Genomic DNA, 920618 nt, shown 5'->3' on the forward strand with positions numbered 1-920618 from the left:
GTCGCGGATGCTCTGCGCATGCATCACCGGAATCTTCACCACCGACTTGATGCCCGCCGCGAGATGCACGAACGGCTCCGGCGGCAGCGCCATCGGTGGCATGCAGTTGGCGAGCGTGTTGTGCGTATCGGCGCCTGAGCCGATCACGCCGAGATAGTCGATGAGCCCCGTTTCGGACATCGCTTGCGCGATCTCTTTCAGTTGCTCGTGATCGAGTCCGTCTTCGTGGAATTCGTCGCCGCACATGCGCAGGCCGACGCAGAAATCCTTTCCGACCGCCTCGCGCACGGCCGTCAGCACTTCGATCCCGAAGCGCAGGCGGTTCTGCAGGCTGCCGCCCCACTCGTCCGTGCGAAAGTTCGTGCGCGGGCTCCAGAACTGATCGATCAAATGCTGGTGGGCGGCCGAGATTTCGATGCCGTCCATCCCCGCGTCCTTCACGCGCTTCGCCGCCGCCGCGAAATCGGAGATGATGCGGCGGACTTCCTCGACCTCGATGATCTTCGCGTTACCGCGGTGTACAGGCTCACGCACGCCCGAGGGCGACATCAGATGCGGCCAGTGCTCGCCATGGAACGCCGAGCGGCGTCCCATATGCGTCGCCTGGATCATGATCTTCGCGCCGTGCCGGTGCATCGCTTCGGCCAGCCGGGAGAGTGGCTCGACGATGCGATCGGTTGCGAGATTCACCGATTTCCACCATCCCTGCGGACTGTCGATCGAGACCAGGCTCGACCCGCCGCACACGGCAAGGCCCACGCCGCCCTTCGCCTTCTCCTCGTAGTAGCGGATATAGCGATCGCCAGGCAGGCCGCCGGGCTCCGCGTACACCTCGGCGTGCGCGGTGCTGACAATACGGTTGCGCAGCGTGAGCTGGTTCAGCGTCAGGGGTTTGAACAGGTGGGGATAGCGCATTTCAAGCGACCTCGAACGTAGTGCTCTATTGCTGTGTTATTGAACGAGCGGCGAAACTTCAAACACGCAATGGTCATGGCCTTCGGCCGCGCATTGCACCTCTTTCGATTGCGAGCGCGGCGCATGCTTGCCTTGCTCGCTCGTATCGTTCACCCAGTCCATCGCGCCCGCGAACCAGCCGGCGAACATGTAGCAGAGCTTGCCCTCCTTGCCCGGCTGCTGGAGCACGAAGGACGAATGGCGCAGCTCGATGCGTGCGTGAGCGCTTGCCGGATCGGCCTCGACGATCTTGAAGAGACCCCAGCCGCGTTGCGACAAACGCTTCAAGTAGTGCTCGAAAACCGCCATGCCGCTGAGGCCGTGCTGCTTCGCTTCCTTATCGCACCAGTGGTACGCGGACTTGTAGCCGGCCTTGTAGAGAATCTCGGCATATGCATCGCGGCCAAGCGCTTCCTCGACTGCCGTATGGTTGTTGGTGAAGAAATGACGCGGGACGTACAGCATCGGCAGCGCGTCGGTGGTCCAGACGCCGGTGTTGGGATCGACGTCGATCGGCAGTTGGGGTTGCATTGTGGTGTCTCCGTAAGCGATGGGGCGCATGCGTATCGCTATTTTTGCGTATGTGGATGAAGCGAGGCTGAAGCGCTAGGCGCCCCACACGCCCTTGAAAACACGCACCCAGTTTTCGCCCATGATCTTGCGGATGCGGGTCTCGCTCCAGCCCGCGCGCTCCATCGCCGCGGTCAGGTTCGGAAACTCGCCGATCGTGCGGATCCCTTCGGGGTTCACGACCTTGCCGAAGTTCGTGAGGCGCCGATAGCGGCCCTTGTCGTGCGTCAGCATGTCGAAGAAGTCCGTGCTGTAGCCCTGCGTGAAATCGGTGCCGATGTCGACCGCATCTTCGCCGATCAGATTGACCACGTAGCCGATCGCTTCGATGTAGTCGTCGATGGTGGCGTCGATGCCGCGCTTGAGGAACGGCGCGAACATCGTCACGCCGACAAAGCCGCCGGCGTCGGCGATCTCTTTCAATTGCTCGTCGCTCTTGTTGCGCGGATGCTCCTTGAGCCCCGACGGCAGACAGTGCGAATAGCACACCGGCTTCTTCGAAAACGCGATCGCTTCCGACGACGTCTTCGCGCCGACATGCGACAGATCGACCATGATCCCGACGCGATTCATCTCCGTGATGACCTCGCGCCCGAAGTCCGACAGCCCGCCGTCACGCTCGTAGCAGCCGGTGCCGACGAGGTTCTGCGTGTTGTAGCAAAGCTGCACCACGCGCACGCCCATGTCGGCAAACGCTTCGATATAGCCGAGGTTGTCCTCGAACGCATGCGCGTTCTGAAAGCCGAAGATGACGCCGGTCTTGTTTTCCCGCTTCGCGCGCAGGATGTCGTCGGTCGAGCGCACGAGCGTGAGCAGCTCGCTGTTCTCGCGGATCTGCTTCTTCATCAGCGCGATGTTGTCGACCGTCTTCGTGAAGCTCTCCCAGACCGACACCGTGCAGTTCGCGGCTGTGATGCCGCCCTTTCTCATGTCTTCGAATACCGAGCGGTCGAACTTCGAGATGTTCAGGCCGTCGATGATGATGCTGTTCTCGTGCAGCGTACTCATGAAGTGCTCCAGGCTTGTCGGGTCGGTCGGATCAGTAGATCGGGAAGCGTTCGCACAGCGCGAAGATCTCGCGGCGCACGCGCTGCTCGGTGGCGTGGTCGCCTTCCGGATTCGCGCGCAGTGCGTCGAACACGTCGAGGATGAGGCGGCCGATCTCGCGGAACTCAGCGACGCCGAAGCCGCGCGTCGTGCCGGCCGGCGTGCCGAGACGAATGCCCGACGTGATCGTCGGCTTCTCGGTGTCGAACGGGATGCCGTTTTTGTTGCAGGTGATGCCCGCCCGTTCGAGCGCCTGCTCGACTTGCGTGCCCTTGAGCCCCTTCGGGCGCAAGTCGACAAGCAACAGGTGATTGTCAGTGCCGCCCGTCACGAGATCGACGCCGCCCTCCTCCAGTACTTCGCCGAGCGCCTGCGCGTTCGCGAGCACGCTGTCGATATAAGTTTTGAAGCCCGGCTGCAGCGCTTCGCCGAACGCGACCGCCTTGCCCGCGATCACGTGCATCAGCGGCCCGCCTTGCAGCCCGGGGAACACGGCCGAGTTGATCTTCTTCGCGATCTCCTCGTCATTCGTCAGAACAAACCCGCCGCGCGGGCCGCGCAGCGTCTTGTGCGTAGTCGACGTGACGACGTGCGCATGGCCGAGCGGATTCGGATGACGTCCCGCCGCGATGACGCCGGCGATGTGCGCCATGTCGACCATCAGCTTCGCGCCGACGCCGTCGGCGATCGCGCGGAAGCGCGCGAAATCGAGCACGCGCGGATAGGCGGAGAAGCCCGCGATGATGAGACTCGGCTTGTGCTGCTGCGCGAGCTCCTCGACCTCGCCGTAGTCGATCAACATCGTGTCGCGGTTCACGCCGTACTGCACCGCGTTGAACCACTTGCCCGAGAGCGCCGGCTTCGCGCCATGCGTGAGGTGCCCGCCTGCGTCGAGCGACATGCCGAGCACCGTATCGCCAGGCTTTGTCAGCGCGAGCATCACCGCGCCGTTGGCCTGTGCGCCCGAGTGCGGCTGCACGTTCGCGTAGCCCGCGTTAAAGATTTGCTTCACGCGCTCGATCGCGAGCGCTTCGACTTCGTCGACGAATTCGCAACCGCCGTAGTAACGCTTGCCCGGATACCCCTCGGCGTACTTGTTGGTCAGCACGGAGCCTTGCGCTTCGAGCACCGCGCGCGACACGATGTTTTCCGACGCGATCAGCTCGACCTGCGACTGCTGCCGCTCGAGCTCTTTGAGGATGGCGTTCTGAACCGACCCGTCGCGATGGGACAAAGACTGCGAGAAGAAGGACTGGCTGTTCGACATGGAGCGTCCGTGACAGTGAGAGTGGGCGAAGGGCAACGCGAGGACCCCGCGATTTCCGGCATTCCAGCGGAGTCACGCTATGGCTGCCGACGGCACTATTCTTGTCGTTCGGATTTGCTGTCGTGATGCGAATTTAGACGTGTTCTTTACCTTTTCCGCCATTCGCGTCCATTTACCACTAATCGTCAGCGCAAAGCGCCCATGCGACGCGCCAACGCCGTCAAAGGATCGCCTCGTCCCGCAGACGGAACTGCGCAACCGCATCGTTGAACCGCGCGCTCTGCTCTTCGAGCGACAGCGCGACGGCCGACGCCTCCTCGACGCGGCGCGTTGAAGCGCCGATCAGCTCCTTGATCTCTTTGGCAGCCGACGCGCTGCGCGCGCATCGACGTGGCAAATTGCGACCTACGTATGCGCGGCCTAGGGTTTTGTCGCATGGCACGTTTCTTCTGCTCGCTCCCAAAATACGGTGCGGCATTCCAGCCACCCTAACCGACACCGATCAAGCTCAAGGAACGGTCCATATGTCCCCCGACCGTGCAGCGAAGTTCGCACACTTCGCCTTCATGCCACTGCCTAACTTCACCATGATCGCGTTCGTGAGCGCGATCGAAGTGCTGCGCATGGCCAACTACTTGAGCGGCGAGCCGCTCTACCGATGGTCGATCGTCAGCCCGGAAGGCGGCCCGGTGACGGCAAGCAACGGGCTCGATATCAACACCGGCCCGGTGGAATGCGTCGGGCAACCGGACATCGTGTTCGTCTGCGGCGGCGTCGACGTGCAGAACGTCACGACGGCCGCGCATCTGTCGGCGTTGCGGCGCTTTGCCCGCATGGGTGTCGCGCTCGGCAGCCTCTGCACGGGCACCTATGCGCTCGCGAAGTCCGGCCTGCTCGCCGGCTACGCCTGCGCCATCCACTGGGAAAACATGTCGGCGCTCAAGCAGTCGTTTCCCGACACGCGCTTCTTGAAGGAGCTGTTCGTCATCGATCGCGACCGCATCACCTGCACGGGCGGAGTCGCACCGCTCGACATGATGCTGCATCTGATTACTGCACGCGTCGGTACCGCACGCGTCATGCAGATCGCCGAGCAGTTCATCGTCGAGCATGTTCGCGACAACAATGCGCAGCAGCGAATCCCCCTCATTGCACGGCTGGGTTCCGCTAACAAGTCGCTGTTCGAAGTCATGGCGCTGATGGAAAACAACATCGAGGAACCGCTCTCGCGCGATGAGTTGGCGCGTCTTGCCAACATGTCGCAGCGACAATTGCAAAGGCTGTTTCATGAGCATCTCGGGATGACGCCCACGCATTACTACCTGACGCTTCGGCTGCGTCGCGCGCGTGAACTGCTGTTGCAGACCGATATGTCGATCATGGACATCACGATGGCGTGCGGTTTCCAATCGGCGTGCCACTTCAGCAAGAGTTACCGTGAGACGTTCGGCGTGCCACCCACGCGCGAACGCCGCAAGCAGCTCGCGCCACTGGCGGCCCACGCTTGAGCCGCCCGCTCCCGGCTCACGACGTCTGCCAGCCATTGAGTAGGGGGCGGGGTCACCCCCGTCGCCCTCTCACACCACCGTACGTGCGGTTCCGCATACGGCGGTTCATTAAACACGCTGGAAGCGCCGCTGAGTCTCCAGCAACGAAACCAACCCTAGTACGTCAAAGAAGCTCTTCGGATAAGCCGTGTTCATGTGGCTCGCGCCGGCGTTCCACCAGGGGCCCCGTCCGTTGCTTGCCGATTTCCATGCACGCGTCTTATCCAGGCCTCGCGCTTGTAGTCGCCTGTTACGGGTAGCCGGGCGTTTCCATTGCCGCCACAGCAGGCAGCGCAGTTTGCGCCGTATCCACCCGTCCAGCTCCTCCAGCACACCTTTTACCTCAGTCAGACGGAAGTATGAGGCCTAGCCACGTAGCACCGGGTTGAGTGCCGCGATCGTGACGGCGAGGTTGCGCGAGGCATTCCCCACCACGATCTCACGCACCCGGTCCCGCAGTCGCTTCAGACTGCTGTCGGCCACCTTCAGGCGCGCCTGCTTGTGCCATGTGGCGCTGTAGCCCAGAAACTTCCGCTGCCAGGGCCGCGCAACGGCGCTTTTATCCCGGTTAACCTGGAGTTTCAGTTTCTTCTCCAGATATTCGGTGATCGCCACCATCGCGCGCTGTCCTGCCGTTTGGCTTTTGACGTAGATGTTGCAATCATCGGCGTACCGGCAGAACCGATGTCCCCGACGCTCCAGTTCGCGGTCCAGATCCGTCAGCAGGATATTTGACAACAGCGGTGACGACGGTCAACGCGAACTGCACATGTGCTCAACGAGCATTTGGGTTGGGCTGAGATCCGCCATCCGTTTCATCCCCTCAGAGGTCAACGCTTTCCCGTACTGAAGACGCGCCGCTTCGCCGGTATCGACACGCTGCTCCTCGGCCATGACGAACGCGGTAGCTTTAGCATTTCGCGCGAATGGACCGACTGGGGTGCGCCATCCGCTCACGAGGACGCGAGCATCACTGCGTGCCGATTCGATCTCGGCATGTTGCTTGAACTGATCGCATTGGTCGATCAGCTTGCTCCTCCGAAGAAGTCTCGAACCAAAGAAGCTTGATCTATGCGATTCCCTATCCTACTATCAGACCAGTCTTCAACGTGGTCCGACAATGGAAGATATTCCATCATCCACTTTACGCAGACGCCGCGCGCAGTTGCTGAGGCAAATGCCGGCGTTGGAGACGCTTTTACGAGGCTCGCTCATCGAGCGGTACAAGCGCTGCGGCAAACCTGGTTGCAAGTGCGCCGACGGTCCCGGTCATGGACCCAAGTACTACCTGTCCGTGAGCTTTCCCGGCCGTCGGCCGCAAATGGACTACGTCCCGCAAGCCGAACTCGCCAACGTCATCGAATGCTTGGCGAACTATCACAGGGTCCGCGAGATCATCGAGGAGATCTGCGAGATCAATCGCGAACTATTGCGCCGCCGCGAGGCGCTCTGAGGGGCGCCAGTGAGCCAGTCGTCGCTGCCGCTCACCAACTTCATCGATCCGCAATCGGCCGGCGTACTCATCGCCAACATGCTCGAGGATTGGCTCATCGCCGAGCCCGCGCTGGAGATGACCGAGGAGGCATTCGATGAACACCAAGATCACCCCGCAGCATCAGAGCAAGCCAGCGTACATCTATATCCGCCAATCGACGCTGGCCCAGGTACGACATCATCAGGAGAGCACGGAGCGTCAATACGCGTTGCGCGACAAAGCTCTGGCACTGGGTTGGCCGGATACGGCGATCCGGATTCTGGACCGCGACCTCGGTCAGTCGGGGGCGCAGATGATGGGCCGCGAAGACTTCAAGACGTTGGTGGCGGATGTCTCGATGGGGCATGTGGGTGCAGTGTTTGCACTGGAAGTGTCGCGCCTGGCGCGCTCGAACCTCGACTGGCATCGCCTGCTCGAATTGTGTGCACTCACCCGAACTCTTGTGATCGACGCCGATGGCTGCTACGACCCGGGCGACTTCAACGACGGCCTCCTTCTTGGTCTCAAAGGAACGATGGCGCAGGCCGAACTGCACTTCTTGCGCGGCCGCCTCCAGGGCGGCAAGCTGAACAAGGCACAGAAGGGTGAGCTGCGCTTTCCGCTGCCTGTCGGATTGTGTTATGACAATGACGGCCGCATCGTCCTGGATCCCGATGACGAGGTACGCGGCGCCGTGCAACTCGCATTTCGTCTGTTTCAGGAGACCGGTAGCGCATACGCAGTCGTCAAGCGCTTTGCCGAGCAGGGCCTGCGCTTTCCAAAACGCGCCTATGGCGGTGCCTGGGCAGGTCGACTCATCTGGGGGCGCCTGAGTCACGAACGCATGCTCGGTTTGATCAGAAATCCTACCTATGCCGGCATTTATGTCTTTGGACGATACCAGTATCGTCAGCACATCACGCCGCAGGGAGAAGTTCATAAGCACATGCAGCCGGTGCCCAAGGCAGAGTGGCGTGTTCATCTGCCGGGCCATCATGAAGGATATATCAACCCGGAGGAATTTGAGCGCAATCAGGAACGCCTGGCGCGCAACCGGACCAACGGCGAAGGTACCGTGCTTAGTGGTGCGGCACGTGAAGGATCGGCGCTTCTTCAGGGACTGCTGATATGCGGTTGCTGTGGCCGGGCTCTGACCGTTCGCTACCAGGGTAATGGCGGCTATTATTCATTGTACTTATGCGGTGCTCGCCGCCGAGAGGGTTTGGCGACCACCGATTGCATGAGCATGCGCAGCGAACTACTTGACAGCGCAATTGGCGAGGCTGTGCTCACCGCTTTGCAGCCAGCCGAACTCGAGCTCGCCGTGATCGCCTTGACCGAACTCGAGCAACGCGATAATGCCATCATGCGTCAGTGGAACATGCGAATTGAACGCGCCGAGTATGAGATCGCGCTCGCTGAACGTCGCTATCAGGAATGCGATCCAGCTAATCGCCTGGTAGCGGCTACTCTCGAACGGCGCTGGAATGACGCAATGCTTCGCCTTGATGAGATCAAGGCGCAAGCGGCTCAACTCCAGAGCCAGAAAGCGCGCGTCGCCACGTCCGAACAGAAGGCGCAAGTCATCGCGCTGGCGCGCAATCTGCCGCGCCTCTGGCGTGCACCGACGACCTCGGCGAAGGATCGCAAGCGCATGTTGCGATTGCTCATCCGGGACATCACGGTCGAGAAACTACCCCCCGTGCGGCAAGCCGTGCTGCATATCCGCTGGCAGGGTGGCGCGTGTACCGATATCACCGTGGACTTACCCAAGCCAGTTGCAGAAGCGGTGCGCTACCCCACCGCGACCGTCGACCACGTCCGCAAACTGTCGCAACATCTGTCCGACCGGCAAATCCTTGCGCATCTCAATCAGGAAGGCATGCGCAGTGCGACTGGCAAATCATTCACGCTCTCCATGGTTAAATGGATCCGCTACCGTTACGGGATTGCGGCAACCAGCCCCAAGCGGCCCGACGAGATTACAGTACAGCAACTCGCTCATCGACTGGGCGCCAGCAAACACGTCGTGTATTACTGGATCGAGCGCCAGCTGGTCCGGGCCCGCAAGTTCGAAGGGCGAGGCCCGTGGTGGATCACGCTGGATCCCGCCAAGGAACAGGAACTGCGGAATTGGTTACGCACTTCGGGACATCTGCAACAGCAGCATTCCAACACTCAACTGTGAGAGGTGCATTATGAAATCACCGTCGGAATACCCAGTGTGCGCACCCCGCCGTCAGGCTTGGGTATCTCCACCTTGCGTATCGCCGCCGGCATGTGGGGCCAGCAGCAGACGTCGTGGCTGCATCAAGGCCGGATATAGATCCGCAGCCCATCCTGTCTATCGGAACACACGAGAAACTAGCGCAAACGGGACGCGTTCATATAGATTACCCCACCACGCGCTACGCCTTCGACGGCGTCGTCAACAACGTGGGACTCGTCCGACCTCAGGTCCTCGGTGAAATCCAGCTCGACGACCTGGACGATGTGTTCGCGCTCAACCTGCACCCGGCCGTGCAGGCCGTGCAGGCCCTGTTGCCGGGCATGCACGCTCGCGGCTGGGGCCGGGTCGTCAACGTTTCCAGCCTGACAGTCCTCGGCATCACACACCGGACCGCGTACGCCGCCGCGAAAGCCGCGCTGGTCAGCGTCGCGCGCTCGTGGGCGCTCGAGCTGGCGAAAACCGGCATTACCGTCAACGCCGTCGCGCCCGGCCCGACGGAGACGGAACTGTTCCGCAAAAACAGTCCTCCCGGCAGCGAAGGGGAGCAACGCTACCTGTCGGCAGTGCCGATGGGCCGGTTCGGCAAGCCCGACGAAATCGCCGCGGCGATCGCGTTCCTGTTGTCGGACGATGCCGGTTTCATCACCGGACAGACGCTGTATGTCGACGGCGGCGCCTCCATCGGCAAGGCGCAGATCTGACCGCATTCCGGCCTAGAATGACTTCTATTGCCCCCTGCCATCCGTCAGGGACCACATTCAGTAAGAACGCTATAGCGGCACGGCGGCTAGGATTCATGGAACGGCACCGCCCGCGCCTAGCCGGAGCCCTCTACCGCGCGAGCGGTGTCCTTCCTCGACCCGCTACTGCCGTTCGGGCAAAATCTGTGAACGGCTCAAGTTCAACTCAATCCAGACCAACGAGCGTCACGCATGCATCGACCCGCTATTGCATCTCGCCGACGTCTGAGCGGCGCCGCCATGGCCATTTCCGGGCTCCTTTTCGTTCTTTACCCGGCGATCCGCCCTTTCTCCGACGAGCGCTCCCTGCGGGGTGCTGCCGCGTTCGCGAGCGGCCAGTGGTTGATCGCGCACATGTTGGCCATGGTGGCTTTTACGTTGCTTCCATTGGGGCTGCTCGAGCTTCACAGGTCACTACAACGGACGGCGGCAGAACGCGGCGCGTACTGGGCGGTCGTGCTGAGCCTGCTTGGGACAGGACTGACCTTGCCGTTCTACGGCGGGGAAGCCTACGGTCTTCACGCGATCGGACAGCAGGCCGTCATCCAACAGAGTGTTGCGGTGCTGAGTCTCGCCACCGATGTTCGTTCCGGCCCCGGCCTCGCCATGTTTCTTATTGGGTTGCTGTTGCTCGCTGTCGCGGCGATCATCGCCGCAACTACGATCTGGCATTCGGTCATTTATCCGCGATGGAGTGGCGTACCCCTGGCCTTAGGCCTCGCGCTCTACATCCCGCAGTTCTTCGGAACGCAGCCGCTGCGCGTCGCCCACGGGCTGCTTGTCGCCATCGGATGCTGGTGGATTGCCGCAGGGATATGGAGCCGCGGCACAACACAATGCTCGCTGGCTACGCAATTCAATCCTGGAGCGCATTTGTGTCGCCGGGAGGCAAGCGAACCATGATCGATCTCGACAAGCTGGGCAGGATACCGGTGTTTGCGGACCTTTCGCCGGAACGGCTGCAATGGCTGTGCGACAACCTGACGGAGTTCACTGTCGAGGCAGGCAGCGTACTCCTCGACGAAGGCGAGCTGAGCTCCAGTCTCTTCATTCTGCTCGAGGGAGAGCTCACGTTAACGCGACGAGCGGAGGGACACCTTCCGAGCGAGCGTTTTGTTGCGCCGGAGATCTTGGGCACGCCATGCCTGATTGCTTCGATTCCCTATCCGGCGACCGTCAGGGCCGCAACCCCTTGCCAGCTCGCCGAGCTTTCGGACGCCGCCTTCCGCGATCTGTTCATGTCGTGCGACCCTTTCAACCGCGCCATCACCCGCGTGATGACCGACTGGCTCACCACGCTCGAAGCGGCCGGACACAATCACGAGAAGCTGGACGCATTGGGCAAGCTCGCGGCCGGGCTCGCACACGAGCTGAACAATCCCGCTTCGGCCGTTGCGCGTGCGCTCGACCACCTGCTCGGCGAACTCGCAGCGCTTGAGAATTCAGCGTTGGCGCTAGGCTCGAGCGCGGTACCTCGCGATGCCGTGGATGCACTGAGAGCACTAGCCACGAACAAGACTTCGGAAACTGGCGCGAGCGGCGCGGATTCACTGCGGCAGAGCGAAGCGGAAGCACGCCTCTGCGACTGGCTCACTGCCCAGCGCGTGACCAAGCCGTGGCTGGCTGCTCCGTGTCTTGTCGCACATGGAATCACGTCCGACGCGCTCGGGCACGTGGCTGCCGGCCTGAACGCCGAACAGTTCGATGCAGGCGTCGGGTGGATCGCTCAGGTACTGGAGCTTCGCTCGGTACTGCGCGAGGCGATGCGCGGCGCGGAGCGGATCTCGGACATTGTGAAGGCGATGAAGGCGTACTCGTACATGGATCAGGGACCGCAGCAGGAGATCGATATTCACGACGGCATCGAGGATACGCTGACGGTGCTTGCGCATGAACTGAAGCAGACCGTCGTGATCATCCGCGACTACGACCGCAGCCTGCCGCGTCTGCAGGTATATGGCAGCGAACTCAATCAGGTGTGGACGAGGATCATCGCTAACGCGATCGAGGCGATGAACGGGCACGGCGACCTGACTATCCGCACGCGCCGCAATGCGGACTGCGCGATGGTCGAGATTACCGATACCGGGCCCGGTATTCCGCAAGCAGCTGTGCCACACCTGTTCGAGCCTTTTTTTACGTCGAAGCCGGTAAGCAAAGTGCAGGGGCAGGGCCTGGGACTTGGTCTGCACATCGCCTACCGTATCGTGGTCAATCGGCATGGCGGGACGATTCAGGCAAGCTCACGTCCTGGCGAAACGACCTTTCGGGTGACGCTCCCACTGGCAGGTGCGGGGACCGGTGTCGCTTGACCTGAGGGACACGTGGCCTGGCTTCTCTCGCAATCGCGATGGAAGCACGCCCGCTGTCCCGGATTCAGCCCGTCGTCCTGCGCTCAATGAATGGCGGCCAGCGGCAGACGCACCTGGAATATTGTTTCGCCCGCTCTTGAGACGATATTGATCGTGCCACCGTGGCGGTTGACGACAGTACGGTAAGCGATGTGCAAACCCAGGCCGCTTCCCTTGCCAGGTGGTTTGGTCGTAAAGAACGGATCGAATAGCTGTGCCTGGATCTCCTCCGGGATGCCGGGGCCGGTATCGGCGATCTCGACCGATGCCAAATCCCCTTCCCGGCGCGTGCGGATAGTGATCTCGCCTTCGCCCGACATCGCGTCAACCGCATTGTCGATCAGGTTGGTCCACACCTGGTTGAGTTCGCCACCGCACACCGGCACGCGCGGCAGCGTGCGATCGTAATCGCGCTTGACCGTGACCCCATGCTTGAGCTTGTACCGCATGATCGTCAGCGTGTCCTCGATGCCGTCGTGGATGTCGACCTCCTGCAGCGGCGCCTGGTCCATATACGAGTAGTCTTTCATGGCCTTCACCAGCTCGGAAATACGCGCGGCGCCGAGCCACGCCTCGTCTGTGAGGGCCCGCAGTTCCAGCCTGGCAGCCAGCCACCGGATGCCCGCGCCGAACTGCGCGGAGCTCACACGTGCGGCTACCGGAGCAAGATCGTCCAGCGAGATCCCGGCGGCCACCAGTTGCGGCGCGACAAGCCAGGGTTTTGCGGTGCCGCATCCAGCCAGCCAATCCGCCAGCGAGCCTTCCGCTTCGCTTTGCTGCACCGCGCTTTGATGGTTCGCTTGCACGGGTATCGCGCGGCTTGCCAGCTCGTTCAGCGTCCCCATGACATCGGCAGGCATCGCGCTTGAAACCAGTGCGTGGATGGCTTCGCCTGTGCCAGCGAGCGATGCGCGCAACTGGTCCGTCGCGCGCGCGACGGCGGCTGCGGGATTGTTCAGCTCATGTGCCAGTCCAGCGGACAGCCGGCCCAGTGCGGCCAGCTTCTCGCCAGTGAGAATGAACGTGTCGTAGGCGCTAATGCGCGCGAACATCGAACGATAGATGACCCTGCTGAAGGACTGGCATTCGCTTAGCAGCGTGCGAAACGCGTCGTCGGATAGCGCAACCAGACGGCAGTTCGTCGCAGCGGTGAAGGTCAACGGCACCGGCACCTCGGCGAGCAGCGCCGCTTCCGCGATGGAGGTCGGCGCGCTGCGCCGGTCGTCGAACATCTGCCGTCCACCGACGGCTTTTTCCGTCACCAGTTCGCCCTCGAGCAGTATGTATTGATGGGTGACGCGCTCGCCTTCCCGAATCAGCACGTCGCCTTTGTTCAGGCGACGCTCGCTCAGGTTTTCGCTCAGCCATTGCCTGCGCTCCTCGGACATACCCGCGAAGAGCGGCATCTCGAACAATGCGGTCAGGTCGCTCATAGATTCGCCAGGTACTGGTGGACAGAGTGCACCGCAATCGCGCCTTCTCCGACAGCCGCCGCGACGCGCTTGACCGAGTCGGCACGCACGTCGCCGGCCGCAAAGACACCCGGCACGCTGGTTTCCAGCAGGAACGGGTCGCGCCTGGGCAACCATCCGCCCTGCCCCCGGCCTGCCTTGACGACGGCGCGGCCGGTCAACAGAAAGCCATGCTCGTCGCGCTCGAGTACCCCACGCAGCCACTCCGTGCAGGGCGCGGCGCCGATGAAAACGAAAAGGCCAGTCGCGGGAACAGACTCTATTTGTCCGATCCGGACATCGCGCAGCGTGATTTCCGCAAGGTGCCCCTGACCGCTCACGCTTTCCACCACGGTATTGGGACGCAGATGGATGTTCTCCGTATCGTTGATCTGTGTGAGCAAATAATGCGACATATCGGGATTCAGGGAGCCGCCGCGGCACAGGATGGTCACCGAGCGCGCGTACTTCGACAGGAACATCGCACCCTGCCCAGCCGAATTAGCCGCGCCGACGACGTAAAGATCCTGATTGGCGCAGGCGACCGCGTCGACAAGCGAGGCGCCGTAATAAACGCCCGCACCCGTCAGTTCCTCGATACCGCGAGCCTCGAGCTTGCGATAAGACACGCCGCTCGCGACCATGAGCGCCAGGCAGCTGACTTCGGCTCCATCCGACAGCCTGATGAACTTGTACGGCTCGTCGATGCGCAGACCCACCGCCTGTTGCGTCAGGATCATTTCCGCGCCGAAACGCCTCGCCTGCATCAGCGCACGGCGCGACAGCTCCGCGCCGGTCACGCCGGCCGGAAAGCCGAGATAGTTGTCGATGTGGGAACTGGTGCCGGCCTGGCCGCCGGGCGCATCGCATTCGACGATCGCCACATGAAGTCCTTCAGAGGCGCCATATACGGCGGCAGCCAGCCCGGCCGGCCCGCCACCGACGATCACGAGGTCAAAAAACGGCGTGGTCGAACGCGTGCGCAAGCCCACTTGCTCGGCAATCTGACCGGTCGTGGGCCGACTCAAGACCGTGCCGTCCTCGAAGACCAGCACCGGCAGTTGCTGCTGCGCCGGGCTCAACGCGTTCAGCAGCGGGTCCGCCTCGTCGTGCCGCTCCACGTCCAGCCAGCGGTACGGAATGTGATTGCGCGCCATGAAGTCACGCAATTGATGCCCTTGCGGCGACCAGCGATGATCGAGCAGACGAATGCCCTGAAACGGAGGTAAATAGGAGGCCTGCCAGTCGGCGAGCAGATCGTCGAGCGCTGGATAGAAGTTTTGTTCCGGCGGATGCCAGGGTTTGCGCAGGTACTGGTCGAGGTGCACCGTATTGATCGCACGAATCGCGGCATCCGTATCCGCATAGGCGGTCAGGAGCACGCGCTTGGCGTCGGGAAACAGCTCGATGGCCTGCTCGAGAAACTCGATACCGCTCATCTGCGGCATGCGCTGGTCCGCGATGAAAAGCGCGACCGGGCGGTTTAGCCGGCGCAGTTCTTGCACGGCGTCGAGCGCCGCCCTGCCTGATTCGGTGCGCACGATCCGGTAATGCTCGCCGTACGCAACCTGCAGGTCACGGGCAACCGCACCGGACACGATGGGGTCGTCGTCGACTGCGAGGATGACGGGCTTATCCATGGGATGTCGAACTCTGCAAACACTCCCTGACATCTTCAAAACTGGCGCGGCGCTGCTCGGCGACAGGCCGAGGCCTGGACCGACGGGTTGAGAGCGCGCCTGAATCCATTTTAGGCGCTACCAAGTCCGTACTCCCCAGGGTGCCAACGCTACCGCGCCATGGCCGGCGCGGTGTCTTCGGCCACTGGCGCGGCCACCGACGCAACATCAGGCGCTGCGTGGGACAGTTTCATCATGCGCGGCTGGAGCAACAGCGCGACGAGCCCGCTCCAGCCGGTCTGATGCGAAGCGCCGACACCGCGTCCGTTGTCGCCGTGAAAGTACTCGTGGAACAGTACGAGATCCTGCGAACGCGGGTCGGCCTGCAGCATCGGATAGGCCGCCATCACGGGCCGCAGGCCTTGTGCATCTTTGAGAAAGAGCGTGGTGACGCGCCGTGCGAGGTCATCGGCAATCTCGCTCAGCGAAAACCTGTTGCCCGATCCCGTCGGATATTCGACGCGAAACCCATCACCGTAGTAACGATGGAACTCATACAGCGATTCGACCAGCAGGTAGTTGACCGGCATCCAGACCGGCCCGCGCCAGTTCGAATTGCCGCCGAACACGCGCGAGTCCGATTCAGCAGGCAGGTACTTGATGCAGAAGCTCACGCCGTCATGGTCGAAGACGTACGGTGCATCGCGATGCACACGGGACAGGGCCCGCACGCCGTGCTCGGAGAGAAACTCGTCTTCATCGAGCGCACGGCGCAGCAGCGCCGTCATCCGGTGTCCGCGCAACAACGACAGCAGCGTGGTGTTGCCTTTGCCGGGTTCGGTCCAGCGCGACACCAGCTTCGCCAGATTCGGCCGATGATCGAGAAACCATGCCAGCCGTTCGCGCAATCCGGGCAGATGACCGTACACGCGCTCTTCGAGCACGTGTACGGCGAACAGCGGAATCAGCCCGACGATCGAGCGAATGCGCATCGGCAGACGGGTACCGTCCGGAAGGTGCAGGACGTCGTAGAAGAATTCGTCGTGTCCGTCCCATAACCCTGTCCTGCAGCCTTCGCTGCAACTGACTGCTTCCGCGATATACAGAAAGTGCTCGAAGAACTTCACCGCGATTTCGACGTACGCGTTGTTCGTCATCGCCAGTTCGAGGCCGATCTGCATCAGGTCGAGCGCGTACGAGGCCATCCATGCCGTGCCGTCGGCCTGATCGATGCGGCCGCCGGTCGGCAGCGGCGAAGACCGGTCGAAGATGCCCACGTTGTCGAGTCCAAGAAAGCCGCCCTGAAAGATGTTGCGGTCATCGGCGTCCTTGCGGTTGACCCACCACGAGAAATTGAGCAGCAGCTTGTGGAACATGACTTCGAGAAACTCGTGATCGCCAACGCCCGTCACCTCGCGGTCGAGTTCGTACACACGCCATGTTGCCCACGCATGAACCGGCGGATTCGCATCGCCGAACGCCCACTCGTAGGCGGGCAATTGCCCGTTCGGATGCATATAGCGCTCCTTCACGAGCAGCAGCAATTGCTGCTTCGCGAAGTCGGGATCGATCATGGCGAACGCGACCGCATGAAACGCGAGGTCCCACGACGCGTACCATGGGTACTCCCACTTGTCGGGCATCGACACGATGTCGCCATTGCACATATGCCGCCAGTCCGCGTTGCGGCCGTGCCTCCGTGCTCTTGGCGGCTTCGGCTGGCCGGGGTCACCGTCGTGCCAGCGCGTCACGTCGAACTGGTAGTACTGCTTCGTCCACAGCATGCCGGCGAGCGCCTGACGCTGCACGAGCCGCGCATCGACGTCGGGGATGTCGTGCTGAAGCGCCGCATAGAATTCGTCGGCCTCCGCTTGCCGGCGCGCGAAGAGCTCGTTCATGTCGAGCGGCACGGCATCCGGAGCCGGTTCGGGACGCCAGCGCAGATACAGCACCGAGCGCTCATGAGGCGCGAACTGCAGGTACACATGCGCGGCGGCGCGGGTGCCCTGGTCGCGCCGGATGGCCTGCTCGTCGCCGTCAACGAGGTAGTCATTGAAGCCGTCCTTGAACGGCCCCGCTCCTTCGAAGCCGAAAAGGCGGCGCACATTCGTTTCGTTTTCGCAGAAGAGCCACTCGATCGGCTGTTGCGCCGACGCTGTCACGATCATCGTTCCCAGCGCGGGATTGTGCGCGACGACGCGCGCGCCTTCCTCTGCATTCGGCTCCAGCGTGAGCGACGGCTTGCCGCGCTTGCCCGACCACGCCCATCTGTTGCGCGCCCAGAATTGCGGCAACACATGAAGCGCCGCGCGCTGATCCGCGCGGTTTTCTACCGTAACGCACATCACGATATCGTCGGGTGTGTGCTTCGCATACTCGACGCAGACGTCGAAGTAGCGGTTATCGTCGAACACGCCCGTATCGAGGATTTCATATTCGGGCTGATCGGCGCCGCGCCGCAGATTTTCGTCGATCAGATGCTGGTACGGGTACGCGTCGTGAGGATACTTGTACAGCATCTTCATGTACGAATGCGTCGGCGTGCCGTCGAGATAGAAGTAAAGCTCCTTTACGTCCTCGCCGTGATTGCCTTCCTCATTCGTCAACCCGAAGAGCCGTTCCTTGATGATCGGATCGTGCCCGTTCCAGAGCGCGAGCGAGACGCACCAGTCGAGCGGGTCGTTGCCGAATCCGGCAATGCCGTCCTCACCCCAGCGGTACATGCGGCTGCGCGCATGATCGTGTGGAAAGTAGTCCCATGCGGTGCCATTTTCGCTGTAGTCTTCGCGAACAGTGCCCCATTGCCGCTCGCTCAGATAAGGTCCCCAGCGGCGCCATCGGTCGAGTTCCGGACCATGGAGCCGGGCCCCTTCCTTCGACTGGAGAAGATTGATTGCTCGTAGCGGCGGCATGGAACCTCCCGACCCGACATCGACCAGCCAACACATTCAATGCATGAACGTCTGTCCTTTTTCGACGAACGGCCCCATCGACCGTGGCCAGACGGTGCCTTAATGATAGGCGCCATCGTGCTGCGGCGGCGATCCACCGTACCGGCCGGCGTACCCCCTCGCTGTCTCCCGGTTATCCGGCGCAGCACGAGAGCTGCGTCACGTCCTGCTCGATCGGGTCGACGCCACCCGGCGCTCATCCGCGCCTTTGTGGCACGTCGCAGGCGTCGGTGGTGCATCGCCGGTGGGCGGGCGAGGTCAGATCCCAGATTGCGACGGCAAGCATCGATGCGAGGCCGGCATACAGCAGACCCGGCGCCCACGTCCGGCCGAGAAACACCACCGACGCCGCCAGCACGATCAGCGGGCCGATCATGCCCAGCGCGCTACGGTGCCATTGCCGATGGCTCAGGAAGCCCAGTGCATTCGCGACCAGCACCAGAAGCGCGGAAACCGGCAACACGATTTGCACCAGCAGACCTTCGTAACGGTTCAGAAAGCCCAGTCCAAGCGCGGCCCCCAAGCTGGCCAGCGCTGGGAAGCATCCCGCACAGCCCATCGCGGAAACGAGGCTGCCGAGCGCGCCGGTCTTGTCGGCGATGCGAGTCAATACGCTCATGGTGACGACTCCGGTTACGGGTTCAATGGATAGCGTAACCTTAGGTCCGTACCTCAGTACGGAGTCAAGCGGAATGAACAACCATCGCGAGAGCCTGACCATTGGCGCCTTCGCCAGAGCGGCGGGCGTCTGCGCGGCAGCGGCGGGTCAGCGAGAGCCTGGACCTCCCTGCTCTCCTTCCCTCGTCCCGTCGAAGACTGAAACGCACCTCCCTTCGCCGAAGCCTGCCGCGCCGGGCCTGATTAGGTGTAACGGGGGGGACCAAGCTGAGCGCGAATTTCTATCATAAGCCTGACAGTTATAAGGCCTAGCGTTTTCATACGGGAGCTGGGTAGTTCCCCGTGGGCGCGTAGTCGCATCAAGCTACATATAGCGCGACAGTTCCCATCTCGCTGCTTGTCGTCACCGCGTCAGGGTCATTTGGTATCTGATCATTGACACGGACTGCGATGTTTCCGAATAGCTCTGTGCATCTATATAACCCTGGCGCTTATGATAGAAATTCGCGCTCAGCTTGCTCCACCCCCATATGGGGTGCCGTCAAGATTCGGATTTTTTCGTACGCCAGGCGTCTTGGTGGGCGTTCCGAACGTCGCTGATCGACCCAACAGAGCCGTTCGTCACGACGCATTGTCTATGGCTGGCAGAGCGATGAGAGCGGCCATTTGAAGTTGTTCATCGCCTGTGGCCAGGCGTAACGGGTATTCCGGCCCGGTTATCGGTTGCTCATTATTCGTGAAAGGCCCACGACGAGTCGACGGTCACCGGAAGGATGAAGAACGCAGTTATAACCACACAGTAAATCGCGTTCCTATCGCGAGACTGCTCACCGTCAACCGCCAATTGTGCGCCAACGCAATTTCCTTACATATTGCCAATCCGAGGCCCGCCCCGTCGTGTCTTGCATTTGGCGCACGCCAGAATCGCTTGAACAGAAACGGAAGATGATCCTTCGGTATGCCACACCCTTCGTCACGAACCTCGATCGATGCCTCGTCGATCGTTAACGACACGATGCTGTTGGCGCGCGATGCATTGATCGCGTTTTCGACGATATTCTTGAGGAGGATGAACAGCGCGCCCTTGTCCGCCCAGATCGGCGGCGATGCACGACACTCCTCGATCCGCAGCGTCACCTGTTTTCCATCCGCCTTAGGGGCCAGATACGCGACGACATCCTGCATTACATCGATCGTGCGGACTTCGCCGAAGTCGAAATTCTGCGCCTCGCTGACTTCAGCAAGATGCAGGAGTTGTCGAACCTGTCGCGACATCAGGTCGATTTCACGAAACAGCAGGTCTTTCCGCGCGATCTCCGGCTGCAACTCGATCTGCCCGCGGATCAAGGTGAGCGGCGTTTGAAGTTCATGCGCGGCGGCCGCAAGAAATTGCTGTTGGACTACGAAACCATTCTCCAGTCGTTCAAGCGCCTCGTTGAAAGCGTTGATCAACGGCTTGATCTCACTCGGAATGCCACTGGCCAAAAGGCGCGTTTTTAGCCGGCGCGGGGTTATCCGCGTAGCCGCCTCTGACGCATCTCGCAACGGCTTGAGCACCCGGTAGATTGTAAGCGGCAGCACCAGGCCCGAAATAATGGCCACAACGAAGAAAATAACCTTGACCGTGGCCGGAATCGGCTTGACTTTTGAACTGACCAAGGCGTCCAGGAAACGTTCGCTGGTTGCGGTCTGCACATAGAACGCGGATTGTCCTCGCAGGACCCGCTGCGTCGCGACGAAGAACAGCTTTCCATCGATATTCACGTAGGATATCTTGCCGACGGCTCCAGCCAGATCGGCTGTCAGCCACGGACCGACTGTGTTTGCTCCCGTCGAGGCAAGCAGGACGTGACCTTGTCCATCCAGCACACGGTATTTGAGTTCGGTGGGCACGAGATTAAACAGCCACCCAACATCACGATCATGAAGGTCGACAGAATAGGGGCGATCCGCCTTGTTGAACCTGATTCCATCGATTACCCGATCGAGGTCCTCCGTCAATTCGTGGCGACCCAGCGTCTGCTGTGGATAGTGATCGAACACGTAGATAACCAGACCGGCAATCACCGTCAGGCTGACTGCAAGTGCGACGACGGTCGTCGCCCACAGCCGCGCCGACAGGCTTTGAATGTAGTGATCGAGCATGACGCCCCCACATTAGAACGGGTGTGGAATGCCTGAGCCGAGTAATAGATCGCTCATGGAACACCTCTCAAGTGCCTTCCGGCCGCCCCGAAAGCTGCCGCTGTTGCTCCGATACTTCCTCGAGAGCAAATCCCGCGCTGCGAACGTTCGTTAGGCGTGTCCTGGTGTTGATCGAAGCCAGTTTCTTACGCAACCGGTGCACGGTCACCTCCAGTGCATTCGGTGTTACGGCTTCGGCGAGACCCCAGGCGGCATGCTCAAGTGCAGCGTGCCGCACCGTTCGGCCGGCCGCTTCGATCAGGCAAAGCATGATCTGCAGTTCAGCGGGCGCGAGCAGGACCAACCGCGCGCCGCAGCGCATCTCACGTTGCTGGGGATCCACTTCAACGTCCGCGAATGACGCGACAAGCGTAGTTAGCACCACTGGCCGGCGCATCAGAGTGCGCACCCGCGCAACCAGCTCGCTCATCTCAAACGGCTTGGTCACGTAGTCGTCCGCGCCGCTTTCGAGCCCGTCGACACGATCGTGCAAAGCATCGCGGGCCGTTAGCATGAGGCACGGCGTCATTTGACCGGTCGCACGCAACGCGCGCAGGAAGCTCAGCCCATCGCCGTCCGGAAGGCTACGATCGATGATCAACACCGCGTAGTCGAACTGGCGCACACCGTAGGTTGCTCCAGAGATATTGTGAAACTGGTCGGTTTCGATTCCCACGCGCATGAGGGCCTGGCTCACCATGTCGGCGAGGCGTGCATGGTCTTCGACAATTGCAACTCGCGACATGACGCTGAACTCACTTGAATTGGTATATGTAGCCGATCCCGACCTCCGGGATGAACCGCTTACCGACAAGGGGACTGTCCGTGACACCGCCGCCAAAGTGCGACACACCAACGTCCAGCAGGAGGCGTTGGTGCTTCGTGAGGTTGTAATCGATACGCGTTCCCAACGAAGTCTTCCAGGTTGCCGTGCCGGTGTACGCCTGACGTCCGGGGCGCACCTCGGAGGGGCGCACGCCGTAATAGTAATCGACGTATTTGCCGCTCAACCAGTCCACGCCCAAATGCGGATTAATCGAGAAATCTCCAACATCAAATGACTTGCTGTAGTTCAGGCTGGCACGCTGCCCCTTGTTCCCGCCCACCAGATAGTCTCCCGAAAGCGTGCCGAATGCGGTATGTAAAGCAAGCGCAGGACCGTACCAGAACGCGCCATTTCGGTCTTCCATGCCATTCAGGATTGGAGCATCAGACTGCTTGTAACCATCGCCAAGCGAAAATTTTCCGCGCAGCGCAACGCTTACACCGCTCCAGTTCCCGATCTTCACGTCGATCGTAGTGCCGAAAACATGTACCCACTTATCGTCGAAGTAGACCAGCGGGAGCGGCTCGACTTTTGAGCCGTATCCCTTATACGGCGACTGCCCAATACCGACACCTGCACCAAGCCCCCAGTGGGTCACGTTCGTCGCATTGTTCAGGATCATAAGACCTGAACTCTCCGCGTCGATATGGTCAATGTCACCTCCTTCCGCCCGCGCTAGCCCGGAAGAGAGCGCGAACAAGGCAGCAGTCAGGAATATGCGGTGAACAGGCAAGGGATTTTTTTTCACGATCGCTTCCAGGAAGTCAGTGGACAAAGTGGAACCGACTTTATGGGAGCTCGACTTACCGGTTACTTACCGGTTCAAAAATTGATATCGCCGATGCACCTGCGCACGTCAGTGTCATAGACGTAGCGTTGCACTGGTCTTTTCCGTGCCTCCAGGACACGCGACGAACATTGCCGGAGCGCGCATGCGGTTTCGCAGCCCGGAAGTAAGTGTTTCGTATGTTGCGCGGATCCATCATGCATCCCACTACACGCCGGCGCCCCATCCGTGATCCGCAGGTCGCAGCGCTGCAGCCTCTCTTTCCTTGTTGAACACCAAGGCGGGCACCACATGGAAAACCCTTTAGTGACCGCTAATCGGAATCGACCATCTAGTTGCAGTCATACCCTCCAGTGAGCCACGAATGGCATCAGCGACCGGAACGGATGCAGCGAGAGCGACCCGACGACCGCTTTGGCTACGAACCTGCCCATTTCCTAGCCATGCTGAACGGCCGCTCATGGCCGAACCCGGGCTCCGCATCGAACTGGCGGAGCGGCCTGCCATTGATCGCCCGAGGGGGCGAAAACGGTGGCTTCAGCTACGCAGATTGCGCGCGAAAAGTTCCAGACAGTCCTGGACAAGGAGTGCGTCAGCGGATCGGATGTTCGTGAGCATCTGGTCTTCGAGCGAACGCACGACGTCCATGCCCTGGCGCAACACGCCGCGTCCCTCCTCCGTCAGTCGCAGGACTACGATACGTCCGTGGTTAGGATCAGGCTCGCGCGTGATCCAGTTTTTCGCAGACATCGCGCTCATCACTTCGTTGGCCGATTGTGGTGTAATGAAGGATCGTTCGGCCAGTTGCGCATTTGATGCCTGCCCGCGCGCGTCGAGCACCGACAGCGCCGTAAATTGCGCGAGCGTAAGCCCGACAGGCGCCAGTGCCTCGGTCATCTTGCGGCGGAGGATGCGATCGAGGCTTCCAACCAGATAAGTCAGGCGTGGCCGCGCCTGACCCTTGCGCGGGCCTGCGGCCTGGGCGGATTTCGTCGTCGACGTAGCTTTTTTTACTGGCAGTTTGGTCGGCATCGCAACGCTTAACGGGGCTAGTGGAGATGCCAATGTTACCGCGTCGGCGCGCTCTGCCTGATTAATGTGAAGTTTCAACCGCGCATGCCCCTCGCGAGGATTACCCGCGAATCAGCTCGACTCGAGTCATATAAGGCATCGACGATCGCCGCGCGATGTGTCAACACCGCCGACTGATTGATCGAGCCTTTGTCGGTGACCTCGCCGCGATCGAGCGACGGCGGTACTTCGAGCAAGCGCATCCGGGCGATGGTATTTGCGCTGCCTGTTGCCTGCCGGTTCAATCGTGCAAGCAGTGTCACGAAGAACTCGCGCACCGCGGGCACCTCGGCGACTTCGCTCGCGCTCGCATCGGGCGACAGACCCGCGAGCTTTCGAAGCTCGTCGAGTCTCGGAAACACCAGCGCGCCAACGTCGTCACGGTTCATCCCTGTGATGACGACATCTTGAACGTACGGCGCCCCTTCGGAGATGATACGGGCACGCATGGGCCCGACGCTCACAAAAGTCCCGGAGCTAAGCTTGAAGTCTTCAGCGATGCGGCCATCGAACATGAGTCCGAGCTCGGGCCGCGCCGCGTCAACAAATTTGAGCGCATCGCCGCTGCAGTAGTAGCCTTCTTCGTCGAAGCTCTGCGCCCCTTGGCTAGCTTCCATCCGCCAGTAACCCGCCATGACATGCGGGCCACGATACCGTGCTTCCAGTTTTCCGGCCACTGGGACCAGCTTGACGTCACAGCCGGGAGCCGGCACACCCACGTATCCGGCTCGCATGATCGGGCCCGTCGTGAACAGGCACGACGGCGATGTCTCCGTCATGCCGAGCCCCGCCATGATCCGGATGCGTTCACCGCAGTAGCGGGCCGTCACCTGTTCGAGCCGGTCCCATGCAGCCTGCGAAAGCCCTGCGCCCGCGAAGAAATACACCTTGACGCGCGAGAAGAAGGTCTCGCGTAGCTTGACATCGGTTTCCAGCGCAGCCGTCAGTTCCTCCCATCCCTTCGGCACGTTGAAGAAAATCGTCGGCGCGATTTCGCGCAGATTGCGAAGCGTTTCCTCGAACTTGGCCGGAACCGGCTTGCCGTCATCGATATAAATCGTGCCGCCGTTATACAGCGCGATACCGATGTTGTGACTGCCGCCGAACGTGTGATTCCACGGCAGCCAGTCGACCAGAACCGGCGGTTCATCCGCGAATGCGGGGAACGTCTCCAGCAGCATCTGCTGGTTGCTGCACAGCATGCGGTGCGTCGTCGGCACGGCCTTCGGCAGCTTCGTCGATCCCGATGTGAACAGAAACTTCGCGATGGTGTCCGGTCCCACCGCACGCTGCGCATCGTCGACGCTCGTTGGGGACGTTGCGATCAGATCGGCGAACGATGACGCTGCCCGCCCGCACGATCCAGATGCGCACACGACTTCGACGCCTTCCGGCACTACCGCATCGATGGCAGCCGCGAAAGCATTCCCGTCGGTGGCGAAGACGAGGCCGGGCTTCAGCACATCGAGCGTATGACGCAGCTTGCCGTAATCGCTGGACACCAGCGAGTATGCCGGCGAGATCGGCACATAGGGCACACCGGCCCACATCGCGCCGAGCGCGAGCTGCAGGTGTTCGAGATCATTGCCCGAGAGGATCACGACGGGTCGCTCGACTGAGAGCTGACGGTCGATCAGTGCTTGGCCGATGGCTCGCGCGCGTTCCAGCATCTGTGCATAGCTGATGCCGTTCCAGGCGCCGCTAGCATCGCGGCACGCGACGAGCCAGCGCTCAGGGTGCGCTTCGGCGCCGCTCACGAGCCTGTCCGTGAATCGCTCCGGATAGCTTCCGAGCGGCTCCTGCGTGCTCATGTAGAAGATGTCGCCGTCCTGGCGCACGTTGATACCCGGGCTTCCGATGCGCACCTTTCGATGCGGCAACTTCGCCAGGTCCCACGCTTCTTCGCCTCTTTCTTGAGTCGGCTCGAAGTTCACTGATTGTCTCCGCTGAATGTCCCCGGCGTCGTCCCGCGCATTTCATGGCGCGCCGGTACGACCTTCGCCCTCACGGCGGTTGTCGGTGGATTGATTTGTCGTCGCGCCTTGGGTCAGATGGGATAATGTCGCTCGCCCGTCTGAACCGTGATCCAGCGCAAATCGGTGAATTCCGCGATCGATGCCTTGCTGCCGAAGCGGCCATAGCCGCTCCCCTTCACACCGCCAAACGGCATCTGCGCTTCGTCATGGACCGTGGGGCCGTTAATGTGACAGATGCCCGATTCGACGCGCTTCGCGACATTCAACGCGCGCGCGACGTCACGACTGAACACGGCCGCCGACAGGCCAAACTCGCTGTCATTTGCCACCGCCACGGCTTCATCGTCACTTGCGACGCGCTGTACCGTGACCACCGGTCCGAACGATTCCTCCGCGTACAGCTTCATGTCGCGCGTGATGTCATCGACGATGGTTGGCTGCATGATCGCGCCGTCGATTGCCCCGCCTGCCCGGATTTTCGCGCCGTGGCTGCGGGCGTCCTCGACCAGCGCTGCGATGCGCTGGGCAGCTTTCGCATCGACGAGCGCGCCGAGCTTCGCACCCGCGGCCGTCGGCGCCATCGCAACGAGCGTGCGCGCCTTCGCCGTGAGCTTTTCGACCAGTTCATCCGCGATACTTCGATGCGCGATGATGCGCTCCGTCGACATGCAAATCTGGCCTTGATTGAAGAAGGCGCCGAACGCGATGGCTTCGACAGCGGCATCGAGATCTGCATCGTCGAGCACCAGCGCGGGTGCCTTGCCGCCGAGTTCCAGCAGCGCGGGCTTCAAGTGTTTCGCCGCATGCATGGCGATGATGCGTCCGACGTGGGTCGATCCCGTGAAATTCACCCGGCGCACCGCGCGATGCGCGATTAATCGCTCGACGATTGCCGCCGCGTCCTCCGGCGCGTTCGTTACGACGTTGACGACTCCATCGCCGAGCCCCGCTTCCTGAAGCACGGTGCCAATCATGCGATGCACCGCGGGACACGCCTCCGACGCTTTGAGCACGACGGTGTTGCCGCACGCGAGCGGCATCGCGATGGCGCGCGTGCCGAGAATTACCGGCGCGTTCCACGGCGCGATGCCGAGCACGACGCCACATGGCTGGCGCACTGCGAGTGCGAGATTGCCGGGCATGTCGGTGGGAATCACGCTGCCGTCGATCTGCGTGGACATCGCCGCCGCTTCGCGCAGCATGTTCGCGGCGAGATGGACGTTGAAGCCGTACCAATTCGCCATCGCGCCCGTCTCCGCCATGCCCGCCGCGATGAAATCACTGGTGCGCGCATCCATGATGTCGGCGGCCTTGAGCAAGCGTGCGCGCCGCTCCGACGGCGTCATTGCCGACCAGGCCGGAAACGCCCGAGCGGCCGATTCAACCGCGGCATCGGCGTCTTCGAGCGTTGCGGCCGGTGCGCGCGAGGCCACCAGTCCTGCGACTGGGTCGAGGCGGTCGAATGTCGCCCCATTCGATGCGGCGCGATCCTGCCCGCCGATCAACATGCTCAGTTCGTTCACGGTGTTCTCTCCTGAATCGCGCTTACTCTTCCGTGCGCTTGTACGCCTGCAGACCCGGCTTAATCGATTTCTCGTCGAGGAACTGCTTCAGACCCTGTGCGCGGCCCTGTTCCGGATCGCGGTGCAGCGCCTGATCGAGCTTCGCGTAGAGATAGTCCTCGTTCTGGTCCCACGTGAGTTCGCGGGAGCGCTTGAAGCCGTGTTTGGCCGCGCGCAGGACCACGGGATTCTTCTCCAACAGCTTCGCCGCGAGCTTTACGACTTCCTCGCGCAACTGCGTACGGGGCGCGCTCTTGTTGACCAGGCCCATCGCTGCGGCTTCCTGACCGGTGAAGGTGTCGCCCGTCATGATGTAATGCAGCGCCTGACGATGACCGACGGTATCGGCCATTGCCTTGCTCACGAGATTGCCCGGCGGAATGCCCCAGTTGATTTCAGAAAGGCCGAAGACCGCTTCGTCTGCCGCAATGGCGAGATCACACGCCACCAGTGGCGAGAAGCCGCCACCGAAGCACCACCCGTTCACCATCGCAATGGTCGGCTTTGCGTACATGCGCAGAAGTTTCCATTGCCACTGGCACGCGTCGCGTCGAATTTTTTCCTGAAGGATTTCCGGGCCAGCGTCCACTTCGCGGAAATACTCCTTCAGGTCCATGCCGGCGGTCCAGGCGTCGCCCGCGCCGGTCAGCACCAGTACGCGTGCATCCGCATCCAGCTCGAGCGTCTCGAGCACCTGAATCATCTCGCTGTTGAGCGTAGGGCTCATTGCATTGCGCTTTTCCGGGCGGTTGAACATCACCCACGCGATGCCCGATTCAACCTTCACGTCAACGGTTTTCCAGCGACCTTCATAGCTTGCCATGCGTATTCTCCAGCGCCTCGCGGCGCAAAGTGTCAATGTGTTCCCTGATCACGGCTGCCGTAGCATCTAACCGGCTATATATCAGGTAACCTGAGATGAATTCTAGTATCAAGCTGCCTGATAAAACAAGCGCCGTGAACTCAGTGAAAACCCTCGATGGGCGCGGGAATGCGGTGCGGACAGGACGCCTTCTTCACCTAGCAGGCTGTTGAAAAGCGCCCCGTCATGACGACCGAAGCTATGTTCAGGAGGCTTTCGCGTGCAATTTTCCGCTGAATTACCGGTTCGCCGCGCGATCTGCGCGGGGCATGCGCACGCATGCAGCCCTTCTGGCGCGCAGTCTTCGCGCCGTGGCGGCTCATCGCGTCGCTCCTTGCGACACCACCCCTGGCATTCGGGCCATGCGGGTCAGATTGCTCGCGACCATCGTCAGCTTGAAGTGCTGGTCGACGCGCTTTATGCCGCGATAGACCGTCTGCCGGATCCGTCCGATGGTCTTGCCCCAGCCGAAATGCTCTTCGATCCGTTTGCGGATGATCTGGCTCATCCGGTAGCCCGCATGCCGCGAAGTGCGACCGTCGATTGCGCTGCCGCCCAAACGCTCATCGTTGCGCGCGACATGCGGTGTCACGTTGCGAGCGCGGCAATCGTTTACGAAGTCGCGGGTGTCATACGCCTTGTCGGCACCGACTGTCTTCGCATGACCGCCTGGCACGCAGTCGAGCAGCCGCAAGGCGCTGGCCCGTTCCGCGAAACCATCCGCATGACTGACCACGGCGCCGACCACCAGTCCGGAGCGGTTCTCCATCAGGATGTGCCCGTGATAGCACAGGATGGCCGGGCTCTTGCCGCTCTTCTTGAACAGCCGCGCCTCCGGATCAGTAGTCGACTCGTGCGTGGCATTGCTGCGTCGCTCGCCTTTCCAGTCAGTGTCGGCGTTGCGGCTACCGCCGGCCGGAGGACCATCGTCCGGGTCGTCCTTGCGGCGGAAGCTCTTGTGACTGGCCCACGCCTGAATCAGCGTGCCGTCCACCGAGAAATGGTCTCTCGACAGCAAGCCCCGCTTGTCCGCCAGGCTCATGACTTCGGTGAAGAACGCTTCCACGACTTCATGCTCCAGCAACCGGTCGCGGTTCTTCGAGAACACCGAGTGGTCCCACACGGCGTCCTCAATCGCCAGCCCGACGAACCAGCGAAACAGCAGGTTGTAGCGCATCTGCTCCATGAGCATGCGCTCGCTGCGCACCGAGTAGAACACCTGCAACAGCAGCGCCCGCATCAGCTTCTCAGGCGCAATCGAAGCCCGGCCGGTATCTGCATAGATGACGCTGAACAGCCCGTTGAGCCGTTTCAACGCATCATTCACCAGCAACCGGATCGATCGCAACGGGTGGTCCGCCGGGACGAAGTCCTCCAGCTTGACTGTCGTGAACAGGGGTTCCTGCATCTCATCCATTCCGCGCATCGTTTCCGCTGCCAAAGATCATGAACACGATATCCATAACGCCCGTCCCTCAAACCCCGTTTACACGGGATCCAAATTCAACAGCCTGCTAGGGGTATTCACCGAACGCATTTGACTTGCCTTGATCAGGCTTCCTGATATGAAATACGCCCATCCAGCCGAACGGACAGCCAATGTCCGTTTTTTTCGCGCTCGATATCAGGTCGCCTGATTAATAGTCGAGTGTCCACCGATCAATCAACCGACATGAAAACCACCAGAACAGCATTGGCAGGAGACAGCATGAACGCGCGATCCATCGCGAGCACCGGCACGCTCGCCACCTTGGGCCTTTGTTTCGCCATTGCGTTGCTCGAAGGACTCGACTTGCAGTCGGTCGGCGTAGCCGCGCCACGCATGGCACGTGAGTTCGGCCTGTCCGTCGCGCAAATGGGTCTCGCTTTCAGCGCCGGCACCTTTGGACTTCTCCCGGGCGCGATGTTCGGGGGGCGGCTGGCCGATCGGATCGGTCGTAAGCGGGTATTGATTCTCTCTGCAGCGATCTTCGGGCTGCTGTCGATCGCGACCGCGCTCGTCACGAGTTTCAACGCACTTGTTGCCGTTCGCGTACTCACGGGCATCGGCCTCGGCGGCGCCTTGCCCAACCTCATCGCGCTGTCTTCGGAAGCCGTGTCGCCCAAGGCGCGAAATACGGCGGTGAGCGTGATGTATTGCGGCATCCCGTTCGGCGGCGTAGTCGCATCGGTCATCGGTATCGTGAGCGCGGGCGATATCGAGTGGCGCCATATTTTTTATGTTGGCGGTGCCGGACCGCTTGTGCTCGTGCCGCTGCTCTTCGCGTTCCTGCCCGAGTCGAAGGCCTTCAGTCACGCCACGCATGGCGCAACGGGCAAGCCCGAGCCCGTCACGCAAGTGCTGTTCGGCGAACATCGCGCGCTGTCGACGACGCAAATCTGGGTCAGCTACTTCTGCACGCTGATCGTCCTCTACTTCCTGCTTAACTGGCTGCCTTCCCTGATGGCTGCGCGCGGCCTCGGACGCCCCGAGGTGGGCATCGTGCAGATCTTCTTCAACATCGGCGGTGGCCTCGGCGCGCTCTTTATCGGCATGCTGATGGACCGCCTGCGCGGCAGCATTGTGGTCTCGGGAATGTACGTGGGCATCATCGCATCGCTCGCCGCGCTTTCCGTCGCGCCCGGATTTGCGGCGCTCACCGCGTCCGCGTTCTTCGCGGGCATGTTCGTTATTGGCGGGCAGTCGGTGCTGTATGCGCTTTCTGCTGCCTTCTACCCGACCTCAATGCGCGGCACCGGCGTCGGGGCGGCGGTTGCGGTAGGCCGCGTGGGCTCCGTCGTCGGTCCTCTCGCCGCTGGGCAATTGCTTGCAATGGGACGCAGCGCCCCAGTCGTCATCGGCGCGAGCATTCCCGTGACCTTGATCGCGGCCGTCGCGGCGCTGATGTTGATCCGCCGTCCGCGGGTGAGCGACTAAGTCCATATAACGACACAACACAACACAACAGCCCATTGGTTTGGAGAGACTATGCAAGCACGTCAACATAAGAAGAACGTAATCCTGGGCAGCGCGCTGCTTGCCGTTGCCGCAAGCGCATCAGCGCAGTCAAGCGTCACGCTCTATGGGATCGTCGATACGGGCATCGAATACGTGTCGCACGCAAACGCGGCGGGTGACGCAGTGTTCCGCATGCCGGCGGTCACGGGCGAATTTCCTTCACGGTGGGGACTGCGTGGCGCCGAAGATCTCGGCGGCGGATATAGCGCGGTATTCACATTGGAAAGTGGCTTCAATATTCGTGACGGAAGCCTCGGTCAAGGCGGACGACTGTTCGGCCGGCAAGCATTCGTTGGTGTCAAGAGCCCCTACGGCACGGTCGCCTTCGGACGGCAGTACACCATGACCTATCTTGCGGTGATGAACGCGGACATCATCGGTCCGGACATCTACGGCATGGGCTCTCTCGATGCGTACGTGCCGAACGCCCGCGCCGACAACAGCGTGACGTACATGGGCACCTATCGCGGCTTGACCCTCGGCGCTGGCTATTCCTTCGGTCGCGATGCAGCGGGCAATAACTCGCCGGGACAGGGTTCTTGCGTGGGCTCTGTGCCGGGGCACGGAACCGAGTGCCGCGACTGGTCCGTGATGCTCAAGTACGAAGCGCAGTACTTCGGCGCGGCAGCCTCGTACGAAGAGCAACGTGGCGGAGCGACGGCCGCCGCCAACTTCTTCGACGGTGTCCCCCCGACGCCGCTCACCAATGCTGCCGACAAGGATGCGCGCACGCATGTGAGCGCCTATGCGCAGTATGCGGGCGCCAAGATCGGTTTGGGTTGGCTCGGACGCCGGGTTGTCACCGATTCCCCCGCAATCGCCAATGCCCGCTCCGATCTTTTTTTCGTAGGCGCATCGTATTTCGTGACGCCATCGTTCATCGTTGATGGCGAAGTCTATCGCATCGTCAATAGCGACCACGACACGCGTGCAACGATGGGAACCTTGCGCACGACCTATCAACTGTCCAAGCGCACGGCGGTCTATGCACAGGCTTCGTATCTCGCCAATAGCGCGAAAGCGCGCTACTCCGTAAGCGGCGGCGGAGGCGGTACGACGCCCGCGGCCGGCGTCGGACAGACCGGCGCAATGATCGGCGTACGTCACTCGTTCTAAGGAGACATCCATGAAAAAGACCATAATTGCAGCAGTCGTTTCAACGATGGTCGCGGCATGCGGCGGCGGCTCGGACGATCACAGTTCGTCACTGCCGCAACTGAGCGCCGCGAGCCCTGCCAGTCTTTCCGGCACGTGCGACGCGCTTGCAGCGAAGCTCGCCTTTGCCAATACGACGTATACGTCAGTCAAGGACGTACCCGCAGGCACGCTAACCATCGCAGGCAAGGCCGTGCCGGAACATTGTGTTATCCAAGGCACGATGAACCAGCGCGTGAGTTCCGTCGACGGAAAGACGTACGCGATAGGCTTCGAAATGCGTCTGCCGCTCGCGTGGAACGGACGCTTCTTCTACCAGGCAAACGGCGGGCTCGACGGCAGCGTCATACCGGCGACTGGCGTCATCAGCGGCGGCGGTCCGCTCAACAATGCGCTCAACATGGGCTTCGCGGTCATTAGTTCGGACGCGGGGCATTCCTCGTCGCAGAACCCGCTTTTCGGGCTGGACCCTCAGGCGCGGCTCGACTATGGCTATCAGGCCGTCGCCAAACTGACGCCGATGGCCAAGCAGGTCATCAAGACGGCTTACGGCAAGGGCCCGGACCGCAGCTACTTCGAGGGATGCTCCAACGGTGGCCGCCACGCGATGGTCGCAGCGGCGCGATACGCCGGCGACTACGACGGCATCATTGCGGGCGACCCGGGTGTCCATCTGCCAAAGGCCGCGATCGGCGAAATGTGGAGCGCGCAGCAGTTCGCCAAGGTCGCGACGGCGAAAACGGCAAGCGGGCTGCCCGACATTACGACAGGATTAACGGCGGCAGAGCGGCAAATGGTTGCTTCGCACATCATTGCTAAGTGCGATGCGCTCGACGGGGCGACCGATGGCATGGTGCATGACATCAAGGCCTGCCAGGCGAACTTCGATCTCGCTCGCGATGTCCCGACCTGCTCCGCCAACACGCGCGATGGCTCATGTCTCACGAGCGCACAAAAAGACGCGCTCGGCAATGTCTTCTCCGGCGCGCGCAACAGCGCCGGCACCGCCCTCTATGCAAGCTTTCCGTACGATGCGGGCATCAGCGGCTCGAACTGGGCGCAGTGGAAACAAACCAATTCGATCACGCTCGATCCCGGCGCTGCGGCCTTCACATTTACCACGCCGCCGCAAAGCGCGTCCGTCCTGAGTCAGTTGTCGGCGTATGCGCTCAACTTCAGCATGGACACCGACGCGCCAAAGATCTTTGCGACCAGCGGCGTCTATAGCGAGTCGTCGTGGTCGTTCATGACGCCGCCTGACGAAACAAACCTGTCGGTGCTTAAGAACCGGGGTGCGAAGTTGATCGTCTATCACGGCACGAGCGACCCGGTCTTCTCATCCAACGACACGACAGACTGGTATCAGCGACTCATGACGGCCAACGGGGGCGATGCAAGCAATTTCGCGCGCCTGTACACCGTTGCCGGTATGAACCACTGCTCGGGTGGTCCTACCGCGGATCAGTTCGACATGCTGACGCCGATGATTGCGTGGGTGGAACAAGGCAAAGCACCTGATAGCGTCGTGGCGAACGCGCGCGATGCGAGCAACCCCATACCTAACCCGGAAGTGCCGGCTGACTGGGGCGCAAATCGAACGCGGCCGCTGTGCCCCTATCCCAAAGTCGCGCGCTACAAGGGCGGCGATATCAACTCGGCATCGAGCTTCGCCTGCAGTTGACGAGCTTGTTAGCGGGGCTATCTACTGGCTTCTACTCCTGCAAAACGGCGGGTGGCATCTGACTGAACGTCGCTCGCCGATTCCGAGCCTGCCAACAGTCGAACTGCGGCGAGGCTGACGCATACCATCTGCCTCACCGCTGATGCCTCAAACGTAACAACGCGTTCGTCGGTGGGCAGCGCAACCTTCATTCCGAGTCTCCAATGAGCCACCGATATCATCCGCCGGTTCGAGACATGATGTTTGTCATCGACGACTGGCTGGACGCCGGTTCCACCTGGCAATTTGTTCCCGAATGGGCTGATCTCGACATGTCGACGGCGGAACAGGTTCTCACTGAAGCCGGGCGTTTTGTCGCTGACCGGATTGCACCATTGAACGCGATCGGAGACGCCGAGGGTTGCCGGTTCGAGACAGGCCACGTGTTCATGCCGACGGGCTTCGTTGATTCCTACCGCGCATATGTCGAGGCCGGCTGGCCTCTGCTCGCCGCAGGCGAGGAGGTTGCCGGCCAGAACCTGCCTGGATTAATCGAAGTCGCCCTCCATGAGATGCTCGCAGGTGCAAATCACGCCTGGCTCATGTCTCCGGGCCTGTCTCACGGTGCAGTTGCCTGCCTGAAAGCGCACGCATCCGAAGAGGTCAAGCAGGAATATCTGGAAAAAATCGCCAGTGGCGAATGGCTGACGACAATGTGCCTTACTGAGCCCCAAGCGGGCACCGATCTCGGTCAAATCCGGACCAGGGCGCTAGTGGATTCAGACGGACTCTACAGACTGACCGGCGAAAAGATCTTCATCACCGGTGGCGAACACAACCTTACGGAGAACATCGTTCATCTGGTTCTTGCACGATTGCCAGACGCGCCTCAGGGCTCTCGTGGACTTTCGCTGTTCCTCGTGCCCAAGTACATACGCTCGGCAACCGGCATGAGACGAAACGGGGTGACCTGCGACGGCATCGAGAAAAAGATGGGGCTCACCGCGAGCCCGACTTGTACCATGCGCTTCGACGAGGCGACGGGTTACCTCATTGGCCAGGCGCATGGTGGTTTGCGCGCGATGTTCGTGATGATGAACGCCGCCCGCCTGCAAGTGGCGATGCAGGGCGTCGGCCACGCGGAGAGCGCGCAGCAGCGCGCGAGAGCCTATGCCGAAGAACGGATGCAAATGCGACCTCCATCGTATACCGGCGGCGGCGATGTGCCCATCCCCATCTCGCGCCATCCTGCTGTACGCCGCGTTCTGCTCGACCTTCGGTGCATTGCCGAAGGCGAGAGAATGATCGGATATTGGGTGGGTGAGTGGATCGACAAAGCCGCCAGACATCCGGATCCGGCCGAGCGCAAGCATGCCAACGCCATGGCGTCTCTGCTTACGCCCATCGTAAAGGCGTTCTTCACGACCAATGGCTTTGTGAGCGCATCCGAAGCGTTGCAAGTATTCGGAGGATACGGATACATGCAAGAGTATGGGATCGAGCAAACCGTTCGCGACTCGCGCGTTCCGATGCTGTACGAGGGAACGAACGAAATCCAGGCTATCGACCTTGTTTTGCGAAAAGTGCTGTCCGATAGCGGCGAAATGTTGCGTTCATTGCTGTCTATCATTGAAGACGAGAGCGCCGCTCTCGGGAAGACCGGTGGATATGGCACGCAGATTTCCGAGGTCTTGTCCACGCTGTGCTTCGAAATGAACGAGCTCACGAGCGCGGTGATCACGCGCAGCGAGGACGACAAGGAACTTCCCTACCGTATCGCTGACGCGTATCTCACCACTGCTGGCTGGCTTCTGCTGAATTTTGCGTGGGCTCGCACGTGGCGCATCTGCGTGGGTCGATCTAGCACTGATCCATTCCATGCCGACAAGGTTGCATGTTCCCAGTACTTTCTCGACTTCAAGTCGCTGGAATTCTTCCATTACAGACGCCAGGTTCAGGCCTGCATGGACCATCGTGTTCCAGCGTTGGAATTCGGGCCCACTTGAACGTGTGGACTCCTCCACGCCAACCATCAACTCCGATTCACTATGAAAGTAGAACAGCTCGTTGCGATCGATACCCACGTGCACGCCGAGGTCTCGTGCTGCCAGCCCCCTGACCTGTTTGGCAGGGAATTCGACGAGGCTGCCGATAAGTACTTCGGCACGGTACTTAAGCTAGGGCGTCGTCCAACCATACCCGAGACGATCGATTACTATCGAGAGCGCCAGATCGGGTTCGTAATGTTCACTGTCGACTGTGAAGCCAACCTGGGGCGTCGGCGGATCTCGAACGAAGAAGTCGCCGAATTCGCGCAAAAAAACGACGACATCATGATCGCGTTCGCAAGCATCGATCCACACAAAGGAAAGATGGCCGCCCGCGAAGCACGGACGCTGATCACGGACTACGGCGTTCGGGGATTCAAGTTCCACCCGACGCTACAAGGGTTCTTTGCAAATGACCGCCTCGCCTATCCACTCTACGAAGTGATAGCCGAATTCGGTTTGCCTGCGGTATTTCATTCCGGGCATTCCGGGATTGGGTCGGGAATGCCAGGCGGAGGCGGACTGCGGCTCAAGTACTCGGAACCGATCTATCTGGACGATGTCGCTGCTGACTTCCCCAACATGAAGGTGATCATCGCGCATCCTTCATGGCCCTGGCAAGAGCAAGCGCTATCGATTGCATTGCACAAGGAGAACGTATTCATCGACCTCTCGGGTTGGTCACCCAAATATTTCTCTCCCGAGCTCGTTCGGTACGCCAATACTGTGCTTAAGCGCAAGGTGCTCTTCGCATCGGATTTTCCGCTCATTACACCGGATCGATGGATTGCGGACTTTCAAATGGCCGGATTCCGGCCTGACGTTCAACCGCTGATCATGAAGGACAACGCAGTGAACTTGCTCTCCCTCATGCAAAGCTAGGCTACACCTTGTTCCGGGCATGAACATTGCAGCGGCGGTCCGGCGACTGACAAGTTCAACGTGCTTCCGCACCTGAGAACTCGGTCGAGAAGGGGTTGCACCGAACTCGGTCACTGCCTCTGCAACAAATCCCGGCTACTTCAATGTCGCTTCCCGCACTCGTCCTCTTTGCCCCTATCCTCAGCAGTCACGATACAAGGGCTCGGTCGATATAATCACGCACGTGTTCGCGCCTGAGTGACCCATTCCTGGCTGGAACCGCCATCTGAATGTCTGAGCCACGACGCCAGAAAATGACCGCTCATGGCCGAACCCGGTCCGACGCCGAACCGCCGAGTTGGCCGCCGTTGATCGTTCCGCAGCCGGCGGAAGTCGACCCTTAATCAATACGGTTGAATCGTGCTGGAGGTTCAATCTCCCGAAGTGGGTTGCCGCAATAGCCCGCCCGCGGCCTCGATTCACATCATTTCGGGGCTGCTCAGTTTCGTTCCGTCGGAAAAGCGGGCCAGTCTGTAGGGTTTAATGTCGAACTGCGGCGCCTCGTCCATTACCAGCCGGCTCACGAGAACGCCTGCGCCTGGCCCTAGTCCAAAGCCGTGTCCGCTGAAGCCAGATGCGATCACGAGACCAGGGTTCGCATTAACCTTCGAGATGACGGGAACGAGGTCCGGCGTCGTGTCGATCGCGCCCGCCCATGCGTGAGCGATCCGCAGGCCCGCCAGCTCGGGAAACACGCTGGACACATTTTGCAGGGCACGTTCGAGCCATTCGGTATCAGGCCGGGGATCCAGCACCCGCGTTTCTTCGAACGGCGAGACGTCATCGTCGCGCCAGGTTGCGCTTGCCTCCGGTCCGTGGAAGAAGCTGGCACCGACGCGAATCTTCAGTTTTTTCTTCAGCTTGCTGCGGAACATGGTGCGGAACTTCACCGAATGCCGCAGGTTTTGCGGCGCGAGTTCCACGCGTCCGTAGCCGGGAACAGCGATGGTGTAGCCGCCGTCCAACCGTCTTCTCAGCGCGAAGTTAGGCCCGGAAAAACAGCCTTCGATGACCCCCGGCGCCTCAGCGGTTCGCAACGCCGTTCCCATCACGTTGATGGAGGGCAGATCGACGCCGTGATGCTGGCAGAACAACGCGCTCCAGGCGCCTCCCGCGAGAACGACGGTGTCGGCTGCGAGCCGGCCGCGCTCCGTCCAGATGCCAGAGACACGCCCAGCACTCGTGTCGAGACTTCGTACCGCGCAGTTCTGATACACCATCGCGCCGAGACCTTGCGCGCCGCGAGCAATCGCAGGCGCGGCTTTCGACGGCTCGGCGCGGCCGTCCGTGACAGACCACAGCCCTCCAGCCCACTTCGCACGTCCGGACGGAATGCGCGCTGCCAGTGCGCGCGCACTGAGGATCTCGCTGTTAAAGCCGACTTCCCGGGCGCGGGCAAGCCACGATTCCCACTGCGCGATGTCCGATTGATGCTCCGTGCCGTACAGGATGCCGGCCTTACGAAACCCAATGTCCTCGCCCAGTTCTTCGCTTAGTTCGCTCCAGCGCTTGAGGCTCTGCATCGCGAGCGGCAACTCATGGAGGTCGCGGTTCTGCTGACGCACCCAGCCCCAATTGCGCCCCGACTGCTCGCAGCCGATGACGCCCTTTTCGAGCAGAGCCACCTGGACGCCGCGTCGCGCCAGTTCATACGCGGTGCTGACGCCAATAATGCCGCCGCCAATTACTGCGACATCGCATCGCTCGGGGAAACCTTCGCTATCCGTGACTTCGTCGATCCTTAGCATTTCATAGCCGTTGGTTGCCGCTTCTTAGTACGTTACTGCAGTCAAGACCGTCGGAAATGCGCACCTAAAGCGCGATTTCGCCATCCGCAGATAGTGGCTACGATTTTGGTCTGTTCCACCGCTTCGCTGATAGGACGATCCTGTTGTATCCGAAAGGGATACAACGACGATCCACCAAACGCTGAGGCAAATCTTGAATTGCAATCTTGCAGACTGTTGCCGAGACCAGGTTTCTGCCTAGCCACATTCTCACACTCTTGCTTCCTGGTTAGCAGACGTGCAAGCACAGGATGTGCGAACGGCGGCAAAGGCCGATCATGGGGCGCTCGTCGTTAACAAGCGGATGGCTGGTTGCGGGGCGAAGCCGACGCCTGAACGTCCGACCGGCGACGCGTGTGAACGACGGGTTGTGGCCGACCTCTGCCTCACGCGATCCGCATGTGCAGCACGAGCCCGGCGGTCGGCACCGCGCGCCCCCAAAAGCGGACAGTCTGGCGAGACCCGCTACAAACTTTTCAGAAGATTGTCGATTTTCGATCATCAGCTTCGTCGTCAGGTTATTCACACCCAAAGGATCTCCCATGAAATACCTCGGCTTGGCCTACTTCACCCCCGATAAATTCGCCGCGATGGCGCCAGACGACGTCAAGAAATTGGTGAGCCAATGCCCCGCATTGGACGACAAGATGCGGGCTACCGACAAGGTACTGATTTCCGCATCGCTTGGCGATCTGGACAACTGGAGGACGCTCCGCCCGCGCAGTGGCAAGACGCACGTCACCGATGGGCCCTATACCGAGTCGAAGGAAGTCGTGGGCGGCCTGTTCATCATCGAGGCGGATACCCATGACGAGGCGTTGCGCATCGCCTCCATGCACCCGGCGGCCACGCTGGGCGAAGAAGGTGGATGGGTCGTCGAGCTTATCCCCGTGGATTTCTACTGGTCCCGATAAGGGCTTGGACGCGTGTCTCAAATATGCGTTGGGGCTCTGTTCTCCTCAAACACCTTCACGGCTTCGTGAGTCATCGCGACGATGCTACTTCTGGGCCGAGCGGCGACGCCTGTGATCGACCCGTTTCCGTCAGTCAGGTCATTGCACTAGTTGTGGCCGTTCTCGAATTACCAACGGTCACTTGCCCGTCGTGCGCACTGCGCATCGGCAGGCGCCGGAAACAGCGTCCCGACTGTCGGAGGAAGCCTCTGCAAACGAGCGGGCCGGCTGCAGCCGGCCCAGGGCGGTGGTGCTATCGGCTTGCAACGGCCAGAGGATCGGCGGGTTGCCACCCCCCGCCGAGCGCCTTGAATGCGGCGACCGCTGCGCGCGCCGACTCCGTTTGCGCCTGCACCCGCTCGTCGGATGCGCGCAGCAAGTTCTGATCGGCCTGCAGGACCTCGATCAGGCTGACGACGCCTTTCTGGTAGGCCGCAAACGAGGCGGCTCGCGCCCGGCCGAGCGAGCTCACACCCTGCGCGAGAACGGCGGCCTGCTCCTCGCGCTTCACGAGTGCCGAGAAAGAATTCTCGACGTCCTCCGTTGCGTGCAATGCGGCAAGCCGGTACGCGGCGAGCATCTCGGCGTCCTGGCCTTTGGCCTCATTGATCTGCGCATTGATGCGGCCGAAATCGAACAGACGCCAGCGCAGCCCCAGCACGCCAGCGGCCTGACTGGCGCCGCTACTGAACAGGTTGCCGCTGGCCACTGAGGTGGCGCTCCCGATCAGTCCACCGAGCGACAGCTTGGGGTAATACTCAGCGACTGCCACGCCAATACGCGCGTTGGATGCAGCAAGGCGACGCTCGGCCACGATCAGATCGGGCCGACGCCTGAGCAACTCGCCAGGCGAGCCGGTGCCCGCGATTCGCGGGGCGGCCGGGATATCGCCACCCTCGAGCAGTTCCGACCGATGCGTGCCGGGCTGTGAGCCCAGCATCACATCCAGCGCGTTCATCGCCGCATCCAGCCCCGCCTCGATAACCGGGATGGATGCCTGAACCTGCGCAAGCGCGCCCTCAGCCTGGCTCACCTGAAGGTCGGCCGCCAAGCCTTTCCCATACAGAAGCTTGATGGTCGAGAGCAGATCCTGCTGCGTCTGCAACTGCTTGCGGGCCACCTGCAGACGAGCCTGCAATCCACGAATGGTGATGTAGATGTCCGCGGTCTGAGCTGCCACAGCCAGGCGCGTGGCCACCTCGCCGGCCTCTGAAGCCTGATAATCGGCAAGTGCCGCTTCCCGCCCGCGACGCAGGCCACCAAACACATCCAGTTCCCAGCTCGCATTGAAATTGGCCTCGTAGTCGTTGCCGTAGCGATCGAAACCGGGCGTTGAATTCAGGACACGTCCCAGCGGCGTTTCAACCGACTGGTAGACCCGGGCCGCCTGGCCACTGACATTGCCGGAAGGCAGCAGCGCGGCATTCGCTGCCCCGAGCCCCGCGCGCGCCTGCGAGACGCGCGCCGCGGCCTGCGCGAGGTCCAGGTTCTGCCCCAGCGCGAGCGTAACGAATCGTGTCAGTTGCGGATCGCCGAAACCCGTCCACCACGTGACCAGGTCTGCACTCGCCGCCGCCTGCCGGTGAGCTACCGCGGCCTGACCCTGGAAATGGTCCGGCATGGCGACATCGGGCCGGACATAGTCGGGGCCGACAGCGCAGCCCGCCGAGAGGCTGGCAGCAATGACCGCGGCAAGGAGGTGTTTGGGTAGCATGAGCGTCTTCGCGAGTTTCCGGGTGTGACTATAATACCAAATAGTCACCGGTTGTCCATTGCTGTATGCTATACCCATGAAAAACACCACCACTCCCTCCGTCCCCGCGCGCGGCCCGGCTGATCACGAGGTGCGGGACCAGATCGTTGCCGCCGCCACCGAGCACTTCAGCCGGTATGGCTACGAGAAAACTACGGTCTCTGACCTTGCCAGGGCGATCGGGTTTTCCAAGGCCTACATCTACAAATTCTTTGAATCCAAGCAGGCCATTGGCGAGATGATCTGCGTCAACTGCCTGCGCGAGATCGAAAACGAGGTCACGACAGCCGTCGCAGAGACCGATCTGCCGCCGGAGAAGCTGCGACGGATGTTCAAGGTCTTTACCGAAGCGAGCCTCAGGCTGTTTTTCCGGGACCGCAAGCTGTACGACATCGCAGCGTCGGCCGCCACGGAAAACTGGCAGGCGGTGCAAGCCTATGAAGCACGTGTTCAGAAGCTGCTCCAGGAAGTCCTGCAGGCAGGCCGGCAAAGCGGAGACTTCGAACGCAAGACGCCACTGGATGAAACCGCGATGGCGATCTATCTGGTGCTGCGCCCCTACCTCAATCCGCTACTCCTGCAGTACAACCGCGACACCACCGACGTTGCGCCTGCGCAGCTGTCCAGCCTGGTACTTCGAAGTCTGTCGCCCTGACGCGGTCACAATGGTGACGCTTGACTGAACTAGTCACTAGAACCATAATGAAAGCCATCATCACTTCATCGATGGGACTTTCATGTTCTCGCGTCGCCTCGCCACCTCCGCACTCGCCTGTGCGCTGCCGCTTGCGCTAGCGGCCTGCGGCGAAAAAGCACCGTCCGATCCGCGCACCGAGGTGCCGCTGGTGCGCACGGCCATCGCCCAGCGCGCCGTCCCCGCGTCCCGCTCGTTTACGGGGACCGTCGCGGCACGCGTGCAAAGCGACCTGGGTTTCCGTGTTTCCGGCAAGGTGCTGGAACGGCTGGTGGATGCCGGCCAAACCGTCAAACGCGGCCAGCTGCTGATGCGCCTCGATCCCATCGATCTCAAGCTTGCCGCGCAGGCCCGGCAGGAGGCGGTCACCGCTGCGCGGGCGCGTGCGCAGCAGACCGCGCAGGATGAGGAGCGCTATCGCGACCTGCGCGGCACGGGTGCGATCTCGGCTTCGGCCTACGACCAGGCCAAGGCGGCCGCCGATGCAGCCAGGGCGCAGCTCAGCGCGGCCGAGGCCGACGCCGACGTGGCGCGCAATGCGACGGGCTATGCCGAGTTGGTCGCGGACGGCGATGGCGTCGTGATGGAAACGCTGGCCGAACCGGGCCAGGTCGTCAGCGCCGGACAGCCCGTGGTGCGCCTGGCCCACGCCGGGCGCCGCGAGGCCGTGATCCAGCTACCGGAAACCCTGCGCCCCGCCATCGGTTCGGTCGCCCAGGCAACCCTGTTCGGCAACAGCGGCGTCAGCGTGCCAGCCACGCTGCGCCAGCTCTCGGACACGGCGGATCCGCGTACCCGCACCTTCGAAGCTCGTTATGTGTTGCAGGGTGCGCTGGCCGACGCGCCGCTAGGCGCAACCGTCACGATCGAGATACCAGACGCACGCGTGGCGCTCCAGGGCGGCATGCAGGTGCCGATCGGCGCGGTGCTCGACGCTGGCAAAGGGCCCGGCGTGTGGGTCGTCAACGGCGAGCCGGCCAGGGTTGCATGGCAGCCAGTGACGGTCCTTCACCTGGACGACGACAGCGCGCGCGTGTCCGGTACGTTGAAGCAAGGCGATCGCGTCATTGCGCTCGGTGCCCAGTTGCTGCGCGAAGGCGAACAGGTCCGCGTGTCCGGCCAGGCCGTCGCGATGGCGAACGAAGGAGCACGTCCGTGAGCGAAGGCCGATTCAATCTGTCGGCGCTCGCCGTGCGCGAGCGCTCCATCACCCTGTTCCTGATCTGCCTGATCTCGCTGGCCGGGCTCCTGTCGTTCTTCAGGCTGGGTCGCGCCGAAGACCCGGCGTTCACAATCAAGGTGATGACGATCATCACCGTTTGGCCGGGGGCCACTGCGCAGGAAATGCACGATCAGGTCGCAGAGAAGATCGAAAAACGCATGCAGGAGCTGCGCTGGTACGACCGGACCGAGACATACACGCGGCCAGGCATGGCCTTCACGACGCTGACGTTGCTCGACACCACACCGCCGTCGGAAGTGCAGGAGCAGTTCTACCAGGCCCGGAAAAAAATCGGCGACGAAACAGCCAACCTTCCGGCTGGCGTGATCGGGCCGATGGTCAACGACGAATATGCTGATGTCACGTTTGCGCTCTTCGCACTGAAAGCCCGGGGCGAACCGCAACGGCTGCTCGTGCGCGATGCCGAGACGCTGCGCCAGCGGTTGCTTCACGTGCCGGGGGTGAAGAAGGTCAACATCATCGGCGAGCAGGCCGAGCGCATCTACGTCCAGTTCTCGCATGACCGGCTGGCAACGCTCGGTGTCAGCCCGCAGGACGTGTTCGCCGCGCTCAATGGCCAGAACGCCCTGACGCCAGCCGGCTCCGTGGAGACCAAAGGTCCGGAGGTGTTCATTCGCCTGGACGGCGCCTTTGACAAACTGCAGAAGATCCGCGACACGCCCATCGTGGCGCAAGGCCGCACGCTGAAGCTGTCGGACATCGCCACCGTCGATCGCGGTTACGAAGATCCGGCGACGTTCATGATCCGCAACAACGGCGAACCCGCGCTGCTGCTGGGCATCGTGATGCGCGACGGCTGGAACGGGCTCGATCTCGGCAAGGCACTGGACGGCGAGGTCGGCGCAATCAACGCCGGGCTGCCGCTGGGCATGAGTCTGACCAAGGTCACCGATCAGGCCGTCAACATTCATTCGGCGGTCGACGAGTTCATGCTTAAGTTTTTCGTCGCCCTGCTGGTGGTCATGCTCGTGAGCTTTGTGAGCATGGGCTGGCGCGTGGGCCTGGTGGTTGCCGCAGCCGTGCCGCTTACGCTGGCCGTGGTGTTCGTGCTGATGGCCGCTACCGGCAAGAACTTCGACCGCATCACGCTCGGCTCGCTGATCCTCGCGTTGGGGCTGCTGGTGGACGACGCAATCATCGCGATCGAAATGATGGTCGTGAAGATGGAGGAAGGCTACAGCCGCGTGGCCGCGTCGGCCTACGCGTGGAGCCATACGGCCGCGCCGATGCTGGCCGGCACGCTGGTGACCGCGGTCGGCTTCATGCCGAACGGCTTCGCGCGCTCCACCGCCGGCGAATACACCAGCAACATGTTCTGGATCGTCGGCATCGCGCTGATCGCATCGTGGGTCGTCGCGGTGGTCTTCACGCCCTACCTCGGCGTGAAGATGCTGCCCGACTTCAAGAAGGTCGAAGGCGGCCACGACGCAATCTACGACACGCCGCGCTATAACCGCTTCCGTCAGCTGCTCACGCGCGTCATCGCGCGCAAATGGCTGGTCGCCGGTTCGGTCGTTGGCCTCTTCGCCCTGGCCATCATTGGTATGGGCGTGGTCAAGAAGCAGTTCTTCCCGATCTCCGACCGTCCCGAAGTGCTGGTCGAGGTGCAGATGCCCTATGGCACATCGATTTCACAGACCAGCGCCGCCACGCAAAAGGTGGAGGCATGGTTGTCTGAACAGAAGGAAGCCAGGATCGTCACCGCGTACGTCGGGCAAGGTGCACCGCGCTTTTTCCTGGCGATGGGACCGGAACTGCCCGATCCGTCGTTCGCGAAGATCGTGATCCGCACGGACAGTCAGGAGGAACGCGATGCACTGAAGGTGCGACTGCGGCGAGCCATTGCCGACGGTCTTGTGCCCGAAGCGCGCGTGCGCGTCACGCAACTCGTGTTCGGGCCGTATTCGCCGTTCCCGGTCGCCTATCGCGTCACCGGTCCGGACCCGGACAAGCTGCGTGGAATCGCGGCTCAAGTTCAGCAGGTGATGGAGGCCAGTCCGATGATGCGCACGGTCAACACCGACTGGGGCACGCGCTCACCGACGCTGCACTTCACCTTGCAGCAGGATCGCTTGCAGGCGGTGGGATTGACGTCCAGCGCCGTCGCGCAACAACTGCAGTTCCTGCTCACCGGCGTGCCTGTCACCGCCGTGCGTGAGGATATTCGAAGCGTGCAGGTGATCGCGCGTTCGGCCGGCGATGTGCGTCTCGACCCTGCCCGGCTCGGCGACTTCACGCTGGCCGGCGCCAACGGGCAACGCATTCCGCTGTCGCAGGTGGGCAAGGTCGATGTGCGCATGGAGGAGCCGATCACGCGCTGGCGCGACCGCGTGCCGACGATCACGGTACGCGGCGACATTGCCGACAACCTGCAGCCACCGGACGTATCAACGGCAATCACCAGGCAGCTTCAGCCGATCATCGCGAAGCTGCCCAGTGGCTATCGCATCGAGGAGGCGGGCTCCATCGAGGAATCGGCCAAGGCGACGACCGCCATGTTGCCGCTGTTCCCGATCATGCTGGCGATCACGCTGGTCATCATCATCTTCCAGGTGCGCTCGATCTCCGCGATGGTGATGGTGTTCATGACCAGCCCGCTCGGCCTGATCGGCGTGGTGCCGACGTTGATCCTGTTCGGGCAGCCGTTCGGCATCAATGCGCTGGTCGGTCTCATCGCGCTGTCGGGGATCCTGATGCGCAACACGCTGATCCTGATCGGGCAGATTCACCAGAACGAACAGGCCGGGCTGGATCCGTTCCATGCGGTCGTCGAAGCCACTGTGCAGCGGGCGCGCCCGGTGATCCTCACGGCCATGGCGGCGATCCTGGCCTTCATCCCGCTGACGCATTCGGTGTTCTGGGGAACGCTCGCCTACACGCTGATCGGCGGCACCTTCGCCGGGACGATTCTCACGCTGGTGTTCCTGCCGGCCATGTACGCGATCTGGTTCAGGATTCGGCCGGGCAACCCCGCAGTTTTGCACAAGGGCCGCCACGAGCACGCCTTTCCTCCCGAACCGACGCTGCAGGACGCGCTCGACGCGCGCAGTTAAAGCGCAATCAATTTACTGTATCGAAGGAAACTGCCATGCCCAATTCCAAAGTGGTCGTTGTGACCGGCGTGTCATCGGGTATCGGACGCGCGACCGCAGAGCAGTTCGCGAAGCGCGGGTGCCGCGTATTTGGCACCGTGCGCAGCATTGCAAAAACGGCGCCGTTGGCCGGCGTCGAGTTGGTCGAAATGGATGTGCGCGACGATGCCTCCGTTCGAAGCGCGATTCATACGATCTTCGATCGCGCCGGGCGCAGCATTGACGTGCTCGTCAACAATGCTGGCACGACGCTGATCGGAGCGGTGGAGGAAACGTCGGTTACCGAAGCCGTCGCGCTTTTCGACACCAACGTATTTAGCATTTTGCGTACGGTCCATGCAGTGCTTCCGCAAATGCGCGCGCAACAACGCGGACGGATCGTCAATATCAGTTCGGTACTCGGCTTCTTGCCGGCACCGTACATGGGACTCTATGCGGCGTCCAAGCATGCCGTCGAGGGGTTGACCGAGACGCTGGATCACGAGATGCGCCAGTTCGGCATCCGCGCAACGCTGATCGAGCCGTCCTTTACCCGAACCAATCTCGACGTCAATGCGCCTCAGGTGAGTTCGAAAATCGCTGCCTATGACCGCGAGCGTGCGCTTGCATCGAGCGCAGTCGTCAACAGTATCGAAGGTGCCCCCGCGCCCGATGGCGTGGCAAACACAATTGTTGAAGCCGCGCTTGGCAGCTGGCGTATGCGTCGCACACCGGCCGGCGAAGCATCCCTGTTGCGCAAATTGCGGCGCTTCATGCCCTCCGGCCCCGTCGATGCAAGCTTGAGGAAGACATTCGGGCTCGTGTGAAGCCTCTCTCCCGCCGCAACGTGGTCTGCGCATCACGTTCGCGGGGCCGCCCTGCGCCGACGAGTGATCAGCTTCAGGCGTCCATGGTCATGACAACTTCGGCGCCTTGCAACGACCGCCCGCGACAGCACGGAACTCTTTGCAATCGAGCCCGTACGCACCCGGAACCGCAGATATGGAAAGTCAGAATTGCGAGTCGTCGATGCTCGCAATCGGAGAAATCTCCGCTCTCGCGCTCAACCATTTTTTCGCCCAGCGCGCAATGCGCGCTTTCTGGGCTCATTTCGACGAAGCACTGCGGCATACGGACGTCAACGCATCCCAGTTTTGCATGCTCGCCTTGCTACATCTACGCGAACCACTCGTTTTCGGCGACATGGCAGCAGAACTGGAAATGGACCGATCGAATCTGTCGGCCAATCTGGCACCATTGTTCCGCCGCAGGCTCATCTCAACGATCTCCCACGAAGGAGATCGACGGAAACGCCAGCTCGTCGTGACGACCGAAGGCCGAAAAGCTGCGGCTTCAGCAATGATCCCCTGGATGCGTGCCTATCAGGATACCTTTGCGTTTGTGAAACTGATTGATCTCGAGTCAATGCGCGATCTTTTCCACGTGATCCGGGATATGAAAAGGCTCGACGACCTGAACGACGCCAGCGGGCGTTCCTGCTTGCCCGGAATCTCGACTGCTGCTGCGCGATGACTAGCCGCATGAACCACAAGACGGCCCGACAGCCTGGAGGATCATTGTGACTGACATACGTCGGCCGCGTCGATCCAGTTCGGAGAACGGGGGAATGGGCGCGAAGGGGCAATCGCGTGACCATCAGCTCGAAGAGACCTACCGGGCTTCCGGAGCTACCTGCACTGTTACCGGGTTGAGGCATCTCCCAGTATTTGCCGCCGCATTTCGGCCCATTCTGCCCATTCGATGAGCGCCTCGATGAGGGTCCGAGCGCAATTCCCATTTTGCTCAGCGTGTATTCGACCTTCGGAGGAACCTGGGATACTGTCCAGCTGGCGCGAGCCGATGGAAGCGCGCATTGTCGGCCCGAGTCTTTCAGCAACACCTGTCGAACGGCCGGTTGCCGGTGTGCAGCGGTCGCCCTGATGTCCAATCGACGCTGCCGGCGAATGACTCTTGGTGGCCGCGCACTGCCTCATGCAAACCGCATCGGCGACTCGACCTCCCTCGGTCTCGATCGACAACACGCGACCCCGAGCCGTCATTCGGGTCACCGTGTTGGCAACGGCCGCTTTCCAATTCCGAACGGACATCCGTCCGCATCACGTCTGCAGTACGGGCGCTCGCGGCCGACGGGTCGCGAGCGGCCATCATGCACTCGCTCAGAAGCGCCAACGGAATCTCGGTCAAATCACCAGCAAGCGTTTAGCGATGTGCGTGGCCGCTGTGACTTCGTCGTGAGGCGCCGCTATTTGAACTTGACGAGATCCTTGAAGATCAGTTGACCCCAGGTATTCCCCCTGCCTTGGACAAGCAAGCCGCCATCCTTGAGCGGTCCTAGCGCAATCGGCGCGAAACCGAGTTGTTCGGCCAAAGCAGCGACCGGTGCCACCGCATTTTCGTCATCGCTCGACAAAAAAACGACGCGGCTTCCGCCATTCACGCTCGGATCAGCGGCCAGGGCGGCAGCAGGCAGATGGTTAAAGCCCTTTACGAACCTGGCGCCGGTAAACGCCTTGGCGACAACCGCGGCCGGCGGCTGACCTTCCAGGTCTTCAACCGGAACACCGAAAGCATTTGTCGTGTCGATGATCGTCTTGCCCTGCCAGGTTGTGATCTGCTTCGCGACTTCGCGATGTTCCCAAAACGGAACCGCGAGGAAGATCGTGTCGGACGCGATTGCATCCTGCAGCGTCCCGGGGACAACGGTGGGGCCGATCGCTCGTGCCCGTTGCATCAGCGTCTCGGGAGGGCGCCGGCTGGCGACGGTCACATCGATGTTCTTTCTTGCAAACGCTCGGGCGAGGGCCTGGCCTACCGCGCCGAAGCCAATAATCGAATAGTTCATGCGAACTCTCCATTCATTATTGTAAGGAATCCATATTTATTGACACGAATCAGATCACCTTCGTCGAGTTGAAAGATCCTTCTACACGCTTTCTGCGCGATTTCAGATGGCCGAGAACCCGCCGTCGACAGACAACTCCACCCCATTCACGAAGCTCGAATCGTCTGAAGCAAGAAACAGCGCGACCGTCGCAATTTCCTCAGGACGCCCCATCTTTCCCCGCGGGATCAGGGATTCGAACATCCGCTTCGCCTCCTCGGTGAGAACCTGGTCCTGCATCGGTGTGGCGATCGGCCCCGGGCTCAGCACGTTCACCCGGATATTCCTGCCCTTCAGTTCGTTAAGCCACGTGCGTGCGAATGAGCGCAACGCCGCCTTGCTCGCCGCATACACGCCATAACCAGGAAAACCTTTCACCGAAGCAACTGACCCGGTCATGAAGATCGACCCGCCATCGTTGAACAGCGGCAACGCCTTCTGAACCGCAAACAGCGTTCCGCGCGTATTCAGACCGAAGGTCGCATCGAAGTGCTGCTCGGTAATCTCGCCCAGAGGGACGGCTTCGCCCGTGCCTGCGCTCGCGAACAGGATGTCGATCTTGCCCTTTTCCCGCTTGACTGTATCGAACAGGCGGTCGAGGTCGTCCAGATTGGCCCCGTCGCCGCGCACGCCGGTCACGTTCCGGCCAATCAGCTTGACGGCCTCGTCGAGCGCCTCCTGCCTCCGGCCCGTGATGAAAACATACGCGCCTTCTTCAACGAACCGCTTGGCGCTCGCCAGCGCCATGCCGCTCGATCCACCCGTGATGACTGCAACCTTACCCTCAAGCTTTCCCATGACATCTCCTTTCGTGGTGTCGTACTGCGCCTCTGTTCCCATCTGCACAAATGTGCTGTATCTTGTGGATCACTGATCCGGATACAGGTTCATTATATTCGGATCACCGATCCGTTTGTCAAGGCAATTTATGCGAGCTGACGCCAGAAAGAATTACGACCATCTCCTTGCAGTCGCGCGTGACGTCGTCACCGAGCATGGTGCCGAGGCGTCCATGCGAGATATCGCCCGCCGGGCCGACGTCGGGTTGGCGACACTATTTCGCCATTTCCCGACACGAGAAGCCTTGTTCGAAGCGTTGCTGCGCATGAACGTGGACGAACTGATACAGCAGGCGGCCGAACTCGAAACGTCGAATCCACCTGACGAAGCGCTGGTGTCCTGGTTTCGCGATGGGGTGGCATTCGTTCGCAGCTATAGCGGTATTTGCGCCTTGTTTGCGACCGCGCACGCGGACCCGGACTCCGCGCTTCATGCTTCGAGCACAGCGCTGCGTTCGGCGGGCGCGCGACTACTGCTCCGCGCTCAAGCCGAGGGAACGGCGCGCGCCGATATTGATGGGGTCGACCTGTTCGCCCTGATGTCGGCGCTCGGCTGGCTCGTCGGCCAGCCCGGATTCGCGCCACGGGGGGATCATCTCTTTCACGTTATTACGAGCGCCATCCTGACAAATCGGCCTGGCAACGATATCAAGAAGGCAACGTAACCGAGTCCAACGAATTGTTGTCTGCATTGCGTCGGATGGCGTCCTCTATGACCGACGCCGGCGACACTATGCGCAAAAGTCTTGGCAAAGGTGACGAATGCAACTGATCGTGTCGGGAGTTTTGAGCGGCTGTTGACGAAGGCGATAAGACGTTGGAGCGGCTGAGCTGTCGCACTACCCAGCGACCGCACATGGCCGATCACGGTCCGATCCTGATTGCATAGGGTAATCGCCAGAGATCGACTCGCGTCAGACCGTCATCGACCCTCTCCGGCCGTTGGAGCTAGCGCGACGTGAACGGCGGCTTCCGAGGTTCATCCGTCATTCGTGCACGCGTGCTGCCCGTCAAGTCATCGGCCTGAGCCGCCACTCGCTTATCGGCGTTGGGGGGGGGGGCCGCTATAGGCTACTGAACGGCCATTCGCCAATCAGCTGCCGCGAACGACCGGTTCATTCACAGGATGCGTACTTTCAACCCAAAGCAGTCCTCGAGATCGTCATACGAGGGCCCGCGAAGCGGTCATAGGAGTTCCCCAAGGGGCCAACCCGGTCTCACCAGGTAAGCTGGCCAGGCAGCCCATCAAGCCGCCGGCGCGGTCACTGCACCAGGTCGGCGCCGCTCAGGATGATTTCGTCCCATAGCGTCTGAAACGATAGCCAACCGATCTGCGGCGATCCCAGCACCGAAGCCAGCCATCTCGCATCATCGGGAGCCCACAGTGAAGGCTCGCCACAAGCCTGGGCAATCAGTTGCGCTTCGCAGCAGCGGTTCATCAACACGAACCACCATGCCGCCTCATCCACGGTCTGTCCGGTCGTGAAGATGCCGTGGCCCCCGTGGATCGCCACCCGCTTGTCGCCGAAGCCTGCGGCAAAGCGTGCTGCCGCGGCCGGGTCGCGCACAACACGAGGCTCGAGAATCAGTGCCTGCTGCTCGAAGAAGACGCATGCGTCCTGTGTGATCGTATCGAGCAGCCGCTCGAATGCGGCCCACGTCGACGCGTGCAGAGCGTGCGCGTGGCACACCGCCGTGACCTCGGGCCGCGCCTGATGGACGGCCGTGTGAAGCAGCAGCCCGACCGGGTTCACCATCCCGCTGCCGTGTACGACCTGACCTTGGTGATTAACCTGCACCAAGTGCGAGACGCGGACTTGGTGCATGGGGACGCCGACCGGGTTGACCCAGAAATGGTCCGGCAGTTCGGGATCGCGCACGGTGATGTGGCCCAGCAGGCCTTCAGAGTAGCCGCGCCGGCCGAAGATGCGGCAAGTTGCCGCCAGTCACTGCAGCGCGTGCGTTCGCTCGGCATCTTTGGTCTCGAACACCGGCCGCAAGCGGCTTGCAAAGCTCTGGACACCAATCTGCATACCTCTGTCCTCCCTGATAGCACGTTGCCGCAAGAGGTCTCACCAAACTGGAGTATGGCCTGACGACGCAGATCGGTCTATCCCGGCTCAACAGTACGCAGAAAGCTGCCGATCGCGACGGTCAGAAATTGGCCGGGAGCCACGGTTCCCGAAGGCCGAAGCCGCCAGCCAAGCGTCAACGTTGGCATGTCCGCTAACGTTGTCGATCACCTGCATGAGCACTTCGTCGCACCTGCATCCGCAGCGGACAGGACGTGCTAAAGGCCGTTGTGCTCGGCGCGAGAGGCACGCTGATCGGCCGCAGCTTCCTCTGCGGGCTACGTGCGATGGGCGAGGTTGGTGTCACAACGTGACTGGAGATCATCCACAAGGAACTGGATACCACACTGGCTTTTTGCGGGCACACCGACATCCGTCGTGCGGACGCGCAGATCCTGCTGCCTCGGTCGCGCTGAAGACCGGGAGTACTCGGCGATGTTGCTCTCGAGCGCGTTTCTCGCTGCCGACGCACCCTACTTCCCCCAACGCAACGACGGCGTATGGACCGGGCTGTCCCAGTGGCGCAGCATTTCGCCGTCCAGCACAGACAGCGTGATCGACGCGCCCGCCATTTCTAGCGAAGTCGTCAGCGCACCCACCTGCGCCCGGCTAACCGCCAGGTCCCGTTTCTGCAGCCACAAGCGCGCCGAGTTGAACAGCAAATAAAGTTCGCCAAGCGGTGTTCCCCCAAGCCCGTTGACGAGCACCAGCAATTCGGCGCCGGCTGGCGGCTTGAGGTCGTCGACGATCGCCGTGAGCAGTTCTCCCACGATCGCATCGGCCGCCGCGAACTTTGCCCGGCGCCGGCCGGGCTCGCCGTGGATGCCCACGCCGACCTCGATCTCGTCGTCGCCGATCTTGAACGTCAGCGTGCCAGCAGCGGGCACCGTGCAACTCGTGAACGCGACGCCCATTGACGCCGTGCGCTTGTTGATCCGGTCACCGAAGGCCTTGCATTGTTCAAGGTCAGCGCCGCTTTCAGCCATGCTGCCGACCAGCTTCTCGACTAGTACGGCACCCGCGACACCACGCCGGCCGGTGGTATAGCTGGAGTTCTCCACCGCCACGTCGTCGTTGATCAGCACCATCGCGTTCGGAGCCTCGGACATCTCCGATGCCATTTCGAAGTTCATCAGATCGCCCGAGTAGTTCTTCACGATAAACAGCACGCCCGCGCCGGTATCCACTGCTTTGGCAGCGGCCATCATCTGGTCCGGTGTCGGCGACGTGAAAACCTGGCCCGGGCAAGCCGCATCGAGCATGCCGTACCCCACAAAGCCGGTGTGCAGCGGCTCGTGCCCCGAGCCGCCGCCCGACACCAGTGCCACTTTTCCGGCTTTGAGTTGCTTGCGCCGCACGAACACGGGCTCGTTGTTCAGTACGACCAGATCGCTATGGGCGGCGGCGAATCCCGCCAGGCTTTCAGCGAGGAAATCGTCGACGTGGTTGATGAATTTCTTCATGGTCTGCGCTCCTTTCACGCTTTGTTTTGCGCCAGATGTGCGCACACTGCCGCAATCATGATCTGACTGGAACGCGCACCGGGGTCGATATGGCCGCGTGAGCGTTCGCCGAGAAACGATGCGCGCCCTTTCGTCGCAAGCATGTCGCGCGTCGCGAGCATGTGCTCTTCTGCCACCGGCGGCAAGGCGTCGAGCACCGCACGCGCGGGTGACCCTGCGGCGGCAAGCTCATCGAAGCGGGCAGCAACGGGAATCAGGACGTCCATCATCGTCTTGCTGCCCACGCCGGTCTTCCCCCGCTGCCTGACCGCCTCGACGCCGCCGGCATAGATGCGGGCCACACCCGCGACATCCATGGCATTGGATGCCGACGCTTTCGCCATCCCGCTCAGCAGTGAAAAGAACAGCGGCCCCGACGACCCGCCGACCGTCGAAAGCACTTTGCTCGCGGCCAGCTCGAGTGCCGGCCCGAATGCTTCAGCCTCGATTTCCGTGCGCACTGCGAGCAGTGCCTCCATCCCGCGCAGCAAGTTGAAAATGTGATCTCCGTCGCCGATCTGCTGGTCGAGCAACGCGATCTCGTCCGAGTGCGTCTTGAGCGATGCATAGGCGGCGTCGATGCACGCCATGACCGTTTTGCCGTTCATGTCAGGATCCTCCGGCCGTCCGCACTGAAATACAACAGGCTGCGCGCCGGCAGCGAAACGCCAACCGACTGCCCGGGCATGAAATTGCGTTCGGCAACGGTTGTCGCCACCACGGCCGTCCCTTCGCGATCGAGGATCAGCAGATGGCGCAGTGGCGAATATTCGAGCACTTTCAGATTGAGTGCGTTGCGCGCGTCTGCGTCGTGCAACACGACGTCCTCGGGACGAATTGCAACAGTCGCGGTGCCCACCGGCACTGCCGCCGAATCAAGCAGCGCCGGCGGCAGCAGGTTGATGGGTGGCGAGCCGAGGCGCTGCGCCGCACCAAGCGAAACAGGATTGCCGTAGACCTCGCGCGGCGTGCCGAGCTGCACGATGCGGCCCTGTTCGAGAATGCCGATACGGTCCGCCAGCGTGGTCGCCTCCACCTGATCGTGCGTGACATAGATGATGGTCGCACCGATCGTGCGGTGCAGCCGCTTGAGTTCGATGCGCAGTTCCTCGCGCAACTTCGCATCGAGCGACGAAAGCGGTTCGTCCATCAGAAACACTTTGGGATGCCGCACCAGTGCCCGCCCGATTGCCACGCGCTGCATTTCGCCGCCCGACAGATGCGTCGCCATGTTGTCGAGCTTGGACTCCATGTGCAGCATCGCGGCCACGGCGTGGATGCGCTCACGCACCTCGGTCTCGCTGCTGCGCCGGCGCGGCGAACGCAGCGGAAACGCCAGGTTGTCGAATACGCTCAGGTGCGGATACAACGAATATTGCTGGAAGATAAATGCGACGTCGCGGTCCGAAGGATGCATCTGTGTCGCGATCATGTCGTCGATCAACACGTCACCGGCATCGGGTCGCTCCAGACCTGCGATCAGGCGCAGCGTGGTGGTCTTGCCGGCACCGCTCGGTCCCAGCAGCACGACGAACTCACCATCCTTCACGTCGAGCGACAGGCCGTCCACCGCCACGATGTCGCCGAAGTGCTTCTTGATGTTGCGTAGCCGAATTTCAGCCATGAGCGTCTCCGTTTGCGGAAAGCGTGTGTGTCGCACCCGGCAGCAGGCGTCCCGTTGCGGCGTCATAGAGCAGCGTGCGTTCCTTGCGAAACGCGAGGCCGACCGGAGAGCCGGCGGCAAGACCGTCGTCCTTGCCGGCGCGCACCCGCACGGTGCCCAGTGCGGTCTCGATCACCAGCACCTGATGCGAACCGAGATATTCGTCGGCGATCACCTGGCCGCGCAACGGGCTGTGTGGGTCGATCACCACGTGTTCGGGCCGAATTCCCAGCAGGACGCGAAGAGCACTCGCGTCGCAGCGCGGCACGGAAACCGGGGTGCCATGAAGATAGACTTGCTCGTGACCGATATCGACCGGGCCGTCCACCGGCAAGAAGTTCATCGGCGGACTGCCGATGAAGTTGCCGACAAAAACGCTCGCCGGGAAGTGATAGATGTCGTGCGGCGAACCGGCCTGCAGCACTTCCCCGTGGTTCATCACGACAATATCGTCGGCCATCGCCATCGCCTCGCTCTGGTCATGCGTGACATACACGGTGGTCGCGGCAAGCGCGTTGTGTAACTTGCGCAGCTCAAGGCACATCAGCTCGCGAAAGTCCGCGTCGAGCGTGCCGAGCGGCTCGTCCATCAGGAACGCCTTTGGCTGCCGCACGATCGCGCGGCCAAGCGCCACGCGCTGACGGTCGCCGCCGGACAGGCCACCGGTCTTGCGATCGAGAATCCCTTCGATGCGCAGCATGTGTGCTGCCGCCTCTACCCGGGCGGCAATCTCGCGGCGCGAAACATGCTCGTTCTTCAGGGGAAAGGCGATGTTGTTGCGCACCGTCATATGCGGATACAGCGCGAACATCTGGAACACGAAGGCGATGTCGCGTTGTCGCGCGCGCAACGCGGTGACGTCCTCGCCGTCGATCAGAATCTGTCCGGAGGTCGGCAACTCCAGCCCGGCGATCATCCGCAGCGTGGTGGTTTTGCCGCAGCCCGATGGACCGAGAAGCACGACGAAGCGGCCCGCGCGAATCGTCAGGTTGGTATCGCGTACCGCGGTGAAATCGCCGAAGCGCTTGCGCAGGTTGGCGAGAACGATCGTGGACATGGTTCATTCTGGAAAGTGGCTGGTGACGACGAACGCAATCGCCCCCACGAGGATGACGGGAAACGACCAGGTGAACAGCGCGACCGAGAACGGCTGTACGAGCATCGCCACGCCGAGCCCGATCAACGCGGTCGACCCGCCTTCGCTATAGCCGCGGCGCAGCAACCGGCTGCGCGACAGAACAGAATCACGTTTCATTTGCGCACTGCTCCGAAGGTGATGCCGCGCAGCAGGTGCTTGCGAAGCAGGACGGTGAAGAACAGGATCGGCAGCACGAACAAGGTGGTGGCTGCGGCCACTGCCGGCCAGTCCTGCCCGCCCTCGCCGATGATGAACGGGATGAACGGCGGCATCGTCTGCGCATCGCCGCTTGTCAAAAGCGACGCAAAAGCGTATTCATTCCACGCGAAAATGAGGCAGAAGATCGTCGTCGCGGCGATGCCTGTGATCGCTTGTGGCAGAACCACTTTCATGAAGGCCTGCAATCTCGTATAGCCATCGACCAGGGCCGCCTCTTCGTATTCGCGCGGGATTTCGTCCATGAAGCCCTTGAGCAGCCAGACCGCGAGCGATACGTTGACCGCTGTGTACAGGACAATCATGCCGAGATAGCTATCGCTGAGGCCCAGCGCGCGGTACATCAGGTAGATCGGAATGGCGACGGCGATCGGCGGCATCATGCGCGTCGACAGGATGAAGAACAGCAGGTCGTCGGCCAGCGGCACCTTGAAGCGCGAGAACGCGTACGCCGCGAGCGTGCCGAGAAACACCGCGAGAAAGGTCGAGCCGAAGCCGATCACCAGTGAATTGACGAACCGCGGCAATACCTTCGACGGCCCGGCGATCACCATGTTGCGCTTGCGCACGTCGCGTTCATACCAGGTCTGCGCGGGCGGCAGGCTCGCGATGAACTCCGGCGTCTGCCGCGAGCGGATCGTGAACAGATTGACGTAGCCTTCCATCGACGGGTGAAACAGCACGACGGGTGGATACGCAATCGCATCCTCCTGCGTCTTGAAGCTGGTCAGAAAGATCCACACCATCGGCAAGGTGGCGACCAATGAATAGGTGATGACGACGGCCGCCGCAAACCGCTTGCCGCGCGGCGACGCGGCCACCACCGATCGTTCATGAGCAGCTGGTTTCATCGCTGTTTCACCCGGTTGAGTGCCTTGACGTAGATGTTCGCGGCGCCGAACACCGTGACGAACAGGATGATCGCCAGCGCCGACGAATACCCCGTCTGCCATTTCTCGAATGCGGCGCGCTTGAGCGTGATCGACACCGTCTCGGTCACCGACCCCGGCCCGCCCGAGGTCAACAGGTTCACCATGTCGAACATCTTGAAGTTCTCGATGCCGCGAAACAGAACCGCCAACATCAGGAACGGCAAGGTCATCGGCAACGTGATCGACCAGAACTGACGCCAGGGTGACGCGCGGTCGACTTCCGCCGCTTCGTAGATGTAGTCCGGAATCGAACGCAGGCCTGCGAGGCAGATGAGCATGACGTAAGGCGTCCACATCCAGACGTCCACCATCACGATGGTCCACGGCGCGAGAGGCACGTCGCCGATCATCTGAAACGAGCCTGGCGGAATGCCGGTGAAGATACTCACCACGTCGTTGAAGAGTCCCGTCTGCGGCTGCAGCAGGAAGGTCCAGAAGTTGCCGACCACGGCAGGCGACAGCATCATCGGCAGCAGGATCAGCGTGGTCCAGAAGCTATGGCTGCGAAACTGCCGGTTGATCAGCAATGCCAAGCCGAAGCCCAACAGCACTTCGAATCCGACTGACCAGAACACGAAACGCGCAGTCACCTGCATCGCGTACCAGATGTCCTCGTCGGTCAGGATATCGACGTAGTTGTCGATACCGACGAAGCGCGCCGGGACGCTCGGCATATTCGACCTGAAATTCGTAAACGACAGCCGCAGCGCCCAGATCAACGGAAAGATGTTGATCGCAAGCAGCAGCAGGATCGTCGGCAGAATGAACAGCCACGCGATGGTCCGGTCCGACAGGCCGCGCAGCCTCGCCGTGGCGCGCGCCGCCGCGCTGCCTTCGAGCCCTTGCGGCGGAAATGGCTTGTTTGCCAACATGCCTGACTCCTTATAACGAACCAGCGACGGCACCGTGAGCCGTTGCCGGTTCATGTCAGAGACGCTAGTACTTCCCTTCGCCCTTGAAGACCTTGGTCCAGTCTTTCACGAGCAGGTCGAGCGCATCCTTGGCGGTTCCCTTGTCGGCTACCACGTAGTCGTGCACGCGCTTTTGCATGTCGAGCAGCAGCTCGGCATAGGCGGGCTCCGCCCAGAAGTCCTTGACGATCGCCATCGACTTCAGGAACGCCGTGGCGAAAGGCGCGCTCTTCGGAAAGTCCGGCGCATCGACGACGGACTTGGCCGCCGAATAACCGCCCAACTGCCACCACTTCTTCTGCACGTCGGGTTGCGCGAACCACTTGATATATTCGAGGGCGTCTTCCTTGTGGTCCGAATACGAGACGACCGAGATGCCCTGGCCGCCCAGCTGCGTGTACTGCTTGAGTTCACGCGGATTGACAAAGAAGCCGATCTTGTCGCCGCCAACATTCGGATCCTTATAGAGACCAGGAAAGAACGCAAACCAGTTCATCTGCATCGCGACCTGGCCGGACTTGAACGCGTCGAGTCCTTCCTGCATATACGCGTTGGTCATGCCCGGCGCGGTGCAGCACTTGTAGAGCGCCTTGTAGTATTCCAGCCCCTTGACCGCACCCGGCGAGTTGACGTAGCCATCGAGGTGATAAGGCTTCTTCGGATCCTCGTATTCGAAACCGAAGTTATACATCGCGTTGGTCACCCCCATCGTGATGCCTTCGGAGCCGCGCTCGGTGAAGATATACACGCCGTAGACGGTCTTGCCGTCGATCTTGCGGCCCTGGAAGAACTCGGCTGTCTGCTTGAGTTCATCCAGCGTGGTGGGCGGCGCCAGTTCCCGGTTGTATTTCTGCTTGAACTCGGCACGCAGTTCCGGCCGTGCAAACCAGTCCTTGCGATAGGTCCAGCCGACTGCATCGGCCATCGCCGGCAACGCCCAATAGTTCGGCGTGTTCTTGGGCCACTCCGAGTAGCCCACAACCGTGGCCGGCACGAAGTCGTCCATCGAGATCTTGTTCTTCGCGAAGAAATCGTTGAGCTTGACGTAGTGGCCATTCACCGCCGCGCCGCCGATCCACTGACTATCGCCGATAATCAGATCGCACAGCTTGCCGTGCGAATTGAGTTCGTTGATAAAGCGGTCGGCATAGCTGGTCCACGGCACGAACTCGAACTTCATCTTGATGCCGGTCTTGGCCGTAAAGTCCTTGGACAGTTCGACCAGTGCGTTGGCCGGGTCCCAGGCCGCCCAACAGAGTGTCAACTGCTTGTCCTGCGCGTGCGCGCCTGTTGCCATGCCAAGCCCCAGCGATACCAGCGCCGCGGCCATTACCCTTGCTGACGTAAGACGTAACATTTATCTTCTCCTTGTCTCTCTCGGGTCTCCAACCTGATGACAATCAGCGCCCATGCGCCGGGCGCCGTATTTCGGCTCTGGCGGACTCAAACATCGGTCCGCGTGTCGCGAGCGTCAGGCATGCGCATTCTCACGAAGATAAATTCGGGTTTCCGGCGTCGGGATGGCGAGCGCGCCACGCACGTCGTTAAGAAAGTTGATGGCGGCCAGTCCCGCCCAATGCACGATGCCGCGCACGTCCTGATCGAGGATCACGTCGATCGCGCGCTCGGACAGCTGGGTGCGGGTCTGCGCGGTGCATTCATGGCCGATCAGGACGAGACGCGCCTTGTCGCCCGATTCCTGCAACGCCACAGCAATGCCGGAGATGCCGCCGCCGGTCGCATACACGCCGACCAGATCCGCGTGACGCGCACGCAGGCCCTGAATGGCCAGACCCGCACCGTCGTCGTCTTCGGCGAAATCGGGTTCGGCGATCCAGCGCAGGTTGCGAAAATCCTCTTCCAGCACCTGCGAAAAGCCGGTGCGCCTCTCCACCTGATCATGCAGACGGGACGATCCCGATAGCACAGCGACCGTGCCGAGGCGCGCACCAAGAAAGCGGCCCATCAGCAGTCCTGCAGTACGTCCGGCGACCCGGTTGTCGACCCCGACATAAGCGGCGCGGCGGCTCGCCGGCAGATCGGAGAACACGGTGACGACCGGCACGTTCGCGTCACTCAACTCCTCGATGAAACGCTCCACCCAGGGATAGTCGAGCGGCGCCAGAACCAGTGCGTCATATTCAATCGCCTGCTCGGCGAAAGCCGCGGTGTCGCGCTGACTGACGAAGTCACAGCGATAAAACGAAGGGGTGATGCGGTGCTCGCGAAAGAAACTGGCCGACAGCGCGATATCGCGCTCGACATGATCCAGAAAACGGGAGTTGACTTGCGGGAGAACGAACGCGACGCGGAAAGAAGTGACCTTAGCCGGTCGGCCACGGCTCGCACGCTCGTCGCGCAGGTCGGCGAGCGCCAGGTGGACGCGTTCGGCCGTCTCCTGACGCACGGCCTGATCGTCGCGCAAGACACGATCGACAGTGGCCACGCTCACGCCGGCCCGGCGCGCAATCATCATACGTGTAGCCGGCATGGGTCTCCTCCGGTGCCAAGCCAAGAATCGTTTTGTTTACTCAAGGTAGTTTTTTCTGCACGAAATGCAAGTATTTTTGCTAGGGAAAAACCATCATTTATGTCGCTTATCATCATCACGCGTCAGCATCGATAACTCCATCCTCAGTGTCACCCCCGTCGTGCGTTATGACGCAACCCGTCAATGCATTTGCCGCGATAAAGCCAGGCGAAATCAAACGCCCGTCGGCGCGATTTGAACGTGCCACCGGGGAGGCACCGTGCGGAGCGGTGTCGGCCGCCTCCAAATGCCGACGTAGGACATGGTCCGGCGAAGGCCTCAGTCGATAAGGTTTGTACGACGCACCGATCCGTAGGTAAGTGACACTCGCCGGAGCCTGCGGGCAGGCGTCGGACAAGCCTCAAGGAGGAAACGCGGAGTGGCCCGGGGCGGCCGCTGAACGTACGCCACTGTGGCGAATGAACAGGTGGCACTCGGACCTGGGAAGACGGCGAGATTCGGCGAACCAAAGTGAAGTAGGCTGCATGTAGGTGGCATTGCTGCCGCGTGTCCGCATTTGTGGCGACACGGCGAGCACCAAACTAAACCGCGTGATCCGGGCGGAAGCCGCACCCGTCTCCTGTTGACTCCCGTTGCCGAAGGGCCGACGGTCGGTTTGAACACCGCGAGACACTTGCGCTCATGCTGCGCCTCGCTGCCGTGGCGGTGCAAGTGTTGGCTTTCGGCGCTGGAGGATGTCGATGACGTTTATTGGCGCCTCGCAGTGCGGATAAAGGAGACCGCCTTGAATCCTAGCGGTCTTGGGCGGCTCACGGGGTTATGGCGCCTTTGAGGCGCTCACCATGTCAAGCCACCGGCTTTGCCGGTGGTATTTGACTGGCCGTTCGCGGCAGCCGAGTGGCGAATGGCCGTTCAGCAGCCAATAGCGGCCACCCCAACGCCGATAAGCGAACGACCGCTGTGGCCGATCACTTGCCTTCCTATACTTACGTCGAATGTCACTTGTTGAGGGGCAAGCTGACGTTCAAATGCTCATAAGGAAGAGCCGGCGAATGTCCGTAGATGGCCGATTTCTGCCAGATCCCCGGCTACAGTTGATGTACTTAATTCGTGCACGGGAATCCATTGCACAGTAAGCGGCTTCATCGGTCTGTCGATCGAAGGCCCCGCCGGCATATCGTGGATTGACCGTCGACGCTTCGGGACGGATCTCCCCAAGCCAATTGAAGAAGTCGGTCAAGTGGATAACGATTCGCGCCGCGTCGTGCGGCGAACGGGGCAGCCAGCAAAGCCCGGTGGCGTCAAATCCGGTTTCGCGATTGAAGGTGCCTGTGTACAGGCGCTGCGCGAAATTCTGAAACAGACGATGGGGATCACGCTCGGTCGGATTGACCTGGAGGTATTCCAGAAAGAGACGAATGGATCGCGTTACCTTCCGCATCCATTCCAGACTCCGATCGTGGCTACGGTGCAGGAAGTAGTCGATCAGTGGCTCGAGAATCCCTGTCGGGGTAAGAAGCGCGGGGATCTCGGTGTAGAAGTTGGATGCATCCGTAAGACCCGCGCTTTGACGCTGACGAACATTTGGCTCAACGGCAGAAAAACCAACAATACTGCACCCGTATTAAGTCACCATGTTGACGGTCGCTATCGTGAACACGCGAAGGGCGGGCTCGGCTGAGAAAAACGCGGGCCGGGGGTCGATCGCGTCGCGCATCCACTGCTCTCTGCTCCTAAGTTCGACCAATTTCGGACTTTCGGCAACAGCGACGTGAGATCGACACCAAATCGCTCGCTCAAGCTCTCACCGGCGTCCATCAGGTTAATCACTTGCCGCTGACGGCACGGACTGGCTGTGTCATGCGCCCGCGATCACCAGGTCGGCGCGACGTCCGAGGGTCGCGGCCAAGATCATCTGACGCCGATTCCGCGGCAAACGTGTCGCACGCGCCCGGGGACGAAACACCCGGTCGCCGCGATTGATGACACGGCCCGTAAGTGCGCAGATGGCCGCAATGCGGGCAAGGCCGCTGCACCAGATCTGCTCCGTGTACCGGCCCGAACACGGGTCGCTCCACGAAACGCTGATCGCGATGGACGACAAGCGCTCCACGACCACGATGCTGGCGGGCGGTCCGACCGTGCGACAAAGATTGTCGGCCGCAGGTGAGCCCACGCCGACGTGGTGCTTCTTGTGTTTCAGGGAAAATTTCGGCGCGCATGCATCGAGTTGCTTGGCGGACGGATTGAGGACGTTCAGCAGCGCGCGCACCGCGATATCGTCTTCAAAAATACGGTCATCAATCCATCTCCAGTGGTCTGCGTGCACATAGTGCAAATACAGCGAGAGCCACATCAATGGCGCGACGGCCGAATTCGTCCGGCGCGCCGCGCCCATCGCTTAGTTTCCGCCTTGCTCGCGCAGACTCAACTTACTGCTAACCGACGTGACACCCTGCACCTGCTTCGCCGCATCGACGGCCAGACCATCCTGATCTTCGCTTACGATCTGACCGGCCAGCGTCACGTGCCCCGTCTTTGCATTACCGAAGACGGAGATTGTCGTCTGCTCGAGACCTCTGGTTTTGAAAATGGCTTTCTGAACGGTCTTGGAAAATGCACGGTTGGCCGCGCGAACCGACTTCTTCGTCGGGGCGGCTTGCATGCTAGTCGCTGCGGTACTGTTCGACGCGCCAGCCGTCGAGTCCGCCGCAAATGCCGGCGTGTACGCGAACGCCGCTACAGCGATCGCAAGGCCGCTGTTCATAACGAGTTGTGGAAGTTTCATAACTGATCCTTAAGTTGAGTTTGAGAAAAAATTCGTTTGAGTTGTGGATACATCGCTGTCACTCGAGGCGGATGAGCACGTACTGCGGTGGGGATCCTATTGCCTTGACCCAAACCACGGTACGGATTGAGCGGCATCACAGCTACCACCTCGAGCATGCCGGTTGCCGCCATCGAAAGCGTGTTCAGAGTGTGGTGTACTTGTTCTTCGGTGTCGGCTTCAATCAGTGTGCAGGTGCCACACTGATCGCCGCGATGCGAAAACTGGCGGTGACGTTCTTCGAAAATGGCCGTAGTCAGAAAGGAAACTGACGCTCGCCGTGTTGCACAGAGATCCAGTGCTCGGTCGTGAAGTCCTCGAACATGCCATTGGCGCCAAACCGGCCGAGACCTGAGTTCTTCTCGCCGCCAAACGGCATGTTTGCGAGATCCACCGCTGGAAGGTCGTTGACGTGGGTCATACCAGCCTCGACCTGATGTGCGAACCGCACGCCTCGATCGAGGTTGCGTGTCAACACGGCGCTCGACAAGCCGTATTCGGTATCGTTCGCCATACGCAGCGCATCCGATTCATCCTTTGCGCGCAAGATCGGTACGATAGGCCCAAAAATCTCGTCTCGCCCGAGACGCACGTTCTCCGTTACGTTGGTGAAGACATGTGGCGGAAGAACAAGCCCCTCAGGTTTGCCGCCAACGCGCTCCGTCGCGCCGTCGGCGCGCGCATTGGCGATCATCGTGTTCAGACCATCAAGCTGATGTTGGGTGATGATCGGGCCCACAGCCGTCTCGGCGAGGTTCGGATCGCCATATTTCAGACCCTTCACGCGCTCGACGAACGCCTCCACGAACCGATCGTAAAAGGCACCCTCGACGATCACCCGGTTGACGCTGACACACAGCTCGCCCTGGTGCAGAAAACGTCCGAAGGTGGCGATGTTCACGGCCTGCTCAAGATCGGCATCGTCGAGGATGACAAGCGGATTGTTGCCGCCCAATTCGAGCTGCGCCTTCTTGAGTGTTCTTCCGGTGGCAGCCAATCCGGCAATGCGTCGTCCGACCGGCGTTGAGCCGGTGAACGAGATCACCCGGGATGCGGGATGCAGGACGAATGGGTCGCCGATCAGATGATTGTCACCGCTGACGACATTCAGGACACCCCGGGGGAGACCAGCCTCCTGGAAGATCTTCCCAAGAAGCAGCCCGCCGGTGACGACGGTCTCGGAGGCCGGCTTCAAGACGACGGCATTTCCGAGAGCCAGCGCGGGCGCCAAGGCGCGGCTGCTCAAATGCATCGGCCAGTTCCAGGGGCTGATGACAGAGACGACGCCCACCGGGATGCGGTAGATCCGGTGCTCCTTGCCCGGAATATCGCCGGGCATGATGCGACCCCACTCGCGGGTTGGCAGGGTCGACGCCTCGAGAATGATAGCGCGAACCGCCGACCATTCGAGCTCTGCCTTGATGCGAACGCTGCCGGATTCCCGGATCAGCCAGTCGACGATCTCGACGTGACGAACGTCCATGATCGCGGCAGCTGTGCGCAGAACCTCAGCCCTCTCTCCCGGCAAGGTGTTGGCCCAGTCGCGCTGAGCCCGCTTGGCGCTCGCATAGGCAGCGTCAATATCCGCGACATTCGCCTGCGGTACTTCGACGAGCGTCCGGCCGGTGTAGGGATCGAAATCCTTGAAGATCGTTCCTGCAGCGCCAGCGCCCGTCGATAAGGAGTTCGCCAAAGACATAAGGAGGGGGCGCGGAGGGAACAGAAGTGGTCATGAGCATGATCCTTTGTAGGTTGTGGAAACCCAGGCCGACAGCCTCATCGACAGCTTGGGGCCGCGTTTCCGTTGATGAAGGATCGTCTAGACATGGGCAATGTGGCGCGTTTTCCCTTAGGTGGACCGCGCCCGCCTGTACGTTGCTACTTCACGGGTTGTCCCGCAGCGGCGAGGATGAGTTCCGCAATTTCCTGCGGATGGGAGATCAGCGAGAGATGACCGGCCTTCACTTCGATTGTCCTGGCGCCCATACGCTTAGCCATGAAGCGTTCGAGATCGGGGTTGATCGTTCGATCTTCCGTCGAGACGGCATAAAAGCTCGGCTTCGACCGCCAGGCCGCCCGTGTGGTCTTACCCGTGAGCAGTTTCCTGTTGAACGGCTCCTGGACCGCATAGAGCACCATTGCCTTCGCTTCCGGCAGGTCGCCCGCGAAATCACGCAGGAACGCAGCTTCCGATAGGCGTCCTTCGTCGCCGTCGAAGACGATTCCCGCCGAGGCGGGTGGCGTCGGAAACATCCTGGCCAGCGCCGTATAGTCTTCGCCCGCGTCGGGTGCTCGCGCCGCCAGATACACGAGAGCAGAGACGTTCGGATGCATGCCGGCCTCGGTGACGATCATCCCTGAGAAGGAATGACCGACCAGAACCGTGGGGCCGTCCTGCCGGGCGAGCACCCGCTTTGCCGCAGCGACCGCTTCAGGTAGCGTCGTCAAAGGGTTCTGCACGGCTGTGGCATTGAGGCCCGCGGCCTGCAATCGTGCGATCACCTCTGACCAGCATGACCCGTCGGCGAACAGCCCATGTACCAGGACCACGTTTTTGGCGATGGACACGCTCGCCGATCGGGCCGTGGCCGGGAGGAGATTTGCCGCCGCCATCGCGGCAACTGCGATGGTAAAGGTGCGTCTGTCGATCTGAGGCATGAGCCCGTCCTTCCTTCGATCTTTGATCTTCGATGTCTTCGGGAGCGAGCGGGATCATCGCGTTCAGGTGCCCGAAGATGCGCTATTCAGTCGCGAAGCCACGGTAGGGCGCCAGTGGCACAATGCAGACCGCCTCTTGCATGCCCAAACCAAACAACGGCAGCCTGTTCAGGGCAGACTTTGCGCCGTCTTCGGATTCGACTTCGAGCAGGAGGCATGCACCCCCCACGTCGCCACGGTGCCAAATGTGGCGCACGATGCCCTCGCCATAGAGCTTGCGAACGGCGGCGGTTTCGGCTGCGAGTCTCTCGGGGGTGTATTCGGAGTCCGGAAATTTTTCGCTACGTCGGCGGGTTATGACGATGTATTGCATTTGATTGCTCCTGGTGTGTTGCCTCGAAGGGGAGCACAGCGGAGCGTTGCAGGAGCGGGATTGCGCCTGCAATGATGACTACGCGTGTCAGCTCTCAAGAGGTAGAAGGCATGAAAGCCTCAGGGTTCGAACGAGGTTGCGGTGGCCCGCTCGCGCCACGCCGCCATGTCGGATTGGACTTTCGCGATCTTTTCATCAATCCTGGCAAAGGCATCGGCGCCCAGCGGCAGCCGCAATGGCGGGACCTCGGATTCGGCCGCCGCGATGATCACCTGCACAGCCTTCGCCGGATCGCCAGGCTGGCTACCATCGCGGCTTCCGACGTTCGCGCGTGTCACACCGGCGGTCGACGCGTAGTCCTCGATCACGCGCTCGGCTTTGGACATGGATTGCGACGACAGGAATTCGGTGCGGAAGTAGCCGGGCTCGACGATCATCACGCGAATGCCGAAAGGTTTGACCTCCAGGGCAAGCGCTTCGGACATGCCTTCGACGGCAAATTTGGTCGCGTTGTAGATCCCGAACCCGGCCGAACCCGCCATGCCGCCAACCGACGAGAAGTTGATGATCAGGCCGGAACGCTGTTCTCTGAGTGAGGGCAGAACCGCTTGTATGACGTTCAGTGTTCCAAACACATTCGTTGCGAACACATGTCGCGCTTCATCCGGTGACACCTCTTCGACCGCGCCGACCATGCCGAAGCCGGCATTGTTGACTGCCACATCGATTGGCCCGACGGTCTCGATGATATCCAGGACGGCTGCACGCGCATCCTCAGGGTTCGTCACGTCGAGCTTGAATACAGTCAGATTTTCGTGACGAAGATCGCTGAGGCCGTTGCGTGTTGTACCAGCGACATGGTGTCCATTCTTCAGAAGTGCTTCCGACAATTGTTTTCCGAAGCCCCGGGAAATTCCAGTTACCAACCAATTCGACACGATTTAGCTCCTCTGCGTTGTTCATCTCGTGCAAAAAGGATACGATCGGCCACGCTCACCGTCCAATTGACTATCATCGGCTCTGTGATTAGAAAACCTTATGAGCCCGATCGGCGTTAAGCATCTGCGTTATTTTGTCGGCGTCGCCGACGAATTGCACTTCGGACGCGCGGCAGCAAAGCTCGCGGTGACGCAGCCGGCCTTGAGCCAGCAGATCGCGGCGCTGGAAGCGATTCTGGGTGTGCAGCTTCTGGTCCGCGATCGCAGAGGCGTCATACTGACGGCCGCAGGTGAGGTCTTTCAGGCGCAGGCCATCGAGATCCTGGCCCAGATGGACACGATGGTGGAGGTCACGCGTCGCACCGCGTTTCAAAATGAACAGCGAATCGCGATCGCTATGGTCGAATACACCGATCTGCCCTTTATCGTGCCGGCGTTGACGGAACTGCAGAAGCTCTATCCCAACGTCAAGATCAACCGCAAGGAGATGGTGTCGACGCAGCAAATCAAGGCGTTGATCACCCACCAGATAGACATTGGCATTGGTGTGCTGTTGGCGAATGAAGATCAGACGGCGAACGTTTCGACCCGGTTTGTCCTCGACGGGCGATGGCTATTGGCCGCGCCGCGCATTCACCCGCTAGCTCAAGTCAAGGTTATTCATCTGACAGATCTCCTGGACGAAAACCTGATCATCTTTTCCCGCAATGTCAACGAGCCGCTCTACGATGCTGTTCTGGCGAGCTTCCAACGAGCCAAGGTTGAGCCAAACTTCGTCTACGAGACAACACAAGCGCAGATCGGTCTGCGCATCGTCAAGGATAGTGGCGGACTCATGCTCGGCGCCGATTACGTGTTGAGAGAGAGGCACGATGACATCGTCTATATTCCGATCGAAGGACTCCCGAATTTGGACGTGCATATCTTTTGGCGGGAGCAGGAAAGCTCCGGTCTCGTCCTGGACTTTGTGGAGTTCCTCGCTGAGGCGGCACTACGTGGCTGAAGGCACACGGCATTTTTCCGCTGTGCTGGGATCCAGAAACCGCGTCGGGTAAGTATCTATCGACTATCTTCGCAACGGCCGTGGGGTCAACACCGTTGTACCGTTTTCTGTCTATGGCGAACCACAAGAATCAACATCCGGAATCGAACGCTACCCCATCGAATAGATCGCTCGAGCGCGGGCTTGAACTGCTGCGCGCGTTCGGTCCCGGTGCGACGCTTCTCGGCAACGGGGAACTCGCGGAACGCACCGGCCTGCCGAAGGCGACGGTGAGCCGCCTGACGCGAACGCTCGTGGAGGCGGGCTATCTCGAGCACGATATGGTACGCAGGGCGTACAGACTGGGCCTACCCGTGCTCAGTCTGGCGCAGGCGTTGCGCAGTGGATCCACAGTACTCAATGCTGCAGGACCGCTAATCCGCGATATTGCCCAGGCAAAGCGCATCAATGTCGGAATCGCGGGCGCCGACCGGGAAGAGATGGTCTACCTTGAGTCCATTCGTTATAACCAGCGAGCCTCATTACGCACGATCGTCTCTGGACAACGCGTGCCGATGGAACTGACTTCGCTCGGGCGCGCGTATCTCGCAGCGCTGCCGCTGACGGAATTCACCGCCCTGATGGACGCGTTCAAGCGGCGCAAACGGAGCGGCTGGGAGCGTCTCGCGCGGGAAATCACTGAGGCTGTAGACGATGTGCGCCGAAGCGGCTTCTGCGTTGCAAGCTGGCAGCCGGAAGTGATCGCACTCGCGACGCCCCTCGCCATTCCCGGACATCGTTTGCTGGTCCTCAACTTTAGCGTCCGCACGGCGGCGTCAAACGACAGCGTTGTAAGCGAACTCGCGGCGCCCCTGCTGCGTCTGCGCGACGAGATTACAGCCGCATGCGCCCGCCTGGAAGGCTGAAGACTGCAAGCCTCTCTTTCATTCCCGGCGTTCACTGATCGCGCGCGCTGGAATACCCAGCACCACTGCAAGACCGCCGAGAATGGAGACGAACGCAACCGCATAGAGCCCCACGGCGCTGCTGCCGAAGTGCGTCGATGCATAGCCGATGACCGAAGGTGCCGAAATCCCGCCAAACTGGCCGAGGCTGCTAATGAGGCCGATCCCGCTTGCTGCGGCGGTGCTCGACAGGTACGCGGGTGGGATCGTCCAGAACAGCGACAGCATGCCCAGATAACCAGCCGTCGCGATGCAAAGCAGTGCTACCAGAATGCCTGCGTGATTCGCCGCCGCCGGCAAAAGCGCGACGCCCAGCGCGGCCATCAATGCGCTTGCCATGAAATGCCACCGCCTCTCCAACATACGATCCGAGTTCCGGCCGAGCAGATACATCGCGACTGCCCCGGCCACATACGGAATCGCGGAAAGAAGCCCAATGTGCCAGTAGTTCGATACGCCGCTTTTCTGGATCACGCTCGGTGCCCAGATGTGCACGACGATGCTCGCCCACGGCACGCTGAAATAGGCGAACGTCAGGAAATAGAACTTTGGCTCCTTCAATGCGACCCAGATCGAACCATGAGCGCGTGCGGCCTTCGTTTGCGCGTCCCGGTTAAGCTCCGCAAGCAGGAGGGCCTTCTCGTCGTCCGAGAGCCAGGTCGCCTGCTCGGGGCGGTCCGTCAGATAGACATAGGCAAAGACACCGGCGATCACTGACGGAAATCCTTCGAGAAGGAACAGCCATTGCCAGCCGTTGTAGCCAAGTAAGCCCGACATGCTATTGAGAATCCATCCCGACACGGGCCCACTGATAATGCCGGATACGCAGATCGCCGTCATGAAGATTGACGTGACTCGGGCCCGCCGCGCGGCCGGAAACCAGTAGGTGAAGTAGAGAATCACGCCCGGGAAAAATCCTGCTTCCGCTGCGCCCAGCAATACGCGCGCGATGTAGAACTGCGTCGGCGTCTGCACGAATGCGGTGCCCGCCGAAACGATGCCCCATAGCGCCATGATCCGCATGAGCGTTTTTCTCACGCCGACTCGCGCGAGCCACAGGTTGCTCGGCACCTCGAAGAGCATGTAGCCCACGTAGAAGAGTCCTACACCCAGACCGAATGCGGCGTCGGAAAGACCAATGTCACGCGAGAACTGCAGGTGCGCAAAACCGATATTGGCGCGATCCAGATACGCGAAGACGTAACAAATAAAGAGGAACGGCAGCAGCCGCCAGGTGACTTTCCGGTAGACAGCCTCTGTCTGCGGTTGCGCGACGGCGCTTACGTCGATCGGATTGGAACGGGCTGCGTGCATCATGTCTCCGGGCTTGTATGGACCGCAGGATCGTCATGACAAGTGTCCTGCGTTGGAATCCATTATCGGTGCCGAACGCTCGATGACAATCAGCCAATTCCATACAGTGGAATTGCTCAACCCTTGGGATAAAACACGCTCCGTTCCACAGAATGGAATTGATGGGGTGTCGCGGGTGGGCGGTGGGGCTAAGCTGCATTGGCAGATTGACCAGTCAGTCGACTCCAATTCAACCATCGAGACACGCATGAGCACATCCACCATTCAAGTCACTATCGACTCACAGGTCGCCACGATCGCGCTGAATCGTCCTGAAAAGCGTAACGCCATCACCAACGAAATGCGCGCCGAACTGATCGCAGCGCTGGAGACCGTGTCGCGCGACCGTGACGTACACGCCTTGGTGTTGACTGGTAACGGCAAGGGATTTTGCGCTGGCGGTGATGTAAGCGGTATGGCGCAACGTATGGAAGCGCCCGCCGGCGAGGTTGCGTTCAATGGCTGGTCCCGTCAGCAACTCGTGCACTACACAGTCGATCTGCTTTACTCGATGCCCAAACCTACCATCGCCGCAGTCAACGGCGCGGCGGCTGGCCTAGGTGCTGATATGGCGCTCTCCTGCGACTTTGTCCTCGCGTCGCACGATGCGAGCTTCACGTGGAGCTATATCAAACGCGGGCTGATTCCCGACGGCGGTGGCATGTACTTTTTGCCGCGACGGGTCGGCCTCGCGCGGGCGAAGGAACTGATTTTCAGCGGGCGCAAGGTGGATGCGAAGGAAGCGTTGGAAATCGGCATCGCGGATCGCCTGAGCGAGCCGGATTTGCTCATCGCCAACGCCCACGCCTGGGCCGCCGAATTGAGCCAGGGTTCGGCCACAGCGCTCGCGCTGGGCAAGAGCATTCTCAACCAGAGCTACGAATTGTCCGCGCATCAGGTGTTTGCACAAGGCAGCCAGGCGCAGGCCGTCTGCTACACAAGCCGTGAACATCGCGACTCGGTGCTCGCATTTCTGAACAAAACCATGTGAGCACGAAGGACATCGACATGAACGCAATTTCAAAATTGATGCGTCCGGCGAGCGTAGCGGTAATCGGCGCATCGGCGGACGCAGCCAAGACTTCCGGCCGCCCAGTGGCTTACCTCAGGAAGCACGGCTTCGACGGCCACATCTACCCTGTTAACCCGCGTTACGACTCGATCGATGGCCTGCCCTGCTATCCCGATGTAGCGTCCTTACCGCACGCGCCCGATGTCGGTATCGTGCTGCTCGGGGCCGAGCGCGCCCACGTTGCGGTGCGGGATTTGGCGAGCCGCGGAACGAGCGCTGCAATCGTGCTGGCGAGTGGCTATGCAGAGATAGGCGAGGAAGGTGCCAGACGTCAGGCGCAATTGATCGAGGCAGCAGGGTCCATGCGCCTGCTCGGCCCGAATACGATCGGGCTCGTCAACCTGAGCGACCGCATCACGCTGTCGGCAAGCGGAGCACTGGAGACTGACACCTTCACGGTCGGTGGGATCGGCGTGGTATCACAAAGCGGGGGGATTCTTGGCTCGCTGTTGTCGCGGGCGGCAGCACGCGGTATTGGCCTGTCAAAGCTGGTGTCGACGAGCAATGAAGCAGACCTCGACATGGCAGATTTCGTCGATTATCTGGTGGACGATGATTCGACTTCCGTTATCGCGCTCTACATGGAAGGGCTGCGTCATCCGGAACGATTCCGGCGCGCGGCTTTACGGGCGGCGGCAGCAGGCAAGCCGGTCGTGGTGTTCAAGATCGGGCGTTCCGAATCAGGCGCGCGCTCGGCGGTCTCGCATACGGGTGCGCTGGCCGGTTCAGACCGCATGTACGACGCGCTTTTTAGCCAGGTCGGCGTGATTCGCGCCCAGACCTTCTCCGACCTGCTCGATATACCTCATGCGCTCGCTACGCGCCGCAAGCTCTCTGGGCGACGGGTGGCGATTCTGACCTCGACTGGCGGTGCGGGCACGCTCGTCACCGATGGCCTCGGCATGGCGGACTTTGAGACCCCGCCTCCTGATGAAGCAACTGCTGCAAAGCTGCGCGCGCTCCAGACCGGCGATCATGCAGTACTCGACCGCAATCCGATCGACGTGACGCTCGCGGGTCTACAGCCGGCTCTCCTGCGCGGTGCGATCGGCACGCTACTCGACAGTCCGACTTACGACGCAGTCGTGGTTATCGTTGGATCGTCGGGCCTCGCGATGCCCGACCTGATGGCTGGCGCAATCCGCGATTCGCTGCCCGGGAGTGACAAACCCGTGATGGCATTTGTGAGTCCTCACGCGCCGGAGATCACGCGTTTGCTTAACGAGCAGGGAGTGCCAGCCTTCCCTTCGCCCGAAAGCGTGACGAGCGCACTTGCAGCGATGTGGCAGCACGGCGAGTACATGCAACGCCCCGTGAGTGTTGCCGAACAACACGCTGAAGCAGAAGTCAACGTGAGCGATCTGCCCGCCGGATCACTAAACGAAGCGCAGGCGAAAGAGCTTTTTGCCCGCTTCGATGTGACAGCGGTACGCGAGCTTGTCGTCGGGAACGCGAACGAAGCCGAGAGCGCCGCTCGCGAGCTGGGTGACAAGGTCGTGCTCAAACTGCTGTCGAACACGATCACCCACAAGAGCGATGTCGGCGGCGTAGCGGTTGGGGTCACGGCTGACAGCATCGGGGCGCGCCTGAACCGCATGCGGGACGACGTTGAAACCGCGACCGGCGTATCCGCGAATGCGTTTCTCGTTCAGGAAATGGTGACGGGGGGGACGGAACTGATTCTCGGCCTTCATCGAGACCCGTTGGGCACAGCATTGCTGCTCGGCATGGGCGGCGTCACAGCGGAATTGTTCAAGGACACGACAATGCGACTCATTTCCACCGAAGTGCCGCTGTCGCGCGACGACGCGCTCGAGATGATTCACGAACTGAAAACGTGGCCGCTCCTCGACGGGTACCGTGGACGGCCACGCGCGGATATTGATGCCCTCGTGACCGCAATCGTTGCCTTTGCGCGAATGGCCGTGCGGCTTGGCGGGCGTATTGTCGAAGCAGAAATCAATCCGATCTTCGTGCTGCCGGCTGGACAAGGCGTGCGGGCAGTTGACGGCGTTGCTGTACTCGCATCGGAGCCTCACGATGAATGACGAGGCTCTGGTCGCACGCTTATCTGGATCTTGATGACATCGCTGGAGCCACACAGCGGCCGCGCGATGTCGTCGGGTTGCGTTTCTTCAAAGCGGGCTGCCTCGGGCGCAAGACGGGCGGGGGTTACTGTCAATACGACGCTGGTTCAAACGCTCGCTAACGCCTCGATCGTCGCATCCAGAAGTGCACGTAGTCGCGCGACGCGACGCAGATCGCGGTGATAGCCAAGCCAGACATCGCGCCCAGGCGGCGCTTCGCCCAGATCGATCCGCCGAAGTCCAGGCGTCGCATCGCCAAGCGGGCACGGCAGCACGGCGAAGCCACTTCCTTCGACACACATGCGCGCCTGCACGCCACGATTGTTGCTGCCGAACACAATCTTCGCCTTGGGCAGCATGCGCTTGACCCACTCGACGTCGGGCAGCGAGCCGAACGCGCTGTCCATGCTGATCAGCTTATGACCGTCACCCTCCCCGCATGAAGGCGAGATCAGATCGACATGCCCGTACAGCGCATATTCGATGTGCATGAGCTTGCGCTGGATGACGTCGGGTTCGTCAAAGGGCGTGATGCGGAACACCAGATCCGCTTCGCGCCGAGCGAGGTTGTAGAGGCGCGAATCCGTGACAAGCTCCAGCGAGATACCCGGGTGCTTCGCCAGAAAGCGCGCGAACACCGGCGTGAGTATGTGCATGCCGAACCAGTCCGACGACGAGACCCGCAGCAGCCCGGTTAGCTGCGTTTCCTTGCCGGTTAACGCGCGCGTGAAGCCAAGCGCTTCCTCCCCCATTCTCTCGGCATAGGACAGCACAACCGCGCCGTCGTCTGTCAGGACGAAGCCATCGCTGGTGCGCTGAAACAGCGTGTGTCCGAGCGCTTCCTCGAGCGCGCGCAACCGGCGGCCCATGGTCGGCTGGGTCTGTCCAACGCGCTTTGCAGCCGCCCCCAGCGTGCCGCAGCGGGCAATCGCCAGAAAGATCCGAACATCGCTCCAGTCGAACGCCATCTCATTCATTTCTGTTTGACATCCGTGCAATAACGTTGATTTACATGCCTTTTGGCATGGCTCATTCTGCACGTATCGACTTGTTTGTTCCATCGGAAAGGAAATGATCATGACCATGCAGGCGCTCGTCCTCAATCGCTACAACGGCCCGCTCGAATTGACGGAAATCTCAATGCCACAACCCGCGCACGGCCAGGTGCGGGTGCGCATTGCCGCGAGCGGCCTCAATCCGCTCGACACCAAGATACGCGCCGGAAGCGCAGCGCATGCCAAACATCCGCTGCCGCTGCTGTTAGGCATTGATATGGCCGGCGTAGTTGACGCCATTGGCCCCGGCGTCACCGCGTTCAAGGTCGGCGACGAGGTGTACGGGATGACGGGCGGCGTTGGCGGCATTCAGGGCTCGCTGGCCCAGTATGCAGCAGTCGATGCCGACCTCCTCGCGATCAAACCGGCCAATCTTTCGATGCGCGAAGCCGCGGCACTGCCCCTCGCGTTTATCACGTCGTATTCCGGCATTGTCGACCGGGCGCGTTTGCAAGCGGGGCAAACCGTGCTGGTACAAGGAGGAGCAGGCGGTGTCGGGCATATCTCGGTGCAACTGGCGCGCGCACTCGGTGCACAGGTCTTCACGACAGCGAGTTCACGGGACCACGATCTCGTTGCGCGTCTAGGCGCTACGCCGATCGATTACCGGGCGCAGTCTGTCGAGCAATACGTCGAATCATTGACGCAGGGCGCAGGCTTTGACCTGGTGGTAGACACCGTTGGTGGCCCAACGCTCGATGCTTCGTTCGCCGCAGTCAAGCATTTTGGTCACGTGGTCAGCGCGTTGGGTTGGGGTACACATTCGCTGGCTCCGCTGTCGTTTCGCGAAGCGACGTACTCAGGGGTGTTCACCCTTTATCCGCTCCTGACGGGCCTGCATCGCGCGCACCACGGAGAGATGCTGCGCGAAGCCACACGACTGACGGAAGCCGGCAAGCTCACGCCGAATCTCGATCCTCGCCGGTTCGATCTAGGGTCCGCGGAACTCGCCTTTGACGCTATAACGGACGCCACTGCACGCGGGAAAATCGTGGTGGACGTCGCATAAGGTGCGCTGAGTTGACGTGGAAACTGGCTGAGGTTTCGATTTTTGCAGCAGCAAAGGGCAGCTATCAGCCGATGCCCCGCCGTTTGGCCGACTGTTGCCTACCCAGCTTCTATTGCCAGCCCGTGATTCAAAGAAACCAGCACCCGCTTGAAGCACGAACGCCGACCGCTGCCCCACCGCATGGCGACGGATCTCGGCGGCTGACCCGCAATCTTGAAATCTTGCGCTAGAATTACTGTATATTTATACAGTACTTTTGGAGCTTGATCGTGAATCGCACTGACGCGGCCGCTCGGCAGATACGTGCCCCAGATGAACGGGCCCGCTCCATCGATGCTGTCCTCGACTCAAGTATGTATTCGGAGGCGGGGGGAATAACGCTATGGCGCGCTTCGCAGCTGGCCGCCGGCTTCGATCGGGTGGTGTCGTGCGGCCACGCCGCGCTGGCCGCCGAGCTGCCGGGCGGCGGCTGGCCCGCGGGCGCGCTCACCGAACTGCTCACACCGCAGCCGGGCTGCGGTGAACTGCGTCTGCTGCAGCCCGCATTGGCGACCGTTGGATCCCGCCCCTTGCTCTTGCTGCAGCCGCCGCACCGGCTGCAACCCGCCGGACTGGCGTGGCTGGGCGTTCCCGCAGGACAGGCCTGCGTGCTGCGCGCACCACGCACGGCTGATGCGCTGTGGGCCGCCGAGCAGATCCTGCGTGCCGGCACCTGCGGCGCCCTGCTCTTCTGGCAGGCCGAAGCCCGGCAGGAAGCGCTCCGGCGCCTGCATCTGGCCGCTCAGGCCTCGGACACCCTGCTGTTCCTGTTTCGCCCACTCGCGGCCGCCCAGGCGACGTCGCCGGCGCCGCTGCGGCTTGCGCTGCGAGCCGCCAGGGGCGGTATTGAAGTGATGTTCGTCAAGCGCCGCGGACCGCAGCGCGACGAACCCGTTTTCGTTTCTCTCGTACCTTCACCTGCCCTGTTGAGCCGATATGCAACTCTGGATCGGCGTACATCTGCCGCACCTCGCCCTCGAGTCGTTTCTCCCGCGCTGGTCGACGCCACGCAATGAGGTCGGGTTTGTCGTGCTGGAGAAGGACCGCGTTGTCGCGCTCGACCGCGCGGCGCACTCGGCCGGCATCGTGCCCGGCATGCGCCGCGGTGGCGTGTTGACGCTCGCCCCCGACGCGGTCATTCGGGAACGTGATCTCACCCGTGAAGCGGAGCTTGTTCGTGGCGTGGCGTTCGCCCTGCTGCAGTTCACCCCCCACGTGGTGCTGGCGGAGGAATCGGTCGTGCTGGCCGACGTCTCGGCGAGCCTGCGCCTCTTCGGCGGCATTCGGCCACTGCGCCGGCGGGCGGGTGAAACGGAGACCACGTTCGGCGTGACCGCGGCACTCTCTGTCGCACCGACGGGGCAGGCCGCGTGGCTCTTCGCCCGGTCATCGGCTGGCATCGCGCTCACGTTGCGCTCCGTCGACCGTACGCTGCGTCGCGTGCCGTTACCTGCCCTGCCGCCTGCGCGCCCCTACGCCGAATGGTTCGACGGACTGGGATGCGAAACGGTCGACGACGTCCGGCGACTACCCCGCGCAGGCCTCAAGAAGCGCTGCGGCACGGCGCTGCTGGATGCGCTCGATCGCGCAACGGGCGCGGCGCCCGAAGTGTACGAATGGCTGGAGTTGCCTCCCGCTTTCAGCGCGAGGCTCGAGCTGCCCGACCGGATCGAGCATGCGGAAGCCGGGGTTATCGTACTTTCCGTGCGAAATCTGGCGGTTTGATCCTGAAAGTCCATGTGGATCAACTACTTGCAAAATCGCCGAATGCGAGAAAGTCGCAGAACCGCTGAGCCTTACTGCAAGCGGTTCTTCACGCGACTACCGCCAGATTTTGCACGATTCGGACGAATTGAAATGAACGCGTCCCACCCCGTGACCAGGTGAGCAAAGAAAGGTGGATCCTCACGGGCCAACGGCATCGATGTGCCCACGTGGAAAATACGAAGTTTTCCAGGCAAACCGGAGGATCCATCGTGAAGCTTACGCCTGTTGGGATTGACATCGCAAAGTCGGTTTTTCAGGTGCATTACATCGATCAGGAAACCGGAGAAATCGTGAACAGGCCGATCAAGCGGGCAAAGTTCCTCGAGCACTTCGTGAATCGTGCGCCATGCCTGATCGGGATGGAGGCGTGCGGCGGAGCGCACCACTGGGCCCGGCAACTGGCGAAGATGGGACACCAAGTCAAGCTGATGCCAGCGGAGTTCGTCAAGGCGTTCAACATACGGAACAAAAACGATGCGGCGGATGCACGGGCGATCTGGCTGGCGGTACAGCAACCGAGCAAGGCAGTGGCAGTGAAGACCGAGATGCAGCAGGCGATGCTGGCGCTGCACCGGATGCGGCAGCAACTGATCAAGTTCCGCACGATGCAGATCAATAACCTGAGAGGGCTGCTCACGGAATACGGCGAAGTGATGAGCAAGAGCCGGAGCAAGCTGGACAAGGAAACACCGGCTGTGCTCGAACGGTTGGCTGAGCGTCTGCCCGCCGTGCTGATTGATACGTTTCGTGAGCAGTGGAACGCCCTGACGAAGCTAGACGAACAGGTTGCCGAGATCGAGCGACGTATGCGCGAGTGGAGAAGGAAGACAAAGCGGTGAAGGCAATCAGTGAAATTCCCGGCGTGGGGCTGCTGACAGCAACGGCGGCAGTCGCGATGATGGGCGATCCGAAAGCATTTAGTTCGGGGCGGGAGTTTGCCGCGTGGATTGGGATCGTGCCGAAGCAGACGGGCTCGGGCGGCAAGGTGAACCTGCACGGGATCAGCAAGAGGGGCGACACGTATCTGCGCACACTGCTGATTCACGGCGCACGGAGTGTGGTGACACGCGGGAAGGCGCCCGGCGAGTGGGTTGAGCAGATGAAGACGCGACGGCCGAAGAACGTTGTGGTCGTCGCATTGGCCAACAAGATGGCCCGAACGATCTGGGCGGTGCTGGCCCATGACCGGCCCTACCAGAAGGACTATGTGAGCGTGAAGCCGGTCTGAAAGGCTCGCACACGATGTAGAAGATCAACTTTTAGCACAGGGTGAACGTCGAAAGGTTGCGCAGCAATCGAGTGTAATGACAAGCCAGGTAGGACCGGGACTCGATAGACCTGAGGGGTAATACGAGCTTTGAGCTCGCCGGACGAATGAGGATCGAGTCAGCGTATTTCATAGGGGCCAGCAGCAGACGTCGTGGCTGCATCAAGGCCGGATATAGATCCGCAGCCCATCCTGTCTATCGGAACACACGAGAAACTAGCGCAAACGGGACGCGTTCATATAGATTACCCCAACAGACAATTGTCGGAGCGCGCTATGGCGCGGCTGATCGCGAAACCCGAACAGCAACCATTTGATTTATATAAACTAAATATTAGGGGCTGACCGATAACCCTTGTTGAGCCTAGATCGCGCTATCGTCGTAATCTGCAATGAAATCACGGGGACGCCCAATTCGGCATCGGTCGGGGATTGGACCTTGAGGACTAGATCAGCCCCAAAAGCAGTAGCCGCATCGACGATTTCCGCGCCGGTGGCTGTAAAAGCTTCGTCAGGAAAGCTTGCGCCGGTGCCGGCGCCGCTCTGGATCGTGACCCGGTGGCCCTGGGTCACGTACTTCTTGACCGTTTCGGGCGTCGCGGCGACGCGGGTTTCGTGCGCCCTCGTTTCTGATGGAATGCCTATATTCATATGAGATCGTCTAATTTTCAGAATGTCTGAGGCGGTGGTAAATCAGCATGACTACGACTCTTCACCCCAGCGCACATCCGGCACACCGATTGCGGCCAGGCCGAAAACACAGGTTCCGCTGCACCTGTAGATGAAGGACCATCGAAACCCCCATATCCAGGCACGGCTCACAATGAGCGTTGCCGGAACTACGCACCCACAAATGTGAACCATGTATGATAATGTGAACGACAGAATCTGTCATCCACAGCGTATGAAAATGCTGCATATGCGTCCATCCTGGGCAGCGGCGCTCCATGCAGGCTTAGTCAGCGTGGCTCGAACGTCCAGCGGAAGCTCAACCAGGAGATGCAATGACTCAATCGGCAGGCACAGTCCTCATCACTGGTACCACCGGTGCGCAAAGCGATGCGACCAGTCCCGCACCCGGATCATATTCGCCGCTCATCAATGACGGAACTCGAGCGATGACTGATACCGCGCCGTCGTGGTTCGTATCGGCTCTGCGACAGCCACGCCAATCACATTTCACCCACTCCAGCGGCGTCCGTGTCCATTTCGTCTCCTGGAATGCCAATAACGTACACAAGCCTGGCTTGCTGTTTGCGCATGGATTTCTCGGCCATAGCCATTGGTGGGACTTTATCGCGCCCTCCTTCACGGACCGCTATCGTGTCTTCGCGCTTGATTTCAGTGGTATGGGAGAGAGTGGTCATCGCTCCGAATACCGCGCCGACAGTTTTGTTCGCGACATCGCCGCCGTAGTCGGGGCGGCGGGCATCGCCCCCGCTAACGTCGTAGCCCACAGTTTCGGTGGCTCACGCCTCCTGCAGGCTTGCGCGATGTTTCCCGAACTGATCCGTCAGGCTGTCGTGCTGGACTCTTACTACGCGCTGCCTGGAGATGACCTTCCGATCATCGGCAGGCGCCCCGCGCCGCGTCCCTATCCCGACGCCGGGACTGCCATTGCCCACTTCCGTCTCATCCCTGGTCAGGCATGCGAACCATGGTTGCTGGCGCATCTCGCGCGCATGTCGGTACGTCAAACCGATGCGGGTTGGACCTGGCGTTTTGATCCATCGCTGCGCGAGCTTCAACCGGTCGAAGGCGACGCCGGACTGCTGGGCCGCATCACAGTTCCGGTCACTTATGTCCATGCGAAAAAGAGCGCGGTGGTCAGCGCCGAGCGAGCGACCAGAATAGTGGCCGCCATCCCAGATGCGCGTGGGCCCGTGACGATGCCCGGCGCGCACCACCACCTCATGCTGGATCAGCCTCTTGCGCTGGTCGATCTTTTGCGGGACTTGCTGGAGCCGTCGACATGAACAGCGCCGCCCATCGCAACGACTGGATACCCGATGTCCCGTTGAATTTGCTGCTGTCGAGATCTGTGCAGGCCCATCCTGCAACACGCATGCACTTTCATACAGAGGAAGGCGTCGCGAGCGTCACCACGCTGGAACTGTTGAGCACGGCGGCGCGCCTCGCCAGCGGGTTGCGCGCCCTCGGGTTGCGAGCCGGTGACGCTATCGCCATGCAACTGCCAACGCAGCGGGAGACCGCGGTTCTCTACCTGGCCGCGCTGGAAGTCGGTGCGGTGCTGGTGCCGATCGTGCATATCTACGGGCCTGCCGAAGTGGGTTTCATCCTGCGGGATTCGCGGGCGCGCTTCCTGTGTGTGCCTGAGCGCTGGCGTGGGATCGACTTCCTGGAACGCATCGACGCGCTGGGCAGCCTGCCTGATCTGGAGCGCGTCATCGTCGTCGGCAATCGCACGCCACGCAACGGCATCACGCTCGAGGCCGTTGAAGCGCTTTCACAAGCATCGGCGATCGACGCCTATTCGCCGCCCCCGCAGCCACAGGACGTCTGCCTGCTGCTCTATACGTCGGGCACCACGGCAGCGCCAAAGGGTGTGCAACATACGCACCAGACCGTCGGCGCCGAATGGTCCATCCCCTTCATCGATGGCCCCGGGCCCTATTTCACCCCCTTCCCTGCCGGTCACATCGCCGGCTTCAATTTTCTGCTGCGCCCTTTCGTGACCGCGACGGAGATGGTGTACACGGACCGCTGGGATGCATCGCTCGCAGCCGAGCTGATCGAGCGCTATCGGGTACGCCTTTCCGGCGGCACGCCCTTTCATCTGCAGGGTCTGCTGGAGGCGGCCCGGCTCGAAGGGCATAATCTCTCGTCTCTCGCGGCCTACGGTCTGGGAGGAACCGGCGTCACACCCGAACATATCGAACTGGCGGATCGCGCCGGCTTCGCGGGCACTCGCGCTTATGGATTGACGGAACACTCGACGGTCAGCATAGGCTGGCGCGACAGCTCCTTCGAACAGCGCGCTTACACGGACGGACGCGTTCAACCTGGCAGTCTGGTGCGAATCGTGGATGAGATGGATCGAGACTTACCGTCCGGCAGCCAGGGGGAGATTCTGACCAAGGGCCCCGAGCTGTTCGTCGGCTACACCGACCCGACACTCAGCGCAAATGCATTTACCCCCGATGGCTGGTTTCGCACCGGCGACATTGGCAAGCTCGATTCGGCAAACTGTCTCACGATCGCCGATCGCAAGAAAGACATTGTGATTCGTGGCGGCGAGAACATTTCATCGCAGGAGGTCGAGCGCGTACTTGCCACGCATCCGGCGATACGGGACGTAGCCGTCGTCGGCCAAAACGACTCGCGGTACGGCGAGAAAGTGTGCGCCGTGGTCGTGCTTCAGAAAGGCGCGTTTCTCGACCTCGCGTCCGTACAAAAGCATTTTTCCGAGGCTGGCGTAGCGCGTCAGAAGACTCCGGAAAGTCTTTATATCGTTGCTGAGTTACCGCGCACAGCCTCGGGGAAAGTTCGAAAGCCCGACCTGCGCAGGCAGGTCAACGGGAGTTGACCGACTCATAACTGCTGGCACGTGGTTACGGAGAAACGACAACGCGCCGAGCACGACGGCATACCGTTTCATCCGGGATGGTTGTCCACTCAGATTTCCAGATTGTCGATCAGTCGCGTCGTGCCGAGCTTCGCCGCCGCCATCACCACGAGCGGTTCCACGCTGAGTTCCTGCGGATCAGGTGCTCGAAGGTCCGAGCGCCGGCGGATAGACACATAGTCTGGAACCCAGCCCCTTTCAGCGAGTATGCTAAACGCCTTTAGCTCGACCGATTTCAGATCGCTCGCGCCGCTTAGCATCCTGTCACGAACCTGATTCAGCGTCCGATACAAAGCAGGAGCTTCCGCTCGCTCCGAAGGCGCGAGGAAGCGATTGCGCGACGATAGCGCAAGGCCATCGACGTCGCGCACTGTTTCGGCGCCGATAATATCGACAGGCAAGGCAAACTGCGCGCACATCTCGCGAACGATCGTCAACTGCTGATAGTCCTTCTTGCCGAACATGGCCACCCGAGGCTGTACGCAAGACATCAGCTTCATGACAACCGTACACACGCCATGAAAGAAGCCGGACGGAACTCCCCTTCGAGCATGTCGCCAAGCGCATGCGGTGGATGAACACGATACTCCTGCGGCTGCGGATACATGTCACGCTCGGTCGGCGCAAATAGCACGTAGACATTTTCCTTCTGTAGCTTTTCGATATCGGCTTCGAGCGTGCGCGGATATTTTGCGTAGTCGTCATTCGGCCCGAATTGCAACGGGTTAACGAAGATACTGGCTACTATGGGGTCGCCATATTGACGTGCCAGGCGCATCAACGACAAATGACCTTCGTGCAGATTGCCCATGGTTGGAACGAAGGCGATTCGGCTCTGGCCACGCAGTTGGGCGCGCAATTCCTCAATGGATCTGACAAGTTTCATGCCGCTTCTTAACTCTATGTTCAGCTCGAAGATTGACTACATATTCGGATAGTTAGGACCGCCGCCACCCTCAGGCGTCACCCACACGATGTTCTGGGTCGGGTCCTTGATATCGCAGGTCTTGCAATGCACGCAGTTCTGCGCGTTGATCACGAGACGTTCGCTGCCGTCGTCGTTCTTCACGAACTCATACACCGCTGCGGGGCAATACCGCGCTTCCGGACCGGCATAGGTCTGCCAGTTCACGTTCACCGGCACCGACGGATCTTTCAGCGTGAGGTGAGCCGGCTGGTTCTCTTCATGATTGGTGTTCGAGATGAACACCGACGACAACCGGTCGAACGTCAGCTTCCCATCCGGCTTCGGATAAACAATCGGCTTGCACTGCGAAGCAGGCTTGAGCATCTCGTGATCGGAATGCTGGTGATGCAGCGTCCACGGCACGTTGCCGCCGAGCACCTTCTGCTCGAGGCCGACCATCAGCGTGCCGAGGTACAGGCCCTTGCTCATCCACTGCTTGAAGTTGCGCGCCCGATGCAGCTCGGTATGCAGCCACGAGGTCTTGAACGATTCCGGGTAAGCGGTGAGTTCATCGCTAGTGCGTCCGGCCTGCACCGCTTCAAACGCAGCATCGGCAGCCAGCATGCCGGTCTTGATCGCCGCATGCGAACCCTTGATCCGCGATGCGTTCAGGAAGCCCGCATCGTCACCCACCAGCGCGCCACCCGGGAACACGAGCTTCGGCAGCGACAGCAGACCGCCCGCGGTGATCGCCCGCGCACCGTACGACACCCGCTTGCCGCCTTCGAGTACCGCGCGGATCGCCGGATGCGTCTTGTAGCGCTGGAATTCCTCGAACGGCGACAGATACGGGTTCGTGTAGCCCAGACCGACCACAAAGCCCACCACCACCTGGTTGTTGTCCATGTGATAGAGGAACGAGCCGCCGTACGTGTCGTTCTCCAGCGGCCAGCCGGCAGTGTGCATCACCAGACCCGGCTTGTGTTTCGCCGGATCGATGTCCCACAGTTCCTTGATGCCGATACCGTAGACCTGCGGATCGACGCCTTCGCGCAGCTTGAACTTGTCGTTCAGCTGGCGGCCGAGGTGCCCACGCGCGCCCTCGCAGAAGAGCGTGTACTTCGCGTGCAATTCCATGCCGAGCTGGAAATTCTCGGTCGGCTCGCCATCCTTGCCGATGCCCAGATTGCCGGTGGCCACACCCTTGACCGAGCCGTCGTCGTTGTAGAGGATCTCGGCAGCAGGAAAACCTGGAAATATTTCCACGCCCAGCGCTTCGGCTTGCTGACCCAGCCAGCGTGTGACGTTCGCGAGGCTGATCACGTAGTTGCCGTGGTTCTTGAAGTTGTCCGGCAGCGCCCAGATCGGCACGTTCTTCGAGCCGGTTTCGGTCAGAAACAGGAATCTGTCTTCGGTCACGTCCACCGTCAGCGGCGCGCCTTTTTCCTTCCAGTCCGGGATCAGTTCGGTGATGGCGCGCGGATCCATCACCGCGCCCGACAGGATATGAGCCCCGATCTCCGAGCCTTTTTCCAGTACGCACACGCCAAGCTCGACGCCTTTTTCCGCCGCCAGCTGCTTCAGGCGGATCGCCGCGGACAGGCCAGCCGGGCCGCCGCCGACGATCACGACGTCGTATTCCATCGACTCGCGTGGACCGTATTGTTCCAGCGATACTCCTGCCATGCAAAGTGTCTCCCTGACCGACTTGCGGACATCTTTGTTTTGCAATCCAAAATTATCAATCCGGCCAGAAGGCACGAACTAGCGCATCAGAAGCACGCTTACTCAACGGAACCTCACCGCTGCATCAGTTCATATGCGCAAAGCGCCGCGATCTCCGTCACGCCGCCATCGACCGGAAGACACGCGCCGGTAATGAAGCGCGCTTCGTCGCTGGCGAGGAACAACGCGGCTGATGCGACGTCCCATGCGTCTCCTTCGATGCCGAGCGGCGCGATCTTCCGGCGCCGGTCCCTGGCCTCGTCGTCCAGCATGGATTCGACCATCGGCGTGAGGATATGACCCGGCGCAATCGCATTGGCGCGCATGCCGTCGCGCCCGTAAGCAACCGCCAGTTCACGCGTCAATGCAATCATGCCGGCCTTTGACGACCCGTAGGCAGCCGACCCATGACTCCTGATTCCCGCAGTTGAACTCACATTGACCACCGAGCCGCCCCCACCCGCGACCAGTTGAGGGGCCGCGCTGCGGCTCATCAGAAACGCGCTCGTCAGATTCACGTCGATGATGCGATCCCACGCGGCCTCGTCGAGATTATCGAAGCGGCCGCCCGCGCCTGCCACGCCGACGTTGTTCACCAGCACGTGGAGCGCGCCGTAACGCTCGACCGTGGCGGCCACGATACGGGCGCAGGCACTACTGTCAGTGACATCGGCAGCACAGACAAACGCATTGCCGCCCGCCTCATGAATCATCGCAAGCGTCTCGGCGGCTCGCGTCTCATGCTGGTCGACAAGACACACCGATGCGCCTTCACGCGCGAAAACACAGGCAATCGCCTTGCCCGTACCAACGCCGTTACCTTGCGAACCGGCCCCTGTCACGATCGCGACCTTACTCGCAAGACGCCGATGGAATGTTTTCGGATAAGGCATCTCGTTACCCAATACGAAGTAAACCGTTGAACAATTAATGAGGAGGACGCAAGACTGTCACGCGGCCTTCATGCGACGCCAGAATAACCTCGTCCCCGGGGTGAAAGCGCATGGGGATTTCCTCGAGCGGTACCTTGCCGCCATCGAGACCGCGGCTATACGTACTCTCATCGAGCATAAACGTTCCGCTGCGGCCGTCCTCGCCCTGCACCGCTACCTCATGCTGCGTGATAGAAGTGATATTGCCGACGATCGGCGTGTTACCGGACGCCGCCATCACCCGGATGTCCATCGAGAGCCGGAAGCGGTCCGAGTAATTCGCCACGCCGGTATGCGGAGTGTTCAAATGCATGATGACCACATCGCCCGGCCGATAAGTCGTGCGACGCCACGCGTGTGCGGGTACTGCGCCATCGGGAATCGGAAACAGCGGCGGCTGCGAAAGATCGTGCAAATATGGCCCTTTATGCAGCCCTTCGGCAAGTACCAGCCCGCCGACGTTCGCATCAATTTCCGCGAGCGGGATCCAGCAGATGAGGAACGGTATTCCCGCGTTGTAGAAACCGTCCTGATGAACGTAATCGAAGCGAGGACGTGAGCGGTCCTGTGCTGGCGGCGTCGCGCGGTATTCCACTGTCGGAATCCAGAACGGTTCGTCGGCAAGCAGTCTGGTGAAGAAACGATGGATGGCCGGCTCGGCAGCAAACGGTTTCCATATCTTGCGTGTTGCGAGCGGTTCCATACGGAACGGGAATTCGCCAAGACTCTTGCCGTTGTAGCGAGCGATCGGATCGCCAGGGGCAATCACGCCGAGCTGCGAGATCTCCTCGAGAAATTTGCTGCGCAACCGTTCGACCGCCTCCGTATCCAGCACGCCGCGGAAGAACCAATAGCCATCGCGCTCCCAAGCTGCATCAAGTGCCGCGCGGTCGTCGAGGATATCGTTCGATACGTGCAGTTCCTGCATGGCCGGCAGCACACCAGCTTCCAGTACTGAGGTCATTTCGTCTCCTTATTGTTCGTCGCGGCTCATTCGTGCGGCCGATATCCCACCCGTGGCGCTTGGGATTCGAGTCTAGTCTTGAGCTCAATTTAATGCAACTACTAGTTGCATTATTGGTGCCAGCAAATCCCGGACCTGGTTCGTGACGAAGGGTCTCATCAGATCGTCCAACCTCATCTCCTGCTGAGGATGCTGTTACATCGTCGCGCGCGGAGTCGACCGCCAACAACTTGGGGAAAACCACACGACGATATTCGTTGCGGTTTTCGAATGGTGTGCATATATTTGCATTCAATCGAAGATGCGTCTTTGGCAGGAATCGGGTGGATCACTCGAACTGCACGGTTTCACGGATGACGAAGTCAATACGCTGAAGCAGTTCATGGATCGCACGATCGCCAACTGAGCTGACAACATCCACCCGCCCTGCATTCCGCGCCGTCGTCCGGGCGCCTGAATTGCACCTAATCCAATCGCGCAGGAGTACCACATGGATCACGTCGAATCACCAACCCGGGAAACCGGGCCATCGCCGCAAGGTGGCGCCACTGCGGCGTTGCGTGTGCCGCACGTCTATCGTGGGCGAACGGTGGTGGGGAATGCAGTCACGCACGTATCGCGCGATCTTGGCAAAGGATTCTGCACGCCGGCGATAGATCTCGATGATCTCGTCTGGCCCCGTACACAGGCGGGTCCGGCATTCGATCTGCCGATTGCACAAGTCATCGATTTCCTCGTCGAACTCGGTCCGCGGCTGCATCTGGATGTGAACAGCCTGATGCAACAGGCACTCGAATCGATGATCGAAGTGAGTCCGCTTGGGCGTCGAATTCTGGAGAATTGCTACCGCGATATCCCGAACCTGTTTTCCCGCGGCGTGATCGAAGATGAATTGCGCCTCAGCCTCGGCGAGGCCGGCTTCATTGACGGCTGGATGCCGCGCACATTGCGTGGCCGCCCAAGCCGTCTGCGCGCATTTCCGCCCAGACTGGTTCACATACTTGCCGGTAATTCGCCGATGGTGGCGGCGATGACGGTGATGCGCGCGGCACTGACCAAAGGCGTGCATCTGCTGAAACTGCCGTCCAACGATTTGTTCACCGCGACCGCCATTCTGCGCACGATGGCCGAGATCGACCCGGCACATCCGTTGACACAGTCGTTTTCGGCAGCTTACTGGCGCGGTGGCGACGAAAACGTCGAGTCGATCCTGTATCGCCCGCAGTACTTCGACAAGCTTGTCGTGTGGGGCGGCGAAAGCGCCGTGCGCCACGCGATGCGTTACGCCGGCCCCGGTCTCGAACTGGTCGCATTCGACCCCAAGGTATCGATCTCGCTGATCGGCCGGGAAGCGTTTGCTTCTGACGAACTGCTGAAGCAGGTGGCGCGTGCCGGCGCAGCCGACGTGCAGTCGTTCAATCAGGATGCGTGTAACGCGAGCCGCTATCAGTTCATAGAAGGCAATGAAGAAGACACCGACCGCTATTGCGAACATCTGGCAGCCGCGCTTGGCGAAAACTTTCGCTATGGCGACGGTCAGGGTCCTCTCGTACCGGCCGACATCCGCGAGGCAGTCGACGTATTGCGCGAGATGGAACCCCTTTATCGCGTGTTCGGGGGATACGACGGGAAGGGCCTCGTCATCAGGTCGGACAAGCGGGTGGACTTCCATCCCATCTGCAAAACCGTGAATGTCGTGCCGGTGCAAAGCCTGCGTGATGCCACCCGCTTTGCCACCGTGGCGACGCAGACCGTGGGCATTTATCCGCCGCATCGCGTCGTCGAAGTACGCGATGGGCTTGCATGTGCCGGCGTGCAGCGCATCGTGACGCTCGGCGAATCGATTTCGGACGGCGTCGGCGGCTATCCACATGACGGCATGTTTCCCATCCACCGTTTCATGAAGTGGATATCTGAAGAAGCGGGCGACGTAGTCGAAGCCGGCCGGCCCGTGTGAAATCCGCTTTGCTTTCATTCGGGAGAGATTTTTGATGACCGCTATACCGACATCCTCCGCTGTCTGGCTCATCACGGGTGTGTCGTCCGGCTTCGGCCGCGCCCTCGCCGAAGCCGTCCTGGCTCGTGGCGACCGGGTGGTCGGTACCGTACGCAACGCATCTCAGATCGCCGCCTTCGAACAGATGTCGCCTGCCGGATTCGCACATGGCGTCGTGCTCGACGTCACCGATTCAGCTGCCGTGCCTCGCGCAATCGCAGAGGCGCTTGCTCACGCAGGCACCATCGACGTGCTCGTCAACAACGCCGGATACGGTCTGTTCGGCGCACTGGAAGAGGTCTCCGACGCCGAGGCGAGGCAGGTCTTCGATACGAATTTCTTCGGCACCGTGAACACCATCCGGGCCGTGCTGCCGCACTTCCGTCAGCGAGGCTCCGGACATATCGTCAACCTGTCGTCTGTCGCGGGGTTGATCGGCATCACGGGATGCAGCTTCTATTGCGCTTCCAAGCATGCGGTCGAAGGCCTGTCGGAGTCGCTTGCGCGAGAACTCAAACCGTTCGGCGTGCACGTCACACTCGTCGAACCCGGCGGATTTCGCACCAATTTTGCGGGCGGCTCGCTGCGCTGGAGCGAAGCCGTCGAACCTGCGTACGCGGAATCCGTGGGCGGGATACGCGAACAGATGTCCCACTATCACGGTACGCAGTCCGGCGATCCGGCCAAGGCTGCGGCGGCGATCATCCAGGCGGTCTACACCGAACCGCCACCGCTGAGGTTGCCGCTCGGACCCGATGCCGTGAGCGTTGTGCGCAACAAACTTGCGTCCTTGCAGGAAAACCTCGACGCGTGGCTCGAAGTCTCAAGCGCCACGGATTTCGATCAATACCGCACTGGCGCGTGACGCAACGTTACGTCACGCCGGAGATACCATGTCGACGCTCAACCTCTTTTACGATCTGCTTGAACAGGACGGCGACCCGTTTCGCCGCCATCCCGACAATTTGCGCGCGCTTCAACTGACGGCAATGCAGGAGCGTTTCTCCCAACGCCGTGAACAGATCAGACTGCTAGGCCGTCGCGCCGCCGACACGGGCGTCGACGAAATCCGCAGCGAAGCCGACATGGTGCCGCTGCTGTTCGCGCACCAGATCTACAAGAGCTACCCCGAGCAGTTCGTGGAAAGCGGCCGCTGGAAGCACCTGAATACCTGGCTGCAAACGCTGACGAGCACACCGGTGACTGACGTCAATGTCGACGGAGTCGACAACGTCGATGCATGGATGGATCGTCTGCGTAACGCCGGACATCATGTGTTCAGTTCGAGCGGCACCTCCGGCAAATGCAGTTTCATCAATCAGACGCGCGCCGACCTGGACCACGTAACGGCCTCGTGCGTAAAACTCGGCGTGTATGGAAACAGGCTGATCGAACGGGATTTCGGCAAGCGTCCGGTGTTTCTGATGATGCCGCCGAGCGGCGCGCATCGCCATATCGGGCCAGTCCTGAGCGCCGCCACGCAGCTCGGCAGCGAAAGCACACTAATGTTCGATGAGCCGGCGCTCGCCTCCGCGACGATCGCGATGGGCCGCATGCGTCGAGCGCTCGCCGACGGCAGCGCAAAGCCGAGCGAAATAGCGGCCTTCCAGGAGCAGGCGGCAGCGCGTCAGCGACATACCGGTGCAATGATTGACCGTTTCCTGGACAAACTACTCGCTCGCCGCGATGGACCTGTGCTCGTGCAAGGCAACTGGTCGCTGCACTGGACGCTGGTCGACTACGCTCGCCGGCGCGGCGTGACGGATGGCATCTGTCATCCGGAGACGGTCATCACCACAGGCGGTGGACTGAAGGGTACTCAGGCGCCCGTCGATTTCCGCAAGCAGATCGTCGACTTCTATGGCATTCAACCGGAGAACGTCCAGAACAGCTATGGCATGTCCGAAATGATCGGCACCGGCCCTTGGTCCGACGTGGCACAAGGCTATGCGATCTGTCCGTGGATCGTCCCGTTCGTGCTCGACAAATCAGGCGAAAAGCTGCTGAATCCCGCCGATGGCAAGGGGGTAGTCGAAGGCCGCTTTGCGTTCTTCGATCTGCTTGCCGAAGGATACTGGGGCGGATTCATCACTGGCGACAAGGTGACAGTCGACTTTTCACCCAAGGGCGCCACAGACGGTTTCCAGGGGCCGCTCGTCAGACAGGTCGGCCGTTACGCGGATCTCGAGGAAGGCGAGGACAAGCTGTCGTGCGCGGGCACGATGGAATCTTATGTCCGCGGCATGATCGACGTGTGACGTAGCTGGCGCGCCGGCCTGCGCCAGGTCGGCCCCACTGGCGGACCGGCAGGGACGTGAGTACACTTTCTTCTTTTCCTTCGTGTCCCTCCGCCCATGGTCAAGCCCTCGGCACTTCGAGCTTCGCGCTCCGCTACCGTTGACGGCACTGCGACAGCCGCACCGCGCTCCGCGGGGCGCCCCACGCAGGACGCCGCCGCAGAATTGCGCGAAAGGCTCCTGAACGCAGCCACGCAGGCTTTCCGGGCAGAAGGGTTCGGCGGAGCCAGAGTCGAAGAAATCGCTGAGCGTGCGGGAATCAGCAAGACAACCGTTTACCGGCAATACGGCACCAAGGAAGACCTGTTTCGCGCTGCTATCTGGCACGGCATGTCGGATCTGCGTGGCAGGATCGAACAAGTGCTGAAACCGCGCCGCGACTTCTCGAAGACATTGCTGGTCCTTGTACGCACACTGACGGACCATATGGCGTCCACTGACACGATCGAAATCACCCGCGTCAGTGTCGGGGAATCGCATCGCTTTCCGGATGTAGCGAAGGGATTCCTGCAATATGTGAATGCGATGCTGGAACCGGTAGCGGCCTTCATCGCGTCGGCCGCTCAAGGCGGAACGATAAACGTCTCCGACGCGCCGCAGGCCGCCCGTGACCTGCTGACGCTCGTTGCCGGAAGCGTGGAAGTCCTGATGGGCATTCCAACCACGCCCGCGCAACGCGAGCAGCGTGCTGCCCACATTCAGCAGTTGCTGCTCTCGGCGTGGCAGTATCAATTGCCCGACCACCAGCACAACTCGCGAACTTAGGTCCCGCCCTCCTCCGTGCGTCTATCTGGCCCATCACCTGAAACTGGGCCGACGCGCTTTTTTGCGGCAGGAATATAGCGTATCATTATCCGTACGCAAGTCAACTATACGCACGGAGACAGGTATGATCACCGCGCCACTCTTTACGCCACTTTCGGTCCGCGGAGTTACGCTGGCAAACCGTATCGTCATGTCGCCGATGACGCGCGGCTTCTCTCCCGACGGCATGCCTGGGCCTGATGTCGCTGCATACTACCAGCGGCGCGCCGAAGGCGAGACGGGGCTCATCATCACTGAAGGTGTCGGCATCGATCATCCGTCGGCACTCGGTGAAGCCGGTCTCGGAGAAAACTCAATCCCGACACTGGCCGGGGCGGAGTCGGTCGCAGCGTGGCGGTGTGTGACGGATGCGGTACACACGAGTGGCGGTCTGATTTTTCCGCAGTTGTGGCACATGGGCCCGATGAAGGAAGCCAATACCGGTCCCGTTCCTGCTGCAGAGCCTATGCGCCCTTCCGGACTGTGGGGTCCGACCGGTCGCCTGGCCTCGCTCGATGCCGGCTATCTGGCGCGCGTGAGTGCCCCTACCCGCGCGATGAGCGATGAAGAAATCGCGGATGTCATCGCCGCCTATCGCCGCAGCGCGTCATACGCGAAGGCCGCGGGGTTCGACGGAATTGCCATTCACGGCGGCCATGGCTACCTGATCGATTCGTTTCTGTGGAGTGAGACCAATCAACGCACCGACGCCTGGGGCAAAGATCGGACTGCCAGGAGCCGTTTTGCCGTGGAAGTGGTCCGCGAAATCCGCGCGGAGATCGGTGAAGCCATGCCCATCAGTTTCCGCTTTTCGCAGTGGAAACAGCAGGATTTCAAGGCGCGTCTTGCGACCACACCTGCTGAACTCGAACAGACGCTCGTGCCGCTCGCCGAGGCGGGCGTCGATATTTTCGAGGCGAGCACGCGCTATTTCAATCGTGCGGAGTTCGACGGCTCGGAGATGAATCTCGCCGGCTGGGTGAAAAAGGTGACGGGCAAGCTGTCGATGACCGTAGGCGGCATCGGGATCAACAAAGGTTTCTATGACTCGATGGCCGGGACGGAAACCGTTGCCCAGCCCGACCTCACGCCGTTGCTCGAACGGTTCCTGCGCAACGAGTTCGATCTGATCGGAGTGGGACGCTCGCTGCTGCATGACGCGCACTGGGCTCGACGCGCCCGTCTGGGTGAACCGTTCCTCGGATTCAGCACGGATTCCCTGACGCGCTTGACCTGAGTGGCAAGGCCTTCGTGAGATCCTGAACGTCAAGGGGATCGCGATGGTCCGACTGACTGCGTCAGACCATCGCCTCGCAAACCAGCGTGCGCCAGCACGTCACCCTACGGAAGACCGCGCCCCCTGCACAGCTCTATGAACGGCCAGTAACCGGAATCGCCGCGCCAGTCACGGCCGAGGCAGCCTCGGAGGCGAGGAAGAGGATAACTGCCGCGATGTCAGCAGGCAGCACCCAGCGTGAAAAGTCTGCATCAGGCATGTCCTTGCGATTCTGCGGCGTATCGATGGTGCCTGGCAAAATCGCGTTCACTGTAATGCCGCGATCCTTCAGTTCGTCGGCGAGCGCTTCGGTAAGACGCAGCACGCCCGCTTTCGACGCCGCATAGGCCCCCATCCCCGCGCCTGCGCGCAGCGCCGCCCCTGCACCGATATTGACGATGCGGCCGCCTTGCGGTCCAGCACCAAACTGGTCGAGCGCGGCCCTCGATGCCGTCGCCGCCGTGCGAACGTTCATCTGGTACATCAGATCCCAGGCATCCAGATCACTATCAGCCAGCGTTTCCCAGCGAAAACCACCGGCCACGTTGATCAATGCATTCAGCGATCCAAAGCGCTCGACGACCGACGACATCGCGGTCCGTGCGCTGCCGAGATCGGTCAGATCGACGCCGCCCAGCCGCCATTGCGCGCGCTGCTCGTCGAGAGCCGACGCGTCGGGCACGGATGCCCGATCCACCAACGCAACCTTCCATCCATCGGCGGCAAACGCGTCGCCAACCGCCCGTCCGAGTGTGCCGAATCCACCGGTAATCGCGACTACTCGTTGCATGTAAAACACCCCTGTTTCGTGACGGATCTGGCGCTGGTCATGCCTGGCCAAAACGGCTTAGCGGCCCTTGAAAACCGGATCGCGCTTCTCGCGAAACGCATTCACCGCTTCCTGATGATCCTCGGTCTGATTGGACAGCGCCTCATAGGCGATAGACGCATCGAGTATCGAGTGCGCCAGTTGCTTCAAACCAATGTTGATCGAGGTCTTGGTCCACTGGATGGCCTGCGAAGCGCCCGATGCCAGACGCTTCGCCATCGTGGCCACGACCGCATCGAGTTCGTCAGCTGGAACGGCATAGTTGATCAGGCCGAGACGGGCCGCCTCCTCCGCGCCCAGCAGATCGCCGGTCAGCAGATATTCCTTGGCCTTCGCATAGCCGATGAGTTGCGGCCAGATCACCGCCCCGCCGTCACCCGCGACGAAACCCACCTTCACATGAGGATCGCCGATCTTCGCGTGGTTTGCCGCGTAACTCAGATCGCAAAAAAGCGCGATGGTCGCCCCGAGTCCCACCGCATGACCGTTGATCTTGGCAATGACGGGTTTCGGACAGTCGAGCATTGAAAAGATAATTTTCTTCGCGCGCTGCATGCCGGCGAGGAATTGTGACGGATCGTCGATCACCTGTTGCATGTGCTCGATATCGCCGCCGGCGCTAAATGCGCGGCCTGCCCCCGTGAGCACGACAACCCGGGTCTCGGGATCTTCCGCAACGTCTACGAAGAGCCGCGAGAACTCGACGTCCATCTGTTCGTCGAACGCATTCAACGTATCGGGCCGGTTGAGGGTAACGGTGAGGATGCCGCCGTCACGCTCCAGCAACAACGCCTGATAGTCCAGTAAATTCATGGCTAGCCTGTCCACAGTGACGCAAACATGCGGGGACATTGCAACCCCTCACGCTTGCGTAGTCATTTCATCTGTTAAAAAGCTCCTGATGCTTGCAGCCCGATGTCTCCCGTGCGGCCGCACAACATCGAGCGGCTAGGCCCGGGCGGGCATGAAGCGGCGCCCGTTGTCGTACATGATTTTCCGGGTGTCCTCCGCGGACAACGGCCCGCACGCTTCGCTTGCGAAATCGATGGGTTCAGGCACGCCTTCCGCATGCGGATAGTCGGAGCCCATCAACAGGAAGTCCGCCGAACCGGTCTGCTCGACGATCTGCGCGAGGTCATCTTCCGGATACGCTACCACGAAGACATTTTCCTTGAAAATCTGGCTCGGCCGGCTCTTCAACTGACCACAGGGCCAGTAGCCATTCTTCGACATCCCCCGGCACTTGTCCATCTTGACCAGCATCGACGGTACCCACTCCGCGCCGTTTTCCGCGCTGCACAGTTTGACGTTCGGAAAACGCTCGAAGAAATTGTAGAAGATGAAGGACGACAGTGTTTCGATCACGGGACGCTCGCCGTAACCGTGCATCCACACGAAAGCGGTCTGGCGCTGGCGCGACTGCTGTACCGGTTCGCCCCATACGGCCATGTGGTCCTTCATGTAGATGGCTTCCGAAACGTGGAAGGTCACGCATACACCCGCCTCGTTCAGAATCGCCCAGTACGGATCGAAATATGGGTCGCCAGGTGCGCGTCCATTGAACGGACCCATCGGCATCAGAATCACACGCACGCCATTCGCCACCAGCCACTTTGCTTCGGCGACGGCGGAGTCGAGATCGTCGAGCGTAACGATCGGCGTGCTGTAAATACGATCCTTGTAGTTGAAGGTCCAGTCCTCAAGCATCCAGCGGTTGTATGCGTGCAGTACAGCGTTTGCCGCAACGGGTTCGTTCAGATAGGAAATGCACGCCACCATTTCGCCGACATACATCGTGCACGCCTCGACGCCGAACTCATCCATTTTCTTCAGACGCGCGTCACGGTTGAACATGTCCGGAGTCGGCGGAACCCGCATTTCGACGTTGCTCTGGCCGTCCTTCATGGCTCGCAGCCATTCGTGCAGTTTCCCCGGCGGCGGCACGAGCCCTTCTGCCGACGTGTAGCCTTCGCTGATCTCCACCTTGCGATCGCCGACGTACATGCAGCGGTTTCCTTCTGCGGTAACCCGGCTGGTAAAGCCCCATTCTTTCTTGAACTTCTCGGGCAGGTAACGGCTGAACGCATCCTCCACTTCGTAGAAATGCGTGTCGGCGTCGTAAATCTTTCCTTGGTAGGTCTGCATGAAAAAGTCTCCTGTTGATATGAAGCGAGCAATCAATGCCGCGCCTGTTGGCCTGCTGATACCGGAGTATCGGCACACGCAGTTGACGTTCAAACCCCCATATCGAAACCAGAAGGACCGATACCGGATTGATATCGGCGAAAGCGACCATCACAATGCGCAGGACATACGCGAAATATTTTATGTAACTATGCGCACGGTGTTCAACTATGAGAAAATAAACAAAAGCCGACCTAAAAAGGAGACATCCAATGCACGCTGATGCACTGCCGCAATCGTCTTCGCGTCAACCGCTCGTCGAAGGTCCTCGACGCTGGTTCCTGCTTGCACTACTGATATCGGCGGTCTCGGCGTCAGCCGGCATCACCGTGATTTACACGATGCTCGTGACGCTCTACAGGGTTTTCCCCGGATCAGCCTCGGTTGGCTGGACGGTGACCGCGTACTGGCTCGGCGCGGCGGTCTGCGCGGCAATCTGTGGACGGCTGGGGGATCTGCTCGGCTACCGGCGTGTCCTGTTCATGGTACTCGCGATCGCTACCGTGGGAGGCATCGTGTCGGCGTGCGCGCCAAACCTCGCCGTGCTGATCGCCGGTTGCGTGATGCAGTCGATCGCGTCGGGCATCACGCCGCTTTCCATGGGGCTCGTCCGCGAAAATCTGCCGGCCCGCGAAATACCTTCTGCAGTCGGACTCGTCACCGCGGCCGGCATGGTTTCGGCCGGATTGATCTACATTTGCGCCGGTATCGTGATAGATCGCTACTCATGGCAAGGCGGGTTCTGGCTAAAAGTCGTGCTGTGCACGATGACAATCGCGGCGGTACGTTTATGTGTGCCGAAATCGAGCCCCAGGCCCGGCACGCAAATCGATTTCGTGCGCGGCCTCGCCTTCGCACCGGCGTTGTGTGCGATTCTCTTTGCGGTGCAGGAAATCCACACATGGGGACTGCGGGATCCGCGAACCGCCGGCTTGCTGATCGGCGGCGCAGTGGTACTGTGGCTCTGGGCGCGGCATCAGCGCAGCGTGGCGGACCCGCTTATCAACATCCGCTTACTGGCCAAACGTCAGGTGATCCTCGCGAACGCCTGCATGATGTGCATCGCGGTCGGCGCCATGCAACTCGGACAAGTGTTCTCGCTCTTTTTGCAACAGCCGGCATGGACACGCGCAGGGTTCGGACTGACAGCGACCGGCGCGGGCCTGCTCATGTTCACCTTTAACGTCACCGCGATGCTTGCCAGTCCGTGGAGCGGTCGCGTTGCCGCACGTCATGCCGCGCGTCCGGCGGCGCTGATCGGCATGAGCATGCTAGTGGTTGCCTGGGCGTGCCTGATCCCGCTTCATCGCAGTGTGGTGCTGTTCGTTCCAGGCGCGATGCTCTGTTCGTTCGGGCTCGCGTTTGCGCAGACGGCTGTCTACAACCTGATTATCGAAGCGACACCCGCGCAACAGACAGGCGAAGCGACCGGCCTGCTCTACGTGTTTTTCTCATGCTTCTTCGCGGTTGGCGCGCAAGCGGTTTTCACGCTGCTGCAGGGCGCCTCCGTGAGCAGCGGCGGCACCTCGTTTCCGGCGGCGCAAAGCTATGTGGTGGTGTTTGGATATGTCGCCGGCAGTGCGCTGCTAGGGCTCGTTATCGCATACGCGTTGCCGAAGCGTCGCGGCCCGGAACACCGTCTCAGTGTTATCGAAGGCGCCGGCCTGAGCGGCCCGGCACGCATGCAATGAGTCGGAGCGGCACCCTCTCACGGGCGCCGCTGTTTGGGACCCGTGAGAGCGCCGTGAAGAACCGTGACGCGCCTCGCCAGACCTACTCTTCCTCGCTCGCTTTACCCAACGCCGAGGCCCGCTGCGCGACCGCAAGCATGTGTTCCTCAAGATGCTCGCGTTGGCGATCGAACCGCTCCAGCGGCGCACCGACCGCCATCGCCGCGATCACCTCTCCATTCGGCCCGAAAATCGGCGACGACAGACCTGCCGAGTCGGGCAGCAGTTCGCCGCGGCTGACCGACAAACCCGTCTCGACGATATGTTGCAGTTCCTCGCGCAAGACTTTCTTGTTGACCGTGGTTTGCTCCGTATGACGCTCGAGTTTGACGGTGCGCAGGTACTCGGTCACAAATTCGTCCGGCGCATAAGCCAGCAGAACGCGCCCGGCAGCAGTGCAATACAGTGGCCGACGCATGCCGACTATCATCGAGTATCGAATGGACTGTGCGCTTTCGATAACGTCGACGTACGTAATGACCTTATGTTCCGGGTCGAGCACACCGATATAGACCGTCTCGTGAGTCCGCTCCGACAATTCGACCAGATACGGACGCAGCATCTTCGAGAAATTCCATACGGCCATCACATTCGCGGACAGCCGGAAAATGGACGGTCCCAGCCGGTAACGGCCACCGTCGTGCATCAGAAACCCTTCTGCCACAAGCGGCCGCAACAGATTCAACAAGCTACTCTTGGGCGACTCCAGTGCGACGTTCAGTTCTGCCAGCGACATCCCGTCCGACGCTTTTGCCAACACATCGAACAGCCCGAGCAGACGAGTCAGCGAACGCGGTCCGGTTACATCCTTGTCAGCCGAAGCCAGGATTTCTTTCGACATATCACTCCCCTTCCATTTGATCGCACCCATTATAAATGAACCATTCACATAGTCTCACGGCGGTCGCCGGTTTAGCATACATATTCTTTGCGGATTCGGGATTACGCCAAGACCATAAAACGGCACGCTTGCATTATAATTGAACGACGTTCATAAATGTGTTCGACACGATACCGTTCTGCGTCATGAGCCGGTTTGATCCGCATCGTGCGAGCGTTCAATAGTCGTATCGCGAAGGAGTAGATTCATGAGTGCACTAAAGGACCGGGTTGCCATCGTCACGGGCGGCGGACAAGGACTAGGACTGGGGATTGCAATTGCGCTGGCGAGCGAAGGCGCGAACCTCGTTCTGACGGGACGCACCGAAGCAAAGCTGCGAAAGGCTGAAACCACGCTGAAGGAGCATGGCGCTCAGGTGCTCGTGGTGCCTGGCGACACGCGCAGGCGTGCTGACGCGGACAAAACCGTCGGCCTCGCCATCGAGCATTTCGGGCGCATCGATATCCTTGTGAACAACGCGCAAAGCAGCACGCCGGGCGTGCCGCTGGAAGCGGTAACCGATGAAAACTGGTGCGAAACGCTCGAGTCCGGTCTCTACGGCACGCTGTATTTCATGCAAGCCGTCCTGCCCCACATGAAGCAGCAAGGTTCCGGCCGGATCGTCAATTTCGCCTCGCGCACCGGCATTGAAGGTACGCAGGGATTCGCCCCGTACGCCGCCGCCAAGGAAGGTATCCGAGCCTTGTCGCGAGTCGCCGCGCGCGAATGGGGGCCCTTCGGCGTCACGGTCAACGTTGTGTGTCCCGCGGCGCTCACGCCTGCTGCCGACGCCTATCTGGAAGCGAATCCGGTAGAGCGCGCGCGTTACCTGGCCGAAATCTCGCTGGGCCGTTTTGGCGATCCGGAGAAGGATATTGGACGAGTCGTTGCATTCCTTTGCAGCGAGAGCGCGGGTTACGTGACAGGACAGACCATCAATGTCGATGGCGGACAGACGATGCTCTAACCTTGCACAGGCAGGCCGATGACCAGGACCTCCGCGCGCACTGCAGCTCGGATTTCTCCTCCATCGAGCTTCGCGAGAGTGCGATGAAGTTTGGCCTTGACTCGTTCACCCCGAGTCGGGCCATTTTTTTTACGTGTTGTTCAGGCGCTGCATAACAACGCCCGACGAATCACGCCGCAGGATCAAATGACCTTGCGCGCACGCAGTGCGTCGATTTCCGCACTCGACATGTCCAGCAAATCGCGCAACACGACTTCGGTATGCTGGCCGAGCGTCGGTGGCGGCGTGTACGCATCGATCGGTGTGCCGGACATCTTCACCGGGTTGGCGACCATACGTACTGCATCGTTTGACAGCGGATGCGCGACCTCCACGCACATCTGCCGTGCCTGGACATGCGGGTCTGCGAACACCTGCTCCAGATTGTTGATCGGACCCGCCGGCACACCTGCGGCATCTAGCGCAACCAGCAATTCGTCACTCTGCCACTGCGCGATCAGCGGCTCGAACGCGTCACCGAGCGCCCGGCGGTTCCTGACCCGCAGCGCGATCTCGCTAAAGCGCGGGTCCGTTGCGAGCTCCGGGTGATCGAGTACCTTGCATAGCCGCGCGTACTGCTCGTTGTTCCCTGCCACGATCATGATGTCTCGATCCGCGCACCGGAACATCCGGGACGGCATGCCTCCGTTACCCTCGGTGCCGCGCCGCACCGGCACCTCGCCGGACACCAGGTACTGACTCGCATAGTGCGACGTGGCAGCTATCATCGAGTCCAGCAGCGAGAGGTCGATGTGCTGCCCTTCGCCGCCTTGCTCGCCGCCTGCATCGCGATGATAGAGGGCCGCCACGATCGCGGACGCCGCGTACTGGCCGCACAGAATATCTGCGAGGCTCGGACCGGTTTTCATGGGACCACCGCCCGGCATGTCGTCGCCGTTGCCCGTGATGCTCATCAAGCCACCCATCGCCTGGAAGATCGAATCGTAGCCGGGCCGCGGACTGTACGGCCCCGTCTGCCCGAAACCTGTGATCGAGCAGTAGACGAGGCGCGGATTGACGAGCTTGAGACTCGCATAATCGAGCCCGTATCGCTTCAGGTCCCCCACCTTGTAGTTTTCCAGCAGCACGTCGCATTTCGCCGCGAGCGACCGGATCAACGCCTGCCCGTCCGGGGTGGCGATGTCGCAGGTAATAGACTTCTTGCCCCGGTTCGCGCTGATGAAGAATGTCGATTCTCGCGTGTCGTTGCCATTGCGATCTTTCAGAAACGGCGGGCCAAACTGACGCGAATCGTCACCCTTGCCCGGGCGTTCCACCTTGATCACTTCCGCCCCCAGATCCGCCAGCATCTGCGCGCCCCACGGGCCTGCGAGAATGCGGCTCAGATCGAGCACGCGAATCCCGGACAACGCACCTTTCGTCATATCGAATCGTTTCCGTTGAATTCGTACCGGACGCTGCGTCCGGAGCTGTCGTCTTCCAGCGTCGGGGACGCTCGCCTGCGCCCCGCCTTTTATCGTGGCCGTTTGCCTTGCTTGCCGCCAGACTAGCGCCCAATGAATCTCGCGGTACGCCTTTCGACAAACGACTGCACGCCTTCCCTCGCGTCTTCCGTGTTGTAAAGAATCTGTTGGGCCGACTGGATCTTCGAATACGCGTCCAGCCATCCCGACCCAAGCGACACGCGCGCATTGGCCATGGTAGCCTGCACGGCCAGCGGAGCCTGCGCGGCAATACGCTCCGCGATTTCCAGCGCCCGCCCGAACTCCTCACCCGCCGGCACCACTTCCTGCACGAAATTCATGCGATACGCGTCCTGTGCCGTGAATTCGTCGCCGGTGAGCAGGATCTTCATCGCGTTGCCCCACCCTGCGCGATCCACCATCCGGATCGTTGCACCGCAGCCTGCCATGATGCCGCGCTTGACCTCCATCTGGGAAAAGCGGCAATTGTCGGCGGCCACCGCCACCTCGGACGCCAGCATCAGCTCGACAGCCACCGTAAAACTGATTCCCTTCAGTGCGATCACCACCGGCTTCTTGCGTAACGGTTCGCGCAGATTGAACGGGTCGACTTCGCCAACCGGAAGCAATGGTTTGCCTTCGCGGCGCAACGGAACGATCTTCGGCATGTCGAGGCCGGCGGTGAAGTGATCGCCCTCGGCGTAAAGCAGCCCGCAGAAAAGGTCAGGACTCGCTTCGAGAAGCGTGTACGCCTTGGCCAGTTCCTCGAACATTTTAGGGGTAAAGCCGTTGCGCTTTTCCGGACGATCGATGCCGATCAACAGAATATGGCCGCGCTGCTCCGTACGTATCTGTCCGTCCTCATGGCGTGTCGTCATGCCGTGCCTCCTTGCGTCATTTTGATGGGGCGCTAGCCCGAAGCTCAATTGACAAAGCCTCGTCGCGCATTCACAATTATAAACACCGTTCAAATCGCGGGCAAGTCTGTATACCGGCGATCCGTCCAGATTCGTGCTGCGATGCAGCGCGCCGGAACTCGTTACGGGTACCGATGCATGCCTCGTTGCCGGGACGGCATGCTGGCATACGTGTTCGTCCGGATTCATGCGAGGAAAACTCATGGCCTATGAAACGCTCATCGTCGAAACACGCGGCAAGACCGGCCTCATCAAGCTCAACCGACCGCAAGCGTACAACGCGCTTAGTAACCTGTTGATGGACGAACTGACTGTTGCGCTCGACGCTTTCGAAGCCGACGAAGCGATCGGTGTAATCGTACTGACCGGAAGTGAAAAAGCCTTTGCCGCCGGCGCCGACATCAAGATGATGGGCGAGTGGACCTACATGGACGTGTTCAAGAACCAGTTCATCACGTCCAACTGGGAACGCACGGCACGTTGCCGGAAACCCGTGATCGCCGCGGTGGCCGGCCTCGCGCTGGGAGGCGGTTGCGAACTGGCAATGATGTGCGACTTCATTCTCGCCGCCGACAACGCCAGCTTCGCACTGCCTGAAATCACGCTGGCCACCATCCCCGGCGCGGGTGGCACGCAACGTCTCACGCGCGTACTCGGCAAATCGAAGGCGATGGAAATGATTCTCACCGGACGCAGGATGGATGCTATCGAAGCCGAACGCTGCGGGTTGGTCAGCCGTGTCGTGCCCCTCGATGAGTTACTGGACGAAGCGTTGAAGACGGCCGACGCCATCGCTGGATTCTCGCAACCTGTCGTTGCAATTGCGAAGGAATGTGTCAATCGCGCCTACGAGTCGAGTCTCGCCGAAGGAATCCTGTTCGAAAGGCGAATGGCCTATTCAACCTTTGCTACCGAAGACCGCAAGGAAGGCATGGCCGCATTCGCAGAAAAGCGCAAACCGGTGTTTCGCCATTGCTGAGCACCGGGCGGACGCATGAATTCGCAGTCGCCGGAGTCAGCTGAACGACCTTCGTTCGACTGATCTTTTTCAACCTGTCATTCGCTATCCCGGCTTCACGACCGACTATGAGCTCTCAAAACAATCGCATCACCGAACTGCTCGGCATCGACTACCCGATCATCCAGGGCGGTATGCGCTGGGTGGCCCGCGCGGAACTCGCGGCGGCAGTGGGCAATGCCGGTGGCCTCGGCTTCATTTCCGCGCACACGCATGCGAGTGCCGATGCACTGGCGCGAGAAATCGACCAGGTGCGCGCGCTCAGCAACAAACCGTTCGGCGTGAATCTGACGCTGCTCGGCAGCAACTCCGGGCTCGACTATGACGGCTACGTGCGCACCATCATCGAGCACGGCGTGACGGTTGTCGAAACAGCCGGCAGCAATCCCGCGAAGTACATCGAAACGTTCAAGGCAAACGGCGTCAAGGTGATCCACAAATGCGTCGCCGTGCGGCACGCTTTGAAGGCCGAGGCGCTCGGCGCGGACGCGGTGAGCATCGACGGATTCGAATGCGCGGGGCATCCGGGCGAAGACGATATTCCGGGGCTGATCCTGATCCCCGCCGCCGCGGACAAGCTGAAGATTCCGCTGCTCGCCTCAGGCGGCTTCGCGGATGGCCGGGGCCTGATGGCCGCGCTCGCACTCGGCGCGGACGGTATCAATATGGGCACGCGCTTCATGCTGACACAGGAATCGCGCGTGCATCCGGCGATCAAGCAACGCCTGCTGGAAGCCACCGAACGCGATACCTTGCTGGTCGGACGCACGCTCCGCGATTCGAGCCGCGTGATCAGGAATACCGTCAGCCTCGCGGCCATCGAACTGGAAAACGCAGGCGGCGCCACAGCCGCCGACCTGTATGCGCTGACCGGTGCGAGCCGCTGGATGGACGCATTCGCGAGTGGCGATGTTGAAGGCGGAGCCTTTCCGGCCGGCATGGTAACAGGACTGATTCACGATCTGCCCACCTGCGCCGATCTGCTCGCGCGAATCATGCAGCAGGCTGCCTCCATCGCGCAACGGGCCTTCGCATTCAAGGTGCCTGCCGCATGAAGCTTTCGGGCGTTCGCGTCGTCGATCTATCGCAGTTCATGCCTGGGCCGATGCTCGCATCGAATCTTGCCGACCATGGCGCCGACGTCATCAAACTGGAACCGCTGTCGGGCGAGGCGGCACGCGGATCGCTCGAGTCGGACAGCGAGTTCTTTGTGGCGCTCAATCGCGGCAAGCGCAGCATCGCAGTGGATCTGAAACACCCCGACGGCCTCGCCATCGCGCGTAAACTGATCGACGCGGCCGACGTCGTCATCGAGTCGTCGCGGCCGGGTGTGGCGGCGCGCCTGGGCATCGATTACGACACGGTGAGCCGCACCAATACGCGCCTTGTCTACTGTTCGCTGACCGCGTTCGGCCAGACCGGCCCGCTTGCGCAAGTGCCCGCGCACGACCCGGTCATCCAGGCCATGGCCGGCACATTGCCGCGCGATGAGCGCGGCGCGCCCGTGACCTCAGGCGCCTCGCTTGCCGCGCTGGCCGGTTCGTTGACGGCGTTATCCGCCGTGTTGATGGCCTTGTTGCATGCGCGTGAAACGGGTGAGGGAGACTTCGTCGATATTTCGCTGTACGACGCAGCGCTGTGCGCACAGCCGCATTTGACCGCTCGCGCGCTCAACCCTGCAGCGAGCGGTCGGGTCGATAGCGTATACGGCAGCAACGCGATTGCCCTACTCGCCGCGTATCAGACGCGCGATGCGCAGTGGCTTTGCCTGGGTGGACGCGAACTCGACTTCGCGACCAATCTGCTGACGCCGCTAGGCCGCCCGGATCTGATTAGCGTCGCGGTCGGACCGGCCGGCGCAGCACAAGCCGGACTAAGCGCCTTCCTGACGAGGAGGTTCCTGACACGCACACTGAGCGAATGGCTTGCGTGGTTCGAAGGCCGTCATATCAGTGTCGCGCCTGTAATGACGCTGACCGATGCGCTAGCGCAGCCACACACGCGGGCCCGTCAGATGGTGAACGTCGATGCGAACGGCCGCCGGCATCTCGGCAGCGCGATCCGGTTCCAGCGCGATCCGGCACAACCATCACTGTCGATTCCGGCCATCGGCGAGCACACAGCGGAGATTCTCGACACGCTCGGCTACGCCGCCGAACACATCGCCGCGCTTGGTGCTGCCGGTGTCATTCGCACACAGAATGCCGCCGCGAAAACATAGCGCCGAGCCATTCCGTTCGCCCTCCGTCAGCCTCATGCCCATACTCCTGCAAGCCGGCTCCATCGACTTTCGCTCCATCGTCCGCCCTGGCGACAACGTCATGTGGGGTCAGGCGAACGCGGAACCGGTGCCGCTGACTCAGGCACTCATTGCGCAGCGACGGGAGATCGGCCGGTTCCGTGTGTTTCTGGGCGTGAGCACCACCGATACATGCCGGCCTGAACACGCCGACTGCATCGACTTCGTTTCCTACTGCGGCTCCGGCGCCAATCGCGCTTTGGCGCGGGCCGGCGCACTCGACGTGTTGCCCTGCCACTACTCGCAATTCCCGCAGATGATGCGCTCCGGCCCGCTCAAAATCGACGTGCTGCTGCTGCAACTGGCACCTGCGGATCATGAAGGCCGCTACAGCCTGTCGATCGCGCACGAGTATCTGGTTCCGGCGCTGGACACCGCCCGCGTCATCGTTGCGGAAATCAACGAGCAGGCACCGTGGACGTATGGCGAGCGCTATCTGCGACACGCCGACCTCGACTTCATTCTGCCGACATCGCGCGCGCCGCTCGAAAATCCCCCCAGCAGAATCGGCGAAGTCGAACTGGCGATCGCGACCCATGTTGCCGGTTTGATCGAGGACGGCTCGACGCTTCAATTCGGGCTCGGTGCGATTCCCGAAGCCGTGCTTGCGCGTCTGTCCGACCGGCGCAATCTGGGGGTTCACTCGGGTGCGATCGGAGACAAGGTCGCCGATCTGATGGACGCCGGGGTGATCAACAACACGCGCAAGAATGTCGACAGGGGTTTGACGATTGCCGGCGTGATGATGGGCGGCCGCCGCATTCATGGGTTCGCACATCGCAACCCGGCCGTACAGTTTCGCTCAACGAACTACACGCACAATCCTGACGTACTGGCCCGCATCGACCGTTTTGTTGCCCTGAATTCGGCGCTCGAAGTCGACCTCAGCGGGCAGATCAACGCAGAAGTGGCCAACGGCAGCTATGTTGGCGCCGTAGGCGGCGCACTCGATTTCCTGCGCGGGGCACGGCATGCCAGAGGCGGTCTGCCCGTAGTCGCGATGCCGTCGACAGCGGGCAAGGCCGCAAGCCGCATTGTCGCGGCGCTCAGCGGCCCCGTCAGCACGCCGCGCAGCGATGCCGGCATCATCGTCACCGAATACGGCGTCGCGGACCTGCGCGGACTCACCTTGAAACAGCGACGCGAGCGCCTGCTGGCGATCGCCCACCCCGACTACCGGGTCGCGCTCGAATGCTCAAACGCCGGAGCCCTCTGACGCAATCCGGTCTGGACGCTGTCGGCGACAAGATCCATCCCCATTGAAGGAACGCATATGAAACGCGCAGCGATCGTCTGTCCCGTACGCACGCCGGTCGGCACCTTTGGCGGCGGCTTGCGCAGCGTGCCGGTCGAGGAACTGGGCGCACTGGTGACCCAGGAAGTCCTCAAACGGACCGGGCTCGATCCCATGCGGATCGACGACGTGGTGTTCGCGCAGTCGTACGCGAACAGCGAAACGCCTTGTGTGGGACGCTGGATCGCCTTGCAAGCCGGACTGCCGGTCGATGTGCCCGGCATGCAGCTTGACCGGCGCTGCGGCGGCGGACTCCAGGCGCTGGCGACGGCAGCCATGATGGTCCAGACCGGCGCGGCCGACGTCGTGCTGGCGGGCGGTGTCGAGAGCATGAGCAACATCGAGTACTACAGCACCGACATGCGATGGGGTGCACGCGCGGGTTCGGTACAGTTCCACGACCGGCTCGCGCGTGGCCGCGAACGCTCGCAACCGGAGGCGCGCTTCGGACACATTTCGGGAATGATAGAAACGGCTGAAAACCTCGCCAACGACTTTCACATCAGCCGTGAAGAGGCCGACGAATATGCGGTGCGCAGCCATCGTCGCGCGGCTCAAGCCTGGGCGTCGGGCCGCATGGCAGCCGAGACCGTGGCGGTCGCCGTCCCGCAGAAAAAAGGCGCCCCGCTCGCCTTTGCCCAGGACGAAGGCTTTCGCGAAGACGCCAGCATGGAGAGCCTCGGCAAGCTGCGCGCACTGATCCCGGGTGGCACCGTCACCGCAGGCAATTCCAGCCAGCAAAACGATGCCGCAGCCGCGTGCCTCGTCGTCGCAGAGGACAAACTCGAAGCACTCGGTCTGGAGCCAATGGCATATCTGAATGGCTGGGCCGCGGCAGGTTGCGAGCCGTCGCGCATGGGAATCGGCCCCGTGCCCGCCGTCCAGAAACTGATGGCACGCATCGGCTTGTCGATCGATCAGATGGATCTTGTCGAACTGAACGAAGCATTCGCCTGCCAGGTGCTGGCGGTGCTCAAGGGATGGGGATGGAACGACCCGGAGCGGCTCAACGTCAACGGCTCCGGCATCTCGCTGGGTCATCCGATCGGTGCCACGGGCGTACGCATGATGACCACACTGCTCTTCGAGCTGCAACGGCGCAAGGGTCGCTACGGTCTCGAGGCAATGTGCATCGGCGGCGGTCAGGGGCTGGCCGCGATATTCGAACGGGCTTGAGCGCGGTGGCTTGATTGCCCGCCACGGGCTGCGGCAGCACGAGCCGATGCCATAGACTCGGCTCGTGCTGCACGGGCGTCGTGGCGCGGATTCGATCTCCGGCAAATGTAAGTTGTCGAGCGAGGAGGAGTCCTGTTTCAGCTTCGGTTGCAAAAGCGCTCGCGCTGAATCCGCACTTCGTCCAAGGCCATCAAGGTATCGTATATGGCTCGCGCCCTTTGCATACCAGCGTCGAAGTCCTCGCATGCCACGGAGGCGGTAATCGCTTCCAGTGCTTGTACAGCCGCGTGAGCCGTGGGAGCGTCAGCCAGTGCCGCACGCGCCTGTGCAAGAACCCGTGTTGCGTGGCGATGGCTGACGGCACGATGTCTGATCAAGGGCAGCGAAAAATCGTTACGCTCGACAAGCGAGTGCGCCAGTTGCGTGGCGGCCTCCAACGCCTGACCAGGCTCGACGATACGGTCGAACAGCGCGGTACCGGCAAACGATGACGCGGGCGCCACACTCGCGGACAGGATCATGTCGATGGCTCGGGTAAGTCCCACCGCGCGTGGCATGCGTTGCGTGCCCGACAGCGGGATGGTTCCGAGTCCGACTTCCGGCAGCCCTATGCGTGCGTCTGCTTCGACAACGCGATAGTGACACACGAGTGCCGTTTCCAGACCGCCGCCTATGGCGAGGCCATGGATCGCTGCAATGACCGGCTTGTTCATCGATTCGATGAACGGGTGAACGTGTATCGACAGTCTAGGCGGCGCGGCCGCCGAAGGTGTGCCAAATTCGCGGATATCGCCGCCCGCGGAAAAACCTTTGCCCTTGCCGATGAGAATGATCGCTCGCGCATCGCCGTCGTCTCTCGCCTGCCTGAAGGCGCCCAGCAGACCGGATCGCACTGCCGCGCTCAAGGCATTGACCGGCGGATAATCGATCGCGATCGTGGCGACGTTCTCCACACAACCATACTGCACGGCTGCGAGCATTACACTTCAATCATCACGAAGTCTGCCTTCGCCGCTCCGCATTCCGGGCAGACCCAGTCTTCGGCAATGTCCACCCAGCGGGTGCCAGCCGGAAAGCCTTCGGCGGGAAGCCCAACGGCTTCGTCGTAGAAGAATCCACAGAAGATGCATTGCCACTGTTTCATCGATGTCGTTCTGCCAGGGGTTTGAGTGAAGAGACGTCGTATCGCCTCTTCGTTCACAATATGCAACGCTGTTCATTTTTGTTATTATAGGCTGACGAACTTTCTACATCAACGCCTGAAACGAATGGAGACGAGAGTGAGCGATATCGTGAAAGACAAGGTGGTGGTCATAACCGGCGCGGGCGCGGGTATCGGCCGTGATTTCGCGCTGCAGTTCGCGGCAGCCGGCGCGAAGGTGGTGGTCAACGACCTGGGGCGCCATGCGGAAAGCGGCGAGTTCGCGGCGCAGCGGGTCGTGGCGGAAATCAGGGAAGCAGGCGGCGAGGCGGTGGCGAGTACGGATAGCGTGGCCGAATGGGACTCGGCACAAAAAATCGTGCAGGCAGCGCTCGACACCTTCGGGAGAGTCGATTGTGTGGTCAACAACGCGGGCATCGTACGCGACCGCATGTTCTTCAACATGAGCCCGGAAGAATGGAAGGCCGTGGTCGACGTGCATCTGAACGGTTCGTTCTTTGTGGCCCGCGCCGCCGCACCGCACTTCAAGGCGCAGAACGGTGGCAGCTACGTTCACATGACATCCACCTCCGGTCTGATCGGCAATATCGGCCAGGCTAACTACTCGGCTGCAAAGATGGGTGTCGTGGGCCTGTCGAAGTCGATCGCACTCGATATGGCGAAATTCAACGTGCGTTCGAACTGTATCGCGCCGTGGGCATGGACCGCGATGACCGCATCGATTCCGTCCGAGACGCCCGAGCAAAAGGCGCGCGTCGAGATCATGAAGAAGATGGAAGCGCGCAAGGTGGCACCGCTTGCGGTCTATCTTGCATCGGATCGCGCAGCGAAGGTGTCGGGACAGATCTTCGGCGTACGCGCCAACGAAATCTACTTCTTCAACCAGATTCGCATGGTGCGTTCGCTGCATCGCGACGGCGGATGGACCCCGGAGTCGATCGCCGAACAGGTGATGCCCGCGTTCGAGTCGAGCTTCTTCCAGAACGTGCCGTCACTCACATTGACGCCCTGGGATCCGGTTTAATACGGTCCCGGCACGTCACCAGCCGCGAGCGACCTCGGGCGACCTAGATGGCCGGCCGGCTCAACCGCTGTCCGGTGCGTCGCTATTCCGCGCGCCGGTCGAGCCGCCTGCCATCGCCAACTGACGCCGCGCCTTGAGCAGAACCGGCAGATCCACCATCCGTCCGTCGACGGACACCGCGCCGCCACCGGCGCGCTCAAATGCTTCGACCACTTCCCGCGCCTTCGCCAGTTCATCCTCGCCCAGACTGAACGAGGCATTGACTTGCGCTACCTGCTTCGGATGGATGCATAGCTTGCCGCCGAAACCCAGGCGTCGCGCGGCCGATGCATCGGCCGCGAGTTGCGCGGTGTCATCGAGCGTTACGGTTACGCCATCCACTGGCGGTAGCAGACCTGCGACCCGCGACGCTAGAACGATCCTCGAGCGGGCATAGAGAAGCGCATCCCATGAACCTGAGCAATCCAGATCCAGTTCGAAATCGACCGAACCGAATACGAGTCGCTCCACGCCGGGCGCCCTGGCCACCTCGAGGACCTGCCACACGCCGAGTGCCGATTCGACGATCGGCAGAATCGGCTTGCCGCTCACGCGCGCAACCTTAAGAAGAGCTTCCGCGCTCTCCGCTTTCGGCAATACGACGCCATCGATGCCGCGCGCCGTGAGCAACGCCAGGTCGTCATCGAACCATGGCGTACCGACGCCGTTGATGCGCACAAGCACGCGCGTGGTCGATGCAGCAAATGCCGATGCGCCATCCGCGACATATTGACGAGCCTGCGCCTTGTCCGCTTCAGCGACTGCATCTTCGAGATCCACGATCACGGTATCGGCGCCAGAGGTGAGCGCCTTGTTAAAACGCTCAGGCCGTATCCCCGGAACAAACAGAAATGAACGCATAACACCCCATGAAAATTAACGTCAGATGCCGGAAATAGGCGGCGTCCGCTATCGGCGACAAAGGCGACGGTTACCCCAGAACGGCATCCGCTTGCATGCGCAAGGTGCCGTCGCTACCTGCGATCCACAGTTTGAGCGTCTTGCCGTCATCGCTGTCCGGACGTCCACAAACAACGAATGGCGCCGTGTCGATCACCGGACTGACTGCCCGAAACGAAAACGCCACGACCCGCGCGCCGGGAAGAGCCGATCGCACCAGATCCAGCAGCAGCATCGCCAGAAACGGGCCATGTACCACAAGTCCCTGATAGCCTTCCTGCTCCATTGCATAAGGCCGGTCGTAATGAATGCGATGACCGTTGAGCGTCAATGCGGAATAGCGGAACAACTGCACGGGATCCGGATGGATCTCCCGCGTCCATTGCGCGCCTTCGGGAGCCGGCTGGAGTACAGGTGGCTTTTCGCCCGAGGCAGGATGGTCCCGATAGGCAATGTCCTGATGCTCCGTGATCGCCACGCCTGCCGCATCGCTGATCTGATGCAGCACCTTGACGAACACAAGGTCGCCGCTTCGACCTTGCTTGTGCGCCACGTCCGCGATCGTCGACAAACGGATGACCGCATCGCCGGCCTTCAGCTCCCGTAAAAACGTCAGCTGACTGCCCGCCCACATTCGCCGCGGCAAGGCCACCGGCGGCAGGAAACCGCCGCGCTTCGGATGTCCGTCCGGACCCACCAGCGACTGCCGGTGCAACGGTAAAAAGTAGAGCCAATGCCACAACGGAGGCAATGCATCACCGGGGGCGACCGAGGTGTCTTCTTTGTCAAGCGTAGCGGCAAGCGCGGCGATCGGCGTCAGGCCAAGCGTGTCGGAAACGCGCTCGCTTCTACCGATCCACTGCTGCAAATAGGCGACATCGACAGCCATAGGTCATTAGCCCAGATTCAATGCTTCGCGGATCGCCCGCGCGACGGGCAGCAGAGGGTCTTCCTCTGGCGAAGTCGGATTAAACATTTTGTTGTGGCAAATCGCAACGGCCAGACCGGTATCCGGATCGGCCCAGCCAATCGAGTTGCCCTGCCCCGGATGGCATAAGGCGCGCGGCGATTGAACGGCGGTCACCGGCGGATGAGCGCCGCCGAACCAGAACCCACCGATAGTGATCGGAATCGGAAACCCGAACATCACCGGGTCAGGTTCTGCGCTGTTCGCCCGCGGCATATTCAGCGTCGCGACGAGCTCCTCCGACAGCAACCGCACACCGTCAAGCTCGCCGCCGCCCGCAAGCATCGCCCAGAAGCGCGCTTCGCTGCGTGCATTGAATATGCCGCCAACCCCCGCCACTTCCGCGCGGCGCACATCGGGCCGCTCGAACACCGTTGGATTCAGCGCGACCTGCTCAGGCATCGAGGCGAGGAACAGCGGCGGCAGATATTGCGCCGGCACCGGCACCATTGCGTCAGTGAGCTTCGCGATACGTGGCTCGACCTCATCGGGGATACCGATCCAGAGGTCAGCGATGCCGAGAGGCGCGGCGATTTCCTCGCGCACGAAGCGTCCCAGCGAACGCCCTTCCGGATCCGCCCGACGTACCAACTCGCCGATGATCCAGCCGAAGGTCATCGACAGATAGAGTGTTTTCGTTCCCGGCTCCGCCAACGGTTTCAGGTCGGCAATCGCCGTGGTCATCCACTGCCAGTCGCACATCCGTTCGGGCGTGACCCCGCCGGGCATCTGCGGCACGCACGCACGATGCGTCAGCACGTCGCGAACCGTCGTGCGCGCCTTGCCGTGCGCACCGTATTCGGGCCAGTAGCGTGTAACGGGTGCATCGTAGTCGATGTGGCTCCGATCGGCCAGAATGTGCAGCGCGGTCGCCGCCACGGCCTTCGTGACTGAATAGACGTTGAACAACGTTTCGCCATCCACAGGACGCCCCGTCGCCTGATCCGCCACCCCGCTCCATGCATCCACAACCAGCTTGCCACCCTGATAGGCGGCCACCTGGACGCCGATTTCGCCGCCCTCGCGAGTCGCATGGTCGAGCGCCTGCTGGACGATCGCAGTGATGTTCGACGCTTGCGCCGTCAAGTTCATGCCATCGCTCCCTGATAGGAATTTCGCGTATGAAGGTTCGTGTCACGTTCGCAATACCGATCACGCCATGTCAACGTGCGTCCGCCAGAATCAGATCGCCTGCGCGCCACGCCATGGCCATCATCGGGCCGTTCGTGTTGCCGGAAATCATCGTCGGCGTGACGGACAGGTCCATAACGCGCAGTCCGTCGACGCCGCGCACGCGCAGCCGTGAATCGAGTACCGCAAGCGTGTCGGTCCCCATCCTGCAGGTGCCGCAAGCGTGGTAGCCCGACTGGCCTTCGCGCCGGTAGAGTTCGAGAATTTCGTCGTCGGACTTAAGCGCGGAGCCGGGACGTGTTTCGCCATCCAGCAGCCTTGCCAGCGGTTCCGCTGCGAAGACATTGCGCATCAGCCGGAATGCATTGATCGCCAGCCGCTGATCTCGGGGATCGGCGAGATAGTTGGCGACCACCTCCGGAGGGACATTACGGTCAGCGGAAACGATCTTCACGTGTCCCTGGCTCTCGGGTCTGAGCGGATAGCTGAAAAGCTGCATGCCGGGAAAAGCTTCGAAACCGTAGCCTCGGGCACCGAAATCCAGCGAGTACGGCGCCATCATCAATTGCACATCCGGCCGGGCGGCATCAGGCGCGGTTTTAACAAAGCCACCCACCTGATACGAACCCAATGCCATAACACCGCTATGGAACAGAAAATATCGCAGCGCATTGCGCCACAAACGCATCCCGGCGAACCGCCGGTTCTGCGAGTCTCGCCATTGCCGCAGACGCGCCTGAATCATGTAAAGCAAATGTTCACGCATATTCAGACCGACGCCGGGGCTCGGCGCGACGACGCGGATACCGAGCGACTGCAGATGTTGCGGATCGCCCACCCCCGACAGTTGCAATAACCGCGGCGACTCGAGCGCGCCGGCTGACAGCACCACTTCGCGGCGTGCGCGGTAAGTGGTCTCGAAGCCGGCACGTTTGCATTTGACACCCACCGCGCGCGTCCCTTCGAAGATGACCCGGGTCACTTCCATCCCCGTGACGACAGTCAGATTCCTGCGTTTCCTCGCCGGCTTGAGGAACGCTTCGGCTGAACTCTGCCGGCGGCCGTTACGAATCGTGTATGTCAGGTAGGCGACGCCTTCGTGATCGAACCGGTTGATGTCTTCGAGCCTTCGCACGCCAAGCGACCGGCAGGCGTCCAGCACGGCTTCGCCGAGGCGATTGCGCTCGGCGTACAACGACACTTTCAGCGGGCCGTCCTTGCCGCGCAGTTCGTCAGCGCCCAGCGCGTGGTCTTCGATACGCCTGAAGCACGGCGCCACGTCCCGCCAGTTCCAGCCTTCCACACCGAGCGCCGCCCACCCGTCGTAGTCTTCGGGATGGCCGCGCATATAGACCATGCCGTTGATGCTGCTCGATCCGCCGAGCATCTTGCCGCGCAACCAGACTTCATTGCGATGGCCGTTGCCGCTATCCGGCCGAACCGGAATGAACCACGCATGAACGGGGTCATCCAGCAGTTTTCCAAATCCTTTCGGCATCCGGATCAAAGGACTGGCATCTTCCGGACCCGCTTCGATCAGAAGCACTTCATGGCGCCCGCTCTCCGAGAGGCGGTTGGCCAGCACACACCCTGCGGCCCCTGCCCCCACGACGACAAAGTCGAAGTCGGTCATCAGTTCAGTCTCCGGCGGCTGGCTGGATCGGTCGAATCTCAGCCGAATACGACCGGAATCGTATGCGGCACGCGCATCATGATGCCGTTGATCAATGGCGCGGGCGCCGCGGGGTCAAGCCGCAGGTTCGGCAACCGGTCAAGGATCGCGTTGAGCGCGCGAGTCATCTCGACGCGCGCCAGATGCTGACCGATGCACACGTGAGGTCCATAGGCGAAAGCAAAATGCCGATGCGCTCTGGCGCGGAAAATGTCGAACCGGTCGGGATCCGTGAAACGGCCGGGGTCGCGATTGGCGCTGCCCGCTACCACATCGATAAAGGCGCCCGCCGGAATCTCGACGCCACCCAAGGTCACATCCCGCGCCGCCATGCGCGACTGCATCACGACAGGTCCATCCCAACGCAAGGCTTCTTCAATGGCGTACGGCACGAGCGTGCGCTCGTGCCGTACTGCATCAAGTTGATCCGGATTGCGCAGCAGACCAAGCAGCAAAACGCTCGTCGCGCGATATGTGGTGTCGCCGCCCGCGTTCACCAATTGCCTCAGAAACGAGATCACCACCTCTTCGGGCAAGCGTTCGCCTTCGACTTCAGCCGTCGCCAGCATGCTCACCAGATCGTCACCGGGATGCTCGCGACGCTGCGCGACGAGTTGCGTGAAATACGCGCCCAGCTTCGTCGAGGCCTCGACCCCGTGCTCGATATCCACCGAAACAAGCGTCTGGGCGATCGCGAGTTTGTGGAATATCCCGACGTCTTCGGGCGGCAGCGCAAGCTGCCGATAGATGATATTGAATGGGTAATGAAGCGTGAATTCCTGTACGAGGTCGGCATGACCGCGGCGGCAAAACCCGTCCATCAAGTCGTTCACCACCGGATCAACCAGCGTATCGCCCCACGCCGCCACCGTATTCGGCATGAACGCCTTCTGGAAGATACGCCGGTAACGCGGATGTTCGGGCACGTCCATGGTCGAGATGCTGCGGCCGAAGCTGATGCCGATATTGCGCTCATAGGCCCGATTCGAAAACGTCGCCGGATCACCCAACACCTGCGCCACTTCGTCATAGCCAAACACACAGTAGTGCTCGACGTCCTGCATCGTCAGATCGGCGGGCGTGTCCATCAACACGCGATAGTCGCCTTTCTGCACCGAGCCCCGCTCGCGCAACGCGGCGATGCGCGGGTAAGGGTCGCTATCCGCACCATAGGCCAGCGCATCCTCGAAAAAGGGGTTGAAGACAGGATCGTCGAAATCCTGAAGACGCAGCCGTTCATCCATGATGCCGTCTCCTCACGTTGCGTTTTATGAGTTCGCCGAGGCGTTCTCGTAGATGCCACATAGAGTTCTAATATTCGAACTATGTTCTATTTGTTGCGATTGTGCAATAAGGATTTTCCGTCCAGCAACGCGAACGGGAACGGGGTGGTCAATAGGGAACCCGAGAGTTGACAGTCCGTCCGAGTGACGTTCACAATTGAGAATATCATTCAAAAATAATAATTATTGCCAATGCGTCGCAGTCCGCACGATAGCCATACGGGACGGGAGTGAGCGTTTATGAGCACTGCAGCAACCTCAGAGGACATCGCACTGATTGTCGGTGCCGGCCACGCAGCGGGCGAGTGCTCAACCAGCATCCGGGACCAGGGATGGCCTGGCCGCATCGTGCTGATCGGAGAGGAGCCGCATCTGCCGTATCAGCGCCCGCCTTTGTCGAAGGCGTTTCTGTCGGGCGAACTCAGCGCGGAACAGCTTTATTTGAAGCCGCAGGCCACTTACGACAAGGCCCGGATCGAATTCATTCCCAATACCCGGGCCGAGCGCATCGACCGCGCGACGCATGTGGTGACCCTGTCGGACGGTCGCGAGATCGGTTATTCGAAGCTCGTGATCGCGACGGGTGGCCATGCACGCAGGCTCGCATTGCCGGGCATCGAAGCGATCGAAAAGCAACCGAACTTTCACTACCTGCGCACGCTCGACCACGTCGCACGCATCCGCATGCAGTTCCATACGGGGGCACGCCTCGTCATCATTGGCGGCGGGTACATCGGCCTCGAAGTCGCGGCTGTTGCAGTGAAGCGAGGGCTGCACGTGAGCGTTCTCGAAGCATTACCTCGCGTGCTCGCCAGAGTCACGGCGCCGGAACTTTCTGCGTTCTATGAACGGGTGCATCGCGAAGCCGGCGTCGATGTGCGCACAAGCACGGCGGTCAGCGGCTTCGAACTGGACGCATCCGGCGATGCCGTCGCAGCCGTGGTCTGTGCCGATGGTTCCCGTATTCCCGCCGATCTCGTCATCGTCGGCGTCGGCTTGCAACCCGCCACGGAATTGGCCAGCGCAGCGGGCCTCGCCGTGGATAACGGCATCGTGGTGGATGAGCACACCCGCACGTCCGACCCCGACATCTTCGCCATCGGCGACTGCACCAACCACCCCAACGGGCTACTTGGCAGACGCTTGCGGCTGGAGTCCGTACCCAATGCCATGGAGCAGGCGCGCACGGCAGCGGCCACGCTGTGTGGCAAGGAGCGCGTCTACAACAGTGTGCCGTGGTTCTGGTCCGATCAATATGACTTGAAACTGAAGATGGTCGGCCTGTCGCAGGGTTATGACGAACTTGTCATGCGCGGTGCGCCTGAAAGCCGTTCGTTCTCCGCGCTTTACCTGAAAGGTGGCGTGATGCTCGCGGCCGATACCGTTAGCCGTCCGCAGGAATTCATGCTGGCCAAGCGTTTCGTCGGCGAGAAGATTCCAGTGCGCGCCACCGACCTCGCAAACGATTCGATCCCGCTCAAAAACCTGCTCCCCGCAGCCTGATTGATCATATTCACTCCAGCTACATCATGCCCATCATTCGATTCATTCAACCGGACGGCCATGAAACCACTGCGACGGCCAACGTCGGCGAATCCGTCATGCAAACCGCCGTCAATCACCAGGTGCCGGGGATTCTGGGGGATTGCGGCGGCAGTTGCAGCTGCGCGACCTGTCATGCGTACGTCGACGAAGCGTGGGTCAACCACATGCCGTCCGCCGAGCCGTATGAGATCGACATGCTGACGTGCGCGATGGACGTGCGGGAAAACAGCCGCCTGACGTGTCAGATCAATGTCACGCCGGAACTCGACGGTCTGGTGGTTCGCCTGCCCGGCGCTGCCTGAAAGCGGTGCGGTGGGCACGCTTGCGCTGTCCACCATCACCAGCCCCTCGCCGCTTTGTGAAGTGGAGTGAATCAGGGCGAACGCGTCAGCACACCGATCGCGGCCGGTTCAACCGCCTCCCAGAAAGACGCCCAGGTCGGAAACGACTGCGGCAGGCGCGGCTGGTATTTGTCGCTCTCGTACTTGCCGGGCCAGTTCTGCAAGCGCGGCGTCCCCGGGCGCTCCAGCCAATCGGTCGAATACCAGTGCCGTTCGTCGCGGCGTTCGAAATACCACGTCCCCTCGCGCCGTACGTAGTGGTCGAAATAGCAGATCGCCATGACCACCCAATGACCATTGTCCTCATGCTCGGCGCGGCAATACACCTGGCCTGTCGCATGATCGGCATCGACCAGGTCGATCGCATGCCCGCAGATCTGATGAATGCTGCGGTAAAAGCTGCGCAGGATATGCTCCGACCCATAGAACGTTTTCAGCGCGGCACGCCCTACACCCCATCGCCCGCAATTCACGTCGTCGGTAAAGAGCGTGACAAGGCTGTCCAGATCACGCGAATCGACAGCGAGCGCGTAGCGCATGGGCAATTGCTGGATCGCCAGTTGCGCCTCGATACGGTCGATTCGAGCAAGCAGATCGGCATCGATAGTCATGTCGTCCTCTTCGCGCCAACCGTCACGCCGCCCGCGGTGCGGGCGCGAATTTCATCGGCGTAGTACGGTTGATGCGACAGCAGCCCACCGTCCACGTTGATGATTTGGCCGGTGACAAAAGCCGCCTCATCGGACGCCAGGTAGACCACCGCATGTGCCACGTCTTCCGGCTTCCCGAGGCGCGGGGTGAGATGATGACTCAGCATCATCTCACCCACGGGTCCCGCGTAATGGCCTATTGTTGCCGGTGTCACGATCAGGCCGGGCGCAATCGCGTTGCAGCGAATGCCCTCCTTGCCGTGCTGAGCGGCCACGTAACGCGTCAACGCTTCGATGCCCGCCTTGCACACACCGTAAGCGCTATAGCCGAGCGCACCAGCCTGAGCCGCGCCCGACGACGTATTGATGATCGAGCCGCCGCCGCGCGCCCGCATCAGCGGGATGGCATAACGTGACGCCAGCATGGTGCCGCGCAGGTTGATGCGCATCGTGTCGTCCCAGACAGAGACATCGACGGCTTCTACGGCGGCATCGACCGTGCTCGACAGCGAGGTGGCCGCCGCATTGTTGTGCAGCACGTCGAGGCCGCCCCAGGTCTCGACGGTAAGCGCAAACAACGCCGCTATTGAAGCCTCGTCGCCGATATCGACCCGCGCGGCAATCGCCCGGCCGCCCTGCTGCTCGATACGCTGGGCCTGCGCCACGGCGCCGTCGAAATCCCGGTCCGCCACGACCACCTGCCCGCCTTCAGCAGCCAGCATCGCGGCACACGCCGCACCGATACCGGACGCCGCGCCCGTGACGATGGCGATCCTGTCTTTGACTCGTAACATAAGCGCTATTCCTTCTGATTGGACACGTGGTCCGATTCAATGCGGCGCGGCGAAGCGCGCGAGGTGCAAGTCGATGTCGCCGTACAGCTTTTCCATCATCGTCATCTTGCGGAAGTAATGGCCGACCTGATATTCCTCGGTGATCCCCATACCGCCATGCAGCTGAATACCCTGCGCACAGACGAAACGGCCTGCCCGGCCGGCGACCGCCTTGGCCGCCGAGATGACGCGGCTGCATTCCATTGCCGGCCGATCCAGGTGCGCAATGCCGCAGTAGAGTATCGAGCGGGTCTCCTGCACGGCGACAAACATTTCGGCCATACGATGCTGCAACGCCTGAAATTTGCCGATCGGCTGACCGAACTGCACGCGAGCCTTGATGTACTCGGCGGTGATGTCCATCACGGCTTCCATCACGCCGAGCATCTCGGCTACGCTCGCTAGCGTGGCGAGTCCGGTCGCCACTTCGAGCACTTCGCGGGCGCGATCGGAGGCAACCAGCAACGAGGACGCATCCAGTTCGACGTCGAGAAACTCAATGTCCGCGGCACAAGATCCATCGAGCATACGATATGTCCGGCAGGTCACGCCCGCCGCACGGCGGTCCAGCACGAAAATCGCGACGTCTTCCGCTTGCTCGTTCAGACGCGCGGTCACCAGCAACTGGTCCGCCGAACCGCCCGCCATCACCAGCGTCTTGGCGCCGCTCAGCAAATAGCCAGCAGCCGTCTTGCGTGCAACTGTACGATCACCGCAGCCCAGCTTGAACCGTGAGCCCGCTTCACTGTCGGCCAGCGCGAGCAGCAGCCGGCCTTCGATCACGGCCGGCAGGAGTACCTGCCGTTTGGCATCCGAGCCGCTACGGTCAATGATGGCCGAACATAGAAGCGCGGTTTGCACGAAAGGCTCGAGCACCATGCCGCGCCCGAATGCTTCCATCACAATGGCAGTTTCGACAAACGAGCAGGCAAGACCGCCGACATCCTCAGGCAGCATCAGGCCGAGCCAGCCGAGGTCAGCATAGTCCTGCCAGCGCGCGCGGCTAAAACCCTCTTCGCTCGCGGCAATCTCCCGGCGCTTCTCGAATCCGTACTCCTGCTGAATGAACCGGTCCACGCCGTCCTTCAGCATCAACTGTTCTTCGGAGAGGTTGAAGTCCATGGTCAAAGTCCAAAGGCGAGACGGGCAATAATGTTTTTCTGCACCTCCCGCGCACCGCCGTAAATGGTCGACGCGCGGCCGATGAGGTAGCCGGTCGTGCGGCCCGCCACGTAGCCTGGCCATGCGTCATCGTCATCGGCTAACGAATCGGCGAAGCGCCAGTCGCCGTGTTGCTGGAAGCGCATGCTGCGCGGACCGAGCGCATCGATCTGCAATTCCGTGACGCGCTGCTGCATCTCCGAGCCACTGATTTTGAGCGCCGACACCACCGCGTCGAGATTGCGCGTGTTCTTTTCCTCGGCCAGGATTCGTAACACCGACCATTCGAGTGCCAGCAGATCCACTTCAACCGACGCCAGCTTGCGGGCAAATTCGGCTGTGTCGATCAGACGCACGCCGTCCACCATTTCCCGTTCGGCGATGCTTTTGGCGCGCTGCAATTCCCGCTTGTTGAAATAGAGAAACGCGCTGGTGGTGCGCTCCTTTTCGAGCAGATATTTCGCGTAGGTCCAGCCCATGCCCGCCTCGCCGACCAGGTGTGTGCGCGGCACGCGAACGTTCTCGAGAAAGACCTCGTTCAGACCCGTTCCGCCTTCGATTGAAACGATCGGGCGCACGGTGATCCCAGGCGTATCCATTTTGACGAGCAGGAACGAGATGCCGCGCTGCGGCTTGACCGTCGTGTCCGTCTTGACGAGGAAGAAGCCCCATTCGGCAATCGAAGCGTCGCTGGTCCAGATCTTCTGACCGTTGATCACGTATTCGTCACCGTCGAGGACGGCGGTGGTCCTGAGACCCGCCAGGTCCGAGCCCGCGTTCGGCTCCGAAAACCCCTGACACCAGAATTCGTCCCCGGAGAGAATGGCGGGTAGAAAACGCTTCTTCTGCCAGTCCGAGCCGAACGCGATGATGACGGGCGCCACCATGTGGGTTGCCTGCCAGCCGTAGTCCATCGCGTCCGCGTTATACAGCTCTTCCATGAAGATATGCTTGCGAAAAGCCGCCCAGCCGGTGCCGCCGTGTTCCACCGGCCAATGCGGTGCGCCCCACCCGCGCTGGTGCAGAATGCGCTGCCACGTACGAATGTCCTCCTTCAACGGAGGATGCGCCCCGATCGTCCAGCGATGCGAAATCGCGGCGGGCAACTGCTCCCTGAAAAACTGCCGGACTTCCTGACGAAACGTTTCGTCCTCCGGGGTGTACTCGAAGTGCATGCCTGATTCCTCCTGCTATGTCCCCATCCGCGCGTCCACCGAAGGTCGCACTGCCTCGCGGCCGCCGCCCGCTTGCGCCGGTTATTTGATCGACCTAGTGCCCCTTGAAAGAGGGGCTGCGTTTTTCCCGCGCGGCGAGCCGTCCCTCGGCGGCATCGTCGGAATTCACCGCGAGTGCAACGGAATTCAGCTCGTGCAAAAGAAACTCTTCCATGCTGCCGGCGTTCAGGCGGAAGAGTTCTTTGGTCAGTCCGATCGAGAACGTCGGCATGGCCGCCAGTTCGGCGGCGAGCGCTTCGGCGGCATTCATGAGGCCCGCGTCCTCTACGACACGGCTTGCCAGTCTCGCCTCGAACGCTTCCTGTCCAGTCAGCTTGCGGTTGAGATACATGATCTCCTTCGCGCGAAATTCTCCGCAGTGGCGGGCGAGCAGATGCACCATGCCGCCCTCGGGCAAGGTTGCGCGCATCAGAAAGGCCGGGATGAACTGCGCCGTGTCCGACACCAGAAGCTGGTCGGCGCACAGCGCAAAACTCCATGCAATGCCGACCGCGACGCCTCGCACCGCCGCGACCACCGGCTTATTGAGGTTGTAGAGCTTCAGGGCAACCTGCTGATAAACAGCCATCGATTGGCGCGCGTGCGACACGCTCATCGGCGGCGGCGCTGCGCCACTGCCCTTGATGTCCGCTCCGGCGCAAAAGGCCCGCCCTGCACCCGTCAGAATAACCGCACGGATTTCCGGATCACGTTCGATGCGATCAAGATGCTCGATCAGCATGCTCAGCATGTCGGGCGTCAACGCGTTGAGCTTCTCCGGACGATTCAGACAGAGCGTGGCAACCGCGTCCTTCACTGAAAGTTCGACATCCATGGTTTTCATGTCTTAAGTGAGTCAGCCAGATGGCTCCGGGTCCCCCGCATGGCGCGGGGACGTTTCATTCGCCGCGTGCACGCAGCTTGATCATGCCGTCGCCGAACGGCTCGTCGCGGCGCTTGAGCGCTTCCTTCAGACCATTGGCTTCCATATCGGCCTTGAATTGCGCGCGGCGTGGCCCCTGGCTCTGATGGGCACGCGCGTCGTTCTCGACAGCGAGGCGTTGAAGCGTGCGCGCGCCTGCCAGTTCAAGCCCGAGATTCACAATCCGTTTGTTCGCGGAGAGCAGATCGGCATCGACAAACGACAGTCGGCGCGCGAGTTCCGCAACCTCAGCTTCAAGCTCTTCGACAGGTACGGCGTCCATCACGAGACCGATCTTTGCGGCGTCGCGGCCGGTCAGCGAATCCCCGGACAACAACAGGCGCTTCGCCCACTGCGGCCCAACGTGATAGAACCACATGTGCGCCGGCGGCGAGCCGTTGGCGCGCGTCGCAGGAAAGCCGATCCGTGCGTTGTCCGCGGCCAGCACCATGTCGCAGGCCAGTGCGAGGTCGGTGCCGCCCGCAAGGCAGTTGCCGTGCACCTGCGCGATGATCGGCTTGTGCACGTCCGCCATGACGTTCACGGTTTCCGCCTGCCGTTCCATCGACCAGCAGTCGTCATCGAAGCTGCGCACCGTGCCCCGGTATTCACCCGCATCGACCTGCTCCGCCGCGCGGTCCGAATAGGTGGTGACGAGGTCGTAACCGGCACAGAAATCCTTGCCGGCGCCGCGCAGGACAATCACGTTCACCGACTTCAGATCGTCCGCCTCGAGCAGCGCCTCTTTCAGTTCGCGCAACAGGACACCGTTAATCGCATTACGTTTGTCCGGGCGATTCAGCGTGATTCGCGCCACGCGCTCGGTGACCTCGAACTGAACGCATTCCGTGCTTTGGAGCCATTTGCTCATGATTCACTCTCATTCGAAGAAGGCGGCATGGCTGCCACGCGTTCAGCGGCCGAACCGCTGGCGCAATACAACCTTGCTGATCTTTCCGGTAGGCAGCCGCGGGAGTTCGTCGACGAATTCAACCGATTTCGGGCATTTGTAGCCGGCGATCAGCTCACGGCAAAACGCGATCAGCTCAGCCTCCTGTACCGTCTCGCCCGACCGGAGCACAACAATGGCTTTCACACATTCACCCCATTTTTCATGGGGTGCGCCGATCACTGCCGCGTCGATCACGAACGGATGCTGAAGCAAGGCGTTCTCCACTTCGCGGCTGTAGATGTTTTCACCGCCTGAGATAATCATGTCCTTCTTGCGGTCTACCAGGAAGACATAACCGCTGCTGTCCTGAAAGCCCATGTCGCCGCTGCGATACCAGCCGTCGCGCAAGGCGTCGACCGTCGCCACGCTGTTGTTCCAGTAGCCGGCCAGTTGGGTCGCAGAGCGCAGCCACACTTCGCCGGTCTGGCCCTGCGGCAGGTCAAGGCCGCTATCGTCCACAATGCGCAATTCGATCCCGGGACAGGGATGGCCGACCGACGCCAGACGCCGGACTTCTTCCTCTGTGCCATCTGGCCGCACTTCATGAGAAGGCAACCAGCAGGCGTTGCTCTCGGTCATGCCATACTGGACCGAGAACACCGGGCCCAGCACTTCGATGCCGCGCTCGAGGAGCGGCACCGGCACCGGCGCCGCTGCAGTCGTGATGTTCTCGATACTCGACAGATCGTACGAGGACAATTCGGGCACATCCAGTAACGCCTGCAGCATGGCGGAGACAAGGAACGTGAACGTGATGCGCTCGGCCTGGATCGTCTCCAGCATCGCCTTCGGCTCGAAACTGCGATGCAGTACGGTCGCCCCGCCCAGCCATGCAACCGCGTTCACAAAGCCAATGCCACCCACGTGAAACGCCGGTGTGGTCTGCAGCACCCTCGAGTGTCCGGAAAATTCGGTGACCAGCGCACAGCTTTCCGCCGTGGCGCACATTGCGCGATGCGTGCGGACTACCCCCTTCGGGTGCCCGGTTGTGCCGCTCGTGTAGATCAGATACGCGAAGTCGTCGGGCTGTGAGCGAATCGGCGGCCCGCCAGGCGAGCCGGCTTCCATCGCGGATTCGAATGATGTCGCCCACGCCGGCGCGTCGCCGATGCAGATATAGCATTCAACATCGGGCATCTGCGGACGCAGGGCGTCCACCAGCGCAGCATATTGCGCTTCGAAGACGAGCGCTTTCGGCGCCGCGTCCTTTACGATGTGCAGGATTTCCGCAGGCGCGAGGCGGAAGTTGACCGTGGCGAGCAGAAAGCCAGCCCATTCGCAGGCACGGTAGGTCTCGTAGTACTCGGCGCAGTTCATCGCCAGCACCGCGACCCGGTCCTGCCGACGCAACCCTAGCCGATACAACGCATCCGACAAACGGCGAGCGCGCTCCGCCATTTCGCCGTGAGTCACACGCCGGTCGCCAAACACCAACGCTTCCCTGTCCGTATAGAAACGCGCATTGCGCTCTATCATCTCCCCAAGCGTTTTCATCTCGATCCTGTCGTTGTCGGTTGGGTGTCTGCGGTTCAGGCCGCAAGTGCCTGAGGGTCGGCGAGCAGCGTAGCGATCAAGGCCGTGAAGCGCGCCGCATCCGCACCGTTGATGACCCGGTGGTCGTAGCTCAGTGAAAGCGGCAGGGTCTTGCGCCAATCCACGCCCCCATCGTCCGAAGCTTGAGGCATCAGCCGGGTTTTCGTCACCCCGAGAATAGCCACTTCAGGGGCGTTGATGATCGGCGTGAAACCCGTGCCGCCAATTCCTCCGAGCGAACTGATCGAAAAGCAGCCGCCCGACATCTCCGCCATCGAAAGACCTTTCTCACGCGCCTTCGACGACACCGCCGTCAGTTCTCCCGCCAGCTCCAGAATGCTCTTTTTGTCGCAATCGCGCAGCACCGGCACCAGCAGGCCGAAGCGCGTATCCACCGCCACGCCGATGTGAAAGTACTTCTTCAGCACAAGGTTCTTGCCGTCGCCGTCCAGCGAAGCATTGAACTGCGGAAATGCCTGCAGCGCGCGCACTGCCGCCTTGATCAGGAACACCAGCGGCGTCAGCTTCACCGTCGCGCCACCGTCGTTGTACGCCTTGCGGAAAACCTCGAGATTCGTGATATCCGCGTCATCCTGGTGCGTCACGTGCGGAATCGTCAGCCAGTTGCGCGACAAAAATGCACCAGTCAGCTTCTGGACGCGAGAAACAGGCTTGACCTCGATCTCGCCGAACTCGGCGAAATCGACCTGCGGCCATGGCGGCAGATGCGCACCGATCGGACCGGTCACTGCGGCAGGCGCTGCAACGGGTGCTGGGGAGGAAACGGATTCGACACTCATTGCAGATGCCTCGCTAGACTGTTTCGACCAGGATGAATGACAGGTGCCGGCTCAGACGATTTCCGCCAGCACCGTGCCGACCGGATACACCTCGCCTATCTGGGCGACGATCCGCAACGTTCCCGACGCCGGCGACTCGACTTCCTGCACCGATTTGTCGCTCTCCAGCGCATAGAGGGCCTGGCCTTCGGCGACTGTCGCGCCGTCCTCCAGGAGCCATTCGGTCAGCGTGCCTTCGTTCATCGAAAAGCCCAGCTTCGGAAGCAAAACCTGTGTGGTCATAAGTGCTCTCTTCAGGATATTTAAAGTCCGGATACGGCGCGCGAACCCGTGTCGTCGAGCGTTGCGCGAATCGCGGTCTCGATCTGTGCTGCGCCGGGTACAAAGGCGTCTTCGAGCGGCTTCGAAAACGGCACCGGGCAAAACTGCGAGCCGACCCGCTGCACGGGCGCCTTGAGCTCCCGAAACAGCGATTCATAAATGCGCGAAGCTATTTCCGCGCCGACACCGAACGGCTTGACCGCTTCGTGCACGACAACGGCGCGGCCCGTTTTGGCCACCGAGGTCAGGATCGTCTCCATATCGAGCGGGGAAATCGTGCGCAGATCGATCACTTCGCACGAGATTCCGGCCGTACCGAGCTGTTCCGCTACGCCCAGCACGTCGTGCACGCGGCGGCTATAGGTGATGACCGTCACGTCCGTGCCGTCGCGCACCACGTTGGCCTTGCCAAGCGGAATGCGCACACCGCGCTCCGGCGCCTTGCCCGGGTTCCAGTAGCTTGGCAGGTTCTCGATGAAGAGGCACGGGTCGTCGTCTTCGATACACGAAAGCATCAGCCCATAAGCATCCGCGGGCGTGGACGGCGCGACCACCTTGATGCCCGCGACGTGCGCGAACCACGCCTCCAGATAGTCGGCGTGCTGGCCGCCCGTACCGAAACCGGCACCGGTCATTGTGCGGATCACGAGCGGCACATGCGTCTGGCCGCCCGACATAAAGCGCAACTTCGCCGCGTGGTTGACGATCATGTCCATCGCGACCGTCGTAAAGTTCATCAGCATGATCTCGGCTACCGGACGCATGCCGACGATTGCCGCGCCGATCGCCGCCCCGATGATGGCCTGCTCCGAAATGGGCGTGGACCTGACACGCGACGTGCCATATTTCGACGACAGCCCTTTGGTCACGCCGACAATGCCGCCTTCCTGGCCGTCAGCCACGTCTTCGCCGAGAACGATGACGTTGGCGTCGGCAGCCATCGCATCGTCAAGCGCGAGGTTGACGGCCTGAATCGTATTGATGTCAGTCTGTGTCTGGTTCATGCCGGCACCTCGTCCTTAAAGATGTCGCGCCGCAGTTCGGCAACATCCGGATAGGCGCTCGTCAGCGCGAATTCGACCGCCGCGTCGATTTCGGCGCTGTGCGCTGCTTCCATCTCCGCCAGTTGCGCTTCAGTTGCATGTTTCGCCGCGATCAACCATGCGCGAAACAGCGGCACCGGATCTTTCGCCATCCACGCTGCTTTCTCGTGCTCGTCCATGTAGGCATCCGGGTCGCCGAACACGTGGCCGTGGAAGCGAAACGTATTCGCTTCGATCAGCGTAGGGCCGCCGCCGTCGCGGGCCCGTTCGATGGCCTCGCGCGCCACCCGATGCATCGCAATGGGATCGTTGCCGTCGACCGTGATGCCGGGCATCTGATACGCCACGGCGCGCTGTGCAATGTTCGGTACCGATGTCCCGTATGCGTATTTCGTGTGTTCGGCATAGCCGTTGTTCTGGCAGACGAAAACAACCGGCAGTTTCCAGACCGACGCCATATTCAGCGACTCGTGAAAAGCGCCGATGTTGGCCGCGCCGTCGCCGAAATAGGCGACAGCCACGCGCGGTTCACCCCGAATCTGCGCGGCCAGAGCCAGGCCGTTCGCGATGGGCATCGAACTGCCCACAATGCCGGTCGTCACCATCACGCCGGACGCAGGATGGGTGACATGCATCGGGCCGCCCTTGCCTTTACAGGTGCCGGTGACACGCCCCCCGAGTTCGGCCCAGAGATCCTTGAGCGGCACGCCCTTGGCGATCATGTCATGCACGCCCCGATAGATCGTGCAGATGTAGTCGTCATTGCTCAGGCAGACGGACACCGCCGAAGGAATCGCCTCCTGGCCGCGCGGCGAGTAATAAGGCATGACCAGCTTGCCGGACTTGATCACTGCGCGAAAACGCTCGTCGTTCTGCTTGATGAGTGTCATCCGCCGATAGATATCGATCAGCACTTCACTGCTGGGCGGTTGCTGGACTTTCATGCGAAGGTCTCCTTCGATCACCAGATCGTTTGGGCGCCGCTGGCATGCAGCGCGGCGATGTAACCGAATACGAACGACGCGCCGATGCTGCTGCCCGCGCCGGGATAGCAGCGACCCACCACGGACGCCGTGCAGTTGCCCGTCGCGTAGAGCCCTGGAATCAGCGAACCGTCTTCTTTCAGCACGCGGGCATACTCGTCCGTCACGAGCCCACCGGCCGTGCCGACGTCGCCAGGGTACATACGGACCGCGTAAAACGGCGCCTGTTCGATCGGGCCGAGATTCGGATTCGGCTTGATCGTCGGGTCGCCGTGACAGCGGTCGAAGGCTCGCGAGCCGCGTCCGTAGTCGCTGTCCACCCCCGTCTCGCAGAAACCGTTGAAACGCGTCACGGTGGCCTGCAAGCCGGCCGCGTCGATACCGCATTTCGCCGCCAGCTCTTCGATCGATCCGGCCTTGATCATGTAACCGCTATCGAGCCATTGCTGCGGAATCTGTCCCTGCATCGCCGAACCCCAGGGGTAATACTTGCGCTGACGGCTGTCCATGACGACCCACGCGGGAACGGCTTTACCCGTCTCATTCTGACGCCGGTACATGCGTTGCCCGATCTCCATGTAGGCGCCGGCTTCGTCGCAAAAGCGCTGGCCGTCCTGGTCGACCATGATCGAAAACGGCAGCGACAGATCGAGGTGATGCATGAAGGGAAGCGGCGAGCCGTCCGGCGCGCGCGCGCCCTCGGGCAAGGTCTCATTGGGACCGAGCGAAGTCACGACCCACCATGCCTCTTCCATGCAATCGACGGCTGCGCCGAGACCCACCGCGGCTTCCAGCACTTCGCCGGTGTCGCCCGGATTGGCGTTCGTCCAATTGCTCGACGACGGTTGCGGCTGATATTTGCGGCGCATTTCGGCGTTATGTGAAAAACCGCCGGTGTTCAACAGCACGCCCTCACGCGCACGCACGCGCATTTCGCGCCCGCTGCGCATGGCGATCACACCCGTGACCCGGCCATCCTCAACGATCAGCTCGCGCACCGGTGTATCGGTCCAGATCGGAATATCGGCCCGCAGCGCCATTTGCAGCATGCGCCCCTGGATCGCCGCGCCGTTCGACACCAGCTCTTTACCCGTGACCTTCTGATAGAGCATGCGACCGGCGAGTTGCATCGCCTTGCGTTTGCCACCCCACGTGCGCTTTAACAGGAACAACTCGGGAAACTCGTTGGAGTTGGCGGGAATCGACGGACCCTTGTAACGCGAGAGCTTCGGCGCCCACTCGCCCAGTTCCTTGATGTCGAACAGTTTCGCCAGCAAAGACCGGCCACGCGGTTCGCCACCGGGCAGCGTGTCGTAGTAGTCCGACCAGCCATCTGCATAGACAAACTGCATGCCCTGCTTCTCCAGAAACTCGGCCATCTTCGGAGCGGTGCGCAAATACGCCTCGCGACGCGCCGGCGATGCGCCTGGACCCTGATAGGTAACCGCGGCATCGAAATATTGCCGCGCGCGTTCGTAGGAGTCGTTCACGCCGTGGCGCTTCATCACGTGGTTGTTCGGCAGCCACCAGACGCCACCCGAATACCCCGTCGAGCCGCCTACCTTGTCCTGCTTCTCGATGATGACAGCCTCTTTGCCAGCGGCCTTGCACGCAAGCGCAGCGCACATCGAACCGCCGCCGCTGCCGACCACCACGAAGTCATAGCTTGCATCCCAGGCAGCCATGTTCAATCCCCCTGCGCAATGAATTCCCGCAGCGCGCGGTGGAAATTGGACACCGATGTCTCCTGCAGCGGGTTCGTACGTGCCCCCTTGAAACCGCGCGATTTCATGCCCTGCTGCACGTTCGTCATGTTCTGGAAGTCCTGCCACAGGATCAGACCGAAATTCTCCAGCGCGTTCTGCTTCCAGTCGTCGACGCCGTGATAGAGCTCGCGCTTGAGAGGCGGCTCCGCACCCGGCGCATAGCGGACCAGCGACCAGATGTCGTAAATGCAGGAATCCGGATTGTCGCCGTCGGGCCGCGCACGGTAGAACAGCGCACCGTCCGGGTAAGGCAGGAAAATCAGATTCGGGAACACGTGCCAGTCGGCGCCCGCACGCCCCATCTGCTCGAACGAGATGTCAGGCCAGCCCGCCCCTTCGGCAACGGCCGCTTCGCGCTGGAACTCCATGGCCTTCGCCAGGACCTCGAACTGGTTGCCGCTTGGCGCCATCTCGGTCAGCAGACGTTTGGAAGCTTCATAGTCGCGCGCCGAGTTGATCGCTTTCAGCGTGTCTTCCATCACCTTGAAGAAACTGACGAGACCTTGCCGCACGTCTTCGGGCATCGGCTTGCCGGTACGCGGCGAGGGAGCGCCGATGAAACGCGTGGCCGTCGCGTAACCGAACATGCCGTGGCGTCCATAGGGAAAGCTGCGAGTCACATCGTCGCCGGCGACATCGAGCAGTTGCGGGTGGGTGGCCGAGACGTGATAGCCCTCATTGAACGCCTCCAGCGCGACCTTCCAGTTGCACGGCAGCCGGATCGACTTGTACCAGCGGTAGCGCATCTTTTCGAACTCGAAGCAGTCCGTGATTTCCGGTACCGGTTCGAGAAATCTGGCGAGCGGCTCCGCGTCGGTATCCATGTTGATGAACACGAATCCGCCCCAAGTGTCCACCCGCACTTCCTGAAGCCGCAGATCGCTATCGGCCATGTCGGGGCAGCCTTCCCAATCGCCGCGATCGAGTACGCGTGCGATGCTGCCATCAAGGTTCCACTGCCAGCCGTGGAAGTTGCAATGAAACTTCGCCGCCTTGCCGCAACCGTTTGTCAGACGCCGGCCACGATGCTGACAAACGTTGTAGTAGGCCTTGATCCGGTCGGCCGCCGTGCGCACCACGATGATCGACTCACCGATCACATCGAACGTGACATAGTCGCCTACCGTGGGAATCTCCTCGAGCCGGCACGCCACCTGCCACACGCGCGGCCACAGGTTGCGCGTTTCCTGGTCGAGGAACTGCTTCGACAGGTAGCTATCCTTGGGGACAAAATCGAGGCGGACCGGATGCTCACCCGAACCGGAATTCGTGTCACGCATTGATATCTCCTTCATGGTTTCGTCGGCTCACACACCGATTCTGGTTTCTTCTTGCCGGCTCACCGCCCATGGGGGCCAGGCGACGCACCGGTCGGTATATATGAACGCCGTTCAAAATACTAGGCTGACGGCGAGAACCTTGTCAATCCGGTCCAACGTCAGCCCAGCGCCGCTGTCAGCGCCGGTACGGCCTCAAAAAGATCGGCGGCGAGGCCGTAGTCGGCAACCTGGAAAATCGGCGCCTCGCTGTCCTTGTTGATCGCGACGATGACCTTCGAATCTTTCATCCCGGCCAGATGCTGGATCGCGCCAGAAATGCCGACGGCGATGTAAAGCTGCGGTGCGACGATCTTGCCCGTTTGCCCGACCTGGTAGTCGTTCGGCGCGAATCCCGCGTCCACCGCGGCGCGCGATGCACCGACTGCCGCACCGAGTTTGTCGGCGAGCGCATCGAGCAATCTGAAGTTATCGCCGTTCTGCATCCCACGGCCGCCTGACACCACGATGCCGGCGGCCGCCAGTTCCGGCCGGCTCGATCTGGTCAACTGCTGGTCGACGAAACGCGCCCGTTCATAAGCTGGCGCGGCCAGCGCCGACTCGACCGGCGCGCTGCCCTGCAATGGTGCAGCATCGAAGGCGGTCGTGCGCACCGTCAGCACCTTCAGCGGATCGGCCGACCTGACGGTGGCGAGCGCATTGCCGGCATAGATCGGCCGCACGAACGTATCGGCCGCCTTGATGGCGACGACTTCGGAAATCTGCGCACAGTCGAGCAACGCAGCAACGCGCGGCATGAAATTTTTGCCGACAGCCGTCGCTGCGGCAATCACATGGCTGTACGGCTGAGCGAGCGACTGCACCAGCAACGCGAGATTTTCGGGGAGCGGATGCGCGTAGGCGGCGGCGTCGACGTGCAATACCTTGCTTACTCCGCTGACTTTCGCTGCATCGGCCACCGCTCCCGCCGCTTCATGACCGGCTACCAGCAAATGAACCTCGCCGCCGATCTGCATCGCGGCAGTGACGGCGTTGAGCGTCGCGCGATGGAGCGTCGCATTGTCGTGTTCAGCAATAACAAGGATGGACATGATCAGATCACCTTGGCTTCGTTGCGCAGTTTTTCGATCAGCGTCTGAACGTCGGGCACCATCATTCCGCTCCTGCGCGCCGGTGGCTCGGTCACTTCCAGTACCGTAAGACGTGGCGTGACATCGACACCGAGTACTTCAGGCGTCAGTGTATCGAGCGGTTTCTTTTTCGCTTTCATGATGTTGGGCAGCGTCACATAGCGCGGACTGTTCAGACGCAGATCCGTCGTTACCACTGCGGGCAGATCGAGCGCGACGCGTTCAAGCCCACCGTCGATTTCACGCGTCACGGTCAGCACACCGTCGGCGACTTCGGTCTTGAAGGCGAATGTCGCTTGCGGCCAGCCGAGCAGGCCAGCGAGTTTCTGACCCGTCTGGCCGGCATCGTTATCGATGGCCTGCTTGCCGAGCAGCACCAGTTGCGGCGCTTCACGCTCGACGATCGCTGCCATGAGCTTCGCGACCGCCAGCGGCTGCAGCTCCGTTGCGGTCTCGATCAGGATCGCCCGGTCGGCGCCCATGGCAAGAGCGGTGCGCAAGACTTCCTGCGACTGCGCGGTGCCAGCGGAAATCACCACGATCTCGGTGGCGACCCCTGCTTCCTTTAGCCGTACCGCCTCCTCCACCGCGATTTCATCGAACGGATTCATGGCCATCTTGACGTTGGCAAGATCGACGCCGGAGCCGTCGGATTTGACCCGGGGCTTCACGTTGTAGTCGATCACACGCTTTACTGCGACCAGTATTTTCAATTGACGCTCCAGACGCTTTTATGAACAATGTTCTATATTCTGAACCTGTTCTTTTGCTGCTGTCAACGACTCCGACGTGCCGGATGCGCTGCGTCACCTCGAAAGCCAGCGCCATTTCCGCAAGATTCTGGTCCGGCACGGCTAGCGGTTGCCGGCCGGATGATCGGCGGCCTGCTGTTTCGAACGTGGCCTTTCCGGACCCTGCCCCGCGTATACCCCATTTCACGGCCGTCAGAATATATCCATAATTTAGAACATCGTTCGCATTTCAAAATTCTCCGCGGATCGACTGACTGCGTGCTCTGTCGCAGGATCGTCGGCAGCGGCTCCCGTTGAAAACTCGTCCATGAAAATGTTCTCTCTCGGTGGTCAGGTTGCGCTCGTCACGGGCGCCTCGCGCGGCCTCGGGCTGGCGATGGCCAGCGCGCTTGCGTGCGCCGGCGCGACGGTGGTGCTCGCCGCCCGCTCGCGTGCCAGTCTCGACACTGCCGCTGCGTCCATTCGTGCGGTCAGCGGCGGTAGCGGCGGCGCGATCGATGTCGAGCCATTCGATCTCACCGATCAGGCCGCCATCGAGGCCGCCGTGCAGAACGTTCTCGCGCGTCACGGAAGGATCGACATTCTGCTGAACAACGCCGGTATCTGCGAGTGGAGCGATTTCCTGAAATCGACGCCGCAGATGTGGCGCCGCACCATGGACACCAACGTCACCGCGGCGTACCTGCTCGCGCAACAAGCTTCCCCGCCGATGATCGAACGCGGACACGGCCGCATCATCAATGTCGGCTCGTACGTTTCCGTACTCGGGCGCGAAAAGCTGCAGGCCTATGTAGCGAGCAAGCACGCAGTGGCGGGTCTCACCAAGTCGCTCGGCGCCGAACTGGGGCGCTACGGAATCCGCTGCAACGGCATTTGTCCAGGCTATTTCATGACCGATATGGCCGAGCCGGTCACGTCGAATGCGCAAATGAAAGAGATCGTCCGTTCGCACATTTCCGTCGGACGCTGGGGGCGCCCTGAAGAACTCGGCGGCGCCGCCGTATTTCTCGCCTCCGACGCCAGTTCCTATATGAACGGCCAAATGCTGATGGTCGACGGCGGTATCTCGGAGATCCTGAGCTTCCCGATATCGGTGCTCTAGCCACAGTCACCGCCGCAGCGTGGCCGGCGCTCGCTTTTTACGCGCCCTTCTTACGCGCCTATTGCGCTCACTCAGCCAGGTCATCACGCGCCTTTCGAATTCTCGGCGAGTGCAATCGCGCTGCGTAACGCCGCGTGCCCAGGTCTGGACGACACATTGCGCAACAGAAAGTGAGACAGCGACGGGATCAGAATCAGCGCGCCGATCATGTTTGTGACGAACATGAAAGTCAGCAGAATACCCATGTCGGCCTGAAACTTGATCGGCGACCATGCCCACGTGACGACCCCCGCGGCCAGCGTGACGCCCACCAGCGCCACCACCTTGCCGGTGAACTGGACCGCTCGACGGTAGGCGTCCCGCAGCGGCAAGCCGGCGCGCTGATAGTTGAGCTGCACGGACAGCAGATAGAGCGCGTAATCGACACCGATGCCCACGCCAAGGGCGATCACAGGCAAGGTCGCCACCTTCACGCCGATGCCCAGCATCACCATCAACGCCTGGCATAACACCGATGTGATGACGAGCGGCACCAGTGCGACGACCGCGGCGCGCCAGCTACGGAACGTGATCAGGCAGAGCAGGACAACGGCCGCGTAGACCAGCAGCAACATGCGCTCATTCGCTTCCTTGACGACGATATTGGTCGCGGCATCGATACCTGCCGATCCCGCGGCCAGAAGAAATTGATGGTTCGGATCCTTGTGCGCATCCGCGAAACGTTGCGCCGCGTCGAGCACGCGGTTCAGCGTGGCCGCCTTATGATCGGTCAGGTAAGCGATGATCGGCATCGTGTTGCAGGCCGCGCTGATCAGATCGGGACGATCAAGTAAAACCTGGAAGAGCGAGCGATTCAGGATCGACGGCGTGCGATTGATCGTGAACCACTTCGGATAGCCTTCGTAAGCGCCGGACGTAACGAGCCGGGTGAGGGACGCGGCCGAACTCGTGGTCTGCACGCCGCTCAGGTTCTGCAATGCGATCTCGAGGCGATCGACATCGGCCAGCATCTGATAATGATCCGCGTCGCAATTGGGCAGTGACGATTTGCCGATCACCACGAACATGTCGCTCGACAGGCCATAGTGCGCGTTGATGAAGGCATTGTCACGGTTGTAGACCGAGTCCGCCCGCAATTCGGGCGCCCCCGCATCGAGATCGCCGATCTGCAGACGCTGGCTGACCGCAAAACCGGTCACCGCCAGCAGCAAGGTCACGACGATCGCTCCCGACGCCCAGCGCCGTTCGGTGAAACGATCCAGCCAGTCCCACAGGCTCGCGACGCGCGAGCGGCTGCCCGCTTCGGCGGCCTCTTCAATCAGCGTGCGCTGCGCGGCGGCAGGACTCACGCCGACATACGACAGCAGTACCGGCAGTAGCAGCAGATTGGTGAAGACCAGCACGCCCACGCCGATGCTGGCTGTCAGCGCCAGATCCTTGATGACCGGGATATCGATGATCGTCAGGACAGCGAAGCCCACCATGTCGGCCATGAGCGCGGTGAGACCCGCGAGAAAGAGCCTGCGGAAGGTGTAGCGCGCCGCCACGTACTTATGTGTGCCACGCCCCACGTCCTGCAGGATGCCGTTCATTTTCTGCGCGCCATGCGACACGCCGATGGCGAATACCAGGAACGGCACCAGAACCGAATACGGGTCGATGACGAGACCCAGCGCCGTGACGATGCCGAGTTGCCACAGGACCGCGACCAGCGAACATGCGACCACCAGAAACGTGCTGCGCGGACAGCGCGTATAAAAGAAAATCACGCCGAGCGCGATGGTCGCCGCAATACCGAAATACGTCATCACCTGCTTCAGGCCGTCGATCAGGTCACCGATCAGTTTGGCGAAGCCGACCACATGGATGCGAATGTTGCCGTGCTGCTGCGTGCGCACCATGTCGTCGAGCAGATGCGAGAAGTGGGCATAGTTGATCGGATTGCCCGCCGCGTCGCGTTCGAGCAGCGGCACCACGATCATGCTCGACTTCAGATCGTTGGCGACCAGCGAACCGGTGATGCCCGCGCGCGCGATATTGGTTCGCAACGCGTCGATCGCCGCGGGCGAGCCGTTGTACGTCGACGGCATGACCGGGCCACCCGCGTAGCCTTTCTCGGTCACGATATTCCAGCGCACCGCCGGCATCCAGATCGATTTGACCCACGGCCGGTCGACACCGGGCATGAGGAACACCGCATCGTTGATCTTTCTCAGCGCTTCCAGATACGCGGGATCGTAAATGTTGCCCTGCGTGTTCTCGACCACGATCCGCAAGCTGTTGCCGAGCCCCTTCAGGTCGCCCTTGTTCGCCAGGTAGTTGCGGATGTACGCGTTCGACTGCGGAATCATCTTTTCGAAACTGGCGTTGATCTGCAGCCCGATCGCCACCTTGATGCCGAAAAAGACCGACAGCACCGCGCACAGCAGGATCAGGACAAGTCGATGATTGAAAACCAGTCGCTCCAGCGCATTGCCGGAATTCGAGTCGAACGCGCTGCGCTCCCGAACCACGGGCATCGAACTGATCTGCTCATTGCTCTTACCGGCCATCTTGTGCTCCCTATCCCGCAATCACTTGAGTACCGCGATGTTTTTTACGCCGCCGGCGCCCACCACCACAATGCCGCCGCGAGCGAGGCTCGTGCCGTCCCAGAGCGACCAGGGTTGACCCGCCGCATTCGCCGCACTGAAGCTGGCGCCGCCGTCCGTGCTGATCAGCACGCGTCCATCCTGGCTGAACAGCGCGAGCCGCCCGTCGGCCAGGCGCGCACCGCCGAGCAGACTCGCTTCGCCGGGAATGCCGACCTTGGTCCAGGTCTGCCCGCCGTCCGCGCTGCGCAACGCATTGCCACGCAGGCCGTAGAGAATCAGGTTTTCAGGCGTGCCGAAAATGCCGAAAAAGCTGCCCTTGTACGGCACCGGAACCTTGACGAACTGTTGTGAGGTCTCGTCGAGGCGCATGACCAGCCCCTGTTCGCCGACCACGTACAACGCATTGCCGATTCTGCGTATCGCATGCAGGTTCAGAGCATCCTGTTCGTTTTCGGTGTGGTCGAACCACGGTGTCCAACTGACCCCGCCATCCTCGGTTTTGAAGATGATGTTGAATGAACCGATGATGAAGCCCGTGCGTTCGTTATCGAACCAGACCGATAGAAATGGCCGCCCCGGGCCGTCGTTGACAAAGCGCCGCGCTTCCTCGAGTCCGGCTGCGACCTTCGGGTTCGACTCCTGCTTCTGGTAATAGGCCAACATCGAGGCGGCCGCCGACCGGCCGTCGAGCTGCCTGGTCCACGTTGCCCCGCCGTCCGCGGTGTGCAATACGATGCCGTCCTGACCGGTCGCCCAGCCCGCGCGCGGCGAAACGAAATACACCGCGACCAGGTCCGAGCTCACCGGTGCGGGAACCTGGCGCCAGGTCTCGCCATTGTCGTCGGAGAGGACGATCAGTCCGCGCAAGCCGACCGCGACCAGCCGGTCTCCGGCATGGGCCACGGCAAGCAGCGGCGCTGTCTGTGCATGGGGGTTGGTCGTGGCCGGCGTGTCGATCGGATCGGCGAACGCGGCAAGCGCCGGCTGCGAAACGGTCAGCGCGAGGGTCAGCGCGAATGCCGACACTGCCGCGTTCATACAGGTGCTCAGCATTACGTCTCCTTATGCCCGCCCGATACTCGATGGCCGCAGCGGACGAAACCCGCTGCGGCCCTGCCTCTCCAGGCTATGCTGCCGGCAACGCGCGAGGCGTCAGCGGATGCCGGTCGATTGCATTCGTTCAGGCGTGAAGAATCCGTTGGGGAAGTCCACGTTGAAGAAAATACCGGCGGTCTCCGCAGGATGACTGCCCAGTAGATACACGCCGCTGTTGAAGTCGAAGAACCAGTTGCCGAGTGAATACGGGACCTTGGTGTCGTAGGCCGGTACCGTGTCGGCAAAGCCGCCTCGATACAGTTTGCCCGCCTGATCATAGGCATCCATCATGCCACCGCCCAGATCCTCGTCCGTATAGATGATCTTTTTGCTGTAGAGGTGCCGGGCACCGGGTTTGAGCGTCAATTCAAGTATGCGCACGCGGTGCAGCTCCCAGCGGATCAGGTTGGCATTGGGGAAATGCGGTGTCAGCATGTCCTTGTCCGGCGTTGCGTATTGCCACTTGTATCCGTTGTACGGAATGTACATTTCCTTGGTGCCGAGCATCTTGACCTTCCAGCGATCGAGCTTGCCGTACATCAGCTGGATATCGTCCATTGTGATCACGCCCGAGTAGCCGGGGTTAGGCGTATCGTAAGAGAGGTCAGGGGCGACGCGTGTGCGACGCTGGCCCGGCGAATATGCCCAGCCCGGCCAGTCACGCGAACTCGCGGTGTAGTCCCAGAACAGAGATGTTTCGCCCTTCAGGCGTGCGGGCGCGGCGTAATCATTTTGCACCTGGTACCAGACGCCATCCGACTTCTTGAACCCGTCCCGGCCGAGAGTGGGATCGTAGTACGGAAAATAGATGCTGCTTTTGAACGAACCCGTCAGCACCGGGCTGCCTGAGCTGTCCATCAGCCAGGTATTCACGAAGTTCTTTTGCTTGGTGCCGACGTAGCGCATGATGTAATTCCAGAGCGCTTCCTCGCCGGTCTTCGGAATCGGGAAAGGAATACAGCCAAAGGCGCCTTCGATATCCTGTCCGCCGTTCGTCAGCTTGGCCTGCACCGCATTGATCTTGCAATTTTCACCATACCAGTCCGGAAACGACGCGCTGCGATGGGTCGGATAGACCATCATCTTGTAATCGGGAAAGCGCTTGAACAGTTCCTTGGACGACTCGCTCAGCTTGTCCGCGTATTCTTGCCAGTTCTGCGCCGTGATCGTCAGAACCGCCTTTTCGCCGGCAAACGGGTCCATCCACTTGCCGCTATTAGGCTTGAACTCCGCAGGCGCCTTGGCGATGCCGCCCGTGTATGCCGGAATCTGACCGTCCGTGCTGGCTGCGGCGTCCGCGCCGAATAATGTGAGCGTCGTGCCAAGCCTGGCGGCTTCTTCGGTCGATACCGCCGAGTGCACGGTGGAACCATAGGTGGCGGCGATCAACACAGCCGTCAGTAACTTTGGGATGTTCATTTGCGAATGTCCTCTGAGGTACCAGATAGTCGGCTTTGGTTAAAGCGTGGTCTGATAAGTAATCCCGATCCAGCCTTTGTCGGAATACGGTGCGCCGTTCACATTGGTCGCTGTTTTCTTCCAGTTGGTATAACCGGTGTAGGTGAGATTCACAATGTGCTTGTTGTAGATCGTGAATTTCAGTCCTACCTGGTAGATGTTGCTGCCCTGGTTGCCGCCGTCGACAGTCGGCGTATTGCCGTGGATGTTCCATTGTACGAACATCGGCAGGTCGAGATCGACACCGGGAAACACCTGATTCCAGTGCGGTGTGAACGACACGCCGAAGGTATAGAAATTCTTCGTCGAACAACCCAGTGCGACCGCATCGGCAGCCTTCGTGCAGGCGGCGGAGTAACCGGGAGAATTGAAGTTCTGCGCGCCCGACGTCACCTTGATCAGGTGGGCCGCCGCGATTTCCATCGCGAGCGGCGCCTCGTTCCAGAGGAACGACTTGCCGAGGTAGGTGGTCGTGTTGATCAGTGCGTGCAACGTATCGCCGCGCGCGCCTTCGAGCGTGCCCGGCGTGCCGCTGCCGGCGGAAGCCAAAGGCGTATTGCGGCGATACGACACTTCGGCGCCGACCGCCGTGCCGGCAATCGTGCTGTTCACGCCGAGGCCCAGCAGCTGAACCTTGTTCGCGTATATATCCTCGGTTGTGAAATTGTTCGCATTGAACTGAGCAAACCAGGGAGTCTTGTAGCTGAAGCGGCGATAGGTCAACTCCACTGTGCTCGAGAATTTTTCGAAGCGGTACTTGGTTTCGACACCGATATCCCCGATCTTCCCTTGCGGTCCCTTGACGTTGTGGATCGCGAAGTTCGGCCCTGCATACGCGGAAATCGGCGGCCCATAGTCGATGGAGTCCGACCCACCGAAATAGGTGCCGCCTTCCGGATAGCGGTCGTGCGCCCATTCGAATGTGTAGTAGCCGCTCAATTGCATCCGGTCGGTCAGCTGGGCCGACATGGCGACCTGCCCTGTCGGCAGCGACAGTTCCTTCAGCGATGCCCCGGGGCTTTGCGTCGCGGCGATCAGGTTTTGCGGAGCCTGCGACACCGCGACCGAGTTCACGCCGCCCACGCTGCCGATCAGCGATTGACCCCAGATTTGCGCGAGGCGCCCTACCTTGATGTCGATTGGAACGGGGCCCGCATTGACGGTGGTGAATCCGAACGCGTCGCGCACCTCGGCCGATGGTCCGATGTAATACTTTTTGATGTAGCTGGTGTAGTTATTCCCCGGGTAGTTCGCGACACTTGCCAGGCCCGGCCCGCTCTTGTCCTTTCCCGAATAGGCGGCGTCATACCAGCCAGCGACGCTGAACCGGAAGCCTGTCGTCCCCTTGTACTTGAAGTCGAATTCGCTCGTCACGTCGAGCCGCGCAAGTATGGTCTGGTAGCGCCTGAAGGTGTTGTCGCCTTCGTCATAGCTCGGGTTGTTACCGATCGCCGGGTCGATGCCCTGTAGCCGTAACCCGTAGTTCGCGCGAACCGTCGTATCCAGATCCATCTCGATGTCTGGATTGGGCGTAGTAAACGTGAACGCCTGCACTCCGTTCGCAAAACTGCCGCAAACACCAGCCAGCAGCATCACTTCAATACGACGCCGGTAAACGGCCCCGCCTCTGAAAATCCGATTCATTTCTGTCTCCTCCGCGAGGACCTTCACACGAGTTCTATTCGTTGTATTTTTCGAGCCGGCCTGCTTCCCACATTTCAAGCTCAGCCAACAACATGAATGCTGTTCAAAATGGTAAACATCGCACCGTGGGGTGTCAATAGTGTTTTCCAGTAGGGACCTGGACCCTTTCGCACAGGTCGACCGAGGTTCGACCGGCCGATTGAGACGTCAGGAAACCGTCTAAAGTCCCACGAATACGGAATCGATTCGCGCGGCTGGCGAATGCTGATGCCGGCCGCGGCAGCCCCGTCACAACGGGACAAACGGACCTGCCGCGGCCGCCCACCTGGGGATGCCTGACGAAATACCGTGACGAAGGCCGTCGCGCCTGTCAGCGCGAACGCGAGGATCCATGCGCTGCGCCGCTTTTCTTGCGGTGACGGCTGATCCTGACGATCGGGCAGCCGCCGATCGTCAGCCTGTGCTGTTCACTTCACGTCCCAGACCAGCGGCAAATGGTAGAGCGTGCCGTTGACACCGCCATGCACGCCCGCTCTGGCGCTGGGCCTGAGAGAAAAATCGGGGATGCGTTTGAGCCACTCCTGGAGGAACACCTTGATCTCGACGCGGGCGAGGAACGAGCCCGGACAACGATGTGCCCCATTGCCAAAGGTGGAATGAATCGGTGTCGGACGGGTGAAGTCGACTTCGAGCGGGTTCTGGAACTTGCGCTCGTCCAGACCGTGCAAGGTTGTCGGTATGACGATCATGTCGCCGGCCTTCATCTGCACGCCCTGATATTCGAAGTCATGCGCTACCTGGCGTCCCTGGTTGACCACTGGAAAGCGGCGTAACAACTCGTCTACCGCTTTCTGCGTCAACTCCGGGTGGTCGATCAGTTGTTTGCGATGCGCGGGACTTTTCGCCAGGAAGTTGGCAATGAAACCCATCGCGGAGGCGACCGTATCGAGACCACCGATCAGGACGAGCCCGCACAGCCCTTTAAGCTCCTGGTCGCTAAGCTCACGACCGTCAATCGTCGATTGAACGATCCGGCTGATCAGATCGTCTCCCGGGTTCGCACGGCGCTCGGCGATTTTCACGCCAAGGTATTCAAAGATCGCGCCGAGCGCTTCAAGCTTCTGCCCGGCGGAGGCAGGCCGCACCATCTTGTCTGCAAGGCCTAGCAGATAGTCGCGATCTTCCGCGGGCAGCGCCACCATGTTCATGAAAATACCAATGGGCAGGTGCTGCGCAAACTCGGAGACGAACTCACACTCGCCCCGCGGATAAAAGCCTTCGATCAGCTCGATTGCCATTTCACGCGCCTTTTCTTCGAGCTTGCTGATCGCTTGCGGCATGAAGGCGGGCGCGATCAACGCGCGGTAGGCGGTGTGATCGGGCGGGTCGAAAAATATCGGCGGCAGCGGCGCATGACTGACCAACGGCACCGTCAACTGGCGTGACGAAAAATGCTCGTAGTCCTTGAAGATGCGGTAGATGTCGTCGCCGCGCGTCGCGATCCAGTGGCCGCCGTTGCGCGGCGTCCAGAAGATGTCGGGCACGGCGTCGTCGTGGAGCTTCTTGAGCGCGAGATGATAGTCGTCGGCGGCGCCGGGCGGATTGTATATGTCGAAGTCGACCACCAGTTCCGGCGGTACATGCGCGGGAATCGGCGCCGCTTCAGGCGTCGTGCGTTGAGTGGTCTCTGACATTCGATGTCTCCTTCGTGATTCCGGGCCAGCTGGCAGTTCACAAAACCGTCGCGCCAACATGTTTATGAATGACGTTCACATATGTATCATATATTTTCTGCTGCGCGAATGACGTCGGCCAGACAAAATATTTTCTATCGCCCAGGAATCGACGTGGAGAGGTTTCGCACCGCATGTGGCAGTCGCGCCATTGCCTGGCAGCGGGAACTCGCTGGACCCGCGATTCTGCTGGAACGACAAGGAAGCGGGTCGATGGGCGAAGCTAAACGGAAGCGCGCGGCTTCGCGCGCGGGACGTATCACGGCGCCGCGTTACAGGTATGTCCCGTAGCGTTCCAGATGGTGCTCGGCGTCACCCCATGTCATGTCAATGCAGGTCAGCCGCTTGAAGTACCAGCCGATCGGAAGTTCGTCGGTCATGCCCATTCCGCCGTGCAACTGCACCGCCTGCTGGCCCACGAACCGGCCGCACCGGCCAATCAGGTTCTTGGCGGCGGACACCGCCCGGCGCCGTTCGTCGGCATCCGCCCCGGCCACCCGCGATGCGGCGAAGTACAGCACCGAGCGGGCCTGCTCGACCGCCGTCAGGATGTCTGCCGCGCGGTGCTGAAGCGCCTGGAACTCGCCGATGGGTCTGCCGAACTGAGTGCGCGTGCGCAGGTAGTCGTAGGTCATCTCGGCCAGCCTCGCCATGGTTCCGACCGCTTCCGCGCATAGCGCGAACAGCCCGTGGTCGACGGTCCATTCAAGCAGCGGATGGCCGTCGCCGATTGCGCCTAGCACTGCGTCGGAGCCGACCGGCACGCCCGAGAAGCACACTTCGGCGACCCGCTGCCCGTCCAGCGTAGGAAAGGCCCTGAGCGTGACGCCCGGTGTCTTTGGGTCGATCGCGAACAGCGTAATGCCGGCCGTGTCGGTCTGAGCGCCGGATGTCCGCGCCGACACCAGCAGCAGGTCGGCGCTATCGCCGTGCAAGACCACCCCTTTGCGACCATCGACGACGAAACCCTGGTTCGACGGTCTGGCGGTCGTCGTTATGTTCGACAGATCGAACCGCGCACCGGGCTCGAGGGTGGCCAACGCCGTTTTCAGGCGGCCAGCCGCAAGCTCGGGCAGCCAGCGGTCCTTTTGCGCGTCGGTGCCGGCCTCGCTGATCAACCGTGCGCCAAGCACCGCGGCCGAGAGGTAGGGCTCCAGTACCAGAGCGCGACCCAACGCCTCCATCACGATCATGGTCTCTGCCACGCTCGCGTTCATTCCGCCGTATGCGTCCGGAACGTTGAGCGCGAGGAGGCCCATATCGGCTAAAGTGCCCCAATGCTGTTCGGACCAGCCGCGCGGTGTCGCCGATAGCTTGCGCCGCGCCTCGAATGAATACTCCTTCTCCACGAAGCGGCCCACCAGGTCGGCTAGCATCTGCTCCTCTTCAACGAGCGTGAAATCCATGACGTGTCCTCAGATGCCAAGCACCAGTTTGGCGATGATGTTTTTCTGAATCTCAGTCGAACCGCCGTAGATCGAGATCTTGCGCCAGTCCAGATAGTGCGGCGCCAGCGCGTTGAGCAGTTCGCCGTGCGCCGTGACCTCCGCGTCCTCGGCCCAATCCGGCTCGAGTGCCTGGGGCACGAACGGCACCGCGTAAGGCCCCGCGCATGCCATGATCAGCTCGGTCAGTTCCTGCTGAATTTCCGAACCTCGGATTTTCAGCACCGACGCCTCGGGCCCCAGCGGACGACCGGCTGACTCAGCGGAAATGACCCGCAACAACGACCACTCGTGCGCGATGAGATCAATCTCGACCTTCGCGATCCGGTCGCGAAAGCGGATATCGTCGATCAGCGGCTTGCCGTGCTTCTGTTCGGTCCGCGCGATTTCCTTCAGCCGCAGCATGAAGCGTTTGCAGTTGCCAAGCCCCGCAATATTGGTGCGCTCATGGCCGAGCAGATATTTGGCGATCGCCCAGCCGCGATGCTCCTCACCGACAAGATTGCAAATCGGCACTTCGACGTTCTCGAAGAACACCTCGTTGACGTCATGGCCGCCGTCGAGCGTCTTGATCGGCCGCACGGTAATGCCGGGCGTTTTCATGTCGATCAGAAGGAATGAAATGCCTTCCTGCGGACGGCCATCGCTGTGGGTACGCACGAGACAGAAGATCCAGTTGGCCCACTGTGCAAACGACGTCCATATCTTCTGGCCGTTGACGATATAGAACGGTTCGCCGTCTCGCGGAATGCACTCGGCGCGGGTCTTCAGCGAAGCCAGATCGGAACCGGCGCCGGGCTCCGAATAACCCTGACACCACCAGTCCTCCATCGACACGATGCGAGGCAAAAAATAGTCACATTGCGCCGGTGTGCCGAATTTCTGCAGCACCGGCCCGACCATCGACAGACCGAACGGCATCTGGCGCGGCGCACCCGCGGTGAAGCATTCCTCATCGAAGATATTGCGCTGCGCAGCGTTCCACCCTGCCCCGCCGTATTCGATTGGCCATGCAGGCGCACCCCAGCCATTGGCCGCCAGGATGCGCTGCCAGCGCACGTAATCTTCGCGCGGCAGATGCCGGAAATTCAGCACGCGATCGCGGATATCCGCGGGCAACCGGGCAGCCACGAATTCCTGCACCGATGCGCGAAAGGCCTTGTCTTCGAGACTTTCTCGCAATTCCATACCTACACTCCTTTGACCTTACGCCTGCGCAGGACAAACACCGGGTCCCGTGTTCACCCGATTTCGACGATGCCGTTGTTCAACACCACCACATCGCGCGCGTCGACTCGCGCACGCAAATACAAACGGGTGCCACTGTCGCGCCAGAACTGGAAACGGATAACTTCGCCCGGATAGACCGGTGAAGTGAGGCGAAGCGCAAGCCGCTTTAGCCGTGCGGCATCATTTCCCGCGCAGGTTCGAATCGCCGCGTACCCGGCGATCCCGTAGGTCGCGAGACCGTGCAGTATGGGTTGTTTAAAGCCAGCCTTCGCGGCCACTTCGGGGTCGGCATGCAGTGGATTCGAATCGCCGGACAGGCGGTAAATCAACGCGGCCTGCGTCGAGGTCCCAAACTCGAATTCGCTGTCGGGCGCGCGCTCGGGCACCGCGGGCAATGCTTCGGGCGGCGCATCGCTCACGCCTGATTCCGCGCTGAAGCCGCCGTCGCCGCGCAGGAACGACACCTGCCGCACTTCAGCGAGCCGCTCGCCGCTTGACGCCTCGATCAGATCGCGCTTGAGCTCGACAATTGCGCCCTTGTCCGCGCCCTTGTCCGAAACAAGGCTCACACGCGTCTTGCTGACGAGAGTGGCGGCAGTCGGCATCGGGCGGAGGAAGCGGACGTCCTGTTCGCCATGCACGACCTTCAGATAGTCGACGCCGGCACGGGGATCGCGCATCCAGGACCGGGGCCACGCAAACGCGGCGGCGCAGGTCGGCATCGCCTGCAGATCCTTCTCGTAGACGTAGCGAAGTTGCGCCGCGTCCAGCGGATCGCCGCCGATGCCAAGACCAAGCGCGTACAGCATGACATCGCGTTCGGTGTAAGCCTGGGTGACGTCTTCGATCGGCCAGTTCTTGATGACCTCGTACTTCAGCATGACTTTGCCTCGCAACGTATCAATCGTCGGTGAAATTCGGCTTGCGCTTCTCAAGAAAACTTGCGATTCCCTCTTGGTAGTCGGCGCATTGATTGGCGATCGGCATGTCCAGCCCGGCAGACATGATCGCTTCATGCGGTGTCTGGAACGGCGCCTCCCATAGCTGCGCTTTCATGATGCGCATCGAGCGCGGGGAGCAGTTCTCCGCCAGGTCGCGCGCATAGGCATAGGTCTCGTCCGCCAATGTGCTGGATGGGAACGCGCGGTTCACGAGCCCCATGCGTTCTGCCTCGCCGCCCTTGATCTTGCGTGCGGACAGCAGCAAATCGAGCGCCCGTGCGTGCCCGACGTGATGCGAGAGGATCCACGCCATGCCGTACTCAGCAGTCAACCCGCGACGCGCGAAGGCGGTGGTGATCGTGGCGTCCTCGGCCGCGAAGCGGATATCGCAGAACAGCGCATGGATCAGGCCGATGCCGACCGTCGCGCCGTTGAGCATCGCGATGACGGGTTTCGGTATCGCCGGATAGTACGAGCAGCGCGTCTGCCAGTCGGCACGCTTGCGCATGTCGAACGGACGCGGCAGCTTGGTCATCAGTGCGTTCGGATCGCCGCCAAAGCTATGAATGTCGCCACCCGCGCAGAACGCCTTGCCCGCGCCGGTAAAGACGATGACGCGCACGCCGCGATCCGCGCCGGCGGCCTGCATGACGTCGTAAACCTCGGTGGCCACCGTGTCGTTCCAGGTGTTCATCTGTTCCGGACGGTTCAGCGTGACCGTAGCGATCCGGTCCTTCACGTCATACAGAATGGTCTCGTAGCCCATGGATGTCTCCCTCAATTGGCGCGCCGCTCAAAACGAACGCGGCATGTCCAGCACGTGTTCGGCCACGTAGGACAGAATCAGATTGGTCGAGATTGGCGCCACCTGATAAAGGCGGGTTTCGCGGAATTTGCGCTCGACGTCGTATTCGCAGGCGAAGCCGAAGCCGCCGTGCGTTTGCAGACACGCGTTAGCGGCCTTCCATGAAGCGGTTGCAGCCAGGTGCTTGGCCATGTTCGCCTCGGCGCCGCACGGCTCGCGGCTGTCGAACAGTTCGCACGCCTTGTAGCGCATCAGATCGGCGGCCCGCACATCGATATACGCTTCGGCGATAGGAAACTGCACGCCCTGGTTCATGCCAATGGGCCGGTCGAACACCTGGCGCTCGCTCGCGTACTTCGAGGCGCGATCGACGAACCAGTAACCGTCGCCGATACACTCAGCGGCAATCAACGCACGCTCGGCATTCAGACCGTCGAGGATGTACTTGAAGCCCTTGCCTTCCTCGCCGATCAGGTTCTCTTCGGGAATCTCGAGATTGTCGAAGAATAGTTCGTTGGTTTCGTGATTGACCATGTTCGGAATCGGCCGCACGGTCAGACCGTTGCCGATCGCCTGATGCAGGTCGACCAGAAAACATGACAGGCCTTCTGATTTCTTCTTTACATCGGCGAGCGGCGTGGTGCGGGCCAGCAGAATCATCAGGTCCGAATGCTGCACGCGGGAGATCCACACCTTCTGGCCGTTGACCACATAGCGGCCGTCTTTCTTCAGCGCCAGGGTTTTCAACTTGGTGGTGTCCGTGCCCGTGGTCGGTTCGGTCACGGCCATCGACTGCAGACGCAGTTCGCCGCTGGCGATCTTCGGCAGGTACGCCCGCTTTTGCGCTTCGGAGCCGTTGCGCAGCAGCGTATTCATGTTGTACATCTGGCCGTGGCAAAACCCGGAATTGCCGCCGTTGCGATTGATCTCTTCCATGATCACGGAAGCTTCGGTCAGTCCGAGCCCTGAGCCGCCGTATTCCTGTGGAATCAGCGCGGCCATCCAGCCAGCACGCGTCAAGGCATCGACGAACGCTTCCGGATAAACCCGCTCGTGGTCGATGCGGCGCCAGTATTCGTCAGGGTATTCTTTCGACAGATCGCGCAATGCGTCGCGCAGTTCCCGATGCGGATCAGAGGGGCTGGGTTTGCTCATTTGAAGGGTTCCGGTCACAAGATCCAGCGGCGCACTTAAGCAGCCGCGTCGATCAGTCCGCCCGCGCTGGCGAGCTGGGTCAAATGGTGTTCGGCAGCGCCAAACAGGATGTCGATCACGCTGAGGCGACGCAGGTAATGCCCCACCTTGCATTCCTCGGTCATGCCAATGCCACCGTGCAGTTGCACGCCCTGCTGGCCGACAAAACGGCCGGCCTGGCCGATCTGCACCTTGGCAGCCGACATGCTGCGTTCGCGTTCCGCGAAATCCTGCTCCGCGCTCATCATGGTGGCGAACAGCGCCATGCTGCGCGCCTGCTCGACCATGACCAGCATGTCCACGGCACGATGCTGTAACGCCTGAAACGAACCTATCGCGACGCCAAACTGCTTGCGCACCTTGAGGTATGCAACGGTTTCCTCATACGCGGCCGCCATCGAGCCGACCGCTTCGGCGCACAGCGCGGCAATCGCCTGCGCGACGACCGTTTCGATCAGCGGCAGCGCCTCGCCTGCCACGCCAATCACATCGTCGTCGGTCACCCGCACGCCCGACAGATCGATATCCGCGGCACGCAGTCTGTCTTGCATCAGATAGCCGCGGCGTGTGAGACCCGGCGCGTTCGCGTCAACCAGAAACAGCGCGATGCCGGCGCGGTCGCGGCGCGCACCCGAGACGCGTGCCGACACGATCAGCCGGTCCGCACTGCCGCCGTGAATGACGACGCGCTTTGCACCGTCCAGTAACCAACCCTCTGCATCGCGTCGCGCGCTGGCGGCCACATCAGCGAGGTCGTAGCGCGACTGCGGCTCGGCGTGTGCGAAGGCCATCAGCAATGAACCGTCGGCGATGTGCGGCAGAATCGCTTCGCGCTGGGCAACACTGCCGCCAAGCCGGATACAGCTGCCGCCGAGCACCACCGTCGCCAGATAGGGCTCGGCAACCAGCCCACGGCCGAACGCCTCCATCACAATCATCGTTTCGACCGGGCCGCAGCCGCTGCCGCCGAACGCTTCGTCGAACGTCAGGCCCAGCAAGCCCATGCTCGCGTAGCGGGCCCACTGTGCGCGACTGAAGCCTTCCGGCTCCGCCAGGTACCGCGCACGCTGTTCAAAGCTGTACTCGTCCTTCACGAGCCGCTCGACGCTGTCCTTGAGCATGCGTTGCTCGTCGGTGAGATCAAAATCCATGGCCGATGCTTCTCCTCGTTTCGATTGGCGCTCAAAGCCCGAGAACGGACTTGGCGAGGATGTTTTTCTGGATCTCGTTCGATCCGCCCACAATCGAAACGTGACGCGCGAAATAATGATTCGGCGCGATGGTCAGCGCCCAGTCCGGCTCGCGGATCGGCTCGCCCAGGCCACGCAGGAAGTCGAGATCGAGCGGTAGCGCGTCGGGGCCGGCCACTTCCAGAAGAAGTTCGGCCGAGCGTTGCTGCAACTCCGAACCCTTGATCTTCAGGATCGACGTCTTCGGGTCCGGCACATGGCTGCCCCGTGCCGAGCTTTCGGCGATCACCCGCATCTGGGTGATTTCCAGCGCCTTGAGTTCGACTTCGATCGCCGCCACGCGCTCGCGGAACTGCGGCTGATCCCACAGCACGCTATCGCCGCACGGCGTGCGTTTCGCGAGGTCTTTGGCGTGCCGGATTCGCATCTTCGACACCCCCACGCGGGCGATTCCGCTGCGCTCGTTACCGAGCAGATACTTGGCGTAGTCCCAACCCTTGTTTTCTTCGCCGATCCGGTTCGCCACCGGTACGCGCACGTTATCGAAGAACACCTCGTTGGTTTCGTGATGGCCGTCGATGGTGATGATGGGGCGCACGGTCAAACCGGGCGTCTTCATATCGATCAGCAAATACGTGATGCCTTGCTGCTTCTTCGCACTCGCGTCGGTCCTCGCAAGGCAGAACATCCAGTCCGCGTGATGCGCCGTGGAGGTCCACAGCTTCTGGCCATTGATCACATAATGGTCGCCTTCGCGAACGGCCTGGGTGCGCAGCGCGGCCAGATCCGAGCCGGCGCCTGGCTCCGAAAAGCCCTGACAGAACCAGTATTCGAGACTCGCGATTTGCGGCAGAAAAGCGCGTTTCTGCTCGTCGCTGCCGAACGCAATCAGCACCGGCCCGATCATGTTGACGTTGAACGACAGCGGCTCCGGCGCGGGCGCCATATGCAGCTCTTCCTTGAAGATGTACTGCTGCACCGCGCTCCAGCCCGTTCCGCCCCATGCCTTGTCCCACGCGGGCGTCGCCCAGCCGCGCTGGTACAGAATGCGCTGCCAGCGGCGCAGGTCGGCGGCGGAGTAGCGCTGACCCAGCGCTGCCTTGCGACGGATGTCTTCCGGCAACACTTCCTTGAAAAAGGCTCTCACCTCGTCGCGGAAGGCCAGCTCTTCATCGGTGTATCGCAGATCCATAAGTGTCTCGTCTCGATTCGTTGCGGCAGCGCGCTCGGCCGTCCATTCTTTTTGTCCCGCTCATCGGTCTCTCAGGCCAACGTCCCCGCTTGCTTCAGTTCGTTGATGGCGTGCGCGTCGAGCCAGACCGACAGCGCGGCATCCAGCGCCGCCGGATCAGGTGCTTCCGGCGGCGTCGGCGGCGCGGGCACAGTCGCCGAAAAACGCGGCGCGGGCGCCGGCTGCACGATTCCATCCACTTCAATAAACGTTCCGCGCGCTTTCAGATGCGGATGCTCAGGCGCTTCGCACCACGACAGGACCGGCGCGAAACACGCATCGGAATGCTCGAGCAGGGTGGTCCACTGGGCGCGGCTGCGAGTCTTGAACTTCAGCGCGAACAAGGCGCGCGCGGCCGGCCAGTTGTGCTGATCGAGCTGGGCGCCCAGCGTGTCCGGCGCGATCTCGAGCAAACCCAGCAGTTGCAGATAGAACTTGTCTTCGATCGGACCCACCGTTATCCACTTGCCGTCGGCGCATTCGTAGACATCGTAGAAATGCGAGCCTGAATCGGTGATATTGGTGCCGCGCTGGTCGCGCCAGATACCCGCCGCCTGCATGCCGAAAAAGGTCGTGGCGAGATTCGCCGTGCCGTCGACGATCGCCGCATCCACTACCTGACCCCTGCCGCCATCGCGGGCATGAAGAATGGCGGCCAGCAGGCCCATCGCCAGATACAGCGAACCGCCCGCGTAGTCGCCAATCAGATTCAGCGGAATCGAGGGCGGCTGGTCGAAGCGGCCGATCGCGTTCAGCACACCCGTGATGGCGATGTAGTTCAGATCGTGACCCGCATACTGCGCAAGCGGCCCCTCCTGCCCCCAGCCGGTAATGCGCCCGTAGACCAGCTTCGGATTGCGCTTAAGACACACTTGCGGCCCGAGTCCCAGACGCTCGGTCACGCCAGGGCGAAAGCCTTCGATCAAGGCGTCGGCATTTTCCACCAGCGTCAGTACGAGTTCGATCGCGGCCGGATCCTTCAGATCGAGCGCAATCGTCTTGCGATTGCGCAGCAGCAGGTTGTAACGCAAAGGACGCTCGATACCCAGCTTGACCGGTTGCCGCCGGTCGATGCGCAGCACCGTCGCGCCGAGATCCGCGAGCAGCATTGCGCACATCGGGCCCGGTCCGATGCCGGCCAGTTCGATGATCTTGACGCCTGCGAGCGGCCCCATACTCAGCTCTTCCTCGCGTGAGCACGCATGGCGTCCCACTGTTCGTCGCTCCAGTCCTGCATGGCGCGGAAGGTGGGGCCGCCTACGCCCTGCATCCACCGGCCGCCGTCGATCACGATCATGTCGCCGGTGATGTAGCCGGAGCCATCCGAGGCCAGGTACGCGTACAGATCGGCCAGTTCGGCATGCTCGCCGAAGCGCCGCAACGGTACGCTGCGATCCTGCGGTTCGACCTGTGAGCCCGGTGGATAGAGTTGTTCCCAAGCCCCTTCGGTCGGAAAGAGACCCGGCGCCACGGCGTTCAGGCGTATCCCCTTCGGCCCCCATTCGACCGCGAGACTGCGCGTCATCGCGAGCACGCCGGCCTTGGCCGCCGCCGACGGGGCAGTGAAAGCCGAACCCGTTATGGTCGGTGTGGAAACCGTGCTGATCACGTTGCCTTTGCGGCCGGCCTCGATCCAGCGCTTGCCCGCCGCGATCGTGCAATAAAAACTGCCGTGCAGCACGATGTCGAGCACCGCATCCACCGCGCGCGCCGAGAGCGTTTCGGTACGCGCGATGAAGTTGGCGGCGGCGTTGTTGAGCAGCAGATCAAGCGGGCTGGACTGCCAGATGGTGTCCATCATCGCTTCGACCGACTCGGCGCTGCGCACGTCGGCGGTGATCGTCGTGACCTGCGCACCGCTGATAGCGGCGCGAAATTCGTCGGCGGTGGCCTCGAGCACTTCCTTGCGGCGCCCGCAAATCACCAGCTCCGCGCCGAGTTCGAGATAGCGCCGGCCAATACTCTTACCGAGACCGGTGCCGCCGCCGGTGATCAGAATCTTTTTGTTCTTGAGCAGATCGGGTGTGAACATGGTCGGTGTACTTCCGTAAAATCCAGTGGCCGGAAACAAGGGGCGACACAACGAACGCAAAGGCGAAACGGCGCACCCGCCGGGACGCTCAGGTGCCGCTCAGGTGCCGGTAAAAACGGGGTTGCGCTTCTCCATGAACGCGGCCACAGCTTCTGTGTGGTCGCCAGTCTGACGCGTCAACGGGTTCAAATCGACTTCCAGCCGCCACGCGTCTTCGATCGAGTTGCCTGCGTTGACGAGGCTCGCCTTCAACAGCGCCAGCGTAACGGGCGGATAGCTGGCGAAGCGCGCAGCCTGCTGGATTGCCGCGTCGAGCGCGCCGCCCGCCTCGGTGGTCTGGTTGACCAGGCCGATGCGCAACGCCGTCGCCGCATCGATCACCTGCGCTTTCAACATCAATTCGCGCGCCTTGCCACCGCCGACCTTCTGCGGCAACGTCCAAAGCAGCCCGGTGTCAGGCAGCAAGCCCACCATGGCGAAGGCGCAGCAATATTTAGCCTCATTGCTGCTCACGGCGAGATCGCACGCGGCAGCCAGTGATAGCCCGGCGCCGAAGCAGGTGCCCTCGACCGCAGCGACGACCGGCTTGGTGCCGGTGTAGATCAATCGGAACAGACGCACGCCCACGGCAATGCGTTCGCGCAGTTCAAGCAGCGTAGGCGTGAGAGCCTGCATTTCGGACAGGTCGCCGCCTGCGCAGAAATGGCCGCCCGCGCCGGTCAGTACGATCGCGCGCGTCGCGGCGTCTTCATGCATGAGGTGCTGGAAGACGTCGATCAGCGCAACGCGCATCTTCATCGAGAACGCATTGCGGCGTTGCGGATAGTTCATTGTGACGACCGCCACATCGCCCTCGTGGCGCACCTGCACGATGTCTTTCAGATCGTCCGTGCCCGGCTGGTCGCCCGCGCCGCTTGCGCCGCCCAGTGCTTCATTTAGCTCGATACTCATAGGAGCCTCCGCAAGCTTCATTGACCGGTAAAGACCGGCGTGCTCTTGTCGAAAAACGCCTGGCATGCGTCCTGGTGGTCTTTGGACTGGCGCAGCACTGGCTGATAGTCGACCTCGGCACGCAACGCCGCATCCATCGTGGTGGCGCCGTCGGTCAGCGCCGCCTTGAGCAGCGCCACGCCAAGCGGCGGATGAGCGGCTAGGCCGCGGGCCACTTCGACCGCGGCAGCGAGTGCCGCGCCCGGCTCGACGACCTCGTTCGCGAGACCCATCTCACCGGCCCTGACGCCATCGATCTCCGCCGCGAGCGACAGCATCTCTCTGGCACGCGCCATGCCGATTTTTTCGGGGAGCGTCCACAGAATGCCGGTGTCGGGAATCAGCCCGATCCGCAGAAAAGCCGCGCAAAAGCGCGCATTCGAGGCCGCCACCACGTAATCGGTGGCCACCGCCAGCGACAGGCCCGCGCCAAACGCCACGCCTTCGACGGCGGCCACGACCGGCTTCGCGCCCGCCAGCATGTCGCGCACCACGACGCACGATTCGGCCAGAATCTCGCGGCTTTGCATGATGGTCCGCTGCGTCATTTCAGAGATATCGGCGCCGGCGCAGAAATGCTCGCCCGCACCGGTGAGCACGATCGCGCGCGAGTCGGGATCGGCCGTCAGCAGGCAGTGCATCGTGTCGCGCAGCGACTGACGCATCTGCCGCCCCATCGCATTGCGGCGGCCGGGATTGTTCAGCGTGACAATCGCCACCGAGCCATCCCGGGTCACTTCGATCGACGCGGACGCGTTGCTCTTATCCGGATGCTTTTCGCTCATGATGTGCGTCCCCTAGTCGGCCACGAATACCGGTTTGCGCTTTTCCATGAAGGCGCTGACGGCCTCGCGATGTTCACGGCTACGGCGCAGGATGGGCTGCAGATTGACCTCGGTTTCGATCGCTTCGTCGAGCGTGCGGATACCGGTCGCCAGCGCCGCCTTGAGATGCGCCGTGGCCACCGCCGGCAGCGCGGCATACAGGCGGGCGACGTCCAGCGCCGCACCAAGCGTCTGCCCGGGCTCGGCGACCTGATTGGCGAAGCCGATCTGCAAGGCTTCCGTGCCGTTGAATTCGCGGGCGCTCAGCATCAGCTCGCGCGCCCGTCCGCCGCCGATGCGTTGCGCGAGAGACCAGTAAAGGCCTGTATCCGGCATCAATCCGACCTTGACGAACGCGCTCGAATAGCGCGCTGCTGATGAGCTGACCACCATGTCGCATGCGGCGGCGAGCGAAAGGCCCGCGCCAAACGCAAAACCCTCGACCGCCGCGACGATGGCCTTCGGCCCTGACACCATCAGCTTGAAGATCTCGAGCGGCAGCTGGTTGCGCTCACGGTATTCGAGCACCTTGCGCGGCTTCATCTCCGAGATGTCGCCGCCCGCGCAGAACGTGTTGCCGGCACCTGTCAGCACGATCGCCCGGCACCCCTCATCGTGGTGCATCAGGTAATGCAGACGGTCGTACAACGTCTCGCGCATTTTCAGCGAAAACGCGTTGCGCCGTTCGAGGTAGTTCAGGGTGACGATTGCGATCGCACCGTCATGCTGGACCTGCACGATCTGTGTCGCGTCGCCGGTGACCTGTTCGCTCATCTGTCTGTCTCCTGTTGACCCGGACTGCTGGGTCGGTGCGCTGCTGACTCCATGGCGCAGGGCACGGGCCCGCTGGCGCCGGTCACAACGTTTCTTCGGTGCCGAGAATCACGGTAGCCTGACTCGACAATACGCCGCCATTGCCATGCGCGACGGCAAGCCGCGCGCCCGGCACCTGGCGCTCTCCAGCACGACCTGTCAGCTGCCGCAGCGCTTCTTCGATCAGAAACAAGCCGTACATGCCTGGATGCACGCATGACAAGCCACCGCCGTTCGTGTTGACCGCCAGACGGCCGCCAGGCGCGATCCCACCATCGGAGACGAAACGGCCGCCCTCGCCCTTCGGACAAAAGCCAAGATCCTCGAGGAAGAGAATCGTGTTGATCGTAAATGCGTCGTACAGCATCGCGACGTCGATCTCGCTGGCGCTGACGCCCGCCATCTCATAGGCGCGTCGCCCTGATTCATTGGCCGCCGTCACGGTCAGGTCGGGCATGTTCGCGATCTCGCGATGCGATGTGGCTGAAGCTGCGCCCAGCAGATACACCGGCTTGTCAGTCAGGTCGCGCGCCCGTTCGGCGCGCACCATCACGACCGCCGCCGCGCCATCGGTTACGAGGCAACAGTCGCGCACGGAAAGCGGATCGGATACGAGGCGCGCGCCTAGCGCATCGTCGACCGACAACGGGGTACGCACGAAGGCTTCAGGGTTGAGTTGGGCCCACTTGCGCGCTGCGACCGCCACCTCGGCAAGATCCCTGCGGGTTGTGCCGTACTGGTGCATATGGCGGGCTGCGGCGAGCGCATACGACGACACAGGGTTCATCGGCTTATAGGGGCTCTCCCACGGCGAAGGGCGGGATGATTGCACCAGTTTGCCCGACGCGCTGCGCTGATTGCTGCCATAAGCAATCAGCGCGACGTCGATCTGGCCGGTGACCAGTGCCATAGCGGCCGTGTGCGCGTAGATTTCGAATGCCGAGCCGCCGCTGCGGTTGTTGTCGGTGAACCTGGGGTGGATGCCGAGATACTCAGCGAATGTCAGGCCCGACAACATGTCGTCGGGCGTGCAGACGAACAGGCCGTCGACATCGCCGGGCGACAGCCCGACTTGTGCCAGCGCATCGACCGACGCCCGCGCCGCGAGATCCAGCGACGACATCCCCGGCGCCTCGCCGATTCCGTATGTCGTGCCTGCCACCAGCGCGGTACGTCCACGTAAGTTGAATTCCATGCGATCTGTCTCTCGTCGATGCAGCCGCTGCCTTGCGCGCATGCTGCCGGTTAGCTGCCCTTAGGCTGGCTCGAAGACGAGCAGCGGCGCGTCGTTCCTATATACGATCTTTGCCTGAACGGGCATGCCAATGCGCACCGCATCCGGCTCGACCCCTTCGACGCAACTGATCATCCGCACCCCTTCGTCGAGGTCGATCAGCGCGACGTTGTAACTCGGCGTGGGTGCCTTCTGCCTCACCACCGTGGTCGAGTAAACCGTGCCGCGTCCGCAGGCTTCGATCCATTCGAGATCGAGCGCGCCCGTGACCGGCTCGGCCACCCGTGGATAGAACACGTGACGGCCGCTGCCGCGACTGCGCTGGATCATCAAGCGGCCTTCGGCCAGAAACCTCTGATAGTCGACTTCGGGACAAACAGACTCCATTTCCCGCTCCTCCAATGAATTCCGCCACGGGCCTTGATGCCGAACCCAGCCGTCACACCAGTTTTCAACCGCAAAAAATCAAATACCCGAACGATGTTCCACATTTTAAACACGCTGAAACCGTCATGTCAATCTCGGCGAACGGCCCTGGCGCGCCGCCTGACAAGGCTCTCACTACAACTGAACCGCGCCCGCGACGCACTACGGGCAAACCCCTGCCCGTTCGATATCGCGCTTGACGAGCCCCAGGTCATCGTTTACTTTATCGAACATTGTTCAGTATGTTGAAGCAAGCAACTAGCATCCGGGAAACGGCTTGAGCGCGCGTTGCATCAATACGCGCCTTCGAAAGCTTTTTACGTGTCGGGCCTCGCACCATTCGCAAGAGACTTACAACGTGACTTATCAACTGACAGACGATCAGATTCAGATCCGCGATCTGATACGGCGCGTCGCAACGGAACGGGTCGCGCCGCGCGCGGACGCAATCGACCGCAGCGCCGAGTATCCGCACGACATGTATGCGTTGCTCAAGGAACTGGGCCTTTTCACGCTGCCGTTTCCCGAAGCGTACGGCGGCGCCGGCAGCGTGATGTCAGCCTGCATCGCTGTCGAGGAATTCGGGCGGGTTTGCTACAACACGGGTTATCTGCTGGTCGTTCAATGGACGCCGTTCGGCGCGATTCTGGAAGGCGGCACCGAAGAGCAGAAGGCGCGCCTGCTGCCTGGGCTTGCGTCAGGCGAACTGCGTGGCGCACTTTCCATCACCGAATCGCAGAGCGGCTCGGACGTCTCGGGCATCCGCACCACCGCACGCCGCCACCAGGACGGCTACGTGCTGAACGGCTCGAAGATCTGGTGCACCAATTCGCACATCGCCGATTTCATGCTGGTAGCGGCGAAAACGCTCGATGAAGAGGGCAAGCCGCTCGGCATCAACCTGTTCATCGTCGATCGCGAGACACCCGGCCTCACGATCGGCCGCGAGGAAGACAAGATGGGCGCGCGCGGTGTCGCTTCCTGCCCGCTCTTCTTCGACGACGCTCTTATCAGCGCCGACAACCGGCTCGGCCCCGAAGGCGGGCAAGGCTTCAAGGTGGCGATGGAAGCGCTCAACACCAGCCGTCCGATCGTGGCGGCACGCGCGGTGGGCATCGCGCAGGGTGCGATCGATCACACCATCCGTTTCATTCAGGACCGCGTCGCGTTCGGGCAAACCATCAGCAACTTCCAGGGCGTGCGCTGGATGGTAGCCGACATGGTCACGCAGACCGAAGCCGCGCGCCAGCTCGTTTATCGCACGGCATCTCTGGTGGACGCTGGCGTGACCGGGAGCGAGCTGGCCCCGATGGCGGCGATGGCGAAGCTGTTCGCCTCCGACGTCGCGATGAAAGTCGCCACCGACGCCGTGCAGTTGTTCGGTGCAGCGGGGATCTCGAACGAATACCCGATCAACCGCTATTTCCGCGACGCCAAGGTGGTTCAGATCATCGAGGGAACCAACCAGATCCAGCGAAACATCGTCGCGGACAGCGTCCTCGGACGCGTCAATAAAAACTGACCAACGCGTCCTGACCCTAACGGCGCGCGACAACGAGAGAAAGAGGACAGGCAAATGGAAGAGATCGAAACAGTTGGCTTGGGGATTCATTGGGAAGATCTGCCCGTCGGCCGCAGATTCAGGACCGTTGGTCGTACGGTGACCGAAGCGGATGTCGTCAATTTCGTTTCAGTAACGGGCATGCTCGAAGTGCTGTTCACCAACACTGAATTTCTGAAAGAGACATCCGCCATCAAAGGCCGGGTTGCACCGGGCGCACTAGTGTTTACGTTTATCGAAGGACTGCTCACGCAGGCGACGATGCAAGGCGTGGGCTTTGCATTCCTGAACATGGAACTCGATATCAAGGGTCCGACCTTCGTGGGCGACACGGTTCATGCCGAATGCGAGGTGATCGAATGCCGCGCCAGCAATGGGCGCCCAGGACTGGGACTGGTGCGCACGCGCAACCGGGTGTTCAAGCAGGACGGCTCGGAAGTCTTGGTCTATACCCCCCTGCGGCTGGTGAAGGGAAAAAATTACAAGGCCTGACCATGCACACGCCACAGCAACCTCTGGATCTGCCAACTGGCCCGCTGACCGGTGTGCGCGTGATCGATCTGACAATTAATGTGCTGGGGCCCGTCGCCACGCAGTTGCTGGGTGACATGGGCGCGGACGTCATCAAGATCGAGCCGCCGGAGGGCGACCAGAACCGCAAGAACGGCCCTGGCCGCAACCCCGATATGGCGGTGTTCTACACGATCATGAACCGCAACAAGCGGAGCGTGTCGCTGAACCTGAAGCTGGCCGAGTGTCGAGAAGCACTGCTGCGCCTCGCCGAGACCGCGGACGTCTTCATTCACAGCATGCGGCCCAGCGCGGCGAAGCGTCTCGGGATCGATTACGAAAGCGTCAAGGCACGCAATCCACGCATCATTTATGCGTCGGGACCGGGCTACCGTCCGGACGGCCCCTACAAGGATCGCCCAGCTTTCGACGATGTCATCCAGGGCGAAACCGGCATCGCCGCCATGAATCGTGATGCGGATGGCTCGCCGCGTTATTTCCCCACCGTGATCGTCGACAAGTTCTGCGGCTATGTGCTGGCCTCGTCAGTGAGCATGGCGCTGTACCACCGCGAACGCACGGGTCTCGGCCAGTGCGTGCAAGTGCCGATGTTCGAAACGATGCTGCAGTTCAACCTGTTCGAACATCTGTGGGAAGGCGCGCTGGGGTCGGCCGACGGCAAGGGCCTCGGTTATACGCGGATGTTCTCGCCCCACCGCCGGCCCTATGCGACCAAGGACGGCCATATCTGCCTGCTGGCGGTCAACAACGATCAATGGCGGCGTGTGCTATGCGCGATCGACGCAGCCCATCTGCTCGAAGACCCCCGCTTTGGCCGCATGGCTGACCGCATGCGCAATATCAACGAGCTATACCGCGTCGTCAGCGACGCAATCCGGACCCGCACCACGGCCGAGTGGAACGCCATCTTCGCGGCGGCCGACGTGCCGCACGGTCCGGTGCGCGAGCTGAACGACCTGATGCAGGACGAGTACATCAAGGCGACGGGGTTCTTCCAGCACTACGAGCACCCGACGGAAGGCGACATGGTCATGACGTCGATCCCTGTGCACTTCTCCGAGTCGCCGGGCAATGTGCGCTACCTGCCGCCGAACCTGGGCGAGCACAGCATCGAAATCCTCCTTGAGGCCGGATATACCCCAAGCGAGGCCGCAAAGCTGAGTGGCCGCATGCCGGTCGAAACGACAACCACTCCTGAAACTATCACCAAGGCTTGACGGGCGCCGAAGCGCCCCGCTACATCCTGCGAGGAATCCGAAAATGAAAGGTCTGAAGAACAAGGTCGTGGTAGTCACGGGTGGTGCGGGCGGCATCGGCACCGCCATCTGCAAACGCTTTGGCGAAGAAGGCTCCATCGTCGCGCTGTTCGACCTGAATACCGAAAGTGCCGGGCGGGTGGTGACCGAGATCGAATCCGCCGGCGGCAAGGCTCGCGCGTATCGTGTCGACATCACCGACCACGCAGGCGTGAATGCGGCTGTCGCGCATGTCGAAGCAGAACTCGGTCCGATCGAGATGCTCGTCAACAACGCGGGCTGGGACATGGGCGCCTTTTTCCTCCAGACTGAAAAGCCGTTCTGGGACAAGGTGGTCGCCATCAATCTGTACGGCCCGCTCAATATGCATCACGCCGTGCTCAAGCGCATGACCGAACGCGGCCGCGGGAAGGTCGTGAATATCTCGTCGGATGCCGGCCGCGTCGGCTCGTCGATGGAGGCGGTGTACTCGTTCTGCAAGGGCGGCATCATCGCCTTTTCGAAGACCATGGCGCGCGAAATGGCGAGGCAACAGATTCCCATCAACGTCGTATGTCCCGGCCCCACTGCCACCGCGCTGCTCGACAACCTGGCGCAGGGTGAAAAAGGCGAACGCATCAAGGCCGCGCTGGTGAAAGCCGTGCCGTTCGGGCGCATGGGCGAACCGGGCGATATCGCCGGAACGGTCGCCTTCCTCTCCAGCGACGATGCCGCTTTCATCACCGGTCAGGTGATCAGCATCTCCGGCGGTCTGACGATGGCAGGCTGAACGCCGCATTCCGCTTATTCAACCCGCAACCGGACCATCCACATGGAATTTCAGGACATTCTCTATCGCGAAGCCGACGGCGTCGCGACGATCACCCTCAACCGCCCGAAGGTCTACAACGCGTTCAACGCCAATACCTGCGAGGAACTGATCAAGGCATTCGGCAAAGCGGGGTGGAACAAGGATATCGGCGTCGTCGTGTTGACCGGCGCGGGTGAAAAAGCCTTCTGCACGGGTGGCGACCAGTCCGGCGATGGTTATGGCGGCCGCGGCACGGTCGGGCTGCCCATCGAAGAACTGCAGAGCATTATTCGCGACATTCCCAAACCGGTTATCGCACGCGTGAACGGCTATGCGATCGGTGGGGGCAATGTGCTCGTCACGATCTGCGACCTCGCTATCGCATCAGACACAGCGATTTTCGGCCAGGTCGGCCCCAAGGTCGGATCGGTCGACCCGGGCTTCGGCACGGCGTACCTTGCACGCATCATCGGCGAAAAGCGCGCGCGAGAGATCTGGTATCTGTGCCGCAAATACAGCGCGAAAGAAGCGCTCGAATGGGGCTTGATCAACGCGGCTGTGCCGCCGGACCAGCTCGATGCCGAAACGAAGAAATGGTGTGACGAGATCTTGCAGATGAGCCCGACCGCCATCGCGCTTGCCAAGCGGTCGTTCAATATCGATAGCGAAAACATCCGCGGTATCGGTGCTTTCGCGATGCAGGCGCTGGCGCTTTACTACGACACCGACGAATCGAAGGAAGGCGGCAATGCGTTCCGTGAGAAGCGCAAGCCGGAGTTTCGCAAATATGTGAAGTAAGGGTTGTTCGACGTATTGAGGGCGGTGGTCAGCGACACCGCCTTCATGCCTTGCCGATCCGGAACCGAACGCCTGCGCGACAGGCAGCCCGTGTGCAGCGTGGTGTTTGACCGGCGTCAACGGCGGTCAAACATTGGCATACACCGCCTCAGCCTTGCGGTTATGCAACCAGGGTGCGTGCTTCCTCCTGAATCCGCCGGGCATATCGGTTCAGGTGATACTCCATGTTGCCGAACAAGACATCGACGATCAGCATGCGCCGGTAGTGATGGCCGACCTTGTACTCATCGGTAATGCCATAACCGCCGTGCAGTTGAATGCCCTGCTGGGTGACGAATTTCCCGCTCCGGATAGTTTGGGCTTTGCAACCCGACACCTCCACACTGCGCGTTTCGCCATCCGCGGTCAGCGCGCGTAGCGCCCGATGCAACGTTGCCCTCGCCTGCATGGCATCGATTGCCATATCGGCAATCCGGTGCTGCAGTGCCTGAAAGCTGCCAATGGGAACGCCGAACTGCTTACGCGTCTTCAGGTATTCCGCTGTAAGGTCGACCGTATCGTCGATATCACCTACCAGCTCGGCACAACTCGCGACGATGGCTTCGTCGACGGCTGCCTGCAGGCCCGCCAGCACCGAACCGGGTGTGCCCAATACCGCTGTTGCATCAACGCTCACGTTGGCGAGGAGCAGATCGGCGGCAGGTGTGCCGTCGAGCAAACGATACGGCTCGAGCGTCACACCAGGCGCACGCGAATCGACGATGAAGAGCGCGAGGCCGGAATCATCGCGCACGCCGCCAGCGACACGTGCAACGACGATCAGGCGATCCGCCGCCGGCGCGCCGACCACCAGGGTCTTGTGGCCATCGAGACGCCATGCACCATCCGCCATGAGCCGTGCTGTCGCGGCCACATGCGACACGACGCCTCTCGCTTCACGCTCGCTGTGCGCGACCGCAATCACCGTTTCGCCCGAGATAATCTCTGCCAGCAACGCGTCGCGTTGTTTGCCGCTCGCGCAACGGGTCACCAGCGCTGCGGGGAAGACGCCGCACATGACATAAGGCTCCAGTACCAGAGCACGCCCAAGCTGCTCTGCGATGAGCGCGCTTTCCACCTGCGTAAAGCCAGGACCACCGAATGCTTCGGGTACCGCGACGCCGAGCCAACCCATCTCGCCAAATGTGCGCCACATGTCGCGCGAAAAACCGTTTCCATGCGCCACCAGTTTGCGGCGATGCTCAAACGTATAGTCCTTTTGCACGAAGCGCTGTACGCTGTCCTGCAACATCTGCTGTTCGCCGCTCAGATCAAAGTTCATGCCGCTTCCTTTCCTGCCAGCCAGAGAAGTAATGTCGCGCCGATAAAGTCACCCGCGCTAGTGCATCCAGTCAGCCGTCACAGCCCGAACAGCCCCTTAGCGATGATGTTGCGCTGGATTTCGGCCGTACCGCCATAGATCGTGCAGGCGCGCCGGTAGAACACTTCAGCAGCAAGACCCGGCGCGTAATCCGGTCCCACGAAGGTTTGCTCCCGCAGCGCGTGTTCTTCGTTCGGATCGGCATAGAACACCGCGCCGTAATCGCCGATCACTTCAAGCAGCATCTCGGTCAACTTCTGATGCAACTCGGAACCACGCACCTTGAGCATCGAGCCGATGGCCATGCCGCCGCTACGCTCGTCCAGACCCTGATGCAGGATTTTCTGCACCGCCATGTCGATGGCAAGCACTTCGAGTTCGTATTGCGCGAGCCTCGCCGCGAACGTCAGATCTTCGATCAGGGGCGCGCCGCCTGCACACTCACGCATCGCGTAGTGACGAATCTTGCGCAGATAGCGCTTCAGTGCCGGCGCTTCGGCGCCCAGGAAAGCGCGCTCATTGAACAGCAGGAACTTCGTGTAACCCCAGCCCTTGTTTTCTTCACCGATCAGGTTTTCCGCCGGCACGCGCACGTTGTCGTAGAACACTTCGGCGAGGTGGTTGCAACCGTCGAGGGTCGCAATCGGCCGGACAGTCACGCCCGCTGACTTCATATCGAGGAGCAGAAAGGAAATGCCCTTCTGCGGCTTGGCCTCTGAATCGGTGCGGACCAGCACGAAGTTCCACTGACCGTAGCCGCCAAAGCTGGTCCAGATTTTCTGACCGTTGACGACGTAGTGATCGCCGTCGCGAACGGCCGTCGTGCGCAGCGATGCAAGGTCGGAACCCGAGCCGGGCTCGGAAAAGCCCTGGGTCCAAAACACCTCGCCACGCTGGATCGGCGGCAGGAAACGACGCTTCTGCTCTTCGTTACCGAATTCGCAGATCACCGGCCCGACCAGCGACACACCCGCCTGATTCTGCGCAGGTGCGCCCGCCAGATAACACTCTTCCTCAAAGATATAGCGTTGGGCGGCAGTCCATTCCGTACCGCCGACGTCGGCCGGCCAGTGCGGCACGGACCAGCCGCGCGTTTCGTACAGGATACGGGTCCAGCGCAACGCATCGTCGTCACCCGCTAGAAAGCCTTGCTGGCCGCGCCAGGCGAGATCAGAAGGCAAATGCGCCTTCAGAAAATCCTGCACCTCTTTGCGGAAGGCTTTGTCCGCGGGATCGACGTGAAAATCCATCGTGTGGCTTCCTGTGGTTCAGTTCGTCAGGACTGGCTAGCCGCGCTCGCAGAGCGTGCGCTTCGCGCCACCAGCGTGCGCGGCGTCGGGACGGCCTCATACAGCTCAGCCACCACGTCGCGCCTCCGCGTGAGGACGTTGGCCTGACTGATGGCCCCCTTTGCGCTCAATTCACCGTTGTCGAGCGTCGGTGGCTCGCTTTCGAGCGCGATCCGCACGATCCGGCTCGAGCTGCCGCCTGAACGTGTCGCCAGCGTATCGAGCCCGTTCTGGAAATGCGCACGCACGCCCGCGCTGATGACGATCTGCTCCGCGTCCAGCGTTGGGTCAGACAGGTCGTCACACAATGCGCGGCACGCTTCCAGATCAGGAAACACCAGTGCAGTGAGAAAATCGCGATCATGACCGGCGATCACGACGTCACGCGCGTACGGTGACAACACGTTCAAGGCAGCGAGACGCAGTTCGGCCACGTTCACCCAGGTGCCAGAGGACAGTTTGAAGTTTTCGGCGAGGCGGCCGTCGAAGCGCAGGCCCTTCTCCGGATGCTGCGGATCGATGAACGTGCCGGCGTCGCCTGAACAGAAATAGCCCTCCTCATCAAACGACGCGCGGGTCCGCTCAGGATCCTTCCAGTACCCTGGCGTCACACAATCGCCTGCATAGCGAATCTCCAGCTTCGCGCCCACCGGTACCACCTTGACCTTGACGCCGGGCACCGGAAGCCCGGCAATCGCTTCCCGCCTCGGGTCCCACGCTGCCGACATCGGCGTCGGGCCAGCTTCGGTGCCGCCCAGCCCTGACATGATCAGCACGCGCTGGCCGATCGTCTCCACAGCAAGCTCGTCGAACGCGGCCCAGATGTATTCCGGGAGACTGGCGCCGCCGTAGTAGATCAACGCCAGCTTGCTGAAGAAGTTCCGCCGCAACGCATCGTCGGCGCGCAGATGCGGAATCAGCGCCGCCAGCCCTTGAGGCGTATTCAGGTAGATGACCGGCGCGACTTCCCGCAATGCTTCAACCGTCGGACCAATCTGCTCAGGAGTGGGCTTGCCGGGATCCATGTAGTACGTCCCGCCGCCGTAGAGCACCATGCCGAAGTTATGCGTGCCGCCAAAGGTGTGATGCCACGGAAGCCAGTCGACCAGCATGGGTGGTGCATCCTGAAGAAAGGCGAAGGTCTGTGCGACCTGCTGCCGGTTGCTGCACAACATACGCTGCGAGTAAATTACGCCCTTCGGCGCTCCGGTCGTACCGGACGTGAACATGATCTTGCCCACCGTATCGGGGCCGACGTTGGCGAACGCCTCATCGACCGCAGCGGTAACGGGCGTCGCAAGCCAGTCGGAAAAGCGTGAGGCGGCGCGTCCTTCCGGCAGCGTGCCGCTCACCAGGCATTCGACCTCGCCGAACACTTCGCGCAGCGCCCGGCCGTAAAGCGCGCCATCGTCCGCAAACACCAGGCCCGGCGTGCACACCGCTGCGAGATGTTTCAGCTTGGAGAAGTCCTCGGACAGCAACGAATACGCTGACGTAACCGGGACATAGGGCACGCCGACATGCAGCGCGGCCAGCGCGAGAAGCGCATGTTCGAAACCGCGATCCGAGAGGATCATCAGCGGCTTGTTCGGCGACAGACCCCGGGCGAGCAACGCCTCGCCCAGCGCCCGTGCGCCGTCGAGCGCCTGCCGGTACGTCAAATACTCCCAGTTGGCGCCAGCGGCTGAGCGTCGCGCAAGCAGTGGCCGCTCAGGTGCGAGCGCGGCCCAATGCACCAACCGCTCAGTCAGACGTGTCGGATAGGGCTCCAGTGCTTCCTCCAGCTCGTAGACCACGCTCCCGTCAGGACGCTGTTCAATGGTTGCCTTTGTCGCGCCAAGGCGGAGCGGTCGAAATGGCATGTCCATCCAAGGGTCGTGTGAAGGTCGTCCTGCATTCATCTCCGTCATCCCGTCGTTAGCTTGTCCTGCTCGTGGGCTCACTACTCTATGCGCCATTTTCGAACTTCGTCGCGCCGCCCCTGATGCCCGCTACTCCTGAACAGTCGCGACCCGTTCACCCAGCACATCCTTGCAAGCCTTAAGCGCGATGCTCACTGCAGGAAAGCCGACGTACGGAATGGCATGCAGGACCACCTCTTCCAGTTCCTTCTCCGTCAAACCGTTCGCAAGTCCGATGCGGACATGATTGCTGAACTCCCAAGGCGTACGTTGTGCGATCAGCATGCCCAGCGTGACGAGGCTTCGCGAGCGGCGATCGAGGCCCGGCCGCGCCCATGCATCGCCAAACGCATTTTCAAGGGCGAGCGACGCCGCGTCGGCACCGAAGCCGCCGGATGCGGCGGCGGCATCCATTGCACCCAGAAATTCCTCCCCCAACATTTCACGAACCACCTGACGTCCCTTCTCACGACTTTCTGACACGATCTGCTCCTTGTTCGTCACCAAAAGTTGTACTCAACTCTCCCTTCAAGCTGCGCGCGCCGTTTCGCTACCAGCCTTGTCCATCATCGCGGCAAGCCGCGAGTGAATCAGATCGCGCGCCTGCGCAACCATGCGGGTCACGAGTTCCTCGCAGGTCGGAATATCGTGAATCAGGCCAATGGCCAGGCTCGCGGGAAACGTTCCATCGTCGGTGTCGCCGGTTTCGTAGACGCGCTTGCCGCGCTCGCCGCTCACGAGCGGCTTCAAGTCTGCGAAGGTCGTGCCCTGCTGGCTCTCCAGCTCGAGCACCTGTTCCGCCACGGCGTTACGGAAAATGCGCGACGTATTCTTAAGCGAGCGGAAAATCAGCGCGGTCTTGCGTTCATCATGCTCCGTCAACTGGCGCTTGACGTTGTCGTGGATCGGGGCTTCGCGCGTCGCCATGAAGCGCGTGCCCATATTGATGCCGTCCGCGCCGAGCGCGAGCGCCGCGACCATCCCGCGCGCATCGGCAATGCCGCCCGACGCGAGCATCGGAATGCGAAGCTGCGCCGCCGCAGCCGGCAGTAAGACAAGGTTCGGCACGTCGTCTTCGCCAGGGTGTCCCGCACATTCGAAACCGTCGACGCTGACTGCGTCGCAGCCAATCGCTTCCGCCTTCAAGGCATGACGCACTGACGTGCACTTGTGGATCACCTTGATACCGGCGGCCTTGAAAGCAGGCATATAGGGCTCAGGATTGCGTCCCGCCGTCTCGACGATTTTGACCCCGCTCTCGACAATGGCTTGCACATACTCGTCATACGGAACCGGCTTGATGGTCGGCAGGATAGTCAGGTTGACGGCAAAGGGTTCGCCTGTCATCGACCTTACGCGCCTGATCTCGGCGCGTAAGGCGTCGGGCGTCGGCTGTGTCAGCGCGGTGATGGTGCCGAGCGCGCCGGCATTCGATACCGCCGATGCCAGTTCGGCACGCCCCACCCACATCATGCCGCCCTGCACAATCGGATAGCGAATTCCCAGTAGCTCAGTGATGCGTGTCTTCATGCTCTTGCCTCCGTGAAGCGATCTCTTCCTCGCACGCCTACTGCTATCGGGCACAGAAAATCTGCCGAGGAGACACACGCCCAAACGTTTCTATTTACGAACGATGTGCAATTATATACACTTTTCATCACCCTACCAACACTCGCCATGACGCGACCGGCCGTGACATGGCGATTCAACTTGGCTGTTGCTCTGCGGAGCATGGCTCGCGCCGGGAAACGTCAGGTCACGCACGGATTCAGGGAGGCTTAGTGAACAAGCGAGACGACATCGGCAACCCGCCAGTCTCTGCCAGGCCATCGCAGGCAGAAGCGGAAGAAGCAATTCGAACACTCATCAGATGGGCTGGGGACGATCCATTGCGGGAAGGACTCCTGCAAACGCCCGGGCGAGTCGCGCGTGCCTATACGGAGTTTTTTTCGGGTTATCTTTCGGACCCTATGGAGATCCTGGCCACGACGTTCTCCGAGGTCGATGGCTACGACGAGATGGTCGTGTTGAAGAACATCCGTTTCGAAAGCTATTGTGAGCATCACATGGTGCCGATCATTGGACGCGCCCATGTCGCGTATTTGCCAGACCATCGGGTGGTGGGTATTTCAAAGCTGGCAAGGCTCGTCGATACGTACGCGAAGCGGTTACAGATTCAGGAAAAGATGACCGTGCAGATCGCTGATGCGCTAGACACGGTATTGCAGCCCAAAGGCGTCGGCGTGATTCTGGAGGCTGCGCATCAATGCATGAGCACGCGTGGCGTACACAAGCCCGGAACCTCGCTGGTGACAAGCCGGATGCTCGGCGCGTTTCGCGAAGACCCGTCGACTCGCCGGGAATTTCTGTCGATCATTGGCAATAGCACGACGGCGCCGCTACCCAACGCCTGAATGACGATGTCGACCTGACGGGTCGACGCCGTGATTAAACACCATGGGATGCCGCGCCAACTGGTGCTCACGATGGTATCCGGAAGCCAAATCGACAAATTCATATGGAATGCAAACAAATGTGCCGTGTTCGTCGATCGCGTCAGCGATGATAGGCCGACAGCGTCAACTGCCGATCCATCCGGTCGACACCGCGGCAGTAGCGCTGAATGCAGTCGAGAATCGCCTGTCGGTCCAGCAGCTCCGGCAGTCTCTACGCCAGTTCCGGCGTCATGGTCCCGCGCTCAACTGAGCACCGCGATGAAGAATACGGCTGCGCCGATCAGCGCACCGAGAAAGCAATATCCCTCGTTCTGGCTGTCTTCAGCACGCTGCCCGCGTCGCACCAGGCAACTGATCACACCGAAGGACGCCGCACCGCCCAGCACGACGAAAGCCATGGCAACGTCGAAGATCGCCGAGCGGCCGAGTTCCTCCATCCGCCATTCGCGTATCAGCAGATAGACGGCTGCCGCGACGATAGACAGGAGTAGGAGCGGGAACATCACACGCCGCTCGTCACTGGAAAATTTGTGTGTAAGGCGAGTCATGGGTGTTCTCCTCCGAACGTATCTGCTGGACTCAACGTGCCGCCATTGAGTTGCCTGCTTCGCAAGCGAAGCACGCTGACCTTGCGAATCAGCGAGGTCAATCGCGAGGGTGCAGCGACTGCGGTGGTGGGACTCGCCTTGCAAAGGTCTTCGCATGGTGGCCCCGCGTCGACACGCTGGGCTTCAGAATCAAACGAGTAATCAGCGAGCGAGCCGCATAAATCGCTATACAGGAGATACATCGTTTGTCTCCAATCGGGCGGAGCCTGGTGGATGCTCATGAGGCACCTCTTGACGTTCATCGTAGGCGAGGACGTTCTGATATGCAACTATCCGTTCAATTATTCGCATCGGTGTTTTCACTACCTGTTTGCGTGCCGCCACGCGCGCAAAAACCACTTCAGCCCCTGCTCCGGCGCGGACCGGGATGCGTCTCACGCCGATGCTGGACGCCGCGCCCTCAGAGACAGCGCAACGATATTCGCACCACGTCGGCACATAAAAAATCCCCGGCGCCGTACTACCGGTTCCGGGGACGAACGGACACCATGCAAAGGTTTCACGTGCTGTTCACCACACGAATAACGTCGCCCGGACTATCGCGGCAGGCGTGACCGGTTACTCCGGCATCTTTCAGGAGACCTGGAACCCTCCGTCGACGGCGAGCAACTGCCCGGTGACATAATCGGCAGCAGGAGACGCGAAGAACAGCACGGCGCTTGCGATGTCAGCGGCCACGCCAATGCGGCCCAAGGGCATGCGCCCCGGCTGCGTGATCGGCCCGTGTGCCTGATGCACTTTCGTCGATGCCGCGGCGCCTTCGGTTGCAACGCCGCCCGGAAGCACGGCATTGACACGGATCCGGTCCGCCGCGAATTCGAGCGCGGCGACCTTCGTCAGATTGTTCACTCCGGCCTTTGACGCGCCGTAATCGCCATTGTCAAAAATCACTGGCTGCAGAGAGGCGACCGAAGAAATATTGATGATCGAACCGCCAGCCTTGCCTGCCTGCATCCGCTTGACAGCCTCGCGCATGCACAGGAACGTTCCACGCAGATTGACCCGCAATACCCGGTCCCATTTCTCCGCAGACGTATCGACGAAGCTCGTCTTCGGATAGATTCCCGCGTTGTTCACCAGCACGTCGAGCCGGCCGAGTCTGGCGTGCACTGTCTCGAACATCGCAACGATCGACGCTTCGTCACCGATATCGACGCCCACCGCTATCGCCTTACCCGATGCCTTTTCGATCTGCCCGACCGTTTGCTGAGCCCCTTCTTCATTCAGATCAGCCGCGACGACGAGCGCGCGTGCCGACGCCAGCAACAGCGCCGTTTCTCGCCCGATACCAGACCCTGCTCCGGTCACCAGCGCAACTCGCCCGTCCAAGTTAAACAGGCTCGCCACATTCAATGTATTCACTGCTCCTCCTATTGCCCGCGACGCGAACGGTTATTTTGTGAACGTCATTCACAAATGTAAACGCCTCATTCGATGTTGTCAATACAGAGGAAATCCCGGTGGGCGCACGACGGGCATGAGTTGGCCCGGCCTGGATGCACAGGTCTGGGATATGTCGCCTGTACGCGACCCAGGGGAGGAAGGGAGCCCGCGAGTCGATGCAGCGCGGACAAGGCGCAACCCGATGCTTGCGCTATGCACGGTCCCAGTGGCGACTAGAACCGTATATCGGCAGCGGTTCGTTCGGTCCGGACGAACCGCTCACGGTTGCGCGGTGTCCGACAGATCGCGAATGATATCGAGCATCGCGCGATGATAGGGTTTATGCGGACGATCGGTCCAGATCAGAGAAACTTCAGTATTGAATGTCGGCGATAGATCTTCGATATCGACGAAGGTCACGCCCTGCACTGGGAGATGCCTCGCCGAATCCAGCATCAGCCCAACGCCGAGCTCATTCGCCACGAGATTGAGCATCGTGTAAGGATGACGGGCTTGCTGCGTGATTTTGGGGGACACGTCGGCATCGCGCCGGGCAGCCTCGAGCGCGGCGAACACGGGCTGGGAGATCTGCTGCGGAAACATGATGAGTGGATACGCAGCGAGATCCGTCAGGCTGACTCGGGTCTGCTGTGCGAGCGGCCAGTTCGCGGGCACGGCGGCGACCATGCCTAAACGTTCGATGACGACGCTTTCCAGTTCCGCGACCTGGGCGACGCTGGTAACCACGACGCCAAGATCAATGCTCCCATTCTTCACACTGGCCGCGGTCAGCGCGCTGCCCCGCTCGAGCAGACGGACATCGACGCCGGGCCACTGCTTGTGAAGCGCGTGCATGGCGAGCGGCATGATGCGCATCGCACACATCGGCACGAACGCGATACTGAGGCTGGCCAGTTCATCCGCCGCCTGACGTACCCTTCGCTCGGCCAGATCCGCCTGGGCCAGCAGCGGCTTCGCCTCTGCCATCAACGCCGCGCCAGCGGCGGTCAGCGAGACCCCGCGTGGCGTACGCTCGAGCAATTTGATGCCGAGCGATTCCTCCAGACGCATGATGGACTGGCTGAGCGGCGGCTGGGCCATGCCAAGCCGTGCTGCCGCGCGACCAAAATGCTGGGTCTCGGCGACCGCGACGAAATGCCGGAGGTGACGCAATTCCATGGCGCGATATCGAGTCGATATGGGGAGTTGACGAAAGAATATCGCTTTTGCGGTTTCGCGGCGAGGTGCGATTGTGTCGTGGCACCGGCAGATGCCCCGCTCGAACAACGACGCTTCAACGTCTGCCGGGATGAGCCATCTCTCCCAGCGAGCGCACCCATATAATGCAACACATAGTTGCATTATTGCAGCCCTCGAACTAGGATAGTAATGAGCGATGAGCTCATATACGAACATCGCGGCGCCTGACGGAACACAGACCGGTGGCCTGCGGCAACGCAGAACTATGCAAACAGGAGACAGGATCGGCCCGCTTCGGCGAGTTTCCAGAACTCATTGAATCCGATTGTCTGACAGAAGAGCAGTCGCACTTTTCAGCGAGTCTCTACCGGTTCGCCAGCGACCAGCTGCAATGGTCTCCCCAGCCAATCCGCGAGCCTGACCGATCCTTCGATGGCATGACCACGCTGATGAGGCGTGCAGCGAGAGACGAAATTGGTTGAAGGAGAACGACATGCATACCGGTGAGAGGTCCCTGCGCGTATTGGTTGAAAAGTGGTTTTGGACCGATTCGGCAATGACAGTGCGCGTGATGGAATGCAGCCGCACTCCATCGGATCGCAGGCGCTACGTGCGCGTTGGTACATTTGGACCCCAAGGATATCTGGCCATCGTCTTCTTCCGACACGATGACGGATCGTGGAACGTTTTCCCACCAAACACGAACATGCCAGCGATGCGTGCTTGCCGGCTTGCGGCGTGAGCGGTTCATCGCCCACCTCAATACCGGCTACGATACCTGTTGTGCGTGAGTCAGGAGGGCGCTGTCACGTTGAAGCGTTCGCGACGCATTAGCGGAGAGGACGCGCATTTGCTCAGAAAGCGGACGGACCTTGGGTGATCTCAGTGAAACGATGCCAGGCGGCGAAGCGTGCCGCGAGCTGTTTGCGATAGAGCGAGGCGCGTAGCAGGTGTCGCTTGAGCGCGAAGTGCTGCCGGATCGGACCGAGGCTCGATAGGAAAGCCTGCGTGCGTTCAGGAACGCGGAAGCCACGCATGCGTCGCTCGCGTTCGCGCTTCGGCTGATGACTGTTTTCGGCCCGGTTATTGACCCGCGCGCTGGCTTTAACGAAGACGTGCTTGACGTGAACCAATTCGGGAATCTCGGCTTTCGCCGCCGGATAGCTGCGCAGTTGATCGGTCACGATCTTACGCGGTGCCTCAGCGCACGAGGCAAGCACGCGCTTGAAAAACCGCTTCGCTGCAGCTTTGTCGCGGCGCTTCTGTAGCAGGATATCGAGTTCAGCACCGTGTTGATCGACGGCGCGCCACAACAGGTAAGGCTTGCCGCGCAACGTCACAAACACTTCGTCAAGGTGCCATGTGGTGCCGGGCTTGCGACGCGTCGCTTTCACACGGTGTGCGAAGCACGCACCGAACTTATCGCACCAGCGTCGGACCGTTTCGTAACTGACGATAACCCCGCGCTCGAACAACAGTTCTTCGATATCACGCAGGCTGAGCTGAAACCTGAAATACCAACGCACCGCGCAACTGATGACCGCCGCCGGAAAGCGATGACCGTGGTAAAGCGATTTTGCATTTTTCATCACGCGATCTTACTCGACCATCTCGGCAACGTGACAGTGCCGTTGGAAGGTGTTCAACGTCGGCTGGACAAGACGCCTGATGCGATGACCGTGCGCAGGCGGACCGTCGAACATGTATTCGGGGCTCTGGTGCAAATAGCCGGTGGGGCGGAGATGTCTTCAATAAATAAGGATGCCTTATTTATTGAAGAGGACGGCATTCCAGATGGAGGGCGCTGCGGTATCCTTGATCCCGAGAGCACAGAGGTCGAACTGACCCTTGCGAATGCGATGCATCAACTCGATGCCTGAAATCGTGATCGCGGCATTGCTGAGCGTTTGAAGCCGAGCATCACGTTCGTTCTCGACTTGATGTTTCGATGGTCCTGTTCGATCAGGTTGTTCAGGTACTTCGAGCTCCGGACCTTCGTGTCCTCACGCAGCAGGCCATCGCCCTTCATCTCACGCACGGCCCGGTGCGAGGCAGCATACCCATCGAGCGTGATCGTCTCCGGTGGCTGGCCCTGTTGCTTGAGGGCCTTGCTGAAAAAGGCTTTGGCCGCAGTCACATCGCGCTTCGCCCTGAGCATGAAGTCCACTGTCTGGCCGGCCCGATCCACCGCCCGGTAAAGATAGGCCCATTTGCCACGAATCTTCAAATAGGTCTCGTCAACACGCCACGACTGTCTCGCAGGGGTTGCGAAACGGTTCCAGCGCTTGACGAACTCCGGCGTAAAGCGCTTCACCCAGCGCATGATTGTCGTATGAGCCAGCGACAAGCCCCGCTCGGCCATCATCTCGACAAGATCGCGCAGACTGAGCTTGTAGCGAAGATACCAGCGCACACACAGAACAATGATCTCACGATCAAAATGCCGACCGTCGAACACCCCCTCCAGACCTTTCCGCTTGCTCATCACCGGCCACCAGATTGCTTGAATCGCCACTTTAACCGATCCGTAGGCCGGTTTGCACCAGAACCCGCTCGATGAGGCGCTGGAGCAGCATGAGCGTATCGTACAGAAAATCCTCCGGATGCTGACCGGGCGGTGATCGCCACAGCGCGACGATTCTCCACGGCCGTAGCCACGCCTCGCGGATTTCAGCCTCGCCTTCTCTACGAGTTGATGAATCCCGGCTTGCTGTAGCGATAGCGGACTTCGACCGGAACGCTTGCGGACGGTGTCGACCGGACCGTCGCCTCGTAATTCGTCAGCGCGTCGAATCGAGCTTGGGCATCCGCGATGAGATCGGGCGCAGCAAAGAGACAATCTGTCATGGTGCGCGTCAATGAGTTGCCGACACGACCTGTCCGGTGATGTCTTCTTCCACGCACTTGCGAAACGCATGCGCGACGACCGACGCGCGCACGCCGTCGTTCGGATTGCGCCCCATTGCCTCAAGCGTTTCGGCCACCCAGCCCGGACTCACGACATTCACGCGCAGCCTGTCTTTCAGTTCGAGCGCCGCCGCGTGGGCGAACGCTTCCACGCCGGCATTGACGATGCTCACCGCTGCGCTGCCCGCGATCGGGTGATGCGCGAGCACACCGCTCGTCAACGTGATCGAGCCGCCCTGTTTGATGCTCGATACGCCGCAGCGAACCAGATTCACCTGGCCCATCAGCTTGTTCGCCAGGCTGAACGCGAAGTCATCGTCTGCGAGCGTGTCGAGCGGCGCAAATCTTGCAGTGCCGGCGACGCACACCACCGCATCCAGCGGCTGCGCCTGCCTGTACATCGCGACGATCGATTCCTTGCTCGAGATGTCGACGGCGATGGCCGACCCTTTGCGGCTCGCGCCGATCACGTCGTGAGCGGACGACAGCAAACCGACGATTTCTTTACCGAGGAGCCCTGTGGCCCCGACCACCAGGATGCGCATACAACCTCCTGTACTCACAGGTGGAGCACGTCCATTCTGACGCTTCGCATGCGTGGATGCAACGCCGTTCTACCGTTGCAGTTCCTGAGTGGCGAACGACCGATCGGTAGCCGATAACCGACACACCAGCCAAGATACTTGAATGACGGCTGAGGCCTACGAAGAGTCGGTGGTCAAATCACAGATCGGCAATCGGCTCGGCTACTTTCCATAATCAGCAACTTGGCATAATCGGCCTTTGCCGACATTCGAGCATCGGCGTTTGTGAGGCAGTTTTAGGTTGTTTTCCCGACATTCGCACCTCGGATGCCGCGAATGTCAGCTCTCACCGCAGGTGGATGCGTATTTTCGCCCCCTATGCGGACGTACGTGACAGTTGCTCGCATGGTCTAGCTCGTGTTCCGCGGGTTTGTCAGTAAATATGGCGCTAACAAAGTGAGTCGAGGGGCTATTAATGCATCGGACGAGCTGCGCTTCTGCTGATCATGCAAGTCCGGCGTCGATTGCTCAAGTGCATAACTCACCAAGGCTACTCGGAGAACAATCAATTGCCTCAAGTCCTTACCATCGGTCGGCACAAGCTTGAACCGTCGTATCGCTGACATGAGCGCGCGATGATCTGTTCGGCGGTGAATCGACTCTTACGCTTCGCGCGCCCTGGGTAAGGTAACGAACTTATCGACTGGCAGCGTTCTGTGAGGGGTTTGTCATCGCTTTGTCCAGTTTCTCCAAAAGAAATTCGGCGAAGACCGCGACTGCGGGCGGCACCGGTGGGCGGCTCGTGTAGACGAGCTGCAGACCGAGCCCGCTGCTGGCGCGTCGATAGGTCGGCAGCACGCGTACCAGTTTCCCCTGCGCGATGATTGGCTCAACTATTAACTGCGGCAGCAGCGCAATGCCCAGTCCAGCTATACAAGCCTGCGCCAGCACCCGCATGTCGTTGACCGCGAACCGGCTGTTGACCGGCACTTCCTGACTACCGCGTGGACCCTGCAGACGCCACGTGCTGCGACCCTGGCGATTGAAAATCGTCAGACAGTCGTGTTCGGCCAGTTCACGCAGCGTGCGTGGTGCAGCGCGCCGTTCCAGATAGGCCGGACTCGCCGCGAGGATCATTGCACTCGGCGCCAGCCGACGTACCTTAAGGCCACTACGGCTCTCGATGCCCATGCGCAAGGCCAGATCGATGCGCTCGGCGATCAGATCGGTAGGCGTATCGTCGAGCAGGAAGTCGACGCTGATGTTTGGATAGCGCGCGTAGAACTCGACCAACCATTCCATGCGGAAGAATTCGAACAGGCCGGCCATCGCGGTGACGCGAACCGAGCCGGATGGTGTCTGCTCATCTGCATGAAGTCGCCCGATCTCGAGGATCTGATCAAGCGCCGGCGCATAGCGCTCGAACAGCGCCTGACCTTCCGTGCTCGGCGCGAGTTTACGAGTCGAGCGATGCAGCAGACGTGTGCCGAGTTGCCCTTCGAGTTGATCGATGCGTCGGCTCAGCGTATTGGCCGGCATCTGCAGACGCCGCGCCGCCTCGGAGAAGCTGCCGGCGCGGACGACCTGGACGAACATCGCCAGATCATTCAGATCAAGCATGACATCTCTCCATAAATGGATTAATCAAATCAGATTTTACCATCTAGTGTGAAGCGCCTTTAATCCCCATACTTGGTGTGTCACACAGGAGGCGGCCGTGAAAAATCGTTCTCCCGCTCCACTCTACGGTGGTGTTGCATATCCCGATACCGCGTACGCGCGCGGCAACTTAATGATTCAAGGATACTGATTTGAAGAAGCATCTGATGATTGCGGCTGGTGCACTTGCCGCCTCACTGTCGTTTTCGGCCTTCGCGGACGTGTCGACGTACCAGCTTGATCCGGACCACACGTACCCGAGTTTCGAGGCCGACCACATCGGCGGCCTGTCGGTCTGGCGTGGCAAGTTCGACAAGTCGCAGGGCACGGTGACGCTCGACCGCGCTGCAGAGACCGGCACGGTTGAAGTGACGACCGGCATTGCGTCGATCCACACGGGTAGCACGAAGCTCGACCAGAACCTGCAGTCGGATCAGTTCTTCGACGCGTCGAAGTTCCCGGAAGCGAGCTACAAGGGCACGATCAAGTTCAAGGGCGACAAGCCGGCCTCTGTCGTCGGCAATCTGACGATGCATGGCGTGACCAGGCCGCTGACGCTGAAAATCGACTCGTTCAAGTGCATGCCACATCCAATGCTCAAGCGCGAAGTGTGTGGCGTCGACGCGGTAGGCGAATTCGATCGCAGCGACTTCGGCGTCGACTTTGGCAAGGCGTACGGCTTCAGTATGAAGACCAGGCTGCTCATCTCGGCTGAAGCACTGAAGCAGTAATCCCGTCGGACCACTGCGCTCTCTGCGTGAGGTAGCACCGTCCTAACAAAATACCCCCATGGAGAACAACCATGTCGAACACCCAGAAGCTTATCGCCGTCGTGGGCGCAACCGGCCAGCAAGGTGGCGCCGTTGTGCGCGCGCTGCAGGCGAGCGGTCAATTCAAAGTGCGCGCGTTGACGCGCAATCCGGGCAAGCATCCGAAGTTGGGCGACGAAGTCGTTCTGGCGGATTTCAATCGCCCGGAAACACTTAAAGCCGCATTTGCCGGAGTACACGGCGTTTTCCTGGTGACCAATTCCTGGGAAGCACAAGATGACGAGCCCAGACAGGCGCTCGCGGCCGTCAACGCGGCGAAAGACGCCGACGTACAGCACTTCATCTGGTCGACGCTTCCCAACGTGGAGACGATCAGCGGCGGCACGATCGATGTCCCGCACTTCACGGCCAAGGCGAAAGTCGAACCCATTGTGAGTGAAGCCGGATTTCCGTACCACACGTTCGTGATCGCGCCGTTCTATTACCAGAACCTGATCGGCCTGATGGCTCCGCAGAAACAACCGGATGGCGCCGTGGGTTGGGCGCTGCCGCTTGATCCGGAGCGCCGCGTCATCCATATGGGCGACATCACGGAACTCGGTCGCCTCGTGGCCGGCGCGTTCGCGCAGCCGGAACTCGTGGGGCGCGGCGAACATTTGGCGCTGGTCGGCGATTTCCTGAGCTTCAACGAGATCATCGCCAGCCTGAATCAACAAGGAAACACGCTCTCGTTCAAACAAGTCCCGCGCGAGGTTTTTGCCGGCTGGTTTCCGCACGCCGACGGTATCGCGGCGATGCTCGCCTACTTCGAAGCGCACACATATCTTGGCTCGGATTCGCGCGACGCGATCGCGCTCGCCAACAAAGTCGCCGGGCAGCAGCCGACGAAGTTTGCCGCATGGGCCAAGGCGAACTTCGCGATCCCGGCAGCCACCTGAACGAAGTGCACTGATCAAACCACGAACGAGCTAATACCCATGAGCCGAATTCCTACCCACACAGTCGAGAGCGCGCCCGATGCGTCGCGCCCGCTTCTGCAAAAGATTGCCCAGTCTGCGCCAACGGGACGTCCCCTGAACCTGCACGCCCAGATGGCGCATTCTCCGGCGGTGCTGGCGGCGTACGCATCGCTGCGCGCCGTGACCGCCGAGCACGGCACCCTGGATCCGAAGGTGAGCTGGGCGCTCAATCTCGCCACTGCGGCCACGGTCGGGAACGACTACATGATTGGTATCGCCAGTCGATTCGTCGGCATGAACGGTTGGACCGAAGCACAGATCACCGCCCTGCGGACAGGCACAACGACGGGCGACGCCAGGATCGACGCGCTGACCCGCGTGGTCAGGGAAGCGACTGCAAATTCGGGAAACGTTACAGACGCCACGTGGAAGGCCGCCCAACAAGTGGGCTGGAGCGACGAGCACATGACTGAGGCATTCGCGTTCCTTGGGCTGACGATGTTCACGGGATACTTCCTCAACTACGCGCAAACTGATACGGATATCTGACCAGGCACGTCATCGATGGCAAGCAAAATACCCGCAGAGCGCCCCATGAATACCGTCATCCAGACTCCGCTCAAGCCCGTCGTCGGCGTCGGCCGTAACGTAATCTTCCGCACGCGCGGCCACGCGCACGGGCCTGTCGTCCGCATGGTCAGCCCCTCCGACGTCGGCAAGATGATTAAGCCGTTCGTATTTCTCGATCTCGTCGATACGCAAGAGCCGATTGGTCAACAGGGTTTCGGCTGGCATCCGCATTCGGGCATCGCCACGTTGACCTTGGCGATAGAAGGGCAAGGTCGCTATGTCGAATCCATCGGCAGCGACGGAACGATGGTGGCGGGCGACATCGAATGGATGAGCGCCGGTCGTGGCGTCTGGCATTCTGGCTTCGCCGTGCCCCCGATCAAGGCCTTTCAGCTATGGGTCGCCCTGCCGCCAGAGCGCGAACTGGCTCCTGCGTTCAGCCAGCATCTTTCCGTTGACAACATCCCGTCTGACGGCCCGGCGCGCGTGCTGCTGGGCCGTAGCGGCGAGGCGGTCAGCCCGATTGATGCACCTCCGGGCGTCAACTATTTCGTTGTGCAGCTCAAGGCCGGCCAGCGCTGGACTTACCAGCCGCCCCGGGGCTACCGGGCCGGCTGGATTGCGGTGATGGACGGTAGCCTTTGCACGCCAGATCCTGCAGATAAAGGTGAGCTGGCCGTATTCGACCAGTCCGATGCGGCGATCGAGTTCGAAGCGGTGACCGATGCGCGCTTCGTGCTCGGTACGGCAATCCCGCATCCACACGATCACCACCTTGGCTACTACTCAGTGCACACCAGCCTCGCAGCGCTGATCGAGGGCGAGCGCGAAATCGCGCGCATCGGTCGCGAGTTGCGCGCCAAGGGCGTGGTGAGTTGATTCCGTGCAAATCAGCAGGCAGAGCACTCGCCGTCCGATGTGGATGCGCGTATGGCCGCTATACCTCGAGGATTGCGGTAGGGATGCCCATTACTGAGCACCCCCCCGCACAGATCCCGGCGTGCCCAATTCGGGCACCGGGCTCCTACCTCGGGTGTTTGACGGCGAAGCGCCGATCAGGCCACGGATGAAGGATTCGAGGGGGCGGAAGCCAGGCATTGGCGATTCGTCTCATTCGCTCCCACGTCATGGCGTCCTTCTGACTGCGCCGCCTGAGCGTGCGCCGCCATAGATCGGTGACGTAATGTCGGAATGCGACGAGTGCCCGCGCGTTGGTAGGCACCGCGTGATACGCGAAGTATCCGCGAACCACCTGCCTGAGCCATTGCCCTTGCACTGGAATCGGTTCGTGCATGCGCTTCCGTAGCGCTTCCTTGATCTGCCTGAGTCTCGCCCGCATGCGATCCCCTCGGGTCTTCCGCTGTAACTGGAAAGCCCCGCGACGAGACCTGCCGCAGATAAAGATGAAACCCAGAAAGGTGAAGGTCTCCGGTCGGCCAAGACCCCTGCTCTGGCGGTTGACCGCTGCATAGCGGCCGAACTCCAGCAGCCTCGTCTTGTCCGGATGTAGCTCAAGCGAGAACTCTTCCAGCCTCGATCGCATCGCGTCCCAGGGAGGTGTCAGGAATTTTGTGTGCTGAGGTCGGTTAAAAATCTCAGCTGATGGCGGCGGTGAACTGCTCGCCGAACAGAATGGCGAACTGATTGACTGCTTGCCGCCAGGTAATAGGTGGCATCTTCCAATCCTTTTCGATGTTGCGCAAGGCCAGGTACAGCAGTTTGCTGGCGGCTTCGTCGCTGGGGAAGTGACCGCGGTTCTTGACGATCTTTCGCAGCTGCATATGCATGCTCTCGATCGCGTTGGTCGTGTATATGATCTTGCGTACTTCCGGCGGATAGGCGAAGAACGGGATGACTTGCTCCCATTGGCGCTGCCACATCGCGGCCACGGTGGGGAATTTGCGCCCCCACTCGCCTTGAGAGAAGGCTTGCAGGGCGACTGCCGCCGCTTCGGCCGTGGCAGCCTGATAGATCGGCTTGAGCGCGGTTGCCAGCGGCTTACGGTCCTTCCAGCTCGCCAGATTCAGCGAATTGCGGATCAGGTGCACGATGCACGTCTGGATCTGCGCGGCTGGATACACCGCTTCGATCGCCTCGGGGAAACCGCGCAAGCCATCGACGACGGCGATCAGGATGTCGTGCAAGCCACGGTTCTTCAGTTCGTTGAAGACCTTCAGCCAGAACTTGACTCCCTCGGTTTGCTCGATCCACAAACCCAGCACTTCCTTGCGGCCGTCGGCGCGAATGCCCAGCGCCAGATACACCGCCTTGTTCCTGACCGTGCCTTCGTCGCGGATCTTCAGCCGAAGTGCGTCGAAATACACGATCGGATACATTGCCTCAAGCGGGCGTTGCTGCCACTGTTCGACCTCGGCCAGCACCTCATCGGTGACAGTCGAAATCAGATCGGGCGACACCTGCAGGCCATACAGTTCCAGCAAATGGCCCTGGATCTCGCGCACGCTCATGCCGCGCGCGTACATGCTGATGACGTGATCGTCGAAACCCGGCAGCCGGCGCTGATATTTGCCCACCAGTTGCGGCTCGAATGTCGCCTGCCGGTCACGCGGAATGTCCAGATTCAGTTCGCCGTTGGGCGTGATGACCGTCTTGCGGCTCGTGCCGTTGCGGTGGTTGCCGGCCTTGCCTTGCTCCGCCTCGTTCTCCAGGTGATGCGTTAGCTCCGCCGCCAGCATGCGCTCAGCCAGTTGCTTCTTCAGTTGCCCGGCCAGGCCCGATTCGCCGAGAACCGACTCCGCATCCTTGTTCTGAATCTGCGCCAGCAGTTGATCGATCAGTTCATCGGGGAACAGCTTCGGCGCCTTCGGGTTCTTGATCTTCTTAGTCACAGTTGCTTCGGTCATAGGACGTTGTTTCCGTTATCGTCTCATGACCTCGGCACACTAAAATTCTGACAGGCTCCGGATAGCGGAGTGTCCGCTTCGCCCATTAAGCTACTGATTGATCAATCCCCCTTGACACCGCTCGACGCAAGACTTCGCCTGAAGATGCTGTATCGTGAACGCCTCCGTCTTTGCACAGAGCCCACGATCTCCATAGAGATGGCTTAGATGACCCCACTCCACCGCAATCCAGCTTTCTACCAGCTTCTTACCGATAGTTATGCCCGGCTGCTTGGTCTCCCCCTAGTGCCGCAGGCCATGCCCGTGGTCGAAGCTACCGAATGGCTCTATGAGAGTGCACCGTTCGCAGTACTTGCGCACAACACCGATCCCGATCCGCTCTTTATTTATGGCAATAAGGCCGCGCAACGCCGCTTTGAATATAGCTGGGATGAAATCACCCGACTGCCGTCCCGGCTCTCAGCTGAAGCCCCGAATCGCGAGGAGCGACGGCAGTTCCCCGCACGCGTACAGCGGCTCGGCTATGAGGCGGGCTACAAGGGCGTGCGTGTCACCAAGTCAGGCCAGCGCTTCATAATCGAAGAAGCAACACTGTGGCAACTTCTCGACGCGGAAGGCAAATTGCACGGCCAAGCAGTTGTCATCCCGCGCACGCGCGACATTTGATCACGCATACGGGGCTGAACCACGGTGAGCGCTTATGCTCTGCAGCGCATAAGCCCTTAGCTTGGTCCACCCCGGGGCACGCATGAGCCGTGACATGAAACGCCCGGCGAGGTATCAGGGAAGACGACCGGGCCCGCCGTTCACGTCATGGAGCCGTGGATGGGCGACGCACACCGGCCCTGCCCGGCGCCGGCCGAACGCCCCGGCGCGGAATCACGCGACGCCGCGCACCTTGCTGGCTTCCGCGCGGGGCGTTGGCGGCCTGAAGCGCATCGCCCCGTTGATCTGGCGATCAGATGGGTCAAATCCGATCCGGGGCGATTTCAGCCGCGTGTCATACAACATTCAGACTGGCACTATCTCGACGGTGGATGCGATGTCCGTTTGACGGCTCGATTGGAAGCTACCCTATTCTGACCTCAGGCGAGCCTGCCGGAGTCGCCTGGATCAGGCTCATGCGCGCGTTCCCGAAAATTCCCTGCGTTAAATAGTCTCACCATCGCCAAGAACTCCAAGACATATCGGTCCGCCCCTCCCGGTCGCGGAACTGCCTTCAGTCCGTCGATGCCACCTGGGCCGAGACCTTGCCGGGCAACTGTGGCGGGATGCGCGCGATGCCCCACGCGGTGAGCAGCGCGTCAAAGGACGGCGTGCCAACCTCCCTGACCGCAGGCAGCCGGTGACCGGTCAGCCGGTACTGAACGCGCTCGTTCGCACGCGCGCCGGGACGCCTGATCCGCTCGAACACGCCGTGCCGCACACCGTACTGGATCGCGTCTGACGCGTCGCGCGAATTCATGACGCCCGCAGCGACAATGCGTGCGACGGTGACCGGCTGGGACTGTTCACGCAGATACGCGATCAGCTGTTCTGCATGGCGGTGGTTTTTCATCTGTCGTTGGTTCCTGCCTGCTTGTGTTGCTCAGGGCGGTTAGTCAAGCTCGAACAGCTGCCGGTCCGCCGGACGCCCCAGCGCATCGTCCATCATCTGGCGAAAGTCCGCCTCGTCCCATTCGCCGCGATCGACACGGCGCAGCACCGCTTCGCCGACGAGCATCACCTTGCGGTCCCGGTCTGCCTTGCTCTGCTTGTGGGCTTGCCGCCGCACCTTGTCCGCCGCATTGCGACTTTCCTTCAGTTCCTTGAGTCGCTGATCGGTCGCAGTCAGACGGTTTTTCAGTATGGTCATCAGGTTCTCCGGTCATGAGGCCGCTGGCACACCGGATCCGGTCTGCGATGGCCAACCCTCCCTGTTCGCTACGTGCGTCCGGGGAAATGATAACAAGGTCATCCGTCATGGTGCGCCGATTCATCCGGCATAAAACGAGGCGGCAGCGACGCGTTCCAGATCGAAAGGCCGCTGACGCCTAGTCACGCGCTTCTTGCCCGCACTTTCCGCTTCCGCAAAGCCGATCTGTCTCTTCATCGTCGTGGAGCGGTCCCGTGAACTTCCTTCAACAACGTCCTCGGCCGTGCATTCGATGACCGCCGAGCCTCATAAATCAGTGTTTCCCTAGTGCGGCTATCGTACGTACCCTGACCGGGTGCGCCGGGCTACCCAGCGGGTAATCGCCAGCGTGAGCAGCACGAAAATCACGGTGCCCCGGAACGGCCTGGGAGATCACGAGCGGCGTCTAAACCATCCCGTGAGCGACATGCGGTCGCGCGTCGCGGGCAGTACTTCGTGCAGCATGTCGGCGGATAGAAACACTGCGAGCCGGCTGCCGACTGGCGAGATGTCCTGCGTGCTCAAGCCCTCAGGATGTAGCCGCAATGCACCGCCGTGCTCGGGCAGCCAGTCCGCATTCAGATAGACGATGACGGACACCGTGCGGCTATCGTCATCGAGAAATTGATCGCGGTGTCGCTGATACGAAGCGCCCGGGGCGTAGCATGCGAAGTGGCTTTCGTATTCTTCGAGTCCCAGAAAGAGCCCGCGATTCAACGCAATACGCAGCATTTCCATGATCGCGAGATACCGGTCTCGGGCTTCGGACTGGCCCGCCTCCAGCCACTGAATCCGGTCGCCGCGCACATCGGGCTGAAGAGAACGTGCCGCGCCCTGGCCGACAAGCGCCAATGTGAGCGTCCCGGCCGTCGCAAGCGCTGCACATTCCAACGCCAGCGCGAGCGTCAAATCCGGCGGAAAAAAATTGTCCTGTTCCGACCAGCCATGGTCATGAATGGCATTCACGATACGTCGATGCTGTTCATCTCCGGGTGCATCGAAACGCGCCGGCGAGTGTGATCGGGTCACTGCTTGTTCCTTCGAACGAAGGTGCTGGGTGGAAATTCGAACGGCCGTCAGAGGCGGGTATCGGCAAGGGGGCTTGATCTGAGCCTAAGATAGTAGCACCGACTTCTTTCGGGTCCTGTGGCCAGCTCGGAGCGCGCCTTGCTTGTCCCCTCGAAGTTCCTTGAGTCTTGCAAGGTTGTAGTGTGCGTCCGCGTAATCCGGCTCAATCGCGAGGCACTTGCCGTAGCCATTCAGCGCATCGTCGGCGCGGTCTAGCTCCTCCAGGGCAACGGCGCGGTTGAAGTGAAGCTGGCAGTCGTCCGGGAAGTATTCCAAAGCCCTGTCAAACACAGCCAGCGCTTCTTCGCAGCGCCCCTCTTCACACAGGAGAACGGCCAGGTTATCGGTGACGTTGCTCCGGTTCAAAACTGCGGGAGTTCCTTGGGCGGAACCGACTGGATAGGGGTATCGCCCAATGCGTATCAGCGCACAGAAAATCATTGGCAAATGGGTATTGTTGATCCACGGCATGGGGGAAGTTTTTGCCGTGGCCTGAACCGGGCGCGCTACCGCTCGTATAGATTGCAGCGCGCAATCGGACAGACGACCAATAATCACACGCCCGCTTTGACCGGCACGACAAAAATGAAACGGGGACCAAATCATGAAACATGAAACCCTCAAGGGCATCGCGCAGTTGCAGTCACGGCAGCGTGAGCGGCTGGCTGAAGACGCCACGCGCACCCTGCATGACAGGAACCTGACGCTCTCACAGCGCGAGCTGCTGGGTCGCATGCGCCTCGCGCTGATCGACATCGACGGAGGGACGGTGTTCGGACAGGATCAGGAGAACTACGTGTCGCGTTACGTGTACAACGCGGTTCAACAGGTGCTTAACGATATCCGGCTCGTGCTGCTCGAATACGGCTGTCCGCCGGAAGCTACAGTGACCGACTGGCTGCGCGAGCGGCTTGAGGCTACCAAATGAAAACCGACAGGTACAGCTTGGCGATTCTGTCGGTGCCAACCTGCGCGCGAAAATGCGCGTCGAGGTGCATTACCGAAGCGAACCGGTACGGCGCGAGCATCGGGCGCTGCGCAAGGTGTGTGACCGCGCACTGCTCCCGAAAAAGCTCACCTTATGGCCCGTAGAAACCGCTGGCGGGTCCGGGACACCCGGTCGGTATCACCCGAGCCCCGCGAGCGGTTTGCAGGCGTCTACCGGATGGCGGGAAGCGGCATTCGCGGCTCGGACCTTCCCGCCCATTACCAGCGACGACAACATCGTCGGATGGCTCCCCGCGCGGCATGCCCACTTCTGAGTTTTTTATCGGATTTGCGCCGCCATCCGCCGGTCACGACAGGCAACAAGCGGCCACTTCTAGGCCGTGCGTGCCTATTTTGTGTGGTTGGTATGATCTTCGAACGCGGAGACAATGCCCTCAATCATTGCCGCGATGCGCGCGGTATGCCGAAGGTCTTGATGCGTGACGAGCCAGATTTCGTAGACCGCCCCCCGTGCGGGTTCCGGCCATATCTGCACGAGGCCGTCGTGTTCAGCCAGATGTATCGGAAGCTCACCGATGCCGATGCCGGCCTTTACCGCGGTACGCAGCATGAGGCTGGAATTGAAGGTCGATACGATGCGCCCCGCGTGTGTCGGTTCGCCAGCCAGAGCCGGTGATCGATTACCGGTCCAGTTTCCCTGATAGACGACAAGATCGTGGCCCGCGAATGCGGAGCCAGCGGCGGGCTTGCCGTGCTGCTCGAGATAGGCATTCGATGCAAAGAGCGCCATGGGCCAGCGAGCAAGGCGCCGCGCGATCAGATCGGGATTGTCCGGCCTGACTGACCGAACCGCGATATCCGCTTCACGCTTTGCCAGATTTAGCATGCGCGTCGACGTGTCCAGCAGGACGCGCACTTCGGGATGCGCAGCATGCAGGCGTTCGATGGCGGGAAGCAGGAATTCGAGCGCGATCGAGTCGGTGCTGGTGACTCTTACGTCCCCCGCCAGCCGTGTATCCGTACCTTGAGTTTGTCTGACGAGTTCGTGCGCGGAGTGTTCCATTTTCTCCGCTGATCTCAGCGCGGTTTCGCCTGCGGCGGTCAACGCGTAACCCTCAGAGGTGCGCAGGAAGAGCGTTGCGCGCAGGGCGTGCTCTAGTGCCGCAATCCGTCTGCCGACCGTCGCCTGATCGAGATTGAGCGTCCTGGCCGCTCCACGGAGCGTTTTTTCGCGCTCCACCGCGAGAAACACTCGCGCGTCGTCCCAGTTCATCGTGCCGCCCTCCTGATGCAAATTTGCATCGGACCACGTGAATAATGCCGCGCAGATTCATCAATGTCGACTCCTATACTGAGCGCAAGAGTTCCTCGTTCAGTGATCCGACCGGATCAATCGAGCCTCATCAATCGAAGGAGTGTATCCATGTCTGCTTCAACTTATCGTGTGCCGTCGTCCATGGTGGCCATTGAGATCAAACAGCCCGGCGGTCCTGAGGTCCTGGTGCCGACTACGCGCCCTGTGCCGATGCCGGCCGCCGATCAGGTTCTGATCCGCATCCACGCGGCTGCCGTGAACGGTCCAGACGTTTTCCAGCGTAAAGGGCTATATGATCCGCCCCCCGGCGCTTCGGACATTCCAGGGCTGGAAGTGGCAGGTCAAGTGGTTGCCGTCGGCTCCGACGTGTCGCAATTCCGGATCGGCGAACTGGTGTGTGCATTGATTCCCGGCGGTGGTTATGCAGAATATGCCGTCGCGTACGCCTGCAACACGATGCATATCCCCAAAGGCCTGACGTTGGTGGAAGCGGGGGCCATGCCCGAAACGTTTATGACGGTATGGCTGAACCTGTTCCAGCGCGGCAAGCTGGTTGCCGGCGAATCAGTGTTGATCCATGGTGGCGCGTCAGGTATCGGTACCACGGCGACCATGCTGGCGAAGGCATTCGGTGCTGCGAAAATCATCACGACAGTTGGCTCGCAGACGCATCGGGAGGCCAGCCTGGCGCTAGGCGCAGATCTCGCGATAGATTACCGCGAGGAAGATTTCGTCGTCGAAGCGAAGCGGTTTACCGATGGAAGAGGCGTCGACGTGATCCTCGACATCATTGCCGGCGACTATGTAGCCAGAAACTATGACGCCGCAGCCGTGGACGGACGGATCCTCCAGGTGGGCGTGATCAAGGGGCCGGCGAAGGATCTCAACATCTTGCCGATGTTGACGAAACGTTTAACGCATATGGGCTCAACATTGCGATCGCGCACATCCGCGGACAAGGCGACGATCATCAATGAACTTGAGCGGCAGGTGTGGCCGCACATCGAGAGCGGCAAGATCAAGCCGGTTGTCTACAAGACCTTTGCGCTTGCCGACGCTCGCGGCGCTCACGAACTGATCGATTCCGGCACACACTTTGGAAAGATTGTCCTTACGACAGGTGCCGATCTCATTGACTGAAACCTGGCTTGCCGCCAACGCGGCAGGCCTCTTGCCGGTTTCGTAATGGACGTGAAGAAAGAGCGTTACTTTTTCAAGGTCATGGACTGGCTCACGATCTGCTCGACGATCGGCCGAAATCGGTTCGGAAGCGGACGGAGGTAGATCGCGCCTGAATGACTCAGACGGGCCGTGTGCGGGAGTTCAGTTCCCGGGTTCTGCCGTCTCCTTCCATTCGATAATCGCTGTCGGTCGTAGAAAGCGAGTTTGCGAGAAGTCGATAATCGCTCGTCCGCACATCCTCCAGCCCTTGGCGTGGATCGATCCATCCGATATCCGGCGGCAGGGGCGGCGGCACAAGCCGTGCCATTGCCGCCGCGCAAGCCGGGAACAAGCGAATAGCGCAGAATAGGATCGTGAGCACCTTCAAACGCGCGTGAGAGGAAGTGGCGCCCGACTTCGGTCACTAGGGCTAGGCGTTAGCGAGACAACTTTGCTGCAGAGAGACCAATGAAGAAAGGAAAGACAAAACTTACCCGCCATGATGCAGAGCGCCTTTTCGAGGGTCTGCCCGACGGGAAGGTGAGAGTATCGAGCCGGCCCGAGAACCCATTCGAAGCAGGGGTATTCGACGTGGTCGAGCGCGTCGACGACGAAACCAAACTCTGGAAAGACAACCTCATTACTCTTCCGATGGCGATCGAGTTGCCGGCCGGCTACGAGTCGGTCTCTCGCATGCGCGAGGCGATGGCGCGGGCATGGCGCGTGAAGTGGGTGAGGGAGGGTAAAAACGAGGTTGTCGCGGAGTTTCCTGAAGGATGGACCGCCGTTCGCCCTGAAAGCGGCCCCATAGAGTTGCGAGATCCGTCCGGCGTGGTCCGCGCCTTATACGGGTGGGCCAAGGATGCTGAACTCAGGATTCTGCCACGGTATCTTGTTGAGTCACAGGCGAACAGTTCAAGCGGACTAGGCAGCTTGCTTGTCCGTGATCGCGGGAACGGTCAAATTCTTGAGAGGTCGTCGACCTGGTCTGCTCAAACTGGTACCAACCATCCAGATTGGACCAGGCTGTCAGCGTGGCTCAGCTTACGCTATCCACAACATCACGACCCGCTGAGGTACTGGGAAGATTGCGAGGAAAACATCCAAAACTGAGCTGCTTCTGGGGCGCTGTTCTCGGGCAAACCGCTACACCCAGCTTGACAGAGGCGAAAGGAGGGCTGACCGCTTGATTGGGCTTCCGAGTTCGGCCAATTTCTGCCATTCGCATAATCACTGAGAGCGGCGATCAATCAAGGTCTGCGTGGGACAGGGTTCGGCCATCAGCGCTCATTCACGGAACCCCGAAGGGCACTACACTCTGTTCGATCCCACGCCGCATTGCCTGCCGTGAGGAATCGCCTGACGTAGGCTTCCATTGTCCATTGTGTAGTATCTCCCTCGATATGGCGCCGCGGACGTCGCTGCAGGCTGGTCTCGAACACGATTACGTATTTGGGGAATGTATGAAGACACCGAAGTCGGGTTCCGCTGCCGCTCCGTTCGACGTTCCGACCGTTGATCACTTTCGCTTCCATCGGCCTCATGCGCACCTTGCCACGGCGTTCGGCAATAACAGCTTCGCGCTCAAGGCCGAAGCGTTCGCGCGTTTTTTTGGCACGCCCCTTTTTTTAGGGGCACAGACGGTAATCGTCGCCATCTGGATTGGGGTGAACGCCCTCGGTTTCACGAAGTTCGACGTTTACCCATTTATTCTCCTTAATCTGGCATTCAGTCTCCAGGCAGCCTATGCCGCGCCGCTTATCTTGCTTGCCCAGACGCGACAGGCAGCGCGAGACAACGCACACGCCGACGCTGACGCGCAACACAGGGAGGCTCTTGCAGTCGCTAACGAGCAGCGGCAGGCAATTGCCGCGCAAAACGCGGCACAACTGCTGGAGTTGCTGCAGAGGAACACGGAACTGACCGAACTTACCCAAAAATTAATTGAGCGTGTCGAAACGCTGACCACCGAGTTGCATGAGAAGCTCGTGCAAAAAGACTCAAAATCATAAATACGGCTCCCTGACCATCCGGGTCGTAGTTAATGTTGGCATTGGTGAGATACCCCTCCACTAGAGGGGTATCTAGAGGCGAGTGAGCGTTCGATCGCGGTGGCGAGAGGCGCTCCGCGTCCTCCTGAGACGTTCGACATCCGTCCCAGTGCGGCCACGAGGCGTCATTCGCCCGTCCTGCGGCTCGGACGCTCAGACGTCGGTGCCACTCAACAAACGGCCATTCGGCTGGTGAAGACAAACGGTGCTTCGGCTGGTTCAACCGGTTTCGACGGCTCGCGCGCGACTATGAACGGCTCCCTGAATGTCTGGTCGGTTTGCGGCCTTTCCCGAAAGCGATAGAGGTCATCGAGGCGCGCAATGTGGCTCTCGCTGAAAGACCCTGAGGGCCCACCCGCACTGGATGTGATCCACATGTTCGCCCGGAGCGCGCTGACCACCTTCGGGACAACCTGCGTCATTCCTCAGGACGTGGGTTCTGCGGTCCCAATCATGGGACTTGCCTCCTTTCCAGATATTGCTCGACGAAACTGAGGATTGCCTTGGACTGGTAACCCCTCGCTAGCCGGCAAAGGTGGTCGGCGAAAAGACGATAGCGCTCGTCAAGCTCGGTAAGGTGCGTGGCCTGTTGCACGATGGCACGCACGTCGCCCAGTCGCGCCAGGTAGTGCAGCGCTTCGATTTCCCCCGGCGGCGGCACAATCAAGGTCTCCATGGAGGGATCGGCGGCGCGTACAGCCGTTCGGCCCGCTCCGGCGGCTTGCGTCTCCGGAACTTCGTCGCTCCACTCGATATTCAGGAGGGCCGCGATCTGCGACAACAGCCCACTGAAGTCAACCGGTTTTGACAGAAAGGCGTCTGCACCAGCCGCCAGGCTTTTCGCCGCATCACTCCCCGAGGCGCCGGCGGAAACCGCAATGATGGGCAGATCCCCGAACTCCGGCATTTCGCGCAGGCGCCGCGTGGCTTCGAGCCCGTCCATCCCGGGCATGACGACATCCATCAGAATAAGCGCCGGCCGTAGCGCCTTGGCTTTCTCCAATGCTTCCAGTCCGTTGACGGCCTCCACCACGTCGAATCCGAGCTGGCCGAGCATATCGACCGCCACAGCACGGTTTGCCGCTACGTCATCCACGACGAGAATGGTCTTGCGCGGCCCCTTATAGCCGCTTACCGCCCATTCGAGCGGGACGACAGCTGCCTGAGGCGCCACCACCGGGACGTTTAGCTCGAACGAGAAGGCGCTGCCAGCACCGCGGCGGCTGTCGACGTGGATCTCGCCACCCATCAAGCGCACAAGCTGCCGGCTGATGGCCAAGCCCAGCCCCGTGCCTCCAACCCGGTGCTGAGCATCGCTCACCTGCTCGAAAGGCCGGAAGATTGCCTCCAGACGCGCTTCGTCTATGCCAATGCCGGTGTCCTGCACTTCGAAACGCAGCCGCACGGGCGGCAGGCAACCGACGCGCAGGCGCACGCTGCCCTTTTCGGTAAATTTGATTGCGTTGGAGAGCAGGTTGAGCAGCACCTGGCGCAGCCGTTTTTCGTCGACCCGCACGCCCGCGGGCAGATCGGGTGACATCTCGCACGCGAAGGCCAAGCCCTTTTCCGTTGCCTTCACCCGAATCGTCTCGGCGATGAAGTAGATGAACCGCTCAAGCGGAATGTCGGATAGGTTGAGCTCTGCCCTTCCGGCCTCGATTTTGGCCATATCCAGGATGTCGTTGATGATCGCAAGCAGATGTTCGCCGCTGCGCTGGATCACCGTGATCCCGTCGACCTGGCTTTGATTGAGGCTCTTATCGCGCTTCAGGATCTGCGCGTACCCTAGAATCCCGTTCAACGGCGTGCGCAGCTCGTGGCTCATGTGCGCAAGAAAGTCGCTCTTGGCCTGGTTGGCCGCATCGGCGTGTTCCTTGGCGACGGCCAGTTCAGCCGTTCGCTCGCGGATCATATCTTCGAGGTGCTCGCGATAGCGCCGCAGTTCCTCTTCGGCACGCTTCTGCTCTGTGATGTCGCGTGAGATGCCGAGCAGGAACTGCGGCTCGCCGCGCACGTCGACGATCGGGATCTTCATTGTGTGCACCAGGCGCGGCCCGTGACGTGTGTGAACCGGCTCCTCCGGGACGTCGACCAGCTGCTGCGACTCCAGCACGTCACGATCCTTCAGCGCGAAGAAATCTGCCTCCTGCGCCGGAAACAGGTCGTGGACGGATTTGCCGATGAGTTCCTCGCGCCGGTAGCCGAGCAGTTGCTCTCCCGCCTTGTTAAAACGCACGAAGCGCAGCGTCGCCGCATCCTTGACGAAGATCATGTCGGGGATGTTCTCGATGATGCTGTCCAGGAAGTGCTCGCTCGCTCGCGCAGCCTCTTCGGCGTGCTGTCGTTCGACGATCTCCGCCGTCTGGCCCGCAAGCGCCGTGCTGAGTTCGGCCGTGCGCTGTGTAACGCGCGCCTCGAGTTCGGCGTTGAGCTCCTTCAGCGCATCCTCGGCCTGCCTGCGCTGGCGCCGGTCTTCGAGGAACTGCTCGACTGCGCGCGCCATATCGGCAATCTCATCGCCGCCGTGAACGGGGACGCCGGCTTGCACGCTGTCGACATCACCGTGCCGCAGGAAGTGGCTGACTCGGCGCAGCCGTGCCACGACGTGGCGACCGAGGAATGCGCGGGCGATCAGCCAGGCAAGCAGCAGGCTCACCGCAACTTCGCCGACGACCCACCTGCGCGTGCGGCCCAGGTCTTCGGCCAGATCCTGAACCGCTTTGCGGTAGTCGCGCGTGAAATAATCCGACTGCTGGCGCGCTGCAGCGGCCAGAGCGTCGGCCTGGCGGCGCAGATCGTCGTCCAGGCTGGCCAATGACACGCCGGGCCGCGGCGCGGACGCCGGCCCGGCTCCGGCGCCCAGCGCGGTCTCGCGCACCTGCGCCTCGATGTTGACCGTGTTGCGGAAGCGCTGGCTCGATCGATGCAGCGCCAGCGCGTCGACACCGAGGTTGTCGCTCGTGGTAGCGGAGGCCAGGCGGTCCACCAGGCGGTCGAAGGATGCCAGCTGTTCGATGACATGCCGATGCGTCCCGCGCACAGACTCCACCGTATCGTCACTGGATAACTGCAATGCCAGGCGTTCGATCATCAGAGTGCGCTGCGCCAGGTCTTGTGCATCCTCCTGCCGAGCCAGCCGCTCTTCGGCCAACTGGCGGATAGCGCGGGCCGAATCGGCCAACGAGTAGACGGTCGTGGCACCGACCGCGACCACCAGGGTGGCCAGGCACGAAACCACGAGCGTGAACTGCGCGGTGAGCGATCGTGGGAGCGGAAGTTTCACGGGCGTTGCCAGATGCGGCGATAGACGTCGCGATAGCCGTTGGCCGGGTCGTAGAGAAGACGATCGCCGCCGTCCGCAGCGATGTTGTCCGCCGTCACGAGATGCACCGGAAACACGTAACCCGTGACGCCTCCCCCGGCGAAGAGCCGGTTCATCTCGTCGACCAACTGCCAGCCATGCAGATTCAGGGGTTCGGCCACGGTGCCCGTCTGGAAGCTGCCCGTCCGGATACGCAGGAAGGCGGACTCGCTGCCGTCGCCAGCCGACAACATGGCCATGGCGGCGTTCGGCATTCCGGCCTGGGTCAGCACCGGGGCGGCGTAGTCGAAGTAGATGTCGTTGACGGCCAGCGCATACGTCCAGCGCTTGCCATACCGCGCGAGCAAGGCGCGTGTCGTGCCCGGCATCAGGTCCTGGCAGTGCGAGATCGCCACGTCGCGCACTTCGAGCAAGGTGCAGCCGCTGCACGCACGCACAACGGCAGCCATTTCATCTGCCTTGCCTTGCGCAATTCGGAAATTGGAGTCGGTGAAGATGACGACTTCCGCATGCCCGCCGGACTGCACGATGGCCGCCAGTGCGGTCACGCGCGCGACCTCGAGCGGATCCGTCGCCACGTTCATCGCCACGGGCGTGCCCGGCACCGGTCCGGCCTGGGCCGCGACATGCCAGCCGACGATCGGAATGCTCCGCTCGGCAAACGGCCGCAGCCCGGGCAGCAGGGCGAGTGCGTCGCCACCGACGATAATCAGACCGTCTGGACGACTTGCCAGCGCATTCGCAAGCATCTTCAGCCGCAGATCCGGGGTGCCGCCGGAGTCGAATATCTTTGCGCTCCAGCCGATGACCCTGGCCGCCTCCAGCACACCGTCGACTACGCCGACGATGCCGCCGTTGCGCAAATCCTCGGCGACGATGGCGACGCGTTTCCGAGGTTGGGCGCGCGGCCCGTTGCCCGGCCCGTTCCAGGGTGCGGCGGGTTGCGCCGCGACATCGACGACGCGCTTCGCTCCGGCCAGGTAGTCCTTCGCGGCGACCGTGGTCCCGGGCGCGGGGGCAATCGGCATACCCTGCGCCGCAGCAACCGACAGCATACACGCGCATTCCAATGCCACCAGCAAGCCCCTCATGCTGTTCCCCAAGGGCCTCGTCGCAGTTGATTGACCGCCATTGACGACGTACCCAAATGCCGCGCGCAGGGTGACCCTGCGAATAAGATAGTACACCCCGATGGCCGCGTGTCATCGGACATGCGCGCTGCCGCCTCGCGCGAGCAGAGCGATGACCGTTCGCCAGTTCGATTAACGCAACTGGAGCGACCGGCCTGTGACTTGGTGACGCATCACTTGCGCGGCACGGCTCGGGGCAGCCTTGGCTAGCGATCCGCAACCGTCGTTGAAGGTCGAGAACGTGCCGGCAGCGGCGCAGGCACGAATGACCGTTGCGCCCAGTAAACGGCCCTTCGATCAGGGGTCCCCTCAGGATTCGGATTTTTAAGCACAAAAAAATGCGAATCCTGAGGGGACCCCTTATCCATTGCCTTGCGATTTCTCAGCACTTCCGGCAGCCAGCCCGTTTCTGCAATCCGAAGCTCGGCAGCCGCAGCGGCATCGCCCTTCTTCATCCTCGCAGTTCCGCCGCCGATTCCGGGGAAACCGCCTCGGTCACCACGTCGATGATCCTCGCCTTCGATACGATCTTCGCCTCCAAATTAATTGCTTGATGGTCGGCGCATGCGCACTTGGCGAGCCACCGGTTCCGGCATTGGATGCGTACACAACTAGCAGCGGCGCACGTACACCAAGGCGGCCTTGGCGACCACGGTGACGTTCCCAGAAACTAGCCGGGGCGCGGGAACGGGTCGATCTCTGCCGGGTGCGGTCGGGTCGACCGGGGACCGCCTCGTCGGCTCTGCATCGGGCCGGGTTCGGCCGAGGATTGCGGTAGGGATGCCCATTACTGAGCCCCCCGCACATAGATCCCGGCGTGCCCAATTCGGGCACCGTGCTCCTACCTCGGGTGTTTGACGGCGAAGCGCCGATCAGGCCACGGATGAAGGATTCGGGGGGCGGACGCCAGGCATTGGCGATTCGCCTCATTCGCTCCCACGTCATGGCGTCCTTCTGACTACGCCGCCGGAGCGTGCGCCGCCATAGATCGGTGACGTGATGTCGAAATGCGCCGAGTGCCCGCGAGTTGGTGGGCACCGCGTGCGCAAAGTATCCGCGAACCACCTGCCTGAGCCAATGCCCTTGCACTGGAATCGGTTCGTGCATGCGCTTCCGTAGCGCCTCCTTGATCCGCCTGAGTTTCGCCTGCATGCTATCCCCTCGAGTCTTCCGCTGTAACTGGAAAGCCCTGCGACGAGACCTGCCGCAGATAAAGATGAAACCAAGGTCTCCGGTCGGCCATGACCCCGGCTCTGGCGGTTGACCGCTGCAGAGGATCTCAAGAAACGGATTTTTTCGTAATGTAATGGACTCCACCCACCCCGGACGCTTCGGCATACTCGGTCGAGTCGGGTGACCAGCGGCGTCAAACCCGCCTGAGACGAGGAATCCATCATGAATTGCGTAGCTACCGTGATTGGCCCGGATATTTCGAGGAGCGTGTTCGTCGCCGTGGGACGCGACGATCAGAAGCAGGAGGCGTTCAGGAAGAAACTTTCCCGACGTCAGGTGTACTTGCATTTTTCGCAAGAGCGACGCTGGCTAAGGTCGGCATCGAGGCATGCGCTGGCGCGCATCATTGGGCCCGGGCGCTGTCAGACCAAGGGCATGATGCGCGCCTGATCGCCTGGCAGCACGTCAAGACGTATCTGAGCGGGAACAAGAATGACGCGAACGATGCGGCGGCCATTGCGGAAGCCCGCACGCGCGCGATGACGAAATACGTTCCAGTCAACACCGAAGCACAGCAGGACCTTCAGATAATGCATCGTTTCCGGCAAAGTCTGATCGAGCGCCGCACTGCCGTGATCAACCAGGCGCGAGGTCTTTGTCAAGGCCAGTGCCCGCCTAAACAATCGTGCCGAAAATAGCCGTCAGCCTACGCGTGAACGCGAGCGCCGCATGCGTGGCTTCCGCGATCCCAACCGTACGCAGGCGTTCCTGTCGAGCTTCGGTCCGATCCGCCAGTACTTCGCGCTCAAGCGACATTTGCTGCGCGCCTCACTGTATCAAAAACTGCTCGCAGCGCGCTTTGCCGCGTGGCATCGCTTCACTGATCTCACCCAAAATCCGTTCGCTTTCTGAGCAATGCGCGTTCTCTCCGCTATTGCGGCACTAACACCTCAACGTGACACCCATTAGCCGGCCCCCCTCCGTTCGACTCGAACGGAGGGGGGCCGGCTATATGATTATCGTGCGACACGAAGTCGCTTGTAGAAGTTGTTCCCACGGCAACGGAGGGTACCACCCGTGTCACCGGGTGAATCTAGGAGCCTGAATAAAGAGCGGTTCTGACAACGTAACGAAGCGCCGCAAGGTGCGGGGTATCAATCGCGAGAGGCGTACCCTTCTGGCAGCCACACGCCGGATGAGTGCCAGATAGTCGGTAGGGTGAAAACATTTGAATCTGCGATAAAGATCGTCATGTAGAACAAGCGGAAGTGGCTACCACGCTTGAACCAAAACGGTAACGGAGGCGGGAATAGCGTCTGATAATTGCGCTCTCGTGACCCATACGCCTCCCGGTCAATAGCAGGCACCTAACCCGACGTACTTTACAAGCGGAACGTGGAAACCCCGTATCGCTCCCTTCGGGGACAGCAGGCTGCAAGGTCTGCCCATGGTGGTGCGGGCATAGGAACGAGGACAAAGCGAACGCCGGCCTGTAATGGGACGGATAGGGGTTGCAACATCACCTCACGCGAAAGCGGGCAGACTTCCTCATGGTCTCTCTTCACCAGAGAGTTTCCAGAACCATCTTAACGGAGGGAAAGCAAATGAGCGCTGCAACACAGGCGCGTGCGCCTTCTGGCGTGACGTGGGACGGCATCAATTGGGCCAAGGTCCGACGGTACGTAAGAAGGCTGCAGACGCGTATGGTGAAGGCGTCACAGGCCGGCCGCCACAACAAGGCGAAAGCCTTGCAATGGTTGCTGACCCACTCGTTCAGCGGCAAGGCATTAGCCGTGAAGCGGGTGACTGAAAATCAAGGCAGGAACACCCCCGGTGTGGACAAGGTAACGTGGAAAACACCGGCGGCAAAGACCAACGCGATTGCGTCGTTGAAGAGGCGGGGCTACTCGCCCCTTCCGCTTCGGAGAGTGTTGATTCCGAAGAAAAACGGCAAGACGAGGCCGCTCGGCATACCCGTCATGAAGTGCAGAGCCATGCAAGCATTACATTTGCTGGCGCTGGAACCGATTGCGGAAACCACCGCCGATCTGAACTCCTATGGGTTCAGGCCGGAGCGCTCAACCGCTGATGCAGGAGAGCAATGCTTCACTTCTCTTGCGCAAAAGACGAGTGCGGAATGGGTGCTAGAGGCCGACATTCAAGGCTGTTTCGACCAAATCAGTCACGACTGGATGCTCGCCCATATCCCCACGGATAAGGCGATCCTCAAGAAGTGGCTCAAGGCGGGATTCGTGTACCAGAACGAACTCTTCCCGACTGAGGCAGGTGCCCCGCAAGGGGGAATTATCAGCCCTGTCTTGGCTAACATGACGTTGGACGGTCTCGAAGCCAGGCTGGCGGAGAAGTTTCCGAAGGCAAGGCGGGCAGGCTTAAAAATGAACATGGTGCGTTACGCGGACGACTTCATTATTACGGGCAATTCAAAAGAATGGCTGGAACAGGAGGTCAAGGCCGCAGTGGTTGAATTTCTGGCGGAACGCGGGTTAGTCCTATCGCCAGAGAAGACCAGAATAACGCATATCAGGGAGGGGTTTGACTTTCTCGGATGGAACATTCGCAAGTACAACGGCAAGCTGCTCATGAAGCCGTCCAAAGCGAACGTCAAAGCGCATCTTGACAAGATCCGTGAGGTCGTCAAGGCCAACAAGACGGCTAAACAGGCCCACCTGATAAGGCTGCTCAATCCGGTACTACGTGGATGGGCGAATTACCACAGGCATGTAGTCGCCAAGGAAACCTTCGCTCGGGTTGATGACGATGTCTGGTCGATGCTATGGCGATGGGCGGTAAGAAGGCATCCGAACAAGGGAGCCCGCTGGGTTAAGGAAAAATATTTCAAGACCCGAGGTGCCCGGAACTGGGTATTCATCGCCACAGAAAAACAAGAGGATGGAACGCAACGGGAGCTCACCCTGCTACAAGAATCTGATACGCCAATCCAGCGGCATATCAAGATCAGAGCCAACGCCAATCCGCACGACCCAGACTGGAAGCATTACTTCGAGTCCCGATGGGGCACGAAAATGCAGAACTCGTCAAAAGGCCGTGCGAAGCTGTACCGCGTCTGGCTCAGGCAGGACGGCCTGTGTCCTGACTGTCAGGAACCCATCACGACGGGCATCCCTTGGGGTGTTCGTTGTATCGTGAAAAGAACCGAAGGCGGATCGGACGCAGCGAGTAATCTTCAAGTACACCATCCCGATTGCCGTAGAAATCATTAGTCTGCCGAAAATACCGTTGTGAAACCGGGTGTCGCGAGATGCCTTTGCAGAGGCTTGAGCCGTGTGGATCGAAAGACCCATGCACGGTTCTGAGGGGGCTGGACGCGGGTAACCGCGCCCAGCTACCCGACAGCGCCAAAGGGACGATTTACCCAAAGTGACGGGAAGCGTGACACCGCCCGTCCATCGCCACGAACACCTGACTGTTCGTGGTGCCGACGCATGATCTGGCAGGCCACCCGTTTAATGCATATGCTGGCCACCGTTGATCGCGATATTGGAACCGGTCACGAAGCCTGCCTCGCGCGAGCAGAGGTACAGCACGAGCGCGGCGACTTCGTCGGGCTGTCCGAGCCGGCCAACCGGAATCTGCGGAATGATCTTCGTCTCGCGGATTTCCTCGGGCACCGCCATCACCATCCTGGTCGCGATATAGCCAGGCGAGATCGTGTTGACGGTGACGCCCTTCTTTGCCACTTCGAGCGCCAGCGATTTCGTGAAGCCATGCATGCCGGCCTTCGCCGCGGCGTAGTTGGTCTGACCGAACCCGCCCTTGGAGCCAATGATCGACGACACGTTGATGATGCGGCCCCAGCCACGCTCAACCATGCTGTCGCACACCGGCTTCGTCATGTTGAAAACCGAGTCGAGGTTGGTCCGGATTACCGCGTCCCAATTGACCTTGTCGAGCTTCCTGAAGCTGGCGTCGCGTGTAATGCCGGCGTTATTGATCAGGATGTCGATCGGTCCAACTTCAGCGCTGATTTGCGCCGCGCATCTTTCGCACGAGTCGTAGTCGGCGACGTCGACCGTGTATGCGAGGAATTGTCGTCCCTCGGCTTCCATCCGGGCGAGCCACTCGTTCGCACCGGTGTTGCCCGGCGAACAGGTAACCATGACCGCATAGCCAGCGTCATGAAGCCTGATGCTGATCGCCTCACCGAGTCCGCCCATTCCACCTGTCACCACCGCAATCTGTTTTGTCATCAACATCATCCTCACAAAAATCAGGCCGCATGCTGATTCGGAGCAGCGCTACCTTTATTCAAGAACCGTATGAACGGGAAATCAGATTCCGTCATCGAGAAGGAGTCCGTTCTGGAATACGGCTGCAGCAACGCGGGCATCGCTGCCCGCCTCTGTCTTACCGCTTCACACTCGCGACTGCGGACGCCTGCCCGTTGGCGCGCCGCGCGGCGCTCGATGCAGCGGCCGTGACCGCGTCAAGGTTGCTCCCGGCAACCTGCATGGCCTGTTGACCCGTTTTCTGCAGCGTGTCGTACCAGGTGCTGGTAGCGCTGATCGCGGATTTCCACGCAGCGATCGTCGCTTCGGAACCCGCTGGAGCACTCTTCGCCGCGTCCTCGACAAGCGTCTGCACACGAGCGTTATACAGCTCATACTGTGCCCGAGCGAGTTGTGTCACCTCAGCCTGCGTGGTCGAAGTGATGTCCAGCAACTGACGCCCGTATGCCTGCCATTTCTCCGCGAAAAGTCCTGTAACGCCGGCCTGCAACGCAAGCCACTGCAGCGGGTCGTTCGTGCCAGGCGCTTTTGTCGTGTTCTCCTGCGCCTCGGCCAGCGTGGATTTGATGGCCTGCAGGTTCAGCGCGACCAGCTTTTCGACACCTTCAAATGCCTTGCCGCTCAATCCGAAGAACGCGTCGAGATTGGCTTTCTGCGCGGCCGCGACCTGCTCGGGACTCAATAGGGGCATTGCTAAACTCCTCAAAAATTCGCTCTGGCGCACAATCCGCATTCAGTCGGGCGGCTTGCGGCCGGATCCCGATGGTGGATCAATCACGGTACCCGTACACCGGCCAGACACGAGGCATCACAACGCGTTCAGGCCAGCACTTAAAATATGCACTCCGAATTAAACTGCCTGCTCGATCATTCTGGTTACATCTGTTTCGTCGGCTCGTCCGTCGTGCGCCTCAGTAGCACACGGGTCGGATCTGACAGAAAGCAACGCCGCAGCTCCCTCCAGAGCCAGGCGACAGATACCGCATCTACCTAGCGTATCCGGGCGATTGAGTTGAGTATGGAGTCGCCGTCACTCGTGACACGAGGGTACGACCGTTCGGACGCAAGATTTTCCAGGGCGATGAGCTGACGCTCCAGCAGCGCGTCGAGTTCGGCGCGGCTCAGTTCGACCTGCTCGGGCGCCTGTCTGACGAGCATCAGGGTGGGGAATTCATGGGGACTCAGCATGTTGTCTCCTTCATCTGGCCTGCCTTCGATCGAAGTTTGAATTGCCGCTACCGCATTGCATGCGCAGCAATTATTGCTGGCTCCCCTGTTACAGAGATTCGATAAGCGGAAGCGAGACGCCATGATAACCGTTCAATTTTTATAAATGCAATATTTCGGATGAACGTTTAGCTGCTTTTATTCCATTTGAATAATTATATTGCCATCCCGGCCAGATCCATCCAGGCGTTTGAATGTGCGCGCCGATGTCTCGTGGGCGCCCTCCAGACGGCCCGGCAACAGACCGGTTCTAGCACAATAGCGTTTTATCGCTTATGCCGATTTGAGACATCAATTCAACATGATAAAGCAGAATAGGCGATATGGAATTATCGCGACAGGATGGACGAGTTTTTCGGCTGATAACCTATATACAGCCATTGCGGAATATCGATTACAGCGCGCAAGAATTAATTGTGTGCTCTCGAGGGCGTTGTCACGCTATTGGGATAGTCGCATAAGATCGCGCGATGAAGAATGCAAAACCGCCTTATCATGGCCACCGCTTTCCAGCGGCGGTCATCAACCATCACGGGTGCTAACGCACCACGGCCGGTCAACCAACAACGCGCGGCAACTGGATGCGCACTCCGCTCTTTAAATGTTCTTCGATGAAGACACGAGGAAGCTCGCTAAGCCGCCATCCGACCTCCGGCCGTCGAAGCAGCGTCACGTACACCGTATTTCGGATTCCTCTATTCAGGGGCGGCATCGACTCATCCGACGTGTACCGGGTATGCAAAGGCTCGATCGCGTTGCGCACGGCGTACGCAATAATCGCGGCAGACCAGCGGAATGCCCGCAGTTGATGTAGAGGCCACTGCGGCTCTGCCTGCGCAGCCGGAGGCTCCCAGTACGGCGGAAGGGTGAAGAGCACCCTCCCCATTGCGACCTCTCGCTGTTCATTGTCTTCGCGGAGCAGCTCAGAACAGCCATGACGAACGCCAGACTGCACTTGCCGGACGATAGTTGGATGCTCGCTTGCAGGCACCTCGTCGGTCCAGACGTTCATCACAACGGACTCGAGCGACGGACAGAGTTCGGCCACCGCAATACGCCTGGTATCGGCTGTCGACAGGTATGGCGCTTCTACCCATTCCATTTCGGTTACTGTCCCTTCGAACATCCAAAGCGCCCTCGCCCTAGACTCGGCGGCCGCTTTCTTGCCGGTACGGCCCGTGCAGGACATGACGTTCACCTCCTTCTGACCACGTTCCCCTCTCTGTGCCGGGCGGACGTTTGATCAGACAATAGTAGGCTCTCCGCCAGGATTCCCCAAGGGTGGCCTTGACGCTTCGACGCTCTGTAAGACGAGGGTAACGGGCTAGATAGCTCGCACAAACATTGGCAAGGGTAAGGATTCGCGCGGAAATGCGTATCAGTGGGACGTTCATCCCAGTCAAAGCCAACCTTGATTCATACAAGATCCCGCCAGGCGGGGCCTGGCTCTGCTGGTGATACTTTCAGACTGCTTCAATTGGGACAAGCGGCCGGATCGTACCACGCGGCTCAAAGCCTTGAGCAACAAGGCTTGCCGGGCGATGTTACGCAAACTGCACGAATCCTTGCTCCTACCCTCTTAGGGCCGGGCGAAAGAGCTGACCGTTTCCCGATCGCAGGCCCACAGGCTCCGCGGCGCGCGAAAACAAGGAATGTCTGGACTTGCGAGACAGCATGGCGTAACTATACTTCCTATCATCTGACGGAACTGGCGTGCTGCGGGAAAAGCGGGATATACATAGCACAGCCCCCGGTGCATCGCATGCGCGAACGGCTCGTGCCGGACGCTGCTTGCCCGTCGGGTCTCTCCGGTCCGCAGGTACCGCCAGTGGGTTCGGCGCCGTGGGGAGCGCAGGGGGACGGCGTCCCTGCAATGCCCCGAGTGCGCGGCACGCGCCTCGCAGCCCAGTGAAGCGAGGAGCCAGGCATGCGGTACTGCCGTGATCGGTAGGTCAGGGACAGCCTGACGCGCGCCGTCCATTGCGGCCGCACCACGAACGGGGGAATCATGGCTTCGGCCCATACCGTGCAGCACTGGCCGTCAAGGGGCGGAACACACCACGCGAGGAACACCGTGACGGCACCGGTGTGCGCGCGCGTTCTACCCGGGCACGGCCACCGGGTCCGTGAAGGATCCCGGACGAAAATGCAGGCCGATCCGGCCAATCGGCGCATTCTGGTAATCGACGACAACGCGGTGACGCAGGAGGATCTGCGCAGGATTCTCGCTGGCCACCCCGACAGTGAAACCGCGCTGGCGACAACCCGGACGGCCCTGTCGGTCGGAGTGCCGGTCGCTCGCGAGGCGTTTCCGGTCGACTCCGCGCATTCGGGACAGGAAGCGCTTGCGCGGGTCGAGCGCGCACTTGGGCGGAACCGGCCCTATGCAATGGCATTCCTCAACATGTGCATGTCGTCCGGCTGGGACGGCCCGACGACGATCAGGCGGCTCTGGCAGGTGGACTCGCAATTGCAATTCGCGCTGATAAACGCGGATGCCGACGCCCGCCGGGAAACGCTGGCCGCGCGCCTGGGAGCAGACAACCGGCTGCTCATTCCCGACGGGCCACTGAACCCTGCCGGGATACGTCGGGTCGCCAGCATGCTCACGACCAGGCGGCGCACGACAGGAGCGGCCACTGTCGGAATGAGCAACCTCGCGCTGGCCATCGAGGGAGAAACCCGGGAGCCCGACGAGGCGAATCCCGTCGTGGAGAACGGCCCGGCTATCTTCTACCGTCTGCGTGGCGAGCCCGGGCTTTCACTCCTGTACATATCACAGGGCATCACACGGTTCGGTCACGACCGTGACGCCTTGCTGGCCTCGTCAGCCTGGGTCGAGGAGCTCTTCGATCCGCGCGATCGGACGCGGGTCGAAGCAGCCATCGCGCGCGTGCTGGACCGGGGCGTCACGGGCGCGTCGGTCGAGTTCCGCCTGCGCACCGGCGACGGCGCCGGTCGTTGTGTCGAGAACCGCTTCGTCCCGGTGCGCGACCGGGAGGGACGGCTCATCGAAATCGAAGGGATGATCCTCGACATGACCCGGGAACAGGCCGCGGAGGAGAAAACCGCGCGGCTCGCCGGTACCGATGCGCTCACGGGACTGGCGAACCGGACGACATTCCTACGCCGGCTGCGCCACGCGTTCGCGGCCGCCCAACGCGGCGCCATGCCGTTTGCGGTCTTCCATCTGGGTCTCGATCATTTCGGGTCGGTCAATGACACACTGGGTCGCCCGGTTGGCGACCTGCTGCTTCGGGAGGTCGCGAAGCGTCTGACGACCTGCATGGGCGAACGCGATCTGGTGACCCGCCTGGGTGAGGATGAATTCGCCATCCTGCAGGGCGAGATGGGCGAGCCCGCTAACGCTGGGAGCCTGGCGGCGAGACTCCGGACGGCACTGGCCTTCACCTACCACCTCGATGGCAACGATGTGCGGATCACCACCAGCATCGGGGTCAGTCCTTACGTGGAGGGAAGCAGCGACGCGCACGCGCTGCTGATGCAGGCTGATCTCGCGCTCCACCGCGCCAGGCAAGATGGCGGCAACCGGTATTGTTTCCATTCCGACGGGCTCGACCAGTCCGTGCTCGAACGGGTGACGCTCGCCGATGATCTGAGAGGCGCAGCGGATCGCGGCGAACTGGAACTCCAGTACCAGCCCGAGGTCGAGTTGTCCTCCGGGAACATTGTCGGGATGGAAGCGCTGGTGCGCTGGCATCATCCGGCACGCGGCCTCCTTGCCCCCGGCATTTTTGTGCCGATTGCTGAGCGGGCCGGCACGATGAGAGCGCTTGGCCACTGGGTGCTGGATGAGGCATGCCGTCAGATGAGGGCATGGCGCGACGAAGGCGTGGCCCCCCTGATGATCGCCGTCAATCTGTCCTTGTGCGAGCTTGGTAGCGCCCAGACTTTCATTCGCGATGTCGCCGAAACCATCGCGAAATGGCGGCTTGCCCCGTCCGACCTGGAGTTCGACGTGACGGAGGCGACCCTGACCCGGCTCGCGTGGTCCCAGAACGACGTGCTCCGGGCGCTGCGCGAACTCGGCGTGAAGATCGCCATCGACAATTTCGGCAGCGAGTACGCGTCGTTTGACTATATCCGGGCCTGGCGCGTGAGCCATCTGAAGATTGCTCAATCGCTCATCCACCGGTCCACTAGCGATCCCGGGAGTGCGGCGACGATCCGTGCCATCGTCAACCTCGCGCGCGAGGCCGGTATCGGCGTGATTGCGCAGGGCGTAGAGACCGAGCAGCAGCGTCTGCTGCTCGCTGACACGAATTGGGCGACGAAGGCGCAGGGCTTTCATTTCAGCGAGGCGGTGGCGGCCGCTGAGGCCAGCGCACTGCTGCGCCAGGGCCACATCGCCGAATCAACGTAGTGCGGGACTGTTAAAAAGCGAGGGGTTTTCGGCAGCGCTAGCATTGAACCTCGCCAGTACCTACGTCGAGGTCCGCGATGAAAATCGTTGTTCGCGTCGAATTGATTACCGACTGGGGTGATGTAAATACGATCGAGGTAGGCCGCATCGACCGGCCAAGCCAGACACTCGATCTCGAATCTGTAGGGCTGTCATTGGCGGATGGAAAGCAACTGCTGCATAACTTGCAACAGGCGGTGATCCCAGCCCAAGCGGACGAAATTTGCGCCTTACGGCGCATCTGTCGACGATGCTTACCGAAAGGCTCGCTTCGCTTGTCCAGATGCACGCCGGGACCTCTCACCCACGACTCTCGGTGATCACAGACGGTGCCAACGGGATCCAAAGCATCTATCGTCAGCTCCCGTTTAGCGCCACGCCGATCCTTGACTGGTTTCACATCTCGATGCGGGTGCGGTATCTCGAGCAGATCGTCAGGGGTTTGCTGCCACGATCCGAGACTGAGCAGTACACGAAGAAAGCGCTGCAAACTTACGTCAACAAATTGCGCTGGTGCTTCTGGCATGCGAACGCTGCAAAAGCGGAGCAACGGATGCGACAGATCCCGCTGCTCTGTCGCATCGTTGTGCCACCGACGCAGCGATTCGCGCGGAGCCTCGAGCAACTCGACTATCGCCTCGGCGAGTTGTTCGCTTACCTGAAAAGCAACCACGGCTCGACGACCGCCTACGGGAAGCACCATCGTGAGCGCGAGCCGATTTCGACGGCCATGGCGGAATCGGCGGTGAACCAGGTGGTCAACGCACGCATGTGCAAGCGCCAGCACATGCGCTGGACGCCACGTGGCGTCCATCTGCTTGCCCAGGTGCGATGCGCGGTGATCAATGGTGATCTGGCAACCAGGTTTGCAGCCTATCGAGCGCGCATTGACGAAGGACCGGAGGACGTGTTCCGCTTTCTCGAGTTCCTGCAGCGGGCGGCAGAAGCGGAACCCCTCGCTTTTTAACAGTCCCATACTGGGATCGCGGCCGCGCGCGCACTGCGGCAAGCGACAATGCACCCACGCCGGAGGCGGTGTTGCAGCGCGTACTGCACACGCATCGAAGACGCTTCAGGGTCTCGCCCGAAGTGGGATTGCCGTCCGCGACCGGTGAGCCAATACGGGAAACCTCGCGGGAGACCACGGCGCTGGCCACCGTGCCGCATCCATTGATCGCGTGGCGCGCGCGGGACGCTTCGCGAATGTGGCGAGCGCAACCAACACGCTCGGCGTGGGCGACGACGCGCACGCTGTCGCGCTCTTCCTGCGCGATCGCGCGAGCCGCTCACCGCATACGCTGCGTGCATATCGGACCGAACTGCGGCGGCTGGTCATGTGGTGCGAAGCGCAGCAACTCGGCCCGCTGTCGGATCTCACGCACCACGACCTGCTCGCATACCGGCAGGCATTGCGCAAGCCCTCTCATGATGCCGTCGACGACAACAACAACCGGACGGCGGCGGAAGCGACCCAGGCCCGGGCACTCGATGCAATCCGAACTTGCTGGGCACCGGAAATGCCCACAAAAGCGCCATACCTTCCGACAATGCTTGTTCAATTGAGACTGGGCGGCAGCGTTCCGAGCTGATGGAAGACACTTAGCCAGTCCTCGATATGCCAGGTTTTCGCTATACGTTCATCGCGAAACTCGTGAAAAGAGTGAATCGCAAACTCGATTGGCCTAGATGTCGCTGCGATGCCCATCAGAGACCCAGACTGCGTTCCCGTGACTTTTGCCCGCACGCCAACCATGTTCCCGTGGATCAATACGTCCAAGATCTGAACGTCCATGTCCGGCAACGCAGAAGCCAAGTCAACAAATACTGGAATCATCTGGTCTGGCCCCCCGGCCGTCCCCAAAGACGCAGGCACGTATTGCCAGTCGGGCGTAACAACCGTCCGCAGAAGCGCAACGTCTTTTTGAGCGTGCGCCTGGTAAAAACGGCCAATGATCCGCTGCGCAAGGATATTCTGGAAATTCGTGTGGTCGTAAGACATGGTTATCTCCTTTGACGGTTTGACATACACAACTACCCGCGCCAACCGTACGAGACTGAAGGGGTCTGGCGGGGACGAGTTCTGACGACAGACAGGCTGAGCGCGGTACAGCGCGTTGCCCAGGCAGTTGCCTTCAATTTCATCGTGCTGGACCCTAGTCACGGATTTTGTCGGCGCCCGCGGTGGGCCTCCGACGTCCGCGGCCGCGCCCGGGCACTCCCGCGCGATGATCGGCGTGCTGTATTTCTTCCGATTGCCGCCACAATACGCACGAAAGAAATCCGGCAAGCACAATCTGCATCACCTTGTCGCTCGCCCTCTGCGGATCGCACATTCTGGAGAACTGCACACCCTCGCGCAGGCTCACCAAGCCGAGCGCGAGCGCGTCCGCCTGCAGGGGCAATGGCCTGCCGTCGCGCTCCGACGCCGTGCGGATGTACGCGCTGATCTGGTCGACCTTTTCGTGCCGGAACGCGTTAAAGCGCTCCTGAAACGCGGTGTCCCGATACGCGAGTAGTTTGGCTTCGACCCAAAGCAGAATGCAGTCTCGATCACGAAAATACCGGCTGTAGTACGCGATGGCGCGCGCCTTCACTTCCGCGGGCGTGCCGCCCTCGTCCATGACCGCCCGCAGATCGACCTGCGCGCTATCGTGGTCCCGGCGCACCAACTCAAGCAGCAGATCCGACTTACCGTCGAAGTTCGAGTAGAACGCGCCGCGCGTGTAGCCGGCCGTCTCGGCGATGTCCTCCACGCTTGTAGCGGCCAATCCTTTTTTGACGAACATCTTTCGCGCAGCCTCAAGCAGACGCTTTCGCGTCTGTTCCCTGCGCTGTGCGTGTGTCAGGCGTTCCCGTTTCATGGCATAACGTACCGGTCGGATCAGAGACCCGGCATCGCCGGGCCCCTTTGCAGCAGCGTGTGTCGAAATATGTGTAATCGACCGTGAGGTCGCGGCCTGCAGTCAGGTCCTGGTGGCGAAAAAATAACTTCCGTGTCTTCGATGAGCGTTCAAACCCCTCTATTGGCGCGTCGACGACCTGTACGCGCTAGAACGTATAGGCGACGTTCAGGAAGACGTTAAGCGGATCGAGCCGGAGCGTCGATTTGGAAACGATCTGCGTTCCAGTCGCGGTCTGCCCGTAAAGCGTCAGGTGGGTCTTCACTGGAACGTAGCCGAGAGAGGCTCCGACCGACCAATGTTTTGTAATCGCGTAATTTGCCCCAGCCTCGAATACAGGGTTCCACGATGAACTGAGGGTCGCTCGTGCCGAGCCGCCTGGACCGAGGCTATCAGAAACAAACTGGCTATTAGTTGTCCGAACCTGGGTGAACCACGTATAGTTCACGCCGAGTCCGACGAACGGACGGAATTTCGATTCGGCTGAAAACAGGTGGTATCGAAGTTCGAGGGCGGGCGGCATCGGCCTCGTCGAGCCAAGGTTGCCATACTTCTGCAGCGTACCATCGCCAACCAGATTCACCTCCAGTGGCAATCCAAACAGCGTGGCAACACCAATGTTGTCCGTGACATAGTACTCGGTGGTAATTCCCACCGTATCCGTCGAGCTGGCATGCGCCCCGGTACCGGCTAGCTGCTGGTTCACCGCTACGCCGCCAATGCTCTCCACGGTTAGTGGCGTTGCGTTGCCCTGTGGCGCAATGTGAAGCCATCCTGCCGACAGTGTCACGCTTCCGGCCGACTGTGCATTGGCATTGTCGATAAGCGCCGCCGGGCAGATACAAGCTGCCATACCGACCGAACTGATTGCGCGTTTGTAATTCCTCATGTCTTTTCTCCTGTCTCTCTGTCTGGAAATTCTTTATGAATCAGTGGTGTTGCCGTTCGATCCGTTCAATTGTTTGTTTTCCCGTTTTCGTATAGACACAATGGGCACACTCCGATCGCCCTGCACCCTAATAAGCGTGCATGGCCAGGCGCTCCGTCTCAGGCGGGAACACGCACCAAGTACCGTCACGGTGCCGGAAGAAAAAGAATCCAAGCGGGCCTGTCGGTAGCAGTAACTCGATACGCACGCACGGTCTCTGATTCGAGCGCGCGCGGTTGAATCGGGTAACCCGAACCGGCATCGAAGAAGTCGGCCCGAGCCATTTTTCAACCTGCGAACGCAAAGACCTTTCTGATGCGACACCCATCTTCTTTCCCTCCCTGGCAATTAGGTGTTCTAAGCTATAAACATTGGCATGAATTTGAACCGCCGCATCGCGGCGGGTATGCGCTGACTAGCCTTTAATCTGGGCGCATGACCGAGCGCGTCCGTTTGATCTCGGGGCTCGTGTCACGTTGGGCTGGCCCGCGTATCTGTCGATGCGTCGTCTGTCCCCGTCGGTTGCTCGGCCCGTGATGGCCTCGCCGCGGCCGAGATCGAAAATGCGAACGGAAAGCGCCCGAGCGCGGAAGTCGTCAACGCTTCGAACGCGGGGTCGGCAAGTTCGACGTGGAGTGACATTCCGAGCGAGGTGTCATCAATGAGGCTAACGATTGCATCCTCGACGCCAGCCTCTACGAGGGCCGACTCCAAGGCATCTGCCGTTTCGCGCCGTTTCAGCGCCGGCTTGAAGATCTTGCCGACGCCCGTCAACGGCATCGTGTCCACGATCCGTATCCCCTTTGGCAACGCGGCGCGTTCGTTGATCTCGTGACGCAGAAACTCGGCCAATTCCGCTTCGGTTGCGGTTATGCCCGGCTTTAGCTGGACATAGGCCACCGGCAATTCGCCCGCATGCACATCGGGGCGCCCTACGGCTGCGGCGATCTGAACCGCGGGATGGCGATGCAACGGCTCTTCGATTGCTGCAGGGTCGATGTTGTGTCCACCCCGGATAATCAGCTCCTTCTTCCGGCCGGTTAGCCAGAAGTAACCATCGGGGTCGCAGCGTCCGAGATCTCCGGTGTTGAGCCAGCGCCCGCCGCCGCCATCTTCCATCCAGATGCCACTGTTCTGCTCCAGCCGGGTATAGCCAACGAACACGTTTGGCCCGGAGATAACCAGTTGGCCAACCTCATCCGCAACGCAATCCCGTACATACCGGCCGCTTGCGTCGACCACCACTGCTTTCATCGCCTGACCGGGCAGACGAAGACCAATCGAACCGACCCTGCGCTCGCCAAGCGGCGGGTTAACGCTGCTAACGCAGGTACCCTCCGTGAGGCTGTAACCCTCAAGGATTCTGATTCCTGTACGATCCTGGAAAGCGCGAAGTAATTCCACCGGCATCGGGGCGGCGCCGCACAGTCCATACTCGAGCGAACTGATATCGTGCTCGCCAACCGGGACGTCCAGCAGCGATCCGTAGAGTGTCGGGACACCGCTGAAGAAGTTGACGCGGTAATGCTCAACAATTTCCCAGAAGCACTTTATAACGCCATCGCCCCGATAACCTTGCGGTGTGCCGAGCACGACGTGGGCACCACGCGAGAACGCGAGCAGGCCTGTCACGATCACGGCGTTGACGTGGAAAAGCGGCAATCCGCAAAAAATCGTTTTCCCAGGACCAATGCTTTCACCGAAGAATTGACCCGCGTTCCATGCATTGGCCAACCTCGGCGACTATCCCTCCGACGCCGACGCTATCGAGGCGGCGCAGCGCTGGGCGATCCAGTGGTGCGACGAGAACTCCGAATAGGCCGCGCGCACGGATTCCTCGAAACAGATCCTTGGAGGCAGTTATGCAACCTTGCAATGCCTGTCTCGAATTGGTTGGAAAGCCATCTAGCGTTCCTCCGCATGGTGATCTCGCCGATTCCGGCGTCAGTGAAATCGGGTCGCCGGGCCACATGACGAAGATCAGCAACAACTGGAATTGCACGGTCTGCGGCAACTGGCTGTACCAGAACACAGCGGATGGCGAACCTCCAAACGAGTGGACGATGGGGGAACGGCCGTTAGATTGGCTCGGGATGGGATGACTAACGATTCCTCGAAGATTGCGATGGACGCTAGTGTCCTGAGTTAGAAGTTCGTTGAATCAATCTTCCGCTCTATCCGAAATGACGAAATGCTGATTAAAAAGCCGCTCGGACTCGCGCAACCCTTCTTCGGTAAAGATCACGGATTTCGTCTTGTTGACCGGATCATCAATGAAGCCGCGTTCGTAGAGCCGATTTAGCACATCCCAGTCGAAACCCTTCCATGCGCGGTATCGATCATGCAGGGTCAGGTAGAGGAGTGCCAGGGCGACTTCATCAATTGCATCGGTATTGATTTTCATGGTGCTACTCCCGCGGCCTTACGAACCCGCACACAAAACCGTTCGAGGCTGGCCAGGATCTCGTCAGCCGACTTGCTCCAGGCAAACGGCTGGGGATTAGCGTTATAGGTGTCCAGGTAATGACGAATCGCGTCTTCAAGCTGACGTGTCGATCGATGCGTGCCGCGTCGAAGGTATTTTTCAGTGAGCGTGGCGAACCAGCGTTCGACCTGATTAAGCCACGACGCCGAAGTGGGCGTGAAGTGAACATGGAAGCGAGGATGGCGAGCGAACCAGGCTTTGATCGAGGGTGTTTTGTGCGTCCCATAGTTGTCCATCACCAGATGCACATCCAGACCGGATGGCACGCTGGCTTCGATGGTACGCAGAAAGCGCAGGAATTCGCTGCTGCGATGGCGCCGATGTACCTCCCCGATCACTTCACCAGTAGCAATGTCCAGCGCAGCGAACAGCGTGGTCGTGCCGTGGCGCATGTAATCATGCGTGCGTCGCTCAGCGATGCCGGGTGCCAGTGGCAATATGGGTTGCGTGCGGTCCAGCGCCTGAATCTGGCTCTTCTCGTCCACGCACAGCACCATGGCCTTGAGCGGCGGATCCAGATAAAGCCCGACGATATCTCGCACCTTGTCGACGAACATCGGATCGCTGGAGAGCTTGAACGTTTCCTGCCGATGCGGTTGCAAACCAAAAGCACGCCAGATTCGCGTGACTGCGGTCTGCGACAATTTCATCTCATGAGCCATCGTGCGCGTGCTCCAGTGAGTAGCTCCGACAGGAACGGACTCGAGCGTCTTCGCAATGACAGCATCGACGCGCGCGTCATCGATCGTTCTCGGCGCGCCGGGCCGAGGCGCATCAAGCAGTCCGTCCAGACGGTGGATCACGAACCGCGCCCGCCACTTCGAAACCGTTTGCTGAGTGACCCGCTGTTTCGCCGCAACTGTCTTGTTATCCATACCATCGGCACAAGCCAGTACGATGCGCGCCCGCAATGCCAGGGCCTGTGCCGTCTTGCGTCGCATCGTCAGCGCTTGCAGTTGTTCTGCGTTCCGATTCGCTCAGCACGAGTTCTCCTTTGGGCCGTCCGCTCATCGTTACCTCCCGTATCAAGTGCCATACAAGACACTTTAGTACGGGATTGACATCTTTCAATGAATTTCTAACTCAGAACACTAGTTTCGCGCATGACTTCAAGCGCACGTTATCGTGAATACGTTTAAGCTGTTTAGGCTATGTGCGCGACGGCGATCCGCATCTGGCGCGTCCTGCACTGCTCGCCTCTTACCTGAACGGCCATCATGTCGACACCCAGCCGCCTCAAAGCGCCCCTGATTCTGGTTCTCTCGCTCGTCGTGTTGTGCGCGGGCGTCACCGTTACGATCGGCGTGTTCGGATTGCTGGTGATGCTGCTCGGCAAGCTGTAGCGCGCCGCTGCGGGCGTTGGCAGCGCGACATGTGCATTCTGACCGATGTTCCCGGTGCCGCCGAGACGGCCTGATTCATTGCAAGGAGTTTCCATTGACGGACCACGCTGATTCTTCCTCGCCCTCCAAGCCGCAGCTCGATCAGGATTTGCTCGAGCTGGCGCATGAAGTCTTTGAGCTCGCACGACGCGGTGATGCCGTGATGCTCGCTTCGGTGATTGAGAACGGCGTACCACCGAATTTGCGCAAACAAGGGCGACAGTCTTGTGATGCTGGCGAATTATCACGGACACGTGGATGCAGTGCGGGTGCTGCTGGAGCGTGGCGCCGATCCGAACCTGCGCAATGATCATGGGCAGACGCCCATTGCTGGAGCTGCTTTTAAGAGACCGTTTCAAAATGACTGCTCCGTATGCCTGAAGATGTTCCAGCAGACGAGGGAGCAACCGAGTTTGAGGAATGCTTCGTGAATGTCGGCGCGACGCTCAAAGCGAATGCGAAGACGACGAAAGTTGTGGAGCCATGCTTGCCCGAATTCGCGCTCTGCTATGGCGCCAGGCGACAACCCATAGCGGCAAAATTTCCGCGCGTTGCGCAGCCTGCTGCGATCGGGCAATCGGGCATGCTTCGGAATTGTCCACCTCAATTGCCCTTTAAGCTTGACCCACATCAAGCCGGTGATGGCCGAACCCACTAGCCTGTAGTCGTATTGTTGGAATGTGTGACGCGCAGGCGTAGTGCGTTGGGGGAGTCTGCAAATCAAATGAACGATGTAAACGACAACTTATCGCGACGCCGCGCGTCTGTGGGAAGACGCGCTCCTCACACCGATGTGCAAGCGCAAGCGCGGAGAAACCTGATGAGCTCTGTGACGCATTCGAGTCTCCCCAATGAGGGAAGCGGTGGACTGGGCTCCCCGGAGTTGCCGCGGCTCGCCCACATCATGCGCGCCTTCATCGAAGCAGGTTGGGCGCATTACGTGCAGCGGCTGCACCTCAGGCGGAACGTGTCGGGCATCGCTTCACAGGCGGGGCACACCAGCGATGATGATGCGAAGCAATTTCGGGAAACGCTCGAACGGCTTGGGCCTGCATTCGTCAAGTTTGGTCAACTCCTGTGTCTGCGGCGCGACATGCTCCCGGAGATTTACATCGAGGAGTTACAGAAACTTCAGGATGACGTCGCGCCATTTTCCGGTGCACAAGCGCGTGCCATTGTCGAGCGCGAGCTAGGTCGGCCGGTTCACGAACTATTTCTCGAATTTGACGATTCGCCTCTTGCTGCCGCGTCGATCGGTCAGGTTCACGCTGCCCGCCTCTTCGACGGCACCAGTGTCGTCGTCAAGGTGCAGCGCCCGGGTATCGAGCCGATTATTCAGGCTGATCTGAACGTCCTGCGCTTTCTGGCACGGCGGCTGGAACGATATGTGCCCGAGAGCCGCCGGTTCGGACCACTGGATCTCGTCGAGGAGTTCGCCCAGATCATCACGGAAGAGCTGGACTATCGAACCGAAGGACGCAATGGCGACCATCTGAGAGAGGATTTGCAGGACGATCCCGGTGTGTTTGTGCCCCGCATCTACTGCGACTTCACCAGTCCGCGTGTGCTGACGATGGAGCGAAGCCTGGGGGCACAAGATGGCTGAGCAGACAGACGCTGACCCGGCGGATCGGAAACGGCTTGCCGCAAATCTGATGGCGTCGTTCCTGAAGCAGGTGTTCGAGCACGGTTTCTTCCATGGCGATCCGCACCCCGGCAACGTGTTTGTCCGTGCCGATGGCCGATTGTGCTTCCATGATTTCGGCATCATGGGACGGCTATCTGCGCACGATCAGGAGTCGCTCGGACAACTCATCCTCGCCGTCGGTTCCGCAGACGTTCCGTGGATTGTGGATGCCTACTTCGACATGGGCATTGCTGCGGCTTTCGCGACCCAAAACGCACTCAAAAATTTCTCGCGTGCTTCGGGCCAATCCGGCAACACTTCGCACTGAAGCGGCACGTGATACGCGCCTCACTTTATCGCAAACAACTCGAAGCCCGGTTCGTTGCATGGCGCGAATTCGCCGAACTCGCCCAAAATCCGTCGACTACCTTCTGACCAGTCGTCGCAGCTGCCGTCGTGCCATCCCTCCTTCGGTAAGTTGACAATGCCATAAATAGTTATAAAGACCGGAGCTATGGTTGCAGCCATGTGCTAGCGAATAGTTGCCCGCAAATGAGTGCATGCCTGCCGAGTCAGTCGCCTCGATAGTCGACGCTGGGCACGAGGGCGGGAAGTTGTTCGCATCATAGAGATGCATTTACGCTACTCGCGGATCAAGTATGAAGTTGCTAGGGATGATTTTGCCAGCTTTCTCCCAGGACGCAAGCCAACTATCTGCGCATCGTGCGCGAGTTCTCCCGATACCTTGGGCGTTCGCCTGATACTGCCACCGTCGAGGACCTGCGCGGCCACCAGCTGCATCTGGTCAATCACGGCACGTCATCTACGGGCTGCTGTTCGACATCGCCGCCCACACGCTGCGCACGATCGCCGCCGATCCCAGGCACCTCGGCGCCCACATCGGTGCCACATTTGTCCTGCACACCTGGGGCTCAGCGCTCACGCATCATCCGCACGTGCACGGCATCGTCCCGGGCGGTGGGCTGTCGCTCGACGGCGAGCGCTGGATCGCCTGCCGGCCCGGCTTCTTCCTGCCGGTGCGGGTGCTCTCGCGCCTGTTCCGGCGCCGCTTCCTTGAAGCGCTCACCGATGCATACCCGTCGGTCATCAGGACTGCACCATCGCGGATGCCGGCGAACAGTTTGTCGGCCCGTTTATCGCCGCGTCCGGATGTATAAGTGAAGCATCGTGTCGGGATACCCGAACCGGTCATCTGCGCCCACCGGTAACTCTTCGTCTGCGGGCGACGCCCTTTCTCTTTCAGGACCTGGATAGTTGTCCCGTCGCAGTGGATCACCTCTGCCTCAAGTAGCGCGTCGCGCATCAGGCTGATCACGGGCTGTGCAGCCACGGCTTTGGGGACCTTTTCCGCAAGCCGGTCTAGGCGGCGCGCGGCCTGAGCAGTCCGGTCGTTGTCCATCTGGCATGGACGATCGGATCTGGCTGAGCGCGTCGCACCCATTTCCGAACGGATTTACGCAGCCCTACGGCTGTTTTGCGTAAACCCGATCGTCTTTTCTCTATACAAATCAAAGGCCGGACCGGTGAATTCCGTCTCAGCGTGAGACTGGCGCGACGCCCGCGGTTGGAGCCTGCGGGCGTCTGGGCGTGTTCGCGTCCCGCGCTGCCGGCGACGCACCCGATATCGCCTGACTTCGCCTCAGTCCCGTTCTGAGCCAGGGTAAGGCAAGCGCGCAACGATTGCAAGAGCAGTTGTCTGTGCTGGCGGCGCGCGTGACTTGGGCTGTCTCAGCGTAGCCGGACTTCGCGGACCCTATTGGCACACTGCCGCCCGCTGAATGACCACCTTTTTACTCGTGTTTTCGCGCTTGTGTCGCTGACATCCGCCGGTAGGATTTCCGCAGGGTCCCTCGTGCCGTACGCGGCCCTGTTCGTACAGTAGAGGCGCAGGGCGTCGCGCGTCTGCTTAATTCGGCCTGATTCATGTCGATAAGACTGGCATATACCAGCACTACACATATCACATTATGAGTAACCGTCCATCCTTGCTTGCAAGACTCGATCCACGCGCCCACCAGTTGGAAGCGATCGACGCGGTCTGTGCTGAATTCAGGACCGCTGATCGCGCTACCGTCGTCAAGGCATGCGGCACTGGCAAGACGTTGCTTGAGCCAGAGATTGATGCCCGCATGGGCGCGCGGTTCACGCTTGTGCTCACACCGACCCTCGGTCTGCTGTCGCAGACGATCCAGACGTGGTTGCGCCAGCATCCAGTACGGGTTGCCAATGCGCTTTGCGTCTGCTCGGACCCGACCGTGGTGCCCGACGACACCGAAGAGATACCTGTCGCCCTATCGGCCTTTGACTGCCCGGTTACGACCAGCGTGGACGTCGCACGCGATGTCATTCGCGCAGCCCGGCGAGGGCTCGTCGTCTTCTCGACCTACCAGTCAGCCGCCGTCCTTGCACAGGCACTGCCCGCAGGGTTCGCTTTTAACCTTGGCGTATTCGATGAAGCACACTGCACAACCGGGCTGGCGGAAAAGGAGTTTTCGCTGGCTCTGGACGATGTCGGGATCCCGATTGCCAAGCGCCTCTTCATGACGGCGACACCGCGGCTCGTTCGTGCAGATGGGGACGATAACGAGGCGATTTATTCGATGGACGATGAGTCCGTCTATGGGCGCGTCGTCTATCGCCTGACGCTGCGTGAAGCGATTCGCCAGGGTCTGGTCTGCGACTACCAGATCATCCTTGCCTGCGTCAATCGGCGCTTTGGCGTTGATAGTCACTGGCTTGAACGCGGGAAACTGTCGCTAGATGGTAACGCCGGCGCCAATACGCCGGAGCTCGCTGCGCTCATCGCACTGCAGAAAGCGATGGCGGAAGTCGGAGCCCGGAAGGCCATCACGTTCCATGATCGCGTCAGGACCGCAGGTGCATTCGCCGCACTGTCTGACGCTATCCCCTCCGCGCATACAGGTGAGCCGATCCCGGGATTTCACGTCAACGGGACCATGTCGATGAAAGAGCGCGACGCGGCCCTCGACGCGTTTCGTCATGCGCAGCGGGGAATCGCAACAAACGTAAATTGCCTTGCTGAAGGAATCGACGTACCCGAGGTCGACCTCGTCGCTCTCATGGCGACGCACAGAAATCCGATCAATGTCGCGCAGATGTGCGGCCGTGTCTTGAGGCTGAGTCCGGAAACCGGAAAGGAAATCGGCTACATCTTCGTTCCCATGTACCTGGACCAGGCTGGACCAGATCCAGAGACTGCGATCGCCGGCGCTGGGTTTGCCCATGCACTCGACGCGATCCATGCGATGGCCGCGATCGATGATGCTGTTGCCCAGACGCTTACCTTGAGTCGAGGCGATGCTGGCGGGCGTGATAACACCGATGCCATCATGTCGAAGATCAAGCTGTTCGCGCCGCCGGAAATCGTCCGGCGTTTGCGCGCCGCCATCGAGGTTCGGGTTTTCAGCAGGAATAGCGCTGCTGACCTGGACAGACGGTGGAATGAGATGTTTCAGCAGTTGAAGGATTACCATCGGGAGCATGGTCTCAAAGGTCTGTCGCGCCACTCTGCTCTCGGAATGTGGCTCGAGTACCAGCGCACTAGAGCCAGACGGGGTTGGTTGCAGGCCGATCGCCTTGAACGGCTGATGACGCTGGGAGTGGTTCCGCATTCCAGGACAGATGCGTGGGAAGCCGGCTTCAGGGCGTATCAGCAGTACTGGCTTGAGAATGGGCATGGTCGCGTACATCTGGATTATGTGACGGACAGTGGCTTTCGTCTTGGCGTTTGGGTCCGCACTCAGCGCATTAAGTTGAGCCGGGAAAAGCTAAACTCCGAACGCCTTGCACGTCTAACTGCAATTGGGTTCGTCGAGAGTCTTCACAAGAGCAACTGGCGACGGGGGTTACGCGAACTCGAGAACTTCAAGGCCGAAACAGGTCACGTGAATGTACCTAGCAGACATGTGACGCCGAGTGGCTTTCGACTCCGGCAATGGGTCGATAACCAGCGATCCCGGCACAGGAAGAAAAAGCTTAGTCCGGACCGACTCGCGTGTCTGGTGGCCCTGCGTGTTCAGATGGAGCCTCGCATCGACGACTGGGAAAAATCATTTAGCGTAACTACGGCCCTCGTGCAGGCACAGGGCCATGTGAATTTTCTGCGGAACCTGCGTGCTCACAAGAGCGACTGGCAACAGGGGTTACGCGAACTCGAGACCTTCAAGGCCGAAACAGGTAACGTGAATGTGCCACGCAGACATGTAACGCCGAGTGGTTTTCGACTCTGGCAATGGGTCCAGGCCCAGCGATCCTCGTACAGGAAGGAAAAGCTGAGTCCGGACCGACTCGCGTGTCTGGTGGCCCTGGGTGTTCAGATGAACCCCGGCGACGCGAGGTTTGAAATGACAATCCGGGTACTCGAAAGCCACGTTCAGGAGACGGGAGACGATCCAAACCTCCCACGGAGGTTCGTTGCTGTGGATGGCACGCCACTCGGCAAATGGCTGATCGCGCAGAGAATTCGTTTCGGGCAGGGTCGGCTGAACCCGGAGCGGGTTTCGCGCCTCCAGGCGCTTGGCGTTCGCCTTGAATGACAGCGCAACCGGCGTAACGCATAGTCCCACCTTCCCGGCTGTGCGTCGGGAGGACTTGCCCGCGCGTCAGCTTCGACCTGGACCGAGAGCGCCGCATCATGCACGTGGAACTCCGTATGCCTCATACGAGTTGCGCAACGGCTGTGTCGATATCACCGCGCCCGTCGGGCGCCGGAGTACCTGTTTTGAGCGCCATGTGACCGATATCCGATTGACTGAACAATCATTGTCGGGCGTGCTGGCGAGCCTTCCGACGAGACATACGAAGCCAGATTTCGTCACATTCGATGCAAGCTGCATTGGCAGCGTTTGAATGTTGCCGGGAAGGGCAGGATTGGGGCCGCCCGTCTATCATCAGCAGTCATACCGCCAGTCTGTCGAGCCCTGTGTCTGAACCGGTGACCCGTAGGGCAATCACGGTGGCGCAACACACTCCCTGCGGATAAAGATGAAAATCTGCGGGCATCGACCGGTTGAGTTGGACCTACGCACAAAACTGCGCCCTGCGCCCCACCCGTGTCGCCGTGGCACGGCCCCCCACGCGAATGCCGTGATAGCGGGTGTTAACGCAGCGATGACATTCGCGTACACGTGCCCGGACTCCTGGCTCACCATGACCGAGTGCAGCATCTCCCACATCAGAGTCAACGCAGACCATTTTGCCGTCCAACAGCGATCGACCAGCGAAGGGAACCGATGAATGAACGAGTGTCGAAAGTTGCAATGAATACGGCTGTGTCAGGGCGATTGTCGATGTGCCTGGATTGTCGGAAACCCTTTCCGGACAAGGCTTTCATGGCCGTCCGTTGTGTACCACTGCCTAGCTTATATGCAACGATCTAGTCGACGCGGAAAATCGAGGGCAGAATCGAACGCCCTCGATCCCTTGATCGAGGGGAGACAGTACGAGAGAAAACGCGCACGAAGCCTGTCCATGCCGTTTCGGGTCTCCCCTGCTAGCTACGAGTTGAATCTGACCGCACAAGGCAGGCTTGCAACAAGTCTCCAAAGGGCTATACCTTCTCCGCAGCACGACGGCGTCCATCGCGCTAACAAAGCGCCACTTGAACGCCACTTTGCTCTAGTGAAAGTCAAGTTTCGCGCTTTCCAGCGCCGCTAAGTGCCACTTGTGCGCCACCTATGATCGCCTTCAAAACACAACTCAGGTATCGACCTACCTCAACTGGCGTAACGAGAAGCGAAGTTCAGTAATACCCCCCTTGATCGCATTGCTCTAGAAACACGGCTGTGTCAGGGACGATCGACAGGGCGAGCATCCCTCCAACCTCACGCCCCGCAAGCGTTTAGATACTCCGACCAACGAACGACAAGAGCCCTTAGACGCAACAATCGCGATCTCAGTTAGGCTGCCTGCGAAGTTGTCTGACTACCCTATCTGACCGCCTCACTGATCGCTGAGAACCGACTCACTCGACCCGATTGTCGTCAGCAACCCTAACTAGTTGATATTCCTTTGCGGACGGCACTTGCAAAGCCGAGCGACTTCTCTTATGCTCTGGCTTGAAATATCCGCCGCCACTGCGGCATGACGTCGATCAATTGATTGACACCCCCATTGGATGAGCACCCTTGCGTGCTCACATCAAGTTAGCAACGTCCGAGGACTTGGACGCAAGTTGTCCGATAGCTCGTCACAACGACGTGCTAGCCGGTGCACAACGTGCGATCACCCAGCCGGACGCGCTTTGACTTGCGGCCGAGCCAAGACCGACTCGTGCAGCGCCTGCGGTACCCCTCAAAAGCGAGCATTCCAAAGTGAAGTTCGGCGCGCCGCAGCCATGCCGCGCGCCCATCCAACCGGAGCGGCTTACCCGCACCTGCCTCTTTGGCACCCGCAAATTCGACCGCCGCGCCCGCGGGTTCCGGTCCTCACACGCGTTGCCGTCGCGCGGCGCGCCAAATGAATCTCCCGAAATTCTCAAGCATTACAGTCCTCGCACGCAGGCCGCGCATGCAGACCGTTCCAGAAAAAGCAGCATGGCGGCAAGCCGCGTCCCTGCGGGGGCACGCACGGCCTGGAGCCGATCATCTTTCATAACAGCGCAGGACCCTACAGACTCCACCGAGTGGTCCGGCGGGACCAAGCAGCATCGCATCACAGTTGGTTGCCACTATCACACGACTTGCATCGCGCGCGAGCGCCTGCAACATGGCTGCCTGAAACACGAAGTATTAGTGGTGGCAGACGAACAAACGACCTAAGCCGAGCGTAGATCGAATCAGAGACTCGCTAACACATTTAACCCACCCTACCGGGAGAACGCATGTTTAACGAACCCAGTTTCACAAAGCGACCGATTGCCGTAGGCATCGATGTCGGGTACTCCTTTACCAAATTTGCTTTCATGCACGACGGAATCACTACAGGAAGTATGCCGTCGATCGCTCGCCGTGCCGCCGGAATTGCCTTTGAGTCCACTATGGAGGACGTTGGTGCACGTGAGGCCGATCTGGAAATCGAAGTCAATGGCGCAAAGTATCTGGTGGACACCTCCGACCGCGAGGTTGTCGCTTCGAGCATCATCCGCACCGAGACTGATGATTTCCCTAATACGGACGAATACGTTGCTCTGGTGGTGTCCGCCCTTATTCGGTGTGGGCAAAGGCACGTCGACGAATTGGTACTGGGGCTTCCTCTCCCGACGTATCAAATGTGGGCACAAGTCCTAATCGAGAAATTCCGTGGCAACCATGATTTTGGACGGCACGGGATCTTCACTATCCGCAATGTTTCCGTTTTGCCTCAACCGCTCGGAGCCTATGTATATTTGCGCTCGACAAACCCGAATGCATTTTACGGTGATACGTCGTGCTGCATCGTCGATTCAGGGTGGAATACCACCGATACTTTCGTGTCCTCATCTAGTTTTAAGGTTGATCGGGCACGGTGCGGCGGTTTGCAAGGTGGAGCGGCAATCGTGTTGAGAGAGATCGCGACACTGTTGCAGCGGAAATACAAGGGACGGTTTAGCAATTTGGACCGGATCGATCGGGCGATTGTGACCGGCAAGGCCCTCATACATGGGGGCGAAGAGATTGACCTTCAGCCGTTTCTCAGCGCAGCGTTGCACGTCACGATTCCAATAGCCAGGTCGGTTATGACCACTATTAAGACACAAGAGGATTTGACTGTTTTCGCTACTGGAGGCGCAGCACATTACTACGTGCCGGCTCTTCGCGAGGCGCTCGGTTGCGAAATCAAGCTGCTCGAGCAGCCCCGATTCGCTAATGCGATCGGGTTTTTGATGGCGGGCGAGGCCACATTTAAGGGGAAGCGATGAAACTGCTGAAAGGTCGGTTTACGGTTCACGAAGTAGAAGATTCCCATATTGCCGAAGTCCTCGCACGCGAGACATCCCCCCGGCGGCGTTCGCGCTTGCTTGTTCAATATGCCAATCTTGGACGCATGCTAGAAAAGATGGGAGTGAACGGAGGAAATGGCAGTGGGATAGGTTCGCAACCGGCCATTGATACCAGTGACACCCCACTACCGCCGCAGCCCACCGTAATTACCGACTTGGGGGATATCTTCTTTGCCAATGCTCTTTCTGACTTCATGCCTTCGCGAGTCGAAGGCGATTAGGACCATGCCGAAAACGAACATAGGCGTTCGGCCGCGTGATAGATCCCTGCTTCCATAGGTTGTTGTGGGGGCGGATTCAGCGACCCTTCAATCGACTATTTCGTTATCCTTTTTATTGCACGAACACAACACGAGAACAGATACTTTACGTTGGCCAGATGTCTCTATAAAATGTCTACACGCCGCCCATCCGGCATGAGCCCTTCGGGGCACCCCAGTCGAACAGTTCCAACTTGGAATTGCTCGCCATTCAAGCAGGGCTACCTGCGATTCTGAAACGTGCACTCTTTGCTCGTTCGCGAGAAAAAGCATGCGCAGTCCGACTGAAAATCCGGTCCGACTGACCGCCCGCATCTAAGCAGTGGGGCATTGGCGCCTCCGTTCGCGTCTGCGTCAATCCGTGGCGCCTGGCCTGCCGTAAGCCTGATATGCCATCCGGTCCTCGCAACTTCTTTCCCCCGAAAAGCACACACAATATCTGAGATTCGTCGATCTTTCGACGAGCTCGCTGCATTTCCTCCGAAACGGCATTGACGCCACCGTGGCGGCCCCTGGTCCCGGCCGCTCCGCATCAACCCGCAAAGCTTTTTGACCCGTCGCTCCCCGTGCGAACGACGGCAGCGTTTTGCTGCGCGGGTTGCATCCGAGCTGACGGATGCGAGATTCCCTTTCGGAGGATTTGTGATGCGCACACGTAACAAACATTCGAAGCTTGATCGCCCCAAAATCGTCGCATACCTGCGCCGTCAGACCGTGGCGCGACTAAGAGCGATCGACAAGCATGCCTATTCCCTTCAACAGCTCTCAAAGAAAATTGACCAGCGTTTCGGCGTCAAGGCACACAAGTCGACGATCCACCGATTCCTGAAAGAGCTCGGAATCAACTTCGCGTGGGAGAAGACGAAGTGAACCGAACAAAAAAAACGCCCTCGGTTCAGGGTTTGGCCCGAGCGCTTGTTTCGTCTGTGATCGCACTTGGACAGAAAAAGTCCGCGCTCAGCGATCTGGCCAACCACGTAATTTTCTCAGTCGGCACAGCGCGCAACTTTGAGCAATGTATCCGCGAGTTTCTGACGTGGCGCATCGCCAGCGGAACAAGTATTAACGCGCCCGTCACCCGCGCCGAGCTGGAAGAGTACCTGCTAGAGGAATGTGTGCGTTGGCGCCAAAAGACAATGGACCAGCACAGGCAGGCGCTAAGTCTCGTGTTCTGCGTGATACTGCCGAATTTTGACGCAGAAATTCCCACGTTCACCGACGGACGGGCATACACGCACGAAGAGATGGAGCAGGTCGCATCCCGTCAGGAGCCACACAACTCCCTGGGCGCGCGCATCGCATTCCACGCAGGATTGCGTGCAACAGATCTGATCGAGCTGAGAGAGGCACACGAACTTGCTCCGGAGTCGGACCGCCCATGGCGAAGCGATCTGTTCTTAGGAATGCCTGCGGGCGTCATCTATCGGACGACCGGCAAGGGCGGATTGGCCCGGAGCGTCTGGATTCCGCTCGAATTGCATGAGCAGTTGCAGTTGCGCCGGCTCGAAGCGCCCGTTGCCGTAATTGATCGGAACGTGCATCGAACACGCGTCTTCGACTTAGGCGGAGGACACAGCCTTTCCGAATCCTTTTCGTCCGTGAGTAAGCTCGCGCTTGGCTTTTCGCTTGGACTCCACGGCTTGCGTCATGCGTACGCCCAACGTCGTCTTGAAGTGCTCATCTCCTTGGGACTCGATCCTCTGGACTGTTTGGAAATCGTCTCTCAGGAACTGGGGCATCTCCGTCCCGAGATCTCGCTCGCATACACGCCGCGGAGGAAAGCACATGCCTAAAAAAGAAAGGCATCCGACCGGCATGCGCGCACGTCGAAATCGGGATGGCACATCCACCTTTTATATGGTTCGTCCCGGTGGAGAGAAACTCGTCTTGGGCAAGGACCGTCATATCGCATGTTCGCGGTGGGTCGCGGAGCAACATGCGCAAGCGAGGATGGTTATGCCCACTACAGCACTCGGATTGCTCAGTGCCTTCGTCAAATGTTCACTGCCTCTGAGTAGCGCGTACGCTAGTGCGCGCCGGACGCGCGAACTGACCATTCTTCGGGAGTTTTTCTCCGAGTGCGGTGACCCGCCCCTGGTGGCGATCCGCGCTGAGGACGAGTTTCTCACTTGGTACAAATTGGGCAAGCGGACAACTTGCGTGGATCTGGCGGTCCGGATGTTCCGGCTAGTCTGGAAATTCGGTCTGGAACTGGAGATCACACGTGACAATTGCCCCTGGAAGTCCTTCGATCTCAGCAAGGCCCGGCTTCAGCTCGAAGCCGTCGACGTTGTGTACGGTTTTGCGTCGGCCCCGCTGAAAGATCTGCTCGGAGAACTTCTTGCCAAAGCGTCCACGACGACCGTCGAGCAAGGTCTCTACCCTGTCGAGCCGAACCGCTTGCAGCGTCTTCAGGCTCAACTGAAACAGGCAGCATCTTCCGCAGTTGCGATGTTGCGCAGCTGCGGGAGGTTCGACTTGGTTCCGCCTGTGTACCAACTCACCGTAGCCGATCTGATTGCGCTGCGAGGGTCACCTACCGTCGCGCTGGTTCGTCCTCCGGGTCGCATTCTGCTGGAACATCGGCGCACTGAGGTCCTGGCTTCGCTGCGATCCAAGACCCAAGCTGCACACGACGCGCAGAAAGCCCGTGTCCCGTCGGCCTCCAACGTGGCCGCTCAGGCACCGGGCAAATCGCCTGCCTTCGTACCGAAAGATTGGCGACTGGAGGAACAATGAGCGAGCGACTGACGATCACGGAGTCGCAGCAAGCGACCAATCTCATGTTCCTGACACGAGAGGAACTGACGTACCTAACTGGACGTCGTCAGCGGGGTAGTCAGGCGCAGGCACTTCGCGCAATGGGCATCCAGCATCGGATCCGCCCTGACGGCCATATCGTAGTGCTGCGACGGCACGTGGAGCTGCTATTTGGCGCCACAGCCGAACGCAGAACCGCCGTTGAACCTACGCCGAATTGGAGCGCAGCATAATGCCTAAGAAGAGGAACCCTGAAAACCGAGGACTGCCGCCGCGTTGGCGCAGTATTCACGGAGCCTACTACTACCGGGTGCCAGTCGGACTTGAGGATGCCTGGGACGGAAAGAAACAATTTCGGCTAGGCAAGACTCTTCCAGAAGCCTACAGGGTATGGGCCGATCGTCTCGGAGCAATCGACGATGCGAAGACGGTCGGTAACTTGCTAGAGCGCTATGCACTCGAGGTCGTGCCTAAAAAGGAGATCACGACCCAAGCGCACAATGCTGTCGCAATCAAACGGTTACGCGCCGTTCTTGGCGGTATGCCACTCGCATCCATTAAGCCGCGCCACGTTTACCAATACATAGATAAGCGTTCGGCAAAAACCGCGGCAAGGCGCGAGGTCGAAGTGCTGTCTCACGCTTATACAAAAGCCGTGGAGTGGGGATACCTTGACCGGCACCCATTTAAAGGCGAGGTCCGGCTAAGCGGAGAAAAGGCGCGAACACGATATGTCGAAGATTGGGAGATCGTTGAATGTCTTTCTCTGCAGTCACGACGCAACTCAGGCAGTGTGCTCGCGATCCAGGCATACATGCGCATCAAGTTGCTGACAGGGATGCGACGAGGAGACTTGCTTCGTCTGGCAATGTCGGATTTGAGGGCTGACGGCATTCATTTAACACCAGGCAAGACCGAAGGCTCAACCGGAAAGCGCCTTATCATCGAATGGACTGAGGAGTTGCGCGCCGCAGTCGCCGCAGCGAAATCAGTTCGTCCGGTCCTCCTCTCTCCATGGCTATTCTGCAACCGCAAGGGGGAATGCTATTTCAACGATGCAGGACGCGCAGGTGGCTGGGACACGATGTGGCGCAACTTCATGGATCGTGTCCTCACCGAAACAAAGGTAAAGGAGCACTTTACGGAGCACGACCTGCGCGCCAAATGCGCCAGCGACGCGGAGACGCTCGAGCACGCACGGGCCCTCTTGGCTCACGCCGACGGCAAAGTCACGGAAAGGGTCTATCGACGGAAACCGGAACGTGTCAAGCCCCTGCGCTGAGAATTCTATGGCACAGGTCCGATTCTATGGCACAACGGAGGAACGAGAAACGTCCGAACACCTTATGTGGCGGGTGGCGGAGAGACGGGGATTCGAACCCCGGATAGGTTATTAACCTATACACGCTTTCCAGGCGTGCGACTTAAACCGCTCATCCATCTCTCCGGCGGGGAGCCGAATTATAGCAAACTTCGGGCCTTGCGCCACACCCGCCTGCAAAACCCCTTACGGATGCCGGATGTAGTCCACCAGCGCCCGCGTATAAGCATCCGGTTTCCGGTCGATCAAACTCGCGCCGATCGCCACCAGAAACCCGGCCGGCACGCCAAACACGCCCGAGCTGATCGGCTCGATTCCGAACCACCGCGCGCCCGCGAAGCCCGTCATCTGCGTGAAGAACGGATACGTCGACACGATGTAGTAAATGCACACCACCAGCCCCGCCACCATCCCCGCTACGGCGCCAAGGCGCGTGGTGCGCTTCCAGAACACGCCCAGCACCAGCACTGGAAACAGACTCGACGCCGCCAGCGAAAACGCCGCGCCCACCAGAAACAGAATATTCCCCGTATTCAGCGACGCCACATATGACGCGAACAGCGCCACCCCCAGCAGCAGAATCTTCGAGATCGTCACGCGACGCTGGCTCGATGCCGACGGATCGACCATGTGATAGTAGACGTCGTGCGATAACGCATTGGCGATCGTCAGCAGCAGACCATCCGCGGTCGAAAGCGCCGCGGCCAGCGCGCCCGCCGCGATCAGCCCGGACATCACATACGGCAGCCCCGCGATCTCCGGCGCGGCCAGCACCACCATGTCCGGCTGCATCTGGATCTCGCTCCAGCGCACAATGCCGTCGCCGTTCGTATCGGCAAGGCTGATCAGACTCGGCTCGACCTTGCGCCATTGCGTCAGCCATTGCGGCAAATCGGCGAAGTGATGACCGACCAGATTGCTCAGCATCTCGTACTTGATCAGCACTGCGAGCACCGGCACCGTCAGATAAAACAGCGCGACGAAGAACAGCGTCCAGCCGACCGAGCGCCTCGCGGAAGCCACCGAGGTCGTCGTGTTGTAGCGCGTGAGGATATGCGGCAGACTCGCCGTGCCGAGCGACAGACATAACAGCAGCGACAGAAAATTGCGCTCATGGGTGCGCCGGTCCTCATCGCTCGTCGCGGGAAACGGTTCATGCATCGGCACCGGCGCGGCGGCACGCATCAGCATCTCGTCGCGGCGCTGGGTCCAGACGATCTGCGCGGCGGCGGCATCGTGTGGAAACTGTTCGAGCGCCCGCTCGCGCTCCTTGATCTCGCGCAGCGGACCGTTGTGGCGCCGCAAGTCCGCCACTTCCTGTGTGAGCCGCTGCTTCTCGTCGACGAACGACTGCGGCAACGTATCGAGGCGCGTCTGCATCAGCGCTGCGCGCCGCCGATAGTCGTCGCGTACGGTTTGCTCGAGAGGCGCGTCGCGCACCTGCTTCTCCAATCCTTCCACGCGCTCCATCAGGCGGCCGTAGTTGAACTGCGGCACCCAGCCGAGGCCGTCCTTATGCGCGATCATCGACACCGGAATCAGAATCGCCGCGATCAGGATGATGTATTGCGCGACCTGGGTCCACGTCACAGCCCGCATACCGCCCAGAAACGAGCACACCAGAATGCCAGCCAGTCCGCAGAAAATGCCGACGGCGAAATCGACGCCGATAAAACGTGTCGCAATCAGACCGACGCCCTGAATCTGCGCGACCAGATAAACGAACGAGCACAGGATCGCCGCCAACGCCGCGAGCCCACGCACGGCGTTGCTCGAAAACCGGGTGCCGAGAAAATCGGGAATCGTGTAGCGCGCGAGCTTGCGCACGTAAGGCGCAAGCAGAAACGCGACGAGGCAGTAGCCGCCGGTCCAGCCCATCACGTACGCGAGACCGTCATATCCCGTCGCATAGATCGACCCGGCGAGGCCGATGAAGGAGGCCGCGGACAGCCAGTCGGCGGCGGTCGCCATGCCGTTGAAGGCGGACGGCACGCGCCGCCCCGCGACGTAGTATTCGACCAGATCGGACGTGCGCGACAGCAAGCCGATCACCGCATACACCGCGATCGGCACGAACAGGAACACATAGCCGATCCACACGCCGGGACCCCTGGTGCGCTCGATGCGCCACATCACATAGATGAATAGCAGGAAGCCAAGCGTATAGAGCGCGTACGAGCGGATCAGCCGATGCGTGAGCTTCATCAGTTTCCGCGCGCGCTGGAATCGGCGCCGGCATCGGTATCGAGAGCGCGTTGCAACTGTCGGTCGGCGCGCTGCATCAGCACGATATAGACGACGATCAACGCCACATACACGAGAATCGCCCCTTGCGCGCCGAAGTAGAACGGCAATCTGAAGCCGCCGATGCGCACCTGCGCCAACGCCGGCGCCACCAGCGGCACGACGAACGACACGACGAAGCCCAAGGTCATCAACGTCACGATCAGCGTGATATTGAAGCGCCAGTACTTCTGATGCGCGCGCGCCATCGCTGCCGAGACCGCTGGCGGTTCGGGCGCTGGATTGAGCGTAGCGTGAGAGGAGTGATGCGGCGCGGCCATGCGCCTATGTACCAAAAAGCCACCGGGCAGGCAATCGGGATTGTCCGCGCGGTGGCTTCAATGAACTGGCCTGGGTGCTCGATACTGGCAGTCGATCGAGGGCGCATGATTGCTTGCGCCCTTGCCGCACTATCCAGGCAACTCGGGCTCAGAGGGACTCGCCGAGTTGATCGAGAATCGCCGGGTTCTCCAGCGTCGACACATCCTGCGTGATGGCCTCGCCCTTCGCGAGCGAACGCAACAGGCGGCGCATGATCTTGCCCGAACGCGTCTTCGGCAGGTTCTCGCCGAAGCGGATGTCTTTCGGCTTGGCGATCGGACCGATCTCCTTGCCGACCCACGCGCGCAATTCGTTGGCGAGCTTCACCGCTTCCTCGCCTTCCGGACGCGCGCGTTTGAGCACGACAAATGCGCACACGGCTTCGCCGGTCGTATCGTCGGGGCGTCCGACCACGGCCGCCTCGGCGACGAACGGGTTCGACACCAGCGCCGACTCGATCTCCATCGTGCCGAGGCGGTGGCCGGACACGTTGAGCACGTCGTCGATACGGCCCATGATCGTGAAGTAGCCGGTTTCCTTGTCGCGCACTGCGCCGTCGCCGGCGAGATATAGCTTGCCGCCGAGTTCTTCGGGGAAGTAGCTCTTCCTGTAGCGGTCCGGATCGCCCCACACGTTGCGCAACATCGACGGCCACGGCCGCTTCACCACCAGAATGCCGCCCTGCCCGTTCGGCACGTCCTGACCGGTTTCATCGACGACCGCTGCCATGATGCCCGGCAGCGGCAGCGTGCACGAACCCGGCACGAGCGGCGTGGCGCCCGGCAGCGGCGCGATCATGTGGCCGCCGGTTTCGGTTTGCCACCACGTATCGACGATCGGGCAACGGCTGCCGCCGACGTTCTCGTGATACCAGACCCACGCTTCCGGATTGATCGGCTCGCCGACCGTGCCGATCACGCGCAGCGTCGACAGGTCGTAGCTCTTCGGATGCACTTTCGGGTCCGCTTCGGCGGACTTGATCAGCGAGCGGATCGCCGTGGGCGCCGTATAGAACAGCGAGACCTTGTGCCTGGCGATCATGTCCCAGAAGCGGCCGGCGTTCGGATAGGTCGGCACGCCTTCGAACACGACCTGGGTGCCGCCAAGCGTCAACGGCCCGTACCCGATGTAGCTATGCCCGGTGATCCAGCCGATGTCTGCGGTACACCAGAACACATCCGTGGGCTTCCAGTCGAAGGTCCACTTCAGGGTCTGCGCGGCCCACAGCAGAAAGCCGCCGGTGCTGTGCTGGACGCCCTTCGGCTTGCCGGTCGAACCGGACGTATAGAGTATGAAGAGCGGATGCTCGGCGCCGACCCACTCGGGCGCGCACTGATCCGACTCGGCCCGCATGACTTCGTGCATCCACAGGTCGCGGCTTTCGTTCCACGCGATCTTGCCGCCGGTGCGCTGGTAGACGATCACGCTCTTGACCGCTTCGCAGCCGCCCATGGCGATGGCTTCGTCGGCGATGTTCTTCAGCGGCAGCGCTTTGCCGCCGCGCATCTGTTCGTCGGAAGTGACGAGCGCGACCGCGCCTACGTCCACCAGCCGCTCGTTCAGCGACTTCGATGAAAAGCCGCCGAACACTACCGAATGCGTCGCGCCGATTCGCGCACACGCCTGCATCGCGACGATACCTTCGATCGACATCGGCATATAGATCACGACGCGATCGCCCTTCTTCACGCCGCGCTTCTTCAGCGCGTTCGCAAAGCGCGACACGCGTTGCAGCAGATCGTTATACGTGACGTTGGTGACGGTGCCGTCGTCGGCTTCGAAGATCACCGCGACGCGCTCGCCGTTGCCGGCTTCGACGTGACGGTCGATGCTGTTATACGAAGCGTTCAGCTGGCCGTCTTCGAACCACGCATAGAACGGCGCGTTCGATTCGTCGAGCACCTTCGTGAAGGGCTTGTGCCAGCTGAGCGTCTCGCGGGCGAGGCGCCCCCAGAAACCTTCGTAATCGCGTTCCGCTTCGGCGGCAAGCGCCCGGTACGCGTCCATGCCCGAAATCGCCGCACCGGCCGCTGCTTCAGCGGAGGGCGGGAAAACGCGGCGTTCCTGAAGAACCGATTCAATCGCAGACATCGACAACCCCTTGGTGAAGATGAAACGTAAAACCTGTGCCGGCGCGCCAGTGACGCGCCATGTCATGGTGACGCCGTACAGCACGGCGCCTTGTCTCCAACCCTCGTGCCCGGCCGAATAGGCCGCAGCACAGCAAGCCATCCGCTTGAACGCGCATCCATGCTGCGCCGCAGCATGGATGCGCGTTCACTGAAATGTCCGCTCTTGCAGCAAAGATAAGCGTCGCAACTTACCGGCCACTTACGCGAGCGGCATCGAGTTGCCAGCGAAAACCCCAATGCGTTCAAGCCGTTCAACGTTCAAGCAATTCATGTACCGCATGCTACGCGCTACTTTCCATTCATGCGTTCAGACCGGCCCACGGCAACGCATGGCAATCATCACGTGTGCCGCCGCGGCGCGCCGCCCGCGCCGGCATTCACGCTGGCGAATGCACCCTTTTACAATGCTAACTGAACTAGCCGTCCGGATTCCAGCTTGAAATCGCGCGGTGCTGCCGGTGGCCGCGGCGATTTACCGCATCGTCTTTCTCGACGAGCGGCCGACACTCGCGCACGGTATTGCGCTCGCCTGCGTGGTCGCGGGAATCGGTCCCGCGAGTCTGAGGATCAAACGCGCGCCGCCGGTGGCCTCGTGAGTTTCGAGGTCCGCGAAGACCCCGCGAGGCATCGTCCGCCCGCCCATCCTGCCCGTGCCGTCACGGCAAATTCAGGAGGCGCTGTACAATAGCGCGCCTGGCGCGAGTTTTCCGGCCCGCCCGGGCCGTTCACCGCGCCGTCCGCGCTTGGCCTAGGTGCTTTGCCGCGTGCCTGATCCGGCCGTTGGGCCTGAGCGCCAAGCCGGTGCATTTAATCCGCGTATCTAATCCGCATTCCATCACCTGCGCCTCATCCGACTCTAGCCTATGTCCGCCACGCGACCCGACTTTGCCCGTCAGCGCCGTCCGATGCGCCCGCTGCCCGTCATCATCTTCATGAGCCGCTGGCTGCAAGTGCCGCTCTATCTGGGCCTGATCGTCGCCCAGGCTGTATACGTAGTGCTGTTCCTGAAAGAAGTCTGGCATCTCGTCTCGGCTTCGATGACGCTCGACGAAACCAGCATCATGCTGGTCGTGCTCGGCCTGATCGACGTGGTGATGATCTCGAACCTGCTGATCATGGTGATCATCGGCGGGTATGAAACTTTCGTATCGCGCCTCGGCGTGGAGGGTCATCCGGACGAACCGGAATGGCTCGACCACGTGAACGCCGGCGTGCTGAAAGTAAAACTGTCGATGGCGCTGATCAGCATCTCGTCGATCCATCTGCTGAAGACCTTCATCAGCCCTGACCAGAATTCGACGCACGCCGTCATGTGGCAGGTGATCATTCACGTCGCGTTCCTCGTCTCGGCACTGGTAATGGCGCTGGTCGACCGCCTCACCACGCACACGCATCCCAAACATTTTCAGGAACCCGCGGCATTGCATGTTGTGAGTTCACTCAGTTCACACGATTCCACTCCCCTGAAGGCGCACGACTGACCGCATAGCCCGCGACCAGAAAACAAGCGCCACTGTCCCCACTGAGCTAGCCATGACCGTCATCAAACAGGAAGATCTGATTCAGAGCATTGCTGATTCGCTTCAGTACATCAGCTACTACCACCCGCTCGATTACATCCAGGCCCTGGGCCGCGCGTACGAACTCGAACAGAGTCCGGCCGCGAAGGACGCAATCGCGCAGATCCTGACCAACAGCCGCATGTGCGCCGAAGGCAAGCGGCCGATCTGCCAGGACACCGGCATCGTCACGGTGTTCGTGAAGGTCGGTATGGACGTGCGTTGGGACGGTGCGACGATGGGCGTCACCGAGATGATCAACGAAGGCGTGCGCCGCGGTTATCTGAACCCGGACAATGTGCTGCGCGCCTCGATCGTGAGCCCGCCTGAAGGCGCGCGCAAGAATACGAAAGACAACACGCCGGCCGTGATCCACTACGAGATCGTGCCGGGCGACAAGGTCGACGTGCAGGTCGCAGCCAAGGGCGGCGGCTCGGAGAACAAGTCGAAGTTCGCGATGCTGAACCCGTCGGACTCGATCGTCGACTGGATCCTGAAGACCGTGCCGACCATGGGCGCCGGTTGGTGCCCGCCGGGCATGCTGGGTATCGGCATCGGCGGCACCGCCGAGAAAGCGATGGTGATGGCCAAGGAATCGCTGATGGATCCGATCGACATCCAGGACGTGATCGCACGCGGCCCGAAAGACTGGATCGAAGAACTGCGCGTCGAACTGCACGAGAAGGTCAACGCGCTGGGTATCGGCGCACAAGGCCTCGGCGGTCTCGCCACGGTGCTCGACGTGAAGATCATGGCCGCGCCGACGCACGCCGCGTCGAAGCCGATCGCGATCATCCCGAACTGCGCCGCCACGCGCCACGCGCACTTCACGCTGGACGGCTCGGGCGTCGCCAGGCTCGAAGCGCCGTCGCTCGACGCATGGCCGAAAGTACAGTGGGAACCGAACACCGAAACCAGCAAGCGCGTCGACCTGAACACGCTGACGCCGGAAGAAGTCGCCGGCTGGAAGCCGGGCCAGACGCTGCTGCTGTCAGGCAAGATGCTGACGGGCCGCGACGCCGCGCACAAGCGCATCGCCGACATGCTGGCCAAGGGCGAAAAGCTGCCGGTCGACTTCACGAACCGCGTGATCTACTACGTCGGCCCGGTCGATCCGGTGCGCGACGAAGCAGTCGGCCCGGCCGGCCCCACCACCGCCACGCGGATGGACAAATTCACCGAGACGATGTTGTCGCAAACCGGTCTCATTTCGATGATCGGCAAGGCCGAGCGCGGCCCGGTCGCGATCGAGGCGATCAAGAAGCACAATGCCGCGTATCTGATGGCCGTGGGCGGCGCTGCCTACCTCGTGTCGAAAGCGATTCGCAGCGCGAAGGTTCTCGCGTTCGAAGACCTCGGCATGGAAGCGATCTACGAGTTCGACGTGCAGGACATGCCAGTGACGGTTGCGGTCGATTCGAACGGCACGTCCGTGCACCAGACCGGCCCGAAGGAGTGGCAAGCAAAGATCGGTAAGATTCCAGTCGCGACGGTTTGATTCGCTGCTAACGCCTGTCACGTGTATCGAAAAGCCGGGGCCGCGGTCCCGGCTTTTTCGTGACTGCGGCAAACACGGCGCGTGAGGCTGGAAACAATGTCAAAAGATGCATCCGTTTTCTTGGCTTTTTCAGGTCTGGCGTTTATTGTTGTTGAAAATTTAAAGCCCCAATAAGGAATCATCATGCAAGGCGACAAAAAAGTTATCGAGTATCTGAACGCTCAGTTGAAGAACGAGCTGACCGCCATCAATCAATACTTCCTGCACGCTCGGATGTATAAGCACTGGGGCCTCGAAAAACTCGGCAAGCATGAATACGACGAATCGATCGGCGAAATGAAGCACGCCGACTGGCTGATCGAACGCATTTTCATGCTCGACGGCCTGCCGAACCTGCAAGACCTGCACAAGCTGCTGATCGGCGAGGAAACCAAGGAAATCCTCGAATGCGATCTGAAGCTCGAACAGATTTCGCAAGGCACCTGCAAAGAAGCGATCGTGTATTGCGAATCGGTTCGCGATTTCATCTCGCGTGAAATCTTCGTCAAGATTCTCGACGACACCGAAGAGCATATCGACTGGCTCGAAACGCAACTCGACCTGATCGACAAGGTCGGCATTCAAAACTACCAGCAAACGGCAATGGGTTCGGTCGAGTCCTGATCGAACCAGGTTGGAAAGCCCGCTCGCGTGCTCATGTCCGCGCTCATACGCCAGACCATGTGTCATGGCTGTGCGCTGCGCGGGCGATATACTGGCGTGCTTTCCTACGCATTTTCCCGCGTGCTTCACCATTTTCGCGACTTTTCCCTGACCGCCGTGCCGCGAGCGTCCTCTTCGCCTATGCCTACAGAATCGCCTTCTTCGGCTGCTCCGCTTGCCGGTGCCGGCTTGCGTGCACCGGTCGGTATTTTCGATTCGGGCCTCGGTGGATTGTCGGTACTGCGTGCGGTGCGCGCGCAACTGCCTGACGAAGCGATCCTGTATGTCGCCGACTCGCAGTACGCGCCCTACGGCGAACGCGACGACGATTTCATCGCCGACCGCACCCTCGCGATCGGCGAATGGCTAGTCAAGCAAGGTGCGAAAGTGCTGGTGGTCGCGTGCAATACGGCGACCGCGCAGTCGATCGCACTGGTCCGCGAAAAGCTGCCGATTCCGCTAGTGGGCGTGGAGCCCGGCGTCAAACCGGCCGCGCTGCAATCGAAAACGCGCGTCGCGGGCGTGCTGGCCACGCAAGTCACCTTGCGCAGCGCCCGCTTTCAGGCTCTGCTCGAACGCTACGCCGAGGATTGCCGCTTTCTGTGCCAGCCGGGCCACGGGCTGGTGCAGGCGGTGGAACGCTGCGACGTGAATTCGGCCGAATTGCGCGCGCTGCTGCGCGGCTATCTGCAGCCCATGCTGGACGCCGGCGCCGATACGCTGGTGCTCGGCTGTACCCACTACCCTTTTCTCGATGCGGCGATCCGCGACATCGTCGGCGACCGGCTGACGCTGATCGATACGAGCATCGCGATTGCGCGCCAGCTGGAGCGGGTGCTCGACCAGCACGGCCTGCGCGCCGCCCCGCAAAACGGCAGTGCTCTGCCCCGTTTTTATTCGACCGGCGATGGCGCTCACCAGCAACAACTCACCACCACCCTGCTGCATATTGACGCGGCGGTCGAACAGGTGCTGATCCCATCTCGCCGTACCGCAGCGCCGGATTCCCAGCCGGCCTGACCGATGTCCGCTTAGAGCCCCGCCTGGCGCCGCGCCGGGGGCTTTCTTGCCGCGTTTCCCCTTTTTCGGCCGTTTGCGCCCCGTCGCCTCCGTAGACGAAACCCTTCTAACAGTCTGGTTTTGTTACAAAAATTCCCGCAGGACGCTTGCCAAACGCCTCAAACAAAATGATAATAATTCGCATTAACGTTAGCTATGACGCCCTACCATGATTGTCTGTGTCTGCAAGTCTGTTTCTGACCGAAAGATCCGTGCCTCGATCGCGGATGGCGTCGATTCATTCGACGAGCTCCAGTTCGAACTGGGCGTCGCCTCCTGCTGCGGCAAGTGCGCGGACTCCGTGCGCGACCTCATGATGCAAAGCGGCATCTGCGCGAGCCGCTGCGGCTTCGAGCATCACCCGCAAGCGATGCCGCTGACGTTTTACGAACGCAAGGCGGCCTGAAGCCACATCCACCGCGCGGCCCATGCCGCGCCAGAAGCGCTTATTGCTCGTCTATCGCTCGTTTGTCGCTCGTTTGTCGCCCCGCTTCGCCGCCTCACCCTGCTTCAAACGCTGCTTCACGCGTTATCCCACTGCCGTCAGCAAGCCAGTACCCGTACCAGCCAGCTACCCGCCTCCCCGTTAAAAGGAGCTTGAGATGGAATTGCTGATCGGTTTCGTGACTACTTTGTGCATTTCGCTGCTGATCTTCCGAACATGACGCTGTCTTGTCTGACGTGCTGTATCGACGGCGCGCCGCCACGCTAACATGCAGGCTTCGCATACCGTCTCAGCCGGCGCCGCGCCGGCCGCTTCCGTCCGAATGAATTCCCGCGCCTTGAGCGTGACTGCCGCGGTGGTCGCGATTCACGTCGCGCTGCTCGCCGTCGCGCTCACCCTGCGCAACGAACCCGTCGTACGGCCGATCGAGTCGCGCACCATGACGGCCGAGTTGCTGAGCCCCGCACCGGTCGCGGCGCCCGTCGCGCTGCAGTCGATCGCGCCGCCGCCCAAACCGACGCCGCCGGTTCACACCAAACCGAAGCTTCAGCCGAAGCCCACGCCAACGCCCAAACCGGCGCCTACGCCGCTGCCGCAGGCCGCCGCGCCGTCGCCGACGCCGGTCGCAGCGCCCGATCCGGCTCCACCCGCACCCGCAGCGCCGGCGGCACCCGCCGCTCAGGCCACGCCAGCGATCGGCCGTCAGACGATGGAGATCACCGCGCCGAAGAACGTCTCGCACCTCGACTGCAATATCGCCAAGCCGGAATACCCGTCGCTGTCCAAGCGGCGCGGCGAAACCGGCACCGCGTATGTGAAATTCGTAGTGGGCCTGACTGGCAAGCTCGAAAACATCGAACTGAAGAAGAGCAGCGGCTTTAGCCGTCTCGACGACGCCGCGCTCGCCGCCGTGCGTGCGAGCGCCTGCAAACCCTATCTCGAGAACGGCCAGCCGATTCGGGCCGCGTACACCCAGCCTTACGACTTCAATCTGAACGATTGAGGCAGATTTCAAAGAAAAAGGAATTGCAATGCAAAACTACGGATTGGCGCACGTTTGGGCGCAAGGGGATTTTGTGACGCGCGGTATCGCGCTCGCGCTGTTGATCATGTCCGTGATGTCGTGGAGCGTGATCGTCATCAAGGGCTGGAACGTGATACGGCTGAAGCGTCTCACGAAGAATGCCGAGCAGGCGTTCTGGCATTCGGACGATCTCGCCGACGGCGTGAAAAAGCTCGGCGCGGAATCGTCGAAGCCGCAGGACAACCCGTTCCTCGCGCTGGCGCTGTCGGGCCAGGAAGCGGCCGACCACCATCATCAGACGCAACCGCATCTGCACGACCGCATGGATGTGTCGGACTGGGTCACGCGCTGCCTGAAAGACACGATGGACGAAAGCGTGGCGCGCATGCAGAGCGGTCTCGCGATTCTCGCGTCGATCGGCAGCACGGCGCCGTTCGTCGGCCTGTTCGGCACGGTGTGGGGCATTTATCACGCGCTGCTGGCGATCGGTGCGAGCGGTCAGTCGTCGATCGATCAAGTGGCTGGTCCGGTCGGCGAAGCGCTGATCATGACCGCGTTCGGCCTGTTCGTCGCGATTCCGGCCGTGCTCGGCTACAACGCATTGACGCGCGCCAACAAGGCGATTGTCGCCAAGCTGAGCCGCTTTGCGCACGGCCTGCACGCGTTCTTCGTGACGGGCGCCCGTCTGTCGTCGTCCAGGCGCGGCGACGGTCTGCGCCTCGCCACGCGCGTCAACTGATCAGCGAGGCACTCCGATGGCAATGAGCCCCTTCGCCGGCGAAGATGACGACGGCCTGATGAACGAAATCAACATGACGCCGCTCGTCGACGTCATGTTGGTTCTCCTGATCGTCTTCATGGTGACGATTCCGGTGATCCGTCACGCGGTCAAGATCGATCTGCCGCATGCGAGCAGCCAGAAAGAAGACACCAAGCCCGCGCAGATCCCGGTTTCGATCGACGCGGACGGCAATGTGTCGTGGGACCAGCAAAAGGTCGACGAAGCAACGCTGCACGCAAAGATCGCCCAGGCCGCGCAAGCGAACCCGCAGCCGGAATTGCATCTGGATGCGGACCGCAAGGTCGCGTATGAGAAAGTGGCTGAGGTGATGTCGGCGGCACAGGCCGGCGGCCTGACCAAGATCGGCTTCGTTACCCAGCCCAAGGCCAAATGAAGCCCGATAAGCGCGAGGTAAAACGCTGTTAAGCAGCGCCTGCCGAAGAACAGAAAAGCCCTTGTTTCAAGGGCTAAAAGTAAAAGGCCCTCATCGTCAGATGAAGGCCTTTTTTTGTGCGCACTCGGCGCCTTCGGGCGGCGGGTTCACTTGCCATCGGAATGATAGCCGGAGCCATCGCATGCGACAGCCGTGGTCGACACGGACAGCGCGGTCAGCCCTATCAGGCCGGCTATGATAGCGGCCATGAGTTTCCGCATAAGAGACTCCTTAGCGAAGGGATTTCAATATATGCCTGTGAGCGCGCGCATTCAAGTGACCAGCCATTGAAAGTACTCATGACAAACGGCGCTTAAATGCTAAAAGCGATGCCGTACCGCGCAAGAAGTGCTATGACGCGACGGCCAGAACCTGCTGCGCGCCGGTCTTCTTTTCCTCGCGCGCCGGGCATTCGCCCGCGATGTGTTTACCGTCGTCCGGGTCCAGCATCTCGACCAGATAGTCGACGAACGCGCGCACCGCCGGCACCATCCCCTGCCGCGACACGAATACGGCATACAACTGCGGCGTCGGCAAGGTCCAGCCGGGCATGACTGGCGACAACTGCCCTGCTCGCAGCGCGGCGCCGTACATCATTTCCGGCAGCGCCGCGATGCCGACGCCGGCCAGCACCGCTTCGCGTATGGTCATCAGATCGGCGGTCACCAGACGCGGCTCGTGTTCGTGAGCGTGACGCGCGCCGTCAGGCGAGATCAGGTTGAATACGTGGCGACCGTCGCCGGTCGGCACATCGAGTGTCTCGAAACGGCTCAGGTCAGCGGGCAACAGCGGCGGCGCATTCTGCTGCAACAAGCTCGGCGCACCGACCAGCATCTGCTGCGTCCGCCACAGCGGGCGCACGATGATGTTGGCGTTGTCCGGCGGATCGGAGCGCACGCGCAACGCGACGTCGATCGAATCTTCGAACAGATCGACCACGCGGTTCGTCACGCGCATCACGACGCGCACTTCCGGGTACCGATGCATGAATTCCGGCAGGATCTGCGACAGGATGGTTTGCGAAATGGTCACCGGCACGCTCACACGCACCGTGCCGCGCGGCGACGAGCGCAACTGCTGCACCACGTTCACGGCTGCCTGCGCCTCGCTGAGCATCGCCTGACAATGCTGATAGAACAGCTGCCCGGCTTCGGTCAGCGCCAGCTTGCGGGTGGAGCGCTGCAGCAAACGCACGCCCAGCGACGCTTCCAGTTCGGTCAGCCGGCGCGAAAGCCGCGACTTCGAGATGCCCAGCACGCGCTCGGCGGCGGAAAAACCGCCATGTTCGACGACCTGCGAGAAGTACATCAGGTCATTCAGATTATGTGAATCGATCTTCATCTCATCGTTCCAGTAATAGAACAATCCATTGCGTGACGGTGGCTGGCACCTCGAAAAACGGTCCCTATAATAGCTCCATGTTTCAAAAATAATGCTATTCCCCATTTTTCAAGGTGACTTTGATGAGCACGATCCGCACGATCGAACGCACGTATCCCGCCGTTCGCACGACCGAAGGTGGCGGCTTTATCGTCCACCGACCGTTTCCGACCCGCATGCTGATGGATTTCGACCCGTTCCTGCTGCTCGACGAAATGGGACCGATCGATTACGCGCCCGGCGAGGCCAAAGGCGCACCGGACCATCCGCACCGTGGCTTCGAAACGGTCACCTATGCGCTCGAGGGCCAGTTCGGCCATAAGGATTCAGCAGGCCATTCGGGCACGCTGCGTGCCGGCGACGTGCAATGGATGACCGCGGGCGCCGGCGTCGTGCACAGCGAAATGCCGGATCCGGCGTTTGTCTGCACCGGCGGGCGTGTGCACGGCTTGCAGCTATGGGTGAATCTGCCGCGCCGCGACAAGATGATCGAGCCGCGCTACCAGGAAATGCCGTCGTCGAGCATTCCGGTAGCGACTTCCACGGACGGCAAGGTGCGCGTCAAGGTGATCGCCGGCGAGGCGCTCGGGGTCAAGGCGGCAATCGAAACGCGCACGCCGATCCTGTATCAACATTTCTCGCTGCAACCGGGCGCGACGATTACGCAGCCGGTGCCGGCGGACTATCGCGTGTTCGCCTACGGCCTGTCGGGCAAGGGCTTCTACGGCGAAGGCGAAGCGCGCCAGGAGATCGACGCGCGGAAGATGATCATATTCCAGAACGACGGCGACAGCGTCACGCTCGCAGCCGGCGCCGAGCCGCTCGAAGTGCTGCTGCTCGGCGGCGTACCGCTGAAGGAGCCGGTGGTGCGTTACGGCCCGTTTGTGATGAATACCGAAGATGAAATCCGCCAGGCTGTCACCGACTACCAGGCCGGACGCATGGGCTGCATCACGCATTGATCGGACGCTGCGCGCGCTTGGCCGCACGCGGCAACGCCGCGGCGCTCCTGGCATCGCGTCAAATCGCGCGCCGCCGCGCCGCACCCTGTGGCGCGGACACCGCTAAATTCGTTCACAATAGCGATTCATGCCGCGCGCCGCGCCGTTTAGCCCGCTGTGTAGCCAAACGAGCGCCGGCGCGCGGCGATTTCCGTCCCTGTTCAGGAGCGCGCATGGCAGAGTCCACCGTCACCGCCCACATCGGCTCGACCAATTTCCAGGTTCTTTTCGACGACGGCAAGCACACGTGGCTCGCCGACGAACCCGAGTCGCTGGGTGGTGGTGATCGCGGGCCGGCGCCCATCGCGCTATTGCTGTCGAGCCTCGGCGCCTGCACGTCGATTACGCTGAAGATGTATGCGCAGCGCAAGAGCTGGCCGCTCGCCGGCGTGCGCGTGGGGCTATCGATGGAAACCGGCGACGCCGGCTCGACCATCGAGCGCCGGATCGTGCTGGAGGGCGAGCTATCCGACGAGCAGCGGGAACGGCTTTTGCAAATTGCCAATGCGTGTCCGGTTCACAAGATCCTGACGCATTCGATCACGATCCGCTCGGGACTCGCCGTCGCGTAACGTCGCGCGAGAGCGCGGCGAAACGCGCAAGACCCGGCTGAACAGGGCAGAACGTAATGCAACGCTTTCATAGGAAGCTGTCGTCTTGAATTTCGAACACCTTATCCAGATCAACGATCCGTTGAATCCGTTTGTCGACGCGATGACCCGCGAGCAGTTATGGGAGGGTCTCGTGCTGCGCGCCGAGCAGCCGCAACTGTTTGTGATCGGACTCGACAGTTGCACCATCCTTTCGCGCGAAGGCAACATTCTCGAGCGAGAGCTGCACTACGGCCAGGCCACCGTGCGCGACCGCGTCACGCTGCAGGAAAGCCAGAGCGTGCGCTACGACATTCTGCCGACCGCGGACCATGTCGGCGGCTCGCTGACCATGACCATCGAGCAGCCCGATGAACTGCAGCTGTTCCTGCGCTTCGAATATGCGACCACCCTGCCTGTCTCCGACGACCAGGATGCCGTGCAGACCCAGGAAATCGTCAAGTCGGCGTATCGCGAGAACGACATCGATACCGTCCGGCTAATTCGCCAGTACGTGCAAACGAAGCAGGAACCCGGTTCGTTGCATTGAATTTCCGCGTGCGGGCGCGCACTTCCCGCACGCGCCCGTCAAGAAGGGGGCGGCCACGTCGAAGGCGCGCCCTTATCCGTGTCTCCCGTCTCTCGTCGCCCTGCTCCCCATCCCATCAGCTATCGAAAGTCGAATCCGATCAATTTCTCTTTCTTGTAAATAGGAATGGTTATCATTTAGAATTAATCCATCGAATCGACCAACAGCAAAAACGAATGACCGATCTCACGCGCTCTTCCACGCTCAGTCTGCGCCGCCCGGCGGCCGCACTGACCAGCCGTCCGAAACCGTCGACGGCTACGGCCACCGCCACGAAGTCCGCCGCGAACCGTGTCAGCAGTTCAGGCGAGACATCGGATCGTGTCGTGCGCAGCGACGCACTGCTGCAAGGACATAGCCACGTCAGCATCCTCCATAACGGCGAAACCTACCAGTTGCGCGCCACGCGTCTGGGCAAGCTGATCCTGACGAAGTAACGAACAGAGGTAACTACCGGGTATTGTGGGGACCACCTCCTCGAGAGGTGTTGGGCATTAGCCAGCCACGACGGCTTGCACGTGAGAACTAGACCCCTTCGTGCAGACACCAAGCCAGCCGTCGCAGCCAGCCAGGCCGCTTTTTTGATTCTCATTTTGGTTCTTGTCTGGTTTGTCACCCAATGCGGATGCACGAAACGTCGTGTGTCGCAGATCAAGAAAATAAAAAGGCCGTGGGATGTTTTCATCTCCACGGCTTTTTTATGGCCCAAACGTGACGGTAATGCGCTTACTTCACGCTTGCTTCAATTACTTCGACGCCCAGCCCCAGAACATCAGCCACCATGCGCTATCGACCACGGCCAGCGCCGCGACGAACCACGCCATCGCGAGACCGCGCTGAACGAAGCGCTCGCTATAGCGGCGGGTGACCAGCCAGGCGAGCCAGGCGCTCCACAGGTTGGCGATCGCGAGAATGGCAATGCGCAGATCCGACGCCCACCAAAGTGGCACATGTTCCGCGCGCAGCAGCGACAGCGTGGTCGCCGACAGGCCGAGGAATACGCCCGCGCCGGCAATCGGAATCAGCCCTTGCGTCAAATGATGCAGACGCACGCTATTGAAACGCCCCAGCATGCGCGTTGCGCCCGTCAGCAGCACCAGCAGCGCGGTGCCGTACACCAGCGCCGTGGCGAGGATGTAGCCGATCACCATAGTGCCGTCGAGCCACGAGAACACGTCGTTCTGCTCGGGGTAGTGCGTGAACAGGAACCAGGGCACGTTGGTGTCGAGCGGCCAGGTGATGTCGTGATCGACCAGCCACGTGGCGAAGAACATCTTCAGGTCGACGAACCAGCGCGAAGCGGTCCAGTGGAACGCGCCGATCGCGATGCCGAGCAGACCGTACAGAATCAAGGCCGTGTCCCACGGGTTCGCCTTCTTGTCGCCGAGCTGCACCACTTCCGACGACGGCACACGCCACTTCAACGCAATCGCGTCGCGATGCCCGCTGCAACGGCCGCACATATGGCAGTCCGCCGCGCCCGTCATATTGCGCAACGGCACGAGCGGCGCGCAATTGATCGGAATCACGCGATGCCCATGCTCGCCGTTCTTGTACGAACGGCGCCATGCGTCTTCATCGACTTTGTAGTGAAACGGCGCGAGGCGCGCCAGAAGCGAAAAAACCCCGTTGACGGGGCACAGATATTTGCACCAGACGCGCTTCTCGCGTCCGTACAGCAAGCCGATGATCATCGCCGCGAAGGTCGAGCCGCCGAGCACCAGCAGCACCGCCTTGGGATACTGATAAACGCTCACCATCTGGCCGTAGATGGTGGTGAGGCCGAATGCGACGAAGGGCCAGCCGCCCCAGCGCATCCAGCGCGGAATCGCCCAGCCGCGGCCGTACTTGCTGGCGAACTCGGCGAGCGCGCCTTCCGGGCATAGCACGCCGCACCATACGCGGCCGAGCATCACCATCGAGAGCAGCACGAACGGCCACCAGATGCCCCAGAACACGAACTGCGCGGCAAGCGTCAGGTTATTCCACAGATGCGCGGTGTCGCCCGGCAGCGGCATCGCTGCCGGCACCAGAATCAGAAACGCGTACACCGCCACGACGACCCATTGAATGCCGCGAATCAGCCCGCCGTGACGCTGCATCCACTGACCGGCCGCAGCGAGGCGGCCTGGGCGCGTCATGACTGTACTCATGCCGCGCGCCCGGCGGCCTGCTGCGCCGGTTTGCGGTTCGCGCGACGCACCAGCAGATAGACGACCGCCCAGTACAGCGCGTAAGCGATCAGATTCATCAGCGCCGGATGCGCGCGATAGCCGGTGAGCGTGGCGACCAGCGAACCGAAGGTGTTCGAATCGTCGAGGATCGCCGACGAATTCCACATCTGGCCAACCAGCGTCGGCAGGATTTCCTTGTCGATTAGCTTGTCGACGCCGGTCTGGAACAGGCCCGCGCCGAGGAACAGCAGCATGATTTCGGTGACGCGGAAAAAGAGCCGCCACGAGAAGAACTTGCCGCCCAGCTGCAATGCGTAGAAGGTCAGGAGCGCGAGACCGAGGCCGATAAACACCGCGAGCATCTGGCCGCCGTCCACGTGCCCCGACTGGCCGAAGCCGAGGCCGTACAGGAAGATAACCGTTTCGCTGCCCTCACGCGCGATCGCCAGCGCGACCAGCAATGCCACGCCCCACCAGTTCGAGTCGCGCGTGCTCTTTTGCAGCGACTGTTCCATATCGCGCTTGAGCGACCGGCCATGCTGCTTCATCCACAGCACCATCTGCACGATCAGCACGCAGGCGACCAGCACCATAGCGGTCTGGAAATAATCCTGCGCGTCGCCGGACAGCACCTCGGTAAAGCCGACCAGCGCCGCGCCGAGCGCGACCGCTGCGATCACGCCGGCCGCGACGCCGCCCCACAAGTACGGCAAACCGCGGCGCGCGTCGTCGTCGCCATTCTTCAACCAAGCGTACAGGATGCCGACGACCAGCAACGCCTCGACACTTTCCCGCCATACGATGAACAACACCTGACCCATCTAGCCCTCCGTCTACTGCTGTGGCGAACACGCGATTCGATGTGCGCTCGCGGCCCAAGCCCTTACTTCGCGACGATCACGCCCTGCGCCTGCTGGTGGAAATCGTCGAAAAACTTGTACTCGCCCGCTTCCAGCGGCGCGATCACGACGAACGACTCCGCCCCCGGCGCCAGCACCTTTTCCTTGCGCAACTGAACGCTTTCGAACTCGGCCGCACCCTTGCCGGTATTGCGTATTTCGATCTTGATGCGCTGCCCTACGGGCACCTCGATACGTGCCGGATTCAGCTTGCCGTCATTCATTTCCAGCTTGAAGGTCAGCAAATCGGCCGCGTGCGCGGCGCCGGCCAGCGACGCCATCGTGGCGAGGATCGCGATCTTTCGGTTGATTCTCATTAGCCCTTCCGGAGAACGCGGCGCCAGGAGCCATCGCCCGCGCGCCGTCTGCTGCATTCATTCACTTCCGCGATGACCACGCGGGGCTCCGCGTGGCAAACCAAACCGTGAAGATCCGCGGCGATCAGTAACCGCCCTTCTTGCCGATACCCGCGAACGTGAAGTCGTATTCGAGCGTGATCGGCTTGAACCACTGACCCACGCCGGTTTCCTTGTCGACGTGGCGGCCGAACGCCATATGGCCGGTTTGCATCGGCGCTTCGACGACCATCTTCAGGTGATACTTGCCCGGGCCTTGCAGCTTGACGTTGTCGCCGTAATGCGGACCGTCGTTCGCGACCATCGCCATCATGTCGCCCTTCTGGGTCTGATTCGAACCGGCTTTCGTCAGTTCGTAGCGCACTTGCAGGTACGGCATCCAGTCGCCTTCGGCGAAACCGGTCGGGTTGTTCTTGACTGCGTGGATATCGGCCTCGAGGTGGACATCCGAATCCGACGCCTTGCGCATCATGCCTTCGGGTTCCATCGTGATCGGCTGCAGATACACCGCGCCGATTTCCATTCCGCCTTGAATCTGATGCTTGCCGATCGGGTATTCCGCTGCCGTTGCCGACAGAGCCGCGACTGCGGCCACCGCTGCGGCGCCACCACGCACAAATGAAGAAATCTGCATTGAAACTCCTTGTTTTTATCTGACTGGAACCGAAGCAATTGGAACAGTACGTTGCGTGTGTCTTGTCAGCGGACGCCGGCGCACTCGAACAAGCAGCAAGCGGACCCCGAACTGCATCTACGAACTGCATCTACGAACTGCATTTACGTAACCGCATTTACGTAACGTTAATGCGAACCATTCTCAATATTGGTCGAGTTTATCATTGATCGACAGCGAGAACAAATGGGGAAGCACGCCGAGCCTTATGCCAGCAGGGGCTTAAGGCAGGCTTAAGGAAGCGCGTGTGGACGTGTTTGGCGGGATGAGCGACGTCGATCGACAGAGCGCGGCACATTGCCGCGCCCAGAGCGGATAGGAAGGTTTAGTCGATGCCTGACACGTGATCGCCGACGTTCGCACCGAACACGCGTTGACGCAGCAACGCCAGCTGATCGCGGGTCTGCGCGGCCTTTTCGAACTCGAGATTTTTCGCGTGCTCCATCATCTGCTTTTCGAGACGCTTGAGTTCCTTGGCGAGCTGCTTCTCGGACATGTCCTCGAATTTCGCGCGGGTCTGCTGCTCTTTCAGCTCGGCGCGGGCGTCGTCGACGTTGTACACGCCGTCGATGATGTCGCGGATCCGCTTGACCACCCCGCGCGGCGTAATGCCGTTCGCGAGGTTGAAGGCGATCTGCCTGGCACGCCGCCGTTCGGTTTCGTCGATGGCGCGGCGCATCGAATCGGTCACTTTATCGGCGTAGAGAATCGCCTTGCCGTTCACGTTGCGCGCCGCCCGGCCGATGGTCTGGATCAGTGAACGCTCGGCGCGCAGGAAGCCTTCCTTGTCGGCGTCGAGGATCGCGACCAGCGAAACTTCCGGAATATCCAGCCCTTCGCGCAGCAGGTTGATCCCGACCAGCACGTCGAAGGTGCCGAGGCGCAGATCACGGATGATTTCGACCCGCTCGACCGTGTCGATGTCGCTGTGCAGATAGCGCACCTTGACGCCGTGGTCGGCCAGAAACTCGGTGAGCTGCTCGGCCATTCGCTTGGTCAGCACGGTAACCAGCACGCGATCGCCGACTTTGACGCGCTCGTTGATCTCGGCGAGCACGTCGTCGACCTGGCTGCGCGCCGGACGCACCTCGATTTCCGGATCGACGAGGCCAGTCGGACGCACCAGTTGCTCGGCCACCTGCCCCGCCGTCTTCTGCTCGTAATCGGCGGGTGTGGCCGACACGAACACCACCTGGCGCATCTTGCGCTCGAACTCGTTGAACTTGAGCGGCCGGTTATCGAGCGCCGACGGCAGGCGGAAACCGTAGTCCACCAGATTCTCTTTACGCGCGCGGTCGCCGTTGTACATGCCGTTCAACTGACCGATCAGCACGTGCGATTCATCGAGCAGCATCAACGCGTCCGACGGCAGGTAATCGACCAGCGTGGGCGGCGGCTCGCCCGGCGCGGCGCCCGAGAAGTGCCGCGAGTAGTTCTCGATGCCCTTGCAGAAACCCAGCTCCTGGAGCATTTCCAGATCGAAGCGGGTGCGCTGCTCGAGCCGCTGCGCTTCGACCAGTTTGCCTTCGCTATAGAAGAATTCGAGCCGCTCGCGCAGTTCGTTCTTGATAGTTTCGACCGCGCGGACCACGGTGTCGCGCGGCGTCACATAGTGCGACGACGGATACACGGTGAAACGCGGAATCTTCTGGCGCACGCGGCCGGTGAGCGGATCGAACAGTTGCAGCGTCTCGACTTCGTCGTCGAACAGTTCGACGCGCACCGCCATTTCCGCGTGTTCCGCCGGGAAAATGTCGATCGTGTCGCCGCGCACACGGAACGAACCGCGCTGGAAGTCGGCTTCGTTGCGGTTGTACTGCATCGCGATCAGCCGCGCGATGATGTCGCGCTGGCCGAGCTTGTCGCCGGTACGCAGCGTCAGAATCATCTGGTGGTATTCGGACGGATTGCCGATACCGTAGATCGCGGAAACCGTCGCGACGATCACCACGTCGCGCCGCTCCATCAGGCTCTTGGTAGCCGACAGCCGCATCTGCTCGATGTGCTCGTTGATCGACGAATCCTTCTCGATGAACAGGTCACGCTGCGGCACGTACGCTTCCGGCTGATAGTAGTCATAGTACGAGACGAAGTATTCGACCGCATTGCGCGGGAAGAACTCTCGGAACTCCGAGTAAAGCTGGGCGGCAAGCGTCTTGTTTGGCGCGAACACGATCGCCGGGCGGCCGAGCCGCGCGATGGTGTTGGCCATCGTGAAGGTTTTGCCGGAACCGGTCACGCCGAGCAGCGTCTGGAACGACAGGCCGTCCTCAATGCCCTCGACGAGCGTGTCGATCGCCGTCGGCTGATCGCCGGCCGGCGGATACGGCTGGTAGAGCTGGAACGGCGAGTCTTCGAACGTAACGAATTTGGATTCGTCGAGCGTATCGTCGACTTCAGTCAGATGGTGTTCGGACATGTGGGCGGCACCGGGCCTTGGGCAAAGGACTATTCTAGCGTTTTGCGTGAGCGCGGGCTGAGCGGGTCTGCGTAAGGTCTGCGGGGTTCGCCGGGCTGTTCCGAGGCCCCCGGCCTAAGTGGCCGGCGCGGCGCTCATCAGGCGCTGTGGCGCCTTTTGCCGGACTGCTGCCCGGCCGTTGCCCGACCATTGCCGGGCCGATTCGGCGTAGGCCCGTCACAGCCACCTGGCGCCGGAGTGCCTGTTTTTCAAGCAAATAATTCGGTTTTTACGGCCTTTCTAGCCCGAAAAGTGCCCGCGGATTCGCTACAATGCCAAGTTGCGCTCGCTCGCCGCTGCCCGCCGCCCGTCTGCAATTTTCTGCCAGACACTTCAAGCCAGGTCGCCCGCGCTCGAAGCCACCCCTCTTTTTACTACTGCTGCCCACCCATCATGTCTCTGTTCTCCGCCGTCGAACTTGCTCCCCGCGACCCGATTCTGGGCCTGAACGAAGCTTTCAACGCCGATGCGCGCGCCACCAAGGTCAACCTTGGCGTTGGCGTGTACTTCAATGAAGAAGGCAAGATTCCGCTGCTGCGCGCCGTGCGCGACGCGGAAAAGGCTCGCGTCGAAGCCGCGTTGCCGCGCGGCTATCTGCCGATCGAAGGCATTGCCGCCTACGACGCCGCCGTGCAGAAGCTGCTGCTCGGCAACGACTCGCCGCTGATCGCCGCGGGCCGCGTCGTGACGGCACAGGCACTGGGTGGCACGGGCGCGCTGAAAATCGGCGCCGACTTCCTGAAGCGTCTGAACCCGAACGCCAAGGTCGCGATCAGCGATCCGAGCTGGGAAAACCACCGTGCGCTGTTCGAAAGCGCCGGCTTCGAAGTCGTGTCGTACCCATACTACGACGCGCACACCCACGGCGTGAACTTCGAAGGCATGCTGAGCGCGTTGAACAGCTATGCCGCGGGCACGGTCGTCGTGCTGCACGCGTGCTGCCACAACCCGACCGGCGTCGATCTGAGCGTCGAGCAATGGAAGCAGGTGGTCGAAGTCGTCAAGGCGCGAAACCTCGTGCCGTTCCTCGACATCGCCTATCAAGGTTTCGGCGATGACATCGAATCGGACGCCGCAGCAGTGCGTCTGTTCGCTGCCAAGGAACTGAACGCGTTCGTGTCGTCGTCGTTCTCGAAGTCGTTCTCGCTGTACGGCGAGCGCGTCGGCGCACTGTCGATCATCACGGCAGGCAAGGAAGAAGCCGCCCGCGTGCTGTCGCAACTGAAGCGCGTGATCCGCACGAACTACTCGAACCCGCCGACGCACGGCGGCTCAGTGGTCGCAGCGGTACTCGCCTCGCCCGAACTGCGCGCCACGTGGGAAACGGAACTCGCCGAAATGCGCGACCGTATCCGCGCAATGCGCAACGGTCTGGTCGAGCGCCTGAAGGCAAGCGGCGTGGATCGCGACTTCAGCTTCGTGAACGCGCAACGCGGCATGTTCTCGTACTCGGGTCTGACGGCGCCGCAAGTGGACCGCCTGCGCGAAGAGTTCGGCATCTATGCTGTGAGCACGGGCCGCATCTGCGTGGCTGCGCTGAATACGCGCAACCTCGACGTGGTGGCTAACGCGATCGCTCACGTGCTGAAGTAAAGCTTTCCAAAGCGCACGCGCTGATTGCATGCGCTTTGCTGAAACTGATTGTAGAAATGGCGCCCTTCCTGAACTGCACCCCAAAAGCGTGGACGAGTGTCCAACTCTTGGGGTGCAGTTCATTCCCCGGGCGCCGTTTTCATTTGCCGCTGACTACGGCTCTATCGCTTCAGCGCGCATCCCGGTGAATATCGTGCGTGACAAAACCCGCGTCGTTCTCGGGCATGTCCAGCCAATCGGGTTGCTCAAGCGAGCGGCGGATATCCTGCAAACCGCTTTCCCAGTGCTCGCGCATCGTCGTCAGGCCGAACTGAAAGTCCTTGAAGTGCCCTTCGTATTCCTTCTGCCGATAGATGAGGTGGATCACGTTGTAGCGCTTCGAACACGATAGCTCGTCGGCCAGCTTGCACCACGGATCGTCTCGCTGATCGGCCGGCACGCGGTCGAGCACCTCGCGCAACACATGCCGGAAACGCTGCGAGCGTTGCAGCATGTCGGTCACGAGACGCGTGCGGCTCGAATACTGAATGTCCTTCACGCGCCCCTGGACGTCGGTGATGTTGTCCGGCACCGGCCCGATCGCGCTCCAGAGATCGACCTGAAACGCGAGCGTGTCGCGGCGCGGCGTGGTCTGGATCACTTCGTAGAGCGGCGTGTTCGACATCAAGCCGCCGTCCCAGTAGTACTGGCCGTCGATTTCAACCGCCGCAAAGCCCGGCGGCAACGCGCCCGACGCCATGAAATGCTCCGGCTTCAGTTTCGTGTGCGTGTTATCGAAGTACGCGAAATTACCGGTGCCACAATTCACCGCGCCGACCGACACGCGTGTTTCGCCCGAATTGATCCGGTCGAAATCGCACATCGCTTCAAGTGTCGCTTTCAGCGGCGTGGTGTCGTAGTAGCTGGCCATTTGCGGCGGCCCCGACACGGTGGGCAACGGCGGCGGGAAACGCGGCACGAAAAAGCCCTTCTGCCCTTCCACGATCGCGCCCATGGCCTGCGTCGCCGTGAAAGCTTTACGCACGGCCTCGCTGGAGTTGAAGAGTGCGTGCTCGATGAAGGCCGGCAGCGGCGGCCCGAAAGCCGGCTGACAGATCGTCTCCCAGAATTGCCGCAGCCGTTCTACGCGCTTGCCCGGCGGATTGCCGGCAATGACGGCCGTGTTCAACGCCCCGATCGAAATGCCGGCGAGCCAGTTCGGCTCGATGCCTGCTTCGTAAAGACCTTGAAAGACACCAGCCTGATAGGCACCGAGCGCACCGCCGCCTTGCAGCATCAGCGCGACGGTTTCGTAGTTGGGCAATTCGAGGTGCCGGCTGGGATGGGCGGCGGCCGCAGGGCCGGCGCCCCCGCCATCCCCAGGCGCGCCGACGCGTGCCTGCTTGAGATTGCGTTGCGCCATGGGCGCCTCCTTATTGCATGTACCAGCCGTGGCTCACAATAAAGGACTGACCGGTCAGCGCCGCAGTCGGGAAAGTGGACAGGAACAGCACCGTCTGCGCGACGTCTTCCACCGTGGTGAAGATGCCGTCGACCGTGCCGCCCAGCATCACGCGCTTGACCACCTCTTCCTCGCCGATGCCGAGTTCCTTGGCTTGCTCGGGAATCTGCTTGTCGACCAGCGGAGTGCGCACGAAACCCGGACACACGACGTGCGAGCGCACGTTGTGCTTCGCGCCTTCCTTCGCCAATACGCGCGACAGACCCAGCAACGCATGCTTGGCCGTTACATAGGCGGACTTCAGCGGCGACGCTTCGTGGGAATGGACCGAACCCATGTAGATCACGATGCCGCCGCGATCGTCCTTGTACATGTGTTTGAGCGCTGCCTTGGTGGTGAGGAACGCGCCGTCCACATGGATCGCCTGCATCTTCTTCCAGTCGGAAAACGAGTAGTTTTCGATCGGATTGACGATCTGAATGCCGGCGTTGGAAATCAGAATATCGACCGAGCCGAGCTCGGCGGCGACCTTGTCGATCCCCTGGTTGACGGCATCTTCGTTGGTCACGTCCATCGCGACGCCGATTGCCTTGCCGCCGCCCGCTTTGATTTCTTCAGCGACGGCGTTCGCGCCGTCCTGGTTCAGGTCAGCAATCGCGACCGCGGCGCCCGCCGCGGAAAGCGTCAGCGCAATTTGCTTACCGATGCCGCTCGCGGCGCCGGTAACCACCGCGACCTTGCCATTCAGATTCGTGTTCAGTGACGACATCCAGAACCTCCATGCAGTTGATGAGCAATGACACCACGAGCCGCAGGCGGCGTGAAGTCAGCCAGACGGCATAGGCCGTCCGGCCGGATGCTGCACTGCGGCCAACGCTGCTATTGTGCATGAACCGTGTGAAGCACATCTGGAAAACGCACATCGGGCTTTATCTCTTTAAACTGGACGTCTCAGCGGGATTCCAGCGGCATCACTACCAAGGAGGCATGCATGAATTATCGACGTCTGGGCCGTTCCGGCCTGCAAGTCAGCGAACTGTCCATTGGCTCATGGGTCACCTACGGCAATCAGGTCGGCAGCCATGCGGCGCGCGAATCGCTCGCCGCCGCGCGCGGTGCGGGAGTCAACTTCTTCGACAACGCCGAGGTGTACGCCGGCGGTCAATCCGAAGAAATCATGGGCCAGGCGCTCAAAGAACTGGCATGGCCACGCGTGAGCTACGTAGTGTCGACGAAATTTTTCTGGGGTCTGGAAGAGACGCCGAATCAGTACCACACGCTGAACCGCAAGTATCTGCTGAACGCGATCGACGCCTCCCTCAAACGCCTGCAACTCGATTATGTCGATCTGGTGTTCTGTCACCGTCCTGACCCGAACACGCCGGTCGAGGAAACCGTCTGGGCGATGAGCGATATGATCGCGCGCGGCAAGGCGCTGTACTGGGGCACGTCCGAATGGAGCGCTGATGAAATCCGCGCCGCTTATGAGATTGCCGAGCGGCATCATCTGCACAAGCCTGTTATGGAACAGCCGCAGTACAACCTGTTCCACCGCAAACGCGTCGAGCAGGAATACAAACGCCTTTACGAGGACATCGGCCTCGGGCTGACAACCTGGAGCCCGCTCGCGTCCGGTCTCCTCACCGGCAAGTACCGCGACGGCGTGCCCGCCGACAGCCGCGCGCAGTTGCAAGGCTACGAGTGGCTGCGCAAGCAGGTGACCGACGCCGGCAAGAACAACGTGGTCGGCAAGCTCGGCCAAGTGGCCGACGAACTGGGCTGCACGGTCGGCCAACTGGCGATTGCGTGGATTCTGAAGAATCCGCATGTGAGCACGGTCATCACCGGCGCGTCGCGAGTCGAGCAGATCGCCGAGAACATGGCCTCGGCGGAGGTCGCGGAGCGCATCACGCCGGAAGTGAAGCAGCGGATCGAGGAGATCATCGGCGACGCTTACAGCTAGGACCAGGCAGGACCAGGCAAAACCAGGCGGCCGCCGGACCGCTCGAGCGCGGCCCGCACAGCATTCGGGCCGTGTCGCGCGGGACGCGCTACGGTGTGCAGCGCGGCGTCGCGTACAATACGCGACCGCGCCGCACACCGGTTGTGCCGCCGCATTGCATCAGCATCGCCGAATCCGCCCTGGACCGGCACGCCCTCTTTCAGCGTCTCCTCATCATGCTCAGCTACCGCCACGCCTTTCATGCAGGCAACCACGCCGACGTTCTGAAACACGCCGTCGTGTTGCAGCTACTGCGCTATCTCGGCCAGAAGGACAAAGCCTACTGGTATATCGACACACACGCGGGCGCCGGCGTTTATTCGTTGAAGGAAGGCTACGCGACCAAAACCGGCGAGTTTCAGACCGGCATCGCCAAACTGTGGGAACGCAACGACTTGCCGCCGATCTTCGCCGACTACGTCGACGAAGTGAGCGCGCTGAATCCGGACGGCCAGTTGCGCTTCTATCCGGGCTCGCCGTACATCGCGTGGCGGCAGATGCGCGAGCAGGACCGCATGCGTCTGTTCGAACTGCACACCACCGAAATCGACGTGCTGCGCCACAACTTTCGCGATGCGGGCCGGCGCGCGATGCTCTACGCGGGCGACGGCTTCGACGGCATTCTCGCACTGCTGCCGCCGGCGCCGCGCCGCGCGCTGGTACTGCTCGACCCGTCGTATGAAGACAAGCGCGACTACACGCGCACATTGCGCTGCGTCGAAGAGAGCCTGAAGCGCTTTCCGACCGGCACTTACGCGGTCTGGTACCCGCAAGTGAAGCGCCCCGAATCGCAGCGCTTTCCCGACCAGTTGAAGAAGCTGCAGGAGCGCAACTGGCTGCATGTGAGCCTGACCGTCAGCAATCCGCCGGCCGACGGTTTCGGCCTGTTCGGCAGCGGCATGTTCATCCTGAATCCGCCGTACACGCTGGCAAAAATACTGAAGGAGCAACTGCCCTGGTTGGTCAATGCGCTCGGTCAGGACAAGGCGGCGCAGTTCAAGGTCGAATACCGCGGCGACTGATCTTTCTTGCATGCGGTGCGCCGCCGCAGCGGTACGGCGCGCGGCCTGACGGTGAGCGACTTAAGCCGCTAAACCGCTCACTTGAGTTGCGCCGCGGCCTTGCGAACGAAGTCGTTGGTATAGGTTGCGTTCAGGTCGATCTTTTTCGGATCGAGCCGGTTATCGAACGACGACAGCGCGCGCAACGCGGTGGCCGGGCCGTCCGCGGGCATCAGGCCGTCCGGCGAATATGCGTCGCGCACGTTGTGGAAGGCTTCCACGTAGAGCGCCGAGTCGTTGAGCAGATAGGCCGGCGGCACCATCTTCAGCAGGTCGGCGTCGCTCGCGCTCTGCAGCCAGTGGTCGGCGCGCACGATGGCGTTGGCGAGCGCCTGCGTCGTCTTCGGATACTTCTGAATGAAGCTCTCGGAGGCATATAGCGTCGCTGCCGGCATCGTCCCGCCGAATACCTCTTGCGTGCCCTTCACCGTGCGCGTGTCGACCAGCACCTTGATCGCGCCGCTGCGCTGCAGCTTGGTCATCATCGGATCGACGTTGGACAGCGCGTCGATCTGACCGCCGCTTACCGCGGCCAGTACCGTCGCACCACTGCCAACACCGATCGCCGAAATCTCGTTGCGCTGCACGCCGGCCTTGCGCAAGGCCACGGTCAGCACCAGATCGGTCGACGAACCCGGCGCGCTCACGCCGACTTTCGCGCCCTTGAAGTCCGCCAGCGTCTTGATCTGATCGGCCTTCGACTTCACCACCGCAACGACGATCTGCGGCGCGCGGCCCATCAGCGCGAATGCGCGGTAGTGCTGCCCTTTCGCCTGCATGAACAGCGTGTGCTCGAATGCGCCGGCGCCCACGTCGGCGCTGCCTCCCACTACCGCTTCCAGGGCCTTTGATCCGCCCGCGAAATCTTCGAGGGTGACGTCGAGCCCTTCGTCTTTGAAGTATCCCAACTGCTGCGCCGCGAGCACCGGCAAATAGTAAAGACCCGGCAAGCCGCCGACGGCCATCGTCAGCGTGGATTTTTCCGGTGTGTCCTTGGCGAGCGCAACGCCGGGGAGCGCGACGAGCGCGATCAGCGTGGCGCAGGCGGCACGCTGCATCCAGTGAGTAAGCATTTCGATGTCTCCTTGTTCTGTTTTCGTTCGATGCGGCGGCGCAGCGCAATGTGCATGGTCCACGTCGTCAGCGAGAGACCGCGTAACGATTGTCATCGGACGGTTTCGCCCGCGCCATGCGCCGAAACCCGAATGGCTCGATGCAATGCGCGTGATCCGAAGGCGCGCGTTGACGCGTGGCGGCGCCGCGCAGGGCTCGCCGCTCGGAACCGCTCGAAACGTTAACGGATCACAGAGGAACTACAGAGGAGCATCGCGCGGAAGACGCTTATTGCGGACGTAGCGCCGGGCGAGGCTGTGGTTGTGGCTGCGCCTGTGGTTGCGACTGCGGGGCTGCCCTGCCGACAGGCAACTGGACGTACGGCGCGACAACGATCGGTATCGACGAATTCGGCGCCAGTTCGGTGGGCGCAGCGATTGGCTGTGCTTCGACGATCCGCTGCCGCGAAAGCGGCGCGGTTTGCAGCACGGTGCCGCTCTGGCCGTCGCTAATGCCGCTCTGCGTGTCGAGGATCAACGGCTTGCCGCCGTTGCTCGACGCGGCGAAAGTTGCCGGTACTGCGAGAACCGTTGTCAGCGATGCCGCGATGGCGGCAGCCAGAATGGAGTGGAGCGAGCGAGCAGGAAGCATGACCGGGCCGGATAAGTTTTGAGAATGCCGGATTGCGCAAAAAAACGCTTTACCTTACCGCGGTGACAACCTTCAGGCTAGTCGATATTGGCCTGCAGACGCTTGTCGGGCACAGATTACCCGCAATCCGGGAAGCCCAGATGTGACAAAGCCCCGTCTATACGGGGCTCAACGCTGTACTGCTATGGCCGCGCAACATGCGCTGCCGGGTCAAACTTTGATGCTCGCGCTGCTTACAACGAGTAGCCGTTGGTTTCGAGCGAGCGGATGCGTTGCTCAAGCTGAACGATATCCGACGACGAGGCCAGATAGGCTTCACGGCGGCTACGTTCTGCGGTTTCAAACCAGATGCTCAGCTTTTCAAGAAGGTATGCAAACATGATGTTCTCCAAGGATCAGATTGAATCCCCGGTGAGTTATGCATCAGGGATTTCCCGTAAAAGGGTTAACCCGGATTATAACCTTCTGGTGCAACCTTGCTAGTGAAATGCCCGCATGACGTGCATTCCGTTTTGGAATGGTGCACGCAAATTGGGCATGTAAGTTTTTGATTTTATGAGAGGTATTACGGATTTTCGATGTTGACGGAATTATCCGCATCAAAACAGCACAATATTGGTGCATACGCGTGACAGGTTGCAACAAATCCCTCGTTGGGTTGCGCCCCACCCCTTAACTCGGATGACAACCCTTCCCCGACACCAGATCCGTATCCGCAAGCCGCTCGATAATCGGGCAGTCCGGACGCTCGTCGCCGTGGCAATGATCGGCCAGATGCGCCAACGTGTCGCGCATATCGGTGAGCTCGGCGATGCGGCGATCCAGATCCGCGACGTGTTCAAGCGCAATCGCCTTGACTTCGGCACTGGCGCGCGATCGATCGTGCCACAGCGCCAGCAGCCGGCGAATGTCTTCGACCAGAAAACCGAGCCGGCGAGCCTGCCGGATGAAGCGCAGCGAATGCACCTCCGGCGTTCCATAGACGCGATAACCGGCGCTCGTGCGCGCCTTTGCTGCCAGCAAACCGACGCTTTCGTAGTAGCGAATCATTTTCGCCGTGACGCCCGACGCGCGGGCCGCTGCACCAATGTTCATGACTGTTTCCCCAATATGTGCGTCGATCGTACACCTTCCCATAATGGGAAGGTCAGCCACTCAAGTGCGCATCGGCAGGCATAATTCAACCATCGCGACATTCATTTTTCCGAGGCAATCCAGATGACGATCGAATTCCAGGTAGAAGGCATGAGCTGTCAGCATTGCGTGGCGGCGGTCACCCAGGCGATCCGTGAACACGACGGCGCCGCGCAGGTGCAGGTCGATCTGGCAACCGGCCGCGTGGCGGTCGAATCTACGCAGCCGGCCGAAATGCTGAAGGCCGCCATCGACGAGGCCGGTTACACGGTCACGAACGTGGCCAGCGGCGCGGCCCGCTAAGGCGCGCTCCTGTCATGTTCAAAGTCGCAGTCATTGGTGCGTCCGGCCTGCTTGGCCGCGCGCTCGTCAGTGAACTGGCGCTGCAAACCGGCTGGCAAGTTGTCGCCACGGCATTCAGCCGGCCCGGCCCGAACACGGTCGCGCTCGATATTCGCGACGCGCAGGCGGTCGACCAGTTTGTCGAGCGCGAAGCGCCGGATGCGCTCGTGATTGCGGCGGCAGAGCGTCGTCCGGATGTGTGCGAGCACGATCCGGCGCTCGCCCGTGCGCTGAACGTCGATGCGGTGCGCACCTTGGCCGCGGCGGCCAAACGGCGCGGCGCGTGGACGCTGTCGATCTCCACCGACTACGTGTTCGACGGCGCTCACCCGCCCTACCAGCATGATTCCGAGCCCGCGCCGCTCAATGCCTATGGGCGCAGCAAGCTCGAAGGCGAGCGAGCGCTGGCGGAGACGACCGATCTCGGTTGCGTGCTGCGTTTACCGCTGCTGTTTGGGCCGATCGTCAGTTGGGCAGAATCGGCAGTGACGAGTCTCGTGCCGGCGATCGCCGCGTCGGCTTCGCTCAATGGCGAGGCTGCCGTCATGGATGCATGGGCGATCCGTTATCCAACGTTCACGCCGGACGTCGCGTTTGTGATCCGGCAAATGCTCGAATGGCATGCGCATGGTCAAGCGATTCGCGGCATCGTGCAATGGTCGGGCGACGAACCGATGACCAAGTACGAGATCGCCCTGCGTCTCGCCGAAGCGCTGCAACTCGATGCGCAACTGACGCCGCAGCACACGCCCACCGACGCGACTCCGCGTCCGCATAACTGCCACCTTGCTTCGAGCCGGCTCGAGGTGCTCGGCATTGGCCGCCGCACGCCGTTCGACACCGCGATCCGGCAGGTGCTGGCCAGCTTTCCATGGCGAGGCGATACAGGCAATACGGGCAATACGGGCAATACGGGCAATACGGGCGATACAGGCGATGCAGGCGATAAGCCGGCCTAGCATCTGGCATGCAACGTCAGCCGCGGCGAGCCGGCGTCAATGAAAATCGCGGCTCGCCGTGGCCAGTTCGCCGAGCAATTCGCTGCGATCTTCGAGTCGATGCGCGACCAGGTGAATCACCTCGCCTCTGTGTTTCTGTTTCGCCTTGCCCGCTTTATCGATGTTCGCCACGTTGCCGGCGCTGTCGCCGCCGGTAGCGACACCGTCGTCACGCTGCAAGACGCCGTACACCGCCAGCAACGATGAACCCAGCAACACCTTGCGCTGCTGTTCCACCAGCGACGGCCAGACGATCACATTGATCGAGCCGGTTTCGTCTTCGATGGAAACGAACACGGTGCCGTTCGCCGTTCCCGGCCGCTGCCGTACGGTGACGATGCCGCATGCGCGCGCCAGCGTGCCGTGCCGACACGCGGCGAGTTCGGCCGCCGTGCGAAAACGCTGCTGGGCAAGACGCGCGCGCAAGAGCGCGAGCGGATGGCGATTGAGCGTGAGGCCAAGGCTCGCGTAGTCGTCGACGATCTCGCGGCTTTCGGCAGCCTGCGGCAACGCCAGCGGCGCTTCGGCGATCGGCGCATCGCGCAGCAGTCTGGGCACCGTATGCTGCGCGGTCACCGCCCACCACGCTTCGCGCCGATGGCCCGCAATGCTGACCAGTGCGTTCGCAGCGGCAAGCGCTTCGAGATCGCGGCGCGTCAATGCCGCGCGGCGCGCCAGATCGTCGACGTCGGTAAACTGCGCGTCGCTGCGAGCCGCCATGATGCGTTCCGCGGCCGTCTGTGAAAGGCCTTTGATCAGATGCATGCCGATGCGCACAGCGGGCCCTTTCGCTCCATAAATGTTCGGCGGCTGAAATACACGCGCGGTCAGCCGTTGTGCCGCACGCCGGACTGTCCGGCTCAGGGCAAAGCGCGGCAGTGCCAGATCGCGCAACTGCTGCGCGGATAGTACGGCCTGCTGACGATGCAAACAGGTTTCGGCCGCTGAAATTCGCTGCCCCTGCTGCTGTGGACCGTTTCTTTCGAAGGTCGATTCCCAGTCGCTCAGCGTCACGTCGGGCGGCAATACTGTGACGCCGTGACGCTTCGCGTCCTGCACGAGCTGCGACGGCGAATAGAAACCCAACGGCTGACTGTTCAGCAAGCCTGCCAGAAAAGCGGCCGGTTCATAACGCTTCAGCCACGCACTGAGATAAACGAGCAACGCGAAGCTCGCGGCATGGCTTTCCGGAAAGCCGTACTCGCCAAAGCCTTCGATCTGCTTGCAGATGCGGTTGATAAACCCGGGTTCATAACCTCGCTTGAGCATGCGCTCGGTCAAATCCTTCTGATATTTCGCCAGGTTGCCGGTGCGCCGCCACGCGGCCATCGCGCGCCGCAACTGGTCGGCTTGCTCACCGGAGTATTTCGCCGCAACCATCGCGAGGTGCATCACCTGCTCCTGGAAAATCGGCACGCCGAGCGTGCGCTGGAGCACCGGCCGCAATTCATCCTTGGCGTAGTCCTCCGCCTCGAGACCCTGCTTGCGGCGCAGATACGGATGCACCATGCCGCCCTGAATCGGCCCGGGCCGCACGATCGCGACTTCGATCACGAGGTCGTAATATTTGTTCGGCTTCAACCGCGGCAACATGCTTTGCTGCGCGCGCGATTCGATCTGGAACACGCCAATCGTGTCGGCATGGCCGCACATCTCGTAGACGGCCCGATCCTCGCGCGGAATATCCTGCACTCTGAATTCCGGGAAGCCGCGCCGCAACGCGACGAATTCCAGCGCGCGCCGGATTGCCGACAACATGCCGAGCGCCAGCACGTCGACTTTCAGCAGATTGAGCGCATCGATATCGTCCTTGTCCCACTCGATCACGCTGCGGTCTTTCATTGTCGCGTTCTCGATCGGCACGAGCCGCGACAGTTTGTCTTTCGCGATCACAAAGCCGCCGACGTGTTGCGACAGATGACGCGGAAAATTGCGCAACTCTTTCGTGAGGCGAATCAGATTCTGCGTGATGTGCGAACTGGGATCGAAGCCCGCTTCGGCCAGATATTTGGCGACCGCATCCGTGCCATCCCACCATTGCTGCGATTTACTGATCCGCTCGATCAACGACGCTTCGAGCCCCAACGCCTTGCCGACGTCTTTCAGCGCGCTGCGCGAGTGATACGTGATCAGCGATGCGGTCAGCGCCGCGCGATGACGGCCGTATTTCCCGTAGATATACTGAATCACCTCTTCCCGGCGCTGGTGCTCGAAATCGACGTCGATATCAGGCGGTTCGTTACGCGCGCGCGAGATAAACCGTTCGATCAGCATGTTCATTTGCACCGGATCGATTTCCGTTACATGCAGGCAATAACATATGACCGAATTCGCCGCCGAACCCCGCCCCTGACACAGTATGTTTCTGGAGCGCGCGAAGCTCACGATATCGTGCACTGTCAGGAAATACTTTTCGTATTTGAGCTCGGCGATCAGCATCAGCTCTTTCTCGATCTGATCGATTCGTTTGAGATCCATGCCGTTCGGCCAGCGCTCCGTTGCGCCGGCCATCACCAGTTTGCGCAGATAGCTCGATGGCGATTCGCCAGTGGGAACCAGTTCTTCCGGATACTCGTACTTGAGTTCATCGAGCGAGAAGCGGCATAGGGCTGCGATACGCAGCGTTTCTTCGAGCGTATCGCGCGGATACAGTTTGCCGAGACGCACGCGCGTACGCATATGCCGCTCGGCATTCGCCTCGAGCGCATAACCGCAAGCCGATAGCGGCGTGACCAGGCCGATTGCGGTCATGGTGTCCTGCAGCGGTTTGCGCGAGCGCACATGCATCAGGACGCCACCCGCAGCAACCAGAGGCAAACCGCTGGCCTTTGAAATCATCCGCAATGCGTCGATCTGAAGGTCGTCGCTGCCGGTTTGCCAGAGTTCGAGCGCAATCCATGCTCGCTGCGGTGCGAACGAGGCGAGCCAATGCGCGCAGCGCAGTGTGTGCGCGAGCGTCGCCGCGCGCTGCGGCACGAGGATCAGGATGCAATCGGGCAACGTCTTGAGATGCTCGAGATGCGATAGCGAATCGGTGAAGTCGGATGGGCTGAGGCGATAGCTGCCCTTGTCCGCACGCGAGCGAGCCAGCGTGATCAGTTCGGAAAGGTTGCCGTAACCGTTGCGGTTGGTTGCCAGCGCAACCAATGTGCAAAACGGTTCGCCTTGAACGCCGGTCAGGTTGAGTTCGCTGCCGATGATCAGGTGAGGAATGGGATTGAGCGCTTCTTCAGCTTCCTCTTTAGTTTCTTCAGACTCCCTGGTTTCCGAGGGCGTTCGTGCCTGCGCGGCTTGCGCTTTCTCCTCGCGCTCTTTCTGTTTGCGCTCCCGCTCCTGCGTCATTTCTCTCACCGCGGTGTGCGCGCGCACGACTCCCGCCAGCGAGCATTCGTCGGTGATCGCGAGCGCGCTGTAGCCGCACGACATCGCCTGCTCGACCAGCTCGTGCGGGTGCGAGGCGCCGCGCAGAAAGGAGAAACTGGTCAGGCAATGCAATTCTGCATACGCCGGCAACTGGGCCGCAAGCGCCTGCTCCGATGAAAATGGAAACCGGGAAGTTGCCATGATGGTGCTCAGCCGAACAAACCCTGCAAATACCACTCGCCGCCAATACGTTCTCGATATACCCAGAACATGTAACCGCGATCGTCGGCCGCGATGTAGTAATCCCGCTCGATGCGATTGCCGTCCCACCACCCCGCTTCAATCCGCTCGGTACGCGTGAGCATTTTCAGCGGCCGACGATAGATCGGGCGCTGATCGCGCATCATCAGGCGCAGTGGCTTGTCGAGCATCCAGACAGGACGAGGTTGCGACGGCAACGCGCTGTCGGGCAGATCGAGCGAGACCTGTGCATCGCCCGGCTTCGGGGTAGACGTATGGCTGCCTGTATCGCCGGCCATTTCAGCCAGCCATCGCGTCATGTTTGCCGATCGCGTCACCGCATCGCCATCTGCGTGATTTTCTTCAGACGCTGCATGTTGCAACTCATCCGTCAGCCAGGTTTTATCCGCTTTGATCTTCACCCTGGTTTTAGCTGGCGAACGCTTCTTGCGTGAAAACGCCTGTGCCTGGTATGGATCGACACGCATTGCCCGCTCAGGCCGATGATCGTCCTGCTCAGACATCTGCAGCACGTTCTCCGGTCCCAATCGCGCGCTCAGGCGTTCGAGCAGACGCGCAATCGAATCACCGTCGGTTTCCGGCATCGGAAACAAGGTGTCCGATTGCCCCGCATACTCGCCAATCTGATCCGCGATCAGCTTCAACTCGATCACCGGCGCCACCAGTACGGTCTGATTCAACTTTTCGCGCAACAGCCAGATCAGATGTTCGGCATCGCGCGACGGTACGGCCCACGCGACCGCCAGACTCGACGTCTTCGGCGCATGACGGGACGCCAATTCATGCTCGAGCAATAGCGTGTAACCACTGAGTGCCGCATGATGCGCGCTCAGCCAGCCGGCCAGCTGCACGATCAGCCGACGCGCGGCAAACAACAGTGCGTCGGCATTATCGACCCGCGACGGCAACTCCAGCTGCGCATGAAACGACGCCGGCGCACGAAACGATTCGCGCGGATCCGGACGCGTGCCATACGCTTGCGCCTGCAGATCCAGAATGCCGCTGCCGAAACGCCGCACGACGCCCGCCCGTGGCAACTGACGCAAATCGGCCAATGTAGCGCAGCCGATTTGCATGAAGGCATCGCGATGCGCCTGTTCAACCGGCAGCAACGACACGGATAATCGGTCGAGGACACGCGCAAGCGAAGTCTCCTTCACCACATGCCAGCAATGCCCCTGACAATTGGCGCGCGCTTGCGCCAGCAACCACGCACCCCAGGCGGTCGGCGCACACGCGATGCGCGTCGTATAGCCGAACTCACCCGCCGTGGCCGACACTCGCGACAACAACACGCGCAAGCCGCCGAATAATCTCAAACCGGAGCCAACTTCCAGCAGCAACGTGTGCGCGTGGGCGAGCGATACTTTCGGCGTGTACATCAGCAAGGCAAGCGCCATCGCTTCGAATGCCTGAGTTTCACGGGTGCTATCTGCGACAAGCATTTTGAGACCTGGTGCCAACGCCAATGCATACGAGCGCGAATGACCGGCACGCACACCGGCGCGCAATGCGGCGAAATCGGGCAGCAGAATGTGTGCGTGATCCGCCAGCGCATAACAATGCTCGCCGCCGACATCTTCGCTGGCGAGACGTTGGCTTGCATCGCCGCGCGGCTCAGGCTGATTCGGCTTCGCGGGCGAACCATCCGGAAGCGGCACGAGAGGCTTCACCGCTTCCAGCGACAAGAGTGGCAATGTGACTGCGATCCACAACATGATTGATCTCTCGCCCTTGATTGCTGCCGGCTCCGTTCTCCGGCAACACGACGTCTTGCAACGGCAAAATGAGGCGCAGGGGTTCTGCTAGCGGCGGGCCTCGACGCTTGAAGATATCGATCGACATACCGATCTCCTGCAACCATTGACGACGGTTGATCGTCTGCGCATTAGCCGGCAAAAGTGGCTCGCAGATCATTCGCAATGGCGCCGGCGAGGATTGCGTGGCGGCGTCGACAGGGCGAATCAAAAATGCCAGCGATGCCGATTCCTGAGCCGCCACCTGGAGACGCCGAATCTTATCGGCGCGCGCATTCGGCAGCCACACCAGTACCGCGCCGATGCCATCCTGCTTCAATGCTTGAGCGGCGGCCCACAGAGACTGATCTTCCTCCGAGCGCACCCATACGACGCGCCCGACATCGACACCCCACGCCCTCAACGCCGCGGCACAGGGCTGATAAGGCGGCGCCACGAGCATGACATGCCGTTCGGCTTGTATCGTGAGATGCCGAAGCGTGTGGGCAAGCAGGCGTACTTCTCCCACGCCACCATGTTCGATCAATAGCTCCGTCAAGCCACCAGCCGACCAGCCCTGCCCCGGCAGCAGCTGATCCAGCGCGGCGTAGCCGCTGGAAATTACCCGCGAGTCCGCCTCGGCAAGCTCATTGCCCGTCCACACCTGACGCCGCAATTGCGACGACAGTGCAGTCGCCGCAAGCTGAATTGCTGCTGCCATAGACACGCTCTTTTAATGGGTAATGCTTCGCCCCACCCGACATCGGGCCAGCATCAGGCGACAGATTTTTACTGTATATTTATACAGTATTTTGAGGATGATGTTAAGACGGCATGCCGCTGCACAGTGCGCACAGAGAGACCTTAAGGGGCACGATGCGGGAGGCGATGAAACTCACGCGGCTTGTTGTTTGCAGGTTTTATACTGCGCGGCGCTTGCTGTTTCTGGCGCTGCGGCTACGCATGGGGCAAGCCGGATCGGGCTGCTGCGAGGAGGGCTGGGGATGCTGCAGCGTGCGGCGGTAGGCGCACGGCGATGGACGGCCTTTCTGTGTTGCCGTTTCCGGAGCCGTAAACGCAGAAACCCCACCGTTCTGGGTGGGGTTTCTGGTGCTGCTGGGGAGCCTGACGATGACCTACTTTCACACGGGAATCCGCACTATCATCGGCGTGGAGTCGTTTCACGGTCCTGTTCGGGATGGGAAGGGGTGGGACCGACTCGCTATGGTCATCAGGCATGACTTGTTGCCGTATTGCGGGGTTTGGGGCCCTGGGCAATACCGCCAATCGGGAAGAAGTAGTGTCTGGTGAGGCTCACCAGCGGGAGTTGTGTTGTTCGAGGCACAACATCGATCTCTCAACCTGTGTGTTCTGCTACCCCATCTGGAGTTCACACGCATCCCCTTCGGGGATCGGACCAGAGTAAGGGCTTTGCATGGGCCCGGAGTAAGTGCTAAAGCACTAACTCCGGCCGACAGCTAAAGCGCTAACTCTGGTCGAGACACACCTGTTATAGGATCAAGCCTTACGGGCAATTAGTATCAGTTAGCTTAACGCATTACTGCGCTTGCACACCTGACCTATCAACGTCCTGGTCTTGAACGACCCTTCAAGGGGCTCGAAGCCCCGGGGATATCTCATCTTAAGGCGAGTTTCCCGCTTAGATGCTTTCAGCGGTTATCTCTTCCGAACATAGCTACCCGGCGATGCCACTGGCGTGACAACCGGTACACCAGAGGTTCGTCCACTCCGGTCCTCTCGTACTAGGAGCAGCCCCCTTCAAATATCCAGCGCCCACGGCAGATAGGGACCAAACTGTCTCACGACGTTTTAAACCCAGCTCACGTACCTCTTTAAATGGCGAACAGCCATACCCTTGGGACCGGCTACAGCCCCAGGATGAGATGAGCCGACATCGAGGTGCCAAACACCGCCGTCGATATGAACTCTTGGGCGGTATCAGCCTGTTATCCCCAGAGTACCTTTTATCCGTTGAGCGATGGCCCTTCCATACAGAACCACCGGATCACTATGACCTGCTTTCGCACCTGCTCGACTTGTCGGTCTCGCAGTTAAGCACGCTTATGCCATTGCACTATCAGCACGATTTCCGACCGTACCTAGCGTACCTTCGTACTCCTCCGTTACACTTTGGGAGGAGACCGCCCCAGTCAAACTGCCTACCATGCACTGTCCCCAGTCCGGATCACGGACCAAGGTTAGAACCTCAAACAGACCAGGGTGGTATTTCAAGGACGGCTCCACGCAAACTGGCGTTCACGCTTCATAGCCTCCCACCTATCCTACACAGATCGGTTCAAAGTCCAATGCAAAGCTACAGTAAAGGTTCATGGGGTCTTTCCGTCTAGCCGCGGGGAGATTGCATCATCACAAACACTTCAACTTCGCTGAGTCTCGGGAGGAGACAGTGTGGCCATCGTTACGCCATTCGTGCAGGTCGGAACTTACCCGACAAGGAATTTCGCTACCTTAGGACCGTTATAGTTACGGCCGCCGTTTACCGGGACTTCAATCAAGAGCTTGCACCCCATCATTTAATCTTCCGGCACCGGGCAGGCGTCACACCCTATACGTCCACTTTCGTGTTTGCAGAGTGCTGTGTTTTTATTAAACAGTCGCAGCCACCAGTTTATTGCAACCCCTTCACCCTTCTGGCGCAGGCCAGTCAAGCTACAGGGGCGTACCTTATCCCGAAGTTACGGTACCAATTTGCCGAGTTCCTTCTCCCGAGTTCTCTCAAGCGCCTTAGAATACTCATCTCGCCCACCTGTGTCGGTTTGCGGTACGGTCTTGTTAAACTGAAGCTTAGAGGCTTTTCTTGGAACCACTTCCAGTTGCTTCTTCACCGAAGTGAATGGCCTCGCACCCTTGAATTCCGCGCCCGGATTTGCCTAAGCGCCTTCTCCAATGCAAGGACCGGGACTTCCAACACCCGGACAACCTTCCGCGATCCGTCCCCCCATCGCATTTAACAATGGTGCAGGAATATTAACCTGCTTCCCATCAGCTACGCATTTCTGCCTCGCCTTAGGGGCCGACTCACCCTACGCCGATGAACGTTGCGTAGGAAACCTTGGGCTTACGGCGAGGGGGCCTTTCACCCCCTTTATCGCTACTCATGTCAGCATTCGCACTTCCGATACCTCCAGCACACTTTCCAGTGCACCTTCGCAGGCTTACGGAACGCTCTCCTACCATGCACATTACTGTGCATCCGCAGCTTCGGTATATGGCTTAGCCCCGTTACATCTTCCGCGCAGGACGACTCGATCAGTGAGCTATTACGCTTTCTTTAAAGGATGGCTGCTTCTAAGCCAACCTCCTGACTGTTTTAGCCTTCCCACTTCGTTTCCCACTTAGCCATATTTCGGGACCTTAGCTGGCGGTCTGGGTTGTTTCCCTCTTGACACCGGACGTTAGCACCCGATGTCTGTCTCCCGTGATTGCACTCTTCGGTATTCGGAGTTTGCTATGGCGTAGTAATCCGCAATGGACCCCACAACCATGACAGTGCTCTACCCCCGAAGGTGATACACGAGGCACTACCTAAATAGTTTTCGGAGAGAACCAGCTATTTCCAGGTTTGTTTAGCCTTTCACCCCTATCCACAGCTCATCCCCTAACTTTTCAACGTTAGTGGGTTCGGACCTCCAGTACGTGTTACCGCACCTTCATCCTGGCCATGGATAGATCACCTGGTTTCGGGTCTACACCCAGCGACTGAACGCCCTGTTCGGACTCGCTTTCGCTACGCCTGCCCTAATCGGTTAAGCTTGCCACTGAATGTAAGTCGCTGACCCATTATACAAAAGGTACGCCGTCACCCTCTTTCAAAGGCTCCGACTGTTTGTATGCATGCGGTTTCAGGATCTGTTTCACTCCCCTCCCGGGGTTCTTTTCGCCTTTCCCTCACGGTACTGGTTCACTATCGGTCGATCACGAGTATTTAGCCTTGGAGGATGGTCCCCCCATCTTCAGACAGGATTTCACGTGTCCCGCCCTACTTGTCGTACACCCAGTTCTTCCTCGCTGTTTTCGTCTACAGGGCTATCACCTGCTATGGCCGCACTTTCCAGAGCGTTCGACTAACAGCAAAGATAAAGAGTACAGGCTGGTCCCATTTCGCTCGCCACTACTCTGGGAATCTCGGTTGATTTCTTTTCCTGCGGTTACTTAGATGTTTCAGTTCACCGCGTTCGCTTCTCATGGCCTATGTATTCAGCCATGGATACCTCAAAAGAGGTGGGTTTCCCCATTCGGACATCTTCGGATCAAAGCTCGTTTGCCAGCTCCCCGAAGCTTTTCGCAGGCTACCGCGTCCTTCATCGCCTGTGATCGCCAAGGCATCCACCACATGCACTTGTTCGCTTGACCCTATAACGGGTGTGTCTCACACCTCACCCACTGGGGATGAAGCGTTGCTCACAATCGCTACAGGTTGAGTATTCGTGTTGCGCCGTATTCCAAAAGCGATCTTTCGATCTCTCTTTTCATACATTGATACAATCACAACCCTGATTCACCTACTCACACACCCATCTCCAGGTATGCTTTCGTGAATCTCTTTACTACTTCTTCCTGATTGTTAAAGAACGACAGCCGATATCGCAGTTGCTATAACCGCGTATCACTCTGACTGGCTCAATCGCCAATGCATAAAGCTCGGTTAATCCCGGAAACCCGGAACCGAACGCTAGGCATTGAAGATTGGTGGAGGATGACGGGATCGAACCGACGACCCCCTGCTTGCAAAGCAGGTGCTCTCCCAGCTGAGCTAATCCCCCAGTCATACACAGATAATCACTACCTGTATCTGATACCTCAGAGGTCTTCGGTTGGTTAGCTGCAGCCACCGCAGAAACAGTGGTGGGTCTGGATGGATTCGAACCATCGACCCCCGCCTTATCAAGACGGTGCTCTAACCGACTGAGCTACAGACCCCTGAGTCTGTCTGCGTATCTGTCTTAATTTCACAGCCGATAAGCGTGAGCGCTCAACGCGTTGACACGTTAGCTCGAGAAAGGAGGTGATCCAGCCGCACCTTCCGATACGGCTACCTTGTTACGACTTCACCCCAGTCATGAATCCTACCGTGGTGACCGTCCTCCTTGCGGTTAGACTAGCCACTTCTGGTAAAACCCACTCCCATGGTGTGACGGGCGGTGTGTACAAGACCCGGGAACGTATTCACCGCGGCATGCTGATCCGCGATTACTAGCGATTCCAGCTTCACGCACTCGAGTTGCAGAGTGCGATCCGGACTACGATCGGTTTTCTGGGATTGGCTCCACCTCGCGGCTTGGCAACCCTCTGTTCCGACCATTGTATGACGTGTGAAGCCCTACCCATAAGGGCCATGAGGACTTGACGTCATCCCCACCTTCCTCCGGTTTGTCACCGGCAGTCTCCCTAGAGTGCTCTTGCGTAGCAACTAGGGACAAGGGTTGCGCTCGTTGCGGGACTTAACCCAACATCTCACGACACGAGCTGACGACAGCCATGCAGCACCTGTGTTATGGCTCCCTTTCGGGCACCCCCACCTCTCGGCAGGGTTCCATACATGTCAAGGGTAGGTAAGGTTTTTCGCGTTGCATCGAATTAATCCACATCATCCACCGCTTGTGCGGGTCCCCGTCAATTCCTTTGAGTTTTAATCTTGCGACCGTACTCCCCAGGCGGTCAACTTCACGCGTTAGCTACGTTACCAAGTCAATGAAGACCCGACAACTAGTTGACATCGTTTAGGGCGTGGACTACCAGGGTATCTAATCCTGTTTGCTCCCCACGCTTTCGTGCATGAGCGTCAGTATTGGCCCAGGGGGCTGCCTTCGCCATCGGTATTCCTCCACATCTCTACGCATTTCACTGCTACACGTGGAATTCTACCCCCCTCTGCCATACTCTAGCCCGCCAGTCACCAATGCAGTTCCCAGGTTAAGCCCGGGGATTTCACATCGGTCTTAGCGAACCGCCTGCGCACGCTTTACGCCCAGTAATTCCGATTAACGCTTGCACCCTACGTATTACCGCGGCTGCTGGCACGTAGTTAGCCGGTGCTTATTCTTCCGGTACCGTCATCCCCCCGCCGTATTAGGGCCGAGGCTTTCTTTCCGGACAAAAGTGCTTTACAACCCGAAGGCCTTCTTCACACACGCGGCATTGCTGGATCAGGCTTGCGCCCATTGTCCAAAATTCCCCACTGCTGCCTCCCGTAGGAGTCTGGGCCGTGTCTCAGTCCCAGTGTGGCTGGTCGTCCTCTCAGACCAGCTACAGATCGTCGCCTTGGTAGGCCTTTACCCCACCAACTAGCTAATCTGCCATCGGCCGCCCCTGTAGCGGGAGGTCCGAAGATCCCCCCCTTTCCTCCGTAGAGCGTATGCGGTATTAATCCGGCTTTCGCCGGGCTATCCCCCACTACAGGACACGTTCCGATGTATTACTCACCCGTTCGCCACTCGCCACCAGGATTGCTCCCGTGCTGCCGTTCGACTTGCATGTGTAAGGCATGCCGCCAGCGTTCAATCTGAGCCAGGATCAAACTCTTCAGTTCAAACCTGTTACTGTTTTTCGGTCTCTTTCGAGACCGGTCGCTCACTCAACGTACTGACGATGATTACGCCTGTCTCTCAACAGGCAAACCTTCCTCTAATACTGTGTGAGACTTGATACTTTCGCTTGTCCCGGCAGACCCCGAAGGACCCACCGGCGCGTCGCGCATCAAGCGCCCACACTTATCGGCTGTTAATTTTTAAAGATCGATTCCGCAGTCACTACCGAACCCGCACCGCGTTGCACACCACACCGCAACCACCCGGCACCGCTTCGTTCTGCGTCGCTGCATCAGCAGCAGAGAAACGAGATTATGAAGAACTTTCGCTACGCCGTCAACAGGTTTTTCCAGCTTTTCCAACCTGCCCGCGCCGCTGAAAGCCTTGCCACTGCTGGCTCTCCCGCCTCCCGCGCCCCGTTGTCCGAAGCACGAAAGAGCGAGATTCTAGCGGCCCGGACCGGGCCTTGCAAGCGTTATCTGGAATTTATTCAAGGCGCCTTTTCTACGCGTCCCGATTCATCGGCGACTGGCATTTTTACGCCCGGCTCCAGGGCACGGATAGCTGGGGCTCCGATCGTCCAATCGTGCAACACGGTATAGGCAACCGCCAGCAAAGTCGGGCCGATGAAAACGCCGAGGAAGCCGAAAGCGAACGCCCCACCCAAGATACCCAGCATCACCAGAATCAGCGGCATGTCGCTATTCTTGCCGATCAGGATCGGCTTGATGACGTTGTCGGCCATGCCGACAACCAGCACGCCCCACACGATCAGGAAGATTGCCCAACCGGTCGCGCCGCCGTGATACAGCCAGATTGCCGCGGGCAACCATACGACCACCGGGCCGCCTGGTATTACCGACAGGAAGAAAGTCGCCAACCCGAGCAGCGCTGGCGCCGGCACACCGGCGATCCAGCAACCGAAGCCGGCAAGGATGCCCTGCACGAGCGCCGTACCAAGAATTCCGTAGACCACGCCCTTCACCGTACTGCCCGCCAGCGCCAGCAGATAGTCTGCGCGTTCGCCGGCAATCCGCCGCATGCCCGCATTCAACCAGGCAGCCGCGCCCTCTCCACCGGTATAAAAGAAGAATGCCAGCACAATACTCAGCGCCAACAATCCCAAACCGTGCGTAACAGCAATCGCAGCCGCCAGAATCCACTTGCCGGCCGGCGCCGCCAGCGTACGCAATTGCGCAATCAGTTCAGAGTTGCTGCTTGTCAGATGCTCCCAGAACGCCTCGATGTTCGAACCGACCAGCGGAATCCGCCCGACCCACGACGGCAAATCCGGCAAGCCTGCGTCAAAAAGCCTTTCCATCAGCGCGACAATGTCGTGAACGTGCGCGCCGAACGCAAAACCCGCATAGACAAACGGCCCAAGCACCACGACCAGAATAATGATCACGATCAGCGTCGCAGCCCACTTGCGCCGCCCGCCGACTGCTGCTGTCAGTCGGCGGTACAGGCCCCACGAGCTGTAGCTCAGAATCGCGCCCCACAGCAGCGCCGTCGTAAATGGCGCCAGCACCAGTAGCGAACCGCCCACCAATATAATCAAAGCGAATACAGCGGCGAGACGTTCGATCAGTTGGTCCGATTTCACAATGATTCTCCCTGTTGTGCCAGACCACGGCGACGAGTAGACACGCTTGCCGGGCGCGTACTGAAAGCTGTCAGTATAAAAGCGAGCCGCCGCGCCGGAGACGTCTTATATCATCTGGCCAAGCGGGCATGTAACGCGCCCCACGGCCCTCGCGGCAGGCTGTTTTTTCATGCCGGAACGTCCTAATCCATCCAGCATTGCCGGCCAAATAATATGGCGGCGGAGAAAAGACTAGAATATAAGGTTCTGTGCACCCCAATTTCCGGATTTATGCGCTCGCGAATCGCCAAACGTCTCCCCCCCGATGCCGACAAGCTTGTCGGTCTCTCGCTCGCGCTATTCGCGTCGGGCAGCCGCACCGAAGACCGCTTCTGGGAAGCGAAGCTCGATGCGCTGCTGGCCAAGATCGTCCGAAACGCCAACCAGACTACGCTGGACGCCGCGCTCGACCATCTGCAGCAAAACCACCCAGATGCTTACGGCGCGCTCGCCGATATGGCGGAAACGCACAGCGAATCGTTCATCATCGACCACGAAGGTGTTCCGCATGAAGCGTTGCTGATCGCCGCGCCCGTGCTGGCCTGGACTCGCTACATGATTCCTTCCGGCCCGCTCAAAGGCGACGCAGCCGACGCATTGCGCGCGCATCTACAGGCACACGTCCTCGCGGCCAATACGCGTGTTGCGATGGCGCCGTTCCTGTACAGCATCGATCAACTGCCGCGTCACCACGTCGAAACGTGGCGCCTTGCCCAGCAGCTTGCTCAAGCAGCAATGAGCGGCGGCAACATCAAGCTCAATTTCGGCGAATTGCCGGAAACTTCGCCGATCCTGGCCGACCCGCGTTTCCTGCTGGCCGTGGTCGCAGCGCCCGTCGGCGAGCCGACGTTCCGCTGGCAGGAAGAAGAACACGGCAGCCGGATCGAACGTGGGCAATGCCTCGAACAATGGGCAACACAAGGAGGTGCCAATTTGTCGCTGGTGCTGCCCGGCTGCGAGTTCGAGTGCCTGCTGCCCGATGCGTACTATTCGGCCTGCCGCGACGCCGACGAACGTGTGCGCCCTCACACAGTCCGTACTGCCGTGCGCTACCTGTTCGACACAATCGGCGCAGCGCCGCAGGAGTTGCGCGCGGTTGTCGCGGGCTTCGGCGAGCGCCGCATCGACGAGTACCGTGTCGGCTTCACGCGCCGCGGCAGCAATGACGTGATCTATGGCGTCGTGTGGCCACTGTACGGCCGCGAGAACGGCGAACCCGGCATCGACGAAGAACCGGAACAGGCCGCGGAGAACGACGGCCCGCTCGAAGAAATCGTTGCGTTGCTTAAAGAGACCGGCGTGACCGATATCCGCCGCCACGCTGGCCGCTTCGAGCCGGAATATTGCGACGACTGCGGCGTCCCGCTCTACGCGGACCCGCTCGGCGAGATCGTCCACGCCGAAATGCCGGAGGACGCGGAGCCCGCGCAGCCGCATTTCCATTGATGCATCGGCGCCAACGTCCTGGCGTCGAAATGAAGAAGCCCCGCCGCGCGCGGGGCTTTTTTTATGGCTCTCTTCCTATGCCTTTTGGACAGGCCGTCAAATCGAAAGGAATTTGTCATCATAGGCCCGGTGACGCATCGCAACACGCCCGGCTCCTTCGCCGGTTCGTATGCATCGCACTACTTCGTCCGATTCATCTGGAGACATGGCATGCGATTCTCGATACTCAACTCAGACGCGGAACGACGCGATGGGCTCAAAGCGCTACTGCGGCAAATCGACCGGCTAGCGCGTTTTAATGAAGCACAAGATTGGCGTCAGGTTGAACGCACGCTCAAGCGCCAATGGCCCGACTTGCTGGTGATCGACTGGCAGGGCTGGATGTCGGTCGCGGATACCCGACGCCTGCTCAGCCACTACCCGGGCCTGCGCATTGCCGTACTAACCGACCAGGTTTCACCCGCCTGCGTGCGAGATCTGATGGACGAAGGCGTGCTCGGCGTGGTGCCGCGCGAAACCGACCCGTGCCTGATCGTACGGGCCTTCGAGATGGTGCTGCTGGGCGGTCACTATGTGCCGGCGGGCGCATTGGCGCTCAATCCCCCGCTGCCTCCGGATGCCGTCATCCGTCCGTTCGACGAGAAGAGTCCGCCACCGCGCCGCGCCCGGCTTTCCAGCGGCCTGTCGCCGCGCCAGGAACAGATCATGCGCTGCGTCCACATGGGCAGCACGAACAAGATGATTGCGCGCACGCTCGGCATCAGCGAAGGAACCGTCAAGATCCACCTAACCAGCATATTCCAGCAACTCGGGGCGCCCAATCGCGCAGCCGCGGTCGCGCTTTACAACGGCTGGCTGTCGGCTCATTTGCAAGTACTGCGCAACGACAGCGAAAGTCCGGCTCGGCCGGTGATGGGGCAAACCGGCGTGGTGCCGTTGCGGCGCCACACACGGCGGCGTTTCCAGTATCCGTTGCCTACTAACGACACGGCAGACACGCTGCCGATGGCCGCCGAACCGAGCACGCCCTTTGGCGATCCGCCGGCCGCCGGCTCAGCGTCGGAACCTGCTACGGAAGGCTCGGCATGACATCAGCCGGTGCTCACGCCGACGTCAGGGTGCGCACCTTTCCGGCGGCGTTTGCGCCGGCTGGCACGGAATCCGCTCACACCTTTCGTCGTCCAACGAGTAATATGAGATACATGGGTTTCCTCTACACACCGCTTCCGTTCTGGGTCGCTGTCAGTGGCTGGATCGCCACTGCGATAGTGGTCGCGCTCGCGCTCTGGAAAAACCCTTTCAAACGACTTCAGGACGGCACGCTGCAGCACGTCTGGCTCGCGATCATTGTCGCGATTTCGGTGCTGTGGGCCAGCAACGCATGGCTCGACGACGGCACCGTCATGCATCTGCTCGGCGCCACTCTGGTCGTCACGCTATTCGACTGGGCGCTGGCGCTGATTGCGATGGCGGTGGTCACCGGTCTGGCCGCCGTCGTTTTCGACGCCCCCTGGCAGGGCATCGCGCTGACTTTCCTGATATTCGGCGCGCTGCCTGTCGGCATCTCGACGCTGGTTCAGCGCGCCAGCATCGCCTGGCTGCCGCGCAACATGTTCATGTTTATCTTCGGCCAGGGTTTTGTTTCGCCGGCTATTGCCGTGTCGCTCACTGCAGCTGCGGCGCTTGGCATTCACGTCGGGCTTGCCGACGGTTCGATGACGGTGGTGCCGGCCGGCTATGCATTCAGCGTGCTTCTACTAGCCACCGGCGAGGCCTGGTTCACCGGCATGTCGACGGCTTTGATCGCGGTCTACCGGCCCGCATGGGTCACCACCTACGACGTGCGCCGATATCGATTGGGCGGACCACGCACCTGACATCCGGTGCTGTATCAAGCAGGCATCCGCGGCGCCCCCCGGCAATCGGCCGCGGCTCGGCACGCGACGGGTCTGAGCCTGTGCACCACGACGGGACAAAATATTTGTGTCAGGATTGAACTCCTTCCTCGCGTTGGGCATCTTACGTGCCTGATGTCTCATTAGCGTCTAACGAACTAGATGGATCGCACCAACGCACCGCGCCGATTGCTGCGGTTGGTCGGCCGGTTGGCGGTATGTGCAGCGACGCTTTCGCTCATGTGCACTGCTCCCGCATTCGCCGATCAACTCGAACAGCACAACGACCTCGTCAACAGATTTGTCAATGACATGCACGCAGACCCGTTAGTCGCGGACTGCGCAGCGCATGGCAACTTTGTCGCCAGCACCTCGACTGCCTTCGATCACGTCGAATTTCCACCGAGTTCCTTCGACAGCGCGCATGCGTCGGTGACACCATGGAACGACTCGTTCGACGAGGGTAAGCAACGCGTCAAGGTGGATAACATCGTCACTGTCGAAGGACTGGGCATCCGGCAAAGCGGCGACGGCGATCCGGCCGACCTCAAGTTCCGCTGCGGCTACGTCGGCAATCAGATGCAGGCCTTCAGCTGGAACGATCCGGTGCCGCCGAACCGTGCGCATAGCTCCGGCTCTACGGACTCGCGCGTGTCGTCAGGCAAGCATAAGAGCGTGAAGGGCAAGCACACGGCAAGCGGCAAGACGACAATGAAAGCGAGCGGCAAGTCTTCGAAAGCGGTCTCGGGCAAATCGTCTGGCAAAGCCACTTCCAGCAAATCGAGTACGAAGAGATCCTCCGCAAAAAAAACTCACTAACATTCGAAACCTGCGGCGCAGCAGCGATGCCCGCGCTGCAGGTTTCGCAGGAAAAAAAAGAGGCGCCCACTGCTCAAGTGGGCGCCTCTTTTTCCGTGCTGCGTCCGCTCAAAAAACGAACACTGGACAAAATCAGGCAAACGTCTCCACATGCCGCAAAATCGCCTGCAGCATCGCGGCGCCAAGCGACGCGCTGCGCTCGCCGTTCCAGCCTACCCGCTCGTCGGGCAGATTGGCGTTGTCCTTGAACGGCATTTCGAGCGTCAACGACAGGCAGCCGAATTCGTTGCCGATGTACTTCGAAGCCAGCTTCAACGCGTCCTCGCGATACTTGCTCGCGGCATAGCCAAACTTGTCCTGAAAATCCGGGCTCGCATGCTTGAATGCTTCGATGAACGCCTTTTGCTCCAGCCCTTGCCGCTCGGTGAAACCCGGCAGCATTTCTGAGCCGGCCACGAACACATACGGCAGCGCCTCGTCGCCGTGAATATCGAAGAACAGGTCGCAACCGGTCGCGTGGATCGCATCGCGCACCACCAGCACTTCCGGACTGCGCGCGGCATCCGGCTCCATCCATTCGCGATTCAGGTTCGCGCCGGCCGCGTTGGTGCGCAGATTGCCGTGCACGCTGCCGTCCGGATTCATGTTCGGCACGATGTAGAACACCGCGTGATCGTAAAGCTTGCGCGCCACCGGGTCGCCTGCCCAATCTCCCCAGCCGGCCAGACGTTTCACCAGGCCCTCGATAAACCATTCGGCCATCGTCTCGCCGGGATGCTGACGGGCGATCAGCCAGATCTTCTTCTTGGGCGTGTCGCCGGTTTGGGGCGTGCCGAGCGTCAATAGCGATATCGGCCGGCCTTCCACGGTCTTGCCCAACTCCGTGAGCGTTGCCTGCGGCATCTGCTGCACTGCGCCGAGAAACTCCGAGTGCCGCTCTTCGCTATACGGCTCGAAATACGCGTAATAAATGCGGTCGAAATCCGGCGTGTGATCGATCGTGAGCACGCGGCCGTCGTACGAGCTCGGCACGCGGAACCAGTTCACCCGGTCATAACTCGCCACCGCCTGATAGTCGCGCCAGCCTTCGGCGAACGCGCATGCAGCGGCGTTTTCGAAGGTCATCACGCAGCGCTCGCCGGCAGCGCCGGACACCCGGAAGTAGAACCACTGCGCGAACTCGGCGTGACTATCGGGCCGCACGCGCAGACGGATATTGCTGGCCTCTTCGCAGGACAGCACTTCGATCGCGCCTGCGTCGAAGTTGCTCGTAATCGATAACGTCATAATATTTTTCCCTGCTTGTGTGCGCGGCACTCGCTTTAGTCAGCGACGCGGCGGCGGAATACGTAGGTGGAATCGTTCGAGGCTTCGACGTCGAACGCGTAGCCTTCAGCGTCGAAGTCCTTCAGTTGCTCGGGCGCGTTCAGGCGGTTCTCGACCGCGTAGCGCGCCATCAAGCCGCGCGCGCGTTTCGCGTGGAAGCTGATGATCTTGTAACGGCCGCCCCTCCAGTCTTCGAACACGGGCGTGACGACGGGCGCCTCGAGCAGCTTCGGCTTGACCGATTTGAAGTACTCGCCCGACGCGCAATTCACCAGCACGCGCGACGCCGCGGCGTTCTTCTTCAACTGCGCGTTCAACGCCTGGGTGATCCGCTCGCCCCAGAACGCGTACAGATCCTTGCCGCGCGTATTGGCAAAGCGCGTGCCCATTTCGAGCCGGTACGGTTGCAGCAGATCGAGCGGCCGCAACAATCCGTACAAGCCGGATAACACCCGCACATGGTTTTGCGCGTAATCCAGATCGGCCGACGACAGCGTCTTCGCATTGAAGCCCTCGTACACGTCGCCGTTGAACGCGAGCACCGCCTGCTTGGCATTGTGTGTGCCGAAGGTCGGCGACCATTCGGCATAGCGTTGGAAATTGAGTTGTGCGAGCGGATCTGAAATGCTCATCAGCGTGGCGATCTGCTGCGGCGACAAACGGCGCAATCCGCCGATCAACTCGGCCGCGTCATCGACGAAATCGGGGATCGTGTGCTTTTTGACGTGCGGCGGGGTTTCGTAGTCGAGCGATTTCGCCGGCGACAGAACGATTATCATAGAGGCTTGCAGGCACGCCGTGCCTGGCGGTCAAAGACGAAAGCCAGATTGTAACGAATGCCCGGTTCCCATGCCTCACGCGGCGCTTTGCGCGTCGTCCTCGATTCCAACGTGTGGATCGATATTCTCGTGTTCGACGACCCGCACACGCGGCCGATCCGCGCCGCGCTCGAAAGCGGCGTGCTGGCCGCGCTGATCGACGCGCGCTGTCTCGCCGAACTGACCTACGTGCTCGACTATCCGCAATTCGTGCATCGCAATGTCGACAAGGCGGCCGCGCTGGCCGTCGTCGCGCGTCTCGCACAGCGGGTCGAACCGGCGGCGCCGGCAGAAGGCGCCATGCCGTTGCCCAAATGCAAAGACCGCGACGATCAGAAGTTTCTCGAACTCGCGCACGCCGCGCAGGCCGACTGGCTGGTATCGAAAGATCGCGCGGTATTAAAGTTAGCCAAGCGGATCGCGCGCGATTTCGGCTTTCAGATTGCGCAGCCGGCGCCCTTCGTCACGTTCGTCAGCGCCTCCTTGACGGCAGCCGGCGAGCCCGCGCCCGCATGACCCCTGGCCGAACGGCCAACGTGGGGCCGACTGCGCGCACGCAGCGCCGCGATTCCCTACAATCAAGCTTCGTCCTTTTCAAACGACGTCTTTCGCCAACTCACCTCGCTCACGCTCCGAAAAGCGCCATGAATGCACCGCACGACACGCCCATGAGTCCCCCGTTTCCGTCTCGCCTGCCGGATGTCGGCACGACGATTTTCACCGTGATGAGCGCGCTCGCCGCTGAAAAAGGCGCGGTGAACCTCGGCCAGGGCTTTCCCGACTTCGGCTGCGATCCCCGAATTGTGGACGCGGTCGCGAACGCCATGCGCGACGGTCACAATCAATATCCGCCGATGGCCGGCGCGGCGCCGCTGCGTCAGGCGATCTCGGACAAAATCGCGAACCTGTACGGCCGCCGCTACGACGCCACGCACGAAATCACCGTGACAGCGGGCGCCACACAAGCGTTGCTGACCGCGATTCTCTGCACCGTGCATCCGGGCGACGAAGTGATCGTGGTCGAGCCAACTTACGACAGCTACCTGCCGTCGATCGAACTGGCGGGCGGCAAGCCGGTATTCGTCACGCTCGACGCACCGGATTACGCGATTCCGTTCGACAAGCTCGCTGCCGCGATTACGCCGAAAACGCGGCTGCTGCTGATCAACACGCCGCACAATCCGACCGGCACGGTCTGGCGCGCCGAGGACATGCGCAAGCTCGAAGACATCGTGCGCGGCACCAACGTGCTGATTCTGTCTGACGAAGTGTATGAGCACATGGTGTACGACGGCGCACCGCACGAAAGCGTCGCGCGGTATCCAGAACTGGCGCAGCGCAGTTTCGTGGTGTCGAGCTTCGGCAAGACCTATCACGTGACGGGCTGGAAGGTGGGCTATGTGGCCGCGCCCGCCGCGCTGACCGCCGAATTCCGCAAGGTGCACCAGTTCAACGTGTTCACGGTCAACACGCCGATGCAGATCGGTCTTGCGCAATACATGCAGGATCCGGCACCGTATCTGGATCTGCCCGCGTTTTATCAGAAGAAGCGCGATTTTTTCCGCGCCGGTCTCGCGAATTCCCGCTTCAAGCTCCTACCTTGCACGGGCACGTACTTTCAGTGTGTCGATTATTCTGCGATCAGCGATTTGCCCGAAGCCGAATTCGCGCAATGGCTGACCGGCGAGATCGGCGTCGCGGCGATTCCGGTGTCGGCGTTCTATCACGAGGCGCATGAATCGGGCGTGGTGCGCTTCTGCTTTGCCAAGCAGGAAAGCACGCTGGCCACCGCGCTCGAACGGCTGGCGCGGCTCTAGGACGCCCCGCGCGATGCCGCGAACGAACCCACGTTCCCCGCCATCGCGCGTAGCGGCTAAGGCGTGTGCGGCATGCCTTAGCTCATCTCATCTGCCGTATCGCCCGTCAAGCCGGACGCGACGCCGCGATATACGCCTTGCGGTCTTCGGTCACGCGCCGCGCGGCCGGCCGGTCGTTGATCGCCTTCACGTAGCTTTTCCAGTCGATGCCGGCGTCGAGCAGAAAATCGCGGCCGTAGATCGTCTGCGTCGCCATGCCCACCAGCGGCAGGCTCACATAACCCGCCGTATCGGCGACGCTGAAGCGCTCGCCGCGCAAATAAGGGCCGAACTCCGCGATTCTTTTGAAGCCGGCGATGTGATGCGCGAGCAGCTTGTCGACGCGCCCCTTGGTCGCCTCGGTCACCGTGCCGCCGAAGAACGCTTCCTTGTACAAATTGCGCGCGGTCAGTTCGAGATGCACGTCGACGAACATGATCAACTCACGCTCCTTGGCCGCTTCCCATGGGTCGGCCGAGAAAATTGCCTTATCGGGAAAACGCGCGGCCAGATAGTCGACGATGCATTGCGACTCGCACAGATCGCCGTGCTCGGTCCGGATATAAGGTACCTTGCCGAGCGGCGAATGCTCGAGCACCGTCTCCTCCTGGCTCGGCAGCACGAACACTTCCTCGAACGGAATGCCGTGTTCGAGCAGCACGAACTTCACCTTGTTGTAGTAGTTGGACAGCGCGAAACCGCACAGCTTGATCATCGGGTGTCTCCTTCCTTCGGGTTGTTGAAACCGCTCGTCAGACTCAATGCGGCGGCCTTCGATCAATCATCCAGTAAATTGCACGATCGTGCTATTCTAAAATAACCATGGAGTCGAGCATCACAATGACCTCTCGCAATTACAGCATCGAGACTATCGGCATTGTCGGAACCGGCGCAATGGGCCGTGGTATTGCCCAGATCGCCGCGCTGGCGGGTCTCACCGTGCGTCTCTATGACACGAACCCCGCCGCGATCGGCGCCGCGCGCGACTACCTCGCCGATACGCTCGCCAGGCTGACCGCCAAAGGCAAGCTCGACCAGGCCCGCTCGCTTGCCGCGCTCGCCAACGTGAGCGGCGCGCGGGCCATTGGCGATCTGGCCGATTGCGATCTGGTCGTCGAGGCGATCGTCGAAAAGCTCGACGTGAAGCAGGCCCTCTTCCGCGAACTCGAAACGGTGGTGAGCGGCCGCTGCGTGCTGGCGTCGAACACATCGTCGCTGTCGATCACCGCGATCGCCGCGGGTTGCACCAATCCGTCGCGCGTGGCAGGTTACCACTTCTTCAATCCCGTGCCATTGATGAAGGTGGTCGAAGTGATCGACGGTCTGCGCAGCGATCCGGCGGCCGGCGACATGCTGATGGACCTCGCGCGCCGCATGGGCCACACGCCGGTGCGTGCGAAAGACATGCCCGGCTTCATCGTCAATCACGCCGGCCGCGGAATGAATACCGAAGGCCTGCGCGTGGCGGGCGAAGGCGTCGCGAGCTTTGCCGATATCGACCGCATCATGCGCGAGCAGGCCGGCTTCCGGCTCGGGCCGTTCGAACTGCTCGATCTGACCGCACTCGACGTGTCGCATCCGGTGATGGAATCGATCTATCACCAGTTCTATGAAGAACCACGTTTCACGCCTTCGCCGATCACCGGCACGCGGCTCGCGGGCGGCCTGATCGGCCGCAAGACGGGCGAAGGTTTTTACCGCTACGAAGACGGCAAGCAGCAAGTGCCGGCCGAAGGGCCCGCGCCGACCGAACTGCCTGAAAGCGTGTGGGTCAGCAAGCGTTATCCGCAAGCGCATGAAGCTGTCGTGCAACTGGTCGCCAACGCTGGCGTGACGCTCGACGAAGGCGCCACGCCCGCTGCCAATTCGCTGATCGTCGTCACGCCGTTCGGTCATGACGCGACCACCGCCGCCGTCGACGAAGCACTCGATGCGAGCCGCGTGATCGCGGTCGACACACTATTCCCGCTGGCCGGCGCGCAACGCCGCACGCTGATGACAACGCCCGCCACGACCCGCACCGCACGCGACACTGCGCATGCGCTGTTTGCCGCCGACGGCACTCCCGTCACGGTGATCCGTGACTCGACTGGATTCGTCGCGCAACGCGTGGTGGCAACGATCGTCAACATCGGCTGCGATATCGCGCAAAAGCAGATCGCCACGCCCGAAGACATCGATCTCGCCGTGACGCTCGGGCTCGGCTATCCACGCGGTCCGCTCGCACTCGGCGATGCGCTCGGCGCGAATACGATCCTGACGATTTTGCGCAATATCTTCAGCGTGCTTGGCGATCCGCGCTACCGGCCCTCGCCATGGCTCGCGCGGCGGGCGCAACTCGGTCTGTCGCTGACCCAACGCGACGCTGCCGATACTCAAACGGAGACACAACAATGAGCGCCGAACTGCTGACCTCGCGCCCGACCGAAAGCGAATCGACGCTGGTCCTTACGCTCTCGAATCCCGGCGCGCGCAACGCGCTACATCCGGACATGTATGCCGCGGGTATCGAAGCGCTCGATTCAGTAGAGCGCGATCCGTCGATCCGCGCAGTGGTGATCACCGGCGCGGACAACTTCTTCTGCGCCGGCGGCAATCTGAACCGCCTGCTGGAAAACCGTGCGAAAGATCCGTCGGTGCAGGCGGAAAGCATTGACCTGCTCGGCGAATGGATTTCCGCGCTGCGGCTGTCGTCGAAGCCGGTGATCGCGGCGGTCGAAGGCGCCGCGGCCGGCGCGGGCTTCTCGCTGGCGCTCGCGTGCGACCTGATCGTCGCCGCTGAAGACGCCAAATTCGTGATGTCGTACGCACGCGTCGGCCTGACGCCGGATGGCGGCGGTTCGTGGTTTCTCGCGCAAGCTTTGCCGCGTCAGCTGGCGACCGAAGTGCTGATCGAAGGCAAGCCGATCGGCGCCGCGCGTTTGCATGATCTCGGCGTCGTCAACAAACTGGCGAAGGCCGGCGCCGTGCGCGACACCGCTGTCACCTGGGCCGACGAGCTCGGCAAGATTTCGCCGAATTCGGTGGCGCGCATCAAGGGCTTGATCGGTGCAGCCGGCGCACAGCCGCTCGCCGACCATCTGGTTGCGGAGCGCGACAGCTTCGTCGCGTCGCTGCATCATCGCGACGGGCTCGAAGGGATTTCCGCGTTCCTCGAAAAACGTGCTCCGGTCTACAAGTGACAAGAGAGTGAATAAAGGGACCATGTCTGAATATCAACTCCCCAAGCGACGCCGCATCTTTCTGATGCGCCACGGCGACGTAACCTACTTCGACGACTCCGGCCGCGCGATCGATCCGGAGACCGTGCCGTTGAACGCCAGCGGCCGCGAGCAGGCAAGCGCGGCGGGCCGCGTGTTTGCCGCGCAGAACGTGCGTTTCGATCGCGTGATCGTCAGCGGTTTGCCGCGCACGGTCGAAACCGCGCAGCGCGTCCTGGCCGAAACGGGCCAACAGCTCGAACTCGAGATCGAGCCTGCGTGGCAGGAAATTCGCGGCGGCAAGCTGAGCAAGATTCCGCTGCAAGATATCGAGGCGGCATTTCTGGGTGTGTTCGACGGCATCGTGCCGGAAAGCACACGCTTTCTCGACGGCGAAACTATCGGCGCGCTGTTCGATCGCGTGCTGCCCGCAGTGGCGGCGTTGCGCGAGGACATGTCGTGGGACACCGTGCTGCTCGTGCTGCACGGCGGCGTGAATCGCGCGATTCTGTCGCATGCGCTCACCGCCGGCGGCCGCACTTTCTTCGGCCATCTGGCGCAGGCCACCGGCTGTATCAACGCTCTCGACATCGGCGCCGCGCCGCGCGACTGGGTGCTGCGCACGATCAACTATTCACCGCCGTCGCCGCTGCATCGCGACGTTCGCAATACGACGATGGAAATGCTCTACGCACAATTCATTCAATACAAGCGTAGCTGAAACCGAACTGGAGGAGACACATGGTGCAAGCCACACAGACTGGCGAACCAGAACACAAACCGGATTATTCGGCCTTCGAGGGCACGCGTCCGGTCAACGAGCGGCAACGCTTCGACAGCGATGCGCTCGCCGCGTGGCTGGCCCAGCATGTCGACGGATTTTCCGGGCCGCTCACGCTCGAGCAATTCGCCGGTGGTCAGTCGAATCCCACATTCAAACTGGTCACGCCGTCGCGTTCGTATGTCATGCGCGCCAAGCCCGGGCCAGCTGCAAAGCTGCTGCCGTCTGCACACGCCATCGAGCGCGAATACCGCGTGATGCATGCGCTAGCCGGCACCGACGTGCCGGTCGCGAAGATGCTCGCCCTGTGCGAGGACGAAAGCGTAATCGGCCGCGCATTTTATGTCATGGAGTTCGTCGAAGGCCGCGTGTTGTGGGATCAATCTTTGCCCGGCATCACGCCGCTTGAGCGCGCGGCCATCTACGACGAAATGAATCGCGTGATCGCCGCGCTGCATAGCGTCGATGTCGCGGCAGCCGGCCTTGCGGACTACGGCAAGCCGGGCAACTACTTCGCGCGCCAGATCGGCCGCTGGAGCAAACAGTACATCGCGTCCGAAACCGAACCGATCGACGCGATGCAGCGCCTGATCGAATGGCTGCCGCAGCATATGCCGGCCGAAACGAGCGAGCGCGCCTCGGTCGTGCATGGCGATTACCGGCTCGACAATCTGATCTTTCATCCGCACGAACCGCGCGTGCTCGCCGTGCTCGACTGGGAACTGTCGACGCTCGGCGATCCGCTCGCCGACTTCGCCTATCACTGCATGGCGTGGCATGTCGATCCGGCGCAATTTCGCGGCATTGCGGGTCTCGACTGGGCAGCGCTCGGCATTCCCGACGAAGCGCAGTATGTCGAGCGCTATTGCCAACGCACCGGCTTCGAGATTCACGGCGACTGGAATTTCTACCTGGCGTACAACATGTTCCGCATCGCCGCGATCCTGCAAGGGATCATGAAACGCGTCGTCGACGGCACCGCGGCCAGTGCGCAAGCACTCGACGCCGGCCGCCGCGCCAAGCCGATGGCGGAACTCGCCTGGCGCTACGCACAGAAGGTGAGCTAGCCGACCCGGCGTACCGAGTTGCGCTAACGATCAAACGTCATTCGTCATCCGCGAGGTCATACATGAATTTCGACTACACCCCGAAGGTTCAGGCGCTGCGCGAGAAACTGCTCGCCTTCTTCGACGAGCACATTTATCCGAACGAGCAGGCGTTCTACGCCGAGATCGCACGCAATCGCCAGAACGGCAACGCATGGGTGCCGACCGAGCTCATCGAGCAACTGAAACTGAAGGCGCGCGACGCCGGCTTGTGGAATCTGTTTCTGCCTGAATCCGTGCGCGGCGCCGGTCTGACGAATCTCGAATATGCGCCGCTGTGCGAGATCATGGGCCGCGTGCCCTGGGCGCCGGAAGTGTTCAACTGCAATGCGCCCGACACCGGCAACATGGAAACGATCGAGCGCTACGGCAGCGAAGACAACAAGCGCGAGTGGCTCGAGCCGCTGCTGCAAGGCCAGATCCGTTCGGCGTTTCTGATGACCGAGCCGGAAGTGGCGTCGTCGGATGCCACCAATATCCAGACGAGCATCGTGCGCGACGGCGACTCCTATGTGATCAACGGCCACAAGTGGTGGTCGTCCGGCGCGGGCGATCCGCGCTGCAAGATCTATATCGTGATGGGCAAGACCGATCCCGAAGCACCGCGCCATCAACAGCAGTCGATGATTCTGGTGCCGGCCGACGCCACCGGCATCACCGTGCACCGCCCTCTCAACGTGTTCGGCTACGACGACGCGCCGCACGGCCACATGGAAATCACGCTTCAGAACGTGCGCGTGCCGGCGACCAACATGCTGCTCGGCGAAGGACGCGGCTTTGAGATCGCGCAAGGCCGCCTCGGACCGGGACGGATTCACCACTGCATGCGCTTGATCGGGCTCGCCGAGCGCGCGCTCGAACTGATGGCGAAACGCTCACTGCAGCGCGTCGCGTTCGGCAAGCCGGTCGCAGCGCAAGGCGTCACGCAGGAGCGCATCGCCGAAGCGCGCTGCATGATCGAGCAGGCGCGCCTTCTGACACTGAAGACTGCGTACATGATGGACACGGTCGGCAACAAGGGCGCGCGCGGCGAGATCGCGATGATCAAGGTGGTCGCGCCGAACATGGCGTGTCAGGTGATCGACTGGGCGATCCAGGCGCACGGCGGCGGCGGGGTCAGCGATGATTTCCCGCTAGCCTATGCCTATGCGTCCGCTCGGACGCTGCGCTTCGCCGATGGTCCCGACGAAGTGCACCGCAACGCCATCGCGAAGCTTGAACTCGCGCGCTATATGGATGCGGGCGCAGCGGCTCGCGTGGAGACGCCGATTACGCGGGTTTGAAGTTGGATTCGAGGTTGGATTCGAGGTTGATTCCGGCGCCGCGTGCTCGAGTTTGCGCGCGGCGCCGTCGCCAGCAGCATCGTTCGATCTGTGCTCTAATTTTCGCCAGTTGCGGCGTCCTTTGCGGCGCCGCTTTCGCGAAACAAAGGAGCCGCGATGATCGACGTCTACAGCTGGGCAACCCCGAACGGCCACAAGGTTCACATCATGCTCGAGGAAACGGGCCTCGCGTACGCCGTGCACGGCGTGAACATTGGCGCCGGCGACCAGTTCGAACCCGAATTCCTCGCCATCAGCCCGAACAACAAGATTCCGGCGATCGTCGATTCCGACGGCCCGAAGAGCGCCGACGGCAAGCCGTTCGCGCTGTTCGAATCGGGGGCGATTCTGATCTACCTGGCTGAAAAAACCGGCAAGTTCCTGCCCTCCGACCCGGCTGCGCGCTACGCAACACTGCAATGGCTGATGTTCCAGATGGGCGGCCTGGGCCCGATGCTCGGGCAAACGCATCATTTCCGCATCTACGCGCCGGAGCCGATCGAATACGCGATCAATCGCTACACGAACGAGACGCGGCGCCTATACGGCGTAATGGACACACAACTCGGCAAGACGCGATATCTCGCCGGCAACGACTACACGATCGCCGATATCGCTGCATTTCCCTGGACACGCTCGTGGCAGAACCAGGGCGTCGAACTGGATGCGTTTCCGAACGTGAAGCGCTGGCATGAGGAAATCGCCGCACGTCCTGCGGTGGTGCGTGGCGTCGACGTGCTGGCGTCGGCCCGCAAGTCGCTCATGGACGACAAGGCCAAAGAGATGCTGTTCGGCGCGACGCAATACGCGAAGCATTGATGCGATTGCGGTAGCAGCGGCAAAAAGAAGCGCGAGCCGGCATTCATGCCGCTCGCGCTTTATTGTCCAGCTCGCACGCGCTGAATCGCTAGAAGTAGTGCCGCGTGATGAACTCCGCGACACACACCGGCCGCTCACTGCCCTGCCGCTCGAGCGTCACATTCCACGCGACCTGAACGCCTGCATTGTCGACATCTTCGACGGACTCCACCGCGAACCTGGCACGCAGTTGCGAGCCCACCGGCACCGGCGACGTGAACCGCACGCGGTTCAATCCGTAATTGACGCCCATGCGCTGCTTGAGCGCCACCGTCTTTCCCAGCAGCGCCGGAATCAGCGACAACGTCATGAAGCCATGCGCGACCGTGCCGCCGAAGGGCGACTCACGCCGCGCCCGCTCTGGGTCGACGTGAATCCATTGGTGATCGCCGGTAGCCTCGGCGAAACGATCGACGCTTGGCTGATCGACCGTTAGCCACCCGCTCACGAGCGGTTGCGCGCCTACCAGCACACGCAACGCCTGTGCATCGTCGAACGTAGCGGCAGGCGCCGCGCTGCCCGTCATGACTCGGCTCCCGGAAGACGCAACCCGAACAGCCCCTTCGAGCGCACGATAATCACCGTTTCGCCATGCTGATTGATGCCTTCCCACTGCGTCGACACGATGCCGCGATCCGGCTTGCTCGCCGAGACACGCTTGTCGAGCACGGCGTTCGTCATCGTGATCGTGTCGCCGACGCGTACCGGTTTCAACCAGCGAATCTCGTCGATCCCGGGCGAACCCATCGACGTGGAGCCGGCGATCGTGTTGCGCACCAGCATGCCCATCATGACCGAACAGGTGTGCCAGCCGCTTGCGATCAGCCCGCGGAACGGCGACTCGGCGGCTGCCGCATCGTCGACGTGAAACGGCTGGGGATCGAACTGCTCCGCAAACGCAACGATTTCTTCACGCGTGAACGTATGCTTGCCGATTTCGGTAGTCGTACCGACCACCATGTCCTCAAAACTCAAACCCATCGTCGCACCTCTTATTTGTTCGACCCAACTGGCCATTCAGGCTTCGGCGGCGGCAAACCCCGGCAACGCAGCGAAACGCGCGAGATGGTGATCGACATCGCCCAAGGTTGTCTCGATGATAGCAAGGCGTTTGAACAGATGCGCCGCCGCCACTTCGTTCGTGACGCCCATGCCGCCGTGCAACTGCACCGCCTGCTGGCCGACGAAACGCGCGGCCTGGCCGACCCGCACCTTCGCAGCCGACACAGCGCGACGGCGCTCGTCCGCGTCTTTGCTGCTGTAGCGCACGGCTGCCAGATAAGTCACCGAACGAGCCTGCTCAGCGTGAATCAGCATCTCGACCATGCGATGCTGCAACGCCTGAAACCGCGCAATCGGCTGGCCGAACTGCTGGCGCGTCCTGGTGTATTCGACCGTGGCGTGGTTCAGTGCGTCGAGCGCGCCAACCGCCTCTGCGCACAGCAGTACCGTGCCGTAATCGGCGATGTGCTCAAGCGTCGCTGCGCCGGCGTGTTTGCCGGCGAGCCGGCGTGCCGGTGTACCCTGGAACTCGAGGGTGGCGGCACGTTGACCGTCGATCGTGCGATAGTCGGTTACTTTGACGCCGGCCGCATCGCGCGCAACGACGAAGAGCGCGATCTCGCCGTTCAGCCGGGCGGGCACGATCCAGTAGTCAGCTTGCGCGCCATGCAGCACAACCGACTTCGTGCCGCTCAACGTCTGCTGCTCGCCTTGCCCGCTCGCGGTGGTCTGAACCTCGAACAGATCGTAACGGGCGCGCGGTTCGTGAAATGCCACCGCCAGCTTGATCTCGCCCTGCGCCGCGCGCTCGAGCAGCGATGCATCCTCGCCCTGCGCCGTGCCAGCCAGCCGCAATGCTTCAATACCCACGGCGCTCGCCCAATACGGCTCGACCACCAACGCGCGCCCTAACTCCTGCATGACTACCAGCATGTCGATCGGGCTGCCATTGAAGCCGCCATGCGCTTCCGGCACCGGCAACGCAGTCAGGCCGAGTTCCGTGAAGGCTGACCAATGTGCATCCGACACGCCGGATTCCGATTGCACGATCGCCTGGCGCGCTTCGAACCCGTAGCTCTTGTTCAGATAGCGGCGCAGTGCGTCCGCGAATTGCTGCTGTTCGTCGTTGAAAGTGAAGTCCATGCGCCGCTCCTCAAAGTCCGAGAATCATCTGCGCGATGATGTTCTTTTGAATTTCGTTCGAACCGCCGTATATCGACGTCTTGCGGAAGTTGAAGTAATACGCGGCCAGCGGCGCGGCGTCATCGTCACCGGCTACGCTGTGTTCGCGTTCGCCTTCGAGGAACGGCACATCGAACGGTGCGGCGAGCGGCCCGATCGCCTCGAACATCAATTCGGTCAGACCTTGCTGCACTTCCGTGCCCTTGATCTTGAGCATCGATGCCTCCGGTCCCGGCCCGCGTCCGCCCGTTTCATTGGCGACGACGCGTTGCACGGTGACTTCGAGCGCCATCAGCTCGATCTCCAGACTCGCGACTTTCGCAGCGAACACGGGGTCATGCAGAAGCGGCTTGCCGTTCTTCTTCTGGTCGAGCGCGAGGCGCTTCAGGAATACGAGCTCGCGCTTGGACTGGCCGACGCGGGCAATGCCGGTGCGCTCGTGCCCGAGCAGATACTTCGCGTAGGTCCAGCCGCGGTTCTCTTCACCCACCAGATTTTCGACCGGCACCTTCACGTCTTCGAAAAAGACTTCGTTGACTTCGTGATCTTCGTCGAGCGTGATGATCGGGCGCACGGTGATGCCCGGCGTTTTCATGTCGATCAGCAGGAACGAGATGCCCTCCTGCTTCTTCGCGCCGCTATCAGTGCGCACGAGGCAGAACATCATGTCGGCGTACTGGCCGAGCGTGGTCCAGGTTTTCTGGCCGTTGACGACGTAGTGATCGCCGACGCGTTCGGCGCGCGTGCGCAGCGACGCCAGATCGGAACCGGAACCCGGCTCCGAATAGCCTTGGCACCACCAGTCCGTACCATCGAGAATGCGTGGCAAATAGCGGTGCTTCTGCGCTGCGTTGCCGTACTTCATCAGCACGGGCGCCACCATCGAAACGCCGAACGGCAACACGGACGGCGCGCCGATACGTGCGCACTCTTCGTCCCAGATGTGCCGTTGCGTCGCGTCCCAGCCCGGGCCACCGTATTCTTTCGGCCAGCCGACCACCGACCAGCCGCGCGCGCCGAGCAGTGTGTGCCAGCTTGCGAAGTCGTCGCGATTCAGACGTTTGTGGTTGAGTACTTTGTCGCTCAGCTCGCGAGGCAGATTCGCTTCGAGCCAGGCGCGGATGTCGGCGCGGAACGCGTCGTCAGCGGGGGAATAATCCAGATTCATGCGTAGTGTCTCCTGGCCGCAACCGCCCGCTGCCAGCGAACCACCGCGCTATTGCAGCGGTTCCTTCAGTGCAGCCGGGACTGGCAGCGGCATCACTTCGATGCCTTCTTCGACCAAGGCTCTCGCGTCTTCCGGTGTCGTAACACCGCGAATATTGCGTGCAGGCGCTTCGTTGTAGTGAATGCGCCGTGCTTCCTCGGCGAAGCGGTCGCCCACGTTCTCGGTCTTTTCCAGTACCTCGCGCAGTGCGCGCATGACACGCGCCTGCATTTCCCCTGCGCCCGCCGCTGGGACTTTCGTGTCAGTCGCGCCCGATAAATTCAGCCGGGGCGCCGACGGCAAACGGCTCACTTCGTTCGCACCGCAGATCGGACATTCGACGAGCTTGCGGGACTGCTGCGATTCGAAGTCATCAGCCGAAGCAAACCAGCCTTCGAACCGATGGCCATGCGGACACTGTAAATCGAGGACCTTCATGTGGAATCAGGGCTTGCGTGCCAGTTTAGCGCAAAATGAAAATTTGTGAACGATCGTTCGCAATTTTTTACGGAAGGCGCATTAACGCCAGACGTCACCAAAAAATCGAACGTGTAAGCGATTTTAACCCTTTGCACAGCGGGCTGCCGAAGGTCGTCTCAGCAGCAAATGGCCAATGACGGTGCCGGTGGATATGCGCTCGCACCTTACCCCCGGTTGACCCACGCCAATCGTTACGTCATCGCACTCAGACCTCGATGCATCGCGTCGCACAGGTTAGATACCGTCCCCCGCAAACAGCAAAGCCCCTGTCGGTCACGGACTAACAGGGGCTTTTATGGACTCTCCAGAACGGCCGCGACGCGCACCTATCTCCTATCCGCCAGACTAGCCCGGTTGACCGCCGAGCGCGCTATCGTGGCTCCGCAGTCGGCCACGCACCCGACAAAACCTTGTCCAGCCAGAACGTGCCGATGATCGTTTTTACGTCAGTGATCTTGCCGGTGCGCACCCATTCAGACACGTCGGCAACGCTGGCCGTGAACAGCTCGAGGAACTCGCCGTCGTCGAGTTTGCGCTCGCCGGCGGTCAAACCGCGTGCGAGGTAGATATCGATGAATTCGGTCGAATAAGAAATGATCGGATGAACGCGCGTCAGATAGACGTATTCGCGCGCGGTGTAGCCGGTTTCTTCCCGTAACTCACGCTTTGCGCATGCCAGCGCGCCTTCGTTCGGATCGAGCTTGCCCGCTGGGTACTCCACCATGACCTTGCCCATCGGATAGCGGTACTGGCTTTCCATCAGCACGCGGCCGTCGTCGAACAGCGGAATCACCATCACGGCGCCCGGATGCTGAACGTACTCGCGGGTTGCGTGCTTGCCGTCCGGCAAGCGGACGGTATCGCACTTCAGTGTGATAAACGGCCCTTGATAGACCGTTTTGCTCTCGAGACAGGTCTCAGTCAGTGCGGCATCGTGATCGGGAAGTTCAGCCATTTGCGGACCTCAGGACAACTTGGTGCGCGACGGCGAGACGCCGTCAGCGGCGTTTGACGAGATACTGGAAGGTGAAGCCGGGAAACGCGAACACGACGAACAGCGCAAACGTGATCGCATAGAACTGCCACCCTTGTTCGAAGCGGTTGCCGGCACGCGCTTCAAGCAGAAAACCGAGCGCGCCGACCACGAAATACAGCACGATCAGTTCGGCAATCCGGATCCACGCGCTCTTCTTCGCCGCTTTCAACGGCACGGCGGCGAAGAGGCGCTGATTCAGGAACGGCAGGTTGGCGCCGACCAGCGCCAACAACACGATAAACCAACCCGCAGCCGACATCAGAGCAGCAGCGTGTGCTGGATTGCCTGCAGGCAGGCCTTCAACAGCGGATCCGGCACGATGCCGAGCACCAGCACGGCAACACCGTTGAGCGCGAGCAATGCACGCGTGCTGGTGTCGGCGAGGATCGGCGACTTGTCTTGCGGCTCGTCGAAGTACATCAGCTTGACGATACGCAAGTAGTAGAACGCGCCGAACAGCGACGTGATCACGGCCAGCACGGTCAGCCACGTCAACCCGGCGTTCATGGTTGCCTGCAGCACGGCGAGCTTCGCATAGAAACCGACCGCGGGCGGGATACCGGCGAGCGAAAACATCATCACCATCATCACGAACGCGAACACCGGGCTGCGCTGGTTCAGGCCCTTGAAGTCGTCGAGCGTATCGGCTTCGAAATCGCGGCGCGCCAGCAGCATGATGATGCCGAAGGTGCCCAGCGTCGTGATCAGGTAGACGATGCTGTAGTACATGGCCGAACCGTATGCGTTGGCCGCGCCAGTGGTCTTCTGATCCACCACGCCTGCCAGCAGCCCCAGCAGGACGAAGCCCATGTTCGAGATCGCCGAGTACGCGAGCATGCGCTTCACGTTGCGTTGCACGATACCGGTGATGTTGCCGACGATCAGCGACAGCGCGGCGAGAATCGCCAGCATTTGCTGCCATTCGACAGCCAGCGGCAGCAGACCCATCACGAGGAAGCGCAGGCCCCACGCGAAAGCGGCGACCTTCGGACCGCCACCGACCAGCAGAGTCATCGCCGTCGGCGCGCCCTGATACACGTCGGGCACCCACATGTGGAACGGCACCGCACCCATCTTGAACGCCACGCCCGCCACGATGAAGATCACGCCGAACAGCAGCACGCTCGGATCGTAATGGCTCGTGCCGATGGCCTTGAACACTTCGTTCAGGTCGAGCGAGCCGGTCGCGCCGTACAGCATCGAGATGCCGTACAGCAGGAAACCCGAAGCCAGCGCGCCGAGCACGTAGTACTTCATTGCAGCTTCGTTCGACGGCGCCGCGTCACGACGCAGTGCAATCGCGCCATACAGCGACAGCGACATCAGTTCCAGACCGAGGTACAGCGTCAGGAAGTTGTTGCCGGAGATCATCACCAGCTGGCCGAGCAGCGAAAACATGCCCAGCAGGAAGAAGTCGCCACGGAACAGACCGCGGTCTTCGAGGTACTTGCGCGAGTAAACGATCGACACGGTATAGCCGAGCGTCACCACCGCTTTCATCACATTGGCAAACGAATCCACCACGTACATGTGACCGAAGAAGTAGTGCACTTGCGGGTCGAACGCGTTCATTGCGAACCAGACGCCGGCCACGAGCGTCGATAAGAACGCGATGAAATACGTGGTGCGGCGACCGGCCTGGCCGACGAACGTGTCGTTGAGCCACGCGACGACAACGGCGAGCATCACCAGTGCGTCGGGCAACAGAGCTGTCATAGGGGCGTTTTGCATGATCTTTAAGTTCCTCCGCTCTGCATTACTGTGTCAACGGCAGCTTCGATTGCGCGACGTGGGAGAGGAGGTTTTCCACGGATACGTGCATCACATCGGTAAAGGGCTTCGGATACAGGCCCATGAACAGCGTCAGTGCGGCTAGCACTGCCAGCATGAAAAATTCGCGACGGTCGATGTCGACGAGGCTCTTCACGTGATCATTGGCGACCGCGCCGAAGTACACGCGCTTGTACATCCACAGCGTGTAGGCCGCGCCGAGAATCAGCGTGACTGCCGCACCGCCTGCAATCCAGAAGTTGTACTGGACTGCCGCCAGAATCACCATGAACTCGCCGACGAAACCGGAAGTACCCGGCAAGCCACAGTTCGCCATCGAGAACAGCATCACGAACGCCGCGAACTTCGGCATCATGTTGACGACGCCGCCGTAATCGGCGATCTGGCGCGAGTGCATACGGTCGTAAAGCACGCCGATACTCAGGAACATCGCGCCCGACACGAAACCGTGCGAAATCATCTGCACGATCGCGCCTTCCACGCCGAGCTGGTTGAAGATGAAGAAACCGAGCGTCACAAAACCCATGTGCGCGATCGACGAATACGCGACCAGCTTCTTCATGTCGGACTGGACCATCGCAACCAGGCCGATGTAAATCACAGCGATCAGCGACAGCGTGACGACGACCGGCGCAAGAAAGTGGCTCGCGTCCGGCGTGATCGGCAGCGAGAAGCGCAGGAAACCGTACGCGCCCAGCTTCAGCATGATCGCGGCCAGCACGACCGAGCCGCCGGTCGGCGCTTCCACGTGGGCGTCAGGCAACCACGTGTGCACCGGCCACATCGGCACCTTCACGGCAAAGGCCAGGAAGAACGCTATGAATAGCAACACCTGCGGCGTCATGGCGATCTGCGCGTTCTGCCACGTCGCCAGATCGAACGTGCCGGTCTGGATGTACAGATACAGCAGCGCGACCAGCATCAGCAGCGAGCCCATCAGCGTGTACAGGAAGAACTTGAACGCCGCGTACACGCGGTTCGCCCCACCCCACACGCCGATGATGATGTACATCGGAATCAGCGTCGCTTCGAAGAACACGTAGAACAGCATGCCGTCCGCTGCGCTGAACACGCCGACCATGATGCCGGACAGGATCAGGAACGAAGCAAGGTACTGCGCGACATTCTTCGTAATGACTTCCCACGCGGCAATCACGACGATCACCGTGATCACTGCGGTCAACACGACGAACCACATCGAGATGCCGTCGACACCCAGGTGATACGTAATGTTGAAGCGCTCGATCCAGTTCGCCTTTTCAACGAACTGCAACTCGGCGCTGCTCGAATCAAAACCGGTAATCAGCGGGATCGTCACGATGAAGCTGGCGACCGAGCCGATCAGTGCAATCCAGCGCGCCGGAGCCGGGTTCCGGTCGGAACCGATAGCCAGGACCAGGAGACCGACGAGAATCGGCAACCAGATCGCAATACTGAGAATCGGATAAGCGTGCATTAGTGTCCCTCGCCTTATTTGCCGCCGAGCGTTACAAACAGGGTCAGGAGCCCCAACATGCCGATAATCATGGCGAACGCGTAGTGATAGATGTAGCCGGATTGGAGGAAGCGGATCACGCCGGCAAACCAGCCGATAAAGCGCGCGCTGCCGTTGACGATACCGTCGATGACCACAACGTCACCTTCCTTCCAGAGACCACGGCCGATCGCCACGGCGCCCCTCGCGAACACGACTTCGTTGATCTTGTCCATGTAGTACTTGTTGTCGAGCAGCGTGTAGATCGGGCCGAACGCGCGCTTGATGACAGCCGGCAGATCAGGACGGACCAGATACAGGAACCATGCGACCACTACACCCGCGAGCGCCAGCCACACCGGCAGGCCGGCAACCGCGTGCAGGCCCATCTGGCTCCAGTTGACGAACTCATGGCTCATCTCTTCCAGTGCCGGATGGTTTTCGCCGATGAAGATCACCTTCTCGAACGCGACACCGTGTTGGAAGAAGTCGCCGAACAGCAACGGACCGATAGCGATCGCACCGATGACCACCGACGGAATCGCCAGCAGCACCAGCGGCACCCACACTACCCACGGGGTTTCGTGCGGCTCGTGCGCATGGTCGTCGTGACCATGGCCGTGTGCGTCGTGGCCGTGACCATGCGCTGCGGCTTCCGCGCCCATCGGCGATTCCGGATGTTTCGGATCGCGGAAGCGCTCCTTGCCGTGGAACACCATGAAGTACATACGGAACGAATACAGCGCAGTAACGAACACGCTCGCCACCACCGCGAAGTACGCGAAACCTGAACCCGGCAGATGGGACAGCTTCACCGCGTCGATGATCGAGTCTTTCGAATAGAAGCCCGCGAAGAACGGCGTACCGATCAGCGCCAGCGAACCGACCAGCGACGTGATCCACGTGATCGGCATGTACTTGCGCAGACCGCCCATGTTGCGCATGTCCTGATCGTGGTGCATGCCGATGATCACGGAACCCGCGCCGAGGAACAGCAGCGCCTTGAAGAACGCGTGCGTCATCAGGTGGAAGATGGCGACCGGATAAGCCGATACGCCGAGCGCAACCGTCATGTAACCGAGCTGCGACAGCGTCGAGTACGCGACCACGCGCTTGATGTCGTTCTGGACGATCCCGAGGAAGCCCATGAACAACGCCGTAATCGCGCCGATCACCGTGATGAACGACAGCGCGCTCTCCGACAGCTCGAACAGCGGCGACATGCGCGCGACCATGAAGATACCGGCCGTCACCATGGTTGCCGCGTGAATCAGCGCGGAGATCGGCGTCGGGCCTTCCATCGAATCCGGCAGCCAGACGTGCAGCGGGAACTGCGCCGACTTACCCATCGCGCCGATGAACAGGCAAATGCAGGCGACCGTCAGCAGGCCCCAGTCCGTGCCCGGGAAGCTCAATGCCGCGAGTTCGGTGCGCTTCGCGAACACGTCGCCGTAGTTCATCGAACCGGCAAACGCGAACAGCAGGCCGATGCCGAGCAGGAACCCGAAGTCGCCGACGCGGTTCACGAGGAACGCCTTCATGTTCGCGTAGATCGCGCTCTCACGGGTGAAGTAGAAGCCGATCAGCAGGTACGACACCAGACCCACCGCTTCCCAGCCGAAGAACAGCTGCAGGAAGTTGTTGCTCATCACGAGCATCAGCATCGAGAACGTGAACAGCGCGATGTACGAGAAGAAGCGCTGGTAGCCGTCGTCGTCGGCCATGTAGCCGATCGTGTAGATGTGCACCATCAGCGACACGAAGGTCACCACGCACATCATCATCGCCGTCAGCGAGTCGACCAGGAAGCCGACCTCGAACTTGGTCTTGCCGATCATCATCCATTCATAGACGGTCGCATTGAAGCTCGCGCCGTTCAGCACATCGAAAAACACGATGGCCGACAGGATGAAGGAGATCGCGACGCCGAGGATCGTTACCGAGTGCGCACCGGCTCGCCCTACCGCTTTCCCGAACAGCCCCGCAATCAGGGAGCCGGCCAGCGGTGCCAGCGGGATCGCCAGCAGCAGGTTTTCATTGAGTGTCGTTGACATAACAGCTTTACCTGAAATTAACCTTTGAGCTGATCGAGATCCTCGACATTGATCGTGTCGAGGCTACGGAACAGGGTCACCAGAATTGCGAGGCCGATCGCCGATTCCGCTGCCGCAACCGTCAGCACGAAGAAGACGAAGATCTGCCCATGCACGTCGCCGAGGTAATGCGAGAACGCGACGAAATTGGTGTTCACCGCCAGCAGCATCAGTTCGATCGCCATCAGGATGATGATGACGTTGCGACGGTTCAGGAAAATGCCAACGACGCTAATCGCAAACAGGATTGCGCCAAGGACGAGGTAGTGAGCTAGGGTCATGATTTTATCTCCTGTCTGCTCAGCCGTTCTTGCCGGCCGCAGAGTCGGCCGCTGCTGCGGCTTCTTCCGCCGCGAGAGTCGCCGCGGTTTTTTCCGATGCCATCTTCACGACGCGCACGCGATCCTGAGCACGCACCTTGACCTGCTCGCTGACGTTCTGGCGCTTGCTGTCTTTCTTATGACTCGTGGTCAGCGCGATCGCCGCGATGATCGCGACCAGCAGCACGAGGCCGGCCACTTCGAACGCGAAGATGTAGTCGGTGTAGATGATCTTGCCGATGATGCGCGTATTCGACCAGCCGGCCATTCCGTTGGCCGCAGCCGTGGTGTCGCGCAGCGCCGTCGCGGTCGCGCCGTAGCCGTGCCACAGGATCAGCGCGGTCTCGATCACGATGATCGCGCCCACCAGGGTCGCCATCGGCACGAAGCGTTTGAAGTCGCGCCGCAGCACGTCGATATTGATGTCCAGCATCATCACGACGAACAGGAACAGCACCATTACCGCGCCGACGTAGACCAGCACCAGCAGGATCGCGAGGAACTCGGCCTGCAGCAGCATCCAGATCGCCGCCGCGTTGAAGAACGCCAGCACCAGAAACAGTGCGGACGACACCGGGTTGCGCGAGGTGATCACCTTCAGCCCTGATACAACCAGGAGCAGCGCGAAGATGTAGAACAGTACGGTCGTGAATTCCATGATTACCGGTTCATCGTTAGGCCATTGTCAGGCATTGTTCTTTGGCTCGTGCATCTGGCAAAAAAGCCGCACAGTTGCGCCATGCCGCGGCGGTGAGGCCGCAGCGCTCGGCCCGACAACAGGCCGTTTTACGTTTTACTGCATCAAACAGAAGCGTTTCAACGATACGGCGCGTCAGCTGCCTTGTTTGCAGCGATCTCCGCTTCGTAGCGATCGCCAACGGCCAGCAGCATTTCTTTCGTGAAGTACAGATCGCCGCGCTTTTCGCCGTGATATTCGAGAATGTGCGTCTCGACGATCGAATCGACGGGGCAGCTTTCTTCGCAGAAACCGCAGAAAATGCACTTGGTCAGGTCAATGTCGTAACGCGTCGTGCGGCGCGTGTTGTCCGCACGCGTTTCCGATTCGATCGTGATGGCGAGCGCCGGGCACACTGCTTCGCACAGCTTGCAGGCGATGCAGCGTTCTTCACCGTTTTCATAGCGGCGCAGCGCATGCAGGCCGCGAAAACGCGGCGAGATCGGGGTCTTCTCTTCCGGGAACTGCACCGTGATCTTGCGCTGGAACGCGTAGCGTCCCGTCAGCGCGAGGCCTTTGAGCAGCTCCGTCAGGAAGAAGGTCTTGAAGAAGTTTTGGATTGCGGTCATGGGTTCATCCGCCCTTTATTTCCAGATATTCAACGGCGACATGATCCAGAAGCCGACCACCACCAGCCACACCACGCAGACCGGAATGAAAATCTTCCAGCCCAGACGCATGATCTGGTCGTAGCGATAGCGCGGGAATGTGGCACGCGCCCAGATGAACACCGACAACAGGAAGAAAACCTTGGCGACGAGCCAGACGATGCCCGGGACAAACGACAGGAAGCCGAACGGTGCGCTCCAGCCGCCGAGGAACAGTGTTGCAGCCAATGCCGAGATCACGATCATGTTGATGTACTCGGCGAGGAAGAACAGCGCGAACGCCATCCCCGAGTAATCGATCATGTGGCCCGCGACGATTTCCGACTCCCCTTCCACCACGTCGAACGGGTGGCGGTTCGTTTCGGCGATGCCCGAGATGAAGTACACGACGAACATCGGCAACAGCGGCAGCCAGTTCCACGACAGGAAGTTCAAGCCGTAGCCCGCGAAGATGCCGCGTTCTTGCGAAGTGACGATGTCCGACAGATTCAGGCTGCCGGAGGTCATCAGCACGACGACCAGCGCGAAGCCCATCGAGATTTCGTACGAGACCATCTGAGCCGCGGCGCGCATGGCGCCGAGGAACGCGTACTTCGAGTTCGACGCCCAGCCGGCCAGGATCACGCCGTACACACCGATCGACGAAATCGCAATCGCGTACAACAGACCCGCGTTGATGTCGCCGAGCACCGCGCCCGCCTGGAACGGAATCACCGCCCAGACCGCAAAGGCCGGCACCACCACCATGATCGGCGCGATCAGGTAGATCCAGCGGCTCGCCTGAGCCGGCTGAATCACTTCTTTCAGCAACAGCTTCAGCACGTCGGCGATCGGTTGCAGCAAACCTGCAGGGCCGACGCGATTCGGGCCGAGACGCACGTGCATCCAGCCGATCAGCTTACGCTCCCAGAGAATCAGGTAAGCCACGCACAGCAGGATCACGACGGCCACCACCAGGATGCGCACCAGTGCCCACACCGCGGGCCATGCCACACCGAGAAGCTGGGTGCCGCCCGAGTTGATCGTATCGAACAAGCTCATTTACGCCTTCTCCACCACCAGTTCACCGAACAGGCTGCCCAGCGCTGCACCGGCAGGCGTAGCCGCCGATACGCGGACGACCGTCTCCGCAAGATTCGCGTCGCGCACGGCCGGCAACTGCACCGATTGCTCGCCCTGGCGCACGCGCACCGCGTCGCCTTCCTTCAAACCCAGTTTGTCGAACAGCGCGGCCGGCAGCCCGACCGAGTTCGCCGCGCGCGCCGCTGCCGTCAGATGCAGCGATTCGGCGCGACGCACCAGCGCGTCCGCGTGATAGATCGGCACGTCGGCGATACGCTCGAACTTGCCTTCTGCCGCCTTCGCTGCCTGGCCGCCTGTAACCGCGACGCCCGTCTTGTTCGACAGACGCGACTTCAGTTCGCCGTCGCCGAGCGCCGCCGCGCGCACTTCTTCTGCCGTGTCGAATTCGAAGCCCGGCACGCCCAGCAGACTGCCCAGCACACGCAACACCTTCCATGCGGGACGGGTATCGCCGAGCGGACGCACGACGCCATTGAACGTCTGCACGGTACCTTCGGCATTGACGAAGGTGCCGGCCGTTTCCGTGAACGGTGCGATCGGCAACAGCACGTCGGCGTATTCGGCGCCCGTCTGGAACGGCGACAGCACGACGACCATTTCAGCCTGCTTCAGCGCGGCCAGAGCCTGCGCCGGATTGGCGGTGTCGAATTCGGGTTCGACGTTCAGCAGCACATAGCCCTTGCGCGGTTGCTCGAACACTTCGCGAGCGTTCAGACCGCCTTCGCCTGGCAATGCGTTGACGAGATGCGCGCCGACGGTATTTGCGGCTTCCGTGAGGAAACCCAGCGTCGCGCCGGTCGCGTCAGCAATCCATTGCGCCGCGGCGTGAATGGCGGCGAAGTCCGGATGACGGACCGCACCGTTGCCGAGCAGCACGAGGCGGCGTTCGCCGGTGGCAAGCGACTTCACGACCTGTTTGTTTGCGTCTGTCGGTTGCACGCCGGCAAAGGCTTCCGGCAATGCAACGCCGTTCGCCTCCGAGACTGCGCCGGCGATGCCAGCCAGTGCGTCGAGCCAGGCCGACGGAGCCGCAACCACACGTTGCGCTTGCGGAATCAGGGCGTTGTCGTTGGTGGCTTGCACGAGCGTGAGCTTCGTGCCGCTCTTTGCAGCTTGACGCAGACGCGCGGCGAACAGCGGATGATCGCGGCGCAGATCCGAACCGATCACCAGTGCGGCGTCGAGGTTCGACAGATCGGCGATCGCCGTGCCGAGCCACGGCGCGCCGTTGACCGGTGCCGAGAAATCCGACTGGCGCAGACGGAAGTCGACGTTAGGCGTGCCGACCGCTTGCGCGAGTTGCTTCAACAGGAACAGTTCTTCGACAGTGCTGTGGGCGCTGCCCAGTGCGGCCAGCGCGTTCGCGCCGTGGTCGCCCTTGATGCCCTTCAGACCCTTGACCACGTAGTCGAGCGCGCTTTGCCAATCGGTCTCGACCCACTTGCCGCCTTGCTTGAGCATCGGCTGGGTCAGGCGTTCCGGGCTGTTCAGGCCTTCATACGAGAAGCGGTCCTTGTCCGAAATCCAGCATTCGTTGATGGATTCGTTTTCGAACGGCAGAACGCGCATCACGCGGTTGTTCTTCACTTGCACCACGAGGTTCGCGCCGACGGAATCGTGCGGGCTCACCGACTTGCGGCGCGACAGTTCCCACGTACGGGCGCTGTAGCGGAACGGCTTGCTGGTCAGCGCGCCGACCGGGCACAGATCGATCATGTTGCCCGACAGCTCGGAGTCGACCGTCTTGCCGACGAACGACGTGATTTCCGAATGCTCGCCGCGGCCCAGCATGCCGAGTTCCATCACGCCGGCAACTTCCTGGCCGAAACGCACGCACCGCGTGCAGTGAATGCAACGCGACATTTCTTCCATCGAGATCAGCGGGCCGACGTTCTTGTGGAACACGACGCGCTTTTCTTCGCTATAACGCGACGACGACTTGCCGTAACCGACCGCCAGATCCTGCAACTGACACTCGCCGCCCTGGTCGCAGATCGGGCAATCCAGCGGGTGATTGATCAGCAGGAATTCCATCACGGCTTGCTGGCCCTTCACCGCCTTCTCGGACTTGGTGCGCACGATCATGCCCGCCGACACCGGCGTGGCACATGCAGGCACGGCCTTCGGCATCTTTTCGACATCGACCAGACACATCCGGCAGTTGGCTGCAATCGACAGCTTCTTGTGATAGCAGAAGTGAGGAATATACGTGTCGACCTTATGCGCAGCCTGGATCACCATGCTGCCTTCAGGCACCTCTACTTTCTTGCCGTCTATTTCAAGTTCAACCATGATGGTCAATCTTCCTTAACCTGTTACCGCTCAATCGTTCGCCCTGTCCATCGCCCGCTTCAGGCGATGAATCCCGCGGTTGACGTGTTCTTCTGGTGCTGGATAGCCAACTCAGCAGCCAACTCAGGCAGCCACTGTTTCCGGCGCCGCTGCCGCACCGGCATGACCGCCGACGAGGCAATGCTTGTGGGCAACGTGATATTCGAATTCGTCCCAGTAGTGCTTGAGCATGCCGCGTACCGGCATCGCCGCCGCATCGCCGAGCGCGCAGATTGTGCGGCCCATGATGTTTTCAGCGACCGAGTTCAGCAGATCCAGATCTTCCGGACGGCCGAGCCCATGCTCGATACGATGCACGACGCGGTACAGCCAGCCGGTGCCTTCGCGACACGGCGTGCATTGACCACACGACTCTTCGTAATAGAAATACGACAGACGCAGCAGCGAGCGCACCATGCAGCGCGTCTCGTCCATCACGATGACCGCGCCCGAACCGAGCATCGAGCCAGCCTTGGCGATCGCGTCGTAGTCCATGTCGGTCTGCATCATGATGTCGCCCGGGATCACCGGCGCCGACGAACCGCCAGGAATCACGGCCTTGATCTTCTTGCCGCCGCGGATGCCGCCGGCGAGTTCCATCAGCGTCGCGAATGGCGTGCCGAGCGGAATTTCATAGTTGCCCGGACGCTCGACGTCGCCGGAGACCGAGAAGATCTTCGTGCCGCCGTTGTTCGGCTTGCCGATTTCGAGGTAATGCTGCGGACCGACTGCGAGCAGGAACGGCACCGCCGCGAATGTCTCGGTGTTGTTGATCGTGGTGGGCTTGCCGTACACGCCGAAACTCGCCGGGAATGGCGGCTTGAAGCGCGGCTGGCCTTTCTTGCCCTCGAGCGACTCGAGCAGCGCGGTTTCTTCGCCGCAGATATAGGCGCCGTAACCGTGGTGCGCATGGAGTTCGAACGAGAAGCCCGAACCCATGATGTTCTCGCCGAGGAACCCGGCGCGGCGGGCTTCGTCCAACGCTTCTTCAAAGCGTTTGTAGACTTCCCAGATTTCGCCGTGGATATAGTTGTAGCCGACCGTGATGCCCATCGCGTACGCGCCGATCGCCATGCCTTCGATCAGCGAGTGCGGATTGAAGCGAAGGATATCGCGATCCTTGAACGTGCCCGGTTCGCCTTCGTCCGAATTGCAGACGAGATATTTCTGCCCCGGAAACTGACGCGGCATGAAGCTCCACTTCAGGCCGGTCGGGAAGCCTGCACCGCCACGGCCGCGCAGACCCGACGCCTTGACGTCGGCGATCACCTGCTCGGGCGGAATCTTTTCTTCCAGAATGCGGCGCAGCTGGGCGTAACCGCCGCGCGCCACATAGTCTTCGAGATGCCAGTTGTCGCCGTTCAGGCCGGCGAGAATCAGCGGTTTGATGTGACGATCGTGTAAAGACGTCATTTCGAAAGTTCCTCGAGCAGCTGGTCGATCTTCTCGCGGCTCATGAAGCTGCACATGCGATGGTTGTTCACCAGCATCACCGGCGCGTCGCCGCACGAACCCATGCACTCACCTTCTTTCAGGGTGAACTTGCCGTCCGCCGTGGTTTCGCCGAAGTCGATGCCGAGCTTCTGCTTCAGATATTCAGCAGCGCTGTCGGAACCGCCGTCCGGGCCGAGCTGGCACGGCAGGTTCGTGCAGAGCGTGATCTTGTGCTTGCCGACCGGCGAGGTCTCGTACATCGTGTAGAAGGTTGCGACCTCCTGCACGGCGACTGCCGGCATGCCGAGATAGTCCGCGACGAACTGCATGAGTTCGGGCGACAGCCAGCCATGCTCTTCCTGAGCAGTGGCCAACGCCGACATCACGGCGGACTGTTTCTGATCGGCGGGATACTTCGCGATCGCACGATCGATTTCTTTCAGGCCTTCAGCTGAGATCATTTTCAGACACGACTCTTTCAATTCCTACCGAACGAAAACCTGCCGCTCACACGATGCTGCGACAGACCCGGCGTTCCTTTGCTTGACGCGCGCTTCGGTGCAATCTGAAGACGCGCGCCGATGAATACGTCCTAGCGATCCACTTCGCCGAACACGATGTCCTGCGTGCCGATGATCGTCACAGCGTCGGCGATCATGTGACCGCGCGCCATTTCATCGAGAGCGGACAAGTGCGCATAGCCCGGTGCGCGGATCTTCAGACGATACGGCTTGTTCGCGCCGTCCGAGATCAGGTAGATACCGAACTCGCCCTTCGGATGTTCGACGGCCGCGTAGGCTTCGCCTTCAGGCACGTGGAAGCCTTCCGTGAAGAGCTTGAAGTGGTGAATCAGCTCTTCCATGTTCGACTTCATGCCGACGCGCGACGGCGGCGCAATCTTGTGATTGTCGATCATCACAGGGCCGGAATTCTTACGCAGCCAATCAATGCACTGTTTCACAATCCGCGTGGATTGGCGCATTTCTTCGACACGAACCAGATACCGGTCATAACAATCGCCATTTACGCCGACCGGAATGTCGAAATCGAGCTTGTCATAGACTTCGTACGGCTGCTTCTTGCGCAGATCCCACTCGATACCCGAGCCGCGCAGCATCGCGCCGGTCATGCCAAGTTGCAGCGCGCGTTCCGGGCTGACCACGCCGATGCCGACCAGACGTTGCTTCCAGATGCGGTTGTCGGTGAGCAGCGTTTCGTACTCGTCCACACACTTCGGGAAACGCGTGAAGAAATCGTCGATGAAGTCGAGCAGCGAACCCTGGCGGTTCTCGTTCATCTTCGACAACGCCTTCGCGTTGCGAATCTTCGATGCCTTGTATTGCGGCATGGCATCCGGCAGATCGCGATACACGCCGCCCGGACGGTAATACGCCGCGTGCAGCCGTGCGCCGGACACCGCTTCGTACACGTCCATCAGGTCTTCGCGTTCGCGGAACGCATACAGAAACACCGCCATCGCGCCGACGTCGAGCGCGTGCGCGCCGATCCACATCAGGTGGTTCAGCACGCGCGTGATTTCGTCGAACATGACGCGGATGTATTGCGCGCGCACCGGCACGTCGATGCCGAGCAGCTTTTCGATCGCCATCACATAGCCGTGCTCGTTGACCATCATCGACACGTAGTCGAGACGGTCCATGTACGGCACGGACTGGATAAACGTTTTGGTTTCCGCGAGCTTTTCAGTCGCACGATGCAGCAGGCCGATATGCGGATCGGCGCGCTGAATGACTTCGCCGTCGAGTTCCAGCACGAGGCGCAGCACGCCGTGCGCTGCCGGGTGCTGCGGGCCGAAGTTGAGCGTGTAGTTCTTGATCTCTGCCATGGCGTTCTCTTAGTGTTTCAGACCGCCATAGTGATCCTCGCGGATCACGCGCGGCGTGATTTCCCGCGGCTCGATCGTCACAGGCTGATAGACGACGCGCTTCTCTTCCGGGTCGTAACGCATTTCGACGTAGCCGGAGACAGGGAAATCTTTACGGAACGGGTGACCGATGAAACCGTAGTCGGTCAGGATGCGGCGCAGGTCCGGGTGACCTTCGAAAACGATACCGTACAGGTCGAACGCTTCGCGCTCGTACCAGTTGGCCGAATTCCAGATTTCGACGACAGACGGGAGGATCGGCACTTCGTCGTCCGGTGCGAACACGCGCACACGCAGACGCCAGTTGTTCTGCACCGACAACAGATGCAGCACGGCCGCGAAACGCGGGCCGTCGTATGCGCCGTCGGCGTAGGTTTGGTAGTCGACGCCGCACAGATCGATCAACTGCTCGAAGCCGAACGAGCGGTCGTCGCGCAGACGCGTTGCCACGTTGAGGTAGTCGCCAGCCTTCACGACGATCGTCAACTCACCGATTGCCTCGGTAGTGCTCAGCAGGAGGCCGCCAAAGGCCGCCTCGAGGTTCGCTTTCAGGGTCTCGAGTTTGCTTGCCATATTGTGGGGGAGGCGTTGGCCTTATTGACGGGCGATGGTGTTGGTGCGGCGGATCTTGGCCTGCAGCTGGATCACGCCGTACACCAGCGCTTCCGCCGTAGGCGGGCAACCCGGCACGTAGACGTCGACCGGCACGATCCGGTCGCAGCCGCGCACTACCGAATAGGAGTAGTGGTAGTAGCCGCCGCCGTTCGCGCACGAGCCCATCGAGATCACCCAGCGCGGCTCTGCCATCTGGTCGTAGACCTTGCGCAGAGCAGGCGCCATCTTGTTGCACAGCGTGCCGGCGACGATCATCACGTCCGACTGACGCGGACTGGGACGAAACACCACGCCAAAACGGTCGAGGTCATAACGGGCAGCACCCGCATGCATCATCTCGACCGCACAACACGCAAGACCGAACGTCATCGGCCACAAGGAGCCAGTGCGCGTCCAGTTGATCAGCTTGTCAGCCGTGGTGGTGACAAACCCTTCCTTCAAGACCCCTTCGATACTCATTTGCTTTCCACTCCAGACGGGGTGGCAAGCCAGGCCACCCACGCAAACCGGCGATTAATCCATCATTCCCAGTCGAGGCCGCCCTTTTTCCAGATATAGGCGAAGCCCAGCAGGAATTCGAGCAGGAAAATCATCATCGCCATGAATCCCGTCCAGCCGATGTCGCGCAGGGCTACACCCCACGGGAACAGGAACGCGGTTTCAAGATCGAAAATGATGAAGAGAATGGCGACGAGGTAGTAGCGCACATCGAACTTCATGCGCGCATCTTCGAATGCTTCGAAGCCGCACTCGTACGGTGCGTTTTTCTCGGTATCGGGCTTGTTGGGACCGAGGATCTTGCCGATACTGACCAGTGCTACGCCTAAACCGGTGCCCACAATGAGGAACAACAAGACGGGGAAATAGGCTGCGAGGTTCAAGACTATCCTCAATCGGTTGGTTCTGAGTGCCGTCAGGAGCATAGCACCTCTGACGCGAAATCACTTCGGGATGCTCAACGTGGCAGGCCCAACGCAAGCAGCGAACCAGAAGTGAAAATGCCAGCCGGAGCGAAGCAAGCGGCTGGCATTCGATAACATTGGTGCCGACGGCGAGACTCGAACTCGCACAGCTTACGCCACTACCCCCTCAAGATAGCGTGTCTACCAATTTCACCACGTCGGCACTGCATGCAATCCGGGAAAACAACTTATAAAACCCGCGAATCGCTTCAAGACTTGAATTGTAACTTGTTCAAACAGTTTGTTCAACGCACAAAAAGCACTTTGAACGAAAAATTTATTTCGGTACGTCCTGGCCCGGGACGGATGCAGCCGACGCCGGCAATGCAGCCGAAGCACCTGCCGGCGCGGATGCAGCGGAAGCCGCGACCGGTGCAGTCACCGCCGCGCCCAGCAAGCCTGCGGAGGGTTTCGCACGATACGCACCGAGATACGTAAGTGTCAACGTAGTGACGAAAAACACCGCCGCGAGAACCGCTGTTGTACGCGACAGAAAGTTCGCCGAACCCGTCGCTCCGAACAGGCTGCCCGACGCGCCGCTACCAAAAGCAGCGCCCATATCGGCGCCCTTGCCGTGCTGCAGCAAGACGAGGCCGATGACCCCGAGCGCCGACAACAGCTGAACGACGATAATCAATGTTTTCAAATACAGCATCACACTCACCTGAGTCTTTATTTAACCGCGCCACACGAGGTGTGCCGCGCGGGATGGGGTCATCCTCGCCGAGGCGCCCTGCTTAACCGGCGACGCTTGCCGCGCCTGCCGCTTTGCAGATCGCCAGGAAATCCTGGTCTTTCAACGACGCGCCGCCGATCAGGCCGCCGTCGATATCCGGCTGACAGAACAATTCTTCCGCGTTCTCCGGCTTCACGCTGCCGCCATACAACAGCGGCACATCCGCAACAGCCGCGCCCTTTGCCGCAAGACGCGAACGCAGAAATGCGTGAACGGCCTGCGCCTGCTCCGACGTCGCGCTCTTGCCGGTGCCGATCGCCCACACAGGCTCATACGCAACAACGATACGCGCCGCCTCTTGCGTCGACAATTTCGCCAGCACTTCATCCAGTTGCGCGCCGACCACCTGCTCGGTCGAACCGGCCTCGCGCTCTTCGAGCGTTTCGCCGACGCAAACGATCGGCGTCAAGGCCGCTTCCAGTGCACGCTGAGTCTTCACCGCCACCAGTTCCGCGCTTTCGCGATGGTAGGCGCGGCGCTCCGAATGTCCGACGATGGCCAGCGACGCGCCGAAATCCACGACCATCTGCGCAGCCACTTCGCCGGTATAGGCACCGTGCGTGAACGCGGACAGGTCCTGCACGCCCCACACGACCCGGCTGCCTTCCAGCAACGATTGCGTCTGTGCAAGATACGGACACGGCACACAGACGCCGATACGCACGTCGGCCGGCAATTCGCCGGCGCCCTGCGCTACCGCCTGCAACAGCGTGGCGTTATCGGCGAGGCGCCCGTGCATCTTCCAGTTACCAACTACCAGTTTGGCTCGTTGTTTCGACATCGTCTCGTTTTGTGTCGTGGCGGCGGACTTCGCTTGGCGCCATGCCTCGCGCCTTGATTGTGCTGACGGCCCGCCTTGCGGATTCATGCGGCGTGCGCAAAACGCGCAATTTTACTGCGTGGGGTGGATCGGGTCAAACCGGCCGCGTCAAGCGTCCTGACCCCAAGTCAATACGATCTTGCCGACGTGCGTACTGCTTTCCATCAGCGCATGCGCTTCGGCAGCCTGCGCCGCCGGAAACACGCGGTGCACCACCGGCTTGATGCGGCCTTCTTCGAGAAGCGGCCACACGCGCTCTTTCAGCTGCGCGGCAATCTTCGCCTTGAATTCGATCGGCCGCGGACGCAACGTCGAGCCAGTTACCGTCAGACGACGGCGCAGCACTTCGTTCAGATTCACTTCCGCCTTCGCACCGCCGAGCAACGCGATTACGACGATGCGCCCGCCGTCGGCCAGCGCCGACAGCTCACGCGGCACGTAGTTGCCGGCCACCATGTCGAGAATCACGTCGACGCCGCGATCGTTCGTCATCGACTTGATGACTTCGACGAAATCTTCAGTCTTGTAGTTGATCGCGCGCTCCGCGCCGAGCGCTTCGCACGCGTGACACTTTTCGTCCGAACCCGCGGTGGCGAGCACGCGAAAACCGAGTGCGTGCGCAATCTGGATCGCCGCGACACCGATGCCGCTCGAACCGCCCTGCACCAGCAGCGTCTCATTCGGCGCACCTTCGCCCGCGCCAAGTTGTGCACGGTCGAAGACGTTGCTCCACACCGTGAAAAACGTCTCCGGCAGCGAAGCCGCTTCCACATCAGACAGACCCGCCGGCACGGGCAAGCACTGCAGCAGCGGCGCCGCCGCATATTCCGCGTAGCCGCCGCCCGCCAGCAGCGCGCACACGCGATCGCCACTTTTCAGACCGAACGGGTTGTTCTTTTCGTCGATCGTGCCGCCGACAATCTCGCCGGCCACTTCGAGCCCCGGCAAATCCGACGCGCCCGGCGGCGGCGCATAGCCACCCTTGCGCTGGAACACGTCCGGACGGTTGACGCCCGAAGCCGCCACCTTGATCAGCACCTCGCCGGCTTTCGGCTGCGGCATCGGCCGCTCCGCCAGCTTCAGGACTTCCGGCGCACCGAATTCAGTGATTTCGATCGCTTTCATCTGCGTCAACTCCAAGATTGGATTGCGTTGCGTACCGGCACCCCGAAGGAAGTCCCCTTGGGGGACACGAATCGTCTGAACAGCCCACGAAGCGCTCCATGCAAACAGAGTACCCGCTTCTACCCGCGTTCACCCGCCCGCAGTGCAATCCACCCTGCACCCTGCATGAAAAACGGCCGGCGCGCATTCACGCTGCCGGCCGTCGCCTTCTACCGCATTACTGCGGCGTCGGTTCGCCTTGCGGCGCGCCCGACGCGGCGTCGTTCAGCAACGCCTTGGCCGACAAACGCACGCGACCCTTTTCGTCCGTCTGGATGACCTTGACCTTCACTTGCTGGCCATCCTTCAGGTAGTCGTTGATGTCCTTGATACGCTCGTTGGCGATTTCGGAGATGTGCAGCAGACCGTCCTTGCCCGGCAGGATGTTCACGATCGCGCCGAAATCGAGCAGCTTGAGCACGGTACCTTCGTACACCTGGCCCACTTCGACTTCCAGCGTGATGTTCTCGATACGCTTCTTCGCTTCGGCCATCCCTTCGCTGCTCGTGCTCGCGATGGTGACGACGCCGTCGTCCGAAATATCGATCGTCGTACCGGTTTCTTCGGTCAGCGCGCGAATCACCGAACCACCCTTGCCGATCACGTCGCGGATCTTTTCCGGGTTGATCTTGATGGTGATCATGCGCGGTGCGAACTCCGACAGTTGCGTGTTCGCGCCGGACACCGCCGAGGTCATCTTGCCGAGGATGTGCATACGGCCTTCCTTCGCTTGCGCGAGGGCGACCTGCATGATTTCCTTGGTGATGCCCTGAATCTTGATGTCCATTTGCAGCGCGGTCACGCCTTGCTCGGTACCCGCCACCTTGAAGTCCATGTCGCCGAGGTGGTCTTCGTCGCCGAGAATGTCGGTCAGCACCGCAAACTTGTTGCCTTCGAGGATCAGGCCCATCGCGATGCCGGCGACGTGCGCCTTCATCGGCACGCCGGCGTCCATCAGTGCGAGGCAGCCGCCGCACACCGAAGCCATCGACGACGAACCGTTCGATTCGGTGATTTCCGAGACGACGCGGATCGAGTAGCCGAATTCGTCGGCGCTCGGCAGGCACGCGACCAGCGCGCGCTTGGCCAGACGGCCGTGGCCGATTTCACGGCGCTTCGGCGAACCGACGCGGCCCGTCTCGCCGGTCGCGAACGGAGGCATGTTGTAGTGGAGCATGAAGCGCTCGCGGTATTCGCCTTCGAGCGCGTCGATGTTCTGCTCGTCACCCTTGGTGCCCAGCGTCGCGACAACCAGCGCCTGCGTTTCGCCACGCGTGAACAGCGCCGAGCCGTGCGTACGCGGCAGCACGCCGGTACGGATTTCGATCGGGCGCACGGTGCGCGTGTCGCGGCCGTCGATACGCGGCTCGCCGTTCAGGATCTGCGTACGGACGATCTTCGCTTCGATGTCGAACAGCACGTTGCCGACGGTCGCCTTGTCGGCTGCCACCGCGCCACCTGCCGCGGCTTCTTCTTCCAGCTTCGCCGACGCGGCTGCGTAGACTTCCTTCAGCTTGGCCGAACGCGCCTGCTTGTCGCGAATCTGGTAAGCGGCGAGCAAATCGGCTTGCGCCAGTTCTGTCACGCGTGCGATCAGCGGCTCGTTCTTCGCCGCCGGTTGCCAGTCCCATTCCGGCTTGCCGCCTTCGCGGACCAGATCATGGATCGCGTCGATCGCGATCTGCATTTGCTCGTGACCGAACACCACGGCGCCGAGCATCACTTCTTCGCTCAGTTGCTGCGCTTCCGATTCCACCATCAGCACCGCGCGTTCCGTACCGGCGACGACCAGGTCGAGCGCCGAGTCCTTCATTTGCGGACGCGTCGGGTTCAGCACGTATTCGTTGTTGATGTAGGCCACGCGTGCCGCGCCGACCGGGCCGTTGAACGGCAGACCGGACACGGCGAGCGCCGCCGACGCGCCGATCAGCGCGGGGATGTCAGCGGGAATTTCGGGGTTCAGCGACAGGACGTGGATCACGACCTGGACTTCGTTGTAGAAGCCTTCCGGGAACAGCGGGCGCAGCGGGCGGTCGATCAGGCGCGAAATCAGCGTTTCGCCTTCCGACGGACGGCCTTCGCGGCGGAAGAAGCCACCCGGAATCTTGCCGGCGGCATAGGTCTTTTCGAGGTAGTCGACGGTCAGCGGGAAGAAGTCCTGGCCCGGCTTGGCCGTCTTGGCGCCGACCACGGTAGCCAGCACAACGGTGTCTTCGACGTCGACGATCACTGCGCCGCTCGCCTGGCGAGCGATTTCGCCCGTTTCGAGGCGAACCTTATGTTGTCCCCACTGAAACTCTTTGACGACTTTATTGAACATAGTCATTGCTTTTCCTCATCGTAATGCCGCGCGAACCAGAAGCGGCGCGGCAACGCCAGAACCGGCGCCACATGGGAAGAGTAGTGTTATGCCATTCCAGAGAACCACGCTCTACGCGCGCGAACCGCTGGAATGACACAAAGCCCTGCCCTGCAACCCGGCCGTGTTTCTCTTTTTTACTGCTTTTTTACTGCTTTTTCTGCTCCGCGCCACATGCGCGGGCACGTTAGCGCGGACAACAGACGGTGCGCATCACATGAAGCACACCGTTCAAAAACAAAATGCCTGTATCAGCGGAACTGACACAGGCATCTTGCTGAACGACTGGCCGATTACTTACGCAGACCCAGCTTCTCGATCAGTGCGCGGTAACGATCCGCGTCCTTACCCTTCAGGTAGTCGAGCAGCTTACGACGGCGGCTCACCATGCGCAGCAGACCGCGGCGGCTGTGGTGATCTTTCGCGTGCGCCTTGAAGTGAACGGTCAGTTCGTTGATGCGGGTCGTCAGCAGCGCGACCTGAACTTCGGGGGAGCCGGTGTCGTTGGCTGCGCGTGCGAATTGCGCAACGACTTCGGACTTCTTGCTTGTTTCAACTGCGGACATGTCGATTTCCTTGAGAACTAGACAGGCGGTCACGGAAGAAAGGCCGTGCCGTGGGTTACCCGTATTACAACGGGACGCGTATTGTAGCACAGCCCAAACCAGCCGCGAACCCTGCTGTGCCGGGCCGGTTCAGTGGCGCTTTGGCCGGCTCATGGTCGATTCATGGTCGATTCATGGTCGATTCATGGTCGATTCATGGCCGCTTCATCCGGCAGACGGTCGGCGGCACGGTACGCTCGGGCGGCAACGCCAGCACCGTGCGAAAGCCGTACCCAGAGCCTTCGTTATCGAAATGCACGCCCGGCGAACCAGCCCTGTCCATCTCCATTACGTAAAGGGGCTGGATCAGCTGATGGTCGTCGGCGCGCATCCACGAGGCATGGAAGCCGTTGTCGAACCTGATCCCCTCCAACGCCTTCGCGACGGCCGCCGGGTTAGCGCTGCCAGCGCGGCCCATCGCCTCGGTGAGGGTTTCGATCATCAGCGACATGCGCAGCACCGGATAATCGTCCTGCGCGGCGGGGAAACGGGCGCGAAACGCTGCGTACCAGGCGTCGGAAGCCACGCCGCCTGCGTTCGGGTGCCAGTCGGCCACCGCGACCACGTGCTTGACGCCGGCGTCGCCCAACGCCGCTGGCGCACCGAGACTATTGCCGTAGAACGTGTAGAACTTCGTATCGAGACCCTGCTCGCGCGCCGCCTTGACTAGCAGCGTCAGGTCGTTGCCCCAGTTGCCGGTGATGACCGCATCCGCCCCGCTCGCGCGGATCTTCGCGATGTACGGCGCGAAATCCTTTACGCGGCCGATCGGGTGAAATTCGTCGCCGACAACGGCAATATCGGGACGCTTCGCAACCAGCGCCGAGCGCGCGAGGCTGCTGACATCGTGACCAAAGCTGTAGTCCTGGTTCAGCAGATAGACCTTCTTCACCGCTTTGTCGCGTTGGATCACGTCGGCGAGCGCGTCCATGCGCATGCCCGCGTGCGCGTCGAAGCGGAAATGCCAGAAGCTGCAATTGGCGTTGGTCAGCGCGGGATCGTCGGCGGAATAGTTGAGGAACAACTCGCGGTTCTCCGGCTCGCGGCTGTTCTGCTTGTCGATCGCGCCGATCAGCGCGGCCGCGACCGCCGAGCTGTTGCCTTGCAGGATGTAGCCGATGTGCCGGTCGGCCGCCGCGCGCAGTTGCACCAGCGCTTCTTCGGTGCTGCCCTTGCTGTCCAGCACGACCAGTTCGAGCGGATGTGAGCCATCGGCAAGCTTGACGCCGCCATGCGCATTCACCTGCTCCACGCCGAACCGCAGATTGCGCTCCACCGCCGCGCCCGCATTCGCGAACGGGCCGGACATGCCTTCGATCAGCGCGAGCTGGATCGGCGCACCAGCCGGCCTGGTGGTCGCCGCGCCTGCTGCTCCGTTTGCTACTTTGTTCGCTGCTCCGTTAGCAACCCCGTTTGCCGCCCCGCTCGCCGCCCCACTCGCCGCGCCAGCCGTTGTCGCGCCCGCTGCATGGACTGCCGCAGCCATTGAAACCACCACCAGCGCCCCAGCCGCCGCCCGTTGCCACTTCGCCATCGTCCTTGCCCCGCCTGAATCGTTCGAAGCGCGGATCATAGGGCGTTCGCGACGGAATAAGCAAGCCGGCCAGCTCGTTCCATGCCTGCGGCGGAGCCTCGCATGAAGCGCAAATCTTTTGCCGCAGCGCGTGTCAAAATAATGCGTCTCGATGATAAAAACCGCTATTCAAACGCCATCGGAGGAATTCATGTTCAACGGCCACCATTCCAGGGCGGAGTCGACCGGCGTGCCCGCCGCCACCCGCCTGCACCGTGCCGCGCTCGTCTGCCTGAGCGCGTTGACGCTAGCCGGCTGCGTGCAGCCGTGGCAGCAATTTCAGCAAGGCGCGGACGAGTCGACCATCGTCGCACGGCTCGGCGCGCCACGCGAAATCTACGATTTGCCGAAAGGCGGCAAACGCCTCATGTGGCCAACGCAGCCGATGGGCGAAACCACCACCGCCGCCGACGTCGACGCCGCCGGCAAGATCGTCAACGTACGCCAGGTGCTCCAGCCCAACGAGTTCTACCGCGCGGAAATCGGCAAGTGGACCAAGAGCGACGTACTCGTCAATTTCGGCCGTCCCGTCGAAACCTCGTACTTCCCGCTCATGAAGCGTGAGGTCTGGACCTATCGTTATCTGGAAGACAACGTCTGGTACATGATGTACAGCTTTTATTTCGACGACCAGGGCATCGTGCGGCTCACGCAGAAAACCCCCGATCCGCTGCACGATCCGGATCGCCGCAACCTGTTCTGAGCATCCGTTCCTACTCAGGATGCATGGATCTACCAAGCCGCCGTTTCAGGCGGCTTTTTTTTATTTATCACGCATAACGGCGAATTTTATTTCTCACACACCGGTTTAATTTTTTGATAGAAAGGCTTTCGTAAGAACAAATCCGGCGTTCGACCTTGCGTTTGCCGCGCCGCCGGCACGCTGGCGCCAGGTCGCAGCCGATTTGCCTCACTTCCGGAGCCGCTATCGATGAACCGTCCCAAACGCCTGCTGGTCGCCAACGTTGCATGGGCGCATGAAACCGCTGCGCGCAACCCCGATTTTTTCCGCGATCTGGTGCGGGGCCAGAATCCACAGGTGCTGTGGATCGGCTGCTCGGACAGCCGCGTGCCCGCCGAAACCATCACGCATTGCGAGCCCGGCGATCTGTTCGTTCACCGCAATATCGCCAACCTCTTTCATCCCGACGACGACAACTCCGCAAGCGTCCTCGAATACGCGGTGCGGGTTTTGAAGGTCGGTCATGTGATCGTCTGCGGACACTATGGCTGTGGCGGCGTGCGCGCCGCACTGTTACCGCCGGAACCGCGGCTGCCGCACGTCAACCGGCGGATCGCGCCTTTATGCGCGTTGGCGCAAACCCATCGCGGCGAACTTGAAGGGCACGCTTCCGAACGCGCGCGCATCGATCGCCTCGCCCAACTGAACGTGCTCGAACAGGTTCGCCAGTTACGTGCGAGTCCGATCGTGCAGGAAGCCGAGTCCCCGCCGCTCGTCCACGGCTGGATCTTCGCTCTCGAGGATGGGCGCATCAAGGTACTCACGTCCGGCTATGAAGCCGACGACGCGACGGCTTGCACGGCGATCGCCCACAGCGCCGCATAGCGCACCACGCCGGAACCCACGCACTTCGATTTCGCGTTGCCGGCTTTCCTTGCACGCAAGACACACTCATTCACCGGCGTCGACACCATGAATCTTCGAGCTTTTTTCTCCACGTTTCAGCGCGATCTGTTTGCGGGCACAGTCGTTTTTCTCGTGGCGCTGCCGCTATGTCTGGGCATCGCCAATGCATCGGGCGTCGAGCCGTTCGCCGGGCTGGTGTCCGGCATCGTCGGCGGCCTGGTGGTGGCCGTGCTGAGCGGTTCGCGGTTGAGCGTGAGCGGCCCGGCGGCGGGCCTCGTCGTGATCGTCGTCGACGGGATCGCGCAGCTCGGCAGCTTTGCCGCTTTCCTGCTGGCCGTTTTGCTGTCGGGCGTGATCCAGTTCGGCTTCGGCATGCTGAAGGCCGGCCGGTTCGCCGCCTATGTGCCGTCGCCGGTCATCAAAGGCATGCTGGCGGCGATCGGCGTGCTGCTGATCGTCAAGCAATTCCCGCTTGCGCTCGGGCTGCTCGGCCCGCACGCGTCGTCGGCGTCATCAGCGTCACAAGCCGCCGCCCATGCGGCCGGCACGGTAACGACGCCGATCGGCTCGATCTCGCTCGCCGCGTGCGCAATCACGCTGCTGTCGCTGGCGATTCTGGCCGGCTGGGAAACTCGCGCGCTGCGCCGCTTCGCGCTGGTGCGCCTCGTACCGGCGCCGCTCGCGGTGGTTTTGCTCGGCATCGGCGCGACCCTGCTGCTCGGCTTGCTCGCGCCGTCTCTCGCGCCGGCCGCCGAGCATCGCGTCGCGCTGCCGCCGCTCGAATCGTTCGCCGCGTTGAGCGTCGCGATGGAATGGGCCGACTTCGGGCCGCACTTCACGCAGCTCGTGAATCCCGACATCTGGCGCGTGGCCATGACGCTCGCGATCGTCGCGAGTCTGGAAACGCTGCTCAGCCTCGAAGCGGTCGAGCAGATCGATCCGCAACGCCGCCCGGCGGCGCCGGACCGCGAGTTGAAGGCGCAAGGCATCGGCAATCTGATCGCCGGCGCGATCGGCGGCCTGCCGATCAGCTCGGTGATCGTGCGCAGTTCCGCCAATGTGCATGCTGGCGCGCAGAGCCGGCTGTCGGCGATCATCCACGGTGTTTTGCTGCTCGCCAGTATGTTTGCGCTCACCAGCGTCATCAACCTGATTCCGCTGGCCTGCCTCGCGGCGATCCTGATCTTCACCGGTCTCAAACTGGCCAAGCCGTCGTTGTTCGTCGCTGTCGCCAGGCAGGGCTTCGCGCCGTTTGCGCCGTTCATCGTCACGCTGGTCGGCGTGCTCGCCACCGATCTGCTGATCGGCATCCTGCTCGGCATTCTGTGCAGCGTGCTGCTTGCGCTGTACGCGAACCTGCGCAGCCCGATCGTGCTCGCGCAGCACGGCGATCACTATCTGCTGTCGTTTCGCAAAGATGTGTCGTTTCTCGGCAAGGTGCCGCTGAAGCACTATCTGCAGCAGATTCCCGACGGCGCGACTTTGATCGTCGACGCGACGCGCGCCGATTTCGTCGATCACGATGTGCGTGAGCTGCTCGACGCGTTTGTCGCCGATGCGCCGCGCCGTGAGATCGCCGTCGAAGTGCGGCATCAGGTCCAGGCGCAGACACGCGCCGCGCGCGGCTGGTCGATGCGGCGCACTGCTGCGGAGTAGCGGTAGCACACGCACGCGCCGCATCAAACACGCGACGCACAAAACGAAGCCCCGTGCTTTTCAAGGCACAGGGCTTCGATCATCACGGGTTAGCAGGAACGCAATCAGCGCCCTGCTTCCTCCTCATTCCGAACGTTGCGGATTCAACTTGTCCACGTTCGAATACAGCTTGTTGAGCGCCGAGATATAGGCCTTCGCGGAAGCCGCGACGATGTCCGGATCGGTGCCCACGCCGTTGACGATGCGCCCGCTCTTCGACAGACGCACGGTCACTTCGCCCTGCGCCTGCGTGCCGGTAGTAATCGCGTTCACCGAATACAGCAGCAATTCCGAGCCGCTGCCGACTTCCGTTTCGATCGCATTGAGCGTGGCATCGACCGGACCGTTGCCGTCCGCTTCGCCGGTCACTTCCTTGCCTTCCACCGAGAACACGACCTTCGCGTGCGGCTGCTCGCCGGTTTCCGAATGCTGCGACAACGACAGGAACTTGTAGTGCTCCTTTTCCTGCGCCTCGGCCGATTCCTCGGTCACGATCGCGATGATGTCTTCGTCGAAGATTTCAGCCTTGCGGTCGGCCAGTTCCTTGAAGCGCGCGAATGCAGTGTTCAGCTCGGCTTCGCTATCGAGCGCGATGCCCAGTTCCTGCAGGCGCTGCTTGAATGCGTTACGCCCCGACAGCTTGCCGAGCACGATTTTGTTCGCGCTCCAGCCCACATCTTCGGCACGCATGATTTCGTAGGTGTCGCGCGCTTTCAGCACGCCGTCCTGATGGATGCCCGAGGCGTGCGCAAACGCGTTCGCGCCGACCACCGCCTTGTTCGGCTGCACGACAAAACCGGTGATCTGCGACACCAGCTTCGATGCCGGCACGATCTGCGTCGTATCGAGACCGATATCGAGGCCGAAGTAATCCCTACGAGTCTTCACGGCCATCACGATTTCTTCGAGCGACGTGTTGCCCGCACGCTCGCCGAGACCATTGATCGTGCACTCGACCTGACGCGCGCCGCCGATCTTCACGCCGGCCAGCGAGTTCGCCACCGCCATGCCGAGGTCGTTATGGCAATGCACGGAGAACACCGCCTTATGCGAGTTCGGAATGCGCTCGCGCAACGTCTTCACGAGCTGGCCGTACAGTTCCGGCACGCCGTAACCGACCGTGTCCGCGATATTGATGGTGGTCGCGCCTTCCGCGATCACGGCTTCCAGCACGCGGCACAGGAAATCCATATCCGAGCGGCTGCCGTCTTCCGGCGAAAACTCGACGTCGTCAGTGAACTTGCGCGCAAAACGCACAGCCAGCTTCGCCTGCTCGAATACCTGATCCGGCGTCATGCGCAGCTTCTTTTCCATGTGCAGCGGCGACGTTGCGATGAACGTGTGGATGCGGAAACGATCGGCAGGCTTGAGCGCGTCAGCGGCGCGCTGGATGTCTTTGTCGTTGGCGCGGGCGAGCGAACAGATCGTGCTGTCTTTGATCAGCCCCGCGATGGTGTGGATCGAATCGAAGTCACCGTTCGAGCTGGCCGCAAAGCCTGCTTCGATCACGTCCACCTTCATCCGCTCCAGCTGCTTCGCGATGCGGATTTTTTCTTCTTTCGTCATCGACGCGCCGGGCGATTGTTCGCCGTCACGCAAGGTCGTGTCGAATATGATCAGTTTGTCGGCCATGTCGGGTCTCCTGAGGAGTCGGTCAATTGTGGGGATCGGATATTGGAATTCGGGTGTTTGCGCCACCGCTGGCGACGCTCAACCACAGACGAGGCAGACGGAGGGCGAAAACGATCAGCGCGGTAGACGCGCTAGCTCTGGCGCGCCTAGCGGCGCACGTTGAAGCGCTTGTTGATACTTGTCGGAGAGCGTGAACGCATTCATCCAACGACTATAGCGGCATTCCCCCCGTCGTGCAATTGGCGTCACACCTGCCTCCGGGCGGCCTCGGGCGCCGCTCGCACCAGGAAAAACGGCAGCCTCGGGGGCCGCCGTTTTTTCATCCCGCCGGCACGCGAATGTGATGCGGCGCTAACTTGCCAGACTTACTTTTCACGCTTACTTTTCACGCTTACTCGCCGCGCCTACCTGTCCCGTTGCACCGAGCGGGCCGGATTCGCCCTGCCGCGCATCGCCTGATAGCCCCAGAACACATAGCCCGACAGGCCATACAGCACAAACAGGCCGAACAGCATCAGCGGCGGATCGGACGACACCAGCACAAACGCGACCACCACCAGCAGAATCACGCCGAACGGCACGCGATGGCGCACGTCGAGCGCCTTGCCGCTGTAAAACGGCGCGTTCGACACCATCGTCACACCGGCGTAGATGGTCAGCACGAAAGCAACCCACGGCAGCCACACCAGCTTGAGCGGCACGCGGTTGTCGGTGGCGAGCCACACGAAACCGGCGATCAGCGCCGCCGCTGCCGGACTCGGCATGCCCTGGAAGAAGCGCTTGTCGACCACGCCGATGTTCGTATTGAAGCGCGCAAGACGCAACGCCGCGCCCGAACAGTAGACGAACGCCGCGAGCCAGCCCCAGCGGCCGAGATCCTTCAGGACCCACTCGTACATCACGAGCGCCGGCGCCACGCCGAACGACACCATGTCCGACAGGCTGTCGAACTGTTCGCCGAAGGCGCTCTGCGTATGCGTCATGCGGGCGACGCGGCCGTCCATGCCGTCGAGCACCATGGCGACGAAGATCGCGATGGCCGCGACTTCGAAGCGCACGTTCATTGCCTGCACCACGGCGAAGAAGCCGCAGAAGAGCGCCGCGGTGGTGAACGCGTTCGGCAGCAGATAAATGCCGCGCTTTCTCAGGAATTGCTGACGCTGCGCGCGCCGGCTGTCGACTGCGGACGGCTCCGCCACGATCGGCTTGTTGCGGCGAAACGGACGCGGCAGCGGTCCATTGTTGCGGGGTCGACGCGGTTTGAATGCGGCCATCGGAAAACCTCCTTTGTGCCGCTTTATAGTTCAGCGAGGATCGTGGACGACGCGGAAACCTTCTCGCCGATCGACACGCGCGGACGGCTGCCCGCCGGCAGATACACGTCGACGCGCGAGCCAAACCGGATGAATCCATAACGTTGACCACGCGTGAGCGGCTCACCTGCCCGAACGTAGCAAAGAATTCGCCGCGCGATCAGACCGGCGATCTGCACCGAGGTCACCGTCTGGCCGCCGGCCATTTCGATCACCACCGCGTTGCGCTCGTTTTCGAGCGAAGCCTTGTCCACCGCTGCGTTCAGATACGCGCCCGGGAAATATTCGACCTTGGAGATCGCACCATCCACCGGCGAGCGTTGCGAGTGGACGTTGAAGACGTTCATGAACACGCTGATCTTCAGCGCTTCACGGTTGGCATACGGATCATGCGCTGTTTCGACTGCGACGATGCGGCCGTCGGCCGGGCATAGCACGGCGTTCGCCTGAGTCGGAATCGGGCGTGCCGGATCGCGGAAGAACTGCACCACGAAGATCAGGATCAGCCAGAACAGCCATGCAAAGCCGAACCCCGCGAAGGCATGGACCAGTAATGCTACGACGGCCGCGATGGCGATGAACGGCCAGCCTTCTCGCGCGATGATCGGATGAGGGTAATTCATGGATGGCTTCTGTATTTTTGTAAAACCGTAGGATAGCAAAAGCCGCCCAGGGTTCAGCACCCTTGGACGGCTTTTTGACCTGTCCGCCTGCGCGGCAGTGCGCCGCGCCGGACAAAAGCAGAGACTGGCTTAGTTCTTCGACTGATCGACCAGCTTGTTCTTCGCGATCCACGGCATCATCGCGCGCAGCTTCGAACCGACCTGTTCGATCTGGTGCTCGGCCGTCAGACGGCGGCGCGATTGCAGCGTCGGTGCGCCAGCCTTGTTTTCGAGGATGAAGCTCTTTGCGTACTCGCCGGTCTGAATGTCCGTCAGCACAGCCTTCATTGCCTTCTTCGTTTCAGCCGTCACGATACGCGGACCCGTCACGTACTCGCCGTATTCGGCGTTGTTCGAGATCGAGTAGTTCATGTTCGCGATGCCGCCTTCGTAGATCAGGTCGACGATCAGCTTCAGTTCGTGCAGACACTCGAAGTACGCCATTTCCGGTGCGTAGCCTGCTTCCACCAGCGTTTCGAAGCCGGCCTTGATCAGGTCGACCGTACCGCCGCACAGCACGGCTTGTTCGCCGAACAGGTCGGTTTCGGTTTCTTCGCGGAAGTTCGTTTCGATGATGCCGGCACGGCCGCCGCCGTTCGCTGCCGCGTACGACAAAGCGATGTCACGTGCTGCGCCCGACTTGTCTTGCGCCACGGCGATCAGGTGCGGCACGCCGCCACCTTGCGAGTAGGTGCCGCGAACCGTGTGGCCCGGCGCCTTCGGCGCGATCATGATGACGTCCAGATCGGCGCGCGGGATCACCTGGCCGTAGTGAACGTTGAAGCCGTGTGCGAATGCGAGCGCAGCGCCTTGCTTGATGTTGGCGTGGACTTCCTTCGCGTACACGTCGGCGATCTGCTCGTCCGGCAGCAGCATCATCACGACGTCCGCGCCCTTGACGGCTTCCGCCACTTCCTTGACTTGCAGGCCGGCGTTCTCAGCCTTGCTCCACGATGCGCCGCCCTTGCGCAGACCGACCGTCACCTTCACGCCGCTTTCGCTCAGGTTCAGTGCGTGCGCATGGCCTTGCGAACCATAGCCGATGATGGTGACTTGCTTGCCCTTGATGAGGGAGAGGTCGGCGTCCTTGTCGTAGAAAACTTTCATGTCGGTTCCTTGGCTAAATTCGATGATTCAGTGAAATTCAAATACTGCGAATGTTGTGTTGCTTGGCCGGGTTCTTGAAGGCATGCCCGGCTTCGATCGAGACGGTATTGAACTGCGCGCGCGTCAGACCTTCAAAATACGCTCGCCGCGGCCGATACCCGAACAGCCCGTGCGGACCGTTTCGAGAATCGCGGTGGCGTCGAGCCCTTCGATGAAGGCATCGAGCTTGTCGCTCGCGCCCGTCAGTTCGATTGTGTAGGTCTTTTCGGTGACGTCGATGATGCGGCCGCGGAAAATATCCGACATCCGCTTCATCTCCTCACGTTCCTTGCCGACCGCCCTCACCTTGATCAACATCAGCTCGCGCTCGATGTGGGCGCCCTCGGTAAGGTCGACCACTTTCACCACCTCGATCAGGCGGTTCAGATGCTTCGTGATCTGTTCGATCACGTCGTCCGAGCCAATGGAGACGATGGTCATGCGCGACAGCGAACGGTCTTCGGTCGGAGCCACCGTCAAGGTTTCAATGTTGTAGCCGCGTGCCGAGAAGAGACCAACCACGCGTGACAACGCGCCTGGTTCGTTTTCCAGCAGGACGGAAATGATGTGTCTCATGTTTCGCTTCTTCCAGATGTCGATGTATCGATGTATGCGGGCCGGTTCGCGCCGCTTCGTCCGCTGTGGCCCTTTGTGAAGGCGCGCGCGACGAAGCCGGCGTCAGAAACGGTCGTTATAGATCTTCCGAACCCATGAGCATCTCGGTGATGCCCTTGCCGGCCTGAACCATCGGCCAGACGTTTTCGGTCGGATCGGTCTGGAAGTCGAGAAACACCGTGCGATCTTTCAGGCGCAGCGCTTCTTTGAGCGCCGGCTCGACGTCCGCCGTGCGTTCGATACGCATGCCGACATGGCCGTACGCTTCCGCGAGCTTCACGAAATCCGGCAGCGCATCCATGTACGAATGCGAATAGCGCTTGCTGTATTCGATCTGCTGCCACTGGCGCACCATGCCCAGATAGCGGTTGTTCAGCGAAATGATCTTGATCGGCGTCTCGTACTGCTTGCAGGTCGACAGTTCCTGAATGCACATCTGGATCGAGCCTTCGCCCGTGATACAGAGCACGTCGTCGTCCGGGTGCGCCATCTTCACGCCCATCGCCGCCGGCAGGCCGAAGCCCATCGTGCCGAGGCCGCCGGAATTGATCCAGCGGCGCGGCTTGTTGAAGCGATAGAACTGCGCCGCCCACATCTGGTGCTGGCCAACGTCGGAACACACAAAGGCATTACCGTCGGTCAACTCCCACGCCTTTTCCACCACGTACTGCGGCTTGATGATCTCGCTCTTGCGGTCGAACTTCAGGCAGTCTTTCGCGCGCCAGACTTCGATGTCCTTCCACCAGTCGGCGAGCGCCGCGGTGTCCGGGCCATGCTCGGCCGTTTGCAGCTGCTCGATCAGTTCCTTCAGCACTTCCTTCACGTCGCCGACGATCGGAATGTCGACCTTGACGCGCTTGGAGATGGAAGACGGATCGATGTCGATGTGAATGATCTTGCGCGGACGCGACGCGAAGTGTGCCGGGTCGCCGATCACGCGGTCGTCGAAGCGTGCGCCGATCGCGATCAGCACATCGCAGTGCTGCATCGCCATGTTGGCTTCGTACGTACCGTGCATGCCGAGCATGCCGAGGAATTTCTTGTCGCTCGCGCGGTAGCCGCCCAGACCCATCAGCGTATTGGTGACGGGATAGCCGAGCAGATCGGCGAACTGGTTCAGCTCACGCGATGCGTCCGCGAGGATGATGCCGCCGCCGGTGTAGATGTACGGGCGCCTGGCCGACAGCAGCAAGGCAACCGCCTTGCGGATCTGGCCGGAGTGGCCCTTCGTGACCGGATTGTACGAGCGCAGCGAGACCGACTTGAGCGGTTCGTACTGGCAAGGCGCTTTCGACACGTCTTTCGGAATGTCGATCAGCACCGGGCCGGGACGACCGGTACGGGCGATGTAGAACGCTTTCTTGACGGTGGCGGCGAGGTCGCGCACGTCCTTCACGAGGAAGTTGTGCTTCACGCAGGGACGCGTAATGCCGACCGTATCGCACTCCTGGAACGCATCCTGGCCGATCGCGGCAGTCGGCACCTGGCCGCTGATCACCACCATCGGGATCGAATCCATGTAGGCGGTGGCGATGCCGGTCACCGCATTGGTGACGCCCGGGCCGGAGGTCACGAGGCACACGCCGACCTTGCCGGTGGAACGCGCGTAGGCGTCGGCGGCATGGACTGCAGCCTGTTCGTGGCGCACGAGGATGTGCTGGAATTTGTCCTGCTTGTACAGCTCGTCGTAAATGTAGAGTACCGAGCCGCCGGGATAGCCCCAGATAAACTCGACGTCTTCGTCGGCCAGTGCCTTCATGAGCACGGTGGCGCCGATAGAGTCAGCTTCGGGAGGGGTGGTCGTATCCGACGTGGAGAATTCCGCGCTGGGCATATTCATTATTCACCTTTCGAATTTTCGGCAAAAAATTGATCGGGTGCTCTCTGCCGGGCTTGTGGCTCGGGTTCAAGCGGCGCGTCCAGTTGACAGGTGAGCTTCTTGGGCCACACCTCAATTGAGACAAGTCACTTATGTTGCGAACCAGCGACGATATCTGCAGATTCCCGCGCGGTCAAGCAAATATTGCCGCGGCACCCTGCCCCTCTATCTCTGGATTGACCGAAAAATGACCGAAAGCTTGTTATAGAGATGCAAGGTAGGGTACGTTTCGCCCCAGCGGCGCAAAAGTTTGTTAGCATCCGCGAGTTTTACGACATTTTTCGACCGATTACGCGCACGCTCGCTGCGCCGACCCCCCAAACGGATGGCATCAGACAAGGAACTCGCCGATTTTCTGGCGGGCGTCGAAAGGCGCGCATTCAAGCAGACGGTCTACGCCGTGCGGGACGACGACGCCGCGCTCGACATCGTGCAGGACGCGATGATCAAGCTCGCCGAAAAATACGGCGACCGCCCGGCCGCCGAACTGCCGCTTTTGTTTCAGCGTATTCTCCAGAATGCGATGCACGACTATTTTCGTCGGCAGAAAGTGCGCAATACTTGGGTCAGTCTGTTTTCGTCGCTCGGCAACCCCGACGACGACGAATTCGACCCGCTCGAAACATTCGAAGCCCAGCAAGGCTCGGCGGGCGCCGAGAGCAACGAGCAGAAACTCGAACGCGAACAGGTCTTGCAGTTAATCGACAACGAGATCCAAAAGTTACCGGCACGTCAACGGGAGGCGTTTCTCATGCGTTATTGGGAAGATATGGATGTCGCCGAGACTGCCGCCGCGATGGGCTGCTCCGAAGGCAGTGTGAAAACGCACTGCTCCCGGGCCACCCACACGCTGGCGCAAGCGCTCAAGGCTAAAGGAATTACGCTATGAGCTCCCTCGAAACAAAAGAACTCGAGTTCGCCCGCCAGGTGCGCCGCGCGCTCGACGAAAACGCCGCCAGCATTCCGTCCGCCGCCGTCGATCGACTCGCCGCAGCGCGCCGTGCTGCGCTTGCCCGCAAGAAACCCGAAACCGTGAGCGCGCCGGTGTTCGTACCCGCGTTCGCCGGCGCCGGCATGCCGGCCGGTATGCCGCAACTCGAAGCGCCGCAGCGCCGCCGCTCGCCGCTGCGCCGGTTTGCACTCGCGTGGCCGCTCGCGGCGCTCGTCGTGAGCCTCGTGGCGATTGCCTACTGGGAAGACCAGCAGCGCACCGCCGAACTCGCCGACATCGATGCCGCCATGCTAAGCGACGATCTGCCGCTCAATGCCTATCTCGACCACGGTTTCAACGCGTACCTATCGCGCGCGCACTGATCGGGAGATTCTTCGGGTGAGTTACAAGCGCGGCTTGGCCGTTGTTTTCGGATGTGCAATCGCGGCCCTGGTGTCGTTCGCCGCAACCTATCCGCGCTTTTATCCGAGCCCGTCGACCGCCAGCGCACCTGCCGCCGGCGGGGGGACCGCCAAGGCGCCCGCCCCGACCCTCGCCGTCGAACTGCCCAGCTTGCCGGGCGACAACAGCCCGATGGCATGGGCGCGCCTCACCAACGCCGAGCGCGTGGCGCTGGCGCCGTTCGCCGGCCAATGGGATTCCTTCAGCGACGAACGTAAGCGCAAATGGATCAAGATCGCGTCGCGTTACTCGAAGTTATCTCCCGATGCGCAAAAACGCCTGCATGACCGGATGGCTGAATGGGTCCGCATGACGCCCGATCAGCGGCGCGTCGCACGCGAAAACTACCAGGTTTCGAAGGAATTGCCGCGAGAAACCCGCCAGAACGCATGGAAGGCCTATCAGCAACTGCCCGAAGAACAGAAGGAGCGGCTCGCCGCCAGCGAGCGCAAGCGGCGGCCCAGCGTAGTCAGCGCGCCGCCGTCGGGCAGAAGCGAAATCAAGGGGCTCGACCGCCTGGTCAATGCGCGTGAGCATGGCGCGAGCAGTGCCGTCGCGGTGAGCGCCGCGGCCGGCGCGCCGTTGCCGAGCCGGGACCTGCCGGCCGTTCCCACCGCAGGCAGCTTCGTACCCGCCACGCCGGTGCCGGTTTCGCCGTCCGAGGCACCGTCGATCTTCAACGGCTCCTGATTCGGCCCCAACCCCGACACCCGTGCCCCAGCCGCTCACGACCTCAGCGCCGCCCGCCGGCGCCTCCGTCACCGCGCCCACCGTGCGCCGGCGCCTCGCCGCGCTGCTTTATGAAGCCGTGATCCTGTTCGGCGTCGTGTTTATCGCCGGTTATCTGTTCAGCACGTTGACGCAGCAACGCAACGGCCTGACCCATCACAACCTTCTCGCGGGATGGATCGGCCTTGTGGTCGGGCTGTACTTTGTCTGGTTCTGGACCCACGGCGGGCAGACCCTGCCGATGAAAACCTGGCACCTGCGCGTCGCCGCCGCTGACGGGGCGCCGCTCTCCACCGGCCGCGCGATCGTCCGTTACGTGCTGGCCTGGCTGTGGTTTTTGCCGCCGCTCGTGTTGCATCCGCTATTGGGGCTCGCCGTGCCGCAGACGCTCGCGATCGCCGCGCTCTGGTTCGCGCTGTGGGCCGCGACCGGCCGGTTCGATCCGCAGCGCCAATTCCTACACGACCGTCTCGCCGGAACACGCGTGATCAGCGTCGCGCGCTGAGGGGGCCGGGCCGCATTGCCGTCCGCGGCGCGGCGTGCTCCCTTTCGCTTGCTCCCCGCCGCTCTGCTGCCTTTTCCCCGCCAACAGCCTGCGTAACATCTCTCTCCGCGCCTCTCTGTCGGGCTGACCGGCGCTCGACAGTAATAAGAACTTCTTGTGACTGTCACGACGCAGTCACGCGCGGCTGGCGCAATACGGGCACCGCAACTCGACGCGTGAGCCATGGACCCCAAAACGTCCGCGACTTCCCTGTTCCGCCAGACCGCCCCGAGCGTCGACCCCGTCGCGTTCCGCCCGGAACCCAACCAGAGTCAGGGACGGCCCTTGCCGGCGCCGTCGCTGCCGCTCGACCCGCGCGCCGGCCATCACGACGACGAGCACGCCGAAACGCACCGCTACCGCACCATCTGGCTATCCGACATCCACCTGGGATCGAGCGGCTGCCAGGCGCCCTATCTGCTCGACTTCCTGCGTCACAACGAGTCTGAGTATCTGTACCTCGTCGGCGACATCATCGACGGCTGGCAGCTGAAGAAAGGCTGGTACTGGCCGCAGGCGCACAACGACGTCGTGCAGAAGGTGCTGCGCAAAGCCCGCAAAGGCACCCAGGTCGTCTACGTGCCCGGCAACCACGACGAAGCCGCGCGCCAGTTCTGCGACCTCGCGTTCGGCGACATCCACGTGCGCGGCGAGGCGTTCCACACGACGCTCGCCGGCAAACGCCTGTGGATCGTGCACGGCGACCTGTTCGACGGCGTGATCCAGCACGCCAAGTGGCTCGCCTATCTCGGCGACACGCTCTACACGATGATCCTGATCCTGAACCGCTGGTTCAACCGGATCCGCAGCCGGCTCGGCTTTCCGTACTGGTCGCTGTCGCAATACCTGAAGCATCAGGTGAAGAACGCGGTAAATTTCATCTCGTCGTTCGAACGCGTGATGACTGACGAAGCGCGCCGCCGAGGCTGCGACGGCGTGGTCTGCGGGCACATCCACAAAGCCGAGATCCGCGAGATCGACGGTGTGCTCTATTGCAACGATGGCGACTGGGTCGAGAGCCTGTCGGCGCTCGTCGAAACATACGAAGGCGAAGTCAAAGTGATCTACTGGACCGTGATGCGCGCGCCGGAAGCCGGCGTGCAAAAAGCCCGGGCGACCGCGTAGTCCCTCTCCACTTCTATTGGGCCGAAATCGATGAAGATCATGATCGTCACCGACGCATGGGAACCGCAGGTCAATGGCGTCGTGCGCACGCTGAAAAACACCACGCGCGAACTCACCGCGCTCGGCCACCACGTCGATCTGCTGACGCCGCTCGAATTCAGGACGATCGCTTGCCCGACCTATCCTGAGATCCGCCTGTCGCTGCTGCCGCGCCGCAAGCTGCGCCAGCGGATCGACGCGTTCGCCCCCGACGCGCTGCACATCGCCACCGAAGGCCCGCTCGGCATGGCCGCGCGCGCCTATGCGATCCAGCACAAGCTGCCGTTCACGACCGCCTATCACACGCGCTTTCCCGAGTACGTGCAGGCGCGCTTCGGCATTCCGCTGGCCGCGACCTACAAGTTTCTGCACTGGTTCCACAAGCCGTCGCTGGCGGTGATGGCGCCGACGCCCGTGGTCAAGAGCGACCTCGAGAAGTACGGCTTCACGAACGTCGTGCTGTGGACGCGCGGCGTCGACCTCGACATCTTTCACCAGATGGACTCGAAGGTGCTCAACACGGCGCGGCCGATCTTCCTGTACGTGGGACGCGTGGCCGTCGAGAAGAACGTCGAGGCATTTCTGAAGCTCGATCTGCCCGGCTCGAAGTGGGTCGCGGGCGAAGGCCCCGCGCTCGCCGAACTGAAGTCGCGCTATCCGCAAGCGAATTACCTCGGCGTGCTCACGCAGGCCGAGCTGGCCAAGGTCTATGCAGCCGCCGACGTGTTCGTGTTCCCGAGCCGCACCGATACCTTCGGCCTCGTGCTGCTCGAAGCGCTGGCCTGCGGCACGCCGGTCGCGGCTTACCCGGTGACCGGCCCGATCGACGTACTGGGCGACGGCGGCGCGGGCGCGATGCACGAAGACCTGCGCGAAGCCTGCCTCGAAGCGTTGAGGATCGAGCGCAACCACGCGCGCGCGTGGGCCGAGCGCTTCTCATGGGCGGCCGCGTCCGAGCAGTTCGCGGCGCATCTGAAGCCGCTGCCGCGCCCGTCGTACGGCGAGGAAAGCGCCGCCGCATGACGCGGCGTGCCGAGCCGCTTATGCGAACCAGACACTCCACCGTGGCGCGCATGGCGAACGGCGCGTTGCACGCCGTGCGTGACGACCCAAATACGGACGCAAATACGGACACAAATACCGACGCCGACACCGACGCGGCCAGCATCGAACCGTTCGACGACGTGCGCGAACGCGATGAGCCGCACGCAGTGAATCACGCGAACCGCGCCATCGGCGCAAACCGCACAGGCGGTATGAGCGGCGCCAGCGAGACACACCGCACTGACAGCGCTCACCGCGCCGACAGCACCAGCGGCATGAGCGGCGCGAGCGAAACCCACCACGAGCCGCTCAGTCCCGACGATCCGCTCGCGCCGCTGCCCTTCAATCCCTACAAGGGCAATCGCGGCCTGACCCGCGCATGGCACGCGATGAAAAATTCGCTGGCCGGGTTTCGCGTCGCGATCCGCGAGGAAAGCGCGTTCCGCCAGGAATTGACGCTCGCCGCGATCCTGCTTCCGTGCGGCGTGCTGGTGCCGGTCGATCCCGTGTCGCGTGTGTTGTTGCTCGGCTCGGTGCTGCTGGTGCTGATCGTCGAGTTGCTGAATTCGAGCGTCGAAGCGGCCATCGACCGCATTTCTCTCGAACGCCACGAACTGTCGCGGCGCGCGAAGGATCTCGGCAGCGCCGCGGTGATGGTCGCGCTCGGCATGTGCGTGATGACGTGGGGGTTGATCGTCGGGCCGCTCGTCGTGCATTGGGTCAAGGCATGGCTGTAAGACCGGTGCTGCGCGATGGCCCAACGTCCCAAAGAATGAAAACCCTGAGTATCCGTTTGGTATTAGAACGCTCGGTTTATAATCGTCCGATAGTCTCACTAGAAAACGCTGGGCCGCCCCAAGTTTTCCGCCCCGCAGGAAGTCCCCCGCCCCGAAGGAAGTCCCCTTGGTGGATTGGGGGATTGCCCTCTCGGGGGGCCTGTCGCGCAGCGACAGGTTTGGGGGCGCTCAACTATACCAACCACGTCCGGATGGATCACGCTAGAGCGGCACGCCGCCACGCATCCAGGCCGGCGTAACCAGGGCCGGACGACATGGAAGCCAAACCTCCCCGCCGCACCCGCGAACGGATACTCGAACTGTCGTTGAAACTGTTCAACGAAATCGGCGAGCCGAACGTCACCACGACGACGATCGCCGAGGAAATGGAAATCAGTCCAGGCAACCTGTACTACCACTTCCGCAACAAAGACGACATCATCAACAGCATCTTCAGTCAGTTCGAGCAGGAGATCGAAAAGCGTCTGCGTTTCCCCGACGACCACCGCGCGACCATCGACGAAATGTGGTCGTACCTGCAGTACATGGTCGATTTCACCTGGCGCTATCGCTTCCTGTATCGTGATCTGAACGACCTGCTGGCGCGCAACCGCACGCTCGAAACACACTTCAAGCAGATCATCAGCCACAAGGTGCGCTTTGCGAGCCAGTTCTGCGAGCAACTCGTGGCCGACGGCGAAATGGTCGCCACACCCGAAGAACTGCACGTGATCGCGACCAACATCGGTGTGATCGCAACTTACTGGCTGTCGTATCAGTTCGTGATGAACCCGCGCAAGTACAACGAGCAGGAAGCGATTCGCGCGGAACTGCATCAGGTGAGCGTGCAGATCGTTTCGCTGATGGCGCCTTATCTGCGCGGCCGCTCGCGGCAGATTTTCGACGACCTCGTGTCGGGCAAACTGCCCAAGCGCGAGTTCTACGATTACCTGCCGCCCAAGGAAGGCGCCGCGCCCCGTAACGAACCGAAGGACGTTTGAGCATGAAGTCGGTGTGTGTGTATTGCGGCTCCTCCGACGGAGTCAAACCGCTGTATGCCGAAGCCGCGCGCGCGTTCGGCCGGGCGCTGGTCGAAGCCGATCTCGCGCTGGTGTACGGCGGCGGCAAGGTGGGCCTGATGGGCGTGATTGCCGATACGGTGATGGCCGAAGGCGGCCGCGCGATCGGCGTGATTCCCGAGCTGCTGGTCAACAAGGAAGTCGGCCATAACGGCCTGACCGAACTGCATGTGGTGCCCGACATGCATCAGCGCAAGAAGATGATGGCCGACCTGTCCGACGCGTTCGTCGCGCTGCCGGGCGGCGCGGGCACGCTCGAAGAGCTGTTCGAGGTCTACACGTGGGCGCAGCTGGGCTATCACCAGAAGCCGGTGGCACTGCTGAATATCGACGGCTTCTACGATCCGCTGATCAATCTGCTCCAGCACACGGTGGACGAAGGCTTCATGCGGCAGACCTACTTCGACATCCTGCAAATCGATGCCGATCATGTCGCGCTGATCGGCAAGCTGCAGCGCTATCAGCCGCCGGCCCGCGACAAATGGGCCATCAAACGCGAAGCGGTTTGATGGCCACGGCCCGCGTTGCGGGCGCCGAATAGTCCGCGCGTTCTGCACGGGCTGCGTTCACACGATGAGGTCGCGATGACGAAAGCCGTTCTGATCACCGGTGGCAGCCGCGGCATTGGCCGCGCAACCGCGCGCTTGCTGGGCGCGCGCGGCTGGTCGGTCGGCGTGAACTATGCGCATAACCTCGCGGCCGCGCAGGAAACCGCCGCGGAAGTGGAGCGCGCAGGCGGCCGCGCACTGCCGATCGCCGGCGATGTCGCCGACGAAGCCGATGTGATCGCGATGTTCGATGCCGTCGAGCGGACCTTCGGCCGGCTCGACGCGCTCGTCAACAATGCCGGCATCGTCGCGCCGTCGATGCAGCTCGCCGATATGGAGCTGGCGCGTCTGAAGCGCCTGTTCGACGTCAATGTGCTCGGCGCCTATCTGTGCGCGCGCGAAGCCGCGCGCCGGATGTCGAAAGACCGCGGCGGCGCGGGCGGCGTGATCGTGAATATCTCGTCGGCGGCGGCACGTTTGGGCTCGCCGAACGAATACGTCGATTACGCGGGCTCGAAAGGCGCCGTCGACACGATGACGATCGGCCTCGCCAAAGAACTCGGCCCGCAGGGCGTACGCGTGAATGCCGTGCGTCCCGGCCTGATCGACACCGAAATCCACGCGAGCGGCGGCAAGCCTGATCGCGCCGCCCAACTCGGCGCGCAAACGCCGCTCGGCCGTCCCGGCAGTGCCGATGAAGTCGCCGAGACGATCGTCTGGTTGCTGAGCGATGCCGCCTCATACGTAACGGGCGCGCTGCTCGACGTCACCGGCGGACGCTGAGCGCCATCTTCCTCACCACGTCTCCTCTGAGCCACGGGCCCGGGCCATTTCCGCGGCCACACCTCCCTTCTCAAGTACGAATTCCCGTCGATCCGACGTGGAATCGGCTCCATTTGTTCGAAAACGCCCCATACCTTCACTTTTTCCGTAATCGACCGTAATAAACTGGGACTACAATCGCGGCGGAACCTATTCCGCCGCATGCGGCGCACCACAGTCAAAGCGTAAGTTCGCGGCCCACGCCGCCGCGTTCGGTGACCAGAGATTCTTCATGCACGAAAACCCATCCGCGCGCTGGCGCACGGGGCACGCCTCAGCCGCGCCGTCGGCGCCGGCAGGGGCTGCCGACACTGCGCCGGAGCGCACGCACGCTGCTTCGGCGTCCGTCGCCGACAGCGACGCGGGCTCGTTGGACCGCGCCGCTGCGGCAACGGCGACTGCGACCGCCGCGCCCGCGGAACCGGCGGCCCCCGCGAGCCCCGCCGAGCGCATCTCGCGCGGCGCCCAGCGCCTGCGCGCGCTCACCGCGACCCGGCCGTTGATGCGGCTCGCCGCGCTCGCGATCCTGTGCGCATGGCTCCTGCCCGGCATCTTGGGCCATGAGCCGTGGAAACAGGACGAGACTTACACGTTCGGGATCATCCAGCACATGCTCGACACCGGCGATCTGATCGTGCCGACCAACGCCGGCCAGCCTTTCGTCGAAAAGCCGCCGATCTACGACTGGGTCGCCGCGGGACTCGCCTGGCTGTTCGGCCGCTACCTGCCGTTGCACGATGCGGCGCGCCTCGCGAGCGCGCTGTTCGCCGGATTGACCGTCTACTACACCGCGCGCGTCGCCCGCCGCGCGGTCGCCGCGTCGCGCTGGCTCGATGTGCGCGTGATCGGCACGCTCGCGTTGTTCGCGAGCACGCTCGTCGTCATCAAACACGTGCACGACATGATGACCGACGTCGCGCTGATGGCCGGCGCCGCGCTCGGGTTCTGCGGCCTGTTCGAGCTGGTGCTGCTGCATCTGCGCGATGAAGCCCGGCTGCTGCCGGTCGACGAACGCCGCCGGCGCCACGCCATGCTGAGTGCCGCAGCGATGTTCGGCGCCGGTGTCGGCGTGTCGCTGCTGGCCAAGGGACTGTTCGTGCCGCTGGTGTTCGGCGCGACCACCATTGCGGTGCTGGTGCTCTATCCCGCCTGCCGCAACCGCAGCTTCGCAGGCGCGCTCGGCATAGCCGCCCTCGTCTGCGCGCCGTTCGCGCTGATCTGGCCGATCTGCCTCTATCTGCGCTCCGAAGCGCTCTTCAGGATCTGGCTGTGGGACAACAACATCGGCCGCTTCTTCGGCTTTTCGGTAGCGGAACTCGGCTCCGAAAACGAGAGCCATCTGTTCGTGCTGCGCACTGTGCTGAGCGTCGGCTTTCCAGTCGTGCCGCTTGCATTGACTGCGCTTGCGGGTGGTGCGTGGCGCCGCTGGCGCGATCCGCGCGTCGCGCTGCCCGTGATCTTCGCGGGCACCGGCTTTGCGGTGCTGCAAAATTCGGCGACGATTCGTGAACTGTACATCCTGCCGTTCATCGCGCCGCTTGCGCTGCTGGCGATGCAGGGTATCGAAAAGCTTCCGCAGCGTCTGCACACAGGCTGGGACATGGTAAGCCGCGTGCTGTTCGGCAGTGTGGCGGCGCTTGCGTGGATCGTCTGGTCGATCATGAGCCGCCCTGTCGATGCCCACGGATCGCTGCACCGGCTTGGCCGCTGGTTGCCGCTCGACTGGGTGATGCCGGTCAAACCCGGCCTGATCGCGGCCGGCCTGCTGCTGACCCTCGGTTGGCTGTGGCTGCTGCCGGTGTTCAAGTACACCGGCAAATGGCGCGGCGCGCTGAGCTGGTGCGCGGGCGCGATCGTCGCATGGGGGCTGGTGAGCACGCTGCTGCTGCCGTGGCTCGACTATGGGAAGAGTTATCGTTCGGTGTTCGAAAGCCTTGGCGCCCGCATGAATATCAAATGGAACGACGGCGATTGCATGGCCAGTCACGGCCTGGGCGAATCGGAAGCGCCGATGCTGTACTACTACACCGGCATCGAGCATCAGCCGACGACGAATACCGAAACGACGGCATGCACCTGGCTGATCGAGCAGAGCCGCCGCAACGATGCCCGCACGCCGCCGGGCGATTGGCGCCTGTTCTGGTCAGGCGCGCGTCCGGGCGACAACGACGAACTGCTGCGTGTGTTCGTGCGGACGCCGGCGCCGGTCGCACGGGGCAACTCAAGCGCTTCGCCGGCGCAGCGATAAGCCATGGGCCAAATCGGCTCAGAACGAGGAACCGGGTTCTTGCAGGAAGGCGATTTCTTCGGCGGTCGAAGGCCGTGCAAGTATCGCGTTGCGATGTGGAAAACGTCCGAAGCGTTCGATGACTTGCGCGTGTCTGAGCGCGGATGAGTAGTAGGACTCGCCGCCTGGTTCGGTGGCGAGCTGCTTGAACAGACGCAGCGATTCGTGCTGGCTGGCGAGGGTTTCGTCGTGTTCGAACGGCAGATAGGCGAATGCGCGGTGATGCACGGTCGGCAGTAAGCGGTCGGCGCCGGTTGCGATCATGTGTTGCGCGGCGCGCAGCGCCTTTAGATCGGCGGCGAAAGCGCGAGGCGTGTTGCGGTGACAGTTGCGGGAGAATTGATCGAGGATGATGATCAACGCCACTGCGCCGAGGGGAGTTTCTTTCCAGCTGTCGAGGACGTCCTGATCGCGGGCTGCGTCGATCAGTTTGCCGAAGCGTTCCAGCAGCATCGCGTCGAACGCTTTATCGCGGGAAAACCACCGCTTGTGCGCCTCGCCGAAGGTAGGCGAGTTCGGCGCGCCGAACCAGCAGTCCAATGCTGCGCGGGCTTGCGGATCGAGCGCGGCGTAGTCCGCCGCGGTTGCGTAGGTTTTCATTTGCAGGGGCCCCGGTTTTTATAACCTGAACTTCCCCACCATCAACTTCAACCCTCGCGCCTGATCGTCCAGCGACCGGGCAGCCGCAGTAGCCTGCTCCACCAGCGCCGCATTCTGCTGCGTACCAGAATCCATCTGCGTAACCGCAAGGTTGATCTCTTCGATCCCGGCGCTCTGCTCGGCAGAAGCGGCCGAAATCTCCCCCATGATATCGGTGACGCGCTTCACGGCTTTGACAACTTCGTCCATCGTCTGCCCGGCGTCCTGGGCCAAAGTCGACCCGTTACTCACCCGCTCGACCGAGGTATTGATCAGCCCCTTGATCTCCTTGGCGGCCGCCGCGCTGCGCTGCGCCAGATTCCGCACTTCGGCGGCGACCACGGAAAACCCGCGTCCCTCTTCACCCGCCCGCGCAGCCTCGACCGCCGCGTTCAACGCCAGAATATTGGTCTGAAACGCAATCCCCTCGATCACGCCAATGATGTCGCCAATACTCCGCGCGCTATCGTTGATCTGATTCATCGTGACGACCACGCGGCTCACCACCGCGCCGCCCTTCTCCGCAATCTCGGAAGCGTTATCGGCGAGCGTGCTCGCCTGCTTCGCATTGTCGGCGTTCTGCCGCACCGTCGACGTCAACTGCTCCATGCTGCTCGCGGTCCGTTCGAGCGCCATCGCCTGTTGCTCGGTGCGCTGCGACAAGTCGAGGTTGCCCATCGAAATCTCGCCCGACGCAGTCGCAATCGCATCGGCGCTCGCGGCAATATCGGAGACGGTGGTCGAGAGGCCGCTCTGCATGTCGTGCAGTGCATGCAGCATGCTCGACTTGTCCTTGCGGCCCAGCACGATCTGATTCGACAGATCGCCCGCCGCGATCCGGCTGGCAATCTCCTTCGCGTATCCGGGCTCGCCGCCGAGCTGCGCGCCAAGGCGCCGCACCACCCATTCGCTGATGCCGAACGCCAGCACGATCAGCGCAATCGTCATGACCGCGATCATCACGAACGACGAGTGGTAGATAAAACCGGACGCCTCGATGGTGGCCTTCGCCGCCGTGCCGCGCTGCGCGACGAGTTCGTCGACGAGTTTTTCGAGCTTGCCGGTTTCGACCAGCAACGACACGTCCTGCGTGCCGACCTGCCAGTTCATCTGCGACAGATCGAGCGGCTGCGCTTTCACCAGCGTCACGAAATCGCGCAGATGGGCGCTCCACGTCGCGACGGCCGCGGCGAATTTCTTCTGCTGATCGACGGCCGTGGCGTCGGAAGCGTCGACGTACTGTTGCAGCGTGCCGAGTTGCGCGGCAAGACCGCTCAGGCCCTTGTCGATGTCGGCGCCGAGTTCGTCGCGCTCCTTCGCGGTGGTCGCGGTCAGCAGCATTTTTTGCGCGCGGCTCGCGCGCAGCATGTAGCCGCGCGCCTCTTCGGCGGCGCGGCTGGCGACGTGCCCCTGGTCGTAGATCGACTGCGCGGAACCGTTCAGCCGGCTGATCTGGGCCAGCGAGAACACGCCGATCGCGAGCGTGCCGATCAGCAACACGGCAAACGCGAGGCGCAACGTCGCCTTCACCGACAGGCCCTTGAGCCGTACGGCACGCGCCCGGCCACCCTGCCCACGCGATTGCGGCTTGCCCGCCGCTTCTCCCTCCGGTACGAACCCCGCGCCCGTCTGGCCACTCAGCGAAACTGCTTTCATATTCCTCGTCCCCACGTGTCGAACTGCCGGAAAGGTCGGTTCCGGCATTGCTTCTTATCTCTCCGGGTCTACGGCATGAACGTCTGCGATCTTTAGCGCCGCTCGCCTTCATGCCAACTGCGTGTCACCCGGTCCTCGACGCGCCGCCTCGTAAGCCACGCGCCCGCGACCGTTTTATACATGGCCAAAAATACCCAGGCCGTATTTTCAGGACGACTTGCCAGCCGCGCCGACGCGTGGCAGGACATTCGCCCACAAGCACCGCTGTGGTGCCGCTCACTCCCAATCCCGGCGAATTGACGACACCCAAAGTGTCTGATTCACGACAAAACTTGTCCTTACAATTCGTGCGAGCCACATTAAACTTGGACGAATAGCTGTTTACGCCGGACGCCGCGTCGAAATGCCGCGGCCTCAAAACCAGCAATGACGACGCACCGGCAGCCTTGATTCGTCCGCCATCCCTTTTCATCTCTCTCATCCAGCCTATGGAAACAAGCCTCGAAAAAAGAAGCGCTCTCGCCGGCGCGTCAGCCGGCGCCGCCAGTTCCGGCCACACCGCCGCCGCGCAGCCAGCCGCCAAGGTCCAGCGCACGGTCTATTCCGTGCTCGGTGCGATCAGCTTTTCGCACCTGCTCAACGACATGATCCAGTCGCTGATTCTGGCCATCTACCCGATGCTGAAAGACAACTTTGCTTTGTCCTTCGGCCAGATCGGCCTGATTACGCTGACTTACCAGATCACCGCGTCTTTGCTGCAACCGCTCGTCGGCATCTATACCGACAAGCATCCGAAGCCGTATTCGCTGCCGGTCGGCATGGGTTTCACGCTCGCCGGCCTGCTGCTGATGTCGGTCGCGCCGAACTTCGGCGTGCTGCTGGTCGCGGCGGCGCTGGTGGGCTGCGGCTCGTCGGTGTTCCATCCGGAGTCGTCGCGGGTGGCGCGGATGGCCTCGGGCGGCCGTCACGGTCTCGCGCAATCCCTGTTCCAGGTGGGCGGCAATGCGGGCTCGTCGCTCGGGCCGCTGCTCGCCGCATTGATCGTGATTCCGCACGGCCAGCGCAGCATTGCGTGGTTTTCGGTGGCGGCGCTGGTCGCGATCGTCGTGCTCACGCAGATCGGCCGCTGGTACAAGCAGCATCCGTCGGTCAGGAAGGCGCGCAGCCAGGCCGGCCACGCGACGCTGTCGCGCAACAAGGTCATGTTCGCGATGGGCATTCTGATCCTGCTGGTGTTCTCGAAGTACTTCTACCTCGCCAGCATCAACAGCTACTTCACCTTCTATCTGATCGACAGGTTCCATCTGCCGGTGCAGGCCGCGCAGGTCCATCTGTTCGTGTTCCTCGCGGCGGTGGCGGCGGGCACGGTGATCGGCGGTCCGGTCGGCGACAAGATCGGCCGCAAGTATGTGATCTGGGTGTCGATTCTCGGCATCGCGCCGTTCACGCTGCTGCTGCCGTACGCCAACCTGTTCTGGACCGGCGTGCTGACCGTGATCATCGGCGTGGTGCTGGCCTCGGCGTTCTCGGCAATTCTGGTCTACGCGCAGGAACTGATCCCCGGCAAGGTGGGGATGGTCGCGGGCCTGTTCTTCGGTTTCGCGTTCGGCCTGGGCGGAATCGGCGCAGCCGTGCTCGGCCAGTTGGCCGACGTCACCAGCATCGCTTATGTGTACAAGGTCTGTTCGTTCCTGCCGCTGATCGGCGTGTTGACGGTGTTTCTGCCGGATCTCGAAGGCAAGCGCGCGAAAGCGTGACGGGCCGCTTCATCTGCGCCGCATCACCCGGGCGTATGACCCGCCCGCCGCCCGCCGCTCTCCGCTCTCCGCTCTCCGCTCTCCGCTCTCCGCTCTCCGCTCTCCGATCTCCGCTCTCCGCTCTCGCAGCAGAAGGATCGCCGCCGATGCCAAGCTACCGCGACTTCCGCCGCCGTTCGATCGAGAACCCCGAAGACTTCTGGCGCGACCAGGCGCAGCGGATTCATTGGGAGACGCGCGCGCCGGCATCGTGCCGCGTGATGGCGCGTGATGGCGTGACACGCGCACGCCGACGCTCAATCCGCGCGACGCGCCTCCAGAAAGCGCCGCAGGATCGCATTCGAATACGTCCCGGCGATCTCCGTCAGAAACGACACGAACGACTGCGGCGCATGATCGTCCGCGGTATCGGAAATGGTCCGCACGATCGCGCACGGCACGCCGTATTCGTGGCAGACCTGCGCGATCGCCGCGCCTTCCATCTCAACGGCCAGCGCATCGGGCAACGCATCGCGCAAGGCCTTGAGGGCCACCGCGCTGGCGACGAACTGATCGCCGCTGATGATCAGCCCGCGATGCACCCGCGGTTCGCGCGTGCCAAAGCGCGCCGCCGACGCCGCGCCTTCTTCGGCGACAAAGCGCTCGCACGCGGCAGCGAGTTGCGCGGCGAGCGCCGCATCGGCGGCAAAACGGGACATGCCGAGCAGAGGCACTTCAAAGCGCGGAAACAGCGGTGTTGCGTCGAGATCGTGCTGCAGCAGCGCATTCGCGACGACGATATCGCCGATCCGCACTTCGGTCCCTACGCCGCCCGCGACGCCCGTGAACACGACCGCCTCGACATCGAACTCATGTATCAGCGCGCTGACGGTTGCCGCCGCCGCAACCTTGCCGACCCGCGCGAGCGTCACGACGCACGGCGCGCCGTGCACGGTGCCGAGGTGATAGTCGCGCTGGCCGTGCGTGATGGTGCGCACCCCGGATTCGCCGCGCATCGCTTCGATCAGATCGCCCAATTCCTGCGGCAGAGCCGCGAGAATGCCGAGCGGACGGTGCGCAACAGGAGCGCCGCTATGGGCGGTATTGACGTCGGTATTCACACCAGCTGAACTCATTCCACCGCCTGCAGTTTGGCGACCGCGAGCGCCAGCCACTTCTCGCCGTGCCGCTTGAATTTGACTTGCGCCTTGGCGTCGGTGCCGCCGCCTTCGAGCGCGGTGATCGTGCCTTCGCCGAACTTCGTGTGAAACACCTGCTGGCCGACGCGAAAACCGGTTTCCGCGGCGCGCTGTTCGTTGGCAAAGGCCGGCAGCGGCGCCGAGGTCGACGTCGACGACCCGCCCGTATAGCCCTGCTGACGATCCGGCCGCGCGAACCAGTCGCGCCCATAACCGGCGTTATCCGACCGGCCGCCCCAACGCGCGCCCGCCTCGACCTTCGGCGTGAGCCACTTGAGGGTTTCCTGCGGCAGTTCGTCGAAGAAGCGCGAGCGAATGTTGTAGCGCGTCTGGCCGTGCAGCATCCGGCTCTGCGCGAACGACAGATACAAACGCTCCTTGGCCCGCGTGATCGCCACGTACATCAGACGGCGCTCTTCCTCCAGACCGTCCGATTCCATCGCGCTGTTCTCGTGCGGGAACAACCCCTCTTCGAGACCGGTGATGAACACCGCGGTGAATTCCAGGCCCTTGGCCGCGTGCACCGTCATCAGCTGCACGGCTTCCTGACCGGCTTGCGCCTGGTTGTCGCCCGCTTCGAGCGAGGCGTGCGACAAAAATCCGGCGAGCGGCGTCATCGTGTCCGGGTTTTGCGCCGGATCGGCCATGCCGGGCGCATCCAGCACGACGGTATTCGGATCGTCGGTGGCGACCGCCAGTTCCGGCGCCGCGGTGGCGCCCGGGCGCAACGGGATCGAACGCGCCGGCGTATCGATGCCGTAGCCTTCTTCGCTGACGAACGCAGCGGCCGCGTTGACCAGTTCCTGCAAGTTCTCCAGCCGGTCCTGGCCTTCGCGCTCGTTCTGATAGAACTCCGCGAGCCCGCTCGTGCGGACCACGTATTCGACCGTTTCCGGCAGGCTCATCTGCTGCGTTTCCGCGCGCATCTTGCCGATCAGGTTCGCGAAACCGGCGAGGCTCGAACCCGCCTTGCCCGCGACATATGGAATCGCCGCGGCCATCGAGCAGTTGTAGGGACGCGCCGCGTCCGCGAGTTGCTCGATCGACCGCGCGCCAATGCCGCGCGTGGGGAAATTGACGACGCGCGCGAACGCGGTGTCGTCGTTCGGATTGTCGATCAGGCGCAGATATGCGAGCGCGTGCTTGACTTCCTGACGCTCGAAAAAGCGCAGACCGCCGTACACGCGATACGCGATGCCCGCATTTACCAGCGTGTGTTCGATCGTGCGCGACTGCGCGTTGCTGCGGTACAGGATCGCGATTTCGCTGCGCGACGTGCCCGTGCTGATCAGCGCCTTGATTTCCTCGACGATCCAGCCGGCTTCCTGCGAATCGGTGGCGGATTCATAGACGCGCACCGGTTCGCCGTGACCGGCATCGGTACGCAGATTCTTGCCCAGACGGCGCGAGTTGTTGGCGATCAGCTGATTGGCCGCATCGAGAATATGGCCATGCGAGCGGTAGTTCTGCTCGAGCTTGATCAGATGGCGGACCTTGAACTCGTGTTCGAAGTCGCGCATGTTGCCGACGTTCGCGCCGCGGAATGCGTAGATCGACTGATCGTCGTCGCCGACCGCGAAGATCGAATTCGTCTGTCCCGCAAGCAGCTTGAGCCACGCGTATTGCAGCTTGTTGGTGTCCTGGAACTCGTCGACCAGAATGTGGCGGAAGCGCGCCTGATAGTGGGCGCGCAGCGGCGGGTTGTGCGCGAGCAGCTCATAGCAGCGCAGCAGCAGCTCCGGAAAATCGACGACGCCTTCGCGCTGGCATTGCTGGTCGTAGGCTTCGTAGAGTTCGACGAATTTGCGGTTGAAGTTGTCGGTGGCGTCGACGTCTTTCGGACGCAGGCCTTGTTCCTTGGCGTTGTTGATGAAGTACTGGAGATTTTTCGCCGGGTACTTTTCGTCGTCGATGTTGAGGCCCTTCATCAAACGCTTGATCGCGGAGAGCTGGTCCGCGGTATCGAGAATCTGGAAGGTGGCCGGCAAGCCGGCGTCGCGATGATGTGCGCGCAGCATGCGGTTGCACAGACCGTGGAAGGTGCCGATCCACATGCCTCGTGTGTCGATCGGCAGGAGCGCCGAGAGGCGCGACATCATTTCGCGGGCGGCTTTGTTCGTGAAAGTCACCGCCAGGATGGTCGCGGGCGATGCTAGCCCATGCTGGATGAGCCACGCGATGCGCGTGATCAGGACACGGGTTTTGCCGCTGCCCGCGCCGGCGAGGATGAGCGCCGGCTCGTTTGGGAGCGTGACCGCGGCGTGTTGTTCGGGGTTTAGATTGGCTAGCAGATCGGGCATTTTTCTGGAGGGACGGCAAGTGCGTTCGACATTATATGCCCCTGGGCGGCTGGGGTTTTTTTGGTTCTTCTGCCGGTTCTTCCGCCTTGCGCGGCGGCATGGCGGTTCGCTCGCGAAGCCGGACTTTGTGCTCATTTTCCTTGCGCGGCGGCCTTCTTTCTGTGCGCCGCAGGCAAAACCGCATTGCCGCCGCCCAACGCAAAAAATCCAGCCAAAAGCCGGCGTCGCGGTCGCCTGCCTACCCCGCCGCTTATAATCGAGCATTCTTTGCATCTTTCAGCAGATCGACAAATGAGCGAGACCCCGAGCGACACCACCTCCATGCTTGCCAAAAGCTTCGAGCCCCACACCATCGAAGCCCACTGGGGCCCCGAATGGGAAAAGCGCGCCTACGCGGCGCCCTCCTTCAACGAGAACAAGAAAAACTTCTCGATTCAACTGCCGCCGCCGAACGTCACGGGCACCCTTCACATGGGCCATGCGTTCAATCAGACGATCATGGACGGCCTCACCCGCTATCACCGCATGCTCGGCGAAAACACCCTGTGGGTGCCGGGCACGGACCATGCGGGCATCGCCACGCAAATCGTGGTCGAGCGCCAACTTGACGCCCAGGGCATTTCGCGCCACGACCTCGGCCGCGAAAAATTCACCGAACGCGTCTGGGACTGGAAGCAGCAATCCGGCTCGACCATCACGAATCAGGTGCGCCGCCTCGGTGCGTCGATCGACTGGTCGCGCGAATACTTCACGATGGACGACAAAATGTCGGCCGCCGTGCGCGACGTCTTCGTACGCCTGTATGAGCAGGGTCTGATCTATCGCGGCAAACGCCTCGTGAACTGGGACCCGGTGCTGCTCACCGCCGTCTCGGACCTCGAAGTGGTCAGCGAAGAAGAAAACGGCCACCTCTGGCATATCCACTACCCGCTCGCGGACGGCTCCGGCCATCTGACGGTCGCCACCACGCGGCCGGAAACCATGCTCGGCGACACCGCCGCCATGGTCCATCCGGAAGACGAACGCTACGCGCACCTGATCGGCAAAACGATCAGGCTGCCGCTCACCGGCCGCGAAATCCCGATCATCGCCGACGACTACGTCGACCGCGAATTCGGCACCGGCGTCGTGAAAGTCACGCCCGCGCACGACTTCAACGACTATCAGGTCGGCCTGCGCCACAAGCTGCCGCAAATCGAAATCCTCACGCTCGACGCGAAGATCAACGACAACGCGCCGGAAAAATACCGCGGTCTGGACCGTTTCGAAGCGCGCAAGCAAGTCGTGGCCGACCTCGAAGCGCTCGGCCTGCTCGAGTCGGTCAAGCCGCACAAGCTGATGGTGCCGCGCGGCGACCGCACCGGCGTCGTGATCGAGCCGATGCTCACGGACCAATGGTTCGTCGCGATGAGCAAGCCGGCGCCGGAAGGCACCTTCAATCCGGGCAAGTCGATCGCGGAAACGGCATTGGACGTGGTCCGCAGCGGCGAAATCAAATTCGTGCCGGAAAACTGGACCACGACCTACTATCAATGGCTCGAAAACATCCAGGACTGGTGCATCTCGCGCCAGCTCTGGTGGGGCCATCAGATCCCGGCGTGGTACGGCGAAAACGGTGAAATCTTCGTTGCCAAAACGGAAGAGGACGTCCGCGCCAAGGCCGCCGCGGCCGGCTACACGGGCGCCTTGAAGCGCGACGAAGACGTGCTCGACACGTGGTTCTCCTCGGCGCTGGTGCCGTTCTCGTCGCTCGGCTGGCCGAACGAGACGAAGGAGCTGAAGCACTTCCTGCCGTCGTCGGTGCTGGTCACGGGCTTCGACATCATCTTTTTCTGGGTCGCGCGCATGGTCATGATGACCACGCACTTCACCGGCAAGGTGCCGTTCGATACGGTCTACGTGCACGGCCTCGTGCGCGACGCCGAAGGCCAGAAGATGTCGAAGAGCAAGGGCAATACGCTCGACCCGATCGATATCGTCGACGGCATCGATCTCGACTCGCTGGTCGCCAAGCGCACCACCGGTCTGATGAATCCGAAGCAGGCCGCGTCGATCGAAAAGAAAACCCGCAAGGAATTCCCGGACGGCATTCCGGCCTTCGGCACCGACGCGCTGCGCTTCACGATGGCGTCGATGGCCACGCTCGGCCGCAACGTCAACTTCGATCTGGCGCGCTGCGAAGGCTATCGCAACTTCTGCAACAAGCTGTGGAATGCCACGCGCTTCGTGCTGATGAACTGCGAAGGCCACGACTGCGGTTTCGGCAAGCCGGAGCAATGCGGCGAATGCGGCCCGGACGGCCACCTGAATTTCTCGTCGGCCGACCGCTGGATCGTCTCGCACCTGCAACGCGTGGAAGCGGAAGTCGCCAAGGGTTTCGCCGACTATCGCTTCGACAATGTGGCCAACGCCCTATACAAGTTCGTGTGGGACGAATACTGTGACTGGTACCTTGAACTCGCCAAGGTGCAGATCCAGACGGGTCAGCCGAACCAGCAGCGCGCCACGCGCCGCACGCTGCTGCGCGTGCTCGAAGCCGTATTGCGCCTCGCGCATCCGGTGATTCCGTTCATCACCGAGGCGTTGTGGCAAAAAGTAGCGCCGCTGGCCGATCGTTATCCGCAGGGCAAGGCGGAGGGCGAAGCGTCCATCATGGTTCAGCCCTACCCCGTTGCGGAGCCGTCGAAGCTCGACGAGAACGCGGAGCAATGGGTGGCGGACCTGAAGGCAGTCATCGATGCGTGCCGGAATCTGCGCGGCGAGATGAATCTGTCGCCGGCGACCAAGGTGCCGCTGCTCGCGACCGGCAACGCCGAGCGCTTGCGCACCTTCGCGCCGTACGCTCAGGCGCTGGCCCGTTTGTCGGAAGTGCAGATCATCGCCGACGAGGCGACGCTGGATGCGCAGGCGGATGGCGCGCCAATTGCTATCGTAGGGAGCGACAAGCTGGTGTTGAAGGTGGAGATCGACGTGGCCGTCGAGCGCGAGCGTCTGTCGAAGGAGATTGCGCGGCTTGCCACGGAAGTCACCAAATGCAATGCCAAATTGCAAAATGAAAGCTTTGTAGCAAAGGCGCCGCCCGCAGTCGTTGAGCAGGAGCAGAAAAGGCTGGCAGAATATGCAACCACTATCGGCAAGCTGAAAGCTCAACTGGCGCGCTTGCCGGCATGATCGAAGGCTTCGTGTCCGCCCCTCGCGGGTGGGCGCGAACCCGAAGCTAAACCAGAGGACTCAGGGTACTCACATGCTAAAAGTTACAAAGGCGGTATTTCCGGTAGCAGGTCTCGGCACCCGGTTTCTCCCTGCCACGAAGGCAAGCCCGAAGGAGATGCTGCCGATCGTCGACAAGCCGCTGATCCAGTATGCAGTGGAAGAGGCGATGGCGGCCGGCATTACCGAAATGATCTTCGTCACGGGCCGCAGCAAGCGCGCGATCGAAGACCACTTCGATAAGTCATACGAAATCGAGGCGGAACTGGAAGCGCGCGGCAAGGACAAGCTGCTGGAACTGGTGCGCAGCATCAAGCCGAGCCATGTGGATTGCTTCTACGTGCGCCAGCCGGAAGCGCTCGGCCTCGGCCATGCGGTGATGTGCGCCGAAAAACTGGTGGGCGACAACCCGTTCGCCGTGATCCTCGCGGACGACCTGCTGTATGGCACGCCGCCCGTGATGACGCAGATGATCGAGGTGTTCGACCACTATCACAGCTCGGTGATCGGTGTCGAAGAGATCCCGGCCGCGGACACGAAGTCGTACGGCATCGTCGACGGCAAGGAGTGGGAAGACTCGATCATCAAGATGTCAGGCATCGTCGAAAAGCCGGAGCCGGAGGTGGCGCCGTCGAATCTCGGCGTGGTGGGCCGCTATGTGCTGAAGCCGCGGATCTTCGAACATCTGCGCGCGCTGAAGCCGGGCGCGGGTGGCGAATTGCAGCTGACGGACGCGATCCAGTCGCTGCTCGCCGACGAACAGGTGCTCGCGTACAAGTACCACGGCACGCGTTTCGACTGCGGCAGCAAGCTCGGCTACCTGAAGGCGACGGTGGAATTCGCGCTGCGCCACCCGGAAGTGGCCGCGGATTTCGAAGAGTATCTGCGTACGCGTTCGCCGGTGCTGGAAGGCTGAACGGCGACTCGCCGGGATGCGTGTCTGACCCCGGCACGAAGTAAAAAAGGCGCTGTGCCGCGCATTCGCGGGCACAGCGCCTTTTGATTTGGGCGCCAGACGGTTTTGGTTTTGCGCCACTCAGTGCTGTTGAGTCGGCGGCCGCATTAACGTCGGCGCATCAAGAACGTAAAAATCTTGTCTTGCGCCGAGCTTTCGACGATTTCATTGCCGGTTTGCTTCGCGAACGCGGCGAAATCGCGTTGCGAGCCCGGATCGGTGGCCAGCACCTTGAGAATCTGGCCGCTTTCCATGTCGGCGAGCGCCTTCTTGGCGCGCAAAATGGGCAGCGGGCACATCAGCCCGCGCGCATCGACTTCCTTGTGAATCTGAATTTGCATCGACGATGCCCCTCGGGATGAGGCGTCGCGCACGACGCCGGACAGAGGGTCAAATTCTACCGCAGGGATTGGTTGGCCGCTGGGCGTGACAGCAGGATGACGCAGCAGGATGACGGTTTTCGTTTTTGTGGTGCCGCGGTGGTGCCACGCGGCAAACATCACAGCACCACCGCCTCACCGCTTTGCAGCGACGCCCGCATCGCCATCCCGATCCGCGTAGCCTCGAGCGCATCGGCGAGCGTCGCGCCGCTCTGTCCTCCGCCCTGCACCGCCGCGACGAACGCACGCGCCTCATGCAGAAACGCATCCTCGAATCGATCGAAGAAACTCGGCGTGCACTCATTGCGAATCCCGCTCGCGTCATAAATCTCGACGCGATTTGCACGCGGGTTGTGCCCGATCGCCAACGCCCCGGCCGTGCCGATCACTTCGCTATGCGTATCGTTGCCGTGCGCTTGCGTGCGCGACGCGTAGAACATCGCGAGCTTGCCGTCCTCGAACTCGCAGATCGCCACGCCGTTATCCACGTCGCCGAATTCGCGCAAGCCTTCGTGCAACGCGACCGTGCCCGTCGCGAACACGCGTTTGGCGCGCGGTCTGCCGAGCAGCCAGCGGGCCACGTCGATATCGTGCACGGTGCAGTCGAGAAAGATGCCGCCGGAGGTCGCCGCGAAACGCACGAAGAAACCATCGGTGTCGTTCTTGTCGGTGGTCTGCGAGCGGACCAGGAAAGGCCGGCCAATCGCGCCCGCCTCGATCTTGTCGAACGCGTCCTTGTAGCTCGGATCGAAACGGCGCATGAAGCCGATGGTCGCCTGCAGATGCGGATAGCGCGCGGCTTCGGCCAGCACGCGTTCGCACTCGGCAAGATCCAGCGACAACGGTTTCTCGCAGAACACGTGTTTGCCGGCGCGCAGCGCATCGACGATCTGTTGCGCGTGCAACGACGAAGGCGTGACGAGCCACACCGCATCCACCTCGCGATCGGCGAGCAGGTCCGCGTAATCGGCGTAGAGACGCGGCTCGGGCAACGTGTCGCGCGCCCAGGCCCGTTCCTCTTCAACCGGACTGCACGCGGCCACGAGCGCTGCGCCCGGTACGCGATACGCCAGATTCTCCGCGTGGCGCTTGCCCAGACGCCCCAAACCGACCACGCCCAACCGAAGCCGTCCGCTAGCCGCCGTCATCACGACACCTCGCCGAGTTTCACCGCACGTCCTTCGCGCCACGAGCGCGTGGCGGCGTCGGCCAGTTCGAGCGCTTTCAGGCCGTCGGCGACGGTCGTGCGAACCGGCTTGCCGTGCGTAATCGCATCGAAGAAATGGGCGATTTCCAGTGCATACGCCGCGCGATAGCGTTCGAGGAAAAATGCTTCGGGCACGTCGCTCGACACCTCGGTTTTCGAATACGCGACGACTTCGGTGGGCCGCACATTGCCTGCCTGCAACATGCCCGCGCTGCCGAGCACTTCGAAGCGCTGATCGTAACCATACGCCGCGCGGCGCGCCGTATTGATCTGGCACAGGCGGCCACGCTTCGTGCGGATCGTCACCGCGGTCGAATCGATATCGCCCGCCTCGGCAATCGCCGGGTCGCTCAAACAACTGCCGGTGGCGTGCAGCGTGTCGGCTTCGTCGTCGAGAATCCAGCGGAAGATGTCGAAGTCGTGAATCAGCATGTCCTTGAAGATGCCGCCCGAATGCCTGATGTATTCGACCGGCGGCGCGCCCGGATCGCGGCTCGTCACCACCAGCATTTCCGGCGTGCCGATCTCGCCTGCGTCGACGCGCGCTTTCAATGCGGAGAACGTCGGATCGAAACGGCGCTGGAAACCGATCATGCACGCCACGCCCGCGCGCTCGACTGCTTCGGCGCACGCACGCGCGCGCTCCAACGTCAGGTCCACCGGTTTCTCGCAGAACACATGCTTCTTCTGCGCAGCGGATTGCATGATCAGATCCGCGTGCGTGTCCGTGCTCGAACAGATCACCGTTGCACCGATCGACGCATCGCCCATCGCGCCGTCGATATCCGCAACCTGCGCGCCATGTTCGGCGGCGAGCGCCGCAGCCGCCTCCCGATTCACGTCGACCACATACTTGAGCCGCACGCCCGGTTGCCGCGCAAGATTCGCCGCGTGAATCCTGCCGATGCGCCCCGCGCCGAACACCGCCACATCGATCGTCTTGCCGCCTGCCGTTTCAGTCATCGTATCCTCCAGTGTCTTTGGATTCTTCTACGTTCAATTCGAGCTTGTACGCGAGCGCAATGAACAACGCCTGGCACAAACAGATCGTGCTGGTCAGCGAGCGGAACGCAAACGCGCTGCCCTCTTTCACATACAGTTGGGTGGTTGCATAGCGCGCGAGCGGCGACAGCTGGCTATCGGTAATCACCAGCGTCTTCGCCTGATGATGGTGCGCCACGCGCAAGCAGTACTGTGTTTCCTTGCCATAAGGCGCGAAGCTGATCGCGATCACCACGTCGCCCTTCTTGACGCTGCGGATCTGCTCGCGATACATGCCGCCGAAACCCGACACCAGATGCACGCGCTTGGGCGTGTGCTGCAACGCGTAGACGATGTAGCTCGCCACCGGAAAAGAGCGCCGCACGCCGATCACGTAGATGTTCTCGGCCTGTTGCAGCATCTTCACCGCGGCGTCGAACTGCGTGTCGTCGAGACCGGCCTCGAGTTCTTCGAGACCGCCACGCGAAGCCGCGATGAATTCGCGCGCCACCGAGCCGCCGGACAACGCGCCGGGCTTCTCGTCGATCAGCTTGCGAATTCTCTGCTGATAACTCGGCGACGACGTGCCCTGCCCCGTATACGCCTGACGAAACACCGCCTGCAAATCGGAGAACCCGGAGAAACCGAAGCGTTGCGCGAAGCGCACCACCGCCGATGGATGCACGCCGCAGCTCGCGGCGATATCGCTGGTGCGATCCACCATCACGCTCGCGCGATGCTGCTCGATATACGTTGCGACGCTCTTCAACTGACGCGGCAACGCTTGGTAGTTTTCCGCGATGCGCTGCATCAATTCCTCGACGCTCGGCAATTCTTCGGTGCTCTCTTGCGCCATGGCTCTCTCTTCGTGGCTCTATTGCGGTGCCGCAGAGCCGTTGCAGGCCCGCCGCACGGCGTGTTGACGCTGCCGATTATAGGCAGGCGCCGCATCAAATGGAATGTATTTTCCATTTTTATTTGTCATGAAATTTTCATTGCAACACCTCGAAAGATGACCTAATCTTGGTCGTGAGCGATGGTGCTTCGGCGAACATGTGCCGGTACATGTGCAGATGGAAAGCCCGCCAGACGCTCCTTCAATAACGACAGACCGAGAAAGGTGGAGACAATGAGACTTTGCAATGGCAAGGCTACGCTCAGGATTCTGGTAACGGCATTGACGTTGGCGGCGGGATTCGGTGCGGCGTCGGCCGCTCGCGCGGCTGACGGCCACTTCGTGCTGGTCAGCCACGCGCCGGATTCGGATTCGTGGTGGAACACCATCAAGAACGCCATCAAACAGGCCGACGAAGACTTCAACGTCGAGACCGACTACCGCAATCCGCCGAACGGCGACATCGCCGACATGGCGCGCCTCGTCGAACAGGCCGCCGCGCGCAACTACGACGGCGTGGTCGTCTCGATCGCCGACTACGACGTGCTCAAGAGCTCGATCGCCAAGGTCACTCAGAAACACATCCCGGTCGTCACGATCAACTCCGGCACGGAAGAGCAAAGCGCGCAGCTCGGCGCAATCATGCACGTCGGCCAGCCTGAATACGCCGCGGGCAAAGCCGCCGGCGAAAAGGCGAAGGCCGCGGGCATCAAGTCGTTCCTGTGCGTCAACCATTACGCGACCAACCCGGCTTCGTTCGAACGCTGCCGCGGCTTTGCCGAAGCGATCGGCGTCGACTTCAAGACCTCCACGCTTGACGCCGGCCAGGATCCGACCGGCGTGCAATCCAAGGTGAGCGCGTACCTGCGCAATCACCCGAACACCCAGGCGGTACTCACCCTCGGCCCGCTGTCGGCGGCACCGACGATCAAGGCGCTGCAGCAGATGGGCCTCGCCGGCAAGGTCTGGTTCGCGACTTTCGACTTCGACAATGACATCGCCAAGGGCATCCAGGACGGCACGATCCAGTTCGCAATCGACCAGCAACCCTACCTGCAAGGCTATATCCCGGTCGCCGTGCTCGCCGTCGTGAAGAAGGAACACACCACGGATCCAGCGAAGATCCGCCAGATCCTGCAGGCGAATCCGAAGTTCCAGCAACGTCTCGCCACTTACGGCCTGGCGCCCGCTTATGGGCCGCGCAATATCGGCTCCGGCCCGGGCTTCATCACCAAGGCCAACATCGACAAGGTCGTGAAATACGCCGGGCAGTACCGCTGACGTATTGCGCAGGGAGGACGGACACGGGAGAACCGTTCCGGCAAGTATGAAGAAAGTGGATGCGGCCGGCCGCGCCGCTCCACGCCTGCATTCGCCATGTTTTACGTGCTTTTATAGGCATCAAGCGCCACGGTCCGTCATAGACAGCCACTCACCGGCGCATCAAGGAGAGCTTCAATGGGCGTAGCCAACCCCTTCCACATCCATTCGCGCAAGCAGCCCCCTTCCGAAACAGCTTCGACGTCGAGCGGTGCAGCCGCGGCGCCCGACGAGCGTGTCCGTGAGGAATCCTGGTTCAGGCATCTGCTGAACCGCCCGGAATTCGCAGCGCTCGCGGGCACGGTGATGGTGTTCCTCGTGTTCGGGTTTGCGGCCGGCAACTCCGGCATGTTCAACCTCGACGGCGTGATGAACTGGTCGCAGGTGGCCGCGTATCTCGGCCTGATTTCGGTGGGCGCGTGCCTGCTGATGATCGCCGGCGAATTCGATCTGTCGATCGGCTCGATGATCGGCTTTGCGGGCATGATGGTTGCGTTGCCCACGATGTACTTCCATTGGCCGATCGCGTTGTCGATCGTCTTTGCGTTCGCAGGTTCAATGCTGCTCGGCGCGCTCAACGGCTACCTCGTAATGCGCACGCGGCTGCCGTCGTTCATCGTCACACTGGCGTTTCTGTTCATTTTGCGCGGGCTCACGCTGGCGCTCTCGGTGATGTTCGCCGACCGCACGATCATCTCCGGCGTGGGCGACGTTGCCGCTCACGACTGGTTCGCTCATACGCTCTTCCAGGGCGTCGCGTTCAAGGGCCTGTTCGTCTGGCTCGGCCACATCGGTATCGTCAAGCTGCTCGACAACGGCAACCCGCTCGTGCCGGGCATTCCGAAAGTCCTGCTCTGGTGGTTCGCGCTGGCCGCGGTCTGCGCGTTCACGCTCGCCAAAACCCGCTTCGGCAACTGGATTTTCGCGGTCGGCGGCGACGCCAATGCGGCGAAGAACGTCGGCGTGCCGGTGCGGCGCGTGAAGATCTCGCTGTTCGTGCTGACCGCGTTCTGCGCGTGCCTGTTCGCCGTGCTGCAAGTGTGCGATATCGGCTCGGCCGCGGCCGACCGGGGGCTGCAAGCCGAATTCGAGGCCATCATTGCGGCAGTGATCGGCGGCACGCTGCTGACCGGCGGCTACGGCTCGGTGATCGGCGCCTGCTTCGGCGCGCTGATCTTCGGCGTCGTACAGATCGGCATTACCTACACGAACGTCGACTCCGACTGGTTCCGCGTGTTCCTCGGCGTGATGCTGCTGATCGCCGTGCTGTTCAATCACTATGTGCGCCGCCGCGTCGCGCAATCGTAACGAGGAGACGAACATGTCCGATACGAATACCGTGAGCACGGCGAGCACTGCGAACACCGCTAGCGCGCCGCAGGAGGACGTGATCCTCGCGCTCGAAAACGTCAGCAAGTACTTCGGCAAGGTGATCGCCCTGAGCGGCGTGACCTTGCGCCTGAAACGCGGCGAAGTGCATTGCCTGCTCGGCGACAACGGCGCGGGTAAATCGACGCTGATCAAGACGCTCGCCGGCGTGCATCAGCCCTCTTCCGGTCAATATCTGGTCGACGGCAAGCCCGTGTCGTTCGAGTCGCCGAAAGACGCGCTCGATCTCGGCATCGCCACCGTCTACCAGGATCTTGCGCTGGTGCCGTTGCTATCCGTGGCGCGCAATTTCTTCATGGGACGCGAGCCGCAGAAAAAGCTGTTCGGTTTCCTGAGCGTGATGGACCTCGAAACCAGCGCCACCACCGCACGCGACAAGCTCGCCGAAATGGGCATCAACGTGCGCGACCCGCATCAGCCGGTCGGCACGATGTCCGGCGGCGAGAAGCAATGTCTCGCGATCGCGCGGGCGATTCACTTCGGCGCGCGCGTGCTGATTCTCGACGAGCCGACCGCCGCGCTCGGCGTCAAGCAGAGCTTCAACGTGCTGAAGCTGATCCATACGGCGCGTGCGAAAGGCATCTCGGTGATTTTCATCACGCACAACGTGCACCACGCGTATCCGATCGGCGATTCGTTCACGCTGCTCAATCGCGGCAAATCGCTCGGCACCTTCACGAAGGACACCATCAGCAAGGACGAAGTGCTCGACATGATGGCCGGCGGCGCCGAGATGCAGAAGATGATCGGCGAACTCGACGGCGCAACGATCTGATTCATTTGCGCGTGTTGCGGGCGCTTGCCGCGCCTGCTGCCGCGCCCAGCTATTCAGGAACATTCATGGCTCATTCCAGCACCTCCAGCACGGCCGGTTCAGGCAAGGCCGGTTCAGGCGCGGCCGGCGCCAGCCGCTTCGCGCCGGGCCGCAGCCGCGACATCGTCTGCCTCGGCCGGCTCGCCGTCGATCTGTACGCGCAGCAAGTGGGCGCACGTCTCGAAGACGTGTCGAGCTTCGCGAAGTACCTCGGCGGTTCGTCGGCGAATATCGCGTTCGGCTGCGCGCGGCTCGGCCTCGCGTCGGCGATGCTGACGCGCGTCGGCAACGATCACATGGGCCGCTTTCTCACCGAGACGCTCACCAGGGAAGGTTGCGACGTCAGTCACGTGCGCATCGATCAGGAGCGTCTGACCGCTTTGGTGCTGCTCGGCCTGAAAGACCGCGATACGTTCCCGCTGATCTTCTATCGCGAGAACTGTGCGGACATGGCCGTCGATGAAGCGGATTTCGACGAGACGTTCATCGCGTCGTCGAAAGCGCTGTTGATCACCGGCACGCATTTCTCCACCGAACGGGTGAACCGCACGAGTCGTCGCGCGCTGGACTACGCGCGACGCAACCAGGTGCGCACCGTGCTCGATATCGATTACCGTCCGGTGTTGTGGGGCCTCACGGGCAAAGCGGACGGCGAAACCCGCTTTGTCGCCGACGAAGGCGTGACCGCGCATTTGCAGCGCATTCTGCCGCTCTTCGATCTGGTGATCGGCACCGAGGAGGAATTCCGCATCGCCGGCGGCAAGACCGAGCTGATCGAAGCGCTCGCGATGGTGCGCGCCGTGACGCCGGCCACGCTGGTCGTGAAGCGCGGACCGTTGGGCTGCCAGATCATCGACGGCAGCGTGCCCGCAACGCTCGACGACGCGCCGATTCACGGCGGCGTGGAAGTGGAAGTGCTGAACGTGCTCGGCGCGGGCGATGCGTTTGCGTCAGGCTTTCTCTCCGGATGGTTGCGCGATCAACCACTCGACGCATGTGCGCGTGCAGCGAACGCGAGCGGCGCACTGGTCGTGTCGCGTCACGGCTGCGCCCCGGCGATGCCGACGCCCGCCGAGCTCGATTACTTCCTGCGCGAAGCGAAAGCCGATCCGCAGCGCATGCGCCGTCCGGATCGCGACGCGACGCTCGCGCGCCTGCATCGCGTCTCCCCTGCCCGCAAGCAATGGGACGAAGTGCTCGGCTTCGCGTTCGATCACCGCAACCAGTTCTTCGAACTCGCGCAGCAGACCGGCGCTGACGAAGCGCGTATCGCGCAACTGAAGGGACTGTTCGTCGAAGCCGTCGCGCAAACCGAAAGCGCACTAGGTTTGCAAGGCCGCATCGGCGTGTTGATCGATGACCGCTACGGCCAGGATGCCTTGAACGCTGCGACAGGCCGCGGCTGGTGGATCGGCCGCCCGGTCGAATTGCCCGGCTCCGTGCCGCTGGTGTTCGATCACGGCCGCTCGATCGGCACCTCGTTGATCGCGTGGCCGCAGGAGCACATCGCCAAGTGCCTCGTGCAATACCATCCGGACGAACCCGTCGAACAGCGTCTCGAGCAGGAAGCGCAACTGCGCGCACTCTACGACGCCACGCAAGCGAGCGGCCATGAATTGCTGCTCGAAGTGATTCCGCCGAAGCACGCGCATCTGCCGCAAACGCCGGACATCGTCTATCGCGCGTTGAAGCGGCTCTACAACATCGGGATCTATCCGGAGTGGTGGAAGCTCGAACCGATGGACGCCGTGCAATGGCAAGCTGTCGATGCGCTGATCGCCGAACGCGATCCGTATTGCCGGGGCGTGGTGCTGCTTGGTCTGTCGGCGGCCGTCGAGCAGCTGAACGAGGGCTTCCGCGCGGCGGCTCAATCGGCGACGTGCCGCGGCTTTACGGTCGGCCGCACGATCTTCCACGAACCGAGCCATGCGTGGCTGGCCGGCGAGATCGGCGACGACGAATTGATCGCGCGCGTGCGCCGCACGTTCGAAACGCTGATCGCGTCGTGGCGCGCGACCCGCGGCACGGCGGCCACACCGCATAGCGCATCGAGCCACCTTCATCAGGAGCAGGCGGCATGAACCAACGCGTGTTGCATCACGATGCGGCGTCCGCCAACGACGCCGTCCAGACGCGCGCGCCGTTGGGCGGAACGGTCCGTCTGACGACCGCGCAGGCGCTCGTTCGCTATCTCGCCGCGCTTCGCGTCGCGACCGAAGACGGCAGCGGCACCGAGCCGCTCTTTGGCGGCGTATTCGCGATCTTCGGCCACGGCAATGTGGCCGGCATCGGCGAAGCCTTGTATCAGCATCGCGACGAACTGCCCACGCTGCGCGCCCACAACGAACAGGCGATGGCGCATAGCGCGATCGCCTATGCGAAAGCGCATTTCAGGCGCCGCATGATGGCGGTCACGACGTCGATCGGACCGGGCGCGACGAATCTGGTGACAGCAGCGGCGCTCGCGCATGTGAATCGTCTGCCCGTATTGCTGTTGCCCGGCGACGTGTTCATTTCGCGCGCGCCCGATCCGGTGTTGCAGCAAGTCGAGGATTTCCACGACGGCGGCATCTCCGCCAACGATGCGTTCAAACCGGTGTCGCGCTACTTCGACCGCATCGTGCATCCCGCGCAGTTGCTCAACGCGTTACCGCGCGCCGTGCGTGTATTGACCGACGCCGCGTTATGCGGCCCCGTCACGCTCGCGTTGCCGCAAGACGTGCAGGCGCAGGCATGGGACTTCCCGGCGGATTTCTTTGCGCCGCGCGTCGTCACGTTTCATGCCCCCGCGCCGCGCGCCGAAGATATCGAAGCGGCTCTCACGCGTCTGCAGCACGCCAGGCGGCCGTTGATCGTCGCGGGCGGCGGCGTTCTGTATGGCCGCGCGACCGATGCGCTGCACCGCTTCGCCGGCGCGCACGGCATTCCGGTAGCGGAGACGCAGGCCGGCAAAGGCTCGCTCGCGTGGAACGATCCGCTGAACGCCGGCGCGTTGGGCGTGACCGGCTCGCCCGCCGCGAACGCGCTCGCGCACGACGCCGATTGTGTGCTCGCGATCGGCACACGTTTGCAGGACTTCACCACCGGCTCGAACACACTGTTCACGCAGGCCGACGTGATCGGCATCAACGCCAATCCATTCGACGGCCTCAAGCATCGCGCGCTGGCGGTCGAAGCCGACGCGCGTCTCGCGCTGGATGCGCTCGCCGCGCATCTGCAAGGCTGGCACGCGGATCGCGCATGGACCGCGCGCGCGCACAAACTCGCGGCGGGCTGGCGCGACACGGTGAGCACGCTCACGCATGCGCCGCAACGCGACACCGTGCTGCCCTACGAAGGCGATGTGATCGGCGCGGTGCAGCGTTCGAGCGCGCAGTCCGCCGTCGACGACATCGTCGTGTGCGCTGCGGGAACCTTGCCCGCCGAGTTGCACAAGCTGTGGCGGGCCGGCAAGCCCGGCGCGTATCACGTCGAGTATGGCTACTCGTGCATGGGCTACGAGATCGCCGGCGGCCTCGGCGTGAAGCTCGCCCGGCCCGCGCGTGAAGTGATTGTGATGCTCGGCGACGGCAGCTATCTGATGATGAACAGCGAGATCGCGACCTCGGTGATGCTCGGCGCGAAGCTGATCGTCGTGGTGCTCGACAATCGCGGCTACGGCTGTATCAACCGCTTGCAGCAGGCGTGCGGCGGCGCGCCGTTCAACAACCTGCTCGACGATTGCATGCAAGGCCCGCTTGGCGCGCCCAGCATCGACTTCGCCGCACATGCGCGTTCGCTCGGTGCGCACGCCGAGCACGTCGCGAATGTCGCCGAACTCGAAAGCGCGCTGCAACGCGCGCGCGCCGCCGACCGCACGTACGTCATCAGCATCGACACCGACCCCGCCCGGACCACCGACGACGGCGGCTGGTGGTGGGAAGTCGCTGTACCCGAAGTGTCGCCGCGCGACGCCGTGCGCGCCGCGCGTGCGAAATACGACGCGCAACTCGCCGCGCGCGCCGAGCCGGCCGGCTCCACCGACCACGAATGAGGACGCCCGCATGACTGCTTTCGACGTACGTATCGGCATCAACCCGCTGTCGTGGATGAACGACGATCTGCCGTCGCTCGGCGGAGAAACGCCGCTCGAAGTCGCGCTCACCGAAGGACGCACGATCGGCTATCAGGGCTTCGAACTCGGCAACAAGTTTCCGCGTGAACCGCGGGCATTGAAGACGCTGCTTGCGCAATACGACCTGGCTCTGGTGTCCGGGTGGTACTCGGGACGACTCGCGGGACGGCTCGCGCGACGCAGCGTCGCAGAGGAAATCGCCGCGGTCGGCCCGCATCTCGAACTGCTCGCGCAGAATGGCGCGACGGTGATGGTATACGGCGAAGTCGCCGATTCGATCCAGGGCGCGCCGCAACCGCTGTATCAACGGCCGCGTTTTTTCAGCGACGCACAGTGGGACGCCTACGCCGCCCGCGTCGATGAATTCGCGCGCTATACGCTGAGCCGCGGCGTGCGGCTCGCCTATCATCATCACATGGGCGCGTACGTCGAGACGCCGGCCGACGTCGATCAACTGATGTCGCGCACGAGCGACGCAGTCGGCCTGCTGTTCGACGCCGGGCACATCACGTTTGCCGGAGGCGATCCGTTGACGGTACTCGACAAGCACATCGCGCGCGTGTGTCACGTGCACTGCAAGGACGTGCGTCCGGCGGTGATGAAGCTGGCGCGCAATCGCAACTGGAGCTTTCTCGATGCGGTGATCAACGGTGCGTTCACCGTCCCGGGCGATGGCGCAGTGAATTTTCCGGCGATCATCGACCGGTTGAAGCGGCATGGTTACCGTGGCTGGCTGGTGGTCGAGGCCGAACAGGATCCGGTGATCGCGCCGTCGTTTGACTATGCGCAGAAGGGATATCGGACCTTGCGAGCGTTGGTCGATGCACCGCTCGACACCGGTGGCGCGACTGAGCAGGAGGCAGCATGAGTTTATTGGTGAAGGCGCAGCGCGAGGGCCAGACGATCGCGCGGGTGACACCCGAGTCGGCGTGTTGGCGGTACGTGGGGTTTGCCGCGTATCGACTGGGTGCGAATGAGGTGGTGCATGTGCTCGAGCCGTCGCGGGAGGTTTGTATCGTGGTGCTGACGGGCACCGTGGATGTCGAGACCGCTGACGCCACCTGGAGTTCGCTGGGCTCACGCGACAGCGTATTCGAGGATGCCGCGCCGTATGCCTTGTATTTGCCGCCGGGCGTGCGGGCGACGGTGCGGGCTTGCCGCGATGCCGAGATTGGCGTGGCCAGCGCGCCGGCTAAAGGCGTCTATCCGGCGAGGCTGATTGAGCCTGCTTCGATGAAGCGCTCGACACGCGGGAAGGGATTCAATACGCGATACGTATGCGATATTCTTCCGCAGACCGAGCCTGCGGAGTCTTTGCTGGTTGTCGAGGTTCGGACGCCCGGCGGGCATGCTTCGAGCTATCCGCCGCATAAGCACGATACCGATAATGTGCCGCATGAGAGTTCGCTCGAGGAGACTTATTATCATCGGCTCGATCCGCCGCAAGGGTTTGCCTTTCAGCGTGTTTATACCGATTTGAGGGACATCGACGAGTCCATGGCTGTTGAGGATCACGACGTCGTGATGGTGCCGCGTGGATATCATCCGGTGGTTGTACCGTACGGGTATGAATCTTATTACTTGAACGTCATGGCCGGCGGGCAGAGGGTTTGGCATTTCCGGAACGATCCGGCGCATGAGTGGATTATCAATAAGGATAGTTGACCGTTCAGCGGTCAACCCACGCCGAGCCATTCCTGCATCACATCGGGCCGCTTCAGAAACGACGCGAGCGCGCCGTCGAAGACGATCTCGCCATGCCCCATCACCGCGACCCGGCTTGCGATGTCTTGCGCGATCACAAGGCGCTGTTCGATCAGCAGCATCGCCACGCCACGATCGCGCAGCATCCGCAGACACTGCGCAACCTGCCCCATCACCAGGCTCGCGAGGCCCTCGCCGGGTTCGTCGATCACCAGCAGATCGGGGTCTCCGAGCAGCGCGCGGGCGAGCGTCAGCATCTGCTGCTCGCCGCCCGACAACGCGCCGGCCCGCGTGCGTTTTCGTTCGCGCAGGACGGGGAATAGCTTGTACGCGTCGTCGAAGGCGAAACGCGGCGTGCGGCCCCGGTCACGCGGCGCAACACCGAGTTGCAGATTCTCGTGGACGCTCAGCGCCGGAAACACGTCGCGATGCTCGGGGACATAGCCGAGCCCCAGACGGGCGATTTCGAACGTGCGCAGCCCGCCGAGCGAATGGCCGGCAAAGCGCAACTCGCCCTCGCTGCGCACGAGGCCCATGATGGCGCGCGCCAGCGTCGAACGGCCGGAGCCGTTGCGCCCGACCAGCGCGAGCACTTCGCCCGCGTCGAGCCGCAGCGTGACGCCATGCAACGCCTGGCTCGCGCCGTACCAGGCATTCAGTCCCGCTATGTCGAGCAAGGCCGTCATGCGCTGAAACCGTCGCCGAGGTAAGCAGCCCGCACCGCCGCATCCGCGCGAATCGCCGCCGGCGTGCCGGTCGCGATCACGCGGCCCCGCACCAGCACGGAGATGCGATCGGCGAGACCGAACACGGCGTCCATATCGTGCTCGACCATCAGCAGCGTGCGGCCGGCGGTCGTCTCGCGAATCAGTTCGATCGCGCGCGCCGCTTCGGCGCGGTTCATGCCGGCGGTCGGTTCGTCGAGCAGCAAGGTGTGCGCGCCGCCCGCGAGCGCAAGGCCTAAGTCGAGCGCGCGCTGCTCCGCATAGCTGAGCGTGCCGGCTTGCATGTGCCGGCGTCCGCTCAGCCCTACCGACTCGAGCACCTGTTCGGCGCGCGCGTCGACCGTGCGCGAACCGCTGACGCGCTGCCACCAGCGCGTGCGATCGCGCTCGGCAAGCTGCGCGGCACAGCGCAAATTGTCGAACACGCTCAGCCGCGCGAACACACTGCTGGTCTGGAAGCTGCGCGCGAGGCCACGGCGCGTGATCGCGGCCGGCGCGAGCCGCGTGATCTCCGCGCCGAACAGATCGATGCGCCCGGCGTTCGGCCGCGCGCCGCCGGCAATCAGGTTGAAGAGGGTCGACTTGCCGGCGCCGTTCGGGCCGATCAATGCGTGACGCTCGCCGGGTTCGATGAAGAGATCGACGCCGCGCAGAATCTGCGTCGCGCCGAAGCGTTTCTCGATGCCGTAGAGCGCGAGGGCCGGGATCATCGCGCGCCTCCGCTTGCCGGCGTACGACGCAAGATAACGGCAAGGCGTGCTCGCGCGCGAGCCGCGTAATGCGCCGCAAGCGCGCCGAACGCGCTCAGCATGCAAACCGCCGCCCCCAGCCACAGATGCGATGAAGCCGTTAGTATCGGCATACCGATAACGTTGAACGACGCGCCGTCGTCCGCGCCGAATTGAGCGGCGTAGGCCCACTGCACCGCGAGTACGACGGCCAGCGTCCACAGCAGCGCGGCGGCGGTACCCAATAGATAAGCCTTGCTGCACACGCGCCAGCCGTATTCCGCGACGCGGGCCGTGTGCCGCTGCACGAAGCCCGCGAGACCTTCGGGCGCGGCCACCACGACCACGATAAAGAACAGCCCCAGATAAAACAGCCACGCCCGCGTGACGCTCGCCACCGCGACGCTGAAAAAGGTCAGGACGACAGCGCCCGCCACCGGTCCGAAAAATGCCGCCGTGCCGCCGATCACCGTTGCGATCAGCACCGCGCCCGAGCGCATCATGCCGACGCTTTCGGTCGACACCAGTTCGACGTTGATCAACCCCAAGGTCCCCGCCATGCCGGCAAAAAACGCCGACGCCACCACCACGCCATAGCGGATGCGGCGCGGATAACAGCCGATCGCCGCGGCGCGCGCCGGGTTGTCGCGCACGGCGTTGGCGAGGCGCATGAAAGGCGTGCGCGACAGTGCAAACATTGCAGCGGTCGCCAGCACGCACCACAGCGCGATCAGCGCATAGGCCTGCGATGCCGGGCCGAAGCTCCAGCTGCCGAGCAACGGCCCGCTCGCGCGATCGATCGGCACGCCGGCCACGCCGCCGAACCAGTCGGGCAAGGTCCACGCGGCCGCCGCGACGAGTTCGCCGATGCCGAGCGTAATCATCGCGAACGCGGTGCCGGCGCGCCGCGTCGACACGAAACCGAGCAGCGCTCCGCACAGCGCGCCGCCGATGCCGCCTATCAACGGCAACAGCACCAGCGGCACGCCGATGCCGTTGAACACCTGCGCGGCAATCAACGCGCCCAATCCGGCATAGGCGGCATGCCCGAACGACAGCAGTCCCGTTTCGCCGAGCAGCAAGTTGTACGACAGCGCGAAGACGATCATCGTCGCGGTCTGCGCGAGATAGGCGAGCAGCCAGCTTTGCGGCCATATGCATGGCGGCACCGCGAGGAACGCGCCGAGCGCGAGCCACGGCGCGAACAGGCGCCACCTCGAACGCGGCCGGGCCACGGGCGATTCAGCCGGATCATGCAGTTCAGGCGGTTCGTGTAGTTCACGCATGGTCGTCACGCCGGCCGAAGAGTCCGCGCGGGCGCAGCGCCAGCATCGCGATGAGCAGCAGATAGGGAATCAGCGGCGCGAGTTGCGCGAGCGTCAGCGCGTCCCATTCGGACGGCAGCGATTCCCCGAACACGGACATGACGTCGCCCAGCGAGACGTCGCTCGCCACCGCGAGGGTCTGCACGCAGCCGACCATCAACGAGGCCGCCAGCGCCCCGCTCAACGAGCCGAGCCCGCCGATCACGACCACCACGAAGACGATCGACCCGACCGACTCCGCCATCGCCGGTTCGATCACGAAGAGCGGCGCGCCGATCACGCCGGCCAAGGCGGCGAGCGCCGTGCCCGCCGCGAACACGCCGGTGAATACGCGCGGCACGTTGTGACCGAGCGCTTCGACGGCGCTCGCGTGCGTGAGCGCCGCGCGCACGATCAAACCGGCTTTCGACACGCGCAGCACCGCGTACAGCACCGCGAGCATCGCCAGCGACACCGCCATCATGAACGCCCGATAGCGCGCGAAGGCCGCGCCGTAGACGGTGAACAACGGACCTTCGAGCGCGGCCGGGACCGTCGCGCTCAGGGCGCTCAAGCCCCAGCCGAGCTTGACCGCTTCGCCGAGCAGATAGGCCGCGCCGAAGGTGAGCAGCAACTCGGCAAGATGACCGTGCGGACGCACGCGGCGCAGCAGCCCGCGCTCCAGCGCCGCGCCGATCGTCCCGACGATCAGCGGCGCGATCACCAGCGCCGCCCAGAATCCCGCATGCGCCGCCACCGAAAACCCGACGTACGCCCCGAGCATATAGAAGCTCGCGTGCGCGAAGTTCAGCACGCCGAGCATGCTGAAAATCAGCGTCAGGCCCGCCGACAGCATGAACAGAAGCAGCCCGTAACTGACGCCGTTCAGCAGATTGATGACGAACGACTGCACGCGCCTATTCCGCTTGCGCCGCGACCGTCAGCGGTTCGAGCGCGGCGCGCAATGGCGCCGGCAGCGTCACCGGACGACGCGTCACGCGATCCACGTAGACGTGCACGAAATGACCTTGTGCGGCGGGCTGATGGTCGTCTTCCCTGAAAAGCCCCACTTCGTAACGCACGCTCGAGGTGCCGAGCCGCGCCACCCGCAAGCCCGCGTCGACCCGGTCGGGAAACACCAGCGGCGCGAAGTAGTTGCAATGCGTCTCGACCACCAGGCCGATCGTCGCGCCGTGCTCGAAGTCGAGCACGCCCGCGCGGATCAGATACTCGTTCACCACCGTATCGAAGTAGCTGTAGTAGACGACGTTGTTCACGTGGCCGTAGACGTCGTTGTCCATCCAGCGCGTCGTGATCGGCAGAAAGTGCGGGTACGCCGCGCGCGCGGCCGGTGCGGGTTTATTCATCGTGACGGTTCTTGGTCGCTGTGTTGGTCGCTGTGTTGGTCGCTGTGTTGGGCGTTATCTCATCGGCGGTTGTTCTGCCTGGCCGGTTCAAAGCGACTCGGTCAGCATGCGGCGGTAGTCGTCTGCGGTCGCTTCGCGCGGATTCGTGCGGTGGCAGTGATCGGCAAGCGCGCCCTTGATGACCTTGTCGAACATGCTTTCGTCGACGCCCATCTGCTTCAGGCCGGTCGGCAAACCGAGCCGTGCGGTCATGTCGAACAGCGCCTGCGCGAGATCCGCGTTCTCCGGCAAACCCATCACGCGACGCATCCGTGCATAGCGCCTATCGGCGACCACGGTGTCAGCGGTTTCGTTGAAACGCAGCACCGCCGGCAGCACGACGGCGTTCAGCGTGCCGTGATGCAGCGACGTGCGCCCGTTCACCTCCAGGCCGCCCAGCGGATGCGACAGCGAATGCACGCAGCCGAGGCCTTTCTGAAACGCCATTGCGCCTTGCATCGATGCGCTCATCATGTTCAGGCGTGCTGCGCGATCTCTACCGTCCGCCGTCGCGCGTTCGATGTTGGCCCACGCGCGCTCGAGGCCATCCAGCGCGATGCCGTCGGCGGGCGGATTGAAGGCCGGCGCGAGGAAGGTTTCGATGCAGTGCGCGACCGCGTCCATGCCGGTCGCGGCAGTCAAACCGGGCGGCAAGCCAAGGGTGAGCGCCGGGTCGCACAACGCCGATTTCGGCAGCAGATGCCACGAGTGAAAACCGAGCTTGCGGCCATCGTTCAGAATCACGATCGCGCCGCGCGCGACTTCGCTGCCGGTGCCCGCGGTGGTAGGCACGGCGATCAGCGGCGCAGCGGCGGCGGTGATTTTCGGGCTGCCGCCTTCGATGGTCGCGTACTGGGTCAGCGCGCCTGGATGCGTGGCCGCGATCGCCACACCTTTGGCCAGATCGATCGACGATCCGCCGCCCACTGCGATCAGCCCGTCGCAGCCTTCGTCGCGATACCGCCCGGCGGCGGCCAGCACCATCGCTTCCGTCGGATTCGACGGCGTGTCGTCGAATACCGGCACGTCGCCGAACTTCAACACGTCGAGCGCGCGCTGCACGATGCCGGCTGCGGCCACGCCCTTGTCGGTAATCAGAAGCGGCCGCTTGATACCGATCCGCGCGCACTCCGACGCCAGTTGCGACAGCGCGTCGTAGCCAAGATGGATATGGGTCAGATAGTAGATATAGGCCATGCCGACCTCCCTCCTTTATTTCGGGCCCGCCTATTGTCCGGGCTTCTCCACGAACTCGAACGGCAGGTCGCGCCGGCGCATCCATTCGCCGAGCGCCTGACCGGTGCCCGCGCGCCACGGCCGCAGCCTGGCGGGTTCGACTAACCGGTATTCGAGCAATTCCGGCGACAGCGCGATCGTCCCGTAAGCCTTCACGTGATACGCGATGATCAGCTCGTTCTTGCGGATGAATTCGTACACGCCGACCAGCTCGACTGTCTCGGCGCGCAGCGAGGTTTCTTCGAGCACTTCGCGGGCGATGCCCTCTTCCGGCGTCTCGCCGTTCTCCAGAAAGCCGGTGATCAGCGCGAACGTGCCTTCCGGCCACGCGGCGTTGCGCGCGAGCAGAATCTTGCCCTCGTACTCGACGATCGCGGCCACCACCGGCAGCGGATTGTTCCAGTGGACGTAGCCGCATTCCGGATCGGGACAGGCCTGGCGCACGCGGCCGCCTTCGTGCTCGGCGTCGACGCGCTCGGCCAGCGGTGTGGCGCAGCGCGGACAGAATTGGTATTGAGTCATGGCGAGAGGGAGGTGTCTTATGTCTTGTGTCTGATTATGTCTTGCGTGCCGCGCGGTATGGCGAGCGCGGTTTCAGGCCGCGCACAGTTCGCGCACTTCGACGGCAAAACGCTCGACGGTTTCCGCTTGCGTGTCCCATGCGCACATCAAGCGGCAACCGCCCGCGCCGATGAATTCATAGAACTTCCAGCCCCGCGCGCGCATCGCCTTGGCAGCCTGCGCCGGCAACTGCGCAAACACCGCATTCGATTCGCTGGGAAACATGATGCTCAGCCCGGGAATTTCCTGCAACCGCGATTGCAGCAATTGCGCCATTGCATTCGCGTGGCGCGCGTTGCGCAGCCATACGTCGTTGTCGAGCAGGCCGCGCCAGGGCGCCGGGATGAACCGCATCTTCGAGGCCAGTTGGCCGGCCGCGTCGTCGCCATAGGCCGGTTCGTGGCCGCTATGGTTGGCGGCGATCAGCGCGGCGAGCGCCTCGGGACAGATGCCGGCGTAGTTGTCGGACGCGAAATGTTGCATGGTTGGCGGCGCGCCCGGCGACAGGCGCTGAGATGGCGGGAAAGCGGTCATTTTAGTGCGCCAATGGGTTATTTGTTTTCGATTGATCAGATTTGGCGGGCGCCGCCTCGACACGCGCATGTTTCGCCGAAGCACGGCCAGAGGAACTTGCGGTGCGCGCCGTTGCGGACCCGGTTGACGCGAAGATTTGAAGGACGGCCGGCTCAACGCTTGCTTCTTTTCGCGGACGCGCGCGTTTCACTGAAGCGCGAGCCGACGAATCGACGAGTCGACGTGGGCGTACTGGCGGAACGGGTTTAGCGCAGGAAATTTTGCAGAGCGGCTGAGAGAGGGTGCCCCGAATACGTGCCTCGCATCGCTGTTTGGCGTGCCGTCGTTTGGCTCGACGTCGTTTGGCTCGTCGCTGTGTGGCACGTCGCTGTTTGGCGTGCAGTCAGGAGCAGCCGCAATCGGGCATGCGGCCACGGCCGCGCGGCATGCGCGCCACGATGATCAGGCCGGCCGCGCCCAGCAGCAACGCGCCCGCCGCCAGCCACAACGCCGGCGAAAACGATCCGCTGTGTTCGGCGATCGGCGCCGCTACCAGCGGGCCGACGATCTGACCGATGCCGTACGCCGCGGTCGCATAGCCCATCAGACCGGCCGCATCGTCGCCGCGCAAACGGCGCGCCTCGCGCATCGCGAACAGGGTGATCGCGGTGAACGGCAGACCGATCAGCATGCTGCCGAGCGAGAAGCCGCCCGCTGTCGGCCAGACGATGCCGAGCGCGATGCCGCAGGCTTGCAGCACGTAGCATCCCGCGAGCAGCGTGCGGTTGTCCCAATGCACCGGCAGCCGCGCCGCCAGCAATGCGCCGGCGATCAGCGCCGCGCCGAACATCGGCCAGAACAGATCGGGCCATGCCGAGCCCGGCAGCGCGTGGCGTGCGATCACCGGCAGGAAGGTCGCGGTAATGATGTAGCCGAAGCCGGGCACGCCGTAGAGCAGGACCAGCCAGAAGGCGTCGGCGCGGCGTGCGGTGCGGCTCGGGGCATGCTGGCGCGCATGGGCGCTGGCGGTTGATCCGGCCGGACCGGGGCCGGTGCTTCTCGCAGTGGACCCGTGCGCAGCGCCGAATATCGGCCACACCACGATCGACAGCACGGCCGCGATGAGCCCGAAGCCGATCCAACCCGCCGTCGCGCCATAGCCGCCCGCAACGCTGACCAGCAATCCCGTGCCGACGATCCCGACGCCGGGGCCCGTGTAAATCACCCCGCCCCACCCGTGCGCACCGAGTTCGGCCAGCCGCCGCAGGCCCCACTGCGATGCGAATACGAAGGTCCAGGCACTGACCGCACCGGCGACGAAGCGCACGACGGCCCAAATCCAGAACTGACTCGTGACCCCCATCGCCAGTGTCAGCAAGACCGTGACGACGAGGCCGGCGCGGACCATCCGCGCCGGCTCGACCCGCAGCGCCGCGCACATGACAGCGCCGATGAAATAGCCCGCGTAATTGAACGATGCGAGCCAGCCGCCGTGCTGGATGTCGATTTGCGGCTGTCCGAAGACGCTGCCGTGAAGCATCAGCGGCAACAGCGGCGTGAACGCGAAGCGTCCGATGCCAAGCGCCACCGCCAGCGTGACCATGCAGGCAAGCGCCGCGCGGCGGGCAGCGTGACGTTCGGCGGATGTTTCTTGCACGTTCGAGGCGAGATCGTTCATGGGCGGAAGATGTAAGCGGCGCCGGCGGTCGCCTGCGCATTGATCCATATTAGCTTGACCTTTCGATCACGAAAAATGAATAATTTGGATGCAACCTATCGCCTGGAGAGAATCATGGATCTGGCCGCCTTGACCATTTTCCGCGCAGTCGTGCGGGAAAACGGCGTGACGCGCGCCGCTGCCAAGCTCAATCGCGTGCAATCGAACGTGACGACGCGCATCAAGCAGCTTGAAGAACAACTGGGCACCGATCTGTTCATCCGCGACGGCCGGCGCCTCGTTTTGACGCCGGCTGGCGAGACGCTATTGCCCTACGCGGAGCGGCTGCTCGCGCTCGCCGACGAAGCGCGCCATGCCGTGCGCGAGGATCGTCCGAGTGGTCGATTGCGGCTGGGTACGATGGAGAGCGTGGCGGCAACGCGCCTGCCTGGACTGCTCGCGCAATATCACCAGAATTGGCCCGACGTCGCGCTCGAACTCGAAACCGGCACCACGGGCAAGCTGATCGAGCGGGTACGTGAATTCGAAGTGGACGCCGCCCTGGTGGCGACGCCGCCGGACCCTGCCGTGCTTGGCGAGTTGTTCGAAACGGTACCGGTGTTCCGCGAAGAACTGGTGATGCTGACGCCGCGGGGGCATCGGCCGATTCGCGAAGTGCGGGATATTGCTTTATCGACGTTGATCGCGTTTGAACGCGGCTGTGCTTATCGGGCTTATATCGAGAAGTGGTATCTAGAGCATGGGGTGAGGCCGGCTCGAGTGCTGGAGCTTGGCTCTTATCATGCGATTCTGGCTTGCGTCGCCGCTGGGGCCGGGGTGGCTGTGGCGCCGCGCTCGGTGCTGGATCTGCAAGCCGATACCAGCAATGTGGCCGTGCATGCGCTTGCTGATATTGGGGTGATCGATACGCTGCTCGTCTGGCGACGGGGGCATTTTTCTTCTGCTTTGAATGCACTGAAGCAGACGCTTATGGCGCATGAAGATGCGGCTGGGGCACCTGCGGTGGCGGCTCGTTCCTGATTTGTCTTTCTTGCGCAGCAGTTTTTACGAATGAGCGCCGCCAGGGCAAAAAACCACTGCTGCGCGAGCGAATTGCAACGACAACAACCACATCCGCCAGCCCGCGCAGCAGAACACCTGCGGCCTTAAAGCTGCCCTTCGACCCAACTCCGCACACCGGCAAGCGCCGCAGGCAAATTCGCCGGCTCGGTACCACCGGCCTGTGCCATATCGGGGCGTCCACCACCCTTCCCACCAACTTGCTGCGCTACGAAATTGACCAGCTCGCCGGCCTTGACCTTCTTGCTGGCATCCGCCGTCACGCCGGCAATCAGACTAACCTTGCCGCCCTCGACCGAAGCCAGCACGATCGCCGCGCTCTTCAACCTGTCCTTCAGCTTGTCGACCGTTTCACGCAGCGTCTTCACGTCCGCGCCCTCGAGCGTGGCAGCCAACACATGCACGCCGGCCACTTCGATCGCCTGTCCGGCAAGCTCATCACCCTGGCTCGCCGCGAGCTTCGACTTCAACGCGCCAAGCTCTTTCTCCAGCGACTTCACCTGATCCTGCACCTGCACGATCCGCTGCGCCAGCTCCGACGGCGGCGCCTTCAAAACAGCCGCCGCCGCATTGATCCGCGCATCGAGGTCCTGCACGAAACGCACCGCGTTGTCGCCAGTAATCGCCTCCACGCGACGAATGCCGGCAGCAACGCCGCCTTCCATCACGATCTTGAACAGGCCGATGTCGCCCGTGCGGTGCACGTGCGTACCGCCGCACAACTCACGCGAGAAACCGAGGTCGAGCACGCGCACTTCGTCGCCGTACTTTTCGCCGAACAGCGCCATCGCGCCGCCCTTCACCGCTTCGTCGAACGGCATGACCCGCACGATGCCCGGCGCGTTCGCCAGCACTTCGGCGTTGACGATCTGTTCGACGCGACGGATCTGCTCGTCGGTCATCGGCGCGTTGTGCGCGAAGTCGAAACGGGTCTTGTCCGGATCGACGAGCGAGCCCTTCTGCTGCACGTGCGAGCCGAGCACTTCGCGCAGCGCCTTGTGCATCAAATGGGTAGCCGAGTGATTGCGGGCCGTGCGCGCGCGGCGCACCGCGTCGATTTCCGCCTTCACGACGTCGCCGACCTTAAGCGTGCCCTGCTCCAGCGTGCCGTGATGGCCGACCACGTCAGCCTGCACCTTCAGCGTGTCGGTAACCGCAAAGCGCACGCTCGCGTTAGCCAGCACGCCCTGGTCGCCGACCTGGCCGCCCGACTCCGCATAGAACGGCGTGTGGTCGAGCACGACGACGGCCTGCTGGCCGTGGGCCACCTGCTTCACCGAGGCGCCGTCCACATACAGCGCGATCACCCTGGCATCGTCGAAGACGATTTCTTCGTAGCCGTGGAACGTGGTCTTCGCGCCCGAGTACTCGAGGCCCTGCGCCATCTTGAACTTGCCGGCCGCACGAGCCTGTTCGCGCTGACGCGCCATGGCTTCGTCGAAGGCGGCTTCGTCGACCGTCACTTCGCGCTCGCGGCACACGTCCGCCGTCAGATCGAGCGGGAAACCGTAGGTGTCGTGCAGCTTGAATGCGAGTTCGCCGTCGAGCGTCTTGCCGCCCTTGGCCTCGAGATCGGCCAGCGCGCTTTCGAGGATCGACATGCCGTGCTCGATGGTTTCGAAGAAGCGCTCCTCTTCCTGACGCAGCACGTCGGTCACGCGTTGTTCGGCATCCTTCAGTTCCGGATAGGCGCCGCCCATTTGCGCGACGAGGTCCGCGACCATGCGATGGAAGAACGACCCCTTCTTGCCCAGTTTGTAGCCGTGGCGAATCGCGCGGCGCACGATCCGGCGCAGCACGTAGCCGCGGCCTTCGTTGCCCGGAATCACGCCGTCGACGATCAGGAACGAGCAGGCGCGGATGTGATCGGCGATTACCTTCAGTGAGTTGTTCGTCAGATCGGCCACGCCGGTTTCGCGGCCGGCCGCCTTGATGAGCGCCTGGAACAGGTCGATCTCATAGTTGCTGTGCACGTGCTGAAGGACCGCTGCAATCCGCTCCAGACCCATGCCGGTGTCCACGCACTGCTTGGGCAGCGGCGTCATGTTGCCCTGCGCGTCGCGGTTGAACTGCATGAACACGAGATTCCAGATCTCGATGTAACGGTCGCCGTCTTCTTCAGGCGATCCCGGCGGGCCGCCCCACACGTCCGGGCCGTGGTCGTAGAAGATTTCCGAACACGGCCCGCACGGACCGGTGTCGGCCATCTGCCAGAAGTTGTCCGATGCGTAGCGCGCGCCCTTGTTGTCGCCGATGCGGATGATCCGCTCGACCGGCACGCCCACTTCTTTCGCCCAGATGTCGTGCGCTTCGTCGTCTTCCTGATAGACGGTCACCCACAGCTTGTCATTCGGCAGCTTGTAGACCCCGGTCAGCAGCTCCCACGCGTAGTGGATCGCGTCGCGCTTGAAATAGTCGCCGAACGAGAAGTTGCCCAGCATTTCGAAGAACGTGTGGTGACGCGCGGTGTAGCCGACGTTTTCCAGATCGTTGTGCTTGCCGCCGGCGCGCACGCTGCGCTGCGCGGTCGTGGCGCGCGAGTACGGACGCGATTCCGCGCCGAGGAACACATCTTTGAACTGCACCATTCCCGAATTGGTGAAGAGCAGTGTCGGGTCGTTGCCGGGCACAAGGCTCGACGAGCGAACGATCGTATGGCCCTTCGATTCGAAGAACTTGAGGAATTTCTCGCGGATTTCGGCGGCTTTCATAGCGTGCGGGGGACGGTCCTGGCTGTTACCGGCTGCATCGTGGGATGCGCCAACTGATTGTTTCTTAAACGACTGATTATACGGGATCGGCGCCGGTGCGCGGCGGCGCGCGCCGCACCGTTGGCCGTTCGGCCAGGTTTCGCCGGGTAGCGTGAGACACGGCGGCGCACGTCACGCGTCTTATGCCGTCCGGCTGACTGCGCCGCCGCGCGGGAATCGCTTAAGATTGCCCCCATCCGCGGCGCCATGCGCGCCTCTTGGGCTACATAGGAGACATCGAAGAATATGGGCGCTCTCAGTCATATCCGCGTGCTGGATCTCACACGCGTGCTCGCCGGGCCCTGGTGCTCGCAAACGCTTGCCGATTTCGGCGCTGACGTCATCAAGATCGAACGCCCCGAGGTCGGCGACGACACCCGTCACTGGGGGCCGCCGTACCTGAAAACGCCACAAGGCGCCGATACGCGCGAGGCCGCCTACTATCTCGCGGCCAACCGCAACAAGCGCTCGGTCACCGTGGATATCGCATCGGCCGAAGGCCAGCGGATCGTCCGCGAACTGGCCGCGCAAAGCGACGTCGTGCTGGAGAACTACAAGGTCGGCCAGTTGAAGAAGTACGGGCTCGATTACGCGTCGCTGAAAGAAGTGAAGCCCGATCTGATCTACTGCTCGGTAACCGGCTTCGGGCAGACCGGGCCGTATGCGCAGCGGGCGGGCTACGACTTCATCGTGCAAGGCATCGGCGGCTTCATGAGCATTACCGGCGAGCGCGACGGCCAGCCGGGCGGCGGCCCGCAGAAAGCGGGCGTCGCAATCGCCGACCTGATGACCGGCATGTATTCGACCATCGCCGTGCTGACCGCGCTCACGCATCGCGACCGCACGGGCGAAGGCCAGTACATCGACATGGCGCTGCTCGACGTGCAGGTGGCGATGCTCGCCAACATGAATTCAAACTACCTGGCGAGCGGTCAGCCGCCGGTGCGCTGGGGCAATGCGCATCCGAACATCGTGCCCTACCAGACCTTCCAGACCAGCGACGGCTGGATCATCGTCGCGGTCGGCAATGACGGTCAGTTCCGCAAATTCGTCGAAGCGGGCGGCCGTCCGGAATTGGCCGACGACGAACGCTTCTCCGCCAACCCGGCGCGTGTGCGCCACCGCGACATTCTCGTGCCGATCCTCGCCGACATGGTCCGTCTGCAGGGCAAGCAGCAATGGATCGCCGCGCTGGAAGCCGCCGGCGTGCCGTGCGGGCCGATCAACGATCTCGCCGAAGTGTTCGAGAACGAGCAGGTGGTGGCGCGCGGAATGCAGGTCGACCTGCCGCATCCGTCGGGCGGCACGGTCAAGCTGGTGCGCAATCCGATCAATATGAGCGGCACGCCGCCCGAGGCGCTTGCTCATCCGCCCACGCTCGGCGAGCACACCGACAGCGTCCTGCGCGACGTGCTCGGTTACGACGAGACGCGGATCGCGGCGTTGCGGGAGCAGTCGGTGATTTGAGCGTGGCCTGGGAGGCTCATGCGCGGAGGCCACGCGTGGGAAGTTCACGCCAAGGGAAGGCTCACGCCGGCTTGCCGAACGAAGCCAGCCAGCGCCGCCCTTCGTCCCAATCGCCGAGTCCGCTGTCGGCGTTGATATGGCCGCGCGGGCCGATGCCGATCCAGCGGCTACCCCACGCGTTCGCACAGGTCCGCGAGAACGGCACGCCGCCGTACGGATCGTCGCTGCTGGCCGCGACAATGCTCGCAAACGGCAAGCGCGTGAGCGGCACGGGTCCAAAACCGCTGGCGTCCTGCGGGAAATGCGCCTCAGCCGGATCGGGCACGGCCACCAGCAACGCCCCCGCCACCTTCGCAAGCTGGGCGGCGCTGGCGTACTGTGCCGCCCAGAAAACCGTGGTGAGGCAGCCGAGGCTATGCGCGGCGAACACCACCTGGGTGTCGGCGGCGGCCACTTCGGCGTCGAGCGTCCGGCACCATGCATCGCGCCCGGGACGATCCCAATCAGGCATCCGCAAGCGCACGAACGCCGGGTCGAGCGCCTCCCAGCGCGTCTGCCAATGGCCTTCGCCGGAGTTCTGGTAGCCAGGCAGCACGAGTACTCGTGGTTTTTGCGTGCTCATCGCGTTTTCTTTTTCCATCGCTGTTCGTTTTTCGGTCGGCTCGAGCGGTTCAATGAATCACCCGACCCACGCCCACGCCGCGCGGGTCGGCGGCCGGTTCCGGATGCGTGCCGTCGACGCGAATCAGTTGCACGTCGCCGTTGAACTGCTGTCCCTGCAACGTATAGCCCCTGGCTTGCAGCTGCTCGGCCAACTCGCCCGTGATAGGCTGGTACGGCTCCCAGTAGATCGTCTTCTGCGGCAGCAACTGGTGATGAAAACGCATCGCGGCCAGTGCGTCGGCGGGTGCCATATTGAAGTCATACAGGTTCGTGATCACCTGAAAGATCGAGGTGAAAATGCGCGAACCGCCCGGCGTGCCGATCACGAGCGAGACCTTGTCGTCCTTCAACAGAATGGTCGGCGCCATCGACGACAGCGGCCGGCGTCCCGGCGCCACCGTGTTGACTTCGTTGCCGGTCACGCCGGACTGATTCGGCTCGCCCGGTTTGGTGACGAAATCGTCCATTTCGTCGTTCAGCAGGAAGCCGCCGCCGTCCACCACCACGCCCGCGCCGAACGGCCCGTTCAGCGTGTAGGTGTTGGACACGGCGTTGCCCCACCTGTCGACCACCGAGAAATGCGTGGTTTGCGCTTTTTCCGGCATCGCGTCGCCAAGGCCCGGCTTGACCGGCGTCGCGCCTGGCACTTCGTCGGGTTTGACCTCGTCGGCGCGTTGCGCGAGGTAGGCGTCGTCGATCAGTTTGCCGACCGGCACCTTGTACGAATCCGGGTCGCCCATGTACTGCTGGCGATCGGCGAACACGCGGTCTTCGATCTGCGCAATCAGATGGATATACGGCACCGAATTCAGCTCGAGGCCGTCGAAGGCCGGCTTCAGATCGGCCTTCATTTTCAGCATCTGGATCAGTCCGACGCCGCCCGAACTCGGCGGCGGCGCGGAGACGATCCGATAGCCGTTCCACTCGGCGGTGACCGGTTGGCGCCAGACCGCCTTGTATTGAATCAGGTCCTGTCTGGTCACGAGCCCGTGGCCGTACATCTGCCGGGCAATCAGATCGGCGGTGCGGCCCTCGTAGAATTCACGCCCGCCGTCGCTCGCGATGCGCGAAAGGGTTTGCGCGAGTTCAGGCTGACGGAACGTGGCGCCCGCCTTCAGATTCGAGAAGTAGACATCGAAATTGGTCTTGCCGGCGAAGCTCTTCGCGGCGTCGTCGTGGCGTTTCTGCAGCCACGGCTCCACCTGGAAACCATCGGTGGCGTAACGGATCGCGGGCGCCAGCACCTGTTTCCACTTCAGCTTGCCGAAGCGCTGCTGCGCCTGCCACATGCCGTCGACCGTGCCCGGCACGCCCACGGCGCGATGGCCGACGAGGCTCATGCCCGGCACGAGGCTGCCTTTGTCGTCGAGGTACATGTCGCGGGTCGCCTGTTGCGGCGCGCGTTCGCGGTAATCGAGAAAGTACGGCTTGCCGTCCATGAAGACCGTCATGAAACCGCCCCCGCCGATGTTGCCTGCGTCCGGATAAGTCACGGCCAGCGTGAAGGCGATCGCCACCGCGGCGTCCACCGCGTTGCCGCCGGCCGCGAAGATCTGTTGCGCGGTGTCGGCGCTGTAGCGATCCGGCACGGCCACCGCCGATGCGTCGAGCACCGCCTTGGGCGTGGCGGTTTTCGCCAGCGCGGGTGCCGGAGCGACGAAACTGCCGCTCAATGCGGCGAACACGGCCGCTGCCGTCAGCACGCGAACGAGGGAAAAAGAGGCGAAAGGCGCGCGAGGCGCGTCGTGCGTCAGGACGGACATCCGAGAAACTCCGGGAACCAAGGGCGTCATGTTGCACGAACGGCAAGCGTTCGTGCAAGGCGACGAAGGACGGCGCGGCCTGTGAGGGCGGCTACCACGTGCACGGGACGGGACGACACGGCACGGGCGCAGGCCGCGTCGCCCCGCACAGGTCGCGCGTCGCGCGGGCAGAACCGCGCCGCCCGCATCCTAAGTCGGCGGCGTCCGCGTCAAAAAACGTTTTACCTCCTGTTACAGCGCCGCTGCGGACCCCAAATTCCCGTCGAAACCTCCCGAACGTTGGCGGCACGCCGCACTCGCCTGCCGCGGCGGGGCTCGTCAGGTAGAATTGACAGATTAGTGAGCGCATTGCGCGCCCGCGACAGACCTTGACCTTCTCGCATGAATACCGAACGCAACGACGCGCCAGCGGCATCCAATTTCATCCGCAACATCATTGACGAAGACAACCGCACCGGCAAGTGGGGTCAGCGCGTCGAGACGCGCTTTCCGCCTGAGCCGAACGGCTATCTGCATATCGGTCACGCGAAGAGCATCTGCCTGAATTTCGGTGTGGCGCGCAGCTACGGCGGCGTGTGCCATTTGCGTTTCGACGACACGAATCCGGAAAAGGAAAGCGTCGAATACGTCGAGTCGATCATCGATTCCGTGCGCTGGCTCGGTTTCGAGTGGGAAAAAGACGGCAAGGAACAGCTCTACTTCGCCAGCGACTACTACGACAAACTGTACGAATTCGCCGAACTGCTGATCGAGCGCGGCAAGGCGTACGTGGATAGCCAGTCGGCCGAGGAAATGCGCGCGAACCGCGGCTCGGCGACCGAAGTCGGCACGCCGTCGCGCTTTCGCGATCGCTCCGTGCAGGAAAACCTCGACCTGTTCCGCAGCATGAAAGCCGGCGAGTTCAAGGAAGGCGAACACGTGCTGCGCGCGAAGATCGACATGTCGTCGCCGAACTTCAACATGCGCGATCCGGTCATCTACCGGATCCGCTTCGCGCATCACTACCGCACCGGCGACACATGGTGCGTGTACCCGATGTACGACTACACGCACTGCATCTCGGACGCGCTGGAAAACATCACGCATTCGCTGTGCACGCTCGAATTCGAAGACCATCGTCCGCTGTACGACTGGATCCTGAACGAGCTCGCCGAAGCCGGCATTTTCACGCGCCCGCTGCCGCAACAAATCGAGTTTTCGCGCCTGAACCTGACCTATGCGATCACCAGCAAGCGAAAGCTGCTGCAACTGGTGACCGAAGGCCACGTCGACGGTTGGGACGACCCGCGTATGCCGACCATCGTCGGCCTGCGCCGGCGCGGTTTCACGCCTGAGGGCATCCAGCTGTTCTGTGAGCGCATCGGCGTCACCAAGGTCGATTCGTGGATCGACATGAGCGTGTTCGAAGGCGCGCTGCGCGACGACCTGGATGAGAAGGCGCCGCGCACGGCGGCCGTGCTCGATCCGCTCAAGCTGATCATCGACAACTTCCCCGAAGGCGTCACCGAGCCGTGCAGCGCACCGGTGCATCCGCATCATCCGGAACTGGGCGTACGCGAGTTCCCGATCTCGCGCGAGCTGTGGATCGAGCGCGAGGACTACAACGAAACGCCGCCGAAGGGCTACTTCCGCCTGTTCCCGGGCAACAAGGTGCGCTTGCGCTACGGCTACGTGATCGAATGCACGGGCGCCGACAAGGACGAAAACGGCAACATCGTCGCGGTCCACTGCAACTATTTCCCGGACAGCAAATCGGGCACCGAAGGCGCGAACAGCTACAAGGTCAAGGGCAATATTCACTGGGTCAGCGCCGCGGGCGCGTGTCCGGCGGAAGTGCGCATTTACGACCGGCTGTTCAAGGAGCCGCAACCGGACGCGGGCGGACGCGACTTCCTCGAAGCGCTGAATCCGGATTCGAAGCGCGTGGTCAACGCCTACCTGGAACCGGGCGCGCGTCACGCGCTGCCGGAACAGCGCTATCAGTTCGAGCGCCACGGCTACTTTGTCGCCGACCGCGTCGATTCGCAACCGGGTAAGCCCGTATTCAATCGCATCGTCAGCCTGCGCGACAGTTGGGGCAAGCCGGCGTAAGCTGGAGCGGCTTCTCGCTCGAAGATCCAGAGTCGAACACGGCGTGCATCTTGCGAGCGAGGTGCACGCCGTTTCGTAGCGTCACGTTCCATCGACAGAGACAGCGCGGCATACGTGCAAGCGCAGTCCGGGAGGTCCGATGAAAGTTGCAGCCCGCCGCAGGGCGAGCGCATGGGGCACACGCCACGCGCGTACCGTTCCCGCCGCACATTTCGCATGCATGGCACGTGGAGCACATGGCGTCCTCGTCGCGCTGCTCATGTGCAGCGCGGCCTCGTTCTCATGCACGGCGCACGCGGAAGAGCTGACCGGCACGCTGAAGAAAATCCACGACGACGGCGTGGTCGTGCTCGGCGTGCGCGAAGCGTCGATCCCCTTCTCGTACTTCGACGGCAAGCACACGGTCGGCTACTCGCAGACCATCGCGCTGCAGATCGTCGATGAAATCAGGAAAACGCTCGGCATGCCGCAGCTGAAGGTGCACGAAATCACAGTGACCTCGTCGAACCGCACGTCGATGCTGCTGAACAGTCAGATCGATCTGGAGTGCGGCTCGACCACGCACACAGTCGAGCGCGAAAATGTGGCCGCTTTCTCGAACAGCTTCTTCCAGTACGCGGTGCGCATGATCGCGCGCAAGAGCAGCGGCATCACGGATTTTCAGGATCTGGCCGGCAAGATGGTCGTGACGACCGCGGGCACCTCCGACGAACGCCTGCTGCGCCGCCTGAACACCGACAAACATTTGAACATGCGCATCACCAGCGCACGCGATCATCAGGAAGCCTTCGCAGCAGTCAAGGACGACCGGGCGGTGGCCTTCGTGATGGACGAGCCGATCGTCTACGGTTTCAAATCGACCGACCCGCGCCCCGAGGACTTCGTGGTGACCGGCACGCCGCTCGGCTACGAAGTCTATGCCTGCATGTTCCGCAAGGGCGACGAGCCGTTCCGCAATCTTGTCAACGGGGTGATCGCACGCGGCCAGACATCCGGCGAAGCGGAACGTCTGTACAAGCTATGGTTCACGCAGCCGATTCCGCCGCACGGCATCAATCTGAATTTTCCGCTGTCGGATCAGAACCGCTCGCTGTTCGCGCATCCAAACGACCACGCGCTCGACTGAGGCGCCGGCACGCCGAGGCGTCGAGGCGTCGAGGCGTCAGGCCGCCCGCGCGGCTGCTCGCGGCTGCTCGCGGCTGCTATTACAGCGAGCGATGCAGTTCCGCGAGTGAAAGCGTGGTCTGAAAGAGCCGCGTGAGACTGCGGCTCGCATACCGGTCGACTTCGTCCGGTGTGGTCCAGCGGTAGGCATCCATTTCGGGAATCAGCGTGCCGTCGGAGCGGCGCGGAAACAGCGACGTGCAAGTGCACGAAGACAGATCCAGTTCGCCGGCGACGGCGCGCGCGGCGAACAGATGCAGATCCTTGTCGCGCCGGTAAACGAACAGCCCGAGGTCTTTCAGGCGCTCGGCCGCAATCGCGATACCGGTCTCCTCGACCATCTCGCGCAGCGCGGTGACGTGCGGCGCCTCACCCTCTTCCCCGTGCCCCTTCGGAATATCCCAGTGCGAAGTTTCGGTGGCGTGTGCGAGCAGCACCCGCCCGTGCGGATCGAGCAGCACGATGCCGCACGACACCACCCGCGCGCTCATCGCCGCACCGCGCCGCCGGGCGGATGCGCGGCGTCGAACGACGCCGGCCGCAGCGCTGCGCGCTTCGTCATACCGTCCTGCACGCTCAGTGCTCTTTCTGCAACTGCCAGTTGCCGCTGCCCTGCTTGCAGAACTGCGGACGCAGAGTCATCGACTGCCCCTTCGCGTTCAGCACGACGCCCATGTCGCGGCAGGTGCGATCGCCGTCTTTCTCAGTGCTCGCTGCGGTGATCACCGCGTCCATCTTCACGCTATTACCGGTGCCTTCGTTGACCCAGTTCGCGCTTTCGCCGTCCTGCTTGCTGTTCAGCGCGGCGATCACGGCCGCCTTGATCGAGTCGACGTCGCGCTGTTTCATCCAGCTGACCGGGGTGTCGTTCAGAAAACCGAGGTTCGCCGCTTGTGCGCCAATTGCGCCACCCAGCAGCAGGCCGCCGACAGTCAGGTGGAAGAGAGCACGGGTTCGCATCGACATAAAGGGTTCTCCTCGAAGAGTGATTCAGGCGGTCACGAGCGCGCCAGCCGCCGCTCGTGATCTGGACCCAAAAGCATAGCATGGCGCTCGTGCCGGTCAGCCTGGCTCGCGGCCCAAGCCCCTCGGATTCACTCACTGCGCGGCCGGCTTGTATCCATCGGTCAGCGTATTCAAAAACGCCACCACGTCCTTGATCTCGGCCTCGTCGAGCGCCGGCTTGTCGCCCGGCTTGCGATCGAACGGCGGCTCCGTATTCAGATTGGCCCAGTAACGCTGCGGCAAATCGTCGAACTTCTGCACTTTCCCCTTCGAGACCGGATAGAACTTCTCCGGATTCGTATCCCGCTGGGCATAAAAACGCAGCACTTCGTCCAGCGAATGATAAATCCCGTTGTGGAAGAAGCTCTTCTTCAACGCGACGTTGCGCAGTGTCGGCGTGCGGAAGATGCCGCAAAATTCGGCGCGCCCCTTCAGATCGGCACGCTCCGGCCCGCAGGCGCCGAGGTCATAGAAATGCGGATCGCGGTTCACCGGCAGCACCCGGTTGCGCGGCACGCCGATCGCGATCAAACCGAAATCGCTGAACTGCGGCGGCGCGCCGTCCCTGCTCCGCTGACTGATATGGCAGCTCGCGCAATTGCCTTTCTTTTCGTCGTTGAAGACCTGCAGGCCGCGCAGTTCGGCCTGTGTCAGTTGCGCCTTGCCTGCCAGATACGCGTCGTATTTGCTGGTGTACGGATAGAAAAGTTCGGGCGTTTGCTCGAAGGTTTCCAGCGCTTGCAACACGGCTTTGAAGGTGGCGTCGTCGTTGTCGAAAATGTGCTCGCCGAATGCCGCGCGGAACGCGTCGGCGTACGGCGCGGCCTTCACGGCAGCCGTGACCTTCTGCGGCGAGCTGCCCATTTCGAACGACGACAATAGCGGAATCCGCGCCTGGTCCGAGCCGCGGTCGACCCGGCCATCCCACGTCAAGCCGCCGGTCGGCCCGGCATCGACGCTCTCGTCGCCTTCGTCATCCGACTCGTGATAATGCTCGGCGAACGCCGGCACCGATTGCAGGTACTTGAGCGTGGGCGCGGCGCGCATGCCGGAGCGGTGCATGTCGCTGCCACCGAGTTGCACAGACCGCGAATTGGCCGGCGAAAACGCGTGATCGGGGCGATGGCACGACGCGCACGCCAGTTTGCCCGAGCCGGATAGCGACGCGTCGAAGAACAGCTGCTTGCCGAGCGCCGTCATCTGGCGCACCGATTCGTAGACTTGCGCGCGGGTCTGGCCAGCGTCATGCGCGGCCGCTTGCACCATCGAGGCCGCTGCCGGCGCGGCCGCAAGCGCGGATACCGAGGCGAGCGGCGTGCTTGAGGCTACGCTTGAAGCCACCTTCGAGGCCGCATCCGTACCCGCCGCCCCGCCGGCCGTTGGCGCCCGTGAATCGCAGGCGGCCAATGCCGTAGTCATCGCCAACGTCACGCCAACCGGCCACACGAGCCGCCGCGCCGCCAGCCGAAGCGCCCTTCCACGAATCCCCGTCAGACCAAGCCGCATAAGAATGATGTGAATGCTTGCGATGTTGAAGAGCGCGAGCGTATTTCATCGACATGTCGTTTAAATGACATATAGCCGACTAAAGACCGCCGAACGAATGCATTCGTAATTAATTACATCTCTCTGTCAAATTCCCTTGCGAAACTTTCGCGGCCGCGACCCTCCGTGCAAGCAGGGCCGCGGCCGGTCCCCAACGCGAGAGAAAGAGAGAAAAACACGACATGAACAAGAAACTGATCTGCGCGACGCCCATCGCGATCGCAGCAGCGCTGAGCCTGTATGCATGCGGCGGCAGCGAAGTCACGCAGCCGGACATTACGTCGATCAAGACGGTCGTGGTGATCTACGCGGAAAACCGCAGCTTCGACAATCTGTACGGCAATTTCCCGGGCGCCAATGGCTTGCAGAACGTGACCGCGGCGAGCGCAACTCAGGTCGACCGGAACGGCGCGCCGCTCGCGACGCTGCCGCAGGTGTGGAACGGTCTGACGCAAACCGGCGTGACGCCGGTCGTGACGCAGGCAATGACCGCCAACCTGCCGAACAGCCCGTTCGCGATCGACGACCCGAATGGTTTCAACACGCCGATCACCGCCACGACGCGTGACCTGTACCACCGGTTTTACGAGAACCAGATGCAGATCGACGGCGGCAAGAACGACAAGTTCGCCGCATGGGCGGACTCCGGTGGCCTCGTGATGGGCCACTACACGCAGAACGCGGACAAGCTGCCGCTGTGGAAGATCGCCCAGCAATACACGCTGGCCGACAACTTCTTCATGGGCGCGTTCGGCGGCTCGTTCCTGAACCACCAGTGGCTGGTTTGCGCGTGCACGCCGACCTATCCGAACGCGGACAAGAGCCCGGCGGCGGGCTTGGTGTCGGCAGTGGAAGCCGACGGCGTGACGCTGAAAGTCGCGTCCAATTCGCCGGCATCGGCGCTGAGCGGCCCGCCGAAATATGTGCTCTCGGGCAACCTGACGCCTGACTTCTACGCGATCAACACGATGCAGCCGCCGTATCAGCCGAGCGGCAACAAACCGGCTTCGGGCGGCGACGCCACGCTGGCCGACCCGAGCGCCGCCACCACGTTGCCGGCGCAGACGCAACAGAACATCGGCGACCTGCTCAACAACGCGAACGTGTCGTGGGCATGGTACGGCGGCGCGTGGGGCGCGGCAGTCTCGGCGGTGCAAACCAGCACGTCGAATGTAATCTACGGCCCGAATCTGACGGCGCCGAACTTCCAGCCGCACCACCAGCCGCTCAACTACTTCGCCGATCTCGCACCGGGCACCTCGAACCGCGCGCAGCACCTGCTCGACGGCGGCCTCGGCGGCTCGGAGTTCATCAAGGCCATCGATGCCGGCACGCTGCCGCAAGTATCGTTCTACAAGCCGCAGGGCAACCTGAACGAGCACCCGGGTTACACCGACGTCGCGTCGGGCGACCAGCATATCGCCGACGTGATCTCGCATCTGCAGAAGAGTCCGCAGTGGAACAACATGCTGGTGGTCGTCACGTACGACGAAAACGGCGGCTTCTGGGATCACGTCGCGCCGCCGAAGGGCGATCGCTGGGGCCCGGGTACGCGGATTCCGGCGCTGATCATTTCGCCGTACGCGAAGAAGGGTTTCGTCGATCACACGCAGTACGACACGACGTCGATCCTGCGCTTCATCACGCACCGCTTCTCGCTGCCGACGCTGCCGGGCATCTCGGCTCGCGACGCCGCGCTGGTCAGCAACGGCGGCAAGCCGATGGGCGACCTGACGGCCGCGCTGAACGTCAAGCAATAATCGCCAGGCAACAGTCCGCCTGATGGCGCGGTTTTGACAGGGCAGCTTCGGCTGCCCTTTTTTGTTTTCGTCGTGGTGCGGAGTGCGTCGATTCCATCGACGCGCAGTCGGCAAGGTGAAGCCGTCGGCATGAAGCCGCTCGCGGGAACACGCACGCTCAGGAGAAGAAGGCTCTGAAGCGCCGCAAGCCGCGGCGCGAGCATTTGAAGTACGGCAGGAGGGACTCGAACCCCCCACCCTCGGCTTAGAAGGCCGATGCTCTATCCAGCTGAGCTACTGCCGTAATGAAGAGAGGCGATGCTAAACGTACAACGAGCATCACCCGCAATTGAGAACCCGCTCTCGGGCGTCGGAAACCTGTGCCCTACGCGATAGAGCGCGCCACAGGGTTCGTAGTTCGTGGTTTGAGCGATACCGAAATTGTATCTGACCGGGCCGGGACTTGAAATCTCGACCCTGTCCGGCAGCCATCGACACGCCGCCAAAGCAAACGGGCCCGGCAGGTTGAGCCGGGCCCGGATTATAACCGATCGATTCCCGCCCGCCAGCGTCGAATGGGTGCAGGCGGCAAATCGAACGCAATCAGACCGGCTGCGGATGCAACATGAACCAGCCGAAGAACACGATCCCCGCGATCACGCAGTACAGGCCGAACGAGGCCAGACGTCCGCGGCCTTCGAAATAGCGCATCAGGAAGCGCACGCTGAGATAAGCGGCGATCGCGGTCAGCACGCCGCCCAGCAGCGCATCGGCGAGTTGGCCCGGCGCATGGAACAGCTTCGGCAATTCGAGGACGCCGGCTGCGAAGATGATCGGCGTACCGAGCAAAAACGAAAACTCAGCAGCCTTCTCCGTCGTCAGGCCGGCCGCGTTGCCGGCGATCATCGTCAGACCGCTGCGCGAAAAGCCGGGGATCAGCGCGCCGACCTGCGCCAGCCCGACCAGAAACGCCTGGCGGAACGTCATCTTCTCCGGCGGCTGATGCGCGCGCGAGCGTTGCAGACGGTCGCCGAACCACAGCAGCACACCGTTGATGATCAGCGCGATCGCGACGATGCGCAGATCGTGGAAAAGCCGCTCGAGCGGCTTTTCCAGCAGCAGTCCGACCAGACCGGCCGGAATCGTGCCGATGATGAGCGCCCACATTATGTGCGCATCGTCGTTGCGGCGGCCGCCGAACGACGCGAAGAGACCGCGCACCAGCGCGTACCAGCGCTTGCGGAAGTACCACAGCAACGCGAGGGCCGTGCCGAGGTGCAACGCGACGAGGAACGGCAGCAATTGCGGCGCGTGCTTGTCGATGTGCATACCGAACAGCGCCGGCACGAGCAGGGTGTGGCCGAGGCTGCTAACCGGAAAGAGCTCCGTGACGCCTTGCAACACGCTTAGGAAAATCAGAAACGACAGGTTCACGCGGCGATCCTCTCTGTAAGGAAAATGTCGGGGAACAGCGCGCCGCAAAGGGAAAGCGTCGACGCGTCAAAGCGCACCGATTATGCCTAGGTGAAATGTCAGCGCCAAGCTTTTGAGCCGCGGTTGGGAAAATTTTGATGCGCCGCGTCACAATTCGAAACCCTTGTTACGCGACAGACAAAGAAACAGAGCCGTCGTGGCGGCGGCCCTGCGATCATGCGGAATTCAGTGCGCTCAGGCGCCCGGCTCGCAATGAACGAACCGGCGGCCGGCGAAGCGGGACAACGGGATCAGCGTTCGAGCTTGTAGAAAAAATAGACCGTGCTGGCCGCGAACATGCCGAACAAAGTCACAGCCATTGCCATTGCGAGATCCATAACGCCTCCTGAGCCGGTCTGGCCCGGCAGTCGACGACACCGGGCGGTCAGACGGATTATCGGCAAGGATGGCGCTTCTCCGACACCCGCAATTTCCCGAGAAGGGTTTCCCCGTAGCGCAAAGCAGCGCAGAATCTTCCTCTCGCGCGCGACGCCGCGCGGCGCTTGCCAGCGGCGTCCGCCAGCCACTTTGACCAACCCGTTTTGACCAACCGTAACCCATCAGGCCCATCGACCATGCCCCTCTCCCCGCAACAGGACATTCTCGAGATCGCCCTGGACGCCTCCGTGCTCCGCTTCTCGCCGCAGGCCGGCGGCCGGCTGCTGTCGTGGATCGTCGACGGCGAACCGGTGATCCATTGGCCCGAGCACGCCGACTGGAGCCAGCCCGCCAGGATCCGCGGCGGCAATCCGCTGCTGTTCCCATTTCTCGGACGGCATCGCGTCGACGGCAAGATCGGCTATTGGCGTGACGCCGAAGGCACGGTGCGCGCGTTGCCGATGCACGGCTTTGCACGCGACCTGCCCTTCGAGGCGCATGCGGATGTGCACGGCGCCGGTCTGCGCATGATCCTGACCGACAGCCACGCGACCCGTGGCGGCTATCCGTTCGGCTTCCGTTTCGAAGCGGCGTACTGCCTCGTCGATGCGCACACGCTCGAGGTCACGCTGAGCACCGCCAACACCGGCGACGCGCCGCTGCCCTACTACGCCGGCCACCACTTCTACTTCACGCTGCCGCACACGCAGCGCGGCGAGACGTCGGTGGAACTGCCCCGCACCGAACGGCGCTACCAGCAGGACGACGGCTCGATCAGCGCAGCCGAGCCGGGCGAGCCGCGCTATACGCTCGACGAGACGCGCATTCTCGACCGCTTCCATTGCCTCGACGGCGCGCCGGAGCGGCCCGTGCGCATCGTCGCGCCGGGCCTGAACCGGGTCGTCACAATCGACCTGCAACGTCCGGACTCGGCGCCCTGGTACGCCGTGACGACATGGACCGAAGCCCCCGGGTCGGATTTCTACTGCGTCGAGCCATGGCTAGGTCTGCCGGATGCGATTCACAACGGCATGGGATTGCGCTGGCTCGAACCGGGTCAAAGCGAGACGGCCGCGCTGCGCATCAACGTCAGCGCACTGCGCTGATCGCGGAGTTTTGCCGCTTTCCCCCTTTCGCGCAGCGCCTTCCGCCGACACGGCGAGCGCTCGCTTCCGCACCGCCCTCACCGGCGGTTGCTCGCCTCGCCGAAACCCGTTTTCGAGTGCTGCAGCGCAAAACCGTTAGAATCGGACGCTTTTGCATCTATCTGCCGCGTGATCGGGATCGGCGCGTGGCAGTGCTTTGCGAGGTCCAATGTTTGACACAACAAGAATGATGAAGCGGCTGGCCTGCGCGTCGTTATTAGCGGTGCTCGCCGCGTGCGGGTCCGCACCGGCGGGTCCGGGGTTCTACCGCGTCGAACGCGGCGATACGCTTTCGAAGATCGCGCGCAGCAACCGGCAGTCGGTGCAAAACATCGTGCGCTGGAACAATCTGACGAACCCGGACAGCATCGAGGTCGGTCAGGTGTTGCGCGTGGCGCCTCCGGGCAACGCGGCGTCGACGAGCGGCGCCGTGCGCAGCAACGGCGGCGGGAGCACAACGGCCACGCCGCCGTTGTCGCGCCCGGCGCCCGCCGACAGTGCGTCGCCGTCCGCGCCGGATTCGTCGATCCCGCTGGTATGGCCGGCCGACGGCACGGTGATCCGGCGCTTCGATGGCGCCAATTCGAAGGGTATCGATATCTCGGCGGCGCCCGGCACCCCTGTGGTGGCCGCGGCGGCCGGCACGGTGGTCTATGCCGGCAACGGCCTGCGCGGCTACGGCAATCTGCTGATCATCAAGCACAACGCCGAGTATCTGACGGCCTACGCGCACAACCGCGCGCTGCTGGTGAAGGAAGGTCAGACGGTCGCACGCGGCGAAAAGATCGCCGAGATGGGCGATACCGACACCGACCGAGTGATGCTGCACTTCGAATTGCGCTATCAGGGCCGCTCGATCGACCCGTCGCGGGCATTACCCGCACGTTAGCCGCCCGCTAGCCGCACGCTCGCGGATCACCAGGCCGCGCCGCCCACGCGGGCTGAAACCGCCGCTCAGGGAACCCGGCGTGCTATAAAACGCTCAATCCGACACGCGACGCGGCCCACCGCCACGTCGCCCCTGTCATCTGTAAGGAATTTGCAATGAAGAGCGCATTCGCGTCAGTGGCAATGGCCGCGGCGGTTGGCCTCGGCGTACTGACGCTCGGCAGCCTCGGCGGCTGTTCCAGCACTACCACGATGACCTATCTGCCGAACGGCGACACCGGCTTCGCGATCAACTGCAGCGGCAGCGACGCCAGCTCGAGCTGGGCCGAGTGCTACAAGCGCGCCGGCGAAGTCTGCGGCAACTACGGCTATGACGTCGTTTCGAAGGACGTCGACAACGGCGCCACCTCGGGCGGCTCGATCGGCGGGATCTTCGGTGCGAACGTGAAGAACCGGTCGATGGTGATTCGCTGCAAACAGTGACGGCGCCGGGACGCGCCGCGTGGCGCGACGCGAGCTAACGGCAGCGCCAGCGTCCGGAGCGCGGATCGATGCGCGCGGCCAAGGCGATCAGCACACCGGGCAATGAGCGGCCAGATGCCGGGAAAAATGATCAGCCAGGTCATAACCCCGGGTCTCCGGTCTGCACATCGATGTAAAGAAAAAGTAATCTTCGATGATCAACAGGTGTGAATCGAAAGTGATGCGCGGATAAAAAAAGCCCGGCACGAGGCCGGGCTAACGGGGGTTTGGCGCATATCGGCAAAGGACCGGTTCACCATGCGCCAGAAGTAAATCTAACGATTCGCTTATACACGCGCAATCTATTAATTTCGCAGGTAATGTGATGCAGCGCACGGAGTCCGCATTATGTTAATCTGAAATCACAAAAGTACGCAGAATAAATGGGTGAAAATCCCGCGATGCAATGCGCCATTAAATCACCGGCAAAAATCCGCGGTCGGCTGGAAAAGCCTTATACAGCAAGCATCCGTCGAGATTTCCAAAATAAATCCGACGAAAGGCGTTTGGCCGATTTCCACTAAACCGCCCGCGATGATGCAGGCGCCCTGCATGCAGCGTGCCTTTTGTGCGCCAACGCACCATACCGAACCATTAATCGATAGCCGAGCAGAGATAATCAGCCACCGCCTTCATCACAACAAATTCGAGAATAGCGAAGATATTTGAACATTTCAAATCCGCCGACAAATCCCGCACCATCGAATCAACTGATTTTATTCATTCGATGAAATGGATCGCAGTATTACCGGCGATTGCCGGTGATTGCCGGCGATTCGCTCGAGCTAGCCAAACGGCTGGAACGGACGGCTGAAAACGGCTGCTTACATCACTCGCAAACCGAGTTCGGTCACCAGCACGGCTGCCTGCTGATGGGAAATCGTCGCGCCTTTGAACAGCGCGGCGTCGACGAGCCGCACGCCGCTCAGATCGGCTTCGCGCAGGTCGGCGCCGTCAAAGCGCGCGCCCTTCAGATGCGCGTCCTTCAGACTGCCGCCGTCGAAAACCACCTCGCGGAAATCGACCCCAGCGAGATCGGCGTCCGAGAAATCGAGTTGTTGCAGCGTTGTCTTGCGAAACGACAGTCCGCGTAAATGCGCTCCCACCAGCAAGGTCTCGACAAAGCTCAAGCCCAGCGCCGCGCAGCCCTCGAAGTTCGCGCCGGTCAGCTTGCAGCTGTGAAACGACGCCGATGCGAGCTTCGCGCGGCGCCAACTGGTGTTGTTCAGATCGCTCGACTGGAACGCCGCGTCGACCAGATCGGCCGACGCGAAATCCGCCTCGCGGCCGCGGCAACGCACCCAGCGGCTATGCGCCAGCGTCGCGCCGAAAAACGACGTTTCGACGATCGTGCAGCGATGAAACTCAGCACCGCGCAAATCGAGTCGCGACAGATCTGCGCCTTCGAAATCGCAGTCGGTGAAATGCAGCGGCTCTTTGCTGAGCGCGACGAGGCGCTCCACGTCGGCGCGCATGAGCGTCGCGCCGTTCACCACATGAGCTTGCGCGCCCGAAGCCGGTGTCGTTGAATCCAGTGACATGAAAATGGAGAATGAGTGGAGAATAAAAATCGGAAGACCCCAAGCGTACCGGAATGCGCGCCGCCGTGGCAGTCGAGCGCCGATGGTTTATAGTAACGGCCCATCAGAACCCCCGCCCACCATGACTTCCAACGACGCCCCCCAGAGCCCGCTGTACGCCAGGCTCCTTGCGGAAACCGCCAAAATCGGCTGGACCGAGCTCGAACGCTTTTTTGCGCGCGGCATGCTGCTGCGCGTCGCGCGCGACCTCGATCTGGTGAGCGTCGCCGAAGCCATCGCCAGCGACGACACCGCGCAAGTCACGCAATGGCTGTCGTCCGGCCTCGTCGAACGCGTGCAGGCGGACACCGCCGCCGATTTCGCCGCGCGCGATCCCGATCTGTGGGCGGTAGTCGTGTCGCCGTGGGTCTGCGTGCAGGAACGCCATTGAGCGAAAGCGCACCCGGCGCGCAGACACTCGAAGCGGCAGCGCCCGCCGTGTGCCCGCGTTACCCGTGCGCTGGCATCGGCGCGTGCTGACACTGGCGTTTCCGATCGTCCTCGCCAATCTGACGCAACCGATCCTCGGCGCGGTCGATACGGCCGTCTGAACGGCGCATCGTATCTCGGCGGCGTCGCGATCGGCGCACGCGACCGGCAGGCGTTCCTGCAGGCGTTCCTGCAGGCGGTCAAGGTAGCGGCGTTAGGGTCCGCACTCGGCGCAGTCGGCTTCTCGCTGGTGTACTGGGGCGCGGGGACATGGATCGTCGAACGTCTGACCGATCAGGCCACAGTGCGCGCCACTGCTGAAGCTTATTTGCCGTGGGCCGTGCTGCTGATCTTCATGGCCGCGCGCGGCGCAACGCTCGCGCGGTTCTTGCCGGGCGTCGCGCGCTCTGCCAGGGGCGCCGGGGTTGCCCCCGAAGTTGCCCATTTAACCTTTGTGCAGTATGCGGTTACGGCTTGAAACAAGCGCATACATATACGGCGCACCGCTCGCCCTAGAATGCCTGCAGCCCGCGCTCTCCGCGCGAACAGTCTGCGCGGGTCAGAAACGCCGGCGTGCCCGCGCCGGCGTTTCGCCTTTCCTTTTCTCCGCGACGCAGCGAGTGCGGCCGTCACGTATATCCTCGATGTGGACAGCCAGGCAGACCACCTGGCCGCTTTAACATCCGGTCAAAGCGCGGCCGGCGCGGGCACCATCGAAGGCGGCCGGTCGTCGGTGGGCACGCCGTGATAGTCGCTCGGATCTTTCGGCGGCGGTCCGCCATGATGGCCGGATGGATCATTGGCGCAGCCGGTCAGGCTGGCGGCCAGCAGTAGCGCAATCAGTAGAACGCGATTCATAGACTCTCTAGACGGAATGAATATCGGCGGCAAAGCGCCAAGAGTCTACCTGCAAAGCGCTTTACACGACGGCCCCGCACGCAGCCTCCCCCTCCCATTTCGTTACGCGTGTCCTACTATGAAGGCATGACTGCCTCATCAAAGGAGACTGCCATGGACGCTGAATCGATCGCGGGTCTGGTCGGACTCGGAATAGGTCTGCTCGTACTGCTCGCCTTGTCGATTTTCGAATCGAGAACCTACCGGCGCGAACACGGCGGCGAAGGCATGGTGCATCACTGGCTGACTCATCAACACCTGCTGGACTGGATGCATCGCCGGCATTGAGGGAGAGCCGCCCGTTCGTGCGCGTGCGCACATTCCGGCTATCTAGCGAGACACTGCGCTCGCCGACTGACTTAACCGCCACGATTAACCGCAGCGACGGTCTTCCTGCCGCCGACCGTCGCGCGCCGACGCATGCCGCAAAGCTGTTGTGGCGCGCCGGCGTCAATCTCTCCAACACGCCTCAAGCGGGCACGGCGCCCGCGCACTGAGGCGTGTTGCTGTTGATGGGACGCATATAGACATGCAGACATGCGTGTTTGGTTCATTTTCAGCCCGAAGCAATTCGAGATTGACTCTGGCACCCAATGCCACGTAGAATCTCGGATTCGTCGGAGCGTAGCGCAGCCTGGTAGCGCATCTGATTTGGGATCAGAGGGTCGTAGGTTCGAATCCTATCGCTCCGACCACGGAATCAAGGGGTTATGAGTTTTTACTCATAACCCCTTTTTCTATTGATCATCCGTTCGCGCTGAATAGCCCGTCTTGCCGTCACACGTACCGCATGCGACAGTGGTGACAGTGGTGACAGTGGTATAAAGAGCGGTGCAGCCCTCCCGATCGCCGCCCCGGGGACAAGGAGCTCAACATGAATCTGATCCTCTGGCGTCATGCCGAAGCCGAAGATTTCGCCTCGAGCGATCTCGCTCGCGCGCTGACCACGCGGGGTCGCAAGCAGGCACAGAACATCGCCAAATGGCTGCGCGCCCGCCTGCCCGACGACGCCGTGATTCTCGCGAGCCCCGCGGTGCGCACCGTTCAGACCGCCGAGACGTTGAGCGACCAGTATCGCGTGGTGCGCGAACTCGCGCCCAACGCCGGCGCCAACGACGTGCTCACCGCAGCAGGCTGGCCCGAAGGCATCGCGCAAACTGTCGTAATCGTCGGCCATCAGCCGACCCTCGGCCATGTCGCCGCGCTGCTGCTCGCCAACAGCGAAGCGAGCTGGCCGCTGAAGAAGGCAGGCGTGTGGTGGATCTCCAACCGCGAGCGAAACGGCGACGAACAGGCCGTGCTGCGCGCGGCGATCAGCCCTGATCTGGTCTGAGCACGCGCGGCGAGACGTCGAGCGCCGCCGTAGACGGTCGCGCCGCAACAACACATCCCCGGCATATGACAAGCCGCGGACGCCCAGCTTACGGGCAGTCATCCAATCGTCACGGCTTTGCCATGCGAACGTCACCAGGCGTTACTACATTGGCGAAAAAAGCAATCTCCCTTTTTTCGACCAGGACGCCACATGCGAGAACTGCCGACGCCAACCCTGCCCCTCGCTTCGATCTTCGAGTTGCGCCGCCTGCCGCGCGCCGAAGAGACGGTCACCGCCCAGCATCGCCTGCAAGTCACATGGGCACGCACCGACGAAGAACTGCGCGAGGCCCAGCGGCTGCGCTACCGGGTGTTCGCCGATGAAATGGGCGCACGCCTGACGGGCCCGGCCGGCCTCGACGTCGATTCGTTCGATGCGTATTGCGATCATCTGCTGGTGCGCGACCTCGACACGCTGAAGGTGGTCGGCACATATCGCGCGCTGCCGCCGCATCAGGCCGCGCGCGTCGGCCGCCTGTATGCGGAGAGCGAATTCGACGTCTCGCGTCTCACACACCTGCGCGCCAAGATGGTCGAAGTGGGCCGTTCGTGCGTGCACCCCGACTACCGCAGCGGCTCGGTGATCATGTCGCTGTGGGCTGGGCTCGCCGCCTACATGAAGCACAACGGCTACGAGACGATGCTCGGCTGCGCGAGCGTCGCGATGGTCGACGGCGGTCACTACGCGGCGAATCTGTATTGCTCGCTGCGCGACAACGCGCTGACGGCGCCGGAATATCGCGCGTTTCCGCATACGCCGCTGCCGGTCGACGAGCTGCAAACGGGTGCGGACGTCGCACCGCCGCCGCTGGTGAAGGGCTATCTGCGCCTTGGCGCGAAAATTTGCGGCGCACCGGCCTGGGATCCCGACTTCAACACGGCAGACTTCCTGACGCTGTTCCGTCTATCGGACATCAACGCACGTTATGCGCGTCACTTTTTGGGCGACGCGCTGCCGCGCTGATTGACTCGAACGCGCTCGACGCGTCTGCAAAACGCGTCTGCGCTGAGTTCACGGCAGGTTCGCGACGCGCAAAAAAAAGCCAGGCGAATTTGCCGGGCTTTTTTTCAACAGTCGTTTTTTAATCGTCCGTATAAACCACGCGATACGGGATGCCCACTTTCTCCCATTCCGCGGCTTCCTGAATCAGGCTGTAATCGGTGAGCGGATTATTCGCCACCCATTCGCTCGGCAAGCGCGCTTCATAGCCGCCGTTCACCTGTGCGACTGCGATGCCGGGCAAACCGACATCGGCACGCCGCCGGCACAGCAGCGCCGCGAGCCGCAAGCAGAACAGCAGCGGCCATTCCACTTCGCGCGTTTGCGACAGCTTGCCGAGTTTGCCCGCGTGGCCAAGCACCAGCGCGGCGAGCCGCGCCTGATCGGTGCGCGAAAAGCCCGGCATATCCGCATTGCTCGCGATATAGGCCGAATGCTTGTGATACGCGCTGTGCGAGATCGACCGCCCGATTTCATGCAACGCCGCAGCCCAACCGAGGAACATGCGGTTTTCCACCCGGCGTTCTTCGTCCGGCTCATCGAACTGATCGTAGAAACTCACCGCCAGATCGCCGATGCGCCCGGCCTGCGCACGATCGACGCCATAGCGGCGCATGAAGCCCCCGGCAGTGACCGTACGCATGTCTTCGTGCTGCGAGCGGCCCAGCAGGTCATACAGCACGCCCAGACGCAATGCGCCGTCCGTCGTATCGACGTAATCGACGCCGAGTTCGTCGAACACCGCGATCATGATCGACAGACCGCCCGCCAGCACCGGGATCCGGTCGGCCTTCAACGCGACCAGCTTCAGGCGATTGACGTTCTCCGCCTTGATCAACGCTCGCTTGAGCCGTTCGAGCCCGCCGCGCGAGATGCCGTGTGTAATGCCCGGATCGTTGAAGCCGTTCGCCTCGACCAGTTCGGCCAGCGCACGCGCGGTGCCCGACGAGCCGATCGCCTGCTCCCAGCCGGCCTTCTTGTACTCGGCGGAAATGATCTGGATTTCGCGGCTCGCGGCGAGTTCGGCCTGGCGCATCGTGTATTCGTCGACATTGCCCGCCGGAAAGAACGCGCGGCTATGGCTCACGCAGCCGATATACAGGCTTTCCATCTTGATCGGCGTGTAGTGCGAACCAATGATGAATTCCGTCGAGCCGCCGCCGATGTCCACCACCAGCCGCTTGCCCGAGCTCGCGGGCACCGAGTGTGCGGCCCCGGCGTAGATCAGACGCGCTTCTTCACGGCCGGCGATCACTTCGATCGGGAAGCCGAGCGCGGCTTGCGCCTCGCCGAGAAACTCGTTGGCGTTCTTGGCGATGCGCAGCGTGTTGGTGGCGACCGCGCGAACGTGATCGGGATGAAAGTCGCGCAGCCGTTCGCCGAAGCGCTTCAGCGCGTCCCAGCCGCGCACTTGCGACGCGCGATCGAGCATCTTGTCGCGCGACAGACCGGCGGCGAGGCGCACCGGTTCGCGCAACGCGTCGACCTGATAGATCTGGCTGCCCGCGTCGGTTTCCTCGACCCGGCCCACGATCAGGCGGAAGCTGTTGGAGCCGAGATCCACGGCAGCGAGGAGTTGTGGAGTATTGACCATCGATTGAGCGGGCTCCATGCGCGCGAGCGCGGCGGCCGAGGATGCGGAAGACGCCGAACGTCCCTCGGGCGCCGTATGCGCCTTATAGCCGGCCGCGCTGTTAAAAGACGCCATTTTAAGCGTACCGGACCTCACGGTGTCACCTTGCAGTGTTGGGTGTGCGCCATGGTCCCATAAACACTGCGTCATATTGACGACACGCGGCAAATGCGGCGTAGAATTTGAGACATCTAAAATGTCATAACAATGTAATCATACTGTGAGAATTTCCGAGCGTCTTTCCGCCTCCGTTCCTGACATTCCATTCTCGCTGCCGATGTCCATCCGCTACCCCTTATTGAATCGCGAGCTGGGCATTCTAGGTTTCAACGAGCGTGTGTTGGCACAAGCTGCCGACCCCGCCGTCCCTTTGCTCGAGCGACTGCGTTTTATCTGCATCACCAGTAGCAACCTCGACGAATTCTTCGAAGTCCGCATGGCCGGGCTGCAGGAACAGATGCGCGACAACCCGGGCGCGCTGTCGCCCGACGGCATGTCTCTCCAGCATGTGTACGACCTCGTCGTCGAACGCGCGCAGAGGCTCGTGCATCGTCAGTACACGATGCTGAACGACACGGTGTTCACGGCGCTCGAAGCGGAAGGCATTTACTTCCACGGCACTGAAGCGTGGAACGAAGCGCAAACCGAATGGGCGCGCAACTACTTCTTCGACGAACTGCTGCCCGTGCTCACGCCGATCGGACTCGACCCGGCGCATCCCTTCCCACGCGTGCTAAACAAGAGCCTGAACTTCGTCGTCGAACTGGAAGGCAAGGACGCCTTCGGCCGCCAGGCGATGATGGGCATCGTCCAGGCGCCGCGCGCGTTGCCGCGCCTCGTGCGGATGCCACAGGAGCTGTCGGGTTATCCGCACGGCTTCGTGCTGTTGAGCTCGCTGTTGCAGCGCTTTGTGGGCGAGCTGTTTCCGAATCTGGTGGTGCGCAGCTGCAACCAGTTTCGCATCACCCGCAATAGCGAACTGTTCGTCGACGAAGACGAAATCACCAATCTGCGCGTCGCGTTGCAGGGCGAATTGCCGGCGCGGCATCTGGGCAATGCGGTGCGGCTGGAAGTGTCGGCGGAAACACCCGCGCACGTCGTGCGGCGCCTGCTCGACGAAGGCAATCTGTCGGACAAGGACTGCTATTACGCTAACGGCCCCGTCAATCTGGTGCGGCTGATGCAATTGCCGGAGATGGTGGACCGGCCTGACCTGAAGTTCGTGCCGCACATCCCCGCCATACCGTCGCGAATCGCCAACAGCACCAGCCTGTTCGACATGATCGATCAGGACGACGTGCTGCTGCATCATCCGTACGAGAGCTTTCAGCCGGTGCTCGAACTGCTGTTGCAAGCGGCCAAAGATCCGAACGTGGTGGCAATCAAGCAGACGATCTATCGCACCGGCACCGATTCGCCGCTGATGGACGCGCTGATGCAAGCCGCCCGCAACGGCAAGGAAGTCACGGTGGTGGTCGAACTGCTCGCGCGCTTCGACGAAGAAACCAACATCAACTGGGCATCGCAGCTCGAAGCGGTGGGCGCACACGTGGTATACGGCGTGGTGGGTCACAAGTGCCACGCGAAGATGATGCTGATCGTGCGGCGCGTGTCGGCGGGCGGCAAGACCTCGCTCAAGCGTTATGCGCACCTCGGCACCGGCAACTATCATCCGCGCACCGCACGGCTTTACACCGACTTCGGCCTGATGACCGCCGACCAGAAAATCTGCGAGGACGTCCATCACGTGTTCCAGCAACTGACCGGCATCGGCGGCGAATTGCGGCTGCATGAGTTGTGGCAATCGCCGTTCTCGCTGCATCCGAAACTGGTCGAAGCGATCCGGGCGGAAGCCGAGCATGCGCGCGCCGGCAGGAAAGCGCGCATCGTCGCGAAGATGAATGCGCTGCTCGAGCCGACCGTGATCGCCGAGTTGTACGAAGCGTCGCAAGCGGGCGTGAAGATCGATCTGATCGTGCGCGGCGTGTGCTCGCTGCAACCGGGCGTGCCCGGCCTGTCGGAGAACATCACGGTGCGCTCGATTGTCGGGCGCTTTCTCGAACATCATCGCATCTTCTATTTCTACGACGGCGGCAAGGAGCAGGTGTATCTGTCGAGCGCCGACTGGATGGACCGCAACTTCTTCCGCCGCGTGGAAGTGGCGTTCCCGGTCAACAACCGCCGTTTGAAGCGGCGTGTGATTGCTGAAGGCCTGTCGGCGTTTCTCGGCGACAACCAGTCCGCGTGGCTGATGCAAAGCGACGGACACTATCGCCGGCGCCAGCCGGGCAAATCGTCGCGCAATGCGCAGATGAGCTTGCTGAGCAAATTCTGTTCGTGAGCGAATCGGCAAGCCAGCCAGGCTCGTAAAAAAGCCCGCCTTGAATCAAGGCGGGCTTTTTTTCAGGTCGACGCTCTTCAAGCCGGCGCCGGTTGCCTGCGCGCCGTGCGATACACCGGGAAGCGCACGGTGAACGTGCTGCCGCGCCCCTCTTCGCTCTTCACCTCGAGTTGCGCATCGTGCCGTTGCAGCACATGCTTGACGATCGCGAGCCCGAGGCCGGTACCGCCGGTATCGCGCGAACGGCTGCGGTCGACACGATAGAAGCGCTCGGTGAGCCGCGGGATGTCCGCCGCAGGAATCCCCAGGCCGCTGTCGGTGACCGAAAACACCGCGCTGCCGCCATTCGCGTGCCAGTCCACCTGGATCAGGCCGCCATCCGGCGTGTAGCGGATCGCGTTGGTCACGAGGTTGCCGAACGCGCTGAGAATTTCTGTTTCGACGCCCGTGACCGTGAGCCCTTCGTCGGCGTCGAAGAGGATCTTGTGATGGTCGCTCGACAGGCTCTCCGCGTCGTCTTGCAGATGCCGCAGCACCGCGCGCATGTCGATCATCTGATCGCTTGGCGGCTTGTTGTCGCCTTCCAGTTTGGCGAGCACCAGCAGATCGTTGACGATGTGCCGCATGCGCGAGGCCTGCTGCTCCATCAGATCGAGATAGCGCGAGCGTTCTGCTTCGCTCAACGGCAACTCGCGCATCGTCTCCAGAAAACCCGAGAGCACGGTGAGCGGCGTCTTCAGCTCATGCGATACATTGGCGACGAAGTCACGGCGCATCGCGTCCGTGCGCTCCAGCTCGGTGATGTCTTGCGACAGCACCAGCTTGCGATTTTCGCCGTACGGAAACACCTGCACTGACAGCACGTTCTGGCGCTTGTCGCCCATCCCGCGCATGATCAGCATCTCTTCGTAACGATGCAAACTCAGATAGCGGACGAAGTCGGGCTGGCGCACCAGATGCGTGATGTGCTGGCGCAGATCGCGTTTCGCGTCGAGCCCGAAGTGGAGTTCCGAGATCGCGTTGCACCACTCGATCTGGTCGTGATCGTCGAGCATCGCGACGCCGTTCGGCGAAGCCTGGATCGCCTGGATGAAACGCGAGTGCTGCTGCTCGACCTGACGTACCTGTGCATGCCAGCGCTTCGCGAGCTTATGCAGACGGTAATAGATTTCGCCCCAGACGCCGGGCGCGCTCGGCACTTCGCCATAAACCGGCGCATCGAGCAAACGCCATAGGCGCTGCTTGTGAAAAGTGCCGAAGAGGCTCTGTGCGAGCAGCAAAACGATCGCGAGGGCCAGTCCTGCCTTGACGTTCACGAGTGCGCCGACCACCGCGCACAGAACAGCCAGCAGCACGACCGACACGAGGGAGCGCGCCCAGATGATGTTCATGTTCTAGCGATCGAAGAGAAAACCGTACGCGCCGTGGTCCGGGACCGCGACGCCAATTCGTCACGTGCGTGACACAGGTGGCGTGAGCGCCGTTACCAGGGCTTTCGAAACTTTCGGCGCGACCGAAAGAAGTCAGGCGCTCTTCGCGAGCCGGTAACCGCTGCCGCGCACCGTCTCAATCATAGCATCGCACCCGGCCGGCTTGAGCGCCGCGCGCAGACGCTTGATGTGCACATCCACCGTGCGTTCTTCGACGAACACGTGATCGCCCCACACCTGGTCGAGCAGTTGCGTGCGGCTGTGCACTCGCTCCGGATGCGTCATAAAGAAGTGCAGCAGACGGAATTCGGTCGGGCCGAGATCGAGCTTGATCTCGCTGCCTTCGGCATGCGCGGCCACCCGGTGCGTTGCCGGGTCGAGCTTCAGACCGTTGATCGCGACGACGTCTTCGGTCAGCTGCGGCGCGCGGCGGCGCAACACCGCCTTGATACGCGCCATCAGTTCCTTCGGCGAAAACGGCTTGGTGACGTAGTCGTCGGCGCCGATTTCGAGGCCCAGCACCTTGTCCTGCTCGTCGCCGCGCGCGGTCAGCATGATGATCGGAATGTGCTTGGTGCGTTCGTTGTTGCGTAGATCGCGTGCGAACGCGATGCCCGACTTGCCCGGCAACATCCAGTCGAGCAGGACGAGGTCGGGCAACACATCGCTGATCAGATTCTGCGCCTGCTCCGCGTTGTACGCGCGAATCGGGCAGTGTCCGGCGTGTTGTAGATTGACCGAAATCAGTTCGGAAATGGCGGGCTCATCTTCAATGACGAGAATGCTGCTGGGCATCGGCACCTCTTTGACCTTTATCCAGAGTTAACTGAGGGCTTCGCGTTCGAGCGCGTCGCGCGACTTGTGCCGAACGTCAGTACCCTTGACGATGTAGATGATGAATTCGGCGATGTTCTTCGCGTGGTCGCCGATCCGCTCGATCGCCTTGGCGATGAACAGGAAGTCGAGGCCCACCGAGATCGAGCGCGGATCTTCAGTCATGTATGAAATCAGCTTGCGCACGAACGCGCGGAATTCCTCGTCGATCGCCTTGTCGTCGCGCACGATCTGCGCGGCGGCCACCGTGTCGAGGCGCGCGAACGCATCCAGCGCGCGGCGCAGAATCGACACCGCCATCTCGCCCGACAACTTGATCTCGGCGATATTGATGGTGCGCGACGCGCCGTCTTCCATCAGTCGCTTGGTGCGCTTGGCGATCTTTTCGGCTTCGTCGCCGGCGCGCTCGAGATTCGTGATGGTCTTCGAAATCGCGATCAGGAGGCGCAGGTCACGCGCGGCCGGTTGACGGCGCGCGATGATGTTGCTGCACTCTTCGTCGATATCGACTTCCATCTGGTTCAGGCGATCTTCCGCGGCGATCACCTGCTCGGCGATGTCGAGATCGAATTCGTTGAGCGCCTGCATCGCGTTGACGATCTGCGATTCGACCAGACCGCCCATCTCGAGAACCTTCGACGAAACGAGATTCAGGTCGGCGTCGAACTGGCTGGACAGGTGTTTATCGGGCATGTCGTACTCCGTTATTTTGCTCGTCGGCTTAGCCGAAGCGGCCGGTGATGTAGTCCTCGGTTTCCTTGCGGACCGGCTTGATGAAGATCTTTTCAGTGTCGCCGAATTCGATCAGTTCGCCGAGGTACATATAGGCAGTGTAGTCCGAACAGCGGGCCGCCTGCTGCATGTTGTGGGTCACGATCACCACCGTGTAATCGCTCTTCAATTCGGCGATCAGTTCCTCGATACGGCCCGTCGAAATCGGGTCGAGCGCGGAGCACGGCTCGTCGAGCAGCAGCACTTCAGGACGGATCGCAATGCCGCGGGCGATACACAGGCGCTGCTGCTGGCCGCCCGACAAACCGTAGCCGCTCTGGCCCAGCTTGTCCTTTACCTCGTTCCACAGCGCGGCCTTGGTCAACGCCCATTCCACGCGGTCGTCCATTTCCGAACGCGGCAGCGTTTCGAACATCTTCACGCCGAACGCGATGTTGTCGTAAATCGACATCGGAAACGGCGTCGGCTTCTGGAACACCATGCCGATCCGCGCGCGCAGCAGCGAAATATCGCGCCTGGAAGTCAGCAGGTTTTCGCCGTCCATCAGGATCTCGCCTTCGGCGCGCTGCTCCGGATAGAGCGCGTACATCTTGTTGAAGGTGCGCAGCAGCGTGGACTTGCCGCAACCCGACGGGCCGATGAAGGCGGTCACCTTGCCTTCGGGAATGTGCAAATTGATGTTCTTCAGCGCGTGATACTTGCCGTAGAAGAAATTCAGGTCGTTGACCTCGATCTTCGGACGCGACGGCGTTTGTGCCTGGCCGCTTTGGGCGGGATCGAAACCGGCGGGCGCGGTGGCGCGCGCGATCGGATTGATTTGAGTTTCTGCCATATTCATCGGATTACACTCCGCCCTTACTTATTCGAAAAGATCGTGCGCGCGAGGATGTTCAGTCCCAGCACCGCGAGCGTGATCAGGAAAACGCCGGCCCACGCGAGCGATTGCCATTGCGCGAACGGGCTCATCGCGAACTTGTAGATCGTGACCGGCAGGTTCGCGACCGGCTGGCCCATGTCGAACGAGAAAAACTGGTTCGACAGCGCCGTGAAGAGCAGCGGCGCGGTTTCGCCGGCGATCCGCGCAACGCCGAGCAGCACGCCGGTGACAATACCGGCAATGGAGGCCTTCAGCGTGATCGACAGCACCATTTTCCACTTCGGCGTGCCGAGCGCGAAAGCGGCTTCACGCAGCGCGTTCGGCACCAGCTTCAGCATGTTTTCCGTGGTGCGGATCACGATCGGAACCTGCAGCAGCGCGAGCGCGAACACGCCGGCCCAGCCGCTGAAGTGGCCCATCTTCGCGACGACCAGCGCGTAGACGAACAGACCCACCACGATCGAGGGCGCCGACAACAGAATGTCGTTGATAAAACGCGTAATGCTCGCGAGCCAGCCTTTCTGGCCGTATTCGGCCAGATACACGCCGGCGAGGATGCCGATCGGCGTGCCCACGAACGTCGCGAGCGCGACCAGCATCAGGCTGCCGACGATCGCGTTGGCGAGACCGCCGCCATCGGTGTTCGGCGGGGGCGTGGATTGCGTGAACAATTCGACCGACAGGCCGCCGATACCGAGACGCAGCGTCGTATAGAGAATCCACACGAGCCAGAGGAGACCGAAGGCCATCGCCCCGAGCGACAGCGTCAGCGCGACGGCGTTCTTCAGGCGGCGACGGCCTTGCAGACGCACGCGCATCGCTTCGAGCGCGGCGGCGTCATTCGAACCCGGCATGTTCAACGTGGGCTGGCTCATTTCGCGCCCTCCCCTTTTTCGAGGCGAAGCAGCATAACCTTCGAGATCGCCAGCACGATGAAAGTAATCACAAACAGGATCAGGCCGAGCTCCATCAGCGCCGACGTATGCAGGCCCGCGTCAGCTTCAGCGAACTCGTTGGCGAGCGCCGAGGTAATGCTGTTGCCCGGCGAAAACAGCGACACGTTGTCGAGCAGATTGGTGTTGCCGATCACGAAGGTGACCGCCATCGTCTCGCCGAGCGCGCGGCCGAGGCCGAGCATCACGCCGCCGATCACACCGCTCCTGGTGAAGGGCAGCACGATCCTCCACATCACTTCCCAGGTCGTGCAGCCAATGCCGTATGCCGATTCCTTCAACAGGACCGGCGTGACTTCGAACACGTCGCGCATGACCGAGGCGATATACGGAATGATCATGATCGCGAGAATCACGCCCGCGCACAGAATGCCGATGCCGATGGGCGCGCCCTGAAACAGCGCGCCGACGATCGGAATGCCGCCGAGCACCGCGCCGAGCGGCTTTTCGAACCACGTCGCGAAGATCGGCGCGAACACCAGCAGACCCCACATGCCGTAGACGATCGACGGAATCGCGGCGAGCAGTTCGATCGCGATGCCGAGCGGACGACGCAGCCAGGCTGGCGAGAGTTCGGTCAGGAAGAGCGCGATGCCGAAGCTGACGGGCACCGCGATGATGAGTGCAATGATCGAGGTGGCGATCGTGCCGTAGATCGGCACCAATGCGCCGAATTGCTTGCTGGGTGGATCCCAGTCGGCGGTCCACAGGAAGCTGAGGCCGAATTGCTTGATCGACGGCATGGACGCGACGATCAGCGAGACAATGATGCCGCCGAGCAGCAGCAGCGTAACAATGGCGGCGAGGCGTGCGAGGCCGCCGAAAATAACGTCGCCGGCGCGGCTGGGCGCTTTCTGCTGCGCCGAACTGCCGGGCGGTGTCGACCTGGTCGCGCCAGACGCTAAATGGATATCGGACATGAGAGCCTGATGGACCTGTTTCCAGTTGTCGGATGACATGTGTCGTGCGGCCGGTAATGCCGTTGGCCGTCCTCACATGAGGACGGCCAACGTCTTGCGAGATGCGACTGCTTACCGCTTCGCTTATTCCGCGAGCGACTTGCCCGAAGCGTCCTTCACCTTCGCCTTCCATTGCGTGCGGATTTCCGACACAACCGAATCCGGCAGCGAGATGTAGTCCAGTTCGTTTGCGGCTTGCGTGCCGTTCTTGAACGCCCAGTCGAAGAACTTCAGCGTTTCGGCGCCTTGCGGAGCCTTCTCCTGCGTCGTGTGCAGCAGCACGAACGTCGCGCCGACGACCGGCCATGCGTTCTTGCCCGGCTCGTTCGTCAGGATCTGGTAGAACGACTTCGACCAGTCCGCGCCCGCTGCCGCTGCCTTGAACGTTTCCGTCTTCGGCTCGACCACCGTGCCCGTCGAGTTCTTCAGCGCGACATACGTCATGTGGTTCTGCTTCGCGTACGCCCATTCCACGTAGCCGATTGCGCCCGGCAGGCGTTGCACGAAGGCTGCGACGCCGTCGTTGCCTTTGCCGCCCGTACCGGTCGGCCAGTTGACCGTCGAACCTTCACCAACCTTCGACTTCCAGTCTGCGTTGACCTTCGACAGATAGTTCGTCCAGATGAAGCTGGTGCCCGAACCATCGGCGCGACGCACCACGGCGATGTCGGTATCCGGCAGCTTGACCTTCGGGTTCAGTGCAACGATCGCCGGATCGTTCCACTTCTTGATCTTGCCCAGGTAGATGTCGCCGAGCACTTCGCCCGACAGCGTCAGTTCAGCCGGCTTCACGCCCGGCACGTTCACGACCGGCACCACGCCGCCGACCACCGTCGGGAACTGGAACAGGCCTTCCTTGGCGAGTTCGTCGTCCTTCAGCGGGGCGTCCGAACCGGCGAAGTCGACCGTCTTGGCGACGATCTGCTTCACGCCGCCCGACGAACCGATACCCTGGTAGTTAACCTTACCGCCGCCGGACTTCTGGTAGGCGTCGGCCCACTTCGTGTAGATCGGTGCTGCGAAGGTGCTGCCCGCGCCGGTGATGTCTGCGGCCTGCGCTGCGATCGCGAAAAGCGCGCCAGCGACGCCAGCGAACACGGTTTGCATCAATTTCATGAGACCTCCAAGGGTGTGAGCGGATGACACGAACACCGCGAAGCTTAGGGTCTCTTTATGACAGTAACGTGACCAATCGTGAAACGTATGTGACAACCGGATTACTAATGTGAAAGGCGTTTTGACAGCTGAATCGGCGTTTTTACGATGTTGCCGCTGTAACTGTAGAGATTAGGTGAAAAAGATGGGGCGCGAACGTTTGCGTGAACTTTTGTGCACGACGAACGGGACGTGACGCGGGATTTTGGGGTTTGGCGGATGCCGGTTCTGGACGTGCCGGTTGCGGACGATCGGGTGATCGTCCGCAACCGGCACCGCCTGGCAGTCGTGTTCGCTTAAGCCGTAGCCAGCTTCACAGCGTTAGCGATCGTTTCGGCATGGTGGACCGCGTCATTGACGTGCTCCGCCTCGACCATCACGCGCAGCACCGGCTCGGTGCCCGATGCGCGGATCAGCACGCGGCCGCGACCATTTAGCGCCCCCTCGGCGTTGCTGATCGCCCGACGGATCGCGTCGCTGCCCTTCCAGTCGGCGCCCGGCTGCATCCGCACATTGATCAGCTTCTGCGGGAACAGTGTGACGCCCTCGAGCAATTCGGCGAGCGTCTTGTCGCTGCGCTTCATTGCCGCCAGCACCAGCAGCGCCGACACGATGCCGTCGCCGGTCGAATGGCGGTCAAGGGAGAGGATGTGGCCGGAGCCTTCGGCGCCCAATTGCCAGCCGTGCTCGCGCAACTGCTCGAGCACGTAGCGGTCGCCCACTGCCGCGCGGACAAACTTCACACCGGCTTGCTGCAACGCGACTTCGACTGCCATGTTGGTCATCAAGGTGCCGACCGCGCCTTCCACCTTGCCGTCCGTCGCGATCCGGTCTTTCACCAGCACGTACAGCAGTTCGTCGCCGTTATACAGGCGGCCGGCCGCGTCCACGACCTGCAAGCGGTCGGCGTCGCCGTCGAGCGCGATGCCGAGGTCCGCATGGTTTGCCCGCACCGCACGCACCAGCGCGTCCGGCGCGGTCGCACCCACGCCGTCGTTGATGTTGAAGCCGTTCGGCGCGACGCCGATCGGGATCACGTCGGCGCCGAGTTCATGGAACACGTGCGGCGCGATGTCATACGCGGCGCCGTGCGCACAGTCGACCACCAGTTTCAGGCCGCGCAGGTCGAACGCAGCCGGGAATGTGCTCTTGCAGAACTCGATGTAGCGGCCGGCGGCGTCGTCGAGACGCCGGGCCTTGCCGAGTTGTTCGGACGCCGCGCACGCGAGCGGCAAATCGAGTTGCTCTTCGATCTGCAATTCCACTTCGTCCGGCAGCTTGTTGCCGTCGGCGGAAAAGAACTTGATGCCGTTGTCGTAATACGGATTGTGCGACGCGCTGATCACTACGCCTGCGGCAAGCCGTAGCGCGCGCGTCAGATAGGCGATGCCCGGCGTCGGCATCGGGCCGGCCAGCATCACGTCGACGCCTGCTGCGGAAATTCCCGCTTCGAGCGCGGCTTCGAGCATGTAGCCCGAGACGCGGGTGTCCTTGCCGATCAGCACCGTGGGCCGCGCGCCCGTCCTGGCCCAGCGATCCGCGCCCGCGAGCACCTTGCCGGCCGCGTAGCCGAGCCGCAATACAAATTCCGGCGTGATGGGCCCCTCGCCAACCTTGCCCCGAATCCCGTCCGTTCCGAAATAACGACGTGCCATATTTTATGTTCCTCCTTGCTTGCGGGCTCAGCGGCGCACACGGCTGTGATTCGCCGCGTCGCGCATAGCTGCCCATACTTTCAATGCATCTACTGTTTGCGCAACGTCATGCACGCGCAAGATTGCGGCACCCCGCTCGGCGGCGCACACCGCTGCGGCAATGCTGCCCGCGACACGCTCCGGCGCCGGACGCCCGACCACTGCGCCGACCATCGACTTGCGCGACATGCCCGCGAGTATCGGGAACGGCGGCTTCGCGTGCGGCGCCGTGTCCGGCAGATGCGCGAGCAGCGCGTAATTATGTTCGACCACCGCCTTGCCGAAGCCGAATCCCGGATCGACACTGATCCGCGCGCGGGCGACACCGGCTTGCATCAACGTCGCCACGCGCTCTTCGAGAAAGCCACGGACTTCGGCCACCACATCCTCATAGGCAGGCTCGCCGAGCTGCATGGTTTGCGGCTCACCGAGCATATGCATTACGCACAGACCGCATCGACTGTCGCGCACCGCGTCGATCGCGCCGGGCATCCGGAATCCCCAGATGTCGTTGATCAGGTCGGCGCCCGCGCTCAATGCGCGGCGCATGACTTCCGGCTTGTATGTATCGACCGAAAGCGGCACATTCGCGCCGCGCAGTTGCTCGACTAGCGGAATCACCCGCTCCAACTCCTCGTCGAGCGGCACCGGCGGCGCGCCCGGGCGAGTCGACTCGCCGCCGATGTCGATGATGTCGGCGCCATCGAGCAGCATGCGTTCGGCCTGGCGCAGCGCGTCGCCGCGCATCGCGTACTTGCCGCCGTCGGAGAAGGAATCGGGTGTGACGTTCAGAATGCCCATCACCAACGGGCGTTCAAAGGTCAGTTTGAAGCGGCCGCATTGCAGCGGCTCGGGCATGGGAAAAGCGGGAAATTCAGCGTTCAACACGTTCGACACGTAGCGGATCATTCAGATAAAACGGACAAATGCAAAACGGGCCGGTGTGAATCACACCGGCCCGCACTATCTTCCTGTCGCCTATCAGGCCGGCGCTGTTGCACTGCCCGGCTTGACCTCGGTGCCCGGGCTGCCGCCCGACGAGGCGTCGCTTGCCGACGGCGGCGAACTCTTCGGCGAACGCGGCGGACGGCCTGCCATGATGTCGTTGATCTGATCGGCGTCGATCGTTTCCCACTCCATCAGCGCGGCGGTCATGGCTTCGACCTTGTCGCGGTTCTCGCCCAGCAGGCTCTTCGCGAGATTGTACTGTTCGTCCAGCACGCGGCGGATTTCCGCATCGACCTTCTGCTGCGTCGCTTCCGAAATGGTCCGCGTGAAGCCACGGCCGAACGGCGTTGCGTCGTTTTCGTCGTCGACGTACACCATCGGTCCGAGCGCGTCCGTCATACCAAAGCGAGCCACCATGGCGCGAGCCGTCTGCGTCGCCTTGTTGAAGTCGTCCGATGCGCCGGTGCTGATCAGGTTCAGGAACAGTTCTTCCGCGACACGACCGCCGAACAGGATCGCGAGACGATCCAGCAGGTAGTCCTTCGAATACGTTTCGTTGTCATGCTCCGGCAACTGCCACGTGACGCCCAGCGCACGGCCGCGCGGAATAATCGTGACCTTGTGCACCGGATCGGCCTTCGGCAACAGCTTGGCGATCACCGCGTGACCCGACTCGTGATACGCAGTGGCGCGCTTCGATTCTTCGCGGATCACGGCCGACTTGCGCTCCGGCCCCATGAAGATCTTGTCCTTCGCGTCTTCGAAGTCCGTCATTTCGACGATGCGCTTGCCGCGGCGCGCCGCGAACAAGGCTGCTTCGTTCACGAGGTTCGCCAGATCGGCGCCCGAGAAGCCCGGCGTGCCGCGTGCGATCACCGCAGCGTCGACGTCGTTCGAAATCGGCACCTTGCGCAGGTGAACCTTCATGATGTGCTCGCGGCCACGGATGTCCGGCAGGCCCACGTACACCTGGCGGTCGAATCGGCCCGGACGCAGCAACGCCTTGTCGAGCACGTCCGAACGATTCGTTGCAGCGATCACGATCACGCCCGAGTTCGCCTCGAAGCCGTCCATCTCGACCAGCATCTGGTTCAAGGTCTGTTCGCGTTCGTCGTTACCGCCGCCCATGCCGGCGCCGCGATGACGGCCGACCGCGTCGATTTCGTCGATGAACACGATACACGGCGCATGCTTCTTCGCCTGCTCGAACATGTCGCGCACGCGGGCCGCGCCGACGCCGACGAACATTTCGACGAAGTCCGAACCGGAGATGCTGAAGAACGGCACCTTCGCTTCGCCGGCGATAGCGCGCGCCAGCAGCGTCTTACCGGTTCCCGGCGGGCCGACCAGCAGCACGCCGCGCGGAATGCGGCCACCGAGCTTCTGGAACTTCTGCGGATCGCGCAGGAAGTCGACCAGTTCGGAGACTTCTTCCTTGGCTTCGTCGCAACCGGCGACGTCGGTGAAATTGATTGCGTTGTTGTTTTCGTCGATCAGACGCGCACGGGATTTGCCGAACGAGAACGCACCGCCTTTCCCGCCCCCCTGCATCTGTCGCATCATGTAGAACCAGAAACCGATGATCAGGATCGTCGGCCCGAGGTAGTACAGCGCGGACACCAGCGCATTCGGTTCGTCATCGGCCTTGCCGCTCACCTGAACGCCATACTTCATCAGATCGCCGACCATCCAGATGTCGCCCGGCGACACGATCTGGTACTTCTGGCCGTCTGCTGGAGTGACCGTGAGGTTCCGCCCCTGAACGATGACAGTCTTGACTTTGCCGTTCTTCGCGTCGTCCATGAACTGCGAATAGGAAACGCCTTCCTGGACACGGGGCTTGTCGAACTGCTTGAACACCGTAAACAGCACCAGTGCGATAACCAGCCACACTGCTGCCTTCGAAAACATATTGTTGTTCAAAGCACCACTCCTTCACTTAGACGGGCGCCTACATTTGCCTTGCGGCACCACGAAAGCATTCTAATCCAGTCCGCAGACCCCTGCCATAAGGTTTCGCTACCACAGAAATAGCGTAGCGGGTTGTTGCAGCGCCATTTTCCGGCGCCACGGAGCCCTTATCGGCCCATCCGGAACTGTCCTGCAGCGCCCCTTTCATGCTGGCCGCTTCAGATGCTTACCCAAAATAAACGTTTCTGACGATTTGTCCCGCGACGCTTTCGGCTTGCGGGCCGCCACCACCTTGAACTGATGCTTGAACTTTTCGACAATCTGGCTGTAACCGCTGCCGTGAAAGCATTTGACTAAAAGGGCACCATCCGGCTTCAAGTGATTTTGCGAGAACTCCAGCGCGAGATCGCACAAATGCTCGATCCGCGCGGCATCCGCCACCGCCACTCCCGACAGGTTGGGCGCCATATCCGAAATTACAAGATCAACCTGGCGCTCGCCGACTAATTCTTCCAGTTGGACCAGCACCGAGTCTTCGCGGAAGTCGCCCTGAATGAAATGGACGTCGGCGATCGGCTCCATCGGCAGGATGTCCAGCGCGATGATGGTGCCGTCAATGCCGCCCTCGCGCTCGGCGTCGCGTTGCGTGCCCTTGGCGAGCTTGTTGCGGGCGTACTGGCTCCAGCTGCCCGGCGTGGAGCCGAGATCGACGATCACCTGGCCGGGCCGGATCAGCTTGTCCTGCTCGTCGATTTCCTTGAGCTTGTAGGCTGCGCGGGCGCGATAACCCTCCCGTTGCGCCATTTTTACGTACGGGTCGTTGATGTGATCGTGCAACCACGCCGTATTGAACTTGTTTTTTGCCATTAAACGTTGAACTCTTGCTGCGTGATGTCGCGCTTTAGGGGATAATACGCGGTTAATTCGCGCGGCCACCGCCAAAACTGGCAGTCATCCGCGATTCTGTTGTTCTGACGCGCCGCCCTGCGCAAAATGCCGAATCTCTCGGAAATGCAGGTGCCGCCATTTTAGTCGAGTCTCCCACTTTCCATGCCAGCCCTCAAAGTCTCTTCCGACCAACGCGCCGAGTTGCGCTCCCAGGCACATGCGCTCAAACCGGTCGTGCTCGTCGGCGCCGAAGGGTTGACCGACGCCGTGCTCGCCGAAATCAAGGTCCACCTTGGCGCGCATCAGCTGATCAAAATCCGCGTGTTCGGCGACGAACGCGAGGAACGCATCGCCATCTACGAACAGATCTGCGACAAGCTCAACGCCGCGCCGATCCAGCATATCGGCAAGCTGCTGGTGATCTGGAAGCCGGAAGCCGCGCAACCGGCCGTGAAGGCGCGGCGCGGCGCCCTGCCGAGCGCCCGCGAAGCCGCGGTCGACGCCAAACCGGGTAAAGGCCGCGCGCCTCGCGTGGTCACGGTCGTGAAGCCCAGCGAGATCCCGATGCGCAAGCCGAAGGCGAAAGCCGTCGTGGTGCGCGGCAATGAACGCGTAACGCAAGGCGGCAACATCAAGCGGGCCAAGAAGCGCCAGACCAGCGCGAAGCGCGCGCATCAGTCGAAGTAAGCGAATGATGACGGTGCGGGCAAGGTCCGCACTTTAACGTGTGCCGCCTGGGCAAACCGAAGCGGCGCTTGCGGCGCCGCCGAGCCTCACTCAGCCGGCCACTTTCCCCGCGGAAGCTCGAGCGCCCTGCTCCGCCGCCGCTACGCCGACACCCACCGGCAGCTTCCACACCAGCGCCAGGCCCAGCAGGCTCTCGAACAGATAGAACAGACTCGACACGCCGTGCAGAATGCCGAAGCGCGTCGCATAAGCCGAATGCCCGACGTCGCTGCCCGCTTCGAGCGCGGCAATGCGCATGGCATTCATGAAAGGCTGCAACGCAAAGTAACCCACCAGCACGCATACGAGCATGCCGGCGATCAGCCAGCGCAAGCGGCGATATGCGTCGCTGCCGCGGCGAACCAGCACATTGGCCAGTCCGAGCAGCAAGATGCCGCATACCGCACCCAGCACACCTTCGATACGGAACAATTGCGCCGCAACCGCACCCGCCGTCATCCGGTCCAGCGAGGTGAACAGCACCGGCGCGACCGCATAGCCGATCGTCAGCAAACTGCCGACCCACAACACGGTCAGCAGACGAAACAGTCGATGCGGCATCAAGGACACCGGGGCCACCTTCAAACGTAGCTCACCGCGACGACTTCGTACTCGCGCACGCCACCCGGCGCCTGGACCGATGCAACATCGCCCTCCGACTTGCCGATCAAGGCGCGCGCGATCGGCGAACTGATCGAAATCAGCCCGTCATCGATGTCCGCCTCGTCGTCGCCGACAATCTGGTATTTGACCGAAGCACCCGAATCGAGGTCTTCCAGTTCCACCGTCGCGCCGAACACCACGCGGCCGTCCGCGTCCACCTTGGACGGGTCGATGACTTGCGCACCGGCCAGTTTCGATTCGATTTCGGCAATACGGCCTTCGATGAAACCCTGCTTTTCCTTCGCCGCGTCGTATTCCGCGTTTTCCGACAGATCGCCCTGGGCACGCGCTTCCGCGATCGAGTTGATCACCGAGGGACGTTCAACCGATTTCAGGCGCTGCAATTCATCGCGCAACATTTCTGCGCCGCGCTTCGTCAATGGAATAGTGCTCATAAACAACTCTAGAGGCTAAAAAACGGCCATAAAAAAAATCACCGCGGTTAAGTGCATTCCGCGCGGGCCAGAGCACCGGGGAAACCCGGGCTCAAGCATCTGCGGAACGCCGCTTAACCGCGGCACTTACATCCTGGACAGATATTCGAAGCCTTAGTTTAGGCGAGCGTGGAGTCCTTGTAAATCATAGACTTCCAGGTTCTTCAAATAGCGCAAACCTTCCACTGCGGCCCGCGCGCCGGACATCGTCGTGTAGTACGTGACCTTGTTCGCCTGCGCGCTCATGCGGATCGAGCGCGAATCGGCAATCGCGGCGCGGGTTTCGTCGACGGTCGTGAAGACCAGCGCGATCTCGCCGTTCTTGATCATGTCGACGATGTGCGGACGGCCGTCCTTCACCTTGTTGACGACCTTGACCGGCACGCCGGCCGCTTCGATCGCGGCAGCCGTGCCCTTGGTCGCGACAATCGGATAGCCGAGCTCGTGCAACATGTGCGCGACTTCGACGGCCTTCGGCTTGTCGGCGTCCATCACGGTCAACAGCACCGTGCCCGACTCCGGCAGACGCGAACCCGCCGCGAGCTGCGACTTGAAGAGCGCCTCGCCGAACGTCTGCCCCACACCCATCACTTCACCGGTCGAACGCATTTCCGGTCCGAGCACCGGGTCGACTGCCGGGAACTTGACGAACGGGAACACCGCTTCCTTCACGCTAAAGTACGGCGGATCGATTTCCTTCGTCACGCCCTGCTGCGCGAGCTTCTGGCCGACCATCGCACGCGCCGCGATCTTCGCGAGCGGCAGGCTGGTCGCCTTCGACACGTACGGCACCGTACGCGACGCACGCGGGTTCACTTCCAGCACGTAGATGATGTCTTCCTTCGCACCATCCGCCTGCGGCACTTGCTGGATCGCGAACTGCACGTTCATCAGGCCGACCACGTTCAACGCCCTGGCCATCGCACCGGTCTGGCGCTTGAGCTCTGCAACGGTTTCCTTCGACAGCGAGTACGGCGGCAGCGAGCAAGCCGAGTCGCCCGAGTGCACACCCGCCTGTTCGATGTGCTCCATCACGCCGCCGATGAACACGGCTTCGCCATCAGAAATGCAGTCCACGTCGCATTCGATCGCATCGTTCAGGAAGCGGTCGAGCAGCACCGGCGAATCGTTCGACACCTTCACGGCCTCGCGCATGTAGCGCTCGAGATCACGCGGCTCGTGGACGATTTCCATCGCGCGGCCACCCAGCACGTACGACGGGCGCACCACCAGCGGATAGCCGATTTCGTCGGCGAGCTTGAGCGCTTCGTCTTCGGCGCGCGCGGTGCGGTTCGGCGGCTGGCGCAGACCCAGGTCTTGCAGCAGCTTCTGGAAACGCTCGCGGTCTTCAGCGGCGTCGATCATGTCCGGCGACGTGCCGATGATCGGCACGCCGTTCGCTTCGAGATCGAGTGCGAGCTTCAGCGGGGTTTGACCGCCGTACTGCACGATCACGCCGACCGGCTTTTCCTTGTCGACAATTTCGAGCACGTCTTCGAGCGTCAGCGATTCGAAGTACAGACGATCGGACGTGTCGTAGTCGGTCGAAACCGTTTCAGGGTTGCAGTTGACCATGATCGTTTCGTAGCCGTCTTCGCGCATGGCGAGCGCGGCGTGCACGCAGCAGTAGTCGAACTCGATGCCCTGGCCGATCCGGTTCGGGCCGCCGCCCAGCACCATGATCTTCTTGTTGCTGGTCGGGTTCGCTTCGCACTCTTCCTCGTAGGTCGAGTACATGTACGCGGTTTTCGTGGCGAACTCGGCCGCGCACGTGTCGACGCGCTTGTAGACCGGACGCACGTTCAGCTCGATACGACGCTGACGCACTTCCGCCGGTTTCGCGCCGAGCAGCTTCGCGAGGCGTCGATCCGAGAAGCCGCTTTGCTTCAGGTACTTGAGCTCTTCCTTCGACACGCTCGCGAGCGTGCGGCCCTGCAACGCCTTTTCCTTCAGGATGATCTGTTCGATCTGCGCGAGGAACCACGGATCGATCGAGGTTTCTTCGAAGATTTCCTGCGCGCTCATGCCGACACGGAACGCGTCGCCGACATACCAGATGCGATCCGGACCGGCTTCGCCGATCTCACGGATGATCTCGTCGCGGTTGTCGGTCTTTTCGTCCAGACCGTCGACGCCGACTTCGAGACCGCGCAGCGCCTTCTGGAACGATTCCTGGAAGGTGCGGCCGATCGCCATCACTTCGCCGACCGACTTCATCTGGGTGGTCAGGCGCGAATCGGCTTCGCGGAATTTCTCGAATGCGAAACGCGGGATCTTGGTGACGACGTAGTCGATGGTCGGTTCAAACGACGCGGGGGTCTGGCCGCCGGTGATTTCGTTCTTCAACTCGTCCAGCGTGTAGCCGACGGCGAGCTTCGCCGCGACCTTCGCGATCGGGAAGCCGGTGGCCTTCGACGCCAATGCCGACGAACGCGACACACGCGGGTTCATTTCGATCACGATCATCCGGCCATCTTTCGGATTGATCGAGAACTGCACATTCGAGCCGCCCGTGTCCACGCCGATCTCGCGCAGCACCGCGAGCGACGCGTTACGCAGCACCTGATATTCCTTGTCGGTGAGCGTTTGCGCCGGCGCGACGGTGATCGAGTCACCGGTGTGGATGCCCATCGGGTCAAGGTTTTCGATCGAGCAAATGATGATGCAGTTGTCCTTCTTGTCGCGGACCACTTCCATCTCGTACTCTTTCCAGCCGAGCAGCGATTCTTCGATCAGCAATTCGCGGGTGGGCGACAGATCGAGGCCACGCCTGCAGATCTCTTCGAATTCGTCGCGGTTGTACGCGATGCCGCCGCCCGAGCCGCCCAGCGTGAACGACGGACGGATCACGACGGGATAGCCGCCGCTGCCGGTTTCCGCGGCGATCTTCGCCTGCACCTGCAGCGCTTCTTCCATCGAATGCGCGGTGCCCGACTTGGCCGAACCGAGGCCGATCCTAGTCATCGCGTCCTTGAACTTCTGGCGGTCTTCCGCCTTGTCGATCGCTTCCGGCGATGCGCCGATCAGCTCGACCTTGTACTTGTCCAGCACGCCGTGCGCGTGCAGATCCAGCGCGCAGTTCAGCGCGGTCTGGCCACCCATCGTCGGCAGGATCGCGTCCGGGCGCTCCTTGGCGATGATGCGTTCGACCACTTCCCACGTGATCGGCTCGATGTAGGTCACGTCGGCCGTGTTCGGGTCGGTCATGATCGTCGCCGGATTGCTGTTGACGAGAATGACCTTGTAGCCTTCCTCACGCAGCGCCTTGCATGCCTGCGCGCCCGAGTAGTCGAACTCGCACGCCTGGCCGATGATGATCGGACCCGCGCCGATGATGAGGATGCTCTTGATGTCTGTCCGCTTGGGCATAACGCTCTCGCTAATGTATTCCTGAATTCTTTCCGTCGGCGCGCGTCGTTTCTACGTTGCGCGCGCTCTGTTGTGTGCGGCTCCGCGACGCCCCTGGGGTGTGGCGAGCCGCGCGCTGCCGAGGCCTTTATGCCGCTGCGGACTTGCCGGCCTTCTTCGCATCCATCAACGCGGTGAAGCGGTCGAACAGATAGGCGATGTCGTGCGGGCCGGGCGACGCTTCCGGGTGACCCTGGAAGCAGAACGCCGGCTTGTCGGTCAGCGCGAAGCCTTGCAGCGTGCCGTCGAACAGCGATACATGGGTGACCTTGGCGTTGGCCGGCAGCGTGTCGGCGTCGACCGCGAAGCCGTGATTCTGCGACGTAATGACCACGCGCCCGTCGTCCAGATCCTTCACCGGATGGTTCGCGCCATGATGGCCGGTCTTCATCTTCATCGTCTTCGCGCCGACCGCGAGGCCCATGATCTGGTGGCCGAGACAGATGCCGAAGGTCGGGATGCCGCGCTCGATCAGTTCCCTAGTGGCCGCGATCGCGTAGTCGCACGGTTCCGGGTCCCCCGGGCCGTTCGACAGGAAGATGCCGTCCGGGTTGAGCGCGAGCGCGTCGGCCGCGCTGGCTTGCGCCGGCAGCACGGTGACGTGGCAGCCGCGTTCGGCCAGCATGCGCAGGATGTTGTACTTGACGCCGTAATCGAATGCGACCACGCGGTGCTTCGGCGCGTTCTGCTTGCCGTAGCCCTCGCCCAGACGCCATTCGGTCTGCGTCCATTCGTAGGTTTCCTTCGTCGACACGACCTTCGCGAGGTCCATGCCCGACAGGCCCGGGAACGAGCGCGCGAGTTCGATTGCCTTCGCTTCGTCATCCGAGCCAGCCAGAATGGCGCCGTTCTGCGCACCCTTGTCGCGCAGCACGCGGGTCAGCTTGCGAGTATCGAGCCCGGCGATGGCGACCACGCCTTCATCCTGCAGGTATTGCGGGAGTGTGCGCTCCATGCGGAAGTTCGAGGCGAGAACCGGCAGATCGCGAATGATCAGGCCGGCGGCATGGACTTTGGTGGCTTCGACGTCTTCGGCATTCACACCGACGTTGCCGATGTGCGGATACGTGAGGGTCACGATCTGACGCGCGTAGCTCGGGTCGGTCAGGATTTCCTGATAGCCAGTGATAGCGGTGTTGAACACGACTTCGCCGATCGTATGCCCTGGGGCGCCGACCGAGTAACCACGAAAGACCGTGCCGTCGGCGAGCGCGAGCAGAGCGGGAGAAAATGACGGCAACACGGGAGACTCCTTGGGGAACACCCTGTTGCCGACCTGTCTATCCGACTGCGAGCCGCAGCAAGGCGCATCGGCGAAGATGCGGGCGCAGGCTCGCTCGCGGTCTGCTGCCTACGCTGCAAGGGGCGCGACGGGTCCATTGTGTAGACGGATCGGCTGGGTGCGGGGCCCTTGCTACGCTGGCGGCGCGCGGCGGATGAACGGTATGGGAGAGGTAGACGCTAGGGTGCGGGTTGATAAGCTCAAACCTTCAAATTATAGCCTGAAACCACCATTCCCTCCAAATCCGAGATGACTAGCGGACGTGGAAAGGCGCCTCCTGATTCCTGCCAGAGCCTTGCTGCGCTTGACGCGCAAGCTGTCTGAGGAAATTTGCACGAGCCAGAATCAGGATCGGCGCGGCAAATGGGAAGCAGACGCGGGACGCAGACGCGACGCCGGCGACGGCTCTACCTGATAACCGCGAACAGCTCGCTCAGGACTGGCGTTCCGCGTGCACGTGCGCAGGATGAATCTGCGTGCGGCCTGGCAATACGTACCAGATCGCGCTCAACACTTGCAACGCCACCAGAATGCCCCAGGCGCTCAGATGCGCGGCCGCCGGATAGTGGCCGCCGCTCGCCGGCCAGTGCGATAACACGGCGCCGACGCCGATCTGAAATCCGAAAATCAGCAAAAAAATGATCAGCGTCAGCGTGGTGTTGGCCCGGCCGATCATCTGCGGCGGGAAATGCCGCGCCATCACCGCGTAGCTGAGAATGCCGGTCCCGCCGAAAATTCCGTACGCCGCCCACAGCAGCCCGGCAGGCAGCGGCGCGCCGAACATGATCAGCAACTGCGTGAGGACGAAGAACGCCATGCCCATGCCGCAGAACGCGTACAGCGACACCCCGCGCCGCTCGAGACTGCGCGCCGCCGCGCCGAAGCCAACGCAGCCGGCCATCATCGCGAAGCCGAGAATCGATACCAGCGCAGCCGCTTCACGCGGCTCGAAACCCTGCACGTCGCGCAGCCAGGCGCCGACCCAGAGCGACTGCATCGCGTAGAACACGCCTTGAGTGACAACCGAAAACGACGCGATCTTCCAGAACGCCGCGCTTCTCAGGATGTGCAAGGTGCCTTTGAACTGAGTGCCGACGCTCGCCTGATGGTGGGTTTCCCTTGTGTCCGGTGCGAGCGTCCACAGCGCCGCCGCGACCAGCACGGTCAGGAGACCCAGCCCGACGCAGACCGCGCGCCAACCCGCGAAGGTCAGCACCCAGGTGAGCGGCGAGCCGACCATCACGCCGCCCAGACCGCCCACCGCCATCACTAGCCCGTTCATCAGCGGCAAGCGAGCCGGCGCAAAATGCTGCGCCAACGCCTTGAAGGCGGCGCCAAGACACACCGATACGCCGACGCCAATCAGCAGGCGCCCGAGCATCATCACGCCGACGCTGTGCGCCGCGCCGAACACCCCTATCCCCGCCGCGGCAAACAACAGCGTGGCGGCCGTCACCCGGCGTGCGCCGAAATGATCGAGCAGCACGCCGGCGGGAATTTGCGCGCCCGCGAAGCCAAGAAAGTACAGACTGGTCAGCAAACCGAGGTCGGCGGCCGACAAGCCGAGATCGCGCGTGATGACGGGCGCAAAGCCGAGATTGACACCGCGAAATACGTACGAGACGAAGTAACCGGCGGAAAAGAGCAGAAAAACGCGGAGTTGGGTCGACGACATAAACGGAGAATGGACTGCCGATCTGGCCGAAGCACGAAAGATAAAGCAAACCAGCCCAATTCGCCGGAAATAATCTGCAGAATGAAAAACGCCGTCACCACAGGAGACGGCGTTGGAAAAAACACGGTGTGATCGGAGCGCAATTCACGCGCTGCCCCCGCAGCGCATGTGGTCACTCCCGTGGGAGCCGCTTTTGGTCTACTTACCCTTCTTCGCGTTGGCCGCGGTCTTCGGGCGGCTGTCTGCCGCGGCCTTCGACGCCTTGCTGGACGTGGAAGCCGACACCTTCGTCACCTTGCCCTTGCTGGCGCCCGATGCTGTCGACTTGCTGGCTTTGCCCACCGGTTCGGAAACCTTCACCACGGCGGACCGGCCACGCCCCTTCTTCCTGTCGTAGCGTGAATCGTTCCTTGTGTCTGCGACGCGGGTGCCGATCTTCTCGACGCCGCCGCCCTGCACGTCCGTCGCGATGCGCTCGGGGCCGGGTTCGCTCGGCATCGCCTTGCCGACTGGCACGTGCAGCACGATCACCTGGCCACGCGAGACCTGATCGCGATGCGTGCGATTCCACGCCTTCAGCTGACCGACCGAGACGCCGTAGCGCACGGCGATAGCCGCCATGGTCTGATTGCGGCGCACGCGGATCAGCATCTTGCGGGTATCGGGGACGTCAGGCTCCATCGCCAGCACGGCGCTTTCGGCGACGTCCGCGCTGATGTCCTCGTCGTCGTCCGAAGCGCGCGGCACGACGATCGTCGAGCCCGGCTTCAGACGCATGCCGGCCGGAATCTTGTTTACTTCCATCAACGTGTCGGCGTCGACACCGATCTTTTGCGCGATCGCCGCCGGCGCCGAACGCTCCGTGACCGTGTAGGTGGTCCAGGACGACAGCGAACCGGAGTAGGTTTTCAGATTGCGCTCGAAGGCGCTCGCGTTGTCGAACGGCAGCAGGATTTGCGGCTGCGTGGCGCCGAGAATCACCGGCTTCCTGAACGACGGATTCAGCGAACGGAATTCGTCGAGCGAAAGATTCGCGAGCTTTGCCGCCATTTCCACGTCGATGTCGTGCGAGGTGGTCACCGTCACGAAATACGGGTGGTTCGGAATCGACGGCAGCGCGAGCCCGTACATCTGCGGGTTCATCACGATGTTCTTCACCGCCTGCAGCTTCGGCACGTAGTTACGCGTCTCGTTCGGCATGCGCAGGCTGAGATAGTCGGTGGGCAGACCCGCCGCTTCGTTGCGCGCGATCGCGCGCTGCACGTTGCCTTCACCCCAGTTGTACGCGGCGAGCGCTAGCTGCCAGTCGCCGAACATGTCATGCAGGCGCGACAGATAGTCGAGCGCGGCGCTGGTCGAGGCCAGCACGTCGCGGCGCTCGTCCTGCCACATGTTCTGCTTGAGGTTGTAAGTGCGGCCGGTGCCCGGCATGAACTGCCACATGCCGGCCGCCTTCGCCACCGACAACGCTTGCGGGCTATACGCCGATTCGATGAACGGCAGCAGCGCGAGCTCGGTCGGCATATGGCGCGCCTCGAGCTCCTCGACGATGTGATACAGGTACTTCTGCGAGCGCTCCGTCATGCGCTGGACGTAGTCGGGGCGCTGCGCATACCAGTTGACCTGCATGTCGACGAGGTCGGTTTGCAGATCCGGCATTTGAAAACCACGCCGAATACGGCCCCACAGGTCGGCGTCCGCGCTCGTCAGTTGAGTGACCGAGCCTTGGTCGACGTTAATCGTCTCTTTGGCGGTGGCTGTCTTGCGAAGGGCGTCGGCTACGGCTTCCTGACTGGCGGGGTTTGTTGCGGTGGTCGGGCTATTCGTCGCTGCTCCCTGGCTCGCGCAGGCGGCGAGCGTCAGAACCAACAACGCACTAAAGATAAATCTCATGAACGTCTCGGCTTCCACAAGGGCTGGAATTTGCAGCCGATAGTACGAAACGGCAACGTTTACGTCAATCGGAAAATTACGAAAAAACCAAGCAAATCTTAGGCTTGGCGAATTTTCGCGATTCTTCGCGTGAGCAATACCCTTATGCTAATCCGGTTAACGGAAGCGGTTCTTCCATTCGCGCATCAACGTGAATGCGGTCAACCGGTCAGGCACTTTTTCGTGCAACTGCTCCTGCAAGGTCGTTTGAATCGCCGGCTTGTCGGCGCGCAAAAACGGGTTCACCGCGCGTTCGTGGGCGATGGTGGTCGGCAGCGTCGGCACTTGACGCGCGCGCAGCGCGCTCGCCTCGTCGCGCCATGCCTGCAGTTCGGCGTTGCCCGGTTCGCACGCCAGCGCGAAGCGAATGTTCGACAGCGTGTATTCGTGCGCGCAGTGGACCTCGGTGGCGCCGGGCAGCGCAGCAAGCGAATCGAGCGACGCAAGCATCTGCGCGGGCGTGCCTTCGAAAAGCCGGCCGCAGCCGCACGCGAACAGCGTGTCGCCGCAAAACACGTGCGGCGTGCCGCGCGGATCGGCCGCCTGAAAATACGCAATGTGACCGCTCGTATGCCCCGGTACGTCGAGCACGCTGAATTCGAGCGCGGGCGCCTCAATATTCACGCGATCGCCATTTCTGAGACGATGCGTGAGATGCTCGATCGCTTCACCGGCGGGGCCGTACACCGGCACCGCCTGGCCGTTCAGCAGATCGGCCACCCCGCCGACGTGGTCTTGATGATGGTGCGTGAGTAAAATAGCGCTCAGCCGCCAACCCCTTTTCGCCAGATAAGCGCGAACAGGCGCGGCCTCACCCGGATCGACGACCACCGCATGGTGTCCGTCTGACACGAGCCAGATGTAATTGTCTTCAAACGCCGGGACCGGTACGTACTCGAGCGCATTCATAGGCGACGCATTTTGATATGACTGATCGAGCGATTATAGACTGGCCCGCGTGGACCGATTCGCCACCCGGGCGCTACGTGCTCGACTGGGAACAGACCCAGCTCGACCGCGTGGTGTCGGACGTGTTCGGTTACCATGCGCTGCAACTCGGCCTGCCGCAGCTCGACGCCCTGCGCGAAAACCGCATGCCGTGCCGCGGCCTCGTGCTCGACGCCGCGAGCGGCGCCAGCGCGCCCTACGCTTTTCCGCGCGGCCCGGCGCAGGCGGGCAATGGCCCCGGCAACGGCGCCGTGCAAGGGTCACCCGTGGGTTTGCCCGCGCCGGCCGGGCGCAGCACAGTGTGGTGCGATCTGCTCGACTTGCCGTTCGAAGCACAAAGCGTCGATCTGATCGTGATGCCGCACACGCTGGAATTCACCAGCGATCCGCACCGGCTATTGCGCGAAGCGGAGCGCGTGCTGATGCCCGAAGGGCAGCTGATCATTCTCGGCTTCAATTCGCTGTCGCTGTGGGGCGCGCGGCAGTCGGTCGGCAAGATGACCGGCCGGCCGTTCGTGCCCGCGGCGGTCGATCTGATTGCGTTCACGCGCCTGAAGGACTGGATCAAGCTGCTCGGTTTCGACCTTGAACGCGGGCGCTTCGGCTGCTATCGTCCGCCGCTTGGCAGCGATCAGTGGCTCTCGCGTTACGGCTTCATGGAGGCCGCCGGCGACCGCTGGTGGCCGATTTTCGGCGCCACCTACATGATCAAGGCGATCAAGCGCGTGCGCGGCATGCACCTCGTCGGCCCGCTGAAAGTGAAAAAACCCGTCCTTGCCGCGGGCCTCGCGCCCGCCGCCACACCGAATACACGCAACCACACCCAATGACTTCCGATCTCATCGATATTTATACCGACGGCGCCTGCAAGGGCAACCCCGGCCCCGGCGGCTGGGGCGCGCTGCTGCGCTTCGGCGCCCAGGAAAAAGAACTGTTCGGCGGCGAAGCCAACACCACCAACAACCGCATGGAACTGATGGGCGTGATCGCCGCGCTCGAAACGCTGAAGCGTCCATGCAAAGTCGTCGTCCATACCGACTCGCAATACGTGCAAAAAGGCATCAGCGAGTGGATTCACGGCTGGAAAAAGAAAGGCTGGATGACCGCCGCGAAGACGCCGGTGAAGAATGCCGATCTTTGGAAACGGCTCGATGCGCTGGTCGCGCAACACGAAATCGAATGGCGCTGGGTGCGCGGCCACAGCGGTCATCCGGAAAACGAGCGCGCGGATCAACTCGCCAATCGCGGCGTCGCATCGCTTGCAGAGATGTGATGCCCGCCTCGATGCACGCGGCGCGGCACTCACGCGCGCCCTTCTTTTCCGCTGATTTTTTTAGAGCAGGCTAATCCGACATGCGTCAACTCATCCTCGATACCGAAACCACCGGACTCAATGCACGCACCGGCGACCGGATCCTCGAACTCGGTTGCGTCGAACTGGTGAACCGCCGGCTCACCGGCAACAACCTGCACTTCTACATCAACCCGGAACGCGACAGCGATCCAGGTGCATTGGCCGTCCACGGGCTGACCACGGAGTTCCTCAGCGACAAACCGAAGTTCGCGGAAATCGCCGACCAGTTTCGCGACTTCATCCAGGGCGCGGACCTGATCATTCACAACGCGCCGTTCGACATCGGCTTTCTCGACGTCGAATTCGCGCTGCTGAGCTTGCCGCCGGTCAGCACCTATTGCGGCGAAATCATCGACACGCTCGCGCGCGCCAAGCAGATGTTCCCGGGCAAGCGCAATTCACTCGATGCGCTGTGCGATCGCTTCGGCATCAGCAATGCGCACCGTACGCTGCACGGCGCTCTGCTCGACTCGGAGCTGCTCGCGGAAGTCTATCTGGCGATGACGCGCGGCCAGGAAAGCCTCGTCATCGACATGCTCGGCGACACGCACGCTGGCGGCAATGCGCACGCGCCGCGCGTCGCGCTCGACTCGCTGGATCTCGTGGTGATTGCCGCCAGCGACGACGAACTCGCCGCGCACCAAGCTGTACTTGACGGCCTCGACAAAGCGGTCAAGGGCACGAGCGTATGGCGTCTCGAACCCGCGCCGGCAGCGGATGAGCAAACTGCTTAAAAAATACTGGACGGGTGGAAAAATCCCTGACATAATTCGGCTCTCTTCGGGTGGTTAGCTCAGCGGTAGAGCACTGCCTTCACACGGCAGGGGTCACTGGTTCGATCCCAGTACTACCCACCAGAATCTTGGTGTGTCGATCACCGAAGAATAAAGGGCTTGCGTAGAAATACGCGAGCCCTTTTCTTTTGTGCGATTTTTTTGCGCGATATCGCATCCCATGTCGCGGTGATCACATCGGCACGTAGCAACGCGAGCGCACTGCCCCAGTTCGCAGTCAACAGCGAATCTTCGTACGATTGCGATCGCTTAACACTGCTGATATAGTCAGTTTTCGGGCACTCGCCCCGCCTTACTTCCTCTTCACCTCATCGACTACAGGGAGGCGTCACATGTTCACAGTGCATATCGCCGTCCCTGGCATGGTCTCGCGATCATTCTCGCGACCTTAAGTCGTCGATCACGCGGCTCTGCCTGACCAGGCGTCCCGCGCAATTTCCAGACAGTCCGTAGTCTTTTCGCCAGTGCGTTCTGGCGCCGTTCGACTGTCTCGCCTTTTCGCTCCTGACTGGAAACTCGGTGTGCTCTTACGCCGCCGGGTCGTGGCAAATGACCAGAAAAAAACTCGACTTTCGCGGACAAGCCTTCAAGGACGTCCTCGGCTTCACCTTCCGTCACTGGGCCCGGCAGCCCTGGCGCATCTTCGTCATTACCGTGCTGGTGCTGTTCTCAGCCTTGGCTGACGTGCTCACGCCAATGTTTGCCGGACGGCTCGCCGACGCAATCGCATCCGGCCCGGCCGGCAACGACAGCGCCTGGCACGCGGCGATCACGGCCTTCTGCGTGCTGACCGCGCTCGGGCTCAGCGCGACGCTGCTGCGCCAAGGCGTGTTCTTCAACATCATCAAACTGACGCTCAAGATGATGAGCGAGACCGCCGCGAACGCGTTCCATCGCGTGCAGCGTTTTTCGACCGACTGGCACGCCAACAGCTTCGCCGGGTCCACGGTGCGCAAAATCACCCGCGGCATGTGGGCGCTGGATCTGCTCAACGACACGCTGCTGATCGCGCTGTTTCCGTCGCTGGTCATGCTGGTCGGCGCAACGATTTTGCTGGGCGTGCGCTGGCCCGTCATGGGCGCGGTCGTCGGTCTTGGCTCATTGCTGTATATCGCGGTGACCGTTGCGCTGTCGCTCGGCTTTGTCGCGCCTGCCGCGCGCCTTGCGAACGCGTGGGATACGCGCATGGGCGGCGCGCTCGCCGATGCGGTCAGTTGCAACGGTGTGGTAAAGGCATTCGGCGCCGAAGACCGCGAAGAAGTACTGCTGGCCCGCGTGATCGGCAAGTGGCGCCATCGCACACGCCGCACGTGGATGCGCGGCACGATCAACGGCGGCGTGCAAGGCGGCATGCTGGTGACGATCCAGGCCGCGATCCTCGGTGCGGCGCTGCTGCTGTGGGCGCGTGGCGAAGCGAGCGTCGGCGACATCACGTTCGCGCTGACGATGTTCTTCATGCTGCAAGGCTATCTGCGCGAAGTGGGCATGCATATCCGCAACCTTCAACGCTCGGTCAACGATATGGAAGAACTGGTGTCGCTGGAGAGTCAGTCGCTCGGCATCGAAGACCGGGCCGGTGCTGGTCCAATCTCGATCGGCAAGGGCGAAATCCGCTTCGAACATGTCACCTTCCACTATGGCGCGAGCGCCAAGCCGCTCTATGACGATTTCTCCGTGCGCATTGCGCCTGGCGAACGCGTGGGGCTGGTCGGGCATTCCGGCTCAGGCAAGACGACGTTCATCAAGCTGATCCAGCGGCTTTACGACATCTCGGAAGGCAGGATCACGATCGACGGTCAGGACATCGCCCACGCGCAGCAGGCGTCGTTGCGCAATCAGATTGCGATCGTCCAGCAGGAGCCCGTGCTGTTTCACCGGTCGCTTGCCGAGAACATCGCGTATGCGCGGCCCGGCACGAGCCGCGCGGAGATCGAACGCGCGGCAAGGCTCGCCAGCGCCCATGGCTTCATCGCGGCGCTGCCTGACGGTTACGACACGCTGGTGGGTGAGCGTGGCGTCAAACTCTCTGGCGGCGAACGTCAGCGGGTTGCTATCGCGCGGGCGTTCCTTGCCGACGCGCCGATCCTGATTCTGGACGAAGCGACGTCGAGTCTCGACAGCGAAAGCGAAGTGCTGATCCAGCAGGCGACGGAACGGTTGATGATGGGCCGCACGACATTGGTGGTGGCACACCGTCTTTCCACCGTGCGAGCGCTCGACAGGCTGCTGGTGCTGGACAAGGGCAAGATCATCGAGGAAGGCAACCACGAGACGCTGATCAAGCTCGAGAACGGCCTGTACCGGCGCTTGTTCGAACGTCAGGCGCTGGAGCTGATCAAGGGATTGACCGATTCGGATGTCACGCACAAAACCGCTGGCGTGAAGGCGAATCGGATGGACGATTCGACGTTGCTGGTGGGGAAGTAAATTGCTTTAAGTGTGCGGGACGTCATGCGTTCCGCACACTCACAGTTCTAGACCACGCCCGTCGGCAGCCCGATGCCGCGCGCCATCCCAGATGCAGCGAACACCATCGCAATCAAAAGCACCGTCTGGATCACGCTGATGTGCGCGAACCTGCGCGCTCGCCGCAGATCCGGCGGACTGCCTTTGCGGAGTGCGGCGCGCCAACGCATCAGCGCGAGCATCGGCGCGATTTCGAGGACGAGGATCAGCACGAGCAGCGTCATCTTGACGTGAAAGAGCGGCTCATGCAGGTAGTAATCGGCGCCCTTATCGAAGCCGCCGAACGCGCGCATCAATCCGGTGACGATCAGCAATAGTGCCGAGATGCCCCACCCTGTGTCGGCGCGAAATACCGAGCGCAACGCGGCAGGTACGGTGGCGCGGCGCAACGCCCAGGTGCGCCGGAGAATCGACGCAAGCGCAAGACCATAAGCAAGCAGGTGAACAGCGGCAAGCAACCAGCGAACCAGCATAGCGACTCCCGTAAAAGGACGCGACACGATCGATGTATTTCCCACTCGCCGGCGTTCGCACTGGGCGCGCCGGGCGGTGTTGCCTCATTGATGCTCAGTATGGGCTTACGCTAAGCATGCCTGGACCGCAGGCGCGGCCGATCGCTTTCACCGCCGGATTCAAACTTGCCGCAGCAATGTATCGAGCGCCCGAGCGGCGACCCGATCGCCTTCGGTAGCGAGCGCGGCACGGAACACGGTTTGCCGGTTGTGACCCGCCGCAGCCGGCGAATCCCACAGCAATTCGATTTTCGGCCGCCGGCCGAAACCGTCGCGCGCAAGCGAAGCCGCGGCAGCTGCCCTGACCGGCACCGGAGCCGCACCCGGCTCGCCGGCGGCGCCGAAAGCCACCGCGGGCGTCGGTGTCGGCGGGCTTGTCATGCCCTGCCCCGCCGGCCAACGCACGGACAACTCGCGTGCATCGTACTGACCGACCTTGCGACGCTCGGCCCATACGACCACCGTGCGCGTCGCCGGATCGAGCGCGACCGCATAGCGGCCGATCGCGAAGCGCCGCGCGGCGATATTGGTGCGCCACAGCGCGCGCGGCCTGCAGATCCACACGACCGCCGCGTACAACACCGGCGCGGCGAGCAGCCAGCCATTGGTGGCCGCCACCGCTTGCGCGGCGCGCCGCCAGCCCGCGCTCGCCGCAAAGGCGCCGACCGACCAGGCCGCGAACAGGAATCCCAGGAAAGCAAACAGACGCAGCGCCTGCCGCAGCCATTGCGGCAACGGATGAAACGGCCGCTCGGCCACCGCGCGCGCGCCCGGCATGAAGATCAGCAGGAACAGGAAGACCAGGTTGATGCACGCCCACGGCGACGACACCATTGCTACCAGCGACGCGCTCAGATCCATCTGCGCCATCGAAAAAAGCCAGCGAGCGAGGAGCACGAGACCGATGGCGCGCAGCGCGAAAATCGTTCCGGCGCCGGGCGCCGCGTTCGCACGCGTCTCTTTCGTTCTCGCCAAGGCATCCTCCTGTCGTCGGCGGCGCCGCAGCCAAATTTGCGGCACGGCCATTATAGGGATATTACGGAGAGCGGCTCATGCTTGCCGGCCCGAAAACCGTACTTTCTGCGGCTCACGCGGAAAAACGCGGCGCGCATGCAACAACGCCCCGCGTGCATGACGCACGCGGGGCGTTGCTGGCGGCTGGCGGCGTCACCCGGAAGCGCTCCGCAAGCCGGCTTCTACTGCTTTTACCGATTAAGCCATTTGCTAGTGTCGTAGCGTCGATTAGCCCGCGTTAGCCCGCGTTGACTTCGCGCAGCACCGTGCGGTGCTTCTGACGCAGCAGCTCTTCATAGGTGGCGACGTAGTTCTGCGCCATGACCTTCGACGAGAAGCGCGACTCGAACGCCTGGCGCACCTTGGCGCGCGGCAGCGTGTGCAGACGCTTCACGGCGGCGACCGCGCTGATTTCGTCTTCGACGACAAAGCCCGACACACCGTTTTCGATCACTTCCGGCACCGAACCGCGATTGAACGCGATCACCGGCGTACCGCAAGCCATGGCTTCGATCATCACCAGACCAAAGGGCTCCGGCCAGTCGATCGGGAACAGCAGCGCATGCGCATTGCCGAGGAACTCGGTCTTTTCGGCTTCGCTGATTTCGCCGATGTATTCGACGTGCGGCAGCGACATCAGCGGCTTGATCACTTCGTCGTAATACGCGCGGTCAGCCTTGTCGAGCTTGGCGGCGACCTTGATCGGCATACCGGCCTGCTCAGCGATGCGGATCGCCGTGTCCAGACGCTTTTCCGGCGAAATACGGCCGAGGAACGCGAGGTAGCTCGGCTTCACGTCCTTGATCGGCGTGAGCAGGTTTTCCGGCAGGCCGTGATAGACGGTTTGCAGCCAGTTGGCCTGTTGCAGCGGGATGCGCTGGTTGTCCGAAATCGACACCACCGGCACGTCGCTGAACGTATTGAAGATGGGCTGCAGTTCCGGCAGATCCAGGCGGCCATGCAACGTGGTCAGGAACGGCACCGGTTGACGGGCGAACAGCGAGAACGGGTAGTAATCGATGTGGAAATGCAGCACGTCGAATTCGTCCGCGCGGCGGCGCACTTCTTCGAGCAGCAACATGTGCGGCGCCATCACGTCGCGGATCGTCGGGTCGAGGCGCAGCGCTTGCGGCCAGAATGCTTCGAGTTTCGCCGAGGTCTGTGAATCGCCGCTCGCAAAAAGCGTCACGTCATGGCCCTGTTCGACCAGCGCTTCGGTCAGGTAGGACACCACACGTTCCGTGCCGCCATACAGCTTGGGAGGAACCGCCTCGTGCAACGGAGCGATTTGAGCGATTCGCATAATGGGGAACTCCTCGTAAAAAATCAGGCAAAGGTACTGCGTTTGGTTAAAAGCGACTCGCTTGCTCGCCAGGGCAGTCTGGCCGGTTGATCCCGGCACGGGCCTGTTTCTTTCGAGAAATCCTGCGATGGATCGCTTGGGTAGTGAGCCCAGATCGATGTCGTCACCGTCTGCGCATGTGCCGGTAAACGCACATATGCCACCTACGTTGACAAACTGTCAGATATTTCGCTGGGCCAACGGAGCATGCATTATCAGTGCCGGAATTCGCGCTGCACCACAACATTTCAAAGTCTTTACGTTGTTACAAAGGCGAAACACTTTGCAAACCCTTGTTTTATAAGACAGTTCTAGAGTAGCCACTGGCTTGCAACGCGGAACGTCGAACGCGGCTCTGTAAGCTCTTGCGTCAACTTTGCCGGCACGCATTGAAGAAATGCATCGGCAAAATTGTATGCAACTTGTAATTATATCCAGAAATATTCCGCAGCCTGCGTGAACCACCGGCCCGTTGGCGGGTCGAGCAATAACAGGTCGCGGTGGTCTATCGCGAAATCAGTCGCGTCAGCACGCCGGATACCCAGGGCGTAATCGCTTTTGCATGTTTACAATGCGAAGCATCGGCTTCGCGGCGAGCTATTCGCCGTGGCCCATGCTTTGCTTGCACAACCCGAAACACTCCGACCTCACGATCAATTGGAACACTCAACCATTGCCCAGCGTAATGCCCAGAACGCAAAGCTTGCGAGCTATGCGCATCGGCCGCTTGCGTTTCTTTTCCGCTTTATCCGCCGCCACCCGCTCGCGCATGCGATCGTCCTGTGCAGCGTGATTGCGGCCGTGGGCTGTGCGCTCGCTTCGCAATACGCGATCAAACACCTGATCGACGTGCTCGGCGAAGGTCGGCATCATCCCGGTCCGCTGTGGGGGGCGTTCGCCATCCTCGTCGGTCTGATCGCCGCCGACAACCTGCTGTGGCGGGTCGGCGGCTGGTTCGCCGCGCATACCTTCGTCGCCGTTACAGGCGACTTGCGGCGCGATCTTTTCCAGTATTTGAGCGGCCATTCGCCTACTTACTACGCCGAGAAGCAGCCGGGCATGCTCGCAAGCCGCATCACGGCAACCTCGAACGCGGTGTACACCGCCGAGAACACCACCGCGTGGAACGTGCTGCCGCCTTGTATTGCCGTGCTCGGCGCAATCGTGATGATCATCGCCGTGAATCCGCTGATGGCAGCCGGCCTGATGCTGTGCTCGGCCATTCTGTCGGTCGTGCTTTACAAGCTCGCCGGACGCGGTTCGGCACGGCATCACCACTTCGCGACCAAAGCGGCGTCGGTGGACGGCGAGCTGGTCGACGTGATCAGCAACATGGGCCTCGTGCGCGCCTTCGGCATGACGTTTCGCGAACAGCAGCGTTTCGGCGCGACGGTCAAGGCGGAAATGGATGCGCGCCAGCAGAGCCTGCTGTATCTGGAAAAGCTGCGCCTGCTGCACGCGGTGATCACCGCGCTGCTGTCGGCCGGCTTGCTGGGCTGGGCGCTGTGGCTGTGGGATCAGGGCAAGGCGACCTCCGGCGACATCGTGCTGGTCAGCTCGCTCGGCTTTACGATTTTGCACGGCACGCGCGATCTGGCCGTGGCGCTCGTCGACGTGACGCAACACGTCGCACGGCTCGCGGAGGCGGTGCGCACGCTGCTCGAACCGCACGGCATGCCGGACCGCAATGACGCGACCGAACTCGTGCCGCAAGGCGGCCGGGTCAATTTCGAAGGCGCGACGTTCGCCTATCCGCGCCGCCGGCCGATTCTCGACCACTTCGATCTGCATATCGAACCGGGCCAACGGGTCGGCCTGATCGGCAAGTCGGGCGCGGGCAAATCCACCGTGCTCGCATTGCTGCAGCGCTTCTACGAAACGCAAGGCGGCGCGATCAGGATCGATGGCCAGGACATCGCCTCGATCACCCAGGACAGCCTGCGCCATGCGATCGCGCTGGTGCCGCAGGATATCTCGCTGTTCCATCGCACGGTGTACGAGAACATCGCGTACGGCCGGCCTGAGGCGACCCGCGAAGAGGTCATGGCGGCCGCGCGCGAAGCCCGCTGCACGGATTTCATCGAAGCGATGCCGGAAGGTTTCGATACGATCGTCGGCGATCGCGGGGTAAAGCTGTCCGGCGGTCAGCGCCAGCGGATCGCGATTGCACGGGCGATTCTGAAAAACGCACCGATCCTGCTGCTCGACGAAGCCACCTCGGCGCTCGACAGCGCGTCGGAAGAAGCGATCCAGAAGGCGCTCGACCGGCTGATGGTGGGCCGCACGGTGATTGCAATCGCGCACCGGCTGTCGACGCTGAACAACTTCGACCGGATCATCGTGATGAGCTCGGGCAAAGTCATCGATGACGGCAGCCCGGAAGAGCTGCGCTCGCGTCCGGGTCTGTATCGCGACCTGCTTTCGAAGCAATATGGCAAAGGCACGACGCTGCATATCGGCGGCAAGAAGGTCGACGAGCAGCACGTGGTTTGAACTGCGCGGCGCCGTTTTTGTGCCGCCGTTTGTGCAACACGCATCGCCAACAAAAAGCCGCTTTCGAGCGGCTTTTTGTTTTCCAACGTAGCCGCGAACGGCCTTTATAGCGGCTTATTCGGCCAACGTTTCGTGCACCGCTTTCTTGCCTGATCCAGCCCGCACCTTCACGGTTCTGGTGCTCTTTGCACCGTTGACGCTCTGCAGATCGCGCATGAAGTTATCGCGCCACACCGACACATTGTTCTCGCGCAACTGCACCATCATGTCGCGGTGACGCGCCTGGCGCTCCGCGAGCGGCATCTGCAGCGCCGTGGCCAGCGCGTCGGCCATGCCGTCGATATCGACCGGATTGACGATCAGCGCGCCGTCCAGCTCCTGCGCCGCGCCCGCAAAGCGCGACAGCACCAGCACGCCGGGATTCCCGGGATCCTGCGCCGACACGTACTCCTTCGCAACGAGGTTCATGCCGTCGCGCAACGGTGTGACGTAGCCGACGTGCGCGGTGCGAAACAGCGCGGCCAGCACCGAACGCTCGTACTGCTTGTGGATGTAGAGAATCGGCGTCCAGTCGAGCTCGGCAAAGCGGCCGTTGATGCGGCCCGACTCGCCTTCGAGCTGCAAGCGAATGTCCTGGTAGGCGTTCATGTCGGCACGCGTCGGCGGTGCGATTTGCAGGAACGACACCTTGTTGCGCTGTGCGGTCGCGTGTTCGAGCAGGCGCTCGAACGCGCGAAAACGCTCGACCAGCCCCTTCGAATAATCGAGCCGGTCCACGCTCATGATCAGCTTGCGCGAATGCAGCGTCGCCTTCATCGTACGCACCGGTTTGCCACGCTCGCCCGCTTTCGCGAGCTCGGCGATCTCGTCCGGATACACGCCGATCGGGTAAGCCGCCGCACGCAGCGTGCGGCCGAACGCGTGAACGGTCAGCGGGCCGCTCGCCGATACATCGACTGTGCCGTTCGCCTCGTTGACGATGTAATCGCAGAACGCGCGCAAATCCGGCGCGGTCTGGAAGCCGAGCAGATCGAACGAACACAGCGCTTCGACCAGTTCGCGATGCGGCGGCACCGCAAGCAGAACCTGCGAAGCCGGAAACGGAATATGCAGAAAGAAGCCAATGCGATTCTTCACACCGGCAGCGCGCAACGCTTGCGCAAATGGAATCAGGTGATAGTCGTGAACCCAGATCACGTCATCCTCGCGCAAGAGCGGCACGAGTTGCTGCGCGAGCCATGCATTGACGCGACAGTAGCCTTCGAAATCGTGACGATCGTAATGCAGCAGATCGGCGCGATAGTGGAACGCGGGCCATAGCGTTGCGTTCGAGAAGCCGCGGTAATACTGGTCGTAGTCGCGCCGCATCAGCGCGATGGTCGCGAAGGTTACCGGCCCGCGCTCTTCGACCTTGATCTGCGGCTGGCCCGAGCTGAGCACGTCGCCGCTCCAGCCGAACCACATGCCGCCGGTTTCCTTCAGCGCGTCGTACACGCCGACCGCCAGCCCACCGGCCGCCGGGCCGCCTTCCGAGATCGGCGCGACCCGGTTCGATACGATGATCAGTCGGCTCATGAAGCTCGATTCCCGATGCAGTGCGTTAAGTATGTTGAGCGATACGGCGCAGTCATCATGCTCCGCGCGCCGCCGCGACAATCGACTCCAGCCATTCGAGCAATGCGGAAACCGACTCGACACGCGTATGCGCCATCGTGTCGCCCGCGCCGACCTTGATCGACAGGCCGCCGCGTTCGTTGACGACGACAAAGCCTTTCTCGTCGGTCAGATCGTCGCCGGCAAACACCGGAAAGCGGCCGACGAACGGCGGCTCCTCGAGAAACGCGCGCAGCGCGCGGCCCTTGTCGACGTCCTTGGGTTTGATCTCATAGACCATCTTGCCGGGCTGCAATACATAAGAGCCGGCGTAGTCGGCGACCAGCCGCCCGGTTGCCTCGCGCGCCACCGGTTCGCGATCCGGCGCATTGCGATAGTGCAGCGCGAGCGCCGCGCCCTTGATCTCCAGCAGCATGCCGGGATTCGAATTGACGACCTGCGCGAGCACCTGCTCCATGCGCAGCAAACGTTCGTCGTGAAAGCCGATGCGCTGTGTGTCGCCGTTCGCGTCGCGCCGCTCGGCGCCGTGCAGGCCGGCGATCGGCAGATCGGGCATGCCGAGGAAAGCGTCGATACTATCGATGCCGCGCCCCGACACGATCGCGACCGCGCCGTTCGTCAGACGCCGCAACTCGGTCAGCAGCACGATGACCTTGGGTTGCACCAGCACGCCATCCGGCGTGGGCGCGAGTTCAACGAGCGTGCCGTCGAAGTCGAAGAAAAATACCGTCTCGCTCGGAGACAGAACTGCCGGAAGTGCTTGCATCGGTTAGTTTTGCCTTTCAGCCTTCTGCGGCCGGAAAAGTGTGCGCATCTTACCGCGCATCCACCCATTTTTCGAGAAAGTAAGCCAGTACACAAGCCCGGCCGAGGCGTGCGAGCCGAGGCCACAGCGAATTTCGTTCAAAAAGAGAACCATCCGGCTTCACCGAACTTTCAGCCGCCTGCGTCAAATTGCCTCGCAAACCGCGCGCCAGCGGGCGCTGCGCGACGCCTCCGGGCATTTTGCGATACAGTCGCAGCCACGCAGGCCGGTCCGGTTACGGCCATATTTGCACACTATGACGGGCCGTGCGCTTTGCGCGAAGCGTGCTTGCGCACTGACGCATCGCGTCGTGCGTGACCTGCACGCGCCACTTCGTGTACCGCTCTTCAAGAGAGTCATTGATACCCGCTTTGTTCCCGCTCATCTCATTCCGACGCCGGCAACCGAACCTTGCATCGCCACACCGCGCGTGGTCGAAGCGCCTGTTCGCGTTGACGGTCATGGTGGGCGCGCTGGCTGCGCTAAGCGGCTGCACGCATCGCGCCGAACCGTGGCTGCTGACCAACGTGACCGGCCACTTGCCGGATCTGGATTTCTCGCTGACCGGCGGCGACGGCCGCCCCGTCAGCGGTGATTCATTCAAGGGCCGCACGTCGCTCGTCTACTTCGGCTACACGCATTGTCCGGATGTTTGCCCGGAGACCATGGGCCGTTTGATGCAGGTGCTCGGCAAGCTCGGCCCGGACGCGCAAAAGGTGCACATCCTGTTCATCACCGTCGATCCGGCGCGCGACACGCCCAAGGCCTTGCGCGATTACGTCGGCGCCTTCGACTCGCAACACGCCGAAGGGCTGACCGGCACCGACTGGCAAATCGAATCGCTCGCCAAGCGTTACCGGGTCGCCTATCAGATGGAAAAGCGCGACCCCAACGGCAACTACGAAGTCACGCATAGCTCCGCCGTCTACGTGTTCGACCGCCAAGGCCATGCGCGCCTGCTGGCCACCGATCACGACACGCCCGGTGCGATCGCACAAGACCTGCGCCGTATCATTGAAGACCGCTCCTGACCTTTCCCGAGTCCACCCATGTCGATCAAGATCAAGACGTTCGCCGCATTGAGTTGCGCCCTCGCCCTTTCATTCGGTTTCGCCCCAGGCGCGCAAGCGGCCGGCGCTCAAGCGATCAGCGCCAAGGAGGCGTGGGTTCGCTGGCTGCCGAACAATCTGCCCGCCGCGGGCTACGTGACACTGGTGAACGCGAGCGACAAGCCGATCGACCTCGTCGATATTTCCAGTAACGACTATGGTGGCGCGATGCTGCATCAAACCGTGTCGAACGGCTCGACGCAAAAGATGGTGATGGTCGACAAGCTGACGGTGCCCGCGCACGGCCAGGTCGCGATTGCGCCAGGCGGCTACCACGTGATGCTCGAAGACGCGAAGCATACGGTGAAGCCGGGCGACACCGTGCATCTGACGCTGAAGTTCTCCGACGGCGAAACGCTCGACACGCCGTTCACCGTCAAATCGCCCGCACAGACCAAGTAACAACAACGACGCACGATGAACCTGCTCTACTGGCTCGATCCCTGGGAGTTCTCGCCGACCGTCGTGATCGCATTGCTGGTGCCCGCGATCCTGTTTGTGCGTGGCGCACACAAGGCGAAGGTATCGATCGCCCGGCGCATTTCCTTCTGGTTCGGGCTGGCCGCGTTGTATATCGCGCTGCATACGCGGCTCGATTACTTCTTCGAGCATGAGTTTTTCATGCATCGCGCGCAGCATCTGGTGCTGCATCATCTCGGGCCTTTCTTCATCGCGCTGTCGTATCCGGGCGCCGCATTGCGTGCGGGCATTCCATTCAGCTGGCGCCAACGCTTCGTGCGGCCCGCATTGCAAACCCGCGTGGTGCGCAAAGTGCTCGACGTGGTGATGCATCCGGTGGTTGCGGTCACATTGTTCGTTGGGCTGATTTATTTCTGGCTGATGTCGCCGATTCACTTCGTGGCGATGCTCGACTGGCGGCTCTACCGCGTGATGAACTGGAGCATGGTAATCGACGGCCTGCTGTTCTGGTGGCTCGTGCTCGATCCGCGCCCGGCTCCGCCGGCGCGGCTGTCGCCCGGCAAGCGCGTGCTGGTGGTGATCGCCGCGATTCCGCCGCAGATCATCCTCGGCGCATTCATTTTCTTTTCGCCGCGCGAGTTGTATCCGATCTATTCGATCTGCGGACGCGCCTTCACGTGGCTGAGCCCGATGCGCGATCAGCAGATCGGCGGACTGCTGCTGTGGATTCCGGGTTCGATGATGAGCGTAATCGGCGCCCTGCTGGCATTGCGTCACTGGATGCGGCTATCGGCGCGCGGACGCCTGCGTGGCGAACGCGGCGCCGGCGCGCCACGCTTGACGCAAGCCCCCTCGGTGGCCGCGAGCGCGCGACGCTGACGCTGGAACTTCCAAAGCGTTGAATGCGGCCGGCGCGCCTGCGCCTAGCTTCGTCGAAGCTTAGACCGAACGCATCCACACGTGCGGGATGCCGTCCTCTTCGTGAATGTCCGAGACCGGCGCAAAGCCGAAAGCGCCATAGAAAGCCTGCAGATGCGCCTGCGCATGCAAACGGATCGGCGTGTCGGGCCACTGCGCCCGGATGTGCGCCAGCGCGCGTTCGAGCATCGCGTTGCCGAGTCCGATGCCGCGGAACTCCGCTGTCGTCAGCACGCGGCCGATGCGGATATCGGTATCTCCCGCGTCCGGTAGCAGCACGCGGAGATAACCTGCCAGCGGCGGACGGCGCTCGCCCGGACCGAAGGCGAACAGGTGCCAGGCCTCCGTGTCGAGCCCGTCGATATCGGCATAAAGGCAGTTCTGCTCGACGACGAACACCGCGCTGCGAGCGGCCAGCATTGCATAGACTTCGGCGGTGGTAAGGTCGTCGAAGGCTTTCCAGTGCCATTCGAGTTGCGCCAGTGGCGTGGCGGCGGTGCGCTGCGGTTCGGTCATGAGAAGGCTTCAAAAAGGGGGCGCACCGGGGCGGCGGCGGCGATGCGGAATTATGCCGCGCCAGGCGGGCTTAGGCTATGCCGCGCAAATCTCGTGGGTCAGGCTACGCCGCGCCAATCTCGCGGAACTACGCGGTGCATCGCTTGCACGCGCGGCCTGGCTTCGGTGGCGCTCAACCACGACGGCCGGAACGCGCCCGGTTCTCGCACGTCGCGTGTATTCCGTGTGCTTTTCGCCAGGTTCGGCTCGTGCGCCCGCCCGTAGCAAACCCACTATGCGCCCAGGAAAACCGGCTCGACGGGGCGCGCGAGACACTCGATCAGATTTCCAGGACCGCACAAATGCAGCGCGCCGACGACCACCAGCGTCCGCTCCGGCCGCCCGAGCATTGCCGTCACACGCTCCGCCCACGCGCGATTGCGCGCATCGAGAATCGCGTGGCGAATGCCGGGCAGGTTGAACATCGGCGACTCGATAGCGATCTCGTGCACGGCTTGCAGATCGCCATGCAGCCAGGCCGCGTGCATGCGTTCGAGCGTGCGCTGCGGTTCCTTCAGATCGGAGATCAGCAAGCCGAGCGCGGCGGAGACGGCTTCCAGCGGAATCGACTCGAGCGACGCCGCCACTTCCTCCGCAGTTTCGAGATACCGATACGGTTTGCCTTGCGCGATCGCCGAACGCAGCATGCGCGGCTCGACGCCTTCGACGACCTGCTGAAACAGCGTCGGCGCGACAATCAGCGCGGCCCACGGCCGCAAATCGGTGAGCGGCGCCAACGGGCCGTCGACGGGCCATACGGCCTGGAGCTGATTCCAGGCGTCGGCGGAGAGCAAAGGACGCAGTTGATCCGCACTGCTTCGCGAATGCGCTTTCAGAAACGGCAGGATGGTCGGCGGATCGGATTCGAAGACCAGCTCCTCGGCCAGGTCATAGGCCTCGGCAATCCATGGCGGCGTCCGGCGGTTCGTTGCAGGGAATAGATGCATCGAGCCAAGCAGGCGTACGTTGGTGCCGGTGAGTTGTAGATACATGCGGTCTCGGTATTGGCGGGCAAGCAGGCGATTGGACAGTTGAACAATTCAATCGGCAATGCGCGGCGCGACGCGTCGGCGAACGGCGCCACGCCACGCTGTACGCACCGTGAGTGCAACGAACAGCAGAAACACGATCTGCGAAAGGTACAGGTCCATCCGGATCGGGTGATGTAGCGCGAACCACGAATTGTGCGCCACATCCGTCACGATAACGGCTACGCAGAGAATCAGTCCGGTTCGCGGGCTCAGCAGCAGGAGCAGCGCCGTCAATGGATCGATGAAGAGCAGCGAGGTCCAATAGATTCGCGTGCCGAGCGCCGCGCCGCCGTAGTCCCACCAGAGGCCGTGGGCCAAGGCCACTTGCAGGTGCGTCCAGGTGGCGCCCACGAGGCATAAAGCGTAGATCACGCGCGGGCGGAAAGAGCGGCGTTCGATATTTTGGATGCGCATGTGGGTGTCGGAGTGCCGGGCTTGGGCACCTTCGCACTATAGCGGCGGGAGCAGCAAAGCGTGCGGACTCGTGCAAGGCAACGCCGTGACCGGCGACCTTGAACGGGAAGCGCGATGAAGGCGAGACGCGCGATGAGCGATGAGCGATGAGCGATGAGCGATGAGCGATGAGGCATAGAAAAAAGAAAAGCCCCGACGTGTCGGGGCTTTTCTCTTCATCAACTACTGGAGGCGCGAGCCGGAGTCGAACCGGCCTAAACGGCTTTGCAGGCCGCTGCATAACCGCTTTGCTATCGCGCCGCAAGCGGACTGGAACCTGGCTGCAGATTCACAGATTTGTCTGATGGCCGATCAGCACGACAGACCACCAAACAAAAAGGGAAGCGTTGCTTCCCCTAATGTGTGGAGCGGGAGACGAGGCTCGAACTCGCGACCTCAACCTTGGCAAGGTTGCGCTCTACCAACTGAGCTACTCCCGCATGGCACTGCTTCACAACGCCCTGCATTTTTACTTCGCCAAACAACGCGTTGCTTCGAAAACTGGAGCGGGAGACGAGGCTCGAACTCGCGACCTCAACCTTGGCAAGGTTGCGCTCTACCAACTGAGCTACTCCCGCATATTGCTGCTAACTACTGCCTTATTTACTGCTACTTCACTCTTACTGCCACCGACGTTTAGAACTGCGTGCATCGGAGAAACGAGATTATGGAGAAACGGCTGAAACGTGTCAACCCCTTTTGCGAATGTCTTTAACTGAACAGATTTCACTCACGATTTCGTCACGCCGCAGCCGAGCTTCGAGTCCCCAAAATTCAGACGCACTCAGGCCCCCTCAGGCAACGCCGCCCCGCTCGCGGATCTGCGGCCACGCGAGCTTCATGTAATAAAGCATCGACCAGATCGTCAGGAAGGCGGCCAGATAGATCAGCCACAATCCCCATACGCGCGTGTCGACAGAGACGCCGCCGAACGACAGCGGACCGTAGAACAGCAGCATCGGAATCGCGACCATCTGACACGCGGTCTTGAACTTGCCGAGCGAATTCACCGCGACGCTCTTCGACGCGCCGATCTGCGCCATCCATTCGCGCAGCGCCGAAATCGCGATTTCACGTCCGACGATCACCAGCGCGATCGCCGAATCGATCCGCGCGAGTTGCACCAGCACCAGCAGCGCGGCCGTCACCATCAGCTTGTCGGCGACCGGGTCGAGAAAAGCGCCGAACGCCGAGGTCTGATTCCATTTGCGTGCCAGATAGCCGTCGAACCAGTCGGTGAGCGCCGCCAGAACGAAGATCGTCGCGGCAGCCAGGTTGCGGTGCGCGAGGCTCATCATCATGTCGGGCAGATAAAACACCCCGACGACGAGCGGAATCAGGACAATTCGCAGCCAAGTCAGGAAAATCGGAAAGTTAAACGGCATGGGCAGGCGCAGCGTCTGACAAGGGAGATGCAATTGTGCCGTGTCACAAGGCCTGCCACAAGCAAAGCGGCACGCGGGGCTTGGCCCGCGCGCCGTTCGTCGCCCTTCGTAGCCCCGTCGCGGCTCTGCCTGGCGGCCGCTCACCGGGCAGCCCCATCGCATCAGGGTCAGTGCAATTGCCGATAGATCTGCTCGGCGAGCGCCTGCGAAATCCCCTCGACGCTCGCGAGATCTTCGACGCTTGCCGCGACTACGCCACGCAGCCCGCCAAAGCGCGCCAGCAGCCGCTGACGCCGCTTCGCACCCACGCCTTCGAGTTCCTCGAGCCGCGAGGTCTGCCGCGTCTTGCCGCGCTTCGCGCGCATCCCGGTGATGGCGAAGCGATGCGCTTCATCGCGGATCTGCGCGACCAGCATCAGCGCCGCGCTTTCCTTGCCGAGTTCGAGCGGCGCGCGGCCGTCGGCGAAAATCAGCGTCTCGAGACCGACCTTGCGACCTTCGCCCTTTGCGACGCCGACCAGCATGCCCGTATCGAGACCCAGTTCCGTGAACACCTGGCGCGCGATCTCGACCTGGCCCTTGCCGCCGTCGATCAACACAATGGTCGGCAAAATGCCGCCCGCGGCTGCCGGCTCCGCCGCATCGGGCGTGAATGACGGATCGGCCGTCGCGTCCGTTTGCAACTCAGCGGCTTCGGCGGCGGCCTCATCGGCAGCATGCGCGGCGGCTTGCGCGACCATCTTCTCGTAGCGGCGCGTGAGCACCTGACGCATCGCCGCGTAGTCGTCGCCAGGCGTGATGCCGGTGATGTTGTAGCGCCGGTACTCGGACGCCTGCATCTTGTGATGGTGATACACCACGCACGACGCCTGCGTCGCCTCGCCCATCGTATGACTGATGTCGAAGCATTCGATACGCAGATGCGCGAGATCGTCGCACTCCATGCCGAGCGTGTCGGTGAGCGCGCGTGTGCGCGCCTGCTGCGAGCCTTGTTCGGACAGCAGGCGGGCGAGCGCGAGCCGGGCGTTCTGCTCGGCCATCGCGAGCCATGCACGCCGCTGACCTTGCGGCTGACGCAGCACGGTCACCTTGTGGCCGGCCTGCTCGATCAGCACGTCGACCAGCTCGCGCGTGGCCGGCGCGTGGCTGACCACCAGCACCGGCGGCACGCGATTGCCCAGGTAGTGCTGCGCGATGAACGCTTCGAGAACTTCGGACTCGATGCCGCCGGCGGCGCGGCCTTTGCGCGGCTTCGAGGGAGCGCCCGCATCCGCCTCGCCTTCGGCTTCCACGTCCACGGCGGCGTCTTCGGCGTCTTCGTCCTGCGGCAGCTCTTGCGCGATAGCGAGGGCGTCGGCGGCATCGAACGATTCGGCCGCGCTGTTTGCAACAGCGGATGGCGCATCGTTTAACGTCGAACCCGGCTCGGCCAGTGCATCGGACAGCCCCTCGCCGCCCGTTTCCAGGCCGCCCTCCTCTGCCGTCAGCGCGCTTTCCACATGCGCCGGGAAGTACGCCTTGTCGCCCAGATGCCGTCCGCCGCGCACCATCGCGAGATTCACGCACACGCGTCCGCCGAGTGCGACCACCGCGAGAATATCGACGTCGCTGTCGCTGCCGACTTCGATCGCCTGCTGATGCAGCACCGTCGACAGCGAACTCATCTGGTTACGCACCGCCGCCGCCTGCTCGAACTTCAGCTCGCTCGCGAATGCGTGCATTTTCTGCTCGAGTTCCTTCATCACCTCGCCCTGCCGGCCGAGCAGAAAGCGCGATGCGTTGGCGACATCGCGTGCGTAATCCTCTTCGCCGATGGCTCCAACGCACGGCGCCGTACAACGGCCGATCTGATGCAGCAGACAGGGCCGCGTGCGGTTGCTGAACACGGAGTCTTCGCACGTGCGCAACTGGAATACGCGCTGCAGGATCTGGATGCTCTCGCGAACGGCCCATGCGCTCGGGAACGGTCCGAAGTACTGATTCTTGCGATCCACCGAGCCGCGGTAATACGCCATGCGGGGAAACTTGTGGCCGGTCAGCTTCAGGTACGGATACGATTTGTCGTCGCGAAACAGGATGTTGTAGCGCGGCGCGAGCGCCTTGATCAGATTGTTTTCGAGCAGCAGCGCTTCGGCCTCGGAGCGTGTCACGGTGGTTTCGATGCGCGCAATGCGCGTCACCATCATCGCGATACGCGGCGACAGCAGGGTCTTCGTGAAGTAGCTCGAGACGCGCTTCTTGAGGTCGCGCGCCTTGCCCACGTAGAGCACCGCGCCGTGCGTATCGTAATAGCGATAGACGCCGGGCAGATGCGGCAATTGGGTGAGCACTTTTTTCGGCTCGAAAGCGTCGGTTACTTCGGGTTCGGTCATGCAGGATCGGTTGGGCGGAACAGTGTCGCGAAGCCTCGGCTCGAGTGCTGCGCGCTCGCGCGCTCACTTGAGTGCTCGCTTGCGCGCGGAACCGCGGACGAGTGCTTTAGAATCGCCAGTTTAGAACATTCCGCATGGGTTCGAGCCCGCTGCATCGAATGGCGCATCGCAGCGGCATGGGCCGGCGGCTGAACCCAACTGCACGGCTCAAAGGCCCGACCCAACCACGCGCCCGCTCGAACCCGCGACCCAGGCCACCATGTCTTCCGCTACGCCCCTTCCCGAACAACCGGCCACCACGCCCACGGCGATCGCCTGCGATATCTTTTGCGCGGTGATCGACAATTTCGGCGACATCGGCGTGTGCTGGCGCCTCGCTCGCCAGTTGGCGAGCGAGCACGGCTGGCAAGTGCGCGTGTTCGTCGATGACCTGCATGCGTTTCAGAAGCTCTGCCCGTCGCTCGCGCCCGATCTCGCGCGCCAGGCGATCGGCGGCATCATTGTCGAACACTGGCACGAGCCGGCGCACGCGGGCGAGACGCTCGAAGTGGCCGACGTGGTGATCGAGGCGTTCGCGTGCGAGCTGCCGCCGATCTACGTCGCCGCGATGGCGCGGCGCGAGCGCGCGCCGGTTTGGCTGAACCTCGAATATCTGAGCGCCGAAGACTGGGTCGCGGATTTCCATCTGCGGCCGTCGCCCCATCCGCGCTATGCGTTGACAAAGACGTTCTTTTTCCCAGGGTTGGGCACCGGCACCGGCGGCGTGCTGAAGGAACGGCATCTGGACGCCGCGCGGGCGGCCTTCGAAGCCTCGCAGCCAGCCCGCGAAGCCTGGTGGCTGAAAACCGCCGGCCGCCCGCCGCCGCCCGCCGCGGCCACCGTCGTCTCGCTGTTCGCCTACGAGAACCCCGCCGTCGACAGCCTGCTCGAACAGTGGCGCGATAGCGCCGAACCGGTCGTGCTGCTCGTGCCGGAAGGCCGGATCTCGGGCGCGGTCGCACGCTTTTTCGGGCTACCGTCGTTTGCCGCCGGTGCGCACGCCGAGCGCGGCAGCCTCAGCGCCCACGCGCTCGCCTTTACCGGGCAACCCGGCTACGACGCGCTGCTGTGGGCCAGCGACGTCAATTTCGTGCGCGGCGAGGATTCGTTCGTGCGGGCGCAATGGGCCGCGAAGCCCTTCGTCTGGCACATCTACCCGCAAGCCGACGACGCCCATCTGCCGAAGCTCGACGCCGCACTCGCCCACTACGCCCGCACCTTGCCCGCCGACGCGCGCGACGCGCTCGCGCGCTTCTGGCACGCATGGAACGGCGCCGGTCAGCCGGACTGGGCAGATTTCCTGCGTCACCGAGCCGCCCTGAAGCAACGCGCGGCCGAATGGGCGCGCGAATTGGCGCAGGTGGGCGACCTCGCCGGAAATCTGGCCTTGTTCGCAAAAAGTCAGTTAAAATAAGCGGTTATCCAACGGCCGACGACGCAAGCGCGGCCCGATCGTAACAGCGAACCCCGCATCCACTGGCATATCATCTGCTCTAAACGGCAGTTGAGCGGCAGTGAGTGGCACAGATAAGGCTGCAAGCAAGGTAGCCGAATCAGCCGCCGATGCGCCGGCAGAAATGTCAAAAAAGGGACGCATGATGCGAATCGGCGCCACTCGTGTAACGCCCGCACAGGGTAAAAGCAGGTAACGGATTGCAGGGAATGCAGGAATCGCAGGTATTGCCCTGCGATCCGCCGCGGGCAGCCGCGGCAAGCCGGCCACGCTTCACGCACTACCCCGGCCCAGCCGCTCCCAGGCGGTGCGGCGCCGGAGTGCGAGAAGCGCCGAAGCCGCTTGCGCCGTATGCCGTTGAGCAAAAGTTGAAGCTACTTATTTCGTACAGGACAGTTTTATGAAGACCGCACAGGAACTCCGCACCGGCAACGTAGTGATGATCGGCGCAGACGCGATGGTCGTGCAAAAGGCCGAATACAACAAATCGGGCCGCAACTCCGCCGTCGTCAAGATGAAATTCAAGAACCTGCTGACCGGCGCAGGCATGGAAAGCGTGTACAAGGCGGACGACAAGTTCGACGTCGTCGTGCTGGAGCGCAAGGAAGTGACGTACTCGTACTTCGCTGACCCGATGTACGTGTTCATGGACGCCGACTATAACCAGTTCGAAGTCGAAAACGAAATGATGGGCGACGCCCTTCACTACCTCGAAGACGGCATGGCTTGCGAAGTCGTGTTCTACAACGACAAGGCCATCTCGGTCGAACTGCCCACCACGCTGGTCCGCGAAATCATCTACACGGAACCGGCTGTCAAGGGCGATACGTCGTCGGGCAAGGTGTTGAAGAACGCCAAGCTGACCACCGGTTTCGAACTGCAAGTGCCGCTCTTCTGCAGCATCGGCGACAAGATCGAAATCGACACGCGTACGCACGAGTACCGCAGCCGCGCCTAAGCGCCCGCAGACTGAATCCTGCGCCGTAGCAACGCCGGCGCCGCGAAAAAAATGCGACAAAAAAAAGCGCCCACTTTGGGCGCTTTTTCTTTTTTGCGCTGCCGTGTATGGTTGAGGAAAACTTTACCGGCAACCTTCTCGAAAATGCCTGCCCGACACCCTCGCGTTTCCGCTCTGCATCCCTCAAACCATTGATAAGCTTAAGTAAATGGTTGTGGCACAGTCCGTGCTCACCCTCAGTCATAGGCCTGCACGGCTTTATTTTCCTCAACTGCGGAGATGCGGCATGAATAACGACATCGCTGAAGGCAAGTGAAAACCAATGCTCGGCAAGGCAAAGACTGCATGGGGCGAGCTGACGGACGACCAATTGTCCAAAGCGAAAGGCCGCGCCGACAAACTCGCCGCGTTGATCCAGGAGCGTTACCGCAGAACCCGCGAGCAGGCGGAACTTGAGGTACGGCGCTTCTTCGACAGAAACCGGGATATCTGACCGGTCGAATGAAGGAAATACAGGCGCCCTGCCATGCGTTATAGAAATCCGGGCACCTGACCGAATTGCAAAGGACCAGAACTACATGAGTCGAATCGCCGTCGCACGCATCACGCCGCGCCCATCTCCATTACCCGGCGGCTACCGCGCCGCCCTGGCGGACGCTGCTCGCGCGGCGCTCGACCGGCCATTCGACCGCTCATACCGGCCAGCCATCGCGCCCGTGCCGCACGCCGGAGTCCCGGCGGTGCGACGCGGGTATTCCATCCATCTAAAAAATTGCGCTCGCTATGCCACACGCCCTGATTGTTGAAGACGATCCCAATAGCCTGTCGGGCCTGTCCGCCATCCTCGCTGCCGACGGCTTCTCCGTCGACACCGCGACGACGATCGCCGAGGCCCGGGCCGCGCTGACACGCTTCATTCCCGACGTCGTGCTGGTCGACCTGAATCTGCCGGACGGCAGCGGGCTCGATCTGCTGCAGCATCTGCCCGCGCATCCGCCCGGCGGCGCCTTGCCTGTGATCGTGATGACCGGCAATGCGACGGTCGAGAGCGCGATCGAAGGCTTGCGGCACGGCATCTGGGACTATCTGCTCAAGCCGGTCAACATTCCGCGCCTGCGCAGCCTGCTTGCGCGTATTCCGCGTCCGTACGAACTGACCGAGGAAGTGCAGACGCTGCGCGCGTCGCTGCGCCAGCTCGGGCGCTTCGGTGCGATGCTCGGTAGAAGCGGCGCGATTCAGCATGTCTACGACACGATCGAACATATCGCGCCGACCGAAGCCGCCGTGCTGATCGCCGGCGAAACCGGCACCGGCAAGCATGTCGCCGCGCGCACGCTGCACGACATGAGTCGGCGCCGCAAAGGTCCGTTCGTGACCTTCGATTGCCGTACCGCGGGCAGCGCCGCTGTGCACCGTCCGCTCGACAGCCTGATGTTCGGCCACGAGCACGGCGCCTTCAGCGGCGCCGAGCAGCGCGAACCCGGTCTGTTCGAGCAGGCGAGCGGCGGCACGCTGTTCATCGACGAAATCGCCGAACTGCCGCGTGTGCAACAGGAAGCGCTGCTGCGCGCGCTCGATTCGCAGACCTTCATGCGGGTCGGCGGCACGCATCAGGTGGTGACGGACTTCCGGCTGATCGCGTCGACGCGCAAGGCGCCGCGTGCGGCAGTCGCTGACGGCAGCCTGCACGAGGATCTCGCATTGCGCCTCGAAGCCGCGGCGGTGACGCTGCCGCCGCTGCGCGAACGTGCCGACGACGCTGCCTTGATCGCGCAAGCCGTCGTCGACGAGTTGAATCATGAAGCGGCCGTGCGCGGCACGGCGGAGGTCGCCAAGCAGATTGGGCCGAATTTCCTGCGCGAGTGCCTCGCCTATGAATGGCCGGGCAACGTGCGCGAATTGCAGGACCGCGTGCGGCGCGCTTATCACGCGTCGGGCGACGTGCTGGAATCGTTGCGCGCCGACGAGGCGGGTTCGGTCAACGGCCGCGATCTGAGCGGCAGCCGCGTGCAGGTGACGGTGGGCACGCCGCTCGCCGATGTCGAAGAAATGCTGATTCGCGCGACGCTCGACGCGGTCGGCGGTACTCGGCATCGTGCGGCGTCGCTGCTGGGGATCAGTCCGAAGACGCTTTACAACAAGCTGCAGCGGATGCGGTTGAACTGAGTGCTGCCGGCCTCGCGGTAGAGCTTGAATAAAAAACGGCGCCTCAAAGGCGCCGTTTTTTAGTCTGACTCGATCGCCTGACGCAATTGCGTGACCCAGCGCGTCACGCAAACACGCTACGCAACAATGCCTGTGCTTGCTGATATTGCGGATCGGCCACCAGCTTGCTCCAGGTGAGCGCCTTGCCGCGCGGCCGCATGCGCTTCAGACGCCGCTGCGATTCCTTCGACGGCGTGAAACGCAATGCATCGAGCACCCTCTCCGCTTCGTCCGGCTGATTGCAGATCAGCACCATGTCGCAACCGGCCTGCAACGCGGCGCTCGCGCCTTCGGTCAGCGTGCCGCCTTGCCGTGCCGCTTCCATCGACAGATCGTCGCTGAAAATCGCGCCTTCGAAGCGCAGCTTGTTACGCAGAATGTCCTGCAGCCAGACGCGCGAGAAGCCGGCTGGCTTCGAGTCGACTTGCGGGTAGATCACGTGCGCCGGAATCACCGATCCCAGCGACAAACCGAGCCAGTCATACGGCGCCACGTCGTCGCGCAGGATTTCGTCCAGCGTCCGGTCGTCGACCGGCATCGCGACGTGCGAGTCCGCCTGCGCGAAGCCGTGCCCCGGGAAGTGCTTGCCGCAATTGCTCATGCCCGCCAGCACGAGACCGTGATTGAGGCTCTTTGCCAGCAAGGTCACGACGCGCGGATCGCGGTGAAACGAACGATCGCCGATTACTTGCGACTGACCGTAATTCAGATCGAGCACCGGCGTAAAACTCATATCGAGACCGCACGCGCGCAATTCCGACGCAAGGATATAGCCGACCGCCGTCGTCACTTTGGTGGCGTGCAGCACATCGCTGTCCCACAGCGCGCCGAGCTTGCCCATCGCCGGCAGCACCGTGAAACCGTCGGTCCGAAAGCGCTGCACGCGGCCGCCTTCATGATCGACGGCAATCAGCAGATCGGCACGGATGGCACGGATCGAATCGGTCAGCGCGATCAGTTGCGCGCGGCTCTCGTAGTGACGCGCGAACAGGATCACGCCGCCGGTCATCGGATGGGCAAGGCGGCGCTTGTCGTCGTGGTTCAGCGTTGTGCCGACCACGTCGAGCATCACCGGTCCGGGAATGGTTTTCATTGAATTCCGCTAGAAAAAAGCTTGAGACAAGGAGAGACGCGGCCGGCGTGCGCCGCGTTCAACGTATTTTTATTCGTCGCTGGCGGGCGCATAAGGGGAGTCCAGCCCTCGCACCACCTCCCCGGTTTCCGCGATCACGAACGACACCGCGTAGTCGCGCTCATCGCTGATCGTCACGCGCGCGGTGATGCCACGCGCATCGAGCCATTCGGCGAGTTCGCCCGAGGCGACCACCATCGGCTCGCCGCTCGGCTTGTTGAGCGTTTGCAGCGCGCGCCAGGTCATCGGCCAGTGCATGCCGAGGCCAATCGCTTTCGAGAACGCTTCTTTGGCCGAGAAGCGCGTGGCGAGAAACGCGAGACCGCGCGCCGCCGACCGGGCCTGGCGCGCGTGATAGATGCGCAATTCGTCCGGGCCGAGCACCTTTTCGGCGAAGCGGCCGTTGGTGCGCGTCATCACCGCCGCCACGCGGCTGACCTGAACGATGTCCGTGCCGATACCGTAGATCGCCATGCGGGGCGCCGTGGCGTTAGGCGCACGCGCCGAGACGCGCGGCGACCATGATCGCCTTCATCTCGCGCACCGCGTTGTCCCAGCCGGCGAAGATCGCATGCGCGACGATCGCGTGGCCGATATTCAGCTCGACGATGTCTTCGATCGCGGCGATCTGCTGAACGTTGGTGTAATGCAGACCATGACCCGCATTCACCTTGATGCCAAGCGTCGCGCCGAATTCGACGGCGCGCACCACCCGCTCGTATTCGCGCTGCTGTTCGGCGGGATCGTGCGCTTCTGCGTAACGGCCCGTGTGCAGCTCGATCACCGGCGCGCCGGCTTCGTGCGCAGCGCGAATTTGCGTTTCGTCCGGATCGATGAAGAGCGACACGCGCGAATTCGCTGCCGCGAGCTGCATGCACGCGGCGCGCACGGCTTCGAACTGGCCGGCAACGTCCAGCCCGCCTTCGGTCGTCAGTTCCTGGCGCTTTTCCGGCACGAGGCAAACGTCATGCGGTCGCACTTCGCACGCGATGTCGAGCATCTCCTGCGTCACCGCGCATTCGAGATTCATCCGCGTCTTGAGCAGCGGACGCAGCGTGCGCACGTCGGCGTCGACGATATGGCGGCGATCTTCACGCAGGTGCAGCGTGATCACGTCGGCGCCGGCTTCTTCAGCCTGCAAGGCGGCGCGGATCGGATCAGGATAAGTCGTGCCGCGCGCGTTGCGCAGCGTGGCGACGTGATCGATGTTCACGCCAAGATCAATCACATTCGGCGACGTAAGAAAGAAGCTCATAAGTTCTGCAAGTCGATCAGGATCTGGCGCGTCGCGAGCGGCGTGCCGCCAAGGTAAGTGTTGAGCAGAAAGCGCATCAGCGTTTTGCTTTGCGCCACCGTCTGCGCTCGATGGTAATCGTCCTGTTCCATGTCGAGCAAGGTTTGTCCGGAGATCACGGGCCATTGCGCGGGCAGGTCGTCGGACGCTTCGCGCACGCCGCGCTCGGGATCGAACACGTAGCGGCCATCCGCTTGCACGGCTTTTCGCGTGACGGTGCGGTCGAGCGCCATCGCATAGCCGGTTTCGCGCAGCAGTACGCGCTCGAACGAGCGCAGCACCTGCACGGGCGGCTCGTCGTGCGCGAGACGCGTCATGGTCACGACGTAATGATGGAACAGTTGCGGATGCGGATCTTCGCGCGCGCAGAATTTGACCAGCAGTTCGTTGACGTAGAAGCCGCAGAGCAACGCGTCGCCCGTCAAAGGCAACATCCCGCCGACCCATTCGGCGCCGGTCAGCGTGCGCACTTCGGACTTGCCCGACCACGACAACGCGAGCGGTTGAAACGTCTGCAGCACGCCGCGCAATGCGGAGTGCGGACGCTTCGCGCCTTTCGCGACGAGCGCAAGACGGCCGTGATCGCGCGAGAGCACGTCGATGATCAGGCTGGTCTCGCGATACGGATAGCTGTGCAGGACGAAAGCGGGTTGCTCCGCGATCCGGTACTCGGACGCGGACGCGGAGGTGCGAGGTGCGCGGCGCGCCGGCGCTTTGCGCGGCTCGCCTTCGGCGCCCTGTGCGCTTTTACTGGAGGATTTTCGGGTGGTGCGGGCGGGTTTGGACGGCTCGCGCGCCGGCGCGGCCGGCTCCGGGTCGTCCGGGTCAGCGTCGGAATTCAGCGTCATCCACGCGTCATTCGTACCCATACGCACGAAGTCCGGCTTCGTTGTCGGCCCAGCCGCTCTTCACCTTGATGAAGGTTTCGAGATAGACCGGACCGTCGAACAGCTTTTCCATGTCGAGGCGCGCTTCCGTGCTGATCTGCTTCAGCTTCGCGCCCTTCTGGCCGATGATCATCGCCTTGTGCGTGTCGCGCTCGACCATGATGGTCGCGAAAATGCGGCGCAGGCGCCCTTCGGTTTCGAATTTGTCGATCAGCACGGTGCTGGTGTACGGCAGTTCGTCGCCAGTCCAGCGGAACACTTTTTCGCGCAGGATCTCGGCGGCAAGAAAGCGCTCGCTGCGATCGGTCAGGTCATCTTCGCCGTAGATCGGCGCGCCTTCCGGCAGGAACGGCTTGACGGTCGCCATCAAACGTTCGATGTCGTCCGGATTCTTCGCCGACAGCGGCACGATCTCGTTGAACTCGCGCAGCGCGCTCACCTGCTGCATGAACGGAAACAGCGAATCCTTATCCGACACGCGATCGAGCTTGTTCGCGATCAGCAGCGTGGGCACCGACGGCGGAATCAGATCGAGCACCTTCTGATCGTCCGCGCCGAAGCGGCCCGCTTCGATCACGAACAGGATCGCGTCGACCGAAGTCAGCGTGGACGTGACCGCGCGATTCAGCGACCGGTTCAGCGCGCCGCTGTGCTTGGTCTGAAAACCCGGTGTATCGACGAAAATGTACTGCGCGTCCTCGAGCGTGTGAATGCCGGTGATGCGGTGGCGCGTGGTCTGCGCCTTGCGCGACGTGATACTGACTTTCTGGCCGACCAGCGCGTTCATCAGCGTGGACTTGCCGACATTCGGGCGGCCGACGATCGCGACCATGCCGCAGCGAAAACCAGTGGGGGTGGGAGCGTTCATATTCGGGCTACGGCAAGTTCAGAACGACGCGCGGAAGCCGCGCGCCGATGGCAATCAATGGCCCGCGTCGGCGACGCGCGTTTGCACTGCGTCGGCTACACCGGGTTCGGGTTCGGTTTGCGCCGGCGCGTTGGACGTGGGCACGGCTGCGCCGGGTGTGATTTCGCGGCTGCGATGTTTGTCGACGCTGCGGACGGTGGCGCCTTCGGGCTTGGCATCGGCGGATTTGGCGTCCGCCGGCTTTGAGTCCGCCGGTTTGGCGTCCACGGGCTTTACGTCCGGCTTTACTTCCGGCTTTACGTCTGGCTTCTCGGCCGGGTTGTCCGCCGCGGCCTTGTCAGCGGACTTTTCGCTCGCGTGGATGGCCGCTTTATCCGCCTTTTCAGCCTTCTCGGTGCGCTCGGGTTTGTCCTGCCCGCTGTACTCGACGTGCGCCGCGCGAATCATCGCCAGCGGTGCGGGTGTGGCGGCCAGCGTTGGCCGGTCGGCCGCGGATTCCGATGCAGCAGCTGCGGCAGCGCGGCTCTCGCCACGCCCCGCTACCCGTTCGTTCTTGCGATCCGGGCTGCGCAAATCGAGCGCGGTCTGCACACCGGTCACGCCGGGCACGATCTCCGGCTCGATATGCTTCGCCGCACGGGCGCTCTTCGAGCGCTTGGGCTTGGCGACGACGGCGGGCGCCGCAGCCATCACTTCGTCGAGCGCTTTCTTGGCCGCGGCCTGCTCGGCCGCGCGGCGGCTTGCGCCCGAACCGGACACTTTCACATCCAGTTTCGGCACCGTGCATTCGACTTCGAATTGCTGATTGTGCGCCGCACCATGAGTCGCGACGACCGTGTAGGTAGGCAGAGCGATCTTGTGACCCTGCAAATATTCCTGCAGAAGGGTCTTGGCGTCTTTGCCGAGCGTGCGCGGGTCGATGTGATCGAGAATCGGCACATAGAGGCGCTTAATGACCGTCTGGGCGGCCTCGAAGCCACCGTCGAGGAACACTGCACCCAACACCGCCTCGAGCGTATCAGCGAGGATAGACGGCCGGCGGAAGCCGCCGCTGCGCAGTTCGCCCTCGCCAAGCCGCAGGCCTTCCGAAATATTCAGGGCCTGAGCAATTTCGTACAGCGACTGCTGTTTGACCAGATTGGCACGGACGCGTGACAAATCGCCTTCGTCCAGTTTGCCGAAACGTTGGAACAAAAGCGCAGCCACCGCGCAATTCAGAACGGAGTCGCCGAGAAACTCGAGCCGTTCGTTATGCGTGGCGCTATGACTGCGGTGCGTTAAAGCCTGGCGCAACAATTCCGCATTGCGAAATTCGTAGCGCAAACGGCTTTCCAACGGAGATAGGGGCATGGGCAGAGTATAACGCGGGCGCCTGCCCCGGCGAAAACGCGGGACGGCCAGCGGAAAAAGCGTAGTGAAGCGACGTTACCGCAGGTTCTTAAAGTAGCGTAATAACACGCTGCGACTGATGCGACCTCTCGGCCATTTGCGCAGCGTGCCGTGCAGTCAATGCATGCGTGCTCAGTTGAAAGAGCCGATACGCTTCAGATTGCTGAAGTTCATCCAGATGAAAAACGCGCGGCCGACGATATTCTTGTCCGGCGCGAAGCCCCAATAACGGCTATCGGCGCTGTTATCGCGGTTGTCGCCCATCATGAAGTAATTGCCCGGCGGCACTTTGCAGATCACGCCGCGTGCGTTGTACGTGCAGTTGTCGCGATACGGATAATCTTCCGCGCCGACGATGAACGGCGGCACAGCCGGATTGTTCAGGATCGCGTTCTTGCGGCCGTCGATATCTTCTTCGAACTGCTTCGCGTAACCGAGACGCTCTTCGTCGAGGTAATCCGGCAGCGACGTTTCCGGCACCGGTTTGCCGTTGATCGTCAGTTTCTTGTCCTGATACGCGACAGTGTCGCCCGGCAAGCCGATCACGCGCTTGATGTAGTCGACCGATTCGTCTTTCGGGTAGCGGAACACCACCACGTCGCCGCGTTCGAGCGGACGGCCTTGCGTGATCTTGGTGTTGCTGATCGGCAGACGGATGCCGTAGTCGAATTTATTGACGAGGATGAAGTCGCCCACCAGCAGCGTCGGCACCATCGAACCCGACGGAATCTTGAACGGCTCGACCACAAACGAGCGCACCACGAACACCACCAGAATCACCGGGAAGAAGCTCGCTGAATACTCGAGCCACCACGGTTGACGCAGCTTGTCGTCACGCAGACGGGCGCGCGTTTGCGCCGCGTTTTCATCGGCGAAACGCTCGCCGACACGTGCTTGCTGGCGGTCGAACTCGACGACCGCCGCTTCCGCCGCGAGCCGCCGTTGCGGCATGAAAACCAGTTTATCTGCGACCCATGCGACGCCCGTCAAAATGACGAGCACAAAAAGAATCAGCGCAAAATTCATAAGGTTCCGTTGTTCGTCTTATTTGTCTTCGACACGCAGGATCGCGAGGAAAGCCTCTTGCGGAATCTCGACGGACCCGACCTGCTTCATTCGCTTCTTGCCTGCCTTTTGCTTTTCCAGCAGCTTCTTCTTACGCGTAATATCGCCGCCGTAGCATTTTGCCAGCACGTTCTTACGCAACGCTTTAATGTTTTCGCGCGCGATAATGTTCGAGCCGATGGTGGCCTGAATCGCGACGTCGTACATCTGGCGCGGAATCAGTTCGCGCATTTTTGCCGCCACTTCGCGGCCGCGATACTGGCTTTGCGAACGGTGCACGATCACCGACAACGCATCGACCTTGTCGCCGTTGATCAGCATGTCGACCTTCACGACATCAGCCGCGCGATATTCCTTGAACTCGTAATCCATCGACGCGTAACCGCGCGACAGCGACTTCAGACGGTCGAAGAAGTCGAGCACCACTTCGCCCATCGGGATTTCGTAGGTCAGCTGAACCTGGCGGCCGTGGTACTGCATGTTGATCTGCGTGCCGCGCTTTTGCGTACACAGCGTGATCACCGCGCCGACATAGTCTTGCGGCATGTACAGATTCACGGTGACGATCGGCTCGCGCACTTCCTCGATCTTCGACGGCTCCGGCATCTTGGCCGGGTTCTCGACCATGATGGTCGTGCCGTCGCGCTGCAGGACTTCGTATACCACGGTCGGCGCCGTGGTGATCAGGTCCATGTCGAACTCGCGTTCGAGCCGCTCCTGCACGATCTCCATGTGCAAAAGGCCCAGGAAGCCGCAACGGAAACCGAAACCGAGCGCCTGCGACACTTCCGGCTCGTATTGCAGCGAAGCGTCGTTGAGCTTGAGCTTTTCCAGCGACTCACGCAGCGCGTCGTACTGATTGGCTTCAACCGGATAGAGACCCGCGAACACCTGCGGCTTCACTTCCTTGAAGCCCGGCAGCGGCTCTGCTGCCGGCCGGTTCACCAGCGTGACGGTATCGCCCACTTTCGCCGCGGCCAATTCCTTGATGCCGGCGATGATGAAGCCCACCTGCCCCGCCGACAACGATTCGAGGTTCTTCGACTTCGGCGTGAACACGCCGATGTGCTCGACCGGATACTGCGCGCCGGTCGCCATCATGCGGATCTTGTCCTTCGGACGCAGCGTACCGTTGACGATACGCACCAGCATCACGACGCCGACGTAGTTGTCGAACCACGAGTCGATGATCAGCGCTTGCAGCGGCGCTTCCGGATCGCCCTTCGGCGGCGGCACTTTGGCGATCAGCGCTTCGAGCACGTCTTCCACGCCCTGGCCGGTCTTCGCGCTGCAATGCGTGGCGTCGGTCGCGTCGATGCCGATCACGTCTTCGATTTCGGAGATCGCGCTTTCAGGGTTCGCGGCCGGCAAGTCGATCTTGTTGAGCACCGGAATCACGTCGACGCCCAGTTCGATCGCCGTGTAGCAGTTGGCCACCGTTTGCGCCTCGACGCCCTGGCTCGCGTCGACGACGAGCAGCGCGCCTTCACATGCGGACAGCGAACGGCTGACTTCGTACGAGAAGTCGACATGGCCCGGCGTGTCGATCATGTTCAGGTTGTAGACCTGCCCGTCACGGGCCTTATACGTCAGTGCGGCGGTTTGTGCCTTGATGGTGATGCCGCGCTCGCGCTCGAGATCCATCGAGTCGAGCACTTGAGCTTCCATCTCGCGGTCGGACAAACCGCCGCAGATCTGGATGATGCGATCGGCGAGCGTCGACTTGCCATGGTCGATGTGCGCAATGATCGAGAAGTTACGAATATGATCCATTCAGTGCCGATCAAGCAAAAAAGGCGCGCTCGGACAATAGCGGAGCACGCCTTGTAAGTAGGTGAAAAACCTATCTATTTTAGCCGAAAAGGCTATCGCCCGGCGCATCTTGCAAGGACCGGGCGGAAAAGACGGCTCAGGAGAGGCGTGAAACCTGGTATGAACGGCGCATGCGTTTATGCATCTGAGGCGCTCAAGGCGCCGCCGCGACGCGTGCGGCGAGCGCGGTACGGACCCGCGCCGCATCGAGGTGGTAGTGGCACAGTTCGACGCCGTCGCAAACCAGAACCGGTACCAGTTCGTTGTAACGGGCTTCCAGCAGGGGATCGGAGTCGACATCGACCACCTCGACCTGCGCGCCGAACTCGGCCAGCAGCGGCTCGAGCGCGGCGCGCATCTCGTCGCACAAGTGGCACCACGCGCGCCCGTAAAGCGTGAGCGGCGCCACCGTTTTCACTTCTGCGCGCTGCGCGGACGAATCGGCACGAACTGCGTGTTCTCGCCGCGGCGAACCAGCAGCGCGACCATTTTCTGCGGATCGAGGTGTGAGATCACGTCGTCGAACTGCTTTGCGCTCGTGATATCCGTGTCGCCGACGCGCAGCACGATGTCGCCCTTTTGTAGACCCACGCGCGCTGCCGGACCGTCCACCGCGTCGATCTGCACACCATTGCGCAGTTTCAGCGCCTTCAGCTGATCGGCGGGGATATCGCTGACCGCGAGGCCCAACACGTTCGTCGCGCGCTGCTTCGGCACCGGCGGCTTCCTCGAATCCGCCTTGGCGGTCTTGTCCGGCTGCATCTCCGCAATCGTGACCGGCAAGTCGCGCGTCTGGCCCTTGCGCCAGACCGTGAGCGTCGATTTGGTGCCCGGCTTCGTATCGCCGACCATGCGCGGCAAATCCGTCGCGGTGTCGACCGAATGGCCGTTGAACTTCAGGATGATGTCGCCCGGCTGCACGCCGGCCTTGTCGGCCGGACCGCCCGGCTCGACGCTGCTGACCAGCGCGCCTTGCGCCTTCGGCAAACCGAGCGAATCGGCTACATCTTTGGTCACTTCGCCGATCGCCACCGCGATGCGCCCACGCACGACCTTGCCCGACGCCTTCAGCTGATCGGCCACGCGCATCGCTTCGTCGATCGGAATCGCGAACGAAATGCCCATGAAACCGCCGGTGCGGCTGTAGATCTGCGAGTTGATGCCGATCACTTCGCCCTGCATATTGATCAGCGGACCGCCCGAGTTGCCCGGATTGACGGCCACGTCGGTCTGGATGAACGGCAGGTAATCGCCCGTGTCGCGCCCCTTGGCGCTGACGATGCCGGCGGTCACGGTGTTCTCGAGACCGAACGGCGAGCCGATCGCGACCACCCACTCGCCCACACGCACCTTGTTGGAGTCGCCGATCGTGATGGTCGGCAGATTGGCGGCGCTGATCTTGACGACGGCAACGTCCGTCCGATCGTCCACGCCGATCAGCTTCGCCTTGAATTCGCGCTTGTCGGTAAGCGTGACGTAAATGGTGTCCGCATCGTCGACGACGTGCGCGTTGGTCATCACGTAGCCGTCGGCCGACAGGATGAAACCGGAGCCGACGCCACTGTTCTGTTCGGCATCGTTGCTATCCGGGGCGTCCTGGCTGCCGCCGCTGCCGCCGTTATCGCCGCCGCGCGGCGTACCTGGCGTACCTGGCGTTTGCGGCGTTTGCGGCAACGGGATGCCGAAGAAGCGGCGGAAAAACTCCGACATGTCGCCGTCGTCCATGCCCGGAGGCAGACCGCCGCGCGCGCCGCTGTTCGACACACGCGTCGTTGTGCGGATGTTGACGACAGCCGGGCCGACCTTGTCGACCAGATCGGTGAAATCGGGCAGATTGGCTGCGGGAGCCGCCGACGCCATATGCGGCAAAAGCGGCAAACACGCCGCTACCACCGCGGCCGCGAGGAATTTGCGCACCGAGAAAGTCGTCATATCGTAGCAAGCCGAGGGATTCGAGGATTCAGAAAATTACTTCGGAGCTTTGTATTCTATGGCAGACGCGAATTGCTGCAATGTGCTCTGGGGCACCTCACCGAGCAGGGTAATCCAGAAGTCGCCGCGCCGCTTGACCAGCACATGCGTCGCGCCGCTACTGCCCGCGCCTTCCTTGCGGGTGTTGTTTTCGACCGGCTCGACGAACACCGAAATGGCCGCGAGACCGTCGGAGAACACGGCCTGGTCGACCGGAATGGTAGGTTGGCCCGCGTCGCGTGCGGCCATTGGGCGGCGTAATTCGCGAATCTTGCGGAAGCCCGGCACTGTCGGCGCGATCTGCCAACCTTGCGCTTGCATATCGACCGGCTCGACCGGCGGACGCACGACGGTCCAACCTGCCGTATTACGAATTCCGCTGACGATCGCGGCCTTGTCGACCGGCACGCCGATGCGAATCTGGGAAAACGACAATTGCTCGAGCACCTGGCCGTTCGGGTCGAGCGTCTGGACACGCAGCAGCAAGCCTGTCTTCTTGTCGGCCCACAGCTTGTACGCGAAGCGATAGGCATCTTTCGGATCGAGTTCGATCACCTGGCTGTCGACGCCCGCGACGCGGTCGTCGACGAGCAGTTTCGGCTCGTAAACCGACAGCACCTGTTCGCCGCTCACTGCCAGCAATGCCGGGAACGAATCTTTGTTCTGGCGCTTCTCGACGACGCACAGATGCCGCTCCGGCACGAAGGTGTAAAGCTCTTCGTTATGACGCAGCATTTTGCGCGGCTTGCCGTCGAGGCTTTCGAGTTGCTCGAATTCGCCGTCCGCGCGGGTCGCGTAGTGCGCGATCCGAGACGTCTGCACGTAATTGCCGCGCTGATAGACGAAGGCGCCCTCGTAGTTCTGCTGCTGCGCGGCCTGATGGATGCGGTCAAGCAGATCCGCAGCCGTGCGACGGGCGACGAGCGGATCGTCGGTTTGTGCAAAGACCCGCGGTGTAGCGGACAACAATACGGCTGCGCAGAACAGAAATGCCGGCAGCCGCCCCCAGATAGTCGTTTTATTCAACCGCGGAGTCTGCATCAAACTATTGGCCTTGCGTAGAGACGGCGGCAGCGCGGATCAGCGGCATCGAGCCCGGCATGACCGGTTGTTGCGCGAATTGCTGGTGAGCTTCCAGATACTGGTCGAGACTTGCATCACGAATGATATTGGCGTCTTGTGCGACCGGCGCAACGGTCGCGGCCGGCACGGAAGCCATGGCCACACGTTGCAGCGCATCGCCATGCGCCTCTACCGACGCGACTTGCGAAACACCCGGACCGCCCGGCACGCCTTGCAGTTGCGGCACGACGATCCACGTCAGGGTAGCGGCGGCGGCGGCGGCGGCAAAAGCCGGTACAACGCGGCGGCGCAAAGCCAGCAGACGGCGCGCGACAGGCATCGCAGCAGGCGCGAGCACGTGTGGCTCGTTTTCGAAGCGCGCGGCAAAACCGCTCAGGAACGCACTGCTCGCCGCCGGGCTGACCGCCAGATCGTCGGAACGCAGTGCGTCGCCGATCAGGTGATAGCTCGACCAGGCGGCACGATCGTCGCCGTCCAGTTCGGAAAAAAACTTATTCAGATTCAGATGCTCTTCACCGAACAGCTCACCGTCGACAAAAGCGGACAGACGCTCGCTGCGCGAGCTGGCTTGCGATTGCATCGAGACCGACCCCATGATGCTCCCCATCTTACAAACACCCCGTAGTGACACCACTAACCCAGATATTGCACCCGCGCCCCCGTCCTGCCGGCTGGTCGATTACCAGCGCTTGCCTTCAGGTGTGTCAAGCAACGGACGCAATTTTGCCGCAATGGCTTCGCGAGCGCGGAAAATTCGTGATCTGACAGTGCCAATTGGGCAACCCATCATCTCAGCGATTTCCTCGTAGCTCAAACCCTCAATTTCACGAAGAGTAATGGCGGTGCGCAACTCTTCCGGTAAAACCGCCATCGCAGCATTGACCGTCTCGGCGATCTGCTTGCTCATCAACATCGACTCAGGCGTGTTGATATCCCTTAGTTGGTCGGCGTCCGAGAAAGTTTCAGCTTCTTCAGCATCCGCTTCGGTCGATGTCGGTGCGCGCCGCCCCTGGGTCGCAAGGTAGTTCTTTGCCGTATTGACCGCAATCCGGTACAACCACGTATAAAACGCCGATTCGCCGCGAAACTGCGGCAATGCCCGGTACGCCTTGATAAAGGCGTCCTGAGCGACGTCTTCCACTTCGGCGGGGTCCCGCACGAGGCGCGAGATCAGCCGGAGAATCTTGCGGTGGTATTTGGAGACCAGAAGCTCGAACGCGGCCTTGTCGCCCTTCTGGACGCGCTCGACCAGCACCTGATCAATTTCTTTTTCGCTCACCTGATAAATCCGTTAACTATAGGGCGCATGGCGGGGCACCATTGTAGCGTCCCCATCATCACGGCACGTTACTACGGTAACAGCGGTTACAGTCGTTACAGTCACGCACCTGCGCCGCGCCGGCCTCGCACCGCCAGTTCCCGGAAGACAGATGCTGGGAGTGCGTCGGCGGCGACCAATAGCGTACGGGGGCGCCCATGATCCTGCGCGAGGGCCAGAACGAGCAGACGGCCACTCCATTGCGAACAGCCGGCAATGCGGCCCTGCGCCAGCAGATTCCCCGCGCGATCCCACGCAGACAATCCGTCCGGCCCGAGTTTGAGCGCGACAGGCTGCGCACGCTCATGTCTCGCTGCGCACAGCGTCAGCAACGCCAACCCGGCGAGCGACAACGGAAGCGCCTGCCACGCGCCCAGATGCGACGCGAGGCAGGTATGGACAGCCAGCGCGGCGGTCAGAACGAAAACCCCCAACGCGGCGCGCATGGCGACGGAGCGCCGCAACGCAATTCGTTGCGGCGCTCCGTTCGGCGTTGCCGATTCGGGGGAAGCCGCCGGCTGAGCCGGCGTCGTGGACTGGCGCGTCACCAGGCGATCAGGTGGTCAGGCGCGCTTGAAAACCAGCGTGCCGTTCGTGCCGCCGAACCCGAACGAGTTCTTCAGCGCGACGTCGATCTTCATCTCCCGCGCAATGTTCGCGCAGTAATCGAGATCGCAGTCTGGATCCTGATTGAAGATGTTGATCGTCGGCGGCGACACCTGATGATGCAAGGCCAGCACGGTGAACACGGACTCCAGACCGCCGGCGCCGCCCAGCAGGTGGCCTGTCATCGACTTGGTCGAATTCACGACCATGTCTTTGGCGTGGTCGCCGAAAGCGCGCTTGATGCCGGTGGTTTCGGCCAGGTCGCCGAGCGGCGTGGACGTGCCGTGCGCATTCAGGTAAGTCACCTGATCCGAGTTGACACCCGCGTTCTTCATGGCGGCCAGCATGCAGCGGCGTGCGCCGTCGCCGTCTTCCAGCGGCGCGGTCATGTGATAGGCGTCGCCGCTCATCCCATAGCCGCCGACTTCGGCGTAAATCTTCGCGCCGCGCGCCTTCGCGTGTTCGTACTCTTCGAGCACCATCACCCCGGCGCCCTCGCCCAGCACGAAACCGTCGCGATCCTTGTCCCACGGACGGCTCGCCGTTGCCGGATCGTCGTTGCGTTGCGACAGCGCACGCGCCGCCGCAAAGCCGCCGATGCCGAGCGGCGACACGGTCGATTCCGCGCCGCCGGCGATCATCACGTCGGCGTCGCCGTATTCGATCAGGCGCGAAGCTTCGCCAATACAGTGCAGCCCCGTGGTACACGCGGTGACGATCGCGAGATTCGGGCCCTTGATGCCGAACTTGATCGACAGATGGCCGGAGATCATGTTGATGATCGAAGCTGGCACGAAGAACGGCGAAATGCGGCGCGGACCGCGATTCAGCAACTCGGTTTGCGTCACTTCGATCATCGGCAAGCCGCCGATGCCCGAACCGACCACCACGCCGATGCGCTCCGAATTCTCATCGGTGACTTCGAGGCCGCTGTCCTGCATCGCCTGGATGCCTGCAGCCACGCCGTAATGGATGAACGTATCCATGTGGCGCGCTTCCTTACTGGGGATGTAGTCCTCGATATTGAAGCCCTTCACCTCGCCGGCGAAACGAGTCGAAAAGTTCGACGCATCGAACTTCGTGATATTGGCAATACCCGACTTGCCGGCGACCAGATTGGCCCAGCCGTCGGCAACATTATTGCCAACAGGCGAAATCAGCCCCAGGCCTGTAACAACAACACGACGGCGGCTCACGGTAACCCCTTTTTCATAGATGACAAAAGCAAAAGCCACAGCGGCCACAGGAACCTGCCCTGTATGCCCTGTGGCTGTTAAGTCGGCAATCGCGCGGAAAATTGCGCTGTCAACATCGCTGGCTCCTGCACGGCAAAAAGCACCAGCCCCGCTGGCGTCGGCAACCGACACGGCAGGGCGTCATACGCCGCCAACGCAGAAACGCAGGCGCGAATGACTTTAGGCCTTGACGTTCGCGCGAGCGTAATCGATCGCTTGCTGAACGGTCGTGATCTTCTCGGCTTCTTCATCCGGAATTTCCATGCCGAATTCGTCTTCGAGGGCCATCACGAGTTCGACCGTGTCGAGCGAGTCAGCGCCGAGGTCGTTCACGAACGAAGCTTCGTTCTTGATTTCAGCTTCTGCAACGCCCAGTTGTTCTGCGACGATCTTCTTGACGCGCTGTTCGATATTGTCCATTACCCCTCCAAGGGAAAAGAAGTTCAAAAATACAGGTGCGCGCATTTTATCAGGTTTGCCCCGGCAAAAAAGCGGCGCATCCGGTTGCTGTCAAGGCATGCGCCTTACGCTTTTGCAAACGCATCAAGGCGCGGATAGTAACCGAAATTGGTTACGACATGTACATTCCGCCGTTCACATGCAGCGTCGTGCCGGTGATATAACCCGCTTGCGGCGACGCGAGAAACGCGACGGCGTGCGCAATATCTTCCGGGCTGCCGAGGCGGCCAAGCGGAATCTGCGTCTTCAGCGCGGTTTGCTGCTCTTCCGGCAGGGTCCTGGTCATGTCGGTATCGATAAAGCCCGGCGCGACGCAATTCACGGTGATGCCGCGGCTGCCGATCTCACGTGCGAGCGCCCGCGTCATACCCGCCACGCCCGCTTTCGCGGCGGCGTAGTTGACCTGCCCCGGGTTGCCGGCCGAGCCGACCACCGACGTGATATTGATGATGCGGCCGCCACGCGCCTTCATCATCGGGCGCAGCACCGCGCGCGACAGACGGAACACCGACTTGAGATTGGTATCGATCACCGCGTCCCAGTCTTCGTCCTTCATGCGCATGGCCAGTTGGTCTTGCGTGATGCCGGCGTTGTTCACGAGTACGTGCAGCGCGCCGAATTCCTTCACCGTGCCGTCGATCAGCGCTTCTGCCGCGGTTGCGTCGTTGACGTTGAGCACCGCGCCGCGGCCGTTCACGCCTGCCGCGCTAAACGCTTCAGTGATTGCGGTTGCGCCGCTTTCGCTGGTCGCCGTGCCGATTACCGTCGCGCCCTCGCGCGCCAGTTCCAGCGCGATCGCCCGGCCGATGCCGCGCGAAGCGCCCGTCACGATTGCGATCTGCTTGTCGAGAGTCTTTTCCATCTGTCAGTCCGGATGCCCTTCGGAGGGCTGATTGATTCCTGATGCCGATTTTTGCTGCCGATTCCCGGCGCTTACACGGGGGAGTTCAGCCTGCGGTAACAAGCTTGAGCGTTTCTTCGAGCGAAGCCGGATCGAACACCGAGGCGCCGACCAGGTTGCCGTCGATACGCTTGGTCAAACCCGCAAGGACCTTGCCCGGCCCGCATTCGATCACGTGCGTGACGCCTTGCCCAGCCATCGCCTGCACGCTTTCGACCCAGCGCACCGCGCCGGCCGCCTGGCGCACCAGCGCGTCCTTGATCTTTGCCGGCTCGTTGACGACCGCGACGTCGACATTGTTGATCACCGGAATGGAAGGCACCCGCACGTCGACGCTCGCCAGGTATTCGCGCAGCTGATCCGATGCCGGCTTGAGCAGCGACGAGTGGAACGGCGCCGAGACCGGCAGCGGCAACGCGCGCTTCGCGCCCTTCGCCTTCGCGACTTCGCAGGCCTTTTCGACCGCGGCCTTGTGGCCGGCGATCACGACTTGCGCAGGCGCATTGAAATTCACCGCTTCGACGACACCTGCAACCGACGCTTCCGCGCACACCGCGCGCACAGTGTCGTCGTCGAGGCCGAGAATCGCGGCCATGCCACCTTCACCGACCGGCACCGCCGTTTGCATTGCCTGCGCGCGAAAACGCACGAGCGGCACAGCGTCGCGGAATGCGATTGCGCCCGCCGCGACCAGCGCGGTGTATTCACCGAGGCTGTGGCCGGCGACAACCACCGGCTTCGGGCCGCCGGCCTGCTGCCACGCGCGATAGATCGCGTAGGCTGCCGTCAGCATGACCGGCTGGGTGTTGGCAGTGAGGTTCAGATCTTCGGCGGGGCCTTCGGCGATCAGCTTGCCGAGGTCCTGATTGAGCGCGTCGGATGCTTCCTGAACCGTCTCACGCACGACGGCATGATCGGCGAATGCGGTGAGCATGCCGACCGACTGCGAGCCTTGCCCAGGAAAAACGAACGCAAATTTCATATCGTCCCCAAAATCGAATTAGTCAGATGTGGGTGGCGCGCGCTGTCCATGTGACTTCGGCGCGCACGAGGGCGCCGCAAACAGCGCCCGCCGGCTCGTCACCGCGATCAGTAGCGGATAACCGATGCACCCCACGTGAAGCCGCCGCCGACGCCTTCGATCAGCACGTTCTGGCCGCGCTGGATGCGGCCGTCGCGCACCGCGACGTCGAATGCGAGCGGAATGGACGCAGCCGACGTATTGCCGTGCTCGCCCACTGTGACGACCATGCGTTCCTGCGGCAAGCCGAGCTTGCGGCAGGTGCTTTGCATGATGCGGATATTGGCCTGGTGCGGAATCAGCCAGTCGATCTGCCCGGCCGCCAGATCGGCCTTTGCGAGTGCTTCGACCGCGACCTTTTCGAGCACGTTGACAGCAAGCTTGAACACGGCCTGCCCATCCATATGCAGGAAGGCGCTGCCGGCGACTACGCCGCCGTTCACATTGCCCGGCGTGCAGAGGATGTTCGAATAGCTGCCGTCGGCATGCAACGCGCTAGCGAGCACGCCCGGCTCCTCGGACGCCGACAGGATCACCGCGCCCGCGCCGTCGCCGAACAGCACGCAAGTGGTGCGGTCGTTGAAATCGAGAATACGCGAGAAGGTTTCCGCGCCGATCACGAGCGCCGTGCGATGCTGGCCGCTGCGAATGAAGCTGTCCGCCGTCGCCACCGCGTAAGCAAAGCCGGAACAGACGGCCTGCACGTCGAACGCCGCGCCGTTGTTCCTGATGCCGAGCCTGTTCTGCAACAGGCACGCCGTGCTCGGAAACACGAAGTCCGGCGTGGAGGTTGCAACGATGATCAGATCGATGGATTGCGGATCGATATTGGCCGCTTCGATCGCGCGCTGCGACGCGATCAGCGCCAGATCGCTGGTGGTGACATCGGGTTCAGCGAAGTGGCGCGCATGGATCCCTGTGCGGGCGACGATCCATTCGTCGCTCGTCTCGATGCCCTGCTTCGCGAGACGCTCAGCCAGATCCTGATTGGTGACGCGCGCGGGCGGCAGGTAGCTGCCGGTGCCCAGCACGCGGGAATAAATTGTCGATTGAGCCATTATGCCTTCGAGGATTGCGCAGCGTAGGGCTCGGCCGGCTGGCCTGCGAGCGGGCTTGCGTGACCCGCACCGCCTGCGTCGCGCGCCGCCTGTTCGAGAGAACCCGCGTTCTCTTCCATCGCTCGCGCAAGCCGCTCCAGCACGCCGTTTTTGACGGCATCATACCCGCGTTTGATAGCCCACTCAAACCCGTAGGCATCCGCCGAACCGTGGCTTTTGATCACCAGTCCGCGCAGGCCGAGCAATGCGGCGCCGTTATATTGCCGATGGTCGACGCGTTTCTTGAAGCGCATCAATACCGGCAAGGCGAGCACCGCCATCACCTTGGTCAGCCACGAACGGCCGAACTCTTCCTTGATGATGTTGGAGAGCATCTGCGCGAGGCCTTCCGACGTCTTCAGCGCGACATTGCCGACAAAACCGTCGCAGACGATCACGTCGACCGTGCCCTTGAAAATGTCGTTGCCTTCAACGTTGCCGTGAAAGTTAAGTGTACTCGCGCGCAGCAGTTCGCCGGCACGTTTGATGGTGTCGTTACCCTTGATGACTTCTTCGCCAATGTTGAGCAGGCCGATGGTGGGCCGGTCGCGGCCTTCGAGCGCGGACACGAGCGCGTGCCCCATCTCGGCGAACTGCAGCAGATGCTGCGGCTCGCAATCGACGTTGGCGCCCAGGTCGAGCATCATCGTGTAGCCATTGGGGTTGGGCAGAGCGGACGCGATGGCCGGGCGTTCGATGCCCGACAGCGTTTTCAGCACATACCGCGAGACCGCCATCAGCGCGCCGGTGTTGCCGGCGGAAATGCAGGCTTGCGCCTCGCCTTCCTTGACGCGGTTCAGCGCCACGCGCATGGATGAATCTTTTTTCTTGCGCAGCGCCACCTCGACCGGATCGTCCATGGCGACGATCTCCGTCGCAGGTACGACGGTCAGCGCCTGCAGGTCCTGAGCCTTCAACTTCTTCAACTGCGCACGAATCGCACTTTCAATGCCGACGAGCAGCAACTGCGCGTCAGGATGCGAACGAACGAAGTTGACGGCCGCGGGAACGGTCACGGACGGGCCGTGGTCGCCTCCCATGCAATCTATCGTGAGCTTTACTGTCATGGAGTGCGACGAATTTCAGGCACCCTGCATGGGACCGCAGCACGCGCTAAAGCGCCAACTGCGATCGACACAAAAAAGCGGCAGTTGAATGCCGCCTTTTTGCCGAGCCGGGAAAATGTCAAGCGAGCCGATCGCCACGCGAAACGCCAAGGGGCGCAACGCAGTGAAACGATTAGTCGTTCTTCGTCTTGACGACTTTCTTGCCGCGATAGTAGCCGTTCGGGCTAACGTGGTGACGCAGATGCACTTCGCCCGTGCTCGGTTCCACCGCCAGCGGCGCTGCCGTCAGGAAATCGTGCGAACGGTGCATGCCGCGCTTCGACGGCGACTTCTTGTTTTGTTGAACTGCCATGACTAACTCCTAAAAATTTTCCGAATTCTAACACAGCCCGATCCGGTCTCCGCCACTGGCCGAATGGCCAATGCGCCCGCATCGCGCTCCCATGCAACTGTTCAGCGCTTCTTGTCGCCCGGCTCACCGCGCTTGAGACTTTCGAGCGCCGCGAACGGATTGGGCCGTTCGGGCTCGCCGCCCTCGTCAGCCTCATCCGGCGCAGCCTCGTCGCCCTCGCCTTCCGTACCGGCCACACCAGAGACGAGGCTCTCGTGCACTTCGGGACAGACCTCATGCCTGGGCACGAGCGGCAAGGAAAGCAGCAACTCTTCTTCGATCAAGTCGATGAGATCGAACTGGCGCGAGCCCACGATCACTTCGACTTCATCCTCGTCGAGCGGAAACTCTTCGGCTTCCGCCTCAGTGTTGACGATCCGGTAAGTTGCATCGACGTTGAACGCCTGCGAATACGGCGCCATGCAGCGCTGACATTCGAGCCATGCGGCGCCGTGAATCGCCATCCTCAAATAAGGCTGCGGACCCTCGGTGCCGTCGTCCTGCAATTCCGGCTGCGTCGCCCCTTCGGCTTGCCAGGTGAACGCGGTATCGCGGTCTGGCGCTTCTGCCGGGACTTCGTTTAACATGCGCGGCAGTTGCGAGACGCGCACGACACCCGCGGCCTGACGCCCACTCCGCGCAAATTCGAACAGATCGAGCTCATGCGGGTCGGTAAGACCAGCAGGGTTGCCAGGATGTTGAGTCATGTGCGCTCCTGCGTCGGCAAGGATTTCGCCAGGGGTAAACCGGTTTGCAAAGTAGCCCGCGACCCGTATGGATATCCGCATGGATGTCCATATGAAGGCCCGCTTGCGCAATAGCATACCGATGAAAAGCCCAAAATCATATCCGTTTTGTCTTTTCGAGTCAAACACTTAAGCCCGTACACGTGCAAGCTCCGCACAACCCTGTACGCCCCGCCTCTCTAGCCGTTGGTTGACCATGCCAGATTCCCCCAATCGCCCGCCACGCCTGATCCTGGCGTCGAGTTCGCCGTATCGTCGCGAATTACTCGAGCGCCTGCGCGTTCCATTCGAGGTTGTCGTACCGGCCATCGACGAAACGCCGCTCGCGGACGAAACGCCGGAAGTAACCGCGCTGCGGCTCGCAGAAGCGAAAGCCCGCGCAGCGGCCGCCAGCCTCGGCGCCGACGAAGCCATGCTCGTGATCGGTTCCGATCAGGTCGCCACCTACGACGGCCTGCAAATCGGCAAGCCCGGCACGCATGGCAACGCGCTCGCCCAGTTGCAGGCGATGCGCGGTCGCGAAGTGCTGTTTTATAGTGCACTGTGCCTGTTCGACAGCCGCTCGGGCACGGCGCAATCGGCCGACGTCATCACGCGCGTGCTGTTCCGCAATCTGCCGGACGCCGCGCTGGAAGCCTATCTGCACGCCGAAACGCCGTACGACGTCGCCGGCAGCGCCAAATCCGAAGGCCTCGGCATCGCGCTGCTCGACGCCATCCACTCGGACGATCCGACCGCGCTGGTCGGGCTGCCGCTGATCGCCCTGTCGCGCATGTTGCTCGCAGCCGGCTATCCACTCCTGGGGGCGCAATGAGCGGCACGCTATATCTGATCCCGAACACGCTAGGCGAAGGCGACGCCGACGCGCTCGACGCCGTCCTGCCCGCGCCAGTGCGCGCCCGCGCGGCGTCGCTGCACTATTACATCGGCGAAAACGCGAAGACCACGCGTGCGTTCCTGAAGAAAGTCGGCACCGAACGGCCGATCCAGGAAATCGAGATTCGCGAACTGAACGTCAACACGCCGGCCGGCGAGATCGACAAACTGCTCGCCCCCTTGCTGGCCGGCACGGATGCCGGCCTGGTATCCGAAGCCGGTTGCCCGGCGGTCGCGGATCCGGGCGCCCTGCTGGTGCGCCGCGCGCATGAGCGCGGCGTCAAGGTCGTGCCGTTTGTCGGGCCGAGTTCGATTTTGCTGGCCTTGATGGCTTCGGGCCTGAATGGCCAGAGCTTTGCCTTCCACGGCTATTTGCCGGTAGACGCCACCGAACGGGCCAAGCGTCTGCGCGATCTGGAACAACAATCGCGCAAGGCCAGGCAGACGCAGATTTTCATCGAGACGCCTTATCGGAATCGCGCGCTGCTCGACACGTTGCTGGCGACCTGCGCACCGTCGACGCTGGTGTGTGTCGCGGTGGATCTGACGCTGGAAACGGAAACCATCGCGAGCCGCACGGTGGCCGACTGGAAGAAGAAACCGGCCATCGATCTGCACAAGCGGCCGGCGATTTTCCTGATACTCGCCGTCTGATCCTGCGCCGCAGAACGAAAAAAGCCCCGTGCGGTCGTTGCTCGACCGCACGGGGCTTCTTTGCCAGCGATCAACGCAAATTGAACTTCCCGCCGAGCGCCATCGCATGCACGGCGCCGCTACCGACCGCCGCGCCGAACTTGCGCGCAACACGGTCCGTAAGGCTCTCCTTCACCGTGTAATCGACGATGTCCGGCGCCTTGATGATGTCGCGCGCGACGTAATTCGCATCGCCGAAACCGTCGGCCAGACCCAGCTCGACGCTCTTCTGGCCCGTCCAGAACAGGCCGGAGAACATATCCGGCGTTTCGTGCAGCCGTTTGCCACGGCCTTGACGAACCGCGTCGATAAACTGCGCGTGTATCTGGTCGAGCATGTCTTGCGCATGTTCATCCATCTTCGGCGTTTCCGGCGAGAACGGATCGAAAAAACCCTTGTTCTCACCCGATGTGTGCAAACGGCGCTGAACCCCCAGCTTGTCCATCAGACCGGTAAAGCCAAAGCTGTCCATCAGCACGCCAATCGAACCGACGATGCTCGCCTTGTCCACGTAAATCTTGTCTGCGGCCGCGGCTGCGTAATAACCACCCGACGCGCACATATCGCCGACGACGACGTACAGCGGGATCGACGGATATTTGGCCCGCAAACGGTGAATCTCGCGATAGATGATGTCCGCCTGAACCGGGCTGCCGCCCGGGCTATTGCAACGCAGGATCACGCCGGCGGTGCCGGAGTCGTCGAACGCGCTTCGCAGCGCCGTGTTGATATCTTCCGCGTTCGCGTTCGTATCGGCGGAGATTTCGCCGTCAAGCGCGATCATCGCCGTATGCCGGCCGGTGGCCGCAACCTTGTCGCCGGAAAACCCGATTGCGATCCAAACCGCCAGCAGCAATGCGATCAGGAACACAAAGCGGAAGAAGATTTTCCACCGCCGCGCCGCGCGCTGTTCGTTGATGGCCGCGAGGGCGATGCGTTCGAGCGCGGCGCGCTCCCAGCCCGGCTCGTCGGCAGGCGTGCGGGGGCGGCCTGTCAGGGACGGTTCTTTCGGTTCGGGAGTCAAATTGTCGGGCATGCGTTGCAGTGGAAAGGTCGAAGAGAAAAGTCAGGCACTGGCTGGGCGCAGTTCGCCGTCGGGTAGCCAGAATACGGCACGGCCTTCGGGCGTATCCCGCTCGTCCACCTGAACGGGGCGCAGCCTGCTGCCGCGGCACGGACCGCCGACACATTTGCCTGTATCCGGCGCGTAAATCGCGCCGTGCGTGGCGCACATCAAGTATAAACCGGAGGACTCGAAGAACTGCCCTTCGGCCCAGTCCAGCTCCATCGGCACGTGGGCACAGCGATTCAGATAGCCATACGCGCGGCCATCATAACGAACGAAAAACACCACGACCTCCGAGCCGCCCAGCGTCGCCGCGCGCCGCACGCCGACGCCGCCGTCGACCAGATCCCCGGCCGCGCAAACCCGCACCGGCTCCACTGCCGCCCCGCCGGGGTGGCCAGTCACGTGCTCATTCATATGCTGCGCGCTCATGCGTTCTCGCGCAGCCAGCCGGACAGCGCACCAACGCTCGAGGCGACGAATTTCGGCGACAGCGCGGTCAACGAACCGGCTGGGTGGGCGCCATACGTCACGCCGATGCCCGCGACACCCGCATTGATCGCCATCTGCAGATCATGCGTCGTATCGCCGACCATCACGGTGCGCGCGGGATCCTGCCCCAGTTCGCGCGTCAATTCGTGCAGCATGGCCGGATGGGGTTTCGAGAACGTCTCGTCCGCGCAGCGGGTGCCGTCGAACAGGCTCGTCAGGCGCGACTGGTCGAGCGCGCGGTTCAGGCCGACGCGGCTCTTGCCCGTCGCCACCGCCAGCAGATAACCCAGATCGCGCAATTCCTGCAGCATCTCGCGCACCCCGGCGAACAGCTCGGTGGTCTGATCCTTGACTAGATAGTGGAAGCGGTAGCGCTCGGCGAGCCGCGGATAGTCGGCCGGATCGAGCGTGGGCGCGGCGATTTGCAGCGCATCGCGCAGGCCGAGGCCGATCACGTAACTGGCAGCCTCGTCGGCGGGCACCGGCAGGGCGAGATCGCGGCACGCCGCCTGGATGCTGCGCGTGATGTGCGCAGTCGAATCCATCAGCGTTCCGTCCCAATCGAAGACGATCAGATCAAATTGCTCTCTAGCCATGCGGTGTCGTCTCCGGGTGTGCCCCATTTCGTAATTCGTTGAGCTGCGCGATGAAACTGCGGCATTCGTCCGGCAACGGCGCCTCGAACTGCAGCGGCGCGCCGGTTGCCGGGTGCGTCAGCTTGAGCCGGTACGCATGCAGGAACATACGCTTCAGGCCCGGCTTCGCGTTGGCGCGCGCCAAAGCTTTATTCAGCGCGAAGTCGCCATATTTGGCGTCGCCGACGATCGGCAGTTCCAGATGCTGCAAATGGACGCGAATCTGATGCGTGCGGCCGGTCTTCAGTTCCGCCTCGAGCAGCGCGTACTCCGGCCAGCAGTCGATCAGGTTGAATACCGTATGCGACGCGAGGCCATCCGGCTGCACGCGCACGCGCCGTTCGCCGTCTGCGGTCAGATACTTGTGCAGCGGTTCCTTGACCGCGCGGCGGCGGCCCCAGTCACTGGCCCATTCGCCGTGGACGCACGCATAGTAACGCTTATCCATCTTGTTCTCGCGAATCTGCTCGTGCAGATTGACCAGCGCGGCGCGCTTCTTGGCGAGCATCAGGATGCCGGAGGTCTCGCGGTCGAGCCGATGCACCAATTCGAGGAATTTCGCCTGTGGCCGCGCTTCACGCATCTGCTCGATGACGCCGAACGCGACGCCGCTGCCGCCGTGGACCGCCACGCCGGCCGGTTTGTCGATGACGAGCAGGTGCTCGTCTTCAAAAATGATCTTGAAATGGGCGGTCGGCACCGGCGCCCGGGCGATCGCCTCGTTCGGTTGAGCGACGCGGATTGGCGGCACGCGCACCAGATCGCCGAGCTCGAGACGATGCTGCGCATCGACCCGGCCCTTATTTACGCGTACTTCCCCGCTGCGCAGGATGCGGTAAATATGGCTTTTCGGTACGCCCTTACAGACGCGCAACAGGAAGTTATCAATGCGCTGTCCGGCCGCACTGTCATCGATCTCGATGATCGAGACCTGGTCACTTGCGACCGATTTCTGGGATATTTTGCCTAACTCTTTCATTCTGAATATAATTTGCCCAGCAGTCTGCGGCGGCCGGCGCAGTGTCCGGAATTCGGGCGGACTGCGCAGGTGCAAGCGATAAACCGTTATTTTACTTGCGCCGGGGTCTGGTTGCTCACCCTGAAAATGAGATGCAACAAGTTGCACGCACGAAGTCAGTGCCCGGCAGGGACGGCGCCCACAGGCGCGTTCGGTCAAGGTCGGCTTCGACGGTAACGGAATTTTGGTAAAAAAGAATTTAACTTTCAGCTTCGGTATCGGGCGGTCTGACGCCTGTTGTACGAAGCTGCCGGTTGCGAAAATACGGCGTGCGCCCAAGGCGTCTTGTAGAAAGTACAAGACATGGCGACGTCAAAATGAGGCGAGACACCCCCGGCGAGAAAAGACGCGCCCCTTGCGCGAACTTCCCGCTGCGGCATGACCGCAGCCTTCGACCCTCCGGTCACGCGCCCAGTTGGCGCACCGGCGCGAGTGGATGAAGGCGTATGAAGGTCGGCCGGCAGAACCCGCGGCGTGTCGGGCCGTTATTTGAAGCCGTGTTCGCATGTGCCCTGCGGCACCGCGTCCTTTTGACCGGACCGGGCCCTCTCAGGCAATTCTCCCGCCAATTTTCCCGCTCCAGCGTGCTTGTGAAAACACAATAAAGCGCGGCATGCCGCTGCCCTCTTCGCTCTCGCGGCTGACAACCGCGCAGCTTGGGTCAGGCAAAGCCGCTCTGGAGCCGTTCAATGAAACGCATGTTGTTTAATGCGACGCAGCAGGAAGAACTGCGCGTCGCCATCGTCGATGGGCAAAAACTCATCGATATCGACATCGAAACCGCCGGGCGCGAACAGCGCAAAGGCAATATTTACAAGGGCATCATTACCCGCATCGAGCCGTCGCTCGAAGCCTGTTTCGTCAACTACGGCGAAGACCGCCACGGTTTTCTGCCGTTCAAGGAAGTCGCCCGCCAGTATTTCCGCGACGGCGTCGACATGCGCTCGGCGCGCATCCAGGACGCCCTGAAAGAAGGTCAGGAACTGATCGTTCAGGTCGAAAAGGAAGAGCGCGGCAACAAGGGCGCGGCCCTCACCACCTTCATCTCGCTCGCCGGCCGGTATCTGGTTCTGATGCCGAACAACCCGCGCGGCGGCGGCGTGTCGCGCCGGATCGAAGGCGACGACCGTCAGGAACTGCGCGAAACCATGGCGCAGCTGCAATTGCCGGAAGGCATGAGCATCATCGCGCGCACGGCCGGCATCGGCCGTTCCGCCGAAGAGCTGCAGTGGGATCTGAACTACCTGATGCAACTGTGGCGCGCGATCGAAGCCGCGTCGCAAAGCGGCTCGGCCGGCCAGCCGATGCTGATTTATCTCGAATCGAGCCTGGTGATCCGCGCGATTCGCGACTATTTCCAGCCGGATATCGGCGAAATCCTGATCGACACCACTGAAATCCATGACCAGGCCCGCGCCTTCATGGACATCGTGATGCCGGACAACGTCAGCAAGGTGAAGCGCTACCACGACGACGTGCCGCTCTTCTCGCGCTTCCAGATCGAACACCAGATCGAAACCGCCTACTCGCGCACGGTGCCGCTGCCCTCGGGCGGCGCCATCGTGATCGACCACACGGAAGCGCTGGTCGCGATCGACGTGAACTCGGCGCGCGCCACCAAGGGCGCCGACATCGAGGAAACCGCCGCGCGCACCAACCTCGAAGCCGCGGACGAAGTGGCCCGCCAGTTGCGTCTGCGCGACTTGGGCGGCCTGATCGTGATCGACTTCATCGATATGGAGTCGGCCAAGAGCCAGCGCGAAGTCGAACAGCGCCTGAAAGACGCGCTGAAGCACGACCGTGCACGCGTCCAGATGGGCAAGATCTCGCGCTTCGGCCTGATGGAACTGTCGCGTCAGCGTCTGCGCCCGGCTCTGTCGGAAGGCAGCCATGTGACCTGCCCGCGCTGTAACGGCACGGGCCACATCCGCGACACCGAATCGTCCGCGCTGCAAGTGCTGCGGATCATTCAGGAAGAAGCGATGAAGGAAAACACCGCGGCAATCCATTGCCAGGTACCGGTCGAAGTGACCGCCTTCCTGTTGAACGAGAAGCGCGCAGAAATCAACAAGATCGAATCGCGATTCAAGGTCAATGTCGTCCTGATCCCGAACAAGCACCTCGACACGCCGCATTACAAGCTCGAGCGTCTGCGTCACGACGACGCGCGCCTCGACGATCCGCGCGCTTCGTGGAAGATGGCCGAAGAAGCGGCTCGCGAACTGGAGTCGGAAACCGGCTACAGCAAGCGCACCGAGGAAGTGAAGCCGAAGCAGGAAGCGGCGGTCAAGGGCATCACGCCCGAGAAGCCGGCGCCGAGCGCACCGGTTCGTCCGGCGGCAACCCCGGCTCCGGTGGCGGTCACGCCGGCTGGCGGCGGCTTCATCGGCTGGTTGAAGAATCTGTTCGGCATGCAGCCGGCAGCACCGGCGCCTGTCGCACCGGCCGCGACCGAAAAGCAGACGCGTCCGCAACGCGGCGAACGCACGGAGCGCGGTGAGCGCACCGGCGAACGCGGCGGCGATCGCAACCGCAATCGCCGTGGCGGCGCAGGCGGCCGCGATGCAGCGGGCCGTGGCGAAGGCGCGACGGGTGGCCGTCAGGCTCAAGGGCAGCAGCCGTCGCCGCGTCGCGAAGAACGCGAACCGCGTGAAGCACGCGAAGGCCGTGAAGCACGTGAACCGCGTGGCAATCGCGAGCCGCGTGAAGCACGTGAAGGCCGCGAACCGCGCGAGGTCCGTGAGTCGCGCGAAGGTCGCGAGGGTCGTGACCTTCGCGGCAATGAGCGTGCTGAAACCGTGGAAGGCGCAGCGCGCGCCGAGCGGGGCGAGCGTCAGGAACGCGGCGAACGCCGCGAACGTGGCGAGCGCGCTGAACGCGGCGAGCGTCGCAAGCAGCAACCGGAAGCCGCAGATGCGCTGACGCAAAATGAGGCGCAAGCGGAAGAACTGGCGCAAAACCAGGCTGTGTTGGGCGAAATCGGCGCGCCGGTCGATCAGGAAGCGGTGGCGCGTGACGGTGAAGAGCGCCGTCGCCGTCGTCGCGGCCGTCGCGGCGGCCGTCGCGAGCGTGAAGAAGAAGGCGTGAACAGCAATCTGGCTGCGGACGTCGCGGAAGCCGAAGGCGACAACGTCGCCGACGAAGCACCGGTGCGTACGCCGCACCAGCCGGTCGAGCACAAAGTCGAGGCCGATGAAGCGAAAGCGGTGACGCCGGCGGAAGTGGTGGTCGCGGCTGTTGCGACTGAAACCGCGGTGGTCACCGAACTGCAAGCTGCAACCGAGACGCCGGCTCTGGCCGTCGAGAAGGCTGTGAAAACGGAAACGGTTGTGCCGGTCGAAGAAGCGCCGGCCGCATCGGCTGTAGTCGAGCCTGTGGTGCAAGCCGCTGCCGCGCCGGTCGAAGCCGTGCAGGCCACACCGGCCGCGCCGGCTGTCAGCGAGACCGTTTCGCTGGCCGAACCGGTGGCTCACGTTGAAGCGCCGGTTGAAACCCGCGTTGAAGCCCACGTCGAAGACCGCGTTGAAGCCCCCCTCGCCGCTCCGGTCGTCGAAGCTCAGGCCGCACCGGCGCCGGTCGAGGCCCCGGCCCCGGCCGCTGTGGTCGAAGCACCGGCAGTTCAGCCGACGCCGCAAGCCGAGATCGCCGAGCCGCAGCCGGTCGTTGCTGCCGCTGCACCGGCAGCGGAACCGGCAGTCGTCGAGCCGGCGCCTGCCGCCGCTGCGCCGCAAGCGCCGCGCCCTGGCTTCGCGTCCGCGGAATCCCTGCAACCGGTGCTGGAACAGGCCGGCCTCGTCTGGGTGAACACGGACGTCAACAAGCTGCAGGCCGCGCAGGAAGCTGCTGCGCAAACCGTCAAGCCGGCTCGCGTCGTGCGTGAACGCAAACCGTTGCCGCCGCTCGACAGCGCGCCGATGCAACAAGTGGAAACGGGCAAGCATCCGCAGTAAGCTGTCCGTCGCCATGCAAAAAGCCCGCCCTAACCGGCGGGCTTTTTTTGTTTATGGGGCCGGAAAGCCGTGCCCTGGGTGTTGGCATTGGAGACGTCATGTCCGCCCCGGTATACCCGGAGAGCGGCCGGGCGCGGCGGCGGCCCAATGCATTTCCGCTAGAATGAAGATCCAGGTTCCGGTCCAAGCCCAATCGAAGCAATTCATGTCCCGACGCATCATCCCTGTTGCCGATCTCAGCGCGGTGCCGGTCATCTCCGGCGCCGTGCAAGCGCCCAGCGGTGCGCTGCACGACACGCTGGCGCGCCCGCTGCGCGACCTGCGCATCTCGGTGACGGATCGCTGCAACTTCCGCTGCGTCTACTGCATGCCGCGCGCGGTGTTCGACAAGGACTATGCCTTTTTGCCGCATAGCGCGCTGTTGAGCTTCGAGGAAATCGAGCGGCTGGCGCGGCTCTTCGTCGCACATGGCGTCGAGAAAATCCGTCTGACGGGCGGTGAACCGCTGCTGCGCAAGAATCTGGAATTCCTGATCGAGCGGCTCGCGCAACTGACCACGCCGGAAGGCCGCCCGCTCGATCTGACGCTGACGACCAACGGCTCGCTGCTGGAACGCAAGGCGCGCAGCCTGAAAGACGCGGGCTTGACCCGCGTCACGGTCAGCCTCGACGCGCTGGATGACACGCTGTTTCGCCGCATGAACGACGCCGACTTCGCTGTCGGCGACGTGCTGGACGGCATCGCCGCGGCCCAGGCAGCAGGACTTGCGCCGCTCAAGGTCAACATGGTGGTCAAGCGTGGCACCAACGACAGCGAAATCGTACCAATGGCGCGCCACTTCAAAGGCTCGGGCGCGGTATTGCGCTTTATAGAATACATGGACGTCGGCACCTCGAACGGCTGGAACATGACTGAAGTGCTGCCGTCCGCCGATGTAGTGACGCGCATCGCCGAGCATTTCCCGCTCGTGCCGCTCGAAGCGCATAGCGCCGGCGAAACCGCGCAGCGCTGGGGTTACGTGGACGGCGGCGGAGAAATCGGCGTGATTTCGAGCGTCACGCGCGCCTTTTGCGGCAGTTGCACGCGGGCGCGGCTGTCGACCGAGGGCAAGCTGTATCTGTGCCTGTTCGCGTCGTCGGGTCATGATCTGCGCGCCCTGCTGCGCGGCGGCGCGAGCGACGCGGAGATCGCCACCGCCATCGCCGAAATCTGGCAGGCACGCACCGATCGCTATTCGCAATTGCGCGGCAGTAACATGGCGCAAGCCCATGCGCAGGATGGCCGCCGTGTCGAAATGTCGTACATCGGCGGCTGAGCAGCCGGGCGCATGAGTCCAGCGCGCGAGCACATCACCGGTCTGGTCCTCGCGGGCGGGCGCGGCATGCGTATGGGCGGCGTCGACAAAGGCTTGCAAATGCTGCACGGCGAGCCGCTCGCTTCCCACGTACTGAAACGGATCGCGCCGCAAACAGGTGCCCTGCTCATCAGCGCCAACCGTCATGCCGACGTCTACACTGCACTCGGCGCCCCATTCAACGCCAAGGTCGTCGCCGATACCCTGCCCGGCTTTCCCGGGCCTCTGGCAGGTTTGCTCGCCGGGCTGCGCGCGGCCGACACCGCGTACGTCCTGAGCGCACCGTGCGACGCACCGGGACTACCCGCCGACCTCGCCGCCCGCCTCGCGCATGCCCTGGACTCGAACCAGGCCGACCTCGCCACCGTCACCACCGCCGACGCGCAGGGCAACGTCTCGCTCCATCCGGTGTTCGCGTTGCTGCGCACGAGTCTGGCCGACGACCTGACGGCCTTTCTGGCCGCCGGTGAACGCAAGGTTCGCGCGTGGTACGCGCGCCACAAGACGGTGGAAGTCGCCTTTGCCGACGAGCGCGCGTTTTACAATATCAATTCGTTACAAGAACTCGCCGACCTCGACCGTTGTTGAGGCCCCGGTTGAAATCCCGCTCCGGCCCCACGGCAAATACCGGTCCCGCCTCCGGTCGCGACGTCTAGCTCTTCATGACCACGCTTAACGAATTTTCCCGCTGCGTCGCGCAGTACGATCCTCACGCGCTACCTGTTTCGGCCGCCCAGGCAATCGTCCGTGAATGGGCCGCGCCGGTCACGGCAATCGAACGCGTGCCGCTGCGCGACGCGCTCGACCGCGTGCTGGCAGCCGACATCGTGTCGCCGATCGACGTCCCCGCGCACGACAACTCGGCCATGGACGGCTACGCGTTCAACCGCGCGGCGCTGGCAGCAACCAGCGCGTCCACGGTCGACCTGACCGTCACCGGCAAGGCGCTGGCGGGCCATCCGTTTGCGGGCCGCGTCGAGGCGACGCAATGCGTGCGCGTGATGACAGGCGCCTGCATGCCGGCCGATTGCGACACTGTCGTGCCACAAGAACTCGTCGAACGCAGCGGCGACTCCGCCACCATCCGTTTCGCGGCCAACGCCGTGCCGCCGGGCGCCAACCGGCGCCTTGCCGGTGAAGACCTGGCGCGCGGCCATGCGGCGTTGCGCGCCGGCCGGATCGTGCGCGCGTCGGATCTCGGCTTGCTGGCGTCGCTCGGCATCGGCGAAGTCAGCGTGCGGCGGCGCTTGCGCGTCGCCTTCTTCTCGACCGGCGACGAACTGCGTTCGCTCGGCGAGCCGCTCGACCCAGGCTCCGTGTACGACAGCAATCGCTACACGCTGTTTGCGATGCTCCGGCGCCTGAATGTGGACACGCTCGATCTGGGCGTGGTGCGCGATCAGCCCGCCGCGCTCGAGGCCGCGTTGCGCAGCGCCGCTGCCAGCGCGGACGTGGTGCTGACTTCCGGCGGCGTCTCGGTCGGTGAAGCGGATTTCACCAGGCAATTGCTGCAGACATTCGGCGACGTCGCCTTCTGGAGCCTGGCCCTGCGTCCGGGCCGGCCGCTCGCTTTCGGCCGCGTCTGGTCCGGCGAACATCCGGGCCTCGGGCTGCCTGCGCTATTCTTCGGCTTGCCGGGCAATCCGGTCGCCGTGATGGTGACGTTCTATCAAATCGTGCGCGAGGCGCTGCTGCGGATGTCCGGCGCGACGCCGCAAGCGCTGCCGGTCCTGCATGCCGCGAGCCGCCGGGCCATCCGCAAGCGCGCCGGCCGCACTGAATACCAGCGCGGCGTGGCCGAACGGGACGCGCACGGTCAATGGCACGTCACGCCAACCGGCTCGCAAAGCTCCGGCGTCCTGAGCTCGATGAGCGAAGCGAATTGTTTCATCGTACTCGGGCACGACGAAGCCGATATTGCCGAGGGCGAACGCGTCGATATCATGCTCTTCGATGGTCTTATCTGACACCTGATTTGCTGCTCATTTTCCGCATTACCCATCACTACTACGACATACGGGTTGGACTTACATGAAAAAACAGATCTCGTTCATTGCGCCGGGACAGACGGCCAAAGCGCTCATCCTCGTCTACCTGACGTTCTCGGTGCCGATCGTGCTGCTCGGCGTGCTGGTCGCGTTCGTGCGCTATGGTTCGGTCGAACTGAGCACGGTGTTCAGCGCGCTGCTACTGAACGCGATCCTCGGCTTCGTCCTGTTGTGGATTGCGTGCCACGCGTACAACTGGGTCGCGTCGCGCTTCGGCGGCATCGAAATCCAGCTGACCGACGCGCCGGAAGAAGCGTAATGACCGCAACGATCCGCGCCGCAACGCTGGCGGACACCCGCGCGATCTTCGCCCTGACGTACGAGCTGGCCGAATTCGAGGGCCTCACGCACGTATTTGTCGCGACGGAAGACGGTCTGCGCGACGCGATGCGCTATTCGCGGTGCGCGGCCGGGTGCGACGGTGATGCCGGATTGGCGCGTCGTGCGTCTGACGGGCGATGCGCTCGAACAATTGGCCGCGGCCTCTGCAGCAGGCAACGGCGCCGCCTCGAACTAAGCGACTGAACCAGGCTACAGAACGAGGCCACACTACTGCTCGTCGGAATCCGCGCTCGAGAGCGCATCGCCGAGCACCCCGCGCGCCTCTTCACCCGGCAACGCCTCGACGTCGCGCAGCTTGCGGTTCAGCACACGGGTGCGCGTTTCCGCGGCTTCGATCGAACGCGTGACGGTTTCCAGCTGCGCCTTGGTCCTGGCCAGCACGTCGCCGAATTTGCCGAACTCCGTCTTCACCGCGCCGAGCACTTGCCACACCTCGCTCGAACGCCTCTCGATCGCCAGCGTGCGGAAACCCATCTGCAAACTGTTCAGTAACGCGGTGAGCGTGGTCGGGCCGGCGATCGTCACGCGATAGTCGCGTTGCAGCAGATCCGTCAGCCCCGGTCGCCGCAGGATTTCGGCGTACAGGCCCTCGGTTGGCAGAAACAACAGCGCGAAATCGGTGGTATGCGGCGGCGACACATACTTCTCCGCGATCGTGCGCGCCTCGGCGCGAATCCGCGCTTCGAGCGCGCGCGACGCCTCTTCCACCGCGGCCGGATCGGCGCGCTCCTGCGCTTCGATCAGACGCTCGTAGTCTTCGCGCGGAAACTTGGCGTCGATCGGCAACCAGACCGGCGTGGCGGCACCGCCCGGCTCCATACGGCCAGGCAGCTTGATCGCGAATTCGACGCGGTCGGCGCTCTTCGGCACGGTCGCGACATTCTTCGCGTATTGGTCCGCGGTGAGCAGCTGTTCGAGCAACGCTTCGAGCTGCACCTCGCCCCATGTGCCGCGCGTCTTGACGTTGGTCAGCACCTTCTTCAGATCGCCGACGCCGGCGGCCAGCGTCTGCATTTCACCGAGGCCGCGATGCACCTGCTCAAGCCGGTCGGACACCAGCTTGAACGATTCGCCAAGGCGCTGTTCGAGCGTTGCATGCAGCTTTTCGTCGACGGTGCGGCGCATCTCTTCGAGCTTGGTCGAATTGTTTGCCTCGATGTCTTTCAGGCGCTGCTCGATGGTCGCGCGCACTTCGGCGAAGCGGCGATCGTTCGCCTCGGTGAGCTGTCCGAGTTGCAAGCTCAGTGTTTCGCCGAACTGCTTGAGCGTTCGGCCTTGCTCGTCGCGCGCCTGTTGTGCCTGCTGTTGCAGGCTGTGCCGCACCGCGTCGAGCTGCTGCGCGAAGCCGTCGATCTTGCCGCCTTGCACCGTCGTCATACTGCTGAACTGCGAGGCCAGCGTTTGTTGAAAATGCGCAAAGCCGCTGCTCAACTCGGTACGCGACACGCGCGCCGTCTCGGTAATGTCATTGCGCAGTTGCCGTTCGAGCCGCTCGTAGGCAAGCGACTGCGCCGCCGCAGCGGCGTCGATGCGCTCGCCGAGCATCTCGAACTGCTCGCTTTCATCGGCGCGGCTATTGCCGCGCATCAGCATCGCCAACGCGATGACCAATGCGACCGCCAGCACTGCCACGGCCGCCACCAGAATCATTGTCATGAACGCGCCTTGCCGATCACCTCGGGGTTGAGCGGATTCGGCGGACGTCCCGCGCGCGGCCCCTCGCCCAGCGCCGCGATCAGGTTGTCGGCGGCGAGGTTCGCCATGGCGCGGCGCGTCGCTTCGGTTGCACTGGCAATATGCGGCGTCAGCACGACATTCGGCACCGTCAGCAGAGCGGGATTCAGATTCGGCTCGCCTTCAAAGACATCGAGACCGGCGGCAGCGATCTTCCCGGTGCGCAGCGCCTCGACGAGCGCCGCGTCGTCGACGATGCCGCCGCGCGCGATGTTGGTAAGCGTTGCGGTCGGCTTCATCTGCGCGAGTTCGGCCGCGCCGATCGTGTGATGGTTTTCCTTCGTGTACGGCAAGACGAGCACCACGTGATCGGCGCGCCGCAACAGGTCCTGTTTGGACACGTATTGCGCGTTCAACTCCGCTTCGATCTCCGGCGCGACCCGCGAACGGTTGTGATAGATCACCTGCATGTTGAAGCCTTTCGCCCGCCGGGCCAGCGCCTGGCCGATCCGGCCCATGCCGACCACGCCGAGCGTCGAGCCGTACAGATCCGTGCCGAGAAAGCCGTCGTACGCCCACTTCTGCCATTTGCCCGCGCGCAGCCAATGCTCCGATTCGGCGATGCGGCGTGCTGCCGCCATCATCAGCGCCCAGCCGAAGTCGGCGGTCGATTCGTTCAGCACATCGGGAGTATTGGTGCCGAGCACCTTCGCCGCGTTGAACGCGGCCATGTCGAAGTTGTTGTAGCCCACCGCCATGTTCGACACCACCCGCAGACGCGGCGCCGCAGCGAGCACGGCCGGGCCGACCGGATCGCCCGCTGTCAGCGCGCCGTCTTTATCCGCGAGACGGCGCGTCAACTCTTCTGCGGACAGCACCTCGCCCTGGTTCCAGTCGACGTCGAAATACTGCTTGAGCCGCTCGATCACATCGGGAAAGATCGGACGAGCGACGAGGATCTTCTGCATTGCCATTCTCCGTATAGCGTGTCGAGTTCGATTGCCTCGGCGTCAAAGTCAGCCTCAAAAAAACAGCCAGCCGGTGACGAGAAAGAGTGGTATCAACACCGCACCAGACCAGCCAAGATACGCAAAAAAGCTCGGCATGCGAACGCCGCGCGATTCCGCAATCGCTTTCACCATGAAGTTCGGCGCATTGCCGATATAGCTGTTCGCGCCCATGAACACCGCGCCGGCCGAAATCGCCGCGAGCGTCGTGGCGCCGGCGGTCATCAGGGTTTGCGCGTCGCCGCCGGCCAGGTTGAAGAACACCAGGTAGGTCGGCGCATTGTCGAGAAACGACGATAGCAGGCCGGTCGCCCAGAAGTACATCGCGTCGTGCGGCTGGCCGGCGGCGTCGTTGACCAGATGGACGATGCCGGCGAACGCGCCCGCCTCGCCGGCGCGCAAAATCGTGATGACCGGCGCGATCGTCACGAAGATGCCCGCGAACAGTTTGGCGACTTCGTCGATCGGCGCCCAGTTGAAATCATTGCCCGCGCGCGCCGCACGCGGTGTCAACGCCAGCGAGAGCAACGTGACGCCGATCAGCGCGAGATCGCGCACGGCATTCTGCAAGGCGACGTGCGTGCCGAACACGTCGAATACAATGCCCGGTTTCCAGAGCCCGCTCATCAGCACCAGCGCGATCACCGCGGCGAGAAGCAGGAAATTGATCTTGCCGTCGATGCCGAGAGGCGGCGAATCCGGCGTCGGATCGAGAAAGCGCGAGCGTTCTTCCTCGCGATGGTGAAAGTAATACGAGTCGAGCGCGTAGAACGCCGCGAGCAGCACGCAGCAGACGAACAGCATGGGCAGCGCCAGATGCGTGGTGGTCCAGAAGAAGCTGACGCCTTGCAGGAAGCCGAGAAAGAGCGGCGGGTCGCCGAGCGGCGAGAGCGAGCCGCCCGCGTTCGCCACCAGAAAGATGAAGAACACCACCACATGCACGACGTGCTTGCGGTTGTCGTTGGCGCGCAGCAACGGGCGGATCAGCAGCATCGCCGCACCGGTCGTGCCCATGATGCTCGCGAGCACCGTGCCGAGCGCGAGAATCGTCGTGTTCAAACGTGGCGTGCCATGCAGATTGCCGCGCACGCAGATACCTCCCGCCACCGTATAGAGCGCGGTCAGCATCACGATGAACGGCAGATATTCCTCGAGGAGCGCGTGCACCAGGGTGCTGAACGCGGCGCCCGCGCCGAACGTCAGCGCAAACGGCACCAGAAACACCAGCGCCCACGCCGCCGCGATCTTGCCGAAATGGTGATGCCAGAAGGCCGGCGCGATCAGCGGAAACACCGCGATCGACAGCAGCACGCCGGCAAACGGCACACCCCACAGCGCCGATAGCGTCGCGCCGTCGAGCGTAGCCGCCGACGCCAGTTGAGGCCACCCCGCCAGCGCCAGTGCAGCGGCGAGCACCATGCTCGCCCACACGGCATGTCGTTTCATATCTGCAAGTCCTTGTTATTGATGCCGGCCGTCCACATGCAACGCCAGTGAGGCGTGAGACGCCGCCGCTCGCCCCGCTCAGGCGCCACGTACGACGATCGCATGCACCCGGTAAGGCCCGTGCGCGCCAAGCACGATAGTCTGTTCGATATCGCCGGTGCGCGACGGCCCGGAGACGAAATTGACCGCACGCGGGAGTTCGCCGCACTCGCTGCGAATCAGGTTGAACGCCTCTTCATGCCCTGCGACGATCCGCGAAGCCGGCACGATCGCAATGTGCGTTTCGGGCAGCAAACCGGCCGAGGCATAGGTGTGCGGGCCGGACAACAGCACCAGCGTGCCGGTCTCGGCTGTGGCGCAGAAGCAGCCGGTGAGACCGACCACGTCGCCGTCTTCAGGCTTGCGAAATTCGACGGTGAGACCGGCTTCGGCCCATTGCAGGTCTTGCAGCGTTTGCCATGCAATCGCCTGGATGGGCAACGCGTGTTGCGTGAGATAGCGATGTGCGGCGGCAGGCACGTCGCTCAGTGTTTCGACCGTATCGACGGTGGTCGCCATCTTCTGCGCTTCTTCGACGAAGCGCCCTGTCAGATCGGCCGGCATCTCCGGACGCGGGCCGGCAGGATGGCGCGCCAGGTAGTCCGCAACGGCCTCGCGCTCGGAAGCGGCCGGTTCGGGTTCGCGCCCTTGCGCCGCGCGGATGCGCGCCAGGATGTTGCGGCGGGCAATCGATGTATCCATATGCGAAATCCTCGTGTCGACAGCCGTGCGAATGGCGAGAATTATACCGGCCGCCCCGCATGCGGACACCCTGGCCGAACGGCCGATTGCCGAGTGCGGCGCACATGTTCTACGCTATTTGCCGGCTTCTTCTTCGGGTTGCGCGATGCCGAACACCTGGCGCAGATACGCGAGATACGCCTTGTCGTCGCACATGTTCTTGCCCGGCGAATCCGAGAGTTTCGCCACCGGCTGACCATTGCAGCGAACCATCTTGATGACGATCTGCAACGGGTTATAACCGAGGTCGTTGGTCAGATTGGTGCCCACGCCGAATGCCAGCTTGCAGCGGCCGCGAAAACGCTCGTACAGTTGCAGCACCTTCGGAATGTCGAGCGCGTCGGAGAACACGAGAATCTTGGTGCGCGGGTCGCAGCGGTTCGCTTCGTAGTGCTTGAGCAGGCGCTCGCCCCAGTCGAACGGATCGCCGGAATCGTGGCGTGCGCCGTCGAACAGCTTGCAGAAGTACATGTCGAAGTCGCGCAGAAAAGCCTGCATGCCGTACACGTCGGACAGCGCAATACCAAGGTCGCCGCGATATTCCTTCGCCCACATTTCGAAGCCGAAGATCTGCGAATCGCGCAACCGCGGACCGAGCGCCTGGCACGCCTGCAGGTATTCATGCGCCATGGTTCCGAGCGGCGTGAGGCTGTGCTTCATCGCGTAGAAGACATTGCTGGTGCCGGCGAACTGTTCGCCCAGGCCGTCTTTCAGCGTGAGGATCACTTCTTCGTGCCACTGCTTCGAGAAGCGGCGGCGCGTGCCGTAGTCCGCGATCTTGCAGTCGGCGAATTCCGGACGCGCGCCGAGCAGCTTCATCTTGTCGACGAGGCGCCCGCGCCCTTCGCTGTAGTCCGGCGTCTGCTGGGTGTTGCGGAAATAGACCTCGTTGACGATCGCGAGCATCGGGATCTCGAACAGGATCGTGTGCAGCCACGGCCCTTTGATCTCGATGTCGATCTCGCCATTGCCCTTCGGCGAAGGCTCGATCGAAATGTATTTCTCGTTCAGATGAAACAGCGCGAGAAACTCGATGAAGTCGCCCTTGATAAAGCGCATCCGCCGCAGATGGTCGAGCTCGTCGTCGGTAAAGCGCAGCTCGCAGAGCTTGCACACCTCATCGCGAATCTCGCCGATATACGGCACGAGATCGACGTTCGGCGTGCGGCAGCGGAACCGATACTCCACATTCGCCGCGGGAAAGTGATGCAACACCACTTGCATCATCGTGAACTTGTACAGATCGGTGTCGAGCAGCGAAGTAATAATCATGATGGTGCGAACTGGACTGCAGGAGAACGAAAAGGCCTGACTCAACCCACGCGCGTGCGGCGCGCCCCGTGCGCACCGAACTGACGCATGTTACCCGAATGCGCCCGGATTCAGCGCGCCGGCAGGCTGTCGCGCCGGACGCCATAAACTAATCACGAAAACATATAAAAGCGTTTGCCCGATGCCGCATCCGCCTCTTGACGTTACGATACAATATCGCTTTTGGCGTTTCCGCCTTCCCTGATTCCGCATGCAGGAGCTGCCTGAATGACTCACGTTGTGACCGAAAGCTGCATCAAGTGCCGCTATACCGACTGCGTCGATGTGTGCCCGGTGGACTGCTTTCGCGAAGGTCCCAACTTCCTCGCGATCGACCCCGATGAATGCATCGACTGCGCTGTGTGCGTCGCCGAATGCCCGGTGAACGCCATTTATGCCGAAGAAGACGTGCCGGGCGACCAGCAGAACTTCATCGAACTGAATGCCGATCTGGCGAAGACCTGGCCGAGCATCACCAAGACCAAGGCGCCGTTGCCGGAAGCCGAGGAATTCAAGGACGTGAAGGAAAAGCTGGCTCTGCTGGCACGCTGAGCATGCGCGGCCGTCACCCGCCGTTGCATTTGGATCAAATCGAGATGAACGCAGGGTATTGACAGGCGCTTAAGCTGCTCCTACAATTTCGCTTCTCTGCTGTTGTTGTTCTGTTCCTCGATAGCTCAGTCGGTAGAGCGCCGGACTGTTAATCCGTAGGTCCCTGGTTCGAGCCCAGGTCGAGGAGCCAAGAATTGCAAAAGCCCGTTAACCAAGACGGGCTTTTTTATGTAGATCAAGTTGTACTGCTGTTCCTCGATAGCTCAGTCGGTAGAGCGCCGGACTGTTAATCCGTAGGTCCCTGGTTCGAGCCCAGGTCGAGGAGCCAAAATTTCGAAGGCCCGCATCCGTGCGGGCCTTTTTGTTTTGGTTCGCCGGATCGAGCGTCTCCGGAGGACTGCCACTCGTATCGCGCGGTCGCAAGTCCGGTGAACGGCCTATATCGTTTGCCCTCGCCCCCTGACCGCCACGCCGTTATACGATGCTGTTTCTCCGCGCGCTTCCCGTGTTTAACTCTCGCGCCTAACCCTTGCGTTCATTCCCGGCAATCCGATGAAATCCACCTTGTTGCGTGTCTCGCTCGCGCTCACCGCCTGCGCCCTGTTGCTGCCGCTCGCACACAGTGAAGAGGTCGGCAGCGTCAATACCAATTTCCGCATAACGGGCTCCGACCGCGTGGTCGTCGACGCCTATGACGATCCGCTGGTGCAAGGCGTGACCTGCTATGTGTCGCGGGCGCGTACCGGCGGCATCAAGGGCACGCTCGGCATCGCCGAAGATCCGACCGAGGCGTCGATCGCCTGCCGACAAGTGGGCGCGATTCACTTCACGGGTCCGGTAAAACAGCAATCCGATGTGTTCTCCGTGAGCATGTCGCTGATTTTCAAGTCGCTGCATGTGGTGCGCGTGGTCGACGCGAAGCGCAATACGCTGGTCTACCTGACCTATAGCGATCGCATCGCCACCGGCAGCGCGAAAAACAGCGTAACCGCCGTGCCGATGCCGGCCGGCACCGCGATTCCGGTCAAGTGATGACCGTCCTACGGCAAAACGCACCCGGCGAACCCATTGGCAAAGCGCGCTGCAACTGCCACGGCGCGCTAAACTGACCGGTCCAGCCGGACTTCGACCATGACTGCCCATCGTTTCCAGGATTCCGCCCGCTACTGGCGTACGCCGCTCCTGCCCGGCGCGGACCTGCTCACGGCCGAATATCACGATCACGAGTTCACGCCGCATTGGCACGACGCGTACACGATTCCGGTGATCGTCGCGGGTGCTGAAGGCTATCGGTATCGCGGCGCGGATTATGTCGCCGAAGCAGGCAGCGTGCCGATCATCAATCCCGGCGAGCTGCACACCGGCTCGAAGGCTGTGGAAGCGGGCTGGCGGTATCGCGTGATGTATGCGCCGGTCGACTTCATCCACGCGCTCGCCCATGAAGTTGCCGGCCGGCCGCAAGCGTTGCCATGGTTCGCGCCGGGCGTGATCCGCGATCCCGATCTGGCGCAGCGGCTCGCGCGCGCGCATCGCCTGCTGGAGGCCGGCGACGATCCGCTCGCCGCCGAAGCCGCAATGCTCGACGCTTTGTCCACGCTGCTGGTCCGCTACTCGCAGACGCAGCCGGAGCCGTCGCGCGGCGCCGCCGACGACGCCCGCGTAGCAACCATGAAAGAGCGCTTGACCGGCGATCTGGCGGCGCCGGTCACACTCGCCGAAGTCGCGCACGCAGCGGGACTGTCGCCATTTCACGCCGCGCGCCTTTTCACCCAAACCACCGGCCTGCCGCCGCATGCGTGGCGCAACCAGGTGCGCCTGCAACGCGCGCTGGCGCCGTTGCGCGCCGGCGTTTCCGTGACGGATGTCGCCGCGGCCAGCGGCTTCACGGACCAGAGCCATTTCACGCGGCATTTCCGGCGCATGTTCGGCGTGCCGCCGGGACGCTGGCAAGGCACCTGAGGCAACATCGTCCGGCGCGACGAGACCTGTCGCCACCGCAAGAACGTACAAGCCCCGCCCCCGGCCTGCCCGCTATGCTTCCCGAATCCAGGAGGCAAGATTGACTCATCCCATCTCAGGCCAGCCCTCGAGCTCAGGCCACTTAAAAGAATTCACCGCCGGCGCGCGCGACATCATTCCAATGATGGTCGGCGCGGCGCCATTCGGCGTGATCTTCGGCACACTGGTCGCGTCCGGCCCGCTGCATCTATGGCATGGCGAGTTAATGTCGCTGGTCGTGTTCGCCGGCTCCGCGCAGTTCATCGCACTCGGCCTGATCGCCGGTCACGCCAGTTTTGCGGTGATCTGGGCGACCACTCTGGTCGTCAATCTGCGCCACGTGCTGTATAGCGCGACACTCGCGCCACACGTCGCGCATCTGCCCGCACGCTGGCGCTGGGCGCTCGGCGCGCTGCTCACCGACGAAGTCTTCGCGGTCGCGTGGGAACACTACCGGCATCGCACGCCCGGCACGGTCGGCCCGCACTATTTCTTCGGCGCGGGTCTGGCCATGTATCTGAACTGGCAGCTCTGGACCGTCGCCGGCCTGCTGTTCGGCGCGGCCTTTCCGGGCCTGCAATCGCTCGGGCTCGATTTCGCGATGGTCGCTACCTTCATCGCGATCGTCGTGCCGCAACTCGTCGCGCTGCGCCATCTCGCCGCCGCCGTCACGGCAGGCGCACTGGCGTTCTTCTGGCAGGCGTGGCCGTACAAGCTCGGGCTGCTCGGCGCGGTGTTCGTGGGCGTCGCGGCCGGGGTCCTGCTGTCGATGTCGGATTCCCGCCAACGGCATCAGCAGAAAACCGCGGAGGCGTCGCGATGAGCTATGTCGTTCTGATCCTCGGCATGGCGGTCATCACGTGGGTGATCCGGGCCGCCGTCTTCGTGCTCGGCGACCGGCTGGTGTTTCCGCCGTTCGTGCGCACCGCGCTCGGCTTCGTGCCCGTCACCGTGTTGACCGCGATCATCGTGCCGATGGCGGTCTCGCCGCACGGCAACGGTGCCGAGCTGACCTGGCGCAATCCGCAACTCGTCGGCGCGCTGGCCGCCGTCGTGGTCAGCGTGCTGACGCGGCGGCCGCTGCTGACCATCGCGGCCGGCCTGACAGTCTTTTTTGTCTGGCAATGCGTCGTGCTTAAATAAGCGCCAACGGCGGCGTCGAAGGCGGCACAGGCGCCACCCGCCGCGAACAGCGTGCAGCGGGTGGCGCATCCCTCTAAAGCCGCCGCCGATCGTCCGCGCACCCTTAAGTTTTCCCTGAATCCGCCGTTATGGAGTCGAGGTCCGCTCGTCGGGATGCGTCCCGCTGGTTACGCGGCAACAGGCAGGAGTCAACCGCGCCGGCATTGGCGTCGCGTCTCACAGGGTCCGTGTGCGAACGGACGGCATGACGATGCAGCGCGGCAGGACCAAACGGGATAACACATGGGTCAAATCACCCTCACGCTCAAAGACGAAACCATTGCGACGCTGCGCAAGGACTTCGACGCTTTTCTGCGGGTATCGCTGAAGCTCGACCCGCAGTTCGCGACGCCGTCGTTTGAAGATTTTTTGCGCGCCAAGCTGCTCGACAATATGGTGCCGCTGACCGAACACGCGGTGAAGCGGATGTTGCAGGGCGGCCAGTACGCGTGGGCGAAACGCACGCTGGACAAGGAATTCCCGGACGTCGTCGCGATCCTGATGCAACAGGCGGGCGAATTCGGCTTCGGTTTTGCGGCGCGTTCGGAATGGACGCCTGAAGAGCTGGCCAAGCAGTGCCGCGACTGGGCGGCCGCGATCGTCAAGGAAGCGGAAGGCGACGCCGCGCTGATCGATCCGTTGGCAGCGCAGATCAAGGGGGCGGTGCAGGACATTCAGGCGCTCGAGGAAATCATGCAGACGCCGGCCTGGCGGCTGGTGGAATCACTGCGGCAGCGCGTCTACGAAGCCAAGGTGGCGTGCGAAACGAGCGTGGGCAGCACCGCGCGCGAAAAGCTCGGCGAACTGCGCGGGCTGCTGCGCCTGGGCATTTCGCACGGCTCGTTCCAGAAGCAGGAAGCGCAGCAGATCATGGAGTATCTGCGCTTGCTGAAGCCGGAAATTTTTGTCGAAGAACCGTACGACGTGTTCTCGCGCCTCGCCGCGTGGCTGCGCAACTTCTTCGTGCCGCCGCGCCCGGCGCCGCATCAGCAGCAGCAACGGCAGTCGCGCTAGCAGCGGCAGGGATGGCTAGCTGCAACTGACAGCGGCCGCAGCGGTTACCGGGTGCGGGAGGCCGCGTCAAGACGGCCTTGAATGACACGCGGACCGGGAACCGCCCCCTCAATCCCACATCTTCCTGAGCTTCGCGCCGATTTCGATCTTCGCCTGCGCGGCCGCCGCCAGCCCCGCAGCGGTCGGCGCGCCCGGCACCAGCACGCGCGGCCACGCGTAGGCGTCGAACAGCGGCATCAGATGCGCCGGAATAAAGCGCGTGCGCGATGCCCACACATGCCGGTCGCCCATATGCGTCTGGTTGTGCACGTAAAAGCGCTGCGGCACGACGATATGCAGGTCTTCCTTCGCCCGCGTCATCGCCACGTAGAGCAGGCGCCGCTCCTCGTCGATTTCCTCTTCACTGCCAGTGCCGAGATCGGACGGAATGCAGCCGTCGACGCCGTTCAGCACGAACACATTGCGCCATTCCTGCCCCTTCGCCGAATGGATCGTCGACAGGATCAGGTAGTCCTCGTCGATCAGCGGCACGCCGGATTCGTCGCTGGTGGCGTCGGGCGGATCGAGCGTCAATTCGGTCAGGAAGCGTTCGCGCGACGAGTACGTGCCCGCGATGCTTTCCATCTGCAACACGTCCGCGTGACGGATCGCCGCGTCCTCGTGATTGCGCTCGAGATGCGGCTCGTACCAGCGCCGCACCATTTCGAACTCCGCCGGCCACGGCGTCTGCCGGCCGTACACGCTCAACATGAGCGTCACGAACGGATGCCAGTGTTCCTGCGCGCGGGCGGGCGGCGCGAAGGCGGCCAGCGCACGGCCGGCGGTGTCGGCCGGATTACCGGTGCCTGCGCGGGCGACAACCTCGTCGAGCACCTTCGCCGCGGTGGCCGGTCCGACGCCCGGCAGCAACTGCACGACGCGGAAACCGGCGACGCGGTCGCGCGGATTCTCCGCCCAGCGCAGCACGGCCAGCACATCCTTGACGTGCACCGAATCGAGAAACTTCAGGCCGCCGAACTTCACGAATGGAATGTTGCGCCGGGTCAATTCGATTTCGAGCGCGGCGCTATGGTGCGCGGCGCGAAACAGCACCGCCTGCGACTTGAGCTTCATGCCCTGTTCGCGCGCTTCGAGCACCTGTTCGACGACGTAGCGCGCCTGATCCGCTTCGCCCGCGACCGTCACCAGACGCGGGCGCTGAGCTGAGGCCCTGTCGGTCCACAGATTTTTCGTATAACGCTCGCTGGCGAGTTCGATTACCGCGTTCGACGCAGCCAGGATCGGCCCGGTGGAGCGGTAATTGCGCTCGAGCGTGACCTGCCTCGCCGGCGGATTGAAGTGCGCGGGGAAATCGAGAATGTTGCGTACGGTCGCACCGCGAAACGAATAGATCGACTGGGCGTCGTCGCCGACCACGGTCAGGCCGCGGCCGTCGGGCTTCAAGGCGAGCAGGATCGACGCCTGCAAGCGGTTGGTGTCCTGATACTCGTCGACCAGCACGTGATCGAAGCGCGCCGACAGGTCCGCGGCAAGCGACGGCTCGGCGGCCATGTGCGACCAGTAGAGCAGCAAATCGTCGTAGTCGAGCACGCTCTGCTTCTGCTTGGCTTCGACATACGCGGCGAACAGCATGCGCAGATCGGCTTCCCATTCGCGGCACCAGGGAAACGCGTGATTGAGCACGTCGGCGAGCGACGCGCCGGTGTTCACGACGCGCGAGTAGATCGCGAAGCATGTGCCCTTCGCCGGGAAGCGCCGCTCTTTCGCGGACAGGCCGAGCTCGTGGCGCACGAGATTCATCAGGTCGGCGGAATCCTCGCGGTCGTTGATCGTGAAGGCGGGCGCGAGGCCGATCAGATCCGCGTACTCGCGCAGCAGCCGCGCGCCGACGCTATGGAAGGTGCCCGACCACGTCAGCCCTTGTGCCAGCGCGGCGCGCGCGCCAAGCGCCGCGCCGGCGATGCGCGCGACGCGGCGGGTCATTTCGAGCGCGGCGCGGCGTGAAAACGTCAGCAGCAGGATGCGGCGCGGATCGGCGCCGTTGACCACCAGATTGGCGACCCGGTGCGCCAGCGTATTGGTCTTGCCCGAGCCCGCTCCCGCTATCACCAGCAGCGCGCCCGGCGGCTCGTTGGGCGTCTTGGCGCCGTACTCGACGGCTTCGCGCTGCGCGTCGTTGAGCTTTGCCAGCCAGGCGGCGGTATCGAACGGCGACGGGGATTCGGCAACGGTGGGCACAGTGGATTGGACGCTGGAGAGGATGCGTGGAGTCGGTTAGAGAACGGGCGACGCATACTGTATATCCATACAACCTCAGCCGGCAAGCGACCCTTTTTACGCGGTGGCACCGCGGTGGCTCGCGAGGCGCCGCGCCGTGCGAAAGCACACGCGCCAGCGAAAAAAATGGCCCGGGCGCACCGGACCATTTTCACCGTGAGACGGCAAGGCGTTCACCATGCCCTGCCTTCGGCTAGCGCCTCATGCTGCTCCGCGTCAGCCGGATTGTCGCCGGCGTTCGCCTTGCCGGCGTCGGCTCGCGCGCCTTGAACCGCGCTATCGACGCCTCAGCACAACGCGCTTAGTGCTTTATTAGTGCTTCACATCAGCGCCGTCATCCTGATCGGCTGCCTGACCTTGCATGTTCATCTTCATTTCGTTGCTGGCGGCCTGCTTGTCCGCCTTCTGGTTGATCCTGGCGTTGCGCACCTGCTGGTTGTATTGCGACTTGGCAGCCTTCTGCTGTTCCTTCAGTTCAGCCTTCGACGACTTCTTCTGCGCCCGGAATTCGGCGTTAGCCTGCGCATCGGCGTCGCGCTTCTGAACCAGCGGGTCGGTCGAGCCCGGCGCCGTCAGACGGGTCGGAGCCGGCGTGACCGGCTGCACGCCCTGCGCGGCAGGCGCTGCGGGTGCTAGATCGGCGCCTTGGGTCTGAACCTGTGCCTGCGCGGAGAGGCCGGCGGCCGGTTGCGCGGCGGTCTGAGCGACAGCGGCGGTCGCGGCAAAGGCAGTAAGGGCGGTACCGATCAGGAGCGTACGAATCTGGGTCATGATTGTTTCCTCTCTAAGGTTGTCAGGACACGGGCGTCGAGTCTGGCGTGACGTATCGATGCGTGCCTCGCCCGGTCTGCCGCCTGCTGGAGAATGCGGGAAAAATCCAGCAGGCTTTTCTACAGACCGCCCCTTTCGGAGTGAAGTTCGCGAGAAACACCCAGTGTTACGGAACGTTTCATTTTCTGACAAGTACATAACATCTGCTTGCAAATGCCTATGCACGACGGGAAATCCACGTGGACGCCGATCCAGGGCAAGCTTCTGGCTTATGATGCGAACCCTTTGCCTGAAGGCGCAAACGCCATGCCCAACCTCGATTTCACACTGACCGGCGACTACGTCGAACTGCACAATCTCCTGAAGATAACGGGCCTCGCGGACAGCGGCGGCTCGGCGAAAATGATGGTCGCGGACGGCGCCGTGACCGTCGACGGCCGGGTCGAAACGCGTAAGACCTGCAAAATCCGCGCGGGCCAGGTGGTATTGCTCGGCGATACGCGGATCGCGGTGCACGAAGCTTGATGCGCGGGAGGCGCCGTACTCCGAGAATCCGGAGCCCGTACGCGCACCAAAATTGTGCCTGCTCCATCGACATTGCCGCGCCCAGGCAATAAGCTGTTGGTTTCGACAGACAAACAGTCAGCTGACAGCGACCCTGCGCACTCGGCGGCCAAGCCGTGTTTCGCAGCCGCCGCCCTGATCGCTCTGGTTGTCCCGAGTTGTCCCGCTTGTCCTGCTCGCTCTGGCCGTCGGTCTGTCGCCACTTCCGCCGTTAAGCGCTCAATGACTCAATCCGGCTTCACCAGGGTGGCCGCCCGGCCGCCGACCCTGACCCGCCACGCCGCCGACACCGCCCGTCTCGCCGCCCCGCTCGCCATCGCGCAGCTGTCGCAAATGGCGATGGGCGTCACCGACACGATCCTGCTCGGCTCGCTCGGTCCCGACGCGCTCGCCGCCGGCGGTCTCGGCGCGAATCTGTTCTTTGTCGTGGTCACGCTGCTGCAAGGCGTGCTGACCTCGGTCAGCGTGAGCGTGTCGCACGCGCGCGGCGCCCAGGACGAGGGCCGCGTGCCGCATATCTACTGGACCGGCTTCGTGCTGTCGGTGCTGCTGTCGGTGCCGGCGTTCTTCCTGCTGTCGTTCGCCACACCGGTCCTGCTGGCGTTCGGCGAGCCCGCGCTGCTCGCGCACAACGTCGGCGAATACGCGGCGGTCCTGCGCTGGGGCGCGCTCGGCAGTCTGATCGGCGTGGGGCTGCTGCGTTCGTTCTTGCCGGCGATCGGCGCGGCCAGGCGGCTCCTGTGGGTGTCGCTCGTGAGCGTCGTCGTGAACGGTTTTCTCAACTACGGGCTGATCCACGGCGCCTATGGTCTGCCCCGGCTCGGCTTTCTCGGCTCGGCGGCGGCCACCACGATCACGGTCTGGCTGAGCGCGCTGGTGCTGATGGCGCTGCTGCATCTGCGGCCGCGCTATCGCCATTTCGTTGTCGCGACGCGGCCGAACGTGCCGTTGATGGGCGAGCTGTTCGGCATCGGCTGGCCGGTTGCGATCACCTACGGTGTCGAATCGACGCTGTTCCTCGCCACCGGCCTGATGGTCGGGTTGCTCGGCGAGTCGCAACTGGCTGCGCACCAGATCGCGTTGAACGTCGCCTCGGTGGCCTTCATGGTGCCGCTCGCGATCGGCCAGGCGGCCAACGTGCGGGTCGGCTTCTGGTCCGGCGCGGGGCAGCCGCTCGCTGCGCGCCACGCGGGTTTCGTCGCGCTGGCGCTCGGCGTCGGCTTCATGACGCTGTCGGGCATCGTGCTGATCGCCGCGCCGCACTGGATCGTCGGCCTGTATCTGCATCTCGACGACCCGGCCAATGCGGCGACGATTGCACTCGCCAGTTCGCTGCTCGGCGTGGCGGCGATCTTCCAGATCGTCGACGGCATGCAGACGGTCGGCTCGGGCTGCCTGCGCGGTTTGAAGGACACGCGCGTGCCGATGATCGTCGCGTCGTTCGGTTACTGGGCGATCGGCTTTCCGACCGGCTATACGCTGGCGTTTCATTTCGGCCTCGGCGCACGCGGCCTGTGGTGGGGACTCGCGGCGGGCCTCGCCAGCGTCGCGCTATTGATGACGCTGCGCTTTCACAAGCTGAGCTTGCGGCGCGTGCCGCCCGCATCCTCTGCGCCCACCCGGCCGCCCGCCCAGTCCGCTTGAGCTAAGCAAAGCACGGATGGTTGGTTGGCCGCGCTGGGAATCCGGTTGCACGCGCAACCAACGAATCCCGGCTAAGGCGCCTCGAACTGTAAAATGCGCGCTTTGGCACGCGTTGACACGCGTTTGGCAGATACGCGCGCACCCGCGCGACGCCGCTTGCGCTCCTCACGAAGGCCCGCGCCGCCCAACGGCTCATCATCCGCCGCCAGGGCCTGCCGCTCATCGCGAGCGGGACCCCGAGCACCTGCCGCGACTGACAGCGTGCCGATCGACCGACCCTCGACATTCACCATAAAACCAGAACCAAGGATCACCCGTCATGCTTGCCCGCGTCACCCGTTTATTTCCCCTCTGGGCGGTGCTCATTTCGATTGCCGCATACTCTTCGCCCGCCTCTTTCACCGGCATTGCGCCGCACGTCACCACGCTCCTGACGATCATCATGCTGGCGATGGGCGTCACCTTATCGGTGGCCGATTTTCAGCGCGTCTTCACGCGGCCCGCGCCGGTCATCGCCGGCATCGTGCTGCATTACCTCGTGATGCCGCTGGCCGCGTGGGTGATCGCCAAGGCGCTGCGCATGCCGCCCGATCTGACTGCGGGCATGGTGCTGGTGGGCAGCGTCGCGAGCGGCACGGCGTCGAACGTGATGATCTATCTGGCGCGCGGCGACGTCGCGTTGTCGGTGACGATCAGCGCGTTGTCGACGCTGGTCGGCGTGTTCGCGACGCCGCTCCTCACGCGCCTTTACGTGGATGCGTCGATCGCCGTCGACGTGCACGGCATGCTGATGAGCATTCTGCAGATCGTCGCGCTGCCGATCGTGATCGGCCTCGTCGTCAATCATCTGTTCGGCAAGGCGGTGCGCAAGGTCGAGCCGGTTCTGCCGTTGATCTCGATGGTGGCGATCCTGCTGATCATCGGTGCGGTGGTGGGCGGCACGCAGAAGAGCATTGCGTCGGTCGGCCTCGTAGTGATGCTCGGCGTCGTGCTGCACAACGGCATTGGCCTGCTCGGCGGCTATTGGGGCGGTCGTTTGCTCGGCTTCGACGAAGCCGTTTGCCGGACGCTCGCTATTGAAGTGGGCATGCAGAATTCGGGGCTTGCCGCGACGCTTGGGAAGCTCTACTTCACGCCTATCGCGGCATTGCCCGGTGCTCTGTTTTCGGTGTGGCACAACCTTTCCGGCTCGTTGCTTGCCGGGTACTGGGCGGGACGTCCTGCTAAAGGTTCTACCAATCAGGATGGCCCACAGGGATTGAACGCCGGGCGCGGTTAATTTCACCGATGCCGGGGAGGCGGCACGACGCATTCTGTCTGCACGCCTTCCGGCACATCACCAGATGCCACCGCCTCAAAGGCAAAAAAGCAAAAGCAAGGACCGACGTCGAAGACGGCGTCCGCCGCACGTACCTCTTCGATCCGCAAGCGGGTTTTTACCGGAACGCGCTAACAGGACTATTCTCCCTATTGCCCGTCAACGCACAACTTTGAGAAGCGGAGTTGAACCATGACTGAAGACGTACGAATGGAGCGCGACACGTTCGGTGAAATCGCCGTGCCGAACGCCCGCCTTTGGGGCGCGCAGACGCAGCGCTCGTTGCAGAATTTCCGCATTTCGACCGAGAAGCAATCGCCCGAACTGATCACCGCGTTGGCCGTGATCAAGCGCGCCGCCGCCGAAGTGAATCTCGACCTCGGCATGCTCGACGAAAGCAAGGCGAACGCGATCATGCAGGCGGCCGACGAAATCATCGACGGCAAACATCCGGAAGAATTCCCGCTCGCAGTCTGGCAAACCGGCTCCGGCACGCAGACCAACATGAACCTCAACGAGGTGATCGCGAATCGCGCGAGCGAGCTGCTCGGCGGCGAGCGCGGCGAAGCGCGCAAGGTGCATCCGAACGACGACGTCAATCGCGGCCAGTCGTCGAACGACGTGTTTCCGACAGCGATGCACGTGGCCGCCGCTTACGGCATCGTCAAGCATCTGCTGCCCGCGCTGAACACGCTGCGCGACACGCTCGACGCCAAAGCGAAAGCATTCACCGACATCGTCAAGATCGGCCGCACGCACTTGCAGGACGCGACGCCGCTCACGCTGGGCCAGGAGTTTTCAGGGTATGTGGCGCAACTCGATCACGGCATCCGTCATGTCGAGTCGGCGCTGCCGCATCTGTACGAACTCGCGCAGGGCGGCACGGCGGTCGGCACCGGTTTGAACGCGCATCCGCAGTTCGCGGCCAAAGTGGCCTCGGCAATCGCGAAGCTGACCGGTGTGCCGTTCGTGTCGGCACCGAACAAATTCGAAGTGATGGCCGCGGCCGACGCGCTGGTGTTCGCGCACGGCGCGCTGAAGACGGTGGCCGCGAGCCTGAACAAGATCGCCAACGATATTCGCTGGCTCGCGAGCGGCCCGCGTTGCGGTCTCGGCGAACTTTCGATTCCGGAGAACGAACCGGGCAGCTCGATCATGCCCGGCAAAGTCAATCCAACCCAGTCCGAAGCCTTGACGATGCTCTGCGCGCAGGTGTTCGGCAACGATGTGGCGGTGAATATCGGCGGTGCGAGCGGCAACTTCGAGTTGAACGTGTTCCGGCCGATGATCGCGCACAACGTGCTGCAATCGATCCGCCTGCTCGCCGACGGCGCGCACAGTTTCAACGACAACTGCGCGGTGGGGATCGAGCCGAATCGCGAGCGCATCGATACGTTGCTCAACGAATCGCTGATGCTGGTGACGGCGCTCAATCCGCACATCGGCTACGACAAGGCCGCGAAGATCGCGAAAAAAGCGCACAAGGAAGGCACGACGCTGAAGGCGGCCGCGCTGGCGCTCGGCTTTGTCACCGAGCAGCAATTCGACGAATGGGTGCGGCCCAACGATATGGTCGGGCATTCGGCGGGCTGAGCGCGCCAAATCGCGCTGAGCGCTGAGCGCTGACCGGCGGGCGACGGGCGGCGCGATCTGGGTTCAGCGCCTGGCCCGCCCGTGACGCCTGTAACTGCCGGGATACCCGGAAGCGGCGCTTAAACCTTCCCCTGCGCCACTTCTTCCGGCTTCAGCTCGACGATCGCGTCGAGCGCTTCCTTCACGTCCATCGCGTACTTCGCCAGACGTTTCTGTTCGTCTGTCTCCGGCACGAACGCGGGCACCGGCACCGGGTGGCCGTTTTCGTTGACGGCGACCATCACGACGAGGCAATCCGTGGTTTGCAGCAGCTCGCCGCCCTTCGGATCGCCCGCCTGCACCGACACGTGGATATGCATGCTGGTGCGGCCCGTCGCGACGACCCGCGCGCGCAGCTCGACCAGATTGCCGACCAGAATCGGCCGGCGAAAGCGGATGTTGCCGACGCTGACCGTCACGCAATAGCGCCCCGACCACACCGCCGAGCACGCATACGCCGTCTCGTCGATCCACTTCATCAAGGCGCCGCCGTGCACCTTGCCGCCGAAGTTGACTGAGCTGGGCTCGGCGAGAAAGCGGAAAGTGGTTTCGGAACGGTCCAGCGGCGCTAAGGCAGGGGTGCTCATCTTGACTCCGGTCAATCGGATGCATTGAAAGGAGCCGATTATACGAGCGCAATATTGACTTCATCGCGCGCTGTACAGGCGTGGGGCGCCGTCAGACTTTCGTCTAACTTTAGCCTGGCTTGCTTTAACGCCGCTCGCGTGACCGATCAGGCCGCCTCTCAGCCCGCTGCCGAAGCCGCCGTGGGCCGCCGCGCCACCGCCGACGCAAAGCGCTCCCGGTAATCGAGCGGCAGCACGCCGAAGCGCCGCACAAACGCACGCCGCAAATTCTGTTCGCTGCCGAAACCGCAGTCGAGCGCGATCCGCTTGAGCGGCCGGCGCGATTCCGCCAGCGCCCGCGAAGCCGCCTCCAGCCGCAATGCGGACACGGTTTTGGCCGGCGTGCGGCCGACCTCGTCGACGTAGCGCCGCGCGAACGTGCGCGGACTCATCTGCGCGCGCTCGGCCAGCCGCTCGACCGACAGGTCGTCGCGCAAATGCGCCGCCATCCAGCTATGCAGCGCCTCGAACGGCCCGCCCGCCGATGCCTGCGCCGCCAGCGCGGCGCTGAATTGCGACTGGCCGCCGGGCCGCTTCATGAAGACGACGAGACGACGCGCTGCCTGCATCGCGACCGCGTGGCCCACGTCTTCTTCGATCAGCGCGAGGGCCAGGTCGATGCCCGCAGTCACGCCGGCCGACGTCCAGATCACGCCGCCCTCGCCCTCATCTGTGCTCTCACGTACATCGCGGATAAAGATCGGATCGGCGTCCACCTGCACTTTGGGGAAGCGGCGCGCGAGGTTGGCCGCGTTGCGCCAATGGGTCGTCGCGCGGCGGCCGTCGAGCAGGCCCGCCGCCGCGAGATAGAAGGCGCCTGTGCACACCGAGCACACGCGCCGCACCTGCGGCGCGCGGCGCTTGATCCACGCGACGAGTTCAGGCTGCAAGGTGCAGTGTTCGTCGATCGGGACGCCGGGGACGATCAGCGTGTCGATCGGCTGGTCGTCGAGCGAGTCGAGCCGCTCGGTGACGACCGGCAGGCCGGGAAAGGTTTGCAGCACGCCGCCTTCGATCGACGCGACGGTGGTTCGGTAAGCCACTGGCGCCGGGGGCTTGCCGCCTGATCCGGCGGAGACAGTGGCAGCGACTGTCAATTCGGCGCGGCAGAACGCTTCGAGCGGACCGCTCGCGTCGAGCAGCACGAGGTCGGGGGCGACCGCGAAGACGATGTGGCGAACGGGCATCATGAAAGCACCGCCGCCGAGCGCCTGCGCGACCACGCATAGGCAAGCGTCGCGAGCGCCGCTGCGCCCAGCAGCGGAAAGATCGCCGCATTGATCGTCGCCCAGCCGAAATGCGCGAGCAATTGCCCAGCGGACAACGAACCCAGCGCGGAGAACGCAAAGGTGGTGAATTCGCTGGCCGCCTGCGTCTTGGCGCGCTCGGACGGCCGATACGATTGCGCGAGCAGCGTCGTGCCGCCGACAAACATAAAATTCCAGCCGACACCGAGGCACGCGAGCGCCGCGTAGAAATACGGCAGATCGGTCGAACGCAACGCGAACACGCCGCACAGCGCCGACAGCGCGATCCCCGCGCCGATCACCGGCAGCACGCCGAAGCGCTTGATCAGCCGCGCGGAAAACAGCGACGGCGCGAACATGCCGACCAGATGCCACTGGATGATCGCCGCGCCGTCGCCGATCGTATGGCCGCAAGCGACCGCGGCAATCGGCGTCGCAGTCATCACGAACATCATGACCGCGTAGCCGAGCGCGTTGTTGGCGAGCGCCGCGGCGAAGATCGGCTGGCGCACGATCTCGCCGAGCGGCCGGGCGGGCTCGTGAGCAATCGCCACGCTCGCGGACGGCTCGGCGTCGCGATACAGCAGCGCTAGCAGTGCAATCGACGCAAGGCCGAAGCCGGTGACGAGCGCATAGGAGCCCGCGAACGCGACCGGCGCGAGCCAGTCCTTGCTCCACGCGGCCAGCAGCGGCCCGCAGACGGCGGCCACCACCCCGCCGGTGAGCACCGTCGAAATCGCGCGGCTCTTGCCGTCGATCCCGACGGCATCGGCGGCGGCCAACCGGTAATACTGCGCGAACGCCTGAAACACGCCGACCGTCGCGGTGCCGGCGCAAAACGCCCAGAAACTGTGGTGAAAGATCGCCCACACCGAAACCGCGCCGCCCAGCGCGCCGACGCCCGCGCCGAGCACGAAGCCCGCGCGCCGCCCGATCCGCGCCATCAGGAACGACGCGAAGATCGTGGTCAGCGCGGCAGCGACGGTGATCAGCGAAAACGGCAGTACGCGCGCGGCGCGCCGGCCATGCGGGTCGGAATGACGGGAGCCGGCGTTAGCGGCGGCAAGAGAGGGAGCAGCGGATGGCGGCATCGGTCGAGCTCGAGCGGCGGAAGTGGCGATGCCTGAATCGTCACATAGCCGATGATGGCAGAAATGACAATGATGCATCAATTCCAGCCAGCCATTGCCATTGCCATTGCTATTGCCCTTGGCCGCCGCGAACCGTGATCGCGCCACGCGGGCTCATTTATGAAAGGTGATGCCTTCGTCGATGGTGCCGTACATGGTGATGCTGCCCGTGCCCGCACCCGACGACGACCCCGAACCGCCCTGCGCGCACGCACTGAATAGCAGGACCGCGGCGGCGACGGCAAAAAGAAGTTTCATGACGGCGTGTTCCCGCAAAGAGAGACTTCAATTCTAGCCTGACGGCCCGGCGCGGCGCCGCAAGCGCCACTGCCGGCCCGCGCCCACCGTCTTTTCGTAGCTGCTGCATTCCATCATTCACGCTAAGCTGAAACATCGAATACCGCAGACAGATACAGTGAGCTGTATGGCGCCATGCACGCGCCGCCCACCGGAGACGCCCGATGCCCGCCCCCCTTGCAGACGAACAGAGTCACTTCCCAGGTTTGAGCCGTATCGGCGCGCTGCTCGCCGACCCGGGCCGTGCCGCGATGCTATGGGCGCTGATGGACGGCAGCGCCCGCCCGGCCGGCGAACTGACGATGATCGCGGGGCTGTCGCCGTCGGCGGCCAGCGCCCATCTCGCGCGCCTGACCGACGGTGGCCTGCTCGCGCTCGAAGTGCGTGGCCGGCATCGCTATTTCCGGATCGCGTCGCCGGATATCGCGGCGTCGATCGAAGCGCTCGCCAACGTCGCGCAAGTCAGCGCGCAGCAGCGGCCGGTACCGCGCCCGGCGCGAACTGTACCTGTCGACATGCGCTATGCGCGCACCTGCTACGACCACATGGCGGGCGAGTTGTCGGTGCGCGTGTACGAACGGCTGGTCGAGCGCGGCCTGCTGACGCTGCACGGCACTTCGCTCGAAGCCACCGCCGAGGGCGCCGAGCGCTTTGCCGAATGGGGTATCGACATGGCCGTCCAGCACACCCGCCGGCGCCGCTTTGCCTGCACCTGCCCCGACTGGAGCGAGCGGCGTCCGCATCTGGGCGGCGCGCTCGGCGCGGCGCTGCTCGATTCGTGGTCGAGCCGCGGCTGGGTCGAGCGCACCGAGCGGCCGCGCATCCTGCGCATCACGCCGGCCGGTCATCGGCATTTCGATGCGTTTCTGGCCGCATGAGGCTGCATTTCAGACCTGTTTCAATTACAGAAACGCCGCAGTTGCCTTACAGGAAAAGGTGGAATAGAGGCATTGAGACCGGCATTGAGACCTTTTGTTACACGCTGGTGAGGGAGCCTTACAAAACTGGGAGCCTTGAAACAAACCGTGCGGGTAGAGTTGATTCACGGACGCCGCAAAATGCGGCGCCGTCGGAGAAAACTCATGAGAACAGTCGCCAATCACCCAAGTTCGACACGGCGTGTCATCGGCTACACGCTGATCGCTGCCGCCGCCTTCATGTTCGCGGCGCAAGCCGCCCTCGCGCAGGAAGTCCAGCAGGCGCCGCCGGGCGCCGCCGGGCCGGTGGCCGCGAGCCAGAACACCGATCCGCCCAGTCGCGTCGCGCGGCTGAACTACATGGCCGGCACGGTGACGACCGAACCGGCCGGCGCGACCGACTGGTCGTACGCGCAGCTCAACCGCCCGCTCACCACCGGCGACCAGATGTGGAACGACCAGAACGCGCGCTCCGAATTGCACATCGGCTCGACCGCGGTGCGCCTCGGCCAGTCCACCAGCCTCGACCTGCTGAATCTCGACGACAACAGCGCGCAACTGAAAGTCGCGCAAGGCACGTTGTCGGCGCGGGTGCGCGATCTCGCACCGGGGTCGTCGTATGAAATCGACACGCCGAATCTGGCGCTCGGCCTGAACGGTCCCGGCGACTACCGTGTCGACGTCGCACCGGACGGCAGCAGCACTACCGTCACCGTACGCCGCGGCAGCGCCACCGTGTACGGCGACAACGGCCAGGTGCCGGTCAGCGCGGGCCAGCAGATCAGCTTTGCCGGCACCAACCTGCAACAGGTCGCCGACAACGGCGCGCCGGGCCTCGACGGCTTCGATCAATGGGCCGCGAGCCGCGACGCCGCGGAAGACCGCTCGGTGTCGGCGCGCTACGTATCGCGCGAGATTCCGGGCTACCAGGATCTCGACGCCAACGGCACATGGCGCAGCAGTCCGCAATACGGCGAGGTATGGGTGCCGCGCGCCACACCCGTCGGCTGGGCGCCCTATCACGACGGCCATTGGGTCTGGCAGGCGCCGTGGGGCTGGACCTGGGTCGACGACGAGCCGTGGGGTTTCGCGCCCTACCACTACGGCCGCTGGGCCTATGAAGACGACTCGTGGGCATGGGTGCCGGGCCCGATCGTGGTCAGCGAGCCGCCTGTGTATGCGCCGGCGCTGGTCGCCTTCGTGGGCGGCGGCGGACCCGGAATCGACTGGGGCGTGAGCCTTGCCATCGGCGGCGCGGTCGCGGCCGGTTGCGCATGGTTCCCGCTCGGCCCGGGCGAGCCGTGGCATCCGCACTGGGGCGACCACGATCACTGGAGTCCGCGCTACTACGACCGCGTCAACCAGACGACGATCGTCAACAACTACAACCACAACGTCAATGTGACGAACGTGAACGTGACCAACATTCACAACACGTACGTCAACTATCGTGTGCCGGGCGCTGTGACCGCCGTGCCGGCGACGGCTTTCGTGCACGGTCAGCCGGTTGCGCGCTTTGCGCAGAAGGTCGATCCGCAGCAATGGCGCAATGCCCGGATCAATCCGGGCGCGCCGGGAATCGCGCCGGTGCGGCAAAGTTTCGGCCCGGGGCTGCGCAACGCGAACTACCGGCCGCCTGCTGAAGTGGCAGCGCGCCCGGTGGTTGCGACGCGCAATCCAGGGACGCCGGCGGCGTTCCACGACAGCCTCGCGCAACGTTTTGCACAAAGCGGCGGCCGGGTGCCGGGCGCGGGGGCGCCGATCGTGCGGACTTCCGTGCCGGCGCACTTCGCGGGTGGCCCGGGCAGCGTGGGTGGCCCTGGTGCAGCAAGTGGGATACCAGCGCAGAACGTGCGGGTCGTGCAGTCGCATATCGCCGGCCGGCCGCCTGGCATGGCGCAGGGCGCGCCGGGAACGCTGAGGGCGATGCAACAGACCGGACAGCGACCGGGCGAAGCAGCGCCGCTCAATGGGCAGCCGCCGCAACGTGGCGGAGAAATGCAAGCGCGGCCGGGCATGCCGCCGCAGATGGCCAACGAGCGGCCACAGCCCGGCCAGGTCGGCCAGCCCGGTCATCCGTCCAATGGCGTGCCGCGTCCGCCGCAAGCGGGCGGCGGCAATCTGAACGGCTTTGCGCAGCAACAGCCACAGCAGCACGGAATGCCGGCGCAAGCGAATCTGCAAGCGCCCCAGCAGCCCGGCGCGAACGGGCGGCGCGAGCCGGTATGGACGCAGCCGCATACGCCGATGGCCCAGCAGGCGCAGCAGCATGGCGGCCCGCAGCCGCAGCCGGGACAGGCGGGGTTCGCGCCGCAACCCGGCGCGCAAGCCAACGCGGGGATGCAACAACATGGCGCACCGCGTCCGTCGGAAAACCCCGCCGCGATGGCCCAGCAGCCGCACGGCCAGCCACGCCCGGCGGAGAACCCGGCTGCGACGCAACAGATGCGCCAGCCGCAACAGCAACAGCAGCCGCAGCCGCAACAGGTACAGCGTCAGCCCGAACCGCAGGCGCCGCGCCCGCCGGAAGTCCACGCCCAGCCGCAAGCGCCGCGGCAGCAGGAATTCCGTCCGCAACCGGTTCAACAGGTGCAGCAGCCCCACCCGCGCCAGGAGTTCCATCCGCAGCCAGTGCAGCAACCGCGGCCGCAGCCGATGCCACAGGTGCAGCAGCCGCCGCGCCAGGAGTTTCATCCGCAACCGGCGCCGCAGCCACGGCCGCAGCCGATGCAGCAGGTGCAGCAGCCGCCGCGCCAGGAGTTCCATCCGCAACCGGCGCCGCAGCCACGGCCGCAGCCGATGCCACAGGTGCAGCAGCCACCGCGCCAGGAGTTCCATCCGCAACCGGCACCGCAGCCGCGTCCCGAGCCGCGTCCGCAGCAGGTGCAGCAGCCGCGCCCGCAACCGCAGCCGCAACACGCGGAGCAGCATTCGGGTAGCGGCACCCGGGACGAGCACCACAAGGGCTAATGAAGGTAGAACACCGTCGTTTGACGACGGCATGAAAAAACCCCCGCGATTTGCATCGCGGGGGTTTTTCTTCACATCGGCCGGCAAACGCTCAGATCGCCATCGGCGCGGTCAGCGGCTCGTGATGACGGTAGCCGACCAGCGAGAAATCCGACGGCTCGATTTTCTCAAGCCATTCCGGCTCGTACACGCCGGTTTGCGCGTAGTCGGGCACCCGGTCCGAGATCGCGAAGGCCGGACTTTCGTACGGCTCGCGCGTGAGCTGTTGCTGCAACATATCGAGCTGATTCTCGTAGATGTGCGCATCGCCGATGAAATAAGTGAACCAGCGCGGCTTATAACCCGTCAACCGGCCAACCAGATGCAGCAACGCCGCGCCTTCGGCCAGATTGAACGGCGTGCCGAGCCCGACGTCGTTGCTGCGAATGTACAGACACAACGAAATCTCGCGGCGCGCCACGTTCGGCAGGAATTGATAAAGCAGATGGCAAGCCGGCAACGCGATCTGGTCCAGCACCGCGGGGTTCCATGCATGAAACAGAATGCGCCGGTCGGCGGGGTTCTGCATGATCGTGTCGAGGCACTGGCGCAACTGGTCGATCGCCTTGTACAGCAGCACTTTGCGGCTGCCGTTTTCGTCGAATTCGGTGATCACCTGAAAGCCGCGGGCAGCGGCGTCGGCCAGCTGCGCGCTCGCGGCGGCGTCCAGCACCTTGTAGGCAGGCCATTGGCGCCATTGCACGCCGTATACGTCGCCGAGATCGTCCGGGCCTTCGCGATACGGATTCGCGAGCCATTGCGGATTCTGGTTGGCGTTGGCGTCCCACACCTTGCAGCCGAGATCGCGAAAATCCGCCGCGCTGCGCGACGCGCGCAAAAACCCGACCAGTTCGCCCACCGCCGACTTGAACGCCAGCTTTTTCGTGGTGACCGCTGGGAAGCCCTGCTGAAGGTCGAAGCGCAACATCGCGCCCGGCATGCTGATGGTGCGGATGCCGGTGCGGTTCTCCTGCCACGTGCCGGTGTCGAGAATCATGCGGACGAGGTCGAGGTATTGTTTCATGCGGGTTCCTTCGGCCGGCGCGTGCGCGCGCCGCGGAAATTGGAGGAAAACCCGATTTTAACAAGCGTAGCTGCGCGGCGCCCGGCCGCGGCTTGCGAAGTCGAAAATACCGGCGGGGAAGCCGCGGCGGGCAAGACTCGCGCGGTCTGTCAGAGATGCGGCACCGAAGCCGGCAAATCGCTGTGCGGCGTGACCAGCGGCTCGCCTTCCATATGGCGCATGCCGTGCGCGCAAAGCAGGCGGTACAAGGTCACGCGCGAGATGCCCAGCTCCTGCGCGGCATCGCCCAGACGCCCACGATGGCGCAGCAGCGCCAACTCGATCGCCTGGCGCTCGGCCGCTTCGCGCGCCTGCGCGAGCGATACCGGCACGATCTCGACGTACTCGGCCAGCTCCAGATCGCGCGCCGTGATCGCACGCCCTTCCGACATCACGATCGCGCGCCGCACCCGGTTGATCAGCTCGCGCACATTGCCCGGCCAGCCGTAGTTATGCAGCGCCGCGATCGCGTCGGGTGCGAAGCCGCGCAAACGGCGGCTTGCATCTTTCTTGAAACGTTCCAGCATGTGCCGCGCAAGCAGTTCGATATCCTTACCACGTGCGCGCAACGGCGGTTCATCGATCTGCAGCACGCACAGCCGGTGGTAGAGGTCCGAACGGAACCGCCCTTCGATCATGGCGGCGGTCATATCCACGTGAGTGGCCGAAATGATGCGCACGTCGACGTCGATCGACCCGTGGCCGCCCAGACGCTCCACCTTGCGCTCCTGCAAGAAGCGCAACAGGCTCGCCTGGCTTTCGAGCGGCAGATCGCCGATTTCGTCGAGAAACAGTGTGCCGCCGTTGGCCGCTTCCACCCGGCCGATCTTGCGCTGATTGGCGCCGGTGAATGCGCCGCGCTCGTAGCCGAATAGTTCGGATTGCAGCAGATGCGGCGGAATCGCGCCGCAATTGATCGGCACGAAGGGCGCGTTGCGGCGCGCCGAGCGTTCGTGGATCGCTACCGCCGTCAATTCCTTGCCGGTGCCCGATTCGCCCGAGATGAACACCGGTGCGTCGGTCATCGCCACTTTGCGGATCGAGCGGAACAGCGCGAGCATCGCGTCGCACGAGCCGACCATTTCGCCTTCGGCGCCTTGCGAACCATCGTTCGAAGCGGGTTCGCCCAGCGAGATCATGCCGTACGCGTGACCGACCGAATCGACGATCCTGTCGCCCGGCGAAGGCACCGTTACATAGTCGAAACAATAGTCGCGCACGAGCCGGCGCAAGGCGGCGTCCTGCAATTGTCCCGCCATGGTGGCCGCGACCCAGCCGACGTTCGGCATGGTCAGGCAAGACTCGAATGCGGCGATTTCGTGTGGCTGAAAATGGCTGGACAGATCGAGCAGTCCGCCCGCTGCCATTCCGGCGCGAACGGCACGGCGCACATCGCGCGCCGATCCAACGACTTCGACATGCCAGCCGCGCTGATGAAAGCGAGTATTCAGTTCCGCACTCGGATCGCGTGAAACGTAAATCAGTTGCCGCGTTGCGGGTTCCATTATTCAGATCCTCTCGTCAACGAACGTTAAGGATGACGCACGCACCTGAACCCAGGTTCAGACACGCTGACTCATCCGGGATTCGCGAATCGCAAAAACCGAACGGCCATTCCATTCCGTGCGGACAGCTGATCCCCAAGAAGCGGCGTGTGTGTTTGAGACGGCCCGTTAGCGGGCTTTTTTAAATCTGAAGCTGTTTTCGAGAGCTTACTATACGCGCGCCGCTTGGAAAACAATTATGCGAATTTAATCGTTGCCCCCTTTCCCTACAAGGTTGAGCGGGTAATCGACAGGTATTAAACCTACGAATAAAACCAATGTGGAAGCGCTTTTCATGGCGTTCCCCAAGGTAATTCGTACCGCTGCGATTTAACGAATCGCGGGTATTTTCTGCCTGCCGTTTCAGCGCTGAAACGTTTTGATCCGATTTTTCAGGTTTTACTCCGCGGTTTGCCGGCCGCATCCAGATGCATCAAAGGATTGCGACTCATGGCACATGTTTCGCTAAATGCCATGCACCAAGGAGACACATCATGCGACTCGCTTTGCGCATCGGCATGGGCGGTTTGGCGCCCTGCGCCGCCTTTTGCGTCGCGCTTTGCGCCGCTGGGGCGCTGATCGCCCTGCCCGCCGGCGTCAATGCCCAGGAATCCGCGCTAGTTCAATCCGCCAAACCATCCGATTCCGCCGACACCGGCTCCGCCACCCTCGCGAGCACGACGCCCGCAGCGGCGGCCTCGCCGGATGCGACGGCGCTTGAAAGCAGCCAGCTTGCCGACGACGTACTGAGCATTCCGGCCGATGCTGCATCCGTGAACGATATTTCGCTCGACGGCCAGATGTTGTCGCGGCAACGGGGCGGCGCGCTCGGCATGGTGATGGTGGCGACGACGCCGCAACTGATGCGCGGCGACGGCAGCGGCCACAGCGTAACGCTGTGGGACGAGATCGCTCCACCCTCGCCACTGCCGATTCCGGTCGACGCCGCGCGCGCTGCGCAAAGCAACGTTGCCAGCTACCAAAGAAAGTAGCCGGCCAAAACCAGCGGCGCAATTCAGCGGCTGCCGCGTTCCCGGCGCACCGCACGCTCGCAGGACAGAGCAAGGACCGACATGATCACTTCAACCCGGACTTCGCGCGTACGCAGCCCGGTGGCGGCGCTAGCCGCCCCGGCGGCCGCCGTCGCCCTCTTTACCGCCGACTTCAGCGTCGATGCCGCCGACCATTCGCCGACCGAAACCAACAGCGTGGCCGCCGCGCGAGGTATCGACGCCACGCTCGACAAAACCGACGTGGAGGTGACCGGCCGGATCACGGAACACATCAACACGCAGAAAGCCGGCAATCTGACAGCGACCACCGGCACCGGGGTCGGCAACGGCGTGTCAGGCAACGTCGGCATCGACATCGCGGAAGGCGTCGACAACGCGCAAAGCAACGAAGCATCGCTGGCATCGGTCGATGTCGGCAACGTGTTCGGCAATGCGCAAGTCTTCAACAGCCAGTCGTCGGGCGGTAGCGCCAGGATCAACAACTTCATGGTCAACGCATCGATTGGCGACAACTCGTTGCAAGGCGCGTCGGGCAACATCGGCGTGAACACCGCCGGCGGTGCGGGCAACCTGCAGCACAACGGGTTGGCGATCGCTGCGTTGAACGTGAGCAAATAAGCAGGCGTATCAGGGGGCGGGTAGCGCCGGCGGCCGCCAAAGCAAGGCCGCCGGCGCTAATAAGAGCAGGAGACCAGCATGTCCGGGTTCAAGGGGTTCCCGGCGCTACGATTCGCCGTGGCGCTGGCGAGTTGTGCTTTGTGCGCGAGTGACAGCTACGCGCAGGCGAGCGTCGACACGTCCAGGTTGGCAGGCGTTCCGCTGACCAGGACGGTACGTTCGATGAAGGACATCCGTTACAACCACATCGTCAATCAGCAGTTCGACTACAGCTGCGGTACGGCGGCGCTCGCCACCCTCCTCAAGTACGGCTACGGCATCGATATTCCGGAAATCGAACTGATTCTCCGGATGATGGTGTTCTCCACGCCCGAAGTCGTTATCAGGAACGGCTTCTCGATGCTCAACATGAAGAAGTTCGTCGAGACCATCGGCTTGCGCAGCCGCGGCTTCCGGGTCAACGCCGAAGCGCTCCAACACCTTCAAATCCCCGTGATGGTTCTGATGAACATCGACGGGTATGAGCACTTCGTGATCGTCAAGCATGTTCAGGATGGCCGCGTCTTCGTCGCGGATCCGACGCTCGGCAATCGCATCGTGCTCGAAGAGGACTTCACCAGGACCTGGAACGGTCTTGTGTTCGCAGTCCTCGGCAAACCCTTCAGGGAGGATTCACCGCTGTTGCAGGACAACGAGTCGCTCGCGCTCAAGCTGCGTGCAAGCGCGCTTGCCAACACCACAGCGGCGACTCCTTTTGTCGAATACGGCTTGATCAAGGCAGACCTGTTCTGACCCAACCATGAAGCGCCATCTCTCACAGTTAGGCCTCGCAATCTGCACCACGATGTGCGGCCTGACCGGCAGCGCCTATGCGTCACCAGGCGCCGGCTCGCCACCGGTGCCCGAATTTCTCGCTTCCCACGACATCGGCTCCGCCGCCATCAAGGTGCAGATGGTGGACGACGATGTCCTCGCCAACCAGACCGGCAAATATGCCGGCGCCACGATGATTTCCGGCTTCGTTCTGAATGTGCTTTCGCAATTGCAGTTACCCAACGGCGCGAACGTCCTCGCCCAGGGCACGCTGAGCGCCGTGCAGAACGCGGCCGGCCAACGGCTCGGTGTCGGTCGGCTTGACGCCCGATGCGCCGAATTTCGTGGTGGGCGTGCGGTTTCCCTATACCTTCTGACGTGCCAACGAAACGAGGTCGAACGTGCGTGAATCACCTCATCTGACTAGTGTGGCTCCGGGTGCGGGAGCGGGTGCGGGTTCGCATACGACGCTTGCGCTGCCGAAGGACATGCCGGTGGGCCGTCCCGTCGAAGCCGTGACGAACCGTGCCGCTGTTACGACGATGGCGCCGGTGACCGCGGCTGCCGGCGCGGCAGGCACCCGGGCGCAAACGGAACGCATGCTGCTGTACGTCTCGCGCACGCCGGACGAAACCCTCATCACGCATCTGCAAAGCCGCGGCTGGCACGTCGCAGTGGCGCGCTCGGCGCACGAACTCGGAAGGCTCGTGAAGACGGACGTGGCGTGCGCCGGCATGGTCGATCTGGCGAGCTTTTCACTACGCGATCTGGGTGGACTCGAAGCGAGTTTGCGCCAGCAGCAGATCGGCTGGATCGCACTCGCCACGAGTGAACGCATCACCGATCCGGAGGTGCGGCGGCTCGTGCGCCACTACTGCTTCGACTATGTGAAGATACCGGTGGCGAACGCGACGATCGACTATCTTGTGAGCCACGCGTTCGGCATGGTGACCTTGTGCGAGCCGGAACTCGCCCCGCCCGTCGACGAGTCCGGCGACGACGAAATGGTCGGCACCTGCGAAGCGATGCAGCAGCTCTTTCGCACCATCCGTAAGGTGGCGAACACCGACGCGAGCGTATTCATCTCCGGCGAGTCGGGCACCGGCAAGGAACTCACCGCGCTGGCGATCCACGAACGCTCGCCGCGCCGCAAAGCGCCGTTCATCGCGATCAATTGCGGCGCGATTCCGCACCACCTGCTGCAGTCCGAACTATTCGGCTACGAGCGCGGTGCGTTCACCGGCGCCAGCCAGCGCAAGATCGGCCGGGTCGAAGCGGCCGACGGCGGCACGCTGCTGCTCGACGAAATCGGCGATCTGCCGCTCGAAAGCCAGGCGAGCCTGTTGCGCTTCCTGCAGGAAGGCAAGATCGAGCGGCTCGGCGGCCGCGAGTCGATTCCGGTCGACGTGCGGATCATTTCGGCCACGCACGTCGATCTGGAAAGCGCGATGCGCGAAGGGCATTTCCGCGCCGACCTGTTTCACCGCCTTTGCGTGCTGCGCATCGACGAACCGCCGTTGCGCGCACGCGGCAAAGACATCGAAATCCTCGCGCATCACATTCTGCACAAGTTCAAGATCGACAGTGCGCGCAAGATTCGCGGCTTCACGCCGTCGGCGATCGAGGCCATGTACAACTACAACTGGCCGGGCAACGTGCGCGAGCTGATCAACCGCGTGCGCCGCGCGATCGTGATGGCGGAGAACAAGCTGATTTCCGCCGACGACCTCGATCTCGCCCAGTTCACCGAGCAGCAGACCATGAGCCTGTCGCAAGCGCGCGAGGCTGCCGAAAAGCGCGCAATCGTAGCGGCGCTGTTGCGCCATCGGCATCGGCTGAACGAGGCGGCGGCGGATCTGAATATTTCGCGCGTCACGCTGTACCGCCTGATGGGCCACCACGGCTTGCGCGAAATGAGCGCGGCCGACGACAAACCGCCCTTCGGCGCCGACGATCCCGTCCAGGAATGACGCCACGCTGGCCAAGGTTTGCCTGCCGCCGGCGCGGCGTCGCGGCTCGCCGCCTGGCGGCAACGGCGGAGCCGGCTCGCGCGTCAGGTAGAATCAGTCCGGTTACGTTCCCCTTTCCATTCGATGACGACGCTAACCCTGATCGTCGCTCGCGCCAATAACGGCGTGATCGGCCGCGACAACCAGTTGCCCTGGCGACTTCCCGAAGACCTTGCGTTCTTCAAGCGCACCACGATGGGCGCGCCCATCATCATGGGCCGCAAGACGCATGAATCGATCGGCCGGCCGCTGCCGGGACGCCGCAACATTGTCGTGACGCGCGACGCCGCGCGGCGTTTTCAGGGCTGCGATACCGCGACCACGCTGGAAGAAGCGCTCAAGCTGGCCGCGCAGGACCAGGCGCCGGAAGCGTTCCTGATCGGCGGCGCGCAGCTGTATGCAGAGGGCTTGCGTCAGGCGGACAAGCTGATCATCACCGAGATTTCGGCAGACTTCGAAGGCGACGCCACCTTCCCGAAACTCGATGAAAACGAATGGGAAGAAGTCGCGCACGAAACGCATCGCGCGCATGCACCGAACGATTTCGATTACGCGTTCGTGACGTATCGGCGCAGGGACGTTTGAGGTTTTTGTTCAGCGCTCGAAGCTCAGTCCCTCAGCCCTCTACGCACGCCTATGAAAAAACGCCACGCAATGACTTGCGTGGCGTTTTTGTTTGTAGCGTGGCGCCGAGGCGCGATTGAAACCCGCTTACTGCCCCGCGATCGTCATCCGTTCGATCAGCACCGAGCCGGTCTGCTTGGTGCCGCGCGTGATCGTATCCGCGCCGATCGCGACGATATGATGGAACATCTCCTGCAGCGTGCTCGCCACCGTGATTTCCTCGACCGGATACTGGATCTTGCCGTTCTCGACCCAGAAGCCCGACGCGCCGCGCGAATAGTCGCCCGTCACGTAGTTCACGCCCTGCCCCATCAGCTCGGTCAGCAGCAGGCCCGTACCGAGCTTACGCAGCATTTCCTCGAAGTCGTCTTCAGGACGCGTGTTCGAACTGCGCAGCGACAGGTTGTGCGAGCCGCCGGCGTTACCGGTGGTCTGCATGCCGAGCTTGCGCGCCGAGTAGGTGGACAGGAAATAACCTTCCACCACGCCGTCTTTCACGACCGAGCGCTGTTTGGTGCGCACGCCTTCTTCGTCGAACGGCGCGCTGCCCATCGCGCGGGCGACGTGCGGGTCTTCGACCACCTGCACGTGCGGCGCGAACACCGGCTTGCCGAGGCTGTCGACGAGGAACGAGGTCTTGCGGTACAACGCGCCGCCGCTGGTCGCCTGCACGAACGCGCCGAGAATGCCGGCGGCGAGCGGCGCTTCGAACAGCACCGGGACCTTGCGGGTGTCGAGGCCGCGCGCGCCGATACGCGCCAGCGCGCGTTGCGCCGCGTAACGGCCGACCGCTTCCGGATCGGCGAGTTCGTCGGCGCTGCGGGTCGACGTGTACCAGTCGTCGCGCTGCATGTTGCGGCCGCTGCCGGCGATCGGCGCGCACGCGATGTAGTGGCGCGAATACGGGTAGCCGGCAAGGAAGCCGCGCGAAGTGGCCAGCACGAACTGCGAGTGCTGCGCCGAGACGCTCGCGCCTTCCGAGTTCTTGATCTGCGGATCGGTGGCGAACGCCGCGTCTTCCGCACGGCGGGCGATTTCCACCGCTTCGTCAGCCGAGAGGTTCCACGGGTGATACAGGTCGAGATCGCGCGGCGCGGTTTCGAGCAGCTCGGCTTCGGCGAGGCCCGCGCAGTCGTCTTCAGCAGTGAAGCGGGCGATGTTGTAGGCCGCCGCGACCGTGTCCTTCAAGGCCTGCGATGAAAAGTCCGAGGTGCTCGCGTTGCCGCGCTTGTTGCCGATGAACACCGTCACGCCGACCATCTTGTCGCGGTTGTGTTCGATCGTCTCGACTTCACCGCGCCGCACGGAGACGGACAGGCCGTCACCCTCCGAAATCTCGGTTGCCGCGTCGGTGCCGCCGAGCGACTTCGCGTGACGAAGGATGTCCGAGGCGATTTCCTTCAGTTCATCCTGGGTATGCGGAAAAAAGCGCTGCTTGACGTCCATGTCTGCTGCCATTGTCGTTGCCGTCCTGTTGGGGCCGAGCGGCCCTGTGTGTTCGCTCATGCATTGCATGTGCGTGCTCATGTGCATGCTCATTTGCATGGTTACGCATCCCGCGATCATAGCAAGGTACGCGGCGCCGTACCTGGCATTCGCCGGGCTCATTTATCGACCGCGTTCATCGACCTCATTCGCCTGACTTGACCGCGCTTCCCTTCGCCTCGGCTTCGCAGGGCGCGCAGCCCTGTGCACAGCAGCACGGCGGGTTCGGCGGGCGCGGCACGCTACAATATCGGTATGACACGCAAAACCCGCATTCAACCGATCGAAGCCGCCGAGCCGGAAGTCGACGAAAACGGCTACGACCGTCCCAGCAAGTCCCAGCTCAAGCGCGACATGCACGCGCTGCAGGAGCTGGGCTCGGCGCTGATCGCGCTGCCGAAAGACGCGCTCAAACGCATGCCGATGCCCGAAAAGCTCGACGACGCCGTGCGCGAAGCGCGCCGCATCACCGACCACGAAGGCAAGCGCCGCCAGGTGCAGTACGTGGGCCGCGTGATGCGCTCGCTGCTGGACGAGGAAACCGCCGCGCTGCGCACCGCGCTCGACACCTACAACGGCGTCAACAAGGCGGAAACGGCCAAGCTGCACTGGATCGAGCGCACCCGCGAGAAACTGCTCGCCGACGACGCCGCGCTGACCGAATTCATCCGCCTGCACCCGAACGCCGACCCGCAGCAAGGCCGCACGCTGATCCGCAACGCCCGCAAGGAAGCGCAGCAGAGCAAGCCGCCGCGCTACTTTCGCGAACTGTTCCAGTGGATCAAGAACGCCGACGGCCCGTCGGCCGACACCAATTCCGGCGCCGAAGACGCCTTGGAAGACGACGATGACGACCGCGACGCCTAAGCCGGCACGTCAGCATCCCGACGAAATCGTGATCGGCCTCGTGTCGATCAGCGATCGCGCCTCGACCGGCGTGTACGAAGACAAGGGCATTCCGGCCTTGCAGGAGTGGCTGGGCGCGGCGTTGACTTCGCCGTGGCAGGTCGTCACGCGCCTGATTCAGGACGACGCGCCGACTATCTCCGCGACGCTGGTCGAACTGGTCGATGAAGTGGGCTGCAATCTGGTGCTGACCACCGGCGGCACCGGTCCGTCGCGCCGCGACGTGACGCCCGAAGCGACCCTGGCGGTGGGAACGAAGGAAATGCCGGGGTTCGGCGAGCAGATGCGGCAGATCAGCCTGAATTTCGTGCCGACCGCGATTCTGTCGCGCCAGGTGGCGGTGATCCGCGAGACGCCTTCGCGCGCGGCGCTGATCGTCAACTTGCCGGGTCAGCCGAAGTCGATCAAGGAAACGCTGGAAGGTTTGCGCGACGCGGGCAGCGGTGCGGTCAAGGTGCCGGGCATTTTCGCCGCGGTGCCCTATTGCATCGACCTGATCGGCGGCCCGTATGTGGAAACCAACGCCGACGTGGTGAAGGCGTTCCGGCCCAAGAACGCGGTGCGCGCGCCCCGGCCGGCTTAGCCATGCGCGTTTATTCCGCGGCCGTCGCGTCCGCAGCCGGCGCTTCCGGCGCGGCCGGAATCAGGAAGTGCTCGCGGTAATACTTCAGTTCATCGATCGATTCATGGATGTCGGCCAATGCGGTGTGCATCGCGCGCTTCTGGAAGCCTTTGTAGATGGCCGGCTGCCAGCGGCGGCACAGTTCCTTCAGCGTGCTGACGTCGAGATTGCGGTAGTGGAAGAAATGCTCGAGGTCCGGCATCCAGCGCGCCATGAAACGGCGGTCCTGACAGATCGAGTTGCCGCACATCGGCGATTTGCCCGGCGGCACATACGCGCTCAGGAAATCGCGAATCTGCCCGGTAGCGTCAGCCTCGCTGACCGTCGAGGCCTTCACGCGGTCAATCAGGCCCGAGCGGCCATGTGTGTTCTGGTTCCACTGATCCATCCTGGCGAGCGTCTCGTCGCTCTGATGAATCGCCAGCACCGGACCTTCGACCATCCTGTCGAGCGTCGAATTCGTCACCACCACCGCGATTTCGATGATGCGGTCGGTGTCGGGTTCGAGCCCGGTCATTTCCATGTCCAGCCAGATGAGGTTCATATCGCTACGCACGAGCGGCGGCTGTTCGGTGGAGGTGAGGATGTCAGTCATGAAAGCAGCCTTGGTGGCCGGGGCGCGCTGGCGCCGCGGCGAATGTTCGTTTGAGATTGGTTTGAGCGTGTCCCCGCCTGCCGGCGGGAAGAAACATATAATTCTCGCATAGATACCACGGAATCCCCGGATGCCTACCCTGTACTTCACCGTTCTGTTCGTCGTTGCCGTCGTGGCGATGGTCGGCACCAAATTGTGGCTCGCGTCGCGGCAGATCCGCTTCGTCGCCGGCCATCGCGGGCAGGTGCCGAGCCAGTTCGCCGGCACCATCGCCCTTGCCGCGCACCAGCGCGCTGCCGATTACACCGTCGAGCGCACCCGGCTGACGATGATCGAGATCGTCGTGAGCGCCGCCGTGCTGATCGGCCTGACGCTGCTCGGCGGCGTGCAGGCGCTCGATCTGGCGATCTCCGACTGGCTCGGCCGCGGCTATTTCGGCCAGATCGCGCTGGTCGCCGCGGTGATCGTGATCACCAGCGTGATCGACCTGCCGTTCGAATACTACCGGCAGTTCGTGATCGAGCAACGCTTCGGCTTCAACCGGATGAGCAAGGGCATTTTCTTTCTGGATCGCCTGAAGGGCGTGCTGCTTGGCGCGGCTTTCGGCCTGCCGCTGCTGTTCGTCGTGCTGTGGCTGATGAACCAGGCTGGAAGCTTCTGGTGGCTGTGGACGTGGATCGTCTGGGTCGTGTTCCAGATGCTCGTGCTGGTGCTGTATCCGACCTTTATCGCGCCGCTTTTCAACAAGTTCGAGCCGCTCAAGGACGAAGCGCTGAAAAGCCGTATCGAAGCGCTGATGCAGCGCTGCGGTTTCGCCGCCAAGGGTCTGTTCGTGATGGACGGCAGCCGTCGTTCGGCGCACGGCAACGCGTATTTCACCGGCTTCGGCTCGGCCAAGCGGATCGTATTCTTCGACACGCTGCTCGCGCGCCTGTCGGGCAGCGAGATCGAGGCGGTGCTCGCGCACGAACTCGGGCACTTCAAGCGCCGTCACGTGATCAAGCGGATGCTCGTCACCTTCGCGCTCAGCCTCGTGATGCTCGCCCTGCTCGGCTGGCTCAAGGAAAGCGTCTGGTTCTACGAGGGGCTCGGCGTGCGGCCGTCGCTGATCGGCGGCAATAGCGGCCTCGCGCTGGTGCTGTTCTTCCTCGCGTTGCCGGTGTTCATATTCTTCGTGACGCCGCTCGGCAGCCTGAGCTCGCGCAAGCATGAATTCGAGGCCGACGCCTTCGCCGCGACGCAAACCGATGCGCAAGACCTCGTCAACGCGCTCGTCAAGCTGTACGAGGACAACGCGTCGACGCTCACGCCGGATCCGCTCTACACCGCGTTCTACTACTCGCATCCGCCGGCGTCGCAGCGGATCGACCGTTTGCTGCGGCACGCATGAGCGGCCGCCCCCAGAAAGCGGCGCGCGCGCCGTCCAGCACGCGCGTAGCCGGCCTCGTGATCGCCGCACACGGCCGCCACTACCTGGTCGCGCCCGAAGACGGCGGCCCGATGCTGCAATGCTTCCCGCGCGGCAAGCGCAGCGAAGTGGCCGTCGGCGATCGCGTGATTTACGAGCCGACCTCGGCGAATCAAGGCGTGATTGTCGAGATCGGCGAACGGCGCAATCTGCTGTATCGCTCGGATCAGTACAAGTCGAAGCTCTTCGCCGCCAATCTCGATCAGTTGCTGATCGTGCTCGCGACCGAACCGCATTTCAGCGAAGACCTGCTCGGCCGCGCGCTGGTGGCCGCCGAAGCGAACCAGCTGAAACCATTGATCGTACTGAACAAGATCGACGTCGTCGAGCAGCTGGGAGGCGCACGGGCACGGCTCGAACCTTATCGGGCACTGGGTTATACGGTCGTCGAAGTGTCGATCAAGATGCAGCCGGAAGCCGCACGCGCCGCTTTGATCGAGCACCTGCACGGCCACTCGACGCTGCTGCTCGGCCAGTCCGGCATGGGCAAATCGACGCTGGTGAATCTGCTGATTCCGGATGCCGAAGTCGCCACGCGCGAAATCTCGACTGCGTTGAACAGCGGACGTCATACCACGACCTTCACGCGGCTCTACCCGCTGCCGGACGGTCCGGAGGGCGATGGCGGCGCGCTGATCGACTCGCCGGGTTTCCAGGAATTCGGCCTGCACCACTTGACCGAAGGCCGGCTCGAACGTGCATTTCTCGAGTTTCGGCCGCTGCTGCCGAACTGCCGCTTCTACAACTGCCACCACTTGCACGAACCGGGTTGCGCGATTCTCGAAGCGGTCGCCGATGGCCGCATCCGGCGCGAACGGCATGCGCTGTATGCGCAACTCGTGCACGAAGCCAGTCAGATCGTGCGCTAACGCGCGCCGCGCCTTGTATCCTTGGACATGCGATGAAACTGATGCGCGCACCGAACCTGATCACCGGGCAGCATTGGGTCAATGTGCTGGCCGCGGCGGGCATCGCGTGCGAGTTGCACAACCGCTATCTGAACGGCGCGCTCGGCGACATTCCGGCGGACCAGTGTGCGCCGGAGTTGTGGCTGGTCGATGAACGCGATGAGGCGATCGCGCGGCGCTTGATCGAGGCGGCTTCCCATGGACCGGCGGCGGGCTCGCCTGGGTGGCGCTGCCGCCAGTGCGGCGAGACGCTCGAAGCGCAGTTCACCGTGTGCTGGCAGTGCGGGACGGAGCGCGATCCGCTGGATGGGTGAAGCAGTCGTGGCGTGGCCAAAAAAAGAGGCCAGGTTTTTGCCCGGCCTCTTTTATACGGCAGCGCTAGCGTTGGCTTGCGCTCAAGCGAGCCACACCGCGATCGTCAGCATTAACAGCAAGATCATCCACAGCACCACCGCGCGCCACACCAGACCGACCGCCGATTGCAGCGTGCGCGGCGTGCAATCGTCGCCGACCTGCATCGGACCGCCGTCGCCGGTGGCGAGCGCGTCCAGACTCGACGGCTCGGCGAGCGGGCCGCTCAAACGCGCGCCCAACGCCCCGCTGCCCGCGGCCAGCAACACGCCGTCGTTCGCGTCCGGCCACTGGCGTGCATGGTTGCGCCACGCATAAATCGCGTCTTCGAAATTACCGACAATCGCAAAGCCGAGCGAAGTCAACCGCGCAGGCACCCAGTCGATCACGAAGAACGCCCTCTGCGCAAAGCTCGAAAACGCGACCGTACGATCGTCGACCGGCCGTGCCCACGTGCGCGCCAGATATTCGGCGATCCGATACAGCACCGCGCCCGCCGGCCCAACCGGAATCAGAAACCAGAAGAACACGCCGAACACATGCCGATGCGACGCGACCACGGCATGGATCAGTGTATGACGCACGATCTCGCTGACCGGCATGTCGACCGTATCGAGGCCGGTCCATTCATTGAGAATTTCACGCGCGCGCGGCACGTCGTCGTTGTTCAACGCGAGGTGGATATCGGTGAAGTAATGGCTGAACTGCCGGAAGCCGAGCGTGAAGTAAAGGACCGCGACGTTCCACAGGAACGCCAGCGCAAAGTGAATGTGGTACAGCACGTAGTAGACGAGCGCGACGGCCAGCGTCCACGGCACCACCACCACCAGCCACGCGAGCAAGCCATGCTTGGGCTTGCCGGCATCGAACCCGTGCGCCGCCGACTCCGCATGGTATTGAAGCAACGCCGACACCGGATTGTTCGGCGACAGCGCGCGCACCTGTTCAATGATCAGAGCCAGCAATACGGAGAAAAAAGTCATGCGATGCGCCGTGCTTTTCGAGTTTTACAATTGTTTTATAACGATAGCACAGGGTCGGATGCGACTGAGCGCACACGTCGACAAACACCCGACAACTACACAGCTCACGTGGCAGATCAGGTGGTGGCTCAGGTACGGCTCAAATGTGGATCAAGCCGCGAGGAAGCGATAGAAGTTGCGCAGCATCGCGGCTGTCGCGCCCCAGATGAAATGATGGCCGCCTGTCTGAATGTCACGATCCTCGCGACTCTCGCGACTCTCGTGCTGCGCCGACGCCGCACGCGGATAAGGCATTGCGAAAAAGCGGCGCTCGCCGCCCTCCCAACGGAACACGCGCACTTCGTGATGTGCGGGGTCCATCAGAAACCCGAGCGGTACTTCGAAGACTTCAGCCACTTCGAGCGCATCGGCTTTCAAAGTGAACGGCGGATGCACCAAGCCGATCACAGGTGTCACGCGAAAGCCCGTGCCGGTCAGATAGTCCGGCAACGCACCAAGAATCTCGACGCGCGCAGGGTCGAGACCGACCTCTTCCTGTGCTTCGCGCAGCGCGGTGGCGGTCGCGTTGGCATCGAATGGTTCGTGGCGGCCGCCGGGAAAGCTCACCTGGCCGGCGTGGTCGTTCAGATGATCGGCGCGCTGCGTCAGCAACACGGTCAAGCCGTTGTCGCGGACCACCAACGGCACCAGTACCGAGGCGACTCGCGGATCGGCATGGATATCGCGCCAGGGCGCTTCGACAATCGGCTCGGGCGTCCAACTCAGACGCTGCTCGAATCGCGCGCGCAAGCCATCGGGCGTCAGACGCCCAGCAGCAACCGGTGGCAGATCGGCGCCTGTCGCTTCGACGGGCAGAGTTTCGGGCTCAAAGACGGGACGGGTCAACGGGTCTCTCGGAACGAGCGGATAGGGGACATGCCTCTATTTTGACCTGGCAAACAAAAAAGCACCCGCGAGGGGTGCTTTTTCTTACAGCATTTACGCTTGGGAAGCAGCGCGGACTTTCGAGACCAGCTTTTCCTTGATCCGGGCCGACTTGCCCGAACGGTCGCGCAGGTAGTACAGCTTCGCGCGACGCACATCGCCGCGACGCTTCACGACGATGCTTGCCAGCAGCGGCGAGTACGTCTGGAACGTACGCTCGACGCCTTCGCCCGACGAGATCTTGCGGACGATGAACGACGAATTCAGACCACGGTTACGCTTGGCGATCACGACGCCTTCGTAAGCCTGAACACGCTTACGCGTACCTTCAACCACATTCACGCTGACGATCACCGTGTCGCCGGGGGCGAATTCGGGGATGGTCTTGTCGCCGAGGGCGCGCGCGATTTCTTCCTGCTCGAGTTTTGCAATCAGATTCATCACTGACTCCTAAGTCCATCTTGTCGGCGTTCGTACCTGCCTTGCGCTGAGTTTGCCTATGCGCTCGGCTACGGCCCCGATAGAGGATGGGTTCACATCTGGCGCCGTACACGCATGTGCGGCACCGCCTATGTCCGCTCGAAAGACCAAGGCTTTACGCCTTCGACGCTTCCTTCGCGAGACTCGCAAGCCATGCCTCGTCGGCACGGCTCAACATCTTGTTCTTTCTGGCCTTCACGATCAGATCGGGCCGTTTGTGCAACGTATTGCGCAATGCTTCGCGCCGGCGCCACGCTTCGATTTCCGCATGATGGCCGCCAAGCAGCACATCGGGCACACGCACACCGTTGTATTCCTCCGGACGCGTGTAATGCGGGCAATCCAGCAGCACGTCGACAAAGCTGTCCTGCACCGCCGACTGCGAGTCGTTCAGCACGCCGGGCAGCTGGCGCACCACGGCATCCATCAGCGCCATGGCAGGCAGCTCGCCGCCTGACAGCACGAAGTCGCCGAGACTGACCTCTTCGTCGACGACACGGTCGAGCAGACGCTGGTCGATCGCTTCATAGCGCCCGCACAACAGAATCAGACCGGGCTCGGCAGCAAACCGCATGACGCGTTCGTGATTCAACGTGGCGCCTTGCGGCGACATCATCACGACGCGCGACACACCGATGCCCTGCTCCGCTTGCGCGGCTTTCGCCGCGCTGATCGCGTCTTCCAGCGGCTTGGCCAGCATCACCATGCCGGGGCCGCCGCCGTACGGGCGATCGTCGATCGTGCGGTAGTTGTCAGTGGTGAAATCGCGCGGATTCCACGTACGCAACCCGTAGCGCTCCTGCTTCGCCGCACGGCTGGTAATACCCCAGTCGGTCAGCGCACGAAACATTTCAGGAAAGAGCGTCACGACATCGAACTGCATCGCCCTCTCCGTTCAGCGAATTATTTAGTAATCGGCTTCCCAGTCGACGATGATCTGCTTCGCCGCCTGATCCACCGTTTTGACAAAGACGCCGACGAACGGGATCAAACGCTCGCCAGTGACCGGCTTGCCGCTCTTGTCGGTAGCCGGATATTCGATACGCAACACCGAGTGCGCGCCGTTGTCGATCATGTCTGCAACTTTGCCGAGAGCAACCCCGGCAACGTTCACCACCTCCAGGCCGAGCAGGTCGACCCAGTAGAATTCGTCGGCCTCGAGGGCCGGAAATTCGCTGCGGCTGATATAGACGCGGGTGCCCCGCAGTGCCAGCGCTACATCGCGGTCAGTGACGCCGCCCAGATGGGCGACCACACTGTCGCTATGCGTTTTCGCCTGCAACGACGGCGCCGACTTGCGCTCATGGCCTTTCATCAGCCACCAGCGCTTCGCGCTCAGCAACGCGTCGCCGCCTTGCCCGGCATCCGCATGAGCAGCTACCTTGACCCAGCCTTTGAGGCCGTAAGCGTCAACGATTGCGCCGACCTCGACCGCGTCGGCCGGCCAGCTTTCCGCCGTTTCCGCGCGCATTTCTGCTGCCTTGGAATCGGCGTTTGCTACATTGGCTTTCGCCTCGCCTTCGGTTCGTTCGACCGGCTTGCGGACGAATGCACCGAACGGCGCCTGATCAGACGTCTTAGCGCGCGGGGTTGCCGGGGTTGCCTTTACGCGACCTGAACTGCCGGAATCACGCTCAGACATAGGAGAACCTCGCTGCCGACTTCGACGTCTGCTTCAGCACTAATTGCAGCATCAATCGCGCATCGGACTGCCCACGCAAGCTGCGCGAGCCGCCGGCCGAACCGACGACGATACGTATGCTAGCTACCATTAAGCAGCCGGCTGCGCCTTTTGCGCTTCTTTCACGAGACGCTCGACGGTCGGCGACAGTTGTGCGCCAACGCCTTGCCAGTACGTGAGGCGGTCTTGAGCGATACGCAGCGACTCACCCTTCGTAGCGACCGGGTTGTAGAAGCCAACGCGCTCGATGAAGCGGCCGTCACGACGGTTACGCGAATCAGTTGCGACGATGTTGTAGAACGGGCGCTTCTTGGAGCCGCCACGAGCCAAGCGGATGATGACCATACTAGAATCCTTGAAAACCGGGGTTCGGAACGACTGAAACACGCGATTATAGCGGGAAACCGACGCCATAACAAACACTTACCGGGATAAACTGAGCGACGGGGTTGCGCCGGCCATACAGACGGGCGCGCCAGACAACGTGGAAACGCCCGAATTACCCAACGGAATGCCCGTGAAACTCCTGCTGCCGCCTGCGTTTTTGTTCGTTGCGTTTGCGCTTTGCGCCCTTTTTTCCCTTTTTGCCTTGGCAACGCCTTTTGCCTTGGCAACCTCGATAACCGGCTCCACACGCGCCGCGCGCATTCGAGCCCTGCGCACCGCGGCAGCTTTGTGGTTTGCCGCCGCCGCCCTGCCGGCGCTGGCCGCATTGCCGGTCGAACGCATCAAACTGCCGCCCGGCTTCCAGATCGAGGTGTTGTCGGACACGGTGCCGAGCGCGCGGGCGATGGCGCTCTCGCCGAAGGGCATTCTCTATATAGGCAGCCTCGACGGCCACGTCTACGCGCTCGAATTGCAGAACGGGCGCGCCACGGCTCGCCATGTGATCGCCTCCGGGCTGCAGATGCCGGCGGGCGTTGCGTGGCGCAACGGCGCGCTGTATGTCTCGGCAGTGTCAAAAATTCTACGCTTCGATGCGATCGACACCCACCTGAACGATCCGCCGAAGCCGGCCGTCGTCACCGACAAGCTGCCCACGGAGACCCATCACGGCTGGAAATTCATCGCTTTCGGGCCAGACGGCAAACTGTATGTGCCGCAAGGCGCGCCCTGCAACGTCTGCCTGAAAGACCGCGACCGCTTCGCGATGATCGGACGCATGGACCCGGACGGCAGTCACCATGAGCTAGTGGCGCGCGGCGTACGCAACACGGTCGGCTTCGCGTGGCACCCGGTCACGCACGAGCTGTGGTTCACCGACAACGGTCGCGACCTGATGGGCGACGACATGCCGGACGACAAACTCAACCGCGCGCCACGCGCCGGTATGGATTTCGGTTTTCCGTTCTGCCATGGCGGCGACACGCCCGACCCCGAATTCGGCAAGGACCATTCGTGCAGCTCGTTTACGCCGCCAGTGGTCAAACTCGGCGCCCATGTCGCTTCGCTCGGCATGCGGTTTTACAGCGGCCCGATGTTTCCGGCCGCTTATCGCGACAATATTTTCATCGCCGAACACGGCTCGTGGAACCGTAGCAAGAAAGTCGGTTACAGGATCGTGCGGGTGATCACCAGCCCCGACGGCAGCAATGCACGTCAGGAAGTATTTGCCAAAGGCTGGCTTCAACCCGGCGAAGCGGTATGGGGCCGCCCCGCTGACGTGCTGCCGATGCCTGACGGGTCGCTGCTGATCAGCGACGATTACGCGGGCGCGGTTTATCGCGTTACGTATGCAACACCCGGACCTACAGCACCCTGACCGCCCTACCGAATACACAAGCGCCGCAGCAGGCACAAATCAGCGCGCACAAATCACCCGCGCCGAGGATGTGGCCGCACGCCACGTGGCCGCCGGCACACCACGGGCGTAGAATGCGCGTCGGTCCGCGTCCACCGGCGCGCCGCTCGTTTCGACCGCCTTGCCACTCTGCTCTCGCCTACATGTCCACCCTTGCCTCGACTTCTCCGCGCTTCAGATCCAAGACGATTACCGCCGCGCTCGCGTTCTTCTTCGGCAGCCTCGGCGCGCATCGCTTCTATCTCTATGGACTGCGCGACATTTACGGCTGGGCACATCTGATCGGCACGCTGATAGGGATTCCCGGCGCAATGCTGGTGGCGGCAAGCGAGCGGACCTCGATGCTCGGCTGGGTGCTCGCATTTCCCGGCGCAGTCTCGCTGCTTGCAGCGTTTCTCGCCGCAATCGTCTACGGTCTGCGTCCTGACGAAAAATGGGACGCCCAGTTCAACGCGCAAACCCAGCGCAAGAGCCGCTCCGGCTGGACGGTCATTTTCGTCGTGATCTTTTCGCTGCTGATCGGCGCGTTCCTGCTGATGACGGGTCTTGCACTCTCGTTCCAGACCTACTTCGAAAGCCAGGTGCAAGCAGCCAAAGCGCTGTCGCAATAACGTGCCGCAATCGTGCCGCCATTGCGCTAAAAAAGATCGAGTTGCGGATCGTCGCGCACAGGCGAAGCCGGGCGCGGCGGCTCGATACGACGAAAGTGCGACATGTCCAGAATTCCGCGATCGCGCTCGTTCAGACCAAGACGGCGTACAGCTTTGTGGAACCGCTGCTTGAGCAGATCCGCCCACAGGCCCTCGCCCTTCATACGATGCGCGAACGACGAGTCGTAGTCCTTCCCGCCCCGCATATCGCGCACACGGCTCATCACCCGGTCAGCACGATCGGGGAAGTGTGCGGCGAGCCAATCCTTGAATAGCGGCGCGACTTCCCACGGCAAACGCAGCACGATATAGCTCGCGTTGCTTGCGCCGGCCTCCGCACAGGCTTCCAGCACGCGCTCCATGTCCGGTTCGGTGACGAACGGAATCACCGGGGCGATGCTGACGCCCACCGGAATCCCCGCCTCGCTCAATGTACGGATGGTGCGCAACCGGCGCGACGGCGTGGCCGCTCGCGGTTCGAGCGTGCGGGCGATGTCCGCATCCAGCGTGGTAATCGTAATGGCCGCCATGAACTGCCCGCGCGCAGCCATCGGCGCGAGCAGATCGAGATCGCGCTCTATCAGCGATGATTTGGTGATCGCCGCGAACGGCTGGCCGCGCTCGCTGAGTACCTCGATTACGCGCCGCGTGAGACGCAAGTCGCGCTCGGCTGGCTGCCACGCGTCGGTATTGACGCCCAGGGCGATCGGCTCCGGCACATAGGACTTCTTCGACAGTTCGCGCGCGAGCAATTCCGGCGCATTGACCTTCGCGTAGATGCGGCTTTCGAAGTCGAGCCCGGGCGACAGGCCCAAATAACTATGCGTAGGCCGCGCGAAACAATAGATACAGCCGTGTTCGCAGCCGCGATACGGATTCAGCGACACGCCAAACGGAATGTCCGGCGACGCATTACGGGTGAGAATGGTTTTGGCTTGTTCTTCGAATACCTGCGTGCGCAAGACCTTCGGCCCGCCGTCATCCTCGCTGGACGGCAGCCAGCCGTCGTCCACCGCTTCGCGCTGGTCGACTTCATAGCGGCCCTGCAGGTTCGTCACCGCGCCACGCCCTTTGCGAGGCGCTGGCGGAGCGATCGGAAATTCGGTGTCGGGATGGGTCACGGCTCGGGCTGGCGGAAAACAACAACGAACAACAACGGCGCAGAACATCTGTATAAATATACAGTGTTTACGCCTTTTGTCGAGCCCCGTCGCGCCCTCCCGCGCAGCTCAATCACCCACCGCGATGGTCAGCGTTTCCTTGATCTCTTCCATCACGACATAGCTCTTCGACTGCACTGCACCGGGCAACTGCAACAGGATGTCGCCGAGCAGCTTCCGGTAGTCGGCCATTTCGCCGATGCGCGCCTTGATCAGATAGTCGAAATCGCCCGAAACGAGGTGGCACTCCAGCACCTCGGGGATCTTCTGCACCTCGCGGCGGAACTGGTCGAACATGTTGCCGCTTTTGTGATCGAGCGTGATTTCGACGAACACCAGCAGCGCCGCGCCCAATTCCGCCGGATTCACGCGCGCGTGATAGCCGATGATCACGCCGTCACGCTCCATCCGCTTGACGCGCTCGATGCACGGCGTGACCGACAGCCCGACCTGCTCGGCGAGGTCTTTCATCGCCATGCGGCCCTCCTCCTGCAGCAGCCGCAGGATCTTGTGATCGAGTTTGTCGAGGGTGCGAACCGGGTGACGCTGTGTACGCATGGTGTTTTTGCTGAAAATCCTGAAAATATAATAACAAAACCTACCTGACTGTTAATAGTATAGCGGTTAACACTGGGCGAACCGCGTTACACCTCGTTAATCGAACGAATTCCAACGAAACGACGAGCGCACCGCCCTCCAAACCTTTCCGGAGCAGCTATGCGAGTCGTCGTTTTGGGCAGTGGCGTCGTCGGGGTAACGAGCGCCTATTATCTGGCGCGTGCCGGTCACGAAGTGACCGTGATCGATCGCGAGGCCGGCCCGGCGCTCGAAACCAGTTTTGCCAATGCCGGCCAGATTTCGCCGGGCTATGCGTCGCCCTGGGCAGCGCCTGGCGTGCCGCTGAAAGCGGTCAAGTGGATGTTCCAGAAGCATGCGCCGCTGGCGATCCGCCTCGACGGCACGCAATTCCAGCTGCAATGGATGTGGCAGATGCTGCAGAACTGCACGGAATCGCGCTACGCAGTGAACAAGGGCCGCATGGTCCGCCTCGCCGAATACAGTCGCGATTGTCTGCAAGCGCTGCGCGCCGAAACCGGCATCCAGTATGAAGGCCGCACCGGCGGCACGCTGCAGGTGTTCCGCACCCAGCAACAATTCGACGGCGCCGCGAAAGACATCGCGGTGCTGAAAGACGCCAACGTGCCGTATGAGCTGCTGTCGGCCGCCGAACTGGCTCAGGCCGAACCGGCGCTTGCCGCGGTCTCGCACAAGCTGACGGGCGGTCTGCGTCTGCCGGGCGACGAAACCGGCGACTGCCAGATGTTCACCAGGCGCCTCGCCGCGCTGGCCGAGCAACTGGGCGTCAAATTCCGCTACAACGCGCCGATCGACGCACTCGCGATGGCAGGCGACCGCATCGCCGGCGTGCAGTGCGGTGGGGAACTGGTGCGCGCGGATTCGTTCGTCGTCGCGCTCGGTTCGTATTCGACCCAATTCCTGTCCGGCCTCGTGAAGATTCCGGTCTATCCGCTCAAGGGCTATTCGATCACCGCGCCGATCGTCAACACGGTAGCCGCGCCGGTGTCGACCGTGCTCGACGAAACCTACAAGATCGCGATCACGCGCTTCGACGACCGGATTCGCGTCGGCGGCATGGCGGAGATCGTCGGCTTCGACAAGTCGTTGCGCCAGGCGCGCCGCGAAACGCTGGAGTTGTGCGTGAACGACCTGTTCCCGGGCGGCGGCGACACGTCGAAGGCGACCTTCTGGACCGGCCTGCGCCCGATGACGCCGGACGGCACGCCGATCGTCGGCCGCACGCCCGTGCCGAACCTGTTCCTGAACACGGGTCACGGCACGCTCGGCTGGACGATGTCGTGCGGCTCGGGTCAGTTGCTGGCCGACGTGATGTCGGGCAAGCAACCGGCGATCAAGGCGGACGACCTGTCGGTGCATCGCTATCTCGGCGAAAGCGCCGAAGCGCATCGTCCGGCTTATGCTTGAGCTTTAACGCTTCGCGAGCGGTTGAGCCGGTTTGCGCGGGTTTGTTATTGCACGCAGACTGGCCTGACAAAAACAAACGGCGCCCTTCCGGGCGCCGTTTGTTTTTTTACGCACGAGCTTTCGCTACCTTTCGCTACATCGCTCGGGATAAGTGAAGCATCAGAACTGATCTTCCGACAACGCGAGCACCCCCTCACCGCCCTTCGCGCTAACAATCGACGCCTCCAGCGCCGACGCTTGCGGCAACACATGCTCGGCATAAAACTGCGCGGTCGCGATCTTGGCGCCGTAGAACGACGGATCTTCGTCGCGCTTCCCAGCAGCCACGAGCAACGCACGCGCCATCTGCCAGCCGCCCAGCACGATGCCCGCAAGCTTCAGATACGGCACGCCGCCGGCGAACACCGCATTCGGGTCGCTCTTCGTGTTAGCAACAACGAAATCGACCGCCGCGCTCAGCGAGCGATGCCCTTGCGCCAGATACTTCTTCATCGATTCGAACGCGGGGCCTTGCTGCGCGCCGAGCGCTCCGAGGGTTTCAGCCACGCCGGCCAGCAGCGACTTCGCCACCGCTCCGCCGTCGCGTACTGTCTTGCGGCCGATCAGATCGTTCGCCTGGATCGCAGTCGTGCCTTCGTAGATCGGCAGGATGCGCGCGTCGCGATAGTACTGCGCCGCGCCGGTCTCTTCGATGAAGCCCATGCCGCCATGCACCTGCACGCCGAGGCTGGTCACGTCGATCGACAACTCCGTGCTCCAGCCCTTCACGATCGGCACGAGGAATTCGTAGATCGCCTGATGCCCGGCACGCTTCGCTTCATCGGGATGACGATGCGCGATGTCGCAATGGGCGGCGGCAACATAGGCGAGCGCGCGCGACGCTTCGGTCAACGAACGCATGGTCGACAGCATGCGGCGCACGTCCGGGTGCTGAATGATCGCCACCGACTGCTTCGCGGAGCCATCCACGGGGCGGCTCTGCACGCGGTCTTTCGCGTACGCAACGGCCTTCTGATACGCGCGATCCGACACGGCGACGCCCTGCATGCCCACAGCAAAACGCGCCGCGTTCATCATGATGAACATGTATTCGAGGCCGCGATTCTCTTCGCCGATCAGATGACCGATCGCGCCGCCGTGATCGCCGAATTGCAGCACTGCGGTCGGGCTCGCCTTGATGCCGAGCTTGTGTTCGATCGACACGCAATGCACGTCGTTGCGCTCGCCGAGCGAACCGTCTTCGTTGACGAGAAACTTCGGCACGATGAAAAGCGAAATGCCCTTCACGCCTTGCGGCGCGTTCGGCGTGCGGGCCAGCACGAGATGGGCGATGTTCTTCGCCATATCGTGCTCGCCCCACGTGATGAAAATCTTCGTGCCGAACAGCTTGAACGAGCCGTCGCCTTGCGGCTCGGCGCGTGTGCGCACCAGCGCGAGATCGGAACCGGCCTGCGGCTCGGTCAGGTTCATCGTGCCGGTCCACTCGCCGGAAATCAGCTTCGGCACGTAGGTTTGTTTTTGCGCTTCGGTGCCGGCGGTGAGCAGCGCTTCGATCGCGCCATCGGTCAGGAGCGGACACAGCGCGAACGACAGGTTCGACGCATTGAGCATTTCGACGCACGGCGTGGCGATCAGCTTCGGCAAACCCTGGCCTTCGTAGTCGACCGGGTGTTGCACGCCTTGCCAGCCTCCTTCCGCAAACTGGCGAAACGCTTCCTTGAAACCCGGCGTCGCGGTGACCACGCCGTCCTTCCAGCTGCTCGGATTGCGATCGCCTTCGACGTTTAGCGGCGCCAGCACTTCGCCGCACAGTTTCGCCGACTCTTCGAGCACCGCTTGAGCCGTGTCGAGGTTCGCGTCTTCGAAGCCCGGCAACCTGGCGATGTCGTCGAGACCGGCCAGTTCTTTCATCACGAACAGCATGTCTTTGATGGGCGCCGTGTAGCTCATGTCAGTTCTCCTCCTGCCTTTGATATAAAAAGGGCGCTGGCCTTGGATAGGTCCTGCGCCCTTCGTTTGCTGCCAGACGCCTTTTTCTGGGGCGTCGTGGTGGTTAGCCGAGCTCGTTGACGAGTTCCGGCACGATCGTGAACAGATCGCCCACCAGACCATAATCGGCGACGCTGAAAATCGGCGCTTCCGGGTCCTTGTTGATCGCCACGATCACCTTCGAGTCTTTCATGCCGGCCAGATGCTGGATCGCCCCCGAGATGCCGACGGCCACATACAGTTGCGGCGCGACGATCTTGCCGGTCTGGCCCACCTGATAGTCGTTCGGCACGAAGCCCGCATCGACCGCCGCACGCGAGGCGCCCAGCGCTGCGTTCAGCTTGTCGGCCAGCGGCTCCAGCACCTTCGTGTAGTTCTCGCCATTGCCCAGACCGCGACCGCCCGACACGATGATCTTCGCCGAGGTCAGTTCCGGACGGTCCAGCTTCGTCACTTCACGGCTCACGAATTGCGAAATGCCTGCGTCTGCCGCGGCTTCGATCTTCTCGACCGTTGCGCTGCCGCCAACGGCTGCGACTGCGTCGAAACCCGTCGTGCGCACCGTGATGACCTTGATCGGATCAGCCGATTGAACCGTTGCGATCGCGTTACCGGCGTAGATCGGGCGTTCGAACGTGTCGGCGGAAACCACTGCGGTGATGTCGCTGATCTGTGCGACGTCGAGCTTTGCGGCGATACGCGGGGCGATGTTCTTGCCGTAGGCGGTGGCCGGCGCAAGGATGTGCGAGTAGTCTTTCGCGATGTTCAGCACCGTCGCTTCGATGTTTTCCGCCAGGCCCGCTTCAAGTTGCGGCGCGTCGGCCAGCAACACTTTGCTCACGCCTGCAATCTTCGCGGCCGCATCCGCTGCGGCCTGCGCGTTGTGACCTGCCACCAGCACGTGAATATCACCGCCGATCTTCTGCGCCGCTGCAATCGTGTTCAGCGTCGCGGCCTTGATCGACGCGTTGTCGTGTTCCGCTATTACCAGATTCGTCATTTGTTCCGTCTCCGCGTGTTACTTAAAGCACCTTGGCTTCGGTCTTCAGCTTCTCAACCAACGTCTTCACATCCGGCACCATCACACCGGCGGAGCGCTTCGGCGGCTCGACAACCTTCAGCGTCTTCAGGCGCGGCGTCACATCAACGCCGAGGTCTTCCGGCTTGATGACTTCCAGCGGCTTCTTCTTCGCCTTCATGATGTTCGGCAGCGTCACGTAGCGCGGCTCGTTCAGGCGCAGGTCGGTGGTGACCACGGCGGGGAGCGTCAGCGACAGCGTTTCGGCGCCGCCATCGACTTCACGCGACACGATCGCCTTGCCGTCGGCGACAACGACCTTCGAGGCGAACGTCGCCTGCGGCAGGTTCGCCAGCGCGGCCAGCATCTGGCCGGTCTGGTTCGAGTCGTCGTCGATCGCCTGTTTGCCAAGAATGACCAATGAAGGCTGTTCCCTGTCGACCAGCGCTTTCAGCAGCTTGGCCACCGCCAGCGGCTGCAGTTCTTCGTTCGACTCGATCAGGATCGCGCGGTCCGCGCCGATCGCCAGCGCCGTGCGCAGCGTTTCCTGCGCCTGCGCGACGCCTGCCGACACGGCGATCACTTCGGTCGCCACGCCCGCTTCCTTCAGACGAATCGCTTCTTCCACCGCGATTTCGTCGAACGGATTCATCGACATCTTCACGTTCGCGATGTCGACGCCCGTACCGTCCGACTTCACCCGGACTTTCACGTTGTAGTCGACCACTCTCTTCACTGGCACCAGGATTTTCATGCACACGCTCCAAAGTTACGAATACGTCAACCCAACGAACATTATAACGACTGCCCTTACGGAAGCCGTGTCGCGGGCGCTTTAGCAGGAGGATATCGCTCCTCAGCAGCGTGACGGCAATATCGAACGGTCGTTCTATTTTAATCTCGAAAAAACCCGGGCGGCAACCCCGGGTTCCGACTTACGACTCTAATTTTGCCTTGCCGCCATATCTTGCTACTCCGATGACCGTCAGATCACCAGGCGACGATCACCGACCCGCCGAATTTGCCTTCGACAAACTGCTTCACTTCCGGCGAATGATACGCCGCGACCAGCTTGGCGACCCACGGCTTGTTGCGGTCGGCTTCGCGGATCGCGATGATGTTCACGTACGGACTCTTCGGGTCCTCGATCGCGATGGCGTCCTGTTTCGGCTTCAGGCCCGCTTCCATCGCGAAGTTGGTGTTGATCGCGGCGGCGTCCACGTCGTTCAGCGAACGCGGGATTTGTGCGGCGTCGAGTTCGACGATCTTCAGCTTCTTCGGGTTGTCGACGATGTCGAGCGGCGTCGCCTTCAGGCCCGCATCCGCCTTCAGCTTCAGCAGACCCTGCTTTTGCAAGAGCAACAGCGCGCGGCCGCCATTGGTCGGATCGTTCGGCACGGCGATCTTCGCGCCCGGCTGCAACTCGGCGAGCGACTTCACCTTCTTCGAATAGATACCCATCGGGTACGTGACCGTGTCGGCGACGCGAATCAGCTTGTAGCCGCGGTCCTTTACCTGCGCCTGCAAATACGGGTCATGCTGGTAGCTGTTCGCGTCGAGGTCGCCGCCGGCGAGCGCCGCGTTCGGCTGCACGTAGTCGGAGAACTCGACGATCTTGATGTTCAGGCCGCTCTTCGCCGCGACCGTCTTCACGACTTCCATGATCTGCGCGTGCGGGCCGCCGGTCACGCCGACCTTGATCGACTCGTCAGCGTGAGCAGCCGTAGCGGCAGCGAACAGCGACGCGGCGCCGAGCGTGGCGGCCAGCTTGAGAATGAAACGACGTTGCATGATGGACCTTTCCGAATCTATCGATTCTGTTGAGCGGGTTCCGATGACCCTTGTTTATTTATGGCTCAAACGGCGCACGAGCCAATCCCCGAACGACTGCACCAGTTGCACGAAGACGATCAGAATCACCACGACCGTCAGCATCACTTCCGGCAGGAAACGTTGATACCCGTAACGGATGCCCAGATCGCCGAGGCCGCCGCCGCCGATCGCGCCGGCCATCGCCGAATAGCCGACCAGCGAAACGAACGTGATCGTCAAACCGGCTACGACGCCCGGCAGCGATTCCGGCAACAGCACCTTCAAGACAATCTGGCTGGTGGTCGCGCCCATCGCCTGCGCGGCTTCGATCAGACCGCGATCGACTTCGCGCAAAGCGGTTTCGACCAGACGCGCGATGAACGGCGCAGCGGCGATCGTCAGCGGCACCACGGCCGCGGCCGTGCCGATCGACGAACCCACCACCAGCCGCGTGAACGGAATCACCGCGACCAGCAAGATAATGAACGGCGTCGACCGCACGGCATTGACGATCACGCCCATCGCGCGGTTCACCGCGACGTTCTGCAACACGCCCTGGCGATCCGTCAGATACAGCAGCACGCCGAGCGGCAAACCCACCAGAGCGCCGACCAGTCCGGAAATGCCCACCATCACGAGCGTTTCCCAGAACGACTGGACGAACATGTCGAACATTTCACTCAACATACGAGAGCTCCTCTACCACCACACCCTGCTCACGCAGATACGTCAGCGCCTGTGCGACCTTCGCCGGTTCGCCGCCCGCGAGCACCGCGAGCGAACCGAACGCCTGCCCCTGGATCTCGTCGATCTGGCCATGCAGGATGTTGAAGTCGAGTTCGTAGCAGCGAATCGTCTCCGACAGAATCGGCTGATCGACGCCCGAGCCGGTGAAGGCGAGGCGCAACAAATGGCCGCGGCCGGTCTTCAGGCGTTCGGCGACACGCGCCTTCATCGCCGGCGGCAGCTCCTGGGCGATCACGTCGCCGATCAGCGCGCGTGTGACTTCGTGATGCGGTTGCAGGAACACGTCGATGACTTTGCCTTCTTCGACCACGCGGCCCGCGTCCAGCACCGCGACGCGGTCGCAGACCTGCTTGATCACGTCCATCTGGTGCGTGATCAGCACGACCGTGAGGTTCAGTTCGCGGTTGATGCGCTTGAGCAGTTCGAGAATCGCGCGGGTGGTTTCGGGATCGAGCGCGGAGGTGGCTTCGTCGGAGAGCAGCACTTTCGGCTTGCTCGCCAGCGCACGCGCAATGCCCACGCGCTGTTTCTGCCCGCCGCTGATCTGCGCCGGATAGCGATCCTTCTGCGCCGACAGCCCGACCAGTTCGAGCAGCGGCAGCACGTTCGCCTCGATCTCGTCGCGCTTCATGCCGGCCAGTTCGAGCGGCAACGCCACGTTCTCGTACACCGTGCGTGACGACAACAGGTTGAAGTGCTGGAAGATCATGCCGATCTCGCGACGCGCCTCGCGCAATTGCGCGGCGGGCAGCGTCGTCAGATCGCGGCCGTTGACGACGATGTTGCCTTCGGTCGGGCGCGTCAGCAGGTTGATGGTGCGCACGAGCGTACTCTTGCCCGCGCCGCTGCGGCCGATGATGCCGAACACCTCGCCCGCCGGAATCGACAGATTGACGTTGTGCAGCGCCTCGACCCAGCCCCGGGGCCCCTCGAAGCGCTGAGAGATATTGCGTATTTCGATCATGGAAAAACCAAACGGCGGAGATTGCCAGCGAGCGTTTTGCGCTCCCGACAAGCGGCCGCCGTTGCTTTTATTGGGATTTGAGGCCGCAATTCTACCGCAGCACCGACATTCCCTTTAATAATCAATTACGATCTTTTCATAACCAGAGAGAATTAGAGGCAGGCCCGGTAAGCGATTCTCGCGTGCCCACGACGGCTGCGACTATGATCGGGCGGATCAAAATCAGGACACATGGCGGCTATGGAGACAACCCAACCCAGTAATGCGCGTTGCGCGGCGGATATCCGCACTGGCGCCCCGTTGCGCTCGACGGTCACGACGAGCGACGGCTTCGAACTGCCGCTATATCGCTGGCCGGCCGCCGCGCCGCTGCGCGCCACGGTCGCGCTGCTGCACGGGCTTGCGGAACATGCCGGACGCTACGCCGCATTGGCCGCGCGCCTGAACGCGGCCGGCATCGAACTGGTCGCGATCGATTTGCGCGGACACGGGCAAGCGCCCGGCAAACGGGCCTATGTGAAGCGTTTCGACGACTATCTGCTGGATGCGCAAGCCTTGCTCGACGCCGCGGCGCAGAGTTGCGCCCCGCTCTTCCTGATGGGGCACAGCATGGGCGGCGCAGTGGCCGCGCTCTACGCGATCGAGCGCCTCGACGCGACTGGCCGGCGACTGAGCGGTCTGATCCTGTCGAGCCCCGCGCTCGCGCCCGGCCACGACGTACCGCGCTGGATGCTCAAGCTGAGCCAGGTGATCAGCTGCCTGTGGCCGACCTTCCCAGCGATGAAAATCGACGCGGCTTTGCTGTCGCGCCTCGAGTCAGTGGTGAACGCCAATCGCCGCGATCCACTGGTGCACCACGGCTCAATACCCGCGCGCACCGGAGCGGAAATCCTGCTCGCGATGGCGCGCATAGAACGAGGCCGCGCGGGCTTGCGCGTGCCGCTGCTGGTGTATCACGGCACCGCGGACCAGCTCACCGAACCCGATGGCAGCCGCGATTTCGGCAAACACGCGGGCTCACCGGACAAGACGCTCACGCTGCACGAGGACAGCTATCACGAAACGATGAACGATCTGGACCGCGACCGGGTGATCGGAGAATTGATTGGGTGGATCGAGGCGCGCTTGCCCAAGGCCTGAGCGCTGCGGCGATAGCCTGGCATAACGGCGAGGCGCCGCTAGCCTAGCGCTTCCAGGCGGGCGCGCGTTTGTCGATGAAAGCTTGCACGCCTTCGAGCGCAGAGTCGTCCATCATGTTGCAGGCCATCGTCTGACCGGCGAGCTGGTAAGCCGCTTCAATACCCATCTCCAACTGACGGTAGAACAGGCCCTTGCCGGCGCTGACGGCTTCGACCGGTTTCGCGCAAATGCTGGTGGCGAGTCTCGCGACCTCGGCATCGAGCGCGTCCGCCGGCACAACGCGGTTCACCAGACCCTGATGCTTCGCCTCGGCTGCATCGATGAAATCGCCAGTCAGCAGCATTTCGAGCGCAGCCTTGCGCGACAGGTTGCGCGACAACGGCACCGAAGGCGTCGCGCAGAACAGCCCCAGATTGACGCCGGAGACCGCAAAGCGCGCGGTATCGGCAGCGACCGCGAGATCGCACATCGCCACGAGCTGACAGCCGGCCGCCGTCGCGATGCCATGCACGCGCGCGATCACTGGCTGCGGCAAGCGCTGGATCGTCAGCATCAGCTTCGTGCAGCGCGCGAACAATGCCTGATAGTAAGCAAGCGACGGCGCCGCGCGCATTTCCTTCAGATCGTGCCCCGCGCAAAAGGCGCGGCCCGCGCCGGCGATCACGACCACCCGCGCGCTGGACTGCCCGAGCCCGGTCAACACGGTCTGCAATTCGTCGAGCAAGGCCTCGGAAAGCGCGTTGAACGCGTCCGGCCGGTTCATCGTCACCAGCACGACGCCTGGCAAGCCGTACGCGCCGTGTTCGATCTCCACCAGTGAAGCGCTGCGCATATCGGCAGTCATGGTTCGCTCCTCATTGAAGTTCGGGGTGGGTTCTCCGCGGCGCTCAGATCCCGGCCAGCGCGCGCACATGCGCGACCACGCTGCGTCCTAGCGCCGACAGGTTGTAGCCGCCTTCCAGGCAACTGACGATACGCCCTTGCGCATAGCGCCTTGCGATCTCGCGCACCTGATCGGTGATCCACGCGTAGTCGTCTTCGACGAGGCCCATGTTGCCGAGATCGTCCTCGCGATGCGCGTCGAAGCCGGCCGAGATGAAGATCATCTCCGGCTTGAATTCGTGCAGACGCGGCAGCCACAGCATATCGACCACCTCGCGCACCGCCATGCCCTTCGAGCGCGCCGGCATCGGCACGTTGCACATGTTGGGCGCCTGGTTGTCGGCGCCGGTGAACGGATAGAACGGATGCTGGAAGATGCTGCACATCAGCACGCGCGAATCGCCCGAAAAGGCGGCTTCGGTGCCGTTGCCGTGATGGACGTCGAAGTCGACAATCGCGACGCGCTGCATGCCGTGCACTTCGAGCGCATGGCGCGCGGCAATCGCGACGTTGTTGAAGAAGCAGAAACCCATCGCACGCGCCGGCTCGGCATGGTGGCCGGGCGGGCGCACGCTGCAAAACGCGTTGTCGTGTCGGCCTTCGATGACGGCGTCGGTCGCGGCCACCGCGGCGCCCGCCGCGCGCAGCGCGGCCTGCCAGGTGTGCGGGTTCATCGACGTGTCGGGGTCGATTTCGGCGAGGCCCTCGGCGGGCGAGCGGCTACGGATGTAATCGACGTGCGCCTGGGTATGCACGCGCAATAACGAGGCTTCGTCGGCGAGCGGCGGCGACTCGCGTTCGATCAGCGAGTCGATACGGCTTGCGATCAGCTGGTCTTCGATTGCCTGCAGGCGCGCCGGGCATTCGGGATGCCATTGCCCCATATCGTGCAGCAGACAGTCGGGGTGGGAATAAAAGCCTGTTGCCATGGTTCTCTTCTGCGACGCGGCGCCTTCGAGGCGCGCGGCGTGTCTCCGTCCAAGGGCGCGCACCCTCGGCGCGCCAACTATCGTCAAGTTACCACACGATGCGGCTATGACGTGCCGGGCTCAGTTTTGCAGAAGGCGTCGGGTATACTGCCCCGATCCGTTTTTCCCCTGTCTCTTTTGCACTGCGCCCCAGCTCACTATGACCGTCAAGCTTGCTCTGTCTGCACGAAACCGGCTACGCACAACGAGCGTAGCCGCCGCACTGTCCGTCGCGTGGTGCGCGTTCACAGCAGCCAGTCCGGCAATGGCGCAAAGCACCGCGCAAAAACCGCCGCTGCTGGTCGCGCAAAGCCAGCCGCAACAGACGGTGCCGCAAGGGCAAACCTTCGAAGAAGAGATCATCCCGCAGCGCTATGCGAATAATCCCAACGTCGACGCGTTCGTCAACGACATGTCCGCGCGCTACGACTTCGACCAGGCCGCGCTGCACGCGTTATTTGCACGCGTGAGCTATTCGGCGACGGCGGTCAAGCTGGTCACGCCGTCGCCCTCGCCGACGGTCAAGAACTGGCGCGTGTACCAGTCGCGCTTTCTCGACCAGGTTCGCATCAACGCCGGCGTGCGCTTCTGGCGCGCCAACCAGGCGACGCTGCAACGCGCTTACGAAGAGTTCGGCGTGCCGCCGGAAGTGATCGTCGGCATCATCGGCGTGGAGACGATCTACGGTCGCTTCATGGGCAACTTCCGCGTGCTCGATGCGCTGACCACGCTCACTTTCGACTATCCGAACACCGCCAATCGCGCGGATCGTCAGGCGACCTTCCGCAAGAATCTCGAAGACTACCTGGTGTGGACGCGCGATTCGCAAATCGATCCGACCACGGTGCTCGGTTCGTACACCGGCGCAATCGGCATTCCGCAATTCCTGCCGAGCAGCATCGTGCAATACGCGGTGAGCTACGACGGCAACAAGCAGATCGATCTGCGCACGAGCCAGGCGGATGCGATCGGCAGCGTGGCGAACTATCTGCGTCAGAACGGCTGGGAAAACGGCCGGCCCGTGGTATGGAAGATCGCTTCTGACGCGGGCAGCCTGGGCGTTGCGCAAGCCGCCGCGGACGGTCAGCCGGAACCGCACTGGCCGTTGCAGCAACTGCTGCGCGCCGGACTGGCGATGGACGAGCCGAGGCTCGATATCGCGTCTGAAGCGGGTACGCCGGTGACGGTGGTCGATTTGCCGTCGCCGGGGCGTGGCACCGAATACATGCTGGGCTTGAAGAACTTTTATGTACTGACGCGCTATAACCGCAGCTTCTTTTATGCGCTCGCGGTTTATCAGTTAGGCGAGCGGGTCAAAGCGCAGATGGCCGCGAGCGATGCGGCGAACGGCAACCCGAACGGCAACCATGCAGCGCCGCCAAGTGCGGCTTCGCAGTAGGCGGCGCTGCGGGGCGCTGGGTCCCGCTGCATGACCAGATATAAAAAAGCGCCGGCTGAAACCGGCGCTTTTTTGTTGGCGCGATCACGCGCAACCGGGCATGATCAAGCCGGAAACACACCCGTCGACAGATAACGGTCGCCGCGGTCGCAGACGATAAACACGATCGTCGCGTTCTCGACCTGGCGCGCGACCCGCAGCGCCACTTCGCACGCGCCGCCCGACGAGATGCCGGCAAAAACCCCTTCGACGGACGCGAGGCGCCGCGCCATCGCTTCAGCGGCGGCCTGGCTCACGTTTTCGACGCGGTCCACGCGGCTGCGATCGAAAATCTTCGGCAGATATGCTTCCGGCCACTTGCGGATGCCAGGAATGCGCGAGCCCTCTTCCGGCTGCGCACCGATGATCTCGATCGCCTGATTCTTTTCCTTCAGGTAGGTGGAGACGCCCATGATCGTGCCGGTCGTGCCCATCGACGACACGAAGTGCGTGATGCGCCCTTCGGTGTCTTGCCAGATTTCCGGGCCGGTTCCTTCGACGTGCGAGGCCGTATTGTCCGGGTTCGCGAACTGGTCGAGGATGATGCCCTTGCCCTCGCGCTGCATCTGCTCGGCGAGGTCGCGGGCGTATTCCATGCCGCCCGTGACCGGCGTCAACACGATCTGCGCGCCGTAGGCCGCCATACTCTGACGGCGCTCCACCGAAAGATCCTCCGGCATGATCAGTACCATCTTGTAGCCGCGGATCGCCGCTGCCATCGCCAATGCGATGCCGGTGTTGCCGCTAGTCGCCTCGATCAGCGTGTCGCCCGGCTTGATGCGGCCGCGTGCTTCCGCTTTCTTGATCATCGACAGTGCCGGGCGGTCCTTCACCGAACCCGCGGGGTTGTTGCCCTCGAGCTTCGCGAGGATCACGTTGTTGCGACTGCGGATATCGTCGTCGGGGAGCCGGACGAGTTGCACGAGCGGCGTATTGCCGATCGTGTCTTCAATCGTTTTGTAAGCCATATCGGTTCTGGAGTTGGCGATGCGCGGAGTGTTCAATCTATTGATTCTAAACCACCGTGCGTGCGCCTGCCGCGCGGCCCTTCTGCCCGCATGGATGCAGCGCCGACGTACGGCCCGTGCGTGGACCCCATTCACCGCGAAAAACCGGCGCAGAAAACATGCAAAAAGCCCGCGGCCGGGAGCCGCGGGAGCCAGTCATCTGTATGACAGCTGAAGGAGTGTTCTTGCCAACTCCGACCATGAAGGGGAACTACATCAGCGGGTCTTGCGCGCAGGTGACCAGCCCCGCGCGCAAGGCCAGCGTCAGGCTATTTCTTCACCGCCACAGTGGCGTTGCTCTTTTGCGTATTGGCCGCAGCGGCCGCGTTGGTGGCGTTGCCCGCAGCGGCCGCGCCTTTGGTTTGGCCAGCCGCCGCAGTCTGCGCGCCAGCAGCCGCGCCAGCCGGACCGACAGCGAGACCCTCCGCCTGCAGGCGCTCGACGGTATGCCCGCCCATGCCTTTGACGCGCTTGCCGAGATCGGCCGGATCCTTGAATGGACCATGCGCTGCACGCTCGTCGAGAATGGCTTTCGCTTTGGCAGCACCAATGCCCTTGATGCCGCGCAGCGCGTCCTCGTTAGCCGTGTTGACGTCGACCGCCGCATACGCGTGGCCGAAAGCGGCGAGCATGGCCGCGGTAACCAGAATTTTTCGAAACATATGGAATCTCCCTTGTACAACCGGTTGGCGACCATCACCAACCGGGAGATTCCAGTTTAAAGAGGGATCCGAAAGATTTACACCTGGCCGAATAGCCAACGTACGTAACGATCGACGCCTTCCTGCACGCTCAAAAACGGCGCGTCGTAGCCCGCCGCGCGCAGCTTCGTCAGATCTGCTTGTGTGAAGCATTGGTACTTGCCGCGCAATGCATCGGGGAACGGAATGTATTCGATCAGCCCGCGCTGCACCTGGTCGGCGAGCGACAACGGTGCTTCGTTGTTCAGCGAGCGCAGCGTGTTGACCACCGTATTCGCGATGTCGTTGAACGGCTGCGCGCGGCCGCTGCCCAGGTTGAAGATGCCCGACTTGTGCGGATTGTCGAAGAAGAACAGATTGACCTTCACCACGTCTTCGACAGAGACGAAATCGCGCGTCTGTTCGCCTGCGGCATAACCGTTGTATTCGCCGAACAGCTTGACCTTGCCTTCGGCGCGGAACTGGTTGAAGTTGTGAAACGCCACCGACGCCATGCGCGCCTTATGCGTTTCGCGCGGACCGTACACGTTGAAGTAACGGAAGCCTGCGATCTGGCTCTTCGCGGTGGGCAGCACGCGGCGGATCACCTGGTCGAACAGGAACTTCGAATAGCCGTACACGTTCAGCGGCTGCTCGACTTCGCGCTCTTCGACGAAACGGCTCGAGCCGCCGTAAGTGGCCGCAGAGGACGCATACAGAAACTGGATGTTCTGCGCAAGACACACGTCGAGCACGTCGCGGCTATAGCGGAAGTTGTTGTCCATCATGTAGCGGCCGTCGGTTTCCATCGTGTCCGAGCAGGCGCCTTCGTGGAAGATCGCGCGCACTTTGCCAAAGTCGCCGCGCTTGAAGCGCTCGACGAATTCGGTCTTGTCGAGGTAGTCATCGATTTCGCAGTCGACGAGGTTCTTGAATTTGTCCGCGCGCGTGAGATTGTCGACAGCGATGATGCGTTGCTCGCCGCGCTCGTTGAGCGCCTTCACGAGATTGCTGCCGATAAAGCCGGCCGCGCCGGTGACGATGAGGGTCATGATGGTCCTGCGCTAATGAGCTTTGCATGGGATCGGAGTAAGCGCTAAAGCGCTAACTCCAATCGACAAGTTCAGTTGACGCCCCGCGGTCCCTGCCCGCGCGCCGCAATCCGGCGCAAAGCAGGAGTCTGAGCGGGCCGCGTCAATGAAAGAGTTCGTCGTAGTCGACGGTAGCGGTGCCGAGTTTGCCGACCACGATGCCGGCTGCGCGATTCGCGAGTCCGACCGCCTCGACCAGCGTGAGGCCCGCGCCGAGCATGGCGGCGAGTGTGGCGATCACGGTGTCGCCCGCGCCCGATACATCATACACTTCGCGTGCCACGGCCGAAGCGTGCAGGATGCCGTCGTCGGAGAAGAGCGTCATGCCCTCTTCCGAGCGCGTCAGCAGCAGCGCCTTGAACTCCAGATCGGCGCGTAGTTTGGTCACGCGTGCGATCAGATCTTCCTCGGACTTCCACTGCCCGACCACTTCGCGCAACTCGGCGCGATTCGGCGTGATCAGCGTCGCGCCGCGATAGCGCTCCCAGTCGTCGCCCTTCGGATCGACCAGCACCGGCTTGCCCGCCGCATGCGCCTTCGCAATCATCTGCGTGACGTGCGTGAGACCACCCTTCGCGTAATCGGACATCAGGATCACGTCGTGCGACGGCAGCAGGTCGTCGAAACGGGCGAGGCCCGCGAGCAGCACTTCGTGCGCCGGCGTGTTTTCGAAATCGACGCGCAGCAACTGCTGCTGACGCGACAGCACGCGCAGCTTGATCGTCGTGAGCAACGCGGGATCGCGTTCGAGATGCGGCGTCACGCCGCTATCGCCCAGCAGCTGCACGATGCGCTCGCCGGGTTCGTCGTGGCCGACCACGCACAGCAAACCCGCTTGCGCACCGAGCGCCACCGCGTTGCGCGCCACGTTCGCCGCACCGCCGAGCCGGTCTTCCTGACGCTGCACATGCACGACCGGCACCGGCGCTTCAGGCGAAATGCGGTTCACGTCGCCGAACCAGTAGCGATCGAGCATCACGTCGCCAACTACCAGCACGCGCGCTGCGCCAAGCTGTTCGCGCGGCACCACGGTGAGCGCCGGCGCCGGCGTGGACAGAGCGCCCTCAGGCATTGTTCGGGACATCGGCCGGAAGTTCAGAGGGTTGGGCATAAGGGCGTCCAATCGAGTGATAGTCGATGCCGAGCTCGGTCATCGCGTCCGGTTCGTACAGATTGCGGCCATCGAAAATCAGCGGCGACTTCAGCACCGATTTCAGATGCACGAAATCCGGGCTCTTGAATTCCTTCCATTCGGTGACGATCACGAGCGCGTCGGCGCCGGTGAGCGTTTCGTCCTGGGTACTCGTGAAATGCAGGCGCGCGAGCTGCTCCGGCGCATCGTGCAAGTCAATCGCGAAAACGCGGCGTGCTTCGGTGACGGCGACCGGATCGTACGCGCGAACCTTGGCGCCACGCTTGAGCAATTCAGCAATCACGCGACGGCTCGGCGCCTCGCGCATGTCGTCGGTATTCGGCTTGAACGCGAGGCCCCACACCGCGAAGGTGCGTCCGCTCAGATCCTCACCGAGCTTCGCCGTGATCTTGCGGACCAGCACGTCCTTCTGCTTGTAGTTCACTTCCTCGACTGCTTCGAGAATGCGCAGATTGTGACCAATTTCGCTCGCGGTGCGAATCAGCGCCTGCACGTCCTTGGGGAAGCACGAACCACCATAGCCAGCACCGGCATACAGAAAGTGATAGCCGATGCGCGGGTCCGAGCCGATACCGCGACGCACCGCTTCGATATCCGCGCCGACGCGATCCGCCAGATTCGACATCTCGTTCATGAACGAGATGCGCGTGGCGAGCATCGCATTGGCTGCGTATTTCGTGAATTCGGCCGAGCGCACGTCCATATACAACGTGCGATCGTGATTGCGATTGAACGGCGCGTACAGACGCTTCATCAGTTCGCGCGCGCGCAGGCCGGCTTCGTCTTCGTCGCTGCCGATCACGATGCGATCGGGGCGCATGAAGTCGTCGACCGCCGCGCCTTCTTTCAGAAACTCAGGATTGGAGACTACGGAGAAGCGGTGCTGCTCACTGTTGGCGAGCCCACGCCTGGCCAGTTCCTCCTCGACCACCGCGTGCACGCGCTGCGCGGTGCCGACCGGCACCGTCGATTTATCGACGATCACCTTGAAGCCGTTCATCGTGCGGCCGATGTTGCGCGCCGCCTCGAGCACGTATTGCAGATCGGCTGAGCCGTCCTCGTCGGGCGGCGTGCCGACGGCGATGAACTGCACGTCGCCGTGCGCGACACTCGCTTCGATGTCCGTTGAAAACGTGATGCGGCGAGCCGCGCGCGTGCGGGCGATGATCTCCTGCAAACCCGGCTCGTGGATCGGTACGCCGCCGTTGTTGAGGATTTCGATCTTGCGCGGGTCGACGTCGAGACAGAAGACGTCGTGACCGATTTCAGCGAGACACGCGCCAGTGACGAGGCCGACATAGCCTGTGCCGATAATGGTAATTTTCATACGTTTTCCGGTAGAAGGTTCCGGTGATGATTCCCGGTGGTAAGGCCGGTTATGAACACGTTACGAGGTTCGCCCACGCCTGCGCTGTTGCCATGCGCGTAGCGAGGCAACCGCGGAGGCAACCGCACGGCCAATACCGCCGCCGCCACCGCGGCGTCAATTCGACGCCGTGATCGGTTCGACGCGACGCGGCGCATAGGTCTCCCAACCGCTGCAGCCCGGGCACTGCCAGTAGAAAAGCCGCGCCCGAAAGCCGCAATTCTGGCACGTATACCGTGGCAGATTTTTTGTGCGCTGACGGATCAGCGTACGCATCAACTCGAGTTCGCTGCGCCGCGGCTCTTCCGCGACGGCTTGCTGCGCTTCCAGCAGACGCGTCATGCCCGCCAGATTAGGCGACTTCTGCATCTGCGAGCGCGCGAGCGCGTGGGCCGCATCGGGCCCGCGCAACGCCGCGACGTGTTGATACGCGACGTCGAGCAGATCGTTCGACGGATAGCGGTCCACCCACGTGGTCAGCAGATCGGCGCCCTCTTGCGGACGGCCGAGCGCTTCGTAGGCCTTCATCAGTTTTTCGGCGACGAGCGGCAGATACGCCGGATTCTGCTCCTCGACGCGCCGCCATTGGTCGATGGCGGCTTCTTGCGCGCCGCCTGCCGCATCGACGTCGCCGAACAGGATCGTGGCGCGCACGTTAGTCGGATTGGCCTTCAACGCAAGGCCAAGCTGACGGCGCGCCTCGTCCGGGTTTTTCTGTTGCAGCGCTTCCTGCGCCAGTTCGCAATGGAATTGCGCGATTTCCTTGTCGAGCGATTCGGCGCCCATCGTTTCCAGATGGCGCGCGGTGTCAATCGACTTGACCCAGTCTTTCTCGATTTCGTAGATGGTCAGCAGCGCGCGTTGCGCGCCCAACGCGTAGTCGCCGGTTTCGAGCGAGCGGAAGGTTTCCTCCGCGCGATCGAGCAGGCCCGCTTTCAGGAAGTCTTGTCCCAGTTCATAGAGCGCGTGATCGCGCTCAGTGACGGGCAGATCCGCGCGGCTCAGCAGGTTCTGGTGCACGCGGATCGCTCGATCCGTTTCACCGCGGCGCCGGAACAGATTTCCCAGCGCGAAGTGCAACTCGACCGTTTCCGGGTCGAGCTTGACCACTTCGATGAACGCATCGATCGCTTGATCAGGCTGCTCGTTGAGCAGGAAATTCAGGCCGCGGAAATACGAACGCGGCAGGTTGGCGCTTTCGGACAGCAGCGTCTTGAGGTCGTAGCGCGCGGCCATCCAGCCGAACGCGAAAGCGACGGGTATGACAAGCAGCCACCAGAAGTCTAGATCCATGCGATTAATGCAAAAGAACGGGAAGGCGAAAACGGAAAGCCGCGCGCTTGCCGTACGCGCGGCGGAACAAAGCTCAGATCAGCGGCGGCATCGGCGGTTGTTCGACCACCATCGGCGTTTCGCGCGCCACCCGCAACTCGCGCTTGAGCCGGCCGTTCTCCAAGCGCAAACGCACCATGGCCGGAATCGACGACACCAGTCCGGCCAGCAGCCCGACCACGAAAAAGGCGAGCCCAATCAGGATCAGCGGAGCCGGCCATGCGTAGCCAGCCAGGAAATTCAGCGTGGCGGGTTGCGTGTTGGAGAGCGCGAGCACCAGCAGCAGCACGAACACCAGTACACGGATCAGCCAGACGATAAATTTCATGGATAGGTCTCTTGACGGCAGTTGCGGAGTGACGCCGGCTTGATGACGCGTCGCGCCACGGTGTTGCCCGCGCCGAAGTGACCCGTATTGTAATTGAAGCCCTCGCGGCTGGGCAGGAACTGGCTGATTGCGGACTTACGCGAGTTTTATCCTGCCGCAAGCGAATGCATTGACCAGTCCCGTCCGATTTCAGGATGCGCCGTGCGGCCGGCGACACCACACCCAGCGCACGGACGAAAATGCAGACGAAAAAAAAGCGCCCGAGGGCGCTTTTTCTTGTCTTTTGCCGTCTGGCTTCGGCCGCTGATGCAACCTATGCCACGCTGCAAACCGCTCAGCGGTGCATTTACAGGTCGTCGTCATCCGGCTCTTCGGCCTTCAGCGGTTCGCCCGAACGCCGGTCGACCCGCTCGCGCAATTCCTTGCCCGGCTTGAAGTGCGGTACGTACTTCTCAGGTACCAGTACCTTCTCGCCAGACTTCGGATTACGCCCGACACGGGAAGGACGGCGGTTGAGGCCGAAGCTGCCGAAGCCGCGAATTTCGATGCGATGACCGTTGGCAAGCGCCTCCGACATCGCATCAAGCATCGTCTTCACCGCGAAATCCGCATCTTTCAAAACAAGCTGCGGAAATCGCGTAGCCAGCTGGGCGACCAATTCCGATTTGGTCATACTGCAGCAGACCTCTCAAGAAAACGCCGGGCCGCCCCCAAGTTTTCCGCCCCGCAGGAAGTCCCCCGCCCCGAAGGAAGTCCCCTTGGGGGATTGGGGGATTGTCCCTCTCGGGGGGGGGCCTGACGCGAAGCGACAGGTTGTTTGGGGGCGCTTCCCAATTACTGGTTCTGGCCGTCGAGCTTGGCCTTCAGCAGCGCGCCGAGGTTCGTCGTGCCGGTTGCAGCCGAGCTGTTGTCCGACGCGAGGCCGCGGATGGCTTCCTGCTGTTCGGCCGAGTCCTTGGCCTTGATCGACAGGTTGATGCCGCGCGACTTGCGATCGATGTTGATGATCATCGCGTTGACCTTGTCGCCTTCCTTCAGCACGTTGCGAGCATCTTCCACGCGGTCTTGTGCGATTTCCGAAGCGCGCAGATAGCCTTCGACTTCAGCCGACAGCTGAACCACTGCACCCTTCGCGTCCACCGACTTGATCACGCCGTCGACGATCGAACCCTTGTCGTTCATTGCAACGAAGTTGCTGAACGGGTCGCCTTCGAGCTGCTTGATACCCAGCGAAATACGTTCCTTCTCGACGTCGATGCCGAGAACGATCGCTTCCACTTCGTCGCCCTTCTTGTATTTGCGAACAGCTTCTTCGCCCGTTTCGCTCCACGACAGGTCCGACAGGTGAACCAGACCGTCGATGCCGCCCGGCAGACCGATGAAGACGCCGAAGTCGGTGATCGACTTGATTGCGCCTTGCAGCTTGTCGCCCTTCTTGAAGTTGCGGCTGAAGTCGTCCCACGGGTTCGGCTTGCATTGCTTCATGCCGAGGCTGATACGGCGGCGGTCTTCGTCGATTTCGAGAACCATGACTTCGACTTCGTCGCCCAGCTGAACAACCTTCGACGGTGCAACGTTCTTGTTCGTCCAGTCCATTTCCGACACGTGGACGAGACCTTCGATGCCCGATTCCACTTCGACGAATGCGCCGTAGTCGGTGATGTTGGTGACCTTACCGAACAGGCGCGTGCCCGACGGGTAACGGCGCGAGATGCCTTCCCACGGATCGTCGCCCAGTTGCTTGATACCCAGCGAAACGCGGTTCTTCTCTTGATCGAACTTGAGGATCTTCGCGGTGACTTCCTGGCCAACCGACAGCACTTCGCTCGGGTGACGCACACGACGCCATGCGATATCCGTGATGTGCAGCAGGCCGTCGATACCGCCGAGGTCCACGAACGCGCCGTAGTCGGTGATGTTCTTGACCACGCCTTCCACGATCGCGCCTTCCTTCAGCGTTTCGAGCAGCTTTGCGCGCTCTTCGCCCTGGGTCGCTTCGATCACGGCACGGCGCGACAGCACGACGTTGTTGCGCTTGCGGTCGAGCTTGATGACGCGGAATTCCAGCGTCTTGCCTTCGTACGGGGTCGTGTCCTTGACCGGACGCGTATCAACCAGCGAGCCCGGCAGGAATGCGCGGATGCCGTTGACCATGACGGTCATGCCGCCCTTGACCTTGCCCGTGATCGTGCCGGTCACGAGTTCGTTGTTGTCGAGAGCTTTTTCCAGCGACAGCCACGAAGCCAGACGCTTCGCCTTGTCGCGCGACAGGATCGTGTCGCCATAGCCGTTTTCCAGCGCGTCGATCGCGACGGAAACGAAGTCGCCCGCCTGCACTTCTACCTCGCCCGCGTCGTTCAGGAACTCTTCGAGCGGGATGTAGGCTTCGGACTTGAGACCAGCGTTGACGACCACGAAGTTGTGGTCAACACGCACGACTTCGGCGGAGATCACTTCGCCGGCGCGCATGTCTTGCTTGGTCAGCGACTCTTCGAACAGAGCCGCAAAAGATTCGGTATTCGGGGTAGAGGTTTGCAGGTCGGACATAAAAATCAAAATTTGCATGGTTCTCGCGGTGCCCGGCTGGCCGGACGGTCAGCATCGGCCAAGAGTGCGAATGCCACGCGGGGTTAAAGGGTTAATACACGCTCCACGACAATCGCGGAGCACCTACTGACAACACAACTTCTACCGCGCCCGATGCTGATGCGCAACTCGTACATTCATCAGGCACGCGAAACTAAAGCTTCATACCATTGCACCACCTGTTCGACCGCCTGGTCGACCGACAATGCCGAGGTATCAAGCAGCTTTGCATCCGCTGCGGGCTTGAGCGGTGCGGCTGCGCGCTGACTGTCACGCTCGTCGCGCTCACGCAAATCCCGGAGCAAGTCATCTATATTAGCAGAAAATCCTTTTTGGATCAATTGCTTATGCCGGCGTGCGGCGCGAGCCTCCACGCTGGCGGTCAAGAACACCTTCAGCACGGCATCCTGGAAGATCACGGTGCCCATGTCGCGGCCGTCGGCGACCAGCCCCGGCTCCTTGCGAAAAGCCCGCTGACGCGCCACCAGCGCGGCGCGCACGGGGGCGTGCACGGCGATCGCCGAAGCCCGGCTGCCGACTTCCTCCGCGCGAATCTCGGCGGATACATCGACGCCGTCGAGCTGCGCCAGGCCCTCGCGAAACGTGATGTGCAGGTCGTCGATCAGTTTTGCAAGCGCCTCGGCATCGTCCGGCGCAATGTTGTAGCGCATGCTCGCGAGCGCGGCGAGCCGGTACAGCGCGCCGCTATCCAGCAAGTGAAAGCCGAGGCTCGCGGCAACCAGCGCGGCCACCGTACCCTTGCCGGAGGCACTTGGGCCGTCGATCGTAATGACGGGCGTCTGGTGAAAGGGACGGGTCGGTTTCATCGAAAAAGTCGCACGTCAGTCGATTTGGGGTCGAATCATGGTTGGGCGAGCGCGGTGAAGCGCTCGAAATAGTCAGGGAACGTCTTGCCGACGCACTTCGGATCGTTGATCCGGATCGGCACGCCGCCGAGGCTCACCAGCGAGAAGCACATCGCCATGCGGTGATCGTCGTAGGTGTTGATCGAGGCGTTCGGGATCAGTTTTTCCGGCGGCGTGACGACGAGGTAATCCTCGCCCTCCTCCACTTTGGCGCCGACCTTGCGCAGTTCGGTCGCCATCGCCGCGATCCGGTCGGTTTCCTTCACTCGCCAGCTGGCGATGTTGCGCAGCGTGGTGGTGCCGTCGGCGAACAGCGCGGCGACGGCGATCGTCATCGCCGCGTCGGGAATCAGGTTGAAGTCCATGTCGATCGGCTCGAGCTTGCCGTGGTCGTGGCCGACGCCGCGCACTTCGATCCAGTCGTCGCCCATCTGCAGGTTCGCGCCCATCCTGATCAACGCATCGGCAAAGCCGACATCGCCCTGAATGCTGGCCCGGCCGACGCCCTCCACCCGCAGCGGTCCGCCGCCGAGCGCACCCGCCGCGAGAAAGTACGACGCCGACGACGCATCGCCTTCCACCATGATCGTGCCCGGCGACTGATAGCGCTGTCCCGCCGGCACGACGAACTGGTGCCAGCCGTGGCGTTCGACCTTGATGCCGAAGCGCGCCATCAGCTTGATCGTGATCTCGATGTACGGCTTCGAGATCAGTTCGCCGTCAACCTGCACGGTCGTGACACCGCTTTCGGTGCGCAACAGCGGCAGTGTCATCAGCAGCGAAGTGAGGAACTGGCTCGACACGTCGCCGCGCACGCGGATCGGCGCGTCGGCGGAAATCTGCCCCGGGCGAATCCGCAGCGGCGGATAACCTTCATTCGCTTCGTAGTCGATCCTCGCGCCGATCTGCCGCAAACCGTCGACCAGATCGCCGATCGGCCGCTCGTGCATGCGCGGCACGCCGTGAATGCGATAGTCGCCGCCATTGACCGCGAGCGCCGCCGTGAGCGGACGCACCGCCGTGCCCGCATTGCCGAGGAACAGATCGGCGGTGCGAGCGGTAAACGCGCCGCGCGTGCCGGTGACGACGCAGGTGTCGCCGTCGCGCTTCAGACGCACACCGAGCTTTTCGAGCGCGTCGAGCATGACGCGCGTGTCGTCCGAATCGAGCAGGTTCGTGATGGTTGTTTCGCCTTCGGCGAGCGCTGCAAGCAGCAGCACCCGGTTCGAAATGCTCTTCGAGCCTGGCAGACGAACCGTGCCGGACGCGCGGGAAAACGGTCCGAGATCGAGAAATTCCATGATTGAGTCCAGTTTCCGGTTATTTCGATGCGTCGCTGGGCGCAACCGCTGCGCCTCGCTGGTCCTGCCATTCGGTGCGCGCGACCCGCGAGCGCGCGAACACGGCTTCGAGCGCGGCGCCGTCGGCGGCCTCGATCGCCGTGCGCAAGCGCGCGAGCACCGCCGTGTAGGCATCGAGCTCGTCGAGCAACGCGACGCGATTCGCGACGCACACGTCGCGCCACATTTCCGGACTCGACGCGGCAATGCGCGTGAAGTCGCGGAAACCGCCGGCAGCAAAGGCGAATTTCAGCGCGGCGTCGGGCGAATTGAGAATCTGCTCGACCAGCGCGAACGACAGCACGTGCGGCAGATGGCTGACCGACGCGAACACGCGGTCATGCTGCTCCGGCGTCATCTCGTGAACGGCGGCGCCGGTAGCGCGCCACATGGCGGCGACACGCGCGACGGCTCCGGCCGGATTCTCCGGCAGCGCGCACAGCACAACGTTGCGGTTCACATACAGATCGGGCAAGGCGGCATCCACACCGCTCGACTCGCGTCCGGCGATCGGATGCCCCGGCACGAACTGGCCGATGCGCGCACCGAGCGCCGCTCGGGCGGCTGCGACCACGTCGGACTTGGTGCTGCCGGCATCGGTGACGATCGTGTCAGGGTCGAGAAACGGCGCGATGCGTTCGAGCAGAGGCTGAGTCTGCGCGACGGGCGCGGCAAGCAGCACGAAGTCCGCGCCGGACAATGCTTCGCGCAACGCGGCGGCGTCATTCAGCGCCGCGGTTCCGTCGATCACGCCCAGCTCCAGAGCCCGCGCCGTCGACGCGGACGAACGTCCGACACCGATTACCGTGCGCACGCCTTCGGCTTCGCCCCGCTCGCGCAATGCGCGCGCAAGCGATCCGCCGATCAGGCCGACACCGAATATCACCAGTTTGTTAAAAGAGAACGCGGCCACGTCGGTCACAGAAAAAGCGCGCCTTTCAGGTAGTGAGGCGCGCGGGTCAAGAACTACCGCTTACGCGGTGGCGAGCGTTTTTTCAAGCGCCGCGAGGAACGCTTCGTTTTCTTCCGGCAGGCCAATCGTGATACGCAGCCATTGCGGCAAACCGTAATTGCCGACCGGACGCACAATCACACCCTGCTTCAACAATTCGAGGTTCACGCGGCTGCCGGCTGCGTCGTCGTTGCCGACGCGCAACAGCACGAAGTTGCCGTCCGACGGCACATACTCGACACCGAGCTTGTCGAACGCCTCGGTCAGACGGCGATAGCCCTGCGCGTTCAACGCCGCGCTCTTTTCCAGAAACGCCTTGTCGTTTAGCGCCGCGATCGCCGCGGCTTGCGCCAGCGTGTTGACGTTGAACGGCTGACGCAGACGGTTAAGCAGATCGGTCAACTCGGGCTGCGCGATCGCGAAACCAACGCGCAAGCCGGCCAGACCAAACGCCTTCGAGAACGTGCGCGACACCAGCAGATTCGGACAACGGCGCACCCACGCGATCGAGTCGTAGCGCTTTTCTTCCGGCAGATATTCGGTGTACGCCTCGTCAAGCACGACGACCACGTTACGCGGCACTTTGTCCAGAAACGCTTCGAGCTTCGCGCCTTCGATGAACGTGCCGGTCGGGTTGTTCGGGTTCGCGACGAAAACGAGGCGCGTGTCGCCGGTGATCGCAGCGAGCATTGCGTCGAGATCGTGACCGTACCTGACGGCCGGCACAACGATCGCGCGCGCCCCGACGCCTTGCGTGGCCAGTGCGTACACAGCGAACGAATACTGCGAGTAGACGATCGACTGGTCCTTCTCTACAAACGCGTGCGCCGCGATTTCGAGGATGTCGTTGCTGCCGTTGCCGAGCGTGACCCACTCGGACGGCACGCCGTAGCGCTCGCTCAACGCGGCCTTCAGCTCGAACGCATTCGCGTCCGGATAGCGGCCGAGTTCGCTGGCGGCTTGCGCCATGGCGCGCTGCGCCGACTGCGGCATGCCGAGCGGATTTTCATTCGACGCCAGCTTCACGATGGTCGCTTCGTCAAGGCCGAACTCGCGGGCCACTTCCGAAATCGGTTTGCCGGCGATATAGGGCGCAATCGCGCGCACATAGGAAGGGCCGAAGGACGTTGTCATGAAATCTCCGAACGACTATTAGTCAATGAATGTGCAGCCGACGCACTCGAATGCCATCGGCAAGGCATTAGCGGGCGCGCGGATACGAGCCGAGTATCTTCAGGAACGCGGCCTTCTGGCCGAGTTCGGCGAGCGCGGCGGCAACCGCCGGATCGTCGCGATGACCTTCGACGTCGATGTAGAAGTAGTACTCCCACGTGCCGACGCGCGCCGGACGCGATTCGAAACGGGTCATCGATACGCTGTGGCGCGCAAGCGGCTCGAGCAGCTTGAATACCGCGCCGGGTTCGTTCGCCACTGAAACGATCAGCGACGTCTGGTCGTGTCCGCTTGCGCCGGTGCGCTCCTTGCCGATCATCACGAAGCGGGTGCGGTTGTGCGGATCGTCCTGGATCAGCGCGTAGGCGACCTGCAAACCGTAGTGCGTCGCGGCGCGATCGCCGGCGATCGCGGCGACCGTCGGATCGTCCGCCGCCATCCGTGCCGCCTCCGCGTTGCTCGACACCGCCTGGCGCTCCAGATGCGGCGCGTTCATGGAAAGCCAGCGCTGGCATTGGGCGAGCGCCTGCGCATGCGCACACACGCGCGTCACGCCGGTGAGGCCGCCGTTCAGCGTCAACAGGTTGTGGTGAATCGGCAAAGCCAGTTCGCCGCCGATCGTGAGCTGCGTTTGCAGCAGCAGATCGAGCGTGCGCGACACCGCGCCTTCGGTCGAATTCTCGACCGGCACGACGCCAAATTCAGCGGCGCCCGCCTCGACCGAGCGAAATACTTCGTCGATCGACGGGCATGGCAGGCCTTCGATCGACTGACCGAAGTACTCGTGCATCGCCTGTTCGGTATAGGTGCCGACCGGGCCGAGATACGCAGCCTTGATAGTCTTTTCCAGTGCGCGGCTCGCGGCCATGATCTCGCGCCAGATCGCGCTGATATGTTCGCTCGCGAGCGGCCCTTCGCTCATGTCCTGCAAGCGCGCGATCACCTGCTGTTCGCGCTCGGGGCGGAACACCGGCGCGTTGAAATGCTTCTTGACCTCGCCCACTTCGAGCGCGACCGCCGCCCTTTGATTGAGCAGCGCGATCAACTGCGCATCGAGCGCGTCGATGCGGTCGCGGAGCGGTTTGAGTCGGGTATTGAGTTCGTCGTCCATGCGTGAAAACGGCCCTGCCGGGTAACTTGCGGGAAAGGATGCGCGCGCCTGAATGCCTGACACAGTCAGGCGCTGCGCTGTTCGAATTCCTTCATGTATTCGACAAGCGCTTTGACGCCTTCGAGCGGGACAGCGTTATAAAGCGATGCCCGCATGCCGCCGACGGACTTGTGGCCCTTTAGCTGCACCATTCCCCGCGCTTTCGCGCCGGCCAGGAAATCTTCATTGCGCGATTCGTCGGCGAGGAAAAACGGTACGTTCATCCGCGAGCGTGAACCACGTTCGACCTTGTTCAGATAGAAGCTGCTCGAGTCGATCGCGTCGTACAACAGCTTCGACTTTTCGAGGTTGCGCGCTTCCATCGCGGCAAGGCCGCCCCGCCTCTTCAACCACTTGAACACCAGCCCGGCGATGTAGATCGCGTAGGTGGGCGGCGTGTTGTACATCGAATTGTTCTCGGCGACGGTTTTCCACTCGAACGCTGACGGGCAGATCGCTTGCGCGCGATCCAGCATATCTTCGCGCACGATCACGACCGTCACGCCCGCCATGCCGATGTTCTTCTGCGCGCCGCCGTACAGCACGCCGTATTTGGCGATGTCCATCGGGCGCGACAGGATGTGCGACGACACGTCCGCGACCAGCGGAATATCGCCCATATCGGGGATTTCGAAAGTCTCGACGCCGTGGATCGTCTCGTTGGTGCACAGATGCACGTAAGCCGGATCGTCCGACAGTTGCCATTCGGAGCGTGCCGGCGCGCGCGTGAAGCCGTCCGCCGTCTGGCCGCTCGCCGCCAGATGCACGGTGCCGTACTTTTGCGCTTCCTTGAACGATTTCTGCGACCACGAACCCGTCACGACGAAGTCCGCGCGCGGTTTCGCGCCGAGCAGATTCATCGGGACGATCGCGTTTTCGCCCAGACCGCCGCCTTGCAGGAACAGGATGCGGTGGCTGGCCGGCACCGCGAGCAACTCGCGCAAATCGACGAGCGCTTCCTCGTGGATCGACATGAACTCTTTACCGCGATGGCTCATTTCCATCACGCTCATGCCGCTGCCTTGCCAATCGAGCATCTCGTCGGCCGCCTGGCGCAGCACTTCTTCTGGCATGGCCGCAGGGCCGGCGGAGAAATTAAAGACGCGCATCGTGGGGTCCCCGAAAGCAGGCGCGAAAAACGTAAATCGCGTATAAATCTGCGAAGTTGCCAACCGCGAAGCCCAACGTCGCAAAGCTGGCAACGCGAATTTGACGACGCAAGTTTGACGGCGATTTCGCGCCCAAAAAGAAAATGGCCGTCTGCGCGTGTGCGCAAACGGCCATTATCGCATTGTCGCCGCCAACCCGCCAAACCCGGACGCCGTAAAGCGTACCGACCGGCGGCTGGCGCGACGTCAGCGCAGCCTTTCGACCTAAGCTTACTTACCCGGCTTGACCGATGCGACTTCCTTGTCGGCCTGGTCGCGCGTTGCCTTGATCGATTGCGGCATGTACTTCTGCATCAAGCCGTTCACGACATCGCGGCCAACCTGGTCCTGGACCTGGATGAACTTGCGGCCAGTCGGGCTCTTGTAGAACGTGGTCAGATCCTTGATTTCCGACGTGCTGTAGTACTTCGCGTAAGCGTCGTACTGAGCTTGCATGGCGTCTTGACGGAAACCGTCCGTTGCGAACACCTGACCCGCACCGTCAACCAGCTTCGGCACTGCATTCTTTTGCAGCGCCGGGACGGAAGCCTGTTTCTGCTTGTCCGTCAGCGTCTTGTTTTCGCTCAGGGCGTCCGACAGGATGGCCGGAACCAGTTGCTTGGCTTGCATTTGCGCGCTGTTGCCGATGGCGCCGACGAGCTTCTGTGCGTCGATTGCGTCCAGCAGGTCCTTGATAGCAGCCTGCTTGGCCGGATCAACCGGTGCTGCGGCAGCAGCCGGAGCCGCCGGAGCCTGGCTTTGAAGCGCTTGAGCCATAGCAAAGGTCGGCACGATAGCAGCCAGCAACATCAGTTGTTTGAATCGTTTTTGCATCATTACTCCCTAAGAGAAATTAACTTGAAATGCCAGCTGCGCGAGGTGTGTATCGGCCCGATACACCATTCTCCCCTACACAGCTTTCTCCCAATAACTGAGACTGAGAACCGCCGACGCGGATCAGGCCGCACCACCGCCTTCACCACTGCTGTCGCCTTCAGCGGGACCTTCGGCGTCACCTTCCGCATCCACATCCGCTTCCGCCTCAGCAACCTGTTGCAGACCTGAAAGCTTGGTCCCTTCGTCAAGGCTGATGAGTGTAACACCTTGGGTTGCACGCCCCATTTCTCGAATTTCCGACACGCGCGTGCGAATCAGCACGCCCGTATTGGTAATCAGCATGATCTGCGCTTCCGGATCCACCAGCGTGGCGGCAACCACTTTGCCGTTACGCTCCGATGTCTGGATCGCGATCATCCCCTTCGTACCACGCCCGTGACGGGTGTACTCGATGATCGGGGTGCGCTTGCCGAAGCCGTTTTCGGTTGCGGTGAGCACCGACTGCTGCTCGTCGCCGGCCACCAGCAGCGCGATCACGTTCTGACCGTCTTCGAGCTGCATGCCGCGCACACCACGCGCCTCACGGCCCATCGGACGCACGTCGTTCTCGTCGAAACGCACCGCCTTGCCCGAATCCGAGAACAGCATCACGTCGTGCTCGCCGTCGGTGATGGCAGCGCCGATCAGGTAGTCGCCGTCATCCAGACCGACCGCAATAATACCCTTGCGCAGCGGCCGGCTGAAGGCTTCCAGCGGCGTCTTCTTTACGGTTCCTAACGCGGTTGCCATGAAGACGAACTTGTCGGCCGAGAATTCCTTGACCGGCAGCACGACCGTGATCTTCTCGCCTTCCTGCAACGGGAACATATTGACGATCGGCCGGCCGCGAGAGTTCCGCGAACCTTGCGGCACTTCATAAACCTTGACCCAATACACGCGGCCGCGGTTTGAGAAGCACAGAATGTGATCGTGCGTGTTCGCGATGAAGAGCGTGTCGATCCAGTCGTCTTCCTTCATGGAAGTCGCCTGTTTGCCGCGACCGCCGCGCTTTTGCGCGCGATATTCGGATAACGGCTGCGATTTCACGTAACCGGCATGCGACATGGTCACGACCATTTCTTGCGGCGTGATCAGGTCTTCAGTGTTCAGTTCGGTCGCGTTCAACTCGATCTTCGAGCGGCGCGCGTCGCCGAATTCGGCCTTGATCGACGTGAGTTCGTCGACGATGATCGCCGTAATGCGCTCCGGGCGAGCCAGGATGTCCAGCAGGTCGGCGATCTGCGCCATCACTTCGCGGTACTCGCCGATGATCTTGTCCTGCTCCAGACCGGTCAGGCGCTGCAGACGCATCTGCAGGATTTCCTGAGCCTGGGTGTCGGACAAGCGGTAGAGGCCATCGGATTGCATGCCGAACGCCGGATTCAATCCGTCAGGGCGATACGCCTCACGACCGCCGGCCGACGCGTTTTCCGTCTCGGCACGCGACAACATTTCTCGCACCAGCGACGAATCCCACGGACGCGCCATCAATTCCTGCTTGGCGATCGGCGGAGTCGGCGCGGCCTTGATGATAGCGATGAACTCGTCGATGTTCGCGAGCGCGACCGCCAGACCTTCGAGCACATGGCCGCGTTCACGCGCCTTGCGCAGTTCGTATACGGTGCGCCGCGTCAGCACTTCCCGGCGATGCGACAGGAAGCAGGTCAGCATCTCCTTCAGGTTCAGCAGTTTCGGCTGGCCGTCGACGAGCGCGACCATGTTCATACCGAACGTGTCCTGAAGCTGGGTTGCCTTATATAGATTGTTGAGGATGACCTCGGGCACTTCGCCGCGCTTCAGCTCGATCACGACGCGCATGCCGCTCTTGTCGGATTCGTCGCGGATATCGGAGATGCCTTCGAGCTTCTTCTCGTTGACCAGCTCGGCGATACGCTCCAGAAGCGAGCGTTTGTTTACCTGATACGGCAGTTCGTCGACGATGATCGCCATGCGCTGGCCGCGGTCGATTTCCTCGAAGTGCGTGAGCGCGCGCATCACCACGCGGCCACGGCCCGTGCGATAGCCGTCGCGCACGCCGGCCACGCCATAGATGATGCCGGCGGTCGGGAAGTCGGGCGCCGGGACGATCTCGATCAATTCGTCGATCGTTGCTTCCGGGTTTTTCAGCAGATGCTGACACGCGTCGACAACCTCATTGAGATTGTGCGGTGGGATATTGGTCGCCATGCCGACCGCAATACCGGACGAGCCATTGATCAGCAGATTGGGAATGCGCGCCGGCAGAATGGCCGGCTCGTTTTCGCTGCCGTCGTAGTTCGGCGTGAAGTCGACCGTTTCCTTGTCAATATCGGCCAGCAGTTCGTGGCCGATCTTCGCCATGCGGATTTCGGTGTACCGCATGGCCGCGGCGTTGTCGCCGTCGACCGAGCCAAAGTTGCCCTGACCGTCCACCAGCATGTAGCGCAGCGAGAAATACTGCGCCATCCGGACAATCGTGTCATAGACAGCCGTGTCGCCGTGCGGGTGATATTTACCGATGACGTCGCCGACAATACGCGCCGACTTCTTGTAAGCCCGGTTCCAGTCGTTGTTCAGTTCGTGCATCGCGTACAGCACGCGCCGGTGCACCGGCTTCAGGCCATCGCGAACATCAGGAAGCGCACGCCCCACAATCACGCTCATCGCGTAATCGAGATACGAACGGCGCATTTCCTCCTCTAGGGAGATTGGCAGAGTCTCTTTGGCGAATTGATCCATTATCCGTATCTTTTACGTGCCAAGGCGACGGGAAACCGCGCCTTCGCGTAAGCATTGCAGGCCATTGCGGGCGCAACGCATCACGCGATTCTAACATGCCGCACATCCGCCCCCGACGAGGGTACGTATACCTATTAGCAGGCGCGCACGAAAGGCACCTGCGCGCCCCGCTATCGAACCGGGCAGGCTCGATTTGTGCATAGGGCAATCCGCCGCTCAGCCATGACTGGCGGTGCCTTCCGGGGATTGCTTCTGTTGCGCATGCACCACAATTGGAAGGCGATTTGATCGGGGGCAGATTTTTTTATCGTTGGAAGGGAACGATATGGCAAAATGCCAACGCACAAAGAGTTAGACACTGCTCGAAGTCTACACAGCACGTTTTTTGTTCCGCACCAATGTTATACTTCGAGCAATGTATGACTTGTCTTCGTCAACAGGCTCGCAGTAAACCTGCGGTAATCTCAATTTCGAGAGGAGAAATATGAATAAACTTTCAAAGCTCGCGTTCATTGCAGCTACCGCAGTTATGGCTGCATCCGCCATGGCGCAATCGGTGCCGGCGTCGCGACAAGCTACGAACGACAACTGGGTGAATGGTACCGGCGAATACGTGTGGATGAACGGCACGAACGAGCTTTGCTGGCGCGATGCATTCTGGACGCCGGCAACGGCCAACGCTAAGTGCGATGGCGCCCTGGTTGCCCAGGCTCCGACGCCGCCGGCTCCGGTCGCACCTGCACCGGCTGCTATCACGAGCCAAAAGATCACGTATCAAGCTGACGCCCTGTTCGACTTCGACAAGGCTATCCTGAAGCCGGCTGGCAAGGAAAAGCTGAACGATCTCGCGTCGAAGGTCCAAGGCCTGAACCTGGAAGTTATCGTTGCAACGGGTTACACGGACCGCATCGGTTCGGACAAGTACAACGACCGTCTGTCGCTGCGCCGTGCTCAAGCTGTGAAGTCGTACCTGGTGAGCAAGGGCATCGAAGCCAACCGTATCTACACGGAAGGCAAGGGCAAGCGCAACCCGGTCACGACCGGCTGCAACCAGAAGAACCACAAGCAACTCGTCGCCTGCCTCGCACCGGATCGTCGCGTGGAAGTCGAAGTTGTCGGTACTTCGAAGCAGTAAGCTACAAATTACCGAAGTATCAAAGCCCCGCTTCGGCGGGGCTTTTTTTATGCCGCTGTTCTTTGCGCTGCACGAGCCGAGCTTGCTTCACTCGGCGAAAAGCGCAGCGCAATGGAATCAGACGCGCTAACCGGCTGCGCAGCGCGGCATTTTGCGGCCCCGTCCGCCGGCCTATATACTCACGGTTTATCCTCGAGCGCCCACTCACCGCTCTCATCGAGGCAGCTTCCCCATGACCAACGCCGATCCCCACGAACTGCAGAAATTTAGCGATCTCGCGCATCGCTGGTGGGACCCCAACGCCGAATTCAAGCCGCTGCATGAACTCAATCCGATCCGCCTTGCCTGGATCGATGCGCACGCGCATCTGGCCGGCAAACGTGTTCTGGATATCGGCTGCGGCGGCGGCATTCTGTCGGAATCAATGGCGGGACTGGGCGCGCATGTGAAGGGAATCGACCTGTCGAGCCAGGCGCTCGGCGTGGCGGATCTTCACAGCCTTGAAAGCGGTGTAACTGTTAATTACGAAGAAATCGCGGCGGAAGCACTCGCCGCCCGCGAACCCGGCACGTACGACGTCGTAACCTGCATGGAAATGCTCGAGCACGTGCCTGAACCGGCCGCCATCGTCGCTGCCTGCAAGACGTTGGTGAAACCCGGTGGCTGGGTGTTTTTCTCTACGCTGAACCGCAACGTGAAGTCGTACCTGTTCGCCGTGATCGGCGCCGAATACATCGCGCGGATGCTGCCTAAAGGCACCCACGACTACGCGCGCTTCATCCGTCCGTCGGAATTGGCGAGCTTCGTGCGCGTCGCGGACCTGCGCACGGCCGACATCAAAGGTATCGTGTACAACCCGCTCAGCAAGCATTTCGCGCTGTCCGACGATACGAGCGTGAACTACATGCTCGCCTGCCGTCGCGACGCCTGATCCGCCCCGACCTCTGTCCAATCAATGAGCGATCCCACGCCCCTGCCCCAACGCGTAGACGACGACACCGCGCTCAGTCTTTGTGAGGCTGTGCTGTTCGACCTTGACGGCACCCTGGCCGACACCGCGCCCGATCTCGCCGCCGCCGTCAACAAAATGCGCCACGACCGCGGCCTCGACATGGTGCCGCTCGAAGACCTGCGCCCGCTCGCGTCCGCGGGTGCGCGCGGACTGATCGGCGGCGCCTTCGGCATCGGCCCTGACAACCATGAGTTCACGTCGATGCGCGAGGAGTTCCTCGCCAATTACGAAGCGGACTTATGCATCGAGACCACCCTGTTTCCCGGCATCCCCGAATTGCTCGACGAACTCGACGCACGCGGTGTGCGCTGGGGCATCGTGACCAACAAGGTGGCGCGGCTGACCGACCCGCTGGTGGCGCAACTCGACCTCGATGCGCGCGCGGGCTGCGTGGTCAGCGGCGATACGACACCGCATTCGAAGCCGCATCCGGCGCCATTGCTATACGCCGCCCGCGAACTGGATCTGGCGCCGGAACGTATTGTCTACGTCGGCGACGACCTGCGCGATGTGCAAGCGGGTTTCGCGGCCGGCATGAAGACGGTGGCGGCCGCGTACGGCTACTGTGGCAACGATATCCCGCCGACGCAATGGCACGCGCAGCACGTTGTGAAATCGCCGGCTGAATTGCAGAAGCTGCTGCGCGAAATCGGCTGAGCCTCGCCTGGCGCGTCGCCGCTGCAACGCAACGCGCATTCGGTCAGGTAATCAGCAAAGACGCAGCCGTCAAACTATTGTAAAATCTATTTTGGCCCAGAAGTTTGGGCAACGAACCGCGGGGGCGACCTGGTTTCGACAGGGGTTGCGAAGCGGCTAGGGCATGTCGAGGACCCGTCACCTCGTTAATCAATGGGAAAAACGTAACTGCAAACGACGATACGTTCGCACTGGCAGCCTAAGGGCCGCCGTCCTCTGCCTAGTTCACTGACGGGCTAGTGTCGCAAGACCGGTAGCAATACCGCCAGAGGTCATATACGTCAGTTAAGCCTTGGTGGCGTCACGACATCCGGGTCGAAAATCTAGTGAATCGCCGTAGTGCAGCGTGTTCGTCCGCGTCACTACGGTTAAATCAAATGACAGAACTAAACATGTAGAACTGGTCGTAGAGTGCTTCTGGACGCGGGTTCGATTCCCGCCGCCTCCACCAACACATGATCCTGAGCCAACTCAGGATGTCCCAGGAACCCCGTAGATGTTAGGTCTGCGGGGTTTTTTATTTCCCGCGTTGCGCACCTTTTCCAATCGACCGCTGGGGCAGCAGACCCATCCCTGCACGGAGTTGTTCCCTGAGAACGGGCTCCACCAAGCTAACGCTTCGCCAGGCATCCTTTTTGTCACGCGGTCAGTGAGCCACGCCTCGCGGTGCTGACGGTATATCCCCAGGCATAAACAGCGAGTTCACCTGCGCCACCTCGTCGATCGTTAGCGATGCGGCCGCCGCCTTCAGTTGCAGCAGTGCCAGCAGGGTGTCGTAGCGGGCGCGGATCAGATCGCGGCGGGTTGCATAGAATACGTCCACGGCTCGCAGCACGTCATAACTCGCACGGCTACCCACCTTGTAACCCACTTGCGTTGCCGCGATAGCCGCGCGAGATGTCTGCAACAGCCACGCCAGTGACTCGGCCCGCGCCGCCCCCGAGCGAAACCGCGCCCAGTTCTCGCGCGCCGCTCCCCCCGCCTGACGGGTGGCCGACACCAGGTCGTTTTGCGCCTTGTCCTTGAGCGCCATCGACTCGTCGAGCTTTGCTTCCGTCTCGCCGCCTTCGAAAATCGGAATGGTGATCGAGAGCATCGCCGTCGTGGTTGTGGTCGGGCGGGTAAAGCCGCCCGCAGCCCCGGCCGGCGCATGACTCGCGGTCACATTGACCGTCGGATAATGGCCGGCTCGCGCCTTCTCGACATCGAACTCGGCGATCTTGCGATCGATCTGCTTAAGTTGCACAACGTAGTCGTGTGCTTCCGCCTGGTCAGCCCACGCTTCCCTGTCGTCCGGGTCCAGACGCGGCAAGGTCGCTGTGTTCGACAGACGCGATAGCGCGGAAAACGGCTGCCCTGTGAGTTGCTCGAGGGCGAGACGCTTCAACTGCAAGTCGTTACGCGCGTCCATCAGCTGCAGTTGGGCCTGCTCCCTCCCGGACTGCGCTTCCTGCACGTCGATCACCGTCGCCTCTCCGGCAGACTGCCTGCGCCGAAGCTGGTCCATATGCGCGTCGAGCGCCGCGTTATAGTCATTCGCTCTGGCGAACTCATCCTCCGCCGCCAGTTCGTCAAAGTAGGCGCGCGCGGCACGCAAAATCGACGCTTGCTGGGCACGCGCAACGTCGACTACGCCGCGCGCCTCGACAAAGCCGGCCTGCCGGTAGGCAGTCCAACGGCTCCAGTCGACGATTGGCTGCGTCAGGCTGACGATCCAGCCGTTCTGCCAGTAGCTGGTGCGCGGCAATGCTTCGATTGCCGTGCTGTTATAGGCTCGCCCCCAGCCGCCCTGCACTTGCGGCAGCAGTCCCGCCCGCGCCTTCGGCACAGCCTGCTGCGCGGCTCTCGACGCGGCGCGCAACGCGGCAAGGTCCGCGTCATGGTCGACAGCTTGTTCGACGACTGACAGCAAATCGACTGCGCAAGCGTCATTCGAGTGCCCCCACAAACCTGCCATGGCAGCAACACACGCCGCCAACAACGCCTGCTTATTCATGGTTCACCACGCCGGAATGCGCCCCACGGTGCCGCACTTCGCGCAGCAGTTCGCCATCCACAAGTCGGTAGCAAGTGTCGAACGCCGACGCCAGCGACATGTCGTGCGTGATAACGACCACAGTCCGGTCGAGCCGCTGCAACAGCGCGACAATCCGCTGCACGGATGCCGGATCCAGGTTGGAGGTCGGTTCGTCCAGCAACAGCAGTTCCCGCTGCTGGTACAACGCGCGCGCCAACAACAGACGCTGCCGCTGACCTGCTGAAATATTCGCAATCGTGTCGCTGACGACAGTACGCGTGCGCATCGGCAAGCGCATCACGTCGGCGAGCAACCCGACTTCATCGAGCAGCGCGTGGATGCGTGCTTCGTCGGCGTTGCCGGCGAACAGCGAGACATTTTCTGCAATCGAGCCATGCAGAATGAGATCGCCCTGACGCATGTGCACCGCGTGCCGACGAATCTCGTCGACTGTGAGGTTCGACCACGCAATGCCGTTCAGCGTGATCTCCCCCGCCTGAAGCGGCTCAGCGGCCGCCAGCAGCTTGAACAGCGTGGATTTGCCGCTGCCCGACGGCCCGGTAATCACGATCTTGTCGCCCTTGCGAATCGTGATGTTCGCGCGCGTTAGCACCGGCTGATCCGATACGCCATAGCGGAACGTGACATCGCGCACGTCGATCTGGTGGAACGTCTGAACCTCCACCGTTTTGTGGCTATCGCTCGCGGGCGTATAGCGTTCCGGTTCGCAGTCGACGATGTCGCCGACGCGCGTGACCGGCACACTGAGCATGAAGTACTCGAACGCCGCGTTGATCGAGCGCGTAAAACGCTCCGACAACAACGACTTGTAAATCAGGAAGGAATAAAACACGCCTACCGAGATCGCGCCGCCCAGCATGAGCCGTGCGGCAAACCACGTAATGGCCAGCATTTCCACATAGTTGACGAGCTTGAGGACGGCATCGCGTGCGCTGGACAGCCGGCCGCTGTGCACCAGCGCCGCGATATAAGCGCGGTATTTCGCCATGAACATGGCCGTGCGCCGCACCTCGCCTTGCGACAGCTTGATGAGCGAAGCAGCTCGTATCGTCTCAAAGAGCGTGTCATCGCAGCGCGCCGATTCTTCGAGCACGAGCGCATGCGTGTCACGCATCCGGGAAAAAAGCAGAAGCGAAATCAATGCGTACAGCGTAAAGAGCCCGAGCGCGATCCCCGTCAGCAGCCGGCTCTGTATGAGCATCAATGCAAGGGCCAGGATGCCGACAGCGATATCGATGCCCAGCGAGATGAGCGTGCGCGTGCAGAATGTGCTGATCTCATCCTGTGCCTTGATGCGCGCAAACAGGTCTCCAACGTGCCGCTTTTCGAAGTAAGGAAGGGGGTTGCGCAACAGGTGAGACACCATACCTTCGGTTGCATTCATCTGTACGAGTCCGTGCGCCAATTCGACCAGGTAACTCTGAACGTACTGGCTGAACGCACCAATGAAAAAAATCGCGCCGAAGGTCACGACGAGCACGTTCAGCAGATTCAGGTTATCCGCGGCCACGACGTTGTCGAGCACGAGATTGCCCAGATACGGCATGGCGAAAATCGCGCTCTGGCTGCCCAGCGCGACGAACATCACCTTCGCGATCCGCGCCCGCAATTGCGGGTTCAACGCTCGCACACGCGCAAGCGCCGCCGGCACGCGGGACCGTTCGCGCAGCCTGGGCATCGCCGGTGTCGGTGCGCATTCGAGCATGTAACCGGAGATGTTGCTGAGGAAGGTATCCATTGACACGCGGCGGCGGCCGCTCGCCGGGTCGATCACTTGCACATAACCGCGCCCCCGCCGTTCGAAGACGACGAAATGGGCGCCGCCAAAGTGCAGGATCGCCCCCTTCTTGATCTCCTTCAGGTCGGATGCGTCGAACTGATAGGCCTGCACAGCCAGACCGAAGTCGACCGCAACGTCGTACAGATCCATTAAGGTCAGACCATTGGCGGAGATCGGCCGATACGCTTGCAGCTCGCGAACTTCGGTTGCACGGCCAAAATGCGACAACACCATCGCGAGACATGCATAACCGCACTCGGCCACTTCGTTTTGATAAATTACGCGCACCTTAGCCTCGCAGAATGCGGAAAAACGGCGCCAGCACCCACTCGGCGATCGTGCGGCGCTCGATGACGATGCTCGCGGTCCCAGTCATGCCAGGCAGAATGTCGAAACGTTGCCGCCCGAATTCGAACTGGTTGCCGTTAAGGGTGGCCCACGCCATATAGTCGCCGTCCGGAGCACGCGGTTCGGATGCGCCTACCGCTGACATAGTCGAGCGCACCGTGGTGCGTGAAATCGAATCGATGCGGGCTTCGTAGCTGCCGAAGCGCGCGTAAGGAAACGCGTCGAGCTTGAGGCGTACGATCTGTCCTTCATGCACGAAGCCGCGTCGTCGTGACGGGATACGCAGCGCGGCGCGCAGCCCACCGCCTTTGCTTGTGGTGATCACGAGCGCAACATCGGCCGGCGTCAGCGTGCGGCCCGGCACCAGGTCGGAGTACGTGACGACGCCCGCCTTCGGCGCGGAAATGGTGGTGTTCTGACGGTTCTCCTCGAAGCGGATGCGGATGTCCTGTACGTCGCGCGCCTGCCGCGCGTCCAGTTCGTTCAACTGCGCTCCGAGTTCTATTTGCATGGTTTTCGCGGTGGCCCGTTCCGCGAGCAACTGTTGGCGCCGCCCGGCGCTCTGCGCAACCACCACCCTGGCCTGATGCGTATCCGCCCGCGCCTGCTCGATCCGGTCTGCAGTGACGTAGTCCGAGACAGATTCGAGTCGCGCAAGCTTGCGGCCGGACTCGTCCACGAGGTGGCGGTTCTGCGCGATCTGCTCGTCTATCGCACCCAGCTCCGCGCGACGGCTTTGCTCGGTTAGCCGGGCATTGTCGAGTTGCACGGTCAGCGCAGCCCTGCGTTGGCCGTATTGCGCTTCGACGGAATGAATCTGTTCATCGCGCATGTGCTCGTCGAACCGCGGGCGCGGTTGGCCGTCGCTCGTCAGTGTGAGGTCGCGCTCAAGACGAAAGAGCGGCGTGCCGGGCGCCACGCGATCGGCGTTATGCACATACACGTCGGCAACGAGCCCGCTCAATCCCTGAACCTTGACGTCGGAGGGCGAGACGATTTCAGCGCGCACGTCCTGCTTGAGCTCGACCTCGTGCACGAAGGAGAAAATAACCGCCGCAATCACAATCGCCGACGCCGTATACGCAATCCAGCGGGACGAAACATCCCTGAATTGCGGAAGATTGATGGGCTTCATAAGCTGTTCTTGCCGGTCCGAGCCGGCGCTACTTTCTTTGAGGTCGTCTGTGCGCTGCACACCGTGCAACGTCAGCGATACGCGTTATTTGCTTGCTGCAAACGCGTACATTGAAGGGTGCCCCACAACGAGCGAGTGACGGCAGTTATCGGTCAGCGCATTTTCGATGTATTGGGCAAGTCGCTGCGGCGCGTCTGGCTGAGTCAGTTGCAGTGGCGCCAGTATTTCGCCGCTGAAGCGCCCTCGTTCGAACCTGAGATAGAACGGGAGCAACAACGCTTCGAATTGCGTGCCGAGACGAAACACGCCGTTGTGAATCCGGGCGGCACGCCCGAACATCGATACGTCGACGGTTTCCACCGGAAAGCGGTAAAGCGCGAACGGCGGCACGTCGGCGAACAGCACGGCTATGCCGCTGCGCCTGAGTGCTCGCGCGAGGCGCAGGCCGAGGCCGTTGCGATTGTCTTCGCCGTAGGTGTAAAGCACCTGCACACCGGGAATCTGCGCGTGATCTTCACCGTACACATTGCGCGGCACGCCCGACACCACGGCGATCGACTCGAGGCCAAGCAGCGCCCGCAATTCGTCGATCACGTAAATATTTGCGTATTGCGATACGTAATGAAACGGAGACACGAAGATCGGCCGCCCCGGGCTGGCGGCTTGCAATTGCCGGATCTGAGCCGCCAGTTCTTTTGCGACGGCCTGCAGATCTGGCCATGCTTCGCCGCCGCGCAGGAGTCTGCCAAAGTAAACGCGTTGATCGATCAGTCGTTCGCGCAAATCTGTCGTGGCGACGCTGCACGTATCGATTGGGGCCCCCCCGACGATGCTTCGGGCAAATTCACAACGCTCGGCGCCGCGCCAGCGAGCGCGGGAGCCAAGGAGTAATTGGACGCGCCAAGCCGCGGCGGCCACAGGAGCGATAGCGACTACAGGAAGCCGGGCGATCAATGCACCCTTTGCACGATAAAACTGGCGCACGGCGACATTTCTCAACGAAACCCGCCACGTCGATAGTCTGCTGAAATCTATATTCATGCGGAAGGCGGGAGACCACCCGCTCAAGGCGGCCGGTCTCCCGCAGCGCGTCAATTACGCGCGCGCAACCGGGTTCACCGGCGTCGGCTTCGCAGAGGCCGACGCATTCGCGGAAACATTTACGCTGGTACGGCCTTTGCAGCAGCCGCCGGCAACAGCGGATTTAGCGAGCGTGGTGCGATCGATTTTTTGCATCTTAAACCTCTATTAATAAAGTCAATAAATAGCCCGGCGAAATTAATATGATCTGCCGAGCGAGGCGAATCCTAGCACGACAAACTTCCATTATGGAATGACCTAAAAATGCGGTTTCCGGCGGTGTGATGAGGTGTTTGCAAAGTTTGCACATTTAACCCTTGCCAACCTTAATCCAGACGGGAAGCACACTCTCGAGAAACAGCTACAAGCCTTGCGTAACAACCTTTTCTGCGCCCCCTTGCAGGGTAACCGCGAACCACACCATCACTTGAAAACCAGTTGAATCAGAATTATTTGAGCAATACAAAATAAATCTCGGAATTTTCCATCATTTAATAAAGAAAATTCCCAAGGTGGTATTCATGCAAACTCATAAACCACCCAGAAAATCCATATTGTTTGATCGGAAAATGAACGGCGAGATCGGAAAAGTCCTAGTTGGTGAAGTAACTCGTACGCTGTGGGTCAGTTCCTGTCGCAGCCTGGTTCGACAGGACGGCGCATTGCAGTTCCCTGCATTCTCGTATCGACGCGTACCCAACTCCGACGAGTTCGTCGGTGCAGACGTGCAGTACTTTTTGGTCACAGGGAAAACGTACAAAGCGACCGGGCGGCACTTCACTACCCGGTTCACCGAGCCAAACAATGTATTTAAATTCGAGCTGGAATAAGCTCCAGCGTCCGCAAGTGACGACTCTTCGCCGCAACAAGGCGACACACCTTGAGTCTTATGATCTTGAGGCCGGTCTCCTGCCGCTTCCGCGCCTGATCGATCTGCTGCCCAAGCTGCGCACCGTCGTCTTCATGAGTGTTAAGGCGCAGAAGGCGCGGCCTCAAGTCGAGGCGTTTAGCCCCGATCTCGCCACGCACGCGTGCCCGCATTCGAGCCCACGCAGCCTGAACTGCCTGCCGGCGTTAAGGGTGGAAATACTAGACGTGCTTCGGGAGGTCGGGAGAGCGTATGGTTGAGCCTCAACTGCAAACGACGCCGAGAAGTCGGATCAGTCGGCAAATACGCAAGGAGCGCTGAGCGGTTGCGCCGCCGGCACGCGCGGTGCTTGAGAACCACTAACCCTCAAACAAGGCTCTGCTCTCCTCGTCCTGTTCGAGCCAGAGTCGGCTGTCGGGGAACCAGAACGCATCCGGACGCGGGGGCGACGCGAGCCTCACCGGAAGCGACGGATTGAATATTTTCGACCACGCAGACAAATACGACGGCGTCTTCACGAGAAACCCGCAATTCGAAAGCAGCAAGCTGGAAATCAGCGCTTCACGGCCGATTTCAAGTCCTGGATAGCCGCTGAAATGAACAGGCGTGCTGCCGTTTGCGAGTAGCTTTGCGGGTGCTACCTTGATTGGCTTGCCGAATGGCCACGCGACGAAAAAGTCGATAAACGCCTGCTCATCACTCGATACGAAAATACTGGTTAAATGCGGATTTTCCGCGAGCGTCGATTCCACCAGCCGGCAAAAGTTACCCCGGGAAACCGGCACGGCTTCCCGGTTCTTATCCGTGCCTCTGAAATGGGCGCCAAGGGTCGACGGGCCGATCCCGAGCCTTTCGCAGATCGAGTTGACCTCGTCGAAGATGTGCACGGCCGGCCGATAATGCGCGAAAAAGAGTTCGCTCGCACTCTTGAGTTGAAGCCGGTGTTCATACCGCTGACGAAAGCCCAACTGAACGAGATCGCGAACCGTCGACGTTCTCACATTTTGCGGAGGCGTTATGCCCGACGGCTTCGGCACGGTCTCGAAGAAGGCTGAGAACCAGTCCATTTTTCCTTCGGGATCACCGTAGATTCCCCTGCGGGCCGAGATGCGCGGAGTCAGATGTTTTTCGTCGCAATACATCAGAATAAACAGGACCATCTGCATCACGGAGAAAAACCCGGAATTCTCCTGAATCTCGATGGCAAACACGCCCTTGTTCAAACGCTGCGTGGCATGGAGAGACATTCGGCTGGGCATCGCCACGGAATGCTTGAACCCCTCGCTGCGCCGGATCTGTTTTGCGCGGTCGACTACCTTTCTCAACATGCCTAACTCCGGATTAATTAGGTATTGTCTGAAAAACGGAACCCGCCGATTTGCGCTTCAAGACCCAATGCAAGTCAGGTCCCGCGTATCGGCAGGCGGTCATGCCCTTGGTAATCGCACGCCCAGGAGAAACACTGAACAAGAACCGGATCGTGAAACGCGGAATGCGAAGAAAAGCGGCCGCGCCGATCGCTGTTTCCCTGGATGTTCTGGCCTAAAAGCGGGCCACAAAAACGCGTTCAGCATAACATCATGGCGCTGTTTGTTGAGTAAGTTTGGCCCATGTTGGTGAGCCAGCACACTAACCCCGGCAACATTTTCCTCGCCCGCATTGAACCCACACTGAGCGCAGCACGGTGCACCGAAACAGCCTATAAAACAGAAGGCCCGCTCAACGAATCATCGAGCAGGCCTTTTTGCTGGCAAGCAGTTCGGCGGCGAATCGAGCCGCCAATGGAATAAATGCACGCGTTCGGTCGTTTATTCGCACGCGCGCCCGCACGCCGCGGGCGCGCGAGACCAACACCAAAATCAGGAGCCGACATCATGCGCAAGACTCTTTTCTGCCTCTCAACGCTCACACTGCTCGCGCTGCAACAAGCGGCTTTCGCCGAGGCGCCGAAAATCGTCGATGGGCGTTTCGTCACCGCGGACGGCATGACGCTCTATACCTTCGACAAAGACACCACGCCCGGCGTGAGCGCCTGCACCGGCGGCTGCATGAGCTACTGGCCTGCGGCGGTAGCGGGCCCGTCGGACAAGCCGTCGGGCGACTGGACGCTGATTCCCTCCGCCGACGGCAAACAGCAATGGGCGTACAAAGGTCATCCGCTCTATCGCTACGGCGCCGACAAGCAGGCAGGAGACATGAAGGGCGAAGGCTTCAAGGACATGTGGCACACCGCCAAGCCCTGATGATCGCCAGCCGATAGCAGCAACCGGTCCGGCAAACGGAAAGGAAAGCACGGGCAAAAACGCCGGCAGAACGCCGGCGCTGCACAAACGAACCCGCGACGAACCCGCGCGCGACCACGAAGACACTCAGTCTGCATTCACTGGTCTTTAGGACACTGCAGATTGCAGCCGTTCGGATCGCCCATATCGCCCTGTTTGCGCATGGCTGATTTCTTACCGGACTGATATTTGTCCGAGGGCGCCGATGCGGCAAACGGCATTTGCGGATGCTCAGCAAGGCGGAACTGCTCTTGCAAAATACCGCCCGGCACGCCGGGCGCATTCTGAGCGAAGGCAACCGGAACAGCAGCGAGAAGCGCACCGGCCGTCGCGGCGGCGACACATGCGTGAAGAAGAACGTTCATATAGAGTCAGCGCGGCACAGCGCGCGATTAAGGCGGAAGCGGAAGCTTAGAGAGTATCCGAAACGAACGCTAGGCGCAGCGCCGGCGGCATCATCATGTTTACCGTCGCTTACGCGGCTGCTTCACCGAGCCCCACGTCGAGATCGAGCAGCTTGCCGCAGTCGCGCGGATCATAGCCTTCGAGCTGTTCGACGCTGTGGCGAAACGCGTCGCCGCGCAGCAGGCCGATCACCGTCGCGAGCGGCGCGCGCTCCAGCCGCGCACGGTCGCAGGCGAAGTAATAGTCCTCATCGACGATCGGGATGAAGTCGAGCCCGAAGTGATGCGCCGCCGGCTCGACGCCGAAGCCCACATCCGCCATGCCGCTCGCCACGAAGGCGGCGATCGCCGAGTGCGTCAGTTCCGTCGACGCATAACCGTTGACCCGATCCGGGTCGACGCCGACTTGCCTTAGCGCGAGATCGAGCAGCATCCGCGTGCCGGAACCGGGCTGGCGATTGACGAAGCGGATATCGTCGCGCGCGAGATCGCTCAGGCCGCCGATGCTCTTCGGATTGCCCTTGCCGAGAAACAGACCCTGCTTGCGCCGCGTCAGATGGACCAGCACGTGACGCTGCGGATCGAGCCAGCGCCGATACGTGTCGGCGCACGCCGCGCGAAACTCGCCGAGCGGTAAATGGAAGCCGGCCAGATCGCATTCGCCGCGCGCCAGCGCGCTGACCGCGTCCGCGCTGTCGCGGTACTTGATATCGACCGGCAGTTCGTGCGCGACCAGTGCCGTCACCAGCGCAACGACGGCGTAGCCGTGCGACGCGTGAATCCGCACATCGGCGGCGGGCGGCGCGAGCCAGCGGTTCAGATCGCTCGCGACCTCGCTGGCGAGCGCCTGCATAGTGCCGTCGAGCCGTTCGCCGCATAGACGCTGCGCACGCAGCACCGCCTGGCCCAATTCGGACAGCACCGAGCCGCGGCCACGCTCCTTCGCAATCAGCGGACCGCCCAAACGCTCTTCGATGCTGCGCAGCAAACCCCATGCGTGCCGGTAGGACAAACCCTTAAGCGCCGCCGCCTGCGCAATGCTGCCCGACTCGTCCACCAGCGCGAGAAGCGGCACCACGTCCGACAGGCTTGCCTCGCGGCCATCCGGACCCCTCACAACCAGCTGCGCCTGACACTCGATCCTGACCATATATGCTTAACTCTTTCCTATTGCACGAGCCGTTTCACCCGCCTATTGTTCGGCTATCCCATATTGATAAACGAAGCATAAGTGCACGCATTATGAATGACAAGTGCATATATGACTTTGGAGGAGCCCCCACTTGGACGATTCCCTCGCCTTCGCGCCGGATCAACTCGTGCAACGCCACGCCCAACCGGGCAGGTCGTTGCTCGCGGTACTGCACGCGATCCAGGACGAACTCGGCTACGTGCCGCCCGACACGGTTGCGCCGCTCGCGCGCGCCATGAACCTGTCGCGCGCGGAAGTCCACGGCGTCATCACCTACTACCACCACTTCCGCACGCAGCCCGCCGCGCCCGTCACGGTGCAGCTGTGCCGCGCGGAAGCGTGCCGCAGCATGGGCACCGAAGCGCTCGCGCAGCATATCGAGGCGCGCACCGGTTGCCGCTTCGATGCGGAACACCAGCATGACGCGACGGTGGAACTGGAATCGGTGTATTGCCTCGGCCAATGCGCACTCTCGCCGGCGCTGATGCTCAACGGCACGCTGCACGCGAAAGTCACGCCGCACAAGTTCGACACGCTCTTTGCCGCCGCCCACAAACGTGTGGAGGTAACGGCATGACGCGCGTCTATGTTCCCTGCGATTCGGCGGCGCTGGCGCTCGGCGCCGACGCGCTGGCGCAAGCGATCGAAGCCGAAGCCACACGCCGCGGTATCGAAATCGAACTGGTTCGCAACGGTTCACGCGGTCTGTTGTGGCTCGAACCGCTTGTCGAAGTCGCTACGGCTGAGGGCCGCGTCGGCTACGCGAATGTCGAAGAGACCGACGTCACCTCGCTGTTCGATGCCGGCTTCATCGAAGGCGGCGAGCATGCGCGCCGCGTCGGCGTGGTCGACGAGATTCCGTACCTGAAGAAGCAGCAGCGCCTGACCTTCGTACGTATCGGCATCACCGACCCGCTGTCCATCGACGACTACGTCGCGCACGGCGGCCTCGAAGGCTTGCGCAACGCGCTGCAAACCGACGGCGACGCCGCCTGCGAAGCATTGATCGAATCGGGCCTGCGCGGCCGCGGCGGCGCGGCGTTCCCGGCCGGCATCAAGTGGCGTACGGTGCGCGGCGCGCGAGCGGCGCAGAAATACATCGTCTGCAACGCGGACGAAGGCGACTCCGGCACCTTCTCCGACCGCCTCGTCATGGAAAGCGACCCGTTCGTGCTGATCGAAGGGATGATCATCGCGGGCGTCGTGACCGGCGCGACGGTCGGCTATATCTATGTGCGCAGCGAGTATCCGCATTCGATCGCGACGCTCGAAGCCGCGATCGCCAAAGCGCGCGCCGCCGGCTGGCTCGGCGACAGCGTGCTCGGCTCGGCGGCGCATCGCTTCGAACTGTTCGTCGCGAAGGGCGCGGGCGCTTACGTATGCGGCGAGGAAACCGCGCTGCTCGAATCGCTCGAAGGCAAACGCGGCATCGTGCGGGCGAAGCCGCCGGTGCCGGCGCTAGTCGGCCTGTTCGGCCAGCCGACCGTGATCAACAACGTCATCACGCTCGCGACGGTGCCGATCATCTTCGCGCGCGGCGCGGCGTTCTATAAAGACTTCGGCATGGGCCGCTCGCGCGGCACGCTGCCGTTCCAGCTCGCCGGCAACGTGAAGCGAGGCGGTCTGGTCGAACTCGCGTTCGGCGTGACGCTGCGCGAACTGATGTACGACTACGGCGGCGGCACGGCAAGCGGCAGGCCGGCGCGCGCGGTGCAAGTGGGCGGCCCGCTCGGCACCTATCTGCCGGAAAGCCAGTGGGACATTCCGATGGATTACGAGGCCTACGCGGCGGTCGGCGCGGTGGTCGGCCACGGCGGCATCGTCGTGCATGACGACACCTCGAATCTCGCCGAACTCGCCCAGTACGCGATGCACTTCTGCGCGCTCGAATCGTGCGGCAAATGCACGCCGTGCCGGATCGGCTCGACGCGCGGCGTCGAAGTGATCGGCCGGATTCGCAATGGCGACACCTCGACGCGGCAAGTGCAGCTGCTGCGCGATCTGTGCGACACGATGGTGTCCGGATCGCTGTGCGCGATGGGCGGCATGACGCCGTTCCCGGTGCTGTCCGCGCTCGATCATTTCCCCGAAGACTTCGGTCTCGATCACGTGCACGATCACGCGCCCAAAGCGGCTGCGGCCTGATTCAGGAGCCTCACATGTCCGACATGCTCAACGCCCCTGCCGGCGCCCCGAAGGAAGTCCCCCGCCCCGAAGGAAGTCCCCTTGGGGGATTGGGGGGCGGCTGCGGTTCCGTCAATTGCGCGTGCAAATCGCAAGCCCTGCAAGCGCAACAACGCGCGCCCCGCTCGTTCTTCGACGACACCGACTACGGCACGCCCGAGCGCCATGCCGACGTCGACGTCACGCTCGAAATCGACGGCCAGCCGGTCACGGTGCCGGCCGGCACGTCGGTGATGCGCGCTGCCGTGGAAGCCGGCGTGAACGTGCCGAAGCTCTGTGCGACCGATTCGCTCGAACCGTTCGGTTCCTGCCGGTTGTGTCTGGTCGAGATCGAAGGCAAGCGCGGTTATCCGGCCTCGTGCACGACGCCGGTCGAAGCCGGCATGAAAGTGCGCACGCAGACCGACCGTCTGCAATCGCTGCGCCGCAACGTGATGGAGCTGTACATCTCCGATCACCCGCTCGACTGTCTGACCTGTCCCGCCAACGGCGACTGCGAACTGCAGGACATGGCGGGCGTGACGGGCTTGCGCGAGGTGCGCTACGGCTTCGACGGCTCGAATCATCTGAAGGACAGGAAAGACGAATCGAATCCGTACTTCACGTACGACCCGTCGAAGTGCATCGTCTGCAATCGCTGCGTGCGCGCCTGCGAAGAAACGCAAGGCACGTTCGCGTTGACCATCGCCGGGCGCGGTTTCGAATCGCGCGTGGCGGCGAGCGAAAACCAGCCGTTCATGGAATCGGAGTGCGTGTCGTGCGGCGCGTGCGTCGCGGCCTGCCCGACCGCGACCTTGCAGGAAAAGTCCGTGATCATGCTTGGCCAGTCCGAGCATTCGGTCGTTACGACATGTGCGTATTGCGGCGTCGGCTGCTCGTTCAAGGCCGAGATGAAGGGCAACCAGGTCGTGCGGATGGTGCCGCACAAGAACGGCCAGGCAAATGAAGGCCACGCCTGCGTGAAGGGCCGCTTCGCGTGGGGTTACGCGACGCACAAGGACCGCATCACCAGGCCGATGATCCGCGCGAAGATCACCGATCCGTGGCGCGAAGTCAGCTGGGAAGAAGCGCTCAATTACGCCGCGTCGGAATTCCGTCGCATCCAGGCGAAACACGGCCGCGATTCGATCGGCGGCATTACCTCGTCGCGCTGCACGAACGAAGAAACGTATCTGGTGCAGAAGCTCGTGCGCGCCGCGTTCGGCAACAACAACGTCGACACCTGCGCGCGCGTGTGCCACTCGCCGACCGGCTACGGCCTGAAGACGACGCTCGGCGAATCGGCTGGCACGCAAACCTTCGCGTCGGTCGATAAAGCCGACGTCATCATGGTGATCGGCGCGAATCCGACCGACGGCCACCCGGTGTTCGGCTCGCGTCTGAAGCGCCGCGTACGCGAAGGCGCGAAGCTGATCGTCGTCGATCCGCGCCGCATCGATATCGTCGATACGCCGCACGTGAAGGCATCGCATCACTTGCAACTGCGTCCGGGCACCAACGTGGCGGTCGTCAATGCGCTCGCGCATGTGATCGTCACCGAGGGGCTGCTCAACGAGGCGTTCATCGCCGAGCGCTGCGATACGCGCGCGTTCCAGCATTGGCGCGACTTTGTCGCGCTGCCGGAGAACGCGCCTGAGGCCACGGAAGAAATCACCCGCGTGCCGGCCCAGGACATGCGCGAAGCCGCCCGCATCTACGCCACGGGCGGCAACGCCGCGATCTACTACGGCCTCGGCGTCACCGAACACGCGCAAGGCTCGACCACGGTGATGGGCATCGCCAACCTCGCGATGGCGACCGGCAACATCGGCCGCGAAGGCGTGGGCGTGAACCCGCTGCGCGGCCAGAACAACGTGCAGGGTTCGTGCGACATGGGCTCGTTCCCACATGAACTGCCGGGCTATCGCCACATCAGCGACACGGTCACGCGCACGCTGTTCGAAGAGGCCTGGAACGTCACGCTGCAACCGGAACCCGGCCTGCGCATTCCGAACATGTTCGATGCCGCCGTGCACGGCACCTTCAAGGGCCTGTACTGCCAGGGCGAAGACATCGTGCAGTCGGATCCGAACACGCATCATGTGTCGGCGGCGCTGTCGTCGATGGAATGCATCGTCGTGCAGGACATTTTCCTCAACGAAACCGCGAAGTACGCGCACGTGCTGCTGCCGGGTTCGTCGTTCCTCGAAAAGGACGGCACCTTCACCAACGCGGAGCGCCGCATCTCGCGCGTGCGCAAGGTGATGCCGCCGGTGCCGGGTTACGCCGACTGGGAAGTTACGGTGATGCTCGCGCGCGCGCTCGGCTATGAAATGGACTACACGCATCCGTCGCAGATCATGGACGAGATCGCGCGTCTCACGCCGACCTTCCACGGTGTTTCGTACAGGAAGCTCGACGAGCTCGGCAGCATCCAGTGGCCGTGCAACGAGAACGCACCCGACGGCACGCCGACCATGCATATCGACACCTTCGTACGCGGCAAGGGCAAGTTCGTGATTACGAAGTTCATCGCGTCGCCGGAGAAAGTCACGCGCAAGTTTCCGCTGCTGCTCACCACCGGCCGGATTCTGTCGCAATACAACGTCGGCGCGCAGACGCGCCGCACCGAGAACTCGCGCTGGCACGACGAAGACCGTCTGGAACTGCATCCGCACGACGCAGAGGAACGCGGCATCAGGACAGGCGATTGGGTCGGCATCGAATCGCGCGCGGGACAAACCGTGTTGCGCGCGAAGGTCACCGAGCGGATGCAGCCGGGCGTCGTCTACACGACGTTCCACTTCCCCGAATCCGGCGCGAACGTGATCACCACCGACAGCTCGGACTGGGCCACCAACTGCCCGGAATACAAGGTCACCGCGGTGCAGGTGATGCCGGTCGAACAACCGTCGCAGTGGCAGCAGGACTACTCGCGCTTCAACACCGAGCAGCTCGATCTGCTGAAGCAGCGCGAGTTGGCCAATGCAACGTCGGGTAAGTGAGGCAAGCCATGGATGACCAGAACCTGATCGACATGGCGAACCGGATCGGCGATTTTTTCGATTCGATGCCGGACCGCGAAGAAGCGCTCGCCGGCATCGCCGATCATATCCGCCGCTTCTGGGAGCCGCGCATGCGGCGCGCGTTGCTGGCAACGCTCGACCAACCGGATGCAAGCGGCATCGCGATGTCGGGCATCGTCAAAGAGGCGCTCGTCAAACATCGCGATCAGCTGACGCCGGCTGCTGCTTCTTTCGCGTAAGCGCACAGCGGTTTCGGCGGCCTCCGTGGCCGCGGTGCGGCCCAAGCGGCCGGCTCAAAGCGCCGCCTGCTCCGGCACCACCCCGCCGACGGCGAACCACGCCTCGCAGTGCCGCAGCAAGCCATGCAAATCCGAGCCGGTGCGGCCGCGCGCGGCTACGTAACCATCGGGCCGCACCAGGTAGAACGACGGCCGCGTGCGGCCATACGATTCGACCAGCGGCGGCCCGCCCTCGCCGTTCGTATCCGTCACGCGCCAGATGCGCACCGCGCCCCCCAACACCTTGTCGACCTCGGCGGCGAGCCGCTCCAGTTCCGCGTTCGGCGGCGGCTCGTGTCTGGCGGCCGGATCGAGCGGCGTTTCGTCGGCGGGAACAGGCGGCACCAGCAGGAACAGCGAAAAGAACGCCGGGTCGTGCAGATCGAAAATGCAGCCGACGCCGGGCGCGCGGCCGAGCGGCCCGTCCACCACATGCACCAGCGCGTCCGGCGCGCGCTCGCCGGCGCGCGGGCCGCCGTCGAGTACACGCTCGAACGTCAGCGGACTGCGCCGATACTGGATCGACAATTCGCTGATCGTCAAACGCGCCGCATCGCGCAGCGGACCGAGCGCGGCCAGCACCGGCATCACACGTTCGCGCAGCAGCTTCAGCGGTCCGTGATCGGCCTCGGCCATCTGCGTGATGAAGCCGGTTTGCCGCAGCACGTCACGTTCGATCGGATGCCGCTCCAGATGGTAGGTATCGAGCAGGCGGTCCGGCGCCGCGCCGTTGAGCACCCGCGCGATCTTCCAGCCGAGATTGAAGGCTTCCTGAATGCCCGTGTTCATTCCTTGCGCGCCGGCCGGGCTGTGCACATGAGCGGCGTCGCCGGCAAGGAAGACACGCCCGACGCGCAGCCGCTCCACCATCCGGCTGTTCAGATGGAAATACGACGACCACGCCAGGTCCGACACCGTGACCCGTTCATTGACGCGCCGCGCGACCAGCGCCCGGCATTCGTCGAGCGAAGGCGGCGGCACGATGTTCAGCGGCGGCTCGCCGAGCACTGCGGGCGTCGCGGGCGCGACACGGGCGGCGGGCTCCGCCGGATGATCGGCGATCAGACGATGGCGGCCGTGGCCCATCGGGAAAAATGCGACCAGACCTTCACCGGAAGCGAAGATGTGAAACTCGTCTTCGGGCCAATCGGTTTCGGCGTGCAGGTCGGCGAGCAGGAAAGTCTGCTCGAAAGTCTTGCCCACAAAGTTCAAACCGAGCCGGTGACGGATCGAGCTATGCGCGCCGTCGGCGGCGATCATGTACGACGGGTGCAGGGTCTCGGTGTGACCGTCGGCGCGGCGCAGCGTCGCCTGAATGCCGGTCACGCCTTGCGAGAACACCGTGAGTTCGACGCCCCGTTCGATCGTCACGCCGAACGTCGCCAGATGCTCGGTCAACAGGCGTTCAGTGATCGCCTGATCGAGAAACAGCAGATACGGATAGCGCGTGTGCAGCGGATCGAAATCGAGCCGCGCAAGGCGCTGCCCATTTGAAAAGAGATTGACGATGCGCGCGCGATGGCCGAGTTCGAGAAACGGCTCGATCAGCCGATGCTGTTCGAGCAGTTCGAGCGTGCGCGCCTGGATGCCGATGGCCCGCGAGTGCGGGTTCGGCTGCATCGCTTTGTCGATCAGACGCACGGGAACGTGGGCACGCGCCAGACTCATCGCCGCGGCGAGTCCGGTCGGACCCGCGCCGACGATCAGCACCGGTGACGCGTCGTTGGGAGCAGCGTCCATGCGGAACTCCGGAGGCAGCAGTGCGTTCTAGTGTACGCCGCCCGGTCGCCGTTCGGCGGTGCGCTGCGTCAATCACGGAGCCGGCGCGGGCGCTGTTCGGGCCTTATGCGGACCTTATACGAGTCTATTGCGGGCCTGATTCGCACGTTAATGCGCGTGCGGCGGATGATCCATCGCGCAGCGGTGCTCGGTGGTGCCGAGGTCGACTTGCAGCGTCGCATGCTGCATCGAAAAACGTTCGCGCAGCGTGACGACGATGCCGTCGATCGACTCGTCGCCGGGGTGGCCCGCCGGCATCACCAGATGCGCGCTGAGCGCATTTCCGGTGGTCGACAACGCCCAGACGTGCAGGTCGTGGACGTCGGTGACGCCCGGCTGTCCGGCGAGATAGTCGCGGATGCGTTGCAGATCGACGCCGGGCGGCACGGCGTCGAGCGCGAGCCGCACCGAATCGCGCAGCAGGCCCCAGGTGCCGTACACGACCACCGCGACCACGAGCAGGCTCATCACCGGGTCGAGCCAGGTCCAGTTCGTGTAAAAAATCACCAGACCGCTGATCGCGACCGCCGCCGAGATGCCCGCGTCCGCGGCCATATGCAGAAAAGCGCCGCGAATGTTCAGGTCTTCCTTCTGGCCGCGCATGAAGAGCCACGCGGAAATACCGTTGACGACCACGCCGACCGTCGCAACGACGAACACGGCGAGCCCCGCAACCGGCGCCGGGTTCAACAGGCGACCGATCGCCTCGGCGACGATCATGCCGCACGCGAACAGCAGCAGCCCCGCATTGATGAGCGACGCGAGAATCGACGAGCTGCCGTAGCCGAACGTATAACGCGCCGACGGACGACGCCTGGCGAGCCAGGTGGCGCCCCAGGCGAGCAGCAGGCCGAGCACGTCGGAGAGATTGTGGCCGGCGTCGGCGAGCAGCGCGGTGGAATGCGCGATCACGCCGTAGATGCCCTGCATCACGACGATCGCGACGTTCAGCGCGACGGCGAGCGCGAAGGCACGGCCGTGACCTTCGATCGGTGCGTGAGCGTGGTGATGGTGGCCGGCGTGACTGTGGCTGTGGTTATGCCCGGCGTGGCCCGCGTGGTGATCGTCGCCGTGGCTGTGCTGGTGGTCAGGCTCCGCGTGACCGCCCGCGCCCTGCGCAGGGGCCGAATGAGCGTGAGCCGCGCCATGCTCGTGCTCGTGCTCGTGCTCATGCTCATGCTCATGCTCGTGCTCGTGCTCGTGCTCGTGCTCGTGCTCGTGCTCGTGCTCGTGCTCGTGCTCGTGCTCGTGCTCGTGCTCGTGCCCGGCATGATCGTCAGCGGCGCCGGCCTCGCCGTCGATTCGCGCGTCTTCGCCATCGATTCCGTCAAGCGCCCCGTCGAACCACACCGGCGCGTGCTCGTCCTCCCGCTCTTCGGCGGCCCGGTTCGGGGTGGTGGTTTTCTTCATCACGCGTCCTGAGGAAATTCGGCGGCCGGTTCGGCCACATGCTCGAGCATGCCGGCCAGCATCGCGCTGATGTGACGGTCGGCGGCGAGGTAGAACACCTGCTTGCCCTGCCGCTCCGCGCGCACGATGCGCGCCGCGCGCAACAGCCGCAGATGGTGGCTCACCAGCGAAGGCGACAAACCCAACGCCTCGGCAATCGCGCCGACCGCGCGCCGCTCGTCGACGCATGCGAGCACGATGCGCAGGCGCGTCGGGTCTCCCAGCAGGCGGAACAGATCGGCCAGCGGCACGATGGTGTCCGGCGAACGGTCTGCGAAGCTGACAGGCAGGGTGATGGAAGCCATAACAAGCGAGACATCGACAGATATATGAACAGGTATTCACATGTTATAAATGATGACGCACCAGGTCAAATCCGGAGCGGCGCCGACGAGTGTGGGAAAATGCGGCGTTCGTCTTACCCGAAATACCATCCCTCCGTCATGCAACCTGTTTTTGACCGCGCTTTCGCGGCGCATCGTGACGGCCGCCTCGACGACGCCGAGCGCGGCTATCGCGCGACGCTCGACGGCAATCCCGCGCACGTCGATGCATTGCACCTGCTGGGCGTGCTGCGCCATCAGCAGGGCCAGCACGCCGAAGCCGCCGAGCTCGTGCGGCGCGCGGTCAACCTGCGCCCGGAAGACGCCGCGCTGCAACTGAACCTCGGCAACGCGCTGAAGGCGCTGGGCAAACTCGACGACGCAATCGAGCAATTTCGCAATGCGCTGACGCTCGCGCCGTCCTTCCCGATGGCGCACTACAACCTCGGCAACGCCTACGCGGCGGCAGGCCGCCACGAAGACGCAGCCGACGCGTTCGAGAAATCGCTGCGTCTGCAGCCGCAGGACGCGTCGTCGCATAACAATCTCGGCAACGCGTTGCATGCGCTCGGGCGCCAGACGGAGGCGATCGCGTCGTTCCGGCGCGCGCTCGAATTGCGCCCCGGGCATGCGGGCGCGCTCAACAACATGGGCATGTCGCTCAACGCGCTCGGCCGCGCGGACGAGGCGATCCCGCGCTTTCGCGCGGCGCTGGCCGCCGAGCCGCGCTTCGTCGCCGCGCATTTCAACCTTGCTAATACGCTCGACGCCACCGGCCGCCACGCGGAAGCCGTCGCCTCGTTCCAGGCGGCGCTCGCCTTGCAGCCGAACCTGCCGCCCGCGATCTTCGGCCTCGGCAACGCGCTCGCGGCATTGGGCCGCCATGCGCAGGCGCTGCCGTATTTCGAGCGCGCGGTCGGGTTCGATCCGCAATTCGCGCTCGCGTGGCTGAGTCTGGGCACCGCGCACCAGGCGCTGGGTGGGCACGCCGCGGCTGTGCGCGCGTTCGATCAAGCGCTGCGCTTGCGCCCCGAGCTCGCCTCCGCGCATATGAACCGCGCGCTTGCGTGGCTTGCGCTGCGCGACTTCGCGCGCGGACTGCCCGAATACGAATGGCGGCTGCAAACCACGGCACAACCCGTGATGCAGACGCTGCCGCGCTGGCACGGCGAACCGATCGGAGAGCGCACGCTGTTCGTGCACGCGGAACAGGGTTTCGGCGATACGCTGCAGTTCGTGCGCTTCGTGCCGCTGGCGGCGCAACGCGCGGCCCGGGTCGTACTCGAGGTGCAGCCGCAGTTGCTGGCGCTGCTTGCGCCTGCCGCGCAAGCCTGGCGCGTGACGCTGATCGCCCAGGGCGCACCGCGGCCGGCCGCGGATCTGCAATGTCCGCTGCTGAGCTTGCCGCTCGCGCTCGGCACGACCTACGACACGATTCCCGCCCGCACGCCCTACCTCAGCGCACCGCCGACCTACCGCCGCAAATGGCGCGGCTCGCTCGGCGGCCACGCGAAGCGCAAGATCGGCATTGCGTGGTCGGGACGCATCCAGCAGAACGAAAACCGTTCGATGCCGCTCGCCGCGCTCGATCCGCTCTTCGCACTCGAGGGCATCGACTGGATCGTGCTGCAACCCGCATTGAGCGACGACGAACGCGCCACGCTCGACGCGCACCCGCGGGCCACGTCGATTCATCGATTCGATACGCGGATCGGCGACTTTGCGGACACCGCGGCGATCATCGAGCGGCTCGACGCGGTGGTGTCGATCGATACGTCGATCGCTCACCTCGCCGGCGCGCTGAAAAAGCCGCTATGGCTGATGCTGCCGTTCGCGGCGGATTGGCGCTGGTTCGTCGGCGCAACGCGCAGTCCGTGGTATCCGGGCGCGACGCTGTTGCGCCAGCCGCAGCCGGGCGCGTGGGGCGACGTGGTCGAAGCGGCGGCCGACGTATTGCGCCGCGGCTAGCGGCTGCCAAGGTGCCCAAGGCAAGCAGACGCTATGCTGCCCGATACTGATTGCGCGACTCCGGCGTGCGATACAGCACCAGCGTGGCGATCAAGCCGCAGATCGCCGCGACGCCGAGGAACAGGCCAAGGGCAGCCTTGTTGTTGGTGGTGTGAATCAGCAGCGTCGAGATGGCCGGCGTGAAGCCGCCAATCGTGGTCGCGAGACTGTAGGCCAGCGAGAAGCCGGCGGTGCGCACTTCGACCGGCATCACTTCGGTCAGCGCCACCACCATTGCGCCGTTATAGCTGCCGTACAGGAACGACAGCCACAATTCGACCGCCAGCAACCGCGCGAACGACGGTTCCGCGACCAGCCATTGCAGCGCCGGGTAGGCGGTGACGATCGTCAGGGCCGTGAACGCCAGCAGCACCGGACGACGGCCGATGCGGTCCGACAGCGCGCCCGCGAGCGGCAGCCAGATCAGATTCGACAGGCCGATACAGACAGTGACGACCAGCGTATCGATCGACGACAGCTTCAGCACTTCCTTGCCGAAGGTCGGTGTGTACGCGGTGATCATGTAGAACGACACCGTGGTCATGATTACCATGCCCATGCCACCCAGCACGATGCCCCAGTTCGCGGCCATCGTCTTCAGGATCTCGCCCATGCCCGGATGATGCTTGCGCGCCGCGAACTCCTCGGTTTCCTGCAACGAACGGCGGATCAGGAACAGGAACGGCACGATCAGGCAGCCGATCAGGAACGGCACGCGCCAGCCCCAGGCGGTCATCTGGTCGGCCGGCAAAAACTTGTTGAGCAACACGCCGATCAGCGCGGCGAACACCACGGCGACCTGCTGGCTGCCCGACTGCCATGCGCAATAGAAGCCCTTGTTGCCCTTGGTGGCGATCTCCGACAGATACACCGAGACGCCGCCCAGTTCGACCCCGGCGGAGAAGCCCTGCAACAGCCGGCCGCCTAGCACGAGCACCGGCGCGAGCACGCCGATCGTCGCATAGCCTGGAATCGACGCGACCGTGAGCGTGCCGAGCGCCATCAGACTGAGCGTGAGGATCAGGCCTTTACGGCGGCCGTGATGGTCGATGTACGCGCCGAGCACGATCGCGCCCAGCGGCCGCATCAGGAAGCCCGCGCCGAACACGGACAGCGACAGCATCAGCGAGGCGAATTCGTTGCCGCTCGGGAAGTAGGTCTTGGCGATCGCGGATGCGTAATAGCCGTAGACCATGAAGTCGTACATTTCAAGAAAGTTGCCGCTGACCACGCGGAAAACTGTCTTGACCTTGGATTCTCGGGACGAAGCTGGGTTGGCGGGTGACGCGGTAGACATGACACTCTCTGAAAAGCCCGTCGCCACACGGACCAGCGGCGATCAGGCAGTTGAAACGATCCACTGCGGTCGGCAAGCGGATGCCACGGGCAGAATGAAAGGCTGCGCCGGGGGCGCGCATTTTCAGGCCAAACGCATGACTGCGATATCAGGGTAAACGTTGCGAATCGTGCGAAGCCCGCAGAACGCAATGCTACAGCTCCCGCAGCTGTCGCGTAAAACATACAGTTTCATTACAAACTCCGCCGTGCGGCCCGCGCGGTACACTTTGCAGTTGAACATTTCCGTTGATTGCCATCCCGATGCACACTGCCCACGCTATTTCGCTGCGTCCCGCGACCCTCGCGGACGCCGCGCTGATCGCTTCGATCCACAGCATCAGTTGGCAGGCCACTTACCGCGGTCTGTTGCCCGACGCGTTCCTTGACGGCGAAGTCACCGGGGAGCGCGCCGCCTACTGGGAAGCCCGTCTTGGCGCACCGGGCGGCGAGCGCCGCGTCGTGCTGATCGCCGAACTCGCGGGCGAGCCGATCGGCTTCGTGTGCGTCGAACGGCAACCGGAGTCGGCGTGGGGCGTGCTGCTCGACAACCTGCACACGCTGCCGGGGCATCAGGGCATCGGCGTGGGCAAACTGCTGATGCGCGCCGCCGAAGACTGGGCGCGTGCGCAAGGCGAGACGCAGCTATATCTATATGTGCTCGAAGGCAATACGGCGGCGATCGGCTTCTATGAACGGCAAGGCTGGCAGTTCGTCGGCGCCGAACCCGATCATATGGGCGGCGTGGATATTACTGCGTTGCGCTATGTGTACCGGCTGGATCGATAAAACTGGCGCGCGGCGTAAAAAAAGCCCAGCAATGCCATTGCCGGGCTTTTTTATGCGCTCCCGCCTACTTTTGCGTCGGCAATCCCAGCTCGGTCTGCCGCTGCAACTGCGCCACTTCGCCTTGCACCTGACGTAACTGCGCCTGCGCCCTTTCCTTTTCTGCGTGCAGCGCCGCCGCTTCGCCCTGCGTTTGCCGCTGATAATCGTTGACCTTGGCCTGCTGCGTACGAGCGACGTCGAGATCGGCCTGCAGCCGCTTCGCGCGATCTTCCGACAGCGCGATGATGCCCTCGATAAAAGCCTTCTGCGCCTGCAATTGCGTGCGGCGAATCTCGACATCTGCGAGTTGCACGGTTTGCTGGACAAAGCCGGCGTAGACCGCTTCGGCACGCGCCATGTCTTGCGACTTGATCACACGCCAGAAATGCTTGTCTTGAAATAGCGCGACGTAGTACGTCATTTCCTGCGGATAGAAAAACAGACTCGCACCATAACTGCCGTTATAAGTAGTACGCAGTTCACTCAGCTTCGCATCGTGAATCATCTGCATCAATTCGGCGACATGGCCTTGCGCATCGCCCGCCGTGCCCGACGCCGATACGCCCGATGCCGGTATGCCCGAGCTTGCGCTGCGCAGCGCGGCGGCGACCGGCTGCGGCGTGAGCGTATTCATGGCCGGCCGGGTGCCGACCAGCGGCGCGGCTTCGTCATTCGACGCTGCCAGCACGAGGCCACCATGCTGCAACAGCGCACACGAGGTTGCGAGCAGCATGGTGCGCCATACAATTAAGGGATACTTCATACGTGCGTGCTCCATGCAAATCCAAAATAGCCGTGGATTATCGCCCGGATTAGCCATTAAACGAAGCATTCAAGTGTCGCGCGTCCGTACTTTAAATCGAGATAAATCGATAGCGAATGATTTGACCAAGTGAATCCATCAATCGCGCAATAAACGCTTTCGCAGATGCCCAAAACGCAACGATCCGACTCCTGCGGATGCTCGCAATCCGTGTTGGATTCGCGCCAATCCAGCGCTAATCGTGAACCGCAATTTAGAGATAGATGAATAGACCGAGGTGCGCGTTATATCGCATACCTGACTATCTTGTCAAAGCGGATGCGATTGAACGGCAAATCGAAAGCTTGCCGGCGGCAGGTCTGAAAAATAAGCGGAAAAGAAGCGAAAGGACAATTGCTGCACGAGACGCCGCGCCCAACGGCAGGGCGGCGCCTCGTGCACATCGGCTTCAAAAACGCAGATCTAAAACCGCGGCTTTAAAAGCGCGTCTCGCGCGCCACTCGCAGGAACGTATCGAGCAACGGCGTGCAATCGAGTAACTCGGCGCCACCCGCGCGATGAAACTCCGGGTGCCACTGCACGCCCATCACGAACGGCGCGCGCCGATAGCGCACGGCCTCGATGATGCCGTCCGACGCCGATACCGCCTCGATATTCAGATCGCGGCCCAGCGTCTTGACCGCCTGGTGGTGGATCGAATTGACAATCGCGTCGCGGCGGCCCGGGAACATATTCGCCAGCGTCGAGCCGTCCGGGAAGTGAATGCCGTGGCGATGCTGGTCGTAGTTTTCGTTGACGTGCGCGCCGGCGGTCGGCACCTCGGTGGCGATATCCTGGTACAAGGTGCCGCCGAACGCCACGTTGATCAGCTGACAGCCGCGGCATACGCCAAGCACCGGCTTGCCCGACTCGATGAATTCATGCAGCAGTTCGAGTTCGTACATGTCGCGCACCCGGTCGCCCGGCCACTCGTGGCTGGTCGCGGCTTCAGCATACGATTGCGGCGAGACGTCCGCGCCACCTTGCAACAGCAGGCCGTCGAGATGCTTCGCATAGTCGCGCAAGCGGATGTTGCTCGGATGCAGCATGCCCTGATGGCCGACCGTCGGAATCATGAACACCAGCACGTCACGCGACATCACCCAGTGCGCAACCGATTCCTCGAGGTATTGCAGCGTCTTGCCGCGCAGCCCCTTCGCGCCCGGCTCAGGATGGAAAATGCGCGCCGACACGCCGATGCGCAGCGTGCGCTGCGTGATCCGCTGCCCGGCGCGATCGAACAATTGGCGCGCGCGCGCTGCCATGATGCGGCCGAATACGGTCCACGCCGAATCGTTGTGCTTCAGGTAACGCGGCGGCGACGGCGGCAAAGCATTCGGCGGCGGCGGGTTCGACGCAGTGAAGTCGGGCGCGGCGCCGAAACCCGGGGGCGGCGAGCCGGTCCGGCGCGCCGACGAGGCTGCCGCCTCTTGCGTCTCTTCCACTGCCGCCTCATCCGCCGGCACGGTCACTTGCCCGGCAATCGACTCGCTGCTCGTCAGCGTTGTGGGACGCGTAGCGGCATAGCGCACATCGCGTGCGTCGCGCTCATGGACGGCGGCCTCCTGACGCGCGGTCGACGCTGCGGCCGAGCTGCGCGCTTCGGCCGCGGCGCGTTGCTGCGCCGTTCGCGGATCGGCGCGCGTGACGACCGCCGCGCTATCCGGACCGTCGGTCGACGACCTCACGGCCGCCTCTTCGGCAGCGGGCGCATTTGCTGAAGAATCAGCCGGCAGTGCGGTCGAACGCGATGCGCTGGGAGCCGGCGTTGCGGCCGCGGTGGCAGCCTTCGTCGCAGTCTCGTCCGACCCGGACGAAGCAGCCGGGCTCACTACGTCCTTGATCGGGGATTGGATGGAATCTTCGTGGGAGATCGGCAGAGAGACCGCCGGCTCACCCAGCGTGATGTCGGGTTTCGCCGCCCCCGTGGTTGCGCCGGACGGTGGCGCCGATGACGGCGCGGGACCGCCGGGCTTGCCGGCATTTTCAGGTTTGTTTTCGCTCATGACAGTCAGACAGGCGCCTTCCACGCGAACGAATGAATATGCCCGGATTATCCGCCAGCGGGCCAAGCCCCGCAAACCCGCACACAATTGCTCACATTGTTCTGCGCCACGGCGCAAGCCCGACTGGCTTGGTGATCGCCCAGGGATCGCTTAGGGATCCGGTTGTTCGTCGAAGGTTTCGCGCAACGCGATCTGCATCGCCGCATGGATTTTCACGCACCAGCGCCATAGCAGCGCCAGCAGCAGCGCAGCGCAGATGAGCACCGCGGTCAGCAGGCCGGTTGGCGGCAAGATGCCGCCCGAGAGCACCGCGACCAGCAGAAACACGCCGACCATCGAGACCACCGGCACCAGATCGGAAATCGCATAGCGGATCGCGCTCGTGAAGCGCCCCGCTATCGCCGGCTGCACGCTCACCTCGGCGAGCAGCAACGCGAGCGACTTGGTCTTACGATAGACGGCCACCAGGAACGGCATCGAAACGAATAGCGCGAGGCTCCACAGCACGACACGCTGCAGCGGCTCGGAGGCCAGCCAGCGCGCGAGCCAGTTGCTGGTGTAAGGCGCGCTATACGAGACGATCAGAAAAATCGCCGCGACCAGCGCGAGATTCACGGCAATCTGCAGAATGATCCGCCGCGTCATGCTGAACAGCGTCGGCTCGCCGCTCCCGGTGCTCAAGCTGCGCAGCCACTGGCCGTACATGCCGAACACATTGGCGATCGTGCGCGGCATCGCCCGGCCGAGGCGCTGGGTCAGCGGATCGGCGGCGCGAATCAGGTACGGCGTGAAGAGCGTGGTCAATGCGGATACGGCAACCGCGATCGGATACAGAAACGCGCTCGTCACCTTCAGCGTCAGTCCGAGCGACGCGATGATGAACGAGAACTCGCCGATCTGCGAGACGGTCATGCCGACCCGCATCGCCGTACGGCCATCCTTGCCAGCCAGAAAAGTGCCGAGCCCGCACGAGACGATCTTGCCGACGATCACCGCCACCGTAATCACCGCGATCGGCCATGCGTAGTCGACCAGCACGGCCGGGTTGAGCATCAGGCCGATCGTCACGAAGAAGATCGCGGAAAACGCGTCGCGCAGCGGCGCGATCAGATGCTCGATCCGATGCAGATGGCGCGATTCGGCCATGATCGCGCCGATCAGAAACGCGCCGAGTGCGATGCTGTAATTGAGCTTCACCACCAGCAGACAGAAGCCGAAGCAGAAACCGAGCACCGACACCAGCAGCATTTCGTCGCTCCTGGTACGCGCCACGTAGTTCAAGGCGCGCGGCACCAGCAGAATGCCGACCACCAGCGACACCGTCATGAACAGCAACAGCTTGCCGAGCGTGACCACCGCCACACCCGCGCTCAGCTGCCCCGTCTGTGCGATGCCGGACAGCAGCACCAGCATTGCGATGGCGAGAATATCCTCGACGATCAGAATCCCGAACACCAGTTGCGCGAAGCTCTCGCGCTTCAGGCCCAGCTCCGAGAGCGCCTTGACGATGATGGTGGTCGACGAGATCGCCAGAATCGCGCCGAGAAACAGCGAATCCATCGAACTCCAGCCGAACGCGCTGCCGATCTCGTAGCCGATCCACAGCATCAGCACGATCTCCGAGAGCGCCGCGACGATCGCCGTCGCGCCGACCTGGAAGAGTTTGCGCAGACTGAATTCGAGTCCGAGCGAAAACATCAGGAACACCACGCCGAGTTCCCCGAGCGTCTGGATGGTCTGCTCGTCGTGGATCAGCTGGAACGGCGGCGTGTACGGCCCGATGATCACGCCCGCGGCGATGTAGCCCAGCACCACTGGCTGTTTCAGGCGATGGAACAGCACGGTGACGACGCCGGCGAGCGCCATCACGACCGCCAGATCCTGAATGAAGCCAACGCCGTGATGCATGGATGCGTCCCTTACAAAAAGTAATGCGTTAAAAACCGCAGTGTAACGCACGCATGCGACGCGCCAAAAACGCGCAAATGCCGACAGGACCGCGGGTTGGTCATACCCAAGGGATCGCCGGAGTCGCCAGCCAGAATGTTTTTGACACGCTGGACGCATGTGAAATATCACAATAATATTTGTCGAATATTTTCTTCGGAGTCGAGTGATGCGGCGGGTGTCCTTTAATGTTGTGGAGCGTTCCGGCGGCGGCAGCGCCGATGTCGTCGAAGTCAATCGTCTGACCATCGCCGGTTGGGCTGGGCGCGACCAGGCCGCCATCGAGCATCACGTCGCCGAACTGGCGGAACTCGGCGTGAAGCGCCCTTCGACCACGCCATGCTTCTACCGCCTTGGCGCGGAATTGCTCACGCAGGCCGAACAGATCGACGTGGTCGGCGTGAAATCCAGCGGCGAAGCGGAGTGCGTGCTGGTGCGCTCGAACTCCGGGCTGCTCGTCACCGTCGGCTCCGATCACACCGACCGCGAAGTCGAGGCCTACGGCGTCACCGTGTCCAAGCAGGTCTGCCCGAAACCGGTCGCGCGTGATGCATGGCGCTTCGAGGACGTGTCCGGCCACTGGGATCAGCTGGAATTGCGCGCGTATGCCGTCGCCAACGGCGCGCGGCGCGTCTACCAGAAAGGCAGCGTCGCTTCCCTGCTGCCGGCCGCCGATCTGCTGGAACGCGCACCGCTCGCGCAAGGCGCTGCGATGTTCTGCGGCACGCTGACGGTGCAAGGCGGCATCGCCGGGATGGCCGACGGCGACGCGCTCGAACTCGAACTGCACGACCCCGTCCTGAACCGCACGCTGCGCCACGCGTATCGCGTGCGAGCGCTTCCTATCGTCGAATGAGGCATTCATGAACTCCCCTTCGCTATCCGCTGCCGACGCCTCTTCCGACGCGTGGCTCGAAGCCGCCGCCTTGCGCAAGATCACCTGGCGCATCATGCCGTTCCTGTTTCTCGTCTACGTCCTGTCGTACCTGGATCGCGTCAACATCGGTTACGCGAAGCTGCAGTTCACCGGCGACCTCGGCCTGTCGAACGCGGCGTACGGACTCGGCGCGGGGATCTTTTTCTTCGGCTATTTCGTATTCGAAGTGCCGAGCAATCTGCTGCTGAAGAAGTTCGGCGCGCGCGCCACCATCGCCCGCATCACGATGCTGTGGGGCCTGTTGTCGTGTCTGATGATGTTCGTGCGCTCGGAAACGATGTTCTACGTGCTGCGCTTTTTCCTCGGCGTCGCCGAAGCCGGGCTGGTGCCGGGCGTGGTGCTGTATCTGACTTTCTGGTTTCCGTCCGACCGGCGCGCGCGGATGGTCGCCGTGTTCATGGCGGCGATTCCCGTGGCGGGCATCATCGGCGCACCGCTGTCGGGTTTTCTGATGTCGGCGCTGCACGAAGCACACGGTTTGCGCGGCTGGCAGTGGATGTTCCTGATCGAAGGCATTCCGTCGATCCTCGCCGGCTTCTGGGCCCTGGCCATCCTGCGCAACACGCCCGCCGAAGCCGCATGGCTCACCGCTGACGAAAAGCGCGTGATCCTTAACCGCATCTCGCGAGAAAACACCGCGGCGGCAGCGGCCGGCGCCGAACATAGCCTCGCGGCGGCGTTGCGCTCGGGCCGCTTCTGGCTGCTGACGCTGATCTACTTTTGCCTCGTCACCGGCAACGCGGGCTTCTCGTTCTGGCTGCCGCAGATCGTCAAGGACCTCGGCGTCACCAACCTCGTCAGCAACGGCTTCGTGACCGCGATTCCTTATCTGGCGGCAGGCGTCGGCATGATCCTGATCGGCCGCTCGTCGGATATCACGGGCGAGCGCCGCTGGCATTACGCGGTGTGCTGCTTCATCGGCGCGGCCGGCTTGCTCGGCAGCGCCTCGGTGACGAACTCGATTCCACTCGCCGTCACCGGCTTGTCGATCGCGTATGTCGGCATCCTGGCGGGCTTCGGCATCTTCTGGTCGATGTCCACGACGTTCCTGCAAGGCACGGCGGCGGTCGCGGGTATCGCAGTGATCAACTCGATCGCGAACCTCGCCGGCTACGTGAGCCCGTATGTGCTCGGCGTCGTCAAGGACGCGACGCATAGCGTGACTTTCGGGCTGGTGCTGATCGCGGGGGCGCTGATCGTCGGCGGACTGGTCACGCTGATGATGCCGCGCGTCAAGGTGCAGCACGCGGTGGCGGTCACGCCGAGCCGCGCCTGATCGGTCGTGACGCGGCGGCTCGCCGTGATGCCATGGCGGCGCGGGTGATCCGCTCGCGCGCTCGCGCTTACGCCGTCCGCGCAAAACCTTGCTCTACAATGCGGACGACATTGCCCGCTCCCTCTTCACATGACGCTTTTGCAGACTGCCCGCCCCACGAAGCCCACCCGCGAGACCGCCAGCGCGAGCCTCGCCGAACAGGCCTATGCGGTCGTCAAGCGCGAGATCATCACGATGCGCCTGCGGCCGAGCGAGGTGCTCAACGAAGCGGAATTGATGGCGCTGACCGGCATCGGCCGCACGCCCGTTCATCAGGCATTGCACCGGCTGGTGCACGAAGGCATGCTGACCATCATGCCGCGCAAGGGCATCATGGTGCGCCCGGTCTCGCTCGACGACGTGCTGGCGATCATCGACGTGCGGCTGGTCAACGAGAGCTACTGCGTCGAGCTGGCCGCGCGCCACGCGCAGCCGCACGATTACGATGCGATGCAGGCGCTGCTGGACCGCTCGGCGGTCTGCGTCGCGGCGCACGATATCGAAGGCATGATGGATATCGACCGCGAGTTTCATCTGGCGATTTCAGCGGCTTCACGCAACCCTGTGCTGGCCGACATTCTGCGCGGGTTGCATGAACGGTCACTGCGCTTCTGGTTCATTTCGCTGTCCGAGCCGCACCATCTGGAAGATGTGCATGAAGAGCATCTCGAACTGTTCCGCCTGCTGCACGAACGCGATGCCGAAGGCGCCCGCCAATCGGTGCAAAAACATATCGAAGCGTTCCGCGCGACCCTATTCAACCGGATTTAACCGGATTTAAGCGAATCTGACCGACCCCAATCGCCCCTAATCGGATCTGGACCACCATCATGGCCACTGAATTCACGCCCTTCCCGCCGCTTGCCCAGCTTGCCGCCGATCTTGCCGCCGGCCGCACCACCAGCCGCGCGCTCGTCGAAACCGCGCTCGAACGGATCGCCGATCCGGCCGGCCAGGGCGCGGTCGCCTTCATGCACGTCGATGCCGGCAGCGCCCGCGCCGCCGCCGATGCGCACGACCGCCTGCGCGCCGCCGGCACGGTGCTCTCGCCGCTCGCCGGGATTCCGGTGTCGGTCAAGGACTTGTTCGATATCCAGGGCCAGGTGACGCGCGCCGGTTCGGTCGCGCTGGCCGACGCGCCCGCCGCCACTGCGGATGCGGTCGCGGTCGCGCGTTTGAAGCGGGCCGGCGCGGTGATCGTCGGGCGCACCAATATGAGCGAGTTCGCGTTTTCCGGCCTCGGCCTGAACCCGCATTACGGCCACCCGCTGTCGCCTTATCAGCGCAGCGTGAAAGGCGACGAGCGGATTTCGGGCGGTTCGTCGTCCGGGGCGGCGGTGTCGGTGGCGGACGGCATGGCTGCCGTCGCGCTCGGCACGGATACCGGCGGCTCGATTCGCATTCCGGCCGCGTTGTGCGGCCTGACCGGCTTCAAGCCGACCGCCGGGCGCATCCCGAAACAGGGCGGCGTGCCGCTTTCGCCGACGCTCGATTCGTTCGGGCCGATCGGCGTCTCGGTGGCGTGCTGCGCGCTGGTCGACCGGATGCTGGCCGGCCTCGAGCCGCGCATCCCGGCGGCCCGGCCGCTCGAAGGCGTGCGCCTCGGCGTGTTGACCAACTATGTGACGGACGGCGTCGAACCGGCGGTCGCCGCCGCGCTGGACACGGCGCTCAAGCATCTGGAAGCGGCCGGCGCGATCGTCACCGAAGTGCGTTTCGCGCCGCTCGACCGCCTGCCCGAAATCAACCGCTTCGGCTTTGCGCCGATCGAAGCGTATGCATGGCACCGTCCGCTGCTGGAGAAGCATCGCGAGCAATACGATCCGCGCGTGTTGGTCCGCATCCTGAAGGGCCAGCCGGCCAGCGCCGCCGACTATCTGGATCTGCTCGCCGAACGCGAGGCGCTGCTCGACGAAGCTGCGCGTACGCTATGGCAGCGTTTCGACGCGGTCGTCGCGCCGACCGTGCCGGTCGTGCCGCCGCGCGTGGCCGATCTGGAACACGACGACGACGCCTTTGGCCGCACCAATGCGCTGATCCTGCGCAACCCGAGCGTCTTCAATTTCCTCGACTCCTGCGCGCTGTCGCTGCCCTGCCATCTGCGCGGCGACGCGCCGGTCGGCCTGATGCTGGCAGGCGCGCCGCACGCCGACGATGCGTTGCTGGCCATCGGGCGCGGCGCCGAAGCGGTGCTCAAGGCGATCCGCTGACACGGGGAACACGCAAACGCACGCAGAAGCACGCGAAGGCGCGATGAGCGTCAGGGCGGGGGTTCGCGCTAGAATCGCGGGCACTCGCCCTTTCTCGTTTTTTCCGTCCATCGACCGCTACACGATCCATGAACAATGACAACGTAATGCTGCGCCGCGAGCGCTCCCTGCTGGTTCTGCTTGGCCTGATCTGCGTGGGGCTGGTGGCCGGCGCACTGTATTTGCAGTACTTCAAGCACGAAGACCCGTGTCCGCTGTGCATCATCCAGCGTTACTTCTTCCTGCTGATCGCGATTTTTGCGTTCCTCGGCGCGCGCTTCAACAGTTGGCGCGGCGTGCGTCTGCTGGAAGCGATGGCCGTCCTGTCGGCGCTGGCCGGCATCGTGACGGCCGCGCGGCATGTGTATGTTCAGGCGAATCCGGGCTTCAGCTGCGGCTTCGACGCGCTGCAGCCGCTGGTCGACAGCTTGCCGCCCGCACGTTGGCTGCCGGGTGTGTTCAAGGTTGCCGGGCTTTGCGAAACGCCGTATCCGCCGATTCTTGGTCTGTCTTTGCCGGCGTGGTCGCTGGTGGCGTTCGTGGTGGCTTTCGTGCCGCTGGCGCTGAGCCTGTACCGCAATCGCAACCGGGTCAGCTGATTCTTTGGCTTCGCACCGGGCTTTGGGCCACCCGCATTTGCGGCTGGCCCAAAGCCCGGTGTTTTAATGCGACCCGCCCCGAGCGAATCCCGCTTTGAATCCCGCTTTGAATCCCGCCGTCAATCCCGCTTTGCCCCCCGCCGGCCCACTCTCTTCCCCCACTGCGCCCCGCCCCGCAAGGCTGTGCAGCCTCCGTCCCCGCCTCACGCAACTTCCCGGCTTCGCACGAATCGTACTTATCTCATGACCGCTTCCGAATAAGCTTCATGCGACATGGGAAATATTTTCGGGACAAGGTGGTGATATCTTCGAACATGGATGGCGATCTACGTGCGCGAGGCCGGTTTTGGCACGACCCCATGCGTAACGCGCGCCCGGTCCGCAATGTCTTTCGGATTCGCCATGACAACGCAAACCATCCGTTTTTACCATCAGGGGGCCGTCCGTGAAGTCGCGGACGTGCCTGCGTCGCGCACCGTGCTCCAGCACCTGCGCGAGGATTTGCATTGCACCGGCACCAAGGAAGGCTGTGCGGAAGGCGACTGCGGCGCCTGCACCGTCGTGGTCGGCGAACTCGACGGGCCAGGCGGCCTCGCGCTGAAAGCGGTCAACGCGTGCATCCAGTTCCTGCCGACACTCGACGGCAAAGCCCTCTTCACCGTCGAAGACCTGCGCGCCGCCGACGGCGCCCTCCACCCTGTGCAACAGGCCATGGTCGATTGTCACGGCTCGCAATGCGGCTTCTGCACGCCCGGCTTCGTGATGTCGATGTGGGCGCTGTACGAAAACCAGCCGGCCGCCGCGGGCCTGCCCACCCGCGACGCAATCAACGCCGCCTTATCCGGCAATCTGTGCCGCTGCACCGGCTACCGGCCGATCGTCGAGGCGGCGCAGAAGATGTTCGACTATTCGCAATACCCGCGCGTCGCGCTGGACCGGGCAGCCGTCGTCGAAAAACTGCGCGGAATCCAGCGCCGCGACACTTTCGAATACAGCGCGCCCGACACGCGCGGCGCCGCCTTCGGCACGCCCACCTTCCGCGCGCCGCTCACGCTCGAGGCGTTCGCCAGGCTGCGCGCCGCGCATCCTCACGCGCGCCTGCTGGCGGGCAGCACCGACGTCGGCCTGTGGGTCACCAAGCAGTTCCGCGATCTCGGCGACATTTTGTATATCGGCAACGTCGCCGAATTGAAGACGATCGAGCGCGACGCGCAGACGCTGACGATCGGCGCCGCCGTCACGCTCGAAGACGCCTACGCGGCACTCGCCGTCGACTACCCGGAGATGGCCGAACTGTGGACGCGCTTCGCCTCGCTGCCGATCCGCAATGCCGGCACGCTCGGCGGCAATGTCGCGAACGGCTCGCCGATCGGCGATTCGATGCCCGCACTGCTCGCGCTCGGCGCCGAAGTCGTGCTGCGGCACGGCCCGAAAACCCGCACGCTGCCGCTCGACGCGTTCTACCTCGGCTATCAGAAGAGCGCCCTCGCGGCCGGCGAATTCGTCGCCGCGCTGCGCGTGCCGCGTCCGCCGCGCGATCTGCGCTTTCGCACGTACAAGGTGTCGAAGCGCTACGATCAGGACATCTCCGCGGTATGCGCCGCGTTCGCGCTGCATATCGGCGAAAACGGCGCGATCAGGCAAGCGCGCATCGCGTTCGGCGGTATGGCCGCCACGCCCAGGCGGGCCGCGCAAACCGAAGCCGTGCTGAACGGCGCGACGTGGGACGAAAGCACCGCGCGGCAAGCGATGAACGCACTCGTCGCCGATTACCAGCCGCTCACCGACATGCGCGCCTCGAGCGCCTATCGACTGAAGGTAGCGCGCAACCTGCTGTGGCGCTTCTACCTCGAAACGCGCGACGACGCGCCGCTCGCCCTCTTCGACGTGAATGCGTTCGCGTTCGAAGCCGGCGCACCGGACGCGGCCGTCGCGAAGGAGCCGTCGTGATGAACCGGACCGATGCTTTCGTCGAACATGCGGAAAAGCGGGTTGAACAGCACCCAGCCGTACATGACCGCGAGACGGCGATCGGCGCGCCGCTGCCGCATGAATCCGCCGCGCTGCACGTGAGCGGCGAGGCCACCTACACCGACGACGTCCCCGAACTGCAAGGCACGCTGCACGCGGCGCTCGGGCTGTCGCGCCATGCGCACGCACGGATCGTCTCGATCGACCTGGAGGCGGTGAGAAACGCGCCGGGCGTGATCGCCGTGCTGAGTTCCGCGGACATTCCCGGCGAGAACAACTGCGGCCCGGTGCTGCACGACGACCCGATTCTCGCCGTCGACGAAGTGCTGTATCTCGGTCAGCCGGTGTTCGCGGTAATCGCCGAAACGCATGACCTTGCACGCCGCGCCGCCGCGCTCGCAAAGAGCGACGACGTAATCCGCTACGAGCCGCTCGAAGCGATCCTCACGCCTGGCGAAGCGAAGGCCGCGAAACAGTTCGTGCTGCCGCCGCTGCATCTGAAACGCGGCGAGCCCGACGCGAAAATCGCCGCCGCGCCGCATAAGATCAGCGGCACCTTCGAAGTGGGCGGTCAGGAGCAGTTCTATCTCGAGGGCCAGGTCGCCTACGCGGTGCCCAAAGAAATGGACGGCATGCTCGTCTACAGTTCGACGCAGCATCCGAGCGAAATGCAGCAGGTGGTCGCGCATATGCTCGGCTGGCCGGCGCACAACGTCGTATGCGAATGCCGGCGCATGGGCGGCGGCTTCGGCGGCAAGGAATCGCAATCGGCGCTGTTCGCGTGTGTCGCCGCGCTGGCGGCGAAACTGCTGCGCCGTCCGGTCAAACTGCGCGCCGACCGCGACGACGATTTCATGATCACCGGCAAGCGGCACGACGCGGTCTACGAATACGAAGCCGGCTTCGACGACAGCGGCCGCATTCTCGGCGCGCGCGTCGAAATCGCTTTGCGAGCGGGCTATTCCGCCGATCTTTCCGGCGCGGTGGCCACGCGCGCCGTCTGCCACTTCGACAACGCGTACTACCTGTCCGACGTCGATATCGTCGCGCTGTGCTGCAAGACCAATACGCAATCGAACACCGCGTTCCGCGGTTTCGGCGGTCCGCAAGGCGCGCTGGTGATGGAAGTGATGCTCGACAGCATTGCGCGTCAATTGAAATGCGATCCGCTCGACGTGCGGCTCGCCAATTACTACGGTATCGGCGAGCGCGATACGACGCCGTACGGACAACGCGTCGAAGACAACATCATCGCGCCGCTGACCGATGACCTGCTGGCCTCCAGCGACTACCGCGCACGCCGCGCGGCGCTGGCCGCCTTCAACGCGAAGAGTCCGGTGCTCAAACGCGGCATCGCGTTCTCGCCGGTGAAGTTCGGCATCTCGTTCAATGTGCCGTTTCTGAATCAGGCCGGCGCGCTGGTGCATGTGTACAAGGACGGCTCGGTGCTCGTCAATCACGGCGGCACCGAGATGGGCCAGGGGCTCAACACAAAGGTCGCGCAAGTGGTGGCGAGCGAACTCGGTTTGCCGCTCTCGCGCGTGCGCGTGACGGCGACCGATACGTCGAAGGTCGCCAATACCTCGGCGACCGCCGCCTCGACCGGCAGCGACCTGAACGGCAAAGCCGCTGAAGCCGCCGCCCGAACGATTCGCGGACGCCTCGCCGAACTGGCCGCGAAGCAGCTCGGCGGCACCGCGGACGCCGTGGAATTCGCCAACGGCGAAGTGTCGGTGAACGGCGGGGCGATGCCGTTCGAGCAACTGGTCGGCGCCGCGTATCTGGCGCGCGTGCAGCTGTGGTCCGATGGTTTCTACACGACGCCGAAAGTGCATTGGGACGCGAAAACGCTGACCGGTCACCCGTTTTATTACTTTGCCTATGGCGCGGCGGTGTCGGAAGTCGTGGTCGACACGCTGACCGGCGAATGGAAACTGGTGCGCGCGGACATGCTGCACGACGCCGGCCAGTCGATCAATCCGGCGATCGACATCGGCCAGGTGGAAGGCGGTTTCATTCAGGGCATGGGCTGGCTCACCACCGAAGAACTGTGGTGGAACCGCGATGGCCGCCTGATGACGCACGCGCCGTCGACGTACAAGATTCCTGCTGTGAGCGATACGCCCGCCGCGTTCCATGTGCGGCTGTATCGCAATCGGAACGCCGAGCCGACCGTGTTCCGCTCGAAGGCGGTCGGTGAGCCGCCGTTGTTGCTGCCGTTCTCGGTGTTCCTCGCGATTCGCGACGCGGTTGCGGCCGCGGCGCCCGGCGCGGACAATGCGCCGCCGCTGCGCGCACCCGCCACGCCTGAGGCGATTCTCGATGCGCTGGACGCATTGCAAGCGCCCACGCTAACCGCAATGGCAACCGATCCGGCCATCACCGACACAACCGCTTAAGCACGCCGTCAAGCACGTTAGCAAAGCAGACAAAGCGAAGGCCTGACGCGGCACGAACGCTTCAGACCACACTCAACCGGCCGCACGGACACCCCGCACGGCCACGCATGGAGAACTGCCGGATGCAAGCCTGGCTACCCGATCTGCAACAACTGCTCGCACACGGCGACGCCGCCGTGCTGGTGACGGTCGCGCGCGTCGAGGGTTCGGCGCCCCGCGAAGCCGGCACCAAGATGATCGTCACGCGCGATTCGGCCAAGCACACGATTGGCGGCGGACACCTCGAATGGAAAGCCATCGAGACCGCTCGCCAGGTGCTGCGCGACGGCATGCGCTCGCCGTATATGCGCCGCCTCGAACGCTTCGCGCTCGGGCCCAGTCTCGGTCAATGCTGCGGCGGAGCGGTGATTCTCGCGTTCGAGCGCCTCGACATCGGCGACCTCGGCTGGATCACGTCGCTTGCGAAACGCGTGGCCGCGGGTCTTTCGACGGTGCGTAGCGTATCATTCGGCCCCGCACCGGATGTGGTGATGCTGTCCGACCCCGAGCCCGGCGTCGATGCCGCCGACTGCCTGTTGTGGGACGGCGCCGGCTTCGACGACAGCGGCGCGCTGCTCACCGAGACCATCGCGCCAGGCGACTTCGCGGTCGTGCTGTTCGGCGCAGGTCACGTGGGCGCGGCGCTGGTTCGCGTGCTCGCCACGCTGCCCTGCCGCGTGCGCTGGGTCGATGAACGCGACGCGCAGTTTCCGCCCGCGGACACGCCGCATGCGCCGAACGTGCAGATCGATCCGAACGACGCCCCCGACGAAGCGATCGACCAGGCCGCGCCGAACACGTACTTCATCGTGATGACGCACAACCATGCGCTCGATCTCGAGTTGGCCGAACGCATCTTGCGGCGCGGCGACTTCGCGTTCTTCGGCATGATCGGTTCGCACAGCAAGCGCAAGCAGTTCGAGCATCGGCTCGCCGCGCGCGGCATCGATCCGTCGCAGATCGCGCGGATGAAGTGCCCGCTCGGCGTGGACGGCATCGTCGACAAGTCGCCGGAGATCATCGCGATCTCCGCGGCTGCGCAAGTGCTGCAGGCCGTCGAGGCGAACGCGGGCACGCATCATGCGGCGCAGACGGCCTGATAGCCTGATGACCTGACCGCCTCACGCAACGCTCATTGCATTCCGGCGCAAACGACTCCAACGAACCCTGGAAGAATGGCCCATGAACACCACTACCACTACCACTACCGCTGCGTCACTCGCTGAGAAAACCGCGCGCGCACCGAAGGCCGAGTTGCATATCCATATCGAAGGTTCGCTCGAACCCGAACTGATCTTCGCGCTCGCCGAACGCAACGGCGTGAAGCTCGCCTACGACTCGATCGAAGCATTACGCGCAGCCTATGCGTTCACCGATCTGCAATCGTTCCTCGACATCTATTACGCCGGCGCGAGCGTGCTGCTGCACGAGCAGGACTTCTACGACATGACGATGGCGTATGTCGAACGATGCCTCGCCGATAACGTGATTCACAGCGAAATCTTCTTCGACCCGCAGACGCACACCGAACGCGGCGTGCCGATCGCCACCGTCGTGGCAGGCATCGAACGCGCACTGGCCGACGCCGAACAGCGCGGCATGACGAGCAAGCTGATTCTGTGTTTCCTGCGCCACCTGTCCGAGGAAGACGCGCTCGCCACGTTCGAAGAAGCGTTGCCGCTCTTCGAGCAGTACAAGCATCGTCTGATCGGCGTCGGGCTGGATTCGTCGGAGCGCGGCCATCCGCCTTCGAAGTTCGAGCGCGTGTTCGCCAGGGCGCGCGCGCTCGGTCTGAAGCTGGTCGCGCACGCGGGCGAGGAAGGTCCGCCGTCGTATATCTACGAAGCGCTCGATCTGCTGAAAGTGGACCGCGTCGATCACGGCGTGCGCAGCATCGAAGATCCGGCGCTGGTCACGCGCCTCGCCGACACGCGCGTCGCGCTGACCGTGTGTCCGCTGTCGAACCTGAAGCTCTGCGTGTTCGACGACATGACCAGGCACACGCTGAAGGACCTGCTCGATCGCGGCGTCGCCGTCACGGTGAATTCCGACGACCCGGCCTACTTCGGCGGCTACGTGAACGCCAACTATTTCGCCACCATCGACGCGTTGAAGCTCAACGATGCCGAGGTCTACACGATCATCCGCAACAGCTTCGAAGCGTCGTTCGTCACGCCCGAGCAACGCAGCGAACTGATCGCGAAGCTCGACGCGCACTGGCATCAAAGCGGTCCGCACTGACGGGCCGATGTTTGGCAGCCGGCGGCGGCACGGGCTCGCAAGCGACAGGAGAGCCAGGATCGAGCCGCCGTCCGCGCTGTTTAGCTTTTCACATTCGGAGACGGTTTTTCCATGACTCAATCGGCTTACCGCGCACAACTGCTGACCTTCAACGGCGATCCCGCGCAATCGTCCAATGCGGCGGTCTTCGACGAAGACGGTCTGCTGATCGTCGAAGGCGGCCATGTGGTCGCGGCGGGTGCCTATGCGGCGCTCGCCGCGCAGCTCGCGCCCGGCACCCAGCTGCAGGACATGCGCGACAAGCTGATCGTGCCGGGCTTCATCGATACGCACATCCACTATCCGCAGACCGACATGATCGCGTCGCCGGCGCCGGGGCTGCTGCCTTGGCTCGATACGTACACGTTCCCGACCGAGCGCCGCTTCGGCGATCCGGCCTACGCGCGCGACACGGCGAGCTTTTTCGTCGACGAATTGCTGGCCTGCGGCACGACCACCGCGCTCGTGTATTGCACGGTGCATAAGGATTCGGCCGATGCGCTCTTCACCGAAAGCGAGACGCGCAATCTGCGCATGGTGGCCGGCAAGGTGCTGATGGACCGCAACTGCCCCGAGTTTCTGCGCGACACCGCGCAATCGGGCTATGACGACAGCGCCGAGCTGATCGGCCGCTGGCACCACCGCGGACGACAGATGTATGCGCTCACGCCGCGTTTCGCGCCGACTTCGACCGAAGCGCAACTCGAAGCGTGCAGCGTGCTGGCGGCCAGGCATCCGGACATCTTCATCCAGAGCCACGTCGCCGAAAACACCGACGAAGTGAAATGGGTCGCCGATCTGTTCCCCGGCCACCGCAGCTATCTGGACATCTACGATCACTACGGCCTGCTGCGCCGCCGCGCGGTGTACGGCCATTGCATCCACCTCGACGAGGAAGATCGCAAGCGCATGGCGCAAACCGGCACGGTTGCGTCGCACTGCCCGACCTCGAACCTGTTCCTCGGCAGCGGTCTGTTCGACTTCGACAAGGCCGATGAAGCCGGCATGCCGATCGGGCTCGCGACCGACGTGGGCGGCGGCACCTCGTTCTCGATGCTGCAAACGATGAACGAAGCGCACAAGGTCGCGCGTCTGACCGGCCATCATCTGACGGCCACGCGCATGTTCTATCTCGCCACCGCCGGCGCGGCCGAGGCGCTCGATCTGGCGGACAAGGTCGGCACGTTGAAGCCGAACTCGGAAGCGGACTTCGTCGTGCTCGACCCGCAAGCGACGCCGCTGCTCGCACGTCGCACCGCGCGCACCGAGTCGCTCGAAGAATTGCTGTTCGCGTTCGCGCTGCTCGGCGACGATCGCGCGATCTACGAAACGTATGCGGCGGGCAAGCGCGTACATCGTCGCGACGGCGGGCGTCAGCCTGCGCCGCGTGCGACGAAGATCGCGGCTTGATTCGAGCTTGATTCGATTCAGGCAGCGGATAAAAAACGGCGCTTCGCAATCGAAGCGCCGTTTTTTTTGGGTTATCCGTTCAGCTCGATCACTGCTGCATGCAAACCTCATGCAGCGCATTCAGCCGCCTGACCGGATCGGCGACATACGGATTCGTCTCGTCCCACGCATAACCCGCGAGTACCGCGCCGATCATCCGCCGGATCGACGGCGTCTGATCCGGATAGAAGATGATGTCCTGCAACTCGCCCGTGTACCAGCGCTCGACGAACGCGCGGAACGTATCGATGCCCTTGCGCAAGGGCACGTCGTAAGCAGCGGACCAGTCGACCCGCTCGCCGTCCAGTTGCCGGTTCAACGTCTGCACAGCCAGATGCGCCGAGCGCAGCGCAATCGTCACACCCGAAGAGAACACCGGATCGAGAAACTCGCCCGCGTTGCCCAGCAGCGCGTAACCCGGCCCATGCAAACGCTCGACATTCGCCGCGTAACCGCCGATATGGCGCACCGGCATCAGAAACGGCGCGTTGCCGATCAACGAGGCAAACGTGGGTTCCTGCTGGATCAAAGCGCGCAGCTTCGCATCGCGCTCCGCTTCCGGCACGTCGAGAAAACTCGCTTCAGCCACACAGCCCACCGACGAGCGTCCGCCCGCCAGCGGAATCATCCAGAACCACACGTCGCGGCGCTCCGGATGCGTGGCCACGCAGATCTTGCTGCGATCGGTCGCGCCCGCCGGAATGCCGTCGCGCACGTGCGTGAAAATCGCGGCGCGCGTCGGCATTCCGGTCGGCGCTTCGAGGTTCAGCAAACGCGGCAGCACGCGGCCAAAACCGCTCGCATCGAATACGCAGCGCGCCTCGATTTCGTACGCGTTCTGCGCTTCGTCGATTACGTCGAGCAGCGGGTTTTTGTCCGGCCGGCCCGGTTCGCCAGGCTGCATCGCGCGGACCGTGTGGCCGAAGCGCACATCGGCGCCCTGCTGCGCCGCGCAGCGAATCAGCAGATCGTCGAACACCGCGCGCTCGACCTGATACGTGGTGCCCCACCCCGCCGAATGCTTGTCGCGGAAATCGAACGCCGACGATCGATCCCGGTAGATGAAATGCGCGCCGTTCTTGTACTGGAAACCGGCCTCGACCACCGCTTGCAGCATGCCCGCCTCCTCGAGGTAAGCCATGCTTTGCGGCAACAAACTCTCGCCGATCGAAAAGCGCGGGAAATGCTGGCGTTCGAGCACCAGCACCGAGCGGCCCGCTTTGCGCAGTAATGCCGCCGCGACCGCGCCAGCCGGACCGGCGCCGATAATCGCCACGTCGGCGGTCATGCGTTTAGACGAATTCTTGTTCAAGTTTGCCTCGGTCATTCGATCATTTGCCTGCTTTTGACGGCGCACTACGCCGCCTTACTTGCCATTACAATGACGCGCATCGCAGCAGAAACAACAACATCTGCGGGGGAAGCCAGCGTGTCGCCATCCGAAACATCCAGCGTGCCGTTCGTGCCGGAAACGGCATTCGGGGTATGGTTCCTGCGCACCCATACCTGGGAACATCATGTGCTGCGGGTCGCCATCAACGATCTCAAACGCCTGATCGATACGCCGCTGCCCAATGCGCCGGTGATCGTCGACGTGGGCTGCGGGCAAGGCATTTCGTTCCGCCTGCTCGCCGATGCGTTCAGGCCGCGCCGCATTGTCGGCGTCGATTTTCACGAGCCGTCGCTCGCGCTCGCCGCCGGGGCCGCCAACGGCTGCCGCGATAAAGTCGCCGATATCGAACTGCTGCACGCCGACTGCGCGAAACTGCCGCTGCCCGATGCCTGCGCCGACATCGTGTTCTGCCATCAAACCTTCCATCATCTCGTCGAGCAGGACCGCGCGCTCGCCGAGTTTCGGCGCGTGCTCAAACCGGGCGGCATCCTGCTGTTCGCCGAATCCACCGACGCGTACATCAAGTCGTGGGTGATCCGCCTGCTGTTCCGCCACCCGATGCAGGTGCAGAAAAGCGCGGACGGCTACCTCGACATGATCCGCGGCGCCGGCTTCGGGTTCGGCCCGCGCAACGTCTCGCTGCCCTATCTCTGGTGGAGCCGCGCGAAAGACTTCGGCCTGCTCGAACGCATCGGCCTGTCCCATCCGCAACCCGGCAAGCGCCGCGAGACGCTGGTCAATGTCGCGGCGATCAAGACCGGCTAGACGTTATAAGCGGCGCCGTGCGCCGCCCTCGGACACCTTAGTTGTTCTCGAGCACGACGAGTTGCCCCTTCACCGCGATCGCCGCGGCGCTGCCGCTCACGCCGCAGGTGAAGTCGGTCGGCGAAGCGGTCTCGATGCTGTGAAAGCGCGTGGACACGTCGATCACCGCGTTCGCGTTGCGATCCTGCGCGGCTTTGCGCAGTTTCTGCACGGCTTCGGCGAGGGCCTGGTGGCACGCTTCGTCGGCGTCCGCCTCCTTGCGCGCGATCCGCACCGAATACGACACGTCGCCCAACTGGCTTCTTACCGCCGGATGCGCCTGCGAACCGAAATACACCGGGACGCCGCCAGTCGACTGCGCGCCCGCCGCCTCGAGCGGCAGCGACTTCACCTGGGTCGCGCAGCCCGCCTGCGTCAGCACCACGGCCGCCAGCGCGACCAGTACGAAACTTTTTTTCATTGTTCTTGCCTTTGTTGTCTTTAGAGTTGACGGTACTTCATGGTCACTTCGTGGCCGCTTCGTAGCGACTTCATAGCGACTTCACACGCCCTTCCAGGCGTCGAACATCAGGCTCGCGCAACTGCCGCCGAACCCGAATGAAACCGACATCGCCGTGTCGATGCGCGCGTCGCGCGACGCGCGCACCAGCGGCATCTCGCCCACGCTCGCATCCGGCGTCTCGATACCCGCTGTCCCGGCGATGAAACCGTCGCGCATCATCAGCAAGGTGTAGATCGCCTCGTGCGCGCCGCACGCGCCCAGCGGATGACCGCTCAGGCCTTTGGTCGAAGAAAACGGTGGCACGTCGCCGCCGAATACCGCGCTCAACGCGTGCAGTTCCTCGACGTCGCCAAGCGGCGTGGACGGCGCATGGGTGTTGACGTAATCAGGGCGCTTGCCTGCTTCCTTCACCACGCCGCGCATCGCGCGCGCGATGCCGGCGGCGTGCGGCGTGACCATGCCGGCGCCGTCGGTGCAGTCGCCGAAACCGGTGAGCTCCGCGTAAATGCGCGCGCCGCGCGCTAACGCGTGATCGAGCGATTCGAGCAGCAGCACGCCGCCACCCGAGGCGATCACGAAGCCGTCGCGCGCCGTATCGTAGGGACGCGATGCACGCTGCGGCGTGTCGTTGAAGCCGCGCGACAGCGCACCCATCGCGCCGAACAGCAGCGTCATGTTGTCGTGCAGCGCTTCGCTGCCGCCGGCCAGCACGATCTGCTGGCGGCCGGTCTGAATCAGTTGCATGGCCTGGCCGATCGCGAGCGCCGAACTCGTACAGGCGGACGACGGCGAATAGCTCGCGCCCTCGATCCCGAACATCTGCACGACATTCGCCGAAGCGGTGCTGCTCATCGACTGCGGTACCGCATAGGGCGGCACTTTATCGGCGCCGCGCGCGGCGGCGATCGCGAGCGCCGCGTCGTAGCTCGCCAGCGAGCCGACGCCCGAGCCGATCACCGCGCCCGCCAGCGGCGAGCGCAACGCGGCCGGATCGAGCCCGGCGTCGTCGATCGCCTTGCGGGCCGCGTGGCACGCGAAGCGCGCCGTATCGCCCATGAAGCGCTCGAACTTGCGCTCGAACGGCGGCTCGTCAACCACCGACGCCACGCCCGCCACCTGGCTCGCAAAGCCGCGCTCGCGCCATGCGTCGATCCTCTCGATGCGCGAGCGGCCCGCGCGCAGCGCGGCGGAGACTTCGTCGAGCGTATTGCCGAGACACGACACGATGCCCATGCCGGTGACGACCACGCGTTGCAGCGCCACGCTCATCGGACGCGCCTGAAAATCAGCGACGTATTGATGCCGCCGAACGCGAAGTTGTTGCTCATCACGTGTTCGGCGTCGATCGTGCGTCCGCTGCCGACGATATAGTCGAGCGGCGCACAAGCCGGATCGACGTCGGTCAGATTCAAGGTCGGCGCGTACCAGTTGCGCTTCATCATCTCGATGGTCCACCACGCTTCGAGCGCGCCGCACGCGCCGAGCGTATGGCCGACATAGCTCTTCAGCGAACTGATCGGCATGCGCTCGCCGAAGGTCCGCGCGGTCGCATAGCTTTCGGCGATGTCGCCGCGATCCGTGGAGGTGCCGTGCGCGTTCACGTAGGCGATCGCTTGCGGCGGCAGTTGCGCATCGCTGAGCGCGAGTTGCATGGCGAGCGCCATGGTGTCGGCGGTCGGCTGCGTCATGTGCGCGCCGTCCGAGTTGCAGCCGAAGCCGACGATCTCCGCGTGAATCCGCGCGCCACGCGCCATCGCGTGTTCGTATTCTTCGAGCACCAGCGTAGCCGCGCCTTCGCCGATCACGAGGCCGTCGCGCGCGGCATCGAACGGACGCGGCGTCAGATGCGGCTCGTCGTTGCGCGTACTGGTCGCGTACAGCGTATCGAACACGGCGACCGCCGGGCCCGACAATTCTTCCGCGCCGCCCGCCAGCATCAGCGTCTGCTTGCCCGCCTGAATCGCCTCAAACGCGTAGCCGATCGCCTGGCTGCCCGACGCGCACGCACACGAGGTCGGCACGATGCGCCCTTTCAGATCCCAGAACAGGCTGACGTTGACCGCCGTGGTGTGCGGCATCATCTGCACGTAGCTGTTCGACGTGACGTCGCTCATCGAGCCGGTTTCGAGCATCGTGCCGAACGCGCGAATCGGCTGGATCGATCCGGACGACGAACCGTACGCCACGCCCATGCGGCCGTCCCTGATGCGCTCGTCTTCGGCGAGACCGGCATCGGCCAGCGCCAGTTCGCTCGCGCGCACCGCGTACAGCGACACCGGCCCCATCGAGCGGGTTTTCTTGCGCGGATAATGCACGGGCGTCGTGAAGCCGGGCAACGGGCACGCGAGCCGCGTATGCAGCGACTCGAAATAATCCCATTCGGGCATGCGCCGCACCGCGTTCACGCCGCTCTTCAAGCGCGCTTCGATTTCGTCCCAGCGGTCGCCGAACGCCGTGACGCCGCCCATGCCGGTAATGACGACGCGTTTCATCACACCATCCCGCCGTTGACGCCGATCACCTGGCGCGTGACGTACGAGGCCGCATCCGACATCAGGAAGCTGACCACGGACGCCACTTCGGCAGGCTGGCCGACGCGGTTCATCGGCACCGTTCTTAGTGCGTGTTCGAGCGGCACGTCGTCGAGCATGCCGGTTTCGATCAAGCCGGGCGCGACGCAATTGACGGTGATATTGCGCGTCGCCAGTTCGACGGCGAGCGCCTTGGTCGCGCCGATCAGACCGGCCTTCGCGGCACTGTAGTTGACCTGGCCGCGATTGCCCATCACGCCCGACACCGACGCGATCGTGACGATGCGCCCGCCCTTCTTCGCGCGCACCATCGGCATGGTCAGCGGATGGACGACGTTGTAGAACGAATCGAGACCGGTCTCGATCACGATGTCCCAGTCTTCTTCCGTGAGCGCCGGGAAGGCGGCGTCGCGGGTCACGCCCGCGCTGCACACGATGCCGTAGTACGGGCCGTTCGCGGCCACGTCCGCTTCGAGCACTTCGCGGCACACCGCGCGCTCACGCACGTCGAATTGCAGTACGCGCGCCGCGCCGCCTTGCGCGGCGATGCCCGTCGCGACCGCTTCGGCTTCGCTGCGGCCCGTGCGGCAATGCACGGACACCGCGAAGCCGTCGGCGGCCAACTTGTACGCAATCGCGCGGCCGATGCCGCGGCTTGCGCCGGTAACGAGAACACGCCGGCTCATGAACTGAAACTCCCCTCGATGAATGACCGAAAATCGGGTGGTTGAAACACTTTGACGACCGCCTCGGCGCAACTCACGTCGCCGTGGTGGATCGTGCATTCGTAGGCGCTGTGGCCCTCTTCGCTGCGCAGCAATTCTGTCACGCCGATGCGCAATTGCGCGCCGCTCGTGAAGGCCGGCACGAGCGCCTTGTAGCTGCGCGAGCCGAGCAGCACGCCCGGACGCGCGCCGCCGCCCGCGCGCATCGCCCGCAGCGCGACATGCGCGGCGATCGCCTGCGCCATCAGCTCGATGCCGATCCACGCGGGCATCGCGCCGTCTGCGTCCGCATACCATGCGTCGGCATGCACGGTGGCCAGTGCGCTCAGCGCTTCATCGCTGAACGTGCTCACCGCGTCGATGAGCAACATGGTGCCGCGATGCGGCAGGATCGCGTCGATCGGTTGCCGCACGAGATCGTGGATAGGGAGCGTCTGAGTCATTGCGCGCGTCACCGGCCGAGGATCAGGCTGACATTGCTGCCGCCGAAAGCAAACGAATTGCTCATCACATATTGCGCGCCTGTGCCGCGCGGCAAAAACCGCTCGCTCTCGACGAGCTCCAGCGCCGGCAACGCCGGATCTGCTTCGCCGTCCCACAGATGACGCGGCAACGCGACATTTTCATGCGCCAGCGTCAGCCATGCGAAGCCGAGTTCGGTCGCCCCCGCCGCACCGAGTTGATGACCGGTCAGCGGCTTGGTGCCGCTGGTCGCGACGCCTTCAGCGAACACGCGCGCCATCAGATTCGCTTCCATCTCGTCGTTCTTGCGCGTGGCGGTGGCGTGCAGATTCACATAGCCGATCGCCGAAGGCGCGACGCCCGCATCGGCCAGCGCCTCGCGCAACGCGAGTTCGCCGCCGATGCCTTGCGGATCCGGCGAGGAGATGTGATGCGCGTCGCTCGATTCCCCTGCGCCCGCCAGCCTCACCGCGCCTTCGGCCCGGCTCATCAGGAACACGGCGGCGCCTTCGCCGACGTTGATCCCGCAGCGGTTGCGGCTCATCGGATTGCTGCGCACCGTGCTGGTCGATTCGAGCGACGCGAAACCTTGCACCGTCAGCTCGCACAGGGAGTCGACGCCGCCCACCACCACGGCGTCGCAGAGTCGCAATTGCAGCAGCCGGCGCGCCGACACGAAGGCTTTCGCGCTCGACGTGCAAGCGGTCGAGATCGTGTACGCGGGACCGTGCAGACCGAGCGCGGCGGCGGCGAACGGCGCGGCGGTGCCGATCTCCATCTGCCGGTAATTGAAGTTGGCCGGCAAGTCGCCCGCTTGCGCCTGGTAGACGAATGCGGCCTCGGCCGCCTCGATGCCGGACGTGCTGGTGCCGAGCACCACACCGATCCGATGCGCGCCGTAACGCTCGCGCGCCGCTTCGATCGAGGGTGCGATCTGCGCGAGGGCGGCGAGCAGCAGCCGGTTGTTGCGGCAATCGTAACGTGCGAGCGAAGCCGGCGGCGCGAGATCCAGCGGTGCGAACACGCTGCCGACAAACGCCTCGCCGATGCCGGTATGCGCATGCGCCATGCCAGGCGCGTGCGCTGCGGCCAGCGCGGGAACGATCGCATCGAGATCGCCGCCGAGCGCGTTGATCATGCCGAGCGCGTGCAAATAAACGGGTGGCGCGTTCATGCGGCCCTCCTTGATTCCGATGGCATGCCGATCGGCGCGAGCAGCACCGACACCGCAATGCCGAGCGCAAGCGTGGCGCCGAAGCTCTTCAGCGCGGGCATCGCGCTCATGCTGAGCATGCCGAACGACAGCAGCGTAGTCGCCGCCGACAGCAGCACGCCGGTCCACACCGCGCCGAGATCGGCGTCCGTGCGCAAACAGCCTTCACGCAGGAACACGGCATAGTTTGCGCCGACGCCGAGCACCAGCATTAGCGCGAGCCAGTTGAAGAGATTGAGCGGCACGTGAGCGTAGCCGAATACCGCCAGTGTGACGCCGACCGCGAGCAGCACCGGCAGCGTCACGGCGACGCCGCCGCGCACGCGGTCCCCCAATCCCCCAAGTGGACTTCCTTCGGGGCGGAGGACTTCCTTCGGGGCGCCCCCCAAGGGGACTTCCTTCGGGGCGTAACGCAGCATCAGCAACATCAGCACCAGCGCCAACGCACCGCCGAGCCACCAGCCGCTATCCACGCGATACGCGCCGAACAGCTGCGACACGCTCGCGGCCTTGTCGACAAAAGCGACACCAGGCAACGCGTGCGCCGCGGCGATCAGCGCGGGTTCGTTTTGCGGCGTCACGCCTTGCGGAATCACGACGGCCGCATAGGCTCTCGCGGCCGCATCGACTTCGCCGAGCCACAGATGCCTGTAGGGTTGCGACCACGGTGCGGCGAGCCACTTATCGACCGTCAGCAGCGGCTGCGGCTTTGCATAGGCGGCGAGCCACGCGTCGGCGACTTCGTCTTTGAAGCCCGCCTGAAGCAGCGTTGCGCGCAACGCCGCCGGATCGTTGAATACATGCTGCGCGAGTAACGCGCGGTCTTCATTCTGCTGCTTCGCGGACGGCACGAATTGAGCGACCGACCGATAGCTGCCAACCTTGTTCGCGGTGCCGTTCAAAGTATCCAGTTTCGCGCCCAGCGCTTCGGCGCGTTGCAGCACGAGTTCCGGCGTCTCGCCGCGCACGACAAAAAACTGCGCGCTGTTATCGACACCGACCGCGTCGCGCACCTTGTTTTCCTGCGCGACCAGTGACGGATCGCGCTGGATCAGCAAATGAATATCGTCATCGCTTGTGAGCCGCAACCAGCCCGGAATCGCGACGATCAGCAACAGCGCCGCCACGAACCACGCACGCTTGCCGCCAATCGTCCGATGCCACACCGTGAGCAAACGCGAGGCCCCGGCGAACAGGCGCCGCGGACCACGTTTGGGCGCACCCGGGAGCAGCGCCGGCAACAGCCACAGTACGGAGGCGAAGGCGGTCACAATGCCGACCATCGCGAAGCACGCGATCTGCTTGAGCGCGGGAAACGGCACCCAGGTCAGGATCGCGTAACCAAGCAGGCTGGTGGCGAGCGCCACGGTCAACGCCGGACGCACTGCGCGGGCGCCGCGCCGCGCATCCCAATCGCGCCCGCCGCCCAGATAGACGACGAAATACTGAATCGAATAGTCGACCGCTTCGCCGATCAGGCTCGCGCCGAACACCAGCGTCAACAGATGCAGCTTGCCGAACACCAGCATCGTCACGGCCAGCGCGCAGACGATGCCGAGCGCCGTCGAAACGAAGCCGAGCACGAGCAGACGCGGCGAGCGGAACACCCACAGCATCAGCAGCGCGATCCCGCACAGCGACGCGACACCGATCAGATGCACCTCACGCTCGGACGCGCTGCGCGCCGATTCCGCATAGAACACCGCGCCGGTTCGTGCGACCGACACGTCGGGGAACGACTGTTTCAACGCGCTCTCGCCGCGCGCGAGCGCATCGAGCACGGCGTGCTGCGTCTTCGATTCGTATGCGGAGCCCGGCAGCGTCGCGACGATCAGCACGCTGGTGGCGGCGCCGCGATGCGCAACCAGCAGGTTGTCTTCGAGTTCGAGACTCGAGGTTGCCAGCGGCAGGTCCGCGAGCCGGTGTTCGAGCCAGCCGAACGGATCGTCGGCGAGCGGCGTGGTCAGGCCGCCACGCAATGGGCTGTAGATGCGTTGAGCGAGGGCGTCGTGCAATGACGTGGCCGAACCGCCAGCCAGCGCCGCGCGGTCCGCAGGCGTCAGCAGGCCGAAGCGATACGGCATGTACAACGCGGCAATCTGCGACAGGTCGAACGGCGGCAATTCCGCCGTCACCGAGCCGAACGCGCCGCTCTTCCGCAATGACGCGCCGAGTTGTCTGGCCGCCGCTTTCGCGTGCGCGTCGTCGTGGCTGGTGACGAGAAATACCGTGCGGTCGCCGAGCGCGCTCGCCAGCGTATCGACCGCTTTTTCGGCGACCGGGTCCGCTTCAGTAGCAGGCAACAACGCGAGCAGATTGGTCTGCAACGGCGACGGCCCGGCGAAACGCCAGCCGCAGTACAGCGCCGCGACGAGCGCGAGCAGCAGCCACGCGGCGCGCATGCCCCACGCCTGTTTCGCGGACCGCCGTTGCAGCACCTGCATTACGGCGCCCCGAGCAAAGTGCGCTCGGCGGGCGTCGGCTCGGTGAGCGCCGCGCTCTTCGCGAAGTCGAGCTTCGTGACGTCGCCGTTCGCCAGCGTGATGCGCAGGCTTTGCAGATAGTCGCCGCCGTTCATCTGCAAACCTTTGATCGATTGCGCGAGTTGCGGCTGGTTCGGCGTGAGCTGCATGCGCCATTGCGCGGCGCTGCCTTCGGCTTGCACGTCGAATTGCGAGTACAGCGCCGACAGATCGCCGCCGAGCATCGCGTGCATCATCTTCGACACCTGCGCGACGCCGCGGGCGCCTTGCGCGCTGTGTGCCGTCACACGCTGGCCGTTGGCGTTGATTTCGGCGACGCCTGCATCGGTGATCACGTAAGTGGCTTTGTATGGCGTGTCGATCTGCCAGATCACGCCGCGCTCGCGAAAGAACAGCAGCGAGCCGGTGCTGACGAGCGGCTGCTTCATCGCGGCGAGCGTTTGTGTCTGCGTGAATTGCGCGCGAACGCCCTTCGCTTGCGCGAGATGCGAGGCGATCTGCGAGACGAGGGCGGGGTTGCCTGCCTCAGGCGTGGCAGCCGCCGCCAATGCGGGTATGGCCGCCGTCGCGTTTAACGTGAACAACATGGCCGCCACCATGCCGCGGAACTTCATCGTGCCCATGCGCGCTCCAGTTTGTCGAAGACGACGGGCGGCGACACGAACTGCAATTCCTGCGTCGCGGCATCGACGGCGACCTGAATCGTGTAACCCTTCGTCAGCCGCGCGCCGGATGCGCAGTCGACGATTTCATAGCCTATTTTCAGGCGGTTTTCGTGTTCGAGCAGTTGCGTGCGCACTTCGATCTGCTGACCGTAGGTGGCCGGCCGTACATACTTCAGATGCGCCTCGACGACCGGCCACAGATAGCCTGAGGCCTGCATCTCGCGATAGTCGTAGTCGAACGTGCGCAGCAGCGCGGCGCGGCCGATCTCGAAGTACTTCAGATAGTGGCCGTGCCAGCACACGTTCATCGCATCGACATCGTGAAACGGCACTTCGACTGTCGCGCTCGCCGTGAGCACTTTGCGGGATTCGGTCATGCGTTCGCGCCTCCGCGATAGTCGTCCAGCAACTCGCAAGCGGCGATGCGCGCGGTCAACGCACGCAGTTCATGTTCCAAAGCGCGGTCTTCATCGACGAACGGCGATTGCGCCGTCACGCTATCGATGAACCGTTGCAGCGGCGCGGGGATCGGCGTCGCGCTGTCGATCCTCAAGCGCAAGCGTGCGGCCTGCACCGTTGCCAGCGTGTGCGCGGCGGCGACCTGTTCGGTCAACTCCAGCACGCGCAAACAGTCGCGCGCGGCGATCGTGCCCATGCTCACTTTGTCCTGATTGTGCGCTTCGGTCGAACGCGAAAACACGCTCGCGGGCATCGTGTTCTTCAACGCTTCGGCCGTCCATGCGGACGACGAAATCTGCACCGCCTTGAAGCCGTGATTGATCGCGGCACGCGCCGGCGCGGCGCCCGACAGATTGCGCGGCAAGCCGTTGTTGAAATTCACGTCGACCAGCAGCGCGAGTTGCCGGTCCATCAGATCGGCGAGATTGGCGACTGCCGTCTTCAGCGCGTCCATCGCGAACGCGATGTGGCCGCCGTAGAAGTTGCCGCCGTGCAGCACGCGTTCGTTGTCCGGGTCGATCAGCGGGTTGTCGTTGGCGCTGTTCAGTTCGTTCTCGACATCGCGGCGCACCCACGACAAAGCATCGCGCGCGACGCCGATCACATGCGGCGCACAGCGAATCGAATACCGGTCCTGCAAGCGATGTCCCGGCGTATCGTCGCGTTTTGCCAGATCGGCGCGAATCCACGCGGCGGCTTCGGCCTGGCCCGCGTGCGGCTTCACTTCGAAGAGCATCGCGTCGAAGTGCGCGGCGCGGCCGTCGAGCGCGACGGTCGAGAGCGCCGTGAGGCGCGCCGTCAGCCGCGTCAAATGATCGGCTCGCGCGAACGCGAGACACGCGAGGCCCGTCATCACCGCCGTGCCGTTCATCAGCGCGAGGCCTTCTTTCGGCGCGAGCGTCAACGGGACGTGGCCGAGTTCGGTCCACACTTCGCGCGCGTCGCGCAAGCGACCTTCGAACACGACCTCACGCTCGCCCGCCAATGCAGCGGCCACATACGAGAGCGGCGTCAGATCGCCGCTCGCGCCGACCGATCCCTCGGACGGAATGCGCGGCAGCACGCGATGGTTGATCAGATCGGCCAGCCGTTCGAGCAACACGGTACGCACGCCGGAAAAACCATAGGCCAGCGAGTTGAGGCGCGCGGCGATCACCGCAAGCGTCTGCGAGTCGTCGAGATAGGCGCCCATGCCGCAGCCGTGATAGCGCGTCAGTTGCAGCGGCAATGCTTCGACCAGTTCCATCGGCACGTCGACCACACAAGCGTCGCCGTAACCGGTGTTGACGCCATACACGGTCGCGCCCGCCGCGAGATGCCGCCGCAGGAAATCCGCGCCGCGTTCGATGCGCGCGCGCCATGCCGGATCGGCGCTCAACGCAACCGGCGCGCGATGCCGTGCGATCGCGACGACCTCTTCGATCGTCAGCTTGCGGCCGCCGATCACCACCTGCGCCACCTGCGCCGCTTGAGCAGCCTGTGCGTTCACATTTGCGTCGTCGATCAGATCATGTTCGGCCATTCGCGCCTCGCTTGGGGCTGGCCCAGAAATCGAAAAAGTTGAACCATTGATAAGGTGCCTTGCGGCAATAGTGTTCGAGACGCGCCGCATAACGCTGCGCCCACGCCGCCAGATGCTGCGCGCGCTCGCGGCGCGGCAACTCGATGCGCTCGGCGAACGGCTCGAAATAAAGGTGATAACCGTCGCGCTCTTTCAGGCAGAAGAACAGATAGACCGGGCAACCCAGCGCGTGCGCGAGCACATACGGGCCCTGCGCGAACGGCGCGGCCGAGCCGAGAAATTGCGCTTCGGTCGTGCGGCCCGTTTCGTGCGCGGGCACGCGGTCGCCGACGATCACCAGCAACTCGCCCGCATCGACGCGCTCCTGCATCATCATCGCGGTCTGCGGCCCGAAGTCGCTGACTTCGAGCAGATGCCGCGCGAACTCGCTGTTCGCCGACGCCAGCACGCTATTGAAGCGCCGCGCGTGTTCCGTGTAGACGACCGCCGTGACCTTCGCGTGCGCGCCTTGCGCGGCGAGCGCGCGAGTCATCTCCAGATTGCCGAGATGCGCGCCGATCACGAGCGCGCCCTTGCCGCTCGCGACCAGCGCTTCGAAGGCCGACGGATCGTCGAACTGGACGTCCGCGTTGCTGACACGGCCGGACCATGCAGCCAGCTTGTCGAAGCCGGATTGCGCGAACGCCAGCATGTGGCGATACGCCGACAGCCATCCCGGACGCGGCGTGCGCTCCTGCGGCGCAGCGCGGCTGAGATGCATGAAGTAGTCGCTCGACGCTTCGCGCGCGGCGCGTCCCGTCAGCAGAAAATACGCGACGACCGGATGCAGCCAGAGTGCGGTAAAACGCCGGCCGAAGAGCTTGCAGCTGAGCGCGAGCAAGGACATGCCCAGGTGACTGCCGCGCTCGGCGATACGCCACCAGTGCTGCGCTTCCTGCTCGCCTGCAGTTGACGCGCAAACGGACCGACGCCGCGGCATCGCTTTGTGCGCGAGCAGCATCGGCAGACGCCACAGCATGCCGAACACGAGCCGCGTATGACTGCGGCTGATACGCACGTTGTCCCACAGCACGTCGAAATGCGATAAGCCGTCGGTGGCGTAGGTGACACGTGTGGGGATCGAGCGGAACGCCACGCGCCGCCAATGGAGACGCACGAGAATCTCGATGTCGAAGTCCATCCGCGTCGGCAATCGCACGCGGTCGATCAGCTCGCAGACCAGCGCGAGCGGATACAGACGGAAGCCGCACATCGAATCGCGGATCGTCAGCGAGAGCGTTTCGATCCACACCCACACATGCGTCAGATAACGGCCGTAGAGGCGCGACTTCGGCACGCTGTCGTCGTAGACCGGACGGCCCAGGATCACCGCGCCCGGTTCGGCTTGCGCGGCTGTGATGAAACGCGGCACGTCGGTGGCGTCGTGCTGGCCGTCGGCGTCGATCTGCAACGCGTGCGTGTAGCCCGCTTTGCGCGCCGCCCGCAGACCCGCCATCACCGCCGCGCCTTTGCCGCCGTTGACCGGCAAGCGCAGCAGCGTGAGCTGGCCTGCGTAGTGCTCGGCGAGCGCGGCGAGCACCTGCTGGGTCGCCGCGTCGCTGCCGTCATCGACGACGACGAGCGGTAGACCGTGCACCGCCAGATTGGCGACGGTCGCGCCGATCGCCTCTTTGTGGTTGTAGATCGGAATGACGATGCACGGGACGAAGCTCATCACGCGGGCTCCCGATACACGATCACACCGGACGCGCATTCGCGTCCGTCCAGCCGATACGCGAACTGCACGCGCCGACGTGCGGCATCGTGCGCGAGCGTCAGATTCAGCAGCGCGCCCGGCGGCACCGGCGCCATGAACTTGAGCCGGTCGATCGACGCAAGCTGGCGCACGGCCGGCACATGCTCGGCGGCCAGACGCATCGCCCAGTCGACCTGCACGACGCCCGGCAAAATCGGCAGGCCGGGAAAGTGGCCGGCGAAATGCACGAGCGTCGGCGGCACGCGCAGTTCGTAATGCAGCGTGTCGGCAGAGCGCGCTTCGGCGAGCACTTCGACGCCGTCCGCACGGACGTCGAAAGCGGCCGCGATGGCGGCCACCGGCAACTTGCCGCGCGCATCGAACGGCAACGTGATGCGAAAGCGCCAATGGCGCGGCAGCACCACCGCATCGAAATACGCGGACAGATGGCGGCGCAAGGTTTGCGCGAGCAGCACGCGGCCCTCGCCGCGCAATGCCTCGCTACCCGCTTCAGTCAGCGCGATCACCGCGCCGACGCGCTCGCGCGACGCGCCTTCCAACGGCGCGATCGCCGCTTGCGCGACATACGGATGCAGCGCGAGACGCGCTTCGAGTTCCGGCAGCGACACGCGCTTGCCGTCAAGCTTGAGCACGCGATCGAGCCGGCCCTGCAGGCGGAAGCGGCCATCGGCATCGAAGGCGATCTTGTCGTCGGTACGATGCCAGCCGCGGTGGTCGAGATGGGGCGAGCGAACGTTGAGTGCACCGTCTTCGTCGCGGCGCACTTCGATGCCCGCCACCGGTTGCCATGCATCGGTCTGATCCTGGCGGCGCCACGCGATGCCGCCGGTTTCCGTGCTGCCGTAGATTTCGAGCGGCGCGGCGCCGTAGGCGGCCGCGTATTCCTGTGCGGCTTCCAGTGCGAGCGGGCCGCCGGATGAGAAGAACGCGTGCGGCGCCGGCGTCAACGCGGCGAAGCCGGGCAACGCCGGCCAGCGCGACAATTGCGCGGGCGTCGAAACGATCGCCGCCGCGCCGCATTGCGCGATTTGCGTTTGCAAATGCAGCGGCTCGATGCTGATTGCGCGGTCGAACGCGCGGCCGGCGGCGAGCGGCCACAACACGCGAAACAGCAAACCGTAGATATGGTGATGCGGCACGCTTGCGAGCATCGTCGCGTCGCCGATCAGGACGCCCCACTGCTTTTCGAGCGTATGCACTTCGGCGTCGAATTGCGCGAGCGTCTTGCGGATCGGCTTGGGGGTGCCGCTGCTGCCCGATGTGTAGAGCGTCAACGGGGCTTGCGGATCGATGGCGTGATCGGTGATTGCTTGCGCTTCGGCCGGCGCCGGCACGAACGCCGGCAGGTCCGCATCGGTCAGCACGGCGTCGTAGGCATCGGCGAGATCGGCAAGATAGCCGGGGGTCGCATTCGCCGGAATCACCGGCTCCTTGCCGCACGCGAACAACGCGAACAGCGTGCAGGCGAAATCGAACGGATCGTCGATGCACAGCGCGTAACGTTTCACGTCCTGCTCGCGCAAGCACGCTACCAGGCGCGACACGCGCGCGCGAAACGCCACGCGGTCGAGCACCGTGCCGCCATCGCGGCATACCGGCGCATTCACAGGAGCATGAGCGGCCGCCGTGCCATGCGTTGCCGACAGCAGATCGTGCAACGCGATCATGCGGCCTCCCGCCGGGCCGCCCCAAGGGAGGCAGCGGCCCCCTTGGGGGGCAGCGAACGAATGTGAGCGTGGGGGTAGTTCATCATGCCTCCGAACGCGCGGCTCGCGGCAGCACCACCAGATAACGCCAGATTACTTCGGCCACCAGCAGCAGGCCGACCAGCCCGTATGCGATCGCGCCGTTGTAGAGCGACCAGTTCGCGCGGCTCCAGTACAAAGCGGTGTAAGCGGAAAACGCGCCGTTCAGCACGAAGAACATGCACCACACCTGCGTCACGCGGCACGTATGACGGACGGCGGCCGGCGGCAGATCCGGATTGCCCAGCCGGGCGAATTTTTCGATCATCGACGGGCCGCGCACAAGCGTCGCGCCGAACGCGATCAATAGCCCGAGATTGACGAGCGACGGATAGAGGCGCAACAGCAGCTCGCTATTGGTCAGCACGATCGCCGCCGATGCGCAGCTCAGCAACAAGGCCACCGCCCAATCGATTGCGGAGAGCCGCCGCAGCGACGTCGCGACCGCGCCGCTGCCCGCCCAGCGTTGCAGCCACAAAATAGCGAACAGCATGCAGCCGACAACGCGCGGCGTGTCCCAACGCCACGCGCACAGAATCAGCGCGGGATACGCGAGCTTCAGCACGACCTGAACGACAGTCTTGGTCCAGCTGCGCTCAGTGCCGGGCGTGGCCTCTCCGGGCGGACTGACCGCCGCTTGCATGCGCGAGCGCACGGATGGCATCAGCCCTGCGCCGCCAGCAGCGATTCGACCGCGCCGATCACATCGCCGACCGTGCGCACCGACTTGAACTCTTCCGGCTTGATGCGGCGGCCGGTCATTTCCTGCAATTTGATCGCGAGGTCGACGGCGTCGATGCTGTCGAGATCGAGGTCTTCGAACAGGTTCGCCTCGGGCGTCACGCGTTCCGGCTCGATCGCGAAGTTCTCTTTGAAGATGGCGCGGATGCGCTCAAGAATATCTGCCTCGGACACGATTTATTCCCCCTTCTTTGTGGTTTCGTTCACAGCGTGCGCCGCTTCGCGCTGGCTGGCGACCAGCGCGGCCAGTGTGCTGATCGAACGGAAGTGTTCGCGCGTGCGTTCGTCGTTCGCTGCGATGGTCAGTTGGTATTGTTTGCGCAGCACGATGCCGATTTCGAGCGCGTCGATCGAATCGAGCCCGATGCCGTCCGTATCGAACAACGGGGCATCGTCGTCGATATCGGCGGGACTCAGGTCTTCCAGATCGAGCGCTTCGATCAGAAGCTGTTTAATTTCCAGTTTTAAAGAATCCATAATCGACCAGGTGCTGAGTAATGTGTGCTTCGATAGCGCTTGTCACGCTGCGCGCCGCGAGAGACGGTGAAGTGTCGTGTGCCGCAAGCTGCTCGACGCCAAGCGGCTCGAGCACGTTCACGCGCATCCGGAAAGCACGCGCCGGCACGTCGTACCAGCGCATCTGCTTGGTGAACGCCGGCGGATCGCAATCCATCAGCACCGGCACGATCGGCGCGCCGGCTTTCAGCGCCATGTGCGCGAAACCGCGCGAAAACGCGTGCAGCCGGTTCGGCGCGGGGCTGCGCGTGCCCTCGGGAAAAATGATCATCGTATAGCCTGCCGCAAGCTGCCGCGCGCCGGCGTCGACGAGTTCCGATGGATCGGCATTGCTCACATATTCAGCCGAGCGCACGATCCCCCAGAAACACGGGTTGCTCCAATGCGCGTTTTTCACCACGCAACAGGCGCGCGGCGTCAACGATAGCAGCACCATCACGTCGAGATAGGTCGGGTGATTGGCGACGACAATCGCCGGACCGCCCGCGCGCAACACCTGTGCGCCCGACACCTCGAGCTCCATCACGCCGATGCGCTGCAACACCGCGACCAGCACGCGGAAAAACCCATGGATCACGCTCGTCACCCCACGCTGACGCGACGCCCGATGCGGCCACAGCCACGCAAACGGAAACACCAGCACCGAGAACAGCACGCCGCAGATGCCGAATATCACGAAGGCCATGCCCGTCGCGCAGAACCGCCAGCCGTAATCAAGCCGCGCTGTCATGCCAGCTCCAATGCCACGTGGCGCCGATGCCTTGCCAGGCTGCGGACTCGCGGGTGTCGAGACAGTGTTGCAGCGCCTGGCTCTGGGTCGCAAACCGCTCGTCTGCGTCTGCCCGGCTTGCCGGGTCCGCCAGACTGGCCGGCTCAGACGCAACCGCCGCGCCCGCGCCGGACAGCGTGCAGACGAGCTGGCCGGCTGCCGTGTCCTTGTTCAGCAGGATCGCGATCGCGCCGCCCTGCACTTCGTCTTCAATGGTGCCGTACGCGGGATCGGCCGGTTCGTCGGCGTACACCAGCAGCACCGGCGACCCAGGCTGCGCCGCATATTGCGCGTACGCCTCGAGCAGCGCGTAGCCGAGCGTTTCGGCGCCGGCGGAGATCGCGCTGGCGGCCGAGCGGTCGCCGCGCGCAATGCCGAACACACCGGTCATTGCGTTCAGCACGGACAGGCTGAACGCGGTCGGCGACACCGGCTCCCCCGCGCTGATCGCGCGCAGGATGTCGGTGGTACGCCGCAATTCGCCGTGGCGCGAGGCAAACACGACCCGCACGTCATCCTGCGCCACGCAATCATGCGCCACCTTCAGGGCGATTCTGGACAAAGTGCTCAGGCGACGCCGCACGATCGGCTCGATAAAGCCAATATCGGGTGCGGCAGATGCGGCAGCAGGCCAGCTAGACCAGCGAGCGACCGGAATGGTCCAGTGCAGATCGGGCATATCGGTGTTCGCGCGTAGAAGCGAGGAAAGGCTGAGTGCGCCTGACGGGATACACGCCGTCACAGCATGTGCGCGCCGCGCGGACCGGCAATCTCCAAACAAGGGGTCAATCCAATCTTCTTATGAGGTTCAACGATATAACGGCACACGGCCCCATTTATTGAGCCGCCATAGCCGATTCGGGGTTGGATTGTTCGAGGCTCCCTGTGGTCGCCGGGAATCATACTGAATATTGTGAATTAAATCAGCCACAAAAGACGTATCCATCTGTATCCGTATCGCCGAGGCGACGGACGGTTTTGCGTCGGCCATCCGATACTCCGGCGGCATTTCTGCGCGCCGCGATTGCGCTGGAAAGCCGTTCGCCCCGGGCTGTTCAGTCTCGCACCCGGCAAATGCGGCCACCCATGCTTTCATTTGCCATTCAACACACCTGTTGCAGTTCGGCACACTTCGGCACACTTCGGCTCAGTTCGGTGCGCAGTTCGGTGATTTCGCTCGCCGCCCTGCTTATGCGCCACAGCTAATGCGACTGACGCAGCCGGCTGTTGCGCCGTTTTATGAGTGGCGGCGGTGGCGGATTCAGGCGTCGCGCGAGTTCTGTCCTGTTATACTCCGTCCCTCATTGGGGAGTAGCCGCCCCGCGACACGTCCGCGCCGCTGTGATCTGGGTGCGTCGAGCGTGTGATTCGCGGGGGCGCCTGTCAACAGACTTGGCCTGCAAGGCCATGGCAGACGCAGCCTCTGGCCTGGCGAGACCGATGATCCACACGCGCCGCAAGAGGGCCCGGCGTGTCGTGGGTCGTCGCTCGTTCATATCTCGGCCCGGGGAAAATCAAAACGTGGACCACGCTTTTCTTATTTCGACCGGAGCGGTCACGCTCGCCGAAATCGGCGACAAGACGCAATTGCTCTCGCTCGTTCTTGCCGCCCGTTATCGCAAACCGCTGCCGATCATTCTCGGCGTGCTGGTCGCCACCCTCGTCAATCATGCCTGCGCCGGCGCGCTCGGCGCGTGGCTCGGCTCGCTGCTCACCCCGACCATCATGCGCTGGGCGCTGGCCGCGTCGTTCATCGGCATGGGCTTGTGGATTCTGGTACCCGACAAACTCGCCGACGAAGAAGCCAACACCAACCGCACGCATTTCGGCGTATTCGGCGCAACCGTGGTGACTTTTTTTCTCGCGGAAATGGGCGACAAGACGCAGATCGCGACCGTCGCCCTCGCGGCGCGCTTTCACGATTTCTTCGGCGTGGTGGCGGGCACGACGCTCGGCATGATGATCGCCAACGTGCCGGCGATCGTGCTCGGCGACCGCTTCGCCCACAAGCTGCCGACCAATGTCGTGCACGGCATCGCCGCCGTGATGTTCGTGGTGCTGGGGGCGATGGCGTTGTTCGGCGTCGGCGTCTAGGCGCGGCGGCCAGGAACTCCCGGCCTGGGCGCGCAAGCTCCAGAACAGAACCGCCCGGCAGGAATCGCCTGCCGGGCCGTTTTTTGTTGCGCCGCAGCGTATGCGGTTCGACGCAGCGTTTGCGCTTTATTGCACGGCCTTCGCGGCTGATGCCGGCGCCGCGGGCGCGGTGCCCGTTACGGCAACCTCGTTCGACGACCCGCCGTTGTTGTCGAGCGGAATCTTCACCGTGTGCACGACGCTGTTGCCGAGCGGGAAGTCGGCCAGCGCGCTACGCGCCAGATAAGGCATGGCTCGCACCAACGACGATTCGCCGCCGGAATTGCGCGCCGTCACGTTGTAGACCTCCTTGCCGGTTGCACGCTCGGTGATCCGTACGCCGAGCAGGTGCGTGTAGATCGGGTAGCTCTGATTCACGTACCCGGCCGGGTAAGGTCCCCATGGGCCCCACGGATCGAACGGCCGGCCCCAATAGGGCGCCGGCCACGGGTTGTAATAGACCGGTTCGGCGACCGTCACGATGTCCGAGCGAATGCCATACGACAGCCCGACCAGATAACGCGCCTGCGATGCGTCGACCTGACGGAACGCATGCGGCGCGAGTTCGTTGGCGACGATGCGTTCGTAAGTGGAGAGTTCGAGGTTGTTCTTTTGATCCGCCGCGCGGGTGAACGCATAGGTCCGGGTGGCGTCGCTGCCGTTCCAGTCGGAGAACGCTGTGACCTGGGTGGTCACGTAGGTCGTGCAGCCGGACAGCAGCACCGTCAGCGCCGCTAGCAGCAGCGTAGCGCGGCGGGTCCATCGATCGATTTTCATGGTCTACCTCGTGTTGCCTGTTATCGCCAGTCCTGGCCGGGTTCGTTCGTGTGCACGCTTTCGCGCGCCAAGGCGCCCCGCTGAGGCGCGTGCCGCCAAGGCGCGCCCCGCTAGGCGCGCCCCACGAAAGCGCGACCGATAATACGCTGACCTGGCGATTCGGTAAAAAGTTCGCCCCGCACGATCCGCCGAGGCTTTGTACAATGGCCCGACAAGCCCGGCTCGCGTGCCCTTCCCGCGCGTGACGGCTCGAGTCCCATCACTACAGAACGCCATGGCCGATACCGCAACGCCCAATGTGATCCGCCGCGCCGATTACGCGCCGCCCGCCTTCCTGATCGACACCGTCGCACTGGAGTTCGATCTGGTCCCCGAACGCACCGTCGTCAAAAATACGATGCGCGTGCGCCGCAATCCGGACGCCGCCCGCGCCGCGCATCTCGAACTGATGGGCGAGCAACTCGAGTTCGTCAGCGCCGCCATCGACGGCTTGCCCTTTATCAATGCGCATGCGCACGAGCACGGCCTGATCCTCGACAACGTGCCGGACGCTTTCGAGCTGACGCTCACCAGCATTTGCAATCCGGCGGAAAACACCACGCTGTCGGGCCTCTATGTGTCGGGCGGCAACTTCTTCACGCAGTGCGAGGCCGAGGGCTTTCGCCGCATCACCTACTTCCTCGACCGCCCGGACGTGATGGCGACCTTCACGGTCACGCTGCGCGCCGACAAGGCCGACTATCCAGTGCTGCTGTCGAACGGCAATCTGCTTGAAGAAGGCGATCTGCCGGACGGCCGCCATTTCGCACGCTGGGAAGATCCGTTCAGAAAGCCGAGCTATCTGTTCGCGCTGGTCGCGGGCAAGCTGGTCGCGCTCGAAGAGCGCGTGAAGACCGGCTCGGGCAAGGAAAAGCTGCTGCAGGTATGGGTCGAACCGCACGATCTCGACAAGACCCGTCACGCAATGGATTCGCTGATCCACTCGATCCACTGGGACGAAGAGCGCTTCGGGCTCGAACTCGATCTGGACCGTTTCATGATCGTCGCCGTGAGCGACTTCAACATGGGTGCGATGGAGAACAAGGGGCTCAACATCTTCAACACGAAGTACGTGCTGGCGAACCCCGAAACGGCAACGGACACCGACTTCGCGAACATCGAGGCGGTGGTCGGCCACGAGTACTTCCACAACTGGACCGGTAACCGCGTCACGTGCCGCGACTGGTTCCAGCTGAGCCTGAAAGAAGGCCTGACGGTGTTCCGCGATCAGGAATTCTCGGCCGACATGGCAGGCGGCCAGAGCAACGGCAGCGACGAAGCCGCGCGCGCCACCAAACGCATCGAAGACGTGCGCGTGCTGCGCCAGATGCAGTTCGCCGAAGACGCCGGTCCGATGGCGCATCCGGTGCGTCCGGAAAGCTACGTCGAGATCAACAACTTCTACACGATGACCGTCTACGAGAAAGGCTCGGAAGTCGTGCGGATGTATCAGACGTTGTTCGGCCGCGAGGGTTTTCGCCAAGGCATGGACCTGTACTTCAAGCGCCACGACGGTCAGGCGGTGACCTGCGACGATTTCCGTCACGCGCTGGCCGACGCGAATGGCCGCGACCTCGCGCAATTCGAGGGCTGGTATAGCCAGGCCGGCACGCCGCGCGTGTCCGTGCGCACGAAGTACGACGCCGCTCAGCAACGCTACAGCGTGACACTGACGCAAGGTTATGGCGAAACCGCTGCGGCCGTGCGCGAAACACAAAAAGGACCGCTGCTGATCCCGTTCGCGATCGGTTTGATCGGTAAGGACGGCAAGGATCTGCCGCTGCAACTGGAAGGTGAAGCCAACGCGTCGGCCTCCACCACGCGCGTGCTCGAATTCACGCAGACCGAACAGACCTTCACGTTCGTCAACGTTGCGCAAGAACCGCTGCCCTCGCTGCTGCGCAATTTCTCGGCGCCGGTGATCGTCGAATACGACTATTCGGCGGAACAGCTTGCGTTCCTGCTTGCGCACGACAGCGATCCGTTCAACCGCTGGGAAGCCGGCCAACGGCTGGCCACGCGTGAGTTGCTGGCGCTGGCCGGGCGCGCGGCGACCGGTGCGCCGCTGCAACTCGACGATTCGGTGGTTGCCGCATTCGCCCGTGTACTGACCGACGAAACGCTCTCGCCGGCGTTTCGCGAACTGGCGTTGATGCTGCCGTCGGAAGCGTATCTGGCCGAGCAGATGGCCGAATCGAATCCGGCCGCGGTTCACGCGGCACGCCAGTTCGTGCGCAAACGTCTCGCGAACGCGCTGAAGAAGGACTGGCTCACGGTGTATGAGCAGCATCGCACGCCGGGTGGGTACGAAGCGACGCCTGAGGCCTCCGGTCACCGCACGTTGAAAAATCTCGCGCTGGCGTATCTCGTGGAACTGGACGACCCGGCTGAAGCTGTGCATCTCGCGTCCGCGCAGTACGACGCGGCCAACAACATGACCGACCGCTCGGCGGCGCTCGCGGCACTGCTCAATGCGTCGGCGGCCAACGGCGGCAGCGCAGAGGCGCAGCAGGCACTGGACGACTTCTACCAACGCTTCGAAAAGGAGCCGCTCGTCATCGACAAGTGGTTCGCTTTGCAGGCGACGCAACGCGGCAGCGCGCAGCGTCCGGTGATCGACATCGTGCGCAAGCTGATGACGCATCCGGCGTTCAACCTGAAGAACCCGAATCGCGCGCGCTCGCTGATTTTCAGCTTCTGCGCGGCAAATCCGGCGCAGTTCCATGCCGAAGACGGTTCGGGCTACGCGTTCTGGGCGGACCAGGTCATCGCGCTCGACGCCCTCAATCCGCAAGTAGCCGCGCGCCTCGCCCGCTCGCTGGAATTGTGGCGCCGCTTCACGCCGACGCTACGCGACGGCATGCGCGCGGCGCTGGAGAAAGTCGCTTCGCAGGTGAAGTCGCGCGACGTGCGGGAGATCGTGGAGAAGGCATTGGCATGACGATCGTCTGACAGCGCTTCTGGCATCGGAAAGCCGGCACATGTTGCCGGCTTTTTTTTCGTCCTGACTTCGTGTCCGCCGTGCGGTTCGCGTTAGCCATCTGGACAGCGATCGAGCCGCTGCCCAAGGCGGACCGCCCCAAAATGCCCAGGATCTCGGCCGAACACGCCCGTGCGGCGGCGCTCGCAGCCAGTCTGAGCGGCACTGCCACGACCATCAAGACGCGCCGCAAGGCCCGACTGCCGCCCGGCAATGCAAAGCCGAACCACGCAGCCGCACGCCCATTCATCTCAAAAGCACGGAGTCGACACAACGAACGGTTAAAATCGAGACATTCCTCAAGCCTCCCGGAGTACAGCAATGGCTTTGCAACGTCGTACCACTCTCACGAAGTACCTGATCGAGCAGCAGCGCGAGACCAACAACCTGCCCGCCGATCTGCGCCTTTTGATCGAAGTCGTTGCGCGCGCGTGCAAGGCGATCAGCTACCACGTCAGCAAGGGCGCGCTGGGCGATGCGCTCGGCACGGCGGGCAGCGAGAATGTCCAGGGCGAAGTGCAGAAGAAGCTCGACATCCTGTCGAACGAAATCCTGCTCGAAGCGAACGAATGGGGCGGCAACCTGGCCGGCATGGCGTCGGAGGAGATGGAACAGTTCTTCCCGATTCCGGCCAACTACCCGAAGGGCGAATACCTGCTGGTGTTCGATCCGCTCGACGGCTCGTCGAACATCGACGTCAACGTGTCGATCGGCACGATCTTCTCGGTGCTGCGCTGCCCCGACGGCCAGCAACCCACCGAACAGTCGTTCCTGCAACCTGGCACGCAGCAGGTGGCGGCCGGCTATGCGGTGTATGGCCCGCAAACCGTGCTGGTGCTGACCACCGGCAACGGCGTGAACTGCTTCACGCTCGACCGCGAGCTCGGCTCGTGGGTGCTTACGCAAAGCGACTTACGTATTCCGGTAGAAACGCGTGAATATGCGATCAACGCGTCGAACGCGCGCCACTGGTACGAACCGGTCCAGCAGTACATCGGCGAACTGAATGCCGGCAAGGAAGGCCCGCGCCAGAGCGACTTCAACATGCGTTGGGTCGCGTCGATGGTGGCGGACGTGCACCGTATCCTGAATCGTGGCGGCGTCTTCATGTATCCGGCCGACAAGCGCACGCCGGACAAGCCGGGCAAGCTGCGCCTGATGTACGAAGCAAACCCGATGGCGTTCATCGTCGAACAGGCGGGCGGCGCAGCGACTAATGGCGAGAAGCGCATTCTGGACATTATCCCGAAAAGCCTGCACGAACGTGTGGCCGTGTTCCTCGGCTCGAAGAACGAAGTCGACCGCGTCACGCGCTATCACCTCGAAGCAAAAAAGTAAGTATAGGGGCTTGCCAAGCTCATAAAGAAGTCCCTATAATCTCGTTTCTCCTGATGCCGGAATAGCTCAGACGGTAGAGCAGCGCATTCGTAATGCGAAGGTCGGGGGTTCGATTCCTCTTTCCGGCACCAACAGATTCAAGCACTTAGCCCAGTCATTGCGACTGGGCTTTTTGCTTTCTGGAACCCGTGTAGGCGCCATGTAGGCATTTTGGGTCAACGTCGGCACACGCTAGTCGCTGTCCGAACGTCCGGCACGTCACGAAGACTGCCGGCCCGTCATGTTTGCGACAGGGCATCCAATACTAGGAGTGATGCTGCAAAATTGGCGGAAAGACTGCTGCCTCACCTTAGTCGCCTCCGCCGCTGCAGAGCTCCGCGGGTGTTTATTTGCCGCGTGCTTGCGCCGCGATTCCGGAGTCTCTGCACTAGGGTGGTCAATATCGGCGGCCAACGCTACCTGCGCGTTATGGTCACCTGTCTTTCCGGACACCACACAGAGCGGTTTTTCGGGAATCGTCACCGACGTTTGTGGAAAATCGAGGCGTGGAACCGCTGAAAACCTTACGGCAATTGGCGCGCCCACCAGCAACCCCTGCCTTCGGAGTTTTACCGGCGCATCAAGTCCCTATATAAATCAATGCCTTACGCAACTCGCAAGCTGCAAAACCAAGGCCAACCAAGGGCAATCAGGGCCGTTCAAGCCCGCCCAAACTGTACTTTCACTGTACTACCACGCGAAGTCCGACCTCGGTGACACTGTCACCTTGTGCGAGAATTGCCAGCGGGCATGGCGATCGCCGACGTTCAAAGTTTCGGGGGGCAGAATAGTGATGAACACCATTGCGACTGCATTCGCAAAGTTGGCCGGTGTTTTAAAAGCGGCCCGCCAACAATTAGATGAAACCAAAGGCACCGAGAAAGCACCCCGCGCCCAGCAAACATTCTTGCCGTCATACGTGCGGGAATACTTCGAGTCCGCGCATCGACAGGTCGAAATACTGCGAGAGCAATTGCCGCTCCTTTACGGCGATTTCCCGCCGGTCTATTCGGAACCTGCGGTGCCGATGCAAGATGGAAGAAGCCATTACAGTCGCGCTCAACTGTCGGGACTAGCCCGCTCGATCGATCAAATGATTGAGATTCGGGCTCATAGCGAGCTTTCTTCGCCGGTGAACGACGCCCCCAAGGACCATCGAGTTTTTATTTCCCACGGCAGAGCTAGCGATTGGCGCGAAGTTCAGGCCTTCATCGAGAAGGATCTACAGCACGGCACAATCGAGCTGGCGCAGGAGCCGAATCTTGGCCTCACCATCTTTCAAAAGCTGGTGGAGCACACCGCGAGCTGCGATTTCGCGGTAATCGTCATGACCGGCGACGATCAAGACGCGGAAGGAAATATCCGCGCCAGGGAAAATGTCATGCATGAAATTGGATACTTCCAAGGACGTTACGGCGCCGCCAACGTGTGTTTACTCCATGAAGAAGGTGTAAACATTCCCTCCAATTTATACGGTCTTGTATATATCCCCTTCCCGAAGGGCATGGTCTCCGCATCCTTCGGTGTGCTCATGCGCGAAATGCAGGCCGCATATAGGTGATGACGCGCAGACGGCCAGAATTTGGTGCGTAGTCGAAGCTCACAGGAGGGGGCCGAAATGAACCTCAACTCAATTGCCTTTCCCGCAATTCTTGCCGCACTCGCTTCTGGTGTCTTCGCACTCGTAGGGGTGATCGTTACATCCAGCCTCGCGCAACGGCGCGAACACGAAGCTGACTGGCGGCAGACCAAGATCGAGCACTATCAAGAGTACGTGACGGCATTGTCCAACATCGTTTCAGGCCGCTCGACCCCCCGCGGCGCAAGAACGCTACGCCGACGCAGTGAACGCATTGGCGCTCGTCGCGTCGCCAGCTGTACTGGATGCCGTTAACGCGTTCCAACGCGAAATTTCCTATCGCAACACTGAACGAAGTGACGCGCGGCACGACGCGCTACTGAGCGCCGTGATGCACACGATGCGTGCAGACGTGCAACCGAGCCGCATCAAGAACCCGCGTCGCGAATTCCGCTTCCTCGCCCCGCCGCCGGTATCCTCCGCGCCGGACCCAGAACACGCATAGCCCAGTCAATCTGGGTCATTCGCGCATCAAAATGCACCATTTTCCATAGACCAAAACACCCGCGGGCGCGCGCCACACGGCCCGCGACGCCATTCAACCAACTGCATCAAAACCACCCACTTAAGCGAAGCCCGCAGGCGCGGAGGGGACTGCGACAGAGCGATGCTCAGATGCGAAACACCTCGCATCGCACGCGGGAAATTTCGAAATGGCCAACGCCCACAGAGTTGCGTGGACGACGAACTTGAATGGCCGCCCAGAAGTCAGCCTCATATTCAACGGATTTCGTATTCAAACTAACGACATCAAATACGTCTTGGGAAGCTGTTACCGTTAGACAGTGCGGTAGGAGGTGATAATCTCTAGTCGGAACGAAGCGGCGGAGCCTGCAGCCTCTTCCACCGGGGTTTAGGCGACACGCTGCAAGAGTGGCAACGCGCCGTCTATTGGGCCACTAATAATACGAGAACGCCGTGACGCCAAACTGGGACCTAATTTCCAAGCTCGTTTTCCCTGTTATAACTGCCTTGGTGGTCGCCATCATCACGCGCCGCATCGAGCATCGGCCTAGGCTAGTTACTTACTACTCACACACCACCGGCTTTGGTTTCCCCGCGCAAGGTTCACAATCTGCTGACGCTCGCGGCGTTGCTGCCACCGCGCCAGCCCCGTTGCCGGGCGGCGGTGTTGCGGCGCCTGCAGTTGTCGGTAACGGCGCGGCTCCAGGGGCTGCCGGTGCGGTTCACGTGCACGCGGTAGTCATTCGCAACATGGGAAAGGAGACTGCTTTCAACGTCCGCGTTGGTCACAGCGCGCGAGTGGCTTCATACGTTATTGACCCACGCGTTAAGCATGACGTCGATTTTTCTCGTCAAGACGGCTGGGAGATTTTGATTCCGGCGTTGGTGCCGAGCGAGCAGATAACAATCTCGTACCTGTATTTCCCCCCAGTCTTCTGGAATACCGTTAACACTTACGTCAAATCCGACGAGGGATTAGCCAAGGTCTTGAACGTTCTGCCAACGCCTAGACCGCCGAGATGGGCGGTTGCGGTCGCCTTTACCTTCTTCTATATCGGCATCGCGGCAACGGTCTATTGGGGAATCGCTTGGGCGCAGTGGTTTTACAAGCTCTCTCAGATACCGCTACTACCGCGGTAAACATTTCTGCGTGCATATCCTTACCGATCTGCACCATTCCGCAACCGGAGAGAGTCGCGAATGCAGGCCAACTACCCTTCCCCAGCACAGCTCTGGATGATGGCCCCTCACCAATTCAACGAATGGCGGGCGACCAATGACATCCCAGCGCTCTTCGCCTTTTTGACCACCCTCCTTCCAGGCTTCAGTGACTGGATTAAAACGTTACCATTCGATCATCGCGTAATGACGCGGATAGTCCCGACAGGTTCCCTGTTCAAGGGAGAGAAAGTTAAGGTGGCTATAGAGCGCGCTGGAGACGCGCCTGAGGAACGAGTCTACGAATGCCACGAACAAGTAACCAAAGATCTCCTAGCAAATTGGAAGACCAGAAACAGCACGGCAAAGGTACTGGGAAGCTTCGAGCCCTATTTCCAGTGGGCCAAGAGGACTTTAGGACGCGATCGTTTCTTTACATTTGATAAGGCAAATAATTCGCGGGCCGACACATTCATGTACGGTTCATGGACCGGAGTGAGCCCCAATGACGGTGTAACCAGCGCAACTCTTTTTCGCGAGCCTCACGGCCTTCGCGTCCTAAAGCTAGGACAGGTAACGTTGCCACGAGGAGTAACGATCGCTCCTAGAAACCTTGATTTTGTCGATCTTGATTACCTCACAATTCTGGGCGACTTCCATGGGTCTTACCAGCTGACGATCAGCTTCAGCTCCTGCAGAGATATCACGATAAAAAATGCCAATATCGCATTCTTCACATTTCATCAATGCTCGATGAATAAATTTTCATGCGAAAAATCCAGAATTCAAGATTTTTATTTCAAAAATACCGATGTACATGAATTTCGATTATCTGAAACGTTCGTATATAGACTCGGATTTAAGGATTCGGCGATTACGCCTTTCATCGAAGGCTGCGAACTACGTGAAGTTGACTTCCAGCCTCCATCGCACGTACCAGCAAATCAAATAGCAACTACATTTCGACTTCTAAGAAGTGCTTTTCAACGTAGCGGCATGCGTCGCGAGGCAGCGACTTATTACTATAAAGAAAGAGTATTTGAGCGAAAATCCGAGTTTCGGCCTTATCTCAATTCTTCGAACAACGGAATGTTTCCCCCAATGCCATATGGAGGAAGTTTGCTTACCGTTTTCCGCACCTGGTATCGCGGTCGGATCTCAGACAATGAGATACTTCCTGCGGTACGTCAAACCATTTTGTCTCGGCTAAAACTTTGGATTCATCCGAAATTTATTTCAAGACTTGTTTATTTTAAAATTCGTTGGCTTGCATCCCTCCTCGAGTGCCTGGTTTGGGGGTATGGCGAACGCCCCTCCAGGATATTTGCGTGTGCGATATTATTGATCGGCCTGTATACGGGGATTTACCACAACACTAACTGGCAGAGCAAAGCACCACCCGATTGGATCGATAGCATATATTTTTCACTTGTAACGTTTTCGACGCTTGGTTACGGCGACATTTTGCCAACAACGACGCACCTGAAACTACTTTGTGGATCGGAGGCTATCTTGGGTGCATTCACAATGGGACTGGTCGTCGCCGGATTCTCCAATCGGAGCAAGTACTGACAGGCCACAAAGACTTTCACCAATCTGCCTGGGGCGCATTTCGCGCCTTTCGGTCACACCAACCGAAATAATAATGAAAACACTTAATCTTCCAAGATCAACAAATGATCGGCAGCAGGCCGATATCGTTGAATGTGATCGCAGCGTGGCCGTGGTCGGCGCAAATGGCGCAGGCAAAACACGTCTCGGAACGTGGATCGAACTTTCCGGACCGCAGGCTCGCGTTGTACACCGAGTCTCTGCACAAAAGTCTCTGGCCTTCCCCGCGAACATACGCCCGACCGACCTAGTTAGCGCCAAGAGGTCCTTTCTTTACGGCATAACAAATATAGACATTCAGCAAACCGAGCTCGATGTTAACGGTCCCGCATATAGGCGAGGAAATCGTTGGAGGTCAGCGCCGGAAACCGGATTGCTCGACGACTACGAAGCCCTAACGGTGCTGCTCTTTTCCGAGAACTGGGAAGAAAGCATCCGGTACGTTCAGCAGGTGAAAGAGAATGGCGCGCTCCCTCCTCCTAATACTAAGCTCGACCTCGTACAAAGGATCTGGCAATCAGTCCTACCGCACCGAGCATTGATCCTGAGGGCTGGTGCAGTTGGCGTGATGCCCGTGGGTGGCGGAGGCGAATATGGCGCCCCCCTGATGAGCGACGGAGAGCGAGTGGTTTTCTACCTGATCGGCGAATGCGTTTGCGCAGCGGAAAACGCCGTAGTCGTCATAGACGAGCCGGAAATACACCTACACAGAGCGATCCAAAGCAGGCTATGGGATGCTATAGAACTCGCTCGACCCGACTGTACGTTCGTTTATCTTACTCACGATCTTACGTTCGCATCTGAACGCACCGGATGCGCGAAAGTTTGTCTCAGGTCTTTCGACGGAACGAACTTCGATTGGTACGCCATCCCGGTAACCGACGGCATGCCGGAGGATATGCTGCTTGAGGTATTGGGAAGTCGAAAGCCAGTCCTGTTCGTCGAGGGCGAGCAAGGTTCGTACGATTTGGAGATATATCAAACGGCCTTCCCTGACCATACAGTTAAGCCGCTTGGCAGTTGCGAAAAGGTGATTGAAGCGGTCAAGACATTTTCTTCACTCGAACAATTTCATCATCTTGCGTGCAATGGCATTGTGGACCGTGATTATCGCTCCCGCGAAGAGCTAGATGCATATGCTCGGCGCGGAGTGTTTGCGCCTGATGTAGCGGAGGTTGAGAATCTATTTCTTTCCGAGGGAGTGCTCTTGGCGGTGGCCGAGTGGCAGAGACTCGACACCCCCGGGAAACGGTTACGCAGGTCAAGGATTGGGTGATACAAGAAATGTCCCGATTCAAAGAAAAATTCGCCATCGAGAAAACGCGCTATCGCGTCGACATGGCATTGAACAGCTTTGGAGGCGCAGGCAATACGATTGACGCTTATCTGGCCGAGCTCCAAGCGTTCACCGAAGCAATTGACGCGAGGGCCATATACGACGAAGCGCTAGCGGAAGCTGAGCGGGCGATCGCGTCTGCTGACTACGGCTGGGTGCTTCGGAACTTCAATCATAAGAGCCTCGTGAACCAAGTTGGCCGTTTCTATGATTTAAAGCCATCGACGTTCGCAGAGAAGGTGAAGACTCTTGCAGCAACGAACGCCTTTGGTGTGTTAGATATCATGCGCGCCCATCTGCCTCCCTTCTAACACAGTGAGAAAATTTACCATCGATTTCTCGACGCATTCTGCTGGACGAACCTCGCTAACTTAGCTGGCCATAGGCGTCTTGATCGAATATGGGTTGAAGCGCACGACCTCGTCGCCGATCCAGTCATTGAGCTGCGCGAATCGCCGCTCCAACGGTTCGATTTCGTTACGCCCAAATACCTCGGCGGCAGTGTCAGCCGCGCCAAACCCGCCGGTATTGCTCGGCACGATCCCCATGAGCTGCGGAGGGATACGATGCGCGGCGAGCAAGTCGTCGCGCGTCACATTCTTGATATTGAAAAACTCGTCTTTCGCCGTGACCTCGGAAACGGGAATGAGCAGGATGCCGTCCACGTCGAGGCGCATAAGCGATGCCGTGTCGTACTACTGCTTCGGGCCGGGGAACTTTGAATTCTTCACTCGAGCTAGCCTTGGGCTTTTTGCCCGCACTACCTTACAGGCTTTCTTAGCGGTCCGGTTTGTCACAAAACTGAACATCACGTCCCCACGGCAGGTCGCCGCGGTGCGCCCATAGGCCAGGTCAGGACACGCCGGTCTGCAGTTCCCACGTGATACGCCGTCAACACCATATGAGCCACCATATTCGGGCCGTCAGCCGGGCGGAACCCGACCTGCGCACATTAGGGTGCGTAGTAGTTCAATTCATCGATCCGCGCACGGATCGCGTCCACATTGAGTGCCTCGATATCGGCGCTCGCCATCGATCCCCGGTCGGCTCGCCATGGACCGTTATCGGCTTGACGCTGCGCTTCGCGATAGGCCAGCCACTGACGCTGGGCGTTGCGGATCAGCATGCGCGATTGCGGATCGGCGTTGCGCATGATCCGTTGATACACGTCGTTCATGCGTTTGTCGTACGCAAGGTAGGCCTGGTGCGAACAGTCGGTCATGCCCGCCGTAGTCTGCCCCGCCGGCGTGCCGAGACATGTCTCGACCTGAGCCTCGATCGGATCGACTTTCTTTTGCGCCGACGCGACGGGCACAGCAAGGACCATCAGGATCAAAAATCCAGCCGTTCGTGTCATCATCCGCCCTCATCCGTTGATAGCTGTAAATGTGCAATTACGCATGTTGCCAGTGGCGAGGCATACGGTGTCGTTCGAATTTCGTAGGATCTTCCGTATGGTGGGCTCCCCAATGTGCACATCCGGCGATATGCGTGCTTCGGCGCGAGCGATGGGCCGCGCGCATTTTGGCTGTCAAAGAAACAGGCGATCGGGGAAATGGCCGGGCACGCCGAGCAGAAAGCGCGTCAGGTCGTAGGCGAGGTTAACCAGATCATCCTGCAGATCCGCCTCATCGGCGTCGTCCTCATGCGCGTGGATCGCCTCGTAGGCGAAGCGGACCGCCCACGCGAACACGTCGGCCACCATCGCCTCGCGGTTCGCCTCCGGTTCCTGACAGATGTGATCAAGCTGCCTGTACATCCAGTCGACCATGCCGCCGTCGTTCCATTGCACGACCGGCTCGTAAGCCGGATCCCTGCCGAGGAAGATCGACGCCATCGCGAGACACGCGCGCTGGTCGGCCATCGCGGCTGCGCCCCTGTCCTCGCGTCCCGCGCCCACTTCGGCGACACGGTCGACCACGCCCGCCAGAAAGCCGCGTACGAGGCCCCCGACCGCGTCCGGGTCACCGAGGTAGGGCCTCGAACTCGAGGCGCGCATCAGTATTTGGTGCCGAGGAGCCGCTCGGTCACGTCGGTGACGATGCGATCGAGCCGCCCCCGTGCATCGACCTCGTCGCCACCCTGCTCGATGTCCGCAGCCGCCTCGGCGGCCTGCGCGGCCAGCCACATGAACAGCGCCGCGCCCGGGTCGCCGTAGTGCTTCGTTTCGTCGGGCAGCAGCACCGTCAGCACCATGCCCAGGCGCCGCGGCGTATTCCACGGCTGCGCATCGAAGCGCGCATCGCGGCCGAGGAAGATATCCCCGAGCTGGCGGGCCTCCGCCTCGATCATGGCAAGCGGATCGCGCGCGCCCGCCTCACCCGCGTGCCACGCGGCCCGGGTATCCAGCACGTATTTGACGAACCCGCGCACGAGCCGCGAGACGACCGCGAGATCGCGCAGCGACGGCTTGCCGGTTGACACCAGATCGTCCAGATACAGACCGCCGTCGCCGGGTTTCGGAATACCGGTCATGGCGCGCGGAAACCTTTGCGTGGCTCGGTGCCATACGGCGGGATTTCCTGCAGGTCGGCCATCGCATGCCACACCTTGAAGTAGGCGTCGTGCAGCGGCGCATCGGCCACCGAGTCCTTGAAGTTGCCGTAGTCGATGTGGCGCAGCTGCGTGGCGATGGCGGTGGCCACCACGTCGCGGGCGATGAACGCGCGGAACTGGTAGTCGCGCCCCGGCAGCGTCACTACTTCGACGCCGACACCGAACACCGTCTCGATGTCGCCGGCGCGCCGTGCGCGCACGAGCAGGGTGGCGTCGTCCGCCGGATTGCTGACGATGGAAAGAAAAGCATTGTTCAGGCAGATCCACATGGGACACCTCTTGTTGTGTGCGCACCCATCAGGCACGCGCGGCGTGCGGCTTGATCGTCCGCAGGACGTCGGCGAGCTGCTCGCGCGCCAGTTCGGTGTCGTAGTAGGTTTGCAGGTTCATCCAGCTTTGCGCATCGGTGCCGAAGAACGCCGCGAGACGCACGGCCGTATCCGCGGTGATTGCCCGCTTGCCGAGGACAATCTCATTGATGCGCCGCGCCGGCACACCGATCGCCTTGGCGAGCGCGTACTGGCTTATGTCTAGGCGTGTGAGCCACTCGTCAGCGAGAATCCTGCCGGGCGTTACAAGCGGCACCCGCCGGATCATGGTCGTGCTCCTTTTCATTGGTTTTCAATGATTCCCGCGCCACTCGCGCTACCGATCCCGAGGCGAACACAGGCGTGTCGCCGATCGTTGACGCCAACGGGGCATTCATTGAAGTCAATAGTAACGCAACGCGTTAATAGTGCAAGTCGTTACTATCGACGCGCTGCAAGACGGGGGCGTTTGCTGCTGGACAAGCGCGCCTTAGCGCGCCATCTCTGGCGTTACTGCGAACCGCGCTGTCGAGCACGCCGTGGCGATCGGGCGGTGTGCGGGGACGACGGCTGGCGGCTCGGCGTCCAGCCAGACCCGGGTGATGGTGGCCTCCGGCCAGCGACGTGCGACGAAACGTTCGATCTCCGGTCGCCCCGAGCGCAGGCCAATATCGAGGCGTTGCTGTTTGCCGTGCAGGTCGATCTCCACGTGCGCCTGGCGCAGGCCGGCCCACTTGACCGGCGGCGCACCTTTCGCGTTTTTACCGTGCAGAAACTCCCGCTCGCGGTTGTAGCAGGTCATACACAGCATGCGCGATTGGATGAGGCGAATCCGCCCGACCAGGCGTGTGCCGGCGGTTGTGCCGTCGCGTCCGCATCGCACACAGGCAACCGGAGCGCCGACGTTCCATCGGGAGGCCTGGCGCTTCGCGTTATCGGGTGGAAGCGCCTGGGCGTGACGTTGACCGACGGGACAACCCACGCACGCCAGGGCAGTCGCACCCGTGAAGTTTCGCCCGCAGCATAGCGCGGTGATATCCGCGTGCAGACGCTCGCACCGGAACAGCAAAACGCCCTGAAAAACCGGCGATTCGAAGTATTCGACGTCCATGCCGCGAGGGTGCCGTCACGACCTCTTCCGCGGCTCTGGTCGTGACGCCATGCTGAAACCACTCTGCGGCCACGCAGTTTCAGGAAAGGACACTTCCGCCCATGCAACACCAGGCAACGCCCACTCCGGATCGCATCCTCCGGCTGAAGGACGTCATGAGCAGGGTCGGCCTGTCGAAAAACAGCATCGCCCGGCTGATCAAACGCTCCGAGTTCCCCCCATCGGTTCAGTTGTCGCCGTACACGGTCGGCTGGCGTGAAAGTGAAATCGCGCGCTGGATCGACACCCGTCGTCCTGCGAAGGAGCATCGCCATGAAAGATGAAGCCACAAAAGCGCAGCTGTACGTGAGGAATCCCCCGCCGATCTCGGCATACACGCCAGCGCAGCTGAGGCAGGAAGTTCTCGTGAAGGCGATGTCGGCACTGTCGGCGAAACGAATTTCGGGAATCGAAGCAACCGTGATCGAGGCGGCATTGAGCATGGGCCTCGCCCCGCAAAAGGAGCTTCTTCAGCGCATTTTCGGGAACGAGCCGCTCTCGAAGTCGCTGGGCGGCCAATGGCAGCGTGCAGTCGGCGCACGCGCGAGCCATCCGGCACCAGAGCCCGCAGCACCGGTCAGGACGCCGGGCGACTTCGGCAGCTGCAAACATCAAGGGGCGTTTGACCGGCTGGTGAAAGAGTTGGCGATGCGATCGCGGAGGAACAGTTGAGAACCCAACTGGAAAACGCGCGGCAGCAACTGCATCGGGCGCTGGCGAGCGGAGCCGATACGACCGTGGTACGCGCCAGGCTGCAGCAACTTGAGGCCAAGGCCAGGCGCATCGCAGCGGACGACGCGCGCGCCGCTCTGACCGCCGCCCATGCAGCCGCTGCGCGGATCAGCGCCGAGGCCGAACGCATCGTCGGCGACGCCGATGAACGGCGGCGCACCCTGCTCGCCCGGTTCGAAATTGATGAGGAATTCTGATGACTAACATTCCACACTTCGCACACCGGCTGGCGGGCGCCCGCGCAACCCTGGAGACCGCAGCGGCGTCGGCGGCAAAAGTCCGGGCCGAAGCCGAAGCGCTCGAGGTGCGCCTAACGGACGCCCTGGCGAAACACGCAAAAGCGCTGGCCGAGTTGCGCGCCGGGAGGCTCGACGAGAGTGCGGCAGGTGCGCGCCTGGCCACCGCAGACGCCGACGCTGCGGACCTTCGCGGGTTGATTGCAGCGGTCCGGCCAACGCTCGAGGAAGCAGGCAGGGCCTGTGAGCACGCCGCGCAGGCAGTACGGAATGCAGAGCTCGCCCTTGCGCGTGCAGAGCAGGAAGCCGTCATGTGCGCGCTCGATGAACGCATACGGCACATCGAGGCAAAGCTGTGTGAGGCGGTCGCCGAGCGCTTCCGACTTGGCTGCGAGCATGAGAACAGCCCGTATGCCCACACCCTGGCGCGGCACTGGCGCCCGAGCGAACCGTTGCGCCGCGCTGTCGTCGAACAGGCGGTGCCGCCCCCGAACCAGACCAGCGTACCGGCTGTCTCCCAGGCGTGCATTGCCCAATGAAGCGCGCATCTCAAGAAAAGCTGAAAGGCTCGCCCATCAGCAGTGCACAAACCTGTTGCCGTTGAATTTGGTTGACAACCAGGTGGACAAGACCGGACGCGTAGCCGGCGCAAACCAACGGCGCGGGCCCCGCTCCAATTCGCTTGCTATCCGACGAAGCTCTGACATCGAGCGGCTGCTTTCAGCAAAGCAGAATGGCCGCTCGCGCCACGTGTCGCCGATCGCCGACAGGCAGAGGGCGGCCAGGAGCGGACGATCATCTACGCGACTTGAATGACGGTTGCGAGGCCTTAACGAGACGCTCGGAGCGAACAGGCAAAGGTAATAATCGCCTAGCTCACAGGCTACCGGCCGCGCTTCAATCGGGCTGACCGGCAGCGGTGAATACCCTCATCAACTCCCGTCATCTGTGCATCACTTGGTAGGGCCAAACGGACTGTCGAACAAATTCGCAGGCGGAGGAGCATAAAAGCCCGCGTTATCTGGTGCCACTGCGATGTAAGTAATCGCGCCGAAGCTTGGTCCCTGCCTCGGATTAGTGGAGTCGCTAAATAAGACACGTATACCTGTCCGCGGGTTCACCCGGAACAGTTGCGATCCGCTGGCGGACACCGCAGCGCCGACAATGATGGTCCCCGACTTCTCGATTGCGAGACCATTGGGGGACCCCAACGTTCCCTGCTCGGAGTTGTCAAAATCGCTGAGGACAGTGCGATTGCCGGTGATCGGGTTGATCCTCAGGAGTAGATTCCTGGGCGCATATATGCTTCCGCCCGAATTAGCCAGGATCTGCCCGGAGCGCTCCACGGCCAGACCGACTGAAAAGGACAGGTCGACCACATCGGCACCCTGTGCCGAGTTGGTGAAATCGCTCAGAAGCGTGCGATAACCCGTGACCGGATTGACCCGATAGATCGCAGACTGGCCGCCGGCGCCGGTAATGTGATTCGTGCCGATGAGGATCGCCCCCGCCTGGTCTAGGGTAAGGTCCGTAATCTGACAACAGGTCAAGACTGTTCCTTGAGCCTGATTCGCGAAGTCAGAGACAATAACGCGGGTGTCGGTTCTGGGGGCGACGCGAACAACACCATAATGCGTCCCTTGCAGGTTTGCGACGACCCTGCCGAACGCATCCACTGCCAGGCCATAGTAGAGGTTTCCCTGAACGGCACCCTGATTGAAATTGCTCACGAGGGTGCGGTTGCCGGTGCGAGGATTGACGCCGAAAATACCAGTAAATAAATCAGTGACGAAAATCTGCCCTTGGCCGATAGCGACGCCGGAAAGGGCCTGTTGACTTACAGGACCTTGCGACGGATTGCCAAAATCGCTGACGACCGAGCGCACACCGGTGACCGGGTCTACGCGGAATAGCTTGTTGGCGCTTTGGTCGGCGACCAGGATGTCGCCCCCCTGAATGATGACTGCCTGGGCGAGGCTGTCGGCCAACAGCAGTCCACCGAGCAGTGCAACGCAACCTGAAATGAAGCGCCACCTGGAAAGCCGGAATACCGATGTTCGACCTGCGCCGCAAATCAAATGGGCCTTCAAGGGCGCTATCCACTTCAATGCCTTTTTCATGACTTCCCTCCTTGTGGCGTTGACTGCACAGTGGCCGAGGAGGTCAAACAGGGAGCATCGGGAAGGCATGGATCCGTCGGGAATGTGTCGTCCCAGGAAATGATGCTAACGCTTCGTATCCCCAGCTGGTCTATCGAGGAAGAGACCGGTTGCGACTATTCGGCGCCGCACCTTTCCGTGCGACGTTACTGCGGTGCTCGTGAGCCGGAATCAACGGCTGTTACCGTTGCGCGGTACAACCATTCACCCCGACCTTCCTATATATAGTCCATTTGGGCCGACTAACGCATGGAAGTTTCTTGACGGCTCGCCAGACGCCGTTCAATCCGACAAAGGTCCGACAGGTCTGCATTAAGTGCTGACTTGGCGCTATCCTCGGCCTTGAAAGCCCTCTCAATCGAACCGATCGACGATGGCGAAGGAAAATTGTCTCGGACCGCCGAGAACGGAGAAGTCGCAAGGGCACGCCCACGCGCGACGGCGACTGTGTCGCTAGAAGCGTCGCCCGCGAAGCAAGGATCCTCGTTCGGCCGTTGTCTGAGTGAATCGGCAGAAAGACGCCGCATCTCTCACGATGGGCCGCTGTGAGGCAGCAAGGAGACATTCGTCAACGTGGACTGAATGACTCGAAGGGGTCGACTACGGAAGTTCGCGTCGAGGTCGGGCAGGTGACTGACGGGCGCTGGCCGAACTTCCGGGTTCGGCCACGAAGCGTCATTCGCTTGCACCGTCGCTCGGACATTCAGACGTCGGTCCCACCCTGGAGGCGGCCATTCAATTCGCGATTGCGAACGTTGCTTGATTGGCCTACAAGCCGTTCGCGGGCCGCGGTTAAGGGTAAAGCGACCCATGAAAACCTCGCGATGTAGACCGTCGCCGACTTTTTCAACAGCATCCACCCTGAACGGACACCCGGACTTGCCTGAAGCGGCCGTTTAGCACGAGGCGCGCGCAGCCACCGTCACTGTGCTTAAAGGGTTTCGCATGGCGAGGCATACAGGAACTGGCCCTCTACCACCTTACTCGCATGATGATGCATCGCAAGAGTTCTTCTAATGGAATCTCCGCTCCTTCGAAAGCGTCGCAAATTGCTGCTGTATGCAACATCCGTCTTCCGCGGAGTATTTTTCAGAATCCGCCACTTCGTTCGGTCGGGGGGCGATCATTGCTTAGCGTTTAGCTTGAAGATCACGCGAGACATGTCGCTCGCACCGCAGTGGCAAATCTAGAACCGGTGCGATATGGCAATGGCGCATGCAAACTGGCTGCGACTCGACGACGGCGCCGCGTTGAAGCCGTCGCCGATCGTCGCGGTCGCGTTGATGACGTTGCCGGCGCCAGCGGTACCCAGTGTCTGGCCATGCGCACGCTGGAAGCCCTGCAGCGCATACAGCATCGTGCGCGCCGACAGGTTGTACGACTCCGCCAGATTGAACTGCTGGTACTGCGCTGCGCTGGCGATGCCGTTCGCTCTGGTCGCGCGCGTGATGCTGTAGCCCGCCGCCAGGTCGGCTGCCGCAGTCGCGCGAAAATACAGTACGGCGCCGACCGTGTTGAAGATCGCCTCATCCCGGAACGCCGAGCCCGCGCCAGGAATGTATTGAACGTTCGACCAGGACACCGACACGCCCCACGCCGGAGAGAACGCGTAGGAGCCTGCGACCGCGACGCGCTGCTGAGCGGCTGCCGTCTGATAGCCATTGGTGAGGGCCGACACGCCAGGCTGACCGCCCGAGTTCAAGGTCGAGTTTGCCCCCCATGCACCGCCTCCCAGCGTCGAGTTGTTGAATCGCTCGACGCCTGCGGCGACGCCTAGCGGTCCACTCGAATACCGCAGCGCCGCGCTCCAGCTCGAACCCCGGGTGAAACTGCCCGGCACTGCGCCGAGCGAGTAGGAGCCGCTGACAGTGACGCCGTAAAACGCAGGCGACTTGTAGACGAGCGAGCTATTGACGCGGTATATGACGTCGAGGTTGTCGATGTCCCCGGCGTGCGCTCCGAAATAACCGGTCATCCAGGTCGTGGGGCCATACGGACCCACGAGGGAATAGTAGGAGGTGTACTGACGGCCTGCGGTGAGCGTACCGTAGCTCGCATTGGCCAGGCCGACGAACGCCTGTCTGCTGAACCCGGCATTCGCGAACTGCTGGGTACCGCTAAGGAGGTTAAAGCCAGACTCAAGCGTAAACACGGCCAGTGTGCCGGCCCCCAGATCCTCCTGCCCCTTGAATCCCAGGCGATTGCCATTCCAGATGTTCTGACCAAGCTTAATGTTGGAATGGCCGTTCACCGTCGAGCCGAGCGACGTCTGGCTGCTCTGGTAAACGAGCCCGGCATCGACAATTCCGTACATCGTGACACTGCTCTGCGCGAACGCGGGTGCGGCAACGCATGCGATGCCGGCGATAACAAGCACGCTGGCGTAGGGACCGTTGCTTTTCATTCAGCACCTGTTCAGGCGGAGGCCTGCGTCTACGCGCGCTACCGCAGGCCTGCGCGAGACCAGGAAGCGCGCATAGCATGATAGACAAGTTATGCAACTGGTGCTATCCGCGCGACGGGCGAATGTCGCGGAATTGATCGAGTCGCGTGATGCGCGCTGCCCTTCAAGCAGGAGGTCCGCAATCCGGCACGCGTTAACAATTTCTTTAGATTGAGTCGATGGCGCAGGAGGCGGTCTGATCGCAGTATTGACGTAGCGATAGCAACACGACGCCGCATTCCCGCGGGAACCGTCTGGGATCGCCTCACGGCCAGTCATGCGCTGACCGTTTCCGCACTTGTGGATAGGGAGAAATTGACATGAAGACGAATCGAATCGTGGCAATCTGCGCCATCAGCATGTTCCTGGGACACGCGTGGGCACAGGACAAACCCGTACCGTCGGGAACCGCACCGGCTGCTCAGGATGTCGGTGGCGTCATCGATGCGTCAAGAGGTGAAACGGGAATGGCAATGAGTCCAGCACGGCATCAGGTCTACCCGGACCTCAGCAACTCCCAGCAATCTGGCGAGCGAAGCCGTATCGTGAACGATACTTTCCGCCACCATTGACTGCCGCGCAACGGCTTTGCGCGACCGCCGTCCCGCACGATGAGTGCCCGCGAAAACACTCATCGCGCGCGTAACGGTGGCCGGCTACAGATCGGACCGGGACTCGTCCGGCGAGTGATGGGGCTTTGCTCAGAAGCTCAGTAGCCAATACGCTTTTCGACGTTCCGGAACCGCCCCATCGACCGATAGCGATGGAACCATGCGTTGGTACGAAGTTCACACAGGCGCGGCGAATGTTCGGCAAGCGCAGCGTTGAGCCAATGAAACATCTCGTCCGGCTGGTCGAGCCTCGCGTAAATTTCCGCAAACAGAAACGGCGACGTATAGCGCCTTTGATGCCTCGCCATCAAGTCCTGCAAATACCATTGCAGGACCTTTTTATAGCCCCCGGAGTCCCAGATCGTGCGAATAGTCTCTGCGCGGGCGAATTCGTTGCACCGCGTTAGCGCATCGATGGTCGCTTCGACAGCCTCCTGGTATTGACCCTGCTCTTCATATGCGGTTGCCAGTAGCTGATAGACAAGCGGGGAGCGGTCGCCATGCCCAGTGTTCAGGCACTCCCGAATCACTTCGTCGTATTTGCCCGCCTGTACGAGCCCAAATACGCGTGACCCTTCGAACCCGAGCGGGTCGACCTTTTCGGCACGCTCGAACTGGGCTCTGCCTTCCGCTTCTCGCCCAAGCACCAGCAGGAGTCTTGCATACAGTCGGCTCGTTTCAGCGTGGCTTGGGTTGAGCCGTAACGCCTTGAGGAACTCCTCCTCTGCCCGGTGCCAGTCCCAGTCATAGAAGTAGTGCACGCCGGCTAGCGCTTGGTGAGCCTCGGGAAGATCTGCGTCTAGCTCCAGTGCTCGCAGCGCCGCCACCCGCGCTCTCGGGTGGCCCTCCGACGGTGCACAGACCCCGTGTGTCGCCGTAGCGCCGAAGACGTTTGACATCCCCACATACCCCAGCGCGTAGGTTGGGTCCCGTTCGAGCGCGCGCTCGAAGTAGCCGCGCGCGCGAACGAAGTCCTCGTCGCTCAGCGCGTGATGCGCGGCAAACCCTGCATCGAAGTGCACGCGGCGGGTCCAGTAGTAACGGCCGCGCAGGTAGGCATCGTGCGCCGCCGGATCTACCGGTAAACGTCTCGCCAGCGTGTGCCGTTGCTGTTCCGCGAGCGCTGGCGATACCTCTTGGGCGAGCGCCGTTCCAACCTCTTTCTGGATTTCCAGCGCTCCGCTCGCCATCGGCTCATGCGCGCGACTCCAGATCTGCACCTGGTCGAAGCAACGAATCAGTTGCGCCAAAATGCGAATCCTCACGCCCTCCCGCTTGAGCGAACCTTCCAACACGTAGTCGATCGACAGCTCGCGCGCGATCTCCGCGATACTCTTGCTGCCCCGTCGGTAGCGGGCGGCAGTCGTCCTCGAAATGACAAGGATGCGCTCCGGATCGAGCATGCCTATATTGGCGGAGGTTTCGTCGGCCAGCGCGTCGCAGAAACTGTCCTGGCCGGAATCGCCGGTCTGGTTTTCGAACGGCAGGACCAGTATCCGCACGGCTTCCTGCGGGGCGGGTACCGATTCCTCCGACACGGGCCGCACGTTATTCAGGCGATAGCCTTTGCCCTTCACCGTGATGACGTGCTGCGGGTTGACTGGATCATCATGAAGCGCGACGCGAATTTTCCGGATCGCCGTATTGATGCTGTTGTCCGTTTCCCGATACGCATTTGCGCCCCACAGCGCTCTCACAATATCCACACGCGTGACGAGTTGCCCGTTACGGGATGCCATCAGGATCAGCAACTCCATCGGCAAACGCTCAAGCCTGATCTTCTCGCCTGCACGGCGCAATTCGTAGCGCTGAATGTTGAGTTCGACATCCGCAATCCTGACGGATTCTGGCGTGTTCATCTGCGCTCCTGCCATCGCGAGTTCCTGTTCGCATCGACTTCAGCGCGCCGTCGCTCGCGCTTCATCCCGAATGAAGCCGCGAATGCAAGCGCCGAGCACAACACAATGACGAGAGCGGGCGCGGGCGTCCAGTGCAGACCGGAAACGAGGATATTCGCCGCGAGCGGCGTCAGTCCCAGCGACGTGGCCAGACCGAGATTCATGGCCGTGGCAACGCCGCTGAATCGGACGTCGACTGGAAAAATTTCGGCAATCGCGCACGCGAAGGTTCCATTGGCGAGCGAGGCGACGACGCCGGCCATCAGGAACAGCACAGACAGGCTGGCGTAGTGACGGGCGGCCGCAATGAAGAAGAAGGGTGTGAACACCGCGGACAAGACGGCTCCCGACCTGAAAACATAACGGCGCGGCAACAGGTCGCCAACGTACGACGTCACGAGAATGCAGGCTGCCACGACGATCAGGTACCGTGTCTGGGCACTCGCGATCTGCTGCGCGTCGTATTGAAGCCCTTGCAGATAACTTGGCGTGAATCCGATAAAGATGCCACCCGACGCACCCACTAGCAGACACGCGGCAGCGCCTGTCGTCAAGGGAGCGAAATGGTTGCGAAACAGGACGGCAAGAGGCTCGCGATGCCGGGTGCCAATGGCCCGCGCGTATTCGTCAGTCTCAGCAAGGGTCCGGCGCAGGGCAAAGCTCAACAGCCCGACCATCCCACCAAGCAGGAAGCCAATCCGCCATCCGAACGCGTTGACTTGCTCTGCTGTGAACGCCCATTGCACTGCAAGATTAATGCTCGTCGCCAGAAGCAACGCAAGGTTGACCGCGACGAACACGATGCCGCACAGAACACCAGGCCTTCCACGCACGGTTTCAACTGCGTAGACGACTGCTCCTGGCAGCTCACCGCCCAGACAGAGACCCTGGATGAGCCGCAGCACGAGAAGAAGCGCCGGGGCAGACGCGCCCCATATAGCGTATGAAGGAAGTATTCCAATGAGGATTGTCGAAACGGAGGCGATCATCGCGGACGACACGAAGACTAAGCGCCGGCCATGCCTGTCGCCTAACCGGCCAAGGAAGATGCCTCCCACCGGCCTGGAAAGGTAGCCAATGGCCAGCACCGTAAACGACAAGGTCTCCGCCGACATGCCAGTTCGTGGTGGAAAGAACTCACTGCCGATGGTTCGTGCGAAAAATCCGAAGATGACGAAATCGAATACCTCGAGCGCTCCCCCGGTACTGGCGACCAGAATGGTCCAGCGTTGGCGCGCTGTCATGGACTCCTTTCGGATTGGGAGCGAATCGTCGAGCATGGAAATCCCTGATATCGCAAGGCACAACGACCACTTTAGGCGGACGTCGCGCCGGAGAGACGTGTTCAGCCACCGCCATGTCAATCTGGCTTCCAAGATGGCGCATGATCGTTCTGGCTCAAATATGATGGACGACAATCCACTGACACGAAAGGTCTTTAGTTTCGTCTTGTGATCCTTGATCGATGGATACGCTGGCTACTTCATCGTTACGCGAAGTTTATTGCTGCTGAGATTTCAGTCTGATTGGCAGGCTCGTCAGTTCGATATGACGCAACGTCGACGACCGTTGGCCACGATCCGCGACTGGCCGCCCTTATGGCCAAGTGCTGCCGAATAAGCGGTCGGCATAGCTTCGGCGTTCTGGCATGTCGCTGGCATCGCCTGCCGTCCACCTCGGTCAATAGACGGGCATTCTCCAGCAAGGCCATGAACAAGGAGATGCAGAGCCCAGATCTAACTCAATCCATTACGCCAGTTCAACGACCACTATGCTTCGCGCTGGCGTGCATCCGTACATCCGTGCATCGCCTCCGGAGTTAGGTCCGTGCTAAAGCGGTCATTCGCAAAGGGTTTGTCACGGTATGTTGCGAATGACAGTAGTGGCCGAGAACGTGCTGGCCGTCGCGGACTCACGGATGGCCGTTGGACCTCGGAAGCGGCCGTTGACGTGGTGCCGGCTCCAACGGCGGTTGAGGGTCGCGTGCTGCCGCTCGTGGCACGCACTGGTCGATCGCACGACGATGGGCAAGGTATGGCCCATCTCCAGCCGTTCGCCTGATACCGTGCGCGTTCCTCGGAAACCCAAGAGGAATCAGGTGCGCACACGGAATCGCGTTGTTCATCCTGTTCGGCACGCAACCGACTACGACCGATGACCCCGGAGGTACGACGTAGTCGTGCGGGAAATGCCCCGAGATATACTTCCTGCATGGAACTCGACCCCCGCGACCTCGATAAAATCAGTGCCGTCACGTTGCAGCACTACGACGCGCACGCGGAAGATTTCCGCGACGGCACGTACGACCACGACGTCACGCAGAACATCGCGGCGCTGCTGCACCATATCGAAGTCGAGCCCCCTCTTACGATCCTGGATTTCGGCTGCGGGCCGGGGCGAGATCTCAAGGCCTTCACTACACTCGGCCATTGCGCGGTCGGCCTCGATGGCGCCGAGCGCTTCGTTGCAATGGCGCGTAACGCGACTGGCTGCGACGTCTGGCAGCAGGATTTCCTGCATCTCGATTTGCCGGCCGCGCACTTTGACGGCATTTTCGCCAACGCCGCGCTGTTCCATGTCCCGAGTCAGGCGTTGCCGCGCGTGTTGCGGCAATTGCACGCGACACTGAAGCTCGGCGGCGTGCTGTTCAGCTCCAACCCGCGCGGCACGAATCAGGAAGGCTGGAGCCACGGCCGCTACGGCGTCTTCCATGATCTCGAAGCATGGCGCCGATATATGGCGGGCGCGGGATTCGTCGAAATTGAGCACTATTACCGGCCCGCCGGCTTGCCGCGTGAGCGGCAGCCGTGGCTAGCCAGCGTGTGGCGCAAGCCGGTTGCCTGAAACGCTAGGGGCTGTCACCGTATGCCCGCGTTGGGCTTGGCAGATGCTTGCGTTCAAACCGCTTTGATGCAGCGCAAAGCAGTCGATTTTCAGCACTGTCCATCGCGCAGAGAAACGGCCAGTCGTGGATCTCGCACAATCGGCAGAAGCGGGACGCCTGTCGTCGGCCGCGACAGGCAGAGTGCGGCCAGGAAGAGTCATTGCGGGAATGGAAAACTTCACCGTTGAGCGTCCGGTCAGTGTGGCATAGCGGACGTAGAAGGATTCTCGCTGTCGTTTGCTCGGACTTTGTGCCCATTTCGGGTGATGGTCCGGAATCGATCCCAGTTTGCGGTAATTGTCGTCCTCACACGCTTGCTCACACGCACATTGCATACCTTAGGGGCTCCCCTTCACCTCAACGGAGACCGTCATGCCAAAATTTGTGATCGAACGTGCCATTCCCGGAATCGGGGCCTCCAAGGCAGCCGAGCTGCAGGCCATCGCTCAGAAGTCGTGCAGCATCCTGCAGGAGCTCAGCCCGGACGTCCAGTGGGTGCACAGTTATGTGACGAGTGACAAGATCTATTGTGTCTACAACGCGGCGAGCGAGGAACTCGTCAGGGAACACGCGCGACGAGGAGGTTTTCCGGTGACCAGCGTCGCACGGGTCGCGACGATCATTGATCCGACGACTGCCGAAGCCTGATGCCAGACTTGCACGTCCGCAGGCCCTGAGAGACGATCGACTCATGGGCCTTGCGATCCACCTTCTCGGCGCGCCGCGAGTAGAGCGGGACGGCCACGTATCGCCGGCGCCGCGCGGCCACAAGGTGTGGGGCATACTGGCGTACCTGATCCGGAGCGATGTCTGCGCGAACCGAAAGCACCTAGCGGAGCTGCTGTTCGAAGACGCCGATGATCCACTGGCAGCGTTGCGGTGGAACCTAAGCGAACTCCGACGCCTGCTTGGCACCGCGGGCTTGCGTGGCGACATGCCGGAGCTTTCCCTGGAGCCAACGGCGTACGTCGATGTCGAGGTTGTGGCCCGAGGAACATGGGCAGAGGCGTTGTGCGTGCCTGGCCTAGACCGCGAATTGCTCGAAGGCATGAGCTTTTCGGGCAGTCCGTCATTCGACGTTTGGCTCGCTTGTGAACGCCGACACCTTCACGCGACCGCTGAGGCGGTCCTGCGCGAGGCCGCGTTGGCCCGTTTGGCCGCCCGTGCCTTTACCGAAGCGGCCGATCTGGCCGGTCGGCTCGTGCGCCAGAACCCCTTGGACGAGAACTTCCAGGCGCTGCTCGTGCGCAGCCTCGCCGCTGCGGGCGACGGCGTCGGTGCGGCGCGCCAAGCCGCTGCGTGCCGCGAGCTGTTCAAACGCGAGCTTGGCGTGCAGCCAGGTGCGACGCTCGAAGCCGCAATACGCACGGTCACCGCGACGCCGACCACGCCGCCCGCCATCGGTCGCGCTGCGGCCGTCGCGCAGATCGAGGCTGGAGAGGCTGCGATCGGCGGCGGCGCGCTGGATGCCGGGCTGCAATGCCTGCGGCGTGCGATTGTCGAAGCCGACGCCACCGGTGACACGGCATTGCGTACGCGTGCGCGCGTTGCTCTAGGCGGTGCGCTCGTGCATGCCGCACGCGGCCGCGATGAGGAGGGCGCCATGGCGCTGCACGAGGCACTCGCGATCGGCCAAGATGCCTCGCCGCCGCACGCAGCGGCGGCTTGCCGCGAACTTGGTTACGTCGAGTTTCTGCGCGGCCGCTACGAGCGAGCGCTGGTGTGGCTGCGGCGCGCGGCGCCGCTGGCCGGCGACGACCGCGCAGAGCAGGCACGCATCGCAATCGTGCATGGATCGGTGCTAAGCGACACCGCGCACTATGCTGCAGCGATTGCGATGCTGCGAGACGCCGAGGCGCTCGCCGACAGCGTTGGCGACCTCAAGCTGGTCACGTACGCGCTGTCGATGTTGGGGCGCGCGTTGCTGCTGCACGGTGACCTCCAAGCAGCAACCGCCGCGCTCGATCGATCAGTCACGCTGGCACAACAGGTCTGGACTGCATTTGCGCCTTGGCCCCAATCGCTGCGCGCCGAAGTCGATCTGATGCGCGGCGATGTGGGCGCCGCTGCGGAGCGGTTCGAGCATGCTTTCGCACTCGGATGTCAGCTCGGCGACCCCTGTTGGGAAGGCATCGCCGGCCGCGGCCTCGGACGCATCGCCATCGCGCGGGGTGAATCTCAACGCGCCGTCGAGATTCTTGTTGATGCCATTGCACGTAGCGTTCGCCTGCCCGATGCCTACCTCTGGGGCAAGGGCTATGCGCTCGACGTGCTGTGCGGTCTGGCGGTCGCGCACGCCATGCCTCAGGCGTCGGCCTGGATCGACGAGATGCAGAGCCTCGCCGCGCGCAGCGGCATGCGCGAACTCACCGTGCGTTCGCATCTTCACCGTGCAGCGCTCGGCGACAGAGCGAGTGCTGCCGCGGCACGGCTGCTCGCCTACGAAATCGACAATCCTGCACTGCGCGCCGTCATCGAGCTTTGAAACGCGATAACGAAGATTCGGCGCCGCATTGCTGACACGACGCGAAACCGCGCGACCGGCTGGTTCGAGTCCGGGGTGATCCCTTAGCGTTCTCGGACATTCGCTTTGCGCCGTTGGCCAGCCTTTGTCAGCGATCCGCGACTGCGTGGAAAGGCCAAGGGGCTGCCCCCGGCGTGTCTTACACGACCGTCTGCTCCCACTTTGCAAGCGGCCGGACATCATCCGAAAGCCTGACCGGCTGCTTGGGGTCGCCTGCCGTCCTTTGCCGGCGGGCAGTGACTGGCCATCAAGAGACGGTTGCGAGATCCCGGCGCACGGCTGAAGCCCGGCCTTCGCGGACGCTCGCGATCTAGCCCATCGCTCGCGTAGCAAATATCCGCTTCATGGTTCGTGGTAGTTTCGCTTGGCCCCGAGAGAACGTGACCTCGTATGTGCAGAGCTTGCCGTCCATGGGCGCGACGGTCTCTGGCGTGGTATAGACGAGTCGGTCCCCTCGAAATGCCAGGAAGCGCACCTGTCGCGTGCTGGTGCAAAGCTCGTTCCAACTACCGTCGAGGGTGTGGATAACGCGATCGGATTCAACTACATACGTTCCGACGTAGGCAAACATCGAATCGAAGAGCACAATCTTTTCTTCGTTATTGGGAGGGTTTGAGGCAGGCCGCAGTCTCCCGCTCCTTAGCATCGAGACCAAATCAAATCATTTCGCAGTCTGCGCTCTGGCCGACAAAAAGCGGCCGCCTATAGCCGGATCACGCGCAGACGGTCCAGTCGTGTGCAGTTGCACGCGTCATGTCCCGATGCCTTTTTCCGGAAACCGTCATCACTTCGGGATGCTGCTTGAGGCCGCCCTCGATCCGGAAAATCGACACATCACGCTGCATTGCGACAGCCTGTTCAGCCATCGATTGCGCGGCAGCCGTCGCCTGCTCGACCAGGGCAGCATTTTGCTGCGTGACGTGGTCCAGTTGCGATACGACGATATTGACCTGGTCAATGCCCTCCTGCTGGGAAACCGACGCGGCAGAGATTTCGCCCATGATGCCGGTCACGCGTCTCACGGCGCCAAGCAGTCCCGCCATCGCTTCGCCGGCCTGCCCGACTAGCTGGGAGCCTGTGTTCACGCGCTCCACCGAACCGCCGATCAGGTCTTTTATCTCCCGGGCGGCAACGGCGCTACGCTGGGCAAGTGAGCGCACCTCGCTTGCGACGACTGCAAATCCCCTGCCCTGTTCTCCCGCGCGAGCGGCTTCGACCGCCGCGTTTAGCGCGAGGATGTTCGTTTGAAAAGCGATGCCCTCGATGACCGCGATGATGTCCACCATCTTTGTCGAACTCTCGGAAATCTGCCGCATGGTGTCCACCACGCGGCTCACGACATCACCGCCCTTCTGCGCTTCCTCCGCCACGCTTACCGCAAGCGCATTGCCTTGTTGCACGTTCTCTGAATTCTGGCGCACCGTTGCTGCAATCTCCTCCATGCTGGCAGCCGTCTCTTCGAGCGATGCAGCCTGCTCTTCGGTGCGGCTGGACAGATCCAGCGTTCCCTGCGCAATCTCGCTGGCGGCGGAGGAAATCACCGCCCCGCCTTCCTGTATGCGTTTTACGATGTTGCTCAATTGCACTCTCATCTGTTCCAGCGACGACATCAACGTCGTTCTGTCACTGGCAGTGAAGGGTACGCGGCAGGTCAGGTTGCCGTCGGCAATTTCACGAGCCAGCTCCATCGCCTGTGCAGGTTCCCCGCCAAGCTGCCGCACGATGCTGCGCGAAATCACCACCGCAGCGACGCCACCGGCGAAGAGCGCCCCGGCACCGACAATGATCATCAACCATGTCGCCCGCGCATAGTCTTTCGCGGCGGCTGCCGCGAGATCGCTGCTTTGCTGGTCTTCAAGCGCGACAAGTTCGTCCAGCGTCGCCACCCAGGCGCGTGATTTCGGCTGAAGCTCGTCAATGATTACCGTGGTCGCTTGCGCGGTGTGATTGGCGAGCCCAAGTTCTGCCGCCTTGTTATACAGCGGCCGCGCCCCTGCGTCATGTTCCTTTAGCCTCGCCGACAACGCCCGTTCCGTATCGGACAAACCCGGATCTTCGGAAAACATGCGCTCCAGCTTCGCGGATGCATCGGCGTAAATTTTTTCCTGAGCCTTCATTCGTTCTGCATCGGGTTGCATAGCCACCGCGTCGGTCAGCAAGGCCAGATTGCGCACGGAGGCCGAGCGTGCACTTACCGATGCGCGCATTGCCTGGGCGAGGCGTAATTCCGTTATATTGACGCGCGCTATCTCATCGAGGCGATATTCGATCGCGTTAATGCTGGACAGGCCGAGTCCCAACACGATTAAAAGCAGCACGAGAACGGCTCCGAAGCCGAGGCTTAAGCGGGTTTTGACTTTCATAATCGCCACACTCTGTAGGTTTGACCGATTAGGCGCCCCGGTCCTGGCACTGTTGCAGGGGCCGCAGACATATCAGCCTCGTAAACGTTTCACCAAGGATAACGACGGTTCTGCAGGGGAACTTTAGCCGAATAATTTTGCCCCTTTTAAATAAAATCCCAAACCCGTATTCAGGTAGCAGTTACCCGTATATCGCGAAAATCCTCCGCAATAATTTTGGGAAATATCAAGAGCTAGCGCGATTCAAAATGCATTTCAGCGCTCTGTCAGATTGCGGGGTCGGTCGGATAAGATTGGGTGATGAAGAAACCGAAATCGTTCTACCACGGTCACCGTTTTCCAGCTGGCGTCATCAGCCGCGCAATGCGCTGGTATTCCGCTTCCAGTTGAGCTTGCGCGACTTCGCAGAGTTGCACTTCGAGCGCGGCATGGTCGTCATGTACGCCCCGAACAAAGTCCCCTCGGGGGACGAGACGATCCGGTGCTGGTGCGATAAATTCGGCGCGGGCTTTGCCCGCCAGGTGAAAGCAGCACGACGCAAGCCAGGCAGCACGTGGCATCTTGACGAGATGTTCGTCACGCTGCGCGGCGAACCCTACCTGCTATGGCAGTGATGTTGCCGACAGTACACTGGGTACCGCTCAGGTTCGGCCCGCAGTGGAAAACCCCAATGCAGCGTGCCGCCAGTCGTGCCGTTAAACAGGTAGCCGGGCGATACCGGCGCCCGGCACCGCGTTTTCGCATGCACTGTGCCGAAACAGACTGACTCGAGATCGCCATCACCGATCTCGTGAACGTCGGGGACTTCGTGATTGACGCCGATATGGATCACACGGAAGCGAATCGCCCGGTTAACGGGGGGAACGAGATGAGCCACGCCGCACAAGACCTGATCGAACTTCAGCGCCTCGCCCAGAGTGATGCCAGCGCGCTGACGCAACACCTGATGCGCGAAATAGCGATGAACATCATTGCACCGGGTGTCGCTGACGAGCGCGACGGTTGCTGAGTAGACAGAGCCTGCTTTTGCCATAAGAGCCTCAATACACCACAGACGCCCCAAGCGAGCGGTGCTTGATGCGCCAGAGGAGCCCGGTAGTATTGCGCCGGGAATCTCAGGATCTCCGCCTCGACAAACATATTCATGCTGCGCGCATCAGTCATGTCGTTCCCGGTTGGAAAACCGTCGAGCGGCTCGAAGATGGTCAACTTGCACCCGCTGAAATTCGGTAGAACCTCGATCACGAACGGCGGCGGTAAGCGTAGCGAAGGCGGGGCGGGAAGGCTGGCTTGCGAGCGTCGACACAAAGCCTGTGAGTCTGGAACAGATGGAACTGGCGCGGCTGCGCGCGGAAGTGGCTCGCCTGAAGATGGAGCGCGATATCCTAAAAAAGGCGGCCGCGTACCGCGCCAGGGAGTCGACATGAAACAGGCGTTCATCGAGGGTAATCGCCATCACTGGCTGGTCTCAGTTCTGTGCGAAGTGCTGGAGTTCAGCCCCAGCGGATATCATCAGCGCCAGCAACGCAATGTGCACGACAAGCCCCGTGAGCAATGATGCTTTGCCGGCACACATCAAGCCGATTCATGTACAGGTTAAGGGCGAGTACGGCTGCCCGCGCATGCGGGAGGAATTGCTCGCACGCAGCGTGCGCTTCGGCAAGGAGCGAGTTCGCAAACGAATGGTGCAACGTGGCGTCCGAGCCCGATACAAGCGCAAACACATTGCGACAACGAATTCGATCCACGCCCTGCCGGCCGCGCGTTCGCGCGGCAATGGTTCAGTTCCCCGCCTCGCCAACGGGCCGCTCGCCGAGCGAGCCACGCAGCAGCCATCCAGCGAAGCGGTCGACGTCCCGCGAGTTCGCATATGCCGATTCCCAGTCATAGATACACCGCGGATTGCGCTGAGGCGTGTAGTCGTACGCAGTCTTCATCGCGGCTTCGAACGCGAGCATTTCGGCCAGCAGGTCCGGCGGATCAAGGGGCTTCACAGGGGTCTCCGGATTCGAGCGGCGGGTCGATCACGTGCCGCATCCTTTACGGAGTCCTTGAAATTGCCGTAGTCGATGTGGAACAGGTGCGAGGCGAGCGTACCGGACACCACGCCACGCGGCAGCACGGCGTGGAACTGGTAGTAGCGCTTTGCGGGCGCGACGACCTCGACGTTCTTGCCACGGCCTCGACATCGCCCTTGCGACGCGCACGCACCGTCAGGGTGGCGGCGTCAGCCGGCGTGGCGAGGATGGAAAGGAACGCATTGTTCACACAGATCCGCATGGCAGGTCACTGTTCGTTGAGTCAGTGAGAGCATGCTGGCATGCCTGTTCACGGCCCTCAGCGGGCAATCGTACAAAAAGTGCACTTAAGCTGCGAACGGGATTCAACCAAATATCGTGCAGAAGTACCCGGCTATGGATCCCGTCCGAAATCGAACGCTTCTGGTCGGGTCGGGTAAGCCTGTACGAAAGTAGGCGTTGACTTGTTTCGCACACCCCGCATAATCCGTTCAGCCTTTCCGGTCACCACCACACAACACGGGGAATCACCATGCGAGTTTTTCTTTACGCGCGGGTCTCGACCGCAGACCAGACCACCGAGAACCAGATCAAAGAGGTTCAGGGCGCAGGCTTCACGGTCGACAAAAAGCGGATCGTTGCAGAAACCATTTCGGGATCGGTCGCGGCCAGCGAGCGGCCAGCATTCGCCAAGCTGCTCGACCGGCTCGAAGATGGCGACGTGCTGATCGTCACGAAGCTGGACCGGCTCGGGCGCAACGCGATGGACGTACGTGCGACGGTTGAAAAGCTCGCCGCGATGGGTGTGCGGGTGCATTGCCTGGCGTTGGGCGGTGCGGACCTCACCAGCGCGGCAGGCAAGATGACGATGGGTGTGCTCACGGCGGTCGCAGAATTCGAGCGTGACCTGCTGATCGAACGCACACACGCCGGTATCACGCGCGCCAAGGCCGAGGGAAAGACCTTTGGACGTCCCCCCGCCCTGTCGGCGAAGGACCGCGCCACGGCCCTGAGACGGCTCAGTGCAGGCGTATCGGTTTCGCAGGTGGCACGCGACATGAACACGAGCCGCGCGACGATCATCCGCGTGAAGCAGTCCGCATGACTCAGTGACCAATCGTCACCCCCGCCCGGCGGTTGATCGTCACGGTCACCGCAGGCGGCTTCTTCTCGTCGGCATCCAGCCCCCACGCCTTGCGTTCGCCTTCCTGAACGATCTTCAGTGACTCGGCGATGACCTTCATGTGCTTGGCTGCATCCATGTCCCTGCTCTTGATCGACGCGTAGGCCAGCGTGCGGACCGCGAGCCACTCCTTGCGGTGTGTGCTTAACACCTCCGCGCGCCGCTCTATCGCGGCATCGTGCGCGAGCTTGTGCGCGGCCTCTTCCGTCGAGTCCGCCCGAATGTGCGGACTCGACGGAAGTTGACTCGGCCGCTTTTCCGGCGTCCCAGCGACAACAGCAGGCAGCTCTGAGGCCGAGGCGGCGCCCTCCGTCTCGAACTTTGAATCCGCCGCAGCGTGCGCCCGGTCGGAGAGGGTCTGCAAATCAACGCGCCTGATCCAGCCGTTGCGAGACGCGGCCATCTGTACGGCCTGCCTTGTCGTGCCGAGGCTCTGGGCGATCTGCGTGAACGTAATCGTCGGATCCGACTCCCAAAGCGCTCGGGCGGCTTGCCACTGCAATCTGCTCACTGAGACACGGCCCATGCTTTCCCCGCGCAGAAAGTGACTGACAACCCAGTCTATCGTCACGAACACTTTTGCCCGCGGTGTTGTCACTAGCCAACGTACAAACGGCACGTGCACCGTTTCGCCCACTTTTTCAAGGGAAATCTGAGCAACGGCCCGAGCTCCGTTGTCCGTGGTCTGGCGTCAGTTCGGCTAGTCCAAATCTGCGCGACACGCAAAACGCACAGCACGAACGCGACGAAATCGGCACGTCGCCGACCTGAAAAAACGTTGACACCGGCCCCAGAACTCTAGTCGGCCTCGGGTCGTGACGCGAGTATCCACAGACATCCCCATCCCGACACGGTGATGTCATGGAAACACCGATCCGCCACAACAACTTCGGCCTGCCTCTGATTGTGCCGACCAGCGAAGCAGCTCGAATCTTGAACCGTAACTCGGACACCCTCCGGCGATGGGCTTGCCGCCGCACTGGACCGATTTCCCCTGTTCGCGTCAATGGGCGTTTGGGCTGGCGCGTATCCGACCTGCAGGCGCTTCTTGCCGGGGAGGTGAAATGAGCCGCCACCATCTGAAGCCGCCCGGAGATCCGTGGCAGCGCCCCCACCGTCTTGCACGCCAGATCGGCCACACCGTTGATCCTGCCAAGAAAAGGTTGCTTGCTCGGTCGTACTTCAACGCACTGAAGTACGCGATTAGCAAAGCCGGAGATCGGTGATGTCGGTCCATGCCATGCAAGCCGTTTGGCAGAATTTCCCGCGCGGCGGCAGCGAAATGCTCGTCCTGCTGGCACTTGCCGACTGGTGCAACGACGAAGGCAAAAGCCTCTATCCGTCGATGAAGGCTATTGCGAAAAAGTGCCGGCTTTCCCAGGCGCAGGCTCGGCGGATTGTTCACCGGTTTATTGCCGACGGCCTGGTCGAGGTACTCGCCAATCAGGCCGGTGGCAACCCCGGTCAAACACCGCAATACTGGCTTCGACTCGACAAGCTAACCCCTAGCGCCGATGCGAGGGGTTGCACAGATGCGAGGGGTTGCACAGATGCACAAGACCCCTTGCATGGATGCGCGGGACCCCTTGCACCCATGCAAGCCAAACCATCATTAACCACCAGTAGAAGCAACCACCAGAGGGACGACGCGCCTTCGTCGCGTCGTCCACCGGCATGTCCGCCTTGTCCGGTCCAGAAGATTGTCAACGCCTACCACGAGGCGATGCCGGACAACCCGCGCGTGAAGGTCGTGAACACTGCGCGCCAAAAGGCCATTACGGCACGCTGGCATGAAGCGTCACGGCTCGCCTGCAAGCCGTTCGACGGCGGCTATACGACCCAGACAGAAGGGCTTGCGAAGTGGCTCGAGTTCTTCACCACCTGTGCACGATCCGCATTCCTGACGGGCCAGGCGACCCCGCAGCCCGGCCGGCCCCCGTTCGTTGCCGATATCGACTTCCTGATGTCGCCGAGCGGCTTCGCGAAGTGCCTTGAAAACAAGTACCACCGGGAGACAGCATGAACGCAGACTCCTTTGAAAACCGAATGCATGAAGCGCTGCACTCCATCGAAATGGAGCAGGCGGTGATCGGCGGGCTGCTGCTCGATAACGCCGCGATCGACCGGCTCGGCGATCTGCGCGCCTGGCACTTCTATCGTGCCGAGCACCGCACCATCTTCGAGGCCATCTCGAAATTGATCGTCGGTAATCGCTCGGCGGACGTGCTGACCGTAATGGAGGAACTACGTGCTGCCGGAAGGCTCGAGTCGACCGGCGGCCTGCCGTACCTCAATGCACTGGTACAGAACACGCCGGGCAGCGCGAACGTCACGCGCTATGCCGGGATCGTGATTGACCGCTGGAAGCTGCGCGGCCTGCTTGCTGCGGCTGACGAAGTACGCGCGCTTGCGTTCGCGCCCAGGGGCCGCGACGTTTCGGAAATCATCAGCGAGGCGCAGGCGAAGTTTGAGCCGCTTGCCGAATCGCGCTCCGAAGGGCCGAGATTCATCCACGAGTATCTGGTGCCGGTCGTCGAGGAAATCGATGACCAGTCGCACGGCGTGCTGCCGAACGTCATCGCCACCGGCTTTCGCGATCTGGACAAGAAGCTCGACGGCGGCATGAACGCAGGCGAACTGATCGTCATGGCCGGACGCCCGTCGATGGGCAAGACCGCGCTCGCCATCGGCATTGGCGCTCACGTGGCGCGCAAGGTCGGCCCGGTGCTGGTGTGCTCGCTGGAAATGCCGGGCAGACAACTGACCCAGCGCAGCCTTGCGCGCGACGGTCGCATCCCCTTGCCACACATCAAGAACGGCACGCTGATGACGAAGACGGACTTTGAAAATCTGGCGAAGGCCACCGAAGGTCTGGCGGCTCTGCCGATGCTGATCGACGAAAGCGCCGCCCTCTCGGTGGCCGAGATTACAAGCCGCAGCCGCGCCGTGAAGCGCCAGCACGGGCTAAGTCTGATCATCGTTGACTACATCGGTTTAATGACCGGCGGCGACGGCGAAAACCGCACGCAGCAGGTCGGCTCGTTCTCACGGGGGCTGAAGGGCCTCGCCAAGCGCCTCGACGTACCCGTCATCGCATTGTCGCAACTGAACCGTGGCGTAGAAAACCGGATGGACAAGCGCCCGACCATGGCGGACCTGCGCGAGTCCGGCGAGATCGAGCAGGACGCCGACGTGATCCTGATGTTGTACCGAGACGAAGTGTATTACCCCGATTCGCCCGATCGCGGCACGGCGGAAATCATCATCGCCAAACAGCGTAACGGCGAGACCGGCATGACGCGCCTTGCGTTCATTGGCGCACACGCGATGTTTGCAGACCTCGCACCCGGCTACGTGCCGGCACCGCGCAGCAAACCGCAACAGTCGAGAGGCTTCGACGAATAAGTGGAGAGGCCATGCTCGAGGGACTGATTTCTGGAAAGCTGTTCGGCAAGCCGTTGGAGCGCACCGCAGCCAGCGGCAAAACATATGTCACTGCGAAGGTCCGTGCGCAAGCCGGCGACGAATCAGTGTTCGCGAACGTCATCGCGTTTGCCGGTTCGGCGAAGGAAGCACTCATGGCGTTGGACGATGGTGACGCAGTATCGATTGCGGGCAGCCTGGTGCCCAAGGCCTGGATTGACAGGCATGGCGAGGCGAAGACATCCCTCGATTGCGTCGCACAGCAAGTGTTGACCGCCTACCACGCCGGCCGGAAAAAGCAGGCGATGAAGCGCGAGGGCGGTGGGGCTGGCCCCGGCAAACACCTTGGTTTGAGGCAATTAGAAGCGCTTGCCGGCGTCGATGACGACCTCGGCTTTTGACACTCTCCCAGGAGCACCCCGATGATCTCTTCCTCCGGAATTTCCGCCGAAATTCGCACGGCGATCCACAACGCGATCGCCACTTTGAAGGCCCAGGGTCATACGACCATCAAGTTCTCCGATGTCACCCGCACCGCGTTCGCGGCGCTGCAGGACACCGGAGCGCCGCCGATCACGTTCGAGCAGCTGGACGGTCTCGTGGAGAGCGAGTTGAACGAGCTGTGGGCGCCGGAAATCGTGGCCGCAGAGATCATCGCGCGGCCGCTTCCGCTGTCCGCTACGGACGCCGAGCGGCTGCTGCGCGCGCAACAGCGTATCGCCGACCGGCTGGTCGACCTGAAAGCCGAACTGCGGCGACGCGGACTACGTTGATCGCGAACGTGCCCGAGGCCCGAGCGCCTGGCGATCGAGATCCGTTGCCGCGCCGAACGGCGCATCGGGCAGATGCTGAAAGACATGACGCGCGGCGGCGAAATGTCTGAAGGTGGCAGGCCGAAAAGCGAAACGCACAGCGCGGTGCTTTCGGAAAAAAACCGGTACCACGACGGTACCGGTTTTTCGCCAACGCTCGCGAAGCTGGCCGTGCCCGCGCTTGCGCAGAAAAAACCGTCGAGGACCACGACAGTTATCTCGCCGACGCTCCCGAACACCCTCACCGGTCGACCGCGCACAGGCCGTCCAGCCAGCCGGAATGCCCGACGCGTTAAAACGGCCTGCGTGCCGCAGATGCAGAGCAGCAAAACCTCGCGTAATCAGCGATGTGCAGGTCTTCGTGCCCGGTTATACACAGGCTTATCAAGCGTTTCTGGGGAAAAGTCCCCAGAGTGGGTGCCCGATGGTGCTTGTCCCGCGGCCGGCACCTCGGCACCAGCGTGCACGGCCACACGCACCCGGGTGGCTGCGTGGCGGCGACAAGACCGGGCCACCGGGCTGAAGCGCGACCTATTGCGCGCGCAGGGTCCGCCGCGCGCTCGCGCATGCGGCGAGCGTGTCAGTCAAGGTGTAAAGCGTCGCATTCCCGGAGTTATCCCGAGCAAGGACTGCGTAAACTGTCCCGTCGGCCTCCTTATGGTGTGTCGTGAAAACGGTAAGCACCACCTGGTGCGACGCGGCAATTTGCGGGAGCAAAGCGATGAATTCTGTCGGCGCTACCGTCAACGCTTCGCATGGCGAGTCCTTGAGGTCGACATTGATGGAATAGCCTGGCGCGGCGTGACCAGTCGCGGAGACTTGCTCCGGGTTCCCGAAACCTGCCTGGTGCACCTTGGCTATGGCTTTCGCCGCGCTCGCGCGATCCTTGAACGGGCCGGCACGTAGCAGCACCTGGTCAGAGCCGTCGTCCTGTTTTCTGTGTTCGACATACGCGGGCACGCCCACCGCCTTGAGCTTCGAGACCCATTCCAGCGCGACCTCATCGTCATCAAATGTACCGAGCTGCACGGCGAAACGGCTACCCGCGGGGGCGCTCGCCGGGCTGTTCTCCGCAGTGACGTCGGTATCCCCCGACTCGGTCATGGCCAGCGTCGCGCGCGACGCGTCCGTGTAGACGATGTTCCCCTCCTGTACGGAGACGCTGCCATGGTCTGTCGAAACGTGATGGCCAAGCCATGGCAAGCTTATTTGCGGGAATTCGTGATCGCCAATCGCGGCGAGAGCGACCAGCGCAACAACGCCAATGGTGGCAACGGCTAGCCGCTTTCCTGACTGGTTCCCGGATCCGGGTACTGGCGATTCAGCGACAGGCTCCAGCGTGCCAACAGCGTCCACGTCGTCTGCAGGTTGATCCACACGCTCCAGCCGGTTGAGCAGCGCGACATTGTGTTTCCGGACCCATCCAAGTACCAGGAAACAATCGACGATCACCCATAGCCCTACCAGCGCGAGCGGGACGTATCCGACGAGCAGCCATGTCGAGGCGATGCCGACAAGAAAGAGCAGGAGCTGCAGCCCACCCGTTAAGAATCGTCCCGTATAGAAACGGTGGGCCCCCGTCATCCCGAAGAAAAAGCACAGCACAAAGGCAAGCGCCCCGCTCTTTTTTTGCGCGTCATACAGCATGTACTCGCGCATGCCCATGTCTTTCATTTTTCCTTCCAGCACTTTCATTTTTGACGGCGCGATATGCTCGGACCGTCAAAAACGAGCTTATCCTCACACCAATATAGTTCGTTAACGTCACAGATCAGGCTTGATCCCGCGCTGCCGGAGAATTTCGGTGCAAGACAGGGCCGGTGCGTTGTCCGGACGCCCAGCCATCGCCGGAATGCCAGACGCGTTAAGACGGCCTGTGTACCCGCTTGCGGGACGAAGCAGGCCCGATGGGCCACCAGCCTGGGTTGAGTAGGGCCACGCACCCGGCTATCAAAGGGGGGGCTCAATTTGAGACCCCCTATTTGATTTTCCGAAGGGTAGACCGAAATGGTCGCCCCCTTGATGCCCTTCGTAAGGGGGTGTCGATCTGACACCCCTTTGCATCACCCGTGCCGTACAAGGCCTCGCAGGGTGCATCACTTTGATCATCCCCTTTGCTGTACAAGGCCTCGGCGATCTACCTCAAGGTCGAGGCTGGCTGGCACCAGCGCGCCGGAATGCCCGACGGGTTGAAACGGTCTGTGTGCCGCTCGCGGGGTCGGGTAGGTCGGGGATGGGTCGCCGGCCACCCTGCCAGCCCCGCCACGGCCCGGAAAACGGGCTGGGGAGCGCCCAAGGCGGCGCGCGCTGCTCCCCCGCGCCAAGCGACAGCTCGAGCAGCGCGCTGACGGTGATCCACCTACTGAAAAGCCAGAATAGCCACATCCGCGCTTATGTAAGACGATTCTCGTCATACGGGGGATAACGATGAAGACCAAACTTTGCGGCGCACTGTGCGCGATGACGCTCTTCGCGCCAGCCGCGCACGCGGGACTATTCGGGCCAAGCGACTACTACGGCTGCGTGCTTGACAGGATGACCGACGTCCAGAACGACTACGCAGCGAACGCGATCGTCGTTGGTTGTAATGCAGAGTTCGACTGGCGGGCTCCCGTCAAACGGCGAACTGGGCCATTTGCCCGATATGCATCAGGCAACGAGTGTTTTTTGGATAAAGGTAAGGCACTGGCCAGCGGGCTCGGCGCCCGGGTGGTTCTTTTCGCGTGCCACACACTCTACGACCCGCCCCCGCCCTTCGATCCATCAACGGCAGTGCCAGTGAACTGAAGCGCTGTGAATTCCCCGCGTCGACCGGGCTCCAGACGGGACGGAAATACCGCGCTAAAGTCAAACTCGTCTCGATCCCCTCGACGACGCCGGGCGCGATATCCAAGGCTTCGTTAGGCCACAGGAAAATCGCGCCGCCGCTCTTGCGATGTCCTGCGAGCAGCCTGCGCGGTTTGTCGATAAACCGCAGGCGTTCTCGGACACAGGCCATACCATCCCGCCTTTGCGGATGGAACAGGTATCGCCCATCGGGATGAGGTCGCGGCCGTAGCTTGCGAGGGCATCAGCGTGCCGCGCGGCTACTTGGACCTTCGCACGCAACCGGTCGGCCTCCGCACGCAATTGGCTCACGTGAAAATTGACGTCTTCCTGCGTCATCCACTCCAGCCGTTGTACGCAGGCGCCTTTACCGTCTTTGCACGGCACGGTATACATGCCCCTTAACAAAGTGTCCATACCAGCTCCTTGAGTTTATGGTAATCGTGACTATCCATTCCGGCGGAGATACTCCCCGGTCACATACAAGATTCAGACAGGCGCGGGCTTAGTAATCAGTGCCGGTCGCGCCCTGCACCAGCTTCAGGCTCGGTGACGTCGCCAGCGCGTCGAGTTGCGACATGGCGAGCGGCGGCAACAGCGTTTCGGCACTCGGCAGACTCGCAAAAAAGGTTTGCGCTTCGCTGGATTGCAAAACGCCAATCAGCAGTTCGGTTTGCCGCTCAAGTTGCCATTTTTCGATGCTGTACTTCGCGTCCTTCGCCATCGCATCGATGCGGGCGATCGCAAGCGTGCGCAGTTGGGTGCGTCGGGAGGCGGAGGCGTTCGCGCCGCGAGAACACATATAACTCGAGATTTTTGGGCGGAATTCTTCGCGGATACCTAGTTCCTGGCAACGGCGCGCGAGTTCCGCATCAGCGGCGGCGGCCGCTTCCTCCGCCGTGCGCACCAGATCGCGGCATAGCTCGTCCTCAGCCTTGAATACCGTTGAAAGCTCCTGTTCGGCTTCAGCGCGCAGTGCCGCTGCTCTCTTGTCTGCGTCTGCCTTGCGGACGCGCACGATCTTGCGCAAGTGATCGCGCAGCTCGTCGCGTTCCTTTGACGTCATCTTCTGTTGTGCCGTGTCGCCCATACGACCTCCTGGTCCTGAAGCAATCCCCCCGCTATCCTCTGCATCGTTCTTAATCGTTCTTAAAGGCACGCCGCAACGCGCGGCGCGTGTCATCTACAGGGTTGATCAGGCCATGGGTCGCGACTTCAGCGCGGTGCCGTCGAGAAGCGCTTGCAAGTCGTCGACGCGCCAACCGAGCCGATTACGGCCGATGTGAACTGGGCGAATAGGCCCACCGCAGCAAGACCACTTTCTCAAAGTCTGTTCAGCGAGATTCAGGACCTCGGCTGCCTCGGCGGTCGTGAGGATTACAGGCAATCCCGCACGCCGGAGCTGTCGATTGGTTGCCATTGAATTACTCAAGCGTTGACTGGTCCCTTGATCTTAGTCCGTGGCACGAGGCCGCCGAGCAGGGTCCGCGCGCGGTTTTCGCGTGGTTTTTCGGTGCAATTTAGTCAGGAACTTCGGATTTCTGCGCGAGCCGCAGGACTTGTGAGGGTCTGTAATTTTTTTGAGTATTTGTAACAATGCACGCACGAATGCGCAGCAATGTCGAACGTCGCACTTATGGGAAATAATGTAAGGTCCATGTGATCCGGGCGCGGTCCGGATGTTGCCAATTTGCGCTGGCCCGCCACACTTCAGAGAGTCCAAGTCCTGTCTCAGAGGTGACAACCGCTAACGTGCGAAACGGCTTACATGGTTTTCAGCGACAGCGTCGCGACGCGCGGAAAGAGAAGTGAAGTCTGGATTCGCATGCAGTGCGCGTAAATATCTGATGTATATCGGTGAAGCCCTTCAGGCATCCTCCAGAAAAACTGTACAGGCAACGTCCTCACCGCAATGGAGGACAGACTCAGCACAATGGCTGTAGAGGCTATCGATCATTTGCCGACGGCCCACAGCTCCGGTTTTGCCTGCTCCGATTTGAACTCAACGCCAGCCTGCTCCAGCATCCAGAATTCGATCCTGTCGTGCCACATGCGCAGCAGGTCAAGCGGGCGGCGGCGGTAATGCTTCTCGGCAATCGCGCTCGGCTTGTGACCTTGAATTTGAGCAACGACGCCGACCGGGCATTCCACCCATTCACTCAACGTCGCGAACGAGCGGCGCAGGCCGTGCAAGCTCACATGAGGCAGGCCCGCAGCAGCGAGTGCCTGATTGTGCGCGTATCGCGGCTCGGCAATCTTGCCGTCAGCGGCGGTCTTGCTGGCGAACACCCAAGCCGACGGTTGCCATTCTTCACCGCGTCCCTGCAAGCGACGTAACTGCCGGATGGTGGGCGGCGTGTCGTTAATCCGCTTCAGATTCTGCAGCAGGAACGCAAGATAGGGCGTTAGCGGAATCGTGCGACCCGCGTCTTCAACCTTGTCGCTGATGTGCATACTGCGCCACTGGAAATCCACACCGGACCATTTCAGGCCGGCCATTTCCTCGCGGCGCGCACCAGTAATCAGCAACGCTTGAAGGTATGCAGAGATAACCGGATTCTGAATTTCGGCGACGGCATTAAACCAAGCCGATAACTGTTCGCGTTGCAGTACATCGCCTTGCTTCGCATTGCTTCGAGGCAAAACGCCGGCCACCTTTGAGGAATTGTAAGAATCGGCGGGAACCACGCCCCCATACGTGTCATGACTTTCGCACCAACGGATGAACGCCTTCAGTAAGCGGAATGCATGCGCGGCATTGGTCGGCCTCATTTGTGCCTCTGATTCGAGCCACGCCGCAATCCTGCCCGCGCTCAGATCCGAGAGACGAAGAGCCATCAACGGCGCAAGCGGTCCACGCGTGGTCTTCCTGGTACCTCGCTTCCTCATCTCGCCGCCCGGTGCGGCGAGCGCCGCATGGTCGGCAAGGTATCGTTCCGACCTCGGTTTTTTGGTTTTCGGCGAAATTCGGGTGCGCAGGTATTCCAGATAATCGACCCACGCTTCGGCCACGGTCGCAGTCTTGCGCCGCGCTTCAACTTGGCGAGCTTCAAGAGCGGCGCGTTCCTCGGCTTTGACCTCGCGCGGGTCTTTACCACCGTCAACGAGAATCTTGAGCTTCGCGGCCTCGGTTTGCGCCTTGCCAAGGTCCCACACTCTCTGATCGCCTATGGTGACTCGTAAGGTCTTACCGTGCAGGCGACTCTCGAACACGTACGCTCGAGCGCCGCCCGAAGAAACGCGCAGTCCCAAGCCTGGTGTTTTTTTGTCCCAGAAGATGGATTGCTGCTTGCCGGGTTCGCAAGCGAATGAGGCGACCCGCGCTGCCGTGAAATTTGCCTTTTCCATTGCCGTCCCGTGTAGGCACCGTGTAGGCAAATCCTAGCGTAACCGATCAACTCCGGTCAACGCAAAATCAAGCACCGAAAACAAAACATCTTTTATTTTCAATAACTTAAAATGTAATATCAATGCCAATCAACTCAGGGGAATATCGACATTCACGCATTCGTAATGCGAAGGTCGGGGGTTCGATTCCTCTTTCCAACAGATTCAAGCACTTAGCCCAGTCATCGCGACTGGGCTTTTTGCTTTCTGGAGGACACGCGAGCGCTGCGTCACAAGTTCATTTATCGGCACGTCAATTGCTGCTCGATGCAGAACTTCCCCAAACAAAGCCAACGCGTTATCCACGGTTGTCACGGTTCAAAAACCCAGCCTGTCGCATCGCGCGATCACAACCAGGTTGCGGGCCATGAAGACATCTTCGGTGAGCGCTTTGCCCTCCTCGGTCCGCTGAGTGCCGTACGCGGAGATCGCCTCCTTCGGCGCCGACGAAAACCATAAGATCCGCCCGGCGCACTCGATTCCAACCTGGCGTCCGTTCCAATAGACAGCGCTTTCCATAGTGACTCTCCGAAGGGCGAAGATAGCCATCTTCCGTGCCGGTACCTGGGGCGTCCGTTATCCACCGCACTCTGGGTCACAGACAGACGTCTCAATAATATGGACCGCGCATGCCGCGCTTACCAAGCGTACATCTACCTATGTTGCGAAATGAGTTCACCGCGGAGTTCACCGCGCGGCACGATTGTGGCGAGCGGCACACCAGTGGAAGTCGGGCGCATGGAAGTCGAGCGCATCAATGAGCGCCGCACCGCCGCCTGCCTGAAATAATAAAAGCGGCTCGCGGCTTGAACGTGAACGGAACGCGCCATCATCCGGCGCCACGCTTTTCCTTCAGGAAATCGATCAGCGCACGCAGCTTGAGCGGCATCTGTGCGCGGCTCGCCGTGTACAGATAGAACCCCGGAAAGCTCGGACACCACGCGTCCAGCACACGCACGAGCCGGCCGTCTTCGAGTTGCTCGCGTACATAGCCGTCGATCACGTGCAGCAGACCGACGCCCTGCTCCGCCGCTTGCACCATCGTGCGCAGATCGTTCGTCACGAGACTGCCGCGCGTCTCGACCTCGAACACGCGCGCCGGGTCGTCCGGCGGCGCGAACTCCCATCGATAGATACCGCCGCTGGTCGAGAAGCGATAACGCAGGCAATCGTGAGCGGCAAGATCGGCGGGCGTCGCGGGCGGTGCGTAGCGTTCGAAATAAGCCGGCGAGCCTGCCACGACAATGCGAATCTCGCCGCTCAAAGGCACCGCGACCATGTCTCGCGCGACACGCTCACCAAGCCGGATGCCGGCGTCGAAGCCTGCGCCGACCACGTCGGCGAGGCCGTCGTCGAGTGTCATGTCGAGACGGATCTGCGGATAGCGGCGCGTGAACTCGGCCAGATGCGGCAGCACCAGCAACTCGCTCGCGACCCGTGGCAGGTTGATGCGCAGCGTGCCGGCGGGCTGATCACGGCCTTCATCGAGCGCTTCAAAAGCGGCCTCGAGCGCCGCTAGCGCAGGTTTCACGCTCGCGAGAAACCGCGCACCGGCCTCGGTCAACGCCACACGCCGGGTGGTCCGGTTGAACAGACGCACGCTCAACTGCGTCTCGAGCGCGCGGATGGTTTGCGACAGCGCGGACGCCGTCACGCCGGTTTCACCGGCCGCGCGCGTAAAACTGCCGTGATGCGCGACAGACGCGAACGCCATCAGCGCCGGCAACTGAGCAGGATCCATCGCATCCCCTATTATTAAGTCCGACTTCACAATTCTTGCAGACAAGCGGCATTTTTCCACGAAAAGAATCGGCGCACGATAGCCCTATCGACTCGCTTCGTTCCGCGTAACCGCCCAAGGAGACTGACATGACGATGAACCGCTATAACCTGCTCGGCCGCTCAGGCCTGCGCGTGAGCCCGATCGCACTCGGCACGATGACCTTCGGCACCGAATGGGGCTGGGGCGCCGAGGAAAAATCGGCGCAGCGCCTCTTCGACCTGTACGTGGATGCGGGCGGCAACTTTGTCGATACGGCCGATCTGTACACCGAAGGCACCAGCGAAAAATGGCTAGGCAAATTCGTCGCGGCGCGCGGCCTGCGTGACCGGCTGGTGATCGCGACCAAATACGGCTACAACGCCGAAACCGGCAATCCGAACGCAGGCGGCAACCACCGCAAAAATCTGCTGCGCGCACTCGACGGTTCGCTCAAGCGTCTTGGCACCGACTACATCGACTTGTATTACCTGCACACGTGGGACCGCGTCACGCCAGTGGACGAAGTCATGCGCGCAATGGACGACGCGGTGCGCACCGGCAAGATCCGCTACGTCGGCCTGTCGGATACGCCGGCATGGTTCGCCGGGCGCGCACAGACCCTCGCCGACTGGCGAGGCTTCGAACCGGTCGCGGCGATGCAGCTCGAATACTCGATGATCGAGCGCAACGCCGAAAACGAGTTCGCCGATCTCGCCGCCAATCTGGGCATGGGGCTCGTGCCGTGGAGTCCGCTCGGCATGGGCGTGCTGTCTGGGAAATATCGGCCATCGCAAAGCGGAGCATCTGGCAGAGTTTCAGGCAGCGGACGGCTGGCGAGCGTGGCAAGCGCGCCGCCGCCGGGCTTCGACAAACTCACCGCGCGCAATTTTCGGATCGTCGCGGAACTCGAGGCCGTGGCAAACCTGGCAGGCAGACCGATGGCACAGGTCGCGCTCAACTGGCTGCATCGGAAGCGAGGTGTGTCGAGCATCATCGTCGGCGCGACCAAGCCGGAACAATTGCAGGAGTCGCTCGGCTCACTCGACTTCATGCTTGCGCCCGAACTGATCTCCCGGCTCGATGCGGTATCGGAACCGGCTCGCCCGTTCCCGTATTACATGTTCGCCGATGGCCATCAGGCGCGCATTCACGGACAAGTCGAAGTCACCGACAAATCAGCGGCCTACGCCGCGCCCGTGACGATTCCCGCTCCGCGCACATAACGGGAGGTTGATGATTGCGAGCGCCGCTCACGGCGCACTGACACGCGCTGCGTTCCGCCGGGAGCGTGGCGCGTATTTATTTGCGGAGAATGACCTGAAAAGCATTCTCGCTCGTCAACGATTTCGCCGAATTGTTCGTTAACAAAAAGATTAGGAGCCGATTGAACGAATCGGTAATTAACGAACGTTCGGTTGCGATACAAGAAAATCATGCCAATGCGGCAGCGCACAAAAACGAATCGGTTTGTTCGTATCAAAACATATGAACGAACGATGCACGGACATACTGAAGTTAATCCGTTGAAAGCACGCGGGGCAAGGCTGGGAAGGGTGCAGCGCGGAATAACGAACTATTGAATTGGCGGCGATGAGAGCCGAAGCATGCACAACCAACCGATAAATTCTATTCAAACATTCCGCCCCCAGGTTGGCGTGTACCGTTAAAGCAACAAACGGCATGCGAGCTGCATCAGAGACTGGTGCAAAACGGGGCCCGAGGCAGATAATCGCTTTGTAAAGGAGAGAGATCATGGATGCGAAACCACCGAAGATTCCGACCCCGGATAAAGTTTTTAGCCCGGATCCGGAACCCGCTGGCGTCGAATTTTTGGGTGCGGAACTGCCTGAGCACGTTCGTGCCTTTTTCGACGAACAACGTAAGTCGTGCGACTCGAAGTAATCATGCAGTGGCGCGATGCAGCATCGGCGTCCGCGCGCTCGGCGTGCGGCGAAGGTCGGCGCGCGCCTGGACAATCGTCTTGCACTTATTTCACGGCGATTTCACGCCGCTGCCTGCGGCTGCTTGATTGCGACGCTGGGCCGTGCGGTCCGGCGTCAGATTGCGTACGTCGTTTATCAGGCGCTTTTGAATCGCTTTTGAATATTTCGGGCGCTCGTTTTGAGCGGTCAATCGCCGCTTGATCGGCGCATCGTCTATTCTTCTGTTTTTTCTTCCGCGGCCGCTCGGCCAAGCCTGCCTCCCATGAATCGTTCGTATCGCTTCGGCGCATCATGCGCGCTCGCGTTGTTCACTGCGCTCGCGTTCGCCCCCGCAAACGCGGACGGCGACGACACCGCCCTCACCAATCTGATCGCGCTGGCTTCGCAACGGCTGGCACTGGCAGAACCCGTCGCGCGCTGGAAGTGGGCAAACCATCAGGCGATCACCGATACGCCACGCGAAAATGCATTGCTCGCCGATGTCGAGAAGCGCGCCGTCGCGGCGAACGTCGATCCGGCGTTTGCCCATGCTTTCTTCCAGGATCAGATCGACGCGAGCAAGGACGTGCAGAACGCTCTGTTTGCCAACTGGCGCAGCACGCGGCCACCGGAGGGACCGGTGCCCGATCTGGCGAGCAGCACAAGGCCGCAACTGGACCGGCTGACGCAGTCACTGGTGGCCGGGCTCGCGCGCGTACAGCCGCTGCGCGCGGCGCCGGATTGCCCGTCACGCGTGGCGCAATCGCTTGCCAACTGGAAATCGTTGACCCGTTACGACTCGACTCACTCGAGCGCGCTGACACGCGCACTCGGCCATGTTTGCGAAACCGGAGGAGTCGGCGCGACCGGCTAATCGGCTTATCGGATCACCGCTTTGCGCGTTGCACAAAACGCGCTCAAACGCGCGGCCGAAGCCGTGCGAAGCGACCGGTCAGTCAAGCGAGACTCGGCGCGCCCAGCGGCGCCGATGTACCTGCCTGAACGCTCAACGGCATCACACGCAAGCCGCGCGCCAGATGAGTCTGCAGAATGCGGTAGGTCGAGAGCTCGAACGGCCCAGCGACGCTCGACGCATGCAGCGTCGCCGCCTGCGCGAGCGACGGCGCATGGCCGATGTAGCGCCATCTGTCGACAACGTGGAAAGTTCGGGCGAGCGAAGCCTCTTCGCGCTCCTCGAAAACAATCGGGCCATCGAAAGGCCAGGGTGCGTCCACCGGATCGCTCTTCGCGATACGCGGTACGCGGTTATGGCCAGGGCGCAGCGTCGCAATCCATTGCGCCTCAGTGAGCAACGCGCCCAATTCGCCGCCGGTCGCGCGCCATTCAACTCGCCGCACCTGCTGCGCGAGCCGTATATCCTTCGATGAACGCCGCTCGCCGGTCAAATGCGAGCGCAACCTCTGACGGACACGCACGCTGCGCCCGACATACAGCGGTAAATCCTCTTCCCCATAGAACGCATAAACGCCGCATCCGGCCGGCGCGGTATCGAGCAAATCTTCGGTAATGTCGCCGGCGAGCCGATAGCGCCGCGTGGTGCGCTCGATCTGCGCCCGCAAGACGTCGATCGGCACGAGGCCATGCAGACGCTGCCAGAACTGCCAGATCAGATCAGCGTCGGCAAGCGCCCGGTGACGATCGGACGGCACCAGCGCGTGACGTTCGACCAGCGCATCGAGTCCATGACGCTTTTCCGCCGGAAACAACGCGCGCGACAGACGCACCGTACACAGCACGTCCGGATCGAATGCAAGCCCGACCCCGCGAAACTCGCTGCGCAGAAAACCGCGGTCGAAGCTGGCATTGTGCGCAACGAACAATTTGCCGCTCAGGCGCTCAAGAAGGGCCGGCGCGATGGCGTCGAAGGTCGGCGCGCCGCGCACCATCGCATTGGTGATACCGGTGAGCTGCTGAATGAAGGACGGAATCGGCTGCTGAGGGTCGACCAGAGTACTCCAGCGCGACACACCGGCCGGCCCCACTTCGACCACGCCGACTTCGGTGATGCGATGCTCGCCGGTCGAGCCACCGGTGGTTTCAAGGTCGACGAACGCGATCGGCACATCGAGCGCCGGTTCCGGCAGAAACAGTTCAGACATGGAAAAGGATACTTTGGATGCGTGGCTTTGCGGCAAGTATGCACCAGTTGACCGCTCCGCACCCGGACAGCATTGCAATCTCATAGCTGCCGTGCCGCGCAAAAGACAGTATTTGCCGCTGGGCCAGGAGCCGCGAACGAACTGTTGAATTATCCTGGTTTTATGGCGGCCATATAAAACACTGGGCGTGTTTTCCTCTTTTCCCCGTTTTATTGCACGTCCCGTTCTGACTGGATAGTTAATCGTGTTAGCCACTATGCAAAAATAAACACGTCGACAATAAAAAAGCCCTCGCCAATGCGAGGGCTTTTTGGCGAACTGGCTGCGCGGCGGCAGGCGCCAGTCAGCGCTGCGCGCATCACAGCGGCTGAATGTTCGCCGCTTGCTTGCCCTTCGGGCCGGTCTTCACCTCGAAGGAGACGCGCTGATTTTCCTTCAGCGACTTGAAACCTTCACTGCGGATTTCCGAAAAGTGCGCGAACAGATCGTCACCGCCCGAATCCGATGTAATGAAGCCAAAGCCCTTAGCATCGTTGAACCATTTTACGATACCAGTTTCCATATTCCAGTTTCCCTCGATGTTTTATAAAAGCGGGCATTGCCCTCAAACCGAACCCTTTGCCATACCACTCATTAGCGGATATTCATGACAGCTTCGGCGCCATCAGACTCAGCAATTGAAATTCAGCATTGCCGTTATACGGGGAACGAAGAATAGCCGTCAAGCGAATTTTTCACACGCACTTAACGCGTCGCACGATAAGCGAAGCCAAAATCGGAAAAGTATGAAGAACGTTTTCAGTAAAAACTGACCAAGAAGTACGTCATTATTACTTACGCCGCTTGGGATATGCTCAATGTCGGGAAAAATTTCAGCATCGAAGTCTAAAATATGTAACAAAAAATGTTTTTCGTAAGTGTTTGTCCGACTTGTTCCGCCAGATAGTTCATCGCATGATGGAAAAAGCAGTGAATAGTAGTACGTATCGGGAGGTTGCAATGCTGTTCGACAAATTCCGCCACTTCATCACCAGGCTCACCCAATCACATACTAGGACTGTTGCCGATTACCGCGCGGATACCGAATCGGTCCCGGCCTTCGAATTCGACCCCATGTGGCACGGCGATCACTGGCAGAACCTGCTGTCTTCCCCGATGGACGCACGTCGCTACGTGATGGAAGATTGGAGCGTTTCGATTGCGCCCGACTGGGCGGAAGCCAACACTCCCGCGCCAGCACACTAGGATTGCGGAACGACAGGCGAAAAAAAGCGCGACTGGGAAGTCGCGCTGACAAAGGTTTGGAGATCTTTTTCGTCAACGAAAAAGTCTGCTTCGCAAAGCAGAAATTCCAGTATAGCGACTTCCTCGCCATCGATTATTCGCATAATCAACAATCATCTATTGCGATTACAACAACAATCTGCCTTTAAAGATTTATTGCGTTGTTTTTTCACGTCGATTGCTGTCGCAAATGAGCAACGCCATTCGGTTGACACGCCTCTCTTCTCGCCTCAAAAACGCTACAAGCCTTTAGCAGCAAGGCTTAAACGCCACCCATCTATCGTTTCCTATCGCGTAATACTTTATTGCGGAAATCGGAACGCCCACTTTTCAAGTGTCTCTCTACACTCTGCCTAACCGGAAACCGGCGTGCCTGGAATACAGCGCGCTTCTCACGCGGATTTCGCCTCTCGCAGCGCCCGCGTGAAAAGGTCTCCTTAAAGCCTGGGTTGTAAGACCCACTCTTGCTCTCTCGGAGTTACAAAGATGAAAAAGACACTCATGGTCGCGGCCCTCACGGGCGTTTTTGCAACGGCGGCGCACGCGCAAAGCAGCGTCACGCTGTACGGCTTGATTGACGCCGGCATCACCTATACGAATAACCAGCACGGCCACAGCAACTGGCAAGAAACGAGCGGCTCGGTGAACGGCAGCCGTTGGGGCCTGCGCGGCGCTGAAGATCTGGGCGGCGGTCTCAAGGCCATCTTCACGTTGGAAAACGGTTTCGGCATCAACAACGGCACGCTGAAGCAAGGCGGCCGTGAATTCGGCCGTCAAGCGTTCGTCGGCCTGGCGAGCGACCAGTTCGGCGCCGTGACCCTCGGCCGCCAATACGACAGCATGGTGGACTTCGTCGGCCCGCTGTCCCTGACGGGCACGCAATACGGCGGCACGCAGTTCGCCCACCCGTTCGATAACGACAACCTGAACAACTCGTTCCGCGTCAACAACTCGGTCAAGTACACCAGCGCGAACTACGGCGGCTTCAAGGGCGGCGCCATGTACGGCTTCTCGAACCAGGCTGGCGGATTTGCGAACAACCGCGAATACAGCGTTGGTGGAACGTATAACTGGGGCGGCCTGAATGTCGCAGCTGCGTTCATGCAGTTGAACGGCAGCGGCACGGCGAACACCGGCGGCGCAGTGTCGGACGACTTCACGTTCGCAGCAAAGCGTCAGCAAACCTGGGGGGCAGGCGCGAGCTACACGTTCGGCCCGGCAACGGCTGGCCTCCTCTACACGCAGACCAACCTGACGGGCCTGACGGGCCTGAGCGCAGCCGCATCGGGCTTCTCCAATGGCGTCGCGCTGCCGAGCAACAGCGCTCACTTCCAGAACTTCGAAGTGAACGGCCGCTACGCCCTCACGCCGGCACTGAGCCTCGCAGGTTCGTACACTTACACGCGCGCAAGCATCAACGGCGTGCGTCCGAACTACAACCAGTTCAACTTGCAAACGGACTACGCGCTGTCGAAGCGTACGGACGTGTACCTGCAAGGCGTGTACCAGCGCGTGAACGAAGGTTCGGGCCTGGTTGCGAACATCAACGGCTTGGGCGCCGCGTCGTCGACGAACGGCCAGGTCGCTGTCACCGCAGGTCTGCGTCACCGCTTCTAAGCGGCCGGCAACACCCGCTGCATGGAAAGGCGCCGTTCGCGGCGCCTTTTTTTATGCAGAGAAAGGCGTGCTTTTGAAAAGAAGAGAGCCAATGGACCGGCTGTCAGGCGCTAAATGGGAACGCGTCAGCCATCTGTTCCCAACGGCTGGCGCCAAAAAGATCGTTGGCCGACCGACTGCCGATTCGCGCGCCGTGCTCGAAGCGATCCAGTGGATCGAACGCACGGGCGAGCGCTGGATGTATCTGCCCGCGCACTTTCCACCGCAGCAAACCTGCTACGCCAGATATTTGCAATGGAAACGCAGCGGCACGGTAGACCAGATTCGCGCGCTGCTCGGCGGCGGCATACGCAACTGCGCCGCACCTGGCACCGGCAATTGCGCCGAAACGACCTGAGTCTCGCCCTCGCCCGCCCGTTTAACGCCTGTTTACCGCCCTGACGAGCGGCCTAGCCGCCGGTATCAGGCGGCGGATACTTGACGTCCAGTACATCGATGGGCTGCGGGCCAGCCGGCGTGTGCAGCGTGACCGTGTCGCCGATCTTCGCCTTGATCAACGCACGTGCGATCGGCGAGATCCAGCTCACGTGGCCGATATCCAGATCGACCTCGTCGATGCCGACAATGGTCACGGTATGCACCTCGCCGTCTTCTGTCGCGTATTCGACGGTTGCGCCGAAGAAAACCTGATCGACGTTCTCCTGCTTGCTGCTGTCGACCACTTCCGCGAGGTCGAGGCGCTTGGTCAGAAAGCGAATCCGCCGGTCTATTTCGCGCAGGCGGCGCTTGCCATAGATGTAGTCGCCGTTCTCGGAGCGGTCGCCGTTCGACGCCGCCCACGACACCAGCTTGACCACCTCCGGCCGCTCATTGTCGATCAGATGCAGCAGTTCATCGCGCATGCGCCGGTAGCCGGCGGGCGTGATGTAGTTTTTCGTACCCGCGGGAATCTCGGGCTGCACGACGTCGAGGTCGTCGTCATTCTCTTCACTCGACTCTTTGACAAAGGCCTTGTTCATGATGGTCCGTTAACTGCAGCAAACGTCTGTCTATCAAGGGTACACGATCAGGACAATGAGACAAATCGCAGTTACACGCTTCCCTTTTTTAAAAGCTTTGCTATAATCTCGTTTCTGCGTGCGGCTGTAGCTCAGTTGGATAGAGTACTTGGCTACGAACCAAGGGGTCGTGGGTTCGAATCCTGCCAGCCGCACCACTTATTTGAGTGGCCTCCCTCTGGGGAGGCCCTTTCGTTTCACCCCAGTTTCATCGTAGTAAAGCGAAGTAAAGCGCGATTTACCGTTTTAGCGTGCGGCTGTAGCTCAGTTGGATAGAGTACTTGGCTACGAACCAAGGGGTCGTGGGTTCGAATCCTGCCAGCCGCACCACCTATGAAGGGCCTTCCGATCGGAAGGCCCTTTGTTTTTTCCAGGCCGCGTTTTTCCAGACCGTGCTTTGCCAGACCGCGTTCACACGTATGAATGCCAGGGCGGCGACTGCAATGCCTATCGCGGCGCCGACTTGATATCGCCTATCTGCGCATCGGCCCGCGGCACGTCTTCGAATGACACCCCGGCACTTTGCTCGCCGATCGGCTCCGCTCTCTTGCCGATCAGCGCCTGCGCCTGATGCATCACGTCGTCGACGCTGTCGCCGAAACGGCTTTCGACAAACGCCCGCAGCAACGCGATCCGCAGTGAATCCCCTCGCCCCTCCACCGTCCGGTGCCCGCCTTCGAACTCCGCGACACAGTGCGCCGCGCCATGATTGATCCGCTCACGCACCTCCAATCGCTGCGCACGCTCCAGCACCGCCGCGGCCGCCTCCCAAGACATAGAGGGCGTGAAACGGCCCTCCCATGGCCGGCCACGGTCGTTGCCGCGGATCGAGACGGTTTCGCCGCTGTCGGTAAAGTGGATTTCGCGCACGAAGTCGTGCAGGCTGCGGGCGACCCAATAGTCGAGCGCCGTGCCGGTGAGTTCAGCTACTTTCATGTGCGTTCTCCCTGAAGAACAGGTGAGACTCGTGGGTGGCCGGCGTGTTCAGATTCGGGCCGGTCTGGGTGAAGCAATCCGAAGCAACCCGGCGCAGCCGTCGGATCAGTAGTCCGCCCGCTCGCGGTCGATCCGCATGCCGCCCTCGTGACGGTGATGCCCTTCCTCGCTCGGCCGTTCGCGGGCGATGCGCATCACGTCCGGATTGGTCCGCACCCGGCGCATCACATTGGCGAGATGAACGCGGTCACTGACCTGAATCACGAAGCGCAGCACCGTGGATTCCTGCGACAGGTCCTCGTCCATTGCGATGTGGACGATGTTTGCATCCGCCGAAGTAATATCGGCTGCGACGCGGGCGAAAACGCCCTTGGTATTCTTGACCAGCACCTTCACGGCGACGTCGAACAGACGCCCCGGCTGCGGCGCCCAAGCGACGTCGATCCAGCGGCCTGGATCGCGCCGGTGGATACGCTGCGCCACACGGCAGTCCGTAGTGTGGATCGCCATGCCGAGGCCGATGCCGATATAGCCCATGATGTCGTCGCCCGGAATCGGACGGCAGCACGCGGACAGCTGCACGGACATACCTTCAGTGCCGGTAATGACCACCGGCGGCGCATGCGAGGCCGAACTGTCGGAGCGCGAGCCATCGTCGTCGGCGTCGCGACCGCTCATCAGCACTTCGATGCGCTTGGCCATGACCGCCGCGACACGCCGGCCCAAGCCTATGTCCGCAAAGATTTCCTGACGGTTCTTGTTGCCCGTCCACTGCACCAGCTTTTCCCACGCTTCCGGCATCACGTCCGACAGCGCGAGGCCGTAGCCCTTCAGCGCCTGATCGACCAGGCGCTCGCCGAGCTGCACGGATTCGTTCAGCCGCATCGTCTTCAGATAGTGTCGGATCGCCGAACGCGCCTTGCCGGTGCGCACGAAACCCAGCCACGCCGGATTCGGCTTCGAATACGGCGCCGTGATCACTTCGACGATGTCGCCGCTCTTCAGCTCGGTACGCAGCGGCAGCAGTTCATTGTTGATCTTCACCGCGACGCACTGGTTGCCCAGGTCGCTGTGGATCGAATACGCGAAGTCGAGCGCCGTGGCGCCGCGCGGCAGCGCCATGATCTTCGACTTCGGCGTGAACACGTAGACCGCATCCGGGAACAGATCGATCTTCACGTGCTCGAGGAATTCGCTCGAATCGCCCGCTTCGCTCTGAATGTCGAGCAGCGACTTCAACCACTGATGCGCGCGTTTCTGCACATCGTTCAGATCCGCGCCGCCGTTCTTGTACAGCCAGTGCGCGGCCACGCCCGCCTCGGCGATCTCGTGCATCTTGCGCGTGCGCACCTGGAACTCGATCGGCGCGCCAAACGGGCCGACCAGCGTGGTATGCAGCGACTGATAGCCGTTCACCTTCGGGATCGCGATGTAATCCTTGAACTTGCCCGGCACCGGCTTGTAGAGCGCGTGCAGCGCGCCGATGCAGGTGTAGCACTCCAGCGCGCTTTCGACCACCACGCGAAAGCCGTACACGTCGAGCACCTGCGAGAACGACAACTGCTTGTCGCGCATCTTCTTGTAGATGCTGAAGATGGTTTTCTCGCGGCCGGTGACTTCGGCGTCGAGCTTCGCGTCGGCAATCGCGCGTTGCACTGACTCGAGAATCTTGCCGACCACTTCGCGCCGGTTGCCGCGCGCCGCCTTCACCGCTTTTTCGAGCGTGGCGTAGCGGTGCGGGTTGAAGTTCGCGAAGCTCAGGTCCTGCAACTCGCGATAGGTATTGTTCAGGCCGAGCCGGTGCGCGATCGGCGCGTAGATATCCAGCGTTTCGCGCGCCACGCGGCGGCGCTTTTCATGCGGCACCGCACCCAGCGTGCGCATGTTGTGCAGGCGGTCGGCGAGCTTCACCAGAATCACGCGGACGTCACGCGCCATCGCGAGCAGCATCTTGCGGAAGTTCTCCGCCTGCGCCTCTTCGCGATTGCGAAACTCCATCTTGTCCAGTTTCGACAACCCGTCGACCAGTTCCGCGACCTTCGCGCCGAAGCGCTCGGCGAGCTCGGCCTTGGTCACGCCCTGGTCTTCCATCACGTCATGCAGCAGCGCTGCCATGATCGCCTGGGCGTCGAGATTCCAGCCGGCGCAGATTTCCGCGACGGCGACAGGATGCGTGATGTAGGGTTCACCGCTCTGGCGATACTGGCCGAGGTGGGCTTCGTCGCCGAAATGGAATGCCGCCTTGATTTCCTTGATCTCTTCCGGCTGAAGATAGCCGGACAAGACGGACGTCAGCTGGGCGATCGAAACGACGTCATGCCGGCGCGGTTGCTCCGGCGTGGCGGTCGGTCCGAACAGATGGCGAAACGACTGTTCGAGGACCGCGTCGATGTATTTCCGTGCAGACGAGGGCGAGTCGGCGTCGTGTTCCGCTTCCGTAGCGGTGGGCGGGGTCGTGCTCATGTTCGCCTCCGTAGCGGTTAGGGTTGGACGCCGGTCTGCATGTTGATGCAATTACGTGTGGCAAATACGTGGCAATCGAAAACAGAACAATGCGCCTTAAACAGGCACCTTCTTCAGCATTTCGACGCCGACCTGGCCAGCTGCGATTTCACGCAACGCGACGACCGTGGGCTTGTCGCGACTTTCGATCTTCGGCGTGTGACCTTGAGCGAGCTGACGCGCGCGATAGGTTGCGGCAAGCGCGAGTTCAAAACGATTCGGGATCTGTTTGAGGCAATCTTCGACGGTAATGCGGGCCATGTTGGGTTCCTTCTCAGTATGTTGCTTATTCTACCTTATGTGCTCGGCACACCGGCGCGCTCACGCGTGCGGCAGGTGAATGCCGAGCTGCACGAAAAGCTGCGTGTGGCGCGCGTATTGCGAGGCGAAGCGCGAGCGCGTCGCGGCCACCAGACACCGCAGTTCGCCGAGCGCGCGATCGAAGTTGTCGTTGATCACGACGTACTCCGCTTCGGCCGCGTGCGCCATCTCGCTACCGGCTGCGAGCAGCCGCCGCGTAATCACATTCGGCTCGTCCTGGCCGCGCTTTTTCAAACGCTCTTCGAGCGCGTCGAGCGACGGCGGCAAGATGAAAATTTCGACCGCGTTGTGAAACTGCTTCTTCACCTGCTGCGCGCCTTGCCAGTCGATTTCGAGCAGCACGTCGTGGCCGCTTTTCATCTGCTCTTCGATCCACACACGCGACGTCGCGTAGTAGTTGCCGTGCACTTCCGCGCTTTCCAGAAACTCGCCGGCCGCGTGACGCGTCAGGAAATCGTCGACGGTCGTGAAGTGATAGTGCTCGCCGTCCTGCTCCTTCGGACGCGGCGGGCGCGTCGTGTACGAGATCGACAGACGGATCGCTTCGTCGCCGGCGAGGAGCGCGTTCACGAGCGTCGACTTGCCCGCGCCCGACGGCGCCACCACCATGAACAGGTTGCCGGGATAAGCGCCGGCATAAGGATTGTGCGGTGCGCTGGTTTCGCGTGTGTGGTCGGTCATGTTCGTGTTGCTCCAGCCTTATTCCAGATTTTGTACTTGCTCGCGCATCTGTTCGATGAGCAGCTTCAAGGTCATCGACGAATCCGCCAGTTCCTTCGCGGCCGCCTTCGAGCCGAGCGTGTTCGCCTCGCGATTGAGCTCCTGCATCATGAAGTCGAGCCGCTTGCCGACCTTGCCGCCCTTCTGAATCACATGACGCGTTTCGTTCAGGTGAGCCGTGAGGCGCGACAGTTCTTCGGCGATGTCGATGCGGATGCCGTACATCGTCACTTCCTGGCGAATCCGCTCGTTGATTTCTTCACGCGAGACGATCGTCGCGGCCGTATCCGGCGCGGCGATGCCGAGCGCTTCCTGCAGACGTTCGACGATCTTCTGCTGGTGCCTGGCGATCAGTTCCGGCACGAGCGGCGTGATCTTCGTGACGATCCCTTCCATCTCGGTGACGTTGGCGAGCAGCATCGTCGCGAGTTGCGCGCCTTCGCGGGCCCGCACGTCGATCAGATCGGCAATCGCCTGCTTGCCGCACGCGAGCACCGCATCGCGCAGCACCTCCGGCGAGACGCCGGTTTCGGCCAGCACGCCCGGCCAGCGCAGAATCTCGCCGGTGCGCAGACGCCCTGCTTCCGGGAACGTCGACAGCACGGCGCGCTCGAGCAGCGCGAGTTGCGTCAGCGCATCGCGATTGACCGAGCCGGCATTGGCCGACTGCTCGCTGCGCTGCAGGTTGATACGGATATCGACCTTGCCGCGCGAGAGCTTGTTCATCAGCATTTCGCGCAGCGTCGGTTCGCACACGCGCACGTCTTCCGGCATGCGGAAGTTCAGATCGAGAAAGCGCGAGTTCACCGTGCGCAGTTCGACCGATACGCTCACGCCACCTGTGCCCGAGGCCGCGACGAGTTCGCGCGTGGCGCTCGCATAGCCAGTCATGCTGTAGATCATCGTATTTCTCGCGATTGTGGCCATGCGTTCGACGATGGCCGGAGAGTCGAATCGCCCGGCGTGTCCGAGACGCGGGGCGGGGAACCGGCATTATCCCATTTTTGGCGATGGGACCCCTTGCAGGGCCAGCGCACATGCGGGCAGCCGCCCGGCGCATGACCAACCCCAATCGGCTGTAAAATTGCGCTTTCCTTCCCGCTTTTCTTCGACACCCATCCCAACATGACCGACAACAGCCAACGCCCCAGCGGCCGCCAGGCCAATCAGCTGCGCGACGTGCGCATTACGCGCCACTACACGAAGCACGCGGAGGGCTCGGTGCTGGTCGAATTCGGTGACACCAAGGTCATCTGCACCGCGAGCATCGCCGAGACCGTTCCGTCGTTTCTGCGCGACCGCGGCCAGGGCTGGCTCACCGCCGAATACGGCATGCTGCCGCGCGCCACCCACACGCGCAGCGACCGCGAAGCGGCGCGCGGCAAACAGACCGGCCGCACCCAGGAAATCCAGCGCCTGATCGGGCGCGCGCTGCGCTCGGTGTTCGATCTCGAGAAGCTCGGCGCGCGCACGCTGCATATCGACTGCGACGTGATCCAGGCCGACGGCGGCACGCGCACCGCCAGCATCACCGGCGCGTTTGTCGCCGCGCATGACGCCGTATTGAAACTGCTGGAGGCCGGCCGCATCGAAAGCTCGCCGATCAGCGATTACGTCGCGGCAATTTCGGTCGGCGTGTACGACGGCCTGCCGGTGCTCGATCTCGACTACGACGAAGACTCGCAATGCGACACCGACATGAACGTCGTGATGACAGGCGCGGGCGGCTTCGTCGAAATTCAGGGCACCGCCGAAGGCGTGCCGTTCTCGCGCGACGAAATGAATGCGCTGCTCGAGCTCGCGAGCGACGGCATCAACACGCTGATCGCGAAGCAGAAGGAAGCGTTGGAGCAGAAGAGTGAGTGAAGTTCGTCAAAGCAACGGCGCAGCAGCTTCAGGCTCGCCGTTGCAGAAAGTCGTGCTGGCGTCGAACAACGCGGGCAAGCTGCGCGAGTTCGCGGCGCTGCTCGGCGCGGCCGGCATCGAGCTGATTGCCCAAGGCGAGCTGAACGTGCCGGAGGCGGAAGAGCCGCATCCGACCTTCGTCGAAAACGCGCTGACCAAGGCGCGCCATGCGGCGAAACTCACCGGCCTGCCCGCCCTCGCCGACGATTCCGGCCTGTGCGTGCGCGCGCTGCGCGGCGCGCCAGGCGTTTATTCGGCGCGTTACGCGCAACTGGCCGGCGGCGAGAAAGGCGACGCGGCGAACAACGCGCACCTCGTCGCGGCACTGCAAGGCGAGGCCGATCGCCGCGCGTATTACTACTGCGTGCTGGCGCTCGTGCGCCACGCGGACGATCCCGAACCGTTGATTGCCGAAGGCCGCTGGCACGGCGAGATTCTCGATACGCCGCGCGGCGCGAACGGTTTCGGCTACGACCCGCACTTCTTCCTGCCGTCGCTGAACGCGAGCGCAGCAGAGCTCGAACCCGCGGTGAAAAACGCCAGCAGCCATCGCGCGATTGCATTGCGGCAACTGCTCGCGCGTTTGACGGAGGAAGCGTGATTCCGATCAAACCGGCCCCCGCCGATGTCGGCGCAGGCGTCATCAAGGCATTTACCTCGCCGGGCAGCATTCGCCTGACGTCGCTGCCTCCGTTGGCGCTCTACGTGCATTTCCCGTGGTGTGTGCGCAAGTGCCCGTATTGCGATTTCAATTCGCACGAGTGGAAAGGCGACACGTTCCCCGAGGCCGCCTACCTCGACGCGTTGCGCGCCGATCTCGAGATGGCGCTGCCGCTCGTGTGGGGACGCCAGGTGCATACGGTGTTCATCGGCGGCGGCACGCCCAGCTTGCTGTCGGCGGCCGGGCTCGACCGGATGCTGTCCGACGTGCGCGCGCTGCTGCCGCTCGACGCCGACGCGGAGATCACGCTCGAGGCGAATCCCGGCACCTTCGAAGCCGCGAAGTTCGCGCAGTTTCGCGCGAGCGGTGTGAATCGCTTGTCAGTGGGCATCCAGAGTTTCAACGAAGCGCACCTGAAGGCGCTCGGCCGGATTCACGACGCGGCGCAAGCACGTCATGCGGTCGAAGTCGCCTCGACCACCTTCGACAACTTCAATCTCGACCTGATGTTCGCGCTGCCGCAGCAGACGCTGGCCGAATGTCAGGCTGACGTGGAAACGGCGTTGTCGTACACGCCGCCGCACTTGTCGCTGTATCACCTGACGCTCGAACCGAACACGCTGTTTGCGAAATTCCCGCCCGCGCTGCCCGACGACGACGCCTCCGCCGACATGCAGGACTGGATCCACGAACGCACGAAGGCGGCTGGCTACGAGCGTTACGAAGTGTCGGCTTATGCGAAGCCGCATCGGCAGAGCAAGCACAACCTGAACTATTGGCGCTTCGGCGACTATCTCGGCATCGGCGCCGGCGCGCATACCAAGCTGTCGTTTCCGAACCGCGTGCTGCGCCAGGCGCGCTACAAGCATCCGGCCACCTTCATCGAGCAGGCGAAGGCCGGCGCGGCGGTACAGGAAGAACACGAGGTCGGGCCGCGCGATCTGCCATTCGAGTTCATGCTGAACGCGCTGCGGCTCGTGGAAGGATTTCCGGTGCATCGCTTCGTCGAACGCACGGGGCTGTCGATGACGTCGATCGAACTGGCTTTGCAGGAGGCGGAACGGCGCAAGCTGATTACGCGCGATCACGAAAAAATCGCACCGACACCGCTCGGTCAGGCGTTCCTGAACGATCTGCAAGCGCTGTTTCTGAAAGATCCGCAGTAATTGCAGCGCGCCAGTACGCCGCAGCCTGAGTTTTTCAGGTTACAATTTGCGGCTTGGAGGTGTGGCCGAGCGGTTTAAGGCACCGGTCTTGAAAACCGGCGAAGGAGCAATCTTTCCGTGAGTTCGAATCTCACCGCCTCCGCCAGAGCATGAACGACAACGGGCCTTTAAGGCCCGTTTCTATTTGTGCGCCGCGTATTTGTGCGCTACGCCACCGGCCCCGCGATGACCGAACTCACTCGGTAGCCCACCCCTCAACTTTCCCCCTTCCTGGCCTAAACCAGCGCGGTCGCCTCGACCTCGATCTTCAGGCCGTAATGCAATTGTGGAACAGGCACGACCGCACGTGCCGGCCGAGCTTCGCCCGCCCAGCGCGCGTAGATCTGATTGAAACTCGCCCAGTGTTCGACATTGACGATATAGACGCGCACCTGCACCAGCTGAGCAATGCTGCTGCCGGCACCTTCGAGCGCAGCCTGCACATTGGCCAACACCTGTTGAGTTTGAACCTCGAACGTAGCGCCGGAAAGCTTCTCGTCCTGTGCGTCGACCGGCAACTGTCCTGAGATGAACACAAATCCATTGGCGATCGCGACGTGGCTATAGTGGCCACCCGGCGTCGCGAGACCGGCGGGGTTGTCCGTGTGCGGCAGATGCTTGCTGTGCTGGTTACCAGCCATGAGAACAACTCCAAAGATGACGGCGCCATCGCGGCACATGGTTATGCGCATGACGCTTCACGCGGCTCGTCCGCATGGCCGCATCTCTTTCGCGGAAGCAATGAACGGGGCGCGCGCGAGCATTGACAGCCGCGAACGATGCAGCGCCTCACATGATCCACTGACCGCTCCGCTCGAACCGCGCACCGCTTATCGCTTACCGCGCGAATCAAACCGAGCGTCAAACGCTAAGCGTGTCCAGCTTTTCGCGCGCGTCCGCGCAACGGCGATTCAGGTCACGGTGCATCAATTGACTATCGAGCAAGGTCGATACATCAGACAAACCGTAATCAAAGCGCAAGACGTATTCGATGTCCGTGTAATCGTGATATGCGCCGCTGTCAGCCAGCTTCTGCGCTTCGGCGAAAGCAGCCTGTTGCCGCTCGCCGTTCATCAAATCTCTGATCGCCATGATTGCCGCTCCGAGGAACAGTGTCCTCATCATAGCAATGCAAATTAGGTCGCACGGTCGCGCGCACGCAACACCTGGTGTTTTCCGTAGTCGCTCTCGTGGTCGCTCTCGCAGTCACTCTGTCACGCGCGGAACGGGCTGGCAGAAGTTCTGCTGCGCTTTACTTTAGCTCGGGAGCCGTTGCCCGCCTTGAGCGACGGATTCTGGCTGCCGCCTGACGAACCGCCGTCAAGCCGCAACGACAGGCGCCTTCGTCCCGTGCCACCTGACGACCAGAATCCGGCCGACGTAGCACAGCGTGCCCGCGACGCCTATCACGACGCCCATCCCCGTGGGCGAACCGTCCTGCCAAAGCCCGACGGCCAGGCTCGACAGCGCGCCAAGCGCCAACTGCACTGCGCCGAATACCGCTGCGGCAGCGCCAGCGTTATGCGGATAGCGATGCATCAGATCGGTGGTGCAATTGGCGGACAGCAAACCCACCACGCCGACCACAAAGAACAGGCCGAACACGATCGACCATAAGCCGCCCCAGCCTGTCAGCGATACGAGGCAGACAAACAACGACGCGACGCAACTGACGGTAGCCGCGAAAGATATGATCGGCAACGAGCCAAGCCGGCCGACCAGACGCGTATTCATGAAGTTGCCCAACATGATGCCGACGATATTCAGCGCGAACAGAAACCCGTAATGCTGTGCCGATACATGGAAATACTCGATGTACACAAATGGCGTCGCCGTGATGTAGGCGAACATCGATGCAAACGCCATCCCGCCGCACAGCATGTGCCCCCACGCGACCGGGTCGCGCAGCAACTTGCCGTACGCGCCGAACGATTGCAGCAACGCCGACTGCGCACGCTTCTCGCGCGGCCAGGTTTCCGGCACTTTGAGGAACGCGGTGACCGCGCACACGGTACCGAACAGCGTCAGGACCACGAAGACGACGCGCCAGCCCCCAAGCAGCAGCAACTGCCCGCCGATCAGCGGCGCCAGCAGCGGCCCGATCGACGTGACGATGGCTAGCATCGACAGCACGCGCGCGGCGTCGGTCGGCCCGTGTGCATCGCGGGCAATGGCGCGCGCCAGCACCGAGGCCGCGCCTGCGCCGAGTGCCTGCACGAAACGGAACGTCACCAGCGCCCCGATCGAAAACGACAGCGCGCACGCGACGCTCGCCAGCGCATACATGGCGATGCCGCCGAGCAGCACGGGACGTCGACCGTAAGTATCCGACAGCGGACCATACAGCAGCATGCCGATCGAAAAACCGAACATGAAGCTGGTGAGCGTCGTCTGCGCGGCGCCGGTGCTGATCGCGAAGGCCTGCGCGATGGTCGGCAGACTTGGCAGATACATGTCGATGGAAATCGGCCCGCACGCGGCAAGCGCGCCGAGCAACAGAATCAGCCGGCCATCGGGCCGGCTTCTGGTGGCGTGAGACATGGAAATCCAGATGAAGCGCTGCGCCGACATTGGCGGCGAAACACGGTGAAACGGGGACAACAGCGGCTTGATGGGCTCAATTGTACGCGACGGTTCAACATTCGCCGCGTCCCGGCGCCGTCGGGCGGAACGCCAGAGCGCCGTGGCAAGCACAGAACCGATCGGTTAAGCTGCCGCCTGAACGATTCGTGCGCAACGCAAACGTGCCGCGTCGCGCCCCTCAACAGCGCTTTCTCCCGACCCTGTCATGACTGCATTCCTGCTGATCTGGAGCCCCAGGAAATGGCCGTGGCCCGAATTGCCTGACGTGGCGAAGCGGGTGGCCGCGGGCGTGGCAGTGTCGGACGTGTGGGGTTGCGGGTTTGCGCGCGGCATCCTGCCCGGCGACCGCGTGTTCCTGCACCGCGTCGCCCAGGAACCGAAGGGTGTGTTCGGCTCCGGCTATGTGACGCGTGCGCCGTACGAGGTCCCCGATCCGGCGACGAGGCGCGGCTACCGCTTGTGCATCGACTTCGTGTACGACTGGCTAGTCGACGCCCACGAAGGAGTAGTGATCCCGCGCGAGATGTTGCGCACACACCCGTTTTCGGTACAGACGTGGGACGCACAGAGCTCGGGCACCGTCATCAAGCCGATCGCCGAAGGCGCTCTGGAAAAGCGCTGGGCCGAGCTGACCGGCAAGCGCAAGCCGCCGAAGCTCGACGCCCCGACGGGGCCCACGCGCTCCAGCAAGGTAACGGCCCACGCGGCGGCGGTGGAGAAAAGCCGCGAAAAGGTGCAAGGAGTGCAAGAGGCGCAAGACGCGCAGCGCGTCAAACCCGAATCGAGCCGCACCACGACGCCGAAGAAGTCCGCGGCAGAAAGTCACGCCCAAACCAGGCCGAAAACGACGGCGAGGACGCCTGCGAAGAAACAGGTGCGCGAAAGCTGAGCGACGGCGACGCCGCCCGGGTGGGCGATGAAGTACCGCGAAGGCGCGCAGCGCCGTCGGGGAAGTGCACAGGGAGCTGCGAACCCGCCGGGAGGGGAACACACAAAACCTCTTCACGCTGACTCCGGTACAATTTCCCCACCAGCCCCCAGCGCCGCGCGAAGCGCAAAAAGCAGCCTCCCGCGCCGCTGCGCAATCCCGAATCCAAAGGCATCGCCAACACCCATGTCCAGGAACCAAACCCTCTTCGACCGCGCGCAGCGCACCATCCCGGGCGGCGTGAACTCGCCAGTAAGAGCATTCCGCTCGGTGGGCGGCACGCCGCGCTTCATCGAGCGTGCAGAAGGCCCCTACTTCTGGGACGCCGACAAAAAACGCTATATCGACTACATCGGCTCGTGGGGCCCGATGATTCTCGGCCACGTCCATCCGGAAGTACTCGAAGCAGTCCAGCGCGTGCTGCCAAACGGCTTCTCCTTCGGCGCGCCGACCGAATCGGAAGTGGAAATCGCCGAGGAAATCTGCAAGCTGGTGCCGTCGATCGAGCAGGTCCGCATGGTATCGAGCGGTACTGAGGCGACTATGAGCGCGCTGCGTCTTGCGCGCGGCTTCACGAACCGCAGCCGCATCGTCAAGTTCGAAGGCTGCTATCACGGCCACGCGGACAGCTTGCTGGTCAAAGCCGGTTCTGGTCTGCTCACGTTCGGCAATCCGACTTCGGCCGGCGTGCCGGTCGATATCGCCAGGCACACCACGGTGCTCGAATACAACAACGTCGCCGAACTCGAAGAAGCGTTCAAGGTGTTCGGCAACGAGATCGCGTCGGTGATCGTCGAGCCGGTCGCGGGCAACATGAACCTGGTGCGCGCCACCCCCGAATTCCTGCAAGCATTGCGGCGTCTGTGCACCGAGTACGGCTCGGTACTGATTTTCGACGAAGTGATGTGCGGCTTCCGCGTGGCGCTCGGCGGCGCTCAGGAGGTCTACGGCATCAGGCCGGATCTGACGTGTCTCGGCAAAGTGATCGGCGGCGGCATGCCGGCGGCGGCCTTTGGTGGACGGCGCGACATCATGGCTCACCTCGCGCCGCTCGGCGGCGTTTATCAGGCGGGCACACTGTCGGGCAATCCGATCGCGGTGGCCGCGGGCCTGAAGACGCTGCAACTGATCCAGGCGCCGGGCTTCTATGACACGCTCGCTGCGCGCACCGCGCGTCTCGCGCAAGGTCTCGCGAATGTCGCGCGCGAAGCGAAGGTGCCGTTCGCCGCCGATTCGCTCGGCGGCATGTTCGGCCTGTACTTCACCGAATCGATCCCGGCGAGCTTTGCCGAGGTCATGAAGAGCGACGTACCGCGCTTTAACGCGTTTTTCCACAAGATGCTCGACGCGGGCGTGTACTTCGCGCCGTCGGCATATGAAGCCGGTTTCGTGTCGATCGCGCACGACGATGCGATCGTCGACACCACGATCGAGGCCGCGCGCGGCGCGTTCGCCTCGCTCGCCGTCTGAAACCGGCAATAAAGCTGGCAGTCGACCGAAACCGAAGCTAACCGCAGCCTAGTCACCGTACCCGACCGGACACCGATGTTCTCGCAAACCGATTTCGTCCATATGGAACGCGCGCTCGCGCTGGCCAAGCGCGGCATGTACACCACCGACCCGAATCCGCGCGTCGGTTGCGTGCTGGTCAAGAACGGCGAGGTGATCGGCGAAGGCTTCACGCAACCGGCCGGCCAGGACCACGCCGAAGTCCGCGCGTTGAAGGACGCGCGTTCGCGCGGCCACGATCTGCGCGGCGCGACGGCCTACGTGACGCTCGAGCCGTGCAGCCACTTCGGCCGCACGCCGCCGTGCGCGAATGCGTTGATCGAGGCGCAGGTCGAGCGTGTGGTCGCGGCGATGGAAGACCCCAATCCGCAAGTCTCCGGGCGCGGCCTCAAGATGCTGCGCGACGCCGGCATCGAAGTGCGTTGCGGGCTGCTCGCCAACGAAGCGCACGAACTGAACATCGGTTTCGTGTCGCGCATGACGCGCGGGCGCCCGTGGGTGCGCGTGAAAGTGGCGGCGTCGCTGGACGGCCGCACCGGCTTGCCGTCGGGCGCCAGTCAATGGATCACCGGCGAGGCGGCGCGCGCCGACGGCCACGCGTGGCGTGCCCGCGCATCGGCGATTCTGACCGGCATCGGCACCGTCAGGGAAGACGATCCGCGCATGACCGTGCGCGCCGTCGACACGCCGCGCCAGCCGCAACGCGTGCTGATCGACAGCCAGCTCGACGTGCCGCCTGAAGCGCAGATTCTGGCCGGCGCGCCGACCTTGATCTTCTGCGGCAATCTCGATCAGCGTCATGCCGAGCGCGCCAGCGCGCTGCGCGATCGCGGCGCGGAGATCGTGCAACTGGCGAACGCGGCGGGCAAGGTCGATCTGCCCGCCATGCTGAAAGCGCTTGGCGAGCGCAGCGTCAACGAACTGCACGTCGAGGCGGGCTACAAACTGAACGGCTCGCTGTTGCGCGAAGGCTGCGTCGACGAACTACTGGTTTATCTCGCCCCGAGTCTGCTCGGCGCGGACTCGATGAGCATGTTCAATCTGAGCGCGCCTGACACGCTGGAAGGCCGCGTGCAACTGAACTTCCACGCGGTCGACCGGATCGGCGACGATCTGCGGATTCTCGCGCGCTTCGTGCCGCACGCGCAGGCTGCGCCGGCGCCCCAACCTACTTCGAATTGATCAAGGAACCAACACGATGTTTACAGGAATCGTCGCGGCAGTGGGCCGCATCGAATCGGTCAAACCCCTCGCTCACGACGGCACAACGGACGGCGACGCGGGCGTACGCCTGAACGTGGAAGCAGGCGGCCTCGATCTCGAAGACGTGCAACTCGGCGACAGCATCACCATTCAGGGCGCCTGCATGACGGTGGTGGCGAAAACCGCGCATTCATTCGAAGTCGATGTGTCGCGCGAAAGCCTGAACTGCACCGTCGGCTTGGGCGAGCCGGGCGAAGTCAATCTCGAGAAGGCGCTGCGCGCGCATGACCGGCTCGGCGGCCATATCGTGTCAGGACACGTGGACGGCCTCGGCACGGTCATGCATTTCGCGCCGGTCGGCGAGTCGCATGAGCTACGCGTTGTAGCGCCGCGCGAGATCGGTCGCTATCTGGCGTACAAAGGTTCTATCACTGTCAACGGCGTGAGCCTGACCGTCAACTCGGTTAAAGATCGCGACGACGGCTGCGAGTTTTCGATCAACCTGATTCCTCACACGGTTCAGGTGACCTCGCTGAAGCATCTGCACGAAGGTTCGCAGGTGAATCTGGAGATCGATCTGATCGCGCGGTATGTCGAAAGGATGCTGTCGACGACGTCTCCCATAGCGCGCAGCTAACCGCTGCGGCCGCCCTCGCTGCACAACTGTTTTTGTCGCTGCGTGACAAGTCGTCCGTCGGCGACTTTGGAACCTCCGGGTTCTTTGGACTCGGCGCGCCGGATATCAGACTGTCACGCCGAATCCGAGCTTGCGGACAAGGCTCCGAAATTTTTCTTCGTGCTCAAGCCTGACCACCAGTTGTCGCTCGCCCGCACGCAGACAAAGACCAGCTGTTTCCTTCGCGTCCGCCACCATTGAAGCGATCTTCTCGTTCTCACAATCAATCAGTAGCGCGGTTCCCAGGACTTTCAGCGCCTTCCCCTGCTGCCCGGCAGCCTTGATGAACGACTCCACTGTTTCAGGCAACGGCTGATCTTCCCGTGCCACGAGAAACGCCCGAAGCTCCTCAATATCGAGCCCTTTCTCGATGGCACCAACCGCCTTTTGATGGTCCAGGCGCCACCTGTTTCCCGTCAGTTCCTCTGCCCACGTAGCCAGCGTCAGCGTTTCGTCCATCGACAGCCGTCCGTCGGTGACATTCACCTGCAAACTCGGCAAAACGGCAAGCTTGACACTCGGCACAACCGGTGGAGGCAGGTACTCTTCGTTCAATCCGAGGCAATATGCGCCGAGCGGGGTAATGCGGAAATACATCAACCCGTCGTAGCGGCTCAGGTATTCCAGGTCGTCGGTTCCCCACATTCCGCAATAGTCGTCACGTACGCCAGCGGGCTCGATGTAAGCGACATCGACCACACCAAGGGCCGCTGCGTACTCGAACAGAACGCAGAGAAGATATCGAAACTGCAGAATCGACCAATCGTGATAGCCGTCGTGACCCAGATTGCCATATTGCGGTTCGCAGATATAAAGGCTCCACGGATCATTCGTTACTTCAAACGTGCGCCCAGTTGCCTCCATGAACCGCGAAAGGTCGTCAACCCCGACCCAGGCTCCGATCGGGCAGTCTCGCAGCACTCCATTGATCACAGCCCGACGCGGCGCTACCGCAGTCATTGCCCGCCCTTTGGATTTCTGCCCCTTGATGACATCGATGCGGCTGAATTCGTCGAACGAATTGGTCTTCAGCCATTTGCTCCAGATCGCACTCAACACAACGGCTGGCGCGGACGCCAACGCTTTCCGACCCGCGATGCTCAAAGCCAGTTTGCTGCCGTTTCGCTGGACCAGCCCTGCTGCCTGAAGCAGCATCGGCCAGGAAAAGGCCTTGAGCGGACCGATCTCCGGATTGGGGTTACCGCCTGCCGGCCAATAGAAATCCCCGTTGGCGAGGTGCTCCGTCAGCAAGCGCAACGTAGCGCTTCCGGGCAACGACGTTTTTTCGCTCGCCTGGAGCTTCCCCTGGTCCGTCAACCGGAGCAGAACCGGAAGATCCCGCAATGCGTCGCGCTCTGCGCGCCTCACAGTCACCTGTTTTTCGCCGATCTTTTCAGGCAGCGCCTCGACTGGACTCAACCTGACGGGCGAAGGTTCAGGCATGAAGCTGCGCAGCCGTTCACCCAGTTCGCATGGCAAGCGGTAGTAACCGTCCTCGTAGTGCAAGAAGAGCCCCAGCGCCGTCGGTTGCCCACGGGAGGAGTAGCGCCGGCCGCCTTCATTGACAGTGAAATCCGGCAATCTCCCGTATTTCGCTCGAAACCGCTTCCGATGAAAAACCCCATGCGCGGTGTACGCGGCCTCCGTAACCGCCATACGTTGCGTATCGTCCAGACGGTCCCAAAGCATGCGCAGCCCATCGCCGCCGAGACTCTTCAGGATCTGTCCGACCAGTTGATCTTTCTTTCCGGCCGGCGTCGTATCGGGCAACCAGCGCATTAGCGATTTCAGCTGGTCCATGGTGAGGCGCGAGAGCACTTCGTTCAACATGTCGATTGGCAAATTTGGTCTGGCAGGTACAAAGCAGATGACCGGCATTATCGCCGACCTCGCCGGCTCGCAATCAGGCGACCGCTCCCCCATCGCTCGTCAGCTCTTTCAATGCTCCCTCTGGAGACACCGGCCCCTTGTAAAGCGGGCTACATGGTGTGCGCGCCAGTTTTAGCGACAGCGCGATGAGTTCGTTCGGTTTGTCGTAGGCACGGTGTGCTTCGGCGAGATATGCGAACTGCGTCATGATGCCGACAACACTGCGATTTTGCGTCCTCGCGTATTTGACGACCTGCATTTGAGACACTTCCGAGTCGATAAATGGGCGCGGTACGCCGTGGGCGGCGAGTATATCTACCAGAGCCCCAGGGAACCTGGCCGCCAGGTTAGCCGCCGGAGCCAAAGGCTTCAGCACCGGCAGTAGCGTTCGTTCATTCACAAGCATCGCAATCTGCGGCTTCCATGGCAAAACGGTTGCATACCAGTTGCCAAGCTTCGTGGTCCTGCCTCCGACCTCGATCACTTTGGGTTTCAGACGCTTGAGCAGCTTTTGAGTACAGTAAAGTTATAGCATGAAAAAAGGGACGGATCTTGTACCAGCCAGAATGTACGCCTATTGTGCTAACATGACGTACATCTGAAGGAGAATCTCTCATGAGCACCTCTACCCGTTCCGCCCGTCTGGGTTTGCGAGCCACGCCGCAGCAGGAAGCGGTGCTGCGCCGCGCAGCCGAGATCGCGCACAAATCAATGACCGATTTCATTCTCGACAGCGCCTGTCAGGTTGCCGAACGAACCCTGCTTGACCAGCGTTTGTTCCTTGTGACCGAAAGCCAATCGAAAGCGCTGCTTGACATGCTCGATCGCCCGACCCAAGACAATGCGGGCTTAAAGAAGTTGTTCTCCCGAACGGCACCTTGGGAGAGCTGATGCCGCTGTCCCCACTGCAAGCGTTAGACGGCAGCCATGTGTTGGAAGGCTTCGATTGCGGCAAGCCCGGCCTGAATGACTGGCTGCTGCGCCATGCGCGGCAGGCTCAAGCCAGCGGTTCGGCCAAGACCTACGTCGTTACCGAAGATCAGCGCCTAGTTGGATACTACAGCCTGGCTGTAGGGCAGATCGATACTTTTGAGGCGCCCGATCGGGTACGCAAAGGGACGGGAGCCTATCCAATCCCTGTTGTCATTCTGGCTCGGCTGGCGGTAGCAATGCAGGACCATGGGCGTGGAGTCGGGATTGGCATGCTGCAAGATGCAATCCGGCGTACCGTGGCTATCGCCGAACAAGCCGGCGTTCGTGCATTGCTGACACACCCGATCGATGAGGATGCAGCACGCTTCTATTTGCGTTTCGGGTTTGAAGCTTCACCGGCGCAAGAACAGCAATTGCTTCTGTTGCTCAAGGACGCACGTCGACTACTCGTGCCTGCCGTATCAGGCAAACAGAAGTAGATACGTCATCGTCTATCGACGTCTCGCTACAGTCCGCGTGACATGACGGTATCTCTGACGGTATACGCGCACACTGCCGAATCGCACGCCTTGCGGGACAAGCGTCTCCGGCCGAACTCAACACAATTGCGCGCTACGTCGAACGAATGCTATCGGCGGCGTCACCGACAGGACGCTCGTAACTCGTTGAACCAGGCCGAGTTTTGGGTTTAATCGTCGTAGCCTTACTCGGCGATCCGCTGCCGGAACCACCCCGCTAGCGCAGCTTCTTCGAGCGCGCCAGCAGCAACCATTTCCATGGTCCTGACCGCGTCCGCGGGATCAAACTTCAGCCGATAGCCGTTGTCTGCAAGGGGGGACAGAAACATGGCCTTCTGCGACACTGCCACGGCACCCGGCCAGACTCAACGTAATTGCGCGGTATGTGGAGCGCATGCTGAACGCGCCGAAATGATTCCGGGGTAACCCCTGCCGCGCGGGGGCTAAGCGGCGCCCTGCCGCCCAACCCGCTCATGCGCCCATCGTTTTATCGAGCATACAGGCTGGCTGCGAGCCGCCGCCAGTCGGCCAAACGGCCTATGCCATCCGTCGCAGGCGACTTGAGAGCGCGCGTGGCGTAAAATACGCGCTTTCCCGAAAATCTCGCCAACATGACGCTCGCCTCCACTCCAGAGATCATTGCCGAACTGAAAGCAGGCCGGATGGTGATCCTCGTCGACGAAGAAGATCGCGAAAACGAGGGCGACCTAGTGATCGCCGCCGAATTCGTCACACCGGAAGCGATCAATTTCATGGCCCGCTACGGTCGCGGCTTGATCTGCCTCACGCTCACGCAGGAGCGCTGCAAGCTGCTGAACCTGCCGCTGATGACCTACCGCAACGGCACTCAGTACGGCACGGCGTTCACCGTCAGCATCGAAGCAGCCGAAGGCGTGACCACCGGCATCTCAGCGGCCGACCGCGCCCGCACGATCGCCACGGCGGTTGCGCCGGACGCGAAAGCCGAACATATCGTGCAGCCGGGCCACGTGTTCCCGATCATGGCGCAACCCGGCGGCGTGCTGGTGCGCGCCGGCCACACCGAGGCCGGCTGCGACCTCACCGCGCTGGCGGGCCTCACGCCGGCCGCGGTGATCTGCGAAGTCATCAAGGACGACGGCACGATGGCGCGCCTGCCGGACCTGATGGAATTCGCCAAAGAGCACGGCCTGAAAATCGGCACCATCGCGGATCTGATCCACTACCGCAGCCGCACCGAATCGATCGTCGAGCGCATTTGCGAGCGCACCATGCAAACCGCGCACGGCGCGTTTCGCGCGGTGATGTACCTCGACCAGCCGAGCGGCCAGCCGCATATCGCACTGGTGCGCGGCACGCCGAAGCCTGAACAGGACACGCCGGTGCGCGTGCACGAACCGCTGTCGGTGCTGGATCTGCTCGAAGTCAGCGAATCCACCCACTCGTGGACGCTGGATGCGGCAATGAAGGAAATCGCCCGGCGCGACCTCGGCGTGATCGTGCTGCTGAACTGCGGCGATTCGAAGGACCATCTGATCGACGTTTTCAAAGCCTTCGACTCGAAAGAAAAAGCCGAGGCGCTCAAGCGCCGGCCGGTCGACTTCAAGACTTACGGTATCGGCGCGCAGATTCTGCGCGAACTCGGTGTCGGCAAGATGCAGGTGCTGTCGAACCCGCGCAAGCTGGGCAGCATGTCAGGTTACGGTCTCGAAGTCACCGGCTTCGTGCCGATGCCGGGTAGCGCCGCACAGGCAACGCATCAAGGCTGATCCGGCCAATCACGCGCTCAGCGCTTACTCAAAACACTACGGACTTCACATGGAAATCGGACAATACCAACCGAATCTCGACGGTGACGGACTGCGCATCGGCATCGTCCAGGCGCGTTTTAACGAACCCGTTTGCAACGGCCTCGCCGATTCTTGCATCGAAGAACTCGAACGCCTCGGCGTCACCGGCGAAGACGTGCTGCTGGTCACCGTGCCGGGCGCGCTGGAACTCCCGTTGGCGCTGCAAAAGCTCGCCGAAAGCGCGCAATTCGACGCGCTGATCGCGCTGGGCGCGGTGATTCGCGGCGAGACGTACCACTTCGAACTGGTGTCGAATGAAAGCGGTGCGGGCATCACGCGTATCGGCCTCGACTTCGGCATCCCGGTCGCGAACGCCGTGCTGACCACCGAAACTGACGAGCAAGCCGTCGCGCGTATGACGGAGAAAGGCCGTGACGCCGCGCGCGTGGCTGTCGAAATGGCGAATCTCGCCGTCGCGCTCGAACAACTCGGCGGCGACGACGCGGCAGAAGACGAAGAAGAGGAACAGGCATGAAGAGCGCACGCCGACGGTCCCGCGAACTGGCCACGCAGGGGCTTTACCAGTGGCTGCTGTCGGGCTCGCCCGGCGGTGAAATCGACGCGCAACTGCGCGGCGCGCAAGGTTTCGACAAGGCCGACCACGAACATCTGGACGCCATCCTGCACGGCGTGATCCGCGATTCGGAGGCATTGTCCGCCGATATCGCGCCGTGCCTCGACCGCCCGATCGACCAGCTCTCGCCGGTCGAACGCGCGGTGCTGCTGGTCGCCGCGTTCGAGTTGAAGAATCACGTCGACATCCCCTATCGCGTGGTCATCAACGAAGCGGTCGAACTCGCCAAGACGTTTGGCGGCGCGGACGGCTATAAGTACGTAAATGGCGTGCTGGACAAGCTGTCGGCGCAACTGCGCGTCGCCGAAACGCAGGCGGCCCGCAAGCGTTGAGCGTGAGGCGCATGAACCATGCGCCTCGTCGGCAACGCCGGAGCGCGCAGCTGGCTGCCCGAACGCCGGGTTGAAGGCCAAACCGCCGAACACCGGCTGCTCGCAAGGACGCCGCTAGGTGCATGAACGCATGCGCCGCGCGCCGTCCCGCTTTTGCCTCTGAACTGGATTTGATCGCATGAATTCCGTGACCGAACCCTTGGTGCGGCTCGCTGCCCGCGTCGACGCCATCCAGCCTTTCTATGTGATGGAACTGGCCAAGGAAGCCGCGCTGCTCGAGCGCGATGGGCGCGACATCATTCACATGGGAATCGGCGAACCCGATTTCACCGCGCCCGAGCCGGTCATCGAGGCAGCCGCCAGCGCACTGCGCCGCGGCGTCACGCAATACACCAATGCCCTCGGCATCCACGCGCTGCGCGAAGCGATTTCGGCGCATTACGCCGAGGTCTACGGCGTCAGCGTCGATCCGGCGCGGATCGTCGTCACGGCGGGGGCATCAGCCGCGTTGCTGCTGGCATGCGCGGCGCTGGTCGATCGCGACGACGAAGTGCTGATGCCCGACCCGTGCTATCCGTGCAACCGGCATTTCGTGATCGCCGCCGAAGGTAAGCCGGTGATGGTGCCGAGCGGTCCGGCCGAACGTTTCCAGCTGACCGCAGCCGATGTCGGGCGTCTGTGGAACGAGCGCACCCGAGGCGTGCTGCTGGCGTCGCCGTCGAACCCCACAGGCACCTCGATCGAACCGGCCGAACTCGAGCGCATCGTCAAGGCCGTACGCGCACGCGGCGGCTTTACGATCGTCGATGAAATCTACCAGGGCCTGAGCTACGACGCGAAACCCGTCTCGGCGCTGTCCTTCGGCGACGACGTCATCACCGTCAACAGCTTCTCGAAGTACTTCAACATGACCGGCTGGCGTTTGGGCTGGCTGGTGGTGCCGCCGGCGATGGTCGGCGCATTCGAAAAGCTCGCGCAGAATCTGTTCATCTGCGCGTCAGCGCTTGCGCAGCACGCGGCGCTCGCCTGTTTCGAACCGCAAACGATCGCGATCTATGAAGCGCGCCGCCTCGAATTCAAACGCCGCCGCGACTTCATTGCGCCGGCGCTGGAATCGCTGGGCTTCTCGGTGCCGGTCATGCCTGACGGCGCGTTCTACGTGTATGCCGATTGCAGGACTGTCGCGCACACTGCCGCCGGCGACAGCGCCGCGCTGACCAAGGCCATGCTGCACGATGCGGGCGTGGTACTGGTGCCGGGCATGGACTTCGGCACGCATGCGCCAAAGGAGTACATCCGGCTCTCGTATGCCACCGCCTATCCGAAGCTGGAAGAGGCGGTCGAGCGGTTGGCGAAGCTGTTCGGGCGGCATTGACCGAACGCATGGAGCGGCTGGAGGCCTCGACAAGAGGGCGGAGGTGGTCGACCAGCATGGCGATGAAAGTTAACATCGCCACGCCCCGTTTACAACCGGTTTGCGCCATCAACAAAAATGCCGTTCAGTCGCTTAACTGAACGGCATTACGCCCGGGGGTGTCCTTTTTTATTGCAGCCGCTCTCGCGTCACGCCAATCGGGTCAACAACCTCAAGCGCCTAACTCCGACGCCGACGCCACATGCTTCGGAGCATTGGAGCTGGCGTCGTCCTGCTCGGAAGCCGGCGCCTTCACCGGCGTTGCCGCGCTCAGCGCATGGCTGTTATCGAGGGTTACCTGCACGCGCTTGCCGTTACCCGCCGCAGCCGTCGCCGTGGTCGATGCGGTCAGAGCCGGCGCCTGCGGCGCGTTGATCGGCACCTTGCGGCCACGCGCCACATCGCGCAGACGGCCACGCTCGGCCATGACCTTGGCGCCGTAGCCGCCGTCGTCCTGCGAGGTCGAGCCAACGTACAGACGCAAACCGCCCGGCAGCGAACCGCCGCGTGCGATGCAATCCTTCAGCACCAGCGCGCCCACCTTGATGTTCGCGAGCGGCTCCAGCGCCGCGCTCTGGCCGCCGAAATACTGGAATTTGTCCGAATGCACCTTGGACATCACCTGCATCAGGCCCTGCGCGCCTACGCCGCTCTCGGCATACGGGTTGAAGCCCGATTCGATCGCCATCACGGACAGGAGCAGGAGCGGATCGAGACCGACTTCGCGGCCAGTGTCGAACGCCGCTTTCACGAGTTCGCTGACCGGCTCCTGAGCGACGCGATAACGCCGCGCGAGGTACGACGAAACCAGATTCTGCTCACGGCTCGATATCAGCACGCGATCGTCGCGTGCGTCGGCCGAGACGCGCTGCTGCGGAATCAGCCGCGCCAGCGCGCTGACGCTCTGCATGGTGCGCGGGTCGAGCCCGTTCAGTGCAGCCACACCCATACCGGCCGTGCCGCTGCCGTCGAAAGCGCCGTCGAAGCTGGTATTGCTGACGGCGACGCCATTGTTGCCGTTGTTCGAGCCGCTAGCGGCTTCGTTGCTGGTCGAATTCGCGGACAGCGAGTCGTCGGAGGACGCGCGGTTGGGCGGTCCGAAAGCCGGCAGCGGATTGCCCTGCAGCAGACGGGCAGGACCGGCTTGCACAGCGGCCGAAATGACCGGCATCAACTTGGCGGCGAGTGTGCCGCGCCAAGCCGGCATCAGCCACAGCGCGAGTGCCAGCACGACGGCGAAACCGCCGACGATGCTGAACAGGTGATGACTCATTCGCGTCCCATGACGCAACGCACCGCGCACAACTTGCGCGATACGCTCATCGGGACGCCACGATAACCAGGCGTTCATTCAGATCTCCCATGTTGCATGATCCGCGAACTCCGCCGCTGCAACAGGCGGTACCGCACATTCGCAGAGTCAAGACATCGCGCGCTCTGTCTGGTTAGGGCAGCAGCGACGTCGGGAAAACGGCAAATACCGTTTGTGGGGAGCCATCTTGCAAAGAGGCCGGCGGCATGCCAAGAAAACATGCAGGCGGAGGCTCCCACGCGAAAAACCAGCGTCAGTTAACGCTGGCGAGGACTTCATTAAGGCCGTCAAATACCGTGCAGGGGGAGCGGTAAACGGTGACGCGTTGCGTCTGAAGGGACCAGGGGCGGTGGTAAAAAGGTTCACGCCCTGCAACCAATGTGGACGGATTCTATGCAGGGTTTTATAGATCGTCAACACTATGGATAGGCAAAAGTATAACTAATTGTAATAATGAACAGTGTTCATCGCGTGGAAAACCGCGCGGTGCGCGGCTCTTCAGCTATCTCGATTCCTCCCTGCCAGTTAGACCATTTGGTCGATCTACGTGCGTCGGTCAACACAGGTAAAATCGACAACCGTTTTGGCGCCGCAAAGCCCTGCCGCGCTCTTCACTCCAGCCGCTCGCGCGGCACTGAACCGGACCAGATGAAATACAAAGACCTGCGCGACTTCGTCGGCCGTCTCGAGGCGATCGGTGAACTGCGCCGTATCCCGCAAAACGTCTCGCCAATCCTGGAAATGACCGAACTGTGCGATCGCGTGCTGCGCGCCGGCGGTCCGGCCTTGTTGTTTGAGAGCAAGCAGGAGCATGCGTTCCCGGTCCTCGGCAACCTGTTCGGCACACCGCGCCGCGTCGCGCTCGGCATGGGTATCGACGCGCAAGCCGGTGAAGGGGATGGCGCCGCGCTGGAGTCGCTGCGCGACGTCGGCCGTCTGCTGTCGGCGCTGAAGGAACCGGAGCCGCCCAAAGGGATCAAGGATGCCGGCAAACTGTTCTCGCTCGCAAAGGCCGTTTGGGACATGGCGCCGAAAACAGTGAGTGCGCCGCCCTGCCAGGAAATCGTCTGGGAAGGCAACGACGTCGACCTCGCGAAACTGCCGATTCAGACCTGCTGGCCGGGCGATGCAGGACCGCTGATCACGTGGGGCCTGACGGTCACAAAGGGCCCGAATAAGAGCCGCCAAAACCTGGGCATCTACCGCCAGCAACTGATCGGGCGTAACAAACTGATCATGCGGTGGCTCGCCCATCGGGGCGGCGCGCTCGATTTCCGCGAGTTCGCGCTACAGAATCCGGGCAAACCTTACCCGGTCGCAGTCGTGCTCGGAGCCGATCCGGCGACCATCCTCGGGGCGGTCACACCGGTGCCCGACACGCTCTCCGAATACCAGTTCGCCGGGCTGCTGCGCGGCGGGCGCACCGAGCTCGCCAAATGCATCACGCCGGGCGTCGATACCTTGCAGGTGCCGGCGCGCGCCGAGATCGTGCTCGAAGGCTTCATCTATCCGCAGGAAGGTGCGCCCTCGCCTGCCCCGGCAGGCGCGCCGCCGCGTCCTGCCAAGGGCGCCTCGGCCGCCTATGAGCATGCGCTGGAAGGCCCATACGGCGACCACACTGGCTACTACAACGAACAGGAGTGGTTCCCCGTCTTCACGGTCGAGCGCATTACGATGCGGCGCGACGCGATCTATCACTCCACCTATACCGGCAAGCCGCCCGACGAACCCGCCGTGCTCGGCGTCGCGCTCAACGAAGTGTTCGTGCCGCTGTTGCAGAAGCAGTTCACCGAAATCACCGATTTCTATCTGCCGCCCGAAGGATGCAGCTACCGGATGGCGATCGTGCAGATGAAGAAGAGCTACCCCGGCCACGCCAAACGGGTGATGTTCGGCGTGTGGAGTTTCCTGCGGCAATTCATGTACACGAAGTTCATCGTCGTGGTCGACGAGGACGTGAATATTCGCGACTGGAAGGAAGTGATCTGGGCAATCACCACGCGTATCGATCCGGCGCGCGACACCGTGCTGGTCGATCGCACGCCGATCGACTATCTGGATTTCGCATCGCCGGTGGCGGGTCTCGGTTCGAAGATGGGACTCGACGCCACCAACAAATGGCCCGGCGAAACCGATCGCGAATGGGGCCGCCCGATCGCGATGGACGACGCGGTCAAACAACGCATCGACACGCTTTGGAACGAGCTGGGCCTGTAAAGCGAACCTGCAAAACAAATCTGAATAACAAGAACTGATGGAGCAGTTGCGCGAATGCAAGCCTTTTCAATGATGTCGGACGGTTTTTTTCTGTCGTTGTCGTTGTGTCTGGATATCGGTCTCGTCAACGTCGCGATGATTTCGCTGACGCTGTCGCATGGATTCAAACCGGGCTTCTGGCTGGGTCTCGGTTCCTGTATTGGCGATCTGATCTACGCGGCGCTCGCGCTCGCGGGCATGGCGGCGCTGTTGCAGTTCGAGTCGGTACGCTGGGTCGTGTGGATCGGCGGCGCCGCGATTCTGCTCTTCCTCACCTGGAAGATGGCGCGCGAAGCCATGTTCCCGGCATCGGCGCCGCCGGTTGCGGGCGAGGCGGATGCGAATGCGCCGCATCTGTCCGCGTGGCGCGGGTTTCTGCGCGGCGTGTTGCTGGCGGTATCGTCGCCGTCGGCGATTCTGTGGTTCGCGGCAGTCGGCGGCGCGCTGATCGCGAAAGCCGGTGCGACCAGCGTGACCACTGCGCCAGTGTTCCTCGGCGGCTTCTTTCTCGGCGGCCTGTGCTGGACGATCTTTATCTGCGGACTCGGCAGCCACGGACGCAAACGCGCCGGCACCGGCCTGCTGCGCGCCTGTCACGTGTTGTCGGCACTATTGTTCGCCTACTTCTCGTATAGCGTGATCGTCAACGGGTATCGCGATCTGATCGTGCAAACCGCGCACGCGGCAAGCTAAGAAGACGGCTCGCATCGGCGAGCCGTCTTCCGTTGTTCCAGAGCATTCCAAAGCCGCGGCGTGATACGCATCAGCGCGTATCACGCGCCTATCAGCCGCCTATCAAGCGAGATACTGCGCCAGCTTCGCCAGATCGACGTTGCCGCCGCTCACCACCACGCCCACCCGCTTGCCCTTCACCGGCACGATGCCGTTGAGCACTGCTGCCGCGGCAAGGCAACCCGTCGGCTCGACCACGATCTTCATGCGCTGCGCGAAAAAGCGCATCGTCTCGACCAACTGCTCGTCGCTGACCGTTTCGATTCGCGCGACCAGCTTCCGGATGATCGCGAACGTGTAGTCGCCGAGGTGGGTGGAGGCGGCGCCGTCCGCGATCGTGCGCGGCGCATCGATATGCACGATCTCGCCGCGCGCGAGCGACTGCTGGCCGTCGTTGCCTGCTTCGGGCTCGATACCGATCACCGTGCACGCCGGGCTCAAGGCCGCCGCCGACAACGCGCTGCCGCCAATCAGCCCGCCACCGCCGAGGCAAACAAACAGCATGTCGAGCGGTCCGGTTTCTTCGATCAGTTCCTTGACCGCAGTGCCCTGCCCCGCGATCACGTGCGGATGGTCGTACGGCGGAATCAGCGTCATGCCGCGCTCTTCGGCGAGCCGCCGGCCGATCTCTTCGCGACTCTCCGTGTAGCGGTCGTAACTGATCACTTCACCGCCGTAGCCCTTGGTCGCGGCGACTTTGGCGGCGGGCGCGTCATGCGGCATGATGATCGTCGCGCGGATGCCAGCGAGGCGCGCCGACAAGGCAATCGCCTGCGCATGATTGCCCGACGAATACGTCAGCACACCTGCTGCGCGCTGCTCTGCATCGAAATGCGAAATCGCGTTGTAGGCGCCGCGAAACTTGAACGCGCCCATGCGCTGAAAATTTTCACACTTGAAGAACACCGACGCGCCCGTGCGCTCATTGAAAGTGCTCGACGTCAGAACGGGGGTGCGGTGTGCGACCCCTTCGAGACGCGCAGCGGCGTCGAGTACGTCGTCGAAAGTGGGTGTTGGAAGCGCTTGCATCGGCGAAACTCTCCAGAGCGGTGGCTAAACAGCCATTCTCCCAGCTTCGACAACGCTTTGGAATGTTACTGCTGCGACGGCCTTCAGCCATCAGGACTGGAGCGGCGTGGCAAAACACAGACGGCGTAACTCGGCGATCAAGCCGGCGTTACGCCGTCAGCAACTCACGAACAATCAACAGGCTACGTTACAGGAGCTGTTGGAGCACGAACCTCCACTGCATGTGATTAGCGACGATAGTAACCATGCCCGTAATAACCGCGGCCGTAATAGCCACGGTGGTAGTAAGGACCGCCATAGCCGTAATAACCACCCACGACCACAGGCGGCGGCGCGTAATAAACCGGCGGAGCGTAAACCACCGGCGGAGGCGGCGGCGCGTAATAGACCGGCGGCGGCGCGGCATAAACCGGATAAGCCGGCGCGATGGGAATGCCGATACCGATACCGACAGAAACATGCGCCTGAGCAGCAGTGGCGAACCCCACGCCGAGTGCTGCAGCAACGACAAACGGAATGATCTTTTTCATTTCTATTCTCCTGGCGCGGCCCACTGAGGTCGCCGACTTGCATGCTTTGCATGCTACAAAATCAATGTATCGAAAAAGTCAGCGAGTATCTGTTCACATTTGTTGCAAATTGCAATCGGTGGCAATGGGTCGCAAACGGCGTTCGTATGACGCGGCGCAATCGGGCGGCGTAGAGGGCTGAAAACCAAGAAGTCAGGCGGGTCCAACGGGGAGAAACAGGGCAGCCTTACGGGTCTCGGCACGCAATGCACTGACTTGTCAGTAATCTTTGATTACAAATTAGCTTCAATCCTGACGGCCCACATGAAAAAATGCCCGGCACAAGCGCACCGGGCATTTCTTACCTTCGAGCGGGCGAAGCTTTCAGCCTACTTTCACATAGGCGAATTCTCTGGAGACGTTGGGTGGGACGTATGCGCCGCTAATGCGCACGCGAGGCGTCAAGCGCTTCTTCTGATCCCACCAGCGACGGCGCTGCGAATGCGTCAAGAACCGCAAGTGCTTTCGGTAAGAAAAAATATTCATCATTAGCTCCCGAATCTGACTGCGAGACGAAAAACCCAGAACTGCAACGGCCAAACCGGATCATCAGGAAATTGTGAGCAGTTTTTGAGCCCGCGGGGCGCGCACCGCCGGATGACCGGCCGGGCGCGCCATATCGCACGCAAACTGATCTGAGGAAAGCGGTCGCCGGGCCGCGCCGCCGGCGGGCGGATGCGCGATACTTCAGCTTTCCCGTTTCACATGTCCCGTCAGGAGCAGGCAACCATGTCCCAGCCCTCTCTGCCGCGTCTCGGTTTCATCGGTGCGGGCCGGCTCGCGCGATGTCTCGCGCACGGCTTCTCTCGCGCCGGCTATCCGGTCACGGCGGTGGCGAGCCGCACGGCAGCCTCGGCCAACCGACTCGCCAGTCAAATCCAGCATTGCGCGGCATTCGACGATCCGCAACAGGCCGTCGACGCCGCCGATATCACCTTTTTAGCCGTTCCCGACGACAGTATCGGTACGACAGCACACACATTGCGTTTCGCCTCGCCCGCCAAAGCACTCGTGCATTGCAGCGGCGCTTCGCCGGTCGAATTGCTGACGCCGGCGCGCGACCAGGGCGCGGCGATCGGCGGATTTCATCCACTGTACCTGTTTAGCGGCGATCTCGCCGACCTCGAACGCATCGCCGGCTGCTCGGTCACGATCGAGGCCGACGGCGCGCTCAAAGAAGCGCTGACGGCGCTGGCCGTCGCGTTGCGCTGCCATCCGCTCTCGATCCCGGCGGGCGGGCGCATGCTATATCACGCCGCCGCGCACTACGCGGCCAGTTTCGCGCTGTGCAGCCTCGCCGAATGTGTGGCGCTATGGCGCACGCTGGGCTTTGCAGAAGACGACGCGCTGCGCGCCCTGTTGCCGATGCTGGCCGGCACCATCGAAACCGCTCGCGACAAGGGCCTGCCCAACGCGCTGGCGGGTCCGGTGTCGCGCGGCGACATCAGCGTCGTGGAAAAGCAGTTGGCGCTGCTGGAAGGTCTGGGCGGCGATCATGCCGCGCTGTACGGTTTGCTGTCGCGGCGCGCCGTGGGACTGGCCGAGCGGCGCGCCACGCCGCCTGCCGCGATCGACGTGATCGCCGAGGCCGTCGAAGAATCTCTCAGCCGTTCGCTGAATCAGGCGGCAGCAGGTGCAAGCGTCAAGTAAGCCGTGATAATGTGACGACCGGCGCCGCGCGCAATCCGCCAGCGCCGCGCATCGGGACCAACAGACGAGAACGCACAATGATCAAGGTCAGCATCCTCTATCCATACCGGGAAAACGGCCACTTCGACGTGGACTATTACTGCGTCACGCACATGCCGCTTGCGGCCAGGCTGTTCGGGCCGTCGCTCAAGGGTTGGTCGGTCGACGTCGGCATCAACGCCGGGCCGCCGGGTACGCCGCCGCCGTATGTCGCGGCAGGACATTTCCTGTTCGACAGCCTGGACGACTTCTACAAGGTCTTCAAGCCGGCTTCGGAACAGTTGGTCGCCGACCTCCCCAATTACACCAACGGCGGCAACGGCACGATTCTGATCAGCGAGATCAAGATTTCGCGGTAATTCACGGCTCGACGGTCTGGTTTGCCTGAACACTGAACACCACGCAATCGCTTCACCGCGCCACTTGGGACACGCCGCCCTGCGGACACGGCGCATGAAAGCCCAATGAACCTGCCGGCGCGCCGATTGGTCAGCGCCAGCACCCCGCGGCCGATCGACGGCCGTCTCAGAAGGATAAGGACACGAGATGTTTGGCGATATCGCCCGTTTTCTACTCAATACCATTTTTACGCTGTTCGGCGCCGCGCTGCTGCTGCGCGCATGGCTGCAGGTCGTGCGCATGCCGCCGTACAACCCTGTTACGAACGCGGTGCTGCAAGCCACCAATTGGATCGTGCTGCCGCTGCGGCGCATCCTGCCGAGCACGCGCAATCTCGACTGGGCGAGCATCGTCGCGGCCCTGATCGCCGCGATCGTCTACGTGGTGCTGATGGTGTGGCTCACCGGCGCCGATCCGCTCACGCTGTTGCCGACCTTGCTGATCGTCGCGGTGCTGACGCTCGTCAAATGGGCGCTCAACCTGATCATCTGGCTGACAATCCTGATGGCGCTGCTGTCGTGGCTCAATCCGCGCTCGCCCGCCATGCCGATTCTGTACCAGCTCACTGCGCCGTTCCTGAATCCGCTGCGCCGCGTGGTGCCGCAACTCGGCGGTATCGACCTGTCGCCGATTCTGCTGTTCGTGATCGTGCAGGTGCTGTTGATGGTGGTGACGCGCGCCGCCGTTCAGTTGACTTACTTCGTGATCTGAAAAAGCGTTTAGCGCGCCGTAGGGACACGGGTGGCGGCAACGCGATTTGCGCAAACCACCCGTTCCCGAGTAAAATTGTGCGCTCTGCGGGCGTCGTATAATGGTAATACCCTAGCTTCCCAAGCTAGAGCCGTGGGTTCGATTCCCATCGCCCGCTCCAGATGCTTTCTCACCTGACTTGGCGCTTGGTCAAGCGGCACACCAGAAAGTGTCTGCGCAACCGCACTTCCCTCCTGCTGTATCTGTCACCGCGCGTCATCCCTGGAAGTTGCGCAAGAACAGTTGCGCAAAAGCGCGCTGAACGATGTCGTATGAAACGCGCCAGGCCGCGAACTCCAACCTACTTCGTCACCTTCTCCACAGAACAGATCGCAGAAACAAAACCTATCCATAGAAACGTTCGCATTTTTCAATACCAGTGATGTCTTTTCAAAAATGCCCGAGCCGATGCCGCCGTGTGATAGCGGCCAAGAATATAGTGAATCCCGCTCTGGCATTCTTCGACCGCATTACCGAATGATTTTCCGCCAATCGGATTCAGATCGTATTGGGGCCGCAGCGGCTGATAAAGTCCGCGCGCAGTCGACTTCGGATTGCGCGCATCCGCTATGCCGCTCGATTCCTGCGCCATCAGCCAGAGTAAATCGTTGAATCAGGCCGTCTATTCCGGGCCGCTCTTCGGGCCACCCGCCGTCTGGACGCACCCTTTTCGGTTGTGCTACCTTACGCGCACTTGCAACGCCCGCTCCACCTTCTGCTGAGCTTTCAGCTGAATCCAGCACGAGCCGCCTCCATGAAGGCGGCTTTTTTGTAGTGGCGGCGATCTGGCGTGGCGACCTGTGCGAGCGGCGGCCCATGCCGCACGACCGCGCGGACCGTGCCTGACGGCACGCCATGCAGCCCGAAGCCCTCACCCTTGTAGCAGCATCGACGATGATCCACGACCCAAACGACGCCGGCCTGCCGGACGACCTCCCACTGACCAGTGAAACCGAAGGCGAACCCGCCGGCGACGACGCATCCACGGAAGAGGCGCTGCATCGGCGCCGCATTCGCAGCTTTGTCACGCGCGCCGGCCGCGTATCGACCGGCCAGCGCCGCGCGATGGATGAACTCGGCCCGCGTTTCGTCGTGCCGTTCGCGCCGCAGCAGCCCGACTGGAACAGCGTGTTCGGCCGCGCGGCGCCGCGCGTGCTGGAGATCGGTTTCGGGATGGGCGCGACCACCGCGGAAATCGCATCGCATCGTCCGGATGACGATTTTCTGGGCGTCGAAGTGCACGAGCCGGGCGTCGGCGCGCTGCTCAAGCTGATGGGCGAGCAAGGGTTGTCGAACATCCGCATCATTCAGCACGATGCCGTCGAAGTGCTCGAACAGATGATCGCCCCGGACAGCCTCGACGGCGTGCACATCTTCTTTCCGGACCCGTGGCACAAAGCGCGCCATCACAAGCGCCGGCTGATCCAGCCGAAGTTCGTCGCGCTGCTCGTCTCGCGCCTGAAGCCGGGCGCGTATCTGCATTGCGCGACCGACTGGCAGAACTACGCCGAACAGATGCTCGACGTGCTGGGCGCCGAGCCCGCGCTGGCAAACACCGCCGACGGCTACGCGCCGCGCCCCGAATACCGGCCGGTGACGAAGTTCGAGCGCCGCGGGCTGCGGCTCGGACACGGCGTGTGGGATCTGGTCTTCAGGAAACGCGGCGCGGCGTAAAACCGCTCGATAACGCGCTGGCAAATGAAAAAGGTCCGCAATTCGCGGACCTTTTTCATTTCTCCCGACCGACACGGCTAAAAGCTCAATCCGTCCAGCTCAACGCCCCGCTGTAGCCCACCAGCAGAATCAATAGCCCGAAGCCGATGCGATACCACGCGAACGCGGTGAAGTCGTGCGCGGCAATATAGCGCAGCAGCCAGCGCACGCATGCGAAGGCGCTGACGAAGGCGGCCACAAAGCCGAGCGCAAAGCTGCCGAGCGCGTCCGTAGAGAGCACGTGCCAACTTTTGTAGAGCTCGTAAGCGGTCGCGCCGAAAATGATCGGGATCGCGAGAAAGAACGAAAACTCCGTGGCGACACGCCGGTCGAGGCCGAACAGCATCCCGCCGATAATCGTCGAGCCCGAGCGCGACGTGCCCGGAATCAGCGCGAAACATTGAGCGAGACCGACCTTCAACGCGTCCAGCGGGGTCAAATCGTCGACGCTGTGCACGCGCGCCGCGGCGCCGCCGCCCGCGCGTTGCCGCGCCTCCGCCCACAGGATCACCACGCCGCCCATCACCAGCGCGAACGCCACCGGCACCGGTGAAAACAGCGCCGCCTTGATGGCCTTTTCGAACAGCAAGCCGAGCACGACCGCCGGAATCGTCGCGATGATCACGTTCAGCGCAAAGCGGCGCGCGTCGGGCCGGCTCGGCAAGCCGGCTACCACGCTGCCGATACGGCGGCGAAATTCCCAGCATACGGCCAGAATCGCGCCAAGCTGGATCACGACATCGAAGGTTTTCGCGTGTTCGTCGGTGAAATCGAGCAGACTGCCCACGACGATCAGATGGCCGGTGCTCGACACCGGCAAAAACTCCGTCAACCCTTCGACGACGCCCAGAATCAGCGCCTTGCACGCCATTAGCCAGTCCATCCTTGACCCTCATCGCTGTAGATAGTCGAAGCAGGGCCAGCGATGCAGCGCGCGGCCCTGCCGGCCGCACGCGCCGTCATTTCTCGACGATTTGCACGCGTATGCCGTTTGTAAGGATGGTGATTGTACCGGGTTCGTAGTTCACTCCGGCAAATTGCAGCTGTTCGGGCTTGAAGGTGTAGATCGGATAGTTGGTCAGCAACTGCGTGGCGAGCAGCGCGGCGGCGGCGTTGATCTGTTGCGTGTAAGCCTGCGCCTGCCCGCTCACGCTCACGTTGTCGACGTTCGGCGACTTCAGCACGACCGACTTGCTGGCGGCGTCGTAGGCCAGTTCGCTCGACAGCGTGAATACGCCGTCGACAGGCTGCTGCATGAAGGGACTCGCGAGCCGCGCATCGAGCTTCACCGACACGCGGTTGGCGTCCGGCAGAAAGCCCACCACCGGATTGCTCAGCGCGACGTCGAACACCTGCGAGACCGTGCGCTGATACGGAAATTTACGTTGCACCGCATCCTGCACCTGCTGCTGCGAGAACGTGTAATGCGACGGGATGAACGGAAAAATCGACGTCGCACAGGCGCTCAGCGACATCGCGATACCAAACGCCGTGCAGCCTGTCAGCGCTGCAAGCAGGAAGCGGCGCCGGGTCGGCGCGGCGGATCGGGTCATGCGAAATCTCCTGTGGATGCCTTCTCGAGCATGCGGTCGAGTTGTGCTGGTTTGCCGTGCTGGATTGCGTGGCGGCGTGCTCTCGCGTCGGACTACTGGCTGCGCGTCGCCGGTCGAGTTTGCGTTTCAAGTTGGGTGAGCCACGCGAGCGCTTCGCCGCGGTTCGTGCCGCACATTTCCGTCTGCGGCTGCAAGCCGGAACAGCACGCCGGCCGTTCCGGCTGGCCGAAGATAGCGCAGCGCAAATCGTCGCCGAGCTGCACGCAGCGCACGCCCGCCGGCTTGCCGAGCGGCATGCCCGGAATCGGGCTCGAAATCGACGGCGCGATACAGCACGCGCCGCAATCGGGGCGGCACGCGTGACCGTCCACGTGAAACGGAGACTCGCGCTTCACGACGTTGTTCGCCCCGCTTTTCACCCAATCGCTCACGACACTTTTCCTGAACTCGAACACGTGCGGCACATCGCCAAGACCCGCATTGTGCCATCGCCTCACATGCGACCTTTTTACACAATCTGGCATACGACGACTCACGTAAACTTGACGAATACGAAAGGCTACGCTCAAGAGGCGCCTGCGCTGTTCGATCCGCTCCGGCGAACCAGCTGGTTCCTGCCTCTTCAACGGTGGCCGTCAGCCCCGAGCCTCTCATGACCACCGCCGACACGCTCTTCCGCCCCGATCTGCTCGCCAAATACAGCGCGAACGGTCCACGGTATACGTCCTATCCGACCGCCTTGCAGTTCCGCGACGCGTTCGATCCCGTCGACTATTTACGCGCCGCCGCCGACCCCGGTGCCTCCGCCACCGATCTCTCGCTGTACTTCCACATCCCGTTTTGCGACACCGTGTGCTTCTATTGCGGCTGCAACAAGGTCGCCACGAAAAACCGCGCGCACGCGCGTCCCTATGTCGAACGGCTGAAGCGTGAAGTGGCTCTGCAGGCGGCGCATTTCGACACGCGGCGCCCGGTGTCGCAACTGCATTGGGGCGGCGGCACGCCGACCTTCCTGTCGCACGACGAAATGGCCGAGCTGATGACAGCGGCGCGCCGGCACTTCACGTTGCTGCCCGATGCCGAAGGCGAATATTCGATCGAGGTCGATCCGCGCGAAGCCTCGCCCGAGACCATCGCGCATTTGCGCAAGCTCGGCTTCAATCGGCTCAGTCTCGGCGTGCAGGATTTCGATCCAGTGGTGCAGCAGGCGATCAACCGGATTCAGCCGCTCGCGATGACCGCGTCGGTCATGCAAGCCGCGCGCGACACGGGCTTTCATTCGATCGGCGTCGATCTGATTTACGGCCTGCCGCATCAAACTGTCGAAAGTTTCGGCCGCACGCTCGACACGATGCTCGCGCTCGCGCCTGATCGTCTGTCGGTGTTCGCCTATGCGCACATGCCGCAGCTCTTCAAGATGCAGCGTCAGATGGACCCGGCCACGCTGCCCTCGCCTGCCGTGCGGCTCGCGATCCTGCAACGGGTGGTCGAGCGCTTGACGGGCGCGGGCTACGTCTACATCGGCATGGATCATTTCGCGTTGCCCACCGACGAACTCGCGCGCGCTCAGGCGCAGCGCACGCTGCACCGAAATTTTCAGGGCTACAGCACGCGTGCGGAATGCGATCTGATCGGCTTCGGCGCGTCGTCGATCGGCAAGGTCGGCGATGTGTATGCGCAAAACGTCAAGGATCTGCCCGGCTATGCCGCGGCGATCGACGCCGGCCGGCTCGCGATCACGCGCGGCGTGCGGCTCACCGCGGACGACCGTCTGCGCCGCGATGTGATCACGCAACTGATGTGCAATCTGGAGTTGCGCTTCGACGAATTCGATGCCGCTTACGGGATCCGTTTCATCGATACATTTGCAGCGGAACTGGAACGCTTGCGCGGCTTCGAGCAAGACGGGCTGGTGTCGGTCAGCGGCGGCAAGCTCGAAGTGCGGATGGCCGGACGCATGCTCGTGCGCAACATCGCGATGGTGTTCGACCGTTACCTCGGCCAGCAAACCTTCGAGCGGTTTTCCCGCACGGTCTGAAGACTGTGGAGGCTTCGATAGCGACCGGCTTGCCCGGCGTCGAAATTTCGGCCATAATCTGCGTCTTCGCCGCGCGCCATACCCTGACGCATGCGCCGCAAGACCTGCCCAGGTGGTGAAATTGGTAGACGCAGGGGACTCAAAATCCCCCGCCGCAAGGCGTGCCGGTTCGATTCCGGCCCTGGGCACCAAAGAATTCGGCTAACACACAGTCACACAGGCTTCGGCTTTTCCACGAACCCCGCCAGCGCGTTCTGCCTGCGGGGTTCGTCGTTTCTGGCGCGCTCGCCCGCAGCCCGCGCATTGCAGCCGCATTGCAACCAATAAACCACTCAACCATAACGCCTCGTTCGCGCCGCGCAAACGGCGGGCGCGCAGAAGATCGCACGCCACGCCGCCTGATGGCGCCAACCGAGCGCCCTACCGCTCCGCCACCGGCACGCCGCCATCCGCTGCAGCACGCCGACGCTTGAACGCGTAGCCGATCCACATCACGACCAGCCACGCCGGCACGAGCCACACCGATACCGACAAGCCCGGCGTCATCGCCAGAATCACGAGGATCAGCGCCATGAACGCGAGGCAGATCCAGTTGCTGACAGGAAACCAGAACGACTTGAACACCAGCGTCTCGCCCGCCGCGACCATCGCCTTGCGCGACTTCAGGTGCGTCAGGCTGATCAGCGCCCAGTTCAGCACCAGCGCGGCGACGACCAGCGCCATCAGCAGGCCGAGCGCTTCAGCCGGAATCAGATAGTTGACGATCACACAGGTAAACGTGGCGAGCGCCGACAAACCGATCGCCATGTACGGCACGCCGCGGCGGTCGACCTTCATCAGCGCACGCGGCGCATTGCCCTGTTCCGCGAGGCCGTAGAGCATCCGGCTGTTCGCATACACGCCGCTGTTGTACACCGACAGCGCCGCGGTCAGCACCACCACGTTGAGCACATTCGCGGTCAGCGTCGAACCGATTTGCGAGAAGATCATCACGAACGGGCTGCCGCCGGCGGCCACCTGATTCCACGGATACAACGAGAGCAGCACCGTCAGCGAGCAGATGTAGAAAATCAGGATCCGGTAGATCACCTGATTCACGGCCTTCGGAATGCTTCGCTGTGGATCGTCGGCTTCAGCCGCCGTGATACCGATCAACTCGAGGCCGCCGAACGAGAACATGATGACCGCGAGCATCATGAACAGTCCGTGGAAACCGTGCGGGAAAAAACCGCCATTGCTCCAGAGATTGGTGATCGACGCCTGCGGCCCGCCGTGGCCGCTGAACAGCAGATAGCCGCCGAACAGGATCATGCCGATCACCGCGACCACCTTGATGATCGCGAACCAGAACTCGGTTTCGCCGTAGGCTTTGACGTTGGCGAGATTGATCGCGTTGATGCCGACGAAGCACACCAGCGCCGACACCCACGTGGGCACGTCCGGCCACCAGTAATGCACGTAGGTGCCGACCGCGGTCAGCTCGGCCATGCTCACGAGCACGTACAGCACCCAGTAGTTCCAGCCGGACAGAAAGCCGGGAAAGTCGCCCCAATATTTGTAGGCGAAGTGACTGAACGAGCCGGCAACCGGCTCCTGCGCAACCATCTCGCCGAGCTGCCGCATGATCATGAACGCGATGATGCCGCCGATCGCGTAGCCGAGAATCATCGACGGGCCGGCTGCCTGCAACACGCTGGCGGAGCCGAGAAACAAGCCGGTGCCGATCGCCCCGCCCAGCGCGATCAGCTGGATGTGACGATTCTTGAGCCCGCGCTTCAGGCCGTCTTGCTGCTGTGCACTATTCAAAATTGCGCCCCAGTGTATGGATATCGATCACCCGATCAAACTTGTGGTTTGGTCCGGCAAAACCTGAAATTTTACCCAGGCCCGTATTGCCTAAATACTGGGAGCAACCCGGCCCTTGGTTCCGCACCGCACTGAACGGCGACGATATTGATTGACACGGCGTGCCGCTTCGGTATGTTGCCCTAGTCGAGGTTTCAGCCTTCGGAGATTCAACATGTCGCCCAAACGTCTGATTTGCGCTGCTGCTTTGTGTCTCTGGTTCGCTGGAACCGGCGCCTTTGCGCAAACCGCAGCGCCCGCTGTCGAGCCCGCAGCCGAACCGCCCGGCGCGCCGGCGATAAATTCGCAGGAGCCCGAAGCGCCGGCCCCGGCACCCGTACCCGCGGCGGCGGCTCCAGCCCCGGCGGCGGCCTCGGCTCCGGCCGCCACAGCCCCCACGCCACCCGCGGCGCCGATGACCGGCCCCGTACGCAACGTCGTGCTGGTCCACGGCGCGTTTGTCGACGGGTCGAGCTGGAATGGCGTCGTCGCGAAGTTGCAGCGGAAGGGCTACCACGTGAGTTCGGTGCAGAACCCGCTCACGTCGCTCGCCGACGATGTCGCCGCCACTCGCCGCGTACTCGCCCGGCAGAATGGCCCGACCATGCTGGTGGGGCACTCATGGGGCGGCGTCGTGATCACCGAAGCGGGCGCGAACGCGCCGAACGTCGCGGGCCTCGTCTACGTGGCGGCGATTGCGCCGGACCTGCATGAATCGGCGATGGATCTGATGAAGCGCGCAGCGCCCATGCCTGCGGGCCAGGGCATCACCGCGGACCCGACCGGCTTCCTCTGGCTCGACCGCGGCAAGTATCACGCCGACTTCGCCGCCGACGTCCCCGAAAACCTCACGCGCGTGCTCTCCGCCGCACAACAGCCGATCTCCGCGAAGGCGTTCGACGAAACCGTCAGCCAGGTCGCATGGAAAGAAAAACCCTCCTGGTACGTGCTGACCACGAAGGATCGCGCGGTGTCGCCCGAAGTCGAAAAATTCATGGCCGACCGGATGCGTGCGAAGGTTGTGCCGGTCGCATCGAGTCATCTCGCGCCGGTGTCGCATGCAGGGGCGATCGCCGACGTGATCGATCACGCGGCGAGAGAACTCAGCCGGCAGCAATAGCGACGCTTATCGCCACGCCTACAACCACAGTTCATGCGCATATGCACCTCACGGCATTTAACGGCGCTGCTGCTTCTCAGCGCAGATTCGTCGTGGCCAATTCCACGCAACGCCGGTTCGATGTGCTCCGAATGTTCGATCCGCGCGCCGTAGATGCCGGCGCCGCGCGCGATCGAAGGCGCATTTGCCGGTCGCATCAATGGCCGGCCGGCGTGTATCGGTTAAGCGATTAGCGCAACATGAAGGACATCGCCGACAGGCAGTTCAACATGCGCACCGCATGTTCCACCGATTGCGCATTGAAACGCAGCGTGACGGCGTCGACACGCGTCAGCGTCGGCCATTGGCAGAACAGATCGGCGAGCGCGACGGTTTGCACGCGCAGTTCACATTCGACGGGCTTCGTTTCGGCGCGCGTGGCTTGCGGCGCATGGCCGGCATTGACGTGCTGCTGCACCACTTCGCGCGCGGCGCATTCGATCGCATCACGCGCGGCGGCCGGCGTTTGCGTGACGCCGCTCGCGTGCCCCGTCGCGCTCTTGGTGACGACAAAACGCGCATCGGGAAAACGCGGCGCCGTTTCCTCGGCGAATACATCGTCGCCGGACAAAAGCGCCACACGTGCGCCATATTCTTGCGCCAGCGCGCCATACAATCCCGCCTCGCCGACTTCGACGCCGTTCAGCGAGACTCGCGCGAACGCGAAGCTATTGATCGTGTGCGCGAGGATGCCGCGCGTCTGCGACATCGCGTGATAGCCGATCATGAGCACCAGCGCCGCGCCGTATTCGAGCCCGGCCATCATGCCGAGCGTACGCGGCTTGCCGAGCACCAGCTGGGCGCGCGCATCGAGCAGATCGGGCAGCAGATTGCGGAAACCGCCGTGCGAGTCGTTGACCCACACGTGCGTCGCGCCGCCGCCGAATGCGCCTTCGATCGCGGCATTGGCTTCGAGCGTCATCCAGCGGCGCGCGGCTTCGTATTCGCCGTTGCCCGCACGCGTTTGCTCAGGATGGAACACACCGGCTACGCCTTCGATGTCGGCGGAAATCAGAACTTTCATCAGGGAGATTGCTTGAGAAGTTGAGCGAGGTCGGCAGCAGTGTCGTGCAACGACAGACGCCGATGGCCGCCGCGGCACATCGGCGATCGTGCCGAGCGGACCGCGCGGCAATACGCCGATATGCGGCGCGTTTTCAGCATTGCCGGTACTCATGGCCGGTCGAGCTTCGGATCGAGCGCATCGCGCAATCCGTCGCCGAGCAGGTTGAACGCCAGCACCGTGAGGAAAATCGCGAGACTCGGAAACAGCGCGATATGCGGCGCGGTGACCATATCGGCGCGTGCTTCGTTGAGCATCGCACCCCATTCGGGCGTCGGCGGTTGCGCGCCGAGTCCGAGAAACGACAGGCTCGCTGCCGTGATGATCGAGGTGCCGATGCGCATCGTGAAGTACACCACCACCGACGAAATCGTCCCCGGCAGAATATGCCGCACGATGATCGTCCAGTCCGACGCGCCGATGCTGCGCGCCGCTTCGATATAGGTCAGTTGCTTGAGCATCAGCGTATTGCCGCGCACGAGACGCGCAAACGCGGGAATGCTGAAAATCGCCACCGCGCAGATCACGTTGATCATGCCGTTGCCGAGAATCGCCACCACGCCGATCGCGAGCAGAATGCCGGGGAAGGCGAACAGCACGTCGGCGACGCGCATCGTGATGCGGTCCCACCAGCCTTCGTAGTAACCGGCCAGCAAACCGAAGAAGGTGCCGACCACCGCGCCGATCGCCACCGACAGAAAGCCTGCCTCGAGCGAAATACGCGAGCCCACCAGAATGCGGCTGAAAATGTCGCGGCCCAGCGAATCGACGCCGAACCAGTGCGCGGCTGACGGCCCCGCGTTCAACGCGTCGTAGTCGAAAAAGTTTTCCGGATCGTACGGCACGATATGCGGCGCGACGATTGCAGCCACGATCAACAGCAGCACGAAAACGCCGGCGGCGAGCGCCACGTGCTGCTTGCGGAATTTGCGCCAGAACTCGCTCCACGGCGTGCGGATCGCGCGTTCTGCCTGGGCGGCTCTCGCCGCATTCGCTTCGGTGGCGGTCGTGCTCATGCGGGCCTCACTTGAAACGGATGGTCGGGTTGATGACGGCGTACAGCACGTCCACAACCAGATTGATGATGATGAATTCGAGCGAGAACAACAGCACTTCGGCCTGAATCACCGGATAGTCGCGCATCGACACCGCGGCCACCAGCAGGCGTCCGAGACCCGGCCAGTTGAACACCACTTCGACCATGATCGAGCCGCCGAGCAGAAAGCCGAATTGCAGGCCCATCATCGTGATGACGGGAATCATCGCGTTGCGCAGGCAGTGCTTGACGATCACGAGGCGCTCGGGCACGCCTTTGGCGCGCGCGGTGCGCACAAAGTCTTCGTTCATCACTTCGACGAACGAGGCGCGCGTGAAACGCGCCATCACCGCGGCCACGGCCGCGCCGAGCGTGAGCGACGGCAGCACGTAGCTCTGCCACGACCCGTCGCCGACGATCGGCAACCAGCCGAGCTTCACCGAAAAAATCTCCATCAGCAGCATGCCGAGCGCGAAGGCCGGAAACGAAATGCCCGACACCGCGAGCGCCATGCCGAGCCGGTCCGGCCAGCGATTGCGCCATACAGCGGAGACAACGCCGATGCCCATGCCGAGCACGACCGCCCACACCATGCTGGCCAGTGTGAGCAGCAGCGTCGGCATGAAGCGCTCGCCGATTTCCTGGCTGACCGGCCGCTTGCTGCGCGTGGAGATGCCGAAGTCGCCGTGCGCGATCTTCACGAAGAAGCGGGCGAATTGCTGCGGCATCGGCCTGTCGAGGCCAAGGTCGGCGCGCACCAGCGCGACAGTCGCTTCGTCGGCCTCGGGGCCGGCGGCGAGGCGCGCCGGATCGCCCGGCAGCAGATGCACGAACAGGAACACCAGCACGGCGACGATAAAGAGCGTCGGCAGCAGGCCAAAGAGACGTTTGACGAGGAAGTTCAGCATGAATCCCAATCCGGCAATGATGCGGGCGACGATGGATCTTCTGGGGCAGTACAAGACCGTCAGGCGGGCGTATTCGTGAAGAACACGCCGGACCGAACGGTCAGCTCATCACCTGATCGCGATCTCGTCGAAATTGAACGAACCGTCCGGCGCCACGTAAGCACCCGACAACCGCTTGCTGCGCGCGTACACGACCTTTTCCTTCACGAGGAAGATCCACGGCACATCGGCCCAGATGCGCTTTTGCGCGTCCGCGTAGAGCGTGGCCTTCTGCGTGCGGTCGGTGGTTTCGAGCGCCTGCTTCAGGTCGCTGTCGACCGTGTCGTTCTTGTAGTACGCGGTATTGACCATCTTCGGCGGGAACGACACCGACGCGAGCAGCGGCGTGATCGCCCAATCCGCTTCGCCCGTCGACGACGACCAGCCCGCGTAGTACATCCGCACCGGCGCGGTGGCCGCGTCCTGCGCGCTTTCGACCCTGGCGACGCGCTGGCCCGCTTCGAGCGCTTCGACCTGCGCCTTGATGCCGACCTGCGTCAGTTGCTGCTGCACGAACTGAATCACCTTCTGCGCAGTCGAGTAGTTATAGGCCGACCACAACGTCGTTTCGAAACCGTTCGGATAGCCCGCTTCCTTCAGCAGTTCACGCGCCTTCGCCGGGTCGTACGGCCAGGGGCCGAGCTTCGTCGCGTATTCGACGCCTTGCGGCACCACGCCGTCAGCCGGCGTCGCATAACCGGCGAACACGACCTTCGTGAGCGCCTCCTTGTTGATCGCGTAGTTCAGCGCTTCGCGCACCTTCGGGTTGTCGAACGGCTTCTGATTCACGTTCAGGCTGATATAGCGCTGAATGATCGAGGGCGACGCGATCAGATCGACCTTCGGGCTCGACTGCAATTGCGCGGCCTGTTCGAACGGCACCTGGAACGCGAAGTCCGCTTCGCCGGTGCGCATCAACGCGGCACGCGTGTTGTTGTCGACCACCGGTTTCCAGTCGATTGCGTCGACCTTCGGATAACCCTTCTTCCAGTAGCCGGCAAACTTCTTGACCGTCAGGTCGCCTGCCGGGTCCCATTTCACCAGCTCGAACGGACCGGTGCCGACCGGATGGAACGCGACGTCCTTGCCGTACTTCTTCAGCGCGTCAGGCGAAATCATCACCGCCGACGGATGCGCCAGCACGTTGACGAACGCCGAGAACGGCGCCTTCAGCGTGATCTTCACCGTATACGGATCGACCACTTCGGTCTTCTCGATGCGGTTGAACATGTTGTAGCGCTTGAGCTTGTTCGCCGGATCGGTGACGCGGTCGAAGTTGGCCTTCACCGCCGCGGCGTTGAAATCGGCGCCGTCCTGGAACTTCACGCCCTGGCGCAGCTTGATCGTGTAGACCCTGGCATCCGGGCTCGCCTCATAGCTCTCAGCCAGCACGTTGACCAGTTTCATGTCCTTGTCGAAGCCGAACATGCCTTGATAGAACGACTTGGTGACCGCTTGCGACAGCGTATCGTTGGCGTCGTACGGATCAAGTGTCGTGAAGGTCGAGGCCACCGCCATCACGGCAGTGGTCTCCGCATGCGCCACGTTGCCCGCGAGCATTGCGAACACCACCGCGCCGCCGCTGACCAGCGTGCGCAAACGAAAAGGAGAAGACGGGACCAGCAGGTTCATGAGGTTGGCTCCAGGCTGCGAAATGAAACTGGGTTGTGTGATGCGAATAGAAGGAGGTCGGCTTCAGTGAGCGGGGTTTAACAAGCTGGTTTAACAAGCTGGTTTCAATAAGCGCCGCCGACCCGATGCGCGGCGACGAAATGGTCCGGTCCGACAGCGATGAGAGGCGCGACGACCGGCTCGTCGTCGAGCGCGCGAATCGGGCTCGGAATCTCATCGGCGGCGAGCATCCGCCTGGCGTGACGGCGCGCCGGATCGGCCACCGGCACCGCGCCCATCAGCTTCTTCGTGTACGGATGCTGCGGTGCTTCGAACACCGCGCGGCGCGGACCGATCTCGACGATCTGGCCGAGATACATCACCGCGACGCGATGACTCACGCGCTCGACCACCGCCATGTCGTGCGAAATGAACAGATACGCGACGCCGAGTTCGCGTTGCAGATCGAGCATCAGGTTGACGATCTGGGCTTGCACGGAGACGTCCAGCGCGGAAACGGATTCGTCGGCGATCACGACTTTGGGATTCAACGCGAGAGCACGCGCGATCGCGATACGTTGCCGTTGACCGCCGGAGAATTCATGCGGATAACGGCGTGCGGCTTCGGGCGGCAAGCCGACCTTTTCGAGCAGCCACGCGACCCGCGCCTGAGCTTCTGCGCCCTGCGCGACGCGGTGCACGAGCAAGGGCTCCATGATCGAGAAGCCGACCGTCAAACGCGGATTCAATGACGCGAACGGGTCCTGGAAGATGAACTGGATATCCCGGCGCAGCGCCTGCAAAGCGGGGCCGGTCAGAGAACTGATTTCCTTGCCGTCGAATTCGATCGAGCCGCTCTGGCTTTCGACGAGGCGCAGCAATGAACGGCCCGTCGTCGATTTGCCGCAACCCGATTCGCCGACCAGCGCAAGCGTCTCGCCGGGACGCAAATCGAAGCTGACCTTTTCGACCGCATGCACGCGGCCTGTCACGCGGCCGAACAAACCGCTCCTGACCGGAAAGCGCGTGATCAGATCGCGCACGCGCAGAATCGGCGGCGCGTTGTCGCGAATCAGCGGCTGAGTTTCTTCGGCGACGGCGGCGGCGGGACGAACGGCGTCATCGGTACCGGTCAAGGCCGCCTGTTCGATCGTCAGAATCGGGAACCTGGCGGGCTGATCGGTGCCCTCCATCGCGCCCAGGCGCGGCACCGCCGCGAGCAGCGCTTTCGTATAAGGATGCGAAGGCGCGGCGAACAGCGTATCCGCTGCGCCCTCTTCCACTTTCTCGCCGCGGTACATCACCAGCACGCGATCGGCCACTTCGGCCACCACGCCCATGTCGTGCGTGATGAAGATCACGCCCATGTTCATCTCGTCCTGCAAGCCGCGAATCAGTTGCAGGATCTGCGCCTGAATCGTCACGTCGAGCGCGGTGGTGGGCTCGTCGGCAATCAGCAATGCCGGCTTGCACGACAGCGCCATCGCGATCATCACGCGCTGCCGCATGCCGCCCGACAACTGGTGCGGATAGCGCGCGGCCACGCGGCGCGCTTCGGGAATGCGCACGAGTTCGAGCAGACGCAGCGTTTCCGCCTGCGCGGCGGAGCGGCTCTTGCCCTGATGCAAGGCGATCGCCTCACTGATCTGGTCGCCGACCGTGAAGACCGGATTGAGCGAGGTCATCGGCTCCTGGAAAATCATCGCGATATCGGCGCCGCGTATCGAACGCATCGTGCCGGACGACGCTTTCGCCAGATCGAGCACGCTGCCGTCGCGGCGCCGAAACGCGATGCTGCCGCCGGCAAGGCGCCCGCCGCCATGCTCGATGAGCCGCATCAAGGCGAGCGACGTCACCGATTTACCCGAACCCGATTCGCCGACGATCGCCAGCGTTTCGCCACGCTCGACTGTCAGCGACAGATTGCGCACCGCGTTGAAGGTGGTCTCGCCGCTGCGAAACGCGACCGACAGATCGTCGACCGCGAGCACGCGTTGCGGCGGCAAGGCTTCGATGAGCGGGCGGGCGGAGTGCGATGGAGTCGGCACGATGGAGTCCTTTGAATTCAAACGCGGCAAACGGGGCTCAAGCGGTGGTTCAAACGGTGGCTCAAGCGGAAACGCAAGCGGAAAGCGCAAGCGGCGGTTCAGCCAACCGGCCTTAGCGGTAGATCGCCGTCACCGGCGTCTCGCCGAGGCGGGCAAAACCGCGATACATACCTTCGGTGTTGAACGGCAGCGTGAGGTTGCCGCGCGCATCGACGGCGACCAGACCGCCGCGGCCGTCGATCTTCGGCAACCGGTTCATCACCACGTCGTACGCCGCTTCTTCGAGCGACACGTTGCGGTACGCCATCTGCGCGGCGACGTCGTAGGCGGCGACCATGCGCATGAACATCTCGCCGGAGCCCGTGGTCGAGACCGCACAAGTTGCGTCGTCCGCATAGCAGCCCGCGCCGATCAGCGGCGTATCGCCGACCCGGCCGACCTGTTTGTTGGTGACGCCGCCCGTCGACGTCGCAGCCGCCAGGTGCCCATGCTGATCGAGCGCGACCGCGCCGACGGTGCCGAACTTGCGATTCGGATCGATCGGTTCGTGTGGCACGGGATCGCCATGACCGGCAGCGAGCGCCGCGCCGTCGTGATCGAGCATCGCGCGTTGCTGATCGCGGGCGAGCAGCCATTGCCGATGACGCGCTTCGGTATGGAAATACTCCGGCTCGACGAATTCGAGACCTTGCGCAGCGGCGAATGCTTCCGCGCCTTCGCCGGTGAACAGCACATGTTCGCTGCGTTCGAGCACGCGGCGCGCCGCCAGAACCGGATTGCGCACGCGCTTCACGCAGCAGATCGCGCCGGCCTCGAGCGTGCTGCCGTCCATGATGGCCGCGTCGAGTTCATGCGTGCCGGCCGCCGTGTACACCGCGCCATGGCCCGCATTGAAGAGCGGACAGTCTTCGAGCAGACGCACAGCTTCGCTGACGGCGTCGAGTGCGCTGCCGCCATCGGCGAGCACGCGCTGACCGGCGCTCAGCACGGCATGCAATGCAGCGTGGTATTCGGCTTCGGCGCTGGCCGGCATCGACGCTCGCAGGATAGTGCCTGCGCCGCCGTGAATGGCAATGACTGCGTTGGAGTTCATCGTTTCGCTTTGTTCGATTTGTTCGCTTTGGTGGTGCGGGTAGTCCGGGTCGAAGCGCGCGTGGGCTGCTCCACAGTGTCCGGCGGCGCGGCTTGCGGATCGGTGAGCCAGGGCAACACGAATTCGCTGACACCGGCGGCCGCCTTCACCGAGCGTTTCGCCCGGTAAGCGACCGCATCGCAGAGCGCCTCGATGACGGCCAGCACGGCGGAATCGGCATTGGCCGCAAGCCGCCGTTCGGCACGGATATAAAGCGCGATATCGGCGAATTGCGCGAGCGGCGAGCGCGGGCTGTCGGTCAGCGCGAGCACGCGTGCGCCGCGGCCGGCGGCACGCCGCGCGAGTTCGACGGTGTCTTCGACGTAGCGGGGAAACGCGATGCCGATCACCAGATCGCCTTCGTCCGATGCGAACAGGCGCCGCGCCGCATGGGAGGGTCCGCCGATCAGCGCGAGCGATTGCACGTTGTCGTGATACGGCATCAGGCCGTGCTCCATCAGACCGGCGAGAAACGCGCTGGAGCCGTAGCCCAGCACGAACACGCGGCGTGCGGCGATGATCGCTTCGACCGCGGCCTCGGCGACAGCGCTGTCGATCGCGGTGCGGGTGGTATGCAGATTGGCGGCGGCCTGTTCGAGCAGCGCGTCGAGCAGATTCTCGCCGGCCGCGAGCGACTCCTGCGCAGTGCGCAGCCTTTCGATGGGCGCGAGCGTCGCCTCGAAACCCCGCACCAGCGCCTCACGAAACTGCGGATAACCGTCGAAGCCGAGCGCGCGTGCGAAGCGGTTCGCCGTTGCCACCGACGCGCCCACCACGCTGGCCAGTTCGTCGATACGCATGGTGGCGGCGCGAAACAGATTGGCCAGCACGTAATCGCCCATGCGCCGATGGATCGGCGTCAGAACCGGCATCGCCGCGGTGATGCGCGCAGCGATCGCCTGCTCGGCGGGATTGGCTGCAGCGGATGAGTGATGAATCATTCGAGAGCGCGCGCAGCAGCGGCTGTATGCAAATAGGATGAAATTATATTTACATGGAAACCTCGCCGAAAAAAATTCATTTTCATTTTCGAGGGTTTTCGCGGGGGCCGCCGACACGCCGGGACGTTGCGCGGCTCTCCGCTGAAAACCGGTTTTCATCAAGCGGCGGCGGCGCCCTCGGGAATCCGCGCAAGACGCGCGGCCGGCGACATGACGATGATCAGCGCCTGCACGGCGAAAGCCGCAGCCGCCGCAAGCAGACAGGCGTCCATCCCCCATCGCGCGCTGATCGCCGCACCGAGCAACGCGCCCAGCGGACGCGCGCCATAGGTCGCGGTGCTGTTGATCGCGGAGACGCGGCCCATCATTCGTTCGGGCGTGATCGCCTGGCGCAAGGTGGTCGAGCCGACCACCCACAGAATCGGTCCGGCGCCGAGCAGGAAGAAGCTCAGCATCGCGAGAAAGAACGACGGCGCGACGAGGGTCGCCACCATCACGAGCGACGCGAGCAAACCGCACAATGGTCCAATGATCAGTACGCGGCCGAACGCGAGACGTCGTGCGACTGCCGGTGCGGCAAGCGCGCCACACACCATGCCGACGCCGTACGCACCGAGCGTCACGCCGACCGCCGACGCGCTCAGACCCAACCGATGCACCGCGTACGGCACGTAGACGGCTTGGAGAACGAAGAAACCGAGGTTGAAGAAGACGGCGGTTGCGAGCATTGGACGCAGCAGCGCATCGCGCAGCACGAAGCGCGTGCCGTCGCGCAGTTCCAGCAAGAAGTGACGTTGCGCATTCGCCGCGCGCGGCGGTTCGCGCAGACCTGCCAGCAGCACGACGGCCAGCGCCGACAGCACTGCCGCACAGCCATACGCCCAACCCGCGCCGATCCAGCCGACCAGCAAGCCGCCGAGCGCTGGCCCCGCCGAATACGCAACGCTGCGCGCGAGTTCGAGCCGGCCATTGGCGCTCGCGAATGCTTCGCGCGCGACGATCGAAGGCACCAGCGAAGGCGCCGCGACGTTGTAGGCCACCGTGCCGGTCGCGGCGACAAAGCCGAGCACGGCGAGCAGCGGCAAGCTGAGCGCGTGTGCCATCACGAGCATCAGCACGCTCAGCATGGCGACGACCCGCACGCTTTCGGCGAGCGTCATCAAGGTGCGGCGCGAGCGGCGATCGGCCCATACGCCGAGTGGAATCGACAGCAAGAGGAATGGCAGCGTCTGCGCGGTTTGCAGCAGCCCTGTGTCGCGCGCGCTGGCGCCGAGCGCGAACACCGCGACGAGCGGCGCGGCGGCCAGACTGATCTGCTCAGCGGACTGCGCGACAAGGTTCGACCACGCGAGCCGCTGGAATGCGGCCGGCAGACGAACCGTGGATGAGGTGGACGTGGCGTGCATCGGCGAACTCATTCGACTGGACTTGAGGAGACCATCGTGGCCGCTTCGACGCTGCGCGGCGCTCCGCTTCTTGCGGTGTTATTCTTCGCTCGCCATGAATCTCGAAAGCATCCTCTTTACTCAAGGCTTCGGCTCGCGCCGCCAATGCCGCGCGCTGATCACCGACGGCCGCGTGACAATCGGCGGCCATGCCCATACCGATCCCGACGCCGATCTTGCAACCGCTGACGGCGCGTTCCAGTTCAGCGTCGACGGCGTCGTCTGGCCGTATCGCGAGCATGCCTACCTGCTGCTGAACAAGCCGGCCGGCTACGAATGCTCGCGCGAGCCGCAGCATCATCTGAGCGTATTCAGCCTGCTGCCGCCGCAGTTCGCCACACGCGGCGTGCAGTGCGTGGGCAGACTCGATCAGGACACCACCGGCCTGCTGCTGCTCTCCGACGACGGCAAATTCGTGCATGCGCTCACGTCGCCCAGGCGCAAGGTGCCGAAGGTGTACGTGGCGACCACCCGCCATCCGGTCGACGACACACAACTGAGCGCCTTGCGCGACGGCGTCTTGCTGCACGGCGAACCCCAACCGATCGCAGCCGTGAACGCGCGGGCCCGCGGTGACCACGCGCTGGAACTCACCGTGATGGAAGGCAAATATCACCAGGTCAAGCGGATGATCGCCGCGGCGGGCAACCGCTGCGAAGCGCTGCATCGCGAGCAGATCGGCGGGCTTGCATTGCCTGCCACACTTGCAGAAGGCGCGTGGCAATGGCTCGACGAAGCCGACCTCGGATCTTTACGGAGCGGGTAAACAGGTACAACGCAGGTACAGCGCGGGTACCGCGCGCTCAAGGCCTTGAACGGCCACGAAAAAAATCTTCGCATCCGCACATAGCGTCTGCTGAAAGCCCTGTGGCGCGCTGCATCGCAGCATGCTCTTCCTTACAACCCACTCTATACTCGATTAAACAACGACTACAAAGGGTTCAAGGAGGGGCGTCATGATCATCCACGACACCGTCGAGATCTCGTACGCGATGATTGCTTTCACGTGCCTTGGGCTGGTCCTGATTGGCGGACTGCTGGTCGCAATGCGGATGCGGCACAAGTATCATCCGAATCTTATCGGCGCCTTGATCGGCGCGATGCTGTGCTTCCTGCTGCTGGAAGCACTGCCGGCGCTCACGTAAGGCGGCGGGGCCACACGCGGCCGGCCAATGGCCGGCCCGGCGCGAGCGTTTTGCCGGGTAATGCACGGCGATGCCCGGCGCGGCTGTTTTTTTGCTCGCGGCAAAACGCATTCGATGAACCGTTCGTGGAGTTCAATTGCGCCCTTTCGCTTCGCCGGCGCTTCCCGCGCCGGTTCCGCCGCAAATTTCCCGTAGAAAATCCTCAACGCTCGGATAGCGCAGCCGCACGCGCAATTCCTCTTTGAGACGCCGGTTCACCAGCCGCCTCGACTCCCGCATGAAGGACAGCAAATTCGCCTCGATCTGCTGCTCCGCCGCCGCGCGCGTGATGCGCGGCGCGCGCTCGAGGCCGAACGCATCGGCCACCACGTCGAAGTACTCGCCCATTTTCAGCGACGTGTCGTCGGACGCGTGGATCACACGCGCCAGCCGGCCGTGCGTGCACATGCGCACCAGAATCGCGGCGAGATCGTCGGCGTGGATGTGGTTGGTGTAGACGTCTTCGGCATCGATCAGAGCCGGCGTGCGCTTGTCGAGCCGTGCCAGCGGCAGACGGTTGCCGGCATAAATGCCCGGAATCCGCGCAATGCTTGCCGCGATCGCGCCCCGGGCCGTCGCGTGCCGCAGTTGCCGCTCGGCCGACACGCGGCGCTTCGCACGCGGATTGGCGGCTTGCAGCGCGCGCGTTTCGTCGATCCATGCGCCGCCGCAATCGCCGTAGACGCCCGTCGTGCTCGCATATACCAGCCGCACGGGCGTGCGCAAACCGGCGGCTCGCCGCACCCCGTCGGGTACAATATTGGCTGCTTCAGATTCCATCCACGCAGCACGAACGCGGCGCTGCCGTGCCACCGGCATGACGGTGTCACGCGCGGCACGCAAGACACGAGGGCCACGAGCGCTCAGCGTCGCAAGTAAGGCACGGGTGCGGCGGTCGTCGTCCCCGGTCTTTTGCGGCGGCGCGAGATGCAGCACGGTCGGCGCGAGACCCGCGAGCCGCTGCAGGCTGCGGCGCGCGTCGAGGTCGCCGACCAGCGGCGTCACGCCCGCGGCGCGCAATTCGGCGCGGCGCCCGGCGTGGCTGGTCAGCGCGAAGACATGCGCGTGCGGTTCAAGCAGCGGCACGCAGCGCATGCCGACATCGCCGCAACCGACAATCAACACGCGCGGCCGGCGGAATTTTCGTGTCGCTTTCATGGTGGACGCATTGTAGCCGTCAAGCGCAGCAGGTACCGCGCAGTTGGCGCCGCGGGTTCGACAACGCGGGGCTGACAACGCGAGGCCGACAACGCGGGTCTGACAACGATTACCGACTTTTCGAATTCGAACACTCTATGGCATTTAACGTCACTCTCCGGCAAAGCGGCCGGCAGTTTCAGGTAGAACAGGACGAACCGGTGCTCAGCGCCGCCTTGCGCCAGGGCATCGGCCTGCCGTACGGCTGCAAGAACGGCGCCTGCGGTTCTTGCAAAGGCACTGTGGTCAGCGGCGAGATCGAGCAGCGTCAGCATTCGTCGTCCGCGTTGTCGAACGACGAGAAGACGCGCGGCATGGCGCTCTTCTGCTGCGCCACGGCTTGCTCCGATCTCGAAGTGGATATCCGCGAAGTAGCCGGTGTCGGCGACGTGCAGGTCAAGAAGCTGCCGTGCCGCGTCAACGCAATCGAGCGCAAGGCCGACGACGTCGTGGTGCTGAAGCTGCAACTGCCGGCTAACGAACGTCTGCAATATCTGGCCGGACAGTACCTCGAATTCATTCTGAAGGACGGCAAACGCCGCAGCTATTCGATGGCGAATGCGCCGCACGCGGAAGGCCCGATCGAACTGCACATTCGCCACATGCCCGGCGGCGCCTTCACGGATCACGTGTTCAACACGCTGAAAGAGCGCGACATCCTGCGCTTCGAAGCGCCGCTCGGCACCTTCTTCCTGCGCGAAGATTCGGACAAGCCGATCGTGCTGCTGGCCTCGGGCACCGGCTTCGCGCCGCTGAAGGCGATCGTCGAACACGCGGTGTTCAAGAACCTCGGGCGGCCAATGACGCTCTACTGGGGCGCGCGCTGCAAGAAGGATCTGTATCTGCTCGAACTGGCCGGGCAATGGGCGAAGGATATTCCGAACTTCAAGTTCGTGCCGGTGCTGTCGGAGCCGGACGCGAACGATGCGTGGACGGGCCGCGTCGGCTTCGTCCATCGCGCGGTAATCGAGGATCTGCCCGATCTGTCGGCGTACCAGGTATATGCATGTGGCGCCCCGGTGATGGTCGAATCGGCGCAACGCGATTTCACGCAGCATCATGGCCTGCCGGAAGACGAGTTCTATGCGGATTCGTTTACCAGCGCGGCGGATCTGGCGAACGCGGTTTGAGGGGCTGCGCGGCCCGATCTCACGACCATGCGATCGAGCCGTTCCCGAGCAACATGTCAGCGATAAGACGGATGCGCAAAATCCGCCTTATCGCGAATCTGTGCAAATTCATGGTTTACACCATCGCACGCGATGTCGTATTCTTTCGCGCATGAACCGCATCCAATCCGAACTCCGACGTCGCCGCTCGCCGCTCCCCTAGGGACGCCGCCGGCTTCGTCACGGATTCGCGCCACACAAAGGCGCAAGCTGTTCGAATCATGAAAGCCACGGCATGCCGTGGCTTTTTTGTTTGCTTTTTCGTTTCCCCCGGCCCTTGTTTCACTTTGGCCAAACCTTCATTCACCCTTGACCCCGCCGTCTGGAGCCTGCCGTCATGAATTTCAATGAGTACCCGATCGAGTCGCTGATGTACATCACAAACCGGCCCGAAATCGTTTTCACGCACGGCAAGGGTTCGTGGCTCTATGACAATAACGGCAAGCGATATCTGGACTTCATCCAGGGCTGGGCGGTCAATAGCCTCGGCCACTGCAACGACGGCATGATCGAAGCGCTGAACAAGCAGGCGCAACTGCTGCTCAATCCGTCGCCCGCGTTCTACAACGCCCCGATGGCGCAACTCGCCGGTTTGCTCACGCAGCACAGCTGCTTCGACAAGGTGTTCTTCGCCAACAGCGGCGCCGAAGCGAATGAAGGCGCGATCAAGCTCGCGCGCAAGTGGGGCAAGAAATTCAAGGACGGCGCGTTCGAAATCATCACGTTCGATCACAGCTTCCACGGCCGCACGCTCGCGACGATGTCGGCAAGCGGCAAGCCGGGCTGGGACACCATCTACGCACCGCAAGTGCCGGGCTTCCCGAAGGCGGATCTGAACGACATCGCATCGGTGGAAAAGCTCATCAACGCGAACACCGTCGCGGTGATGCTCGAGCCGATTCAAGGTGAAGGCGGGGTGATTCCGGCCACGCGCGAATTCATGCAGCAACTGCGCGCGCTGACCAAACAGCACAACCTGCTGTTGATCGTCGACGAAGTGCAAAGCGGCTGTGGCCGTGCAGGCACCTTGTTCGCGTATGAACTGTCGGGCATCGAGCCGGACATCATGACGCTCGGCAAGGGCATTGGCGGCGGCGTGCCGCTCGCGGCACTGCTGGCAAAGGCCGAAGTCGCCGTGTTCGAAGCGGGCGATCAGGGCGGTACCTACAACGGCAATCCGCTGATGACCGCGGTCGGCTATTCGGTGATCTCGCAACTGACGGCGCCGGGTTTCCTCGAAGGCGTGCGCGCGCGCGGAGAGTATCTGCGCACGAAGCTGCTGGAGCTGTCGGAAGAACGCGGCTTCAAGGGCGAACGCGGCGAAGGTCTGCTGCGGGCATTGCTGCTCGGCAAGGACATCGGCAACCAGATCGTCGAAAAGGCGCGTGTCATGCAACCCGACGGCCTGCTCCTGAACGCGGCGCGTCCGAACCTGCTGCGCTTCATGCCGGCGCTGAACGTCACGAACGAAGAAATCGACCAGATGATGGCGATGCTGCGTTCGATTCTCGACACGCTGTAACCGCTCGGAGCGCACGCATGACGACGGCCGCAACGCTATCGATCCGCCGTTTCGACGCGCGCGACACCGATGCCGTGGTCGCGCTGTGGCAACAGGCATTCCCCGAGTACCGGGACGTGACGAAGCCGCAGCGCAATCCGCATCTGTCGATCGCCAACAAGCTGGCGACGCAACCGGAACTGTTCTTTGTCGCCACGCTCGGCGAGCGAATCGTGGGCACGGTGATGGGCGGCTACGACGGGCACCGGGGATGGTTGTATTCGCTTGCGGTGGATGCTTCGTTGCGCCGGCATGGCATCGGCACGCGTCTCGTCGCGCATGTCGAACAAGCGCTGACCGAACGCGGATGCCCTAAGCTGAATCTGCAGGTGCTGTCCGCGAAGGCCGACGTGCGCGCGTTTTATGAAGCGCTCGGTTATCGCACCGACGAAGTGATCAGTCTCGGCAAGCGCCTGGGTGAAGTGGCTGCGTCGGCGGCTTGAGCCCTGGACGCTCTCGAAAGTGAAAAAGGCCGCATGCGAATACGCATGCGGCCTTTTTCATCGGCACAGCAAACTTACGTCAGCTTGCTCACGCACCCTGGTTATTCACCTGCTTATTCACCCAGATACGCTGCCCGCACCTTCGGATCATCCAGCATCTGCTTGGCGTCGCCGGACATCGTGACCAGACCCGAGTCCATCACGTAGCCGCGGTTCGCCGCCTGCAACGCGAGACGCGCGTTCTGCTCGACCAGCAGCACGGTCATGCCTTCCGCCGAGATCGACCGCACCACTTCGAAGATCTTCTCGACCATGATCGGCGACAGACCCATCGACGGTTCGTCGAGCAACAGCAGCTTCGGCTTGCTGATGATCGCGCGCGCCATCGCCAGCATCTGCTGCTCGCCGCCCGAGAGCGTGCCCGCGTACTGCATCGCACGTTCCTTCAGGCGCGGGAAAAAGCCGAACATGCGATCGACGTCCGCCTTGATGCCGTCCGTATCGTTACGCAGATAAGCACCCATCTGCATGTTCTCGACGATCGACATGCGCGCGAAAATACCGCGGCCTTCCGGCACCATCGCCAGACCGCGCTTGAGCAGCTCGTGCGCCGGGATGCCCTTGATCGACTGGCCCATGTACTCGATGTCGCCTGCCGAGTACGGCTTGAGACCCGTGATCGCCTTCATCGTCGTGGTCTTGCCCGCGCCGTTCGCGCCGATCAGCGTCACCAGTTCGCCCTGCGCGACTTCGAGGTCGATACCCTTGACTGCCTGAATGCCGCCGTAATTGACCTGCAGGCCCTTGATTTTCAACATTGCCGTAGCCATCAGTGGACCCCCGCACCCAGATAAGCCTCAATCACCTTCGGGTCCTTCTGCACGTCATGCGGCAGACCCTGGGCAATCACCTTGCCGTAATCGAGCACTGTCATCTGATTGCACAGGCCCATCACCAGTTTCACGTCGTGTTCGATCAGCAGGATCGTACGGCCGTCGCTGCGGATCTTGTCGAGCAGCTTGGTCAGCTCGACCTTCTCGGTCGCGTTCATGCCGGCGGCCGGTTCGTCCAGCGCCAGCAGCTTCGGATCGGTCGCCAATGCGCGGGCAATTTCCAGACGACGCTGGTGACCATACGACAGGTTGCGCGACGTGTAGTCCGCGTACTGCGCAATGCCGACGTACTCCAGCAGTTCGACCGCGCGCTCCTTGATCTCGCGCTCTTCGCGGCGCTCGGACGGCGTCTGGAACACCGCGCCCAGCAGACCGTGCTTCGTACGCACGTGGCGCCCGACCATCACGTTTTCCAGCGCGGTCATACCGCCGAACAGACGGATGTTCTGGAACGTACGGGCAATCCCCGCCTTCGCCACCTGGTACACCGCGGTCGGCGTGTAGTTCATGCCGTCCAGCTTGAATTCGCCGGAGTCCGGCGTATACAACCCCGTGATCACGTTGAAGAACGTGGTCTTGCCCGCGCCGTTCGGGCCGATCAGGCCGTAGATCTGGCCTTCCTGGATTTCGAGGCCGACATCGGCCAGAGCCTGCAGGCCGCCAAAGCGCTTGTTCACGCCCTTCACCGACAGTCGGATTTGCTTATCACTCACATTAGCGCTCATATCATTTCTCCTGTCAGGCCTCAGGCACGCACCGGCTTCTTGCTGGCGCGCTTTGCCAGTTTTGCAATCTTGTCCTCGTGCTTCGGCGACGGCCACAGGCCTTCCGAGCGGTACAGCATGATGAGAACCATTGCGAGACCGTACAGCAACTGACGGATCACTTCCGTATCGACGATTTCATGGCCGAAGACCGCGTTTTGTAGCGGACCCATCGTCGAACGCAGGAATTCGGGGAACACGGCAAGCAGCACCGCACCGAGAATCACGCCCGGAATATGGCCCATGCCGCCCAGCACCACGCAGGCCAGCACGACGATCGATTCCCAGAACGTGAACGATTCCGGCGACACAAAGCCCTGGAACGAGCCAAACATCGCGCCGGACAGGCCGCCGAACGACGCGCCCATCGCGAACGCGAGCAGCTTCACGTTGCGGGTGTTGATGCCCATCGCCTTCGCCGCGATTTCGTCTTCGCGGATCGCAGCCCATGCGCGGCCGATACGCGAATGCTGCAGACGCGTACAGGTCCAGATCACCAGCAGCGAACACAGCACGAACAGGTAGTAGTACATGTACACCGACGGGAACGAGAACCCGAGGAACGTGTGGGTCTGCGCGAGGCTGAAGCCGCCTGCCGACACCGGAGCAATGCCGGTGATCCCCTTCGGCCCGTTCGTGATGTTGACCGGACGGTCGAGGTTGTTAATGAAGATCCGCACGATTTCCCCGAAGCCCAGGGTCACGATCGCGAGGTAGTCGCCACGCAGACGCAAGGTCGGCGCGCCGAGCAGAATCCCGAACATCGCGGCGAGCGACATGGCGATCGGTACGATGAGCCAGATCGGCACGTGCAGCCCGTTCGGCGCCAGATGCGCGATCCACTCGAACTGCGTCGCGAGGTGCGGCGAACTCAGCAATGCCGCCGTGTAAGCGCCGATCGCGTAGAACGCGATGTAGCCCAAATCCAGCAGGCCGGCGAAGCCGACCACCACATTGAGGCCCAGCGCGAGCATCACGTACAGCATCGCGAAGTCGAGCACGCGGACCCAGTAGTTGCCGCCGGCCGCGCCGATGATCATCGGCGCCGCGATCACGAAGATCGCGGTGATGACGCCGACGGTCAGCATCTTCGTCAGGTTCTTCTCGGGAATGAGCGTCGTGGACGGCTCGATCGGTTGAATTGAGGTCATGTCTATTTGCTCCTTATGGCCCGGGATCAAGCGCGATCCGCAACACGTTCGCCCAGCAGGCCCGACGGACGGAATACCAGCACGATGATCAGCACGATGAATGCGAACACGTCCTGATAGTTACTGCCGAACACACCGCCCGTGAGGTTGCCGATATAGCCGGCGCCCAGCTGCTCGATGAGACCGAGGATCACCCCGCCCACCATCGCCCCGCCGAGGTTGCCGATGCCGCCTAGCACCGCTGCGGTAAAGGCCTTCAGGCCAGGGATGAAGCCCATATAGAAGTGTGCGTTGCCGTATTCGGACGCGATCATCACACCGGCCAGAGCGGCAAGCGCCGAGCCGATCATGAAGGTCGCCGAAATCACGAAGTTCGGGTTCACGCCCATCAGGCTCGCGACGCCCGGGTTCTCGGCGATCGCGCGCATCGCGCGGCCGAGCCTGGTTTTGTGCACGAGCAGCAGCAGACCGCCCATCACGAGGAACGCCACCACGATGATCACGATTTCAGTCATCGAGATCACGGCGCCCGGCGTCGTGTCGGTGGCCTTGATCACGTTGATCGGGTCAGTGGGCAACAGCTGCGGGAACGGCAGCGGATTGCGCGACCAGATCATCATCGCGAGGGTTTGCAGCAGGATCGACACGCCGATCGCGGTAATCAGCGGGGCGAGACGCGGTGCTTTACGCAACGGCCGGTAGGCCACGCGCTCGATCGTGTAGCCGACCAGCGAGCAAACCACTGCTGCGATGATCAACGCGATGACGAGCGTCGGCACGTTGCCGAGGCCGGGGAAGTGGTTCTGAAGCACGCCTATGGCGGAGAGCGCAACCATCGCGCCCACCATCAACACATCGCCGTGCGCGAAGTTGATGATGCCCAGGATGCCGTAAACCATCGTATAGCCCAGTGCGATGATGGCATAAACGCTGCCAAGCACCAGTCCGTTCAGGATCTGCTGGATGAAGATATCCATTTAATGCTCCTTAGCCCGTGCGGCTGGATTCGCGCTCTTCATCAGCCGGTGGGCGGTGATGCGTGACGGAATCTCAACGGCACTGCGGGTACTGATATAAAAGACCGGTAAGGGTTATCCGCTGCCCGGTTCGTCTTACGACTGGGGTGCAGTCGCGGACTCGCCGATAGCGGATGCAAAAACGGCACCGTTGGGTGGTTTCGGTGCCGTCAGGCGTAACGTCCCGTCATCACATCTTCACGACGTCGAGAACCGCTTTCTTGCCGTTCTTGAAGTCGTAAAGCGTAATGGCGCCCTCTTTCAAATCACCCTTGTCGTCGAACGCGATGTGGCCGATTACCCCGTTGTAATCGGTGGACGGCATCGCAGCCAGCACCTTGGGCGCCTCGATCGAATTAGCGCGCTTCATTGCATCGACAATCACGTACACAGCGTCATACGTGAACGGCGCGTAAATCTGCACCGGCGTGTGGAAGCGGTCCACGTACTTCTTTTCGAAGTCCGCTCCCTTGTCCATTTTCGAAAGCGCGACTCCCGCCTCCGAACAGACCAGGTTTTGCACGGCGGTTCCCGCCAGCTCAACCACCTTGTCGGTACACACGCCGTCGCCGCCAAGGATTTTTGCCCTGATACCGAGCGCCGCCGCCTGTTTGGTAAACGGCCCGCCCGTCGCGTCCATACCGGCGAACATGATCACGTCCGGCTGAACACGCTTGATCTTCGTAAGGACGGCTTGAAACTCCGTAGCCCTGTCATTCGTCGCTTCACGCGTGACGATCTTCGCCCCGCTCGCCTGTATCGTCTTCGCGAACTCGTCGGCCAGTCCCTTGCCGTACACGGTCGAATCGTCGACGATCGCGATGCGTTTCGCGCCAAGCACTTTCGTCGCGTAGTTGGCCAGCGCCGGGCCCTGCTGGGCATCGGTCGCGACCACCCGATAAGTTGTCTTGAAACCTTGCTGCGTATACCCCGGATTCGTCGACGACGGCGAAATCTGCACGATGCCGGCGTCGCTATAGATCTTCGAGGCCGGAATCGAGACACCCGAATTCAGGTGCCCGACCACGGCGACGACATGATCGTCGACGAATTTTTCAGCGACCGCCGTTCCCGTTTTCGGATCCGCCGCGTCGTCTTGCGCGTCGAGCTGCAACTGGATCTTGTGACCGTCGATGGTCAAGCCCTGCGTGTTGATTTCCTCGACCGCCAGACGCGCGCCGTTTTCATTGTCCCTGCCAAGATGCGCAATGCCGCCCGTTAATGGGGCCGCATGACCGATTTTCACGACAGTCGCTTCGCTCGTCGGCGCTGCTGCCGCCACGACAGCCGATGCACCCGCGCCCGCCTCGCTTTCCTGCTTCTTGCCGCACGCGGTCAACATCGCAACCGCGGTCGCGATGGACACGGCGTAAGCAAATTTGACTCGCATTAAGTAGGTCTCCTGCGCCTTGCAAAATCCATTGTTCGGGACCCGGAGGCCTTGAGAACGCGCGCATTGTAACTCCAATTATGCGACGCGCAATATTGTTGAACCGGTGGGGTTTTCCTGCATTGCAACCTTATTTTGAGAGCGAAATCCATCAAAAGGCGCAACCCGGTTGCGACTGTTTTTCGTGCATCAGTTGCACCACCCTCGCGCCCAATCGCATCAAGTGTTGCGGCTCTCCGGCGCGATGCCTGATTTCATCGCGGTTCGCGTTAAGTATTACGTTTCCGTTGATATCGACGCATACGCACTATTTTAGTGCGCCAAAAATCGGTGTGATCGTTTTGACGCCATAAAATGGGGACCCATCGAAGCCGGATTCAATAAAAACGCGATCACAATTCAAAATAATTTGTGTGTGGCGGCACCGGAATTGCCACTTTTTGTTGATCTGGCACTTTATTTTTAGAGGAAGCGCCATCTTGCAGGCGTAAAAAAAGCGCGCCCTTGGGCGCGCTTTTCTTTCAGAAGTGTTGCCGGATCGTCAGGCAGGCAAGCCTAGTCCGCGCGGCAGCGGAAACGCGATGTTTTCCTCGATGCCGTCGAGCGCGCGCACGTTGCGCACGCCAAGCTCCCGCAACCGGCCGATTACCGCCTGCGCCAGCGCCTCGGGCGCCGAGGCGCCCGCCGTCACGCCGATCCGGCGTTTGCCTTCGACCCAGACCGGATCGATCTGGTCCGGCGAGTCCACCATATAGGAGGGCACGCCGAGCTTTTCGGCCAACTCGCGCAAGCGGTTCGAATTCGAACTATTCGGGCTGCCGACCACGATCACGACGTCGCATTGCGGCGCCATGAACTTCACCGCGTCCTGGCGGTTCTGCGTGGCGTAGCAGATGTCCTGTTTCTTCGGTTCGCGGATCGCCGGGTATTTCGCCTTCAAGGCGCCGATGATCTCGGCCGCATCGTCGACCGACAAGGTAGTTTGCGTGACGAACGCGATCCGCTCGGGATCGGCGAGCGTCAATGCCTGCACGTCCTCGATGTCTTCCACGAGATGCATGCCCTCACCGGCCTGGCCCATCGTGCCCTCCACTTCCGGGTGCCCCTTGTGGCCGATCATGACGATGTCGAAGCCGTCCTGGCGCATCTTCGCGACTTCGATATGCACTTTGGTGACGAGCGGACAGGTGGCGTCGTACACCCTCAGGCCACGCGATTCCGCCTCGGCACGCACCGCTTTCGACACGCCGTGAGCGCTGAAAATGACCGTATTGCCGGCCGGCACTTCTTCAAGCTGCTCGATGAAGATTGCGCCCTTTTTGCGCAGATCCTCGACGACGTAGGCGTTATGGACGATTTCGTGGCGCACGTAGATCGGCGAGCCGTGCAGCTTGATGGCGCGCTCGACGATTTCGATGGCCCGGTCGACGCCGGCACAGAATCCACGCGGCTGCGCCAGCAGGATCTCGGTTTCGGCAAGAGTCGTATCCGTGATGCTCATGTTTACAGAATCCCGATGATTTTCACTTCAAACGCCAGCGCCTGGCCGGCAAGCGGGTGATTGAAATCGAACAGGGCCGACGTTTCGCCGACTTCCTTCAGGACGCCGGCGTAGCGGCCGCCGCCCGGCGCGTTGAATTCGATCAGATCGCCTGGCGAAAAATCCTCCCCGATCATGCTGTTCTCACGCAGCGTAGCCAGCGACACACGCTGGATCAACTCCGGATTGCGCGGGCCGAACGCCTGACCCGGCGCTAGCTGAAAGGTCGAATGGTGGCCGACCTTCAATCCCAGCAGAATATCTTCCAGCGGCGGCGCGAGTTGGCCGGCCCCGAGCAGCAGCGTAGCCGGCTTGTCGGTAAACGTATTGATGACTTCGGCGCCATCGGCAAGGGAAAGCCGGTAGTGAAGCGTCACATGTGAACCGGGTTTCACTTCGGAAATGTCGATGATGCTCATGCAGTGCTCGCTCAGTCGAAGCGCGCTGCACGCGTGCGCCGCGGGCGCAGTCGACGCGTGTGGCAAACCGTCGGGGTGCCGTGCGCAAAACGCTTATTGTAAGCCACATGGCGGGCGGCGGCTTGGGTCTGTCGCGCCCCCCGGAGTCGCGGGCACCACCTGCCGCCACAAACCCAAACAGCGAGGACCAGTATATGGACGATTGCACCTGCACGATATACGAAACGCCGCCCAAACCGGCCACGCCCGAGGCCGGGACGCCGGCTGCCGGGACGCCGGCCGCCGGGACGCCTGCTGCCGCGACGCGGGAACCGGCGTTGCCGGGAACGCCGTCTGGAGCGCGTGGCGCAGCGGCCGCCGCGGATGCAGGTACACCCGCGCCTCGCCCGCCTGCAAGCGGCAAATGGCGCAAAAGCGACATGCCGCGGGAGCGGCTGTTCAACGCAGGGCCCGGCGCGCTGTCCGACGCCGAAATGATCGCGCTAGTGCTCGGCTCGGGCCTGAGGGGCCACAACGTGTTCGACGTCGCGCGCACGCTGCTCGACCGCTTCGGCTCGCTGCGCGCGATGCTCGATGCAAGCCACACGGACTTCGACGGCCTGCGCGGCATCGGCCCGGCAAAAAAGGCGCAGTTGCTCGCCATCATGGAAATGGCGCGGCGCTCGCTGATCGACAGAATGCGTACGCGCTCGCTCATGGACTCGCCCGAAGCCGTGCGGGACTATCTGCGCCTGCTGATCGGCGGCCGTCCACACGAGGTCTTCGTGTCGCTCTTTCTCGACGCGCGGCACCGGCTGATCCGTTGCGAGGAAAGCGCGCGGGGCACGCTCACGCGCATGGCGGTCTATCCGCGCGAGATCGTGCGGCGAGCGCTGAGCCTGAATGCAGCCAGCCTGATCGTCGCGCACAATCACCCTTCCGGCGCCGTCCAGCCGAGCGCGAGCGACTGCCGGCTGACGCACACGCTGCGCGACGCCCTGGCGCTGATCGACGTGCAATTGATCGATCACCTCGTGATCGGCGCCGATCACACGTACTCGTTCGCCCGCGCCGGCTGGCCGTGACGGGGCCTGAGTCAAGACTATGAAAGCACGGCGCCATATCCAGCGTCGCAAATAAGGTTTGATTTTGCGGCTTTTTTTCTGCTAGAATTCCGGTTTGCCTATTTCCAACCCCCTGTTCCGAAGCCACCAAGGCCTTCTGGAAAGGAAAAGCGACTGAAGTTTCAAAAACTTAAGCGCGGTTCTTTCCGGGAAACTTTCACGGCGTTCGAACTCAGAATTAGCGTATTAGGAGTGCTCTCATGGCACGCGTATGCCAAGTAACTGGGAAAGCGCCGATGAGCGGCAACAACGTTTCCCACGCGAACAACAAAACCAAGCGCCGGTTCCTGCCGAACCTGCAAAACCGCCGCATTTGGGTGGAAAGCGAAAACCGTTGGGTGCGTCTGCGCGTTTCGAACGCCGGCCTGCGCCTGATCGACAAGAACGGTATCGACGCTGTGCTCGCAGATCTGCGCGCACGCGGTGAAGCCTAAGGAGTAAATCATGGCGAAAGGCGCACGCGACAAGATCAAGTTGGAATCGACCGCAGGCACGGGTCACTTCTACACGACGACGAAGAACAAACGCAACATGCCGGAAAAGATGCTGATCAAGAAATTTGATCCGGTCGTCCGTAAGCACGTTGAGTACAAGGAAACCAAGATCAAGTAAATCTTGGCTCCTGCCTGGCGAAGGCAAAAGACATGCAAAAAAGCCTCGCATTCGTGCGAGGCTTTTTTGTTTTTGGCGCGCCCAGTGTCTCGCCTTTGCCGTCTTTGTCCGCCGCTTAACAGCGCTTTATCGCTTAAGACAGTCTTAGGTCCATCAGCCAGCTTTCCCTCGCCCGCCGCGGCGCGTATCCTTTCTCGTTTATCGGCGAGCGGATGGCGCGCCGTCATGGCAAAACGAAAGACGGAGATGCAGGCGATGGAATTCGATGTGGCGATTGTCGGAAGCGGTCTGGCGGGCTTGAGCGTCGCGCTCAATCTCGCGGAGACACGGCGGGTTGCGGTGGTCGCCAAGCGATCGATGACCGAAGGCGCGAGCGACTGGGCTCAAGGCGGCATCGCCGCGGTGCTGGATTCGACGGACAGCATCGAAAATCACGTGCGCGACACGCTGATCGCCGGCGGTGGCCTGTGCGACGAAGCGGCCACCCGCTTCATCGTCGAACACGGGCGCGCGGCAATCGAATGGCTGATCGCGCAAGGCGTGCCGTTCACCAAAGACGACGCCGCCGAACTCGGCTTTCATCTGACACGCGAAGGTGGTCATAGCCATCGGCGGATCATTCATGCGGCGGATGCCACGGGGCATGCGGTGGTCGCCACGCTCAGCGAACGCGTGCGCAGTCACCCGAACATCACCCTGCTCGAAGACCACTACGCGATCGATCTGATCACGTCCGACCGCCTGGGTTTGCCGGGCCGCCGTTGCCACGGTTTGTACGCGCTCGATCTGCAAAGCGGCCGCACTGTAACGATCGAGGCGCCGCACACCGTGCTCGCCACCGGCGGCGCAGGCAAGGTCTACCTGTACACCACCAATCCCGACACCGCGACCGGTGACGGCATTGCGATGGCCTGGCGCGCCGGTTGCCGCGTGTCGAACATGGAGTTCATCCAGTTCCATCCAACCTGCCTGTTCCACCCGTACGCCAAGTCCTTCCTGATTTCCGAAGCGGTACGCGGCGAAGGGGGCATCCTGAAACTTCCGGACGGCACGCGCTTCATGCCGAACCACGACGAACGCGCGGAACTCGCGCCGCGCGACATCGTTGCGCGCGCGATCGACTTCGAGATCAAGAAGCGCGGCATCGATTGCGTATATCTCGACATCAGCCACCAGCCGGCCAAATTCCTGCGCGAACACTTTCCGACGATTCTTGCCCGCTGCCTCGAATTCGGCATCGACATCACCAAAGAACCGATCCCGGTCGTCCCCGCCGCGCACTACACGTGCGGCGGCGTCGTAACCGATCTGGCGGGGCGCACGGATCTCGCGGGACTCTATGCAGTCGGCGAAACGTCTTGCACCGGCCTGCATGGCGCCAACCGGCTCGCCAGCAACTCGTTGCTCGAATGCCTCGTGATCGGACGGTCCGCGGCGCAGGCAATCGAGGAAGAGGGCTTCAGCGCCGCCGTCCATGCACCGCTGCCTGACTGGGACGAAAGCCGCGTATCCGATCCGGACGAAGAAGTGGTGGTTGCGCACAACTGGGATGAGTTGCGCCGGTTGATGTGGAATTACGTCGGGATCGTGCGCACGGACAAGCGGCTCACGCGCGCGAAACATCGGCTTGCGCTGCTGCGCGACGAGATCCACGAGTACTACGCGAACTTCAAGGTGAGCCGCGATCTGCTCGAATTGCGCAATCTGGTCGACGTGGCGTCGCTGATCGTCGACGGCGCGCGCTCGCGGCGCGAAAGCCGCGGCTTGCACTTCAGCCGCGACTGGCCGGCGACCCTGCCCAAAGCGCTGCCGACGGTTCTATCGCCGGAGCACGTGCGCAACCGCAACGTGTGATAGGTACGAGCTGACTAAAAAAGGCCATCGCGGATCAACCCACGATGGCCTTTCATTTGCGGGCGCAGCGCCTGGCTGCCACAGCGCTTGCACGCCGCTCAGACGATCCGCATCGAGTAATCCGTCGCGCGCACGTCCTTGGTCAACGCACCGATCGACACGCGATCAACGCCAGTTTCCGCGATGGTCCGCACCGTCTCGAAGTTCACGCCGCCAGACACCTCCAGCACCGCCCGCCCCGCCGTCATGCGAACCGCGTCACGCATCGCATCGAACGAGAAGTTGTCCAGCAGAATGGATTGCGCGCGATGCGCCAACGCGGTTTCCAATTGCGCCAGCGTCTCGACTTCGATCTGGATCGGCACACCCGCATTCAACGCAATCGCCGCATCCATCGCCGCGCCGACACCGTCGGCCGCCGCGATGTGGTTTTCCTTGATCAGGATGCCGTCGTACAAAGCAAGCCGTTGATTCGCGCCGCCGCCCACGCGGACCGCGTATTTCTGCGCGAGCCGCAAGCCCGGCAAGGTCTTGCGCGTGTCGAGGATGCGCGTTCGCGTGTGCGCGATCGCGTCGACATATCGGCGCGTTGCGCTCGCCACGCCCGACAGCAGTTGCAGGAAGTTGAGCGCGTTGCGTTCCGCCGTCAGCAACGCACGGACCGGGCCGCGCAGTTCGCAAACCGGCGTGTCTGCCGTCATCCGGTCACCTTCACGATAACGCCACCGCACGTCGATGCGCGGATCGACCTGGCGCATCACCGCGTTGAACCACGGTACGCCGCAGAGCACCGCATCTTCACGCACGATGATGCGTGCATCGCGCACGTCGTCCGCGGGCACAAGGCGGCCTGTCTGATCGCCGGCGCCGACATCTTCGGCCAGCGCGTCGGCGACATTGCGCGCCAATGCGGCATCGAACGCCGCGCCGTACTGCGCGTGGATTTCAGCGAACAGCGGCGATACTGCCTCGGCCTGACTGAGTTCAACCGCCCCCATTACGCCGCCCCCACGTTCGAATACAGTTGCGCGTCGCGCGCGAGATCGCCGCTCGCCTGTACGCGCTTCTTATGACGCGCGGCGAAGTCGAGCATCCGGTCGATCGGCACACGCGCCCGCTCGCCGATCGCACGATCGACGAAAATCTCGTTGTGGCCGCGCTCGAGCACGTCGGCCAGATTCACGAGGCCGTTCATCGCCATCCACGGGCAATGCGCGCAGCTCTTGCACGTCGCGCTGTTGCCCGCGGTCGGCGCCGCGATAAAGGTCTTGCCGGGCGCAGCGAGCTGCATCTTGTGGAGGATGCCGAGATCGGTCGCCACGATGAAATGCGTTGCGTCGAGCTTCTGCGCGGCGTCGATCAGCTGGGTTGTCGAGCCGACCACGTCCGCCTGCGCGACCACATTTGCCGGCGACTCCGGATGCACCAGCACTTTGGCGCCAGGATACTCGGCGCGCAGCAGATCGAGTTCGATGCCCTTGAACTCGTCGTGCACGAGACATGAGCCCTGCCACAACAACATATCCGCGCCGGTCTTGTTCTGAATGTAGCTGCCGAGGTGCCGATCCGGCGCCCAGATAATCTTTTCGCCGCGAGCATGCAGATCGGCGACGATTTCGAGACCGATCGACGACGTCACCATCCAGTCCGCGCGCGCCTTGACCGCCGCGCTCGTATTCGCATACACGACGACCGTGCGATCCGGATGAGCATCGCAGAAAGCCGAGAATTCATCGACCGGGCAGCCGAGGTCGAGCGAACAGGTCGCATCGAGGTCGGGCATCAGGATGCGCTTGTCCGGACTCAGGATTTTCGCGGTCTCGCCCATGAAGCGCACACCGGCGACCACCAGCGTTTGCGCCTCGTGGTCGCGGCCGAAGCGCGCCATCTCCAGCGAATCGGCGACGCAACCACCGGTTTCGTCGGCGAGCTCCTGCAATTCTGCATCGACATAATAGTGCGCGACGAGCACGGCTTTCTCACGCGCAAGCAACGCGCGAATACGCGCCTTCAGCGCCACCTTTTCTTCCGCCGACGGCGTGACGGGCACCTTCGCCCACGCCTGCCCGATCCCGCAGGTGTTGCCCTGCGCCTGTGGCCGGTCGTATTCGACGGCCCTGATCGCCTGCTGATCCATGATCCCCTCTGCCTTCGCTCTGCCGCCGCGCCCTGTCAATCGCTGTCCATCGCGATTTCCGCGGCCCAAAAAGCAAAACCCCGCCAACGCGGGGTTTTGTGACGTAACGAAATTTTAATAGATTTCGTGGTCAAGCATAGCGGCGCAGACGCATCGCGAATTCTTGCAGTGCTTTAATGCCGCTCTCCTCAGCGCGATGACACCAGTCTTGCAACTGGATCAGCAACTGATCGCGCGATGCATTGGAGCGTTCCCACATTGCCGCCAGCTCATTGCGCAACTCGATGTACGTCTTGAGCTTCTGGCTGTTCGCGAAGATTTGCGGCAACTGGCGCTTCTGAGGCTCGTCCAGACCGGCCTCCTCCTTGTGGAACCAGCTACGCGCGCCGCGCATCACCTGATACTTCTCACGCGCGCCAACTTCCTTCAGATGCGCCAGTTCCTGGCGGTACGCGCGCTCGAGCGCCTTGCCGTAGCGCGCCATCACTTCGTAGCGGTTCGCCAGCACGGCCTGCAACGTGTCCTGATCGAGCACCAGCTTGCCGGTGGTCAGACGCGGCGTGGGCGCGATCTTCTTCACCTTGGCAAGACGGAACGCCGACATGATGCGGATGTACATCCAGCCGATATCGAACTCGTACCACTTGTTCGACAGCTTGGCCGACGTCGCATACGTATGGTGATTGTTATGCAGCTCTTCGCCGCCGATGATGATGCCCCACGGGAATATGTTGGTGCTTGCATCCGACGAGTTGAAGTTGCGGTAGCCCCAGAAATGCGCGAGGCCGTTGACCACGCCGGCGGCCCAGAACGGAATCCAGATCATCTGGACGGCCCAGATCGTCAGCCCGACGACACCGAACAACGCGACGTTCAGCACCATCATCAGGCTCACGCCGAGGATCGGGTACTTCGTATAGACGTTGCGCTCCATCCAGTCGTTCGGCGTGCCGTGACTGAACTTGCGCATCGTTTCTTCGTTCTTCGCTTCGGCACGGTACAGTTCCGCGCCTTCGAGCAGCACCTTCCAGATGCCGCGCGTTTGCGGGCTGTGCGGATCTTCTTCGGTTTCGCACTTCGCGTGGTGCTTACGGTGAATCGCGGCCCATTGGCCGGTCAGCATGCCGGTGGTCATCCAGAGCCAGAAACGGAAAAAATGACTGACGACCGGATGCAGCTCCAGCGCGCGATGCGCCTGGCAGCGGTGCAGATAGACCGTCACGCCAATGATCGTGATGTGGGTTGCGATCAGCGTGTACAGCACAAGTTGCCACCACGAGAAGTGCAACAGGCCGTGGGCAAGAAAATCGAGCAAGGAATTCAACAAGGCAATTTACCTGTGGAACAAGAGACACGAGACACACGCAAAATGCGCATGTCAAGAAAGTGAAAGCATACAGCGGGATTGGACGACATTCTACTTGAAGCGTTCCAAGTGTTTGTAACAAATAGGGATTTTTTGTGCGGTATCAACCGTATGGAACCCGTCGGCGATCTTTTTGAGACCTGCCGGCGGGTTCGAATGCCCGTCAGAGGGCGTTGTCGGCCTGATTCTCTGCCGGTGCGGTCATTGCTACCGGTCGCGGCACTGCGTCGCTCACGTTGCCGACGATTCGCACTTCGCGTTGCGCGAACGGAATCGAGATGTCGTGCTCGGAGAACAGACGCCAGATATTGCGATTGACGGCCGAGCGCACGCTCGCTGTGCCGGTTGCCGCGTCCTCGATCCAGAAGCCGAGTTCGAGATTGATACCGTCGGCGCCGAAGCCGGCGAGATACGGCGTGGGCGCCGGTTCCTGCAACACCCGCGCGACGCCCCCGGCGGCTTGAGTGAGCAATCCCATCGCCTGCTCGACATTGGACGTGTACGCGACCTGTACCGCTACCTTCGCATAGCCGCGGGTCAGATACGACGACTGGTTCTGTACCACATCCGTGATCAGCTTTTCGTTCGGAATCAGCGTTTCGATGCCGTCGAGACCGCGCACCACCGTGTAACGGGTGCGAATCTGCGTGACCATGCCCTGCAAGCCGCTCACGTTGATCGTGTCGCCGATTCGCAGCGAGCGGTCGATCAGGATGATGAAACCCGACACATAGTTGCTGGCGATCTTCTGCAACCCGAACCCGAGCCCCACGCCCAGCGCGCCGCCAAACACGCCCAGCACCGTAATATCGATGCCGACCAGCGACAAGCTGATCAACACCGCCGCCAGCACGAACGCCGCGCGGCCGACCCGCGCCACCACCACTTTCAGATTGGCATCGAGCGTCGTTGAGCGCATCAGCCGGTCTTCGAACGTTGAGCCGAGCCACATCGCGACGATCATCGTCACGCACACCCACAACAGCCCCGTGATGAGCGAGAGCAGCGTCATGTGCGCACTGGCGACCCGGAACTGCACGCTGGCCATCCATTGGATCACGTCGTCCTGAATGCCCATCACGGTGAGCACCATGCCGGCCCAGACGAGCAGCGAGACGATCTTTTCGACCAGAAACAGCCACGGATGGGTCTTGCCATCGTGGCTGAACACCCGTCGCGCGAAGAAAAACACGATGTAAATCAGGCCGATGCCGAACAGCGGCACCAGCGCCAGGTCGAGCAGCGAGGTATGCATGAACTGGCCGGTGATCGCTCTGGCTACCCAGACGAGCGCCGCGCCAATTAGCGGAAAAAACGCGCGGTTCAGGCTTTCCGCGCCGAAGCGCAGCGTCTGGTAGCGCGTCTGGCGCCGCAGATCGAGCGAGCGCCGCAGCACCCGCGCAAGCAGCCACGCGATCGCCAGCGTCCCGAGCAGCACGCCGACCTGCCACAGCATCACCGGCTGGCCGAAGTCGCGCGCAAGGTCGCCGAACATATGAGAAACAATGCGGTTTTGCATGATATTGCCGAGATCGCCGGCGCGCCGCGCTCGAAGAAAGAACGCAGGCGCCGGCAAACAAGCCTGTTGTGCTTAGCTCTGACGTTCCAGCACGGCGGCGAAGAAGCCGTCGGTGGCGTGGCGGTGCGGCCACAGAGAAAGGTAATCGCCCATTTCCAGATCGATGCGCTGTTCCGCGAGCACGTCGCGCGCGGGCACCAGCGCGAAATCGGGATGATCGGCGAGGAACTGCTGCACGATCGCTTCGTTTTCCGCTTCGAGGATCGAGCAGGTCGCGTAGACGAGCCGGCCACCCTTTTTCACCAGACGCGCGGCGCTGGCCAGAATCGACGCCTGCTTCGGCGCCAGTTCCGCCACCGATTCCGGCGACTGACGCCACTTCAGATCCGGATTACGGCGCAGCGTGCCCAAGCCGCTGCACGGCGCATCGACCAGCACGCGGTCGATCTTGCCGGCCAGACGCTTGATCTTGGCGTCGTGTTCGCTGTCGATCAGCACCGGATTCACGTTCGAGAGCCCGCTGCGCGCAAGGCGCGGCTTGAGCTTGGCGAGACGCCGCTCGGAGATGTCGAATGCGTAGAGACGCCCGGTGGAGCGCATTGCCGCGCCCAGCGCCAGCGTCTTGCCGCCCGCGCCCGCGCAGAAGTCGACGATCATCTCGCCACGCTTGGGTGCGACCAGCGAGCACAGCAGCTGGCTGCCCTCGTCCTGGACTTCGACCCAGCCGTGCTGGAACGCGTCGAGCTTGGTGAGCGGCGGCTTGCCGACCACGCGCACGCCGAACGGCGCGAACGGAGTCGCGCCGCCCTCGATACCGGCCTTCGACAGCGCGGTCAGCACGTCGTCGCGGCTCGCCTTGATCGGGTTCGCGCGCAGGTCGAGCGGCGCCGGGTAGTTCAGCGCGGCGGCCAGTTGCGCCAGCTCTTCGGCTTCAAACCGCTTGTTCAGCGCCTGGCAGATCCAGTCGGGCAGATTCAGGCGAATCCGCAACGGCAGGCTCGCCGGATCGATCGTCGCAACGTGTTCGAGCCACTTCGATTCGGCTTCGGACACGAACGGCTTGAGCGCCGTGCGGCCGGCCGTCTGCATCAGGCCGAGCAAGGCCATGCGGCGCGCAGGGCTGCCCGCGCCGCTTTCGGCCAGATGAGCGAATTCCATGCGCCGGCGCAGCACCGCGAAGACCGCCTCGGCGATCACGCCGCGCTCGCCGTGCCCAAGCTTCGGGTGGGCGCGAAAGAAGCGGCTGGTGGTGGCGTCGGCCGGGCCGTTCAGTTTCAGGACTTCAGCCAGCAAAGTCTCGGTTTGTCCAATCAGAAAACCATGCAATCTCATACGCCCTCTCCGGCGGTGTGACCGGCAAAGAGCCATTGCGGCTCCGGCGGCGTAAGCGTGACACGCAAGCCGTCGAGAGCAAGACGCCCTTCGACGAACCAGCGCACCGCGCGTGGATAAATAATGTGTTCGGTTGCCAGCACGCGCCCGGCGAGCATGGCGGGGGTGTCGCCTGCGAGCACCGGCACAGCCGCCTGCATGACGATCGGCCCGTGATCGAGCTGCGACGTGACAAAATGCACTGACGCGCCGTGCAGCCGCACGCCCGCGTCGAGCGCCTGCTGATGGGTTTTAAGGCCCGGGAAGCTCGGCAGCAGCGACGGGTGCACGTTCAGCATGCGCCCGGCGTAATGGTCGACGAAACCGGGCGTGAGCACCCGCATGAAGCCGGCGAGCACGACCAGGTCGGGCGTAAAGCCGTCGATTTCGCGCGCCAGCGCGGCGTCGAAGCGCTCGCGGTCGGGAAACTGGCGGTGGTCGACCACCGCCGTGGCAATGCCGTGCGACGCCGCGAACGCAAGGCCCGCGGCGTCAGGACGGTTGGCAATCACAGCGGCGACCTGCGCCGGCCAGCCTTCGCGCGAACAGGCGCTAACGATGGCTTCCATGTTGCTGCCCCGCCCGGAAATCAGGATGACGAGTTTTTTCATCCGCGGATTTTATCATTCGGGGACACCGAAACCGCGACGCGCCGCCGTGTCTTGCGCTGAGCGTTTATAATCGTTTGTTTTGCGGCACCTCGGCCACCCTACCTCAAACCCGCTATCGTGAGAGTCTTCCGCGGTCTTCCCAATGCTGAAAGCCGTGCGCCCTGCGCACTGACAATCGGCAACTTCGACGGTGTCCACCGCGGCCATCAGGCTTTGCTCGCCCATGTGCGCGCGGCAGCCGATGCACGCGGCCTGCCCGTCTGCGTGATGACCTTCGAGCCGCACCCGCGCGAGTTCTTCAACCCCGCCGGCGCGCCGCCGCGTATCGCGATGCTGCGCGACAAGCTCGAGGCGCTGCGCACCAACGGCGTCGACCGCGTGGTGGTCGAGCATTTCAATCACACTTTCGCGAGCCAGTCGCCGGATGGGTTCGTCGAACGGATCATCGTCAACGGGCTGCATGCGCGCTGGGTGATGATCGGTGACGACTTCCGCTACGGCGCGAAGCGCGCCGGCGATTTTGCGTCGCTCAAGGCCGCGGGCCAACAGTACGGTTTCGAAGTCGAGCAAATGGCCACGGTGGCCGATCCGTCCGGCGCACGGATTTCCAGTTCGGGCGTGCGCGCGGCGCTGGTAGCGGGCGACCTCGACTCGGCGCGGGCAGCGCTGGGCCGCGACTATCTGATCAGCGGCCACGTCGTACACGGCATGAAACTCGGCCGCGATCTCGGTTTCCCCACGCTCAATCTGCCGATCGCGCACAAGCGCCCGGCGCTCGCCGGTATTTTCGTGGTGCGCGTGCATGGCGTGACCGATGAACCGCTGCCGGGCGTCGCAAGCCTGGGCCTGCGCCCCACCGTCGACGATTCCGGCCGCGTGCTGCTCGAAGTGCACCTGCTCGACTGGCACGGCGACGCGTATGGCAAACTCGTGCGCGTCGAATTCCTCAAGAAGCTGCGCGACGAAGAGAAGTACGTCGACCTCGAAACGCTGACCGCCGCCATTGCGCGCGACGTCGCCAATGCCCGCGCGTGGTTCGCGGCCGTCGGCGCCGGCACGCCGGGCAGCCGTTCCACCGGTTTCGCCACCTCGGCCACCGACCGAATTAGATAGCCGCCGCGGTACATGCGAGCGCTGTCTGTGCCGCCTGTACCCTCGCAGCGCGCATCGAAGGGCGTCCGTGACTCACGCGACATGCCTGCCGGGCGCGCCCAAACGCCCTGCGCATCATGCGCATACCGCGCCCTGCTGCGCATAGAAAGAATTCACCGCGACCTCATCATGAGCAACAAGAAAGCCGATTCGAAACCGCAGTCACGCTACCCGGTCAACCTGCTCGACACGCCGTTCCCGATGCGTGGCGACCTGCCCAGGCGCGAGCCGCAATGGGTGAAGGCCTGGCAGGAACGCAAGGTCTACGAGAAGATCCGTGCCGCCTCCAGGGGCCGTAAGAAGTTCATCCTGCACGACGGCCCGCCGTATGCGAACGGCGACATCCACCTCGGCCACGCGGTGAACAAGATTCTCAAGGACATGATCGTCAAGGCGCGCAATCTGGCGGGTTTCGACGCGGTCTACGTGCCGGGCTGGGATTGCCACGGCATGCCGATCGAAATCCAGATCGAAAAGCAGTTCGGCAAGTCGCTGCCGGCCGCCGAAGTGATGCAGAAGGCGCGCGCCTACGCGACCGAACAGATCGAGAAGCAGAAGGTCGGCTTCCGGCGTCTGGGCGTGCTCGGCGACTGGGACAATCCGTACAGGACGATGAACTTCGCGAACGAAGCCGGCGAAATCCGCGCGCTCGCCGAGATCATGGAAAAGGGCTACGTGTTCCGCGGCCTGAAGCCGGTCAACTGGTGTTTCGACTGCGGCTCGGCGCTCGCCGAAGCGGAAGTCGAATACAAGGACAAGACCGATCCGACCATCGACGTGATGTTCGGCTTCGCCGAGCCGGAAAAGACCGCGCAGGCTTTCGGCCTCGCCGCGCTGCCGCGCAACGAAGGCGGCATCGTGATCTGGACCACCACGCCGTGGACCATCCCCGCCAACCAGGCGTTGAACCTGCATCCGGAAATCGTCTATGCGCTGGTCGATACGCCGCGCGGTCTGCTGATCCTCGCTGAAGAACGTGTCGAGGCCTGCCTGAAGCAATACAGCCTGGAAGGCAGGATCGTCGCGACCGCGCCCGGCGCGAAGCTCGTCAACCTGCGCTTCAACCACCCGCTCGCCTCCGCGCATCCGGGCTACAAGCGCACGGCGCCGGTCTATCTCGGCGACTACGTGACGACCGAAACCGGTACGGGTATCGTGCACTCGTCGCCGGCGTACGGCGTGGAAGACTTCGTGTCGTGCAAGGCTCACGGCATGGCCGACTCGGACATCATCAATCCGGTGATGGGCGACGGCCGTTATATCGAATCGCTCGCACTGTTCGGCGGCCTGTCGATCTGGGCGGCGAACCCGCAGATCGTCGAGGCGCTGCAAGCCGCCGGCTCGCTGCTGCGCACCGAGAAGTACACGCATAGCTACATGCACTGCTGGCGCCACAAGACGCCGATCATCTACCGCGCGACCTCGCAATGGTTCGCCGGCATGGACGTGAAGCCGAACGACACCAGCAAGACGCTGCGCGAAACCGCGCTTGAAGGCATCGAGAACACCGCGTTCTATCCGTCGTGGGGCAAGCAGCGCCTGTCCAGCATGATCGCCAACCGGCCTGACTGGACGCTCTCGCGTCAGCGTCAATGGGGCGTGCCGATGGCGTTCTTCGTGCACAAGGAAACTGGCGAGCTGCATCCGCGCACGCTGGAATTGCTCGAAGAAGTCGCGCAACGCGTCGAGAAGGCCGGCATCGAAGCCTGGCAGACGCTCGACCCGCGCGAGCTGATCGGCGACGACGCGAATATGTACGAAAAGAACCGCGACACGCTGGACGTCTGGTTCGATTCCGGCACGACGCACTGGCACGTGCTGCGCGGCTCGCATAACGACGAACTGCAATTCCCGGCCGACCTGTATCTGGAAGGCTCGGACCAGCACCGCGGCTGGTTCCACTCGTCGCTCCTGACCGCCTCGATGCTCGACGGCCGTCCGCCGTACAACGCGCTGCTCACGCACGGCTTCACCGTCGACGGCGAAGGCCGCAAGATGAGCAAGTCGCTCGGCAACGGTATCGATCCGCATGAGGTGGCGAACCGCCTCGGCGCGGAAATCATCCGTCTGTGGATTGCCTCGACCGATTACTCGGGCGAACTGGCGATCTCCGAGGAAATCCTGAAGCGCGTGACGGAAGGCTATCGCCGCATCCGCAACACACTGCGCTTCCTGCTCGCGAACCTGTCCGACTTCGATTTCGCGCAGCACGCGCGTCCGGTCGAAGACTGGCTCGAGATCGATCGCTATGCGGTGGCGCTGTCGGCGAATCTGCAAAACGACATCCTCTCGCATTACGACAAGTATGAGTTCCACCCGGTGGTCGCCAAGCTGCAGACGTTCTGCTCGGAAGACCTCGGCGGCTTCTATCTGGACGTGCTGAAAGACCGCCTGTACACGACCGCTGTGGATTCCGTCGCGCGCCGTTCGGCGCAGACCGCGCTGTATCACATCGCGCACGGCCTGCTGCGCCTGATGGCGCCGTTTCTGTCGTTCACCGCCGAAGAAGCGTGGAAGGTGTTCGAGCCGAATAGCGAAACCATCTTCACCGAGACGTATCACGCGTTCCCCGCAGTGCCGGACGCCGGCACCCTGCTCGACAAATGGACGCTGCTGCGCGCCGCGCGCAGCGATGTGACCAAGGCGCTGGAAGAAGCGCGCGTGGCGAACCTGATCGGTTCGTCGCTGCAGGCGGAAGTCGAAATCCGCGCGAGCGGTGCGCGTTACGATGCGCTCGCGAGCCTCGCCGACGACCTGAAGTTCGTGCTGATCACGTCGGCGGCGAACGTCGTGAAGGTCGGCAGCGAAGCGGAAGAAGGCGTTGAAGTGATCGCCTCGAAGTATCTGAAGTGCGAACGCTGCTGGCACTACCGCGCGGACGTCGGCGCGAACGCCGAACACCCCACGCTGTGCGGCCGGTGCTTCAGCAACCTGTTCGGCAACGGTGAATCGAGGAGCGCGGCATAATGGCGAGAACCGTGTCGAAATCGTCGTCCGGAAGCGGTTCGCTGGCGCCCTGGCTCGGCGTCGCGCTGATCGTGATCCTGTTCGATCAGCTGACGAAAATCGCGATCCAGAAGGTGTTTGCCTACGGTGTTGCGCATGAGGTCACGCCGTTTTTCAACCTGATCCTCGTGTACAACCGCGGCGCAGCGTTCAGCTTCCTCGCGATGGCGGGCGGCTGGCAACGCTGGGCGTTCACCGCACTCGGCGTAGTCGCGGCGCTGGTGATCGGCTATCTGCTCAAGCGCCATGGCGCGCAGAAGATGTTCTGCACGGCGCTCTCGCTGATTCTCGGCGGCGCGCTCGGCAACGTGATCGACCGGCTGGCGTACGGCCACGTGATCGACTTTCTCGATTTCCACGTGCGCACGTGGCACTGGCCGGCGTTCAATCTCGCCGACAGCGCGATCACGATCGGCGCGATCCTGCTGGTGCTCGACGAGTTGCGGCGCGTGCGCGGCGCGCGCTAACGCCGCTCAGGTTCGCCAGGGTCCGCGCTCAGGTTTGCTTTGAAGGCCGGCGGCGGTGCAGTGCGCCGCTGCTCGCCACCACGCTTTGTCGGAGGCTTTCGTTGGCAACCGCAGAACTCGCAGGAAAACACCTCGTCCTCGGCATGACGGGCGGGATTGCCTGCTACAAGATCGCCGAACTCACGCGTCTGCTGACCAAGGCAAGCGCGACCGTGCAGGTCGTGATGACCGAAGCGGCCACGCAATTCATCACCCCCGTCACCATGCAGGCGCTGTCGGGCCGTCCGGTCTACACGAGCCAGTGGGACGCGCGTGTGCCGAACAACATGGCGCACATCGATCTGTCGCGTGAAGCGGATGCGATCGTGATCGCGCCCGCCTCCACCGACTTCCTCGCCAGGCTCGCGCACGGCATGGCCGACGATCTGCTGTCGACGTTGTGCGTCGCGCGCGATTGTCCGCTGCTCGTCGTGCCGGCGATGAACCGGCAGATGTGGCAGAACCCCGCGACGCAACGCAACGTCGCGCAACTGCGCGCGGACGGTATCGAGGTGCTCGGTCCCGATTCGGGTCCGCAAGCGTGCGGGGAAATCGGCGATGGGCGGATGCTGGAAGCGTCGGCGACCTATGAAGCGATCGCTTCATTCTTTTCGCCCAAAATTCTGACTGGCCGGCGCGTGTTGCTGACCGCCGGCCCGACGTTCGAACCGCTCGATCCGGTGCGCGGCATCACCAATCGTTCGAGCGGCAAGATGGGCTTCGCACTGGCTCGCGCTGCGCAGCAAGCGGGCGCGGAGGTGCATCTGGTTGCCGGCCCGGTGGCGCTGGAAACCCCGTGGGGCGTGTTCCGCGAAGACGTGCAAACCGCCCAGCAGATGCACGACGCGGTCATGCACTCGGTCGCCGACTGCGACATCTTCATCGGTGTGGCCGCGGTCGCCGACTGGCGCGTCGATCACGCGAGCGAACACAAGATCAAGAAGACCGCCGAGCGCACGATGCCGACTTTCACATTCGTCGAAAATCCGGATATTCTGGCCTCGGTAGCGAAGCTGACGAATCCGCCCTTTGCGGTCGGTTTCGCGGCGGAAAGCGGCGAGCTCGAAGTGCATGGCGAAGAAAAGCGCGTGCGCAAGAAGGTGCCGCTCCTGATTGGCAATCTCGGCCCGCTGACCTTCGGCCTCGACGATAACGAAGTGATCCTGTTCGAAGCTGGCGGCGCCACCAGGCTGCCGCGCGCCGACAAGCAGACGCTCGCGCGCGCGCTGATTACGGAGATCGCCAGGCGTCTGCCCGACACTAGCCTGATTCGCTGAAGCTGCCCGCTGCGACGCACGCTGCGCATTCAGCATGCCTTGCTGCGAGTCGCCCGAGCGCACTGAATCATCTGGAGCAGTACTGACATGACGCTACTTTCCGTGCTCGATCAAACGCCCGTGATCGACGGGCACTCGGTGGCGGACGCGATCGCCGCCACCGTCGAACTGGCGCAACTCGCCGACGACCTCGGCTACACACGCTACTGGTGCGCTGAACACCACGGCCTGCGCGGCGTGTCGAATCCCTGCCCCGAGGTGATGCTCGCGCACCTCGGCAGCGTGACCAAACGTATCCGCATCGGCTCCGGCGGCGTGATGCTGCCGTACTACAGCCCGTTCAAAGTCGCCGAGCAATTCATGATGCTCGAGGCGCTGTTTCCCAATCGTATCGATCTCGGCGTGGGACGCGCGCCGGGCGGAGACATGCAAACGGCGCAAGCGGTGGCAGCCGGCGCCTACAATCGCGGCGACATTTTCCCGCAGCAGGTCGCGGATCTGGTCGGCCTGATGCACGGCCCGCTGCCCGAGGGCCATCTCGCGCGCGGCGTGCTGCTGCAACCGCAAGTCGCCACGCGCCCGCAACTCTGGATGCTCGGTTCGAGCGAATTCGGCGGCCTGCTCGCAGCGCAACTTGGTATCCGCTTCGCGTTCGCGCATTTCATCAACGCGCACTTCGGGCACCAGGTGGCGCTGGCCTATCGTGAACGCTTTAAAGCTAGCCTGGAAGCAGACCAGCCGTATCTGGCAGCCGCCGTGTTCGTGATTTGCGCCGACACCGAACAGGAAGCCGTCGACCTGGAAAAGGCGGTTGACCTGCGCCGCGTGCAGATGGCCCTTGGCCTGAATGCGCCGATTCCGACGGTCGAGCAAGGCGCGGCGCAAGAATACGGCGTACGCGAGCAACTGGTGATCGACCGCGAAAAGCCGCGCAGTATCATCGGCACGCCGGAGACCGTGACCGAGCGCCTCCAGGATTTGCAGGCGCAATTCCAGGCCGACGAACTGATCGTACTCACCGTAGCGGGCAGCTATCGTGCCCGGCTGCGCTCCTATGAACTCCTGGCCGACGCGTTCCAACTCGGACGCCAGGCTCCCACCTCTTAACCTTTCGAACCTGCATGAAACTCGACCTGAAGATTCTCGACGCGCGGATGCGCGACCAACTCCCGGCCTACGCAACCACCGGCAGCGCGGGCCTCGACCTGCGCGCCTGCCTCGACGAAGCGTTGACGCTCGCGCCCGGCGACACCGCGCTGGTGCCGACGGGTCTGGCGATTCACGTCGGCGATCCCGGTTATGCAGCCTTGATCCTGCCGCGCTCGGGTTTGGGTCATAAGCACGGGATCGTGCTGGGCAATCTGATCGGCCTGATCGATTCGGATTACCAGGGGCAGCTGATGATTTCGACGTGGAACCGCGGCGAGACCACCTTCGTGCTGAATCCGATGGAGCGCCTCGCACAACTCGTAATCGTGCCGGTCGTGCAGGCCGCGTTCAACATCGTCGACGATTTCGCGGAAAGCGAACGCGGCGCGGGCGGTTTCGGCAGCACCGGCAAGCACTGATCCTTCGCTTCGCTGCGCGGGTCGCGGAGCAAGGTCGTTCAGAACGCAAAAAGCAGAACGGCGCGGGGTTCAACCCGCGCCGTTCTGCTTTCAGATGAAGCTAAACGCAGTTAACTTCGCGCCAGCCAAGTTCGCGCTTACTCGACTTCGACCGCTTCCGGATTCGGATTGCGCGGCGCCGGATGTTCGTCGAAGGTCAGCTGCACCTTGTCGTCCGCATCGACGTCCACCGTCACACGGCCGCCGTTCATCAGCTTGCCGAACAGCAGCTCGTCGGCCAGTGCACGACGGATCGTGTCCTGGATCAGGCGCTGCATGGGCCGCGCGCCCATCAACGGATCGAAACCGTGCTTGGCGAGATGCTTGCGCAGCGCGTCGGTGAAGAGCGCATCGACCTTCTTCTCGTGCAACTGATCTTCCAGTTGCATCAGGAACTTGTCGACCACGCGCATGATGATTTCTTCATCGAGCGAGCGGAAGCTGATCGTCGCGTCCAGACGGTTACGAAACTCCGGCGTGAACATGCGCTTGATGTCGACCATTTCGTCGCCGGTTTCCCGGCGATTCGTGAAACCGATCACCGACTTGCCCATCGTCTCGGCGCCCGCGTTCGTCGTCATGATAATGATGACGTTGCGGAAATCCGCCTTGCGGCCGTTGTTGTCCGTCAGCGTACCGTGATCCATCACCTGCAGCAGCACGTTGTAGATGTCCGGATGCGCCTTCTCGATTTCGTCGAGCAGCAGCACGCAATGCGGCTTCTTCGTGACAGCTTCGGTCAGCAGACCGCCCTGGTCGAAACCGACATAGCCCGGAGGCGCGCCGATCAGGCGGCTCACCGCATGACGCTCCATGTATTCCGACATGTCAAAGCGGATCAGCTCGATCCCCAGCGTGAACGCCAGTTGCTTCGCCACTTCCGTCTTGCCGACGCCCGTGGGGCCGGAGAACAGGAACGCGCCGATCGGCTTGTCCAGCTTGCCGAGGCCCGCGCGCGCCATCTTGATCGCGGCCGACAACGCGTCGATGGCTGGGTCTTGCCCGAACACCACGCTCTTCAGATCGCGATCCAGCGTTTGCAGCTTGCTGCGGTCGTCTTGCGACACGCTTTGCGCCGGCACGCGCGCGATCTTCGAAATGATTTCTTCGATCTCGTTCTTGCCGATAGTCTTTTTCTGCTTCGACTTCGGCAGGATGCGTTGCGCCGCGCCCGCTTCGTCGATCACGTCGATTGCCTTGTCCGGCAAATGACGATCCGTAATGAAGCGCGCCGACAACTCAGCCGCCGCCGACAGCGCACCCGACGAATACTTTACGCCGTGATGCTCTTCGAAACGCGACTTCAGGCCGCGCAGGATCGCTACCGTCTGCTCGACGGTCGGCTCGGTCACGTCGATCTTCTGGAACCGGCGCGACAACGCCGCGTCTTTTTCGAAGATGCCGCGATATTCAGTGAACGTCGTGGCGCCGATGCACTTGAGCGTTCCCGACGACAATGCTGGCTTCAGCAAATTCGACGCGTCCAGCGTGCCGCCCGACGCAGCGCCTGCGCCGATCAGCGTATGAATTTCGTCGATGAACAGGATGGCATGCGGACGTTCCTTCAATTCCTTGAGGACCGTCTTCAGACGTTGTTCGAAGTCGCCGCGATACTTGGTGCCGGCGAGCAGTGCACCCATGTCGAGCGAATACACCTGGGCATCCGCGAGAATGTCCGGCACTTCGCCGCGCGTGATGCGCCAGGCGAGCCCTTCGGCGATCGCCGTCTTGCCGACGCCGGCCTCACCGACCAGCAGCGGATTGTTCTTGCGGCGGCGGCACAGCACCTGCACCACGCGCTCGACTTCCGACTCGCGCCCGATCAACGGATCGATGCGGCCGTCTTTCGCCATCTGGTTCAGGTTCTGCGTGAACTGGGCCAGCGGGGTTTCCTTCTGCGCGGCGGCCTCGTCGGACTCGGCATTCGCGTCGCTCGCTTTCGCGGCGTCCGTGCTGCTCGTCTTCGCAATGCCGTGCGAGATGAAGTTCACCACATCCAGACGCGTCACGCCCTGCTGTTGCAGGTAGTACACCGCGTGCGAATCCTTCTCGCCGAAGATTGCCACTAGCACGTTCGCGCCGGTCACTTCCTTCTTGCCGTTCGAGGTGGATTGCACATGCATGATCGCGCGCTGAATCACACGCTGAAAGCCTAATGTGGGCTGCGTGTCGACGTCATCCGTGCCGGGCACGGTAGGCGTGTTGTCATGAATGAAGTTGCGCAGGTTCTGGCGCAGATCCTCGATATTGGCCGCGCATGCACGCAACACCTCCGCGGCCGTCGGATTGTCCAACAGCGCCAGCAAAAGATGTTCGACCGTTATGAACTCGTGCCGCGCCTGGCGTGCTTCCATGAACGCCATGTGCAGGCTGACTTCCAGTTCCTGGGCAATCATGCTTCCTCCATCACACACTGCAGCGGATGCCCGGCCTGCCGTGCGTGGGTAACGACTTGCTCGACTTTGGTCGACGCGATGTCCCGCGTATAGACCCCACAAACTCCCCTGCCCTCGCGATGCACCTTCAACATGACCTGCGTTGCGGTTTCACGATCTTTATTGAAATACTCTTGCACGATCATCACGACAAATTCCATTGGCGTGAAGTCGTCGTTCAGCAGCACCACCTTGTACATGGAAGGCGGCTTCAGCTTCTTTTCCTGCCGCTCCAGTACGGTGCCGTCCTGCTTGTCCGGGATAATCGCCATACACCCATTCTAAACAACTAGGACAGGCCCGCAATCCTGTCAAAACCCGACCGTCCGGCCGGTGAGCCCGTTCGCCAGCGCCTGATGGGTAACTCCCCCCATGCGTGCGTCATTCCGCGAGCCGATTGCGGAGCCGGCCCCTATCCAGTGATGCATCGCGGCCGTGCTGCGCCGCAGTCGGATCGAGTATCGCACAACCTGCCGGAGCGGGTTGCCAGCAGCGGACGACCCGCAGAAGAGCAGGTGAGTCGATTATGCGACTTTTCAAGACGGCACGCTTGCGCAACCGCACATAACAAAAGCGGGAAAAACCCTGGAAATCGACTGTTTGCAACGGGGCAACGAGCATCTCAAAATTTTCTTGACACTCGAATAAAGAGCCTCAACAATCAAGCTGGCACTTTTTTCACCGAGCCATAATTTCGAAAAAATGCCGATGGTGAGCTTGTGAGGAGGGAGCGGCTGCATCACGCGGTCGTGGAGCTTTTCGAGGGCTCGTGGTAGTGACATGAGTTACAGGGGAAGTTGGAATGGCAACTGGTACGGTCAAATGGTTCAATGACGCAAAAGGTTTCGGATTCATCACGCCTGACGAAGGTGGTGAGGATCTGTTTGCACACTTCTCGGCCATCCAGATGAATGGGTTCAAGACCCTCAAGGAAGGCCAGAAAGTAACCTTCGAGGTCGTGCAAGGCCCGAAAGGCAAGCAGGCATCGAACATCCAGGCACCTGCCTGAAACCGTTCGGTACCCGATCCTTTGAAACCCGGCTTCGTGCCGGGTTTCTTTTTCCGGCTTCCCCCCTAAACCAGCCGGACGCTCACCGCACGCGTCATACCACTCTCAGCGTGCCCATCATGCCGAGATCCTCATGTTCGAGGATGTGGCAATGGAACATGCGCTCTCCCGCCATCCGCTGCACGGTGGCGATCCGCACGATTTCGTCCGGCCGCACGTTGACCGTATCGCGCCACGCGCGATATGGCTCGGGCGTGACCGCGCCACCCCGCTCCCGCTCGACGATCTGAAACTGCGTGCCGTGCAGATGGAACGGATGATCCATATCGGTGCGGTTCTCGATCGACCAGAGTTCGATTTCGTCGCGCCGGCTGGTGAGCGTAATGCGCGATGGGTCGAAAACCTGACCGTTGATCATGAACGTCATGCCGGCCGGCATGGTGTTGCCACGCGTGTTGCCATGCGCGGCTGACGCCTTCGGGCCGTCCATGTCCATCTGCTCGGAGAACACCACGGACTTCTTCGCCACCGGCGTGCCGAGCGGCGCCACGAGGCGCAACGTCGCCGGCAACTCGCGCGCCCTCGCACCAGGTGGCGGATTAAAGCTAATGTCGGCGAGCGCACGGACCGGATCAGGCGGCAGGCTGCCATGCGACATCGCCATCTTGCGGCGGTCGTAGACGTCGGCGCTCAGCACCGCTCGCGAAGGGTTCGCCCCCGCGCGGACGATCACCTCGGCGCGCTCGCCAGGCGCCAGCAACAACTCTGTGAGACCGTCGCGCGGTTGCCCCAGCAGGCCGCCGTCTGTGCCCACTTGCGCAAAATGTTGTTCGTCGCCGAGCGAAAATCTCAAATAACGGGCACTACATCCATTCCACAGACGCCAACGCTCGTCCTTCGTGATCTCGATGCGCGGACGGCGTGCGCCGTTCACCAGCACGAACTGGCCTTCCCGGCCGTTCATCCAGTCCATCATGTCGTTCGGCGGGATGACGCCGTCGCTGGCGAGTTTCAGGTCCGAGAAGAACAGATGGCGCTCGGGCCAGGCGGCCAGCGGATCGTCGGCGGCGCGCACCACGATGGGGCCGGCGAGGCCGCGAAACACCTGCTCCGCCGACCTCATGTGCGGATGCGGGTGATACCAGTAAGTGCCGGCGCTACCCCGCGGCAGCGCGAAGCGGTACACATGCGACGCGCCCGGCGCGACCGGCGTCGACGGATTGCCGTCCTGGTCGGGCGGCACCGGCAAGCCGTGCCAATGAATCGTCGACGCTTGCGGCAAACGGTTGACGAAGCGGATCTCGACGGTGTCGCCTTCGCGGACATCGATCAACGGGCCGACGACCGGACCTTCAGCCTGCATGACGCGCGCGATTGCGCTGCCTGGATTGCCGCCCTGGTCGTATTGCCAGAAGGTGGTGGACGGCTTGTCGGGCAGCAGCTTGCGTATGACCGGTTGTGCGATCAAGGTCGCGCGGAACACGCGAGGCTCGCGGCTTTCGTTGGCGAGCGTACGCAAAGTGGCGAGCGGCGCGCCGGCCGGCAGCGCGTCGGGAGCGGCCAGTACCGCGGCCGCCGGCCTGGCCGCTTTGTGCGCGGACATCGACGGCATGCCGGACATGTCCATGTCGCCCATATCGTCCATGCCGGACATCTTGTGCACCGAATGAGCGTCGTGCTGTGCGAACGTGCTGCGCGCGAACAGCGACGCAGCTGCCGCGCTCAACGCGCGGGCGAGAAATTGCCTGCGAATCATGAATGATTTCCTCTGCCTGGTTCAGATAGCGGGACAGGCGCCCGGGCGAGTCCACGCTGGATCGTTCAAGGGCCGGCCTATGGAAGGGAATCGCGGCCTTTGCCTTGCGGCGCGCAGTGCGTCGGCGCGCGCAACGATCAGGCTATCGGCGGCCGCAGCAGGGGCGCATGAATGACGCCGGTGCGCTGCGGCTCCGCAAGCGATTGCGGCAGCGCGGCGCGGAACGCGCGCGGCTCGAAAGCGAATGCGACGAACAATGCGCCGCAATGCGCGCCGCACGAGGTCGAACAGCAGAAAGAATGATCATGTCGACAGAGCGTCCCGGAAGCGGCCATGCCGGCACAGTGCGCGGTTTCGCTCACGGCGGTCGACGTATCGTCGACGGAATGGACAATCTGCATCGCGCGAGCGCTCTTCATCGGCGCCGTGGCATGTTCATGCGCGAACGCACCTTGCGTTGCAAACAACGCGAGGGACAGCACGATGAGGATTCGCCACACAGAGGTCATTGCGGAATGAAATAGTACGATACGAGTACGACGCGGATGCGATGCGCGGAAAGCCAGCAGTCGAAGAATCATAACGCAAGCGGCTTTCGCCTCGGTGTGGGCGCGCGTATTCGACACATCGGCAGGCACAAAAAACCCCGGTCGCCTTGCGGCGCCGGGGTTTTCAATTCAGGCCGGATAAACCGGCTCGAACCGCTTACATTGCTTACATATTCTCGATCATCACCTGCCCGAAGCCCGAGCAGGACACTTGTGTCGCGCCTTCCATCAGACGCGCGAAGTCATACGTGACCCGCTTTTGCAGAATCGACTTTTCCATCGACTTGATGATCAGGTCCGCGGCTTCAATCCAGCCCAGGTGGCGCAGCATCATTTCCGCCGAGAGAATTTCCGACCCCGGATTCACGTAGTCTTTGCCCGCGTACTTTGGCGCGGTGCCGTGCGTGGCTTCGAACATCGCGACCGAATCGGACATGTTCGCGCCCGGCGCGATGCCGATACCGCCGACTTGCGCCGCCAGCGCGTCCGAAACGTAGTCGCCGTTCAGGTTGAGCGTGGCGATCACGTCGTATTCAGCCGGACGCAACAGGATCTGCTGCAGGAACGCGTCAGCGATCACGTCCTTGATGACGATGTCGCTGCCCGACTTCGGATTCTTGAACTTCATCCACGGGCCGCCGTCGACCAGCTCCGCGCCGAATTCCTTTTGCGCCAGCGCATAGCCGTAGTCGCGGAACGCGCCTTCCGTGAACTTCATGATGTTGCCCTTGTGCACCAGCGTGACCGAACGGCGATCGTTGTCGATCGCGTACTGGATCGCCTTGCGCACCAGACGCTCCGTGCCCTCGCGCGACACCGGCTTGATGCCGATGCCCGACGTTTCCGGGAAACGGATCTTCTTCACACCCATTTCTTCCTGCAGGAACTTGATGATCTTCCTGGCCTGTTCCGATTCAGCCGGCCACTCGATGCCGGCGTAGATGTCTTCCGAGTTCTCGCGGAAGATCACCATGTTGGTCTTTTCCGGCGCGCGAACCGGCGAAGGCACGCCCTTGAAGTACTGCACCGGGCGCAAACAGACATACAGGTCCAGTTCCTGCCGCAGCGCGACGTTCAGCGAACGGATGCCGCCGCCCACCGGCGTGGTGAGCGGACCTTTGATCGACACGACGTATTCCTTCAGCACCTGCATCGACTCTTCCGGCAGCCAAACGTCCGGGCCATACACCTTGGTTGCCTTCTCGCCGGCGTAGATTTCCATCCAGTGGATTTTCTTCTTGCCTGCGTACGCTTTTTCAACTGCCGCATCCACCACCTTGAGCATCACCGGGGTGATGTCGGCACCCGTACCGTCGCCTTCGATAAACGGGATGATCGGCTGGTCGGAAACGTTGAGCGAGAAATCTGCGTTGACGGTGATCTTGTCACCGCCGGTAGGAACCTTGATGTGCTGATACGGCATGATCGGACTCCAGTGATGGCTGTGCTGAAAGCTGATGGGAGACTGCGAAACCGGGCGCTCCTCGCTACGCGCAATGCCGGCCGCCCGCGAGCGGCCAGGCCGCTATTCTAGCCCACGCCGGCATTGGAACGGGCCGGCCGCGGGTCGGGGTTTTCCTACCTCGAGTGCAAGCTGGAGCGGTCTAAATTCTTATGTCTTATATAAGACATAAGATTTCCAGCCGCGCATTATGCATTAACATCCCGCATTTATTATTGAACCGCGGCCGCTCATGGCTGGGACCGTGCGTCCCCGCCATGAGCGGCGCCCCGCGTCTTTTCACCGATCCCGTATGCGCCTTCTCGCTTTGAACAAACCGTTCGGCACCATCTGCCAGTTTTCGCCGCACGAAACACGCGCGTCGCTGGCCGACTGGGTCAAGGTGCCCGGCGTCTATCCGGCGGGCCGGCTCGACTCCGACAGTGAGGGACTGCTGCTGCTCACCGACGACGGCGCGCTGCAGGCACGCATCGCCGAGCCGCGCCACAAACTGGTCAAACGTTATTGGGCGCAAGTGGAAGGCGCGGTCGATCAGGCCACCTTGAAGAGGCTCGCGCGCGGCGTCGATCTCGGCGACTACGTCACGCGGCCGTGCCGCGCGGAATACGCCGAGCCGGCCGAGGCACTCTGGCCCCGCACACCGCCGATCCGCTATCGCGCCGCGATTCCGACTACGTGGATCGAGTTGTCGATCACCGAAGGCAAGAACCGTCAGGTGCGCCGCATGACCGCAGCGGTCGGTTTTCCGACACTGCGGCTGGTGCGCGTCGGCGTTGGCGCGCTCGATATTTTTTCGCTCGGACTACAACCGGGCGAGAGTGTCGAATTGCCGCTGAAGGCGCCGTGGGACGGCATCGTTTGAGCCACATTGCATACGCACCTGGCGCCTCCTCGGGCCTCCTCGGGCCTATTCGTGCCTATTCGCATCCGTATCGAAAAAGCTAACTCGTTGTATCAGCAAACAAAACCCCGCGTGAAACTCCTGTGAAACACGCGTGAAACAATTGCGGACGCGAGTACTGCACGGCTATCCATTCCGTTCGCGCGTCGCCCAATAAATATTCGCGAAAATTTACGTCAACCGGCGCGCGACCTCACGCGTTATTCGACGCAGATGCCGCCCGAAGCTATCCGGCATTCAGCCTTAAGGGCCTTGGTACAAGCCGCTCTCGCGGCAGGTGCGGGGAGTCTGAGCGCTAAAGCAGACGCGTCGAAAATTTGTTCGATGCGCCTGTCAACCGAAAGGTGGATGGCACGTTTACCGACATGACTCTACATATAACCGGGTCATTTGGTTAATCAACTAAAGCTGAGGATTTACAAAATGAACAAACTGATCGCCGCTCTGGTCGCTGGTCTCTTCGCAACGGCAGCATTCGCACAAGCTTCGGCACCGGCAGCAGCTTCGGCAGCTCCGATGGCAGCTCCGGCAGCAGCAGCTTCGTCGGCAAAGAAGACCACGAAGCACGCTCACAAGAAGTCGCACAAGAAGGCTGCAGCAGCTGCTGCAGCTTCGGGCGCTTCGGAGTAAGTTTGTTGTAAAAACGCAGTCAAGAACTAGCTTCATTGCCGTTCTTACGGCGTTGAAAGGCAGATCGCCGCAAGGCTGTCTGCCTTTTTGTTTTTGACGCGCTCGCGTAACATTCGCGGGTTAATTTCCAGCAAGGAGTCATGCCGTGCGATTTCCCCTGCGCTCGTTGATTGCGCGCTTCGCTGTTGCCATTGCACTGCCGCTCGCGGCGATGTCGTTCGCCGCCACCACCGCGGCACCCGCACACGCCCAGCAGATGCCGGCCGGCGCGAAGCAGCCCGGCGACTTTCCGCGCGCGAAGCTGACCGCGGGCATGTTCGTGATCGACGCCGCTGTCGCCGCCAACGATGCGGACCGCGAACAAGGCTTGATGTATCGCACGAATCTCGCGCCGAACGAAGGCATGCTGTTCGTCTTCAACGAAAACGCAGTGCATTGCTTCTGGATGAAGAACACGTTGATCCCGCTGTCGATCGCCTTCATGCGCGCCGACGGCACGGTCACCGACATCGACGAGATGCAGGCCGAAACCACCAGCAATCACTGCCCGAAGAACAACGGCGTGTACGTGTTGGAGATGAGCAAAGGCTGGTTCACGTCGAAGGGCATCAAACCGGGGATGAAGATCCAGGGGTTGCCGGCCGCGCAATAAGTCGCGTCGACCGTGGCGGCGCCCCGCCGCTTCCCCGCTTCGCGCTTTCCAGAAAGCCGGTGCCTTTCACGAGGCGCCGGCTTTTTCATTTGCAGGGCTCCGGCCCGCCGCCCTGCCGCCAAAGCCCCGTCAGCAGGCGCTTACGTCCGGCTGGCAAGATTCCTGCAAAAGACGGGCCGACGCGCTATCCTAGTATTCTTGACACTGCAGCACCCAGACTGCCCGGGCAGCACAGACCGCCGCCCGGCAAGCGCCTTCAGGCGCGCTATTCCAAGGAGGTTCACGTGCCCCGCAAGACTCCCATCGAGCGCTACCGGAATATCGGCATCAGCGCTCACATCGATGCCGGCAAAACCACCACTACTGAACGCATCCTGTTCTACACCGGCGTGACCCACAAGATCGGCGAGGTTCACGACGGTGCGGCGACGATGGACTGGATGGAACAGGAGCAGGAGCGCGGCATCACCATCACGTCGGCGGCCACGACCGCTTTCTGGAAAGGCATGGCCGGCAACTATCCGGAACACCGGATCAACATCATCGACACCCCGGGCCACGTCGACTTCACGATCGAAGTGGAACGCTCGATGCGCGTGCTCGACGGCGCCTGCATGGTGTACGACTCGGTCGGCGGCGTGCAGCCGCAGTCCGAAACGGTGTGGCGCCAGGCGAACAAGTACAAGGTGCCGCGCATTGCGTTCGTCAACAAGATGGACCGCGTCGGTGCGGACTTTTTCCGCGTGCAGAGGCAGATCGGCGATCGGCTGAAAGGCATCGCCGTGCCGATCCAGATTCCGGTCGGCGCGGAAGAACATTTCCTGGGCGTGGTCGACCTCGTCAAGATGAAGGCGATCGTCTGGGACGACGAGAGCCAGGGCATCAAGTTCGAGTACCGGGACATCCCCGCCGAGCTGGCGGCCACCGCGAAGGAATGGCACGACAAGATGGTCGAGGCCGCCGCCGAAGCGAACGAGGAACTGCTCGACAAATACCTGCATGGCGGTACGCTGACCGAAGAGGAAATCAAGGCCGGTCTGCGCGCCCGCACTATCGCCAACGAGATCGTGCCGATGCTGTGCGGCAGCGCATTCAAGAACAAGGGCGTGCAGGCGATGCTCGACGCGGTGATCGACTATCTGCCCTCGCCGGCCGACGTGCCCGCTATTCTCGGCCACGACGAACACGACAATGAAGCCGAGCGCCATCCGAAAGACGACGATCCGTTCTCCGCCCTCGCCTTCAAGATCATGACCGACCCGTTCGTCGGCCAGTTGATCTTTTTCCGCGTGTATTCGGGCGTGGTGAATTCGGGCGACACCGTCTACAACGCGATCAAGGAAAAGAAGGAACGCCTTGGCCGAATCCTGCAGATGCACGCGAACGAGCGCAAGGAAATCAAGGAAGTCTACGCGGGCGACATCGCCGCGGCTGTCGGCCTGAAGGAAGCGACCACGGGCGACACGCTGTGCGATCCGAACCACGTGATCATCCTTGAAAAGATGATCTTCCCGGAGCCGGTGATCTCACAGGCAGTCGAGCCGAAGACCAAAGTCGACCAGGAAAAAATGGGTATCGCGCTCAATCGTCTCGCGCAGGAAGACCCGTCGTTCCGCGTGCAGACCGATGAAGAATCCGGCCAGACGATCATCTCCGGGATGGGCGAGCTGCACCTGGAAATTCTGGTCGACCGGATGAAGCGCGAGTTCGGCGTCGAGGCGACCGTCGGCAAGCCGCAGGTGGCGTACCGCGAAACGGTGCGTAACAAGGTCGAGGACGTGGAAGGCAAGTTCGTCAAGCAGTCGGGCGGCCGCGGCCAGTACGGCCATGCGGTGATCACGCTCGAACCGGCGCCGCAAGGCAAGGGCTACGAATTCGTCGACGCGATCAAGGGCGGTGTGATTCCACGCGAATACATTCCGGCGGTCGACAAGGGCATTCTGGAAACGCTCAAGGCCGGCGTGCTGGCGGGCTATCCGGTGGTCGACGTGAAGGTGACGCTGACCTTCGGTTCGTACCACGACGTCGACTCGAACGAAAACGCGTTCCGTATGGCCGGTTCGATGGCGTTCAAGGACGCGATGCGCAAAGCGAAGCCGGTGCTGCTCGAACCGATGATGGCCGTCGAGGTGGAAACGCCCGAAGACTTCATGGGCAACGTGATGGGCGATCTGTCGAGCCGCCGTGGCATGGTGCAGGGCATGGAAGACATCGCCGGCGGCGGCGGCAAGCTGGTACGCGCCGAAGTGCCGCTCGCGGAGATGTTCGGCTATTCGACCTCGCTGCGCTCGGCAACCCAGGGCCGCGCCACGTACACGATGGAGTTCAAGCACTACGCTGAAACGCCGAACAACGTGGCCGAAGCCGTGATCAACGCGAAGCAGAAGTAAGCGCTGAAGCCTCTGCAACACGTCATGTGCCGCGAATCACGCCACACCGCCAACGCTGGCAACTCCGGCAAATGACTCGAAGCCCGTCCCTCGTGGACGGGCTTTTTTTCGTCCGCAGCGCCGCGCCCGCCGGTCAGCCACACGCACGTTTTTGAACGTGCAAAAATACCAGATGGCGCCGCGCCCATCGCCGGGACTCACGTCCAGTAGGAGACACATCATGAGCCAGCAACACGAACACCCGCATTACCATGACGAGCAACCGTCGGCGCCCATCGACTGGCGCGAGCACGGCGTCAAGGTCATCAAGGGCAACCAGCTCGACAGCAACACTGCGCAAACGCCGGGCATGGATCGCGCGGCTGCGATCGATGCCGCACGGGTCGGCGCGCAGAAACTCTGGGCCGGCACCGTGACGATTCATCCGAATGCGAAGACCGGCGCCCACCATCACGGCGCGCTCGAAAGCGTGATCTACGTGGTGCGCGGACAGGCTCGCATGCGCTGGGGCGAGCATCTCGAGTTCACCGCCGAAGCCGGCCCCGGCGACTTCATCTTCGTGCCGCCGTACGTGCCGCATCAGGAAATCAACGCGAGCACCGACGACCCGCTCGAATGCGTGGTGGTCCGCAGCGACAACGAAGCGGTGGTGGTGAATCTGAACATCGACGCGGTCGAACAGCCGGAAACGGTCTACTGGGTCGATCCGATTCACAAGCATCCGCACGATCACTAATTCTTTCCCACGCGACTCATGACGCCGGCCGCTTCGCTGCGCCCTCGCCTCATCACGCTCTACACCGTCCTGATCGCCGCCAATCTCGGCGCGTGGGCGTGGGCGCTGATCCGCCGTGCGCCATACGCCGCGCGGCGGCGCCAACAAGCGTTGTCGTCACGGCACACGCGGGTCCTTTTATCCGCCAAACGGCAACCTGACGCACTCACCGGCACGCCGAATCCGCGGGCAATCGCTTAAACTGAAACCGCTTTTTGCCGTTGCGCTTTTTGCCGTTGCGCTTTTTGCCGTTGCGCTTTTTGCCGTTGCGCTTTTTGCCGTTGCAATATCGTCGCCCTGTCGCGTGCATTCGGCGCGGCCCTTCAGAACCGACAGCAGAACGGACTGGACACTCCATCGATGAAGACTCCCGCGGACCGACTCCCCGAACTCGACGCAACCCGCCGCACCGCCGATCCCTACGGCAACCACGCCATCGACGAATTCCTCGCGGGCCGCATCACGCGCCGCGAGCTGCTGCGCCATGCGAGCGTGATCGGTTTGTCGCTGGCCGGCGGCGGCATCCTGAACGTGCCGCGAGCGCGTGCGCAAGGCGCGCAGAGCCCGGCCAACGCGACCATCCGCGTCGCCCATCTGACGCCTGCCGGCGCGGTCGACCCGTTGACCGTCACCGACGCCGCGAGCCTCGCGCTGCTGAATCAAACCGGCGAATTCCTGATCGACGACGACGGCGAGCGCCTCGTGCTGAAGCCTGCGCTGGCGCTGTCATGGAAGCCGAACGACAAGGGCGACGTGTGGACCTTCAAGCTGCGTCCGAACGTCAAGTTCCACGACGGCCAGCTGTTCACGGCGAAAGACGTCGCCGCCACCTTCGACCGTCTCGCCGATCCGGCCAGCGGTTCGGCGGCGCTCTCGGTGCTAAAAGGCGTGCTGTCGAAAGGCGGCGCGAAAGTGGTCGACGACCACACGGTGGCGTTCCATCTCGACGCGCCGAACGGCAACTTTCCGTACTACGTTTCCTCCGACAATTACAACGCCGTGATCCTGCCGGCCAACTATGCAGGAGGCTATGAAAAGAGCTTCATCGGCACCGGTCCGTTCAAGCTCGAGAAGTATCAGGCGAAGGTCGGCGCGTCGTTCGTGCGCAATCCCGATTACTGGGGCGACAAAGCGTTACCGCAGCGCGTACAGTTCTCGTTCTACGCCGACGAACAGGCGCAAATGCTCGCGTTGCAAGGCCACCAGGCCGACGTGATGGGCACCTTCACCGTGCAGGGCGGCGCCGGCATTCTGAACAATCCGGACTTCAAAGCGGTCGGCGTGAAGTCGAGCGCGCATCGGCAAATCCATATGCGCAACGACAATCCGCTATTCAAGGACAAGCGCGTGCGTCAGGCGCTCGCGTTGTCGCTCGATCGCGACGTGCTGGTGCGCGGCCTGTTCAAGGGCCGCGCGCAAGTCGGCAACGACAGCCCGTTCGCGCCGGTGTTTCCGGCGTCGGATGCGGGCGTCCCGCAACGCAGGATCGATATCGCGAAGGCGAAACAACTGCTTGCGCAAGCGGGTGTGCCGAACGGTTTCGACGTGACGCTCACGACCGAAAAATACATGGAGATTCCCGACCTCGCGGTGGTCGTACAGAACGCAGCGAAGGCGATCGGCGTGCGCATCAATCTGAAGGTCGAGAGCCAGTCGCTGTATTACGGCACGGGCACGCCGGGCAAATCCGATTGGCTCGACTCGCCGCTCGGCATCACCGATTATGGTCATCGCGGCGTGCCGAACGTGTTTCTGAATGCGCCGCTCACCAGCAACGGCACGTGGAACGCCGCGCACTTCAAGAACCCGCAATACGATCAACTGGTCGCGCAGTTCGTCGCGGCGATCGACCTCGGCTCGCAGAAGAAACTCTCCGGACAGATCCAGACACTGCTGCTCGATGAGACACCCTTGATCATTCCGTTCTTCTACGATCAGCTGATCGCGATGCGTAAAGGCGTGAACGGTGTGCGCTTCACCGCGCTCGCGCAGCTCTATTTCGACCGCGCGGTGTTGAGCGCGTAAGCGCGCTGCGCTTCGGCAGGAGATCACGATGTCGACCACGGTGACCCCTTCCGCACCTCGCGCCTCGGGCGGCGCGAACGGCAACGCGGGCCGCGTCGTGCGTTTTCTTGCGACGCGCGTGGGTTTGTCGTTGATCACGCTGTGGCTGCTGTCGGTGATCGTGTTCGCGGGCGGCGCGTTGCTGCCCGGCGATATCGGCCGCGCGATCCTGGGGCCGCTCGCCGATGCGCGTGCGGTCGCCGCGCTCAATCATCAGCTCGGCGCGGACCGTCCGTTGCTGACGCAATACATCGAGTGGATCACGCATTTCGTGCGCGGCGACATGGGGCTCTCGTATGCGTACCGCGAGCCGGTCGGGCCGTTTATCGCCGACGCCCTCGCGCATTCCGCGAAGCTCGGTGTGCTCGCCTTTGTCGTCGTCGTGCCGCTCGGCATTGCGGGTGGCGTGTGGTCGGCGATGCATGCGGGACGCTGGCTCGATCGCACGATCAGCATTGCCGGTTTGTCGGCGACCGTGGTGCCGGAGTTCGTCTCGTCGATCGTGCTGATTCTGGTGTTCGGCGTGTGGCTGCGCTGGCTGCCGATCGAAGCGTCGTATCCGCCCGAAGCGAGCGCGCTCGAACAGTTGCGATATCTGATTCTGCCGGTGCTGCCGCTGGTGCTGGTGTTCTTCGGCTACATTGCCCGCATGGCGCGCGCGGGCACCGTTGAAGCGCTCGATGCCGACTACACGCGCACTGCGATCCTCAAAGGCTTGCCGCGCCGTATCGTGATCTGGCGGCACGTGTTGCGCAATGCGCTGCTGCCGACCATCACCGTCGCCGCCACCCAGTTCGGCTACATGATCGGCGGCCTCGTGGTGGTCGAGACGCTGTTCCACTATCAAGGCATCGGCTCGCTGATCTACAACGCCGCGAAGGCCAAAGACTTTCCCATGCTCGAAGCGGGCGTGCTGACAGTCGGCGTGATCTACACCGTCGCCAACCTCGCCGCCGATGCGCTGCATGTGCTGCTCAATCCGCGGCTGCGGGTGCGGGGCGCCGAATGAGTACCATCGCCCCGCCACCCGCGCCGCCTACTCCACATCCGCCCACCGAACCGCGCTTCGACCAGCTGCGCGTGCTGCTGCGTTCGCCCACATTCGTGGTCGGCGTGCTGATCGTCGCGTGGTGGATCGTCTGCGCGATCGCCGGGCCATGGATCGTGCGCCTCGATCCGTATGCGTCCGATCCGCTCAACTCGCTGACGCCGCCCGACGGCATGCACTGGTTCGGCACCGACCAGCTCGGCCGTGACGTGTTCTCGCGGGTGATCGTCGGCGCGCGCGACATTCTGACGATCGCGCCGCTGGCGACCTTGCTCGGCACGCTGGCGGGCACCGCGTTGGGGTTGATCGTCGGCTACTTCGAGGGCTGGGTCGATAACGTGGTCGGCCGCGCGATCGACGCCGTACTCGCGCTGCCGCTCGTGATCGTCGCGTTGCTCGCGCTGGCCGCAGTCGGCGCGTCGAACTTCACGGTGATCCTCGTGATCGGCATCACCTTCACGCCGATCACCGCGCGCACGGTTCGCGCCGCCGTGTTCGCCGAACGGCATCTGGACTACGTCGCCGCCGCGCAACTGCGCGGCGAACGGGCGCCGTACATCATGTTCGCGGAGATCCTGCCGAACGTGCTGCCGCCGATCATCGTCGAGGCGACCGTGCGTCTCGGGTACGCGATCTTCGCGGTGGCGACGCTGTCGTTTCTCGGCTTCGGCATTCAACCGCCTTCCGCCGACTGGGGACTCGCGCTGTCCGAGTCGTACACGCTGATGGCGGGCGGCGCGTGGTGGACGGTCGTGTTCGCGGCCGGCGCGATCGCCACGCTGGTGGTCGGTGTGAATCTGATTGCCGATAGCGTGCAGGGGGTCCTCGACCGATGAACGGCCCGCCGCCCGCCTCGTTTCCCGCCTTCGACGTGTCGAAGAGCGATCGCGCGGATGCGCTGACCGTCGTCGGTCTGACGGTGACGTACCGGATGCGCGGGCGCGACCGCGAAGTGCTGCAAGACGTGTCGTTTCGCGTGCGGCGCGGCGAAGCGTACGGACTCGTCGGCGAATCGGGCTGCGGCAAATCGACAGTGGCGATGGCCGCGCTGCGCTATTTGCCGCGCAACGGCAAGGTCAAGGCCGGCAAGATCATCATCGCCGGCCAGGACGTGCAGAAGCTCGATGCCGATGCGTTGCGCACGATGCGCGCGCACGCGATTTCGATGGTCTATCAGGACCCGGGCCGCGCGCTGAATCCTTCGCTGACGATCGCGCGGCAAGTCACCGAAGCATTCGAAGCCGCCGGTGTCGCGCGTGAGGACGCCGTGCAGCGCACGCTCGACATGCTGCAGCGTGTGCGCATCGCCGCACCCGAGCGCGTCATGGACAGCTATCCGCATCAGCTATCGGGCGGCATGCAGCAGCGCGTGGTGATCGCGATGGCGCTCGCATCGAACCCGGCGCTGCTGATTCTCGACGAACCGACCACCGGTCTCGACGCCACCGTCGAAGCCGAAGTGCTCGACCTCGTCGCGCAACTGCGCGAAGAACTCGGCACGGCCGTGCTGTTCATCAGCCACAACCTCGCGGTGATCGGGCGGATGTGCGAGCGCGTCGGCGTGCTGTATGCGGGCAAGCTCGTTGAAGAAGGCGCGACTCAGGATGTGTTCGCGCGGCCACGCCATCCTTATACGGTTGGACTGCTTCGCTGTCTGCCCACTGCCGGGCGCAGCAAGGACACCGAACGGCTCGATACGATCGCGGGCAACCTGCCCTTACCCGGCTCGGCCACCCATGGCTGCATCTACGCGGACCGTTGCCGCCTCGCCGACGACCGTTGCCGCCGCGAAGCCCCGCCGCCCTATCGGGTGAGCGCCGCCCACGGCGATCAGATGTCGCGCTGCCATTACCACGAACGTGCGGTCGAACTGCCGCGTGCGACATCGCAAGCACTGCCGCCGCAGGAAACCCTCCGGGAAAACGGGCGCCCTGCCCTCGTGCTCCGCGCGGAAAAACTCTCGAAGACTTTTCACGTATCCGGCGCACCGCTGCGCGCTGTCGACAACGTCTCGATCGATCTCGCGAGCGGTGAAACGCTCGGCCTTGTCGGCGAATCGGGCAGCGGCAAGACGACGCTCGCCAAGCTGATGCTCGGCCTGCTTACGCCGGACCCAGGCGGTGTGCTCGAACTCGACGGAACGCAACTCGCCGCACGCGTTACGCGCCGCAACGACGAGCAGGTCAAGTCGCTGCAGATCGTGTTCCAGAATCCGGACTCCGCGCTCAATCGCGCGCATTCGGTGAAGCGTCTGATCGGCCGCGCGCTGTCGCGCCTCGCCGCGTTGCGAGGCCCGGCTATCGACGAACGGCTTGCCACGTTGACGGCCGCCGTGCGTTTGCCCGAGCGCTACCTCGGCTCGCGCACGCGGCAACTGTCAGGCGGACTCAAGCAGCGGGTGGCGATTGCGCGTGCGTTTGCCGGCGAACCGCGCGTGGTGGTGTGCGATGAACCGACCTCCGCGCTCGACGTCTCCGTGCAAGCCGCGATCCTGAACCTGCTCGCCGATCTGCAGCGCGAGCGCGGCGTGAGCTACGTGTTCATCTCTCACGATCTGCACGTGGTGCGCTATCTGTCTGATCGAATCGCGGTGCTGTACCTCGGCAGGCTGCTGGAGATCGGACCTGCGGCCGCGGTGTTCGACGGACCGCATCATCCTTATACGGAAGCGCTTTTATCGTCGGTGCCGACACTCGACGCCCACGACAGCAAAGCACGCATACGCCTGTCCGGCGATCTGCCGAGCCCGGCAGCGTTGCCATCCGGTTGCGTGTTTCACACGCGCTGCCCGCGCAAGCTCGGGGCGATCTGCGAGCAGCAAGATCCACCGTTTCACGCAGCCGACGCCGACCATGCCGGCGAGCCGCCCGTTCATCGGATCCGCTGCCATATCCCCGCCGATGAATTGCGCGTGCTGCAATCCGCCATCCGCGACGACGACGGCAAGACCACCGGCGACGCGCCGGAAAACGCCACGCGCGACGAATAGCGCGGCTGTCCTGCAGCTCGTTTCATCCCCGACACGTTTTCGTGCGGTTTTCCCTCGCGTGCATCGCACCGTCCTATCCGGTGCCACATGCAGCAACCCCTTCCCTCTCGCGCACACCTGAAACCAGAACAATCGATGGCAGCGCGGCGCGCCCGGAACCAAACCGCAGCGATTGCCTCATATCAGATTCAATGTTCGATATGAGGGCCCTACAACATGCAACGAAATGTCCCCCACTGCGCAGCGCGCGCGGCCGCCGGCCTGCTTATGGCCGCCGCCCTCGGCCTCGCATCGCTCGCTCATGCACAAACCCCCGCACAAACCCCCGCACAAACCCCCGCGCAACCGCGGCCGCAAACGCTGTCGCAGGCTGCGCCGCCGGTCGATCCGACTTTCTCCGCCTACTCGCTCGCGCAGACTTGCAAGCAGAAAACCGACAACGTCGCGCAGGGCCAATGCGTCGGCGCGATTCGCGGCATCATCCACGGCTATCAGTACGGCGTGCTGTTCCTCGGACAGCGCGCGTCGCTGCCGGCTAACGAAACGCAACGGGTGTCGCTGTGTCTGCGCAACACGCAGGTGTCGTCGATCGTCGATGAGTTCGTCGCCGATGCCGCCCAGGTCAATGAAGATTCGCTCAAGCACACGCCCGCGGAAGTCGCCGTGCTGGGTTCGGTGCACCTGCATCACGGCTGCAATTGACGCTTGCGCCGCGAATCGAAACGCCGCGAGCGGCCTCTCGCGTTTCGATAACGGCGCCGCTTTGCCTACAGCATTTCAAGCGGGCGCTTGCGGCGCGGCGATTTGAAATACGTGTCGATGGCAGCGTGTTCCGCGGCGCCGAGTTGCAGCTGCAACGCACGATGGTTGTCGCGCACGTGCTCGACGCGGCCTGCTTTCGGAATCGCGAACACGCCGGGTTGCTGCAACACCCACGCGAGCGCCACCTGAAACACCGAGATGCCGCGCGCGTCGGCAATGTCGTCGAGCGGCGAGCGCTTTGGCAAGCGTGCATGATCGACCGGGCTGTACGCCATCGCCGGCATATGGCGCGCGGCGAGCCACGGCAATAAATCGAATTCCGGCCCGCGGCGCGCGACGTTGTAGAGAATCTGATTGGTCGCGCACGCTTCGCCGCCCGGCGTCGCCACGAGTTCTTCCATGTCGCCGGTATCGAAGTTGCTCACGCCCCAGTGCCGGATCTTGCCCGCGCGGCGCAACGCCTCGAACCCCTCGACAGTCTCTGCGAGCGGCACCGAGCCGCGCCAATGAAGCAGATACAGATCGAGCCGATCCGTCTTCAGACGCTTGAGGCTCTGTTCGCAAGCCGCGATCACACCGCGCCGGCTAGCGTTGTGCGGATACACCTTGCTGACGAGAAACACCTGGTCGCGCAGACCGGCAAGCGCTTCGCCGACGAGCGATTCAGTCGCGCCGTCGCCGTACATCTCCGCCGTATCGATCAGCGTCATCCCCAATTCGATGCCGCAGCGCAGCGCGGCGATTTCGGCGGCGCGGCGCGGCGGCTGCTCGCCCATCTCCCATGTGCCCTGCCCCAGTTTCGGAATGCGTTCGCCGTCGGGCAAGCTCACGCTGGCGATATCGGTCGTCATGCTTTCTCCTTGAGGTGGCTGGGCGCGCGGTGGTGCGCGAGCGCACCGCTCATTTCAGTGGAAATTCCAGTGACGAGTTTAGCTGTTGAATGAGCATTGGATCGGCCACCAGGCAAAAGCCCGCTATAACGGAGCGCGCCGATGTCATAGAATTGCCGCTTGCCCTTCTTGCGTAAGCCCCATGACCTCTGCCTCGGAAGACCGCTGGCGCGACCTGCGCCCGGACCCGGAAAACGACACGCCGCTGTATCTGCAACTTGCTCGCAAGCTCGGCAATGCGATTCACGAGAACCGTTGGAACGCTGGCGAGGCGCTGCCATCGGAGCGCGTGCTATCCGAGGCACTCGGCGTCTCGCGCATTACGTCGCGCAAGGCGATTGCTTTGCTGGTCGAGCAGGGCTTGATCCGCCGCACTCAGGGTGCGGGCAGTTTCATCACGCCGCGCTATGAAGATCCGCTGTCGCGTCTGTCGAGTTTCAGCGAGATGCTGCGGCGGCGCGGCTTCACGCCGAGTTCCAAGTGGCTATCGCGCGAGATCGTGCCGGCTAACCGGGATGAAGTCATTCAGCTTGGTTTGTCGCCTGCGGCGGCGGTGACCCGATTGCGCCGCTTGCGGTTGGCTGACGGCATCGTGATGGCTGTGGAGAATTCCACCTTCCCTGCCGCGGTGATTCCCGATCCTCAGGCGATTGGGGATTCGTTGTACACGTACCTGGAGAATCGCGGACTGTCGATCGTTCGCGCGTTGCAGCACTTTCGCGCGGTGAACGCGAATGACGAGATCGCGCAGCAGATGAGCATTGCCCCTAACGAGGCGCTGTTGTTGATTACACGGATTGGGTATACCGCCGATCAGCGGGCGATCGAGTTGACCGATACGTATTGCCGCAACGACTACTATGACTTTGTTGCTGAGTTGAGGAGGTAGGGGTTTTTGCCTTTGGCGGCGGAAAGAAGCTAAACCCAAACTAAACCCATTTAGCCTCATGCGCCCCCACCTTGGCTGGCGGCAGCCCAAAAAAGGCAGGCGTCTCCGACAAAAGCTCGGCAGGCAAAACACCCGAAACGCGTCCGAACTCCGAATCGACGCGCGCCAAACAGTCGCGCACGTCATCGATAGACACATCGTCAGCCTTCCACCCACCGGGTAAGACACCAAACGACTGCAACCACCGCCCAGTCTGCGCGAGCGAAACCTTGACATGCCAACTCCCGCCTTCGACGGCCCGCCGCCCAAGCGCGACCATCGCGCCGAAGGCGGCCAGATATCCAGTCGCGTGATCCAGCGCCTGACAAGGCAAATGCTTAGGCTCATCCCACCCGGCCGCCTCGCGCTCAGTAAAAGCAATCCCACTGGCCGACTGCACGAGACTGTCAAATCCGCGCCGCCCAGCCCAAGGCCCCTCCTGCCCATAAGCGGAAACCGACACATAAATCGTCCCCGGCCGCAGCCGCGCCAGGTCTGATGGACCAAACCCACGCGCAGCCAAAGCCCCCGGCCGGTACGCCTGCAAAAACACATCCGCGCCACCGGCCAACCCAAGCAACGTCTCGCGCGCGGCCACATCCCGCAAGTCCAGCACCGCCGAGCGCTTACCCCGCCCGTTATCGATCACCAGCGGCGCGATGTTCGGCAAATGCGGCCCGTTGATCAGCAAGACCTCGGCGCCATGCTGCGCAAGCGCCCGCCCCGCCACCGGCCCCGCGATGATCCGCGACAAATCCAGCACCCGCACACCGGCCAGCGGCCGATCCGCACGGCCCCGCCCAAGCGGCTCAACCGGCGCGTCGCCGATCCGCTCGATCTCGAACAGCGGCAGCCGGGCGATCGCTTTCGCCTGGTCGAGCGCCGCCCACTCGTCGGGCGTGCGAATCAACGCGGCGCACAAGCCGGCGTCGGCGAGCGTCTGGTCGAGCGTCGCGCCGTCCCAGCCGCGAACCGCGGCGGCCACCACGGCTCGATCGTTCGCGCAGCCGAGCACCTTCAGCACGCCTTCGAGGTGACGTGGAAAATTCGTATGCAACTGAATCCAGCGGCCGTCGCGGGTCGAGTAAAAACCCGTCACCGGGTCGCGTAAAGCAGGCGGCGGCCCATCGTCGATGCGCAGATAGCGTTCGCTGCGAAACGACGCCAGCGCGCGCCGCATCTCCACCGTCACGCGTTGCCGGCGACCGTCGCGCAAACGCAGGCATTCGGCCGCAGCGAGGCCGGTCGCGGCGATGGTCGCCGAAGCCAACGTGCCGACACGATAGACCGACGGCAGCGCCGGATCGCTGCCGGCAAGCGACACGGAATCGAGCGCGGCCGGGTCGCAGCCGGCGGTATCCCACAGATATGAGAGAGCGAGTTCGGGCGTCATGGCGTTCGCGTTGAAGCAGAAAGGCAGTGCACCGAGTCTAGAATTCCGCACTGCTTCAATCAATCTTGATTATGATAATCAACATATATTGATTTCTTCGGTTTCCGCGCTTTTTCATGCCGACCTCGAATTCCCTTACTGCTACCGAAGCCGCCGCTGCGCTCGGCATCACCGTGCCGACACTCTATGCCTATGTGAGCCGCGGGATGCTTCGTTCGTCGCCGGACGCGCAAGGCAAGCACCGGCTCTACGATGCAACCGAAGTACGCCGCCTCGCCAAACGCAAGGAAGACGGCAAGCGCGCCGGCAAGGTCGCGCAGAAGGTACTGGACTGGGGCGTGCCGGTGCTCGAATCGTCGATCACGCTGGTGGCCGACGGCCGCCTGCTGTATCGCGGGCACGACGCGACGGAACTGGCGCGCGCGGCATCGCTGGAGGATGTCGCCGCGTTGTTGTGGGAATGCAGCGCAAGGCGTATCGCCGAAGCGCCGGCGGTGCCGCTCGCCAGCGCTCAGTGGGCGGCGTGGCTCAAACTCTGGAGCGACAGCACGCCGCTCGATCGCGCGCTCGTGCTGCTGCCGGCCGCCGCGGCACAAATGCCGCGCGTGTGGGCGCTCGGCCGCCATGCGCAACTCGACACCGCCTGCGCCGTGATGCGTCTGCTGGCCGCCGCGATGATCTCGGCGGCGCCGTCGAACGAGCCGCTGCATCGGCAACTGGCGTCTGCGTGGCATGTGCGCAACCGGCAGCAGGCCGGGCTGCTGCGCGCGGCGCTGGTAGCCTGCGCGGATCATGAATTGAATGCCTCGACCTTCACGGTTCGCTGCATTACGTCGACGGGCACGCATCTGCTCGGCGCCGTGGCGGGCGGTCTGGCCGCGTTGGCCGGGCCGCGCCACGGCGGCGAGACCGTGCGCATCGCGGCGCTGCTAGACGAAGCGTCGCGCGCGCCCGATCTCGACCGCTATCTCGCGAACCGGCTTGCGCGCCACGAGCACGGCGCACAGGGACCGGTGCTGTCGGGCTTCGGCCATCCGTTGTATCCGAACGGCGACCCGCGTGCGCGTCTGCTGCTGGAAATGCTTGCCGACTGCGCGCCGGCTCGCTCGCCGCTCGGCGAAGTGCAAGCGCTCGCGCGCACGGTGCGCGACACGACCGGCACGGAACCGACCGTCGACTTCGCGCTCGCCGCCATCGAACGGGTGCTCGGCCTGCCGGCGGGCGCCGCGTTCACGCTGTTCGCGGTCGGCCGGGTGGTCGGCTGGATCGCGCACGCGATGGAACAAACCCGCGATGGCCGGCTGATCCGGCCACGCGCGCGCTACATCGGCGAATACGAGGCGGCGGATTGAGACGCCGCCCACCACGTCACCCAGCACGCCACCCACTACGCCGCCCACGCCAGTCCGGTCAAGCCGCACCCAGCCAACGCGGCAGCCAGTTCAAACCCGGCAAAGTGCGCGCGGGCATCGCCGCGGACCGCTCCGAGCCGCTAGCCAGCGCGAAGCGCGCGCCCGCCTCACCCGAGCTGACCCATGCCACCGCGCCGCGCGGCAACTCGAACGATTCGCCGATTCCCAGCCAGTAATCTTCGGCGTCACCTTCGACGGTCAGCCAGATTTCGCCCGAGATCACCTTGAAGATCGACGGACGCGCGACACGCCAGGCCGCCGCGGGCTCGCCATGTTCCAGTTCGAAAATACGGACTTCACGCATCGCCTTTCTCCTTCAAAGAACTTTTGTGTTGTCCAATTATTGGCGTGCGATGATCGAAATCACATGCACAGTTCCGAACAGTTTCATCGGAACTGTTCAGTCGAAAAACCGGACAGTTGGCAAAGATCGCGTTTAAGCCCGGCGATGCAGCTCGGGCAACAGGGCAGTTCGGCGGCCCGGCGGTCCAGCGACCAGGAAAGCACCGCATGAAACTCGAAATCGAACTCGATCGCGACAACGGTGTACCGCTCACCGAGCAGATCGTGACGGGCGTCACCACGTGGATCCGCTCGCGCATCGCGCGCCCCGGTTCGAAGCTGCCGTCGATCCGCCAGTTCGCCGCCGATTACGGCGTGAGCCGCTTCCCGGTGATCGAGGCATACGACCGGCTGGTGTCGCTTGGCTACGTCGACCCGCGCCACGGCTCGGGCTTCTATGTGGCCGACCGCCTGCCGGCGGGCATGAGTTGCCAGGGCACCTCGGACCCGCGCCGCGCCGAGGACGAATCCGGGCATATCCTGCAGCAGTTCAATCACCCGGGCGAGACGCTCAAGCTCGGCAGCGGCACCATCCCCGAAGCGTGGCGCGACATGGACGGCATTGCGCAGGCGATCCGCCACGTGTCGCGCACCGACCCCGCGAGCATGGTCGACTACGCCACGCCGCTCGGCAATCTGACGCTGCGCGAGCATCTGCAAAGCCGCATCGGTCAATTGGGGATTCAGGCTGACGCGTCGCAGATTCTGATCACCAACGGCGCGAGCCAGGCGTTCGACCTGCTGATGCGCTACATGCTGAAAGCCGGCGACACGATGTTCGTCGAAGACCCCGGCTACTACAACCTGTACGGCCTGCTGAAACTGCACGGCGTGAAGCTGATCGGCATTCCGCGCACGCGCAACGGCCCCGATCTCGACGTGCTGCAAGCGCAGTTGCAGTTGCATCGGCCGAAACTGTTCTTCATCAACACCGTGTTTCACAATCCGACCGGCACCACGATCGCGCCGCCGGTTGCGTTCCGGCTGCTGCAACTGGCGCGCGAACACGGCTTCTCGATCATCGAAGACGACATCTACGCCGATCTCCAGACCGAAGTCACCGACCGGCTCGCCACACTCGATCAGCTCGAACACGTGATCTACGTGGGCGGCCTGTCGAAGACGCTGTCATCGTCGCTGCGAATCGGCTGTGTGGTGGCGAGTCACGCGATCATCAAGGATCTGGTCGATATCAAGATGCTGACGAGCATCGGCGGCTCACGTTTTGCCGAAGCGGTTGCCGTATCGATGCTGGAGCGCGGCGCGTACCGCAAATATCTGGAGCGGCTGCGCCGGCGCATGCGCGACGCGCTCGGCTCGACCATTCAGACCCTCGAAGACGCCGGCTGGGAGCTGTTCGAAAAGCCGGTAGGCGGCAAGTTCGTATGGGCACGCGTGCCGCATATCGACGATGCCGGGCGGCTGGTGGAATGCGGCGCGCCGCTCGGCGTGACCGTGGTGCCCGGCAGCTATTTCCGGCCCAACACGGAAGTGAGTCCGTGGATCAGGATTCACGTGGCGTTCGGCAACGAGCCGCGCGCCCAGGCGTTTTTCCGCGCTGCCGCCGCGCTACCCCTGCGCTGACCGGCTGAGCCCGGGGATTACACGGAAAGCACGGCGGAAACACGCTGGAAAAATGCAGATGGCACGCGGTTCAGGCCCCGGCGCAGCGATCGCCGCCGTCCGCTCGCTGCGCCGGGGCGCGCTTTTCCCTAGAATAGCGGCTCCCCAGCCCGTCCCTGCGCGCCTAGCCGCCCTCCATGTCCACGCCGCCGACCCTGCCCGCTTTCGCCTCGCCCGTCCCTTCGACTCCCTCGGCCCGCTCGCTCACGGTGATGCTGTGGCTCGTCGCCACCGGCTTCTTCATGCAGACGCTCGATTCGACCATCGTCAACACCGCGCTGCCCGCGATGGCAGCGAGCCTCGGCGAATTGCCGCTGCGCATGCAATCGGTGGTGATCGCCTATTCGCTGACGATGGCGGTGATGATCCCGGTGTCCGGCTGGCTCGCCGACAAGTTCGGCACACGGCACGTGTTCTTCAGCGCGATCCTCGTGTTCTCGGTCGGCTCGCTGCTGTGCGCGAACGCGCATACCTTGAATCAGCTGGTGATCTTTCGCGTGGTGCAGGGCGTGGGCGGCGCGATGCTGCTGCCGGTCGGGCGGCTCGCCGTGCTGCGCACCTTTCCGGCGGAACGCTATCTGCCGGCTTTGTCGTTTGTCGCGATTCCGGGACTGATCGGGCCGCTGATCGGACCGACGCTCGGCGGCTGGCTCGTGAAGATCGCGTCATGGCACTGGATCTTTCTGATCAACGTGCCGGTGGGCATCGTCGGCTGCATTGCGACGTTCATCTTCATGCCGGATAGCCGCAACGAACAAACGGGCAGGTTCGATCTGAAAGGCTATCTGCTGCTGATCGTCGGCATGGTGGCGATTTCGGTCGCGCTCGACGGCCATACCGAGTTCGGCATTCAGCATGCGGCCGTGCTGGTACTGCTGATCCTGAGCCTCGCGTGTTTTGTCGCCTATGGTCTGCACGCAGTGCGCGAGCCCGCGCCGATTTTCTCGCTCGATCTATTCAAGATTCATACCTTCAGCGTCGGCCTGCTGGGCAATCTGTTCGCGCGGATCGGCAGCGGCGCGATGCCCTATCTGATCCCTCTGCTATTGCAAGTGAGTCTCGGCTATAGCGCGTTCGAAGCCGGCATGATGATGCTGCCGGTGGCGGCGGCAGGCATGGCGTCCAAGCGCCTCGTCACGAAGCTGATCATCAGGTACAGCTATCGACGCGTACTGATCGTCAACACGGTGCTGGTGGGCTTGACCATGGCGAGCTTCGCGCTCACGAGCGCCGGTCAGCCGCTATGGCTGCGGGTCGTGCAACTCGCCTTCTTCGGCGGCGTCAACTCGATGCAGTTCACGGCGATGAACACGCTGACACTGAAAGACCTCGGCACCGGCGGCGCGAGCAGCGGCAACAGCCTGTTCTCGCTGGTTCAGATGCTCTCGATGAGCCTCGGCGTGACGGTGGCCGGCGCCTTGCTCGCGACCTTCACCGGCCTGATGCCGCGCGTGACGGCCGCCAACTCGCTGCCCGCGTTTCATGCGACCTTCCTGTGTGTCGGCATCATCACGGCAGGCTCGTCGTGGATCTTCGCGCAGTTGGCGCCGGACATCCGCACGCCCGCGAAAAAGACCGATCCATCGGAGCGGACCTGACCCGCGCGCCGCTTTCCAGCGGCCAATCGGTAGCGAGAGCCGCGCTCGACGCGGCCGCGCCGCCGACCCGCAACAGGGCGCGAACCGCACCAGCGAAGTGCGCATCATCGCCTCCACGCACGGGTTAGAGCACAATCGTCAGAACAGAGCGCGCATTACGCGCTTTCTGAACGCGCACAATTCTTGCTCGCCTATCCGGTAAACTCACGTTTCGCGCCGTGCCAGACATGCAGCGCGCCGCCACCTCCAGACGACTGACATGATGAGCATGATCGAACTCGATCCTCCCGGCTTCCAGCCGCCGCGCCCGATGGCCGGCGACGAAGGCTCCCGGCGCACCGTGCTATACGGCAGCTACACCGTTTTCAGCGTGTTCCAGCCGGTTTTCTCGGTGTCGCACCGGCGCGCGATCGGTTATCACGCTTCGCTGCGCGCACACGACGAACATGCGCTGCAGGTGCCGTCGCACGAAGTCTTCACGCAAGCCGCGCGGCGCGGCGATCTGCTCGAACTCGGGCGGCTCGCCGAATCGCTGCATCTGGGCAACTTCAACGCGTTCGACAGCCACGATGAATGGCTTTTCCTGAGCCTGCACCCAGCGGCGCTGATGGACACCAGTTACGGCGATGCATTGCTCGCCGGCCTCAAGGCGCTGGGCTTGCCGCCGCAGCGTGTGGTGCTGGAGGTGTCCGAACAGGCCGGCGGCGAAACCACCCGTTTCGCCGAAATCATCGACGCCCTGCGCAAATCCGGCTTCCTGATCGCGCTCGACGGTTTTGGCGCGAAGCATTCGAACATCGATCGCGTGTGGAATCTGCGTCCCGACATCGTCACGCTGGACCGCTGCATTCTCGCGCAAGCCAGCGAGCATTCGCATATCGAGCGCGTGTTGCCGGGACTCGTTTCGCTATTGCACGAATCCGGGCAGCTGGTGCTGATGGGCGGCCTGACTACCGAGCGCGACGCGCTGATCGCGCTCGAATGCAACGTCGACTTCGTGCAGGGCGCGTACTTCGCCGGCCCGAGCGTCGAGCCGGTCAAGCCGCAAGTCGCGGCCGGCCTGATGGACGCGCTTTCCGCAGCGCTGCGTGAGCGGGTCGCCGGCCGCCAGCGCGCGCAGTCCGCGCGGCTCGCTCCGTACGTGACGGCGTTGCAAACCGCGAGCGCGCAACTGATGGCCGGCGAATCGGTCGCACAGGCAACCACGCCGCTGCTCACGCTCGGCGAAACGGCGCGCTGCTTCGTGCTCGACGGTTCAGGCCGCCAGATCGGCGACAACGTGCTGCCGTCCGGCCGCGCCTCGCAACGCGCAAAGCGCTTCCGGCCCCTGCTGCATTCGGAAGGCGCGAGCTGGGAGCGCCGGCCGTACTTCATTCAGGCGATGCGCGTGCCCGGCCAGGTGCATCTCACCCCACCCTATCTGTCGATCAACGAAGCGCATTTGTGCGTGACCGCTTCGATCGCCGCGCATACGCCGCACGGCACCCAGGTGCTATGCGTCGACATCAACTGGGAAGTCGCGGCGCACCGTAATTGAGGTCTGCCGGATGCGTGCGAGCAGGCGCGTGACCGCCGCGCGGCCTAGCACGCGATTGACCGACTGCAACCGCGCCGCACAGGTCACGGCGCGCAACGCGACGATCCTGGCTGCGCCGTCCGTGGAAACGTCGATCACCCCGACCACCTCGCCTTCGACGAGCAGCGCGATACCCATTGCCCCGTCGATCGACACCACCTCGGCATGGCTCGCCTGCTGCGCGAGCGACGCCACCTTGTCCATCCAGCCCAACGCTGCCGGTTCCGGCGCACCCAGAGACGCACACGCCGGCGCATCGCTGACGACTTCCGGCGCGTCGCTAAAGAGGCGCAGCAAGCCGGCCCGATCCTGCGCCTCCAGCGCCGTACGCAAGCATTCCACGATCCGCGCGTGCGCGGCGGGATCCGGCCGTTCCAGCGGCGCGCCCGCGCGCTGCAAACGCGCCTTGGCCCGATGGACGATCTGCCTGCAATGGACCGGCGTGCGCTCGAGGATTTTCGCGATCTCCGCGTAGTCGCACTCGAACGCTTCGTGGAGCACGAACGCCGCCCGCTCGTCGGGCTTCAGACGTTCGAGCAGCAGCATCACGCCGTACGACATCTCCGACGCGCGCAAAGCCAGTTCTTCAGCCGACGGCGCGACCTCGTCGAGCCACGGCTCCGGCAGCCAGCCGGCGGCCTGCGACGCGCGTTCGCGCTGCAGATGCCGCAGGCGGTCGATGGCCACGCGCGTGGCGACCGTGGTGAGCCAGGCGGCCGGCGTGAGCACCTCTTGCGTGTCGGCGACATGCCATTTGAGCCAGACGTCCTGCACCACGTCTTCCGCTTCGGCGCGGCTGCCCAGCATCCGGTACGCCAGCGCGAGCAGGCGAGCGCGCACGGCCTCGAAGCCGGATGCCTTGTCGATTCCTTGTTCCGCCATTCGTAGACCTCCCAGATCGTGCGTATTGAAAAGCGCGCGCCGCCTGCGCCGTTGTCCCGCAGTTGTCCCGCAGTTGTCCCGCAGTTGTCCCGCAGTTGTCCCGCAGTTGTCCGGGCGCGCTGCTGCCGGCAGCCTTTTCAGCTTGACGGCCAGGCACCCGCCGATGTGACAGCCAGGCGCAAAAATAAATCTGTCACGCCGCCGTGCGCACCTTCGTCATAGGGACGACAACCGGCGCAGCAAAGGCACGGTGTCCCGATCGACCACCCACTCCCGCGAACTACCGCGCCACATGAACGAGGCCCGCATGCATTCCAGCTATCCATCCGTCACCGGCCTCGGCCTCGTGCCCACCGTGATCGAACAATCCGGCCGCGGCGAGCGCGCGTACGACATCTATTCCCGCCTGTTGCGCGAGCGCATCGTGTTCCTGGTCGGTCCGGTGAACGAACAATCGGCCAGTCTGATCGTCGCGCAGCTGCTGTTTCTTGAATCCGAGAATCCCGACAAGGATATTTCTTTTTACATCAATTCGCCGGGCGGCTCGGTGTACGACGGCCTCGCGATCTACGACACGATGCAGTTCATCAAGCCGGAAGTGTCGACGCTGTGCACGGGCTTTGCCGCGAGCATGGGCACCTTCCTGCTGACCGCCGGCCAACGCGGCAAGCGGTATGCGCTGCCGAACGCGCGCATCATGATTCACCAGCCGTCGGGCGGCAGCCAGGGCACGGCCGCGGACGTCGAGATTCAAGCGAAGGAGGTGCTCTATCTGCGCGGACGGCTGAACGCGATGATGGCCGAGCGCACAGGGCGCACGCTCGAGGAGATCGGGCGCGACACCGATCGCGACAATTTCATGTCGGCACACGGCGCGAAGGAATATGGCCTGATCGACGAAGTGCTCGAGACGCGCGCAGCGCTGAGCGGTGCGCCCCATTACCACGACGGGTAGCGAGGCAAAACGCCGTCCTCCGCGCTCATCAAGCGCCCGCGCGGCTCGCGCATTGTGCAAAAAAGCCCTCGAATTCCGCGGGCTTTTTGTTTCCCGCATCGGTGCGCGCCGAAACACAAAAGCTGATCACCTTCGCAGGAATCGCTATCATGGTCGCGATTCGTCGAGTTTGACGATCGCTTCAATGGAGATATACATGGCGTCATCCAGTGAAACCGTCAGCATGGCGCTATTCTGCGACTTCGAAAACGTTGCGCTCGGCGTGCGCGACGCGAAGTACGACAAGTTCGACATCAAGCTGGTGCTCGAGCGTCTGCTGCTCAAAGGCAGCATTGTCGTGAAGAAAGCGTATTGCGACTGGGACCGCTACAAGAGTTTCAAAGGCGCGATGCACGAGGCCAATTTCGAGTTGATCGAAATCCCGCACGTGCGCCAGTCGGGCAAGAATTCGGCCGATATCCGGCTGGTGGTCGACGCGCTCGACCTCTGTTACACCAAATCGCACGTCAATACCTTCGTTATCATCAGCGGCGACTCGGACTTTTCGCCGCTGGTGTCGAAGCTGCGTGAAAACGCCAAGCAGGTGATCGGCGTCGGCGTCCAGCAATCCACCTCCGACCTGCTGATCGCGAACTGCGACGAGTTTTTCTTTTACGACGACCTCGTGCGCGAAAGTCAGCGCGCGGTAGCCAAACGCGAGTCGTCGCGACCGCAGCAGAGCGCCCAGCCAACGGCCAAACGCGCGCCGGATGAAGAAAAGAGCCGCAGCAAGGAAGACCTCGAAAAACGCCGTACCAAAGCGATCGAGATCGCTGTGCAAACGTTCGACGCGCTGGCCTCCGAGCGTGGCGACAGCGGCAAGATCTGGGCGTCGGTGCTGAAGAATGCCATCAAGCGCCGCAAGCCGGATTTCAACGAGACGTACTACGGTTTTCGCGCGTTCGGCAATCTGCTCGAAGAAGCTCACGCGCGCGGGCTGCTCGAATTTGGCCGCGACGAAAAGTCGGGCGCCTATGTTTATCGGAGCACGGCCGCGAATGTGACAGGCGAACAGACTGAACAGGCTGAATCGGCGGAGCAGACGTATGAAACGCAGACAGCGGAAACGGTCGCCGCCGAGTCGGGCGGCAAACATGAGTCACGCCGCAGAGGACGTGGGAATCGCAAGGGAGCGCGTGGTCAGCAGGAAGCCGCTCGCGACGAGCGAGCATCTGTCGAACATGGCCGCGAAACCGAAGCGGGAGTGCAGGCCGATGCGGAAACCGAAGCGGACCTGCAAGCGCCCGCGCTCAGCGAATCCGCTCGTGAACAGCAGACGCACGCCTGGATAGAGCCGGAAACCTTCGCCGCGGAACCGGTCGCCGTGGCCGAAGAAGTAGGACGAGAAGAAGCGCACGGCAGTCCGGCCGAGCGTCGTAAGGAACGTGCACCGCGCAAGACAGCAGCGAAGAAAACGAAAAAGGCCGCCAAGCGAACGATCGATGAAGTACCGGAGATCGCGGCGCCTCCTGAAGCACCCGCGCAGCCGGTGCAAGAAGCAGCACCCGCTGCGGCAAAAAAGGCCGCACGCAAATCCGCGGCACGCAGCCGCCGTCCGCGTAGAACAGCAGCGACGAGCGACGCGGAATGAGCGTCTCGCGCGGGCCTCAGGTCCTCGCATAAGAGGCTCGCAACAAACGCGGCACATCACGCGCTGCAAACAAAAAGCCCCTGTCCGCAACGGAAAGGGGCTTTTTTCACATCACGTCGTGAGCGTCGCCGCCTGGTGCGGCGCGACGTTCACCGGCAATTTCACGCGAAATTCTTCTCGGCGAATGCCCAGTTCACGATGTTCCAGTACGCTTCGACGAACTTCGGACGCGCATTGCGATAGTCGATGTAGTACGCGTGTTCCCACACGTCGATCGTCAGCAGTGCCTTGGCGTCCGTGGTCAGCGGCGTAGCAGCGTTGCTCGTCGACACCAGGTCGAGCGAACCGTCAGCCTTCTTCACCAGCCATGCCCAGCCCGAGCCGAACGTGCCGACTGCGGTCTTGGCGAATTCTTCCTTGAACTTGTCGAAGGAACCCCACTTGGCGTTGATCGCGTCAGCGAGTGCGCCGCTCGGAGCACCGCCACCTTGCGGCGACAGGCTGTTCCAGAAGAACGTGTGATTCCACACTTGCGCTGCATTGTTGAAGAGGCCGCCCGATGCCTTCTTGACGATCTCTTCGAGCAACAGGTTCTCGAACTCGGTGCCCTTGATCAGATTGTTCAGGTTAGTCACATAGGTCTGGTGATGCTTGCCGTAGTGAAACTCGAGCGTCTCCTCCGACATGTGCGGAGCAAGAGCGTTTTTCGCGAACGGCAGCGGCGGGAGCGTATGTTCCATGGTGCTTTCCTTCTGTCTGTATCTGTTGTGGGGAGTCTGCGGATAACGCTGTAGAGCACTGGATTGTAGGCGACTTGGAATAACCCCGCAAACCAACGGACTTTATGTCCGGCATCGGCGAACATGCTGCACGGATAGCGTAATGAGTGCTCGCGCCTGCGGTTTGCGAGGTCAAAAATACGGTGTCGGCGAAGTGTCAGAAACCGTCGGTAAGGCGCGGTTGCACATCGGCCAGAGCGATGTCCGCCGAGCCCTCGGCGAGATGCACCGTCAGGCGCCGCCCGGGTTTCAACGACGACGGCGCACGCACCGCACGGCCGCTTTGCGCATCGAGCAAAGCGGCATAGCCGCGTTCCAGCGTGCGCTGCGGACTGAGCACTTCGAGCCGCGCGGCGAGCGTCGCGATACGAGCGGTCTGACGTTCATGCTGGCGTAACAATGCAGCGTCGAGACGCTGCGTGAGGCCCTTCAGTGTCGCCTGATGCGCGGCGAGATCGGGACGCCAGCGCTGCCAGCGCATTTGCAGCAGCGAAAACCGCGCTCGTGCGTCGCGCACCGGACGCGCACCCGCCGACGCCAGCCGCAAGCTCAATTGCTGCAAGTGCGTGCGCTGCCGCGCGAGCCGCTCGGCCGGCGATACGAGCCGGCGCGCGAGCCAGTCGAGTTGTTGGGCGCGCCGCTCCATCATTCGGCCGAAGCCGCGTGCGAGCGTCGCATGCCGATGGTCGAGTTCGCGCAGCAACAACACGCGCTGCGGACTGACGAGTTCGGCGGCGCCGGTCGGCGTCGGCGCGCGCACGTCGGCGGCGAAATCGGCGATCGTGAAATCGGTTTCGTGACCGACACCGCTCACCACCGGCAACGCGCTTTCCGCAATCGCGCGCGCAAGCACTTCTTCGTTGAAGGCCCACAGGTCTTCGATCGAACCGCCGCCTCGGCACACGATCAGCACGTCGACTTCGCGCCGCGCGTTCGCCGTTTCGACCATCGCAGCGAGTTTCGCGCTGACGCCCGCGCCCTGCACCGGCGCCGGATAAACGATCACCGGAATATGCGGCGCGCGACGGCTCAAGGTGGTCAACACATCGCGCAATGCGGCCGCCTGCAACGACGTCACGATACCGATCGCGCGCGGATGAGCCGGCAACGCGCGTTTGCGTTCAGCGGCAAACAGGCCCTCCGCTTCGAGCTGCGCTTTCAGCCTGAGGAATGCTTCGTAGAGACGCCCCTGCCCCGTGCGGCGCACCGCTTCGACGTTCAGTTGCAGCTCGCCACGCGGCTCGTACATCGTCACCAGCGCCCGCACTTCGATACGGTCGCCTTCGCGCGGCGTGAATTCGGCGTATTGCGCACGACCGCGGAACATCACGCAGCGCATCTGCGCCTGCGCGTCCTTGATCGAGAAATACCAATGGCCGCTTGCGGCGCGCGTGAAGTTCGACACTTCGCCGGCGACCCAGACGAGCGGAAACGAGCGTTCGAGCATCGTGCTGATCGCGCGATTGAGCGCGGATACGGGAACGACGACCTCGCCGCCGGGCACGGCCGACGACGAAAAAGGGCTTTCGGGATTCATGCGAGGAATGTGTTTGACTGGCCGGACAGACGATAGACCGAGCGGCCAGCGACGTCCAGCACATCGTATTGATTGTTAAAAGTGTCCACATCGCCGGAGCCGTCAGGCGAATTCCGCCAAACTGGCCGCCAGGCCTTGAAAACCCGAAGCATGTCTTTGATTTATATGGTGTTTATATCTCACTAACGAGAATGATTGCCGATCCGGAGCGCTCGGAATGGCCCTCTCAGCCCATCGGGAGGCAGGTTCTCCACAAAGTTATCCACAGATTGAACGCCTCGCCAAAGTGTCAATTCGTGGTGCGCCGTCCGGCGCGCGACTTGCCGCGCACGACGCACGCGCGCTAGAGTGGCGGGTTCGACGGCGTGCTGAATGCCCCGCGGCGCACGCCGTTACGGCACACTGCAGACGGCGTCAGACGCTGGGCAGTGAATGCCGCCGCCTCGATTTCAACTGCCTTTTCGATGACTTCGCGATGACTTTGCGATGATTTCGATTGCCCGGAGAACCGCGTTGATGCTTGCCCCGTGTATCGCGCCTAGCGCTTCTACGCCGACGTCCCGGCCCCTTCCGGCGCGTCATGCGCCGCACATCCCGGCGGCTTGCCGATGAGCGATCTGAACAACCGTCTCGAAGCTCGCCTCGCACGCGAATGGCAGCAGCGCGGCCCGCTCGCGTGGGCGCTGACGCCCTTCGCCTGCATGTTCGGCGCGGTTGCCGCCGCGCGCCGCGCCGCCTTCTCGCTCGGCTGGCTGAAATCGGTGCGCGTCAGTGTGCCGGTGGTAGTGGTCGGCAACGTGACCGTCGGCGGCACGGGCAAGACGCCGACGGTGATCGCGCTGGTCGAAGCGTTGCGCGCGGCCGGTTTTACGCCCGGCGTGGTGTCGCGCGGCTACGGCGCGCGCGTCAAGGCGCCGACGCCGGTCACGCCCGCGGCGGCGGCGAGCGTCGGCGGCGATGAACCGCTGCTGATCGCACGCCGCACCGGTGCGCCGGTGTGGGTCTGCCCGGACCGCGTCGCGGCCGCCCAGGCGCTGTGCGCCGCGCATCGCGAGGTCGACGTGATCGTCAGCGACGACGGCTTGCAGCATTACCGCCTCGCACGCGATGTCGAACTGGTGGTCTTCGATCACCGGCTCGGCGGCAACGGTTTCCTGCTGCCGGCCGGCCCGCTGCGCGAGCCGCTGTCGCGCCGCCGCGACGCAACGCTGATCAACGATCCGTATGCGCGCGCGCTGCCGGCGTGGCCGAACACCTTCGCACTGCAACTCGCGCCCGCCGACGCCTGGCATCTCGACAATCCCGCGCTGCGCCGGCCGCTCGTGCATTTCAGCGGCGAGCGCGTGCTGGCGGCTGCCGGCATCGGCGCGCCGGAGCGTTTTTTCGCGACGCTGCGCGCCGCCGGCCTCACGCCCGCTACCCGCGCGCTGCCCGATCACTATGCGTTCGAGCGCAATCCTTTTACAGACGTGGACGCCGATGCCATCCTGATAACGGAAAAGGATGCGGTAAAATTAGGGTCCTGGCACGATGCGCGCATCTGGGTTGTCCCGGTCGAAGCCGCGCTCGATCATCGCCTCATCGCATTAGTTGTGGAGAAAGTCCGTGGACGCTCGCCTGCTTGAAATTCTCGTCTGCCCGATCTGCAAGGGCCCGCTCAGCTACGACCGTCCGGCGCAGGAACTGATCTGCAATGCCGACAAGCTCGCCTACCCGATCCGCGACGGCATTCCCGTCATGCTCGTGGACGAGGCCCGGCAAACCGTGGAAGGCACGCCCGTCGACCTGAATCCGGGCTCCGTCGCCTGAGTTTGTGCTGACGGGGTTGCGGCATTTGCCGAAAACCCCGCGTTCCCGATCTGCTTTTGCGATCCGCATTTGCGTTCAATTTCGTCGGCGCTCGCCTGCAATAGCGGGCGCTTTCTTCCGGTTTCATCGCCGCTCGTCTTTCCGATGACCCACGCTAACGCCACCACTCCCCCGTTCATCGCCGTCGTGCCGGCCCGGCTCGCCTCGACGCGTCTGCCCAACAAGCCGCTCGCCGATATCGGCGGCAAGCCGATGGTGGTGCGGGTCGCCGAGCGCGCGCGCGAATCGGGCGCGCAACAGGTGCTGATCGCCTCCGACGCGCAAGCCGTGCTCGATGTGGCCCGCGAGCACGGCTTCGAAGCCGTTCTGACGCGAGCCGATCATCCGTCGGGCACCGACCGTCTCGCGGAAGTGGCGGCGCAGTTCGGCTGGAGCGACGACACGATCGTGGTGAACGTGCAAGGCGACGAACCGCTGATCGACCCGGCGCTGGTGTGCGGCGTGGCGTCGCACCTCGCGGCCAGCAGCGGCTGCGCGATCGCCACCGCGGCGCACCCGATCGCCGACCCCGCCGAAATCTTCAATCCGAACGTCGTCAAGGTCGTGCTCGATGCGCGCGGCATCGCCCTGTATTTCTCGCGCGCGCCGATTCCCTGGGCACGCGACGCGTATCAGCCGCACTGGCCCAATGTGGCCGCAATGCCCGCGCCGCCTGCGTCCGCGGCGGTTTATCGGCATATCGGCCTGTACGCATATCGCGCCCAATTCCTGCGCACTTACCCGAGTCTTGCGATCTCGCCGATCGAGCAGGCCGAAGCGCTCGAACAACTGCGCGCGATGTGGCACGGCGAGCGCATCGCGGTGCTCGTCACCCGGGACGTACCGCTGCCCGGCGTCGACACGCCCGCCGACCTGGCGCGCGTGCAAGCTTTATTCGGGGCTTGAGCGGAAAAACCCATGGCATAATCGGGCGGTTCTGCGCGCCTCCCGCTAAAAGCGAGAGTCAGGGTTTGCACCCGGTCGCGCCGTCGTCGTCTTGCAGCGCCGTCGTTTTCGACGCGCAGCGCGAGGCGCGCCGCGGCAGCCGATGCGGGTCCCTCGACGAATCGTGGGATGGCTACAGCGCCGCCAAAGAATTCACATAGATCTGGAGATATCACATGCGTTTGATCCTTTTGGGTGCTCCCGGAGCGGGCAAGGGCACTCAGGCAAACTTCATCAAGGAAAAGTTCGGCATTCCGCAAATTTCCACCGGCGACATGCTGCGCGCGGCCGTCAAGGCAGGCACGCCGCTTGGCATCGAGGCGAAGCGCTTCATGGATGCCGGCGAACTGGTTACGGACGAGCTGATCATCAACCTGGTGAAAGAGCGTCTGCAGCAACCGGACTGCGCGAACGGTTATCTGTTCGACGGCTTTCCGCGCACGATCCCGCAAGCCGAAGCGATGAAGCAAGCCGGCGTCGCGATCGACTACGTGCTGGAAATCGATGTGCCGTTCGACGAGATCATCGTGCGTATGAGCGGCCGCCGCTCGCACGCCGCGTCGGGCCGGACGTACCACGTCAAGTTCAATCCGCCGAAGGTCGAAGGCGTGGACGATGTGACGGGCGAGCCGCTGATCCAGCGCGACGACGACAAGGAAGAAACGGTCAAGAAGCGTCTGGACGTGTATGTTGCGCAGACCAAGCCGCTGATCGAGTACTACAACAACTGGGCGAAGAACAGCGACCCGTCGTCGCCGCTGAAGGCGCCGCAGTATCGGCGCATTTCGGGCCTCGGCACGGTCGATGAGATTCGTGAACGCGCGTTCGAAGCGCTGAAGTAAATCCGCATTGGCGTCAGCTGTTAAAAAACCCGCCCGTACCGGCGGGTTTTTTATTGCCGGCCGCCGCGTGCGTTGCGCTCGCCGCTATACGCCACGCCCAGCATTATTTAGCCATCCATAGCGGTTCCTTCGCGAGCCGTCACACTGGGCCGATGCGCCCGCCGCCCGCTCCGCTTTCCGCGCTGCAACATAGCCGCTACAATCGTTCATCGAAAAAATATTCGATCTCGACATTACTGAACCGAAGCAAAGGAGAAGACATGGAGATTCGTGACAACGTATTCCTGATCACCGGCGGTGCGTCCGGCCTCGGCGCCGCTACCGCGCGCCTGTTCGTCGAGCACGGCGGCAAGGTGGTGCTCGCCGACCTGAACCAGGAGGCAGGTGAAGCGCTCGCCAAAGAACTCGGCGGCGTGTTCGTCAAATGCGACGTGAGCCGCGAAGAAGACGCAACGCAAGCGGTCGAAGCTGCCACGAAGCTCGGCACGCTGCGTGGCCTCGTCAATTGCGCGGGCATCGCGCCGGCCATCAAGACGGTCGGCAAGGACGGACCGCATCCGCTCGACTCGTTTGTGCGCACCATCTCGATCAACCTGGTCGGCACCTTCAATATGATCCGGCTCGCTGCTGCGGCGATGTCGAAGAACGAACCCAACGCGAACGGCGAGCGCGGCGTGATCGTCAACACGGCGTCGGTGGCCGCGTACGACGGCCAGATCGGCCAGGCGGCTTACGCGGCGTCGAAAAGCGGCGTGGTCGGCATGACGCTGCCGATCGCGCGCGACCTGTCGCGCAACGCGATCCGCGTGATGACGATTGCCCCGGGCATCTTCGAAACGCCGATGCTGCTCGGCATGCCGCAGGAAGTGCAGGACGCGCTCGGCGCGATGGTGCCGTTCCCGCCGCGCCTGGGCAAACCGGCGGAATACGCGATGCTGGCCAAGCAGATCTTCGACAATCCGATGCTCAACGGCGAAGTGATTCGTCTGGACGGCGCGATCCGCATGCAGCCGAAGTAAGCCCGCATTCACACGGTGGGTCAGTGCTGCCGCGCCAATGAAAAACGCCTGCGCATGATGTCACGCGCAGGCGTTCTGTTTTGATCGAGACCGTTTCTAGTCGCGGTCGTTGTGCTGGGTGCGTTGCCGCAACTCGTGCAACTGCGACTCCACCACCGTCGCGTCCTCGGCATCCGGTCGATCGCCGAGATAGCGTTCGAGATCCTCGAGTGCCGGGCGCAGATAATCGAGCCGCGCGTAAGCAAAGCCACGGTCGCGCACTTCTTCGATACTTTCCGGCAACAGGATCACGAGGCGCTGCTGCACCGCCAGCAACCGCTGCCAGCGTTCCGTCTGAAGATAAGTGGACTTCAGATTGCGCAGCATACGGGCGATGATCTCGCGCCGCGTCGCCGGTTGCAGCAGCATGCGCAGCGTCCGGCTCACCGACTCGCCCGCCGACGCCACATACGGCTCCAGCATCTCCACCATCTCTGATTCGGACAGCGAATGCCCGCTGGTCGGATCGAGCATCACGTCGCCATCGGGCGTCGTCACGCGCAGCAGAAAATGACCCGGGAACGACACGCCGCGCACCGGAATGCCGATCTGCTCGGCCATCTCCAGATACAGCACCGCCAGCGAAATCGGAATGCCGCGGCGGCGCTTGAGCACCGCGTTCAGATGGCTGTTATCGGGATCGTAATAATCGTTGAGGTTGCTGGCGAAACCCAGTTCGCGGAAGAAAAACCGGTTCAGGATGCCGACTTTCTGCTGGATGTCGGCGTCGTCCGGCATGCGGCGCTGAAGACGCACCACCAGCTCGTCGATCTCGGCGAGCGTGCCTTGCAGATCGAGATCGGGATAAGCGTCCTGCGCGAGCGAGAGCGCCGCCTCGGTCAGCGGCAGGCTGTCGTCTTCGGCGACGAGTGTGCTGAAATAGTCGAGAACCCGCGTCATCGTGATCACTTCGCTCGCCTTTTGAAATACGCGTACTTGAAGCCCATCAGCCAAAGCATACCGAAATATAGCGCGGCGAACAGAACGAGGCACGCGCCCAGCAAGACGATGCGGTCGACCGGCCGGTTATGCATGCCGATCCAGTCGAAGCTGATCGCCAGCCAATGCATCGCGCCGGCCAGCACGAGGCAGGCACCGAACAATTGCACGAAAAACTTCAGCCAGCCCTTCGACGGCATATAGATGCCGCGCCTGCGCAAGCCGATGAACAACAACAGCGCATTGACGCACGCACCCAGCCCGACGCTCAGCGTGAGGCCCGCATGCGAGAAAATCGGCACGAACAGGTAGTTGCTCAATTGCGTGACGATCAGCACGCCGACGCCGATCTTCACCGGCGTTTTGATGTCCTGCTTCGCGTAGAAACCGGGCGCGAGGATCTTGATGAGAATCAGGCCGATCAGCCCGATGCCGTAAGCCGCCAGCGCGCGGCCGACCATCACGACCGAATTGCCGTCGAACTTGCCGTAATGAAACAGCGTCGCGGTAAGCGGCTCGGCGAAGAAAAACAACGCGAACGCGCTCGGCGCGGCCAGCAGGAAGGTCACGCGCAACCCCCAGTCGAGCAACGACGAATATTCGTGCGGATCGGCGTCGACGTGTGCTTTCGACAGACTCGGCAACAGGATCGTGCCGAGCGCGACGCCGAGCAGCGCGGTCGGAAACTCCATCAGGCGGTCGGCATAGTTGATCCACGAAACCGCGCCCGGCCCGATCCGCGACGCAATATTGGTGTTGATGATCAGGCTGATCTGGGCGACCGACACGGCGAACATCGCCGGCACCATCTTCGAGAGCACCCGCTTCACGCCGCGATGCGCAAGCGCCAGCAGCGGATCGAGGCCGATGCGCGGCAGCATGTCGATCTTCTTCAGACCCGGCAGTTGCACCACGAACTGCAGCACGCCGCCCGCGATCACCGCCCACGCGAGCGCGTACACCGGCGTTTGCAGATGCGGCGCGACGAACACCGCCGCGACGATGAACGCGACGTTCAGCAGGACCGGCGCGAACGCCGGCAGCGAGAAGTTCTTGTATGTGTTCAGCACGCCCGACGCCAGCGACGTCAGCGAGATGAAAATGATGTACGGGAACATGATGCGCGTCATGGTGACCGCGAGCGCGTAGGCTTGGCCCTCATGCGCCAAACCGGACGCGACGGCAAACACCACGCCCGACGCCCCCACCACGCCGATCCCCGACAGGATCGCCAACGCCCAGGCTAGCACCGTCGAGGTGGCGTCGACGAGCGCCTTGGTGGCGTCGTGTCCCTGCTGGTTCTTGAACTCGGCGAGAATCGGCACGAAGGCCTGTGAGAATGCACCTTCCGCGGAAATGCGGCGCAGCAGGTTTGGAATGCGGAAGGCGACGTAGAACGCGTCAGTGAATTGACTGGCACCGAACGCGCGGGCGATCAGTGTTTCGCGGGCCAGTCCGGTCACGCGCGACAGCAGCGTGAAGCCGCTGACCGTCAGCAGGGCTCGGAATAGATTCATGGGGCGCTTATTATACGGGTGCCGCAAGTGCGGACGACGAGCCAGGACGCGATTCGGACCGATTTGAGCCGCAGACGTTCGATCGGAAGGCCGATCGAGACGTTTTTTGTTGCTTGCGCCGGCTGGCTCGCGGGCCAGTCGCGAGCCTCCTGCCATCGCGCCGATAAACGTACAAACGCGCACAAACGAGCGCACCAGCAGGCGCGCGGCGCGTGGCGGCTTACGGAACGGAAGGCTTCGCGCACCGGACCGGCTCATTCGGGTTGTTCATTCCCCGTTGCCACGTGCCTGATTTTGTTGCTATAATCGCCGGTTTCGAAGCTCGCTCAATTTTCGGACGGGGTCTAAAGTCGCACTATCAGTGCACTACCCGGCCTCGAAACACCCCGAACACGAGCCCGCTTTCACGTAGTTCGATCGGCTAATTCGTCGATTATTTCGACACTTTTGCGCTCTTGGGCAATCGCTTCCAAGAGTTCGGATCAAAAAGCAGCGCCTTACCACTTGAAGGTCAGGTACTGGAAACAGGAACAGGATAAGGAACCGTCATGGCTAACTCCGCACAAGCACGCAAGCGCGCCCGCCAGGCCGCCAAGGCAAACTCGCACAACTCGGCACTGCGCTCGAAGTTCCGCACGGCTATCAAGGCTGTGCGCAAGGCGATCGACGCCGGCGACAAGGCTAAGGCCGCTGAAATCTTCCAGGCGTCGTCGAAGACCATCGACATCATCGCCGACAAGAAAATCGTTCACAAGAACAAGGCAGCTCGCCATAAGAGCCGCCTCGCTGCAGCCATCAAGGGTCTGCAAGCGTCCGCAGCGCAGTAAATCCGGTCAGCCCGCTTCGGTGGGCTACCTCCTGTTTCCGCTGCGTCATGAAAGCCCGCTTCGGCGGGCTTTTTTGCTTGGCGCTTCATGATCTTTCGCGACCGACGGGTTGCGCGCCGAAGCCCATGCTTCGGACACAAAAAAACCCGCTGCCGGCGGGTTTTTGTTTTTTTGCTGATGCTCGCTTGCGCTTTAACGCGAGTTTTTGCCTTGCTGCGTGCCGTGCTCGGGGGGCAACTCACACGCCTCTGTCACGACGAGGTCGTTGTCTTTCGCGAAGTTGAGCACGAAATCGAAGGCCATGGGTTCGATGTCGCGCAAGCGCGAATCCAGAATCACGCATTTGAGGTCGCCGATCATGGTTGGCCGGACGTACAGCGAGTATTGCAGGTAAGCGTTCGGCCCCTTGGCGCCCGGGCCGAAGCACGACATCACGCCCGCGAGCCGCTCCGACCAGTCGCTCGGCCGAAATCTTTTTCCGGTCGAGGTGATGCCCTGAATGAAATATTCGGTTGGGGGTGCTTCGGCCATGTAGGAATACCTGTGTGACTGCCCAGCGAGGTGAGAGCAAAGCGGACGGTAAATCGGCTCTTTAACTGCCTGAACACGTCGTACACGCCCCTATGGCGAACCGCGCCGCCAGAGACCGCAAAAGAAGGCTGCACACAGCCGCCCTGGCGATCGTCATGACGGCGCACCGCCAGGACAGCTTTCCGGGCGCGCGAGCCGTGTCCCGCAAGCGAAATACCGGCCTGCTGGGCTTTGGGATAACCCGCGGATTATAGCGCAGCAGACCTTTTTCCGCAGTGCACATAAGTCTCGTCCGAAGGTTGCGCGAGGCTTTCACACGCCTTCACCAGCCTTTTGGGCGACTCGTCAAACGAGGCGAAATCCTTTATGCTGCATTGAGTTACCACAAACGACGGCGGCGCCGTCCGGCAATCCTGCCGGGTGAGACCGCCGTATTTGTTTCATGACCGCCAAGAAAATTCGCCACTATCTGCAGTTCAAGGATTTCTCGCTGGACGACTACGAGTACGTGCTGGAACGCGCACGCATTCTGAAGCGTAAGTTCAAGAACTACGAGACTTACCATCCGCTGCACGACCGCACGCTCGCGATGATCTTCGAGAAAAACTCGACGCGCACGCGCCTGTCGTTCGAAGCCGGCATCTTCCAACTGGGCGGCCACGCCGTGTTCATGAGCACGCGCGACACACAGCTCGGCCGCGGCGAACCGATCGAAGACGCAGCGCAAGTGATCTCGCGCATGGTCGACATCATCATGATCCGCACCTTCGGCCAGGACATCCTCCAGCGCTTTGCCGAGAATTCGCGCGTGCCCGTGATCAACGGGCTGACCAACGAATATCACCCGTGCCAGGTGCTGGCGGACATCTTCACGTACTTCGAGCATCGCGGGCCGATTCGCGGCAAGACGGTCGCGTGGGTCGGCGACGCCAACAACATGCTGTACACATGGATCGAAGCCGCGCAGATTCTCGGCTTCAAGCTGCGCCTGTCCACGCCGCCGGGCTACAAGCTCGACCGCGCGCTGGTCGCGCCCGGGAGCGCGCCCTTCTTCCAGGAATTCGACGATCCGCATGAAGCCTGCGCGGGCGCCGACCTGGTCACCACAGACGTGTGGACCAGCATGGGCTTCGAAGCCGAAAACGAAGCGCGCAAAAAAGCGTTCGCAGACTGGTGCGTCGATGCCGACATGATGGCGCGCGCGAATCCAGATGCGCTCTTCATGCATTGCCTGCCCGCACACCGCGGTGAGGAAGTCAGCGCGGAAGTGATTGACGGCCCGCAAAGCGTCGTGTGGGACGAAGCGGAAAACCGTCTGCACGTGCAAAAGGCTTTGATGGAATATTTGCTGCTCGGCAAGCTGAATCACTGAGCGAGCTATCGCGCAGCATTTGCGTGAAGCGCGACGGGACCTTGCGACGTGGCCTTGATATACGAGGCAAGGCAACCACGTCGGCGCCACGCATCCAGCCGAGGTTTGTAGTCGCAAGCGGACCCGGCTAACACCGTCGCACCGTCCCAAAAACGCGGGCACCCGGCGGTTTAGTGTCAAAATAGTGTTTTTCCGCGCTCCGGAACGCCCGGCGCGCCCTGTTTTCCCGCTTTCTCCAGCTACGAGTTCACCATGAGCGATATCAAGAAAGTCGTGCTCGCCTATTCGGGCGGCCTCGACACCTCCGTCATCCTGAAGTGGTTGCAGGACAACTACGACGCCGAAGTCATCACGTTTACGGCCGACATCGGCCAGGGCGAAGAGCTGGAACCGGCGCGCAAGAAAGCCCTGCAACTCGGCATCAAGCAGGAAAACATCTTTATCGAAGACCTGCGCGAAGAGTTCGTGCGCGATTTCGTGTTCCCGATGTTCCGCGCCAACACGATCTACGAAGGCGAGTACCTGCTGGGCACGTCGATCGCGCGTCCGCTGATCGCCAAGCGTCAGATCGAGATCGCCCGCGCAACCGGCGCGCAAGCGGTGTCGCACGGCGCAACCGGCAAGGGCAATGACCAGGTTCGCTTCGAACTCGGCTACTACGCGCTGGAACCGGGCATCAAGGTGATCGCACCGTGGCGCGAATGGGATCTGCTGTCGCGCGAAAAGCTGCTCGCGTACGCCGAAAAGGCCGGCATTCCGATCGAAATGAAGCACAAGCAAGGCGGCGCGCCGTATTCGATGGACGCGAACCTGCTGCACATTTCGTTCGAAGGCCGTCACCTCGAAGATCCGAAGGCCGAAGCCGAGCCGGAAATGTGGCGCTGGACGGTGTCGCCGGAACAGGCGCCGGACCAGGCTGAATACATCGACATCGAATACGAGCACGGCGATCCGGTTGCGATCAATGGCAAGCGTTTGTCGGCGGCCGAGATGCTGACCGAACTGAACCGTTTGGGCGGCAAGCACGGCATCGGCCGTCTGGATCTGGTGGAAAACCGTTACGTCGGCATGAAGTCGCGCGGCTGTTATGAAACGCCGGGCGGGACGATCATGCTGAAGGCGCACCGCGGCATCGAGTCGATCACGCTTGACCGTGAAGTGGCCCACCTGAAGGACGACCTGATGGCTCGCTATGCGTCGCTGATTTATAACGGCTACTGGTGGAGCCCGGAGCGCCGCGCGATCCAGGTGCTGATCGACCATACGCAAGAGAAGGTCAACGGCTGGGTGCGTGTGAAGCTGTACAAGGGCAGCGTGTCGGTTGTCGCTCGCGATTCGAAGGAAACGCTGTTCGACAAGACCATCGCCACGTTCGACGACGACGGCGGTGCATACAATCAAGCCGACGCTGGCGGGTTCATCAAGCTGAACGCGCTGCGCATGCGGATTGCAGAAAATGCACGTCGTCAGCGCAGCTGAGGACGTGCATTTCGGTGAAGGCTAACTTCGCGACAGCGAAGTTAAGCGCCGAAGGCGCGGCCGGAACCAAAATGCCCCGTCAGCGCAGCTGAGGACGTGCATTTCGGTGAAGGCTAACTTCGCGACAGCGAAGTTAAGCGCCGAAATCAAAACACGGAAGTAAAAAAGGCGCCAGGAGAAAACTCCCGGCGCCTTTTTCTTTACGCCATGCAGTCAATTCAAGCCATCACAAACAAACCGGCTCCGCTTCCAGCTCAACCCCAAACCGCGCCAGCACATCCTCCTGAATCGCCCGCGCCAGCGCCAACACCTCCGCGCCGCTCGCGCCGCCGCGATTCACCAGCACCAGCGCCTGCCGCTCGTGCACGGCCGCAGCGCCCATTGCACGGCCCTTCCAGCCGCATCGATCGATCAACCAGCCCGCTGCAAGCTTCACCCGGCCATCCGGCTGAAGATAGGACACGAGCTCCGGCTCCTGCGCCTTCAGCGCTTCAAACTGCGCCGCATCGACCACCGGATTCTTGAAGAAACTCCCCGCATTGCCGAGTTGCAGCGGATCGGGCAGCTTGGCACGCCGAACCGCGACCACCGCATCGAAGATCGCCTGCGCAGTGGGCCGCGCGTCGCCTTGGCCGCTCGCGGCGAGTTCGCGCGCAATATCCGCATACCCGGCCCGCGGCGTCCAAACCTTCGGCAAGCGGAACGTGACCGACGTAATCACGAAACGGTCACGCCCTTCCCGCTTGAAAAAACTGTCGCGATAACCGAACCGGCACGCCTCGGCGTCGAGTTCCACGACCTCGCCAGTCGCCAGCTCGACCGCCCGCAGCGACGCAAAACGCTCGCACATCTCCAGCCCATACGCGCCGATGTTCTGGATCGGCGCCGCCCCCACCGTGCCCGGAATCAGCGCGAGGTTCTCCAACCCGGGCAATCCTTGCGCCAAAGTCCATGCGACGAAGTCATGCCACGGCTCGCCGGCGGCCGCCTCGACACACCAGGCGTCGCTGTCTTCGCGCACGAGACGGCGGCCTTGCAACGCGACCAGCAAAACCAGCCCGCCGAAGTCGCCAGTCAGCACGACATTGCTGCCGCCGCCCAGCACCAGCCGCGGCAGACCCACCACTCGCGGATCGCGCACGGCCGCCATCAGCTGCGCTTCGCGTTCGATCCGGCACGCAAACTGCGCACAAACATCGAAGCCGAACGTGTTATGGGTCTTCAGCGGATAGCCGGCAATGAACGCGGCGGAATCGGATTGGGACATCAGAATGAGAAGAATGAAACGACATCTGGCCCCGGCCAAGCGACAATGCGCGGCGGCCTTGGGCAAAAGGGAGTGGCGTCGGTAAAATGACGTCCGGTCCGTGATTATAGCGAGTGCCCCGTGCGCAGCCGTCCGGCCGCGTCACGCACCGCAGCACTATTGGGAGAAAGCAATGCCATCGTTCGACGTCGTCTGCGAAGCGAACATGATCGAAGTCAAGAACGCGATCGAGCAGTCCAACAAGGAAATTTCAACCCGCTTCGACTTCAAAGGGTCGGACGCGCGCGTCGAACACAAGGAAAACGAAATCACGGCCTACGCGGACGACGACTTCAAGCTCGGCCAGGTGAAAGACGTGCTGTTGTCGAAAATGGCCAAGCGCAACGTAGACGTGCGCTTCCTCGACTACGGCAAGATCGAGAAGATCGGCGGCGACAAGGTCAAGCAGGTCATCAAGATCAAGAAGGGCGTGTCCGGCGATCTGTCGAAGAAAATCGTGCGCCTCGTGAAGGACAGCAAGATCAAGGTGCAGGCGAGCATTCAGGGTGACGCGGTGCGTATCACCGGCGCCAAGCGCGACGATCTGCAAAGCGTGATCGCGATGCTGCGCAAGGACGTGACCGACACGCCGCTCGACTTCAACAACTTCCGCGACTAAAAGCCGCTCCTGGCGCGCCAACGCGGCGACCGGGCCAAGGCGTCCCGCCTGTCGGCGCGCCTTGAAGGCACAACTCAGCCGCGTCATTTAGCGGCGTGGCTGGAGGCGCAACCCGCAGCCTCTCAAAGATCGTTGCCAGCCGCCGTGCTCGCTGCCGAGTCGGCCTTTTTCTTGTCGCCTATGCGGCTTTCCTGGCCGCGCATCAGCTTGGCGATGTTGCCGCGGTGCCGCCACACCAGCAGCGAGCTCATCACGACGATGGCCAGCGCAATGACGTGCGGCCCGAACAGAAAGCCGTCGAAGAGCGGTGCGAACACCGCCGCGGCCAATGCAGCCAGCGACGAATAGCGCGTGAAGAACGCCACGATCAGCCACGTCAGCACGGTCGCGAGGCCGAGAATCGGGTTGATCGCGAGCAGCACGCCCGCCGCCGTGGCCACGCCCTTGCCGCCCTTGAAGCGGAAGAAGACCGGATACAGGTGACCAAGGAACACGGCGACCGACGCGATCGCCACCGAGGTGTCATCGAGCCCGAAACGTGCGCCGAAGTGCACGACGAACCACACCGGCAGCCATCCTTTGAACGCATCGCCGATCAGGGTGAGAATCGCGGCCTTCTTGCTGCCGCTGCGCAGCACGTTGGTGGCGCCCGGGTTGCCCGAGCCGTACGAGCGCGGGTCGTCCAGCCCCATCGCGGCGCTCACGATCACGGCGAACGACACCGAACCGATCAGGTAGGCAACGACAGCAACGATCAGGTTTTGCATCTGGGACTCTTATAAGGATCGGCGGTCTGAAACTCGATACCCCAACCGCAACAGGGAACGAAACGGCGCACATTCTACCGAACCCGCCCGTCCGGAAAACATTCAGGCAAACGTCAATCGACGCTCGCGCATTGCACCGGCCTGGCCGCCAGCAATTCGGTCAAGACCGCGGGTGCAATGCTGACCAGAAAGCCGCGCCGCCCGCCGTTCAGCCAGACCCGGTCCAGTTCCAGAATCGTGGACTCCACGTACACCGGCATCTGCTTGCGCGTGCCGAATGGCGAGGTGCCGCCGATCAGATAACCGGAATGCCGGTTCGCCACCTCGGGCTTGCACGGCTCGACGCGTTTCGCGCCGATCTGCCGCGCGAGATTCTTGGTGCTGACGGTACGGTCGCCGTGCATCAGCACGATCAGCGGCCTGGCGTGCTCGTCTTCCATTACCAGGGTCTTGACGACGTGATGTTCGTCCACCCCGAGCTGGCGCGCCGATTCCCCGGTGCCGCCGTGCTCGACATAATCGTAAGGATGTTCGCCGAACGTGACGCCGTGACGGCGCAAAAACTGCGTCGCGGGCGTTTCGGAGACGTGTCTGGATTTGCTCATCGGCGCATTGTAATGGCGAGTTTGCGCAACGGCTATTTGCCGAACGGCCAATTGTGCGGGCTCGGCGGCTGTGGCACGATCGTTCGAAAATCTTCCGGCGCAACGCATGCCGGGCATCACACCGTTTTCCGGAGACAGCCTTGAGCCTCGCTTCGTCCACTCGCCATGCCATCGATATTCCCGCGCTGCTCGCCGCGTTGCCCGCGCGCATCGCCGGGATTCCCGCGCTCGCGGCCGCGCGCGATTCGCAGCACGTCGCCTTGATCGAGGATGCCCGCCGTCTCACCAATGCGCAACTGCTGGAAGCCGTCCACGCCGTTGCCGCGCTGCTGCGCGAATGGGGCGTGCGCGGCGGCGATCGCGTGATGATCGTCGCGGAAAACAGCATCGTGCAGATCGTGCTGCTGTTTGCAACCGCGAGGCTCGATGCGTGGGCGCTGGTGTCGAACGCGCGCCTGTCGGCTGCCGAACTCGATACGATCCGTGCGCATGCGCAGCCTCGCGTGGTCGCGTATGCGGTCGAAAGCTCGGCCGATGCGCAACAGCACGCGCAGCGCCATCAAGCCCGCCAGGCGCCCGCCATCACGCCGGATATCGGCGCATGGTCCTACGCGGTGGACGACACCGTGAAAGTGGAACCCGTCGAATCCGCCGGCGAGCGCCAATGCGCCGCGCTGATCTACACCACCGGCACAACCGGCGCGCCGAAGGGCGTGATGCTGTCGCACCGCAATCTGCTGTTCATCGCGGCCGTGTCGAGCCGCCTGCGCAAAGTCGGTCCGGACGACATCGTGTACGCCGTGCTGCCGATCTCGCACGTGTACGGCTTCGCATCGGTTTGCCTCGGCAGTCTGCACGCCGGCGCAGCGCTGCGCCTCGCGCCGCGTTTCGCGCCGGAAGCCGTGCGCCGCGCGCTCGCCGAAGAGCGCGTGTCGATCTTCCAGGGCGTCCCGGCCATGCACGCGAAACTGCTCGAACATTTGCAGTCGCACGGCCACGCGTGGTCCGCGCCACATCTGCGCTTTGCCTATTCGGGCGGCTCGCCGCTCGACGCCGCGCTGAAAGCGCAGGCGGAAAGCGTCTACGGCCTGCCGCTGCACAACGGCTACGGCATGACCGAAAGCAGCCCGACCGTTTCACACACCATGCTCGATGCGCCGCGCAGCGATTGCTCGGCCGGCGAGGTCATTCCGGGGGTCGAGGTGCGGTTCGTCGGGCTCGACGGCATCGAGGCAGCACCGGGGGCGATCGGCGAGCTGTGGGTGCGCGGACCGAACGTGATGCTCGGCTATTACCTCAACCCGGAGCAGACTCGCGCAACCGTCACCGCCGACGGCTGGCTCAGGACCGGCGATCTGGCGCGCCAGGAGGCGGACGGCGCGTTGCATATCGTCGGGCGCAGCAAGGAGTTGATCATCCGCTCGGGTTTTAACGTCTATCCGGCCGAGGTCGAGCATGTGTTGAACGCGCATCCGGAGGTCGTGCAATCGGCGGTGATCGGACGCGCGGCCGAAGGCAACGAGGAGGTTGTCGCATTCGTCGAATTGACGGCGGGCGCCAAGGTGACGCCTGCGGAACTGATCGCGTGGTGCGGCGCACGTCTCGCGCCGTATAAGCGCCCTGCCGAAGTGAAAGTGCTCGCCGCGTTGCCGGCGGCATCGACGGGCAAGATTCTCAAGCACCGGCTGCGCGAGTTCGTTTAACACAACGGCAACGACCATGGCAACCGTGATCGCAAGCGCGGATCACCCCCGCGGATGATGCTGCGCATGCAGCGACTTCAAGCGCTCACGGGCCACGTGCGTATAGATCTGCGTGGTTGAGATATCGGTATGGCCGAGCAGCAGTTGCACGACGCGCAGGTCGGCGCCGTGGTTCAGCAAGTGCGTTGCAAACGCGTGCCGCAGCGTGTGCGGCGACAGCGGCGCATGCACATCGGCCGCCGCGGCGTGCCGCTTGATGATGTTCCAGAACTGCTGACGCGTCATGCCCTCGGCGCGCGTCGTGACGAACAGCGCGTCGGCCGCGCGAGCGCCCAGCAGCGCCGGCCGCGCTTCGCGCAGATAGCGTTCGATCCAGCCGTGCGCCTCTTCGCCGAACGGAATCAGGCGCTCTTTCGAGCCCTTGCCCATCACGCGCACCACGCCGTCGTTCAGCCCGATTTCCACCGTCTTCAGCGTGACGAGTTCGGTGACGCGCAAACCGCTCGCGTACATCAGTTCGAGCATCGTGCGGTCGCGCAGGCCCAGAGGCGTGTCGATATCGGGAGCGCCGAGCAGCGCTTCGACTTGCGCTTCGGTGAGCGTCGAAGGAAAACGCGGCGGTTGTTTGGCCGACCGGATGCGCAGCGTCGGATCGACATTCGCCCGATGCTCGCGCACCGCCCAGCCGTAGTAGCGGCGAAACACCGAAAGCCGCCGGTTCGCCGAAGTCGATTTGTCTTTCTGACGCGCCGCGCTATAGGCGGCGAGATCGGCTTCGCTGGCGGTATCGAGCGACGTGTTGCGGGTTTGCGCGAGCCATTCGCAAAAGAGCCGCAGATCGCGGCGGTATGCGTCGAGCGTGTTGCGCGACAGGCCGTGCTCGAGCCACAACGCGTCGCAGAAAGCGTCGATCGACGCCGAGCTCGCCAGAAACAGGGGTGACGCGGCGGGCGCGTCGTCAGTCAGTGTGCCGCTCATGCGTAGGGAATGCCTTCATGCGCCAGGAGCCAGCGCTTGACGTTGCGAAAGAAGCCGTCTTCGGCGTGATTCGCAAAGCCGCCGATGCCGCTCGAGCTCACCACCCGATGACACGGAATCACGATCGGAAAATAGTTGGCGCCGCACGCCTGCCCCACCGCACGCGGCGCGCTGCCCACTTTCTTCGCCAATTGCCCGTAGGTCAGCACGACGCCGGGCGGGATGTCGCTGATCGCCTGCCAGACGCGTTTCTGAAACGCGGTGCCGACCGGCGCGAGCGGCAATTCGAACTTCGCGGACGCCCGCTCGAAATAGCGCTCGATCTGCTCGACGGCCTGCTTCGCCAACGGCGTGTCCGGCGCAACATTCTGCACCGACTCCGGCAGATAAACGATCTCGCGCAACGCGCCGCCTTCGAGGCGGATGCCGACCTTGCCGAACGGCGCATCGATCACTGCGTTGAACATGGTTGCTTGCCTCATGACTGGCACGGTGTTTCAGGTTCCAGGGTAGCGTACCTGCATGGGGTCCAGGCGCTCCAGCAGGAACAGACCAGGAACAGACGCCCCACCGGAATGCCGCTACTTTACGCCGCTTCCAACGCCCATTCCACATGCTCGCGCACCAGGGCGGAAGGGTCGTCGGTGCGCGAGCGCAACGCGGCCACAATCGCCTCGCGCGCATCTCCGCTCAAGCTACCAGCCGGCGCGCGCAGCGCATTGCCCAACCCCACCGCCAGATTGCGCAGCCAACACTCATAGCCGATGCGGCGAATCGCACTGCCCTGCATGCGCGTATCGAACTCGTCCGCGCTCCACGCGAACAGCTCGACCAGCGTCGCGCGATCGAGCCCGTGCCGCACGTCGAAATCGGCGACCGGCGCGGCCTGCGCGAACTTGTTCCATGGACACACGAGCTGGCAATCGTCGCAGCCATACACACGATTGCCGATCAGCGGCCGCAATTCCAGGGGAATACTGCCCTTCAATTCGATCGTCAGATATGAAATGCACAACCGCGCGTCGACCTTATATGGCGCAACGATCGCGCCGGTCGGACACGCGGCGATGCAGCGCGCGCAACTGCCGCAGTGCGAACCCGGGGTTTCGGGGGCCTGTTCGGGCGCGGTTTCGGCATCCGTGGGCAAGGGCACATCGACATAGATTTCGCCGAGAAAAAACAGCGAACCGGCGTCGCGTTGCAGCAGCAGCGTGTGCTTGCCGCGCCAGCCGATACCCGCCTTCTGCGCGAGTTCGACTTCCAGCACCGGCGCGGAATCGGTGAACACGCGATAGCCGAACGCACCGATCTCCGCCTCGATTTTTTCGGCCAGATGTTGCAAACGGTTACGCATCACCTTGTGATAGTCGCGGCCCCGCGCATAGATCGACACCACCGCCGCCGACGGGTCCGCGAGCCGCGCATGTTCGGCTGCGCGCCAGTCTTGCGGCACTGGCGCCGCATCGGACAACGCGCTTTCGGCCGCCTTTCCGCTCGGCATCTGCATGGGCAAATAGGCGATGCGGGCGGTAATCACACGTCGCGTGCCGGCCACAAGCTCGGCGGGCCGCGCGCGTTTCATCCCGTGTTTCGCCATATAATCCATCTCGCCGTGGCAACCCGCCTCCAGCCATGCTGCAAGCGGCGCTTCGGCAGCGGAGAGATCGGTATCGCTAATGCCGATCGCCCCGAAACCCAGTTCACGGCCCCACGTTTTGATGCGTCGCGCGAGCGCTTCCAGCGCCGCTTCATCGAAATGACGCACGGCACGCGCATCGTCAGCAGACGCAGGCGTGCAGGAAACTGGGGACTCCGGACTTCGGTTCATCACTCCATTTTACGAGAATGCCCGTCAATTCCGATCTCGCGATCCAACCGCCCGCCGATGTCCTGCTCGAACGCTCTTTCGCGCTCGCGGACGAAGCCGCCACCGACGCATTCGGCGCGCGTTTCGCGCAGGCGATCGAAAGCATGCGCGGCATGCAGCAAAAAGCGCGGCAACACGCGCCGGGCGCGAGAGACGATCAGGCATTCCACGGACTGCAAGTACAACTCGTCGGCGACCTCGGCGCCGGCAAAACCACACTCGTGCGCGCGACCTTGCGCGGCCTCGGCCACACCGGCCGCGTGCGCAGTCCGACGTACACACTCGTCGAACCGTATGTGCTCGAGCGGCCCGCAGGGGAACTCGCGCTCTATCACTTCGATCTGTACAGATTCACCGATCCGGCCGAATGGGCCGACGCGGGCTTTCGCGAGTACTTCGACAGCGGCGCGATCTGCCTCGTCGAATGGCCGCAACGCGCAGGGCGTCTGTTAGGCGTGCCGGATCTCGTCTTCTCGCTCGAACTGGACAGCGAGGGCGACGGCCGGGTGCTCGTCGCACGGGCATACAGCGAATCAGGAAAGGCATGTCTCGAAAGATGTTGATCAAACCGTTCCGCTCGATCGAATCGGCGGCGACCGCAACGCATAACTGGCGGCGCCGGCAGATTCTGCGCGCGGGCGCCTCCACGCTGGTGCTCGGCCTCGTTGCGCCGCGTCTCGCGCGAGCCAGTTCCGTGCTCGGCGTGCGCGTCTGGCCGGCGCGGGATTACACGCGCGTGACGATCGAATCGGATCAGCCTTTGCAAAACACCCAGCAGCTGTTGCAAGGCCCGGACCGGCTGGTAGTCGATCTGAACGGCCTCGATCTCGATCAGGCGCTCAAGGATCTGGTGTCGAAGATCACGCCGAACGATCCGCAAATTCAGTCGGTGCGCGTCGGCCAATATCAGCCGCATGTCGTGCGGATGGTGTTCGACCTGAAGGGTTCGGTGAAGCCACAGGTGTTCACGCTGACGCCGGTCGGCGCGTACAAGTACCGGCTCGTGTTCGACCTGTACCCCGCCGTCGCGCCCGATCCGCTGATGGATCTGCTCGCGCAGACCGAGCGCAAGGAACAGAGCCTGAACGAGAACAGCGCACCGCCGGCCACGCTGAGCGGCCCCGGCACCACGCCGCCCACCGCCGACAACAGCGAAGCGTTCTTCGAGCGCTACGCGCAGAACGGCAGCAGCGGGTCCGCGTCCAACGTGCCGCGTCCGCCGGTGCACATCACGCCGGCACCGGCGCCCGTTCCGCCGATCCTGGGCAAGCCCTCGGCGCCGGCTACGCCAGCGGCGCCGCCCACCGCGATTGCCCGCAACAAAGGGGGCAGCAGTGGTAGCACCAGCGGCGGCATCAATGGCGGCGACAGCAACGGCGACGATACCTACGCGTTCACCGCGCCCAAATCCGGCAAGAGCAACACCGTGCGTCTCCTGACTGTCGCGATCGACCCTGGCCACGGCGGCGAAGACCCGGGCGCAATCGGCGGCTCGGGTACTTACGAGAAACACGTCGCACTCGACATCGCCAAGAAGCTGCGCGCGAAGATCGATGCGCAGCCGAACATGCGCGCGATGATGACGCGCGACGCCGACTTCTTCGTGCCGCTGAATGTGCGCGTGCAGAAAGCGCGGCGTGTCGGCGCGGACCTGTTCGTGTCGATCCACGCCGACGCATTCACCACGCCCGATGCGAAGGGCTCGTCGGTATTCGCGTTGTCCGACCACGGCGCGTCGAGCGCGGCCGCGCGCTGGATGGCGAACAAGGAGAACTCGTCGGACCAGATCGGCGGGATCAACATCAAATCGGCCGACGCGACCGTCAACCGCGCGCTGTTCGATATGTCGACCACCGCGCAGATTCGCGATTCGATGCGCTACGGCAACTTCGTGCTGAAGGAAATCGGCGGCATCAACAAGCTGCACAAGGGTTCGGTCGAACAGGCGGGGTTTGCGGTGCTGAAGGCGCCGGACATTCCGTCGATCCTTGTGGAGACCGCCTTCATCAGCAATCCGGACGAAGAGCGGCGCCTGAACGACGACGCCTATCGCGACAAGATGGCCGATGCGATCATGAACGGCATCAAGCGTTATTTCGCGGCAAATCCGCCGTTGGCGAAAAACCGCATGACTTGATGCCGCGGCGTGTCGCCGCGTGTCATCGCGCGGCGCTACGTCATTTCATCTCATTCACGTCATGTCATTCACGTCACGACTCGCGCGATAGAAAAACGGCCGCTCGATGCGGCCGTTTTTTCAACTCCGTCACGATGCACCGACGATCAGCGTGCCGGCGATAGCCGTTGCACGACCCAGCCGCCGAACACATTCACCGCCAGTCCCGCCATCACCAGCAGCGCGCCGACGACCTGTTCGGCGGACAACCGCTCGTCGAGCAACAGCGACGCCGACGCCAGCCCGACAATCGGCACCAGCAGCGAAAACGGCGCCACCTGGCTCGCCGGATAGCGCGACAGCAGCCTGCTCCACAGGCCGTAACCGAGCAGCGTCGCGATGAACGCGAGGTACACCACCGCGAAGATCGACATCGCGCCGATGCCGGACAACGCTGCGACGATCCGCTGCGGCCCCTCGAATGCATACGAGAGCGCTAAAAACGGCAACGGTGGAATCAGACTGCCCCACACCACCAGTCCGACCAGATCGACATTGCCGACCTTCTTGGTGACGATGTTGCCGAGCGCCCAGCAACACGCGGCGCACAGCGTGAGGACGAAGCCGGCGAGCGTCATCGCGTGGCCGCCTTGCAGGCCGATCACCGCGAGGCCGCCCGCCGCGATCAGCAGACCGACGACGTTCGATACGCGAAAGCGCTCGCGCAGAAACAGCGCCGCGAAAATCAGCGTGAAAAACGCCTGCGCCTGCAACACGAGCGAAGCAAGCCCGGCCGGCATGCCGACATACATCGCCGAGAACAGAAAGGCGAACTGGCCGAACGAGATGGTCGCGCCGTACACGAGCAGCCAGCGCCACGGCAGCCGCGGCCGTTTGACGAAAAACACCGCCGGCACCGCCGCGAGCGTGAAGCGCAACGCGCCGAGCAGCATCGGCGGCACGCCATGCAGGCCCACCTTGATCACGACGAAATTGACGCCCCACGCGACGACGACGACCAGCGCGAGCAGTAGGTCCCTGGGCGACATCCCAGTCTCCGTTTAATTGTTGAAGCTGGCAGTGTAGCGGAGCCGGAAGCGTCTAGCGCTCGCGCGCACTACGGATTCCCGGAACGCTTGATCGCTGGGTAACCTGATCGCCTGATCGCCTGATCGCTGGGTCGCCGGACCGATGGAGCGCCGGACCGCTGGACCGCTGGACCGCTGGATCGCCGCAAACCGCAGCATTTGGCGCACCGCAGTAGAATCGTCTACTGAGCCCCCAAGCCACCCTTCCCAGCCGAGCCAGTCCATGTCCTCTTCGATCAAAGCAGTCCTCAAGCCGCATCTGCGCGACGTCGGCAATCTCACCGTGCGGCGTGTATTGCCGGCCATGGCGGCGCGCCTGATCGGCCCGTTCATCTTCTTCGACCACATGGGCCCCGCCACGCTCGAACCCGGTGTGGGTCTCGACGTGCGGCCGCACCCGCACATCGGCCTCGCGACCGTGACGTATCTGTTCGAAGGCTCGATCATGCATCGCGACAGCCTCGGTTCGGAGCAGAAGATCCTCCCCGGCGACGTCAACTGGATGACCGCCGGCCGCGGCATCGTCCATTCCGAGCGCACGCCGCCTGAAGACCGCGCGAGCGGTCAGACGATGCACGGCATCCAGACGTGGGTCGCGCTGCCGCTCGCCGACGAAGACACCGAACCGTCCTTCGCTCATCACGCGGCGGATACGCTGCCGGTGGTCGAGCGCAATGGCGTCACGCTGCGCGTAATCGCCGGCACGGCGTTCGGCGAAACCTCGCCGGTCACGACATTTTCCGGCACGCTCTATGTCGCCGCGCAGTTCGCACCGGGCGGCGCCTTCGCGCTCGAACCGGAGCACGAGGAACGCGGCGTCTATCTGGCGGAAGGCGATCTGGAGATCGACGGCACGCCGCTCGAAGCGGGCCAGATGGCCGTGCTGGCGCTCGACGAAACCGTCACGCTCGCCAGCACCCACGGCGCGCGCGTGATGCTGCTCGGCGGCGAGAAACTGGACGGCGAGCGCTTTATCGAGTGGAATTTCGTCGCCAGTTCGCGGGAAAAAATCGAGGTCGCCAAGACCGCCTGGACGAATCAGGAAATGGGCAAGGTGCCGGGCGAAACCGAATGGATTCCGCTGCCGGTGCGCAAATGAGCGTCAATGAGCGCAAGGCGCATTGAATTCGCGGTGCTCGGCCCCAACTAAATCAATAATCCGTTTTATCGACGAGGACGCAATGGACACCACTCTGGCCACTTTCGAAAAAGACGTCATTACCGCGTCGACGCTGGCCCCTGTGCTGGTCGATTTCTGGGCGCCGTGGTGCGGCCCCTGCAAGACGCTCGGCCCGATGCTGGAAAAGCTCGAAGCCGAAGCCGCCGGCAAATGGAAGCTGGTGAAGGTGAACGTCGAAGAGAATCAGGAACTGGCGGCGCACTTTCAGGTGCGCAGCATTCCGCACGTCATGGCGTTTGCCGACGGCCGGCCGGTCGATCAGTTTGTCGGCGTGCTGCCGGAAGGTCAGCTGCGCGAGTTTCTCGACCGCCTCGTGCCGCAAGGCGCGGATGTGGCGCGCATGGAAGCGCAGGCCGCGCTCGCCGAAGGCCGCCGCGAAGACGCATACGAAGCGCTGCAAGCCGCGCTCGCCTACGATCCAGGCTTCGACGAAGCGCGCATGGACCTGATCGAACTGCTGCTGCAAGACAATCGGATCGACGAAGCCCGCAATGAAGTCGACTTGCTGTCGCCGACAACCACCCAAGGCATCGACCCGCGCTTCAACGCGATCAAGACCCGCCTCGACGCCGCGGATGCCGCAGCGGATCTGCCGCCCACCGACGCACTCGAAGCCCGCGTGGCCGCGGACCCGGCCGATCTCGAAGCACGCTTCGATCTGGCTAGCGCGCTGATCGCCCGCCGCAAATACGCGGGCGCACTCGAGCATCTGCTGGCGATCGTGCAGCGTGATCGCACGTTCCGCGACGACATCGGCCGCAAGACGATGCTCTCGGTGTTCGATCTCGCCGCGCACCAGCCGGAGCTGGTGTCGCAGTGGCGGCGCAAGCTGAGCGCGTCGCTGTTTTAATTTTGTGCCGTGTTCAGGCGCGGCCTGTTTGACCTATGCGCCGCGCCTGAACCTGCCGCCGCTTCATCGCCGCTTCATGGCCGCTTCATGGCCGCTTCATGGCCGCCGTTTTGACCGACGCTTCAACCTCAGCTTCAACCCGCCTTTAACAGAACGCATTTACCAGAGCGCATTTATCAGAACTATCCCGCTTGTTTCGCTAACGCCCGCAACACATGCGCGGCCGCCGCAAAACCGAAGCTCGCGGTCACACACACGCTCGAACCGAACCCCGCGCAATTCAGACCGACCGGCCCCGTATGTCCCGGCGACGTGCTCACGTGCTCGGCTTCCTCATCGATATCGCAGACGGCTACTTCCGGATAGATCAGAGGCTCGTCTGAATACACCGCGCTCACCTTGAACTTCGCTTTCGGACCTCGCGGAAAGCCGTGCTGTTTGCGCAATTGCCCACGTACTTTCGACAGCAACGGGTCCTGGATCGTCAGCGCGAGATCGTCGATGCGAATGCGCGTGGGGTCCAGTTGGCCGCCCGCGCCGCCCACCGTGATCAACGGCAGCTTCTTCTCGACACACCAGGCGATCAACGCGGTTTTCGTGCGCACGCTGTCGATCGCATCGATCACGTAATCGAAATCGCCGCCAAGCGTCGACGCAAAATTATCCGGCTCGACGAAGTCTTCCAACAGCCGCACATCGCAAAACGGATTGATCGCCGCGATGCGTTCAGCCATCGCCTCGACCTTCGGTTTTCCGTAGTTGCCGTCGAGCGCGTGGATCTGTCGGTTAGTGTTGCTCTCGGCGACGTTGTCGAGATCGATCAGCGTCAGCGTGCCGACCGCGCTGCGCGCGAGAGCCTCCGCGACCCACGAGCCGACTCCGCCGATTCCGATCACCGCGACGTGCGCACGCTCGAACGCAGCGAGCGCCGACGCGCCGTACAGCCGGGCGATACCGCCGAAGCGCCGCGCGCGATCGGCGGTTTCACTCCCGTCGAGGCTGGTAGTAAGATCAAATTGCGTGGTGGCGCTGGGCATGATGGAAGGCTCGTTGAAAAGCAGGCAAACAGACAGTGGCAACGCTCAGTGATGCCGCTGAGTAACAACACTCAGTGACGCCACTTAGGCGTTCGCAGCCGTATTTTGCCTGATCGCGCTCAAACGCATTGCGCGCGCCAACTGGCGGCGCCAAACCTTGACCGGCCCGCGCGCAAAAATTTCGCTCCTTAGCTATACTGGCCGGACTGTAGCGTTCGCATAAGAAAATGACCACACTCGCCGAACTTCGTAAAAATTATTCGCTTGGTTCGTTGGACATTGCCGATGTCGACCGCAACCCGTTCCGTCAATTCGAAGCGTGGTTCGCACAAGCTGTCGAAGCCAAACTGCCCGAGCCGAATACGATGACACTGGCCACGGTCGACTCGCGCGGCCGGCCGTCGGCGCGCATCCTCCTGATCAAGGGCGTCGACGAGCGCGGCTTTGTGTTCTTCACCAACTACGAAAGCCGCAAGGGCCGCGAACTCGCCGCCAATCCGTATGCGAGCCTGCTGTTCTACTGGATCGAGCTCGAACGCCAGGTGCGGATCGAGGGCCGCGTCGTCAAGACCAGCGCAGAAGAAAGCGACGCGTATTTCGCGTCGCGCCCGCTCGGTTCCCGTATCGGTGCGTGGGCATCGAATCAAAGTCGGGTAATTGAAAGCCGCTCGCAACTCGAAACACGCGAACGTGAAATCAGCCTGCAATACGGCGACCAACCGCCGCGCCCGCCGCATTGGGGCGGCTATCGTCTGGTACCCGAAGCAATCGAATTCTGGCAAGGCCGGCCGTCGCGTTTGCACGACCGCCTGCTCTACACGCGTTCAAGCGAAAGCAGCGACTGGCACATCGCACGCCTATCGCCTTGAATCGGAACATGACGTCTCCGTGCACGCCGCCAACCAGGCCGCGTGCGCGACAGGCGCGGAGCGCGCCACTTCGCGGCATAGGAGTCACGCCGCGGTGAGCGGCGGTCCACACAGGCTTTGCTTTAATTCAATGGACACGGAGAAATCACATGTTCTGGGAGAAGAAGCTGGCGCAGTGGGTGGAAGACGTAAAAACCAGGGCGAATCTGCCGGCGCGCCTTGTGTTGTGGGACGGCCAGCAACATGACTTCGGGCAGTTTGCCGCGCCCCAGGTCACGCTGCACGTGAAGAGCGCCACGGCGCTGCCCTACCTGCTCGAACCGAGCCTCGACAATCTCGGCGAGGCGTACGTGAAGGGCAAGATCGACATCGAAGGCAAGCTGTCGGACATCATCAACATCAGCTATCAGCTCGCACGCAACACGGTCACCAGCGCCAGCAAGCTGGCGCGCGTGCGGCGCTACTTCAATCACTCGAAGTCGTCGGATAAGAAGGCGATCCAGTATCACTACGACGTCTCGAACGAGTTCTACAAGCTGTGGCTCGACGAGAACATGGTGTACTCGTGCGCGTACTTCGAGAACGGCGACGAAGATCTCGCCACCGCGCAGATCAAGAAGATCGACCACATCCTCACCAAAATCCAGTTGCAGCCCGGGCAGCGCCTGCTCGATATCGGCTGCGGCTGGGGCGCGCTCGTGCTGCGCGCGGCGCAGAAGTTCGGTGCGAAGTGCGTGGGCGTGACGCTGTCGCAGAACCAGTTCGATCTCGCCACCGCGCGCGTGAAAGCCGCGGGTCTCGAAGACCAGATTGAGATTCGTCTGCAGGATTACCGCGACGTCGAAGGGCAGTTCGATCGCATCACGAGTGTCGGCATGTTCGAACACGTGGGCCGTAAGAATCTGCCGGCTTACTTCGAAAAGATCCGCGATCTGCTGGTGGACGACGGCATCGCGATGAATCACGGCATCACGTCGAGCGATGCGGAGAGCGGCGAGACCGCGCTCGGCGGCGGCGAGTTCATCGACCGCTACGTGTTCCCGGACGGCGAACTGCCGCACATCAGCCTCGCGCTCGAATCGATGCAGCGTGGCGGGCTCGAGGCGGTTGACGTCGAAAGTTTGCGCCGTCACTATGCGCACACGCTGGACATCTGGGCGGAAAACTTCGAGACGCACGCGGAAGAAGCCCGCAAGCTGGTCGACGACGAAAAATTCCGCATCTGGCGCGTGTATCTCGCAGGCTGCGCGTACGCGTTCGAAAACGACGACGTCTCGGTCTACCAGGTGGTGTGCCGCAAAGCCGGCCGCAGCGCGAAAACCTTGCCGTGGTCGCGCCGTGACATGTACGACAAACCGCTGTGATACGGTTGCCCCGCGGCGACGTGCCGAATCCGGGTACATCCGGATACATGAGCGGCAGCCACGGCGCCAACTTTAAACAGCAGGTCGAACATCGATGGATCAGAGCGGGACGAGCGAAGTTGAACAATCCTTGAATGTCGAGCTAGGCGAGAATGCCGAAGCCGTGCAGTTCGATCTGTTTGGGATGCCGGTGGAGCACATGCCGGCATCGGCGGCGCCTGCTGCCGGGGGCACGCCGCAGCGCCCGTCCGCCGCAGCCGCGACCGCTGCCGCAACGTCAGCAAGCGCAACGCCTTCCGATACAGCGCAGCCTGAGCGGCGGCGTCAGCCGCGTGCAAAAGCAAGCGGCGCCGTCACGCTTTGGCAGGAAGAGGACGCGCCGGACATCGCCGCTGAGCCCGACTCCGCCGCCTCGCCGGCCGCTGCCGACGCCCCCAGGAAACGCCGCGCCCGCGACGTCGTGGCCGCCCCGCCTTCGGCAGAGCTTCTCGCCCTTGCTGCCGAACTGCCGCCGCAGGTCCATCTCGGCACCTCGACATGGTCGTTTCCGGGCTGGAACGGCATCGTCTACGGCGATGAATACAGCAACAGCAAGCTCTCACGCGACGGTCTCAGCGCCTACGGCGCGCATCCGCTTCTGAAGACCGTCAGCATCGACCGGTCGTTTTACCAGGCGCTCACGGTCACCGAGTACTTGCGCTACGCGCAGCAGGTGCCGGACCACTTCCGCTTCATCGTCAAAGCGCCGATGACGATCACCGACGCCACCGTTCGTGCCGAACGCGGCGAGCCGGTTTCGCTGAACCCATGCTTTCTGAATGCGCACATGGCGATCGACGAGTTCGTGACGCCTTGCATCGCAGGCCTCGGCGCGAAGGCCGGCGCGCTGGTGTTCCAGCTCTCGCCGTTGCCGGATCAGATGGTCGCGCAGCCGGCCGTGTTCATCGAACGCCTGGCCGAGTTCCTGACGGCGTTGCCGACGCTGCCGGCAGGCACCTGCTACGCGATCGAAATCCGCGACGCGAGTTTGCTGACGCCGCGCTTCATCCGCACGCTGAAAGCGGCGGGCGTGCGGTATTGCGTGGGGATTCATGCGCGCATGCCGGACCCGCTGCGCCAGGCGGCTGCGCTCGCGCTGCTCGACGGCGAGCCGGCCGGGCCGCTGATCGTGCGCTGGAGTCTGCACAGCGGCTCCAAATACGAGCAGGCGAAGGCCAGGTACGAGCCGTTCAACCGGCTCGTCGACCAGGACCCGTCCACCCGCGCCGCGCTCGCCGAACTGGCCGCGCGCTACGCGCTGGCCGGCCAGCCGGTGGTGATCGCGGTCAACAACAAGGCGGAAGGTTCGGCGCCGTTAAGCTGCGTGGAGCTGGCGCGCGCGATCGTCGAAGCGTACGCGCGCCTCGCTCATGAGCATGAGCCGCATCCGCAGCCGGACCCGCAGCCGGACCCGCAGCCGGACGAGAATGAGTCCTGCGAAGGCGAAGACGACCGCGAAGGCGAAGGCCAGCTCAGCAAGCAAGGCTGAACAGCACTGCGCCGGCAAGCGCCTGACGGCCAGGCCAACAAGCGGCTCACCGAGCCACCGCCCAGGCCATCCCTTGCCTTTAACGGCCAGGCACGCCGCTCAGCTCGCCCTGATCCGATGCGCGAACTTCTGACGAAACTTCGCGACCTTCGGCGCCACCACGAACGAGCAGTACCCCTGATTCGGATGCTGCGCGAAGTAGTTCTGGTGATAGGCCTCGGCCGGCCAGTAGTTGCCGTCGAGCGGCAGCACCTGAGTGACGATCTGGCCGTCGTAGATCCCTTCGGCGCCGATCTCGCGAATCGCCTCCAGCGCCGTTTCGCGCTGCGCGTCGGAGTTCGTGAAAATCACTGAGCGGTATTGTGTGCCGACGTCGTTGCCCTGCCGGTTCAACTGGGTCGGATCGTGGATCGCGAAGAAAATGTCGAGAATCTCGCGATAACTGATTTTCGCCGGATCGAAATCGACGTTGACGACTTCCGCGTGACCGGTCTCGCCGTCGCAGACCTGCTCGTAGGTCGGATGCCGCGTCTGGCCACCCGCATAGCCCGATTCCACCGAGTTCACGCCCTCGACGCCCAGATACACCGCTTCGAGACACCAGAAACACCCGCCACCGAGGGTGGCGACTTCGCCTGTCTGACTCATGCTGCTCGCTCCTTGATTCTCATAGTCCGCCGATGCCGGTTGGTCGCCCGCCGCTCGCTCGATATCTGCTTGCCCGCCACACTCGTACCGCGATCGAGAATTTCCAGCTTAGCGGTTTTTCCACTCAACGGCAGGGGTCGCGGCCAGTCCGCTGCGATTGCAGTTAAAATTGGGACAAATCGACGATTTTCACTATGACTTTCGAATCATTTGTTTCCGGCCACGCGCACGATGAGTTCACCCGGGAGTTCTCCCGGCTTGCGCCGAAGGCTGCCGTCCAATGAAGCGCGCCAGCCCGCCTAACTTCGACCAGGCCGCCTTCAAACAGGCGCTCAGCCAATTCGCCACAGGCGTCACCGTGATCACCACGCGCGCGGCGTCCGGCCAGCTGATCGGCATCACCGCCAGCTCGTTCAATTCGGTCTCGCTCAATCCGCCGCTCGTGTTGTGGAGCCTCGCGACGCGCTCGGCGTCGATGCCGGTGTTCCGGGCGAACAGTCATTATGTCGTCAACGTGCTGGCCGCTTCGCAGCTCGATCTGTGCAAGCGCTTCGCCACCGTGAAGGGCGACCGCTTCGAAGGCGTGTCGCATGCCGAAGGCGACACCGGCATGCCGGTGCTCGACGGTGCGCTCGCGTGGTTCGAATGTCATAACCGCAGCCGCTACGAAGAAGGCGACCACGTGATTTTCGTCGGCGAGGTGGAACGCTGCGGCGTGCACGAGAACGCCGCGGAAATCGCGCCGCTGATCTTCCAGAACGGCCAGTTCCACGGACTCAAATCGATTTGAACGCCACGCCGCCGCGTAGTGCAAGCAAAGCCGGCGGCAGCCTGACTCAGTTGTGCGGCGCGCTATGGCCGCTGGTTTTCGTCACTAGCGACACGGGCACGCCCGAATCTTCCTTCAGTGTCTGCAGCACGATATTCGAGCGAATATCCATCACGCCCGGCGCCGTATACAGGCGTTGCAGCACGAAATCCGAATAGTGTTTGAGATTGTGCGCGAGCACCCGCAGCAGGTAATGGGTCTCGCCGGTCACGACAAACGCGCCGACCACTTCCGGCCAATCCCGCAGCGCTTCCGCAAAGCGCTCGTGCCAGTTCTGCTGGTCGTTGCGCATCGACACCTGCACGAACGCCTCCAGTTCGAAACCCAGCACCTCGCGGTTCAGACACGCGCGGTAATGCTCGATGACGCCCTGCTCTTCCAGCAGACGCAGGCGCCGTAGACACGCCGACGGCGAGAGCGAGATGCGCTCCGCCAGGTCGAGATTGCTGATCCGTCCTTCTTGCTGAAGCACCGTCAAGATACGGCAATCGGTGGCGTCGAGCGAGATCGCGTTCATATTCGGTCTCCCTTTCCCATTTGTCTCAAATTATGTTCCAAGACAAGGCGAGGAAGGAGATTTTTTCGCAATCACATTTCGCGACAAGCCGCCTATCATTCCCCAATAGACACCTCTAGCCACTGGAGACATGGACACACTCTGGGACATCACCCCCGCCGTCGATACCGCGACGCCGGTCTGGCCGGGCGACACGCCGGTCGGCATCGAACGCGTGTGGCGCATGGAGGCGGGCTCGCCCGTCAACGTCGCGCGGCTGACGCTGTCGCCGCACACCGGCGCCCACACCGACGCGCCGCTGCACTACGACGCCGAAGGCGCCGCGATCGGCCAGGTGCCGCTCGATGCTTACCTTGGCCGCTGCCGCGTGATTCATTGCATCGGCGCTTCGCCTGTTGTGACGCCACAACACCTGGCCGGCTCGCTCGATGCTCTGCCGCCGCGCGTCTTACTGCGCACTTACAACAATGCACCGACCACCGCCTGGGACAGCGCGTTCTGCGCGGTCGCGCCGGAAACCATCGACTTGCTGGCTGCCCGCGGCGTGAAGCTGATCGGCATCGACACGCCGTCGCTCGATCCGCAGGAATCGAAGACGATGGACGCGCACCAGCGGATTCGCGCGCATCGGCTGGCGATCCTCGAAGGCATTGTGCTGGACGCCGTTGCGCCCGGCGACTACGAACTGATCGCGCTGCCTCTCAAGCTGACCACGCTCGATGCGAGCCCTGTGCGCGCCGTGTTGCGCGCCTTGCCCGAGTCGCTGTCCACAGCGTTGCCCGACTCTCTCTGATCACGCCGCTCTCTCTGACTGGACCACCATGAACCACCGTGACGAAGCACTGGCGCTCGACCGCGCCGACCCGCTTGCCGCCCTGCGCGACCAGTTCGCGCTGTCGCCGGCGACCATCTATCTGGACGGCAACTCGCTCGGCGTGCCGCCGGCCGCCGCCGCTCAGCGCGCGCAGACCGTGATCGGCGCCGAATGGGGCGAAGGCCTGATCCGCAGCTGGAATACCGCCGGCTGGTTCGCGCTGCCGCGGCGCCTCGGCAACAAGCTCGCGCCGCTGATCGGCGCGGCCGACAACGAAGTGGTCGTCACCGATACGATTTCGATCAACCTCTTCAAGCTGCTCTCGGCGGCCGTGCGCGTGGCCAACGCGCGCGATCCGAAGCGCCGCGTGATCGTCTCCGAGCGTTCGAATTTCCCGACCGACCTGTACATCGCGCAAGGGCTGATCGAGCAGCTCGACCGCGGCTACGAATTGCGCCTCGTCGACGACCCATCCGAGTTGCCCGCCGCGATCGGCGACGACACAGCCATCGCGATGATCACGCACGTGAACTACCGCACCGGCTACATGCACGACATGGCCGCGCTGACGAAACTGATTCACGACAAGGGCGCGCTCGCGCTGTGGGACCTCGCGCATTCGGCGGGTGCGGTGCCGGTCGATCTGAACGGCGTCGGCGCCGACTACGCGGTGGGCTGCACGTATAAGTATCTGAACGGCGGCCCGGGTTCGCCGGCCTTCGTGTGGGTGCCGCAGCGTCATCAGAACGAGTTTGCGCAGCCGCTGTCCGGCTGGTGGGGACATCGCGCGCCGTTCCGGATGGACCCGGCGTATCAGCCCGACGACGGCATCGGCCGCTTCCTGTGCGGCACGCAGCCGATGGTATCGATGGCGCTGGTCGAATGCGGACTCGACGTGTTCCTGCAAACCGACATGCAGGCGGTCCGCAAGAAGTCGCTGGCGCTGACCGATCGGTTCATCGAACTGGTCGAAGCGCGTTGCGGCGAATTTCCGCTCACGCTCGTGACGCCGCGCGAGCATGCGCAACGCGGCTCGCATGCGAGCTTCGAGCATCCGCATGGTTACGAGGTGATGCAGGCGTTGATCGCGCGTGGCGTGATCGGCGACTATCGCGAACCGCACGTGTTGCGCTTCGGATTTACGCCGCTGTATACGCGCTTTGTCGATGTGTGGGATGCGGTGGAAACGCTGCGCGACGTGCTGACGCAAGAGACCTGGCGGGCACCTGAATTTGCCGCGCGCGGCGCTGTGACCTGAGGAGCACGCGATGACCGATCATATGCAAACACCTGGTCTGCCGGAAGAGAAACCGGCGCAGGGTTGCCCGTTTGGGCATGGCAGCGGTACGGCGGGTGCGGGTGCGGGTGCGCGTGCGCGTGCTGGTGCTGGTGCTGGTGCTGCTTCCGGCGAAGGCTGGCACGACGCGCAGCTCGATTTTTCGGAGTCGATGAGTTACGGCGATTATCTGTCGCTGGGGACGGTGCTGAATGCGCAGCATCCGTTGTCGCCGGATCACAACGAGATGTTGTTCATCATTCAGCATCAGACGAGCGAACTGTGGATGAAGCTCGCGCTGTATGAATTGCGCGCGGCGCTGAAGGCGGTGCATCGCGACGAGTTGCCGCCGGCGTTCAAGATGCTGGCGCGGGTCTCGCGGATCATGGAGCAGCTCGTGCAGGCATGGAGCGTTCTCGCGACGATGACGCCGTCCGAGTACACGGCGATGCGGCCTTACCTCGGTAGTTCCTCCGGGTTTCAGTCTTATCAGTATCGGCAGATCGAGTTTTTGCTGGGGAATAAGAATGACCAGATGCTCAAGCCGCATGCGCATCGGGCTGAGGTTTTTGCCGAGGTGAAGGCATCGCTGGAGGCACCTTCCTTCTATGACGAAGTCGTCCGGTTGTTGGCTCGTCGCGGGTTTGCCATTTCACCTTCCAGGTTGGAGAGGGATTGGACTCAGCCTACTACTCATGACGCTTCCGTCGAGGCCGCCTGGCTCGAGGTTTATCGGAATCCTTCCCAGCATTGGGAGCTGTATGAGATGGCTGAGGAACTCGTCGATCTCGAAGATGCTTTTCGCCAATGGCGGTTCCGGCATGTGACTACCGTTGAGAGGATTATTGGGTTTAAACAGGGCACTGGCGGGACGAGTGGGGCGCCTTATCTGCGCAAGATGCTGGATGTCGTGTTGTTTCCTGAGCTTTGGCATGTGAGGACGATGTTGTAGGTTTTTGCTTTTTGGTTTTTGCCTACGCGGCGCCTTGGTTGTACGCCTGCGGCGGCCAACGCCGTAGGCATACAGCTAGAAAAACCCACCGCCGCAGGCAAACCAGCAAATGCCGCCACCAAAGGCAAAAAATCTCACCTGGCGGTATACCCGCCATCGATTGGCAAACAAACCCCGCTAATCATGGAAGCCGCCTCACTGAGCAAAAACGCAACCGGCATTGTCACTTCAAAAGGCTCGGCAAACCGCCGCAAAGGAACAGCCATCAAAGCGGGCTCTCTCCTGGCAGGATCGCTCCATGCCTGCACCGCCATAGGCGTCAACGTCACAGTCGGGTTGACGCTATTGATCCGAATGCCGAAGGGCCCTAACTCGACACACAAGGAGCGAGTAACAGCGTCAAGCGCCGCCTTGGAAGCCGAATAACTCAAATGATCATCCAGCGCCACAAGCGCGGCTTGACTGGAAACATTCACAATGCTGCCAGCGCGCCTGGCCGCGATCATCCCGCGCGCGACGTGCCGCGCAACCAGCACCGCGCCACGCGCATTCACCGCCATCACACGATCAAAACTAGCCCCGGTGGTATCCACCGCGCGCTCGAGCAAAGCAATCCCCGCACAATTCACCAGCCCATCAAACGCATTGAGCGATCCCAGCGCTTCGTCAATAGCGGCTTCATCGCTCACGTCGAGCACCAGCGGCTCGCAGCCCGTCTCCTCAGCCAATCGCGCGAGCTCGTTCACGTTCCGCGCCGCCGCAATCACACTCGCGCCACTGGCGCACAAGACCTCGACGGTCGCTCGTCCAATCCCGCTCGATGCGCCCGTAACAAGAATCGAGCGGCCGGAAAAATCGAAAGTAGCGTTCATGATGTCTGCAACCGATGCATCACCGGCTTCAACGCCGGATACAAATCCGTATAAACGCCGAATCGCCGTTCATACAAAACCATTTGCGCGGCGTCAGGCTCAGCGCGCTCGATCAACGTCACCCACCCGCCTTGCGCCTCCTCGCGCGAAATCAACCCGACGCCCACCGCAGCCAGCAACGCCGCCCCCATCGCCGCCTCCACTTCCTGTTCGATCGTGTAGACCGGATAGCCGGTGATGTCGGCAATGATTTGCATCCACAGATCCGAATGCGCAGCGCCGCCGACCACGATCAATTTGTCGTCCAGCGACTGCGCGCCTTTGCGCCCCGCTTCGATGTTGTGCTTCAACGCAAACGACACACCCTCGAGCACCGCCCGATACAGATGCGCTCGCGTGTGAAACAAACTCAAGCCGACAAACGCGCCGCTTGCCCTGGCATCCCATACGGGGCTGCGCTCGCCCATCAGATACGGCAAAAACATTACGCCGTCGGCACCCGCCGGAATCCCGCAAGCCGCTACTTCGAGCAAACGATGCGGATCGCCGTGCGGCGTCACGCGCGCGGCTTCAGTCTCCGCATGACAGAACTGCTCGCGATACCACGTCACCGACGCACCGGCCGTAATCGCGCCGCCGAAAATATAGATGTCGCGCTGGCCGTTGAACACATGCGGCATGCTGATCAAACCATGCCGCGCATCGACGCTCTGATTGATATAGCCCCAGCACATACTGGTGCCGATCATCGCGACGTGCTGCCCCGCGCGCGTCACACCCGCGGCGAACGTCGCCACCGCCGCATCGACGCCGCCCGCGACGATCGCCGTCCCCGCTTCGAGTCCCAGCTGTTCGGTCCACTGCGACAGCAATCCGCCCACCACGTCCGACGCTTCCACCAGCCGCTCCGGCATCATCGTCGCAGGAATGCCGAGCATGTCGAGCGCTTCGTCGGACCAGTCACGCTTCGCGATGTCGTAGATGCCGCCGATGTTGCCCGCCGAACTATGATCGACGGCCACTTCGCCGGTCAGCCTGTAGATCACGTACGCATTGGGCGGCAGGAAATAGCGCGTATGCGCCCACACGTCCGGCTCCTGATCGCGCAGCCACAGCATCTTCGTGTAGCCGTAATAGCTGTCCACGCCGTTGCCGGTAATCGTATGGAGCCGTTCGAGATCGACGTTGTTGCGCACCCATTCGACCTGGTCGGTCGCACGCCGGTCCATCCAGATCAGACACGGATAAAGCGGCCGCATGTCGCTATCGACCGGAATGCCCGAACCGCCGTACAGACTGCTCACGCATACCGCCTTGATCGACTTCGCCGCGACGCCCGCCTCCTGCGCCTTTCGCACGCACGCGGCGACGCACTCCACCACCGCCTTCAACCACACCGCCGGCCACTGCTCGGCCCATAGCGGCTTGGGCGTATCCGGCTGATAGCTCGACGCATGCTGCGCGACAATCGCGCCGTGCTGATCGACCAGCAGCGCCTTGGTGCTCTGCGTGCCGATATCGACGCCGATGACGTAGTCCATAAAGTCTCCGTTAAGTGCCGCTTATTCCGAGCGTTCAGGCACGCGGCTTCATCAATACCTTGATCGAGTCGAGCGAGTTGGCGACCTTGATCGCCTCGTCCCATTCTTCCAGCGAAAAGCCGTGCGTGACAATCCCTTTCGACGTGACGAGTCCGCGCGCCAGCAGATCGATGGCGATCGGATAGCAGTATGGGCCGAGATGCGCGCCGCGCACGTCGAGTTCCTTGCGATCGCCGATCACCGACCAATCCAGTGTGGTCTCTGCGCCGAACACGGAAAACTCGACGAAACGCCCGAGCTTGCGAATCATGTCCATGCCCTGGTTGACGCCGATCGGCGCACCGGTCGTTTCGATGTAGACGTCGCAACCGTAGCCGTCAGTCAGCGATCGGACGATGGCCAGCGCGTCGTCCCGCTTCGGATCGATCGTCACGTCGGCGCCGTATTCGCGCGCGAGCGCAAGACGCTCTTCAACCAGGTCGATCACCACCAGTTTCTTCGGCGTCTTCAGATGCGCGACTTGCGTCATCATCAGACCGAGCGGTCCGGCGCCCGCGATCACCACTACGTCGTCGAGTTGCAAGTCGCCGCGATTCACCGTGTGAATGGCGCACGCCAGCGGCTCGATGATCGCGGCGTCTTCGAGCGAAATGCCGTCGGGGATCTTGTGGACGATCGCGGTGGGCGGAATGCGCATGTATTCGGCCATGCCGCCGTCCGCCACTTCGCGCTGGAAGCCGAAGATGTTGTGCACCTCGCACATCCAGTACTGACCGGATTTGCAATAGCGGCACTTGCCGCATGGCACGATCTGTTCGGCGATCACGCGGTCGCCGGTTTGTACGCCGAAGTGTTCGGCCGCGCCCTCGCCGATTTCCTCGACGAAACCGAAGAACTCGTGGCCGGGAATCACCGGCGCTTTGACCCACGGACTTGGGCCGCCCCAGAACATCTTCGCGCCCGAATGGCATTTGCAATCGCTTGCGCAAATTCCACACGCGGCGATGCGGATCACGAGTTCATGGGTTCGCGCACGGGGCCGGGTTACCTGCTCGACGCGATAGTCTTTCGGCGCGTGACAGACGATGGCTGTCATGTTCTGCTTGTCGGTTTGCGAGTCGTAGTGGTTCGTCATTGCATGGTCCTGCTTAAGAAGGGAAGTCAGTGGAGAGTTACTTTCTGCGGTCGCGGCTGATGTAAATCGCGAGCAAGATGATTCCGCCCTTGATCACGTTCTGCACATAAGGATTCACGCCGACCATGTTCAGCCCGTTGTTCAGCACGCCGAGCAACAGCGCGCCGATCAAGGTGCCGATGATCGAGCCGCGCCCGCCGGAGATCGACGTGCCGCCCATCACCACCGCGGCGATGGCGTCGAGTTCGAAGCCGACGCCCGCGTTCGGCTGGCCGCTCATCAGGCGCGCGGTCAGCACGATCGCGGCGAAGGCGGACGTCAATCCGGCGAGCGTGTAGACCATCAGCTTCACGCGCGCCACCCGCACACCGGACAGACGCGTGGCCTGCTCATTGCCGCCGATCGCGTACACGTAACGGCCGAACGGCATGCGTTCGAGCAACACCCACGCAATCGCATAGATCACCACCATGATCACCACCGGCGCCTGGATGCCGAAAATCTTGCCGCTGCCGAAGAAGCTGACCCAATCCGGCAAACCGTCGATCGGATAGCCGCCCGTGTAGATCAGCGCGAGACCGCGCGCGATCCCCATCGTCGCGAGTGTGACGATGATCGGCGGCATGCCGGCGTAGGCGACGAAGAAACCGTTCGCCGCGCCGAAGCCCAAACCCACCGCGACACCTGCCGCCAGCGCAGCCGCGGCATTCATCCCGGCGACCATCAAGCCGGCCGCGAGCGTGCCCGCGAGAGCCATCACCGATCCGACCGACAGATCGATGCCGCCGGTCAGAATCACGCACGTCATGCCGACGGCGATGATCGCGTTGATCGACACCTGGCGCAGCACGTTCTCCAGATTCGCGCCGGACAAAAAGCTGTCGCTCGCGAACACCATGACGAGACAGACCACCAGCAAACCGATGAACGGGTAGAACAGCGTCGAGCGTTTCAACGCGGCCCACATGACGCGCATCGGCGCCCCCGGCGTGTCCCCCAATCCCCCAATCCCCAAAGCGGACTTCCTTCGGGGCGGGGGACTTCCCTCGGGGCGGGGGACTTCCTTCGGAGCGTCGCCGCTGACGGTCGGCGTTTTCGGCGAAGAAAAAGGATTAGGCGTGTTCATGTGTCGCTCCACGGGTGCCGGCTGTTGCATAGGTCATCACGGCGTTCGAGTCGATCTCGCCGCCTTCGAGCAGCGCTTCGATGCGGCCTTGCCGGAACACGGCGACGCGGTCGCACATGCCGACGATCTCCGGCAGTTCGGACGAGATCATGATGATCGAGTAGCCGCGCGCGGTGAGTTCGCGCATCAGCAGATAGATTTCGGCTTTGGCGCCGACGTCGATGCCGCGCGTCGGTTCGTCGAAGATCAGGATGTGGGTGTGGTGATTCAGCCAGCGCGCGATCACCACCTTCTGCTGATTGCCGCCTGACAGCGTTGCGACCTCGGTATGCATCGTCGGCGCCTTCACGCCGACGCGCTTCATGATGTCCGCGGTCGCGCGTGCTTCGCTGCGCTGGTCGATGAAGAAACGCAGCGAACGATATTTGCCGAGGTTGTTGATCGAGATGTTCTGCCTGATCGAGAAACCGGTGATCAGGCCTTCGGTCTTGCGGCTTTCGGGCAGGATGCCGACGCCGGCCCGCAACGCGTCGGCGGGATCGGCCAGCTTCGCGGCCGTGCCGTTGATGCGGATCTCCTTCACGTAAGCCGGGTCCGCGCCGATCACGGCCAGCGCGGTCTCCGTGCGGCCCGAACCGACCAGTCCGGCGAAGCCGAGAATCTCGCCTTCACGCAGCGTAAAGCTCAGCACCGGGCTGTCTTTACGCAATTGCAGCTTGCCGACTTCGAGCACGATGTTCGCGTCGGCGCGCAACGGCGGCTTCGGCGGAAAGCTGCTTTCGATGCGGCGCCCCACCATCATCTCGACCAGGCGGCTCACATCGGATTGCGCGACCTCGGTCATGCCGACGTATTGGCCATCGCGCAACACCGTAATGCGGTCGCACACTTCGAAAATTTCTTCGAGGTGATGCGAGATGAAAATCATCGCGACGCCCTGCTTCTTCAGGTCGCGCATGATCGCGAACAGATGCTCCGCTTCCGCGGGGGTGAGCGTTGCGGTCGGTTCGTCGAGAATCAGAATGCGCGCTTGCAGCGACAACGCCTTGCCGATTTCGACGAACTGCTGCTGCGCGACCGACAACTCGCGAATCGGCACCGCCAGATCGATCGCCACGCCGAGCCGCTCGAAAATCTCCGCCGCTGCGCGCCGCATCTTGCCGCGTTCGAGCAGACCCAGGCCGTTCTTCAACTCGCGGCCGAGAAACATGTTCTCCACGGCGTTCAGATACGGAATCAGGCTGAACTCCTGAAACACGATGCCGACGCCCGCGGCGACCGCATCGTGATAGTTCGTGAAGTGGCGGGCTTCGCCTTCGATCGTGATCGTGCCTTCATCCGGCTGATAGATGCCGCACAGGATTTTCATCAGCGTCGACTTGCCCGCGCCGTTTTCGCCGAGCAATGCGTGAATCTCGCCGCGCGCGATCTCGAGATGAATGCCTTGCAGCGCCTTCACGCCGGGAAAGCTTTTGGTGATGTTGTCGAGCTTGAGTATCGTGTCCATTGGGTCCTCCTCTGCCGCGAGCTGCCGTGCTTTGACGAAAGAGCACGGCAACCCGCATTCGGCTTACCAGCTGAAGCCCTTGGCGTTGCTCTTGTCGACCATCTTCACGTCGACCGGAATCGCTTTCGGCACATTGGCGCCCCACTTCTTCGCCAACGCGACGCCGAGCGCGATGCGCACCTGGTCAGCCGGGAACTGCGCGGAGGTTTCGATGAACTTCGAATTCGGTTTCTGGATCGCGGCAATCGCTTCCGGCGCGCCGTCGACACTGGTGAGCTTGATATCCTTGCCCGACGATTCGATTGCCGAGAGCGCGCCCATCGAGCCGCCGTCGTTCACGCTGAACACGCCCTTCAGATTCGGATGCGCCTGAATCATGTTCTCGGTGACCGACAGCGCCGTCGCACGTTCCTGCTTGCCGTTCTGCGTATCGACGAGCTTCACGCCCGGCGCTTTCGCGAGCGCCGCCTTGCAGCCGCGCACGCGTTCGAGAATCGGCACGACCGGAATGCCGTCGAGAATCGCCACTTCGCCGCTGCCGCCAAGCGACTTTGCGAGGTACTCGCAAGCCATCTGCCCCGCGTCGAAATTCTTCGAGCCGACAAACGAATCGACCGGACCGTTCGCGTTCGCGTCGACGGCGACCACCACCACGCCCGCCTTCTTCGCCGAGCTCACCGCCGACTGAATGCCGGTCGAGTCGGTCGGATTCACGAGCAGAATGTCGATCTTCTTTTGCAACATGTCTTCGACGTCGCTGACCTGTTTGCTGACGTCGTGATGCGCGTCGGTGACAACCACCGTGGCGCCCATCGTCCCCGCCGCTTCGTTCAACGCCTTTTGCATCGTCACGAAATACGGGTTATTGAGCTCCTGGAACGTCATGCCGATTTTCAGCGGCGTGGCTTGCGCAGCCGGCGCGGCGATGAACGACAGGCCGAGTGCGAGCGTCGCGAAGGTCTTCAACGATGCCTGCTTCGAGGTGAATTGCGTCATGGTTGTCTCCGTTATTTAAAAGTGAGCACGTCCCTCGCGCTGTCCTGGACAGCGCGATGCGTGTTGAAACGCGGGTGAAGTGAAACGCTTGGGCTTAACGCTTAAGCAGGGCTGCGTAGAGCTAGGTTGGTGGATAAGCGGCGGCGACGGCGCGCGGCAACCCAGGCGCCAGCACGATCGCGGGGGCGTTGTCGATGCCCGCGCCGCGTGCCGCCGCTTCTTCGGAGGCGGCGCGGCTCGCGTCGTTCAGTTGCTGATAGCGGCGAAACTTCGAAGGCGCCATGCCCTTCACCGCGAGGAACTGCCGGTTGAAATTCGACAGGTTGTTAAAGCCCGCCTTGAAGCAGATATCGGTGACGCTCAACGCGTCGTCGGTCAGCAACTGGCAAGCGAGGTTGATGCGCATCCGGTTCACGTACTGCACGAACGGCAGCCCGGTGTGACGGCGAAAGTAGCGCGAAAACGCACTGACGCTTTGCCCGGCGAGTTGCGCCAGATCCGACTCGCGCAACTCGCCCGAGAGGTTCTTGCCGATATACGACAGCACGTGATTGATGCGAGTCGACGCAAAGCGGGCCGGATCGGCCTGGTACGCGGGGCTCGCGAGCGTCTCGCGGTCTTCCGCGTTCATCAGTATTTCCAGCATCGACATGAACAGCACGAGGCGGCGCAGCCCGCGCGCCGCCAGCAATTCGAGGAACAACGGCTGGATCGCCGCGCTCGTTTGCGCGCCGAACGACACGCCGCGGCGCGAGTCGGCGAGCAGCGCTTCGACCTGACGCCACTCCGGAAAACTCTCGAGACAGTTCGACACGAACGCCTGACCGAATTGCACCACCAGATTGCGCTGCGCGATGGTTTCGCCTTCCGGCACGTCGCTGACCCAGTTATGCGGCAGGTTCGGGCCCATCAGCACCAGATTGCCGGGTGCGAAGCTGCTGATATGGTCGCCGACGAACATCTTGCCGGTCGTCGCCACGATCAGATGGATTTCGTACTCGGGATGAAAATGCCAGCGCACCGTGCGATACGGATAGCCGTGCGACCACACTTTGAACGATTCGTCGCGGCGTACGGCAACGAGTTCGAGATCGGGTTGCATCGCGTCCTCCTTCCTCCATGAAGCGGCTCGCTGAGGGCGCCGCTGATCTTCGTCCTGTCTAGCGAAAAGTAGGCTTCCAGCGCGTAATCCACCACTAGAAATGAAACCGCCGACCGATACTTTTTTGCATTCGGGTTAGTCCTGACGAGCTCGAAGTCAAATTTGATGCAACGCAATAGCCTCGCTCAGACGCTGCCCACAAAGCGCCGCCAGGCCGCAAGCCCTGCCGGGAACCCCGCCACGCCGCGCTGCGCCACGAAAAAGCCGTGCGCGTCGCCTTGACTTTCGTTTCGCCCGGTACGATCATTCGCTCACATACAGAGCAAATGCTCCACCCTAGAAAAAACGCACGCTCCGAGCCGGGCGATGAAAGACATTCAGGAGACGCATATGAACAGCGGACAAGGCAGCGGCGCGGCCGCACACGTGATCCTGCACATCGGCGCGGGATCGTTCCATCGCGCGCATCAGGCGTGGTATCTCCATCGACTGAACGAAATGCGGCCGCCCGGCGAGCCGCACTGGTCGCTGACGGTCGGCAATATTCGCAGCGACATGAATGCCGTGCTCGACGCGCTCGCCGCGCAAAAAGGCGTCTATACGCTCGAGACCGTCACGCCGCAGGGCGAACGCGCATACGAGACGATTCGTTCGATCGAGCGCGTGGTGCCGTGGTCCGCGAGTCTCGACGCGCTGATCGAAGCGGGCGCCGATCCGGCTTGCAAGATCATCGCGTTCACCGTCACCGAGGGCGGCTATTACCTTAACGAACACGACGAACTCGACACCGCCAACGCCGATCTCGCCGCCGATCTGAAAGGCGGCCACACCACGATCTACGGCGCGCTCGCCGCCATTCTCGACGCGCGCATGAAGCGCAGCGCCGGCCCGGTCACGCTGCAAACCTGCGACAACCTGCGTCGCAACGGCGAGCGTTTTCACGCGGGCATGAGCGAGTTTCTCGAACGGCGCGGCGCGAACGACCTGGCGCAATGGTTCGACGACAACACGCTGAGCCCCAGCTCGATGGTCGATCGCATCACGCCGCGCCCCACCCCGGACGTGCGCGAACGCGTGAAGGCGGCCACCGGTGTGGACGACGCATGCCCGGTGATGGGCGAGGCATTCATTCAATGGGTGATCGAAGACCAGTTCATTGCCGGCCGTCCGGCGTGGGAAAAAGTCGGCGCGGAACTGGTCGACTCCGTGCTGCCTTACGAGGAAGCGAAGATCCGCATTCTCAACGCGACGCATAGCTGCATCGCGTGGGCGGGCACGCTGGTCGGGCTGAACTACATCCACGAAGGCACGCTGAACCCGGACATTCGCCGGTTCGCCTTCGATTACGTGACCGAAGACGTGATGCCGTGTCTCACGCCGAGTCCGCTCGATCTCGAACGCTATCGCGACGTGGTGCTCGAACGCTTCAGCAATCCTTATATCCAGGACACCAACCAGCGCGTCGCGGCCGACGGCTTTTCGAAGCTGCCAGGCTTCATCGCGCCGACGCTCGCCGAATGCTTCGAGCGCGGCGTCACGCCGGCGGCGACCGCGATGCTGCCGGCGTTGTTCTTCCGCTTTCTCGACCGCTGGCAGGCCGGCAAGCTGCCGTACGCGTATCAGGATGGCGTGATGGACGAACGCGTCGCGCGCGGCTTTTTCGCGGCGCCCGATCCGCTGCAGGCCTTCGCCGCAGACCGGCTGCTGTGGGGCAGCATGGCGCAGACGCCTGAACTGGAAAGCGCGTTGGCGGGCGCCTTGGCGCGCGTCGACGTGTGGTTGAGCAAACGCCAGGCTTCAGGCGCCCAACCAGGGCGCCAGGCTTAACGCGCATGGCACCGCGCACCATGTCCGGCTAAAGTAGCGCATCCCTAACGACGAAGGTTCCGCGCCCATGTATCTTGGCATCGACCTCGGCACGTCCGAGGTGAAAGTCCTGCTGCTCGCCTCCGATGGACGCGTGATCGGCACTGCAGGCTCACCGTTTACCGTGTCGCGCCCGCATCAGCGCTGGGCCGAACAGAATCCCGCCGACTGGTGGGCCGGCACGCGTACGGCGTTGGCCGCCCTGCGCGCCCGGCATCCCGACGAATTCGCGCAGATCCGCGGTATCGGCCTCTCGGGGCAGATGCACGGCGCCGTGCTGCTCGACGCACAGGATCGCGTGCTGCGGCCCGCGATCCTGTGGAACGACATGCGCAGCGACAGGGAATGCGCGGAGCTGACCGAGCGCGCGCCGGAACTGCACCGCGTCGCCGGCAATCTGGCGATGCCGGGTTTCACCGCGCCGAAGCTGCTGTGGGTCGCGCGCCATGAACCGGAAATCTTCGCGCAAACCGCCTGCGTATTGCTGCCGAAGGATTACCTGCGCCTGCAACTGACCGGCCGCAAGGTGTCCGATCCATCGGACGCGGCCGGCACGCTGTGGCTCGACGTCGCCAAACGCGACTGGTCCGATGCGCTGCTCGCCGCCTGCGGCATGACGCGCGCGCAGATGCCGGGCCTGTGCGAAGGCAGCGCGCCGTCCGGCACGCTGCTGCCCGAGGTGGCGCGTGAATTTGGCCTGAGCGACGGCGTGATCGTCGCGGCCGGCGGCGGCGACAATGCGACCAGCGCGATCGGCATCGGCGCGACGCAACCGGGCGACGGCTTCGTGTCGCTCGGCACGTCGGGCGTGCTGTGCGTGGTCGGCGATAGTTTCAGACCGAATCCGGCGTCCGCGGTGCACGCGTTCTGCCACGCGATTCCGGATCGCTGGCATCAGATGAGCGTGGTGCTGTCGGCGGCGAGTTGTCTGCGCTGGGTCTGCAAGCTCACCTCCACCGACGAGCCCACGCTGCTCGCCGAGATCGAGGCGCTCGCGCCTGCTGCGTTGAACACCGCGCCGCTGTTCCTGCCGTATCTGTCCGGCGAACGCACGCCGCACAACGACCCGTATGCGCAGGGCGTGTTCTTCGGCATGACTCACGCGACCGACCGCGCGTTGCTCGGCTATGCGGTGCTCGAAGGCGTGACGCTCGCGCTGACCGACGGCCTCGACGCATTGCGCGCCGCCGGCACCGAGGCGAAAGCGCTGTCGCTGCTCGGCGGCGGCGCCCGCAGCGACTACTGGGCGCAACTGCTCGCCGACGCGCTCGACACCGCCACCCGCAAGCACGGCGGCGGCGAAACCGGCGCGGCGCTGGGCGCGGCTCGCCTTGGCTGGCTGGCGGCCGGCGGCGACCCCGCCAAGGTGCTGACCAAACCGCCGATCGAAAAGGAGTTCACGCCGAATCCGCAGCGGCACGCCGAGCTGCGTACTCGCCTCGAAGCGTATCGCGCGCTCTACCGCCACGTGCGCCCGCTGTTCGAGCCGGCGCGCCAGCCGCTCGCCTGACCCGGCAAACCGCAGCCGGGTTCGCGCCGCGGGGCGAGGCGAACCTCGGCTGCTATCATCGGCGCACTTCAAGCGAAACATCACCGTGCCCAAGTCCACAGAAAAACTCGACCTCGCCACACGCGCCGCGTGGCTTTACTACGTCGCCGGCAATACCCAGAACGAAATCGCCGAGAAGCTGCAGGTATCGCGTCCGGTCGCGCAACGGCTGGTCGCCTTCGCGGTGGAGAAGAATCTGATCCGCGTGCGGGTCGATCATCAACTGGCCGATTGCCTCGCGCTCGCCGATCAGTTGTCGAAGCGCTACGGCCTGAGCATGTGCGAAGTGGTGCCGATCGACAACGACACTTCCGAGGAAGTCGACCGCAAACTCGCGGTGGCCGGCGCCCAGGTCATGGAACGCTATCTCGGCGAAGACAAACCGATGGTGGTCGCCGTCAGCAGCGGCCGTACGCTGAAGGCCGCGGTCGATCAGATCGCGCAGCTGGAGCGTCCGCAGCACCGGTTGGTCTCGATGGTCGGGGCGATCGCCTCGGACGGCTCCTCGAACCGCTACGACGTCGCGCTGCACATTTCCGAGAAGACCGGCGGCAAGCATTTCCTGTTGCCGGCGCCGTTGCTCGCCGATAGTGAGGCGGAGCGTGCGCAGTGGTGCAATCACCGGCTGTACCGGATCGTCGAATCGCTTTCGGCTCAGGCGGATGTCGCGTTTGTCGGCATCGGCAATATCGGGCCGAAGTGTCCGCTGCACGAAGACGGCTTCATTACGTCGGCGGAAGTGAAGGAGCTGATGCAGAACGGCGCGGTCGCCGAAATGCTCGGCTTGCCGATCGACGCAGCCGGCGCGCACGTCGAATCGCCGACCGGCCGGCGCGTCACCAGCATCGCGCTCGACACGCCGCCCAAGCGCCCGACCATCGGCTTTGCCGGCGGTGCGCGCAAGCGCGAAGCAGTGATCGCGGTGCTCAAAGGCGGCTGGCTGTCGGGGCTCGTGACGGACGAACTGTGCGCCCGGGCGGCGCTCGAAGCAGCCTGAGCACGACGCTGGCCGGCGCGGCCTATCGAGCCGAGCCGGCCAACCTTCCGTCATCCTGAGCGTGGTTGAAAAAAGCCAAGCGGCGCGCGCGCCGCTTGGCCCGCCGCTTGCCCAAGCGTCACGCGGCCAGCACCTCGACGATCTTGCGATGGAATGCCTTCCCATCGCTGTCGAACAGATGGCAATGCTCCGGCGTTGCGCCGAGTTTCTGCACCGCGCCTTTCGACTGGCGATCGAGCGGCGGAATCCGCGCGATCAGGCCATCCGGCGCGACGCTCGATTCCGCGTACAGATAAGCCGCGTCGCCGAGCGATTCGACTGCCATCGTGCGAGCCGAGACGCCGTCCTCGGTCGTGCCGACATGCAGATGCTCCGGACGAATCCCGACCGTCACCTTGTCGCCCTGCTTGACGGTGGACGGTTCCACCGCGACGCGCTGCGTCTCGCCGGTTTCGTAGAGCACCGTGACGCCGTCGCGCGACACCGACTGCACCACGCCTTCCATGAAGTTCATTTTCGGCGAGCCGATGAAGCCCGCAACGAAGCGGTTGGCCGGCGCGTGATAGAGCATCGTCGGGCTGCCGACCTGCTCGACATTGCCCGCCGACAGCACGACGATCTTGTCGGCCAGCGTCATCGCCTCGACCTGATCGTGCGTCACGTAGATCATCGTGGTCTTCAATTCGTCATGCAGACGGGCGAATTCGAGGCGCATCTTCACGCGCAGCGCGGCGTCGAGATTCGACAACGGTTCGTCGAACAGGAACACCTTCGGCTTGCGCGTGATCGCGCGGCCGATCGCGACGCGCTGGCGCTGACCGCCCGAGAGCTGCTTCGGCTTGCGATCGAGCAGATGGTCGATGTGCAGGATCTTCGCCGCATTGCGCACCGCCACGTCGATCTCGGGCTTCTTCGTGCCCGCCAGTTTCAGGCCGAACGCCATGTTGTCGTACAGCGTCATGTGCGGATATAGCGCGTACGACTGGAACACCATCGCGATGCCGCGCTTGGCGGGCGGCACGTCGTTCACGCGGGTGCCGTCGATGGTCAGGTCGCCGGCGCTGATGTCTTCGAGGCCGGCGATCATCCGCATCAGTGTCGATTTACCGCAACCGCTCGGGCCCACGAACACGACGAACTCGCCGTCCGCGATGTCGAGATTGATGTCGCGCATCACTTCATTTTCGTCGTAGCGCTTCGCGATATTGCGCAGAGTCAGGCTTGCCATGATGTGTCTCCGTGTAATGCGGTGTGTTGCTATGTGTTGTTGCGTACTGCTTGTCCGTTGTTTCAGCGGCTTTGCTTGGTTCGGCGTTGCTTCGTGTTGCTTCGTGTTGCTTCGTTTACATGCGCCGTCTCATGCCGCGCTCAGGGCGTGGCCGCCGTCGCGCTTAGCGTCCATTGCGCGACCAGCTCCGGTAATTGCTGCATGTCGTCGAATACGTGACGCGCGCCTGCGGCATGCAACGCGTCGATTTGCGCATCGCCCGCATGACCGCCGCCGATGAAGCCGAGCACCGTCATGCCCGCCGCGCTCGCCGCCGTTACGCCGGTCACGCTGTCTTCCACCACGAGGCACGCCGCGGGCGCGAGGCCAAGGCCTCGCGCGGCAGCCAGATAAACGTCGGGCGCGGGCTTCGGATTCGGCACCGCATCAGCGCAAAAGAGGCGCTCGCCGAAAAACCTGACCAGGCCGGTGCGCGCGAGCACGGTCTCCACATACGGCCGGAAGCTGTTGCTCGCGCAGGCTTTGACGAGCGGCACCTGCGCCAGCGCGGCCTCGATGCCATCGACCGCCAGCGCCTGCATCGCCGCCGCTTCCACGGCGCGGCGAATCGCGTCGATATCGTCGGCGGACAGGCTTTTGCCGAGATGCGCCGCCGTGCCTTGCAGCACCTTCTCGATACGCAGGCCGAGCAGTGGCAGCACCACCGGCTCGACCTCGGTATCGGGCCAGCGCGCTTCCAGTTCGAGCACCAGCATGTGCGCCGCCACGGCTTCGCTGTCGATCAGCACGCCGTCGCAATCGCAGATCAGCGCGAAGTTGGCTGCCGTCATTTGACCGCCCCGAAGGTGAGGCCACGCACCAGTTGCTTCTGCGACAACCAGCCGACGATCAGGATCGGCGCGACCGCCAGCAGCGAAGCCGCCGACAGCTTGGCCCAGAACAGCCCCTCAGGACTCGAATACGACGCGATGAACACGGTCAGCGGCGCGGCGTGCGAGCTCGACAGGTTGATGCTCCAGAACGCTTCGTTCCACGACAGGATCACCAGCAGGAGCGCTGTCGATGCGAGCCCCGGCAGCGACATCGGCATCAGCAGATAGACGATTTCCTGCCACGTCACCGCGCCGTCGATGCGCCCGGCTTCGAGAATGTCGCGCGGAATTTCGGCGAAGTACGTGAACGACATCCACACCGCGATCGGCAGATTGATCAGCGTGTAGACGATGATCAGACCGGACACGGTATCGAGCAGCCCGCTGTTTTTCCACAGCAGATAGATCGGCACCAGCACGCCGACCGACGGCATCATCTTGGTCGACAGCATCCACAGCAGCACTTTCTGCGTGCGGCGCGTCGGAAAGAACGCCATCGCGTACGCGGCCGGCACGGCGAGAAGCAGGCACAGCACCGTCACGCCCGCGGAGATCATCACCGAATTCCATGCGAACGAAAAATAATTGCTGCGCGCGAACACCTCGCGAAAACTGTCGAACGTCGGGATGAAGAACAGCGACGACGAATACGCCTGCTGCTCGGTCTTGAACGCGGTGATCGTCATCCAGAAGATCGGGAAGAACAGCAGCAGCGCGACCAGCCAGGCGATCGCGCCGGGAATGCCGCGGCGAATTCCCTCGAACGGCGACTTGGCCGGTACGGTAACGGACACAGCGGGCGTCGCGGCCGACGCCGGCGTAGAGGCAACTTGGCTCATTTTTCGTACTCCCCTTTCAGGTTCTTCGCGAGCATCCGCACGAGGAAGAACGACACGATATTGGCCAGCACCACGGCGAGAATGCCGCCTGCCGAAGCGAGACCGACGTCGAACTGTTGCAGGCCCAGCGAAAAGATCAGGTACGACAGAATGGTGGTCGCGGTGCCCGGACCGCCGCCCGTGGTCGTATAGATTTCGGCGAAGATCGACAGCAGGAAAATCGTCTCCATCATCACGACCACCGCGATCGCCCGTCTCAGGTGAGGCAGCGTGATGTAGAAGAACATCGAGAACGGACCCGCGCCGTCGATGCGCGCCGCTTCCTTCTGCTCCTGATCGAGCGACTGGATCGCGGTGAACAGGATCAGGAACGCGAACGGCAGCCACTGCCACGCGACGATCATGATCACGGCGGTCAGCGGATAGTCGGCGAACCAGTCGATCGGCTGCATGCCCAGCGCGCGCATGCCGCTCGCGATCAGGCCGTACACCGGATGCAGGATCATGTTCTTCCAGATCAGCGCGCTCACGGTCGGCATCACGAAGAACGGCGCGATGGCGAGCAGCCGCGCCACGCCCTGACCGTAGAACTTGCGGTCGAACAGGATCGCCATCAGCACGCCGCCGACCACGGTGATCACCAGCACCGAGAGGATCAGTTCGAGGGTGTGCCCGATCGACGGTCCGAACGACGGATCGCCGGCGAGAAACTTGTAGTTGTCGAAACCGGCGAAGCCCTTGAGATCCGGGTTCAACAGGTTGTAGCGCGAGAACGAAAACCAGATCGTCATCGCGAGCGGAATCGCCATCCACAGCACCAGTACGCCGACCGACGGCGAGACTAGCCAGCGGGCGGAATTGGCCTTACGGACTTCGCGTTCTTTTTCTGTCTGAGGATGGACATGCATGAGAGGAAGGCGCAGATGACGCATGGTTGACCACCTGTTCGGTAATGCGCGGGCCGGCGCCTTGCCTGCCGCGACACGGTTTCGCTGTCGCGCAAGGCGAATCCGGCGGGACGGCCCGCTGTGCTGCATGAGCCGGCTGACGGGCGTCAGCCGGCGCGTTTCACGTGACTGGGTTGCCTGCAGAGCGGCTTACTTCTGATACCCAGCCTGCTTGACCGCGCGGTCGGCGGTTGCCTGACCGGCTGCCAGCGCCTGATCGACCGTCATCTGTCCGGCAATCGCGCCGGAGATGCTCTGTCCGACCACCGTGCCGAACGACTGGAACTCAGGAATGCCGACGAACTGCACACCGGTGTACGGCACCGGCTTCGCCGTCGGATGGTCCGGGTCCGCCGTTTCGATCGCCTTCAGCACGAAGTCGCCGAACGGTGCAGCCTGCTTGTACTCAGGACGCGCGTACGTCGAGTGACGCGTGCCCGGAGGCACCGAAGCCCAGCCCTCGTCCTTCGCCACCAGTTCGATGTACTGCTTCGAAGTCGCCCACGTGATGAACTTCTTCGCCGCTTCCGTCTGCTTCGACGACTTCGGAATCGCCAGCGCCCATGCCCACAGCCAGTGCGAACCCTTCGGCGTGACCGCGATCGGCGCCGCGGCGAAACCGACCTTGTCCGCGATCTGCGACTGCTGCTTGTTATAGAGCATGCCGGCCGCCACCGTCGCGTCGATCCACATCGCGCATTTGCCCGACGACATCAGCGTGAGGTTTTCGTTGAAGCCGTTCGAGCTCGCTCCCGGAGGACCGTCTCTTTTCAGCAGATCGACGTAGAACGTGATCGCCTTCTTCCATTCCGGCGACGTGAGCTGCGCGTTCCACTTCTCGTCGAACCAGCGCCCGCCGAAGGTGTTCACCACCGTCGTGCTGTACGCCATATTTTCGCCCCAGCCCGCCTTGCCGCGCAGGCAGATGCCGTACATGCCGTTGGCTTTGTCGGTGAGCTTGTCGGCGAATTGCGCGATCTGGTCATAGGTCGGCTGATCGGGCATCTTCAGGCCCTTAGCCGCGAACAGGTCCTTGCGGTAGTACGTCATCGAGCTTTCGACGTAGAACGGCAGCGCATACAGCTGGCCGCCGCTCGAGAGGCCGTCGCGAGCCGTCTTCACGACGTCGTTCAGATCGTAATCGGCGGGCAGGCCGGTGAGCGGCGTGAGCCAGCCGCGCTTGCCCCATTGCGGCGTTTCGTACTCACCGATCGTCATCACGTCGAACTGGCCGCTGCCGGTCGTGATGTCCGTGGTGGCGCGCTGACGCAGCACGTTTTCTTCGAGAATCACCCAGTTGAGCTTGATGTCCGGATTCGCCTGCTCGAAAGCGGGCGAGAGCTTCTTCAGCTCGATCATGTCCGGATTGTTCAACGTGGCGATCGTCACCGTGGCCGCCGAGGCGTTCAGCGCGGCGCATGCGACAGCGCCGGCGCCGACCGTCTTCAGCGCGGATTTGAGGGATGGTTTCATGACTTGTCTCCTTTCACGTACGTTATGTGGTGCTGCGTTTGTTCTGCCGTGGTTTCCTGGTTCGTTCGATGTTCCGGGCTCAACTCATCCAGTTGCCGCCGTCGACGTTCAGGGTTTGCGCGGTGATGTAGTCCGCATCCCCCGACGCGAGAAACAGCGCGGCGCCGGTCAGGTCGTCCGGCACGCCCATGCGGCCGAGCGGCACCGCTTCGCCGACGAGACGCTTCTTCTCGCCGAGCGGCCGGTTTTCATAACGGGCGAAGAGCGCATCGACCTCGTTCCACATCGGCGTATCGACGACACCCGGCGCGATGCCGTTCACATTGATCTTGTGCGGCGCGAGCGCCAGCGCGGCGGATTGCGTGTAGCTGAGCACGGCGGCTTTGGTCGCGCAGTAGTGCGACACCAGCGCCTCGCCGCGCCGGCCCGCTTGCGACGACATATTGATGATCTTGCCGCCGCGGCCCTGCTCGACCATCTGCCGCGCGACGGCTTGCATCAGGAAGAACATGCCCTTCACGTTGACCGCGAAGAGGCGGTCGAACACGTCCCAGGATTCGTCGAGGAGCGGGCGCATATCGAACAGCGCCGCGTTGTTGAACAGGATATCGATCTGGCCGAACCGCTCCAGCGTGCTCGCCACGATGCGTTCGATGTCGTCGCGGCGCGTCACGTCAGCGCTGACCGCGAGGACGCGGTCGCCATAAGCGGCGAGCAGCTCATGCGCGAAGCTGTCGGCCGGCTTCACGTCGACGAGCACGACCCGCGCGCCTTCATCCAGATATCGGCGGGCCACGGCTTCACCGATTCCGCTTGCCGCGCCCGTAAGAATGGCCACCTTGTCTTGCAATCGTGCTGCCACTGCTTGTCTCCGGTTGGTTTGCTTCTTGAAGCGCAGTGAGCGAACGCTCATTGCGCGAACAATTGCTCTGTTAGTGATCGAATGATCGGATACGCACAGGGTCATGTCAAGGCGCGCGACCAGATTTCGATGGTGCAGCGCGGCAGGATTCCAGCGCCTCGCGCCTGCTCGATCCACCTCGATCCACACTAATACGAGAAATCGCAAACAGCCAATCCGCTTTCTGCTCGAGACGCTGACAAAAATTCGAGATACGTTATATCATTTCGAACTCGCTTCGCTTCGAAGCCTTGCCAGTTCGTCAGGAGGTCCGCGCCGATGGCTACGACGATTGCAGAACACCACGCCGTGCGGCTCGCGCATGCCGAAGCGCACGCCGCCGCGCACCGTCTCGGGCTCACGCCGCTGCGGCGCCAGATATACGCGGAGATCGTTCATTCAACTCTCACGCAACAGGGAACAACGATGAAAATAATCGGCTCGCTGTGGAACGAGGCGCGCCGTGCGCTGAAGCTGTCCAAGTACGTAGCCGCGGGCGCTGCCGCGCTGGCGCTCGGTCATGGCGCGCTCGCCGCAGAGGCGAAAATCCCGGTGGTCGCGGCGGAAAATTTCTACGGCGATGTGGTGCAGCAGCTCGGCGGCGACCGGGTCGAGGTAACCAGCATCCTCAGCAATCCGGATCAGGACCCGCATCTGTTCGAAGCCAGCCCGAAGACCGCGCGCGCGTTGCAGCATGCGAGCCTTGTGGTCTACAACGGCGCCGATTACGATCCGTGGATGGCCAAACTGCTGGCCGCCTCGAAGAGCGCGAAGCGCACCACGATCGTCGCCGCCGATCTCGTCGGCAAGAAAAGCGGCGACAATCCGCATCTCTGGTACGAACCGTCGACGATGCCGGCGGTAGCGCGCGCAGTGAGCGCGGCGCTCGTCGCGGCTGACCCGGCGCACAAGTCGGCGTACGATGCGAACCTCGCGAAGTTTCTCGATTCGCTCAAACCGATCGACGCCAAGGTCGCCGAGCTGCACGGCCGCTACGCGGGCGTGCCGGTGACGGCGACCGAGCCGGTGTTCGGCTATATGTCGGACGCGGTGGGCCTGACGATGCGCAATCTGCCCTTCCAGATGGCGACGATGAACAGTACTGAAGCAAGCGCGACCGATATCGCCGCGTTCGAACGCGATCTGCGCGAAAAGCGCGTGCGCGTTCTGATCTATAACAGCCAGGCAACCGAGGCCCTGACCAAACGCATGTTGAAGCTCGCGCAGCAATCGAAGGTGCCGGCCATGAGCGTCACCGAAACCGAACCGGCCGGCAAGACCTATCAAACGTGGATGCTGACGCAGCTCGACGCGCTCTCCAAGGCGCTGGCCGCGGGCGACGCCGGCGGCGCGAGTGCCTCCGCCACCAAAGGAAAAACGTAATGAATGCAACTGGCCGCAGCGCGCCAGCCCATCCCCCTGCCAATGCATCAGACCATACAGGAAGCAACGCGCCTGTGCTCGAACTCGAGCACGTGACGCTGGAACTCGGCGGTCGCGCGATTCTGCGCGACACCGGCTTCGTGGTGAACCAGGGCGAATTCATCGGTGTGCTCGGGCCGAACGGCGCGGGCAAGACGACGCTGATGCGCGCCGTGCTCGGCCTCGTACCGGCGGTCAGCGGCGCGATTCGCGTGCTGGGGAAATCGGTCGAGCGCGGCAATGCGTCGATCGGCTATATGCCGCAAACGCGTAGCGCGCTTGCCGGGCGCCGCGTGCGTGGCCGCGATTTCGTCGCGATGGCCGCGGACGGACACCGCTGGGGCCTGCCGCATGCTGACAGCACAACCCGCGCGGATGTCGAGCGCGTGCTGGATCTGGTGGGCGGGCGCAAGCTGGCGGAGCGGCCGTTGTCGGAACTGTCGGGCGGCGAGCGTCAGCGCTTGCTGCTTGCGCAATGCCTGCTGGGCAATCCCAAACTGCTGCTGCTCGATGAACCGCTGATCAGCCTCGATCCGCATCATCAGAAGAGCGTGGTCGAACTGGTGCGGCGCGTGCAGCAGGAACTCGGCATCGCCGTGCTGTTTTCAGCGCACGAACTGAATCCGCTGCTGAACTCGCTCGATCGCGTGCTGTATCTCGGCAGCGGTGTCGCCGCGCTCGGCACCGTCGATGAAGTGATTACCAGACCGGTGCTGTCGCGCCTGTACGGTTCGCCGATCGACGTGATGCGCGTGAACGGCCGCATCTTCGTGATGTCGGGCGACGTCGAAGTCGAAAAGCACGATCACGAGCACGAACAGGACGAGAACGGCGGCCACGCGCATTCGCATGCCCATGGCCACGCTCATGGTCACTCACACCAGCACGACTCACGCGACGGACACACGCACGATGTTTGAATACGATTTCATGGTGAACGCGTTCGCGGCGTCGGGGATCGTCGCGCTGCTGTCAGGGGTGGTCGGCTATTTTCTGGTGATGCGCGGACAGACCTTTGCGGGTCACGCGCTGTCGCACGTCGGCTTCACCGGCGCGACCGGTGCGGTTCTGATCGGCATCTCGCCGATCTGGGGGATGATCGGCTTCACGCTGGCCGCGGGCGTCGGCATGGGCGCCCTCGGCGAGCGCCTCGCCGGACGCGATGTGGCGATCGGTGTGATCCTGTCGCTCTCGCTCGGCTTCGGTTTGCTGTTCCTGCACTTCTTCACCGCCTACGCGACGCAAGTCACCGCACTCCTGTTCGGCAATGTGCTCGGCGTGAACGCGTCGACGCTCGGCGTGCTCGCGGGTCTGGGCGTGGTCAGTTTGCTGGCGCTCGCGGCGATCATGCGGCCGCTGCTATTCGCTTCGTTGCAACCGGAATTGGCCGAAGCCAAGGGTGTGTCGCTGCGTCTGGTGTCGGTGCTGTTTCTGGCGATCGCGGCGCTGGCGGTGGCCGCGTGTACGCAGATCGTGGGCGTGCTGCTGGTGTTCACGCTGATGGTCGGCCCGGCCGCCGCGGCGCAAAACATATCGACGCGACTCTCGACCGGTCTCGTGCTCGCCGCCGTGTTCGCGCTGGTGCAGGCGTGGCTGGGTCTGACGCTGGCGTTCTATACCGACTGGCCGACGAGCTTCTGGATCACTGTGCTGTCGGCGGTAGTGTATGGCGGGAGTTTGCTGAGGCGGCGTTGAATCGCGCTCGTGGAGCTCGTGGAAATAGCGGCGGCACGCTTACATGCCGTCGCTATCGTTCCGCAGCATTTCAACCGAGCAGCACCTTCGCGTGATGCGCGATGTGATCTTCGATGAAGGTCGAGATGAAGTAGTAACCGTGGTCGTAGCCTGCGTGACGGCGCAGCGACAGCGGCTGCCCTGCCGCCTTGCAAGCGGCTTCGAACACGTCGGGGTTCAACTGCTCGGCGAGAAACTGATCCGCCAGTCCCTGATCGACCAGAATCCCTGCCGCAAACTTGTGCGACGCCTGTGCGATCAGCTCGCTCGAGTCGTACTGCTTCCACGTCTCGCGGTCTTCGCCCAGATAACCGCTGAATGCCTTCACGCCCCAAGGGCACCGTGAGGGCGCGGCGATCGGCGCGAACGCCGACACCGAGCGGTAGATCGCCGGGTTGCGCAGCGCCAGCATCAATGCGCCGTGACCGCCCATCGAATGCCCGAAGATGCCGAGGCGCGTGCCGTCCACCGGCAGACTCGCGAGCACCGTTTCGCGCAACTCATCCCGCACGTACGAGTACATCCGATAGTGCTTCGCCCACGGTTGCTGCGTGGCATCGACGTAAAAACCCGCGCCCACGCCGAAGTCCCACGCCGCGCTTTCGCCCGGCACGCCTGCGCCGCGCGGACTCGTGTCCGGCGCGACTAAAGCGATGCCGTGCTGCGCCGCGAAGCGCTGCGCGCCGGCCTTGATCGGAAAGGTTTCTTCCGTGCAGGTCAGGCCCGCGAGATAGAACAGCGCAGGCACGTTCGCGTTGGCCTGCAGGGCCTGCGGCGGCAGATACACTGAAATGCGCATCGGCAGACCGATGGTCTGTGAGTCGTGCCTATAGATGCGCTGTTCGCCGCCGTGGCAGGCGTGCGACGACAAAAGTTCTAGCATCGCCATCTTCCTTCTCCGAGCCGGATCAGTACAGCACGACCGAGCGGATCGACTCGCCCTTCTTCATCAGGTCGAAGCCCTCGTTGATGCGTTCGAGCGGCAGACGGTGCGTGATCAGGTCGTCGATGTTGATCTTGCCTTCCATGTACCAGTCGACGATCTTCGGCACGTCGGTGCGCCCGCGCGCGCCACCGAACGCCGAGCCCTTCCACTCGCGGCCTGTCACCAGCTGGAACGGCCGCGTGCTGATCTCTTCGCCCGCCGCCGCCACGCCGATGATGAACGACTGGCCCCAGCCCTTGTGCGTGCACTCCAGCGCCTGGCGCATCACCTTCGTATTGCCGATGCACTCGAACGAGTAATCGGCGCCGCCATCGGTGAGTTGCACGATGTGATCGACGACGTTTTCGACTTCGTTCGGGTTGATGAAGTGCGTCATGCCGAACTTCCTGGCGAGTTCGACGCGGCCCGGATTGATGTCGACGCCGATGATCCTGTCCGCGCCGACCATCTTCGCGCCCTGGATCACATTCAGGCCGATGCCGCCGAGACCGAATACCACCACGTTCGCGCCCGCCTCGACCTTCGCCGAATACACGACGGCGCCCACGCCCGTCGTCACGCCGCAGCCGATATAGCAGATCTTGTCGAACGGCGCGTCTTCACGCACCTTCGCAACCGCGATTTCCGGCACGACGATGTAGTTCGAAAACGTCGACGTGCCCATGTAGTGAAACAGCGGCTTGCCATCCAGAGAGAAACGCGACGTAGCATCGGGCATCAAACCCTTGCCTTGCGTCGCGCGGATCGCCTGGCAGAGGTTGGTCTTGCGCGACAGGCAGAATTTGCACTGGCGGCATTCCGGCGTGTAGAGCGGAATCACGTGATCGCCCTTCTTCAGCGTGCCGACGCCCGGGCCGACATCGACGATCTCGCCCGCGCCCTCGTGACCGAGAATTGCCGGGAAGAGGCCTTCCGGGTCGGCGCCGGACAGCGTGTAGTAGTCGGTGTGACAGATGCCCGTCGCCTTCACTTCGATCAGCACTTCACCGGCGCGCGGACCTTCCAGATCCACTTCCTCGATCGTCAACGGGGCGCCGGCTTTCCATGCGATTGCTGCTTTGGTCTTCATCGTGAATGCTCCTGTGAGTCTGTGAATGCGTGGCGCGTCGCGGCGGACTATCTCGCGGCGCGCCGGTGTCGCGGTTCGGCTGCTGCAGTTAATTGGCGTGCCACGTCGCGCACGGATGTTGTCGCTCGTACGCGGCAACGCGTGCCCACGGCTAACTTAGCGCACGAAAGCCGTAATGGTATTGCAAAGTGCGTCGCGGCATTGTCTGAACGTGACATCGGACTGGCTGCGCAGGGCCGGTTGCGGAGACTCGGTTGCGGACGGCCTGGTTGCGGAGGCCCGGTTGCGGACGGCTCGGTTGCGGACGGCCCGGTTGCGGAGGCCCGGTTGCGGAGGCCCGGTTGCGGAGCGCCACTCGCGGGCGCTCAGTCACGGACGGCCTGTTGCGGACAGCCGGTTTCACCGAACCAGGTTTCGACGCGGCCATAGAGATCGAGAAAGCGCGCGTAACGTTCGGCAAGCGCCGCATCGCCTCGCGGACCGGCGACACGCGTTGCGCCCGGAGCCAGTCCCGCAAGATCGCCCGCCTGCCAGTGGCCGCTCGCCAGGCCGCCGAGAATCGCCGCGCCGCGCGGCGCCGCGTTGGGGCAATCGACCGCATGCAACTCGACGTTCAGCGCGTCGGCGAGCAACTGCCGCCAGCGCGCATCGACGGAACCGCCGCCGGCCAGCTTCAAGGTGCTGACCGTCGCGCCACTCTGACGAATCGCATCGAGCCCGGCGCGCAACGAGAACGCAACGCCTTCGAAGGCCGCCCGCATCATCGTGCCGCGCGTGTGGTCGAGTGCAAGGCCGAGCCAGCCGCCACGCGCCGCCGGATTGAGCCAGGGCGTGCGCTCGCCGGTGAGGTACGGCAAAAACGTGAGACCTGCCGCGGCGGTATCAGTGTTGCCGACAGCATCGCCGAATGCATCACTGAATGCATCCCGATAGGCATCGGCCCATTCATACGACAGCCAGCCGCGCACACGTTCGAGCGCGACGCCGACGTTTTGCATCGCCGCCATCCGATACCAGTGATCGCTCGCCGCGCGATAACGATGCAGACCTCTCACCGCGCCGGGCGCGTGTTCGGCGAGCACGACGATCTGTCCGCCGGTGCCGGTGGTGAGCAGCGCATCGCCGTCGCGAGCAAGACCGCTGCCGAGCGCCGCGCATGGCGTATCGGCCGCGCCGGTTGCGAGCACGATACCGGCGCGCAGACCGAGCGCTTGCGCGGCCGGCTCTGACAACACGCCACCCGCCGCATACGAGGGCGCCAACGGCGCAAACCATTCATGCGGCAATTCGAGCCGCTCGAGCAACGCGCGATCCCACACGCCCGCGGGATCGGCGAGCGCGGTCGCGCAGGCATCGGACGGATCGGTCGCAACCACGCCGCCCAATGCGACGCGCAACCAGTCCTTCGGTTGCAACGCCCAACGCGTCTTATGCGCGGACTGCGGTTCATGCTGGACGATCCAGCGCAGCAACGGACCGGCCATGCCGGGCGCAACCGGATTGGGTTGAGGCTCGGGCCATAGATCGAGCAACGCCAAGGCGCGCGTGTCGGGCCAGAGCATCGCGGGGCGCACCGCTTCGCCATCGGCGCCGATCAACACGACACCGTGCATCTGTCCGGAGAAGCCGATCGCCCGAACCTCGCGGCGCAGACCGGCGGGCAGGTGCGCCGCCGCTTCGCACAGTGCGCGCCACCAGGTTTGCACCGACGTTTCCGCCCAACCTGGATGCGGCGTATCGAGCGCATAAGCGACGCTCGCCGCCGCTTGCTCGCGGCCGTTTTCGTCGACGATTGCTACTTTGAGGGAGCCGGTGCCGAGGTCGATGCCAAGAAAACTCATGAGCGGAAAAACGCCAGGTTGGTCAGGGGAATAAGCACGCTGAAGGTGCCGGGAATGCTGCATTTTCCATCATCGCGGGCCCGCTCCGAAAGCACGCCCGAACTCGCGCGCAAAACCGCGATTCGCGGGGATTCGTGGGGATTCGCGGGTTAACCCCGCTACGCCGCGGGCCGCACGAAAACAGCACTATGCGCAAAGCCAGATATACCTCATTGATTCTCACACATATCCGATTGAGTCGGACGACGCCGCGCGCCGCCACGTGCCACCGCTGCATAGGGCTCGCCGCCGTTTTGCGCGGTGCGCGCATTTCTTTTGGCTTTCAAATGGCCCTCACGCATATCGTCGCCGGGAAGACCGGAATAGGCCCCAGCGGTCTTGTTGCACTTTTTCGTTCCGCATACCTTGGAGCCATCCCAAAACGAGATGGTGGAGAGAGACGATATGCAATCGAACACGGTTCACCCGTGCGACGAACGGCTGCCCGCGGGCCAGTTGCTCACGCTCGGCATTCAGCACGTTCTGGTGATGTACGCAGGCGCGGTTGCGGTGCCGTTGATTATCGGCGCGGCGCTCAAACTGCCGAAAGACCAGATCGCGTTCCTGATCAGCGCCGATCTCTTTTCCTGCGGCATCGCCACGCTGATTCAGACGCTCGGTCTGTGGATCTTCGGCATCCGTCTGCCGGTCATCATGGGCTGCACGTTCGCCGCCGTCGGCCCGATGGTCGCGATCGGCACCAATCCTTCACTCGGCATTCTCGACATCTTCGGCTCGACGATCGCGGCGGGCGTGGTGGGCATCATCCTCGCGCCCGCGATCGGCAAGCTGCTGCGCTTCTTTCCGCCGGTCGTGGTCGGCGTGGTGATCTCGGTGATCGGCCTGTCGCTGATGGAGGTGGGCATCAACTGGGCGGCCGGCGGGGTCGGCAATCCTGACTACGGCAATCCGATCTATCTGGGCCTGTCGCTGGTCGTGCTGATGCTGATTCTGCTCATCAACAGGTTCGCCAAGGGCTTTATCGCCAACATCTCAGTGCTGCTCGGCATCGTGGCGGGCTTCGTGATCGCGCTGGTGCTCGGTCGCGTCAACATGGACGGCGTCACGCACGCACCGTGGGTCGGCTTCGTGATGCCGTTCCACTTCGGTCTGCCGCATTTCGATCCGCTCTCGATCGCGACGATGGTCACCGTGATGTTCGTGACCTTCATCGAATCGACCGGCATGTTCCTCGCGGTCGGCGACATGGTCGATCGTCCGGTCGATCAGAAGACGCTGGTGCGCGGCCTGCGCGTCGACGGTCTCGGCACGCTGATCGGCGGCATCTTCAACTCGTTCCCGCATACTTCGTTCTCGCAGAACGTCGGCCTGATCGGCGTGACCGGCGTGAAGAGCCGCTTTGTGTGCGCGATGGGCGGCGTGATCCTGGTGCTGCTGGGTCTGTTCCCGAAGATGGCGCAGGTAGTGGCGTCGGTGCCGGCCTTCGTGCTCGGCGGCGCGGGCATCGTGATGTTCGGGATGGTCGCGGCGAACGGCATCAAGGTGCTGTCGAAGGTCGACTTCGTGAAGAACCACGACAACCTGTTCATCGTCGCGGTGAGCATCGGTCTGGGTCTGGTGCCGGTGGTGTCGCCGCACTTTTTCTCGAAGCTGCCACCTGCGCTGTCGCCGCTCCTGCATAGCGGGATCTTGCTGGCATCGGTGTCGGCGGTCGTGCTGAACCTGATCTTCAACGGCGTCAGGAGCGAGAAGAAAGCGAAGAGCGAAATTCGCCGGGCAGGACATGATTTCGGCGGACGCGGCGGCCATGAACCGCAGCGCGACGAGATGCTGCGGGCGGCGGACTTGCATTGAGTGTCGATAGCCAGATAGCCAGAGCCGCACAAGCGAGCGCAGCGCACCCAAACAAAAACGCCACGGCATGCCGTGGCGTTTTTTTATTGCTGGCTGCGTGAGGCGGCTTCCCTGCAACAGAAACCCGCCCCGCGCGCCGGCTGCTACGAGACTTAGCCCGCGGTGGCTGCCGAAGCCGCCACCGGTGCGCTTGCCGCGCCATAATCGACCGGTGCATCGGCGGGACGCGGCTGCTCGCCGGCCCGTTCGATCCAGCCGCCGCCCAGAGCCTGATACAGCGTGACCAGGTTCTGCAGACGCTGCATCCGCGCGGTAACCAGCAACTGCTGCGACGAATACAGATCGGTCTGCGCGGTCAGCACCGACAGATAGCTGTCGACGCCGTTCGTATAACGCAGATTCGACAGATCCAGCCGGCGCTGTTCGGCAAAGGTATTGCGCTCCAGCGCCTGGATCTGCTGATCGTACGTGCCGCGTGCCGCCAGTCCGTCCGCCACTTCGCGGAAGGCCGTCTGGATTGCCTTTTCGTACGTGGCGATCTGGATGTTCTTCTGCACGTGGGCGAGATCGAGATTGGCCTTGTTCTGGCCGCCTTCGAAGATCGGCAGCGTGATCGACGGCGCGAAGCTCCACGCCGCCGAACCCGGCTTGAACAGACCGCCGAGCGTGGGGCTGAGCGTGCCGAAACTGCCGGTCAGCGAAACCTTCGGGAAGAACGCCGCACGTGCCGCTCCGATGTTCGCGTTGGCCGCGAGCAGATTCTCCTCGGCTTCGGCGATGTCCGGCCGACGCGTCAGCAGATCGGACGGCAAGCCCGCCGGAATATCCGTGAGGAGATTCTGGTTGTCGAGCGTCGAGCCCGGCGGCAGATCGGCCGGCAACGGTTCGCCGATCAGCAGCACCAGCGCATTCTCAGCCTGAGCCCGCAGACGCGCCTGCGACTGCAAGTTCGCGTTGGCCTGCTCGACCACCGTTTGCGACTGCCGCAAATCGAGTTCCGAACCGGTGCCGGTATCGAACTGCAGCTTGGTGATCCGGTACGACTCCTGCGCGGTCTTCAGCGTGCCCTGCGTGACTTTCAGCAGATCGTCGAGTTCGAGCACTGTCAGGTACTGATTCGCCACCTGCGACACCAGCGAGATTTCCGCCGCCTTGCGCGCCTGAGCAGTGGCCAGGTACTGAGCCAACGCCTGGTCCTTCAGGCTCTGGATCCGCCCGAAGAAGTCGATTTCCCACGAGGCGTTCAGACCGACCGAGTAGGAGTTGGAGATCGTCAGGCCAGTCGACGTCAGATCTTTCGGTGTGCGCTGTCTGGTTTGCGACGCCGCCGCGTTGAGCGTCGGGAACAGCGCCGCGCGGGCGATCTGATACTGCGCCTGCGACGCCTGAATATTCAGCACCGACACGCGCAGATCGCGGTTGTTCTTCAGCGCGATTTCGATCAGCCGCTGCAAACGCGCGTCGACGAAGAAATCACGCCAGCCGATATCGGCCGCAACCTGACCATTCGCGCTGCGCGCGGCGCCCGTTGCACCCGGCCGCCCCCCGCCCGGCTGGGTCGCGCCCGGCTGCGTTTCGTACACGCCGCCGGTCGGGAAGGCCCCCGGCACGGGCGCGGCCGGACGCTCGTACTTCGGCGCCATCGTGCAACCCGCGGCGAGGAACGCGACCGCCACTGCAATCAAAGAGTGTTTTTGCATCTCAATGTCCGTCCTTGCCCGAGCCTTCACCAGCCGACCCGCCACCCTGCGGATCATGCGGATGGTGCTGGTTGTAATGTGCGAGCGCCGCATCCGGGTCTTCCTTCTCACCGCCGAATTTCGCGCGGATCACGACGAAGAACATCGGGATCATGAAAATCGCGAGGAAGGTCGCCGTCAACATCCCGCCGATCACGCCGGTACCGATCGCGTGCTGGCTGGCCGAACCCGCGCCGTTACTGATCGCGAGCGGCATCACGCCGAGAATGAACGCGAGCGAGGTCATCAGGATCGGGCGCAACCGCAGGCGCGCCGCTTCCAGCGCGGCCTCGATCGGCCCCATGCCTTCGCTCTGCTGCAGCTCGCGGGCGAATTCCACGATCAGGATCGCGTTCTTCGCCGACAGCCCCACCGTGGTCAGCAGACCCACCTGGAAGAACACATCGTTCTCGAGCCCGCGCAGCGTGGCGGCGAGCAATGCACCCAGCACGCCGAGCGGCACCACCATGATCACCGAGAACGGGATCGACCAGCTTTCATACAGCGCGGCGAGACACAGGAACACGACGAGGATCGAGATGCCGTACAGAATCGGCGCCTGCGAACCGGACTGGCGTTCCTGCAGCGACAGACCCGTCCATTCGTAGCCGATACCCGCGGGCAGCTTCGCCGCGATCGCTTCCATGGCCGACATCGCCTGGCCGGTACTCTTGCCAGCGGCAGCGGCACCCTGGATTTCGACCGCGGAAATGCCGTTGTAGCGTTCGAGCTTCGGCGAACCGTAAGTCCAGATGCCTGAAGCGAACGAACTGAGCGGCGCCATCCCGCCTGCGGTGTTGCGCACGTACCAGTTGCTCAGGTCCTCCGGATTCATCCGGAACGGCGCGTCGCCCTGCACGTACACCTTCTTGATCCGGCCGTCGGTATCGAGGAAGTTGTTGATGTACTGCGAGGCCCACGCGATCGAGAACGTCTGGTCGATCGCCGACAGCGACACACCCAGCGCAGCCGCCTTTTCGTGATCGATCGAGATCTTGAACTGCGGCGTATCGTTCAGGCCGTTCGGACGCACGAGCGCCAGCGACGGATCCTTCGCCGCCATGCCGAGCAGCATGTTGCGCGCCTCCATCAGCTTCGCGTGGCCCAGACCGCTACGGTCCTGCAACTCGAAGTCGAAGCCCGACGCCGTACCCAGTTCCGGAATGGACGGCGGATTCACCGGATACACCAGCGCATCCTTGTACGACGAGAAGTGCATGAACATCCGGCCGATCAGCGCCTGCACCTTCTGGTTCGCGTGCTGGCGGTGCGCGTAGTCCTTCAGCTTCACGAACACGAGACCGGCATTCTGACCACGGCCCGCGAAGCTGAAGCCGTTCACCGTGAACGCCGATTCGACGATGTCCTTTTCCTGCGTCAGCACGTAGTCCGATACGTCCTTGAGGGCGTGCGCCGTGCGCTCCTGCGTCGAGCCGGCCGGCGTTTGCACCATCACGAACATGATCCCCTGGTCTTCATCCGGCAGGAACGACTTCGGCAGCCGCACGAACAGCATGCCCACCGCGACGATCACCACCAGGTAGATGATGAGCCAGCGGCCCGAGCGCTTGATCACGTGATGCACGCCGGAGTGATACTTGTCGCGGCTCGTTTCGAAAGTCCGGTTGAACCAGCCGAAGAAACCCTTCTTCTCTTCGTGATGACCCTGCGGGATCGGCTTGAGGATCGTCGCGCACAGCGCCGGCGTGAGAATCAACGCGACCAGCACCGACAGCACCATCGCCGCCACGATCGTCAGCGAGAACTGCCGGTAGATCGCCCCGACCGAGCCGCTCGAGAACGCGACCGGCACGAACACCGCCGACAGCACCAGCGCCACGCCGATCAGCGCACCGGTGATCTGGCCCATCGCCTTGCGGGTTGCGTCGCGTGGCGACAACCCCTCTTCGGCCATCACCCGCTCGACGTTCTCCACCACCACGATCGCATCGTCCACCAGCAGGCCGATGGCCAGCACGAGACCGAACATCGACAGCGTGTTGATCGAGAAACCCACCACGCTCATGACCGCAAACGTACCCAGCAGCACCACCGGCACGGCGATCGTCGGAATCAGCGTCGCGCGCAGGTTCTGCAGAAACAGGTACATCACGAGGAACACGAGCACGATACCTTCGAGCAGCGTCTTCACCACTTCTTCGATCGACAGGCGCACGAACGGCGTCGTGTCATACGGGTACTTCACGACGAGGCCGTGCGGGAAATACTTCGACAGCTCGTCGATCTTCGCCTTCACGTTCTTCGCGGTCTGCAGCGCATTGGCGCCCGTCGCGAGCTGAATGCCGAGACCGGCGGTCGGCTGACCGTTGTAGTGCGTGTCGAAGTTGTAGTTTTCACCGCCCAGCTCGATGCGCGCGACGTCCTTGATGCGCACCTGCGAGCCGTCCTGGTTCACCTTCAGCAGCACGTTGCCGAACTGCGCAGGTGTATTGAGCAGCGTCGCCTCGGTAATGGTCGCCTGCAGCATCTGGCCCGGCACCGAAGGCGTGCCGCCGAGCGAGCCGCCCGCCACCTGAACGTTCTGCGCCTGCAGCGCGGTCTGGACATCGACCGGCGTCAGACCGAAGTTGTTCAGCTTCACCGGGTCGAGCCAGATCCGCATCGCGTACTGCGTGCCGAACAGCGTCACGGTGCCCACGCCGTCGAGACGGCTGATCGGATCCTTGACGTTCGACGCCACGTAGTTCGAGAGGTCGGTCCTGTTCATGCTGCCGTCTTCGGAAGTGAACGCCAGCACGAGCAGGAAGCTGCTGCTCGACTTGGTGACGTTGATCCCTTGCTGCTGCACGATTGTCGGCAGAAGCGGCGTGGCGAGCTGCAGCTTGTTCTGCACCTGCACCTGGGCGATGTCCGGATTCGTGCCGGCCGCGAACGTCAGCGTGATGGTCGCCGTACCGGAGTCGTCCGAGGTGGACGACAGGTACAGCAGGTGGTCGAGGCCGCTCATCTGCTGCTCGATCACCTGCGTGACGGTGTCTTCCACCGTCTTCGCCGACGCGCCCGGATAGACGGCGCTGATCTGCACCCCCGGCGGAGCGATGGTCGGGTATTGCGCGATCGGCAAGCTGAAGATCGACGCGATGCCCGCGAGCATCAGAATGATGGCGATCACCCATGCAAAAATCGGGCGATCAATAAAGAACTTTGCCATGTAACAGGCTCCCTGTTATTGCGCGGCCGATGCAGCGGAGGCCGGCTGGGCCAGGGCCGTCTGGGCGCCGCTTGCCGCCGGCGCACCTTCAGCCGCAGTGCCGGATGCAGGCAGTTGCGCCGGAACCGTCTTGACCGCCATACCCGGACGCACCTTGTCGGTACCGAGCACGATCACGCGGTCACCCGGGTTCAGGCCGCTTTCGACCACCCAGTTCGGACCGTACGTCGACGACGTGACCAGCTGGCGCACGGCGACCTTGTTGTCCTGACCGACCACGAACGCAGTAGGCTGGCCCTTCGGATCATGCGTAATGCCCGTTTGCGGCACGACGATCGCGCGGTCGTTCACGCCTTCGTCGATGCGCGCGCGCACGAACATGCCCGGCAACAGCACGTGGTCCTTGTTCTGGAAGATCGCGCGGATCGTGACCGAACCGGTGCCCTGGTCGACCGTGACGTCGGTGAACTGCAGCTTGCCCTTCTCCGGGTAGGTGCGGCCGTCTTCAAGAATCAGCGTGACCTTCGCGGCGTCCGGCCCGTTCGTCTTCAGGCGGCCTTCCTGCACCTGGCGGCGCAGCTTGAGGCCGTCGAGGCTCGATTGCGTGAGGTCGACATAAACCGGGTCGAGTTGCTGGACCGTCGACATCAGCGTGGCCGCGCTCGCTTGCACATACGCGCCCGGCGTTACCTGAGAGATGCCGACCTGGCCCGTCACCGGCGAGACGACATCCGTATAGCCGAGGTTGATCTGCGCCGTGTCGACCGCGGCCTTGCCGGCGGCTACGTCAGCCGCTGCCTGGCCTTGCGCGGCGACCGCGTTGTCGTAGTCCTGCTTGCTGACCGCGTTGGCCGCGACCAGCACCTTGTAGCGGTTCGCTTGCGCGGTGGTCGACACGAGGTTGGCCTGCGCCTTGGCAAGCGTCGCCTTCGCGTTGTTCAACGTCGCGATGTACGGCGCCGGATCGATCTTGTACAGACGCTGGCCGGCCTTGACCTGGCTGCCTTCGGTGAACTCGCGGCGCAGCACGATGCCGTCGACCCGTGCGCGCACTTGCGCGACGAGGAACGCACTGGTGCGGCCGGGCAATTCGGTGACGACGGGCACCGTCGTCGGCTGGACGGTGACGATGCCCACTTCGGGCGTTTGTTGCGGCGGGGCCGATTGTTTTGGTCCGCACGCTGCCAGCAATACGGCAGCCGTCGCGGCACAGATTAAGCGGAATGGAACCCGTTCGACGCGCATGGAGCGACCTCTGTCAATGACTGAGAATGAAAAAGTGCGCGCATCCCCACCCCGGAGACGACAGCGCAACATGCGTCTTGCGACGCCTGACCGGAAACCCGTGGATGCAAACCGAACCTGCAGGGGCATCCTGAGAGAAATGCGCCATACCGGGGAAATGCCGCACGACGCCGCCCGTCCGGGCACGGCATAAGAGCGTTTTGAAAGGCAACAGTGACGGATATTAACTGGTCGTCACGGCTTGGGCTATCCGATCGTGGGATGCTATTATATATACATTCACGAATGCATGTAAAAGTGCGTTTGCGTCTCTTGTGGGCGAGGGCCTGCAAGATCGACTCACAAAACGGTTAACTAAAGACAGATTGTCATTGAGCGCACTTAAAACCGCTCGGGAAAACCCCACAATCACGAAAGATCACACCAATATGGTCAGAAGAACCAAGGAAGAGGCGCAGGAGACGCGCAACAGCATTCTCGACGCGGCCGAACGGGTATTCTTCGAGAAGGGTGTATCGCGCACGTCGCTGGCCGACATTGCGCAAGCCGCCGGTGTCACGCGCGGCGCGATTTATTGGCATTTCGCGCACAAAGGCGATCTGTTTACCGAGATGTTCGACCGCGTGCTGCTGCCGCTGGACGAACTCAAGGCCGCCGCGCAAGACCCGAATGAGCCCGACCCGCTCGGACGCCTGATGGAAATCTGCACGGTCTGTCTGCGCGACACCACGAACGACCCGCGCCGCCGGCGCGTGTTCGACATCCTGTTTCTGAAATGCGAGTTCGTCGAAGATATGGGCCCGGTGATGGCCCGGTATCAGACCAACATGCGCGAAGCGCTCACGAAAATCGAAACCGGTCTGCGCAACGCAATCGCCAAAGGGCAAATGCCGGCCGACCTCGACACGAAGCTGGCGGCGTCGATGGTGCATGCGTTCGTCGGCGGTGCGCTGCGCGACATGCTGTTTCTGCCGGACGCCACCGATTTCGCCGCGCATGCGGAGCAGATGGTCGAAGGGATGTTCGACGCGCTGCGGCTGAGCCCGGCGCTGCGCAAGGACCATGCGGCGCGGCGCTCCGATCGGTCAGCTACCTAGATAGATACGGTGGATTCCAGGCGGCGGGCGGGTGTGCATTCACGCAACCCGCCCGCCGCCGTTTACGCGTGCCTGCGCGTGCCGCTATGTGGGTGCCGCTATAGGATGAGTTACGGCTTCACGCCGCCACCGCTTCACACCGCCGCCTGGCTGGCGCGCGCCTTCTGGTTCGAAGCGTAGATATTGCTGCGTTCGAGCGGCGTCCCGCCCTTCACTGCCGCGATCCATTGCTCCGTGCTCGCCACCGCCGCGAAGCGCGACTGCAGCACGACGCTGAATACCCGATGAATGTCCTGCGCGCTCGCAAAGCCCGCACTGTTTTCGTACGGCACCGAGCCCGTCGCGTCGTGCAGGAATTCGACCGCGAGGCCCATGTGCAACGCGTGATTGATGGTCGAGGCGTCGCAGTTGTGCGTCATGTAGCCGACTACTGTCAGCGTGTCGATCTGCTGCGCGGCGAGCCAGTCAGCCAGATCGGTCCCGGTGAAGGCGCTCGGCAGCGACTTCTCCACGTAGTGATCGCGAGCGCGCGTGCCCACCAGCGGATGCAGTTCCGCGCCGTCGCTGCCGCGCGCGAACAGCGGCGAGGTGGCCGGCGCGAAGTTTTGCGCGACCACCACCGGCACGCCGGCGGCACGCGCCGCATCCATCGCGCGGCCGATGTTGGCGAGCGAGGTTTGCACATCCGGGTATTCGATCGGCAGATCGCCCGTCACGTATTCGTTCTGCACGTCGATGACGATCAGCGCGCGGCGTGGTGTGGTCATGGCAAGACTCCTGTCAGATAAGGCTCGCGCTGCGTGGCCCGGGATGGGCGCTGAACAGGCAGCGGCGATGACTGCATTGTTCGCTTGCCGCAGTCTTACGGACAGTGACCCAAATGACAAGATTCGCTAGAATCGGGCCATCGTTGAATTTCATGGGATGGCAGATGACGGCACCGATCTCTTTATCAGCCGACGCGGCCGCCGCGCCTCGCCACATCGTCGCGGTGGTTGCGTTCAACCGCATCAGCCCGTTCCATCTTTCGGTGCCTTGCGTCGTCTTCGGCGAGGACCGCAGCGGCGGCGGCTTGCCCGACTTCGATTTTCGCGTGTGCGCGGCTGAGATGGGCGCGCTGACCACCACCGCCGGCTTCTCGATCGCCGTCACGCATGGGCTCGAAGCGCTCGCTTATGCCCAGACGATCATCGTGCCGAGCTGGCGCGATCCGGACGAAGCGCCACCCGCGGCCCTGCTCGATGCACTGCGGGCCGCGCATGCACGTGGCGCGCAGCTGGTCGGCTTGTGTCTGGGCGCGTTCGTGCTGGCCGCCGCCGGCATTCTCGACGAGCGGCCAGCGACCACCCATTGGGCATGGGCCGACGATTTCGCGCGCCGCTATCCGCGCGTGCGCCTCGACCCCGACGTGCTCTACGTCGACGACGGCAACGTGCTGACCTCAGCGGGCACTGCCGCCGGACTCGACTGCTGTCTGCACGTGCTGCGCAAGATGTGCGGCGCGCAGGCAGCGAACCATGTGGCGCGCCGACTCGTGGTCCCGCCGCATCGGCAGGGTGGCCAGGCGCAATACATCGAGCAGCCTGTGCCGCCGAACGTGCGCGGCGACCGGTTGTCGGGCCTGCTCGATTGGGTCAGCGGAAATCTGGACGCGCCGCACACGCTCGACTCGCTCGCCGAGCGCGCGCTGATGAGCCGCCGCACCTTCACGCGCCGCTTCCGTCTCGCTACCGGCACGACCGTCGGCGCGTGGCTGCTGTCGCAACGGCTCGCCCGCGCGCAGCAATTGCTCGAAAGCACGGACAAGTCGATCGAAGCAATTGCGGGAATCGCGGGCTTTGGCTCGACGGCCTCGTTGCGGCAGCATTTCGCGGAGGCGTTCCGCACTTCGCCGTCCGCGTGGCGGCGCGAGTTTCGCGGCGTATGAACGCGTATATGGAGACGCGTGAGAGCCTGCGGGGGCCGCAAAGGCCCCACGCAGCCAACAGCGTTTCGTAGCGAGTCACCGGGATTTCGTAGTCGCGCCGGCGCGACAGCAACAAGGCAGCAGCGCGGCAGCGACACGACAGCAACACGGCAGCGGAGCGGCAGCAGCGCGCCGGCGAGTTGAGTCGATCCGCGCCAAGCCGCGCCGTCAGTGCTCGCTGACCCAGCGCGCTACATACAGCAGCAGCGCGACCAGAAAAATCATCGCCGCCCACGCCCAGTAAGGGACCGCATGCGGATTGGGCTCGCGATGCGAAACCCCGTGCGAGGCGCTGGCGGCGCGCCCGGTCAGCGTATTGCCATGCTCAGGCGGGCGCGGACGCCGCGCGATGCCGCTGAGATTGATCGGCCGTAAAAAGACGTGCTGACGGCGCGCCGACGAACCGCGCGCGCGGTTCGGCCCTTGCCCATGCTTGGCCCGGACAACCGCGCCGAATTCGGTGAAAAAGTCGTCAGCGAGGTGATGCAGCGCGTTTTCGAGCTGCCGCGTCGGCAGCTCGGCGAGCGGCCCGGACGACGTCGCCCAGATCGTGTAATCGATCCGCGTGCCGCGCTCCCTGCCGATGCCGAGCGCGGCATCTTCCGCGCGCAGCCTGACTTCGATCTGTCCGCGCAGCGAGCCGATGCCCTCGGCGCGAGCCTTGAAGTTGATGGTGCGGCGCTGCGCCTCCGCCGGCCCGGAGTCCTGGCCGGCGACATGCGCGCGCGCTTCGTAACGCGCGCGCAAAGGTCCAAGCGGCACGGTCAGGGTCAACGCATATTCGCCGCGGCCAAGCCGCGTGAACGACTCGCAGTTGTCGAGGCTGGCACGTAACAAAGCGAGATCCTGCAACGCGTCCCAAACGTCGGAAGGCGCGAGCGGAATTCTCAACGCGTCGTTCAGTTCCATGACAGCCTCCCCGATGAACGCGCGACTGCGGGATCAGGATGTCTGATCGATACGGTCGACGCGCGATGCGTAAAACGCGAGATACCCTTTGATCTGTTGCACCGCTTCGAGCGGCGTCTCATAGGTCCACACGGCGTTTTCGATCAGGCCGTCTTCGGTGCGCAAATGAAAGTACGAAGCATGGCCCTTGAACGGGCAATGCGAAGTATGCGTGGACCGTTCGAGCCGCGCCATGTTCACGTCGGCGCGCGGAAAATAGAACACGTCTGGCAGACCGGTTTCGGCGAGCGTCAAGGCTGCTTGCGTGTCGGCCATCGTGACGCCGCCGTGAATCACACGAACCCGGTGGTGGTTGCCGGTAATGACGACGGTGTGCCCGCCCGAGCTTGCGCCGGCGCCCGGGCTTGGGCTTGGGCTTGGGCTTCCGTGAGGTGTCAAGGCATCGCTCATGTCTCGGCTCCGTGATGATGTGTGGTCGTGCAAACAAAAAAAGCCGCGGGGCGCACCCGCGGCTTCATTATCAGCCAAACTCCGGCCGATTGCGCGGCCTTCCTGCGCTTTGCCGGACGATCCGTACGGCAAAAGGTCAGGAAAACCAGGCGATTACTGGATATTCCAGTAGAACGCAGCCTTGGCGCTGCCTTTGGCAGGGACTGTCACCGCCCTCGACTGGTCGCGATCCTTGTATTGCGCGTGAACGGTGTAGCGGCCCGGGCGCAGCTTGACCAGCATGTACGGTCCGCGCGACGTGGCGCTCAGCACCTCGCCGTTATGGGCATCGACCACCCGCACGTGGACGTCGGCGAGATAGTCGGAGCCGGGGCCCGTAAAACGCAACGACAGCGGCCACAGGTTTTGCGCCTGCTGCAACGCCTTCGATTCGTCGAGACCGACGCCGCCCGACACGAACGATACGTCGCCCTGCTGCTGAATTTGCGGCAGGCCGCCACCGTTGGCGTTGCCGGCGCTAGTTTCATCGGTGGTCGTGCCGCCTGCCACTTCGCTCGCCTGCTGCGCATAAGCGCCGCCCGCCAGACCGAGCGTGAGCGCTGCGCATACCGCAGCGGCTACGATCCTTCGCTGATTGCGTTGGGTTTTCATCGGTTCGCTCCCTTTAAGGTTCTCGCCATCCGGTCCCTCTGGAGAGGGCCGGATTGACTCAGAAGACGCAACCTGCATGCCAACAAGCTGGTCGCATCGCGCTCAAACCGCTGCTTCGCCGCGCCGGGTGGCGCTCGGCGAGATTTTCGATGGCGCCCGAAGCGGTAAAAGAAAGCCGGTCTGTCGGCAGTAAGTGCAACAGACCGGCAAGCGTTACTTCATGAACCTTGGCGAATTGGTCAGAGAATTGGCCAGAAGCCGGGCCAAAACTTCGACCAACCATCAGACCAAAAGCAGGCCAAAGTCAGGTCAAAAATCAGCCAAGATCGACCGGCACAAAGATCTGCGCATTGTCGCGCTGGATCAGCAACGCGATGCTGTTGCCGGCGCCGGCGATCATCTGCTTCAGCTGATCGACGCTCGTCACCGGACGGCCGTTGACCGCGAGAATCACGTCGCCCGGCTGGATGCCGGCGCTTTCAGCCGCCCCGCCCGATTGCTGCACCAGCAGACCGTGCGACACCGACGCGCCGTTCTTCTCTTCCGGCGTGAGCGGCCGCACTGCCACGCCGAGACGGCCTTGCAACTGCGCCGGCTGATCGGCCTTGTCCGAGGCGAGCTTCGCATCCGACAGCGAGCCGATGGTCACCTTCAGATCCCTGGTGGCCTTGTCGCGCCACACCTGCACGGTGGCCGAGCTGCCCGGCGCGAGACCCGCGACCTGCGACGGCAGATCCGTCGAGTCGCCCACCGGCTCGCCGTTCACCGACAGGATCACGTCGCCCGGCTGCAAGCCGGCCTTGGCGGCCGGACCGCCCGAATCGACCGAACTGACGAGCGCGCCTTGCGGCTTCTGCATCCCGAACGAATCGGCGAGCGTCTGGTTCATGCCCTGCACCGCGACGCCGAGCCGTCCGCGGCTCACGTGGCCGGTCTTGACGATATCGTCCTTGACCTTGATCGCCTCATTGATCGGGATCGCGAACGAAAGGCCCTGGAAGCCGCCGGTCTGCGAGTAGATCATCGAGTTGATGCCGATCACTTCGCCTTGCAGATTGAACAGCGGACCACCCGAGTTGCCCGGATTGACCGGCACGTCGGTCTGGATGAACGGCGTGTAATTTTCGTTAGGCAGCGAGCGCGACTTCGCGCTGATGATGCCCGAGGTCACGGTGTTATCGAAACCGTAAGGCGAGCCGATCGCGACCACCCACTGCCCGACCTTGCTTTGACGCGGGTCGCCGATCTTCACGGTCGGCAGGCTGCTCGCGTCGATCTTCAATACGGCGACGTCCGACTGCTTGTCGGCGCCGACCACCTTGGCGCGGAATTCGCGCTTGTCGGTCAGCCGCACGGTCACGACGTTCGCGCCGTCCACCACGTGCGCATTGGTCAGGATATAGCCGTCATTGCTGACAATGAATCCCGAGCCCAGGCTCGCGCTCGGCTGATCCGGCGCATCGCCGCCGTCGCCGCCCTGCATGCCCGGCACGCCGCCGAAGAAGTGCTTGTAGAACTGGTAGAAAGGATCGCTCGGATCGATCGGCAACTGATTGCCGCCGCCACCGTTACCGCCGCCGTTGCCACGCAGCGCGGCCTGCTTGACCACATGCTTTGCGCTGATGTTGACGACGGCCGGGCCGTAGGTTTCGACCAACCCGGAGAAATCGGGAATGCCTGTTTTCGCGGCGGCTTCGGCGGGCATCATCGCGGCTTGCGCCGGCGTGATGACCTGCGGCGCGGGAACGTCGCGATGTCCCGCCACATAACCGGCGGACAGCGCAACGGCGAGCGCTACTGCTATAGCGCTACGGGACAAGGTTTTCGCGTTCATCGTGTACTCCTGACTGGGAGAGAGAGGCTTCTGGATGTCACGAAGCGTACGTGGCATCGCTTAAAAGAGTCTTAAGCAGCGCCAGATCGCTTGAGCCCTGATTTAGCCCGGTTTTAAGGCTGTTTTAAGCCTCTTTCCCTACAGGAAGCTGCACGTTCAGAAGCGAACGGTGACCTGCAATCCGCCCGCCCGCGACTCGTCGAGCGTCACCGCCGCGTGGTGTTGCGTGGCGATGCGGCGCACGATCGCGAGGCCGAGGCCGGTGCCCGCCACGTCGGTGCGCACGCGGTTCGCGCCGGCGCCGGCGCGATAGAAACGATCGAACACGCGATCGCGTTCGGACGGCTCGATGCCCGGCCCGCTGTCGGCGATCCGCACCACCGGGTGCCCGTCTTCCACATGCAGGCTGACGTCGACACGGCCGCTGCGCGGCGTGTACTTGGTCGCGTTGTCCACGAGGTTGTTGAACATCACACGCAGCGCGTCGGCGTCGCCGGTCACCCTGGCCGCCTCGCTCGCCTCGATGCCGAGATCGACGCCACGATTCTGCGCAAGCGGCGCGTAAGCCGCGACGCAGTCACGCAGCAGCGCGCGCAGATCGATCGCGTCGCTGACGGTCAGACCGTCCGGCTCCGAACGCGCGAGCGCCAGCAACTGTTCAGCAAGACGCGTCGCGCGCGTGACGCCGGCTTGCAGATCGGTGAGCGCTTCATTGCGCGCCGTATCGTCTTTCGCGCGCGCCACCAGTTGCGATTGAATCTGCACGGCGGCGAGCGGCGTGCGCAGTTCGTGCGCGGCATCGGCGACAAAAGCTTTCTGAATGTCGAGCGCGGTGGCGAGCCGCTCGAGCAGGCCGTTCAGAGCGCGCACGAGCGGCTGCACTTCGAGCGGCAGGCCCTGATCGGGCAACGGATCCAACGCTTCCGGGCGACGCGCGTCGAGCGCGCTCGTCACGCGCCGCAGCGGCCGGAGCCCGCGCCCGACGATCATCCACACCGCAAGGCCCATCAGCGGCAGCAACACGATCAGCGGCCATAAGGTGCGCAGCGCGACATTCGCCGCCAGCCGGTTGCGCACGGACACCGGCTGCGCCAGCTGCACGACGTTATCGCCGACGATTGCGCCGTACACGCGCCAATCCCCACGGTCGGTATGCTCGGTGGAAAAGCCGAGTTCGGCACGCGGCGCAAGCGGCGCACGCGGACGCGAGTAGTACATCAGCACGCCGTTGCGATTCCAGATTTGCAGCACGATGCCTTCGTCGCCGGTGTCGCGCGAACCGAGCACTTGCGAGAATGGTTCCGACGGCAGCGCCGCGGCGATCTGCTCCAGCTGGTAATCGAACAGTTCGTTGGCTTCGGCGAGCGCCTGCCGGTAAATCAGCCAACCCGCAATGCCGACGCCGAGCAGCACCAGCGCCAGCAGCCAGAACAACAATTGACGGCGAATCGAACGCATCGGCTCAGGCGTCCTTCGCGATCATGTAGCCGAGACCGCGCACGTTGCGGATCAGATCCGCGCCGAGTTTCTTGCGCAGCGCGTGAATGTAGACCTCGACGGTATTGCTGCCGATTTCCTCACCCCAGCCGTACATCTTTTCTTCGAGCTGGCTCTTCGAGAGCACCGCGCCCGGCCGTGCGAGCAGCGCTTCGAGCAGCGCGAATTCACGCGCGGACAACGCGACCGGCGCGCCGTCGAGCGTAACCTGATGCGAGGCCGGATCGAGCGTCAGATTGCCGTGGCGGATCGTCGAATCGCTGCGGCCCGATTGCCGGCGAATCAGCGCGCGCATGCGGGCGCCGAGTTCGTCGAGATCGAAAGGTTTGACGAGGTAATCGTCGGCGCCGGCATCGAGGCCTTTGACGCGATCGGCGACCGCGTCGCGCGCGGTGACGATCAGCACCGGCAGCGCATGGCCGCGCGCGCGCAGCGTACGCAGCACGTCGAGGCCGTCACGTTTGGGCAGGCCGAGGTCGAGCAGCACCAGATCGTAAGGTTGGCTGGCCGCCGCGCTCAGCGCCGCCTCGCCGTCTTCCACCCAGTCGACCGCGAAGCCTTCGCCGCGTAGCGCTTTGCGCACGCCCTCGGCAATCATCCGGTCGTCTTCGACTAGCAAAATGCGCATGGCAGTACGGTCCTGAAACATTCATTGATGCCGCATTCTAGCGCCCGCCCCCGAGGTGCGCGTCGCACGACGCTTTTTCACCGCAGCCTCACGGCATGTCTCTACAATGGGCGCTTTGCGTCGCGCGGCTGAATGAATGCCCGTGCTCTACGCCCTGAAATCCTGCTTTTTCGCCCGTCCATGACGCACGCTTTCCTGTCTTCTCTCACACGCCATGTGGCGCCGCGCCCGCTCCGTTGTGCCACTGCCGGTCCCACGCCACGCCGGTTCGCGCCGCGCACGGCGGCGTTGCTGCTCGCCTGCGCCGCACTCGCCTGCGGCACGGCGCTGCCACTGTCCGCTCAGGCCCGCGTCAAGGCGAAGCATCCAAGCGTCAACGTCAGCACGGTTCTGCCGCAATCCGTGATGGCCGGCTTGCAGCGCGCTCACGTGCCGTTGTCGTCGATCAGCGTGGTGGTCGAAAAGGTCGGCGACCGCACGCCGATCGTCGCGCTGAACGCCGGTAAGCCGATGATGCCCGCCTCGACGATGAAACTCGTCACCACCTACTCCGGCCTGTCGATGCTCGGCCCGGACTATCGCTGGCGCACCAGCGCCTACGCGGACGGCACGGTGGACGGCAACGGCGTGCTGCACGGCAATCTGTACATTCAGGGCACCGGCGATCCGAAGCTCGTGCCCGAAGAACTGATCGATCTGGTGCAGAAGATCCACAAGGCGGGTATCACTGGCCTCGACGGCGCGCTGGTGCTCGACAAACGCTACTTCGACGCCTCGACGCGCGACCTGCCGCCCTTCGACGACGACACCACCGCGCCGTACAACGTCGGCCCCGATCCTCTGCTGTATGCGTTCAAATCGCTGTCGTTCACGCTGACGCCGTCGCCGGACGGCAGCGTCGCGATCGACGTGCTGCCTGCGCTCGCGCAATTGCAGATCGACAATCAGATGCGCGCGGTCAACGGCCCCTGCCGCGGCGACGCAGCCTCCGTCTCGCCGAGCGTCACGCCGCAGCCGAATGGCACGGTGGTGGCGTCGTTCAACGGCGACTACTCGGTGCGCTGCGGCCCGCGCACGATCAACGTTGCCGTGCTCGATCACTCCGCGTTCTTCGCGGGCGGCTTCCTCGCGCTGTGGCAGCAAACCGGCGGCACCTTCAGCGGCGCAACCCGCGAAGGCCAGGTGCCCACCGGCGCGCGCCTGATCGCGACGCACCAGGGGCCGATGCTGTCCGACATCGTTCGCGACATCAACAAGTTCAGCAACAACACGATGGCGCGCAACCTGTTCCTGACGATCGGCGCGACGGAAGAACAGCCGCCCGCCACGCCGGCCAAATCGGCGCGCGCGATCCAGGCATTCCTGCGCCGCGACGCGATCAACATGGAGTACCTGACGCTCGACAACGGCTCGGGCCTGTCGCGCGACGAGCACGTCACCGCGCTCGCGCTCGCCGATCTGCTGCAGCGGGCCAACGCGAGCCCGGTGGCTCAGGTATTCGTCGAGTCGCTGCCGATCGCGGGCGTCGACGGCACGATGCGCAACCGCTTGGCCAACCAGGGCGCGGGCGGCAACGCGCACATCAAGACCGGCACGCTGCGCGACGTGCGGGCGATCGCGGGCTATGTCGCGTCGGCGGACGGCAACAGCTATGTCGTCGTCAGCCTGATCAACGACTCGCATTCGGAAGCCGCGCGCGCCGCGCACGACGCGTTGCTCGAATGGGTGTATCAGGGCCCCGCTCAGGGTTTCACGCAACCGCTTGCGGAAGCCGCTGACCCGACGCGCAGCAAGCCCAGGAAAAACCCGCACAAGCGCGGAGCCCATTGAGGATTCCTTCTAGCGAAGCCGCACGCGGCAACGCGTCCGAGCGTGTACGCTGTCGGGCAGTGTTTGAAGGGCGCGCGGAAACCGCAATGCGCGGTGCATGAGCTGCGCGCCGGTTACGGCCGCGCGGGCGTGGCCCAATCAAACGATAACGACAACGTCCGCTGCGGCAAGCGCAGCGGCCAGGGACCACGGAGGAAGACCCGATGCAATTCGATGCCGAATTGCTGCTGCTCGCCATGGCGCCAGTCTTTCTCGCATGCATCGGCTGGGAGGCGCGGCACCTGCGGCGCACGCGCCCCGGCGCGCGGCTCTATAGCTGGCGCGACACGCTCTGCAACGCCGCGCTCGCACTGATGCAGAAAGCCGTGCGTGGCTGGCGCAATAAATTGCGCGCACTGTTCGCGCCGCCCGCATGGGCTGCGGATTATCACGCACGCCGCGCCGCCAGGTCTGCGGTATCGGGCAAAGAAACCAGCATCAATGAGAACAATACGGCCGCGTTTCGAACGTCGCGCAGGCCGTAGAAGATTCTGTAAGCTGTCGCCACGCCGCCGACGCGGCGGGCGCTGCCTGCAGCACATGGCACAAGGGCCAAACATACGAGGAGATGCAGTCAACATGAAACAAACAGCATCGAAGAAGCGCAGTTTCGTACGCGTCACGCAGATCGCTATCGCCAGTGCCGCGTTTGCGCTGCTCGCGGCTTGCGGCGGCAGCAGCGATAACAACAGCTCGAGCAGCAGCACGCCTGCTGGCGGTGTGAAATTGCAGGTCGTGTCGTTCGGCGACAGCTTGTCGGACGTCGGCACGTATGCGCCGGTGATCCTGGCGAACTTCGGCGGCGGCCGCTTCACGACCAACCCTGGCGAAGTGTGGACGCAAAAGGTTGCCGAGTACTATGGCGACACGCTGACGGCGGCGGCGCTCGGCGGCTTTGGCCAGCCGCTCGTGAACACTTCCGGTCTTGGCTATGCGCAGGGCGGCGCGCGTGTGGTGGACCCGAACGGTCCGGGTCATGCGCCGGCTGGCCAGCCGAGTTACGCGCAGGCCACCACGGTGCCGATTGTCACGCAGGTGCAGAACTATCTGAGCGCGCACGGCAGCTTCAATTCGAATCAGCTGGTGCTGGTGAACGGCGGCGCGAACGACATCTTCACGCAACTCCCGGCGCTGGCGACCGCGATCACGACGGACATCGCGGGCGGCATGAGCAGCCAGTTGGCCGTGCAAACGGAAACGCTCAAGACGCTTGGGCCGGTGGCGGCTGCGTTGGCTCAACAGGTCGGCGTGATCTTGCAGAGCGGCGCGACCCATGTGGTGGTGTCGAATGTGCCGGATATCGGCTCGACGCCGCTGGCGCTGCAGGAGGTCAAGACTTTGGGCGCACAGGCACCGGCTTTGATGACGGGCATCACGCAGGTCTACAACGCCGCGTTTTTCGGTGCATTGCAGCAGGCCGGCATTTACAGCAAAGTCATTCCGATCGATGCTTTTACGTGGCAGGACAACTTGATGGCCAATGCCGCGGCCAGCGGCTTTACGGTGACGAACACGGACACGGCGTGCAATTTGACTGCCATGGCGCAGGCTGCGGCGAAGTTTGGCGAGCCTGATCCGACGGCGTTTGCTCGTTCATTGTTCTGTTCCCCGCAGACGTATACGGTCGCGGGCGCGGACCAGACTTATATGTTTGCTGATACGGTGCACCCGACTACGCATGTGCACGCGCTTTTTGCACAGTATGTGCAGTCGCAGGTCGCTGCCAGCGGGCTTGGGAAATAGTTTGGGTTTTGCCGCTACGCGGCGGCGAGATTTTTGTTTCGCGGGACGCCCGGCTATCTGGTTGGCTGGGCGTTTTTGCTTTTTTGCCCGCACAGCGGCGCGATGGACTGTCGGTCTACGGCGCACAACCCAAAGCGCCGCGAAGGCAAAAAGAATCAATAAAAACCAACGCCGCAGGCAAACAACCCGGCCAGGCGTTACGCGCAAAAAACCTCAACTTTGTGCTTCAAAAGCAGCCGCCGCTCTCCCGAGCCGATCATTGACGGCGATCCACTCGATCGTATCCGGCAGCTTCTCAATCAGAATCCGCGACACGTTCGCTCGATCCAGCGCGCGCAGCAAGCCATACAACTCGCGCGCATAAACATGCGGATCCTCAGGCGCGGCAATGAAATGCACGCCATCCGCATCCACCCACCGCCCAGCGCGAGAAACCCGCGCCACCAACGCCACGCGTTCGCCGCTCTGCCGCGCAGCGAGCAAAGGCTCAAGCGCATCGAACGGCAACAAAGCCAACGGCGTCTGCGGCGCATAGTGCGCCTTCAAAGTCCCGGAAGCCCGCGGCGCGGTCGCATCCGAACCATCCGCCAATCGCGGCGCCTCGCCGAGCACATCGGCAATGTCTTGCGGCGTCACCCGCCCGGGCCTCAGCAGCGCCGGAAACCCCCGCGATAAATCCAGAATCGTGGACTCAATCCCGACATCCGACGCGCCACCGTCCAGCACATGAATCGCGCTGCCAAACTCGTCCCGCACATGCTGCGCCGTAGTCGGACTGACATGGCCAAAACGATTCGCCGACGGCGCAGCCACACCACCATGCCCGCCGCGCAACGCGCTGAACGCCTCCAGCAAGGCTTGCGCAACCGGATGCGACGGACACCGCAACCCCACCGAATCCTGTCCGCCGCTCACCGCCGCCGGAATCCTCGCGGCGCGCTTCAGAATCAACGTCAGCGGCCCCGGCCAGAACGCGTCGATCAGGCGCTGCGCCTCGGCAGGCAAATGCTCGACCCAGTAGTGCGGATCGCCCTGCGGCGCCAGATGCACGATCACCGGATGATTCGCCGGCCGCCCCTTCGCCACGTATATGCGCGCGACCGCTTCCGGACTCTCGGCGTCGCCGCCCAGACCATAGACGGTCTCAGTCGGAAACGCGACCAGCTCGCCGGCATCCAGCAACGCTGCCGCGTGCTCGATCTGCGCAGCGCTCACAGCGCCCTCGGAGGGTTTGGTTTGATCCGGCATGGCGCTCGCGTCAGCTCCTGAGGATATGCAGGAGCCGCGCGCAATCGCGAGCGGACGTGCGGGCTTCCTCGAGCGTCGCGGCGGTGAAGTTCACGTGACCCATCTTGCGGCCGCAACGCGCCTCCTCCTTGCCGTACAGATGCAATCGCGCCGCCGGCATCGCCGCCACTTCGTGCCACGGCGGCGTGACCGCCGCGCGCTTCGGGCCGTCCGGGAACCAGACGTCGCCGAGAATGTTCAGCATCACCGTCGGCGAATGCTGACGTGTGTCGCCGAGCGGCATGCCGGTCATCGCGCGCACCTGCTGTTCGAATTGGCTGGTCGCGCAGGCATCGACGGTGTAGTGGCCGGAATTGTGCGGACGCGGCGCCATTTCGTTGGCCACCAGCGAACCGTCTTCCAGAATGAAGAACTCGACGCACAACACGCCCACATAGCCGAGCTTGTCGGCGATTTGCAGCGCGGCTTGCTGCGCCTGGGCAACCAGCGTCGGGCTCGCATCCGGCGCGGGAACGATGGTGTGCGACAGCACGCCGTCGCGATGCGTGTTCTGCGCGAGCGGATACACCACCGACGCGCCGCTCGACGCGCGCGCAATCAGCGCGGACACTTCGAATTTCAGCGGCAAGCGCTTTTCCAGCACGCACGGCACGCCCGCCAGCGATGCATGCGCCTCGCGCACTTCCTCGGCGTTGCGCACACGAATCTGGCCTTTTCCGTCGTAGCCGAGGCGCGCGGTTTTGAGGATGCCGGGCAGTACGGTTTCGAGCTTCGCATCGTCGAGCGCGGCAAGCGCATCCGACGATTCGATCACCACGTGCGGCGCCACCGTCACGCCCGACGACGCAATAAAGCGCTTCTCGGCGATCCGGTCCTGCGCCACCGCGACGCAACGGCCAGCCGGGCTGACGAAGGTGGTCTTCGCGAGAAAGTCGAGGCTCGCAGCCGGCACGTTCTCGAATTCGGTCGACACCGCCGCGCACAGCCGCGCGAGTTCGGTAAGCGACGCTTCGTCGTCGTAAGACGCGCGCAGATGGCGGTCGGCGACGGCGCCCGCCGGACTGTTTTCGTCCGGGTCGAGCACGGCGACGCGATAGCCCATCGCCTGGGCGGCAAAGCAGAACATGCGGCCGAGCTGGCCGCCACCGACCATGCCAAGCCATGCGCCGGGCAGAATCGGTGAAACCGGTGTGTTGTCTGGGTTCATCTTAGTGGTTGGTCGCGGCCGGGTGCGCATGCATTCGTGCAATTCGTGCACGCGCGCCCGGCCGGGGGTCAGACATGGGGACGTCTAAAAGCAATCAGCCTTTGCGCTTACAGCGCAGGCAGCACCATCGCGTGGGCCGCTTCGTTCTGACGCACGCGGAACGCTGCCAGTTTCTCTGCATACTCGGCGCTCGTGCCGCTCAGGATCGACACCGCGAACAGCGCCGCATTCGCCGCGCCCGCTTCGCCGATCGCAAACGTCGCGACCGGCACGCCCTTGGGCATCTGCACGATCGAATGCAGCGAATCCACACCCTTCAGATACTTGCTCGCCACCGGCACGCCGAGCACCGGCACCGTGGTCTTGGCGGCCAGCATGCCCGGCAGATGCGCGGCGCCGCCCGCGCCCGCGATGATCGCGCGAATGCCGCGCTCGCGCGCGCTCTGCGCATACGCAAACATCTCGTCGGGCATCCGGTGCGCGGACACGACCTTCGCCTCGTACGGCACGCCGAATTCCTGCAGGATCGCCACGGCGTTCTTCATCACTTCCCAATCGGAACTGGACCCCATCAGCACGCCGACAACAGGCGCGCTATGCGTATGGGCGGTCTGGACTTCACTCATCTTACGGCTTCCTTGTCTCTCGAGCGGCGCGATAACCGGGATTAAGCGAGCTTCTGCCCGGTCAGGCGTTCGAGCGCTTCCTGATACTTCTCGCCCGTCTTCGTGACGACGTCGTCCGGCAGCTTCGGTGCGGGCGGTTCCTTCTTCCACGGCTGGGTTTCCAGCCAGTCACGCACGAACTGCTTGTCGAACGACGGCGGGTTGGTGCCGACCTGGTACTGATCCGCCGGCCAGAAGCGCGACGAATCGGCGGTCAGCGCTTCGTCCATCAGGTACAGCTTGCCGTGATTGTCCAAGCCGAACTCGAATTTCGTATCCGCGATGATGATGCCGCGCGTGGCCGCGTAGTCAGCCGCTTCCTTGTACAGCTTGATCGAGATGTCGCGGATCGTGGCCGACAGTTCGGTGCCGATGCGGCGTTCCATCTCGTTGTAGGTGATGTTTTCGTCGTGGTGGCCCATTTCGGCCTTGGCTGCCGGCGTGAAAATCGGCTCGGGCAGCTTTTGCGCATTTTGCAGCCCCGGCGGCAACTCCACGCCGCAAACCGCACCGGTTGCCTGATAGTCTTTCCAGCCGCTGCCGGCCAGATAACCGCGCACCACCGCTTCGACGAGAATCGGCTCGAGGCGCTTCACCACTACGGCGCGGCCCTTCACCTGCTCGACTTCATCTGCCGCCACCACGGATTCGGGCGCCACGCCCGTCAGGTGATTCGGCACGATGTGCTGGAGCTTGTCGAACCAGAAGTTGGCCATCTGGTTCAGCACGCGGCCCTTATTCGGAATCGGCTCGCCCATGATGACGTCGAACGCCGACAGACGGTCGGTCGTGACGATCAGCAACTGGTCGTTGCCCACCGCATAGTTGTCGCGGACTTTACCGCGGCCGAGCAGCGGCAGCGAGCGGAGCGTGGATTCGTAAAGGGTAGACATCGTCGTGGTTCGCTAAAAGTGAGGCAAAAAGTGTGACCGGAACAAAAGGGAAACGCCGTTCCCCGGATGATGCGGGAACGGCGATCTAACGACAACCTGGCCGAACGGCCAGGCGCAGAGCTTATTGACAGCTTAGCGGACGACTTGCGCGAACTCGCCCGACTTGTACTTCTCCGCGATTTTATCAAGCGAAACCGGCTTGATCTTGCCGGCCTGGCCTTCGCAGCCGAATTGCGTATAGCGCTCGATACAGATCTTCATCGCGGCTTCACGCGCCGGCTTCAGGTAATCGCGCGGGTCGAACTTGCCCGGATTCGTCGCCATGTAGCGGCGGATCGCGCCGGTGATCGCCAGACGCAGGTCGGTGTCGATGTTGACCTTGCGCACGCCGTTCCTGATACCTTCCTGAATCTCTGAAACCGGCACGCCGTAAGTTTCCTTCATGTCGCCGCCGAATTCGCGGATTTCCGCGAGCAGCTCCTGCGGCACCGACGACGAACCGTGCATCACCAGATGGGTGTTCGGAATGCGCTGGTGAATTTCCTTGATGCGCTGGATCGACAGAATGTCGCCCGTCGGCTTCTTGCTGAATTTGTACGCGCCGTGCGAGGTGCCGATGGCGATCGCCAGAGCGTCGCACTGGGTCAGCTTGACGAAGTCCGCAGCCTGCTCCGGATCAGTCAGCAGTTGCTCGCGGGTCATCGTGCCTTCCGCGCCGTGGCCGTCTTCCTTGTCGCCCTTCATGGTTTCCAGCGAACCGAGCACGCCCAGTTCCGCTTCCACCGTGATGCCGATCGAATGCGCCGCTTCAACCACCTTGCGCGACACCTCGACGTTGTATTCGTACGAAGCGACCGTCTTGCCGTCGGCTTCGAGCGAACCGTCCATCATCACGCTGGTGAAGCCGCTGCGGATCGCCGCCATACAGACTGCCGGCGACTGGCCGTGGTCCTGGTGCATCACGACCGGAATATGCGGATACGACTCGACCGCTGCTTCGATCAGATGGCGCAGGAACGGCTCGCCCGCGTACTTACGCGCGCCGGCCGAAGCTTGCATGATGACCGGGGCGTTGACCTTGTCGGCCGCCGCCATGATCGCCTGCACCTGCTCCAGGTTGTTCACGTTGAATGCCGGCAGGCCGTAGCCGTTTTCGGCAGCATGGTCCAGCAGTTGACGCATTGATACGAGAGGCATGCTGTAACTCCTTAGATTGAAAAGAATTCTGTACCGCCGGCATCTTTTGGGCGATTTTATCGCGAAGTAAACCACCTACCCGCTCACACATTCCCTAAAGCACCCGGCGTGCATTCGCCGCACGCGCGCCCGGAGTCTGTGCGCCGCCTCTCGCGGGGCGATGCAGCCTGCTTCGCTCGATCAAGCCTGTGCCGATCGTGCAGTCTCCTGCCTGATCAATACGGTTCACCGACCCGTACGATTTTCAGCGTGTTCGTGCCGCCGGCCTGCCCCATCGGCTCGCCGACGGTCAGCACCACCATGTCGCCGCGCGCCGCGTAACCCTTGCGGACCACGGTTTCCAACGCCTGTTGCAACGCGGTGTCGCGGTCGGTGTTGGTGTCCAGATGCAGCGAGGTCACGTTGCGGTACAGCGCCATGGCCCGTTCACTGCCGACCCGCGGCGTGAGCGCGAAAATCGGCACGTGGGTCGAGTGGCGCGACATCCACAGCGCGGTCGAACCGGATTCGGTCAACGCGACGATCGCCTTCGCGCCCAGGTGATAGGCCGTGAAGAGCGCGCCCATCGCGATCGACTGGTCGATCCGGGTGAACGTGCGGTCGAGGAAATCCTTGTCCAGTTCCGACTCTTCCGACTTCTCGGCTTCGAGACAGATCGCCGCCATCGTTTCGATGGTCTGCACCGGGTACTTGCCCGCCGCCGATTCCGCCGACAGCATCACCGCGTCCGTGCCGTCGAGCACGGCGTTGGCGACGTCCGACACTTCGGCGCGGGTCGGCACCGGCGCGTAAATCATCGACTCCATCATCTGGGTCGCGGTAATCACGAACTTGTTCGATTCGCGCGCCATCCGGATCATGCGCTTTTGCAGCGCGGGGACTGCGGCATTCCCCACTTCCACAGCCAGATCGCCGCGCGCGACCATGATGCCGTCCGACGCGTCGAGGATACCTTGCAGCGCCGGAATCGCTTCCGCACGCTCGATCTTCGCGATCATCTTCGGCTTGATGCCGTATGGCGCGCCCGCGATATTCGCGAGCTGGCGGGCCATTTCCATGTCGGTCGCGTTCTTCGGAAACGATACCGCGACAAAATCCACGCCGATCGACATCGCGGTGCGGATGTCTTCCATGTCTTTCGCGGTCAGCGCCGGCGCCGTCAGGCCGCCGCCCTGGCGGTTGATGCCCTTGTTGTTCGACAGTTCGCCGCCGATCTTCACGGTCGTGTGAATCTCGCTGCCGAGCACGCGGACCACGTTCAGCACGATCAGGCCGTCGTTGAGCAACAGCACGTCACCCGGTTTCAGGTCGCGCGGCAGGTCTTTGTAGTCGAGGCCGACGCGATCATCGTTGCCGAGTTCGCAGTCGGCGTCGAGGATAAACGGGTTGCCCGCGATCAGCGTGGTCTTGCCGTTTTCGAATTTGCCGACCCGGATCTTCGGGCCTTGCAGGTCGGCCATGATGGCGACTTCGCGGCCGGCCTGGCGGGCCGCTTCGCGCACGAATTCGGCGCGCTGGCGGTGGTCGTCGGCGGTGCCGTGCGAGAAATTGAGCCGCACCACGTCCAGTCCTGCCTGAATCATTTGCAGGAGGATTTCCGGCGTGCTGGAAGCCGGTCCGATGGTAGCGACAATCTTGGTGGCGCGATGCATGAGTCTCCTCGTCTGGATAGGATCGCTGGAAAGAGCGCTGCGAGTCGGATGCGGAGGCTGCGCACCGAGGGATGCTGCCAGGGGCTGCGCGCCGGTTGAAACCAGCGTCGCTTTATGGGGTGAAGCGGTGTTCGACACCAGCACGGGGGGCGCCGGTGGGGAGGCGAGCACGACCTCGCCGTCCGGGAGTTCTGCCTGCGACGGGGCGGATTGAGCAGCGGCTTGTCCACCGGGCAATTCCGCCGCCTCGCCGGCAGTGGTCAACTCCGCGAGCGCGCGGGGCGACCCGGATTCTTCTTGCTGGATAACAGCGGCCAGCGTGGCCGGCTTAGTGGCGGAGCGCGCTGCGCGCTCCCCTGCCGTCGCTGCCGCGTTGTTGCGCGGCGACTTGCCGCCGCGCGCCTTTGCAGACTTTGCCGTTGGGGAGCGCGTCGCCACGTTAAGCCCGCGATTCCAGAACTTCGACCGCCGGCAGCTTCTTGCCCTCGAGGAATTCGAGGAAGGCGCCGCCGCCCGTCGAGATGTAGCTGACCTTGTCGTGGATGCCGTACTTGGCGATCGCTGCGAGCGTATCGCCGCCGCCTGCAATCGAGAACGCCGACGACCGGGCGATCGCGTCAGCCAGCGTCTTCGTGCCGTTGCCGAACTGGTCGAATTCGAACACGCCGACCGGGCCGTTCCACACGATCGTGCCGGCCTTTTCCAGTTGTGCGGCGAGCACCTTGGCCGTTTCGGGTCCAATGTCGAGGATCATGTCGTCGTCTTGAACGTCGGCGACGGCCTTGATTTCGGCCTTGGCGGTCGGCGAAAACGCCTTGGCCGTGACCACGTCGGTCGGAATCGGCACCGAGGCGCCGCGCGCTTTCGCTGCGTCGATGATGGCCTTGGCTTCGTTCACCAGATCCGCTTCGGCGAGCGACTTGCCGATCTTCAGGCCCGCGGCCAGCATGAACGTATTGGCGATGCCGCCGCCGACGATCAGCTGATCGACCTTCTCGGCCAGCGACTTCAGGATGGTCAGCTTGGTCGACACCTTCGAGCCGGCGACGATCGCCACCAGCGGGCGCTTCGGCGAGCCCAACGCCTTGCCGAGCGCTTCGAGTTCAGCGGCCAGCAGCGGCCCGGCGCACGCGACGGGCGCGTATCTGGCGATGCCGTGGGTGGTGGCTTCGGCGCGGTGCGCGGTGCCGAATGCGTCGTTCACGTAGACGTCGCAGAGCTTCGCCATTTTTTGCGCGAGCTCGTCGGAATCCTTCTTTTCGCCCTTGTTGACGCGGCAGTTTTCCAGCAGCACGACCTGGCCCGGCACCACGTTCACGCCGTTTTCCACCCAGTTCGCGACCAACGGCACGTCGCGTCCGAGCAGCTCGGCGAGGCGCCTGGCGACCGGGGCGAGCGAGTCTTCCGGCTTGAAATCGCCTTCGGTCGGACGGCCCAGGTGCGAGGTGACCATCACGGCGGCGCCGGCGTCCAGCGCGGCCTTGATAGCCGGCACGGAGGCGCGGATACGGGTGTCTTCGGTAATGTTGCCTTGGTCGTCCTGCGGCACGTTCAGATCGGCGCGGATGAACACGCGTTTGCCGGATAGCTTGCCTTCGGCGATCAGATCGGAGAGACGCAATACCTTGTTCATGGGCGTGTATGTGCGAGTTGATGAGAAGGCGGTGACGGACGGCGCACTGACGCACAGCGCAAAACAGAACTCCAGCGCTTCGGCACAGCAGCGGCTCCGCTGAATCGGGCGCCGGCGGCATGCGCCGCGGCTCTCGCGCTATACACCGGCGCGGTTATCCCGGAAAAGTGCATTTTAACTGATCCACGTTGCCTTCTAACCCGCAACTCGGCGAATGTCCCGTATTTGAAAGATGCCGCACGCATGCCGCAACGCAGCATTTCAAGCCTGCTCAATTACATGAAGAGCCGCATGAGCGTAAATACGACCATCCCGACGACGATCGTGCCAAGCATGGTGCGGCGCCACAAAAACCACGCGAGACCGGACAGCGTCGCGTAAAACTCGTGATTCGACGGCGCGAAAGACAGGCCCTCGGGAGTGGTCAGCACGTCGGGCAGCACGACGGCGGCGAGCGCCGCGGCCGGCGCGTAGCGCAACATCCTTTGCACGCGCTCCGGCAACACGGTTCGCTCGCCGCCGATTAGAAACATCGCGCGTGTCACCGCGGTGACGAAGGTCATGCCGAAAATGGCCAGCCAGATCTGCGTGGACGTCATGGGGAATCTCCCGCGCTGTTGCGGATGCGGCGCAAGTCGGCGTGCTCAGCCATCAGATCGGCCGCACTGCCCGCGATGATCGCCGCGATCACCGCCAGCGGCAGCGCGAGCCGGTAAGGCAGGTCGAAGGCCAGCAGCGAAACGATGCCGGCGATGCTGACCGCGGCCAGCGTCGAGCGCGTCGCGATCGCCGACACCATGATCGGCAGCAGCGCCAGCGTGCCCGCCAGCGCAAGACCCCAGGTGTCCGGAATCAGGCTCGCCAGCAGAATGCCGACGATCGACGACACCTGCCACGACAGCCAGCTGCAAATCGCCATGCCCCAGAAATAGGCCTCCTTGCCCGGCACATAACCGGTCGGGAAGCTTTTCTTCTGGAACAGCAGGTAGATCACATCGCCGTTGAAATAGCCGAGCACGATGCGCCGCCACATCGGCAGATAGGAGAAATGCGGCGCGAGACCGACGCTGAAGATCACGAAACGCGTATTGACCATCGCGGCCGTGAGCAGCACGGTCCACACCGGCAGCCTGGCCGCCAGCAGCGGCAGCACCGCCAGTTGCGACGAGCCGGCGTAGCACAGCAGCGACATGGTGAGCGCCTGCGGCAGTGTGAGCACGGACTTGCTCATCGCAATGCCGGTCACGAGGCCCCAGGAAAAAATCGCCATCAGCGTGGGCGAATAGTCGCGCGCGCCCTCACGGAAGGCACGGCGATCGAGGTCTGACAGGCGAGCGAGCATGAGGCGAAACGCGTTGGCGCCAAACGCGCCGCAACGAAGGGAAGTCGGCACCAGGTCATCAAGCACCCGCTGGCGCATTCGGATTTGAATTATGCGTGCGCCGAATTATAGCGCCCGGAATGCGGCCAAATGCCCGTTCCGTGTGCAAAAGACGCTAAAATACCGGTCTTCGCACCGCCTCACAAGAAAACGCCGGGCCGCCCCCCGGGTTTTCCGCCCCGCAGGAAGTCCCCCGCCCCAAAGGAAGTCCCCTTGGGGGATTGGGGGATTGCCCCCTCGGGGAGCCTGACGCGAAGCGACAGGATTGGGGGCACTCACAACCGCACCTGCTGGAGAATCGTATGTCAATGGCCGACCGCGACGGCAAGATCTGGATGGATGGCAAGCTCATCGAGTGGCGCGATGCCAAGATCCATGTGCTCACCCACACGCTGCACTACGGCATGGGCGTTTTCGAAGGCGTGCGCGCCTACAAGACGGCCGACGGCGGCACCGCGATTTTCCGCCTGAAGGAACACACCAAGCGTCTGCTGAACTCGGCGAAGATTTTCCAGATGGACGTGCCGTTCGACCACGAAACGCTCGCCGCGGCACAGCTCGAGGTGGTCCGCGCAAACAAGCTGGAATCCTGCTACCTGCGCCCGATCATCTGGGTCGGCTCGGAAAAGCTCGGCGTGTCGGCCAAGGGCAACACGATTCACGTGGCGATCGCCGCCTGGCCGTGGGGTGCTTACCTCGGCGAAGACGGCCTGAAGAAGGGCATCCGTGTGAAGACCTCGTCGTTCACGCGCCATCACGTGAACGTGTCGATGGTCCGCGCCAAGGCGTCGGGCTGGTACGTGAACTCGATCCTCGCCAACCAGGAAGCCACCGCCGACGGCTACGACGAAGCGCTGCTGCTCGACGTGGACGGCTACGTGTCGGAAGGCTCGGGAGAAAACTTCTTCCTCGTGAACAACGGCAAGCTGTACACGCCGGATCTGTCGTCGTGCCTCGACGGCATCACGCGCGACACCGTCATCACGCTGGCGAAAGACGCCGGCATCGAAGTGATCGAAAAACGCATCACGCGCGACGAGGTCTACACCTGCGACGAAGCGTTCTTCACCGGCACCGCCGCCGAAGTCACGCCGATCCGCGAACTCGACAACCGCACGATCGGTTCGGGCGCACGCGGCCCGATCACTGAGAAGCTGCAAGCGGGCTTCTTCGATATCGTGAACGGCAAGAGCGAGAAGTACGCGCACTGGCTGAGCAAGATCTAACGCGCGCTGCCCCGGCTTTTAACGGCGCAACGCACGCACCCTGTATACAACGAGAAAGTCCCCATGAGCGAAATCAAGGAAATGCCGCTGGTCGAACTGTCGGCAAAAGACCTGCCGGCGTATTGCCCGAATCCGTCGATGCCGCGCTGGAGCGCCCACCCGCGTGTCTTTATCGACGTGACGCACGGTGAAGCGCGTTGCCCGTACTGCGGTACGCGCTACAAGCTGCGCGACGGCGAAGTGGTCAGAGGTCATTGAACACTGAGCGCTTGCGGCGCTGCTTGCGGCCCTGTTGGCCTCGCCCGCTGCCCGGTTGGTCGTTTGGCTTGCCGTCTTTGCCCTGGTAGCAGGCGATTGCGCGAGCGCGTCGCGGCAACGCCGCGGCCGCGGCGGGTCCGGCCGTACCGGGTCCGCGCCACGCGACTCGCGGCTGACTCCCTTTCACAAACCTGAACGCCACGCGCATAACGCGCGCGGCGCTTCGTTTCGACACCGGACACTCACTCTGATGCGTCGCGCGTTGGTTATCGCACCGAACTGGATCGGTGACGCATTGATGGCGCAGCCGCTGTTCGCGCGCCTCGTGAAATTGCATCCGCGCATCGCGATCGACGCGGTCGCCCCTTCGTGGGTCGCGCCCGTGCTCGAACGGATGCCCGAAATCCGCGACGTCTACGCGACCGATCTCGCGCACGGCAAGCTGCAGATGCTGCGCCGCTGGCAACTGTCGAGCGACTTGCGCGACGTCGGCTACGACGCGGCCTACGTACTGCCGAACTCGCTGAAGTCGGCGCTGATTCCGTGGATGGCGGGCATTGCGCTGCGCATCGGCTATACGGGCGAAAGCCGCTACGGCCTGCTGAACGTGCGTCACGCGAATCCGCGCAAGGACGAGCGCCCGCCGATGGTCGGCCACTACGCCGCCCTCGCCTACGCGCCGGGCGCCAAGGTCCCCGACGATCTGCCGATGCCGCGGCTCGACGCCGACCTGAACGAGGCGTCGCGCGTGTCGGCGCGCTTCAATCTGGACACGCGCGTGCCGCTGCTGGTGTTCTGTCCCGGCGCCGAGTACGGTCCAGCCAAGCGCTGGCCGCCCGAGCATTTCGCGGCGCTCGCGCAGATGGTCGGCCAGTCGTTCCCCTATACGCAGATCGTCGCGCTCGGTTCGCCGAAAGACGCGCCGCTTGCGCAGGCGATCGCGGAGAAAGCACCGAACGTGCGCAACCTGTGCGGCCAGACCGCGCTGGGCGAGGCTTGCGCGCTGATCTCGCGGGCCAACGCGGTCGTCACCAACGATTCCGGGCTGATGCACGTGGCCGCCGCGCTGCGCCGGCCGCTCGTGGCCGTGTACGGCTCGACCGATCCGCGCCACACGCCGCCCTTGTCGGAGCTTGCGAAGGTACAATGGCTTCATCTCGAATGCAGTCCCTGTTTTGAGCGCGAGTGCCCGCTGGGCCATCTGAACTGCCTGAAACAGTTGAGCGCGGAACAGGTATTCGGCGATTTGCGCGGCATGTTGCTCGCGCAACGCTGAACCGACTGACACTTGCACGCAACACCGCACGCATCTGAGCGCGTCGCGTCATGTTCGCGCCTTGCGGCGCGGGCATTCTCGCGCTTGGGTACGATTGTCCGGCGCCCCGGACTGTCCCGCTGACTGCTGCCCCGCAACCGCGCGCCGCGCACAAGAGACTGACGAGCCATGCCACGTTTTGCCCATATCTTCGAAGCCGCCGCCGATACCCTGAACGCCTACTATCAGGCCGTCGCCGAGGTCAATATCGACAGCTTGATGGGCTTGTGGATCGATGAGGAGTTCGTCAGCTGCATCTGCGCCGACGGCTCGCATCTGCACGGCCTCGACAGCATTCGAGCCGGCTTGCAGATCCAGCTGGAAGCCGCGCCGGTCTCGATCGAACCGCTCGATATCCGCGTCTACGACAGCCTCGGCACCGTCGTCTATGCAATTGCCGAAGCGCACCGGCCGGCCAATCCGGCCGCCGCGCCGACGATGGTGTTCACCACTTACGTGATGGTCCACGAACGCGGCGAATGGCGCATTGCGCATATTCACGCGAGCCCGATGCCGAACGAAACCGCCAGCCAGTTCGCGACGAAGATGCGGCATGGCCAGGGGCCGTTGCACTGACGTTCTGTTGATGCTTCACGTTTTTGTTCCGGCGCTGGTATGAGCACGCCCCGCAGGAAGTCCCTCGCCCCGAAGGATGTCCCTCGCCCCGAAGGAAGTCCCTCGCCCCGAAGGATGTCCCTCGCCCCGAAGGAAATCCCTCGCCCCGAAGGAAGTCCCCTTGGGGGATTGGGGGATTGGGGGACGACGCACGACAAATCCGCTTCTTCCGGCACGGCGCACGCCGCGGCTGCCGTCGAGGCAACGGTCGATCTGCTCTACCGTGCGCCGCTCTGGCTGCCGAACCGGCATATGCAGACCATCGTCCCGTCGCTGTTCGCGCGCCGTCCGGCGGTCGCGTTCCGGCGCGAGCGCTGGGACACGCCTGACGGCGACTTCATCGATCTCGATTGGGTGGTGCATGACGATCCGTCCGCCGGTCTGTCAAGCGCTTCCGTTCCTCGGCTAGCTCCTGCTGACGAGGCCCCGCTGTTCGTGCTGTTTCATGGGCTCGAAGGCAGTTCGGCATCGCACTATGCGATGTCGCTGATGGCCGGGGCGCGCGAGTGTGGCTGGCATGGCGTGGTGCCGCACTTTCGCAGTTGCAGCGGAGCGTTGAATCTGCTGCCGCGTTTTTACCATCTCGCCGACAGCAACGAAGTGGACTGGGTGCTGCGGCGGCTGCGTGCTGCGCATCGCGGGCCGATCGTGGCCGCGGGCGTGTCGCTCGGCGGCAATGTGCTGCTGCGCTGGCTCGGCGAGCGGGGCGAGGACGCGTCGTCGGTGATTTCGGTCGCCGCCGCGATTTCGACGCCGATCGACGTGCATGCCGGCGGACGCGCGCTGTCGCAGGGATTCGGCATGGTCTATACGCGCAGCTTCCTGAAGACGCTCAAGCAGAAAGCCGAACAGAAGCTCGTCCAGTTTCCGGGTCTGTTCGACCGGGATGCGATGCGCGCGAGCCGCACGATGTATGAGTTCGACAACGTGGTGACGGCGCCGCTGCACGGCTTTCGCGATACCGACGACTACTGGAGCCGCGCGACCACGCGGCCGTTGCTGCCGCACATTGCCGTACCGACGCTGGTGCTGAACGCGCGCAACGACCCGTTCCTGCCGGGCGAGGCGTTGCCATCGCGGCATGACGTGTCGGCGGCCGTGGAACTCGATCAACCCAGGCACGGCGGCCACGCCGGCTTTATGACCGGACCGTTCCCGGGCCGCATCGACTGGTTGTCGCGGCGCGTATTCGGCTACCTGGAGCGGTACCTCGATCATGGATGACATCGTCAAGCAGGCCTTGGCCAAATGGCCGAATGTGCCGAGTTGCACGGGCTGGCTGTTGCTCGACCGGCGCGGCAACTGGCGCATGAGGGATGAGGCTGCGCAGGCTAGCGGCGCTGCCGGCACGCCGATCCGGCATACGGCGCTGCTGGCGTTCATCAATCGGAATTACGAGGCGGATGAAAGCGGGCAGTGGTTCTTTCAGAATGGGCCGCAGCGGGTTTATGTCGAATTGGGTTATACGCCGTGGGTGGTGAGGTTGTCCGCCGATGCCGGCGGAGCGCTTTCCTTGACTGATCAGGCTGGCGGTGTCTTCGAGCCTTCGGCAGTGTATATCGACGATGAAGGCGGGGTTCTGTTTGTCGATCGCTCGGCGCCGCAGAGAGTGGCTGTTTTGCATGATCATGATCTGGAAGTTTTTTCTGATCATGCACAGTTGGCTGACGACGCCGTCAGTGGAGAGTTTTTCTGGCGAGACGGGGTTGTTTTGCCGCTGCAGGCTGTGCGGCGGGCGGATGTTGCCGGGCGGTTTGGATTTGTTGTCAGCCCGGCAACGAGAGCTTAGATTTTTGCCTTTGGCAGCGGCATGGCCTAGTGTTCAGGGACCTCGGGACGCGCGGCGCGCGGGACCACCTGCGGCGTAGGCACAACAACCCGCGCCACCGGCAAAAGCAAAAACCCCCGCTTAACTCTTCTCATCGAGCCGCTCCTCCCGATAGCGGCTCTCCATCTCATGTAACCGCGCATCGACGGTGGCCAGATCATAGTATCCAATGGTCTTCATATCCCGCGCCTCCTTCAGTTGCCGGATGGCGGAAAGCCAGGCCCCCTCGAGAGCGAACTTTTCAGCCAACGCGCGATGCTGCGCCAGCGCATCCCCCTTCCCGGCACTCGCCTGCGCGAGATACAACCACCACGCCGGCTGCTCCGGATCAGCTCGCGTTTCCTTCAACGCCAACGCCTGCGCATCGGCAAACCGCCGCATCGTCAGCAAGGTTCGAATATGTATGTCGATCGCCGCATTCGACTGCGGCCAGCGCTTCTGCGCAAGCTCGGCAAGACGAGTGGCCTCGTCATCACGCCCGGCGCGGCGCGCAATATCGGCAGCCAGCACATCCAGACTCGGCGAACTGCGCGCCGCCTCGCCTTCACTGCGCTCGCCGGCGACAAAAACCGCACGCGAAGTAGCCAGCGACGCCGCTGCGTCTTCATAACGCTCGAGCAGCATCTGCCCATACGCTATGCCGTACCAGTTCGCGGCAACGTTCAGCGCCGTACGGTCCTCGATCTCGGAGCGCAGCCGCGAAATCTCATCGGCGTATTCACTACGCGAGCGATCCTGCAGCAAGCGTGCCCTCGCCCGCACGAAACCATATTCGGACGCCTGGTGCGGTTGCCGGTACGGCGCGCGACGTGCACGGTCCGCCATGTCGGCGATCCGCTCACCCGTCAGAGGATGCGTGCGCGCGTACGCCGGCACACCCGTGTCGCTCATCGAGGCACGATCGAGCCGGTCGAAAAACGTCGTCATCGCGTACGGGTCGTAGCCGGCGCCGGTCAGCAACAGAAAACCGACGCGATCCGCCTCGTGCTCGGCGGAACGCGAAAAGCGCAACTGATTGTCGACCGCATACGCCTGGCCGCCGATCGCAATCGCACTGCCAAGGTCGCCGCTATGCGCGAGGACGCCCGCCAGCACGCCGAACAACACGCCGGCGAGCACCGCATAACCGCTGCGCTCGCCGGTCGTGATCATCCGCGAAATGTGCCGCTGCAAGACGTGCCCCATCTCGTGCCCGACCACGGCCGCGAGTTCCGACTCGGTCTGCGTCGTCACGATCAAACCGGTGTTCACGCCGATGAAGCCACCCGGCATCGAGAACGCGTTGATCTGCGCGTCGCGAACCGCGAATAGCTCGAAGTCCGGCCGATAGCCGCCGATGTATTGCGCGCTCGCCGCCGCGGCAAGTTTCGCAGCGACCGAGTTCAGGTAGTCGCGCACCAGCCAGTCATCAAGATAGTCAGGGTCGCGGCGCAACTCGCGCATCACGCGCTCGCCGAGCTTGCGCTCGGCGAGCGGCGTCAGCGAACCGGCGCCGCCATTGCCGAGATCGGGCAGTTGCTGCGTGACGATCGGCGCGCGCCAGCTGTTGTTCGCCCCGGCGCCCCGAAGGAAGTCCCCTTGGGGGACGTTACCCGAAAGGCGGCTCTGCGCGCCACCGTAGACGCCGAACACGCCCTGCGCTATCGCCGGCGGCACGACGGGCTCGGCATAAGCATTCAGCGGGCCGATTTCCATCGGCGGTTCTTCAGTCTGCGTGTTGGGGCCGACGGCCGAAGCGCTGCGGGATTGCGCGAACGCGCCCGGCTGCGCGAAGAGCGCGACGGACAGCAACGCAGCAAGAAACCGTTTCGGACGCATCGCGTGATCGGTAGAACGGAGTCGAAAGGCGACGCTCGCCACTCGGACTAAGATAGCGGGCATACGGCAATTGTAGTCAGTCACCGCGGCGATATGAGCCATTCCGGCGCGAGGCTCATGACCAGGCTCGTGAAGTGCGACCTGCCGACGCGCTCGAATCCGCATCGGCGCCAGCTGCCGGCCGGCGTCGTCACGCTGCTATGATAGGCGCCCTCTGAAGGAGCCCAACCATGCCTGAACTCACCCATTTCGACGCCGCCGGCCAGGCGCATATGGTGGACGTCGGCGGCAAGCAGGAGACCAGGCGCATCGCTGTCGCGCGCGGCTCGATCCGCATGCTGCCGAACACGTTCGCGCTGATCCGCGACGGCAACGCCAAGAAGGGCGACGTGATCGGCATCGCGCGCATCGCCGCGATCCAGGGCGCAAAGCGCACCGCCGATCTGATTCCGCTATGTCATCCGCTCGCGCTGACGCGCGTCAAAGTGGACTTCGAACTCGATGAAACGCTGCCCGGCGTGCATTGCACGGTTCAGGCGGAGACGCTCGGACGCACCGGTGTGGAGATGGAAGCGCTAACCGCCGTGCAGGTCGGGCTGCTGACGGTCTACGACATGTGCAAGGCGGTGGATCGCGGGATGACGATCACCGACGTCAAGGTGCTGGAGAAGCACGGCGGGAAGTCGGGGGATTGGGTGGCGGCCTGATACGGCCACCATCGGCGCCCCGCTCCAGCGCTGAAGCTCACGGACAACAGCGCGGCATCACTCCTCTTCGCTGTCGTCGTCCTGATTGACATCGCTCGGCGGCATGCCGTACCGCTTCATCAATGCTGCCTTGAAGCCGGTCAGCGTCTTCTGCTCGTCGCACAGTTCATACAGATAGCTGAGCTGCGACGGCCAATCCTTCAATTCCTCGGCAAAAATCTTCAGGCGTTCGACCGTGTCGAATGCCGCCGCCGTATCGCCGCTCAATGCCTGCAGCACCGCGTAACGGCGCAGCACGGTTTCGCCCGGCAACAGCGCCATCGCCTGCTTGTGCATCGCGAGCTTGTGTTGCAGGTCCATCGAATTCATCGGCAGCAGCGTCGCGAGGCCATACTCGCCCCACGCCTGGAAAAGGAATGACGGGTCCGCGCGGTACTGTTCGGCGGGACGCGAGCCGTAATACAGCACCTCGGCGCGCGCATAGTCGCGATACACCGGATACAACGCCGCCAGCCCGCCGAACACCACCACCGCGAACGTACCGAACGCCAGGCGGCCGGGCACGAGGCGCAGCGGACGCGTCTCCAGCAAACCGAACACGAACATTGCCGGCAGCAGAAAGAACATGTACTGCTGCGGATACTCGACTAGCGCATGCATGACCAGCACGCCGATCAGCGCAATGCCGAACACGCGCGCGGAGGTGTGCGGCACACGCACCACGCGCACCAGCCAGGCGACCAGGCCGAACAGCACGATCGCGAGGCCGATCAAGCCGGTTTTCGCGAGCAGATCGATGAAGATGTCATGCGAGTTATTGGCGATCTCGACACCGCCTAGCGTCTTCGCATACTCGTACTGGTAGCCCGGAAATTCGCCCCAGCCGACACCCAGCAACGGATGCGTCTTGAACATCGTCCAGCCGTACTTCCACAGCGCGAGGCGTGGCACGATCTGGCCGGCGTCCTTGAAACGATCGGCAGCCGACTGCCCGAGCTCGAGGTGGTAGTGCACGTTGGCCCAGCGGATCAACGCGTTGATGACAAAGAACAGCACCGCCAGCGCGATCGGGATCAGCCATTCGCGGTTGCTGCGGCGTAGAAGCGGCTCATTGCGCGTCTGCGCAAACGCCATCCAGAAACCCGCCACCACGATCACCCCCATCTGCAGCCAGGGACCACGCGACACGGTCAGCGCGAGGCCGACCGCGAAGATCGTCGACACCAGCAGCCAGACGCCGATAGCAAGTTGCCGCGTCTGCGCGAGAAACAGCGTGCCCGCCATGGCGAATGCAATATAAGTGGCGAGGTGATTCGCCTGCGCCATATTGCCGAACGGCCGGCGCTCGACGGTCACGTTATAGGCGACGACGAGCGGCGACACCTTCGCTTCGAGGTGAAACAACTGGATGACCTGGCAGAACACCGCGTAAAGGCCGCCGATGATCAACGCCCAGGCCGCCCAGCGCAACGCGATTTCGGTAAGTTTTGCGCGTGTGAAGCCATAGCCGGCATGCGCGGCCACGAAGGCCGCGAGCAGATAGCCGCCGCCGAGCCAGTTCATCGACGGCTGCCTGACCGGCAGCAACACCGACTGCGCGACCAGCACCAGTCCGAAAAACAGCGGCACCAGCGCGACGACCGGCGATGCGAACGAAATGCGCGGCTTGGCGCTCCACACCAGCAGCACGACGCCCGCGCCGGTCAGCAGGTACAGCGCGAGCGCCGTGAATTCAGCGTAGAACGTCGGAATCGGATATGTGTGGTTGACGACTGCATAAGGCAGCACCAACGCGAGAGCCAACAGAATGAGAGACAGGTAGCGCGCGAATGGGGTGGGCATTGAGTAACCGGAGGCGTCAGCAACCGGCGCACTATACAAAAAAATTCTTCTGCTGTGCGCCGGGCGCGCCGAAATATCCTGAAAATCAGCCTTTTACGTTCGACTACCTCTCACACAGCGGCTCATGCGCGGCACTCCGGTGGTGCAAGATTCGGCGGCAACGTCGGCGCATCGGCCGGCGCGGGACCGGCACCCGGCGCAGGCAATGAAGACGCCGTCTTGCCGCCGGCAAAACATTCCCAAGTGACCGCGCCAGGCTGCACCGAACTCTTGCTCAACGCGATCCGCGCGGTGGGCGCGTCCACGTTGTCGGGCACCGAAGGCACCAGCGTGAGCGTGTTCGAACCGGCCTGCGCCACGCGCGTCGTGAAGGCGACGGTGATCTGGCCGGTGTCGTCGTCGACGCGAATCGATTCGACGTTGCGGGTGGCCGGCGGCGACGCATAACCGCCGCCGAACGCATTGCCGCTGGCGGCGTTCTCGGACACCGCGAGACGCGCGGAAGCGGCCAGCGACAAACCCTCGCCGACCCGGCTGCGAGCCAGATAGTCCTGATATGCCGGAATCGCGTAAGCAGCGATTACGCCGACAATCGCCAGCACGATCATCAATTCGATCAGCGTAAAGCCGAAGCCGACACCGCGGCAGGCGCGTGCGATTCGCGCGGGCCACTGCGCTCGCCGGGAGCTTGAGCGCGGGGAAAGCCTGGACTGTGGATAAGGGGAATACGGCAAAATAACGATCATCGGCAGGCTCCTGAAACGAAAAACGCCTGCCCCGCGAATCGGGGACAGGCGTTTCCATCGTAGCCAGCAGCGCTTGCCCTACACAGTCAGCCGGATGGCTAACGTTGCGCTATCACCGCGATGTTCCGCCAAGGTTCAGGCCGCCGCGCGTTTGGCGTTGTGGCGCTTGAGCAGATAGCCCAGCACCACGACGAACACCGCACCCGCGATGCTCGTACCGTATTCGGCCACCGGCGTATCGAGGATCGGCCAACGGTCGCCGGCCGGGTCGTTGATGATCAACCCACCCGCAATCCAGCCAAGCAACGCGGCGCCGAGCGTGATGACGATCGGAAAGCGGTCGAGCAGCTTCAGCACCAGCTGGCTGCCCCACACGATCAGCGGAATGCTGACCACCAGCCCGAAAATCACCAGCGCGAGACGATGTCCTGGATCCGCTGCCTCGGCCGCGCCGGCAATCGCGATCACGTTGTCGAGGCTCATCACCGCGTCCGCAATGATGATGGTCTTGATCGCCGACATCAGCTTGTCGGCCGGCTTGATGTTCTCGTGAACATCGTGCGCGGGCGCCAGCAGGCGCACGCCGATCCACAGCAGCAGCAGACCGCCGGTAAATTTGAGCAGCGGCACGTCGAGCAGCGCGACCGCGAACGCGATCAGCACGACCCGCAGCAGGATGGCGCCGGCCGTGCCCCACAACACGCCTTTCGTACGCTGCGCGGGCGGCAGCTTGCGGCAGGCCAGCGCGATCACGACGGCATTGTCGCCCCCGAGCAGGATGTCGATGACGATGATCTGGATGACTGTGCCCCAATGGAGCGTGGAGAAGAACTCGAACATGAGTGGAAGAATAAGAGGAGGTCGAACGCGCGGCCAACAAAAAAGCGGAGGAGTCGAAAACTCCCCCGCTTTTTAAGACCGCACGCTTACGAAAGGGTTTCGTAAGCGTATCAAAAACGCGCCGCTACAGCACGCGAATTTCGATTTACAGCATCGCCTTCAGAAGACGCGCCATTTCCGACGGGTTCTTCGTGACCTTGATGCCGCAGGCGTCCATGATTTCCAGCTTCGCTTCGGCCGTATCGGCACCGCCCGAGATCAGCGCGCCGGCATGGCCCATGCGCTTGCCCGGAGGCGCCGTCACACCGGCGATAAAGCCAACCACCGGCTTCTTCATGTTGTCCTTGATCCAGTACGCAGCGTTCGCTTCGTCCGGACCGCCGATCTCGCCGATCATGATGACGGCGTCCGTGTCCGGATCGTCGTTGAACATCTGCATCACGTCGATGTGCTTCAGACCGTTGATCGGGTCGCCGCCGATACCGACTGCCGACGATTGGCCGAGGCCGATCGCCGTCAATTGACCGACCGCTTCATACGTCAGCGTGCCCGAACGCGACACGACGCCGATGCGGCCCTTGCGGTGGATGTGACCCGGCATGATGCCGATCTTCAGTTCGTCCGGCGTGATCGTGCCCGGGCAGTTCGGTCCGAGCAGCAGCGTCTTGCGGTTTTCGCGACGCATACGGTCCTTGATCTCGATCATGTCGCGCACGGGGATGCCTTCCGTGATACAGATCGCCAGATCCAGATCGGCTTCGACCGCTTCCCAGATCGCGGCAGCAGCGCCTGCCGGCGGCACGTAGATCACCGACACGGTCGCGCCCGTTTCAGCCTTGGCTTCAGCGACGCTCGCGTAGATAGGAATGCCTTCGAAGTCTTCGCCGGCGCGCTTCGGGTTCACGCCCGCAACGTAGGCTTCACGGCCGTTTGCATATTCACGGCAAGCACGCGTGTGGAACTGACCGGTCTTGCCGGTGATGCCCTGCGTGATGACCTTGGTGTCTTTGTTAATCAGAATCGACATGTATTGACCTCTGTTCGTTTGGCGTCGCGCGATTGCGCCACACGGCGAAACGTTCTCCGCCCGCGTCGCTCACGCGCCGCCATTCGTAATCCTGGGTTCCTGGTAAACGCGCTCTTTACTTGCCTTGAGCGGCCGCGACGACCTTCTGAGCAGCTTCTTCCATGCTGTCCGCCGAGATGATCGGCAGGCCGGATTCAGCGAGCATCTTCTTGCCGAGGTCTTCGTTCGTGCCCTTCATGCGCACGACGAGCGGCACCTGCAGATGAACCGCCTTCGACGCGGCGATCACGCCTTCCGCGATCACGTCGCAGCGCATGATGCCGCCGAAGATGTTGACCAGGATCGCCGTCAGGTTCGGGTTCTTCAGCATCAGCTTGAACGCTTCGGTGACCTTCTCGGTCGTGGCGCCACCGCCCACGTCGAGGAAGTTCGCCGGTTCGCCGCCGAACAGCTTGATGGTATCCATCGTTGCCATGGCGAGGCCGGCGCCGTTCACGAGGCAGCCGATGTTGCCGTCGAGCGAGATGTAGGCGAGGTCGAACTTCGATGCTTCGACTTCAGCCGGATCTTCTTCGTCCAGATCGCGGTACGCGACGATTTCCGGGTGACGGAACAGTGCGTTCGAATCGAAGTTGAATTTGGCATCCAGCGCGATGACCTTGCCGTCGCCGGTCAGGATCAGCGGGTTGATTTCCGCGAGCGATGCGTCGGTTTCCCAGAATGCCTTGTACAGACCTTGCAGGATCGCGCGCGCTTGCGGGATCGATGCGTCGGGCACGCCGATTTTCTTCGCGAGGTCGTCAGCTTCGGCGTCTTTCAGACCGGTCGACGGGTCGACAGCAACCTTGTGGATCAGCTCGGGCGTCTTTTCCGCGACTTCTTCGACGTCCATGCCGCCTTCGCTCGATGCCATCACGACGATCTTCTGCGACACGCGATCGATCACGAGGCCGACATACAGTTCCTTCTTGATGTCAGCGCCTTCTTCGATCAGCAGACGATTCACCTTCTGGCCTTCCGGACCGGTCTGGTGCGTGACGAGCTGCATGCCGAGGATCTGGTTCGAGTATTCGCGAACCTGTTCCAGCGACTTGGCGACCTTCACGCCGCCGCCCTTGCCACGGCCACCCGCGTGGATCTGAGCCTTCACAACCCATACCGGGCCGCCGAGCTCTTCCGCGGCCTTGACCGCATCATCCACCGAGAAGACCGGCTTGCCGCGCGGTACCGCGACGCCGAATTTCCGCAGGATTTCCTTACCCTGGTACTCGTGAATCTTCATGCGTGATTCCCTTCAGTCTGAGAGTTGGATTGAACTTCGTTTCCGCTGCCGTCGTTCATGCCGGACGCGCCGCTGCCGTTGCCAGTCAGACGGGACGCTCCGTCGTCCGAGCCGGCCGCGCGATCCGCTGAACGCGGCGCGTGGCCATACCAGCGCGGATAAAACTGTTGCACCGCCTCGCCGTCGAAACGCAGCGCGTGGCAGCGTCCCAGCTGGAATGGCAGTTTGTCGTTGGAATGCTCGCCAGCGCCGTTTGTGCTGTCTGCGCTTGTGGCCTGCCCGGTCCCTGAACTCGCCGCTGCGCGCGGCGTGCCTTCGCCAGGCGCGCCGTCATCGGTGTTCCATACATCGCCGGCGAACGCCTGAATCGCGGCAGTCGGCAAAAGCGCGCACAACTCGGTGAGATGCGTGCAGCCAGCCGTGCCGGCCAGCAAACGGGCGGCATCGCGACGGAAGTTCTGGAACAGATTGAGCCCGATAAGGGCACGGTAGGCGGGATTACTGGCTTGGCACAAACCTGGATAGGGCACCCAGTCGGACGACGCTTCTGCGTCGACGACATTGAGCTTGCGATCGATGGTGATGCGAAGCCAGAGTTCATGGATCGGCTGACCCTTGGGCCGGACGCCCGACGCAAGCACCACATCGCGCGGTTTTTCGTCGGTCAAGCACGCCTCCACATCCCACAGGCCATCGGCTCGCTCATAGGCTTCCGCTCTGATTGCGCGACGATGGCGCAACTGACGGGAGACTGGTGGAGAGAGCGGCATGCGGAAAGGAAAGGCCGGATTGGAAAACCAGCGAATTTTAGCATACTGGGTATTTGAGACAGGTCGGAATGCGCAGGGCCGCTGGCGGGCGCGCTCGAGCACGAGGGACCTTATCTCGAAGGGGGCTAGCGATAAGGCGAAGCGTGGGTTTGCTTCGCGCGGCGCGCCAGGTTGGCGGCAAACGGCAAGGCGCACCGCGGCCGGCATGTCATTCGAAGCGCTGACCGGACTACGCAGCGAGTCGCCGCTTCACTCTTCGTCGCTACCTTTGAGGATTTTGCCGATCGTGGCGCCCGAGAAACCGCGCGACGCCAGGAAGCGCGCCTGCCTGGCACGCTCGGCGGGGGTTTCGGGAAGCTGACCGAACTTCTTTCGCCAGACGGCTTGAGCGCGCGCCAGTTCGGTTTCGCGCAATTGCGCGCTGACTTCTTCGACCAGCGCCGGGTCGACTGCATGCTGCTTCAGTTCGCCGACAATCCGACTCGCACCCAGTCGCGACGAGCGCCGATGGATCAGACTTTCTGCAAAACGCGAATCCGACAGCCAGTTTTCGGCTTCAAGTGTGTCGAGCAAGGTGTCGAGCGAATCGGTTTCTTCAACGAAAGGCTTGAGCTTGCGCGCGAGTTCGGCGCGGCTGTATTCACGCCGGGACAGATAGCCGAGCGCGCGGCCTTTTAGAGAGCGGGCGGGACGCTGGGATTTTTTGGAATCGTCCTGATCCGGTTTCGCTTCGCCTGGTGCGCAGCGCGAACGGGTGTAGGTAGTTTCAGATGGATCCGCTGCGGACCGTGCGGAAGAATCGGGCTGCCGGCTCCGGCCTGCGGCCCGATCATGTGCGTCAAACGACTCGAACGGATCGAACGGATCGTCGTCACGCGGGCCGCCCGCGTGATGTCCAGCATTGGACAACGGCCGGCCCTTGCGTATCACGTGATGGTTACTCTTTTTCGTCCGCGACTTCGGCGCCTGCGCCGGTCACCGTTTCCGCCATGGCATTCACGCCCAGCGACTCACGGATACGGTTTTCGATCTCACGGGCGATGTCCGGATTTTCGCGCAGGAATTCGCGCGCGTTGTCCTTACCCTGACCAATACGTTCGCCGTTGTAGCTATACCAGGCACCGGCCTTGTCGACGATCTTCGCCGACACGCCGAGGTCGATGATTTCGCCCTGACGCGAAATACCTTCGCCGTACAGAATGTCGAAAATCGCTTCGCGGAACGGTGGCGACACCTTGTTCTTGACGACCTTCACGCGCGTTTCGTTGCCGATCACTTCGTCGTTCTTCTTGATCGAACCGATCCGGCGAATGTCCAGACGCACCGACGCGTAGAATTTCAGCGCGTTACCGCCCGTGGTGGTTTCCGGGTTGCCGAACATCACGCCGATCTTCATGCGGATCTGGTTGATGAAGATCACGAGGCAGTTCGTGCGCTTGATCGTACCGGTAAGCTTGCGCAGCGCTTGCGACATCAGACGCGCTTGCAGACCCGGCAGCGAGTCGCCCATTTCGCCTTCGATTTCAGCCTTCGGCACGAGTGCCGCGACCGAGTCGATCACGATCATGTCGATCGAGCCCGAGCGCACCAGTGCGTCGGCGATTTCGAGCGCCTGTTCGCCGGTGTCCGGCTGCGAAACCAGCAGGTCGTTCACGTTCACGCCGAGCTTGCCCGCGTACTGGATGTCCAGTGCGTGTTCCGCGTCGATAAACGCTGCCGTGCCGCCGATCTTCTGCATTTCGGCGATGACTTGCAGCGTGAGCGTGGTTTTACCGGACGACTCCGGGCCATAGATTTCGACCACACGGCCACGCGGTAAACCGCCGACGCCCAGTGCGATGTCGAGGCCGAGCGATCCGGTTGAGACCACCTGGATGTCTTCGACTACCTCACCTGCGCCGAGCCGCATGACCGACCCTTTGCCGAACTGCTTTTCGATCTGCGCGAGTGCGGCAGCGAGTGCCTTGCTCTTTTCAGCAGTCAGTCCAGCCGAGCCTTTCTTGCTTTCTTCCATGAATCGTCCTTTGCTATGATGAACGGCGTCTGAGGCAGATGTGCAGCCCCCTTCTAGCGGACAGCACACGAAACCCAGACACTGTATAAAAAAACAGTAGTTTTGGCAAGCGCGATTCTCATGTGAACGCGCATTTTTACCGTCGCGCTGCCCAACTACCCACAATTATTTTCGGAGACCGCTGTGCGCCGGGGGGACACCCCACGGTGCCGGCAAAGGCAGGCTGGCGCATCATGCGAATTCTGATTGCCGAAGACGACAGCATACTCGCGGACGGTCTGGTTCGATCACTCCGCCAATCGGCCTATGCTGTCGATCACGTGAAGAACGGCGTCGAAGCGGATACCGCGCTATCGATGCAAACTTTCGACCTGCTGATTCTCGATCTCGGCCTGCCGCGCATGTCCGGGCTCGAGGTGCTGCGCCGTCTGCGCGCGCGTAATTCGAACCTGCCGGTGCTGATCCTGACCGCTGCGGACAGCGTCGACGAACGCGTCAAAGGACTCGATCTCGGCGCCGACGACTACATGGCCAAACCCTTCGCGCTGAACGAACTCGAAGCGCGCGTGCGCGCCTTGACGCGGCGCGGCGCGGGCGGCGGCCCGACGGTGGTGCGGCATGGCTCGCTGTCGTTCGATCAGGTTGGCCGGATCGCCTCTGTCAATGAGCAGGTAATCGATCTGTCGGCGCGCGAACTGGGTTTGCTCGAAGTGCTGCTGCAGCGGATCGGCCGGCTGGTGTCGAAGGAACAGCTCGTCGACCATCTGTGCGAATGGGGCGAAGAAGTCAGCAACAACGCGATCGAGGTCTACGTGCACAGGCTGCGCAAGAAAATCGAGCCGAGCGGCGTACGCATCATCACCGTGCGCGGCTTGGGTTACTGTCTCGAGAAAGCCGCGCAGCCCGTGAATCCGACGCCCCCGGCAGCCGACCCCGAGCCGCCCTCCTCGCCCTTGTCCGGCGCGATGCCGGCGAGCCATCACTACAAATAGAGGGAGGTCGCCCATGTCCGCACGCGCAGACCGCGCTACGGCGCACGCGGCGGACCTCGACGAAGCGCGCGACGAGCGCTACGCCAATCCGTTCGCCCCGCCCGACGAAACCGAAGCCGCCGCCGAGGCGCGCCCACGCTCGCTGTTTGGCGAGATTCTCGACTGGATGCTGGCGCCGCTGCTGCTGCTCTGGCCGATGAGCCTCGCGGTCACCTATCTGGTCGCCAAGTCGATCGCCAATGGGCCGTTCGACCGCGCGCTCGAAACCGACGCCTACGTGCTCGCCCGGCAGATTCATCCGGTCAACGGCGTGGCGGAGTTGTCGCTGCCCGACTCCACCCGCGACTTTCTGCGCACCGACAACGTCGACAGCGTGTTCTACCAGGTGCTCGGCACCCGCGGCGAACTGGTGGGCGGCGAGCGCGACATGCCGCTGCCGCACGAGGAAGACCGGCCGCAGCCCGGCCTCGTCGAATTTCGCGACGACGTGCTGCGCGGCAACGATATCCGCGTCGCCTATACGACCGTCGAGTTTCCGCAGACGCCCGGCGCGCAACCGGTGCTGGTGCAAGTCGCCGAGACGCTCGACAAACGCAGCCAGTTGGCCAACGACATCATCAAAGGCGTGATCCTGCCGCAGTTCGTGATTCTGCCGCTCGCGATCCTGCTGGTGTGGTTCGGCCTGTCGCGCGGCCTCGCGCCGCTGCACGCGCTGCAAGCGCACATCCGCGCGCGCCGTCCCGACGATCTGTCGCCGCTCGAAGCGCGCCGCGCGCCGCCGGAAATCGAACCGCTGGTGACGTCGTTCAACGATCTGCTGACGCGCCTCGAACAGAACATGGAGCTGCAAAAGCGCTTCATCGCCGACGCCGCGCATCAGATGAAAACGCCGCTCGCCGGACTGCGCACGCAGGCCGAACTGGCGCTGCGCCAGGACGCCTCTGATGAAGTACACCGCTCGCTCGAACAGATCGCCACCAGTTCCGAACACGCGGCGCGCCTCGTCACGCAACTGCTGGCGTTGGCGCGCGCGGAAAACCGCATGTCGGGGCAGATTTTCGCGCCGGTCGAAGTGACCGAGGTAGCGCGCAACGCCGTGCGCGACTGGGTTCAAGCCGCGCTCGTCAAGCAGATGGATCTCGGCTACGAAGCGCCCGACGAACCGGTCGAAGTCGACGGCAATCCGGTCATGCTGCGCGAAATGCTGTCGAATCTGATCGACAACGCGATCCGTTACACGCCGGCTGGCGGGCGCATCACAGTGCGGGTACGTCATGACGCGGCGGCGCGGCTCGTGCATCTGGAAGTGGAAGACACCGGACTCGGCATTCCGATGGCGGAGCGTGCGCGTGTCGTCGAGCGCTTCTATCGGATTCTCGGCCGCGACGGCGACGGCAGCGGCCTCGGGCTTGCGATCGTCCGCGAGATTGCGACGATGCACGGCGGCGAGCTGTCCATCGACGACAACGTCTACCAAACCTCGCCGCGGCTCGCCGGAACGCTGGTGCGCGTCAGCTTGCGCGTGCTCGAACGGGCACGGGACTTACCCTAAGGCGCGCACGACACAAAACACCAGATCAATAAAAATACAGACACTTAGAGACAAATTAACGAAATTTGCCATTTGTTGAACGACGTTATCAAAATCCCTCGAGATCACCCCACCTTGGCATTTCACCCTGCCACGTCAGTACGCCGTAAGTTTCCACTCCAATAATCGGTTCCACGGGAACGCCTTTGCCGGCGAACCGCGTGCACATATCAATATTGGAGACGATATATGGCTACCGTTGGCGGGCAACTCTCGCATGCGCCGATGACGCGCGAAGAGAAGCGGGTGATCTTCGCATCGTCGCTGGGTACGGTTTTCGAGTGGTACGACTTCTATCTGGCCGGGTCGCTGGCCGCCTTCATCAGCAAGAGCTTCTTCTCCGGCGTCAATCCGACCGCCGGCTTCATCTTCACGCTGCTCAGCTTCGCCGCGGGTTTCGCGGTGCGGCCGTTCGGCGCGATCGTGTTCGGGAGGCTCGGCGATATGGTCGGACGCAAGTACACCTTCCTCATCACGATCGTGATCATGGGTCTGTCGACTTTCCTGGTCGGCTTCCTCCCGGGCTACGCGACAATCGGCATTGCATCGCCGGTGATCTTCGTCGCGATGCGGATGCTGCAAGGCCTCGCGCTCGGCGGCGAGTACGGCGGTGCTGCAACGTACGTGGCCGAACACGCGCCTGCGGGACGCCGCGGCTTCTACACCGCATGGATCCAGACGACCGCCACGCTCGGCCTGTTCCTGTCGCTGCTGGTAATTCTCGGCGTGCGCACGGCGATGGGCGAGGACGCGTTCGGCGTCTGGGGCTGGCGCATTCCGTTCGTCGCGTCGGTCATCCTGCTCGGCGTGTCGGTGTGGATCCGGCTGCAACTGAATGAATCGCCGGTATTCAACCGTATCAAGGCCGAAGGCAAGACCTCGAAGGCGCCGCTGACCGAAGCATTCGGCCAATGGAAGAACCTGAAGGTCGTGATTCTCGCGCTGATCGGCCTGACCGCCGGCCAGGCGGTGGTCTGGTACACGGGCCAGTTCTACACACTGTTCTTCCTGACGCAGACGCTGAAGGTCGACGGCGCCACCGCCAACATCCTGATCGCGATCGCACTGCTGATCGGCACGCCGTTCTTCGTGTTCTTCGGTTCACTGTCGGACCGGATCGGCCGCAAGCCGATCATCATGGCCGGACTGCTGATCGCCGCGTGCACGTACTTCCCGCTGTTCAAGGCGCTCGCGCACTACACGAACCCGGCATTGGAAACCGCCACTGCGAAGTCGCCGATCGTCGTGATCGCGAATCCGGACGAGTGCTCGTTCCAGTTCAACCCAGTCGGCACGTCGAAGTTCACGACCTCGTGCGACATCGCGAAGAGCGCGCTGTCGAAAGCAGGCTTGAACTACGAGAACGTCGCGGCGCCGACGGGCACGCTGGCGCAGATCAAGGTTGGCGATACCGTGGTCAATACATATGACGGCAAGGCAGCCGACGCGAAAGACCAGGGCAAGGTGTTCGACAAGACCCTCGCCACGACGCTGAAGACCGCCGGCTACCCGCCGAAGGCCGATCCGTCGCAGATCAACTGGCCGATGAGCGTGGTGATCATGACGATCCTGGTGATCTACGTGACGGCGGTGTACGGGCCGATCGCGGCCATGCTGGTGGAGATGTTCCCGACGCGCATCCGCTACACGTCGATGTCGCTGCCGTATCACATTGGCAATGGCTGGTTCGGCGGCTTCCTGCCGGCAACCGCATTCGCGATCGTCGCGGCGAAGGGCAACATTTACTCGGGACTGTGGTATCCGATTGCGATTGCGTTGATCACCTTCGTGATCGGCATGCTGTTCGTCAAGGAAACCAAGGACTCGGACATCTACGCCCGCGACTAAAAACCTTGGCGGACCGGCCAAGTTGAAAAAATTGGGTGCTGGGGGTTGACAGCCTCCGGCCCCGTCCGCATAATCTCGCTTCTTTCGGCGAATTAGCTCAGTTGGTTAGAGCGACGGAATCATAATCCGCAGGTCCGGGGTTCGAGTCCCTGATTCGCCACCAGTTGCAAGAAAAAGCCGCTGCTTCTCACGAAGCAGCGGCTTTTTTGTTTCCAATGACCGCAATACTCCTAAAGCGGCGCGCGGTGTTGGCTGCTACAGCTACGCAGGACCATTCCGGCGCTCCGAAGAACTTGCAGCAATCGAAAGCGGCCGTATGACCGGCCGCTTTCCCATCCCGAAATTTAAAGCGCCATGTCAGCCGCAGCCTTGGCCGGCCGCGGTGCCGTGGCCTGGGGCTTCGAACCCGGCGTCGCGGCGAGGTCGATCTGCGGCGGCGGCATCAGCTGCAGCACGTCGCTGGTATAGGTCCATTCCCGATAGACCTTGGCCGGGCTGTCGTTGAGTTGGGTCCCGTAGCTCGGGACGATCTGGTGGATCTTCTCCTGCCACGCCGGCGTAGCGACCTTGTCCTTGAACACCTTCTCGAGCAGGCTGAGCATGATCGGCGCAGCGGTCGAGGCGCCCGGCGACGCACCCAGCAGACCGGCGATACTGCCATCCTGCGAGCTCACGATTTCCGTACCGAGCTTGAGGACGCCGCCCTTCGCGCCGTCGCGCTTGATGATCTGGACACGCTGACCGGCTTGCCACAGGCGCCAGTCTTCCTTCTTAGCGAGCGGGAAGTATTCCTTCAACGCCTTGAAGCGATCGTCATCGGTCAGCATCAGCTGACCCGCCAGGTATTCGACCAACGGAAACTCGTCGATGCCCACGTGCACCATCGGCACGACGTTATGCACATTGGTGCTGCTCAGGAGATCGAGGTACGAGCCGTTCTTCAGGAACTTGGTCGAGAAGGTCGCGAACGGTCCGAACAGAATGATCTTCTTGCCGTCGATGATGCGCGTGTCCAGGTGCGGCACCGACATCGGCGGCGAACCGACGGACGCCTTGCCGTAGGCCTTGGCCAGGTGCCGGCTCACGACCTCCGGATTTTCCGTCACCAGGAACGAACCGCCGACCGGAAACGCACCGTAGTCCCTGGCTTCCGGAATGCCTGACGCCTGCAGCAGGTGCAACGCGCCGCCGCCGGCGCCGATGAACACGAACTTCGCGTCGACGTCCTGCTCGGAATCACCGGTCTGGGTCTTCACGTAGGACACCCGCCACGTGCCGTCAGCATTGCGCTTGATGCTGCGCACTTCGCTGGAGAGCGAGAGATTGAAGCCGGGCTGGCCCTGCAGGTAGCCGACGAACTGGCGCGTAATCTCGCCGAAGTTCATGTCGGTGCCCACCGGGGACCAGGTCGCCGCGACCTTCTGTTTCGGATCGCGGCCTTCCATCATCAGCGGAACCCACTGCTTGATCTGCTCGAAGTCGTCCGAGTACTTCATGCCGCGGAACAACGGGCTCGCCTGCAGCGCGTCGTAGCGCTTCTTGAGGAAACGGACATTGTCGTCGCCCCAGACGAAGCTCATGTGCGGCGTCGAATTGATGAACGATCGCGGATTCCTGAGCACGTCGTTCCTGACCTGCCAGGCCCAGAACTGGCGCGACACCTGAAAGGCCTCGTTGATTTCGACGGCCTTCGAAATGTCGATCGTGCCGTCCGGCTTCTCGGGCGTGTAGTTGAGCTCGGCCAACGCGGAATGCCCGGTGCCGGCATTGTTCCAGCCATTCGAGCTTTCCTTGGCCACGCCGTCCAGACGCTCGATCATCATCATCGACCAGTCGGGCTGGAGCTCATGAAGCCACACGCCCAGCGTCGAACTCATGATGCCGCCGCCCACCAGCAAGACGTCCACCTTTTTCGTCTCGCCGGCTTGCGCGGAAAGTGCACCCACCGAAACAACCAACCCCAATAAAACCGCTCTTATCGTCTTAACCAAAATGAACAACCTTTCTCAACGTGCACAAAATCCTTACGGAACTTCCGATTGAACGGTTTCGGCAAAAAGCCTTCCCACATCTCCATCGGAGTCCCGATCAGAGGAATCGAATGCGCCAATAAAAGCCTGCGCGCAGGAAGCTCAGCGACTTCCTATCGCGTACGGCGACAAATTTTTTGTGTCTCGGGTGCGTGTTGCGTCGCTGGATATGGACGCCGCTTGAAATGAAAACCAACTGCCACAAACGTGAACGGGGCTAGAGCCGACGACACTCAACAGCGCGCGCACCAGAAAAGCGCACTGACCGCAATTGCCGAGCACGCGGGAACGACTCGTGGAAACCACCGGATAGCTGCCCCATTGGAGGTATAGGGGCAGCGGGTGCGTAATATAACTGAAATCGAGATAGCTGAAATCGACAGCAAAAAGATTTTTGCGCCCGGCCCGCTGTCGTATCGATGCCCAACCCTGCAACTTCAAGGAGGTTTCTTGATGATATTCCGCTCCACCACGGCTACCGCTTCGGCAGTCATTCTCCTCGCCGCGTCTTCGTTCGCCGCTCACGCCGAGACAGCACGAGCCGACGGCCAGTGGCGCGCCAGCCCGCTCGTACTCTCCACGCTTTTGCAGGACGGCTACAAGATCGTCGCCGTGGTCAATGGCGCGCACGACAGCACCGGTATGGCCGATACCATTTTCGTCCAGCGCGACCAGAGCGCATTCAAATGCATCGACCCATCGCAACCCGATGCGAAGACAAAGGCAGCCTGCTTCGAACTGGTTCAGCCCTCGGGCGCAGCGTCTGAAGCGAAATAAGCAGCGAACCCTGCCGATGCGATCCATCGGCGCATGCCACGAAAAAGGAGCTAGCACGCGCTAGCTCCCCCCGACATACCCTGATTCGCCCGCCCGGTACGGGCCCGCCGATTGCATCACGCAAGCAGCGCATCATCACGATCGCCATTCATCGATCGACCAACCGGCTCAGGTTTCCATGCACCCGTTGCAACAGCGCGATCAGCTGCTTCGCCTCGTCGTCGCTGAAACCGTTCAGGGCTTCCATGGCGACTTCGTCGCCGACTCGTTCAGATAGGCATCGTTGACGCCTGCACTTCAAGCTGATGTTCATGGCGACGCTACTGGTGATTCCGCTGCTGTTGCTGATCCGACCGGCGCGCAAACAGCCGGATGCGTCGCTCGCGCACGCGGCGATGGATTGATTCGACGACCGCCTGCACGGCGGTCAGCCTTCGATTCTTCCTCGTGTGACGCCCAGCAACCCCGCCATCGCCGCGCGCGCCGCCGCGGCATTGCGTTCGCGGATCGCCTCGAACACCGCCGTATGCTCGGCCAGCGACGCGTTGAACACCTCCGCGCGTTTCGCATTCAGCCGCAGTTGCGCTTCCAGCGTGCGCTCGATCAGCGTGCCGAGCGGAATCAGCAGTTCGTTGCTGCAGGCGCTCAGCACGCTCAAATGAAACTGCAGATCGGCGCGCACCCATTCATCGACATTGCGTGCCGCGACCATCGCCGCATGTGCCGTTGCGAGCGCATCGAAAGTTTCGTCCGTGCGCGAGGCCGCCGCCAGGCCCGCCGCGTACGGCTCGATCATCTCGCGCATCTCCTGCAGCTTCAGCGCGAACGCCATCGGCTCGGCAACGCGCGAATACCAGTCGAGCACATCGACATCGAGCAGATTCCATGCATTTTTTGGCCGCACGCGCGTGCCCACGCGCGGCCGCGATTCGATCAACCCTTTCGACGTCAACGTGCGCAGCGCCTCGCGCAACACCGTGCGGCTCACGCCGAACGTATCCATCAACTCCGCCTCGCGCGGCAGGATCGAATCGGGCGCGTAGTCGCCGCGCAGAATCGCGGTCGCCAGCAGATGGGCGACGCGCCCATGCAGATCGTGCTGAATAGTTTTCTCCCAGCAGCCTTGCGGCGCTATGTGATATCGGAACCCAGGCCGGAACGAGCGGGATTATCCGGCATCCCAACCCTCGCACCCAATGCACTGAATCCTCCGACCCGATCCCAAATTTTCACCAATAGTACTATTAATAGTACTTAAACGAGGTTTTGTTGTAGCATATGAATCCTCGAAATATTCCGCAGGCACCCAAGCCGCAAGGAGACACACACCATGAAAATCACCAGGCTCGAAACCTTCATCGTCCCGCCGCGCTGGTGCTTCCTCAAGATCGAGACCGACGAAGGCATCGTCGGCTGGGGCGAGCCGGTGGTCGAAGGCCGCGCGCATACGGTGGCGGCCGCCGTCGAGGAACTGTCCGACTATCTGATCGGCAAGGACCCGCTGCTGATCGAGGACCACTGGCAGGTGATGTACCGCGCGGGCTTCTACCGCGGCGGCCCGATCTCGATGAGCGCGATCGCCGGCGTCGACCAGGCGTTGTGGGACATCAAGGGCAAGCATCACGGCGTGCCGGTTCATGCGCTGCTCGGCGGCCAGGTGCGCGACAGGATCAAGGTGTACTCGTGGATCGGCGGCGACCGCCCGAGCGACGTCGCGAACAACGCGCGCGCCGTGGTCGAACGCGGCTTCAAGGCGGTGAAGATGAACGGCTCTGAGGAGTTGCAGATCATCGACACCTTCGACAAAGTGCAAGGCGTGATCAACAACGTCGCCGCCGTGCGGGAAGCGGTCGGGCCGAACATCGGCATCGGCGTGGACTTCCATGGCCGTGTGCACAAGCCGATGGCGAAGGTGCTGGCGAAGGAACTCGACCCGTACAAGCTGCTCTTCATCGAAGAGCCGGTGCTGTCGGAGAACGCGGAAGCCTTGCGCGACATCGTCAATCAGACCAACACGCCGATCGCGCTCGGCGAGCGTCTGTATTCGCGCTGGGACTTCAAGCACATTCTGTCCGGCGGTTACGTCGACATCATTCAGCCGGATGCGTCGCACGCGGGCGGCATCACCGAGTGCCGCAAGATCGCGTCGATGGCCGAAGCGTACGACGTCGCGCTCGCCTTGCATTGCCCGCTCGGGCCGATCGCATTGGCGACCTGCCTGCAGATCGACGCGGTGAGCTACAACGCGTTCATCCAGGAACAGAGCCTCGGCATCCACTACAACCAGGGCAACGATCTGCTCGACTACATCAAGAATCCGGAAGTCTTCAAATACGAAGACGGCTTCGTGTCGATTCCGCAAGGCCCGGGCCTCGGCATCGAAGTCAACGAGGAGAAGGTGCGCGAGATGGCGAAGGTCGGCCACCGCTGGCGTAATCCGGTGTGGCGCCATGAGGATGGCAGCGTCGCCGAATGGTAATTGCGTGAACTGGAACGCCGCCTGAGGGCGGCGTTCTGTTTTGAAGAACCACCCATGACGCCGTCGCGCGTGTTACGCAACGCGTAGCGCGCGCCGTCTCAGTTACGTAACATCCCGGACCGAAACGCTCGAAACACGTCGTTTCCGGCTCTTTGCGCGCCCCGCCGCGGATCGCGAAAAGCCTTACCCAGAAAGGCTTTCACGCCATCTGTTCGGCACCGGACATACGCTTGGCCCACGCCTTGCTCAAATGCATTCAAACGACAATGCATCGGGGAACATCATGGGCGAATTCCTTCCTGACTATCTGATCCGCGAACAGGCCGCCGTGGGCGCGCTGGTGGCGTTCGGTGTGCTTCGCATCATCGGCGCGGCGCTCGCGTTCGAACGCGGCTGGCGCATCCAGATGGTCGAGAAATGCTTCATCGCCGCCGCCGTGCTGTACTGCCTGCCGCAACTCTTCGACCTGCTGACACACATGTACGGCTCGCGCGCCGCGGCTGCGGAACTGGAAGGCAAGGCAGCGGGCTGCGCGATGGCGCTGTTCTGCGCGCCGATACTCGGACATCGGCTCGGCTTCGAATAACCCCGCATTCATCGATCGGATGTTCTCCATGCGACTGGCAAGAACACCCACGTACCGCCCCGGCGACGTACTGGCGCTGAAGTCCGGCGGACGTCCAATGACCGCCACCTGGGCCGGCCCGGTGGTGTTCGCGCCCGGCAACTGGCTGATCTGCCAATGGTTCGGCGACGATGGCGAACTGCATCAGGAAATGTTTCCGGAAGCAACGCTGGAACGGGCGCGGAACGCGCTCGCTGCCTAGAGGGCAGTAACGGATCAGCCGGCCACGGCCGGGCGACCGTGTGTGTTGCGCCGCACGCGTTTGGGGTGCGGCGCTTTTTTATGTCGCGCTTATGCCGCGCTTATGCCGCGCTTATGTCGCGCTTATGTCGCGCTTATGTCGCGCTTATCTCGCGCGCAGGTAGCGCCGGCGCGCCCCCAGCCCGCTCGCCGCGCCAGCCGCGAGCGCGCCAGCCGCGAGCGCGACAGCGCTCAGCCCAGCGCGGCGAACGCCGGCACGCTATGCGACAGCGCGGCCGCCGCGACGAGCACGCCGATCATCGCCAGAGCTTCCAGATACAGTACGTTGACGAAGGTATGCGCATCCATCGTCGATGCGGTGCGGCGCAAGCGCGGCAGCGCGAGGAAACGGTTGAGGCCGCCGAGCACCAGCGCCAGCGCGACCAATGCGAGCTTCAGCGTCAGCACATGACCCCACGTGCTGATCTCGATCGCCTCGAGCGAGCCGCCCGAACCGCGCACGCCGTTGAATATGCCGGTCAGCAACACGAAGCCGACCGCCACCACCGACACGTTCGACACCTGCGTCGCCGTTCGGATCAGCATGCCGCGCGCGGTGGAGGTGCCGAGCGCGGGCAACACCGACAGCCCGGCCGCCATCGTGAGGCCGCCCCATACGCTCGTGACCAGCACATGCAGCGTCTGCATGCCGATCGCTGCCGAAGCCGGTCCGGCATCGGCAGCATGCCCGAGCGACGCCTTGCCCGCGGCGACCGCAATCACCGCGAGCCACAGCAACGCGTTGCGCACCATGCCCGTGTGATGTGCCATGGCTGTGCCGAGCAGGACCAGCGCGCCGGCGAACGCCACGCTCCAGCCGTAGCCGACATGCGTTTGCGTCAACACGGTCGGCACGACGCCGATCGCGGCGGGCAACCCGACGCCGCTCATCGACGCCGCCTGATACAACAGCCAGCCGAGATCCGCGAGCACCAGCACGACGGCGGCCGTCAGCATCGACCGTTGCGCGCGCAACCAGGCGGGCCGCGCCGGGGCGATCTTGGCCTGCGCGTCCTTCGCGAGCCACGCGCCAAGCAACGCCGAACCCACGGCAAACGCAAACGCGACATTCATGAGCGCGGCCATGGCGACCTGCCCGATCCAAAGTCCGTCGAGGCTCATTTGACGGTGAACGCGAAGTCGCCGTGGGTGCGGTGGCCGTCCGTGGCGACCGCGGTCCAGTGCACAACATAGCGGCCCGCCGCCAGTGACGGCAGCGCCAGGTGCAGGACCTTGGCGTCGCTTCTATCGACTTGCGAGGCAGCCGGCGCGACAGCCTTACCGCTCGCATCGCTCATTGCGATCTTGCTGAAGGCCGGCTCGAGCGGCTCGGTGAAATGAATCGTCACTTCCGCGGGCGCGGCGACTTCGGCGTTCGCCGCCGGCTCGCTCGACACGAGATGCGCATGCGCAAAGGCCGTGGACGTCAAAGCCAGCGCCGCGACGCCAAGCGCCAACGCACGCAGCGCCGGACCAGAAAAATTGAATAGCTTCATGAAAGGCCGATAGCTTGTGGAAAAGAAAAACCGTGAACATTGAGCCGATGGGCGCTTCTGCAGCAGAGATGCCGGCGCGCCCGGAAGTGTACGCTTCGATGGCCGAGGCGCGAGTCGGTTCAACCTGCTTTGTCATTCGCGCTTGTTCGAACTGATGCGAGCCCCCGCGCACACTGCCTGCGAGTTCCATCGCGCATCCAGAATCGAGACGACCGGCGAGCCGTTGAAGCCGACATCCGCGTCAAACTGTCGCATACCCGTGACAACTGGGACCTTCTCTAATGTGGCAAATAGTCACCATCACCCTTCGATGATAGAATGCTGCGTCGCCGCAGCGCCGTCTGCCCTTCACACCGAGCCGCTCGAAGTTCGGTCAGGTCCCCGATTTTGATGGAGTTACGCGTGTCTTCAAGACGCATTTTCCGCCCGTTGCTTGCCCTTCTGTTGATCGGCTCCGCGGGTGTCTATAGCGCTGCGAAAGCGCAGACTCAACCGAAGGCCCCCGATACGATGGAAGCGCGCGTGCAAGGTTGCACGGCCTGCCATGGCTCGCACGGCCAAGGTACTGACAACGACTACTTCCCTCGTCTGGCGGGCAAGCCTGCCGACTATCTGTACAACCAGTTGCAGAACTTCCGTGAAGGGCGCCGCAAGTACCCGCCGATGAACTACCTCGTCACGTATCTCTCGGACGATTACCTCCATCAGATCGCTACGTACTTCTCGCAACAACGTCCGCCGTATCCGCCGCCGGCCAAGCCAACGGTGTCGTCGGCCACGCTCGCTCGCGGCCAGCAGATCGTGCTGAACGGCGATGCGTCGAAACAGATTCCGGCTTGCGCGGCTTGCCACGGCAAGAGCCTCACCGGTATGCAACCGGCTATCCCGGGTCTGGTCGGCCTGCACGCCGACTACATTAGCGCGCAGCTGGGCGCATGGCGCTCGGGTTCGCGTCACGCCATCGCACCGGATTGCATGCACACCATCGCCACCCGTCTGACCGACGAAGACGTGAACGCCGTCGCTGCATGGCTTGTTACGCAAACGGCTCCACAAAACCCCGTGCCGGCTCCGGCCCGCTCGATGAAGACTCCGCTTGCCTGCGGCAGCGAACCGCAATAAGGCACCGGGAGAGACACTCAAATGAAACGCAAGTCTTTGTTCGCCCTCTCGGCAGTCGTCGTCGTTGCGGCTGCCGCACTCGTTCCCGTCCTGTGGTCGGGCGGCGACAACCTGCATAACGGCACGGCAATGGCGGCAACGCCCGCCGACCAGGCTGCACTGATCAAGAAGGGCGAGTACCTCGCCCGCGCCGGCGACTGTATCGCCTGTCACACGGTGCGCGGCGGCAAGCAGTTCGCCGGCGGCCTGCCGATGGCCACGCCGTTCGGCACGATGTTCACGCCGAACATCACGCCTGACGACCAGTACGGTATCGGCAAGTGGACGCAGGACGACTTCTACCGCGCGATGCACACCGGCCGTTCGAAAGACGGCAGCCTGCTGTATCCGGGCTTCCCGTTCACGAGCTACACGAAGGTCACGCGCGCCGACTCGGACGCGATCTACGCGTACCTGCGCTCGGTCACGCCGGTCAACGTGGCGAGCCGTCCGCACGAACTGAAGTTCCCGTTCAACAACCGCAACCTGCTGATCGGCTGGCGCACGCTGTTCTTCCGTGAAGGCGAGTACAAGGCCGATCCGACCAAGTCGGTCGAATGGAACCGCGGCGCGTACCTGATCGAAGGCCTCGGCCACTGCGGCATGTGCCATACCTCGATCAACGCGATGGGCGGTCCGGTCAATTCGGCGGCGTTCGCGGGCGGTCTGATCCCGCTGCAGAACTGGTATGCACCTTCGTTGACGTCGAACAAGGAAGCGGGCCTCGGCGACTGGGAAATCAAGGACATCTCGGATCTGCTGAAGACCGGCGTGTCGAACCGTGGCGCGGTGTTCGGTCCGATGGCTGAAGTGGTTCACAACAGCCTGCAGTACATGTCGGATGAAGATATCCACGCCATGTCGACGTATCTGAAGACGATCCCGCAAAAGAGCGAAGCACCGGAAGCGCTGCAACTCGAAACGTCGGAAAAGTTTGGCGGCGAACTGTTGAAGCAAGGTCAGAAGATCTACGCTGACAACTGCGCGAAGTGTCACGCGGAAAATGGCCTCGGCATGCCGCAGGCCTTCCCGCCGCTCGCGAACAATCAGTCGATCCAGATGCCGTCGGCGGTCAACCCGATCCGTATGGTCCTGAACGGCGGTTATCCGCCGAGCACGGATGCCAATCCGCATCCGTACGGCATGCCGCCGTTCGCTCAGTCGCTGTCGAATCAGGAAGTGGCGGCCGTTGTGACGTACATCCGGATGTCGTGGGGCAACCACGGTACGGCTGTGTCGCCGCAGCAAGTGTCTGATCTGCGTTCGGCGCCGCTCGATTAAGCAGCGTTAGATGCACCCGGGGCGCGGCCAGCGGAATAACGCGGCCGCGCCCTTCGTTTTTTCAGGACCGGTATCATGTGGGCGCATTTGCTCCGCATTTGCCCTTATGATGCCGCGCAGGAGGAAAGAGCCGTG

827 protein-coding genes, 19 tRNA genes, 3 rRNA genes, 1 other RNA gene, 29 pseudogenes and 1 riboswitch (2 of these 880 running past the window's edge) are annotated in these 920618 nt (G+C 62.6%); of the genes and pseudogenes, 382 read left to right on the forward strand and 497 right to left on the reverse strand.

Going from position 1 to position 920618, the window contains the following annotated elements:
- The 5 genes from AC07WT_RS13540 to AC07WT_RS13560 all read right to left on the reverse strand — a co-directional run.
- Window positions 1-915 carry the beginning of an oxidoreductase gene (locus tag AC07WT_RS13540; protein WP_494947485.1) on the reverse strand. It extends 1149 nt beyond the left edge of the window, so 915 of the gene's 2064 nt are visible here — the first part of the coding sequence; it begins with the start codon at window positions 913-915; its stop codon lies off the left edge, out of view.
- A gap of 36 nt (window positions 916-951) precedes the next feature.
- Window positions 952-1485 carry a DUF5943 domain-containing protein gene (locus tag AC07WT_RS13545; protein ID WP_492595475.1) on the reverse strand — a complete coding sequence of 178 codons (534 nt, stop codon included), beginning with the start codon at window positions 1483-1485 and terminating at the stop codon, window positions 952-954.
- A 75-nt stretch (window positions 1486-1560) separates the two neighbouring features.
- Entirely contained in the window at window positions 1561-2532 is a 972-nt protein-coding gene (locus AC07WT_RS13550; protein ID WP_494947486.1) for a dipeptidase, read from the reverse strand.
- Between the two features lie 31 nt (window positions 2533-2563).
- A complete protein-coding gene (locus AC07WT_RS13555) occupies window positions 2564-3838 on the reverse strand; it encodes a serine hydroxymethyltransferase (protein WP_492595477.1) in 1275 nt (424 codons plus the stop codon).
- Between the two features lie 220 nt (window positions 3839-4058).
- On the reverse strand, window positions 4059-4316 hold the full coding sequence (locus AC07WT_RS13560) for a hypothetical protein (protein WP_492595500.1): 258 nt from the start codon (window positions 4314-4316) through the stop codon (window positions 4059-4061).
- Between the two features lie 46 nt (window positions 4317-4362).
- Here AC07WT_RS13560 and AC07WT_RS13565 point away from each other — a divergent pair, with 46 nt between their 5' ends.
- Window positions 4363-5346 (forward strand): GlxA family transcriptional regulator, encoded by a 984-nt coding sequence (locus AC07WT_RS13565; protein ID WP_492595478.1) that lies wholly within the window; start codon window positions 4363-4365, stop codon window positions 5344-5346.
- Window positions 5347-5454: 108 nt separating this feature from the next.
- Here AC07WT_RS13565 and AC07WT_RS13570 read toward each other — a convergent pair.
- Both AC07WT_RS13570 and AC07WT_RS13575 read right to left on the reverse strand, forming a co-directional pair.
- Window positions 5455-5739: pseudogene (locus AC07WT_RS13570) on the reverse strand (group II intron maturase-specific domain-containing protein); the annotation flags it as partial.
- A 12-nt stretch (window positions 5740-5751) separates the two neighbouring features.
- Window positions 5752-6123 (reverse strand): reverse transcriptase domain-containing protein, encoded by a 372-nt coding sequence (locus AC07WT_RS13575; RefSeq protein ID WP_494947487.1) that lies wholly within the window; start codon window positions 6121-6123, stop codon window positions 5752-5754.
- Window positions 6124-6156: 33 nt separating this feature from the next.
- Here AC07WT_RS13575 and AC07WT_RS13580 point away from each other — a divergent pair, with 33 nt between their 5' ends.
- The 6 genes from AC07WT_RS13580 to AC07WT_RS13605 all read left to right on the forward strand — a co-directional run bounded on the left by AC07WT_RS13580 (window position 6157) and on the right by AC07WT_RS13605 (window position 12141).
- Window positions 6157-6453, forward strand: coding sequence for a Y4bD/Y4pK family protein (locus AC07WT_RS13580; RefSeq protein ID WP_494947488.1), 297 nt, complete (start codon window positions 6157-6159; stop codon window positions 6451-6453).
- Between the two features lie 52 nt (window positions 6454-6505).
- Window positions 6506-6838 carry a DUF6788 family protein gene (locus tag AC07WT_RS13585; RefSeq protein WP_494947489.1) on the forward strand — a complete coding sequence of 111 codons (333 nt, stop codon included), beginning with the start codon at window positions 6506-6508 and terminating at the stop codon, window positions 6836-6838.
- Window positions 6839-6974: 136 nt separating this feature from the next.
- A complete protein-coding gene (locus AC07WT_RS13590) occupies window positions 6975-9047 on the forward strand; it encodes a recombinase family protein (RefSeq protein ID WP_494947490.1) in 2073 nt (690 codons plus the stop codon).
- A 158-nt stretch (window positions 9048-9205) separates the two neighbouring features.
- On the forward strand, window positions 9206-9790 hold the full coding sequence (locus AC07WT_RS13595) for an SDR family oxidoreductase (RefSeq protein WP_492595497.1): 585 nt from the start codon (window positions 9206-9208) through the stop codon (window positions 9788-9790).
- 279 nt (window positions 9791-10069) lie between these two features.
- Complete coding sequence (locus AC07WT_RS13600) at window positions 10070-10732, forward strand: hypothetical protein (RefSeq protein WP_492595480.1); 663 nt, start codon at window positions 10070-10072, stop codon at window positions 10730-10732.
- Window positions 10729-12141 (forward strand): ATP-binding protein, encoded by a 1413-nt coding sequence (locus tag AC07WT_RS13605; RefSeq protein ID WP_492595481.1) that lies wholly within the window; start codon window positions 10729-10731, stop codon window positions 12139-12141. The genes AC07WT_RS13600 and AC07WT_RS13605 overlap by 4 nt, the downstream gene beginning before the upstream one ends.
- Before the next feature lie 83 nt (window positions 12142-12224).
- Here AC07WT_RS13605 and AC07WT_RS13610 read toward each other — a convergent pair whose 3' ends face one another.
- From AC07WT_RS13610 to AC07WT_RS13665, 12 genes are all read right to left on the reverse strand, one after another.
- Window positions 12225-13613 (reverse strand): ATP-binding protein, encoded by a 1389-nt coding sequence (locus AC07WT_RS13610; RefSeq protein WP_492595482.1) that lies wholly within the window; start codon window positions 13611-13613, stop codon window positions 12225-12227.
- Window positions 13610-15271, reverse strand: a complete 1662-nt coding sequence (locus tag AC07WT_RS13615; protein WP_492595483.1) for an FAD-dependent oxidoreductase — start codon at window positions 15269-15271, stop codon at window positions 13610-13612. The genes AC07WT_RS13610 and AC07WT_RS13615 overlap by 4 nt, the downstream gene beginning before the upstream one ends.
- A 149-nt stretch (window positions 15272-15420) precedes the next feature.
- Window positions 15421-18162, reverse strand: coding sequence for an MGH1-like glycoside hydrolase domain-containing protein (locus tag AC07WT_RS13620; RefSeq protein WP_492595484.1), 2742 nt, complete (start codon window positions 18160-18162; stop codon window positions 15421-15423).
- Window positions 18163-18397: 235 nt separating this feature from the next.
- Window positions 18398-18820: an organomercurial transporter MerC gene (merC, locus tag AC07WT_RS13625; RefSeq protein ID WP_492595485.1), complete on the reverse strand. Its 423-nt coding sequence runs from the start codon at window positions 18818-18820 to the stop codon at window positions 18398-18400.
- Window positions 18821-19605: 785 nt separating this feature from the next.
- A complete protein-coding gene (locus tag AC07WT_RS13630) occupies window positions 19606-20964 on the reverse strand; it encodes a sensor histidine kinase (protein WP_492595486.1) in 1359 nt (452 codons plus the stop codon).
- Between the two features lie 67 nt (window positions 20965-21031).
- A complete protein-coding gene (locus AC07WT_RS13635; RefSeq protein WP_492595498.1) occupies window positions 21032-21748 on the reverse strand; it encodes a response regulator transcription factor in 717 nt (238 codons plus the stop codon).
- A gap of 10 nt (window positions 21749-21758) precedes the next feature.
- Window positions 21759-22577, reverse strand: a complete 819-nt coding sequence (locus AC07WT_RS13640) for a MipA/OmpV family protein (RefSeq protein ID WP_492595487.1) — start codon at window positions 22575-22577, stop codon at window positions 21759-21761.
- A gap of 576 nt (window positions 22578-23153) precedes the next feature.
- The gene (locus AC07WT_RS13645; RefSeq protein ID WP_492595499.1) at window positions 23154-23648 is read right to left on the reverse strand and encodes a MarR family winged helix-turn-helix transcriptional regulator; all 495 of its coding nucleotides are present in this window, start codon (window positions 23646-23648) and stop codon (window positions 23154-23156) included.
- 74 nt (window positions 23649-23722) lie between these two features.
- Complete coding sequence (locus AC07WT_RS13650; protein ID WP_492595488.1) at window positions 23723-25621, reverse strand: feruloyl-CoA synthase; 1899 nt, start codon at window positions 25619-25621, stop codon at window positions 23723-23725.
- A gap of 113 nt (window positions 25622-25734) precedes the next feature.
- Entirely contained in the window at window positions 25735-27186 is a 1452-nt protein-coding gene (locus AC07WT_RS13655; protein WP_492595489.1) for an aldehyde dehydrogenase, read from the reverse strand.
- Between the two features lie 22 nt (window positions 27187-27208).
- On the reverse strand, window positions 27209-28048 hold the full coding sequence (locus AC07WT_RS13660) for a p-hydroxycinnamoyl CoA hydratase/lyase (RefSeq protein ID WP_492595490.1): 840 nt from the start codon (window positions 28046-28048) through the stop codon (window positions 27209-27211).
- A 358-nt stretch (window positions 28049-28406) separates the two neighbouring features.
- Window positions 28407-29513 (reverse strand): IS5 family transposase, encoded by a 1107-nt coding sequence (locus AC07WT_RS13665; RefSeq protein ID WP_494947491.1) that lies wholly within the window; start codon window positions 29511-29513, stop codon window positions 28407-28409.
- A 282-nt stretch (window positions 29514-29795) separates the two neighbouring features.
- On the opposite strand from AC07WT_RS13665, the gene mhpT reads away from it, so the two are divergent.
- The 5 genes from mhpT to AC07WT_RS13690 all read left to right on the forward strand — a co-directional run bounded on the left by mhpT (window position 29796) and on the right by AC07WT_RS13690 (window position 36830).
- On the forward strand, window positions 29796-31004 hold the full coding sequence (mhpT, locus tag AC07WT_RS13670) for a 3-(3-hydroxy-phenyl)propionate transporter MhpT (protein WP_494947492.1): 1209 nt from the start codon (window positions 29796-29798) through the stop codon (window positions 31002-31004).
- 51 nt (window positions 31005-31055) lie between these two features.
- The gene (locus tag AC07WT_RS13675) at window positions 31056-32201 is read left to right on the forward strand and encodes a porin (RefSeq protein ID WP_492595492.1); all 1146 of its coding nucleotides are present in this window, start codon (window positions 31056-31058) and stop codon (window positions 32199-32201) included.
- Between the two features lie 10 nt (window positions 32202-32211).
- On the forward strand, window positions 32212-33921 hold the full coding sequence (locus AC07WT_RS13680; protein ID WP_494947493.1) for a tannase/feruloyl esterase family alpha/beta hydrolase: 1710 nt from the start codon (window positions 32212-32214) through the stop codon (window positions 33919-33921).
- Between the two features lie 203 nt (window positions 33922-34124).
- Complete coding sequence (locus tag AC07WT_RS13685; RefSeq protein ID WP_492595494.1) at window positions 34125-35906, forward strand: acyl-CoA dehydrogenase family protein; 1782 nt, start codon at window positions 34125-34127, stop codon at window positions 35904-35906.
- A gap of 42 nt (window positions 35907-35948) precedes the next feature.
- Window positions 35949-36830, forward strand: a complete 882-nt coding sequence (locus tag AC07WT_RS13690; RefSeq protein WP_492595495.1) for an amidohydrolase family protein — start codon at window positions 35949-35951, stop codon at window positions 36828-36830.
- A 458-nt stretch (window positions 36831-37288) separates the two neighbouring features.
- Here the strand turns inward: AC07WT_RS13690 and AC07WT_RS13695 are convergent, their stop codons facing one another.
- Entirely contained in the window at window positions 37289-38617 is a 1329-nt protein-coding gene (locus tag AC07WT_RS13695; protein WP_492595496.1) for an NAD(P)/FAD-dependent oxidoreductase, read from the reverse strand.
- A 581-nt stretch (window positions 38618-39198) separates the two neighbouring features.
- On the opposite strand from AC07WT_RS13695, the gene AC07WT_RS13700 reads away from it, so the two are divergent.
- Window positions 39199-39570: a YciI family protein gene (locus AC07WT_RS13700; RefSeq protein ID WP_171929655.1), complete on the forward strand. Its 372-nt coding sequence runs from the start codon at window positions 39199-39201 to the stop codon at window positions 39568-39570.
- Between the two features lie 292 nt (window positions 39571-39862).
- On the opposite strand, the gene AC07WT_RS13705 is transcribed toward AC07WT_RS13700, so the two are convergent.
- Window positions 39863-41323 (reverse strand): efflux transporter outer membrane subunit, encoded by a 1461-nt coding sequence (locus tag AC07WT_RS13705; RefSeq protein ID WP_494947494.1) that lies wholly within the window; start codon window positions 41321-41323, stop codon window positions 39863-39865.
- Window positions 41324-41399: 76 nt separating this feature from the next.
- Here AC07WT_RS13705 and AC07WT_RS13710 point away from each other — a divergent pair, with 76 nt between their 5' ends.
- From AC07WT_RS13710 to AC07WT_RS13730, 5 genes are all read left to right on the forward strand, one after another.
- Window positions 41400-42017: a TetR/AcrR family transcriptional regulator gene (locus AC07WT_RS13710; protein ID WP_494947495.1), complete on the forward strand. Its 618-nt coding sequence runs from the start codon at window positions 41400-41402 to the stop codon at window positions 42015-42017.
- Window positions 42018-42099: 82 nt separating this feature from the next.
- A complete protein-coding gene (locus AC07WT_RS13715) occupies window positions 42100-43215 on the forward strand; it encodes an efflux RND transporter periplasmic adaptor subunit (protein ID WP_494947496.1) in 1116 nt (371 codons plus the stop codon).
- Window positions 43212-46352: an efflux RND transporter permease subunit gene (locus tag AC07WT_RS13720; protein ID WP_494947497.1), complete on the forward strand. Its 3141-nt coding sequence runs from the start codon at window positions 43212-43214 to the stop codon at window positions 46350-46352. Before AC07WT_RS13715 ends, AC07WT_RS13720 begins: the two co-directional genes overlap by 4 nt.
- Window positions 46353-46387: 35 nt before the next feature.
- The gene (locus AC07WT_RS13725) at window positions 46388-47197 is read left to right on the forward strand and encodes an oxidoreductase (RefSeq protein WP_492596450.1); all 810 of its coding nucleotides are present in this window, start codon (window positions 46388-46390) and stop codon (window positions 47195-47197) included.
- Between the two features lie 175 nt (window positions 47198-47372).
- Window positions 47373-47903, forward strand: a complete 531-nt coding sequence (locus AC07WT_RS13730) for a MarR family winged helix-turn-helix transcriptional regulator (RefSeq protein ID WP_494947498.1) — start codon at window positions 47373-47375, stop codon at window positions 47901-47903.
- 730 nt (window positions 47904-48633) lie between these two features.
- On the opposite strand, the gene AC07WT_RS13735 is transcribed toward AC07WT_RS13730, so the two are convergent.
- Window positions 48634-49233: an NADPH-dependent F420 reductase gene (locus tag AC07WT_RS13735; RefSeq protein WP_492576097.1), complete on the reverse strand. Its 600-nt coding sequence runs from the start codon at window positions 49231-49233 to the stop codon at window positions 48634-48636.
- A gap of 102 nt (window positions 49234-49335) precedes the next feature.
- On the reverse strand, window positions 49336-50070 hold the full coding sequence (locus tag AC07WT_RS13740; RefSeq protein ID WP_429261043.1) for an SDR family NAD(P)-dependent oxidoreductase: 735 nt from the start codon (window positions 50068-50070) through the stop codon (window positions 49336-49338).
- Between the two features lie 130 nt (window positions 50071-50200).
- On the opposite strand from AC07WT_RS13740, the gene AC07WT_RS13745 reads away from it, so the two are divergent.
- Window positions 50201-50776, forward strand: a complete 576-nt coding sequence (locus tag AC07WT_RS13745; RefSeq protein WP_035538937.1) for a TetR/AcrR family transcriptional regulator — start codon at window positions 50201-50203, stop codon at window positions 50774-50776.
- Between the two features lie 597 nt (window positions 50777-51373).
- Here the strand turns inward: AC07WT_RS13745 and AC07WT_RS13750 are convergent.
- On the reverse strand, window positions 51374-52057 hold the full coding sequence (locus AC07WT_RS13750) for a class II aldolase/adducin family protein (RefSeq protein WP_492592846.1): 684 nt from the start codon (window positions 52055-52057) through the stop codon (window positions 51374-51376).
- A gap of 323 nt (window positions 52058-52380) precedes the next feature.
- Here AC07WT_RS13750 and AC07WT_RS13755 point away from each other — a divergent pair.
- A pseudogene (locus AC07WT_RS13755) lies at window positions 52381-52599 on the forward strand (alpha-hydroxy-acid oxidizing protein); the annotation flags it as partial.
- A gap of 57 nt (window positions 52600-52656) precedes the next feature.
- Here the strand turns inward: AC07WT_RS13755 and dhaK are convergent.
- The 9 genes from dhaK to AC07WT_RS13800 all read right to left on the reverse strand — a co-directional run bounded on the left by dhaK (window position 52657) and on the right by AC07WT_RS13800 (window position 61036).
- Complete coding sequence (gene dhaK, locus AC07WT_RS13760) at window positions 52657-53646, reverse strand: dihydroxyacetone kinase subunit DhaK (protein ID WP_492592837.1); 990 nt, start codon at window positions 53644-53646, stop codon at window positions 52657-52659.
- A 14-nt stretch (window positions 53647-53660) separates the two neighbouring features.
- Window positions 53661-54293 (reverse strand): dihydroxyacetone kinase subunit DhaL, encoded by a 633-nt coding sequence (dhaL, locus tag AC07WT_RS13765; protein ID WP_492592836.1) that lies wholly within the window; start codon window positions 54291-54293, stop codon window positions 53661-53663.
- On the reverse strand, window positions 54290-55309 hold the full coding sequence (locus tag AC07WT_RS13770) for an ABC transporter ATP-binding protein (protein WP_494947499.1): 1020 nt from the start codon (window positions 55307-55309) through the stop codon (window positions 54290-54292). Before AC07WT_RS13770 ends, dhaL begins: the two co-directional genes overlap by 4 nt.
- Window positions 55302-56405: an ABC transporter ATP-binding protein gene (locus tag AC07WT_RS13775; protein WP_494947500.1), complete on the reverse strand. Its 1104-nt coding sequence runs from the start codon at window positions 56403-56405 to the stop codon at window positions 55302-55304. Before AC07WT_RS13775 ends, AC07WT_RS13770 begins: the two co-directional genes overlap by 8 nt.
- A gap of 3 nt (window positions 56406-56408) precedes the next feature.
- A complete protein-coding gene (locus AC07WT_RS13780; RefSeq protein ID WP_492592833.1) occupies window positions 56409-56603 on the reverse strand; it encodes a hypothetical protein in 195 nt (64 codons plus the stop codon).
- Complete coding sequence (locus AC07WT_RS13785) at window positions 56600-57553, reverse strand: carbohydrate ABC transporter permease (RefSeq protein WP_492592832.1); 954 nt, start codon at window positions 57551-57553, stop codon at window positions 56600-56602. Before AC07WT_RS13785 ends, AC07WT_RS13780 begins: the two co-directional genes overlap by 4 nt.
- Window positions 57550-58506, reverse strand: a complete 957-nt coding sequence (locus AC07WT_RS13790) for a carbohydrate ABC transporter permease (RefSeq protein WP_494947501.1) — start codon at window positions 58504-58506, stop codon at window positions 57550-57552. Before AC07WT_RS13790 ends, AC07WT_RS13785 begins: the two co-directional genes overlap by 4 nt.
- 64 nt (window positions 58507-58570) lie before the next feature.
- Window positions 58571-59902 carry an ABC transporter substrate-binding protein gene (locus tag AC07WT_RS13795; RefSeq protein ID WP_492592830.1) on the reverse strand — a complete coding sequence of 444 codons (1332 nt, stop codon included), beginning with the start codon at window positions 59900-59902 and terminating at the stop codon, window positions 58571-58573.
- A gap of 114 nt (window positions 59903-60016) precedes the next feature.
- Window positions 60017-61036: a LacI family DNA-binding transcriptional regulator gene (locus AC07WT_RS13800; protein WP_492592829.1), complete on the reverse strand. Its 1020-nt coding sequence runs from the start codon at window positions 61034-61036 to the stop codon at window positions 60017-60019.
- Window positions 61037-62276: 1240 nt separating this feature from the next.
- On the opposite strand from AC07WT_RS13800, the gene AC07WT_RS13805 reads away from it, so the two are divergent.
- Window positions 62277-62717, forward strand: coding sequence for a hypothetical protein (locus tag AC07WT_RS13805; protein WP_492592828.1), 441 nt, complete (start codon window positions 62277-62279; stop codon window positions 62715-62717).
- A gap of 177 nt (window positions 62718-62894) precedes the next feature.
- On the opposite strand, the gene AC07WT_RS13810 is transcribed toward AC07WT_RS13805, so the two are convergent.
- Together AC07WT_RS13810 and AC07WT_RS13815 are read right to left on the reverse strand one after the other, a co-directional pair.
- Window positions 62895-63434 carry a DUF3331 domain-containing protein gene (locus AC07WT_RS13810; protein ID WP_492592827.1) on the reverse strand — a complete coding sequence of 180 codons (540 nt, stop codon included), beginning with the start codon at window positions 63432-63434 and terminating at the stop codon, window positions 62895-62897.
- Between the two features lie 3 nt (window positions 63435-63437).
- Window positions 63438-63824: a BON domain-containing protein gene (locus AC07WT_RS13815; RefSeq protein WP_492592826.1), complete on the reverse strand. Its 387-nt coding sequence runs from the start codon at window positions 63822-63824 to the stop codon at window positions 63438-63440.
- Window positions 63825-63928: 104 nt separating this feature from the next.
- Between AC07WT_RS13815 and AC07WT_RS13820 the strand changes: the two genes are divergently transcribed.
- Window positions 63929-64135 (forward strand): hypothetical protein, encoded by a 207-nt coding sequence (locus tag AC07WT_RS13820; protein WP_494947502.1) that lies wholly within the window; start codon window positions 63929-63931, stop codon window positions 64133-64135.
- Here AC07WT_RS13820 and AC07WT_RS13825 read toward each other — a convergent pair.
- The 4 genes from AC07WT_RS13825 to AC07WT_RS13840 all read right to left on the reverse strand — a co-directional run bounded on the left by AC07WT_RS13825 (window position 64120) and on the right by AC07WT_RS13840 (window position 67832).
- Entirely contained in the window at window positions 64120-65562 is a 1443-nt protein-coding gene (locus AC07WT_RS13825) for an aldehyde dehydrogenase family protein (protein ID WP_492592825.1), read from the reverse strand. The two genes, AC07WT_RS13820 and AC07WT_RS13825, sit on opposite strands and share 16 nt — an antisense overlap.
- Before the next feature lie 179 nt (window positions 65563-65741).
- A complete protein-coding gene (locus AC07WT_RS13830; protein ID WP_492592845.1) occupies window positions 65742-66476 on the reverse strand; it encodes an alpha/beta fold hydrolase in 735 nt (244 codons plus the stop codon).
- Between the two features lie 127 nt (window positions 66477-66603).
- Complete coding sequence (locus AC07WT_RS13835) at window positions 66604-66894, reverse strand: muconolactone Delta-isomerase family protein (RefSeq protein WP_097389185.1); 291 nt, start codon at window positions 66892-66894, stop codon at window positions 66604-66606.
- Between the two features lie 119 nt (window positions 66895-67013).
- Complete coding sequence (locus tag AC07WT_RS13840; protein ID WP_492592824.1) at window positions 67014-67832, reverse strand: oxidoreductase; 819 nt, start codon at window positions 67830-67832, stop codon at window positions 67014-67016.
- A 100-nt stretch (window positions 67833-67932) separates the two neighbouring features.
- Between AC07WT_RS13840 and AC07WT_RS13845 the strand changes: the two genes are divergently transcribed.
- On the forward strand, window positions 67933-68835 hold the full coding sequence (locus AC07WT_RS13845) for a LysR family transcriptional regulator (protein WP_492592823.1): 903 nt from the start codon (window positions 67933-67935) through the stop codon (window positions 68833-68835).
- Window positions 68836-68948: 113 nt separating this feature from the next.
- A complete protein-coding gene (locus AC07WT_RS13850) occupies window positions 68949-69740 on the forward strand; it encodes an IclR family transcriptional regulator (RefSeq protein WP_492592844.1) in 792 nt (263 codons plus the stop codon).
- Window positions 69741-69758: 18 nt separating this feature from the next.
- Here the strand turns inward: AC07WT_RS13850 and AC07WT_RS13855 are convergent, their stop codons facing one another.
- A complete protein-coding gene (locus AC07WT_RS13855) occupies window positions 69759-71093 on the reverse strand; it encodes an MFS transporter (RefSeq protein ID WP_492592822.1) in 1335 nt (444 codons plus the stop codon).
- Window positions 71094-71340: 247 nt separating this feature from the next.
- Here AC07WT_RS13855 and AC07WT_RS13860 point away from each other — a divergent pair, with 247 nt between their 5' ends.
- A complete protein-coding gene (locus AC07WT_RS13860) occupies window positions 71341-72123 on the forward strand; it encodes an enoyl-CoA hydratase/isomerase family protein (RefSeq protein WP_492592843.1) in 783 nt (260 codons plus the stop codon).
- A gap of 17 nt (window positions 72124-72140) precedes the next feature.
- Complete coding sequence (locus tag AC07WT_RS13865) at window positions 72141-74252, forward strand: acetate--CoA ligase family protein (protein ID WP_494947503.1); 2112 nt, start codon at window positions 72141-72143, stop codon at window positions 74250-74252.
- A 146-nt stretch (window positions 74253-74398) separates the two neighbouring features.
- Here AC07WT_RS13865 and AC07WT_RS13870 read toward each other — a convergent pair whose 3' ends face one another.
- The gene (locus AC07WT_RS13870) at window positions 74399-75268 is read right to left on the reverse strand and encodes a LysR family transcriptional regulator (protein ID WP_494947504.1); all 870 of its coding nucleotides are present in this window, start codon (window positions 75266-75268) and stop codon (window positions 74399-74401) included.
- 100 nt (window positions 75269-75368) lie between these two features.
- Here AC07WT_RS13870 and AC07WT_RS13875 point away from each other — a divergent pair, with 100 nt between their 5' ends.
- The 4 genes and pseudogenes from AC07WT_RS13875 to AC07WT_RS13890 all read left to right on the forward strand — a co-directional run bounded on the left by AC07WT_RS13875 (window position 75369) and on the right by AC07WT_RS13890 (window position 79389).
- The gene (locus AC07WT_RS13875; protein ID WP_492592819.1) at window positions 75369-76355 is read left to right on the forward strand and encodes a zinc-dependent alcohol dehydrogenase family protein; all 987 of its coding nucleotides are present in this window, start codon (window positions 75369-75371) and stop codon (window positions 76353-76355) included.
- A gap of 353 nt (window positions 76356-76708) precedes the next feature.
- On the forward strand, window positions 76709-77410 hold the full coding sequence (gene imuA / locus AC07WT_RS13880) for a translesion DNA synthesis-associated protein ImuA (RefSeq protein WP_494948432.1): 702 nt from the start codon (window positions 76709-76711) through the stop codon (window positions 77408-77410).
- Window positions 77331-78092 (forward strand): annotated as a pseudogene (locus AC07WT_RS13885) (Y-family DNA polymerase); the annotation flags it as partial. The gene imuA (AC07WT_RS13880) and the pseudogene AC07WT_RS13885, both read left to right, overlap by 80 nt.
- A gap of 278 nt (window positions 78093-78370) precedes the next feature.
- Window positions 78371-79389 (forward strand): annotated as a pseudogene (locus AC07WT_RS13890) (IS110 family RNA-guided transposase).
- Between the two features lie 450 nt (window positions 79390-79839).
- Here the strand turns inward: AC07WT_RS13890 and AC07WT_RS13895 are convergent.
- Window positions 79840-80079: pseudogene (locus AC07WT_RS13895) on the reverse strand (NAD(P)(+) transhydrogenase (Re/Si-specific) subunit alpha); the annotation flags it as partial.
- 353 nt (window positions 80080-80432) lie between these two features.
- On the opposite strand from AC07WT_RS13895, the gene AC07WT_RS13900 reads away from it, so the two are divergent.
- Both AC07WT_RS13900 and AC07WT_RS13905 read left to right on the forward strand, forming a co-directional pair.
- A complete protein-coding gene (locus AC07WT_RS13900; RefSeq protein WP_492592817.1) occupies window positions 80433-81404 on the forward strand; it encodes an alpha/beta fold hydrolase in 972 nt (323 codons plus the stop codon).
- Entirely contained in the window at window positions 81401-82975 is a 1575-nt protein-coding gene (locus AC07WT_RS13905) for an AMP-binding protein (RefSeq protein ID WP_492592816.1), read from the forward strand. The genes AC07WT_RS13900 and AC07WT_RS13905 overlap by 4 nt, the downstream gene beginning before the upstream one ends.
- A gap of 89 nt (window positions 82976-83064) precedes the next feature.
- Here the strand turns inward: AC07WT_RS13905 and panC are convergent.
- The 4 genes and pseudogenes from panC to AC07WT_RS13925 all read right to left on the reverse strand — a co-directional run bounded on the left by panC (window position 83065) and on the right by AC07WT_RS13925 (window position 87542).
- Window positions 83065-83900: pseudogene (gene panC, locus AC07WT_RS13910) on the reverse strand (pantoate--beta-alanine ligase).
- Between the two features lie 36 nt (window positions 83901-83936).
- On the reverse strand, window positions 83937-85607 hold the full coding sequence (locus AC07WT_RS13915; protein ID WP_494947505.1) for an electron transfer flavoprotein-ubiquinone oxidoreductase: 1671 nt from the start codon (window positions 85605-85607) through the stop codon (window positions 83937-83939).
- A gap of 113 nt (window positions 85608-85720) precedes the next feature.
- Window positions 85721-86539: an SDR family NAD(P)-dependent oxidoreductase gene (locus AC07WT_RS13920; RefSeq protein WP_492592814.1), complete on the reverse strand. Its 819-nt coding sequence runs from the start codon at window positions 86537-86539 to the stop codon at window positions 85721-85723.
- A gap of 34 nt (window positions 86540-86573) precedes the next feature.
- Window positions 86574-87542: a phytanoyl-CoA dioxygenase family protein gene (locus tag AC07WT_RS13925; RefSeq protein WP_494947506.1), complete on the reverse strand. Its 969-nt coding sequence runs from the start codon at window positions 87540-87542 to the stop codon at window positions 86574-86576.
- 490 nt (window positions 87543-88032) lie between these two features.
- On the opposite strand from AC07WT_RS13925, the gene AC07WT_RS13930 reads away from it, so the two are divergent.
- From AC07WT_RS13930 to AC07WT_RS13950, 5 genes are all read left to right on the forward strand, one after another.
- Entirely contained in the window at window positions 88033-89499 is a 1467-nt protein-coding gene (locus AC07WT_RS13930; protein ID WP_494947507.1) for an acyl-CoA reductase, read from the forward strand.
- Between the two features lie 34 nt (window positions 89500-89533).
- Window positions 89534-90403 (forward strand): oxidoreductase, encoded by an 870-nt coding sequence (locus AC07WT_RS13935; RefSeq protein WP_492592811.1) that lies wholly within the window; start codon window positions 89534-89536, stop codon window positions 90401-90403.
- Window positions 90404-90431: 28 nt separating this feature from the next.
- Window positions 90432-91796 (forward strand): hypothetical protein, encoded by a 1365-nt coding sequence (locus tag AC07WT_RS13940; RefSeq protein WP_494947508.1) that lies wholly within the window; start codon window positions 90432-90434, stop codon window positions 91794-91796.
- Between the two features lie 204 nt (window positions 91797-92000).
- Window positions 92001-92600: a TetR/AcrR family transcriptional regulator gene (locus AC07WT_RS13945; RefSeq protein WP_492592809.1), complete on the forward strand. Its 600-nt coding sequence runs from the start codon at window positions 92001-92003 to the stop codon at window positions 92598-92600.
- Window positions 92521-93876 (forward strand): NADH:flavin oxidoreductase, encoded by a 1356-nt coding sequence (locus AC07WT_RS13950; protein WP_494947509.1) that lies wholly within the window; start codon window positions 92521-92523, stop codon window positions 93874-93876. The genes AC07WT_RS13945 and AC07WT_RS13950 overlap by 80 nt, the downstream gene beginning before the upstream one ends.
- A gap of 133 nt (window positions 93877-94009) precedes the next feature.
- Here the strand turns inward: AC07WT_RS13950 and AC07WT_RS13955 are convergent, their stop codons facing one another.
- The 3 genes from AC07WT_RS13955 to AC07WT_RS13965 form a co-directional block, all read right to left on the reverse strand.
- On the reverse strand, window positions 94010-94705 hold the full coding sequence (locus tag AC07WT_RS13955) for an SDR family NAD(P)-dependent oxidoreductase (protein ID WP_492592807.1): 696 nt from the start codon (window positions 94703-94705) through the stop codon (window positions 94010-94012).
- A gap of 57 nt (window positions 94706-94762) precedes the next feature.
- Window positions 94763-95557 (reverse strand): enoyl-CoA hydratase/isomerase family protein, encoded by a 795-nt coding sequence (locus AC07WT_RS13960; protein ID WP_492592806.1) that lies wholly within the window; start codon window positions 95555-95557, stop codon window positions 94763-94765.
- 135 nt (window positions 95558-95692) lie between these two features.
- On the reverse strand, window positions 95693-96889 hold the full coding sequence (locus AC07WT_RS13965; RefSeq protein WP_492592805.1) for an amidohydrolase family protein: 1197 nt from the start codon (window positions 96887-96889) through the stop codon (window positions 95693-95695).
- Here AC07WT_RS13965 and AC07WT_RS13970 point away from each other — a divergent pair.
- Together AC07WT_RS13970 and AC07WT_RS13975 are read left to right on the forward strand one after the other, a co-directional pair.
- Window positions 96888-97151 carry a hypothetical protein gene (locus AC07WT_RS13970; protein ID WP_494947510.1) on the forward strand — a complete coding sequence of 88 codons (264 nt, stop codon included), beginning with the start codon at window positions 96888-96890 and terminating at the stop codon, window positions 97149-97151. The genes AC07WT_RS13965 and AC07WT_RS13970 overlap by 2 nt on opposite strands.
- Window positions 97141-98619: an MFS transporter gene (locus tag AC07WT_RS13975; protein ID WP_494947511.1), complete on the forward strand. Its 1479-nt coding sequence runs from the start codon at window positions 97141-97143 to the stop codon at window positions 98617-98619. Before AC07WT_RS13970 ends, AC07WT_RS13975 begins: the two co-directional genes overlap by 11 nt.
- Window positions 98620-98701: 82 nt before the next feature.
- On the opposite strand, the gene AC07WT_RS13980 is transcribed toward AC07WT_RS13975, so the two are convergent.
- Window positions 98702-99499: an IclR family transcriptional regulator gene (locus AC07WT_RS13980; RefSeq protein ID WP_492592802.1), complete on the reverse strand. Its 798-nt coding sequence runs from the start codon at window positions 99497-99499 to the stop codon at window positions 98702-98704.
- Window positions 99500-99746: 247 nt separating this feature from the next.
- On the opposite strand from AC07WT_RS13980, the gene AC07WT_RS13985 reads away from it, so the two are divergent.
- The gene (locus tag AC07WT_RS13985; protein ID WP_492592801.1) at window positions 99747-100505 is read left to right on the forward strand and encodes an SDR family NAD(P)-dependent oxidoreductase; all 759 of its coding nucleotides are present in this window, start codon (window positions 99747-99749) and stop codon (window positions 100503-100505) included.
- 182 nt (window positions 100506-100687) lie between these two features.
- Here AC07WT_RS13985 and AC07WT_RS13990 read toward each other — a convergent pair whose 3' ends face one another.
- Window positions 100688-101929 (reverse strand): CaiB/BaiF CoA transferase family protein, encoded by a 1242-nt coding sequence (locus AC07WT_RS13990; protein ID WP_494947512.1) that lies wholly within the window; start codon window positions 101927-101929, stop codon window positions 100688-100690.
- Window positions 101930-102051: 122 nt separating this feature from the next.
- Window positions 102052-102846 (reverse strand): crotonase/enoyl-CoA hydratase family protein, encoded by a 795-nt coding sequence (locus AC07WT_RS13995; RefSeq protein WP_492592799.1) that lies wholly within the window; start codon window positions 102844-102846, stop codon window positions 102052-102054.
- A 241-nt stretch (window positions 102847-103087) separates the two neighbouring features.
- Here AC07WT_RS13995 and AC07WT_RS14000 point away from each other — a divergent pair, with 241 nt between their 5' ends.
- From AC07WT_RS14000 to AC07WT_RS14020, 5 genes are all read left to right on the forward strand, one after another.
- Entirely contained in the window at window positions 103088-103864 is a 777-nt protein-coding gene (locus tag AC07WT_RS14000; RefSeq protein ID WP_492592798.1) for an enoyl-CoA hydratase, read from the forward strand.
- Between the two features lie 107 nt (window positions 103865-103971).
- Entirely contained in the window at window positions 103972-104958 is a 987-nt protein-coding gene (locus tag AC07WT_RS14005) for an NAD(P)H-dependent flavin oxidoreductase (RefSeq protein WP_494947513.1), read from the forward strand.
- Window positions 104955-106124, forward strand: coding sequence for a CaiB/BaiF CoA transferase family protein (locus tag AC07WT_RS14010; protein ID WP_494947514.1), 1170 nt, complete (start codon window positions 104955-104957; stop codon window positions 106122-106124). The genes AC07WT_RS14005 and AC07WT_RS14010 overlap by 4 nt, the downstream gene beginning before the upstream one ends.
- Window positions 106125-106158: 34 nt before the next feature.
- Complete coding sequence (locus AC07WT_RS14015) at window positions 106159-107418, forward strand: acetyl-CoA hydrolase/transferase family protein (RefSeq protein ID WP_492592795.1); 1260 nt, start codon at window positions 106159-106161, stop codon at window positions 107416-107418.
- Between the two features lie 57 nt (window positions 107419-107475).
- Window positions 107476-108672, forward strand: a complete 1197-nt coding sequence (locus tag AC07WT_RS14020; RefSeq protein ID WP_492592794.1) for an acetyl-CoA C-acetyltransferase — start codon at window positions 107476-107478, stop codon at window positions 108670-108672.
- A gap of 137 nt (window positions 108673-108809) precedes the next feature.
- On the opposite strand, the gene AC07WT_RS14025 is transcribed toward AC07WT_RS14020, so the two are convergent.
- Entirely contained in the window at window positions 108810-109652 is an 843-nt protein-coding gene (locus AC07WT_RS14025) for an enoyl-CoA hydratase-related protein (RefSeq protein WP_492592793.1), read from the reverse strand.
- The gene (locus AC07WT_RS14030; protein WP_492592792.1) at window positions 109652-109816 is read right to left on the reverse strand and encodes a rubredoxin; all 165 of its coding nucleotides are present in this window, start codon (window positions 109814-109816) and stop codon (window positions 109652-109654) included. Before AC07WT_RS14030 ends, AC07WT_RS14025 begins: the two co-directional genes overlap by 1 nt.
- Before the next feature lie 136 nt (window positions 109817-109952).
- Here AC07WT_RS14030 and AC07WT_RS14035 point away from each other — a divergent pair, with 136 nt between their 5' ends.
- Entirely contained in the window at window positions 109953-110858 is a 906-nt protein-coding gene (locus tag AC07WT_RS14035) for an SDR family NAD(P)-dependent oxidoreductase (protein WP_492592791.1), read from the forward strand.
- Between the two features lie 60 nt (window positions 110859-110918).
- Here AC07WT_RS14035 and AC07WT_RS14040 read toward each other — a convergent pair whose 3' ends face one another.
- From AC07WT_RS14040 to AC07WT_RS14060, 5 genes are all read right to left on the reverse strand, one after another.
- Window positions 110919-111758, reverse strand: a complete 840-nt coding sequence (locus AC07WT_RS14040) for an HpcH/HpaI aldolase/citrate lyase family protein (RefSeq protein ID WP_494947515.1) — start codon at window positions 111756-111758, stop codon at window positions 110919-110921.
- Between the two features lie 70 nt (window positions 111759-111828).
- Complete coding sequence (locus AC07WT_RS14045; protein ID WP_494947516.1) at window positions 111829-112686, reverse strand: HTD2 family dehydratase; 858 nt, start codon at window positions 112684-112686, stop codon at window positions 111829-111831.
- A gap of 6 nt (window positions 112687-112692) precedes the next feature.
- Window positions 112693-113856: a serine hydrolase domain-containing protein gene (locus AC07WT_RS14050; protein WP_494947517.1), complete on the reverse strand. Its 1164-nt coding sequence runs from the start codon at window positions 113854-113856 to the stop codon at window positions 112693-112695.
- Window positions 113857-113926: 70 nt separating this feature from the next.
- Window positions 113927-115528 (reverse strand): GMC family oxidoreductase, encoded by a 1602-nt coding sequence (locus tag AC07WT_RS14055; protein ID WP_494947518.1) that lies wholly within the window; start codon window positions 115526-115528, stop codon window positions 113927-113929.
- A gap of 38 nt (window positions 115529-115566) precedes the next feature.
- The gene (locus tag AC07WT_RS14060) at window positions 115567-116811 is read right to left on the reverse strand and encodes a cytochrome P450 (RefSeq protein WP_492592786.1); all 1245 of its coding nucleotides are present in this window, start codon (window positions 116809-116811) and stop codon (window positions 115567-115569) included.
- Window positions 116812-117090: 279 nt separating this feature from the next.
- On the opposite strand from AC07WT_RS14060, the gene AC07WT_RS14065 reads away from it, so the two are divergent.
- The gene (locus tag AC07WT_RS14065) at window positions 117091-118353 is read left to right on the forward strand and encodes an NAD(P)/FAD-dependent oxidoreductase (protein WP_494947519.1); all 1263 of its coding nucleotides are present in this window, start codon (window positions 117091-117093) and stop codon (window positions 118351-118353) included.
- Between the two features lie 26 nt (window positions 118354-118379).
- A complete protein-coding gene (locus tag AC07WT_RS14070) occupies window positions 118380-118697 on the forward strand; it encodes a 2Fe-2S iron-sulfur cluster-binding protein (protein WP_492592784.1) in 318 nt (105 codons plus the stop codon).
- Window positions 118698-118768: 71 nt separating this feature from the next.
- Here the strand turns inward: AC07WT_RS14070 and AC07WT_RS14075 are convergent, their stop codons facing one another.
- The 15 genes from AC07WT_RS14075 to AC07WT_RS14145 all read right to left on the reverse strand — a co-directional run bounded on the left by AC07WT_RS14075 (window position 118769) and on the right by AC07WT_RS14145 (window position 134034).
- Window positions 118769-119347 (reverse strand): nuclear transport factor 2 family protein, encoded by a 579-nt coding sequence (locus AC07WT_RS14075; RefSeq protein WP_492592783.1) that lies wholly within the window; start codon window positions 119345-119347, stop codon window positions 118769-118771.
- The gene (locus AC07WT_RS14080) at window positions 119344-120180 is read right to left on the reverse strand and encodes an SDR family oxidoreductase (protein ID WP_171926213.1); all 837 of its coding nucleotides are present in this window, start codon (window positions 120178-120180) and stop codon (window positions 119344-119346) included. The genes AC07WT_RS14075 and AC07WT_RS14080 overlap by 4 nt, the downstream gene beginning before the upstream one ends.
- A gap of 36 nt (window positions 120181-120216) precedes the next feature.
- Window positions 120217-121341: an acyl-CoA dehydrogenase family protein gene (locus tag AC07WT_RS14085; protein WP_494947520.1), complete on the reverse strand. Its 1125-nt coding sequence runs from the start codon at window positions 121339-121341 to the stop codon at window positions 120217-120219.
- Window positions 121342-121343: 2 nt separating this feature from the next.
- The gene (locus AC07WT_RS14090) at window positions 121344-122555 is read right to left on the reverse strand and encodes an acyl-CoA dehydrogenase family protein (protein ID WP_492592781.1); all 1212 of its coding nucleotides are present in this window, start codon (window positions 122553-122555) and stop codon (window positions 121344-121346) included.
- 94 nt (window positions 122556-122649) lie between these two features.
- Entirely contained in the window at window positions 122650-123438 is a 789-nt protein-coding gene (locus AC07WT_RS14095; protein ID WP_494947521.1) for an enoyl-CoA hydratase/isomerase family protein, read from the reverse strand.
- A gap of 55 nt (window positions 123439-123493) precedes the next feature.
- Entirely contained in the window at window positions 123494-124387 is an 894-nt protein-coding gene (locus tag AC07WT_RS14100; protein WP_492592779.1) for a crotonase/enoyl-CoA hydratase family protein, read from the reverse strand.
- Between the two features lie 42 nt (window positions 124388-124429).
- Entirely contained in the window at window positions 124430-125962 is a 1533-nt protein-coding gene (locus tag AC07WT_RS14105) for a class I adenylate-forming enzyme family protein (protein ID WP_492592778.1), read from the reverse strand.
- 35 nt (window positions 125963-125997) lie between these two features.
- Complete coding sequence (locus AC07WT_RS14110; protein ID WP_492592777.1) at window positions 125998-126801, reverse strand: 2-oxo acid dehydrogenase subunit E2; 804 nt, start codon at window positions 126799-126801, stop codon at window positions 125998-126000.
- Between the two features lie 51 nt (window positions 126802-126852).
- Window positions 126853-127083, reverse strand: coding sequence for a biotin/lipoyl-containing protein (locus AC07WT_RS14115; protein ID WP_154558364.1), 231 nt, complete (start codon window positions 127081-127083; stop codon window positions 126853-126855).
- A gap of 20 nt (window positions 127084-127103) precedes the next feature.
- Window positions 127104-128126, reverse strand: a complete 1023-nt coding sequence (locus AC07WT_RS14120; protein WP_492592776.1) for an alpha-ketoacid dehydrogenase subunit beta — start codon at window positions 128124-128126, stop codon at window positions 127104-127106.
- Window positions 128123-129109 carry a thiamine pyrophosphate-dependent dehydrogenase E1 component subunit alpha gene (locus AC07WT_RS14125; protein ID WP_492592775.1) on the reverse strand — a complete coding sequence of 329 codons (987 nt, stop codon included), beginning with the start codon at window positions 129107-129109 and terminating at the stop codon, window positions 128123-128125. Before AC07WT_RS14125 ends, AC07WT_RS14120 begins: the two co-directional genes overlap by 4 nt.
- A 17-nt stretch (window positions 129110-129126) precedes the next feature.
- Window positions 129127-130833, reverse strand: coding sequence for an FAD-dependent oxidoreductase (locus tag AC07WT_RS14130; protein ID WP_494947522.1), 1707 nt, complete (start codon window positions 130831-130833; stop codon window positions 129127-129129).
- 2 nt (window positions 130834-130835) lie between these two features.
- The gene (locus tag AC07WT_RS14135; protein WP_492592773.1) at window positions 130836-132194 is read right to left on the reverse strand and encodes an aromatic ring-hydroxylating oxygenase subunit alpha; all 1359 of its coding nucleotides are present in this window, start codon (window positions 132192-132194) and stop codon (window positions 130836-130838) included.
- 158 nt (window positions 132195-132352) lie between these two features.
- Window positions 132353-133282, reverse strand: a complete 930-nt coding sequence (locus AC07WT_RS14140; RefSeq protein WP_492592772.1) for an electron transfer flavoprotein subunit alpha/FixB family protein — start codon at window positions 133280-133282, stop codon at window positions 132353-132355.
- A gap of 2 nt (window positions 133283-133284) precedes the next feature.
- The gene (locus tag AC07WT_RS14145) at window positions 133285-134034 is read right to left on the reverse strand and encodes an electron transfer flavoprotein subunit beta/FixA family protein (protein ID WP_492592771.1); all 750 of its coding nucleotides are present in this window, start codon (window positions 134032-134034) and stop codon (window positions 133285-133287) included.
- A 346-nt stretch (window positions 134035-134380) separates the two neighbouring features.
- On the opposite strand from AC07WT_RS14145, the gene AC07WT_RS14150 reads away from it, so the two are divergent.
- On the forward strand, window positions 134381-135175 hold the full coding sequence (locus AC07WT_RS14150) for a glucose 1-dehydrogenase (RefSeq protein WP_494947523.1): 795 nt from the start codon (window positions 134381-134383) through the stop codon (window positions 135173-135175).
- Window positions 135176-135258: 83 nt separating this feature from the next.
- Here the strand turns inward: AC07WT_RS14150 and AC07WT_RS14155 are convergent, their stop codons facing one another.
- The 19 genes from AC07WT_RS14155 to AC07WT_RS14245 form a co-directional block, all read right to left on the reverse strand.
- Window positions 135259-137727, reverse strand: a complete 2469-nt coding sequence (locus AC07WT_RS14155) for an efflux RND transporter permease subunit (RefSeq protein WP_494947524.1) — start codon at window positions 137725-137727, stop codon at window positions 135259-135261.
- A gap of 21 nt (window positions 137728-137748) precedes the next feature.
- Window positions 137749-138822: a WD40/YVTN/BNR-like repeat-containing protein gene (locus AC07WT_RS14160; protein ID WP_494947525.1), complete on the reverse strand. Its 1074-nt coding sequence runs from the start codon at window positions 138820-138822 to the stop codon at window positions 137749-137751.
- 99 nt (window positions 138823-138921) lie between these two features.
- Window positions 138922-140283 (reverse strand): DUF1329 domain-containing protein, encoded by a 1362-nt coding sequence (locus AC07WT_RS14165; protein ID WP_172160961.1) that lies wholly within the window; start codon window positions 140281-140283, stop codon window positions 138922-138924.
- A gap of 39 nt (window positions 140284-140322) precedes the next feature.
- Entirely contained in the window at window positions 140323-141966 is a 1644-nt protein-coding gene (locus tag AC07WT_RS14170) for a DUF1302 family protein (RefSeq protein WP_172160959.1), read from the reverse strand.
- A gap of 467 nt (window positions 141967-142433) precedes the next feature.
- Entirely contained in the window at window positions 142434-143660 is a 1227-nt protein-coding gene (locus tag AC07WT_RS14175; RefSeq protein WP_494947526.1) for a cytochrome P450, read from the reverse strand.
- A 311-nt stretch (window positions 143661-143971) separates the two neighbouring features.
- On the reverse strand, window positions 143972-145105 hold the full coding sequence (locus tag AC07WT_RS14180) for an acyl-CoA dehydrogenase family protein (protein ID WP_494947527.1): 1134 nt from the start codon (window positions 145103-145105) through the stop codon (window positions 143972-143974).
- A 9-nt stretch (window positions 145106-145114) separates the two neighbouring features.
- Window positions 145115-146332 carry an acyl-CoA dehydrogenase family protein gene (locus AC07WT_RS14185; protein ID WP_494947528.1) on the reverse strand — a complete coding sequence of 406 codons (1218 nt, stop codon included), beginning with the start codon at window positions 146330-146332 and terminating at the stop codon, window positions 145115-145117.
- Window positions 146333-146385: 53 nt separating this feature from the next.
- Entirely contained in the window at window positions 146386-147255 is an 870-nt protein-coding gene (locus tag AC07WT_RS14190; protein WP_492592765.1) for a MaoC/PaaZ C-terminal domain-containing protein, read from the reverse strand.
- Between the two features lie 19 nt (window positions 147256-147274).
- Window positions 147275-148081 carry an enoyl-CoA hydratase gene (locus AC07WT_RS14195; protein WP_494947529.1) on the reverse strand — a complete coding sequence of 269 codons (807 nt, stop codon included), beginning with the start codon at window positions 148079-148081 and terminating at the stop codon, window positions 147275-147277.
- A 27-nt stretch (window positions 148082-148108) separates the two neighbouring features.
- Window positions 148109-149275 (reverse strand): acyl-CoA dehydrogenase family protein, encoded by a 1167-nt coding sequence (locus tag AC07WT_RS14200; protein ID WP_172160947.1) that lies wholly within the window; start codon window positions 149273-149275, stop codon window positions 148109-148111.
- Window positions 149276-149310: 35 nt separating this feature from the next.
- A complete protein-coding gene (locus AC07WT_RS14205) occupies window positions 149311-150465 on the reverse strand; it encodes an acyl-CoA dehydrogenase family protein (RefSeq protein WP_494947530.1) in 1155 nt (384 codons plus the stop codon).
- A 31-nt stretch (window positions 150466-150496) separates the two neighbouring features.
- Window positions 150497-151696: an acyl-CoA dehydrogenase family protein gene (locus AC07WT_RS14210; RefSeq protein WP_494947531.1), complete on the reverse strand. Its 1200-nt coding sequence runs from the start codon at window positions 151694-151696 to the stop codon at window positions 150497-150499.
- A 71-nt stretch (window positions 151697-151767) separates the two neighbouring features.
- Window positions 151768-152910 carry a CaiB/BaiF CoA transferase family protein gene (locus tag AC07WT_RS14215; protein WP_172160941.1) on the reverse strand — a complete coding sequence of 381 codons (1143 nt, stop codon included), beginning with the start codon at window positions 152908-152910 and terminating at the stop codon, window positions 151768-151770.
- A 2-nt stretch (window positions 152911-152912) separates the two neighbouring features.
- Window positions 152913-153767 carry an SDR family oxidoreductase gene (locus AC07WT_RS14220; RefSeq protein ID WP_172160939.1) on the reverse strand — a complete coding sequence of 285 codons (855 nt, stop codon included), beginning with the start codon at window positions 153765-153767 and terminating at the stop codon, window positions 152913-152915.
- Between the two features lie 99 nt (window positions 153768-153866).
- The gene (locus tag AC07WT_RS14225; protein WP_172160937.1) at window positions 153867-154718 is read right to left on the reverse strand and encodes an enoyl-CoA hydratase/isomerase family protein; all 852 of its coding nucleotides are present in this window, start codon (window positions 154716-154718) and stop codon (window positions 153867-153869) included.
- Between the two features lie 17 nt (window positions 154719-154735).
- Window positions 154736-155542 (reverse strand): enoyl-CoA hydratase/isomerase family protein, encoded by an 807-nt coding sequence (locus AC07WT_RS14230; RefSeq protein ID WP_494947532.1) that lies wholly within the window; start codon window positions 155540-155542, stop codon window positions 154736-154738.
- 12 nt (window positions 155543-155554) lie between these two features.
- Window positions 155555-156355 (reverse strand): enoyl-CoA hydratase/isomerase family protein, encoded by an 801-nt coding sequence (locus tag AC07WT_RS14235; RefSeq protein WP_492592760.1) that lies wholly within the window; start codon window positions 156353-156355, stop codon window positions 155555-155557.
- 82 nt (window positions 156356-156437) lie between these two features.
- A complete protein-coding gene (locus AC07WT_RS14240; protein ID WP_494947533.1) occupies window positions 156438-157589 on the reverse strand; it encodes a thiolase family protein in 1152 nt (383 codons plus the stop codon).
- Between the two features lie 60 nt (window positions 157590-157649).
- Window positions 157650-158015 (reverse strand): Zn-ribbon domain-containing OB-fold protein, encoded by a 366-nt coding sequence (locus AC07WT_RS14245; protein ID WP_492592758.1) that lies wholly within the window; start codon window positions 158013-158015, stop codon window positions 157650-157652.
- A gap of 397 nt (window positions 158016-158412) precedes the next feature.
- Here AC07WT_RS14245 and AC07WT_RS14250 point away from each other — a divergent pair, with 397 nt between their 5' ends.
- From AC07WT_RS14250 to AC07WT_RS14270, 5 genes are read left to right on the forward strand one after another with little or no spacing between them, the layout of a single operon-like run.
- Complete coding sequence (locus AC07WT_RS14250; RefSeq protein ID WP_494947534.1) at window positions 158413-159576, forward strand: acyl-CoA dehydrogenase family protein; 1164 nt, start codon at window positions 158413-158415, stop codon at window positions 159574-159576.
- Between the two features lie 54 nt (window positions 159577-159630).
- Complete coding sequence (locus AC07WT_RS14255; protein ID WP_492592756.1) at window positions 159631-160107, forward strand: MaoC family dehydratase; 477 nt, start codon at window positions 159631-159633, stop codon at window positions 160105-160107.
- A 53-nt stretch (window positions 160108-160160) separates the two neighbouring features.
- Entirely contained in the window at window positions 160161-161363 is a 1203-nt protein-coding gene (locus AC07WT_RS14260) for a CaiB/BaiF CoA transferase family protein (protein ID WP_494947535.1), read from the forward strand.
- 43 nt (window positions 161364-161406) lie between these two features.
- The gene (locus AC07WT_RS14265; protein WP_492592755.1) at window positions 161407-162171 is read left to right on the forward strand and encodes an SDR family oxidoreductase; all 765 of its coding nucleotides are present in this window, start codon (window positions 161407-161409) and stop codon (window positions 162169-162171) included.
- Between the two features lie 42 nt (window positions 162172-162213).
- Window positions 162214-162990: an enoyl-CoA hydratase-related protein gene (locus tag AC07WT_RS14270; RefSeq protein ID WP_492592754.1), complete on the forward strand. Its 777-nt coding sequence runs from the start codon at window positions 162214-162216 to the stop codon at window positions 162988-162990.
- 160 nt (window positions 162991-163150) lie between these two features.
- Here AC07WT_RS14270 and AC07WT_RS14275 read toward each other — a convergent pair whose 3' ends face one another.
- The 5 genes from AC07WT_RS14275 to AC07WT_RS14295 form a co-directional block, all read right to left on the reverse strand.
- The gene (locus AC07WT_RS14275; RefSeq protein WP_492592753.1) at window positions 163151-164311 is read right to left on the reverse strand and encodes an acyl-CoA dehydrogenase family protein; all 1161 of its coding nucleotides are present in this window, start codon (window positions 164309-164311) and stop codon (window positions 163151-163153) included.
- 77 nt (window positions 164312-164388) lie between these two features.
- On the reverse strand, window positions 164389-165600 hold the full coding sequence (locus AC07WT_RS14280) for an acyl-CoA dehydrogenase family protein (RefSeq protein ID WP_494947536.1): 1212 nt from the start codon (window positions 165598-165600) through the stop codon (window positions 164389-164391).
- Window positions 165601-165626: 26 nt separating this feature from the next.
- On the reverse strand, window positions 165627-167597 hold the full coding sequence (locus AC07WT_RS14285) for an AMP-binding protein (RefSeq protein ID WP_494947537.1): 1971 nt from the start codon (window positions 167595-167597) through the stop codon (window positions 165627-165629).
- A gap of 33 nt (window positions 167598-167630) precedes the next feature.
- Entirely contained in the window at window positions 167631-168044 is a 414-nt protein-coding gene (locus AC07WT_RS14290; RefSeq protein ID WP_492592841.1) for a carboxymuconolactone decarboxylase family protein, read from the reverse strand.
- A 24-nt stretch (window positions 168045-168068) separates the two neighbouring features.
- A complete protein-coding gene (locus AC07WT_RS14295; protein WP_492592750.1) occupies window positions 168069-169070 on the reverse strand; it encodes an NAD(P)H-dependent flavin oxidoreductase in 1002 nt (333 codons plus the stop codon).
- A gap of 251 nt (window positions 169071-169321) precedes the next feature.
- Here AC07WT_RS14295 and folE point away from each other — a divergent pair, with 251 nt between their 5' ends.
- A complete protein-coding gene (gene folE / locus AC07WT_RS14300) occupies window positions 169322-169954 on the forward strand; it encodes a GTP cyclohydrolase I FolE (RefSeq protein ID WP_492592840.1) in 633 nt (210 codons plus the stop codon).
- 284 nt (window positions 169955-170238) lie between these two features.
- Here the strand turns inward: folE and AC07WT_RS14305 are convergent, their stop codons facing one another.
- The 8 genes from AC07WT_RS14305 to AC07WT_RS14340 form a co-directional block, all read right to left on the reverse strand.
- Entirely contained in the window at window positions 170239-170544 is a 306-nt protein-coding gene (locus tag AC07WT_RS14305; protein WP_492592749.1) for a hypothetical protein, read from the reverse strand.
- A 633-nt stretch (window positions 170545-171177) separates the two neighbouring features.
- Entirely contained in the window at window positions 171178-171966 is a 789-nt protein-coding gene (locus AC07WT_RS14310) for an SDR family NAD(P)-dependent oxidoreductase (protein WP_492592748.1), read from the reverse strand.
- A 300-nt stretch (window positions 171967-172266) separates the two neighbouring features.
- Window positions 172267-173166 carry a LysR family transcriptional regulator gene (locus AC07WT_RS14315; RefSeq protein ID WP_492592839.1) on the reverse strand — a complete coding sequence of 300 codons (900 nt, stop codon included), beginning with the start codon at window positions 173164-173166 and terminating at the stop codon, window positions 172267-172269.
- A gap of 875 nt (window positions 173167-174041) precedes the next feature.
- Window positions 174042-174776, reverse strand: coding sequence for an IS6 family transposase (locus tag AC07WT_RS14320; protein ID WP_492592747.1), 735 nt, complete (start codon window positions 174774-174776; stop codon window positions 174042-174044).
- Window positions 174777-174953: 177 nt separating this feature from the next.
- Window positions 174954-175672 (reverse strand): IS6 family transposase gene (locus AC07WT_RS14325; RefSeq protein WP_494948433.1). Its coding sequence is split into 2 segments (ribosomal slippage): window positions 174954-175093 and window positions 175093-175672, totalling 720 coding nucleotides; the frame shifts between segments, so codons are not numbered across the junction.
- A gap of 200 nt (window positions 175673-175872) precedes the next feature.
- Entirely contained in the window at window positions 175873-176034 is a 162-nt protein-coding gene (locus AC07WT_RS14330; RefSeq protein WP_494947538.1) for a hypothetical protein, read from the reverse strand.
- 8 nt (window positions 176035-176042) lie between these two features.
- The gene (locus AC07WT_RS14335; RefSeq protein ID WP_494947539.1) at window positions 176043-176639 is read right to left on the reverse strand and encodes a short chain dehydrogenase; all 597 of its coding nucleotides are present in this window, start codon (window positions 176637-176639) and stop codon (window positions 176043-176045) included.
- 675 nt (window positions 176640-177314) lie between these two features.
- On the reverse strand, window positions 177315-178238 hold the full coding sequence (locus tag AC07WT_RS14340; protein ID WP_494947540.1) for a LysR family transcriptional regulator: 924 nt from the start codon (window positions 178236-178238) through the stop codon (window positions 177315-177317).
- A gap of 191 nt (window positions 178239-178429) precedes the next feature.
- Here AC07WT_RS14340 and AC07WT_RS14345 point away from each other — a divergent pair, with 191 nt between their 5' ends.
- From AC07WT_RS14345 to AC07WT_RS14360, 4 genes are all read left to right on the forward strand, one after another.
- Window positions 178430-179008, forward strand: a complete 579-nt coding sequence (locus AC07WT_RS14345; protein WP_494947541.1) for a YceI family protein — start codon at window positions 178430-178432, stop codon at window positions 179006-179008.
- A 71-nt stretch (window positions 179009-179079) separates the two neighbouring features.
- Complete coding sequence (locus AC07WT_RS14350) at window positions 179080-179985, forward strand: NmrA/HSCARG family protein (protein ID WP_494947542.1); 906 nt, start codon at window positions 179080-179082, stop codon at window positions 179983-179985.
- 39 nt (window positions 179986-180024) lie between these two features.
- Window positions 180025-180555, forward strand: a complete 531-nt coding sequence (locus tag AC07WT_RS14355) for a carboxymuconolactone decarboxylase family protein (RefSeq protein ID WP_494947543.1) — start codon at window positions 180025-180027, stop codon at window positions 180553-180555.
- A 45-nt stretch (window positions 180556-180600) separates the two neighbouring features.
- Complete coding sequence (locus AC07WT_RS14360; protein WP_494947544.1) at window positions 180601-181455, forward strand: pirin family protein; 855 nt, start codon at window positions 180601-180603, stop codon at window positions 181453-181455.
- 716 nt (window positions 181456-182171) lie between these two features.
- Here the strand turns inward: AC07WT_RS14360 and AC07WT_RS14365 are convergent.
- Window positions 182172-183440 (reverse strand): IS256 family transposase, encoded by a 1269-nt coding sequence (locus AC07WT_RS14365; protein ID WP_494947545.1) that lies wholly within the window; start codon window positions 183438-183440, stop codon window positions 182172-182174.
- 207 nt (window positions 183441-183647) lie between these two features.
- On the opposite strand from AC07WT_RS14365, the gene AC07WT_RS14370 reads away from it, so the two are divergent.
- On the forward strand, window positions 183648-184106 hold the full coding sequence (locus AC07WT_RS14370; protein WP_494947546.1) for an MEKHLA domain-containing protein: 459 nt from the start codon (window positions 183648-183650) through the stop codon (window positions 184104-184106).
- A 553-nt stretch (window positions 184107-184659) separates the two neighbouring features.
- On the opposite strand, the gene AC07WT_RS14375 is transcribed toward AC07WT_RS14370, so the two are convergent.
- The 4 genes from AC07WT_RS14375 to AC07WT_RS14390 all read right to left on the reverse strand — a co-directional run bounded on the left by AC07WT_RS14375 (window position 184660) and on the right by AC07WT_RS14390 (window position 187008).
- Window positions 184660-184998, reverse strand: a complete 339-nt coding sequence (locus AC07WT_RS14375) for a hypothetical protein (protein ID WP_494947547.1) — start codon at window positions 184996-184998, stop codon at window positions 184660-184662.
- 39 nt (window positions 184999-185037) lie between these two features.
- Entirely contained in the window at window positions 185038-185295 is a 258-nt protein-coding gene (locus AC07WT_RS14380; protein WP_494947548.1) for a hypothetical protein, read from the reverse strand.
- A gap of 432 nt (window positions 185296-185727) precedes the next feature.
- Window positions 185728-186363: a 2OG-Fe(II) oxygenase gene (locus tag AC07WT_RS14385; protein ID WP_492592746.1), complete on the reverse strand. Its 636-nt coding sequence runs from the start codon at window positions 186361-186363 to the stop codon at window positions 185728-185730.
- Between the two features lie 84 nt (window positions 186364-186447).
- Window positions 186448-187008: a tetratricopeptide repeat protein gene (locus AC07WT_RS14390; protein ID WP_494947549.1), complete on the reverse strand. Its 561-nt coding sequence runs from the start codon at window positions 187006-187008 to the stop codon at window positions 186448-186450.
- Between AC07WT_RS14390 and AC07WT_RS14395 the strand changes: the two genes are divergently transcribed.
- Window positions 187007-187330 (forward strand): hypothetical protein, encoded by a 324-nt coding sequence (locus tag AC07WT_RS14395; protein ID WP_492592744.1) that lies wholly within the window; start codon window positions 187007-187009, stop codon window positions 187328-187330. The genes AC07WT_RS14390 and AC07WT_RS14395 overlap by 2 nt on opposite strands.
- Window positions 187331-187738: 408 nt before the next feature.
- Here the strand turns inward: AC07WT_RS14395 and AC07WT_RS14400 are convergent, their stop codons facing one another.
- Window positions 187739-188623: a LysR family transcriptional regulator gene (locus tag AC07WT_RS14400; RefSeq protein WP_494947550.1), complete on the reverse strand. Its 885-nt coding sequence runs from the start codon at window positions 188621-188623 to the stop codon at window positions 187739-187741.
- Window positions 188624-188773: 150 nt separating this feature from the next.
- Here AC07WT_RS14400 and AC07WT_RS14405 point away from each other — a divergent pair, with 150 nt between their 5' ends.
- From AC07WT_RS14405 to AC07WT_RS14415, 3 genes are all read left to right on the forward strand, one after another.
- On the forward strand, window positions 188774-189805 hold the full coding sequence (locus AC07WT_RS14405) for an NAD(P)H-quinone oxidoreductase (protein WP_492592743.1): 1032 nt from the start codon (window positions 188774-188776) through the stop codon (window positions 189803-189805).
- A 489-nt stretch (window positions 189806-190294) separates the two neighbouring features.
- Entirely contained in the window at window positions 190295-190939 is a 645-nt protein-coding gene (locus AC07WT_RS14410; RefSeq protein WP_494947551.1) for a hypothetical protein, read from the forward strand.
- A 350-nt stretch (window positions 190940-191289) separates the two neighbouring features.
- On the forward strand, window positions 191290-191838 hold the full coding sequence (locus tag AC07WT_RS14415; protein ID WP_492596438.1) for a DUF1003 domain-containing protein: 549 nt from the start codon (window positions 191290-191292) through the stop codon (window positions 191836-191838).
- A 490-nt stretch (window positions 191839-192328) separates the two neighbouring features.
- Here the strand turns inward: AC07WT_RS14415 and AC07WT_RS14420 are convergent, their stop codons facing one another.
- Both AC07WT_RS14420 and AC07WT_RS14425 read right to left on the reverse strand, forming a co-directional pair.
- Complete coding sequence (locus AC07WT_RS14420) at window positions 192329-195160, reverse strand: ATP-binding protein (protein ID WP_492596439.1); 2832 nt, start codon at window positions 195158-195160, stop codon at window positions 192329-192331.
- A complete protein-coding gene (locus AC07WT_RS14425) occupies window positions 195157-196290 on the reverse strand; it encodes a substrate-binding domain-containing protein (RefSeq protein WP_492596440.1) in 1134 nt (377 codons plus the stop codon). Before AC07WT_RS14425 ends, AC07WT_RS14420 begins: the two co-directional genes overlap by 4 nt.
- Window positions 196291-196667: 377 nt before the next feature.
- Here AC07WT_RS14425 and AC07WT_RS14430 point away from each other — a divergent pair, with 377 nt between their 5' ends.
- From AC07WT_RS14430 to ltrA, 4 genes and pseudogenes are all read left to right on the forward strand, one after another.
- A complete protein-coding gene (locus AC07WT_RS14430; RefSeq protein WP_492596441.1) occupies window positions 196668-196883 on the forward strand; it encodes a hypothetical protein in 216 nt (71 codons plus the stop codon).
- Between the two features lie 846 nt (window positions 196884-197729).
- Entirely contained in the window at window positions 197730-198200 is a 471-nt protein-coding gene (locus AC07WT_RS14435) for an IS110 family transposase (RefSeq protein WP_492596442.1), read from the forward strand.
- Window positions 198148-198414 (forward strand): annotated as a pseudogene (locus AC07WT_RS14440) (IS6 family transposase); the annotation flags it as partial. The gene AC07WT_RS14435 and the pseudogene AC07WT_RS14440, both read left to right, overlap by 53 nt.
- Before the next feature lie 692 nt (window positions 198415-199106).
- Window positions 199107-200744 carry a group II intron reverse transcriptase/maturase gene (gene ltrA, locus AC07WT_RS14445; RefSeq protein WP_494946153.1) on the forward strand — a complete coding sequence of 546 codons (1638 nt, stop codon included), beginning with the start codon at window positions 199107-199109 and terminating at the stop codon, window positions 200742-200744.
- Window positions 200745-200987: 243 nt separating this feature from the next.
- Here the strand turns inward: ltrA and phbB are convergent, their stop codons facing one another.
- The 4 genes from phbB to AC07WT_RS14465 all read right to left on the reverse strand — a co-directional run bounded on the left by phbB (window position 200988) and on the right by AC07WT_RS14465 (window position 204186).
- Window positions 200988-201731, reverse strand: coding sequence for an acetoacetyl-CoA reductase (gene phbB, locus AC07WT_RS14450; protein WP_492596316.1), 744 nt, complete (start codon window positions 201729-201731; stop codon window positions 200988-200990).
- A gap of 157 nt (window positions 201732-201888) precedes the next feature.
- Complete coding sequence (phaP, locus tag AC07WT_RS14455) at window positions 201889-202461, reverse strand: TIGR01841 family phasin (RefSeq protein WP_492596315.1); 573 nt, start codon at window positions 202459-202461, stop codon at window positions 201889-201891.
- 299 nt (window positions 202462-202760) lie between these two features.
- Window positions 202761-202958, reverse strand: coding sequence for a hypothetical protein (locus AC07WT_RS14460; protein ID WP_492596314.1), 198 nt, complete (start codon window positions 202956-202958; stop codon window positions 202761-202763).
- 595 nt (window positions 202959-203553) lie between these two features.
- The gene (locus tag AC07WT_RS14465) at window positions 203554-204186 is read right to left on the reverse strand and encodes a hypothetical protein (RefSeq protein WP_492596313.1); all 633 of its coding nucleotides are present in this window, start codon (window positions 204184-204186) and stop codon (window positions 203554-203556) included.
- 957 nt (window positions 204187-205143) lie between these two features.
- Between AC07WT_RS14465 and AC07WT_RS14470 the strand changes: the two genes are divergently transcribed.
- The 4 genes from AC07WT_RS14470 to AC07WT_RS14485 all read left to right on the forward strand — a co-directional run bounded on the left by AC07WT_RS14470 (window position 205144) and on the right by AC07WT_RS14485 (window position 209009).
- Entirely contained in the window at window positions 205144-207381 is a 2238-nt protein-coding gene (locus AC07WT_RS14470; RefSeq protein ID WP_494947552.1) for a putative bifunctional diguanylate cyclase/phosphodiesterase, read from the forward strand.
- 77 nt (window positions 207382-207458) lie between these two features.
- Window positions 207459-207740, forward strand: coding sequence for a hypothetical protein (locus AC07WT_RS14475; RefSeq protein WP_494947553.1), 282 nt, complete (start codon window positions 207459-207461; stop codon window positions 207738-207740).
- Entirely contained in the window at window positions 207737-208387 is a 651-nt protein-coding gene (locus AC07WT_RS14480) for a hypothetical protein (RefSeq protein ID WP_494947554.1), read from the forward strand. Before AC07WT_RS14475 ends, AC07WT_RS14480 begins: the two co-directional genes overlap by 4 nt.
- 238 nt (window positions 208388-208625) lie before the next feature.
- Window positions 208626-209009 carry a site-specific integrase gene (locus tag AC07WT_RS14485; protein WP_492596310.1) on the forward strand — a complete coding sequence of 128 codons (384 nt, stop codon included), beginning with the start codon at window positions 208626-208628 and terminating at the stop codon, window positions 209007-209009.
- Here AC07WT_RS14485 and AC07WT_RS14490 read toward each other — a convergent pair.
- The 6 genes and pseudogenes from AC07WT_RS14490 to AC07WT_RS14515 form a co-directional block, all read right to left on the reverse strand.
- A complete protein-coding gene (locus AC07WT_RS14490) occupies window positions 208976-209419 on the reverse strand; it encodes an ester cyclase (protein WP_494947555.1) in 444 nt (147 codons plus the stop codon). The genes AC07WT_RS14485 and AC07WT_RS14490 overlap by 34 nt on opposite strands.
- Before the next feature lie 154 nt (window positions 209420-209573).
- A complete protein-coding gene (locus AC07WT_RS14495; protein ID WP_492596308.1) occupies window positions 209574-210281 on the reverse strand; it encodes a TetR/AcrR family transcriptional regulator in 708 nt (235 codons plus the stop codon).
- A gap of 187 nt (window positions 210282-210468) precedes the next feature.
- Window positions 210469-211209 (reverse strand): OmpW/AlkL family protein, encoded by a 741-nt coding sequence (locus AC07WT_RS14500; protein ID WP_492596307.1) that lies wholly within the window; start codon window positions 211207-211209, stop codon window positions 210469-210471.
- Between the two features lie 510 nt (window positions 211210-211719).
- Window positions 211720-212982 (reverse strand): annotated as a pseudogene (locus AC07WT_RS14505) (AMP-binding protein); the annotation flags it as partial.
- Between the two features lie 427 nt (window positions 212983-213409).
- Window positions 213410-213652: a DUF6429 family protein gene (locus tag AC07WT_RS14510; protein WP_429259590.1), complete on the reverse strand. Its 243-nt coding sequence runs from the start codon at window positions 213650-213652 to the stop codon at window positions 213410-213412.
- Window positions 213649-214744, reverse strand: a pseudogene (locus AC07WT_RS14515) (IS630 family transposase). The gene AC07WT_RS14510 and the pseudogene AC07WT_RS14515 overlap by 4 nt, the downstream one beginning before the upstream one ends.
- A 206-nt stretch (window positions 214745-214950) precedes the next feature.
- Between AC07WT_RS14515 and AC07WT_RS14520 the strand changes: the two are divergent.
- Together AC07WT_RS14520 and AC07WT_RS14525 are read left to right on the forward strand one after the other, a co-directional pair.
- Entirely contained in the window at window positions 214951-215076 is a 126-nt protein-coding gene (locus tag AC07WT_RS14520; protein ID WP_492595544.1) for a hypothetical protein, read from the forward strand.
- A gap of 94 nt (window positions 215077-215170) precedes the next feature.
- Window positions 215171-215462: pseudogene (locus tag AC07WT_RS14525) on the forward strand (ankyrin repeat domain-containing protein); the annotation flags it as partial.
- Between the two features lie 8 nt (window positions 215463-215470).
- On the opposite strand, the pseudogene AC07WT_RS14530 reads toward AC07WT_RS14525, so the two are convergent.
- Window positions 215471-215602, reverse strand: a pseudogene (locus tag AC07WT_RS14530) (IS5/IS1182 family transposase); the annotation flags it as partial.
- 333 nt (window positions 215603-215935) lie between these two features.
- On the opposite strand from AC07WT_RS14530, the gene AC07WT_RS14535 reads away from it, so the two are divergent.
- The 5 genes and pseudogenes from AC07WT_RS14535 to AC07WT_RS14555 all read left to right on the forward strand — a co-directional run.
- A complete protein-coding gene (locus tag AC07WT_RS14535) occupies window positions 215936-216721 on the forward strand; it encodes an ABC1 kinase family protein (RefSeq protein WP_492595543.1) in 786 nt (261 codons plus the stop codon).
- 49 nt (window positions 216722-216770) lie between these two features.
- Window positions 216771-217070 carry an AarF/UbiB family protein gene (locus tag AC07WT_RS14540; protein ID WP_494947556.1) on the forward strand — a complete coding sequence of 100 codons (300 nt, stop codon included), beginning with the start codon at window positions 216771-216773 and terminating at the stop codon, window positions 217068-217070.
- Window positions 216998-217177, forward strand: a pseudogene (locus AC07WT_RS14545) (IS6 family transposase); the annotation flags it as partial. The gene AC07WT_RS14540 and the pseudogene AC07WT_RS14545, both read left to right, overlap by 73 nt.
- A gap of 249 nt (window positions 217178-217426) precedes the next feature.
- Window positions 217427-217564, forward strand: a pseudogene (locus AC07WT_RS14550) (phage integrase N-terminal SAM-like domain-containing protein); the annotation flags it as partial.
- Window positions 217561-217839, forward strand: a pseudogene (locus tag AC07WT_RS14555) (transposase); the annotation flags it as partial. The pseudogenes AC07WT_RS14550 and AC07WT_RS14555, both read left to right, overlap by 4 nt.
- Here AC07WT_RS14555 and AC07WT_RS14560 read toward each other — a convergent pair.
- Window positions 217836-218090: pseudogene (locus tag AC07WT_RS14560) on the reverse strand (IS66 family transposase); the annotation flags it as partial. The pseudogenes AC07WT_RS14555 and AC07WT_RS14560 overlap by 4 nt on opposite strands.
- Before the next feature lie 640 nt (window positions 218091-218730).
- Between AC07WT_RS14560 and AC07WT_RS14565 the strand changes: the two are divergent.
- From AC07WT_RS14565 to AC07WT_RS14600, 8 genes are all read left to right on the forward strand, one after another.
- On the forward strand, window positions 218731-221319 hold the full coding sequence (locus tag AC07WT_RS14565; protein ID WP_494947557.1) for a helicase associated domain-containing protein: 2589 nt from the start codon (window positions 218731-218733) through the stop codon (window positions 221317-221319).
- A 2285-nt stretch (window positions 221320-223604) separates the two neighbouring features.
- Window positions 223605-224621 (forward strand): ParM/StbA family protein, encoded by a 1017-nt coding sequence (locus tag AC07WT_RS14570; RefSeq protein ID WP_494947558.1) that lies wholly within the window; start codon window positions 223605-223607, stop codon window positions 224619-224621.
- Complete coding sequence (locus tag AC07WT_RS14575; protein WP_492595539.1) at window positions 224618-224923, forward strand: hypothetical protein; 306 nt, start codon at window positions 224618-224620, stop codon at window positions 224921-224923. The genes AC07WT_RS14570 and AC07WT_RS14575 overlap by 4 nt, the downstream gene beginning before the upstream one ends.
- A 684-nt stretch (window positions 224924-225607) precedes the next feature.
- Window positions 225608-225832: a hypothetical protein gene (locus AC07WT_RS14580; RefSeq protein WP_492595538.1), complete on the forward strand. Its 225-nt coding sequence runs from the start codon at window positions 225608-225610 to the stop codon at window positions 225830-225832.
- Window positions 225829-226755, forward strand: a complete 927-nt coding sequence (locus tag AC07WT_RS14585) for a site-specific integrase (protein ID WP_492595537.1) — start codon at window positions 225829-225831, stop codon at window positions 226753-226755. Before AC07WT_RS14580 ends, AC07WT_RS14585 begins: the two co-directional genes overlap by 4 nt.
- Window positions 226748-227701 (forward strand): hypothetical protein, encoded by a 954-nt coding sequence (locus AC07WT_RS14590; protein WP_492595536.1) that lies wholly within the window; start codon window positions 226748-226750, stop codon window positions 227699-227701. The genes AC07WT_RS14585 and AC07WT_RS14590 overlap by 8 nt, the downstream gene beginning before the upstream one ends.
- 44 nt (window positions 227702-227745) lie before the next feature.
- On the forward strand, window positions 227746-227955 hold the full coding sequence (locus AC07WT_RS14595) for a DUF4224 domain-containing protein (protein ID WP_494948434.1): 210 nt from the start codon (window positions 227746-227748) through the stop codon (window positions 227953-227955).
- Window positions 227955-229004, forward strand: a complete 1050-nt coding sequence (locus tag AC07WT_RS14600; RefSeq protein ID WP_494947559.1) for a tyrosine-type recombinase/integrase — start codon at window positions 227955-227957, stop codon at window positions 229002-229004. The genes AC07WT_RS14595 and AC07WT_RS14600 overlap by 1 nt, the downstream gene beginning before the upstream one ends.
- Window positions 229005-229078: 74 nt before the next feature.
- Here the strand turns inward: AC07WT_RS14600 and AC07WT_RS14605 are convergent.
- The 4 genes from AC07WT_RS14605 to acs form a co-directional block, all read right to left on the reverse strand.
- A tRNA-Ser gene (locus AC07WT_RS14605) sits at window positions 229079-229169 on the reverse strand.
- A gap of 60 nt (window positions 229170-229229) precedes the next feature.
- A complete protein-coding gene (locus AC07WT_RS14610; RefSeq protein WP_492595533.1) occupies window positions 229230-231248 on the reverse strand; it encodes a sodium:solute symporter family protein in 2019 nt (672 codons plus the stop codon).
- On the reverse strand, window positions 231248-231607 hold the full coding sequence (locus AC07WT_RS14615) for a DUF4212 domain-containing protein (protein ID WP_492595532.1): 360 nt from the start codon (window positions 231605-231607) through the stop codon (window positions 231248-231250). Before AC07WT_RS14615 ends, AC07WT_RS14610 begins: the two co-directional genes overlap by 1 nt.
- A gap of 148 nt (window positions 231608-231755) precedes the next feature.
- Window positions 231756-233738 (reverse strand): acetate--CoA ligase, encoded by a 1983-nt coding sequence (acs, locus tag AC07WT_RS14620; protein ID WP_494947560.1) that lies wholly within the window; start codon window positions 233736-233738, stop codon window positions 231756-231758.
- A gap of 487 nt (window positions 233739-234225) precedes the next feature.
- Here acs and AC07WT_RS14625 point away from each other — a divergent pair.
- From AC07WT_RS14625 to AC07WT_RS14665, 9 genes and pseudogenes are all read left to right on the forward strand, one after another.
- Window positions 234226-234375: pseudogene (locus AC07WT_RS14625) on the forward strand (DMT family transporter); the annotation flags it as partial.
- A gap of 309 nt (window positions 234376-234684) precedes the next feature.
- Window positions 234685-235260, forward strand: a complete 576-nt coding sequence (locus AC07WT_RS14630; protein ID WP_494948435.1) for a TIGR00645 family protein — start codon at window positions 234685-234687, stop codon at window positions 235258-235260.
- 52 nt (window positions 235261-235312) lie between these two features.
- Window positions 235313-236836 (forward strand): fumarate hydratase, encoded by a 1524-nt coding sequence (locus AC07WT_RS14635; protein WP_494947561.1) that lies wholly within the window; start codon window positions 235313-235315, stop codon window positions 236834-236836.
- Window positions 236837-237019: 183 nt separating this feature from the next.
- Complete coding sequence (gene bfr, locus AC07WT_RS14640) at window positions 237020-237499, forward strand: bacterioferritin (protein ID WP_120293330.1); 480 nt, start codon at window positions 237020-237022, stop codon at window positions 237497-237499.
- 180 nt (window positions 237500-237679) lie between these two features.
- The gene (gene murI, locus AC07WT_RS14645; protein WP_494947562.1) at window positions 237680-238558 is read left to right on the forward strand and encodes a glutamate racemase; all 879 of its coding nucleotides are present in this window, start codon (window positions 237680-237682) and stop codon (window positions 238556-238558) included.
- Between the two features lie 208 nt (window positions 238559-238766).
- On the forward strand, window positions 238767-239003 hold the full coding sequence (locus AC07WT_RS14650) for a (2Fe-2S)-binding protein (protein WP_494947563.1): 237 nt from the start codon (window positions 238767-238769) through the stop codon (window positions 239001-239003).
- Window positions 239004-239310: 307 nt separating this feature from the next.
- Window positions 239311-240045, forward strand: coding sequence for an energy transducer TonB (locus tag AC07WT_RS14655; protein ID WP_494947564.1), 735 nt, complete (start codon window positions 239311-239313; stop codon window positions 240043-240045).
- A 28-nt stretch (window positions 240046-240073) separates the two neighbouring features.
- On the forward strand, window positions 240074-240805 hold the full coding sequence (locus AC07WT_RS14660; protein WP_492595526.1) for a MotA/TolQ/ExbB proton channel family protein: 732 nt from the start codon (window positions 240074-240076) through the stop codon (window positions 240803-240805).
- 16 nt (window positions 240806-240821) lie between these two features.
- Window positions 240822-241241, forward strand: a complete 420-nt coding sequence (locus tag AC07WT_RS14665; protein WP_494947565.1) for an ExbD/TolR family protein — start codon at window positions 240822-240824, stop codon at window positions 241239-241241.
- A gap of 390 nt (window positions 241242-241631) precedes the next feature.
- On the opposite strand, the gene AC07WT_RS14670 is transcribed toward AC07WT_RS14665, so the two are convergent.
- The gene (locus AC07WT_RS14670; protein ID WP_494947566.1) at window positions 241632-242621 is read right to left on the reverse strand and encodes a LysR family transcriptional regulator; all 990 of its coding nucleotides are present in this window, start codon (window positions 242619-242621) and stop codon (window positions 241632-241634) included.
- 122 nt (window positions 242622-242743) lie between these two features.
- On the opposite strand from AC07WT_RS14670, the gene AC07WT_RS14675 reads away from it, so the two are divergent.
- From AC07WT_RS14675 to hemP, 4 genes are all read left to right on the forward strand, one after another.
- Window positions 242744-243622, forward strand: a complete 879-nt coding sequence (locus AC07WT_RS14675) for a pirin family protein (RefSeq protein WP_494947567.1) — start codon at window positions 242744-242746, stop codon at window positions 243620-243622.
- A 212-nt stretch (window positions 243623-243834) separates the two neighbouring features.
- Window positions 243835-244233, forward strand: coding sequence for an OsmC family protein (locus AC07WT_RS14680; RefSeq protein WP_492595522.1), 399 nt, complete (start codon window positions 243835-243837; stop codon window positions 244231-244233).
- Between the two features lie 85 nt (window positions 244234-244318).
- Window positions 244319-244801 (forward strand): SRPBCC family protein, encoded by a 483-nt coding sequence (locus tag AC07WT_RS14685; protein ID WP_494947568.1) that lies wholly within the window; start codon window positions 244319-244321, stop codon window positions 244799-244801.
- Window positions 244802-245016: 215 nt separating this feature from the next.
- On the forward strand, window positions 245017-245277 hold the full coding sequence (gene hemP / locus AC07WT_RS14690; RefSeq protein ID WP_494947569.1) for a hemin uptake protein HemP: 261 nt from the start codon (window positions 245017-245019) through the stop codon (window positions 245275-245277).
- Window positions 245278-245586: 309 nt separating this feature from the next.
- Here hemP and AC07WT_RS14695 read toward each other — a convergent pair whose 3' ends face one another.
- The 5 genes from AC07WT_RS14695 to uvrB all read right to left on the reverse strand — a co-directional run bounded on the left by AC07WT_RS14695 (window position 245587) and on the right by uvrB (window position 251361).
- On the reverse strand, window positions 245587-246993 hold the full coding sequence (locus AC07WT_RS14695) for a 4Fe-4S binding protein (protein WP_494947570.1): 1407 nt from the start codon (window positions 246991-246993) through the stop codon (window positions 245587-245589).
- Window positions 246990-247835 carry an FTR1 family iron permease gene (locus AC07WT_RS14700; protein WP_494947571.1) on the reverse strand — a complete coding sequence of 282 codons (846 nt, stop codon included), beginning with the start codon at window positions 247833-247835 and terminating at the stop codon, window positions 246990-246992. The genes AC07WT_RS14695 and AC07WT_RS14700 overlap by 4 nt, the downstream gene beginning before the upstream one ends.
- A gap of 62 nt (window positions 247836-247897) precedes the next feature.
- Window positions 247898-248230, reverse strand: coding sequence for a cupredoxin domain-containing protein (locus AC07WT_RS14705; protein ID WP_492595517.1), 333 nt, complete (start codon window positions 248228-248230; stop codon window positions 247898-247900).
- Window positions 248231-248354: 124 nt separating this feature from the next.
- A complete protein-coding gene (locus tag AC07WT_RS14710; protein WP_492595516.1) occupies window positions 248355-248903 on the reverse strand; it encodes an iron transporter in 549 nt (182 codons plus the stop codon).
- A 364-nt stretch (window positions 248904-249267) separates the two neighbouring features.
- On the reverse strand, window positions 249268-251361 hold the full coding sequence (uvrB, locus tag AC07WT_RS14715; RefSeq protein WP_494947572.1) for an excinuclease ABC subunit UvrB: 2094 nt from the start codon (window positions 251359-251361) through the stop codon (window positions 249268-249270).
- A 432-nt stretch (window positions 251362-251793) separates the two neighbouring features.
- Between uvrB and AC07WT_RS14720 the strand changes: the two genes are divergently transcribed.
- On the forward strand, window positions 251794-252993 hold the full coding sequence (locus AC07WT_RS14720) for an amino acid aminotransferase (RefSeq protein WP_494947573.1): 1200 nt from the start codon (window positions 251794-251796) through the stop codon (window positions 252991-252993).
- Between the two features lie 169 nt (window positions 252994-253162).
- Here AC07WT_RS14720 and AC07WT_RS14725 read toward each other — a convergent pair whose 3' ends face one another.
- Window positions 253163-254395 carry a DUF3734 domain-containing protein gene (locus tag AC07WT_RS14725; protein ID WP_494947574.1) on the reverse strand — a complete coding sequence of 411 codons (1233 nt, stop codon included), beginning with the start codon at window positions 254393-254395 and terminating at the stop codon, window positions 253163-253165.
- Window positions 254396-254405: 10 nt separating this feature from the next.
- Window positions 254406-255203 carry a 3-hydroxybutyrate dehydrogenase gene (locus AC07WT_RS14730; protein ID WP_492595512.1) on the reverse strand — a complete coding sequence of 266 codons (798 nt, stop codon included), beginning with the start codon at window positions 255201-255203 and terminating at the stop codon, window positions 254406-254408.
- Window positions 255204-255425: 222 nt separating this feature from the next.
- On the opposite strand from AC07WT_RS14730, the gene AC07WT_RS14735 reads away from it, so the two are divergent.
- Window positions 255426-256397 carry a potassium channel beta subunit family protein gene (locus AC07WT_RS14735; protein ID WP_494947575.1) on the forward strand — a complete coding sequence of 324 codons (972 nt, stop codon included), beginning with the start codon at window positions 255426-255428 and terminating at the stop codon, window positions 256395-256397.
- A 215-nt stretch (window positions 256398-256612) separates the two neighbouring features.
- Window positions 256613-257458 (forward strand): 23S rRNA (adenine(2030)-N(6))-methyltransferase RlmJ, encoded by an 846-nt coding sequence (locus AC07WT_RS14740; RefSeq protein ID WP_492595510.1) that lies wholly within the window; start codon window positions 256613-256615, stop codon window positions 257456-257458.
- Window positions 257459-257535: 77 nt separating this feature from the next.
- Here AC07WT_RS14740 and AC07WT_RS14745 read toward each other — a convergent pair whose 3' ends face one another.
- The 4 genes from AC07WT_RS14745 to cueR form a co-directional block, all read right to left on the reverse strand.
- Complete coding sequence (locus AC07WT_RS14745) at window positions 257536-258570, reverse strand: ABC transporter substrate-binding protein (protein WP_494947576.1); 1035 nt, start codon at window positions 258568-258570, stop codon at window positions 257536-257538.
- A gap of 268 nt (window positions 258571-258838) precedes the next feature.
- Complete coding sequence (locus tag AC07WT_RS14750; RefSeq protein ID WP_494947577.1) at window positions 258839-259201, reverse strand: hypothetical protein; 363 nt, start codon at window positions 259199-259201, stop codon at window positions 258839-258841.
- Between the two features lie 233 nt (window positions 259202-259434).
- On the reverse strand, window positions 259435-259581 hold the full coding sequence (locus AC07WT_RS14755; RefSeq protein ID WP_492595507.1) for a DUF3563 family protein: 147 nt from the start codon (window positions 259579-259581) through the stop codon (window positions 259435-259437).
- A gap of 292 nt (window positions 259582-259873) precedes the next feature.
- The gene (gene cueR, locus AC07WT_RS14760) at window positions 259874-260296 is read right to left on the reverse strand and encodes a Cu(I)-responsive transcriptional regulator (RefSeq protein WP_492595506.1); all 423 of its coding nucleotides are present in this window, start codon (window positions 260294-260296) and stop codon (window positions 259874-259876) included.
- A gap of 123 nt (window positions 260297-260419) precedes the next feature.
- Between cueR and AC07WT_RS14765 the strand changes: the two genes are divergently transcribed.
- Together AC07WT_RS14765 and AC07WT_RS14770 are read left to right on the forward strand one after the other, a co-directional pair.
- Window positions 260420-260638 (forward strand): heavy-metal-associated domain-containing protein, encoded by a 219-nt coding sequence (locus tag AC07WT_RS14765; RefSeq protein ID WP_492595505.1) that lies wholly within the window; start codon window positions 260420-260422, stop codon window positions 260636-260638.
- A 14-nt stretch (window positions 260639-260652) separates the two neighbouring features.
- On the forward strand, window positions 260653-261636 hold the full coding sequence (locus AC07WT_RS14770) for a dTDP-4-dehydrorhamnose reductase family protein (RefSeq protein WP_494947578.1): 984 nt from the start codon (window positions 260653-260655) through the stop codon (window positions 261634-261636).
- 36 nt (window positions 261637-261672) lie between these two features.
- Here the strand turns inward: AC07WT_RS14770 and AC07WT_RS14775 are convergent, their stop codons facing one another.
- The 9 genes from AC07WT_RS14775 to AC07WT_RS14815 form a co-directional block, all read right to left on the reverse strand.
- Window positions 261673-265239: an error-prone DNA polymerase gene (locus AC07WT_RS14775; RefSeq protein ID WP_494947579.1), complete on the reverse strand. Its 3567-nt coding sequence runs from the start codon at window positions 265237-265239 to the stop codon at window positions 261673-261675.
- A gap of 8 nt (window positions 265240-265247) precedes the next feature.
- A complete protein-coding gene (locus AC07WT_RS14780; protein ID WP_494947580.1) occupies window positions 265248-267017 on the reverse strand; it encodes a Y-family DNA polymerase in 1770 nt (589 codons plus the stop codon).
- On the reverse strand, window positions 266917-267756 hold the full coding sequence (gene imuA / locus AC07WT_RS14785) for a translesion DNA synthesis-associated protein ImuA (protein ID WP_494947581.1): 840 nt from the start codon (window positions 267754-267756) through the stop codon (window positions 266917-266919). The genes AC07WT_RS14780 and imuA (AC07WT_RS14785) overlap by 101 nt, the downstream gene beginning before the upstream one ends.
- Window positions 267757-268158: 402 nt before the next feature.
- Window positions 268159-268271: ribosomal RNA gene (rrf, locus tag AC07WT_RS14790) — 5S ribosomal RNA — on the reverse strand.
- Window positions 268272-268549: 278 nt separating this feature from the next.
- Window positions 268550-271430 (reverse strand): 23S ribosomal RNA (locus AC07WT_RS14795).
- A gap of 334 nt (window positions 271431-271764) precedes the next feature.
- A tRNA-Ala gene (locus tag AC07WT_RS14800) sits at window positions 271765-271840 on the reverse strand.
- An 80-nt stretch (window positions 271841-271920) separates the two neighbouring features.
- Window positions 271921-271997: transfer RNA gene (locus AC07WT_RS14805), tRNA-Ile, on the reverse strand.
- A 78-nt stretch (window positions 271998-272075) separates the two neighbouring features.
- Window positions 272076-273606 (reverse strand): 16S ribosomal RNA (locus AC07WT_RS14810).
- The 16S, 23S and 5S rRNA genes sit together here with 2 tRNA genes alongside, the layout of an rRNA operon.
- Before the next feature lie 488 nt (window positions 273607-274094).
- Window positions 274095-275210 carry an AI-2E family transporter gene (locus tag AC07WT_RS14815; RefSeq protein ID WP_494947582.1) on the reverse strand — a complete coding sequence of 372 codons (1116 nt, stop codon included), beginning with the start codon at window positions 275208-275210 and terminating at the stop codon, window positions 274095-274097.
- Window positions 275211-275480: 270 nt separating this feature from the next.
- Between AC07WT_RS14815 and AC07WT_RS14820 the strand changes: the two genes are divergently transcribed.
- The 4 genes from AC07WT_RS14820 to AC07WT_RS14835 all read left to right on the forward strand — a co-directional run bounded on the left by AC07WT_RS14820 (window position 275481) and on the right by AC07WT_RS14835 (window position 279409).
- The gene (locus AC07WT_RS14820; protein WP_492595107.1) at window positions 275481-276695 is read left to right on the forward strand and encodes a DUF2863 family protein; all 1215 of its coding nucleotides are present in this window, start codon (window positions 275481-275483) and stop codon (window positions 276693-276695) included.
- A gap of 210 nt (window positions 276696-276905) precedes the next feature.
- On the forward strand, window positions 276906-277784 hold the full coding sequence (locus AC07WT_RS14825) for a response regulator transcription factor (protein WP_492595106.1): 879 nt from the start codon (window positions 276906-276908) through the stop codon (window positions 277782-277784).
- Between the two features lie 113 nt (window positions 277785-277897).
- Window positions 277898-278572, forward strand: a complete 675-nt coding sequence (locus AC07WT_RS14830) for an energy-coupling factor ABC transporter permease (RefSeq protein WP_492595105.1) — start codon at window positions 277898-277900, stop codon at window positions 278570-278572.
- Between the two features lie 180 nt (window positions 278573-278752).
- Window positions 278753-279409, forward strand: coding sequence for a BspC domain-containing protein (locus tag AC07WT_RS14835; RefSeq protein WP_494947583.1), 657 nt, complete (start codon window positions 278753-278755; stop codon window positions 279407-279409).
- A gap of 132 nt (window positions 279410-279541) precedes the next feature.
- Here the strand turns inward: AC07WT_RS14835 and AC07WT_RS14840 are convergent, their stop codons facing one another.
- A complete protein-coding gene (locus AC07WT_RS14840) occupies window positions 279542-280696 on the reverse strand; it encodes a M14 family metallopeptidase (RefSeq protein WP_492595103.1) in 1155 nt (384 codons plus the stop codon).
- 35 nt (window positions 280697-280731) lie between these two features.
- Complete coding sequence (gene yaaA / locus AC07WT_RS14845) at window positions 280732-281514, reverse strand: peroxide stress protein YaaA (protein WP_494947584.1); 783 nt, start codon at window positions 281512-281514, stop codon at window positions 280732-280734.
- Between the two features lie 57 nt (window positions 281515-281571).
- Between yaaA and AC07WT_RS14850 the strand changes: the two genes are divergently transcribed.
- Together AC07WT_RS14850 and AC07WT_RS14855 are read left to right on the forward strand one after the other, a co-directional pair.
- A complete protein-coding gene (locus AC07WT_RS14850) occupies window positions 281572-282069 on the forward strand; it encodes a putative toxin-antitoxin system toxin component, PIN family (protein WP_494947585.1) in 498 nt (165 codons plus the stop codon).
- A 128-nt stretch (window positions 282070-282197) separates the two neighbouring features.
- On the forward strand, window positions 282198-283370 hold the full coding sequence (locus AC07WT_RS14855) for a pyridoxal phosphate-dependent aminotransferase (protein ID WP_492595100.1): 1173 nt from the start codon (window positions 282198-282200) through the stop codon (window positions 283368-283370).
- 106 nt (window positions 283371-283476) lie between these two features.
- Here the strand turns inward: AC07WT_RS14855 and AC07WT_RS14860 are convergent, their stop codons facing one another.
- A complete protein-coding gene (locus tag AC07WT_RS14860; RefSeq protein ID WP_494947586.1) occupies window positions 283477-284124 on the reverse strand; it encodes a glutathione S-transferase family protein in 648 nt (215 codons plus the stop codon).
- A 125-nt stretch (window positions 284125-284249) separates the two neighbouring features.
- On the opposite strand from AC07WT_RS14860, the gene AC07WT_RS14865 reads away from it, so the two are divergent.
- From AC07WT_RS14865 to AC07WT_RS14890, 6 genes are all read left to right on the forward strand, one after another.
- Window positions 284250-285806 (forward strand): 3-hydroxyacyl-CoA dehydrogenase, encoded by a 1557-nt coding sequence (locus tag AC07WT_RS14865; protein ID WP_494947587.1) that lies wholly within the window; start codon window positions 284250-284252, stop codon window positions 285804-285806.
- A complete protein-coding gene (locus AC07WT_RS14870; RefSeq protein WP_494947588.1) occupies window positions 285803-286591 on the forward strand; it encodes an oxepin-CoA hydrolase, alternative type in 789 nt (262 codons plus the stop codon). Before AC07WT_RS14865 ends, AC07WT_RS14870 begins: the two co-directional genes overlap by 4 nt.
- Before the next feature lie 22 nt (window positions 286592-286613).
- Window positions 286614-287330 (forward strand): histidine phosphatase family protein, encoded by a 717-nt coding sequence (locus AC07WT_RS14875; RefSeq protein ID WP_494947589.1) that lies wholly within the window; start codon window positions 286614-286616, stop codon window positions 287328-287330.
- A gap of 20 nt (window positions 287331-287350) precedes the next feature.
- Complete coding sequence (locus tag AC07WT_RS14880; RefSeq protein WP_494947590.1) at window positions 287351-288457, forward strand: phosphotransferase; 1107 nt, start codon at window positions 287351-287353, stop codon at window positions 288455-288457.
- Between the two features lie 62 nt (window positions 288458-288519).
- On the forward strand, window positions 288520-289779 hold the full coding sequence (locus AC07WT_RS14885) for an acyl-CoA dehydrogenase family protein (protein ID WP_492595094.1): 1260 nt from the start codon (window positions 288520-288522) through the stop codon (window positions 289777-289779).
- Between the two features lie 156 nt (window positions 289780-289935).
- Complete coding sequence (locus tag AC07WT_RS14890; RefSeq protein WP_494947591.1) at window positions 289936-290637, forward strand: glutathione binding-like protein; 702 nt, start codon at window positions 289936-289938, stop codon at window positions 290635-290637.
- An 88-nt stretch (window positions 290638-290725) separates the two neighbouring features.
- Here the strand turns inward: AC07WT_RS14890 and AC07WT_RS14895 are convergent, their stop codons facing one another.
- From AC07WT_RS14895 to AC07WT_RS15030, 28 genes are all read right to left on the reverse strand, one after another.
- Window positions 290726-291202: a MaoC family dehydratase gene (locus AC07WT_RS14895; protein WP_494947592.1), complete on the reverse strand. Its 477-nt coding sequence runs from the start codon at window positions 291200-291202 to the stop codon at window positions 290726-290728.
- Window positions 291199-291657 (reverse strand): MaoC family dehydratase, encoded by a 459-nt coding sequence (locus tag AC07WT_RS14900; RefSeq protein WP_492595091.1) that lies wholly within the window; start codon window positions 291655-291657, stop codon window positions 291199-291201. The genes AC07WT_RS14895 and AC07WT_RS14900 overlap by 4 nt, the downstream gene beginning before the upstream one ends.
- Before the next feature lie 36 nt (window positions 291658-291693).
- The gene (locus AC07WT_RS14905) at window positions 291694-292821 is read right to left on the reverse strand and encodes an acyl-CoA dehydrogenase family protein (RefSeq protein WP_494947593.1); all 1128 of its coding nucleotides are present in this window, start codon (window positions 292819-292821) and stop codon (window positions 291694-291696) included.
- 10 nt (window positions 292822-292831) lie between these two features.
- Entirely contained in the window at window positions 292832-294028 is a 1197-nt protein-coding gene (locus AC07WT_RS14910) for an acyl-CoA dehydrogenase family protein (RefSeq protein WP_494947594.1), read from the reverse strand.
- 48 nt (window positions 294029-294076) lie between these two features.
- Window positions 294077-294505, reverse strand: a complete 429-nt coding sequence (locus AC07WT_RS14915) for a DUF1178 family protein (RefSeq protein ID WP_492595088.1) — start codon at window positions 294503-294505, stop codon at window positions 294077-294079.
- Between the two features lie 412 nt (window positions 294506-294917).
- Window positions 294918-295502 carry an NUDIX domain-containing protein gene (locus AC07WT_RS14920; protein ID WP_494947595.1) on the reverse strand — a complete coding sequence of 195 codons (585 nt, stop codon included), beginning with the start codon at window positions 295500-295502 and terminating at the stop codon, window positions 294918-294920.
- 43 nt (window positions 295503-295545) lie between these two features.
- A complete protein-coding gene (locus tag AC07WT_RS14925) occupies window positions 295546-295842 on the reverse strand; it encodes a DUF2818 family protein (protein ID WP_007175603.1) in 297 nt (98 codons plus the stop codon).
- Window positions 295842-297314, reverse strand: a complete 1473-nt coding sequence (gene nuoN, locus AC07WT_RS14930) for an NADH-quinone oxidoreductase subunit NuoN (protein WP_492595086.1) — start codon at window positions 297312-297314, stop codon at window positions 295842-295844. Before nuoN ends, AC07WT_RS14925 begins: the two co-directional genes overlap by 1 nt.
- A 25-nt stretch (window positions 297315-297339) precedes the next feature.
- Window positions 297340-298830 carry an NADH-quinone oxidoreductase subunit M gene (locus tag AC07WT_RS14935; RefSeq protein WP_492595085.1) on the reverse strand — a complete coding sequence of 497 codons (1491 nt, stop codon included), beginning with the start codon at window positions 298828-298830 and terminating at the stop codon, window positions 297340-297342.
- A 14-nt stretch (window positions 298831-298844) separates the two neighbouring features.
- Window positions 298845-300902, reverse strand: coding sequence for an NADH-quinone oxidoreductase subunit L (nuoL, locus tag AC07WT_RS14940; RefSeq protein WP_492595084.1), 2058 nt, complete (start codon window positions 300900-300902; stop codon window positions 298845-298847).
- Window positions 300903-300919: 17 nt separating this feature from the next.
- Window positions 300920-301225 carry an NADH-quinone oxidoreductase subunit NuoK gene (gene nuoK, locus AC07WT_RS14945; RefSeq protein WP_115102602.1) on the reverse strand — a complete coding sequence of 102 codons (306 nt, stop codon included), beginning with the start codon at window positions 301223-301225 and terminating at the stop codon, window positions 300920-300922.
- A 16-nt stretch (window positions 301226-301241) separates the two neighbouring features.
- Window positions 301242-301919, reverse strand: coding sequence for an NADH-quinone oxidoreductase subunit J (locus AC07WT_RS14950; protein ID WP_492595083.1), 678 nt, complete (start codon window positions 301917-301919; stop codon window positions 301242-301244).
- Window positions 301920-302077: 158 nt separating this feature from the next.
- Window positions 302078-302566, reverse strand: a complete 489-nt coding sequence (nuoI, locus tag AC07WT_RS14955) for an NADH-quinone oxidoreductase subunit NuoI (protein ID WP_090803773.1) — start codon at window positions 302564-302566, stop codon at window positions 302078-302080.
- Between the two features lie 15 nt (window positions 302567-302581).
- Window positions 302582-303646, reverse strand: a complete 1065-nt coding sequence (gene nuoH / locus AC07WT_RS14960) for an NADH-quinone oxidoreductase subunit NuoH (RefSeq protein WP_494947596.1) — start codon at window positions 303644-303646, stop codon at window positions 302582-302584.
- Window positions 303647-305980, reverse strand: a complete 2334-nt coding sequence (gene nuoG / locus AC07WT_RS14965) for an NADH-quinone oxidoreductase subunit NuoG (protein ID WP_494947597.1) — start codon at window positions 305978-305980, stop codon at window positions 303647-303649. It abuts the gene before it with no gap.
- 123 nt (window positions 305981-306103) lie between these two features.
- A complete protein-coding gene (gene nuoF / locus AC07WT_RS14970; RefSeq protein WP_492595080.1) occupies window positions 306104-307432 on the reverse strand; it encodes an NADH-quinone oxidoreductase subunit NuoF in 1329 nt (442 codons plus the stop codon).
- Window positions 307429-307914, reverse strand: coding sequence for an NADH-quinone oxidoreductase subunit NuoE (gene nuoE / locus AC07WT_RS14975; RefSeq protein ID WP_006052900.1), 486 nt, complete (start codon window positions 307912-307914; stop codon window positions 307429-307431). Before nuoE ends, nuoF begins: the two co-directional genes overlap by 4 nt.
- Before the next feature lie 131 nt (window positions 307915-308045).
- Window positions 308046-309299, reverse strand: coding sequence for an NADH-quinone oxidoreductase subunit D (locus AC07WT_RS14980; protein ID WP_492595079.1), 1254 nt, complete (start codon window positions 309297-309299; stop codon window positions 308046-308048).
- Between the two features lie 9 nt (window positions 309300-309308).
- Window positions 309309-309911 (reverse strand): NADH-quinone oxidoreductase subunit C, encoded by a 603-nt coding sequence (locus tag AC07WT_RS14985; RefSeq protein ID WP_492595078.1) that lies wholly within the window; start codon window positions 309909-309911, stop codon window positions 309309-309311.
- A 21-nt stretch (window positions 309912-309932) separates the two neighbouring features.
- On the reverse strand, window positions 309933-310412 hold the full coding sequence (locus tag AC07WT_RS14990) for a NuoB/complex I 20 kDa subunit family protein (protein WP_006052903.1): 480 nt from the start codon (window positions 310410-310412) through the stop codon (window positions 309933-309935).
- A 62-nt stretch (window positions 310413-310474) separates the two neighbouring features.
- Window positions 310475-310834, reverse strand: coding sequence for an NADH-quinone oxidoreductase subunit A (locus AC07WT_RS14995; RefSeq protein ID WP_025496704.1), 360 nt, complete (start codon window positions 310832-310834; stop codon window positions 310475-310477).
- Between the two features lie 159 nt (window positions 310835-310993).
- Window positions 310994-311078: transfer RNA gene (locus AC07WT_RS15000), tRNA-Leu, on the reverse strand.
- Between the two features lie 114 nt (window positions 311079-311192).
- Window positions 311193-311570, reverse strand: a complete 378-nt coding sequence (gene secG, locus AC07WT_RS15005) for a preprotein translocase subunit SecG (RefSeq protein ID WP_115102477.1) — start codon at window positions 311568-311570, stop codon at window positions 311193-311195.
- An 82-nt stretch (window positions 311571-311652) separates the two neighbouring features.
- Complete coding sequence (tpiA, locus tag AC07WT_RS15010; RefSeq protein WP_494947598.1) at window positions 311653-312432, reverse strand: triose-phosphate isomerase; 780 nt, start codon at window positions 312430-312432, stop codon at window positions 311653-311655.
- Window positions 312433-312579: 147 nt separating this feature from the next.
- The gene (locus tag AC07WT_RS15015; RefSeq protein WP_492595076.1) at window positions 312580-313596 is read right to left on the reverse strand and encodes an NAD(P)H-quinone oxidoreductase; all 1017 of its coding nucleotides are present in this window, start codon (window positions 313594-313596) and stop codon (window positions 312580-312582) included.
- 217 nt (window positions 313597-313813) lie between these two features.
- Window positions 313814-315961, reverse strand: coding sequence for a polyribonucleotide nucleotidyltransferase (pnp, locus tag AC07WT_RS15020; protein WP_494947599.1), 2148 nt, complete (start codon window positions 315959-315961; stop codon window positions 313814-313816).
- Window positions 315962-316287: 326 nt separating this feature from the next.
- Window positions 316288-316560, reverse strand: coding sequence for a 30S ribosomal protein S15 (gene rpsO, locus AC07WT_RS15025; RefSeq protein ID WP_073429571.1), 273 nt, complete (start codon window positions 316558-316560; stop codon window positions 316288-316290).
- A 193-nt stretch (window positions 316561-316753) separates the two neighbouring features.
- Window positions 316754-318172: a branched-chain amino acid ABC transporter substrate-binding protein gene (locus AC07WT_RS15030; RefSeq protein WP_494947600.1), complete on the reverse strand. Its 1419-nt coding sequence runs from the start codon at window positions 318170-318172 to the stop codon at window positions 316754-316756.
- A gap of 151 nt (window positions 318173-318323) precedes the next feature.
- Here AC07WT_RS15030 and AC07WT_RS15035 point away from each other — a divergent pair, with 151 nt between their 5' ends.
- From AC07WT_RS15035 to AC07WT_RS15045, 3 genes are all read left to right on the forward strand, one after another.
- Window positions 318324-318875: a hypothetical protein gene (locus AC07WT_RS15035; RefSeq protein WP_494947601.1), complete on the forward strand. Its 552-nt coding sequence runs from the start codon at window positions 318324-318326 to the stop codon at window positions 318873-318875.
- Window positions 318876-319103: 228 nt separating this feature from the next.
- The gene (locus tag AC07WT_RS15040; RefSeq protein WP_494947602.1) at window positions 319104-319739 is read left to right on the forward strand and encodes a carbonic anhydrase; all 636 of its coding nucleotides are present in this window, start codon (window positions 319104-319106) and stop codon (window positions 319737-319739) included.
- A gap of 87 nt (window positions 319740-319826) precedes the next feature.
- Entirely contained in the window at window positions 319827-321416 is a 1590-nt protein-coding gene (locus AC07WT_RS15045) for a SulP family inorganic anion transporter (RefSeq protein ID WP_494947603.1), read from the forward strand.
- A gap of 123 nt (window positions 321417-321539) precedes the next feature.
- Here AC07WT_RS15045 and AC07WT_RS15050 read toward each other — a convergent pair whose 3' ends face one another.
- The 6 genes from AC07WT_RS15050 to AC07WT_RS15075 all read right to left on the reverse strand — a co-directional run bounded on the left by AC07WT_RS15050 (window position 321540) and on the right by AC07WT_RS15075 (window position 328663).
- A complete protein-coding gene (locus tag AC07WT_RS15050; RefSeq protein ID WP_494947604.1) occupies window positions 321540-323087 on the reverse strand; it encodes a 2-isopropylmalate synthase in 1548 nt (515 codons plus the stop codon).
- Between the two features lie 404 nt (window positions 323088-323491).
- Window positions 323492-324361, reverse strand: coding sequence for a CDP-diacylglycerol--serine O-phosphatidyltransferase (gene pssA, locus AC07WT_RS15055; protein ID WP_494947605.1), 870 nt, complete (start codon window positions 324359-324361; stop codon window positions 323492-323494).
- A gap of 23 nt (window positions 324362-324384) precedes the next feature.
- The gene (locus AC07WT_RS15060; RefSeq protein ID WP_492595068.1) at window positions 324385-325023 is read right to left on the reverse strand and encodes a phosphatidylserine decarboxylase; all 639 of its coding nucleotides are present in this window, start codon (window positions 325021-325023) and stop codon (window positions 324385-324387) included.
- 129 nt (window positions 325024-325152) lie between these two features.
- Window positions 325153-326169: a ketol-acid reductoisomerase gene (gene ilvC / locus AC07WT_RS15065; RefSeq protein WP_492595067.1), complete on the reverse strand. Its 1017-nt coding sequence runs from the start codon at window positions 326167-326169 to the stop codon at window positions 325153-325155.
- Between the two features lie 123 nt (window positions 326170-326292).
- Window positions 326293-326784: an acetolactate synthase small subunit gene (gene ilvN / locus AC07WT_RS15070; protein WP_492595066.1), complete on the reverse strand. Its 492-nt coding sequence runs from the start codon at window positions 326782-326784 to the stop codon at window positions 326293-326295.
- Between the two features lie 115 nt (window positions 326785-326899).
- Window positions 326900-328663 carry an acetolactate synthase 3 catalytic subunit gene (locus AC07WT_RS15075; RefSeq protein WP_492595065.1) on the reverse strand — a complete coding sequence of 588 codons (1764 nt, stop codon included), beginning with the start codon at window positions 328661-328663 and terminating at the stop codon, window positions 326900-326902.
- Between the two features lie 364 nt (window positions 328664-329027).
- Here AC07WT_RS15075 and AC07WT_RS15080 point away from each other — a divergent pair, with 364 nt between their 5' ends.
- The 11 genes from AC07WT_RS15080 (at window position 329028) to AC07WT_RS15130 (ending at window position 339049) form a co-directional block, all read left to right on the forward strand.
- Window positions 329028-329591 (forward strand): RNA polymerase sigma factor, encoded by a 564-nt coding sequence (locus AC07WT_RS15080; protein ID WP_492595064.1) that lies wholly within the window; start codon window positions 329028-329030, stop codon window positions 329589-329591.
- On the forward strand, window positions 329588-330016 hold the full coding sequence (locus tag AC07WT_RS15085; protein ID WP_492595063.1) for a DUF3619 family protein: 429 nt from the start codon (window positions 329588-329590) through the stop codon (window positions 330014-330016). The genes AC07WT_RS15080 and AC07WT_RS15085 overlap by 4 nt, the downstream gene beginning before the upstream one ends.
- Before the next feature lie 16 nt (window positions 330017-330032).
- Window positions 330033-330785 (forward strand): DUF3106 domain-containing protein, encoded by a 753-nt coding sequence (locus AC07WT_RS15090; protein ID WP_494947606.1) that lies wholly within the window; start codon window positions 330033-330035, stop codon window positions 330783-330785.
- A 22-nt stretch (window positions 330786-330807) separates the two neighbouring features.
- Window positions 330808-331329 (forward strand): RDD family protein, encoded by a 522-nt coding sequence (locus AC07WT_RS15095; RefSeq protein ID WP_494947607.1) that lies wholly within the window; start codon window positions 330808-330810, stop codon window positions 331327-331329.
- Window positions 331330-331551: 222 nt separating this feature from the next.
- Complete coding sequence (locus AC07WT_RS15100) at window positions 331552-332493, forward strand: UDP-2,3-diacylglucosamine diphosphatase (RefSeq protein ID WP_492595060.1); 942 nt, start codon at window positions 331552-331554, stop codon at window positions 332491-332493.
- 30 nt (window positions 332494-332523) lie between these two features.
- On the forward strand, window positions 332524-333555 hold the full coding sequence (locus AC07WT_RS15105; RefSeq protein ID WP_492595059.1) for a glycosyltransferase family 4 protein: 1032 nt from the start codon (window positions 332524-332526) through the stop codon (window positions 333553-333555).
- Between the two features lie 20 nt (window positions 333556-333575).
- Complete coding sequence (locus AC07WT_RS15110) at window positions 333576-334313, forward strand: diacylglycerol kinase (protein WP_494947608.1); 738 nt, start codon at window positions 333576-333578, stop codon at window positions 334311-334313.
- 314 nt (window positions 334314-334627) lie between these two features.
- Entirely contained in the window at window positions 334628-335353 is a 726-nt protein-coding gene (locus tag AC07WT_RS15115; RefSeq protein ID WP_492590827.1) for a TetR/AcrR family transcriptional regulator, read from the forward strand.
- Between the two features lie 2 nt (window positions 335354-335355).
- Window positions 335356-335940, forward strand: a complete 585-nt coding sequence (locus AC07WT_RS15120) for an LOG family protein (protein WP_492590828.1) — start codon at window positions 335356-335358, stop codon at window positions 335938-335940.
- 75 nt (window positions 335941-336015) lie between these two features.
- Window positions 336016-336762, forward strand: a complete 747-nt coding sequence (locus tag AC07WT_RS15125; RefSeq protein WP_494947609.1) for an SDR family oxidoreductase — start codon at window positions 336016-336018, stop codon at window positions 336760-336762.
- A 271-nt stretch (window positions 336763-337033) separates the two neighbouring features.
- A complete protein-coding gene (locus AC07WT_RS15130; RefSeq protein WP_494947610.1) occupies window positions 337034-339049 on the forward strand; it encodes an ArnT family glycosyltransferase in 2016 nt (671 codons plus the stop codon).
- Between the two features lie 18 nt (window positions 339050-339067).
- On the opposite strand, the gene AC07WT_RS15135 is transcribed toward AC07WT_RS15130, so the two are convergent.
- Window positions 339068-339688: a DUF924 family protein gene (locus AC07WT_RS15135; protein WP_494947611.1), complete on the reverse strand. Its 621-nt coding sequence runs from the start codon at window positions 339686-339688 to the stop codon at window positions 339068-339070.
- An 18-nt stretch (window positions 339689-339706) separates the two neighbouring features.
- Complete coding sequence (locus AC07WT_RS15140) at window positions 339707-341383, reverse strand: methyl-accepting chemotaxis protein (protein WP_494947612.1); 1677 nt, start codon at window positions 341381-341383, stop codon at window positions 339707-339709.
- A gap of 488 nt (window positions 341384-341871) precedes the next feature.
- On the opposite strand from AC07WT_RS15140, the gene AC07WT_RS15145 reads away from it, so the two are divergent.
- Window positions 341872-343140 (forward strand): MFS transporter, encoded by a 1269-nt coding sequence (locus AC07WT_RS15145; RefSeq protein WP_492590833.1) that lies wholly within the window; start codon window positions 341872-341874, stop codon window positions 343138-343140.
- Window positions 343141-343286: 146 nt separating this feature from the next.
- A pseudogene (locus AC07WT_RS15150) lies at window positions 343287-343376 on the forward strand (acetyl-coenzyme A synthetase N-terminal domain-containing protein); the annotation flags it as partial.
- Window positions 343377-343436: 60 nt separating this feature from the next.
- Here the strand turns inward: AC07WT_RS15150 and AC07WT_RS15155 are convergent.
- Together AC07WT_RS15155 and AC07WT_RS15160 are read right to left on the reverse strand one after the other, a co-directional pair.
- Complete coding sequence (locus tag AC07WT_RS15155) at window positions 343437-344255, reverse strand: 5'-methylthioadenosine/adenosylhomocysteine nucleosidase (protein ID WP_494947613.1); 819 nt, start codon at window positions 344253-344255, stop codon at window positions 343437-343439.
- Window positions 344252-346618 carry a UvrD-helicase domain-containing protein gene (locus tag AC07WT_RS15160; RefSeq protein ID WP_492590835.1) on the reverse strand — a complete coding sequence of 789 codons (2367 nt, stop codon included), beginning with the start codon at window positions 346616-346618 and terminating at the stop codon, window positions 344252-344254. Before AC07WT_RS15160 ends, AC07WT_RS15155 begins: the two co-directional genes overlap by 4 nt.
- Before the next feature lie 291 nt (window positions 346619-346909).
- Here AC07WT_RS15160 and AC07WT_RS15165 point away from each other — a divergent pair, with 291 nt between their 5' ends.
- Window positions 346910-349789, forward strand: a complete 2880-nt coding sequence (locus AC07WT_RS15165) for a valine--tRNA ligase (RefSeq protein WP_494947614.1) — start codon at window positions 346910-346912, stop codon at window positions 349787-349789.
- Window positions 349790-349862: 73 nt separating this feature from the next.
- The gene (galU, locus tag AC07WT_RS15170) at window positions 349863-350744 is read left to right on the forward strand and encodes a UTP--glucose-1-phosphate uridylyltransferase GalU (RefSeq protein ID WP_494947615.1); all 882 of its coding nucleotides are present in this window, start codon (window positions 349863-349865) and stop codon (window positions 350742-350744) included.
- 146 nt (window positions 350745-350890) lie between these two features.
- Here galU and AC07WT_RS15175 read toward each other — a convergent pair whose 3' ends face one another.
- From AC07WT_RS15175 to AC07WT_RS15190, 4 genes are all read right to left on the reverse strand, one after another.
- The gene (locus tag AC07WT_RS15175; protein WP_115102597.1) at window positions 350891-351118 is read right to left on the reverse strand and encodes a sulfurtransferase TusA family protein; all 228 of its coding nucleotides are present in this window, start codon (window positions 351116-351118) and stop codon (window positions 350891-350893) included.
- Between the two features lie 164 nt (window positions 351119-351282).
- On the reverse strand, window positions 351283-352311 hold the full coding sequence (locus AC07WT_RS15180; RefSeq protein WP_494947616.1) for a Gfo/Idh/MocA family oxidoreductase: 1029 nt from the start codon (window positions 352309-352311) through the stop codon (window positions 351283-351285).
- Window positions 352311-353333, reverse strand: a complete 1023-nt coding sequence (iolG, locus tag AC07WT_RS15185) for an inositol 2-dehydrogenase (protein WP_494947617.1) — start codon at window positions 353331-353333, stop codon at window positions 352311-352313. Before iolG ends, AC07WT_RS15180 begins: the two co-directional genes overlap by 1 nt.
- Window positions 353326-354207 carry a MurR/RpiR family transcriptional regulator gene (locus AC07WT_RS15190; protein WP_492590840.1) on the reverse strand — a complete coding sequence of 294 codons (882 nt, stop codon included), beginning with the start codon at window positions 354205-354207 and terminating at the stop codon, window positions 353326-353328. Before AC07WT_RS15190 ends, iolG begins: the two co-directional genes overlap by 8 nt.
- A 273-nt stretch (window positions 354208-354480) precedes the next feature.
- Between AC07WT_RS15190 and AC07WT_RS15195 the strand changes: the two genes are divergently transcribed.
- The 7 genes from AC07WT_RS15195 (at window position 354481) to iolB (ending at window position 363548) form a co-directional block, all read left to right on the forward strand.
- A complete protein-coding gene (locus AC07WT_RS15195; RefSeq protein WP_494947618.1) occupies window positions 354481-355527 on the forward strand; it encodes a sugar ABC transporter substrate-binding protein in 1047 nt (348 codons plus the stop codon).
- Between the two features lie 177 nt (window positions 355528-355704).
- A complete protein-coding gene (locus AC07WT_RS15200) occupies window positions 355705-356874 on the forward strand; it encodes an ABC transporter permease (RefSeq protein ID WP_492590842.1) in 1170 nt (389 codons plus the stop codon).
- Between the two features lie 13 nt (window positions 356875-356887).
- Window positions 356888-357730: an ATP-binding cassette domain-containing protein gene (locus tag AC07WT_RS15205; RefSeq protein ID WP_494947619.1), complete on the forward strand. Its 843-nt coding sequence runs from the start codon at window positions 356888-356890 to the stop codon at window positions 357728-357730.
- A 65-nt stretch (window positions 357731-357795) separates the two neighbouring features.
- Window positions 357796-359850 (forward strand): bifunctional 5-dehydro-2-deoxygluconokinase/5-dehydro-2-deoxyphosphogluconate aldolase, encoded by a 2055-nt coding sequence (locus tag AC07WT_RS15210; RefSeq protein ID WP_494947620.1) that lies wholly within the window; start codon window positions 357796-357798, stop codon window positions 359848-359850.
- On the forward strand, window positions 359847-361802 hold the full coding sequence (iolD, locus tag AC07WT_RS15215; RefSeq protein ID WP_494947621.1) for a 3D-(3,5/4)-trihydroxycyclohexane-1,2-dione acylhydrolase (decyclizing): 1956 nt from the start codon (window positions 359847-359849) through the stop codon (window positions 361800-361802). The genes AC07WT_RS15210 and iolD overlap by 4 nt, the downstream gene beginning before the upstream one ends.
- 10 nt (window positions 361803-361812) lie before the next feature.
- The gene (iolE, locus tag AC07WT_RS15220) at window positions 361813-362751 is read left to right on the forward strand and encodes a myo-inosose-2 dehydratase (protein WP_494947622.1); all 939 of its coding nucleotides are present in this window, start codon (window positions 361813-361815) and stop codon (window positions 362749-362751) included.
- The gene (iolB, locus tag AC07WT_RS15225; protein ID WP_494947623.1) at window positions 362748-363548 is read left to right on the forward strand and encodes a 5-deoxy-glucuronate isomerase; all 801 of its coding nucleotides are present in this window, start codon (window positions 362748-362750) and stop codon (window positions 363546-363548) included. The genes iolE and iolB overlap by 4 nt, the downstream gene beginning before the upstream one ends.
- An 11-nt stretch (window positions 363549-363559) precedes the next feature.
- Here the strand turns inward: iolB and AC07WT_RS15230 are convergent, their stop codons facing one another.
- The 9 genes and pseudogenes from AC07WT_RS15230 to AC07WT_RS15270 all read right to left on the reverse strand — a co-directional run bounded on the left by AC07WT_RS15230 (window position 363560) and on the right by AC07WT_RS15270 (window position 371738).
- Complete coding sequence (locus AC07WT_RS15230) at window positions 363560-364273, reverse strand: ABC transporter ATP-binding protein (protein WP_494947624.1); 714 nt, start codon at window positions 364271-364273, stop codon at window positions 363560-363562.
- Window positions 364270-365022, reverse strand: coding sequence for an ABC transporter ATP-binding protein (locus AC07WT_RS15235; RefSeq protein ID WP_492590849.1), 753 nt, complete (start codon window positions 365020-365022; stop codon window positions 364270-364272). The genes AC07WT_RS15230 and AC07WT_RS15235 overlap by 4 nt, the downstream gene beginning before the upstream one ends.
- Window positions 365019-366326, reverse strand: a complete 1308-nt coding sequence (locus AC07WT_RS15240) for a branched-chain amino acid ABC transporter permease (RefSeq protein ID WP_494947625.1) — start codon at window positions 366324-366326, stop codon at window positions 365019-365021. The genes AC07WT_RS15235 and AC07WT_RS15240 overlap by 4 nt, the downstream gene beginning before the upstream one ends.
- Complete coding sequence (locus AC07WT_RS15245; RefSeq protein ID WP_494947626.1) at window positions 366319-367257, reverse strand: branched-chain amino acid ABC transporter permease; 939 nt, start codon at window positions 367255-367257, stop codon at window positions 366319-366321. The genes AC07WT_RS15240 and AC07WT_RS15245 overlap by 8 nt, the downstream gene beginning before the upstream one ends.
- 4 nt (window positions 367258-367261) lie before the next feature.
- Window positions 367262-367711, reverse strand: a complete 450-nt coding sequence (locus AC07WT_RS15250) for an acyl-CoA thioesterase (protein ID WP_494947627.1) — start codon at window positions 367709-367711, stop codon at window positions 367262-367264.
- Window positions 367712-367798: 87 nt separating this feature from the next.
- The gene (gene gbd / locus AC07WT_RS15255) at window positions 367799-368947 is read right to left on the reverse strand and encodes a 4-hydroxybutyrate dehydrogenase (protein ID WP_494947628.1); all 1149 of its coding nucleotides are present in this window, start codon (window positions 368945-368947) and stop codon (window positions 367799-367801) included.
- A 30-nt stretch (window positions 368948-368977) separates the two neighbouring features.
- On the reverse strand, window positions 368978-369508 hold the full coding sequence (locus tag AC07WT_RS15260; RefSeq protein ID WP_492590854.1) for an NUDIX domain-containing protein: 531 nt from the start codon (window positions 369506-369508) through the stop codon (window positions 368978-368980).
- A gap of 72 nt (window positions 369509-369580) precedes the next feature.
- A pseudogene (locus AC07WT_RS15265) lies at window positions 369581-369940 on the reverse strand (threonine aldolase); the annotation flags it as partial.
- Between the two features lie 523 nt (window positions 369941-370463).
- A complete protein-coding gene (locus AC07WT_RS15270) occupies window positions 370464-371738 on the reverse strand; it encodes a YbfB/YjiJ family MFS transporter (protein ID WP_494947629.1) in 1275 nt (424 codons plus the stop codon).
- A gap of 114 nt (window positions 371739-371852) precedes the next feature.
- Here AC07WT_RS15270 and AC07WT_RS15275 point away from each other — a divergent pair, with 114 nt between their 5' ends.
- On the forward strand, window positions 371853-372758 hold the full coding sequence (locus AC07WT_RS15275) for a LysR family transcriptional regulator (RefSeq protein ID WP_494947630.1): 906 nt from the start codon (window positions 371853-371855) through the stop codon (window positions 372756-372758).
- Between the two features lie 125 nt (window positions 372759-372883).
- Here the strand turns inward: AC07WT_RS15275 and alaS are convergent, their stop codons facing one another.
- On the reverse strand, window positions 372884-375508 hold the full coding sequence (alaS, locus tag AC07WT_RS15280; protein WP_494947631.1) for an alanine--tRNA ligase: 2625 nt from the start codon (window positions 375506-375508) through the stop codon (window positions 372884-372886).
- A gap of 285 nt (window positions 375509-375793) precedes the next feature.
- Between alaS and AC07WT_RS15285 the strand changes: the two genes are divergently transcribed.
- A complete protein-coding gene (locus tag AC07WT_RS15285; protein WP_494947632.1) occupies window positions 375794-377014 on the forward strand; it encodes a CaiB/BaiF CoA transferase family protein in 1221 nt (406 codons plus the stop codon).
- A 61-nt stretch (window positions 377015-377075) separates the two neighbouring features.
- Here the strand turns inward: AC07WT_RS15285 and AC07WT_RS15290 are convergent, their stop codons facing one another.
- Together AC07WT_RS15290 and ggt are read right to left on the reverse strand one after the other, a co-directional pair.
- Window positions 377076-377636 carry an RBBP9/YdeN family alpha/beta hydrolase gene (locus tag AC07WT_RS15290; protein WP_494948436.1) on the reverse strand — a complete coding sequence of 187 codons (561 nt, stop codon included), beginning with the start codon at window positions 377634-377636 and terminating at the stop codon, window positions 377076-377078.
- 49 nt (window positions 377637-377685) lie between these two features.
- On the reverse strand, window positions 377686-379440 hold the full coding sequence (ggt, locus tag AC07WT_RS15295; RefSeq protein ID WP_494947633.1) for a gamma-glutamyltransferase: 1755 nt from the start codon (window positions 379438-379440) through the stop codon (window positions 377686-377688).
- A gap of 381 nt (window positions 379441-379821) precedes the next feature.
- Here ggt and AC07WT_RS15300 point away from each other — a divergent pair, with 381 nt between their 5' ends.
- Together AC07WT_RS15300 and AC07WT_RS15305 are read left to right on the forward strand one after the other, a co-directional pair.
- Window positions 379822-381531 (forward strand): glutamine--tRNA ligase/YqeY domain fusion protein, encoded by a 1710-nt coding sequence (locus AC07WT_RS15300; protein WP_494947634.1) that lies wholly within the window; start codon window positions 379822-379824, stop codon window positions 381529-381531.
- A 139-nt stretch (window positions 381532-381670) separates the two neighbouring features.
- Complete coding sequence (locus AC07WT_RS15305; RefSeq protein ID WP_494947635.1) at window positions 381671-382657, forward strand: transporter substrate-binding domain-containing protein; 987 nt, start codon at window positions 381671-381673, stop codon at window positions 382655-382657.
- Between the two features lie 79 nt (window positions 382658-382736).
- Here AC07WT_RS15305 and AC07WT_RS15310 read toward each other — a convergent pair whose 3' ends face one another.
- The 3 genes from AC07WT_RS15310 to AC07WT_RS15320 all read right to left on the reverse strand — a co-directional run bounded on the left by AC07WT_RS15310 (window position 382737) and on the right by AC07WT_RS15320 (window position 385119).
- The gene (locus tag AC07WT_RS15310) at window positions 382737-383186 is read right to left on the reverse strand and encodes an NUDIX hydrolase (protein WP_492590861.1); all 450 of its coding nucleotides are present in this window, start codon (window positions 383184-383186) and stop codon (window positions 382737-382739) included.
- Between the two features lie 85 nt (window positions 383187-383271).
- Complete coding sequence (locus tag AC07WT_RS15315) at window positions 383272-383661, reverse strand: hypothetical protein (protein ID WP_494947636.1); 390 nt, start codon at window positions 383659-383661, stop codon at window positions 383272-383274.
- A 132-nt stretch (window positions 383662-383793) separates the two neighbouring features.
- Window positions 383794-385119, reverse strand: a complete 1326-nt coding sequence (locus tag AC07WT_RS15320) for a cytochrome-c peroxidase (RefSeq protein WP_494947637.1) — start codon at window positions 385117-385119, stop codon at window positions 383794-383796.
- Between the two features lie 308 nt (window positions 385120-385427).
- On the opposite strand from AC07WT_RS15320, the gene AC07WT_RS15325 reads away from it, so the two are divergent.
- Window positions 385428-387005: an acid phosphatase gene (locus AC07WT_RS15325; protein ID WP_494947638.1), complete on the forward strand. Its 1578-nt coding sequence runs from the start codon at window positions 385428-385430 to the stop codon at window positions 387003-387005.
- Between the two features lie 209 nt (window positions 387006-387214).
- Here AC07WT_RS15325 and AC07WT_RS15330 read toward each other — a convergent pair.
- Window positions 387215-387288: transfer RNA gene (locus tag AC07WT_RS15330), tRNA-Arg, on the reverse strand.
- Window positions 387289-387587: 299 nt separating this feature from the next.
- The gene (locus AC07WT_RS15335) at window positions 387588-388418 is read right to left on the reverse strand and encodes an undecaprenyl-diphosphate phosphatase (RefSeq protein WP_494947639.1); all 831 of its coding nucleotides are present in this window, start codon (window positions 388416-388418) and stop codon (window positions 387588-387590) included.
- 614 nt (window positions 388419-389032) lie between these two features.
- On the opposite strand from AC07WT_RS15335, the gene AC07WT_RS15340 reads away from it, so the two are divergent.
- From AC07WT_RS15340 to AC07WT_RS15355, 4 genes are all read left to right on the forward strand, one after another.
- On the forward strand, window positions 389033-389941 hold the full coding sequence (locus tag AC07WT_RS15340; protein WP_494947640.1) for an aldose epimerase family protein: 909 nt from the start codon (window positions 389033-389035) through the stop codon (window positions 389939-389941).
- Window positions 389942-390149: 208 nt separating this feature from the next.
- Window positions 390150-390869 (forward strand): peptidoglycan DD-metalloendopeptidase family protein, encoded by a 720-nt coding sequence (locus AC07WT_RS15345; RefSeq protein ID WP_494947641.1) that lies wholly within the window; start codon window positions 390150-390152, stop codon window positions 390867-390869.
- A 155-nt stretch (window positions 390870-391024) separates the two neighbouring features.
- On the forward strand, window positions 391025-391351 hold the full coding sequence (locus tag AC07WT_RS15350) for a hypothetical protein (RefSeq protein WP_494947642.1): 327 nt from the start codon (window positions 391025-391027) through the stop codon (window positions 391349-391351).
- A gap of 422 nt (window positions 391352-391773) precedes the next feature.
- Window positions 391774-391914: a hypothetical protein gene (locus AC07WT_RS15355; RefSeq protein WP_494947643.1), complete on the forward strand. Its 141-nt coding sequence runs from the start codon at window positions 391774-391776 to the stop codon at window positions 391912-391914.
- 300 nt (window positions 391915-392214) lie between these two features.
- Here AC07WT_RS15355 and AC07WT_RS15360 read toward each other — a convergent pair whose 3' ends face one another.
- On the reverse strand, window positions 392215-392931 hold the full coding sequence (locus AC07WT_RS15360) for a pentapeptide repeat-containing protein (protein ID WP_494947644.1): 717 nt from the start codon (window positions 392929-392931) through the stop codon (window positions 392215-392217).
- 121 nt (window positions 392932-393052) lie between these two features.
- Between AC07WT_RS15360 and AC07WT_RS15365 the strand changes: the two genes are divergently transcribed.
- Window positions 393053-393361, forward strand: coding sequence for a DUF2288 domain-containing protein (locus AC07WT_RS15365; RefSeq protein ID WP_492590871.1), 309 nt, complete (start codon window positions 393053-393055; stop codon window positions 393359-393361).
- 216 nt (window positions 393362-393577) lie between these two features.
- Complete coding sequence (locus tag AC07WT_RS15370; RefSeq protein ID WP_494948437.1) at window positions 393578-393877, forward strand: hypothetical protein; 300 nt, start codon at window positions 393578-393580, stop codon at window positions 393875-393877.
- 209 nt (window positions 393878-394086) lie between these two features.
- Here the strand turns inward: AC07WT_RS15370 and AC07WT_RS15375 are convergent, their stop codons facing one another.
- Window positions 394087-394257, reverse strand: a complete 171-nt coding sequence (locus tag AC07WT_RS15375) for a hypothetical protein (RefSeq protein ID WP_492590873.1) — start codon at window positions 394255-394257, stop codon at window positions 394087-394089.
- A gap of 153 nt (window positions 394258-394410) precedes the next feature.
- Between AC07WT_RS15375 and AC07WT_RS15380 the strand changes: the two genes are divergently transcribed.
- From AC07WT_RS15380 to AC07WT_RS15395, 4 genes are all read left to right on the forward strand, one after another.
- Window positions 394411-394584 carry a hypothetical protein gene (locus AC07WT_RS15380; protein WP_492590874.1) on the forward strand — a complete coding sequence of 58 codons (174 nt, stop codon included), beginning with the start codon at window positions 394411-394413 and terminating at the stop codon, window positions 394582-394584.
- Between the two features lie 330 nt (window positions 394585-394914).
- Window positions 394915-394991 (forward strand) — tRNA-Pro (locus AC07WT_RS15385).
- 179 nt (window positions 394992-395170) lie between these two features.
- Window positions 395171-395629, forward strand: coding sequence for a SixA phosphatase family protein (locus AC07WT_RS15390; protein WP_494947645.1), 459 nt, complete (start codon window positions 395171-395173; stop codon window positions 395627-395629).
- A 192-nt stretch (window positions 395630-395821) separates the two neighbouring features.
- Window positions 395822-396634 carry a GNAT family N-acetyltransferase gene (locus tag AC07WT_RS15395; protein ID WP_494947646.1) on the forward strand — a complete coding sequence of 271 codons (813 nt, stop codon included), beginning with the start codon at window positions 395822-395824 and terminating at the stop codon, window positions 396632-396634.
- Between the two features lie 118 nt (window positions 396635-396752).
- On the opposite strand, the gene ppx is transcribed toward AC07WT_RS15395, so the two are convergent.
- Window positions 396753-398378, reverse strand: a complete 1626-nt coding sequence (gene ppx / locus AC07WT_RS15400) for an exopolyphosphatase (RefSeq protein ID WP_492590877.1) — start codon at window positions 398376-398378, stop codon at window positions 396753-396755.
- Between the two features lie 202 nt (window positions 398379-398580).
- On the opposite strand from ppx, the gene ppk1 reads away from it, so the two are divergent.
- Complete coding sequence (ppk1, locus tag AC07WT_RS15405; RefSeq protein WP_494947647.1) at window positions 398581-400644, forward strand: polyphosphate kinase 1; 2064 nt, start codon at window positions 398581-398583, stop codon at window positions 400642-400644.
- 77 nt (window positions 400645-400721) lie between these two features.
- Here the strand turns inward: ppk1 and phoR are convergent, their stop codons facing one another.
- The 11 genes from phoR to AC07WT_RS15460 form a co-directional block, all read right to left on the reverse strand.
- Window positions 400722-402035, reverse strand: coding sequence for a phosphate regulon sensor histidine kinase PhoR (gene phoR, locus AC07WT_RS15410; protein WP_494947648.1), 1314 nt, complete (start codon window positions 402033-402035; stop codon window positions 400722-400724).
- Window positions 402036-402167: 132 nt separating this feature from the next.
- Window positions 402168-402869, reverse strand: a complete 702-nt coding sequence (phoB, locus tag AC07WT_RS15415) for a phosphate regulon transcriptional regulator PhoB (RefSeq protein ID WP_006051991.1) — start codon at window positions 402867-402869, stop codon at window positions 402168-402170.
- Between the two features lie 27 nt (window positions 402870-402896).
- Window positions 402897-403601 (reverse strand): phosphate signaling complex protein PhoU, encoded by a 705-nt coding sequence (gene phoU, locus AC07WT_RS15420; RefSeq protein ID WP_492590880.1) that lies wholly within the window; start codon window positions 403599-403601, stop codon window positions 402897-402899.
- Window positions 403602-403629: 28 nt separating this feature from the next.
- The gene (gene pstB / locus AC07WT_RS15425; protein ID WP_492590881.1) at window positions 403630-404478 is read right to left on the reverse strand and encodes a phosphate ABC transporter ATP-binding protein PstB; all 849 of its coding nucleotides are present in this window, start codon (window positions 404476-404478) and stop codon (window positions 403630-403632) included.
- 17 nt (window positions 404479-404495) lie between these two features.
- Window positions 404496-405392, reverse strand: coding sequence for a phosphate ABC transporter permease PstA (pstA, locus tag AC07WT_RS15430; protein WP_492590882.1), 897 nt, complete (start codon window positions 405390-405392; stop codon window positions 404496-404498).
- Complete coding sequence (gene pstC, locus AC07WT_RS15435) at window positions 405389-406390, reverse strand: phosphate ABC transporter permease PstC (protein WP_494947649.1); 1002 nt, start codon at window positions 406388-406390, stop codon at window positions 405389-405391. The genes pstA and pstC overlap by 4 nt, the downstream gene beginning before the upstream one ends.
- A gap of 123 nt (window positions 406391-406513) precedes the next feature.
- Window positions 406514-407545 carry a phosphate ABC transporter substrate-binding protein PstS gene (pstS, locus tag AC07WT_RS15440; RefSeq protein ID WP_494947650.1) on the reverse strand — a complete coding sequence of 344 codons (1032 nt, stop codon included), beginning with the start codon at window positions 407543-407545 and terminating at the stop codon, window positions 406514-406516.
- Between the two features lie 335 nt (window positions 407546-407880).
- Complete coding sequence (glmM, locus tag AC07WT_RS15445) at window positions 407881-409239, reverse strand: phosphoglucosamine mutase (protein WP_494947651.1); 1359 nt, start codon at window positions 409237-409239, stop codon at window positions 407881-407883.
- A 27-nt stretch (window positions 409240-409266) separates the two neighbouring features.
- A complete protein-coding gene (gene folP / locus AC07WT_RS15450) occupies window positions 409267-410136 on the reverse strand; it encodes a dihydropteroate synthase (RefSeq protein ID WP_494948438.1) in 870 nt (289 codons plus the stop codon).
- A 123-nt stretch (window positions 410137-410259) separates the two neighbouring features.
- Window positions 410260-412149, reverse strand: coding sequence for an ATP-dependent zinc metalloprotease FtsH (ftsH, locus tag AC07WT_RS15455; protein WP_492590887.1), 1890 nt, complete (start codon window positions 412147-412149; stop codon window positions 410260-410262).
- A 192-nt stretch (window positions 412150-412341) separates the two neighbouring features.
- Window positions 412342-413004 (reverse strand): RlmE family RNA methyltransferase, encoded by a 663-nt coding sequence (locus AC07WT_RS15460; protein WP_492590888.1) that lies wholly within the window; start codon window positions 413002-413004, stop codon window positions 412342-412344.
- 183 nt (window positions 413005-413187) lie between these two features.
- On the opposite strand from AC07WT_RS15460, the gene AC07WT_RS15465 reads away from it, so the two are divergent.
- A complete protein-coding gene (locus AC07WT_RS15465) occupies window positions 413188-413712 on the forward strand; it encodes a YhbY family RNA-binding protein (protein ID WP_492590889.1) in 525 nt (174 codons plus the stop codon).
- 90 nt (window positions 413713-413802) lie between these two features.
- Here AC07WT_RS15465 and AC07WT_RS15470 read toward each other — a convergent pair whose 3' ends face one another.
- The 7 genes from AC07WT_RS15470 to gloB form a co-directional block, all read right to left on the reverse strand.
- Window positions 413803-414312, reverse strand: a complete 510-nt coding sequence (locus AC07WT_RS15470; protein WP_494947652.1) for a DUF4149 domain-containing protein — start codon at window positions 414310-414312, stop codon at window positions 413803-413805.
- A gap of 20 nt (window positions 414313-414332) precedes the next feature.
- Window positions 414333-414809 carry a transcription elongation factor GreA gene (greA, locus tag AC07WT_RS15475; protein WP_492590891.1) on the reverse strand — a complete coding sequence of 159 codons (477 nt, stop codon included), beginning with the start codon at window positions 414807-414809 and terminating at the stop codon, window positions 414333-414335.
- 153 nt (window positions 414810-414962) lie between these two features.
- Window positions 414963-418217, reverse strand: a complete 3255-nt coding sequence (gene carB, locus AC07WT_RS15480) for a carbamoyl-phosphate synthase large subunit (RefSeq protein ID WP_494947653.1) — start codon at window positions 418215-418217, stop codon at window positions 414963-414965.
- Window positions 418218-418344: 127 nt separating this feature from the next.
- A complete protein-coding gene (carA, locus tag AC07WT_RS15485) occupies window positions 418345-419499 on the reverse strand; it encodes a glutamine-hydrolyzing carbamoyl-phosphate synthase small subunit (protein ID WP_492590893.1) in 1155 nt (384 codons plus the stop codon).
- 472 nt (window positions 419500-419971) lie between these two features.
- The gene (locus AC07WT_RS15490; protein ID WP_494947654.1) at window positions 419972-421213 is read right to left on the reverse strand and encodes an MFS transporter; all 1242 of its coding nucleotides are present in this window, start codon (window positions 421211-421213) and stop codon (window positions 419972-419974) included.
- A gap of 198 nt (window positions 421214-421411) precedes the next feature.
- On the reverse strand, window positions 421412-423106 hold the full coding sequence (locus AC07WT_RS15495) for a transglycosylase SLT domain-containing protein (protein WP_494947655.1): 1695 nt from the start codon (window positions 423104-423106) through the stop codon (window positions 421412-421414).
- Between the two features lie 156 nt (window positions 423107-423262).
- Window positions 423263-424054: a hydroxyacylglutathione hydrolase gene (gene gloB / locus AC07WT_RS15500; RefSeq protein WP_494947656.1), complete on the reverse strand. Its 792-nt coding sequence runs from the start codon at window positions 424052-424054 to the stop codon at window positions 423263-423265.
- Between the two features lie 17 nt (window positions 424055-424071).
- On the opposite strand from gloB, the gene AC07WT_RS15505 reads away from it, so the two are divergent.
- From AC07WT_RS15505 to AC07WT_RS15525, 5 genes are all read left to right on the forward strand, one after another.
- Entirely contained in the window at window positions 424072-424923 is an 852-nt protein-coding gene (locus tag AC07WT_RS15505) for a class I SAM-dependent methyltransferase (RefSeq protein ID WP_494947657.1), read from the forward strand.
- Window positions 424920-425366 carry a ribonuclease HI gene (gene rnhA, locus AC07WT_RS15510; RefSeq protein WP_494947658.1) on the forward strand — a complete coding sequence of 149 codons (447 nt, stop codon included), beginning with the start codon at window positions 424920-424922 and terminating at the stop codon, window positions 425364-425366. Before AC07WT_RS15505 ends, rnhA begins: the two co-directional genes overlap by 4 nt.
- An 80-nt stretch (window positions 425367-425446) precedes the next feature.
- The gene (gene dnaQ, locus AC07WT_RS15515) at window positions 425447-426181 is read left to right on the forward strand and encodes a DNA polymerase III subunit epsilon (protein ID WP_492590899.1); all 735 of its coding nucleotides are present in this window, start codon (window positions 425447-425449) and stop codon (window positions 426179-426181) included.
- Window positions 426182-426229: 48 nt separating this feature from the next.
- A tRNA-Val gene (locus tag AC07WT_RS15520) sits at window positions 426230-426304 on the forward strand.
- Between the two features lie 486 nt (window positions 426305-426790).
- Window positions 426791-428668, forward strand: coding sequence for an ABC transporter ATP-binding protein (locus tag AC07WT_RS15525; RefSeq protein WP_494947659.1), 1878 nt, complete (start codon window positions 426791-426793; stop codon window positions 428666-428668).
- A gap of 47 nt (window positions 428669-428715) precedes the next feature.
- Here AC07WT_RS15525 and AC07WT_RS15530 read toward each other — a convergent pair whose 3' ends face one another.
- The 3 genes from AC07WT_RS15530 to AC07WT_RS15540 all read right to left on the reverse strand — a co-directional run bounded on the left by AC07WT_RS15530 (window position 428716) and on the right by AC07WT_RS15540 (window position 431536).
- Complete coding sequence (locus AC07WT_RS15530) at window positions 428716-429180, reverse strand: DUF2214 family protein (protein ID WP_494947660.1); 465 nt, start codon at window positions 429178-429180, stop codon at window positions 428716-428718.
- A gap of 159 nt (window positions 429181-429339) precedes the next feature.
- Window positions 429340-430194, reverse strand: a complete 855-nt coding sequence (locus AC07WT_RS15535) for a hypothetical protein (protein WP_494947661.1) — start codon at window positions 430192-430194, stop codon at window positions 429340-429342.
- A 277-nt stretch (window positions 430195-430471) separates the two neighbouring features.
- On the reverse strand, window positions 430472-431536 hold the full coding sequence (locus AC07WT_RS15540) for a glycosyltransferase family 4 protein (protein WP_492590927.1): 1065 nt from the start codon (window positions 431534-431536) through the stop codon (window positions 430472-430474).
- 696 nt (window positions 431537-432232) lie between these two features.
- Between AC07WT_RS15540 and AC07WT_RS15545 the strand changes: the two genes are divergently transcribed.
- Window positions 432233-434068 (forward strand): ABC transporter ATP-binding protein, encoded by a 1836-nt coding sequence (locus AC07WT_RS15545; RefSeq protein ID WP_492590928.1) that lies wholly within the window; start codon window positions 432233-432235, stop codon window positions 434066-434068.
- 114 nt (window positions 434069-434182) lie between these two features.
- Here the strand turns inward: AC07WT_RS15545 and otsA are convergent, their stop codons facing one another.
- Window positions 434183-435643 (reverse strand): alpha,alpha-trehalose-phosphate synthase (UDP-forming), encoded by a 1461-nt coding sequence (otsA, locus tag AC07WT_RS15550; RefSeq protein ID WP_494947662.1) that lies wholly within the window; start codon window positions 435641-435643, stop codon window positions 434183-434185.
- A gap of 55 nt (window positions 435644-435698) precedes the next feature.
- The gene (otsB, locus tag AC07WT_RS15555; RefSeq protein ID WP_492590930.1) at window positions 435699-436448 is read right to left on the reverse strand and encodes a trehalose-phosphatase; all 750 of its coding nucleotides are present in this window, start codon (window positions 436446-436448) and stop codon (window positions 435699-435701) included.
- A 500-nt stretch (window positions 436449-436948) separates the two neighbouring features.
- On the opposite strand from otsB, the gene AC07WT_RS15560 reads away from it, so the two are divergent.
- From AC07WT_RS15560 to AC07WT_RS15570, 3 genes are read left to right on the forward strand one after another with little or no spacing between them, the layout of a single operon-like run.
- Entirely contained in the window at window positions 436949-437518 is a 570-nt protein-coding gene (locus AC07WT_RS15560) for an SCO family protein (protein ID WP_492591016.1), read from the forward strand.
- 18 nt (window positions 437519-437536) lie between these two features.
- Entirely contained in the window at window positions 437537-437998 is a 462-nt protein-coding gene (locus AC07WT_RS15565; protein ID WP_492590931.1) for a copper chaperone PCu(A)C, read from the forward strand.
- A 15-nt stretch (window positions 437999-438013) separates the two neighbouring features.
- The gene (locus AC07WT_RS15570; RefSeq protein ID WP_492590932.1) at window positions 438014-438895 is read left to right on the forward strand and encodes a cytochrome c oxidase assembly protein; all 882 of its coding nucleotides are present in this window, start codon (window positions 438014-438016) and stop codon (window positions 438893-438895) included.
- 60 nt (window positions 438896-438955) lie between these two features.
- Here AC07WT_RS15570 and AC07WT_RS15575 read toward each other — a convergent pair whose 3' ends face one another.
- From AC07WT_RS15575 to uvrC, 8 genes are all read right to left on the reverse strand, one after another.
- Window positions 438956-439450, reverse strand: coding sequence for a GNAT family N-acetyltransferase (locus AC07WT_RS15575; protein ID WP_494947663.1), 495 nt, complete (start codon window positions 439448-439450; stop codon window positions 438956-438958).
- 272 nt (window positions 439451-439722) lie between these two features.
- Window positions 439723-440481 (reverse strand): TraB/GumN family protein, encoded by a 759-nt coding sequence (locus tag AC07WT_RS15580; protein WP_492590934.1) that lies wholly within the window; start codon window positions 440479-440481, stop codon window positions 439723-439725.
- Between the two features lie 48 nt (window positions 440482-440529).
- On the reverse strand, window positions 440530-440934 hold the full coding sequence (locus AC07WT_RS15585; protein ID WP_494947664.1) for a hypothetical protein: 405 nt from the start codon (window positions 440932-440934) through the stop codon (window positions 440530-440532).
- A gap of 226 nt (window positions 440935-441160) precedes the next feature.
- Window positions 441161-441234, reverse strand: a tRNA-Cys gene (locus AC07WT_RS15590).
- A 103-nt stretch (window positions 441235-441337) separates the two neighbouring features.
- Window positions 441338-441413: transfer RNA gene (locus AC07WT_RS15595), tRNA-Gly, on the reverse strand.
- 62 nt (window positions 441414-441475) lie between these two features.
- A tRNA-Gly gene (locus tag AC07WT_RS15600) sits at window positions 441476-441551 on the reverse strand.
- 216 nt (window positions 441552-441767) lie between these two features.
- Window positions 441768-442358, reverse strand: a complete 591-nt coding sequence (pgsA, locus tag AC07WT_RS15605) for a CDP-diacylglycerol--glycerol-3-phosphate 3-phosphatidyltransferase (protein WP_492590936.1) — start codon at window positions 442356-442358, stop codon at window positions 441768-441770.
- A gap of 167 nt (window positions 442359-442525) precedes the next feature.
- Complete coding sequence (uvrC, locus tag AC07WT_RS15610; RefSeq protein WP_494947665.1) at window positions 442526-444730, reverse strand: excinuclease ABC subunit UvrC; 2205 nt, start codon at window positions 444728-444730, stop codon at window positions 442526-442528.
- A gap of 259 nt (window positions 444731-444989) precedes the next feature.
- Between uvrC and earP the strand changes: the two genes are divergently transcribed.
- The 4 genes from earP to AC07WT_RS15630 all read left to right on the forward strand — a co-directional run bounded on the left by earP (window position 444990) and on the right by AC07WT_RS15630 (window position 449346).
- Entirely contained in the window at window positions 444990-446183 is a 1194-nt protein-coding gene (gene earP / locus AC07WT_RS15615; RefSeq protein ID WP_494947666.1) for an elongation factor P maturation arginine rhamnosyltransferase EarP, read from the forward strand.
- A 439-nt stretch (window positions 446184-446622) separates the two neighbouring features.
- Window positions 446623-447180 carry an elongation factor P gene (gene efp, locus AC07WT_RS15620; RefSeq protein WP_492590938.1) on the forward strand — a complete coding sequence of 186 codons (558 nt, stop codon included), beginning with the start codon at window positions 446623-446625 and terminating at the stop codon, window positions 447178-447180.
- A gap of 322 nt (window positions 447181-447502) precedes the next feature.
- A complete protein-coding gene (locus AC07WT_RS15625; RefSeq protein WP_494947667.1) occupies window positions 447503-447673 on the forward strand; it encodes a CsbD family protein in 171 nt (56 codons plus the stop codon).
- Between the two features lie 290 nt (window positions 447674-447963).
- A complete protein-coding gene (locus AC07WT_RS15630; protein ID WP_494947668.1) occupies window positions 447964-449346 on the forward strand; it encodes a sigma-54-dependent transcriptional regulator in 1383 nt (460 codons plus the stop codon).
- Between the two features lie 103 nt (window positions 449347-449449).
- On the opposite strand, the gene nagZ is transcribed toward AC07WT_RS15630, so the two are convergent.
- The 22 genes from nagZ to AC07WT_RS15740 form a co-directional block, all read right to left on the reverse strand.
- Window positions 449450-450478 (reverse strand): beta-N-acetylhexosaminidase, encoded by a 1029-nt coding sequence (gene nagZ, locus AC07WT_RS15635; RefSeq protein ID WP_494947669.1) that lies wholly within the window; start codon window positions 450476-450478, stop codon window positions 449450-449452.
- A 69-nt stretch (window positions 450479-450547) separates the two neighbouring features.
- On the reverse strand, window positions 450548-450991 hold the full coding sequence (acpS, locus tag AC07WT_RS15640) for a holo-ACP synthase (protein WP_492590942.1): 444 nt from the start codon (window positions 450989-450991) through the stop codon (window positions 450548-450550).
- Window positions 450992-451007: 16 nt separating this feature from the next.
- Window positions 451008-451772 carry a pyridoxine 5'-phosphate synthase gene (gene pdxJ, locus AC07WT_RS15645; RefSeq protein ID WP_494947670.1) on the reverse strand — a complete coding sequence of 255 codons (765 nt, stop codon included), beginning with the start codon at window positions 451770-451772 and terminating at the stop codon, window positions 451008-451010.
- Entirely contained in the window at window positions 451769-452680 is a 912-nt protein-coding gene (recO, locus tag AC07WT_RS15650; protein WP_492590944.1) for a DNA repair protein RecO, read from the reverse strand. Before recO ends, pdxJ begins: the two co-directional genes overlap by 4 nt.
- Window positions 452667-453566 (reverse strand): GTPase Era, encoded by a 900-nt coding sequence (gene era / locus AC07WT_RS15655; protein WP_492590945.1) that lies wholly within the window; start codon window positions 453564-453566, stop codon window positions 452667-452669. Before era ends, recO begins: the two co-directional genes overlap by 14 nt.
- A 54-nt stretch (window positions 453567-453620) precedes the next feature.
- Window positions 453621-454916 carry a ribonuclease III gene (gene rnc, locus AC07WT_RS15660; RefSeq protein ID WP_494947671.1) on the reverse strand — a complete coding sequence of 432 codons (1296 nt, stop codon included), beginning with the start codon at window positions 454914-454916 and terminating at the stop codon, window positions 453621-453623.
- Window positions 454917-455087: 171 nt separating this feature from the next.
- Entirely contained in the window at window positions 455088-455981 is an 894-nt protein-coding gene (gene lepB / locus AC07WT_RS15665) for a signal peptidase I (protein ID WP_494947672.1), read from the reverse strand.
- Window positions 455982-455999: 18 nt separating this feature from the next.
- Window positions 456000-457793: a translation elongation factor 4 gene (gene lepA, locus AC07WT_RS15670; protein ID WP_492590948.1), complete on the reverse strand. Its 1794-nt coding sequence runs from the start codon at window positions 457791-457793 to the stop codon at window positions 456000-456002.
- Window positions 457794-457986: 193 nt separating this feature from the next.
- Window positions 457987-458250 carry a glutaredoxin family protein gene (locus AC07WT_RS15675; RefSeq protein ID WP_494947673.1) on the reverse strand — a complete coding sequence of 88 codons (264 nt, stop codon included), beginning with the start codon at window positions 458248-458250 and terminating at the stop codon, window positions 457987-457989.
- The gene (locus tag AC07WT_RS15680) at window positions 458247-459764 is read right to left on the reverse strand and encodes a DegQ family serine endoprotease (protein ID WP_494947674.1); all 1518 of its coding nucleotides are present in this window, start codon (window positions 459762-459764) and stop codon (window positions 458247-458249) included. Before AC07WT_RS15680 ends, AC07WT_RS15675 begins: the two co-directional genes overlap by 4 nt.
- A 36-nt stretch (window positions 459765-459800) precedes the next feature.
- Window positions 459801-460844, reverse strand: a complete 1044-nt coding sequence (locus AC07WT_RS15685) for a MucB/RseB C-terminal domain-containing protein (RefSeq protein ID WP_494947675.1) — start codon at window positions 460842-460844, stop codon at window positions 459801-459803.
- Window positions 460845-460848: 4 nt separating this feature from the next.
- Window positions 460849-461481: a sigma-E factor negative regulatory protein gene (locus tag AC07WT_RS15690; RefSeq protein WP_494947676.1), complete on the reverse strand. Its 633-nt coding sequence runs from the start codon at window positions 461479-461481 to the stop codon at window positions 460849-460851.
- 84 nt (window positions 461482-461565) lie between these two features.
- Window positions 461566-462165: an RNA polymerase sigma factor RpoE gene (gene rpoE / locus AC07WT_RS15695; protein ID WP_006051939.1), complete on the reverse strand. Its 600-nt coding sequence runs from the start codon at window positions 462163-462165 to the stop codon at window positions 461566-461568.
- A gap of 101 nt (window positions 462166-462266) precedes the next feature.
- Window positions 462267-462752, reverse strand: a complete 486-nt coding sequence (locus AC07WT_RS15700) for a protein YgfX (RefSeq protein WP_494947677.1) — start codon at window positions 462750-462752, stop codon at window positions 462267-462269.
- A gap of 15 nt (window positions 462753-462767) precedes the next feature.
- Window positions 462768-464006: a beta-ketoacyl-ACP synthase II gene (gene fabF, locus AC07WT_RS15705; protein ID WP_494947678.1), complete on the reverse strand. Its 1239-nt coding sequence runs from the start codon at window positions 464004-464006 to the stop codon at window positions 462768-462770.
- Between the two features lie 219 nt (window positions 464007-464225).
- On the reverse strand, window positions 464226-464465 hold the full coding sequence (gene acpP / locus AC07WT_RS15710; protein ID WP_004197638.1) for an acyl carrier protein: 240 nt from the start codon (window positions 464463-464465) through the stop codon (window positions 464226-464228).
- Window positions 464466-464616: 151 nt separating this feature from the next.
- On the reverse strand, window positions 464617-465366 hold the full coding sequence (gene fabG, locus AC07WT_RS15715) for a 3-oxoacyl-ACP reductase FabG (RefSeq protein ID WP_494947679.1): 750 nt from the start codon (window positions 465364-465366) through the stop codon (window positions 464617-464619).
- Between the two features lie 85 nt (window positions 465367-465451).
- Complete coding sequence (gene fabD, locus AC07WT_RS15720) at window positions 465452-466387, reverse strand: ACP S-malonyltransferase (RefSeq protein ID WP_494947680.1); 936 nt, start codon at window positions 466385-466387, stop codon at window positions 465452-465454.
- Window positions 466388-466494: 107 nt separating this feature from the next.
- Window positions 466495-467484, reverse strand: a complete 990-nt coding sequence (locus AC07WT_RS15725) for a beta-ketoacyl-ACP synthase III (RefSeq protein ID WP_492590957.1) — start codon at window positions 467482-467484, stop codon at window positions 466495-466497.
- Window positions 467484-468590, reverse strand: coding sequence for a phosphate acyltransferase PlsX (plsX, locus tag AC07WT_RS15730; RefSeq protein ID WP_494947681.1), 1107 nt, complete (start codon window positions 468588-468590; stop codon window positions 467484-467486). Before plsX ends, AC07WT_RS15725 begins: the two co-directional genes overlap by 1 nt.
- Before the next feature lie 172 nt (window positions 468591-468762).
- Window positions 468763-468942 carry a 50S ribosomal protein L32 gene (gene rpmF / locus AC07WT_RS15735; protein ID WP_006051932.1) on the reverse strand — a complete coding sequence of 60 codons (180 nt, stop codon included), beginning with the start codon at window positions 468940-468942 and terminating at the stop codon, window positions 468763-468765.
- 101 nt (window positions 468943-469043) lie between these two features.
- Window positions 469044-469688, reverse strand: a complete 645-nt coding sequence (locus AC07WT_RS15740; RefSeq protein ID WP_494947682.1) for a DUF177 domain-containing protein — start codon at window positions 469686-469688, stop codon at window positions 469044-469046.
- A gap of 235 nt (window positions 469689-469923) precedes the next feature.
- Here AC07WT_RS15740 and AC07WT_RS15745 point away from each other — a divergent pair, with 235 nt between their 5' ends.
- Together AC07WT_RS15745 and AC07WT_RS15750 are read left to right on the forward strand one after the other, a co-directional pair.
- Entirely contained in the window at window positions 469924-470541 is a 618-nt protein-coding gene (locus AC07WT_RS15745; protein ID WP_494947683.1) for a Maf-like protein, read from the forward strand.
- On the forward strand, window positions 470538-471257 hold the full coding sequence (locus tag AC07WT_RS15750) for an SAM-dependent methyltransferase (protein WP_341314722.1): 720 nt from the start codon (window positions 470538-470540) through the stop codon (window positions 471255-471257). The genes AC07WT_RS15745 and AC07WT_RS15750 overlap by 4 nt, the downstream gene beginning before the upstream one ends.
- Before the next feature lie 70 nt (window positions 471258-471327).
- On the opposite strand, the gene AC07WT_RS15755 is transcribed toward AC07WT_RS15750, so the two are convergent.
- Genes AC07WT_RS15755 through AC07WT_RS15770 form a run of 4 tightly spaced genes read right to left on the reverse strand, consistent with a single transcriptional unit; the run spans window position 471328 to window position 474468 of the window.
- A complete protein-coding gene (locus AC07WT_RS15755) occupies window positions 471328-472332 on the reverse strand; it encodes a S49 family peptidase (protein ID WP_494947684.1) in 1005 nt (334 codons plus the stop codon).
- Between the two features lie 30 nt (window positions 472333-472362).
- The gene (locus AC07WT_RS15760; RefSeq protein ID WP_494947685.1) at window positions 472363-472794 is read right to left on the reverse strand and encodes a Rieske (2Fe-2S) protein; all 432 of its coding nucleotides are present in this window, start codon (window positions 472792-472794) and stop codon (window positions 472363-472365) included.
- Window positions 472791-473450 (reverse strand): HAD-IA family hydrolase, encoded by a 660-nt coding sequence (locus AC07WT_RS15765; protein ID WP_494947686.1) that lies wholly within the window; start codon window positions 473448-473450, stop codon window positions 472791-472793. Before AC07WT_RS15765 ends, AC07WT_RS15760 begins: the two co-directional genes overlap by 4 nt.
- Window positions 473443-474468 (reverse strand): RluA family pseudouridine synthase, encoded by a 1026-nt coding sequence (locus AC07WT_RS15770; RefSeq protein ID WP_494947687.1) that lies wholly within the window; start codon window positions 474466-474468, stop codon window positions 473443-473445. Before AC07WT_RS15770 ends, AC07WT_RS15765 begins: the two co-directional genes overlap by 8 nt.
- Window positions 474469-475196: 728 nt before the next feature.
- On the opposite strand from AC07WT_RS15770, the gene AC07WT_RS15775 reads away from it, so the two are divergent.
- The 6 genes from AC07WT_RS15775 (at window position 475197) to AC07WT_RS15800 (ending at window position 482384) form a co-directional block, all read left to right on the forward strand.
- A complete protein-coding gene (locus AC07WT_RS15775) occupies window positions 475197-478457 on the forward strand; it encodes an Rne/Rng family ribonuclease (protein ID WP_494947688.1) in 3261 nt (1086 codons plus the stop codon).
- A gap of 205 nt (window positions 478458-478662) precedes the next feature.
- On the forward strand, window positions 478663-479772 hold the full coding sequence (gene moaA, locus AC07WT_RS15780) for a GTP 3',8-cyclase MoaA (protein WP_494947689.1): 1110 nt from the start codon (window positions 478663-478665) through the stop codon (window positions 479770-479772).
- A gap of 12 nt (window positions 479773-479784) precedes the next feature.
- Entirely contained in the window at window positions 479785-480399 is a 615-nt protein-coding gene (mobA, locus tag AC07WT_RS15785) for a molybdenum cofactor guanylyltransferase MobA (RefSeq protein ID WP_494947690.1), read from the forward strand.
- A 74-nt stretch (window positions 480400-480473) separates the two neighbouring features.
- Window positions 480474-481778 (forward strand): molybdopterin molybdotransferase MoeA, encoded by a 1305-nt coding sequence (moeA, locus tag AC07WT_RS15790; RefSeq protein ID WP_494947691.1) that lies wholly within the window; start codon window positions 480474-480476, stop codon window positions 481776-481778.
- A gap of 64 nt (window positions 481779-481842) precedes the next feature.
- A complete protein-coding gene (locus AC07WT_RS15795; protein ID WP_091792546.1) occupies window positions 481843-482118 on the forward strand; it encodes a hypothetical protein in 276 nt (91 codons plus the stop codon).
- A complete protein-coding gene (locus AC07WT_RS15800) occupies window positions 482118-482384 on the forward strand; it encodes a hypothetical protein (RefSeq protein WP_494947692.1) in 267 nt (88 codons plus the stop codon). Before AC07WT_RS15795 ends, AC07WT_RS15800 begins: the two co-directional genes overlap by 1 nt.
- A 24-nt stretch (window positions 482385-482408) precedes the next feature.
- Here the strand turns inward: AC07WT_RS15800 and AC07WT_RS15805 are convergent, their stop codons facing one another.
- The 5 genes from AC07WT_RS15805 to pncB all read right to left on the reverse strand — a co-directional run bounded on the left by AC07WT_RS15805 (window position 482409) and on the right by pncB (window position 488380).
- A complete protein-coding gene (locus tag AC07WT_RS15805; RefSeq protein WP_494947693.1) occupies window positions 482409-483857 on the reverse strand; it encodes a DNA recombination protein RmuC in 1449 nt (482 codons plus the stop codon).
- A complete protein-coding gene (locus AC07WT_RS15810) occupies window positions 483854-484843 on the reverse strand; it encodes a 2-hydroxyacid dehydrogenase (RefSeq protein WP_494947694.1) in 990 nt (329 codons plus the stop codon). Before AC07WT_RS15810 ends, AC07WT_RS15805 begins: the two co-directional genes overlap by 4 nt.
- 54 nt (window positions 484844-484897) lie before the next feature.
- On the reverse strand, window positions 484898-486328 hold the full coding sequence (locus tag AC07WT_RS15815; protein WP_494947695.1) for a sodium:proton antiporter: 1431 nt from the start codon (window positions 486326-486328) through the stop codon (window positions 484898-484900).
- A gap of 78 nt (window positions 486329-486406) precedes the next feature.
- Window positions 486407-487069 (reverse strand): LutC/YkgG family protein, encoded by a 663-nt coding sequence (locus AC07WT_RS15820; RefSeq protein ID WP_494947696.1) that lies wholly within the window; start codon window positions 487067-487069, stop codon window positions 486407-486409.
- Between the two features lie 114 nt (window positions 487070-487183).
- The gene (pncB, locus tag AC07WT_RS15825) at window positions 487184-488380 is read right to left on the reverse strand and encodes a nicotinate phosphoribosyltransferase (protein WP_494947697.1); all 1197 of its coding nucleotides are present in this window, start codon (window positions 488378-488380) and stop codon (window positions 487184-487186) included.
- Window positions 488381-488647: 267 nt separating this feature from the next.
- Between pncB and fdxA the strand changes: the two genes are divergently transcribed.
- The 8 genes from fdxA (at window position 488648) to AC07WT_RS15865 (ending at window position 493165) form a co-directional block, all read left to right on the forward strand.
- Window positions 488648-488971, forward strand: a complete 324-nt coding sequence (fdxA, locus tag AC07WT_RS15830; protein WP_492590975.1) for a ferredoxin FdxA — start codon at window positions 488648-488650, stop codon at window positions 488969-488971.
- Between the two features lie 114 nt (window positions 488972-489085).
- Window positions 489086-489161: transfer RNA gene (locus AC07WT_RS15835), tRNA-Asn, on the forward strand.
- A gap of 62 nt (window positions 489162-489223) precedes the next feature.
- Window positions 489224-489299: transfer RNA gene (locus AC07WT_RS15840), tRNA-Asn, on the forward strand.
- Between the two features lie 224 nt (window positions 489300-489523).
- A complete protein-coding gene (locus tag AC07WT_RS15845; RefSeq protein WP_494947698.1) occupies window positions 489524-490003 on the forward strand; it encodes a CreA family protein in 480 nt (159 codons plus the stop codon).
- Between the two features lie 99 nt (window positions 490004-490102).
- Entirely contained in the window at window positions 490103-490930 is an 828-nt protein-coding gene (locus AC07WT_RS15850; protein WP_494947699.1) for a helix-turn-helix transcriptional regulator, read from the forward strand.
- A 100-nt stretch (window positions 490931-491030) separates the two neighbouring features.
- The gene (locus AC07WT_RS15855) at window positions 491031-491792 is read left to right on the forward strand and encodes an AzlC family ABC transporter permease (protein ID WP_492590978.1); all 762 of its coding nucleotides are present in this window, start codon (window positions 491031-491033) and stop codon (window positions 491790-491792) included.
- Window positions 491789-492112 (forward strand): AzlD domain-containing protein, encoded by a 324-nt coding sequence (locus AC07WT_RS15860; RefSeq protein ID WP_492590979.1) that lies wholly within the window; start codon window positions 491789-491791, stop codon window positions 492110-492112. The genes AC07WT_RS15855 and AC07WT_RS15860 overlap by 4 nt, the downstream gene beginning before the upstream one ends.
- Window positions 492113-492394: 282 nt before the next feature.
- On the forward strand, window positions 492395-493165 hold the full coding sequence (locus tag AC07WT_RS15865; RefSeq protein WP_492590980.1) for a DUF4088 family protein: 771 nt from the start codon (window positions 492395-492397) through the stop codon (window positions 493163-493165).
- Window positions 493166-493273: 108 nt separating this feature from the next.
- On the opposite strand, the gene AC07WT_RS15870 is transcribed toward AC07WT_RS15865, so the two are convergent.
- Window positions 493274-495403, reverse strand: a complete 2130-nt coding sequence (locus tag AC07WT_RS15870) for an ATP-dependent helicase (protein WP_494947700.1) — start codon at window positions 495401-495403, stop codon at window positions 493274-493276.
- A 351-nt stretch (window positions 495404-495754) separates the two neighbouring features.
- Window positions 495755-496213, reverse strand: coding sequence for a hypothetical protein (locus AC07WT_RS15875; RefSeq protein WP_492590982.1), 459 nt, complete (start codon window positions 496211-496213; stop codon window positions 495755-495757).
- Window positions 496214-496519: 306 nt separating this feature from the next.
- Between AC07WT_RS15875 and AC07WT_RS15880 the strand changes: the two genes are divergently transcribed.
- From AC07WT_RS15880 to fumC, 4 genes are all read left to right on the forward strand, one after another.
- Window positions 496520-496738 (forward strand): RNA-binding S4 domain-containing protein, encoded by a 219-nt coding sequence (locus tag AC07WT_RS15880; RefSeq protein WP_011489423.1) that lies wholly within the window; start codon window positions 496520-496522, stop codon window positions 496736-496738.
- Window positions 496739-496999: 261 nt separating this feature from the next.
- Window positions 497000-498421: an MATE family efflux transporter gene (locus AC07WT_RS15885; protein ID WP_492590984.1), complete on the forward strand. Its 1422-nt coding sequence runs from the start codon at window positions 497000-497002 to the stop codon at window positions 498419-498421.
- Window positions 498422-498740: 319 nt separating this feature from the next.
- Window positions 498741-499700, forward strand: a complete 960-nt coding sequence (panS, locus tag AC07WT_RS15890) for a ketopantoate/pantoate/pantothenate transporter PanS (RefSeq protein ID WP_492590985.1) — start codon at window positions 498741-498743, stop codon at window positions 499698-499700.
- A gap of 231 nt (window positions 499701-499931) precedes the next feature.
- Complete coding sequence (fumC, locus tag AC07WT_RS15895) at window positions 499932-501332, forward strand: class II fumarate hydratase (RefSeq protein WP_494947701.1); 1401 nt, start codon at window positions 499932-499934, stop codon at window positions 501330-501332.
- 119 nt (window positions 501333-501451) lie between these two features.
- On the opposite strand, the gene AC07WT_RS15900 is transcribed toward fumC, so the two are convergent.
- The 4 genes from AC07WT_RS15900 to AC07WT_RS15915 form a co-directional block, all read right to left on the reverse strand.
- On the reverse strand, window positions 501452-501958 hold the full coding sequence (locus AC07WT_RS15900) for an acyl-CoA thioesterase (RefSeq protein WP_028199238.1): 507 nt from the start codon (window positions 501956-501958) through the stop codon (window positions 501452-501454).
- 158 nt (window positions 501959-502116) lie between these two features.
- Window positions 502117-503184, reverse strand: coding sequence for a GlxA family transcriptional regulator (locus tag AC07WT_RS15905; RefSeq protein WP_494948439.1), 1068 nt, complete (start codon window positions 503182-503184; stop codon window positions 502117-502119).
- Window positions 503184-504335 (reverse strand): MFS transporter, encoded by a 1152-nt coding sequence (locus AC07WT_RS15910; RefSeq protein WP_494947702.1) that lies wholly within the window; start codon window positions 504333-504335, stop codon window positions 503184-503186. The genes AC07WT_RS15905 and AC07WT_RS15910 overlap by 1 nt, the downstream gene beginning before the upstream one ends.
- Window positions 504336-504488: 153 nt before the next feature.
- Entirely contained in the window at window positions 504489-504632 is a 144-nt protein-coding gene (locus AC07WT_RS15915; RefSeq protein ID WP_492590988.1) for a hypothetical protein, read from the reverse strand.
- A gap of 203 nt (window positions 504633-504835) precedes the next feature.
- Between AC07WT_RS15915 and AC07WT_RS15920 the strand changes: the two genes are divergently transcribed.
- Complete coding sequence (locus AC07WT_RS15920) at window positions 504836-505549, forward strand: ArsR/SmtB family transcription factor (protein WP_492590989.1); 714 nt, start codon at window positions 504836-504838, stop codon at window positions 505547-505549.
- Between the two features lie 204 nt (window positions 505550-505753).
- Entirely contained in the window at window positions 505754-508558 is a 2805-nt protein-coding gene (locus AC07WT_RS15925; protein WP_494947703.1) for a DUF6600 domain-containing protein, read from the forward strand.
- A gap of 91 nt (window positions 508559-508649) precedes the next feature.
- Here AC07WT_RS15925 and AC07WT_RS15930 read toward each other — a convergent pair whose 3' ends face one another.
- Together AC07WT_RS15930 and AC07WT_RS15935 are read right to left on the reverse strand one after the other, a co-directional pair.
- Window positions 508650-509621, reverse strand: coding sequence for a thymidylate synthase (locus AC07WT_RS15930; protein WP_494947704.1), 972 nt, complete (start codon window positions 509619-509621; stop codon window positions 508650-508652).
- A gap of 149 nt (window positions 509622-509770) precedes the next feature.
- A complete protein-coding gene (locus AC07WT_RS15935; protein ID WP_492590992.1) occupies window positions 509771-511165 on the reverse strand; it encodes a sigma-54 dependent transcriptional regulator in 1395 nt (464 codons plus the stop codon).
- Between the two features lie 533 nt (window positions 511166-511698).
- Between AC07WT_RS15935 and AC07WT_RS15940 the strand changes: the two genes are divergently transcribed.
- The 6 genes from AC07WT_RS15940 to AC07WT_RS15965 all read left to right on the forward strand — a co-directional run bounded on the left by AC07WT_RS15940 (window position 511699) and on the right by AC07WT_RS15965 (window position 516242).
- Entirely contained in the window at window positions 511699-512196 is a 498-nt protein-coding gene (locus tag AC07WT_RS15940; RefSeq protein ID WP_494947705.1) for a hypothetical protein, read from the forward strand.
- Window positions 512197-512277: 81 nt separating this feature from the next.
- On the forward strand, window positions 512278-512835 hold the full coding sequence (locus AC07WT_RS15945; RefSeq protein ID WP_494947706.1) for a FapB/FapC family functional amyloid domain-containing protein: 558 nt from the start codon (window positions 512278-512280) through the stop codon (window positions 512833-512835).
- 78 nt (window positions 512836-512913) lie between these two features.
- The gene (locus AC07WT_RS15950; protein WP_494947707.1) at window positions 512914-513627 is read left to right on the forward strand and encodes a C39 family peptidase; all 714 of its coding nucleotides are present in this window, start codon (window positions 512914-512916) and stop codon (window positions 513625-513627) included.
- Window positions 513628-513634: 7 nt separating this feature from the next.
- Complete coding sequence (locus AC07WT_RS15955; RefSeq protein WP_494947708.1) at window positions 513635-514057, forward strand: hypothetical protein; 423 nt, start codon at window positions 513635-513637, stop codon at window positions 514055-514057.
- Window positions 514050-515618 carry a sigma-54 dependent transcriptional regulator gene (locus tag AC07WT_RS15960; protein WP_494947709.1) on the forward strand — a complete coding sequence of 523 codons (1569 nt, stop codon included), beginning with the start codon at window positions 514050-514052 and terminating at the stop codon, window positions 515616-515618. Before AC07WT_RS15955 ends, AC07WT_RS15960 begins: the two co-directional genes overlap by 8 nt.
- A 123-nt stretch (window positions 515619-515741) precedes the next feature.
- Window positions 515742-516242 (forward strand): dihydrofolate reductase, encoded by a 501-nt coding sequence (locus AC07WT_RS15965; RefSeq protein ID WP_494947710.1) that lies wholly within the window; start codon window positions 515742-515744, stop codon window positions 516240-516242.
- Between the two features lie 126 nt (window positions 516243-516368).
- Here the strand turns inward: AC07WT_RS15965 and pmbA are convergent, their stop codons facing one another.
- A complete protein-coding gene (gene pmbA / locus AC07WT_RS15970; RefSeq protein ID WP_494948440.1) occupies window positions 516369-517739 on the reverse strand; it encodes a metalloprotease PmbA in 1371 nt (456 codons plus the stop codon).
- 282 nt (window positions 517740-518021) lie between these two features.
- Between pmbA and yjgA the strand changes: the two genes are divergently transcribed.
- Together yjgA and mog are read left to right on the forward strand one after the other, a co-directional pair.
- Complete coding sequence (gene yjgA, locus AC07WT_RS15975) at window positions 518022-518633, forward strand: ribosome biogenesis factor YjgA (protein WP_494947711.1); 612 nt, start codon at window positions 518022-518024, stop codon at window positions 518631-518633.
- Complete coding sequence (gene mog / locus AC07WT_RS15980; protein ID WP_494947712.1) at window positions 518614-519255, forward strand: molybdopterin adenylyltransferase; 642 nt, start codon at window positions 518614-518616, stop codon at window positions 519253-519255. Before yjgA ends, mog begins: the two co-directional genes overlap by 20 nt.
- 10 nt (window positions 519256-519265) lie before the next feature.
- On the opposite strand, the gene orn is transcribed toward mog, so the two are convergent.
- Window positions 519266-519889: an oligoribonuclease gene (gene orn / locus AC07WT_RS15985; protein WP_492591000.1), complete on the reverse strand. Its 624-nt coding sequence runs from the start codon at window positions 519887-519889 to the stop codon at window positions 519266-519268.
- 130 nt (window positions 519890-520019) lie between these two features.
- On the opposite strand from orn, the gene AC07WT_RS15990 reads away from it, so the two are divergent.
- The 3 genes from AC07WT_RS15990 to AC07WT_RS16000 are packed head-to-tail and all read left to right on the forward strand — an operon-like array spanning window position 520020 to window position 522579.
- Entirely contained in the window at window positions 520020-521279 is a 1260-nt protein-coding gene (locus AC07WT_RS15990) for a M48 family metallopeptidase (RefSeq protein ID WP_494947713.1), read from the forward strand.
- On the forward strand, window positions 521276-522226 hold the full coding sequence (rsgA, locus tag AC07WT_RS15995) for a ribosome small subunit-dependent GTPase A (protein WP_494947714.1): 951 nt from the start codon (window positions 521276-521278) through the stop codon (window positions 522224-522226). Before AC07WT_RS15990 ends, rsgA begins: the two co-directional genes overlap by 4 nt.
- Window positions 522227-522258: 32 nt before the next feature.
- A complete protein-coding gene (locus tag AC07WT_RS16000; protein ID WP_492591003.1) occupies window positions 522259-522579 on the forward strand; it encodes a putative signal transducing protein in 321 nt (106 codons plus the stop codon).
- Between the two features lie 81 nt (window positions 522580-522660).
- Here the strand turns inward: AC07WT_RS16000 and AC07WT_RS16005 are convergent, their stop codons facing one another.
- The 6 genes from AC07WT_RS16005 to rpsP all read right to left on the reverse strand — a co-directional run bounded on the left by AC07WT_RS16005 (window position 522661) and on the right by rpsP (window position 527029).
- Complete coding sequence (locus AC07WT_RS16005; RefSeq protein WP_115102193.1) at window positions 522661-523599, reverse strand: CobD/CbiB family protein; 939 nt, start codon at window positions 523597-523599, stop codon at window positions 522661-522663.
- Window positions 523600-523749: 150 nt separating this feature from the next.
- Window positions 523750-524484: an NUDIX hydrolase gene (locus tag AC07WT_RS16010; RefSeq protein ID WP_492591004.1), complete on the reverse strand. Its 735-nt coding sequence runs from the start codon at window positions 524482-524484 to the stop codon at window positions 523750-523752.
- A 93-nt stretch (window positions 524485-524577) separates the two neighbouring features.
- Window positions 524578-524964 (reverse strand): 50S ribosomal protein L19, encoded by a 387-nt coding sequence (rplS, locus tag AC07WT_RS16015; RefSeq protein ID WP_492591005.1) that lies wholly within the window; start codon window positions 524962-524964, stop codon window positions 524578-524580.
- Window positions 524965-525118: 154 nt separating this feature from the next.
- Window positions 525119-525886 (reverse strand): tRNA (guanosine(37)-N1)-methyltransferase TrmD, encoded by a 768-nt coding sequence (gene trmD / locus AC07WT_RS16020; RefSeq protein WP_492591006.1) that lies wholly within the window; start codon window positions 525884-525886, stop codon window positions 525119-525121.
- 24 nt (window positions 525887-525910) lie between these two features.
- Window positions 525911-526645, reverse strand: a complete 735-nt coding sequence (gene rimM / locus AC07WT_RS16025; protein WP_494947715.1) for a ribosome maturation factor RimM — start codon at window positions 526643-526645, stop codon at window positions 525911-525913.
- Between the two features lie 129 nt (window positions 526646-526774).
- Window positions 526775-527029 carry a 30S ribosomal protein S16 gene (rpsP, locus tag AC07WT_RS16030; RefSeq protein WP_006050280.1) on the reverse strand — a complete coding sequence of 85 codons (255 nt, stop codon included), beginning with the start codon at window positions 527027-527029 and terminating at the stop codon, window positions 526775-526777.
- Between the two features lie 166 nt (window positions 527030-527195).
- On the opposite strand from rpsP, the gene AC07WT_RS16035 reads away from it, so the two are divergent.
- Together AC07WT_RS16035 and AC07WT_RS16040 are read left to right on the forward strand one after the other, a co-directional pair.
- Window positions 527196-528446, forward strand: coding sequence for a PQQ-dependent sugar dehydrogenase (locus tag AC07WT_RS16035; protein WP_494947716.1), 1251 nt, complete (start codon window positions 527196-527198; stop codon window positions 528444-528446).
- 182 nt (window positions 528447-528628) lie between these two features.
- On the forward strand, window positions 528629-529096 hold the full coding sequence (locus AC07WT_RS16040; RefSeq protein WP_492591009.1) for an NINE protein: 468 nt from the start codon (window positions 528629-528631) through the stop codon (window positions 529094-529096).
- Between the two features lie 26 nt (window positions 529097-529122).
- Here AC07WT_RS16040 and AC07WT_RS16045 read toward each other — a convergent pair whose 3' ends face one another.
- Together AC07WT_RS16045 and AC07WT_RS16050 are read right to left on the reverse strand one after the other, a co-directional pair.
- Window positions 529123-530304, reverse strand: a complete 1182-nt coding sequence (locus AC07WT_RS16045) for a PA0069 family radical SAM protein (protein WP_494947717.1) — start codon at window positions 530302-530304, stop codon at window positions 529123-529125.
- 60 nt (window positions 530305-530364) lie between these two features.
- Entirely contained in the window at window positions 530365-530853 is a 489-nt protein-coding gene (locus tag AC07WT_RS16050; RefSeq protein WP_494947718.1) for an Lrp/AsnC ligand binding domain-containing protein, read from the reverse strand.
- Between the two features lie 159 nt (window positions 530854-531012).
- Here AC07WT_RS16050 and AC07WT_RS16055 point away from each other — a divergent pair, with 159 nt between their 5' ends.
- The gene (locus AC07WT_RS16055; protein WP_494947719.1) at window positions 531013-532299 is read left to right on the forward strand and encodes a D-amino acid dehydrogenase; all 1287 of its coding nucleotides are present in this window, start codon (window positions 531013-531015) and stop codon (window positions 532297-532299) included.
- A gap of 159 nt (window positions 532300-532458) precedes the next feature.
- Here AC07WT_RS16055 and AC07WT_RS16060 read toward each other — a convergent pair whose 3' ends face one another.
- The 6 genes from AC07WT_RS16060 to AC07WT_RS16085 all read right to left on the reverse strand — a co-directional run bounded on the left by AC07WT_RS16060 (window position 532459) and on the right by AC07WT_RS16085 (window position 538829).
- Window positions 532459-534249 (reverse strand): acyl-CoA dehydrogenase, encoded by a 1791-nt coding sequence (locus tag AC07WT_RS16060; RefSeq protein ID WP_494947720.1) that lies wholly within the window; start codon window positions 534247-534249, stop codon window positions 532459-532461.
- 103 nt (window positions 534250-534352) lie between these two features.
- Entirely contained in the window at window positions 534353-535288 is a 936-nt protein-coding gene (locus AC07WT_RS16065; protein ID WP_494947721.1) for an electron transfer flavoprotein subunit alpha/FixB family protein, read from the reverse strand.
- 22 nt (window positions 535289-535310) lie between these two features.
- Window positions 535311-536060 (reverse strand): electron transfer flavoprotein subunit beta/FixA family protein, encoded by a 750-nt coding sequence (locus tag AC07WT_RS16070; RefSeq protein WP_494947722.1) that lies wholly within the window; start codon window positions 536058-536060, stop codon window positions 535311-535313.
- Window positions 536061-536296: 236 nt separating this feature from the next.
- Window positions 536297-537097 carry a MetQ/NlpA family ABC transporter substrate-binding protein gene (locus AC07WT_RS16075; RefSeq protein WP_494947723.1) on the reverse strand — a complete coding sequence of 267 codons (801 nt, stop codon included), beginning with the start codon at window positions 537095-537097 and terminating at the stop codon, window positions 536297-536299.
- Window positions 537098-537151: 54 nt separating this feature from the next.
- Window positions 537152-537805: a methionine ABC transporter permease gene (locus tag AC07WT_RS16080; RefSeq protein WP_492596436.1), complete on the reverse strand. Its 654-nt coding sequence runs from the start codon at window positions 537803-537805 to the stop codon at window positions 537152-537154.
- A complete protein-coding gene (locus tag AC07WT_RS16085; protein ID WP_492596435.1) occupies window positions 537795-538829 on the reverse strand; it encodes a methionine ABC transporter ATP-binding protein in 1035 nt (344 codons plus the stop codon). The genes AC07WT_RS16080 and AC07WT_RS16085 overlap by 11 nt, the downstream gene beginning before the upstream one ends.
- Window positions 538830-539069: 240 nt before the next feature.
- On the opposite strand from AC07WT_RS16085, the gene AC07WT_RS16090 reads away from it, so the two are divergent.
- Window positions 539070-539969 carry an alpha/beta hydrolase gene (locus AC07WT_RS16090; protein ID WP_494947724.1) on the forward strand — a complete coding sequence of 300 codons (900 nt, stop codon included), beginning with the start codon at window positions 539070-539072 and terminating at the stop codon, window positions 539967-539969.
- A 43-nt stretch (window positions 539970-540012) separates the two neighbouring features.
- Here the strand turns inward: AC07WT_RS16090 and AC07WT_RS16095 are convergent, their stop codons facing one another.
- Complete coding sequence (locus AC07WT_RS16095; protein ID WP_494947725.1) at window positions 540013-540813, reverse strand: enoyl-CoA hydratase; 801 nt, start codon at window positions 540811-540813, stop codon at window positions 540013-540015.
- A 43-nt stretch (window positions 540814-540856) separates the two neighbouring features.
- Window positions 540857-541780: a histone deacetylase family protein gene (locus tag AC07WT_RS16100; protein ID WP_492596432.1), complete on the reverse strand. Its 924-nt coding sequence runs from the start codon at window positions 541778-541780 to the stop codon at window positions 540857-540859.
- A gap of 199 nt (window positions 541781-541979) precedes the next feature.
- Between AC07WT_RS16100 and mltB the strand changes: the two genes are divergently transcribed.
- Complete coding sequence (mltB, locus tag AC07WT_RS16105; protein ID WP_494947726.1) at window positions 541980-543218, forward strand: lytic murein transglycosylase B; 1239 nt, start codon at window positions 541980-541982, stop codon at window positions 543216-543218.
- A gap of 104 nt (window positions 543219-543322) precedes the next feature.
- Here mltB and cysM read toward each other — a convergent pair whose 3' ends face one another.
- The 17 genes from cysM to gyrA all read right to left on the reverse strand — a co-directional run bounded on the left by cysM (window position 543323) and on the right by gyrA (window position 563023).
- Window positions 543323-544225 (reverse strand): cysteine synthase CysM, encoded by a 903-nt coding sequence (cysM, locus tag AC07WT_RS16110; protein ID WP_494947727.1) that lies wholly within the window; start codon window positions 544223-544225, stop codon window positions 543323-543325.
- 308 nt (window positions 544226-544533) lie between these two features.
- Window positions 544534-544926 (reverse strand): ComEA family DNA-binding protein, encoded by a 393-nt coding sequence (locus AC07WT_RS16115; RefSeq protein WP_494947728.1) that lies wholly within the window; start codon window positions 544924-544926, stop codon window positions 544534-544536.
- Window positions 544927-545003: 77 nt separating this feature from the next.
- The gene (gene rfaD / locus AC07WT_RS16120; RefSeq protein ID WP_494947729.1) at window positions 545004-545996 is read right to left on the reverse strand and encodes an ADP-glyceromanno-heptose 6-epimerase; all 993 of its coding nucleotides are present in this window, start codon (window positions 545994-545996) and stop codon (window positions 545004-545006) included.
- A gap of 142 nt (window positions 545997-546138) precedes the next feature.
- Entirely contained in the window at window positions 546139-547146 is a 1008-nt protein-coding gene (gene rfaE1 / locus AC07WT_RS16125; protein WP_492596427.1) for a D-glycero-beta-D-manno-heptose-7-phosphate kinase, read from the reverse strand.
- Complete coding sequence (locus AC07WT_RS16130; RefSeq protein WP_494947730.1) at window positions 547100-548515, reverse strand: UDP-glucose dehydrogenase family protein; 1416 nt, start codon at window positions 548513-548515, stop codon at window positions 547100-547102. Before AC07WT_RS16130 ends, rfaE1 begins: the two co-directional genes overlap by 47 nt.
- 156 nt (window positions 548516-548671) lie before the next feature.
- Entirely contained in the window at window positions 548672-549847 is a 1176-nt protein-coding gene (gene lapB / locus AC07WT_RS16135; RefSeq protein ID WP_494947731.1) for a lipopolysaccharide assembly protein LapB, read from the reverse strand.
- A gap of 73 nt (window positions 549848-549920) precedes the next feature.
- Window positions 549921-550214, reverse strand: a complete 294-nt coding sequence (locus AC07WT_RS16140) for a LapA family protein (RefSeq protein ID WP_492596430.1) — start codon at window positions 550212-550214, stop codon at window positions 549921-549923.
- 346 nt (window positions 550215-550560) lie between these two features.
- Window positions 550561-550887 carry an integration host factor subunit beta gene (locus AC07WT_RS16145; protein ID WP_074300394.1) on the reverse strand — a complete coding sequence of 109 codons (327 nt, stop codon included), beginning with the start codon at window positions 550885-550887 and terminating at the stop codon, window positions 550561-550563.
- A 161-nt stretch (window positions 550888-551048) separates the two neighbouring features.
- Window positions 551049-552779 carry a 30S ribosomal protein S1 gene (rpsA, locus tag AC07WT_RS16150; RefSeq protein ID WP_492593796.1) on the reverse strand — a complete coding sequence of 577 codons (1731 nt, stop codon included), beginning with the start codon at window positions 552777-552779 and terminating at the stop codon, window positions 551049-551051.
- Between the two features lie 161 nt (window positions 552780-552940).
- The gene (cmk, locus tag AC07WT_RS16155; RefSeq protein ID WP_494947732.1) at window positions 552941-553627 is read right to left on the reverse strand and encodes a (d)CMP kinase; all 687 of its coding nucleotides are present in this window, start codon (window positions 553625-553627) and stop codon (window positions 552941-552943) included.
- 35 nt (window positions 553628-553662) lie between these two features.
- Window positions 553663-554967 (reverse strand): 3-phosphoshikimate 1-carboxyvinyltransferase, encoded by a 1305-nt coding sequence (aroA, locus tag AC07WT_RS16160; RefSeq protein ID WP_494947733.1) that lies wholly within the window; start codon window positions 554965-554967, stop codon window positions 553663-553665.
- 19 nt (window positions 554968-554986) lie between these two features.
- On the reverse strand, window positions 554987-555928 hold the full coding sequence (locus AC07WT_RS16165; RefSeq protein ID WP_494947734.1) for a prephenate dehydrogenase: 942 nt from the start codon (window positions 555926-555928) through the stop codon (window positions 554987-554989).
- 51 nt (window positions 555929-555979) lie between these two features.
- Window positions 555980-557092 (reverse strand): histidinol-phosphate transaminase, encoded by a 1113-nt coding sequence (gene hisC, locus AC07WT_RS16170; protein WP_494947735.1) that lies wholly within the window; start codon window positions 557090-557092, stop codon window positions 555980-555982.
- A gap of 67 nt (window positions 557093-557159) precedes the next feature.
- Window positions 557160-558242, reverse strand: coding sequence for a prephenate dehydratase (pheA, locus tag AC07WT_RS16175; protein WP_494947736.1), 1083 nt, complete (start codon window positions 558240-558242; stop codon window positions 557160-557162).
- Between the two features lie 65 nt (window positions 558243-558307).
- The gene (serC, locus tag AC07WT_RS16180; protein ID WP_494947737.1) at window positions 558308-559390 is read right to left on the reverse strand and encodes a 3-phosphoserine/phosphohydroxythreonine transaminase; all 1083 of its coding nucleotides are present in this window, start codon (window positions 559388-559390) and stop codon (window positions 558308-558310) included.
- A 270-nt stretch (window positions 559391-559660) separates the two neighbouring features.
- Window positions 559661-560263 (reverse strand): DUF2059 domain-containing protein, encoded by a 603-nt coding sequence (locus AC07WT_RS16185; protein WP_492593789.1) that lies wholly within the window; start codon window positions 560261-560263, stop codon window positions 559661-559663.
- A gap of 123 nt (window positions 560264-560386) precedes the next feature.
- A complete protein-coding gene (gyrA, locus tag AC07WT_RS16190) occupies window positions 560387-563023 on the reverse strand; it encodes a DNA gyrase subunit A (protein ID WP_492593788.1) in 2637 nt (878 codons plus the stop codon).
- A gap of 484 nt (window positions 563024-563507) precedes the next feature.
- On the opposite strand from gyrA, the gene ompA reads away from it, so the two are divergent.
- The 4 genes from ompA to ssrA all read left to right on the forward strand — a co-directional run bounded on the left by ompA (window position 563508) and on the right by ssrA (window position 566317).
- On the forward strand, window positions 563508-564158 hold the full coding sequence (gene ompA / locus AC07WT_RS16195) for an outer membrane protein OmpA (RefSeq protein WP_492593787.1): 651 nt from the start codon (window positions 563508-563510) through the stop codon (window positions 564156-564158).
- A gap of 232 nt (window positions 564159-564390) precedes the next feature.
- On the forward strand, window positions 564391-565089 hold the full coding sequence (ubiG, locus tag AC07WT_RS16200) for a bifunctional 2-polyprenyl-6-hydroxyphenol methylase/3-demethylubiquinol 3-O-methyltransferase UbiG (protein ID WP_492593786.1): 699 nt from the start codon (window positions 564391-564393) through the stop codon (window positions 565087-565089).
- Window positions 565090-565113: 24 nt separating this feature from the next.
- Complete coding sequence (locus AC07WT_RS16205; RefSeq protein ID WP_492593785.1) at window positions 565114-565827, forward strand: HAD family hydrolase; 714 nt, start codon at window positions 565114-565116, stop codon at window positions 565825-565827.
- 120 nt (window positions 565828-565947) lie between these two features.
- Window positions 565948-566317: a transfer-messenger RNA gene (gene ssrA / locus AC07WT_RS16210) on the forward strand.
- A 195-nt stretch (window positions 566318-566512) separates the two neighbouring features.
- On the opposite strand, the gene AC07WT_RS16215 is transcribed toward ssrA, so the two are convergent.
- From AC07WT_RS16215 to AC07WT_RS16230, 4 genes are all read right to left on the reverse strand, one after another.
- Entirely contained in the window at window positions 566513-567862 is a 1350-nt protein-coding gene (locus AC07WT_RS16215) for a TolC family outer membrane protein (protein WP_494947738.1), read from the reverse strand.
- Window positions 567855-569972 carry a peptidase domain-containing ABC transporter gene (locus AC07WT_RS16220; protein WP_494947739.1) on the reverse strand — a complete coding sequence of 706 codons (2118 nt, stop codon included), beginning with the start codon at window positions 569970-569972 and terminating at the stop codon, window positions 567855-567857. Before AC07WT_RS16220 ends, AC07WT_RS16215 begins: the two co-directional genes overlap by 8 nt.
- Before the next feature lies 1 nt (window position 569973).
- Window positions 569974-571167 carry an HlyD family secretion protein gene (locus AC07WT_RS16225; protein ID WP_494947740.1) on the reverse strand — a complete coding sequence of 398 codons (1194 nt, stop codon included), beginning with the start codon at window positions 571165-571167 and terminating at the stop codon, window positions 569974-569976.
- A gap of 84 nt (window positions 571168-571251) precedes the next feature.
- Window positions 571252-571803, reverse strand: a complete 552-nt coding sequence (locus AC07WT_RS16230; RefSeq protein ID WP_494947741.1) for a hypothetical protein — start codon at window positions 571801-571803, stop codon at window positions 571252-571254.
- Between AC07WT_RS16230 and AC07WT_RS16235 the strand changes: the two genes are divergently transcribed.
- The 3 genes from AC07WT_RS16235 (at window position 571789) to AC07WT_RS16245 (ending at window position 573375) form a co-directional block, all read left to right on the forward strand.
- A complete protein-coding gene (locus tag AC07WT_RS16235; RefSeq protein ID WP_494947742.1) occupies window positions 571789-572058 on the forward strand; it encodes a hypothetical protein in 270 nt (89 codons plus the stop codon). The two genes, AC07WT_RS16230 and AC07WT_RS16235, sit on opposite strands and share 15 nt — an antisense overlap.
- A gap of 710 nt (window positions 572059-572768) precedes the next feature.
- The gene (locus tag AC07WT_RS16240; RefSeq protein ID WP_494947743.1) at window positions 572769-573077 is read left to right on the forward strand and encodes a hypothetical protein; all 309 of its coding nucleotides are present in this window, start codon (window positions 572769-572771) and stop codon (window positions 573075-573077) included.
- A complete protein-coding gene (locus AC07WT_RS16245; protein WP_492593729.1) occupies window positions 573052-573375 on the forward strand; it encodes a uracil-DNA glycosylase family protein in 324 nt (107 codons plus the stop codon). Before AC07WT_RS16240 ends, AC07WT_RS16245 begins: the two co-directional genes overlap by 26 nt.
- Before the next feature lie 99 nt (window positions 573376-573474).
- On the opposite strand, the gene AC07WT_RS16250 is transcribed toward AC07WT_RS16245, so the two are convergent.
- Window positions 573475-574443, reverse strand: coding sequence for an O-fucosyltransferase family protein (locus tag AC07WT_RS16250; RefSeq protein ID WP_494947744.1), 969 nt, complete (start codon window positions 574441-574443; stop codon window positions 573475-573477).
- A 546-nt stretch (window positions 574444-574989) separates the two neighbouring features.
- On the opposite strand from AC07WT_RS16250, the gene AC07WT_RS16255 reads away from it, so the two are divergent.
- Window positions 574990-575358, forward strand: coding sequence for a COG4315 family predicted lipoprotein (locus tag AC07WT_RS16255; protein WP_494947745.1), 369 nt, complete (start codon window positions 574990-574992; stop codon window positions 575356-575358).
- A 137-nt stretch (window positions 575359-575495) separates the two neighbouring features.
- Here AC07WT_RS16255 and AC07WT_RS16260 read toward each other — a convergent pair whose 3' ends face one another.
- Both AC07WT_RS16260 and AC07WT_RS16265 read right to left on the reverse strand, forming a co-directional pair.
- Window positions 575496-575762 carry a hypothetical protein gene (locus AC07WT_RS16260; RefSeq protein WP_492593726.1) on the reverse strand — a complete coding sequence of 89 codons (267 nt, stop codon included), beginning with the start codon at window positions 575760-575762 and terminating at the stop codon, window positions 575496-575498.
- A 109-nt stretch (window positions 575763-575871) separates the two neighbouring features.
- On the reverse strand, window positions 575872-576951 hold the full coding sequence (locus tag AC07WT_RS16265; protein WP_494947746.1) for a substrate-binding domain-containing protein: 1080 nt from the start codon (window positions 576949-576951) through the stop codon (window positions 575872-575874).
- Window positions 576952-577084: 133 nt separating this feature from the next.
- Here AC07WT_RS16265 and AC07WT_RS16270 point away from each other — a divergent pair, with 133 nt between their 5' ends.
- From AC07WT_RS16270 to AC07WT_RS16285, 4 genes are read left to right on the forward strand one after another with little or no spacing between them, the layout of a single operon-like run.
- Window positions 577085-577570, forward strand: coding sequence for an NAD(P)H-dependent oxidoreductase subunit E (locus tag AC07WT_RS16270; RefSeq protein WP_494947747.1), 486 nt, complete (start codon window positions 577085-577087; stop codon window positions 577568-577570).
- On the forward strand, window positions 577567-579138 hold the full coding sequence (locus tag AC07WT_RS16275; protein WP_494947748.1) for a formate dehydrogenase beta subunit: 1572 nt from the start codon (window positions 577567-577569) through the stop codon (window positions 579136-579138). Before AC07WT_RS16270 ends, AC07WT_RS16275 begins: the two co-directional genes overlap by 4 nt.
- Window positions 579139-579152: 14 nt before the next feature.
- A complete protein-coding gene (fdhF, locus tag AC07WT_RS16280) occupies window positions 579153-582161 on the forward strand; it encodes a formate dehydrogenase subunit alpha (protein WP_494947749.1) in 3009 nt (1002 codons plus the stop codon).
- 8 nt (window positions 582162-582169) lie between these two features.
- On the forward strand, window positions 582170-582421 hold the full coding sequence (locus AC07WT_RS16285) for a formate dehydrogenase subunit delta (RefSeq protein WP_492593721.1): 252 nt from the start codon (window positions 582170-582172) through the stop codon (window positions 582419-582421).
- A 54-nt stretch (window positions 582422-582475) separates the two neighbouring features.
- Here the strand turns inward: AC07WT_RS16285 and AC07WT_RS16290 are convergent, their stop codons facing one another.
- The 3 genes from AC07WT_RS16290 to AC07WT_RS16300 all read right to left on the reverse strand — a co-directional run bounded on the left by AC07WT_RS16290 (window position 582476) and on the right by AC07WT_RS16300 (window position 585993).
- Window positions 582476-584200: an FAD-dependent monooxygenase gene (locus AC07WT_RS16290; RefSeq protein WP_494947750.1), complete on the reverse strand. Its 1725-nt coding sequence runs from the start codon at window positions 584198-584200 to the stop codon at window positions 582476-582478.
- Between the two features lie 147 nt (window positions 584201-584347).
- Window positions 584348-585649 carry a cation diffusion facilitator family transporter gene (locus AC07WT_RS16295; protein WP_494947751.1) on the reverse strand — a complete coding sequence of 434 codons (1302 nt, stop codon included), beginning with the start codon at window positions 585647-585649 and terminating at the stop codon, window positions 584348-584350.
- The gene (locus AC07WT_RS16300; protein ID WP_494947752.1) at window positions 585649-585993 is read right to left on the reverse strand and encodes an ArsR/SmtB family transcription factor; all 345 of its coding nucleotides are present in this window, start codon (window positions 585991-585993) and stop codon (window positions 585649-585651) included. Before AC07WT_RS16300 ends, AC07WT_RS16295 begins: the two co-directional genes overlap by 1 nt.
- 138 nt (window positions 585994-586131) lie before the next feature.
- On the opposite strand from AC07WT_RS16300, the gene AC07WT_RS16305 reads away from it, so the two are divergent.
- Window positions 586132-587979 (forward strand): tetratricopeptide repeat protein, encoded by a 1848-nt coding sequence (locus AC07WT_RS16305; RefSeq protein WP_494947753.1) that lies wholly within the window; start codon window positions 586132-586134, stop codon window positions 587977-587979.
- 31 nt (window positions 587980-588010) lie between these two features.
- Here the strand turns inward: AC07WT_RS16305 and AC07WT_RS16310 are convergent, their stop codons facing one another.
- Window positions 588011-589315: an MFS transporter gene (locus tag AC07WT_RS16310; RefSeq protein ID WP_494947754.1), complete on the reverse strand. Its 1305-nt coding sequence runs from the start codon at window positions 589313-589315 to the stop codon at window positions 588011-588013.
- Window positions 589316-589617: 302 nt separating this feature from the next.
- Between AC07WT_RS16310 and AC07WT_RS16315 the strand changes: the two genes are divergently transcribed.
- Window positions 589618-590142 carry a GNAT family N-acetyltransferase gene (locus tag AC07WT_RS16315; RefSeq protein WP_492593715.1) on the forward strand — a complete coding sequence of 175 codons (525 nt, stop codon included), beginning with the start codon at window positions 589618-589620 and terminating at the stop codon, window positions 590140-590142.
- Between the two features lie 64 nt (window positions 590143-590206).
- Here AC07WT_RS16315 and AC07WT_RS16320 read toward each other — a convergent pair whose 3' ends face one another.
- The 3 genes from AC07WT_RS16320 to AC07WT_RS16330 form a co-directional block, all read right to left on the reverse strand.
- On the reverse strand, window positions 590207-590944 hold the full coding sequence (locus tag AC07WT_RS16320) for a DUF2968 domain-containing protein (RefSeq protein WP_494947755.1): 738 nt from the start codon (window positions 590942-590944) through the stop codon (window positions 590207-590209).
- A gap of 476 nt (window positions 590945-591420) precedes the next feature.
- Window positions 591421-592989, reverse strand: coding sequence for a gamma-glutamyl-gamma-aminobutyrate hydrolase family protein (locus AC07WT_RS16325; protein WP_494947756.1), 1569 nt, complete (start codon window positions 592987-592989; stop codon window positions 591421-591423).
- A 150-nt stretch (window positions 592990-593139) separates the two neighbouring features.
- Window positions 593140-594897 carry a cation:proton antiporter gene (locus AC07WT_RS16330; RefSeq protein ID WP_492593712.1) on the reverse strand — a complete coding sequence of 586 codons (1758 nt, stop codon included), beginning with the start codon at window positions 594895-594897 and terminating at the stop codon, window positions 593140-593142.
- Between the two features lie 208 nt (window positions 594898-595105).
- Here AC07WT_RS16330 and AC07WT_RS16335 point away from each other — a divergent pair, with 208 nt between their 5' ends.
- From AC07WT_RS16335 to guaD, 10 genes are all read left to right on the forward strand, one after another.
- Window positions 595106-595792, forward strand: a complete 687-nt coding sequence (locus AC07WT_RS16335) for a DUF2848 domain-containing protein (protein WP_494947757.1) — start codon at window positions 595106-595108, stop codon at window positions 595790-595792.
- 7 nt (window positions 595793-595799) lie between these two features.
- The gene (locus AC07WT_RS16340; RefSeq protein ID WP_494947758.1) at window positions 595800-597149 is read left to right on the forward strand and encodes an MFS transporter; all 1350 of its coding nucleotides are present in this window, start codon (window positions 595800-595802) and stop codon (window positions 597147-597149) included.
- A 129-nt stretch (window positions 597150-597278) separates the two neighbouring features.
- Window positions 597279-597959 (forward strand): GntR family transcriptional regulator, encoded by a 681-nt coding sequence (locus AC07WT_RS16345; protein ID WP_494947759.1) that lies wholly within the window; start codon window positions 597279-597281, stop codon window positions 597957-597959.
- 59 nt (window positions 597960-598018) lie between these two features.
- A complete protein-coding gene (locus AC07WT_RS16350; RefSeq protein WP_494947760.1) occupies window positions 598019-599398 on the forward strand; it encodes an amidase in 1380 nt (459 codons plus the stop codon).
- Window positions 599399-599526: 128 nt separating this feature from the next.
- Window positions 599527-600036 (forward strand): disulfide bond formation protein B, encoded by a 510-nt coding sequence (locus AC07WT_RS16355; RefSeq protein WP_492593707.1) that lies wholly within the window; start codon window positions 599527-599529, stop codon window positions 600034-600036.
- Between the two features lie 402 nt (window positions 600037-600438).
- Window positions 600439-601986: a xanthine dehydrogenase small subunit gene (xdhA, locus tag AC07WT_RS16360; RefSeq protein ID WP_494947761.1), complete on the forward strand. Its 1548-nt coding sequence runs from the start codon at window positions 600439-600441 to the stop codon at window positions 601984-601986.
- A complete protein-coding gene (xdhB, locus tag AC07WT_RS16365; RefSeq protein ID WP_494947762.1) occupies window positions 601986-604406 on the forward strand; it encodes a xanthine dehydrogenase molybdopterin binding subunit in 2421 nt (806 codons plus the stop codon). The genes xdhA and xdhB overlap by 1 nt, the downstream gene beginning before the upstream one ends.
- A gap of 122 nt (window positions 604407-604528) precedes the next feature.
- Entirely contained in the window at window positions 604529-605545 is a 1017-nt protein-coding gene (gene xdhC / locus AC07WT_RS16370; protein WP_494947763.1) for a xanthine dehydrogenase accessory protein XdhC, read from the forward strand.
- A gap of 82 nt (window positions 605546-605627) precedes the next feature.
- Window positions 605628-606686, forward strand: a complete 1059-nt coding sequence (locus AC07WT_RS16375; RefSeq protein WP_494947764.1) for an adenosine deaminase — start codon at window positions 605628-605630, stop codon at window positions 606684-606686.
- A gap of 111 nt (window positions 606687-606797) precedes the next feature.
- On the forward strand, window positions 606798-608135 hold the full coding sequence (gene guaD / locus AC07WT_RS16380) for a guanine deaminase (RefSeq protein WP_494947765.1): 1338 nt from the start codon (window positions 606798-606800) through the stop codon (window positions 608133-608135).
- Between the two features lie 88 nt (window positions 608136-608223).
- On the opposite strand, the gene AC07WT_RS16385 is transcribed toward guaD, so the two are convergent.
- Window positions 608224-609462: an NAD(P)/FAD-dependent oxidoreductase gene (locus AC07WT_RS16385; protein WP_494948441.1), complete on the reverse strand. Its 1239-nt coding sequence runs from the start codon at window positions 609460-609462 to the stop codon at window positions 608224-608226.
- Window positions 609463-609603: 141 nt separating this feature from the next.
- Here AC07WT_RS16385 and AC07WT_RS16390 point away from each other — a divergent pair, with 141 nt between their 5' ends.
- Window positions 609604-610332: a class I SAM-dependent methyltransferase gene (locus AC07WT_RS16390; RefSeq protein ID WP_494947766.1), complete on the forward strand. Its 729-nt coding sequence runs from the start codon at window positions 609604-609606 to the stop codon at window positions 610330-610332.
- 37 nt (window positions 610333-610369) lie between these two features.
- Here AC07WT_RS16390 and AC07WT_RS16395 read toward each other — a convergent pair whose 3' ends face one another.
- From AC07WT_RS16395 to AC07WT_RS16475, 17 genes are all read right to left on the reverse strand, one after another.
- On the reverse strand, window positions 610370-610792 hold the full coding sequence (locus AC07WT_RS16395) for a signal peptidase (protein ID WP_492590624.1): 423 nt from the start codon (window positions 610790-610792) through the stop codon (window positions 610370-610372).
- 81 nt (window positions 610793-610873) lie between these two features.
- On the reverse strand, window positions 610874-612103 hold the full coding sequence (locus tag AC07WT_RS16400) for a beta-ketoacyl-[acyl-carrier-protein] synthase family protein (RefSeq protein WP_494947767.1): 1230 nt from the start codon (window positions 612101-612103) through the stop codon (window positions 610874-610876).
- Window positions 612100-613326: a beta-ketoacyl-ACP synthase gene (locus AC07WT_RS16405; RefSeq protein ID WP_494947768.1), complete on the reverse strand. Its 1227-nt coding sequence runs from the start codon at window positions 613324-613326 to the stop codon at window positions 612100-612102. Before AC07WT_RS16405 ends, AC07WT_RS16400 begins: the two co-directional genes overlap by 4 nt.
- Window positions 613326-614051 carry a 3-ketoacyl-ACP reductase FabG2 gene (locus tag AC07WT_RS16410; RefSeq protein ID WP_492590621.1) on the reverse strand — a complete coding sequence of 242 codons (726 nt, stop codon included), beginning with the start codon at window positions 614049-614051 and terminating at the stop codon, window positions 613326-613328. Before AC07WT_RS16410 ends, AC07WT_RS16405 begins: the two co-directional genes overlap by 1 nt.
- Window positions 614048-614533 carry a hotdog family protein gene (locus AC07WT_RS16415; protein WP_492590620.1) on the reverse strand — a complete coding sequence of 162 codons (486 nt, stop codon included), beginning with the start codon at window positions 614531-614533 and terminating at the stop codon, window positions 614048-614050. The genes AC07WT_RS16410 and AC07WT_RS16415 overlap by 4 nt, the downstream gene beginning before the upstream one ends.
- Window positions 614534-614541: 8 nt before the next feature.
- Window positions 614542-615726, reverse strand: coding sequence for a beta-ketoacyl-[acyl-carrier-protein] synthase family protein (locus AC07WT_RS16420; protein WP_494947769.1), 1185 nt, complete (start codon window positions 615724-615726; stop codon window positions 614542-614544).
- A complete protein-coding gene (locus AC07WT_RS16425; protein WP_494947770.1) occupies window positions 615723-618209 on the reverse strand; it encodes an MMPL family transporter in 2487 nt (828 codons plus the stop codon). Before AC07WT_RS16425 ends, AC07WT_RS16420 begins: the two co-directional genes overlap by 4 nt.
- On the reverse strand, window positions 618209-618871 hold the full coding sequence (locus AC07WT_RS16430) for an outer membrane lipoprotein carrier protein LolA (RefSeq protein ID WP_494947771.1): 663 nt from the start codon (window positions 618869-618871) through the stop codon (window positions 618209-618211). Before AC07WT_RS16430 ends, AC07WT_RS16425 begins: the two co-directional genes overlap by 1 nt.
- On the reverse strand, window positions 618859-619290 hold the full coding sequence (locus tag AC07WT_RS16435) for an acyl-CoA thioesterase (RefSeq protein ID WP_492590616.1): 432 nt from the start codon (window positions 619288-619290) through the stop codon (window positions 618859-618861). The genes AC07WT_RS16430 and AC07WT_RS16435 overlap by 13 nt, the downstream gene beginning before the upstream one ends.
- On the reverse strand, window positions 619287-620894 hold the full coding sequence (locus AC07WT_RS16440; protein WP_494947772.1) for an HAL/PAL/TAL family ammonia-lyase: 1608 nt from the start codon (window positions 620892-620894) through the stop codon (window positions 619287-619289). Before AC07WT_RS16440 ends, AC07WT_RS16435 begins: the two co-directional genes overlap by 4 nt.
- Complete coding sequence (locus AC07WT_RS16445; RefSeq protein ID WP_494947773.1) at window positions 620881-622608, reverse strand: glycosyltransferase family 2 protein; 1728 nt, start codon at window positions 622606-622608, stop codon at window positions 620881-620883. The genes AC07WT_RS16440 and AC07WT_RS16445 overlap by 14 nt, the downstream gene beginning before the upstream one ends.
- A complete protein-coding gene (locus AC07WT_RS16450) occupies window positions 622608-624317 on the reverse strand; it encodes an ApeI family dehydratase (RefSeq protein WP_494947774.1) in 1710 nt (569 codons plus the stop codon). The genes AC07WT_RS16445 and AC07WT_RS16450 overlap by 1 nt, the downstream gene beginning before the upstream one ends.
- Window positions 624318-624399: 82 nt before the next feature.
- Entirely contained in the window at window positions 624400-625059 is a 660-nt protein-coding gene (locus AC07WT_RS16455) for a COG4648 family protein (protein ID WP_494947775.1), read from the reverse strand.
- Window positions 625059-625310, reverse strand: coding sequence for an acyl carrier protein (locus tag AC07WT_RS16460; RefSeq protein WP_115098760.1), 252 nt, complete (start codon window positions 625308-625310; stop codon window positions 625059-625061). The genes AC07WT_RS16455 and AC07WT_RS16460 overlap by 1 nt, the downstream gene beginning before the upstream one ends.
- Before the next feature lie 3 nt (window positions 625311-625313).
- Window positions 625314-625613, reverse strand: coding sequence for a phosphopantetheine-binding protein (locus AC07WT_RS16465; RefSeq protein ID WP_492578931.1), 300 nt, complete (start codon window positions 625611-625613; stop codon window positions 625314-625316).
- A complete protein-coding gene (locus AC07WT_RS16470; RefSeq protein WP_492590611.1) occupies window positions 625588-626382 on the reverse strand; it encodes a lysophospholipid acyltransferase family protein in 795 nt (264 codons plus the stop codon). Before AC07WT_RS16470 ends, AC07WT_RS16465 begins: the two co-directional genes overlap by 26 nt.
- Window positions 626366-627100 carry a beta-ketoacyl synthase chain length factor gene (locus AC07WT_RS16475; RefSeq protein ID WP_492590610.1) on the reverse strand — a complete coding sequence of 245 codons (735 nt, stop codon included), beginning with the start codon at window positions 627098-627100 and terminating at the stop codon, window positions 626366-626368. Before AC07WT_RS16475 ends, AC07WT_RS16470 begins: the two co-directional genes overlap by 17 nt.
- A 615-nt stretch (window positions 627101-627715) precedes the next feature.
- A riboswitch (yybP-ykoY riboswitch) is annotated at window positions 627716-627936 on the forward strand.
- A gap of 6 nt (window positions 627937-627942) precedes the next feature.
- Here AC07WT_RS16475 and AC07WT_RS16480 point away from each other — a divergent pair.
- Entirely contained in the window at window positions 627943-628515 is a 573-nt protein-coding gene (locus AC07WT_RS16480; RefSeq protein WP_494947776.1) for a TMEM165/GDT1 family protein, read from the forward strand.
- Between the two features lie 126 nt (window positions 628516-628641).
- Here AC07WT_RS16480 and AC07WT_RS16485 read toward each other — a convergent pair whose 3' ends face one another.
- On the reverse strand, window positions 628642-629331 hold the full coding sequence (locus tag AC07WT_RS16485) for a DUF4136 domain-containing protein (protein WP_494947777.1): 690 nt from the start codon (window positions 629329-629331) through the stop codon (window positions 628642-628644).
- A gap of 274 nt (window positions 629332-629605) precedes the next feature.
- Here AC07WT_RS16485 and pepN point away from each other — a divergent pair, with 274 nt between their 5' ends.
- The 10 genes and pseudogenes from pepN (at window position 629606) to AC07WT_RS16535 (ending at window position 640247) form a co-directional block, all read left to right on the forward strand.
- The gene (pepN, locus tag AC07WT_RS16490) at window positions 629606-632311 is read left to right on the forward strand and encodes an aminopeptidase N (RefSeq protein ID WP_494947778.1); all 2706 of its coding nucleotides are present in this window, start codon (window positions 629606-629608) and stop codon (window positions 632309-632311) included.
- Between the two features lie 110 nt (window positions 632312-632421).
- A pseudogene (locus AC07WT_RS16495) lies at window positions 632422-632544 on the forward strand (HigA family addiction module antitoxin); the annotation flags it as partial.
- Between the two features lie 127 nt (window positions 632545-632671).
- Window positions 632672-633688: a class 1 fructose-bisphosphatase gene (locus AC07WT_RS16500; protein WP_492590606.1), complete on the forward strand. Its 1017-nt coding sequence runs from the start codon at window positions 632672-632674 to the stop codon at window positions 633686-633688.
- 55 nt (window positions 633689-633743) lie between these two features.
- Window positions 633744-633819 (forward strand) — tRNA-Thr (locus AC07WT_RS16505).
- Between the two features lie 701 nt (window positions 633820-634520).
- Window positions 634521-635288 (forward strand): TIR domain-containing protein, encoded by a 768-nt coding sequence (locus tag AC07WT_RS16510; protein ID WP_494947779.1) that lies wholly within the window; start codon window positions 634521-634523, stop codon window positions 635286-635288.
- A gap of 57 nt (window positions 635289-635345) precedes the next feature.
- Window positions 635346-635621, forward strand: coding sequence for a hypothetical protein (locus AC07WT_RS16515; RefSeq protein ID WP_494947780.1), 276 nt, complete (start codon window positions 635346-635348; stop codon window positions 635619-635621).
- 663 nt (window positions 635622-636284) lie between these two features.
- Window positions 636285-636971 (forward strand): hypothetical protein, encoded by a 687-nt coding sequence (locus tag AC07WT_RS16520; protein WP_494947781.1) that lies wholly within the window; start codon window positions 636285-636287, stop codon window positions 636969-636971.
- 60 nt (window positions 636972-637031) lie between these two features.
- Window positions 637032-638561, forward strand: coding sequence for a potassium channel family protein (locus AC07WT_RS16525; protein WP_494947782.1), 1530 nt, complete (start codon window positions 637032-637034; stop codon window positions 638559-638561).
- Between the two features lie 73 nt (window positions 638562-638634).
- Entirely contained in the window at window positions 638635-639876 is a 1242-nt protein-coding gene (locus tag AC07WT_RS16530; RefSeq protein WP_494947783.1) for a DUF4435 domain-containing protein, read from the forward strand.
- A gap of 8 nt (window positions 639877-639884) precedes the next feature.
- On the forward strand, window positions 639885-640247 hold the full coding sequence (locus tag AC07WT_RS16535; protein WP_494947784.1) for a hypothetical protein: 363 nt from the start codon (window positions 639885-639887) through the stop codon (window positions 640245-640247).
- A 60-nt stretch (window positions 640248-640307) separates the two neighbouring features.
- On the opposite strand, the pseudogene AC07WT_RS16540 reads toward AC07WT_RS16535, so the two are convergent.
- The 7 genes and pseudogenes from AC07WT_RS16540 to AC07WT_RS16570 all read right to left on the reverse strand — a co-directional run.
- A pseudogene (locus AC07WT_RS16540) lies at window positions 640308-640598 on the reverse strand (phage portal protein); the annotation flags it as partial.
- A gap of 290 nt (window positions 640599-640888) precedes the next feature.
- A complete protein-coding gene (locus AC07WT_RS16545) occupies window positions 640889-641296 on the reverse strand; it encodes a lysozyme inhibitor LprI family protein (RefSeq protein ID WP_494947785.1) in 408 nt (135 codons plus the stop codon).
- A gap of 171 nt (window positions 641297-641467) precedes the next feature.
- Window positions 641468-641935, reverse strand: coding sequence for a hypothetical protein (locus AC07WT_RS16550; RefSeq protein WP_494947786.1), 468 nt, complete (start codon window positions 641933-641935; stop codon window positions 641468-641470).
- The gene (locus AC07WT_RS16555) at window positions 641935-642411 is read right to left on the reverse strand and encodes a hypothetical protein (protein WP_494947787.1); all 477 of its coding nucleotides are present in this window, start codon (window positions 642409-642411) and stop codon (window positions 641935-641937) included. The genes AC07WT_RS16550 and AC07WT_RS16555 overlap by 1 nt, the downstream gene beginning before the upstream one ends.
- Window positions 642408-642761 (reverse strand): hypothetical protein, encoded by a 354-nt coding sequence (locus AC07WT_RS16560; protein WP_494947788.1) that lies wholly within the window; start codon window positions 642759-642761, stop codon window positions 642408-642410. The genes AC07WT_RS16555 and AC07WT_RS16560 overlap by 4 nt, the downstream gene beginning before the upstream one ends.
- Window positions 642762-642789: 28 nt before the next feature.
- The gene (locus tag AC07WT_RS16565; RefSeq protein WP_494947789.1) at window positions 642790-643089 is read right to left on the reverse strand and encodes a HigA family addiction module antitoxin; all 300 of its coding nucleotides are present in this window, start codon (window positions 643087-643089) and stop codon (window positions 642790-642792) included.
- A 201-nt stretch (window positions 643090-643290) separates the two neighbouring features.
- Entirely contained in the window at window positions 643291-643911 is a 621-nt protein-coding gene (locus tag AC07WT_RS16570) for a hypothetical protein (protein WP_494947790.1), read from the reverse strand.
- A gap of 101 nt (window positions 643912-644012) precedes the next feature.
- On the opposite strand from AC07WT_RS16570, the gene AC07WT_RS16575 reads away from it, so the two are divergent.
- The 4 genes from AC07WT_RS16575 to AC07WT_RS16590 are packed head-to-tail and all read left to right on the forward strand — an operon-like array spanning window position 644013 to window position 645457.
- The gene (locus AC07WT_RS16575) at window positions 644013-644234 is read left to right on the forward strand and encodes a helix-turn-helix transcriptional regulator (RefSeq protein ID WP_494947791.1); all 222 of its coding nucleotides are present in this window, start codon (window positions 644013-644015) and stop codon (window positions 644232-644234) included.
- Window positions 644224-644622, forward strand: coding sequence for a hypothetical protein (locus AC07WT_RS16580; RefSeq protein WP_494947792.1), 399 nt, complete (start codon window positions 644224-644226; stop codon window positions 644620-644622). The genes AC07WT_RS16575 and AC07WT_RS16580 overlap by 11 nt, the downstream gene beginning before the upstream one ends.
- Window positions 644619-644879: a hypothetical protein gene (locus tag AC07WT_RS16585; protein WP_494947793.1), complete on the forward strand. Its 261-nt coding sequence runs from the start codon at window positions 644619-644621 to the stop codon at window positions 644877-644879. Before AC07WT_RS16580 ends, AC07WT_RS16585 begins: the two co-directional genes overlap by 4 nt.
- Entirely contained in the window at window positions 644879-645457 is a 579-nt protein-coding gene (locus AC07WT_RS16590) for a hypothetical protein (protein ID WP_494947794.1), read from the forward strand. The genes AC07WT_RS16585 and AC07WT_RS16590 overlap by 1 nt, the downstream gene beginning before the upstream one ends.
- A 414-nt stretch (window positions 645458-645871) precedes the next feature.
- On the opposite strand, the gene AC07WT_RS16595 is transcribed toward AC07WT_RS16590, so the two are convergent.
- Both AC07WT_RS16595 and AC07WT_RS16600 read right to left on the reverse strand, forming a co-directional pair.
- Complete coding sequence (locus AC07WT_RS16595; protein ID WP_494947795.1) at window positions 645872-647038, reverse strand: NHL repeat-containing protein; 1167 nt, start codon at window positions 647036-647038, stop codon at window positions 645872-645874.
- Between the two features lie 1225 nt (window positions 647039-648263).
- Window positions 648264-649481, reverse strand: a complete 1218-nt coding sequence (locus AC07WT_RS16600) for a porin (RefSeq protein ID WP_494947796.1) — start codon at window positions 649479-649481, stop codon at window positions 648264-648266.
- A 359-nt stretch (window positions 649482-649840) separates the two neighbouring features.
- On the opposite strand from AC07WT_RS16600, the gene AC07WT_RS16605 reads away from it, so the two are divergent.
- Complete coding sequence (locus AC07WT_RS16605) at window positions 649841-650092, forward strand: hypothetical protein (protein WP_494947797.1); 252 nt, start codon at window positions 649841-649843, stop codon at window positions 650090-650092.
- A gap of 137 nt (window positions 650093-650229) precedes the next feature.
- Here AC07WT_RS16605 and AC07WT_RS16610 read toward each other — a convergent pair whose 3' ends face one another.
- Entirely contained in the window at window positions 650230-651990 is a 1761-nt protein-coding gene (locus tag AC07WT_RS16610; protein ID WP_494947798.1) for a winged helix-turn-helix domain-containing protein, read from the reverse strand.
- Window positions 651987-653309, reverse strand: a complete 1323-nt coding sequence (locus AC07WT_RS16615) for an MFS transporter (RefSeq protein ID WP_494947799.1) — start codon at window positions 653307-653309, stop codon at window positions 651987-651989. Before AC07WT_RS16615 ends, AC07WT_RS16610 begins: the two co-directional genes overlap by 4 nt.
- Window positions 653310-654240: 931 nt before the next feature.
- Here AC07WT_RS16615 and AC07WT_RS16620 point away from each other — a divergent pair.
- From AC07WT_RS16620 to AC07WT_RS16630, 3 genes are all read left to right on the forward strand, one after another.
- The gene (locus AC07WT_RS16620; RefSeq protein ID WP_494947800.1) at window positions 654241-654873 is read left to right on the forward strand and encodes a class I SAM-dependent methyltransferase; all 633 of its coding nucleotides are present in this window, start codon (window positions 654241-654243) and stop codon (window positions 654871-654873) included.
- A 412-nt stretch (window positions 654874-655285) separates the two neighbouring features.
- Window positions 655286-655561, forward strand: coding sequence for a DUF4242 domain-containing protein (locus AC07WT_RS16625; protein WP_494947801.1), 276 nt, complete (start codon window positions 655286-655288; stop codon window positions 655559-655561).
- Between the two features lie 43 nt (window positions 655562-655604).
- Window positions 655605-657398: an AfsR/SARP family transcriptional regulator gene (locus tag AC07WT_RS16630; protein ID WP_494947802.1), complete on the forward strand. Its 1794-nt coding sequence runs from the start codon at window positions 655605-655607 to the stop codon at window positions 657396-657398.
- Window positions 657399-657747: 349 nt separating this feature from the next.
- Here the strand turns inward: AC07WT_RS16630 and AC07WT_RS16635 are convergent, their stop codons facing one another.
- Window positions 657748-658083: a lipocalin-like domain-containing protein gene (locus AC07WT_RS16635; RefSeq protein WP_494948442.1), complete on the reverse strand. Its 336-nt coding sequence runs from the start codon at window positions 658081-658083 to the stop codon at window positions 657748-657750.
- 67 nt (window positions 658084-658150) lie between these two features.
- Window positions 658151-659800, reverse strand: a complete 1650-nt coding sequence (locus AC07WT_RS16640; protein ID WP_494947803.1) for a methyl-accepting chemotaxis protein — start codon at window positions 659798-659800, stop codon at window positions 658151-658153.
- A 300-nt stretch (window positions 659801-660100) separates the two neighbouring features.
- On the opposite strand from AC07WT_RS16640, the pseudogene AC07WT_RS16645 reads away from it, so the two are divergent.
- Window positions 660101-660411 (forward strand): annotated as a pseudogene (locus AC07WT_RS16645) (transposase family protein); the annotation flags it as partial.
- Here AC07WT_RS16645 and AC07WT_RS16650 read toward each other — a convergent pair.
- Window positions 660396-660833 (reverse strand): hypothetical protein, encoded by a 438-nt coding sequence (locus AC07WT_RS16650; protein ID WP_494948468.1) that lies wholly within the window; start codon window positions 660831-660833, stop codon window positions 660396-660398. The pseudogene AC07WT_RS16645 and the gene AC07WT_RS16650 overlap by 16 nt on opposite strands.
- 235 nt (window positions 660834-661068) lie before the next feature.
- On the opposite strand from AC07WT_RS16650, the pseudogene AC07WT_RS16655 reads away from it, so the two are divergent.
- Window positions 661069-661563: pseudogene (locus AC07WT_RS16655) on the forward strand (IS3 family transposase); the annotation flags it as partial.
- A gap of 18 nt (window positions 661564-661581) precedes the next feature.
- Here AC07WT_RS16655 and AC07WT_RS16660 read toward each other — a convergent pair.
- Window positions 661582-661794 (reverse strand): hypothetical protein, encoded by a 213-nt coding sequence (locus AC07WT_RS16660; RefSeq protein WP_494947804.1) that lies wholly within the window; start codon window positions 661792-661794, stop codon window positions 661582-661584.
- Between the two features lie 556 nt (window positions 661795-662350).
- Between AC07WT_RS16660 and AC07WT_RS16665 the strand changes: the two genes are divergently transcribed.
- Window positions 662351-662923, forward strand: coding sequence for a recombinase family protein (locus AC07WT_RS16665; RefSeq protein ID WP_494947805.1), 573 nt, complete (start codon window positions 662351-662353; stop codon window positions 662921-662923).
- Between the two features lies 1 nt (window position 662924).
- On the opposite strand, the gene AC07WT_RS16670 is transcribed toward AC07WT_RS16665, so the two are convergent.
- Window positions 662925-663578: a hypothetical protein gene (locus AC07WT_RS16670; RefSeq protein ID WP_494947806.1), complete on the reverse strand. Its 654-nt coding sequence runs from the start codon at window positions 663576-663578 to the stop codon at window positions 662925-662927.
- A 284-nt stretch (window positions 663579-663862) separates the two neighbouring features.
- Between AC07WT_RS16670 and AC07WT_RS16675 the strand changes: the two genes are divergently transcribed.
- The 5 genes from AC07WT_RS16675 (at window position 663863) to AC07WT_RS16695 (ending at window position 667197) form a co-directional block, all read left to right on the forward strand.
- Window positions 663863-664069 (forward strand): helix-turn-helix domain-containing protein, encoded by a 207-nt coding sequence (locus tag AC07WT_RS16675; protein WP_494947807.1) that lies wholly within the window; start codon window positions 663863-663865, stop codon window positions 664067-664069.
- A 157-nt stretch (window positions 664070-664226) separates the two neighbouring features.
- The gene (locus tag AC07WT_RS16680) at window positions 664227-665024 is read left to right on the forward strand and encodes a helix-turn-helix domain-containing protein (protein WP_494947808.1); all 798 of its coding nucleotides are present in this window, start codon (window positions 664227-664229) and stop codon (window positions 665022-665024) included.
- A complete protein-coding gene (gene dnaB, locus AC07WT_RS16685; protein ID WP_494947809.1) occupies window positions 665021-666406 on the forward strand; it encodes a replicative DNA helicase in 1386 nt (461 codons plus the stop codon). The genes AC07WT_RS16680 and dnaB overlap by 4 nt, the downstream gene beginning before the upstream one ends.
- An 11-nt stretch (window positions 666407-666417) precedes the next feature.
- On the forward strand, window positions 666418-666825 hold the full coding sequence (locus tag AC07WT_RS16690; protein WP_494947810.1) for a single-stranded DNA-binding protein: 408 nt from the start codon (window positions 666418-666420) through the stop codon (window positions 666823-666825).
- A 21-nt stretch (window positions 666826-666846) separates the two neighbouring features.
- On the forward strand, window positions 666847-667197 hold the full coding sequence (locus tag AC07WT_RS16695; RefSeq protein WP_494947811.1) for a hypothetical protein: 351 nt from the start codon (window positions 666847-666849) through the stop codon (window positions 667195-667197).
- Window positions 667198-668073: 876 nt separating this feature from the next.
- On the opposite strand, the pseudogene AC07WT_RS16700 reads toward AC07WT_RS16695, so the two are convergent.
- Window positions 668074-668352, reverse strand: a pseudogene (locus AC07WT_RS16700) (SPOR domain-containing protein); the annotation flags it as partial.
- Between the two features lie 375 nt (window positions 668353-668727).
- Window positions 668728-668931 (reverse strand): annotated as a pseudogene (locus AC07WT_RS16705) (TM2 domain-containing protein); the annotation flags it as partial.
- A 732-nt stretch (window positions 668932-669663) separates the two neighbouring features.
- Between AC07WT_RS16705 and AC07WT_RS16710 the strand changes: the two are divergent.
- Entirely contained in the window at window positions 669664-670023 is a 360-nt protein-coding gene (locus tag AC07WT_RS16710) for a hypothetical protein (RefSeq protein ID WP_494947812.1), read from the forward strand.
- 60 nt (window positions 670024-670083) lie between these two features.
- On the opposite strand, the gene AC07WT_RS16715 is transcribed toward AC07WT_RS16710, so the two are convergent.
- Complete coding sequence (locus tag AC07WT_RS16715) at window positions 670084-670479, reverse strand: hypothetical protein (RefSeq protein ID WP_494947813.1); 396 nt, start codon at window positions 670477-670479, stop codon at window positions 670084-670086.
- A gap of 88 nt (window positions 670480-670567) precedes the next feature.
- Complete coding sequence (locus tag AC07WT_RS16720) at window positions 670568-671152, reverse strand: hypothetical protein (RefSeq protein ID WP_494947814.1); 585 nt, start codon at window positions 671150-671152, stop codon at window positions 670568-670570.
- A 150-nt stretch (window positions 671153-671302) separates the two neighbouring features.
- Here AC07WT_RS16720 and AC07WT_RS16725 point away from each other — a divergent pair, with 150 nt between their 5' ends.
- Window positions 671303-671485, forward strand: a complete 183-nt coding sequence (locus AC07WT_RS16725; RefSeq protein WP_494947815.1) for a hypothetical protein — start codon at window positions 671303-671305, stop codon at window positions 671483-671485.
- A 530-nt stretch (window positions 671486-672015) separates the two neighbouring features.
- Here the strand turns inward: AC07WT_RS16725 and AC07WT_RS16730 are convergent.
- The 3 genes from AC07WT_RS16730 to AC07WT_RS16740 form a co-directional block, all read right to left on the reverse strand.
- The gene (locus AC07WT_RS16730; RefSeq protein ID WP_494947816.1) at window positions 672016-673410 is read right to left on the reverse strand and encodes a tyrosine-type recombinase/integrase; all 1395 of its coding nucleotides are present in this window, start codon (window positions 673408-673410) and stop codon (window positions 672016-672018) included.
- Between the two features lie 357 nt (window positions 673411-673767).
- A complete protein-coding gene (locus AC07WT_RS16735; RefSeq protein ID WP_492590605.1) occupies window positions 673768-673968 on the reverse strand; it encodes a hypothetical protein in 201 nt (66 codons plus the stop codon).
- A 310-nt stretch (window positions 673969-674278) separates the two neighbouring features.
- Complete coding sequence (locus AC07WT_RS16740) at window positions 674279-675190, reverse strand: LysR family transcriptional regulator (RefSeq protein ID WP_494947817.1); 912 nt, start codon at window positions 675188-675190, stop codon at window positions 674279-674281.
- Between the two features lie 128 nt (window positions 675191-675318).
- Here AC07WT_RS16740 and AC07WT_RS16745 point away from each other — a divergent pair, with 128 nt between their 5' ends.
- Window positions 675319-676434 carry an aldo/keto reductase gene (locus AC07WT_RS16745; RefSeq protein WP_494947818.1) on the forward strand — a complete coding sequence of 372 codons (1116 nt, stop codon included), beginning with the start codon at window positions 675319-675321 and terminating at the stop codon, window positions 676432-676434.
- Window positions 676435-676963: 529 nt separating this feature from the next.
- On the forward strand, window positions 676964-677113 hold the full coding sequence (locus AC07WT_RS16750) for a hypothetical protein (protein ID WP_028200145.1): 150 nt from the start codon (window positions 676964-676966) through the stop codon (window positions 677111-677113).
- 90 nt (window positions 677114-677203) lie between these two features.
- Here the strand turns inward: AC07WT_RS16750 and AC07WT_RS16755 are convergent, their stop codons facing one another.
- Window positions 677204-677344 (reverse strand): hypothetical protein, encoded by a 141-nt coding sequence (locus tag AC07WT_RS16755; protein WP_494947819.1) that lies wholly within the window; start codon window positions 677342-677344, stop codon window positions 677204-677206.
- A gap of 72 nt (window positions 677345-677416) precedes the next feature.
- Between AC07WT_RS16755 and AC07WT_RS16760 the strand changes: the two genes are divergently transcribed.
- Complete coding sequence (locus AC07WT_RS16760) at window positions 677417-678007, forward strand: chorismate mutase (RefSeq protein WP_494947820.1); 591 nt, start codon at window positions 677417-677419, stop codon at window positions 678005-678007.
- Between the two features lie 82 nt (window positions 678008-678089).
- Here AC07WT_RS16760 and AC07WT_RS16765 read toward each other — a convergent pair whose 3' ends face one another.
- Together AC07WT_RS16765 and AC07WT_RS16770 are read right to left on the reverse strand one after the other, a co-directional pair.
- On the reverse strand, window positions 678090-679253 hold the full coding sequence (locus tag AC07WT_RS16765) for an exonuclease domain-containing protein (protein WP_494947821.1): 1164 nt from the start codon (window positions 679251-679253) through the stop codon (window positions 678090-678092).
- A gap of 358 nt (window positions 679254-679611) precedes the next feature.
- On the reverse strand, window positions 679612-679815 hold the full coding sequence (locus tag AC07WT_RS16770; RefSeq protein WP_074300443.1) for a cold-shock protein: 204 nt from the start codon (window positions 679813-679815) through the stop codon (window positions 679612-679614).
- A gap of 437 nt (window positions 679816-680252) precedes the next feature.
- On the opposite strand from AC07WT_RS16770, the gene AC07WT_RS16775 reads away from it, so the two are divergent.
- The 3 genes from AC07WT_RS16775 to AC07WT_RS16785 all read left to right on the forward strand — a co-directional run bounded on the left by AC07WT_RS16775 (window position 680253) and on the right by AC07WT_RS16785 (window position 682551).
- Entirely contained in the window at window positions 680253-680498 is a 246-nt protein-coding gene (locus AC07WT_RS16775) for a hypothetical protein (RefSeq protein ID WP_494947822.1), read from the forward strand.
- A gap of 525 nt (window positions 680499-681023) precedes the next feature.
- Window positions 681024-682154 carry a porin gene (locus AC07WT_RS16780; protein ID WP_492590598.1) on the forward strand — a complete coding sequence of 377 codons (1131 nt, stop codon included), beginning with the start codon at window positions 681024-681026 and terminating at the stop codon, window positions 682152-682154.
- Between the two features lie 91 nt (window positions 682155-682245).
- On the forward strand, window positions 682246-682551 hold the full coding sequence (locus AC07WT_RS16785; protein ID WP_494947823.1) for a transposase: 306 nt from the start codon (window positions 682246-682248) through the stop codon (window positions 682549-682551).
- A gap of 52 nt (window positions 682552-682603) precedes the next feature.
- Here AC07WT_RS16785 and greB read toward each other — a convergent pair whose 3' ends face one another.
- Complete coding sequence (greB, locus tag AC07WT_RS16790; protein WP_494947824.1) at window positions 682604-683173, reverse strand: transcription elongation factor GreB; 570 nt, start codon at window positions 683171-683173, stop codon at window positions 682604-682606.
- A gap of 120 nt (window positions 683174-683293) precedes the next feature.
- On the opposite strand from greB, the gene AC07WT_RS16795 reads away from it, so the two are divergent.
- Together AC07WT_RS16795 and AC07WT_RS16800 are read left to right on the forward strand one after the other, a co-directional pair.
- Window positions 683294-683370 (forward strand) — tRNA-Arg (locus tag AC07WT_RS16795).
- 95 nt (window positions 683371-683465) lie between these two features.
- A tRNA-Arg gene (locus AC07WT_RS16800) sits at window positions 683466-683542 on the forward strand.
- Window positions 683543-683659: 117 nt separating this feature from the next.
- On the opposite strand, the gene AC07WT_RS16805 is transcribed toward AC07WT_RS16800, so the two are convergent.
- The 5 genes from AC07WT_RS16805 to AC07WT_RS16825 all read right to left on the reverse strand — a co-directional run bounded on the left by AC07WT_RS16805 (window position 683660) and on the right by AC07WT_RS16825 (window position 688594).
- The gene (locus tag AC07WT_RS16805) at window positions 683660-684148 is read right to left on the reverse strand and encodes a phage protein NinX family protein (protein WP_492590596.1); all 489 of its coding nucleotides are present in this window, start codon (window positions 684146-684148) and stop codon (window positions 683660-683662) included.
- A gap of 105 nt (window positions 684149-684253) precedes the next feature.
- Window positions 684254-686611 (reverse strand): RelA/SpoT family protein, encoded by a 2358-nt coding sequence (locus AC07WT_RS16810; protein WP_492590595.1) that lies wholly within the window; start codon window positions 686609-686611, stop codon window positions 684254-684256.
- Between the two features lie 96 nt (window positions 686612-686707).
- Window positions 686708-686911 (reverse strand): DNA-directed RNA polymerase subunit omega, encoded by a 204-nt coding sequence (rpoZ, locus tag AC07WT_RS16815; protein ID WP_006025620.1) that lies wholly within the window; start codon window positions 686909-686911, stop codon window positions 686708-686710.
- A gap of 60 nt (window positions 686912-686971) precedes the next feature.
- Window positions 686972-687652 (reverse strand): guanylate kinase, encoded by a 681-nt coding sequence (gmk, locus tag AC07WT_RS16820; RefSeq protein ID WP_492590594.1) that lies wholly within the window; start codon window positions 687650-687652, stop codon window positions 686972-686974.
- Window positions 687653-687670: 18 nt separating this feature from the next.
- Complete coding sequence (locus AC07WT_RS16825) at window positions 687671-688594, reverse strand: YicC/YloC family endoribonuclease (protein ID WP_494947825.1); 924 nt, start codon at window positions 688592-688594, stop codon at window positions 687671-687673.
- Window positions 688595-688816: 222 nt separating this feature from the next.
- On the opposite strand from AC07WT_RS16825, the gene rph reads away from it, so the two are divergent.
- The 4 genes from rph to AC07WT_RS16845 all read left to right on the forward strand — a co-directional run bounded on the left by rph (window position 688817) and on the right by AC07WT_RS16845 (window position 691568).
- The gene (gene rph, locus AC07WT_RS16830) at window positions 688817-689557 is read left to right on the forward strand and encodes a ribonuclease PH (RefSeq protein WP_494947826.1); all 741 of its coding nucleotides are present in this window, start codon (window positions 688817-688819) and stop codon (window positions 689555-689557) included.
- The gene (rdgB, locus tag AC07WT_RS16835; protein ID WP_492590591.1) at window positions 689550-690197 is read left to right on the forward strand and encodes an RdgB/HAM1 family non-canonical purine NTP pyrophosphatase; all 648 of its coding nucleotides are present in this window, start codon (window positions 689550-689552) and stop codon (window positions 690195-690197) included. The genes rph and rdgB overlap by 8 nt, the downstream gene beginning before the upstream one ends.
- Window positions 690194-691423, forward strand: coding sequence for a radical SAM family heme chaperone HemW (gene hemW, locus AC07WT_RS16840; protein WP_494947827.1), 1230 nt, complete (start codon window positions 690194-690196; stop codon window positions 691421-691423). Before rdgB ends, hemW begins: the two co-directional genes overlap by 4 nt.
- Before the next feature lie 55 nt (window positions 691424-691478).
- A tRNA-Ser gene (locus AC07WT_RS16845) sits at window positions 691479-691568 on the forward strand.
- 130 nt (window positions 691569-691698) lie between these two features.
- On the opposite strand, the gene AC07WT_RS16850 is transcribed toward AC07WT_RS16845, so the two are convergent.
- The 3 genes from AC07WT_RS16850 to AC07WT_RS16860 form a co-directional block, all read right to left on the reverse strand.
- Complete coding sequence (locus tag AC07WT_RS16850) at window positions 691699-692103, reverse strand: RidA family protein (RefSeq protein ID WP_494947828.1); 405 nt, start codon at window positions 692101-692103, stop codon at window positions 691699-691701.
- A 220-nt stretch (window positions 692104-692323) separates the two neighbouring features.
- The gene (locus AC07WT_RS16855; RefSeq protein ID WP_492590588.1) at window positions 692324-692554 is read right to left on the reverse strand and encodes a hypothetical protein; all 231 of its coding nucleotides are present in this window, start codon (window positions 692552-692554) and stop codon (window positions 692324-692326) included.
- A 228-nt stretch (window positions 692555-692782) separates the two neighbouring features.
- Window positions 692783-694003 carry a Bcr/CflA family multidrug efflux MFS transporter gene (locus AC07WT_RS16860; protein WP_494947829.1) on the reverse strand — a complete coding sequence of 407 codons (1221 nt, stop codon included), beginning with the start codon at window positions 694001-694003 and terminating at the stop codon, window positions 692783-692785.
- 247 nt (window positions 694004-694250) lie between these two features.
- Here AC07WT_RS16860 and AC07WT_RS16865 point away from each other — a divergent pair, with 247 nt between their 5' ends.
- The 4 genes from AC07WT_RS16865 (at window position 694251) to AC07WT_RS16880 (ending at window position 698322) form a co-directional block, all read left to right on the forward strand.
- Complete coding sequence (locus tag AC07WT_RS16865; protein WP_492590586.1) at window positions 694251-694934, forward strand: hypothetical protein; 684 nt, start codon at window positions 694251-694253, stop codon at window positions 694932-694934.
- Window positions 694935-695159: 225 nt separating this feature from the next.
- Window positions 695160-696443, forward strand: coding sequence for a glutamate-1-semialdehyde 2,1-aminomutase (gene hemL, locus AC07WT_RS16870; protein ID WP_494947830.1), 1284 nt, complete (start codon window positions 695160-695162; stop codon window positions 696441-696443).
- Between the two features lie 75 nt (window positions 696444-696518).
- Window positions 696519-697664 carry a bifunctional diaminohydroxyphosphoribosylaminopyrimidine deaminase/5-amino-6-(5-phosphoribosylamino)uracil reductase RibD gene (gene ribD / locus AC07WT_RS16875; RefSeq protein WP_494947831.1) on the forward strand — a complete coding sequence of 382 codons (1146 nt, stop codon included), beginning with the start codon at window positions 696519-696521 and terminating at the stop codon, window positions 697662-697664.
- A 16-nt stretch (window positions 697665-697680) separates the two neighbouring features.
- Window positions 697681-698322: a riboflavin synthase gene (locus tag AC07WT_RS16880; RefSeq protein ID WP_494947832.1), complete on the forward strand. Its 642-nt coding sequence runs from the start codon at window positions 697681-697683 to the stop codon at window positions 698320-698322.
- A 105-nt stretch (window positions 698323-698427) separates the two neighbouring features.
- Here AC07WT_RS16880 and AC07WT_RS16885 read toward each other — a convergent pair whose 3' ends face one another.
- Window positions 698428-700161 (reverse strand): hypothetical protein, encoded by a 1734-nt coding sequence (locus AC07WT_RS16885; protein ID WP_494947833.1) that lies wholly within the window; start codon window positions 700159-700161, stop codon window positions 698428-698430.
- A gap of 103 nt (window positions 700162-700264) precedes the next feature.
- Window positions 700265-700744, reverse strand: a pseudogene (locus AC07WT_RS16890) (DUF6933 domain-containing protein); the annotation flags it as partial.
- Between the two features lie 101 nt (window positions 700745-700845).
- Here AC07WT_RS16890 and AC07WT_RS16895 point away from each other — a divergent pair.
- Window positions 700846-701121, forward strand: coding sequence for a type II toxin-antitoxin system TacA family antitoxin (locus tag AC07WT_RS16895; RefSeq protein ID WP_494947834.1), 276 nt, complete (start codon window positions 700846-700848; stop codon window positions 701119-701121).
- On the forward strand, window positions 701121-701642 hold the full coding sequence (locus AC07WT_RS16900; protein WP_494947835.1) for a GNAT family N-acetyltransferase: 522 nt from the start codon (window positions 701121-701123) through the stop codon (window positions 701640-701642). Before AC07WT_RS16895 ends, AC07WT_RS16900 begins: the two co-directional genes overlap by 1 nt.
- Window positions 701643-701866: 224 nt before the next feature.
- Here AC07WT_RS16900 and AC07WT_RS16905 read toward each other — a convergent pair whose 3' ends face one another.
- Window positions 701867-702010, reverse strand: a complete 144-nt coding sequence (locus AC07WT_RS16905; RefSeq protein ID WP_494947836.1) for a hypothetical protein — start codon at window positions 702008-702010, stop codon at window positions 701867-701869.
- A gap of 282 nt (window positions 702011-702292) precedes the next feature.
- On the opposite strand from AC07WT_RS16905, the gene ribBA reads away from it, so the two are divergent.
- The 4 genes from ribBA (at window position 702293) to AC07WT_RS16925 (ending at window position 705791) form a co-directional block, all read left to right on the forward strand.
- Window positions 702293-703429, forward strand: coding sequence for a bifunctional 3,4-dihydroxy-2-butanone-4-phosphate synthase/GTP cyclohydrolase II (gene ribBA / locus AC07WT_RS16910; RefSeq protein WP_494947837.1), 1137 nt, complete (start codon window positions 702293-702295; stop codon window positions 703427-703429).
- A gap of 49 nt (window positions 703430-703478) precedes the next feature.
- Entirely contained in the window at window positions 703479-703985 is a 507-nt protein-coding gene (ribH, locus tag AC07WT_RS16915; RefSeq protein WP_494947838.1) for a 6,7-dimethyl-8-ribityllumazine synthase, read from the forward strand.
- Window positions 703982-704416, forward strand: a complete 435-nt coding sequence (nusB, locus tag AC07WT_RS16920) for a transcription antitermination factor NusB (RefSeq protein WP_492590575.1) — start codon at window positions 703982-703984, stop codon at window positions 704414-704416. Before ribH ends, nusB begins: the two co-directional genes overlap by 4 nt.
- A 178-nt stretch (window positions 704417-704594) precedes the next feature.
- Complete coding sequence (locus AC07WT_RS16925; RefSeq protein WP_492590574.1) at window positions 704595-705791, forward strand: pyridoxal phosphate-dependent aminotransferase; 1197 nt, start codon at window positions 704595-704597, stop codon at window positions 705789-705791.
- A gap of 211 nt (window positions 705792-706002) precedes the next feature.
- On the opposite strand, the gene AC07WT_RS16930 is transcribed toward AC07WT_RS16925, so the two are convergent.
- Window positions 706003-707181, reverse strand: coding sequence for a transglycosylase SLT domain-containing protein (locus AC07WT_RS16930; RefSeq protein WP_492590573.1), 1179 nt, complete (start codon window positions 707179-707181; stop codon window positions 706003-706005).
- Between the two features lie 609 nt (window positions 707182-707790).
- Here AC07WT_RS16930 and AC07WT_RS16935 point away from each other — a divergent pair.
- Window positions 707791-709359, forward strand: coding sequence for a UbiD family decarboxylase (locus tag AC07WT_RS16935; RefSeq protein WP_492590572.1), 1569 nt, complete (start codon window positions 707791-707793; stop codon window positions 709357-709359).
- 54 nt (window positions 709360-709413) lie between these two features.
- Window positions 709414-710091 (forward strand): LysE family translocator, encoded by a 678-nt coding sequence (locus AC07WT_RS16940; protein WP_494947839.1) that lies wholly within the window; start codon window positions 709414-709416, stop codon window positions 710089-710091.
- Between the two features lie 102 nt (window positions 710092-710193).
- Here the strand turns inward: AC07WT_RS16940 and AC07WT_RS16945 are convergent, their stop codons facing one another.
- Both AC07WT_RS16945 and AC07WT_RS16950 read right to left on the reverse strand, forming a co-directional pair.
- Window positions 710194-711159, reverse strand: coding sequence for a threo-3-hydroxy-L-aspartate ammonia-lyase (locus tag AC07WT_RS16945; RefSeq protein ID WP_494947840.1), 966 nt, complete (start codon window positions 711157-711159; stop codon window positions 710194-710196).
- Window positions 711160-711386: 227 nt separating this feature from the next.
- Window positions 711387-711689, reverse strand: coding sequence for a hypothetical protein (locus tag AC07WT_RS16950; protein WP_494947841.1), 303 nt, complete (start codon window positions 711687-711689; stop codon window positions 711387-711389).
- Window positions 711690-712457: 768 nt separating this feature from the next.
- On the opposite strand from AC07WT_RS16950, the gene AC07WT_RS16955 reads away from it, so the two are divergent.
- The 4 genes from AC07WT_RS16955 (at window position 712458) to AC07WT_RS16970 (ending at window position 714687) form a co-directional block, all read left to right on the forward strand.
- Window positions 712458-713378, forward strand: a complete 921-nt coding sequence (locus tag AC07WT_RS16955) for a Rossmann-like and DUF2520 domain-containing protein (protein WP_494947842.1) — start codon at window positions 712458-712460, stop codon at window positions 713376-713378.
- A 77-nt stretch (window positions 713379-713455) separates the two neighbouring features.
- On the forward strand, window positions 713456-713776 hold the full coding sequence (locus AC07WT_RS16960; RefSeq protein WP_494947843.1) for an EthD family reductase: 321 nt from the start codon (window positions 713456-713458) through the stop codon (window positions 713774-713776).
- Window positions 713777-713963: 187 nt separating this feature from the next.
- A complete protein-coding gene (locus tag AC07WT_RS16965; RefSeq protein ID WP_494947844.1) occupies window positions 713964-714527 on the forward strand; it encodes a YggT family protein in 564 nt (187 codons plus the stop codon).
- A gap of 86 nt (window positions 714528-714613) precedes the next feature.
- Window positions 714614-714687 (forward strand) — tRNA-Gly (locus AC07WT_RS16970).
- Window positions 714688-714936: 249 nt separating this feature from the next.
- Here AC07WT_RS16970 and AC07WT_RS16975 read toward each other — a convergent pair.
- Window positions 714937-715158 (reverse strand): aggregation-promoting factor C-terminal-like domain-containing protein, encoded by a 222-nt coding sequence (locus AC07WT_RS16975; protein WP_494947845.1) that lies wholly within the window; start codon window positions 715156-715158, stop codon window positions 714937-714939.
- A 134-nt stretch (window positions 715159-715292) separates the two neighbouring features.
- Entirely contained in the window at window positions 715293-715469 is a 177-nt protein-coding gene (locus AC07WT_RS16980) for a hypothetical protein (protein ID WP_494947846.1), read from the reverse strand.
- On the opposite strand from AC07WT_RS16980, the gene trmB reads away from it, so the two are divergent.
- A complete protein-coding gene (gene trmB / locus AC07WT_RS16985; RefSeq protein WP_494947847.1) occupies window positions 715461-716240 on the forward strand; it encodes a tRNA (guanosine(46)-N7)-methyltransferase TrmB in 780 nt (259 codons plus the stop codon). The two genes, AC07WT_RS16980 and trmB, sit on opposite strands and share 9 nt — an antisense overlap.
- Before the next feature lie 85 nt (window positions 716241-716325).
- On the opposite strand, the gene AC07WT_RS16990 is transcribed toward trmB, so the two are convergent.
- The 3 genes from AC07WT_RS16990 to AC07WT_RS17000 form a co-directional block, all read right to left on the reverse strand.
- Entirely contained in the window at window positions 716326-717162 is an 837-nt protein-coding gene (locus AC07WT_RS16990; protein ID WP_494947848.1) for an undecaprenyl-diphosphate phosphatase, read from the reverse strand.
- 76 nt (window positions 717163-717238) lie between these two features.
- On the reverse strand, window positions 717239-717832 hold the full coding sequence (locus AC07WT_RS16995; protein WP_494947849.1) for a DUF1439 domain-containing protein: 594 nt from the start codon (window positions 717830-717832) through the stop codon (window positions 717239-717241).
- A gap of 92 nt (window positions 717833-717924) precedes the next feature.
- Window positions 717925-718263 (reverse strand): YkgJ family cysteine cluster protein, encoded by a 339-nt coding sequence (locus tag AC07WT_RS17000; protein WP_492590553.1) that lies wholly within the window; start codon window positions 718261-718263, stop codon window positions 717925-717927.
- Window positions 718264-718484: 221 nt separating this feature from the next.
- Between AC07WT_RS17000 and hemN the strand changes: the two genes are divergently transcribed.
- Complete coding sequence (gene hemN / locus AC07WT_RS17005) at window positions 718485-719870, forward strand: oxygen-independent coproporphyrinogen III oxidase (protein WP_494947850.1); 1386 nt, start codon at window positions 718485-718487, stop codon at window positions 719868-719870.
- Window positions 719871-719976: 106 nt separating this feature from the next.
- Window positions 719977-720061: transfer RNA gene (locus AC07WT_RS17010), tRNA-Leu, on the forward strand.
- A gap of 229 nt (window positions 720062-720290) precedes the next feature.
- Here AC07WT_RS17010 and AC07WT_RS17015 read toward each other — a convergent pair.
- Window positions 720291-721676 (reverse strand): amino acid permease, encoded by a 1386-nt coding sequence (locus tag AC07WT_RS17015; protein ID WP_494947851.1) that lies wholly within the window; start codon window positions 721674-721676, stop codon window positions 720291-720293.
- Window positions 721677-721890: 214 nt separating this feature from the next.
- On the opposite strand from AC07WT_RS17015, the gene AC07WT_RS17020 reads away from it, so the two are divergent.
- Complete coding sequence (locus AC07WT_RS17020) at window positions 721891-722835, forward strand: alpha/beta fold hydrolase (protein ID WP_494947852.1); 945 nt, start codon at window positions 721891-721893, stop codon at window positions 722833-722835.
- Between the two features lie 229 nt (window positions 722836-723064).
- Here AC07WT_RS17020 and AC07WT_RS17025 read toward each other — a convergent pair whose 3' ends face one another.
- From AC07WT_RS17025 to AC07WT_RS17060, 8 genes are all read right to left on the reverse strand, one after another.
- Window positions 723065-723898, reverse strand: a complete 834-nt coding sequence (locus AC07WT_RS17025) for a M55 family metallopeptidase (RefSeq protein WP_494947853.1) — start codon at window positions 723896-723898, stop codon at window positions 723065-723067.
- Window positions 723899-724047: 149 nt separating this feature from the next.
- Complete coding sequence (gene gsiD / locus AC07WT_RS17030) at window positions 724048-724953, reverse strand: glutathione ABC transporter permease GsiD (RefSeq protein ID WP_494947854.1); 906 nt, start codon at window positions 724951-724953, stop codon at window positions 724048-724050.
- A 7-nt stretch (window positions 724954-724960) separates the two neighbouring features.
- Window positions 724961-725881, reverse strand: coding sequence for a glutathione ABC transporter permease GsiC (gene gsiC, locus AC07WT_RS17035; protein ID WP_494947855.1), 921 nt, complete (start codon window positions 725879-725881; stop codon window positions 724961-724963).
- A gap of 108 nt (window positions 725882-725989) precedes the next feature.
- On the reverse strand, window positions 725990-727552 hold the full coding sequence (gene gsiB, locus AC07WT_RS17040; RefSeq protein ID WP_494947856.1) for a glutathione ABC transporter substrate-binding protein GsiB: 1563 nt from the start codon (window positions 727550-727552) through the stop codon (window positions 725990-725992).
- A gap of 104 nt (window positions 727553-727656) precedes the next feature.
- Window positions 727657-729579, reverse strand: a complete 1923-nt coding sequence (locus AC07WT_RS17045) for a dipeptide ABC transporter ATP-binding protein (RefSeq protein WP_494947857.1) — start codon at window positions 729577-729579, stop codon at window positions 727657-727659.
- 112 nt (window positions 729580-729691) lie between these two features.
- Complete coding sequence (locus AC07WT_RS17050) at window positions 729692-730672, reverse strand: isoaspartyl peptidase/L-asparaginase family protein (protein WP_494947858.1); 981 nt, start codon at window positions 730670-730672, stop codon at window positions 729692-729694.
- Window positions 730669-731652 carry a MurR/RpiR family transcriptional regulator gene (locus AC07WT_RS17055; RefSeq protein ID WP_494947859.1) on the reverse strand — a complete coding sequence of 328 codons (984 nt, stop codon included), beginning with the start codon at window positions 731650-731652 and terminating at the stop codon, window positions 730669-730671. Before AC07WT_RS17055 ends, AC07WT_RS17050 begins: the two co-directional genes overlap by 4 nt.
- A gap of 158 nt (window positions 731653-731810) precedes the next feature.
- A complete protein-coding gene (locus tag AC07WT_RS17060; RefSeq protein WP_494947860.1) occupies window positions 731811-733058 on the reverse strand; it encodes an MFS transporter in 1248 nt (415 codons plus the stop codon).
- 94 nt (window positions 733059-733152) lie between these two features.
- On the opposite strand from AC07WT_RS17060, the gene AC07WT_RS17065 reads away from it, so the two are divergent.
- Window positions 733153-733863, forward strand: coding sequence for a pseudouridine synthase (locus tag AC07WT_RS17065; RefSeq protein ID WP_494947861.1), 711 nt, complete (start codon window positions 733153-733155; stop codon window positions 733861-733863).
- Between the two features lie 190 nt (window positions 733864-734053).
- Window positions 734054-734242: a hypothetical protein gene (locus AC07WT_RS17070; RefSeq protein WP_492590540.1), complete on the forward strand. Its 189-nt coding sequence runs from the start codon at window positions 734054-734056 to the stop codon at window positions 734240-734242.
- Between the two features lie 132 nt (window positions 734243-734374).
- Here AC07WT_RS17070 and AC07WT_RS17075 read toward each other — a convergent pair whose 3' ends face one another.
- Window positions 734375-735439 (reverse strand): NAD-dependent epimerase/dehydratase family protein, encoded by a 1065-nt coding sequence (locus tag AC07WT_RS17075; RefSeq protein ID WP_494947862.1) that lies wholly within the window; start codon window positions 735437-735439, stop codon window positions 734375-734377.
- Between the two features lie 137 nt (window positions 735440-735576).
- Here AC07WT_RS17075 and AC07WT_RS17080 point away from each other — a divergent pair, with 137 nt between their 5' ends.
- The 3 genes and pseudogenes from AC07WT_RS17080 to AC07WT_RS17090 form a co-directional block, all read left to right on the forward strand.
- On the forward strand, window positions 735577-736608 hold the full coding sequence (locus AC07WT_RS17080; RefSeq protein ID WP_494947863.1) for a CDP-6-deoxy-delta-3,4-glucoseen reductase: 1032 nt from the start codon (window positions 735577-735579) through the stop codon (window positions 736606-736608).
- A gap of 376 nt (window positions 736609-736984) precedes the next feature.
- Window positions 736985-738169 (forward strand): acetylornithine transaminase, encoded by a 1185-nt coding sequence (locus AC07WT_RS17085; RefSeq protein WP_494947864.1) that lies wholly within the window; start codon window positions 736985-736987, stop codon window positions 738167-738169.
- 11 nt (window positions 738170-738180) lie between these two features.
- A pseudogene (locus AC07WT_RS17090) lies at window positions 738181-738651 on the forward strand (GNAT family acetyltransferase); the annotation flags it as partial.
- 113 nt (window positions 738652-738764) lie between these two features.
- Here AC07WT_RS17090 and AC07WT_RS17095 read toward each other — a convergent pair.
- The 7 genes from AC07WT_RS17095 to AC07WT_RS17125 all read right to left on the reverse strand — a co-directional run bounded on the left by AC07WT_RS17095 (window position 738765) and on the right by AC07WT_RS17125 (window position 745824).
- Complete coding sequence (locus tag AC07WT_RS17095; protein WP_494947865.1) at window positions 738765-739481, reverse strand: ABC transporter ATP-binding protein; 717 nt, start codon at window positions 739479-739481, stop codon at window positions 738765-738767.
- Window positions 739481-740269 carry an ABC transporter ATP-binding protein gene (locus tag AC07WT_RS17100; protein ID WP_492590535.1) on the reverse strand — a complete coding sequence of 263 codons (789 nt, stop codon included), beginning with the start codon at window positions 740267-740269 and terminating at the stop codon, window positions 739481-739483. Before AC07WT_RS17100 ends, AC07WT_RS17095 begins: the two co-directional genes overlap by 1 nt.
- Before the next feature lie 20 nt (window positions 740270-740289).
- Complete coding sequence (locus AC07WT_RS17105; RefSeq protein WP_492590534.1) at window positions 740290-741459, reverse strand: ABC transporter permease subunit; 1170 nt, start codon at window positions 741457-741459, stop codon at window positions 740290-740292.
- A 26-nt stretch (window positions 741460-741485) separates the two neighbouring features.
- Complete coding sequence (locus AC07WT_RS17110; protein ID WP_492590533.1) at window positions 741486-742436, reverse strand: branched-chain amino acid ABC transporter permease; 951 nt, start codon at window positions 742434-742436, stop codon at window positions 741486-741488.
- A gap of 229 nt (window positions 742437-742665) precedes the next feature.
- On the reverse strand, window positions 742666-743865 hold the full coding sequence (locus tag AC07WT_RS17115) for a branched-chain amino acid ABC transporter substrate-binding protein (protein ID WP_492590532.1): 1200 nt from the start codon (window positions 743863-743865) through the stop codon (window positions 742666-742668).
- Between the two features lie 541 nt (window positions 743866-744406).
- Window positions 744407-745366: a 4-hydroxy-3-methylbut-2-enyl diphosphate reductase gene (ispH, locus tag AC07WT_RS17120; RefSeq protein ID WP_115098826.1), complete on the reverse strand. Its 960-nt coding sequence runs from the start codon at window positions 745364-745366 to the stop codon at window positions 744407-744409.
- Window positions 745367-745368: 2 nt separating this feature from the next.
- Window positions 745369-745824 (reverse strand): FKBP-type peptidyl-prolyl cis-trans isomerase, encoded by a 456-nt coding sequence (locus AC07WT_RS17125; RefSeq protein ID WP_115098827.1) that lies wholly within the window; start codon window positions 745822-745824, stop codon window positions 745369-745371.
- A 194-nt stretch (window positions 745825-746018) separates the two neighbouring features.
- Between AC07WT_RS17125 and radC the strand changes: the two genes are divergently transcribed.
- The 4 genes from radC to nadB all read left to right on the forward strand — a co-directional run bounded on the left by radC (window position 746019) and on the right by nadB (window position 749393).
- Complete coding sequence (gene radC / locus AC07WT_RS17130; protein WP_494947866.1) at window positions 746019-746888, forward strand: RadC family protein; 870 nt, start codon at window positions 746019-746021, stop codon at window positions 746886-746888.
- A 239-nt stretch (window positions 746889-747127) separates the two neighbouring features.
- A complete protein-coding gene (rpmB, locus tag AC07WT_RS17135) occupies window positions 747128-747361 on the forward strand; it encodes a 50S ribosomal protein L28 (protein WP_007180631.1) in 234 nt (77 codons plus the stop codon).
- A 10-nt stretch (window positions 747362-747371) separates the two neighbouring features.
- Window positions 747372-747539: a 50S ribosomal protein L33 gene (gene rpmG, locus AC07WT_RS17140; RefSeq protein ID WP_007180630.1), complete on the forward strand. Its 168-nt coding sequence runs from the start codon at window positions 747372-747374 to the stop codon at window positions 747537-747539.
- Window positions 747540-747794: 255 nt separating this feature from the next.
- Complete coding sequence (nadB, locus tag AC07WT_RS17145; protein ID WP_492590637.1) at window positions 747795-749393, forward strand: L-aspartate oxidase; 1599 nt, start codon at window positions 747795-747797, stop codon at window positions 749391-749393.
- A 98-nt stretch (window positions 749394-749491) separates the two neighbouring features.
- On the opposite strand, the gene nadC is transcribed toward nadB, so the two are convergent.
- From nadC to purN, 6 genes are all read right to left on the reverse strand, one after another.
- Window positions 749492-750391, reverse strand: a complete 900-nt coding sequence (gene nadC, locus AC07WT_RS17150) for a carboxylating nicotinate-nucleotide diphosphorylase (RefSeq protein ID WP_494947867.1) — start codon at window positions 750389-750391, stop codon at window positions 749492-749494.
- On the reverse strand, window positions 750391-751530 hold the full coding sequence (nadA, locus tag AC07WT_RS17155) for a quinolinate synthase NadA (protein WP_494947868.1): 1140 nt from the start codon (window positions 751528-751530) through the stop codon (window positions 750391-750393). The genes nadC and nadA overlap by 1 nt, the downstream gene beginning before the upstream one ends.
- A gap of 130 nt (window positions 751531-751660) precedes the next feature.
- Complete coding sequence (locus tag AC07WT_RS17160; protein ID WP_492590527.1) at window positions 751661-752857, reverse strand: DesA family fatty acid desaturase; 1197 nt, start codon at window positions 752855-752857, stop codon at window positions 751661-751663.
- A 202-nt stretch (window positions 752858-753059) separates the two neighbouring features.
- Window positions 753060-754415: a mechanosensitive ion channel family protein gene (locus tag AC07WT_RS17165; RefSeq protein ID WP_494947869.1), complete on the reverse strand. Its 1356-nt coding sequence runs from the start codon at window positions 754413-754415 to the stop codon at window positions 753060-753062.
- A 72-nt stretch (window positions 754416-754487) separates the two neighbouring features.
- Entirely contained in the window at window positions 754488-755747 is a 1260-nt protein-coding gene (locus AC07WT_RS17170) for an RsmB/NOP family class I SAM-dependent RNA methyltransferase (protein WP_494947870.1), read from the reverse strand.
- Window positions 755744-756397: a phosphoribosylglycinamide formyltransferase gene (gene purN, locus AC07WT_RS17175; RefSeq protein WP_494947871.1), complete on the reverse strand. Its 654-nt coding sequence runs from the start codon at window positions 756395-756397 to the stop codon at window positions 755744-755746. The genes AC07WT_RS17170 and purN overlap by 4 nt, the downstream gene beginning before the upstream one ends.
- A 117-nt stretch (window positions 756398-756514) precedes the next feature.
- On the opposite strand from purN, the gene AC07WT_RS17180 reads away from it, so the two are divergent.
- The 6 genes from AC07WT_RS17180 to dut all read left to right on the forward strand — a co-directional run bounded on the left by AC07WT_RS17180 (window position 756515) and on the right by dut (window position 763906).
- Entirely contained in the window at window positions 756515-757510 is a 996-nt protein-coding gene (locus tag AC07WT_RS17180) for a bifunctional riboflavin kinase/FAD synthetase (RefSeq protein ID WP_492590523.1), read from the forward strand.
- A 168-nt stretch (window positions 757511-757678) separates the two neighbouring features.
- Window positions 757679-760516, forward strand: a complete 2838-nt coding sequence (gene ileS, locus AC07WT_RS17185) for an isoleucine--tRNA ligase (protein WP_494947872.1) — start codon at window positions 757679-757681, stop codon at window positions 760514-760516.
- Window positions 760516-761022, forward strand: a complete 507-nt coding sequence (lspA, locus tag AC07WT_RS17190; protein ID WP_492590521.1) for a signal peptidase II — start codon at window positions 760516-760518, stop codon at window positions 761020-761022. Before ileS ends, lspA begins: the two co-directional genes overlap by 1 nt.
- A gap of 101 nt (window positions 761023-761123) precedes the next feature.
- Complete coding sequence (gene coaBC / locus AC07WT_RS17195; protein WP_494947873.1) at window positions 761124-762338, forward strand: bifunctional phosphopantothenoylcysteine decarboxylase/phosphopantothenate--cysteine ligase CoaBC; 1215 nt, start codon at window positions 761124-761126, stop codon at window positions 762336-762338.
- 87 nt (window positions 762339-762425) lie between these two features.
- Window positions 762426-763445 (forward strand): LLM class flavin-dependent oxidoreductase, encoded by a 1020-nt coding sequence (locus AC07WT_RS17200; protein WP_494947874.1) that lies wholly within the window; start codon window positions 762426-762428, stop codon window positions 763443-763445.
- Window positions 763446-763459: 14 nt separating this feature from the next.
- Complete coding sequence (dut, locus tag AC07WT_RS17205) at window positions 763460-763906, forward strand: dUTP diphosphatase (protein ID WP_494947875.1); 447 nt, start codon at window positions 763460-763462, stop codon at window positions 763904-763906.
- Window positions 763907-764043: 137 nt separating this feature from the next.
- Here dut and clpA read toward each other — a convergent pair whose 3' ends face one another.
- Entirely contained in the window at window positions 764044-766341 is a 2298-nt protein-coding gene (gene clpA / locus AC07WT_RS17210; protein ID WP_494947876.1) for an ATP-dependent Clp protease ATP-binding subunit ClpA, read from the reverse strand.
- Window positions 766338-766652, reverse strand: coding sequence for an ATP-dependent Clp protease adapter ClpS (gene clpS, locus AC07WT_RS17215; RefSeq protein ID WP_006050100.1), 315 nt, complete (start codon window positions 766650-766652; stop codon window positions 766338-766340). Before clpS ends, clpA begins: the two co-directional genes overlap by 4 nt.
- A gap of 530 nt (window positions 766653-767182) precedes the next feature.
- On the opposite strand from clpS, the gene AC07WT_RS17220 reads away from it, so the two are divergent.
- Window positions 767183-767389 carry a cold-shock protein gene (locus tag AC07WT_RS17220; RefSeq protein WP_007180614.1) on the forward strand — a complete coding sequence of 69 codons (207 nt, stop codon included), beginning with the start codon at window positions 767183-767185 and terminating at the stop codon, window positions 767387-767389.
- A 94-nt stretch (window positions 767390-767483) separates the two neighbouring features.
- Here AC07WT_RS17220 and AC07WT_RS17225 read toward each other — a convergent pair whose 3' ends face one another.
- The 3 genes from AC07WT_RS17225 to icd all read right to left on the reverse strand — a co-directional run bounded on the left by AC07WT_RS17225 (window position 767484) and on the right by icd (window position 771116).
- Entirely contained in the window at window positions 767484-769145 is a 1662-nt protein-coding gene (locus AC07WT_RS17225; RefSeq protein WP_494947877.1) for a multicopper oxidase family protein, read from the reverse strand.
- 137 nt (window positions 769146-769282) lie between these two features.
- Window positions 769283-769645, reverse strand: coding sequence for a hypothetical protein (locus AC07WT_RS17230; RefSeq protein WP_494947878.1), 363 nt, complete (start codon window positions 769643-769645; stop codon window positions 769283-769285).
- Between the two features lie 214 nt (window positions 769646-769859).
- Entirely contained in the window at window positions 769860-771116 is a 1257-nt protein-coding gene (gene icd / locus AC07WT_RS17235; RefSeq protein WP_492590515.1) for an NADP-dependent isocitrate dehydrogenase, read from the reverse strand.
- Between the two features lie 331 nt (window positions 771117-771447).
- On the opposite strand from icd, the gene AC07WT_RS17240 reads away from it, so the two are divergent.
- From AC07WT_RS17240 to AC07WT_RS17290, 11 genes are all read left to right on the forward strand, one after another.
- Complete coding sequence (locus AC07WT_RS17240; protein ID WP_494947879.1) at window positions 771448-772017, forward strand: pseudouridine synthase; 570 nt, start codon at window positions 771448-771450, stop codon at window positions 772015-772017.
- A 462-nt stretch (window positions 772018-772479) separates the two neighbouring features.
- Window positions 772480-772686, forward strand: a complete 207-nt coding sequence (locus AC07WT_RS17245) for a hypothetical protein (RefSeq protein ID WP_115098857.1) — start codon at window positions 772480-772482, stop codon at window positions 772684-772686.
- 145 nt (window positions 772687-772831) lie between these two features.
- Window positions 772832-773338, forward strand: a complete 507-nt coding sequence (locus AC07WT_RS17250) for a DUF192 domain-containing protein (RefSeq protein ID WP_492590513.1) — start codon at window positions 772832-772834, stop codon at window positions 773336-773338.
- A 284-nt stretch (window positions 773339-773622) separates the two neighbouring features.
- The gene (gene fusA, locus AC07WT_RS17255; protein ID WP_494947880.1) at window positions 773623-775728 is read left to right on the forward strand and encodes an elongation factor G; all 2106 of its coding nucleotides are present in this window, start codon (window positions 773623-773625) and stop codon (window positions 775726-775728) included.
- Between the two features lie 220 nt (window positions 775729-775948).
- Entirely contained in the window at window positions 775949-776464 is a 516-nt protein-coding gene (locus AC07WT_RS17260) for a cupin domain-containing protein (RefSeq protein ID WP_494947881.1), read from the forward strand.
- Window positions 776465-776482: 18 nt separating this feature from the next.
- Window positions 776483-776704, forward strand: coding sequence for a hypothetical protein (locus AC07WT_RS17265; protein ID WP_494948469.1), 222 nt, complete (start codon window positions 776483-776485; stop codon window positions 776702-776704).
- Window positions 776705-776863: 159 nt separating this feature from the next.
- A complete protein-coding gene (locus AC07WT_RS17270) occupies window positions 776864-778528 on the forward strand; it encodes an ABC transporter substrate-binding protein (protein ID WP_494947882.1) in 1665 nt (554 codons plus the stop codon).
- Window positions 778529-778556: 28 nt separating this feature from the next.
- A complete protein-coding gene (locus AC07WT_RS17275; protein WP_492590508.1) occupies window positions 778557-779576 on the forward strand; it encodes an ABC transporter permease in 1020 nt (339 codons plus the stop codon).
- Window positions 779573-780451, forward strand: a complete 879-nt coding sequence (locus AC07WT_RS17280; protein ID WP_494947883.1) for an ABC transporter permease — start codon at window positions 779573-779575, stop codon at window positions 780449-780451. The genes AC07WT_RS17275 and AC07WT_RS17280 overlap by 4 nt, the downstream gene beginning before the upstream one ends.
- On the forward strand, window positions 780448-782604 hold the full coding sequence (locus tag AC07WT_RS17285; RefSeq protein WP_494947884.1) for an ABC transporter ATP-binding protein: 2157 nt from the start codon (window positions 780448-780450) through the stop codon (window positions 782602-782604). The genes AC07WT_RS17280 and AC07WT_RS17285 overlap by 4 nt, the downstream gene beginning before the upstream one ends.
- 216 nt (window positions 782605-782820) lie before the next feature.
- Window positions 782821-783306 carry a hypothetical protein gene (locus AC07WT_RS17290; protein WP_494947885.1) on the forward strand — a complete coding sequence of 162 codons (486 nt, stop codon included), beginning with the start codon at window positions 782821-782823 and terminating at the stop codon, window positions 783304-783306.
- A 65-nt stretch (window positions 783307-783371) separates the two neighbouring features.
- On the opposite strand, the gene AC07WT_RS17295 is transcribed toward AC07WT_RS17290, so the two are convergent.
- Complete coding sequence (locus tag AC07WT_RS17295) at window positions 783372-784217, reverse strand: aldo/keto reductase (RefSeq protein WP_494947886.1); 846 nt, start codon at window positions 784215-784217, stop codon at window positions 783372-783374.
- A 181-nt stretch (window positions 784218-784398) separates the two neighbouring features.
- Here AC07WT_RS17295 and AC07WT_RS17300 point away from each other — a divergent pair, with 181 nt between their 5' ends.
- Window positions 784399-785145, forward strand: a complete 747-nt coding sequence (locus tag AC07WT_RS17300; protein ID WP_492590504.1) for a GntR family transcriptional regulator — start codon at window positions 784399-784401, stop codon at window positions 785143-785145.
- Window positions 785146-785185: 40 nt separating this feature from the next.
- Here the strand turns inward: AC07WT_RS17300 and AC07WT_RS17305 are convergent, their stop codons facing one another.
- Window positions 785186-786577, reverse strand: a complete 1392-nt coding sequence (locus tag AC07WT_RS17305; RefSeq protein ID WP_494947887.1) for a CoA transferase — start codon at window positions 786575-786577, stop codon at window positions 785186-785188.
- A gap of 116 nt (window positions 786578-786693) precedes the next feature.
- Between AC07WT_RS17305 and AC07WT_RS17310 the strand changes: the two genes are divergently transcribed.
- Window positions 786694-787929 (forward strand): citrate/2-methylcitrate synthase, encoded by a 1236-nt coding sequence (locus AC07WT_RS17310; RefSeq protein WP_494947888.1) that lies wholly within the window; start codon window positions 786694-786696, stop codon window positions 787927-787929.
- Window positions 787930-787987: 58 nt separating this feature from the next.
- On the opposite strand, the gene AC07WT_RS17315 is transcribed toward AC07WT_RS17310, so the two are convergent.
- Window positions 787988-788293 carry a DUF2917 domain-containing protein gene (locus AC07WT_RS17315; protein WP_494947889.1) on the reverse strand — a complete coding sequence of 102 codons (306 nt, stop codon included), beginning with the start codon at window positions 788291-788293 and terminating at the stop codon, window positions 787988-787990.
- A gap of 206 nt (window positions 788294-788499) precedes the next feature.
- On the opposite strand from AC07WT_RS17315, the gene AC07WT_RS17320 reads away from it, so the two are divergent.
- The 3 genes from AC07WT_RS17320 to AC07WT_RS17330 all read left to right on the forward strand — a co-directional run bounded on the left by AC07WT_RS17320 (window position 788500) and on the right by AC07WT_RS17330 (window position 793089).
- Window positions 788500-789915, forward strand: coding sequence for an aminotransferase-like domain-containing protein (locus tag AC07WT_RS17320; protein ID WP_494947890.1), 1416 nt, complete (start codon window positions 788500-788502; stop codon window positions 789913-789915).
- 176 nt (window positions 789916-790091) lie between these two features.
- Window positions 790092-791552, forward strand: coding sequence for a multidrug transporter subunit MdtD (gene mdtD, locus AC07WT_RS17325; RefSeq protein WP_494947891.1), 1461 nt, complete (start codon window positions 790092-790094; stop codon window positions 791550-791552).
- A 262-nt stretch (window positions 791553-791814) separates the two neighbouring features.
- The gene (locus tag AC07WT_RS17330; RefSeq protein WP_494948443.1) at window positions 791815-793089 is read left to right on the forward strand and encodes an EAL domain-containing protein; all 1275 of its coding nucleotides are present in this window, start codon (window positions 791815-791817) and stop codon (window positions 793087-793089) included.
- Here AC07WT_RS17330 and AC07WT_RS17335 read toward each other — a convergent pair.
- Window positions 793045-794010 (reverse strand): sigma-70 family RNA polymerase sigma factor, encoded by a 966-nt coding sequence (locus AC07WT_RS17335; RefSeq protein WP_494947892.1) that lies wholly within the window; start codon window positions 794008-794010, stop codon window positions 793045-793047. The genes AC07WT_RS17330 and AC07WT_RS17335 overlap by 45 nt on opposite strands.
- Window positions 794011-794317: 307 nt before the next feature.
- Between AC07WT_RS17335 and clpP the strand changes: the two genes are divergently transcribed.
- Window positions 794318-794965, forward strand: coding sequence for an ATP-dependent Clp endopeptidase proteolytic subunit ClpP (gene clpP, locus AC07WT_RS17340; protein WP_494947893.1), 648 nt, complete (start codon window positions 794318-794320; stop codon window positions 794963-794965).
- A 196-nt stretch (window positions 794966-795161) separates the two neighbouring features.
- Window positions 795162-796595: an NYN domain-containing protein gene (locus AC07WT_RS17345; protein WP_494947894.1), complete on the forward strand. Its 1434-nt coding sequence runs from the start codon at window positions 795162-795164 to the stop codon at window positions 796593-796595.
- Between the two features lie 161 nt (window positions 796596-796756).
- Here AC07WT_RS17345 and sodB read toward each other — a convergent pair whose 3' ends face one another.
- Together sodB and xseA are read right to left on the reverse strand one after the other, a co-directional pair.
- The gene (sodB, locus tag AC07WT_RS17350) at window positions 796757-797335 is read right to left on the reverse strand and encodes a superoxide dismutase [Fe] (protein ID WP_494947895.1); all 579 of its coding nucleotides are present in this window, start codon (window positions 797333-797335) and stop codon (window positions 796757-796759) included.
- A 196-nt stretch (window positions 797336-797531) separates the two neighbouring features.
- Window positions 797532-798911: an exodeoxyribonuclease VII large subunit gene (gene xseA, locus AC07WT_RS17355; protein WP_492590495.1), complete on the reverse strand. Its 1380-nt coding sequence runs from the start codon at window positions 798909-798911 to the stop codon at window positions 797532-797534.
- A 608-nt stretch (window positions 798912-799519) separates the two neighbouring features.
- Here xseA and lpxK point away from each other — a divergent pair.
- From lpxK to AC07WT_RS17380, 5 genes are all read left to right on the forward strand, one after another.
- On the forward strand, window positions 799520-800536 hold the full coding sequence (lpxK, locus tag AC07WT_RS17360) for a tetraacyldisaccharide 4'-kinase (RefSeq protein ID WP_494947896.1): 1017 nt from the start codon (window positions 799520-799522) through the stop codon (window positions 800534-800536).
- Window positions 800517-800720 carry a Trm112 family protein gene (locus AC07WT_RS17365; RefSeq protein WP_492590493.1) on the forward strand — a complete coding sequence of 68 codons (204 nt, stop codon included), beginning with the start codon at window positions 800517-800519 and terminating at the stop codon, window positions 800718-800720. The genes lpxK and AC07WT_RS17365 overlap by 20 nt, the downstream gene beginning before the upstream one ends.
- A gap of 144 nt (window positions 800721-800864) precedes the next feature.
- Window positions 800865-801665 carry a 3-deoxy-manno-octulosonate cytidylyltransferase gene (gene kdsB / locus AC07WT_RS17370; RefSeq protein WP_494947897.1) on the forward strand — a complete coding sequence of 267 codons (801 nt, stop codon included), beginning with the start codon at window positions 800865-800867 and terminating at the stop codon, window positions 801663-801665.
- A 215-nt stretch (window positions 801666-801880) separates the two neighbouring features.
- The gene (gene adk, locus AC07WT_RS17375) at window positions 801881-802546 is read left to right on the forward strand and encodes an adenylate kinase (protein WP_492590491.1); all 666 of its coding nucleotides are present in this window, start codon (window positions 801881-801883) and stop codon (window positions 802544-802546) included.
- A 260-nt stretch (window positions 802547-802806) separates the two neighbouring features.
- Window positions 802807-803565, forward strand: coding sequence for a 3-hydroxyacyl-CoA dehydrogenase (locus AC07WT_RS17380; RefSeq protein ID WP_494947898.1), 759 nt, complete (start codon window positions 802807-802809; stop codon window positions 803563-803565).
- 96 nt (window positions 803566-803661) lie between these two features.
- Here AC07WT_RS17380 and AC07WT_RS17385 read toward each other — a convergent pair whose 3' ends face one another.
- Both AC07WT_RS17385 and murJ read right to left on the reverse strand, forming a co-directional pair.
- Complete coding sequence (locus tag AC07WT_RS17385) at window positions 803662-804504, reverse strand: SirB1 family protein (RefSeq protein ID WP_494948444.1); 843 nt, start codon at window positions 804502-804504, stop codon at window positions 803662-803664.
- Window positions 804505-804509: 5 nt separating this feature from the next.
- Window positions 804510-806060 carry a murein biosynthesis integral membrane protein MurJ gene (murJ, locus tag AC07WT_RS17390; protein WP_494947899.1) on the reverse strand — a complete coding sequence of 517 codons (1551 nt, stop codon included), beginning with the start codon at window positions 806058-806060 and terminating at the stop codon, window positions 804510-804512.
- 548 nt (window positions 806061-806608) lie between these two features.
- Between murJ and rpsT the strand changes: the two genes are divergently transcribed.
- Window positions 806609-806887: a 30S ribosomal protein S20 gene (gene rpsT / locus AC07WT_RS17395; RefSeq protein WP_020069158.1), complete on the forward strand. Its 279-nt coding sequence runs from the start codon at window positions 806609-806611 to the stop codon at window positions 806885-806887.
- Window positions 806888-807079: 192 nt separating this feature from the next.
- On the opposite strand, the gene AC07WT_RS17400 is transcribed toward rpsT, so the two are convergent.
- Window positions 807080-807418 (reverse strand): DUF3579 domain-containing protein, encoded by a 339-nt coding sequence (locus AC07WT_RS17400; RefSeq protein ID WP_494947900.1) that lies wholly within the window; start codon window positions 807416-807418, stop codon window positions 807080-807082.
- A gap of 442 nt (window positions 807419-807860) precedes the next feature.
- Here AC07WT_RS17400 and argF point away from each other — a divergent pair, with 442 nt between their 5' ends.
- The gene (gene argF / locus AC07WT_RS17405) at window positions 807861-808790 is read left to right on the forward strand and encodes an ornithine carbamoyltransferase (protein WP_492590487.1); all 930 of its coding nucleotides are present in this window, start codon (window positions 807861-807863) and stop codon (window positions 808788-808790) included.
- Window positions 808791-809042: 252 nt separating this feature from the next.
- Window positions 809043-810269 (forward strand): argininosuccinate synthase, encoded by a 1227-nt coding sequence (locus tag AC07WT_RS17410; protein ID WP_492590486.1) that lies wholly within the window; start codon window positions 809043-809045, stop codon window positions 810267-810269.
- Between the two features lie 226 nt (window positions 810270-810495).
- Here AC07WT_RS17410 and murB read toward each other — a convergent pair whose 3' ends face one another.
- Window positions 810496-811536 carry a UDP-N-acetylmuramate dehydrogenase gene (murB, locus tag AC07WT_RS17415; RefSeq protein ID WP_494947901.1) on the reverse strand — a complete coding sequence of 347 codons (1041 nt, stop codon included), beginning with the start codon at window positions 811534-811536 and terminating at the stop codon, window positions 810496-810498.
- Window positions 811537-811708: 172 nt separating this feature from the next.
- Between murB and AC07WT_RS17420 the strand changes: the two genes are divergently transcribed.
- Window positions 811709-812194 (forward strand): YajQ family cyclic di-GMP-binding protein, encoded by a 486-nt coding sequence (locus AC07WT_RS17420; RefSeq protein ID WP_018421633.1) that lies wholly within the window; start codon window positions 811709-811711, stop codon window positions 812192-812194.
- A 122-nt stretch (window positions 812195-812316) separates the two neighbouring features.
- Here AC07WT_RS17420 and plsY read toward each other — a convergent pair whose 3' ends face one another.
- Entirely contained in the window at window positions 812317-812961 is a 645-nt protein-coding gene (gene plsY / locus AC07WT_RS17425; RefSeq protein ID WP_492590484.1) for a glycerol-3-phosphate 1-O-acyltransferase PlsY, read from the reverse strand.
- 113 nt (window positions 812962-813074) lie between these two features.
- A complete protein-coding gene (gene ybaK, locus AC07WT_RS17430; protein ID WP_492590483.1) occupies window positions 813075-813566 on the reverse strand; it encodes a Cys-tRNA(Pro) deacylase in 492 nt (163 codons plus the stop codon).
- A gap of 140 nt (window positions 813567-813706) precedes the next feature.
- On the opposite strand from ybaK, the gene AC07WT_RS17435 reads away from it, so the two are divergent.
- A complete protein-coding gene (locus AC07WT_RS17435) occupies window positions 813707-815269 on the forward strand; it encodes a class I adenylate-forming enzyme family protein (RefSeq protein ID WP_494947902.1) in 1563 nt (520 codons plus the stop codon).
- Between the two features lie 42 nt (window positions 815270-815311).
- Here AC07WT_RS17435 and xerD read toward each other — a convergent pair whose 3' ends face one another.
- The 3 genes from xerD to queG form a co-directional block, all read right to left on the reverse strand.
- Window positions 815312-816247, reverse strand: a complete 936-nt coding sequence (gene xerD, locus AC07WT_RS17440; protein ID WP_494947903.1) for a site-specific tyrosine recombinase XerD — start codon at window positions 816245-816247, stop codon at window positions 815312-815314.
- The gene (locus AC07WT_RS17445) at window positions 816244-816714 is read right to left on the reverse strand and encodes a methylated-DNA--[protein]-cysteine S-methyltransferase (RefSeq protein WP_494948445.1); all 471 of its coding nucleotides are present in this window, start codon (window positions 816712-816714) and stop codon (window positions 816244-816246) included. Before AC07WT_RS17445 ends, xerD begins: the two co-directional genes overlap by 4 nt.
- A gap of 119 nt (window positions 816715-816833) precedes the next feature.
- Window positions 816834-818075, reverse strand: coding sequence for a tRNA epoxyqueuosine(34) reductase QueG (gene queG / locus AC07WT_RS17450; RefSeq protein ID WP_494947904.1), 1242 nt, complete (start codon window positions 818073-818075; stop codon window positions 816834-816836).
- A gap of 17 nt (window positions 818076-818092) precedes the next feature.
- Between queG and tsaE the strand changes: the two genes are divergently transcribed.
- Together tsaE and AC07WT_RS17460 are read left to right on the forward strand one after the other, a co-directional pair.
- Window positions 818093-818677 (forward strand): tRNA (adenosine(37)-N6)-threonylcarbamoyltransferase complex ATPase subunit type 1 TsaE, encoded by a 585-nt coding sequence (gene tsaE / locus AC07WT_RS17455; RefSeq protein ID WP_494947905.1) that lies wholly within the window; start codon window positions 818093-818095, stop codon window positions 818675-818677.
- Window positions 818659-820251 carry an N-acetylmuramoyl-L-alanine amidase gene (locus AC07WT_RS17460; protein WP_494947906.1) on the forward strand — a complete coding sequence of 531 codons (1593 nt, stop codon included), beginning with the start codon at window positions 818659-818661 and terminating at the stop codon, window positions 820249-820251. Before tsaE ends, AC07WT_RS17460 begins: the two co-directional genes overlap by 19 nt.
- Window positions 820252-820397: 146 nt before the next feature.
- Here AC07WT_RS17460 and AC07WT_RS17465 read toward each other — a convergent pair whose 3' ends face one another.
- Window positions 820398-821279: an EamA family transporter gene (locus tag AC07WT_RS17465; RefSeq protein WP_494947907.1), complete on the reverse strand. Its 882-nt coding sequence runs from the start codon at window positions 821277-821279 to the stop codon at window positions 820398-820400.
- A gap of 262 nt (window positions 821280-821541) precedes the next feature.
- On the opposite strand from AC07WT_RS17465, the gene AC07WT_RS17470 reads away from it, so the two are divergent.
- Window positions 821542-822417: a pirin family protein gene (locus AC07WT_RS17470; RefSeq protein WP_494947908.1), complete on the forward strand. Its 876-nt coding sequence runs from the start codon at window positions 821542-821544 to the stop codon at window positions 822415-822417.
- An 82-nt stretch (window positions 822418-822499) separates the two neighbouring features.
- On the forward strand, window positions 822500-823348 hold the full coding sequence (trxA, locus tag AC07WT_RS17475; protein WP_494947909.1) for a thioredoxin: 849 nt from the start codon (window positions 822500-822502) through the stop codon (window positions 823346-823348).
- A gap of 182 nt (window positions 823349-823530) precedes the next feature.
- Here trxA and tcdA read toward each other — a convergent pair whose 3' ends face one another.
- Entirely contained in the window at window positions 823531-824385 is an 855-nt protein-coding gene (tcdA, locus tag AC07WT_RS17480; protein ID WP_494947910.1) for a tRNA cyclic N6-threonylcarbamoyladenosine(37) synthase TcdA, read from the reverse strand.
- A gap of 227 nt (window positions 824386-824612) precedes the next feature.
- Here tcdA and pdxH point away from each other — a divergent pair, with 227 nt between their 5' ends.
- The 3 genes from pdxH (at window position 824613) to AC07WT_RS17495 (ending at window position 828146) form a co-directional block, all read left to right on the forward strand.
- Window positions 824613-825254 (forward strand): pyridoxamine 5'-phosphate oxidase, encoded by a 642-nt coding sequence (gene pdxH / locus AC07WT_RS17485; protein WP_494947911.1) that lies wholly within the window; start codon window positions 824613-824615, stop codon window positions 825252-825254.
- Between the two features lie 149 nt (window positions 825255-825403).
- Complete coding sequence (locus AC07WT_RS17490; RefSeq protein WP_494947912.1) at window positions 825404-826618, forward strand: class I SAM-dependent methyltransferase; 1215 nt, start codon at window positions 825404-825406, stop codon at window positions 826616-826618.
- A 94-nt stretch (window positions 826619-826712) separates the two neighbouring features.
- Complete coding sequence (locus AC07WT_RS17495; protein WP_494947913.1) at window positions 826713-828146, forward strand: DUF72 domain-containing protein; 1434 nt, start codon at window positions 826713-826715, stop codon at window positions 828144-828146.
- Between the two features lie 99 nt (window positions 828147-828245).
- Here AC07WT_RS17495 and msrA read toward each other — a convergent pair whose 3' ends face one another.
- Window positions 828246-828794 carry a peptide-methionine (S)-S-oxide reductase MsrA gene (msrA, locus tag AC07WT_RS17500; RefSeq protein ID WP_494947914.1) on the reverse strand — a complete coding sequence of 183 codons (549 nt, stop codon included), beginning with the start codon at window positions 828792-828794 and terminating at the stop codon, window positions 828246-828248.
- Between the two features lie 280 nt (window positions 828795-829074).
- Here msrA and AC07WT_RS17505 point away from each other — a divergent pair, with 280 nt between their 5' ends.
- Window positions 829075-829584 (forward strand): flavin reductase family protein, encoded by a 510-nt coding sequence (locus AC07WT_RS17505; protein WP_492590468.1) that lies wholly within the window; start codon window positions 829075-829077, stop codon window positions 829582-829584.
- 46 nt (window positions 829585-829630) lie between these two features.
- Here AC07WT_RS17505 and AC07WT_RS17510 read toward each other — a convergent pair whose 3' ends face one another.
- A complete protein-coding gene (locus AC07WT_RS17510) occupies window positions 829631-830140 on the reverse strand; it encodes an Lrp/AsnC family transcriptional regulator (RefSeq protein WP_492590467.1) in 510 nt (169 codons plus the stop codon).
- A 130-nt stretch (window positions 830141-830270) separates the two neighbouring features.
- On the opposite strand from AC07WT_RS17510, the gene kynB reads away from it, so the two are divergent.
- Genes kynB through kynA form a run of 3 tightly spaced genes read left to right on the forward strand, consistent with a single transcriptional unit; the run spans window position 830271 to window position 833182 of the window.
- Window positions 830271-830933, forward strand: a complete 663-nt coding sequence (kynB, locus tag AC07WT_RS17515; protein ID WP_494947915.1) for an arylformamidase — start codon at window positions 830271-830273, stop codon at window positions 830931-830933.
- 28 nt (window positions 830934-830961) lie between these two features.
- Complete coding sequence (kynU, locus tag AC07WT_RS17520; RefSeq protein WP_492590465.1) at window positions 830962-832212, forward strand: kynureninase; 1251 nt, start codon at window positions 830962-830964, stop codon at window positions 832210-832212.
- 10 nt (window positions 832213-832222) lie between these two features.
- A complete protein-coding gene (gene kynA, locus AC07WT_RS17525) occupies window positions 832223-833182 on the forward strand; it encodes a tryptophan 2,3-dioxygenase (protein ID WP_494947916.1) in 960 nt (319 codons plus the stop codon).
- 134 nt (window positions 833183-833316) lie between these two features.
- On the opposite strand, the gene AC07WT_RS17530 is transcribed toward kynA, so the two are convergent.
- The 7 genes from AC07WT_RS17530 to AC07WT_RS17560 form a co-directional block, all read right to left on the reverse strand.
- The gene (locus tag AC07WT_RS17530) at window positions 833317-834054 is read right to left on the reverse strand and encodes an SDR family oxidoreductase (RefSeq protein ID WP_494947917.1); all 738 of its coding nucleotides are present in this window, start codon (window positions 834052-834054) and stop codon (window positions 833317-833319) included.
- The gene (locus tag AC07WT_RS17535) at window positions 834051-835595 is read right to left on the reverse strand and encodes an FGGY-family carbohydrate kinase (RefSeq protein ID WP_494947918.1); all 1545 of its coding nucleotides are present in this window, start codon (window positions 835593-835595) and stop codon (window positions 834051-834053) included. Before AC07WT_RS17535 ends, AC07WT_RS17530 begins: the two co-directional genes overlap by 4 nt.
- 34 nt (window positions 835596-835629) lie before the next feature.
- The gene (locus tag AC07WT_RS17540) at window positions 835630-836730 is read right to left on the reverse strand and encodes an alcohol dehydrogenase catalytic domain-containing protein (protein ID WP_494947919.1); all 1101 of its coding nucleotides are present in this window, start codon (window positions 836728-836730) and stop codon (window positions 835630-835632) included.
- A 37-nt stretch (window positions 836731-836767) separates the two neighbouring features.
- Window positions 836768-837856, reverse strand: coding sequence for an ABC transporter permease (locus AC07WT_RS17545; protein WP_494947920.1), 1089 nt, complete (start codon window positions 837854-837856; stop codon window positions 836768-836770).
- The gene (locus AC07WT_RS17550; RefSeq protein ID WP_494947921.1) at window positions 837843-839363 is read right to left on the reverse strand and encodes a sugar ABC transporter ATP-binding protein; all 1521 of its coding nucleotides are present in this window, start codon (window positions 839361-839363) and stop codon (window positions 837843-837845) included. The genes AC07WT_RS17545 and AC07WT_RS17550 overlap by 14 nt, the downstream gene beginning before the upstream one ends.
- Window positions 839364-839426: 63 nt before the next feature.
- Window positions 839427-840359, reverse strand: coding sequence for an ABC transporter substrate-binding protein (locus AC07WT_RS17555; protein WP_492590458.1), 933 nt, complete (start codon window positions 840357-840359; stop codon window positions 839427-839429).
- 121 nt (window positions 840360-840480) lie between these two features.
- The gene (locus AC07WT_RS17560) at window positions 840481-841461 is read right to left on the reverse strand and encodes an AraC family transcriptional regulator (protein ID WP_494947922.1); all 981 of its coding nucleotides are present in this window, start codon (window positions 841459-841461) and stop codon (window positions 840481-840483) included.
- A 390-nt stretch (window positions 841462-841851) separates the two neighbouring features.
- On the opposite strand from AC07WT_RS17560, the gene dalD reads away from it, so the two are divergent.
- From dalD to AC07WT_RS17575, 3 genes are all read left to right on the forward strand, one after another.
- Window positions 841852-843288 (forward strand): D-arabinitol 4-dehydrogenase, encoded by a 1437-nt coding sequence (gene dalD, locus AC07WT_RS17565; RefSeq protein ID WP_494947923.1) that lies wholly within the window; start codon window positions 841852-841854, stop codon window positions 843286-843288.
- Window positions 843289-843355: 67 nt separating this feature from the next.
- The gene (gene xylB / locus AC07WT_RS17570) at window positions 843356-844837 is read left to right on the forward strand and encodes a xylulokinase (protein ID WP_494947924.1); all 1482 of its coding nucleotides are present in this window, start codon (window positions 843356-843358) and stop codon (window positions 844835-844837) included.
- Window positions 844838-844922: 85 nt separating this feature from the next.
- Window positions 844923-845873, forward strand: coding sequence for a sugar-binding transcriptional regulator (locus tag AC07WT_RS17575; RefSeq protein WP_494947925.1), 951 nt, complete (start codon window positions 844923-844925; stop codon window positions 845871-845873).
- Window positions 845874-845991: 118 nt separating this feature from the next.
- On the opposite strand, the gene AC07WT_RS17580 is transcribed toward AC07WT_RS17575, so the two are convergent.
- The 7 genes from AC07WT_RS17580 to AC07WT_RS17610 form a co-directional block, all read right to left on the reverse strand.
- Window positions 845992-847101, reverse strand: a complete 1110-nt coding sequence (locus AC07WT_RS17580; protein WP_494947926.1) for an ABC transporter ATP-binding protein — start codon at window positions 847099-847101, stop codon at window positions 845992-845994.
- Window positions 847102-847241: 140 nt separating this feature from the next.
- Window positions 847242-847931, reverse strand: a complete 690-nt coding sequence (locus AC07WT_RS17585; RefSeq protein WP_492590453.1) for an HAD family hydrolase — start codon at window positions 847929-847931, stop codon at window positions 847242-847244.
- Complete coding sequence (locus AC07WT_RS17590; protein ID WP_494947927.1) at window positions 847928-848812, reverse strand: carbohydrate ABC transporter permease; 885 nt, start codon at window positions 848810-848812, stop codon at window positions 847928-847930. The genes AC07WT_RS17585 and AC07WT_RS17590 overlap by 4 nt, the downstream gene beginning before the upstream one ends.
- On the reverse strand, window positions 848809-849744 hold the full coding sequence (locus tag AC07WT_RS17595; RefSeq protein ID WP_492590451.1) for a carbohydrate ABC transporter permease: 936 nt from the start codon (window positions 849742-849744) through the stop codon (window positions 848809-848811). Before AC07WT_RS17595 ends, AC07WT_RS17590 begins: the two co-directional genes overlap by 4 nt.
- 165 nt (window positions 849745-849909) lie before the next feature.
- The gene (locus tag AC07WT_RS17600; RefSeq protein WP_494947928.1) at window positions 849910-851232 is read right to left on the reverse strand and encodes an ABC transporter substrate-binding protein; all 1323 of its coding nucleotides are present in this window, start codon (window positions 851230-851232) and stop codon (window positions 849910-849912) included.
- A 79-nt stretch (window positions 851233-851311) separates the two neighbouring features.
- On the reverse strand, window positions 851312-852094 hold the full coding sequence (locus tag AC07WT_RS17605) for an L-iditol 2-dehydrogenase (protein ID WP_494947929.1): 783 nt from the start codon (window positions 852092-852094) through the stop codon (window positions 851312-851314).
- A 261-nt stretch (window positions 852095-852355) separates the two neighbouring features.
- The gene (locus AC07WT_RS17610; RefSeq protein WP_494947930.1) at window positions 852356-852532 is read right to left on the reverse strand and encodes a hypothetical protein; all 177 of its coding nucleotides are present in this window, start codon (window positions 852530-852532) and stop codon (window positions 852356-852358) included.
- Between the two features lie 27 nt (window positions 852533-852559).
- On the opposite strand from AC07WT_RS17610, the gene AC07WT_RS17615 reads away from it, so the two are divergent.
- From AC07WT_RS17615 to AC07WT_RS17625, 3 genes are read left to right on the forward strand one after another with little or no spacing between them, the layout of a single operon-like run.
- On the forward strand, window positions 852560-853516 hold the full coding sequence (locus tag AC07WT_RS17615) for a metal ABC transporter solute-binding protein (RefSeq protein WP_494947931.1): 957 nt from the start codon (window positions 852560-852562) through the stop codon (window positions 853514-853516).
- Window positions 853516-854475, forward strand: coding sequence for an ABC transporter ATP-binding protein (locus AC07WT_RS17620; RefSeq protein ID WP_494947932.1), 960 nt, complete (start codon window positions 853516-853518; stop codon window positions 854473-854475). Before AC07WT_RS17615 ends, AC07WT_RS17620 begins: the two co-directional genes overlap by 1 nt.
- Window positions 854468-855250 carry a metal ABC transporter permease gene (locus tag AC07WT_RS17625; RefSeq protein ID WP_492590447.1) on the forward strand — a complete coding sequence of 261 codons (783 nt, stop codon included), beginning with the start codon at window positions 854468-854470 and terminating at the stop codon, window positions 855248-855250. Before AC07WT_RS17620 ends, AC07WT_RS17625 begins: the two co-directional genes overlap by 8 nt.
- 70 nt (window positions 855251-855320) lie before the next feature.
- Here AC07WT_RS17625 and fghA read toward each other — a convergent pair whose 3' ends face one another.
- From fghA to AC07WT_RS17640, 3 genes are all read right to left on the reverse strand, one after another.
- Entirely contained in the window at window positions 855321-856172 is an 852-nt protein-coding gene (gene fghA, locus AC07WT_RS17630) for an S-formylglutathione hydrolase (RefSeq protein ID WP_494947933.1), read from the reverse strand.
- A 25-nt stretch (window positions 856173-856197) separates the two neighbouring features.
- Entirely contained in the window at window positions 856198-857304 is a 1107-nt protein-coding gene (locus AC07WT_RS17635) for an S-(hydroxymethyl)glutathione dehydrogenase/class III alcohol dehydrogenase (protein WP_494947934.1), read from the reverse strand.
- A 365-nt stretch (window positions 857305-857669) separates the two neighbouring features.
- Window positions 857670-859145 carry a xylulokinase gene (locus AC07WT_RS17640; RefSeq protein WP_494947935.1) on the reverse strand — a complete coding sequence of 492 codons (1476 nt, stop codon included), beginning with the start codon at window positions 859143-859145 and terminating at the stop codon, window positions 857670-857672.
- A 444-nt stretch (window positions 859146-859589) separates the two neighbouring features.
- On the opposite strand from AC07WT_RS17640, the gene AC07WT_RS17645 reads away from it, so the two are divergent.
- Window positions 859590-860999, forward strand: coding sequence for a nucleobase:cation symporter-2 family protein (locus tag AC07WT_RS17645; protein ID WP_494947936.1), 1410 nt, complete (start codon window positions 859590-859592; stop codon window positions 860997-860999).
- 152 nt (window positions 861000-861151) lie between these two features.
- Here the strand turns inward: AC07WT_RS17645 and AC07WT_RS17650 are convergent, their stop codons facing one another.
- From AC07WT_RS17650 to AC07WT_RS17660, 3 genes are read right to left on the reverse strand one after another with little or no spacing between them, the layout of a single operon-like run.
- The gene (locus AC07WT_RS17650; protein ID WP_494947937.1) at window positions 861152-862699 is read right to left on the reverse strand and encodes an efflux transporter outer membrane subunit; all 1548 of its coding nucleotides are present in this window, start codon (window positions 862697-862699) and stop codon (window positions 861152-861154) included.
- Window position 862700: 1 nt separating this feature from the next.
- On the reverse strand, window positions 862701-865910 hold the full coding sequence (locus tag AC07WT_RS17655; RefSeq protein ID WP_494947938.1) for an efflux RND transporter permease subunit: 3210 nt from the start codon (window positions 865908-865910) through the stop codon (window positions 862701-862703).
- Between the two features lie 15 nt (window positions 865911-865925).
- Entirely contained in the window at window positions 865926-867155 is a 1230-nt protein-coding gene (locus AC07WT_RS17660) for an efflux RND transporter periplasmic adaptor subunit (protein WP_494947939.1), read from the reverse strand.
- A gap of 428 nt (window positions 867156-867583) precedes the next feature.
- Between AC07WT_RS17660 and AC07WT_RS17665 the strand changes: the two genes are divergently transcribed.
- Window positions 867584-868252 (forward strand): TetR family transcriptional regulator, encoded by a 669-nt coding sequence (locus AC07WT_RS17665; protein WP_494947940.1) that lies wholly within the window; start codon window positions 867584-867586, stop codon window positions 868250-868252.
- A 134-nt stretch (window positions 868253-868386) separates the two neighbouring features.
- Here AC07WT_RS17665 and AC07WT_RS17670 read toward each other — a convergent pair whose 3' ends face one another.
- Entirely contained in the window at window positions 868387-869019 is a 633-nt protein-coding gene (locus AC07WT_RS17670) for a cysteine hydrolase family protein (RefSeq protein ID WP_494947941.1), read from the reverse strand.
- Between the two features lie 164 nt (window positions 869020-869183).
- Between AC07WT_RS17670 and AC07WT_RS17675 the strand changes: the two genes are divergently transcribed.
- Window positions 869184-870179: a helix-turn-helix domain-containing protein gene (locus AC07WT_RS17675; RefSeq protein WP_494947942.1), complete on the forward strand. Its 996-nt coding sequence runs from the start codon at window positions 869184-869186 to the stop codon at window positions 870177-870179.
- A gap of 207 nt (window positions 870180-870386) precedes the next feature.
- Here the strand turns inward: AC07WT_RS17675 and AC07WT_RS17680 are convergent, their stop codons facing one another.
- From AC07WT_RS17680 to AC07WT_RS17705, 6 genes are all read right to left on the reverse strand, one after another.
- Entirely contained in the window at window positions 870387-871127 is a 741-nt protein-coding gene (locus AC07WT_RS17680; RefSeq protein WP_494947943.1) for an SRPBCC family protein, read from the reverse strand.
- A gap of 33 nt (window positions 871128-871160) precedes the next feature.
- Window positions 871161-871577, reverse strand: coding sequence for a DUF427 domain-containing protein (locus AC07WT_RS17685; RefSeq protein WP_494947944.1), 417 nt, complete (start codon window positions 871575-871577; stop codon window positions 871161-871163).
- A gap of 153 nt (window positions 871578-871730) precedes the next feature.
- Window positions 871731-872228: a carboxypeptidase regulatory-like domain-containing protein gene (locus AC07WT_RS17690; protein ID WP_494947945.1), complete on the reverse strand. Its 498-nt coding sequence runs from the start codon at window positions 872226-872228 to the stop codon at window positions 871731-871733.
- A 316-nt stretch (window positions 872229-872544) separates the two neighbouring features.
- Window positions 872545-874062, reverse strand: a complete 1518-nt coding sequence (locus tag AC07WT_RS17695; protein WP_494947946.1) for a DegQ family serine endoprotease — start codon at window positions 874060-874062, stop codon at window positions 872545-872547.
- Between the two features lie 156 nt (window positions 874063-874218).
- Window positions 874219-875520, reverse strand: a complete 1302-nt coding sequence (locus AC07WT_RS17700; RefSeq protein WP_492590433.1) for an ATP-binding protein — start codon at window positions 875518-875520, stop codon at window positions 874219-874221.
- Between the two features lie 4 nt (window positions 875521-875524).
- A complete protein-coding gene (locus AC07WT_RS17705) occupies window positions 875525-876187 on the reverse strand; it encodes a response regulator (RefSeq protein WP_115098934.1) in 663 nt (220 codons plus the stop codon).
- 180 nt (window positions 876188-876367) lie between these two features.
- On the opposite strand from AC07WT_RS17705, the gene dacB reads away from it, so the two are divergent.
- The 3 genes and pseudogenes from dacB to AC07WT_RS17720 all read left to right on the forward strand — a co-directional run bounded on the left by dacB (window position 876368) and on the right by AC07WT_RS17720 (window position 879799).
- A complete protein-coding gene (gene dacB / locus AC07WT_RS17710; protein ID WP_494947947.1) occupies window positions 876368-878017 on the forward strand; it encodes a D-alanyl-D-alanine carboxypeptidase/D-alanyl-D-alanine endopeptidase in 1650 nt (549 codons plus the stop codon).
- A gap of 203 nt (window positions 878018-878220) precedes the next feature.
- Window positions 878221-878445: pseudogene (locus tag AC07WT_RS17715) on the forward strand (sterol desaturase family protein); the annotation flags it as partial.
- 190 nt (window positions 878446-878635) lie between these two features.
- Entirely contained in the window at window positions 878636-879799 is a 1164-nt protein-coding gene (locus AC07WT_RS17720; RefSeq protein WP_494947948.1) for an SGNH/GDSL hydrolase family protein, read from the forward strand.
- 213 nt (window positions 879800-880012) lie between these two features.
- On the opposite strand, the gene AC07WT_RS17725 is transcribed toward AC07WT_RS17720, so the two are convergent.
- From AC07WT_RS17725 to AC07WT_RS17765, 9 genes are all read right to left on the reverse strand, one after another.
- Window positions 880013-881047 (reverse strand): L-threonylcarbamoyladenylate synthase, encoded by a 1035-nt coding sequence (locus tag AC07WT_RS17725; RefSeq protein WP_494947949.1) that lies wholly within the window; start codon window positions 881045-881047, stop codon window positions 880013-880015.
- Window positions 881048-881057: 10 nt separating this feature from the next.
- Window positions 881058-882254: a 5-(carboxyamino)imidazole ribonucleotide synthase gene (locus tag AC07WT_RS17730; RefSeq protein WP_494947950.1), complete on the reverse strand. Its 1197-nt coding sequence runs from the start codon at window positions 882252-882254 to the stop codon at window positions 881058-881060.
- A gap of 107 nt (window positions 882255-882361) precedes the next feature.
- Window positions 882362-882880, reverse strand: a complete 519-nt coding sequence (gene purE, locus AC07WT_RS17735) for a 5-(carboxyamino)imidazole ribonucleotide mutase (protein ID WP_492590428.1) — start codon at window positions 882878-882880, stop codon at window positions 882362-882364.
- 41 nt (window positions 882881-882921) lie between these two features.
- Window positions 882922-883812, reverse strand: a complete 891-nt coding sequence (locus tag AC07WT_RS17740) for a phosphoribosylaminoimidazolesuccinocarboxamide synthase (protein WP_492590427.1) — start codon at window positions 883810-883812, stop codon at window positions 882922-882924.
- 132 nt (window positions 883813-883944) lie between these two features.
- Entirely contained in the window at window positions 883945-885009 is a 1065-nt protein-coding gene (gene fba, locus AC07WT_RS17745) for a class II fructose-bisphosphate aldolase (RefSeq protein ID WP_492590426.1), read from the reverse strand.
- A gap of 215 nt (window positions 885010-885224) precedes the next feature.
- Complete coding sequence (gene pyk / locus AC07WT_RS17750) at window positions 885225-886661, reverse strand: pyruvate kinase (RefSeq protein WP_492590425.1); 1437 nt, start codon at window positions 886659-886661, stop codon at window positions 885225-885227.
- Between the two features lie 439 nt (window positions 886662-887100).
- Window positions 887101-888294 carry a phosphoglycerate kinase gene (locus tag AC07WT_RS17755; protein WP_492590424.1) on the reverse strand — a complete coding sequence of 398 codons (1194 nt, stop codon included), beginning with the start codon at window positions 888292-888294 and terminating at the stop codon, window positions 887101-887103.
- Window positions 888295-888569: 275 nt separating this feature from the next.
- On the reverse strand, window positions 888570-888893 hold the full coding sequence (locus AC07WT_RS17760) for an AzlD domain-containing protein (RefSeq protein WP_494947951.1): 324 nt from the start codon (window positions 888891-888893) through the stop codon (window positions 888570-888572).
- Entirely contained in the window at window positions 888890-889636 is a 747-nt protein-coding gene (locus AC07WT_RS17765; protein WP_494948446.1) for an AzlC family ABC transporter permease, read from the reverse strand. Before AC07WT_RS17765 ends, AC07WT_RS17760 begins: the two co-directional genes overlap by 4 nt.
- 341 nt (window positions 889637-889977) lie before the next feature.
- Here AC07WT_RS17765 and AC07WT_RS17770 point away from each other — a divergent pair, with 341 nt between their 5' ends.
- The 6 genes from AC07WT_RS17770 (at window position 889978) to AC07WT_RS17795 (ending at window position 894878) form a co-directional block, all read left to right on the forward strand.
- Entirely contained in the window at window positions 889978-890901 is a 924-nt protein-coding gene (locus AC07WT_RS17770) for a branched-chain amino acid transaminase (protein WP_492596503.1), read from the forward strand.
- A gap of 63 nt (window positions 890902-890964) precedes the next feature.
- Window positions 890965-891159, forward strand: a complete 195-nt coding sequence (locus AC07WT_RS17775; protein ID WP_115098945.1) for a zinc-finger domain-containing protein — start codon at window positions 890965-890967, stop codon at window positions 891157-891159.
- Window positions 891160-891409: 250 nt separating this feature from the next.
- Complete coding sequence (gene waaF, locus AC07WT_RS17780) at window positions 891410-892435, forward strand: lipopolysaccharide heptosyltransferase II (protein ID WP_494947952.1); 1026 nt, start codon at window positions 891410-891412, stop codon at window positions 892433-892435.
- Between the two features lie 168 nt (window positions 892436-892603).
- Window positions 892604-893050 carry a nuclear transport factor 2 family protein gene (locus AC07WT_RS17785; protein WP_492596505.1) on the forward strand — a complete coding sequence of 149 codons (447 nt, stop codon included), beginning with the start codon at window positions 892604-892606 and terminating at the stop codon, window positions 893048-893050.
- A gap of 114 nt (window positions 893051-893164) precedes the next feature.
- On the forward strand, window positions 893165-894313 hold the full coding sequence (locus AC07WT_RS17790) for a YheT family hydrolase (RefSeq protein WP_494947953.1): 1149 nt from the start codon (window positions 893165-893167) through the stop codon (window positions 894311-894313).
- A complete protein-coding gene (locus AC07WT_RS17795; RefSeq protein ID WP_494947954.1) occupies window positions 894306-894878 on the forward strand; it encodes a DUF2946 family protein in 573 nt (190 codons plus the stop codon). The genes AC07WT_RS17790 and AC07WT_RS17795 overlap by 8 nt, the downstream gene beginning before the upstream one ends.
- Window positions 894879-894998: 120 nt before the next feature.
- On the opposite strand, the gene AC07WT_RS17800 is transcribed toward AC07WT_RS17795, so the two are convergent.
- Window positions 894999-896735 (reverse strand): M48 family metalloprotease, encoded by a 1737-nt coding sequence (locus AC07WT_RS17800; RefSeq protein WP_494947955.1) that lies wholly within the window; start codon window positions 896733-896735, stop codon window positions 894999-895001.
- Between the two features lie 230 nt (window positions 896736-896965).
- Between AC07WT_RS17800 and moaC the strand changes: the two genes are divergently transcribed.
- A complete protein-coding gene (moaC, locus tag AC07WT_RS17805; RefSeq protein ID WP_494947956.1) occupies window positions 896966-897442 on the forward strand; it encodes a cyclic pyranopterin monophosphate synthase MoaC in 477 nt (158 codons plus the stop codon).
- A 57-nt stretch (window positions 897443-897499) separates the two neighbouring features.
- Here moaC and AC07WT_RS17810 read toward each other — a convergent pair whose 3' ends face one another.
- The 8 genes from AC07WT_RS17810 to recA form a co-directional block, all read right to left on the reverse strand.
- Window positions 897500-899284, reverse strand: coding sequence for a PglL family O-oligosaccharyltransferase (locus AC07WT_RS17810; protein WP_494947957.1), 1785 nt, complete (start codon window positions 899282-899284; stop codon window positions 897500-897502).
- 122 nt (window positions 899285-899406) lie between these two features.
- Window positions 899407-900030 carry a pilin gene (locus AC07WT_RS17815; protein ID WP_494947958.1) on the reverse strand — a complete coding sequence of 208 codons (624 nt, stop codon included), beginning with the start codon at window positions 900028-900030 and terminating at the stop codon, window positions 899407-899409.
- A 135-nt stretch (window positions 900031-900165) separates the two neighbouring features.
- Window positions 900166-900870 carry a TerC family protein gene (locus AC07WT_RS17820; protein ID WP_494947959.1) on the reverse strand — a complete coding sequence of 235 codons (705 nt, stop codon included), beginning with the start codon at window positions 900868-900870 and terminating at the stop codon, window positions 900166-900168.
- 145 nt (window positions 900871-901015) lie between these two features.
- Window positions 901016-901897 (reverse strand): succinate--CoA ligase subunit alpha, encoded by an 882-nt coding sequence (sucD, locus tag AC07WT_RS17825; protein ID WP_492594679.1) that lies wholly within the window; start codon window positions 901895-901897, stop codon window positions 901016-901018.
- A gap of 115 nt (window positions 901898-902012) precedes the next feature.
- Entirely contained in the window at window positions 902013-903179 is a 1167-nt protein-coding gene (gene sucC, locus AC07WT_RS17830) for an ADP-forming succinate--CoA ligase subunit beta (RefSeq protein WP_115098982.1), read from the reverse strand.
- Window positions 903176-903949 carry a DUF2889 domain-containing protein gene (locus tag AC07WT_RS17835; protein ID WP_492594728.1) on the reverse strand — a complete coding sequence of 258 codons (774 nt, stop codon included), beginning with the start codon at window positions 903947-903949 and terminating at the stop codon, window positions 903176-903178. The genes sucC and AC07WT_RS17835 overlap by 4 nt, the downstream gene beginning before the upstream one ends.
- A gap of 249 nt (window positions 903950-904198) precedes the next feature.
- On the reverse strand, window positions 904199-904879 hold the full coding sequence (recX, locus tag AC07WT_RS17840) for a recombination regulator RecX (RefSeq protein WP_494947960.1): 681 nt from the start codon (window positions 904877-904879) through the stop codon (window positions 904199-904201).
- 7 nt (window positions 904880-904886) lie between these two features.
- Window positions 904887-905963: a recombinase RecA gene (gene recA / locus AC07WT_RS17845; RefSeq protein WP_494947961.1), complete on the reverse strand. Its 1077-nt coding sequence runs from the start codon at window positions 905961-905963 to the stop codon at window positions 904887-904889.
- A 233-nt stretch (window positions 905964-906196) separates the two neighbouring features.
- On the opposite strand from recA, the gene AC07WT_RS17850 reads away from it, so the two are divergent.
- The 4 genes from AC07WT_RS17850 (at window position 906197) to AC07WT_RS17865 (ending at window position 910557) form a co-directional block, all read left to right on the forward strand.
- Window positions 906197-906955 carry a response regulator gene (locus AC07WT_RS17850; protein WP_492594682.1) on the forward strand — a complete coding sequence of 253 codons (759 nt, stop codon included), beginning with the start codon at window positions 906197-906199 and terminating at the stop codon, window positions 906953-906955.
- A 13-nt stretch (window positions 906956-906968) separates the two neighbouring features.
- A complete protein-coding gene (locus AC07WT_RS17855) occupies window positions 906969-908507 on the forward strand; it encodes a sensor histidine kinase (protein WP_494947962.1) in 1539 nt (512 codons plus the stop codon).
- 228 nt (window positions 908508-908735) lie between these two features.
- Window positions 908736-910394: an MFS transporter gene (locus tag AC07WT_RS17860; RefSeq protein WP_492594684.1), complete on the forward strand. Its 1659-nt coding sequence runs from the start codon at window positions 908736-908738 to the stop codon at window positions 910392-910394.
- 86 nt (window positions 910395-910480) lie between these two features.
- A tRNA-Met gene (locus tag AC07WT_RS17865) sits at window positions 910481-910557 on the forward strand.
- A gap of 181 nt (window positions 910558-910738) precedes the next feature.
- Here AC07WT_RS17865 and mqo read toward each other — a convergent pair.
- Window positions 910739-912385, reverse strand: a complete 1647-nt coding sequence (mqo, locus tag AC07WT_RS17870) for a malate dehydrogenase (quinone) (protein WP_494948447.1) — start codon at window positions 912383-912385, stop codon at window positions 910739-910741.
- A 492-nt stretch (window positions 912386-912877) separates the two neighbouring features.
- Between mqo and AC07WT_RS17875 the strand changes: the two genes are divergently transcribed.
- Window positions 912878-913201, forward strand: a complete 324-nt coding sequence (locus tag AC07WT_RS17875; protein WP_494947963.1) for a hypothetical protein — start codon at window positions 912878-912880, stop codon at window positions 913199-913201.
- Window positions 913202-913349: 148 nt separating this feature from the next.
- Here AC07WT_RS17875 and AC07WT_RS17880 read toward each other — a convergent pair.
- Window positions 913350-913469: pseudogene (locus tag AC07WT_RS17880) on the reverse strand (MarR family transcriptional regulator); the annotation flags it as partial.
- 28 nt (window positions 913470-913497) lie between these two features.
- Here AC07WT_RS17880 and AC07WT_RS17885 point away from each other — a divergent pair.
- Window positions 913498-913605: pseudogene (locus tag AC07WT_RS17885) on the forward strand (multidrug transporter); the annotation flags it as partial.
- A 23-nt stretch (window positions 913606-913628) separates the two neighbouring features.
- Here the strand turns inward: AC07WT_RS17885 and AC07WT_RS17890 are convergent.
- Window positions 913629-914306, reverse strand: coding sequence for a FadR/GntR family transcriptional regulator (locus AC07WT_RS17890; protein ID WP_494948448.1), 678 nt, complete (start codon window positions 914304-914306; stop codon window positions 913629-913631).
- Window positions 914307-914531: 225 nt separating this feature from the next.
- On the opposite strand from AC07WT_RS17890, the gene dgoD reads away from it, so the two are divergent.
- The 3 genes from dgoD to AC07WT_RS17905 all read left to right on the forward strand — a co-directional run bounded on the left by dgoD (window position 914532) and on the right by AC07WT_RS17905 (window position 916507).
- Window positions 914532-915680: a galactonate dehydratase gene (gene dgoD / locus AC07WT_RS17895; protein ID WP_492594685.1), complete on the forward strand. Its 1149-nt coding sequence runs from the start codon at window positions 914532-914534 to the stop codon at window positions 915678-915680.
- A gap of 283 nt (window positions 915681-915963) precedes the next feature.
- Entirely contained in the window at window positions 915964-916266 is a 303-nt protein-coding gene (locus AC07WT_RS17900; protein WP_494947964.1) for a hypothetical protein, read from the forward strand.
- Window positions 916267-916294: 28 nt separating this feature from the next.
- Window positions 916295-916507, forward strand: a complete 213-nt coding sequence (locus tag AC07WT_RS17905) for a YodC family protein (protein ID WP_494947965.1) — start codon at window positions 916295-916297, stop codon at window positions 916505-916507.
- Between the two features lie 230 nt (window positions 916508-916737).
- On the opposite strand, the gene AC07WT_RS17910 is transcribed toward AC07WT_RS17905, so the two are convergent.
- Together AC07WT_RS17910 and copC are read right to left on the reverse strand one after the other, a co-directional pair.
- On the reverse strand, window positions 916738-917667 hold the full coding sequence (locus tag AC07WT_RS17910) for a CopD family protein (protein ID WP_492594688.1): 930 nt from the start codon (window positions 917665-917667) through the stop codon (window positions 916738-916740).
- On the reverse strand, window positions 917664-918041 hold the full coding sequence (gene copC, locus AC07WT_RS17915) for a copper homeostasis periplasmic binding protein CopC (protein ID WP_494947966.1): 378 nt from the start codon (window positions 918039-918041) through the stop codon (window positions 917664-917666). Before copC ends, AC07WT_RS17910 begins: the two co-directional genes overlap by 4 nt.
- 390 nt (window positions 918042-918431) lie before the next feature.
- Between copC and AC07WT_RS17920 the strand changes: the two genes are divergently transcribed.
- The 3 genes from AC07WT_RS17920 to trhA form a co-directional block, all read left to right on the forward strand.
- Window positions 918432-919163, forward strand: coding sequence for a c-type cytochrome (locus AC07WT_RS17920; protein WP_492594690.1), 732 nt, complete (start codon window positions 918432-918434; stop codon window positions 919161-919163).
- Window positions 919164-919184: 21 nt separating this feature from the next.
- Window positions 919185-920483, forward strand: a complete 1299-nt coding sequence (locus AC07WT_RS17925; RefSeq protein WP_492594691.1) for a c-type cytochrome — start codon at window positions 919185-919187, stop codon at window positions 920481-920483.
- Between the two features lie 132 nt (window positions 920484-920615).
- Window positions 920616-920618, forward strand: the beginning of a protein-coding gene (gene trhA / locus AC07WT_RS17930; RefSeq protein ID WP_492594692.1) for a PAQR family membrane homeostasis protein TrhA. Its footprint extends 618 nt past the window's final position; 3 of the gene's 621 nt are visible here — the first part of the coding sequence; its start codon is at window positions 920616-920618; its stop codon lies beyond the right edge, outside the window.

Source organism: Paraburkholderia sp. GW821-FHT02A12, from assembly GCF_059422005.1.

Coding starts and splice junctions, on each gene's coding strand:
- AC07WT_RS13545 (WP_492595475.1), bottom strand. CDS start 1,485: ATGCAACCCCAACTGCCGATCGACGTCGATCCCAACACCGGCGTCTGG.
- AC07WT_RS13550 (WP_494947486.1), bottom strand. CDS start 2,532: ATGAGTACGCTGCACGAGAACAGCATCATCATCGACGGCCTGAACATC.
- AC07WT_RS13555 (WP_492595477.1), bottom strand. CDS start 3,838: ATGTCGAACAGCCAGTCCTTCTTCTCGCAGTCTTTGTCCCATCGCGAC.
- AC07WT_RS13560 (WP_492595500.1), bottom strand. CDS start 4,316: ATGCCGCACCGTATTTTGGGAGCGAGCAGAAGAAACGTGCCATGCGAC.
- AC07WT_RS13565 (WP_492595478.1), top strand. CDS start 4,363: ATGTCCCCCGACCGTGCAGCGAAGTTCGCACACTTCGCCTTCATGCCA.
- AC07WT_RS13585 (WP_494947489.1), top strand. CDS start 6,506: ATGGAAGATATTCCATCATCCACTTTACGCAGACGCCGCGCGCAGTTG.
- AC07WT_RS13590 (WP_494947490.1), top strand. CDS start 6,975: ATGAACACCAAGATCACCCCGCAGCATCAGAGCAAGCCAGCGTACATC.
- AC07WT_RS13600 (WP_492595480.1), top strand. CDS start 10,070: ATGGCCATTTCCGGGCTCCTTTTCGTTCTTTACCCGGCGATCCGCCCT.
- AC07WT_RS13605 (WP_492595481.1), top strand. CDS start 10,729: ATGATCGATCTCGACAAGCTGGGCAGGATACCGGTGTTTGCGGACCTT.
- AC07WT_RS13610 (WP_492595482.1), bottom strand. CDS start 13,613: ATGAGCGACCTGACCGCATTGTTCGAGATGCCGCTCTTCGCGGGTATG.
- AC07WT_RS13615 (WP_492595483.1), bottom strand. CDS start 15,271: ATGGATAAGCCCGTCATCCTCGCAGTCGACGACGACCCCATCGTGTCC.
- AC07WT_RS13620 (WP_492595484.1), bottom strand. CDS start 18,162: ATGCCGCCGCTACGAGCAATCAATCTTCTCCAGTCGAAGGAAGGGGCC.
- merC (WP_492595485.1), bottom strand. CDS start 18,820: ATGAGCGTATTGACTCGCATCGCCGACAAGACCGGCGCGCTCGGCAGC.
- AC07WT_RS13630 (WP_492595486.1), bottom strand. CDS start 20,964: ATGCTCGATCACTACATTCAAAGCCTGTCGGCGCGGCTGTGGGCGACG.
- AC07WT_RS13635 (WP_492595498.1), bottom strand. CDS start 21,748: ATGTCGCGAGTTGCAATTGTCGAAGACCATGCACGCCTCGCCGACATG.
- AC07WT_RS13645 (WP_492595499.1), bottom strand. CDS start 23,648: ATGCCGACCAAACTGCCAGTAAAAAAAGCTACGTCGACGACGAAATCC.
- AC07WT_RS13660 (WP_492595490.1), bottom strand. CDS start 28,048: ATGGCAAGCTATGAAGGTCGCTGGAAAACCGTTGACGTGAAGGTTGAA.
- AC07WT_RS13665 (WP_494947491.1), bottom strand. CDS start 29,513: ATGCGCGGAATGGATGAGATGCAGGAACCCCTGTTCACGACAGTCAAG.
- mhpT (WP_494947492.1), top strand. CDS start 29,796: ATGAACGCGCGATCCATCGCGAGCACCGGCACGCTCGCCACCTTGGGC.
- AC07WT_RS13675 (WP_492595492.1), top strand. CDS start 31,056: ATGCAAGCACGTCAACATAAGAAGAACGTAATCCTGGGCAGCGCGCTG.
- AC07WT_RS13680 (WP_494947493.1), top strand. CDS start 32,212: ATGAAAAAGACCATAATTGCAGCAGTCGTTTCAACGATGGTCGCGGCA.
- AC07WT_RS13685 (WP_492595494.1), top strand. CDS start 34,125: ATGAGCCACCGATATCATCCGCCGGTTCGAGACATGATGTTTGTCATC.
- AC07WT_RS13690 (WP_492595495.1), top strand. CDS start 35,949: ATGAAAGTAGAACAGCTCGTTGCGATCGATACCCACGTGCACGCCGAG.
- AC07WT_RS13695 (WP_492595496.1), bottom strand. CDS start 38,617: ATGCTAAGGATCGACGAAGTCACGGATAGCGAAGGTTTCCCCGAGCGA.
- AC07WT_RS13700 (WP_171929655.1), top strand. CDS start 39,199: ATGAAATACCTCGGCTTGGCCTACTTCACCCCCGATAAATTCGCCGCG.
- AC07WT_RS13705 (WP_494947494.1), bottom strand. CDS start 41,323: ATGCTACCCAAACACCTCCTTGCCGCGGTCATTGCTGCCAGCCTCTCG.
- AC07WT_RS13710 (WP_494947495.1), top strand. CDS start 41,400: ATGAAAAACACCACCACTCCCTCCGTCCCCGCGCGCGGCCCGGCTGAT.
- AC07WT_RS13715 (WP_494947496.1), top strand. CDS start 42,100: ATGTTCTCGCGTCGCCTCGCCACCTCCGCACTCGCCTGTGCGCTGCCG.
- AC07WT_RS13725 (WP_492596450.1), top strand. CDS start 46,388: ATGCCCAATTCCAAAGTGGTCGTTGTGACCGGCGTGTCATCGGGTATC.
- AC07WT_RS13730 (WP_494947498.1), top strand. CDS start 47,373: ATGGAAAGTCAGAATTGCGAGTCGTCGATGCTCGCAATCGGAGAAATC.
- AC07WT_RS13735 (WP_492576097.1), bottom strand. CDS start 49,233: ATGAACTATTCGATTATTGGCTTCGGCGCGGTAGGCCAGGCCCTCGCC.
- AC07WT_RS13740 (WP_429261043.1), bottom strand. CDS start 50,070: ATGGGAAAGCTTGAGGGTAAGGTTGCAGTCATCACGGGTGGATCGAGC.
- AC07WT_RS13745 (WP_035538937.1), top strand. CDS start 50,201: ATGCGAGCTGACGCCAGAAAGAATTACGACCATCTCCTTGCAGTCGCG.
- dhaK (WP_492592837.1), bottom strand. CDS start 53,646: ATGAAGAAATTCATCAACCACGTCGACGATTTCCTCGCTGAAAGCCTG.
- dhaL (WP_492592836.1), bottom strand. CDS start 54,293: ATGAACGGCAAAACGGTCATGGCGTGCATCGACGCCGCCTATGCATCG.
- AC07WT_RS13770 (WP_494947499.1), bottom strand. CDS start 55,309: ATGGCTGAAATTCGGCTACGCAACATCAAGAAGCACTTCGGCGACATC.
- AC07WT_RS13775 (WP_494947500.1), bottom strand. CDS start 56,405: ATGTCCACGATCGTTCTCGCCAACCTGCGCAAGCGCTTCGGCGATTTC.
- AC07WT_RS13780 (WP_492592833.1), bottom strand. CDS start 56,603: ATGAAACGTGATTCTGTTCTGTCGCGCAGCCGGTTGCTGCGCCGCGGC.
- AC07WT_RS13785 (WP_492592832.1), bottom strand. CDS start 57,553: ATGAAACCAGCTGCTCATGAACGATCGGTGGTGGCCGCGTCGCCGCGC.
- AC07WT_RS13790 (WP_494947501.1), bottom strand. CDS start 58,506: ATGTTGGCAAACAAGCCATTTCCGCCGCAAGGGCTCGAAGGCAGCGCG.
- AC07WT_RS13795 (WP_492592830.1), bottom strand. CDS start 59,902: ATGTTACGTCTTACGTCAGCAAGGGTAATGGCCGCGGCGCTGGTATCG.
- AC07WT_RS13800 (WP_492592829.1), bottom strand. CDS start 61,036: ATGCCGGCTACACGTATGATGATTGCGCGCCGGGCCGGCGTGAGCGTG.
- AC07WT_RS13810 (WP_492592827.1), bottom strand. CDS start 63,434: ATGGGCGCGGCGCGCCGGACGAATTCGGCCGTCGCGCCATTGATGTGG.
- AC07WT_RS13815 (WP_492592826.1), bottom strand. CDS start 63,824: ATGAAACTTCCACAACTCGTTATGAACAGCGGCCTTGCGATCGCTGTA.
- AC07WT_RS13825 (WP_492592825.1), bottom strand. CDS start 65,562: ATGTCTTTGGCGAACTCCTTATCGACGGGCGCTGGCGCTGCAGGAACG.
- AC07WT_RS13830 (WP_492592845.1), bottom strand. CDS start 66,476: ATGGCGGCGGCAAATCTCCTCCCGGCCACGGCCCGATCGGCGAGCGTG.
- AC07WT_RS13835 (WP_097389185.1), bottom strand. CDS start 66,894: ATGCAATACATCGTCATAACCCGCCGACGTAGCGAAAAATTTCCGGAC.
- AC07WT_RS13845 (WP_492592823.1), top strand. CDS start 67,933: ATGAGCCCGATCGGCGTTAAGCATCTGCGTTATTTTGTCGGCGTCGCC.
- AC07WT_RS13850 (WP_492592844.1), top strand. CDS start 68,949: ATGGCGAACCACAAGAATCAACATCCGGAATCGAACGCTACCCCATCG.
- AC07WT_RS13855 (WP_492592822.1), bottom strand. CDS start 71,093: ATGCACGCAGCCCGTTCCAATCCGATCGACGTAAGCGCCGTCGCGCAA.
- AC07WT_RS13860 (WP_492592843.1), top strand. CDS start 71,341: ATGAGCACATCCACCATTCAAGTCACTATCGACTCACAGGTCGCCACG.
- AC07WT_RS13865 (WP_494947503.1), top strand. CDS start 72,141: ATGAACGCAATTTCAAAATTGATGCGTCCGGCGAGCGTAGCGGTAATC.
- AC07WT_RS13870 (WP_494947504.1), bottom strand. CDS start 75,268: ATGAATGAGATGGCGTTCGACTGGAGCGATGTTCGGATCTTTCTGGCG.
- AC07WT_RS13875 (WP_492592819.1), top strand. CDS start 75,369: ATGACCATGCAGGCGCTCGTCCTCAATCGCTACAACGGCCCGCTCGAA.
- imuA (WP_494948432.1), top strand. CDS start 76,709: ATGTATTCGGAGGCGGGGGGAATAACGCTATGGCGCGCTTCGCAGCTG.
- AC07WT_RS13900 (WP_492592817.1), top strand. CDS start 80,433: ATGACTCAATCGGCAGGCACAGTCCTCATCACTGGTACCACCGGTGCG.
- AC07WT_RS13905 (WP_492592816.1), top strand. CDS start 81,401: ATGAACAGCGCCGCCCATCGCAACGACTGGATACCCGATGTCCCGTTG.
- AC07WT_RS13915 (WP_494947505.1), bottom strand. CDS start 85,607: ATGGCAGGAGTATCGCTGGAACAATACGGTCCACGCGAGTCGATGGAA.
- AC07WT_RS13920 (WP_492592814.1), bottom strand. CDS start 86,539: ATGCCTTATCCGAAAACATTCCATCGGCGTCTTGCGAGTAAGGTCGCG.
- AC07WT_RS13925 (WP_494947506.1), bottom strand. CDS start 87,542: ATGACCTCAGTACTGGAAGCTGGTGTGCTGCCGGCCATGCAGGAACTG.
- AC07WT_RS13930 (WP_494947507.1), top strand. CDS start 88,033: ATGGATCACGTCGAATCACCAACCCGGGAAACCGGGCCATCGCCGCAA.
- AC07WT_RS13935 (WP_492592811.1), top strand. CDS start 89,534: ATGACCGCTATACCGACATCCTCCGCTGTCTGGCTCATCACGGGTGTG.
- AC07WT_RS13940 (WP_494947508.1), top strand. CDS start 90,432: ATGTCGACGCTCAACCTCTTTTACGATCTGCTTGAACAGGACGGCGAC.
- AC07WT_RS13955 (WP_492592807.1), bottom strand. CDS start 94,705: ATGCAACGAGTAGTCGCGATTACCGGTGGATTCGGCACACTCGGACGG.
- AC07WT_RS13960 (WP_492592806.1), bottom strand. CDS start 95,557: ATGAATTTACTGGACTATCAGGCGTTGTTGCTGGAGCGTGACGGCGGC.
- AC07WT_RS13970 (WP_494947510.1), top strand. CDS start 96,888: ATGAAAAAGTCTCCTGTTGATATGAAGCGAGCAATCAATGCCGCGCCT.
- AC07WT_RS13965 (WP_492592805.1), bottom strand. CDS start 96,889: ATGCAGACCTACCAAGGAAAGATTTACGACGCCGACACGCATTTCTAC.
- AC07WT_RS13975 (WP_494947511.1), top strand. CDS start 97,141: ATGCACGCTGATGCACTGCCGCAATCGTCTTCGCGTCAACCGCTCGTC.
- AC07WT_RS13980 (WP_492592802.1), bottom strand. CDS start 99,499: ATGTCGAAAGAAATCCTGGCTTCGGCTGACAAGGATGTAACCGGACCG.
- AC07WT_RS13985 (WP_492592801.1), top strand. CDS start 99,747: ATGAGTGCACTAAAGGACCGGGTTGCCATCGTCACGGGCGGCGGACAA.
- AC07WT_RS13990 (WP_494947512.1), bottom strand. CDS start 101,929: ATGACGAAAGGTGCGTTGTCCGGGATTCGCGTGCTCGATCTGAGCCGC.
- AC07WT_RS13995 (WP_492592799.1), bottom strand. CDS start 102,846: ATGACGACACGCCATGAGGACGGACAGATACGTACGGAGCAGCGCGGC.
- AC07WT_RS14000 (WP_492592798.1), top strand. CDS start 103,088: ATGGCCTATGAAACGCTCATCGTCGAAACACGCGGCAAGACCGGCCTC.
- AC07WT_RS14005 (WP_494947513.1), top strand. CDS start 103,972: ATGAGCTCTCAAAACAATCGCATCACCGAACTGCTCGGCATCGACTAC.
- AC07WT_RS14010 (WP_494947514.1), top strand. CDS start 104,955: ATGAAGCTTTCGGGCGTTCGCGTCGTCGATCTATCGCAGTTCATGCCT.
- AC07WT_RS14015 (WP_492592795.1), top strand. CDS start 106,159: ATGCCCATACTCCTGCAAGCCGGCTCCATCGACTTTCGCTCCATCGTC.
- AC07WT_RS14020 (WP_492592794.1), top strand. CDS start 107,476: ATGAAACGCGCAGCGATCGTCTGTCCCGTACGCACGCCGGTCGGCACC.
- AC07WT_RS14025 (WP_492592793.1), bottom strand. CDS start 109,652: ATGCTCGCAGCCGTGCAGTATGGTTGTGTGGAGAACGTCGCCACGATC.
- AC07WT_RS14030 (WP_492592792.1), bottom strand. CDS start 109,816: ATGAAACAGTGGCAATGCATCTTCTGTGGATTCTTCTACGACGAAGCC.
- AC07WT_RS14040 (WP_494947515.1), bottom strand. CDS start 111,758: ATGCGTTCATTTCTGTTTGTTCCGGGGATACGGCCTGAGCGTTTTAAC.
- AC07WT_RS14045 (WP_494947516.1), bottom strand. CDS start 112,686: ATGGCTGTCGATGTCGCCTATTTGCAGCAGTGGATCGGTAGAAGCGAG.
- AC07WT_RS14050 (WP_494947517.1), bottom strand. CDS start 113,856: ATGAACTTGACGGCGCAAGCGTCGAACATCACTGCGATCGTCCAGCAG.
- AC07WT_RS14055 (WP_494947518.1), bottom strand. CDS start 115,528: ATGACCGACTTCGACTTTGTCGTCGTGGGGGCAGGGGCCGCAGGGTGT.
- AC07WT_RS14060 (WP_492592786.1), bottom strand. CDS start 116,811: ATGGATGAACGGCTGCGTCTTCAGGATTTCGACGATCCTGTCTTCAAC.
- AC07WT_RS14065 (WP_494947519.1), top strand. CDS start 117,091: ATGAGCACTGCAGCAACCTCAGAGGACATCGCACTGATTGTCGGTGCC.
- AC07WT_RS14070 (WP_492592784.1), top strand. CDS start 118,380: ATGCCCATCATTCGATTCATTCAACCGGACGGCCATGAAACCACTGCG.
- AC07WT_RS14075 (WP_492592783.1), bottom strand. CDS start 119,347: ATGACTATCGATGCCGATCTGCTTGCTCGAATCGACCGTATCGAGGCG.
- AC07WT_RS14080 (WP_171926213.1), bottom strand. CDS start 120,180: ATGTTACGAGTCAAAGACAGGATCGCCATCGTCACGGGCGCGGCGTCC.
- AC07WT_RS14085 (WP_494947520.1), bottom strand. CDS start 121,341: ATGGACTTCAACCTCTCCGAAGAACAGTTGATGCTGAAGGACGGCGTG.
- AC07WT_RS14090 (WP_492592781.1), bottom strand. CDS start 122,555: ATGCACTTCGAGTACACCCCGGAGGACGAAACGTTTCGTCAGGAAGTC.
- AC07WT_RS14095 (WP_494947521.1), bottom strand. CDS start 123,438: ATGAAAACCATGGATGTCGAACTTTCAGTGAAGGACGCGGTTGCCACG.
- AC07WT_RS14100 (WP_492592779.1), bottom strand. CDS start 124,387: ATGAGCAAATGGCTCCAAAGCACGGAATGCGTTCAGTTCGAGGTCACC.
- AC07WT_RS14105 (WP_492592778.1), bottom strand. CDS start 125,962: ATGAAAACGCTTGGGGAGATGATAGAGCGCAATGCGCGTTTCTATACG.
- AC07WT_RS14110 (WP_492592777.1), bottom strand. CDS start 126,801: ATGAGTGTCGAATCCGTTTCCTCCCCAGCACCCGTTGCAGCGCCTGCC.
- AC07WT_RS14115 (WP_154558364.1), bottom strand. CDS start 127,083: ATGACCACACAGGTTTTGCTTCCGAAGCTGGGCTTTTCGATGAACGAA.
- AC07WT_RS14120 (WP_492592776.1), bottom strand. CDS start 128,126: ATGAACCAGACACAGACTGACATCAATACGATTCAGGCCGTCAACCTC.
- AC07WT_RS14125 (WP_492592775.1), bottom strand. CDS start 129,109: ATGAAAGTCCAGCAACCGCCCAGCAGTGAAGTGCTGATCGATATCTAT.
- AC07WT_RS14130 (WP_494947522.1), bottom strand. CDS start 130,833: ATGGCTGCCTGGGATGCAAGCTATGACTTCGTGGTGGTCGGCAGCGGC.
- AC07WT_RS14135 (WP_492592773.1), bottom strand. CDS start 132,194: ATGCGTGACACGAATTCCGGTTCGGGTGAGCATCCGGTCCGCCTCGAT.
- AC07WT_RS14140 (WP_492592772.1), bottom strand. CDS start 133,282: ATGTCCATCCTTGTTATTGCTGAACACGACAATGCGACGCTCCATCGC.
- AC07WT_RS14150 (WP_494947523.1), top strand. CDS start 134,381: ATGAAAATGTTCTCTCTCGGTGGTCAGGTTGCGCTCGTCACGGGCGCC.
- AC07WT_RS14155 (WP_494947524.1), bottom strand. CDS start 137,727: ATGGCCGGTAAGAGCAATGAGCAGATCAGTTCGATGCCCGTGGTTCGG.
- AC07WT_RS14160 (WP_494947525.1), bottom strand. CDS start 138,822: ATGCTGAGCACCTGTATGAACGCGGCAGTGTCGGCATTCGCGCTGACC.
- AC07WT_RS14165 (WP_172160961.1), bottom strand. CDS start 140,283: ATGAACATCCCAAAGTTACTGACGGCTGTGTTGATCGCCGCCACCTAT.
- AC07WT_RS14170 (WP_172160959.1), bottom strand. CDS start 141,966: ATGAATCGGATTTTCAGAGGCGGGGCCGTTTACCGGCGTCGTATTGAA.
- AC07WT_RS14175 (WP_494947526.1), bottom strand. CDS start 143,660: ATGTCAGAGACCACTCAACGCACGACGCCTGAAGCGGCGCCGATTCCC.
- AC07WT_RS14180 (WP_494947527.1), bottom strand. CDS start 145,105: ATGGATTTCACGCTCGTTGAAGAGGAGCAGATGCTAGCCGACCTGGTG.
- AC07WT_RS14185 (WP_494947528.1), bottom strand. CDS start 146,332: ATGGAATTGCGAGAAAGTCTCGAAGACAAGGCCTTTCGCGCATCGGTG.
- AC07WT_RS14190 (WP_492592765.1), bottom strand. CDS start 147,255: ATGCTGAAGTACGAGGTCATCAAGAACTGGCCGATCGAAGACGTCACC.
- AC07WT_RS14195 (WP_494947529.1), bottom strand. CDS start 148,081: ATGGGCTACGAGACCATTCTGTATGACGTGAAGGACCGGATCGCTACG.
- AC07WT_RS14200 (WP_172160947.1), bottom strand. CDS start 149,275: ATGAGCAAACCCAGCCCCTCTGATCCGCATCGGGAACTGCGCGACGCA.
- AC07WT_RS14205 (WP_494947530.1), bottom strand. CDS start 150,465: ATGGATTTTGATCTCACCGACGAGCAACGCATGCTCAAGGACAGCGTC.
- AC07WT_RS14210 (WP_494947531.1), bottom strand. CDS start 151,696: ATGGATCTGCGATACACCGATGAAGAGCTGGCCTTCCGCGACGAGGTG.
- AC07WT_RS14215 (WP_172160941.1), bottom strand. CDS start 152,910: ATGGGGCCGCTCGCAGGCGTCAAGATCATCGAACTGGCCGGCATCGGA.
- AC07WT_RS14220 (WP_172160939.1), bottom strand. CDS start 153,767: ATGTTCACACCCGATCTGCTCAAGAACAAAAAGATTCTGATCACCGGC.
- AC07WT_RS14225 (WP_172160937.1), bottom strand. CDS start 154,718: ATGAGTATCGAGCTAAATGAAGCACTGGGCGGCGCAAGCGGCGCGGGC.
- AC07WT_RS14230 (WP_494947532.1), bottom strand. CDS start 155,542: ATGAGCGAAAAGCATCCGGATAAGAGCAACGCGTCCGCGTCGATCGAA.
- AC07WT_RS14235 (WP_492592760.1), bottom strand. CDS start 156,355: ATGAGCGAACAGGTCACCGGCGACGCGACACAGATCGTGCAGGTCCAG.
- AC07WT_RS14240 (WP_494947533.1), bottom strand. CDS start 157,589: ATGGAATTCAACTTACGTGGACGTACCGCGCTGGTGGCAGGCACGACA.
- AC07WT_RS14245 (WP_492592758.1), bottom strand. CDS start 158,015: ATGGAGTCTGTTTGTCCCGAAGTCGACTATCAGAGGTTTCTGGCCGAA.
- AC07WT_RS14255 (WP_492592756.1), top strand. CDS start 159,631: ATGGAAGAGATCGAAACAGTTGGCTTGGGGATTCATTGGGAAGATCTG.
- AC07WT_RS14265 (WP_492592755.1), top strand. CDS start 161,407: ATGAAAGGTCTGAAGAACAAGGTCGTGGTAGTCACGGGTGGTGCGGGC.
- AC07WT_RS14270 (WP_492592754.1), top strand. CDS start 162,214: ATGGAATTTCAGGACATTCTCTATCGCGAAGCCGACGGCGTCGCGACG.
- AC07WT_RS14275 (WP_492592753.1), bottom strand. CDS start 164,311: ATGAACTTTGATCTGAGCGGCGAACAGCAGATGTTGCAGGACAGCGTA.
- AC07WT_RS14280 (WP_494947536.1), bottom strand. CDS start 165,600: ATGGATTTTCACGTCGATCCCGCGGACAAAGCCTTCCGCAAAGAGGTG.
- AC07WT_RS14285 (WP_494947537.1), bottom strand. CDS start 167,597: ATGGCGCATAGAGTAGTGAGCCCACGAGCAGGACAAGCTAACGACGGG.
- AC07WT_RS14295 (WP_492592750.1), bottom strand. CDS start 169,070: ATGAAGACACGCATCACTGAGCTACTGGGAATTCGCTATCCGATTGTG.
- AC07WT_RS14305 (WP_492592749.1), bottom strand. CDS start 170,544: ATGACTCGCCTTACACACAAATTTTCCAGTGACGAGCGGCGTGTGATG.
- AC07WT_RS14315 (WP_492592839.1), bottom strand. CDS start 173,166: ATGGAATTGCGTCACCTCCGGCATTTCGTCGCGGTCGCCGAGACCCAG.
- AC07WT_RS14320 (WP_492592747.1), bottom strand. CDS start 174,776: ATGAAAAATGCAAAATCGCTTTACCACGGTCATCGCTTTCCGGCGGCG.
- AC07WT_RS14330 (WP_494947538.1), bottom strand. CDS start 176,034: ATGACAGATTGTCTCTTTGCTGCGCCCGATCTCATCGCGGATGCCCAA.
- AC07WT_RS14335 (WP_494947539.1), bottom strand. CDS start 176,639: ATGCGCATCCTGGTGGTCGGGGCCACAGGGCTCCTCGGTAAAGAAATC.
- AC07WT_RS14340 (WP_494947540.1), bottom strand. CDS start 178,238: ATGCTTGATCTGAATGATCTGGCGATGTTCGTCCAGGTCGTCCGCGCC.
- AC07WT_RS14350 (WP_494947542.1), top strand. CDS start 179,080: ATGTCGAACACCCAGAAGCTTATCGCCGTCGTGGGCGCAACCGGCCAG.
- AC07WT_RS14355 (WP_494947543.1), top strand. CDS start 180,025: ATGAGCCGAATTCCTACCCACACAGTCGAGAGCGCGCCCGATGCGTCG.
- AC07WT_RS14360 (WP_494947544.1), top strand. CDS start 180,601: ATGAATACCGTCATCCAGACTCCGCTCAAGCCCGTCGTCGGCGTCGGC.
- AC07WT_RS14365 (WP_494947545.1), bottom strand. CDS start 183,440: ATGACCGAAGCAACTGTGACTAAGAAGATCAAGAACCCGAAGGCGCCG.
- AC07WT_RS14370 (WP_494947546.1), top strand. CDS start 183,648: ATGACCCCACTCCACCGCAATCCAGCTTTCTACCAGCTTCTTACCGAT.
- AC07WT_RS14375 (WP_494947547.1), bottom strand. CDS start 184,998: ATGAAAAACCACCGCCATGCAGAACAGCTGATCGCGTATCTGCGTGAA.
- AC07WT_RS14380 (WP_494947548.1), bottom strand. CDS start 185,295: ATGACCATACTGAAAAACCGTCTGACTGCGACCGATCAGCGACTCAAG.
- AC07WT_RS14395 (WP_492592744.1), top strand. CDS start 187,007: ATGAAACATGAAACCCTCAAGGGCATCGCGCAGTTGCAGTCACGGCAG.
- AC07WT_RS14390 (WP_494947549.1), bottom strand. CDS start 187,008: ATGATTTGGTCCCCGTTTCATTTTTGTCGTGCCGGTCAAAGCGGGCGT.
- AC07WT_RS14400 (WP_494947550.1), bottom strand. CDS start 188,623: ATGAACTGGGACGACGCGCGAGTGTTTCTCGCGGTGGAGCGCGAAAAA.
- AC07WT_RS14405 (WP_492592743.1), top strand. CDS start 188,774: ATGTCTGCTTCAACTTATCGTGTGCCGTCGTCCATGGTGGCCATTGAG.
- AC07WT_RS14410 (WP_494947551.1), top strand. CDS start 190,295: ATGAAGAAAGGAAAGACAAAACTTACCCGCCATGATGCAGAGCGCCTT.
- AC07WT_RS14415 (WP_492596438.1), top strand. CDS start 191,290: ATGAAGACACCGAAGTCGGGTTCCGCTGCCGCTCCGTTCGACGTTCCG.
- AC07WT_RS14425 (WP_492596440.1), bottom strand. CDS start 196,290: ATGAGGGGCTTGCTGGTGGCATTGGAATGCGCGTGTATGCTGTCGGTT.
- AC07WT_RS14430 (WP_492596441.1), top strand. CDS start 196,668: ATGCGAATCCTGAGGGGACCCCTTATCCATTGCCTTGCGATTTCTCAG.
- ltrA (WP_494946153.1), top strand. CDS start 199,107: ATGAGCGCTGCAACACAGGCGCGTGCGCCTTCTGGCGTGACGTGGGAC.
- phbB (WP_492596316.1), bottom strand. CDS start 201,731: ATGACAAAACAGATTGCGGTGGTGACAGGTGGAATGGGCGGACTCGGT.
- phaP (WP_492596315.1), bottom strand. CDS start 202,461: ATGCCCCTATTGAGTCCCGAGCAGGTCGCGGCCGCGCAGAAAGCCAAT.
- AC07WT_RS14460 (WP_492596314.1), bottom strand. CDS start 202,958: ATGCTGAGTCCCCATGAATTCCCCACCCTGATGCTCGTCAGACAGGCG.
- AC07WT_RS14465 (WP_492596313.1), bottom strand. CDS start 204,186: ATGTCCTGCACGGGCCGTACCGGCAAGAAAGCGGCCGCCGAGTCTAGG.
- AC07WT_RS14470 (WP_494947552.1), top strand. CDS start 205,144: ATGCAGGCCGATCCGGCCAATCGGCGCATTCTGGTAATCGACGACAAC.
- AC07WT_RS14475 (WP_494947553.1), top strand. CDS start 207,459: ATGAAAATCGTTGTTCGCGTCGAATTGATTACCGACTGGGGTGATGTA.
- AC07WT_RS14490 (WP_494947555.1), bottom strand. CDS start 209,419: ATGTCTTACGACCACACGAATTTCCAGAATATCCTTGCGCAGCGGATC.
- AC07WT_RS14495 (WP_492596308.1), bottom strand. CDS start 210,281: ATGAAACGGGAACGCCTGACACACGCACAGCGCAGGGAACAGACGCGA.
- AC07WT_RS14500 (WP_492596307.1), bottom strand. CDS start 211,209: ATGAGGAATTACAAACGCGCAATCAGTTCGGTCGGTATGGCAGCTTGT.
- AC07WT_RS14510 (WP_429259590.1), bottom strand. CDS start 213,652: ATGAAAATCAATACCGATGCAATTGATGAAGTCGCCCTGGCACTCCTC.
- AC07WT_RS14520 (WP_492595544.1), top strand. CDS start 214,951: ATGTCGACACCCAGCCGCCTCAAAGCGCCCCTGATTCTGGTTCTCTCG.
- AC07WT_RS14535 (WP_492595543.1), top strand. CDS start 215,936: ATGAGCTCTGTGACGCATTCGAGTCTCCCCAATGAGGGAAGCGGTGGA.
- AC07WT_RS14540 (WP_494947556.1), top strand. CDS start 216,771: ATGGCGTCGTTCCTGAAGCAGGTGTTCGAGCACGGTTTCTTCCATGGC.
- AC07WT_RS14565 (WP_494947557.1), top strand. CDS start 218,731: ATGAGTAACCGTCCATCCTTGCTTGCAAGACTCGATCCACGCGCCCAC.
- AC07WT_RS14570 (WP_494947558.1), top strand. CDS start 223,605: ATGTTTAACGAACCCAGTTTCACAAAGCGACCGATTGCCGTAGGCATC.
- AC07WT_RS14575 (WP_492595539.1), top strand. CDS start 224,618: ATGAAACTGCTGAAAGGTCGGTTTACGGTTCACGAAGTAGAAGATTCC.
- AC07WT_RS14580 (WP_492595538.1), top strand. CDS start 225,608: ATGCGCACACGTAACAAACATTCGAAGCTTGATCGCCCCAAAATCGTC.
- AC07WT_RS14590 (WP_492595536.1), top strand. CDS start 226,748: ATGCCTAAAAAAGAAAGGCATCCGACCGGCATGCGCGCACGTCGAAAT.
- AC07WT_RS14595 (WP_494948434.1), top strand. CDS start 227,746: ATGTTCCTGACACGAGAGGAACTGACGTACCTAACTGGACGTCGTCAG.
- AC07WT_RS14600 (WP_494947559.1), top strand. CDS start 227,955: ATGCCTAAGAAGAGGAACCCTGAAAACCGAGGACTGCCGCCGCGTTGG.
- AC07WT_RS14610 (WP_492595533.1), bottom strand. CDS start 231,248: ATGAAGCTCACGCATCGGCTGATCCGCTCGTACGCGCTCTATACGCTT.
- AC07WT_RS14615 (WP_492595532.1), bottom strand. CDS start 231,607: ATGGCCGCGCCGCATCACTCCTCTCACGCTACGCTCAATCCAGCGCCC.
- acs (WP_494947560.1), bottom strand. CDS start 233,738: ATGTCTGCGATTGAATCGGTTCTTCAGGAACGCCGCGTTTTCCCGCCC.
- AC07WT_RS14630 (WP_494948435.1), top strand. CDS start 234,685: ATGCGCCCGCTGCCCGTCATCATCTTCATGAGCCGCTGGCTGCAAGTG.
- AC07WT_RS14635 (WP_494947561.1), top strand. CDS start 235,313: ATGACCGTCATCAAACAGGAAGATCTGATTCAGAGCATTGCTGATTCG.
- bfr (WP_120293330.1), top strand. CDS start 237,020: ATGCAAGGCGACAAAAAAGTTATCGAGTATCTGAACGCTCAGTTGAAG.
- murI (WP_494947562.1), top strand. CDS start 237,680: ATGCCTACAGAATCGCCTTCTTCGGCTGCTCCGCTTGCCGGTGCCGGC.
- AC07WT_RS14650 (WP_494947563.1), top strand. CDS start 238,767: ATGATTGTCTGTGTCTGCAAGTCTGTTTCTGACCGAAAGATCCGTGCC.
- AC07WT_RS14655 (WP_494947564.1), top strand. CDS start 239,311: ATGCAGGCTTCGCATACCGTCTCAGCCGGCGCCGCGCCGGCCGCTTCC.
- AC07WT_RS14660 (WP_492595526.1), top strand. CDS start 240,074: ATGCAAAACTACGGATTGGCGCACGTTTGGGCGCAAGGGGATTTTGTG.
- AC07WT_RS14665 (WP_494947565.1), top strand. CDS start 240,822: ATGGCAATGAGCCCCTTCGCCGGCGAAGATGACGACGGCCTGATGAAC.
- AC07WT_RS14670 (WP_494947566.1), bottom strand. CDS start 242,621: ATGAAGATCGATTCACATAATCTGAATGACCTGATGTACTTCTCGCAG.
- AC07WT_RS14675 (WP_494947567.1), top strand. CDS start 242,744: ATGAGCACGATCCGCACGATCGAACGCACGTATCCCGCCGTTCGCACG.
- AC07WT_RS14680 (WP_492595522.1), top strand. CDS start 243,835: ATGGCAGAGTCCACCGTCACCGCCCACATCGGCTCGACCAATTTCCAG.
- hemP (WP_494947569.1), top strand. CDS start 245,017: ATGACCGATCTCACGCGCTCTTCCACGCTCAGTCTGCGCCGCCCGGCG.
- AC07WT_RS14695 (WP_494947570.1), bottom strand. CDS start 246,993: ATGAGTACAGTCATGACGCGCCCAGGCCGCCTCGCTGCGGCCGGTCAG.
- AC07WT_RS14700 (WP_494947571.1), bottom strand. CDS start 247,835: ATGGGTCAGGTGTTGTTCATCGTATGGCGGGAAAGTGTCGAGGCGTTG.
- AC07WT_RS14705 (WP_492595517.1), bottom strand. CDS start 248,230: ATGAGAATCAACCGAAAGATCGCGATCCTCGCCACGATGGCGTCGCTG.
- AC07WT_RS14710 (WP_492595516.1), bottom strand. CDS start 248,903: ATGCAGATTTCTTCATTTGTGCGTGGTGGCGCCGCAGCGGTGGCCGCA.
- uvrB (WP_494947572.1), bottom strand. CDS start 251,361: ATGTCCGAACACCATCTGACTGAAGTCGACGATACGCTCGACGAATCC.
- AC07WT_RS14720 (WP_494947573.1), top strand. CDS start 251,794: ATGTCTCTGTTCTCCGCCGTCGAACTTGCTCCCCGCGACCCGATTCTG.
- AC07WT_RS14725 (WP_494947574.1), bottom strand. CDS start 254,395: ATGGCGCAACGCAATCTCAAGCAGGCACGCGTCGGCGCGCCTGGGGAT.
- AC07WT_RS14730 (WP_492595512.1), bottom strand. CDS start 255,203: ATGTCGTCACTGAACACGAATCTGAATGGCAAGGTCGCGGTGGTTACC.
- AC07WT_RS14735 (WP_494947575.1), top strand. CDS start 255,426: ATGAATTATCGACGTCTGGGCCGTTCCGGCCTGCAAGTCAGCGAACTG.
- AC07WT_RS14740 (WP_492595510.1), top strand. CDS start 256,613: ATGCTCAGCTACCGCCACGCCTTTCATGCAGGCAACCACGCCGACGTT.
- AC07WT_RS14745 (WP_494947576.1), bottom strand. CDS start 258,570: ATGCTTACTCACTGGATGCAGCGTGCCGCCTGCGCCACGCTGATCGCG.
- AC07WT_RS14750 (WP_494947577.1), bottom strand. CDS start 259,201: ATGCTTCCTGCTCGCTCGCTCCACTCCATTCTGGCTGCCGCCATCGCG.
- AC07WT_RS14755 (WP_492595507.1), bottom strand. CDS start 259,581: ATGTTTGCATACCTTCTTGAAAAGCTGAGCATCTGGTTTGAAACCGCA.
- cueR (WP_492595506.1), bottom strand. CDS start 260,296: ATGAACATTGGTGCAGCGGCCCGCGCGTCGGGCGTCACGGCGAAAATG.
- AC07WT_RS14765 (WP_492595505.1), top strand. CDS start 260,420: ATGACGATCGAATTCCAGGTAGAAGGCATGAGCTGTCAGCATTGCGTG.
- AC07WT_RS14770 (WP_494947578.1), top strand. CDS start 260,653: ATGTTCAAAGTCGCAGTCATTGGTGCGTCCGGCCTGCTTGGCCGCGCG.
- AC07WT_RS14775 (WP_494947579.1), bottom strand. CDS start 265,239: ATGGCAACTTCCCGGTTTCCATTTTCATCGGAGCAGGCGCTTGCGGCC.
- AC07WT_RS14780 (WP_494947580.1), bottom strand. CDS start 267,017: ATGTTGTGGATCGCAGTCACATTGCCACTCTTGTCGCTGGAAGCGGTG.
- imuA (WP_494947581.1), bottom strand. CDS start 267,756: ATGGCAGCAGCAATTCAGCTTGCGGCGACTGCACTGTCGTCGCAATTG.
- AC07WT_RS14820 (WP_492595107.1), top strand. CDS start 275,481: ATGCGCTCGCGAATCGCCAAACGTCTCCCCCCCGATGCCGACAAGCTT.
- AC07WT_RS14825 (WP_492595106.1), top strand. CDS start 276,906: ATGCGATTCTCGATACTCAACTCAGACGCGGAACGACGCGATGGGCTC.
- AC07WT_RS14830 (WP_492595105.1), top strand. CDS start 277,898: ATGGGTTTCCTCTACACACCGCTTCCGTTCTGGGTCGCTGTCAGTGGC.
- AC07WT_RS14835 (WP_494947583.1), top strand. CDS start 278,753: ATGGATCGCACCAACGCACCGCGCCGATTGCTGCGGTTGGTCGGCCGG.
- AC07WT_RS14840 (WP_492595103.1), bottom strand. CDS start 280,696: ATGACGTTATCGATTACGAGCAACTTCGACGCAGGCGCGATCGAAGTG.
- yaaA (WP_494947584.1), bottom strand. CDS start 281,514: ATGATAATCGTTCTGTCGCCGGCGAAATCGCTCGACTACGAAACCCCG.
- AC07WT_RS14850 (WP_494947585.1), top strand. CDS start 281,572: ATGCCCGGTTCCCATGCCTCACGCGGCGCTTTGCGCGTCGTCCTCGAT.
- AC07WT_RS14855 (WP_492595100.1), top strand. CDS start 282,198: ATGAATGCACCGCACGACACGCCCATGAGTCCCCCGTTTCCGTCTCGC.
- AC07WT_RS14860 (WP_494947586.1), bottom strand. CDS start 284,124: ATGATCAAGCTGTGCGGTTTCGCGCTGTCCAACTACTACAACAAGGTG.
- AC07WT_RS14865 (WP_494947587.1), top strand. CDS start 284,250: ATGACCTCTCGCAATTACAGCATCGAGACTATCGGCATTGTCGGAACC.
- AC07WT_RS14870 (WP_494947588.1), top strand. CDS start 285,803: ATGAGCGCCGAACTGCTGACCTCGCGCCCGACCGAAAGCGAATCGACG.
- AC07WT_RS14875 (WP_494947589.1), top strand. CDS start 286,614: ATGTCTGAATATCAACTCCCCAAGCGACGCCGCATCTTTCTGATGCGC.
- AC07WT_RS14880 (WP_494947590.1), top strand. CDS start 287,351: ATGGTGCAAGCCACACAGACTGGCGAACCAGAACACAAACCGGATTAT.
- AC07WT_RS14885 (WP_492595094.1), top strand. CDS start 288,520: ATGAATTTCGACTACACCCCGAAGGTTCAGGCGCTGCGCGAGAAACTG.
- AC07WT_RS14890 (WP_494947591.1), top strand. CDS start 289,936: ATGATCGACGTCTACAGCTGGGCAACCCCGAACGGCCACAAGGTTCAC.
- AC07WT_RS14895 (WP_494947592.1), bottom strand. CDS start 291,202: ATGACGGGCAGCGCGGCGCCTGCCGCTACGTTCGACGATGCACAGGCG.
- AC07WT_RS14900 (WP_492595091.1), bottom strand. CDS start 291,657: ATGGGTTTGAGTTTTGAGGACATGGTGGTCGGTACGACTACCGAAATC.
- AC07WT_RS14905 (WP_494947593.1), bottom strand. CDS start 292,821: ATGGACTTCACTTTCAACGACGAACAGCAGCAATTCGCGGACGCACTG.
- AC07WT_RS14910 (WP_494947594.1), bottom strand. CDS start 294,028: ATGAATCTGGATTATTCCCCCGCTGACGACGCGTTCCGCGCCGACATC.
- AC07WT_RS14915 (WP_492595088.1), bottom strand. CDS start 294,505: ATGAAGGTCCTCGATTTACAGTGTCCGCATGGCCATCGGTTCGAAGGC.
- AC07WT_RS14920 (WP_494947595.1), bottom strand. CDS start 295,502: ATGGCTGAACTTCCCGATCACGATGCCGCACTGACTGAGACCTGTCTC.
- AC07WT_RS14925 (WP_007175603.1), bottom strand. CDS start 295,842: ATGTCGGCTGCGGGTTGGTTTATCGTGTTGTTGGCGCTGGTCGGCGCC.
- nuoN (WP_492595086.1), bottom strand. CDS start 297,314: ATGCAAAACGCCCCTATGACAGCTCTGTTGCCCGACGCACTGGTGATG.
- AC07WT_RS14935 (WP_492595085.1), bottom strand. CDS start 298,830: ATGCACGCTTATCCGATTCTCAGTATTGCGATCTGGTTGCCGATTCTC.
- nuoL (WP_492595084.1), bottom strand. CDS start 300,902: ATGTCAACGACACTCAATGAAAACCTGCTGCTGGCGATCCCGCTGGCA.
- AC07WT_RS14950 (WP_492595083.1), bottom strand. CDS start 301,919: ATGGAATTCACGACCGTACTGTTCTACATCTTCGCGCTGCTCCTGGTT.
- nuoI (WP_090803773.1), bottom strand. CDS start 302,566: ATGACCGCAATCCAAAACTTCTTCAAGACCTTCTTCCTGACGGAGCTG.
- nuoH (WP_494947596.1), bottom strand. CDS start 303,646: ATGAGCTTGTTCGATACGATCAACTCGGGCGGCACCCAGCTTCTCGGT.
- nuoG (WP_494947597.1), bottom strand. CDS start 305,980: ATGGTTGAACTTGAAATAGACGGCAAGAAAGTAGAGGTGCCTGAAGGC.
- nuoF (WP_492595080.1), bottom strand. CDS start 307,432: ATGACGTCTTTACACGATCGTCACATCAAACCGCTGATTCTCGCCGGC.
- nuoE (WP_006052900.1), bottom strand. CDS start 307,914: ATGATCTCAGCTGAAGGCCTGAAAGAAATCGATCGTGCGATCGCGAAG.
- AC07WT_RS14980 (WP_492595079.1), bottom strand. CDS start 309,299: ATGGCAGAGATCAAGAACTACACGCTCAACTTCGGCCCGCAGCACCCG.
- AC07WT_RS14985 (WP_492595078.1), bottom strand. CDS start 309,911: ATGGCAAGCAAACTCGAGACCCTGAAAGCGAACCTCGAGGCGGCCTTT.
- AC07WT_RS14990 (WP_006052903.1), bottom strand. CDS start 310,412: ATGAGTATCGAAGGGGTCTTGAAGGAAGGGTTTGTCACCACCACGGCT.
- secG (WP_115102477.1), bottom strand. CDS start 311,570: ATGCTGTATTTGAAAACATTGATTATCGTCGTTCAGCTGTTGTCGGCG.
- tpiA (WP_494947598.1), bottom strand. CDS start 312,432: ATGTCGAAACAACGAGCCAAACTGGTAGTTGGTAACTGGAAGATGCAC.
- AC07WT_RS15015 (WP_492595076.1), bottom strand. CDS start 313,596: ATGAAAGCGATCGAAATCACTGAATTCGGTGCGCCGGAAGTCCTGAAG.
- pnp (WP_494947599.1), bottom strand. CDS start 315,961: ATGACTATGTTCAATAAAGTCGTCAAAGAGTTTCAGTGGGGACAACAT.
- rpsO (WP_073429571.1), bottom strand. CDS start 316,560: ATGTCCGCAGTTGAAACAAGCAAGAAGTCCGAAGTCGTTGCGCAATTC.
- AC07WT_RS15030 (WP_494947600.1), bottom strand. CDS start 318,172: ATGATCCGCGCTTCGAACGATTCAGGCGGGGCAAGGACGATGGCGAAG.
- AC07WT_RS15035 (WP_494947601.1), top strand. CDS start 318,324: ATGTTCAACGGCCACCATTCCAGGGCGGAGTCGACCGGCGTGCCCGCC.
- AC07WT_RS15040 (WP_494947602.1), top strand. CDS start 319,104: ATGAACCGTCCCAAACGCCTGCTGGTCGCCAACGTTGCATGGGCGCAT.
- AC07WT_RS15045 (WP_494947603.1), top strand. CDS start 319,827: ATGAATCTTCGAGCTTTTTTCTCCACGTTTCAGCGCGATCTGTTTGCG.
- AC07WT_RS15050 (WP_494947604.1), bottom strand. CDS start 323,087: ATGGCCGACAAACTGATCATATTCGACACGACCTTGCGTGACGGCGAA.
- pssA (WP_494947605.1), bottom strand. CDS start 324,361: ATGGCCGCATTCAAACCGCGTCGACCCCGCAACAATGGACCGCTGCCG.
- AC07WT_RS15060 (WP_492595068.1), bottom strand. CDS start 325,023: ATGAATTACCCTCATCCGATCATCGCGCGAGAAGGCTGGCCGTTCATC.
- ilvC (WP_492595067.1), bottom strand. CDS start 326,169: ATGAAAGTTTTCTACGACAAGGACGCCGACCTCTCCCTCATCAAGGGC.
- ilvN (WP_492595066.1), bottom strand. CDS start 326,784: ATGAGACACATCATTTCCGTCCTGCTGGAAAACGAACCAGGCGCGTTG.
- AC07WT_RS15075 (WP_492595065.1), bottom strand. CDS start 328,663: ATGAATATGCCCAGCGCGGAATTCTCCACGTCGGATACGACCACCCCT.
- AC07WT_RS15080 (WP_492595064.1), top strand. CDS start 329,028: ATGGCATCAGACAAGGAACTCGCCGATTTTCTGGCGGGCGTCGAAAGG.
- AC07WT_RS15085 (WP_492595063.1), top strand. CDS start 329,588: ATGAGCTCCCTCGAAACAAAAGAACTCGAGTTCGCCCGCCAGGTGCGC.
- AC07WT_RS15100 (WP_492595060.1), top strand. CDS start 331,552: ATGGACCCCAAAACGTCCGCGACTTCCCTGTTCCGCCAGACCGCCCCG.
- AC07WT_RS15105 (WP_492595059.1), top strand. CDS start 332,524: ATGAAGATCATGATCGTCACCGACGCATGGGAACCGCAGGTCAATGGC.
- AC07WT_RS15110 (WP_494947608.1), top strand. CDS start 333,576: ATGCGAACCAGACACTCCACCGTGGCGCGCATGGCGAACGGCGCGTTG.
- AC07WT_RS15115 (WP_492590827.1), top strand. CDS start 334,628: ATGGAAGCCAAACCTCCCCGCCGCACCCGCGAACGGATACTCGAACTG.
- AC07WT_RS15120 (WP_492590828.1), top strand. CDS start 335,356: ATGAAGTCGGTGTGTGTGTATTGCGGCTCCTCCGACGGAGTCAAACCG.
- AC07WT_RS15125 (WP_494947609.1), top strand. CDS start 336,016: ATGACGAAAGCCGTTCTGATCACCGGTGGCAGCCGCGGCATTGGCCGC.
- AC07WT_RS15130 (WP_494947610.1), top strand. CDS start 337,034: ATGCACGAAAACCCATCCGCGCGCTGGCGCACGGGGCACGCCTCAGCC.
- AC07WT_RS15135 (WP_494947611.1), bottom strand. CDS start 339,688: ATGAAAACCTACGCAACCGCGGCGGACTACGCCGCGCTCGATCCGCAA.
- AC07WT_RS15140 (WP_494947612.1), bottom strand. CDS start 341,383: ATGAAAGCAGTTTCGCTGAGTGGCCAGACGGGCGCGGGGTTCGTACCG.
- AC07WT_RS15145 (WP_492590833.1), top strand. CDS start 341,872: ATGGAAACAAGCCTCGAAAAAAGAAGCGCTCTCGCCGGCGCGTCAGCC.
- AC07WT_RS15155 (WP_494947613.1), bottom strand. CDS start 344,255: ATGAGTTCAGCTGGTGTGAATACCGACGTCAATACCGCCCATAGCGGC.
- AC07WT_RS15160 (WP_492590835.1), bottom strand. CDS start 346,618: ATGCCCGATCTGCTAGCCAATCTAAACCCCGAACAACACGCCGCGGTC.
- AC07WT_RS15165 (WP_494947614.1), top strand. CDS start 346,910: ATGAGCGAGACCCCGAGCGACACCACCTCCATGCTTGCCAAAAGCTTC.
- galU (WP_494947615.1), top strand. CDS start 349,863: ATGCTAAAAGTTACAAAGGCGGTATTTCCGGTAGCAGGTCTCGGCACC.
- AC07WT_RS15180 (WP_494947616.1), bottom strand. CDS start 352,311: ATGACGGCGGCTAGCGGACGGCTTCGGTTGGGCGTGGTCGGTTTGGGG.
- iolG (WP_494947617.1), bottom strand. CDS start 353,333: ATGACTGAAACGGCAGGCGGCAAGACGATCGATGTGGCGGTGTTCGGC.
- AC07WT_RS15190 (WP_492590840.1), bottom strand. CDS start 354,207: ATGGCGCAAGAGAGCACCGAAGAATTGCCGAGCGTCGAGGAATTGATG.
- AC07WT_RS15195 (WP_494947618.1), top strand. CDS start 354,481: ATGAGACTTTGCAATGGCAAGGCTACGCTCAGGATTCTGGTAACGGCA.
- AC07WT_RS15200 (WP_492590842.1), top strand. CDS start 355,705: ATGGGCGTAGCCAACCCCTTCCACATCCATTCGCGCAAGCAGCCCCCT.
- AC07WT_RS15205 (WP_494947619.1), top strand. CDS start 356,888: ATGTCCGATACGAATACCGTGAGCACGGCGAGCACTGCGAACACCGCT.
- AC07WT_RS15210 (WP_494947620.1), top strand. CDS start 357,796: ATGGCTCATTCCAGCACCTCCAGCACGGCCGGTTCAGGCAAGGCCGGT.
- iolD (WP_494947621.1), top strand. CDS start 359,847: ATGAACCAACGCGTGTTGCATCACGATGCGGCGTCCGCCAACGACGCC.
- iolE (WP_494947622.1), top strand. CDS start 361,813: ATGACTGCTTTCGACGTACGTATCGGCATCAACCCGCTGTCGTGGATG.
- iolB (WP_494947623.1), top strand. CDS start 362,748: ATGAGTTTATTGGTGAAGGCGCAGCGCGAGGGCCAGACGATCGCGCGG.
- AC07WT_RS15230 (WP_494947624.1), bottom strand. CDS start 364,273: ATGACGGCCTTGCTCGACATAGCGGGACTGAATGCCTGGTACGGCGCG.
- AC07WT_RS15235 (WP_492590849.1), bottom strand. CDS start 365,022: ATGATCCCGGCCCTCGCGCTCTACGGCATCGAGAAACGCTTCGGCGCG.
- AC07WT_RS15240 (WP_494947625.1), bottom strand. CDS start 366,326: ATGCGTGAACTACACGAACCGCCTGAACTGCATGATCCGGCTGAATCG.
- AC07WT_RS15250 (WP_494947627.1), bottom strand. CDS start 367,711: ATGAATAAACCCGCACCGGCCGCGCGCGCGGCGTACCCGCACTTTCTG.
- gbd (WP_494947628.1), bottom strand. CDS start 368,947: ATGGCCTATATCTACTATCTGACCCATATCCATCTTGGCTACGACGCG.
- AC07WT_RS15260 (WP_492590854.1), bottom strand. CDS start 369,508: ATGACTCAATACCAATTCTGTCCGCGCTGCGCCACACCGCTGGCCGAG.
- AC07WT_RS15270 (WP_494947629.1), bottom strand. CDS start 371,738: ATGAACGATCTCGCCTCGAACGTGCAAGAAACATCCGCCGAACGTCAC.
- AC07WT_RS15275 (WP_494947630.1), top strand. CDS start 371,853: ATGGATCTGGCCGCCTTGACCATTTTCCGCGCAGTCGTGCGGGAAAAC.
- alaS (WP_494947631.1), bottom strand. CDS start 375,508: ATGAAAGCCGCCGAAATCCGCGAGAAATTCCTCAAGTTCTTCGAATCG.
- AC07WT_RS15285 (WP_494947632.1), top strand. CDS start 375,794: ATGGGCGCTCTCAGTCATATCCGCGTGCTGGATCTCACACGCGTGCTC.
- AC07WT_RS15290 (WP_494948436.1), bottom strand. CDS start 377,636: ATGAGCACGCAAAAACCACGAGTACTCGTGCTGCCTGGCTACCAGAAC.
- ggt (WP_494947633.1), bottom strand. CDS start 379,440: ATGTCCGTCCTGACGCACGACGCGCCTCGCGCGCCTTTCGCCTCTTTT.
- AC07WT_RS15300 (WP_494947634.1), top strand. CDS start 379,822: ATGAATACCGAACGCAACGACGCGCCAGCGGCATCCAATTTCATCCGC.
- AC07WT_RS15305 (WP_494947635.1), top strand. CDS start 381,671: ATGAAAGTTGCAGCCCGCCGCAGGGCGAGCGCATGGGGCACACGCCAC.
- AC07WT_RS15310 (WP_492590861.1), bottom strand. CDS start 383,186: ATGAGCGCGCGGGTGGTGTCGTGCGGCATCGTGCTGCTCGATCCGCAC.
- AC07WT_RS15315 (WP_494947636.1), bottom strand. CDS start 383,661: ATGTCGATGCGAACCCGTGCTCTCTTCCACCTGACTGTCGGCGGCCTG.
- AC07WT_RS15320 (WP_494947637.1), bottom strand. CDS start 385,119: ATGACTACGGCATTGGCCGCCTGCGATTCACGGGCGCCAACGGCCGGC.
- AC07WT_RS15325 (WP_494947638.1), top strand. CDS start 385,428: ATGAACAAGAAACTGATCTGCGCGACGCCCATCGCGATCGCAGCAGCG.
- AC07WT_RS15340 (WP_494947640.1), top strand. CDS start 389,033: ATGCCCCTCTCCCCGCAACAGGACATTCTCGAGATCGCCCTGGACGCC.
- AC07WT_RS15345 (WP_494947641.1), top strand. CDS start 390,150: ATGTTTGACACAACAAGAATGATGAAGCGGCTGGCCTGCGCGTCGTTA.
- AC07WT_RS15350 (WP_494947642.1), top strand. CDS start 391,025: ATGAAGAGCGCATTCGCGTCAGTGGCAATGGCCGCGGCGGTTGGCCTC.
- AC07WT_RS15355 (WP_494947643.1), top strand. CDS start 391,774: ATGGGTGAAAATCCCGCGATGCAATGCGCCATTAAATCACCGGCAAAA.
- AC07WT_RS15360 (WP_494947644.1), bottom strand. CDS start 392,931: ATGTCACTGGATTCAACGACACCGGCTTCGGGCGCGCAAGCTCATGTG.
- AC07WT_RS15365 (WP_492590871.1), top strand. CDS start 393,053: ATGACTTCCAACGACGCCCCCCAGAGCCCGCTGTACGCCAGGCTCCTT.
- AC07WT_RS15375 (WP_492590873.1), bottom strand. CDS start 394,257: ATGAATCGCGTTCTACTGATTGCGCTACTGCTGGCCGCCAGCCTGACC.
- AC07WT_RS15380 (WP_492590874.1), top strand. CDS start 394,411: ATGGACGCTGAATCGATCGCGGGTCTGGTCGGACTCGGAATAGGTCTG.
- AC07WT_RS15390 (WP_494947645.1), top strand. CDS start 395,171: ATGAATCTGATCCTCTGGCGTCATGCCGAAGCCGAAGATTTCGCCTCG.
- AC07WT_RS15395 (WP_494947646.1), top strand. CDS start 395,822: ATGCGAGAACTGCCGACGCCAACCCTGCCCCTCGCTTCGATCTTCGAG.
- ppx (WP_492590877.1), bottom strand. CDS start 398,378: ATGGCGTCTTTTAACAGCGCGGCCGGCTATAAGGCGCATACGGCGCCC.
- ppk1 (WP_494947647.1), top strand. CDS start 398,581: ATGTCCATCCGCTACCCCTTATTGAATCGCGAGCTGGGCATTCTAGGT.
- phoR (WP_494947648.1), bottom strand. CDS start 402,035: ATGAACATCATCTGGGCGCGCTCCCTCGTGTCGGTCGTGCTGCTGGCT.
- phoB (WP_006051991.1), bottom strand. CDS start 402,869: ATGCCCAGCAGCATTCTCGTCATTGAAGATGAGCCCGCCATTTCCGAA.
- phoU (WP_492590880.1), bottom strand. CDS start 403,601: ATGCCCGATAAACACCTGTCCAGCCAGTTCGACGCCGACCTGAATCTC.
- pstB (WP_492590881.1), bottom strand. CDS start 404,478: ATGAATATGGCAGAAACTCAAATCAATCCGATCGCGCGCGCCACCGCG.
- pstA (WP_492590882.1), bottom strand. CDS start 405,392: ATGAGCCAGCCCACGTTGAACATGCCGGGTTCGAATGACGCCGCCGCG.
- pstC (WP_494947649.1), bottom strand. CDS start 406,390: ATGTCCGATATCCATTTAGCGTCTGGCGCGACCAGGTCGACACCGCCC.
- pstS (WP_494947650.1), bottom strand. CDS start 407,545: ATGAAATTGATGCAAACCGTGTTCGCTGGCGTCGCTGGCGCGCTTTTC.
- glmM (WP_494947651.1), bottom strand. CDS start 409,239: ATGGCACGTCGTTATTTCGGAACGGACGGGATTCGGGGCAAGGTTGGC.
- folP (WP_494948438.1), bottom strand. CDS start 410,136: ATGCCCGAGCCGCTGCAATGCGGCCGCTTCAAACTGACCTTTGAACGC.
- AC07WT_RS15460 (WP_492590888.1), bottom strand. CDS start 413,004: ATGGCAAAAAACAAGTTCAATACGGCGTGGTTGCACGATCACATCAAC.
- AC07WT_RS15465 (WP_492590889.1), top strand. CDS start 413,188: ATGCCAGCCCTCAAAGTCTCTTCCGACCAACGCGCCGAGTTGCGCTCC.
- AC07WT_RS15470 (WP_494947652.1), bottom strand. CDS start 414,312: ATGCCGCATCGACTGTTTCGTCTGCTGACCGTGTTGTGGGTCGGCAGT.
- greA (WP_492590891.1), bottom strand. CDS start 414,809: ATGAGCACTATTCCATTGACGAAGCGCGGCGCAGAAATGTTGCGCGAT.
- carB (WP_494947653.1), bottom strand. CDS start 418,217: ATGCCCAAGCGGACAGACATCAAGAGCATCCTCATCATCGGCGCGGGT.
- AC07WT_RS15490 (WP_494947654.1), bottom strand. CDS start 421,213: ATGTCGTCGACCCAACTCCGCGTTTTTCTGCTCTTTTCCGCCGGTTAC.
- AC07WT_RS15495 (WP_494947655.1), bottom strand. CDS start 423,106: ATGAGATTTATCTTTAGTGCGTTGTTGGTTCTGACGCTCGCCGCCTGC.
- gloB (WP_494947656.1), bottom strand. CDS start 424,054: ATGAATGCGCTCGAGTACGTACCGGTCCCGGCGTTTGAAGACAATTAC.
- AC07WT_RS15505 (WP_494947657.1), top strand. CDS start 424,072: ATGACTGATCGAGCGATTATAGACTGGCCCGCGTGGACCGATTCGCCA.
- rnhA (WP_494947658.1), top strand. CDS start 424,920: ATGACTTCCGATCTCATCGATATTTATACCGACGGCGCCTGCAAGGGC.
- dnaQ (WP_492590899.1), top strand. CDS start 425,447: ATGCGTCAACTCATCCTCGATACCGAAACCACCGGACTCAATGCACGC.
- AC07WT_RS15525 (WP_494947659.1), top strand. CDS start 426,791: ATGACCAGAAAAAAACTCGACTTTCGCGGACAAGCCTTCAAGGACGTC.
- AC07WT_RS15530 (WP_494947660.1), bottom strand. CDS start 429,180: ATGCTGGTTCGCTGGTTGCTTGCCGCTGTTCACCTGCTTGCTTATGGT.
- AC07WT_RS15540 (WP_492590927.1), bottom strand. CDS start 431,536: ATGCGAATCGCTCAAATCGCTCCGTTGCACGAGGCGGTTCCTCCCAAG.
- otsA (WP_494947662.1), bottom strand. CDS start 435,643: ATGAGCCGACTGATCATCGTATCGAACCGGGTCGCGCCGATCTCGGAA.
- otsB (WP_492590930.1), bottom strand. CDS start 436,448: ATGCAAGCACTTCCGGCAGTTCTGTCTCCGAGCGAGACGGTATTTTTC.
- AC07WT_RS15560 (WP_492591016.1), top strand. CDS start 436,949: ATGGTGGGCGCGCTGGCTGCGCTAAGCGGCTGCACGCATCGCGCCGAA.
- AC07WT_RS15565 (WP_492590931.1), top strand. CDS start 437,537: ATGTCGATCAAGATCAAGACGTTCGCCGCATTGAGTTGCGCCCTCGCC.
- AC07WT_RS15570 (WP_492590932.1), top strand. CDS start 438,014: ATGAACCTGCTCTACTGGCTCGATCCCTGGGAGTTCTCGCCGACCGTC.
- AC07WT_RS15575 (WP_494947663.1), bottom strand. CDS start 439,450: ATGACCGAACCGCAGCGCACCGCCGCCACGCCACTGGCGCAACTCGAA.
- AC07WT_RS15580 (WP_492590934.1), bottom strand. CDS start 440,481: ATGTATCTACAACTCACCGGCACCAACGTACGCCTGCTTGGCTCGATG.
- AC07WT_RS15585 (WP_494947664.1), bottom strand. CDS start 440,934: ATGCGCATCCAAAATATCGAACGCCGCTCTTTCCGCCCGCGCGTGATC.
- pgsA (WP_492590936.1), bottom strand. CDS start 442,358: ATGCCGTTTAACTTTCCGATTTTCCTGACTTGGCTGCGAATTGTCCTG.
- uvrC (WP_494947665.1), bottom strand. CDS start 444,730: ATGACCGAACCCGAAGTAACCGACGCTTTCGAGCCGAAAAAAGTGCTC.
- earP (WP_494947666.1), top strand. CDS start 444,990: ATGTCTTCCGCTACGCCCCTTCCCGAACAACCGGCCACCACGCCCACG.
- efp (WP_492590938.1), top strand. CDS start 446,623: ATGAAGACCGCACAGGAACTCCGCACCGGCAACGTAGTGATGATCGGC.
- AC07WT_RS15625 (WP_494947667.1), top strand. CDS start 447,503: ATGCTCGGCAAGGCAAAGACTGCATGGGGCGAGCTGACGGACGACCAA.
- AC07WT_RS15630 (WP_494947668.1), top strand. CDS start 447,964: ATGCCACACGCCCTGATTGTTGAAGACGATCCCAATAGCCTGTCGGGC.
- nagZ (WP_494947669.1), bottom strand. CDS start 450,478: ATGAAAACCATTCCCGGACCGGTGATGCTCGACGTGGTCGGCACAACG.
- acpS (WP_492590942.1), bottom strand. CDS start 450,991: ATGGCGATCTACGGTATCGGCACGGACATCGTTCAGGTCAGCCGCGTG.
- pdxJ (WP_494947670.1), bottom strand. CDS start 451,772: ATGAGCTTCTTTCTTACGTCGCCGAATGTGATTGATCTTGGCGTGAAC.
- recO (WP_492590944.1), bottom strand. CDS start 452,680: ATGGGTACGAATGACGCGTGGATGACGCTGAATTCCGACGCTGACCCG.
- era (WP_492590945.1), bottom strand. CDS start 453,566: ATGAACGCTCCCACCCCCACTGGTTTTCGCTGCGGCATGGTCGCGATC.
- rnc (WP_494947671.1), bottom strand. CDS start 454,916: ATGCCCCTATCTCCGTTGGAAAGCCGTTTGCGCTACGAATTTCGCAAT.
- lepB (WP_494947672.1), bottom strand. CDS start 455,981: ATGAATTTTGCGCTGATTCTTTTTGTGCTCGTCATTTTGACGGGCGTC.
- lepA (WP_492590948.1), bottom strand. CDS start 457,793: ATGGATCATATTCGTAACTTCTCGATCATTGCGCACATCGACCATGGC.
- AC07WT_RS15680 (WP_494947674.1), bottom strand. CDS start 459,764: ATGACGACTTTCTCGGTGCGCAAATTCCTCGCGGCCGCGGTGGTAGCG.
- AC07WT_RS15685 (WP_494947675.1), bottom strand. CDS start 460,844: ATGCAGACTCCGCGGTTGAATAAAACGACTATCTGGGGGCGGCTGCCG.
- AC07WT_RS15690 (WP_494947676.1), bottom strand. CDS start 461,481: ATGGGGTCGGTCTCGATGCAATCGCAAGCCAGCTCGCGCAGCGAGCGT.
- acpP (WP_004197638.1), bottom strand. CDS start 464,465: ATGGACAATATCGAACAGCGCGTCAAGAAGATCGTCGCAGAACAACTG.
- fabG (WP_494947679.1), bottom strand. CDS start 465,366: ATGGAAAAGACTCTCGACAAGCAGATCGCAATCGTGACGGGCGCTTCG.
- fabD (WP_494947680.1), bottom strand. CDS start 466,387: ATGAAATTTGCGTTCGTTTTTCCTGGGCAAGGCTCGCAGTCGGTCGGC.
- AC07WT_RS15725 (WP_492590957.1), bottom strand. CDS start 467,484: ATGGCTCAATCGACAATTTATTCCCGCGTGCTGGGCACCGGCAGCTAC.
- plsX (WP_494947681.1), bottom strand. CDS start 468,590: ATGACAGTAAAGCTCACGATAGATTGCATGGGAGGCGACCACGGCCCG.
- rpmF (WP_006051932.1), bottom strand. CDS start 468,942: ATGGCAGTTCAACAAAACAAGAAGTCGCCGTCGAAGCGCGGCATGCAC.
- AC07WT_RS15740 (WP_494947682.1), bottom strand. CDS start 469,688: ATGACTCAACATCCTGGCAACCCTGCTGGTCTTACCGACCCGCATGAG.
- AC07WT_RS15745 (WP_494947683.1), top strand. CDS start 469,924: ATGCCAGATTCCCCCAATCGCCCGCCACGCCTGATCCTGGCGTCGAGT.
- AC07WT_RS15750 (WP_341314722.1), top strand. CDS start 470,538: ATGAGCGGCACGCTATATCTGATCCCGAACACGCTAGGCGAAGGCGAC.
- AC07WT_RS15755 (WP_494947684.1), bottom strand. CDS start 472,332: ATGCCCGACAATTTGACTCCCGAACCGAAAGAACCGTCCCTGACAGGC.
- AC07WT_RS15760 (WP_494947685.1), bottom strand. CDS start 472,794: ATGAGCGCGCAGCATATGAATGAGCACGTGACTGGCCACCCCGGCGGG.
- AC07WT_RS15765 (WP_494947686.1), bottom strand. CDS start 473,450: ATGGCTAGAGAGCAATTTGATCTGATCGTCTTCGATTGGGACGGAACG.
- AC07WT_RS15770 (WP_494947687.1), bottom strand. CDS start 474,468: ATGAAAGAGTTAGGCAAAATATCCCAGAAATCGGTCGCAAGTGACCAG.
- AC07WT_RS15775 (WP_494947688.1), top strand. CDS start 475,197: ATGAAACGCATGTTGTTTAATGCGACGCAGCAGGAAGAACTGCGCGTC.
- moaA (WP_494947689.1), top strand. CDS start 478,663: ATGTCCCGACGCATCATCCCTGTTGCCGATCTCAGCGCGGTGCCGGTC.
- mobA (WP_494947690.1), top strand. CDS start 479,785: ATGAGTCCAGCGCGCGAGCACATCACCGGTCTGGTCCTCGCGGGCGGG.
- moeA (WP_494947691.1), top strand. CDS start 480,474: ATGACCACGCTTAACGAATTTTCCCGCTGCGTCGCGCAGTACGATCCT.
- AC07WT_RS15795 (WP_091792546.1), top strand. CDS start 481,843: ATGAAAAAACAGATCTCGTTCATTGCGCCGGGACAGACGGCCAAAGCG.
- AC07WT_RS15800 (WP_494947692.1), top strand. CDS start 482,118: ATGACCGCAACGATCCGCGCCGCAACGCTGGCGGACACCCGCGCGATC.
- AC07WT_RS15805 (WP_494947693.1), bottom strand. CDS start 483,857: ATGACAATGATTCTGGTGGCGGCCGTGGCAGTGCTGGCGGTCGCATTG.
- AC07WT_RS15810 (WP_494947694.1), bottom strand. CDS start 484,843: ATGCAGAAGATCCTCGTCGCTCGTCCGATCTTTCCCGATGTGATCGAG.
- AC07WT_RS15815 (WP_494947695.1), bottom strand. CDS start 486,328: ATGAAACGACATGCCGTGTGGGCGAGCATGGTGCTCGCCGCTGCACTG.
- AC07WT_RS15820 (WP_494947696.1), bottom strand. CDS start 487,069: ATGGATACATCGATTGCCCGCCGCAACATCCTGGCGCGCATCCGCGCG.
- pncB (WP_494947697.1), bottom strand. CDS start 488,380: ATGATTATTACTTCGCTGCTCGACACCGATCTGTACAAGTTCACGATG.
- fdxA (WP_492590975.1), top strand. CDS start 488,648: ATGACTCACGTTGTGACCGAAAGCTGCATCAAGTGCCGCTATACCGAC.
- AC07WT_RS15845 (WP_494947698.1), top strand. CDS start 489,524: ATGAAATCCACCTTGTTGCGTGTCTCGCTCGCGCTCACCGCCTGCGCC.
- AC07WT_RS15850 (WP_494947699.1), top strand. CDS start 490,103: ATGACTGCCCATCGTTTCCAGGATTCCGCCCGCTACTGGCGTACGCCG.
- AC07WT_RS15860 (WP_492590979.1), top strand. CDS start 491,789: ATGAGCTATGTCGTTCTGATCCTCGGCATGGCGGTCATCACGTGGGTG.
- AC07WT_RS15865 (WP_492590980.1), top strand. CDS start 492,395: ATGGGTCAAATCACCCTCACGCTCAAAGACGAAACCATTGCGACGCTG.
- AC07WT_RS15875 (WP_492590982.1), bottom strand. CDS start 496,213: ATGACCCAGATTCGTACGCTCCTGATCGGTACCGCCCTTACTGCCTTT.
- AC07WT_RS15880 (WP_011489423.1), top strand. CDS start 496,520: ATGCCCAACCTCGATTTCACACTGACCGGCGACTACGTCGAACTGCAC.
- AC07WT_RS15885 (WP_492590984.1), top strand. CDS start 497,000: ATGACTCAATCCGGCTTCACCAGGGTGGCCGCCCGGCCGCCGACCCTG.
- panS (WP_492590985.1), top strand. CDS start 498,741: ATGCTTGCCCGCGTCACCCGTTTATTTCCCCTCTGGGCGGTGCTCATT.
- fumC (WP_494947701.1), top strand. CDS start 499,932: ATGACTGAAGACGTACGAATGGAGCGCGACACGTTCGGTGAAATCGCC.
- AC07WT_RS15900 (WP_028199238.1), bottom strand. CDS start 501,958: ATGAGCACCCCTGCCTTAGCGCCGCTGGACCGTTCCGAAACCACTTTC.
- AC07WT_RS15905 (WP_494948439.1), bottom strand. CDS start 503,184: ATGCCCGTTCGCCACATCGTCTTCGCGGTCGCCCCCGACCTCGTGCTG.
- AC07WT_RS15910 (WP_494947702.1), bottom strand. CDS start 504,335: ATGCCGCCATCCGCTGCTCCCTCTCTTGCCGCCGCTAACGCCGGCTCC.
- AC07WT_RS15915 (WP_492590988.1), bottom strand. CDS start 504,632: ATGAAACTTCTTTTTGCCGTCGCCGCCGCGGTCCTGCTATTCAGTGCG.
- AC07WT_RS15920 (WP_492590989.1), top strand. CDS start 504,836: ATGCCCGCCCCCCTTGCAGACGAACAGAGTCACTTCCCAGGTTTGAGC.
- AC07WT_RS15925 (WP_494947703.1), top strand. CDS start 505,754: ATGAGAACAGTCGCCAATCACCCAAGTTCGACACGGCGTGTCATCGGC.
- AC07WT_RS15930 (WP_494947704.1), bottom strand. CDS start 509,621: ATGAAACAATACCTCGACCTCGTCCGCATGATTCTCGACACCGGCACG.
- AC07WT_RS15935 (WP_492590992.1), bottom strand. CDS start 511,165: ATGGAACCCGCAACGCGGCAACTGATTTACGTTTCACGCGATCCGAGT.
- AC07WT_RS15940 (WP_494947705.1), top strand. CDS start 511,699: ATGCGACTCGCTTTGCGCATCGGCATGGGCGGTTTGGCGCCCTGCGCC.
- AC07WT_RS15945 (WP_494947706.1), top strand. CDS start 512,278: ATGATCACTTCAACCCGGACTTCGCGCGTACGCAGCCCGGTGGCGGCG.
- AC07WT_RS15950 (WP_494947707.1), top strand. CDS start 512,914: ATGTCCGGGTTCAAGGGGTTCCCGGCGCTACGATTCGCCGTGGCGCTG.
- AC07WT_RS15955 (WP_494947708.1), top strand. CDS start 513,635: ATGAAGCGCCATCTCTCACAGTTAGGCCTCGCAATCTGCACCACGATG.
- AC07WT_RS15965 (WP_494947710.1), top strand. CDS start 515,742: ATGACGACGCTAACCCTGATCGTCGCTCGCGCCAATAACGGCGTGATC.
- pmbA (WP_494948440.1), bottom strand. CDS start 517,739: ATGGCAGCAGACATGGACGTCAAGCAGCGCTTTTTTCCGCATACCCAG.
- yjgA (WP_494947711.1), top strand. CDS start 518,022: ATGACACGCAAAACCCGCATTCAACCGATCGAAGCCGCCGAGCCGGAA.
- mog (WP_494947712.1), top strand. CDS start 518,614: ATGACGACCGCGACGCCTAAGCCGGCACGTCAGCATCCCGACGAAATC.
- orn (WP_492591000.1), bottom strand. CDS start 519,889: ATGACTGACATCCTCACCTCCACCGAACAGCCGCCGCTCGTGCGTAGC.
- AC07WT_RS15990 (WP_494947713.1), top strand. CDS start 520,020: ATGCCTACCCTGTACTTCACCGTTCTGTTCGTCGTTGCCGTCGTGGCG.
- rsgA (WP_494947714.1), top strand. CDS start 521,276: ATGAGCGGCCGCCCCCAGAAAGCGGCGCGCGCGCCGTCCAGCACGCGC.
- AC07WT_RS16000 (WP_492591003.1), top strand. CDS start 522,259: ATGAAACTGATGCGCGCACCGAACCTGATCACCGGGCAGCATTGGGTC.
- AC07WT_RS16005 (WP_115102193.1), bottom strand. CDS start 523,599: ATGACTTTTTTCTCCGTATTGCTGGCTCTGATCATTGAACAGGTGCGC.
- rplS (WP_492591005.1), bottom strand. CDS start 524,964: ATGAATCTGATTGCAAAACTCGAGCAGGAAGAAATCGCGCGCGCCCTC.
- trmD (WP_492591006.1), bottom strand. CDS start 525,886: ATGCAGTTCGATGTCGTGACGCTCTTTCCTGAAATGTTTCGTGCGCTG.
- rimM (WP_494947715.1), bottom strand. CDS start 526,645: ATGTCTGAGCGTGATTCCGGCAGTTCAGGTCGCGTAAAGGCAACCCCG.
- rpsP (WP_006050280.1), bottom strand. CDS start 527,029: ATGGTCATCATCCGCTTGGCTCGTGGCGGCTCCAAGAAGCGCCCGTTC.
- AC07WT_RS16035 (WP_494947716.1), top strand. CDS start 527,196: ATGCCCGTGAAACTCCTGCTGCCGCCTGCGTTTTTGTTCGTTGCGTTT.
- AC07WT_RS16040 (WP_492591009.1), top strand. CDS start 528,629: ATGTCCACCCTTGCCTCGACTTCTCCGCGCTTCAGATCCAAGACGATT.
- AC07WT_RS16045 (WP_494947717.1), bottom strand. CDS start 530,304: ATGTTCTGCGCCGTTGTTGTTCGTTGTTGTTTTCCGCCAGCCCGAGCC.
- AC07WT_RS16050 (WP_494947718.1), bottom strand. CDS start 530,853: ATGCGTACACAGCGTCACCCGGTTCGCACCCTCGACAAACTCGATCAC.
- AC07WT_RS16055 (WP_494947719.1), top strand. CDS start 531,013: ATGCGAGTCGTCGTTTTGGGCAGTGGCGTCGTCGGGGTAACGAGCGCC.
- AC07WT_RS16060 (WP_494947720.1), bottom strand. CDS start 534,249: ATGAGCTACACGGCGCCCATCAAAGACATGCTGTTCGTGATGAAAGAA.
- AC07WT_RS16065 (WP_494947721.1), bottom strand. CDS start 535,288: ATGACGAATCTGGTAATAGCGGAACACGACAACGCGTCGATCAAGGCC.
- AC07WT_RS16070 (WP_494947722.1), bottom strand. CDS start 536,060: ATGAAAATCCTGGTGCCAGTGAAGAGAGTGGTCGACTACAACGTGAAA.
- AC07WT_RS16075 (WP_494947723.1), bottom strand. CDS start 537,097: ATGCAACGTCGTTTCATTCTCAAGCTGGCCGCCACGCTCGGCGCCGCG.
- AC07WT_RS16080 (WP_492596436.1), bottom strand. CDS start 537,805: ATGTTGAGTGAAATGTTCGACATGTTCGTCCAGTCGTTCTGGGAAACG.
- AC07WT_RS16085 (WP_492596435.1), bottom strand. CDS start 538,829: ATGATCGAAATACGCAATATCTCTCAGCGCTTCGAGGGGCCCCGGGGC.
- AC07WT_RS16090 (WP_494947724.1), top strand. CDS start 539,070: ATGGAGACAACCCAACCCAGTAATGCGCGTTGCGCGGCGGATATCCGC.
- AC07WT_RS16095 (WP_494947725.1), bottom strand. CDS start 540,813: ATGACTGCCGATATGCGCAGCGCTTCACTGGTGGAGATCGAACACGGC.
- AC07WT_RS16100 (WP_492596432.1), bottom strand. CDS start 541,780: ATGGCAACAGGCTTTTATTCCCACCCCGACTGTCTGCTGCACGATATG.
- mltB (WP_494947726.1), top strand. CDS start 541,980: ATGACCGTCAAGCTTGCTCTGTCTGCACGAAACCGGCTACGCACAACG.
- cysM (WP_494947727.1), bottom strand. CDS start 544,225: ATGGCTTACAAAACGATTGAAGACACGATCGGCAATACGCCGCTCGTG.
- AC07WT_RS16115 (WP_494947728.1), bottom strand. CDS start 544,926: ATGTTTCGAAAAATTCTGGTTACCGCGGCCATGCTCGCCGCTTTCGGC.
- rfaD (WP_494947729.1), bottom strand. CDS start 545,996: ATGACCCTCATCGTCACCGGCGCGGCCGGCTTTATCGGCAGCAATCTC.
- rfaE1 (WP_492596427.1), bottom strand. CDS start 547,146: ATGCCCAACCCTCTGAACTTCCGGCCGATGTCCCGAACAATGCCTGAG.
- AC07WT_RS16130 (WP_494947730.1), bottom strand. CDS start 548,515: ATGAAAATTACCATTATCGGCACAGGCTATGTCGGCCTCGTCACTGGC.
- lapB (WP_494947731.1), bottom strand. CDS start 549,847: ATGGATCTAGACTTCTGGTGGCTGCTTGTCATACCCGTCGCTTTCGCG.
- AC07WT_RS16140 (WP_492596430.1), bottom strand. CDS start 550,214: ATGAAATTTATCGTCTGGCTGATCCGTGTACTGGTGTTCGTGCTGCTG.
- AC07WT_RS16145 (WP_074300394.1), bottom strand. CDS start 550,887: ATGACCAAATCGGAATTGGTCGCCCAGCTGGCTACGCGATTTCCGCAG.
- rpsA (WP_492593796.1), bottom strand. CDS start 552,779: ATGCAAATTTTGATTTTTATGTCCGACCTGCAAACCTCTACCCCGAAT.
- cmk (WP_494947732.1), bottom strand. CDS start 553,627: ATGAAACCGACCCGTCCCTTTCACCAGACGCCCGTCATTACGATCGAC.
- aroA (WP_494947733.1), bottom strand. CDS start 554,967: ATGGAATTTCTCGATCTCGGACCGTTTTCCCGCGCGTCCGGCACGGTT.
- hisC (WP_494947735.1), bottom strand. CDS start 557,092: ATGACAACGTCCTTCGGCCCTTCCTATGTGCGCGCGATTGCGCCCTAT.
- pheA (WP_494947736.1), bottom strand. CDS start 558,242: ATGGACGACGAACTCAATACCCGACTCAAACCGCTCCGCGACCGCATC.
- serC (WP_494947737.1), bottom strand. CDS start 559,390: ATGCGCGTCTTTAATTTCTCCGCCGGCCCTGCGGCCATGCCAGAAGAA.
- AC07WT_RS16185 (WP_492593789.1), bottom strand. CDS start 560,263: ATGCAAAAACGATTCAAACAACTGATGTTGCTGGCTGCTATCGTGCCG.
- gyrA (WP_492593788.1), bottom strand. CDS start 563,023: ATGGATCAATTCGCCAAAGAGACTCTGCCAATCTCCCTAGAGGAGGAA.
- ompA (WP_492593787.1), top strand. CDS start 563,508: ATGAATAAACTTTCAAAGCTCGCGTTCATTGCAGCTACCGCAGTTATG.
- ubiG (WP_492593786.1), top strand. CDS start 564,391: ATGACCAACGCCGATCCCCACGAACTGCAGAAATTTAGCGATCTCGCG.
- AC07WT_RS16205 (WP_492593785.1), top strand. CDS start 565,114: ATGAGCGATCCCACGCCCCTGCCCCAACGCGTAGACGACGACACCGCG.
- AC07WT_RS16215 (WP_494947738.1), bottom strand. CDS start 567,862: ATGAATAAGCAGGCGTTGTTGGCGGCGTGTGTTGCTGCCATGGCAGGT.
- AC07WT_RS16225 (WP_494947740.1), bottom strand. CDS start 571,167: ATGAAGCCCATCAATCTTCCGCAATTCAGGGATGTTTCGTCCCGCTGG.
- AC07WT_RS16235 (WP_494947742.1), top strand. CDS start 571,789: ATGAAACGGAGACACGAAGATCGGCCGCCCCGGGCTGGCGGCTTGCAA.
- AC07WT_RS16240 (WP_494947743.1), top strand. CDS start 572,769: ATGCAAACTCATAAACCACCCAGAAAATCCATATTGTTTGATCGGAAA.
- AC07WT_RS16245 (WP_492593729.1), top strand. CDS start 573,052: ATGTATTTAAATTCGAGCTGGAATAAGCTCCAGCGTCCGCAAGTGACG.
- AC07WT_RS16250 (WP_494947744.1), bottom strand. CDS start 574,443: ATGTTGAGAAAGGTAGTCGACCGCGCAAAACAGATCCGGCGCAGCGAG.
- AC07WT_RS16255 (WP_494947745.1), top strand. CDS start 574,990: ATGCGCAAGACTCTTTTCTGCCTCTCAACGCTCACACTGCTCGCGCTG.
- AC07WT_RS16260 (WP_492593726.1), bottom strand. CDS start 575,762: ATGAACGTTCTTCTTCACGCATGTGTCGCCGCCGCGACGGCCGGTGCG.
- AC07WT_RS16265 (WP_494947746.1), bottom strand. CDS start 576,951: ATGGTCAGGATCGAGTGTCAGGCGCAGCTGGTTGTGAGGGGTCCGGAT.
- AC07WT_RS16275 (WP_494947748.1), top strand. CDS start 577,567: ATGACGCGCGTCTATGTTCCCTGCGATTCGGCGGCGCTGGCGCTCGGC.
- fdhF (WP_494947749.1), top strand. CDS start 579,153: ATGTCCGACATGCTCAACGCCCCTGCCGGCGCCCCGAAGGAAGTCCCC.
- AC07WT_RS16285 (WP_492593721.1), top strand. CDS start 582,170: ATGGATGACCAGAACCTGATCGACATGGCGAACCGGATCGGCGATTTT.
- AC07WT_RS16290 (WP_494947750.1), bottom strand. CDS start 584,200: ATGGACGCTGCTCCCAACGACGCGTCACCGGTGCTGATCGTCGGCGCG.
- AC07WT_RS16295 (WP_494947751.1), bottom strand. CDS start 585,649: ATGAAGAAAACCACCACCCCGAACCGGGCCGCCGAAGAGCGGGAGGAC.
- AC07WT_RS16300 (WP_494947752.1), bottom strand. CDS start 585,993: ATGGCTTCCATCACCCTGCCTGTCAGCTTCGCAGACCGTTCGCCGGAC.
- AC07WT_RS16305 (WP_494947753.1), top strand. CDS start 586,132: ATGCAACCTGTTTTTGACCGCGCTTTCGCGGCGCATCGTGACGGCCGC.
- AC07WT_RS16310 (WP_494947754.1), bottom strand. CDS start 589,315: ATGTCTACCGCGTCACCCGCCAACCCAGCTTCGTCCCGAGAATCCAAG.
- AC07WT_RS16315 (WP_492593715.1), top strand. CDS start 589,618: ATGCACACTGCCCACGCTATTTCGCTGCGTCCCGCGACCCTCGCGGAC.
- AC07WT_RS16320 (WP_494947755.1), bottom strand. CDS start 590,944: ATGAAGTATCCCTTAATTGTATGGCGCACCATGCTGCTCGCAACCTCG.
- AC07WT_RS16325 (WP_494947756.1), bottom strand. CDS start 592,989: ATGAGCGAAAACAAACCTGAAAATGCCGGCAAGCCCGGCGGTCCCGCG.
- AC07WT_RS16330 (WP_492593712.1), bottom strand. CDS start 594,897: ATGCATCACGGCGTTGGCTTCATTCAGGATCTGGCGGTCGTGATGGCG.
- AC07WT_RS16335 (WP_494947757.1), top strand. CDS start 595,106: ATGCGGCGGGTGTCCTTTAATGTTGTGGAGCGTTCCGGCGGCGGCAGC.
- AC07WT_RS16340 (WP_494947758.1), top strand. CDS start 595,800: ATGAACTCCCCTTCGCTATCCGCTGCCGACGCCTCTTCCGACGCGTGG.
- AC07WT_RS16345 (WP_494947759.1), top strand. CDS start 597,279: ATGACGCTTTTGCAGACTGCCCGCCCCACGAAGCCCACCCGCGAGACC.
- AC07WT_RS16350 (WP_494947760.1), top strand. CDS start 598,019: ATGGCCACTGAATTCACGCCCTTCCCGCCGCTTGCCCAGCTTGCCGCC.
- AC07WT_RS16355 (WP_492593707.1), top strand. CDS start 599,527: ATGAACAATGACAACGTAATGCTGCGCCGCGAGCGCTCCCTGCTGGTT.
- xdhA (WP_494947761.1), top strand. CDS start 600,439: ATGACAACGCAAACCATCCGTTTTTACCATCAGGGGGCCGTCCGTGAA.
- xdhB (WP_494947762.1), top strand. CDS start 601,986: ATGAACCGGACCGATGCTTTCGTCGAACATGCGGAAAAGCGGGTTGAA.
- xdhC (WP_494947763.1), top strand. CDS start 604,529: ATGCAAGCCTGGCTACCCGATCTGCAACAACTGCTCGCACACGGCGAC.
- AC07WT_RS16375 (WP_494947764.1), top strand. CDS start 605,628: ATGAACACCACTACCACTACCACTACCGCTGCGTCACTCGCTGAGAAA.
- guaD (WP_494947765.1), top strand. CDS start 606,798: ATGACTCAATCGGCTTACCGCGCACAACTGCTGACCTTCAACGGCGAT.
- AC07WT_RS16385 (WP_494948441.1), bottom strand. CDS start 609,462: ATGACCGCCGACGTGGCGATTATCGGCGCCGGTCCGGCTGGCGCGGTC.
- AC07WT_RS16395 (WP_492590624.1), bottom strand. CDS start 610,792: ATGAAAAAAAGTTTCGTACTGGTCGCGCTGGCGGCCGTGGTGCTGACG.
- AC07WT_RS16400 (WP_494947767.1), bottom strand. CDS start 612,103: ATGAGCGTGGCGCTGCAACGCGTGGTCGTCACCGGCATGGGCATCGTG.
- AC07WT_RS16405 (WP_494947768.1), bottom strand. CDS start 613,326: ATGAAACGCGTCGTCATTACCGGCATGGGCGGCGTCACGGCGTTCGGC.
- AC07WT_RS16410 (WP_492590621.1), bottom strand. CDS start 614,051: ATGAGCCGGCGTGTTCTCGTTACCGGCGCAAGCCGCGGCATCGGCCGC.
- AC07WT_RS16415 (WP_492590620.1), bottom strand. CDS start 614,533: ATGACTCAGACGCTCCCTATCCACGATCTCGTGCGGCAACCGATCGAC.
- AC07WT_RS16420 (WP_494947769.1), bottom strand. CDS start 615,726: ATGAACGCGCCACCCGTTTATTTGCACGCGCTCGGCATGATCAACGCG.
- AC07WT_RS16425 (WP_494947770.1), bottom strand. CDS start 618,209: ATGCAGGTGCTGCAACGGCGGTCCGCGAAACAGGCGTGGGGCATGCGC.
- AC07WT_RS16430 (WP_494947771.1), bottom strand. CDS start 618,871: ATGGGCACGATGAAGTTCCGCGGCATGGTGGCGGCCATGTTGTTCACG.
- AC07WT_RS16435 (WP_492590616.1), bottom strand. CDS start 619,290: ATGACCGAATCCCGCAAAGTGCTCACGGCGAGCGCGACAGTCGAAGTG.
- AC07WT_RS16440 (WP_494947772.1), bottom strand. CDS start 620,894: ATGGCCGAACATGATCTGATCGACGACGCAAATGTGAACGCACAGGCT.
- AC07WT_RS16445 (WP_494947773.1), bottom strand. CDS start 622,608: ATGAGCTTCGTCCCGTGCATCGTCATTCCGATCTACAACCACAAAGAG.
- AC07WT_RS16450 (WP_494947774.1), bottom strand. CDS start 624,317: ATGATCGCGTTGCACGATCTGCTGTCGGCAACGCATGGCACGGCGGCC.
- AC07WT_RS16455 (WP_494947775.1), bottom strand. CDS start 625,059: ATGCCATCCGTGCGCTCGCGCATGCAAGCGGCGGTCAGTCCGCCCGGA.
- AC07WT_RS16465 (WP_492578931.1), bottom strand. CDS start 625,613: ATGGATTCTTTAAAACTGGAAATTAAACAGCTTCTGATCGAAGCGCTC.
- AC07WT_RS16470 (WP_492590611.1), bottom strand. CDS start 626,382: ATGACAGCGCGGCTTGATTACGGCTGGCGGTTCTGCGCGACGGGCATG.
- AC07WT_RS16475 (WP_492590610.1), bottom strand. CDS start 627,100: ATGCCCGATCTGCACTGGACCATTCCGGTCGCTCGCTGGTCTAGCTGG.
- AC07WT_RS16485 (WP_494947777.1), bottom strand. CDS start 629,331: ATGAAAATCGATCGATGGACCCGCCGCGCTACGCTGCTGCTAGCGGCG.
- pepN (WP_494947778.1), top strand. CDS start 629,606: ATGGCCGATACCGCAACGCCCAATGTGATCCGCCGCGCCGATTACGCG.
- AC07WT_RS16500 (WP_492590606.1), top strand. CDS start 632,672: ATGGCTTTGCAACGTCGTACCACTCTCACGAAGTACCTGATCGAGCAG.
- AC07WT_RS16510 (WP_494947779.1), top strand. CDS start 634,521: ATGAACACCATTGCGACTGCATTCGCAAAGTTGGCCGGTGTTTTAAAA.
- AC07WT_RS16515 (WP_494947780.1), top strand. CDS start 635,346: ATGAACCTCAACTCAATTGCCTTTCCCGCAATTCTTGCCGCACTCGCT.
- AC07WT_RS16525 (WP_494947782.1), top strand. CDS start 637,032: ATGCAGGCCAACTACCCTTCCCCAGCACAGCTCTGGATGATGGCCCCT.
- AC07WT_RS16530 (WP_494947783.1), top strand. CDS start 638,635: ATGAAAACACTTAATCTTCCAAGATCAACAAATGATCGGCAGCAGGCC.
- AC07WT_RS16535 (WP_494947784.1), top strand. CDS start 639,885: ATGTCCCGATTCAAAGAAAAATTCGCCATCGAGAAAACGCGCTATCGC.
- AC07WT_RS16545 (WP_494947785.1), bottom strand. CDS start 641,296: ATGATGACACGAACGGCTGGATTTTTGATCCTGATGGTCCTTGCTGTG.
- AC07WT_RS16550 (WP_494947786.1), bottom strand. CDS start 641,935: ATGCGCGCCTCGAGTTCGAGGCCCTACCTCGGTGACCCGGACGCGGTC.
- AC07WT_RS16555 (WP_494947787.1), bottom strand. CDS start 642,411: ATGACCGGTATTCCGAAACCCGGCGACGGCGGTCTGTATCTGGACGAT.
- AC07WT_RS16560 (WP_494947788.1), bottom strand. CDS start 642,761: ATGTGGATCTGCCTGAACAATGCTTTTCTTTCCATCGTCAGCAATCCG.
- AC07WT_RS16565 (WP_494947789.1), bottom strand. CDS start 643,089: ATGATCCGGCGGGTGCCGCTTGTAACGCCCGGCAGGATTCTCGCTGAC.
- AC07WT_RS16570 (WP_494947790.1), bottom strand. CDS start 643,911: ATGGACGTCGAATACTTCGAATCGCCGGTTTTTCAGGGCGTTTTGCTG.
- AC07WT_RS16575 (WP_494947791.1), top strand. CDS start 644,013: ATGCAACACCAGGCAACGCCCACTCCGGATCGCATCCTCCGGCTGAAG.
- AC07WT_RS16580 (WP_494947792.1), top strand. CDS start 644,224: ATGAAAGATGAAGCCACAAAAGCGCAGCTGTACGTGAGGAATCCCCCG.
- AC07WT_RS16590 (WP_494947794.1), top strand. CDS start 644,879: ATGACTAACATTCCACACTTCGCACACCGGCTGGCGGGCGCCCGCGCA.
- AC07WT_RS16595 (WP_494947795.1), bottom strand. CDS start 647,038: ATGAAAAAGGCATTGAAGTGGATAGCGCCCTTGAAGGCCCATTTGATT.
- AC07WT_RS16600 (WP_494947796.1), bottom strand. CDS start 649,481: ATGAAAAGCAACGGTCCCTACGCCAGCGTGCTTGTTATCGCCGGCATC.
- AC07WT_RS16605 (WP_494947797.1), top strand. CDS start 649,841: ATGAAGACGAATCGAATCGTGGCAATCTGCGCCATCAGCATGTTCCTG.
- AC07WT_RS16610 (WP_494947798.1), bottom strand. CDS start 651,990: ATGAACACGCCAGAATCCGTCAGGATTGCGGATGTCGAACTCAACATT.
- AC07WT_RS16615 (WP_494947799.1), bottom strand. CDS start 653,309: ATGCTCGACGATTCGCTCCCAATCCGAAAGGAGTCCATGACAGCGCGC.
- AC07WT_RS16620 (WP_494947800.1), top strand. CDS start 654,241: ATGGAACTCGACCCCCGCGACCTCGATAAAATCAGTGCCGTCACGTTG.
- AC07WT_RS16625 (WP_494947801.1), top strand. CDS start 655,286: ATGCCAAAATTTGTGATCGAACGTGCCATTCCCGGAATCGGGGCCTCC.
- AC07WT_RS16630 (WP_494947802.1), top strand. CDS start 655,605: ATGGGCCTTGCGATCCACCTTCTCGGCGCGCCGCGAGTAGAGCGGGAC.
- AC07WT_RS16635 (WP_494948442.1), bottom strand. CDS start 658,083: ATGCTAAGGAGCGGGAGACTGCGGCCTGCCTCAAACCCTCCCAATAAC.
- AC07WT_RS16640 (WP_494947803.1), bottom strand. CDS start 659,800: ATGAAAGTCAAAACCCGCTTAAGCCTCGGCTTCGGAGCCGTTCTCGTG.
- AC07WT_RS16650 (WP_494948468.1), bottom strand. CDS start 660,833: ATGGCAAAAGCAGGCTCTGTCTACTCAGCAACCGTCGCGCTCGTCAGC.
- AC07WT_RS16665 (WP_494947805.1), top strand. CDS start 662,351: ATGCGAGTTTTTCTTTACGCGCGGGTCTCGACCGCAGACCAGACCACC.
- AC07WT_RS16675 (WP_494947807.1), top strand. CDS start 663,863: ATGGAAACACCGATCCGCCACAACAACTTCGGCCTGCCTCTGATTGTG.
- AC07WT_RS16680 (WP_494947808.1), top strand. CDS start 664,227: ATGTCGGTCCATGCCATGCAAGCCGTTTGGCAGAATTTCCCGCGCGGC.
- dnaB (WP_494947809.1), top strand. CDS start 665,021: ATGAACGCAGACTCCTTTGAAAACCGAATGCATGAAGCGCTGCACTCC.
- AC07WT_RS16690 (WP_494947810.1), top strand. CDS start 666,418: ATGCTCGAGGGACTGATTTCTGGAAAGCTGTTCGGCAAGCCGTTGGAG.
- AC07WT_RS16695 (WP_494947811.1), top strand. CDS start 666,847: ATGATCTCTTCCTCCGGAATTTCCGCCGAAATTCGCACGGCGATCCAC.
- AC07WT_RS16710 (WP_494947812.1), top strand. CDS start 669,664: ATGAAGACCAAACTTTGCGGCGCACTGTGCGCGATGACGCTCTTCGCG.
- AC07WT_RS16715 (WP_494947813.1), bottom strand. CDS start 670,479: ATGGACACTTTGTTAAGGGGCATGTATACCGTGCCGTGCAAAGACGGT.
- AC07WT_RS16720 (WP_494947814.1), bottom strand. CDS start 671,152: ATGGGCGACACGGCACAACAGAAGATGACGTCAAAGGAACGCGACGAG.
- AC07WT_RS16730 (WP_494947816.1), bottom strand. CDS start 673,410: ATGGAAAAGGCAAATTTCACGGCAGCGCGGGTCGCCTCATTCGCTTGC.
- AC07WT_RS16735 (WP_492590605.1), bottom strand. CDS start 673,968: ATGGAAAGCGCTGTCTATTGGAACGGACGCCAGGTTGGAATCGAGTGC.
- AC07WT_RS16740 (WP_494947817.1), bottom strand. CDS start 675,190: ATGGATCCTGCTCAGTTGCCGGCGCTGATGGCGTTCGCGTCTGTCGCG.
- AC07WT_RS16745 (WP_494947818.1), top strand. CDS start 675,319: ATGACGATGAACCGCTATAACCTGCTCGGCCGCTCAGGCCTGCGCGTG.
- AC07WT_RS16750 (WP_028200145.1), top strand. CDS start 676,964: ATGGATGCGAAACCACCGAAGATTCCGACCCCGGATAAAGTTTTTAGC.
- AC07WT_RS16760 (WP_494947820.1), top strand. CDS start 677,417: ATGAATCGTTCGTATCGCTTCGGCGCATCATGCGCGCTCGCGTTGTTC.
- AC07WT_RS16765 (WP_494947821.1), bottom strand. CDS start 679,253: ATGTCTGAACTGTTTCTGCCGGAACCGGCGCTCGATGTGCCGATCGCG.
- AC07WT_RS16770 (WP_074300443.1), bottom strand. CDS start 679,815: ATGGAAACTGGTATCGTAAAATGGTTCAACGATGCTAAGGGCTTTGGC.
- AC07WT_RS16775 (WP_494947822.1), top strand. CDS start 680,253: ATGCTGTTCGACAAATTCCGCCACTTCATCACCAGGCTCACCCAATCA.
- AC07WT_RS16780 (WP_492590598.1), top strand. CDS start 681,024: ATGAAAAAGACACTCATGGTCGCGGCCCTCACGGGCGTTTTTGCAACG.
- AC07WT_RS16785 (WP_494947823.1), top strand. CDS start 682,246: ATGGACCGGCTGTCAGGCGCTAAATGGGAACGCGTCAGCCATCTGTTC.
- greB (WP_494947824.1), bottom strand. CDS start 683,173: ATGAACAAGGCCTTTGTCAAAGAGTCGAGTGAAGAGAATGACGACGAC.
- AC07WT_RS16805 (WP_492590596.1), bottom strand. CDS start 684,148: ATGAAAGTAGCTGAACTCACCGGCACGGCGCTCGACTATTGGGTCGCC.
- AC07WT_RS16810 (WP_492590595.1), bottom strand. CDS start 686,611: ATGAGCACGACCCCGCCCACCGCTACGGAAGCGGAACACGACGCCGAC.
- rpoZ (WP_006025620.1), bottom strand. CDS start 686,911: ATGGCCCGCATTACCGTCGAAGATTGCCTCAAACAGATCCCGAATCGT.
- gmk (WP_492590594.1), bottom strand. CDS start 687,652: ATGACCGACCACACACGCGAAACCAGCGCACCGCACAATCCTTATGCC.
- AC07WT_RS16825 (WP_494947825.1), bottom strand. CDS start 688,594: ATGATCTACAGCATGACTGGCTATGCGAGCGCCACGCGCGAACTCGTC.
- rph (WP_494947826.1), top strand. CDS start 688,817: ATGACCGACAACAGCCAACGCCCCAGCGGCCGCCAGGCCAATCAGCTG.
- AC07WT_RS16850 (WP_494947828.1), bottom strand. CDS start 692,103: ATGGCTGGTAACCAGCACAGCAAGCATCTGCCGCACACGGACAACCCC.
- AC07WT_RS16855 (WP_492590588.1), bottom strand. CDS start 692,554: ATGGCGATCAGAGATTTGATGAACGGCGAGCGGCAACAGGCTGCTTTC.
- AC07WT_RS16860 (WP_494947829.1), bottom strand. CDS start 694,003: ATGTCTCACGCCACCAGAAGCCGGCCCGATGGCCGGCTGATTCTGTTG.
- AC07WT_RS16865 (WP_492590586.1), top strand. CDS start 694,251: ATGACTGCATTCCTGCTGATCTGGAGCCCCAGGAAATGGCCGTGGCCC.
- hemL (WP_494947830.1), top strand. CDS start 695,160: ATGTCCAGGAACCAAACCCTCTTCGACCGCGCGCAGCGCACCATCCCG.
- ribD (WP_494947831.1), top strand. CDS start 696,519: ATGTTCTCGCAAACCGATTTCGTCCATATGGAACGCGCGCTCGCGCTG.
- AC07WT_RS16880 (WP_494947832.1), top strand. CDS start 697,681: ATGTTTACAGGAATCGTCGCGGCAGTGGGCCGCATCGAATCGGTCAAA.
- AC07WT_RS16885 (WP_494947833.1), bottom strand. CDS start 700,161: ATGGACCAGCTGAAATCGCTAATGCGCTGGTTGCCCGATACGACGCCG.
- AC07WT_RS16895 (WP_494947834.1), top strand. CDS start 700,846: ATGAGCACCTCTACCCGTTCCGCCCGTCTGGGTTTGCGAGCCACGCCG.
- AC07WT_RS16900 (WP_494947835.1), top strand. CDS start 701,121: ATGCCGCTGTCCCCACTGCAAGCGTTAGACGGCAGCCATGTGTTGGAA.
- AC07WT_RS16905 (WP_494947836.1), bottom strand. CDS start 702,010: ATGTTTCTGTCCCCCCTTGCAGACAACGGCTATCGGCTGAAGTTTGAT.
- ribBA (WP_494947837.1), top strand. CDS start 702,293: ATGACGCTCGCCTCCACTCCAGAGATCATTGCCGAACTGAAAGCAGGC.
- ribH (WP_494947838.1), top strand. CDS start 703,479: ATGGAAATCGGACAATACCAACCGAATCTCGACGGTGACGGACTGCGC.
- nusB (WP_492590575.1), top strand. CDS start 703,982: ATGAAGAGCGCACGCCGACGGTCCCGCGAACTGGCCACGCAGGGGCTT.
- AC07WT_RS16925 (WP_492590574.1), top strand. CDS start 704,595: ATGAATTCCGTGACCGAACCCTTGGTGCGGCTCGCTGCCCGCGTCGAC.
- AC07WT_RS16930 (WP_492590573.1), bottom strand. CDS start 707,181: ATGAACGCCTGGTTATCGTGGCGTCCCGATGAGCGTATCGCGCAAGTT.
- AC07WT_RS16935 (WP_492590572.1), top strand. CDS start 707,791: ATGAAATACAAAGACCTGCGCGACTTCGTCGGCCGTCTCGAGGCGATC.
- AC07WT_RS16940 (WP_494947839.1), top strand. CDS start 709,414: ATGCAAGCCTTTTCAATGATGTCGGACGGTTTTTTTCTGTCGTTGTCG.
- AC07WT_RS16945 (WP_494947840.1), bottom strand. CDS start 711,159: ATGCAAGCGCTTCCAACACCCACTTTCGACGACGTACTCGACGCCGCT.
- AC07WT_RS16950 (WP_494947841.1), bottom strand. CDS start 711,689: ATGAAAAAGATCATTCCGTTTGTCGTTGCTGCAGCACTCGGCGTGGGG.
- AC07WT_RS16955 (WP_494947842.1), top strand. CDS start 712,458: ATGTCCCAGCCCTCTCTGCCGCGTCTCGGTTTCATCGGTGCGGGCCGG.
- AC07WT_RS16960 (WP_494947843.1), top strand. CDS start 713,456: ATGATCAAGGTCAGCATCCTCTATCCATACCGGGAAAACGGCCACTTC.
- AC07WT_RS16965 (WP_494947844.1), top strand. CDS start 713,964: ATGTTTGGCGATATCGCCCGTTTTCTACTCAATACCATTTTTACGCTG.
- AC07WT_RS16975 (WP_494947845.1), bottom strand. CDS start 715,158: ATGGCGCAGGAATCGAGCGGCATAGCGGATGCGCGCAATCCGAAGTCG.
- trmB (WP_494947847.1), top strand. CDS start 715,461: ATGATCCACGACCCAAACGACGCCGGCCTGCCGGACGACCTCCCACTG.
- AC07WT_RS16990 (WP_494947848.1), bottom strand. CDS start 717,162: ATGGACTGGCTAATGGCGTGCAAGGCGCTGATTCTGGGCGTCGTCGAA.
- AC07WT_RS16995 (WP_494947849.1), bottom strand. CDS start 717,832: ATGACCCGATCCGCCGCGCCGACCCGGCGCCGCTTCCTGCTTGCAGCG.
- hemN (WP_494947850.1), top strand. CDS start 718,485: ATGACCACCGCCGACACGCTCTTCCGCCCCGATCTGCTCGCCAAATAC.
- AC07WT_RS17020 (WP_494947852.1), top strand. CDS start 721,891: ATGTCGCCCAAACGTCTGATTTGCGCTGCTGCTTTGTGTCTCTGGTTC.
- AC07WT_RS17025 (WP_494947853.1), bottom strand. CDS start 723,898: ATGAAAGTTCTGATTTCCGCCGACATCGAAGGCGTAGCCGGTGTGTTC.
- gsiD (WP_494947854.1), bottom strand. CDS start 724,953: ATGAGCACGACCGCCACCGAAGCGAATGCGGCGAGAGCCGCCCAGGCA.
- gsiC (WP_494947855.1), bottom strand. CDS start 725,881: ATGCTGAACTTCCTCGTCAAACGTCTCTTTGGCCTGCTGCCGACGCTC.
- gsiB (WP_494947856.1), bottom strand. CDS start 727,552: ATGAACCTGCTGGTCCCGTCTTCTCCTTTTCGTTTGCGCACGCTGGTC.
- AC07WT_RS17050 (WP_494947858.1), bottom strand. CDS start 730,672: ATGAACTCCAACGCAGTCATTGCCATTCACGGCGGCGCAGGCACTATC.
- AC07WT_RS17055 (WP_494947859.1), bottom strand. CDS start 731,652: ATGATTCATCACTCATCCGCTGCAGCCAATCCCGCCGAGCAGGCGATC.
- AC07WT_RS17060 (WP_494947860.1), bottom strand. CDS start 733,058: ATGCACGCCACGTCCACCTCATCCACGGTTCGTCTGCCGGCCGCATTC.
- AC07WT_RS17065 (WP_494947861.1), top strand. CDS start 733,153: ATGAATCTCGAAAGCATCCTCTTTACTCAAGGCTTCGGCTCGCGCCGC.
- AC07WT_RS17070 (WP_492590540.1), top strand. CDS start 734,054: ATGATCATCCACGACACCGTCGAGATCTCGTACGCGATGATTGCTTTC.
- AC07WT_RS17075 (WP_494947862.1), bottom strand. CDS start 735,439: ATGAAAGCGACACGAAAATTCCGCCGGCCGCGCGTGTTGATTGTCGGT.
- AC07WT_RS17080 (WP_494947863.1), top strand. CDS start 735,577: ATGGCATTTAACGTCACTCTCCGGCAAAGCGGCCGGCAGTTTCAGGTA.
- AC07WT_RS17085 (WP_494947864.1), top strand. CDS start 736,985: ATGAATTTCAATGAGTACCCGATCGAGTCGCTGATGTACATCACAAAC.
- AC07WT_RS17095 (WP_494947865.1), bottom strand. CDS start 739,481: ATGGCTACGGCAATGTTGAAAATCAAGGGCCTGCAGGTCAATTACGGC.
- AC07WT_RS17100 (WP_492590535.1), bottom strand. CDS start 740,269: ATGAGCGCTAATGTGAGTGATAAGCAAATCCGACTGTCGGTGAAGGGC.
- AC07WT_RS17105 (WP_492590534.1), bottom strand. CDS start 741,459: ATGACCTCAATTCAACCGATCGAGCCGTCCACGACGCTCATTCCCGAG.
- AC07WT_RS17110 (WP_492590533.1), bottom strand. CDS start 742,436: ATGGATATCTTCATCCAGCAGATCCTGAACGGACTGGTGCTTGGCAGC.
- AC07WT_RS17115 (WP_492590532.1), bottom strand. CDS start 743,865: ATGCGAGTCAAATTTGCTTACGCCGTGTCCATCGCGACCGCGGTTGCG.
- ispH (WP_115098826.1), bottom strand. CDS start 745,366: ATGAGCATCACGGATACGACTCTTGCCGAAACCGAGATCCTGCTGGCG.
- AC07WT_RS17125 (WP_115098827.1), bottom strand. CDS start 745,824: ATGAGCATCATCGACATTTCCGAAGTGAAACCCGGTTCACATGTGACG.
- radC (WP_494947866.1), top strand. CDS start 746,019: ATGGACGATTGCACCTGCACGATATACGAAACGCCGCCCAAACCGGCC.
- rpmB (WP_007180631.1), top strand. CDS start 747,128: ATGGCACGCGTATGCCAAGTAACTGGGAAAGCGCCGATGAGCGGCAAC.
- rpmG (WP_007180630.1), top strand. CDS start 747,372: ATGGCGAAAGGCGCACGCGACAAGATCAAGTTGGAATCGACCGCAGGC.
- nadB (WP_492590637.1), top strand. CDS start 747,795: ATGGAATTCGATGTGGCGATTGTCGGAAGCGGTCTGGCGGGCTTGAGC.
- nadC (WP_494947867.1), bottom strand. CDS start 750,391: ATGGGGGCGGTTGAACTCAGTCAGGCCGAGGCAGTATCGCCGCTGTTC.
- nadA (WP_494947868.1), bottom strand. CDS start 751,530: ATGGATCAGCAGGCGATCAGGGCCGTCGAATACGACCGGCCACAGGCG.
- AC07WT_RS17165 (WP_494947869.1), bottom strand. CDS start 754,415: ATGCAAAACCGCATTGTTTCTCATATGTTCGGCGACCTTGCGCGCGAC.
- AC07WT_RS17170 (WP_494947870.1), bottom strand. CDS start 755,747: ATGAGATTGCATGGTTTTCTGATTGGACAAACCGAGACTTTGCTGGCT.
- purN (WP_494947871.1), bottom strand. CDS start 756,397: ATGAAAAAACTCGTCATCCTGATTTCCGGGCGGGGCAGCAACATGGAA.
- ileS (WP_494947872.1), top strand. CDS start 757,679: ATGAGCAACAAGAAAGCCGATTCGAAACCGCAGTCACGCTACCCGGTC.
- lspA (WP_492590521.1), top strand. CDS start 760,516: ATGGCGAGAACCGTGTCGAAATCGTCGTCCGGAAGCGGTTCGCTGGCG.
- AC07WT_RS17200 (WP_494947874.1), top strand. CDS start 762,426: ATGACGCTACTTTCCGTGCTCGATCAAACGCCCGTGATCGACGGGCAC.
- dut (WP_494947875.1), top strand. CDS start 763,460: ATGAAACTCGACCTGAAGATTCTCGACGCGCGGATGCGCGACCAACTC.
- clpA (WP_494947876.1), bottom strand. CDS start 766,341: ATGATTGCCCAGGAACTGGAAGTCAGCCTGCACATGGCGTTCATGGAA.
- clpS (WP_006050100.1), bottom strand. CDS start 766,652: ATGGCGATTATCCCGGACAAGCAGGACGGCACCGTACTGGAGCGGCAG.
- AC07WT_RS17220 (WP_007180614.1), top strand. CDS start 767,183: ATGGCAACTGGTACGGTCAAATGGTTCAATGACGCAAAAGGTTTCGGA.
- AC07WT_RS17225 (WP_494947877.1), bottom strand. CDS start 769,145: ATGATTCGCAGGCAATTTCTCGCCCGCGCGTTGAGCGCGGCAGCTGCG.
- icd (WP_492590515.1), bottom strand. CDS start 771,116: ATGCCGTATCAGCACATCAAGGTTCCTACCGGCGGTGACAAGATCACC.
- AC07WT_RS17240 (WP_494947879.1), top strand. CDS start 771,448: ATGCGCCTTCTCGCTTTGAACAAACCGTTCGGCACCATCTGCCAGTTT.
- AC07WT_RS17245 (WP_115098857.1), top strand. CDS start 772,480: ATGAACAAACTGATCGCCGCTCTGGTCGCTGGTCTCTTCGCAACGGCA.
- AC07WT_RS17260 (WP_494947881.1), top strand. CDS start 775,949: ATGAGCCAGCAACACGAACACCCGCATTACCATGACGAGCAACCGTCG.
- AC07WT_RS17265 (WP_494948469.1), top strand. CDS start 776,483: ATGACGCCGGCCGCTTCGCTGCGCCCTCGCCTCATCACGCTCTACACC.
- AC07WT_RS17270 (WP_494947882.1), top strand. CDS start 776,864: ATGAAGACTCCCGCGGACCGACTCCCCGAACTCGACGCAACCCGCCGC.
- AC07WT_RS17275 (WP_492590508.1), top strand. CDS start 778,557: ATGTCGACCACGGTGACCCCTTCCGCACCTCGCGCCTCGGGCGGCGCG.
- AC07WT_RS17280 (WP_494947883.1), top strand. CDS start 779,573: ATGAGTACCATCGCCCCGCCACCCGCGCCGCCTACTCCACATCCGCCC.
- AC07WT_RS17285 (WP_494947884.1), top strand. CDS start 780,448: ATGAACGGCCCGCCGCCCGCCTCGTTTCCCGCCTTCGACGTGTCGAAG.
- AC07WT_RS17290 (WP_494947885.1), top strand. CDS start 782,821: ATGCAACGAAATGTCCCCCACTGCGCAGCGCGCGCGGCCGCCGGCCTG.
- AC07WT_RS17295 (WP_494947886.1), bottom strand. CDS start 784,217: ATGACGACCGATATCGCCAGCGTGAGCTTGCCCGACGGCGAACGCATT.
- AC07WT_RS17300 (WP_492590504.1), top strand. CDS start 784,399: ATGACCTCTGCCTCGGAAGACCGCTGGCGCGACCTGCGCCCGGACCCG.
- AC07WT_RS17305 (WP_494947887.1), bottom strand. CDS start 786,577: ATGACGCCCGAACTCGCTCTCTCATATCTGTGGGATACCGCCGGCTGC.
- AC07WT_RS17310 (WP_494947888.1), top strand. CDS start 786,694: ATGCCGACCTCGAATTCCCTTACTGCTACCGAAGCCGCCGCTGCGCTC.
- AC07WT_RS17315 (WP_494947889.1), bottom strand. CDS start 788,293: ATGCGTGAAGTCCGTATTTTCGAACTGGAACATGGCGAGCCCGCGGCG.
- AC07WT_RS17320 (WP_494947890.1), top strand. CDS start 788,500: ATGAAACTCGAAATCGAACTCGATCGCGACAACGGTGTACCGCTCACC.
- mdtD (WP_494947891.1), top strand. CDS start 790,092: ATGTCCACGCCGCCGACCCTGCCCGCTTTCGCCTCGCCCGTCCCTTCG.
- AC07WT_RS17330 (WP_494948443.1), top strand. CDS start 791,815: ATGAGCATGATCGAACTCGATCCTCCCGGCTTCCAGCCGCCGCGCCCG.
- AC07WT_RS17335 (WP_494947892.1), bottom strand. CDS start 794,010: ATGGCGGAACAAGGAATCGACAAGGCATCCGGCTTCGAGGCCGTGCGC.
- clpP (WP_494947893.1), top strand. CDS start 794,318: ATGCATTCCAGCTATCCATCCGTCACCGGCCTCGGCCTCGTGCCCACC.
- AC07WT_RS17345 (WP_494947894.1), top strand. CDS start 795,162: ATGGCGTCATCCAGTGAAACCGTCAGCATGGCGCTATTCTGCGACTTC.
- sodB (WP_494947895.1), bottom strand. CDS start 797,335: ATGGAACATACGCTCCCGCCGCTGCCGTTCGCGAAAAACGCTCTTGCT.
- xseA (WP_492590495.1), bottom strand. CDS start 798,911: ATGAATCCCGAAAGCCCTTTTTCGTCGTCGGCCGTGCCCGGCGGCGAG.
- lpxK (WP_494947896.1), top strand. CDS start 799,520: ATGAGCGATCTGAACAACCGTCTCGAAGCTCGCCTCGCACGCGAATGG.
- kdsB (WP_494947897.1), top strand. CDS start 800,865: ATGACCCACGCTAACGCCACCACTCCCCCGTTCATCGCCGTCGTGCCG.
- adk (WP_492590491.1), top strand. CDS start 801,881: ATGCGTTTGATCCTTTTGGGTGCTCCCGGAGCGGGCAAGGGCACTCAG.
- AC07WT_RS17380 (WP_494947898.1), top strand. CDS start 802,807: ATGGAGATTCGTGACAACGTATTCCTGATCACCGGCGGTGCGTCCGGC.
- AC07WT_RS17385 (WP_494948444.1), bottom strand. CDS start 804,504: ATGACGCGGGTTCTCGACTATTTCAGCACACTCGTCGCCGAAGACGAC.
- murJ (WP_494947899.1), bottom strand. CDS start 806,060: ATGAATCTATTCCGAGCCCTGCTGACGGTCAGCGGCTTCACGCTGCTG.
- rpsT (WP_020069158.1), top strand. CDS start 806,609: ATGGCTAACTCCGCACAAGCACGCAAGCGCGCCCGCCAGGCCGCCAAG.
- AC07WT_RS17400 (WP_494947900.1), bottom strand. CDS start 807,418: ATGGCCGAAGCACCCCCAACCGAATATTTCATTCAGGGCATCACCTCG.
- argF (WP_492590487.1), top strand. CDS start 807,861: ATGACCGCCAAGAAAATTCGCCACTATCTGCAGTTCAAGGATTTCTCG.
- AC07WT_RS17410 (WP_492590486.1), top strand. CDS start 809,043: ATGAGCGATATCAAGAAAGTCGTGCTCGCCTATTCGGGCGGCCTCGAC.
- murB (WP_494947901.1), bottom strand. CDS start 811,536: ATGTCCCAATCCGATTCCGCCGCGTTCATTGCCGGCTATCCGCTGAAG.
- AC07WT_RS17420 (WP_018421633.1), top strand. CDS start 811,709: ATGCCATCGTTCGACGTCGTCTGCGAAGCGAACATGATCGAAGTCAAG.
- plsY (WP_492590484.1), bottom strand. CDS start 812,961: ATGCAAAACCTGATCGTTGCTGTCGTTGCCTACCTGATCGGTTCGGTG.
- ybaK (WP_492590483.1), bottom strand. CDS start 813,566: ATGAGCAAATCCAGACACGTCTCCGAAACGCCCGCGACGCAGTTTTTG.
- xerD (WP_494947903.1), bottom strand. CDS start 816,247: ATGAGCGGCACACTGACTGACGACGCGCCCGCCGCGTCACCCCTGTTT.
- AC07WT_RS17445 (WP_494948445.1), bottom strand. CDS start 816,714: ATGTTCAACGCAGTGATCGATGCGCCGTTCGGCAAGGTCGGCATCCGC.
- queG (WP_494947904.1), bottom strand. CDS start 818,075: ATGAACCGAAGTCCGGAGTCCCCAGTTTCCTGCACGCCTGCGTCTGCT.
- tsaE (WP_494947905.1), top strand. CDS start 818,093: ATGCCCGTCAATTCCGATCTCGCGATCCAACCGCCCGCCGATGTCCTG.
- AC07WT_RS17460 (WP_494947906.1), top strand. CDS start 818,659: ATGTCTCGAAAGATGTTGATCAAACCGTTCCGCTCGATCGAATCGGCG.
- AC07WT_RS17465 (WP_494947907.1), bottom strand. CDS start 821,279: ATGTCGCCCAGGGACCTACTGCTCGCGCTGGTCGTCGTCGTCGCGTGG.
- AC07WT_RS17470 (WP_494947908.1), top strand. CDS start 821,542: ATGTCCTCTTCGATCAAAGCAGTCCTCAAGCCGCATCTGCGCGACGTC.
- trxA (WP_494947909.1), top strand. CDS start 822,500: ATGGACACCACTCTGGCCACTTTCGAAAAAGACGTCATTACCGCGTCG.
- tcdA (WP_494947910.1), bottom strand. CDS start 824,385: ATGCCCAGCGCCACCACGCAATTTGATCTTACTACCAGCCTCGACGGG.
- pdxH (WP_494947911.1), top strand. CDS start 824,613: ATGACCACACTCGCCGAACTTCGTAAAAATTATTCGCTTGGTTCGTTG.
- AC07WT_RS17490 (WP_494947912.1), top strand. CDS start 825,404: ATGTTCTGGGAGAAGAAGCTGGCGCAGTGGGTGGAAGACGTAAAAACC.
- AC07WT_RS17495 (WP_494947913.1), top strand. CDS start 826,713: ATGGATCAGAGCGGGACGAGCGAAGTTGAACAATCCTTGAATGTCGAG.
- msrA (WP_494947914.1), bottom strand. CDS start 828,794: ATGAGTCAGACAGGCGAAGTCGCCACCCTCGGTGGCGGGTGTTTCTGG.
- AC07WT_RS17505 (WP_492590468.1), top strand. CDS start 829,075: ATGAAGCGCGCCAGCCCGCCTAACTTCGACCAGGCCGCCTTCAAACAG.
- AC07WT_RS17510 (WP_492590467.1), bottom strand. CDS start 830,140: ATGAACGCGATCTCGCTCGACGCCACCGATTGCCGTATCTTGACGGTG.
- kynB (WP_494947915.1), top strand. CDS start 830,271: ATGGACACACTCTGGGACATCACCCCCGCCGTCGATACCGCGACGCCG.
- kynU (WP_492590465.1), top strand. CDS start 830,962: ATGAACCACCGTGACGAAGCACTGGCGCTCGACCGCGCCGACCCGCTT.
- kynA (WP_494947916.1), top strand. CDS start 832,223: ATGACCGATCATATGCAAACACCTGGTCTGCCGGAAGAGAAACCGGCG.
- AC07WT_RS17530 (WP_494947917.1), bottom strand. CDS start 834,054: ATGAACGCTACTTTCGATTTTTCCGGCCGCTCGATTCTTGTTACGGGC.
- AC07WT_RS17535 (WP_494947918.1), bottom strand. CDS start 835,595: ATGGACTACGTCATCGGCGTCGATATCGGCACGCAGAGCACCAAGGCG.
- AC07WT_RS17540 (WP_494947919.1), bottom strand. CDS start 836,730: ATGACGAACCACTACGACTCGCAAACCGACAAGCAGAACATGACAGCC.
- AC07WT_RS17545 (WP_494947920.1), bottom strand. CDS start 837,856: ATGAACACGCCTAATCCTTTTTCTTCGCCGAAAACGCCGACCGTCAGC.
- AC07WT_RS17550 (WP_494947921.1), bottom strand. CDS start 839,363: ATGGACACGATACTCAAGCTCGACAACATCACCAAAAGCTTTCCCGGC.
- AC07WT_RS17555 (WP_492590458.1), bottom strand. CDS start 840,359: ATGACGCAATTCACCTCGAAGCAGGCATCGTTGAAGACCTTCGCGACG.
- AC07WT_RS17560 (WP_494947922.1), bottom strand. CDS start 841,461: ATGCAACCCGATCTCGAACTCGTTGCCGTACGCCGCGACGAATCGTTC.
- dalD (WP_494947923.1), top strand. CDS start 841,852: ATGAACAGCGGACAAGGCAGCGGCGCGGCCGCACACGTGATCCTGCAC.
- xylB (WP_494947924.1), top strand. CDS start 843,356: ATGTATCTTGGCATCGACCTCGGCACGTCCGAGGTGAAAGTCCTGCTG.
- AC07WT_RS17580 (WP_494947926.1), bottom strand. CDS start 847,101: ATGGCAAGCCTGACTCTGCGCAATATCGCGAAGCGCTACGACGAAAAT.
- AC07WT_RS17585 (WP_492590453.1), bottom strand. CDS start 847,931: ATGACGGCAGCCAACTTCGCGCTGATCTGCGATTGCGACGGCGTGCTG.
- AC07WT_RS17590 (WP_494947927.1), bottom strand. CDS start 848,812: ATGAGCCAAGTTGCCTCTACGCCGGCGTCGGCCGCGACGCCCGCTGTG.
- AC07WT_RS17595 (WP_492590451.1), bottom strand. CDS start 849,744: ATGCGTCATCTGCGCCTTCCTCTCATGCATGTCCATCCTCAGACAGAA.
- AC07WT_RS17600 (WP_494947928.1), bottom strand. CDS start 851,232: ATGAAACCATCCCTCAAATCCGCGCTGAAGACGGTCGGCGCCGGCGCT.
- AC07WT_RS17610 (WP_494947930.1), bottom strand. CDS start 852,532: ATGAACGATCTCCGCGTATATCTGGCGCCGCAGCGGCGTGAGCCCGAG.
- AC07WT_RS17615 (WP_494947931.1), top strand. CDS start 852,560: ATGAAAATAATCGGCTCGCTGTGGAACGAGGCGCGCCGTGCGCTGAAG.
- AC07WT_RS17620 (WP_494947932.1), top strand. CDS start 853,516: ATGAATGCAACTGGCCGCAGCGCGCCAGCCCATCCCCCTGCCAATGCA.
- AC07WT_RS17625 (WP_492590447.1), top strand. CDS start 854,468: ATGTTTGAATACGATTTCATGGTGAACGCGTTCGCGGCGTCGGGGATC.
- fghA (WP_494947933.1), bottom strand. CDS start 856,172: ATGCTAGAACTTTTGTCGTCGCACGCCTGCCACGGCGGCGAACAGCGC.
- AC07WT_RS17635 (WP_494947934.1), bottom strand. CDS start 857,304: ATGAAGACCAAAGCAGCAATCGCATGGAAAGCCGGCGCCCCGTTGACG.
- AC07WT_RS17640 (WP_494947935.1), bottom strand. CDS start 859,145: ATGAGTTTTCTTGGCATCGACCTCGGCACCGGCTCCCTCAAAGTAGCA.
- AC07WT_RS17645 (WP_494947936.1), top strand. CDS start 859,590: ATGCAATCGAACACGGTTCACCCGTGCGACGAACGGCTGCCCGCGGGC.
- AC07WT_RS17650 (WP_494947937.1), bottom strand. CDS start 862,699: ATGCAAAAACACTCTTTGATTGCAGTGGCGGTCGCGTTCCTCGCCGCG.
- AC07WT_RS17655 (WP_494947938.1), bottom strand. CDS start 865,910: ATGGCAAAGTTCTTTATTGATCGCCCGATTTTTGCATGGGTGATCGCC.
- AC07WT_RS17660 (WP_494947939.1), bottom strand. CDS start 867,155: ATGCGCGTCGAACGGGTTCCATTCCGCTTAATCTGTGCCGCGACGGCT.
- AC07WT_RS17665 (WP_494947940.1), top strand. CDS start 867,584: ATGGTCAGAAGAACCAAGGAAGAGGCGCAGGAGACGCGCAACAGCATT.
- AC07WT_RS17670 (WP_494947941.1), bottom strand. CDS start 869,019: ATGACCACACCACGCCGCGCGCTGATCGTCATCGACGTGCAGAACGAA.
- AC07WT_RS17675 (WP_494947942.1), top strand. CDS start 869,184: ATGACGGCACCGATCTCTTTATCAGCCGACGCGGCCGCCGCGCCTCGC.
- AC07WT_RS17680 (WP_494947943.1), bottom strand. CDS start 871,127: ATGGAACTGAACGACGCGTTGAGAATTCCGCTCGCGCCTTCCGACGTT.
- AC07WT_RS17685 (WP_494947944.1), bottom strand. CDS start 871,577: ATGAGCGATGCCTTGACACCTCACGGAAGCCCAAGCCCAAGCCCAAGC.
- AC07WT_RS17690 (WP_494947945.1), bottom strand. CDS start 872,228: ATGAAAACCCAACGCAATCAGCGAAGGATCGTAGCCGCTGCGGTATGC.
- AC07WT_RS17695 (WP_494947946.1), bottom strand. CDS start 874,062: ATGAACGCGAAAACCTTGTCCCGTAGCGCTATAGCAGTAGCGCTCGCC.
- AC07WT_RS17700 (WP_492590433.1), bottom strand. CDS start 875,520: ATGCGTTCGATTCGCCGTCAATTGTTGTTCTGGCTGCTGGCGCTGGTG.
- AC07WT_RS17705 (WP_115098934.1), bottom strand. CDS start 876,187: ATGCGCATTTTGCTAGTCGAAGACGACCGGATGATTGCCGAGGGCGTG.
- dacB (WP_494947947.1), top strand. CDS start 876,368: ATGACGCACGCTTTCCTGTCTTCTCTCACACGCCATGTGGCGCCGCGC.
- AC07WT_RS17720 (WP_494947948.1), top strand. CDS start 878,636: ATGAAACAAACAGCATCGAAGAAGCGCAGTTTCGTACGCGTCACGCAG.
- AC07WT_RS17725 (WP_494947949.1), bottom strand. CDS start 881,047: ATGCCGGATCAAACCAAACCCTCCGAGGGCGCTGTGAGCGCTGCGCAG.
- AC07WT_RS17730 (WP_494947950.1), bottom strand. CDS start 882,254: ATGAACCCAGACAACACACCGGTTTCACCGATTCTGCCCGGCGCATGG.
- purE (WP_492590428.1), bottom strand. CDS start 882,880: ATGAGTGAAGTCCAGACCGCCCATACGCATAGCGCGCCTGTTGTCGGC.
- AC07WT_RS17740 (WP_492590427.1), bottom strand. CDS start 883,812: ATGTCTACCCTTTACGAATCCACGCTCCGCTCGCTGCCGCTGCTCGGC.
- fba (WP_492590426.1), bottom strand. CDS start 885,009: ATGCCTCTCGTATCAATGCGTCAACTGCTGGACCATGCTGCCGAAAAC.
- pyk (WP_492590425.1), bottom strand. CDS start 886,661: ATGCATCGCGCCACCAAGATTGTCGCTACCATCGGACCGGCTTCCAGC.
- AC07WT_RS17755 (WP_492590424.1), bottom strand. CDS start 888,294: ATGAACAAGGTATTGCGTCTCTCCGATCTGATCGCCGAAGGCAAGCTA.
- AC07WT_RS17760 (WP_494947951.1), bottom strand. CDS start 888,893: ATGACGTCCACGCAGATCTGGCTGGCCATTTTCGGCATGACCTTCGTC.
- AC07WT_RS17765 (WP_494948446.1), bottom strand. CDS start 889,636: ATGCTCGCTCGCCTGTCAGACCTCGATCGCCGTGCCTTCCGTGAGGGC.
- AC07WT_RS17770 (WP_492596503.1), top strand. CDS start 889,978: ATGTCAATGGCCGACCGCGACGGCAAGATCTGGATGGATGGCAAGCTC.
- AC07WT_RS17775 (WP_115098945.1), top strand. CDS start 890,965: ATGAGCGAAATCAAGGAAATGCCGCTGGTCGAACTGTCGGCAAAAGAC.
- waaF (WP_494947952.1), top strand. CDS start 891,410: ATGCGTCGCGCGTTGGTTATCGCACCGAACTGGATCGGTGACGCATTG.
- AC07WT_RS17785 (WP_492596505.1), top strand. CDS start 892,604: ATGCCACGTTTTGCCCATATCTTCGAAGCCGCCGCCGATACCCTGAAC.
- AC07WT_RS17790 (WP_494947953.1), top strand. CDS start 893,165: ATGTCCCTCGCCCCGAAGGAAATCCCTCGCCCCGAAGGAAGTCCCCTT.
- AC07WT_RS17795 (WP_494947954.1), top strand. CDS start 894,306: ATGGATGACATCGTCAAGCAGGCCTTGGCCAAATGGCCGAATGTGCCG.
- AC07WT_RS17800 (WP_494947955.1), bottom strand. CDS start 896,735: ATGCGTCCGAAACGGTTTCTTGCTGCGTTGCTGTCCGTCGCGCTCTTC.
- moaC (WP_494947956.1), top strand. CDS start 896,966: ATGCCTGAACTCACCCATTTCGACGCCGCCGGCCAGGCGCATATGGTG.
- AC07WT_RS17810 (WP_494947957.1), bottom strand. CDS start 899,284: ATGCCCACCCCATTCGCGCGCTACCTGTCTCTCATTCTGTTGGCTCTC.
- AC07WT_RS17815 (WP_494947958.1), bottom strand. CDS start 900,030: ATGATCGTTATTTTGCCGTATTCCCCTTATCCACAGTCCAGGCTTTCC.
- AC07WT_RS17820 (WP_494947959.1), bottom strand. CDS start 900,870: ATGTTCGAGTTCTTCTCCACGCTCCATTGGGGCACAGTCATCCAGATC.
- sucD (WP_492594679.1), bottom strand. CDS start 901,897: ATGTCGATTCTGATTAACAAAGACACCAAGGTCATCACGCAGGGCATC.
- sucC (WP_115098982.1), bottom strand. CDS start 903,179: ATGAAGATTCACGAGTACCAGGGTAAGGAAATCCTGCGGAAATTCGGC.
- AC07WT_RS17835 (WP_492594728.1), bottom strand. CDS start 903,949: ATGCCGCTCTCTCCACCAGTCTCCCGTCAGTTGCGCCATCGTCGCGCA.
- recA (WP_494947961.1), bottom strand. CDS start 905,963: ATGGAAGAAAGCAAGAAAGGCTCGGCTGGACTGACTGCTGAAAAGAGC.
- AC07WT_RS17850 (WP_492594682.1), top strand. CDS start 906,197: ATGCGAATTCTGATTGCCGAAGACGACAGCATACTCGCGGACGGTCTG.
- AC07WT_RS17855 (WP_494947962.1), top strand. CDS start 906,969: ATGTCCGCACGCGCAGACCGCGCTACGGCGCACGCGGCGGACCTCGAC.
- AC07WT_RS17860 (WP_492594684.1), top strand. CDS start 908,736: ATGGCTACCGTTGGCGGGCAACTCTCGCATGCGCCGATGACGCGCGAA.
- AC07WT_RS17875 (WP_494947963.1), top strand. CDS start 912,878: ATGATATTCCGCTCCACCACGGCTACCGCTTCGGCAGTCATTCTCCTC.
- dgoD (WP_492594685.1), top strand. CDS start 914,532: ATGAAAATCACCAGGCTCGAAACCTTCATCGTCCCGCCGCGCTGGTGC.
- AC07WT_RS17900 (WP_494947964.1), top strand. CDS start 915,964: ATGGGCGAATTCCTTCCTGACTATCTGATCCGCGAACAGGCCGCCGTG.
- AC07WT_RS17905 (WP_494947965.1), top strand. CDS start 916,295: ATGCGACTGGCAAGAACACCCACGTACCGCCCCGGCGACGTACTGGCG.
- AC07WT_RS17910 (WP_492594688.1), bottom strand. CDS start 917,667: ATGAGCCTCGACGGACTTTGGATCGGGCAGGTCGCCATGGCCGCGCTC.
- copC (WP_494947966.1), bottom strand. CDS start 918,041: ATGAAGCTATTCAATTTTTCTGGTCCGGCGCTGCGTGCGTTGGCGCTT.
- AC07WT_RS17920 (WP_492594690.1), top strand. CDS start 918,432: ATGGAGTTACGCGTGTCTTCAAGACGCATTTTCCGCCCGTTGCTTGCC.
- AC07WT_RS17925 (WP_492594691.1), top strand. CDS start 919,185: ATGAAACGCAAGTCTTTGTTCGCCCTCTCGGCAGTCGTCGTCGTTGCG.